The organism is Pseudomonas sp. WMBT8 (assembly GCF_050916005.1).
Taxonomy (GTDB): Bacteria; Pseudomonadota; Gammaproteobacteria; order Pseudomonadales; family Pseudomonadaceae; genus Aquipseudomonas.
The window spans coordinates 2,893,182-3,815,927 of sequence record NZ_CP188096.1 but is presented as its reverse complement, the minus strand read 5'-3'; the positions used below and the strand labels follow the sequence as shown (position 1 = coordinate 3,815,927).

Below are 922,746 nucleotides of genomic sequence, written 5' to 3'. Positions count from 1 at the left end.
GTGATGTCAGTGGCATCACCGTCGACCCACAGCGCCTGACCGCCATGGTGCTGCTGGGCCTCAAGGACCGCGAAACCTTCCCCCTGGTGTTCTACCGCGAAAACTGCGCCGATATGGCCCTGTGTGCCGCCGATATCAGCGAAGCCTTTATTGCCAGCAGCAAGGCGCTGCTGATCACCGGCACTCACTTTTCCACCGACGGCGTGTACCAGGCCAGCCTCCAGGCCCTGGATTACGCCGAGCAACACGGGGTCAAGCGCGTGCTCGATATTGACTACCGCCCGGTGCTCTGGGGCCTGGCGGGCAAGGCTGACGGCGAGACCCGTTTTGTCGCCGACCAGAGCGTCAGCCAGCACCTGCAAGGGATCCTGCCGCGCTTTGACCTGATTGTCGGCACCGAGGAAGAGTTCCTGATTGCCGGCGCCAGCCACGATCTGCAAAGCGCCTTGCGCACGGTGCGCCAACTGACGGCGGCGACCCTGGTGGTCAAGCTCGGCCCGCAGGGTTGCACGGTGATTCACGGGGCGATCCCGGCGCGCCTGGAAGACGGCGCGATCTATCCCGGGGTGCGGGTCGAGGTGCTTAACGTGCTGGGGGCCGGCGATGCGTTTATGGCCGGCTTTCTCAGTGGTTGGTTGAACGAGGCCGATGACCCGCGCTGCTGCCAGCTGGCCAATGCCTGCGGCGGGTTGGTGGTGTCGCGCCATGCCTGCGCCCCGGCGATGCCGACGCTTGCAGAACTCCACTACCTGTTCAGCAGCCCGGTGCCCATCACTCGCCCGGACCAGGACCCGGTATTACAGCGCTTGCATCAGGTCAGCGTGCCGCGCAAGGCCTGGAAGCAGCTGTTTGTGTTTGCTTTCGACCATCGCTGGCAACTGCTGGAGCTGGCGCAAAAAGGCGGCCAGGACCCGGCGCGGATCAGTGCGATCAAGCAACTGTTTATCCAGGCGGTAGAACGCGTAGAAGGCAAACTGCACGAGCAGGGTGTGGAGGCCGATGTGGGTATTTTGGCCGACCAGCGCTTTGGCCAGGACGCGCTGAACGCCGCCACCGGCCGTGGCTGGTGGGTCGCGCGCCCGGTAGAGGTCCAGGGTTCGCGGCCGCTGGCGTTCGAACACGGGCGCTCGATCGGCAGTAACCTGATCGGCTGGCCCCAGGAGCAGATCATCAAGTGCCTGGTGCAGTTTCACCCCGACGACGAGCCCTTGTTGCGCCTGGAACAGGAAGCGCAGCTCAAGGGCCTGTATCAAGCCGCGCAAGCCAGCGGCCACGAACTGCTGCTGGAAGTGGTGCCGCCCAAGGATCACCCTTCGACCTACCCGGATGTGCTCTATCGCAGCCTCAAGCGCCTGTACAACCTGGGTATCTACCCGGCGTGGTGGAAGATTGAGGCGCAGTCGGCCGAGCAGTGGCACCAGCTCGATGAACTGATCGAGGAACGCGACCCCTATTGCCGGGGCGTGGTATTGCTGGGCCTGAATGCGCCGGCGCACTCTTTGGCCGAGGGCTTCCAGCAGGCCAGCCAGAGTCGGACCTGCCGCGGGTTTGCCGTGGGCCGCACGATCTTCCAGGAGCCGAGCAGGGCGTGGATGGCAGGGGAAATCGACGACGAAACGCTGATCCAGCAGGTACAGCAGACCTTCGAACAACTGATCCAGGCCTGGCGCAGCTCGAGAGTTTAAACACGCTCAAATGTGGGCGCCGGCAAGCCAGCTCCCACACAAGCAGATTTCAGCAGCCTCAAGGTTAAAACAATAAAAGGTGCAGCCATGCCCGCAATCCGTATTGGCATCAACCCCATCTCCTGGAGTAACGACGACCTGCCGGCCCTGGGCGGCGAGACGCCGTTGAGCACCGCGCTCAGCGAAGGCAAGGCCATCGGCTACGAAGGTTTCGAACTCAACGGCAAATTCCCCAAGGACGCCAAGGGCGTGGGTGATGTGTTGCGCCCCTACGACCTGGCGCTGGTCTCCGGCTGGTACTCCAGCCGCCTGGCCCGGCGCTCGGTGGCCGAGGAAATCGACGCCATCGCCAGCCATGTGCAACTGCTGCGCGAGAACGGCGCCACGGTATTGGTCTACGGTGAAGTGGCCGACTCGATCCAGGGCTCGCCGATCCGTCTGATCGAGCGCCCGCGCTTTCACAGCGAACAGGCATGGCAGGCCTACGCCGACAAGCTCACTGAGCTTGCGCGTTTTACCCTGTCCCAGGGCGTGCGCCTGGCCTACCACCATCATATGGGCGCGTACGTCGAGTCCCCGGAGGACATCGACACCCTGATGCGCCTCACTGGCCCGGAGGTTGGCCTGTTGTTCGATTCGGGGCACTGTTACATGGGCGGTGGCGAGCCGGTCGAGGTGCTGCGCAAGCATCTGGACCGTATCTGCCATGTGCACTTCAAGGATGTGCGCAAACCGGTGGTGCAACTGGCGCGCAACCAGCTGTGGAGCTTTCCCGACTGTATCGTCAACGGCACCTTCACGGTGCCGGGCGATGGCGATATCGACTTCGCCCAGTTGCTGGACGTGTTGCTGGGCGCTGGCTACAGCGGCTGGTTGGTGGTGGAGGCTGAGCAGGACCCGGCCGTGGCCCCCAGCTATATCTATGCGAAAAAAGGCTTTGATACCTTGCGCGCGCTGCTGGATGCGAGGGCTGCACAATGAGCCTGCTGGTCAAAAGCACCCCGCGCGGGCCAACCATGGTCGCGCTGCCAGAGGGGCGTCTGGAATATGTAGGGTTTGCCGCTTACCGCCTGAGCCTGGGGCAAACACTGCCGGTCAGCGCCAACGACGACGAGCTGTGCCTGGTGCTGCTCAGCGGCCGGGTGACCATCGAAGGCGAAGGCTTCAGCTGGCAAAACCTCGGGGATCGCCAGTCGGTGTTCGAGGATAAGTCGCCGTTCGCAGCTTATCTGCCGCCCAGCACGCGGGCCCAGGTGACAGCCCTGAGCGATGTGCAGATCGCCGTCTGCGCCGCGCCCGGCGCCCTTGCCGCCGGTCTCGCGCCCCGGCTGATCCGCCCCGAGCAGTGCCGGCGCAGTGTGCGCGGCAAGGGCGCCAACACCCGCTACGTCTGCGACATCCTGCCCGACAGCGAGCCGGCCCATTCGCTGCTGGTGGTGGAGGTGCGTACGCCGTCCGGGCACTCATCTAGCTACCCGCCGCACAAGCACGATACCGATGATCTGCCGCACCAGAGCTTTCTTGAAGAGACCTATTACCACCAGATCAACCCCTCCCAGGGCTTTGTGTTCCAGCGGGTGTACACCGACGACCGCAGCATCGACCAGGCCATGGCCGTGGAAAACCACGACCTGGTGGTGGTGCCCAAGGGTTATCACCCGGTCAGCGTGCCCTATGGCTACGAATCGTATTACCTGAACGTGATGGCCGGCCCCAAGCGCGCCTGGCACTTTCACAATGACCCGCAGCACAGTTGGTTGCTGGATCTTTAACCCGTAGGCGCCGAGGGGGCCAAACATGAGCACAACCCGATTGACCATGGCCCAGGCCCTGGTGAAGTTCCTGGATAACCAGTACATCGAAGTCGATGGCGTGCAGAGCAAGTTTGTCGCCGGCGTGTTCACCATCTTTGGCCACGGCAATGTGCTGGGCCTGGGCCAGGCCCTGGAGCAAGACGGTGGCGAGCTCGTGGTGCATCAGGGCCGCAACGAGCAGGGCATGGCCCATGCCGCGATTGGGTTTGCCAAGCAGCACCTGCGGCGCAAGGTCTACGCCTGCAGCGCTTCGGTCGGCCCCGGCGCGGCGAATATGCTGACCGCCGCGGCAACCGCCACCGCCAACCGCATCCCGCTGTTGCTGCTGCCCGGCGATGTGTATGCCTGTCGCCAGCCCGACCCGGTGTTGCAGCAGATCGAGCAATTCCATGACCTGAGCATCAGCACCAACGATGCGTTTCGCGCCGTGAGCAAATACTGGGATCGCATCAACCGCCCTGAACAGTTGATGAGTGCGGCGATCCACGCCATGCGCGTACTGACCGACCCGGCCGAAACCGGCGCCGTGACCCTGGCCTTGCCCCAGGACGTGCAGGCCGAGGCCTGGGATTACCCCGATTACTTCCTGCAAAAACGCGTGCACCGCCTGGACCGACGCCCGGCCACCGAAGCGATGCTGCGCGACGCTGCCGCGCTGCTCAAGTCCAAGCGCAAGCCGCTGATTATCTGCGGGGGCGGGGTCAAGTACTCCGGCGCGAATGCCGCGCTGCAGGCGTTTGCCGAGCGCTTTCAGATCCCCTTTGCCGAGACCCAGGCCGGCAAGAGCGCCATTGTCTCCAGCCACCCGCTGAATGTCGGCGGCATCGGTGAAACCGGCTGCCTGGCCGCCAACCTGCTGGCCCGGGATGCCGACCTGATCATCGGCATCGGCACGCGCTACAGCGACTTCACCACCTCGTCGAAATCCCTGTTCCAACATCCCGAGGTGCAGTTTCTCAACCTCAATATCAGCCCTGGCGATGTGCTGAAGCTCGACGGTGTCCAGGTGCTGGCAGATGCCAGGGTCGGGCTGCTGGCATTGGCCGACGCGCTGGGCGATTACGCCACGCAATGGGGCGAGCAGCCCCGCCAGGCCCGTGCGCAGGGGGATGCCGAAGTGGACCGGGTCTATCAGGCGCGCTACACCGACGCCGACTTCAGCCCCGAGATCCACGACCACATGGATGCGGCGGTGCTACGCGAATTCATCGAGCTGACCGGCTCCTGCCTGACCCAGAGCCAGGTACTGGGTGTGCTTAACGCGACCCTGGCCGACGACGCGGTGATTGTGGCCGCCGCCGGCAGCCTGCCGGGGGATTTGCAGCGCAGTTGGCGCAGCAAGGGGGTCAACACCTACCACGTCGAGTACGGTTATTCGTGCATGGGCTACGAGATCAACGCAGCCCTGGGGGTGAAGCTGGCCGAGCCGGCGCGCGAGGTCTACGCCCTGGTGGGCGATGGCTCCTACATGATGCTGCATTCGGAGCTGGCCACCTCGATCCAGGAGCGGCGCAAAATCAACGTGGTGCTGCTGGACAACATGGCCTTCGGTTGCATCAACAACCTGCAGATGGGCAATGGCATGGACAGCTTCGGCACCGAGTTCCGCTTCCGCAACCCCGACAGCGGCAAGCTCGATGGCGGCCTGGTGCCGGTGGATTTCGCCATGAGCGCGGCGGCCTATGGTTGCAAGACCTACAAGGTCACGACGGTTGCGCAGCTGCACGCCGCGCTGGCTGATGCACGCGCGCAGAGCGTGTCGACGCTGATCGATATCAAGGTGCTGCCCAAGACCATGATCCACGGCTACCTGTCGTGGTGGCGGGTTGGCGTGGCGCAGGTGTCCACCAGCGAACGCACCAATGCCTGCGCCAAACAACTCAATGAACGCCTGGCCAAGGCCCGGCAGTACTGACCATAAGAGGAGCGTTGCCATGTCTTTGAAGCTGGGTGTGATCGGTACGGGCGCCATCGGCCGGGACCATATCCGCCGGTGCAGCCAGACCTTGCTCAACAGCCAGGTGGTGGCGGTCACCGATATCAACCTTGAGCAGGCGGCCCAGGTGGTGGCTGACCTGCAACTGAACGCCGAGGTGTACGCCGACGGTCATGCGCTGATCCATTCGGCGCAGGTCGAGGCGGTGCTGGTCACCTCCTGGGGCCCCAGCCATGAGGAATTTGTGCTGGCGGCTATCGCAGCTGGCAAACCGGTGTTCTGTGAAAAACCCCTGGCTGTCACGGCCCAAGGCTGTCGCAAGATCGTCGAGGCGGAAGTGGCCCACGGCAAGCGCCTGGTTCAGGTCGGTTTCATGCGCCCGTATGACCAGGGCTACCAGGCGCTCAAGGCGGTGATCGACAGCGGCCAGATCGGCGAGCCGTTGATGCTGCACTGCGCCCACCGCAACCCGACGGTGGGGGAAAACTACAACACCGGCATGGCCATCACCGACACTTTGATCCACGAGCTGGACGTGCTGCGCTGGCTGCTGGCCGATGACTATGTGTCAGTGCAGGTGGTGTTCCCGCGTAAAACCAGCAAGGCCCTGAGCCATTTGCGCGACCCGCAGATCGTGCTGCTGGAAACCGCCAGGGGTACGCGGATCGATGTGGAAGTGTTTGTGAACTGCCAGTACGGCTACGACATCCAGTGTGAAGTGGTGGGGGAGACGGGCATTGCCAAATTGCCAGAACCGTCCCAGGTGCAACTGCGCAGCGGCGCCAAGCTATCGAATGCAATTCTGATGGATTGGAAAGACCGTTTTATTGGCGCTTATGACGTGGAGTTGCAGGCCTTTATCGATGGCGTGCGCGCCGGTCAGGTGGGGGGGCCTTCAGCCTGGGATGGTTTTGCGGCGGCGGTGGCGGCGGATGCGTGTATCGAGGCCCAGGGCAGTGGGCAGATCGTTGCGGTCAGCTTGCCGCAGCGCCCGGCATTCTACGGCTAGCGCGGTCAATGTAGGAGCTGGCTTGCCTGCGATGGCGGTGGTTCAGGTTAGAAATACTTGACTGATCTACCGCTATCGCAGGCAAGCCAGCTCCTACATTTTGATTGGGTTTGCAGATCACGAGAGGAGTTGGTTCATGCGAATCGGACTGGTTGGATACGGCCACGGTGGCCGTTTTTTTCATGCCCCGCTGATCGCCACTTTGCCCGGGGCAATCTTCGTTGGCGTGGTGACCCGCGCCCCCGAGCGCCGCCAGCAACTGGCGACGGAGCATCCCGGGGTGCCGGCATTCGACAGCATCGCGCAGATCGTCGAAGCCGGGGTGGAGGTGCTGGTGATCTCCACCACCCTCAAGGGCCGCCCGGCCCTGGTGCTGGAGGCCATTGAATATGGTGTGGCGGTGGTAAGCGACAAACCCTTCGCCGCCAATGCCGAGCAGGCGCGGGCGCTGATTAGCGCCGCCGAACGTGAAGGGGTAAAACTCAGCGTCTACCAGAACCGGCGCTGGGATTCGGACTACCTGACCCTGCGCAAGCTGATCGAGGCTGGCGCCCTGGGTACTATCACCCGCTTTGAATCCAGGGTAGAGCGCTACAGCCCGCAAGCGGTGGGCAACGCCAGCGGCGGCGGGTTCCTGCGGGATCTGGGCAGCCATCTGGTGGACCAGGCCTTGCAGCTGTTCGGTCCGGTAGAGCTGGTGTATGCGCAATTGCAGTACAGCGCCGAGCATCCCACGGTCGATCATGGCTTCTTTGTCTGCCTGACCCACGCCAACGGGGTGATTTCCCACCTGTGGGGCAGCGCCCTGCAAAACAGCCAGGCCCCGCGTTTTCGAGTGAACGGCACGGCGGGCTGCTACACCGTCGAAGGCCTGGATGGCCAGGAACAGGCGCTGCTGGCCGGCAAGAATCCGAAGACCGAAGGTGAACACTGGGGCGCCGAAGATCATCGCCGCTGGGGCTGGTTCGAACAAGGCGCGGAACGCGAGCGGATCCCTTCGCAAAAGGGCGCCTGGAACCAGTTCTATCGCCAATTGCAAAGCGCAGTCCAGGGCCAGGGCGAACTGCCGGTGCAGGCCAGGGATGCCTGGGAAGCCACCTGCGTGCTGGATGCCGCCAGGCTCAGCGCCGAGCGCCGGCAAGTGGTGGAGATGGCCACGCTGGAAGGGGTAGAGTGGAAATAGAATAAAATTCTAAAATGAGTTGATATGGAAATTATTTTCCAATAAAGTCGTTTCCAGGTTGCTGAAAGTCTGTCCCGGCCTTCCTTTATAAAGGACGCGGTGGGCTCAACAAAAACAAGATAAAAAAACAACCAGGTACCGTCAGATGAAAATCTTCAACGCTGTACTGCGAGTGTTACGTACTGCCTTCCCGCCCCGCGCACGGCCCTTCTATTTCTCTTTTCTCAATGTCCTTTGCATCGAAAGCAAGGGCGCCCTGGTGTGCTGCATTCCGGGGGCGCCCGTGGTACGGCTGCCTGCTGCCAACTCATCGCTCTGATAAACGCTACGTCCAGAAAACCAACAAGAAAGTGGAGACAGACCGTTCATGAAGACCCAGATCCGTTTCGCCTCGCTGGCCTTGTCGACGCTGCTTGCCAGCGGCGTGGCCGCGGCCGCCGATATCAAGATTGGCGTCAGCATGTCGCAGTTCGACGACACCTTCCTCACCTACCTGCGTGAGGATATGGACAAGCAAGCCAAGTCCTACCCCAAGGGCGACGGCGTGCAACTGCAGTTCGAAGATGCCCGCGCCGACGTGGTCAAGCAACTGAGCCAGGTCGAGAACTTTATCAGCCAGAAAGTCGATGCCATGGTGGTCAACCCGGTGGACACCGCCTCCACCGCACGCATTACCAAGGCCGCGGTGGCAGCCGGTATCCCGCTGGTCTACGTCAACCGCCGCCCGGATCAGACCGACCTGCCCAAAGGGGTGGTGACGGTGACGTCCAATGACGTCGAGGCCGGCAAACTGCAAATGCAGTACCTGGCCGAGAAACTGGGCGGCAAAGGCAAAATCGTGATTCTGCTGGGTGACCTGGCCAACAACTCGACGACCAATCGCACCAAGGGCGTCAAGGAGGTCCTCGGCAAATACCCGGACATCAAGATTGAACAGGAGCAGACCGGGATCTGGCTGCGGGACAAGGGCATGACCCTGGTGAACGATTGGCTGACCCAGGGCCGCGAGTTCAATGCGGTCGTGGCCAACAATGACGAAATGGCGATTGGCGCGGCCATGGCCTTGAAAACCGCGGGCGTCAAACCGGGCAGCGTGTTGATTGGCGGCGTCGATGGCACGCCCGACGGCTTGAATGCGATTACCAAGGGCGAGATGGCGCTCTCGGTGTTCCAGGATGCCAAGGGGCAGGCGGTCGGTTCGGTGGAGGCGGCGGTGAAAATGGCCAGGGGCGAGGCGGTCGAGCAAAACGTCGTGGTGCCGTTCCAGTTGATCACCCCGGACAATGTCGCGTCGTTCAAGTAGCGTTCAATAACAACAATAAGCCCGCAGGGCGGTCGCAATCGCCCTGCCGATGGAGCCCCGATATGCTCGCTCAAGCGACTGCGTTGCAGCCCGCAGGTCTAGAAGAGCCTTACCTGCTGGAAATCGCCCATATCAGCAAAGGTTTTCCCGGCGTCGTGGCCCTGGACGATGTGCAACTGCGGGTGCGCCCCGGCTCGGTCCTGGCGCTGATGGGAGAGAACGGTGCCGGCAAGTCGACGCTGATGAAAATCATCGCCGGCATCTACCAGCCCGACGCCGGCCAAATCCGCCTGCGGGGCAAGCCGGTGGTGTTTGATACCCCCCTGGCCGCCTTGCAGTCGGGCATCGCGATGATCCACCAGGAACTCAACCTGATGCCCCATATGAGCATCGCCGAGAACATCTGGATCGGCCGCGAGCAGCTCAATGGCCTGCGCCTGGTCAATCACCGGGCCATGCACCGTTGCACTGCGCAGTTGCTGGCGCGGCTGCGGATCAACCTCGACCCCGAGGAGCAGGTTGGCAACTTGAGCATTGCCGAGCGGCAGATGGTGGAGATTGCCAAGGCGGTGTCCTACGACTCCGACATCCTGATCATGGATGAGCCGACGTCGGCGATTACCGACAAGGAAGTGGCCCACCTGTTTTCGATCATTGCCGACCTCAAGGCCCAGGGCAAAGGCATCATCTATATCACCCATAAAATGAATGAAGTGTTTGCCATTGCCGATGAGGTGGCGGTGTTTCGCGATGGCGCCTATATCGGCCTGCAACGCGCCGACAGCATGGACAGCGACAGCCTGATCTCGATGATGGTCGGGCGCGAATTGAGCCAACTGTTCCCGGTGCGCGACAAACCCATCGGCGAGTTGCTGCTGTCGGTGCGCGACCTGCGCCTGGACGGGGTGTTCCAGGGCGTGTCCTTTGACCTGCATGCCGGCGAGATCCTCGGCATTGCCGGGCTGATGGGCTCGGGCCGCACCAATGTGGCGGAAACGATTTTCGGCATTACCCCAAGCGACGGCGGCGAGATCCGCCTCGACGGCCAGGTGCTGCGCATCAGCGACCCGCACATGGCGATCAAGCAGGGTTTTGCGCTGTTGACCGAGGACCGCAAGCTCAGTGGCCTGTTCCCGTGCCTGTCAGTCCTGGAAAACATGGAAATGGCCGTGCTGCCCCATTACTCGGGCAAGGGCTTTATCCAGCAAAAAGCCCTGCGGGCCTTGTGCGAGGACATGTGCAAGAAGCTGCGGGTAAAAACCCCCTCCCTTGAGCAGTGCATCGACACCCTGTCGGGCGGCAATCAGCAAAAGGCCCTGTTGGCCCGTTGGTTGATGACCCAGCCACGGCTGTTGATCCTCGATGAGCCGACCCGTGGCATCGATGTCGGGGCCAAGGCCGAGATCTATCGCCTGATTGCCTTCCTGGCCAGCGAGGGCATGGCGGTGATCATGATTTCTTCGGAACTGCCGGAAGTGCTGGGCATGAGTGACCGGGTGATGGTGATGCACGAAGGCGAGTTGATGGGCACCCTGGACCGGGCCGAGGCCACCCAGGAAAAAGTCATGCAGTTGGCTTCCGGTATGACGGCAGTCCACTAACGAATAAAAAAGGTGACGGGTAATGAACGCAATACTGGAAAGCAAACCCGAGGAAAAAAAGCCCGCTGCGGCACCGGTCAAGAGCCGGCGGCGGTTTCCTACCGAGCTGAGCATTTTCCTGGTGCTGATCGGTATCGGCCTGGTGTTCGAAGTGTTTGGCTGGATCGTGCGTGACCAGAGCTTTTTGATGAACTCCCAGCGCCTGGTGCTGATGATCCTGCAGGTGTCGATCATCGGCTTGCTGGCGATTGGCGTGACCCAGGTGATCATTACCACGGGGATCGACCTGTCGTCGGGCTCGGTGCTGGCGTTGTCGGCAATGATTGCCGCGAGCCTGGCGCAAACCTCGGACTTTTCCCGCGCGGTGTTTCCATCGCTGACGGACTTGCCAGTGTGGATCCCGGTGGTGGCCGGCCTGGGCGTGGGCCTGCTGGCGGGGGCGATCAACGGCAGCATCATCGCCATTACCGGCATCCCGCCGTTTATTGCGACCTTGGGCATGATGGTCTCGGCCCGTGGCCTGGCGCGTTATTACACCGAAGGCCAGCCGGTGAGCATGTTGTCGGATTCCTACACGGCCATCGGCCATGGCGCGATGCCGGTGATCATCTTTCTGGTGGTGGCGGTGATCTTCCACATTGCCTTGCGCTACACCAAGTACGGCAAGTACACCTACGCCATCGGCGGAAATATGCAGGCGGCGCGTACCTCGGGGATCAACGTCAAGCGGCACCTGATCATTGTCTACAGCATTGCCGGGCTGCTGGCCGGGTTGGCGGGTGTGGTTGCCTCGGCTCGGGCGGCTACCGGGCAGGCGGGGATGGGCATGTCTTATGAGCTGGACGCGATTGCCGCTGCGGTGATCGGCGGCACCAGCCTGGCGGGCGGGGTAGGGCGCATCACCGGCACGGTGATTGGCGCGCTGATCCTCGGGGTGATGGCCAGCGGGTTTACCTTCGTGGGGGTGGACGCGTACATCCAGGACATCATCAAGGGCCTGATCATCGTGGTGGCGGTGGTGATCGACCAGTATCGCAATAAACGCAAGCTCAAGCGCTGAGCGAGATTTGAATCAAAAAGTGGGGCTTGTTTGTGTGGGAGCGGGCTTGCCCGCGATAGCGATGGGTCAGTCAAATATCTATCAACTGACCCACCGCTATCGCGGGCAAGCCCGCTCCTACATTTATGCACCGCCAACCGTTTGTCTTCTATATAGCTCCACAACACTGAATTTCTTGCTATAAACGCACTCCGATAACCACCTGCCGAGCCCGTCCTGGTGCCTTTTGGGGGAATGTCGGACAAATTGCCTGTCATTTCAGTTGCTGCGCCCTCAAGTCAGCCGTAGACTGCCGCCCCTCGTAAATTGAGTGCCGGGTGGCGCTTGGAATGGACGGCGTCTTTCCCCGACCTGCAGAGGTTGGCCGGAACGCTCCCTTATTCGCCTTAATGCACGTATTTTTTATAGAGAAATCAATGACAAAGGAAAAGTTGCTGGCCATGCCGGCGGATGACTACATGAATGCCGAGCAGCACGCTTTTTTCGAGCAGTTGTTGCAAGACATGAAAGTCGAGCACCACGAGCGCATTGAGCAGAACCGCATCGCCATTGAAAGCCTGGACACCCCGGCTGACCCTGCTGACGCTGCTTCGGTAGAAGAAGAGCGCACCTGGCTGGTCAACGCCATCGACCGCGACCAGCGCATGCTGCCGCAACTTGAACAGGCCCTGGGCCGTATCAAGGAAGATTCCTTTGGCTGGTGTGATGACAGCGGCGAGCCTATCGGCCTCAAGCGCCTGCTGATCAGCCCGACCACCAAGTACTGCATCGAAGCGCAAGAGCGCCACGAGCAAATCGACAAGCATCAGCGCCAAGCCTGATCTGTTTGATTGTGTAGGGAGCTGGCTTGGCGAAGGCGGTCGATCAACACCGCTATCGCCAGCAAGCTGGCTCCTGCAGTGATCCTGCGCGTGTCATCCCCCCGTCTATTGATCTGCTGCAAGCCCTAACACCAAAGGCCCATAGATAATGGCCAATTAGTGGCGTTTAATGCAGAGACAATAATGACAAGCAGTGGGGTAACAAGCATGCTGGGGATGGATCTCTGATGGGCGCCGCCGTGGTGCCGCACGCGGTGAGCCGCCAACTGCCTGGCTGGGTCACACCGTTCCTGCAAAGCATCGCCCTGGTGCTGGTATTGTCGGGCCTGGCGTTTGCCGACCTGTCGATGTACCTCTGCGTGCCCGTGGCCCTGTTGCTGGTCTGGCTACCGCTGCTGAAAAAGCCGGCCCGCAGCCTTGCGCCGGCTGTCGTCGAGGATGCCATTGGCGCGTTGACCCGCGATCTGTCCTACACCACCAGCCATAACGCGCTGTCAGCCGCCGGCGTGGCCTATTCGGTCAAGCAACTGGCGGCCCGCCTGCAATCGCAATTGGGCGCCGCCCAGCAAATCGTCAGCAGTGCCGAAGTGATGATTGGCACTGAGCAACTGACGTCCCAGCTCAGTCGTGAAGCCCTCGGCGCGGCGGGCCAGGCCCATCAGCGCAGCACCGAGGGGCGCGCGGTGCTCGGAGAGTCCATCAGCCGCATGCATCAACTCAGCCAGCGCGCCAGCGACAGCCGGCAATTGATCGAGGCCCTGAGCCAGCGCAGCGAAGAGATCCAGCGCGTGACCCTGGTGATTCAGTCGATTGCCAGCCAGACCAACCTGCTGGCCTTGAATGCCGCCATTGAAGCCGCCCGGGCCGGTGAGCATGGGCGCGGGTTCGCCGTGGTGGCCGATGAGGTGCGCGGCCTGGCCGGCCGTACGGCGACTGCCACCGACGAAGTCGGGGTGATGGTGGCGGACATCCAGCAGCGCACCGCCCAGGTGGTGGAGCAAATCCGCCAGTTGTCCGTGGATCTGCAGGCCGGTGTCGAGCAAGTGGAGCACGCCGGCGAGCAACTGGAGAGCATTGCCACGTTGGCGGCGGGGGTGGAAGGCCAGGTCAACGCGATTGCCCAGGGCACCGAGACCAATCGGGTGCAGCTCGACAGCCTGTTCCATGCGGTGGAGCAGATGCGCAGCGACCTGACCGTCAGCGACCAGCAGACCCAGCAGTTGGCCGAGGCCGCCATACAAATGGAAGGGCAGGCCGAAACGATCAGCGAGCGCCTGGCCGAAGTCGGCCTGGACGATTATCACCAGCGCATCTACGACCTCGCCCGCGAAGGCGCGAGCCGCATCGCCGCGCAGTTCGAGGCGGATGTCCAGCAGAACCGCATCAGCCTCGATGACTTGTTCAATCGCAGCTACACACCGATTGCCAACAGCCAGCCGACCAAGTACCACAGCCGTTTCGACGGCTACACCGACCAGGTATTGCCCGCTATCCAGGAAGCCTTGCTGCCCCGGCACGAAGGCCTGGTGTTCGCGATTGCCTGCACGCCACAGGGCTATGTGCCGACGCACAACAAGGTGTTTTCCCAGGCGCTTACCGGAGATGTTCAGGTGGACGCGGTGAACAATCGCACCAAGCGCAAGTTTGAAGACCGCACCGGCATCCGCTGCGGCAGCCACCAGCAGGCTGTGCTGTTGCAGACCTATACCCGTGATACCGGCGAGTTGATGCACGATCTGTCCGTGCCGATCATGGTCAGCGGCCGGCATTGGGGCGGCTTGCGCCTGGGCTATAAGCCTGAGGGGCAGGCTGGCGCGCACTAGGCCCAGGCACGGATTGTTGCGTGTTATGCAAGGAAGCTTTTACGCCGATAGCTTTTTCCGGCGTGAGGAACAGCTTAAGATGCTGCACATTGTTAGCTAGCTAACTAATCCTGCGGAGAACTTCCATGCAAAGCAAAGTCGATGTAGCGGTGATGATTGGCAGCGGTGTGCCACAGACCCTGCGTGCGCTGGGCCTGAGGGCCTGCTGGGTGGTGTTGCTCAACGGTGAACAGCGCGGCACGGCCTTCGCCAGTCGCGACGAAGCCCAGGAATGCCGCGCGGCCTGGCAGGCGCTGCTGGACCTGGAGCGCTCAGACCGCCTGCACTGACTGCAGGTTATACGCTCTGGTGCAGGCGCTGGTTCAGCTCATCCACGGCAATCGCCCAGTCCGCGTCTTCGCGCAGTTCTTCCTTGAGGAACTGCGCCTGTTGCGGGGTCCAGAAGGGCGCGTCGATCAGCTTCACAGTCTCTGCCAGGGGATGTTCACCGATAAACGTGTCGATGGCAGCAGGCGAGGCCTCCAACCCCAACTGTTCGAACAGGTCTTGCAAGGTATGCGTTGGCGCGTCCATGTCATTCTCCACGATAGTTAAGTCTCTACTCGTATGGGAGGCGTGCCAGCGCGCATAGTTCGATTTTGCTTGAGTCGCGTGTCAACGGGCATTGATGCACAGGAGAGCTTCCAACTCCTTGGCCAGGGCGCAGGCCTTGTTATGGTCACTGCGAAAGCCCTTGATCCGACCGCTGGGCACTTCCAGGATATGGAAAAAATTCTTGCCCGCCGGGACGACCCGATAGAGGGCGAAATCCGGGCACGCGTTGTGGGCATACACGCTGTAGAATAGCGCGCTATCCTTGCGCGATAAGGTGTCGCGAGTCAGTGTCGGTTCGCGATGAAGTCTTTGCATGGCGAGCTCCTGTTGATCTGTTGACCTGCTTGCAGCATTTCGGGTGGTTTTAAGCCGCGTTGCTGTTCTAATATTGTTGTCGGCAGCCCGCGTTCGGTTCCATCCAACGTTTTTCCTTGGTTTTTGGCTGTCGGAAAACCACCCTTTCAAATGGGGTATTCTCTGAAGTGGGGCGTCCAGTATTCTCTGGCCGATAAACCTGTGATTTCCTGCACCGCCTGACGACCTTGTACAAGGGCTGTCAGGCACGGCTGTACGAGTCTGGCGGGAATCAACTTCAGTTTTTTAATGTACCGTGCCGTATCGGCCTTTTTTGTGCTGTCTGCCCTGGGCGGGCGGCGCTTTTTTAGATGTGGGGGCGTTTCCTTGGCAGTTAGTAATCTGGATATGCACGCATTGTTCGTGCTGGGTGATTTGCGCGCGAAGTTGGTTAAGCAGTTTCAGTCGCGGTTTGTTTACATCACGGAACAAACCCCGGAAGGCATTTACATTGCTGAAATCGATACCGAAACAGCGTTGGTGGTCGATGACAAACCTCGCCTGGAGCTCAAGGTCGGCGATCACTTTCGCGCCGCAGTCCTGCCCAGCCGTGAAGGTGGCAAGTTCGAGCTGAAGTTTCGCGATATCAAGTTGACGGTCTATGGCCTGGGTGACTACGCGTTTGTTTCCACGGCGCAGGGCGAGGGCATTGTGTTCAAGGAAGGTCACAGCGTGATGCTGGTGTTCGCCGCCAATGAACAACTGCAGGAAGGCCTGAGCAAGACCCTCAAGGCCGTGACCGGCAAGGCCGCCAAGTGGCGCAAGGGTGAACTGGTGACTTTCAAGGCCAGCGAGTAATAAGCGAGCGCACCGGCAATCGGTTGAACCTCTACTACAGTTGGGTGGACTTAATTATTCAGGGCTTTCGCATGACAGCAAAGCCATCCGCCATGGCTGTGTAAACGCGAGGTTCAAAGGCATGAAAGCAATACGAGCGCTGTTGGCAGCATCCCTTACCGCCGCGGGCCTGTCGATGGCGGCCGCACCGGTAGCGGCTGCCCAGGCGCCCATTCATTTTGCCGACCTGAATTGGGAAAGTGGCAGCCTGATCACCGAAGTACTGCGCTTTATTGTCGAGAAGGGCTACGACCTGCCCACCGATACCCTGCCCGGTACCACCATCACCCTGGAAACCGCCCTGGCCAAGAATGATATCCAGGTGATCGGCGAGGAATGGGCGGGCCGCAGCCCGGTGTGGGTCAAGGCTGAGGCTGAAGGCAAGGTGGTTGGTCTGGGCGATACCGTCAAGGGCGCGACCGAAGGCTGGTGGGTCCCGGAGTACGTGATCAAGGGCGACCCGGACAAAGGGATCAAGCCACTGGCCCCTGAGCTGCGCAGCGTACAGGACCTGGCGCGCTATAAAGATGTGTTCAAGGACCCGGAGGCCCCCGGCAAGGGACGGTTCCTCAACAGCCCTATCGGCTGGACTTCGGAGGTGGTCAATAAGCAGAAGCTCAAGGCTTATGGCCTGGAGGACAGCTACGTCAACTTTCGTAGCGGTTCGGGCGCGGCGCTGGATGCCGAGATAGCCTCGTCGATCCGCCGTGGCAGGCCAATCCTGTTTTACTACTGGTCGCCGACCCCACTGATGGGGCGCTACAAGTTGATCCAGTTGGAGGAACCTGCCTTCGACGCCGAGGCGTGGAAGACCCTGACGGATGCCGACAACCCCAACCCCAAGCCGACGCGTTCGTTGGCGTCCAAACTGAGCATTGGCGTGTCCACGCCGTTCCAGAAGGAATATCCGCAGATTGCCGGGTTCTTCGAAAAGGTCGAGTTTCCAATTGGACCGTTGAACGAAGCCCTGGCAACCATGAGCGAAAAGCACACCCCGCCGCGCGAAGTGGCACAGGCGTTTCTCAAAGAGCATCCGCAAGTGTGGAAGGCCTGGTTGACGGAGGATGTGGCTACAAAGGTCCAAGCCAGCCTGAAATAGCCACGCCGTCACTGCAAACGACGATCCAAATGTGGGAGCGGGCTTGCCCGCGATAGCGGTGTGTCAGTCAAGTATTTCTAACCTGATACACCGCCATCGCGGGCAAGCCCGCTCCCACAGTTTTGATTGCGCTCCCCTTAAAACTTGGTTTGCACCGCCAATTCAAAGGTACGCGGCGACCCCAGGTAATACGCCGGCGACACATGGGCAAACTGCGCATATACCTCGTTGGTCAGGTTACGCACCCGGCCCGTGACCGAGGTGTGTTGATCGACCTTGTAGGTCAGGAACGTGCCAAACAAGGTGTACGCCGGCACTGTCAGGGTGTTGGCATTATCGGCGTACACCTGCGCCACATACCGCACATCCACGCCACCTTGCCAGGCCGGGGCGATGTCATAAGTCAGCCACAGGTTGCCTACGCGCTTGGGCACGTTGGTCGGCGTGTTGCCCTTGCGCGATACCACTGCGCCGCTGGCGATTTTTTCTTTGAAATCATCGTATTGCGCATCGACCCAGGCGAAATTGCCTTCGGCCAACAGCCTGGGGGTAATGCGCAACGAGCTGGCCAGTTCGATGCCCTTGGACGACTGCGCACCCACCGCAATACTGCGGGTGGGGTCTTGTGGGTCGGTCACGGCAAAGTCCTTGCGCTCGATGTGGTAGGCGGCCACGGTGGCTGAACCGCGCCCGTCCAGGTAATCGAACTTGCTGCCCACTTCCCATTGCTTGCCGGTGGAGACATCAAACACCTGGGTGGTGCTGGTGGGCTGTTCGGCTGCGGTGCTGTATTGCACATAGACATTGGCCGCCGGGATGAACTGATAGGTCAGGCCCACGCGCCCGGTCACCGGCTCCCAACGGCGCTTGACGTTACCCAGGTTGTCGCGGTGGCTGGTCACGTCCAGGTCGATGGCGTCATAACGCAGGCCGCTCAGCAGCGACAGCTTGTCGGTCAGGCCCAGGCGGTTCTCGACAAACAGCGCCTTGGTCGTCACTTCGGTGGTCTTGTCCTTGATAAATCCCGGCTTGGTGCCTGGCAGGTCGTAGAAATGCCCCGGATCGTAGTGGTTGGGGTCCACTGCGTTCTTGGCCGACACGTTCAGCGGGCTGGCGGTGGTGCTGTTGACCTTGTATTCGAAACCGCCGGACCAGGTGCTGGCCAGGCCGAACACGCTGCTGTCATGGCGCAGCTCGAACTGGTTGCCGTCCTGCTCGCCCTGATGGCGCACCTGATAGGCCGTCGAACGGTTCACCAGGCTGTTATCGGCGTTGTACTGGTAGGTCTCCAGGTTGCGGTAGTCGCGCTGGCTGTCCAGGTGATAGAGGGTGTTGCGCAGGGTGGTGCTGTCGTTGATCCGGTAATCGATGATCGACCGGGCCCAGATCGTGCGTTGTTCGTAGCGGCCATCGGCGACGTTGTAGTTGTTGAAGCGGTTGTGCCTGTCGATTTTCAGCTCGCCGGCCTTGGGATTGAGCACCGGGGTGCCCCAGTATGGGCTGTCCTCGTGTTCGTCCTGGTACTCCAGGGCCAGGGTATGGGACAGGTTGGGCGTGAGGTCGCTGAGCAGGGAAAAGGCCACGCTCCAGGCATCGCGTTGCTGGCGGTCGATATGGGTATGGTTGGTGTTGCGGCTGACATCCAGGCGCGCGTAGTGCTGGACCTCGGCACCGGGCTCGGTCAGGGCGTGGTTGAGGCCCAGGGCGATGCCGGTGGTGTCGTAGCTGCCGTAGTTGATCTGGCCTTCGACGGCCTGCTCCTCGCGGGTGGCCAGCTTGGTCACGTAGTTCAGCGAGCCGCCCACGGAGCCGGCGCCGTTGATCAACGAGGAGGGACCGCCCACCAGCTCCACCCGGTCATAAATCCATGCGTCCACGGGCCGTGCCAGGCCACCGGCGACGTTGATGCCATTGAACATCTGGGTGATCTGGCTGCTGGTAAAGCCCCGATAGGAAATAAACCCGCCAAACCCCGGCGGCGCACTGGCGTTGACCCCGGGCAGGGTGTTGGCCGCATCCTGGAAGGTCTTGGCGCCACGGCGCTCGATATCGTGGCGGTCGGCGATGCTGACCGAGGCCGGGGTTTCCCGCACGCTCAGGCCCAGGCGCGAGGCCATGCCGCTGGATTGGTCCAGGGCCAGGCCCGGCTCGTTGGCGGCGGCGCCGTCGATGGTGGTGGGGGCCAGCTCAAGGGCCCAGGCGCAAAAAGGCAGGCAGCCGAACAGGCCCGCCAATAGAGGTAAATGTTTCATCGATAAATCCTGAAAAGCAGGGCTTGAAAGCAACGCACAGCCGCCCGCGCTTCCCTGGGGAAGCCGCGCGGTGTGCGGATCAAAAAGCGCAGGTATCAGGCGTAGGCAGGCGGGGCGCGCGGATTAGCCGCAGGCCAGGTGAAGCGGGTGGGAATGTCAGCGGTGAGTACCACCGCCGGCGGTGGCGCGTGAGGCTGGGGCAGTACCGCAACGTTAAGGCTGGAGTTGAGCGCCGGGCCCATGCCGCCGGTGGAACACAGCGGGCAACCGAAGGCCTTGGACAGCGTGGGCAGCGACTGATCGCCGGTGTTTACGGGGGCTGGCGCCTGGGTGCGGGGGTCTACGGTACAGAACTGGCCGCCAATGCCGTTGAGCTGCATGCCGACCATTTGCCCATGGCCAATACTGCAGGCGAACACGTTGAACAGGACGCAGCCATAGAGCATCCAGGCAATCAACGAGCGGTCGGCACGGGCGAGTTTCATGGGGCGGCACTTTATCACCAGACGACTAAATGCCTGCAAAAAATCTGAAAAGGACTATCCTCTTTCGCACTTTTCCAGGGGTATCCAACCATGAGCTTTGTCATTGCGAGGTGGGTCGTCGGGGTATTTGCGTTTATCAGCATGATCCATGTGTACTGGGCCGCAGGCGGCAAGCTGGGCAGCAGCGTAGCGATCCCGCAACTGCCCGGCGAATTCGCCAGCGGGCCACGGCCGGCGTTCAAGGCGTCGGCGCTGGGTACGTTCCTGGTGGCCGTGGGGTTGGTGCTGATTGCCGTGTTGGTGTGCCTGCGGGCGGGGCTGTTCTTCCAGCCGGTGGGGCATCAGGCCCTGCAATGGGGGATCAGCGCGATTGCCCTGATCATGTTTGGGCGGGCGATTGGTGATTCGGAGCTGGTGGGGTTCTTCAAGAAAGTCGGCGGGTCACGGTTCGCGCGGTTGGATACGTTTTTCTATTCGCCACTGTGCCTGGTGTTGGGGGCGGGGTTGCTGGTCGTCGCCTGGACCTGACTGACGGTATGCAGGGCCAAATGTGGGAGCGGGCTTGTCGGATCGCCGCATCGCCGCGAAGACGTCGGCCCAGCAAACATTGATGTTGACTGACCCACGGCCTTCGCGAGCAAGCCCGCTCCCACATTGTTTACCGCGTATATTCAGAGGGATCAGCTACCGCTGTCAGCCCTGCGGCTGCTGACCTCGGCCGGTACATTTTCCCCCGCCATGCGCTTGCGAAACAACGACGTGCGCGCCAGCAACAGGGTGGTTACCGGCACGGTGATCGACAGCAAAATCGGGATCAACCAGCCATGCAGCACCGGCCCGGACTTGAGGGTCGAGAAGTAGATAATCGACGCCAGCGCTACGCACCACGCGCCGAGCGTCGAAGCCAGCGCCGGTGGGTGCATACGCTGGAAAAAATCCTTCATCCGCAACAGCCCGAGCGCACCAATCAACGCAAACAGGCTGCTGAGCAGCAGCAGGATCGCCACGATAATTTCCACCCACAGTGGCAGTTCACTGACATTGATCATTCGATCACCTCACCACGCAGCAGGAATTTGGCCAAGGCAAACGAGCCGACAAAGCCGAACAGCGCAATCAGCAGCGCCGCCTCGAAGTAGGTATCACTGGCATAGCGAATGCCCAGCACCAGCATCATCAGCATCGCCAGGATATACAGGTAGTCCAGGGCCAGGACCCGGTCCTGGGCCGAGGGGCCCTTGAACAGGCGCACCAGGGTCAGGACCATGGCCAGGGAAAACAGGAACAGGCTCAACAGGATCGCATTGGCGAGCAGGGCACTCATTCGAAGATCTCCATCAGGGGCCGTTCGTAGGCCTGCTTGAAGTGCTCGATAAACTGCGCTTCGTCATCCAGGTCGAACACGTGCAGCAACAGGATGCTGCGGTCCAGGGCCAGTTCCGACCACACGGTGCCGGGGGTCACGCTGGTGATCATCGACAGCACCGCCAGGCCGTTGGCGTCACGCAGGTCCAGGGGGATTTTGACAAAGCGCGAGCGCGGCGGCCGTGTACCGCAGGTCAAGACGCCCCACGCCACGTGCAGGTTGGAGATGATCACATCGCGCCCGACCAGGAAAAACAGGCCAATGATCACCCCTGGGCGGCGGATACGCACCGGCAGTGGGCGCAGCGGCGCCATCATCAGCGGCGCGAGCAGGCCCAGGAGCGCCCCCAGCAGCAGGTTGCCGGGGCTGATCGACAGGTTCAGCACCAGCCACAGCACCCATAACGCCAATGACAGTAACGGGGCAGGGAACAGGCGCTTCATGGCTGCACCTCCACGGCGGCGGCCTGGGCTTGCGGGCTGAGCACCGGGCGCGTGGCCATGACGGCCATGACGTAGTGCTCGGGGTTGTTCAGGCTGGCGGCAGTGTCCTGGGTAAAGCGCATGAGCATTTCTGCCTTGAAGGTCAGGCCAATCGCCAGGCCAAGCAAGACGAAGATCGGGATGCACTCAAAGCGGCGCAGCAGCGGCGAGGGCCGCTCCTCTGGGGTCCAGAAGCGTTGGATGCCCAGGCGCGCAAAAGCGATCAGCGAGGCCAGGCCCGAGAAGATCAACAACGCCACCAGGCCCCAGGCTGCCGGTCGAATCGGCGCATCCACGGCCTGGCCCAGGCCCAGCGGGTTGATCAGCGCGCTGAGCAGGCTGAGCTTGCCGATAAACCCCGACAGCGGCGGCATGCCGATGATCAGCAGGGCGCAGGCAATAAAGCTCAGGCCCAGGAACGCCATGGTCCACGGGATGACCTGGCCGACCACGGCCTTTTGCTCATCGTCCAGGTTGGTGCCCTTGGGCGGGTGCAGGGATTCGACTGGCCGTGGCAACACTTCGATTTCATCGTCCAGGGGCAGCTCGTTGGCCGAGCGCGAGCGTTCGACCAGTTCGGCCAGCAGGAACAGCGCGCTCAACGCCAGGGTCGAGCTGACCAGGTAGAACAGCGCGCCGGCCGTCAGGCTGGGCTGGGCGAAGCCTACCGCCGACAGCAGGATGCCTGCCGAGACCAGGATGCTCAGGCTCGCCATGCGCTCCAGGCGCTGGGCGGCGAGCATCGCCAGGGCGGCGCAGAGGATGGTGGCCATGCCGCCGTACACCAGCCAGTCGCCGCCAAACAGCGCCGAGGCGCCGGCTTGCCCGGAAAACAGTAGGGTCCACAGGCGCAACACGGTGTACACGCCGACCTTGGTCATGATCGCAAACATCGCCGCTACCGGCGCGCTGGCCGAGGAGTAGGCCGGCGCCAGCCAGAAGTTCAAAGGCCACATGCCGGCCTTGGCCAGGAACGCGGTGGCGAGGATCGCCGCGCCGGCATGCAGCAGGCCGCGATCGGCTTGCGGGACCAGCGGGATCTTGAGCGCCAGGTCAGCGAAATTCAGGGTGCCGGTGACCCCGTAGATCAGCGCCGCACCAATCAGGAACAGCGACGAAGCCAGCAGGTTGATCGAGATGTAATGCAGCCCCGACGACACCCGCGCCCGGCCCGAACCGTGCAACATCAAGCCGTAGGACGCGGCCAGCAGCACCTCGAAGAACACGAACAGGTTGAACAGGTCGGCGGTGAGGAAGGCACCGTAGAGGCCCATCAACTGGATCTGGAACAGCGCATGGAAACTGGTGCCGGCGCGGTCCCAGCGGGCCATGGCGAACAGCAGGGCGCTGACGCCGATGATCCCGGTGAGCACCAGCATCAGGGCCGACAGTTGATCCACCACCAGCACGATGCCGAACGGCACCTGCCAGTTGCCCGGCAGGTAGACGCCGATGGAGGCGGGGCCGCCTTGCTGCGTCCAGTACAGCATCAACATCGCGATGCCCAGGCCGGTCATGCTCGACAGCAGGTTGATCTTGGCCTTGAGCGGGCGGTGTTTCTCGCCCAGCATCATCATCAACGCAGCGGTCAGCAACGGCAGCAGGATCGGCGCGATGATCAGTTGGTTCATCCAGCTCATTCCTTGGGCTCCCGGCCGTCCACATGGTCAGTGCCGGTCAGGCCCCGGGACGCCAGCAGCACCACCAGGAACAGCGCGGTCATGGCGAAGCTGATCACAATCGCCGTCAGCACCAGGGCCTGGGGCAGGGGATCGGTGTAATTGAGCAGGTCCTGGGGCACGCCGTCCTTGATGATCGGTTCCTTGCCGATAAACAGGCTGCCCATGCTGAAGATGAACAGGTTGACCCCATAGGACAACAGGCACAGGCCCATCACCACCTGGAACGTCCGTGGCCGCAGCACCAGCCAGACGCCGGAGGCCGCCAGGACCCCAATGGCAATTGCGATGACTTCTTCCATCAGGCAGCAGCTCCTTGTGGTGGCGTGGCGGCGGCTTTCGCCTGGTTGCCGGGTTTATGGGCCCGCACCGATTGGTGGCCGAGGGCGGTGAGCATCAGCAGGGTCGAGCCGACCACCATGGCGTACACACCCACGTCAAAAAACAGCGCGCTGGCGATATGGATGTCGCCCAGCACCGGCAAGCTGAGGTGCAGGGTGCTGGTGGTGAGGAACGGGTAGCCGAAGAACAGCGCGCCAAGCCCGGTCAGGGTTGCCGACAACAGTCCGAAGCCCATCCAGCGCATCGGCCGCAGGTTCATCTGCGCCTCGACCCACTGGGTGCCGGCGACCATGTATTGCAGGATAAACGCCACCGACATCACCAGCCCGGCGACAAAACCGCCGCCCGGCTGGTTGTGGCCGCGCATGAACAGGTAGAACGACACCACCAGGGCAATCGGCAGCAGCAGGCGCACCAGCACCGCGGGCACCATCATAAAGCCCAGGGCGGTGTCGCTGGCCTGGCGTGGGTTGACCAGGTCGGTGTCCACGTCCGGCGCCAACAGCCGCTGTTGCGCGGGCAGTTGCTCGCTTTCCTTGGGCGGGCGGAAGCGCCGTAGCAGCGCATACACCGTCAAGGCCACGGCGCCCAGCACGGTGATTTCGCCCAGGGTATCGAAACCCCGGAAGTCCACGAGCATCACATTCACCACATTGCTGCCGCCGCCTTCAGGCAGGGCGCGGCTGAGGTAGAACGAGGAAATATCGTTGGGGGTCTGGCGGGTGAGCATCGCATAGGACAACAGCGCCATGCCGCCACCGACCACGGTCGACAGCAGCAAGTCGCGCAAGCGGCGAATGCGCGCCTTGCGCAACGAGCTCGGGAGTGGCGAGACCTCTTCGATCCGCCGTGGCAGCCAGCGCAGGCCCAGCAGGATCAATACCGTCGTCACCACCTCGACCACCAGTTGCGTCAGCGCCAGGTCCGGCGCGGAGAACCAGACAAAAGTCACGCAGGTCATCAGGCCGCACACGCTGACCATGGTCAGGGCCGCCAGCCGGTGGTACTTGGCTTGCCAGGCGGCGCCCAGGGCGCAGGCAATCGCGAGCAGCCACAGGGTGACGAACACGATGGAGCCAGGGATCTTCGGCCGGTCGCCCCAGCTCAGGCTGCTGCCCAGCATGGGGATCATCCCGGCGATCACCGCCACCAGCACCAGCAGGAACAATTGGGTCTGCAGGCGCTTGGTGCTGATGCGTTTCTCGACCTTGCGCACGCCACGCATCATCACCACCAGGCAGCGCTCGAACATGCGCTTGCCGTTGAAGTAGCTGATGATCGGCGGGTACTTGAAGCGCCCGCGCTTGAGTTGCTTGCGCAGCAGCAGGTACAGGACCACGCCGCCGGTCATGGCCACCAGGCTCATGATCATCGGGGCGTTCCAGCCGTGCCAGATCGCCAGGCTGTACTGGGGCAACACGCCGCCGACCACCGGCAGGGCGGCAGCGGCGAGGATCGCACCGACCACCTGGGCCGGGAAGATCCCCACCAGCAGGCAGGTAAACACCAGCAACTCGACCGGTGCGCGCATCCAGCGTGGCGGTTCGTGGGGCGTGTGCGGCAGGTCAGTGGCGGCCGGGCCGAAGAACACATCCACGGTGAAGCGCAAGGCATAGGCCACGCTGAAGGTGCCGGCGATGGTCGCGATCACCGGCAGGGCGATTTCCACCCACTGGGTCGAGGAGATGAATACCGTCTCGGCGAAGAACATCTCTTTGGACAGGAAGCCGTTGAGCAACGGCACCCCGGCCATGGAGGCGCTGGCGACCATGGCCAGGGTCGCGGTAAACGGGATCAGGCGCACCAGGCCGCTGAGCTTGCGGATATCGCGGGTGCCGCTTTCGTGGTCGATGATGCCCGCGGCCATGAACAGCGAGGCCTTGAACGTAGCGTGGTTGAGGATATGGAACACGGCGGCGACGGCGGCCAGCGGGCTGTTGAGGCCCAGCAGCAGGGTGATCAGGCCCAGGTGACTGATAGTGGAGTAGGCCAGCAGGCCCTTGAGATCGTTCTGGAACATCGCGCAATACGCGCCGAGCAACAGGGTCAGGGCGCCGGCACCGCCGACCATCCAGAACCACTCTTCGCTGCCCGACAACGAGGGCCACAGGCGGGCCAGCAGGAACACGCCGGCCTTCACCATCGTGGCCGAGTGCAGGTAGGCCGACACGGGTGTCGGTGCGGCCATGGCGTGGGGGAGCCAGAAGTGGAAGGGGAATTGCGCGCTTTTGCTCAGGGCACCGATCAGGATCAGCGTCAGCAGGATGGGGTAGAGGGAGTGGGCACGGATCTGGTCACCGGCGGCGAGCACCTGGTCCAGATCGTAACTGCCGACGACATGGCCGAGCAGCATGACCCCCGCCAGCAGGCACAACCCGCCTGCACCGGTGACCATCAGCGCCATATAGGCCCCCCGGCGCGCATCGGAGCGGTGGTGCCAATAGCCGATCAACAGGAACGAGAACAGGCTGGTCAGTTCCCAGAAAAACACGATCTGGATCAGGTTGCCGGAGATCACCAACCCGAGCATCGCGCCCATGAACGCCAGAAAAAACGCGAAGAAACGCGGCACCGGATCATCCGGCGACATGTAATAGCGGGCGTACAAAGACACCAGGCTACCGATGCCCAGTACCAGCATCGAGAACAGCCAGGCAAAGCCATCCATGCGCAACACAAAGTCCAGGCCCAGGCTGGGCAGCCAGGAAAATTCTTCGCGGATCACGCCACCGTCGGCGATCTGGGGGTAGAGCAGGGCGACTTGTACGGTACCGACCAGAGCCACAAGGCCGGCCAGCAGGGATTCAGTATTACGTGCGTTATGCGGCAGCAAGGCCGCCAGACAGCTGCCGATGAAAGGCAGAAGCAGTAGAACTATCAGGGACATAGGCTTCTAATCTGCGGTGGTTTGGGATGCATCATACGTGCCGGAAACCGGATTACCAAACGGCAACCTGTGGCAGGATCCTACAAGATGGACCGAAAACCCCTATCTGTCGCGCTGTAGGAGCCGGCTCCTATAGGGAAACGGGCTTTTGCTCCCGCGTCTTTATCTCGCTGACAATCACCGCCGCCACAATCAACACCGCGCCGAGCATGGCAATCGGCGGGAAACGCTCGCCGGCAATCCGCCCAATTATCCCGGCCCACACCGGTTCACCGGCATAGATCAGGGTGGCGCGGGTGGGCGAGACGCTTTTCTGCGCCCAGTTCATCGCCAGTTGAATCACCGCGCTGGTCAGGCCCAGGCCCACGGCGCTGAACAGCAGTACCCAGGAAAAGTCCGGCAATGCCTCGCCCGTGGGCACTACCAGCAGGAACGACAGCAACGAGGCGGTGGCCAGTTGCACCACGGTCACCCGGCGCACATCCACCTGGCCGGCATAGGCGCTGATCAGGATGATTTCGGCGGCAATTGCGATAGCACCGATCAAAGTGGCGATTTCGCCGGGGCTGAAATTCAACGATGCGCCGGCCGGTCCGGTCAAAAGCATCAGGCCGGCGAAGGCCAGCATGATGCCAATGCTCGGCATCAACCCCGGGCGCCGTCCCAGCACCAGCCATTGCAGCAGCGGTACGAAGGGCACGTAGAGCGCGGTGATAAACGCCGACTGGCTGCTGAGGATGGTCTGCAGGCCAATGGTTTGCAGGCCGTAGCCAAACATGATCGCGGTGCCGATAAACACGCCGGCCTTGAGCTCAAAACGTGTCAGGCCACGCAGGTTGCGCAGGGAAAACAAGCCGACCACCAGTGCCGCCGCGGCAAAGCGCAAGCCGACGAAGAACATCGGCCCGCTGACGGTCATGGCATGTTGCACCAGGATAAACGTGCCGCCCCAGATCATGGTGATCAGCACCAGCACGCATTCGGCTTTGCTGAAGCGGGAAAACAATGGGGAGGCGGTCGAGGTGGTCATGGCGGCTCTGGTCTTGCACAGGAAGGGCGCGGAACGCACAATGCGCCGCAGCTGGGCAGTATACTGCGCAACCCTACCGAGTGAGCAATATAGTGCACAAAGAAAATCCGCAACGGGCCTCGGTCCTGCAGCACGTCAGCCAGAACGTTCGACGCCTGCGCCACGCGGCCGAGCTGAGCCAGACAGCCCTGGCAGAAAAGTCCGGGGTCAGCCGGCGCATGCTGGTGGCCATCGAGGCGGGTGAAAAGAACGTCAGCCTGTCCACCCTCGACCGCGTGGCCGAAGCCCTGGACGTGGCCTTCAGCGACCTGATCCAGGCCCCCGACGCCCGTGACCACAGCCGCATCAACGAACTGGCCTGGGCCGGTGAGATCGATGGCAGCAAGGCCGTATTGCTGGCCAAGGCCACCGCCCGGCGTGAGGTGGAGCTATGGGAATGGCGCCTGGAACCGGGCGATCGTTATTGCCCGGACCCAGACCTGGAAGGCTGGAGCGAGCAGTTGTTCGTGTTCGAGGGCAGCCTGACCCTGGTAGTGGATGACGTCGAAACCACCATCGCCGCCGGCGAGTTCTTTATGTTTCCCAGCCACCAGCCCCATGCCTATCGCAATGAGGGCCCAGTGGCGGTGCGCTTTATCCGCAACGTGGTGATCTAGATCCACACATCATTCTGCTGGGTCCGCTCGCCGCCCTGATTGCCGGTGTTCAACACGCCGCAGGGTTCGACCAGCAGCAACTTCACCTCGCCGTCGGCATACGGTTTGTGCTCGACGCCCCTGGGCACCACAAACATCTCGCCGGTGCCGATCTGTACCGCGCCATCGCGAAAATCAATGCGCAGCGCGCCTTCGAGGACGATAAAGGTCTCGTCGGTGTCCGCGTGGCTGTGCCAGATAAAATCCCCCTCGATCTTCACCACCTTGAATTGGTAGTCGTTCATCTGCGCGATGACCTTGGGTGTCCATTGCTCGCTGAACAGGCTGTATTTGTGCGCAAAGTTGATGGCGGTGTAGGAGGGCATGGCAGTCATCTCTGGTGATCGAAGCCTGACATTAAGTGCCACGTGAGAACGGGTATTGAATGATCGTGCGATTGTCAGGTTAAAAGAAACGTTATATTGTATCTCTTGAGATCGATTCTCAAGTGTTGCCGGGCTTGAGGTCGATACGTTTATTTTCGGCTCAAGGGATTGCAGATGAACCAGTTGCACGGGGTAGCTCCAGGGTTTTCGACGTTGTTGGCAGTAGGCCTGATGTCCTCGCTCACCGGCTTGCCCGCCGTCGCGGCGCTGGAACGTGAAGAGTCGGTCACCGAGCTTGAAGCCACGCGGGTCAGTGCGCCGCTGAACAAGGCCCTGGAAGTCAACGCCGGTGGCTTCGGCGCCAAGGATGCCATGGAGATCCCCCTGGCCATCCAGAGCTACTCCAGCAAGACCATCGCCGACAGCTCCGCACGCACCGCCGTGGATGTGCTGAGCCTCGACCCTTCGGTGCTCAGTTCGTCGGGCGGCAGCGGCTTTGACAACTTCCGCCTGCGCGGCTTTGCCATGGACAACTTCAACACCATCCGCCGCGATGGCCTGACCCTGGCCCCGCACCACGACGTGCCCCTGGAAAACGTCGAGCGCATCGACGTGCTCAAGGGGCCGTCGGGTTTCCTCTACGGCTTCAACTCGCCGGGCGGCACCATCAACTACATCCTCAAGCGCCCGACCCTGGAGCCGCTGCTCAATGTCAGCGTGCAAGGCTCCTCGTTGCTCGGCCGCTACGTGGCGATTGATACCAGCGATTCGTTCAACGATGGCGCCTTTGGCTATCGCCTGAATGCCGGCTACGAGAAAAACGGCGACTTCGACCATGCCCGCGACATGGAGCGCAAGTTTATCGGCCTGGCCACCGACTTGCGTCTGAGCGATCGCGCACTGTTGCAACTGAATGCCGACTGGTCGCGCAAGTCCACGGTCTCCGACCCGTTGCTGCGTGCCGACCAGAGCGGTCGCGCCAACCCGCTGGACCCGTCCAGCTATGTGCTGCCGCCCAAGGTCAATCGCCGCGATCTGTTGACCGGCTCCTGGTTCCGTCACCAGACCGAAGGCGCCAACCTCGATGCCAAGTTCGAGTACGAACTGGACGACAACTGGACCTCCGTGACCCAGGGCAACTACTCGCGGGTCGAGCGCCACGGCGGCTATAACGACCTGTTCGGGATCAAGCCCAACGGCGATATCGGCTCGGCCGACTTTTACGTGTCCCGTGGCGAAGTGTTCAGCACCTGGTCGCTGCAGTCGTACCTGGCCGGCAAATTCGCCACCGGCAACATCTATCACGACGTGTTCTTCGGCACCGGCTACAAGCAGTTCAAGGACGTCAGCCCGTTCTGGGATTCGGTGGACAGCGGCACTCCCGGCATCGGCATCGGTGATGTATCGGTGGGCAATATCCGCCACCCGGTCAATCCGCCCAAGTGGCATTTCGGCCCGGAACGGCCCACCGATTTTGTGTCTTCCATCAAGGAAACCTCGGTTTTTGCCAGCGACCTGATTTCCCTCACCGAGCAATTCCAGGTGATGCTCGGCGGGCGTTATATCTGGTACCGCGCGGATCAACTCTCGGCCATCGCGCCTTCGCAAAGCCATGACGTATTCGTGCCCAGCGCTGCGCTGATCTACCGGCCCTGGGACAGCGTGATGACTTACGTCAGCTACTCCAAAGGCTTTGAAAAAGGCGACTACGCCCCCTATAACGCGACCAACGCCAACCAGCCCACCGACGCCATCGAGTCCCAGCAATACGAGGTGGGCCTGAAGCTGGACCTCAATGATCGCCTGAACCTGGGCCTGGCGGTGTTCGATATCCGGCGCAAGGCCAGTTACCTGAACACCAGCAACACTTATGTGAGTAACGGTGAATTCCACCACCGTGGCGCCGAGCTGACCCTGTCCAACCGCGTCACTAATGCCCTGACTCTCAGCGCCAACGCCGCCTACCTGGCCACGCGCATGGAAGATGTGGATGACGTCACCGTGGACGGCAAACGCACCGAAAGCGTGCCCAAGTGGAAAGGCGCGGTCGGTGCCTTGTACACCGTGGCCGCTGTGCCCGGTCTGTCGTTGGACAGCACCGTCAGCTATGTCGGCAGCCGCCCGGTGGATGCGCAGAACAGCGGCTACATCCCCAGCTACACCTTGCTCGACGCCGGTATCAGCTACCGCTCGAAACTGGCGGATACCCCGGTGACCTACCGCCTGCACGGCAAGAACCTGACCAACAAGTACTACTACGCCAGCGCCTATTACCAGGGCGGGCTGGATGTGGGGCGCGAGCGCGAAGTGTTCCTGTCGGCCAAGTTCGAGTTCTAGAACCATGACGTCTTCCAGCTCATTGCCCGGCCTGCGCCACCTGTGGGTCGAGCGCCTGCTTGAGCGGCACGCGGGTACCTTGACCGAGTTGGTCGATGGTCTTGGCTCGCCGCTGCACTTGCTGTGCCCGCAGGTATTTCACGCCAATGTCGAAGCCTTCCAGCACAGCTTTACCCAGGCCCAGGTGCGCGGCAGCCTGCTGTTTGCCAAAAAGGCCAACAAGGCCAACTGCTTTACCCAGGCCTGCGCGCACTGTGCGATTGGCTTGGATGTGGCCAGCGTCGGCGAGCTGCAAAAGGCCCTGGCGGGCGGGGTGGCCGGCCGTGAGATCGGCGTGTCCGGGCCGCGTAAAAGCGATCAATTGCTTGGGTTGAGTTTGAGTCACCAGTGCCTGCTGGCGGTGGATTCGCTGGAGGAGTTGCTGCGTATCCAGCAATTGGCGTTATCCCTGCGCCAACGGGCGCGCCTGTTGTTGCGCTATTGCCCCGCCAGCCAGCCCCACAGCCGCTTCGGCCTCAATCCACGGGAGTGTGACCAGGCCCTGGTGTTTTGCCGCAAGCATGTGGCGAACCTGGATCTGCAAGGCTTTTCCTTTCACCTTGGTGGCTATGACACCGCGCAGCGTGCGCACGTCGCCAGCCACTTGGTCGACCTGTGCCAGGCCAGTGAGCTGGACGACTGCCGCACGGTCAACCTGGGCGGTGGCTTTGCCGTGCGCTATGTCGACCCGGCGCAGTGGCAGGCGTTTATGGCCGAGGACTGCGCCGAGCGCTACCACAGCGACAAGGGCTTCGCCGGCTTCTATCCCTATGGTGCGCCACGCGCCGGCGCCGAGGCCCTTGACGATGTCCTCGCCACGCCCGTGGGCCCCGGCCTGAGCCTGGCGCAAAAGGTCATCGAACAGGGCGTGCGGCTGATCATCGAACCCGGCCGCGCCTTGCTCGACCAGGCCGGTATCAGCGTGTTCCGCGTGCAGGGCGTCAAGGACCGCACGGCCTGCGACGGCTATGCCCAGGTCACCGTGCAGGGCAGCAGCTTCAACCTCTCCGAGCAGTGGTTCAACAGCGAGTTCTTGCCCGACCCGCTGCTGGTGCCGGCCTCGCCACGGCCGCGGTCGCCGTTTGTCGCGTGTATTGGCGGGTCCACCTGCCTGGAGTCGGACATGCTGACCTGGCGCAAAGTCGCCTTCGACTACCCGATCCAGGCGGGTGACTTGCTTATCTACCTCAATACCGCCGGCTATCAGATGGACTCCAACGAGTCACCGTTTCACGAAGCGCCATTGCCACACAAAGTGGTGCTGGAGCTGCGCAACCCCTACCTGCGCTGGAAGCTGGACAGCCTGGCTTGAGCGCATTCAACAAGGAGCCCCGAGTGAACAGTTTGAATAAACCCGCAGCCCCCGCCGACCTATGGGTGCTGCCCCAGGCTGCGCTCGAAGACCTGGGGGTGAGTTACCGTGAAGTGCTGCAGGTGGTCGAGCAGGCGTACAAGGCCTTGCGCAGCGGCGACTCGCAGAACCCGCTCAAGACCATTGTCGAACCTGCGGACCGCCACTCCATCAGCTACTCGATGGTCGGCCGCGATGGCGCCAGCCACACCGTGGGCTTCAAGGTGGTCTACGAGCATGACCCGCAACGCACCCGCGACGCCTATCAGTTCCACTCGTTTATCTTCCTGTGTGATGACCGCACCGGCCGCCCGATTGCCTTGATGGACGTGGTCAAGCTCGGCCCGCTGCGCACCTCGGCCACCTCGGCGCTGATGGCCCGGGCCGCCTGCCCGGATGCCCGCAGTGCCCTGGTGGTCGGTACCGGCGTGCAGGGCCAGGTGGCGTTGCCCATGTTGCTCGCGGCCATGCCGGACCTGGAGCGTTTGTATGTCTACGGGCACTACGCCGAGGGCCTGCGCGCGGTGCAGGACACCCTGCGCAAACACTATCCGCTGCGCGACGTGATCGTGGTCGATGACCTGCCGGCGGCGGCGGGCGAGGCCGATATCATCCTTGGCGTGGCCGGGCTTTCGGCACGCCAGCAAGTGCAGCGGGCGTGGCTCAAGCCGGGCGCCGTGGCGGTGCTGGTCGGCTATGGCATCGACGCCGACGTGCTGCACGGCGCCGACTACCTAATCGCCACCGACACCGCGCAGATGCAAGTCACCAGCGCCGACCTGGCCGCCGCCGACGGCAGCCTGCCCGAGGTAGACGCCGAACTGCCGGACATTCTCCTGGGCCTGGCGCCCGCACGTCGCGATCCAAGCGATGTGGTGTTCGCCTACAACAGCGGCATGGTGGTGACTGACGTCGCCCTCGGCCGCCTGATGGCCGACCGCGCCCTGGCGCAGAACCGTGGGCAGAGGGTCCAACTATGGTCGGCCTGACTGCCGCACAACCCGGCGCCTGGCGCGCCGACAGCCGGGCCCTGCTGTTGCTGGCGTTGCCGCTGATCCTGACCAACCTGGCCTACGTGGCCCTGACCACCATCGACATCGTGGTGCTCGGCATGCTGGGTGCCAAGGAGCTAGCCGCCGGTGGCCTGGCCATCGCGCTGTTCAACCAGTTGCGCACCACCGGCACTGGCCTGGTCACCGGCGTCAGCAACCTGGTGGCCCAGGCCAATGCCCAGGGCGATGAAGCCCGGGTGCGGGCGCTGTTGGTGGCGGGGCTGTTCTGGGCGACCGTCAGTGGCCTGGTGTTTATGGGGGTGTTGCTGGGGTTGCGCCAGCCGCTGACCTGGCTGGGCCAGGATGCCAGCGTGGTAGCCAATGCCATGGATTTCCTGCTGATCATTGCTCCCGGCCTGCTGCCTTGCCTGTGGTTTCAGGCGCTGCGCCACTTTACCGTGGGCCTGAAGTTCCCCGGGCCGTTGCTGGCCATCACCCTGGTGTCGATCTTCCTCACGGCGGCGCTGAACTACGTGCTGGTGTTCGGCAAGTTCGGCGTCCCGGCCTACGGGCTGGCGGGGGTGGCGATCACCAGCGCCGTGGTGTTCCTGCTGTCGTTCCTGATGTTCTTCGCGGTGGTACTGACCCATCGGCGCCTGGCCGGTTACTTCAAGCTTTCGCACCTGAGTTTTTCGCCGGCGGCGATCAAGGCGGTGTGGAAGCTCGGGCTGCCGATTGCCGGGACCTATGCCAGCGAGGCCGGGTTCTTCAGTGTGCTGACCCTGCTGATCGGCACCCTGGGCATGGAAGCGCTGGCGGCGCAGACCGTGCTCAACCAGATCATCTACATCGTGTTCATGTTTTCGGCGGGTATCTCCCATGCCGCCTCGATCCACATCAGCGAGGCCTGCGGCACCGGGCAGTATCAGCGCGCGCGGCAACTGGGGCGCCTGGGCCTGGGGCTGGGGCTGCTAGTCATGCTGCTGTTTGCCATTCCCTACGCACTGCTGCCCGAACAGGTGATCGGCCTGTTTATCAGCACCGAACACGCCAACAACCTGGATGCGGTGCGCCTGGCGACCACCGGTTTGTTGATCGCCATCGTCCTGCAGGTGTTCGACGCCAGCCAGAACATCGGCAACGGCATCCTGCGCGGCATCGGCGATACGGCGGGGCCACTGCGCATTTCCCTGTTCGGCTACTGGCTGGTGGGGCTGCCCGCCGCCTGGTTGCTGGGCATTGTCAGCCCCTACGGGATCTTTGGCGTGTGGGCCGGTTTGGCGATAGGCCTGGCGGCCACGGCGTTGCTGCTGATTGTTTCGTTTGAACGCCAACTCAACGCGCTGGACCGCGCGGGCGCTATCGCACTGTCATGACCAGGAGGTGTTCCATGCATCAAGACAACCCCGCACAGCGCATCGAGGCGCTGGTGCGGCCCAGTGTGCGGCGCTTGCCCCTGTATGACCCGGGCGCCGACCCACGCCAGATGGGCACGCCAATGGTGACGAAGCTGTCCAACTGCGAAAACCCGCTGGGCATGTCGCCGGCTGCCGCAGCCATGCTGGCACGCCAGGGCGGGGCAGGGCTGGAGCGCTACCCCGACCCCACTGGCCGGGCGCTGCGCCACCTGATCGGCGGCCAGTTGGATGTGGATCCGGCCAGGATCATCCTCGGCAATGGCTCGGAAAATATCCTCGAGCTGTTGTGCCTGGCACTGCTCGATCCCCAGGACCGGGTGGTCACCCAGCAACCCTGCTTCAGCTTGCATGAAAGCCTGCCGTTGATGATGGGCTCGACGCTGGACAAGGTGCCGCTCAACCCGGATTTCAGCTTCAACCTGCACGCCTGGGCCACGGCCCTCAAGCAACCGGCGAAGCTGTTGATGCTGAGCACCCCCTGCAACCCGGTGGGCACCGCGCTGTCCAGCGCTGAGCTGACGGCACTGATCGCCGCCGCTCACCCAGACACCTTGTTGGTGATCGACGAGGCGTACTTCGAATTCGTCGAGCAGGGCGCCGATGCCCTGGCGATCCTCGGTGCGCAGTCGCGGCCGTGGATCGTCCTGCGCACGTTCTCCAAGGCGTATGGGCTGGCGGGGCTGCGGATCGGCTATGGCATTGCCTCGCACCCAAGCCTGATCGATGCGCTGCACCGGGTGCGCACGCCATACAACGTCAATCAACCGGCCCAGGAGGCCGCCAAGGCCGCCTGGCTCGATCAGGAACACGTGGCGCGCAGTCGAGAATTTGTCGCCATCGAGCGCCAGCGGCTGACCGAAGGGTTGCAGGCGGCGGGGTTTCGCGTGGCACCGTCCCAGGCCAATTTCCTGTTTATCGACACCGCCTGCAACGCCCTGGAAGTGGTCGACGAACTGCTCAAGGACGGGATCATCGTCAAGGCCTGGCGCGAGCCGGGGTACACCGGTTTTATCCGCGTGTCCCTGGGCCTGGCCCAACAAAACCAGGCGTTTCTCGCCAGCCTGCAACGCGCCGTCGCGGCCCTGGCCGGGTAGGCGCCGAGCCGGTTTTTCATACTGCCCAGAGGTTGTCATGATCAAGAGTTGCCTGTCCGAGCTGATCGGCGATACGCCGCTGCTCAAATTGTGCGTCACCGAAAACGGCAGCTGCGTGCTGCTCAAGCTGGAACAATTCAACCCCACCGGTACCGCCAAGATCCGCATGGCCCGGCAAATGCTCGACGAGGCGCAGGCCAGCGGGCAGCTCAAGCCGGGTGGGCGGATTGTCGAGTCGACCTCAGGCAACACCGGGTTGGGCCTGGCGCTGCTGGCCGCCGAGCGCGGCTATCGCTTCACCGCCGTGGTCGACGAACACGCCAGCCCCGACAAACTGCGGGCGATGCAAGCCTTTGGTGCGCAACTGGTGCGGGTCGGCGACCCCGGTGGCGGGCTGGCCACCGCCGACCGCGATGCCACCGCCGAGCGTATCGCCACGGAGCAGGGCGCCTACTGGACCCGCCAGCATCACAACCCGGCCAATGCCAACGGCTACACGCAACTGGCCGCAGAACTGCGTGCGGTGCTCGGCGCTGAAATCCACTACCTGGTGGGCGCCGTGGGCACCGGCGGCTCGCTGTGCGGCACCGCGCGTGCGTTGAAAGGCCATGCCCACGGCCTGCAAGTGATCGGTGTCGAGCCCTGCGGCTCGGTGATCTTCGGCGGCCCCGGGGCGCCGTATCACCAGTCCGGCACCGGCACCCCGGAGGGCGCGGAAATCGGTGCCGTGGTCGACTACGAACTGATTGATAAAGGCCTCACCGTCAGTGATGCCCAGGCCTTTGAGACCGCGCGCTACCTGGCACGGCACTACGGCCTGCTGCTTGGTGGCTCGGCAGGTGGAGTGGTCTACCAGGCCCTGCGCGAGGCGCGGCACGCCCCGGCCCAGAGCGTGATCGTGGCACTGGTGTGCGATGGCGGCGAAAAGTACCTCGACACCGTGTTCAACGACCAATGGATGGCCGACCGGCAACTGCTGGCGCCGCAGGTGCATCGCGAACTGGAACAGTGGTTGGGCACGCAGCCCTTGCTCAAGCAGCAGGCCTAGCGGCTTGCCTGGGGCGCCACCCTTCGCTACTGTGGCGCCCCGCCCGCGTGAGCCCCGCCATGAGTGACACCACTGTCGAACTGATCCAGACCGGCCCTGAACAGGCCGAACTGATCTGCAATCTCTACCAGTTCTATGCCTATGAATCCTCGGATTGGGAGCAAGAGGACGTCGAACAGGACGGCCGCTTCTACATCCATGAAGAACACCTGTCGCGCTACTGGCAAGACCCGCAATGGAGCGCCAATCTATTGCTGGTGGATGGTTACATCGCCGGATTCCTGCTGATCGAGCGCAGCGAACTGCCGGGGATCAACGCCTTGGAACTGGCTGACCTGTTTATCTTGAAACGCTATCGGCGCAAGGGCATAGGCCGAGCACTGGCCACCCAGGTATTGACCAGCGGCGAGGCCGACTGGCTGGTGCGCTTCTATGACCAGGACGAGGTGTCCCAGGCGTTCTGGCGCAGCGTACTGGATAACCTGCCGCGCCCGGTGCAGGCCATTGAGCTGGATGACGAGCCGCAACTGCTGAGCTTTTTGGTGACCCGGGCGATGGTTCACTGACCGTGGCCTTGTGTGTGGGCTTGTGTGGGAGCGGGCTTGCTCGCGAAAGCGGTGGGTCAGTCAACATCAGTGTTTGCTGGGCCGACGTCTTCGCGGCGATGCGGCGATCCGACAAGCCCGCTCCCACAGAGGGTCTGTGTTTGTTTGAAGTACCGCTGATTTACTTCGGTTGAACGCTTGGGCGGCTATGCTGGTCAACTGACCTTCAATGTCGACGCAAAGAGGTGACCGCAATGGCCAAGACTTACAGCTACGCCGCCCGTGACGCCAAGGATGCCCTCAAGCCCTATACCTTCGAGCGCCGCGCCCCCGGGGCCGACGATGTACAGATCGATATCCTCTATTGCGGGGTCTGCCACTCCGACCTGCACACCGTGCGCAATGAGTGGCACAACACGCTCTATCCGTCGGTGCCGGGCCATGAAATCGTCGGCCGGGTGACGGCGGTGGGGGCGAATGTCAGCCGCTTCAAGGTCGGCGACCTGGCCGGCGTCGGCTGCATGGTCGACAGCTGCCAGCACTGTGAATCCTGCGCCGAAGGCGAGGAGCAGTACTGCGAGAACGGTTTTACCGGCACTTACAACGGTCCGGTGTTTGGCGGCGAAAACACCTTTGGCGGCTATTCGGACAACATCGTGGTCAAGGAGCAGTTCGTCCTGCGCATCTCCCACGACGAGGCGCAATTGGCGGCCGTGGCACCGCTGTTGTGTGCCGGCATCACCACCTATTCGCCGCTGCACCACTGGAAGGTCGGCCCTGGGCAGAAAGTCGGCGTGGTCGGCCTTGGCGGCCTGGGCCATATGGCGGTGAAGATCGCCCATGCCATGGGCGCCCATGTGGTGTTGTTCACCACCTCGCCCAACAAACGCGAAGACGGCCTGCGCCTGGGGGCCGACGAAGTGGTGGTGTCGAAGAACCCCGACGAAATGGCCAAGGTCGCCAACAGCCTGGACTTCATCCTCAACACCGTGGCCGCGCCCCACGACCTGGATGTGTTCCTCAACCTGCTCAAGCGCGACGGCACCATGACCCTGGTGGGCGCGCCGGACAGCCCACACCCATCGCCCTCGGTGTTCAACCTGATCTTCAAGCGCCGCAGCCTGGCGGGGTCATTGATTGGCGGCATCCAGGAGACCCAGGACATGCTGGACTTCTGCGCCCGGCACGGGATCGTTTCGCAGATTGAGATGATTGATATCCAGGCCATCAACGAATCCTATGAGCGCATGCTCAAGGGTGATGTGAAGTATCGCTTTGTGATCGACATGGATAGCCTCAAGCGCGAGATCCAGGCGGTCTGATGTGGGGGCTGGGTTTGGGTAATCAACGGGTGCTATACGGCAACAGAAACACCACGCCAAGCCCAGCCAGCGACATCAAGCCGAACCACGCCACCGGCCCCATGGCCCAGCCCCAACCCAGTACGCTGACGGCAAGACTCGCCGCCAGCATCCCCCAGCCCAGCACTCGCAGGCCACGTCGCAGCATCGGCGAGGGCAGGCGCCGCATGAGTTGCTGGTAATGGCGCTCCAACCCAAGGCACAACCCCACCATCCCCGCGCAGGCCAGTAATAACGCGACTATCAACACCATCTCAATTGACCTGCGCCACGGCGTGCTTGGCCACGCGCCGTGCGCTGCGTTCCTTGGGCGCCTGGTACAGCTTCCAGCACGGCCAGGCCAGCAGCAGGCCGAGGCCCACGGTGGTCAATTCCAGGTAGACGTAATCACCCAGGTTTTGCCCCAGCAGATTCAGGGCCGGCAGAGTGATACACAGGGCGGCGGCCAGGCCCAGTTGCTCGCGCCAGGCACTGCGCCAGGGGCGGACAATCGCGTGGCCCAGACTCAGCAGCCACACCAGGAAAAATACCCGCACCTCCCAGCCACCGCGTTGGGCCAGTTCCACCGGCAGTAAGCGGTTGGCCCACAGCAAGGCCACGCACGCCACTATCAGCCCGGCCACCACCGCCACATTCAGCCGCTCGGCGATGTGGTAGAGCAGGGCGCCGACCGCGCCTTCGCCATCGTGGCGCCGGCGGCGCTTGACGGTAAACAGCACCACGCCGGTCGCCAGCATCGCGCAACTGGCCAGGCCGCAGACAAAGTACAACCAGCGCATGGAATAGCCGCCAAACTGCGCAAAGTGCAGGCCGGCCATGACCTTTTGGGTCAGCAGGCTGGGCCGACTGACCGCCGGCTGGCGCAGGACTTCACCGCTGACCCCGTCAAACAGCATGCTCTGGCCCTTGGTCAACTCGATGCGGTTGCCCAGCACCGGGCGCGCCTCGATCCGTGCGTCGCTGCGTCCGGGATTGTGGATCGACAAGCTGGACACCGGCCCCATGGCGCGCTCGGCCTCGGCCAGCACCGGGCCAAGCGCTGTCAGTTCGGCGGCCTCGCTGTGCTTGGGGCGTTCGCCGCGTACCTGGTGCTCGGCGGGCGCGCCACGCAAGGCGCGGAAGAGGTTGTCGCGGTCGCCGTCAAACAGCGCGTCCACCGCCGCCGGCATGTAGATCAGGTAGAAAATCACCAGCCCGGTGTAGGTAATCATCAAGTGAAAGGGCAACACCAGCACTGCAGTGGCGTTGTGCGCATCCAGCCATGAACGCTGGCCCTTGGCCGGGCGGAAGGTGAAGAATTCCTTGAAGAATTTCTTGTGGATCACGATTCCGCTGAGCAATGCCACCAGCATCGCGATTGCAGCCAGGCCGACCGTCCAGATCCCCAGGTCGCGCGGCAGGTTTAGCGTGAAGTGGAAGCGGAAGAAGAACCCGCCCCCAGCGGTTTCGCGCACGGCCAGCGGCTCGCCGGTGTGCGGGTCGAGCGCGGTGCCGCCGCCACGGCGTTGTTCGCCGGCCGATACGGTCAGGGTGTCGGAGCGTTCGCCGGGCAGGCCGATGTTCCAGGTGCGCGCCTCGGGATGCTGGCGCGCCAGATAGCCGAGGGCCTGTTGCGCAGCAGCGCTTTGCGACAGGGTGGAGGTGGGGATTTCCGGGCGCATCCAGCCGTCGATTTCCTTGTCGAACACCGCCAGGGTGCCGGTGAGGAAGATCGCAAACAGCAGCCAGCCGAACACCAGCCCGCTCCAGGTATGCAGCCAGGCCATGGCCTGGGTCAGGGTCTTGTGTTTCATCCCAGTACCTCACGCCATTGGGGCCAGAAGCCGATGGCGGCCAAGGGCAGTGCCAGGGCCATGCCGGCCCACGCGCGCCAGGCGTTGCGGCAGGCGAAGGCCCAGAGGATCGCCAGGGTGTAGATCAGGAACGAGGGCAGGCTGGCGACCACCAGGGCATCCACCTTGTCCATGGGCAACAGGCGCGCCAGGGCGGCGGTAAACGCATAGGTAAACAGGTAGCCGCCGATCAGCGCGGCGACCATCCGCGAGAGTGTCGGCCAGGCAGGGGATTTGCTTTTCATGGGGACTCATCAGAATCAGGTCAGCAACGAATATCCCCTGTAGGAGCCGGCTTGCCGGCGATCAGGCCTTTGAGCCTTGTGCTGACTTATCAGCCGCCATCGGCGGCAAGCCGGCTCCTACAGAGGGCGACCATGCATAGGGTTGACTCGAATGCTAGTGATTCTCATATGAGAGTAAACGCAATTTACAACTTATACACTTTGAGTCGCAGATGCAGGCACAGCCCGGGCGTGGTGTTCTGTGCCCACAGCTGGCCACCTTGCAACTGCACGATGCTGCGGGCAATCGACAAGCCCAGGCCATAACCGTCACCACCCGGGCGGGCGGCATTGAGGCGGGTGAAGGGCAGGAAGATCTGTTCCAGCTTGTCGGGCTCGATCCCCGGGCCCTGGTCCTGGATGCACAGGTGCCAGAAATCGCCCTCAAGCACACCGGTCAAGCGCACCACACCGTGTTCGGGGGAATGGCGGATGGCATTGCGCAGGATATTTTCCAGGGCCTGGGCCAGGCCATTGAGGTTGCCCAGCACCCAGACGCCTGCGGGCAGTTCGCAGGGCAGGCGTTCGCTGGGCCAGCCGCTTTCAAAGCAGGCGTCTTCGCGCAGCAGGTCCCACAAAGGCTCCATCTCGACCGCTTCCACGGGCATGGATGGGCGTTCGGTATCCAGCCAGACCAGCTCCAGGGTGCTGCCGATCAAGCGTTCCATACCTTGCACTTCGCGCTCCAGGCGCTGGCGCAGGGCGCCTGGATCAGGCTCGCGCTCACCGGCCACCCGCAGCCGGCTCAAGGGCGTGCGCAGTTCGTGGGACAAGTCCCGCAGCAAGCGCCGTTGCAGCACCACCGTGCTTTCCAGGCGCTCGGCCATATGATCGAAGGCCCGGGCCAACTCACCCAATTCATCGCGGCGGCGCGTCACCTGCGGCCCGACCCGCGAGGCCAGGTCACCGGCGCTCAGGGCATTGGCCTGGCGCCGCAGGATCACCAGCGGTGAAATCAGCACCCGGTACAACAGCACGCCAAACAACAACGCCAGGCCTGTCGGCAGCACCTGGCGCAGCAAAATGTCCCACAGGCCACGGCCCTGGCGCGGGTCCAGGTGCAGCGGCAACTCCATGACCAGGCGGGCTGCGCCGTCGCTGAACGGCATGTAAAACGTTGGCCGGCCACCAGGGCGGCCCACGGGCCAGTCGATCTGGCGCACAAAGTCCAGCTTGCGCCGTTCGACCGTGGTCAAGGCCTGGGAGGACAGCGAATGGTGGTCGTCCACCACCACCGCCCACACCTGCTCCTGGGCACGCAGGCTTTTGAGGAACTCATCGACCCCTGCCGCACCGCGCTCGCGCCAGGCCATTTCGGCCTGGCGCGCGTATTCGCCGAGGATGTAGCGGGTGGGGGCGGGCAGGCGCGCGGTGGCTTCATAGATACGCTGGCTCACATCCACTTGCAGGCTGACCACCAACAGGCACAGTACCGCCAGCAAGCCGATCAGTTTCCACAACAGCGAATGGCGGTTGGGCAGCCTCATGCTTGCAGCCGGGTCAGGATGTAGCCGGTGCTCCTGACCGTCTCCACGCGCCCGGCGGTGTAGCCGATGGCCTGCAACTTGCGCCGGATGCGGCTGACATGCATGTCCAGGCTGCGATCATGCCTGGAATAGGCACGGTGCATGACCTGCTGGTACAGAAACGCCTTGGTCAGCACCTCATCGACATGGGCCACCAGGGTTTCCAGCACCCGATACTCGGTGGTGGTCAGGTCGGCCCACTGCTCGTTCAGGCTGACATCGGTGCGTTGTTCGTCGAATGTCAGTTGCGGGTCCTCATTGCGCGCCGTGCCGGGCACCTCATGTTCATAGGCCACCCGGCGCAGGATCGCGTCGATGCGCACATCCATCTCCAGCATGCTGAACGGCTTGGGCAGGTAATCGTCGGCGCCCTGGCTGAACCCGGTGATGCGGTCCTGCTCGGCACCGAGGGCCGACATCAGGATCACCGGCACCCGTTGATGCCGGCGCAGTTGCGCGAGCACCTCCAGGCCGCTGCTGCCCGGCAGCATGATATCCATCAGGATCAGGTCGAAAGGTTGGGCGCGCACCAACTCGACGATCTCGCCACCGTCCTGGCGCAACGTGACATCGAAGCCACGTTGGCCCAGGTGGCTGTCCAGGTGGGCGGCGAGCACCGGGTCATCCTCGACGGCGAGGATGCGACGCGCAGCGGGGAGCGAAGGGTGGGCGTGCATGGGAATTTCCTGCGAATGCGAATGTTTCTAAGTCGCGCATTCTGGCAAATCTCCCGCCACATTCCTATCGATTGCGGATTATTGCTGCATTTGGAGAAAACGGCCGTATGCAGGTCAATGGCGCCGCCTAACGCTGACAAGGATCTGTCTTGTTCAACAGATTGCCCGTCGAATACCACACGCGCTGCGCCGCCGGTCCCAGATCCAGGGCCACCGGCGCATCCGCACGCCCCTCCAGCAACGTTGGATAAACCCCGGGCTTGAGCGGCGACTGGCATACGATCGGCAACGATTGCACGGTGGTGAAATTCAAATCCACCGTAGACACCAACTGCGCCGCCGAAAACGGTGCTGGTGGCCCAGGCAGGGTAATGATTTCCTGGAAGTCCGGATCCTGGGCGATGTAGTGCGTCAAGTGCGCCTCATTGCCCCGGCCAAACAAGGTGTAGACCAGCTGTTTGGGGCGGTCGATGCCCAGGTTGAACGGCCGGTAGATCACCACCGCTTCGACCGTCACCGGCACGTTGTCAAACAACACCGGCCCCGGTGTGCCGCCGCCATCATTGGAGTAGCCGTCAAAGATCGTTGCCTTGAACGTGGTCACCTCACCGGCCTTGAGCTGGGGCAGGGTGAAGGTGTCGTTATCGACATTGATCAGGTTATACGGCTTGCTCGGGTTGGCCGCGCGCAGCGCCTGGTATTTGGCCATCACGTCGGCGGGCAGGCTGGCCTGCAGGACGATCTGGTACATGTGCTTTTCCGTGGTGAACATCGGCATGTGCACCAAAAACAGGGTCTGCGAGCCGACCATGAACATGCCGTGGTTGCCCGGTGCATCGGCATCGGCGCCGTTGCTGACTGCATGCAGTTCATGGGGCGAATGGGCCAGGGCCAGGGGGGCCAGGGCCATCGATAATGCGAGCAGGAGAGTGGCGAGGGAGCGTTTCATGGTTGACCGTCCTTGAGGGTTTCGAAGGCATGCACGCGCTTGATCAGGCTTTTTTGCTTGGCCGAATCGGCGTTGTTGAACAGGAACGAAAAGTCCGAGGCCAGGCTCGGGTCGCCGGCAATCGTTGCCTTTTGATGGCAGTCATTGCAGTTCAGGCCCTGGACGTAGGTCTCCATGGTGGTATTGGCCACCGGTACGTTGCTATCGCTGATAAAGGGTCCATAGGACAGGGGCACCTTTGCGCCGGCGCCCGGCTCGGGGTCCGGCGGTGTCGGGGCGGTGATCCACAGCACATTGACCAGCTTGTAGTACTGGAACACCGACTGGCCGCTGGTCTGCTGGGCGAAGCTGGCCTGCACCGCGCCGTTGAGCGCTTGCATGTCCGAAGGCAAGGGGTGTTCGCGGGTGGTCTGCACCGGTTGGTTGCGGAGATAGGGCTCGGTGCATTCGCGATCGGGGTGGTGCTGCTTGCACTGGATGCGGGCTACGTTCGGCGTGCACACGTCAGGGCCACCGCTGCAATCGGGGTTGTAGAAGGTATAGCCGTCGGGCGGTGTCTGTTGCGCCGGGTTTTGCCCCGGTTCCTGTACGTTGTCCACTTGCTCGAAGGTGGTCCAGATGAAGTTCGGTGAACTCTGGGTCTTGTTGATGATATGCAGGCCCACCAGGCCTACCACCTGTTGGGTGCATTGCAGGGTGGCGGGGTTCTTGAGCCAGGCCACGGTGGTCAGGTAGCGCCCGTAGAGCTGGGGCTTGCCGGTGAGGATGCGCCAGGCGGCCTTGAGTTCCAGGGCGCCCAGTTTTTCCTGGGGCAGCGGCTTGGCCGGCATCGAACGCATCAACTCGCCGGCCGGCAGCGAAAGGCCTGCAGGGTGCTTGCCATCGCTGTTCTGTGCCACGGCCAGTTGATTGGCCGCATCGTACAACCCGTTGTCGACGATGTAGTCAAACTCGGCCTTGCCCACCTTGCGTTCGAAATACACCAGGTTGCCGGTCTGGTCCGTCAGCCAGCCACCGGCGGCCTCCATGATCGGGTCGGGAATCGACGCCAGGGTGCCGCTGGACAAGTGGAAGCGATGCTTGGCGTTGGTCGCGCTTTCCGAGGTGGCGTTCATGAATTTGCGCGCGCCTACCGACAGCGCCTGCAGGCTGTCCTGGCTGCTGCAATTGGACGGCACCAATGTCTGCACGCCCCAGCCTGTGGGCGGTCGGGCGCCGGGCAGGAATATATCGTTAGCGTCTTTAAAGCTTGCCCACACCGGCGCGGTGGTCATGGGTTGCCCGGCGACCTGGGGCACGCCAAATTGCGCCATGCTGATCTTGCGGTTCGGCTCGCCCGCGAGGGCTGCATTGGCTGGCCATCCGGGATCCACGGGCCAGTTCAGGGCAATAAACAGCTGCCAGCCAAAACAGTTCATGAAGCTCTGGCCAGTGGTGTTGAAATTGTTGACGGGTAGAAAACCGCCGCTGTTGGGGTCGAACACCAACTGCTGCTGGACGCAGGTATCGGCATCCGATGCCTGGGCCGTGGGCAGGAGAAACAGCGACAGCAGCGTGCTGACCAGCAGCAGACCACGTAAGCGAAATCTGTACATCATCGCGCTCCTTGCATGAAGGTGAAGCTTCTAGCCGTTCTGTAGGAGCCGGCTTGCCGGCGAAAAACCTGAGAGCACCGCTGGGCATCAGATACCCCGCGTTATCGTTGAGGATTCTCGCTGGCAAGCCAGCTCCCACAGGGGGGGTGTTTGCCCTTAAAGGGATGGCACCAGCGCCAGCCCGGATTCCCATGGGTGGTCCGCCGCGCTGACGTTATCCGCTTCGCCCGGGTTGAGCGCACGGACCGTCACCAGCCCCGGCGCCGCGTTTTTCGCGACGCTGATGGTCATGATGTAACCCTGGGTACCGCCCGCATTGGTCTGGCCGGGAATGGCCGAGGCATCGGGCAAAAACTTCGTGACCTGCGCGGTCACCCCGGGGTTGCTGAACTGGATCCGTGCAGTGGCGGCGGTGGTCTTGAGGTCGGCGCCTTGCACCACCAGCGCGAACTGCCCGCTGCTGCCTGGGGCCAGCCAGGCCGGCAGGTCGGTGGGCGACTGGCCGTAGAACAGGTCCAGCGGCAACAGCTGCACCGGCCAGGGTTGCAGGCCATTGACCCGGTCCTGCACGCAAGGGGACGGCGGCGCCGTGGTGCTTGGGGTGGCGGTCACACTCAGGCCCACCAGCAGTTGCTGGGCAATCACCCACACATAGTCCACGGCCTGGCCGTTGATGGTGATGTCATTGATCGAGAACCCCGCGCTTTGCGGGACCTCGAACACCGCCTGGAGGATCTGGTCGGAGCCGTTGATCGCCGATTTGGCGGTACCACGGGTGATGCGCCAGTACTGGCTCACATCCTGCCCCTGCGGGCCTTTCCAGGCACTGAAGTTGGTGGGTTGTTGCAGGTACAGGGCGATGGGGTTGGTCAGGGAAATACGGCTGCTGATGGCCGCCTCATTGGCCGCAAAGCCGATATGCGGGTCGGAGTTGCGATAGTTCTGCCCATACTGCGCGCAGCAGATCAGTGACTGGGGGTTCTGGCTGCTTTTCAGGGGCCGCATGATCGTGGCCGCTGCCGCCAGGTACACCTCGGCGCTGAGGGTGTTGGGGCCGGAGGTCAGGTGCATTGCGCCGCCGAACTGGCCGGGGGTACAGGCGGTGCCGGCGTTCCATTTGTTGACGGTGTCGTAGGCCGGCAGGCCCGTGGTCGGGTCGATCACCGGGTCACCGGCATTGCCGGTCGGGCAGTTGGCGGTGTAGCGCAGGTACAGGTCTTGCAGTTGCACGTTCGGGTCGATGTAGTCGCGATACAGCCCCAGCACTGCATTCGGATCGATGCGCCACATGGCCAGGAAGTACGCCGGGTTTTCGCTGGTGAAGGTGATCTTGCGCATCTTGCCGTTGGTATCGCGCACAATCGACCACTCGCAGTATTCGTCCAGCCAGCCCCGTGGGCCGGAGGGCGAGAAATCCTTGTACTTGCCGTTCCAGTCGATACTCGGGCAACGGGTCACCGGCAGTTGTAGCAGGGTGCCTTTCTTGTCCGGGTCGTACAGGGTGTAGAGGGTGTTGTTGAGGGTGATCTGGCCGTTGTCGGTCAGTTCCATGACCTGTTGCAGGGTCATGGCCTTGCCGCCCAGTTGCGGAATCACGGCCGTGCCGTTGTTGTAGAAAAACGTCCACAGCCGGTTAGGGAAGGGTTGCCAGGTGATTGCCGGCGGGGTGACGTCGCCATAGCCCTCGACCAGCGGGTTGTAATAGCCCGAGCGCGGCGCGTCGTTGAGGCCCGACCACGGGTTGCCGATGATCGCCGCTTCGGTCCAGCCGGTGACGTCGTTGTTCCAGTCGGTTTCAAATTGCGGCAACTGGTTTTCCAGGCCCAGCTTGTTGTAGTCCTTTGGTGCTTGCCCAGCGGGGGAGGTGAATTGCTTGAACGGCGTGCTCATGACAGATCTCCATGGGGTGTGGGGGTAGAAGCTGCGCAGCAACCGGCACTCGGGGGAGGGTCGGCAACGGTCTGGCGCGGGTCGTCCCACACCAGTTGGGCGATAAAGCCAGGCAGCGGCGCGTACTCTTGCGGCGCCAATACCCGGCCACTATCGAGATGGGTGACCAGCAGGCTCAACTGCACGGCGTCCGTGGGGCCCAGGTGCAACGCCGTGGCACTGCGCGCCGCATTCAGTGCGCGGCAGACGCCGTGGGTGATGCAGCGCCCCTTGTCATCCACCAGCCCCATGCCGATGCGGCTGAAGCGCCCGACGTAGTGCGGGTTATCCGCGTTGACCTGCTGGGGCGTGGCGTCGGGCTGGTTGAGGAACACGTCGATCAAATAGGTGTCATGGGTGCAGCGCACATGGTCGAACACCACCCATGGGCCGCTGGCCTGGGCCTGCTCCTGGACCGGCGCGGCACTGTGGGGGCAGCACGCACTGGCGCTGGCGCGGCGGGCGCCGAACGGCGGCGCCACCGGGGTGGCGTAGTCGTAGCCGATGTGCCGGCTGTCCTGGGCCATATCGCCCAGGGTGGTGTAGCGCCAGGCATCGGCACTGGTGAACGTGACCGCGTCGGCCTGGCTGCCGGCAAACGGCTGGAGCAGGCATTGGGTGGTGTATTGCGCCGCCGGGTTGGCGCGGATCCAGATCTCCAGCACGCGGTCGATATTGGCGTGATAGGAGCAGAACAGCGGGTCAAACGCGGTGTAGGCGTTGTCGGCCATATCGCCGCCGATCCAGCCGTGATAGTTGTCGTGGGGCTGTTCGTACAGGCCATCGAAATTCAGCGTGCGGTTGGGGTACAGCGCGTCCTTTTGCGGTGGATCAAACACGGTGATATTGGCCCAGGGGTACCCCGGCACGCCCTGGGGCTGGCTGAAGGTCTTGAATTTCAAGGCGTCCACCACCTGCTGCTGGAAAATCCGGCTCATGCCGTACAGCTGGGTACGTTTGAACCGCTGTTGGTCGCCCTGGGTGTAGAACAGCGGGTTGCGTTGCACGAAGCCGCAGTCAACCCCCTCGACATTGCCCGAGGCGCAGACTTTCGAGCGGCCATCCTTGGCCGCCGCATACCGCAACGGGTTGCGCCGCACCTCGCCGCTGTGCGGGTGCACATAGGTCTCATCGAGAAAGGCCTGGGGCAGGCCGGCCTGGGGGCTGCCGTCGACACTGGCGTCCTCGGCCATCCAGTCCCAGTAGGGGATCGGATAGTCAATCAAGGCTTCCAGGTACAGCAGGTAAGCGCGATGCCACAGGGCAAAGGCTTCCTGGTAATGCAGGCACCAGTTGGTGTGGATATAGGCATAGCGCTGCCAGGGTGAGCCACTGTCCGGATTGCCGATCTGCATCACGTCGTCGAGCCGTGCGCGGTACAGGTCCAGTTGCTCCTGGCTCAATGCGCGGATGTCCTGGCGCACGCGCTTGACCGGGTGCGGCAGGTCTGGAGGGGGGATGCGCTCGGCGATGTCGAACGGCGAAAAGCTGTTCAGGCGCCAGCCCTGGTTGACCCACAACCGGAAGGTTTCCAGGGCGTCGATAGGCCAGAACTGCCGGTCATCCAGGGTCAGCGGCATATTGCGCGACGCCAGGTGCTGGTAGATGGTTTCGGACCAGGTCTTGACCGAATCGGGGTCTTGCAGGAACACATCGTAGGCATTCATGCAGCGCACCCACGAGCCTGCGACGTTGGCGCGATCTGCCGCCGGGATCCAGTAAGGCGCGGTGAAAAGCCCTTGGATATCAGCGGTCCATGTCGGTTTCGCGACTATCATAAGATCCCTCTCATGCAGCCCCCATGCTGGATCTGCCGGGGCTGCTAAGCTGGATTTGATAGTAATGGGCCACTGTGCAGAGAATTGTGCAAATTGGCCCGCTTTTACGGCGGATTCATTGCAGTTTTCTCAAGGAAGAAGTGGAAATAATGACAGACGCCATGGATTTGAAAATTCTCGGCAAGTTGCAGAAAGACTGCACCCAAAGCCTGGACCTGCTCAGCGACAGCGTGGGGCTGTCCTCGACCAGTTGTTACCGGCGCATCCGGCGCCTGGAGAGCGTGGGCATCATCAAGGCGAAAGTCGCGGTGCTGGATGAAAAAAAGCTGGGGATCCAGGTCACTGCGTTCTTTTTGATCAAACTCGACAAAGACAGCAACGACATTGATCGCAAGATGCAGCACATCCTCGCCAATCACCCGGAGATCCAGGACTGCTACCTGATGACCGGAGAGTTTGATTTTGTGATGGTGGCCAAGTTTCGCGATGCCACGGAGTACACCGAATACATCTATCGGTTTCTCGACACTTACCGGGATATTCCGATTCGTACGTATTCTTCGACGTTGGTGGTGCGCACCGTGAAGAAGTCTTATGAGTTGCCGTTGCAGGGCGTGCAACATCTGTAGACGCCCATGAGACGCATCACCCTGTGGGAGCGGGCTTGCTCCCACAGGGTGATGCGTTCGCTGTAATGATTCGGTTGTCTATCAGGCCGCCACAGCCTGAAGCTGCAACCCACCCTCGACATCCTTGACCAACCCACTGGCCAGCAACAGCGGCAGCAAGCGCTTGTGCAACTGCGGCTCGACGAACTCCTTGACCGTTTCCAGTGCCAAGTCGCCACTGCCAGGCAGCTCGGCCTTGGTGTACGACAGCCAGGCCTTTTTCAGCATCTGCAGCACATCGCTGCCAGCGGTCAACGCAAAGCGCCGGTGGGCCACCTGGCCCAGGAAGTTGAAGCTGTGCTGATACTCGTAACCTTTCTCGTCACCCGCACTGGCAACACAGCGCACACAGGTGCAAGGGCCATCGCCGAAGGCCGCCTGCAGGTAGCTATTGAAATCCACCACAGGCTTGAGCGACAGGCGCTTGTCTACTTCGAACAGGTCGCCGGTCATTTTTGCGTCGTTACTCAAGGTGCGTTTCCTCGCAGGTCTACAGCTGGTTCTTCAAAGCGCGGCATCATACCCCATCTGTAGGAGCCGGCTTGCCGGCGAAAACCCTGAGAGGGCACGCCGCGGCATCGTTAACCACTGTTCCTACACGGGGCTGTGGCCCAGGCGGCCCTTGATCCAGTCGTACAGGTTGTTGCCTTCGCTCGACAGCTCGCTGTTGGCCCGGCGGCACAGGTAGTACTGGCGCCCGTCATCTGCCTGCACGTCAAACAGTTGCACCAGTTCCCCCCTGGCCACCAGCGGCGCCACCAACGGCGCACGCAACAGCGAGCAGCCCAGGCCGGTGAGGGTGGCGACCAGGGTCAACTGGCCGTCCTCCAGCAGCAGGCCATTGTGCGAGTGGGTGTGCGGCACCTGGGCCGCGTCGAACCATTGGCCCCAGGTACCACGCTCTTCGTCGTGCAGCAGTGGCAGTTCGCTGAGGGCTTGCGGCGTGGCGATGGGGCCGTGGCGCTGGAGGAACTCGCGGCTGCAGAACGGCGTGACCGCGCCGCTGATCAGTGGCTCGCTGTGATACCCCGGCCAGTGCCCGGTCCCGAAGCGGATCGACAGGTCGGCGGCATCGCTGGGGTAGCTGCGGTGGTTGGCGTAGGTGATGTTGATATCCAGCGCCGGGTTGGCGCTCAAAAACTGCGGCAGGCGCGGGATGAACAGGTGGGTCGCGAACATCGGGATCAGGCTGATGGTGACCTGGCGCGTCGCGCTTTTTTCCCGCACGTGCTCGGTGGCACTGCGCAGCACCGCGAATGCCGAGCGAATCGCCCGGTAGTACTCGCGGCCTTCGTCGGTCAACCCCAGGTTGCGGCCCTGGCGCAGGGTCAGGGGCTGTTGCAGGAAGCTTTCGAGCAAGTGCAACTGATGGCTGACAGCCGAGGGCGACACCCCCAGTTCGCGGGCGGCGGCATTCACCCCACCATGGCGGGCAAAGGCTTCGAACGTGCGCACGGCACGCAAGGGTGGATCGTTGGCTAACTGTTCTAAATTATTCATGTGTTGAATTAAATACCAAGTGAAAAGATAAATAAAGCAGCATCAGTGTGGAAAATGTGCCGCATATAGGGCGTTTGGTATTGGGTATAAACATATTCCTTTCAGATATTTGATAAAAACAGAATAAATAACTAGTGTTCCGCGCTCGGACTTTTAGTCGGTGCGCCCTGGCACCGATGTTTTCTGTGTATGGAGTTGATGGTTCTCATGGATGCGTTTATCCAGCAACTGCTCAACGGCTTGCTGTCGGGCAGTCTCTACGCCTTAGTGGCCTTGGGTTACACCATGGTCTACGGCATTTTGCGGATCATCAACTTCGCCCACGGCGATGTGTTGATGATCGGCGCGCTGGTGGGCCTGTCGGTGATCCGGGTGTTGCAGGCGGCCTGGCCGGATATGCCGCCGGTGCTGTTGCTGCTGGTGGCGGCAATGATCGCCATGGCTTTCTGTGCGGTGCTGGCGGTGGTGATCGAGCGCGTGGCCTACCGGCGCTTGCGTAACGCCCCGCGCCTGGCGCCATTGATCAGTGGTATCGGCGTGTCGTTGTTGTTGCAGACCGTGGCGATGCTGGTCTGGACCCGTAACCCGCAGATGTTCCCGCAATTGCTGCCCCTGGAGCCCATCGAAGTGCTGGCCGGCGATGCCACCCACGCCGCCGTGACCAATGCCACCGCCCTGACCACCATTGGCGTGGCCTTGAGCCTGATGGTCGGGCTGTTGCTGCTGGTCGAGCGCACGCGTTTTGGCCGGGCCATGCGCGCCGTGGCCGAGAACCCGCAAGTGGCGAGCCTGATGGGTATCAACCCCAACCGCATCATCGTCATGACCTTCGCCATCGGCGGCGCCCTGGCCGCGCTGGCGGGCATCATGATGGCCAGCAACTATGGCAGCGCGCATTTCTATATGGGCTTTTTGCCCGGCATCAAGGCGTTTACCGCGGCGGTGCTGGGCGGCATCGGCAACCTCAAGGGCGCCATGCTTGGCGGCTTGTTGCTGGGGCTGATTGAAGCCCTCGGCACCGGGTACCTGGGGGCCGCCACCAACGGCGTGTTCGGCAGCAACTACCAGGACGTGTTCGCCTTCATCGTGTTGATCGCGGTGCTGGTGTTCCGGCCCCAGGGGTTGTTGGGCGAACGACTGGCGACCCGCGCATGAGCCTGGCAACCGCTGTGAGCCCTTCGAGCAAACGCGCCAGCCTTGGGCTGTTGCTGTTCGCCCTGGCCCTGGTATTGGCCCCGTGGATTGTCGGGCATGCCGGCGGCAATACCTGGGTGCGCACCCTGGACTTTGCCCTGCTGTACATCATGTTGGCCCTGGGCCTGAACATCGTGGTGGGCTATGCCGGCCTGCTGGACATGGGCTTTATCGCGTTCTACGCGGTGGGCGCCTACCTGGCGGCCTTGCTGTCATCGCCCCATTTGTTGCAACAGTTCCCGGCCTTGCTGGCGCTGATGCCGCAGGGCATGCACACCTCGATCTGGCTGATTTTGCCGCTGGCGGCGCTGCTGGCGGCGGGGTTCGGGGTGATTCTGGGGGCGCCGACCCTGCGCCTGCGCGGCGATTACCTGGCCATCGTCACCCTGGGCTTTGGCGAAATCATCCGCATCCTGCTGCGCAACCTCGACCGCCCGGTGAACCTCACCAACGGCCCCAAGGGCATCGCCCAGGTCGATCCGGTGACGCTGCTGGGGGTCAACCTGGGGCGTACCCAGGAACTGTTCGGCCTGCGCTTGCCCTCGGTCTACCTCTATTACTACCTGTTCGCCGCACTGGTGGTGCTGATCCTGTTTGCCTGCATCCGCCTTCAGCGCTCGCGTATCGGCCGCGCCTGGATGGCGATCCGCGAGGACGAAGAGGCGGCCCAGGCCATGGGCCTGAACACCCTGCGCCTGAAGCTGCTGGCATTTGCCATCGGCGCGGCGTTCGGCGGGATCAGCGGGGCGCTGTTTGCCTCATTCCAGGGCTTTGTTTCACCCGAATCCTTCACCCTCAATGAGTCCATCGCCGTGCTGGCCATGGTGGTGCTCGGCGGCATGGGGCATATCCCCGGGGTGATTCTGGGCTGCGTGTTGCTCGCCGCCCTGCCCGAAGCGTTGCGCGCCAGCATGGGCCCCTTGCAGCAGGCGCTGTTTGGCCAGGTGCTGGTGGACCCGGAGATTATCCGCCAGCTGTTCTACGGCCTGGCGCTGATTCTGGCGATGCTGTATCGACCCGCCGGCCTCTGGCCGAGCCGCACAGGAGGTGCACCTTGAACCATCCGTTATTGCAGATCGAGAAGGTCAATAAACAGTTTGGCGGCGTGGCTGCGCTCGATGACGTGAGCTTGAGTATCGAGGCCGGGGAAATCTACGGCCTGATCGGGCCCAATGGCGCCGGCAAGACCACCTTCTTCAATGTGATGACGGGGCTGTACACCCCGGATTCCGGGCGCTTCCAGCTCGACGGCGAGGAGTACCAGCCCACGGCGGTGCACCAGGTGGCCCGTGCCGGCATTGCGCGCACGTTCCAGAATATTCGCCTGTTCAACGCCATGAGCGCCCTGGAAAACGTCATGGTCGGGCGCCACGTGCGCACCCATAACGGCGTGTGGGCGGCCTTGAGCGGGCACTCGCGCGGGCGTGAGGAAGAAGCGCAGACCCGCGCCCACGCCCACCGCCTGCTGGCCTATGTCGGCCTCGCCGGGTTTGCCCACTACCGTGCCGACAGCCTCTCCTACGGCCACCAGCGGCGCCTGGAAATTGCCCGCGCCCTGGCCACCGAACCGCGCCTGCTGGCCCTCGACGAGCCGGCTGCCGGGATGAATGCCAGCGAGAAAGTGCAACTGCGCAGCCTGCTGGAAAAGATCCGCGATGACGGCCATACGCTGTTGCTGATCGAACACGACGTGAAGCTGGTGATGGGCGTGTGCGACCGCATCAGCGTGCTGGACTACGGCCGCGTGATCGCCGTGGGCGCGCCGGCCGAAGTGCGCCGCCACCCGCAAGTGATCCAGGCCTACCTGGGAGCCGGCGCCCATGTCTGAAGCGTTGTTGCAGATTGACGGCCTGAAGGTGCGCTACGGCGCCATCGAGGCGGTCAAGTCCCTGGACCTGCATATTAATGAAGGCGAACGGGTGACGTTGATCGGCGCCAATGGCGCCGGCAAGAGCTCCAGCCTCAAGGCCCTGACCGGGTTGCTGCCGGCCGCTGCGGGGCAGATCCGCTTTGCCGGCCGCTCGATCCTCAGCCTGGCGCCCCATGAGCGCCTGACCCTGGGCATCGCCATGGTGCCCGAAGGGCGCGGCATTTTTGCGCGCATGAGCGTGCTGGAAAACCTCCAGGCCGGGGCGTTCCTGCGCCGCGACCCGCACCAGGTGAGCCTGGAAATCCGCCAGTTGTTCGAGCACTTCCCACGCCTGGAAGAACGCTTGCAGCAATCGGCCGGCCTGCTCTCCGGCGGCGAGCAGCAGATGCTCGCCCTGGCCCGTGCGCTGCTGTCCAAGCCGCGGTTGCTGGTGCTTGATGAGCCCTCCATGGGCCTGGCGCCGATCATGGTCGAAAAGCTGTTCCAGGTGATTGATGATGTGTGCCGCCAGGGCATGACCCTGCTGCTGGTGGAGCAGAATGCGCGCCTTGCGCTGCAAGTGACTGACCGCGCCTACGTGATGGACACCGGGCGCATCAGCCTCAGCGGCGCCAGCGCGCAATTGCTCGACCACCCCGAGGTGCGCAGTGCCTACCTCGGTGAATAACCCATGACAAACGCCACCGGACGCCCGGCGTGTTTCGCCCACCCCACAGGCCATGAGGGCCTGATGAGAAACAGGAAAAACTGATGAACAAGACTGCCCCCTTCAAACGCGTACTGTTGTTGAGCCTGGCCCTGAGCGGTGTGGCCCAGGCCGACCAGACGGTCCTGATCGGCCTGGCCGGGCCCCTGACCGGCCCGTCGGCGCGGATCGGCAAAGACCTGGAAAACGGTGCGCAATTGGCCATTGACCAGGCCAACGCCAAGCACCTGAAAATCAACGGCCAGGCCGTGACGTTCAAGCTGGTTTCCGAGGATGACCAGTCCGACCCACGCACCGCCGTCACCGTGGCCCAGCGCCTGGTGGACGAAGGCGTGGTCGGCGTGGTCGGCCACTGGAACACCGGCACCAGCATCCCGGCCGCGCGGGTCTACCATGACGCCGGGATTGCCCAGGTCGCACCGGTCGCCACCGGTCACGCCTACACCCAGCAAGGTTTCGACACCAGCTTCCGGATCATGGGCCATGACGATGACGGCGGCCAGGTCGCCGGCGACTACGCGCTCAAGACCCTCAAGGCGCAGCGCATCGCCGTGATCGACGACCGCACCGCGTTCGGCCAGGGCCTGGCGGACCAGTTCGTCAAATCCATCGAGGCCGGTGGCGCCAAGGTGGTTGCCCGTGAATACGTGGACGACAAGACCATCGATTTCAGTGCGGTGCTGACCAATATTCGCGGGCAGAACCCGGACCTGATCTTCTTCGGTGGCGTCGACTCCCAGGCTGCACCGCTGGCCCGACGCATCAAGCAGTTGGGGATCAAGGCACCGCTGATGGGCGCGGGCGGCTTTGTCAGCCAGACCTTCCTGCAACTGGCACAGAACGAAGGCGAGGGCGTGATCGCCCTGGAGCCGGGCCTGGCCGTGGCGCAGATGCCGGGTGGCAAGGCCTTCGAAGAGGCCTACAAGGCGCGCTTCAAGAGCAACATCGAGCTGCACGCACCCTTCGCCTATGACGGCGTGGGCGTGCTGATCGCCGCTATCGAGCAGGCCAACTCCACCGATCCGCAGAAGTACCTGCCCGTGCTGCGCGCCATCAGCTATCCAGGCGTGACCGGGACCATAGCGTTCGATGCCCAGGGCAATCTGCAGAACCCGTCGTTCACCGTTTACCAGGTCAAGGCCAATCAATGGCAACCGGTGAGCGTGGCTGGCGGTAAAAAGTAACGCGTCAGCTCCCCATGTAGGAGCTGGCTTGCCAGCGATGCGGTGCACTCGGTGTTTCAGGTCTACCGAGGCGATACCATCGCTGGCAAGCCAGCTCCTACGGGGGGCTTCGCAGCCATTTGAATGAGGCACGCAATGAGCAAACTCGAAGGTGAACTGGGCATCCTGGCCCGCCGGCGTATCGAAGCCGAGATCATCAAGCCGATCTACGAAATCCTCGTGCGCGAGCAGGGCAAGGCCTTTGCCGCCGCGGTGATTGGCGAGGCGGTGGGCAATGCCGCGATCCAGGCCGGCAAGCATTTTGCTGCCCAGGAAGAGCAGGGCGCCGACCTCAAGAGCTTCGTTGAGCTGCAAGTGCTGTGGGAAAAAGACGACGCGCTGAAAGTCGAGATCATCGCCAGCGACGCCGAGCATTACGACTACGACGTCAAGCGTTGCCGCTACGCCGAGATGTACCACGAGATGGGCCTGGGCGAGATCGGCCACCTGTTGTCGTGCAACCGCGACGAACTGTTTATCGTCGGCTACAACCCCAATATTGAATTGACGCGCACCCAGACCATCATGGGCGGCGCGCCAAGCTGTGACTTCCGCTACCACGCCAAGCCCCGGGAGCCGCGCTCGTGAGCGCCCTGGCGCGGGTCAACGGCGAGCGCCTGTGGGACTCGCTGATGGAAATGGCGCAGATCGGCGGCACGCCCAAGGGCGGCGTGTCGCGCCTGGCCCTGACCGACGAAGACCGGCGCGGGCGCGACCTGTTCGTGGCCTGGTGCACGGCGGCCGGGTGCAGCATCCGCGTGGACGCCATGGGCAACATCTTCGCCCGCCGCGCCGGCCGCCATGACCACCTGGCCCCGGTGCTGACCGGCTCCCACGGTGACTCGCAGCCAGCAGGCGGCAAGTTCGATGGCATCTACGGCGTACTCGCCGGCCTGGAAGTGCTGCGCACCTTGAACGACCTGGGCATCGAGACCGACCGGCCGATCGAGGTGGTCAACTGGACCAACGAAGAAGGCTCGCGTTTTGCCCCGGCGATGATTTCCTCGGGGGTGTATGCCGGGGTGTTCGACCTGGAATACGGCTTGTCCCGCGAAGACAAGGCCGGCGTGACCATTGGCCAGGCGCTGCAACAGATCGGCTACGCCGGCCCGCATCCGGTGGGTGGCCAGGCGGTGCATGCGGCGTATGAGCTGCATATCGAACAGGGTCCGATCCTTGAGGCCCAGGACCTGACCATCGGCGTCGTCACCGGCGCCCAGGGCCAGCGCTGGTATGAAGTCGAGCTTTGCGGGCGCAGCGCCCATGCCGGCACCACGCCCATGGATCACCGCCTGGATGCACTGCTGGGCTTTGCCCGGGTGGTGGAGGCGGTCAACCAGATCGGCCTGGCCCAAGGCGCCGAAGGGCGGGCGACGGTGGGCATGGCCAATATCTTCCCCAACTCGCGCAATGTGGTGCCGGGACGGGTGTTTTTCAGCGTCGAGTTCCGCCATCCCGATGAAGCGGTGCTGGCCGTGCAGGACCAGCAACTGCACGAAGCGGTGGCACGGATCGCCGAGGGTATTGGCTTGCAGGCCAGCGTCAAGCAGATCTTCCAGTACGCACCGATTGCCTTCGACAAAGACTGCGTGGACGTGGTGCAGGCTGCGGCGCAGGCCCTGGGTTATAGCCATCGGCGCATGATTTCCGGGGCAGGGCATGATGCCTGCTACCTGAACCAGGTCGCGCCGACGGCGATGATCTTTGTGCCGTGCGTGGATGGCTTGAGCCATAACGAGGCGGAAGAAATCCACCCGCACTGGTCCACAGCGGGGGCGGATGTGTTGTTGCAGGCGATTCTGGCTTCGTCAGGCGAATAGGCTGAAGTCATCCCTTGTGGGAGCTGTCTGTGCGGTGTTGCCCTTACCCCCGCACAAACAGCCTGCTCATCACTTGCAACAGCCGATCATCCGTGCCGGCTGCGCCTATCACCTGCAACCCCACCGGCATGCCCCTCACGTGCCCCACCGGCAGGCTGATCGCGGGGAGACCGGTGAGGTTCCAGGCACTGGTATGGCTGAGCACGGCGGCGCGTACGTCAATCTCCTGTTCGCCCACCCGCACTTCGCGCGCATTCACCTCGGTGGCGGTAATCGGCACGCTGGGCGACACCAGCAAGTCATAGTGTTCGAACAAACGCGCCATCGCCGCTTGGTACTGCGCCTGGCTTGCCTGTGCGCGAATGTATTGCCAGCCTTTGACGTCCCTCGACACCTCGAGGCGCTCGCGTACCTCCTGGTCAAACTTGTGCGGCGCATCCTGCATGCGCTCGGCATGTACCTCGAAGGCCTCGGCACGTTGCAGGGTCAGCAGGGTGTCCTTCATGCCCGGCGCCATTTTTTGCAGCGCGTCGGTGTGCTCAAGCGTGTCGCCAAACAGCTGCTGCGCCGCCTGGTACACCTGCTGATTCACGTCGGCATCCACCGGGCCGAAGCTGCCACAGGTGAGCCAGCCAACCCGCAGCGGCTGCGCAGTGGCCGCAGGCGCACACGGGCGGGCGGCGAGCACCTCGAACAGCAGGCGCGCATCTTCGACGTGATTGGCGATGGGGCCGACATGGTCGAGGCTCGAGGCCAGCGGGAACACGCCGTCCACCGGCACGCAGGCAAACGAAGGCTTGAAGCCGACCGCGCCGCACAAGGCCGAAGGGATGCGGATCGAGCCGCCGGTGTCGGTACCCAGGGCCAGCGGTACCATGCCGCTCGCTACCGCCGCCGCACTGCCGGCGCTGGAGCCGCCCGTGATGCAACGGGCATCCCACGGGTTGCGTGCGGCGCCCTGCAACGAGCGGTCGCCGGTCGGGCCGTAGGCGAATTCGTGGGTCAAGGTCTTGCCGACAATCACCGCCCCGGCCTCGCGCACACGTTGCACGCACAGCGCATCGCGCTGCGGCAGGCAACCGTCGAAATGCGCGGAGCCGTAGGTGGTGATGTAGTCAAACGTGTCGATGTTGTCTTTGACCGCGACCGGTATGCCGTGCAGCGGGCCCAGGTCCAGGCCCTGGGCCAACAGCGCGTCGGCCTTGCGCGCCTGGGCCAGGGCGACGCAGGCATCGACTTGCACGAACGCATTCAATAGCGGATTCAAACGCTCGATGCTGTCCAGGGCCGCTTGCGTCAACTCGACACTGGTCACGCTGCCGGCACGCAGGCGCGCGGCCAGCGTGACGATCGACAGGCCAAAGAAATATCCAGCGTGGGCAGGCTTCACCAGGCTCATGTAAACAACTCCATCAAACAGCGGCGGGTATAGAGGGTGCGGCGACCTGGCGGCCACCTGGGCGCACCATCAGCATGGCGCTCATGCCCAGCGCCGTGGCCACTGCGGCAGCCACGAACATCGACGAGTAGCCGTAACGAACGGTCAGGTAGCCGGTGAGCATCGGGGCGATGAACGACGCGGTGTTGGCAATAAAGTGCGTCATGCCGCTGTAGGCACCCACCCGATTGGACGGCGCAGTGTCGATCACCACGGCCCAGTACACGGAGTTGGGCAGGGCGTTGAGCGCGTTGGCCAGCGTCATCAGGGCTATCACGCCCCACACGGTCTGGGCCTGGGACACCATGATGAAGCACAAGGTGGTCAGCAGCAGGCAGGTTGCTGCCAGCCAACTGCGGGCGACTTTCAGGTTGCCGGTGCGGCGCAGCAGCAGGTCCGATATTTTGCCGCCCAGCAGTACGGTGAAGCAGGCGCCGGTCCACGGGATCATGCCCATGTACCACAGCGACGACAGGTTGTAGTGGAACTCATCCTGCAGGTACTTGGGGGTCCAGGTCAGCAGCAGGAAGGTCACGTACACAAACGAGAAGTAACCGACGGCGTTGAGCAACAGGTCCTTGTTCTTGAAGAAGTGCCAGACCGGCGCAACGCTGGTGGTGGGGGTCGATGCGTTAGCGGCTTCGGCGCGCTCTTTACGCAAAAAGTCGAGTTCGGCCTTGGACACGCGCGGGTTTTCATCCGGGGTGTTGGTGAAGCGGGTCATGAAATAGATCAGCAGCGCCAGGCTGGCCACGCCCAGCACCACGAACATGCTGCGCCAGCTGCCGGTCAGGGTTTGCAGGCCCACGGCCACCGGTGCGGTCAGCAGTGCACCCAGTGGGGTGCTCAGCAGGCCCACCGACACCACAAAACCGCGCTCCTTGGGCGTGGCCCAGTTGGCCACGCTCTTGTTGATCACGGAGTACGCCGGACCTTCGGCAAACCCGAACATCACACGGATGGTGGCGAAGCCGGCCATGGCCGAGCCACCGAGGAACGCCAGCCCGAAATCGCCGGCAAATGCCGTGGCAATCTCGAAGATCGACCACGTGGCACCGGCGATCAGCCAGATGCGCCTGGCACCAAAACGGTCGGCCAGAATGCCGCCGACCAGTGCCCCCAGGATGTAGCCGTAACCGAAGTAACCCAGCACGTTGCCCCAGTCGGCCTTGTCGAAACCGTACTCGGGAAGAATGCTCGCCGAGGCATAGGCAATCGCGCCTCGGTCGATGTAGTTGAGCAATGCCATCAGCATGATCAGGAAGAAAATCTGGTAGCGGAAAGACGGGATAGCGGGGCTATTCATAGGGATCTGACTCTTCAAAATGATGGCAGAAGTCAAAAAGTCGGCCGCGTCCGGCGTATTTTTATTGTTTGCCCAAACGTTTGGGTTGGCGAAATGTAAGGCGCGGAAAATTTTTAGTCAAACGTTTGGGTAAAGATTTATCTGCGGCTGCGACACGCCCGTTCGGGTAGACTCTGCGCGCTAAATATCAGACAGTCGGAAGCCCCACCACCATGCCGAGCCCCTCTCGCCCAGCCACCTTGAAGTCCATGGCGACTGCACTTGGCGTGCATGTTTCCACGGTGTCCCGGGTACTCAATGGCGACCCGGCCGGGGTCGAGCGAGCGGCGTCGGCCGAAGTGGTGGCGCGCATTCGTGCATTGGCCAAAGAACTCGATTACCGGCCAAACACCCAGGCATCGAGCCTGAAGCTGCGCAAAAGCCAGGAAATCTGTGTGCTCATGCCAAGGCTCACTGACCTGGTGATGGCAACCATTTATGACAGCATCGACAGTGCGGCCGAGCAGGCCGGCTACCTGACGTTCGTTTCCAATACCGACGACCAGCAACCTCGCCAGATGGCGCGGGCCGAGCACGCCCTGCGCCGTTCGGTGGCGGGGTTGATCGTCGGCGACTCTCATGTGGGCGAAAGCCAGCCGCTCCTCGACCTGTTGACGCGCAAGCACATCCCCTACGTGCTGGTCAGCCGGCAGATTGCCGGGCATCTGGCGGCGTGCAGCGACGATGAACTGGGCGGCTGGCTGGCGGCCGAGCACTTGTACCAGTTGGGCTGTCGCGATGTGGCGATCCTGGCGGGTGAACGGCATGCCTCCACCGGTGCGGATCGCACCCGTGGGTTTACCCGTTACTACCGTGAGCAGGGCATCACCCTGCGCCCGGAGTGGACGCTCAATGGTCCTTTTGACAGCCTCACCGGGCACCGCCAGGGCGAATACCTGTTGGGGCTCAACCCACGGCCCCAGGCGTTTTTCGCGGTCAATGACTTCCTGGCCATCGGCCTGATGGGCGCCGCACGGGACAAGGGCTTGATGCCGGGCAAGGACATTGCGGTGGTGGGCTTCAACGACATACCGCTGGCCAATGAGTTGATGGTCCCCCTGACCAGCGTGCGCCTGCCGCTGGCAGAGATGGGCCGCCATGCGGTTGAGCTGTTGCTCAAGCGCATCGAGGGCGAGGCTGTCGAGTCGATCATGGTGGCGCCGCAGCTGCAGGTGCGGGCGAGTTCGTCTTTGTTGCGCTGACTGAGGGCGGGTCAGTGGCGGTCGAACATGTGGGAGCTGGCTTGCCCGCGATCGCGGCATAGGTATCTACACAGCACTCGTCTGGGGTTGTGTACATATCCGTTGCTGCGGTAATGGCCACTTAGGGTTCCGCCCTTACGGCGGGTCACTTTCGAAAAGCGCGAAAGTAACCGAAGCGCTTTTGCCCCACCACTCGGTGCCTCGCCTAGGCTCGGCATGCCCGCAGTCAGGCATTGCTCCGTGGGCCCGCCGCGATCGGCCATCCATGGCCGTGTCGCGGCTACCCCGGCATCCATGCCGGGGTGCCCACTGCGCAATACCTGCCTGCGGCCATCGTGGTTTGACGGGGCACCTGAGATCAAAAGCCAGATCAAAACCAGAGCAACAACAGAGCCAGAGCGCGAAGCTGCATTCCCCTGTAGGAGCTGGCTTGCCTGCGATGACGCCCGAAAGAACACATCAGAGTATCTGGTATTCATTCGTCATCGTTAACGACCATCGCAGGCAAGCCAGCTCCTACAGGGTACGCGTACGCCTTGACGATCAGGTCGGCTGTCAGGCCGCCTCGCTTTGTTTGTGATTTTGATCTTAGGCGCCCCGTTAAACCACGCTGGCCGTCATCCGACATTGATTTGGGGGGTAACCCGGCAGGACGCCGGGTTAGCCGCGCTGGGCCATGGATGGCCCATCGCGGCGGCCCCCCAAATCAATGTCGGATGACGGGCACACCGAGCCTGGGCGAGGTGCCGAGTGGTGGGGCAGGAGCCCTTTTGGTTACTTTTGGCTGGGCCGGCACTCCGGGCTCTTTTCCAAAAGTGACCCGCCGTAAGGGCGGAACCAATAGCCGCCGTGACCGCAGCAGCGGATATGTACACAACCCCAGACGAGAGTTGTGTAGATACCTATGCCGCAATTGCGGGGTGTCAGTCACGGGATTTATCGCCTGACACACCGCTATCGCGGGCAAGCCCGCTCCCACAGGGCCGGGTCAATTCAGTCAGCGAAAAAACTCCCCCGGCGTCGTATCAAACTGCTGGCGAAACGCTGCGATAAACGCCGAAACCGACTCATAGCCACAGCCCAGCGCCACATCCGTCACCCGCTCCCCGCGTTCCAGGTCGGGCAGGGCGCCGAGCAGTCGCAGCCGCTGGCGCCAGGTGCGGTAGGTCAGGCCGGTATCGCTCAAGAACAGCCGGCTCAAGGTTTTTTCACTGACCCCCAGTTTCTGGCTCCACTGCCCCAGCGTGGTCGCCTGTTCCGGGTGCAGGCGCAAGCTGCGGTAGATCTGCCGCAGCCGGCTGTCCACCGGCAGCGGCAGCATCAGGTCGACCTGGGGCGCGGCGGCCAATTGGTCGAGCAGCACCTGGGCCAGGCGCCCATCCGGGCCATCTTCGGCATATTCCACCGGCAGTTCGCTGAAACGGCGGATCAACTCGCGCAACAGGTCGCTCACCGCCAGTACCTGGCAGTGTCCCGGCGCCCAGGTCGTTACGCTGCAGTCCAGGTACAGGCTACGCATTTCGGTGTGTGGCGAACTGAACACCCGATGGGGTATTCCCGCCGGGATCCATACCGCCCGTTGCGGCGGCGCGACGAAGCGTCCGGCGCTGGTCTGGATTTCCAGCACCCCGCAAATCGCATACGACAACTGCACCCACGGATGGCTATGGCGGCGGGTCAGGGCGCGGTTAGGCAGGGATTCGGTGCGGCCATACACCGGGCGCGGCAGGCTGGCGAGCCCGGGGATGCTGCGGCGAACAGCCTTTTCATGTCCTTTAGGCGGCATTTACTGGCTCATTGGCGTTAGTCGGTAACCGGTTGTTACGTTAGAGTCGCCACGACGCCCTGGCAACCCCTGGAAGAACAGCTGATGAAACGCCCACGGTTTTTACCCGACAACTTCACTCTGATCCTGATTGCCACGGTGGCCCTGGCCTCCTTGCTGCCCGTCAGCGGCCAGGCCGCCGTGGCCTTTGGCTGGGTGACCAACCTGGCCATCGCGCTATTGTTTTTCCTGCATGGCGCCAAGCTGTCGCGCCAGGCCATCGTCGCCGGTGCCGGGCACTGGCGCTTGCACCTGCTGGTGTTCAGCCTGACCTTCGTGCTGTTCCCGCTGCTGGGCCTGGCGCTCAAGCCGCTGCTGTCGCCAATGATCGGCAAAGACCTGTACATGGGCATGCTCTACCTGTGCGCGTTGCCGGCCACGGTGCAGTCGGCGATTGCCTTTACCTCCCTGGCGCGGGGCAATATCCCGGCGGCGATTTGCAGCGCGGCGGCGTCCAGCCTGTTCGGCATCTTCCTCACGCCGTTGCTGGTGACCTTGTTGCTCAATGTGCATGGTGACGGCGGCTCGACTGTGGATGCGATCCTCAAGATCAGCGTGCAGTTGCTGCTGCCGTTCATTGCCGGGCAGATCGCCCGGCGCTGGATTGGCGCGTGGGTGGGGCGCAATAAAAACTGGCTGAAGTTCGTCGATCAGGGGTCGATCCTGCTGGTGGTCTATGGCGCTTTCAGTGAGGCCGTCAACGAAGGCATCTGGCATCAGATCCCCTTGTGGGAACTGGGCGGCCTGGTGGTGGCCTGCTGTATCTTGCTGGCGCTGGTGCTGGTGGCTTCCGCGCTCTTGGGCAAGGCGTTCGGTTTCAACCAGGAAGACCGCATCACCATCCTGTTCTGCGGCTCGAAGAAAAGCCTGGCCACCGGCGTACCCATGGCCCAGGTGTTATTCGCCGGCAGCACCATGGGCGTGTTGATCCTGCCGTTGATGCTGTTCCACCAGATCCAGTTGATGGTCTGCGCGGTACTGGCCCAGCGCTATGCCAAGCGCCCGGAGTCGATTCCCGAGATCATGGCGCAAGTCGATCCCTGAACCATCGTGTTACTATTTTTGCGCGCCGCTCCAGGGCAGGCATCGGGCCGTCAGGATCGGCGCGCAACCGAGTAAAACGACCTGTCGATGAGTACTTCCACCGCAACCCCCGCCGCCAATTGGCAACCGGTCATCGCCCTGGCGCTGGCCGCCTTTGTGTTCAACACCACCGAATTTGTCCCGGTCGGCCTGCTCAGTGCCATCGGCGCCAGCTTCGACATGCCAATCGCCCAGGTCGGCCTGATGCTCACCATCTACGCCTGGGTGGTGTCATTGACCTCGCTGCCGGTGATGTTGCTGACCCGTAACGTCGAGCGGCGCAAGTTGCTGATTGTGTTGTTCGCCATGTTTATCGCCAGCCATATCCTCTCCAGCGTGGCCAACAGTTTTGGCCTGTTGATGGTCAGTCGTATCGGCATTGCCTTGTCCCACGCGCTGTTCTGGTCGATCACCGCCTCCCTGGCGGTACGCCTGGCGCCGCCGGGCAAGCAGGTGCAGGCACTGGGCTTGCTGGCCACTGGCACTTCGCTGGCGATGGTCTTGGGCATTCCCCTCGGGCGTCTGCTGGGTGAAGCCATGGGCTGGCGCACCACGTTTATCGTGATCGCCGGGTTTGCCGCCGCACTGGTGTTCTGGCTGGCGCGCACCTTGCCGTTGTTGCCGAGCCAGAACTCCGGCTCGCTGCGTAGCCTGCCGATGCTGTTCAAGCGTCCGGCGCTGGTGGCGCTGTATGTGTTGACGGCCATGGTGGTCACCGCCCAGTTCACGGCCTACAGCTATATCGAACCTTTTGTCGAACGCGTCGCGGGCCTGGGTGGCAATGCGGTAACCCTGGTGCTGCTGGTGTTTGGCGGGGCGGGGATCATCGGTTCGTTGCTGTTCAGCCTGTTGCACCGTTTCAGTCCCTATCGCTTTTTGCTGGTGGCCGTGTCGGTGCTGGCGCTGTGCCTGGGGCTGCTGTTGCCCCTGAGTGGTGACGTGTCGTACCTGGTGGTGCTGAGCGTGTTCTGGGGCATGGCGATCATGGCCTTTGGCTTGGCATTGCAATCCAAGGTCCTGGTCCTGGCACCGGACGCAACGGATGTGGCGATGGCGATGTTTTCCGGGATCTACAACATCGGCATCGGCGGCGGCGCGCTGCTGGGCAGTTGGGTCGGCGGGCACTTTGGCTTCGCCTGGATCGGCGCGGCGGGGGGCTTGCTGGCGGTAGCGGCGCTGGGGTTGTATTGCCTGTCGATTTATCGGTTTGGCCAGGGTTAAGTCGCAAACCTCCCGTTATAAACCGCTTTGTGCGTGTGCGTAAGCTGTCAGATCTGACAGTTGTCTAATCGGTCTTCCAGGCTTTTACTCCTTCTCAGACGCAGCGCCCAGCCGGTGGTTAGGCGCTGAACTTGAAGGCGCAAACTTCCAGGGACGGACTGATCATGCAGACCCTATCCAAATACGTGATTCTCGGCGGCGCATTGCTTTTGGGCTATGGCGCCACAGCGACGGCGGCGACCTTTGTCGATCTGGGCAATGCGGCGGGCAAGCAATGTGTCGCAGTCTCGGTCAATGACAGCGGCCAGACCGTGGGCAGTTGCAGCACGGCGACCCCCAGCGCCAATGACAACCCCTGGTATGCGGCCTCTAGCGCGGGGCCCCAGCAAGTGTTGCCGCCGCTGGTGGCCAACCAACCCTGCTCAGTGGGGAGCATTGGCAATAGCGGGGTGATGGTGGGGCGTTGTACGGATGCGAGCAATTTCAATTTTGCTGTGACCTGGAGCGCCGCTGCACCGGCGGCGGCCCCGATCAAGCTCACCCCCCTTCCGGCGACTTTGTTGTTTCCCTTGTTGCGTCCCGCCGATGTCCATACCTATGCGACCGCCCAGAACCAGCAAGGAGCGGTGCTGGGCTTGAGTATCAGTGGCAGCGGCAAATCTACCGTTGTGTTGTATCGGCCAGGCATGACAGCGCCCGAGCGCATCTCTGACTGGGACAGCATGTGTCTCGGTATGGTGGTGAACAATACCCTGATCAGCGGATACCCCAGCATCCTGATGAACTGCCCGGTCAACGGCAAGATTGTGGCAAGGGTTGTCCGGCGCTCAGGGGGTGGCTATACCACCACTGACTTGCCTGTGCCAGCCGGGGCAAGTTACTGCATAGCGGTGGATATGAACGATCAGAACCAGGCGGTGGGCAGTTGCCTATACCCCCACTCTGCCACCAACAGCAGCAAAACCGCATTCTGGTCCACCCCCACCAGCGCACCGTTGCTGCTCACATTGCCGTTGAATGCCATGAACTCGGGGGTTGCGGTGAACAATGCCGGGCATGTGCTGGCGCGAGGCACTGCGCCTTCGGGCTTTACCACGGATTTCTACTGGGCGGACACCAGCTCCAGCTTCGGCGTGCAGCCCATCCCGTTTTTGCCGGGCAGCGTCAGTACCAAGGCGTTTGGCCTGACTGAAAATGGCACGGTCGCGATGGACTGCACCGACAGCGCCGAGTACGCCACCGCCTGCACCTGGGATCCGGACAATGGAACCCAGGCCATTGCCCCCATTGGCGGTGGGCACCAGAGCATGCTGAACAGCATTTCGTTTAGTGGCACCTTCATTGCGGGCGCGTCCACTGACACGTCGCAAGACGTCAGTGCCGTGGTGGCGCCCTTGCCCTGAGAGGTTGGACGTCCCCCTGTAGCGTTGGATCCAGGATTGAGGAGGTGGGTATGAAAAGGACAGCAGCATTGCTGGCAGCGGGGATGATCCTTCAGTTACTGGCGGGTGCACCGAGTTACGCAGGGGGGCTTAAATCCGGGGTGCACTTCCCACCAGAGCAACTGCATCAAATGAGCTTTTTGCCGATCTTGCCATTTGATCTCACAGCCGATGCGTTTACGCCCCCCAGTCCGGTCATCAAGGCCCCGGATGTAAGCCCGATAGGCGGCAACCAATCCAATGCGCCCAGTTGGTTTGTGTGCACAAGCAAAGGCATCAAGCTGGTGCGGGACGGCTCGATAGTGAAAACCCATTATTGTGATTGAGTAGACGGTACCCAGACTTTTAATCCCTGGAGCGGTCGATGGGGGGGTGTTGGATCTACGGTTGAGGAGGTGTGTATGAAAAGGACGACGGCATTGCTGGCAATAGGGACAACCCTTGTGTTTTTAGTGTCTGCACCGACTTATGCGGGGGGGCATAAAGATGAGGTGTACTACCCTGGTGGAGGTCCCATCATTGATGCGACACACCAGATCGTCACGCGAGTCTTTGGTATTATCCAGTCATTTATTCCATCCGCCCCAGTCATCAAGGCCCCGACTGTAAGCCCGATCGGCGTCAACCAATCCAATGCGCCCAATTCGTTTGTGTGCACAAGCAAAGGCATCAAGCTGGTGCGGGATGGCTCGATAGTGAAAACCCATTACTGTGATTGAAGCGCCGGCATGCCGCTGCAGGCACCGGCATGCCGGCCCCACAGCGGCCTAGCTCAGAACTGCGGCGTGTACTTCACACTGAACATTACATTGCGCGGGTCACCGTAGAAGTTGTTGCCATTCAACTGGTTGTACCCGGAGGCGTAATAGGTCTTGTCAAACAGGTTGTTGGCATTGACCGCCAACCCCACTTCCGGCGTCAGTTGATACGCCACCCGCGCATTCCACACGGTGTAGCCCGCCACGTCGTAGTTGTACTCATACCCCAGGGTATGGCTCTGGGTGGTAAAGCCCAACCCGGTGCTGACCTTGCTCCAGTCGCCACTGAACTGGTAGTCGCCCCACACCCGCAACATATGCTTGGGTGTCCACTGGCTGAACACCCGGCCCTTGTTATCCCGGTCCTCAAGGTATTTGGTGGTGTTGTAGGTATAGCCGGCAAACAGTTGCAGGCCGCTCAACACTTCACCGCTGATCTCGGCTTCCAGGCCCTGGCTGCGCACTTTGCCCGAGCCTGTGGCGCAGTACGTGCCGCCGCAGATTTCACCCAGGGAGTAGTCGGTGATCGCACGGTTTTCCTGGTCGTAGCGGAACAGCGCCAGGGAGGTATTGACCCGCCCGTCGAGCAATTCGCCCTTGAGGCCGACTTCGTAGTTGCTGCCAATCACCGGCTTGACCACCGCCCCGCTGAGGTCGCGCTGGGTCTGGGGCTCGAACACGTCGGTGTAGCTGGCATACACCGCCCACTCGCGGCTCAGGTCGTAGACGATCCCGGCGTAGGGCGTGACTTCGCCGGTTTCGTTGGTGGTGCTGGGCTTGTTGACCGTGGTGGCGTGGGTCACCGCCGTGATGCCCGAGGAGGTATAGCTGTAGTCATACCAACTGACACGGGCGCCGAGTACCAGGGTCAACGGGTCGATGGGCTTGACGCGCCAGCTGCCATACAGGCCTTTTTGGCGAATGTCGTATTTGCTCGGTGTTGCACGGCCGCCGGGGGTGTTCATCAGACCCTCGTAGCTGATTTCGGGGCGGTGGTTATCGATGTCGAAGATGTTGTCGGTGCTTTGGTTAAAGGTCCGGGCAATGACGTCGTTGGTGGTGTATTTGGAATAGTTGCCGCCCAGGGTGATTTCCTGGGCCATCGACAGCGCCTCGAAACGCCCGGTGAGGTGGGTGTCCAGGCCGATCTTGGTGCCGTCGAAATCGGTGTACCAATCGGCATAGGTCAACCCGCTGCCGTCGGCGTTAATGCCTTCGCCGGTACTCTGCACGCGTTGGTGGGTGGAGGTGTTTTCTTCGCGCATGCGCACCGCGCCGAGCTTGAACTTCCAGTCATCGTTGAAGCGGTGTTCCAGGTCGGCATACAGGGTGGTGACGTCGATCTGCGAGTGGTTCCAGCGCGAGCCGCTGAAGGTCGAGCGGGGCAGGTCAATCGGCTTGCCCGTGCTGTAGCGCGGCAGGCCCCGCAGCATCGGCCGGGACTCGGCATTGGTGCGGCTGACGGCCAGGCCCAGGGTGGTGTCTTCCTGCAGGTCGAAGTCCAGGGCGCCGTACAGCGAGTGGGTCTTGCTCCATTCATAGTCGATGAACGAATCGCTCTGGTCTTCATCCGCCACCATCCGCCCACGGATCGTGCCGCTCTGGTTCAGCGGGCCGCCGGCGTCCAGTTGCAGGCCGTAGTGGTCCCAACTGCCGGCCTTGGCAGTAAGGGCCACGGTGGGTGCCGTCTGCCCGCGCTTGCGCACCAGGTTGATTGCGCCGCCGGGGCTGCCGGTGCCCTGCAGCAGGCCGGAGGCGCCGCGCAGTACCTCCAGGCGGTCGAAGAAAATCATGTCCTGGGTGGCCCAGTTGCCCAGGGCATAGGTATTGCGCGGGATCGGCACGCCGTCGTACTGCCAGTCATCGATCTGGAAGCCGCGGGAGGTGATGATCATGCCTTTGCCCACGCCTTGCACGCCCACCAGGCCGGTGGTGTGGTTGACGGCGTCCTTGAGGTCGACCAGATCCTGGTCGTCCATTTGCTTGCGGGTCATCACCGTGATCGACTGGGGGATTTCCTTGAGGGTGTGGGTGCCCTTGCCGATCGTCACCGCCCGTGCGGCGTAGGAACCGCTGCCTTCGGTGGTGGTGGGGTCGATGCTGCGCTCGACAATCGAGGTCACGCCCAATTGCAGCGCGCTGCCGTTGTCGGCGGCAGGCTCGACGCTGAAATTACCTTGCTCGGTGATACGCAACTGCAAGCCGCTGCCCGACAACGCACGGTCCATAGCCTGTTCGGCCGGCATCTGGCCGATCACCGCCTGGGCCTGTTTACCCTGCACCAACACCGGGTCCAGGGACACAATCCGCCCGCTCTGGCTGGCAATGGCGTTCAGCGTTTGTGCCAGCGGGCCGGCCGGCAGGTTGAAAGACAGGCTTTGCGCCTGTACCAAGGCAGGGCTCGCCAGGGTTGCCAGGGCAACGGCGACAGAAAGGGCGTGGGGCCAAGGGTTGAGCACAGCATTCTCCTGAAGGTGTGGACGTGTCAGGAGATAGGTGGGCCGAGAATTGAAAACCGGACACAAATAAGAGTGATTTGCATAAAAAAGTCTGGCCCGGGTTATTTGGTGCCAATCACGGTCAGCCACGGGCTGTAGTGATTCACCCGGATCGGCAGGGTTTCGGCCAGGGCCGCGAAGGCGCGGCGGGGGTCGTTGAGGGGGAATACGCCTTGCACGCGCAAGTTGCGCACCTGCGGGTCGACGCGTACAAATCCCCGGCTGTACGGGCGCAGGGCGTTGACCACTTGCTCCAGGGAATCGTCCAGCACGCTGAGGTGGCCGGCGAGCCAGTCGGCCCGGTAGCCCTGGTTGCCGGCCAACGCTTCGATGCGCTCGGCATGCAGCATCACCGATTGGCCTTGCAGCACCGTGTGCTGGATGCCGTTGTGCAGCGTCGCCTGGACCGAATGCTCCAGCACCACCACCCGCGTGGCGTCTGGCTCCTGGGACACGAGGAAGCGCGTGCCCAACGCTTGCACACTGCCCTGGGCGCTGCGCACACGCAGTGGCCGCTGGGGGTCGGCCGCCACCTGAATCACCAGTTCACCGTGGCGCAGGATGATCAAGCGCTGGTGCTGATCGAACTGCACATCCACTGCGCTCTGTGCATTGAGGCTCAGGCGGCTGCCATCGGCCAGGGTGAAGGTCTGGCGTTGGCCGCGCCCGGTGTGCAGGTCGGCCAGCAGGTCGTCGCCGAGCGGGCTGCGCGCTGCCAACCACAGGCCGCCACCCAGCAGGCCCAGGCCGCCGATGGCGCGCAGTATGTCCCGGCGCGAACCTTGGGGCTGCAACAGCACTTGCCGCGCTTCGCCGGGCAGGCGTTTGTCGAGGGTGCGCAGGGTGTTCCACGAGCCGCCCAGGCGTTCCTGCAAACGGGACCAGGCTTGGACGTGGGCCGGGTCGAGGGCCAGCCAGGCATTGAAGCGCTCCTGCAACCGCGCATCCGGTGTGCCGGCGCGCAGGCGCACCATCCAGTCGATGGCCTGCTCGCTGACCGGGTCCAGCCGGGCCTTGCTCACGGGGCCAGCTCGGCCAGGTAGCACTGGCGCAGGGCCTGTTTCATATAGCGGCTGACGGTGCGCTCGGACAACTGCAACTTGCGCGCAATCGCCACGTAGCTCATGCCGTCCAACTGGCTATAAAGGAACGTGGCCTTGACGATCAGCGGCAAGCCATCGAGGGCGCGGTCAATGGCGACCAGGGCCTGGATCAGTTGCAGTTGGTCTTCAGGGGAGGGCGCCAAGGCTTCGGGGGTGGCGGCCAGGCGTTCCAGGTAGGCGGTTTCCAGGCGACTGCGCCGGTAGCGATCAAAGATCAGCCGGCGGGCAATGGTCGAGAGATAAGCCCGGGGTTGCTCGATGCTGTCGGGGTCGACCCGGGCGGCGAGCATCTGGCAGAAGGTATCGGCGGCGGTGTCTTCGGCATCGGCATGGTTACGCACGCGATGCTGTATATGTTGCAGCAGCCAACGGTGATGGTCATTGAAAAAGAAGCCCAGCTTGCGGATTGGAGGTGACTGCACGGGTCGACTTTCTCAAGGGTGGTATTGTGAATCGTTCTCAATACTACCTTTTGTGCGAGGGGGGGTGCAATAACCGGTAGTTGCAGGAGCAAGCTCGCGCCTACAAAAAACGGCATTCCAGCGTTATAGGGCCGGTTGTACGCAGCCATCCAGCGCCTGGTCTTGCGAGGCATTGACCAGAATAGTGTGCTCGCGCCAGAGCCCCAGCGTTCAAAGACGCAGATCCCGCAAACACCGACAAACCCTGGTAGGAGTTGTCGAGCTTTAGCGAGGCTACGATAGCGGTGGTTCAGCCAACATCAATACCAGCAATCCCGCCGCCATCGCAGCCTCGCTGGGGCTCGACAGCTCCTACATTGTTTGTGCCCGCTCCAGAGCCCCAGCGTTCAAAAACGCAGATCCCGCAAACACCGACAAACCCTGTAGGAGTTGTCGAGCTTTAGCGAGGCTGCGATAGCGGTGGTTCAGCCAACATCAATGCCAGCAGTACCGCCGCCATCGCAGCCTCGCTGGGGCTCGACAGCTCCTACATTGTTTGTGCTCGCTCCAGAGCCCCGGCGTTCAGAGACGCAGATCCCGCAAACACCAATAAACCCTGGTAGGAGTTGTCGAGCTTTAGCGAGGCTACGATAGCGGTGGTTCAGCCAACATCAATACCAGCAATCCCGCCGCCATCGCAGCCTCGCTGGGGCTCGACAGCTCCTACATTGTTTGTGCCCGCTCCAGAGCCCCGACGTTCAGAGACGCAGATCCCGCAAACACCAATAAACCCTGGTAGGAGTTGTCGAGCTTTAGCGAGGCTACGATAGCGGTGGTTCAGCCAACATCAATGCCAGCAATCCCGCCGCCATCGCAGCCTCGCTGGGGCTCGACAGCTCCTACATTGTTTGTGCCCGCTCCAGAGCCCCGGCGTTCAAAGACGCAGATCCCGCAAACACCAATAAACCCTGTAGGAGTTGTCGAGCTTTAGCGAGGCTGCGATAGCGGTGGTTCAGCCAACATCAATACCAGCAATCCCGCCGCCATCGCAGCCTCGCTGGGGCTCGACAGCTCCTACATTGTTTGTGCCCGCTCCAGAGCCCCGGCGTTCAGAGACGCAGATCCCGCAAACACCAATAAACCCTGTAGGAGTTGTCGAGCTTTAGCGAGGCTACGATAGCGGTGGTTCAGCCAACATCAATACCAGCAATCCCGCCGCCATCGCAGCCTCGCTGGGGCTCGACAGCTCCTACATTGTTTGTGCTCGCGCCAGAGCCCCGGCGTTCAGAGACGCAGATCCCGCAAACACCAATAAACCCTGGTAGGAGTTGTCGAGCTTTAGCGAGGCTACGATAGCGGCGGTTCAGCCAACATCAATGCCAGCAATCCCGCCGCCATCGCAGCCTCGCTGGGGCTCGACAGCTCCTACATTGTTTGTGCCCGCGCCAGAGCCCCAGCGTTCAAAGACGCAGATCCCGCAAACACCGACAAACCCTGTAGGAGTTGTCGAGCTTTAGCGAGGCTACGATGGCGGTGGTTCAGCCAACATCAATGCCAGCAATCCCGCCGCCATCGCAGCCTCGCTGGGGCTCGACAGCTCCTACATTGTTTGTGCTCGCTCCAGAGCCCCAGTGTTCAAAGACGCAGGTCCCGCAAACACCAATAAACCCTGTAGGAGTTGTCGAGCTTTAGCGAGGCTACGATAGCGGTGGTTCAGCCAGCATCAATACCAGCAATCCCGCCGCCATCGCAGCCTCGCTGGGGCTCGACAGCTCCCACCTCGATTTTCATTGTTTGGGGGATTGCATTTGAGATGCAGTAGACGCGTGCAACAGGGAATTCAGACCCCTGAATCGCCAAGGTGGGAGCTGTAGGCACTGGCAACATTGATATCCGCCCTCGCAACGATCCGGGCAATGTTTTTGATCGCTCCCACAGGACGTGGGAGCGATCCGTCAATCAAGACGCTATCAGGCGATGGCATCCCAGGCGCGGTCGCCTTTTTCGTCCTTGATGCGGGTCGGCAGGCCCATTACGTCCAGCGCCTTGAGGAACGGCTCGGCTGGCAGTTCTTCAACGTTGGCCATGCGTTGCACGTCCCACTCGCCACGGGCTACCAGCAGCGCAGCGGCTACCGGTGGAACGCCTGCGGTGTAGGAGATGCCCTGGCTGTCGGTCTCGGCATAGGCTTCTTCGTGGCAGGCCACGTTGTAGATGAACAGCTCGCGTGGCTGGCCATCCTTGGTGCCCTTGACCAGGTCGCCGATGCAGGTCTTGCCGGTGTAGCCCGGTGCCAGGGAAGACGGGTCAGGCAGCACGGCCTTGACCAGTTTCAATGGCACCACTTGCAAGCCTTCGGCGGTGGTGACCGGTTTCTCGGAGAGCAGGCCGAGGTTGTTCAGCACGGTGAACACATTGATGTAGTGTTCGCCGAAGCTCATCCAGAACCGCACGTTGGGCACGTCGAGGTTTTTCGACAACGAGTGCACTTCATCGTGGCCGGTCAGGTACAGGTTCTGTGAACCCACTACCGGCAGGTCGTCAGTACGTTTTACTTCGAACATGGTGTTGCTGGTCCACTGGCTGTCCTGCCAGCTCCACACCTGTCCGGTGAATTCGCGGAAGTTGATTTCCGGGTCGAAATTGGTGGCGAAATATTTGCCGTGGCTGCCGGCATTGACGTCGAGAATGTCGATCGAATCAATGCGGTCAAAATGCTGTTGTTGCGCCAGCGCCGCATAGGCGTTGACCACACCTGGGTCAAAACCCACACCGAGGATCGCAGTGATGTTCTTCTGCTTGCATTCCTCCAGGTGGTTCCACTCGTAGTTGCCGTACCACGGCGGGGTCTCGCAGACCTTGCCCGGCTCTTCGTGGATGGCGGTGTCGAGGTAAGCCACGCCCGTGTCGATGCAGGCACGCAGTACCGACATGTTGAGGAAGGCGGAGCCGACGTTGATGACGATCTGCGATTGGGTTTCGCGGATCAGGGCCTTGGTCGCTTCCACGTCCAGGGCGTCCAGTGCAAAGGCCTGGATCTGGGCGGGTACCTTGAGGCTACCCTTGGCCTTGACGCTGTCGATGATGGCCTGGCATTTGGAGATGTTGCGCGACGCGATAGCAATACGACCGAGTTCGTCGTTGTGCTGCGCGCACTTGTGGGCCACCACCTTGGCGACACCTCCTGCACCAATGATAAGAACGTTCTTTTTCAATTGCTTTATCTCTCCTTTATCTGTCCGCTTTACGAAAGGCTGGACAGGTAGTCGTCGTAACCAAATTCACGAACCACTTCGACTGTACCGTCGAGTTGTTTCACTACGATGGACGGCATTTTCAGGCCGTTGAACCAGTTTTTCTTGACCATGGTGTAGCCTGCCGTGTCGATGAACGACAGTCGATCGCCGATGGCCAGCGGCTGATCAAATTGGTATTCGCCGAAGATGTCCCCGGCCAGGCACGACTTGCCGCACACCATGTAGGTGTGTTCGCCGGTGCTCGGCGCCAGCTTGGCGTTGAGGCGATAGATCAGCAGGTCCAGCAAATGGGCTTCGATGGAGCTGTCGACCACGGCGAGGTTTTTGCCGTTGTACAGGGTGTCGAGCACGGTCACTTCCAGGGAGGCGCTGTTGGTGATCGCCGCTTCGCCGGGTTCCAGGTACACCTGCACGTCGTACTTTTGCGAGAACGCCTTGAGGCGCTGGCAGAACGCGTCGATGGCGTAGCCTTCACCGGTAAAGTGGATGCCGCCGCCGAGGCTGACCCAGTTGACCTTGTGCAGCAGCGCGCCGAAGCGTTCTTCGATGGTGCCGAGCATCTTGTCGAACAGCTCGAAATCACCGTTCTCACAGTTGTTGTGGAACATGAAGCCGGAGATTTGCTCGATCACGCCTTCGATCTTCACTGGGTCCCACTCGCCCAGGCGGCTGAACGGGCGCGCCGGGTCGGCCAACAGGTAGTCGGAGCTGCTCACTTGCGGGTTGACGCGCAGGCCGCGAGTCTTGCCTTCGCTGCGCTCGGCAAAGCGCTGCAGTTGGCTGATGGAGTTGAAGATGATCTTGTCGCAGTTGTCGAGCATCTCCTCGATTTCATCGTCGGCCCAGGCCACGCTGTAGGCGTGGGCCTCGCCTTCGAACTTCTGGCGACCGAGCTTGAGCTCATACAGCGACGAGGACGTGGTGCCGTCCATGTATTCCTGCATCAGGTCGAACACCGACCAGGTGGCAAAGCACTTGAGCGCCAGCAGCGCCTTGGCGCCGGACTGCTCGCGCACGTAGGCGATCTTCTGCATGTTGACCAGAAGCTTCTGTTTGTCGATGAGGTAATACGGGGTTTTGATCATTTTTCAGAGCCTGCGGCGGAGCCTGCCAAAAAAGGACAGGCATTGTGCCCGCACTTGCTCAGGATCGAAAGGTTAGTCAGCGGAATTTGCAGGCTTTGGTCTGCGCGATACTCAGGTATTGGTCTTTAACTTGGTCCACAACCGTGTGGCCAGGCGGGCGATGGCCGGTGGCAGGTCTTCGACGGTGAACAGGCTGTCCAGCACAGCCCCGGAGGGGTAGATCGCCGGATCTTGCTTGACCTCGGGATCAACGAACGGGTCCGCCGCACGGTTGGGGTTGGCGTAGTGAATGTGGTTGCTGATGTTGGCAATCACCTTGGGCTCCAACAGGTAGTTCATGTAGGCATAGGCATTCACCTCATGGGGCGCGGCCTTGGGCATCACCACCATGTCGAGCCACAGGGTGGAGCCTTCCTTGGGGATCGAGTAGCCAATCTCGATGCCGTTCTTCGCCTCCCTGGCACTCGCTGCCGCCTGCACTACGTCGCCGTTGAAGCCGATGACCGCGCAGATATTACCGTTGGCCAAGTCGCTGATGTACTTGGAGGCATGGAAGTACTGCACGTAGGGCCGGATCTTCAGCAGCGCCTGCTCGGCCTTTTTGTAGTCCTCGGGGGCGTGGCTGTGGTGCGGCAGGCCCAGGTAGTTGAGGGTGATCGGCAGCACCTGCGTCGGGTTGTCGATAATCGCCACGCCACACGCGCTGAGCTTCCTGATGTTGTCTTCAGCAAAGAACAGGCTCCAGGAGCGGGTGACGTCGGTGGTGCCGAAGATCGCCTTGATCTTTGCGACGTTGTAGCCGATCCCCGCCGAACCCCACATATAGGGAAAGCCGTACTGATTGCCGGGGTCGTTGACTTCGAGCTTTTTCAGCAGCGCCGGATCGAGGTTGTGCCAGTTGGGCAGGCGGCTCTGGTCCAGCTTCTGGATGGCCCCGGCCTTGATCAGGCGCGAGAGGAAGTGGTTGGACGGGCTGACCACGTCATACCCGGTGTTGCCGGTCATCAGCTTGGACTCCAGGACCTCGTTGCTGTCATGGATGTCGTAGGTGGCCTGGATGCCGGTGGCCTGGGTGAAGGCGGGCAGGGTGTCGTCGGCGATGTAGCCGTTCCAGTTGGAGATGTTGACGGTTTCACCCGCCAGCGCGGCGGATGAACACAGCGCGAGCAAGGTGGCCATGGAGCGTTTGTGAATAAGCATGATCAAGCACCTGTGTGAAGGTTTGTTGTTCTTGTGTGATCAGATTTCGCTGCGCGCCCGTACGGCTTCCACGCGCATGCGCAGCAGGGCCCCGAGGTCGAACAGCGGGCGCGGCGGTAGCCAGCCGGGCTGGGCGCGCTGGATGACCGATTGCAGCAGCGGCGAGGTGTGCCCCGAGGCCCATTCCGCCAGCAGGCGCCCCCACAGGCTGCCCCGGGCCACGCCGGCACCGTTGCAGCCCGCGACCGCAAACAGGCCATCGCGCACCTTGGCGAAGTACGGCTGCCCGGAGCGCGTGGCGCTCAAGTGGCCAGTCCAGGAGTAGTGGATGTCTTGCTCGCCCAGCCACGGAAAGCGCCGTTGCAAACCCTGTACATGGTGCCGGCGGCGCTGCAGCAGTTCGCGGTTGGACAGGTCGCGGGTGCGGTATTCGGCGGTGTTGCGGATCATCACCCGGCGATCCGGAGTCAGGCGCACCGTAGCCCCCAGCGGGCGGGTGGAGAGCACGCCCCAGGGGTCGACTGTGCCCATCTGGCGGTACTCTTCGTCGGTGAGCGGGCGGGTCAGGCTGGCACTGAGCTCCATGGGGAAGCTGGCGCTGTGGTCCAGGCCAACCCGGGGAATAAAGGCGTTCAGGCACACCAGCACCTGGCGGGCCTCGACGCTGCCATTGACGGCGTTGGCGCGGATGGCGCCATGGGCCATGGGCTCCAGGCCTGTGACGGGGCTGTTCTCAAAGAGCGTTACGTTGGCGGGCAAGGCCTGCAGCAGGCCGCTGACGTACTTGGCCGGTTGCAGCAAGGCGTTGCCGTTGCCGCACCAGATCGCGGCCTGGTAGTGGGCGGTGCCGAGCGTGTGGCGCAGGGCTTCGCCTTGCACGAAATGGGCAGCGGCACCCGCCGCGTGCAAGGTCGCCAGCCTGGCTTCGACCTGCTCCAGTTTGTCGCGGTCGTGGACGGCAAAGTAATAGCCGCTGTCGCGAAAGTCGCAGTCGATGTGATGGGTGGCGACGCGCTTGCGCACTTCCTGGGTGGCGGCCTGGGAGATAGCGCAGTCCACCTCATACCCGGCGAACCCGCCACGCCCCATCAACTCGTCGGCGCCGGGATACTCATGGGCCACCACAAATCCTGAATTGCGTGCCGAGGCGCCCTGGGCCGCCCGTTGTCGATCCAGCAGCACAATGCGTGCCTGCGGATGCAGTTGCGCCAGGCTATGGGCGGCACACAAGCCGGTGATGCCGGCGCCGATCACCAGCCAGTCGGCTTGGTGCGTGCCACTTAAGGGCGCACGGGCGGGCAGGCTTTGGGTTTGGGCAATCCAGCCACAGCTATTTTCCACAGGGCACCTCGGTTGAATGCATCACCGGCATGGGTGAGTCGCGCAGGATTTATTGTCAGCTGGAATCTATAGGGGCTTGGGTGATACAACCAACGTTATAAAATCATTCATCTATTCGGAAAGCGCATGGATAACCGCCATCACCTGCCTTCGCTGCAAGCCCTGCAAGCCTTGGTCGAGGTTGCCGAGCGTGGCAGCTTCACTGCCGCGGCGGGGCGCTTGTGCCTGACCCAAAGTGCGGTCAGCCGCCAGATCCAGCAATTGGAAGGCCACTACGGTGTGCCGCTGCTGGTGCGCAACAGCCGCAACCTGCGGCTGACCCTTGAGGGCGAATGGGTACTCGACAGCGCGCGTAGCGTGCTGGCGCAGTTGCAGCGCCTGGAGGATCGGCTGTCGCCGCACCAGCGGCCGTTCCGGATCCGCATGCATGTGTCATTGGCGGTGCGCTGGCTGCTGCCCAAGTTGAGTGATTTCTACCGCAGCCACCCGGATATCTCACTGGCCATCGAGACCGTGGCCACCGAGGTGGTCGAACCGGCCAGCGACAGTGACGCCTACATCCTCTACCTGCCCAAGCCCACCCACGATGGGGATTGCCTGGTGCTGTTCGAGGAAGCGCTGGTGCCGGTCTGCGCCCCTGGGCTTGGGCCGTTGGCGTCGGCGCAGGACCTGGCGCGCTTTGCCTTGCTGCACCGCTCGGCCGACCGCCAGGACTGGGCCACCTGGCTGACGGCGCATGGCGGGCGGTCGCTGGCGGACTATCGCCATATTCCCTTCAACCTCGATGAACTGGCGCTGGATGCCGCTGCGCGCGGGCTTGGGGTGGCGATGACTGACCGCACACTGGCGGCCGAATCGGTGGAGCGCGGTGTGCTGGTAGTGCCCTTTGGCCAGGCCCTGGCCACGGGCGGGTGCTATGCGTTGTGCCTGCAACCGTCGGCCGCTGCCCATCCGGCGTTGGGGGTGGTGAGGCAGTGGTTTGGTAGCCAGGCACACAATTCGTAAACTCTTGTCATGGCCCCAGTGGAACCTACAGCGGCGCAATGCGACGCAATAGGAAATTACATCGCTGCGGGGATACAACGTTGACTGTCAATCTGAACGCTCACTTAACTGCCCATACACCGAACCCGTCGCTGCTTGATAGCGCCGAGGTCGCGGCACCATCCAGACCTAAGCGCGGGGTGGCGACAACTTCGGCGTTATGGCCACAACAGTCGGTCATAAAAATTTCCCTGCTGGGCATGACCCCCGAGCAAGAGGAGTTTACAAAAACCAACATCAATAAATGGGCACCCCACGTCAACCTGACTTTTGAGTTTACGGATGACTCCGACGGGGATATCCGGATTGCCGCAGACAATGATCTGTCGGGTGGCCATTCGTACTTGGGGATCCGATCGCTCAATGTACCGGCCTACAAGCCTACGACGGTCATTGGCTTCCAGGGAGGGCTCAATGCGTATAACGCCGGTACGATCCAGCATGAGTTCGGTCATGTTTTGGGGCTGCAACATGAACACCAGCACGAACACAATAATTTAGATATTAATTGGTCCGTAGTTAATAAAGCCTACATAGGTAAAGGTGGGGCGAAAGAGGTAAAGCACAACTTCAAGCCATTGGTTTCCAATGTGGTTTCGTCTGAGTACGATCGCAAATCCATCATGCATTATGGTTTTGCTTCATCCTGGCTCAATGATGGAAAAGCCATCAAGGACAACAACGAGCTATCTGAAGGCGACATCAACTTTGTCCGCTCGCTCTACCCACCTGTGGTCAAGAAAAAAACCGCCACGTCCAGTTGGTGGGACTATCGGCACCTGCACAGGGGTGCTTGAGAAGACCCGGGGTGTTTTGATCATGAGTAGATTTCGTGATTGCCTAGAATAAAATGAGTTTGTCTCACTATCGCGCGCTGCCGACAATGGCTCCCATACCAACACATTGGAGTTTATTGTCATGGCAGTCGCTCATTCCCTTGGATTTCCGCGCATTGGACGCGATCGTGAACTGAAAAAAGCGCAGGAAGCGTTTTGGAAGGGCGAACTGGACGAAGCCGGCCTGCGTGCGGTCGGCCGTGAGTTGCGCAAGACCCACTGGGATTTGCAGAAACAGGCTGGCATCGAGCTGTTGCCGGCGGGGGATTTTGCCTGGTACGACCAGGTGCTGACCCACTCGCTGATGTTCGGCGTGATCCCCGAGCGGTTCCGCCCGGCCGACGGCAAAGCCACGTTGCAGACCCTGTTCGGCATGGCCCGTGGCGTCAGCGACAGCTGCTGCGGCGGCGCCCACGCCCAGGAAATGACCAAGTGGTTCGACACCAACTACCACTACCTGGTGCCAGAATTGAGCGCTGACCAGCAGTTCCACCTGGGCTGGGATCAGTTGTTCGAAGAAGTCCAGGAAGCCCGCGACCTGGGGCACACCGTCAAGCCGGTGGTGATCGGGCCGTTGACTTACCTGTGGCTGGGCAAGGCCAAGGGCAGCGATTTCGACAAGCTTGACCTGCTCGACCGTCTGCTGCCGCTGTACGGCCAGATCTTCCAGCGCCTGGCGGACCTGGGCGTTGAATGGGTGCAGATCGACGAGCCGATCCTGGTACTGGATTTGCCCCAGGACTGGAAAAACGCGTTTGAGCGCGCCTACAACCTGATCCAGCGTGACCCCCTGAAAAAACTGGTGGCCACCTATTTTGGCGGCCTGGAAGAAAACCTCGGCCTGGCGGCCAACTTGCCGGTTGATGGCCTGCACATTGACCTGGTGCGTGCGCCGGAACAATACCCGACCATTCTCGACCGCCTGCCGGCCTATAAAGTGTTGTCGTTGGGGGTGGTCAATGGGCGCAACGTCTGGCGCTGCGACCTGGAAAATGCCCTGGCCACCTTGCAGCACGCCCATGAACGCCTGGGTGAGCGCTTGTGGGTTGCGCCGTCTTGCTCGCTGCTGCACAGCCCGGTGGATCTGGGGCGTGAAGACAAGCTCGACGCCGAATTGAAAAACTGGCTGGCTTTCGCCGTGCAAAAATGTGCAGAAGTGGCCGTGCTGACCCAGGCCATCAACCAGCCAGAAGCGGCGAAGGTGGTTGCGGCCCTGGCCGAAAGCCGTGCCGTGCAGGCCGCCCGGGCGGCCTCGCCGAGGATCCACAAGCCGGCGGTCCAGGCCCGTGTTGCGGCCATCACTGCCAAGGACAGCCAGCGCCAGTCGCTGTTTACCCAGCGCATCGCCAAGCAGCGCGCCGGCCTCGACCTGCCGCTATTGCCGACCACCACCATTGGCTCGTTCCCGCAGACCGCGTCGATCCGCCTGGCGCGCCAGTCGTTCAAGGCCGGCAAGTTGAGCGAAGCCGAATACGTCGAGGCCATGCACAGCGAGATCAAGCACGCCGTAGAAGTGCAGGAGAACCTTGGCCTGGACGTGCTGGTGCACGGTGAGGCCGAGCGTAACGACATGGTCGAGTACTTTGCCGAACAGTTGGATGGCTATGTGTTCACCCGCTTTGGCTGGGTGCAGAGCTATGGTTCGCGCTGCGTGAAACCTGCGGTGATCTTCGGCGACCTGAGCCGCCCGAAAGCCATGACGGTGGAGTGGATCCGCTACGCCCAAGGCCTGACCGACAAGGTCATGAAGGGCATGCTGACCGGCCCGGTGACCATGTTGATGTGGTCCTTCCCCCGCGAAGACGTGAGCCGCGAAGTGCAGGCCCGGCAACTGGCCCTGGCGATCCGCGATGAAGTGCTGGACCTGGAAGCGGCGGGCATCAAGATCGTGCAGATCGATGAAGCGGCCTTTCGCGAAGGCTTGCCCCTGCGCCGGGCCCAGTGGCAACACTACCTGGACTGGGCCACCGAAGCCTTCCGCCTGTGTGCCTGCGGCGTGCGTGACGAAACCCAGATCCATACCCATATGTGCTACAGCGAATTCAACGATGTGATCGAGTCCATCGCGGCGATGGATGCCGACGTGATCACCATCGAGACCTCGCGTTCGGATATGGAACTGCTGGACGCGTTCGAAGCCTTCGCCTACCCCAATGATATCGGCCCGGGCGTCTATGACATCCACTCGCCACGGGTGCCCGACGCCTCGGAAATGGCCAACCTGCTGCGCAAGGCCGCCCGGCGCATCCCGGCCGAACGGCTGTGGGTCAACCCCGACTGCGGCCTGAAGACCCGCGGCTGGCCGGAAACGGAAGCGGCGTTGATCCATATGGTGGCGGCCGCCCGGCAATTGCGGGCTGAACTGGCGTAACTGCTGCTGACACAAATCCCATGGTGGAAGCGGGCATATGTGGCGCGGCGCAGATTTTGTGCCCAGCCAATATCCCCTGTAGGAGCGGGCTTGCCCGCGATAGCGCCAGCCCAGTCAACATTTCTGACGGCTGATACACCGCCATCGCCGGCAAGCCAGCTCCCACCTTTGTTTTGTGCCCAGCCAACATCCCCTGTAGGAGCGGGCTTGCCCGCGATAGCGCCAGCCCAGCCAACATTGCTGGCGGCTGACACACCGCCATCGCCGGCAAGCCAGCTCCCACCTTTGTTTTGTGCCCAGCCAATATCCCCTGTAGGAGCGGGCTTGCCCGCGATAGCGCCAGCCCAGCCAACATTGCTGGCGGCTGACACACCGCCATCGCCGGCAAGCCAGCTCCCACCTTTGTTTTGTGCCCAGCCAATATCCCCTGTAGGAGCGGGCTTGCCCGCGATAGCGCCAGCCCAGCCAACATTGCTGACAGCTGATACACCGCCATCGCCAGCAAGCCAGCCCCCACCTTTGTTTTGTGCCCAGCCAATATCCCCTGTAGGAGCGGGCTTGCCCGCGATAGCGCCAGCCCAGCCAACATTGCTGACAGCTGATACACCGCCATCGCCAGCAAGCCAGCCCCCACCTTTGTTTTGTGCCCAGCCAATATCCCCTGTAGGCGCGGGCTTGCCCGCGATAGCGCCAGCCCAGCCAACATTGCTGACAGCTGATACACCGCCATCGCCGGCAAGCCAGCTCCCACCTTTGTTTTGTGCCCAGCCAATAACCCCTGTAGGAGCGGGCTTGCCCGCGATAGCGCCAGCCCAGCCAACATTGCTGACAGCTGATACACCGCCATCGCCGGCAAGCCAGCTCCCACCTTTGTTTTGTGCCCAGCCAATATCCCCTGTAGGAGCGGGCTTGCCCGCGATAGCGCCAGCCCAGTCAGCATTACTGGCGGCTGACACACCGCCATCGCCAGTAACCCCGCGCCCACGTGATCAGAGGTATTTAAGCCAGGCAATATCCCGCCGCCGGGCCTTCAGCCGGGCAAACCAGCGCACGGGCAGGTACAACGCCAGCGGCAGCAGCAACGCCACCAGCCACACCGCCCCCACGCTGTCGAACCCCAAATGCGTGCCCTGGTTCAAGCCAAACAGCGCCACGCCCAGCACGTACATCACCTTCAACACATACAAATGCAGCAAATAAAAGAACATCGGCGCCGCGCCGAACACCGACAGGGTGGCGATCCAGCGCCGTTGCCCGGCGCGTTCGAACGCCAGCAGCAACAGCAGCCCCACCCCCAATGTGAGCGCGAGGAATAGCAGGGAAGGCGGATATTTGGTGATGTTGAAGAAACTCATCAGCGTCTGCACGTGGCTGTCGTACACCTGCCAAGCCGCCTCACCGTAGCCATTGAGCGTGCGCAACGCCACAAAGCCCACCAGCGCGGCCACGCCTGTCAGTAACAGGTACCGCTGACGCCGCGCCGCTGCCATCGAGCCGGCAAACCACGGGCCGATGCCGTAACCCAGGGCGATCACCCCGATCCACGGCAACACCGGGTACGTCGTGCGCAGGCGCAGGGAGTCGCCGACCTCGATCCAGCTGCGCTCATGCAGGATCGTCCAGGGAACGTGCCACGCCGACCCCGCTGCGACATGCAGGCCATCGAGCAGGTTATGCCCGCCGATGATCAGCAGCGCCAGGCCGATCAGCAGCGGGCGCGGCAGCCACACCAGTGCGGCGAGGGCGATCATGCTCACGCCGATAGCCCAGATCACCTGCATGTAGATCACGCTGGGCGGCAGTTGGAAGGTCCAGGCGAAGTTCACCAGGGTAAATTCCAGCACCACCAGGAACAGCCCGCGCTTGAACAGAAACGCCGAGACATCGCCACGGCCCTGGTATTTCTCGCCGTACAGGAACGCCGACAAGCCTGTCAGTAACACAAACACCGGCGCGCACAAGTGGGCCAGGGTGCGGCTGAAAAACAGCGCAGGTTCCGTGCTGTCGATGTTCATCGGGTCGCTGACCTGGCGGTGCAGCAGGAACGTCTCGCGTACGTGGTCGAGCAACATGAACAGGATCACCAGGCCGCGCAGGGCGTCGATGGACAGCAGGCGTTGGCGTGAGCGAGGAACAGCGTCAGTCATGGGGCGAGGTCGTCAGCAGAAGAGGAGGGTGGTTATCTTATAACATTGGGCGGCAAGCGTGGATTTCCGAGTCGGAATCGGCTCATTCAGATGCTAGGGTAGGCCACAGACCTAACGACCCTGGAGTCACTTATGAGCGCCCCGATTGATTTCAAAACCGTCGTGCAATTCTGGACGGCGGCGGGCCCATCACGCTGGTTCAAGAAAGATCCACAGTTCGATGCCGAATTCGGTGCACGCTTCCATGAGGCCCACTTCCAGGCGGCCAGGGGTGAGCTGGAACACTGGCTGAGCGAAGCCGAAGGCGCGCTGGCGCTGCTGATCCTGCTCGATCAATACCCGCGCAATACCTTTCGCGGCACTGCTCATATGTTCGCTACCGATCCACTGGCCAGGGCCTACGCCGGGCGTATGGTCGACGCGGGACTGGACCGCCAGATCGACCCGGCATTGCGCGCGTTCTGCTATTTGCCCTTTGAGCATTCCGAGCGGCCCGAGGACCAGCAGCGCTCCCTGGCGCTGAACAAACAATTGGATGCCGACACCTATCACTGGGCCAAGGAGCATGCCGAGATCATCCAGCGATTCGGCCGCTTTCCCCATCGCAATGGGGCGTTGGGCCGGGTGACGACCGAGGAGGAGCAGGCGTTCCTTACGGGCGGTGGGTTTTCCGGCTAGGTGGTGGGAACCTGCCGTATTCCGTCGAGGAATGCCCCTATAAAAAGGCTGCATTGTATTTATCGCCACACATCTCGTAGCGTGGCTGCTCACCCAAGGAGATGCCGCCGTGACGAACCTGCCGATGCGCTTGTATGTCGATGCCCAGTTCACCAGCCCGTATGCGATGTCGGTGTTTGTAACCCTGCGGGAAAAAGGCCTGCCGTTTGAGGTGCGCACCCTCGACCTGGACGCGTTGGAGCAGCAGGCGCCGGTGTTTGCCGGGCTGTCCGTGACGCAGCGTGTGCCGACCCTGGAGCAGGGCGGGTTTGCGTTGTCCGAGTCGTCGGCGATTACCGAGTACCTGGAGGATGTATTTGCACAGGTGCCGGTGTATCCGAGGGAACCGCGCCAACGCGCGCGGGCGCGGCAGATCCAGGCGTGGTTGCGCAGTGACTTGCTGCCGATCCGCCAGGAGCGCTCCACGCTGGTGGTGTTTTGCGCGGTCAAATATGGCCCGTTATCAACCCAGGCCCAGGTGGCGGCCGACAAACTGATTGCGGCGGCGCAGCAGTGGTTGGCCGAGGGCGATGACTATCTGTTTGGCCAATGGTCGATTGCCGATGTGGACCTGGCCGTGATGCTCAACCGGCTGATCCTCAACGGCGACCCGGTGCCCGCGCGGCTGGTGGCGTATGCCCAGCGGCAGTGGCAGCGGCCATCGGTGCAGGCCTGGGTCAACCAGGCACGTCCGTCGTTGTAGCGCCCAGCGGCCACTCCTGCGCGACCCGGCGGTCGAGGTCTTCCCAGTCCTCCATGCCAAGCACCCGGGTGGTGTTCAGGCCGCGCAGGTAACCGCGTAGTTGCTGGGCGGCGGCGCAGGCTTGGTCGGTAGCGGCAGCGGGGTCCTGCAGGACGTTTTCGTACTCGACCAAATAGTCGGCGACGCGCTCGCGAAACTCCGGCAGCACGGCGTTGCGGATGCGATCAAAAGTCTTCTGGTGGGGTTTCATGAATAGGTCCTTCTTATAGATTTTATTGGTGTCTGTGTCGCAACCGTCAGTTTGGCATGGCTTCGCGGCTGAAAGCCTCGACCGCAGCTACTAGCCCCTTGGCAGCCAAGGCCACCAGTTCGCCGCCTTTCTCCGGGGTTGCCAGGGCCGGGTCGGAACCCATCCGGCCATCCGGGTGGCGGGTGCGGAAGTCCTGGGCCTCACGGATCGGGCCGGAGGGTGCAATCCTTGGCGAGTAGTCCGCCGTTTTGATCGAGTCGGGGTATGCCCACTGGGTAATCGCGATCTCGGAAGGGGTGGCATGGGTGCCATGCCCCGTCGGGAATTGCGCGCGCGCCAGTTCGCCAACGCCTTCCAGGTCCCACCAGTTGCACAGCTTCAAGGCGAAGCCGGCGGGGCGACGGGCGAAGCTGGCCTCGGCGTACAACTCGGAAAAGGCCGCTTCAATGGTGGCGATATTGCCGCCATGGCCATTGAGAAACAGGATCTTCTCAAAGCCATGGGCCGCCAGGGAACGGGTCCAGTCGCCAATCGCGGCGATAAACGTCGATGGGCGCAGGGAGATGGTGCCGGGGAACCCGAGGTGATGCTGGGCCATGCCGATATTGAAGGTCGGGCCGACCAGGATATCAGCGTCTTTTTGCGCCTGATGGGCAATGATTTCCGGGCACATCCAATCGGTGCCCAACAGGCCGGTGGGGCCATGTTGTTCGTTGGAACCGATGGGAATCACCACGGTACGGCTGCGGTCGAGAAATTGGCCAATCTCGATCCACGTTGACTGGTGCAAAAGCATTTGAGGTTCTCTCTCTGGTCAGGCTCGGCCCTCCAGATACTACCTCAACCGGCGCTGGCGATCTGGCGCGGCTTGCAATTGAGGTAGGCCGAGGATTTCAACCAGCGCTGGTCGGGATACCAGGAGAACATGAACTGCCCATCCTTGAGCTTGTCCACCACCTGGCGCGCCACTTGCGGGCGCACGGCGGGGCAGCCCTGGCTGCGGCCGATGCGGCCTTCACGCTTGCTCCACAGGGGGCTGACGTAGTCGGCGGCATGGATCACGATGGCGCGGTCCCGGGCCTGGTCATTGAAGCCGGGCTCCAGGCCGTCCATGCGCAACGAATAGCCGTGGGTGCCCTGGTAGCTTTCCTGGGTGCGGAACAGGCCCAGGCTGGATTGATGGCTGCCTTCGCTGTTGGAGAACTGGGTGGCGAAGTTTTCCCCGGACTTTTGCCCATGGGCCACCAGGTCGCGCAGCACCAGCTTTTTTTGCCGCAGATCGAAAATCCACAGGCGACGGGCGGTCGAAGGCTGCGAATAGTCAATCACGGCCAGGCGTTCGGAGCGTTCCTGGCCATTGTTGACAGCACACTGCATGGCGCTGAGGGCGCTTTTGAGGACTGCGGGATTGAGTTCTGGAGCCGAGCGCGCCAGGCTGCTATACAAGGTATGAGGTTTGGCATTCTCTGCGAAGGCACCCGTACAGAACGCGGCCAGGGCGACGGCGATCAGGCCGAGTCGGCAGTCAATATTGAGCATGTATATCGCATCCCCGCCGTAGATTGGAGCTAAGCCATTGTTCAAAAAACACGCATGTTACTTGAGCCTTTGCTTGCTCGTAGCACCATTGGTCGCCACGGCTGATGAAGTGCTGGTCGAGCCGTCAAACCCAGTACAGCTGGCACTTGGGCAGTTGTCGAGCGTTTGCCCCGGTTTGGCTGCGCAACTGGATGCACCCGCCGAGGCGCGGTTGCAGGCTTTTTACCAGCAACAAGGCAATGTCGCCCTCTGGCCGGAGGACGGACGCCGAAAGGCGTTGCAGGATCAATTGCTGTCGCTGGCCGACGACGGCCTCGACCCGGCGCACTACCGGCTGGCCGATGTGGCGGCCACCAGCAACGTATTGTGCAGCGACTTCGAAACCAGTCAGCACTACCTACAAGCCTTGCATGACCTGCACTATGGCCGTTTGCAGCAGGCCCATTACGAACCGCTGTGGCATTCCCAGCCGCCGAGCGAAGACCCGGCCGTCGCCGTGCTGGCCCTGGCCACTGCCGGGCTCACCGACATGCCAGCCGCCTTCGACCAGGCCAGGCCCAGCGCAAAGCTGTACCGCAGCCTGCGCACAGCCTACGCCACACAGCGCCTGCAACCCTTGGCGCAATGGGGTGTGATTGCCGACGGCCCATTGCTGCGTCCCGGCGGCGAAGACTCACGGGTGCCGGCCCTCGCCCGACGCCTGGCCAGTGGTGGCTACCTGGCGAGCGCGCCCAAGGGCAATCAATACGGCAATGAACTGGTGGAGGCGGTGAAGCGCTTCCAGGCCAGCCACTCGCTGCAAGCCGACGGGGTAATCGGCCCGGGCACGGTGGCCGAGCTCAACGTCAGCCCAGCGCTGCGCCGCGAGCAGTTGCGGGTCAATCTCGAACGCTTTCGCTGGCTGGCCCAGGACCTGGAGCCGGACGGCATCCTGGTCAACGTCGCAGCCGCGCAGTTGAGCGTCTACCAGGGCGGCGTGCCCGTGTGGCAGACCCGCTTGCAGGTAGGCCGCGCCGAGCGGCAGACGCCGTTGCTCAAGTCACGCATCACGCGCCTGACCCTCAACCCCACCTGGACGATCCCGCCGACCATCATGCGCGAGGACAAGTTGCCGGCAATTCGCCTGAACCCGGAGTACTTGCGCCAACAGAACCTCAAGGTGCTCGACAGTGAAGGCCGTGCGTTGTCGCCGGAGCAGGTGGACTGGTCGCACCCTGGCAACATCCTCCTGCGCCAGGACGCCGGCCCGCGCAACCCGCTGGGCAAGATCGTCATGCGCTTCCCCAACCCGTTCTCGGTGTACCTGCACGACACGCCCAGCCAGCCGCTGTTCAGCAAGGGACCACGGGCGTTCAGCTCGGGGTGTGTGCGGGTAGAGCAGCCGATGTTGCTGCGTGATTTGTTGGTGAACCCGGCGGAAAAGGCGCGGACCGAAGAGTTGCTGGCAACCGGGCTGACCCATGAGTTCCGCCTGGCGACGCCGGTGCCGGTGTTGCTGGGTTATTGGACAGTGCAGGTGGATAGCCAGGGCGCGTTGCTGTACGCGCCGGATATTTATGGCCGTGATGGCGTGCTGTTGAAGGCGTTGGGTGCTGTCCTGTAGGCGCTCCCACCTGAACGGGGATCTGTTCAATATGAGACCCCGTTGGCATCCTTGAAAAAATAACCATCAGGTAGTTCTTAAACCCTCAAGAAACTGACCAGACTTGCCGACGTGATGGGTATATACCCAGGAGCGTTCAATATGAGCAGTCAACGTTTGGCAGTCGGTATCAGCCTGTTTTTCGCGCTCGTCAGCGCCAGTGGTCAAGCAGCAACCACCGTGGCCCATGGCGTTATCCAGTTTCGCGGCAGTATCGTGGAGGCCACCTGCACCGCAGGGAGCGGGGCAGGGTCGACGTTGGCGCTGCGCGGTTGCCCGATGTTTGCACCCGGGGGCAACATCAGCGCCTCTGGCGTCGAGCCGGTGCGCACGGTCAGTGCGCTGGACCACTCAACCGTCAAGGTCAAGCTGGTGACCGAAACCAGCGGCGATGGTCGTTACTTCGATCGGCAATACAGCCTGAACGATGGGGCGGGCAAGCCGTTGCGCTCAGGGGCTTACCTGGTGACGCTGAATTACCCCTGACAGCACCTTCACAGGTGGGTCAGCGGCAAGCAAACGGTGAACGTGGTACCGCTGCCCACCTGTGAGCTGACGCCCACATCCCCACCATGGGCCTTGGCGATTTCCCGCACGATAAACAACCCCAGCCCCACGCTGCGTATGTCGCAGTCCTGGTCGGTGCCTCGGGTCATGGGCTCAAACAGCACCTGCATCAGCGCGTCGGCAATCACCGGCCCATGGTTGTGCACCGAGAGGCTGGCCCCGTCGTGGCCCAGTCGCGAGGTAATAGTGATCGGTTGTTGCAGGTCGCCATAGGCCACGCTGTTGGCCACCAGGTTGCCGATGATTTGCTGCACACGGTCGCCATCCAGGCAGGTATCGGCAGCGCCCACGGTGTGATGCACCAGGCACGCGCGGGGGAAGGCCACCCGCAGCTCATCCACTGCGCGCCGGGTCACGTCGTGCAGGTCCAGCGGGTTGGGGCTTACGCCGATGCCAACGCCGACCCGGGCCTGAGTGAAGTCCAACAGGTCGGCGATCATCCGCTGGGCGCGTTCCGATGACTGGCCGATATGGCCAATCAACTGGGTTTCCTTGGCGGTGCGCTCGCCCCGGGCGAGGAAGTCGGATGCCATCTTGATCGCGGTCAGCGGGTTTTTCAGGTCATGGCTGACGATGGCGACCATTTGCTCGGCAAACAGCGCCCGCCGCTGCGCCTTGATATAGGCCTGGTTGAGCTCGGCCTGGGCGTGCTGGAGGGCGGTTTCGGCAGCAGTCTTCTCCAGCAGCAGGGCTTCGGCCAACTTGCGGGCGTTGAGCAGCTCGCGTTCGTACTTGTCGCGGTCGGTGGTACCGAACAGCGCCAGTTCATGCTGCACACCGTTGGCGTATTCGCGCTTGATGGCGTTGAGCAAAATGGTCACGGTGTGGCCATCGCGATGGCGCAGGTCCAGTTTTACCTCGGTGATGCGGCCTTCCACCTGCATCAGCGGGGCAAGGTGGGTCTGGTGAAAAATCCGCCCGCCAATGGTCAGCAGGTCCTGGAAACGCCGGCCCTGCAGCTCGGTCGCCGGCATGCCCAGCCAGTCGCTGAAACACTGGTTTACCCGCAGCAGCGTGCCGTCTTCTGCGGTGACCGCCAGTGCACAGGCGGCACCGTCGAACAGCGCCTGGGGATCGGGCAACTGTTCACTCGCCATGGGCAACGGTCCATGGCAGCAGGAAGTGCTCCATCGCCGCCGCGCAGGCCGGTGCCGCGCTCATATGCGGGCAATGGCCCACATTGTCGATCAGGCGATAGGTGCTGTGGGGCAATACGCGGTGCAGGTACTCGCCCACGCAGACCGGGGCGATCAGGTCATCGCTCGATTGCAGGATCAATGTGGGGGTGGTGAGGCCGCCGATATCGGCGCGGTTGTCCGACAGGAACGTCACCCGCGCAAACTGCTTGGCAATCTCGGGCTCGGTGCGGCAAAAGCTGTTGGTCAGCTCTTCACTGAGTGCCGGTTGCCCCGGCGCGCCCATGATCACCGGGGCCATGGCGCTGGACCAACCCAGGTAGTTGCTGTCGAGGGTGTCGAGCAGCGACTGGATGTCTTCGGGCTTGAACCCGCCCACGTAGTCGTCGGTGTCGATATAGCAGGGCGAGGGGCCGATCATCACATGGGCGGCAATGCGCCCGGGCGCTGCGCGGTCGGCCAGGATGCCGATCATTGCGCTGACCGAATGGCCAACCAGAATCACCGGGCCACTGGCGAACGCATCGATAATCTCGTTCAGATCTGCGGCGTAACCGTCCAGGGCCGCATATTTTTCCTTGTGGTAGGCCGCCGGGTCAGACAGGCCGGCCCCTACCAGGTCATACACCACCACGCGAAAACGCTCGACGAAATGGGGCAGCAGGTAATTCCACATGGCTTGGTTGCAGCCAAAACCATGGGAAAACACCAGCGTCGAGGAACCATTGCCCATTATGTTGACGTTGTTGCGATGGCGAAGGTCCATGGGCGTGCTCGTAGTGGCGTGTTGCTATGAGGTTTTCGCGTCAGTTTAGAGAGTCCACCGCATGGGGTCACTAGATATAGCGCTGATAGGGTAAAGTCGGCGCTTTCAGGACGAAACGTCAGGTAACAAAGTATGGGGCGGTTTTTATGGCAATCGGCCTGGGGCCTGGTGCTCCTGCTGTTCAGCGCACTGGCCTTGGCGCAAACGGTGCCGCCGGCCTTGGTGAATGTGGCGCTGAACCAGCGCGTGATCGATCTGACCCACACCCTCGATACCGCGACGCAGCAGCGCCTGACCGCGCAGCTTGCTGATCTCGAACAGCGCAAGGGTGCGCAGATCGCCGTGATGCTGCTGCCCAGTACGGGCGACGTCGATATCCAGACGTTCAGCACCCAACTGTTGCGCGCCTGGAAATTGGGACGCAAGGGTATCGACGACGGCATCTTGCTGCTGGTGGCCAAGGACGATCGCAAGGCGCGGATCGAGGTCGGTTACGGCCTGGAAGGGCTGGTCACAGACCTGTTGAGCCATCGGATTATCGAGGAGCAACTGACCCCGGCGTTTCGCCAGGGCGATTACGCTGGCGGTGTGCAGCGCGCCGTGGACGCCCTGAGCGTGCTGGTCGAGGGCGGCGACTTGCCGGCAGTGGACCAGCCCCTTGAAACAGTGGATGAAACTGCGGTGTTGCTGGCGCTGATTCTGGGGGCCATCGGCGGGGTGCTGCTGGCCTCGGGCAAGCTGCATTGGCGCCGTGGCCTGATTGCTGGCCTGGTGCTGACCGTGCTGCTGACGGCACTGGCCGCAATCAATGGCAAGGCCTGGCCGATCTATGTGCTGGCGCTGCCGTTTTGCATGTCGATCGGCGCAGCGATATTCGGCGCGTTGTGGCAGGCCAAGGCGGTGTTTTATTGCGTGTTGGCGCTGATGGCCTACAGCGTCGGCCTGGGCCTGGTGGATCACTACCTGACTGAAGTGTCCTTTATGAACTGGCTGGCATGGCCGCTGGCCGCGCTGGTGGTGCTGGGCCTGTACCTGGTCCTGCTAGCAGTGATGAGAGCCGCCTGGAACCACAGCCGCCTGGGGTTTTGCGTGCAGACGCTGATGGTGCTGGGGGTGTATGGCGCGGCGGGGTACTTGCTGGAGATGGGCCTTGAGGGCTGGTTGTTCGCCTTGCCCATCAGCTCGTTCGCGGCGCTGTTCATTTACGGTCAGGGCACGGGCGGGTCGAGCTCCGGTTCCAGCGACCGTTCAAGCTCCAGTTCCAGCTCAAGCTCCGGTGGCGGGTTTTCCGGTGGCGGCGGCTCCAGCGGTGGCGGTGGGGCCTCGGGGAGTTGGTGAAGCCCGCTGCCGGATCAGAGCGTCATCACCATCTCATGCCAGGCCATCCCGCCGTGGTCTGACGCCGAGGGCTGCACATACTGGTAACCCATGCGCGTGTACAACGGCACATGCTGCTCCTTGCACATCAGGTGGATGGTCTGTTTGCCCATCCCGCGCATGCGCTGCACAAAGGCCTGCATCAACTGCGTGGAATACCCCTTGCCCTGGTGCGCCGGGTCGACCACCACCGACATGATCACGACATTCGGCGCATCCGCCGAGTGCCCCACCAACTCCTTGAAGGCCTCATCCGACATCACCACATCATAGGCGCACCCGCCGTTGATAAAGCCCACTACTTGACCGTCCACTTCCAGAGTGAGGAAGCCCTGCGGGTACAGGGCGATACGCGTGGCGATCTTCTCCAGGGTCGCGGCTTCATCACCTTCGTAGGCGCCGATTTCGATCTCGTAGCAGCGGGCGGCGTCTGCCGGGGTGGCGTTGCGTAGGGTGAGGGCGGGCATGGCGGTTCCTGGGTTGGGCGAAGGGCTGCATGATAGCGGGGTCGGTGCGCTGGCGAAAATCCCACCGGCAGGGTTATTCCCGGAGCTTCTCCATCCGAATATCCCCGTCCGGCAATTGCTCCACCACCACCCACCTCAGGCGCTGGTAAAACCCGTTGGCGCGGCTCGCTTCGGCGGTTTCCAGCCAGATCTGTTGATGGTGCTGGAACAACAAGGCTTCGGCCTGCTCCATCAGCCTGCGGCCCAGTCCGTGGCCTTCGAATTCGGGGCGGATGAAGGCGGCAAATACGCAGCCTTCTTCTATGTCGGCCATGGAAAAACCGGCCGCCACACCCTCCACCTCGGCGATCCATACGCAGGGCGCTAGTTGCATGGCTTGCTGGATGGCGTGCGGGGTGATGCCCATTTGCGCCAATTGGGCATGGGACAGGTGGTTTTCCCTGACGCTGGTGCGAATGTCGAAGATGGCGTTGATGTCTGCCGGGGTAGCGACTCTGATCTGACTGTTCATACAGTTCTCGCGGTTTTCCATGAATTCAACCTCGTAGATCCCCCGTGCCGCCAGGGCGCTAAAGGGGCGTGCGAGCGGCCGTACGTCAGTCAGTTCCCAGGCGAACCAGCCTTCTTCGAAATAGCTGGCGCAGGCTGCTGGCACGTCCTCTGGGGCAAACGCACGCACTGCCTTTACGCGTACGATGGCGACGGCCACACCGGCTTCGTCTTCATCGCCATCGGTATGCAGGAAGCGCCCGTTCTCGACAATCAGCAGGTCCTGGGACGGCTCCAGCTGGGGCTGCCAGCGGCGGATTTCCAGGGTTTTTTCGCCTGCGGCGATCCGGCTGCCGCTGGGGCGCACGATGGAGAGGGCTTTGATGGTGCTGCTCCTACAGGGGTGGGCTGTATTTAACGGCTGCCGCTGCCCGCGATGGCACGTTCAGGCTTCTCAACAACCCCGACACATGGATGCGCACGGTAAACGGCGAAATATCCAGGGCCTTGGCGATTTCCTTGTTGGTCTTGCCTTGGGCGATCAGCCGCAACACCTCCTGCTGGCGTGCAGTCAGGGTGTTGGTGTCCAGGGGCAACAGCCCGGAGGGGGCGAATTTGACCAGCACCTCGCCCTGGCGGATGGCGAGCAGGGCCTGGCCGATTTCTTCGGGGGCGATGTTTTTGCCGATAAAACCGTCGGCCCCCAGCGCCATCACCTGTTCGATCAACAACGGGTCATCGACCATCGACACCACGATCAATGTGGTGCGCCGCAGTTGCTGGCGCAGTTCGCCCAACTGGCTGATGCAGGTCAGGCCGGGGAAGCGCAAATCAAGGATCAGGGTGTCGACTTCGCTGCCGCTCTTGAGCATCTGCAGCACGGTGTCCAGGTCGCCGGCCTGTTCCACGCAGGCCTCGGGCAGCAGGCGTTGCACGGTGCGCAGCATGCCTTCGCGAAACATCGGGTGGTCGTCGGCGATGATGATCCGGCATGTCATGGGGTGCTCCTCCCTGGGGCCAGGTTGTCCTGTGGCGTGCTACTTTACCACTCTGTTCACCGCCTGCCTGCCGGGTACACAGATAAGACGATGACCGTACAAGGACGTTGCCCATGAAGTTCGTGAAAGACGCCGAACTGGACCAAGCCAACCTGCGTATTGTGGTGGCCGCCTGCGCCATTGTGTACATCGGCCTGCTGGGCTTTTTGCCGGGGCAGTCGATGGAGCGCTATGTGCCGGTGATTATCTACATCTGCGGGTTCCTGCTGGTCTCGATTGCGCTGCGCCAGGTGATTGCACGCTGGCCCGGGCATTATCCGGCGCGGCGGGTCTTCGGGATGATCCACGACTACACCGGCACCTCGTTCGGCCTGGTGGTGGGCGGTGAGGCGGCGTTGCCGCTGTATGCGGTGATGGTCTGGGTCAACCTCGGCAACGGCATGCGCTACGGTTCGCGCTACCTGGCGATTGCCACGGGCCTGGCGTTGCTGGCGCTGCTGATTGTGTATCGGCTGACCCCGCTGTGGCAGGCGCAGCCCTTTATGGTGCTGATGCTGATGATCACCAGCACGGTGATCCCGGTCTACGCCCACCTGCTGCTGGAGCGCACGCGCAAGGCGTCCGAAGAAGCCATCGCCGCCAACCTGGAAAAATCGCGCTTCCTCGCCCAGGCCAGCCATGATCTGCGCCAGCCCATCCACTCCATCGGCCTGTTTACCGCCTGCCTGCGTGAAGCGCGCTTGGGCGATGAAGAACGGCGGCTGGTGGACAATATCGACCGTTCGCTGCTGAACGTGTCGCAATTGTTCCGCTCCATTCTCGACCTCTACACCTTGGACAACGGCCGGCTGCTGCCAAAATACCAGGTGGTGCACCTCGGTGAGTGGCTGGCCGACCTGCTGCGGCAAAACGCTGAAGCTGCCCGCTGGGCCGGGGTAGAACTGCGCCTGCGCCCCTGCGCCCACTGGGTACGGGTGGATCCGGCGCTGTTGGCAACCATGGTGCAGAACGTGCTCTCCAACTGTTTCAAATACGGCGGCCAGCGCCCGGTGCTGATCGGCGTGCGCCAGCGTGGCGGCGAGGTGATGGTGGAAATTCACGACCAGGGGCGGGGGATTGCCGAGGAACATCTGCCCCGGGTGTTCGAGGAGTTCTATCGTGTGCGCCAGTTGCGCGACAAAGACGTTGAAGGCGTCGGCCTGGGCTTGTCCATCGTCAAGCGCCTGGGGCTGTTGATGGGCATGGACGTGGCGCTGCGCTCACGGGTGGGCCGGGGCACCTCGGTCAGCTTGCGCGGCTTGCCCCTGGCGACCGCGACCCATCAACCGGTGGTGCGTGACGATGCGCGCCAGGCAGGGCTGCTGACCGGGTTGAAGGTGTGCCTGGTGGAAGATGACCACAACGTGCTGCTGGCCACCCAGGCGTTGCTGGAGCGTTGGGGCTGTGAGGTGCAGGCCGAATCGAGCGGGCATGGCCTGGTCAGCGATTGCGACATCATCGTCGCCGACTATGACCTGGGCAACCACGCCACCGGCATCGAGTGCATCGACCACCTGCGCGCGCAGCGCGGGGTGGCGGTGCCGGCGCTGATTCTGACCGGGCATGACGTGGAGAAGATCCAGGCGGCGCTGCACGACCGGCAGATCGCCATTTTGTCCAAGCCAGTGCGCCCCGCTGAACTACGGGGCACCCTGCGCGACCTCAGCCAGGGTTAGTTAAACGGCGTCAACGCGTTACCCCGGGCACCCTTGGGTTGGCAGTAGGCAGCGGGTTTCATCAGGCCGAAGCTGGCCACGGCAAACATCCCGCCGCTGGCACCGCTGGGCACGGAGCAGTTGTAGTCACCGGAAGCGGTGCTGGCGATGTAATAGGTGGTCATGGAGTCGCTGCGTACATTGGAAACACGCTTGACCGGCTCGCCGAGGTTGGTTTCCGAGAGGGTCTTGAGATGATCTTCGGTGGGTTTGATATTGCTGCAACCGGCAACACCGATCATCAGGGCGCCCAGCAGCGCCAGGCGGGTAACAGGGGAGTGCAGTTTCATGGTGTGTCTTCCTTGGGGTTGTTTTGGTGTTTTCAACGCACAACGATCCCTTGCACGGCGGGTTCGACGTGCTGGCGGGGAGCGTTGGGGGTGCCGGCGAATATAGCGCCGGGTGCCTGCGGGGTCGATTAGCACAAGTGTGCTAATGGCACCTTGAGGTCACGGCAAACACAGTTAATTCAGGGAGATTCGAATGCTGCAAATCAGACGCGCCACCCACGACGACGGCCCCATCGCCTTCGACATCCGCCTGCAGGCGATCCGCAGCCAATGCATCGGCGCCTACACCGCCGAGCAGATGCTGACCTGGACCCGCGGCGCCGCCGAAGACGGTTACACCGCGCTGATGGCCAAGCCGTTCTACCTGGGTTGCGTCGATGGCGAGCCGGTCGCCACCGGCATGCTCGACCCGGACCATCGAGAAGTCGGTGCGCTGTTTGTGCTGCCCGGTTTTATCGGGCGCGGGTTTGGCGGGCAGATGCTCGAGCACCTGGAGCAGGTGGCGCTGGAGCTGGGGATTGAGGAGGTGGTGCTGGATGCGACGTTGAATGCTGCTGATTTCTATCGTAGCCGCGGTTACGAAGGCGGCGAGCAGTCGATCTATCATTCGCCTACGGGGCTGGAGCTGGCGTGTGTGCCGATGGTCAAGCGTCTGACTGTTTGAACGCGGCGCGCAGGCGCTCGATCACGCCCGGCACCGTGAGCCCGGCCGTCGCGGGTGGCGTCGGGTTCTCACCGAACTCGCGCCAGATAAACAGGGTGAGTTCGGCCCCATCCGTCGCCGCTTGCCCGTTGCTGCCAGCGCCGAAGTCTTGCAGCACCCGGTAGCGCTCATCCTCCCAGAACAGCGTTTCGACCCAGTCATAGACCGGGATCAAATGAAAGTGCAGCGGGAAGCCGGGCATATGCCCAAAGCGGCTGATGTACAGCCACTTGGGTTGGAGCTGTACTTCCATCACCCTCTGGGTTTTCGCCAGTAGGCCACCCATTTGCGCCAGGGCCGCGTCGGGTAGGTCAGCCAACGAGCTGATTGGCGTCTTGGCCCCCAGCATCAAATAACCGGGCAGGGCCGAGGCCAGGTGATGGTTGAGCAGCCAGTGTTCGGTTTCGTGGAGGATATGGGACGGAGCAATGTGCATGGCCGGGCACCTAGGTCGGGCCGGCAGGATACCAAAGGCAACTCCCTGTATGGTGGAATACAGCCCTGGCTACCTGGCTGACCACGGGTGTTGGCGCGGGCATGTGTTGTTGTGCCTGGAGGGGGAGTTGCAGACCGAACTGGAGGATGGCCGCCAGTTCACCCTGACGGCGGGGATGAGTTATCAGGTGGGCAATGACAGGGACGGGCACCGGTCGAGCACAGCAACCGGGGCCAGGCTGTTTATTGTGGATTGATTTGTCGTCCATCGGCCGAGACGGATCCATCGTGGGGTTTTCAGAGTTCGGTGCCCCACCACTCGGTGCCTCGCCTAGGCTCGGCATGCCCGCAGTCAGGCATTGCTCCGTGGGCCCGCCGCGATCGGCCATCCATGGCCGTGTCGCGGCTACCCCGGCATCCATGCCGGGGTGCCCACTGCGCAATACCTGCCTGCGGCCAGCGTGGTTTAACGGGGCGCCTAAGATCAAAAGCCAGATCAAAAGCAGAGCAACAGCAACAGCAGAACCAGAGCGCGAAGCTGCATTCCCCTGTAGGAGCTGGCTTGCCTGCGATGACGCCCGAAAGAACACATCAGAGTATCTGGTATTCATTCGTCATCGTTAACGACCATCGCGGGCAAGCCCGCTCCTACAGGGGTACGCGTACGCTTCGATGATCAGGTCGGCTGTCAGGCCGCCTCGCTTTGCTTGTGATTTTGATCTTAGGCGCCCCGTTAAACCACGCTGGCCGTCATCCGATATTGATTTGGGGGGTAACCCGGCAGGACGCCGGGTTAGCCGCGCTGGGCCATGGATGGCCCATCGCGGCGGCCCCCCAAATCAATGTCGGATGACGGGCATACCGAGCCTGGGCGAGGTGCCGAGTAGTGGGGCAAGAGCCCTTTTGGTTGCTTTTGGCTGGGCCGGCACTCCGGGCTCTTTTCCAAAAGTGAGCCGCCGTAAGGGCGGAACCCTAAGTGGCCGTGACCGCAGCAATGGATATGTACACAAACCCAGAAGAGAGTTGTGTAGATACCTATGTCCACCGCGAGCAAGCCAGCTCCCACCCTCAGGATCAATGGTTCATATGATGGCCGTCAGCACTGCCCAGGCTGCGGGCCGGCGCCTGGATTTCGAGGGTCTGCTTGTCACCCTTGGCATCTTCCACCGTCAGGGTCAGCGGCACTTGGTCGCCTTCCTTGATCTGGCCCGTCAGGCCCATCAGCATCACGTGATAGCCCTCGGGATCGAGCTTCACCGCCTGGCCGGCCGGGAGTGCCACGGCATCCACCGGGCCCATGCGCATGACGTCGTCCTTCATGCTCATCTCATGAATCTGCACATCCTTGGCCACCGGCGACTTGACGCTCAGTAGTTTGCTGTCGCTGTCGGCGGTGAGGGTCATGAAGGCCCCGCTCGAATGCTGCCCCGGCACGGTGGCGCGAGCCCAGGCGTCGCTGACCTGCACCTGGGCGCTGGCGTGGGCGGCCAGACCCAGCAGGGAAAGACAGAGGGCGATGCGCTTGAGGGTATGGACAGCAGTCATTAGCAGACCTCCATGACGGTGAGCAGGTCTTCTGCGCACTCTTTGGCGTTAAGGGATGCCGACAGGCCCAGGCGCAGGTTGCCGCGGGTGTCGAACACAAAACTGGTGGCGGTGTGGGACAGGGTGTAGGTGTCGCCGGCGGGGATCTTTTCATAAAAGATCCCGAATTCCTTGGCGGCCACGGCGATTTCTTCCGGCGTGCCGTAGAGCGCTTCGAAGCTGGGGTCGAAGGCCTTGACGTAGGCGTCGAGCACCTGGGGCGTGTCGCGTTCCGGGTCCAGGGTGATAAAGATCACCTGCATGATTTCGCCGTCGCGGCCCATCATCTTCTTGGCCTGGGCCATGCGCGCAAGCGTGGTGGGGCACACGGCCGGGCACTGGGTGAAACCGAAGAACACCACCGGCATCAGGCCGCGGAACGAACTCAGGGTGACGGTCTCGCCGTCGGTGTTCTTGAGCTTGAACGTGCGGCCCATGATCTTGTCGCTCAGGTCCTTGCCGTACTTGAAGTTCAGCTTGGGGCCGGTGTCACAGCCGCTCAACAGGCCCAGGCCCAGCAGGCCCATACCGGTGAGGACCTTGCGACGGGTGAATAACGTACTCATGAAATGGGCGTCCCGTGAAGCGCCTGACGGCTGCGCATAACAGGTCAGTCAGGCTTTGAAAAGCGGTGAACAGTAAGGCTGGGTAGTCTACCGGCCTTGATCACGCTTGATAATCTGCGACGTTCTGCCACAGGGGCGGTGGCCACCTTACCAGCCAGGGCGCTGATTGAGTCTGTGGCACACTGTCGCAGAGACCGCCAAAGGCCCACCGCACAAGGCGTTGGGCAAATGTTTCAACGATTATCAGGGTCCTTGACCGGCATCAAGGCGCCGCTCGCCCGCACTGGGGCACAGTCACGGTACAAGGACCGGCCACCGTGAGGCTCTGATGCTCTATCTCCTGTTCCTGCTGGCCCATCTGTTCGCGGCGCTGATGTTTATCGGCACGGTGTTCTTTGAAGTGTTGATCCTTGCCAGTGTGCACAAGCAACTGCCGGCCCGCGTGATGTTGCTGGTGGAGCAGGGCATCGGCCGCCGCGCCAGGGCCTTGATGCCGTGGGTGCTGCTGGTGTTGTTTGGCGCCGGGATCGGCATGGTCTGGTTGCGCTATCTGCCAGTGCTGGCGGCGCCATCGAGCTCGGCATTCGGTGCCTTGCTGACCCTCAAGCTGATCCTCGCCGCCAGCGTGCTGATGCATTTTTTGCTGACGGTGTGGTTGATGCGCCGTGGGCGGGTCAGCGCGGCCTATTTGCGCTTCGTCCATCTGAGCCTGTTCTGCCATATGGTTGCCATTGTGTTGCTGGCCAAGAGCATGTTCTACATCACCTGGTAAACGTCGGCGCTTGATGCATATCAAGGTGCGCTGCCCGGTCGCACCGCACAATGACCCACCGTAGCCAGACCCGGAGGCCGTCATGCTCACTGTCATTCATCCCGCCCGCGAGTGGCGCCTGCGCCGTGACCAAAGCGTGTTGGACCAGGGCCAGGTCGACATCGGCAAATTCCATCCGGGCATCGGCTCCCTCGACCTGCTGCGCGCCTTGCGCAGCAGCCGTCAGCGCCAACGCCCGCTGGCGCTGAACCTGCAGTGGCCGGCAGGCCTGGTGGCGGATGACTACCTGGGCGCTTTGGAGCAGGAAATCCACCTGGTCGGTTGCCACGTGGGCGGTCGGCAACCGGTGGACCAATTCCATCTGGGCGGCGCCACCCCGGCGATCGCCGACCTGCAACGCTTGATGGCGCACCTGCGCAGCCGCCTGCATTTTCTTGAGCATGACCAGGGTGACTACAGCCTCGACCTCGACCCGCTGCACACCGACTGGGCAACCATGGGCCTGTTGCGCGACCTGGGGTTCAACCACATCAATATCGGCGTGCCGGATGCCAGTGCCGAGGCCACGCCGTCGGTGGCCGGCTATCAGGACCCGGCCCCGATCCAGTCGCTGATCGACGCGGCGCGCACCTTCGGCTTTCGTTCGGTGAATGTCGACCTCGGCTACGGCCACGCCTGGCAGACCTGCGACAGCTTTGCCGCCAAGCTGGCCAGCCTGATCGCCCTGGAGCCGGACCGCCTGCAAGTGTTCGACTATGCCCAGGCGCCACGGCGTTACCAGCAGCAGCCACGACGTGCGCTGTCGTCGAATGTCGACAAGTGTGGCATGCGCCGCATCGCCTTCCAGCGCCTGGAGGCCGCCGGTTATCACTACATCGGGCTGGGCCAGTTCGTACGCCCCGACGACGACCTGGCACTGGCCCAGGAGCGTGGGCACCTGAGCCGCAATTGCCAGGGTTTTACCCGGCACGGCTACTGTGACCATATCGGCTTTGGCCTGGGCGCCATCAGCCAGCTCGACACCCTGTATGCGCAAAACACCGAAGACCTGGCGCGCTATCGCCAGCAATTGGACAGCGACCTGCTGCCCACCGCCCGCGGCTGGCGCTGCGAGGCCGGCGACCAGATCCGCCAGCATGTGATGGAGCGCCTGGCCTGTGACCTGGAGTTGGACATCCAGGCCCTGGAGCGCCGCTATGGGGTGATTTTTTCCCGCTATTTCTCGGCGATCTGGCCGCTGCTGGAGCATCTGCACCAGGACGGCCTGATCGACCTGTCCGAGCGCTTCCTCTGTGTGCTGCCTGCGGGCCGGCAGCGGGTCGAAGCTCTATGCGCACTGTTTGACCGGGCAGGCAGCGCGGTTCCCCCTTGCTCCAACGATGAGACCATCGATCATGAAAGCGTTTGAGTTCAACCGCGCCCTGGTGCAGAAATACGACCGCCCGGGGCCGCGCTACACCTCGTACCCGACCGCGCCGCAGTTTCACTCAGCCTTTGCCCTGGACGATTACCAGCAGGCGGTAGCGGCCAGCAACCAGGCGTTGGCACCCAAGGCGCTGTCGGTGTACATCCATATCCCGTTCTGCCAGAGCCTTTGCTACTACTGCGGTTGCCACAAGATCATCACGCGCAAGACCCATCGCGCCGTGGAGTACCTGGGCTACCTCAAGCGCGAAATCCAGATGCAGGCCGCGCTGTTCGACCGCGCGCGGCCCCTGACCCAGTTGCACCTGGGCGGCGGTACGCCGACCTACCTCGACGATGCACAACTGGCCGAATTGATGGACTGCCTGGCGCAGGGCTTCAGCCTGGATACCAGTGACAATCATGAGTTTTCCATTGAAGTGGACCCGCGCACCATCAGCGTCGAACGGATCCACAACCTGCGCGGGCTGGGCTTCAATCGCCTGAGTTTTGGCGTGCAGGACTTTGATGCCGATGTGCAGGCGGCGGTCAATCGCGTGCAGAGCGAAGAGCAGATTGTGCAATTGGTCTTGGCAGCCCGGCAGGCAAGGTTCAAGTCGATCAGTGTGGATTTGATCTACGGCCTGCCGTTGCAGACCGTGGCCAGCTTCGACGTGACCCTGGGCAAGCTGATTGCCCTGCGCCCGGACCGCGTGGCGGCCTACAGCTACGCGCATTTGCCCACGCAAATCCGTGCCCAGCGCATGATCCGCCCCGAAGACATGCCCCCGCCGGAGCGCAAGCTGGAACTGCTTGAATTGACCATTCGCCGGCTGACCGAGGCGGGCTATGTGTATATCGGCATGGACCACTTTGCCTTGCCCGACGACGAACTGGCCCTGGCCCGGGCCAATGGCACCTTGCAGCGCAACTTCCAGGGCTACTCGACCCATGCCGATTGCGACCTGATCGGCCTGGGCGTGTCGGCCATCGGCAAGGTGGGCGACAGCTACAGCCAGAGCGTCAAGGAGTTGTCCCAGTACTACGCGCGGATCGACGCCGGGCTGTTGCCGGTGCAGCGCGGCTACCGCCTGAACGCCGATGACGTGCTGCGCCGCGACGTGATCAACGGCCTGATGTGCCACGGGCGCATCGACTTTGCCGGGGTCGAGGCCGGGCATGCGATCCGTTTTACCGAATACTTTGCCCACGCGTTGTCGCGGTTGGATGAGCAAGTGGCGGATGGCTTGCTGCACATCGAGGACGATGCCGTGCAGCTGTTGCCCCAGGGGCAATTGATGGTGCGCAGCGTGGCGATGGCCTTTGATGCGTACCTGGGCGGGCAGCAAAAGGGCCAGTTTTCGCGCACGGTCTGAGCCGTTGGCGTGCTGCAGGAGCCGGCCAGCCGGCTCCTACCAGGCTACGTTCCGGCAACCGAGTTGGTGCGCTCGACTTCTTCCACCAGCTTATCGATCCCTTCCAGTCGCACCCGATTGTCGTGATCCCACGGATGAAACCCCGGCTTGAAGTAATGCAGCCACGGCCGCGCCATGCGCGGGAACACGCCCTTGGGGCCGTAGAGAAACTTCAGCATCCGCCAGAACCCCTTCAGATGCCCGCCCGCGCGGCGATCGGCGATCAACAGGCGCAGGTGGAAATCAAACACCACCAGCCAGAAAAACACCGTGGTGAACAGCATGGTCCCGGTGCGCAGCAAGTAACGCTTGGGCCCCGGCTTGATCACGCTGTTCCACACATCGAAGGCCACGGCCTTGTGCTCGGTTTCTTCAAGGGCGTGCCAGTACCACATTTGCTGGTAGCCCTTGAGCGAATCACCAAAACGCGTGGGGTCGCTGAGCAGGATCTCCGCGAGCATCGCCGTGTAGTGTTCCAGGGCGATGGTCACCGCCAGGTTGAAGGACGGCGGCAAGTGCTTCTTTTGCAGGTCGAGCATAAATTTCAAGCGCCGGTCGAGCAGATGGGCCGGCAGGCCGGCGGCTTGCAGCAGGTCGTTGTAGGCCACGTGTTCGCGGCTGTGCATGGCTTCCTGGCCGATAAAACCCTGGATCTCCTTTTTCAACGCCGGGTCGTCGATGCGCTGGCGATAGTGGCGCACGCTGTCCATGAAGAACAGTTCGCCCTGGGGAAACAGCAACGACAGGGCATTGAAAAAGTGCGTGATGAACGGGCCTTGCTCATGCCAGTCCTTGATACGCTCGGCGGGCAGGACGAAATGCAGGTCGCGGCGAATGGGCAGCATCATGGCGACTCCTGTTCAGTGATGGGGTTGGGCAGCGGTGCCTTGCGCTTTTTTGGTGCCATGCGCCGGCTGGCAAACACCACCAGTGCCTGGTAGGCCGCTGGCAGGCAGCGCGCGAGCAGGTCCAGGGCGTAGGCGTCGCGGCCGATCAGCACACGGCGCTTGTTCTTGCGCACGCCTTGCAGGATCACCTTGGCGGCCTGGTCGGCGTCGGTGATAAACAGTTTTTCGAAGTCGGCGCGGGCCTGTTGTTCGCTATGGATCAGGAACCCGGTCATGTTCGCGTCGATCCGGCTGCTGCGGCAGATGTCGGTACGGATCCCGCCGGGATGCACGCAGGTGGCCGAGACGCCGCTGCGTTGCAAATCCAGCTCCTGGCGCAGGGCTTCGGTGAAGCCGCGCACCGCGAACTTGGTGGCGTTGTAGCCGCTCATGCCGGGCTGGGCGAACAGGCCGAACACGCTGGAGGTGTTGACCACATGCCCGTCGCCACTGGCCTTGAGGTACGGCAGGAAGGCCTTGGTGCCGTACACCACACCCCAGAAGTTAATGCCGACGATCCACTCCAGGTCGGCGTAGTCCACACCTTCCACGGTGCTCGACAGGGCCACCCCGGCATTGTTGAAAATCAAATTGACCTGGCCGTGTTCTGCCGCGCAACTGGCGGCCCAATCCTCCATGGCCTGGCGGTCGGCAACATCCACCTCCCGCGAGGTCACGCGGATCTGCGCCAGGGTGCTGCGCTGGATCAGCTCCACGGTTTGTTGCAGCCCGGCCTGGTTCTTGTCTGCCAGGGCCAGGTGGCAACCCTCGCGGGCCAGGGCCAGGGCCAAGGCGCGGCCCATGCCGGACGCGGCACCGGTGATGGCCGCCACACGGCCATTGAATGACTTCATGACAGGCTTCCTTCTGCGGTGGCATGGGGTGGCGCGACGGGGCGCGACGGGGCGCCGGTCACTAATGGCGTGACTTGATAATCGCGCAGGGCGAACTGGCGGGTGACCTGCTTGAAACGCCAGGTCGAACCGGGCCACAACGTCGTATTTTTGCCGGTGCGCGGGTCGAGGTACCAACTGCGGCAGCCGCCGGTGTTCCAGATGGTGCGCTGCAGCTTTGCCTGGATTTGCTGGTTGTAGGCGCTTTCTACGGCGGGCTTGACCTCGACCGTGGCAATTTGCTGGCGGCGCATCTGTTGCAGGGCATCGAGGATGTAGGTGACTTGCGCCTCGATCATCAGAATCATCGAGTTGTGGCCCAGCCCGGTGTTGGGCCCGACGATCAGGAACAGGTTCGGATAGCCCGGCACGGTGGTGCCCTTGTATGCGTGGGCGCCATCGTGCCAGGCCTCCATCAGGTCGACGCCACCGCGCCCGATGATGCAGTCGCGGGGCAGGGGATCGGTGGCCTGGAACCCGGTGCCGAAGATCAGGCAGTCAGCCGGGTGCTTGATGCCATCGGCGGTGATGACCCCGTCGGCTTCGATCCGCAGCACCGTCTCGGTGACCACTTCGACATTGCTGCGTGACAGCGCCGGATAGTAGTCGTTGGAGATCAGCACGCGCTTGCAGCCGATGGTGTAGTCCGGCCGCAGGACCTTGCGCAGGGAAGGGCGCGCCACCTGTTTGTGCAGGTGACGCAGGGCGATTTTCTGCACCACTTTCATCAGGCGCGGGTGCAGCGCAAACCCCACCACCCGACCTTCCAGGGCCCAGTAGAAGGCCCCGCGCACCAGGCGCTGGGTGAACGGCAGATGCTTGAACAGCCAGCGCTCAAAGCGTGAGATGGGGCGGTCCGGCTTGGGCATGATCCACGGCGCGGTGCGCTGGAACAGGTCCAGGTGCGCCACCTGCGGGGCAATACGCGGCACGAACTGGATGGCACTGGCGCCAGTGCCAATCACTGCCACGCGCTTGCCCTTGAGTGAATAGTCGTGGTCCCAGTGCTGGGAGTGAAAGCGTTTGCCCTTGAAGCTGTCCAACCCCGCAATATCCGGCAGCGCCGGGCGGGACAGGCCGCCCATGCCCGATACCAGCACCCGCGCACTGACACGGCGGCCATTGCTGAACTGCAGTTGCCAGCGTTGCAACTGCTCATCGAACACCGCCCGTTGCAGGCCCATGCCAAAACGCAGGTACGGCGCCAGTTCAAAGCGCTGCGCGCAGTGCTCCAGGTAGGCACGGATTTCCGCCTGGGGGGCAAACTGCCGGGTCCAGTCGGGGTTGGGCGCAAAGGAAAACGAATAGACGTGGGATTGCACGTCACAGGCGCAGCCCGGGTAGTGGTTGTCGCGCCAGGTGCCGCCCAGGGAGTCGGCCTGTTCGGCAATGAAGAAGTCGTCGAGCCCGGCTTGCTTGAGTTTGATCGCCATGCACAGGCCGGCAAAGCCTGAGCCAATGATGGCGATATCAACGCAATCTGCCGGGCCGCTCGGCGGGGTAGAGGCATTCATAGGGTGTCCCTCGTGGGCTGTGGGCGCCTTACGGGTTTTGACATCGGATGTGCTCCTTTTTTGTTTTTGGCTTTTTAGATAGAACACCATTGCAAAGAAAAATTGTATTTATTATTTTAAAAAAGATTTTAAATAATCTACCTGAAAATATCGCCTACGCTACAACCTTGTCCTTTATGTGCGATTTGTCCGACGGACGAACCTTTACGCACGCAGTTGAAGTCCAGGGTGTGGACGATGGCTGAGGTCTTGACCAATACCGGTCGGATCGCCAGCAGCAGGGAAGCAGAGGACCGAGCTATGGCTGTCGAATGGGTTGTCGCTGCGGGTGTGTTTATGGCTGCCAGTGCGGCGTTATGGGGCTTGAGTGCCTGGATGACGCGCCGTATCGAAGCGGCTGTTCCAAGCAACGGGCGCTTTGTGGAGATCGATGGCGAGCGCTTTCATTATGTAGACGAGGGCAAGGGCCCGCCGCTGGTGATGATCCACGGCCTGATGGGCAGCAGTCGCAACCTGACCTATGCCTTGTCCGCGCAATTGCGCGAGCACTTTCGGGTGATCACCCTGGACCGCCCCGGCTCAGGTTATTCCACCCGGCATAAAGGCACCGGCGCCGACCTGCCAAGCCAGGCCCGGCAAGTGGCGACCTTTATCCAGACCCTGGACCTGGGCCAGCCCCTGGTGCTGGGGCATTCCCTGGGCGGGGCGATTTCCCTGGCCCTGGCCCTGGACCATCCCCATGCGGTGTCCGGGCTGGTGCTGGTGGCCCCGCTGACCCATCCTCAGCGCATGATCCCCCTGGTGTTTCTGTCGCTGGCGGTGCGCCCGGGCTGGCTGCGGCGCTGGGTGTCGCGCACGCTGACCGTGCCCATCGGCATGCTCACCAGTGGCGCGGTGGTCAAGGGCGTATTCGCTCCCGATCCGGCACCGGCCGACTTCGCCACCCGTGGCGGCGGCCTGCTGGGGATGCGTCCCGATAACTTCTATGCCGCCTCCACCGAAATCGGCCTGGTCAACGATTACCTGCCCGATATGGTCAAGCGCTACGCCCAGTTGCGCCTGCCCATCGGCCTGATCTATGGCGCGCGGGACAAGGTGTTGGACTTTCGCAAGCACGGCCAGGCCCTGGCGGACAAGGTGCCAGGGCTCAAGCTGCAGCTGGTCGAAGGCCGTGGCCATATGTTGCCCATCACCGCTACCGAGCGGGTGGCAGCATTGGTCGAGCAGGTGGCCAAGCGCAGCAGGCCGCTGGAAACAGCCACAGTCCTGCACCCGCCCTTTGCGTTGGCGAGCAAATAATCATGAACCCCACGGTGCGGTCGAAAGTCGCTAACGCTTGCCCTAGACACCTGACCGAACGGCTGAAAAAGAGACTGCCCGGTCACGTAAAAAAGGCCTCGAAAAAGTAGTTGACGACCTATCGGTTCCGCGCTATTTATTTAAAAAAATATTTCAATATTTATTTTGAAATGATTTTTGAAATGCCTAAGAGCGAATAAAATAATGAAAAAAACGCCTTTTATCGCATGGTTGATTTCAAGTGGCCTTCAGTGCCGCCTGAACCTGTTTCCTGTCTCTTTTGCTTCGCTCTCCCTCCCTGCCGCGCAGTGCGTCCGGAGGTTGCCATGAATCAGACCCTGGCTGCCCCGCACGTTTGGACCGACGGCAAGCGCCACCTGTGGTGGCTGGGCATCATGCCTCTGGCGACCCCGCTGCTGTCGGGCGCCCTGGCTATTACTACGGGTGTACAAGAGCTGTGGTGGGTCGGTGTGCTGGTGATTTTCGGGCTGATCCCGTTGATCGACGGCCTGCTTGGGGAAGACGTCAGCAACCCGCCAGAATCCGCTGTCAGCGGCCTTGAGTCGCAGAAGTACTACCGCTGGATCGTCTACACCGGGGTGTTGTTGGTTATTTCATCCCTGTTGATGACCGGTTGGCTGGCGGTCAGCGGCATCGACTGGATGATCAACGGCGGCCTGCTGCAACTCACGGCGTCAATGGATCCATCGAGCTGGATGGCGCAAACCGCCAGCTTCCTGACCGCCCGGGTGCAACTGCATGGCGAGGTGAGTTGGTTCACCTACCTGGGCATGGCCATGTCCACCGGCGCCGCCACTGGCATCGCGATCAACACCGCCCATGAACTGGGGCACAAGCCGCGCCTGCTGGAGATTGTGCTGGCGAAGATCACCCTGGCGCCGACCTTCTACGGGCACTTCTACACCGAACACAACCGTGGCCATCACGTGCGCGTCGCCACTCCGGAAGATCCGGCCAGCTCGCGACTGGGGGAGAGCTTCTGGGCCTTCCTGCCGCGCTCGGTGTGGTTCAGTGCGCGCTCGGCCTGGAACCTGGAACGCGAACGCCTGCGCAAGCTCGGCCTGCCAGCCTGGCACTGGAAGAACGGCGTACTCAGCGCCTGGATGTACAGCGTGGTGTTGTGGGGCGCGATGATCGCCTGGCTGGGTGCGGCGGTGATTCCCTTCCTGTTGATCCAGGGCATCTACGGCTTCTCGTTGCTGGAAGTAGTGAACTATGTCGAGCACTACGGGCTTAAACGCCAGAAGTTGCCCAATGGCCGTTATGAGCGGTGTTCGCCGCGCCACTCGTGGAACAGTAACCGTATTGTCACCAATATCTTTCTGTTCCAGTTGCAGCGCCACTCCGATCATCACGCCAACCCGACTCGCAGTTATCAGTCGTTGCGCCACTTTGATGAATCGCCACAACTGCCGTATGGCTACGCCAGCATGATTGTCTGGGCGTATATCCCTTACTTGTGGCGCCGGCGTATGGATCACCGGGTACTACGGCATTATTCGGGGGATGTCACCCTGGCCAATATCCAGCCATCCAAACGCTTGAAGATACTGGAGAAGTACGGCAAGACCAGCACCTTCTAATGTGAATCAACTGTTGTAGGGCGCACTCGGGGTCTGTGTATCGCGCAGGTTTTCATCGCCCACGGTTTGCCGGATTCGAGTGCTGCTTAAGTTGCAAGAAAGTTGTTTGACCCTAACAAAAATAAAATCAAGGGAAGGACGTACACCATGCAAACACCTGCCAAGTTCACCACCCATATCGTGCTCGCTGCGCTGGGCCTTATCGCCTATCACCAGGCCCAGGCCGCACGCATCGAACCTGCCGGCAGCGCCTTCACTGCCCAGGGCCCCATCAGCTTTTCCAAGGGCGCGCTGATCAGCGCCGACTGCACCATCAAGGTGGCCGGCAAGGTCGCGGCCGATGGTTCGCAAGTCAATGTCGACAAGGTCGAGTTCGACGGTGGCCTCAAGTGCAGCCGCGTCGAAGCCATCAACCTGCCGTGGATTTTAGTGGCCAAGGATGCCAAGAGCGGCTCCATGTCGAAGATCAGCGTCGATGTGCACGCCTTTGGCCTGGGCGGCAAGTGCGGCCCATCCACTGCCGAAGGCACCTGGGATAACGCCACCGGCAAGTTGGAGGCGGCCAATGTGCCGATTGGCGAAGACTGCAAGATCAAGACGGTGTCGATCAAGATGCCGCCGACGTTCAAAGTCGTCGAGTAAACCCCCGAATTTGTAGCGGTAATTGCATTGAAATTTGGCTGGAAAGGGAAGTTCTGCTGTTTCTCCGTGACCTCTCGATCATGGCCATTACCCCGGCGAAATGACTCGCCATACATGTGAGGAAAAATAATGAAAAGTTTGAAAACCCTCGTTTGTGTAAGTTCGTTTGCTCTGTGCTTTGGCGCGGCTTCGATGGCCAGTGCGGCGTCTTTTAGTCCAATTGGAGCGACGTTTGTTACAGGGGCGACTGGGAGCATTGAGGTTAAGTCGCCTTCTTCGTTCCAGAGCTCGGTGACCTGTAAGGCTGTTTTTGAAGGCACGGTCCGTTCAGATGGCAAGGCGGATATCACCAAGGTCACCATCTCTCAAGGCACCAGCTCTCTGTGCGACCTGCCTCAGATCACTGGATTGCCTTGGTTGCTGGAGCCTCTCACTGCAACGACTGGCAAGGCTCACAACGTTGGCTACAAGATCGTCACTCCAGGCTTCCCACCGCCAACCAACTGCGGCCCTTCCTCCATTGACGTGCTGTTGTCATCGACACCAGCACCGTCTCCAAGTATCGCATTGACTGCGAACAATCAGCCGCTTTCTGGCAATTGCACCGTTGTGAAACTGAATGTTGGCGCTCTTGGGGTCACTATTATTCCTTAATGTAGGAACTGCTCCAAAAGGGCTGATCACCCAGCAAAGACAGGCGCCTCGTAAGAGGCGCCTGTTGAAGAAAGTCTGATCGGTTTTATCGATTGAGACGAAAAAAAACAATAAGGAGTGGGGCATGAATAATAAGAAACAACAGGCACAAGTGTTCCTCAGCCTGGCATTGTTGAGTGGGCTGATGGTGACTGCAGGCTCGGTCCAGGCAGGCGGCTTCATGACTCCTACTGCTAACACTGCTGGCTGGGGTCGGGCGTTCGGTGGTGGTTCGATGTTCAAAAACGATCCGTCAGCGGCCTACAACAACCCAGCTGCCATGGCTTTCATTGACAAGACTATTTCGCAGTTCACCATCAACTACGCAAATATCGATATCAAATACAAAGGCTCGGCGTATGACTACGCTGGTAATCCGACGTCTACCACTGTCATGGATCCTACGACCGGGGAACTTGTCTCGTCGACCCCGCGCACCGGTGACGGCGGCCAAGGCGGATTCGAAGCCTGGGTACCCACCGGTTTTATGGTGATCCCGATCAACGACCGTTTTGCCTTTGGCCTGAGCCAGGTGGTGCCCATGGGCGCCCGCACAACCTGGGATGAGGACTGGAAAGGCCGCGATTTTGCAGTGGATACCCGCATCGAAACCGTTGGCTTGACCGGCTCCCTGTCGTTCAAGGTCAATGATGAGTTTTCCATCGGTGGTGGTGCGATTCTTCAGCACACCAAAGGCTTTGTGAGCCAGAACGTCGACCTGTATGCCGCTGCTGCGCAGTCGCCGGATTTCGGTTTCGTTCCGTTTCCCGCCGGCCAGGGCTTCGCCTTGATGCGCGTCAAGGTCGACAACAACTCTCTGGGCTGGTTTGCAGGGATGACCTGGAAGCCTACGGCGCAAGACACCCTGGGCTTGAACTACCACGCCAAGATCAAGAACAAGCTGGAAGGCAAGTACAACATGTACGCCGATCCGGGCTCGGAAGCACTGATGACCATTCCTGTGATCGACGGTAAAACCCTGGTCGAGTTGGCTTACCCTGGGCTGAAGCTGTATCCGGGTGGTGCCAATGCCTCCACGCAACTGGATATCCCTGCCAACGCGTCCCTGGACTGGGTACACGACTTCTCTGACCGCCTGACCCTGGGCGCCAGTGTGACCTGGACCCAATGGTCCTCCTTCGAGGCGCTGACCTTGAAGTCCAATGGCAGCACCATCGTGTCGATCCCGTACAAGTACAAGAACACCTGGATGTATTCGTTCGGTGGCGACTACAAACTCACGGATGACTTTACCGTGCGTGCCGGTGTGGCCTTCGACCAGACCCCAACCCGCAACTCCACCCGTGACCCACGTATCCCGGATGGTGACCGCACTTTTGCCTCCCTGGGCTTTGGCTACAACATCCGCGCCATTCCTGGCCTGAGCATCGACGGCGCGTATTCCCGCCAGTTCGTGGAAACCGTCAAGCTCAAGACCAAGAACGTTGATCGTCTGGGCGCGGCGTCGCTGGATGGCAAATCCGAGGCCAAGGGCGAAGTGGTCAGCCTCTCGGCTACCTACGCCTTCTGACCTGAGGTTGTATCTGCGTAGTGCCTGGGTAAACGCGTAGTCAGCGCATCTTTCTACTGCGTTTACCCGGTGCTGCACCCATGGGTCGCCCACGCGACCCTTGGTGATTTCTTTCTCCCTTTAGCACTTCGGCTGACACGTTCGGCCGAGAATTATTTCGCAAACAGATTAAATAAAAATTTCAAAACAAAATTTGAATTTGTCTTTTCAAGTTTGTAGTGTGGTGATCAGTCGCAGGCCATACCGACCTGCTGACATGCGTGCCGTGCCCTGAATAGTTGCCCTGATCAAGTAGAGGTATCTCCATGGTTATCTGGTTATTGGCGGGACTCGCTGCGGCGACTGCCCTGGCGTATCGACAAGCGGCAGCCACCCTGTGGCTGGGGGCTGGCCTGGCCTGGCTGGCGGGCGGCTACCTGTTCAATGTGGTCGCTGGGTTTGGCCTGAGCGTTGCGGCGTTGCTGGTGGTGGTACCGGCGCTGCTGCTGAGCATCAAGCCGCTGCGCCGCGCACTGTTGACCAGCAAGGCCCTGGGCCTGTTTCGCACGATCATGCCGGCCATGTCCGACACTGAGCGCGCGGCTATCGAGTCCGGCACCGTGTGGTGGGACGCCGAGTTGTTCAGCGGCAAACCCAATTGGCAGCGCCTGCTGCAAGCCGCTCCGGCACGCTTGAGCGCCGAAGAGCAGGCGTTCCTCGACAACGAAGTGGAAACCCTCTGCGACATGGCCAATGACTGGGAAACCACCCAGGTCTGGCAGGACCTGTCGCCCGAAGGCTGGCAGTACACCAAGGACGCCGGCTTCCTCGGCATGATCATTCCCAAGCAATATGGCGGCAAAGGCTTCTCCCACTATGCCCATTCGCAAGTGGTGATGAAGCTGTCGACCCGTTGCTCGGCGGCGGCGATTTCGGTGATGGTCCCCAACTCCCTGGGGCCTGCCGAACTGCTGCTGCATTACGGCACCGACGCCCAGCGCAATTACTACCTGCCGCGCCTGGCCCGTGGCGAAGACATCCCGTGCTTTGCCCTGACCAGCCCCTATGCCGGCTCCGACGCCGGGGCGATTCCCGACCTGGGCATCGTCTGCAAGGGCATGCATGAAGGCCAGCAAGTGCTGGGTTTCAGCGTGACCTGGGACAAGCGCTATATCACCCTCGGCCCCATCGCCACAGTGCTGGGCCTGGCCTTTCGCGCCGAAGACCCGGACGGCCTGCTGGGTCAGCCCGGTTCGCTGGGCATCACCTGCGCGTTGATCCCCACGTCCCATCCCGGGGTGAACAGTGGTCGCCGTCATTGGCCCCTCAATGCGGTGTTCCAGAACGGCCCGACCACCGGCAAGGACGTGTTTATCCCCCTGGAGTGGGTGATCGGCGGCCGCGAGCAAGTGGGCAACGGCTGGCGCATGTTGATGGAATGCCTGGCCGCCGGGCGCGCGATTTCCCTGCCGTCGGCCAACGTTGGCCTGGGCAAGGTGGCGGTACGCGGTACCACGGCCTATGCGGCGATGCGCAAGCAGTTCGGCCTGCCGATTGGCAAGTTTGAAGGGGTGCAGGCGCCGTTGGCGCGCATGGCCGGGCACCTGTATGCCTGCGATGCGGTGCGCAAGGTGTCGGTGGCGTCGTTGGATGCCGGTGAGAAACCCTCGGTTATCTCGGCAATTGCCAAATACCACGTCACCGAGCGTGCGCGGATCATCGTCAACGATGGCATGGACATCGTCGCCGGCAAGGGCATCTGCATGGGGCCCAACAACTTCCTGGCCCGTGCCTATCAACAAAGCCCCATCGCGATCACGGTGGAAGGCGCGAACATCATGACCCGCTGCCTGATCATCTACGGCCAGGGCCTGATCCGGTGCCATCCTTATGTGTTTCGCGAGATGGAAGCGGCGCGCAACACCGATAGTCGCCAGGCGCTGCTGGCGTTCGACAGTGCCATGTTCGGTCACCTGAGCTTTGTGCTGGCCAACACCGTACGTGCGGCGGTGCATTCTCTTACAGGCGGGCGGCTGATTGCCGTGCCGGCCAAGACCGACCCTTCGCTTGCGTCCTACTACCGCCAGGCCAATCGGCTGTCGGTGGTGCTGGCATTGATTTCCGATATTTCCATGGGCGTGCTGGGCGGGGCGCTCAAGCGCAAGGAAAGCATCACCGGGCGCCTGGGCGATATGCTGTCCCAGCTCTACATCTTGTCCTGCGTGCTCAAGCGTTTTGAAGACGATGGCCGGCCCCAGGCGGATCTGCCGCTGGTGCATTGGTCGGCCCAGGACGCCCTGTTGCGGGCCCATGAAGCCCTGGCCGAGGTGCTCGACAATTATCCTTCGAAGCCGGCTGCGGCAGTGATTCGTGGCTTGAGCTTCCCGTTCGGCATTCCCCAGCGCAAGCCGTCAGACCGCTTGCTGGCCCAGGTGGCCGAACTGGTGCAGACCCCGGGCGAAAGCCGCGACCGTTTGCTGGCCAACTCCTACATCCCGCGTCCGGAAGTCGACAAGTTGGCCTACGGCGAGTTGGCGTTCCGCCTGCTGCCCCAGGTGGAGTTGATCGAAGGGCGACTCAAGGCGGCCGTCAAGCAAGGCACCCTCGACCCGATGCCGATCAGCAGTACGGCGTTTACCGCCTGGCGCATCAAGGCCCGGGCCCTGGATTTGATCAGCGCCGACGAAGACACCCTGCTGGCGCGCTACGTGGAGTACGCCGACCACGGTATCCAGGTGGACGACTTCCCGCAGGACTTCGGGTTGCTGGAGGCACTGCAAAAGCGTCAACAGGCGTTGGAGCAAGTGGCCAAACCCAGCAGCAAAAAACGTGAAAACGCCCCGGTGAACTAAACACCAACACGCGCCCTGTAGGAGCTGGCTTGCCTGCGATAGCGGTGTGTCTGTGCCAAAGATGCAATCTGACACACCGCCATCGCAGGCAAGCCAGCTCCCACAGGAGATTGGGTTTGCAGGTCAGGAAAACGGATCGATTTATGAGCGACAGCTATCTCTCTTTTGTGAACTCTGCCTGGGGCCGTCGCCTGGCCCAGACTATCGGCTTGCCACAACCCTTGCCCCTGCAACGTCATCGCAGCGGCCAGCAAGGCTTGGCCAACCCGGTGATCATCGCCGGGGCAGGGCGCCTGGCGGACGAGGTGCGGCGCATCTTCAAGGCCACCGACACCGTGCCGGCCCAGGCCGCCACGCTCAAGGCGCCGTCTACGGTCAAGGTCCAGGGCGCGGTGTTCGATGCCAGTGCCGTGCTCGACCTCAAGCAACTGGACGAACTCTACGAATTCTTCCACGCCAACGCCCGGCGTCTGGGGCAGCACGCGCGCGTGGTGGTGCTGGGCACCGCGCCCGAACACTGCCAGGACTTGCCCCAGGCCATCGCCCAGCGTGCCCTGGAAGGTCTGGTGCGGTCCCTGGCCAAGGAGCTGCGGCGGGCGATCACGGTGCAACTGATCTATGTCGCGCCGGGTGCCGAGCAGGCCCTGGAAAGCAGCCTGCGCTTTTTCCTGTCGCGGCGTTCAGCCTATGTCTCGGGGCAGGTGGTGCGCCTGGAGCAACCGGTCGATGCCGCCCCCGCCATCAACTGGGACAAGCCCTTAAGCGGCCGCCGCGCCTTGGTCACCGGCGCCTCCCGTGGCATTGGCCTGGCTATCGCCCAGGTCCTGGCCCGTGACGGCGCGCACGTGGTGTGCGTGGATGTGCCGCAAGCGTTGCCCTCCCTGGAGCAGGCGGCCAGCAGCGTCGGCGGCCACGCCTGGGCGCTGGACATCACCGCCGCCGATGCGGTGCAGCAGTTGCAGGCTTATGTGGCCGAGCACGGCGCGTTTGATGTGGTGGTGCATAACGCCGGGATCACGCGCGACAAGACCATCGCGAAAATGACCGAAACCGCCTGGCGCAGTGTGCTGGCGGTCAACCTCGAAGCGCCGTTGCACTTGAGTCAAGCCTTGCTGCAGGGGCAGGGGCTCAATGCCGGTGGGCGGGTAGTCTGTGTGTCGTCGATCTCCGGGATCGCCGGCAACCTGGGGCAGAGCAACTACGCCACCTCCAAGGCCGGGGTGATTGGCCTGGTGCAGGGCCTGGCGCCCGTGGCGGCGGCGCGGCAGGTCACGGTCAATGGCGTGGCGCCGGGGTTTATCGAGACCCAGATGACCGCGAAAATTCCGCTGATGATTCGCGAAGCGGGGCGGCGCATGAACTCCCTGTCCCAGGGCGGGCAACCCATCGACGTCGCCGAAACCATCGCCTGGCTGGCGCATCCCGCCTCGGGCGGGGTCAACGGCCAGGTGGTGCGGGTGTGCGGCCAAAGCCTGTTGGGAGCCTGAGCATGGACTACGTGACGCAGATTATCGATCCGCCGCCATCGCGCAATCGCCTGTTGCTCGATGGCCTGTTGTCGCTGCGCAAACCCAAGCTTGAGGGGGCGCCGGCCTTGCCCAGGGAGCGCCTGGTGCGCTCGGCGGTGGAGTTGAGTGCCAGGGATATTGCCGCCTACGGCCGGGCCTGTGGTTTCCGGCGTGAGCAAGGGGTGCCGCTGTCCTATCCCCATGTGCTGGCGTTCCCTTTGCACTTGATGCTGCTGACGCGCCCGAGTTTTCCGTACCCCGCCAGTGGCATGGTGCATCTGGCCAACCGCATCCGCCAGCATCGGCGCCTGCAGGAAGGCCAGGCCCTGCGCCTGGAAGTGTTTGCCGAGCGCTGGGTGGGCCATGCCAAGGGCCAGGCCTTGAGCATCGCCACCCATGCCTACAGCGCCGGCGAGTTGGTGTGGCAAAGCGAAAGCCTGTACCTGCGCCGGGATGTCGCCAACCCGCTGGGCGAACCCTGGGGGCACAGCCTGCAATTACCCGAAGAGGACCTGCGGCGGACCCAGCGCTGGGTGCTGCCGGCGGATCTGGGGCGGCGTTTTGCCAAGGTGTCGGGGGATTTCAACCCGATCCATACCTCGCTGATCGGCGCGCGCCTGTTCGGTTTTCGCCGGGCCATTGCCCATGGCATGTGGACCCTGGGCCGCGCCCTGGCCGCTCAGCAACCCCCGGGCGGGCTGGACGTGGCCGAGGCCCATTGCGAGTTCAAGTTGCCGATCTTCCTGCCCGGCCAGGTCGCCCTGTGGAATGCCCCGGCAGACGGCCCGCGCCGCGCGTTCGAGGTGCGCAACCCGGCCGGCGACAAACCCCATATGCGCGGCCTGTTTATCTGGCACCCACGTTTTGATGAGAGTCGTCCATGAGTGACTACAGCTTCAACCCCGCCCCGACGCGCCGTGTGGCGATTGTCGGTGGCAACCGCATTCCGTTTGCCCGCTCCAACACGGTGTACGCCCACGACAGCAACCAGGATTTGCTGGTGGCTGCGCTGCAAGGCCTGGTGGACCGCTACAACCTCCACGGCCTGCGCCTGGGCGAGTTTGCCGCTGGCGCGGTGATCAAGCATTCACGGGATTTCAACCTGGCCCGAGAATCGTTGCTGTCCACCACCCTGTCTGCCGAGACCCCGGCCTACGACCTGCAACAAGCCTGCGGCACGGGCCTGGAGGCGGCGTTGCTGGTGGCCAATAAAATCGCGCTTGGGCAGATTGAAGTGGGGATTGCCGGGGGCGCCGATACCACCTCCGACGCGCCCATCGGCATCAACGAGTCCCTGCGCCGCACACTGCTGGCGGCCAACCGCGCCAAGGGTGCCGGCAACAAGTTGCGCAGCCTGTTGCAGGTGCGTCCCTCGATGTTTTTCAAGCCTTTGCTGCCACGCAATGGCGAGCCGCGTACCGGCTTGTCCATGGGCGAACACTGTGAAGAAATGGCCAAGCGCTGGCAGATCAAGCGCCTGGCCCAGGACGAACTGACCCTGACCAGCCACCAGCGCCTCGACGCGGCCTATAACAACGGCTTCTTCGACGACCTGATCAGCCCCTATCGCGGCCTGTCCCGCGACAACAACCTGCGCGCCGACGCCAGCCTGGAGAAGCTCGCCAGCCTGTCCCCGGCCTACGACCGGCAGAACGGCACCCTCACGGCCGGCAACTCCACGCCCCTGACCGACGGCGCTTCGGTGGTGCTGCTGGCCAGCGAGGAGTGGGCCGCCGCTCGTGGCCTGCCGGTGCTGGCCTACCTGCGTACCGGCGAGACCGCGGCGGTGAACTTCGTCGATGGCAGTGAGGGCCTGCTGATGGCACCGGCCTACGCCGTGCCACGCATGCTTGCGCGCGAAGGCCTGGGTTTTGCCGACTTTGATTTGTTCGAGATCCACGAAGCCTTTGCCGCCCAGGTGCTGTGCACCCTCAAGGCCTGGGAAGACGCCGATTACTGCCGTGAGCGCCTGGGTCTGGACGCGCCGCTGGGGCCTATCGACCGCGCCAAGATGAACGTCAACGGCGGCTCGCTCGGTTGCGGTCATCCCTTTGCCGCCACCGGTGGCCGTCAGTTGGCGGCGCTGGCCAAGGCCATCCACCAGCGTGGTGGCGGGCGCGGCTTGATTTCCATCTGTGCCGCCGGCGGCCTGGGCATTACCGCCATCGTTGAAAAGTAGCCCTACAACAACAATAAGGAGACTGCGATGAATGCTGTAAGCCTGGACCAAACCGAACGTATCTGGCTGAACGCCTACCTGCCCGGCGTGCCCAGCGACATCGATGCCGGCATCGAGGACTACCCGTCGTTGCGCGAGGTATTTCTCGAGCATTTGCACAAATACCGCGACCGTGTGGCCTACGTCAGCATCGGCACCGAAATGACCTACGCCACTTGGCAGGCCCAGGGCATCGCCTTTGCCGCCTGGCTGCAAGCCCAGGGCGTGCGCAAGGGCGATCGCGTGGCATTGATGATGCCTAACTGCCTGCAGTACCCGATCTGCCTGCTGGGCACCATCCTCGCCGGTGCGGTGGTGGTCAACGTCAACCCGTTGTACACCTCCCACGAACTCAAGCACCTGCTCAAGGACAGCGGCGCCGAGACTGTGGTGATCTTCGAGAACTTCGCGCACACCCTGGAAAAAGTCGTGGCCGGCAGCACGATCAAACGCGTGGTCATCGCGGCCATTGGCGACCTGCTCGGCACCTTCAAGGGCGCGGCGATGAACTTCATCCTGCGCCGTGTGCAAAAACAGGTGCCCGCTTTCAATCTGCCGGGTGCGCTGCGTTTCAACCAGACGCTCAAACAGGGCCGGGGTCTGACCCACACCCCGGTGCCGCTGGCGCGTGAAGAACTGGCGTTCCTGCAATACACCGGAGGCACCACCGGCGATGCCAAGGGCGTGATGCTCAGCCACCGCAATATCATCGCCAACCTGTTGCAGGCCAAGGCCTGGGTGGGCGATCAACTGGACCAGGACCAGCAGGAAACCAACGTCACCCTGTTGCCGCTTTATCACATCTTTTCCCTGACCGTGAATTGCCTGATGTTCATGTGCCTGGGCGGGCGCAATATCCTGATCGCCAACCCTCGGGACGTGAAGCGGGTGCAGATGATCCTGCGCAAGGAGCGTTTCAACGGCATTGCCGGGGTCAACACGTTGTTCAACGGCTTGCTGGAGAACGCAGAGTTCCGCGCCCGGGACTTTTCCGACCTGCGCCTGGTCATCGCTGGCGGCATGGCCACGCACACCGCGGTGGCCAAGCGCTGGAAAGAAGTCACCGGGCTGCCGATCATCGAGGGTTACGGCCTGACGGAGTGCTCGCCGGTGGTGAGCATCAGCCCCATCGATATCTCACGCATGCGCGACATGGAATTTACCGGCAGCATCGGCGTGCCATTGCCGTCGACCTGGGTGCGCTTCATCCGCGAGGACGGTGAAGTGGCTGACATCGGCGAGCAGGGCGAATTGCAGGTACGCGGCCCACAGGTAATGCAGGGCTACTGGCAGCGCCCCAAGGAAACCGCCGAGGTACTGGACGCCGAGGGCTGGCTGTCGACCGGGGATATCGGGGTGATGAACGAACAGGGCTTCATCCGCCTGGTGGATCGCAAGAAGGACATGATCCTGGTGTCGGGTTTTAACGTGTACCCCAATGAAATCGAAGACGTGGTGGCGTTGCATCCGGGGGTTGCGGAAGTGGCGGCGATTGGCGTGGAGGATGGGGTGACCGGGGAGAAGGTAAAGATTGTCGTGGTGCGCCGCGACCCCAGCCTGACTCAGGAGCAGCTGTTGGCCCATTGCCGGGAATATCTGACGGGTTACAAGGTGCCCAAGTTTGTCGAGTTCCGCGTCGAAGAGTTGCCCAAGACCACGGTGGGCAAGGTCCTGCGCCGCGCATTGCGCTGACTTGATGCGGTCTAATGTGGGAGCGGGCTTGCCCGCTGCCACATTGATCGGTGCAGGTCTTTAAATTTCGCTCACGTTGACCCACCGCTCTTCCCGCACCGCCAGCCGAAGCGCTGTCGCCAACCGCTCCACCTCCCATGCCGCGTCAAAATCAGTACCCGCTGCACCTTGCCCGGCCAGTGCCATGATCAACTCCTGTACCTCCAGGGTCTTCAGTTCGTTGTACCCCAACTGATGGCCCGCCGCCGGGCTGAACGCGGCATAGCCGGGCAGGGCGGGGCCTGCCAGCAGGCGCTGGAAACCCTGGTCACCGGCGCGAAACAGGCGCAGCTCATTCAACCGCTCCTGATCGAACGCCAGGGTGCCGCGTGTACCGCTGATCTCGAAACTCAGGTGATTCTTGTAGCCGTGCTTGAGCCAACTGCTGCTGACAGTGCCGTGTGCGCCATTGGCAAAACGCAGCAGGGCATGTACCTGGTCGTCCACCGCAATTGAGCGCAATTGGGTGCTGCCAGGGCTGGCCGGGCGTTGGGCGTGGACGGTCTGGCTGTCGGCGCACACCTTGCTCACATCGCCCACCAGGTAACGCGCCATGGCCAGCAGATGACTGCCCAGGTCCGCCAGGGCGCCGCCGGCATGCTTTACTTCACAGCGCCAGGACCAGGGCGACGCCGGGTCGGCCATGAAGTCTTCGCTGAACTCGCCCTGGAAACTGATGATCTGCCCCAGCTCGCCCGCCTCGATCATCTGCCGCGCCAGGACGATCATCGGGTTGTGCTGGTAGTTGTAGCCGACTCGCGTCACCACCCCGGCGTCGCGGGCGGCGCGGCGCATGGCGTCGGCTTGCTGCAGGCTGGTCGCCAGGGGTTTTTCGCAATACACCGCCTTGCCCGCCGCCAGTGCCGCCATGGCCATGGGGTAGTGCAGGTGGTTGGGGGTGGTGATGGCCACCAGGTCCACTTGCGGATCCTCGATCAGTTGTTGCCAGTCGCCGTGTGCCTGGGCAAACCCCCAGGCACTGGCACGGCGCTGCGCACGCTCGGTGTCGGCATCGGCCAGGGCCGCCAGTGTCAGGTTGAAGGGCAAGTCAAACACCGCACGGGCGTTATTGAACGCCAGTGCGTGGGCACGGCCCATGAAGCCTGTACCGATCAGGCCGATTCCAAGTGCGCGCATGGCGGTGGTCCTTTTGATTATTGTTTTCAGGAGGGCAATTAATAGAATAAAAATTCCCTACAATCAATATGTGGAATAAAAATACCGCCAGCTGGCTGCGGGCAAGTCATCATTCCAGCGAATGCGGCTATATTCAGCGCGAAGGCAAAAGGCCTCTAGTTAACAAAAGATAACGTAGCGCCGATTGTCAGACGATTCCAAAGCCCGATAGGATGGCCCCTGCTTCCTCAAGGGGCTCTAGATTGCAGGTTTGCGCACTGCGAACACCCTGCAAGGTGTTACGACCTAACAATAATAAATGGGAGAAAGGTCTATGAGTGAGCCTGTCATGGGTGTGGGTTTTTGCCGCCCGCTCGCGTCGCGCAAGGTCGCGGTGCTGGCTACAGCGCTCTCGCTGCTGGGGGTTGTCGCGTTGTCGACGGCTGCCCAGGCTGCAACCGACGCCGCAGAACCTGCGGCATTTGCCATTGAATCGCCGAAAGCCGAAAAAGGCCTGATGATCGACGTCGTGCACGCCGGCAAGCGCCTGGTGGCGGTCGGTGATCGCGGGCATATCCTCTATTCCGATGATCAGGGCGCGACCTGGGTGCAGGCCAAGGTGCCGACCCGGCAGTTGCTCACGGCGGTGTTTTTCATCGACGAGCAGCATGGTTGGGCGGTGGGGCATGACGCCAAGATCCTCGCCAGCAGCGATGCCGGGGCTACCTGGACCGAGCAGTTCAAGGACCTCAGCCGTGAAGCGCCGCTGCTGGACGTGCTGTTCAACGACCCCAACCACGGCTTTGCGGTGGGCGCCTACGGTGCGCTGATCGAGACCACCGACGCGGGCAAGACCTGGGAGGACGTCAGCGACCGCCTGGACAACGAAGACCAGTACCACCTCAACGCCATCGCCCAGGTCAAGGACGCCGGCCTGTTTATCGTTGGCGAGCAGGGCAGCATGTTCCGCTCCAGCGACGCGGGCCAGACCTGGGAAAAACTCGAAGGCCCCTACGAGGGCTCGCTGTTTGGCGTGATCGGCACCGCCCAGCCCAAGACCCTGTTGGCCTATGGCTTGCGTGGCAACCTGTTCCGCTCCACCGATTTTGGCGACACCTGGATGCCGGTAGAGCTCAAGGCCGCCCGTGGCGCCCTGGAGTTTGGCCTGTCGGGTGCGACCCTGCTCGACGACGGCACCCTGGTGGTGGTTGGCAACGGCGGCAGCGTGGTGGTCAGCCACGACGATGGCCTGACGTTCAGCGTATTCAACCGCCCGGACCGCATTTCACTCTCGGCGGTGACGGCGGCGGGCAATGGCGACTTGATTCTGGTGGGGCAGGGTGGCGTGCGCGTCGCCGAGCCAACCGGCGCCGAACGCAAAAAACAATAAGAAGGCGGGGATAGAATGAGCAGTCATCACAACGATAAAGCGACCTTTCTTGAGCGCCTGATCTTCAATAACCGCCCGGCAGTGATCGTGATCTGCCTGCTGGTGAGCATCTTCCTGTTCTGGCAGGCGACGTTGATTCGCCCGTCCACCAGCTTCGAAAAAATGATCCCCCTGCAACACCCGTTCATCGAAAAGATGATGGAGCACCGCAACGACCTGGCAAACCTGGGCAACACCGTGCGTATCTCGGTGGAGGCCAAGGACGGTGACATCTTCTCCAAGGAGTACATGGAGACCCTGCGCCAGATCAACGACGAAGTGTTCTACATTTCCGGCGTCGACCGCTCCGGCCTCAAGTCCCTGTGGAGCCCCAGCGTGCGCTGGACCGAAGTGACCGAGGAGGGCTTTGCCGGCGGCGAAGTGATCCCGCAGAGCTACAACGGCTCGCCGGAAAGCCTCGACCAGTTGCGCAACAACGTGCTCAAGTCCGGGCAGGTGGGGCGCCTGGTGGCCAACGACTTCAAGTCGAGCATCGTCGATATCCCGCTGCTGGAGTCCTACCCGGACCCGCAGGACCAAGGCAAATTGCTGGCCCTGGACTACCAGAAGTTCTCTCACGAACTGGAAGACAAGATCCGCACCAAGTTCCAGGAGCAGAACCCCAACGTCCAGATCCATATCGTCGGGTTCGCCAAGAAAGTGGGCGACCTGATCGACGGCCTGATCATGGTGGTGCTGTTCTTCGGCGTTGCGTTCGTGATCACCCTGGTGCTGCTGCTGTGGTTCACCAACTGCGTGCGCAGCACCATCGCGGTGTTGAGTACCACGCTGGTAGCGGTGGTCTGGCAACTGGGCCTGATGCACTTTTTCGGGTTCGGCCTGGATCCGTATTCGATGCTGGTGCCGTTCCTGATCTTTGCCATCGGTATCTCCCACGGTGTGCAGAAAATCAACGGCATCGCCCTGCAATCCAGTGAGGCCGACAACGCCCTGACGGCGGCCCGCCGTACGTTCCGGCAACTGTTCCTGCCAGGGATGATCGCGATTCTTGCGGACGCGGTGGGCTTTATCACCCTGCTGATCATCGATATCGGCGTGATCCGCGAACTGGCCATCGGGGCCTCCATCGGCGTGGCGGTGATCGTGTTCACCAACCTGATCCTGCTGCCGGTCGCGATCTCCTATGTGGGTATCAGCAAACGTGCGATTGCCAAGAGCAAAAAGGACGCCAACCGCGATCATCCGTTCTGGCGCCTGCTGTCGAACTTTGCCAGCCCGAAAGTCGCGCCCATCTCCATTGCCCTGGCCCTGGTCGCCTTCGGTGGCGGCCTGTGGTACAGCCAGAACCTGAAGATCGGCGACCTCGACCAGGGTGCCCCGGAGCTGCGCCCGGACTCGCGCTACAACAAAGACAACAACTTCATCATCAACAACTACTCCACCAGCTCCGATGTGCTGGTGGTGATGGTCAAGACCCGCGCAGAAGGCTGCTCGCGCTACGAAGCCATGGCGCCCATCGACCAGTTGATGTGGAAAATGCAGAACACCGAGGGCGTGCAGTCGGCGATCTCCCTGGTGACCGTGTCCAAGCAGATGATCAAGGGCATGAACGAGGGCAACCTGAAATGGGAAACCCTGTCCCGTAACCCGGATGTGTTGAACAACTCCATCGCCCGTGCCGATGGCCTGTACAACAACAATTGCTCCCTGGCGCCGGTGCTGGTGTTCCTCAACGACCACAAGGCCGAGACCCTCGACCGTGCGGTGCATGCGGTGCAGGACTTCGCCAAGGAAAACAACAAGGAAGGCCTGGAGTTCATCCTCGCCGCGGGCAACGCCGGGATCGAAGCGGCTACCAACGAGGTGATCAAGGAAGCCGAGCTGACCATCCTGATCCTGGTCTACCTGTGCGTGGCGACCATGTGCATGATCACCTTCCGTTCCTGGGCCGCGACCCTGTGCATCGTATTGCCGCTGGTGCTGACCTCGGTGCTGGGCAACGCGCTGATGGCGTTCATGGGCATCGGCGTCAAGGTCGCGACCTTGCCGGTGGTGGCACTGGGCGTGGGGATTGGCGTGGACTACGGCATCTATATCTACAGCCGCCTGGAAAGCTTCCTGCGCGCCGGTTTGCCGTTGCAGGAAGCCTATTACCAGACCCTCAAATCCACCGGTAAAGCCGTACTGTTCACCGGCCTGTGCCTGGCGATCGGCGTGTGCACCTGGATCTTCTCGGCCATCAAGTTCCAGGCCGACATGGGCCTGATGCTGACCTTCATGCTGCTGTGGAACATGTTCGGTGCACTGTGGCTGCTGCCGGCCCTGGCGCGGTTCCTGATCAAGCCGGAGAAACTGGCGGGGCAGAAGGGCAATTCGCTGTTTGCCCACTGAGCCTTACCGCAGGCAAGGCCCTTGTCCCCAGGGGCCTGTTGTCACCCGCGAGCGTGTGTGCCCTGTCAGGTGGCCAATGGCAGGAACCACCGCTCGGCCAACGCCTTGCCAATCAAACCACGGTGTACATCCACGACCGCCTGGGGGCTTTGTGCCCTGGCCAGTTGCGAGTAGTAGCCGACCCGGCGTTGCTCGCGTGTCTTGAGGTGGGCGGCGGTGTAGTGTTCCTTGGGCGTATCGGCTGCCGGGTAGTGGAAGTGGGCGTACCACAACGGGTAACCGAGCGGGTCGTTGACGGCATACTCCTGGACGAAGTCCCGGCGCTCGCCGCTTAACTGGATACGCTCGCCCAGCAACGCCATATTGGCGTGTTTCTGCTCGATCAGGTATTCCAGGTTGCCGTGGGTTGGCGGCAGTTCCAGGCACAGTTGGATGCGTAGCGCCTGGCCACGCTCACTCAGGCGGGCCGCGGCCTGGCGCATGTCGTTTTCCAGGGTCTGGTCAGCCGGTGTGCGGGCTTCGACGGGCTGGGCCTGGATCGCCTGGTGCAGCTCGGTGGCCAGCTTGTCATAGCGCGTCGACTCATACTGCAGCACCTCCTGGACCTCTTCCGGGTGCCGGGAAATCTTCTTGTATTGCTCGCCACGCTTGAGGTGCTCTTCAAGCATGGCCAGCAGTTTGCGGGCCTCACCCTTGACCAGGTTCAGCGCGCGCGGTGCCGCCGGAGAGCGCGGGGGCGATGCTTCTTTGTATGCGATCCATTGCTCGCCCCGCTGTGAATACAGGCCCAGCAGCTCGTCATTGACCTGGGAGCGTACTTCGACGGTTTCCACGCTGCCCACGGGTTTGACCTCACCGATAAACGTGCCTTTTTTCGGGGTGCGGATGACTTTTTTCAGCGGCTTGCCGGCCACCGCCGGGTTGCGCCGGCTCGGGCGCCTGGGTGGCTGGGCGACGGGTTTGATTTCGCTGGCCAGTTGCTGGGCCGCGTCCTGGTACAGCCCCTCCACCAGCTTGAGCAACTTGGCAAAATGCTCGCTGTCCAGCTCATCGGCTTTGACGATGCCGACCCCCTGCAACGAATCCAGGCCCCGGCCATAGTGCTCCACCAGGCTTTCCAGCACGCTGACGCGGTCCTCGGCCGTCAGTTCCAGATCGTTCAGCTCACTGTGGGTACGCAAGTGTTCCTGCAGGGGTTCAAGGATGTCGATCAGTACATTGACCAGTGGATGATCCGGGTGGTTGTGGGTCATCAGTGCGTAGTTGCGTATCAGCAAGTCCTTGACGGCCAGGGCGCTGATTTCCTGGGGACGGTCCCAGGTCAGTCGGCGGTAGTGTTCGCTGCCGGGGTTGCCCAGGTTGAACAGTTGGTCCAGGTAACGATCACGCTGCTCCAGCCAGTGGATCGAACGCTCATTGATGACAATCATTTCCCGGATGAACCGCCGGTAAGCTGCAAAGTCACCGAACACAGCCTCGGCCAGGCGTTCTCCTCGGAACGTGAAGTGTCTGTTGTTGCGGTACAGCGCGTCGCGATCTTTCTTGGCCACCACCACATGCTTGCGCGTGTTGTTGACGATATTTTCCAGCAAGCTCGCCACCGACTCGGGTGGCAAGGCAATCCCCAGCTCGCTGCGTTCTTTGAGGCTGTCCAACTGCTGCTGGTATTCCAATGTCTGTTCCTGCAGGGCCGTATCGAAGCGCTGGCGACTGTCAGCCTGTTGCGCTTCGCCAAAGCGTGGGTCTTCGGCGGTGCTGGTCATCACTCCCAGGATAATCTCGATCCGTTTTTGCCGGGCCACCTGCCCCTGGATGAACTGTTCGTAAGAACGCGTCAGTTGGCTGATCCGCTCAGCCCGTCGCTGACGTTCGGCGGCGATCCGCCTGGGGGGCATGCCACCTCGCAGGCGCAGGCGGGTATCTACCGACCACACGCCGTTGGCATCGCTGCGCAGGTAAGGGCCGCTGCGGGTGGTATCGCCAGGGGCGACGACCCTGATGTCGCCCTCCGGCCCCAGGGTCACTTGCAACCATTCGCCATTCGCCTCGGCGTGCCAAATGTTTTCAACCAGGTACAGCCCCTTGCGTGGCCCATTCAGCACGGGGCGCGGCAGGGGCGTCGGCCGGATGGCCTTGAAACTGCTCAGCCGCACGCGCTGGGCAGGCGTCAGGCGTTGACGGGTCTGCGCGAAACTGAAGTCCAACACATTGCGGCTGGTGTCCGGCAACATGCCCGGCAGGGTCACGGCTCCCTCGCGAATCGTCGGTGCCAGGGGCACCGGCCATTGTTCGGCAATACGCGGGGCGAGCGCCGAAGGCAGTGCACGCGCCTTGAGCCCGGCAGCCAGGGGCGGGTAAGACGCCGTCACCTCGGGAGCCGCCTCGAACAGCAGCAGGCCGAGATTGAGCAGCAGATCAACCGCTGCCAGCTCGCGCTGCTGCTGATCCTCGGCGGCCAGTGCCGCAATGTCCTGGCCCAGGCTGGCCATCAGGCCCAGCAGCCAGCCAGTGAGCATCGCCGGCCCGCGCAACAATGGCAGCAACAGATTGCCGAACAACAGGCTGCTACCCTCCAGCAGTACCTGCCAGCGGCTCTCGCTGTTGGACACCGACTCGCGGTTGGCCTGTTGCACCAGGGCGCGGGCATGGTCGCTGAACAGGTAGCTCATCAGGCGCCCGGTGGCCAGGCATTGTTGCAATTCCTCGTTGATGCCATCGCGGGACAGGGTCGCCGGCGCCGGCTTGCTCAAGGGCGCAAATTCATCGCCCTGGCCGAAGCGCAGGTAGTGCGGCTCACGGAACCCGCCGTGGGCATAAATCGGCCGGGCGCTGTCACTTAGCCAGGTCAGCACACTGTCCTGTAACTCGCCGGGCTGGGCGATGGCCTCGAACAGCGTCTGGCGGCTGGCGAATTCCTGAAGCGCTTGGGCATACAACGGGCGATACAGCAGATGAGGGCCGACATCGGCGTTCAACGCTTCGATCAGGTACATGTTGCAGACGCTGTCGGCAGGGGCGCCAGGGGCCCGTACCAACGCCAAATGGCGGATCACCACCTGGCGGTTGTCGACCTGCTGCTCGGCAACATTGCCCTGCATCAGCGCGGCCACCAGGCGTGCGCCCTGGCGGCTCACGCCGGCCTGTTGTTTGAGGCACAACTCCAGCGCCAGCAACGGCAATTGCGCGGCCTGCTGATCGGCAAACAACGTTTCACGCTGCTGCGCCTCGGGGCTGTCGCCCAACAGGTGCTGCTCCAGCAGGCGCGGGTAGTGCTGACCGATATCGACCTTTTCAATGAGGCCACCGGCGCCCATCAAATAGTCGGCGGTCAGCCAGGACGGCAGCGCCAGGCCATGGCGATTGCTCAAGGTCACGGTGCCGCTGGGGCGGCTGGCCAGGTTGTCGATGGCCATGTCCGTAAGGCTCATGCGCTCGTGGCGGATAATTCCGACGGTGCCAGGATAGCCCGAGGTGACAGTGAAGGTCAGTTGCAGGTCGTCGGGGTGCAGGGCGGCGACAGACGGTGGCGTAGGCAACAGGGAGTCGAAGGTCACCGCGTCGTGTTGCAGGGCTTGCAGCAGGGCCTTGACGGTGAAGGTGCGGATATCGTCCAGATCACTGAGAAAGTGGCGCCCGCCGCCGCGCTGTTTGGCGCTGGCCAGTGCCAGGGCATACCGCCGGTAAGTCGCGCGGTCGTCGACGCTGGCCTGTAGCAGCCAGCTCGGCAGGTGTTGGCGCAGGGTGTCCAGGGCCTGGAGTGGGGCGGCCGGTGAGTCGCGCAAAAACCGCCCGGGATCGGTGAGTTCAGCATACAGCGCCTGCCAGGCGCTGAAGGGCTGGGCCGTGGGCAGGCGCAGGTTGCCCAGGTCTGCCAGTTGGCGATTGAGGATCATCGCTGCCTGGTGCTCGAAGATATCGCCGTCGGGCTCGTAGCGCTGGATGAGGATATCGTCGACCTGATATTGACTACCCAGGCGCTGGCCGTAGGCCTGGACCAACGCATCCATGGAGGCAAACGCTTCAATGCCACCGCCGGGGCTGCACAGCAGCGCCGGCGTTTTGCCTTGCACGGTACGGATCAACACCAGTTCCGGGCTCAGCAGGTGGCTGCTCTGTTCTGCGCTTTTGAGGGTGACTTCCAGGCCATAGGCGAACACCACACCTTGGCCATGGCGGGCGATCCGCGCTTCACGGTCGGGGAGGGTGACCAGTTGGTCGACCGCCTCCTGCGCCTGTGCATCCAGGCTTGTGTGACGCAGGGCGCAAACGCGCAAGGTGTCCATCAGTACGTGCGCAAGCCAGCGCCAATGACCGGCGTCCCAATAGTCGGCCAAGGCATTTTGCAGGGCGATGGGCAGGGTCTGGGGCAGTTCGCCAATCAGGCTGGCGATGACCTGCATATCGAGGTTTTCCCGGCTCAAACCGGGCAGTTTCAGGCGTTTTGGCGGCTCGTCCGAGAGGTACCAGGGCACGTTGTCCACGTCGCTGAAGTCCAGCGCGATGCCACTGGCCAGCGCATCCTGAACCACTGCCATAAATGGCTGTAACAGCCAACTGCGGCGTTGCGGCCGGGCCAGGCGAGTGCGGCTCAGGTCTATCGTCAACGTGGGGTATTTGGCGCCGATGGCCGACGCGAGTTGTTGGCGGATTACCGTTTCCAGCGTCGGGCGATCAGCAAATTGAGCGCTGACGGCATGGGCGATAGAGGAGGGGGTGAGGGTTTGCATAAACATCCTTTTTTATTGGCAGTCGTTGCCCTTCATGGCCGGGTTCTAGGCGGGCACCAGGCTGAGGAACAGGCGTTGGTCAAGCGGCGCGGTGATCGGGTGGTACAGGTCTCGCACGATTGCCTGACTGTCTGCACCGGCCTGGGCGATCAGGTCCCGCAGGGTTACAAAGCGCTGTTCGGGGCGCTTGAGGTGCGCGGCGGTGTAGGCGCCTGGCAGGCTGTCGGCCTGGGGGTAGTGAAAGTGGGCATACCACAGCACCGTGAGGCGGTTCTTCTCGCGCACGGCGAACTCCGACACGTAGTCCTTGGCCGCGGTGCGTTGCGGGCCGTGGACCAGGCCGATGTCGATCGCGGCGTGGGCGCGCAGGAATTCGATATTTTCCTGGCGCGGGCGTTGCGCCTTGTAGCCCTCGATGCAGTGTTGTGTGCCTTGTGCGCGCAGCTCGACGGCCCGCAGGCGCAGGCGCTCTACGGTCTGGAGCATGTCGGGCTTGTCCCCGTGGTGCTGGGCCAGCCCGGCCGCCACCGTTTCCAGGCGTTCGGCCTGGTGCACGAGCATGTCGCGCCAGTCCTGGGGGTTGAGTTCATCGCGGCGCGAAGGGTCGCTGAGTTTCTTTTTCTGGAACTCGATGGAGCGCTCGATAGCCGGCACTTCCTCCAGCAGCCGTTGCGCCTGGCTGCGCAAGGTCGCCAGCGCCGGCACCTGGGTGGGCTTGGCGGGTGGGGTGGGCTTGGCCTCGATGATCTCCACCCAGCCTTCCTGGGGCTGCTCCATGAAACGCCCACTGATCTGCTGGGTGATGGGATTGCGGGTCACAATGGTGGGGAAGGGTAGGTCGCGTTGGGCCGGTTCCAGATCGCCCACCAGGGCCCCCTTGTCCCGTGACTTGAACACGCGCTTGGTCCTTGACGGTGCCCGTACCGGCTTGAAGGCGCCCGGTTGGGGCGGGAGGAACTCATCTTCACGCAACAACGCAGCCAGATCAGCCTCGGCGCTGTCACGCACGGTGTACAACCGCTCGATCAATAGCGGCATATACCGTGGGTGGGCCAGGGGCGAGTCGAGCTCCAGCAGGCTCTGATAAATCTGCAGGCGCCGGTTGTAGTGCTGGATCAGGTTGGTCAACACCTCCTTGCGCTCGGTGGAGGTGAACCCCTCGGTGGTCAGCAGGTCCAGGTGCGAGTCTTCCAGGGACGACAACGAGGATTGCAAGTGGTCATGGCGCTCCAGGAAGTACTGTTCCTGGGGCGTGGTGGCCGCAACCGTCTGGTCAATGCTCAAATCGGTCAGCACATCCAGGGATTCGAGGGTGGCGTTGAGGCGGTTGTAGAAGCGGCGCTTGGGATGACCATTGAGGTATTTGAGGCGTTGCGCAGGGCCGGTCTTCAAGCGCGCGGCCATCTCCTCCAGGGTGTTCTCGATGGCAAGCATTGCCTGGGCATGACGCTCGGAAACCGCAAAATTAGTCTCCAGCAGGTCTTTGACATAGTGCACCGCCGCCGTATCGTGCGCCGTGCCTTGCAGTTCGATCAGCGATTCGCCGTGCTCGGAGACAAAGCTTGCCAGATACAGGGAGGCCAGTTGGCTGACGCGTATCTCATCGGTGGCCAGCATCGACTGGTATTGCTCCACGCACTGGCCCTCATAGTCGAAGTGGCTGTCAACGGCCTTCATCTGCCCGTAGGCCTCGATCAGCAGGCGTCGTTGTTGCAGCAACTGGGCGGCGGCCTGGTCAAAGCGCTCCTGAAAGGCCTGGAACCCGGTCCTGGCCCAGGAGCGTTGTGCCACGCTGTTGCGGTGTTCGGCCACCCGCGCCGGGTCGTCAGGGGCACTGCGCAAGCGGTTGCGGGCCTCGCCCAGGGCATTGTGGGCGGTCTCGAACTTCAGTCGGGCAGCCTCCAGCACCCGGTCGATGGGTTGCAGGCGTTTGATCAGGGCGCTGACCTCGTCACTGATGCGATTGATCTCATCCGAGGCCTGGGTGCGTTGCTGAGCGATTTGCGCCAGCTTGGCCTTGAACCGGTTCTTCGGCCCACCACCGCGCAGTTTCAGGCCCAGATCCAGGACCCAGTGGCCTTGGGCATTACGCGTGAGCGCGAACCCAGGATGTTGCGGTTTTTGCGGATGGATCAGGGACACTTCGCCCAGGTCCGGCACGATATTCACCCGAAACAGCAGGCCGGCCACCGAGGCGTGCCACTGTTGATCGATGCGGTACAACCCTTTGAAATCACCGATCTCCAGGGGCAACGGGGCCGGCACCGGCCAGGGTACATGCAGCTCGCGCAAGGCATCGAGCAGGCGGCGGCGGCTGCTGTCGCGCGCGTTGGAGTGGACAAAATCCACCAGGGTCTGGTCGCCGGCCGGTGGTTCGGCGGGCAGGCCCACCGGGCCCAGCTCGATCGGGATGGCCGGCTGGGTCGCGCCCGCCGGGCGGCGTAGCGCTGCGAGGGTCAGCGGCAAGGGCGGCTCGCTGTCGTGCGCCAGCCATTCAGGGGGGCGAGAGGCTACATGCAACAGAATCAGGCCGATATTGAGCAGCACATCGACCCAGGCCAGCTCCCTCGCGGCGTCATCCTCGCCTTGCAGGGCCGCGATATCGTGCCGCAGGCTGACCGCCAGTTGCACCATCCAGCCTGCAACCATCGCCGGCCCGCGCAGCAGCGGCAACAGCAAGGCGTTGAACAGCAGCCAGCCACCTTCGAGCAGCACCGCCCAGCGGCTTTCGGTATTGGACACCGCGTCCCGGTCGGCCAGGTCCACCAGCGCCCGGGCATTGCTGCCGTACAGGTACTGGGTCAGGTTGCCGGTGGCCAGGGACTGGGCCAGGGACCCGGGGATTTGCCCACCGTTGGTGTCCTGCGCCAACTGTGCCGGGGGCGGCGCGGGCCACTGCACGGTGTCGTCGCCCTGGCCGAAACGCAGGATATGCGGGCTATGGAAACCGCCGTGGCTGTAGATCGGCCGGGCCTTGTCCGACATCCAGGCCAGCACGCTGTCTTGCAAGGCCCCGGGCGCGGCGATGGCATCGAACAGGGCCGCGCGCTGGCTGAATTGCTGCAACGCGTCCTGGTACAGCGGGCGGTAGAGAATCGCCGGCCCGGCGTCGATATCCCGGGGCTCGATGATAAATATATTGCTGACGATATCCGGCAGCGCCCCGGGTTTGCGGGCGAAGGCCAGCGGGCGGATCACGATGTCCTGGGCATCCACCTCCCGCAGCGGCGCGCTGCGGTGCAGCACGGCCTTGACGTAGCGATAACCGAGGAAGGTGAACCCCTGTTGCCCGCGTATTGCCAGTTCCAGGGCCTGGCGTGGCAGTTGCACGGCCAGTTCGTCGCCGAACAGCACCTCGCGCCGGCGTATCCCGGGGCCGTCCCCCAGCAGTAGTTCGCGGATTTTCTGCGGATAGTGTTGGCCAACGTCCACCTGGCGGATCAGCCCGGGGGTGCTATGGAACAGGCCTTTTTCCCCGAGTATGTAGTCCTCGGTCAGCCAGTCCGGGACGGCCGCCCCCGATGTGTCCCGAAGGGTTAGCCGGCCCTGTGGCGCCGCAGCCAGGTTGTTGATGGCCAGTGCCGTCAGGCTCATGCGCACCGGGGCCAGGTAGCCGCTGTGGATGTCACCGACCGGGACATGGAAGGTCAGTTCCAGGTTGTCCGGTTCCACGCTGGACTCGGGGTGGTCACGGCGCATCTGCTCGCGCAGGGTGCGGGTGGTAAAGGCCTGCAGGTTCTCGACGCCGTCCAGAAAGGACGCACCTTCGGTTTTGCGTTGCAGGCGCGCCTGTTCCAGCAGCTCTTGGCGATAGGCAAAGCGCTGTTCGGCGCTGGCCGCCTGCAGCCAGGACGGTAACGCTGCCTGGAGGGCGGGCTGGTGCGTCGGGTCTGGCGCGGGGGCGGCGCGCAAGGCGAGTGCCGGGTCGGTGGCCTCGGCGAACTGCTGCTCCAGGGCGCGTACGCCCTCGGCGGCCGGCAGTTGGATGGCTTGGAGGTCGTCCAATTGCTGGTTGAGCAGCAGGGCGGCCTGGGTATCGAAGAGATTGCCATCGGGTTCGTAGCGCTTGACCACGACTTTGTCGACCTGCAAGCGGCTGGCCAGGCGTTGGCCCCAGGCCTGGGTGAACGCCTCCAATGAAGCATACGGCTCCACATTGCCCGAGGCCTGGCACAGCAGGATCCGAGGGCCTTGTACCAACAGCAGGTCGGTGCTCAACAGGCGGGCATCGCTGCCCGGGCTGACGACGCAAGCCTCCAGGCAGTAGGCGTACACGATGCCCGCAGGCCCGGCCAGGCGCTCGCGCCGGTCAGGTTGGCGGGTCAGGTCAAACAGCATGTCCCGGGTTGGGCCTGCCGGCAGCAGGCTTGCGGTGCTTTTCAGGTTATCGGCCAACAGGTCGCCGAGCCATTGCCAGCGGCTGGCGCGGGTGTCTGCGCTGAGGTTCCAATAGTTCGTCAGGGCCTGCTGGAAAGCGATCGGCAGGGTAAAGGGCAGGTCCACGATCAACCGTTCAATGACCGCCATGTCCGGTTCGCGCGGGCCATTGGCTTCATAGGTCAGGCGTGAGGGTGGCTGCTGGGAGAGAAAGCTGCGGCGTTCGTCGATGACCTGGGTCAGGTTCAGGGGCGTGCCATTGCCCAGGTGGTCGAGGACCACATCGCTCAAGCGCCTGAGGTCCCAGCCGCGTTTTTGGTTGGGGGTCGCCAGCTTGACGGTGGACAGGTCCAGGGCCAGCGCCGGGAACTGTTCCAGCAGGCGTTCCTGCAGGTGGTGTTCGACCACCTGACGCAAGGTCGGGCGATCGGCGAATTGGCGGGCGACGGCCAGGGCCGGGGTGTTGCTGCGGTGAGTGAACAGCAATGGGCCAGGGGGTGGGGCGGGTAAAGTGTCGGGCATAAGAGGTTCCGTTCTGCGCGATGGGGTTCTCCCGCAGAATGGCAAGCCGCTGGGGCCGCAGTGTGGTAGCCGGTTATCGCGACACGACGGCGACCACGGTTTGGCCTATCATCAACGTTTTTCCACTGATGAATGATCCTGATGACTGCTGCTACCCTGGCCACTGAACTTGCAACCAGCGACATGCTCGTAATCGATGGGCTGCATGCCTTTGATTTCACCTTCGATGATCGGCAGTTACTGATCAAGAGCATGGACGGTCGGGCCGAGAAACGCTGGACGTTCAGCATCGCCCAGGTGCAGGCCGCGACGTTCGATGAAACCTTGCAAAGCTGGACCCTCAGCGGTGACTCGGGCGAGCACCGCCTGGTGTGCCTGAGCGCCATCACTGGCAGCAACGAAGACGAGGACGACGAACATGCTGATGCGTAAATTCTGGCCCCTGCTGATGGCCGGCAGTGTCGGCGCGATGTCGGCCCAGGCCGCGCCGCTCGAGACCTTTGCACTGCTGGTGGGCAGCTACACGGCAGGTACCAGCGAAGGTATCTACCGCCTGCAGTTCGACAGCCGTACCGGCCAGTTCAGCGGCGCGCCGGTGCTGGCGGCCAAGGCGCAGAACCCGTCCTGGCTGACCCTGTCCCAGGACCAGCAACACCTGTTCGTGGTCAATGAAAACGGCCCCGGCCAACAAGACCCGGTGGGGCGCGTGAGCAGCTACCGCATTGACCCGGCCAACCAGCAACTGACCCTGGTCAACCAGGTGCAGAGCCTGGGCAACGAACCCACCCATTCCAGCCTGGCCGCCGATGGGCGCTACCTGTTTGTCGCCAACTATTCGGTGTTGGAAGATCCGGGCGGCAGCCTGGCCGTCCTGCCGGTGGATGCCGCAGGCAAGCTGTCGCCGCCGGTGCAACTGAGCGCGCACCCGGCCAGCCGGGTCAACCCTGAGCGCCAGGCGTCCAACCACGTGCATTCAGTGGTGTCGTCACCCGATGGCAAGTACGTGTTTGTGCAGGACCTGGGGGCGGACAAGGTCTTTGCCTACCGCTACGACCCCAAGGCCAACCACGAACAGCCGCTGACCCCGGCTGATCCGGCTTTCGTGCAGTTACCGCCGGGCAGTGGCCCGCGCCACCTGTTGTTCAGCGCCGATGGCAAGCATGCCTGGCTGACCACCGAGATGAGCGCGCAGGTTGCGGTGTACGACTACCAGGACGGCAGGCTGACCCAGCGCCAATTGGTGGACTTTGCCGCTGGGCAGCCGCTGTCGGACAAGGCTGGCGCTGCGCTGCACGCTTCCAGCGATGGCAGGTTCCTCTACGTCAGCAACCGTGGCACCGCCAACCAGATCGTGGTGTTTGCCATTGATCCTGCCACCGCGCAGCTCACAGAGATCCAGCGCCGCACGGTGGAAGGCGACCATCCCCGTGAGTTCAGCCTCGACCCGAGCGGCAAGTTCTTGCTGATTGCCAACCAGAAGAGCAACCAGATTGTGGTGATCGCGCGTGACACCCAGACCGGTCAACTGGGCAAAACCGTACAAAAACTGCCGATTGATGCCCCCAGCGACCTCAAGTTCCTGGTGCGTCAATAAGCCACAGGCCCCGCCGTGCGGGGCCTGACTCCTTGTATCAATCCCAGTGATAACGGCTACTGTTTCAAAGCATTTCAGCCAGCCGGAACCCAGGCGTAAGTTTGCTCCAAGGCCTTCACAAGCCATCCAGCCAACTGAACACAAGGGTTACCGCCATGAACTTCAATCTCTTCTCGATCATCGCTGCCTCCGCTGTTTCCGCCACCGTGGCCTTGCCAGCCAGCGCCAGCGTGGAGATCAGCAGCAAAAAATCCAGCACCAGCGCCTACACCCAGAAATACCTGCAACAGAGCGCCAACTTCTATGCCGCCCTGGATCACAAGACCCAAGGCTGACACGCCAAGGCTGCACCGTGGCTACGGGTTTTTGGCCATGGATTGGACAAACAGCGGCGACGCCAAAAACCGCTCCAGCCACTGCTGCAAGTGCACATAAGGCGTCGTTGCAAACCACTCCCGGTCCACATGGGCAAACTGGCGCACAAACGGCGCCAGCGCCACATCCGCCAGGCTCAGGTGATCGGCCAGCAGGTAGTCGCGCTGCGTCAGCAATCCTTCAAGCTTGCGCAAAAACACCTCGCCCTCGGCCCGATAGTGTTCCATCGGCTGCTCCGGGTAGCGCTCGGCGTATTTGTAGCGATTCAAATGCTCCTTGAAGGCCTGGTCATTCTCGGCAATCAACGCTGCCATCAGCCCCTGCGCCGCCGGATCCTCCTTGAGCAGCCAATCTTCGGGATCATGCTGCGCCAATGCCCAGCCCATGATCGCCAGGCTCTCGTCGAGCACCTGGCCGCCCACACTCAACACCGGCACCGTGCCCTTGGGCGAAAGCGCTAACATCTGCGCCGGCTTGGCCTTGAGGCTGACTTCGACCACCTGCACCGCCACCGCGCAATAGCGCAGGGCCATCCGCGCGCGCATGGCGTAGGGGCAGCGGCGAAACGAATACAACACCCCTTCGCTCATTTCACCTCCAGGGTGCTCAACCCATTGCCCTGGCGCTTGACCTGGATCTGCACCGGAATTCGTTCGTGCATTTCCTGTACGTGGGAAATCACCGCCACCTTGCGCCCCTGGGCCTGCAAGCCGTCGAGGGCGTCCATGGCCAATTGCAGGGATTCGGGGTCCAGGCTGCCGAAGCCTTCATCGATAAACAACGACTCGATCTTCAGCGTGCTGGAGGCCATCGACGCCAGCCCCAGGGCCAGTGCCAGGGAGACGAGGAACGTCTCGCCGCCGGACAGCGAATGCACCGAGCGCAGTTCATCGCCCATTTCCGTGTCCAGTACCAGCAGGCCCAGCATGCTGCCGCCGCGCTTGAGGCGGTAGCGGCGCACCAGTTGGCGCAGTTGCACGTTGGCGTGGTGTACCAGCAGGTCGAGGTTGTAGGCCTGGGCGAACTTGCGGAACTTGTCGCCGGTGGCCGAGCCGATCAGTGCATCGAGCCGCGCCCAGCGCTGCCACTCCTCATAGGCCTTGGCGGTGGTGAGCGCCAGGCTCTGGTTGGCGTCCTGGCGCCGCTGGTCTTCGGCTTGTTGCGCGCGCAGTTCGGCGCAGTGTTTTTCGCCGCCAAGCAGTTGCTGGTTCAGCTCGGCCAGGGCGCTGTCCAGCTGTTCGGCGTCAAGGTTGCCGTTGTGCAGGGCCTGGTGGTCCTTGAGGCGTTGCTCGCGTTCTTGCAGCAGGACCTTGGCCTGTTCGATGGCTTTTTCGCTGTGCTGTACCTGCTGGCGCAGTTCGCTGACCCCAGCCTCGTCGAAGGCCAGCAGATGTGCCAGGCCTGCGTCGTCGAGCTGCGGATGCTGGGCGCGCCACTCGCTGATACGGCTGTGCAACGCCTGGAGTTCGCTGTCCAGGGCTTGCTGGCGCTCCTGGCGGGCCTTGAGGTCGGCGGCCAGTTGGATCAGTTCGCTGCGGGTGTCCTGCAACTGTTGATTGGCCTGGGTCTCGCTGTGACGGGCCTGTTCCACGGCCTGTTCGAGCTGCTGCTGCCAGTGCTCGGCGCTGGCATGTGTGCCCAGCAGGGCGCTGAGTTTTTCCTGGGTGGCCTGCTGTTGCTGGGTCAACTCGGCCAACTGCTGGTGCTGCACGGCCAATTGTTGCTGGCGATGCTGCTGGCGGTCCTGTTCTTTTTCGATGGCTTGCTGGCGCTGTTGCTGCTCGGCCAGTTCATCCTTCTGGTAGCCAAGCTGCTCCAGGCGCTGGCTGATCTGCTGGTCCAGCAGCATGAACGTCGCCGCCGGCTGCGTGCGCAGGCCTTCGAGGGTCTCGGCCGGGAGCAGGCTGGCGAAAGCATTGAGCTCTTCGTCCAGGCGCTCGCGGTCGCTGGCCAGTTCCCGTTGCTGGTCGATCAACTGCTGGCGGGCTTGCTGGCTGGCATCCTGGGCGGCTTGCAGCTGTTGCTGCAGGCGCCCGGCATTTTGTTGCAGGTTGAGCAGGGCGCCCTGGCGCTGTTCGTCCTGGGTGATGCTCTGGCTGAGCTGGCCCAACTGCTGCGCCAGCCAGGCACTGCGTTTGCCGCTGTCCTGGTTGAACAGCGCGGCGCTCAGTGGGTGGGCCTCGAGGCTCGGCGCCAGGCCCTGGAGCTGGGTCGCCAACTGCTCTTGCTGTTGCAGGAATTCTTTTTGCTGGGCGATCAAGCCGCCGACTGCAGCGCGCAGTTCGGTGAGCGTTTCCTTGAGGGTGTCGACCGCTTTCTGCGCATTGGCTTCTTCGCTTTCATCATGGCGCGTGAGGCTGTGCAACAGGGCTTCGGGCTGGTGATACGGATGCTCGACGCTGCCGCACACCGGGCAGGGTTGCTCATCCTGCAATTGCCCGCGCAGCTCCTCGACACTGGCGCTGCGTGCCAGCCGCTGGCGTTCCAGTAACTGCTTGGTCACGCTCAGGGTCTGCTCGGCCACTGTCAGCTCGGCCTTGGCTTGCAGGCCGGTCTGGTTCAGTTGCTCGCGCTGTTGCTGGGCACTGGCCTGTCTTTGGGCCAGCTCCTGTTGCTGCTGGTCCAATTGCTGCTGGCTGTCCCACAGCCGCGTCAGGTCTTCGAAGGCCCGTTGCTGCTTGCGATTGTCCTTGAGCAGGCTGTCGAGCAACTGGATCTGTTCGGCCACCGCATGGGGCTCGGCCCCGGCTTCCTGATACAGCAACTCCAGGGCCGTGCGTTGCTGGGTCCATTGCTCGCTGGCGCGGTTGGCGCGTTCTTCCAGTTGCGGCAGTTCGGCCTGGCCCTTGTTCAGGCGATTGCCGATCAGCATCAGTTGTTGCAGACGGTCGCGGTAGGCGTTCCAGGCGTCGCTCAAGGGCGCGAGGGTGGCGCTGCGTTCCAGTTGCGCCGCCAGTTGTTGCAGGCGGCTGGCAACCTGTTGCTGCTGGGTGTGCAACGTGTCGAGCGCGGCTTGGCCTTCGGTGCAGGCGGCTTGCCCCAGTTTTTGCTGTTCACTGCTTTGGGCCAGCTCGCGGGTCAGGCGGGCGAGGCTGCTTTGTTCCTCGAAGGCCTGGCGCAGCAACGGCACGGCTTCGGTCTGCTGTTGCAAGGCGGCGGCCAAGGCGCTGTGTGCGCTGGCTTGCTGCTGTTGCAGTTGCTCCTGGCGTGCGTGCAGGGCGGTTTGTTGCTCAAGGTGCTGGCGGATCTGCGCGGCCAGGGGCTCCAATTGGCCGTTCAGTTCGCTATGCCGCGCAAAATGATGACGCTGCGGCGCCAGTTGCTCCAGGCGGCTCAAGTCCAGGCGTTGCGGGCCCTGGGTGTGCCATGCCTGCTCGGCCTGTTGCAATTGCTCGGCCGCACTGTGTTGGCGCTCCTGCCACTCGCGCAGTTCCTTGAGCCAGGTGTGTTGCAGTTCCAGTTGCTTGAGCTGGGCCTGCTGGGTCTTGAGTTGCTGCTGGGCCGCGCTCAATTGTTGATCCAGCTCGGCGCGGGCCTCGGCTGGCAACGGCGTGACGCCAGTGGCCTGGTCTTGCAGCAGCTTGTGGGCTTCCTTGGCCTCCCGCGCCTTGATGAACGCGCGCTGGCCCAACTGGGTGTAGAGCGCGGTGTCGGTGAGCTTTTCCAGCAGCTCGCTGCGCTCGTTATCGTTGGCCTTGAGAAAGGCGCTGAACTCACTTTGCGCCAGCAGCACCGCACGGGTGAACTGTTCAAAGTTCAAGCCCAGGGCCAGCTCCAGTTGCGTCTTGTATTCGGTCTTCTGGCTGGCCAGCAGTTGCTCGCTGTCCAGGTCGATCAGGCTTTGCCGGCTGTTCTGCAGCTTGCCGCTGGCCTTGTCGCGGGCGCGATTGGCCTCCCAGCGCGCGCGGTAGCGCCGGCCGCTGACGCCGACAAAGTCCACTTCGGCATACCCGCCGCCGGTACCGCGGCGGATCAGGGTGCGCGGGTCGCCGATGGAGATATCGGTATCGGCATCGGGCATTTTTGCCTGGCCGGTGTCGCCCAGGCGTGGCACGGCGCCAAACAGCGCCAGGCACAAGGCATCGAGCAAGGTACTTTTGCCGGCGCCGGTGGGCCCGGTGATCGCAAACAACCCGGCGCTGGCCAGGGGCTCGGCGGTAAAGTCGATTTCGAACGGCCCGGCCAGGGACGCGAGATTTTTCAGGCGGATGGCGAGGATCTTCATGGCTGTTGCTCCTCGTGTTGCACGTCCTGGAGCAACACGGCGAAATCCTTGAGGGTCTGTTCGTCCACGTCACTGCCATAGCTTTCCTGCCAGGCGCGGCTGAACAATTCCTGGGGCGTGAGCTGGTCGAGTTCGATCAACGGCTCATCGCCTTGGTCCTGACGCGCGCCGCTGCCGGCGTACTCGGCGGCGATGCGCACCAGGCGCACGGCCTTGCCCAGCAGGGCGTTTTCCACTTGCTGGCGCAGGTCAGGCTGGGGTTCGTCGAGGCGCACGCGCACCTCCAGCCAGGGCTGGCGCTGGGTGTCGGCCAGCAGATCGACGTCGGGCAACTGCGCCAGTTGCTTGAGGATCTCGGCCAGGGGCGCGGCGTCCAGGCGTTGCAGATGCACGGCGCGGGGGATCAGGCGCGGTTCGACGCTGACCAGGGTTGCACCGTCCAGTTGCACGTCGAGGATCTGGTGTTGATAGCCGATTTCGGAAAATGACAGCGGGATCGGCGAGCCGCAATAACGGATGCGTTCCTCGCCATTGACCCGCTGGGGCTTGTGCAAGTGGCCGAGGGCGACATAGCTGACACTGGCATCGAACAGACTGGCCGGCAGCGCTTCGGCATTGCCGATGATCAGGCTGCGCTCGGAGTCTTCCGACACCGAGCCACCGGCCATATGTGCGTGGCTGATGGCAACCAGCGCCTGGCCCGGTTGGCGCTTGGCGTTGGCTGCGGCGATCAGGCGCTCATGCACCTGGCCGATGCCCTTGAGGTAATCGTCGCCCAACAGCGCACCGGTGACTTCGGCCGGGCGCAGGAACGGCAGCGCCAGGCACCAGCCGGCCACGGCGCCGGTTTTGTCCGGCAGGGCAATCAGCAAGCGCTCCACATCCAGTTGCCCGTCATCCAGCCACAGCACCCGGCCCAGGGCATGGGTACGCAAACGCCGCATCAATGGCGCCGGCAGCTCAATGCGCGAGCCGGAGTCGTGGTTGCCGGCGATCATCACAACGGTCAGGTCGGGGTTCTGTTCATGGGCGTTGATGATGAAGTCATACAGACGCTCCTGGGCCTTGAGGGGCGGGTTGACCGTATCGAAGATATCGCCAGCGATCAGCAGCACATCGGGGCCGTGCAGCTTGATCTGGCCCAGCAGCCAGTCGAGGAAACAAGCGTGCTCGAAGTCGCGTTCCTGGCCGTGGAGGTTTTGGCCCAGGTGCCAGTCGGAGGTGTGAAACAGACGCAAGGCGAACTCCGTGGGGAATAGGTAAAGGAGCGGAGTTTACCTGTAAATGGTAACGAGGCGCCCAAGATCAAGAACCGAGCGCGAAGCTGCATCCTTTGTAGGAGCTGGCTTGCCGGCGATGGCGCTGGATCAGCCAAGACATTTATTGGCTGATACACCGCCATCTCTAACGCATGGCCTTCGCATCCACGCAGGCTGCGTGTGGAAGGTCAATGGGGTTTGAGGCAGTCGAGCGCACGGTCGGCCAGGATTTTCGCCTTGTCTATCAAGTGCTCGGTGGCGCCTGCCATGTGCCGTTGATTGCCGGTCAGCCCTTGGGTGGTGCCGGCTGCGGTGGCGGCTGCGCAGCGCAGCAGGTCACTGATTTGGGCAAGGGCGTCTTCAAAACTGAGGTCTTGATGCACGGTGAAGGAAGGGGGCGAGGCGGGTTGTAGGTAGTGGCTCAGGGCGCGGTCAAATATTTCGCGGTCGGGGGTGAAGCGGGGTGGGTCGGGGACGATTTTGTTCATGCATAAGCTCCTACTGAAAAGGGAGCCATCCCGATGTCGGTCTCACTCGACAAAAAGGTGGCAGCTATGTGCAGGGTGAGAATACCGGACAGTAGGACTCCGGCCAGACCGAAGTCTGCCCGCACACAGCCGCCATAGAACATGGTAATGACGGTAGTGGCGCTTGGCGCCTACTGGTTGGCAGGTTCTCACACCCGATCGCTGATGCTCAGCGAAGGAGCGAAGGCTAGCCAGTGGACTGTGCAGGCGCAAGGCCGAAGGATTGTCTAGGAAACGTCCTGCAAATTAAAGGGATATGGATTGCTGGCCTTTAACAATCTGTGACGATCCCTCCAACGCCAGAGCGCGAAGCTGCATTCCCCTGTGGGAGCTGGCTTGCCTGCGATGGCGCTGGGTCAGCCAACACATTTATCGACTAATACACCGCCATCGCAGGCAAGCCAGCTCCTACAGCTGAGTTCACCGTCGGTACAGAGTGGGCGGTTACTTGGGATACAGCGGCGGCAAGCTGGTGCTGTCGGCCACCGGGGCCTGTTCGCGTTCGGCCATGGGAATGGCCTTGACTGCCCGCCACAACTCTTCGCCCTGCCAATACTGGCCGCTTTCGCTATAGAGCGCGCCGTTCAACCCATCCAGGGCATCGGACAGCGGCACAAACCGCGCCGCCATCTCTGCCAGGGTTTCCGGTTGCTGGCGTGCCCAGGCGTCCAGCGCCTGGCGCGTGGCCTGGGGGTCGTTGGCTTGGCTCGCACGCCGCAGGTCGTCGAGCAAGGTGCGGGGGCTGGGCCCGGTCTGGGCGGCGCGTTGGATCGCCGGGCGGGAGCGGGCGCGCCACCACAGGCCGAAGCCGAGCAGGGTGGTGCAGGCGAGGAACAGGCTGGTGAGCTGCCAGATCCACAGGCGGCCATCGTCCGGTGCGGTGATCACGGTGGGGGTGGCCGGGGTGTCGACCACCAGGCTCGGGTTGACCGCCACCTGCAGGGTGCGGGCCGGCAGGCTGGTGCGCTCCAGGTGGTCTTCGTGGGTGTTCCACCACACCACTTCCACGGCGGGCAATTCCAGGGCGCCGGCGCGGTTGGGTACCAGGGCTTCGCGGTCTTCACGGCTGCCGATCACCCCGCGCTCGCTGTTCTGGTTGCTCAGCACCGGCTGGTCGGGGTAGCGCCGCAGGCCGGCGATTTCGGTGCTGGGCAGCGCGGGCAACTGGGCGCTGGCCAGGCCTTCGGCCTTGAGGGTAAGGATGCGGGTCAGGGAGTCGCCGACCTGCACGTTTGTAGGTTCCGGGTTCCAGCTTTCGCCCAGGCTCAGGCTGCGCGCCGGCAGCCAGGGGGCGTCCGCTGGATAGAGCGCAGGCTTGGGCTTGACCGTGAGGGGGATCTCGGTGGAATTGACATGCAACAGCTTGCCGGGCCTGGGCGCCTGGGGCGCGGTGCCCTGGGCCGGGCGTGGTTCGACCATGGTGGCGCTGAACATTTGCGCGGGGATCAGCAGTTGCCCGCTGTGCTGCGGGTAGATCCCATAACGCATTTCGATCACGCCATGGCGCACGCCGTTGATGACTTTTTCATAGGTGCGCGAATCACCCACTGGCTCGACGCGCGCGTCAGACAACTGCAAGGGCGTAAGGACGCTGTCGTCATACAGCGCCACCGAATGGTAGATACGCACGGTCAGCAGGGCCTGGGCCTGCACATATACGCTGTCCTCATCGAGGCTGGCTTCGATGAATACTGGTTCGAGCTGGTTGTCGCTGTCCTGGCCGAGGGTTTCGTCCACTTGCAGGCTGATCGGCTGGGTCTTGAATTCGCCCAGTTGCAGCGCTGGGATCACCACAGTGCCGGTGGTCTTGGGCTGCAAGGTGATGATCCAGCGGGTGGTGGCGTGGTTGCTGCCGTCGAGGGTGGTGAGCTGGTTGATCTGGCGGGTGCCGCGTACGTCGAACAGCGGGTCGAGGGGCGACAGGTCCGGCTTGCCGAACTGGGTAACGTCATCGGACTCGATTGTCAGCTCCACCGTTTCCCCGGAATTGACGCGGCTGCGGTCGATACTGGCGGCCAGGTCGGCCGCCTGGGCGTGACCGGCCCACAGCGCTAGCGATAAGACAAATGGGGTGCAGCGGCTCATCGAGTCTTGTCCTGATGTTGTTGCTGTTCGTACCAGAATTTGCGTCGCAACAACTCTCCGGGGTTGTCCGGGATCTGTCGCAGCCATTGTTCCAGGGCCTGGCGGTGCTCCTCGTCGAGGTTGGCATCCGCCGGGCGCAAGGGCGGCGTGGTGGTCTGTTCGTCGCCCAGTTCGCTGCCGGGTACTTCGTTGTTGCCCGCGGTGGGCGGGGTGCCGGTTTGTGTCTCGCCGGTGCCCGCCTGGCCTGCGCCCTGGGGCGATTGCTCGCCGCCGTTGGTTTGCTGGCTGTTGTCGCCTGGTTGCGCAGTTTGGCCGGGTTGGGGGGATTCGTCATCCTCGTTTTTTTCGGGGGCTGGCGGCTCGGGCTCCGGTTCTTCAAGGAGCAGGCGTTCCACCAGAGCTTTGTTTTTCAGGGCCGGCTGCAGGTCGGGCTGGGCTTCCAGGGCCTGTTCATAGGCGTCTATCGCGGCTTCCAGCTCGCCGGCGCGGGCCAGGGCATTGCCTCGATTGTAGTGGGAGTAGGCGTCACTGCCCTCGGCAAAGCGCCGGGCCGCCTCGGCGTAGTTGCCCGCTTCATACAGGGCCACACCTTGCCATTGTGGGTTCTCAAAGTGTTCGGCGGCTTCGGCCGGGCGTTTGTGCTTGAGCAGGTACTGGCCTTGTTGGTCGGGGCGCAGCCACAGGTCATCAAAGCTGAACGCATAGCTTGGTTGCGGCGCCGCCAGCAGTAGCAGCGGCAGGCAGAACAGCCAGCCACGGCGCCCGGCGCAGGCGGCGAGCAGCAGCAGGGGCAGCAAAAACCAGTAACCCTGGTCGGCCCAGGTATCCAGTTGCAGGCGCTGGCCGTCGTCGCGCAGGTTTTGCGGGCCGTCCAGCAGGCCCAGGCTGCGCAGGTCTTTGTCGTCCAGGCGGGCCTGACGATAGCGGCCGCCCATTTCACTGGCGAAGGCCTTGAGCGTCGGGCTGTCCAGGCGCGGGATCAGGATCGCGCCTTGTTCGTCCTTGAGGAACTCGCCGCTTTCCTGAGTCACCGGCGTGCCTTCACGGCTGCCAATGCCCAGGATCGACAGGCTCGGTGCCTGCCCTTGCAGCAGCAGGCGAATGCCCTGGCGCTCCTGCTTGGACAGCGACGAGCCAATCAACAACAGGCGACCCTGGCCCAGGCCGCCGTGCTTGAGCAGGCCCAGGGCTTTTTCCACAGCGAGGTCAGCGCGATGGCCGGCCTCGGGCATGATCGACGGGCGCAGGGCTTCCAGCAGGTTGCGGCTGGTGGCCAGGTCGTCGGACAGCGGCACCAGTGTGTGGGCGCTACCGGCATACACAACGATGGCGGTCTGCGCGTCACTGCGCGCCTGCAGCAGGTCCACCAGCTTGCGCCGTGCCTGCTCCAGGCGGTTGGGCGGGCTGTCGGTGGCGAGCATCTCGGGGGTCAGTTCCAGCAACACCACCAGCGGGTCGGCGGGTTTCTGGCTGATCTGCTCGACCCGTTGCCAGCCTGGGCCGAGCAAGGCCAGCAGGGCCAGCAGCCAGGCCAGGCCCAGCAGCAGCCACGGCGATTTGCTCTCCCGGCCATTGCCGCCACTGAGCAGGGCCGCGTGGAAGGCCGGCGGCAGGATCATCTGCCAGCGCCCGGCGCGTTTTTGCCGATGCCACAGTTGCCACAGCAACCAACCGAGCACGGGCAGTAGCAACAACCACCAGGGACGGAACCAGTGCGGCCATAAAGCGATCATCGACGCCTCCGCAAACGCAGGCGTTGAAGGCGTTGGCGCCATTGTGGGTGCTGTTGCAGGAAATGGCCCTTGGTCGAGAGTTTATTAAGCAGCCGTTGCAAGGCGTTATCCGGCCAGCGTTCCTGGATCACCAACAGCAGGCTGAGAAACAGCGCCAGCGCCAGGGGCCCGCTATACAACGCCTGGGCCGGGCGGGCCTGGGTCGGCTGTTGCGCCACCGGCTCCAACTGGTCGAGGGTTTGCTTGATCGCTTGCAGCTCGGCACCGTCATGGGCGCGGAAATATTGCCCGCCGGTCGCCGCGGCGATGGCCTTGAGCGCCGGCTCGTCCAGATCCAGGCTGGGATTGAGGCCGAGCATGCCCAGGGTCCCGGTCTGTTCGGGGTTGGCGCCAATGCCGATGGGGTAGATCTTCACGCCTTCTTCGGCGGCCAGGCGGGCGGCGGTCAGTGGGTCGATTTCGCCGCCGTTGTTGGCGCCGTCGGTGACCAGGATCAACACCCGGCTTTGTGCCGGGCGTTGCCGCAGGCGCTTGAGGGCCAGGCCGATGGCGTCGCCAATCGCGGTATTTTTTCCGGCAATGCCGATGCGCGCCTCGTCCAGCCAGGTGCGCACGGTACGCCGGTCGAAGGTCAGCGGCGCTTGCAGGTAGGCCTGGCTGCCAAACAGGATCAGGCCCACGCGATCGCCTTCGCGGCTTTCGAGAAAGTCCCCCAGCAGGTGCTTGACCAGGCTCAGGCGGCTGACGTCTTCGTCCTGCCATTGCATATCGGGGAAGTCCATGGAGCCCGACACATCCACCGCCACCAGCAGGTCGCGGCCGCTGGCGGCAATCGGCAGCGGCTCGCCGAGCCATTCCGGGCGCGCGGCGGCGGTCAGCAACAACAGCCATAGCACCACGAACGGCGCTTGTTGCCGCCAACCCGGCAGATTGATGCGCGCACGGCGCCGGGCCAGGCCTTCGAGGTCGCCCAGGAAGCTGACCTTCAACGCCGGCTCGCCGCTGTCGGCCACTGGCAGGATCAGGCGCATCACCCACGGCAAGGGCAACAGGGCAAAGACCCACGGCCAGGCGAACTCAAACATGTTTGCGAATCCAGGTGTCGACCGCTTGCGTGAGGCCGGCGATGGCCTTGTCGTCGAGTTTGCATTCGGGTTTGTAGGCGCCTTCCACCAGGACCATCCAGCGCGTCAGGCCGGCCGCCGGGCAGCGGTTGTCAAGAAAGGCCAGCCATTTGCGCCCGTTGAGGGTGTGGCTCTGGCTGTAGGGGTAGTCGTTGCGGCACAGGCGTTTGAGCAGGCCATTGAGCTGCTGCAGCCAGGCGCCGGCCGGTGCGCCATCGTAGGGTTTGGGCATCAGCGCCAGCTCCGCGAGGGCGGCGATACGCAGAGGGTCCAGCGGTTGCTCGGCCCGGGCCAGCGGGCGTTTGCCGGGCAGAAAGCGGCGCAGCCACCACACGCCCCAGCCCGCCAGGGGGATCAGCACCAGCAACAGCCACCAGCCCGGCGCCGGTGGCCAGAAACCAATGGCCGGCGGGGCGATCAGCGGTTGCAACGAGTCCAGGCTGCTCATGGCTTTTTCACCGGGCGCTGGGGGTTGAGGTATTCACGTAGCTGCTCGACCATTTCGCTCTGGGTACTCAATGGCATCAGCAGCACCCGCAGCTTCTGCGCGAGCAGTTCCCAACGGGCGATGCGGGCTTCGGCCTGGGCCTTGTAGGCCTGGCGCAGCTCGAAGTTCAAGGTGTCGATTTCCAGTTGTGCGCCGCGCTCGGCAAAACGCAGCAGGCCGGCGGCGGGGAGGGCGTGGTCCAGCGGATCTGAGACCGGCAGCAGCAGCAGGTCGCAATGGCGCGACAGCAGGCTCAGTTGCTGCTCGGCGCCTTCGGTCAGGGCGCGTTCATCGCAGATCACGATAACCAGGCTGCCGGGGCGCAGTACCTCGCGGCCACGGCGCAGGGCCATGCCCAGGGCATCGGCTTCGGGGCGGCTCTCGGTGCTCAGGCTCTGGTTGACCCGCACCAGGCGGTTGAGCAGTTGCAGCAGGCTTTGTTTGCTGCGCCGGGGCTTGATCTCGTAGTGCTCGTTATCCCCGAACACCAGGCCGCCGACCCGGTCGTTGTGCCCCAGCGCGGCCCAGCCGATCAGGCTCGCGGCCTGGGCGGCGAGGACTGACTTGAACATCAGCCCGGAGCCGAAAAACAGCCGGCAGCTTTGCTCGACCATGATAAAGATCGGCCGCTCCCGCTCTTCATGGAACAGCTTGGTGTGCGGCTCCTGGGTGCGGGCGGTGACGCGCCAGTCGATGGTGCGCACATCGTCGCCGGCCTGGTACACCCGCACCTGGTCGAAGTCGACGCCGCGCCCGCGCAATTTGGAATGGTGCAGGCCGATCAGCGGGCTGCGTTGGCTCGGCGTGGAAAACAGTTGCACCTCCCGCACGCGATGCCGCATCTCGATCAATTCGCTGAGGGAAACACGGATTCCATCGCCGGCGTTCATGGGGATCAAGCGACGGCAACGACGTCGAGAATGCGTTGCACCACGCGGTCCTGGTCGATGCCGGCCGCTTCGGCTTCAAAGGACAGGATGATGCGGTGGCGCAGCACGTCGAACAGCACCGCCTGGATATCTTCCGGGCTGACAAAGTCGCGCCCGGCCAGCCAGGCGTGGGCGCGGGCGCAGCGGTCGAGGGCGATCGAGCCCCGGGGGCTGGCGCCGTAGGCAATCCACTCGGCCATTTCCGGGTCGAACTTGGCTGGTGTGCGCGTGGCCATGACCAGTTGCACCAGGTATTCCTCCACGGCATCGGCCATGTACAGGCCGAGGATTTCCTTGCGCGCGGCAAAGATCGCCTGCTGGCTGACCCGCCGTTCGGGCTTGGTCTCGCCGTTGAGCGCTTCGCCACGGGCCTGTTGCAGGATGCGCCGCTCCACGGCGGCATCGGGGAAGCCGATCTTGACGTGCATCAGGAAGCGATCGAGCTGGGCTTCGGGCAGGGGATAGGTGCCTTCCTGCTCGATGGGGTTTTGCGTGGCCATCACCAAGAACAGCGGCGACAGCTCGTAGGTACTGCGCCCGACACTGACCTGGCGCTCGGCCATGGCTTCAAGCAGCGCCGACTGCACCTTGGCCGGGGCGCGGTTGATTTCGTCCGCCAGCACCAGGTTGTGGAAGATCGGCCCTTGCTGGAACACGAAGCTGCCGGTTTCCGGGCGATAGATCTCGGTGCCGGTGATGTCGGCGGGCAACAGGTCGGGGGTGAACTGGATACGATGGAACTGTGCTTCGATCCCTTCGGCAAGCTCTTTGATGGCCTTGGTCTTGGCCAGGCCGGGAGCGCCTTCTACCAGCATATGGCCGTCGGCGAGCAGGGCAATGAGCAAGCGCTCGATGAGTTTTTCCTGGCCGAGAATCTGCGTAGAAAGAAAGGTTCGCAGCGCGAGCAGCGCTTCACGATGTTCCATCGATGACGGTTCCTGGAAAGATGAGCCTGGGGATTGTGAAAAACGCCAAGGCCTGGGGCGCTTACTTTAATGCATTGGAGGGGCTGGCGACTAACGAACCGGGGGGTATTTTTTGCGGCTTACAGCAAAGGCCTGAGGTTTTTGGCGTTGATGAGGGCCCCATCGCGGGCAAGCCCGGCTCCCACAGGTGGGAGCGGGCGTGTCAGGTCGCCCCATCGCTGCGATGGCGATTTAGCCGCCGCCAGTCAAAGCGTGCGGATGTAAGTGCCAGTGCCCTTGAGAATGTTCTGCAAGGTTTCTTCTACCTCGGCCATGTCCGACTCGGCGGTGGCGTGGTTGATCAGCAGGTGATCATTGCCGCCCAGCGCATCCTTGTCCGCCGCACCGATCTCCACCAGCAGGGTGGTCGCGCTCAAGGTGATCTTCAAGCCATCCAGGGTCGAAGGCTCGTAGTCCCAGGTCAGCTCCACCTCGTCCTCATCCGGATAACGGGACAGCATGAACATCTCGCCCTGGGTGCCGTGGCAGCACAGCATGGCCATGTTGTCTTCTTCGTCATCGCAAGGGGTGGCGAGCAGGTGGGCGGTGGTCAGTTGCATGTGGAGTCCTGTGTGGAAAGGCGGCGACAAGGCCGGCAGGCTGTAATTCTGCCATTACCTCGGGCTTTGTGTCGGCTTTTGTGTCAAACGGGCATCAGGGATTGAAGGCCCAGGCGCTGATTGTGCTGCTGATCGGTTTAAAGGCATTGCCCAGGCCACTGGTAAACAGCGGGACAAAGGTTTTCGCCGTGCCTTCGCTGATGAGCTTGTCTGCCTCGGGGCGCTTATTGATATAGCTGTCAATGCCAACGCCGAGCTCTGCTGCACCCACTGAGACGCTCGCTACTGTCAGTGCAGCGCCCAGCGGTGGAAAAGCGATACCTAGCGGAGCTAAAAGCAGCAGTCCATATTTGGCCCAATTCAAATACTTGAAGGCAGTCTTTGCCGTGACGTCGCGATTAAGTACGAATTGAAAGCGAGTGGCGTTTTTCAGGTCTTGCTCGGTGCGTTGCTGCAGTTCCTCAAACGGGTTCCCTTGGACTACCTGGCCATCGAATAGGCCGCCCTCGTCAAAGTACCCGAGCTTTTCTTGCGTAGCGACAGGAAGGTCACTGTTAAGCACATTACGGGTGTTGTCTATGAGCGCATCAATGCCTTTGGACAGGAATTCATCGGGACGGTCCTGGGGGCGGAAGTACAGTTTGAAACTGTCGACTTGTTGCGGGTCCTTCAATTGTTCGGCCAGCCACTTATTCATGTGTTTCTTGGAGTCGAAGCCTTTCAACATGGACCCATGGCCAGGCAGATACAACAAGACCCGGCCTGTGGACTTATCCAAAGTGTAAAAGGCGCGCATGTTAAAACCTTTGAACGTGAGGAATTTGGTTTGCAGATTTGGATCAGCCTTGTAGGGCTGTATCAGGTCATTGTGACTAAGGGACTGGTAACTTTGGTCGGCCGGTAGTCCTGCGGCACCCATGGCGATCTGTCGATCGTTTTCGCTCAGGGACCTGTGCGACGCCTGCAAGAAGGCGCCTCTGGAGGCTTGGGCATAGGCATGGCGGGAATTGCTGTTCCAGTAATTGTTCAGATACTGGTCATAAGGGGATATATAACTGTTATCCCATACCATCTGTTTAAAGTCGGTGGCTCTGATATCGACTCTATTGCTTGCATCATAGAGATGGGCAGTCGCTTGCGACGGCTCAGTGTAAATACCTTGAAAATGGCTGGTGAACCCCGATTCATTTGGGCGCGCGAACCTGCCAAAGCCGTCAGGGTCGTGGGTATGTGTTGAGCTTTGTCTTATTTCAAAGGGCCCGTCTTCTTTTGAACGTAGCGCCCCGTGGAACTCAGGTTCGTCCTGCTGGTTGAGCCTTGCTGCCTGGGTCAGTGATATTTTTTGAACAATGACCCCGCTATAAGGTGGGGCGTTAGTGCGGTGATCATATTGAATGCTCACTAAGTAAGTTTTATCGGGGTCAATATCTTTACCGAACGTTTGCTTGATCTGGCGCCTGACGTGGAGCGAAGTGACTTCGTCCGGTGTCTTGGGGTAGGTGTAGTCGGTGATGAGTTGTTGCACGGCCTTATTGTTGGCTACGGGCGCTTTGAAACAGGCCGCCGTAAGGTCTTGCCCAGCAGTGGCAGCACTACCCGGACGTGATGGTGCAGGGGGCTGCATGCAAGGGGGCTGGTGCCCTGGCAGCGGGGTGCGGAGGGCGGGGGAATATACGTTCAATAGCGCCTCGTTGAGTGGTAATAGAGCCTGTGTCGAAGGAAATACCTGCTCAAACTAAGTGACTCAATATTGAAATACGGTTCCTGCGCGGAGTTAGGAATTAGATTTTACGGATGTATGAAGTTTTACCGGGCGGCAGGTTGATCAAGCCTGCTTGGCGGCTGCGCTTTTAATGCTCAACCTGCACCTGAGCGGTAGGAAGGGTTGCTCTTGGTGCAACCGCGCAATGCCGTGTGTTGACCGAATATGTCGCAGTGCAGCAAGCAGCCAGCTTGCCGCACTCGTTAAGCTGCGCAACGGATGTGCCTTTTGCGTGACTCTGACCTGCCCGCCGTACCGTCATGCGCAGGGGGTGCATCCAGTGGACGTCGAATGTGACCTCATTGACTTGTCCAGCTTCACCCACCTGTCACCCTGATTCGTTTATGGTGTTTATCATCATCACCGGCGAACAGAAATGACGGTCTCCCCACCAGGGGATAACACGCGACGCTTCCATCAATAACAAGCCCAAGCGGAGTACCACAGATGGCGTTCTTCACCGCAGCCAGCAAAGCCGACTTCCAGCATCAACTGCAAGCGGCACTGGCGCAGCACATCAGTGAACAGGCACTGCCACAAGTGGCGCTGTTCGCTGAACAATTCTTCGGCATTATTTCCCTGGACGAGTTGACCCAGCGTCGCATGTCCGACCTGGCCGGTTGCACCCTGTCTGCCTGGCGCCTGCTTGAGCGCTTTGATCACACCCAGCCGCAAGTGCGAGTGTACAACCCCGATTACGAACGCCACGGCTGGCAGTCGACCCACACGGCGGTCGAGGTCTTGCACCACGACCTGCCGTTCCTCGTCGACTCGGTGCGCACCGAACTGAACCGCCGCGGCTACAGCATCCATACCCTGCAAACCACGGTACTGAGCGTGCGCCGTGGCAAGAAGGGCGAGTTGCTGGAAATCCTGCCCAAGGGCACCCAGGGCGAAGACGTCCTGCAAGAATCGCTGATGTACCTGGAGATCGACCGCTGCGCCAATGCCGCCGAGCTGAATGTCCTGAGCACGGAACTTGAGCAGGTGTTGGGCGAGGTGCGCGTGGCCGTGGCTGATTTCGAGCCGATGAAGGCCAAAGTCCAGGAACTGCTGGCCGGTATCGACAACAGCCAGTTCGCCATCGAAGGCGAAGAAAAGGCCGAGATCAAGAGCTTCCTGGAATGGCTGGTGGGCAACCACTTCACCTTCCTGGGCTACGAAGAGTTTGTGGTGCATGACGAGCAGGACGGCGGTCATCTGGAATATGACGCCACTTCCTTCCTCGGCCTGACCAAACTGCTGCGCGCCGGCCTCACCGCTGAAGACCTGCGCATCGAAGATTACGCCGTGGCCTATCTGCGCGAGCCGACTGTATTGTCGTTCGCCAAGGCTGCGCACCCAAGCCGTGTGCACCGTCCGGCTTACCCGGACTACGTGTCGATCCGCCAGATCGATGCCGATGGCAAGGTCATCAAGGAATGCCGCTTCATGGGCCTCTACACCTCCTCGGTGTACGGCGAAAGCGTCCGGGTGATTCCTTATATCCGCCGCAAGGTCGCGGAAATCGAGCGCCGCTCGGGTTTCCAGGCCAAGGCGCACCTGGGCAAGGAACTGGCCCAGGTGGTTGAAGTACTGCCTCGCGACGACCTGTTCCAGACCCCGGTGGACGAGCTGTTCAGCACCGTGATGTCGATCGTGCAGATCCAGGAACGCAACAAGATCCGCGTGTTCCTGCGCAAAGACCCGTACGGTCGTTTCTGCTACTGCCTGGCCTACGTGCCGCGTGATATCTACTCCACCGAAGTGCGCCAGAAGATCCAGCAAGTGCTGATGGATCGCCTCAAGGCCTCGGATTGCGAGTTCTGGACCTTCTTCTCCGAGTCCGTGCTGGCCCGTGTCCAACTGATTCTGCGGGTTGACCCGAAGAACCGCCTGGATATCGACCCCTTGCTTTTGGAAAAAGAAGTGGTGCAGGCCTGCCGCAGCTGGCAGGACGACTACGCGAGCCTGGTGGTCGAGAGCTTCGGCGAAGCCCACGGCACCAACGTGCTGGCGGACTTCCCCAAAGGCTTCCCCGCAGGCTACCGCGAGCGTTTCGCCGCGCATTCAGCCGTGGTCGACATGCAGCATCTGTTGAACCTGACGGAAGCCAAGCCACTGGTGATGAGCTTCTACCAGCCTTTGGGCCACGTGACCGGCCAGCAGGAATTGCACTGCAAGCTGTATCACGCCGATACCCCGCTGGCGCTGTCCGACGTGTTGCCGATCCTTGAAAACCTCGGCCTGCGCGTGCTCGGTGAGTTCCCGTACCGCCTGCGTCACGCCAATGGCCGCGAGTTCTGGATCCACGACTTTGCGTTCACCGCCGCCGAAGGCCTGAACCTCGATATCCAGCAGCTCAACGACACCCTGCAGGACGCGTTCGTGCATATCGTCAACGGCGACGCCGAGAACGATGCGTTCAACCGCCTGGTACTGACCGCCGGCCTGCCATGGCGTGACGTTGCACTGCTGCGTGCCTACGCCCGTTACCTGAAGCAGATCCGCCTGGGCTTCGACCTGGGTTATATCGCCAGCACCCTGAACAACCACACCGACATCGCCCGCGAGTTGACCCGGCTGTTCAAGACCCGCTTCTACCTGGCGCGCAAGCTCACCGCCGACGACCTGGAAGACAAGCAGCAACGCCTGGAGCAAGCGATCCTCACTGCCCTGGACGACGTGCAGGTGCTCAACGAGGACCGGATCCTGCGACGCTACCTGGACCTGATCAAGGCCACCCTGCGCACCAACTTCTACCAGACTGATGCCAACGGCCAGAACAAGTCGTACTTCAGCTTCAAGTTCAACCCCCACGCCATTCCCGAGCTGCCCAAGCCAGTGCCGAAGTTCGAGATCTTCGTCTACTCGCCGCGCGTCGAAGGCGTGCACCTGCGCTTTGGCAACGTCGCTCGCGGCGGCCTGCGCTGGTCCGACCGTGAAGAAGACTTCCGTACCGAAGTGCTGGGCCTGGTCAAAGCCCAGCAGGTGAAGAACTCGGTGATCGTGCCGGTCGGCGCCAAGGGCGGCTTCCTGCCGCGTCGCCTGCCATTGGGCGGCAGCCGCGACGAGATCGCGGCCGAGGGCATCGCCTGCTATCGCATCTTCATTTCCGGCCTGTTGGACATTACCGACAACCTGAAAGACGGCGCCCTGGTGCCTCCGTTGAACGTGGTGCGCCACGACAACGATGACCCGTACCTGGTAGTGGCGGCCGACAAAGGCACCGCGACCTTCTCCGACATCGCCAACGGTATCGCCATCGACTACGGCTTCTGGCTGGGGGATGCGTTTGCCTCCGGTGGCTCGGCCGGTTATGACCACAAGAAAATGGGCATCACCGCCAAGGGCGCGTGGGTCGGGGTGCAGCGTCACTTCCGTGAGCGCGGCATCAACGTGCAGCAAGACAGCATCACGGTGGTCGGCGTTGGCGACATGGCCGGTGACGTGTTCGGTAACGGCTTGCTCATGTCCGACAAGCTGCAATTGGTCGCCGCCTTCAACCACCTGCATATCTTCATCGATCCAAACCCGAACCCGGCCACCAGCTTCATCGAGCGCCAGCGCATGTTCGAGCTGCCGCGTTCGGCCTGGTCGGACTACGACACCAGCATCATGTCCGAAGGCGGCGGTATCTTCTCGCGTAGCGCCAAAAGCATTGCCATCTCGCCACAGATGAAAGAACGCTTCGACATCCAGGCCGACAAGCTGACCCCGACCGAGCTGCTTAACGCCTTGCTCAAGGCACCGGTGGACCTGTTGTGGAACGGCGGTATCGGCACCTACGTCAAAGCCAGCACCGAAAGCCACGCCGATGTGGGCGACAAGGCCAACGACGCGCTGCGCGTCAACGGCAACGAGCTGCGCTGCAAGGTAGTGGGTGAGGGCGGTAACCTGGGCATGACCCAGCTGGGTCGTGTGGAATTCGGCCTCAATGGCGGCGGTTCCAACACCGACTTTATCGACAACGCCGGTGGTGTGGACTGCTCCGACCACGAAGTGAACATCAAGATCCTGCTCAACGAAGTGGTGCAGGCGGGCGACATGACCGACAAGCAACGCAACCAGTTGCTGGCGAGCATGACCGACGAAGTCGGCAGCCTGGTGTTGGGCAACAACTACAAGCAGACCCAGGCCCTGTCCCTGGCCGCTCGCAAAGCCTACGAGCGTGCGGCGGAGTACAAGCGCCTGATGAGCGACCTGGAGGGCCGTGGCAAGCTGGACCGCGCCATCGAGTACCTGCCGACCGAGGAGCAGCTCGTCGAGCGCGCCGCGACTGGCAAGGGCCTGACGCGTCCGGAACTGTCGGTGCTGATTTCCTACAGCAAGATCGACCTCAAGGAAGCGCTGCTCAAGTCCCTGGTGCCGGATGACGACTACCTGACCCGCGACATGGAGACCGCGTTCCCACCGAGCCTGGTGGCCAAGTTCTCCGAGGCCATGCGTCGCCACCGCCTCAAGCGCGAGATCGTCAGCACCCAGATCGCCAACGACCTGGTCAACCACATGGGCATCACCTTCGTGCAACGCCTCAAAGAGTCGACCGGCATGAGCCCGGCGAACGTGGCGGGCGCCTATGTGATCGTGCGTGACATCTTCCACCTCCCGCATTGGTTCCGGCAGATCGAAGCCCTGGATCACCAGGTCTCAGCCGAGGTGCAACTGGCGCTGATGGACGAGCTGATGCGCCTGGGCCGTCGGGCTACCCGCTGGTTCCTGCGCAGCCGTCGCAACGAGCAGGACGCCGCGCGCGATGTGGCGCACTTCGGTCCGCACCTGGCAGCGTTAGGCCTCAAGCTCGACGAACTGCTGGAAGGCCCGACCCGCGAAGGCTGGCAGAACCGTTACCAGGCCTATGTCGAAGCCGGTGTGCCGGAGTTGTTGGCGCGCATGGTTGCTGGCACCACGCACCTGTACACCTTGCTGCCGATCATCGAAGCCGCTGACGTTACCGGCCAGAGCGCTGCCGATGTGGCCAAGGCCTACTTCGCCGTAGGCAGCGCCCTGGACTTGCCGTGGTACCTGCAGCAGATCAGCGATCTTCCGGTGGGCAACAACTGGCAGGCCCAGGCCCGCGAAGCCTTCCGCGATGACGTGGACTGGCAGCAACGGGCGATCACCATCAAGGTTCTGCAAATGGCCGACGCGCCAGAAGACATGGAAGCCCGCGTGGCCCTGTGGCTGGAGCAGAACGCGAGCATGGTCGAGCGTTGGCGCGCGATGATGGTGGAAATCCGTGCTGCGGTGGGTACGGACTACGCCATGTACGCGGTGGCCAATCGGGAACTGTTGGACCTGGCAATGAGTGGTCAAGCGGTGCTGTAATCGGCTGCTAGAACGTTAAAATAAAGCCCCGTCTCGCGAGAGACGGGGCTTTTTTTGTGGGTTCGGCACAAGGTGGGGCGTATGCAAAATTTGCTGCCCCGACCGCCCCCTGTGGGAGCGGGCTTGCCCGCGATAGCGGCAGTCCCGTCACTGTTGCTGGCGGCTGACCCACCGCCATCGCAGGCAAGCCAGCTCCCACACTTGATCTGTGGAGGGGCCAAAATTCTCTGCCTCAGTGAGATCCCCTGTAGGAGCGGGCTTGCCCGCGATAGCGGCAGTCCAGTCACTGTTGCTGGCGGCTGACCCAGCGCCATCGCAGGCAAGCCAGCTCCCACATTTGATCTGTGGTGGGGCCAAAATTCTCTGCCCCAGTGAGATCCCTTGTAGGAGCGGGCTTGCCCGCGATAGCGGAAATCCAGTCACTGTCGCTGGCGGCTGACCCAGCGCCATCGCTGGCAAGCCAGCTCCCACATTTAATCTGTGGTGGAGCCAAAGTTCTCTGCCCCAGTGAGATCCCTTGTAGGAGCTGGCTTGCCCGCGATAGCGGCAATCCAGTCACTGTTGCTGGCGGCTGACCCACCGCCATCGCAGGCAAGCCAGCTCCCACATTTGATCTGTGATGGGGCCAAAACTCTCTGCCCCAGTGAGATCCCTTGTAGGAGCTGGCTTGCCCGCGATAGCGGCAGTCCCGTCACTGTTGCTGGCGGCTGACCCACCGCCATCGCAGGCAAGCCAGCCTCCACACTTGATCTGTGGTGGGGCCAAAATTCTCTGCCCCAGTGAGATCCCTTGTAGGAGCGGGCTTGCCCGCGATAGCGGCAGTCCAGTGACTGTTGCTGGCGGCTGACCCAACGCCATCGCGGGCAAGCCAGCTCCCACATTTAATCTGTGATGGGGCCAAAACTCTCTGCCACAGTGAGATCCCTTGTAGGAGCTGGCTTGCCCGCGATAGCGGCAATCCAGTCACTGTCGCTGGCGGCTGACCCACCGCCATCGCAGGCAAGCCAGCTTCCACATTTAATCTGTGGTGGAGCCAAAATTCTCTGCCCCAGTGAGATCCCTTGTGGGAGCGGGCTTGCCCGCGATAGCGGCAGGCCCGTCACTGTTGCTGGCGGATGACCCACTGCCTTCGCAGGCAAGCCAGCTCCCACATTTGATCTGTGGCGGGGCCAAAATTCTCTGCCCCAATGAGATCCCCTGTGGGAGCGGGCTTGCCCGCGATAGCGGCAGTCCCGTCACTGTTGCTCGCGGCTGACCCAGCGCCATCGCAGGCAAGCCAGCTCCCACATTTGATCTGTGGAGGGGCCACAATTTTCTGCCTCAGTGAGATCTCTTGTGGGACGGGCTTGCCCGCGATAGCGGCAGTCCAGTCACTGTTGCTGGCGGCTGACCCACCGCCATCGCAGGCAAGCCAGCTCCCACATTTGAATCTCTATGGGCTTACGCGAGTTTTGCTTGCAGATGATCCAGATGCCGGGTCATCAAGCATGCTGCCATATCCGCATCCCGTCGCTCCACCGCTTCGACAATCTCTGCCTGCTCAAGCCAGGCGCCGGTGAACGCCCCTTGCCGGGCAATGACCAGCGAGGTCAACGGCACCAGGCTGTTGAGAAACTGCGCCAATGGCCGGTTGCCCGCAATGGCCGCCAGCAACAGGTGAAACTCGCCGTACAGGCGGATGGCCGGGCCTTGCTGGCCCTGCTCGACGCAGGCCCGCTGGCGGGCCACCAGTTCGCGCAGGCGCCGCACCTGCCCAGGGCTGGCCTGTACGCACGCCAACTGGACCACGGTCACTTCCATCAAGCGCCGCGCCTCAAGCATATGTTGCACCTGCTCGGCATCCGGCGCCGCCACCTGGGCGCGCAGGTTGGGGCGCAGGATGATCACTTGCTGCTCGGCCAGGCGCGCGAGGACCCGGCGCAGCACGCTGCGGCTGACGCCAAATTGCTGGGCCAGACCTTCTTCGGTAAACCGGCTGGTGGGCACGATACGCTGTTCGAGGATGGCATCGAACAGTCGTGGGTAGAGGTCATCCACCGATGGCCGTTTACCGGGCACCAGGCGCATGGCGGGTGGGGCGGTGACAGCAAAAGTGCGTTGCAGGGCGTGAGCGCTCATGGCCAGCCTCCAGAGTCAGTTGCCGAGATGGTCGTCGGGAATATTCAGGGCGGTGCCCATGCGCTGGCCCTCGTTGAGGATATGGCGGCGCATTTCGGCGCTGGCCAGGGCGCTGTTCTTGTTGCGGATCGCGCGCACCACGGCTTCGTTTTCCTGCAGGCGCTCGGCCAGGTGTTCGGGGGAATTGCGCAACACCTGGGCGCTTTGCTTGAGGGCGTTGCTGGTCTGCTGCACCACGTTCTGGAAAATCGGGTTGGAGGTCAGGGCGAACAGCTCCTCATGGAAGGCAATGTAGGCGTTCATCCCGGCTTCACTGTCGTTGGCTTCCAGGGCTTCGCGCATGTCCATCAAGGTCAGGCGCAGTTGGCCGATTTCCTTGCTGGTGATGGACTGGGCCACCAGGCCGACGATAAACGGCTCCAGGGTGTAGCGCAGTTGCAGGATATCGGCGAGGCTGGCGTCGGCCACGGCATCATGGGCGTGTGGCTCGCTGACGCTGGTTTCCAGGACGACCACGCCTTTGCCGGGCATCGAGCGCACCAGGCCGAGGGTTTCCAGGACGATCACCGCTTCACGCAGGCTGGGGCGGCTGATGCCCAGTTGTTCGGCCAGTTCGCGCTGGCCGGGGAGCATTTCGCCACGCCGCCATTGGCCCCGTGCCAGGGCGGCGCGCAGTTTTTCTACGACTGAATTGACGACGGTTGAAGTGCTGATCACGCCGGGCTCCTTATGTTGCAAACACAAACGGTAAAAATGGCGACGATTAACGGTGGGAGCGGGCTTGCTCGCGATAGCAGTGGATCAGTCAGCACATGTAGGGGCTGACACACCGCTATCGCGAGCAAGCCCGCTCCCACATTCGATCTGCGCTAGAACTCCTGGTGCGCCGGCAGTACCGGCTTCTTGGCCTGGAACGCATACCCTTGCTGCCCCTCCAGTACCTTGGTGGCCCGTTGCAGATCAATGTCCTTTTCCCAGCGGGCAATGGCCACGGTCGCGACGCAGTTGCCGATCAGGTTGGTCAGCGCACGGCCAATCCCCATGAACCAATCCACCGCCAACACCAGCACCAGGCCCACCACCGGGATGGCAGGAATAGCCGTCAGGGTGGCCGCCAGAATCACCAGGGCCGAGCCCGGTATGCCGTGGGCGCCCTTGGAGGTGATCAGCGACACCAGCAGGATGGTCAGCAGGTCGGTCATCGACAACGGTGTCCCGGTGGCATTGGCGATAAACACAATGGCCAGGGTCAGGTAGATCGAGAAACCATCGAGGTTGAACGAGTACCCAGTGGGGATCACCAGGCCGACGGTGGAACTGCCAATGCCCAGGTGTTCCAGTTTACGCATGATCTGTGGCAACACCGCATCGGACGACGCGGTGCCCATCACGATCAGCAACTCTTCGCGAAGGTATTTGAGCAGCGGCAGCATACGCAGGCCCGACAGGCGCATCACCGTGCCCAGGATCAGCGCGACAAAGGCCATGCAGGTCAGGTAGAACAGGCCCACCAGGCTGCCCAGGTGCTGCAGCGAATCCAGGCCATAGGTGCTGGTGGTAAAGGCGATGGCGCCGAAAACCCCAATGGGCGCCAGGCGCACGATCATGCCCATGATCCGGAAGATCACATGGCTCAGTTCGTTGATCAGCCGTGAAATGCCCGAAGCCGCTTCGCCCACCAGGTTCAGCGCACTGCCAAACAGCACCGAGAACAACAGCACCTGCAACACGTTGTTGTCGGCGAAGGCCCCGATCACGGAGTTGGGGATCAGGTCCATCAAGAACTGGCTGGTGCCCTTGATATGCTGGCCGCGATCCGCCAATTCATTGAGGCCTGCGGAAGACAGCTGTTCAAGGTGGATATTGGCGCCGCTGCCAATTCCGGTACTGAAGGCCAGGACCAGGCCGAGCACCAGGGCGATGGTGGTGAGGATCTCAAAATAGATCACCGACTTGAGGCCGATGCGCCCGACTTTTTTCAGGTCGCCCGCGCCGGAAATACCGCTGACCACCACGCAGAACACGATCAGGCCGATCAGCATCTTGATCAGCTTGATAAAGCCGTCACCCAGGGGTTTGAGTTGTGAGGAGAATTCGGGAAGGACCAAGCCGCACGCGATGCCGAGCATCAGGCCTATGACGACTTGCAGGAAAATCGAACGCGAGCACCATCTGAGCATGGGAGGGATCTCTATTCGGTGCCCTGGTGGGTCCAGGGCTTAATTGTTGTGGTCTTACCGGTAAGTCCAGTGCGCGGCCAGTCTACGCTCGGTTTTCTGCAAACTACAAGGGGATGAAGGGGTGTTTGTGTACTCCGGTCTTACCAGTTGCTCGGTAACCGTGATGCTTGAGCGGTTGGCGGCCTGGAAAATTTTTCGCTTATCATCCCGGGCTTGGCCGCTGAGGTGATGTATGGATAAGCCGGGACTGACAACCGATGAAGCGGGACTGACCCGCTGTACATGGCGTACGGCCGCCGCCGAATACCCCGATTACCACGATCATGAATGGGGGGTGCCGGTGGCCGAGGATAGGGCGCTGTACGAGAAGATCTGCCTGGAAGGCTTCCAGGCCGGCCTGGCGTGGATCACCATCCTGCGCAAGCGCGAGCATTTTCGGCGGGCCTTCGCCGGTTTTGATTTTCGCCGGGTGGCGCAGTACACCGAGGAGGATGTCCAGCGCCTGATGGCTGATCCTTGCATCGTGCGCAATCGCGCAAAGATCGTCTCGACCATCAACAATGCGCGCCGGGCGTGCGAGCTGGTGGATGAGCACGGCTCGCTGGCGGCGTGGCTGTGGGCGTTTGAACCGACGGCGGCCGAGCGCCCGGCGGTGGTGGACATGGCCTATTGGACGGGCAACCCGACGTCGCCGGCTTCGGTGCGTTTGTCCAAGGCCTTGAAGAAACGCGGCTGGACATTCGTCGGGCCGACGACGATGTATGCGTTTATGCAGGCAATGGGCATGGTCAACGATCACTTGGAGGGCTGCGCCTGTCGGCAACCGATCGAAGACCTGCGGCGTCAGTTCAAGCGTCCCTGAATGGTAGGAGCTGGCAAGCCTCCTACCGTTCAGTTTGCGGTGGCAGGGGCGTCAGCACCTCGGCCTTGTCATCCAGCACCATCACCACCAGCAGCCTGGCCGGCTGGGTCTGGCTGGCATTGCTTGATTCGAAGTGGCGCGAACCGGCCGGTTCGTAGAACGATTGCCCGGCCTTGTAGGTAATGGCCTGTTCATCATTGACGCGCGAGGTGATTTGCCCCTCAAGTACGTAGGCCACTGCCGTGCCAGTATGGCTATGGGGCACGGTGGCCTGGCCCGGCGCGTAATCCACGGTGAGCATGAGGGTTTTCTTGCCGGGTACGTTGCTCAAGGCGTGCTCTTGCAGGACCTTGATCGATTCCTGGTTGTACACCGGCTCGTGGGCAAAGGCGCTAAGCGAAGCCAGCAGGAGGGTGGTGCCGAGCAGTGTTTTCATGGTGCGGGGTTCCCATCGTTTCAGATCCCCTCACCCTACGCCCGGGCGCGCGGCGTACCTATAACCAATCTGCTGGAAAACCCCTCAGCCAATCTGCTGCAGGATATCGCGCACCTTGTCCAGGGACGGGTCGATGTCCAGGGTCTCGATGGCGCCAAAACCGATGATCAGGCCGCTACGCACCGGCGCCTGATGGAAAAACACATCCAGCGGATACAGCCCGACTTCCACCTGCCGCGCCAGTTCGATCAGCAGGGGGATGTTGATCGGCACTTTGCACAGTGCCGCCAGGTGGAACCCGGCCACGCTGGGCACGGCCTCGAACCAGGGTGACAGGTCGCCGGCCAGGCGGCTGAGAATGCGTTCGCGGCGGCTACTGTAGACGGTGTGACAACGCCGGATGTGCTTGAGCAGGTAGCCTTCGCTGATGAACTTGGCCAGGGCCCATTGCGGCAGGGTCGAGCTGTGCTGGTCGCTCAGTTGCTTGGCCTTGAGCACCGCGCCGCGAATGGCCGGGGGCAGCACCGTATAGCCCAGGCGCAGCTCCGGCAGCAGGGTTTTGGAGAAGGTCCCGACGTAGGCGACGATGCCCCGTGTATCCATACTCTGCAGGGCGTCGGTGGGGCGGCCTTCGTAGCGGAACTCACTGTCGTAGTCGTCCTCGATGACAATCGCGCCCAGGGCCAGCGCCCGCGCCAGCAGCGCTTCGCGGCGTGGCTGGCTCATGGGGATGCCCAATGGAAACTGGTGGGACGGGGTGACGTAGATCAGCCGGGTGCCCTCGGGAATCAACTCGACCTGGATCCCCTGCGCGTCCAGCGGCACGCCGGCCACGGTGGCACCCATGGCTTCGAACAGCAGGCGCGCCGGGGTGTAGCCGGGGTCTTCCATGGCGACAATGCTGCCCGGTTCGAGGACCACGCGGGCGATCAGGTCCAATGCCTGCTGCGCACCGTTGCACACCACAATGTCGTCATCCCGGCAGTTGACCCCTCGGGAAAACGCGATGTGCCCGGCAATCGCATTGCGCAAGGCCGGCAAGCCCTCGGGCTGGCCGTAGAAACCACTGTTCTGGGCGATGCGGCGCAAGGCGTCCTGGGTGCAGCGCCGCCATTCGTCCTGGGGGAACAGGCTGCGGGTGGTGGCGCCGCCGATGAACTCGCAGCGCAACGTGCTCTCGCGCGTGGGGTGGCGCATGGGCGAGGGCAGGGCTTGCCACTTGGCGAGGTTGGCGGCGCAGGCCAGGTCGGCCGCACTTTGCAGGCCCTTCGGCCGCAGCGCATGGGCGCTGACGAAGGTGCCACGGCCGATCTTGCCGATCAGCAGGCCTTCGTAGGTCAGGGTGGTGTAGGTGTCGGACACGGTCTTGCGCGAGATCCCCAACTGCTCGGCCAGCAAGCGGCTGGGGGGCAACTGCGCGCCAGCGGCCAGGCGTCCTGACTCAATGGCGTCGCGCAGTTGCTGGTAAAGCTGTTCGGCCAGGTCCTTGCGGCCCTGGATGACGACGTGCAGTTCCATGTTTCATTCCGAGGCGGTCAATCCTGCCAAGGTTACTCGTATGCAAGGGCAACGCCGATCAAAAATGTGGGATCAGGAGAGGAACCCACCGTCCACATTCAGCGAAACGCCGGTGGTGTAGGTTGACGCATCGCTGGCCAAGTACAGCACCGCGCCGGCCATTTCGCTGGGGTCGGCTACGCGCTTTAGGGGGATCTGGGCCAGGGCCATGTTCAGGATCGATTCGTTTTTCACCAGCGCCGAGGCGAACTTGGTATCGGTCAGGCCTGGCAGCAGGGCGTTACAGCGGATGCCGAACGGCGCGCATTCCTTGGCAAACACCTTGGTCATATTGATCACGGCGGCCTTGGTCACCGAGTAGATGCCCTGGAAGTGCCCTGGGGAGATGCCGTTGATCGAGGCCACGTTGATGATGCTGCCGCCGCCGTTCTCGCGCATCAGCTTGCCGGCTTCCACCGACATGAAGAAGTAGCCACGGATGTTCACGTCGACGGTTTTCTGGAACGCGCCGAGGTCCGTGTCCAGCACGTTGCAGAACTGCGGGTTGGTCGCGGCGTTGTTGACCAGGATGTCCAGGCGCCCGAACTGCTGGCGAATGCCGGCAAACACCTCGCTGATCTGCTCCATCTCGCCGATATGGCAGGCGATGGCCGTGGCCTTGCCGCCGGCGGCGATGATCGCATCGGCCACATGCTGGCAGCCGTCGATCTTGCGGCTCGAGACAATCACGTGGGCGCCTTGCTGGGCCAGCAGCTTGGCAATGGCTTCACCGATGCCACGGCTGGCGCCGGAGACAAAAGCGATCTTGCCGTCGAGGTCGAACAGGTTGGTCTTGGACATGGTGGTTCCTTGTCGGGTCAGAGCGTGGATTTGTGGATGACGTTCAGGCTCATCTGCTCCAGCAGCTTGTTCATGTGAATGAACTGCGCGAAGCGTTTGTCCTGGGTCTGGCCATGGAAGAAGCGGTAGTAGATCTGCTGCACGATGCCGGCCAGGCGGAACAGGCCGTAGGTGTAGTAGAAGTCGAAATTGTCGATCTGGATGCCTGAGCGCTCGGCGTAGTAGTCGACAAACTGGCGGCGGGTGAGCATACCGGGAGCGTTGCTCGGTTGGCGGCGCATCAGTTGCACGGGCGCGGGGTCAGCGGCTTCGATCCAGTAGGCGAGGCTGTTGCCCAGGTCCATCAGCGGGTCGCCCAGGGTGGTCAGTTCCCAATCCAGCACGCCGATGATTTGCATCGGGTTGTCGGGGTCGAGGATCACATTGTCGAAGCGATAGTCGTTGTGCACGATGCTTGAGGTGGGGTGGTCGGCGGGCATCTTGTCGTTGAGCCAGGCGCGCACGGCTTCCCATTTCGGGGCGTCGGGGGTCAGGGCTTTCTCGTAGCGATCGCTCCAGCCGCTGATCTGGCGTGCCACGTAACCTTCGGGCTTGCCCAGGTCGGCCAGGCCGCAGGCGTGGTAGTCCACCTGGTGCAGTTCGACGAACTTGTCGATAAAGCTCTTGCACAGGGCTTCGGTGCGTTCTGCGTCCAGGCCCAGCTCCGGCGGCAGGTCCGAGCGCAGGATGATGCCCTTGACCCGCTCCATTACATAGAATTCGGCGCCGATCACCGATTTGTCGGTGCAGTGCACGTAGGCCTTGGGGCAGTAGGGGAAGCCATCCTTGAGCTGGTTGAGAATGCGGAACTCTCGGCCCATGTCGTGGGCTGACTTGGCCTTGTGCCCGAAGGGCGGGCGCCGCAGCACGAATTCCTGTTCGGGGTATTCCAGCAGATAGGTCAGGTTGGAGGCGCCGCCCGGAAACTGGCTGATTCTGGCGCTGCCACTCAGGCCCGGGATATGGGCCTTGAGGTAGGGGTCGATGAGGCTGGCATCCAGTTCTTCGCCGGGGCGAATCTGGGTGGATTGGTCATTGAGCGCCATGCTTATCCCTTCTGCTTATTCTTGAGGCCTTGGACTATTGGCTAATCTAATGCGCACAGCCGACCCGCCACAAGGCGGCGACGGCTTAATAGGCTAGCGTGTTGGACGGCAATCAGCGTGCCTGATCGGTCACTTTTCGGGCGCAGGCAAGGCGACCGGTGTAAGGACCGGGCGCCCGGCGAAGTATTCGAGCAGGTTGTCTGCCACCCGTTGCACGGTGTCGTGGGCCGCTTCAGGCGACAGCCCGGCCACATGCGGGGTGAGTACGGTGTTGCTGAGCCGCTTGAGGGCGTCGGGCACGTTGGGTTCATCATCGAACACGTCCAGCGCTGCCCCGCCGATGCGCCGTTGTTCAAGGGCGCTGATCAGGTCGGCAGTGACGATCACGCTGCCCCGCGCGATGTTCACCACAAAACCGTTGGGCCCCAGGGCATCCAGGGCCTGGCGGTCGATCAGATGGCGGGTGCCAGGGCCGCCGGGGGTGGCGATGACCAGAAAGTCGGAGTTGCGGGCCAGTTCCACCGGCGTGGCGCAGTAGGTGTAGTCCACATCGTTGCGGGGCTGGCGGCTGTGGTAGCTGACCTGCATGTCAAACCCCAGGGCCGCGCGCCGGGCGATTGCCAGGCCCACCGCGCCCAGGCCGAGGATGCCCAATTGCTTGCCGGCGAGGGACGGGCGCATGACCTTGGGCCATTCGCTGCGGCGTACTGCGGCATCGGCCCGGGGAATATCGCGCACCATCGACAGCAGCAGCGCCATGGCGTGGTCCGCCACCGACGGTGCATTCACGCCGGCACCGTTGGTCACCACGATCCCACGATTGCTGGCGGCCTGCAGGTCCACCTGCTCGTAGCCTGCGCCAATCACGCAGATGATTTGCAGCAAGGGCAGGGCGGCGATTTCTTCGGCATGCAAGCCCAGCGGGCCACGGGTCAGCACGGCCTGGATCTGTGCGCCATGGCTCTTGATGGCCTGGCTGCGTTCGGCCGGTGTCGGGGCCAGGATCACATGAAAGCCATTGCTCTCGATGATGGGCAGGTAGTCATTGATGGTTTCAACCAGGACCAGAACAGTGGCGGGCATGGGGCGGCTCTTGTTGTGGGGTTTGAGTCCTGGATTATGCGGCATTTTTTGCAGTGCGAAATGCTTGCGGGTGAAAGATCTTCCCTGGATGCAAGGCTTTGGCGCGGGGATGCCAGCGTCTGCATAGGCTGAAGACGCTGTGCATCGAGTGGGGTATTACTGGGCCTGGCGTACCTTGTTCTGTTCGGCCTGGGCGATTTCCTTGAAATCATAGGTCGGGAAGAACTCGGTCCTGTAGGTCCCCCATGCGGTGTTTTCCAATGCCAGGTTGACCGCTGACAGGCGAGAGGCGGGCAGGCGTAGGACGATGACCTGTCCGATACCCATGGTGATGTTCCAACTGACGACTTCTACGCCCGCCGGTGGAAACACCTTATAGAACTCCTGTTTGGCCAGTTGTGCCCTTAGTTCGCTTAGTGGGCGTGATTGGTCATGTTTTAGAAATACCGTCAGCATGACTGCATTGTCGGGAGTGGCAACAGGTTCTTTGGCTATCGGTTGTGCATTGGCACCGCTCGAAATAAGGGCGGATAACCAAACGGTAGATATCAGTAAGGACTTGAGTTGGGTTTTCATAGGTAGTGTCTTTTTGTTGGTTTTATGGATATTGCGTGGGGTATTAATATGAAGTTAGTGGGAGGTGGACGTTTTGATCGGCCCTTTGTAAGGTGCGTGAACAACATAGATGCGCACGGTTTCATTAGTTTCGAGCATGTCGCGCGGGACTTCCCGAGAGTAGGTGAACTCCTGGTTGTTCAAGACTTCCAGCCGGCGCACCACGCTTCTGATCGGGCCTTTGTCGGGCACCAGGATGTGGTTTTTCTTGTCGCCCGTGACCAGGAAGTAACCGCCGCCGCCATGCTCATACTTTGACAGCCCCGTGTCGGCGTAGAAGAACTCATAACGATTGCGCTCCGGGTCCCACATGGAGATGCCAACCACCCCCGGGTACTTGTCCTTGACGTCTACGTGCGGTGCGCCCTCGATGTAGACCTTGGTGGTCAGCCACTGAGGCGAGGCGGCCAGTGCGCGAATATCGGACGTTGCCCATTGTGCCTGGCTGGTGAGCGGGGTAAGCAGCCCAGCGAGAAACAGGCCTGCAAAAATAGCATTGTATTTACGCATTAAATAACTCCGGGAGGTAATTTGATAAGTTGTTTTTTTGTTGTTGTCTATATTGGGGCGGGGGAAATATAGGGCTGATAGGGAGCGCTATCAATGCCTGGGTATATGTTTGTAACAATTCCATTGGTAATTAAGTTAAAAGATAATTTGAATGTTAAATATGAAGTGGGATAGGTAAGTAGGCCTATTCCTACAAATAGGTCGGCGTAACTTGCAGGTTTTAAGTATGTATAAACTTTGTGTTTGGGTGGCGCTTATAGGGTTCTTGGCTGATTGAGCGCAGTTGCACTGCTCACCCATTCCTCATCGACACCTGTGCATGTTCAAGCGTGTTCTGGGCCGTTGCATCCCAGCCACGGGGCGACGGCGGGGCGGATAGAGGGCGACGAATCTATTGCGCAATAGATCCGTGCTTTGGGCAGGTCGCGAACGTTTAGCCGATTCGAGGTGTGGGGATCAGGGTGTTGCGAGGCTTGGGCGCGGCGGTGTATTCAACGCCACCAAACGAGAAGGTTTGATTCTGGGGTTGCTTGAGCTTTTCCCGTGCCTCGATGTGATCGGCAACGCAAGACGTTACGCTATCGACCAATTGGCCGGCATTGAACAAATTCAGTCCGAATGTAGTCATGCTTGAGTCTCCAGGGTTTGGTAAAGAGCGCTTTTTGAGTGGCCCGCACTGGCGTAACGTTCCGGGTTCAAACAAATTGTCGTCAATCTGATTTATCTGCTACGCACAACCATTCCTCAGCTAAGTCTTTGCTTATTCAAGCGAATCCCGGACAATCGCGCCCCTGTTGCGGTTGTGGCGCTGCCTGTCAGGTTTTTCTGACTCGTCGCGATCGTATGAAAGCGGAGAACCGAGCGGATGAATGATCAGGCCAATAGCGTCGATGAACGCTACGCAACGACACCTGTAACCCTCACGGGCTGGAGCCGCCAGGACACGACCTGGATGCTTGGCCTGTTCGGCACGGCGATTGGTGCCGGTACTTTGTTTTTGCCCATCAACGCAGGTTTGGGCGGCTTCTGGCCGTTGCTGATCCTCGCGTTGCTGGCGTTCCCCATGACCTACTACGCACACCGTGGCTTGACCCGGTTTGTGCTGTCGGGGCGTGCGGGCTCGGACATCACCGAGGTGGTTGAAGAGCATTTCGGCATCAAGGCCGGTGCGCTGATCACCCTGCTGTACTTCTTTGCCATCTTCCCGATCCTGCTGATCTACAGCGTGGCGCTGACCAACACGGTCGGCAGTTTCATGTCGCACCAGTTGCACATCGAGCCACCGCCACGGGCGCTGCTGTCGTTCGTGCTGATCCTGGGCCTGCTGGCCGTGGTGCGTTGCGGCGAGCAGGTGATCGTCAAGGCCATGAGCCTGATGGTCTATCCGTTTATCGTCGCCTTGCTGTTTCTGGCGGTGTACCTGGTGCCGCACTGGAACGGCGGCATTCTCAGCACTGCCAGCACTGTGCCGGCACCGTCAGCGTTGCTGCACACGCTGTGGTTGGCGATTCCGGTGATGGTGTTCTCGTTCAACCACTCGCCGATCATCTCGGCCTTTGCCGTTGACCAAAAGCGCCAGTACGGCGCCCACGCCGAAGAGCGCAGCTCGCAGATCCTGTCCCGCGCGCACCTGTTGATGGTGGCGATGGTGATGTTCTTCGTGTTCAGCTGCGTGCTGACCCTGTCGCCAGGCCAACTGGCCGAGGCCAAGGCGCAGAACCTGTCGATCCTGTCTTACCTGGCCAACCACTTCGATAACCCGACCATCGCCTTTGCTGCGCCGTTGATTGCGTTCGTGGCGATTGCCAAGTCGTTCCTGGGCCACTACATCGGTGCCAGCGAAGGCCTCAAGGGCCTGATCGTGAAGAGCGGCCGTCGTCCGGGCGCCAAGGCCCTGGACCGCATGACCGCAGGCTTCATGCTGGTGGTGTGCTGGATCGTGGCCACGCTCAACCCGAGCATCCTGGGGATGATCGAGACATTGGGTGGGCCGATCATCGCCTCGATCCTGTTCCTGATGCCGATGTACGCGATCCGCAAGGTGCCGGCCATGGCCAAGTACCGCGGGCAGATGTCCAATGTGTTCGTGACCCTGGTCGGCCTGGTAGCCATCTCCTCGCTGATTTACTCGCTGATCCCTTGATGTGACCAGAGCCGGCTACCTCGGCTTTATTCGTACATTCAGCTAGGCAACGGCCGACTGCGCCTGTAACGCGAGTCGGCCGTTTTTCTGCCAGGCAGGAAAACTCAGCGCTACCACATGGTCTTTGTTCACCCGTTGCGGGGAGCCGAGGCGACTCAGCTGCACGCCATTTTTCAGGAAGTAACGCTCCAGCGCCGGCGTGGTCACCGCCACCACCCGGTTGGCGCCTTGGCTCCAGGCATGGTGCAGGCTGTTCCACCAGACGCGCATCGGCAGGCGGCCTTTTTCCAGGGCGCGGGCGGCAAAGCGCGACACTTCCCAGGTGTCACTGCTGCGTGGGCTCGGCTGGTCGCACAGAAAGCCGAAGACTTCCGACAGCAGATAAGGTTGTGTGGTTGGCAGCAGCCGCGCGCAACCGCAGACCTGGCCTTTTGGGTCCAGGGCGAGGATGTGGCGCGTGTCGGCCTGGTCGAACTGGTCGAATTCGCGTTGGGGCAGGGCGTAGGTGGAGTCCAGTTGCCAGCCCAGTTGCTGGATGAACACTTCGTGCCGGTAGCGACCCAGATCGTCCTCAAGGGCTGCAGACAGTTCATGGTGATGGCGGGTGATGATGCTGATCATTGGATGTCCTTATCGTGATCGGCGGGCCCTAGATCAGGCCCAGTGCGGCGGCATAGGCAGCCGCCAGTGTCTTGTTGGCCGCCCCGAATTTCTTCTGGATGGCCTTGAGGTGAAAATTCACCGTGTTGATGGAGATGGTCAGGATCAGCGCGATCTCGCCTGAACTCTTGCCATCGGCGGTCCACTGCAAAATCTCCCGCTCCCGCTGGCTGAGGCAGACCGACTGATGGCAGCGTTCGCTATGGCCAAGGTCTGTCAGGCGCTGTGTCACCTGTTCGAGGATGCAGCGCAGGCGCAATTGAATCTCGTCGCTTTCGGCCTGGGAAATCTGGTCCTGGCGCCGGGCCACCGACAGTACCCGCAGCGAATGATCGTGGCTGCGAATCGGCAGTGTGGCACCGATGCACAAGCCCCAATCCCGGGCTTCCAGCCATAGCTTGCGGCTGTTATCAAACAGTGCGTCGTTCCACAGCACCATCTCGGTGGAACGCAAGCCACTGAGAATCGACGGATCGACCGCCGCGTAGTTTTGCTCCTTGTAATGCTCCAGCCATGTTTCGGGGTAGGAGCCGTAAATCTTGGTTTTAGGGCGGGTAAACGGGGTCAGGTGGCGTACGCCATAGGCGTAGTACTCGAACCCCAGTTGCAACACTTCCCGCTCCAGCAGTGCGAACACTTGTGCCCCTTCCTGTTGCGTGAGCATCTCTATCCGCAAGCGATTCCACCAGCGGATGAGGTCGTTCTCCTTCTCCATGGACAGTCGCCTCGATTCCTGGAACCTTTGGCAATCTAGCCCACGAGATATTTCTGTCAAACTTTTCCGGCGCTGTGCCGACGGCTCTGGCACGGTACTTTTGCCGTGGAGGCCGTGTTTATGACGCTCGGCACAGGCGAGGCAGGGAATGGCGCGCGTGGCACTGCTCAATGGCCATGACCGCTGTTTCACAGGACGCAGCATCCGTGGGCATCAGGTTGCTCGTCCGAAGGCACGCCCCCTGCAACCGGGTGTCATGCAAGAGCGCTGAGATCGCACCTTGCAGGTCATGCCTGTCCAATGGCAGGGCAAGACGTATCCCACACCCCATGCGCACCAGTCGTTCGGCGTTATCGAACTGGTCATGGGCAATCGGCAGGACAATCTGTGGAATGCCGGCCGCCAGGGCCAGGCTCATGGCGCCAATGCCGCCGGGGTGGACCAGGCCGGCGGCGCGGGGCAACAGCGAACTCATCGGCAGAAACGGACACTGCAGCACAGTGGGTGGCAGGTCGTTGAGGAGTGGCCGATCACCGGTCAGAAAAATCCCACGTGCGCCGACCCTGTGCAGCGCTTCCAGGGCGAAGCGGTAAAATTGCTGGTCGAAGTGCTCAGTGGAGCCTTGGGTGAAGACAACGGGGGCCGATCCTGCATCCAGGAAGGCCCGGGTCTGTTCATCGAGCCCCAGGGTGCCACCGTCGAACAGCGGGAAACCGGCCATGTGCAAGGGTTGTGGCCAGTCTTGCTGTACGGGGGCGAACCATTCGGGGAACAGGCAAATCACCCCGTGGGGCGCATGCATCCATTGGCTGAAGATGTTCTTCGCCACGCCTGGCAAACCACGCTTGCGGCGTAACGCATTGATTTGTGGGGCACAGGTTCGGTCCAGGCTCAGGTATTCGATCCCGCGCCAGAGCAATTTGCGCACCGTCAATGGCAAGCGGGGCGACACATTGAACGTGGGGTGTACGGGCGGCAAGTGGGCCGACAGCAGCGTTGAGGGAGACACCTGGACGGAAAGGTAAGGGAAGCCATATTTTTCATGGGCGATTCGAGCGCCCAGGGCCCACAGCGAGCCCACCACCACCGTATCGTCGGTGTTATGGGCGGTTACATAATCGTAGACCGGCTCTAAAAGGCCGGCGATGGCTTGCCACAGCACGGCGAAGGAGGTTTTCGGATCCCACAGCCGAGGATCGCCCATGGCGGCGTTGTAGGTCGCTTCATCGCACAACGGCACGAACGCCAGGCCCCGTGCCTCGATGGTGCGCTGAAACGCCGGCATGCTGCACAGCGTCACCTGGTGGCCGCGCAGGGTCAGGGCTGCGCCCAGGCCGATGAAGGGAAAAACGTCACCGGCCGATCCGATGGCAATCATGATTACTCGCATCATCTACATCCTTGCTCAAAAGTGTTCAGGCGAAGCTCAACTGCGCTTGCTGAGGGGGCGGCATGCAGAACGCCTCTGGCCGGGCGTCATGCTGCGTCAGTAGATGGCCGAGCAGCGCGCGGTGCACGCCGTTGGCCGCGGCCCTGGACTCCAGATCGAGAAAATGCCCGCTGCACTCGGCCGTGGAGAAGCTGCAGTCGCGGATGTACTGTTTGAAGCGCTGCACGTCCATGGCGCTGGTGTACTCGTCCCAGGCACCGTTCAAGAAGTGCACATGGCTGTCGATGTTCGACAACTGCGGCAGGTAAGCCCCTTCATTGAGCTTGAGGGCCTGGTCGATATGGAATCGCGCTTGATGTTGTTCGGCGTTGATCAACTGCGCCATGTGCTGTTGATTGGCGGTCTTGAGCCGGGGCGGCAGGTGCTTGCCCAGCGTCTGGTTGAGCAAGTGGCCGATACCTGCATTGTCATCCCGGGCCATGAGGGCCTGGGCACCGCTGACGTAGTCGAGCATCGGGCCGTTGAGTCCAGGGGCAAATGACATCACCACCGAGCTTTCGATGTTGTCCGGCTTTTGTGCGAGGGCCAGCAGGGTCGACAGGCCGCCCCAGGAGGCGGAGACCAGATGGTGAATGTTGAAGCCTTCGATCAGCGCCAGCAGGATCTGTACTTCGTCGTCCTTGGTCACCAGGCAGCGGCTCGGGTTGTGAGCCCGGGAGTTTCCGGCGAACGGTAAGTCGAACAGCACCACGTTGAAGTGTTCGGCCAGGCATTTGCTGGTGCGGGCAAAGGCCGATGTGGTGGCCATGGCGCCATTGACCAGCAGTACGTTCTTTTTATCGGGGGCATCGCCGATTTGTTCCACCGACACCGCATAGTCCTTGAAGACGTTCTTGATCACGTATTGGTTGCGCCACATAACACACCTCCATTAATCACTTAAAAACGGGTGAGAGCGCCCCTGCCACCGGGTTCGGGCATCGAGGACAAGGTTTGGCTGTTTTTATTAGAAGTAGTACGGCATACAGCGCGAGTACATCCAAAGCAGGCAGATCCCATGACGCGGGCATCAGGGTGTAGAGAGTTTCGGTCTTCAAGGTGTGGCGGGACAACTACCTGATCTGGTAGGTCGTGGGAGAAAGGTCGTCGACAGCCAGTGCCTGGCAGATTTTTCCAGGCATAAAAAAACGCCGCGTACCTTGCGATACGCGGCGTTCTTCACATCAACACACCCTTAGGCTTGAACCACCGGGATGTTGGCGCTTGCTGCGATTTTGCGGAACTCGGCGATCTGGTCGAAGTTCAGGTAGCGGTAGACGTCACTGGCCATGGTGTCCAGTTTCGCCGCGTAGCCCATGTACTCTTCGACGGTCGGCAAGCGACCCAGGGTGGAAGCGACTGCCGCCAACTCGGCCGAAGCCAGGTAGACGTTCGCGCCATCACCCAGACGGTTCGGGAAGTTACGGGTCGAAGTCGACACTACAGTGGAGTTCGGCTCAACACGAGCCTGGTTACCCATGCACAGCGAGCAGCCCGGCATTTCCATGCGCGCGCCAGCCTTGCCGTAGATGCCGTAGTAGCCTTCTTCGGTCAGTTGGTGAGCATCCATCTTGGTCGGCGGCGACAGCCACAGACGGGTTGGCAGCTGACCCTTGACCTGCTCCAGCAACTTACCGGCAGCGCGGAAGTGACCGATGTTGGTCATGCACGAACCGATAAACACTTCGTCGATCTTCTCGCCAGCAACGCTGGACAGCAGACGGGCGTCGTCCGGGTCGTTTGGCGCGCAGAGGATTGGCTCGTTGATTTCAGCCAGGTCGATCTCGATGACTTCGGCGTATTCGGCGTCGGCATCGGCTTCCATCAGCTCAGGGTTGGCAACCCAGGCTTCCATCGCTTGGGCACGGCGTTCCAGGGTACGTGCATCACCGTAGCCTTCACCGATCATCCAGCGCAGCAGGGTGATGTTGGAGTTCAGGTACTCGGTGACGGAGTCTTTGGACAGCTTGATGGTGCAACCGGCAGCCGAACGTTCGGCCGAGGCGTCGGACAGCTCGAAAGCCTGCTCCAGCGTCAGGTCGTTCAGGCCTTCGATTTCCAGGATGCGGCCGGAGAAGGCGTTTTTCTTGCCTTTCTTCTCAACGGTCAGCAGGCCGGACTGGATCGCGTAGTAAGGGATGGCATGCACCAGGTCACGCAGGGTGATGCCAGGTTTCATTTTGCCTTTGAAGCGCACCAGGATCGATTCCGGCATGTCCAGTGGCATTACGCCAGTGGCTGCGGCGAACGCTACCAGGCCAGAACCGGCCGGGAACGAAATGCCCATCGGGAAACGGGTGTGGGAGTCACCACCGGTACCCACGGTGTCCGGCAGCAGCATGCGGTTCAGCCAGCTGTGGATGATGCCGTCGCCCGGACGCAGCGATACACCGCCACGGGTCATGATGAAGTCAGGCAGGGTGTGGTGGGTGGTCACGTCGATCGGCTTTGGATAGGCCGCGGTGTGGCAGAAGGACTGCATCACCAGATCGGTCGAGAAGCCCAGGCATGCCAGGTCCTTGAGTTCGTCACGGGTCATGGGGCCAGTAGTGTCCTGGGAACCCACGGTGGTCATCTTCGGTTCGCAGTAGGTGCCTGGACGAACGCCTTTGCCTTCTGGCAGACCGCAAGCCTTGCCGACCATTTTCTGGGCCAGGGTGAAACCCTTGCCGGTGTCGACAGGGGCTTCAGGCAGCTTGAACAGGTCGGTAGGACCAAGACCCAGCTCGGCGCGAGCCTTCTCGGTCAGGCCACGGCCGATGATCAGCGGGATACGGCCGCCGGCACGAACTTCGTCCAACAGGACCGGAGTCTTCATTTCGAAGGTGGTCAGGACTTCATCGGTGCCGTGCTTGCAGACTTTGCCAGCATGCGGGTACAGGTCGATCACGTCGCCCATGTGCATGTTGGTGACGTCGAATTCGATTGGCAGTGCGCCAGCATCTTCCATGGTGTTGTAGAAGATGGGAGCGATCTTGCTGCCGAAGCAGAAGCCGCCGGCGCGCTTGTTAGGCACATAAGGTACGTCGTCGCCGAAGAACCACAGTACCGAGTTGGTCGCCGACTTACGGGACGAACCGGTACCGACCACGTCACCGACGTAGGCGATCGGGAAGCCCTGGCCGCGCATTTCTTCGATCTGCTTCATCGGGCCGGTCTTGCCTTGCTCGTCCGGCACGATGCCTTCACGGGCCATTTTCAGCATGGCCAGGGCGTGCAGCGGGATGTCAGGACGGGACCAGGCATCGGGAGCAGGGGACAGGTCGTCGGTGTTGGTTTCGCCGGTGACCTTGAACACGCGCAGGCTGATCTTGTCGGCCAGGGTCGGGCGGTTCTTGAACCACTCGCCGTCGGCCCAGGACTGGATCACTTCCTTGGCGTGCTGGTTGCCGTTCTTGGCTTTTTCCGCGACGTCGTGGAACGCATCGAACATCAGCAGGGTGTGCTTGAGCTGGGCAGCTGCAACGGCCGCCAGTTCGGCGTCGTCCAACAGCTCGACCAGGGTCACGATGTTGTAGCCGCCTTGCATGGTGCCGAGCAGTTCAACAGCGCGTTTTTTGTCGATCAGGGGAGAAGAAACTTCGCCCTTGGCCAGGGCAGACAGGAAACCGGCCTTGACGTAGGCAGCTTCGTCAACGCCTGGTGGAATGCGGTTGGTGATCAGGTCAACGAGGAACTCTTCTTCGCCAGCCGGGGGATTTTTCAGCAGCTCGACCAGGCCTGCGGTTTGTTCGGCGTTTAGCGGCTGGGGAACGATACCCAGGGCTGCACGCTCTTCGATATGTTTGCGGTAGGCTTCAAGCACAGTTATTACCCTCATCAGTGGTCCCACGGGACGCTCATCCAGACATGCACGGCACGCATGCGCTCGAGGGCTTTTTGGGCCGTAGAGCCAGCGCTGCCGGCATTTCTCACAGAAGCTGCTTTCAAAGTTTTACGCCTGCAGAACGGAGCTGATGAGGGTTGGTGCTGGTTATTTGGAGGGTAAATAACCAGCGCCAACACCGTTCTGAAGGAACGACTGTGCTCGTGACGCTTTGAAAACAGCTTCCAACGGATTATTTGGCGCCTTACAAGGCCGGATGATTCTACGGCAAAAAATTTCTAAAGGTAAGTTGCCGCAGCAAGTTTGCAGGGTGATGAACCTTAGACAAAGGGCTAACATGGGCCACTGTTTCGCTGATTTGTGCGCTGCCACCCATGTCCAATCACACCATCAAGACCCCCTGCATCGGCCTGTGCTCCACGGTTTACGGCGATCTCGTGTGCCGGGGCTGCAAGCGTTTCCACCACGAAGTGATCCAGTGGAACGGCTATGGCGAGGAAGAAAAGCGCGCAGTATGGCTGCGGCTTGAGCAACTGCTGGTGCAGGTGATGGCGGGCAAACTGGAGGTGTTCGACCCCAAACGGCTGCGCTGGCAGTTGGAACAGCGCAAAATTCGCTTTGTGCCGCACCAGTCCGAATACTGCTGGGCCTACCAGTTGATCGCCCGGGGCGCCCGGGTGATCAACAATCTGGACGCCTATGGCATGGTGCTGATGCCCGAGTTTCGCGACTGGAACCTGCCGGAACTGCGCGATGCCATTGATCGGGAGTTTTTTATCCTGTCCGAAGCGCATTACCAGCGCTACATCGCGCCAGGCTTCCTCAAGGATGCACTAGGCCACTGACTGTCGCTGATCAACCTGTGGGAGCGGGCTCGCCCGCGATGGCGCCAGTTCAGTCAGGTATATATCAACTGACCCACCGCTATCGCAGGCAAGCCAGCTCCCACAATTGTTCTGTGGTGTGGCCAAAATATCCTGCCCTGCCAAGATCCCCTGTAGGAGCGGGCTCGCCCGCGATGGCGCCAGTTCAGTCAGAGTTGTATCAACTGACCTAGCGCTATCGCAGGCAAGCCAGCTCCCACAGTTGTTCTGCGGTGTGGCCAAAATATCCTGCCCTGCCAAGATCCCCTGTAGGAGCGGGCTCGCCCGCGATGGCGCCAGTTCAGTCAGGGATATATCAACTGACCCACCGCAATCGCAGGCAAGCCAGCTCCCACATTTGTTCTGTGGTGTGGCCAAAATATCCGGCCCTGCCAAGATCCCCTGTAGGAGCGGGCTTGCCCGCGATGGCGCCAGTTCAGTCAGGGATACATCAACTGACCCACCGCCATCGCAGGCAAGCCAGCTCCTACAATTGTTCTGTGGTGTGGCCAAAATATCCTGCCCTGCCAAGATCCCCTGTAGGAGCGGGCTTGCCCGCGATGGCGCCAGTTCAGTCAGAGTTGCATCAACTGACCCACCGCTATCGCAGGCAAGCCAGCTCCCACATTTGCTCTGGGGTGTGGCCAAAATATCCTGCCCTGCCAAGATCCCCTGTAGGAGCGGGCTCGCCCGCGATGGCGCCAGTTCAGTCAGGGATGTATCAACTGACCCGCCGCCATCGCGAGCAATCCCGCTCGCACATGTTTGATCTTCATTTTGCCTTGCTGGCCAGTTCCTCCAGGTGATCGATGATGCTCTGGGGCTTGAGTACCAGCACGTCGCTCTCCAGTGCATCGAGCACCACTTCCGCTGTATTGCCGATCAGCGCCCCGGAAATCCCGGTGCGTGCCACGGTGCCTATGATCGTGACCGCCGCGCGCAGTTTATGGGCGGCATGGGGGATCAGCACATCGGCCGGACCTTCTTCGATGTGCAGCCGGCTGTCGTCAATGTCGAACTCGGCCTGGAACGCCTTGCACTGCTCGCGATAGCGGGCCTCGATGGTTTCCTTGAGTTGAAACACCGGGTCAGCTGCCGACAGCATGGGCGACGGATGGGCGCTGATCACATGTAACTGGCCCTTGGCCAGGCTGGCGATGTCAAAACCATGATCGACGATGGCGGCGTGCAGGGCTTTATGCTCGTTATCGAGGTTGCCCACGTCGATGGCCGCCAGGATCACCCCGTCGGTCCATGGGGTCGCTGTCTTGACCAGCAGCACGGCGGCCGGGCACAAGCGCAGCAGTTTCCAGTCTTCGGGTGTCAGCAGGGCCTTTTTCAGCGGGCTGTCGGGGTAGTGCTGCTTGATCACCAGCTTGCAGCTCTCGCTCTGCTGCACCCTGATGATGGTTTTATGCATGTTGTTGTGCCAGGCCTGTTCGGTGCTGACGCTATAGCCATCCTCTTGCAAGCCGGCCTTGAGCAAGCTCAACAAGGCCGAATGCTCATGCTTTTCATCGCACACCAGCAAATGCAAGTGAGCGTCGGTCACCCCGGCGATCAGCTTGGCGCGCTTGAGCGCCAGGCTTTCCGAGTGTTCGGGCTCGATGATCACCAGGATTTTGCCAATTTCGTTCATGAGCGGGATCTCCAAGGGTGGGAAGGGCAAGGCTTCGAACAACTATAGTTGTTGCCCGCCGTACGTCATGTTGATGCACATCAAGGCCCGTGACTGGTGGTCTGCGGCGGGGTCGGTATAATCGGCGGCCTTTTGTGATCCTTTGCCCGTGAGCCCGATGAACCTGCCCGAAATCCATGAATTCCTCGGTTGCCGCACCCCTGACGCCTGGGTCCAGGCCGCACTGGCCGACCAGGAAACCCTGCTGATCGACCACAAGAATTGCGAGTTCAAGGCCGCCAGCACCGCCTTGAGCCTGATTGCCAAGTACCACTCCCATGTTGACCTGATCAACATGATGTCGCGCCTGGCCCGCGAAGAACTGGTCCACCACGAGCAAGTCATGCGCTTGATGAAAAAGCGCAAGATCGAACTGCGCCAACTGCACGCCAGCCGCTATGCCTCGGGCTTGCGCAAAGTGGTGCGCAGCCACGAGCCGGTGAAACTGGTGGATACCCTGGTGGTGGGCGCCTTTATCGAAGCGCGCAGTTGCGAGCGTTTCGAAGCACTGGTGCCGCATTTGGACGAAGAACTCGGCAAGTTCTACTTTGGCCTGCTGAAAAGCGAGGCGCGACACTTTCAGGGCTATCTGAAGCTGGCCTATCAATACGGCGATGCCAAGGATGTTGCCCAAGTGATCGAGCGGGTCCGCGCCGCTGAGCAGGAACTGATCGAATCACCGGACGTCGAGTTCCGTTTCCACAGCGGCGTGCCGGCCTGATCTCAAACGCCCGTGAAAGACTGCGGGCTATTTGTAAAAAACTCTTAAAAACATGAAGTTTGCGTCAAAGCCCTGCTGTATGGGGCCCTGCGTGCGCTTGTGGATCGCTGTTGCCCACTATAATGCGCGCACTTCAATCGGCGCTGGCACAGTGGAAACTTATGGAAAACTTGGGTCTGGGCAAGGTCCTGCTCGTTGAGGACGATGAGAAGCTGGCAGGGCTGATCGCGCATTTTCTGTCACAGCATGGCTTTGAAGTGCGCGTGGTGCACCGGGGCGATGAGGCGTTGGCGGTGTTCCTGGCGTTCAAACCGAAGATCGTCGTGCTCGACCTGATGCTGCCCGGCCAGAGCGGCCTGCATGTGTGCCGCGAGATCCGCAATGTGTCCGACACCCCCATCGTGATCCTCACCGCCAAGGAAGACGACCTGGACCATATCCTCGGCCTGGAGTCCGGCGCCGATGACTATGTGATCAAGCCGATCAAGCCGCCGGTGTTGCTGGCACGCTTGCGGGCCTTGCAGCGCCGCCATCTGCCGGAGCCGACAGTGCGCGGCTCCCTGGCGTTCGGCCAGTTGGCGATTGACCGCAGTTGCCGAGGGGTGAGCCTGGGTGACGAAAAGATCGACCTGACCACCATGGAATTCGAGCTGCTGTGGTTACTGGCCAGCAGTGCGGGCAAGATCCTCTCGCGTGACGATATCCTCAACCGCATGCGCGGGATCGCCTTTGACGGGCTCAACCGCAGTGTCGATGTGTATATCAGCAAGCTGCGCAACAAACTCAATGACAACCCCCGTGAGCCGGTGTGCATCAAGACCATCTGGGGCAAGGGCTACCTGTTCAACCCGTTTGCCTGGGAGGTCTAGCCCGATGTTGCGCCTGTTCCTGCGTCTGTACATCATCCTGGCCCTGGGCCTGGCCGGGGCAATCTGGTTGGTGAACTACACCTTCGACGAATTGCTGCCCGAAGCCAACGAAACCTACAACCGCGAAGCCATGCGCGGCCCGGCCTACGGCCTGGTGGAGCAATTACGCCCGTTGCCGGCGGGCGCCGCTCGCGAGGCGCGCCTGGCCGAGCTGCAAAAGCACTATGGATTGCGCCTGGGTTTTATCGACCGCAAGGCGGCGGGATTCGACCCTCGCGAGCAACAAATACTGGCTGACGGCAAGTTGGTGGTGCGCGGCGACTTCATGGAGTTCATCACCGAAATCGACGGCGGCGCGCAGTTGCTCCAGGTCAAACTCCCGGTGGAACCGCGCTGGCTGTACCTGTGGGCCTATAGCCTGTTGGGCCTGTGCCTGGCCATCGTCCTGTATTTCTGGGTGCGCCCGCATTGGCGCGACCTGGAGCATATCCGCGTGGCGGCCCAGGGTTTTGGTAACAATGACCTGGGCTCGCGCATCTTGCTGCCACGGCGCTCGAGCGTGCGCGAGCTGGCCGGGCACTTCAACCAGATGGCCGAGCGCATCGAGCACCTTATCGCCAACCAGCGTGAGCTGACCAACGCGGTGTCCCATGAGTTGCGCACCCCGATTGCGCGCTTGTCGTTTGAGCTCGATCAACTCAAGCAGGAAGCCGACCCGCGCCAGAGCCGCGCGCTGATTGGCGACATGTACGCCGACCTCGGCGAGCTGGAGGATATGGTTTCTGAGCTGTTGACCTACGCCAGTCTTGAGCGTGGCGCGACGCAGGTCACCCGCGAGAATATCGAGGCGCAAAGCTGGCTCGACAGTGTGATCGGCAGCGTGGCCCTGGAAGCCGAGGCCGAAGGCGTGCAGTTGTCGCTGCGCACCTGTGAAGTTGATTTCATCCAGATCGAACCACGGTTTATGGCGCGCGCGGTGATCAACCTGCTGCGCAATGCCATTCGTTACGCGGAGCAGCGGGTAGAGGTATCGCTGGTCAAATTTGGCAGTGGCTACGAGGTACGGGTGTGCGACGACGGCCCCGGCGTACCCGAAGACGGCCGGGAGAAAATCTTTCAGCCGTTTATGCGCCTGGACGCCAGCCGCGACCGCCGCACCGGCGGCTTTGGCCTGGGCCTGGCGCTGGTGCAGCGGGTCAGCCAGTGGCATGGCGGACAGGTGCAGGTGCTGGATTCGCAGTGGGGCGGGGCGTCGTTCCGCATGACCTGGGCCTACGCCGACTAACCTTTTGCAAACTCATGAAGGTTGTAAATGTGGGGCTGGCTAGTCGGGTCGCCGCCTCGCTGCGATGGTCGTAAACGATGACGTTGGGTACCTGACACTCTGTGGCGATCTATTGGGCCGCCATCGCAGGCAAGCCAGCTCCCACAGGCGAATGCAGCTTCGCGCTCTGGCTTTGCTGTTGCTCTGCTTTTGATCTGGCTTTTGATCTTAGGCGCCCCGTTAAACCACGATGGCCGCAGGCAGGTATTGCGCAGTGGGCACCCCGGCATGGATGCCGGGGTAGCCGCGACACGGCCATGGATGGCCGATCGCGGCGGGCCCACGGAGCAATGCCTGACTGCGGGCATGCCGAGCCTAGGCGAGGCACCGAGTGGTGGGGCAAAAGCGCTTTGGTTACTTTCGCGCTCTTCGAAAGTGACCCGCCGTAAGGGCGGAACCCTAAGTGGCCGTAACCGCAGCAATGGATATATACACCCCCCCAACAACCCAAAAAGAGCGAATGATCATCGCAGCAATGCGGCGACCGGCAAGCCAGCCCCCCCTGTCTGATTGGGTTTGCAAATCAAAAGCTGTAGTTCAACACACCCATCACCGACGTCTGCATCCTGCGTTCCACAATCGGGCTTTTGCCCGCATCACCGGACAAATACTGCACATCCAGCAAGGTCGAGAAGGTTGTGTGGTCGCCCAACGGCACGCTCCAATCGAGGTTCAAGCCCCGGCTGACCATCCCACCCTTGGCGTCATACGCGCGAAAGCGGCTGCTTTGGGCTTGGCCGGTGGTCACGCCATACCAGGTCTGCACATAGTTGCCATCGCCAAAGCGGCTGTTGAGGCTGGCGTCCACGGTGCCGTAGTCACCGTCATACAGGTTGGTGCCAATGCTCAGCTCCAGGGAGGTAAACGCCTTGCCGCTGTCTTTTTTATCGTCTTGCTCCAGCGCATGTTCCAGGGTCGCGCCGAGGATTGCGGTGCCCAGGGTATAGCTGGCACTCACACCGAACTGCGGCCGCGACTTGATTTGACCCATGCCCTTGAGCCGGTCAGAGCCCAGGTGGGTGCTTTTTTTCTGGTCTTTGCGCGCAGTGCTGGCGCCGACATAGGCGCTGAAGCTGAGCCGCTCATCCTCATAACCCCAGCCCAGCCCCTTGTTGGTATCGAGAAAAATCCCCCACGGGCTGACGACATTTGCGCCGAGCATGGGCGCGGTCATGCGCTCATTGCTGCCGCTGTAGCGCGGCAGGTTGGCTGCCCCGGCTTGCAGGCTGTATTGCCAGTCGGCGGCGGCTGACAGTTGGGTGCAGCTGATCAGGCACACAGAAGTGGCAGCGAGGTAGATCGTTTTTGAACGCATGATGGCCTTCGTCGTTCCAAGGGAGGCTCAAATCCTAGGGACGGCGGGGGCAGGGGTCTTTGACAGCTTTGTCGGGAAACTGTCAAAGACTGTTAAACGGCTGGCCTCAGGGTCGCAATCAGCGCGCGGATCGCGCCCGGCAGGGCATCCAGTTCGCGTACCAGGATGCTGCGTTCGCGCACCGCCCAGCTTTCATCAAGCTTGATGCTCACCAGTTGCATGGTTCGACTGTGCCGCACGGCGGCGGACTCGGGGATGATGCCGATGCCGACTCCGGCCTCGACCATGCGGCAGATGGCTTCGAAACTCGACATCTGGATGCGCAGGGACAGTTGCTTGCCCAGGTGCTCGACGTGTTCACGCAAGAAGCTGAGCAAGGTGCTGCCTTCGTGCAGGCCAATATGCTGATAGGCCAGGGTCTGTTCCAGGGTCACTGACGGCTGGTTGGCCAGGGGATGGCCCACCGGCACCGTCAGCACTAGGTGGTCAGTGCTGAAGTGCAAGACCTGCAAGCCCGGCGCCTGCACGGGGCCGGCGATGATGCCCATGTCACTGGTGCCGTCGAGCACCCCGCGCACGATGTCACGGGACAGGCGCTCCTGCAGGTCGACCGTCACGCCGGGGCGCTGGGAGAGGAAGCCAGCGAGGATTTCCGGGAGAAACTCGGTGACTGCGGTGGTATTGGCAAAGATACGGATATGCCCGGCGGAGTCGGCGCCATATTGGGTGAATTCGCTTTTCAGGTAATCGACCTGGCGCATGATCAGCCGCGCGTGGTGCAGCAGCCGTTCACCGGCCGGGGTGACTTCCACGCCGCGACTGTCGCGGTACAGCAGGCGCGTATCCAACTGGCCCTCCAGGGCCTTGATCCGTGCACTGGCGGCTGCCGGCGAGAGGAACGCACGCTTGGCACCCTGGGTCAGGCTGGGGGATTCGGCGATATGGATAAACAGGCGCAGGTCGGCCAGGTCGAAGTGCATGCAAGGCTCCCAGGTGAAGATAGCGGCGTTCAGCATAGCCGAACGCTGGTTTATTGAAATGCAAATTCTCAGAACGGCCAGGCGCTTGCATGATCCGGGGCAGACACTCACTGCCCGAGGACCTGCCCCCGATGAGCGCCACTGATTGGATTGGCCGAAGCGAAACCGCCCACGACCATTTGAGCCGTAACCTACTCAAGCGTATTGCCGCCACCTTCGGCGAGGCGGTGCCGGACGACGGAGCAGATTTACCACCGCTATGGCAGTGGTGCTTCTTCCAGGACCCGCTGGCGGAAACCGCCCTGGGCGCCGACGGCCACCCGGCCCGTGGCGGCTTCCTGCCGCCGGCCGATAACCGCAACCGCATGTGGGCCGGTGGGCGTATCGAGTTCCTGCACGCCTTGCGTGCCGGTGAGGCGGCGACCCGCGTGTCGACCATCACCCAGGTCGAGGAAAAGACCGGGCGCAGCGGTTCGTTGCTGTTTGTCACCGTGCGCCACGACTACTCCCAGGAGGGCCGCCTGGCAATCCGAGAGGAACAGGATATCGTCTACCGCGAGCCCACACCGCCCAAGGCCGGCAGCGGCGATGCCCTGGCCCGGGGCGACTGGTGTGAGGCGATCGAGCCCACGCCGACCTTGCTGTTTCGCTACAGCGCCGTGACCTTCAACGGTCACCGCATTCACTACGACTACCCCTACGTGACCGGCACCGAAGGCTATGCGGGGCTGGTGGTGCATGGGCCGCTGATCGCCACCTTGAGCCTGCGCGCCTTTTGCCGGGCACATCCCGAAGCCACCTTGCGCCGTTTTGCCTATCGCGGCGTGCGTCCGTTGATTGCGCCACAGGCGTTTGAGGTGGGCGGGCGAGTGACGGCGGCCGGTGTCGCCCAGCTGTGGGCCGGTAACGCTGCTGGCCTGGCGCAGCAGGCTGAAGCGCATTTCGAATAATCCAAGAACAACAGGCGGAGAGCCGTTAATGAACCCCCATGACAACGAAGAACTCAACGCTATTCGCGAAGGCGTGCGCGCCTTGTGCGCTGAATTCGACGCCGCTTACTGGCGCAAAATCGATGAAGAAAAGGGTTTCCCCGAAGCCTTCGTCAAGGCCCTGACGGACGCCGGCTGGCTGTCGGCGATGATTCCTGAGCAATACGGCGGCTCCGGCCTGGGCCTGGCCGAAGCCTCGGTGATCCTCGAGGAGGTCAACCGCTGCGGCGGCAACTCCGGCACCGTCCATGGCCAGATGTACAACATGTTCACCCTGTTGCGTCATGGCAGCGAGGCGCAAAAGCGCTTCTACCTGCCCAAGCTGGCCAGCGGTGAATTGCGCCTGCAGTCCATGGGCGTTACCGAGCCCACCACCGGCACCGACACCACCAAGATCAAGACCACCGCGATTCGGCGCGGCGACAACTACGTGATCAACGGGCAAAAGGTGTGGATCTCGCGGGTGCAGCATTCCGACCTGATGATCCTGCTGGCGCGTACCACGCCGCTGGCCGAGGTGAAGAAAAAGTCCGAGGGTATGTCGATCTTCCTGGTGGACCTGCGCGCGGCCATCGGCAACGGCCTGACCGTGCAGCCCATCGCCAATATGGTCAACCACGAGACCAACGAGTTGTTCTTTGACAACCTCGAGCTGCCCCTCGACAGCTTGATCGGCGAGGAGGGCAAGGGCTTCAAATACATCCTTGACGGCCTCAACGCCGAACGCACGCTGATCGCCGCCGAATGCATCGGCGATGGCCGCTGGTTTATCGAAAAGGCCAGTGCCTATGCCCGCGACCGCGTGGTGTTTGGCCGGCCCATCGGGCAGAACCAGGGGGTGCAGTTCCCGATTGCCGAAGCCCATATCGAAATCGAGGCGGCGGACCTGATGCGCTGGCGTGCCTGCGAGGAATACGACCGCGGCGTCAATGCTGGGGCCAGCGCCAATATGGCCAAGTACCTGGCGGCCAAGGCGTCCTGGGAAGCGGCCAACGCCTGCCTGCAAACCCACGGCGGCTTCGGGTTTGCCTGCGAGTACGACGTGGAGCGCAAATTCCGCGAGACGCGCCTGTACCAGGTGGCGCCGATCTCCACCAACCTGATCCTGTCGTACGTGGCCGAGCATCTGCTCGAGCTGCCACGCAGCTTCTGAGGGCCTGAGCATGAGCCATACCCAAGCCTTGTGCCGGTTCCTCGCCGAGTTGAATGACGCGCAATTGCCCGACGCGGTGCTGGCGCGTATCGAAGAACTGTATCTGGATTGGCTGGCCTCGGCGCTGGCCAGCCAAGGTTCGCACCCGATTCCCTTGTTCGAGCGCTATGCACAAAAGATGGGCCCGGCCACCGGGCCTTCGCAGATAATCGTCAACGGTGGCAGCAGCAGCGCGTATTTTGCCGCGCTGGTCAACGCGGCCTCATCGCACCTGGTGGAGCAGGACGACCTGCACAACAGCTCGGTGCTGCACCCGGCGACGGTGGTGTTTCCCGCTGCCCTGGCCGCCGCGCAAGATCTCGGCAAATCCGGTCGCGAGTTGTTGTTGGCCGCGGTGGCCGGTTATGAGGCCGGGATTCGCATCGGCGAGTTCATGGGCCGTTCCCACTACCGGATCTTCCACACCACGGCCACAGTCGGCACCCTGGCGGCGGCGGTGGCCGTGGGCAAGTTGCTGGACTTCAACGAAGAACAATTCATCAACCTGCTCGGTAGCGCCGGCACCCAGGCCGCCGGGCTCTGGGAGTTCCTGCGCGATGCGGCTGATTCCAAGCAGTTGCACACCGCCAAGGCCGCAGCGGATGGCTTGCTGGCCGCGTACCTGACGGCGGATGGCCTGAGCGGTGCGCGCAATATCCTCGAAGGCGAGCAGGGTTTGGCGGCGGGTATGTCCACTGACGCCGAGCCGGGCAAATTGTCCGCGGGCCTCGGTAGCCGCTGGGCGCTGCTGGAAACCTCGTTCAAGTTCCACGCTTCGTGCCGCCATACCCACCCGGCCGCCGATGCGTTGCTGGACTTGATGCAGCGCGAAGGCCTGGCCGCTGCGGATATCGCCAGGGTCGAGACCCGCGTGTACCAAGGCGCTATTGATGTGCTCGGCCGCGTGACCGTACCGGCCACCGTGCACCAGGCCAAGTTCTCCATGGGCACCGTGCTCGGCCTGATTGCTGTGCACGGCAAAGCCGGGCTTACCGAGTTTCATCAGTGGGCCCTGAGCGATCCCGCCGTCGCTGCGTTCCGCGACAAGGTCAGCATGATCTTCGACCGCGCAGTCGACGACGCCTATCCGCAGCGCTGGCTGGGCCGCGTCACCGTGACCTGCGTCGATGGCCGCACGTTGCATGGTGCGATTGACGAGCCCAAGGGCGACCCGGGCAACACCCTGGACCGAGTGCAGTTGGCGGACAAGTTCCAGCGCCTCTGCCAGTTCAGCGGCGCCCGCACGCCGGCCCAGGCCAGCGCCTTGATCGAAAAAGTCTGGAACCTGCGCAACGCCGTATCCATGGCCCATTGGCTTTGAGGAATTGTCATGACTGCTAATCAACGACCGCTGGACGGCATCACCGTGGTCAGCCTGGAACACGCGATTGCTGCGCCGTTCTGTACCCGCCAACTGGCCGACCTGGGAGCGCGGGTTATCAAGATCGAACGCCCGGGCAGCGGTGATTTTGCCCGTGGCTACGACGAGCGCGTGCGCGGCCTGGCCTCGCATTTTGTGTGGACCAATCGCTCCAAGGAAAGCCTGACCCTGGACCTCAAGCAGGCGGAGGCCGGCGCTATCCTCGACACCTTGCTGGCCGATGCCGACGTGCTGGTGCAGAACCTTGCACCCGGTGCGGCGGCGCGTATGGGGCTCGCGTTCGAGGCGCTGCAGGCGCGCTTTCCACGACTGATTGTGTGTGATATTTCCGGCTACGGTGAAGGCGGGCCCTACGAGAAAAAGAAAGCCTATGACCTGCTGATCCAGAGCGAGGGCGGTTTTCTTTCGGTGACCGGTGGCCCCGGTGAAGAGCAGATGGCCAAGGCCGGTTGTTCCATCGCGGATATCTCCGCCGGCATGTACGCCTACAGCGGCATCCTGTCGGCACTGCTATTGCGCGGCAAGACGGGCAAGGGCAGCCGCATTGACGTGAGCATGCTCGAAAGCCTGGTGGAGTGGATGGGCTACCCGATGTACTACGCCTTCGACGGTGCCCCGCAGCCACCGCGGGCCGGCGCGGCGCATTCGACGATCTACCCCTACGGGCCGTTCCCCACCGGCGATGGCGGCACGGTGATGCTCGGTTTGCAGAACGAACGCGAATGGGCGGCGTTCTGCGACAAGGTACTGCTCACCCCTACGCTGGCGACGGATGAACGCTTCTCGGCCAACTTCAAGCGTTCGGCCAACCGCGAAGTGCTGCGCCAGATCATTGTCGACAGCTTTGCCCAGCTCGACACCGAGGCCGTGATCCAGCGCCTGGAACACGCGCAGATCGCCAGTGCACGGGTCAACGATATGCAAGGCGTGTGGGACCACCCGCAACTCAAGGCCCGCGACAGCTGGCGTGAAATCGACAGCCCGGCCGGGCCGTTACCGTCGTTATTGCCACCGGCGCGTAACGCCGCGTTTAGCCCGCGTATGGACGGCGTACCGGGACTGGGGCAGCACAGCCAGGCAATTCTCCAGGCGCTGGGCTACTCGGGTGAGGCCATCGACAGCCTGCGCGCGCGCGGCGTTATCTAATCAGGAGTTCTGTGATGCCTTTGATTCGTTCTGCCTTGTTCGTGCCGGGCAGCCGCCCGGAGCGCTTTGCCAAAGCACTGGCCAGTGGTGCCGATGCGGTGATCGTGGATTTTGAAGATGCGGTGGAAGAACCGCTCAAGCGCCAGGCCCGGGACAACCTCGGCGGGTTTTTAACGGCCAACCCCGATGCCTGTGTGTGGGTACGCATCAATGCCCCAGAACACGCCGAGCACTTTGCCGATGTGGCGTTCTGCAAAGCCCACGGCAACGTGGCCGGGGTGTTGCTGCCCAAGGTGGAAAGTGCCACCCAGGTGGCGGTGGTCGCCGCCGCCGGCAAAGTCATCTGGCCGATTATCGAAAGTGCACGAGGCCTGCTGGCGGTGGCCGAAATCGCCCATGCGCCGCAAGTGCAGCGCCTGTCGTTCGGTGGCCTGGACCTGGCGCTGGACCTGAACCTGAGCAGCCACTCGGCGGCGGCGAATTTTGCCCTGGATCAGGCGCGCCTGGCGCTGATCGTGCATTCGCGCGCCGCCGGCCTGGTGGCACCGCTGGACGGTGTACACCCGGCGATCGACGACCCGGAGGGCCTGCGCCACTCGATCCGGCATGCTTATGAAATGGGCTTTGCCGGGGCCCTGTGTATCCATCCCAAGCAGGTGCCGGTGATCCATGAGGCCCTGGCACCGAGTGCGGCGGACCTGGCCTGGGCCCAACGGGTGGTGGAGGCCGGTGCCCATGGGGCAGGGGCCTACCAGATTGATGGGCAGATGGTAGATGCGCCGGTGTTGCTGCGGGCCCAAAGGCTGCTGGCAGCACAGAACTCCCACACGGGATAGGCATTGCTCCACAGGTTGGTGTTCGGCTTGGCCGAACGCAGTGTTTAAAAATTTCAAATTCACTACACGCCTCACATCAGGCACCTTGCCTGACACCACCACAACAATAAAAAGGTGATACCCATGCTCAAGCTTTCTCGGGCGCTGTTGTGCGCCGCCACGTTGTTTGCCGCAGGCCTGGCCCAGGCGGCTGATCCGATCATCATCAAGTTCGCCCACGTGGTAGCGGAAAACACCCCCAAAGGCCAGGGCGCGCTGCTGTTCAAGAAACTTGCCGAAGAGCGCCTGGCGGGCAAGGTCAAGGTCGAGGTCTACCCCAACTCGTCGCTGTTTGGCGACGGCAAGGAGATGGAAGCGCTGCTGCTGGGCGATGTGCAGATGCTGGCGCCGTCCCTGGCCAAGTTCGAGCAGTACACCAAGCAGGTGCAGATCTACGACCTGCCGTTTTTGTTCAACGACCTGGCCGCCGTCGACCGTTTCCAGGCCGCTGAAGGCAAGCAACTGCTGACGTCGATGCAGGACAAGAACATCCTCGGCCTGGCCTATTGGCACAATGGCCTCAAGCAACTGTCGGCCAACAAGGCCCTGCACGAGCCCAAGGATGCCCGGGGCCTGAAGTTCCGCGTGCAGGCCTCCAGTGTGCTGGAGGAGCAGTTCAAGGCGATCCGTGCCAACCCGCGCAAGATGAGTTTTGCCGAGGTCTACCAAGGCTTGCAGACCGGCACTGTCAACGGCACCGAAAACACCTGGTCGAACTATGAAAGCCAGAAGGTCAACGAGGTGCAGAAGTACTTCACCGAGTCCAACCACGGCCTGATCGACTACATGGTGATCACCAACGCCAAGTTCTGGAACGGCCTGGCGCCGGACATCCGCAGCAGCCTGGAACAGATCATGGTCGAAGTCACCGTCGAGGTGAACAAGCAGGCCGAAGCGCTGAACCAGTCGGCCAAGCAGAAGATTATCGACGCCAAGACCAGCGAAATCATCGAGCTGACCCCCGAGCAACGCCAGCTATGGCGCGAAGCCATGCGTCCGGTGTGGCAGAAGTTCGAGGGGCCGATTGGCGCTGACCTGATCAAGGCCGCAGACGCGTCCAACCACTGATCGCCTGCGCGACCCCGACCCAAGGTGGGAGCGGGCTTGCCCGCGATGGCGGCGTCTGAGCCAGCCGAGAGGCCGTTGATGCCCCATCGCGGGCAAGCCCGCTCCCACATGTTGCGACCCCTTTCCCTGTAAGCGAGGTTTTGCCATGCAATCCCTAAGGCGCGTCTGGGAGCACCTGGAGGAAGGTTTTATCGCCTTCCTGCTGGCCGCCATGACCCTGGTGACGTTTGTCTACGTCATGCTCAACAACATCTACACCCTGTTTTTTGCCTTGGCCGACAAGTGGGCCTGGAGCAGCAGTTTTTTCAACGCCCTGGGCGACGGCACCATGACCTGGGCCCAGGACATGACCTGGAGCGTCGCGCTGACCAAGGCGATGTTCGGCTGGCTGATTTTCTTCGGGATTTCCTATGGCGTGCGCACCGCCGGCCACCTGGGGGTCGATGCCCTGGTGCGCCTGACGCCACGCCGGGTCCAGCGCCTGCTGGGAATGCTCGCGTGCCTGTGCTGCCTGGCCTACGCCGGGTTGTTCATGGTGGCCAGCTACAAGTGGGTGAGTGCCGTGCTGGCGGCCGGGATCGGGGCCGAGGACCTCGATCATTTCGGCCTGGAAGTGGGGCATATCGCGCTGATCGTGCCGATCGGCTTTGCCCTGGTGTTGATCCGCTACATGGAAATTTTCTACCGCCTGTTTACCCACCGTCAGGTCGGGTTGGGGCTGGCCGACGAAGCCGGTGAAGCCAGCAAGTTGGCCGGTAACCATGAGGAGCGTGACTGATGGCCGTTCTCTGTCTGTTTTTACTGCTGTTGGTGTTCATGTTTCTCGGCGTGCCCATCGCGATTTCCCTGGGGTTGTCGGGGGCGATGTCGATCCTGATGTTCAGCCAGGACTCGTTAAGCTCCCTGGCGATCAAGTTGTTTGAAACCAGCGATGCCTACACCTTCCTGGCGATTCCGTTCTTCCTGCTGTCGGGGGCGTTCATGACCACCGGCGGCGTGGCGCAACGCTTGATCGATTTTGCCAACGCCTGTGTCGGCCATATCCGTGGCGGCCTGGCGATTGCGGCGGTGCTGGCGTGCATGCTGTTCGCCGCGCTGTCCGGTTCATCGCCGGCGACGGTGGCGGCGGTGGGGTCGATTGCCGTGGCCGGTATGGTGCGCTCCGGTTACCCCAAGGAGTTTGGCGCCGGGATCATCTGTAATGCCGGGACCCTGGGCATCCTGATTCCGCCTTCCATCGTGATGGTGGTGTACTCGGCGGCGACGGAAACTTCGGTGGGCAAGCTGTTTATGGCGGGGGTGATCCCCGGCTTGCTGCTGGGCCTGATGCTGATGATCGCGATCTACATCGTGGCGCGTATCAAAAAGCTGCCGGCACAACCCCGGGCGACCTTTGCCCAGTGGCTGGGCTGTGCCCGTCGCGCGTTCTGGGGCCTGTTGCTGCTGGTGATCATCCTCGGCGGTATCTACAGCGGCATGTTCACCCCCACTGAAGCTGCAGCGGTGGCGGCGGTGTACTCGGCGTTTGTCGCGCTGTTTGTGTACAAGGACATGCGCTTGAGGGATTGCCCCAAGGTGCTGCTGGAGTCTGGGCGCCTGTCGATCATGCTGATGTTCATCATCGCCAACGCCATGCTGTTTGCCCATGTGCTGACCACCGAACAGATCCCGCAGGAAATCACGGCCTGGGTCATCTCCGAAGGGCTGACGCCGATCGGTTTCCTGCTGATGGTCAACGTGGTGCTGTTGATCGCCGGCAGCTTTATGGAGCCCTCGGCCATTGTGCTGATCCTGGCGCCGATCTTCTTCCCGATTGCGATGAAGCTGGGCATCGACCCGATTCACCTGGGGATTGTGATGGTGGTGAACATGGAGATCGGCCTGGTGCATCCGCCCGTTGGGCTGAACCTGTTCGTGACCTCGGCGGTGACCGGCCTGACCCTGGGCCAGACGATCCGCGCAGCGATGCCATGGCTGATGATCCTCCTGGCGTTCCTGGTCCTGGTGACGTACGTGCCGTTTATCTCACTGGCGCTGCCGCAGTGGTTGGGCATGTAGCCAGCGCCCAAACGCCGCACCACCCCCAGACTTGATTTCAATCAAGGGCTCACTGGCCACGTGCCACCTACCATCGGCTGCATATCCCGGCCGTTGAAGTCAGTGAGCCCATGAACCGCCCCAAGCCCTCGACCCTCGCTACCCTGGCTGCAAGTCCCGTTACCTGGCTGGTTGTCCTGGTGCTGCTGTTCAGCCTGGCCGGCCCGGCCCAGGCCAAGTCCTACGGCGCGATTGAACAGCAGCGCATCGACAAGATTTTCCCGCAGGCCGACGCCATTTCCGCCGCCCAAGGCCCGTTCAAGGTGCGCACGCTGTCGGCCAAAGGCGCGGTCATCGGCTATGTGTTCCAGAGCCTGGACGTGGTGGACATCCCGGCGTACTCCGGCAAACCGATCAACACCCAGGTGATTCTCGACCCGGCCGGGGTGATCCGTGATGCCTATGTGCTGGAGCACCACGAGCCGATCCTGCTGATCGGCATCCCCGAGGCCAAGTTGCATGACTTCACCGCCCGCTACAGCGGGATCAACGTCAAGCAGCGGGTGGTGGTGGGGCATTCCAGTGACAGCCAGGCGGTGACCGTGGATGCGGTGGCCGGTGCCACGGTCACGGCGATGGTGGTCAATGAGGTGATCATGCGCGCCGCCCACGAAGTGGCGGTGTCGCTCAAGCTGATCGAGGACAAGGCCAGCACCGCGCAGAAAGTCGCGCTGGTGCGCGCTGACCTGTTCGAGCCGGCCAACTGGGCGCAGTTGACCGGCAATGGCGCGGTGCGCCGCTTGCACCTGACGCGCGGCCAGGTGGATGCCGCCTTCAAGGGCACCGAGGCCGAAGGCGTGGACGTGGCGGGGGCGGGGCAGGTCGACGAGACGTTTATCGACTTGTATGTGGCCGATCTCAACGCGCCGACCATCGGCCGCAACCTGTTGGGTGACGCGCAGTACCGGGTGTTGATGCAGGGCCTCAAGCCCGGCGAGCAGGCCATCGCGGTGCTGGGACGCGGGATTTTTTCGTTCAAGGGCTCGGGCTATGTGCGCGGCGGGATTTTTGATCGGGTGCAGTTGCGCCAGTTCGGCAATGTCATCAGCTTCCGCGATATGGACCACCAGCGCCTGTACGACGTGTTCGCCGAGGGCATGCCCGAGTTCGATGAAATGTCGGTGTTTATCGTGCGCCCCCAGGCTGCGTTCGATCCAGGCTCAGCGTGGACCCTGGAGCTGCTGGTACGGCGCCAGACCGGCCCGGTCAGTGGCACCTTCAGCAGTTTTGAATTGCCCTACCAGATGCCCGAGGCGTATCTGGAGCGCCCGTTGCCCACCGCCGCCGAACAGGCCGCCATCGACGAAGCCAACCGGCCGATGTGGCTGACGATCTGGTACCAGAAACACGTGCAGATCCTGATCCTGGGCGCCGCCCTGGTGCTGCTGACGGTGATTTTGTTTTTGCAGGACAGCCTGGCCCGGCGCCCGCGCCTGTTGCATTGGGTGCGCCGTGGCTACCTGCTGTTTACCGTGGTGTTTATCGGCTGGTACGCCCTGGGGCAGTTGTCGGTGGTCAACGTGCTGACCTTTGTGCATGCCCTGTTCCAGCAGTTCCGCTGGGAGCTGTTCCTCACCGACCCGCTGATCTTCATGCTCTGGGTATTCACCGCCGCCAGCATCCTGCTGTGGGGCCGGGGGGTGTTCTGTGGCTGGTTGTGCCCGTTCGGGGCGCTGCAGGAGCTGCTCAACGAGGCGGCGCGCAAGCTCAAGGTGCGCCAGTTCGAGTTGCCGTTTGCCGTGCATGAGCGGCTGTGGGCGATCAAGTATTTGATCCTGCTGGGGCTGTTTGGCCTGTCCCTGGAGTCGATGGCCACCGCCGAGCGGTTTGCCGAAGTGGAACCGTTCAAGACCGCCATCACCCTGCATTTCGACCGCCAATGGTGGTTCGTGCTGTACGCCGTGGCGCTGCTGGTGATCAACCTGTTCACGCGCAAAGTCTACTGCCGCTACCTCTGCCCACTGGGCGCGGCGCTGGCGATCCCCAGCAAATTCAGGCTGTTCGACTGGCTCAAACGGCGCAAGGAGTGTGGCGATCCGTGCCAGTTGTGTGCCAGGGAATGCGAGATCCAGGCGATCCACCCCGACGGCCATATCAACGCCAATGAATGCCACTACTGCCTCGATTGCCAGATGACCTGGCACAACGACCACAAATGCCCGCCCCTGATCAACAAGCGCAAGAAACGCAACAAGGCCGCACCCGCCACTGGGCAATTGATCCCGGTGGTGCAGGTGGCGGTGCCTGAATGACGGCCTTGGGCACCCACTTTTCATATCTGGAGCACATCATGAACGACAGCGAATCGAACAAAACCGGGACCACCCCGGAACCCGAAGGCATGAGCCGGCGTGGTTTCCTTGGCACTGGCGCCGTCACCGGCGCGGTGCTGGCAGGGGCCTCGGCCCTCGGCGGTACGGTGTTTACCCGCGAGTCCTTTGCGGCGGCGGCCAAGGAAGCCAAGTCGAAAATCCATGTGGGCCCAGGGGAGCTGGATCAGTACTACGGGTTCTGGAGCGGCGGCCACCAGGGCGAAGTGCGGGTGTTGGGCGTGCCGTCAATGCGCGAGCTGATGCGCATCCCGGTGTTCAACGTCGATTCGGCTACCGGTTGGGGCCTGACCAACGAGAGCAAGCGCATCCTGGGGGAGGGCGCCAAGTACCAGAACGGCGATTGCCATCACCCGCACCTGTCCACCACCGATGGCCGCTACGACGGCAAATACCTGTTTATCAACGACAAGGCCAACACCCGCGTGGCGCGGATCCGCCTGGACATCATGAAGTGCGACAAGATCGTCACCGTGCCCAACGCCCAGGCGATCCACGGCCTGCGCCTGCAAAAGGTGCCGTACACCAAGTACGTGTTCTGCAACGCCGAGTTCATCATCCCGCACCCCAATGACGGCCACACCTTCGACCTGCAGGACAAGAACAGCTTCACCCTGTTCAACGCCATCGACGCCGAGAAGATGGAAATGGCCTTCCAGGTCATCGTCGACGGCAACCTCGACAACGCCGACATGGACTACACCGGCAAATACGCGGCGGCCACCTGCTACAACTCGGAAAAGGCCTCCGACCTGGGCGGCATGATGCGCAACGAACGCGACTGGGTGGTGGTGTTCAACATCCCGCGCATCGAGGCGGCGATCAAGGCCGGCAAGTTCATCAACCTTGACGGGGTCAAGGTGCCGGTGGTGGACGGGCGTAAGGGCGACGACGGCAAGGACAGCGAATTCACCCGCTATATCCCGGTGCCGAAGAACCCCCACGGCTGCAACACCTCGCCGGACGGCAAGTACTTTATCGCCAACGGCAAGCTGTCGCCGACCTGCACCATCATTGCCATCGACAAGCTCGACGACCTGTTCAGCGACAAGATCAAAGACCCGCGCGGCGTGGTAGTCGGCGAGCCGGAGCTGGGCCTGGGCCCGTTGCACACCACCTACGATGGCCGGGGTTTTGCCTACACCACGCTGTTTATCGACAGCCAGGTGGTCAAGTGGAACATCGCCGAAGCCATCCGTGCCTACGGCGGCGAAAAGGTCAACTACATCAAGCAGAAGCTCGATGTGCACTACCAGCCTGGCCACAACCACGCCTCGCTCACCGAAACCCGGGATGCCGACGGCCAATGGCTGGTGGTATTGAGCAAGTTCTCCAAGGACCGCTTCCTGCCCACCGGCCCGTTGCACCCGGAAAACGACCAGTTGATCGATATCTCCGGCGATGAAATGAAACTGGTCCACGACGGCCCGACCTTCGCCGAACCCCACGACTGCGTGATGGCGCGGCGCGACCAGATCAAGACCAAGAAAATCTGGGAGCGCAACGACCCGTTCTTCGCCGAAACCGTGGCCATTGCGGCCAAGGACGGGATCAAGCTGGAGACCGATAACAAGGTGATCCGCGACGGCAAGAAAGTGCGGGTGTACATGACCTCCATGGCGCCGACCTACGGCCTGACGGAATTCACCGTCAAGCACGGCGATGAGGTCACCGTGACCATCACCAACATCGACCAGATCGAGGACGTGACCCATGGCTTTGTCATGACCAACCATGGCGTGAGCATGGAAATCAGCCCGCAGCAAACCTCTTCCATCACCTTCATCGCCGACAAACCGGGGCTGCATTGGTACTACTGCAGCTGGTTCTGCCATGCGCTGCATATGGAGATGGTGGGGCGGATGCTGGTGGAGCGCACTTAACGGCGAGCACCCAATAAATGTAGGCGCTGGCTTGCCTGCGATAGCGGAGCATCAGAAAACTGTCGGTTGCCTGACACACCGCTATAGCAGGCAAGCCAGCTCCCACATGGGATCTGTTTTGATCAAAAAGGAATACTCCGTGGCTCGACCCCGCACGTTATGGACCGGGTGTGTGTGGCTGCTATTTTCGGCCACCGCCAGTGCCGCTGTACTGCCCATCACCGACCTGCCGTTGGTAGCCGCAGGCCCGCACCGCTGGCAATTGCCCGCCGGTGACTACCAGGGCTCCTTCAGCATCGACCAGCCCCTGCAACTGACTTGCGAACCCGGTGCGGTGATCCACAGCCAGGGCCAGGGCAATGGTCTTCTGATCAACGCTGCCGACGTCACCGTCGAGGGCTGCACCTTCCTCGACTGGGGCCATGACCTCACCGCGATGAACGCGGCCATTTTCATCCAGCCCAAGGCCCACGGCGCCTTGATCAAGAACAACCGCCTGCGCGGCCAGGGGTTTGGCGTGTGGGTCGATGGCACGGCGGATGTGAGCGTGATCGACAACCAGATCCAGGGCGACCCGACCATGCGTTCCCAGGACCGGGGCAATGGCATCCATTTGTACGCGGTCAAGGGCGCGCGGGTGATCGGCAACCTGGTGCGCGATGCCCGCGATGGCATCTACATCGACACCTCCAACGGCAACCTGCTGCAAGGCAACACCCTGGAAGACCTGCGCTACGGCATTCACTACATGTTCGCCAACGACAACCAGGTGCTCGGCAACATCACCCGCCGCACCCGCACCGGCTATGCGCTGATGCAAAGCCGCAAGCTGACGGTGATCGGCAATCGCTCCGAGCAGGACCAGAACTACGGGATCCTGATGAACTACATCACCTATTCCACCCTGCGCGACAACGTGGTCAACGACGTGCGCGACGGCACCACCGGCGACACCATGATCACCGGGGCCGAAGGCAAGGCGCTGTTTATCTACAACTCGCTGTTCAACAGCATCGAACACAACCACTTTGGGCGCAGCGCGGTGGGCATCCACCTCACGGCCGGCTCCGAAGACAACCGGATTGCCAACAATGCCTTTGTCGGCAACCAGCGCCAGGTCAAGTACGTGGCCACCCGCTTGCAGGAATGGTCGGCAGATGGCCGCGGCAATTACTGGAGCGATTACCTGGGCTGGGACCGCAATAACGACGGCCTGGGGGATGTGGCCTACGAGCCCAACGATAACGTCGACCGCCTGCTGTGGCTGTATCCCCAGGTGCGCCTGCTGATGAACAGCCCCGGCATCGAGTTGCTGCGCTGGGTGCAACGGGCGTTTCCGGTGATCAAGTCGCCGGGGGTGATGGACAGCCATCCGCTGATGAAAGACCCCACGCTTTCCCTGCTCAAGGAGCCCGCATGATGCCTGTCGTCGAAATCGAAGGCGTGACCCAGCGTTATGGGCCCGCCACTGTGCTGCATGACTTGAGCCTGAGCCTGGCGCCCGGGGAGGTGCTGGGCCTGTTCGGCCATAACGGCGCGGGCAAGACCACCAGCATGAAACTGATCCTCGGTTTACTGCAGGCAAGCAGCGGCCAGGTACGGGTGTTTGGCCGCGCGCCCAGTGATCCCCAGGTGCGCCGGATGCTCGGCTATCTGCCGGAAAACGTCACGTTCTACCCGCAACTCAGCGGCCTGGAGACCTTGCAGCATTTTGCCCGGCTCAAGGGCGCGCCGATGAGCCAGGTCTCGACGTTGCTGGAAGACGTCGGCCTGACAGCGGCGGCGCGGCGGCGGGTCAAGACCTATTCCAAGGGCATGCGCCAGCGCCTCGGCCTGGCCCAGGCCCTGCTTGGCGAGCCGCGCCTGTTGCTGCTCGACGAACCCACCGTGGGCCTGGACCCGATCGCCACCCAGGATTTGTACTGCTTGCTCGACCGCCTGCGCGGGCAGGGCACCAGCATCATCCTCTGCTCCCATGTGCTGCCGGGCGTGGAGGCCCATATCAACCGTGCCGCGATCCTCACCCAGGGCCGCCTGCTGGCCCTCGGCACCCTGGCGGCCTTGCGCGAAGAAGCGGGGCTGCCGACCCTGATCCGCAGCAGCGGCCTGCAACGTGCGGCGCTCTTGCAAAAACGCTGGAGCGAGGCCGGCCACGTGACCCAGCGCTGGGGCGCGCAAGGGCTGCAAGTGGCGGCGTTCAATGGCAACAAGCTGGACCTGCTGCGCCAGTTGCTCGACCAGGACAGCCCCAGTGACGTGGAAATTGTCGTGCCGTCCCTGGAAGACCTGTACCGCCATTACATGGACAGCCCTGTGGAGCGTGCCCAATGACGCCGATCTGGAACATGGCCCGCAAAGAATTCAGCGATGGCCTGCGCAACCGTTGGTTATTGGCCATCAGCCTGTTGTTCGCGGTGCTGGCCATCGGTATTGGGTGGCTCGGTGCGGCGGCGTCCGGGCAACTGGGCTTTACCTCGATCCCGGCAACCATCGCCAGCCTGGCCAGCTTGGCGACCTTCCTGATGCCATTGATTGCGCTGTTGCTGGCCTATGACGCGATTGTCGGCGAGGACGAAAGCGGCACCTTGCTGCTGTTGCTCACCTATCCCCTGGGGCGCGGGCAGATCCTGCTCGGCAAGTTTGTCGGGCATGGGCTGATCCTGGCGCTGGCGACCTTTATCGGATTCGGCTGCGCCATGCTCGCCATCGCGCTGCTGGTGGATGACGTCGAATTCAGCCTGCTGCTCTGGGCCTTTGGCCGCTTCATGCTGACCTCGACCTTGCTCGGCTGGGGCTTTTTGGGGATGGCGTATGTGTTGAGCAGCGTCTCGGCGGAAAAGTCCACGGCGGCCGGGTTGGCCCTGGGGGTGTGGTTCTTTTTTGTGCTGGTCTTTGACCTGGCATTGCTGGCGCTGCTGGTGCTCAGCGAGGGGCAGTTCAGCCCGACGCTGCTGCCCTGGCTGTTGCTGTTCAACCCGGCGGATGTGTACCGGCTGATCAACCTGTCGGGCTTCGATGCCGGCCCCGCGTCGGTAGGCGTGATGGCCCTGGGCGGTGACTTGGCAGTGCCGGAGGCGGCGTTGTGGTTGTGCCTGGCGGCGTGGGTCGCCGGGCCGCTGGCCTGGGCCTATTGGCTGTTCGGGCGGCGCGCGGCATGAATTTTTTATCGGTGGAGTAGCTGAGCATGAAAATCGGATGGGTGTTGCTGTTGAGCCTGCTGTTGGTGGGGTGTGACAAACCAGTGGCGGCCGGGGCAGGTGATGGGCCGGTGGCGTTCCATCCGGCGGATGAGTGCCATGTGTGCGGCATGGTGATCAGCGAATTCCCGGGGCCCAAGGGCGAGGTGGTGGAGCAGGGCGCGGCGAAGAAGTTCTGCTCGACCGCAGAAATGCTCGGCTGGTGGTTGCAGCCGGAAAATCATCATGCCCAGTCAAAGCTGTATGTGCATGACATGGGGCGCAGCCATTGGAATACCCCGGACGATGCCCACCTGATCGACGCCAAGACCGCCTACTACGTGCTCGGCACCGGGCTCAAGGGCGCCATGGGCGTGGTGCTGGCCTCGTTTGCTGAGCAGGCGGTGGCGCAGAAAGTCGCGGCAGATACCGGCGGGCGGGTGCTGCGTTTCGAGGAGATAAACCTGGCACTGTTGCAGCAGCCGAGTGGCATGGCCCATAGCGGTCATTGAGCCTGCCTCCCCCTGTGGGAGCGGGCTTGCCCGCGATGACGGCAGTTCAGTCAGCATTTCTGCCGGCTGACACACCGCTATCGCAGGCAAGCCAGCTCCCACAGCCTAGCGGTTGACCAATTTCGCCGGCAACGCAATCACCAGCAAACAACTGAGCAGCAGGCTGGCGGCAAAGAACCACATGGCCCCAGCGCTGCTGCCGGTGATATCTATCGCCAGGCCCATCAACGAGTTGCTGACCAGCCCGGCGATATTCGCCAGGGAGCACGCCAGGGCAAAACCGGTGGCCGCCGCAGTGCCGGTAAGGAAGGTCGCCGGCAGGCTGAAAAACACCGGCACCGCACCGAGGATCGCTGCCGAAGCCACGGCAAACAGGGCCACGGTGGCGATCACGTTATGGGTGAAGAACGTGCTGCTGGCCATGGCCGCGGTGCCCACCAAAAACGGCACGATAATGTGCCAGCGGCGTTCACGGTATTTGTCGGAACTGGCGCCGATCAGCAGCATGCCCGCCAGCGCGGCGACGCTGGGCAGGGCGGTGAGCAGGCCGATATGGAACGTGTCGCTGACCCCCGCGTTGCGGATCAGGGTCGGCATCCAGAAGCCCATGGCGTAGGCACTGAGCAGGATCGAAAAATCAATCCCGCCAAGCATCCACACCTTGAGGTTGAAGAACCCCTCGCGAAAGCGCCGTGGGCTTTGGCTGGCCTGGCTGTCATCGGCCTGCAACTGCTGTTGCAGCAGGGTCTTTTCGGCGGCTGACAACCATTTGGCCTGGTGATAGGTATTGGGCAGGGCCCAGAACGCTAATACCCCCAACAGCACGCTGGGCAGCGCTTCGAGCAGGAACAGCCATTGCCAGCCACGCAGGCCACCCACCTGGTCGAAGTGGCCCATGATCCAGCCGGACAACGGCCCGCCAATCACACTGGACAGCGGCAGGCCGATCATGAACAGCGCAATCACCCGCCCCCGGCGATGGGTGGGGAACCAGGTGGTCAGGTAATACAACACCCCCGGCAGGAATCCCGCCTCGGCGACGCCGAGCAAAAACCGCAGCACATAGAACTGGGTGGTGGAGGTGACCAGCAACGTGCAGGCCGAGAGCAGGCCCCAGGTGATCATGATGCGCGCGATCCAGATCCGTGCGCCGACGCGCTCGAGGATCAGGTTGCTCGGCACTTCAAACAGGATATAGCCGACAAAAAACAGGCCGGCGCCCAGGCCGAATGCGGTTTCGCTGAACTGCAACTGGTCTTGCATCTGCAACTTGGCAAAACCGATGTTGATCCGGTCCAGGTAGGCCGCCAGGTAGCAGAAGCACAGGAACGGAACCAGCTTCCAGGTGATCTTGTGGTACAGCGCGTGGATTGGGTCGGCGACCGTGGGCATCGGTGTGTCTCATGGGCAATGAGGAGGGCGGGGCGAATATAGCATTCCGTCACCGACAAGCTCTGTCTGAAAAGCGCCACTTGGCTGGGGTTGCTGTGCGAAAGAAGCTACGTTTAACGCTTCTAATAAACAGAGTATCCACGGATGAACTACCAACCCTTTACCCGAACCTTGATCGCGACGGCCCTGGTCCTGACATTCAGCGGTGTGCAGGCGGCCTCCCAGGCCCCGGTGGCCGGTGAAAACGGCATGGTGGTGACGGCCCAGCATTTGGCGACCCATGTGGGCGTCGATGTGTTGAAGGCTGGCGGCAACGCCGTGGATGCGGCAGTGGCCGTGGGATACGCCCTGGCGGTGGTCTACCCGGCAGCGGGCAATCTCGGCGGCGGTGGTTTCATGACCGTGCAGCTGGCGGACGGGCGCAAGACCTTCCTCGACTTCCGCGAAAAAGCCCCCTTGGCGGCCACCGCCGACATGTACCTGGATAAAGACGGCAATGTCGTCCCTGGCCTCAGCGCCAAGGGCCACCTGGCGGTCGGCGTGCCCGGCACCGTCTCCGGCATGGAGCTGGCCCTGAGTAAATACGGGACCCTCAAGCGCGCCCAGGTGATCGCACCGGCGATCAAGCTTGCAGAAAACGGCTTTGCCCTCGACCAGGGCGATATCGACATGCTGCACAGCGCCACCGAAGAATTCAAAAAAGACCAGGACCTGCGTGGCATCTTCCTCAACAAAGGCGAGCCGCTGCAGGTTGGGCAGAAACTGGTGCAAAAAGACCTCGCGCGGACCCTGCGGGAAATCTCCGCCAAGGGCGCCGATGGCTTCTACAAAGGCTGGGTGGCCAAGGCCATCGTCGACTCCAGCCAGGCCGGCAAGGGCATCATCGCCCAGGCCGACTTGGACAAATACCAGACCCGCGAGCTGGCCCCCATCGAATGCGACTACCGCGGCTACCACGTAGTCTCGGCGCCGCCACCGAGCTCGGGCGGCCTGGTGATCTGCCAGATCATGAACATTCTCGAAGGCTACCCCATGGCCGAACTGGGCTACGGCTCGGCCCAGGGCACCCATTACCAGATCGAAGCCATGCGCCACGCCTACGTCGACCGCAACAGCTACCTGGGCGACCCGGACTTCGTGCAGAACCCCGTGGAGCATCTGCTGGACAAGAACTACGCGGCCAAACTGCGCGCCGCCATCGAACCGCAAAAGGCCGGCGACTCCATGGCCATCAAGCCCGGCGTTGCGCCCCATGAAGGCAGCAACACCACCCATTACTCCATCGTCGACAAATGGGGCAACGCGGTGTCGGTGACCTACACCCTCAACGACTGGTTCGGCGCCGGCGTCATGGCCAGCAAGACCGGGGTGATCCTCAACGACGAAATGGACGACTTCACCGTCAAGGTCGGCGTGCCCAACATGTACGGGCTGGTCCAGGGCGAAGCCAACGCCATCGCCCCGGGCAAGGCGCCCCTGTCGTCCATGAGCCCGACCATCGTGACCAAGGACGGCAAGGCCGTGATGGTCATCGGCACACCGGGGGGCAGCCGCATCATCACCGCCACCTTGCTCACCATCCTCAACGTCATCGACTACAAGATGAACATCCAGGAGGCCGTCAACGCTCCACGTTTCCACCAACAGTGGATGCCCGACACCACCAACCTCGAAACCTTCGCCCTGAGCCCCGACACCCAGAAAATCCTCGAAAGCTGGGGCCACAAATTCGCCGGCCCCCAAGACGCCAACCACCTGGCCGCGATCCTCGTCGGCGCCCCGTCCCTGGACGGCAAGCCCGTGGGCAACAACCGCTTCTACGGCGCCAACGACCCACGGCGCAATACCGGGTTGTCACTGGGCTACTAAGCATAGGCAGGGCAGGGGCGTGTTCTCCCAGACCGCCCCGGCTCTGCCCTACAGAAGAATATTTTTTGAAATCAAGGGGTTGCCAGCCCCGGCAAATGAGTACATAATTGCCGCCATTGAACGCGCTGAGACATAAAAAACTTCAATGTTTTCAATGAGATAGAGTAGAGGCAAGCTTCACATAGCCCACTCAAGTTTATATGCGGTGAATGTCAGTGGTTTTGGCATTGATCGTTTGAGGCCGAGTAGCAAAATGGTTATGCAGCGGATTGCAAATCCGCCTACGCCGGTTCGATTCCGACCTCGGCCTCCACTCTTGAAAGCCCCGTAGATCAATGGTCTACGGGGTTTTTTATTGCCTAAGATTTGACGATCACTTCCGCAATTTTTCGGATCGCTTCCGCAACCCTATCTTTTTACGGGAAATTTAAGACGCCGTTATCGGTATGGCTCTGCTCGATTGGGCGTGGGATTGTGCTCGAGACTCAGGAGCCTGAGCGTTCACTAACGGCCATTAGCGGACGTTGAACTGCGTCCGTTGAACTGCGTCCGTTGAACCCAAAACCTGAACATCGGCTTGGCTCAGATTCAAATTCAGATTGAGTAAGTCGGCCTCTCACCCAACCGCGCTACCAACCTGACGAGACAACCGTCAGGATCCTGGCCGATGAATTCGCGCTGGCCTACTCCAAGATGGGTTAGATCCTACAACTATAGTTCGGTGGCACGAGGGGAACGTGGCGAGGATCATGATGCAAGAACGGGCGGGAATTATCGTGATGCGTTGTTGGCTGCAATTGGTCGAACGGATTCATGCACGCAGCGCGTCTTTAAGCCGGAGGGCATCGATCAGACACGCTTGCGGATGACCGGTAATCGAAGCGAGTCAGGTCATAAAACATTTTTGGGGTGAACCTGCCAGCGGTTCGAATACACATATACTGTGCGTATTGTGAATGGTAGCCGTTTGATATTACCGATTAAGGGTTGTGTACTCGATGAACAAGACTGATCTGCTTGAGAATTTGAAAGAGACCAGTTACGAAATGACCCGAGGCAATATAGACGAAGCTGTTCTCCTGCATTTCGATTTGGTTATGGAGAGCTATCGACAAAAGCCTTCATTCTATAAAAACCTGTTGAAATATGACCGATTCATGGTAGCCCTGTCTTTGTTGAGCTTTAGTTATAAAGATGAGCAAGTTCCCTTATCCAAAGTGAAAGCATTTTGCCAAGAACGTGGCTATATGTCTCGCAACAGCCTGGACTCATATTGCTCGTTCTTATCTATCGCCGGATATCTGGATGTCCGGTTACATGTCCAGGACGGACGCCAACGTAGCTTCCGACCCACGGATAAAGCGCTGTGCAATACCGCGCAGCTAATCAAATCGTATCTACTGCCTTCGCAGATGATCTCTCCATACGACAGTTGGTTGTCGGGCATGGGGAAAAGTGCGGATCTATTGCGCGTTTTTTTTCGAGGTTTTGCCAGAATACTTGAAGGCGACTTCCTGCTCGACAAGCTTTTGCCTGAAGCGAAATGGATTCTCAACCGGGATGGCGGTCACCTGCCGATGCTCGCACTCTATGCTGATGCCTTGCGCAACGGCTCGTTAGAGACTGGCTACAAAGTATCCTCTTACGTTGAGCTTTCATCGCGTCTGGGCGTATCCAAAACACACATGCAGCGCATGATCAAGGAAGGCCAGTTACACGGCTATTTCAAATGCGATAAACGCTTGGTGGAGTTGAGCCCGGCCTTTCTCGAACTGATGCGGCGGGCCATGTCAATTTACTTCGCAGTTGCACGGGTAAGCATGGAACTGGGAGTTGATGAAAGCGAAGTGGAAAATAAGTCTGGCTGTATTTGCATTGTTTGTGGACGCTGGCCCCAATGAGTTCGTTTGTTATTTAACCTTCCCTCTCGGGATCGACTTAAACACTGAGCAATGTCTTTTTCTGTTGTAATTTTTTATACCGGAGTTCAGCGTGTTTAATCGCCAGATAAAGAATGCTCTTTTTGCCTGCCAAGAGGAACTGTCCCTGTCGCTCGGTACAGTTGCCGGTATCGAAGCGGTTTTTCTTTCAATACGTGTCGATGGTGCTGGTCGGATTATCTCGGCCAACCAGCGGTTTGCGCAAACGCTGGGATACTCGCTCGAACAGCTTTCAAATATGGCAATGAGTAACATCAACGCGGAGCCGCAGAATGATTTTGCACCCAACCTGTACGCCATCCAACGGCAACGCTATCGTGCCTCCGACGGCCGGGCTGTGACACTCAATGTAGGTTGGATCGCTGCAGCGAACCGGACGTTTCAAGGCTACGGCATGGTTGCACCACCTCTGGCGCAAGACGAACAGGAGGTCATCGAAATGTTCAACGCACTGAACCGCTCGATGGCGATGATTCAGTTCAGTCTCGCGGGTGAGGTCATTTACGCCAACGAATCGTTCGTCCAGGCCATGGGTTATAGCCTTGCGGAGATACAGGGCAAGCATCACCGCCTGTTCTGCCTCGCGGAGGACGTGGCGTCGGCGCATTACGCCGAGTTCTGGAAGAGTCTGAACAAGGGCGTGTTTAACGCTGGTCGCTTTCGCCGGGTAGATAAAAGCGGAAAAGTGGTGTGGCTAGAGGCCACTTACAATCCCATCAGAGACGCTTCCGGTCGGGTTTATAAAATTGCCAAATTCGCCAGTGTAGTGACCGAGCAAGTTGAAAAAGCCGACCAAATCAAACAAGCAGCGACCATGGCTTACGACGTGTCGCTAGATACCGATGTAAAAGCTAACCGAGGTATGGAATTGGTCGCCGACTCCGTACTTGGAACACAGAATATCGCCCAACAGATGGCCTTGGTGACCGACAGCATGACCGCCCTTGAATCGCAGTCGCAGTTGATCGGTTCCATCGTCGACACGATTGGCGCCATTGCCACCCAGACCAATCTTTTGGCGCTTAACGCCGCTATCGAAGCTGCACGCGCTGGAGTGCATGGGCGAGGATTCGCTGTGGTGGCGGATGAAGTGCGCAAGCTCGCTGGCCGTACCAGTGCAGCCACGCGGGAGATTAACGGCGTGGTCAGGCAAAACCGAGAATTGGCCGGCGCAGCAGCGTTGCATGTCCAGTGCAGCAGAGACCAAGCCGACGTTTTATTGGAACTGTCCGAACAGGCAGGTATGGCGATGGTGGCTATCCAGTCAGGCGCAAAGCAAGTCGTGAAAGCCATTGGCAGAGTCACCAGCGACCTGCATTGAATGCTCTATCTGCGTCGCGGTAACGCCTCTTCGTTGATGGTGAAAACAATATGAAAGTTTTGCGTGCAGTCTTTTCCGATTGATAACAGGAGTATAGATGCCGAAATACACTTAAGTCATTGGTCAGGTATTGCTCACACGTTCACGTCACATTCAGGCCGTTTCGGAAAAGGAGTTTAGGGATGCCGGCGATTTTCAAAATCCGACCAAGAATGCGAACGCTGCTGTCACCAGCGGTTACCAAGATTGAAATGGCAGGAATTGTTTCCTGGCTTTGCGTTTTGCTGATTGAGCCTGCGACAACGTTAAATCTACCGAACCTATTGGTCACAACATTGTTGTTTGTTATTTGGTACGTCCATCGCGTAGTTGCTGATTTCCGCATATGGAGAATGCTCGGCGGCGTCTATATATTGATTTTGTCACTCGGCTTTGCATATGTGATTGACACCAATGTGCAGTTACGCGTCTTTACGCTGCCCCTTGCTGTGATCATCGTGGTAAGCAGTGCTATCTTATTCGTCACAGTTCAGGACTATCTTTTTTCTACATTACTGGTCTGGATGCTGATGTGGCCCACTTTGGATGTTGGCTTTTACCGGGGACTGGAAGTTTATGTGGTAATTTTTTGCGTTGCCTCCATGTCCATTGGTTTTACTCTTAGCTTTACCTTTTTAAGAAGCATGCGGTCGGTATTGTTGGTCGAAAGTGAGTTCAGGACATTGGCGGAGACAGACTTTCTCACCTCCTTACTTAACCGGCGGGCCTTTATAGAGACCTTAAAAAAGGCATTGGCTGAAGGTCCCAGCGGCTACTTCATAATGTTGGACATTGACGACTTTAAATTAAAAAACGATCAGTACGGTCACGATGTCGGTGACAAGATTTTGTGTGCCATGGCCGGGTGCCTGAAAACCACCGCTGGCAGCCACTGTGTCGGACGGATTGGAGGTGAGGAGTTCGGTGTCTTGTTGTTGGGCGAAGATGATGCGGTTGCTAATGAATATGCGTTGCGCCTGCTGGCCAACATCCGTAGCAGCGTATTGCCTCCGCATCAATTCACTTGCAGCGCGGGCGTCGCGCCGTTCCGAGCGACATCGGACATGTCAACGGTGCTCAAATGCGCCGACAGCAATATGTATAAAGCCAAGCATGATGGTAAGGATCGGGTGTTTCAGGATGGAAGGCAGGTCAAACCGCTACTTCCTGTAACTACGTAATTAAGGTTTGACTGGAGGACGTCTGTGAAAATCGTTTTCGAAGAAATCGAATCTCCCCCTTGCTGCTTGCTTACGCTGGGCACCTTCACTTTGATGTTCCATAACCGTTCTGAGGCTGAAAGCTTTCTGAAGCTTATTATGGGATGAAATACATCGCTTAGCCCCCATCGCTGAGCGTCTGCTTTTGGCCGTTTTCAGTCGGTTGTCACCGGCAGAAATCGGCCAAAAGCGGACAGTTATGCAGGGTTAGCAACCCTTCCTTGTAGCTTGATGGCGTCTACGAAACTAGGGGCGATTCAGCTTGCGTCCGCTTGAAGATCAATCTGTCCCGTTTTTGTTTTGTTGATGAGACTCACCCACGCCGCGCTATCAATAACATCGAGGCAGCTGCGGACAACAAACCCGCGCAGCAACGATTAAAAATCTTCTTGCCTCGAGGCTGGGTAAACCAGCGGCGCATGTGCAGTCCGATGTATGCGTAGATGCCAATGGCAATCCATTCCAATACCAGGAACAGCAATCCCAGCAGCGTGAACTGGGAGCCCACGTCTACCGCTGGGTCAACGAATTGAGGTAAGAACGCGGTAAAGATCAGAATGGCTTTGGGGTTGCCGGCGGCCACGAGGAATTCCTGTCTTGCCAACCCCCACAGTCCCACCTGAGGGGTTTCGGATTCGGCTGCTACTTGCGGTGCGGCGTTCCACAGTTGATACGCCAGGTAGAAAAGATAAGCCGCGCCAATTATTTTGATCCCGTAAAAGACTAGCTCTGAAGTTTGCAACACCACGGCCAAGCCCGCCGAGGCAAGTGCGATCATGATTGCGAACGCCAGCAAGCGACCTGCGCCGGCCATGCAGGATGTGCGATAGCCATAGCGGGTTGCATTGCTGATAGACAGCAGATTGTTGGGCCCTGGCGCCATATTCAGCGCAAAGCATGCGGGCAGGAATAACGCGAGTGTTGCCAAGTCCATATGCATCTCCAGAATCGCTGTGCATCAATCCTATGTTTGAAGCTTTATAGACGTCATTACCCGCTAAGACAGTAATCGGTCGGTGATCATCGAGAGCGCTTGCGCCGGTGAAACCAGCGCAGTGTCTATGCAAAACGGAGCTTCTTCCCAGGCTTCGTATTCATGATCCAGCACAGACTGCCAGGTGGGTGGGATCAGCCCCGCAATATCACTCTTCCTGGTTTCCACCCGCTGCTGGTGTTCATTTTTATCAGAGCAAATCACTTGAATATTGAATAACTCGATACCCGCCTTTACGGCGATTTCGCTCCAGGCTATTCGGCTTTCGCTTACAGGGTTTACGCAGTCAACGATGACCGTGTGGCCAAGGCGAAGATTACTCAGGGCAAGTTCATTCGCGACCCTATAGCCGCTGGACCCCACGTCTTGTGCAAGAACTGCGCAGTTGCGGATCGCTTGCTCAATCGTATCGATCCGCAGGTAAACGGCGCCGGTTTTAGCCGCAAGCTCCTTGGCGATTGTGGTTTTGCCGGTGCCGGGAAGGCCGCTGAATACGATAAGCACGGTATGTCCTTTTCTATCGCCTGTTATTTAGGGGCTTCGCGTTCGGCAAGTTGGCTAGTTGGCTAGTTCGCCGGGGTATGACTGAACACCCAGACATCTCACCCCACAGTTTGCAACCATTCAAGTAGCGCCATCTCCACGCTACCGGGCCTTGGCGCTGTAGGCGATAGCAGGCAGTACCGCGAGCCATCTTCAACAAAGCCCAATGGCGCGGCTAACACACCGCTTTGGATATCGTCGCGCACCAGGTGCCATGGGCCGATGGCTACCCCAAGGCCTGCAACGGCGGCCTGGATGCTGAAATAGAAGTGCTCGAAAGATTGCATTTCCATTTCTGGAACAGGCAGTTGCTTTGCGTAAGCCCATTCGTGCCAAGCCGTGGGCCGGCTAGCTGTTTGCAGTAGCGGGGCAGAGGGGAGCAGGGATTTGCGATTTTTGCCAAACCACTGATCTGCCTTTTCTGGCCGGCATACGGGGCCGACCTGCTCTGGGAATAGCGTCTCGGTATGGTAGCCGGGAGGACAGGGAAAATCGTCGCGCCGGATGGCCAGGTCGATACCCTGGTTGAATGAGAAGGGGCCGCCGCCAGCAACCAGGTGAATGTCCAGGCCTGGGTGAAGGGTCTGGAAGTCGCTCCAGCGAGGGATCAGCCAGCGCATCAACAGCGTGGGCTCGCAGGACAGGACGAGCTGGCGAGCTCGACGGGCGTCGGTGCGTATCTCGCGAACGGCCTGGGTCATCAACCCCAGCCCCTCACTGGTGGCTTTTGCCAGGCGTCTTCCGGCATCGGTTAAAAACACCCTTCGGCCACGCCGCTCGAACAGGTCAACACCCAAATCCTCTTCAAGCAGGCGCACTGCGCGGCTGATGGCCCCCGGTGTCAGGTGCAACTCGTCAGCTGCGCGGGCGAAGTTTTCCAGGCGTGCGGCTGATTCGAAGCAGCGCAATGCCAGCAGAGACGGCATGCGAGTCTCAGAAGTCAGTGAGTTGTAGTCACCATTTGCTTCAGAAATCATCGTTTTTACCAAGGCATAGGATCTGTAAATATTGCCCTACACCACCAAGAATTCAAAGGGTACAGCATGGGCGAATGGATAGCGGTAATCACCATCACACTACTGGCGTGCATCAGTCCAGGGCCGGATTTCGCCATGGTGTCTCGCAACGGATTGCTCCTGTCTCGAAGGGCGGGCGTGCTCACCGCTGTCGGAATTGGCCTGGGGGTGCTTGTTCACGTGTGCTACACGCTGCTCGGATTGGGCTTGGTGCTGCAACAAACGCCTTGGTTGTTCAATGTATTGAAGCTGGCTGGAGCGGCCTATCTCGTCTACTTGGGCATCAAGATGCTTCGTTCCGGGCCGGCCACTGAACCGTCGGATGCGCCACCGCCCGCCATGTCTGATCAGGGAGCGCTGCGTACGGGATTTCTCACAAATGCGTTGAATCCTAAGACATCGATCTTCATCGTCAGTCTGTTCATGGGAGTCGTACGGCCGGACACCGCTGTGACGGCACAAATCGGGTACGGGCTATTTATCGCTGGAGCACATGTGGTGTGGTTCAGCCTCGTCGCACTGTGCTTCTCCGCCGGGGCGGTGCGCGCCAGGTTATTGGCCGCGCGACAGTGGATCGACTGGATTTTTGGCGCATTGCTGGTGAGCTTCGGGATCTTGCTGACGCTCACTTGACTGGGGCTACGGGCTGCAGCAGTGGAATCGGATGCCTCATCAACAGGCCTACTACCAGCGCTCCCAGCAGGCTCAATAGCCCCGCCACCCACAACACCCTGCCGAACCCACCGACAAATGCCTGCCATGCCAAGGGTTGCACCGGCCCCTGCGCCGATTCCGGCAGCAGCGCCATGGCTGCTGGCATATCCCCGGCCACCACCCGCGAGGCAATCCCCGGTACCTGGGCCTGCCATTGCGCGCCGAGGCTGGCGTGCAGCAGATGCTCGCTATGGCTGGCCAGCAGCGCGCCATACACCCCAATCGCCAACATGATCGCGCTGAAACGCATGGTGGTACTCATGCCCGAGGCCATGCCCGCACGGTCCCTCGGTACGCAGGCCATGATGTTTTTCTGGGTGTCGCCATTGAGCAGGCCGGCACCGGCGCCGGTCACGGCTATCGCCAGGGCGAACGGCAGGTAACCGCCGACACTGACCGCCCAGGCGCTGAACAGGTTGCCGCAGCCCACCAGGGCCAGCCCGGTCGCCATCATGGTCGCGGGGGTGAAGCGGTTGGCCAGGCGTGCGCCGATACGCGGGCAGATCAGCATGGTCAGGGCAAACGGCAGCATTCCCAGGCCCGAGGCAATCGCAGAAAACTCCAGGCCGTTTTGCAGGTAGAACGGTAGCAGCGTCATCATCACCTGGGCGCACCCGGCGTAGGCAAACATCCCCAGCAGCGCGCCGATAAATCGCGGGTACTGGAACAGTTGCAGGTCCACCATTGGCCGGCGCTGCACGCGCTCCACCAGCACAAACAGGCCCAGCAGGAACGCACCGCCGAGCAGCCGCGCATAGGTCAGTGGGTTGTCCCAGCCGATCCGGTTGGCTTCGATCAGGCCCCAGATCAGGCACAGCAGGCTGGCGCTGAAGGTCAGGCTGCCCCAAGGGTCGAGGCGCGCCGATTGACTGTCGCGCGATTCCGGGATGGCATGCAGGACCAGCGCCAGCAACGCCAGGCCCACCGGCAGGTTGAGGTAGAAAATCCAGCGCCAGCCCATGTAATGGGTAATCAGGCCGCCGAGGGTTGGGGCGGCGGTCATTGCCACGCCCATGCAGGCCCCCCAGAACGCCCAGGCCTTGGCCCGTTCCAGCTCATCGTGAAAGGCATGGCCGATGGAAGCCAGGGCCGAGGTCAGCAGCAGTGCGGCACCGACACCCTTCACGGCGCGGGCAATATCCAGCAGCAGCACGCTGGGCGCAGCGCCACAGCCCAGGGAGGCGAGGATAAAAATACCCAGGCCCCACACCAGGGTCTTCTTGCGGCCGAAGCGGTCGGCAATGCTCCCGGCCGGCAACAGCAGGGCGGCGAAGGCCAGCATATAGGCGCTGACCACCCATTCGATATCGGCGAAATTGGCGCCCAGGTCGCGGGCAATGGTCGGCAGGGTCACCGCGACGATGTTGGTGTCGAGGACAATCAGCGAACAGACCCCGGAGGCGGTCAACAGGGTAAGGCGTGGGCTGACCCGACTCATGGCGTGATTACCTGGCAGGCAACAGGCAAGCTGGATTTGACGGGCATCATGAGGGTTCTCTACTGTGGGCGTCCCTGAGCTTAACGTCAACTTCCGGCGGTTCTGTTAGCCGAAGCCAAGCACATCATTACCTTTGAGCTAATCCTTATATGGAAATACGTCATTTCCGCTACTTCCTGGCCGTTGCCCGGCACCGCAATTTCACGCGTGCCGCCGAGCAACTGGATATTGCCCCGCCGACGTTGAGCCGGCAGATCCAGGATATGGAACGTGCCCTGGGCACGCGCCTGTTTATCCGGCGCCAGCGTGACGTGAGCCTGACCGAGGCGGGCAGCGCGTTGCTGGGTGAAGCCGAAAGCACCGTGCGCCAGTTCGAGTTCGCCCAGCGCAATGCCCAACGCGCCGGGCGTGGCGAGATCGGTCATATCGAATTGGGCTATGTCGCGTCGGCGGTGTATTCCGGGGTATTGCAACGCCAGGTGCAGGGGTTTTGCGCGCAGTTTGCCGATGTCAGCCTCAGCGTGCGGGAAAGCCCCATGGCGCTGTTGCCGGGGCTGGTGGCCGAAGGGCGCTACGACATTGGCTACATTCGCTCACCCATGACCTTGCCCGACGGTGTGGAGGCGCTGCGCCTGGGCAGTGAGGGTTTTGTCCTGGCGCTGCCCCAGGGCTCGTGGCTGCTGGGGTTGAAGGCGATCACCTGCGCGCACTTGCAGAACGAGACCTTCATCCTGCCCGAGCAAATCAGCGGCACCTTGCAGGTGGCCGCACAAGGCGGCTATGCCCCGCGCCTGGGACCGCAGCCGGGCGGCCTGGTGGCGGTGATTGCCCTGGTGTCGCTGGGGCAGGGCGTGGCGGTGGTGCCGGAGTCGGTGGTGGGGCATGTCAGCCTGCCGGGTGTGCACTACCGCACCCTCCAGGGCAGCGATGCATCGTCGTGGCTGTCGCTGATTTACCGGCGCTTTGAAAAAGCCCCGGCGGTGGCGCGCTACATCCAGCACATCAAGCAAAACCCCACCCCGTAGGCGCCGGCTTGCCGGCGACGGCAATCCGGTTCCTACCGGGCCAGGCGCGGCTGGATCGAGTCTGCCAGTTGCGTGAGGATCAGGCAGCAGGACACCGCCCCGGCATCCAGCACCCCCAGCGAGCGTTCGCCCAGGCGGCTGGCCCGGCCGATCCTGGCCACCAGGTCCTTGGTCGAATCGCGGCCCTGGGAGGCGGCGCTTTTCATCGCGTCCAGGGCGTCGCTGAAGGACGCACCCGCCGTTTGTGCCCGCTCAAACGCCTCCACCGCCGGGATCAAGGTGTCCATCAGGCACTTATCGCCGACGCCGGCTTCGGTGATGTCCTGCAATGAAGTCAGGCCACCGCGCAGCAGATGGGCGAAGGTGGCGGCGTCGATGTTGTCGCTGCCACGCACCTCGTCGGCCATGCCGATAAACAGGCTGCCATACAGCGGGCCCATGGAGCCGCCGATGCCTTCCATCAGGCTCAGGGTCAGTTCATCCAGGGCCTCGGCCAGGGTCAGTTGCCGGCCTTCGATCGTACGGCCGCAATGGGCAAAGCCCTTGGCCATGTTGATGCCGTGGTCGCCATCGCCAATCGCGCCGTCAACTTCGCTGAGGTATTCACGGTTGGCGACGATCACGCTGACCAGGTCGGTGACAATCGCGCTGCCGTCGTGGGTGGAAAAATGCTGGCTCATGGTTTATTCCGCCTGGGTCATGCCGATGGAGCGGCAAGGTTGGTCGATCAGGGTTTTCAGCTCGGCATCCAGGCCCAGCAGGGTCAGGGTCACGCCCATCATTTCCAGGGAGGTGAAGTAGTTGCCGACGTAGCAGCGATGGATCTTCAGGCCCTTGGCCTTGAGCTGGCTTTCGACTTCGGCGTAGAAGATGTACAGCTCCATCACCGGCGTCGCGCCCAGGCCCGAGACCAGCACCACCACGCTGTCATCCTGGCTGAAATCGCGGTCGGCGAGGATCGGTGCCAGCATGCGTTGAGCCATGGCCGCCGCGGATTCGATCGGGATCACCTCGATCCCGGGTTCGCCGTGGTGGCCGATACCCAACTCCATCTGGCCGTCCGGGATCTGGAAGTTCGGCTTGCCCACCGCTGCAATGGTGCAGGGCGTCAGGCCGATGCCGATGGAGCGGCAGTGATCGACCGCCTTCTGCGCGACGCGGATCACCCCGTCCAGGTCATAGTGCTGCGCGGCGGCGGCCCCGCCGATTTTCCACATGAAGATTTCCCCGGCCACCCCGCGCCGCTTGGCGATATCGGCCTTGGGCGCCGACGCCACGTCATCGTTGGCGACCACGGTGCGGATCCGCATGTCTTTGCTGGCGGCCATTTTCATTGCCAGCTTCACGTTCATGTTGTCGCCGGCATAGTTGCCGTACAGGCAGGCCACGCCGGCACCGTGATCAGCGACGCGAAACGCATCGAAAAAACTCTTGGCGGTGGGTGAGGAGAAGATTTCGCCGACGGCCACCGCGTCCACCAGGCCGGGGCCGACATAGCCGAGAAACGCCGGTTCATGGCCGGAACCGCCGCCGGTGACGATACCTACGCGGCCCTGGCCGGAGGGCTTGGCCTTGCTGATCACACGGGGGTTGCTGTCGCTTTGGCGCAGCTCCGGGTGGGCGACCAGAATGCCGCGCAGCATGTCTTCGACCACTTGGTCCGGATCGTTGATGACTCGATTCATAACGCGGGTTCCTGTTCTTGTTGTGAGCAACTAACTGTAGGAGCGAGCTTGCTCGCGAAAAACGTTAACGCTAACGCGGGCTACCTGGATGAGTGCGTCGCCCTCAGGTTTTTCGCGAGCAAGCTCGCTCCTACAGTAAAAAGCGGTTGGGGTGTTTTAGGGTTCGAGCACAACCTTCAAGGACTTGTCCCCACGCTCCATCACCGCAAACGCCTCCTTGAAATCCGCCAGCGCAAACTTGTGGGTGACCACGTCGCGCATGTCGATCTTGCGCTTGCCGATAAAGTCGATGGCCCGTGGGTACATGTAAGGGCCCAGGTGCGAGCCGAGTACGTCCAGTTCCTTGCGGTCGCCAATGATCGACCAATCTACCGTGGCCTCGTCGTTGAATACGCTGAATTCGACGAAGCGCCCCAACTTGCGCAGCATCGCCAGGCCCTGGTTCACCGCCTTGTGGTGCCCGGTGGCTTCGATATAGATATCGCAGCCATAACCGTCGGTGATTTCGCGGATTTTCGCCAGTACATCGACCTCGGCCGGGTTCCAGACTTCGTCGGCGCCCATGCGCAGGGCCAGTTCGGCGCGTTCGGGTTTCATGTCGAGCACGATCAGGCGTTTGGGGTTGCGCATGCGCACCGCGCCGATGATCCCCAGGCCCAGGGTGCCGGCGCCGGCGACTACCACCACGTCGTCGAAATCCACATTGGCCCGTTCCGCCGCGTGCAGCGAGCAGGCCAGGGGTTCGATGAGGATCGCTTCGTCTGGCTCGATGGAGTCGGGCACCTGGTGGATGATGCCTTCCTTGGTGAAAATCATGTACTGGGCCATGGCGCCCTGCACGTTGTTCTGGAAGCCGTAGAGATCGTGTTTCTGGCACATCCAGTACTGGCCGTGGTTGCAGAAGCGGCAGCCCCAGCACGGCACGATCTGCTCGGAAATCACTCGGTCGCCGACCTTCACCCCACGCTTTTCTGCGCCTGGGCCCAGGGCGACCACGCGGCACACAAACTCATGCCCGGGAATCATCGGCGGCTTGACGTAGCGCGGCTGCTCGGCGTCGCCCCAGAACGACGGCGCGCCGCGATAGGTCTTGATATCGCCCATGCAGATGCCGCACAGCTCGACCTTGGTCAGGATCTCGTCGGGGCCTGGCGTCGGTACATCGACGGTTTCCAGGCGATAGTCTTCCGGGCCATGGCAAACCACGGCCTGCATGGTCTTGGGGATTACCGGATGGAGTTGTTCGGCGGTACGTTCGGTAGCGGTGGACATGACAGACCTCACGACGAATAGATGGATTACTGAATGCTGTAGCCGCCGTCGATCACCATATTGGCGCCGGTGATCATCTGGGCTGCGTCGCTGAGCAGGTACAACGCCAGCCCGGCGATTTCATCCGGCTGGGCAAAACGGCCCGCCGGGATCTGCAATTTGGCCCGTTCGCCTACTTCACCGGCCCAGGCTTTCTTGCCCAGGGCGGTTTCGACGATGGTGGGGGAGATGGCATTTACAGTGATGTGCGGCGCCCATTCCATGGCCAGGACCTTGGTCATGCCGACAATCGCGGCCTTGCTCGCGCAATAGGCCACATGCCGATCCAGGCCGATCACCGCCGCCTGGGATGCCAGGTTGACGATGCGCCCGCTGCCCTGGGCGAGCATGTGCCGGGCGCAGGCCTGGGCCACGAAAAAGCTGGCCTTGAGGTTGATATCCAGGGTGATGTCCCAGGCGTTTTCGCTGACATCGATGGCCTTGTCGAGCATCACCACGCCGGCGCTGTTGACCAAATAATCCAGGCGCTTGAAGTGCGCGAACACGTAATCGATGCTGCTCTGCACCTGGTCGAGCTGGCGCAGGTCGACGGCCAGGCCCAGATGCCCGCTGCCCAGGCTGGCGGCCACTTCAACCACGGCCGGATCACGGTCGAGCAGGGCTACGCGCACGCCACGCTCTGCCAGCAGGCTGGCACACGCCAGGCCAATCCCGGCGGCCCCGCCGGTGATCACGGCGCAACGGCCGGTGAGGTCGAAGGCTTGGTTCCAGAATCCAGACATTGGTTTAACTCCATTCTCTCAGTCGCTGGAGATTCAAAGGTGGGAGCGGGCTTGCTCGCGAAGGCGGTGTGTCAGTTGACACATCAGTTGGCTGACCCACCGCCTTCGCGAGCAAGCCCGCTCCCACATTTGGATAGCATTTACAGGTCGAACTGCTATTTAGTACCGCTGACCTGCTGGTACAGCGCATCCGCATTGGCATTGGTCACCGGCACCCACGGCAGGATGTAGTTCTTCGCGGTGCCGTCGCCCCAGGTCACGTCCTTGGCATAACGCTCCCAGATCACCGACTTGGGTTTGTAGTCCTTGCCCGCCAGTTGCCGCAGGGCCACGTCCAGTGCGCCCTGGGACTGGGCCTGGGCGTCTTGCAGGAAGGTGGTGACTTCGTCTCTTTTGGCCGCCTGGATGGCGTCGGGCATGCCGTCGATGGAGGTGACGGGCACCTCCTTGGAGGTCAGGCCATGGGATTTGAGGGCCTGCACGGCGCCCAGGGCCATGTCGTCGTTTTGCGCGATCACCCCGTTGATGCCCTTGGGGTGGGCGTTCAGCCAGTCTTCAGTCAGGGTCAGGGCCTGGGCGCGGTCCCAGTTGGCGGTCTTTTTCTCGATGATCTTGATTCCGGGGTGCTTGCCCAGCACTTCCAGCTCGCCCTTTTCGCGGTCGATCTGCGCCGACTGGCCGATCGGGCCCTGGATGATCACCACATTGCCCTTGCCCTGGAGCTTGTCGACCATGGCCTGGGCCTGCAGGCGACCGCCCTCGACATCGTCGTTGCCCACGTACGGCACGCTGGCATCGGCGACCTTGGTGTTGGAGGCGATCACCACCACATCATTGGACATCGCCTGCTTCACCGTGCCGACGCCGGCCTTGGTGTCGATGGGTACAAACAGGATCGCGTCATAGCGCTGGGTGACCATGTTTTCGATCTGGTTGTTTTGGGTCAGCGCGTCATAGTTGCCGTCGAACACGGTCAACTGCACGGTGCCGTCCTTGACTGCCGGATGTTCCTTGAGCTCGCGCACCCAGTTCTGCATGAACTGGCCCTTGAGGCCGTACACGGCGGCGCCGACTTTGTAGGTCTTGCCATCGGCGGCCAGGGTGATGCTGCTGGCGAGCAGGGAGAGGGCCGCCACGGCGGCAAACGATGTAGCGAATTTCATGATGAGAACCCCGTTTATTGTTGTGGTCGTTCAGTTCGGTTCAGAGCAAAAGCGACTAGCGTTTTTTCTTGCGCCACACGTCGATCAACACCGCGAGCACGATGATCAGGCCCTTGGCGACCTGTTGGTAATAGGAGGACACGCCGAGCAGGTTCAGGCCGTTGTTGATCACCCCGATCAGCAGCGCGCCGAACAGCGTGCCGACAATGGTGCCGACGCCGCCGGACAAGCTGGTGCCGCCGATCACCACGGCGGCAATCGCATCCAGCTCATAAGACATGCCGGCCTGGGGCAGGGCGGAGGTGGTGCGCGCGGACAGCACCACGCCTGCCAGGCCGGCCAGCAAACCCGAAACCACATACACCGAGAACGTCACCTTGCGCACGCCGATCCCTGAGGTGCGCGCGCTTTTTTCATTGCCGCCCACCGCGTACACATAGCGCCCGTAGGTGGTGTAGCGCAGCACCATCCAGAAAATCAGCGCGACCACGGCAAAGATGATGATCGGTATGCCAATCGGCCCCAGCTTGCCGATGCCCAGCGCCAGGTAGGCGTCCGGCAGGTCGGTGACCGGGCTGCCGTCGTTGAGGATAAAGGTCATGCCGCGGGCAATACTCAGCATGCCGAGGGTGGCGACAAAGGGCGGGATTGACAGGTTGGCCACCATGAACCCGTTGACCACCCCCAGCATCGCCCCGGCAAACATCCCGGCGCTGACGGCAGCGAGCAGGCCGTAGCCCTGGGTCGCGACCAGGGCGCTGCACAGGCCGGCGAAGGCGAGGATCGAACCTACCGAGAGGTCGATGCCCTTGGTCAGGATCACATAGGTCATGCCCACCGCCAGGATGCCGTTGATGGATGTCTGGCGCAGGATGTCCATCCAGTTGCGCCAGGTCATGAAGTATTCGCTGGCAAACGCCATGACCACGCACAGCAGGATAAACACCAGCGGCAGGCCAAAGCGGTCGAGGGAAAGCCGCAGGCGGCTGCGCGCGGGGGTGGTCAGTGGCGTGGCAAGGGTTTTGGCGTTCATGAGGCAAGACTCAACAAGGCTTCCTGGGAAAGGGCGGTGTCGCTGCTGATAGTCACCAGGCGGCCGCCCTTGAAGACCGCGATACGGTCACTCAGGTGCAGCAGTTCCGGGGCCTCGGACGACACCACGATGGCCGCGCCACCGGCGCGCACGAACTGGTCGAGCAAGTGATAGATCTCCTGCTTGGCGCCTTCATCGATGCCCCGGGTCGGCTCATCGCACAGCAGGCACACCGGTTGGGTCGACAGGCATTTGGCGAGCACCACCTTTTGCTGGTTGCCGCCGCTCATGGAGGCCACCGGCAGGTCCAGGGAGGTGGTCTTGATTTGCAGGCGCTTGACCATGTCCTCGGCCAGTTGGTTTTCCTTGCGCGCGTTGATCAGCGACCAGCTCGACAGCTGCTTGTACGCCGACAACGCGATGTTCGAGAGGATGCTGGAACTGAGCACCAGGCCGCTTTCCTTGCGGTCTTCGGTGACCAGGGACATGCCGGCGCGGATGGTCGCCTTGGGCAGGCCGATGGGCATCGGCTTGCCTTGCAGGGTGACGCTGCCGGCGTCCGGGGTGGTCAGGCCGTAGATGCAGTTGAGGAACTCGCTGCGCCCCGAACCCATCAGGCCGTAGATGCCGAGGATTTCGCCCTGGCGCAATTGCAGGCTGATGTCCTGGAACTCGCCGCTGCGGCTCAGGCCTTGGACGTCCAGGCAACACTCGGCGGCGCTTTCGCGACCGACCTTGTGGTCGATGCGTGTCAGTTCCTGGCCGACGATGCCGCGCACCAGGTGGGCGCGGTCGATATCGGCCATGCGCCCGCTTTCGACGAAGGCGCCATCGCGAAAGATGCTGTAGTCGTCGGCAATCTGCGCAAGCTCGCTGAGGCGATGGGACACATAGACAATCCCGGCGCCACGGGCGGTGAGGCGGCGGATGGCCTTGAACAGGGTTTCGGCTTCGCGCTCGCCGATGGCGGACGTGGGTTCATCCATGATCATCACCTGGCAGTCATGGCTGAACGCCTTGGCGATCTCCACCAGTTGGATCTGCGCCACGCTCAAGCGATGCATGGGCGCGCTGGCGTCGACCTCGAACTCCAGGCTTTCCAGGAGTTCGCGGGTACGCCGGTGCAGTTCCTTGCTGTCGACGATGCAGCCGGCGCGCCGCGGTTCGCGGCCCAGCCAGATGTTTTCGGCGACACTCATGTAGGGGATTGGCTCCAGCTCCTGGGTGATCATCGCGACCCCCGCCGCCAATGCTTCGCTGGGGCGATGGAAATGCGCGGGGGCGCCATTGAGCAGGATGCTGCCGGCGTCACGCTGGGTGATGCCCATCAAGATACTGAGGAACGTGGATTTGCCGGCGCCATTGCCGCCGCACAGGGCATGCACACTGCCGGCCCGCAGCGAGAGGCGGCCGTCACGCAGGGCAGGGATGCCGGCGTAGGCCTTGGCGACGTGTTCAGCCTGGAGCAGTAATGGCGTGGCCATCGGCGTGTCCTCGTGCTGTGAGTTCTTATTAGGTACACAGTCGTGTTGCTGCGTGAGCATATGTGTATCAAATGAAATTCTGATCAGTCAATCTCTTTCATTGAAAACTTGTAATCGCCAAGATTTTCTTGATGTATGGCGTTTTAGAGGGGTTTGACTGGAGGGTCAGTTAAAACGTGCTTGACAGTTGCGAGGGAATATCCGAGAAATGACTGATCGAAATTTCATTGAGTGATCATATGATCAGTCTTAAGCTTCACCACGGCAGCGGAGCCTAATGCCATGAACACACCTTTCCCGGTGGCTATCGGATGTGACGAAGCGGGTTTTGAGCTCAAGGAGCTGTTAAAGCGCCACATCGAGGCGCTGGGGTATCCGGTGACCGACTTTGGCACCCATTCCACAGCTCCGGTGCTCTACCCGGATATTGCGCTGGCGGTGGCCACGGCCATCAATGCCGGGCAACAGCGCCTGGGGGTGCTGGTGTGTGGCACGGGCATCGGCATGGCGATCTCGGCCAATAAAGTCTTGGGCATTCGCGCGGCCCAGGCCCATGACACCTATTCGGCGGAGCGCGCTCGCAAGAGCAACGATGCGCAGATCCTGTCCATCGGTGCGCGGGTGGTGGGGGCGGAGCTGGCCAAGAGCATCGTCACCGCGTTTCTGGCCTCGGAGTTCGAGGCGGCGCGGTCCGGGGCCAAGGTCGAGCGCATCAATGCCATTGAGCGTGATGGGCATCAGTAGTGGACGGAGCAGGGCAAGAGTCGGGAGAATGCGCCTTTGACGCCGAAACGGAAGCCCGTCCCCATGAGTGACAGTACCCTGCGCACCGCCAGCGATATCGATCTGATGACCGAAGTGGCGATGCTCTATTACCTTGAGAACGTCACTCAGGAAGCCATCGCCAAGCGCTTTGACCTGTCCCGGGCGAAAGTCAGCCGGCTGCTCAAGCGTGCGCGCGATGAAGGGATTGTCGAGGTGCGGGTGCTGCAGCATCCGGCGATGAACAACGAACTGGAACAGGCGCTGGTGGAGCGTTTCCAGTTGGATCGCGCGTTGATCGCGGTCGACCACAGCGACGCCGACACCCAGCGCTCCGCCGTGGCCAGCCTGGTGGCCAACTACCTGAACAAGACCCTGGGCGACGGCATGATTGTCGCCGTGGGCATGGGGCGTAATGTGGGGGCGGTGGCCGATAACGTGTTTTTGCCGGTAACGCGCAACTGCACGTTTGTCTGCGCCATTGGCGGTTCGCTCAAGGCCGGCGAATACATGAACCCCGACCATATCTGCCGCCGCCTGGCCCTGCGTTTTGGCGGCGAGAGCGAAAGCCTGTACGCCCCGGCGCTGGTGGCCAACCCGGAACTGCGCAGCGTGCTGATCAGCAACGACACCGTACGCTCGACCCTCGACCGCGCACGGCGTGCCGACATGGCGCTGATCGGTATTGGTGACATGAGCGAGAACAGCAACATGGTGCGCATGGGCTGGTTCTCACCCCAGGAAATCGCCCAGGCGCGCTTGTCCGGCACCGTGGGCGACATGATGGGCTACGACTTTATCGACATTCATGGCCAGCCGGCGGTCAACGCCATCCAGGGGCGGGTGATCGGCTTGACGGTGCAGGAGTTGTTCCGCATTCCCGATGTGGTGGCGATTGCCAGTGAAAACACCAAGGCCGCCGCGACCCTGGGGGCGTTGCGCTCGGGGGTGATCAATACCCTGGCGACCACGGTAACCAATGCCCACACCATCCTGGCGCTGGACGACGCTACCCGTAAAACCTGACCTGTCTCCTCTCAAAATATGGGCACTGGCGTGTGTGAGGGGGCTGGCTTGTGTAGGAGCTGGCTTGCCAGCGATAGCATCGCCTCGATCTACCTGATACACCGAGGTGTCTGCATCGCTGGCAAGCCAGCTCCTACACAAGCCCACAGCACAGGCTTCTGGGGGCGGCTTTTACAGATCTTGTAATAGTTTTAAATTGTAGGAGATTTGTATTTCCGCTGTAGGATTAAAGTCCTTTTCTCACTGCAGGACTTGCATGAACACCCTCTCGGAGCCCCCCAGTCGTCTTTCCCCAAGACCGCTACTGCCGACGTTCCCGCTGAAACATCCTCTATTCAGACTGCTAACCTTTTCCCGGTCATCGGACCGCGTCTTGTTGTGCCCGGCATTCTGAAAATCAATAAAGAGACAGAGACTTCTATATGGAATGGTTAGCGGATCCAACGGCCTGGCTCGGCCTGTTGACCTTGATTGTGTTGGAACTGGTACTGGGTATCGACAACCTGGTGTTTATCGCGATTCTCGCGGACAAGCTGCCGCCGGAGCAGCGTGACCGTGCGCGGTTGATCGGTTTGTCCCTGGCGCTGATCATGCGCCTGGGCTTGCTGGCGAGTATTTCCTGGTTGGTGACCTTGACCCAGCCGTTGTTCGAGGTGTTCGACAAGAGCTTCTCCGGACGCGACCTGATCATGCTGTTTGGTGGTGTGTTCCTGTTGTTCAAGGCCACCATGGAGTTGCATGAGCGGCTCGAAGGGCATGTCACCGAACGCACCGGCAATGCGGCCTACGCGATGTTCTGGCCGATCGTGGCGCAGATCGTGGTGCTGGACGCCGTGTTCTCCCTCGACGCGGTGATTACTGCGGTCGGCATGGTGGACGAACTGGCGGTGATGATGATCGCGGTGATCGTGTCCATCGGCGTGATGATCGTGGCCAGCAAGCCGCTGACCCGCTTCGTCAACGCGCACCCGACGGTGATCATGCTGTGTCTGGGCTTCTTGATGATGATCGGTTTCGCCCTGACCGCCGAAGGCCTGGGCTTCCATATCCCTAAAGGCTACCTGTACGCGGCCATCGGTTTCTCGATCCTGATCGAGGTGTTCAACCAGATCGCCCGGGCGCGCCGCAAGAAGTCGGCGCAAGGCGTGCGGCCGATCCGTGAGCGCACTGCCCATGCGGTGATGCGCTTGCTGGGTGGTCGCAGCCTGGCGGTGGAAGAGGTGGGTGAGGACGTTACGGACCTGCTGGGCGACTCCCAGGGCAGTCAAGGCCCGCTGTTCGACCGCCGTGAGCGCGTGATGATCAGCGGTGTATTGCAGTTGGCCGAGCGGCCGATCCGCACCTTGATGACCCCGCGGGCGAATGTCGACTACATCGACTTGGCCGACGACCCGGAGACGATTCGCCTGAAATTGATGCACTCGTCCTACTCGCGCTTGCCGCTGATCCGTAATGGCGCGGTGGATGAGCCCCTGGGCTTCGTGCATAAGAAGGAGTTGCTCAAGGAGTACCTGGCCGGCAACGAGCCGAACCTGGAACACCTGGCGCGGCGGGCGATCAACCTGCTCGACAGCTTCTCGATCCTCAACGCCCTGGAGCAGATGCGCCAGGAGTCGACGCACATCGCCTTTGTGATCAACGAATTCGGCGATTTCATGGGGGTGTTGAGCATGACTGACATCCTCGAATCCATCGCCGGTGAGTTGCCCGATGCCAGTGAAGTCGAAGGCCCGGACATCGTCCAGGAGCAGGGCGGTTACCGCGCCAACGGTGCGTTGAACCTGAATCTGATTCGCCAGCGCACGGGTTTCCAGGCGGTGGCCACCGAGGATTACCAGACCTTGGCTGGCCTGGTCATGAGCCTGTTGGATCGCCTGCCGGTGGTGGGTGACAGCCTGGAATACGAAGGCTGGCGCTTGACGGTGGCGGCGGTGGAGGAGCGCCGGGTGACGCAGGTGTTGCTGATGCCTGTCACGGCGGGTTAACGGGGTTTTGCCCTTTTGGTTGGCACACCACGGGTGTGCCGCTCGAAGGTTCTCTTCAGGGTCTGCTCCTGGGTCTCCCAGGGGCCGAACCCCTTGAGCTTCTCGACCAGCCTGCCGTTTTTCAATATCAGCAGCGTCGGTGTGCCGGTCACCTCGGGATGCCGTGGGGTCTGGCTCGTATCGAGTACATAAAGCGCTACCTGACGGCGATAGCGGCCGGCCACTTTGCGAAACAGTGGCTTGGCCGCGCCGCACGCCGGGCACTGGGGCGATACAAAGAGCATGAACACCGTGCGTTGTGTCTGCAGCGCCCGTCTATACGCATCCGCGTCGTCGATCAGCGTGTTGATCATTCCCATGACAATCTCCTTATAGGCCCGTGGCCAAACCCTAAGCCGGGCGGGCCGGACGGTCTACTGTGAGAATTCACAGGTAACGCACCCAAATGTGACGGATCGCAACGGATTGGGGCGCACGGTAGCAGTGTGCCTGGTGTGACTGGCGCGGCGCTGGTTCGTCGATGCCTTGTTATCTGGCTGATTTAAAACACCTTTAACTCTTCAATATTTTTCTGTTACTGGCTGTGGCACACTTTCTGCTGTCTATTCCGTTGTTACATACCATGTTCCGGTATAGCGGAATACACAACTCCTGGAGTGCTTGTCATGCATCGCCGACCTTCCGTGTTTAAAGCCTGTGTTTTTCTGTTCGCCGCCTCGGCTTCCCTCGCCAGCCAAGTGCAGGCCGACAGCAAGCTCGACGATGTGCTCAAGCGTGGGCACCTGATTGTCGGTACAGGCAGTACCAATGCGCCGTGGCACTTCCAGGGAGCGGATGGCAAGTTGCAGGGTTTTGATATCGATATCGGACGTATTGTCGCCAAGGGCCTGTTCAACGACCCGAGCAAGGTCGAGTTTGTGGTGCAGTCCTCCGATGCGCGGATTCCCAACCTGTTGACCAACAAAGTCGACATGAGCTGCCAGTTCATCACCGTCACCGCCAGCCGCGCGCAACAGGTGGCGTTCACCCTGCCGTACTACCGCGAAGGCGTGGGCCTGCTGTTGCCGGCCAACAGCAAATACCAGCAAATCGAAGACCTGCAGGCAGCGGGCGACGACGTCACCGTGGCGGTGCTGCAAAACGTCTACGCCGAAGAACTGGTGCACCAGGCGCTGCCCAAGGCCAAGGTCGACCAATACGACAGCGTCGACCTGATGTACCAGGCCGTGAACTCCGGGCGTGCCGACGCCGCTGCCACCGACCAGTCTTCGGTCAAGTACCTGATGGTGCAGAACCCCGGCCGCTACCGCAGCCCCACCTACGCCTGGAGCCCGCAAACCTACGCGTGCGCGGTCAAGCGTGGCGACCAGGATTGGCTGAACTTCGTCAACACGGCGCTGCATGAAGCCATGACCGGCGTCGAGTTCCCCACCTATGCGGCCTCGTTCAAGCAGTGGTTTGGCGTCGACCTGCCGAGCCCGGCGATTGGCTTTCCGGTGGAATTCAAATGATTGTTGAGCGCGCGGCGTCGCAGCGGGCGCCCCGCTCAAGGTACTGCCGACCATGAACTATCAGTTGAATTTTGCCGCAGTCTGGCGCGATTTCGACACCTTGCTCGCGGGCCTCGGCCTGGGCCTGCAACTGGCCTTGCTGTCGATTGCCATCGGCTGCGTGATCGGCCTGTTGATGGCTTTTGCCATGCTGTCCCGGCACCGTGCGCTGCGCATCCTGGCCTCGGTGTATGTGACGGTGGTGCGCAACACGCCGATCCTGGTGCTGATCCTGTTGATCTACTTCGCCTTGCCCAGCCTGGGTATCCGCCTGGACAAGATCCCCTCGTTCATCATCACCCTGTCGCTGTATGCCGGGGCGTATCTGACCGAAGTGTTTCGTGCCGGCCTGTTGAATATTCCCAAGGGCCTGCGCGAAGCCGGCCTGGCGATTGGCCTGGGGGAGTGGCAGATCCGCGCCTATATCACGGTGCCGGTGATGCTGCGCAACGTGCTGCCGGCGCTGTCGAACAACTTTATCTCGCTGTTCAAGGACACCTCCCTGGCGGCGGCGATTGCGGTGCCGGAGCTGACCTATTACGCCCGCAAGATCAACGTCGAAAGCTACCGGGTGATTGAAACCTGGCTGGTGACGACCGCGCTCTATGTGGCTGCCTGTTACCTCATCGCCCTGCTGCTGCGTTACCTGGAACAGCGCCTGGCGATTCGTCGATGAGAGGGGTTTTGCATGTATTGGCTGCATGAGTTGTGGATCGCCCGGGCAACCCTGTGGGCCGGGTTCCAGACCAGTGTGTATTGCTCGGTGCTGGCGATTATCTTCGGCACCCTGATCGGCATTGTCGCCGGGCTGGTGCTGACCTACGGCAAGTTCTGGATGCGCGCGCCGTTTCGTCTGTACGTTGACCTGATCCGTGGCACCCCGGTGTTTGTGCTGGTGCTGGCCTGCTTCTATATGGCACCGGCGCTCGGTTGGCAGATCAGTGCGTTCCAGGCCGGCGCCCTGGGCCTGACGCTGTTTTGCGGCTCCCATGTCGCCGAGATTGTGCGCGGTGCGCTGCAAGCCATTCCCCGTGGGCAACTGGAAGCGGGCAAGGCCATCGGCCTGACCTTCTATCAGTCCCTGGGCTATGTGTTGCTGCCCCAGGCACTGCGGCAGATTTTGCCGACCTGGGTCAATTCCTCCACCGAGATCGTCAAGGCCTCGACCCTGCTGTCGGTGATCGGCGTCGCCGAATTGCTGTTGAGCACTCAGCAAGTGATCGCCCGGACCTTCATGACCCTGGAGTTCTACCTGTTCGCCGGGTTTCTGTTCTTTGTCATCAACTACGCCATCGAGTTATTCGGGCGCTACATTGAAAAGCGGGTGGCCTTGCCATGAATCAACCATTGCTCAACATCAGCGGCCTGCGCAAACAATACGGCGCGGTGGAAGTCCTCAAGGGCGTCGATCTGTCGTTGCAGCGCGGCAACGTGGTGACGCTGATCGGCTCCAGCGGCTCGGGCAAGACCACGCTGCTGCGCTGCGTCAACCTGCTGGAGGAGTTCCAGGGCGGGCAGATCACCCTAGACGGAGAGTCCATTGGCTATGCCGATGTTGCCGGCAAGCGCGTACGCCACCCGGAAAAACTCATCGCCCAACACCGCGCCATGACCGGCATGGCGTTCCAGCAATTCAACCTGTTCCCCCATCTGAGCGCGTTGCAGAACGTCACCCTGGGCCTGCTCAAGGTCAAGCATATGGGCAAGGACGAGGCAGTGGCCCTCGCGGAAAAATGGCTGGAGCGCGTGGGCCTGCTGGAACGGCGCAACCACTTCCCCGGTCAGTTGTCCGGCGGTCAGCAACAACGCGTGGCGATTGCCCGGGCGATTGCGATGAACCCCAGCCTGATGCTGTTCGACGAAGTGACCTCGGCGTTGGACCCGGAGTTGGTCGGCGAAGTGCTCAGTGTGATCAAGGGCCTGGCGCAAGAGGGCATGACCATGTTGCTGGTGACCCACGAAATGCGCTTTGCCTACGAGGTCTCGGACAACATCGTGTTTATGAACCAGGGCCGGATTGAAGAGCAGGGGCCGCCCCAAGACATCTTCGAGCGCCCGCAATCGCCACGCCTGGCGGAATTTCTGAAAAGTATTCGTTTTTAATCAAGGAGCAACATTATGAGCATTACTCGTTACGGCGCCGGCAGCACCGCCGGTGGTGGCCAACCCCGCCCATTCGCCCGTGCGGTGGAGGCCGATGGCTGGTTGTACGTGTCGGGCCAGGTGCCGGCGGTGGAGGGCGAAATCATCAATGGCGGGATTGTCGAACAGACCCACCAGACCATGAAGAACGTGGTGGCGATCCTTGAAGAGGCCGGCTACGGGCTTGAAGACGTGGTCCGGGTCGGCGTATGGCTGGAGGACCCGCGGGATTTCTGGAGTTTCAACAAGGTCTTCGGCGAGTACTTCACCCCCGAACACGCCCCGGCACGGGCCTGTGTGCAGGCGAATATGATGGTCGATTGCAAGGTTGAGATCGATTGCGTGGCCTACAAGAAAAAAGGCTAAATGCCCGATCTCAAGACCATTAAAAATTCAATGTGGGAGTGAATTCGGGTGGGAGCGGGCTTGCTCGCGAAAGCGGTGTATCAGTGCCAGATTTGTTGGCTGACACACCGCTTTCGCGAGCAAGCCCGCTCCCACAAAAGCCCCGCCCCACATGGACCTCTTACGCTGATGAAGACCGCCATGACCGAAGACACCATCAAACGCCGCGCCAAAGGCCTGGACCGGGCGTTCGATATCCTCGATTTTCTCAAGGAAGTCGGCCAGCCCCTGCGCCCCAACGATATTGCCAGTGGCATCGGTAGCCCCAAGTCCACGGTCTACGAACTGGTCGCCTCCCTGCTGGAGCGGCGGATTCTCGAAACCGTGGGCAAGGACGGGCACGTGTACCTGGGGCGTCAGTTGTACTTCCTCGGCCAGGCCCATTTGCGCCATTTCGACCTGACCCGCGAGGCCGATCACGCCTTGCAGGAGATCGTCAGCCAAACCCACGAGACCGCGCAGATGTGCCTGCTCAACGGGCGCAAGTACACGGTGGCGCTGATGCGCGAGGGCGAGCGGCATTTCCGGATTTCTTCGGATATCGGTGAAAACGCGCCGATTCCCTGGACCGCTTCCGGGCGCTTGTTGCTGGGACATTTGAGCGACCAGCAGATCATCGACCTGATCGACCACGACGACTTTATCCTGCCGGACGGCCAGCGTTTACCCCTGGACACCTTCCTCGGGCAGATCCGCCAGGCCACTGTCGATGGGTTCTTTTCCTTCGACAGTGTTGCCGACACCTTTACCCACTGCTTTGCCGCCCCGGTGCGTGACGCCCAGGGCGTCGCCATTGCGACCCTGTGCATCGTCGCTCCACGGGCCGACGCCAAGAACAATTACGCCGACTACCGCCGGGTGCTGATCGAAAGCGCCAACAACCTGGCCCGTCGCATCAATGAATAGCGAAACGGAGTAACGCCATGTCTGCCTTCAATGCCGTTGAAAAAGGTGCCGCCGCCAGCGGTGCCCACCTGGTACGCGACGTCAGCCTGCCCGCCCTGGTGCTGCACCGCGCGGCCCTGGAACACAACATCCGCTGGATGCAGGACTTTGTCAGCAGCAGCGGCGCGCAGCTGGCGCCCCATGGCAAGACCAGCATGATGCCGGCGCTGTTCCAGCGTCAGTTGGCGCAGGGCGCCTGGGGCATCACCCTGGCCACCGCCGTGCAGACCCGCGCGGCCTATGCCGGTGGCGTGCGCCGGGTATTGATGGCCAACCAATTGGTGGGCGCGCCGAACATGGCGCTGATCGCCGAGCTGCTGGCTGACCCCGGCTTTGACTTCCATTGCCTGGTCGATCACCCGGACAACGTGGCTGACCTGGGCGCGTTCTTCGCTGCCCGTGGCCTGCGCCTGAACGTGATGATCGAATACGGCGTGGTCGGCGGCCGTTGCGGTTGCCGCAGCGAGCAAGAGGTGCTGGACCTGGCACGGGCAATCAAGGCCCAGCCGGCCCTGGCGCTCACCGGCATCGAAGGTTACGAAGGGGTGATCCACGGCGAGCATGCCGTCAGCGGCATTCGAGAGTTTGCTGCGTCCCTGGTGCGCCTGGCGGTGGATATGCAGAACAGCGGTGCCTTTGACCTGGGCAAGCCAATCATCACCGCATCGGGCTCGGCCTGGTATGACCTGATCGCCGAGTCCTTCGCTGCACAAAACGCCGAAGGGCGCTTCCTCAGCGTACTGCGCCCCGGCAGCTATGTGGCCCACGACCACGGCATCTACAAGGAGGCGCAATGCTGTGTGCTCGACCGGCGTAGCGACCTCACTGAAGGCCTGCGCCCGGCCCTGGAAGTCTGGGCCCATGTGCAATCGTTGCCGCAGCCGGGGTTTGCAGTGATTGCCCTGGGCAAGCGTGACGTGGCCTACGACGCCGGCCTGCCGGTGCCACTCAAGCGCTACAAGGCCGGCGTGTTGCCGGCGGTGGGCGATGACGTGAGTGCTTGCAAGGTTACGGCGGTGATGGACCAGCACGCCTTCATGAGCGTGGCGGCGGGGGTTGAGCTGCGCATTGGCGACATCATCTCGTTTGGCACCTCGCACCCGTGCCTGACCTTTGATAAGTGGCAGGTGGGGTGTTTGGTGGATGAGCAGTTGCAGGTAGTGGAAACCCTACAAACCTGTTTCTAGACCGCGTCGCGGCCATCGCAGGCAAGCCAGCTCCCACATTGGGATTTGTGAACACATTCAAATGTGGGAGCTGGCTTGCCGGCGATGAGGCCCCAAAACCCAGCCGAGAATCCAAATATGACCCCACACCCGCGCATCGCCCTGATCGGCGAATGCATGATCGAACTGCAACACCGCGCCGACGGCAGCCTGCAACAGAGCTTCGGTGGCGACACCCTGAACACCGCCGTCTACCTGCGCCGCGAGCTGGGCGCCAACAGCACGGTGGATTACGTCACCGCCCTGGGCGATGACAGTTTCAGCGATGCCATGTGCGCGCAATGGGCCGCCGAAGGCCTTGGCCTGGACCGCGTCCAGCGCCTGCCAGGCCGCCTGCCGGGTTTGTATTGCATCCAGACCGATGCCAATGGCGAGCGCAAATTCCTCTATTGGCGCAACGAAGCGGCGGTGCGCGATTGCTTCACCACGCCAGGGGCCGAACCGGTCCTGGCCGCCTTGCTCAGCTACGACGTGCTGTATTTGAGCGGCATCACCCTGGCGGTATTGGGTGAAGTGGGGCGCGCACGCTTGCTGGCCACGCTGCTGCAAGCCCGGCAACGTGGCGCCCGGGTGGTGTTCGACAACAACTATCGGCCGCGTCTGTGGGCCAGTGTCCAAGCCGCTCGTGAGGCCTATCAGCAGGTGTTGGCGCTGGTGGATATGGCCTTGCTCACCGAGGACGACGAACGTGCGCTGTTTGGCTATGCCGACAGCGAGCAGGTGTTCGCCGCCTATCCGGGGATTGATGAACTGGTGCTCAAGCGCGGGGCGGATGACTGTCTGATTCGCCGGGGCGGCGAGCGTTTTGCGGTGCCGGCGGTGGTGGTAGAGAAGGTGGTGGACACCACGGCGGCGGGGGATTCGTTCAGTGCGGCGTATCTGGCCAGCCGGCTCAGGGGTGGGTCGCCACAAGAAGCGGGCTTGGCGGGGCACCGGTTGGCGAGCCAGGTGATCCAGGTTCCGGGTGCGCTGATTCCCAGGCTATAAGGCCGCCTGCGGCGGATCGCGGGCAAGCCCGGCTCCCACATTTGGCCGGGTTCACATCTCCAAATGTGGGCGCTGGCTTGCCTGCGATAGCGGCCTTGAGCCAACCCCTCAGTCGCGGTAGAACACCTGCACCAAGTGATACCCAAACTTGCTCTTGATCGGCCCATGCACCACCCGCAGCGGTTTCTTGAAGATCACCGCATCAATCACCCCCACCATCTGCCCCGGCCGCACTTCACCCAGATCGCCGCCGCGCTTGCCGGACGGGCAGGTGGAGAACTTCTTGGCCAGCACATCAAAGGCTTCGCCCTTGGCAATACGCTGCTTGAGCTGTTCGGCTTCTTCGCTGGTCTTGACCAGGATATGGCGGGCTTGGGCTTTCATCGGGCAGTTACCTTGCAACGGTCGGGCTTGAAGGCGCGGGATTATGCATCAACTTGGCCGTTGACGCCGATCATGCTGCGGATTTTCGTGGCCAACTGGTCGATGGAAAACGGCTTGGCCACCATGTCCATGCCGTCTTCCAGGAAGCCCCGGCGCTCGGCGGCCGTTTCGGCATAGCCGGTCATGAACAGCACTTTGAGCTCAGGGCGGTGCTGGCGGGCGATTTCCGCCAGTTGCCGGCCGTTCATGCCGGGCAGGCCGACATCGGTCACCAGCAAGTCCACCCGCAGGTCAGACTCCAGCAACGGCAAGGCCGCGCGTGCATCGGCAGCCTGGTGGGCGGTGTAGCCCAGCTCATCGAGCAGGTTGACCACCAGCATGCGCACTGCGGCATCGTCCTCGACCACCACCACGGCTTCGCCATCCAGCGCCACGGGGGCTTCCACGGGGATTTGCGGCAGGACTTTTTCCAGGGCGGTGCCGTACAGGCGCGGCAGGTACAGGCGCACGCAGGTGCCACGCCCCGGTTCGCTGTGGATCGTGACGTGGCCGCCGGATTGCTGGGCAAAGCCATAAATCATCGACAACCCAAGGCCGGTGCCCTGGCCGATGGGCTTGGTGGTGAAAAACGGGTCGAAGGCCTTGGCCAGGATCTTGGGGGTCATGCCGGCGCCGTTGTCGCACACGCCGAGCATCACGTAGTCGCCGGCCTTGACCGGTTCCAGGGTGGTGATGTCGGTGCCGTCGAGGTAGCTGTTGGCCGTCTCGATGCTCAGTTGCCCGCCATCGGGCATGGCGTCGCGGGCGTTGATCACCAGGTTGAGCAGGGCGTTTTCCAGTTGGCTGGCGTCGGTGTTCACCGGCCAGATATCACTGCCCAGTTGCACCTTGAGGTCGATATGGGCGCCTTTGGTACGGCGGAACAGGTCTTCCAGGGACGCAACCAACTGGTTTGGGTCCAGGGGCCGGCGGTCCAGCGACTGGCGCCGGGAGAAGGCCAGCAGGCGATGGGTCAGGGCCGCCGCACGATGGGCCGAGGACACGGCGGCATCGGTGAAGCGCCCGATCTCATCGCTGCGCCCGGCGGCGATGTAGCGTTGCATCAGGTCCAGGCTGCCGATGATGCCGGTGAGCATATTGTTGAAGTCATGGGCGATCCCGCCCGTGAGCTGGCCGACCGCTTCCATCTTTTGCGCATGGCGCAGCGCATCTTCAGCGCGCTCGCGCTCGAACATTTCGTTTTGCAGGCGCTGGTTGGCCTCGGCCAGGGCCTGGGTACGCTGGGCCACGCGCTCCTCGAGGTTGTCGTTGAGGTGGCGCAGGGCTTCTTCGGTGAGTTTGCGTTCGGTCTCATCGATCACAAAGATGTAGAAGCCATTGACCGAGCCATCGGCGCTGAAGCGTGGCAGGTACTTCATCAGCGCATGCCGGGGCCGGCCGTCGCGATGGGGAGTGACGGTGATGAAACTGCACGCCTTGCCCTTGAGCGCAGCAGCGATTTTGTCGGCGCGCCCGGCGTACACCTGGGCACCGATCACTTCGAGGATGGTCTTGCCATACAGCTCTTGCGGGGTCAGGCCGTACCAGTCGAGGTAGGCGCTGTTGTTCAGGCGAAAGCGCTCCTGGTGATCCACATAGCCGATCAGCACCGGCATCGCGTTGATGATCAGTTGCAGCTCGGTCTGGCTCTGGCGCAGGGCTTGCTCGGTGTGCTTGCGTTCGGTCAGGTCCAGGGCCGCACCGAGAAAACGCGCCGGTCGGCCGTGGTGATCCTTGTAGCAGCGGCCCCGGGCGAACACCCAGCGTATCTGCCCGTCGGCCTGGAGCAGGCGATATTCCTCGGCGTACTCGGTGCCATGGGTAATGCAATGCTTGATGCTGCGGGCCACCATGCCACGGTCTTCCGGGTGCACGCCTTGCAGGTAGTCACTGATGGGCAACTGGTGGGCGTTAACCGGATCAACCCCATGCAACTGGGCAAAATGGCTGTCGGCGATAAAGCGGTCTTCGCTGATATCCCAGTCCCAGGTGCCCACTGCATCGGTGGCGGCCAGGGCCAGTTGCAAGCGTTGCTCGGTATCGTGCTGGGCCTTGAGGCTGGCCTCGGAGCGTTGTTGCAGCTCCTGGGCCAGTTGCCGGCGCTCGTTGGTTTCAATCGCCGTCACCAGGACCCCGGCGACCCGGCCACGTTCGTCGCGGATCGGGCTGTAGGTCAGGTCCAGCCAGATTTCCGTATCGCGGTGGTTGCGTTGCAGGACAAAACGCTGCTCGCTGAAGGTGCGCACCTGGCCGGCCAGCACGGCGCTGTAGATGGGGGCGGTGAAGTGTTGCAGTTCCGGCCAGACCCGGTGGGTCGGCTGGCCAAAGCCCTGGGGGTGCTTGTTGCCGGCCAGCAGGGCGAAGCCATCGTTGTAGATCTGCGTGAGTTCGTCGCCCCACAGCAACAGCATCGGCATCGGTGAGTGGATGACGATATCGATTGCCGTGCGCAGGCTTTGTGGCCAGTGGCTGGCATCACCGAGGGGGCTTGTGGCCCAGTCCAGCCGTGCGATCAGGGCCGCGGCCTCGCTGCCGGTGGGTGATCCGTTCATGTAAGTGTCCCGCGCGTAACGTCTTGAAGAATGACAGAAGCCGATTATCCCGTGCTGCGGAAACGGCTGGCTACCCCTCGAAAAATAGCATGCTTGAGGGGTTTATCTTCAAATGAGTGTGTGGGCGCTGAAACCTTTCATCTTTTATGCCAGCTCAGGGCGGTCGCGAAACTGCTCCAGGGCCTCGGGGTTGGCCAGGGCATCGGTGTTTTTCACCGGTTCGCCATGCACGACATTTCTTACCGCCAGCTCGACGATCTTGCCGCTGATGGTGCGCGGGATGTCACTCACGCTGAGAATCTTCGCCGGCACGTGGCGCGGCGTGGTGTTGGCGCGGATCACCTCGCGGATCTGCTGTTCGAGGGCGGCGTCCAGGTGTTCGCCGTCATTGAGCCGCACAAACAGCACCACGCGCACATCGTCCTGCCAGCGTTGGCCGATGGCCAGGCTTTCCAGGACCTGCGGGACTTTTTCCACCTGGCGGTAGATCTCCGCCGTGCCGATGCGTACGCCGCCGGGGTTGAGCACTGCATCCGAACGCCCGTGGATCAGCAGGCTGCCGTTGGAACGTTGCTCGGCATAGTCGCCCTGGGCCCACACACCTGGGAACTGGCTGAAATACGAGGCGCGCAGTTTTTCCCCTTGGGGGTCATGCCACAGGCCGACGGGCATGGCCGGGAAGTGCCGGGTGCACACCAGTTCACCTTTTTCGCCGACCAGCGGCCGGCCCTGGTCGTCCCACACTTCGATGGCCATCGCCAGGCTCTTGCATTGCATTTCACCGCGCCGTACCGGCAGCACCGGGTTGCCGATGACAAAGCAGGAGACGATATCGGTACCGCCCGACATCGACGACAGGCACAGCTCCTGTTTGATGTCGCGGTACACGTAGTCGTAGCTCTGGGGCGACAGTGGCGAGCCGGTCGAGATCAGGCCCTTGAGGCTGCCCAGGTCATGGCTGCGGCGCGGTTGCAGGCCGGCTTTTTCCAGGGTGGCGAGGAATTTCGGGCTGGTGCCGAACACGCTGATGCGCTCCTGGTCGATCAGGTCAATCAGGCGCTCGGGCCCCGGATGAAACGGCGAGCCGTCATACAGCACCACCGTGGCGCCGATGGCCAGTACCGAGACCAGCCAGTTCCACATCATCCAGCCGCAGGTGGTGTAGTAGAACAAGCAGTCGTCGCGCGACAGGTCGGCGTGCAGGCCGTGTTCCTTGAGGTGGGTCAGCAGCACGCCACCGGTGCCGTGGATGATGCACTTGGGCACGCCGGTGGTGCCGCTGGAGTAGAGGATGTACAGCGGGTGGTCGAAGGGCACGGCGACAAACTGTGGTTCGCCGCCCGGGCGGTAGAAGTCATCCCACAGGGCTACGTTGGCCTGGGTCTGGTAATCCTCGACGCGCGCCTCGGGCCGGGCGTAGGGCACGATGATCAGGTGTTGCAGGGTGGGCAGGCGCTCGAGGATTTCATTGAGCTTGGCGCTCTGGTCGATCAGCTTGCCAGCGTAGCGATAGCCGGCGCAGGTGATCAGCACCTTGGGTTCGATCTGGCCGAAGCGGTCGATCACCCCTTGGGTGCCGAAATCCGGCGAGGAACACGACCAGATCGCCCCGAGGCTGGTAGTGGCGAGCATGCCCACCAGGGTTTGCCAGGTATTGGGCATGCACGCCGCCACCCGATCTCCCAGGCCCACGCCGGCTGCTTGCAGGCTGCGCTGCAGGCCGGCGACGTGGCGGGCCAGTTCGGCATAGGTCAGTTGTTCGCGCTGGCCGTCTTCGCTGATGGCGACCACGGCGGGGTGGTCATCGCGGCGGCGCAGCAGGTGCTCGGCAAAGTTCAGGGTGGCGCCGGGAAACCACTGCGCGCTGGGCATCTGCGCGCCTTCCACCAGCACTGTGCCGGGCGGCGTACGAAACTGCACGTCGAAGAACTCGACAATCGCCGCCCAGAACGCCGGGCGCTGGTCGATGCTCCATTGGTGCAGGCTGGGGTAATCGTTGATCTGCAAGGCGTGGCGATCATTGATAAAGCGCCGGAACTGGTCCATCCGGGTGTTGTGGATGCGTTCCGGGCTGGGTTGCCAGAGGATATCGGACATGGCGCACTCTCTTGTTCTTGTATGAAATCTGCCAGGCACCACACATCCAAACTGTGGGAGCTGGCTTGCCTGCGATAGCGGTGGTGGCTGGCCGACCGCTATTGCAGGCAAGCCAGCTTCTACAGGGGGTTTGCGGTGTTTGGGTTTACTGGGCCAACCACCCGCCATCGATATTCCACGCCGCGCCACGCACCTGGCTGCCGGCCTCGCTGCACAGGAACAGTACCAGCTCACCCAACTGCGGTGGCGTGACAAATTCCAATGACGGCTGCTTCTCGGCCAGCAGGTCATGCTGGGCCTGTTGCGGGTCGACGCCTGCGGCAATGCGGTCATCGATCTGCTTTTGCACCAGCGGGGTCAAGACCCAGCCGGGGCAAATGGCGTTGCAGGTCACGTTGCTGGTGGCGGTTTCCAGGCCAACGACCTTGGTCAGGCCGATTACCCCATGCTTGGCCGCGACGTAGGCCGCCTTGCCCACCGAGCCGACCTGGCCGTGCACCGAAGCGATGTTGACGATCCGCCCCCAGCCCTTGGCCTTCATGCCCGGCAGGCTCAGGCGCGTGCTGTGGAACACCGACGACAGGTTAATGGCGATGATCGAGTCCCAGCGCTCCACCGGAAAATCTTCCACCGCCGCCACATGCTGGATGCCCGCGTTATTGACCAGGATGTCGATGCCACCGAACTCGCGCTCGGCGTAGGCGACCATCTCGGCGATCTGCGCCGGGTCGCTGACATCGGCCGGGTGATGGCCGACCTTGCCGCCAAACGCCTGCACTTGGGCGATCACCGCGCTGGCATCGCCGAAGCCGTTGAGGATCAGGTTGGCGCCGGCTTTGGCCAGGCTCAGGGCAATGCCCAGGCCGATGCCGCTGGTGGAGCCGGTGACCAGGGCGGTCTTGCCGTTCAATGTCGTCATGAAAACCTCACACAATGCCGGTGGCGTAGAAAGTACCGATCACCACGAACACCGCGAGGGTCTTGATGATCGTGATGCCGAAAATGTCCTTGTAGGCTTCGCGGTGGGTCAGCCCGGTCACCGCCAGCAGCGTGATGACCGCGCCGTTGTGGGGCAGGGTGTCCATGCCGCCGCTGGCCATGGCCGCGACCCGGTGCAGCACTTCCAGGGGGATATTGGCGGCATGGGCCGCGGAAATAAAGCTCTCGGACATGGCCGCCAGGGCGATGCTCATGCCGCCGGAAGCAGAGCCGGTGATACCGGCCAACAGGGTCACGGTAATCGCCTCGTTGACCAGCGGGTTGGGGATGCCCTTGAGCCAGTCCGCCAACACCAGGAAGCCCGGCAGCGAAGCGATCACCGCACCGAAGCCGTATTCCGAAGCCGTGTTCATCGCCGCCAGCAGCGCGCCGCTGACTGCGCTTTTACTGCCTTCGGCCAACTTGCTCTTGATCGCCGAAAAGCCAAACACCAGGACCATGATGATCCCCACCAGCAACGCCGCCTGCACCGCCCAGATTGCGGTGAGCTTGGCGATTTCCGTGGTCACCGGCGCGCTCATGCCCGGCAGGGCAAGGCTGTGGGTCTTGCCGTACCACTGCGGGATCCAGTGGGTGAACAGCAGGTTCATCACCCCCACCAGAATCAGCGGCGACAGGGCGATCCACGGGTTGGGCAGGCTCAGGTCTTCGGCGGTTTCCGGCTCGTTGCGCAAGTCGGTGCCATAGCCTTCGCCGGCACGCTGGGCCTTGTTGCGCTGGCGTGCCAGGTACAGCATGCCGGTGCAGAAAACAAAGATCGTGCCGATCAGACCCAGCCACGGCGCGGCCCAGGCGGTGGTGTTGAAGAAGGTGCTGGGGATGATGTTCTGGATCTGCGGCGTGCCGGGCAGGGCGTCCATGGTGAACGAGAACGCGCCCAGGGCAATGGTCGCCGGGATCAGGCGCTTGGGGATATTGCTCTGGCGGAACATCTCGGCGGCGAACGGGTACACCGCAAACACCACCACAAACAGCGACACGCCGCCGTAGGTCAGCAGGGCACACACCAGCACGATCACCAGCATCGCCTGGCGGGTGCCGAGCAGACGGATGGCGGCCGCGACGATCGAGCGCGAAAAGCCTGACAGCTCGATCAGCTTGCCGAACACCGCGCCGAGCAGGAACACCGGGAAGTAGAGTTTGATAAAGCCGACCATTTTTTCCATGAACACCCCGGTAAAGGCGGGGGCGACGGCGGAAGGGTCGGTGAGCAGTACGGCGCCAAGGGCGGCGATGGGGGCAAACAGGATGACGCTATAGCCACGGTAGGCGGCCAGCATCAGCAGCGCGAGCGCCGCCAGGGCAATGATCACACTCATGGTGTGTCTCCATCGGATTGTTATTGTTGTGGGGTAATGCTGTAGGAAGGGGCTATAGCGGGAAGCGTGCCAAGTTTGTAAGTTGTTGATGTATATAGATATTTATAATTTCTGTGCTGTGATTTTCATGCGCAGTCTCTATTTCAAGACAGATGAAATTCCAATGTGGGAGCGGGCTTGCTCGCGAAAGCGCTGTGTCAGGCAATGATTTGTTGCTGATAGACCGCATTCTCGGGCAAGCCCGCTCCCACAGGGGGGGTGTCTTGGTAAATAGATTTGTGTCTCTTTATTGAGATTGAGCGATGCCCAGCGCCACCATCTTCTTGTACAGCGTCGAGCGCCCAAGCCCCAATTGCTTGGCCGCCTCGATCACATTGCCCTCGCACTGGCGCAACGCGGCAGCAATCAACTGCCGGTCAAACCGCTGCCGTGCCGCGCTGAAGGTCTGGACCTCGACTGGCGCCACGGCGCTGCGCTCTACCGGGCTGAACGTACCGATCGCCGCACGAATTTCCCGCGCATCCAGCACCAGGTCATCACTGAGCAACGCTGCGCGCTCCAGCACGTTGCGCAACTCGCGGATGTTTCCTGGCCAGGCATGCTCGGCCAGCAGCGCCAGGGCTTCGCGGTCCAGTTCATGCTGGCTGCGCAGTTCTTCAAGGATCGCTTCGCTCAACGCCGGAATATCATCCAGGCGTTCGCGCAGGGGCGGGACCTGGATCGGCAATACGTTGAGGCGGTAATACAAATCGGCGCGAAATTCGCCGCGCTTGATCGCGGCTTCCAGGTCGGTGGAGGTCGCGGCGATCACCCGTACGTCGCTGTGGATCATTTCGTTGGAGCCCACCGGCTCGAACTCTTTCTCCTGCAGCACCCGCAGCAGTTTGCTTTGCAGGGGCAGCGGCATGTCGCCGATTTCATCGAGAAACAACGTCCCGCCCTGGGCGATTTGCAGTTTGCCGGCGCGGCCCTTGCGGTCGGCGCCGGTGAATGCGCCGGGCGCGGTGCCGAAAAACTCGGCTTCCAGAAGGTCGTGGGGGATGGCGGCGCTGTTGATGCTGACAAAGGCCTTATGGGCGCGTGGCGAGGCGCCATGGATGGCCTGGGCCAGCAGCTCCTTGCCGGTGCCGGTTTCGCCCAGCAGCAACACCGGCGACTCGGCACTGGCACTGCGCCGCGCCCGGCGCTTGACCTCCAGGCTGGCAGCGCTGGTGCCGATAAAGTGCGCGAAGTTGTATTTGCTCTGGCGCGAGCGCAGCAGCGAACGGGTCGAGGCCAACTCCTGTTGCATGCTCAGGTAGCGCTCGATCATCGGCGAGAGGTTGCGCAACTCATCGAACAGGGCAAAACCGATGGCGCCGATGACCTTGCCGGCATCGTCGTGGATCGGCAGGCGCATCACCACCAACGGGCCTTTGGGCGTGTCCTGGATATCCAGGAGGATCGGCTGGTCACTGCGCACCACCTGGCGCAGCAGGCTGTTGGAGATCACCTGTTCGCACGGCTGGCCGATGGCCTGGTCGGCGCTTTTGAGGCCGAAGCGCTTGGCGTAGCGCTCGTTCATCCACACGATGTTGGCGTCGCGGTCGACAATCACCGTGCCTTCGCTGGACTGCTCGATGATCTCGAACAGGGACTGGATCGCCAGGCCACGAACGTGCGGGTAGTCCTTGAGGCTTTCGGTGGTGTTCATGCTCGGGGCGCCAACAAAAAAGATGAATGAATGACCTGATCCCCTGTAGAAGCCGGCTTGCCGGCGATGGCGATTTTACTGGCGCCATCGCCGGCAAGCCGGCGCCTACAGAGGGAGTTGCGTGGCGGCCAGCAGTTCCTGGGTGTAGGGGTGCTGTGGTGAGTCGAACACCGCCTGGCTCGGCCCGCGCTCGACCACCTTGCCGTCCTTGATCACGATCATGTCGTGGGCCATGGCCCGCACAACGGCCAGGTCATGGCTGATAAACAGGTAGGTCAGGCCGTACTTTTCCTGCAATTCACGCAGCAGCGCCACCACTTGTTTTTGCACGGTGCGATCCAGGGCCGAGGTGGGCTCGTCCAGCAGCATCAAGGCCGGGCGCAGCACCAGGGCGCGGGCGATGGCGATGCGTTGGCGCTGGCCACCGGAGAATTCGTGGGGGTAGCGATGGCGGCTGGCCGGGTCGAGGCCCACATCCTGCAGCACCTTGATCACCTGCGCATCACGCTCTTGCAGGCTGCAGGGCGCGTGCACCTCCAGGCCTTCGCTGATGATCTGTTGCACCGACATGCGCGGGCTGAGGCTGCCATAGGGATCCTGGAACACCACCTGCATCTGCTTGCGCCACGGGCGCATCTGTTTCTGGCTGAGGCTATCGAGGGCCTCGCCCTGGAAGCGGATGCTGCCGCTGGAGTCGAGCAAGCGCAGGATTGCCTGGCCGAGGGTGGACTTGCCGGAGCCTGACTCGCCGACGATCCCCAGGGTCTTGCCCCGTTGCAGTTCCAGGCTGATGCCATCCACCGCTTGCAGGTACTGCCTGCGCCGGAACAGCCCGCCAGCGATGGGGAAACGCACACTCAGGCCGTCGACCTGCAACACCGTCTCGCGTGCATCCTGGCACAGTGCCGTGCCGACCGGTTCGGCATCCAGCAGCAGGCGGCTGTAGGGGTGTCGTGGGGCATTGAACAGGGTTTGGCAGTCGGCCTGCTCGACGATTTCCCCGGCCTGCATCACGCACACGCGCTGGGCAATGCTGCGCACCAGGTTGAGGTCATGGCTGATCAGCAGCAAGGACATGCCCAGGCGTTGCTGCAAGGATTTGAGCAGCAGCAGGATCTTGCGCTGCACCGTCACATCCAGGGCGGTAGTCGGCTCGTCGGCAATCAGCAGTTCCGGCTCGCAGGCCAGGGCCATGGCGATCATCACCCGCTGGCGCTGGCCGCCCGACAACTGATGGGGGTAGGACTTGAGGCGTTCCTGGGGATTGCGGATGCCCACCAGGTCCAGCAGCTCGAGGATACGCGCCTGGGCCGCCTTGCCGCCGAGGCCCTTGTGCAGCAGCAGGGTTTCGCCGATCTGCTTTTCGATGCTGTGCAGGGGGTTGAGGGAGGTCATCGGCTCCTGGAAGATCATCGCGATACGGTTGCCCCGCAGTTTTTGCAGGGTGCTGGCGGCGGCGCCGAGCAGTTCCTGGCCGCGATAGCGCACCGAGCCTGTGGTAGCCGTGCCGGCCTGGGGCAGCAGTTGCAGGATCGAATGGGCCGTCACCGATTTGCCCGAGCCCGACTCGCCCACCAGCGCCAGGCACTCGCCGGGGCGGATATCCAGGCTCAGGTTGCGCACCACGGTCTGGCCGTTGAAGGCGACGCACAGGTCGCGGATCTCGATCAGGTTGTCAGTCATGGATGCATCGCCCTTCATGATCGTGGGTCGAAGGCGTCACGCAGCGCCTCGCCGATAAATACCAGCAGCGACAGAATCAGCGCCAGGGTGAAAAAGGCCGTGAGCCCGAGCCACGGCGCCTGCAGGTTTTGCTTGCCCTGGGCGATCAACTCACCCAGGGACGCGCTGCCCGCCGGCATGCCGAAGCCGAGGAAATCCAGGGCGCTGAGGGTGGAAATCGCCCCGGTCAGGATGAAAGGCAGGTAGCTCAGGATGGCGGTCATCGCGTTCGGCAGGATGTGCCGGCGGATGATCTTGCCGTCACTCAGGCCCAGGGCTCGCGCGGCTTTCACATATTCCAGGTTGCGCCCGCGCAGGAATTCGGCGCGCACCACATCCACCAGGGCCAGCCAGGAAAACAGCGCCATGATCCCCAGCAGCCACCAGAAGTTGGGCTCGACAAACCCCGAGAGGATGATCAGCAGGTACAGCACCGGCAGCCCCGACCACACTTCGAGGATGCGCTGGCCGAGCAGGTCGACCCAGCCGCCGTAATAGCCCTGCAAGGCACCGGCGGCAATGCCGATGACGGCGCTGATCGCGGTCAGGCCGAGGGCGAACAGGATCGATACCCGTGCGCCGAAGATCACCCGCGCCAGCACATCGCGGGACTGGTCGTCGGTGCCCAGCCAGTTCACCGTGGACGGCGGGCTGGGGGCAGGGCGGGTCAGTTCGTAGTTGGGCGTGTCATCGCTGAAGGGGATCGGTGGGAACAGCATCCAGCCGCCGTCTTGCTTGATCAGTTGCTGCACGTAGTCACTGCGGTAGTCGGCCTGGAATGGCAGTTGCCCGCCGAACTGCTGCTCGGTGTAGCGCTTGAACACCGGGAAATACAACTGGTCCTGATAGCTCAGCACCAGGGGTTTGTCGTTGGCGATCAACTCGCCGCCCAGGGTCAGGATAAACAGGCCGATAAACAGCCACAGCGACCACCAACCCCGGCGGTTTTGCTTGAAGCGTTCGAAGCGCCGACGGGCTACGGGAGACAGATTGAGCATCAGGCGTTCCTCGCGGCAAAGTCGATACGCGGGTCCACCAGGGTGTAGCAGAGGTCGCCGATCAGTTTTATCAAGAGGCCAAACAGGGTGAAGATAAACAGTGAGCCAAACACCACTGGATAGTCCCGCGACACCGCCGCTTCGTAGCTCATGCGGCCCAGGCCGTCGAGGGAGAAGATCACCTCGATCAGCAGCGAACCGGCGAAGAACACACTGATAAACGCCTGGGGGATCCCGGAGATCACCAGCAGCATGGCGTTGCGAAATACATGGCCGTAGAGCACGCGCCGTTCGCTCAGGCCCTTGGCGCGTGCGGTGACCACGTACTGACGGGTGATTTCATTGAGGAACGAGTTTTTGGTGAGGATGGTCAAGGTGGCGAAACCACCGATCACCAGGGCGCTGACCGGCAGCACCAGGTGCCAGAAATAATCGGCGACCTTGCCCAGGGTACTCAGTTGCTCGAAGTTCTCCGACACCAGGCCCCGCACCGGGAACCAGTTCAGGGTGGTGCCGCCGGCAAAGACCACGATCAAGAACATCGCGAACAGGAAGGCCGGCATCGCGTAGCCAATGACGATGGCGGTGCTGCTCCACACATCGAAACTGCTGCCGTGGCGCACCGCCTTGCGGATCCCCAGGGGGATCGATACCAGGTAGGTGATCAGCGTGGCCCAGAGGCCGAGGGAAAGGGTCACCGGCATCTTTTCCAGGATCAGGTCGATCACCGTGGCGCCGCGAAAGAAGCTGTTGCCAAAATCCAGCTGGGCGTAGTTCTTGAGCATCAGCCACAGGCGTTCGGGCGCGGATTTGTCGAAGCCGTATTGTTTTTCGATGTCCTTGATCAGCTTGGGGTCGAGGCCGCGACTGGCGCGTGAGCCACTGCTGACGCCGTCGCCGGCCGAGCCGCCGACGCCCCCGCCGCCAATCCCCTGCAAGTGGGCGATGGCTTGCTCCACCGGCCCGCCGGGCGCGGCCTGGACGATCACAAAGTTCACCAGCAGGATGATCACCAGGGTCGGGATGATCAGCAGCAGGCGCCGCACGATATAGGCAAACATCAGCGGGCACCTCGCGGCTTGTTCAGTTCGGCTTTCATCTGCTCATTGGTCAGGGGTGTCGGGCTGACCTCCCACCACGATTCCAGCGCCTCGTCGTTGCTGGCCTCGATGGCCGGGCGACCGAAGCGGTTCCACCACGCGGCCGAGGTGCCGGGCGGGTAGTAATTGGGGATCCAGTAGTAATTCCATTGCAGCACCCGGTCCAGGGCATGGGCGTAGCTGAGCATCTGCGCCTGGGTGGTAGCACGCACCAGGCCGGTGACCAGGGTGTCGACCGCCGGGTTTTGCAGGACGATGTAGTTGTTGCTGCCCGGGTCGAAGGCCGACGAGGAACCGAAGTAGTTGTACAGCTCCATGCCTGGCGAAGTGGTGACCGGGAAGCCGGTGACGATCATATCGTAGTCGCGGGTCATCAGGCGGTTGACGTACTGGGATGAGTCGATGCGCCGGATGTTGAGGGTAATGCCGATCTGCGCCAGGTTGCGTTTATAGGGGAGCAGCAGGCGTTCGAGGCCGTTTTGCACATTGAGGAAGGTGAACTCCAGGGGTTCGCCGGCAGCGTTCACCAGCTTGTCGCCCTTGGGCGTCCAGCCGGCGTCTTCCAGCAAGGCCAGGGCTTGCAGTTGCTTGTCGCGGATCATGCCGCTGCCGTCGGTGGTCGGCGCCTTGAACACTTGGGTGAAGACTTCGTCGGGGATCTGCCCGCGCAAGGGTTCGAGAATCGCCAGTTCCTGGGCGTCGGGCAGTTGGGTGGCGGCCAGCGGGCTGTTGGAAAAGTAGCTTTGCTGGCGGATATACAGGTTGCGCATCATCTGCCGGTTGGCCCACTCGAAATCCCAGAGCATGGCCAGGGCCTGGCGCACGCGGCGGTCCTGGAATATCGGCTTTTGCATATTGAACACGTAGCCCTGGGCCGCTTGCGGGGCTTGCTTGGCCAGGTGCGCGCGTTGCAGGCGGCCATCGTCCAGGGCCGGGCCGTTGTAGCCGATGGAATAGCCGGTGGCGGAGAACTCGCGGTTGAAGTCATAGGCGCCGCCGCGCAGGACCTGGCGCGCGACTTCGGTATCGCCGAAGTACTCCAGGCTCAAGCGGTCGAAGTTGTACAGGCCGCGGCTGACGGGCAAGTCCTTGCCCCACCAGTCGGGGTCGCGCTGGAAGGTGATAGTGCTGCCGGAATTGATCTTGCTGACTTTGTACGGACCGCTGCCCAGGGGCACCTCATAGCCGCCGCCGTTGGCGAAGTCGCGGCTTTTCCACCAATGTTCGGGGAACACCGGCAGGGTCGCGATATCCAGGGGCAGGGTGCGGTTCTCGTTGCTGGAGAAGTCAAAGCGCACTTGCAGGGGGCCTTCGACCTCGACGTGCTTGACGTCGGCAAACAGCGTGCGAAAGCGCAGGCTGCCCTGGGTCATCAGCAGGTTGAAGCTATAGCGTACGTCTTCTGCGGTGATCGGCTTGCCGTCGGCAAATCGCGCCTTGGGGTTGAGGAAAAAACGCAGGTACAGGCCGTCCTCGGCGCGCTCCATCTTTTGCGCGACCAGGCCGTAGACGGTATAGGGCTCATCCAGCGAGCGGTAGGCCAGGGGCGAATACACCCAGCCGTCCAGCTGGCTGACGCCGATGCCTTTGTCGATATACGGCAGTACATGGTCGAAGCGGCCGACTTCGAGGGCCGAGCGCTTGAGGCTGCCGCCCTTGGGGGCATCGGGGTTCACATAGTCGAAATGCTTGAAATCGGCGGGGTACTTGGCAGGTTCGCCGTAGACGGTCAATGCCTGTTGCGGGGCAGCAAACGAGATGGAACTCGCCAGCAGCAGGGCCAGGGTAGAGCCAACTAACGTGAGGAAGTCCAGTCGCATTATCAGCCTTGAGCGCCGGGTGAAGAAGGAAGGGGACTTGTACCCTAACCGCACGCGGGTCGCCAGTCACCCCACTGGCACACAAACACAACGGCCCACCAAAAGGCGGGCCGTTGTGTTTTGCAAAGATGTGGATCAGTCCTGGCGGCTGGTCACTTCCAGCAGGTGATAACCGAACTGGGTTTTCACCGGGCCCTGCACGGTGTTGACCGGGGCGCTGAACACGACAGTGTCGAATTCCTTGACCATCTGGCCAGGGCCGAACGAACCCAGGTTGCCGCCATCACGGCTCGATGGGCAGCTGGAGTTGGCTTTGGCGATTTCTGCGAAATCAGCGCCGCCTTCGATCTGGGCTTTGAGTTCGTTGCACTTGTCTTCGGTGGCAACCAGGATGTGACGGGCGGTAGCTTTAGCCATGATGGGTAACTCCTTGAATAAAAAAGGTGAGCGTACCGGATTCAGGCGGTTATTTCCCGGCAAAGTTCCACTGATTTACATCAGGCTTGATCGCGCAGACGTGCGGCCGCTTCACGCAGCAACTGCTCAGTCCCATCCCAACCCAGGCAGCCGTCGGTCACCGAGACGCCGTAGCGCATCGACGGGCTGAGCGGCTGGCAGCCTTCGAACAAATGACTCTCCAGCATCATGCCGATCAGCGAGGTGTCGCCCTGCAAGCGCTGCTCCAGCACGTCATTGAACACCGCTGGCTGGCGCATCGGGTCCTTGCCGCTGTTGGCGTGGCTGCAATCGACCATGATCCGCGTGGCCACTTTGCTTTTGGCCAGGTCGGTCTTGACCTGGGCCACGCTCTGGCGGTCGTAGTTCGGGCCGCGATGGCCGCCGCGCAACACCAGGTGGGTGTCGGCGTTGCCCGGAGTCTGGATGATCGCCGGATGGCCCTGGCTGTCGACGCCAAAGTGGCGGTGCGGATGGGCTGCCGAACGCATGGCGTCGCAGGCGATGGCCACGCCGCCGTCGGTGCCGTTCTTGAAGCCGACGGGCATGCCCAGGCCGCTGGCCATTTCCCGGTGGATCTGCGATTCGGTGGTGCGGGCGCCGACGGCGACCCAACTGAGCACATCGTCGAAGTAGCCGGCGGCCATTGGTTGCAGCAACTCGGTGGCGACCGGCAAGCCCAGGCGCAGCATTTCGCGCATCAATTCCCGTGACAGCGTGAGGCCGGCGGCCATGTCATCGCTGCCATCGAGGTGCGGGTCGTAGGCCAGGCCTTTCCAGCCGATGGTGGTGCGCGGTTTTTCGACGTAGGCGCGGATTACCAGGAGCATCTGGTCACTGACGTCATTGGCCAGTTTCTTCAGATTGCGCGCGTATTCCATGGCGGATTCGGGGTCATGGATCGAGCAGGGGCCGACGATGACCAGCAGGCGCGAGTCTTCACCCGTGAGAATCGCGCGGATCGCCTGGCGATGAGCGTTGACTTGCTCGGTCAGGAACGGGCTCAGGGGCAATTGGTGCTTGAGCTCAAGGGCGCTGGGCAAACGCTGGGTCAGCGCTTCATTGGCGCTGGACAGGGTGGTGACGGGCAGGGCGGCGATGGAGGAGTTCATATGTTCTGCTTCCTGGGCAAGCGGCGGGCTGTTCCCGCGCGCTCTGCCCTACTGGGGTGTTCGACAATTGGCCGTATTGGCTGCGTGTGTTGGCTTGCCACCAAGAGGTGACCGATCGGAGGCGGCAGGCTGTCCCGAACGGAGCTTGCTAAATCGCCAGGCGGTGCAGGTGTCGTAACGGTAATAAGTGCTGAAGTTCATGGTGTGGTTTCCTTTAAGTTCGGTGTGTAGCAAAAAATGTTCAGGGCTGAAAAAACAAAACCCCCGGTCGGGGAGCCGACCGGGGGTTAGATTTCTCTGGCAGGCGACCCCTTGAGTAGTGGGCGCCGATTTCAGGTATCAGGCGCGCCAGTGGCTAAACCAATACCCAAAATAAAAGCTGGCCAGTGCGCTCAAACCGTTCACGCGGGTAGCCACGACCGAACGCTGTGCGTTGGCAGTAGGGCAAGCCTGGGTGAGGGTGAGTTGCAACATGGTGTTTCTCCAAATGATGGGGTGGAGCTTAACTGACGCAGGCTGCTGGATTCAATCAGTAATTTCTATCGCGAGGAGGGGCTTACCACTATGGCGGATGTCCCGATATGCTGGATGGATACTCACAATGATTGCCTGGACGCGACCTGTGACGCAATGGAGCCCACTGCTATGGCATTCACCCTCAAGGCAGCATCGGATCAACACCTGGCCTTTGCGCGCAGCCTGACGCACCAGGCGATGGGCCATTACTATCGGCAGTATGATCTGACATGGTCCGGCAAAGGCTTCGACACCGCCTGGGCCGGGCGGGAAAACTGGTTGATTTGCCAGGACGACAGGCTGGTAGGGTTCGTCAGCCTCAGCCGCGATGACAATGCGCTATACATTCGCGAACTGCACATTCTCGAGGCTTTTCGCCGCCAGGGCGCAGGCAGTTGGGTGCTGGAGCAGATGATCTGCAAGGCGCATGTCGAAAATCGGGGTTATCTGCGCTTGACGGTATTCAAGACCAATCCGGCTAGAAGGCTGTATCAGCGCCAGGGCCTGAGTATTGTCGGTGAAGAGGGGTGTTTCTGGCGCATGGAGTCCGTTTGTCTATCAGCGCAGTCGTCCCGGTAAACCTCGCGCTCGACTTGAATCGGTGCATACTGCTCTTTAGGAGCCAATCTCCTGATCATTGCCTGGGCTTTTTGCCTCGTTAAGGATGATCCCCTCTTTCATGCCCAAAAGGACCGCGACCTTATGGGCTTCTCCCCGCCGCCCCTTTTTACGCCCAGCGAGCACTTGATAGGTGGTCGCCGGATCCACGCCATGTTCCCTGGCGAATGCCTGGACCGATTTGCCTTGATGTTCCAGCCAGGCTTTGGCTTGTGCAGCGGTACGGATTCCGGGCATAGTTCAAAACCGTTCAAGTTTGTGTAAAACGAGATGACATCGTCACCTCTTGGGGTGTGCCAGAAAGGATATTACATCCAAATGAGTGGAATAGGTTCGCGCTTACGGCAAGAAAGAGAGCGACTTGGCTTGTCGCAAAAGGTTTTTGGTGAAATAGGAGGCGTGGAGGCTAACGCGCAAGGTAAATATGAAAGTGGTGGCCGCGCACCCAAGGCCGATTACTTATCCCGCGTCGCAGAAAAAGGTGTCGATATTCTGTTTGTTTTGACAGGTAGCCCAACTCCCATCCAGTTGGACAACCTGAGCCAGATCGAAGAAAAAGTCCTGGGCAACTACCGCGCGATGTTTAAAGAGGATCAGGATGCAATCCGCAGGCTGACCAGCACCTTGGCAGAGCATTGCTCTGTGGCAAACGGAAAATCCCGGCCGATCCCCAAGGAATCCTGACCTTTTGCCCAGGAAACAACCCCGCCTGCCGCTCGGCAGGCGTTCGTAGTGGATTGAAACTCTATATATATGACGCGTTCAGCTAGGTCTGTGCCGTGGTTTTTTGCTAAGGTGTCCGGCAACCTATAAGACCATTTCGCGAGGTGTCTGCTTGATTAGGGTGCTAGTAGTCGATGACCATGATCTCGTTCGTACAGGCATTACACGAATGCTGGCTGACATCGATGGCCTGCAAGTAGTCGGTCAGGCCGAGTCGGGGGAGGAATCCCTGATCAAAGCGCGTGAATTGAAACCCGATGTGGTCTTGATGGACGTCAAGATGCCGGGGATTGGCGGTCTTGGCGCGACCTGCAAGTTGCTGCGCAGTCATCCGGATATCAAGGTTGTCGTGGTTACGGTTTGTGAGGAAGACCCTTTTCCTACCAGGCTTCTGCAGGCAGGTGCAGCGGGTTACCTGACTAAAGGTGCGGGGCTCGCGGAGATGGTCCAGGCTATCCGCCTGGTATTTGCCGGTCAGCGCTACATCAGCCCGCAGATTGCCCAGCAATTGGCGATCAAGTCTTTCCAGCCGGTCAGCGATTCGCCGTTTGATGCCTTGTCCGAGCGCGAGATCCAGATCGCCCTGATGATTGTCGGTTGCCAGAAGGTCCAGTCGATTTCGGACAAGCTCTGCCTGTCGCCGAAAACCGTGAACACCTACCGTTATCGAATCTTCGAGAAGCTATCCATCAGCAGTGATGTTGAACTGACCTTGCTCGCGGTTCGCCACGGCATGGTGGACGCCAGCGCCTGAAATGCAAGCCACTGAAATAACCGCAGCGTTTGATCCCAGTGCATTTCTAGCGACCTGCAGTGGCCGGCCTGGCGTGTATCGCATGTTCGACAGCGAGGCGCGCCTGCTGTACGTCGGCAAGGCCAAGAACCTCAAGAAGCGCCTGGCCAGCTACTTTCGCAAGACCGGCCTGGCGCCGAAGACCGCAGCGCTGGTGGGGCGTATCGCCCAGGTCGAAACCACCATCACCGCCAATGAAACCGAGGCGTTGCTGCTTGAGCAGACGCTGATCAAGGAATGGCGGCCGCCCTACAATATTCTGTTGCGTGACGATAAGTCCTACCCGTACGTGTTTCTGTCGGACGGTGACTTTCCGCGCCTGAGCATCCATCGCGGGGCGAAGAAGCGCAAGGGCAAGTATTTTGGCCCGTACCCCAGCGCCGGGGCGATCCGCGAGAGCCTGAGCCTGCTGCAAAAGACCTTCTTCGTGCGTCAGTGCGAAGACAGCTTCTACAAGAACCGTACCCGCCCGTGCCTGCAATACCAGATCAAGCGCTGCAAGGCGCCTTGTGTCGGGCTGGTCGAGCCTAAGGAATATGCCGAAGACGTGCGTCACTCGGTGATGTTCCTCGAAGGGCGCAGCAATGCCCTGGCCGACGAACTGTCGGGGGCCATGGAGCAGGCGGCCAGCGTCCTGGATTTCGAACGGGCCGCCGAGCTGCGTGACCAGGTGTCGCTGTTGCGCCGGGTACAGGACCAGCAGAGCATGGAGGGCGGCACCGGTGACGTCGACGTGATTGCGGCCTTCGTCAACCCGGGCGGGGCCTGTGTGCACCTGATCAGCGTGCGTGGCGGTCGGGTGCTGGGCAGCAAGAACTTCTTTCCCCAGACGGGGATCGAGGAGGAGGTGGCCGAAGTCATGGCTGCGTTCCTCGGCCAGTATTACGTCAGCAGCCCCGAGCGCGACTTGCCGGGTGAATTGATCGTCAACGTGGTTCACGAAGACTTCCCCGCGCTGATCGATGCGATCCACGCCCTGCGTGGCCGCGAGCTAGACATCAGCCACCGGGTGCGCGGCACCCGTGCACGCTGGCAGCAATTGGCGGTGACCAACGCCGAACAGGCCCTGAGCGCGCGCCTGGCCAATCGCCAGCATGTGGCCGCGCGCTTTGAAGCGCTGGCCGACGTGCTCAAGCTCGACGAACCGCCGCAACGCCTTGAGTGCTACGACATCAGCCACTCCAGCGGCGAGGCGACCGTGGCGTCCTGCGTGGTCTTCGGTCCGGAAGGGCCGATCAAGTCCGACTATCGACGCTACAACATTGAAGGCGTCACCCCGGGTGATGACTATGCCGCCATGCACCAGGCCCTGACCCGGCGCTTCAGCAAACTCAAGGACGGCGAGGGCAAGCTGCCGGATATCCTGCTGGTAGACGGCGGCAAGGGCCAGTTGTCCATGGCCCGTGACGTGCTCAACGAACTGGCGGTGCCCGACCTGATTCTGCTCGGCGTGGCCAAGGGTGCGACGCGCAAGGCCGGTTTTGAAACGTTGTACTTGAATGATGCGGCCCATGAGTTCACCTTGAAGGGCGACTCACCGGCGCTGCACCTGATTCAGCAGATCCGCGATGAAGCCCACCGCTTTGCCATTACCGGCCACCGTGCCCGCCGTGGTAAGACCCGGCGCACCTCAACCCTGGAAGGGGTTGCGGGTGTAGGACCAAAGCGGCGGCGTGAACTGTTGAAACATTTCGGTGGATTGCAGGAATTGTCCCGTGCCAGCATTGAAGAAATAGCCAAAGCCCCTGGTATCAGTAAAAAGCTCGCTGAGTTGATTTATGCAAACCTACACAGCGAGTAGAATGCCCTCTCACCTCGTAGCCAGTTGTGCCGATGAATATCCCTAATCTGATCACCGTTCTACGCGTCCTGCTCATTCCGATTTTCATTTTGCTGTTTTACCTGCCCTATGAATGGAGCTACATGGCCTCCAGTTCGGTCTTTGCCTTCGCGGCCGCGACCGACTGGCTAGACGGCTACCTGGCACGACGCCTGGAGCAGAGCACGCCGTTTGGCGCGTTCCTCGACCCCGTAGCCGACAAGCTGATGGTCGCCGTGGCGCTGGTGCTGCTCGTACAAGAGCACGGCAACCTGTGGCTGACCCTGCCTGCCGCCGTGATCATCGGTCGTGAAATCGTCGTCTCGGCCTTGCGCGAATGGATGGCCGAAATCGGCGCACGCGCCCATGTGGCCGTGTCCAACATGGGCAAATGGAAAACCGCCGCGCAAATGCTGGCGCTGGTCATCCTGCTGGCCAACCCGTCGAATTTCACGTTCTGGGTACTACTGGGCTACGCCTTGCTGCTGATCGCCGCCGGCCTGACCTTGTGGTCCATGCTGCAATACCTGCGCGCCGCCTGGCCCCATCTGCGCACGACCGTGGAAAAGAAATAAAACTTTTTTGAATCAAGGGGTTGACGGGTGGTGAGGATTCTATAGAATGCGCATCACCAAGACGCGGGAATAGCTCAGTTGGTAGAGCACGACCTTGCCAAGGTCGGGGTCGCGAGTTCGAGTCTCGTTTCCCGCTCCAAATATCGATCTACAGGGTTCCATTGAAGTCTGTAGATCATTGAAAAAAGACGCTTAGGCGTCTTTTTTCGTTCCGTCAGTATCCATCGAAAGCCACGGGTATCCGGACGTGTTTAGTCCAGAATCTAGTCCATGAAAATGGCGGGCTTCGAGATCGGATTGTTGCAGGAGCCCAACGAGTCGTTTGCTGAACATCTAGCCCTGAATTCAACCTTCAGGAGGCTAGAAGCATGGCTCTTTCATATGCTGCCGTCCGGCAGGCCACGCCCACTGGCAAAGACTACACCCTCGGCGATATTGACGGCCTGTCCTTGGCGGTGACAGCCTCGGGCGGGCGCTCGTGGCACTTCCGTTACTGCTGGAACGGCAAGCAAAAACGCATGTCGCTGGACACCTATCCGCAGGTCAGTTTGCGTGATGCGCGTTCCCTTCAGGACGAAGCGGGCAAATTATTGGCTCAAGGGGTCAATCCCCAGGCGCGTCCTTAGGCAGTTACTGGATCAGCAGTTCGGCGGTGGCGGTCTCGCGCACGCGCATCATGATCAGGCTGTTGAAGTTGCCCAGGCGCGCTTCGATGTAGCTGAGGGTCTGCAAGGTCGGGGCCGTGGAAGCAGCGCGTGGCTTGGCAGCTCGAGGACGCGGTTTGGTCGCGGCAGATTTGGCGGTTGAACCAAGGCGTCGAGAGTAGGACGGGTTATCAGTCTTCTATTGCACTGTCCGTAAAGAAGGCAAAAGTAGAAAGGGATGTTCGGAATAGAGATCGCCCACCAGGAGGGGCGGTGATTAATCGTGGGCAAATACTCCGTAGATCACCTGCACCACGATTCCCGGATTTGGGTGGCTGTCGTCATCCACCGTCGACGCAGCGTTTGAGGTGATGATCAGCGCATGGGTGTCATTGAACAGACAAGGTCGACGTTCGAGTTGCTCGTCATCCAGGTGCTGCTGCGCCGTAGCCTTGAAGATCTGGGCTACCTAGGCGGGTGCGGAACGAGTCGGTAGTGCTGGGCGCTAGCCTGGAGAGGATGGTGGGTGGCGGGGCAGCGTCAATCGGCAACGGGCGCAGCCCCTTATAGGCGGGTGTTGATCGTCTGGATCAAGCGTGGAGGTGATTCGAGATAGCACTATGCAGTGCTGCACGGGCCGAAGCTGATTACTGTGTACGTAACCGCATGAAGGAATCGTCGCCAATAACCCGGGTGGCGAAGTCCTGTGTTTTCACTAATTCAATAGAGTGTTCGCAGTCCTTGAGGTTGTGGTAACTCTCGGAACTGACGGCGATGATCTTTGCGTTTTTAGCGATGAATCGCCAACGCCATTCGTTTTTGATGTCTTTGTATACGTAAAAGTGGGCAGACTCTGCCATATGCTTCTCCTCGGACGTCGATACTTATGTAGCGGGCGTTTAAGGCTATCAATCATGCCGAGAGAGCGTCTATAAACATAGAGATTCGAGTTGCGTCGCAATGTGTCGAAGATTGCAAATTACGTTCGACCTAGCGGACGTAGGCGTGTTGATTTTGATATGGTGTTTGACTTTGTATCGTTAACGTTGATGAAGGAATCGTAAATGGATCTTCGAGTATGGCAGGCTGTACGAATCGCTCAGGATTCTCTAGACACCTTGCAAGCTGATTGAGTAACGCTTTTCAAACTCTACCGGTGAAAGTTGATTGTTGAAACCATGGCGGCGTTTTACGTTGTAGAATATTCCGATGTAATCGAATACATCACTACTGGCATCTTCCCGCGTGGTGTAGATTCTCCGCTTGACCCGTTCCCGCTATAGAAGTTGGAAAAAGCTCTCGGTCACGGCGTTATCATGGCAGTTGCCTCAGTGGCTCATGCTGGCAACCAAATTGTTTGCCTTCAAAAAGCTGCGCCAATCGGAACTGCTGTACTGGGCCTTGGTCGGAATGAACCATCACCTCTTGTTTCGGTTTACGCGTCCAAACCGCCATCAACAACACATAAATCGCCAAATCACGGGTCATCTGCGACTTCATTGGCCAGCCTACAACCTGGCGAGAAAACAGATCCAGCACCACCGCCAAATACAACCAGCCTTCATCCGTACGAATGTAGGTAATGTCGGTGACCCAAACCTTGTTGGGTCCCACGACGTCGAACTGGCGCTTCGGCAAATTGGGTGAGGCGACCGCTGGCTTACCGCCGTACTTTCCAGGGCGGCGTCGATAACCTGTCTGAGAACGCAGACCTTCAAGACGCATCCGCCTCGCCACACGATGACGACCACAATCCTCATCGCGCAGATCGTCATGGATTTTGCGATAGTCGTAAACGCCGCCGCTCTCCAGTCGGGAATGCTTGATCAACCCTAGAAGTCGTTGTTCGTGTTGGACGCATACAGATTGCGGCTCAGACAGCCACGCGTAATAACCGCTGGGATGGGCTTTCAGCGTGATGCAAAGCCGTCGAATCGAATAGTCGCCAGCGTGCTGCTTGATAAAGGCGTACTTCAGACGCACTCCTTGGCAAAGTACGCTGCGGCCTTTTTTGATATGCCTCGATCTTCAGTGACGCGCTTGAGTTCCGCTCGCAGACGACGCAGTTCAGCGTGCTGATCATCGTCCTGCTGCCGTTCTTCTTGAGGTTTGCTGTAGCGCTTTATCCAGGCATAGAGGCTATGCGTCGACACGCCAAGACGGCCCGCTACCTCCGCGATAGGCAGCTTCTTTTCGGTCACTTGATTGACTGCTTGGATTTTGAATTCTTCGGGGTAACGCGGGTTGCTCATGGCATCTCCCAATTGGCTTCAGTTTAAGGCAAAGAGGTGTCTACGAGACCCGGAGCGATTCAGTTCATGTAGGAAAGCTCGCCAATTCGTTGTCGAAAGTTCCCTCTAGGGCTTTGAGGGCTGGTCAAGGTTGATTGGGATACTTCATTGTAATGAGGAAGGAAATAAGTACATCGTACGTAGCACTTTTTGATCTCATGAAATGGAGTTTATGTACTGCGACCGGTGGATGCGCTGGCGAGTAGGCTGGAGGTATAGGCTCCAGTCTTACTTTATTTACGGCAGCAACTGCTGTTAAAAAAGTGTCTGGAGAGGTGGGATCATGGCTTCAAAAAGTTTTCAGAGTGAAGTGCCCAAGGCGCGAGTCAACATCAAGCTTGATTTGCATACTGGTGGTGCCCAGAAGAAAGTCGAGTTGCCGCTCAAGCTGATGATCATGGGTGATTACAGCAATGGCAAGGAGCAACGCCCGCTCTCTGAGCGAGGCAAGGTCAACATCAATAAAAACAACTTCGACAATGTTCTGGGTGAGTTTTCGCCTAGCGTGAAACTCGCAGTCGATAACACATTGGCCGGCGATGCGTCTGACACCTCCGTCGAGTTGAATTTCCAGAGCATGAAGGACTTCGAGCCCGAGCAGGTAGCGAGGCAGATTCCGCAACTGCGCGCCTTGTTGGCCATGCGCAACCTGTTGCGTGACCTCAAATCGAACCTGTTGGATAACGTGACCTTTCGTCATGAGCTGGAGCGCATCCTTAAGGATGACGCACTCAGTGATGAACTTCGAGCCGAGCTGGCTGCTCTGGCGCCCAAGTAAGAACGTTAATTCATATCGGTAGTTTTAAAAGGAAGTTCCATCATGCCTGCAGAAAATTCCAGCGTGCAATCGCACGGCGCTACAGTATTGTCTGAACATAACAATGGTGTTTATGCCACCTTGTTTAACAAGATCAACTTAAGCCCAGTTACTGAGTTGGGAGGTATCGAAGTTTTCCAGAATTCTGAGGCGCTGTCTGAGGTCTCGGCTGATGAGCGGGTAACGGCCGCCGTGAATGTCTTTTTAAAGTTGATTAAGCAATCTACACAAAAAGTCGAGCGGCTGGACAAGATTCTGCTGGACGAGCACATCGCTTTGCTGGATATGCAGATCAGTCGCCAACTTGACGTGGTCATGCACCATCCTGACTTTCAACGCGTTGAGTCAACGTGGCGTGGCGTGAAATCGCTGATCGACCAGACAGACTTCCGTCAGAACGTTCGTATAGAACTGTTGGATATCAGCAAGGATCACCTGGTGCAGGATTTCGAGGATGCTCCGGAAATCGCCCAGAGTGGTTTGTATCTGCATACTTATACTCAGGAATATGATACCCCGGGGGGTGAGCCGATTGCCTCGGCCATCTCCAACTACGAATTCGACCGCAGTCCTCAGGACATTGCCTTGTTGCGCAATATTTCAAAAGTGGCCGCCGCTGCGCATATGCCGTTTGTGGGTTCCGTAGGCCCGGCCTTCTTTGGCAAAGATTCTATGGAAGAGGTCGCCGCGATAAAAGACATCGGCAACTACTTTGACCGTGCCGAATACATCAAGTGGAAGGCATTGCGTGACAGTGATGATGCACGCTATATCGGCTTGGTCATGCCACGCGTTCTGGGTCGGCTGCCCTATGGGCCCGACACCGTTCCCGTACGCAGCTTCAATTACATCGAAAGCGTAAAAGGGCCAGATCACGACAAGTACCTGTGGACCAATGCGTCGTTTGCCTTTGCCGCCAACATGGTCAAGAGCTTCGTCACCAATGGCTGGTGCGTGCAGATTCGTGGGCCGCAATCGGGCGGTGCCGTCACTGAGTTGCCGATCCACCTGTACGACTTGGGCACTGGCAATCAGGTCAAGATCCCTTCCGAAGTGATGATCCCGGAAACGCGCGAGTTTGAATTTGCCAATCTCGGTTTCATCCCACTTTCGTACTACAAGAACCGCGACTATGCGTGCTTCTTCTCGGCTAATTCTGCGCAAAAGCCCGCGTTGTACGACACGGCCGACGCCACCGCCAACAGCCGCATCAACGCGCGCCTGCCTTACATCTTCCTGCTGTCTCGCATAGCCCACTATCTGAAGCTGATCCAGCGCGAAAACATCGGCACCACCAAGGATCGTCGCCTGCTGGAGCTTGAGCTGAACAAATGGATCGGCGGGCTGGTGACTGAAATGACTGATCCGGGCGATGACCTGCAAGCCTCGCACCCGCTGAGGGATGCGAAGGTGACGGTTGAAGACATTGAGGATAACCCCGGCTTCTTCCGTATCAAGTTGTACGCCGTGCCGCACTTCCAAGTCGAGGGCATGGACGTGAATCTGTCACTGGTTTCGCAGATGCCCAAGGCCAAAGCCTAATTCAGTCGTAGGGAAACGATGTCATGAAGATCGATCGCCCTCTATGGGCCGCCGGGGCGTTGCTGTGTCCGCAGCAATTCCAGCAGCAGGCGCGCTGGGAGGCTTGGACTAACGAGCGGCTCGCTCAACTGACCCTGGCGCACCCTTGGGGTGTCCAGGCCGTTGAGTTTGACCCGCAGGCTTTACGACTGGGCAAACTCAAGGCGACTCGACTGCGCGTGCGAATGCCGGATGGTACGTGGATTGACACTGAGCAGGTGGACCGCCTGCCTCCTGCCTTGGAGCTGGCGCAGTTACTGGCTGACGATGATCAGGAAGCGTTGTTGCATTTGGCCTTGCCGCTGGAGCAGGCCAACGGCAACAACTGCTTGTTTGAGGGTGGCAGAGTTGATCGACCGATGCGCTATCGCCAGTCGTGGCGCGAGGTGCAGGACATTTATGCCGACGAGGTGCAGTCGATCAGTGTGCTGGAGCACGCGCTTAGCCTGCGTCTGCATCGCGATGACAACGCTGATTACCTGACCTGCCCGGTCGCGCGTCTGGTGCGTGATGGGCAGGGCGCCTGGAGCCTGGATCCTGCCTATGTGCCGCCGCTATTGAGCTTCGCTGCCCATGCAGGGTTGTTGAACCAGTTGGACAACCTGTTGACGCAGCTATCGGCCAAGCGGCAACGGCTGATGGGCATGCGCCGCGAAAGCAATCAGCGCATGGCCGACTTTGCTGTGGCTGATGTATCGCTGTTCTGGTTGCTCAATGCCTTGAATACCTATCAGCCGGTACTGGCGGATCTTCAGGCGTTTCCCGCACGGCACCCCGAGCAGGTCTATCAGCAACTGATAAAGCTGGCCGGCAGTCTGCTGACGTTCTCATTGGAGCACGATATCGACAAGATTCCAGCTTACCGGCACGAGTCCTTGGAGACGGTGTTCCCACCATTGATGCACACCATTTCCCTGTTGCTGGAAGCCAGCCTGCCGTCGCGGGTCATTGCTTTGGAGCTGGAGGAGCATGGCGCCAATCGCTGGCAGGTCACGTTGAACGACCCTCGGCTGCGCGAGCGTGATGGTGCTGATTTCTATCTGTCGGTGCGCTGCCGACTACCGGCGGCGCAGCTGCAGGACCAGTTCCCACGTCTGTGCAAGATCGGTACGCCGGACGAGGTCAATTACCTGGTCAACGCGGCGCTCGACGGTATTCCGCTGCAATCCCTCAGCCATGTACCGGCGGCGATTCCATTGCGTCTGGAAAACCAGTATTTCGCGCTGGACCTTGATCATTCAAAGGGGCAGGCGGTGCTGGACGAGGGGGTATGCGCTTTCTATGTGCCAAGCACCTTGGCCGACGTGAAACTTGAACTGTTTGCGGTGCTGCGCTCATGAACCTGACGGCTTCCAAAGAACACCCCGCAGTGGCTGTGGATATTGATGCGCTGTTGCAGGACACCTACCTGTTGGTGGTCGAGTTGCGCCAGGGCGCCTCCGTGCCGCGCAGCCAGGACCTGTCGCAACTTTGTGTTGAGCAGGTTGAACACGTTCGGCAGCAGTTGAAACTGGCGGGCCTGAGCCAACGCAGCATAGAGCACATCAGTCATGCTCAGTGCGCGTTGCTCGATGAAACCGTACTCACTTGCGCCGAAGGTGACGCGCACGCCTCCTGGGCCAGCGAACCGTTGCAGACCAAGTTCTTTAATCGCCATCAGGCGGGCGAGTTTCTGTACGAGGACATGCGCGACGTCTTGCGCGAGCCTGCGCCCGATCGGCAGGTGCTGACGGCCTTTCAACGGGTACTGATGTTGGGGTTTCGTGGGCGCTATCGTGATCTGAGTGATCCCGAGCGTGAGCAGTTATTGGTTGACCTCAGTGCACGGATCACTCCACTTCGGGTCAGTCAAAGCCTGATAACCCAGGCGAACGGCAGTGAGCTGTTCGCAGGCCTGGCTTGGCTGCGCTCACCTCTGGTCCATGTAGTGGCCGTGGGGATGTTGCTTGCGGCCACATGGTGGGGAATGGATCACCTATTGAGCGGCGCAATTGCCTCGCTCTTGCCTGATCAGGCGTGAGGGCCAGATGACCTTCAACCTGTATCGAATACTTTACCTGTGGGCAGGGGCACTGGTCCTGGCTTTGCTGGCCATCATTCCGCTCGCGATATGGGTACGTGCCCTCGGCGTGTTGATAGCCGTGTGTTGTGTTGCGTGGGCCTGGGTATCGCTGCGTCACCGTGTCGAACGGCAGCGCGGGTCGGTACGCCTGGCCGATAACATGGCCCTGCCTGCGGCGTCGTTCCGTCACCCCGTCGTGCTGGTTTGCGGTGATGGCCTGGAGGGCCTATTCGGTATTGTTCCAGCCGAGCATTTGGCCCTGCGTGTCACCGAGCAAGGTTGCTATGTGCGCGTGCCCAGCCTGAAGCAGCTGCCGGTCGTCACCGATAGCGTCCTGGCCTTGCGCCCAGGCTGGGGAGGGCAACTTGGCGTGATGTTCACCGTCAACCCCGGCGCGCATAGCGATGGCGCCGTACTCGCCGGTCAAGTGCGTGCCTTCAATCACCAGGTGGCCTTGGCACGCAAGCGCGGCATTGCGCTGCCGCTGTTGCTGGTGAGCTACCTGCAATCCTTGCAGGGCGAGGAGCCTTGGTTCAGTTGGAACAACGGCCAGGCCGAGGCCCGTGTGCGTGATGCGGGGGCCTGCGTCAGTTTGGATGAGTGGCAGCAGCAAATCACTGGCTCGTCCATACAGGCGGCTCGGATGCACGCGAGTGTGCAGCTGAACAGCGTTGTGGCCTGGCTGCATGACGCCGTGCTGCCACACCTCGGCACTCGCAGCTCTCCAAGTTTGGCAACTATCTGCGCAGTCAAGTTGGTGCCGGCATTGCCTTATGCCGTGAAAGGGAGCCTGTGGCAGCAATGGTTACGCAGCAAAGTGGCGCTGATTGACAACAGGCCGGTGGTGACGGATGCGGTCTTGCCGTTCCCGGACGCGTTGCTCAGCCTGTTCCCGCTCGGTCCGCTGCGCTCCCCGGTACATCGCGCAAGCATTGCAGCAGTGTGGTTATTCGCCGTCGCAGGTGTAGTCGCACTCGCAAGCTCAGCGTGGCAGAACACCTTGTTGGTGCGTCAGGTCAGTGACGATCTACGGCGTTATGCGGCCATTCCACAGCCGACTCAGCGTGAGCAGCGCGGGTTTCTTTGGCGTGAAGACGCGGTGACCGTCCTTCGCCAGGATGCCCAGCGCCTGGACGCTTACTACCGGCACGGCGTGCCCTTGGCATTCGGCCTGGGCCTGTACCGCGGCGAACGCCTGCGCGCCCCGTTGCTGGCAGTGCTGGCCGCGCATGTTGAGCCACCGTCGACCACACCGCCCACGCGAATTGCCAACCCCGTACGGCTGGACAGCCTGTCGCTATTCGCTACCGGCAGTGCCCAGCTCAAGCCGGATTCGACCAAAGTCCTGATCAATGCGCTGGTCGGCATCAAGGCGCAGCCAGGCTGGCTGATCGTGATCGCCGGGCATACCGACGCTACCGGCGACTCACATAATAACCTTCGGCTATCTCACGCCCGCGCCGCCGCCGTGCATGCCTGGATGCAGCAGATGGGCGGCATGCCCGACAGCTGTTTTGCGGTGCAGGGCTTCGGCGCCAGCCAGCCGATCGCCAGTAACGACACCGAAGCGGGGCGTGCAGCCAATCGCCGCGTAGATATCCGTCTGGTACCGGAGGCAGGGGCGTGTGTGCTCTCTACCGCGGAGCCGGACAGGCAACCCCCTGTCGTATCCCGCGACAGTTAAATTTCCAAGAAAAGGAGCTTCACATGGCAATTCCCGTTTACCTCTGGCTGCAAGACGACGGCGGCGCAAGCATCAAAGGTTCGGTGGACGTGCAAAAGCGCGAAGGCAGCATCGAAGTGGTTGCCCAGGACCACAGCCTGTACATCCCCACCGACAACAACACCGGCAAGTTGACCGGGACGCGCGTACATACCCCGTTTCTGTTTTCCAAGGAAATCGATTCGTCCAGCCCTTACCTTTACAAGGCCGTGACCACCGGGCAAACCCTCAAGAGTGCTGAGTTCAAGTGGTATCGCATCGACGACGCCGGGGAAGAAGTCGAGTATTTCATCACCAAACTGGAAAACGTCAAGGTGGTGAAAGTCGCACCGAAAATGCACGACGTCAAAGACCCAGCCAAAGAGAAGCACAACCACCTGGAGCAGGTCGAGTTGCGTTACGAAAAGGTCACCTGGACCTACAAGGACGGCAACATCATCCACTCCGATTCGTGGAACGAACGCCAAAGCGCGTGATAAGCACGGAGCCGCAGGCGTGCTTTCGCCTGCTGGCTGCCGGTGTGCTGGGTTGAGCGTCCGTTCGCGGGCGCTCAGCCAAACACATCGAGTTGCACAACCCCGGCTGGTTTTATCGACGACACACCCAGATCCCCGCACAAGGATGTAACCGTATGGCACCCAATTCCACTCGCTTGCTTCGCCGCCTCAACCCCTACTGCGCCCAGGCATTGAGTGCAGCGGCCTCGCTGTGCCAAAACCGTGCGCACGCACAGATCACCATTGAACACTGGCTGCTCAAGTTGCTGGGGCAGGGAGACGGTGACCTGACCGTGATCGCGCGTCGTTACGAATGGAATATGGAGACGCTGTGGTACGGGTTGCTTGAACACATTGATCAACTACCTCGCAGCGTGCAGAGCAAGCCACAACTGTCGGAGCCATTGCAGCAACTGATCAAAAACGCCTGGTTGCGGGCCTCGCTGGACGACAACAACGACAGCTTGCGTTCCGTACACCTGCTGAGCGCGTTGATGGAAACGCCCAGCTTGTTGGTGTGTGAAGCCGCATGGCCACTGCTCAGCCTCAGTGAGGCTCAGTTGCAGCGCCTCTTGGTGCTGTTGGATCAATCGTCCGAGGAACGCCCTGAAGTGCAGGGGGCAGTCGAGCCAAGTGATCCCGAAATGTCTTCAGGTGAGCTCGCAATACTCCCACCCAGCGCAACGAAAAAAGTGGAGGCGTTGCAGGCGGTGCTGGACAGGTTCACCCACGACCTCACTGCCAAGGCAGCACAAGGGCAGATCGACCCGGTGTTTGGCCGTGACGACGAAATCCGCCAGGTCATCGACATCCTCAGCCGCCGTCGCAAGAACAACCCGATTCTGGTGGGCGAACCCGGTGTCGGCAAGACCGCACTGGTCGAAGGCCTGGCGTTGAGCATCGCCCACGGTATGGTGCCCGACAGTCTCAAATCAGTCAGTGTGCGCACCCTTGACCTTGGCTTATTGCAAGCTGGCGCAGGCGTCAAAGGCGAGTTTGAACAACGGCTGAAAAACGTGATCGACGCGGTGCAACAGTCTGAACAACCGGTGCTGTTGTTCATTGACGAAGCCCACACCCTGATCGGTGCCGGCAACCAGGCTGGCGGCGCCGACGCGGCCAATTTGCTCAAGCCCGCCTTGGCCCGAGGTGAGTTGCGCACCATCGCTGCGACCACCTGGAGCGAGTACAAACAGTACTTCGAGCGCGATGCCGCCTTGGAAAGGCGCTTCCAGATGGTCAAGGTCGATGAGCCGGATGATGCCAACGCCAGCCTGATGTTGCGTGGCCTCAAAGGGCGCTACGCCACTCATCATGGCGTGCACATTCAGGATGCGGCCGTGCAGGCTGCGGTCAGCCTGTCGCGCCGCTACCTCACCGGTCGCCAGTTGCCCGATAAAGCGGTCGACCTGCTGGACACCGCCAGCGCCCGAGTGCGCATGAGCCTGGACTGCGAACCGCAGGCGTTGATCCGCCTGAGTGCCCGGCAAGTGGCCTTGGAGCTGGAGGGCCAGGCGCTGGAACAGGATCAGCGCCTTGGCGGGCATGGTGCCAATGAACGCCTGGCGGTGATTGCCGCCCAACACGCCGAGCTGCAACGCCAATACATCGACCTGGAGCAGCAATATCGGCAAGAACTTGACCTGACCCAGCAACTGATCGATGCGCGTCAAGCGCAACCGTTGCAGCGGGAGGCCTGCGCGCAGCTGCAACGGCAGTTGAGCGATGTCCAGGGCAATCAACCCCTGCTGTCTCTGGACGTCGAGGCACGTAGCGTAGCGGAAGTCATTGCCGATTGGACCGGGGTGCCGCTGGGCAGTTTGCTCAAGGACGAACAGGCGAACCTGATGATGCTGGAGCAGCAACTGGGCGAGCGTGTCATCGGGCAAGCACTGGCCTTGAGCGCTATGGCCCAGCGCTTGCGCGCGGCCAAAACTGGCCTCACCGATGACAAGGCGCCGCTGGGCGTGTTCCTGCTGGTCGGCACCAGCGGCGTGGGCAAAACCGAAACCGCCCTGGCCCTGGCCGACAGCCTGTTCGGCGGCGAAAAATCACTGATCACCCTCAACTTTTCCGAGTACCAGGAAGCCCACACCGTCAGCCAACTCAAAGGCTCACCGCCCGGATACGTCGGTTACGGCCAGGGTGGTGTGCTAACCGAAGCCGTGCGCCAACGGCCCTACAGCGTCGTGCTGCTCGACGAGGTGGAAAAGGCTCATCGCGACGTGCTCAATCTGTTCTACCAGGTCTTTGATCGCGGCTTCATGCGCGATGGCGAAGGGCGCGAGATCGACTTTCGCAACACCGTCATCCTCATGACCTCCAACCTCGGCAGCGACCTGCTGCAAACCTGTGTGCAGGAACAACCTGACGCACCGGACAGCGTGCTGCATGAACTGCTGCGCCCCATCCTGCGTGAGCACTTCCAGCCCGCATTGCTGGCACGCTTTCAGACCCTGATCTATCGCCCGCTGCAGGCCGATGCACTCAAGCGCATCGTGGCGATCAAGCTGGCCCAGGTCGCCAAGCGCCTGCAGCGCCATTACGGCCTGGACTGTCAGATTGACGACGCCCTGAATGACGCGCTGGTTGCCGCCTGCCTGCTGCCCGATTCAGGCGCACGCAACATCGACAGCCTGCTCAACGAGCAAATCCTGCCGGTGCTTAGCCAGCAATTGCTGGAGCGCCGCGCGGCGCAGCAACGTACCCACGGCGTGCGCCTCGGCTATAGCGACGACGAAGGCATCAGCCTGCAATTCACCGATGTTCAAGACACGGCTCAGCCCGTTGCGCTGGAGGTGTGAGCATGCTTGATGGATTGCAAAACTTCTTCGACCATAGCCGGCATACGCTGAGTGTGCGCAACGTTGAGGCCCGGCTCGATGTGCTGGCCTTTGAGGGCCAAGAACAGCTGAGCCAACCCTTCATCTATCGCGTGGAATTCACCAGCACCGAGCGCGACCTGGCTGCGGAACGTATGCTCGGCCAGGATGCCAGCTTCAGCCTGCACGCCGCACCGCAAAAGCTGCCGGTCGCCGGGCTCAGCGCACCGGAGGTAAAACCGTTGCGCACCCTGCAGGGCGTGGTCGCCGGCTTCAAGCGCCAGTCCGGCTCCAACGACCAGGCCACCTATGAAATCACCCTACAGCCACGACTGGCCTTGCTCGGTCGTGGCCGGCAGTTCCGCATCTACCAGCACCAATCGGTGCCGGAAATCGTCGAAAGTATTCTGCGTAACCGCCACGGCTTGGAAGGTCAGGACTTTCTGTTCAGCCTCAAACGCGACTACCCCAAGCGCGAACAGGTCCTGCAATACGGCGAAAGCGACCTGGTCTTTATTGCCCGCCTGCTGGCCGAGGTCGGCATCTGGTACCGCTTCACCAGCGACGAGCGTTTGGGCATCGATGTGGTCGAGTTTTGCGACGATCAACGCCACTATCAGTTCGACATCGAGCTGCCCCTTCGCCCGCAATCCGGGCTGGGGAGCAGCGGCCAGGATGCGGTGTGGCAACTGCAATCGAGCCACGAAGTGGTCGAGCAGCAGGTGTATTTTCGGGCTTACCACCACCGCGGTGTCGGCGCCCACCTGAGTGGTGAAATCGACCAGAGCCGGGGCGCGACCACCACCTACGGCGAGGCCTACCACTACGCCGAACCCTACCGCGTACTCGGCGATGCGCAGTCCCAGGACGAAGACCTGGAAGGCGAAAGCGGCTACTTCTATGCCCGCCTGCGCCACGAACGCTACCTGAACGGGCAGACCCAACTCAGCGGTATCAGCAGCAGCGTCACCCTGGCCCCGGGCCAAGTGCTCGAAGTCTCCGGCGGCGCGCCCCAGGCCTTTACGCCGGGCGCGGTGATCACCGGCCTGACCACCAAGGCCGCCCGCGACCAAAGCTTTGAGGCCACCTTCCAAGCCATGCCCTATTCAGAAACGGTGTGCTTTCGCCCCGAACTGAAGGACAAACCGCAGATCGCCGGCACCGTCCCGGCCCGCATCACCAGCCCACAGGCCAACGACCCCTACGCCCATATCGACCTGGAAGGGCGCTACCGGGTGAACTTCCTGTTTGATCGCGACAGCTGGAAGGCTGGTGAGGAAAGCGTTTGGCTACGCCTGGCCCGGCCCTACGCCGGCGACACCCATGGCCTGCATTTACCGCTGATTGCCGGCACCGAGGTAGCAATCGCTTTCGAGCAAGGCGACCCGGATCGCCCCTACATCGCCCATGCCCTTCATGACAGCCAGCATGTGGACCACGTTACCCTGCGCAACGATAAGCGCAACGTGCTGCGCACCCCGGCCAACAACAAGCTGCGCATGGACGACACCCGCGGGCAGGAGCACCTCAAACTCAGCACCGAACACAGCGGCAAGAGCCAGCTCAACCTCGGCCATCTCGTCGATGCCGAGCGCCAGCCTCGCGGGGAGGGCGCGGAATTGCGTACCGATGGGCATGCCGCGATCCGTGGTGGCAAAGGTCTGTTTATCAGTGCCGACGCCCAGCGCCGCGCGCAAGGGCCGATGCTGGAGATGAACGCCGCGGTGGGCCGGTTGCAGCAGGCCGGTGAGCAGTTGCAGGCGCTCTCGGTGGATGCCGAAGCCAGCCATGCCGATCCGGCGGATGTGCAGGCGCAACTGAACCTGCTGCAGCAAAACCTAGAACAGCTCAAATCGGCGGTGCTGCTGCTCAGCGCCCCCCAGGGCATCGCGCTGACCAGCGGCCAGCATCTGCAACTGGCCGCTGAGCACAACCTGATGTTGAACGCCGGCGGGCAAGCCGATATCAGTGTGGTCAAGCGCCTGTTCATGGGGGTTGGGCAGGGGCTGAGTGTGTTCGTGCGCAAGCTGGGCATCAAGCTGATTGCCAACCAAGGGCCGGTGAGCATCCAGGTACAGAACGACAAACTGGAGTTGATCGCACGCCATGGGCTGGAGATCAGCAGTACAGAGGACGAGATCCGCATTACGGCCAAGAAGAAAATCATCCTTAATGCGGGTGGCAGCTACATCACCTTGGACCCGTTCAGCATCGAGTCGGGCACCGAAGGGGATTACATCGTCAAGTCGGCGAGCTACGAGTACGTAGTGGGGGCTGCCAAACAAGTAGCGCAGATGCCACAACTTCCCCCGGTGACTGAGTATGACGCTGACTCTTTGAGTTCGACGGTTTTCTCAGGATGACTTCTTTTCGTGACCAGGAGGGAGCGCACCATGGTTGATGGTGTTTTCAAACGGCTTGCCAATATATTTAGCCCCAGTGATTCGAAATCGGAGGGTTCGCAGGAGCCGCTCTATTTGACGCCGGATGGAAAGCGGCTCCGAAATATGGGGCCAGTGACTGCCAAGTTGCGACCTGCGGCAATAAAAAATTGGAGTCACCCCTTCAAGGATAAGAGCACTCCACTACAGCAACTAACGCAGTTGGCCAATGCGGCGGCGGGTTCATATCCACTGGGAGTGGGTGGGCTTTGGCATGGCGGCGTGCATTTTGATAACGGCACTGGAGTTCCGAAGGATGCAAGTGTGCACTGTCTGGCCGATGGCGAGGTGCTGGCTTACCGTATTGATAAGAACTCAGCAAGAACAGTTTATATCGTCAATAAACTGCATGTGATGAAGCCTTACTCCCGTAACTTTGTGTTGGTTCGTCACCGTCTTGAGCCACCAGCGATTGAGGGAGAGCCGAAGTCTCCTCCCAGTCTATTTTTCTACAGTTTGTACATGCACCTGCAAGACGGGACGGCCTACGAAGGCGATTTAACCATCGCCCGGCCAGCTTTTTGGCCGGAGAGTACAGTTCGTCTCGTCCCGGAGACCGCGAAAGATGTTCGCACCGGGCCTCCCGAGCAGCACGGCGTGAATGTGCGTAATCGGTCGCACCAAGGCAAAGTACTCGATCTTCTGCCGCGAGGAGCAGAAGTGATAGTCAGCGGCGAAGGTGATTTCCGGAAACTGGAAAATTCTGTAGGGCCAAGTTACCTACAGAACCAAGGTGGCTCGTTACTTGGGTATCTTGATTTCGACCGCCTGGAGTCGATTGAGGGGGGGGAGTATCGCCTCAAGAATGACCTGAACGTCCATGTTGACGCGACGGCTCAAAGTAAAACCATTGGTCAAAAGTTACCGGCCGGAACGCAAGTCAAGGTCAGCGGTGAGGGCAAATTTCGAAAGCTGGAGCACGTCACTCAGTACGTCTATTTTAAGTCGTTACAAAGTCTGCGTACCCCCCAATATGACCGCGTGAATGTGCTTGATGAGCCGATTCCGATCAAGGCCGGAGAGCTAATCGGTCACATCGGGTGGTACCAGGACTATGCCGCTGATAAGCCCGAAAAGAAGCTGCATCTCGAGGTGTTTAGCGAAGAGGATATGGAGAAATTCATCAAGGATTGCCAATGTTGGGCGAAGAATCTGCCCGACACGAGTAAAACTTGGTTGAAGCTTGTCAAGGGCACTCCTGTGGTGGCCCATCAAGACCATTTCAGCACCAAACAACTACCCACCTTAAGTACGGCCGACGCAGTAAGCGGTGCGGATTTATTGATCCCAAAAAGCCTACTTGATAGCTTGCCTACTGCAGAAAAAATTACAGTACCTGCAACTGCAGGGCACAAGGCTTACAACTGGTATCGCCTTAATCAGCTTCTCAACGATGCCGACAACAAGCTATTGAGCGGCTGGGTGCGCGAGGAAGTGGGCATTACCCCGTGGGTCAGTCCATGGGAATGGCAAGGCTATGCTGTCATCACGGACTATACCTCTGCTCCTGCCTTTATGGCGGCGTTCCTTCGATCACTTAAGCGTTTCACGGATCAGCAACTCCAACGCTATTGCGCGTTAGCTGATGCCGGGGACTCAGGGCCGCTAAAGGAGCGGCTATACGACATCATTGATCGTGATGGCAATAAGAAAATGACCGCTGAGGAAATACAAGCGGCAATTCGAATACCTGCTCAGGCCCAATCAATCTCGCAGCTAATTATATGTTGCGAAAGTGAGTGGTATTACAAGCCGCAGAAGTGGGATGGGTTGGATGAGATGTTTGGTCACGGCGGCTCGACTCCGCATACTAATTGGCTGGCGGAGAAGGAACGGATCAAACAGCTGAGTTGGTGGGAGGAAGTGGCGGAGAAAGTTGGTTTGCCGGCTGATGGGAAGGTGTATCACTTACATGCTATCGGCTTGGTGGGGAATTTTTATGCAGCAGTGGAGCAGGAGCGGCTGACCGTGCGAAGTGGGCAAGTTACATTTGATGCTGAGGGTAATGATTTGGCTGATAGTTTATATTTTAGCCGGAAATTGCATTGGCCTGCGGGTAAGTCGGGGGTTACACTCGGGCGTGGTTATGATATGCGACATCGAACTAGGCCTCAAGTTTATTCACAGCTAATTGAGGCTGGTTTTGATAGTGCGGCTGCGGAAAATTTTTCTTTAGGTGCGACACTTTCTGGGCCAAGTGCTCAAGCTTTTGTGAAGCAGAATCGCGATGTTTTTGGGGCGATTTCTCATCAGGAGCAAATAGTTCTGTTTGAGGAGGTTTTGTACCCTGCATACGAGGCTGCGGCCGTACGTAGATATGAATCAGTGGCAGTTCAAAATTCGCCAAAATGGAATGAATTGAATGAAAGGATTAGAGACGTTGCGGTGGATTTTACATATCATCAAGGAAGTATATGGTCTAGGCAGTTGCCTTATATTTCAGGAAATGATCCGGAGTCGCTGGCACGTTATATTGAGGAGACTCCGGAGTTGGCGCAGTACGAAAAGGGGCGACAAAGAGCTCGTTATCTAAGGGGAGGCAAATAGAAATGAAAAGTGGATGGTCTTTTTTCTTAACCTGCGTTCTCGTTGTCGTCTTTACTTCGGCTAAAGCGGGGGGCGGGGGTGATCCAAAAGCTGGCCTAGATATTACTTGGGCTGGTGAATATTCTAAGGATAGCAGTTTTTGCACTTATGTCGGGTCGGAAGAGAGTTGCTCGAATAGCTTTAGAGATACCTTAAAAGTCAGGAAGAATTCGTCTGGTTATTTTGTTGAGCTTTATAGTACTCAAGCCGACCAGCATGTTTGTTCTTTTGCTTTTCAGATGGCTGTTAAAGGTGGTGCGTTAGAGTATGATTCAAAGTTTGGCCTGGTGCTTATAGAAAAAAAATACGATCTATTGAAAGTGTCTTCGGGTGGCGTTGATCCGACCGCGCTTGGGTTGGGAGTATGTGGGGCTCATGCGGATATTGATGGTCTGGAATTTCCAATTTCCAGCCGGGTTGCGGGCCATTGAATTGGTGTAAATGAATGGTTATATTAATTTGGCTAGTGCCTTTGAGAGTGTCTGGCGTTCTCGTTAAAAACGGAGCTTTCTTTTTTGCAATGCTTTGGGCTGGCCCAATATGGGCAATGCCGGAAGATATTTGTGATGGCGGACTCGTGTTGTTTTAGTGCCAAGTTGGCGGTGAAGGTAGTTTGGCGCTATGTCAAAGCTATGTTGATGGGGTGTTGGCTGGAGGTATCCGTATTTGGCTAGTATTGGTGAGTATTCGACCAGGCGAGATAATAAAAATTTTCATCTTGTAGCAGATATAAGAGGAAGGCATGTCTGTGATATATAACGCTTTAGGGTTGATTGTATCTTCTGTGCTTTTCGGGACGGTGCCATTGGCAGTGTGGGCGCAGGAGCCTCATGTTTTAGATATTGAGGGTGAGGCTGTTTGTAATTTTTCAGGTGAGTGCTCTATGGATGTCGGCAGTGAAGGGAAGAATATCTTAGCGGCATGCGAGGCTCCGCGAGCATCCATATCTTGGAATCGCAAGGAAAAAGGTGTGTTTCTAATCGCGTGCGACTGTAAGTGTACTTCTCATGATAATACCGGTTGGTTGATTGGCGGGGCATCCGTGACCGGCGAGCGTGAAATCCAAAGGTTGTATCTTGGGAAGGAATTCACCGTAGAGGCATTGGGGAAAGATCCATCCAGTATTTCTGACATAATGGCTTCGCATCCTTTGTGTGAGAAAGTTGATGTTGTTAAATTGCGTGAAAGTGCATTTGTAACATTGCTAAAGCAGCCTACAAACAACCAGTCCGCCCCATATTGTTTTTTGCCCGCCTATATCATGAATTATAGGGGTTCTATGAAAATAAAAACGAATGATGTTGGAAGTCAATTCGGTAAACTTCTTCGCGTGGAAGATCTGGATTCAATTTCGCGCTCTGAGCTTCTGGAGTTCGTGGATGGGATCTGGATTAGTAAATAAATTTGTTTGGCTGATTAGTATTTTACATAGGAGTAATGCATGAAAGGAATCATCCGCATAGGCGACAAAACAACCGGCGAAGGCGAAGTCCTCTCCGGTTCCATCACCATGAAATTCGGCGGTATCGGCGTCGCCCGTGAAGGTGACCCCGTGGACTGCCCAATCCCAGGCCATGGCCGTACTGAAATTTCCGAGGGCCACCTGGTCTTCCGTGACAACGGCATCCCGATAGCCTTTGAAGGGCACGCCTGTGCGTGTGGCTGTACGTTGATTTCATCGCTGCCCGTTGCAGGTGCCAGCTAACCATGCCGGTCAGGATGGATCAGGTGCCGGCCCTGGCGCTTCGGCCGGCCCGTCCTCGTATGTGGCGGTGGCTTGGTCTGTTGGTGCTCGTCCTGTTGTTGGGAGGAGGGGGTGCGTTGCTGTTCAGTACTGCACCGGTAAGCCAGCAGCCGCCTATGTTCTGGGGATTGGCCTTGGGCATCCCGTTTCTGGGCTGGTGTGTGCTGAGTTCCGCAAGGGTGCTCTTGTATCTCGGCCAGCAACACGCGGCAGATGGTTGGGATGAGGCCCGTGAGCATGATTTGGTGCAGAGAGTTCGCCAAGGGCGGCGCTCACTGGAGGTATTGAGCGCAAGCCTGCATACCGCCTTGCGCAAACCGGACGAAAGCCCTGCAGCACAGATGGATGCGTTGCTCGGGAGTATCAAAGCCCTAAAGGCGCAACCCGCCCGATGGGATAGCGTAACGCTACGTCATAGCCGTTTGGCTGGCGATGTAAATGAAGACCCCGAGCCTGCATTGCTGCGCACGCTGGGGCAGTTGTTTACCGAGCTGGCGCCGTCATTGAAGCAGTTGCCTGATGAAACGCCGCTGGCAGTGTTGCTGGAGGTCGAGAGCGGCTTGCTGGATCGCGCATGGGACCGTGTATGGCAACAGGCTTTGCGTAAGTCGGGTATCCGTCAAACGCTCGTCGTCTTGGAGGGATGTGGTTTGCCCGCGCTGGACCAGTGGCTCGATGAGTGTCGCGACGATCAGGCACTGCTGCTGGTGATTGCAGTGCACTTCGCACCGAAGCAGCCCGAAGCAACAGGTGAGGTGTTAGTGGGGTTGCTGCTTGGCAACCGTTTGACGCAAACGACTTTGCCTCCTGTGGCTGTTCTGCATCGCCCGGAGCTTGAACAGCAACCATCGACTGAAGCGTTGCACTACGCCGTGACGCAAGCCTTGAACTGGGGACCGGTGGATGCGAAATCGGTGCGCCATGTTTGGCGGGCAGGAATAGATGCTCAACGTCATGCGGCGATAAACGCCGTACTGGGTGAGGCGCCCATGTCGGTGACGCGTGACCAAGGAATCCAGGACTTGGACATATCGCTGGGCTACTCAGGCAAAGCCGCACCGTGGCTGGCCATTGCCGCTGCAACACAAACCATGCAGGGCGGCGCTGGGCCGCAGTTTATTTTCAGCGGGAGCGGCTGCACTGATGCAGGGCTCTGGAGCACAGCGATGACGCCTGTGCTGCCGCTTTCGAAATAGGGATCTCGAATGCAGTTTCGACGCATTGTAGGCTTCTGGGTGCTGGCTGGCATGCTGTTGTTGGCTGGCACGCTGCTGGGGGTGATGGTATGGCGCTACCCGGACTGGTTGGGTATTCAGCCTGGCAGCGAACGCCAGTCCTTTTGGCTGCTGGCGATCGCTGCAACCACGTTGATAGTGGTGCTGTTTCTGCTGGGTTACCACTTGCTGGGCCGTGAGCTGGGGCGTTCGGCGTATCGCAAGCAGGACGCAAAGAACCTCCAGCCGCAAGCGGCCCGTCCTAAATCTCACGTTGCTCAGGTTGCGCAAAGTGCCGTTCCCAATGGTGCTTATCTTCGAGAACGCTATGGCTTCTTCTGGCGGCGCAAAGTTCGACTCTTATTGGTGGTCGGTGAGCCTGAGCAGATTGAGGCGATTGCCCCAGGGTTGAGCGAGCAGCGTTGGCTGGAAGGGCAAAACACCGTGCTGCTGTGGGCCGGTAGCATCCAAGGTAAACCGCAAGACGCGTTGCTTTTGCAGTGGCGCGGCCTGTGCCGCAGGCGTGCGCTCAATGGGGTGGTCTGGGCATTGAGCAAAGACCAATGCACCGATGCCGCCGCGATGAGCGCCGGTGCCCGTCGCCTGCAAACCCTGGCCCGTGCGTTGCGTTGGCAGTTGCCGCTGCACCTGTGGCAGATCGGCGACAGTGCATGGTCTCAGGAGGAGCGCGATAGCCAGCCCGTGGGCTGCCTGCTGCCATCACGTGTCACTCCCTTGGTTTTAGAAAACAGTCTGGATAGTTTGCTCGACCCCTTGCGCCGTGCGGGCCTTGCGCAAATGCACGATGCCGTGACCCATGACTTCCTCCTGCGGCTGTCCCGCGATTTACAGGCCGAGGGCATTGCCCGATGGCGCCAGGTACTAACGCCGCTAATGGGCGCGTTTTCCCGCGGTGTACCGTTACGCGGCCTATGGTTCAGTCTGCCGGTGCCGCCTGTTGAGAGCACGCTTGAACACTTTTGGCCGGTGAATACGGCCTGGCAAGGCGTTCTCAACGATAAAGCGGCCAGTGGCCGTCGATTGGGCTGGAGCGCACACCGGATCACCTATGCGCTGGCCTTGGGATTGGCCGTGCTGTGGGGAGCGGGTCTGCTGCTGTCTTTCGTCAGCAACCGCGCGCAGATCGCCCAGATACACAGCTCACTGACTGCCCTGCAACACTCCTCGCCAGGTGACGAACAACTCCAGGCCCTCAACGAACTGGTCCGCGAGCTGGCACGCCTGGATGATCGCGTCCAGGGCGGCGCTCCGTGGTACCAACGCTTTGGCTTGAACCAAAATCAAGCACTGCTTGAAACGCTGTGGCCACGTTATGTGGAGGCCAACAACCGCCTGATCCGCGACCCGGCCGCCGCTACGTTGCGCCCACAGCTCAACGCGCTGGTCAGGCTGGCCCCGGACAGCCCTGAACGTGCTGAACGTGCCCGCGATGCCTACGCCCAGCTCAAAGCCTATTTGATGATGGCGCGCCCGGAAAAAGCCGATGCCAGCCTCCTGGTCACAACCCTGAGCGACGTTGAGCCTACACGCACAGGCATATCACCAGGGCTTTGGCAAAGCCTGGCGCCCAACCTGTGGCGGTTCTATGGCGAACACCTGGCCGCGAACCCTGGCTGGCGCATCCAGGCCGACCCCAGGCTGGTCGCGCAAGTCCGGCAGGTACTGCTCGGCCAATTAGGCCAACGCAATGCCGAGGCCAGCCTGTACCAACAACTGCTCGATGATGCCGCCAATCACTACCCGGGCCTGGGCCTTCACCAACTGGTGGGTGACACCGATAGCCTGGCCCTGTTCTCCACCGATGCCAGCGTGCCGGGTGTATTCACCCGCCAGGCCTGGGAGGGCCAGGTGCGCCAAGCCATCGACGAGATCGCCGAGGCCCGCCGCGAGGAAATCGACTGGGTACTCAGCGACAAACCCACCGACATCGACACCCGCTTGAGCCCGGACCAGCTCCGTGAGCGGCTCACCGAACGGTACTTCCAGGACTACGCCAGTGCCTGGCTGGATCTGCTCAATAGCCTGCGTTGGCAGCAGGCCGGGAGCCTCGTCGAAGTGATTGACCAATTGACGCTGATGAGCGACGTGCGCCAATCCCCACTGATTGCGCTGATGAATACCGTGGCCTATCACGGTCAGGCCGGCACCCGAACCCAGGCGCTGGCCGACTCGCTCATGAAGTCCGCGCAAAAGCTGATTGGGCAGGACAAGGCGCCGCTGATTGACCAACTGGCCCACCTACCCAGCAGTCCCTTGGACGCAACCTTTGGCCCATTGCTGGCGCTGTTGGGCAAAGGCCCCGAAGGCAAGAACAGCACGGATGGCTTGAGCCTCCAGGCATTCCTCACGCGGGTAACACGGGTACGCCTCAAGTTGCAGCAAGTCAGCACGGCGGCCGATCCGCTGGAAATGACCCAGGCACTGGCGCAAACCGTGTTTCAAGGTAAAAGCATCGACCTGACCGACACCCAATCCTACGGCAGCCTGATGGCCGCCAGCCTGGGGGCAGAGTGGGGCGGGGCGGCGCAAACGCTATTCGTGCAGCCGCTGGAGCATGCCTGGCAACGCGTCCTGCAACCGTCGGCGGCAGGGATCAACAGCCAGTGGCAACGCTCGATCGTCAGCCATTGGGACGATGCTTTCGCCAGCCGCTACCCATTTACAGCCACTGCCAGCGATGCGTCCTTACCGATGCTGGGGCAGATGATCCGCACGGACTCCGGCCGCATCGAGCAGTTTTTGCAGCGGCAATTGAGCGGCGTGTTGCGCAAGGAGGGCAGCCGTTGGGTGGCCGATCCGCGCCACAGCCAAGGGCTGCGCTTCAACCCGCAGTTTCTGACCGCCATCAACCAGCTCAGCGACCTGGCCGATGTGCTCTACACCGACGGAGGCATGGGGCTGAGCTTTGAACTGCAAGGCAAGCCCGTGCGTGATGTGGTGCAAACCACCTTTATCCTCAACGGCGACAAGCACCAGTACTTCAACCAGAAGGAGAGCTGGCAGCGTTTCAACTGGCCGGGGCGTAGTGACTACCCCGGCGTCAGCCTGAGCTGGACCAGCCTGCTGGCCGGCGAACGGTTGTTCGGCGATTACCCCGGTACCTGGGGGCTGATCCGTTTGCTGGAAAAAGCCCAGGTCACGCCACTGGATGATGGTGACAGCCGCTACCGCATGGTGCTCAAGGCGCCCGATGGCTTGAACTTGATCTGGCACCTGCGCACCGAGTTGGATGCCGGGCCGTTGGCGTTGCTCAAATTAAGGGGCTTCAAGTTGCCCCGGCAGATATTTCTCAGCGAGAACGCCGCCGAAACGCCTTATGCGCAAAACGGGAGTTTCCCATGAGCCTACGCACCTTAATCGCCCGCTGCCTCGGCGAGCGCGACGCGTTGTCCGTCGCCCGCGAACAGGCCACCCAATGGCAACCCTGGTTGCAGCCCATCAGCACCGACTCCCCCGTCGGCGAAGACCCCGGCTACGACGATGACTTCCAGCGCATGCGCGAAGAGGTCAACAAGCTCTCGGGCGCCGATGCCGAGCAGGTCGCCCAACTGGCGCAGAAGCTGTTGACCCACAGCTGCAAGGACCTGCGCGTTGCCACCTATTACCTGTGGGCACGCTTGCACAAGGACGGCGAAGTCGGCTTGGCCGATGGTCTCAGCCTGCTGGCGGCGTTGGTGGAACGCTTTGCCGACGCGGTGCTGCCCATCCGCCCCAACAGCCGCAAGATGGCCCTGGAATGGTTGGCGGGTGGCAAGGTGCTCGACACGCTGTCGCTGTACCCGGAAGTGGTCAAAGCCGAGGCCGAGCGCACTGCCGCAGCACTGGCCTGGCTGGAGCGCGGACTGAATGTGTTGCCGCAGGAGCAGCGCCCTGATTTGGCGCCATTGTATGCCGCCTTGTCCGCGAGGCTGGCGCAGTCCGGCGGCATGGACGCGCTGGTGCCGCAGAACACCGCCAGCCATGAGTCAACCGCGCATGCGCCAGCGCCGCAGATCAAGTCCGGGCGTGATCTATTGGACAGCGGTCGGGCATTGGCGGGCTACCTGCGTGAGCAACCCCTGGGTTGGCTGGCGGCTCATCGGTTGATGAAGAGCTTGCGTTGGGACACCGTGCATCAGACACCCCCTCAGGAGGCTAACGGCAACACGCGTTTGGCGCCGCCGCGCGGTGAATACCGGGCACAGCTCAAACGTTTGTACCTGCAACAGAACTGGTCGGAGCTGATCGAGCAGGTCGAGCGGATCTATGCCGAGGGCGTGAACCATTTCTGGCTGGACCTGCAGTGGTTCTTGTATCAGGCCCTGAGCAAACAACCCGCGCCGCAGGATCGCTGGGCCGATATCGCCAAGCGTGACCTGGGCATGTTCCTTGAGCGCCTGCCGGGTCTGGAGGTGCTGTGCTGGAGCGACGGCAGCCCGTTTGCCGACGAAACCACCCGAGAGTGGATCGCCCAGCACGTCAGCGGCAACCAGCCCCAGCAATGGTTGCCCGTACCCTCGGCGGCACCGGCCACTGGCGATACCGACATCCTGTCCCTGGAAGGCGAGGCCGTGGCCCAGGCTGACAGCGACGGCGTGGATCAGGCGCTGGCCTGGCTGGCCGCACGCCCCGGTATCCACACCGGGCGCCAACGCTGGTTGCTGCGCCTGTTGATGGCGCGGGTGGCCGAGCAGTACAGCAAGAGCGACCTGGCCATCCATCTGTTGGCCGAACTGGACGCCACGGCGCAACGTCACGCCTTGGCCGAGTGGGAGCCCGAGCTGAATTTCGAGGTCAAGGCGCGGCTGCTCAAACTGCTGCGGGTGAAAGCCCAGCGCAATGACGCCGACAAACCTACCCTGGCGCGGCGCATGGAAGCTTTGCTGGCGGCGTTGGTAGCCATCGATCCGGTACGCGCCGCAGTGCTTTGCGGCTAACCCTCCTACATCAGGATTCTTTCTGTGAACATGGACAATCTGACACTGCGCTACTTCGATGCCGAAATGCGCTACCTGCGCGAGGCCGGCAAGGAGTTCGCGGACGCGTTCCCGGATCGGGCGGCGCAGCTCAATCTGGACAAACCGGGAGCGCAGGATCCCTATGTGGAGCGCCTGTTCGAGGGCTTCGCATTCTTGATGGGCCGCTTGCGCGAAAAACTCGACGACGACCTGCCGGAACTGACCGAAGGCCTGGTCAGCCTGCTGTGGCCGCATTACCTGCGCACCATTCCATCGCTGTCGGTGGTCGAATTGGCGCCTGAACTGGCGCAGATGAAGCGCAGCGAGTTGATCGCCCAGGGCTTTGAGGTGCTGTCGCAACCGATCGGCCCGCAACGCACCCGTTGCCGTTACACCACCACCCAGGACTTGACCCTGCGGCCGCTGGCGTTGGAATCGGTGGCGCGCGGTCATGAAATGGATGGTCGCTCAGTGTTGCGCCTGCGTTTTGCCTGTGGGGCGTTGACCGACTGGAGCCTGATCGACCTCAGCCGTTTGCCGCTATACCTGAATGCCGATACGCCGCTGGCCAGCGCGTTGCATCAGGCGCTGACCCTGAATGCACAAGCGATGTATGTGCGCTGGCCCGGCCAGACCGAGCGCCAGCCACTGACCGCGCATTTTGCGCCCAAGGGCTTTGCCGATGAAGACCGGCTGTGGCCAAAGGGCGACAGCGCCTTCAGCGGTTACCAGTTGCTGTTGGAATATTTCAGTTTCCGTGAAAAATTCATGTTCGTGACCTTGTGCGGCCTGGAGCAGTTGAAGATTGCGCCTGGCACGGCCTGGTTCGAACTTGAAGTGGTGTTGCGTGAGCCCTGGCCGGCCAACTTCGACTTGAGCAGCGAGCACATCCGCTTGCACGCGGTACCGGTGATCAATCTGTTTGCGCTGGAGGCCGACCCGCTGACCCTGGCGCCCTTGCAAACCGACTACTTGCTACGCCCGATGCGATTGCAGGACGGTCATACGGAGATCTATTCGGTGGACCGGGTCACTGCGTCGAGGAACGCCGAGCGCCAGGACTACGTGCCGTTCACCAGCTTTCGTCACAAGGGCGGCATGCTGCGCTTTGATGCCCCAGAACGCTACTTCCATACACGCCTGAAGCGCGCAGCGAATGGTTTGCATGACACCTGGCTGATTCTGGGCGGCGAGGGTTTCGACAAGGACCGCCTGCGCGAGCGTGAAAGCCTGTCATTGCGCTTGACCGGCACCCACGGTCAGTTGCCGCGCAAGGCACTGCAAAGCACCTTGCTCGATACGGTGGTGCAGTCCACCCAGGCCGGTTTGCGCGTGCGCAATCTGTGTGCGCCGACCTTGCCGTGTTATCCGCCGAACCGCGACCGCTTTCACTGGCGGGTGCTCAGTCACCTGGGATCGAACTTCCTGCCGATGCTCGACAACGCCGAGGTGCTGCGCGGGACGTTGGCGCTGTATGACTGGACGGGCAGTGAGCTGAATCGCCGTCGTTTGGCGGCGATCGTCGAGGTCAAACATCACCTGGTGCAGCGTTTCGAGAAAGGCTTTCTGCTGCGTGGGGTGGATATCGAAATCACCCTGGATGCCAATGGCTTTTCGGGGGAGGGCGACATCAGCCTGTTCGGCGAGATGCTCAACCGCTTCTTCTCCTTGTATGCCGACATTCATCTGTACACCCAGCTCACGCTGATCCTGCAACCTACTGGAAAGTGCCTGCGATGGAACGAGAACCACAGTCAGCGTATTCCCGGCTGAAAGCCGGCGGCCTGCTCGACGCCCTGCAGGACCAAGTAGCCGAGGCTAACCTGTACCGCTTTTGCCAGTTGCTGGAGCAGGCTCTGCCCGGTCATCCGCCTTTGGGCAGTACCGCGCACCCGGCTGATGATGCGGTGCGCTTTCGGCCTGATCCGGGGATGGGCTTTCCAGCCAGCGAGTTGAAGTCGATTGAAACCGATGTCGCTCATCCGGAACGGCCGGCGACAGTACGCACTCGTCTGCTCGGGTTGTACGGCGTCGACTCGCCGATGCCGACGGTGTTTTTGGATGACATCGCGCAGCGCCGGGAAGGGCATGAAGCGTTGGAAGCCTTCCTGGATATTTTCAACCACCGGATCTTCACCCAGTTCTACCGGATCTGGCGCAAGTATTCCTACCCGGCGACTTTCGAAGCAGGCGGCACCGATGCCACCTCGCAATGCCTGTTGGGCCTGATCGGCTTAGGGATTCCTGGCACCGCCCAGCAGATCGCCACGCCGGTCTCGCGTTTTCTGGCCCTGCTCAGTGTGATGCGCCTGCCCACACGTAATGCCGAGGGCATCACCGCGCTGGTCAAGTTACTGGCGCCCAACACCCAGGCGCAGGTGACCCCGCATTGGCCACAAAAAATTGCGTTGGAACATCCGGCCAGCCTTTCCCGCCAACGTCCAGTGAGCTTGTCCCAGGGGACGCCGTTGGGCAGCGTTGGCCTTGATGCCAACAGCCAACTGCGGCTGACGCTCTACACAGAAGACACGCAGGAAGCCATCGGCTGGTTGCCCGGTGGTGAGTTGTACAGCGATCTGCTGGTGCTGCTGCGCGTGTACCTCGGGTGGCGCTGCACGGCGAAACTGCAGTTGTCATTGCCAGTGCACAGCCTGCCCGCACCGGTGCTGGGGCAAGCCCCTATTCGGTTGGGCATGACCGGGGTGCTGGGCTTGGGAAGCGATGCTTGGCAGGTGGCCGAACACGACACTCTCACGATCAACCTGGGCCGCTACCAAGGCCTTTCGATTAATCCCCACAATAGGGAAACACAGCATGTTGCGTACCGTTTTTAGTCTGGTGATATTCGCGGCTCTCGGCGGGTGTGGTCTGGCCCAGACCGTTGCGGATGGCACGGCATCCACTACCAAGGCGATCTTCTACAAGCAGGTGAAAACCCTGCATCTGGATTTCAGTGCACGCGCGGCGTTGAACACCTCTGCCACGGACATGAGCGCCTTGTCGGTGCCGACCCTGGTGCGGGTGTATCAATTGCGCGACAGCAAGGCCGTAGAGCAGGCCACCTACGACGGGCTGCTGGGCGATGACAATCAACTGCTGGCGAGCGCGTTGTTGGACAAACGCTCGGTGGTGGTGAAGCCCGAGGAAGGCGCGCAGTTGAATGTGCCGATGGACAAGGACGCGCAGTTCGTCACGGTGGTGGCGTTGTTTCGCAGCCCTGATACCCAGTTGAACACCTGGCGCCTGACGTTGAACCGTGATGACCTGGACCCGGATCGGGCTCGGGTCATCGAGCTGGGGGATAATCGCTTGACCCTGCGGCCCTTGGCAAAGGACTGAACCATGACCGAGTACAACCCCTCGCTGTACGAAATGCTGCTGCAAAATTTCGACGGTGAGTTGGATCTGCATCAGGTCAGTGAGGAAGACCAGCACGCCCTCTCGGTGCTGGACAACCTGCAGCGCATCCTCAACAGCCGCGCCGGTGCTCTCAGCCATCTGCCCGATTACGGGCTGCCGGACATGGGCCTGATCCTGCAGGGATTGCCCGCCACGGCCCATGGCTTGATCGGCACCATGACCGCCACCCTGCTCAAGTACGAACCGCGTCTGGCAGCGGTCTCCATCGAACTGCAGCCCCAGACGCTGCCGGGGCATCTGGAGTATGCCCTGGACGCGCAACTCAAAGATGGGCAGCACGTGAGCTTCGGCACCACCCTGGCGCCCGAGGGCAAAGTGCTGGTGCGTCACTTGAAGCGACAGCACTACCTGACCAAGCCTTGAACCTAGAACGGAAGGGAAGCCCAATGACGGCGTTGTTTGAGATGCGTATTCGAGTCGGCGGTGATCCACGCGGCTTCAGTGAATTTACGGTATTGCGTGAGGAATTGGCCAAGCTCAGCCATCCTGCTTGCCCGGATGTGGACTGGGCCAAGGTGGAGCAAAGCTGCCTGGCGTTGTTCCAACAAAATGGTGCCGACCTACAAACAGCGTGTTTTTACACCTTGGCACGCGGTCAACGTCATGGGCTGGAGGGCATCACCCAGGGCGTGGTGTTGCTGGAAGCCCTGAGTCGCGAGTGGGCACGCCTGTGGCCGCCGATGGCGTCGGTGCGTCCGGACCTGCTGGGGTGGTTGTTCGATCAGTTGCAACCGCTGATGCGCAGCATGGCGATGACCGCCCACAGTGTGTCCGCGTTGGTTCAACTGGACACCGAGCTGGCACGTTTGCATGCGCGCTTACTTTCTCAGGGGGCGAATCCTCTGCAAGCATTACAGGCTCTGCGCTACCAGGTGGGCAGCCTTATCCAGCGCCTTGAACAGCGCTATGCATCGGGCGAAATAGTGCTGGATCCCGTTAGAGTGATGACACCGACATTGGTGAAACCTGTGGTGATCCTGCCGCCCCCTGACGTGGAGCCACGCAGGCGGCGTCTGGCCTTGTGGCTGTTTGCCGGGATGCTGATTATCGCCTTGCTCGCGGGACTTGGTTGGCAGACATGGCTGACAAATCAAGACCGTCCACCCCTCATGCCCGAACCCGTGCGATTGGACAGCCTGTCGCTGTTCGATGCCGGAAGCGCAATCCTGAAGCCAGGCTCGACCAAAGTACTGATCAATGCCCTGGTCGGTATCAAAGCCCAACCGGGCTGGCTGATCGTGATCGCAGGGCATACCGATGCGACCGGACCTGTGGAACAAAACCTGGCCCTGTCCCACGCCCGCGCCTCAGCCGTGCGCGACTGGATGCAGCAGATGGGCGACATCGCCGACAGTTGTTTCGCGGTGCAGGGCTTGGCGGCCAAACAGCCTATCGCCAGCAATGCGACCGAGGCCGGACGTACCGTTAATCGGCGTGTGGATATCCAACTGGTACCGCAGGTGGGTGCCTGTGAGCAGACCGCATTGGCGGGGGAAAGTGGTCGATCATAAAGTGCCGACCCAAGTGTTCACCTGCAAGGCGAGCTCCTTTCCTTTCAGCGCGCAATGGCTCTTGGCTGTGGCCGAGGCCACCCGCACCGAACCGCATTACCCTGCCCAAGCGTTAGCCCGACTTCGGACGGGCAATATTTCAAGCAGCGCCCCGGTTGGAGCGAGATCTGCGCAAAATCCCGCTCCGAAGGCTCACACCTTGACGTTACGCCCCGCCGGCAGCGCCACGATCAATTCAATCAGCAAAATCCCCACCAGCAACAACACCGGCAGGTTCCAGTCTCCACTGTGTTGATAGAGTGCCCCGACTACCAGGGGCCCCGCGACGGCAATCAGATAACCCACCGTTTGCGCCATGGCCGAAATACGCGTGGCGGTGTCGATGCTGGCGGCCTTGGCAACGAACAGGAACGTCCCCAGAGAAAGCCCGGCACCTTGCCCGAAGCCGAGCACACCGGCCCACACGATGGCGCTGGGCAAAGGCGCATACATCAACCCCAGTGTTCCGGCCAGGCACAACAGGATGACTGAAGTGATGTGCGGGCGGTGGTCCTGGGTGCGTGCAGCCAGCAAAGGCGTGAAAAAACTGGCGACCATCAGGCTCAGTTGCGAGACCGAGAAAATCAGCGCCGCAGTAGCCACATCGGTGCCACGGTCCCTGAGTAGGGTGGGCATCCACGGCAGAAACACGAACAGGTTCAGCACTTGCAGTCCGAAAAACAGCGTGATTGCCCAGGCCGTGGGGTTGCGATAAACGTTAACGCTCGGCCCGCTATGACCGCTGCCCAACCCATGGTGCGCGGCGTGCCGCAACTGTGGCAACCACAGTAACAAGGCCAGCAAGGCCGGGACGGCCCAGAGCCCGAGGGCATGGAACGCCGAGGCGCGATCAGCCCCCAGCCATTGGAACAGCGGCAGCGATACGCTGGCACCCAGTACCGCACCGGCTCCAAGCATCAATGCATAGATCCCCATCACCATACCCATGCGTTGCGGACCGAAGCGTTTTCGTGCGAGCACGGGCATGATCACGTTCATCACGGCAATACCCACACTGCCCACTACGGTGCCCACGATCAGCCCGGACTCACCCAGCCCGCGAACGCTGCAACCGATGCTTAGCAGGATCAGCGCGAAAAACAGCGCACGCTCCTCTCCCAGCCAGTGTCGCAACCTTACGCCGGCCATGGAGAACAGACCCAGCAGTGCCAGAGGTAAGGTCGTCACCAGCAAGGTGGAGGTAAAGCCAAGTTGCAGGTTCTCCAACAATGGGCCAACTGTTGTGAAGATCAGCCGCAGGTTCAGCGACACCAGGATAAAACCCACCCACAGCAGCCATGATTGCGCCGCGGTGGTATTGACTTGAGGTGAAACGGTTGAGGTGTCCATCACTGTTCCAACTCCACCAGGACCAGGCTCTTGAGGTGGCCCGCGCAGGCTTCTTGCAACGCCAGCGGTGCCTGGTCCAGGCCTTTGACCAATGTGTGGGCAATCCGAATACCGCTGCCGCGCTGCCACAGCGCCAGTTGCCGGATCCAGGCGTCAAACATTTCTGGTGCCTCTTCGTCGGCACTGAAACCGCGTATCGTCACGCCCTTGAGAATCAGCTGGAAGGTGTCGAGCTCCACCGGTGCCTTCAGGGTTGCGCTGTGGGGGTTCAGTTCCGCTGACACTGCACCGAGCAATACACAACGTGCACCGTGCCGGGCGATCTCCAGCGCGGCCGCCAGTTGTTCGCCGCCGACCATGTCGACGATAACGTCAATACCCTCTGGAGCAACGCGGGCCAGTTGCTCGCGGATTGGCTCGCCTTCGCGTGTGACCACCGCGTCATAACCCAACTGCGCCTGCATCCAGCGGGCTTTCTCCTGGTTGCTGGTCGTGCCGATGACTCGCGTAGCACCCAGCAGTCGGGCGATTTGCCCGGCCATTGAGCCAATCGCGCCTGCACCGCTGGTGACAAAGACCGTATCGCCCGGACGCACTTGCACGCCCTTGACCAGCGCGGCAAAGGCGGTCCAGCCATGCCCGAGCCACGCGGCGGGGTCAACGACCGGGCTGTCGATGTACGTGCATTGTGCGACCGGCACCATTGCATAATCGCGCCACCCCAAAGGATGCATGACCAGGCTGCCGATGCTCAGATCAACGCCGGCGCCGACCTGTACCACCTCGCCAATGGCGCCATCGGCGAGCGTGTCGCCAGGCTTGAGTGGTGGAAAGGGAATGCCCTTTACCTCCTCGGCACCCGCTTCGGCCATCAAGCGGGTAGAGATAGAGACACGAAACCAGCGGTTGCGCACCAGTACTTGCCCGGGGCCGGGTGCTGCAAGCGCGGTTTCGACCACCGCAAAATGTTCGGCCTTGAGTGCGCGTGAGTTGTAACCGAGTAGTTTGACCTCGCGCGCTTTGAGTGTTTGTTCCGTCATGAACGGGCTCCTGCTGTATTCATTTGGAGGTTCCTGGGGCGGTGTAGCCGTTGAAGGTTGGAAACTACGAGATGCCAGAGGCCGCAAGGCGGGCAACGCTGATCGAGCGCCGGGCTCATTGCGCGGCGCCTGCGCGGCAGTTGGTCTATTTGGCGTTGAGCCCCACCATGCGGCGTATCAGGCTGGTGCTTTGGTGGTAGTCGTAGTCCAGCACCAGGCGATCGCGCAGCAGGGGCTCGCTGAGTGCGTGCTGCTCTTCAAACACCAACGCCCGTGTGGAGTGCTCACTGGCGGCCACGTCCCACACCAGATTCATCAGCAGGTTCTTCTCTCTGGCGCCCACGCTTTGCGTGTCAAGAAACCAGGAGAACTTCTGGCCAAAGGCGGCGTCGGCGGCCAAGTCTTTCTCGTTGAACCTGAGGATCAGGCCTTGTCCGCACAGCTCTCTGAGCAGATGCAGCACCCGGGGCAGTTTTTCCATGGCAAATACCCGTCCGGCGGCCAGTGCGTTGGGGCCAGGCAGCAGTATGTCGCCGTCGGACATCTCGGCCGTTTCGATGGACGCGATGCACATGCCTTTGAGTATTTCTGAAAACTGCACTATTTCGCTGACCCGCTGGCGAACCACCGCAATACCCTCAAGGCCCAGGACTTCCATGATCACCTTGGCCAGTCCGGCGTACAGGTCCGCCTTGGTTTCCAGACGCACCAGCGTGTACCAATGGCTGTATGAGGTCCACAGGTTGAAGAAACCGGCGTTGGCCAGTTCTGGGACGTTTGCCGCCATGATTCGCCAGCGTGGAATGAACACGTTATCGAATACCACCATCGCCTCGGCTTCTTCGCCTTTGGACGTGAGCGGGTGGTCGTAGGCGCTGGCGTGGGGCTGGGAGACAATCTCCCGGCAGAAAATCTTCACCCCCGGCGCATCGGCAGGGACGTAGGCCCAGAATGACTCGTCGGGCGCCGCGGGGTGCAAACTGCCGACAAATATTTCATTGGATTGCGGTGCTACCGTGCCCACGCCTTTGACGCCGCTGATCCAGATGCCCTCGGCGTTTTGCTTGTTGATCCGCATCACCGCACGATCGGGCGGCGTCAGGTTGAGGTCGGTGCCGTGGGTCCGTGCCCGATAGCCTTGAGGGTCAACAATGGCCTCGGACAAATACAGGCTGTTGCGCTCGGCGTAGTCATGGTAATCGGTGATGTTTTCTGCGTACTCGGGGCATTTTTTCCTGAATGTCGGCAGGTGTCCCATCATGCCGACGGCGAAGCTGGCGATCATGTCCAGGCTACGGCAGTGGGTGCCCCAGGTTTTTTGCGCAACGTACATGATTGCGCGGCGTCGCGACGCCAAGTCTGCTTTGTTTCTGGGGGGCATATAGGCAGAAGAGGCCAGGTAACCGTCGGGGCGTACGTACGTCAGAATGTCGTCGTGTTTACCGCTGAACTGTTCCTCGTAGATTTCTGCAACTTGCGATATGCCGCCAGCCGTAGAGAAGTGTGTAGTCACATCTTCAACAACTTGGCCTTGATAAATAACAGTGCGGTCATCACGCAGTGAAGCTTTGAAGGATTCTGCACTTTTCAGATATTTACGCTTGTTTTGCAGATCTGGCATGGTAGCAACCTCAGTAATGTTCAACGTTGTTTGCGTAGGCTCTGGCCCGCTGTCTAGCGCTGGATCAAGGACAACGTTCTAGCGCCACTATAAGATTCAGATGGGAATTAATGTCGTTACAGACTTTGGCGATCCGGATTCTCTGTTTGGCATTTCGAGTACGCGTTGTTTCCCACCCGGACTCTTGTCTTGTTGACCGGGTGTCATGAATATTGAAGTTCGTGCAATGTGTTCGAAGTTGCAGCAACCCGGTTTTTCAAAGCGTGTTTATTGCACTGTCCTACGGCTGTAGCCGGCGATGTTTCCAGCCTTCGGCGCAGCGGTCATAGCGCAGCCGCTCATGCATCCGCCCGCTGCCGTTGGCCCAGAACTCAATTGACTCAAGGCACAACTCGAACAGGCAATATCCGGGTGGGCGTGGCAGCGGGCCGCCGACTAGTGCCAGACGCTGGGCTTGCGCGCGCAACGACTCAATATCGATGAGTTCTTCACTCTGGCGCGAGGCCACCGACATGGGGTGGGTTGCATAGGGCCGACTCTGCCACTGTGCGTCGGCGCGCTCCGACGAAAGCTGCTCGGCGATACCATTGAAAATGATCTGCTGACTGGTTTCACGCCAATACAGCACCCCCGAGGCCCAGGGATTCTCCAGTAGTTCGCGCCCTTTCTGGCTGCCGGCATGGGTGGCGAACACCAGGCCACGCGTACTGATTTCGCTGATCACGATGATGCGTGTCGATGGCCGGCCCTGGCTGTCGGCGGTGGCCAGAGCCAGCGCCCGAGGTTCGCGGATGCCCACGCGGCGTGCACGCTCCAACCAGTTGGCCAGCACGACCATGGGATCGGCGGGCAGCGTCTGGTACTCGGGAAACGGCGCATCCAGCGTGCCGGTGAGAGACTCCGACATACCTTTGCCCAGCAGGGGCTTGCCTTGTAGTGAAGGGTTCATAGCACGATGGTCCCCCGGCCGAACGTGACGCCATTGCCCGATACTTCAACCCGAGTCAGTTGATCGGCTCGGCCCTCAGCCCTGGCGAACATCAGCGACGGCCGGCCGATTTCCACGCCCTGCAGAATCTCGATCTGCTGGCCGAACTCGATCTGGCCGTGGCGTGCCAGGTGAATTGCCAAGGGCCCGGCCGCAGAGCCGGTGGCGGCATCCTCGACCACGCCATAGGCCGGTGAGAACATCCGGCTGCGCCACTGCCGCCCTGCGCCGGCAAAGCAGTTGATGGCCATGTCATGGAAGCTGGCAAGGGCACGATGGTCGGGGTGCAGCGCTGACAGCGCGGCAATATCCGGCAAGCCGACAAACACATGGCGCGGGCCGTTGTGATAGATCTCGATAGGAAAGGTCGAGCCGCTGATCCCCAAGGCGCTGAGCAATTGCGCATCGCGTCCCAAGGTGGTCCAGGTCGGTATGGGCTGGTCCATGCTGGCGGCGATGACACTGGTGTTGTGGCGCTCCAGTTCAAAAGTGATGGTGCCCATCCGGGTTTCCAGGTACAGCCGGTGATTGTCGGTCTGCGCACCCAACGCAATAGCGGTACCCAGTAATGGATGGCCGGCAAACGGCAGTTCGTTGACCGGGGTGAAAATCCGGATCAACGCATCGCCACCGTTGCGCGGCTTGAGCACGAAGGTGGTTTCCGACAGGTTCATCTCGCGGGCGATACGTTGCATTTGCGTGGACGACAAGTCATCGGCGTCAAAGAACACCGCGACCGGATTGCCTTCCAGAGGGACGCTGGCAAAGGCGTCGATGATGACGTATTGGTGCATGGTTATCTCCCGGCGGCCGAAGCGCTGCTGTCGACAGGTGTGTGGAGGAGGGCATGGCGTAGCAGGTCGGCGATGATGCGTGGGCCTTCCTGGGTCAGCAGCGACTCGGCATGAAACTGCATGGATGCAAACGATGGCCCACGCAGGGCATGTACTTCCCCGGTCTCGCTGTCGCGGCTGATTTCGACGGTTCCGATGCCGTTGATGTCTAGGCGGTCACTGCTGCTCTGGGCGGCGAAGGTGTTATAGAAACCGACCCGTTCGGCGTGGCCAAACAGGTCGATCTGTTTTTGCACGCCCTGGTTGGGAATGGCTCTGCGTTGCAGCTCCAGGCCCAGGCACAGACTCAGCACCTGATGACTCAGGCACACCGCGAGGAACGGTCGCTGCTGGCGCAGCAAGGAGCGGATGGCCACGTGCAGATGGTCGATTTTTGGCAGTTGGGTATCGCTCGGGTTACCGGGGCCTGGGCCCATGATCACCAGGTCATAACCATCAAAGCTGTATTCGTCGCGCAAGCTGCACACCGTTACCACCAGACCCAGGGCACGAAGTTGCTTGGCGATCATCGAGGTGAAGGTGTCTTCCGCGTCGACGATCAACACCTGGCGCCCGTTAAAATCGGCATGGGTCTGTTGCCGTTGCTGGCTGTCCATCAGCCAGAAGTTGGAAACGTAGGCATTGCGGCTGGCCAAAGCCGCCCGCACCTGCAGGTGGCTACCGAAGCGCGAGGGCGCCTGGTTTTTCAATGCGCTAATCAGCCCGGCGGCCTTGGCCCGGCTTTCGGCAGCTTCGGTCACTGGATCAGAGTGGCGCACGATGGTCGAGCCCACGCTGATCTGCACCTGGCCGTTGCCATCGATGTCGGCGGTGCGAATCAGGATCGCCGAATCCAGAGTACGCCCCCCCTTGCCGTCGCTGCCGATCAGCGCAGCCATGCCGCTGTAGTACCTCCGGCCTTGTGGCTCATAGCGTTGAATGACCCGGCAGGCGCTTTCCAGTGGACTGCCGGTGACGGTAGGGGCGAACAGGGTTTCGCGCAGGATTTCGCGTACATCGCGCCGGGTCTTGCCTTCGATGAAGTATTCGGTGTGGGCCAGGTGGGCCATTTCCTTGAGGTAAGGACCGAGCACGCGGCCGCCGTCGTCACAAATGCGCGCCATCATTTTCAGTTCTTCGTCGACCACCATGTACAGCTCGTCGGCTTCCTTGCGGTCGGCCAAAAATTCCATGACCTCTGCCAGGTTGGGACCGGCGGGCGGATAGCGATAAGTACCGCTGATGGGGTTCATCACCGCAAGCCCCTCCTTGACGCTGATATGGCGCTCGGGGGATGCACCGACGAAGGTGCGGTTGCCGGTGTGGATGATAAATGTCCAATAGACACCTTTCTCCCGCTCTAGCAGATGACGAAAGAACGACAGGGCACTGGCTGGTCCGTATTCGCTGATCTCGGCGAGGAAGGTGCGCTTGATCACGAAGTTTGCGCCTTCACCGCAGCCGATTTCGTTGGTGATCACCTGGCTGACGATCTCGGCGTAGCTTGCGTCGCTGAGGTCGAAGCGCTCGTTGTTCAACTGGATGGGCACGTCGGGCAGCAACCCCAGTAGCTGTTCGATGCCGATGGGCTGCTGTTCGGTGATTTTCATCGCCAGCAATGGCGACTGATCGTCCACGGCGTCAAAGCCACGCTCGGCAATCTGGCGGTAGGGAATCAGCGTCAATACATCCAGGCGAGGCGCGCCGATCGAGGTGGCGGGCAAGTCGATATCGGCCAGGACCGTGGGCTGCGACATCTCGCCTATCAACACGTCCAGCAGTCCCGGGCCGCCGGACTCCGGCCGGTACAGCAGGGCAAACGGCTCGGGCGCCGGTTGCAGGATGCGCTCCATAAGGCGGGCGGCGGCTTGGCTCATGACACCACCTCGTCAGTGGTGACGACCATGGCACAGCGGCTGGCGGCGTATTCGATGGCCATCCAGTGGTGTTCCTTGCTGAAGTCGGCAATAGCGTCGGCCACGAGGAACGGCTGGATATCGTTGGAGTAGGCATCTACGGTCGAGATCAGCACCCCGACATGGGCATACACCCCGCACAGGATCAACTGATCGCGCTCATTGGCGTGCATCCGCTCCAGCAGGTCGGAGTTGAAGAACGCACTGTAGCGCCACTTAGTCAGCAGCCAGTCGCCAGGCTTGGGCGTCAGGGCGTCGACCACCTCGCGGTCAGTGGCGCTGGCCTGCATGCCGGGCCCCCAGAAGTCCTTGAGCAGCCCGCGTTGCGCTTCGCTCATGCTGCCAGGCTGGGCGGTGTAGGCCACCGGCACGCCGTTGTCAGCCGCCCACTGGCAAATGCGCGCGGCGTTGCCCACCACTTCTTCACGCAGGGCGTCGGGCAAGGGCCGTAGGAAGTAGCGTTGCATGTCATGCACCAACAGTACGGCGCGCTCGGGGTCGATACGCCATTGTGCGAGGTTGACAGGCAGGTCGCGGGAGGTGGGTAGGGCATACGGGACGATGTTTGGAATGCCGGTCATGCGACAGTCTCCAGTGGGAAGTTTGCAGTGGGGGCTGCTTGCCAGCCGTTCCAGGCCATCACTGCGGCGAGTGCCTGCTGGGGATTGAGGCGTGGGTCGCAGAGACTGGTGTAGTGGCGGCTGACCTGGAGCAAACCTGCCGCGTCTGTCGCGCATTCGCTGACGTTGTCGGGGGTGGTTTCCAGGTGAAGGCCGGCGGCCACGCCACCGGCTGAAGTCACGGCATGCTTGAAGGTGCAGATTTCCTCGCTAATGGTTTGCACCATGCGGGTCTTGTTGCCGCAAGGGGCGACGATAGTGTTGCCATGCATCGGATCGCTCAACCAGATCACCGGATGGCCGGCTGCACGTACCGTTTCTACCAGCGACGGTAGGCGTTCGCCGACGGCCTGTGCGCCCATTCGCGCAATCAACGTCAACCGTCCTGGCTCGCGTTGCGGGTCGAGCCGTTCGCAAAGCCCCAGCAACTGCTCGCGACCCATCTGCGGGCCGACTTTGCAGGCCACCGGGTTGAGCACCTGGCTGAGCAGCGCCACATGCGCGCCGTTCAACTGTCGGGTGCGCTCGCCAATCCAAGGCCAATGGGTCGACCCCAGGTAGGCCCGGTGCTGGTGATCCTTGCGCAACATCGACAGCTCGTAGTCGAGCAACAGCATCTCGTGACTGGTCCACACCGGCGGGGCGCCTTTATCAAGATCGCGCGGGGCGTCCCAGCCCAGGTGACGCATGATGTTGCGCGCCGATGCATAGCCCTTGAGGATCCGCTGTGGGTTGGCCTGACGCTGTCTGGCATTCGCCGCATGACCGTTGACCATATCGCCGCGATACACCGGCAGCAGCTGTTCGCCGACCTGTTCATGGGGCTTGGATCGAGGCTTGGCATATTGCCCGGCAATCCGCCCGACCCGGATTACCGGGCGGCCCCCGGCCTTTTGCAGCGCCCCGGCGAGCGTCTCAAGCAGTGCGGTCTTGCGTGTCACGCTGTGTACCTGGTGGTCGTCGATGTCTTCGGCGCAGTCGCCGCACTGCATCACCAGCGCCTCGCCCGTGGCGACACGGGCAAGCTGTGCACGCAGTGCCAGGGTATCGCCAACCCGGATCAACGCCGGGCTGGCCCGCAGGCACTCCTGAACCTTGCGCAGGCACGACGGATCGTCCCAGTCGGGTTGCTGCAGCACCTCGCAGCGCTGCACGCGTTGCAATAAATCGTCCATTATTGACCCTGCTTGGCTGGCTATCAGGTGGGAATACCTTCGCGTTTGATTTGCGGCACCGTAATACTTAGTGCGCGCAGTTGCTGGAAGACGTTCATGAACTCGCGATTGCGCTTGATCTTGCCGTCATCCAGCTCGAAGGAATGCAGGAAGTGGTTTTCGTAATAGCCGTCCGGGTAACCGGGGAAGAGGATCTTGCCGTGGCCTTTGCACTCGACCCAGAAGTGATTGGGGTCGTCGGTACCGAAGATCTTGATGTCGTACCATTCCCAGTCCGGAAAACACTTGAGCGACCAGACCGCATGTTCCGCGAGTTTCTGTTTACCGCTGATCACGATCGGTGCGCCGGTATCCGTCGTCCATAGACCGCCACTGCCATCTTCGACGAACAACTCATGTCGACGCAGGCGATCCTGGCCCTTGGTATTCATGTAGGTTGCAACGGTGATGCGATTCTTCTCGCGAAGATCGGAGGCGCCACTGAAGTCGGCTTGGTTAGTTGTGTCTGGCATCATCAATACTCCTTTGATGGTATTTAGACGGGAATGCCGTCGCGCTTTATTTGCGGCATGGCTATGCCTAGTGCGTGCAGCTTGGGCACAGGGTTCATGAACTCGCGGTTGCGCTTGATCCTGCCGTTATCGAGTTCGAATGAGTGCAGGTAGTGGTTCTCGCAGTAGCCTTGCGGATAGCCCGGGATCAGCACCTTGCCGCGCCCGTCGCACTCCACCCAGAGGTGGTTGGGGTCGTCGGTTTCGAAGATCCGTACGTTGTGCCATTCCCAGTCGGGAAAACATTGCTCGAGCCATACGGCAAGGCGTGCCAGGCTCTCGTGGCCCTGGAAAACCAGGGGCTCTCCGGTAGCCGTGGTCCAGTTTCCGCCGCAGCCGTCCTCGCTGAACAAGGTGTGGCGTTGCAGCCGTTCGGTGCCCTTCATGTGCATGTAGCGCTCGACGGTTGCGCGATTGATCCGACGCAACTGCAGGTGGTTTGCGAAGCCTGTCATTGGTGAGGTGTCCTGCATGATGTAAGCCTCCCTGTCTACCGCTGTCCTGGCGGGCATTGCGCTACGGCCTGTTCGCCAGGGCATGCCGGGTATAGCCGATGAAATTGAAGTCAGGCCTTAACGCGATGTGCGACGTCAGCGTTTGCACGTCACGCCAGCTTTTCTGCACCAGATTGCTGCTGAAGTGGGCTTGGGCGCCGCTCAGGCGGAAGATGCGGTTGACGGCGTCCAGAAGCAGTTGTGCAGCGAAGCTCGCATCACGGGCGCAACGTCCGATTTGCAGTGGTGATAACTCACCCTGGTCAATCGCCTGGCAACTGTTGTGCAGCAACAGGCCGCAGGTCTCCAGTGCAGCTTCCGCGCTGGCATAGGCCATGGCCACTTCACCCACTGCCTCGCTGGGGAGGCTGTCACGCCATTGCTCAAGGCACTGCCAGCCGGCCCCCAGGCCACAGGCCAAAAACAGCTGGGCATCGGCGGCAATCGGTGAGGCCCGGTACTGCGGGCCCTGGGCGTGGCGGGAACCACCTTTCATCAAGTCGGTTCTGGCGAAGGTCATATGCGTCGGTACAACCACTGCGTCCAGGATGATCGAGTGACTGCCTGTGCCCCGCATGCCCAGGGTTTGCCAATTGTCGAGGACTTGCCAGGTGCCGGCGGGAATGGCGGCGAAGCGTTGCTCCCCGTCATCGACCTCAATGCACAGCAAAGCCCAATCAGCGAAATCAACGCCCGAGAGGTAGTGCCATGTTCCCGTCAAGCGCCAGCCCTGGGCGACGGCCTCGACCTTGCCGGTGGAGCGGAACGAGGCACAAATGCGTACGTCCTGGCTGTCTCCCCAGATTTGCTGTTGTGCAGCCACTGGAAGGTAGGCTGCCATGCGCCCTACGACCGCCTGGATGATGGCGCACCAGGCAGCAGAAGGGCATGCCTTGGCCACAGCCACGATGCGCTGTGACAGTTCGACGAAGGTGCCGGGGTGCCCGCCCTGTTCCCTTGGCACGAAGTAGCGGGAAAAACCGGCGCAGGTCAGCGCCTCCACCACTTCGGCGGCCAGCACACCTTGCTGGTCGGCGTTCAACGCGTGGCGGGCGGCAACTTCACGGACGCGCTCAAGGGGCATCAGTTGAGCGAGGGTGCTCGGCGCTTTCAGCTCTTGCATCGGGTCATCTCCTTGAAATTATTCAACCGACTGTGTGGGTGAGGGTGTTTGGCTGGCGGGTTTGCGCGGGGCGCGCAGGCTCCAGCCGAGCAGGTAGGCCAGCATCAGGCCAAGGGCGGCCAGCAGGCAGCCGAACAGGCCGCTGTAACCGGTGTGGTCCAGCAACACGCCGGCGAGAATCGGCAGCAGCGTGCGACCTGCTACGAACAGACTCGACTGGATGCCGTAGTCCAGCGCCGACAGCCCGGGCCGTACGTGGTACATCATCAAACCGAACACCAGGCCGCCGCTGGCGCCCATCATCAGGGCCACCAGCAACGCCGCGAAGGCCATTGCGTCAGGCCCCCAGCAAAGCAGCGTGCTGGCGACCAGCGTGCCCAGCGTCAGCAGGTTGCCGGCCGCAAACAAGGGCAACGCAACGCGCACTCCCCACTTTCGCGATACATAGCTCCCGGCCAGGCTGGAGAAAGCGGCGACCACTCCGCCACCCACGCCGACAATCTGTGCAATGCGTTCAGGGCTGAAACCCTGGTCGAGCATCAACGGCTTGAGGAACACCCAGACGGTGCCGATCAACGGGAAATACAAGATCAGCAATACGGTCCAGGTGCGGTGCCCGGGTTGTGTAAACCACGCCAGCCATTGCCCCATACTGGGCCTGGATATAAAGGCGTCGCGCTCTTCGGGAACAGGGCAGGCAAGTGTGGTCGGTGTTCGCAGCAGCGGGAGCAGCAGCACTGCCGAAAGCACCCCGAGAGACAAAACGTACAAGGGCGCGGCCCAACCTGTACGGCTGTGCAGGATCAGCATCAGGCCACCGCCGATGATTGCCGCCAGCGAGGTGGCTGTTGAACGAATCGCACCGGCCTGCATGCGCTGGGTTTGCGGCAGCATCCGGATGGCCAGCGCGTTGATGGGCAAATCGACCCAGGTACCGAAGAGGCTGACCGCCATGGCTAGCACGAACAACAGGGCAAATGGTGTCTCAGCCAAATCATGGAGGCCCAGCAACAGCAGGGTGGCGATGTAACCCACGCCCAGCAGCATTCCCCAATTGCGATAATTGTTCCGGCCTACCTGCCAGCGGTCGATGGGTGTCGCCAGCAGGAACTTGCCCAGCGCCGGCAACCCCGTCATCTGCATCAGGCCAATTTGTGTAGCGCTCCAGCCGTGTTCGCGCATCACCAACGGCAGGCCGATGAACAGATAAATCAACGGTGCCGTCAGGGCGAGGTTGATCCAGCCGATCAGCAGCTGTCGTGGCCACCAGAAAGTTGTGTTCATCACCACGCCTCACATGCGCCAGGTCAGTCGCGCGCCGACTTCACGTGGCGGGCTGTAGATGGTGTAGTAGCCGGCGTTGTAACCTTCGGCGTCGTACTTCTTATTGAGCGTGTTGTTGGCATAAGCCGCCACTTCCCACTGGCCGAAGGGATAGCCCACCACCAGATTCAGCAGGCCGTAGCCATTGCGTTCGTAACGGTTGCCGGCATCCAGGTAGATCTTGCTGGTGCCCACCACGCTGCCTTGGGCATACCATCTCTGTGGCGCGGTGTAGCGCAGGTCTACATGGCCATTGAGTCGGGGGGCAAAGGTGTTGTAGTTGCCCGCGTAGTTGGTCGCACCGTCCTGAAAACTGTCGTAAGTGGTGTGGTTGAAGGCCACGCCTGTGGTCACTTGCCAGCCGGCACCGAGCAGATAGTCCAGGTCCAGCTCTACGCCCTTGGACGTCGCCTTGGCGGCGCTGGCGGTGTAGATCACGCCCACCGCCGGCTGCATTTGCACTTGCATGTTGTCGATTTTCATCACGTAGGCCGCGAGGGAGTAACGCAGCTGTTTGTCCAGCGCCCAGCCCTTGAGGCCGGTCTCGTAGGACCAGATATCTTCCGGCGAATAAGAGGGGTAGTTGAGCCTGGAAACAAAGATGTTATAGCCGCCGGCGCGTACCCCTCGGCTGGCACTGATGTACCACTGGTTGGAGGCATTGATCTGGTACTGCAGGCTCAGCTTCGGCGAGACATAGGTCCAGTCCTGGCTGCTGTGTCCACCACCGGTGGGGGTGATGCCTGCCGACATGCGCTCGATGCGCGCGCCCGCCGAAACGCTCCAGTCATCGTTGAACGGCACATTCCAGTGGGTGAACAGGGCCACCGAATCTGTCTTCAAGCGGCCGCCATAATCAGAGAAGACGGGGCTGCGCAGGGCAAAGTTGCGCAAGTCGTTGTTACCGTGATCACCGTATAGGCCTACTAACCAGTCGGCCCGCCCCAGTTGCCCCTCCACCCGTAACTCCTGCGACAGGGTGCGCATATGGTTGTCGCGCCCGATGTACAGGCGTTCTACCGGCATGAAGTCGGAGTCTTGCAGGACCTTGTCCTGGTAGTCGTTGTAGGCAGTGATGGAGCGCAGGCGCAGGCCCGTATCGAACAGGTGCGAGGCATTGATCGAGAAGGTCTGGCCCAGGGAGCGGTTCCAGCTGGGCGTGGTGGATGCAACGCGGTCGCTGGGCTGGCCGGCATTGCCCCAGAGCGCCGCACCGTCGTTGTAATCCTGACGGGTGTAACGGGTGACCACTTCATCGGCGTCGGTTGGGGTCCAGCGCAGTCCCAGGTTCAGGTATTTGTGGTGGGTATGGTCCTCATCCCCGCCCGTATAGGTGTTATGAATGAACCCGGACTGCCGTGCGATCGAGCCGGAAACGCTGCCATACAAGGTGTTGGCAACCAGCGGGCCACTCAAGGCGAAGCGCACGTCCCGCTTGTCCCGGCTGCCCAGCTCGGTCGTTACCGTGGCCCGTGGGGTATCTTCCATCTGCTGGCTGTGGATGGCGACCACGCCGGTCTCTGCATTGCGCCCGTACAAGGTGGACTGCGGTCCACGCAGTACTTCGACACGATCCACATCTAGGAGGCTGTTCTCGAAGCCCTGTGCCATCAATGTGGGAACGTCATCGACCAGGAGCAGTACCGAGGAAGAATAGGAGTGGATACCGGCCGTCACGCCGCGCATCACCGGTGCTTTCATACCGGCCTGGCCAAAGGGCTGGAAGGACAACCCGCCAATGCGACCCTCCAGTTGCTCCATAGTCGTGATGCCCGATTGCTCAAGATCCTGGCCATCAATCACCGCGACACTGGCGGGTACCATTTCCAGCGGCCGCTCAATCTTGTCGGCCGTCACCACCACGGAGGGGAGGGCGATGCTGGTTGCATTTTCGGCAGAGTCCGACGCGGTTTGTGCATAAACAGCTGCCGGGCAGGCAAGGGCAGACAACGCAATGAAAACGGTGCGCAGCACCGAGTCAGGGGCATAATTCATGTGGTAGCCAGGCCCGAAATAGGCGCTAATTAAGGTCGGGCCACTATAGGATGCCAATGCGAATAAATCTTGTTACACTTTTTTGGAGGTCCGGATTATCTGTTTGGCATTTCGGAGATCTCCCCCCGTCATTGGGTAAGCGCAACACAAGGAATGATGAAAATGAGCTATCGGTTTTCTTCCACGGACAGGGCCGCACCTTCTCGCCTGGGGCAATCGCCTTGGCGTCGCTCCCAGTTACCGGAAAGCCTGGGAACCTGCTTCAGTGACTCGCTGACATTCGAGGATGGCCTGGCAGTGACCTACTCCAGTTTCAATCCAAACTTTGACCTGGTGGAAGTTGGGTCGTTTGAAGGGGAGCGTGCCCTGACGGTGGCGATTGCGTTGTCCGGACAATCGAGCAGTACCGGTATGGACGGGCAGCGTTACGACTTCATAGGCGGCCATAGTACCGTCGCCACCTACGGCAGTTTGCGGGGAGAGCGGTGTTATCCGGCCAAACAGGCTATCCGCCAGTTGCGTCTGGTGGCCAAGGCGCCACTGCTGCAGCGGTACGGCTTGGAATACTTGCTGTTGGACAATGCCAAGGACCTGTCGGCCAACCATTTATTTTGCGGCAAGCACGGTGCGGCCACGCAGAGGCTGGCCGATTCATTGGTCCATCTGCACGACCAGGCTGGAGGGCTGCTCGATATCCACATTGCCGCACTCGGGTTGCTGTCGGAGCAGATCCGCCCGCTTGCCCCCGCGCCAACGCCTGTAGAGGACAAGATCCGCGCAAAAGACCAGGATTTGATGCTGAGCGCACGGGATATCCTGATGAGCCAATTCGATCGGCAATTAACCGTCGGGTATCTGTGCGCTACGTTGAGCACCAATGAATTCAAGCTTAAACAGGGCTTTCGCAAGGTGTTTGGCACCAGCCCTTACCGCATGCTCACGGATATCCGCATGGCAAAGGCCAGGGAGCTGCTGGAGTCGGGCATGTATGTGTCTACGGTGGCGTACAAGGTCGGGTTTCAACACCTTTCGAGCTTCAGCGCTGCATTTGAAAAGTATTACGGGCGCACCCCCAAATCATTGCGCCAGGCAAAATGACCGGCCCTGTGGCCCCAAGTGCCTCATAGGCCAGGCCTGACGCATGGCCGGAGCAGGCCAAGGCGACCGTCTCCATGCCTGCGCTTGGGCCTTGCAGGGTTGGCGATCAAGAGGCAGTGCTGACCCTGGCCGGCGGCGTCGGGGTTGAGACCAACTGCGGGTTTTCCACGGTCTTTGGCCGGCTGTTCCAAAATGGCACCAGCATCAGGCTGGCCAGCAGGGCCGTGGCGGTGAACACCAGGAATACGGTGATGGTGTCGAAGTAACCCGGCAGCAAGCCGCCCAAAACCGCACCTACCGAACCACAGCCATTGACGAAGCCGGCAGCCGAAGCCGCGCCGTGCTTGCTGCCGAAGTCAATCGCCGCCGAGCCACAGATCATCGAGTCCGGCCCGTAGAGTGTCAGGCCCATCATAAAGAGCAGGCCGACCACCATGTACAGGCTGCCGCTTTGCATCGCGGGAACAAACAGCGCCAGGCAGATAGTCAGCAGAACCAGGCTAAGGACACAGGCGGGCACACGACGCGCACCGAAGTATTTATCCGATGCAATACCGATGAGGATGGGGCCGACTAAACCCGCAAGCTCAAAAGAGGTAGGCACGATTGCAGAGGCTACCTTGCCGATCTCGGGCATGCGCTCGTAGATAATCACCGGGCCCCACAGCAGGATCGCGTAACGGGCGGGCTTGAGCATGAAGTAGGCAAGGCCGAGCACCAATACCGTACGATTCTTCATCACGATCCGTAAACCGGCCCACATGCTTTCCCGTGGTACTACGACGTTACTGACCGGTTCGAGCTCGACTTCTACAGCCGGCAGGCCTACGTCTTCCGGACAGTTGCGTTGCAGGAAAAAGAACAGCACGGTCGCCACCAGCACCACGATCGCGCTGCTGATGAACGCTACGCGCCAGTCGTGATAGACCTGGTAAGCCCACCAGCCGGCAAACGGGGTAGCCACCAAGCCGCCAAAGGCGTAGGAGGTGCTCCAGTAGCCAAGTACGCGGCCGCGTTCTCCCGTACTGAAGAAGCTGCTGACGTTCTTGCACAAGCCTGACCACCCGGTCGATTGCGCAAGACCCTGAATGATCATGCAAGACGCGAAGATCGGCAGGGTGGCGTAGGTCCCCATCAGGAGCGCTGCCCCCGCCGAAATGGCCAGGCCGCTCAAAACTACGATCCTGGGGCCGAAACGGTCCGAGAAGTTTCCCCAGAGAAACTGACCTATGGCGTAGGCGGCCAGATAGAGGGCGTCGAGGTTGGCCATCATGGTCTTTTCGAGCATAAAGCCTGGGTCTTCGCCAATACCAAGCTTGGCGACGGAGAACGCCTTGCGGGTGAAGTAGAAGGCGGCATAAGCCACCCAAGTGATCAGGAAAACCTGCACGCGCCAACGCTTGAGGGAGTGCCAACTGCTTGCAAGGACCGACGGATTATTTTTGTTCATGGTGTTCTGATCCCGTAAAAGGTGCCAGACAGCGCAAAGGAAAGTGTTTTTTGTTTTTGTTTTTGCGGTACGAGCCCGTCCAGGCCCACGGCATCGATCAGATGGCCGTGAGAATGGAGTCAGGCTGTCAGTGGTAAAGGGCGCCTTGTCGCCAGCAGGCAGGGCCTGCTGAAGGCTCGGGGGGGCAGTAGAGGTGCATATCCAAACGCAGTGTGGGTCATGATCTTCTCCAGCAATATTATTGTTGTGAGGAGTGATGCATGGAGCCGATAAAGTCATCGCTGAAACGGTGGCTAAGATCGTTGTGGTGCCTGTTATGCGGGCTGACTGAGGTGGGTCAACCCTTGTCGGCCTTGCCGGCGGCGGCAGCGAATTTGGCCAGATGCACGTCGAATCGACGAGGGTGCCGGTTGTGGTCTTCGGCATGCTCTTTACGCCGAATGGCGTTGCGCACCATCAGGGAGCCGAGGTAGCGGATCGGTTCTGGAGGGAAGTGGCCTAGCGGGCCTTGCAGCAGTGGCGAGCGCGTCCACGGGTTGTCCAGGCCCAGTACCAGTGACGAGAGGATCTGCCCGCCCATATGGCAAGGGCCAACGCCGCTGCCGGAATAGCCGAAGCCATAGAAGACATTGCCTCTTGAGCCCATGCGGCCGAAGAACGGCAGCCCCGTGACTGATCTGTCGGAGGGGCCATTCCAGGTGGCGGCAATACCGACGTCGGCGAAGTCCGGAAAAAAATCCTTGAGTGTGTTGCGCAACAGTCCTGCATAGGGCGACGGTTGGTCGAACACCGGCAGGATACGTCCGCCATACGCGAAGGTGTTGCCACCTTTGCCGAGCATGATCCGACCGTCCGGGGTGTTGTGGTAATAGTGGACGAATATCCGCGAGTCCAGAACCGTGACGCCGTTGGTCAGGCCGATTTTTTCCAGCAGGTCAGGCCGTGGCTCGGTGATGATCATGTCGCTGGAAACGATCGCCACAGAACGCGCGAATTGTGGAAAAGCCCTGGCCATCCAGGCGTTCATCGCCAACACGACCCGGTCGCACGTTACGCTCCCGTTGGGGGTATGGATGATGGCTGGTGCGCCTTCTTCCAGGCGGGTCATTGGCGAGCTTTCATAAATACGCACGCCCAGGTCCAAGGCCACTCGGCGCAGCCCGCGGACCAGCTTGCCCGGCTGTACGCTGGCCGCCGCTGGCGAGAACCAGCCCTCAAGGTGGCGGGTCGAGCCAGCCAGGCGTTGTGCATCGGGCAACGCACATTTGGAAAACGAGTTGATACCGTTGCGTTCGAGCGCGGCGATCACCCCGTCGGTGGAGCCGATCTGCGCACGGTTGGTCGCCGTGTAGAGCGTACCGTCGAGACGGTACTCGGCATCGACCGCGTACTTGTCGCAAAAGCGGCCGATGGCGTAGATGCTTTGCTCCGACTCCTGGACCAGGCGTATTGCCTCTTGGGTGCCGAACAAGCGCTCCAGGGTGAAGTACTTGGCCGACCAGGACAGTGCGCACCCGCCATTGCGCCCACTGGCACCGGCGCCGCAGATGTCGGCCTCGACGATCACCACGTCAAGCTCGGGGTTCTGCTCCTTGAGCATGATGGCAGTCCACAGCCCGGTATAGCCTGCGCCAACGATGCAGACGTCGGCGCGCGTGTTCTGGCGCAGGGGCGGGCAAGGCGCAGCGGGTTGATGTTTTAAGGCCTGGTCCAGCCAGTAGGGGCGCATAGGGTCGTCTCCGTTGGATCGTTACAAGGCAGGTTTATGAATCAGTCGCACGCAGCGACTACGATCATTTCCACGCGCCAGCCGGGGTCGATCAATTGCGCCAGGGTGCAGGCACGGGTGGGTGCGTGGCCGGCAGGAAAAAACTCATCCCAGATCCTGTTCAGCCCTGCATAGTCCTCGCGATCGGCGAGCAGAATGCGCACCGAAAGGACCCGCTCGCGGCTACTGCCGGCACTGAGCAGAAGTTGTTCGATACCCAGGAGCACTTCAAGGGTCTGCGCTTGGATATCTCCCCCGAGGTCTTGGGCAACCTGCCCGCCGATGTACAGGTGATGGTTGTAGCGGACCATGTCCGAACGGCGTTTTGACACAGCGAAACGTTCAACTTCCATAGCGCATTCCTTGTAAGCGGCTGGGGCATAACGGCTTGGGCATCTTGTGAAAAACATGCTTGCAGTTTATTTTCCATAAATGAAATCGATTTAGCGTATGCATGAATAAGCTGAAACTATAGATAGGTGCTGCAATGACGATCTCCCATACACAGCTCAAGGCCTTCCATGCGGTCGCGATGAACGGCAGCTTCACCCGGGCGGCCAACCAGCTGTGCCTGTCCCAACCTGCGGTGTCAGACCAGGTTCGCAAGCTCGAGGACTACTACGGGGTGATGGTGTTCTACCGCGACAAGCGCCTGGTGCGCCTTACGGAGGTGGGCGAGCGGCTGTTCGGCCTGACTCAGCGCCTGTTCGATATCAGTATCGATGCCCACGACATGCTGACGGACTACCGGACCTTGTCGACGGGCACGCTGAACCTGGCCGTGGATGCGCCGGTGCATGTCTTGCCCTATGTCTCTCGCTTCTGCAGCCGATACCCAGGTGTGGATGTGAAGATTGAGACCGCCAATACCGATGAAGTCCTGCAGCGATTGTTCGGCCATCAGGCAGACATCGCCTTGCTGGGGCGCAGTATCGACGACGATCGCCTGCTGACGCTGCATCTGCGCAGCGATCCCATGCTTGTGTTCGTGGCGCATGACCATCCCTGGGCCCAGCGTGAATCGGTTTGCCTGGCCGACCTGGACAACACTCCCATGGTTTTACGCGAGCAGGGCTCGGTCACGCGGCTGTCCCTCGAGGAAGAGATGGCGGCGGCGGGCTTGCGCATTCGCAAGGCGATCGAAGTGGAGGGGCGTGAAGCCGCGCGCGAGGCGGTAGCCATTGGCATGGGCGTCGGTGTCGTTTCTGCGGCCGAATTGGGCTCGGACTCCAGGCTTCGCGGGTTGCCGATCATCGATTGTCAGCGCCAGTTCACCGAGACATTGGTGTGCCTGCGCGCGCAGAGCTCCCGGCGTATCCTGACGACCTTTCTGGACCTGGTTCGAGAAGGGCTGGACGGGCACGATTGATGCCCTGCGTGGCAACCCCCGCAGCCGATCAACCACTGGCTGACACAAGATTGATCTCGGTCATCTACCCTTCCTGACACTCCCTCTACCCTTGGGTTTCCATAAAAGGCCAAGGATGGCTCAAGGAGCCTGCGGCCATGCATTCTCAAGGAAGAGTCAGTCATGCAGTCATTGAAGATTATGTTGTTGTCGTCGGCGTTCAACGGCTTGACCCAACGGGCCTGGCTGGATTTGCGCCAGTTGGGCCATGTGCCCAGTGTGGTGCTGTTCACCGATGAAGCCACGGTCTGCCGGCAGATCGAGGAATCGGCGGCGGACCTGGTGATCTGCCCGTTTCTCAAGGACCGGGTGCCGCAGCAGCTCTGGAGCAATCCGGATCGCCCGGTGGTAATCATTCACCCGGGGATTGTCGGCGACCGTGGCGCCAGCGCACTGGACTGGGCCATCACCCAGCAGGTCAAGCGCTGGGGCGTCACGGCCTTGCAGGCGGCGGAGGAAATGGACGCCGGCCCGATCTGGTCGACCTGTGAATTCGACATGCCCGCCGATGTGCGTAAATCCGAGCTGTACAACGGCGCGGTGAGTGACGCGGCGATCTATTGCATCCGCGATGTAGTAGAAAAATTCGCCCGCGGTTTCGTGCCGGTGCCCCTCGACTACACGCAACCTGACGTCATCGGGCGTTTGCAGCCGAACATGAAGCAAGCTGACCGCACCTTCAGTTGGTACGACTGCGCCCGGTTCATCAAACGCACCATCGACGCCGCCGACGGCCAGCCCGGTGTGTTGGCGAGCCTCGCCGGCGGCCAGTATTACCTGTATGACGCGCATCTGGATTCGCGCCGGGGTACGGCGGGGGAAATCCTCGCGGTACAGGATGACGCGGTATTGGTCGCGGCCGGTGATCATAGCCTGTGGGTCGGCTCGCTCAAGCGCAAGGCCCAGCCCGGCGAGGAAACCTTCAAGTTGCCGGCCCGTCACGTGCTGGCTGGGCAACTGGCGGGTGTACCGGTACTGGACGGCTCGATTGCCCACCAAGGGTTCGATGAGATGGCGTATCAACCGATTCGTTATCAAGAGTCCGGTCACGTTGGCGAATTGACCTTTGAGTTCTACAACGGTGCCATGAGCACCGAACAGTGCCAGCGCCTCGTCGCGGCACTGCGCTGGGCCAAGGCGCGGGACACCCAGGTGCTGCTGGTCCGGGGCGGGCGTGGGAGTTTTTCCAATGGTGTGCACCTCAACGTGATTCAGGCTGCCGAGGTGCCGGGGCTGGAGGCCTGGGCCAACATCCAGGCTATCGACGATGTCTGCCAGGAACTGCTGACAGCCCGGCAACTGGTGGTCAGTGGCCTGACAGGCAGCGCCGGAGCCGGCGGTGTGATGCTGGCGCTGGCGGCCGATGTCGTATTCGCCCGGGCGGGGGTGGTGCTCAATCCGCATTACAAGACCATGGGCCTGTATGGCTCCGAATACTGGACCTACAGCCTGCCGCGCGCGGTCGGCAGTGAAATCGCCCACAGGCTCATCGAGCAATGCCTGCCGATCAGCGCCTTCCAGGGCCGCCAGTGGGGGATGATCCAGGATATCGGCCCACGCTGCCCACGGGCATTTGGCTCATGGTTGCTGCAACAGGCCAGCGACGCGTTGACCGATGAAAAGTACGCCCTGCATCGCGCGCGTAAAGCCCAGATGGACCTGGAGCAGATTGCACGCTTGCGCGAAAACGAGCTGGCACAGATGCGCTTGGACATGGTGGAAAACCGCCAACAGTTCGCCGAGAAGTGCCACAACTTCGTGTTCAAGCGCAAGACCTGCCAGACCCCGCAGCGCTTGATGGCGCCGTGGGCATTGGTGCCCAAGGCCACGCTGGTTGACTGAGAGGAACACCCCGCATCTACTCTTTTGCCGCCAGGGCGGAATTTCCTTTCGGCCCTGGCGGTCCATAATGCCAATGGAAAAAAGACAGAAAGGGTGAATTGTTGATGCGGCGAATTTATAGGGGCGTCATCTGCCAGGCCTTGTTGGCCATGGTTTTGGCTATCAGCCCGGCGGGATGGGCAGAGGCGGGCGCCACACCGGCGCCAGTCGAGGTCGTCGACAGTTTGCCGCTGTTGCCCGAAGACGCCGACCTCAAGCAGCTCAGCCAGCAGCTTGAGCTGATTCGCCAGAGCGTGCCGGTCAGTACCAGTGACGAGAAGCTGGCGGAGTTTCGGCAGGGCGCGCTGCAGGTGCAACAACTGGCCGCGGCCTTGCTCACGGTGCGCGCCACCGAGATGGAGCGCCTTGACGATCAACTCAAGGTATTGGGCGCGGCCCAGCCCGGCGAAGCGCAGAGCCTCACCGAGCAACGGGATGCCCTGACCCGCAAGAAGAACAGCCTGCTTGAGGATGAGCAGCAGGCCAAGCAACTGAGCCAGACGAGCCGCGACCTCGCCGCGCAGATCGTCAACCTGCGGCGCAATCTGTTCAACTCCCAAGTCACTTCACGTACCGACTCGCCCTTCAGCCCCACCTTCTGGTCGACCCTGATCCGCCCCACCAGCGAGGACTTGCAACGCCTGGACAACCTCAAGGCCGAAGGTATCGTCGCCCTCAAGAGTGCCGTCAGCCCCGAGAACCGCTGGGCGTTCTTCAGCACGCTGCTGGCGGCGGTGCTGATCTGGAGTTTCGGCCGGCGACTGCTGGAGCATCTGCTCACCTGGGCAATGATCCGCTGGCTGCCGGAGGGGCGCCTGCGGCGTAGTACGTTGGCGGTGGCGGTGGGGTTGTCGTCGATCCTGACGATCATGGGGGCGGTCTCGCTGATGCGCTGGGGGCTGGAGAGCAACGCGGTGTTGAGCGAAAACCTGGCCCGGCTTTCCGATCACCTGGTCACCCTGGCCACGTTCTGTGCGTTTATTGCGGGCCTTGGCCGCGCCTTGCTGATGCTGCCGCGACCGTCCTGGCGGTTACCGGCCATTGCCGATGAAATCGCCAGTGCCCTGGGGCCTTTCCCGGCGATTCTGGCGGTGGCGCTGATGCTGGTGGCCACCGAGGAGCGCATCAACAACGTCACTGGCGCCAGCCTGGCGCTGACCGTGGCGCTCAATGGCCTGACGGCCCTGACCACCGCGTTGATCTTTATCGCCGCGATGCTGCGCGTGCGCCATGTGCGCAAAAAACTCGAGCTGCCGCGCCCGGGTGGGCTCGCCGGTATGCTGCCCTTTGTGGCGTCAATCTGGGTGGCGGTGATTGTCCTCGCGTTGTTCACCGGGTATCTGTCCCTGGCCTACTTCCTTACCGTCAAGCTGCTGTGGGTCAGCGTCGTGGCGGCGTCGGCCTACCTGCTGATCGCCTTTTTCGGCGACGTCTGCGAAACCCTGCTTTCGCCCAAGCAGCCCAGCGGCCTGGCACTGGCCAATGCCCTGGGGCTGTCGCCACGGCACCAGGCCCAGGCCTGTACGGTGCTGGCGGGCGTTGGCCGTACATTGCTGCTGCTCACCGCCGTGATGGCGGCTTTCCTTCCGGCAGGCTCCAGCCCCAGCGAATTGCTCCAGGGCTTCAGCCAACTGGGCGAGTCCAGCAAGACCCTGGGCAACCTGCACATCATTCCCCAGGACATCCTCATTGCGCTGCTGATGTTTGTCATCGGGCTGTTCGCCGTGCGCACCTTGAAGCGCTGGCTGAGCGAGCGGCTGCTGCCGGAAACCAACATGGACGCCGGCATGCGCGCCTCCCTGGTGACCCTGGTGGGCTACCTGGGCTTTGTGCTGCTGACTCTGTTGGTGATGTCGATCCTGCGGATCAACCTGACCAGCCTGACCTGGGTGGTCAGTGCCTTGTCGGTGGGCATCGGCTTCGGCTTGCAGGCGATTGTGCAGAACTTCATCTCCGGGCTGATCCTGCTCACGGAGCGGCCGGTGAAGGTTGGCGATTGGGTCAGCCTGGGGGGCGTGGAGGGCGATATTCGGCGGATCAACGTCAGGGCCACCGAGATCCAGATGTCCGACCGCTCGACGGTGATCGTGCCGAACTCGCAATTCATCTCGCAAAACGTGCGCAACGTCACCATGGGCAACGCCCTGGGCGTGGTGGGCATTACCCTCACGTTGCCGCTGGATACCGATGTATTGAAGGTTCGCGAACTGCTGATGCAGTCGTTTACCGAGCACGAGGCGATTCTCGATACGCCGGCACCCTCGGTCACGTTCAAGGACCTGGCCAGGGACGGCCTGATCATTGGGGTCAGCGGCTACGTCAACAGCCCGCGCTCGGTGTCCGGTACCCGCAGTGACTTGCTGTTCATCCTGCTTGCGCGCCTTCAGGAAATGGGCATTACGTTGTCTTCGCCCCAGAGCTTGGTATTGGTTCCGGGAGAGGGAAGCGCAGTGGCGGGCGATGTTCCTGTAAAGCCATGATGAGGTAGCGCTGCGTGACAATAAAAACCCCGATAACTGTGATTGCTGCGCTGTTGTTCTGTTTTTCGATGGCCGCGTGCAAGAGTAAAGACATGCCAGAAACCTACAGCTGGACGGGAACGGTATCTGCGCCACAGGAATACCCGATGGAGGTTTACCGTGGCGCCATAATCGCTGAGGGTTTTACCTACGGTTTTGATGCGATCTGGGGCACGCAGAACACCGGCTGGGGCAGCCAGGGCGGAACGATGACCACCGCGATCGAAAAAAAGGGCGTGCCCTATCAGCTGGAATTTACCTGGTACTCGCTGGTGGAGCGCACGTTCTATAGCGGTCACTGGGCCTTGGACAAAGACGCGATCAAGCGCCTCTTAGATGAGGGTTTTATCGATCAGGACACCCATAAAAAAGACACCTACAGCACCTTTGTCGTGGGCTTGGCGCCACAGGGCCGGGTGGTGCTGTGGCTGAGCGGAGCGGGGCATCAGAAGGAAGTCGGGGCCTTTCAGGCGCATGCTACAACCATTACCAAGCAAAGCGCCTACAGCAATGCCCAGTACATGTTTAAAGACGGCTATGCAGAGCGCATGCTCAATGATCCTTCCTATAAGACCTTCAGCCCGCAAATCCGGCAAAAAATACTGACGCAAGGCTATCCTGCGCCAGAAATCTATGGCGTCTACCGAGAGAAATATAGCTGGAGACCGGTGGTTGTCCTGGAGAAGGGCGAGTGGCTCGATTTTGGCTTCAGCGCCTACAACGGCGAGCAGGAAAATTTATTCGCAAAGGATCTACAGGATAACCACTACGCCAAAAGGGCCATCCCAAAGTTCTGTGGCCTCTATTGGCGCAATGGAAACGGCCGGTATGGCGTGTGGATTGACGCCTTCGATGAAGAAGAAATCCTTGAGGCTTTCCAGAAACTGGGCAAGCAAAAAAATATCGACCTGGTGGTGAAGGTTGACGCGCAAAACACCAGGGTTTCCCTGGCATTGAGGTCGGGCGCGCAGGAGTTGCCCATCGGCAAAGCCAACGTCAGGCTGTCTCGCAGGATCGAGTAGGCTCCCCCTGCCGATGGGAGAGCCCCACTGCAATGCTCAGCCAGCTAGCAGGGCTGGGCCGCAAGGCTGTTGCTGACATTGCGCCCTAGCACCAACACCGTCACAAAACCCAAGCCCACCAGCACTGTGGCGAGGCTCAGCAGCACCGAGCTGCCCAGTTGGTCGACGATCCGCCCGCCAAAGAACGAGCCCAGGGCAATGATCACCTGGAACAACGCAACGAACAGCGGCATGCCGCGTTCGACATCCTTGGGCGCCACGACAAACATCCAGATACTGGCGCAGGCCGGAAAGGCACCGAAGGCGAAGCCCCAAAGCCCGATCAGCATGGCTGCGCCGCTCATGCCGGTGGCGAAATGGGGGAACAGCGCAGTGCTGGTGCCGATCATCAGCGCCACCAGCAACAGGGTGTGGCGTACGCTGCGGTTGGCAGCAAAACCGGCAAAGATATTGCCCATCACCCCGGCCACGCCAAACAACAGCAGCAACGAGCCAATCGTTGGTCCATCGAAGCCGGCACTGTGCTTGAAGAAGGGCGCAACGTAGGTGTACGCGGCAAAGTGCGCCAGGCCGATCAGCAACACCGCGATCAAGCCGACCCGCGCTTGGGGGTTGATAAACAAGGCGGGCAGGTCGCTGACGCGAATGGCCTTCTCCGGATTGAGTCGTGGCAGCAGGAAAATCTGCGCCAGGAGTACCGGTACGCCCATCAGTGCGGTGATCAGGAACGTCATGCGCCAGCCCATCAGGCCGCTCAGCCAGGTGCCTACCGGCACGCCCAGCACGGTGGCGAGGGTCACGCCGACCATGATGATCGAAGTGGCCTGGGCAACGCCCACACCCCTGGGCGCCAGGCGGCCGCTGAGGGCGATGGCGGTGGCCCAGAAACCACCGATGCTGATGCCCAGCAGCACACGGCCGAACAGCAGCAGGCCAAAATCACTGGCCAACGCCACCACCGAGTTGGCAATGATCATGATCAGCGTCAGGCCGATCAGCAGATAGCGACGGTCCATGGTGCCAATGCTGACCGACAGCAAGGGCGCGGCGAGGGCGGCCATGATGCCGGGCAGGGTCACCATCAAACCGGCGTGGCCGGCACTGATGCCCAGGTCACTGGCGACATCATTGAGCACGCCCACCGGCAGAAACTCACTGGTCACCAGGGCAAAGGCCCCCACGGCAACCGAGAGAATCGCCAGCCACTGCTGTTTGACGCTCTGTTGATTATGTTCGGGAAGGCTATGAGGGGCCTGGCTAGCACTTGGCATGGGGCGAAGATCCGGGGGGAATGCAGCCTGAAGCCAGGCCGGGGAAGAATGTGGAGGCGATTATAGGAATCAGCGTTGCCAATTAAACAGGCCGCTCGGTTTGATAGTCATCATCACTGCAATCAATGCGACCCACGGTTTTGACATGTCCAACCCCCGATTCGACTCGCCAGCGCCAGCGATCACCCGTCTCTGCGGTGCTAATGCCGTGGCACGCTCACGGGCAGCGACTAATCGGTGGTCGAAGGCACAGCAGTGGCGCTGAAGTCGAGCAGGGCGATAAAACTGTCCAGCAACGGTGATGGGTTGTCGGTGTTCCAGCTCAGGTACAGGCCGATGGCTGGGTTGGGGAAAGCGCTTACCGGGGCGATGCGACGAAACACGACCTTGTCGCGCAGGATCGAGTTGGCAATCGACTCCGGAACCAGGGCAACGCCGAAGCCACAGGCGACCAGGCCGATCAGCGTATGGAGCTGCGCGGCTTCCTGTACCACCCGAGGGTAAAAGCCGGCGGCCTCGCACAGGGCGATAAGCTGGCTGTGATAACCGCTGCCCAGGGCTTGAGGGGTGAACACAAAGTCTTCGCCGGCGAAGTCCCGCAAGTCGATCTGGCCGTCGCCGGCCCTGGGGTGATCGGCCGGCAGGGCCATCACGATCTGCTCATCCAGCAACAGGCGCGACGCAATGTTTGGTGCGGCCATCGGCAATTTGCGTATGAAGGCAATATCCGCTTCCCCCGACGCAATGGCCTGGGCCTGGCTGGCAGAAGGCATCTGCTTGATGATCAATTGCACCTTTGGGAACGTCTCGCGGAACCGGCGCAGGCTATCGAGCAGTGGCTCGTAGTAGGTGATCGACACGGCAGTCACCGTGAGTTTGCCGGCGATACCCTGCGCCACCTGGCGCGCGTGTTCGATGCCCAGCGCCAACGCCTTGAGGGTGCCATAGGCGGCGTCGAGGAATGCGCCACCGGCTGGGGTCAGTTTTACCCCGCGCTTGCTGCGGGTAAACAGACTGAACCCCAGCTTGCCCTCCAGGCGATTGATGGCCTGGCTCAGAGGGGGCTGGGCCATGTGCAGGCGCATGGCGGCCCTGTGAAAGTGCAGTTCTTCAGCCACAGCGATGAACTGGCGTAGCAGGCGGGTTTCGATCATGTCTGCTGCTTCTTGATTTGAATTGATCAGGGGGCGGTGTGATTACACGAGGTACTTACGGAACCAGCCCAAGGTGCGTTCCCAGGCCAGGTTCGCCGCGGCCTCGTCGTAGCGTGGGGTCGAGTCGTTATGGAAGCCGTGGTTGGCGCCCTTGTAGATGTAGGCTTCATAGGTCGTGCCTGCGGCTTTCAAGGCGGTTTCATAAGGCGGCCAGCCTTCGTTGATCCTCGTGTCCAGTTCGCCAAAGTGCAACATGATCGGCGCCTTGATCTTCGGCACGTCCCTGGTGTCAGGTTGGCGCCCATAGAACGATACGGCCGCGCCCAGTTCCGGGTAGGCCACGGCCGCGGCGTTGGTCACGCCACCGCCGTAGCAGAAGCCCGTGATGCCGACTTTGCCGGTGCTGGCGTCGTGATGCATCAGCCATTCGATGGCGGCGAAGAAGTCATTCATCAGCTTGGCCGGGTCGACGGTCTGTTGCAGCGCCACGCCTTTTTCATCATTGCCGGGATAGCCGCCCACCGAACTCAGGCCATCGGGCGCCAGGGCGATAAACCCGGCTTTGCCCAGGCGCCGGGCGACGTCTTCGATATAGGGGTTGAGCCCACGGTTTTCGTGGACCACCACCACCGCCGGCAGCTTGCCTGTGGCCTTCGCCGGGCGGACCAGGTAGCCGCGCACCGAGCCGTTGCCCTTGGGCGAGGGGTAGGTGATGTAGTCGGCAACGATGTCCGGGTCGGTGAATTTCACCTGCTCGGCCAGGGCGTAGTTGGGGCTCAGGGAAGCCAGCAGCGCCGAGGCGGTCAGGCCGCCAAAGGTGAACAGGGCCGCGCGGTCGAGAAACTCGCGACGGTTGATCTTGCCGTGGGCATAGCCGTCGTAGAGTTCCAGCAGCTCAGGGGCGAAGTCTTTAGCGGTCAGGCGCGTCATCGTCAGGTTCCTTTTTTCGGCACGTGGCGTTGAATGTAGACCATTCTCAGGCCTGGCGGCCATGGGCCGTATCGGCCAGGCGCCCGGTATCGACACGCACGAAGATCGAGTCGCCAATCGCCGTCAGCACGCCATCGGCGTACACCTCGCAGATCACGCGGCTCTTGCGCCCGACCTCACCCTCGACCTTCGCGCGCAAGGTCAGCGGCACGCCCATGGGGGTGGGCTTGATGAATTTGATGCCGAGGTTGCCGGTCACGCAGTCGATACGCGGCAACTCGCCAGGTGTGCGCTGTTCGGCACGGTAGTGATAGGCCATGGCGGTCCAGTTGGAGTGGCAGTCGACCAACATGGCGATCAGGCCGCCGTAGACCAGGTCGGGCCAGCCGCAGTATTGGGCGTCGGGCAGGTGCTCGGCGACGATATGCACACCGTCCGCATCCCAGCGGCTCTTGATATGCAGCCCGTGGGCGTTGCTGGGGCCACAGCCGTAGCAGACGCCGTCCGGCGCCGTGGTGTCTTGCAGGGAAGGGGTGTGCATCGTGCATCCTTATTGTTCTTGGGCCAATCCATGAGCCTAAAGGCCCACGCCCCTATCGCGCAAACTTCTTAGCCAAGGCCACGCAGGCAATCACCGCCACGGTCACGGCGAGCATGCCCAGGCTCACCGGTTCATGCAGCAGGCTGGCCGCCAGCGCCAGGCCGAAGAACGGCTGCAGCAACTGCAACTGCCCGACCGCCGCAATGCCGCCCTGGGCCAGCCCGCGATACCAGAACACAAAGCCGATCAACATGCTGAACAGCGCCACGTAAGCCAGGCTTAGCCAAGCCGGCAGGCTGATGCCGGTGAAGGAGGCGGGGGCCAGGAGCAAGGTCAGGGGCGCGACCACCGGCAGCGAAACCACCAGCGCCCAGCAGATCACCTGCCAGCCGCCGAGGGTACGTGCCAGCTTGGCCCCTTCGGCATATCCCAGCCCGCACACCAGCACCGCCAATAGCATCAGCAGGTCGCCGGCGGGGGCGGCGTTCAGGCCCTGGGCCAGGGCATAGCCCACCACCAGCAGGCTGCCCAGGATCGAAAACAGCCAGAACACCGGGCGCGGTCGCTCGCCGCCGCGCAGCACACCGAACACCGCGGTGGCCAGGGGCAGCAGGCCGATAAACACGATGGAGTGGGCCGAGGTCACATACTGCAAGGCCAGGGCGGTGAGCAACGGGAAGCCGATCACCACCCCCAGGGCGACAATCAGCAACGGCCCCCACTGGTTGCGCGCGGGGCGACGTTCCCGCAACAGCCACAACAGGCACAGGCCCAGCACGGCGGCAATGCTCGCCCTGGCCACGGTCAGGAACACCGGTTCGAATTCCAGCACCGCCAAGCGGGTGGCGGGCAGCGAGCCGCTGAAAATCAGCACGCCGATCAAGCCATTGATCCAGCCGCTGCGGCTATGTTCGGGGGGGATGGTCCGGGACGTTTGTTCCATGCAGGGGGCGCTCGACAGGGGAGGGTTGCGTTTCGGGCATCCTAGGGCTGAAGATTGCGACAATCAAAAAATTGTCATGGATACATCGCCCATGCCCCGTGCCCGCTACAAGTCCCTGGTGGATGCTTTTGCCAGGGATATCCGTGCTGGAACCCTGGTGCCCGGCACCCGCCTGCCGACCCACCGCCAATTGGCGACCACCCATGGCCTGGCCCTGGTCACGGCCAGCCGGGTGTATAGCGAACTGGAGGCCATGGGCCTGGTCAGCGGCGAGACCGGGCGTGGCACTTTTGTGCGGGAAATTGCCCTGGCGCCCGGCCAAGGCAGTGGGCAAATGGCGGTGGCGGCGGGCATGCTCGATCTGAATTTCAACTACCCGTCCTTGCCCGGCCAGGCCGACCTGCTGCGCACGGCCTTGCGCCAATTGGCGTTGTCTGGCGACCTGGAAGCGCTGCTGCGTTACCAGCCCCATGCCGGGCGCGTCCATGAGCGGGCGGTGATGGCGCGGCATCTGCTGCACCGTGGCCTGAGTGTCGCGGCCGAGCAAGTGCTGGTGGTCAGCGGGGCCCAGCATGGCCTGGCGGTGAGCATGATGGCGTTGCTCAAGCCCGGCGATGTGGTGGCGGTGGATGCCTTGACCTATTCCGGTTTCAAGGTGCTGGCCGAGACCTTGCACCTGGAGCTCGTTGCGATCCCGGTCACGCCGCGCGGGCCGGACCTGGCAGTGTTGCAACAGCTGTGTCGCCGACGCCCGGTGCGCGCGCTGTACTGCATGCCGACCTTGCACAACCCCCTGGGCTGGGTGCTGGGGCTCGACCAGCGTGAGGCACTGGTGCGCATCGCCCGCGAACACGAGCTGATCCTGATCGAAGACGCCGCCTATGCCTTCCTCGTCGAGCACGCGCCACCGCCCTTGGCGCACCTGGCGCCGGAGCGCACGGTGTACGTGGGCGGGCTGTCCAAGAGTGTCGCCACCGGCCTGCGGGTGGGGTTCGTCGTGGCGCCACTGGCGTGGGTTGCGGCGCTGGAAAGGACGGTCATGGCCACGGTATGGAATGCGCCGGGGGTAATGACGGCCATCGCCACCGGCTGGATCGAGGACGGCACGGTACTCCAACTGGAGGTACAAAAACGCCAGGACGCCCAGGCCCGGCAGGCGCTGGCGGCTGAGGTGCTGGCGGGGGTGGAGTACATCAGCCATCCCTCGTCGTATTTTTTATGGCTGCCGTTGGGGGAGGATGCCCGGGCGGATCAGGTCACCATGGCGTTGGCGCAGGAGGGTGTTTCGGTGTCCACTGCCGAGCCGTTTGCGGTGTCAGGGCATGTGCCCCATGCAATCAGGCTGGCATTGGGCTCGGTGGACAAGAGCGCGTTGCGCGCGGCGTTGCTCAAGGTACGGCGGGTGGTTGAGTAACCACCCGCCGCACGTGGTCTCAGCCGTCGATCCAGGAGTGTTCGGCGCCTACTTTGACCTTGAACTGATGGAACAGCGGGTAGTAGTGCTCCTTCATTTGCTTGATCCGCAGGCCCAACAGCTCGGAAGGGACAATGCCCTTGCTCGTGTAAAACTGGCGCAGGCGCGCTTCAATGTTGACCACCGGCCCGGATGAGACGACTTTGTTATCGACAACTTTTGATTCTTTGGTAATGCCATCGAAACCCAGGTCGTACATGTCCGGTCTTTTCGATTTAAGTACGTCGTTAAACAAATTGGGGCCCACCGTCTGAAAGATTTTGCGCTCATAGGCGTTGAACTCAGGGGTGTATTGCACCTGCCCATTTGACCCTCGGGTAACGGTGGGGCGATTGGCTGCGAAGTAGGGCTTGTTGGCGGAAAAACGCTGGTTCATTTCGGCGATCATATCGGTAATGACAGGGTTGCCAGGCTGCGTTGCAAAGTTACTGGTGTTGTAGAACGGGTGGTAGTCAGTGAGGCTATGGGCCACAGGTTTATTCAGGAGGACATCATTGGCGCCCGCTTTTAGTAGGGTATTGCCGATGTCAGCTTGAATGACATCATCGGTATCGAGATAAATGCCACCGTATTTATTCATGATGGGATAGCGTGCAACATCCGACGCGGCGGCCAGGTTTTTCGCCTGGCCTTGGCGAAAGTAGTTATACAGTTCGCCGTTTTTCAGCTGTTTGAAAACCTCGTCTTCATTGAGGTTCATCACCGTCAGGCCAGGGGCCTTGCTTTGCAGTTTGCTTTTTATCTGTTGAAAAACCGCTGGGTTATCGGCATCCACATGCAGTACAGATTTATACCCCCATGCTTTGCTCGCATTGTTGGCCATGTTGTCGACCAGGTTGGCGGGAATGTCCTGGCCAGCCCAGAAATAATGCAGTTCTTTGGGTAAAGGCTGCACATCTTTGGGGACATTTATCGTGATCGGCGCCGGGGCCTCAACAAAATGGTAGTTGTGTGCGTCGATCCGCTTGGCTTTTTTAAGCTCATCGATGGTTCCCCGCTGCCATTTGCCTTTGCCAGTTCTCCAGTAGTAGAGATGGTTTGGCCGTTCGGCGCCGCTCAATAGGCGGGTGGCTTTCCATGTACCGATGGAGCTATTGAAGCTGACACTCTGGTCTTCGCCCATGTAGTTGATGGCATAGGGCGACGCTGGGTTGCCCGTTGCCTTGATATCGTCCATTGGCACTACATACGTACTGTCGCCAAGTTTCCAGGGTGTTGGCGCGCTGCCGGCCCCTCCCAGCAACTGGTTGGCCCTGGACGTGGGGGCCCACCCAGCCATGCCCAGATCCTGCACGGGGATATCCGCGCCCGCGCCGCCGGGGTGGACGATGACCCGCTGTCCCTCTTTCAAACGCGACTCATAAAACGCACCATCGACCCTGACGTATTCCTTATGGCTCTGGCCCGTGTAGACATTGCCTTGCAGCCCTTTAGTCCTGAGCTCATCCGCCGCGATATGTTTGATTTCGTAACCCAATAGGTCGGTATTGAGCGATTTCACCTCACCATTGGCGGCCACCCGGCTGGGTTTGAAATCATTCAGTGGGGGGCCAAAGGCTCTTTTCTTGAGCACGTCGTATTGATGCCAGTTGCCCTGGAACAGTACGACGTTCCCCTCGACTGTCTCTTGCCCAACCCGGAACGTACCGGTTGCTGCCAGACCGTGCTGCTGGCTGGCGGTCTTTGCCACCTCGGCGCCGATGGCCGGCAAGCTGTTGGGGTCGTTTAACCTGGGCGTATCAACGACGAAATGGTCCAGTGATTTGCCGTACGCCTGTTGCGTGCGAGGGTCAAAGGCATACCACTTTTGGCTCGCCTCATCGAACTTGGCCAGGGCCTTGTTTTCAAGTGCGCCGCTGGCTGCTTTGTAGGTGCCTTCGGCAATGTCAGGTTTTTTTGCCAGTTCCAGCAGGTTCACACTGCGGTAGCTGCCGCGCAAGGATTTGACGCCCTTGTGGGCGGTACGCCCCAGGCTTACGACAGAGCGCGCCAAGTCATCGATACCCCCTACTGGATTGAGCGCACCAACCGCTGCGCGCCCAATGATCTGCCCGGTACGCCCCAGCTTCGACAGGGCCGATGCCCCGGTGGCAAGGGCTTTTGCGCCTTTGGCGGCCGGCCCCAGGCCGATTGCAAAACCGAAGATATCAAACGCCAGATCGACAATGCCGCTGCCGATGTTGCCCTCGATAAAGTTCTTGATGGCCGACCTGAAGGGAATGAGATTGAGCGCAATCTCTTCAAGGATCTTATAGGTCGGTACTTCCGTATCAAAGGTGGTGGCGCCCTTGGCATAGCGTTCTACAGCAGGCAGTTCCATGTCCTTGATCAAGGCATCAGCAATGTAGCGGGTCCTGGCACTGCTGAAGCTATTGGGGGCGTCTTCTACACCTGGGGTTTCCTGGGTTATGCCCGCTGCGTACTGACCCGAGGGTGTTATTGCATCGAATCTTTTACCGCCAGAGGAATGCATGAAACTGCTCTGGGGAGCGTACTCCTTGTAACTCTGGTCTGGCCGCCGGGTCACCGTGCCCTTCAAGCGATCAATGGCATAGGTCATGACGCTACCGTTGCGTTCGGTCTTGACCAGGACAACACCCGGTTCAACCTGAATGGGCTGATCGTCCCGTGTGTAGCGCATCTCCTTGCTGATGGTTATTTTTCCGAATTCCAGGTTCTGCCTGTCGGTGAGCGGCAGTTTGGAAATCAGTAGCTTGATCTGGGTAGCCGTGGTTTTTTTGACGTCGTTGGCGTAGTCGGCAAATGTCCTTTTGAACACTTCCAAGGGGCGCGCCAGGTTTTTGAGCTTGGGCATGACCTCGTTGAGGTTGATCGCAGTCGATGAGCAAACCCACGCCGCAGGTTTGCCATCAGGCTCAATGTTGATGGTGCCATACGTCTGGTCCCTTACAAAGGCACGGCCGGTCTCTCCCCAGTTGTCCGCCGAGTCGGGTGCCCCGTTGAGCCCGCGACCATCGATATACAGGTCCAGGATCGAGTAGGGGCCGGGGAAAAACCTGCTGGCGGGCTGCGAGGTAATGCATTTTTTGTCGAAGAGTGCCGGGTCCATCTCCGGCAGCGCATGCTTGAGCTGTTCCAGGGCAATGGCTTTGGTGGTGGGCATGGGCGGCAGTTGGGTTTCGGAGGCCTCCTTGAGTTCGCGCACTTGCGCGCTGAATGCCTCGCGCACGGCAGTTATTGCGGCGGGCGTCACGGGGTAACCCATGCCGCTGGCTGCCCCCCAGTCTTTGATCGCCTCGCTCTGGGCCCTGTATTCCACCTGCCGTTCTAATTCCGTGATGGGCGCTGTACCCGCGTCGAGCATGATCTGCGCATAGCTCATCGTCGCCGTTGCCCCGGGGGCTTTTGCTTCAATGCGCGCGGTTGCCGTGGCCAGGCTGACCCAACTGTGGGTTCCCACCACTACCTGCTCCGGAATGTCCTTGACCAGGAACGCCGGCGCCCGGCTGGCCAGTAGCAGATGGGCTTGAAGCGTGGCTTGCGCGGGCGAGGTTGCACGCCCCTGGGCCTGCAGGTGCGCGGCCAATTCCTCGCAGACCGTGGCGGCCGACTTACCGACGTTGCCGGGCGAAACAAGCCGGTAGCCCGCGATCTCGCCGGGGACTTGGCCGGTGGGTGCGCTGGTGCTCTCCACGTTCAAGGCCGCCAGCAGCCAATCAGCGGCACTGCCTTTGACGGCGCGAGCCGCGAAGGTGGCTTGGATGGCACTGCCCAGTGCCTGGCCCCGAGCAGAATTGATCAAGGTATCAATCAACAGGCGTGGATTACTCTGCTCTTGAGGCGAGACTTGCCTGCCTTGCAGCAGATAATCCAGCACACGGTGAAAGGGCCGCAGGGTCAGATCGCCGAACTGGCCTGCGCGTATATCCGACTGCAATTGTTCCTGGCTGTCCTGGTCAAGCGATACGGGCCAGGCCAGCGCGCCACCCAGGTTGCCATTGCTCGCAGCCTTGGGGGGGGGCGTGGCGAGGGCGCTGGCAAGGTTGACCAGTTGTGCGTGATCGGTCGGGATATCCCAGCCATGGTCTTGGATAAACTGCAGCAGGCTGACCCTATTGGGTTGGCCGCTGGTGCTGGGTTGGTAAGTGCTGTCGGCCGGCAGGTCGATCATCGTTTTGGTCAGCGCATTCTGGATTTGCCCCACATATTCGCTGCCGGATTCGACGCCAGACGCCAGGTGACGAAGCTCGGCGATGGCTTGATGGCGGCTACCAATATCCCCCAAGTGCGCTTTTTGCACGTACAGAGCGCTGTCGCTGCGCGCCTTGATCAAATCGGCGCTGGTGGTGGGATCGAGCTTGGTAAAGCCTTGCTGTTGATCGATTTGTTCAGCACGCAGGCGCATCGACGGGCCCGTCAGGTCCAGCCGCTCATTGTAAAAGTGCCCGACCAGCCAATAGGGAACCGGGTCATGAATATCGCTTGCGGGGGGCGAGAACGTCGTGTCAGCGTGGCCCGCCGCAATGACTTTGCCGGCCTGCAGGATGGGCCCACTGATGGCTGCCCAGCGTGCGTCGTCGAGCCCGACTGTGTGGCGCTTCTGTTCGGGGTCAAGGTAGTGCTGGCGCTTGAAAGAGAGCGTTCCTGACTCCGGGTGGAGGGTGATCGAGCGGGTGTTGATGCCTTTTTCTTCAAGCCACTGACGGACGTCGGGCGACTTGAAGGCATTTTGCAGTTGTGCCCACCACTGGCCGAATGTGGAGTCGGGAGCAATCGTGTTGATCGTCACATTCTTTTGGCGATTGGCGACCTCCAGTAATGCCGAGCTATACGCCGTCGCCAATGCGCGGTCACCCACGGTGCGAGGATGTTCTGCTGATTCAGATGGGGTGGGAGTTTCACGCTTGTGCCGCGAGGGCAACGGCGTGACAGGCAGATTGAGTAGCTGGCGTGGGGGGCGCTGCGCAGGGCTGGGCTGGGAAATACTGCTCATAAGGATTGCTGCCTCAAAGTTCGGGAATGGGCCTGGGTGTCAACCGCTACCGGGCGTTAGCCTTGTGTAGCGGTTTGCCCCAGGTTGATTCCCTTGTTTTGGCAGCCGATGACTTTCCTTATGTTTCAATTATGTTCTGATCAGAAATCCCAGCGGGTCGTCAGCATCACGTTGCGCGGATCGCCGTAATAGGCGGTGTTGTAGAAGCCGATATTGGTGTAGTACTTCTTGTCGAATGCGTTGTTCAGGTTCAGCGTCGCCGACAGGTTTTCGGTGACCTGGTAACGCGCCATCACATCCACCAGCCAGTAGGCTTGCTGGGCAAACTCCTCGTTCTTGGCCTTGTAGCGGTTGTACAGTTCCTGCCAGCTTCGGTTCTGCCAGCGCGCGCCGCCGCCCACGGTCAAGCGGTCCAGTGGGCCCTTGAGTTTGTAGGTGGTGTAGAAGCTGAGTTGGTCCTCGGGCTCCCAGGTCGAGACCTTCTGCCCACTTTGGTCACGGATGATCTTGTGGGTGTAGCCAGCCTGGGCCTGCCAGCCGGGCAGCAGTTCACCGGACATTTCGGCCTCCAAGCCCTTGGTCTTGGCTTCGATGCCCTTGGTGGCATAGCCCAATGACGGGTTGGTCGGCGCGGCGTTGTATTCGGCGTCGGCTTCTGCGCGGTTGCTCTGGTGCACTTCAAAGTAGGCCAGGCTGGTGTTGAGCCGGCCGCCGAAGAATTCACCCTTGATGCCGCCTTCGTAGTTCTTGCCTTCGGAGGGTTCCAGCAGCTTGTTGTTGCGGTCGCGGTTGTAGCTTTCCGGCATGAAGATGTCGGTGTAGCTGGCGTAGGCGGTGAAGTTTTCGTTCAGGTCGTAAGTCACGCCGGCGTAGGGCACCAGGCGCCCGGTTTCGGTGGAGTCGTCGGTGCCGCGCAGCTTGTAGTTGGCGACGCGGGCGCCGAGGAACAGGTTCAGCGGGTCGGCCAGATTGAAGCGCGAGGTCATGTAGCCAGCGCTTTGGCGGGTGGTCAGGTCGTTGACGTAGGTGGGGGCGCCCCAGTCGGGTTCGGCAAAGTTGCCATCGAAGTTCCAGAAGTCCACCACATTGCCGTTGGCGTGTTTGGGGCTGCCGTAGTCCTTGCCTTTCCAGTGGGAGTTGGAGGCCGAACCACCCACTACCAGTTCATGCTCGCGCCCCAGCAGGCTGAAGGGGCCGCTGAGGTACACATCGGCGGCATTGGCACGGGTCTGGCCGGTGAATTTATTGGCGTAGACCGTGGACAGGCCGGTGTCGGGATTTGGCGCGCTCTGTATCGAGCCCAGGGGCGCGTGGTAGCCGCTGAGTTGGTGGGTCACTTGCGCCTTGGCTACCCAGCCATTGGCGAAGCTGCGCTCCAGGGTGGCGAAGGCGCCCCGGTTGTATTGCTCCCAGCGGCTCCACTTGGCGCCGTTGTTGTAGGAGCGCTTGACGTCGATGCGATCGCCCTTGGTGTTGAACAGCGGGCGGCTGCCGGACCAGCCCGAGCCCATGGGGTCGTTGTCCTGATAGTCAAAACCCACGGTCAGCAAGGTGTCGTCGTCAAGATCCGCTTCCAGTGAGCCGAAGTAGACGCTGGTCTTGCGCTGGTAGCGCTCCATGAACGAATGCTTGTCCTGATAGGCCGCCACGGCGCGCCCGCGGATATTGCCGCTGTCGGTCAGCGGCCCGCTGACATCGACCTGGGAGCGGTAGTTGTCCCAGCTGCCGGCACCCAGTTCGATGCTGGCCTTGAAGTCACGGGTGGGCTTTTTACGGATCAGGTTCAAGGTCGCCCCCGGCGCGCCCGCACCGGTCAGCAGGCCGGTGGCGCCTTTCAGGATCTCCACTCGGTCGTAGATCGCCATGTCGGTCAGGGTCTGGCCAGACGAGTAGGCCGAGTTGCGCAGGGTGGGGATGCCGTCGTACTGGAAGTTTTCGATGGAAAACCCACGGGCGAAGTAGTTGGTGCGCTCGCTGTCGTAGGTCGACACGGTGATGCCGGGGGTGTGGCGCATCACATCGTCAATGGCGTTGAGGCCGAAGTCGTCCATGTGTTGGCGGGTGATCACGGTGATCGACTGCGGGGTCTCCCTGGGCGTCAAGACCAGGCGTGTGGCGGTGGCAATGGTGCCCGGAGTGTAGGAGCCGGTGCCCTCGGTGACGGTGCCCAACTGGTTGGAGGTGACCTGGGTGGCAGCCAGTGCCAGGGTGCCGCTGGCCTCGGTCAAGGCCTGCAACTGGTAGCCATCGGCGCTGGCTTGCGCCGCAAAGCCGGTGCCTTCCAACACCTTGGCAAAGCCATCCACTACGTTGTAACTGCCGCGCACGCCTGCACTGCTCAGGCCGGCCACTTGTTGCGACTGGAAGGCTATCGGCGTGCCTGCGGCCTGGGCATAGCGGCTGAGCACTTCGCCGAGGGGGCCTGGGGCGATATCGAAGGCCTGGACCTGTTGCTGCGCGTAGGCAATGGCCGGTAATGCCAGCGGCAGGCAGCCAAACAGCAGGCGGCTGGCCAGCAGCAGGCTGCCACGGGAGGATGGGTTGGAAGACATGTAATCGGTGCTCCTTTGGATGTTGGCCAAGGAAAGGACGCGGCAAAACCGAAAACACGCAGACTTTATTGAGAATTATTCGCGCTGCTTTTCAAGGACACACGGGTGACCCACGGTGTGTAGTTGCTGACTTCGATCGGCAGCGTGCGCTGGAGCAGGCGCAAGGCCCGCGCGGGGTCGTCGACCGGCAGCATGACCGTGACCCGCAAGCCTTGCAGGGCCTGGCGATCGAACAGCAACAGGCCGCTGCGATGCCGTCCCAGGCGCTCCAGCACATCCGCCAGGGGCTCGTCGTTGGCCAGCACCTGGTGGGTGTTCCAGGCGGCCTCGTGGGCGCGCGCATCGAATTTTTCCACCGGCCCTGGGCCGCTTGCCTCCAGGCGCACCTGCTGGCCGGGGTTGAGGGTCAATTGTTGGGTGCCGCTGTCGATGCGAGTGGACGATTCGAGCATCCTGACCACCGTCGCATCGCCGCTGCGCTCGACGATAAAACGCGTGCCCAGGGCGCGAATGCTGCCTTGCGGGGTGTCGACATAGAACGGGCGCTGGGCATCCTTGGCCACGTCCACCAGCAGCTCACCGCGCAGCAGGCGTATGCGCCGTTGGTGGGCGTCGAAGTGCAGGTCCACCGCCGAACCACCATCCAGTTGCAGGGCACTGCCATCGGCCAGGCGTTGTTGCTGCCATTGGCCACTGGCGCTGCTGAGGTCGGCGAACAGGTAGCCGCGCTGGCTGTACTGATAGGCCGGCAGGGCAAACAGGCCGATTAACAGGGTGAGGGCCAGGCCCTTGATCGCCTTCGGCTGTTGGCGCGCCCGGCGCAACGCGGCCCGGGCCGGCGCCTGCTTGAGTGGCGACAGGTGGCCTTGCAAGCGCGCAACCGCCAATGGATGTTGCGGGTCGGCGGCCAGCCAGGCGTGGAAAGCCTGTTGGCTGGCGGCATCGGGCTGATGGTCGAGGCGCACCAGCCACTCGGCAGCCTGGCGCAGGATGGCCGGGGTCATGCCTGGGCGCACGCGTCGCAGGCCAGCAGGGCTTCCACCAGGTCCTGTTGCACGGTGCGCACCGAAACCCCGAGGCGCTCGGCGATCTGGGCCTGATCCAGGCCATCGAGGTGGCGCAGGATAAAGGTCTCGCGGATCCGTGGCTTCATCCGCGCCAGGGCCCGGTCAATCGCTTCGAGCACCTGTACCGCCTGCAGGATCTGCTCGGGCGAGGGCGCTTGCTCAAGGTACTGGGCGCAGCGTTCCAGTTCTTCCTGATAGGCCCGCTCCAGGCGGCGCCGGCGATTGCTGTCCATCAACAGGCGGCGGGCCACCGTGGCGAGATAGGCCTGGGGCTCACGGGGCGCCACGTAGGGGCTGGCCGACAGCAGGCGGATGAACGTGTCATGTGCCACGTCTGCCGCGTGCTGGGAGCAATTCACGCGCCGGCGCAGCCAGCTCAGCAACCAGCCGTGGTAGCCGCGGTACAGGGCTTCAAGCGTCGCGGCTTCGGCGGGCTGGGCTGGTTTCATGCGAAAAATTCGTAAGTGGGAATTAATCTTATTCTAGTTGTTTCTGACTGGCGGCTGCAATGGGCGAGGGGGCCTCGGTCTCAGAACCGGCCCGTTCAACGTCTTTTATAGAAGGACTCGAGAAAAGACGGCCTACCTCGTCGGTCGGCGAATTTAATGTGGATAATTTTGCGTATCGGTCAATATTTGTTGGTTTTTTTGACTGAGTATCGCGCTCTGAGCGCGATATGGCCGTGGAATAGCGGTCGGGGTCATGCCTAAAAAGTGTTGAAAAGTAACTTGGCTCCAAGTGGTTGTGTATTTATGTAGCATTTTCCGCGTATTGAGCGAATCGACAGTAACGTCTTTTTGACAGAATCAGCTCTGTGTGCACCGAACCGGTCAGCCTTTTCCACGGCGTGTTTAAAGCCCGGGTACCCATAAACACTAGGCGCTGGCATGGCGGCGGCTGCATGCCTTGGCGCGCAGTCCTTGGGCAGTGAGGGAACCGTGATGGCCAATCGGTCATTCCAACCCCGTTTCGGTCAGTGGCATATGCCCTGCACCCACTCACGGCAACCTCTGCGCTTACTTCACCCATAGGCTTGATAATGACGAAACCCTTCCCGAACCAGAGCGGCATCTACGACGTCATCGTTGTTGGCGGTGGCGTTGTGGGATGCGCGATGGTCCGGCGCTTTACCCTGGAGGGCGCGCGGGTGCTGTTGCTGGAAAAAAGCCCGGACATCCTCTCTGGTGCGAGCAAAGGCAACAGCGCGATCCTGCACACCGGCTTCGATGCGCCAACCGGCAGCCTGGAGCTGCAATGCATGCAGGACGGCTACCAGGAATACCTGGACATCCACCAGAACATGTCGCTGCCCCTGCTCAAGACCGGCGCGCTGGTGGTGGCCTGGAACGAGGATGACCTGGACAAGCTGCACGGCATCGTCGAACAGGCACACGCCAATGGGATTGCCGATGTCAGCCTGATCGGCCGCGAGCGGGTGCGCAGCCTTGAACCGCACCTGGCCCAAAGCGCCCTGGGGGCGGTCCAGGTGCCTGGTGAATTCCTTATCGATCCGTGGTCGGCGCCGCTTGGGTATCTGCTCCAGGCCATGACGCATGGGGCACAGGTGCGCTTCAATACCGAGGTCAACGGCGGTTATTTCGATGGCGAACTGTGGGCCCTGGAGACCACCAACGGGTTTATCCGGGGACGCACGATCATCAACTGCGCCGGCTTGTTCGGCGATGTACTGGAGCAGCAGTTGCTGGGCGCGTCGAGCTTCTCCATCCACCCGCGCAAAGGCCAGTTCGTGGTGTTCGACAAGGCGGCCGCGCGCTACCTGGGCAACATCATCCTGCCGGTGCCCAACGAGCGTACCAAGGGCATCGTCCTGACCCGCACCGTCTACGGCAATTTGTTGGTGGGGCCTACCGCCGAAGAACAGGAAGACCGCCTGCACGCAGGCCTGGACAGCGACGTGCTGCGCCAGTTGGTGGACGCGGCCGTCGAGCGGATTCCTGCGCTCGACGGCATGCCGGTCACCGCCACCTATGCCGCGCTGCGCCCGGCCACGGAAAAGAAAGAGTATCGGGTGCAGCGGGTCGAAGGTAAGAACTGGATCAGCGTCGGCGGCATCCGCTCCACCGGCCTGACGGCGGCGCTGGGCATTGCCCGGCACGTGTTCAGCCTGTATCAGCGCGAGCACACACCAGTCCCCGCCTCAATCCTGCAATGGCCGGTGCTGCCCAATCTCGCCGAACATTTGCCCCGCGATTACCACCGGCCGGGCTACGGCGAAATCGTCTGCCACTGTGAAATGGTGACCCTGCGGGAAATCCAGAATGCCTTGGCCAGCGCGCTGCCGCCCGGTGATCTGGGCGGCCTGAAACGCCGCACGCGGGCCTGCATGGGGCGCTGCCAGGGCTTTTATTGTGGGGCGCGGGTGGCCGAGCTGAGCGCTGGCCACCTGGCCATTCCCCTTGCCACAGGTGTTTGTCATGAAGCCCATTGAAGTCGAAAACATTGATGTCGCGATTATCGGTGGCGGGCCGTCGGGGCTGTCGGCGGCGATGACCCTGCGCAAGCTGGGCGTTGGCACGGTGGTGGTGTTTGAGCGTGAGCCCGAGGCGGGTGGTATCCCACGTCATTGTGGGCACCCGCCCTTTGGTTTGCGCGAATACGGCCGCGTCTATACAGGGCCTGGCTATGCGCGCAAAAACGTCGCGCAGGCGTTGAAGGCCGGGGTGCAGATTCGCGTCAAGCACTCGGTGACGCAGATGGGCCTGGGCGGGCGGCTGGAACTGGTGAGCCCGGAGGGCGCCAGGGTGATCCAGGCGCGACGCGTGCTGATTGCCACCGGGGCCCGGGAAACACCACGCTCGGCGCGCCTGCTGGGCGGCGATCGCCCGCTGGGGGTGATCAATACCGGCGCGTTCCAGTCCTACCTGTACCTGGAGCATCTCAAGCCCTTTGAGCGTCCGCTGATCGTCGGCACCGAGCTGGTCAGCCTGTCGGCGGTCATGAGTTGCCGGCGTGCCGGAATCCAACCGGTGGCGATGATCGAGGCCAACCTGCGGGCCACGGCGCGCTGGCCGCTGTCGCTGTTTCCGCGGTTGTGCGGGGTGCCGATGCATTTCGGTGCACAACTTCTGGCAATCCACGGCACCGGGCGGGTAGAGGGCGCAACGGTGCGCCTGGCCGATGGGCAGACCCAGACCTTCGATTGTGACGGCGTGCTGCTTACCGGCCAGTTCACTCCCGAGTCGAGCCTGGTGCGCCTGAGCGAGCTGCGGCTGGACCCGAAAAGCGGCGGCCCGCATGTCGATCAATACGGGCGCTGTTCCGATCCGGCCTACTTTGCCGCGGGGAATCTGCTGCGCCCCGTCGAGACGGCAGGTTGGTCGTTTCGCGAAGGCCATAAGATCGCTACGATGATCGCCCGCGATCTGCAGGGGCAACTGCCGCCTGCTGCGCCGAGCATCGAGATCGCCTGCAAGGGCGCCTTGAAGCTCTGCGTGCCGCAACGCCTGAGCCCGTCCACAGTGGCCGGTATGCAGCACCTGCAACTGCGGGTCAACCGTGGGGTGAAAGGGCGCCTGGTGGTACGGGCCGATGGCCAGGAAATCTGGGCCCGCGCCGGCAGTTCGCTGCCCGAGCGGCGGATATTGATACCCATCGCCAGCCTCAAGCTGCCCCAGGGCGTACAGCAACTCGAAGTCGACTTTGTCGGCCAATAACAAGACCTGCCGAGGAGTCTTAAACATGCGGATTGCCGCGCTCGATCAAGGCACCACCAGCACCCGCGTGTTGGTGGTGAGTGACAATGGGTCAGCTGATATCCAGCTCTCGTTGCGCCATCAGCAACACCATCCCCATCCTGGTTGGGTGGAGCACGATCCACTGGAGCTGCTCAGTAACCTGCAGCGTTGCCTGGAGGCCACCGGCCAGGTGGACGCCATCGGCCTTGCCAACCAGGGCGAGAGTTGCCTGGCGTGGGACGCCCAGACCGGCGAGCCGTTATCCCCGGTGATCGTCTGGCAAGACAATCGCACCTGGGCCGAAATCGCCCAGTTGCGCGGCGACGGCGGCGAGGCCCTGACCCTGGAGCGTGCGGGTTTGCCCCTGGACCCGTATTTCTCGGCGAGCAAGCTGGCCTGGATCGTGCGCAACCTGCCAGCCGCGCAGAGCGCATTGCGCGCCGGGCGGCTGCGCCTGGGCACTACCGATGCATACTTTCTCGACCGCCTGACCGGGGTCTTCGCCACGGACGTCACCACCGCTTCGCGCACCTCGCTGATGAACCTGGCGACCGGGCAGTGGGACAGCCAGCTCTGCGAGCTGTTTGGCGTGCCCATGGAAACCCTGCCGCAGATCCGCGACACCGTCGGGCACTTTGGCGAGATCGGCGCCACGCCGGTCACCGCCTCGATTGTCGACCAGCAAGCCTCGCTCTACGGCCATGGTTGCCGCAATGAGGGCGACGCCAAGATCACCTACGGGACCGGGGCGTTTGCCCTGACCGTGACCGGCGAGCAGATCATCCGCGCCCCGGAAAAGGGCCTGCTGGCGACCATCGCCTGGCAGATCGACGGCAAGCCCACTTACGCCATGGACGGTGGTGTCTACGATGCCAGCGCAGCCGTGGAATGGGCCGGGCGGCTTGGCTTGTTCAGCGATTTTTCGGAGCTGGCGGCATTCGACGAAGCACCGGCCATTGGCCGCCAACTGGCGTTTGTGCCGGCGTTGTCCGGCCTCGCTTGCCCGCACTGGGACCGCAGCGCGGCAGCCCTGTGGGTCGGCATGAATGGCAGCACCACGCGCCAGGATATGTGCCAGGCCGTGCTTGAGGGTGTGGCATTGCGCAGTGTGGAAGTGATCAGCGCAATGGACGGGTTTCTCAGCGTCACCGATCACCTGTCCATCGATGGCGGCCTGGCGCGCAGCCCCTATTTTGCGCAGTTTCTCGCCGATGCCTTGCAGCGCTGCATCGTCACCCAGCGCTTCGATGAGCTGACCGCATTCGGCTGCGCAGCGCTGGCAGCCAAAGGCCTCGGCGTGGCGCTCAAGCCGCCGCGCAATACCAGCACCAGCTATCACCCCAAAGTCAGTGCCGCCCAGGCCCAGCAGTGGCGGGCCACGTTCAGCGATGCGGTGACGCGCTGCCGCGGCTGGCGCTGAGCGTTTACCACTCCGGCCGGGTCAGGGCAGGGGCTTCCAGGACTTCAACCTGGGCTTCGGCCAGGGCCTTGGCCAGTTCGCCCAAGGGTTTGCGGTCGATGATCAGGCGGTCGATGCGCTCCAGGGGGAATACCTGGAACAGCGCACGCTTGCCCATTTTCGAGGAGTCGGCAATCACCGTGAGGTAGCGCGTGCGGGCGATCATGGCGCGGGTGATTTCCGCTTCCTCGATGGAAAAGTCAAAGGCGCCGTCGGTGTTCAAGGCGCCAATGGTGACCACCGCATGCTCAGCGTTGAACCGGGCGATCTGCTCCATGGCCAGGGCGCCGATGTTCTGTTCCGATTCGGGGCGGTATTCGCCGCCGATCATGAACACGCGATTACCGCTGGCGCCAATGGCGGCGGCGATCAACAAGGAGTTGGTGATCACGGTGATGCGGTTGAGCCTTGCCAGTTCACGGGCAAAGAACAGGGTGGTGGTACCGGTATCGATCAGCAGGCTGTCGCCCGGCGCATAGAGCCCGGCGGCGAAGCGCGCCACTGCACGTTTCTCCTGGGAGAATTCATTCATCCGGGTCTGGAAGGCGTTCTCGTGCTCGCCGCTGGGCGGCAGCGAGGCGCCGCCATGGAACTTGGTGACCTGGCCATCTTCGGCCAGGGCCGTGAGGTCGCGGCGAATGGTCTCTTGCGAAGTGCCGAGGGTGCGCGCCAACTCGTCGACCGAGATACGTTCACGCTGGCGTAGCAGTTCAAGGATATGTTGGCGTCTTTCATTGGGGCGCATGGGCAACCATCCTCTTGATGCTACGTGAATGCGCCACGGCGGCGCAGTGCTGTTACCGAGGCACTCAAATGATGCCCCGCCAGTAAGCGGCGGGGCGGGTGGGCGCCAGTGGAGGTGGTGTGAACTTGGTATTGGCGTTTGCCGTTCACGGCCGTAGAGTCCGCTGCCTTGAAAGGTGTGATCAAAGATTACGCAATAGAGTTGACCGATTCCAGTGTGTTTAACCCGCAAAACCACAAAAAACACACGATTGGCATGGGAAGTGGTTAGTAATAGGGTGTGAAAGCGCCACAAATGGGGCTGTAAAACGCGTTTGGCCAATGGAGCGACCGAACTGGGGCGTACTCCTACAACAACAATTGATTCAGTACAGATGGAGCGAAAGCAATGGCGGAATTCGGCAATTACGTTATTTACCTGATCATGATCGGCGCGGTGGTTGGCGCGTTTGCATCCGTGATCAAGCCGGACAGCGGCCTGGGCAAGGAGTTTGTCAACGGCATCCACTCCATTGGCCCGGTGTTCCTGGCGCAGGCGGGCATCATGGTGGCGATCCCGTACCTGTCCAAATTCATCGAGGTCGCACTGGGGCCGTACTTCGGCGCGATGGGTTCCGACGTGTCGATCGCGGCGCTGTCGATCATCGCCGTGGACATGGGCGGCTACCAGTTGGCCGATGCCCTGGCAGCGAACCGCGACATGTGGATCACCGCCATGATCGTTGGCTATACCTCCGGCGCGACCATCGTCTATCTGATCCCGGTCGGCCTGATGATGCTCGAACGCAAGGACCACAAGTACCTGGCGCTGGGGGCCATGGCCGGTTTGATCAGCATCCCGTTTGCGGTGCTTGCGTCGTTGATGATGATCACCGCCTTCAACCTGCCGGTGCGGGATATCGTTTCCACCACCTCGCCGGCCCTGCATTACCTGAGCCTGGGGTTTGTCGACTGCGTGCGCTTGCTCGCGCCATTGTTTGTGTTCTGCTTCCTGCTGGCCGCCGGCCTGCGCTACCGGGCGGCGTGGATGGTGGCCGGGTTCCTGGTGTTCGGTAAGTTGATGGATGCCTTTATCAAGATCGTCCTGGCGCTGGCCATCGTCGAGCACTTCACCGGGTTCTTCATGAAGAACTTCGGTGTGTGGGGCTTCGACCCGATGTTCGCCGACGAGAAGGAGCTGTTCCGTGCCATCGAGATTGCCGGCTACATCGGCATCATGCTCGCCGGTACGTTCCCGATCTGCTACCTGTTCAACCGCTACTGCAAGAAACCCATGGAAGTGCTGGGCAAGCACATCGGGCTGTCAGCCGATGGCGCGGCGGCGTTTGTCATGGTGTTTGCCAACATCATCGCGGTCTACCACCTGTTCAAGAAGATGAATGCCCGGGACAAGGTCTTGTGTGTGGCCCTGGGTGTCTGTGCGCAGGCCACCATTGGCGACCACCTGGCCTTTACCGCGAACTTCCAGCCGACGCTGATCATGCCGATCCTGCTGGCCAAGTTGTTTGGCGGCCTGCTCGCAGTGGCGATCGCGATCAAGATCTCGGTGCCCGCCGCCCAGCGTTACGAAGCGCAGGAACGCGAGCGCGAAGAGGCCGATGAGGCCGGCGTGCCGGCTGCGCAGGCGGTGTGACCCTGACTCTTTAATCCACGGCAAGGGCGCGTGCCCTTGCATTGCCTTGAGGTAACAATGAGAAAGATTTTTCTGGCCTGCCCCTACAGCCATGCCGATGCGTCAGTGATCCACGAGCGTTTTATCCAGTGCAACAAGGTGGCGGCCATCATCATCGAGTCGGGTCATGGGGTGTTCAGCCAGGTGTCCATGTCGCACCCGATCAACCTCGCGTTCGAAGGCAAGGACAGCGCCACCATCGGCAAGCTGTGGGCGCCGGTGGATGCGCTGTTCATGGACATGATGGAAGAACTGATCATCCTTGACCTGCCGGGCTGGGACCTGAGTTCCGGGATCAAGCGCGAGATCGAATTCTTCAAGAACCGTGGGCAGAAGGTCAGCTTGTGGTCCGAGGTCCACGCCGAGTTCAACTAATTCCCCCGGCGACGCAAAACCCTTGTGGGAGCGGGCTTGCCCGCGATGACGGAGTGTCAGAAAAGTATTTCTAACCTGACCCACCACCATCGCGGGCAAGCCCGCTCCTACATTTGATTTGCGATGTAGCGCAAATGTTGTGCCCAGCCGAGATCCCTTGTGGGAGCGGGCTTGCCCGCGATGACGGAGTGTCAGAAAAGTATTTCTAACCTGACCCACCGCCATCGCGGGCAAGCCTGCTCCTACATTTGATTTGCGATGTAGCGCAAATGTTGTGCCCAGCCGAGATCCCCCTGTGGGAGCGGGCTTGCCCGCGATGGCGGTGTGTCAGTCAAGTATTTCTAACCTGACCCACCACCATCGCGGGCAAGCCCGCTCCTACATTTGATCTGCGATGTAGCGCAAATCTTATGCCCAGCCGAGATCCCTTGTGGGAGCGGGCTTGCCCGCGATAGCGGTGTGTCCGTCAAGTATTTCTAACCTGACCCACCACCATCGCGGGCAAGCCCGCTCCCACATTTGATTTGCGATGTAGCGCAAATGTTGTGCCCAGCCGAGCCCCCCCCCCTGTGGGAGCGGGCTTGCCCGCGATAGCGGTGTGTCAGTCAAGTATTTCTAACCTGACCCACCGCCATCGCGGGCAAGCCCGCTCCTACATTTGATTTGCGATGTAGCGCAAATGTTGTGCCCAGCCGAGCCCCCCCTGTGGGAGCGGGCTTGCCCGCGATAGCGGTGGGTCAGGAATGGCCCCCACAGATAACAGTGTTAGCAGTCGAGACTGTACAAGCGTCAGGTCAGGATATTAAAATGAGAAGTATTATCATTAACTGCTCATTGGACCTGACATGTACGACGACAGTCTCGTCTCGCCCGTCGAACAACTCTACACCCGTCACCATCTCTGGCTGCGCGGCTGGTTGCGGCGTCGCCTGGGGCACAGTGCCGATGCCGAGGACCTGGCGCACGACACGTTCATCCGGGTGTTGCGCACGCAGCAGGACGTGCGGGAGCTGCGCCAGCCCATGGCATTTCTGGCGGCGATCGCCAATGGCTTGCTGATTAACCGCTGGCGGCGTCAGGCGATTGAGCGGGCTTACCTGGAGGCGCTCGCCGCCCGTCCGGAAGGTGAGGAGCCGTCGCCCGAAACCCGTTACTTGATGATCGAGACCTTGCTACAGCTGGACTCGCTGCTGGTGGGGCTGTCGATGCAGGTGCGCAAGATCTTCTTTTTGTCCCAGCTCGACGGCCTGACGTACCCGCAGATCGCCACGCAGTTGAACTTGAGCGTGGCCCAGGTGCAGCGGGCGATGGGCAAGGCTTTCAGTGTGTGCTACGCGAGCCGTTTCGAATGAATGGCAAGCCGGTTGCACCGAAAGTCCGCGAGACGGCCATCGACTGGATCGTCCGGTTGCAGTCCGGGATGATGAGCCCGGACGAGCAACAGGCGTTGCAGCATTGGCGCCAGGCAAGTGCCGAGCACGAATACGCTTGGCAACGCGTCGCCAGCTTGCCGCTGATGCTTCAGCCGGGGGCCAGCCTGTTGGCGGATGTCACCGCACGACGCGCGCTGGAGGCAGCCGGGGCTGATCCGGCGCGGCGCCGGCAGGTGCTCAAGTGCTTGCTGGGGTTGGGCTTGCTCGGTGGTTTGTCCTGGCAGGGCGCGGAATCGACCCTGCTGCGCGCAGCCTTTGCCACCTACCGCACGGCTACCGGCGAGCGCCGCCGCTGGACCCTGGCCGATGGCAGTTCTCTGTGGTTGAACACTGCCAGCGCTGTCAGCCTGGACTTTAGCGCGCAGCTGCGCCGCGTGCAGTTGATCGAGGGCGAGGTGGCGCTGGATGCGCGCGTTGAGTCGCGCCCACTGCAACTGCTCACGGCGGATGCGCTGCTGCGCAGCCACGATGCCAATCTGCTGGTGCGCCATGATCAGCAGGGCACGTGGATTACCGTATTGCGCGGGCTGGTGGAGGTGAGTTCGCCGCGCCACCCGACACCGGTATCAGTAGCGGCAGGCTGGCAGACCCAGGTCGATCGCCAGGGTGTGGGCGCGCCACGGCAGACCGATGGGTTTCTGGCCCAGGCCTGGCTGCGCGGGATTCTGCCTGCCGAGCGCATGCGCCTAGATGTACTGCTGGCCGAGTTGTCCCGTTACCGGCCGGGCGTCTTGCGATGCAGCGAGCAGGTCGCGGGGTTGCGCGTGACTGGCAGCTTCCAGCTCGACGACACCGATGCCGCGCTGGCGTTGGTGGCCCATGCACTGCCGGTGCGTATCGAGCGGCGTACCCGCTATTGGGTGACTGTGGTGCCGGCCTGAACATTTATTTACGTTCTCTGCGCAGTTTTTCAAAACTCGCTTGGCCTATAGGGATAACCCACCGAAACAGGTGGGCCTTCACCTCTAGGAGCCCTGCATGATTTCTCCCGCAAGTGTCTTGCGCACCCGCACATTGGGTCTGCTGTTACTCAGCCTGCAACCGCTGTACAGCACGGCAGTTTTCGCCCAGGCCGAGCGCCAACCCTACAGCATCGAAGCCGGCCCGCTGGACCAGGCACTCTCGCGTTTCGGCGTGCAGGCGGGTATCAGCATGGCGGGCAGTTCGACGCTGACGGCGGGCAAACGCAGCAACGGCCTGCACGGAGATTTCAGCACCGAGGCCGGCCTGGCGCAGTTGCTGGCAGGCACCGGCTTGAGTTTTCAGCGCCAGGCCGATGGCAGCTTCGAACTGCATCCAGCGACCAGTGCGTTGGTGCTGCCGTCGCAGAAAGTCACTGGCGATGACCTCGAGAAAAAAGCGGTGTACACCGCCCCACGTTCGTCGGTGTATATCTCCAACGAAGAAGTGCGCCGCTTTGGCGTGATCTCCGTCGGCGACCTGCTCAAGGGCCAACCGGGGGTGCAGGTGGGTGACAGCCGCAATGGCGGTGGCCTGGATGTGAATATCCGCGGGATCCAGGGGCAAAGCCGGGTGGCGGTCACGGTCGACGGTTCGCAACAGGCGCTGGATGTCTATCGCGGCTATGCGGGCACGCAACAGCGCAGCTACATCGACCCCGACCTGATCAGCGATGTCGCCATCGACAAAGGCCCCAGCCTGACGTCCAGCGCCATCGGCGGCACGGTGGCGATCCGCACCCTGGGGGTCGATGACATCCTGCGTGACGGCAAGAACGTGGGCCTGCGCCTGAAGGGCGATCTGTGGAACAACGGCGTCGAGCCGGCCTCGCGCAACGGCCATTCGACCACCGAGAACCTGTACTCCGAGCCGCACCAGAACCGTGGCGGCCTGTTCGGTTCCGACTCGGAATCGGGCAGCGCGGCGTTTGCCTATACCCACGATCTGTTCGATGTGGTGGCCGCCTACGCCCATCGCAACCAGGGCAACTACTTCTCCGGCAAGCACGGCCAGGACCGCTACCGCACCTTTGACCGCTATGGCCGCGAAAACATGACGGTGGCCACCACCTACAACGCCGGCGAAGAGGTGCTCAACTCCTCGGCAGAGACCGAGTCGATCCTGCTCAAGACCACCCTGCGCCCGGCCGACGACCACACTTTCGACTTCGGCTACAGTCGTTACGATGGGCGCATAGGCGAGATCATGCCCTCGGACATCTTCCGTTTCGGCACTGGCGGTATCTACCAGTACCCGCGCGGCAGCACCAAGATCGACACCTACACCGCCCGTTATCACTACCTGCCCACGGGCAATATGCTGGTGGACCTGACGACCAGCCTGTGGATGACCGATGCCAAGACCAGCCAGTTGACCTCGGTGCTGGCGCCCAAATCCCAGGCCTATCGTTCGGACCGCAACTGGACGCGCCAGCACGACCGGCGCATCGGTGGCGAGCTGGCCAATACCTCGCGTTTTGACACGCACTATGGCGATTTCAAACTGGACCTGGGCGGCTCGTTCCAGCTCGAGGAGCTGCAGCCGCAAAAGAGCGTGGTCACCACACAGAACGATATCAACGCCAACCGCAGCCTGCGTGATGGTTCGCGCAAGGAGTTCAGCCTCAACGGCAAGCTGGAGTACAAGCCGGTTGACGAGCTGACGGTGTGGGGTGGCGGGCGCTATACCTACTACCGCACCAAGGATCATGTGCCGCACGCCACCGCCCAGCGCGAGGAGCGCGAGTTGCGCTACGTGAACGTGATCAAGCCGGGCAGCTACGGCAATATGCTGTGGTTCCCTGACGTCAACGGCCAATACACCGATGCCACCGACCCGCGCCTGAACAACGGGATTGTGTTCAGCGATACCAACAACCCGTTCGATGGCCCGCGCTACAACGACTATGGGGGCGTTGGCACACTCGTCTATCCGTCGCAGGTGGGCGAAGTGGTCACCGGCTACACCTATTCGGGCAAGCAGCGCGACAGCAAGGGCGCTTTTTCACCGGCCATCGGCGTCAACTACGAGATCGCTCCGGATACCTTCATCTATGCCTCGTACACCCAGGGCCTGCGCATGCCCTCGTTGTTCGAAACCAGCCAGGGCACCTTGCAGACCATGCCTGGCAAGGGCCTGAAACCGGAGCGTTCGAGCAACTGGGAAATCGGCGCGAGCACCCTGCAAAAAGGCCTGCTGGCGGACAACGACACGGCGGCGATCAAGCTGGCGTACTTCAACAACACCATCAAAAACTACGTGACCCGTTACTACGACCCAAGCCCCGGCCTGATGGGCCTGATGAACTTCAGCAATACCGACAGCTTCAAGACCAGCGGCCTGGAGCTGCAATCGAAATACGATGCCGGCTGGGTCTTTGCCGACCTGTCGTCGACCTATTACCTCAAGACCGAAACCTGCGACTCGGCATTCGCCGCGCGCCTGCGAGCCAGTTCCACTCGTTGGCAGAAGCTTGACAACACCCCCAACTGCACCCCAGGCAGCTTCATGGGCTCGTACACCAACACCCAGAACCCGCCGCGGGTCGCCGGCAACCTGACCACGGGCCTGCGCTTCTTTGACCAGGCCCTGACCGTGGGCGGGCGCCTGACCTACACCTCGGGCCCGACCGTCACCGCCGACAAATCCTGGCAGACCGGCGCCACCACGCCGCAACTGGTCTACCGCGAAGTGGCGCTGGTGGACCTGTTCCTTGACTACAAATGGCAAGACCACACCCAGTTCAACGTGTCGCTGGATAACCTGACCAATCGTTACTACCTGGACCCGCTGGCCCAGAGCTTCATGCCGGCACCGGGGCGTACGTTGCGCATGGGGGTGGTGACCAAGTTCTGACCGGCGGCGCCTAGCGGCTCAGGGAGTGTTCGTAGGCCGCGGTCATCACCTGCCAAGTGTGGGGATTGGCCGGGATCAGGTGCTCGATGCGCAATGAGGTGACGGTGATGTCCTGGGGCATGCCGAAGGTGGTGAAGGTGGACATGAAGTCCAGCTCGCCATGGCGCGAATTGACGCGGGTCAGCACCAGTGGCGGCAGTTCATTGGCCAGGGGGGTCGAGCCTTGCGGCACCGGCAGGCTTTCCAGCAGCGTGGCCAGGGTCGGGTTGCCCAATGCTTCACGGGCAGCCCGTTGCCAGGCAAGGTTGCGGATCTCGTCGGCATTGAGCAGGTGGTCGCCCAGGCCACCCGGTTGCAGCAGGGTGGTCAGCAGGTTCAGGCCTTGTGCCGCGTCTGGCGCCAAACCCACCAGGTCGAACAGCACCTGGGTGCTGGCGTTGGCGGCGAGCACTTGCCAGTGGCTCCCGAGCACGATGGCCGGCGCCGGGTTGTTGGCCTTCAGCACATGGCTGATGGCATCCCGAATGGCATCCATTGCCGGCGCGGCGAGCGGCGTTGCTTCGTAGCGCGGGGCGTAGCCGGCTGCGAGGAACAGGCTGTTGCACTGCTCCAGGGGCACCTCGAGGGCGCTGAGCAGGTTATGCAAGGTGCCAGGGCTGGCCTTGGCGCGGCCGGTTTCGATGCAACTCAGGTGGCGCTGGGAAATACCGCTGATCAGCGCCAGCTGCAATTGGCTCAACTTCGCCTGGCGGCGCAACAGCCGCAGTTGCGTACCGGCGTCGGTCTCGGGGTTGGCGCGGGGGAATGGTGGGCGGTTCATGGATGGACTCTGGCAGGGCGGGGCGGGGGGCGTCCATGACCTCGCAGGTCATTGAGATGGCGGCGACGTTATCACTAATCTGCGGCTTGCCCAATCCTGCGTGGTGGACCCTATGCACAGACCCTATATCGCCCTTGCCAGCCTGTTGGCGTTTTCCCTGTACACCCTGGGCACCTTGCTCTGGGCCGAGCAGTCGCTGCTGGCGTTTGGCCTTGAGCTGCTATCCAGGCCCGACACCGCCCAGGTGGTGATCGACCTGTACCTGATGGCGGCCCTGGCGTGTGTGTGGATGTACCGCGACGCCCGCGCCAAGGGCCGGTCGCTGGCCAGTGTGCTGCCGTATTGGCTGCTGACGGCGATCTTTGTCTCGGTGGGGCCGCTGCTGTATATCGTGGTCCACGGCTTTGCCAGGGACCGGCGATGACCAGCCTCGTGCATCTGTTTGCCCTGTGTGTGCTGGTGTTGTTCATCAAGATGTTGGCGATCTCCTGTTACCAGGGCTTTTTCCGCCTCCGGCACCGTGCGTTCAGCAATCCTGAGGATGCCGGTTTCTTCCAGCGCCCTGCCATTGCGCAGGAGCTTGCGCCGGTCAGCCGGGCGGCGAAAGCCTGGGCCAATGACCTGGAAAACATTCCGCTGTTTTTCGTCCTCGGCGGGTTATGCCTGGCGCTGGATACCAACGCCGCCGCGACGGCCTGGCTGTTCGGCCTGTTCACCGTCGCGCGGGTACTGCATACCTTGCTGTACCTGGGCCGCCGCCAACCCTGGCGCACCCTGGCCTATGGCGTTGGCCTGGCGTGCCTCTTGGGGTTGGCGGGGTTGATCGGTGCGGCGCTGTTGCCTATTCGATAGGGTATCGACCGGATACGCCGCGATCGCCGGCAAGCCGGCTCCTATAGGGGCTAGACGAAGGCCTGGCGGCTGAACCCGCGTGGCAGGCGTTGCAGGCCGGGCAGGGCGGTCAGGCGTTGGGTCCAGGCGCTGCGCCAATCATTGCTGGTGGTGTTGGACTTGGCTTTGCGCGATGCACGGCGGGACGCGTTGCGCTGGTTGCGGCGGGCTTCCTTATAAGCATCGGTGTTGCGGCAGGTGCGGCATTTGACCCGGTTCAGTTCCACCGTGGACGTGAGGTTATTGCCGTGATGGCCGCAAGCGAGGTGCCCTGCGACCTTGAAGTGAGTGACCATGTCAGCGTCTCCTTCTGTGAGGGTTCGCGGCACCGCAAATCTGTAGATGCTCGCGCTCAAGGCCAGGCCGATTGAGGCCGTGCCCTTATATTTCCGACCCCACGGGCGGGCTGACGTTCACCGCAAGCCGTGGCGCGCTGAATCTGAACAATTCTCACGGTTGTGACAGGCCTGCGCCGGGTTTGCGGGGGGGGCAGTCAGCTCGGCAAACCAGCGCCTGCTGGGCGGTCTTGGCGTTATAGGCGCCAGGGACTATTGTTGGTTGTCTGGCGCACAGCCCATAGGAGGGCGATACCATGAACACCAGTGCTCTACTGGAACAACTGCTACGTGCAGGTCAAGCCTCGATGTCCCAGCAAGGCGGTTCGGCGGCACCCCAGGGCGGCGCGGGAGGGCTCGGTGGGTTGGGCGGCCTGCTCGGTGGTTTGCTCCGGGGCGGCGGCTCCGCTCCTTCTGCGTCGGGCGGTGGCGGCCTGGGCGATCTGCTCGGTGGCCTGGGCGGTATGTTGGGCGGGACCCAGGCGGGCGGTTCGAGCCAGACCCGTAGCGGCGGCACCAACTATGCGGCCCTGGCGTCGTTGGGGATGATGGCATTCCAGGCGTATCAAGCCTGGCAACGCCAGCAGGCCTCTGCGCCGCAGCAGGCCTTGCAGACGGTTGATCAACTCTCTGGCGCCGAGGTCGAGGCCCATAGCCATGCGGTACTGCGCGCATTGATCGCGGCGGCCAAGGCGGATGGGCGGATTGATGAGAAGGAAAAGGCGTTGATCTCCCAGGAGATCGGGCGCCACACCGACGATCCGGACTTGCAACAATGGCTCGACGCTCAAGTCGCCAAGCCCTTGGATGCAACCGACTTTGCCGAATATGCCAATGACCCGGCGGTGGCCGCCGAGGTCTACCTGGCCAGTGTGATGCTGGTGGATGACCAGCAGGTCACCGAGCGCAACTACCTCAATGAATTGGCCGATGCCCTGGGTATCAAGCCTGAATTGCAACTGCACCTTGAACAGCAAGCCAAACAGGCCTGATCCACAAAGACAGCGAAGCAGGAGCCTGGCTGGCTCCTGCATGTTGGTCAGATCGCCAATTCCCCCCCATCTGCCCGCTGGATCACCACCGTGGACGCCCGCGCCCGTACTTTGCCGACGGTGACGTCGGTTGCCACGTTAGTGGATGGCCAGTTGCTTGGATGCTGGATGTTGATAAACACCGTCTTGTTGTCCGGCGTGAAGGTCACCCCGGTCACTTCCGAACCATTGGGCCCAACGAAGAAGCGCCGCAGGTCTGCCTGGTTCTGTGCGTTGACCGGCACTTGCTTGCCCTGGGCGTCGACCATATTGGTGGGAATCACCACCAGCATCTGGTCGTTGGTGTAGTCGGTCAGGGTTTTTTCGCCGTTGTCGGTCTGGATCCACATCACGCCACGGCTGTCGAAGGTCATGCCGTCGGGGCTGGCGAACTGGTTCAGTGCGGTCAGGCCCGAGCGGTTGAGGTCCGGAGTGCCGGCAGCGTTGGCGCCAAATACAAAGATGTCCCAGGTGAAGGCCACTTGGTTGTCGGCGTCATGCCAGCGGATGATGTGCCCGTGCTTGTTGTTCACCCGCGGGTTGGCGGCGTTGGCCACGGTACGGCTGGTGTTGTTGGTGAGCGTCAGGTACACGTCGCCATTGAGCGGGTTGACCGAGGTCCATTCCGGACGGTCCATCGGCGTGGCGCCCAGGGCGTCGGCCGCGCCACGGGTGTTGAGGATGATCCCCGGCAGGTCGGTGAACTTCGCGCCCAGGGTACTGCCATCGAGCGTCGGGCTGGCCACGTCGAGCAGCAACCAGTTGCCGCTGCCGTCGGCATTGAAGCGCGCCACGTAGAGTTTGCCGCTGTCCATGTACTTGGCGCCGGTGGCCAGGCGGTCGCTGGGGTTGGCGTCTGCCGGGTCCCACAATGCGGTGGAGACGAATTTGTACAGGTATTCGTTCTGCGAGTCATCGCCGCTATAGAACACCACTGGTTTGCCGGCGGTGGTCAGGCCCGGCCAGCAACCTTCATGGCGGAAACGGCCGAGCGCGGTGCGTTTCACCGCACGGGTCGCGGCGTTGTACGGGTCGATCTCGACGATGTAGCCATAGGTGCTGGCTTCGTTGCGGTAGTCATCGGTGGCCGTGGCGCCGCTTGGGGTGACGTTGAAACGGCTGAACTCGCCGTTCACTTCGCTCGGGTCACCCGCGACGCTTTCCCAGCGATAGTTGCCGTTGCTGGTGCCCACGCCGATGCGCACTTGGTCGGCCGGGCGGTTGCCGCTGCGGTTGACGAAAATCCCTGGCCAGTTTTCTTCGCAAGTCAGGTAGGTGCCCCACGGCGTGTAGCCATTGCCGCAGTTGTTGTTGGTGCCGCGGGTCTGGGTGCCGGTCGGCGAGAACTTGGTCTTGACGTGCTCGGTGCCTTTCATCGGGCCCGCCAGGTCCATCAGCGTGGCCGAGGTGAAGCGACGGTTCAGCGGGTCGTTTTCCATCACCTGCCAGCGGCCGTTGACTTTAGTCACGCGCATCACGCCCGCGCCGTGGGCGTTGATTTCCTTGCGCACTTCTTCCACCGGGCGTACGCCGCCGATCAGGGTCGCGCCGTTGGGGTGCAGTTCGGACTGTTCGATGTATTCGTGGTTGATCGCGATCAGGCCGTCAGTGGAGCTGCCATTGATCGGGAAGAAACGCATGCCATCGTGGTTCATGCCGACCGAGTTGGCCTGGTCGGTCGAGGTATTGGTGCCATCGCTTTTCCACGGTGCCGCATTGCTGTTGAGCGGCGTGCCCCATGGCGCGAGGATGTGCGCGGTGTAGCCGGCGGCCACGGTGCAGCCGTCGGTGCGCGAGCCGGGGATCGAGTTGAAACCCAGCTTCAGCGCAGGTTTGGTGGGCTCGGTCGGGGTGTCGTGGTCAGAGCCACCGCCGCTGTCAAAGCAGCCCGTCAGGCCGGTGCCGGCAATCATGGCGATCGCGGCGCCGAGTCCGCCCCGTACCACACTGCGGCGGCTCAGGTAGGCAGTGAGTACCGATTCCATCGGCTCATTGAGGCTCAGGTTGCGATTCTGGTTGTCGCCAGTCTCTCGACTCATTTCATCAGGTCCTTTGTAGATCACGATTTTTGAAAGGAGCCCGAACTCTAAGAGTCGAATGTGATGATTCGCGGTCGGTTTTGTTAAAAATGTATTTAAGTGTATTTCTTTTATTTCCTTTTGTTACAAGGGTGCATATTTCACTCCTGTTAAAAAACTGACATTAAACCGTCATTAATTGACCCCCACTATGCCGCCCTTAAAGCAGAGTTAGCCCTAGGGTGAGAGAACAATGGCTTCAATGGTGCGGCGCGATGTATTGGGATGGATGACGCTGGGGGCCTGTGCGCCGTGGCTGGCCGGCTGCTCTAGCCGGGGGGCTGCGGCGGGGCCTGCAGACAGCCAGCCGGTCGACCTGCTGTATATCGCCGACACCCTCGATGCACGCCTGCCGGGTCGCCCGGTGGTGCCCGCCACACGCCTGGGGCCGGCAACACGGATCGGCCAGGCGCCGTGGATCACCGGGGCCAATGCGCGTTTTCGCCAGGCTGACGGTAGCCAGTTGGATGGCCTGCTGGATGCCTCCTTAAGTGACGGTGTGCAAACCGGTGGCTACGCGGTACTCGGTGCCGTGTTGCAACGCCTGCGTGATGAGGCAGGGCCTGAGAATAGCCTGACCCTGGAAAACGGCCAGTGCTGGAACGGCAGCGGCCTGGCGTACCTGACCCGTGGCCTGTCCGGGGTCCAGGGCAGCCAATTGCTCGGCAGTGAAGTGCGGGTCAGCAGCGATGAACGCGTGCTGTGGCCCGAACAATGCCAGGGCCTGTACCAGCAATTCGGCCACCCGGTACTCGGCGCCGGGCTGGCCAGCGCCAGTGCGCAACGCCTGGCCACCCCAGGCATGCAGGTGTTCCGCCGGGGCGGCGTGCGCATCGCCGTAGTCGGCATCACCGACCCTTATGCGCGGGACCAGCAAGCCTCCTTGAAACAGTGGTTGCACAGCCTGCAACCGGTGCTTGCCCAGGCCCGTGAAGAAGCCGACCTGGTGGTGGCCCTGGCCGATGTCGGCACCGGGCCGGGGTTCTGGCTGGCCGAGCGCCTGGGCCAGGTGGACTTGATGTTGTGCGCCCGTGGCCAGGACCTGTGGCCGCAGCCGGTAGAAATCCTGCAAAGCTCCGGCAAGCGCGTACCGGTGGTGCTGGGCGGGACCCGGGCCAGCGGCGCCTTCCGCATCCGCTGCCAGGCGCAGGCGGGGCAATGGCGCTTCGATGCGCGCTTCTTTCCCGCCCAGGCCAGCGCGTTGGACGCTACCGCCCAGGCCCACGCCCAGCGCCTGCAACCACGCTTGCAACAACAGCGCGCCGCCCACGCCGCCTGGCTCGACCAACCCCTGGCCAAGGCCCCGGAAAACCTCTGGCGCCGCGATGTGCGCGCCGGCAGTTGGGATCGCCTGTTGCACCAGGCCCTGGCCCGCGAGCCCAAGAGCGCGGTGCTGCTGCCAGGCCTGCGCTACGACAGCCCCCTGGCCCGCGGCCAGATGATTACCCGCGAACACCTGATCAGCCTGAGTGCCAGTTACCCAGCGCCGGTCGTGGATGTCCCGGCGCAGCAGGTGCGCCAGGTCCTGGAAAACGGCGCCGAGCAACTGTTTGGCGAGCCACTGCTGCTGGATAACAGCCAGGACCTGCCGCGCTGGCTCGGCCAGCCCTGGCAGGTCACCTATAGCCCTGGCGGCAAGCGGGTCAGTGAGTTTGCCGAACCGCTCGGCACCTGCCGCACCTTTGGCCTGGGCTTTGCCGCCGATGCCGGGCAACCGCTGTGGCAACACCTCGAAGGCTGGTTGCGCGAGCAGCCGGCGGACTGGCAACTGGCGCCGTTGCAACTGCCAGATGTGCGCTATGTGCAGGGGCATCCGGGATGGCATCCACGGAGCCTGGTCAGTTGAGCCGTGGGGGCAACCTGTTGCTGGCAACACTGCTGGCCTGGCTCGCAGCGCAATGTGTGTTGCAACTGTGGCACGGCATCGCCCAGCCGGTCGTGCCTTACGCGCCAGCGGCGCCGGTTGCCGACTTGTTGAGCAGCCACTGGACACCGCGCCAGGCACCCAGCGACGACCTGCCGTTGACCACGCTCAAGGTTGATTACCTGGGCAGCCTCAAGGCCACGCCGTTGCGTGCCACGGTCCTGGTGCTGCGCTATCAGCAACAAGAACGCACGCTGACCCTGGGTCAGCGCCTGGCCCCGGGCATCGTCTTGCAGGACATCGATGAACGCGGGCTGATTTTCGACAATCAAGGGCAGCGCGAGCGCTTGCCATGGCCGAATGAGCGACCGGTGATCGGCCTCAAGCGCAAGGAATGAACCGACGATGCACATGATCAATAAATGCCTGGGCCTGAGCGCACTGTGCCTGGCCTTGAGCGTGACCCCGGCCCACGCCGAAGAAGCGCCGGCCTTGTATGAAGTGAACTTCATCGACACCGAACTCACCGACTTCATCGACAGCGTATCGCGCATCACCAACACCACCTTCATCATCGACCCACGGGTCAAGGGCAAGGTCACGGTGCGCAGCCTGGATATGCTCGGCAGCGAGGCCATCTACGACATCTTCCTCGCCCAGTTGCGCGCCCAGGGTTTTGCTGCGGTCAACCTGCCCAATGGCAGCGTGAAGATCGTGCCGGACCAGGCCGCGCGCCTGGAGCCGGTACCGGTGGAGTCTGCGCGCCAGGCCGTGCAAGCCAACGATGGCATGGCCACCCGGGTATTCAGCGTGCGCAACGCCGCCAGTGAACAGATGCTCAATATCCTCAAGCCGCTGATTGACCCTCGGGTGGGAGTGATCAGCCCGTACCCGTCGGCCAACCTGTTGGTGATCACCGACTGGCGCAGCAACCTCGACCGTATCGACGCGCTGTTGCAGCAACTCGACCAGGTCAGCCAGGAACCCCTGGAAGTGCTGCCCCTGGTCAACGCCAGCGCCAACGACACCGCGCAATTGATGACCCGCCTGCTGGCGCGCGAGCAGGGCGCCGATGGCGCGCAGGTGGTTGCCGACCCGCGCAGCAATGCGTTGCTGGTGCGCGGCAGTGCCGACAGCCGCCAACGGGTGCGTGCGCTGCTCAAGCAATTGGATCAGCCGCAGACTGCCTTGCGTCCATCGAACACCGTGGTGATGTACCTGCGTCATGCCAATGCCGCCGAAGTGGTCAAGGTGTTGCGCGGCTTGAGCCAGCACACCCCTGGCGCCGGAGGCGAGGGGGTGCCCACGGAAGGCGCGCCCAAGCAGATGGCGGTCAGCGCCTCGGGGATTCGCATGGAGTCTGAGGAGGGCACCAACGCCGTGGTGATGGTCGGCCCGGACAGCGAAATCGCCGCCTACCGCACCATCGTCGAACAACTGGATATCCGCCGCGCCCAAGTGGTGGTGGAAGCAATCATCGCCGAAGTCTCCGACACCCGCGCCCAGGAGCTGGGCGTGCAATGGCTGTTTTTGGGCGACTCCTTTGGCGGCGGCGCGGTGAACTTCACCAACGGCGGGACGAGCATCGCCGGCCTGGCGGGCGCCGCTGCCAGCGGCGACACCGCAGGCCTGGGCAAGCTGTTGGCCAATGTGCCCGGCGCCACCGCAGGCTTTGGCAAGCTCAACGGCGGCGGGCTGAACTTCCTCGCACTGCTCAATGCGCTGAAGAGCGAAAGTGGCTTCAACCTGCTCTCGACCCCGACCCTGCTGACTCTGGACAACGCCGAAGCATCGATCCTGGTCGGCCAGGAAGTACCGTTTGTGACGGGCTCGGTAACGCAGAACAACACCAACCCCTACCAGACCATCGAGCGCAAGGAAGTGGGGATCAAGCTGCGGATCAAGCCGCAGATCAATATCGACAACACCGTGCGCCTGGACATTGTGCAAGAGGTCTCGTCGATTGCCGACAGCACCGGCGCCAGCGATGTGATCACCAACAAGCGCGAGATCAAGACCAAGGTCATGGTCGAAGACAACGGCCTGGTGGTGCTCGGCGGGCTGATCGGCGACGAGGCCAAGAACAGTGACCAGCGTGTGCCGTGGCTCGGCGATATCCCTGGGGTCGGGCGGCTGTTTCGCTCCAACGCCAGCCAGCGCACCAAGCAGAACCTGATGGTGTTCATCCGCCCGCGGATCATGCGCGACGGCGAGACCCTGGCCCAATTGAGCAGCGAGAAATACCGCAACCTCAAGGCCAACTCGAACCTGGCATTGCCCGCGATCTCCGATAACAACGCCTTGCTGCGCCTGTTCCCGGCCAGCCGCGAGCGCCTCGACGAGGGCGTGTGGTGAGTACGTTGTTGCCCTATCGACTGGCGCGCCAGGCGGGCCTGGCGCGGGCTCCGGGTGCGCAGGGCTGGACCCTGTGCCTGCGCGAGGATGTCGACACCGACGCCTTGCAGGAAGTATTGCGCGTGCATGGCCTGCCGACGCTGGTCGAGCACCTCGACCCGGCGCAATACGAACTGCGCCTGGGGGCCTTGTACCAGGCCGGCGAGTCGGCCACGGCGGCGTTGATCGAGGGCATCGGCGAGCAGGTCGATCTCGATAGCCTGATCAACGAACTGCCACGGATCGAAGACCTGTTGGAGAGTGACAACGAAGCGCCGGTGATCCGCCTGATCAACGGCCTGTTCGCCGAAGGCCTGCGCTTGCGCGCCTCGGATATCCATATCGAGACCTTCGAGCAGAGCCTGGTGGTGCGCCTGCGGGTGGACGGCCATCTGCGCGAAATCCTGCGCCCGCCACGGGCCTTGTCGGCCATGTTGGTGTCGCGGATCAAGGTCATGGCGCGCCTGGATATCGCTGAGAAGCGCCAGCCCCAGGACGGGCGCATCACCTTGCGCTCCGGCGGGCGCGAGGTGGATATCCGGGTCTCGACCTTGCCTGGCATCCACGGCGAGCGCGTGGTAATGCGCGTACTGGACAAACAGGCCAACCTGCTGGACCTGAACAACCTGGGCATGCCCGCTGCCGTCGAGCAGGCCCTGCGCGCCTGCCTGTCGCGGCCCAACGGGATCTTGCTGAGCACCGGGCCCACCGGCTCGGGCAAGACCACCACGCTGTATGCCAGCCTCAATGCGCTGAACGACGGCTCGTGCAACATCCTCACCGTCGAAGACCCGGTGGAATACGCGATTACCGGCATCGGCCAGACCGCGATCAACCCGCGCGCCGGCATGACTTTCGCCAGCGGCCTGCGGGCGATCCTGCGCCAGGACCCGGACGTGATCATGCTCGGCGAAATCCGTGACCAGGAGACCGCACAGATCGCCGTGCAGGCCAGCCTTACCGGGCACCTGGTGCTGTCGACGCTGCACACTAACAGCGCGGTGGGCGCGGTCACCCGGCTGCGCGACATGGGCATCGAACCGTTCCTGATCGCCTCCAGCCTCAAGGGCGTGATGGCCCAGCGTCTGGTGCGGCGCCTGTGCCATTGCGCAACGCCGGCGCCGTTGCAGGCCGCCGAGCGCCAGTTGTGGCCGGAGCTGGCGACGCTGGATCAGAGCTTTCACCCCCAGGGCTGCGACGACTGCCAGGGCAGTGGCTACCACGGGCGGATCGGCCTCTATGAATTCATCACCCTGGATGCCGGCTTGATCAGCCTGCTGTACGACGGCGCCAGCGAAGCGGCCATGCACGAATACCTCGCCGACAAGCGCCAGAGCCTGACCGCCATGGCCACCGAATGCCTGCGCCGTGGCGAAACCAGCCTGGAGCAGGTCCTGCGTGCGGCGCGCGACTGATGCCGACCTACCGTTACCAGGCGCTGGACCTGCGCGGCAATCGCCGCAAAGCCAGCATCCAGGCAGAAAGCGAGCGCCATGCCCGGCAACTGCTGCGCGAGCAGGGCCTGTTTGCCCGTGAGTTGCAGGTGCAGGGCGCAAGCCTGTCGAGCCCGCGCGGGCAACGCTTGAACCATGGACAGCTGTGCGAGTTGACCCGCCAGTTGGCCACGCTGTTGAGCGCTGGTATCCCCTTGGTGGATGCCTTGGCCACCCTGGAACGCCAGTTGGCGGAACCGGCGATTCGCAACCTGCTGGTGGCGGTGCGCGGTGCCCTGGGCGAAGGCTTGAGCCTGGCCCAGAGCCTGCGCCGCCAGGGTGGGCAGTTCAATACGCTGTATTGCGCACTGGTCGAGGCCGGCGAGCGCTCGGGCAAATTGGCGCCGGTGCTGGAGCGGTTGGCCGAGCACCTGGAACAGGTGCAGAAACAACGGCACAAGGCGCGCACGGCGTTGATCTACCCGGCGGTGTTGATCCTGGTGTCGCTGGCGGTGGTGATCGGCCTGATGACTTTTGTGGTGCCCAAGCTCACCGAGCAGTTCAGCCACACAGGGCAAAGCCTGCCGCTGATTACCCGGGTGCTGATCGGCGCCAGCGAGGGCCTGGTGATGCTCGGCCCGTGGTTGCTGGGGCTGGGCTTGCTGCTGGCGCTGGGCGCGCGGGTGTTGCTGCGCCAGGCGGTATGGCGTTTGCGTCGCGACAGCCTGGCGTTGCGCTTGCCACGCATTGGTGTGCTGCTGTCGGTGCTGGAAAGCGCGCGGGTCTCGCGCAGCCTGGCGATTCTGCTCGGCAGTGGCGTGCCGTTGCTCGAGTCCCTGGAGGTGGCCACCGCTACGGTCGGCAACCGGCAGATCCACCAGTCCCTGGTAGCGGTGCGTGAACAGGTCGAAGGCGGTGTGACCCTGTACCGCGCCCTCAGTGCCAGTGGGCATTTCCCGCCGATGCTACTGAACATGGTCGCCAGCGGCGAGGCCAGCGGCACCTTGCCCGACATGCTGGAGCGCGTCGCCGACAACCAGGAGCGTGGGTTTGCGCGCCAGGTCGACCTGCTGCTGGCGTTATTCGAACCCCTGATGATTCTGCTGATGGGCGCGGTGGTGCTGTTCATCGTGCTGGCGGTGCTGTTGCCGATCATGCAGCTCAATCAGGGCCTGAGCCTTTGAACAGACAACCTGAAAACGGAGAACATGAAATGGAAAAGCACGCCATGCCTGGCAATCGTGCGGTCAAGCGTCGCGAACGCGGCTTCACCCTGATGGAAATCATGGTGGTGATTTTTATCATCGGCCTGCTGATCGCGGTGGTCGCCCCCAGCGTGCTTGGCAGCCAGGACAAAGCCATGCGCCAGAAGGCCCTGGCCGACCTGGCGACCCTGGAGCAGGCACTGGACATGTACCGCCTCGACAACCTGCGGTTCCCCACCTCCGAGCAGGGTTTGCAGGCGCTGGTCAGCAAGCCGAGCCTGGAGCCCTTGCCGCGCAGTTGGCGTGCCGACGGCTACATCCGCCGCCTGCCCGAGGACCCATGGGGCAATGCCTATGGCTACCGCACGCCTGGGCAGCATGGGCGGGTGGATCTGTTCTCACTGGGAGCCGACGGCCAGCAAGGCGGCGAAGGCACCGATGCCGATATCGGTAACTGGGACCTCTAGGCATGCAGCGCAGTCGCGGGTTTTCGCTCCTGGAAATGCTGGTGGTGTTGTTGATCGTCGGCTTGTTCAGTGCCCTGGGGGTGGCCTATCTGGATGCCGGCCAGGCGCCGATGCGCCAGGCCCTGGCTCAACTGGCCAGCGAAGCGCGCAGCCAGGCCGCCCAGGCCCGGCATGCCGGGCAGTTGCTGGGCTTGCGCTGGAACGGTCGCAGCCCGGAGTTCGTGCGCTGGCAGGCCGGGCGCGCAGCGCCTGGGTGGCAGGTCCAAGCGTCGCGCGGCGCACCCTGGCCAGCCGGCTTGCAACCTGACTGGCCGGTGAGCCGCGAGCCCCAGGTGATGTTCACCCCGTCGGGGCTGGCCCGCCCGGTATCACTGACCTGGCGCTGGGCCGAGGGCCGCGAGCGCTGGCAATGGCAAGCGGACAACACCTTGCATATCGCGACCCTGCCATGAAGCGCCAGCGTGGTTTTACCTTGCTTGAAGTCATGGTCGCCCTGGGGATTGCCGCGTTGATGGCGGTGATGGTCAGCCAGCTGTTGCGCCAGCGCATCGCTACCCACCAGGCCGTGGCGCAACATCGCCTCGGCAGTTTGTGCGCACGGGAGCTGGAAACGCGGTTTGGCGTGGAGCAGTACTGGCCGCAGATCAATGCAGTGAGCGGCGAGTTGCGCCAGGGGAATGCCACCTGTCATTGGCAACTGACCCTGGGCAATACCGGGGTCAATCGCTTGCGCCGGGGTGAGTTGAGCTTATTTGCCGATCCCCAGCAGCGTCAGCCCCTGGGTCAGTTCAGCCTGTTCCTGGTGCGTCCATGAAGGCGGCGCAGCGCGGCTTGACCCTCATCGAGCTATTGGTGGCGATGGCCCTCACGGCGGTGGTCGGGGTGTTGCTGGCGGCCTTGGTCAATGGCTGGGTCAAAGTGCGTGAGCGTCTGGAGGAGCCGGGCAGCGAACCTCAGGTATTGGAGTTCTGCATGGCCCTGGAGCGCCGCTTCGACGCCTTGGTGTTGCGCCAGTTGTACGAGCAGCGCTTGCCCCTGGACCTGGCCTGGCTGGAGTGGCAGCCGAGCCTTGGGCAACTGCAGTGGGTGGCCCTGGGCGCCTGGCCGCCGGCCGAGGGCGCGTCGCGCGTGCAACGCCAGCGCCTGCTGTTCGATGCGCGCCAGCAGCGCTTGAACCTGCTGGTCTCGGCCGACCTGTACGCCGCCGACAAGCCGCGCTGGGAACTCAAGGCGTCATTGGCGCCGGTCGAGCGCGCCACATTCAGTTTTTACCAGGGCACGCGCTGGCTGGCCTTTCCTTCTACTGTTGCCGCCCAGCCCAATCGCGGCGTGCGGATCGAGTTCGAGCACCATGGAGCCCCTTATGTCTGTACTTTCGCCTTGCCCGATACCCAGCCATGAGCCGGAGCGCAGGCATGTTTGAGCGTCTGCGGGCCAAGCCACGGGAATGGTTGCTGGTGCGCCCGCCGGCCACCGCCGAGGGCCGTTGGCAGTGGTTGCACTACAGCGCGCAACAGGCTTGCGCAAGCGGCACCTGGCCGCCACCGTCCGCACTGCTGCAACTGCCGGGCGCCTTGATTATTCCAGCGCTCGATTGCAGCCATTTCTGCCTGCCGGCGCCGCCGGGGCTCAAGCGTCACGAATGGCCGCAATTGTTTGAAGAATATGCGCAGCAGCCCGCCGAAGCGTTGCTGGTCAGTTGCCTGTCCCGCGAGGCCGGGCAGTTGGAGTTGTTGGTGATGCATCGCGAGCAGGTCCAGCAATGGCTGGCCGAGTGTGCTGCGCTTGGGCTGCACATCACCCATGGCTGGGCGGATTTGCAGTTGTTGCCGCCAGCAGAGCCAGGGCAGGTAGTGGAGTGGCGGCGCGAATCGGTGCGCTACCTCAAGGCGCATTCCCGGCAATGGTTGGTGTGGCCGCCGGTATTGGGTGAGCGCCTGCCCCAGGCCTGGCGCGACCTGCCTGGCGAGACCCAAGAGGGCGACTGGCCGTCACGCCTGGCGCGCCTGGAGCAGTTGCCCAGTGTGCTGGAAGGCACGCGGGGGCCGCGCACACGGGTGACTCGAGCGCCACTGATGAGCGGCGTACAGCGCCGCTTGCTGCTGGCTTGCGTGGCGCTGGCGGCGTGTTGGGGCGCGGTGTATCTGGTGCAGAGCCTGCGCCAGGTCGACGTTTGGAAAGCCCAGGTCCGGGCGCTGGCCGGGCCTGCCAACAACCCGCAACAGGCGCGCGTGGCGCTGGCGCGGGTGCAGGGCGAGGCGAGCGACTGGCAGGTGCGCCAGCAACAGATCGTCGCCCTGGAGCAGGCGCTCTCCGGCTGGCTGCAACAGCAGCCAGGCTGGTCGGTGTCGCGCATCGAGTTTGACGGCAGCCGTTGGCGCCTGGCCTTGCGCGGCAATGGCCCCCGGCCGCTGCCCGGCGAATGGCAGGCCATGGCCCAGGCTGCCGGCGCGCAATGGACTGACGAGGCGCAAAGTGTCGCCGGTCAATTGCACCTGAGTTTTGATCTGGGAGAACAACCATGAAAGCCCGGATGCTGGAGTACCTGGCCCACTTCAACCAACTGCCGCCCAAGCGCCGCTATGGCCTGTTGGCTGGCTGGTCGACCGTCGTGCTGTTGCTGCTGGTGCTGTTGACCCGGCCGCTGCTGGCGGCCTGGCAGGATGCACGCCAGTGGCAGGCGTTGGCGCAACAGGCCGGCGCACTGGTACCGCCGGCGGCGTTTTCCAACGAACAGTGGCAGGCCCTGGCGGTGTCGCGCCAATGGGTGCTGACCCGCGTTGAACAGCAAGGCGATCGCTGGCAATTGCAAGGCGAGCTGCCGGGGCCCCAGGCCCTGCAACTGCTGCTGCGGACGGTGCAGGAGCAGGGTGGGCGACCCGTGCAGTGGCGCCTGGAGCAGGGTGGCGGCAAGGGCTATGCCTTCAGCCTGGAAGTGGCGGCGCGGCCATGAGTCGCGCGGTGATCCTGTGGGCGATTGTGGTGTTCAGCCTGACCGTGCTGCTGGCGCTGCCGGCCGCCTTCGTTGCCCGCCAGCTGCCCTGGCCGACCGGCTGGCAGCCCAGCGGCGTCGTGGGCAGCCTGTGGACTGGCCGCGCAGCGCGCGTCGGTGCCCTGGCGCCGGTGGACTGGAAGATCCGTCCGTGGGCGGCGCAGGTGAACCTGGGCTTTGCGCAACGCATCTGGGAGCTGTCGATCCATGGCTGGCCGTGGAACTGGCAGGCGCAACTGGCCCCGCGTGCGGTCAGCGCCTTGCCGGCACCGATGTTCGTGCTGGACGGGCGTTGGGACGGGCGATTGCAGGTCAATGGCGCGGGCATGAGTTGCCTTCAGACCGAAGGCGAATTGCTGGGGCACGACCTGGCGCTGTTGAGCCCGTGGCTGGTCAAGCTGGGCAATACCCGGATCGAGTTGCAGTGCCGGGATGGCCTGCGATTGCTGGCGGACCTGCAATTGGCGGCCGAGCACCATTTCAAGATCCAAGTCGACTCCCAGCGCGTGCAGGTGGACGGGCAGATTGAACCGGGGGCCGCCGTGACCCCGTTGCTGGTGCAGGCGCGGTGGCTGCAACCGGCGGCGCAAAGCTTCAGCAAGGTGCTGGGTAAACCGTTAGTCCAGTAGGCGCCGTTTTGCCGGGACTCAAGCCGACCTTTGGCTACATCGCCACGTGGCCCAGGCGGTAGGGCGCCTGGTGCAGTTGGGCGTGCATGTCGAGGCCGACCCACTGGAGTTGTGCAAAACCGTGGTCTACGCTGGGGCCTTGGATTTGGCAGCGCAACTTTGCAGTGAGCAGAAGGGGTTGCTGGATCCGGGTCTGCTGCGTTTCACCGAGCAGTGCCAGCACACGACCCTGGCGCCCTTTGTAAAAAACACGGAAGAACATTAAACCCATGAACAGTCCTGTTTCCCTTGCCCGGTTGAGCGACATCCAAGCCTTCGAGCAACAATACCCGTTGGCCGAGCGCGACTTGCCTGGCAGTACCTATGAGTTGTTGCAGCGTGCCGCCGAACGCTTTGCCGATCTGCCAGCCTTGTGTTTTCTACCGACGGGCAGCATCGAGGATCAGCCCTGGCGCATCAGCTATGCCGAGCTTTTTGCCAAGGTCACACAAACCGCCAACGCCTTGCATCGTCTGGGCTTGCGCCCGGGCCAGGCGGTATCTTTCCTGCTGCCTAACCTGCCCCAGACGCACTTTGTGATTTGGGGTGCAGAGGCGGCGGGGATCGTCAATGCGATCAACCCGTTGCTTGAGCCTGAGCACATTGCAGAGCTGATCCGTGCTTCCAATACCTCGGTGCTGGTCACACTGGCACCGTTCCCCGGTACCGACCTATGGCAGAAAGTGGCAGCCCTGGCAGACTTTTTGCCACAGATGCCCACGATTGTGACGGTCGACCTCGCCAACCTGTTGCCGGAGCCGCAACGCAGCGCTGTAAGAGCCCAGCGACCACCGATGCCCGCAGGCGTCCTGGACTTCGATGAACTGCTAGCCGCCGCCCCGGCCGATCACCTGGAAAGCGGGCGGGTTATCCAGCCGGACGACATCGCCTCCTACTTTCACACGGGCGGCACCACTGGCACCCCGAAACTGGCCCCCCACAGCCACTTCAACGAAGTGGCGATGGCCAAGATCATTGGCTTGCATGGGCGCTATGTACCGGACGACGTGCTGCTATGCGGGTTACCGCTGTTTCACGTCAACGGGGTGATGGTCACCGGTCTCGCCGCATTCCATTACGGAGCCCAGGTGTTGCTGGCCGGGCCCCAGGGTTACCGTAACCCGGCCTTGATCAAGGACTTCTGGAAGCTGGTGGAGCGCTACCGGGTCAGCAGTTTCAGTGGGGTGCCCACCATTTATGCGGCACTGCTGCAGATCCCAAATGACGGTGTCGATGTTTCCAGCCTGCGCTTTGCGCTCTGCGGTGCAGCGCCAATGCCGGTGGAACTGATCCGCCAGTTCGAAGCCCGCACGGGGCTGCGCATCATCGAAGGTTATGGCTTGACCGAAGGCACCTGCGCCACAGCCTGCAACCCTTATGAGGGCGAGCGCCGGCCCGGTTCCATTGGCCTGCGCCTGCCGTATTGCCAGGTCAAGATCGTGGTGCTCGACAGCGCCGGCAATTATTGGCGTGACGCCGCGACCGATGAGCCGGGGACCCTGTGCCTGCGCGGCCCGACGGTGTTCAAGGGCTATCTGCAAGCGGACAAGAACACAGGTATCTGGCTGGATGGTGACTGGTTCAATACCGGCGACCTGGGGCGCATCGATGCCGATGGCTATATCTGGCTGACCGGTCGCAGCAAGGATCTGATTATTCGCGGTGGCCATAATATCGACCCGCAGATGATCGAAGAGGCGCTGCATCGCCATCCGTGCGTAGCGCTGGCCGCCGCAGTCGGCAAGCCGGATATCAGGGCCGGGGAACTGCCGGTGGTGTATGTGCAGCTCAAGGCCGGCGAGCACGCTAGCGAGGCCCAGTTGCTGGAGCACGCCACACAGCACATTCATGAACGTGCGGCGGTGCCCAAGAACATCTGGTTGGTGGAGCAGATTCCGCTGACCGCCGTGGGCAAGACCTTCAAGCCCGCTTTGCGCCTGGATGCGATCCGGCGGGTGTTCGAAGATGAGGTGTGGCAGGTCGCGGCGGCAAGCCGGGTGGAAGCCCACAGTGACGAGCGCCACGGGCAGCGCGTGGATATTCATGTGCCAAACCTTAGCGCGATCCAGCGCGAGCAATTGGATCAGCGCCTGGGCGGGTTTGCCGTGCGTTATGTGGTGCATTGCGCATAGGGCGGTTATCGGGCTGTTCGAAGCGCAAAAGTTGTCTATCGTCTATGGGCAGGCAGTCGCGCACCTGCGTGTGCGTCGTGTGGTTTTCGGTGCGGGTTGTTAGGGCGCCCTGGCGCCTGGAGCGCTATGGAAAAGCTCAACGTTGGCCCCAAGTCGTCGCTGGAAGGCAAGGTTTCCAATCTCTCTACCGCACGGGCTTATCTGCTCGCCTGTTCACTGCTGCTACTGGCCATGTTTTTGTTGGTCGGGGTGCTGCTGGTGTCCATCGCCGATCATCTGAATCAGGATGCCAGCGAGCACAGCCGGATCGATATCGAAAACGCCTTGCTGTCGGTTGAGCGCATCGCCGCCTCTACGGTCAAGGACTACGCGTTTTGGGGGGACGCCTACACACACCTGCATCAGCAGGTGGATGTGGATTGGGCGTTTGGGCGGCAAAACCTGGGTTCGACGCTGTTTGCCGACCTGGGTTTCGAGGGGGTGTTTGTTGTCGATCCAGCCGGGCGCACGGTGTATTCGGTGGTTGACGGCCAGTTGCAGGCCGTTGCCGTGCAGGATTGGCTGCACATACCCATCGAGCCCCTGCTGGCCCAGGCCCGGCAGGCTGCCGCCAACAGCCAATCGGTGACCCGGCTGGTAAAGGCCGACGGGACACCTGCGGTGTTGGCCGCCGCAGCGCTGACGCCGGGCACCGATCCGAGCGTGAAGGCCGATAGCGGCCCGGCCTCTGTGCTGATCTTCATTGCCAAGCTGGCGCCGCAACGCTTGGCCGCATTGGGCCAGGACTTTGGTGTGCAGGGTCTGCAGGTTGCCCCGGCTGGCAGGGTAGCGGCGGGCGCACCGAGCCTGAGCCTGCGGGACAACGCCGGCGTTGTGCAATGGACCTCGGACGACCCGGGGCACCAGTTGCTGGTGCTGGTCGTGCCGCTGGTCACGTTCGCCGGCCTGATCTTCGCCCTGATGGCCTGGGTTATCCAGCGCCGCAGCACCGCCGCCGCGCGGATCATGGACAGTAACTACGCCACCCTGCAAGCCAGTCGCGCGGCGCTGGTGGTCAGCGAGGAGCGCTTTCGCGATGTGGCCGAAGCGGCCTCCGACTGGATCTGGGAAGTGGATACCCACTTGCGGTTTACCTACCTGTCGGAGCGTTTCGACGTGATCACCGGCCTCAAAGGGGCCAACTGCCTGGGGACGGCGGCGGATGAGCTGCTGGCCTCGGATCAGGGCCTGTTGTCCAGCTGGTTCAAGGACCACGCCCATCGCCCGAATGCCATCGTGCAGTGCAACTACCTGTCGGGTGAAGGCGAGCCGCGTATCTGCCGGTTGTCGGTGCGCGAGATCCCCGGCCAGGGCTATCGGGGCACCGCCAGTGACATCACCGAAGAGGTCGAGGCCCGGCGGCGTATCGAGTACCTGTCGCAACACGATGCCTTGACGGGCCTGGCCAACCGTACGCGCATGCAGGAATTTCTCGAGGGCAAGCTCAAGGCGGTGCCGACCCTGGAAAGGCCGTTGGTGATGCTCAGTATCGACCTTGACCGCTTCAAGCCGGTCAATGACCTGCTGGGCCACGCCGCTGGCGATGAGGTGCTTAACCAGGTGTCCCGGCGCTTGCAGGGCTGCCTGCGCGGTGACGACCTGGTGGCGCGCATCGGGGGCGATGAATTTATGTTGGTGGTGGCGGGCATGAGCTCGCAGTTGGAGGTGGAAGGCCTCTGCCGGCGGCTGATCGACTGTATCGAGCTACCGTTTCATATCACCGAGCATGAAGTGTTTATCAGCGCCAGCATCGGCATTGCCATGGCGCCGGCGGATGCGACCCTGGCCGAAGAGCTGCTGCGCTACGCCGATATCGCGCTCTACGAAGCCAAGGAAAGCGGGCGCAATACCTGGCGTTTTTATGCGGGCGACATGAACGCACGCATTATCGAGCGGCGCCAGCTGGAAGCCGATCTGCGCCATGCGATCAAGAACGGCGAACTGCGCCTGGATTTCCAGCCGCGCTACCGTATCGAAGGCAAGCGCCTGGCCGGCGCCGAGGCCTTGGTGCGCTGGCAGCATCCGCGGCGCGGGCTGCTGGGTCCTGATGTGTTTATTCCTATCGCCGAAGAAACCGGGCTGATCCTGCCATTGAGCAACTGGGTGCTGCACGCGGCCTGCCAGGCGGCCGCTGGCTGGCCTGACGATGTGATGATTTCGGTCAACCTGTCCTCCACCGAGTTCCAGCGCGGGCACTTGGTGGCGCGAGTCAAGGCGGTGCTGGTGGAGACGGGCTTGAACCCGGCGCGACTGGAGTTGGAGTTGACCGAAAGTGTGATGCTCAACGACGAAAAGGTCGCCTTGAGCACCATGCAAGGCCTCAAGGCCCTGGGTGTGCGCCTGCTGATGGACGACTTTGGCACCGGCTATTCGTCGTTGAGCTATCTGCGTTCATTCCCCTTCGACGGGCTGAAGATCGACCGCAGCTTTGTTGGTGGCCTGACCGCCAGCGGTGGCGATCAATCGATCATCCAGGCGATTGTCGGCCTGGGCCGCGCGCTCTCGCTGACGGTGACCGCCGAAGGCGTGGAAACCATCGACCAGCTCAAGGCACTGAAGGATGTGCAGTGCGATGAGGCGCAGGGTTTTTACCTCAGCGTGCCGGTGAATGCCCAGGCAATCAGTGCGTTGATCACCGGCCGCACTGACTAGCAGCCCCTTGCCCTGCTTGCACTGACCGCATATAGATAATATGTTAACAATATAACTATAAACGGTCTGTGGGAGGGGGTATGCCTGCCTTGTTGAACCCTTGCGTTGAGTTCGCCAACTGGAATCGTGACTTGCGTGCGGTATGCGGCAATTTCAGCACCGCACGTTCAGATCGACACAGTCTGTTCATTGGCAGCGTCCACGGCCAGGACGTGTGTGGCCTGGAGTTGGCACATATCCGCACCAATGCCGGGCTGATCAGCCGCCAGCACACCCACGGCGATGGGGACGATGACCGCCACTGTTTTCTGATCCTGCAGGGCAGCGGCCATCAGCGCATCCGCCAGCAGCACCGGGTAATCGATCTGGGGCCGGACGATATCGCCCTGGTGGACTCGGCCCAGGCCTTCGAGATCGAGCCCCAGGGGCTGGTGCAAAATACCTCGGTGCATCTGTCGCGCGCCGAGGTCGCCCGGCAATTCGGCCAGCAGCGGCTGTTTGGCAAGCTGGCGCGCAATAGCGTCGCCACCCATACGATTCGTGCACTGGTGCGCTCCCTGGAGGACGCGCAACTGAGTGAAGGTTATGGCGGCGAGAACGATGGCTCGGCCGTAGAGCAGGCCTTGATCGGCCTGGCGGCTGCCGGCCTGGACGAGCGCGCCGAGGGCCAGCCGGGCTTTGCCTGCGTGGGCCATAACGATATTTATGGCCTGGCCACGCGCCTGGTGGAAGCCTCCCTGCAAGAGACCGACCTTGGCCCCGAATACCTGGCGCGGCACCTGAATGTCTCGGTGCGCCAGCTTTACCGGTTGTTCGAGCAGCGCCATGAAAGTATTGCGCGCTACATCCAGCAACGCCGCCTGGAGCGGGTGGCACAGGACCTGCGCGCCCGCGATTTGCGACATGAATCCATCACCCAGATCGCCTTCAAGTGGGGGTTTGTCGACGCCGCGCATTTCAGTCGGGCGTTCAAGCGGCATTTCCAACATGCGCCCCGGGACTTTCGCCAGCAGCCGGCATAGGCAGCGCCTTGGCAGGGAATGCCAAGGGCTTTGGCAGCCTCAGTCAAGTGGGCGGGCGTGGCAGGCCCTCTAATAGAGTGGCCAGATCCGATTAATGTTGGAGAACAATAACAATGAAAATACGCAGCCTGCGCCTAGGCATGCCTTTGCTGGCGACCGCGTTCGCCACCCTGGCCCTGGCCGGCCCGGCCCAGGTCGATGGGCCGCGCATCATCGCCGCCGACCGTGAGCCTGGTAACTGGATGAGCCACGGCCGCACCTACGATGAGCAACGCTACAGCCCGTTGGACCGCGTGAATGCCGGTAATGTCGGGCAGTTGGGCATGGCCTGGACCACCAAGCTGGATATCGACAGCGGCACCGAGGCCACGCCGCTGGTGGTCGACGGGGTGATGTACACCACGGGGGCCTTCAGCATCGTTTATGCGATCAATGCCGCCACCGGCGAGTTGCTGTGGAAGTACGATCCGAAAGTACCCGCCGAAAACCTCAGCCAAGGCTGCTGCGGCCCGGTCAATCGCGGCGTGGCAGTGTGGCAGGGCAAGGTCTATGTGGGCAGTTTCGATGGGCGCCTGATTGCGCTGGATGCGGGCACTGGCCAGCCGGCGTGGAGCGTCGACACCATCATCGATCGCAGCAAAAGCTACTCCATCACCGGCGCGCCGCGCATCGTCAAGGGCAAGGTATTGATCGGCAACGGCGGCGCCGAATTCGGTGTGCGCGGCTACGTCACCGCCTACGACGCCGATACCGGCAAGCAAGTGTGGCGCTTCTACACTGTGCCGGGCGACCCCAAGCTGCCAGCGGAAAATGCGGCGATGGCCAAGGCCATGAGCACCTGGGATGGCGACGGTTGGGTCAAGTGGGGCGGTGGTGGCACAGTCTGGGACTCGATGGCCTACGACCCGCAACTGGACCTGCTCTACGTGGGGACTGGCAATGGCTCGCCGTGGAACTATCGGTTTCGCAGCAATGGCAAGGGCGACAACCTGTATGTGTCGTCGATCCTGGCGCTGCGCCCGGATACCGGCGAGTACGTCTGGCACTATCAGGTCACCCCGCAGGACCAGTGGGACTTCACCGCGACCCAGCACATGATCCTCGCCGATATCCAGATTGAGGGCAGCGTGCGCAAGGTGATCATGCAGGCGCCGAAAAACGGCTTCTTCTATGTCCTGGATCGCACCAACGGCAAACTGCTGTCGGCGAAGAACTTCGTGCCCGTGAATTGGGCCAGTGGTATCGACCTGCAAACCGGGCGGCCGATCCTTACCGGCGCAGCGGACTATTCCAAGGAGCCGAAGGTGGTGCAGCCGAGTTTCCTCGGCGGGCACAATTGGCACCCCATGTCCTACAGTCCGAAGACCGGCTACGTGTACATTCCGGCGCAGTACACCCTGGCCGAATTGAAGGCGGCCAAGGCCCCGCAGTTCTTGCCGAATAAATCGGTGGTCAACTTTGGCCTGGATGTGCCGGACCTGCCGGAAGACCCGAAAGCCCTCAACCAGATCCGTGATGCCTGGAGCGGTGAGCTGATTGCCTGGGATCCGGTCAAGCAAGAAGCTGCCTGGAAGCAACCCTACGTCAGCGCCGGCAACGGCGGCACCCTCGCCACGGCTGGCAACCTGGTGTTCCAGGGCACGGCCGATGGGCGGGTGGTGGCCTACCGCGCCGATACCGGCAAGCCACTGTGGGAGCACCGGGCCAACTCCGGTGTGATGGCGGGGCCGGTTACCTATACGGTCAACGGCGAGCAGTACGTGGCGTTTTCCGTGGGTTGGGGCGGGATCCTGCCGCTGTTGACCGGCCCGCTGACCAACAAGGGCAAGGTGCGGGCCGAGTCGCGGGTGATTGCCTTCAAACTGGGTGCCACAGGCCAGCTGCCACCGCCCAAGGCCGCGCCAGTGCTGCCGACTACCCGCCAGGTACTCACGGCGACACCGGCGCAACTGGCCCAGGCCCGTGACATGTTCAACGGCCTGTGCGCCGGCTGCCATGGCCTGAACGCGATCAGCGGCGGGGTGGTGCCAGACCTGCGCTACCTGGATGACAACAAGCATGCGGCATTTCCAGCCTTTGTCAGCGGCGCGTTGATCAATAAAGGCATGCCGAACTTCTCCGACATTTTGCAGCGCGAAGACATGGAGTTGCTGCGCCAATACCTGGTCAAGCGTACCCAGGATCTGCAGGCCGATCTCAGCGCCGCTCACTGATCCCGTTTATCTCATGTGTGCCAGGCGACGCCTTTGGGCGGCGCCATGGCCGAGTGTTGCCTCCAATAACAATAACGGTACTTGCCATGAAAACACTTAGCATCCTGACCCTGCTCTTGAGCCTGGTTCCCTTGGCCCACGCCGACGTCAAGCCGGACCCCGGCGACTACACGGCCTTGCCCCAAGGCACCGATGTGGTGGTGCTGTACCAGCAGAACCCGCGGGGTGACAAGGTTTACTCCGGCGGCAAGAAAGTCGCCGACAACCTTGACTTGGACATGACCGTGGGCGTGTTGCGCCTGATCCACTTCACCGAGTTCTTCAACACCGGCCTGACCTGGGACCCGCAGATCGTGATTCCCTTCGGCTACCAGAAGATCGGCGCCAGCGACAGCAAGAACTCGGGGTTGGGCGACATCACGTTTGGCGGCACGGTGTGGACCATCGCGGACCTGGCCAATAACGAACATCTGGGTTGGTCGGCGTTTGTCACCGCGCCCACGGGCAGCGACAAGAACCAGGGATTTGCCCTGAGCAGCAACCGTTGGGCCCTGGATTTCCAGGTGGGCTACATCAAGGGGCTGACCGACAAAATCACCTGGGATGTGATTGCCGAGACCGAGTTCTACGGCGAGCAGCGCGCCACCGATGCCAAGAAGGACCCGCTGCTGCAACTGCACAACCACCTGCGCTACAACTTCACCCCCGAGACATATGCGGCTGTGTCCTATCGCCACAATTGGGGCGCACGCGAGACGCTGGACCATCAAACCCTGGCCACTAGCCGCAGCAATGGCACGCTGGGCTTTACCGTGGCCACGATGTTGGGCAAGCAAGTACAGGTATTAGGGCAACTGATGCATGACACATCAGTGCGCGAAGGGGTGAAGATCGATAATTCGCTGCAGTTTCGCCTGGCGTATTTCTACTGACACCGGGGCCTTATTGTTGGGAGAGGATGCTCTCAAGCAACCCTGGAAATCGCTCAGCCAACACATCGGCCCGCAACGAGTTCATATGGGTGGTGCCCACGCTACGCGTATGCACCAGCCCGGCGTCACGCAAAACCCGGAAGTGGTGAGACATGCTGGACTTCGGCCGCCCGCCGTCCAGCTCGCCGCAACTGGCTTCTTCCACCCCGGCCAGGCAGCGCACGATGTCCAGGCGCACAGGGTCACTCAACGCGTAGAGCAGGCGTTCAAGGGTCAGGTCTTCGGGGGAGGGGTGTTTAAAGGCTCGCATGAAGCGAATGATAACAGGGCTGGCATTGATTACCATAGTTCGATTAAGATCGAACTATCGAATCAAACGTTACCCTCGTTTCAGGAGTTTTTCATGTCTGCATTATTCGAACCCTTCACGCTCAAAGACGTTACGTTGCGCAATCGCATCGCCATTCCGCCAATGTGCCAATACATGGCCGAAGACGGCCTGGTCAACGACTGGCATCACGTCCACCTTGCCGGTTTGGCCCGGGGCGGCGCCGGCCTGGTGGTGGTCGAGGCGACCGCCGTGGCCCCTGAAGGTCGGATCACTCCAGGTTGCGCGGGGATCTGGAGCGATGCCCATGCCCAAGCCTTTGTGCCCATGGTGCAAGCGATCAAGGCGGCAGGCTCGGTGCCCGGCATCCAGATCGCCCACGCCGGGCGCAAGGCCAGCGCCAATCGCCCATGGGAAGGTGACGACCATATCCCCGCAGACGACGCCCGTGGCTGGCAAACCCTGGCACCTTCGGCCATCGCGTTTGGTGCCAACCTGCCGAAAGTCCCCCAGGCCATGACCCTGGAAGACATCGCCCGGGTACAGCAAGACTTCGTCGATGCCGCACGCCGTGCCCGTGACGCTGGCTTTGAGTGGATCGAACTGCATTTCGCCCACGGTTACCTGGGCCAGAGCTTCTTTTCCGAGCACTCCAACCAGCGCACCGATGCCTACGGCGGCAGCCTCGACAACCGCAGCCGCTTCATGCTGGAAACCCTGGCGGCCGTGCGTGCAGTCTGGCCGGAAAACCTGCCGTTGACCGCGCGTTTCGGGGTTATCGAATATGACGGGCGCGACGAACAGACCCTGGAAGAATCCATTCAATTGGCCCGTCGTTTCAAAGATGGCGGCCTGGATCTGTTGAGCGTCAGCGTTGGCTTCACCATCCCCGACACCAATATCCCCTGGGGCCCGGCGTTCATGGGCCCAATCGCCGAGCGCGTGCGCCGCGAAGCCGGTCTGCCGGTCACCTCGGCGTGGGGTTTTGGTACGCCGCAGTTGGCCGAAGGAGCGCTACAGGCTGGACATCTGGACCTGGTCTCCGTGGGCCGTGCGCACCTGGCCGACCCACACTGGGCGTACTTTGCCGCCAAGGAACTGGGGGTGGACAAGGCCTCCTGGACCCTGCCGGCGCCTTACGCGCATTGGCTTGAGCGCTATCGCTAAGCTGTAGGAGCTGGCTTGCCGGCGATGGTCGTCAACGATATCACTGGGCACCAGGATGAATGCGGTGCCTGGTTTTTTTCGCCGGCAAGCCAGCTCCTACAATAACTACGGTTTCAAATTTCGCATTGACGCGAAGGATGTCGCTAGCCGGCGGTAAATCAGATCATCGTCCAGATCGATATCTCCATCGCCGTCGGCATCTTTTCGACTTGTGGCGATAATGCTGCGGTAACTCCAATATTGATCTGGATTTGCCGCGGTCACCGTAAAGTCAGGCCGGGTAAGGTCTCGGTTGCCTTTATTAAAGTGCATGATGTTGACATCTTTTACGTTACTGGCATCAAAGGCAATCAAGATACGGTCAAACAGTCGCTTGCCCTCATGGAATGGGCTCAATGTGACCATCTGCGTTACAAAATTGGCGGCATTTATGTAATAGCTTCTATCCTCGTCGTCATGTTTTCCGTCGCCATCTGCATCATTGGTCCCGCCAACCGCGTCGTACTTCCAGTTGTCATTACTCGAATAGATCACTACGCGGGCATTGGGGGCATCCGAGTTATAATTGCCTTCGTCATAGCGAGACATTACAACTTCAGGGTTGCCAGCACCGTCCATATCTCTGAATTCATAAAGTTGTTTGTGGTTCATCTCAGCACCCAATCTTTTAAGTAACTGTCGATGCCAAGCTAAGGCTGGTGTGCCTTAAACGTCTACTGTCATATTTCACAGGTGTCTGCTTATCCAGTGACCTTTCATGACGGCCATGAAAAGTACAATCTTCCATCCGGAACGTGCATTTTGCGCTGCGACCAAGCGCCACATACTGGTCGCGTCGTTACGAACGTTCCCGGTTGTTTTAAGCCTCCTGTCCCGTGAGCGGGGTGCAGGCTGGCCAGGAATGGGCATATCCAATAATAAAGAGAGCACCCATGAAAAAGCCAAATCCTCTGTTGGAAGACCTCAAGTCGGTCTTGCCCACCATTGCTGCCAATGCCTTCACCGCCGAGCATGATCGGAGCGTGCCTGCCGAGAACATCGCGTTGCTCAAGGGGATCGGCATGCATCGCGCGTTTTTGCCAAAAAAATACGGTGGCATGGAAATTTCACTGCCGCAGTTTGCCCAGTGCATCGCGCTGTTGGCCGGCGCTTGCGCGAGCACCGCGTGGGCGATGAGCTTGCTGTGTACTCACAGCCATCAGATGGCAATGTTTGCGGCAAAGTTGCAGGACGAGGTCTGGGGCACAGACCCCGACGCAACCGCCAGCAGCAGTATCGCGCCGTTCGGTCGTACCGAAGAAGTGCAAGGTGGCGTGACCTTCAGCGGCGAGATGGGCTGGAGTTCGGGGTGTGACCATGCCGAGTGGGCGATCATGGGCTTTCGTCGCAAAAATGCCCAAGGCACCCAGGATTATTGCTTCGCCGTGCTGCCGCGCAGTGACTACACGATTCGTGACGACTGGTTTGCCGTGGGCATGCGTGGCAGCGGCAGCAAGACCTTGATCGTCGACCAGGCCTTCGTCCCCGAGCACCGTATCCAGAAGGCCAGGGACATGATGGAAGGCCAGTCGGCCGGCTTTGGCCTGTACCCCGACAGCAGGATTTTCTTCGCCCCGTACCGTCCGTATTTTGCCAGCGGCTTCTCTACCGTCAGCCTGGGGATCGCCGAGCGCATGCTCGAGGTGTTCCGCGAAAAAACCAAAAACCGTGTGCGTGCCTACACGGGTGCGGCGGTCGGCGCAGCGACCCCTGCACTGATGCGCCTGGCCGAGTCTACCCACCAGGTGGCCGCTGCCCGGGCGTTGCTGGAAAAGAGCTGGGAGGAGATCGCCGAGCACAGCGAACGCCACGAGTACCCGAGTCGCGGCACCCTGGCGTTCTGGCGGACCAACCAGGGCTACGCCACCAAAATGTGCATCCAGGCGGTGGACCGGTTGATGGAGGCGGCAGGCGGTGGCGCCTGGTTTGAATCCAACGAGTTGCAACGGTTGTTCCGCGACGCTCATCTCACCGGGGCGCATGCCTATACCGACTACGACGTTTGCGCACAGATCCTGGGGCGTGAACTGATGGGCCTGGAGCCGGACCCGACAATGGTCTGACCGACCACTCTTTACCTATAAGAACAATCAGGGCAGGGCCATCGGCCTGCCCGGGAGTCTTGCATGTCTATTGAAAATCCAAGCAGCGCATTCGATACCCGCGCGTTTCGCCGCGCCCTGGGCAATTTCGCCACCGGTGTCACGGTGGTTACGGCGGCTGATGCCAGCGGGCGCAAAGTCGGTGTGACCGCCAACAGCTTCAACTCGGTGTCCCTGGACCCGCCGCTGATCCTGTGGAGCATCGATAAACGCTCGACCAGCCACGAAGTGTTCGAGACTGCCAGCCACTTTGCGGTGAACGTGCTGGCCGCCGATCAGATCGACTTGTCCAACAACTTCGCCCGGCCCAAGGAGGATCGCTTTGCCGAAGTCGAGTACCAGGCCGGCGAGGGCGGCGCGCCGATTCTGGCTGACTGCTCGGCACGCTTTGAGTGTGAGAAGTACCAGCAGGTAGACGGGGGTGACCACTGGATCATGATTGGCAAAGTGGTCGCGTTCGACGACTGTGGTCGCTCGCCCCTGCTGTATCACCAGGGCGCCTATTCCATGGTGCTGCCGCACACCCGCATGACCAAGCGCGAGGAAGGCCAGGCACCGAGCAGTCATTTCCAGGGCCGCCTGAGCCATAACCTTTACTACCTGATGACCCAGGCACTGCGGGCCTATCAGGCCAGCTACCAACCGCGCCAACTGAGCACCGGCCTGCGCACCAGTGAGGCGCGGATGCTGATGGTGCTGGAGAACGACGCTGGCCTGAGCCTGGCCCAATTGCAGCGCGAAGTGGCAATGCCGGCACGCGAGATCGAAGAGGCGGTGAACAACCTCAAGCGCAAGGCTTTGGTACGCGACGATCAGGAGCGGGTCAAACTCACCCCCAAGGGCATCGACGAAACCGAGTCGCTGTGGACCATCGCCCGCGAGCAGCAGGACCAGGTCTTCAGCCAATTCAGCGATGAGCAGTTGGAGACCTTCAAGACGGTGCTCAAGGCGGTGATCCAGCACTGATTGCTCAGTCCAGGTGCTGGAAATGCTTGACGATAAAGTCGATAAACACTCGGGTCTTGGCCGGCAGGTGGCGTCGTGAGGGATAGACCAGGTTGATTTCCAGGCGGGGCAGGTGCCAGTCGCACAAGACCGGCACCAGGCGCCCGGCGACGATATCGTCGTGTATCACGTAGGTAGGCTGTGCGAGGATGCCCAGGCCTTGCAGCGCCAAGGAGCGCAACAGATAACCGTCGTTGGACTCCAGCGCAGGAGTGACGGGTACGGTGATGGTCTGGTCGTTGCGCTGGAAAGTCAGCTCGTAGGGATCGCTGGCATAGGTGTAGAGCAACAGTGGGTGGTCAGCCAGGGCCTGTGGGTGTTCCGGGTGGCCGCAGCGCTCGAGGTAGTCTGGCGCTGCGGCCAGCAGGCGACGGGTGTCGGTCAGGCGGCGGATCACCAGGCTGGAGTCGGGCTCGCTGTCACGGGTGCGCAGGGCGACGTCGATGTTGTCGTCGATGATGTCGTGGTAGCGGTTCTCGGCCACGATATCCAGGCGCACATCCGGATATTGCGCCTTGAACCTGGGCACCAGCGGCAGGATGTGTTGCAGGCACAGGGACAAGGACGCGGTCACGCGCAACACCCCGGCCGGATGGTTTTTGCTTGCGCTGACCGCCTCGGTCGCACCTTGCATCGCCGTGAGGGCCGCCTTGGACTGGGTATAGAACGCCTGGCCGACTTCGGTGACGAACAAGCGCCGGGTACTGCGTTCTATCAGCCGCACGCCTAGGCGATTCTCCAAGGCCGCCAGGTGCCGGCTGGCGGCGGCACTGGACAGGTCCAGGGCGTCGGCGGCCTTGGTCACGCTGCCCAGTTCCACGACCTTTACAAACAACTCATATTCGGTCCAGCGATCCATCAGCATTGCTCCGCTGCGCGCAAGTGTGTTTTCCATCTACAGAGTTTTTCGGGTGTGTGGTGCCGGTTAACCTTTTTTTGCCCCAGGCAGTCTAGCCGTTGGGTGCAGGGAAAAACTTGATCGGAGTCGAAATGAGCAAGAATCTGGATACAGTGAAGAAGTACTTCAAGTATTGCGTCGATGGGAAGGATGTTGAGCGTGTCGCGCAGTTTTTTGCCGATGATGTGGTGGTTCATCGCCCCGATTGCCCGGCGCCTATCATCGGTGTCGAACCTTTCAAACAGGCCTTGCGCCTGAACGTCACCGAGCGCTACGACTCGATCGTGACCACCTTCCAGAAAGAGGTCGTGGCCGGCGATGTGGTGGTGGTAGCGCTGATGCATCACGCCAAGGGCTCGAACACCTGGCATGGCTTTGATGTGAGCGGCAAGGACTTGGCCTGGAGCGCGCTGACCTATTTTCGCTTCAATGCCCAAGGCAAGGTGGTCGAGGAAATCGTCGAGCGCAATGAGCTGTTCATGGCCAGGCAGCTCGGCATTTTTACCAACGGCGCCTAGCACTTTGCGCGGGGCTGCCGGGCCCCGCGCAAGCGCGCTGATTGTCACGGCGATCAGATAAAATCGAACAGAACCTGGGCAGGCAACCGGGACTTTGACAGGCGCGCGTTGAAGTCTTCGTTGCTGCGATAACCCAGGCTCACCACGACTGTGCTGGTAAACCCGCGTTCGCGCAGGCCCAGTTCGGTATCCAGCACCTTGCTGTCGAAACCTTCCATGGGTGTTGCATCAAGGTCCAGTGCCGCAGCCCCCAGTAACAGGGTACCCAGGGCCAGATACGTTTGTTTTTCCATCCAGTGCTGGACGTCCTTGAGGTCGTAGCGATGCAGGTTGACAAAGTTGCGTCGTCCTCGGTCCTGGCCTGCCTTGGCTTGCGCGTCGTGAAAGCGTCCATCGCTGGCCTCTTGACTGAGCAAGGCCTGCAGGTACTCCTCGGACATCTGGGTACGGGTACACAGCACCAGCACATGGGAGGCGTCGAGGATTTTTGCCTGGTTGAAGCCAAAGGCACCTTCCACACTGTGGGCAATGCGCGCCTTAGCGTGCTCACTTTCAGCGATCACAAAGTGCCAGGGTTGCGAGTTGACCGACGAGGGACTGTTGCGCAGTTGTTCCAGCAAGGGCTCCAGGGTGGTTTTGGGAATCTTGCGTGAAGCATCGAAGAGTTTGGCGGTGTATCGGCGTTTGGAAAGCGTGAGCATGTCCATCATTAGATCCCCTCTGTTAGCTGAAGGTTTTGAATTGAGTTGCTGTGGTGTCCACCCCCTTGAAGCGGGGGTGGACCGGGCTGCTTTCAGGCAATGGCCTGGTAGAAATTCACTTGTGCCTCATCCAGGTAGGCGAGGATCTTCGCCGGCAGGCGCTCGGTAGGCTTGGCCGGGCCGAAGGCCTTGTAGAGGGTTTCAAAATGCGCGTGCAGGTCCTCGACGCTTTGCCATTGTTCATTGAGGAAAAACTTGTTGGGGTTCTCTTCGTCCTGGTGCCACTGATAAACCACGGCCTTGTCATGCTGGTGCGTGAGCTTTTGCGAAACGGCGGCTACATCACGGAAAAACTCGGCCTGTTTACCGGCTTTGATGGTGCCGCTGAACACTAGATAGAGCATGGTGGAATCCTCTTTGGTGGGGCATTGCAGAAAGCCTGCAACGCCAAGTTATTCCCCGTGGACAAAGGCTTGTAGCCCGCCCGTGGCGAATTCAGAATGCGTGAAGTGCATCGAAAGACGCGCCTGTTCAGGCCAGCGGCGCCAACCAGCCACGCAAGGTTTGAGGGTGCCTTGCCAGCCAGTCGCTCGCGGCTTCGTCAGCCGACTGTTCGCCACGATTGAAGGCATCGTCGAGCTCGGCAACGATGGTGTTCGACAGGCGAATATTGTCCAGCACCTGGATCTCGGCGGTCGTCAGCAGCGCCAGGCGATCCTCGCGCGCCAGCAGCACGGCGCGGTCGACGCTGCCGAGCAAACCCTTGGGGTCCTTGAGGTCGCGGATGTGATAGCGATGATGCAGGAACTGTGGATGCCACAGCGGGACGATGCCCCATCGCCGCTGGCGATACAGGGCCTCAAAGGCGTCAATGCAATCATCCTGGGTGCCTGTACGGAACAGGTACCCGGCGCGGCCCAAGCCGTACTCGTCCATGATTTTCAGCGAGAACCGGGTAATCCCGGCGCCTGGCCCGATGCCCTGGATCAGTGGGTTCATCCGGGCGCGGACTTGAGGTTTGAGCAGGTCCTCGATGGAGGCCACTTCGTGCTCGTTCACGTAGTCAGGCACCCCCCACAATGCATAGGGCTCGTAATGCAGGCCCAGTTCACGGGTAGGCGTCACCGCGTCGATCGTCTGCTTGTAGATCCCGTGGCTGAAAGGAATCCAGGCTGAGGCAATCATGTCGATCGTGCCTTCGCGCAGTCGCTTGAAGTTGTCTTCGTGCAGGGCATATTGGCGCTCCACGGTCAGCCCCATGTGTTGCATGACCTGCGCGACTACCGCTGCAGTAGCGCGGTGGAACGACAGGTCGGTGACGCCCAGCCGTATACGCCGTGAGCCGTTGGCGATGTTGGCCCGGGCGAAGTCTTGATGGGTCACGGGCAGTTTTTTACCCGGACGCCTTGGTGTGGTTTTACCCATGGTTGTGCCTTCACGATGATGAGCGGGGAGAGGGGCTGGTCCGTTGCCTAGCGCGTGGGTGCCGGCGCCGCGTCAATCTTCACCCGCAGCAGGCTGTAGGGTTTCTGGCGCAGATCCTTGCCTGCGTGAAAAATGCCCTGGCGATGCAACTGGTTGGCCATGAAATACAGATAGCCGTCGGGGCCGATCGACAGGGTGTCGGGCCAGAGCACACGCGGGTCGTGGACGATGGTCTGCCACTGCCCATTCGCCAGGCGTTTGCGCACGCTGTTGTGTTCATAGTCGCCGGCATAGAGGGCTCCGGAAGCGTCTGCCTCAAGCCCGTCGGAGGCACCTTTTTCGCCAAGGTCCTGGACTGCCATGTCGAGCCGCGTTTCGCTGACCGAAGGATCCCGCAGGAGCGCGGTCGGTACCGAGTACAGATGGCGGCTGGACAGCGGGCAGAAGTACAAGGTCTGGCCGTCAGCCGACAGGGCGATGCCATCGGACGCTACTGCAAAGGGCCGGGTGCTGCCGTCGGCGTTGCGAACCTGCAAGACCTGGCCTTCGACCTTGGGTACGAAGGTCGGGTCTACGGAGGTCGAGGTGGCGCCACTGAGGCGGCGAATGGCGGTACCGCTGGCAATGTCCATGACGATGATCGCCCCGGGACCGCTGAGCGAGGAGTCGGTGATATAGATCACGCCTTCGTCCCCCACCCGAAAATCAAAGCGCATGTCGTTGACGTAGGTGCTGGGCAGCATCACGTTTTTCGGGAAGACCAGGGTCTTGACCACTTTATTGCTGGCCAGGTCGACGGCCACCAGCTTGGCGCCGCCTGGGGTTGGCGATGCGAAGCCGGGGGCGGCAGTATCCAGGATCCAGATACGCCCGCGACCATCGGCCACCACACTTTGCACGCTGATAAAACCCTTGGCCGGGTCGTTCGGGTTGGCCTGGTTCATCGCCAGGTCAGGATAGGGCACGACCTTGCCATCGCGCAGCTCCGCGACGGTAAACGGCACGGCATCGCCCCATCGTGGAAAATTGACAAAAATCCGCCCGTTTTCGGCAACGCTGACGCCAGTGGGCATGGCGTCGTGGAAAGCGAACACCTGCTCGATGACGCCAACGGTTTGTTCACTGGGCAACGATGAGCGCTGGGCCGCATGGCTGTCGAGGGCAATCGTCAGGGCCAGGGCCGACCAGATAAAGGGGTGCTTGAGGTGCATGAAGAGCTCCAGGATCAGCAGGTAAGGGCGCGTTGTGGCCCATGGTGTGCGTTCCCGGCATGTGGAAAAAGCCACTAATGGCGCTAACAGTTTCATCGCAATCGAGAAAGTGCAGGTGTTGTTTGCCAGCCAACAGTCAATCAACAGTTTGCTGGTTTACGGGGCAGTGGAGTGTTCACGGGGCCATTGCGATGCAAGGATTCAAGGGGTTTTCAATCTTGGCGTAACTCCTGCAACGGAGCTTGCCTGGCTGTTTAACGCAAGACCGCGGAGCACGGACCACCGCACGCGCCTTCCAACGATAGGAGCAGTCCCTATGAGCGTGCATAAACTACGACCAGCGCAGGCTGTGAAATGGCCCGCCGAGTGGGTAGCGGGCCTGCCCGAGGCCCTGGAGCAATTGCAGCGCTGGGCCCAGGTCCGCCCGTTGCACTGCGCGTTGCGCCACAAGCGGCATGGCCGGTGGTATGCCTGGCGCTGGATCGATGCCCTGCGTGATGTGGAGCGCCTGGCCGATGGGCTGCGCCAGCACGGGTTTGGCGAGTATTCGCGGTTGGTGGTGAGCGGGCCCTTCGAGCCCAATCTGTTGCTGCTAGCCCTGGCGGCGCAGGCCATTGGCGGGCAGGTGTTGACGCTGTCTGACACCCTGGAACCCAGTGCGCTACACGGGCAAATCTGGCGGGTGCGCCCCAGCCATGCCTATGTCCCGGACCGTCAGCAGTTGCAGCATTGGCTCATGGTCGTTGGTAGCAGCGCCGCCCCGCAGGTGTTGATCAGCGATCAGCAAGTGCCTGGCAGCGAGGTGGTTGGCTTCGCCCGGCTGATCGGCCCGGTGGAGGCGCTGCAACGCCTGAATCGTTGGTGGCAGCCCAGCGGCGAAACCGCGTTATGGAGCGAGGAGGGCACGCACTGGCAAGGTGGCCTGGCGGTGCTGTTCGAACAATGGCTCAACAGCGGCCAGGGCCTGGCTTTTGCGCAAAGTCCCGGCTCTGCCCGGCGTGACCGCAGCGAGGTGGCGCCCACCGGTTTGCTGTTGTCGCCGGCCAGGTTGCAGCACCTGGCTGACGAGATCCAAGGCAGCCTTGAGCCCCGCAGTACCTGGCGCCGGCGCTTGCACGACTGGGCCCTAGCCCACCCGCAGAGCGGCCTGCACCAGTTGATCAGAAACCAGCTGCGACGGCGCCTGGGTTTGCAGCGGTTGCAGTTTATCTGGCAGGCCTCCAGTGTGCGCCAAGGCGGTCAATGGCTGGATGAACTCAAACGCGATAGTGCATGATCGGGCAATGCGTCACACGGCGGCGTCCCAGGTGTTGGGCGCCAGGCAATTGGCATGATATTTATCCGGGCATACGGTAAGGGCGCATTTACATGAGTGAAACCGAACGCGGACAGGCGACAAAGGCCATCCGCAACGCCGATGTGCTGATCATCGGTGGGGGGCTGAGCGGCACGATGCTGGCCGTGCAGTTGCTGCGTTTGCCTGGCACCCGGCAGATTCTGGTGATCGAGCCGCGCCCGGAGCTTGGGCGCGGTGAAGCCTATAGCGCGGTGGAGCTGGGACACACCCTCAATGGCAACGCGGCGCGCATGAGCGTGGACCCGGACAACGCCGATGACTTGACCCAGTGGTTGACCGAGTACATCGCCGCCGGCGGTTGGCCAGAGTCGGACCAGCAACAGGTGCCTGTGAGCGAGCTGTTCCCACCCCGGGGGATTTTTGGCCTGTACGCGCAGCAGCGCCTGGCGCAGGCCCGGGCGGGGTCGGCGTCGACGGTGGAGCATGTTCGCGCCGAGGTCGTCGACGTGCAGGTGGAGCCGGTGGGTGTGCGCCTGACCCTGGATGACGGCCAGCAATTGCGCGGCGCCCAGGCGGTACTGGCCACGGGGATGTTCCCCGCAGCGCGCACGCCACAAACCCAATCCAGCGGCTTGAATGCGGCGGCGGTTGACCCGTGGGATGTGCAGGCGATGACGCAACTGGACCCCCAGTCGACGGTGCTGATCATCGGCTCCGGCCTGACCATGGTCGATGCCGTGGTGTCCCTGGAGCAGGCCGGCCATCGCGGGCCGATCGAGATCTTTTCGCGCCATGGCCTGTTGCCCCATGTGCGCCGACAACCACCGGCCTGGGCGGATTTTCTCGCTGAAGATCACCGCCTGCGCAGCCCGCTGCAATTACTGCGGGCAGTGCGCCGTCAATGCCACAGCGCCCAGGCCCAGGGCATCGACTGGCAAGCGCCACTGGACACCGTGCGTGCCCATATCGGCCGTTTGTGGAGCCAGGCCAGCGAACGCCAGAAACGCCAGTTCGTGCGCCATGTGCGGCCCTGGTGGGAGAGCCATCACCATCGCTCGCCACCCCTGAGTGCGGCGTTAGTGGCGCGGTTGCACGAGCAAGGGCGCCTGCGGATCCACGCGGCGTCGTTCCTGGGCCTGGAGCCCACAGTAAACGGCGTGGTGACCCTGCGCCTGCGCCGTCGGGGCGAACAGCACATCACCCACGTCAGTGGCGCGGCGTTGATCAACTCCAGCGGGATCGAATATGACTGGCGCCGCGTGGCCCGGCCTTTGCCCCGGCAACTGCTGGCACGCGGCTTGATCAAACCCGGGCCATTGGCGTTGGGGATCGCAGCGGATGCCTCGGGGGCAGTGCTGGACGCGCAGGGAGTGGCCAGTGAGCGACTCTTCGCCATGGGCCCACCGCTGCGTGGGATATGGTGGGAGAGCACGGCGGTGACGGATGTGGCAATCCAGGCCAAGGCACTGGCATGTCGTTTAGGAGCCTCCGCTTACCACCTTTAGCTTCTTCAGGATTGCGATGCAGATGCACGCGTCCTGAAAAGCCGTCCCGACCGAAGAAAAAATCGTGGTCTCGCGTTGGTGAACGGCATACTGGCTGTTCAGCATTTGAGCAATGGATATTGAGTTTTGGTGATAATCCCCAGCCTCTTCAATTGCAGCTTTTCGATCCTCCACCATTAAGATCGCCCGGTGCAGAAGCTCCAACGGGAACTCACGCGACACCAGTGTGTGCTTGCCTATCGCGTTTATATGGGCGCCCTTTGCTACGTCGCAGGCAGAGAACAAGGGGGCTGCGCAAGTGGTCGCCGTGCAGATGATGTCGGCGCCTGAGACTGCCTGGCGCACGCTATGGTGGCTGATGTATTCAATCTCACGGACGAACCGGTTTTTTGCGTCAGCTATAAAACGCTCTGTACTTGCCTGGCTTGTAGAGCAGACGGCCACCTGCTTTACCTTTCTGACGCTCAACACAGCCTCAAATACCGCCATTGCCTGAGCACCTGCGCCGATGACGGCAACTTTTTTGGAGTGGGCCATTGCCAGCAAATCAGTCGCCAATCCTGCAGTGGCACCGGTGCGTAGAGCGGTTATGGCTGCTGCATCCATTTGGGCTTTTATCTGCCCTGTAGCGCCATCTTGTATAACAATCACTCCACCTATAGATGGTCGTCCATAGGCTTTGTTGAGCAAGTGATGAGATACAATCTTCACCATAAATAGATTGTGAGCGTGAGAGTAGTAGGGCATTACTCCAAATGTTGCATGTTTTTCCTGGACTCTCACGATAGTTCGCGCAGGGTTGTTGTCGCTTGAACTGCTGTATGACCGATAGTTTTCACGGAGTACGTCAATCGCCTCTTCCATACTGATGGTGTTTTTTATCAAAGACTCATCGAGGATTTTCATAGGCCACTCACCCCAAGGGTACTTGGTCGAGAGCAATCAGAAAGCTGCGCTCGTAGGATAAACATATTTGCCCGTTGGCCTTGAGCCCTTTTGTCCGGACCGTAACTATGCCTTGCCCGGGGCGACTGGCGGAGGGGCGTTTGTGGATGACTTCGCTTTCTGCGTACAAGGTATCGCCAACAAAAACCGGGGCTATCAGACGGACATTATCCCAGCCCAAATTGGCAATTGCTTTTGCGCTCGTGCTCGCCAGGCTCATCCCGCCAACAATTGAAAAGGTCACCAGGCTCGATACCAGTATTTGTCCAAATTCGGTGTGCTTTGCATATTCTGCATTGATGTGGGCGGGGTGGTTATTCATACAGATTAACGACATCCAGACGTTATCCGCTTCTGTCACCGTGCGGCCTGGCCGGTGTTCAAATATGTCGCCAATGATAAAGTCTTCGAAGCCAAGCCCATGATCCTCACGATAGCGTCCGGGACCGACTTTGGTTAGTTTACTTAGTGCCTTGCTGCCGGGGAGCGATTGATTGATGTTCATGCTGGCTTCCTATTGGTTCTTGAGAGCGATTCGTTAATTGCCAAAAGCCTGCGGGCCATGATTTCGAAAGGAGGGCCGAGCATTTCCCCATCTAAGGTGGATATTGCTGTTGTTGGTTCGGCTGCTTCGAGGCATTTGATAATGGCTCGTGCTTTTTTCAGTTCGATTTCTGTCGGGGTAAATAATCTATTTATCAGTTCTACCTGAGTTGGATGAATGGCAATTTTCCCCGAATAGCCAAATTCTTTGGCCAGTTCGATTTCTGCTCTCAGCGCTTTTTCGTTGTTCAGTTTGAAACAGGGCGAGTCAATGACCATTAGCCCCATGCTGAGGGCGGCGATGGCTATATCGCACTTGATTTGGGTAAGTGCGCGCTCTGCAATTTTGAAATTGATCTCTGATGAGAGGTCAGCACTACCTAAAATCAAGCCGCGCAGGCTTGTTCTTTCATTGATAATGGAGTCGATGCAGCGCAATCCTTTTAACGTTTCGATGATTGCAAAGGTTTTTACTCGTTGGCCAGTAGCGCATGTCAATTCATTAAGGACTTTCAGTTCGCCGGCTGACTCTACTTTGGGGATGATTAAATATTCGGGGGTGATGTTGTGGTCCAACAAGAAAACCAGGTCTCTGATGCCTTCGGATTTGGTGAGTGTGTTAACTCTTATCGCTAGATTGCGTCGGTTGCGAATAGAGTGGTCCAATGCCAGCAGTTGCTCGCGTGCAAATTGCTTTTTGCACATGGGGACTGAGTCTTCCAAGTCCAGTAATACGATGTCGGCTTTAGATTCAATGATTTTCCGTTCTATATGCTTTTGGCTCGCGGGCATGCATAGCCAACTTCTAGTCAATGTGTCCATATCAAGCCTCTCTTTTCAGAATGAGAAGTGCTGTGACTACACCAAGTCCACTGAGGCATGCCGTGAGCAGTGCCACAGTTTGAATACCGTAAGGGATAAAAAAAGTCGCAAGAGCGCCAAATGTTAATGCTACCAATTGTTGCAGGAAGCTAAATAGCATCATTGGATTGGCGCCGGGTAACCCGTTTACTGCCATGGCTGCTGTACATGGGTAGAGCGTCGCCTGGGCGTACCAAATAACCAAGTAGCCGCCAATAACCAAGTGGATTGACATGTTTTGCCAGGCGGCCAAAAACAACACGCTGCTCGAGGCAACTAATAGGCAGGCGCCAAAAATTGATAATTGGCAAACACTGACAGCACTCAAGGCTCGCCTTACCGTGAATGCACCTAAGTAATAAGCCAGCCCCAGCCACAAGCCGAAGGTGCCATAGTCGGCGCTATTCCAGCGGAAGTTTGAATGAAATACATACGCCCCGATACCTTGATAGACAATAAAAATCCCATAGCCGCAGCCTCCTAAAATGACGGGTAGATAGAAGCTGGGCTGGGTTGCAATGGCATAGTATTTCGGCGTTAATGCGGATTCTTTTGCCAGTGTGTCCAGTTTGTAAAGGTGGCTGCGTATGATAAGCGCTAGTGCGCTGATAAGTATCACTGCGATGATCATTAGGCATGGCAGCGCAATCCAGTTAAGGCTAGACACCAGAAAGCCGCCCACTACTTGCCCGCCGATAAGTGCAAGAATAAATGAATAGGATAATACAGACAGGTTTTTCGCAAGGGCCGCCCCTGATGAGATGTCCGTTAACAGTGCCCTGCCGATCAGAGCACCTCCACCAGCACCTAAACCTTGCGTGAATCGGGAGAAAAAGAATGCCTCGGGGCCAAAACTGAATAAAGATAGTGCGCTACCTATGAGTAAGATTGCGCAGCAAACGAGAACTGCAGTGTAGCGCCCGAAACTGCTAATGAGGCGTGACATAAAAGCTATCGGTAGTACAGCGCCACCCAAATAAAATAGTAGGATTTTATAACCCTTTGCTTCTTCTATATTTAGTTGCGGGGCGAGTTGGGTTGTTGCAGGTATATACAGTGTTACACCAAGCTGGGCGATTATGGTCGTGCAACATGCGAGAAGGAGTACCCGCTGGGTGGATGATGACATGTAAATTCCCTTTATTACGACGTCCTAAGGTACGGGGTTGCATCTACAGCATTGAGTTTACCGCTGTGCAAAACTGTTTTAAGTCGTCTGGGGCCAGGTTTGCCCTGAGCATGACGCGCAGGCCTGGAGTTGATCTGGGAACGACAGGGTAAAATAACGGTGAGGTATAAAACCCAAGCTTCATGAGTTTTGTCGCAGTGGTGATTGCATGTTGCTCATCACTCATGGGAATCAACCTGATAGGTAATCCATCTCCTGCCAAGGTGGTCTTGATGTGGGTGTCGAACAGTTGGATATTGGTCGTCAATTTGTTTTGCAGGCGTTGAAGTTCTGTGGATTTATGTATTTTTGCGGACGCGATGATTGCACCCAAGCCAGCTGTGTTGATTCGTTGGGACCAAGAGAGAGGGCCGCCAAATCGCAATAAGGCTGATTTGCTAATCGACGCATCAAAGAAGATCGCCCCGCCAGATGCACCAAAGCCCTTGTTCAATGATGCAATTATCATGGTATTGCTGTTGAGTGCGCCCATTGTATTGAGAACTAATCCGCAGCCATTTACGCCCTGTGCCGACAGGCCATGAGCTTCGTCATACAGAACAAATAAGCCGTACTTGTCTTGCAGGGTCATTAGTTCCGATATATTGGCGCATCCTCCCGTGCTATAGACGCCATCCGCGATGTAAGCAACCCGTTGCTTTTGCTTGCAGCAGTCTTCCAGGAAGTTCAAGTCATTGTGCGGTGCTGTCATGACTTCGGATTCATCTGCACAAACGGCCTTCATCAAGCTCAAGCAGAAGTGTGCGGATTGGTCAAAGACCATTAGCGGCGGGATATTTTGTGTAAATACACCTGCAGCAAGTAAAGGAAGCATTGCTGCGGCGGCTGAAGCGCATGAGACCGTCGTCAGCACCTCGACGGAAAACAGATCTGATAGTGCAAGTTCTGCCTCTTCCAATAGAGGTAAACAAATTCGAACGCGGGAAGTGGAGGAGTTTAAGGTTTGCGACGAGTCTAGTGCAGTTATTGCGCCCTTCAAGATTTCGATATTGGAGTCCAGACCAAGGTAGGAGTAAGAGCACATGTTTATGAATTTGTGGTCATCGACTTGCATGAAACCGTCACCGAGGTTATCGGCGACAATTGCGCTCATTCGGGCTTCTTGTGTTCGACTCCAAAATAAATCACCGCCGGCCAGCATTTTTTTGATGTTTGAATAACGATTCATATTGCGCACCTGTCGCCCAAGGCAAAACGGATGACCATACTTTTCTAAGGAGTATTTTTTTACAATATGTTATGAGGCGGTAATTTTCCTGTATTTGCGTAGGCAAATTCCTCAAATGTTTTTCCGGCACCGTGCACAGGGCTTCACAAGCCCGTTTTGATAAACCCAGGCTTGAGCCCGAACACTTCCACCCCTTGGGCTGTCGATTGTCCCGTGGTGATTTTCACCCGCTCCACCGGCTGGTTCATGGCAGCCCGATATTGCACCGAAAGTCCGTCGTCCCCCTGGCTGATCGCCTGGGCCGGCACGATGATCGCCTGGGCATTGTTGTAGGTCACGATGGTCAGGCGTGCGCTCATGCCCAGGCGGACCCTTTGCAGCTGTTTCTCAGTCAGTTTGGGTATGGACAAGGTCACCGGGAATTGCGCACTGCCCTGGCTGTCATTGGCGATCGCCAGGCCGCTGACCACGCTGACTGAGCCGCTCAGGCGCTCGCCATCAAACCCGTCGCCCATGACTTCCACCGGCTGGCCCTGATGCAGCTGGTTGATATCCAGTTCCGAGACTTTGGCAACGATTTTCAGGCGTTCGATATTGGCCAACCCGAACAGCACCTGGCCCTGGCTCACCTTGCTCCCCGCCTGTACCGGCGCGTTGTTGCTGGCGCCGCCTTGGGGGGTGGAGCTGCCCGGTGGGGGCACGACGATCCCGGAAAACGGCGCCTTGAGCTCCTGGCCGTCGAGCAGTTTGCGCAGGGCTTCGTACTTGACCGTGGCATTGGTCAGCTCCATATCCGCAATCTGGCGGTACTCGCCCTTGCCCTGTTCGAGGGCCGTTTGCAGTTCACTGCGCGCGGCGATCAGATCCAACTGTTGCTGTTGGGCCTGTTGCTTGAGGTCGTCCAGTTCGTTGCGCGGGATGATGCCGCGCTTGAACAGGCTGTCGCTTTCAACCAGTTTGCGCTGGGTGTTGTCGGCACTCATTTGCGAGGTGCGCAGGCTGCGCCGGGCGCGGCTGACGGTGGGGCCGCTGTCCCAGTCCTGCATTTCCTGCACGGTACGCCGGGCCTTGAGCTGCGCGGAGAGCGCTTCGCGCAGTTGTACTTCCAGGGTGGCCGGGTCCATGCGCAACAGGACCTGGCCGGTTTCGACCCGCTGACCCTCTTGCACCAGGTTGGCTTGCACGTTGCCATCAAAGGGCGCGGTCAGGATGACGGTGGCTTCCGGTTCGATCTTGCCGACTAGGCCGATCTGATGCACCAGGACGTCGCTCTTGACCTCCTGCCATTGCTCGGCCGTAGCGGTCTGGTTGGCGGCGGGCGTTGTGCGACTCAGCAGTACGAATCCGCCCGCGCCCAGCAGTATCAACAGTCCAGCGCCCAGCAGGGCTTTTCTAGTAGTCATTAAGGGCAATTTCCCAACTTTCCAAGGTCATGCCCAGCGTCAGGTCGAGCTGGGTCTGCGCATTGAGGTAAGCAATCAGGGCGTTGAGACGGGCGTTCTCGGCGTTGCGCAAGTCCGCTTCGAAGCTCAGCACCTGGAAGTTGGTGGAGCGCCCGGCGGCGAGTTTGTCGCGCTCGATCTCGATCTTGCGCCGGGACAGGTCCACGGCCCGCTGGGCAATTTCATACTGGCGCCAGCGGGTGCCAAGGTCGCGTACCACGTTATTGACGCTGCGCTCCAGTTCCTGGCGCGCGTCGGTGATCAGGATCGCCTGGTTTTCCACATCGACCCGTGCGCGGACTTCGGCCTGGCGGGTACTGATATCGCCGATGGGAATGCGCACCTGGACCCCGGCGTAACTGTCCCAGCGGCGGTTGCTGGTGCTGCCGGCGTCGTTGTCCGTGTTGGCCCGGATCTGATTGGCGCCGCCCACCAGGTCGACCTGCCAGCGCCCGGAATCCTTGGCCAGTACCAGGTTGAGGTCGGCCTGTTGGCTGCCCAGCAACGCCTGGAGATATTCGGGCTGCTGGTTTTGCGCGAGGTTGAAGGCCTCGCGCTTGTCGATGTCCATGCGTGTGGCTTCCAGGGCTTCGGTGGCACGGATCGGGGTCGCCAGGTCCAGGGCCAGCAGGCGCAGTAACGCCAGGCGGCTCATGTCCAGCTGGTTCTGGGCTTCCTCGACCCCCAGTTGCTGGGAGGCGATGTCGGCCTCGGTCTGCACGATTTCGAACTCGGCCATGCGCCCGGCATTGATCAGTGCCTTGTTTACGTCCAGCAGGGTGTTGGAGCGCTTGAGCGCTTCCTGGGTGATGCTCAGTTGCTCCTGGGCACGCAGCAAGTCGCGGTAGGTGGCGATGATCTGGCTGATGGTCTGTGCGACGTTGGCCTTGAGGTTCAGGCGGTTGGCCTGCTCGGACAGGCGTGACAGGCGCAGCGGGGCGGTGGTGGCGTCCCAGCCGGCGCCGCGCATCAGCGGCTGGATGATGGCCAGGTCCAGGCCATCGCTGCGGTAGCGTCCGGCGCGGTTGGCGTTGTTCAGTTGCTGGGTCCAGCCCATGCTCAGGCGGGTGCCGTACTCGCCGAGCAAGCTGGTGGTAGGTGACAGGTTGGCATTGCGGGCGCGGTCGTCGCTGCCTTGGGTGGTGCGGTAGGTACTGTTGAGCACCAGCTTGGGGTTGAAGGCATCTTCGGCCACCCGCAGGTCGAACTTCTGTGCCACCCGTTGCAGGTACGCGCTGCGAATCGCCGGGTTGTTGCGCAGGCCCAGGTACACCGCGTCGCCCAGGGTCAGGGTAGTGAGCTGGGCATTGAGCGAGACACTGCGCTCATAGCCGCTGCGCGTGGTGGTCGGCGCTGAAGGGCGGATCACGATATCGGCGGCCACGCAGGGCAGGCTCACCAGGGCCATCAGCCACAACAAGGGCTTATTCATCGCGCAGGGCCTCCACCGGCTGCAAGCGTGACGCCGAAACGGCCGGGTAGATCCCAAAAAACAACCCCACCAGCAACGTACTGCCCACTCCCAGGGGCAGCGCCAACACAGCCAGGGAAAACTGCCAGCCCGACAGCCAGGCGTATAGATAGGCTGCCCCCATGCCCAGTACCGCGCCACACAGTGCGCCGACGGCGGTGAGGGTGACGGCTTCGAGCAGGAACAGGTTGCGGATGTCGCGCTGGCGAGCGCCGAGGGCCATGCGGATGCCGATTTCCCGGCGGCGTTCCGAGACATTCATCAGCATCACATTCATCACGCCGACCCCGCCGCCCACCAGGGAGATGGCGCCCAAGGCCAGCAGCAGATAGGCGAATGTGCGGCTTTGCCGGGTCATGCCGTCGATCATTTGCTGGGGGATCTGGATCTCGACGGTGTGCTCCGTGAGTTGCGCGCCCAAGGCCTTGGTGGCGCCTGCCGCGATGCGCTCCATGTCCTGGCCGGCTGCAGCGCGCAGGACCACGCTGCCGACCTGGGGTGAGGAATAGATGCGCAGCATGCCTGGGGCAGGGATGAACAGTGACTCGTTGGTTTGCACCGGGATCAGCATCGACCGTGGCTGGTTCTGCAGGATGCCGATGATGAGGAACAGATAGTCGTTGACCCGCACCCGGTCGCCCAGGCGCAACGGGTCACCGGGCGCGCTTAACGCCTGGGCGATCTGGTCGCCGATCACCGCGAAGGTTTCGCCGCTGTCGAATTCGGACAGGAAGCGCCCTTCACGCAGCACCAGGCGCATGGCGTCCTTGAGACCTGGGGTGCTACCAACCAAGCCGGCGTTGGTGGTGCGGCCATGAAAGACGACCGGCCCGCTGAACGAGGAAATCGCGCCGATGTGGGCGATGCCCGGCACCGCCTGGCGTACGGCTTGCAGATTGAGGCGGGTGGGCATATGCGCGGTGCTGTTGCCCTTGGGTGGGAACTGCGCCACCAGGGTGTCGGTGCCCATGTCCTTGAAAATCATCGCCGCATCTTCGGCGGCGTTATGCCCGATATTGATCAGCGCGACCACCGATGAACTGCCGATGACGATCCCCAGCAAGGCCAGGATCGAGCGCTTGCCAAGGGTTCGCAGGCTGACAAATGCTTCATGCAACAACTGGCTCAGGCTCTGTTCGACCCGCAGGCTCATACGCATTCAGCCTCATGGACCACGCCGTTGCGCACCAGGATCTGGCGCCTCAGGCGTGCGGCGATATGCGCGTCGTGGGTGACGATGATCAAGGTGACACCCTGCTCGCGGTTCAGGGCCAGCAGCAGGTCCATGATGTCCTGGGCGGTGTGGCTGTCGAGGTTGCCGGTGGGTTCGTCAGCCAGAATCACCGCCGGTGCGCCTACCAGCGCCCGGGCAATGGCCACCCGCTGGCGCTGGCCGCCGGACAGGTCGGCGGGGCGGTGGTGGGCCCGTTCGGCCAGGCCTACCTGCTCAAGCATATGCAGGGCCCGCGCCACCGATTCCTGGCGCGACACGCCGCGATAGGCCAGGGGCAGGGCGACGTTGTCCAGGGCGCTGAGGCGCGGCAGCAGGTTGAAGCTCTGGAACACAAAGCCGATCTGTTGGTTGCGGATCGCGGCCAGTTGATCTGGCGTTGCGTGGAAAATGTCATGGTCGGCGAAGCGATAGGCGCCGCAGTCGGGCAGATCCAGCAGGCCGAGGATATTGAGCAGGGTGCTTTTGCCGGAGCCCGAAGCGCCGAGGATGCCGCAGCTGTCTCCACGGGCGATGGACAGGCTGACATCATTGAGAATGGCCAGGTGCTGTCCGGCCAATTGATAGCTTTTACCGATGCCTTGCAGGGAAATAAAGCCTGGGAGCGTTGGGGTATCTGTCATCATGACTACGCCTTGCGCTGCGGCAATCCGACCTGCTCCTGAAAATTTTTGTAACATCTTCAGGGCCTGCGTGGCGGCTGCCAACAGCTGGTTTTTATTCTTGTTTTAAAAATATTGTTTGAATAGTAACCGTGATCCAGCGGCTTCGCCAGCCACAGAGATAGAGCGGTTTTTCTGTTGGTAGAGCCGATACCGGTGGCTTGAAAACGCCCGGGCCAACCCTTGGCAAACCGTTGCGAGGGTAACCATCAGTGCGTTTGGATAGTATGGTGCAGTGTCACTACTTGCTTTCGAGCACCCGCCCCGGTATAAAAAATCAAATTTTTTTTTAAAACATATTTCCCCCGTGGAACTTATATGGTCGCGAAGAAACTCAGCGCTCCAAATGTAACCAAGACTCGACTGCTGGATGCGACAGAGGCTCTCTTCATCAAATACGGCTACGACGCCGTGTTATTGCGGCAAATCACTGAGAAGGCTCAGGTCAACCTCGCCGCTGTAAATTATCATTTCGGGGACAAGGACTCCCTGATGAAAACATTACTCATGCAACGCCTGGAGCCGCTCAACGAGCAGCGCCTGGAATTGCTTGCCCGCTGCGAGGCAGAGTCTGACGGCCCGCTCGATTGCGATACCTTGCTCGGCGTGCTGTTCGCCCCGGCCATGGGCCTGGAGCGCAGTGATCCGGCCAGCGGCGAAGGGCGCTCTTTCATCCGCTTCCTTGGCCGGGTCTATAGCGATACGTCGCCGTTTATCCAGGAATACCTCAAGGTCCACTACCAGCCGGTGTTCCAGCGCTTCTTTGAAGCCTTCGCCCTGGCACTGCCCGACCTGCCGCGCAATGAACTGGGGGTGCGCCTGCAATTTGCCTTGAAGGCGATTTCCGGGGTGATGGCCGGCACCGAACTGCGCCTGCTGATGAACTCCATGAGCCTGGGGCGCCCCGCTACGGATGCGGAGGTGATGGCCAAGCTGATCACGCTGGTCTCGGCGGCCATTCGTGTACCGCAGCAAAGCCCGGAAGCCGAAACGGCGCTGGCGCGGGTGCTTGATACCCAGCGGGCGATTCGTGGCCAGTCCGCGCTGCCGGCAACGGGCAAAGTCGCGCGCTGATCAAATGGCACGCAAAAAAAAGCCCGCTGGGGCGGCGGGCTTGATATGCAACGTTTGTAACGGATGAGGCTTCACAGTACGTCTGCGGATGTGAATAAAACGTGAAAAAAATGTGGATCCAATATTAATTCACAACGTTTTTTCAGATCTTCCACGCCTTGGCGCTTTTCGCCAACCGGGCGTGCATCGCGTCGACATTTGCCGCCAGTTGCGCGGTCAATAACCGATAGCCATCCAACGCGCTGTGCACTGGAGCCTCCAGGGGGGCTTGAGGATCAGGCGCAGCAAGGTTGGTTCGTTCCAAGCGTTGCGTGGCTCCCGATTGCAGGGCCCGCGCCATCCCGATCAACTGCACGCGAATCTGCCGATGCTCGGCCTTGAGTGCCAGCTGCAAGCGCGCCATCGCCTGTTCATCCCGTGGATCGGGGCGCGTATTGCCAAGTATTTCCAGGGTGCTGATGCACATCCGCAGGTGGCGTTGGATCGCATCCAGCTCGGTCATGGAAATCCGCACCTCCTTGGACACCGAGGGCATCAGCGAACGCAGTTGCAACATTGCCGCATTCAAACGATTGAGCAGCTTGAGATGCTCATCATCGGTAACCGATTGGCCACTGATGATCCGGCTGTAGATCGCGGCGCAATCGCGCAGGGCGCTGGCCAGGTTGTAGCGCCAGGAATACACCGCATACAGCGGCAGGGCGAAGGAAAACGCCAGGGCCAGGGCAATGCCGATCAAAATGTCGACTGTACGCCACAGGCCATCGGACAGCGGGTTATCCCCGTGGCCGGCGACGATAAATACCGTGATCCCCGATAGCAACGCGGTGTACCCACCCTTGCCGATGGCGTGATAGGAAAAGAAGCCACACACCACCGACATCAACAGGTACGTCAACAATGGCTGGCCGAAGTACGCCTGTTGCGCTACCAGCAACAGGCCCACACTGGCACCGATCAGCGTGCCGTAGGCCCGTTCCACGGCTTTCTTGCCGATATTGCCGTGGTGCTGCAAGCCGCCAATCACCACCAGCATGGTCACCGAGGCCCATTCACCATGGGGCAGGTTGATACCGGTGGTCAGCAGGATGGTCGCAAGCAGGCCGATGGAAACCCGTACGGCGTGGATCAGTTTGGCATGGCGATAGCGGCGATACGGGTCGAGCAGGGGCCGCAACAGGCGGCGGGCGAAGGGCGGCAGATTCATCGGGCTTAAGCAGGCCTCATCTTTAGATGTTATGCGGTCCAATGTGGGAGCTGGCTTGCCTGCGATAGCATCACCCCGGAGCAACTGATACACCGAGGCGCCTGCATCGCGGGCAAGCCCGCTCCGACATGGGAGCAGTTTAGAAAATATAGTCGGTGGTCAAGAAACTCGACGCCCGGTCGCGAATGATATCGCTGATCAGTGCTTTGTTGTTGTCCTGGAACTTGGTTGCCACCAGGGTGCGAATCGAGAACACCCGCAGGGCGTCATGCACCGACAGCGTGCCCTCGGCCGAGTTCTTGCGGCCATTGAACGGGAACGTGTCGGGGCCGCGCTGGCATTGGGCATTGATATTGATCCGGCCCACCTGGTTGGCGAAGGTGTCCACCAGGCGCCCGACGTGTGCCGGGTCGGTGCCGAAGATACTCAGCTGTTGGCCGAAATCCGATTCCAGGACGTAGTCGATCACCGTGTCCAGATCGCGGTAGGGCACGATCGGTACCACCGGGCCGAACTGCTCCTCGTGATACACGCGCATCTGCGGGTTCACCGGGTACAGCACCGCCGGGTAGAAGAACGAGCCACGGCTGGCACCGCCGTTGGCGTTCACCACCCTGGCCCCGTGTTGCACGGCATCGGCCACCAGGCCGTTGAGGTAATCCACCTTGCCCACTTCCGGCACCGGCGTCAGTGAGACGCCGTCCTCCCATGGCATGCCCGGCTTGAGGGTGGCGAGTTTCTGGTTGAATTTCTCGATGAAGCGCTCGACCACTGACTCATGCACAAACAGGATTTTCAATGCGGTGCAGCGCTGGCCGTTGAAAGACAGCGAACCGGTGAGTGCTTCGTTGACTGCGTTATCCAGGTCGACCTCTGGTAGCACGATGCCGGGGTTTTTCGCATCCAACCCCAGGGCTGCACGCAGGCGATGGGGGCGCGGGTGCAGCTTCTTCAAATCACTGGCCGCCTTGTTGGTGCCGATAAACGCAAAGATATCCACCTTGCCGCTGGCCATCAGCGCACTGACGGTTTCCCGCCCGCTGCCATAGATCACATTGATGACCCCGGCCGGGAAGCTGTCGCGGAACGCTTCCAGTAACGGGCGGATCAATAGCACGCCGAGCTTGGCCGGCTTGAACACCACGGTGTTGCCCATGATCAGCGCCGGGATCAGCGTGGTGAAGGTTTCATTGAGCGGGTAGTTGTAAGGGCCCATGCACAGCGCCACGCCCATGGGCACGCGGCGGATCTGCCCCAGGGTGTCCTGTTCCAGCTCGAAGCGGCTGGAGCGGCGGTCCAGCTCCTTGAGGGCGTTGATGGTGTCGGTGATGTAGTCACAGGTGCGGTCGAACTCTTTCTGTGAATCCTTGAGGTTCTTGCCGATTTCCCACATCAGTAGTTTCACTACGGCATCGCGCTGTTCGCGCATGCGCCGCAAAAACGCCTCGACATGCTGGATACGCTCGACCACCCGCATCGTAGGCCATTGACCCTGGCCACGATCATAGGCCCGCACTGCTGCGTCGAGGGCGAGCAGGGCGGTTTCGGCGTCCAGCAAGGGCGTGCTGCCGATAATCACTGGCGTGTCGCCTTCAGCGCCTGCCAACTGGACCGGGCTGCGCACCTGGGCCAAGGGACCGTTCCAGATGCGCAACTGGCCGTCGACCAGGTAGTCGCGCTGTTCGATGGGGGCGGCGAGGCGAAATTGCTCGGGAATGTCATTGGCGGTGGGAAACAGATTGGCAAGCAGGTGATTGGTGGTCATGTCGCTACCCCTGGAGTGGTTGCACAGCTTGAGTCAGAGATTCCTCCATCCGAGGGCTCTGTTGCAAGGCTTACACGTATTTCCCTACGCACAGTGGGGCTGTGCCGGGTAAACTACGCGGCTTTCTTGAAGGAGTTCATATGAGTCAGTACCAGCCGGGCATTCTTGCCGCACCGGTGCCGTTGCAGGCACGCCATCTGTTTTTTGCCATCGAGTCCATCGACGCGGTGCCGGCTGCGCTCGACGCGCTGGTACAGTTGGCCGACTCGGCAGTGGTGGTGGGGTTGGGTGAGCCGCTGGTCAATGCACTCGGCGCCCGCATCGAAGGGCTGCGCAGCTTCCCACACGTTTCGGCGCCCGGTGCCAACAACCCGTCCACCCAGCAGGCGCTGTGGTGCTGGCTGCATGGTGAAGACCGTGGTGAATTGCTGTTGCGCAGCCGGGCCTTTGAAAAGGCCCTGGCGCCGGCGTTTCGCCTGGTGCAGATGACTGAAGGTTTCCGCTACAAGACCGGTTTTGACCTGACCGACTACGAAGACGGCACCGAAAACCCCCACGACGACGCGGCAATCGAAGCCGCCGTCGCCGGCAGCGGCGCCAGCTTTGCCGCGATCCAGCAGTGGCAACATGACCTGGACGGGTTTGCCGCCTTACCGGCCGAGGAGCGTGACCACATCATCGGGCGTCGCCATGGCGATAACGAAGAGCTGGACGACGCCCCCGAGTCGGCCCACGTCAAGCGCACCGCCCAGGAGAGCTTCACCCCCGAAGCCTTTGTGGTGCGCCGCTCCATGCCCTGGGCCGAAAACGGCCAGGCGGGGTTGATGTTCCTCGCGTTCGGCCATTCCTTCGATGCCTTTGAAGCCCAGTTGCGCCGCATGAGCGGCCTGGAAGACGGGATTGTCGACGGCCTGTACCGCATCAGCACGCCGTTGACCGGTGGTTACTACTGGTGCCCGCCACTCAAGGACGGTCACCTGGACCTCAGCGCGATCTGCGCCTGACCCGCTTGCCGCCGAGAGCGGCTAGCGATCAGTTGTCTTTCAAGGCCTTCAACCACGCTGGATCCAGGCGTGTTTGCTCGGCCTTGATCCCCAGCGCCTTCATCTGCGCCTTATGTTTCTCGACCTCGGCGACCAGTTGTGCCTGGGCGCTGGTATTGGCGTCCAGCTCGTGCATTTGCGTCAGCCCCAGGTGATAGAACCGCAGCAGCTTCATCGCCGTCGGATCGTTGGCCTGTACCCGCTCGGTCACCTTGTGCATCACATTGGTCACCCGCATCAGGCTGCGCTTGAGCTGCCAGCCATAGATCGCCGGCGCGAGCCAAGCCTGTGACCATAGCGGGCCACGTACCAGGGCGATGGTCAGCACCACACCCGCCACCACACCGCCGACATTGAAGCGAAAGTTGTCGCCGCCAGGCTCGCCAAACAACATCACCGCCAGGCTCGACAACAGCATGGCCAGGGCGATGAAGATCACCGCGACGATCAACGTGCTGCGGCGGGTCTGCTGGCGATAGGTTTGCGGATCGACAGGTTTGATCTCAAACATGCGGGGGGCAGTCTCCATGAGCTAAGTAGGGGTATTGCGCGGCGCGGCATCTTCTCACGGTTTGTCGGCGGGCGTGAGAAAGTTGAACGATGACGGTCGGGGTTTTCTCTAAGAAATGTGTGCATCGTGAGCAAAGCGAAGGAGATGGCTGTGACTGAACAATCGAAAAAGCCCGCTGGCCCGCATTCCTCGGAACACGCCAGTGACCAGCACGACCTGGGTTTTGATCCAGACTCCCCGGACGTGGCCGACCCGCAGGTTGACCCCGTCGGCCCGGCCATTGCCCCGCTGGACAAGCAGCATAAAGCCGGCAAGCAGCCGGCCTATGACCCCCTGGGCAACCTGAAACCCAAATAGCCCCCACAACTGTAGGCGCCGGTTTGTCGGCGATGAGGCCCTTTGGCTATTGCCCGTCGCCGACAAACCATCCCCTACAAATGCTTGGGCGCGAGCCAAGTAACCTCGGTGATGCCGTATTTCTCCGCCCATGGCCGGGTAGTCTTCTTGGTGCGCTCATGGCCAGGACGGCCAATACGCCCGACATGGGCCACTCCCGCATCACAGCTGGCCCAATGCCATGCCTCGGCGTTGTTCATCACCTCCGCCCGCACCACAAAGGACTTGGGTTCGCCGTGCAGCCTGTAGTGGATGGTGTAGATCGTTGCCGTGCCCATATTGCCTCCCTGTTTTGATATGGAGTTGATGCAATTAGGTTCAGAAAGGTTCAGAAAGTTTGTGCCACATCCCTACGACCCATTGCCACAGATCAGTATTGGCAGCAGCAACGGTTACGGGTATTAGTGGAACCTTCGCCCCGCGCCCAAGGATCGCGCCATGTCCCAGGATTCACCGAGCCTGACCCACAGCCGCCTGTACCTGCAACGCCTGGGGTATGACACCCCGCCCGCGCCCACATTGGCGACCCTGGCGCAGTTGCAGTTGCGCCATGTCAGTACCTTCGCCTTCGAGAACCTCTCGGTCCTGTCACACCTGCCGGTGCCCCTTGACCTGGCCAGCATCGAGCAAAAAGTCCTGTTCGACGGGCGGGGGGGTTATTGCTATGAACTGAACCAGATGTTCCTGGCCTTGTTGCAAGAGCTGGGCTTCGAGGCGCGAGGAATCACCGGTCGGGTGGTGATCGGCGGGCCGCCTGATGCGCATACCGCGCGCACCCATCGCCTGAGCCTGGTGACCCTTGAGGGTGTGCGCTACATCAGCGATGTCGGGTTTGGTGGCATGGTGCCAAGCAGCCCCTTGCAACTGGACAACCTGGCGCCACAGGCCACCGCCCATGAGCCCTATCGCCTGACCTTGAATGCCGGAAGCTACACCCTGTGGGCCCAGGTAGGCGAGGAGTGGCGTGGGCTGTACGTGTTCGACCTGCAGTCGCAGTCGCACTACGACTATGAAGTGGGCAACTGGTATGTCTCCACTCACCCCGACTCGCCATTTCGCAGGCAGTTGAAAGTGGCGTTGATCGCACCGGGGCTGCGCCGCACCTTGAACAATGGCAACTACGCGGTTCATCACCTGGGCCGCGACAGCGAGAAACGCACGATCAGCGATGTCGACGAACTGTTGGCGCTGCTGCAGCAGGCGTTTGGTTTGCGCGTACCCGAACACCCGCAACTACGCCTGCGACTGGCGCAAATATTGGCCCAGACTTGATGCGGATTTGTATAGAGGCTTGATCTAGAGCCTTCGCTGAAGCGTTTTACCTCCGAATCCAAGGCAAATTAAATCGAACCTTTTGCAAAACAGGGGGTTCGAACCGATTCCTGAATAATTTGCCCACCTCAAAAGGAGATGTAAAACGATGTCCAGACTATTCGGAAAAATCCTCAAGAATTCTTCGGTCCTGGCCCTGGTTGCCGCGCCGGCCGTGGTTTTTGCTGCACCGTCCACCGACCCGATTTCCACCTTCGGTATCCTGGGCAGCTACAACGACTTCAAGCTCGAAGGCGGTAGCGAAAGCGAAAAGGACCATATGCCGCAAGCCGGGGTGTTCTATAACTTCGGCAACAAGCTGACTGCCGAATCCGGCTTCATCTACCAGGCCGGTGTAGACGCCAAGTTCGGCAAGAAAAGTGACAACAAGCTCAAGGACGGCCAGGCCGATCTCGATCTGGGCTGGCGCGCCGCCCTGGATGCGCGCAACTTCGTCGATGTGCTGGTCGGTGGTGGCTACAGCTGGACCCGTTATGAGCCGGACTCTGGCGACTACGACATGAAACTCACCAGCAAGTCGCCGTTTGCCAAGGCGGCGGTGGGTTACAACCATCAGTTCGACAGCATGACCATGCGCGTCGAACTGGGTGCGCGCCACACCCTCGACGGCCGCGCCAAGCTCAAGGTCGACGGCATCGGCAGCGACACCGTGGACCTCAAGGACCGCACCAATCCCTACGCCGAAGTCAGCCTGCTGATGAACCAGAACGGCGACCTGCCAGTGATGGCCGGCCTGTATTACACCCGCACCGAGTACAAGCTCGATGAGGATTCCGAAGTAGCCGATAACACCAAGCTCAAGCGCGATGAGTACGGCTTCAAGGTCGGCCTGGCGTTCTAAGCCAGTTGTCGCGGGCGCCGGCGGTCTGTCATGGAGCGCCGGTCGCCCGACCCTGTCCGCCCAAGCCCCCCTTTGTGTCCCCCAATACCCTCAACACCGCGCCGCCACTGACTTAGTGTGAACCCTGCTGTTCACACAACAAGAGAGGGTGGCTATGTGGTCTACAACCCCCCGTCGCATGGGGTTGCTGCTGGCCTTGCTGGGCCTGCTGTCAGCCTGTAACGACAAACCGCAACATCCCCCGCCCGCCACGGCGAGCAACGCCGTGCCCACCGACCTGGCGCTGGCCCGGCTCTACGACACCAGTTGCAAACTCTGTCACGCCAACCCTGCATCCGGCGCGCCACTGACCGGCGACAGCCAGGCCTGGGCCCCACGTGTTGCCCAGGGCGCAGACACGCTGCTGGACCATACCCTCAACGGCTACCAGGGCATGCCGCCGATGGGTCTGTGCATGCAGTGTTCCGAGGAGCAGTTCCTGGGGCTGATCAGCTTCATGGCCGGTGTTCACATTCAATAATAATGGGGTAGGTGATGGTGCTTTCACGCAGGCAACTGTTGCAGCGTTCGGCCGCAGTCGGCGCGTTCCTGGCAATCAGCAGCAACCCGGCGCTGGCCCAGTTGGCCCGGGCGCCGCGCTTGATCCCGTGGCGCAACTGGTCGGGTGCACAAGCCTGCCTGCCCCTGGAGCGCCTGGCGCCCAAGGACCTGGATGAGTTGGTGCAGGTCATCCGCCACGCCCCGGGCAAGGTCCGCCCGGTGGGTTCGGGCCATTCATTCAGCGCCTTGGTACCGACAGATGGCACGTTACTGTCGCTGAGTTTTTTCAATGGTTTGCTCGATCACGACCCCGGCAGCCTGCAAGCCACCTTTGCCGCCGGTACGCCCATGTCCCGTATGGGGCCTGCGCTCAAGGCGGTCGGCCAGGCGCTGCCGAACATGGCAGATATCGACTACCAGACCCTGGCCGGCGCCATTTCCACCTCGACCCATGGCACCGGGGTCGGTTTTACCTCGTATTCCGCCGGTGTCACCGGCCTGCAACTGGTGACGGCCCAGGGCGAGGTGCTGGAGTGCGACGCTGGGCGTGAGCACGAGGTGTTCAACGTCGCCCGTGTGTCCCTGGGCGCGCTTGGCGTGGCCACCCGCGTGCGCATGCAAAACCGCACGCCTTATCGCCTGCGGGAGCGCCAATGGATCGCCCGCACCGAGGAGCTGTTGGAGGACGTGGCAAACAACACCCGGGAGAACCAGCACTGGGAGATGCTGGTGGTGACCCATTCCGACTACGCGTTGTCCATCGCCCTCAACGAAACCAGCGAAGCCCCGACCCCGCCAATCGACCCGGCAGAGGCGGGCGGCAATGAGTTCGTGTCGATTATCGAAAACCTCGACAAATATGCCAGCGACTTCCCCGCAACCCGCCGCACACTGCTCAACAGCCTGCGCTATTTCGCCAGCTTCCAGGACCGGGTGGCCGAATCGTTCGAGGTCTACGCCAACGTGCGCAATGTGCGTTTCAACGAGATGGAGTATTCGGTGCCCGCCGAACATGGCCCGGCCTGCCTGCGGGAAATCCTCAAGTTGATCCGCGACAAGGACCTGCGTACCTGGTTCCCCATCGAGTACCGCTACGTCAAGGCCGACGACATTCCCCTGAGCATGTTTGAAGGCCGCGACAGTTGTTCGATCTCGGTGCACCAGCACTACACCATGGACCATCACAACTTCTTCGCCGCGGTCGAGCCGATCTTCTGGAAATACGCCGGCCGGCCGCACTGGGGCAAATTGCATAGCCTCAATGCCCGCACCTTGCAGGGCCTGTATCCGCGCTGGAATGAATTCGCGCGGGTGCGCCAGGCCCTCGATCCCGGCGGCAAGTTCCTCAACGCGCACCTGTCATCCATCCTGGGAGTTGCCTGATGAACCGCAGAAACTTCATGGCCGGTACCCTCGGCGCCGGAGCCTTGCTGGTGGCGGGCGCCGCGCTGCTGCGTCCGGCTGACCGGGGCGCGCCGTACAGCGCGTATTTTCGCCAGTTGAACCACCAGCTCAAGGCCCATGGGCCGATGCGTCCGGTGTTGCTGATTGACCTGGATCGTCTGGATCACAACATCGACATCGTGATGCAATCAGTGCGACGCGGCGGCAAGCACCTGCGGCTGGTGGAAAAATCCCTGCCTGCGCCGGGCCTGTTGGCCTACATTGCCCAGCGCGCCGGCACACAGCGCCTGATGTCGTTTCACCAACCCTTTCTGAACCATGATGCCCAGGTGTTCCCCGACGCCGATATCCTGCTGGGCAAGCCGTTGCCGGTGCGTTCTGCCGAGCTGTTTTATCAAGGGCACCAGGGGCCTTTCGACCCCGCCCGGCAATTGCAGTGGCTGCTGGATACGCCACAGCGCCTGCAGCAATACCTGGCGCTGGCCCAGGGCCTGGGCACACGGCTGCGGATCAATATCGAGCTGGATGTGGGCCTGCATCGCGGCGGTATCAGCGATAACGCAGTGTTGGGGCAGATGCTCGGACTGATCAGTGCGCATCCCCAGCATCTGGAGTTTGCAGGGTTCATGGGCTATGACCCGTTTGTCGGCATGGGCGTGCCGGGCATCCTGGGCTCGCCCCAGGCGTTGTTCGACAAGGTCATGCAGCGTTACCACGGTTTTGTCGACTTTACCCGCCAGCAGTTTGCCGCGTTGTGGCGTGATGGCCTGACGCTCAATACCGCTGGCAGCCCCAGCTATGGGATGCATGAGCAGGAGCAGTTGAGCAGCGAAGTCTCTGTGGGCACCGCCATGCTCAAACCCACGCATTATGATTTGCCCTCCCTCAGCGAGCACGTCCCGGCGGCCTACATCGCCACGCCGGTGCTCAAAAGCACCGGCGCGGTCAACATCCCGGCGCTGGACGACAAGTCCCGGTTGTTGTCTTGGTGGGATCGCAACCAGCGCGAGACGTTCTTTATCTATGGCGGTAACTGGATGGCTGAGTTCGAGTCGCCCCTGGGGCTGCAAAGTAATGGCTTATATGGCCGCAGCTCCAATCAGGAGATGGTCAATGGTTCGCCGGGGGTTGGCTTAAACATCGACGATCAGGTGTTCTTGCGCCCGACTCAGACTGAGTCGGTGCTGTTGCAGTTTGGCGATCTGCTGGCGGTGCGCGGCGGCAAAATTGTCGACAGCTGGCCGGTCTACACGGGTTGAAACTGCGCACGCCTGTGTAGGAACCGGCCTGTGGCAAAGGCCTTGTTGCAGGGCGGCTACAACGCAAACGGGATCGTTAGCTTGGCCCACAACATGTCGCCTTGCGGCCGGTTCTCTACATCAAATTCCTTGGCCCAGCGGATCTCCGCACTGGCGTACTTGAGAAAGGTGAAGTACACCGCCGGCCCCACCGCAAACACCTGGCCCCGCACCCCATCGTCGACGTCTTCGCCGTAGATAGTGGTGACAGTGCGCCCGTACTGCTTATCGTCAGTCGTCTGCTTGAGATAGTAGCCATTGATGCCCAGGCTGACGTTGTCGCTCACTTTGTAGCTGGCCGAGTAGTCGAAGTGGAAAATCTGCCCGGAGCGGTAGTCGGTGTCGTGGTTTTCCTGGTTGAAGCTGTAGGTGGTCTTGATCGACAGTTCAGTGCGCTCGTTGGGTAGCCATGTCACCGACACCAGCGGCTTGTAGGTGTAGAAGTTGTTGCTGGTGTTGGCCAGGCGCGAGGCATCGTACTCACCGGTAGGCACAGTGATTTCCACGGCGGCGCCCAGGGTCAGGTTTGTGCCCAGGTCCCACAGGATGATCGGCGCGATGGTGGTGTCGCCCATGCTTTCGCGTTGGTCCGACATGCCGAACAGCGCCACTTGTTGCTTGAGGTATGGCTGGGCAATGTAGCCGCCCAGCCGCCCGCCAAACACCCGCAGCGGGCTCAGGTAGTCCAGGCGCGGGATGATCGCGTCCGAGCGGATCTTTACCTGCGCTACTTTGCCCCCCAGGGAGCTGATGTCCAGTTTCGTCGCTTCATAGTGGTTGTAGTAAAGGTTGAAGGCGAACATGTGGTCCGGCAGGTGATCGACATCCAGGGGCAGGATGTAAAAGCCATCGGTACCGGGACCGATATTGTCCACGCCGCCCTCCGTGGCCAGGGTCGGCAGGCTGATAAGGGCCAGGGCAAGGGGCAGGGGGGCAAGCGCGCGGGTTGGGTTCATGGCTGGGCTCATTATTATTGTTGGATGAATGCACCGGCGGCCCTCATCGCAGCCGCGCCCATAGAAATAAGCCCTTGGCGCCCCAGTGGGCAGGGTATTGGCGGCCACATAAGGGGGCTTTGCCGGACACCGTTCATTCAGAGTGCGGCGAGCCTTGCAAGCACCTATGATTGTCAGGATGTTTCTAAAACAATAACCGGGCATAGAGTCGGGAATCGCAGATCCATGCACAGCAAAACCGTTGATCCACACTACGAATTGGCGCTGGTGTCGCCTTTTCTCCTGCAGACCCTGGGGCAGGTCGTGGCGCAGAAGGGCGCCAATGCCGAGCATCTGTGCCGTGGCCTGGGGTTTACCCTGGCCGACCTGGAAGACCCGGCGCTACGCATTTCCTATCGCCAGGCGGTGGCGATGATCCAGCGTGCCCTCAAGATCCTGCCCGAGCAGGGCCTGGGCCTGTGTGTCGGCAATCAGAACGTGCTGGGCACCCTGGGCCTGCTGGGGCATGTCATCTCGTTGTGCAAGACCTTGCGCGATGCCTTTGCCGTGGGCGAGCGCCACCAGCACACCTCCGGCGGTATCGCCACCTCACGCACCCATGAAGGCACGCAGGAGGTCATGGTGGATGTCGAATGCCTGTTGCCTTATGCCGAGGTCCAGGTGTTTGCCGCCGAGGAGTTCTTCGCCAGCCTCATGATCTACGGTCGCACCCTGGTGGGCAGCGAGTTCAAGCCATTGCGCATGGAATTCATGCATGCGCCGCCGGTGTATGCCGGCGAGTACCAGCGTTTGTTCGGTGACGATGTGCGCTTTGGCTGCCTGCATAACCGCATGGTCCTGGAGACCCGGTGGCTTGATGTGCCGTTGCCCAACCACCATGCCCTGGCATTGCGTCAGGCCATTGGCCTGCTGGAACTGGAAAGTGCCGAACTGCACCGCAAAATGGACCTGATCCAGGCGGTGGAGCGCGCCATTTCCCGCGACTTGCAGGGCAGCCAGCTAGAAAAAGTTGCCCGTGACCTGAACATGAGCGGGCGCACCCTGCGCCGGCGCCTGACCGACCATGGGCTGACGTTCGAAGCCTTGCTCGAACAGGTACGTCGCTCTCGCACCATGGGGCTGCTGGGCAACCCCGGGTTGTCCATCGAGCGTATTACCCAAGAGGTCGGCTACAGTGACGTACGCAGTTTTCGCCGGGCGTTCAAGCGCTGGACGGGGCTCAGCCCCAGTGCGTTTCGGGGCATGCCCACGGATTTGCATTGAACCCCGCAGCCCGCTCAGTGCCACATTAGGGCAACGCACACTTATCTGGAGGTTGGCATGCGCACCATCGATCTGGCGGGTACCCCGGTTCCGGTCATCGGCCAAGGCACTTGGCGTATGGGTGAAGACCCTGGACAGCGAACGGCACAAGTCGCTGCGCTGCAACTGGGCATCGACGAAGGCATGACCCTGATCGACACCGCCGAGATGTACGGCGAGGGCGGTGCTGAAGAAGTGGTCGGGCAGGCGATCCAGGGGCGCCGCGAGCAGGTGTTCCTGGTCAGCAAGGTCTACCCCCACAACGCCAGCAAAGCCGGGATTCCCCGCGCCTGCGAAGCCAGCCTCAAGCGCCTGGGTACCGACCACATCGACTTGTATCTCCTGCACTGGCGCGGGCAATACCCCCTTGCAGAAACGGTTGAAGCCTTTGAACGGCTGCGTGACGCCGGCAAAATCGGGCGCTGGGGTGTGTCCAACTTCGACGTCTCGGACCTTCAAGAGTTGGCATCACCTGCCTGCGCCACCAATCAGGTGCTCTACAACATCGAACAACGCGGCATCGAGTTCGATCTGTTGCCCTGGTGGCAACAACACAACCTGCCGTTGATGGCGTACTGCCCAATCGCCCAGGGTGGACAGCTGCTGGCCAGCCCCACCCTCAAGCAGATTGCCCGTCGCCATGGGGTGACACCGGCCCAGGTTGCCCTGGCGTGGGTATTGCGCCAGGACGGCGTTATCGCCATCCCCAAGGCCGTGACCCCCGAGCACGTGCGTCTCAACGCGGCGGCGGCCAGGCTGGTGCTCGACGAGCATGACCTGGACGCCATCGACCGGGTATTCGGTGCGCCGATACGCAAGCATCCGCTGGCAATGGTGTGATGTCGCGACGCGATGCCGTTTTCGCTGCCCGCAAAGGTTACCCGCTACGGTCAGCCAGGCCATGTAACTGACAGTACTCAGCCCACTCCAGGCCTGCCATCTGGGCCACTTCCTTATGCACTTCCAGGCGCTTGGTCTCGAACTCCTGCGGCGACTGGCTGATCAGCTGCAGCGTCAGCTCCCAGGCGAACAGGTTCTGCGCCTCGGCCTCGGCCTCAAAGGCTTCGTGCAGGCGTTCGGCACGGTATTGGGCCATGGTTTCGCGCTTGGCCTGGGCGGCCAAGGGGTTCAGCGTGTCCAGTTCGGCGCGCAGCTCGGGGCGCTGCTCCAGGAAAATATCCAGGGCAAGCCGAAGGTTTTCGCCAGGTTCAGACAAGGGGTTACTCCAGCAGTACAGGTTGCCCGACCTCAGGACGAGGCTTGTTCGTAGCGGCTCTTGCGGCGGGCGCGTTTACGCAGGCGATTGGCCGTCCACTGTTGCAGCGGATCGAGCATAAAGAAAAACAGGTACGCAGCGAGCACCAGGGTCAAGTCGACCCAGGTTTTGCTGATAGGCCCTTCGACGGCTTCGACCGCGGCCTTGATCAAAAACAGTACGGCGACCCCACACAACCAGAGCACTACAGTGAAAACCAGAGGTCGTGCGCGATTTGAAATCCTGCGTTGCATGTTCAATACATCTCCCTGAGATCCCTGGGTCAGTCGGCGTAGCGACCCCTTGGGTGTAAAAGTGGTCCGTGGCTCGAGTCGTTCGATACCGGCCTGGGGGTCGACAGACCCACGAAGCTGATGACCTGTGCGGGCTGCAGTTGGTTCCGAAAACCTGCTCCAGACGCGTGGGCGCAAGGCCCGTAAGCGCACTATTGTTTCAAAAAGCGTAGGAAATTACACCCTTGTCTGCACGCCAACTGGCCCCGCAAGACGGCGCATCGCCGCCAGACGCGGCAAAGTCCTTTCATTTTCGCGGCCTGCACGTGTAGCGTTAAGCCATCGTTGAAGACTCTGGTCGAGGGGCTGGCCCCGCTGGGATGGCCCCAGGGCAAGGAGATAATCATGGCGCAAACGCTGTTCAAACTCTTCTTCACCCGGCGCCTGGCGGCTTTGGCGAGCACAGAGTCGTTGCGGGCCATCCGCGAAGGCTTGCTATGGATCTTGCCGTGCCTGCTGGTTTCGGCAGGGTTCCTGCTGTTGTCTGAATGTGCGCGTATCCTCGATTTTCCCCCGCCGCTGGTGGCCTTCCTGGCGGGCCTGCACGCCAAGATCAGTTCAGTGATCCCGCTGCTGGTGGCGGCTTCCATCGGCTATATGCTGGCGATCCAGCACCGCTTGCCACAGTTGCCGGTGGCCTTCCTGTGCCTGGCGCATGTGGTCATTGCGACCTTTGTCCTGCGCGATTATCCACGGGCGTCGGCAACCTTCGTTCTGTTTATTGCTATTGCTTCGCCACTGATCAATGTCCCGGCGATTGCCTGGCTGCATCGGTGGCGCTGGACCCGCCTGGTCAACGAAGACCTGGTGGGGCACAACCTCAAGGGCACCGTCAACATGGTGGTGCCAGGGGCAATCACCGCATTGCTGCTGGTGGTGATCTTGTCGTTGCTGTTGCAGGTACCCCATGTGGTGCAGTTCCAGGGCCCGGTAATGCTTGATGCGTTGCAGTCGCCTTATGGCAGCGGGATGTTTGTCACGGCGATCAACTCGCTGCTGTGGTTTTTTGGCATCCATGGTGTGTATGCGATGCAACCGCTGTTTGACGCACTGGACCAGGCCGTGGTGCTCAACAACACGGCGCTGGCGGCGGGGGAGCCGATCCGGTACCTGTTGAACGGCGGCCTGCTGGGCTGCTTTGCCTTTATTGGTGGCGCTGGCGGTTCCCTGTGCCTGTTGCTGGCGATCCTGCTGTTTTCCAAGACCCAATCCATGCGCCTGCTGGCAGTGGCCAGCCTGCCGCTGTCACTGTTCAACGTCAGCGAAGTGTTGCTGTTCGGCTTGCCGATCATCCTCAACCCGCGCCTGTTCATACCCTTTTTAGCCGTGCCGGTGATCAACACGGTATTGGCGTTACTGGTGGTGCAGGCCGGCTGGGTTTCGCCTGCGGTGGCCAGCGTGCCATTTACCGCGCCGGTGCTGCTCAATGCCTACCTGAGCACCCAGGGCGACCTGGCTGCGGTGGCGTTGCAACTGGTGCTGCTGGGCTTGGGCACGCTCGTCTATGCGCCCTACGTGCGCGCGATCCATCGCCAGGCGCAAGAGGGCGGTACGGTTTACCTCAAGTCATTTGACATGACCTTTCACGGGCTCGAAGAAAAAGGCCGCCTACTGGAACTGGACCCGGTGCTGGCGTCGCACAAGGCGCTGGCACGCCAGGCCATTGAATTGAGCAGGATCCAGCAGATCAGCGACTACGAGTTCTACCTGGAGTACCAACCCCAGGTGTCCTCCCTGACGGGCCTGTGCACTGGCTGCGAAGCACTGATGCGGGCCCGCGATGGCCAAGGCAAGGTGCATTCGCCCTGGGAGTTCCTCCAGTGGCTGGCCCAGGCCCGGTTGATGCCGGACGTGGACTTGTGGGTCGCCTCCCAGGCCGTACGCCAATACCTGAAGTGGCAGAAAATCGGCTTTGCGCTGCCGATCACCATCAATGTCTCCAGTGCCACCCTGACCGCCCCGGCGTATGGCCGGCAACTGGTGCAAATCCTGTCCCAGGCCAACGGCCAGGTGTCGGTGGAGATTACCGAGGATGCGCTGGTGGGCGACATTCAGATGACCCGGCAGATGATCGAAAAACTGCAGGGCATTGGGGCCAAGGTCTATATCGACGACTTTGGCACCGGGTTTTCCGCGCTGAGTTATCTGCACCAGTTCCCGGTGGACTACATCAAGATCGACCGCAGCTTTGTCGTGGCCCAGCAGGACCCCAAGGGCGCCCAGGTATTGATCGGCATGTTGCGCTTTTGCGAAGCGCTGAACCTGGGAGTGGTGGTTGAAGGGGTGGAAACGGCCGAGCAATTGGCCTTCGTGCAGTCGGGCAGGGGCCACGCCGGGGCAGAGCTGATTATCCAGGGCTGGTATTTCAGCAAAGCATTGCCCTGTGACGGGGTACAAGACTTTGTGCGCAAATGTGCGGCCAATGGTAATGCGCAGGCCGGCGTATAAATCCTTCTACATATAACCCGCGTATTGAAGTGTCCGCTTTAATGGGTCTTCCTACTGCATACACAGCTAATTCGTAGGACTAGTCGCAAATGGAAAATGCCCTCTGGTGTGCGGCGTTTTTTCAGGTAGATTATTTAATACGAATTTTGAAAAAGAATTTTAAATTGAAGCTTACTTAATGGCTGTGTCCTTGCTCAGTGTCTATGCCTTGGCTTTTAGTGCGGCAGGCATGGCATTTGAGGCGCGCAAGGATTTTAAGTTACACCTGCGCAAAGTTTGGCTTTTAGTGATCTGCCGATTAATCATTACGGCGGACTCAATGCGGCTTTGACTCGGGAAGTTGTTGCTTAAACAAGTGTAAGTATATCGTTAGTTGAATTTGAATTTGGCTGGAAAGAGCGTCTTGCGGTTTACCGTGGGCGCTTGATCATGGCCATTATCCCGGCGACTTAGTTCGCTATTTATGTGAGGAAAAATAATGAAAAGCTTGAAGACCCTCGTTTGTATAAGTTCCTTTGCTCTGTTGTTTGGCGCAGCTTCCATGGCCAGCGCTGTGTCGATCACCCCGGAAGGCCCGTTTACCACTGATCCAGGCACCATTGTTGTAACGTCGCCATCTTCCCTGGGAGCTCCCATTTCGTGCGGCATCGTGTTCGGCGGCAATGTCAGCGGTGGTGTCGCCACCGTGACGTCGGCCACATTGACCGGCGGTGGCCTGTGCAATCTGCCGAAGCTGAAAAACATTCCGTCTCCTGGCTGGGTGTTGACCGCCACCAGCTATAACGCGAGCACCGGCACCGGCACTGGCACCGTGTCAAACGTGGGCTGGACCGTGGCATTCCCGGCATCCAACTGCGGCGCGGGTACGTTGAATGGTGAATGGGACCAGGCGACCCGCACCCTGACCGGTAAAAACCAACCGCTGTCCGGCAACTGCGCCGTCCAATCCTTGAGCGTCAGGGTGCCGACGCTCAGCGTAGGGCCGTGAGCAACTCACTCTCTGGTGCAAAGGGCTGATCACCCGTGAAAGGCAGGCGCCTCGATAGAGGCGCCTGTTGTACGGCGGATAACAAAAAGGAGTCGAGCATGAGTGACAAGAAGCAGCAGGCCCGGGTATGCCTCGGCCTGGCAATGTGGGCTGGGCTGATGGCCGGGGGCAGTCAGGTCCAGGCGGGCGCATTCATGACGCCGACGGCCAGTACTGCCGGCTGGGGGCGGGCGTTCGGTGGAGGGGCGATGTTCCAGAACGATCCCTCGGCGGCCTACAACAACCCGGCGGCGATGGCATTTATTGACCAGAGCATCTCGCAGTTCACCCTCAACTACGCCGACATCGACATCAAATACAAAGGCTCGGCACATGACTACATGGGCAATCCGGCGTCCAGCACGGTATTCGACCCGGACACTGGCCTCACGACGTCCACCCCGCGTACCGGCAACGGTGGCCAAGGCGGCTTCGACGCCTGGGTGCCGAGCGGCTTTGTGGTGATACCGCTCAACGAGCGCTTTGCCTTCGGCCTGAGCCAAGTGGTGCCCATGGGCGCACGCACGACGTGGGACGAAGACTGGAAAGGCCGCGACTTTGCGGTGGACACCAAGATCGAAACCGTGGGCCTGACCGGTTCGTTATCGTTCAAGGTCAATGAGCAGTTTGCCGTGGGCGGCGGTGCGATTGTGCAGCACACCAAAGGCTTCGTGAGCCAGAACGTCGACCTGTATGCCGCCGCCGCGCAGTCGCCGGACCTGGGCAACATTCCCTTTCCGGCGGGCCAGGGCAGCGCCTTGATGCGGGTCAAGGTCGACAACACCTCCCTGGGCTGGTTTGCCGGCATGGCCTGGAAGCCGACGTTGCACGACACCTTCGGCCTGAACTACCACGCCAAGATCAGTAACAAGCTGGAGGGTAAATACAATATCCACGCCGATGCACTTTCCAGGGACCTGATGACCACCCCGGTACTCGATGGCAAGACCCTGGTCGAACTGGCCTATCCGGGCCTGCATCTGTATCCCGGTGGTGCCAATGCCTCGGCACAGTTGGACATCCCGGCCAATGCGTCCCTGGACTGGGTCCACCGGTTTTCTGAGCGCTTGACCCTGGGCCTGAGTGCCACCTGGACCCAATGGTCATCGTTCAAGGCGCTGACCTTGAAGTCGGATGGCAGCACCCTGGTATCGATTCCGTACAACTACAAAAACACCTGGACGTACGCCATCGGTGGCGACTACGCCCTCACCGACGACTTCACCCTGCGCAGCGGCGTGGCATTTGACCAGACCCCAACCCCCAACTCCACCCGCGACCCACGGATCCCGGATGGTGATCGGGTATTTGCGTCCCTGGGTTTTGGCTACCACATCCGGGCGATTCCGGGCTTGAGCATCGACGGCGCTTATTCGCGGCAGTTTGTGCAAAGTGTCAAGCTCAAGACCAAGAACATTGACCGTCTTGGCGCCGCGTCGCTAGAAGGAAAAGCCGAGATCAAAGGCGAAGTGCTTAGCCTGGGCGCTACCTACGCCTTCTGAGCGAGATCCCCTGCAAGAACGGGCTAGCCAGCTCCTACAGTGGGTCGGTGGTGTGGCCAAGCAGATCCCCTGTGGGAGCGGGCTTGCCCGCGATAGCTGCAGCCCACTCACCATCCCTCTTGGCGGGTACACCGCTATCGCCAGTCACCCACCCCCACATCAATGTGAAGTCCCCTCAGCAAACTCGATCTTGTTCCCCACGTTGTACTTGCCCGAAGGCTTGTTCATGGGAATCCGCTTGACCTCCTGCAGCGTCTGGCTGTCATACACGATCAACGCACCCTCGCGATCCCAGATGCTCAACAGCAGGTAACGCCCATCCCGGGTGAACTCCACGTGCGCCGCCGTCTTGCCCGGCATGGGCCGCAAGGTGTGGGCGATTTCCAGGGTCTGCTTGTCGATCAAGTGGATCGAATCATTGCCGGGCGCAAAAAACACATCACTCCACACATAGCGCGAATTGCTGTGGCTGCGCATAAAGAACCCCGGCCCGAGCGTGGGGATCTGTTTGATCAGCTTCCAGGTCTTGAGGTCCAGCACCGAAATCTGCCCCTTGCTGATATTCGGCGTGGCAAACACCCACTGCCCGTTGCGCTGCCAGTAAGTCCCCGAGCCCAGGTGCGGCATGCCGGCCAGCGCAATGTCGGTGACCACCTGCCCGGAGTCGAGGTCGATCACTTGCCCGCCGCCGGCCTTGCGCGAGGTGGCGAGCAGTTGGCGATAGTCAGGTGAAAAGGAAAAATCATCGAGCACATCCTGGGCCTGGATGCGCCGGGGTTCGAAGCTCGGGCTGGGCGCCGCATAGGACAACTCCCAAACCTCATTCACATCCTTGAGGGCGACGATAAAGCTGTTGCGCGGAGGAGCGGTGTACACCGCGCTGACCCGCGAGTTTGTCGGTAAGGTCTTGACCAGCGACAGATCGCGCGCATCCAGCACCACCAGGTTGCCCGGCAGGTAATTGCCCACCAGCACCCAGCGCCCGTCCTTGCTCACCGCGAGGTTGCGGGTATTGAGCCCGGCGCGGACCTCGGCGATCAGCTTGAGGTTGTGCAGGTCATACAGGCTGATCCAGCCGTCGCGCGAAGCAAAGTACACAAAACGCCCGTCCGGAGAAAACTTTGGCCCGCCATGTACGGCAAAGTGCGAGGCAAAGCGGTCGAGCACTTCAAAGCGATCACCGTCGAGAATATCGATGTGATGGTCGCCGGACTCCACCACCACAAACAGGTTCAGCGGGTCGGCGTGGTGTTGCGGGGTGCTCGGCAGTTGGCTGACGTCGGCCAATTGGCGATGGCTGCTACGGATATCCTGTTCGTTCCAGGTCGCGGGGGTGGCCGGCGGCTGTTGCAGAAAACTCACCAGGGCGTCGATCTGTTGCGCCGTCAGCAGCGGCGCGAATGCCGCCATCTGGCTGGCCGGGCGGCCGTGTTCGATCACCTGGCGCATCTCGGCCGGCTTGATTCGCCCCAGGCTCTCGGGCAACAACGCCGGGCCGCTGCTGCCGACCCGGTTGAGGCCATGGCAGCTTTGGCAATGCTGCTGGTAATCGGCGGCGGCATCCGGTGCGCCGTGGGCGGCGCTGGCCCAGAGCAGCGGCACCAGCCACAGGCGTTTCATACCGCCACCCTGGACGCCGCGAAGTGGCCGGGCACAAGGCTGGCGGGGTAGTGCAGGGCGGCGTCGGCAAACAGGTCGACCACCTGCCCGATCACCGTCAAGGTCGGCACGCCGGGCTCGCACATCAGCGCCAGGGCTGGCAGCAGGCGCAGGGTGCCGCGATGCACCTGCTGGTCGGCGCGGGCGCCGTTGCAGATCAGCGCCGCTGGCGTGTCGGCGGGCAGGCCGGCACCGATCAGGCGCTCGGCGATCATCGCCAGGTTCGACAGGCCCATGTAGAACACCAGGGTCTGGCTGCCGTCGGCGAGGCTGTCCCAGGGCAGCTTCAATTCGCCGTCGCGCTGCAAATGCCCGGTGACAAAGCGGCACGAGTTGACCAGGTCACGATGGGTCAGCGGGATGCCCGCATAGGCGCTGCAACCGGATGCCGCCGTGATGCCGGGCACCACCTGGCACGACACACCTTGCGCCAGCAGGTACTCCAGCTCTTCGGCACCGCGGCCAAACACGAACGGGTCGCCGCCCTTGAGCCGCACCACCCGCTGCCCCTGCTGGGCCAGTTCGGCCAGCAGTTCGTTGATCTGCGCCTGGGGGAGGCTGTGATAACCGCTGGCCTTGCCCACGTAATGCCGGGCGCAGGTCAGTGGGATCAGGGTCAGCAGATCGGCACTGATCAGGCGATCGAACACCACCGCATCGGCCTGCATCAGCAGGCTCCAGGCGCGCAGGGTGAGCAGGCGCGGGTCACCGGGGCCGGCGCCGACCAGGGCGACTTCGCCGGGGTGGAAGGGGCTGTGCAGCACGGAGGGTAATGCGTGGGATGAGTGCATGAGACTTCCTTGGTTCATCATCAGGTTGGCGGCCCCCGGTTGTGTCACCAGGTGGCCGGCCGGTGGTTCAGCGTGCCGAGCAAGGAATCAAGGTGGGCGGTGTACGGGCGATCTCTGCATCGCTGAGGTAGCAACCGGGGTCCGGGCCCCAGAGGTCGCCGTCGGCCCAGGCGCGGGTGCGCGTGTTGCCGTTGCAGATCCCCAGCCAGCGGCACTCGGTACAACGGCCACCGATCTGGCGTGGGTATTGGCGCAGGCGCAGCAGCAACGGGTCGGGGCGCTCCAGCCAGATCTCGCGGAACGAGGTGTGGCGCACATTGCCCACCGAGTATTGCCACCAGTAAGTGTCCGGGTGCACTTCGCCGGTGTTGTCGATATTGGCAATGCCGCTGCCCGAGGCATTGCCGCCCCAGGCATGCAGCAGGTGTTCAAGTTGCGGGTAGTGTTCCGGCAGGTGCTGGTGCACCCATTGCAGCAACAACACGGCGTCGGCGTCGTTGTTGCCGCTGACAAAATCACTGGCCACGCCATTCTGGATGTCGTCCCAGGCCTGCTGGAAAATCATCAGCATGGCCTCGCGGCTCATCTGCTGGTGCGCGTCCAGTTGCCGGCTGCGTTTGCCGCGCCCACTGTAGTTGAGGTGCGAGAGGTAAAACTTCTGCACATCGTATTCCCGCATCAAGGCCAGCAATTGCGGGAGCTGCGCGTGGTTTTCCTGGGTCAGGGTCGTGCGCAGGCCGACGCGGATACCCGCCTGGCGGCACAGGTTGATGGCGTGCATCGAGCGCTCGAAACTACCTTCGCATTGGCGGAATGCATCGTGGGTGGCCTTCAAGCCATCGATGCTGATGCCCACATAGTCAAAGCGTGCGGCGGCGATCTGCTGGATGTTGCCTTCATCGATCAGCGTGCCATTGCTCGACAGCGCAACAAAAAAACCCTTGGCACGGGCATAGGCGCTGAGTTGGAACAGGTCCTCGCGCAGCAGGGGTTCGCCGCCCGAGAGAATCAACACCTTGACCCCGGCCTCGTGCAGGTCATCGATCACCTTCAGTGCGGCCTCGGTGTCCAGTTCATCGCGGAACACGCTGTCGGCGCTGGTGGCATAGCAGTGCTTGCAGGTCAGGTTGCAACGGCGCAGCAGGTTCCAGATCACCACCGGCGCGCGCTGGCTGCCCGGTTTGGCGCTGCGCGGTGGTGGGCATTGACCGGCCAGGGTGCGCAGGTAATGACTGATCCTAAGCATAAGATGTTCCTTCTTCAGCGCGCACGTGCAGGAGCGAGGGGAGAGCTCAGGCGCAAGCCGGTTTTTTTCAGGATGCGACTGCTCACCAGCATCTCGTCCGCCCGGCTGGCATCGCCCAGCAGGAAGCGCAGGTGTTCGCGGTAACTGTCGATTTCTTCACGGCTGCGCCCATGCACCATGGCGAACAGGTTGTACGGCCAATCCGCGCGCCGGGGGCGGCGGTAGCAGTGGCTGACAAAGGGCTGGGCGCCGATCAGCTCGCCCAGGCGCGGCATCTGTTCGTCGCACACATCCCACACGGTCATGCCGTTGTGGCGGTAGCCCAGGCGATAGTGATTGGGCACGGCGGCGATCCGGCGGATGGCGCCTTCCCCTTGCAGGCGCTTGAGCAGGTCCAGGGTCGATTCGACGCTGATGCCCAGTTGCTCGGCGAGCCAGGTCCAGGGGTCTTCCACCAGCGGCAGGCCGGCTTCGGTCAAATGGATCAGGCGCTGGGCCAGGTTCTCGTCAAACCGGGAAATACAGGCCGACATGGTAGGTTTGCTCCTTGGGCAGGTTAAGCACCTCAAGCCCGGTCAGGGTGTGGATATGCGCCAGGGTCTGGTCGAGGTCGTCGCAGGTTGCGCAGGCCAGCACAAACCACATGTTCCAGGGATGCTCGCGCCGGTAGTTGTGGGCCACTTGCGGCAGGTCGTTGAGTTGCGCCGCGACCTCTTCAAAACGTGATTCGGGCACCGCAAGGGCGGCCAGGGTGAACGCGCCCCCCAGGCGCTCGATGTCGAACATCGGCCCGAAGCGCGTCAGCACGCCGTCTTCGAGCAGCAGGTGCAGGCGGTCGAGCAACGCGTCGGGCGTGCTGCGTAGCTCATCAGCCACTGCCTGCCATGGATCACGCACCAGCGGCAGGCCCCGTTGCAGGCGATTGATCAGTTGCCGGTCGAGTTCATCCATGGGCCCATACCTGTGACGGCGGCGGCGCAAAACGCCCGCCGCATTGCTTGAACATGCGCGTGCTGAACAGCAGGTGGTGGGGCAGGTCGCTGAGCAGATGCTGTTGCAGCAGCGCCTCGATCTGCGCCTGTACCGCTGCGCGTTCACGCCCGTGCACCATGCAGAACAGGTTGTAGCGCCAGTGCGGCAAGCGCCGTGGCCGCTGGTAGCACAGGGTGATGCCCGGCGCGCGGCCCAGGCGCTGGCCGACTTCATCGATCAGTGCATCGGGCACATCCAGCACCAGCATCGCATTGGCCACATAGCCCAGGGCGCGGTGGTTGAGCACCAGGCCGACGCGGCGGAACAGACCCTGTTCCTGCCATTGCTGCATCTGCTTGAGCACTTGCAGGTGATGGGCTCCGATCTGCTCGGCGAGGTCTTCATAGGGCCGCGACACGCGCGGCAGCCCACGCTCCAGGCACTGGCGCAGGTCAAGCAATTGTTCATGGTTCAGCGGCGCGATCACGGGTGGACTCCCAGGGCGAAACCCAGGTCGATGCGGTAGGAGGTGAGCATGGGCAGGTCCAGGGGGATCAGGCCGGTGTCCTTTTCCAGCTCTTCCAGGATCTGTTCCAGATGGCGGCGATTAGGCCCGGTCAGCACAAACCACAGGTTGTAGTGATGTTCGCGGGCGTAGTTGTGATTGACCTCGGGGTAGCGGCTGATGCGCGCCGCCACTTGCTCCAGGCGCTCGGCGGGCACAGCCAGGGCGGCGAGGGTACTGGCGCCGGCACGGCTGTGATCGAACACCGGCCCGACCCGCGACAGCGCGCCCGCCAGTTCCAGGCGTTGCAGGCAGGCCATCAGCTCGCGCTCGCTGCAACCCAGGGTTTGCGCCATTTCCAGGTAAGGCTCGGCACACAGCGGCATGCCGTGTTGATAGCGGTCGATCAGGCGTGCGGTCAGTTCATCCAGTTCCATCTCAGTACCCCATTTTTTGCGCGCGGCTGCTGAAGAAGATGCCGCTGGGGCTGTCGGCCGGCAGGGTCTTGAGCAAGGTCAAACGATAAGGATCCCAGACCTGCACCTGCTGGCCGTCGCGAACCGACAACCACAGCTGCTCACCGCGCCCGGTGAATTCCATGTGCAGCACACCGGGGCCGGGGCGCAGGTCCGCGACCACCTGGTGGGTTTCACTGTCGAGTACCTGCACCCGATCGTTGTCGGGGTAGGCGAAGTTGACCCACAACTGGCGCCCATCAGGCCGTGCGGTGACAAAAATCGGCTGGCCGGCCACGGCGATGGCGGCGGTCTGCTGCCAGGTGCGTGCGTCCATCACCAGCACCTGGTGCCGGCCCACGGCGGGCACGAACGCCTGGTTGTCGGCCACGGCCCAGCCTTCCAGATGCGGCATCTTGTACACCGGCAGTTTTTCCTGGCCGCGACCGTAATCGGCCAGCACGCGCTTGACCCCCAGTTCGGGGTGCCACAGGTCGAGCTGGGCCATGCCGTCCTCGCCAAACAAACCGGCCATGTAGTAACGGCCATCGGCAGTGATCAGCGCGTCATAGGGCTGGCGGCCAATACCGCTGAAGCGGGTGATGGCCGGGGTGTTGCCCTGGCTGAAATCGGCGCTCCAGATCTCGTCGGTATCAAACAGGCTGAACACAAAGCGCTGCCCTGGCGCATCCACCAGGCCCACCACCCGCGAGCGTTTGCCGTCGGCCACGGGCGTGGCCGGGATATCGGCCACCTGTTGCAGGGTCACCGCGTCGAACACCTTGACCCCGCCCGGTTGGTAGTTGGAGACCGCAATCAGGCGCCCATCCTGGCTGATCGCGCCGCCGATGCTGTTGCCGCCCTGGATCAGGCGTTGGTCGATGCGCTGGGTCAGCAGGTCGACCTTGGTCAACCCGCCGTCCCGGCCAAAGAGGTAGGCGTAGCGCTGGTCCCGGGAGAACACCGCCGAGGCGTGGGACAAATCCCCCAGCCCCTCGACCCGGGCCAGGCGCGCCTGGTGGCTGCTGTCGATAATCAGCAGGCTGCCGCTGGCACGCTCTACCACCAGGCCCAGGTCGCCGGTGCCGCGTAGCGGTGGCTGGACACAGGCCGTGAGCAACAGGCCGGCAATGCACACAAACAGGGGACGGATCATGGCGCAGGGGTTCCTTGCAGGAGGCGATCCACCAGCCAGGCAATTTCGCCGGCATTGAGCAACGGCGCCCAGCCAGGCATCGCCAGGGCAGGGCGGCCATAGGTCACGGTGGCAATCAGGGCATCGCGGGTCTGCCCGGCCAGGGCTTGGGGCGTCAGGGCCGGGCCCAGGCCACCGGTCAGGTGCAGACCGTGACAGGCCCCGCAGTCCTGGGTCAGCAGGTGTTCCAGCTGGACCTGGCGCGCAGGCACCGGTGCTCCGTGCACCGGCGCGGGAATGAGGAAAAGCAACGCCATGGCCGAACCGATCATCGAGACTTGCATGGCGTGCTCCTTGTGCTTATTTCAGGCTCAACACCCATTGGGCGAGGGTCAGGGCTTCGGCATCGGTGACGGGGTTGGCCGGCATCGGAATCGGTCCCCAGTTACCCTGGGTACCGTTCTTGATGTGGCTGGCCAAGGTTTTGTCAGCGTCCTTGACGCCGGCATTTTTTGCCGCGACTTCCTTGAGCGCCGGCCCCACCATCTTGCTGTCGACGGTGTGGCAGGCAGCGCAGGGTTTGCTCTTGAACAGCGCCGCACCATCCTCGGCAACGGCCGTGGACAGGCTCAACGCCGCGCCCAGGGCCGCGAGTGCAAGCAGGATATTTTTCATTGGGTTGCCTCTTGTTGATGAAGCTCAATAAATGTCGAATTGGGTGTTGTAGACATTGAACTTGCCGGTCGGGGTAATCAGGCGCTTGTCCTTGATCACGTTCTTGAGCTTGAGGGTCTTGTCATCGACCACCACCAGCGCCGACTCCTCTTCCTGGCCGTTCCACACTGAGAACCACACTTCATCGCCCGCCTTGTTGTATTCCGGCTGCACCACGCGCAGGGCGCCTTGCTTGATGCCCGACCATTGGGCAATCGGCAGCACGGTGTAGCCGGCGTCGAGCTTGTCGATATTGAACACGGCCACCGACTGGCTGAGCTTGGTGTCGGGGTTGAGGGTGGTGTCGACGTACAGGTGCCGCGAGTTGGGGTGGGTCTTGATAAACAGCGAGCCACCGCCCTGGCCATTGAGCGAGGTCACCTGCTTCCAGGCGTACTGCGGATGCTTGACCGGGTCGGTGCCGATCACCGAAACCCCACCGTCACCCAAGTGGCTGGTGGCCCATACCGGACCATATTGCGGGTGCACAAAGTTGGCGCCACGACCGGGGTGCGGGGTCTTGCCCACATCCACCAGGGCGGTGAGCTTGCGCTCCTTGGAGTCGATCACCGCGACCTTGTTGGAGTTGTTCGCGGCCGTCATGAAGTAGCGGTGGGTGCTGTCCCAACCGCCGTCATGCAAGAAAGGCGCGGCGTCGATGGTGGTGATGGTGAGGTTCTTGATGTCCTGGTAGTTGACCAGCATCACCTTGCCGGTTTCCTTGACGTTGACGATGAACTCCGGCCATTCGTGGGAGGCGATGATCGCCGCCACACGCGGTTCCGGGTGGTACTCCTGTTTGTCCACGGTCATGCCACGGGTCGAGACGATCTGCTTGGGCTCCAGGGTCTCGCCGTCCATGATGGTGAACTGCGGCGGCCAGTAGGAACCGGCAATCGCGTACTTGTCTTCATAGCCCTTGAACTTGGAGGTCTCCACCGAGCGGGCCTCGATGCCCACCTTGATCTCGGCGACCTTGGTCGGCTCGGCGGGCCACAGGTCGATCATGTCGATCTTGGCGTCACGGCCGATCACCAGCAGGTAGCGGCCCGAAGCAGAGATCCGCGAGATATGCACGGCGTAGCCGGTGTCGATGAGTTTGACGATTTTTTTGCTGTCGCCGTCGATCAGGGCGATTTTGCCGTCGTCACGCAGGGTGACGGAGAACAGGTTTTCCAGGTTCAGCGTGTTGAGCTGCTTCTTCGGGCGGTCTTGGGGCTTGACCAGTACCTTCCAGGTCTTAAGGGTTTCGGCCATGCCCCATTCCGGCGGCGTCGGCGCGGTGTGCTGGATGAAGGTTGCCATGCTGGTGATCTGCGCCTTGGTCAGCGCATTGGAGGTGCCCCAGTTCGGCATGCCGGCGGGGGAGCCGTAGGTGATCAAGGCTTCCAGATACGCCTGGCCCCGGGCCTGGGTGATGTCCGGGGTCAGCGGCTTGCCGGTGGCGCCCTTGCGCAACACACCGTGGCAGCCGGCGCAGCGCTCGAAGTAGATCTGCTTCGAGGCATCGAACTCGGCTTGGCTCAAGTCGGGTGCGCCGGGGCTCTTGACCATGACCGTCGCCGGTGCAGGTGCAGCCGCGAAGGCCTGCGTTGAGAGGGCCAGGGCCAGCGCGCAGCTGAGCCTGGCCAGCGTCAGTACGAAGGGTGTTTTGTTGCGAGTCAGCATTCCATCTCTCCTCAGGCAAGACCTTTGCGATCCGGGTAGAACGCAGGTTCTTAGTGCCAGCAGAGACTATGTCGCGGCGGGTGAATGACCGCTTGACGGCGATCAAGTTTGCCTTGAGTACGGCTTGCCAGGTTGTCGCAGGGCCCCGTAGCGTGGCCGTCAAACCCGTTGCCCATGCAAGGTGCACCATGACCGAACCCTTCTACCAAGCCGTCAATAACGAGCATGAGTTGTTCGAACACGCCTGGCGCCACCGCATGCCAGTGTTGATCAAGGGCCCCACCGGCTGCGGCAAGACCCGCTTCGTCCAGCATATGGCTCATCGTCTGCAACTGCCGCTGTACACCGTGGCCTGCCACGACGACCTCAGCGCCGCCGACCTGATCGGCCGTCACCTGATCGGCGCCCAGGGCACCTGGTGGCAGGATGGCCCGCTAACCCGCGCGGTGCGCGAAGGGGGCATCTGCTACCTGGACGAAGTGGTCGAGGCGCGCCAGGACACCGCCGTGGTCCTGCACCCGGTGGCCGATGACCGTCGCGAGCTGTTCCTGGAACGCACGGGCGAAGTCCTCAAGGCGCCGCCGTCGTTCATGCTGGTGGTGTCTTACAACCCCGGTTACCAGAACCTGCTCAAGGGCATGAAACCCAGCACCCGCCAGCGCTTCGTCGCGATGCGTTTTGGCTATCCGTCGCCCCTGGAAGAAGAACGCATCGTCGCCCGCGAAGCCCAGGTAGACAGCGCCCTGGCGGCCCAGGTGGTACGCCTGGGGCAGGCCTTGCGCCGGCTGGACCAGCATGATCTGGAAGAGGTGGCGTCGACGCGCCTGCTGATCTTCACCGCGCGCCTGATCGCCGCGGGCATGCACCCGCGTGAAGCGTGCATGGCGTGCCTGGCTGAAGCGCTGAGCGATGATCCGCAAACCGTTGCGGCCCTGATGGACGTGGTTGATGTTCACTTCAGTTGAACGGCGCCTGCAGGGCGACCTGGCGATGTGGTTCTTCATCCTTGCCGAACTCTCGGTGTTTGCGCTGCTGATCCTCGCCTTTGCGGCGGCCCAGATGCTCCAGCCCCAAGCCTTTGCCGAAGGCCGCGCACAGCTGGATACCTCCACCGGCCTGGCTATGACCCTGAGCCTGCTGACAGCCGGCCTGCTGGCGGCGTTGGCGCAGCAACAACTGCTTGCCGGCCAGCCTCGGCGGGCAAGTGGGTTATTGCTGTTGGGGCTGTCGGTGGCGGTGGTGTATGTGTGGATCAAGCTTGGCGAGTACGGGCACCTGGCCGCTGCCGGACTGGGGCTGGAGCACAGCACGTTCTTTACCCTGTACTGGATTCTGACCGGGTTTCACTTCCTGCATGTCCTGTTGGGGATGGTGATCCTGGCATGGCTGGCGTGGCACTGCTGGCATGGGGCTTATGGACCGGGGCGCCAGTCGGGGTTCGAATCAGGGGTGCTCTATTGGCACATGGTGGATCTGGTATGGGTGGTGTTGTTTCCCCTGGTGTACGTGTTGTGAGGCTGCTGGCCTGCTGGGGCGCGTTGGTGCTGCTGAGCGTAGGCACGGTCATGTCGGGCGCTGCGGGGCTGTGGTGGATAGTGGTGTTGGCAGCAGTGGCCAAGGCCTGGATGATTACCGATGGGTTTATGGAACTGCGGCATGCGCCCCCGGGGTGGCGGGCCGCGATGTTGGCCTGGCCGGTGGTGTTGGTGATGGGGATTGTGGTGATGCATTAAGGGCGCTCATTTATCGAAACTGCCGCGCCGCTTACCTGTGGGCTTGCCCGCGATAGCAATACATCAGCCGAAGAACATACTGCCTGACCCACCGCCATCGCCGGCAAGCCAGCTCCCACATGTGATTTGCAGTGTGGCCAAATTCTCTGCCCAAGCCAGCGTCCCCTGTAGGAGCGGGCTTACCCGCGATAGCGGCACATCAGCCGAAGAACATACTGCCTGACTCACCGCCATCGCCGGCAAGCCAGCTCCCACATGTGATTTGCAGTGTGGCCAAATTCTCTACCCAAGCCAGCGTCCCCTGTAGGAGCGGGCTTGCCCGCGATAGCGGTACATCAGCCGAAGAACAGGCTGCCTGACCCACCGCCATCGCCGGCAAGCCAGCTCCCACATGTGATTTGTGGTGTGGCCAAATTCTCTACCCAAGCCAGCGTCCCCTGTAGGAGCGGGCTTGCCCGCGATAGCAATACATCAGCCGAAGAACATACTGCCTGACCCGCCGCCATCGCCGGCAAGCCAGCTCCCACATGTGATTTGTGGTGTGGCCAAATTCTCTACCCAAGTGAGACCCCCCTGTAGGAGCGGGCTTGCCCGCGATAGCAATACATCAGCCGAAGAACATACTGCCTGACCCGCCGCCATCGCCGGCAAGCCAGCTCCCACATGTGATTTGTGGTGTGGCCAAATTCTCTACCCAAGTGAGACCCCCCTGTAGGAGCGGGCTTGCCCGCGATAGCGGTACATCAGCCGAACAACAGGCAGCCTGACCCACCGCCATCGCCGGCAAGCCAGCTCCCACATATGATTTGCAGTGTGGCCAAATTCTCTGCCCAAGCCAGCGTCCCCTGTAGGAGCGGGCTTGCCCGCGATAGCAATACATCAGCCGAAGAACATACTGCCTGACTCACCGCCATCGCCGGCAAGCCAGCTCCCACATGTGATTTGCAGTGTGGCCAAATTCTCTACCCAAGCCAGCGTCCCCTGTAGGAGCGGGCTTGCCCGCGATAGCAATACATCAGCCGAAGAACATACTGCCTGACCCACCGCCATCACCGGCAAGCCAGCTCCCACATGTGATTTGTGGTGTGTCCAAATTCTCTACCCAAGCCAGCGTCCCCTGTAGGAGCGGGCTTGCCCGCGATAGCAATACATCAGCCGAAGAACATACTGCCTGACTCACCGCCATCGCCGGCAAGCCAGCTCCCACATGTGATTTGCAGTGTGGCCAAATTCTCTACCCAAGCCAGCGTCCCCTGTAGGAGCGGGCTTGCCCGCGATAGCAATACATCAGCCGAAGAACAGGCAGCCTGACCCACCGCCATCGCCGGCAAGCCAGCTCCCACATGTGATTTGTGCTGTGGCCAAATTCTCTGCCCAAGTGAGAGCCCCCTGTAGGAGCTGGCTTGCCCGCGCCTATATCACCGTTTCCGCCACGGAAACCACCCCTTGCGCGCCTCGCAGATACGACTGGTACAACGCCGCATACGCCCCCCCTTGTTCAATCAGCTGCCGATGCGGCCCAAGCTCCACCACCTGTCCATGCCGTACCACCGCAATGCGATCCGCATCCCGAATCGTCGCCAGGCGGTGGGCGATGATGATTGCCGTGCGCCCCTCGCACAACCGTCGCAAGGCCCGCTGGATGCGCCGCTCGGTATGGATATCCACCGCCGACGTCGCCTCGTCCAGCACCAGCACCGCAGGATCCGCCAGGTACGCGCGTACCAGGCACACCAGTTGCCGCTGGCCGTGACTCAGGTGTGCACCCAGTGGGCCGACTTCGGTGTGATATTGATGGGGCAGTCGCTCCAGCACTTCGTCGGCGCCCAGTTCGCGGGCTGCGGCGATCAGTCGGCTGTCATCGGCGTCCGGTGCCGCCAGGCGCAGGTTGTCGAGGATGCTGCCGCTGAACAACACGTTGTCCTGCAGCACCACCCCGACGTTGCGCCGCAGGGTGTGTTGCGCCAGTTCGCGCACATCGATGCCGTCAAGCAGCACCGCCCCCGTCTGTACCTCGTAGAAGCGCGTCAGCAGTTGCACCAAGGTACTTTTGCCATGCCCGGAAGGGCCGACAATCGCCAGCACTTGGCCGGCGGGGATGTGCAGGTCGAGATTGTTGATCACCGGTGCCTGCGCCCCCGGCGTATAGCTGAACCCCACCCCCTGGAAGTGCACTTCACCCCGCGCCCGCGCCAAGGTGGCAGGCGCGGCGCAGTCGGTGATCTGCGCCCGGGTATCGAGCAGCAGGAAAATCCGCTGGGCACTGGCCGACCCCGTGGCGTAGCGCTCGAACAGGTCGGACAGCTCCTGCAACGGCCCGAGGAACAAGAACACATAAAACAGGCTCTCCGCGACCTGGCCCACGGTCACATCACCCGCCGCCAGGCCATAGGCGCCCACCAGCAACAGCACGGCAATCCCCGCCGAGCTGAGCAGTGCGGTAAACGGCGCAAACCAGCTGGAGCGCAAGCTGCCGCGAATCAAGGCCTGGTTGAAGTCATCCAGCAGGCCACGATAGCGCCGCAGGTTCGGCCCTTGCTGGGCGCACTGTTGCAACAGGCGTGCGCCGCTGACGCTTTCCACCAGGTGTGCGGTAAAGCGGCTGCGGTTTTCCGCGACCCTGGCCCAGTTGCGCTGGGATATCCGCTTGAAGCTCCAGGTCGCCAACACCAGCAGCGGTACCGTCGCCACCAGGCTGAGGAAGAAGCGCGGGTCGATGCGCCACAGCATCACCGAGGCCAGCCCACACCGCAGCAGGGCCCCGAGCAGTTCTGGCGGGCCCTGGATCAGCAGCGGTTCGAGGGCATCCACATCGCGATCGACCCGGGAAATGATGCGCCCGGCCCGGGTCTGGTCGAAGTAGCTGACACTCAAGCCCTGGACATGGGCAAACACCCGCACGCGCAGGGCGTTGAGCACCCCAATCGCCGCGCCCCCGGCGACGAACTGCGACACCCCGGCCAACAGGAAACGCAGCAGCCAACTGGCGGCCAACCCGAGGCCCAGCCACAGCACCAGGCGCTCATCCAGCAGCCAGTGCTCGGCTTGTTGCACCAGGCCGCGGTCCAGCAGTTCACGCACAAACCAGGGGCGCAGGAACACGGTGAACACCAGCAGCACTTCAATGCCGATCACTGCCAGGATCTGCCGGCGGATCGGCTGCAGCAACGGCAGCAGGCGCTTGAACATGCTGCGGTCCAGGGCCTTTTTGGCAAGCATTTCTTCGATTTCGATATCGCTCAAGGCTTTGCCGGCGATTGGATTAGCCATGGTCGATCCCTAGCAGGTCGCGGTAGTGCGCGTTGGTGTGTTGCAGCTGGGCATGGGGTCCCTCGGCGGCGATCTTGCCGCCTTCGAGCATCAGCACCCGGTCGGCCAGGAGGATGGTCGAGAGCTTGCTGGAGATCACCAGCACCGTGGTGCCGCGCAGTTGCCGCAGGTTGTGCAGCACCAGGCGCTCGCTGATTGCATCGAGGGCGCTGGTGGCGTCGTCCAGGCACAGAATGTCTGGCGCACCGAGCAGCGCCCGCGCCAGGCACAGGCGTTGACGCTGACCGCCCGACAAGGTGACGCCGCGATCGCCCAGGGGTGTTTCCAGGCCCTGGGGCAAGCGCTGCAAGATGTCGTCGGCTGCTGCCATGCGCAGTGCTGCGTGCAGTTGTTCATCGGTGGCGCTGGGTGCGCTCAGGCGCAGGTTGGCCGCCAGGCTGCCGGCAAACAGGAAACTCTCTTGGGGCACCACATGCACGCGGCGACGCAACTGTGCGAGGTTCAGGCTGCGGATATCCTGCCAACCGTCCTGCGCCGAACCCAGCAGCACGCGCCCGGCACTGACGTCGGTCAGGCGCGGCAACAGGCTGGCCAGTAGGCTCTTGCCGGTACCGGTGGCGCCCACCAGGGCGACGATTTCCCCAGGCTGCAGGGTCAGCGAGCAATCCTGCAAAATGTCGCGGCCACCCCCCGGTGCGCTGACGCTGACGTGCTCCAGGCGCAAGCCCAGGGGGCTGGCGGGCAGGCTCGCGCTGCCGTCGCCAATCGCCAGCGGCGCGTCGAGCAACTGCCAGATGCGTTCGGCACTGGCCCGGGCGTCGGCGAAGGTCTGCATCACCCGGCCAATGCCCTCGATACGAAACACCAGGGTGGTGGCGATCAGCAGTGAGGTCACCAGTTCACCGATGTTCAATTGCCCGGCCGCCACCAGATGGGCGCCGTACACCAGGATCCACACATGGCCGAACGCGACCACCGCCTGGGGCAGGGGGATGCGCGAGCTGGAATAGGCCAGGGCCTGGCGTGCGAGGCTGGCAAACACTGCCACCTGGCTGGAGAAGCCGTTGATGCGCTGCTGCTCCAGGGCAAATGACTTGATCACCCGCACCCCACCGATGCCTTCGCTCAGGTCCTGGTTGACCCGGTCGTAGGCCGCGCCCACGGCGCGATCCAGGCTCACCAGGCGCTCGGTCTGGCGCACGAAAATCCACAGGCCGGTGACGGTCAACAGCAACGGCACCAGGCCCAGCAGCGGGTGATACCAGCTCAACAAGCCCACCGTGGCCAGCACCACCAGCGGTGTTTCTACCACCTGGCGCCAAAAGCTGATCAGCGCATCGCGCACCTTGTCGGCATCGCGGGTGGTACGGGTGATCATCTCGCCCATGCCGTGTTGCCAGTGATAGCCCAGGTGCAGGTTCTGCACCTGGTCGAGAATGCGCTCACGCAGGCGCGTCAGCAGCTCCTGGCTGAGCACCAGGGACAGCACGCTGGCCGCGTATTGCAACACCCCGCGCCCCAGCGCCACGGCCAGCATCAACCCCAGCCAGTACCAGCCAAGGCTGGCGTCGAGGCTGCCATCCGCCTGGCGTACCACCGCGTGCCCGGCGCTGACATCGTTGACCGCATGGCCGATCAGCCACTGCTGCCAGACCAGCCCGAGGTTGATCGCCACATACAGCGCGGCCACCAGGCAGAAGCGCCAGGGCATCTCCCGGTAGATCGCCAGGCTGCGTAAAAGAGGATGTTTTTCGCTCATGAAAAGCTCAATCAAAACCCTGTAGGAGCTGGCTTGCCAGCGATCGGGCCCGCAAGCCATGCGCCGGTTTCAAGGGCGCCATCGCCGGCAAGCCGGCTCCTGCCAGGGAGGGGGTTAGCGGGTGGTAGCGCCCTGGGTCTGCTTGGCATTGAGGATCGCGGTGTATTCGCCCGGGTCCACGCCGTTGAGGTAGTAGTTGCCCACGTGGTGCAAGCGCCAGCGGATCGGGTCATGGGTGGTGTGCACCCGGGCATTGCGCCAGAAGCGGTCCAGGTTCCATTTGCTCAGGGACGAGCTGGCGCCCAGCAGCGAGAAAATATCACTGGAGATCTTCAGCGAAGCAGCGTCCGAATGCGCCCGCGCAGTGGCCACCGACAGGATCAACTCGTCTTGCAGCTCTTTGTTTTCCGGGTCCAGTTCATGCTGGTCGAACACCCGCGCGGCGTCGCGCAACAGTGACTCGGCCGCGCGCAAGGCCACGGCGTACTCGCCGACCTGCTTGATGATGTGCGGTTCTTCATTGGCGTGGTCCACGCCGCTTTCCACCCATGGCCGGGCGTTGTGCTTGAGGTAATCGACGGCGGCGCCCAGCGCGCCGGCCGCAATCCCGGTGTCGATGGCGGCGTGGAGGATCTGCGGGAAGGTCAGCCCGGTGCGTTTCATCGGGCCCTTGCGTTGCGAGACGAAGGCTTCGTCCAGTTCGATAGCGTCAAAGCGCACGGTACCACTGACCGAATTTTTCTGGCCGAAGGCCTCCCAGTCATCGAGCAGGGTCAGGCCCGGGGTATTGCGGTTGAGCAGCACGCTGGCGCCGCCATCGTCACTGGCTGCGGTCAGCGAGATCCACTCGGCGAGGTAGGAACCGGTGGAGTAGAACTTGCTGCCATTGAGCACCAGCTTACCGTCGGCGCGGCGTTCGACGCGGGTCTTGAGGGCGAACTTGTTTTTCCCGCCCACTTCCGCCAGGGCGTTGCCGAAACGTTTGCCGGCCAGTACATCGGCAATCAGTCGATCGCGCACGGCGTCGCTGTAGCCGCTGAAAATCCCGCGCAGCATCACGTTATGGATTTGCAGCAACTGGCCGACGCCGCCATCGGCCACCGAGACCAGGCGTACGGTTTCGACGATGGTTTGCACCGAGGCACCCAGCCCGCCAAAGGCCTTGGGCACGCCGATGGCGGTCAGGCCGCTTTCGGACAACAGCTGGGCCTGGCGCCAAGGCAGTTGGCCGTTTTGCTGGGGGTCGGCGGCGATCCGGGCGATCTCCGGGGCGATCTCCCGGGCGACGGCGATGGCCTCAGCCTCGCTGTACAGTTGGCGCGTGGGTACCTGTTCAAACGTGGTCATTGCTACTCATCCTTATGCTAGATCCCGCCCCCTGTAGGAGCCGGCTTGCCGGCGATGGCGTTATCAAGGACGCCATCGCCGGCAAGCCGGCTCCTACAGGGGAGTGCGGTGTTGAAGGGGCTTGAGCAAGTTCTGCGCCAACGCCTAAAAGCGGGCTTGCGGCGGGCGGGGTGTTGCTGGAGCAGCAACCGCGTCACGCCGGCTGCTGGGTCAGCAGCAGTGCTGTTGGCAGGCCAGCAGCCCTCTGCCTGACGTTTGCGCCAAGCCCTTGCGCAGCGGGGCTTTGGCCATTTGGCACGGCCTCTGCAATAGCTCCCGGCAACTGCCTTGCCCAATTCAATGGAGCTGCCTATGACCCTTTGCGCTGTCTTGCCCACGCCCACCCTGGAGCAGATCTGGTTCACCCGTTGCCCGGTGCCGACCGCTTCCGGGATCGCCTACAAGCTGGGTTGGTTGAGCGAGGAATTCGCTGCCGACGGCCTGCCGGTCGCCACATTGCAGGAGGCTCGTCAACTGGGCCGTCACCATTACGATCACGACCTGCCGGGACTGTTTCGCGAAGGCGGCAACGTCCCGGCATTGGCCGCCCGCGCGGGTGGTGCACCAAGCCGCCTGATCGGCCTGACCTGGATTGAAGAGTGGCAAACCATCCTGGTCCGCCCGGACTCCGGCATCAGCCGCCCCGCAGACCTCAAAGGCAAGCGCCTGGCGCTGCCGGCCTGGGGCGACAACCGTCCCGGCAGCATCGCCCGGGCCATGAGCCTGCATGGCTACAAAGGCGCGCTGAGCCTGGCCGGCCTGGGCTTTGACGATGTACAGCTGGTGGAAGTGGCGTTGCAGGACCAACAACAGGCGCCTGACCCGCAGCAGGGTTTGCAGCGCCTGTGGTCCGGCCTGGATTACCTGGTGCGTGGCGAGGTGGATGCGGTGTACGTCAAGGGCGCATCGGCCGCCGATGCCGCGCGCCGCCTGGGGCTGGTGGTGGGCATTGACCTGGACCTGATCGCCGAGCCGCGCTACCGCATCAACAACGGCACGCCACGCCCGATCACGGTCCACCAGGACCTGCTGGACAACCATTTCGACCTGGTGGTGCGCTTCCTCGCGCAAACCCTTGGCGCCGCCGACTGGGCGGCGAACAACCGTGAGGCCCTGAACGCCATCCTCGAAGAAGAAACCCGCGCCGGCAGTGCCGGTGTGGCCGAGGCCTATCGCGGCGACTTCCACACCACATTGGCGCCGGATTTGTCGGCCCAGCGCCTGGAATTTCTCGGCGTCCAGAAAGACTTCCTCTACCTGCACGGCTTCCTGGAGCGCGATTTCGCCATCGCCGACTGGGTCGACCCGCGCCCCTTGCAAGCTGCCCATGAACTGTTGGCCAAGCGCCGCGCCTGAACCTGGAGAAACCCCATGACTGCGATTGTCCTCGCTCAACCCATCAGCCAGCCCCTGCAAGACTTCATCGACAAGGTGCTGCTGGAAGCCGAAGAGGCCTTCACCGTGTTCCGCGAAACCAACACCATCACCGCCAATGGCACGGTCGGCTTTGTCGAGCGCGTGCCCGGCGAAGAGCTGCTGGTGTCCGTCAACTACGGTGGGCCCTGGAACTACCGCAAGCCGCTACAGGCCACGGTCAGCGACTTTGCCGGCAACCTGATCTACGGCAATGGCAAGGGCGGGGCAGGGCGCTACACCAAGCTGTTCGAGCAGCACCCGGACGTGACCACCGTGTCCCACGTGCACTCGCCGTACCTCGGCGCCTGGGCCCAGACCCACCGCACCTTGCCGTTCCACTACGTGCCGGTGCAGCGTTACCAACTGGCCCGCGAGCTGCCGGTGTACATCGACCGACGCCAGCAGGAAGTGGACTTCATCCTCGACAAAATCGCCGAGAACCCTTTCAACCTGGCGATCCTCGAAGCCAACGGCGGCGCCACGGTGTGGGGCAAGCAGGGCCTGCGCGCCACCGCAGAATTCATTGTGTTGCTGGAGGAGGGCGCGCAACTGCAATTGCTCGCCGACGCCCTGGGTGGCTCCCGCGCCTACGGCCCTGGGGTGCTGACCCAGCAATGGAAAATGAGCGGCCTGTATGAGCAAGCCACGGCCCTGGGCCTGGTCCCGGCCATCGACCGCCGCCCCTGACCCTTGTCGGAGCTGGTTTACCGCTATCGCCGGCAAGCCGGCTCCTACAGTGGGCCGGCGTCGCATCACCTTTGTAGGAGCTGGCTTGCCAGCGATGAAGCCGGTATGCCGAACGCCGATTGCCTGGCGTTTTATAGAATTTTTTCAAGGATGCTTTGCCATGGCTGTAAAAATCCTCTGGTACCTCACCACCCCCGATGGGCCATACCCTTGGGAGCCCGAAGGCCGCTGGAAAACCGACTTCGAACACCTCAAGCAGTTGGCCATCGCCAGTGACCGCCTGGGCTTCTACGGTTCGCTGCTCGGCTCCAGCCCCAACGAAAGCCTGGTGGTCGCCGCCTCGCTGATCGACGCGACCCAGCGCCTGCGTTTCCTGGTGGCGCAACACCCCGGCGAGCTGTCGCCGGCGGTCCTGGCCAAGTGGGCGTTGACCTTCGATCAGTTCTCCAACGGCCGCCTGCTGTTCAACGTGGTCAACGGCAACGACGCCGGCCTGGCCACCCTCGGCGTGCATTACCCCCACGACGAACGTTATGCCTTCAGCCTCGAATACTGGCGGGCGTTCCAGGGTTTCTACGCCGGCGATACCAGCGGTTTCGACGGCCAGTACGTCAAGCTCGCCCCCCGTGCCCCCGGCGCCGCCAATCATCCTTTGGGTGGCTGGCATCCGCCGCGCCAGAAACCCGGGATCCCCTTGTGGGGCGCCGGTACTTCCGGGCCCGGCGTGGCCCATTCGGTGCAGTTGCTCGACGTCTACCTGAGTTTTGCCAATACCCCGCCCAAGCTGGGCGACAAGTTTCGCAAGGTGGCCGCCGAAGCTGCAAAAATCGGCCGCGAACTGACCTTTGGCACGCGCCTGCAAATCATCGTGCGCGAGACCGAAGAAGAGGCGTGGGCCCACGCCGAGAAACTGCTGCAACGCACCTCGCTGCAAACCGCACGCAACGCCATCGAACGCCAGTTGCCGGCCGGCGTCAGCTTCGATGAGTTCCACAGCGACGATCCACAGACCCAGCGCAACCTCGAGACCATTCGTGCGGGCCGCCTACCCACCGCCCGCGACCTGGAGATCTACCCCAACGTATGGCTCGGCCCAAGCCTGTTTGGCTTCAATATCCTCGGCCCTGCGGCGGGCACCTACCTGGTGGGCAGCGCCGAGCAGGTTGCCGAGCGTATCCGCGAGTACGAGGCCCAGGGTACCTCGGCCTTTATCCTTTCCGGTTTTCCGCTGATTGACGAAGCGCACCGCGTGGCGGACCTGTTGTTCCCGCTGCTGGAGCTGGACCACGGCTTTGACGTGCCGCGTCTGGGCGTCACCCACAAGCTCGTGCAGCTGGATGAGGCCTGAGTATGGGTGATGGATTTTCCCGCCGAGCCTTCCTCGGCAGCAGCCTGACGCTGGGCGGCGGTTTGCTGCTCGGTGGCTGCGACGCAGGCCCGGCCAGCCAGGGCGCGGTGCTGCTGTCGAGCAAGCCGGTGAGTGGCGGACGCCTGCGTATCGGCATTATCGACGGCGACCAGTCCGGCAACCTCGATGCCCACAAGCCGGTGGGTGGCGGGATCATCCGGGGCTGGGCGCTGTACAGCAAGTTCTGGGAGTGGAACACCGACGTCAGCACCCGCCTGGCCCTGGCCGAATTCGCCGAGCCCAATGCCGATGCCAGCGCCTGGACCATCCGCATCAAGCCGGGCCTGGAGTTTCATCACGGCAAGACCATTGGCGCCGATGACATGCTGTTCTCGCTGCTGCGCCTGACCGATCCCAAGCTGGCGTCACCGTTTGCCGGGCTGGTGGGGGCGATTGACCGCAATGCCTTGCGCAAGCTCGATGAGCGCACCATCGAAATCCGCTTCAAGCAGGGGCAGAGCTTTTTCCCCCTGGATGAAACCCTGATCAGCTTTGGCGGCATTGTCCCCACCGACTACGACCCGGTGACCAACCCGGTCGGCGCCGGGCCCTACAAGCTCAAGCGTTTTGTTCCTGGCCAGCGCTCGCTCTACAGCCGCTTTGAAAACTACTACAAGCCCGGCCAGCCATACGCCGACGAGCTGGAAATCATTGAATTCAAGGATCAGGTGTCGCGCGTCGCAGCCCTGCGCGCCGGGCAAATTGACGTGGCCAGTGGGGTGCAGGCTGAACACAGCGCCTTGCTCAAGGCCGATGCGCGGTTGAGCCTGTGTGTCTCGCCAAGTACCTCGTTTACCGGCTTGAACCTCAACCTGGCCAAGCCACCGTTTGACGATGTGCGGGTGCGCCAGGCCTTCCGCTTGTTGGCCGATCGCCAGGAACTGGTGGACCGTGGCCTCAACGGCTTTGGGCGAATCGCCAACGACCTGTATTCGCCCCACGACCCGACCTACAACCACACGCTGGCCCAGCGCCCGTATGACCTGGAGCAAGCGCGTTCACTGCTGCGCCAGGCCGGGCAAAGCGATCTGCGCGTGGAACTGACCAGCACCCCGGGCCCCGGCGTCAATGCGGCACTGGTGTTCGCCCAGCAGGCAAAAAAGGCCGGGGTCGAGGTGCGCGTGACCCAGGTTGACGGCGCGGTATTCAACGGCCCGCAGCGGGAACAATGGCAAGTGTCGCCCGGCTCGACCCCGGCCCGGGGTTTCCTGGCGTCGGCGTTGCACAACGACGCGCCCCTGGCGATCTACAACCGCAGCAACTTCCATGACCCCCGTTTCGCCGACCTGTACCGCCAGGCCCTGGCCCAACCCGACCTGGCGCTGCGCAAAGGCCTGGTGCACGAGGCCCAGCAGATCCAGCACGAGCGCGGTGGCCTGCTGATCTGGGGCTTCAACGATGTGCTGGATGCCGCCTCGGTACGGGTTGGCGGGCTGGGCCCGGAACAGACTACCTTTGCCTCCTGGCGCTTTGATGAGTTGTGGTTGAACCATGTCTGAGTCGTCCTGCGTCAGCCCACACCGCGCCCCACGTACACCGGCCTGGCTGTCCTGGTTTATCGGGCGCCTGGGCTACGGCCTGCTTACCGCCTGGGTCATCAGCCTGGTGGTGTTTATCGCCACCCAGGCACTGCCATCCGACCCGGCGCGAGTGATCCTCGGCCCGGATGCGCCGCTGGAAAGTATCCTTACCCTGCAACGCCAACTGGGCCTGGACCAGCCGATCCTCTGGCAATACGTGCGCTGGCTGGGCGCCGCCTTGAGCGGTGAACTGGGGGTGTCGCTGGACTCCAACGCGCCGGTGGCCAGCATCCTCTGGGGGCGGTTTGGCTACACCCTGGCGTTGCTTGCCGGGGTGATCGCGCTGGTGGTGCCGGCAGCCCTGGTGCTTGGCGTGTCCCTGGCTTTGCGCCGGGACAGCACCCTGGACCGCTGGAGCCTGTCGCTGTTGATTTTCCTCAAGGCCACGCCGGGGTTTCTCCTGGCCATCGGCCTGGTGCTGCTGTTTTCCATGCCCCATATGGGCTGGCTGCCGGCCGTGTCGATCCTCGATCCGGACCTGTCGCTATGGCGCCAACTTAAGTTCCTGATCCTGCCGGTGTTGGCCCTGAGCCTGTCGGCGCTGCCTTATCTGACGCGCATGGTGCGCGCGGCGCTGATTGACGCGCTGGAATCCGACTACGTGATCGCCGCGCGCCTGCGCGGCATTCCCAGGTGGCGCATTGTCTGGTGCCACACCTTGCCCAATGCCCTGGTGCCGGCGATCCAGGGTGTGGCCCTGACCCTGCGCACGCTGATCGGCGGCGCGGTGCTGGCCGAGGTGATCTTCAGCTACCCCGGCATCGGCACTGCCCTCAATGCGGCGATCCAGATGCGCGACCTGCCGATGATCCAGGCCATTGTGCTGGTGATCACCCTGGCGGTGGTGCTGATCAATCTGCTGGCCGACCTGTTGACGGTGCTGCTGACCCCCAAACTGCGCACGGCCCGCCGTGTGACCATGATCCAGCGCAACCGCCGGGGCATTACCCCGTGGTGGCGGCGCTCCCGAGGTGATGCATGACGACCCCTGGCACTTGGCGCTGGCTGGCTGAACCCCAGGCCCGCAAAGGTTTGGTGATTACCCTGCTGGTGGTGGCCGTGGCCCTGGTCGGCCCCCTGTTGGCACCGCACGGCCCGACGGACATGGTCGGCCCGGTGTACGGTGCGCCGGCCGGTGGGGCCTGGCTGGGCTACGACTTTCTTGGTCACGATGTGCTGTCGCGCTTGCTCAGTGGCGGCCTGTCGGTGTTGTGGATGTCAGTGGCCGCGGCGGTCATCGCCCTGGCCATCGGTACCACCCTGGGCTTGCTCGCGGGCCTGTCGCGGCGGCGCCTGGATCAGTTGATTACCTGGTCGGCAGACGTCTGCCTGGCGTTTCCCGACCTGATCCTGGTGCTGTTGATCGTGTCGATGCTCGGGCGTGCGCCCTGGCTGATTGTGCTCACGGTGTCGATCGCGTTCATCCCTGGGGTGATCCGCCTGGCGCGGGCCAGCGCGGTGGCCGTGGCGGGGCAGGAGTTTGTCGAGGCGGCGCAGATGATGGGCTATTCCCGACGGCGCATTCTGTTCCAGGAGATCCTGCCGAACATCCTCACGCCGTTGTTGGTGCACTTGGGCAACATGCTGACCTGGGGTGTAGGCATGCTCTCGGGCCTGAGCTTCCTCGGCTATGGCGTGGCCCCGCCGACGGCGGACTGGGGCCTGATGATCAACGAAAACCAGGCCGGGCTGCTGGTCCAGCCCTGGGCCGTGCTCGCGCCGGCGCTGCTGATCGGCGTATTCGCCTACGGCACCAATATCCTCGCCGAAGGCATCGGCCGCAGCAGTGCGCGGATGGGAGAAAAACAGCCATGAACGCCATTACCGAAATCGACACCCGGGTGTTGCAGGTCCAGGACTTGCGGGTGGAACTGCCGGGCCAGGTGGATGTGGTGTCCGGGGTGTCCTTCACCCTGCAGGCCGGTGAAATTCTGGGCCTGGTGGGGGAGTCCGGCTCGGGCAAGACCACGCTGGCCACGGCCTTGCTGGCCCATGCCCGGCGCGGCGCACGCATCGTTGGCGGGCAGGTGCAGGTGGCCGGCCAGGCCTTGTTGGAGCTGCACGGCGAAGCCTTGCGCCAGGCCCGTGGCAGCCTGATCGGCTACGTTGCCCAGGACCCTGCCACCGCGCTGAACCCGGCGTTGCGCATTGGCACATTGTTGGCCGAAACCCTGGCCGCCCATCAATGCCCTCTCGATCGCGCCACACAACAGCAGCGCATTGCCCAGACCCTGGTCGACGTGGGCTTGCCTGGCGACCATGAGTTCCTGCGGCGCTTTCCCCATCAATTGTCCGGTGGTCAGCAACAGCGGGTGATGCTGGCGCTGGCCTTCGTCCTGCGCCCGCGCCTGATTGTGCTGGATGAGCCGACCACGGCCCTGGACGTCAGCACCCAGGCGCACATCCTCGCCACGTTGCGCCGGCTGTGCAAAAGCCAGGGCGTGGCGGCGGTGTATGTGTCCCACGACCTGGCGGTGATCAAGGATCTGGTGGACCGGGTGATGGTCATGTATGCCGGGCGTATCGTCGAATCCGCCAGCCGCGCCGCACTGTTCAGCCTGCCGTCCCATCCGTATACCCGAGGCTTGTTGGCGGCGATCCCCGATGTGGCCGGGCGCCGCGAATTACAGGCCATCGCCGGCCACGCCCCAGCGCCTGGGCAACGCCCCCAGGGCTGTGGTTTCGGCCCGCGCTGCGCGCGTTTTGGCCCACGTTGCGCGCTGGCCGAGCCTGCGTTGCAGGCGTTTGCGCAGGGCCACACGGTGGCCTGTTTCGACCCCCATGACCAACCGCCGCAGGTCATTGCCCTGACACCGATTGCCGACAGTCATGGGCAAACCGCTGCGCCGTTGCTGGAGATATCCGGCCTGAACGTCGCCTATGACCGCCAGGTGTTGTTCGAGGTGTCGTTGCAACTGCGCCCGGGCGAATGCCTGGCGCTGGTGGGTGAGTCGGGCTCCGGCAAGACCAGCCTGGCCCGGGCCGTCGCCGGTCTTGGCGAGAACGCCGAGGGCGAGCTGCATTATGCCGGGCGCCCCTTGCCCCTCCAGGCGAGGCAACGGGACGCGGGGCTGCGCCACCAGATCCAATACATCTTCCAGAACCCGTACCGCGCCTTGAATCCCCGGCAAACCGTGTACCAGACCCTCAGCGCACCGCTGCAGCACTTTTTCGCGATCAACGGCCAAGCTGCCCGCGAACGAGTGCATGGCGTACTCAAGCGTGTCTCGCTGGCAGCCTCGGTGGCCGACCTGTATCCCCACAGCCTGTCGGGCGGCGAACGCCAGCGCGTGGCCATTGCCCGGGCCCTGCTGTGTGAGCCGACCCTGCTGATCTGCGATGAAATCACCTCGGCGCTGGATGTCTCGGTACAAGCCTCGATCCTCGACCTGCTGCGCCAACTACAGCGTGACGGCTTGACGTTGCTGTTCGTGACCCACGACCTGGGCGTGGTACGGGCGATTGCCGACCGGGTGCTGGTGCTGAAAACGGGGCGGGTAGTGGAGCAGGGCGCGGTGGACCAGGTGCTGGACCAGCCCCAGGCGGCGTATACCCGCACGTTGCTTGAGCATTCGCCGACATTGGGCTGATGGGCACCGCTGCGCGGTGATCGCCGGCAAGCCGGCTCCTACAATGCAAATGCATACTCCTGTAGGAGCCGGCTTGCCGGCGATCGCGCCCTCACGGACACATCCTGCGTCAATGCCACACCTCACTCTTGCATTCCCCGCACTAGCCTTTCCCTTCTGTATTTCCAACAGGAGGACAAAGGATTGTCCACACTTCCTCACGCTAAAAATCTGCGCAATGGCCGCTATTCTCAATCTGGTCAGATCTACCTACTTACCGCCGTCACTCAACATCGCGCACCGGTCTTTGCCGACTGGTGTGTTGGCCGATTGGTTGTGCATGAATTTCGCCACGCACAGATCGAAGGCCTCGCCGACTCCCTGGCCTGGGTGGTGATGCCTGATCATTTTCATTGGCTGATCGAACTCAAGCAAAGCACTCTCCCTGCGCTGATGCTTGCCACCAAATCCCGCAGCGCTCGCGCGGTGAACGCGCGTATGGGCCGGTCAGGTCGGTTCTGGCAGAAGGGTTTCCATGATCGAGCGATTCGCCGTGAGGAGGACCTTGCGACAGTCGCCCGCTACATCGTCGCCAACCCGTTGAGGGCCGGGTTGGTAACGCGGGTGCATGATTATCCGTTGTGGGACGCGATATGGGTTTGAATCTACCGACGCAATCGCCGGCAAGCCGGCTCCTACAATGCATATGCGGCTTGCCGCCGCCGTACCTCTTCATGCACCGCCGGAATGATCCAGCGTCCGTAATCCACTGTGTCGTACAACGGGTCGTATCCCCGGTTGAGAAAGGTCGTCACTCCCAGGTCCACATAGTCGAGCAACGCCTGGGCCACGGTTTCCGGGGTGCCGACCAGGGCGGTGGTGTCGCCGTAGGCACCGACAGCGGTGGCGGTGGGCATCCATAGGGCGCGGTCGTGGCGGTCGCCCTGGGCGGCGGCGGCCAGCAGGCGTTCGGAGCCGGTGCCCTTGATTCGTTTCTGCCACGGGCTGCCTGCGGCAAACTGCGGGTTGGCCTTGATCTGCGCGAGGATCTGCTCGGCCCGTTGCCATGCCAGTTCCTCGGTCGCGCCCAGGATCAGGCGCACCGACAAACTCACCCGTGGCGCCTGCACCCCCGCCGCGCTGGCGGCGGCCTTGAGCTTGCCGATCTGTTCGGCGACGCCGCTCAACGGTTCGCCCCACAGCGCGTAGAGGTCCGCATGCTTGACCGCAATCTGATAGGCAATGTCCGACGAGCCGCCAAACGAGATTGGGATATGGGGCTGCTGCAAGGGCTTGACCGGCGAGAACGCGCCCTTGATGTTGAAGTACTCGCCCTCGAAGTCGAACGGCTCTTCGGCGGTCCAGGTGCGCCGCACAATCTCCAAGTACTCATCGGTGCGTTTGTAGCGCGCGGTCTTGTCCAGCAGGAAGTCACCTTCCTGGGGTTCGGCGGTGATCCCGGTAATCGCGTGCAGGCGGATTCGCCCGCCACCGGTGGTGTGATCCAGGGTGGCGAATGAGCGGGCGGCGACCGTCGGCGGGGTCAGGCCCGGCCGGTGGGCGATCATGAAACCCAGGCGCTCGGTGTGGGCCGCCGCATACGCGGCGATCTGCAAGCTGTCGGCGCTGCCGGGGCCGCTGGCGATCAGCACGCGGTCAAAGCCCGCATGCTCATGGGCGCGCGCATGGTGGCGGATAAAATCGAGGTCAAAGTCGGGGCTGCGAACGCCACGGGTCTCGGACCACTGGCGAGGGAAAATCATGCCGACAAATTCAATGGACATGGGGTGCTCCGGTCAGAACTGATAGTCGACCTGGGCCAGCAGCGTGCGGCCAGGCATGGGTTGCAAAAAGGTATTGGTGGAACCGGCCAGGCCGCTGACGAAGTTCAGCTCGTTGGTCAGGTTCAGCACGCGCAAGGTGGTGCTCCACTGCGGCTGGCGGTAGTACACGGCAAGGTCGAGGTTGTATTCGTTGGGGATCTTCACGGTCTTGCTCAGGTTCAAGTACCAACTGCTGGTCCACCAGCCGGACAGTTCGGCACCCAAGCCCGAGTCGAAGCGATAATCCACATAGCCACTGGCGGTGTATTCGGGGATCTGCACCGCATCAAAGCGCCCGGACGCGCGCTGGTTGAGGCTGTTGTTATCGCCAAACACGGTGCCGTTGTCGGGGATGAACCCGGCGGAGGCAAAGCCGGCCTGGGAGGTGAATTCGTTGTAGGCATTGAGCTTGGACAGGTTCAGGCCGCTGCGCAGATGCTCGTCGGGCTGGTAGCGCACGGTGGCCTCGACGCCTTTGATGATCAGCCTGGCAATGTTGTTATTGCTGTCGGGCGCCTGGTCCCGGGCCTGCTTGAAGGCGGCCAGGGTCATGAACAGCTCGTTGGGCACGGCCTCGACCTTGACCCCCACTTCGTGCAACACGCTCAGGCTCTGGAACGCCAGCGGGTTGAGCTGGTTGGCGCCAGTGCCGCTGCCCCAGCCCAGGCCGTTGGAAAAGAACCCGGTGTTGACGGCCAGCGAACGGTCGAAGGTGTAGTAGAGCGTGGTGTTGTCCGTGGGCTTGACGTAGGGGCTGAGCTGGAAGGCAAACAGGCGGTAGTTGTCGCTGTCCTGGCGCCGATTGCCACCGGCCAGCACGAACGGGTTCTCGATCTCGGCTTCGATCCAGCTGCGGCTGGCGCCGATATTCAAGCCCAGGTAATCGCCATATTTGAGGTTGTGCTGGCTGAACAGGGTTTTGGTGACCCAGGTGCTTTCGGCGGTGTAGGGCGCTACCGACTCGGCGTACAACCCATGCCCGGCCGGGAACATCGCCGGCAGGCTCAACCAGCCGTAGTAGTTGGAGTATTGCGCGACGCCCGGTTGGCCGATCCACGCCCCATTGCCGCCGGCCGGGTTGGCACCGGTCAGGCCCAGCAGGTCGCCGGGGTTCTTGCCGGACGGGTTTTGGGTCAGGTCATAGGCGTTGATGGTCGAGCCGAAGCTGTTGTTGGCGGCAATCGACTGGTTGGACTCACGGCGGTAAATCAGCCCGCTGTTGCTGTCATCGCGCAGGGTCCAGGGGCCGAGGCGGGTTTCATTGCGTGAGCGAAACTCAAAGCGGTTGTCGAAGATATTGTCCTTGGACTGCACCTGGAACGCGCCCACCGCGTCGGTGGTGTCCCGGGAGCGCTGGTAGAACGTGCTGTTGGCGACGGTGATGGTCGGCGACAGGTCGGCCTCGATGCGCAGTTGCGTGGTAAAGCGCCGGGAGCTGCTTTCGTCCTCCTTGCGTTGCCCGGTTTGCGACGATAACGAGCGTTCGCCATTGCCTGCCAGCGTGGGGTCATATACCCAGCCGCGCAGGCTGCCGGGGTTGGCCTGGGTGTTGGGCGAGGCATTCTGGAAGCTGCCGTCGACCACGGCGTATTGGCCCTGGGCATTGCGCTGGCGCTGCACCCAGCCCAGGGTCGGGGCATCGGCGGCCCCAGAGGCCAGGACCGGCGACCACAGGGTGTTGCCGTTCTGGATAATCGGCGTGGCGCGGCCGGCGTAATACTTGCCGTGGTCCACCAGGTCCTGGGTTGCGCGGTTCCAGCCGTGGGTGATGTTGTAGTCGTAGTAATCGTCGTAGCTGGCGTTCCAGTCCACCCGCACATTGTCATTGCGCCAGGCCAGGGCACCGTAGAACGCGTCGAAATTGTTGTCGACGTTGTCGTAGAAGTCCTCCTGGCGCTGCTTGGTGATACTCAGGCGATAGGCCAGGTTGTCGCTGAGCGGGCCGGTGTTATCGACACTGAACTTGCCGCTGCTGCGTGAGGTGCCATCGGGTATCCACGAGCCCACTTCGCCGCTGAGCCTGGTCTTGAACTGGTTGAAGTCGGGTTTCTTGCTCAGGTAGTTGACGTAGCCGCCACTGCCGGACACCGAGCCATAGGTCACCGACGAAGGCCCGGCGACGATATCGGCGCCTTCATAGGCGTTGAAATTGGCCGGATGGCGCACGCCATAAGCGCGTTGGCCATCCTGGAACACTTCCGAGCCCTGGGCGCGGAACTGCGGGGCAATCCCGGCGTTCTGCCCACCGCCGCGGGTGATGCCGGGGGCATATTTGACCAGGTCGTCGGCGCTGCGGATCGAGTCGTTGGCCAACTGCTCGGCATTGATCTGCACAACTGAGCGTGGCGTGTCGAGCACCTTGGTTTCGGTGCCGCCATAGACCGAGGTCGGTGGGCGGGTGGGCAGGGCGTCGTCCTCGGACGCGCTGGCACTGGCCTGCACGGTCACGGTTTGCAGTTGGGTATCGGCGGCAAAGGCCTGGATTGGCAGGCCTGCCGCCAGCAGCAGGGGTAAACGCAAGGCGATAGCGTGCATGGCAAAAATGCCTCATCAAAAAATAAAAGGATGGCCCCCTGTAGGAGCCGGCATGCCGGCGATGAGGCCCTTGAGGTTTGCTGTGTTTTCAAGGACGCCATCGCCGGCAAGCCGGCTCCTACAGGGGCGTCAGGCGCTGTCTTTGAGCCAGAGTTTTTCAAAGCGCCAGGTGCTGAACAGCGACTCTTCGGCCTGTGCGCCGCCAACGCGGGTGGACACGCCGTCGAGCAGGTCGGCATAGCCCCAGATCAACATGCCACCGCGCTCGTACTGGATCTGCTGCACCTGATGCACCAGTGCCTTGCGTTTTTCCAGGTCGGGCTGGGCCATGGCGGCCAGGAACAGTTCGCTGAACTGCGGGTCGTGGAAGTGGGTTTTATTGGACACTGCAAACGGTGCATCGGTGTGAATCGCACTGGCGAGGAACGGCGCGCCGATGCTGCCGCCGGTGCTCAGCGCCCAGTCGTTTTTCTGCGGGCCCTGGAAGGTCGCCAGGTCCACCTGCTTGACCTTGAGGGTCACGCCAATGCGCTTGGCTTGTTCGGCCAGCACCAGGGCCGAACTCAAACCGGTGCCGGGCGTGGTGATCAGCTCCACTTCAAGGTTCTCCTGGCCCGCTGCCTTGAGCAGTTGTGCTGCCCGTTGCGGGTCGTAGGGGCGCGGGCCGAGGCTGTGGTTGAAGGTCGGGTCGCTGGGCGCATACAGGTCATTGGCCACCCGGCCCTGGCCGTTGAGGGCGCGGCGCACCAGTTCTTCGCGGTCGGCCATCAGGCGCAAGGCTTCGCGCACCCTGGGGTCGTTGAACGGCGGCTTGTCCAGGTTCATATCGAACGACAGCCAATTGCCGCTCACCGATTTGATCACCTGCAGGCGCGGGTCCTTGGCCAGGATCGGCAACTGCTCGGTGGGCAGCACGTTGGCCATGTCGATCTGCCCGGCGCGCAGGGCGGCCAGGCGTGACACCTGATCCTTGAAGTCGATGATTTCCAGCTCGTCGGCGTAGGGCTTGCCATCCTTGTAGTAGTTCTCGAAACGGGTAAACAGCGAGCGCTGGCCGGGGGTGAAACTCTTGAGTTTGTAGGGCCCGGCACCCACCGGGTTGGTGACGGGGTGGTAATCCACCGGCACGATCCCGCCGAAGTTGACCCAGGTTTCCGCCAGCGGCAGGTAGCTGCGCCCGTCGCGAAAGCTCAGGCGCACGGTACGGTTGTCGAGCTTGACCAGGTTGTCGCGGTCCACCCAGTGCAACAGCGCGGCATAGGGCGAAGCCAGCTGCGGGTCGGTGAGGCGGCGGATCGAGAAGATCAGGTCATCGGCGTCGATGGTCTTGCCATTGTGAAACTCCAGGCCCGGGCGCAGGCGCAGGGTCCACGCGCTGGCGTCGGCATTCGGCTCTGCCAGCTCGGCCAGGGCCAGGCGCGGTTGCATCTGCTCGTCCCATTCCCACAGTTTGCTGTACAGCGCAAAGCCGCGCACGATGCCGCTGCCAATGGGCTTGTGGGCATCGAGGTTGCCGCTCTGGTTGCCGTCGAGGATCCCCAGGCGCAGGCGCCCACCGTAACGCGGCTGGTCATTGGCAATGCCGGCTGCCGGTGTGTCGGCGGGACCGCAACCGGCCAGCAGCAGGCCCCCGCCGACGGTGGCGCTGTAGCCGAGAAAGTCCCGGCGGCTGAGCAGTAAGGTCATGGTGTCAGGCTCCGCCATTGGCCGAGTGCAGCGCGCGCACGGGTTCCGGGGCGCGGCTTAGTTCGGCGCGTTCATTGCGAAAGTGCGGCAGGATGTGCTCGCCCAGGCGATAGGCCTCTTCCAGGTGCGGGTAGCCGGCAAGGAAGAACAGGTCGATGCCAATGGCGTTGTACTCACGGATCCGCGCCACCACGTTCTCGTAGCTGCCCACCAGCGCGCAGCCAGGCGGGATGCCGATGTAGCCGAAGCCAGTCCACACATTGGGATGGATAAAAAAGTCCTCGAAGCCCTGGGTTTCGTTTTTCTCGGCAAAGCCTTGCTCGTAGCTCAACTTGCGCGCGGTGCGCAGGCCCGCGTGGGCGGCCACGGCCTTGACCGCGCCACGGGCGATGCCCTCGTCGAAGAAACGCTTGGCTTCGGTGCGCGCCAGTTCCTCGGTTTCGCGGGTGATGACGTCAATCGATAGGCCAAAGCGGATATCCGTGCGCCCCCACCTCAAGGCGCGCTCGCGCAAGTCTGCGATCAATGCCGCGATTTCATCGGGATGCTCGGCGCGCATCAGGTAGAAATCGGCATGCTTGGCGGCAAACTCGCGGGCGGCAATGGACGAGCCGGCGGTGCAGATCAGCGGCAGCTCGGCCTTCTTCAACGGCCCGCGCAGCCCGCCACCATCGGCCTTGTAGAACTTGCCGTCGTAGTGGAAGGTCTCGTTGTGCCAATAGCCCTTGACCACATCCATAAACTCGGTGGCGCGCTCATAGCGTTCGTCGTGGTCGCTGAAATCGCCGACCTGGCGCTGGATGGCGTCCGAACCGCCGTTGATGATGTTCCACACCAGGCGGTTGCCGGTGGCGCGCTGGTAGGTGGCAGCCTGTTGCACCGCGACCCACGGGGTGTAGTGGTAGGGCTGGAACGCCGTGACAAACTGCAGGGTGCGGGTTTCCCGGGCCAGCAGCGAGCACACGGTCCACGGTTCTTCGCCGGTGGGCGCGTTGACCATCAGCGCGCCGCCAAAGCCATTGATTTCGGCGGCCTTGGCGATTTGCCCGAGGTAGTCGATATAAGTGAAGTGATCGCCGACGCTGAAGCCGGACACCGCGCCGGTACTGGCGCCGCCCCGATGCCAGTCGCCACGGTTGCGCGGGTCGCCGGGCAAAAACTGGGTCTCGCCGTGCAGTGGCAGGCGGGTGAAGAATTCGATGCTCATGAAAACCTCCGGCTTATTGCACGCTGGGATTGCAGATCGGCGTGATCGGTTGGTCGTTGATGACCTTGTGGGCGAAAGGCACGGAGTCCTTCAGCGAGGCATTGACCGTCGGGCTATGGCCCAGACCCTTGTACAGGTGGCCCTCGACGATGGAGCCGGCTTTGCACGCGTCCTGCATCAGTGCCACTTGGGTGGACGCCGCCGGGGTCTTGTCCTCGGCGCCGGTGCCGATAAATACCGGCTGTGCGGTTTTCAGGGTGGGGTACGACACTTGCGCCAGCCACGGAGCGAGCTGCTTGCCCTGGTAGTCCTTCTTCGCGTTGGCCGGGGTCAGGCCGATGCCTTCGACGTCGCTGACCAGAGCCGCGAGGCAACTGGTGCGCGCCTGCTCGAACAGCGGCAGGGCCTTGTCGGTATAGAAGTCCCGGGGGTCGATGCTCGGGTCATATTGCTGGGCCGCGAGCAAGGTATAGAAGCCGTAGGCCAGGGACGCGTCGACCTTGTTGGGGTCCTGTTCACCCACGTTTTTCGCGCCGACGGTGTAGATCACCCCGGTGCCGATGCTGCCCTTGACCCCAAGGTCGGGCGCATAGGTGGCGGCATATGCGGCCGAGGCAAACGCGCCGGCGCCGCCCTGGGACTGGCCGACAATCAGCACCTTGTTCGCCAGCCCAGGCACACCCGCCACCACGGCCTTGGCCGCATCGAGAATGCCGTAGGCGGCCATGCGATTGTTCAGCAACGGATGCCCGCCGGGGACGCCCAGGCCCTGATAATCGGTGGCGACCACGGCAAACCCTTCATCCAGCCAGCGGCTGAGGTACTGCACGTCACGGTACGAACGGCCCTGCCACGACGGCGCGCATACATCAGCGACCCCGACCGTGCCATGCCCCCAACTGGCCACCGGCCAACCGCCGGCCGGAGCCTTGCCCTTGGGCAGGAACAGGGTGCCGGAGACCACCACCGGGGTTTTGTTGTCGATGCCATCGGTGGAGGTATAGAGAATGCGCTGGGCACTGGCGGCATTGGGCAGGCTCAGGGTTTTTTCCAGGGGTTCGCTGCGCAGCAGTTTGCCGGGGGTGGCCGGGATGACTTTTTCCCAGGTGTAGAACGCCGAGACACGGCCATCGCCTTGCAGTGGGTCGGGCTTGGGCGCGTGCACGTCGGCCGCCAGGGCGCTCATGGACAGTGCCAGGATGCTGAGGCCGAAGGCGAAGGAGCGGGGCAGATTCATCGGTAATTTCCCTATCAAGGTTGGGTGCTGACCTGGCCACGCAGGGCAGGCCAGTAGTCGGTGAGTTGCAGGTCGATCAGGGCCTGGCGGGTAAAGCCGGTGGCCAGGGACGGGCTGATGTCGTAGTGGTCGCGGATCAGGTGGTTGGCCAGGGCGTAGGCCGTCAGCGCCTGGTAGTGGGCCTTGAGCTGCGCGTCGCTTTTCGGCGCCCAGCGTTCTTGCCAGGCCACCGGGTCGTCCTGGTCGTCACGGCGCAGCACGCTTTCAGCGGTGCCGGCGCGCGAAGACAATTGGTAATAGGCGTCCTGGTTCTGCGTCTGGGAAATCCACCAGGCAGCCTTGACCCAGGCCGTGGCGAGCAATTGGGTGATATCCGGGTGCTGCTGCACAAAGGCGTCGGTGCCCCACAGGTCGGAGATCAGCCGCCAGTCGTTGCTGCCTTGCTTGGTCGACCAGATGATCTTGCCCACGCCTTTGTCTTCCAGGGCATAGGCCTCGCTCAACAGCACCGCTGCATCGACCTTGCCGGCCGACACCGCCGCCGCGCCGACTTGCGGGTTGAGGTTGGCAATCTTGAAGTCGTCGAGCTTGAGGCCCTTGCTCGCCAGGAAGTTACTGAAGGCAAACTCCCAGGGGCGGCCACGGTGCAGGGCCAGGCGCTTGCCCTTGAGGTCTTCGATGCTGTTGGCGCTGGAGCCTGCGGGCACCACCAGGTAGATGTTATTGCCGCTGCCGCCGGGCACGATCAACTTGCCCGGCACGCCACCGGCTCCGGCGATCACCGAGGGCAGGTCACCGCGCACGGCGAAGTCCAGGGTGTTGTTGCTGAAGCCTTCGTTGATCTGCGGGCCGGCGCCGGCGTGGGGCAGGGCGATCCATTGCAGCTTGACCCCGCGCTCGCGCAGTTGCGTTTCCAGCCAGCCATCCTCGATCACCCGCCCGGCGATCCCACCGAATACCGGCTTGCCGCCCTGGGTGTAGGCGACGATGGCGATTTTTACCGAGGCTGGCGGCTGCGCCAGCGCGAGCGTACTGACCAGCACAGCGAACAATGCGGCGATCCATTTATTCATCGAGATTCCCCTGCCAATTTGAAGACCTGCCCTGGTAGAAGCCCGGCTTGCTGGCGATGAGGCCGTTGAGCCTTGCAGCGTTTAACCGCACGCCATTGCCGGCAAGCCGGCTCCTCCAGGGGAGGGTGTTGGCAGGGAGAGAGCAGATTGCATGCCAGCGTCGCTCGAATGCCCTCAGAGCCCCAACAACCGTGGCCTTTAGCGTTTACCGCGGGGCGCTGGCGCACGCCCGGTTGTTGATGGATAGACAGGCAACTGCTGGCCGGTTGCTGCTCCAGCAGCAGCCGTGGCGTGCAGTGTTGGTATATGCGATGTGGGAATATATAAATACGAATTAATAATTAAATGGTCTAGAAAACTTCATGCACTATTGAGCACGCGCTTTTACTGCCAGGAATGCACCATGTCGTTGATCACTCATCCCAATGCCCGCGAATTGACCAAGTCGGTGCGTGCCACCGTGCTGGTGTTCAAGGACCCGCGCTCCCAGGAATTGCTGGCGCGGATCGAGCGCCTGGCGCCCAGCGAGGCCAATACCTTGATCATTGGCGAAACGGGCACCGGCAAGGAACTGGTGGCGCGGCACATCCATAACCTGAGCCGGCGTGGCCGCGAACCGTTTGTGGCGGTGAACTGCGGGGCCTTTGCCGAAACCCTGGTGGAGAGCGAGTTGTTCGGCCATGAAAAAGGTGCGTTCACCGGCGCCACCACCCATAAGGCCGGCTGGTTCGAAGCGGCCAACGGCGGCACGTTGTTCCTCGATGAAATTGGCGATTTGCCGTTGAACATGCAGGTCAAGTTACTGCGGGTGTTGCAGGAGCGCGAAGTGGTGCGCCTGGGCTCGCGCACGCCGATCCCGATCAATGTGCGCCTGGTGGCCGCCACCAACGTCAACCTGGCCGACGCGGTGGTCGCCGGGCATTTTCGCGAGGATCTGTTCTACCGCCTGCACGTCGCGACCATCCGCCTGCCGCCACTGCGCGAACGCCCCGGCGACATCCTGCCCCTGGCGGAGTTTTTCCTCGAAGAACATTGCCAGCGCCTGGGCTACAACCGCGCAAGCCTGAGCCCGGAAGCCGAGCGCAAAATGCTCGAGCACAGCTGGCCGGGCAACATTCGCGAACTGGAGAACGCCATCCACCACGCCTTGCTGGTGTGCCGCAACCAACGGGTGCAGCCTGCGGACCTGCACCTGGTGGACATGCGCTCGTCCGGCATCCGCCAGGACGAAGCCAACCACGCCCTGCCGGCCCCCAGCGGCCCGGTGGACCTGGAAGCGGCGCTCAATGCACTGTTCGAGCAGAACATCCCGGACCTTTACGAGCACATTGAAGAAACCGTGTTTCGTGCAGCGTATCGCTACTGCCATGGCAACCAATTGCAGACCGGGCGCTTGCTCAATATCAGCCGCAATATCGTGCGGGCGCGGCTGGAGAAGATAGGGGAGTTGGGCAAGCCGGCGTTGCTTGAGGGGCAGTGATGAGGTTGGGCCGCCTGGCAGCCGAACCTGTGGGAGCGGGCTTGCCCGCGATGGCGGTATTGGTTGACTGACCGCTATCGCTGGTAAACCCGCTCCTGCAAGAGGGATGCAATTTTGCATTCCCCCAGCCCTCAGAAATCGGCAATAAACTGCACCCCACCCACCACCGCTCCACGGGTTTGCGTCACCCCACCCGGATATTTCACATATTGCAGGTTAGGCCGCACCATCAGCCATTGGGTGGCCTGCACGCCGTAGTTGACCTCGTAGCTGTATTCGCGCCGCTGTTCAGGCAGATCCCCTATGCCCGTCACACCCGTGCGTGCGTTGAGTGCCTGGGTGTTGTCGGTATAGCGCTCACTGACCTTAAGTTTCGACGCACCGACGCCAAAAGTGTCATGCGGCCGCGCGTCGAAGGGGCCTCGGTAGATCAGGCCGACCTGCACCAGGCTCTTGATCATGCTTTTGTCCGGGTCGTTCATGGCAAGGTTGGCAAACACGTTGAGCCCGCGTTTGTCGTTGCCATCGACAGTGGTCAGTTGCTGTTGGCCCGACAACCACCAGCCGGCATTGCTCGAATACATCCGGTAGGGTTTCTGGCTGCTGGCTGCATAGTTGCCGTCAGCGTCCTTGAGCATGTCCTGGGTGTCGGCATTGGCGTAGTAGTAGCCGGCGTGGTATTCCGAACTGAGGCCGCCGATGCGCCCCTTCCAGATGGCTTCGACAGGGAAGCTGGTGCCTTGGGAGCCGCTGATGAACGGCTTGAAGCCATTGCTCGCCTCGGCGTTGCCAGGGTTTTTGTCGTAGGCGCCAACCTGCACCGCGAACACGTCGGTGAACTGGTATTTGGCACGCACCGCCCATTGGCTGATGGGGAAACTGTTCCACACGCCATTCCAGTTGCCTTCCTGGGAACCGCACAGGGTCACGTTCTGGAACTCGCAGGGGAACTGGTCAAAGTCCTCGCCATGGCCGAAGCGCCCCAGTTTCACGGCCAGCTTGCGCTCGAAGAACTTCTGCTCGTACCAGAACTGTGACAGGCGCCAGGCATTGCCGCCGCCGAACACTTCCATGGTCGAGGTCAGGCCGGTGGCGTCGGGGTGATGTACGCGGTCATTGGTAATGTCCTTGCCATGGCGCTCGCCGATGCCGATGCGCAAGGTTGCGTCCTGCCAGCCCCAGAGTTTTTGCAGGTCCATGGTTACGCCGAGGATCAGTTGATCGCTCCAGCGCGCAGTCATATGGGAGTCATAGCCGCCGCCGAGGTTGGAGCCCACTTCGCCGACGTATTTGAGGATGAAGTCATAGCCCTGTTCGGCGAGCTGCGGGCGCAGGCCGTTCCAGTCGCCGAGCATGGCCGGGGAGCCAGGGTCCAGCAGGCCGGCGCTCAGGGCGCAGGTGGAAACCGTGCTGCATAGCAGGGCCAGGGGGAGGTTGATGCGCATGAGTGCTCCTTGGTTTTATTGTTGTTATCCGGGGTAAAACACAAATTCCAGGTACACACAGACCTCCAGTGTGGGAGAGGGCTGGCTCGCGATGGCGGTGGTTCAGTGATGAATCGGCTGACTGACACACTGCTATTGCGAGCAAGCCCGCTCCCACATTGGATCTTTGGTGTGTGGGGGCGGTGTCGGGGGTTACTGCAAGTTGACGAACAACCCGCCATCCACCAGCAACGAGGCGCCGGTTACGTAGCGCGCCATGTCCGAGGCCAGGAACACGATCGGCCCGGCGACGTCGTCCGGTTCGCCCAGGCGGCCCAGGGGTGTGCGGGAGGTCATGTAGGCGAGTTTTTCTGCGTCAGCCAGGTCTTGCTTGTTGATGTCGGTGGCGATGGTGCCCGGCAGTACCGAGTTGCAGCGAATGCCATAAGGCCCCAGGGCGATGGCGCAGGATTGCATCAACGAATGCAGGCCGGCCTTGGTCGGGGTGTAGTGGGTCTGCATGCCGCCACCTACCAGGGCGCTGATGGAACTGACGGCAATGATCGCGCCGCCACGGCCCTGGTTCTTCATCTGGTTGGCCGCCGCCTGCACGGCGAAGTAGGCGCCGTTGAGGTTGGTATTGACCGTCTTGAGGTAGACCTCGCGCGGCATGTCGAGGAACGAATGGAACGGGCAGATCCCGGCGTTGTTGACGAACACATCGACACTGCCGAAGGCCTCGACTGCCCCCGCCACCAGCTTGTCGCCGGTGTCCGGGTCGGCGGCATCACCGCCTACTTCAATGGCCTGGCCACCGAACGCGCGGATCTCCTCGATCAACGACAGCGCGGCCTGGGTGCCTTGCGTGCTGGCGCTATGGCCGATCACCACACGGGCGCCCTGGCGTGCACATTCGCGGGCGGCAGCGCGGCCGATGCCACGGGAGGCGCCGGTGATGATCACGGTTTTGTCTGCTAGCAACATGGGAAATCTCCTGGAAAAAATATAACGCTGTTGTAGGAGCAAGCTCGCCCCGACAAAAAGGCATTGCGGCCTCAGCCGAGGTAATTACCGTAGCCAACCATGGCAATGGCGCCGAGGATCACCGCGATCCCGGCCACCAGCACGCCCTTGTTGGCCGTGCTGGTGCCGTGCCATTCGCGAAAGTAGAGGCCCCAGCAATTGGACACAATGATGATGAAAGACATGTGCAACACCCACGAGCTGGCGTCGTTCTGCAGGCGGCTTTCGCCCATGCCGTAGAAAAAGAATTGCAAGAACCACAAGGTCCCGGCGCACGCCACCAGCAGGTAGTTGCGCAATAGCGGGGCGTTGCGGTCGGTGTAGTTGTGGAACGTGCGGTTGCGCCAGTTCAGCCACAGGCACCAGATGCCGTTGGTGGTCAGGCCACCCCACATGATCACCATGAACGTCACGTTGTTCTGGAACAGGCTGTTGGCGCCATGTTCCACGGCGGCGGCGGCCAGTGGGCGCCCGGCGGAAATACCGTAGCTGAAGCAGGCGCTCAACACCCCGGAAATCACCGCCACCAGCATGCCCTTGCCCAGGGCGAACTCGCTGACGCTGGCGAACTTTACCGCCTGGGACACTTCCCGTTCCTTGATCAGCCCGGCCTTGCCGCACACCGCGATGCCGATCAGCGACACGGCCACGCCCCACAGCACCCAATGCCCGCCTTGTGAGGCAAGCATCGAGGTCAGGGTGCCCTCTGTCTCGTGGGTGAACAGGTCGCGGTACAAGGCGGGCATCAGGGCGCCGAGGGCCGAGGTCAGGCCCATGATCAGCGACATGCCCAAAGACAGCCCCAGGTAGCGCATGGTCAGGCCGAACGTCAGCCCGCCGATGCCCCACAGCACGCCGAACATATAGGTCCAGAGCAGGGTGCTGGTGTCGGCGTTGCGCAGGATTTCGACCCAGCTGGGTACGGTCAATTGCGCGGCAATCAGCGGCACGATCAGCCACGACACCAGGCCGCCGGTGATCCAGTAGCTTTCCCAGGCCCAGCCACCAACTTTTTTGTAGGGGATGTAGAAACTGCCGGAGGCAAAGCCACCGATCAAATGCAGAATCACACCGAGGAGAATGATTTCCACGTGTTCGAATCCTTTTTATTGTTGTGATGAGGAGCCAATGGCTCAGTCGGGCGTAAGGCTGAACATCGGTTCAAGATCCACGCTGACCGGTGCGTTATCCGCGTGGCTGGGCATGATGTCTTGCATGTATTGCCACCAGCGTTGCATCAGCGCGGTACCGGGCAGGGCGTCCAGGCCGTGCTCATCGGTATGGGTCAATACGGCGAACAGCGCGTTGGTGGACGCGTCGAGGAAGATCCGGTAGTCCAGCACGCCGGCATCGCGCAGGGCCTGGGCCAGTTCCGGCCAGATCTGCTCATGGCGCCGGCGGTACTCGGCAGCCATGCCGGGGTTGAGGTTCATGCGAAAGGCACGGGTCGGCATCAGAGGCCTCCAGGTGGCAGTGTCGGGCTGTAGATACGCACGGCGTTGTGCAGGAAGAATTTTTCCTGCACGGCCTGGGGCTGATCAGCCATGCAGCGTTTGACCAGGCCCAGGGTGGTGGCGAAATCGGCCAGGTGGTCGCTGTTGGGCCAGTCGCTGCCGAAGAAGCAGCGGTCTTCGCCAAACGCGTCCCACAGCACGGCCAGGCGGTCGTTGTAGAACGCGGTGTCGACGATCAAGCCGTTGGGCCCGTGCTGGGGGATTTCTGCCAGTTTGGCGAACACATTGGGCCGTTCGGCCAAGTGCAGCAGGTCGGCGTGGTAGGCCGCTTCCTGGCCCGCAGGGACCTGGGCATTGGGCAGGTGATCGACAATGATGCGCAGCTGCGGCAGGGCATCGCTCAGGTGCAGCAGGCCCTTGATCAATCGTGGCTCAGGGTTGGCGCTGTCCAGGCACCGCCCGCAATCGGCGAGCTGGCGCAGGCCGTCGATGAACCCTGGACGGGTTTGGTCCACCAGCAAATCACGCTGCCACAGGTTGCCGTAGCGCAGGCCCAGGAACAGCGGCTCGTAGGCGAGCGCGGCAAGGTCGCCGGCAAATTGTGGGTGCAGTGGGTCGAGGTTGCCGACAAAGCCAAGCATCCGAGGGTCACTGCGCAGGGTTTGCAGCAACCAATGGTTGTCGTCGCGCCACGGGCTGGCTTCCACGGCGATTGCGCCGATCACCTGGTGTTCGGCGGCCAATGCCCAGTAATCCTCGGGCAGATGCGCGGCGTACAAACGGTTGCCCGGCTCGGGCCACGGGATGCCCTGGGGGCGGCGTGGGTCGAACAGGTGCAGGTGGCTGTCGATGATCGGGCCGTTGTAGAGGTTGGCAATGCTCATTGCGTAATCCTTGTTGGAAGGGGTGGTTGTTGGGGCCGGCACTCGCGTGTCGGCGCCCGTTGCCCCACCTCAGCTCTGCAGGTACACCACATGGGTATGGGTGTATTCGTACAGGCCGTGCTTGCCATCGGCGCCGCCGATCCCGGATTTGCGCACGCCGGCATGGAAGCCCTGCATCGCCTCGAAGTTCTCGCGGTTGACGTAGGTTTCGCCAAAGGCCAACTCGCGCACCGCATGCATGGCCTTGCCCAGGTCACGGGTGTAGATCGAGGAGGTCAGGCCATAGTCGCAGTCGTTGGCCAGGGCGATGGCTTCGTCGAGGTCGTCGATGATTTGGACGGGCAGCACCGGACCGAAGATTTCTTCGCGCATGATATCCATGTCGGCGCGGCCACCGGCCAATACCGTGGGCTGGAAGTGAAAGCCTGCGCCGAGGTCGGCAATCTGTCCGCCCGTGACCAGGCTTGCGCCCTGGGCGAGGGCGGTGCGCACCTTGCGGTTGACGTTGTCCAGGCCCTGGCGGTTGATCAGCGGGCCCATCTCCACATCGGCCTGGGCCAGTGGGTCGCCGTAGCGGGTGGCGGCCATCGCCGCGCTGATGCGCTCGATAAACTGGTCGGCGACGCTGCGCTGCACGTACACCCGTTCGGCGCAGTTGCATACCTGGCCGCTGTTGATGATCCGCGAATCACGGATGGCCTTGACCGCCAGTTCCAGGTCGGCATCGGCCAGGACAATCGCCGGCGCCTTGCCACCCAGCTCCAGGTTGAGCTTGGTGATGTTGGGTGCTGCGGCGGTCATGATCCGCGAGCCGGTGGCGACGCTGCCGGTAAAGCTGATCATGTCCACGCCCTTGTGGGTGGTGAGGGCGCCGCCGACCTGGCCGTCGCCACACACCACGTTGAACACCCCCGCCGGCAGGTCGGTCTCGGCCACCAGCCGGGCGAATTCAAAGCAGTTGTTCGGCGTTTCTTCGCTGGGCTTGATCACGATGGTATTGCCGGTCAACAGCGCCGGGGCCATCTTGCGGGCGATGAGGAAGAACGGGAAGTTCCACGGCAGGATCCCCGCTACCACGCCCAGGGGCTTGCGGAACAGGAAGATGTTTTCGTTGGGCCGGTCGCTGGTGATGATCTCGCCTTCGATGCGGCGCGCCCATTCGGCCATGTAGTCGAGGTAGTCGGCGGTGAAGTTGACTTCAACCTCAGCCAGGCTGCTGATCTTGCCCTGTTCCAGAGTGATGGTGCGGGCCAGGTGGGCGACGTTTTCCCGCAGCTTGGCGGCGATGCGCCGCAAGTGCCCGGCGCGTTCGATGGCCGGTTTGCGCGCCCAGTCCTGTTGCGCGGCGCGGGCGGCGGCCAGGGCCTGGTCGACATCCTCGGCAGTGGCGGCCGGCACTTTGGACAGCAGCGCGCCGGTGGCGGGGTTGAGCACGTCGATGTGGGCGCTGCTTGGAGTAAAGCGGCCGTTGATGAAGTTCTGGTAGACCGGAACGGATGACATGGCAGGCTCCTCAGTATGTGCGCGACGGCGCTTTCGCGTCGGCGGCAGGGCGGTAGCGGGCAAGGGTGCTCAGGGCGCTCTGGCGCAGCAGGCTGATATCGATCGCCACCGCAATGAAGCGACAGCCCCACGCCTGGTAGCGGCGCGCGTCTTCTTCATTGGGCGCGAGGATGCCGCAGGCCTTGCCCGCCGCCAGGGTGGCGTTGACCGCGTGCTGGATGCGTTCCTGCACTTCGGGGTGGCCAGGGTTGCCCGCATGGCCGAGGCCGATGGACAGGTCGGCGGGGCCGATAAAGACCGCATCCACCCCTTCGACTGCGGCAATCGCCTCGACGTTTTCCACGCCCAGGCGCGACTCCACCTGCACGATCAGGCACAGCTCCTGGTGGGCGGTGGTGAGGTAGTTCTCGACGCCATCCCAGCGCGTGGCGCGGGTCAGGCCGCCGCCCACGCCACGTATACCGTGGGGCGGATAACGCATGGCGCGCACCAGGGCCTGGGCCTGCTCGGCGGTTTCGACCATGGGGATCATCAGGGTCTGCGCGCCGATATCCAGCAGTTGCTTGATCAGGTTGGCATCGCCGCTGACCGCACGCACCACGGGCGCGGTGTTGTAGGGCGCCACCGCCTGCAATTGGCTGAGCACACTGGGTACGGTATTGGGCGCGTGCTCGCCGTCGATCAGCATCCAGTCGTACCCGGTACTGGCGAGGATTTCCGCGCCGTAGCCGCTGGCGAAACCGGCCCAGATCCCGTATTGGCTGGCGTCCTGGCGCAGGCCGGCCTTGAACGCGTTATGAGGCATGTGCATGGCGAGGCTCCTTAGCGGTTATATGGACGATGCAGTTGGCAATCAGGGTTCAGGTCTACGCCGAAGCCTGGCTTGTCGAGCACCGACAAACGCATGCGGCCATTGACCGGGACCGGTTCGCCGAGCAGTTGCGGGTGGAACATCGGCACCACTTCATCGGCCTTGGGCGCCATCATCAAAAATTCGGCAAACGGGCTGTTCTGGCGGGTGGCGACGAAGTGGTAGCTGTAGACCGAGGAACCGTGCGGCACCACCATGGCGTTGTGCGCATCGGCCAGGGCGGAGATTTTCACCAATTCGGTCAGGCCGCCGCACCAGCCCACATCCGGCTGGATAATGTCGCAGCAGCCCATTTCCAGGAGCATGCGAAAGCCCCAGCGGGTCGCTTCGTGTTCGCCGGTGGTGACCAGCATGCCCTTGGGCACGTTATTGCGCAGGGCCGCATAGCCCCAGTAATCGTCGGGGGACAGGGCCTCTTCAATCCATTTCAGGCCGTATTCGTGGGCGCCAATCGCCAGTTTGGTGGCGTAGTTCAGGTCCAGGCTCATCCAGCAGTCGAGCATCAGCCAGAAGTCCGGGCCGACCCGTTCACGCATGCTCGCCAGCTCTTCGAGGTTCTTGCGCAGGCCTTCCTCACCTTCGGCCGGGCCGTGGTGCAGGGGCATCTTGCCGCCGATAAAGCCCATCTTCTGCGCCAGGTCCGGGCGCGCGCCGGTGGCGTAGAACTGCAATTCATCGCGCACCGCGCCGCCGAGCAATTGATGCACCGGTTCCTGGCGGATCTTGCCGAGCAGGTCCCACAGCGCCAGGTCGACCCCGGAGATGGTGTTGATCACCAGGCCCTTGCGCCCGTAGTACAGGGTGGACTGGTACATCTGGTCCCAGACTTTCTCGATATCGGTCACCCGCGCGCCCTCAAGGAAGCGCGCCAGGTGTTTCTCGACGATATAGGCCGCAGGCTCGCCGCCGGTGGTCACGGCAAACCCGACAGTGCCGTCGCTGGCTTCTACTTCCACGACCAACGTGCCGAGCACGTTGATGCCGAAACTGCGGCGGCTCTGGCGGTACTCGGGGTATTTGCTCATGGGTGTGGCGATGTGGTCGTCGATCCAGTGGCCGTCGGCCTGGTCGTGGTAATCCGCGCCGCCGCCACGCAAGACAAAGGCGCGCACGTGTTTGATGGTGATGTTGCCCATGGTGTGACTCCTGGAGTTAAACAGTGGCCGGCGTGTTCGACGCTGTGTGGCCGGGGGAGTGGATACCCAGCACCAGCAATGCAGCCAGTACCGTGGTGGCAGACAGTAGGTACAGGCCGGCTGCCGGGGAGTGGAAGGCGGTTTCCGCCCAGTTTTTCAGGACCGGCGCGATAAACCCGCCCAGTGCGCCAAAGGAGTTGATCAGGGCAATGCCCGCCGCCGCCGCGCTACCGGCCAGGTAGCTGGAGGGGAAGGTCCAGAACACCGGCTGCACCGCGATGAATCCGCTGGCGGCAAAGCACAGGGCGAGCATGCCCAGCAACGGGTTGGCGAAGGTGACCGAGCAGGCGATGCCGGCGGCGGCCATCACCAGGGTCAGGGACGCGGTACGCCGGCGCTCGCCGCTGCGGTCCGAATAACCGGGGATCCACCACGCGGCGAACAGCGCGCAGACCCAGGGAATCGCCGAGACCAACCCGACCATCAGGCCGACCTTGGTGCCGAGCAGGCCACTGACCTGGGTTGGCAGGTAAAACACCACGCCGTAGACACTGGCCTGGATCAGCAGGTAGATCAGGCACAGGTACAGCACCGACGGCTGGCACAGCACGCCGAGCAGGCTGCGGCCATGGGAGCCTTTGTGCTGGTCTTCTGCATCCAGCAGGTCCTGGATCTGGCGGCGCTCTTCAAGGCTCAGCCACTTGGCGTCGGCGGGGCGATTGTCCAGGTACCAATAGGCCCAGATGCCCACCGCCGAAGCCATCAGGCCTTCCACGGCGAACAGCCACTGCCAGCCGTGCAGGCCGCCGAAGCCGTCCATTTCCAGGAGCAGGCCAGACAGCGGGCTGCCAAAAATAAAGGCCAGGGGCGCGCCAAAATAGAAGAAGCCCATGGCCTTGCCACGCGCGGCCTGGGGAAACCAATAGGTGAGGTAGAGGATCACGCCGGGGAAAAACCCGGCTTCGGCCACGCCCAGCAGGAAGCGCAGGATGTAGAAGCTGGTTTCGTTATGGGCAAACACCATGGCCGCCGAGACCAGGCCCCAACTGACCATGATCCGGCACATCCACAGGCGGGCGCCGACGCGATGCAGGATCAGGTTGCTCGGTACTTCGAGCAACGCGTAGCCAACAAAAAACACCCCGGCGCCAAAGGCGAAGGCGGCGTCGCTCAGACCGGTGTCGGCCTGGAAGGCTTGTTTGGCGAACCCGACGTTGGCGCGGTCGAGGAAGGCCATGATGTACATCAGCAGCAAGAAGGGCAGGAGCCGCCAGGAAATCTTGGCGAGCAGGGACGCGGGCAGGGTGGTCATCTGGAAATCCTTTTGTAAGGCTTTGTTCTTATGGGCCGGACTGTACGGCGGCCGAGCAATGCGCTACAAATCGAATCTCGCTTACAAGCGATAACCTCAGGGTATCGATAACAAGGAAAAAAATGAGTAGTCCGCTGATTTCCCGCAGCCTGTTCAACCGCCTGCGCTACAAGCATCTGCATATGCTGGTGGCCTTGAGCTCCAGCCAGAACCTGCACCGTGCCTCCCAGGCCCTGAACATGTCGCAGCCGGCTGCCACCCGCATGCTGCGCGAGATCGAGGACATGTTTGCCTGTGACCTGTTCGAGCGCCTGCCCCGTGGCATGCGCCCGACGGCGCTGGGCAAGGAGTTGATCCGCTTTGCCGAATCGGCCCTCAGTGGCCTCGACCGCTGCGCCGAAGACCTGATGGCGCGCCAGCAGGGCGGTTATGGCTACCTGGCAATCGGCACCATCATGGGCGCCGCGCCGGACCTGGTGATGGACTCGATTGCGCAGATCAAATCCCTCAACCCGCAACTGCGCATCCGCATCATGGGCGACACCAGCGACCAGGTGATCCAGTTACTGGAACAGGGGCGCATCGACCTGGCCATCGCCCGGCGCAACGCCGCCACCGACAGCGAACACTACAGCTTCGAGCCGCTGGGCAACGAGCGCTTGCTGGTGGTGGTGCACGCCGGGCACCCGCTGGCGCAGCGTGCGAGCCTGCCGTTGGCCGAGTTGGTCAGCGACTGGCCGTGGATCCTGCAACCGGAAAGCAGCCCGGCACGCATCGGTTTTGACGAAGCGTTGCAGCACCTGGCCCTGCCGCTGCCGGCGGACATCATTGAATGCAGCTCGGTGTATTCCATGCAGCAACTGATCCAACTGACCGACGCGATCATGGTGCTTTCCGAAAGCGCACTGCGCGATTACCTGAAGATGGGCCTGGTGGTGCAGTTACCGGTGGAGCTGGAGGTGACGCTTGCGCCATTTGGCATCTTGCTGCGCAAGGGTGAACCGGTGAGCCGTGAGTTGGGGTTGTTTATAGATTTGCTGCGTTACAAGGCCAGGGCGCTTGATTAACCGCCTCCGCCCGTCTATCCGGGAAAAAGAACATGGTATGCGCCAGGGATATTAAATAGAATGAATCTCATTTGAGACTCACTCGCGCCGCCCAGGGTTCGCTTGCCATGAATGATGCTGTATCGCCAACGATCACCGCCGAACCCAGCCTGAGCACCTTGTACCGCGACCACCGCAGCTGGCTGGAAAGCTGGCTGCGCCGGCGCCTGGGCAATGCCTGGGATGCTGCCGACCTGAGTCAGGATACGTTCCTGAGGGTACTGGCCAGCGCCCAGCCGGTGGCGCAATTGCAGGAACCACGGGCCTATCTGGTGACAGTGGGCAAGCGCCTCCTGGTCAATTTTCATCAGCGCCGCAGCCTGGAGCAGGCGTACTTGAATGCCCTGGCACGCTTGCCCGAAGACTGCGCTCCCTCGCCGGAGCAGCGTTGGTTGCTGCTGGAAACCCTGCACGCCCTGGACGAACTGCTCGACGGCCTGGCGGCCCCGGTGCGCCGGGCGTTCCTCTGGAGCCAGCTCGAAGGCCTGGGCTATCGGGAGATTGCCGAGCGTCTCAAGGTTTCGGAACGTACGGTCAAGCGTTATATGGCCCAGGCCTACGAACATTGCCTACTGGTGGAACTGTGAGCCGCACCGCACCGGATGTAGCGCGGGCAGCCGCGCAGTGGTTGGCGTTGCTGGAATCCGGCACGGCCGGCGAGCGTGACCATGACGGTTTGCAGCAATGGCGCGACAGTCACCCCCAGCACGAACAAGCCTGGCAAAAGGCGCAGTTGCTGCGCCAGCGGTTTGCCGAGTTGCCATCCTCCCTGGCCATGGCCAGCCTCGACCGCCCGCAACCTGGCCGGCGCGCGGTGCTCAAGCGCGCCCTGGGCGTGGCGGCACTGGTGCCGGCGGCCTGGTTGCTCAGTCGCCAGTTGCCCATCGACGTGTGGCGTGCCGACCTGCATACCGCCACCGGCGAGCGCAAACGCGTGCCGTTGGCCGATGGCAGCGCCCTGCAACTGAACACCGCCAGCGCGGTGGATGTGGACCTTCCTCGGCGACGCCTGACCCTGGTCGATGGCGAGATGGCGCTGAATGTGCCTGGCCCGTCGGCGCTGACCGTACACACCCGCTATGGCCAGGTCATCGCCAGCCAGGCCGAGGTTTGCGTGCGCCAACTGGCGGACGCGTGCCTGGTGTCGGTGCTCAAGGGCCAGGTGCAAGTGCAAGATGGATCGGGGCGTAGTACCTGGCTGCACAGCGCGCAACAAATACGCTTACAACCGTCGGGGTTGGGCGCGCCGCTGCCGTTCGACGTGCTGCAACTGGGCTGGCGCGATGGGGTGCTGACCGCGCAGAACCAAGGGCTGGGCGATTTCCTGCGCGAGCTGGATCGCTATCGCCCGGGCGTGCTGCGTTGGGACCCGCGCCTGGAAACCCTGCGCGTGACCGGCAGCTTCCGCCTGGACGACACCGACCGCATCCTCAGCCTGCTGGCCACCACCCACGGGCTACACGTGCAGTTCCGCACCCGCTATTGGGTCACGCTGGCATCGCGCAAAACTCCGGTTTGACCAGCCCCCAATGTGGGAGCGGGCTTGCCCGCGATCGCGGTGCATCAGTCACCCCATGTATCGACTGACACTCAGCCATCGCGGGCAAGCTCGCTCCCACAGGGTAAGACCGTGTCCCTTTTTTTCGTCTCGCCTGTCATCCAAGGCAAGTGAACGAAAACAGAGAGCCTTTTAATGCCCGTCGTCCCGCCATCGTTGTTGCGCCTGAGTCTGGTGCTGAGCCTGAGTGCCAGCCCGTTGTTCATTCCTGTGAGCTGGGCCGAGGACGCGGCCCGGCGCAGTTACCAAGTGCCCGGCGGCAGCCTGGGCAGTGCCTTGACCCGCTTTGCCGGGTTGGCCGGGGTCAATCTGTCGGTGGACCCGGCCCTGGTCAGTGGCCGCCAAAGCGCCGGGATCTCTGGTGAGTTTGCCGTCGAGGAAGGTTTTGCCCGGCTGCTGCAAGGCTCAGGCCTGCAATTGCAGGCAGTGGGGGAGCGTGCCTACACCCTGATCCCCGCCCCCCAGGGCGATGCCTATCAGTTGCCAGCCACCTCGATTCTTGGGCTGGCGAACACACCCGTCGCCCAAACCTACGCCGGTGACCAGGTCACGCGCAAAGGTGCGCAGGGCATGCTCGGCGACGGCGATTTTATGGATACGCCGTTCAACCTCACCTCCTATACCGCCAAGGCCGTGAAAAACCTGCAGGCGCGCACCCTCGGCGAGATGGTTGCCAGTGACCCTTCGGTGCGCATCACCAACCCGGCGGGTGGGCGTTTCGAGCAGTTCTCGGTGCGCGGTTTCAGCTTGTTCAACAGTGATGTGTCCTACGGCGGCCTGTACGGCGTGCTGCCGACCTACGCCATCGACATGGAAATGGTCGAACGCGTCGATATCCTCAAGGGCCCCGGTGCCTTGCTCGGTGGCATTGCGCCCCGGGGCAGTATCGGCGGCGGGATCAATATCGAGCCCAAGCGCGCCGCCGACACACCGCTCACCGAGTTCACCGGCAGTTATGCCTCGGCCGGGCAGTTCGGTGGCGCGGTGGATATCGGCCGGCGGTTTGGCGATGAGCAGCAGTTTGGCGTGCGCTTCAATGGCGTGAAGCAAGCCGGCGATACCGAGTGGGACCATCAGGAGGTTGACCGCGAAATGACGGTGATCGGCCTCGACTATCGCAAGGAGCGGGTGCGCCTGTCCCTCGACCTCGGGCGCCAGGAACGCACCGCCGATGCACCCCAGGAACGCGTGGAGATCGCCAAGGGTAGCGTGATGCCCAAGGCCCGCGATATCCGCGACAACTTCGCCCAGTCCTGGACCTATTCCCATACCAAGGACACTTTTGGCGCGGTGCGTGGCGAGTTCGATGTCAGTGATTCACTGATGGTCTACGCCGCTGCCGGCGCACGCAAAGGCAACTACGACTTCCTGCGCCATGGCGTGCAGGCGACCCAGAGCAATGGCGACTTCACCGTAGTGCCGCGCAGTTTCCGCCGCGACGAAGACGTCAAGACCGTCACTGTCGGTGCGCGCAGTTGGTTCGACACCGGCCCGGTGGGGCACACCCTCAATGTCAGCCTCAATCAGTTCAACATGGATTTCGACAATGCCGGCGAGCGCTACACCCCCGGCAAGAGCAATCTCTACCACCCGGTGGTCTTGCCCCACCCAGGCCAGGCTGTGCGCTGGGACACCAGCACCCACACCGAAAACCGCTTCACCAGCCTGGCCCTGGCCGACACCCTGGCGTTGTTCGATGAGCGCGTGCTGCTGACCCTCGGCGCGCGCCTGCAAAAGGTCCAGGTCACCTCCTGGAGCAACGGCATCAAGGATCAGCCGGAGTACGACGAACAGGCGACCTCGCCGGCCCTGGGCCTGGTGGTGAAAGTCACCGACCAGTTGTCCCTGTACACCAACTACATGGAGGGCTTGAGCCAGGGCGAGACCGCGCCTTCGAGTGGGGTGCGCAATGAAAACGCGATCTTCCCGCCGACCAAGAGCAAGCAGGTGGAAGTCGGCGCCAAGTACGACATGGGCAGCTTTGGCCTGACCGCCAGTGTGTTCCAGATCAAGCAGCCGGCCTATGGCATCGACAGCCAGGGCTTCTTCAAACCCAACGGCGAGTTGCGCAACCAGGGTGTGGAATTGAACGTGTTTGGCGAGCCCCTGGCAGGCGTGCGCCTGCTCGGCGGGGTGATGCTGCTCGACAGCGAGCAGACCAAGACCGCCCAGGGCCTGACTGACGGCAAGCGCGGCACCGGCTCGCCGATTGCCAACGTCAACCTGGGGGCCGAATGGGACATCCCGCGCCTGCAAGGCCTGACCCTGACCGCCCGGGCGATCCACACCGGCGCGCAGTACCTGGATGCAGCCAACCAGCAGAAGATCGATGGCTGGGAACGCTATGACCTGGGGGCGCGCTATACCTTCAAGGTCAAGGAAAACCCGGTGACCCTGCGCGCTACCGTGGAGAACGTGCTGGACACCACCTATTGGGCCTCGGCTGCAACCTCCAGCGACAGCGCGCCTGGCCTGACCCTGTCTACGCCGCGCACATGGCTGGTGTCGGCAACAGTAGGTTTTTGACCAAACCCATGTAGGAGCCGGCTTGCCGGCGATGGCGTCCTTGAACTCAGCACATGATTCACGGGCCCCATCGCCGGCAAGCCGGCTCCTACAGGGTTTCTCATATGTTTATATGGAATAAATAAATAGTTATTTATTCCTTTTGTTGTTGGTGGGAATGGCGCATTTTGAGGGCCTGCGCATTCGTGCGGATTGACCCAACCGTAAAAGGAAAACCGACATGACCATCAAAGCGATCAACGTGCGCAACCAGTTCAAGGGCGTGATCAAGGAAATTCTGCTGGGCGAGGTGGTGTCCGAAATCGACGTGCAGACCGCGTCCGGGATTGTCACTTCGGTGATCACCACCCGTTCGGTACGCGACCTAGAATTGAAGGTGGGCAGCGAAGTGATTGCCTTCGTCAAATCCACCGAAGTGTCCATCGCCAAGCTCTGAACCCAAACCTGCGCATACCTTTATAGGCGCCGGCAAGCCTGCGCCTACACGGGTCTTCAGCGGTTTTTCAGGCTGCGTTCCAGGCGTGAAATACCTTCTTCGAGCAACGCCCGCGGGCAGCCGAAGTTCAAGCGCACGAACTGCTGGCTGTCATCGCCAAATTCCACGCCTGCACTCAAGCCTACCTTGGCCTGCTCCAGGAAAAACCGCTGCGGGTCTTCCAGGCCCAGGGCGCTGCAATCGAGCCAGGCCAGGTAAGTGCCTTGCGGGGCATGCATGGTCACCCCCGGCAGGCGTTTTTGCACTGCATCCAGCAGGTAGTCGCGGTTGCCTTGCAAGTACGTCAGCAACGCCTTCAACCATTCACCGCATTGGCTGTACGCCGCCCAGGTGGCTTCCAGGCCCAGGGGGCTGACACTGTCGACCATGCCGCAGCGCGCCTTGTTGAAGCGCTCGCGGATGACTGGATCCTGGACAATCGCAAAGCAGGTCTTCAGGCCGGCGACGTTGTAGGCCTTGCTGGCCGACATCAGGGTAATGGTGCGCCGCGCGATCTCTGCGCTCAGCGATGCGGTGGGGATATGCCGGCGCCCGTCAAAGCACAGCTCGGCATGGATTTCGTCAGAGATAATCAGCGTGCCCTGTTCCAGGCAGGCAGTGGCCACCGCCAGCAATTCCTCGCGGGCGAACACCTTGCCCAGGGGGTTGTGGGGGTTGCTCAACAGCAAGGCACCGGCACCTTTCAAGGCCTGGCGCAAGGCGGGCAGGGGGGTGAGGTATTCGCCCTGGGCGCTCAGTTCAAACGGCACTTCGATCTTCGGCAGGTTCCAGTTGCCGGCCGCATGGCGCAGCGGCGCGTAGTTGGGAGTCTGCAAGACCACCGACTGGCCCGGTTGGACGAAGGCGTGCAGGGCCATGTTGAAACCCGGCTCGACGCCCGGCAGGAATAACAGTTCATCGGGCTGCACGCGCCAGGCGTACTTGTCCCACAGGTCGCTGATGATCGCTTCGCGCACTTCTGGCCGGGCAACGCTGTAGCCGAGCATTTGCTGGTCCAGGCGCGCGTGCAGGGCCGTGAGGATCGCCGGTGGGGCGGCGATGTCCATGTCGGCAATCCACATCGGCAAGACGTCTTCGGGGTAGCGGCTCCACTTGGTGCTGCCGGTGCCGAGGCGAGGGTGGATCGTGTCGAAATCAAAGCTCATGGGGGCGCTCGTGTCAGGAAGGCGGGCGAAGAATCGCGTCGATTCTAAGTCAGCCGGCCTGATAGGTCATCAACTGCTCCTCGCACAGGATGCGGATGGTGCGCCGTTGCACCTCGATCAGGCCGGCGTCAACCAAACGATGCAGAATCCGCGAAAACGTCTCTGGCTGAATCCCCAGTTTGGAGGCTACCAGGCGCTTGGGCACTTGCAGCACCACATCACCACTGGCCAGATCGCGCTCCTGGACCAGGAAGTTGATGACCCGGCGACTGGCATTGGCCAGGCTCAGGGTGTCGATGTCCTTGAGGCGCTGATGCAGGTGGATGCTCATGGTGCCGAGGATCGCCAGGCAGATCTGCGGCTGGTCCTCCAGGGCCTTGCGGTAATGATGGCCCTCGATACTCACCAGCACGCTGTCCTTGAGCGCCGTGGCACTTACCGGGTAGGCCTTGGCCTGGCTGAACAGCAGGGCTTCGGCAAAGGTCTGGCCGGGGCGAATGACCTCCACCAGATGTTCCTGGCCTTCGCCGGTGACCCGGTGCAACTTGATCTGGCCGCTGACCAGCAGGAAAAACCGCTCGGCGGGGTCGCCCTGGTGCATCAAGGTGATGTGGGCGGGCAAGCGCTTGAGATTGGCCAGGGTGCAGATGTCCTGGAAAATCTTCTCCGGCAACGGGCTGAACAGATGATGCCGGCGTAGGGTTAAAACGATGGATGGGTGGGTCAGCATGGCGTACCTCCGCTCCCGTCCATGGTAGAGCGTGAGGCCTGTGGGGCCTATGCCTCGTTGGAGGTAGCCCCGTGGAGGCAGTGGCCCTGCAGCAGCGCCGAAAATGCATCGCGCGCCGGATGGCAACCTGCGTTGGCATGCCAGTAAAACCGGTTGTCGATGCGCTTCAGTTCCGCGAACACATGGCCTTGCCAGTTGGCGCCCTGGCGATATTGCTCGTAGATCCCCCGGGGCACCAGCGCGGCGCCGCTGCCGGCACTGACACAGCCGATAATCGTGCCGTAGCTGACGATGCTGATGGCGTGGGTGATATTGGCGCAGCGGCCTTCGGTGATGGTGATGGTGGGGACGGTGAGTGGGGGCGTTGACGGTGAAAGCGAGGCGGCCTTAGAGCCGATCTGATCTTCAAATCGTACGCGTGCTCCTGTGGGAGCGGGCTTGCTCGCGATGGTCGTTAACGATGAAAAATGAATACCTGACACTCTGATGTTTTCTTGCGGGCGCCATCGCGGGCAAGCCCACTCCCACAGGGGAATGGCTTGCCCGCCGGGCCTGGGCCAGGCTCCGAGTGGTGGGGCAAGAGCGCTTTGCTTCCTTTGGCGCTCTTCCAAAGTGAGCCGCCGTAAGGGCGGAACCAATAGTAGCCGTGACCGCAGCAACGGATATGTACACAAACCTGAGAATCACTAAAGAGATGTGTAGATACCTATGCTGCGATGGCGGTGCATCAGTCCCTACCCAGCCTGACGCAAATGCTCCATCGCCCAAACCGCCGCTTCCACCCGCGAGCGCAGCCCCAGTTTGTGCAGCAGATTCTTCACATGCACTTTCACCGTGCCCTCGGTAATCCCCAGCTTGTGCCCGATCACCTTGTTGCTATAGCCCCCGGCAATGGTCTTCAATACCTGCCGCTCGCGTTCGGTCAGTTCCACTGCCGCGTGGGGCTGGGGCGAGCGCAAGGCCTGGGCCAGCACCCGGGTCAGGCCGGGGCTGATCACCAGGGCGCCGTGCAGCGCATCGCGGATGTACTGGATCAGCAGTTCCGGCTCCATGTCCTTGAGCAGGTAGCCGTTGGCATCCAGGCGCAGGGCGTCGCGGATGTCGTCTTCGGCATCGGACACGGTAAACAGCAAGACCTTGCCGCCATAGGCCATGGCCCGCAGCTGGCGCAGGGTTTCCAGGCCGTTCATCTGCGGCATGTTGTTGTCCAGCAGCACCAGGTCCGGTTGCAGCGACTCGATCAGGCCCAGGGCTTCCTCGCCATTGCCGGCTTCGCCCACCACGTGCAGGTCGTCTTCCAGTTCGAGCATCTGGCGCATGCCGTGGCGCATCATCGGGTGGTCGTCGACGAGCAGGATGCGGTGGCGTACAGATGGGTTGATGAGCGCCGTGTTCATGACAAGCTACCTTCTGGTAAAGAGTGCCCGAGGAATTCCGGGCGAAACAGCAAGTGCACCCGGGTGCCCTGGGGCTCGCGGGAGGAAATGTCCAGTTGACCGTGCAGGCTGCGAGCCCGTTCGTCCATGATGGTCAGGCCGTGGTGTTCGCGCTGGTCCACCGGCTCGCTGAAGCCGCGGCCATCGTCTTCAATGCTCAGGCTCACGGTTTCGCCGTTCTGGCGCAGTTGCAGCCAGGCGTTTTCGGCGTGGGCATGGCGCAGGCAGTTGGACAGCGCTTCGCGGGTTACCTGCAACAGGTGGATCTGTTCACTGGCCGACAGTTGGAAGGCCAGGGCATCCACATGCAGGTGCACCTGGAACTCGCCACGCCGCGAGAACTCCTCGGCGGTGTCTTTGAGCTCCTGGACCAGCCCGGCATCGTGGATTTGCAGGCGGAAGGTGGTGAGCAACTCACGCAATTGCCGGTAGGCGTTGTTCAGGCCTTCGCGCAGTTCACCGGTGACGGTTTCCAGGGTGGCCTTGGGTTCGTCGCGGCGCAGCAGGGTCTGCATGCGGCTGACTTGCAGCTTCATATAGGACAGGGCCTGGGCCAGGGAATCATGCAGCTCGCGGGCGATGATGGTGCGTTCGTCCAGCAGCAATAAACGGTGGTCCTGCTCGCGCTGGCGCTTGAGGGACAGCGAGGTGCCAATCAGGTTGGCCAGGGCCTGGATCAGTTGTTGCTCCCAGGCTTGGGGGGCATGGCCGTCGACAAAATGCGCCTTGAGTTCGCCCAGTTCCGCGCCCTGGTTGCTGATGCTGAACACCTGGGGCGGGGCCACGTGGTGGCGCTCGCAGGTGGCGCAGTCACCGATGGCGCAGACGTTGCGGCTGTTGCCGCCATGCAGCGCGAGCATCTGCTGCGCCGGGGCGAGGAAGTGCCCTTGCAGGCACAGCGACAGGCGCAGGCCCGGCAGGCGTTTCTGGAAACGCCGGATCAATTCGTCGAGGCCTTCGGCGTTGGCCAGGCGCGTGGCCAGGCTGCGGCTGCTCTCGTAGAGCAGTTCCAGGGCGGCGTTGGCCTGTTGCAGGTTGAGGGTTTTGTGCTGCACCTGGCTTTCCAGGGTGCGATGGGATTGCTCGATGGTTTCGGCCAGGGTGTTGAAGCTCAGGGCCAGTTGCCCCAGTTCGTCCTGGGAGCGGTGATTGACCCGGGTCTGGTAATCACCCTCACGAAAGCGCCGGGTGGCGTCCACCAGTTCCTTCAAGGGCGTGACCACGCCGTACTGCAATTCATACAGCCCCAGCAGCAGGATGATCAGGGTGCTGAACAGCGCCAGGCCCTGGATCAGCTGTTGCCAGCCTTGTTTGTGCTCACTCTGTTGTTGCAACAGGCTGACGAACTGGTTCAGTTGCTCGACAAAGGCCGGTGCGCGCTCGCGAAAGAGCGCGCCGTCGCCGCGCTCGATGGCCGGGCGCAGTTCCTGGTTCCAGTGTTGCTGGATCTGCCGGTAGCTCTGTTGCAGGGCGCTGTGGGGGCCGTCTTCCAGTACCGCTTTCAAGGATTGGCTGTCCAGGCGCCGTTGCAGGCTCTGGGTGATGGCCAGGATCTCGTCGGCGGGGGCGTGGTCGGCGAGTTTCCAGCTCAGGTGGTAGGTCTCCATGCGCACCGAGCCTGCGGTGTTGATGGCCGCGCCGTCGCCCTGGCTGAACCAGGCGATCAGCCCGGCGCTCAGGGAACTGGCCAGGGCCAGGATCGCAATCAGGATCACCGCGACACCGGCGCGTGCGGGCAGGGAGCTGCGCAGCCAGTTAAACATCACGGCGTAATCGAAGGGGTAAGGACAACAGCATGGCGGCACCTGGCATAGGAAACAGTATTGGATTCTGCATTCCCTGGCGCACTACCTCTAAAGAGTTGCCGGCGAACCCTCCCACGGGAAAAAGCCGGCACAAGAGACCAATCCATTGATAAATAAAGACTTTCTCTTGTTATTTGGTCTACCTCTTAAGAGGTAGATGGGCCAAGCATAGGCCAATACCCCCCAGGTGGACGTTGATCTGGGTCAAGTTCCTGGAGGACGTCGCCCCTAACCTGCGCTCATGGAATCACTTCTGGGAGCGCAAACCGTGACTCAACCCCGTGTAAGACAGGGCCTGGTGCTGGGCATGAGTACACTGGCCTTCACCGTGTGCTTTATGGTCTGGATGATGTTCGCCGTGCTCGGCGTGCCGATCAAAGAGCTGCTGCAACTCAACGAAACCCAGTTCGGCCTGCTGGCCGCCACCCCGGTACTGACCGGCTCCCTGGTGCGCCTGCCCCTGGGCCTGCTGACTGACCGCTTCGGCGGGCGCATCGTGTTCTTTGTCTTGATGCTCGCCTGCGTGCTGCCGCTGTACCTGATCACCTACGCCACCGCCTTCTGGCAATTCCTCGTGCTGGGGCTGTTTGTCGGCCTGGCCGGCGGCTCGTTTTCGGTGGGCATCGCCTACGTCGCCAAGTGGTTCGACAAGGACAACCAGGGCTTTGCCATGGGCGTGTTCGGCGCTGGTAACGCGGGGGCGGCGGTGACCAAGTTTCTGGCGCCGGCGCTGATCGCCCTGGGTACCTGGCACCTGGTGCCAAAGGTGTTCAGCGCAATCTTGTTTATCACCGCGCTGCTGTTCTGGTTCCTCACCAGCGAGAACAAGGCCCACCGCAGTGCCGGTGGCGCCACCTTGCGCGAACAACTGCTGTGCCTCAAGGACCCGGCCGTGTGGCGCTACTGCCAGTACTACTCGATTGTGTTCGGTGGCTACGTGGCCCTGGCGCTGTGGGCGACCAAGTACTACGTGCAGGAATACGGCTTCAGCCTGCAAAGCGCTGCGCTGTTGGCCGCGTGTTTTTCCCTGCCCGGTGGCGTGCTGCGCGCTGTGGGCGGCTGGATGTCCGACCGCTGGGGCGCACAGAGCGTGACCTGGTGGGTGTTGTGGGTCAGTTGGATCTGCCTGTTCCTGCTCAGCTACCCGCAGACCCAATTGCAGGTGCAGACCGTCAACGGCCCGCTGGATTTTCATATCGGCCTCAATGCCACCCTGTTCACCGTGCTGCTGTTTGTGATGGGCATCGCCTTCGCCTTCGGCAAGGCCTCGGTGTTCAAGTACATCGCCAATGACTACCCGCAAAACATGGGCGCGGTGTCCGGCATCGTCGGCCTGGCGGGCGGCCTTGGCGGCTTTGTCCTGCCGATCATGTTCGGCGCCCTGGTGGACCTCACCGGCGTGCGCTCCTCCTGCTTCATGTTGATGTACGGCGTGGTCTGGGTATCCCTGACCTGGATGTACTTCAGCGAAATCCGCAAGCAACCGCTGCTTGGTAAAGCGGCGGCCCAGCCTCTCCAAGGAGAATCTGCATGACTATCGCGCAAAAGCCCGACTCGGGCCCGGTGATCCACGACTGGCGCCCTGAAGACCCGGCGTTCTGGGGCGCCAGCGGCAAGCAGACCGCAACCCGCAACCTGTGGATCTCGATCCCGGCGCTGCTGTTAGCCTTCGCTGTGTGGATGGTGTGGAGCACGGTGATCGTGCGCCTGAACGCCATCGGTTTCAGCTTCACCACTGACCAGCTGTTCTGGCTGGCGGCGTTGCCGGGCCTGTCTGGCGCCACGTTGCGCGTGTTCTATTCGTTCATGGTGCCGATCTTCGGTGGCCGCCGTTGGACGGCCCTGAGCACCGCGTCGCTGCTGATTCCATCACTGTGGATGGGCTTCGCGGTACAAGACCCGAGCACCTCCTACAGCGTGTTTGTATTGATCGCGCTGCTGTGCGGCTTCGGTGGCGGCAACTTCGCCTCGAGCATGTCCAACATCAGCTTCTTCTACCCCAAGTCCCAGCAAGGCACGGCCCTGGGCCTGAACGCCGGCCTGGGTAACCTGGGCGTGTCGGTGATGCAGTTCTGCGTGCCGCTGGTGATTACCTTCGGCGTGTTCGGCCTGCTCGGCGGCCAGCCGCAAACCCTGGAAGACGGCAGCCAGTTGTGGCTACAGAACGCCGGGTTTATCTGGGTGCCGTTCATCATCACCGTGACCCTGTTTGCCTGGTTCGGCATGAATGACCTGTCCAGCGCCCGCGCTTCGTTCAGCGAGCAGGCGGTGATCTTCAAGCGCAAGCACAACTGGCTGATGTGCTGGTTGTACCTGGCGACCTTCGGTTCCTTCATTGGCTTTTCGGCCGCCTTCCCGATGCTGATCAAGACCTCGTTCCCAGACGTCAACGCCCTGAAATTCGCCTTCCTCGGCCCGCTGGTAGGTGCCCTGGTGCGCCCATTGGGCGGCTGGCTGGCCGACAAGCTGGGCGGTGCGCGGGTGACCTTGTGGAACTTCGTGCTGATGATCGTGATGGTGTTCGGCGTCCTGCACTTTTTGCCCCTGAACGGCGAGGGCGGCAGCTTCTACGGCTTCCTCGGCATGTTCATGCTGCTGTTCATCACCACCGGCATCGGCAACGGCTCCACCTTCCGCATGATCCCGGTGATCTTCCGCACCCAGCATGAAAAAGCCAGCGCCGGCAAAGCCGCCGCCGTGCGTGAGCAAGCCCTCAAGGATGCCAGCAAGGAGTCGGCCGCCGTGCTGGGCTTCAGCTCGGCCATGGGCGCCTTCGGTGCGTTCTTCATCCCCAAGACCTTTGGCTCGTCCATGGCCTACACCGGCAGCCCGGCCATGGCGTTCTACATGTTTGTCGGCTTCTACCTGACCTGCATCGTCGTGACCTGGTGGTGGTATGCGCGCAAAGGCGCCGAGACCCCCTGCTGAGTCGACCCCGAATTCAAACCTTGCGTGGGCGGGGCACAGAACCCCGCGGCAAGCCTGAGAGGAAAGCACCATGAGTCATTTACTCGATCAACTGCGGTTCTTCAATCGCAAGCAAGACGAATTCTCCGAAGGTCACGGCGAGACCCGCAAGGAGTCCCGCGACTGGGAGAACGTCTACCGTTCGCGCTGGCAGTACGACAAGATCGTGCGCTCCACCCACGGGGTGAACTGCACCGGCTCGTGTTCGTGGAAGATCTACGTGAAGAACGGCCTGATCACCTGGGAAACCCAGCAGACCGACTACCCGCGTACCCGCAACGACCTGCCTAACCACGAGCCGCGCGGCTGCCCCCGTGGCGCGAGCTACAGCTGGTACATCTACAGCGCCAACCGCCTGAAGTACCCGAAGATCCGCAAGCCATTGCTCAAGCTGTGGCGCGAGGCGCGCCTGACGCTGTCGCCGGTCGAGGCCTGGGCGAGCATTGTCGAGGACAAGGCCAAGGCCGACTCCTATAAAAGCAAGCGTGGCATGGGCGGCTTCATCCGCTCCAACTGGGATGAAGTCAACGAAATCATCGCCGCGTCCAACGTCTACACCATCAAGCAATACGGCCCGGACCGCATCGTCGGCTTCTCGCCGATCCCGGCCATGTCCATGGTCAGCTACGCCGCAGGTTCGCGTTACCTGTCGCTGATCGGCGGCGTGTGCCTGAGCTTCTATGACTGGTACTGCGACCTGCCGCCAGCCTCGCCGATGGTCTGGGGCGAGCAGACCGACGTGCCGGAATCGGCCGACTGGTACAACTCCAACTACATCATCGCCTGGGGCTCGAACGTCCCGCAGACCCGGACCCCGGACGCGCACTTCTTCACCGAGGTGCGCTACAAGGGCACCAAGACCGTGGCCATCACGCCTGACTATTCGGAAGTAGCCAAGCTCACCGACCTGTGGCTCAACCCCAAGCAGGGCACCGACGCGGCATTGGCCCAGGCCTTCAACCATGTGATCTTCAAGGAATTTCACCTGGATAAACCGAGCGCGTACTTCACCGAATACGCCAAGCGCTACACCGACTTGCCGGTGCTGGTAATGCTCAAGCCCATGACCGGCTTCGCCCCGGGCGCAGGCTTCCAGCCGGACCGCTTCCTGCGCGCCTCGGACCTGGTGGACAACCTCGGCCAGGACAACAACCCGGAATGGAAAACCATCGCCCTCGACGAAAGCGGCGAACTGGTCTCGCCGCAAGGCGCCATCGGCTATCGCTGGGGCGAGAAGGGCAAGTGGAACATCCTGGCCAAAGAAGGCGGTGAAGGCCGCGAGATCGACCTCAAGCTGAGCCTGATCGGCGAGGACGTCGCCGAAGTGGCATTCCCGTATTTTGCCGGTGAAGCCCACGACTACTTCCAGCACGTGGCCGGTGACGCCGTGCAGTTCCGTCGGGTGCCGGTGCACAGCGTGACCCTGGCCGATGGCACGGTGGCCAAAGTGGCGACGGTGTTCGACCTGTCGGCGGCCAACCTGGCCATCGACCGTGGCCTGGGCGGCAGCAACGTGGCCAAGGACTACAACGATGCCAGCGTACCGGGCACGCCAGCCTGGCAGGAAGCAATCACCGGGGTCAGCCGCGAGAAGGCGATCCAGATCGCCCGTGAGTTTGCCGACAACGCCGACAAGACCCGTGGGCGCTCGATGATCATCGTCGGCGCGGCAATGAACCACTGGTACCACATGGACATGAACTACCGCGGGCTGATCAATATGCTCATGCTCTGCGGTTGTGTCGGCCAGACCGGCGGCGGTTGGGCGCACTACGTGGGCCAGGAAAAACTGCGGCCGCAATGCGGCTGGCTGCCCCTGGCATTCGGCCTGGACTGGAACCGTCCGCCGCGCCAGATGAACGGCACCAGCTTCTTCTACGGCCACAGCTCGCAATGGCGCCACGAGAAGATGAGCATGCACGACATCCTCTCGCCGCTGGCCGACAAGTCGCAGTTCCCCGAGCACGCCCTGGACTACAACATCCGCGCCGAACGCGCCGGCTGGTTGCCCAGCGCACCCCAACTCAATACCAACCCGTTGCACATCTGCCGCGACGCGGCGGCAGCCGGTATGGACCCCAAAGACTACGTGGTCAAGTCCTGGCAGGACGGCAGCCTGCGTTTTGCCTGCGAGCAGCCGGACAGCCCGGTGAACTTCCCGCGCAACATGTTTATCTGGCGCTCCAACTTGCTCGGTTCGTCGGGCAAGGGCCACGAGTACATGCTCAAGTACCTGCTCGGCACCAAGAACGGGGTGATGAACGAAGACATTGGCCACAGCACCGAATGCAAGCCAACCGAGGCCGAGTGGGTCGAAGACGGCGCCATCGGCAAGCTAGACCTGGTGACCACCCTGGACTTCCGCATGTCCTCGACCTGCGTGTATTCCGACATCGTGTTGCCGACTGCAACATGGTACGAAAAAGACGACATGAACACCTCGGACATGCACCCGTTCATTCACCCGCTGTCGGCGGCGATTGATCCGGCGTGGGAATCGCGTTCGGACTGGGAAATCTACAAAGGCATCGCCAAGGCGTTCTCGGCCATGTCGGTCGGCCACCTGGGCGTGGAACAAGACCTGGTGACCGTGCCGTTGATGCATGACAGCGTCGGTGAGCTGGCCCAGCCGTTTGGCGGCACTGACTGGAAAAGCGCCGGCGTGGCGCCGGTACCGGGCAAGAATGCGCCGAACATGGCGGTGGTGGAACGGGATTACCCGAACATCTACAAGCAGTTCTCATCGCTGGGCCCGATGCTGGAAAAACTCGGCAACGGTGGCAAGGGCATCAACTGGAATACCGACGAGGAAGTCGAGTTCCTTGGCGAACTCAACCACCACGAAGGTGACGCGGGCATCAGCCACGGCCGGCCAAAAATCGACACGGCAATTGATGCGGCCGAGGTGATTCTGTCCCTGGCTCCGGAAACCAACGGCAAGGTCGCCTTGAAGGCCTGGGCGGCGCTGTCGGAATTCACCGGCATCGACCACAGCCACCTGGCGATTTCCAAGGCCCACGAAGCGATCCGCTTCCGCGATATCCAGGCGCAGCCGCGCAAGATCATCTCCAGCCCCACCTGGTCGGGCCTGGAAGACGAGCATGTGAGCTACAACGCCGGCTACACCAACGTCCATGAAAACATCCCATGGCGCACCATCACCGGCCGCCAGCAGTTCTACCAGGATCACCCGTGGATGCAGGCGTTCGGCGAGCAATTGATGAGCTACCGGCCACCGGTCAACACCCGCACCATCGAAGGAGTGAAGGACAAGCGCAGCAATGGCGAGACCGAAATCGTCCTGAACTGGATCACGCCGCACCAGAAATGGGGGATCCACAGCACCTACAGCGACAACCTGCTGATGCTCACCTTGAGCCGTGGCGGCCCGATTGTGTGGCTCTCGGAAATCGACGCCAAGCGCGCCGGGATCGAGGACAACGACTGGATCGAGTGCTTCAACGTCAACGGCGCGCTGACCGCCCGTGCGGTGGTCAGCCAGCGGGTCAAGGAAGGCATGGTGATGATGTACCACGCCCAGGAACGCATCGTGAACGTACCGGGTTCGGAAACCACCAAGACCCGTGGTGGCCACCACAACTCGGTGACCCGCGTGGTGCTCAAGCCGACCCACATGATCGGTGGCTATGCCCAGCAGGCCTACGGTTTCAACTATTACGGCACAGTCGGCTGCAACCGCGATGAATTCGTGGTGGTGCGCAAGATGGTCAAGGTCGATTGGCTCGATGGTTCCAGCGGTGATGATCTGCCGCGTCCATTGCCGACCGATATCGAGGAGAACTGAGATGAAGATCCGCTCACAAATCGGCATGGTCCTGAACCTGGACAAGTGCATCGGCTGCCACACCTGCTCGATCACCTGCAAAAACGTGTGGACCAGCCGCGAAGGCATGGAATACGCGTGGTTCAACAACGTTGAGTCCAAGCCGGGCATCGGCTACCCCAAGGAGTGGGAAAACCAGGACAAGTGGAAGGGCGGCTGGATCCGCAACGCCAACGGCTCGATCAACCCGCGCATCGGCGGCAAGTTCCGCGTGCTGGCGAACATCTTTGCCAACCCGGACCTGCCGAGCCTGGACGACTACTACGAGCCGTTCGACTTCGACTACCAGCACCTGCACACCGCGCCGTTGGGCGAGCACCAACCGACCGCACGCCCGCGTTCGGTGGTGTCGGGCAAGCGCATGGAAAAAATCGAGTGGGGCCCCAACTGGGAAGAAATCCTCGGCACCGAGTTCGCCAAGCGCCGCAAGGACAAGAACTTCGACCAGATCCAGGCCGACATTTATGGCGAGTACGAAAATACTTTCATGATGTACCTGCCGCGCCTGTGCGAGCACTGCCTGAACCCTGCGTGCGCGGCGTCGTGCCCCAGCGGCGCGATCTACAAGCGTGAAGAAGACGGCATCGTGCTGATCGACCAGGAAAAATGCCGCGGCTGGCGCATGTGCATCAGCGGCTGCCCGTACAAGAAAATCTACTTCAACTGGAAGAGCGGCAAATCCGAGAAGTGCATCTTCTGCTACCCCCGGATCGAAGCCGGTATGCCTACCGTCTGCGCGGAAACCTGCGTCGGGCGCATCCGCTACCTCGGTGTGCTGCTGTATGACGCCGACCGCATCAGCGAAGTCGCCAGCACCGCCAACGAGCACGACCTGTACGAGAAGCAGTTGGAAATCTTCCTCGACCCGAATGACCCGGCGGTGATCCGCCAGGCCCTGGCCGATGGTGTACCGCAGTCGGTGATCGACTCGGCCCAGCGTTCGCCGGTGTACAAAATGGCCGTGGACTGGAAGCTCGCGCTGCCGCTGCACCCGGAATACCGCACTTTGCCGATGGTCTGGTACGTGCCGCCACTCTCGCCGATCCAGAACGCAGCTGCCGCCGGCACCGTGGGCATGAACGGGGTGATCCCGGATGTCGACAGCCTGCGCATCCCCCTGCGTTACCTGGCCAATATGCTGACTGCCGGTGACGAAAAGCCGGTCAAGCGTGCGCTGAAACGCCTGCTGGCCATGCGCGCCTTCAAGCGCTCGCAGCAAGTGGACGGCGTCGAGGACCTGCAAGTGCTGGCCGACGTGGACCTGAGCGTGGCCCAGGTGGAAGAGATGTACCGCTACCTGGCGATTGCCAACTACGAGGACCGGTTTGTGGTGCCCAGCGCGCACCGTGAAGACGCGATGAGCGATGCGTTTGCCGAGCGTTCCGGCTGTGGTTTCAGCTTCGGCAGCGGCTGCAGTGGCAGCTCTGACACCAACATGTTCGGCGCCAAGAAGGCCAACCGCCGCGACGTGCTGAAAACCGTCCAGATCTGGGAGGACTGAGCCATGCGCATTCTTAAAGTGATCTCGTTGCTGCTGGACTATCCCACCGAAACCCTGGTGAATGGCCGCGATGAACTGGAGCAGGCGATTATCGAATCGCGGGAAATCAGCCCCAAGCAACGTGGCGCGCTGTTCGAGCTGTTGGAGCTGATCTGCAGCAATGACCTGATGGATGGCCAGGAGCATTACGGCGCGCTGTTCGGCCGGGGCCGCTCGCTGTCGCTGCTGTTGTTCGAACACGTGCATGGCGAGTCGCGGGACCGTGGCCAGGCCATGGTCGACATGATGGCCCAGTACCAGGAAGCCGGGTTTGCCATTGGCGTCAAGGAGCTGCCGGACTACATCCCGTTGTACCTGGAGTTTTTGTCCACCCGCGAAGACATCGAGGCCCGCGAGGGACTGGCGGATGTGGCGCACCTGCTGGCCCTGCTGGCGGCGCGCCTGGATGAGCGTGAAAGCGCTTACGCCAGTTGTTTCCGTGCGCTGTTGCAGATCAGCGGCGCCGAGCCGCACCAGGCGATTGCCGAGTTGCGTGCCCAGGTTGCCGCCGAAGTACGCGACGACTCCCTCGAAGCCCTGGACAAGGTCTGGGAAGAAGAGGCCGTGGACTTTATGCAGGCCGAGCAGCAGGACCGTTGCAGCGCAATGCCCAGCGCACCGGGCAAGGCCCGCGAAGAAAGTGCGGTGCCCTTGCACTGGGTGGATTTTCAGCACGAGGGGCTGGCCGCCGTGCCAGCCAAGGAGGTGGGTAATGTCTAAGTGGAATTTGCTGGTATTTGGCGTGTATCCGTATGTCGCCCTGGCCATTTGCCTGTTGGGCAGTTGGGCGCGGTTTGACCTGTCCCAGTACACCTGGAAGGCCGGCTCCAGCCAGATGCTCAGTAACCGTGGGATGCGCGTGGCGAGCAACTTCTTCCATATCGGTGTGCTGTTCGTGCTGGCCGGGCATTTTGTCGGCCTGCTGACCCCGGCGTCGATCTATCACCATGTGATCAGCACCGAGCACAAGCAACTGCTGGCGATGGTCTCCGGGGGCTTCTTCGGCCTGCTGTGCCTGGTGGGCCTGCTGATGCTGGTCAAGCGCCGCCTCACCGACCCGCGGGTTCGGGCTACGTCGAGCCCGTCGGACATCCTGATCCTGCTGGTGTTGCTGGCGCAGTTGGTGCTGGGCTTGCTGACCATCGTCGCCTCGACCGGGCATATGGACGGCTCGGTGATGGTGATGCTCGCGGACTGGGCGCAGAACGTGGTGTTGCTGCGGCCGGTGGAAGCGGCAGCTTCGATTGCCCCGGTCAGCCTGATCTACAAGTTGCACGTGGCGCTGGGCCTGACCCTGTTTGTGTTGTTCCCGTTTACCCGGCTGGTGCATATGGTCAGCGCGCCGATCTGGTACCTGGGTCGTCGTTATCAAATCGTGCGGCAGAAGTGAGGAGAACGTCATGACTACAGGATGCGGATGTGGTGGCGGTGCTGGCGGTGGCGGTTGCAGTTCTTCGGCCAAGGCTGTGGACGTGGTGGTGCCCGAGGTCGAGGTGGCGGTTGAGCCGCAACTGATCGCCAGCAGCGAGCAGGAATGGCCGATTGTCAGCGTCAACGGGGTGCTGATCACCCCGGAAAATATGGCCCAGGAGTTGCAATATCACCCGGCCGAAAGCCGCGAGGAGGCGGTGTTTCTCGCCGCCCGCGCGCTGGTGATTCGTGAGCTGTTGCAGCAGCGGATCCGCGAGCTGGGTGTGCAACTGCAAGTCGGCGCCGGCGAGAACGAGGAAGAGGCGGCGACCCGCCTGTTGCTGGAGCGCGAAGTGACGGTGCCGGACTGCGATGAGGCCACCTGTGTGCGCTACTTCGAGAGCAATCGCGGGCGCTTTCACAGCGCGCCGTTGCTGGCCGTGCGGCATATTTTGCTGGAGTGTGCGCCGGACGATGCCGAGGCGCGCCATCAGGCCCATGCCCAGGCCGAGGTGCTGTTGCTGAGCCTGGAAGAGTCGCCCGGTGCCTTTGGCGAACTGGCGCTGAAGTATTCGGCGTGCCCGTCCAAGGCCCAGGGCGGCTCGCTCGGGCAAGTCAGCAAGGGCCAGACCGTGCCGGAGTTGGAGCGCCAGTTGTTCACCCTGGCACCGGGCCTGGCCAGTAAGCCTCTGGAAAGTCGCTACGGCTGGCATGTGATCTGCGTCGATCAGCGCATCGAAGGCCAGCCGCTGCCGTACGAGGCGGTGGCCACGGCGATCCGCACCCAGTTGCAGCAAGGGGTGTGGCAGAAGGCCCTGGTGCAATACCTGCAAACCCTGATTGGCGCGGCCGATGTGCGTGGCATCGCGTTGCAGGGCGCCGACTCGCCGTTGGTGCAGTGACATGAGCCTGGTGGATGGTGTGGGCCGTTCCATTGACTACCTGCGGCTGTCGGTGACCGATCGTTGTGATTTTCGCTGTGTGTATTGCATGGCGAAGAACATGACCTTCCTGCCACGCCAGCAGGTGCTGACCCTGGAGGAACTGCAACGGCTGGCGACGGTGTTCGTCAGCCAGGGTGTGCGCAAGATCCGCCTGACGGGGGGCGAACCGCTGATCCGTCCGGGCATTGTCGAGCTGTGCCGCCATATCGCTGCGTTGCCCGGCCTGCGCGAACTGGTGATGACCAGCAACGGCTCGCAACTGGGCCGCCTGGCGCGGCCGCTGGTGGAGGCCAGAGTCAAGCGCATGAACATCAGCCTCGACAGCCTCGATCCCGAACGCTTTCGCGCGATCACCCGCAACGGTGACCTGCGCCAGGTACTGGACGGCATCGAGGCGGCGCAGGATGCCGGGTTCGAGCGGGTCAAGCTCAACTGCGTGGTGATGAAGGGACGCAACTTCGATGAAGTCCCGGCGCTGGTGCAGTACGCCATCGACCAGGGCATCGATATCAGCTTTATCGAAGAGATGCCGCTGGGGGATGTGGGGCGCTCGCGGGGCGAATCCTTTTGCTCCAGCGAGCAGGTGCGGGCGGTGATCGCCGAGCATCATGGCTTACTCGACAGCACCGAAAACAGCGGCGGCCCGGCGCGCTACGTACGCCTGGCCCGGCATCCGCACACGCGCATAGGCTTTATCTCGCCCAACTCCCATAACTTCTGTGCCAGCTGCAACCGGGTGCGGATGACAGTGGAAGGGCAGTTGCTGCTGTGCCTGGGGCAGGACAATGCGGTGGATTTTCGTGCGTTGTTGCGCCGCTACCCGCTGGACGACCGGCCGCTGGTGGAGGCACTGCACAAGGCGTTGCGGGGCAAGCCATTGCGCCATGATTTCACCGGGCAGGGCGAGGTGCAGGTGGTGCGGTTTATGAATATGAGTGGGGGGTGAGGAGGTGCTGGAACCCTGTTGCATAGTAGTTCCCGTCATTTTGTATCAAGGGCATTGTGCTGGCCCGCGTGGCTTTTTTCGGTCGTTACCATTGCCGGTTTCTACAACGTGCAATATCGACAAGGAACCCGGAATGAATCGATCAGATGATGGCCTCACCACACCACCTGAGGGATATGGCGACTGGTTGAAAGAACTGAAAAACCGCATCCACTCTGCCCAACTGCGTGCATCTCTGGCGGTAAACCGCGAGCTTGTGCTGCTGTACTGGCAGATTGGCCAGGACATATTGACCCGACAGGCGCAGCAGGGGTGGGGAGCCAAAGTCATTGAGCGTCTGGCGCGGGATTTGCGTTCGGCTTTTCCTGATATGAAAGGTTTTTCGCCGCGTAACCTCAAGTACATGCGTGCATTTGCCGAGGCTTGGCCTGATGTTCAATTTGTGCAACAGGCTGCTGCACAATTGCCGTGGGGTCATAATTTGGTCCTGCTGGATAAACTGCCAGGCCCCGAAACCCGCCGCTGGTACGCCGCCCAAGCCATTGAACACAACTGGTCACGCAACATTCTGGTCATGCAGATCGAGACTCGTTTGCTGGAGCGTAGTGGCAATGCTGTCAGCAACTTCGAAACCCTGCTGCCCAAGCCCCAGTCGGACCTGGCCCGTGAGTCGCTGAAAGATCCCTATCGTTTCGACTTTCTGGGACTGACCCTGGACGCGCAGGAGCGCGAGATCGAAAGCGCACTGATCAGGCATGTCACCGACTTTCTACTGGAGCTGGGAGCAGGCTTTGCCTTTGTCGGCAAGCAGGTGCTGCTGGATGTGGGCGGCGAGGAGTTCTTTATTGACCTGCTGTTTTATCACCTGAAACTGCGCTGTTACGTCGCTATCGAACTCAAGGCGGGCAAGTTCAAACCAGAACATCTGGGGCAGTTGGGTTTTTACCTCGCAGCGGTGGACGCCCAACTCAAGCACCCACAAGACAGCCCCACCATTGGCCTGCTGCTGTGCAAAAGCAAAAACAAGATAGTGGCTGAATACGCCTTGCGTGACAGCGCTCGACCCATCGGGGTGGCGGAGTACCAGTTGGTCGACTCCCTCCCGGCAGAACTCCAAATCAGCTTGCCCAGCATTGAACAGATTGAACGTGAACTGGCCTGTGACGATACGTCTTCGCAAACTTGACCCTGATCAATTGCAAGTCCTCGTTCACTGCGTACCATCACTGCATATTGTGTTTATACGAACCATTAAATCTATATGTAGTGTTTGGAGCCCCCAATGCAGATCACCTCAAGCCCGTTGGTCAGTACCCGCCTACACAAGCGCGATGGCACTCAGGTCGCCTTTGACGCCGAGAAAATCCGCCAGGCGATGATCGCCGCCGGTAACGCCACCGGCGAGTATCAGGACGCCGAGGTCGACCTGTTGTTGGGCGCGGTGCTCGCCCGGTTGCGTGGGATCACCCGGCTGGATGTGGAGCAGATCCAGGACAGTGTCGAGCGGGTCTTGATGGATGCCGGGTACTTTATGGCGATGCGCGCCTATATCGTCTACCGCGAGCAGCATGGGCGCCTGCGCCGGGATCGCAAGACCCTGGTAGAGGTCGCTACGTCGATGAACGAGTACCTCGACCGTGAAGACTGGCGGGTGCAGGCCAATGCCAACCAGGGCTACTCCCTGGGCGGGCTGGTGCTTAATGTGTCGGGCAAGGTCACCGCCAATTACTGGCTGGACGAGGTCTACAGCCAGGAGATCGGCCAGGCCCATCGCGAGGCGGACTTGCATATCCATGACCTGGACATGCTCGCTGGCTACTGCGCCGGCTGGTCCCTGCGCACCCTGCTGCACGAAGGCCTCAATGGCGTGCCCGGCCGCGTCGAAGCCGGGCCGCCCAAGCACCTGGGCAGTGCCCTGGGGCAGATGGTCAACTTCCTCGGCACCCTGCAGAACGAGTGGGCCGGCGCCCAGGCGTTCAGCTCGTTCGACACCTACCTGGCGCCCTTTGTGCGCAAGGACCAACTGACGTTCCCCGAGATCCGCCAGGCGGTGCAGGAGTTCATCTACAACCTCAACGTGCCGTCGCGCTGGGGCACGCAAACGCCGTTTACCAACCTGACGTTCGACTGGGTTTGCCCCGAGGATTTGCGCGAGCAGATCCCGATCATCGGTGGCGAAGAAATGCCGTTTGCCTACGGTGACCTGCAAGCGGAAATGGAGCTGATCAACCGCGCCTATATCGAAGTGATGCAGGCGGGTGACGCCAAGGGTCGGGTGTTCACTTTCCCGATCCCCACCTACAACATCACCCATGACTTCCCGTGGGACAGCGAAAACGCCGACCGCCTGTTCGAGATGACCGCGCGCTACGGCCTGCCGTACTTCCAGAACTTCCTCAACTCGGATATGCAGCCCAACCAGGTGCGCTCGATGTGCTGCCGCTTGCAGTTGGACGTGCGCGAGTTGCTCAAGCGTGGCGGCGGGTTGTTCGGCTCGGCGGAGCAGACCGGTTCATTGGGCGTGGTGACGATCAACTGCGCGCGCCTGGGTTACCTGTTCAAGGGCGACACCAGTGGCCTGCTGCAGCGCCTGGACTACTTGATGGAACTGGCGATGGAGAGCCTGGAGGTCAAGCGCAAGGTGATCCAGCACCACATGGACGCCGGTCTGTATCCCTACACCAAGCGTTACCTGGGCACTTTGCGCAATCACTTCTCCACCATCGGCCTCAATGGCATGCACGAGATGCTGCGCAACTTCACCGGGGACGAGGAGGGCACGCACACCGCCCGTGGCCGCGAGTTTGCGTTGCAGGTGCTGGACCATGTGCGCGCCACGTTGCTGCGCTTCCAGGAAGACACCGGCCACCTGTACAACTTGGAAGCCACGCCGGCCGAAGGCACCACCTACCGGTTTGCCAAGGAAGACCTCAAGCGCTTCCCCGCGATCCTCCAGGCCGGCAGCCTCGACGCGCCGTATTACACCAACTCTTCGCAACTGCCGGTGGGCTACACCGAAGACCCCTTCGAAGCCCTGGAGCTGCAGGACGAGCTGCAGTGCAAATACACCGGCGGCACCGTGCTGCACCTGTACATGGCCGAACAGATTTCCTCGGCCCAGGCCTGCAAGCAACTGGTCCGCAAGGCCCTGGGGCGCTTCCGCCTGCCGTACCTGACGGTGACGCCGACGTTCTCCATCTGCCCGGTACACGGCTACCTGGCAGGCGAACATGAATTCTGCCCCAAGTGCGACGAGGTTATAGCCCTCGACAAAACCCTGTAGGAGCCGGCCAAGGGCCCAACGTATTCCAACCCCAAGGAGATTCACCATGCAAACCACCCAGCCACAACGCCAACGCTGTGAAGTCTGGACCCGTGTCATGGGTTACCACCGACCGGTTTCGGCCTTTAACCCCGGCAAACAATCGGAGCACCGTGAGCGCGCGCACTTTACCGAAAGTGCCGCTGCGGCCGGGCGCCAATGAGTCGAGCGCTACGGGTCGGGGGCATGGTGCCCCTGACCACCCTCGACTACCCCGGCATGCTCGCCTGCGTGCTGTTTTGCCAGGGTTGTGCCTGGCGCTGTCGGTATTGCCATAACCCGGACCTGATCCCCCCTCGCGGCAGCGATGAGGTGGATTGGCGCCGGGTTTTGCTGTTTCTGCAACGCCGCCAGGACCTGCTGGACGCCGTGGTGTTCAGCGGTGGTGAACCGACCTTGCAGGAAGGCCTGCCGGCTGCCATGGACGAAGTGCGCGAGATGGGTTTTCGTATCGGCCTGCACAGTGCCGGGATCAAGCCCGGTGCCTTCGGCCATGCCCTGGCCCATGCCGACTGGGTTGGCTTCGACGTCAAGGCCCTGGCCGAGGACTGCCAGTTGATCACCCAGGTCAAGGGCAGCGGCGCCGCCAATTGGCGCAGCCTCGACCTGCTGCTGCACAGCGGCGTGGACTATGAATGCCGCACCACCGTGCATTGGCACCTGATCGACCCGCAGCGCCTGTTGCAGCTGGCCCAGCGTTTGCAGGAACGGGGAGTCAAGCGCTTCGCCGTACAGTTGGTGCGCACCGCGCGCATGCTCGATGAGCAACTGCCGAGCGTTTCGGCACAGGCCTTGCTGCCTGAACTATGGGAGAAAATGCGGGCATTGTTCCCGGCATTTGTTTTACGGGGCTGATCCCTTCGCGGAGCCCTTTCAAGCGTGGCGATTGAACTCCCACCGGATTATCAAAGATGCTGCCCCTCGTGGGCAGGTATTCATCAGGGAGCTTATGACATGACTCGATTAACCACCGCCCGCCGCATCGCGATCGGCTTTGCCATCGCACCCTTGGCCCTGGCTGGCATGGCGTTCTATGCCTTGCACGACCTGGGCACCCTTAAGGAGCAATCGGAACTGATCGTGCAGCAGGACTGGCCGAAAATCGCCCCGATCATGGTGATTGCCACCGGTGTGCGCGACAACGGCCGCAACACTCGTGACTTGCTGATCGACCAGGACAACCAGGCCGCGCAACAGGCCATTGCCACCACCCGGCAACGCATCACCGATGCCTTCACCCAGTTGGAGCCATTGTTCAACACGCCGATGGGCCAGGCGGCTTATGCCGATCTGAAACAGCGCCGCGAAGCTTATGTCGGCGCCTTTACCCAGGTGCAGGCGCTGATCCGCCAGGGCGCCCATGCCGAGGGTGTGGCGCAGCTCAAGCAGAACGTACAACCTGCCGAGCAGGCCGTCTTCAAGAGCCTGGAGGCGATGATGGCCCTGCAGGGGCGGATCTTTACCGAGCGCGAACACGCGGCGCAGACCCTGTACAGCGAGGCACGGCGCAACATGCTCGGGCTGTTCCTGCTGTGCGTGGCTCTGGTGGTGGCGGCAGCGGTGATTGTCACCCGCAGCGTGACCCGGCCCCTGGGCGGTGAGCCCGACGAGGCCGCCCGTGTGTTGAGCCAGATTGCCCAGGGCGACCTGACCACCCCGGTACCAACGGCAGGCAGCGCTGACGGCAGCGTGATGAAAAACATGCAGCAGATGCAGCACAACCTCAACGAAATGGTGCGCCAGATCGCCGCGTCAGTGGATCGTGTGGCCAGCTCTTCCGAGGAATTGAGCGCGGTCAGCAGCCAGACCAGCAGCAGTTTGCAGTTGCAAGGCATGGAGATCGAACAGGCCGCCACGGCGGTCAACGAGATGACGGCGGCGGTCGATGAAGTGGCGCGCAATGCAGTGAGCACCAGTGAAGCCTCGCGCTTGTCGGCGCAGACCGCCCAGTTGGGGCGCGATCAGGTGCAGGAAACGGTCGCCTCGATCAACACCCTGGCCGACGGCGTCAGTGGCACCTCGGTGCGGATCCAGCAGCTGGCCGGGCGGGTGCAGGACATCAGTGGCGTGCTGGAAGTAATCCGCAGCATTGCCGACCAGACCAACCTGCTGGCGCTCAACGCGGCCATCGAAGCGGCACGGGCCGGGGACGCCGGGCGCGGGTTTGCGGTGGTGGCCGATGAGGTGCGGGCCCTGGCCCATCGCACCCAGGCCTCGACCCAGGAGATCGAGCAGATGATCGGCAATATCCGCCAAGACACCGAACAGGCCGTGACCGCGATGCAGGGCAGCAGTGACCTGGTACGGGCCACCTTGGGCGTGGCACAGCGTTCGGGCGAAGCCCTGGAAGCGATTACCCAGTCGATCTCGCAGATCAACGAACGCAACCTGATGATCGCCAGCGCCACTGAAGAGCAGGCACTGGTGGCGCGGGAGGTGGATCGCAACCTGGTGGGCATTCGCAACCTGTCCGAGCAGGTGTTACTGGGGGCCCGGCATACCGATACGGCGGGGCATGAATTGGCACAGATGGCCAGCGAGTTGCACCTGACGGTCGCCAGGTTCCGCGTTTAGCGCGGGGCCATCTAATGTCGTTCAGTTAAGCGCAGATCCCCTGTGGGAGCGGGCTTGCTCGCGAAAGCAGTGGGTCAGTCAACATCAATGGATGCTGGGCCGACGTCTTCGCGGCGATGCGGCGATCCGACAAGCCCGCTCCCACATTTGATCTTCGCTGCTTTGAGCATCGCGTTCGCTTAATTGAACGGTGTTCTACAGGCTCCAGCCCCAGAACTGTAGCCACCAGCCATACGCCACCAGCCCATTACCCAGTAGCAGGCAAGCCGAGGCCGCGCAGCGTCGCGCCAAGGGTGTGTCGGCCAACTGTTGCCACGCCAGCCACACACACCAAGCGACAGCCCCGGCCAGCAATGCGCCGCGCGCCGGTTGCACCCATTCCAGTAACAACCCTTCATAACGCAACAACTTCACCGTGGTTGCCGACAGCCCGAGGAACAGCCCCGCACCGCCAAGGGGCGTCACGGTCAGCGCCAGGGCCCAATACCGTGCACGGTCCCCACTCAAGCCTGCGGCCAGGCGCACCAGCCCCATCAATGCGCCGCCGATCAACAGGCTGCTGGCGCCCAGGTACACGACGATGCAAAAGCCATCCAGCCAACTGAAGCTGTCGTTGGCCTGGGGATAATGAGTCAACAACCACCAGGGCGCGCTGTCCTGCAACGGCCATAGCCAATCGTGTTCCACCAGCCACTGTGCGACGAACTGTTTGAACGTGATGAACCAAGGGCTGACGGTCCACTGGAAGGCGCCCATCGCCAGGCCGATCACTCCAAATAGCAACAAGCGCGTATCCCAGGGCTGCGCGGGTTTGCGCGGGGCCTGGAGGATTTCGCTGTTGCATGAACGGGCAATCAACTGCACCGCGCCGCGTTGCCCGCTACAGCGCCCGCACGCGTGGCAATCGCTGGCGCCTTGCAGGCGGCGGATGTCCAGCAGCGGCGCGCAGTTGGGCAAGGGCAGGCGCGGGCCGTCGTTGGCTTTCCAGCGTTGCTCGTCGACCTGGAAGTGCACCGGCGCCAGGCGCGCGAGCAGGGCGAAAACACCGCTGACCGGGCACAGGTAGCGGCACCACACCCGTTTGCCGCGCACAAACAGCAGGCCCACCAGCACTGCGGCCACCGTTGAGCCGCCGAGGATCAGCAAGGCGGCCTGGGCGTAGTCGTACACACTGATCAACTGGCCGTAGAGGGTGGTCAGGCAGAAACCCACGGTGGGCCAGCCGTCCCAGCGGATCCAGGTGGGGATACCCAGGCCGCGCCCATGGCGGCTGGCCCATTCGCTCAAGGAGCCTTCGGGGCAGAGCACGCCGCACCACACACGGCCAAACAGCACGATGGACAGCACCACGAACGGCCACCACACACCCCAGAACAGGAACTGTGCCAGTAGGGTCAGGTTGTCCAGCAGGCGCGCCTGGCTGCTGGGCAGCGCGAGCAACGCGGGCACGACCAGCAGTCCCGCGTAGAACAGCACCACCGCCCATTGCACACCGCGAATCAACCGCCCATGGCGGCGCATGCCATCCCCCAGGCGTTGCAGCCAGGGGCTGTTCACAACGGCGCTCGTCGGGCGCGATACAGCCCTTGGCCGACCAGCAGCCAATAACCTGCCAGCACCAGCAGGGTGACTGCGCTGGGCGTCGCGCGGTACCCGGCAAAGCCGGCGAGCACTGCGCCCAGGCCGTGGCTGTCACTGAGCAGGGCAGTGCTGTCCCACCAGGCTTCGCCCACCAGGGTGTAGACCCAATCGGGCATGTCCATGGCCAACAGCTGCCCGCCAATACGTTCCACGGCGGCCACCAGCAGGGCCGCCGCCAACAGCAGCAACAGCACCTCGCTGAGAGCAAAAAACCGCGACCAGGAGATCAGCCGCCGCGTGCTGCGCAGCAGCATCACCGTCAGCCCGGCCAACACCAGGCCCAGCACGCCGCCAACGGCGAACAGGCCCAGTGCCGGGCCGTGTAGCTGGGCACCGGCACCGTACAGGAACACCACGCTTTCGCTGCCTTCGCGGCTGACCGCCAACAACGCCAGCAACAACAACCCCAGGCCGTCCTGGCGCGCCGCGCGCTGGTCGGCGTCGCGCAGCAGGGTATGGCGCAGGTTTGGCCCGTGGCGGTGCATCCAGAACACCATCTGTACCATCAACAGGCTTGCCAGCAAGGTCATGCCGGCCTGGAACCATTCGCCGCTGGGGCCGCTCATGGCTTCGCCGGCCCACAGCATCAAGCCGGCCAACCCGGCGGAACACAGCAGGCCCAGCGCCACGCCGGCCCACAGGAAGCGCCCCAGGCGCGAGCCCTCGGGCTGTTGGCTGATCCAGGCCTGGAGAATGCCGATCACCAGCAACGCCTCGACGCTTTCGCGCCAGACGATAAACATCGATTGATTCATCAAATGCTCCCGGGCCGTTATTCGGCAAGGATGCTGCCCTCGGGCAGCTGTGAGTTGAATTCGTCGAAAAACGGATAGGTGCCGGGCTTGAGCGGGTGGATCACGACAAAGGTGGTCACCCCCGGCGACAGCACTTTTTCCACGCGCAGCGGCGTGCTCTCGAACTCGGCCGGGCCCTGGCCGATATTCTTCAGCACGATCTTGAAGCGCTGGCCGGCCGCCACCTTGAGTTGCGCCGGGTTGAAGTGGCCGTCTTGCAGGGTTAATTCATAGGTGGGCAAGGGCGCCGCCAGAGCCGTGCCACAGGCCAGCAGCGCGCACAGGGCGAGGGGATTGCGCATTCAGTAACCGCCTTTCTTGCCGATCCCCGCATAGACGAATTCGTAATGCACTTCGCAGCGCTCGAACCAAGGGGCTACGCCGGTTTCCTTGTCGGTATGCCGCCCCAGTGAGCCATGACCGCTGGGCGGCATCACCGTGAAGGTCAGTTGGTATTTGCCAGGGCCGAGCAGTTTGACGTTGTCGCCGTAGTGCGGCCCGTCGTTGGCCACCATGGCGTGGAATTCACCGATGATCGGGCTGGCACCGCCTTGTTTCTGCAGGCGGAACGTTACGTTCAGGTAGGGTACGAAACTGCCTTCCTGGAAGCCCTGCTGGTTGTCGGCGGTGGCGCGGATGTCGGCCTCCAGGTGCACATCCGAATCGGCAGTGGCGCGCATCATGCCCGGTGGCGCCATTTCGATTGGTTGCAGATAGACCGCGCCGACTTCCAGGCCGGGACACATTTGTGGTTCGCCGATCGGGTATTCCTTGGCGACGGCCGCGCCAGTCGACAGCAGCAGGGCCAGTGACAGCGTGAAGGGGATGCGCATGGGTGTTTCCTGACAGGGCAAATGAGAAGCCGAGTCTAGAAAGCTTTGCTGTAAATAATAATGATTCCCGTCAAGTTTCCAGGTCTGTGGCCACAACCATTCTTGACGTTGGTCAAAGCTGTGGGCAGGCGCTGGCCGTAGGATCAAATTACCGCCCACCGCTGTGGAGCCTACTCATGGCCAAGCCGTTCCCGCTCAACCCCAAACACCCCGAGCGTATCTGCTGGGGCTGCGACCGTTATTGCGCGACCACTGCGCTGGCCTGCGGCAACGGCGCCGACCGCACCATGCATCCGGCCGAGATGATCGGTGAGGACTGGTACCTGCATGGCGATTGGGGGATTGAGTTGCCGATTGCCACGGATAAGGTGCCGCAGGCCAACTGACCGCGAAGGGGGCAATGTGCGGCGCCGTTGCCGGGTACGCAGGTGGTGGCGGATAAAAAACGGTTAAATGCAAAAAGAGTTGTCCACGAAAACCGTGGGTATCTCTGTGGATAACCTTGCGTGGCCCCGGCAGCACTGGCGATTCTAGCTGCGGTCAATATTTGATCAGGATCATTTGCAAGCCTTTTGGCGCGCGGCTTGCGCTTGACACGCATCGTTGAAATCGGTGCCGGATTCGCACTTTTACAGCAAACCCTGCAGTGCCTGGCGATAGCTGCGCCCCCCCAGGCTCAGGCTGTTGTTGTGGCTGGCTCCCGGCACCAGCAGCAAATGCTTGGGCTCTTGGGCGGCATCAAATAATTGCTGGCTGAAACGCGGCGGTACGTAGCGGTCATCGAGGCCGTGTACCACCAGCAAGGGCATGTGGATATCGGCGATTTTGTCGATGGAATCAAACTTCTGCGACAGCAACCAGCGCACCGGCAGCGAGGTGTTGGCCACCGCCGCCGCAACATCGGCCAGGGAGGTAAAGGTGGATTCGATCACCAGCCCACGTACCGGTGGCGGCAGCTGTTGCGCGGCTGCCTGCTGACCCAGTTCGGCCGCGAGGTCGATGGCTACGGCGCCGCCCAGGGAGTGGCCGTAGATCAGGCGCTTGCCCGGGTCCGGTTGCAGCACCTGGAAGCGCTCCCAGGCAATCCGTGCATCCTGGTAAACGCTGGTTTCTGATGGCAGGTCGCCCCGGCTCTGGCCAAAGCCCCGGTAGTCGATGGCCAGCACGGAGTAGCCCTGGGCGTGCAGTTGCTCGATGCGAAACAATTGGCCGGTGAGGTTCCAGCGCACCCCGTGCAGGTAGAGGATCGCCGGCGCGTCTTTTTTCGCCGCCGGCCACCACCAGCCATGCAGGCTCTGCCCGGACTTGAAGCTGGCCGGCTTGAGTTCGAACTCCTGCACATCGCTGGGCAGGCCGCGATACCAACTGGCAGTACCGGGCTCGATACGAAACACCAGTTCCCGCTCCTTGTGTTGCAGCACATTGCACCCCACCGGCAGGCCCAGGATCAGCAGTGCCATGCACAGCAGGGGCAGCCAGCGCAGACGCAGGCGTGAGAGAAAACGTGAGGACATGGCGGTTCCAGGACAGGCGCAAAGCAGGATTTTTACCAGATGCCTTGCCAGTGAAGGGATTATTCAGACAGCCGTCAGGGAGCGATTGCTTGCAAAGTGTTGCAGGCGGTCTGCACGCGGTTGCGTCCCTGGTCCTTGGCGCGGTACAGCGCCTGGTCTGCCTGGGACAACAGCCGCGACAGATCGTGGCAGCCCGCAGTGGTGGTCACCACCCCGATACTCACACTGAGGAACCCCGGCGCCAGCAGGTCCAGTTCGGCAAACCGCTGGCGAATGCGTTCGGCGACCTGCACGGCGCCTTGCTCATCGGTATCGGCCAGCAGGCAGGCAAACTCTTCGCCGCCGATGCGCGCGAACAGATCGTGCTTGCGCAGGATCGACGAGGTCAGTTGGCTGAAGGCAATCAACGCCTGGTCGCCCATGGGGTGCCCGAAACTGTCGTTGAGGCGCTTGAAATAGTCGAGGTCGCATAACAGCAAAGTCACCGGCTTGCCGTGTTGCTGGCTGTCGGCCAGAAGTTTTTCGCCATGCAGCATGAAGGCCCGGCGATTGTCGATACCGGTCAGTACGTCGGTGAAGGCGGCGGCCTTGAAGTTGAGCTCGGCGCGCTCCTTGACCATCGCCAGGGTGACGTAGGCGATGCCGATCGCATACAGCATCGATTCGAACAACATGAACGAGAAGAACGGCACGCCTTCGCCCACCAGCGTGTTTTCATTCTTGATCGGCATGCCGGGGTCGATCACTGCGCGCACGCAGTAAAACGTCGTGTGAAACAGCATCAGCCCCACCGCCGGCAGATAGGCCACTTCCAGGTGTCGGCGATGGCGCCACAACTCCAGCGCCGACAGCACGCCATAGCTGGCGGCTACCAGGGAGTACAGGGTCACCCGGCTGGACATCGAGCCATAAAACGGTGGCACCAGGCACATCACCAGCCACAGCGCCGGGCCTGCGAGGATGCCCGGCAGGTGCGGCTTGCCATGGACGAACAGGCGCATGGCGGTCCAGTTCATGGCGGCGCTGAGCAACAGCACCACATTGCCCAGGACCAGCGCGACAAAATCCACGCCCACGCCGCGCACCACGATCAAGGCGGTGCCGAGGGACGCCAGCAACAGCATCACCCCCAAATAGCCCAGGGTGGGCTCGCGCACACGGTGCCAGGCGTGGACAGTGAGCAGGCCCATCAGGCAAAAAACGAAGACCGCGACCATCAAGAGCGTCGGTATGTGCAGCATCATGTCCTTGACCCCGCAAGATGCACTGTCGAGATAACCCCCGGCAGACACACGCCAAAGCGGTCATCCGGTGCAGAAAGGGCGCAATTGTAGCCGGATAACGCGGATCAATGCTGGCCTAAGGACAGCTTGACGCTGAGCGCACGTCCCCGACATGCTGCGCCCCCCCTGCGACCAAAAGGACTTCCCATGGACAACAGCCCCGTACGCATCACCGGCGAAGAGCTGCTCTCGGACAACTGGTACCTGCTGAAAAAGTACAGCTTCGACCTGCGCCGCCGCGATGGCAGCTGGCAAGCCCAGACCCGCGAGGTGTACGACCGTGGCAATGGTGCGACCATCCTCTTGTACAACACCTTGCAGCGCACGGTGTTGCTGATTCGCCAGTTCCGCATGCCGACCTTCGTCAATGGCCACGACGGCTACCTGATCGAAACCGCCGCGGGCCTGCTGGACAACGCCAGCCCTGAGGAGCGTATCCGCCTGGAAGCCGAGGAAGAGACCGGCTACCGCATCGGCCATGTCGAGAAAATCTACTCGGCATTCATGAGCCCGGGTTCGGTGACCGAGCGCATTCATTTCTTTATCGGTGAGTACCAACCCGGCGACCGTGTGGGCGAGGGCGGCGGGCTTGAAGAGGAAGGCGAGGATATCGACGTGCTGGAGCTGGGGTTTGACGAGGCCATCGCCATGGTAACGCGCGGAGAGATTGTCGATGGCAAGACCATCATGCTCCTGCAATACCTGGAGCTGCGGCTGCTCAAGGCGACCCTGACGCTTGCGTAGACGCCGGCTTGCCGGCGCCTACAGGGGCATTTTCTTCAATACGCACTGGCTACAGGAACGTAGCGTACAGGCCTCGTCCCCCTGTCATTACAAAAAGGAAGTGCAATGAGTGTGCTCATGTCCATGGCCGCCTTCGCCCTGGCGACCTCTATCACCCCCGGCCCCGTCAATATCGTCGCCCTTGGCTCGGGTGCGCGCTTTGGTTTTGTCGCCAGCCAGAAGCACGTGGCCGGCGCGGCGCTGGGGTTCACGGTGTTGTTGGTGTTGATCGGCCTGGGCCTGCACGAACTGCTGGTGCGTTGGCCGATCTTGACCCAGGGCATCCAGTGGAGTGGGGTGGTATTCCTGCTGTACATGGCCTACAAGCTGGCGATCGATGACGGCCGGCTGGATGCCCAAGAGGCCGGCGTTGCGCCGTCGATGCTGTATGGCGCGGTCATGCAATGGCTCAACCCCAAGGCCTGGCTGGCGTGCGTGGCGGGCATGGGGCTGTTTGCGGCCGATGGCGAGGCCACGCGGGTCTGGCAACTGGCGGCGGTGTACCTGGTGATTTGCTACCTGTCGGTGGCGTGCTGGTCATATGTGGGCACGTTCTTGCGTCGTTACCTGAGCAATGCCCAGGGCATGCGCCTGTTCAACCGGGCCATGGCACTGTTGCTGGTGCTCAGTGTGGCGTACCTGTTGCTGGGCTGAGTCAGCCGCGATATTGCCCAGGCGTGGCGGCCAGGTGTTGCTTGAACGTGCGCTGGAAGTGCGCCTGGTCGGCAAAGCCTGCGGCCAGTGCCACATCGGCAATCAACTGGCCGTTGCGCAGTTGGTTGCGGGCAAACTGGATCCGCTGGTTGACCAGGAATGCATGGGGTGTCATCCCGTAAGACTGCTTGAACGCACGGATCAGGTACGACGGCGACAGCTGCGCGGCCTGGCAGATCTCGTCGAGTTTCAGCGCCTCGGTGCAATGTTCGCGGATGTACTCGGCGGCGCGTTCGAGCTTGTGATTGACCTCCCGTAGCCGCGTCGCAGCGGGGTTCAGGCGCAGCTGTACCTCAGTGAAAAAACTCACCACGGCACTGTGTTTGTGCAGCTGTTCGGCGTGCTCGTCGGTCAGCACGGCGTACAGCTCAAGCAGGCCGGCAAACAGCAGCGGGTCATCGGTATGGGTGGTGCTGAAGCGGCGAAAGTCCAAGTCGCAGGCAAACCCCAACTGGTGTTGCAGGTCGGTCAGCCAGGGTGTGTCGATATAAAGCATGTGATACGACCAGGGCTGGTCGTCGATGGGATTGCAGGCGTGCACGTCGCCGGGGTTCATCAGCACCACGGTGCCGGTGTGGATTTGGAACGTGTCCGGGCCATGGATATACAGGCTCTGCCCGGCGGTGATCGCACCAATCGAGAAATGATCGTGGGCATGCCGGGTGTAGCAGACCTTGCGCCCGTCATCGATGGTGCGCGCCTCGATAAACGGCAGGCTGGCATCACGCCAGAAGCGCGGGGCGGCCAGGTCGGGCAGCGACATGATGCAATCTCCGAAGATCTTGTAGGAGCCCGATGATTGCACATAAATACAGCGCCGACCTTATGTAGGATCCGGTTTGCCTGCGATGGCGGTGGTTCAGTCGGGGGATTTGGCGACTGCTCTACCGACATCGCGGGCAAGCCAGCTCCTACATTTTTAGGGGGCGTATCCAGGGCTTAGAAGTCCCAGCGCGTCGCCAGTTGCAGGCTGCGCGGCTCGCCGTAGAAGCCGGTACCGAAGTTGCCCAGGCCGGTGTAGTACTTTTTATCCAGGGCATTTTTCACGTTCAAGGTGGCACTCAGGTGCTCGTTGAAGCGATAGCGCGCCATCAGGTCTACCAGGTAGTAGCTGTCCTGGGTGATGCGTGTGTATTGGCCGAAGTTGACCGTGTCATTCGGGTTGGGCTGGAACACATTGCCGAAGAACTCGCTCTGCCAGTTGACCCCGGCACCGAGCGTCACCTTGTCCAGCGCGCCAGGCAGGCGGTAGGTGTTGAACAGGCGCACCACTTGTTGCGGCGTGGTGGTTTGCAGCACCGAGCTGTAGACGTAATCGTCGTTGGCATCGCGGGTGTGCTGGTAGGTGTAGCCGGCCGAGACATTCCAGCCGTCCAGCACTTCGCCGGCCAGTTCCACTTCAAAGCCCTTGGTGGTGGCACCGGCAATCGGGCGATAGATCGAGTCGCTTTCAAATCCCGAGACGTATTGCGCGACATTGTCCTGTTCGATGCGGAACGCGGCGAAGCTGGCATTCAGGCGGCCATCGAAAAAGGCCGCCTTGAGCCCGGCTTCGTAGGTGTCGCCTTCGATTGCGTCGAGCAACTTGCGATCGGCGTCCTTGCTGTTCTGTGGCCGGTAGATCTTGGTGTAGCTGCTGTACACCGACCAGATATCGTTGAGGTCGTAGACCACCCCGGCGTAGGGCGTCACCACCCCGGTTTGCTTGTAGCTGCTGCGGGCGTCGGCGGTCGTTGCAGCGTAGAAGTCGGTGGTGTCGGTGTTGCTGAAATTGCTGACGCGGGTACCCAGGATCACCGACAGGTCATCGGTAGGTTTGAGGCGGGTCGCCAGGTAGGCGCCGGTCTGGCGTTGCACAATATCGTTCTGGCCGCTGCGCGGGATGTCCGGCTTGGCGTATTCGCCACGCCAGTCATAGATGCTGCCGCCCACTGGCGGGTAGATCGAGCCGTAGACCGGCACATCCTGTTTTGAACGGGTCGCCATAAAGCCCATGATCAACTCATGCTCGCGGCCAAACAGGCTGAACGGGCCGTTGAGGTTGACGTCGAGGGTGTTCTGCACCTGGTCGCCCTTGTACTTGCCCATGAACATGTACATGCCTTCGCCGGTAACCTGGTCCGGGTTGCCACCGCTGGCGGAGGCGAGCAGGGTGTCGTGCTGGCTGCGCTTGCGGTCCAGGCTGACTTTGAGCGACCAGTCGTTGGCCAGCTTTTGCTGGACCGAGGCGAAGATCGTCTGGTTCTGGAAGTCGCGGCGGCTCCAGTCGGCAGCCGGGTTGAACGAGCGCGAGAAATTCGTGCGATTGCCATTGCTGAAATACATCGGGAACCCGGTCCAGCTGGCGCCACGGGAGCGGGTGTCCTGCTGGTCGATGCCGAAGGTCAGCAGGGTGTCGGGGGTCAGATCGGCTTCGAGGATGCCGTAGGCAATGTCCTTGGTGTGCTGGTAGTGGTCCAGGTACGACGAGCGATCCTGGTAAACCCCGACAAAGCGCCCGCGCACATTGCCCGACTCGGTCAGCGGCCCGGAGATATCGCCTTCGGTGCGGTAGTTGTCCCAGGAACCCACGGTGCCGGTGACCGAGGCCTTGAAGTCCTTGGTGGGCTTTTTGCGGATCAGGTTGACCGTGGCCGAAGGGTCGCCCGAGCCGCTCATCAGGCCCGATGAGCCCTTGATGATTTCCAGGTGGTCGTACACCGCCATGTCGGTACTGGTGGTGCCGTAGTCATACACACCGTCATAGGTGGAGTTGACGCCGTCGTACTGGAAGTTGGTGATCGGCAGGCCGCGGCTGGAGAACTCCCAGCGCTCGCTGTCGTAGTTCTGCACGCTGACGCCAGGGGCGCGGCGCAGGGTGTCGGCGATGTTGTTGGAACCCTGGTCATCCATCTGCTGGCGGGTGATCACGGTGACCGACTGCGGTGTCTCGCGGATCGACAGCGGCAGGCCGGTGGCCGAGGCCATCGAGCCGGTGGTGTAGGAATGGCTGTCTTCGGTGGTGGCACCCAGGGCCACGCCGGAGATGGTGGTGGCGCCCAGCTCCAGTTCGCCGGTATTGAGCGGCGCCAGTTCCAGCACATAGCCATTGTCGCCCTGGGGCTGGGCCTGCAAACCGCTGCCTTGCAATAACCGCTGCAACCCGGCGGCCGGGGTGTAGCTGCCACTGAGTCCAGGGCTGGTCTTCCCGGCTGCCAGGCTGTTGTGGCCGGCGATAAACACCCCGGACTGCTCGGCAAAGCGATTCAGCACGCTGACCAGCGACCCAGCGCCGATGTTGTAGCTGCGCGTGGTTTGCTGGGTAGACGGCGTTTCCACCGCCTGCACATTGAGCGGGCCCAGGCAGAGCAGGGTCGCGGTGATGGCCAGCGCCAGGGGGCGCAGCGTGAAAGCAGCGGGTTGCGGCATGGAAGGTTCCCTACGGATTCGGCGAATGTGAAAGCGTCTGCTGGGTTAACCGAACGAACGTCGAAAAGGGGAACTGCGGGAGTGAAAAAATGTTGCCCCGATCAATCTTTTGTAGGAAGCGGCAAGCCAGCTCCTACAAGGCGGTGTGTCTGGGGCCTACGTTGACCCACCAAGGCAGCACTCTGTCTACCTGGATCGGCAGCGCCGCCTCCAGCAGCCGCAACGCATGCTCGCTGTCCTTGAGCGGGAAGGAGCCCATCACTGGCAGGTGGGCCACGGCCGGATCACAACCCAGGTGGCCGGGCCGGTAGCGGTTCAGTTCGCCAATCAATTGGCCCAGGGGCAGGTTGTCGGCCAGAAGTACACCCCGGCTCCACGCCTCGCGGGTGGCGGATGCCGCGACCGTACTGCGGATCGTGCGCCGATCGAACACCGCCTGTTGCCCGGTCTCGATAATGCGCACCTGCTGGCTATCGGCGGTGCGCACTTCTACCCGGCCGTCGAAGACATTCAGGTGGGTGCCGTCCTCGCCTTGCAACACACTGAAGCGGGTGCCCAGGGCGCGCAGGCGGCCGTGCTCGGTGTCGACCAGGAACGGGCGCTGGAGGTCCTTGGCGGTGTCGATCAGCACTTCGCCAAAACGCAGTTGCAGCAGGCGCTGCCGGGCGTCGAACCGCACGTCCATGGCGCTCAGGGCGTTGAGCCAGATATGGGTACCGTCGGTGAGCACGGCATCGCGGATCTCGCCGCTGGCCGTGGCGTAGTCGGCGCGCCAGCCGCCGACCACCCGGGGCAGGGCGGTGCTGCGCCAGGTGCCCCAGGTCAATGCTGAACCTGCGCCCAGCACCAGTAGCGTTTTGAGGGTTTGCCGCCGGCTGCTGCGCAGCGCGCGGCCAGCGCCGATGGGTTCGTCGGTCAGGGGCGCGAAGCGTTGGCTGACGCGCTCGACGTAACGCCAGGCGGCCTGGTGCTCGGGGTTCTGCCCCAGCCATATTTGCCAATGCTGTTGCGCCTGGCTGTCGCCTTGCGGGTCTTGCAGGCGCACATACCATTGGGCTGCCTGCTGCAGGCTGGCGTGACTGAGTTTTGCGCTGGAGTTCATTCCACCAGCAACCCGTCGAGTTCGGCTTCCAGCACCGCACAGTGCAACAGCGCCTGGGCCATGTATTTTTTCACCATGCGCTCACAGACCCCCAGTTGCACGGCGATTTGCTTGTAGGTCAGGCCATGCAGTTGCGCCAGCAGGAAGGCGTCGCTGACCTTGCGCGGCAGGCGCGCGAGCATGGCGTCTACTTCGTACAGGGTTTCGACGATGATCGCCCGCTGTTCCGGCGATGGCTGTACCGCTTGCGGGCGCTCGGCGAGGCTTTGCAGCCAGGCCTGTTCCAGTTGACGGCGGCGCCAATGGTCGATGCACAGGCCTCGGGCGATGGTTGCCAGGTAGGAGCGCTCACGCACGGCGTCGGCCTGGTCGGGCGGGCGCTTGAGGACGCGGATAAAGGTGTCTTGCGCCAGGTCGGCGGCATCCCAGCGATTGCTCAGGCGCCGGCGCAACAGGCCGAGCAGCCAGGAGTGGTGGCTGCCGTAGAGCTGACTGAATGGCGTGGGGGAAGTCGACACAATATCCAACCGGCGCTGATGCCATGACGTGAATAGGAATTGGTCGCGATTAAAGCAAAGGCCTGCGGCCAGCGCAAATGATATTGGTTTGCTTTTGCGAAAGAGGTTGCCTGCAGATCTGCACAGATCAAATTGATGCCGAGCGCGAAAAACTCGCGCTTTAATCTGAGATAAATGACTTCAGATTCTTTTTGCACCCATTGCAACAGAATATCAAAACAGGCCGGTAGGCTCGGCCTGAATATCCCAGCTAAAGATCAGAACCTCCTTTGCATCACTCCCCGCACCACCCCCCGACCGTGTACTTGATATCGCTACTCTCCATGTGAAAGCCGGCAAATACCCTGCGAATGTCAGGATGATCATTGAGGCTAATAATGGCCTCATACTGTTCCAGACCGAAAGGAACACCCTAGCCCCGCGTCTGCCAGTACGGAGGGTCGCAGTAGAACAGCGTATGTTCACGGTCATACTTCTTCATTGCCTCCTGCCAGCCAAGATGCGCTGCTGATAGAGTCTCCTCGCTCCGTAGCGAGTTCAGTCCTGGTGACGTGGTAGTCGCCGTACCGTAGGTCTGACCATTAACGCGGCCCCCGAAGGCAGACTGCTGTAGGTAATAGAATCTGGCTGCCCGCTGGATATCAGTCAGCGTTCCCGGTCTGGTTATTTGCAACCACTTAAACACCTGGCGGCTCGACAAAGCCCACTTGAACTGCCTGACAAACTCTTCCAGTTGGTTCTGTACAACTCGGTAAAGGTTGATTAGATCGCCGTTAACGTCATTTAGCACTTCGACGTCTGCCGGTACCGGCCGTAGGAAGAACAGTGCGCTGGCTGGAAGTGATGCGCACAGCCTGGGCCAATGAGTGGCCCAGGGCTTTTAAACGAGTTTAAAAAGTGTTGATGTTTTTTAGAAAACTGCCGGTTAAAAGTGACTAAATTTTCCGTAATGAATTAGGTATAGCGCCTAAAGGTCCATCTGTGATGATAAAGCTCACTCGATCTCCTACCTTAAAATAACTACTGCGCAAGCTAGGCCAGGGTGATATAGAGCCTTCCACAGTGGGCCGTCCTAAATCGGACTTTGTAATAACACTCGGTTCGTCTGGTAAAGGAAATGGATCTATAGCGTCACCATCAAAATCCTCCGGTCCATAGTTGGAACCTATATCGAAAATCACATCTTTTCCTCCTCCATCGGGTTTTACGACCGCAGACTTCGTAGGAGGTTTTTCTGGCTCTCCCCAAACTATAGTTATCTGAGGGTAGTCACCAATTGATGTAATGACGCCAGTGTAATTAGTCGTTGTAATAGGCTTTGCCATGCTCGCTCTCCTTGCCAAAACTGGATTCGTGAGTATTGCCTGCAAAAATGAGGCACTGCAGGAGAGATGACACAACACTAATGGAAAGCCGGCTACTGTCAAAATTGACAGGCCAGGCTGTTATTTTGAGCAAATTCCCTACCATTCGTCTCTTTCAGCGTTGGTCTGGCTGGCCAGCTCGGCGGCAATGCTGCGCATCAGCAGCTCCGGCAGGCGGGGGCTATTGAGTTCGACAGTGATCATTGCAGTCTCCTAGGCGGCCTCTTGTTTGCGTTTGAACATGTCCGCCAACCCGGTACCAGGGGCATGGTTAAAGCCTGGGTCCGTGCGGAACGTGATCGGTTTTCCTGCCGCGTCGGTGGTGCGCACCAGCGTCACCTGGGCGGTTCTGATTTCGCCCGTGCGTTTGTCGGTGCCGGTATCGACGGTTTGGCGGCGGCCTCGTTACGTAGCGTGTTCATTTTCATTGCACTGGCTGCAACTCTATTTCAGAACTCCGCTCACCATGGACCGTTTTATCCCGGAGTGTCCCAGGTTTATCTCGCACCGCCCCTGGTATTTATCTCAGTCCTAAACATCAAGTGTGGGAGGCAGCGGTGGATCCCGCCCCCCCAGCATCAAGCCAGATCAGATACGCGAAGTCGGCACCAGGAACGCGGCCTCCAGCAGCTGCCGGGTATAGGCATGCTGCGGATCGGCGAAGATCGTCTTGGCATCCCCCTGTTCCACCACCTGGCCCTGCTTGACCACCATCAACTGATGGCTCAGGGCTTTGACCACCGCCAGGTCGTGGCTGATGAACAGGTAGGTCAGGTTGTACTTGGCTTGCAGGTTGCGCAGCAGTTCCACCACCTGGCGCTGTACCGTGCGGTCCAGGGCCGAGGTCGGTTCGTCCAGCAGGATCAGGCGCGGCTTGAGTACCAGGGCGCGGGCGATGGCGATGCGTTGGCGTTGACCGCCGGAGAATTCGTGGGGGTAACGGTGGCGGGTCTGCGGGTCCAGCCCCACTTCCTTGAGCGCCGCGATAATCGCCGCTTCCTGTTCGCCAGCGGTGCCGATCTTATGGATGCGCAAGCCTTCGCCGACGATCTCGCTGACGCACATGCGTGGGCTCAGGCTGCCAAACGGGTCCTGGAACACCACCTGCATTTCCCGGCGCAATGGCCGTACCTGTTGTTGGGTCAGTTGGTCCAGTTGCTGGCCTTCAAAACGGATCCCGCCCTTGCTGCCGATCAGCCGCAGGATCGCCAGGCCGAGGGTGGATTTGCCCGAGCCGCTTTCACCGACAATGCCCAGGGTCTGGCCCTGGGGCAGGCTGAAGTGGATACCATCCACGGCCTTGACGTAGTCGACGGTGTTGCGCAAAAAGCCTTTTTTGATCGGGAACCAGACCTTGAGGTCGTCGACTTCCAGCAGCGGCGGGCCAATCGCATTGGTCGCCGGCCCGCCGCTGGGCTCGGCGGCCAGCAGTTCCTGGGTGTAAGGGTGCTGCGGGGAGCGGAACAGCGCCTCACAGGACGCCTGCTCGACAATGCAACCGCGCTGCATCACACACACGCGGTGGGCAATGCGCCGCACCAGGTTCAAGTCATGGCTGATCAGCAGCAGCGCCATGCCCAGGCGCGCCTGCAACTCCTTGAGCAGTTCGAGGATCTTCAACTGCACGGTCACGTCCAGGGCGGTGGTCGGCTCGTCGGCGATCAGCAGTTCCGGCTCGTTGGCCAGGGCCATGGCGATCATCACCCGCTGGCGCTGACCGCCGGACAATTCGTGGGGCAGGGCCTTGAGGCGCTTGTGCGGTTCGGGGATGCCCACCAGGTCGAGCAGCTCCAGGGTGCGCAGGGTTGCGGCCTTGCCGGTCAGGCCCTTGTGCAGGCCCAGTACTTCGTTGATCTGCTTTTCGATGGAGTGCAGTGGGTTCAGCGAGGTCATCGGCTCCTGGAAGATCATCGCAATGCGGTTGCCGCGAATCTGGCGCAAGGGCTTTTCTTTCAGGGTCAGCAGATCCTGCCCGGCATACTCGATGGTGCCGGATGGATGCCGCGCCAGGGGGTAGGGCAACAGGCGCAGGATCGAGTGGGCGGTCACCGATTTGCCGGAACCGCTTTCGCCGACCAGGGCCAGGGTTTCACCACGGCGAATATCGAAGCTGATGTTTTCCACCACGCGCTGATGCTGCTCGCCGGTGACGAACTCGACGCTGAGGTCGCGGACTTCGATCAGATTTTCCTGATTCATCTCATTTCCTCGGGTCGAAGGCATCGCGAGCGGACTCGCCGATAAACACCAGCAAACTCAACATGATCGCCAGCACCGCAAAGGCGCTGATGCCCAGCCATGGCGCCTGCAGGTTGGATTTGCCCTGGGCCACCAACTCGCCCAGGGATGGCGAGCCGGCGGGCAGGCCGAAGCCCAGGAAGTCCAGGGCAGTCAGGGTGCCAATCGCGCCGGTGAGGATGAAAGGCATGAAGGTCATGGTCGAGACCATGGCGTTGGGCAGGATATGGCGGAACATGATCGCGCCGTTCTGCATGCCCAGGGCCCGGGCCGCGCGCACGTATTCCAGGTTGCGCCCGCGCAGGAACTCGGCGCGCACCACGTCCACCAGGCTCATCCAGGAAAACAGCAGCATGATCCCCAGCAACCACCAGAAGTTCGGCTGCACGAAGCTGGCAAGGATGATCAGCAGGTAAAGCACCGGCAGCCCGGACCAGATTTCCAGGAAGCGCTGGCCGGCCAGGTCGACCCAGCCGCCATAGAACCCCTGCAAGGCCCCGGCCGCCACGCCGATGATCGAACTCAATACCGTGAGGGTCAGGGCAAACAGCACCGAGACCCGAAAGCCATAGATCACCCGTGCGAGCACGTCGCGGCCCTGGTCGTCGGTGCCCAGCAGGTTGTCGGCCGACGGCGGGGCCGGGGCCGGGACTTTCAGGTCGTAATTGATGCTCTGGTAGCTGTAGGGGATCGGCGCCCAGAGCGTCCAGGCATCCTTGGCCTTGAGCAGTTCGCGGATGTACGGGCTTTTGTAGTTGGCTTCCAGGGGGAATTCGCCGCCGAAGGTGGTTTCTGGGTAGCGCTTGAGCGCCGGGAAGTACCAGTCGCCGTCGTAATGCACGGCCAGCGGCTTGTCGTTGGCGATCAACTCGGCCCCCAGGCTCAGGCCAAACAGGATCAGGAACAGCCACAGCGACCACCAGCCGCGTTTGTTGGCCTTGAAGCGTTCGAAGCGGCGGCGATTGAGGGGGGATAGATTCATCTCAATGCTCCCGGCTTTCGAAGTCGATGCGTGGGTCGACCAGGGTGTAGGTCAAATCGCCAATCAGTTTCACCACCAGGCCCAGCAGGGTGAAGATAAACAGGGTGCCGAACACCACCGGGTAATCGCGATTGATCGCCGCTTCAAAACTCATCAGGCCCAGGCCGTCGAGGGAGAAAATCACCTCCACCAGCAGCGAGCCGGTAAAGAAGATGCCGATAAAGGCCGAAGGGAACCCGGCGATCACCAGCAGCATGGCGTTGCGGAACACGTGGCCGTAGAGCACGCGGTGATTGGTCAGGCCCTTGGCCTTGGCGGTGATTACGTACTGTTTGTTGATTTCGTCGAGAAAGCTGTTCTTGGTCAGCAGGGTCATGGTGGCGAAGTTACCGATCACCAGAGCCGTGACCGGTAGCGCCAGGTGCCAGAAGTAGTCGAGGATCTTGGCGCCCCAGCTCAGCTCCTCGAAGTTGTTGGACGTCAGCCCGCGTAGCGGAAACCAGTCGAAATAGCTGCCACCGGCAAACACCACGATCAACAGGATGGCAAACAGGAACGCCGGGATCGCATAGCCGACGATGATTGCCGAACTGGTCCATACGTCAAAATGGCTGCCATGGCGGGTGGCCTTGGCGATCCCCAGGGGGATCGACACCAGGTACATGATCAGAGTGCTCCACAGCCCGAGGGAGATGGACACCGGCATCTTCTCCTTGATCAGGTCGATGACCTTGGCATCGCGAAAGAAGCTGTCGCCAAAATCCAGCTGGGCGTAGTTCTTGACCATGATCCACAAGCGTTCCGGCGCCGACTTGTCGAAGCCGTACATCTTTTCGATTTCCTTGATCAGCGTCGGGTCCAGGCCCTGGGCCCCCCGGTAGCTGGAGCCGGCCACCGACACTTCGGCACCGCCACCGGCGATGCGGCTGGTGGCGCCTTCAAAGCCTTCGAGCTTGGCGATCATTTGCTCCACCGGGCCGCCGGGCGCGGCCTGGATGATGACAAAGTTGATCAGCAAAATGCCGAACAGCGTCGGGATGATCAGTAGCAACCTGCGAAAAATATAAGCCAGCATGTCAGTCGCCTCCGCTCGCCGGGTCGGCGCTGGTGTCGGTGGGTGGCGTTGTGGCCGGCGGTGTGTCGGGTTTGATCCACCAGGTGTTGATGCCTACGTCGTAGCGCGGCGGGACCTTGGGGTGGCCGAGGTGATTCCAATAGGCCACGCGGTAGGTTTTGATATGCCAGTTGGGGATCACGTAGTAGCCAAACTGCAGTACCCGATCCAGAGCCTTGGCGTGGGCCACCAGGCTGTTGCGTGAGTCGGCGTTGATCAACTGTTCCACCAATTCGTCGATGGCCGGGTCCTTGAGGCCGATGTAGTTGCGGCTGCCGGGGTTGTCGGCACTGCCCGATTGCCAGAATTCACGCTGCTCGTTACCCGGTGACGAGGACTGTGGGAAGCTGCCGACCATCATGTCGAAATCCCGCGAGCGCACGCGGTTGACGTACTGCGAGACATCGACCCGGCGGATCACCAGCTCGATGCCCAGGTCTGCCAGGTTACGCTTGAAGGGCAGCAGGACGCGCTCGAAGTCGGTCTGGAACAGCATGAACTCGATGCTCACCGGCTTGCCGGTGGTGTCGACCATCTTGTCGTCAACGATGCGCCAGCCGGCTTCCTGCAACAGTTGGTAGGCTTCGCGCTGCTGGGTGCGGATCATGCCGCTGGCATCGGTTTTCGGTGGAGCGAAGGCCTGGGTGAAGGCTTGCGGCGGGACTCTGCCGCGCAGCGGTTCGAGAATCGCCAGCTCGGCCGGGCCCGGCAGGCCGGTGGCGGCCATGTCCGAGTTTTCAAAATAGCTGCGGGTGCGGGTGTAGGCGCCGTTGAACAGTTGCTTGTTGGTCCATTCAAAGTCCATCAACAGGCTGATGGCCTTGCGCACCCGCACGTCCTGGAACATTGGCTTGCGGATATTGAACACAAAACCCTGCATCCCGGTGGGATTGCCGTTGGGCAGTTCTTCCTTGATCAGCCGGCCCTCGGCCACGGCCGGGACGTTGTAGGCATTGGCCCAGTTTTTGGCCGTCATTTCCTGCCAGTAATCGAACTGCCCAGCCTTGAGCGCCTCCAGGGCCACGGTGTTATCGCGGTAGTAATCGCTGATGCGGTAATCGAAGTTGTACAGGCCCTTGTTGATCGGCAGGTCCTTGCCCCAGTAGTCCTTGACCCGCTCGTAGCGGATCGAGCGCCCCGGCTTGACCTCGGCCACTTTGTACGGCCCGCTGCCCAGCGGGACCTCCAGGCTGCTCTTGGCAAAATCACGGCCGGCCCACCAGTGCTTGGGCAGCACCGGCAACTGGCCAAGGATCAACGGCAGCTCACGGTTGCTGGTGTGCTTGAACTTGAACAACACCCGCAGCGGGTCTTCGGCCACCACTTCGGCGACGTCGGCGTAGTAGGTGCGGTAGATCGGCGTGCCTTGCTTGATCAGGGTTTCAAAGGTGAACACCACATCTTCGGCACGTACTGGATGGCCATCGTGGAAGCGCGCTTCGGGCCGCAGGTAAAAACGCACCCAGCTGTTATCCGGAGCTTTTTCGATCTTGCCGGCGATCAGGCCATATTCGGTGATGGGTTCGTCCAGGCCCTGCTGGGCCAGGGTGTCGTAGACCAGGGTGATGTTATCGGCCGGCACGCCCTTGCTGATAAACGGGTTGAGGCTGTCGAAGCTGCCCATGGCCGACTCACGGAAGGTGCCGCCCTTGGGTGCGTCCGGGTTGACGTAGTCGACGTGCTTGAAGTTGGCCGGGTACTTGGGCGGCTCGTCATACAGGGTCAAGGCATGTTGAGGGGCAGCAACAGCCTGGGTGCACAGCAGCAGGCCACTGATAATCGCAGTACGCAAAGCCATCATTGGGGTTTCTCCGATGCTTTCAGCCACCACGCGCTCAGGCCCAGGCTGTAGGGCGGCGTGGTCACGAAGGCGAACCGGTTACGGTACGCCAGGCGATGATAGTTGAGATACCAATTGGGAATACTGTAGTGCTGCCACAATAGGACCCGATCCAGGGCCCGGCCGGCGGCGACTTGCTGGTCGCGGGTTTGGGCTGCGAGCAACTGCTCGAGCAGGTGATCGACCACCGGGTTGGCGATGCCCGCGTAGTTCTTGCTGCCCTTGATCCCGGCCTGGCTGGAGTGGAAGTACTGCCACTGCTCAAGGCCGGGGCTGAGGGTCTGGTTGAGGGTCATCAGGATCATGTCGAAGTCGAACTGGTCGAGGCGCTGCTTGTACTGCGCACGGTCCACGGTGCGCAAGCGCGCATCGACGCCAATACTGCGCAGGTTTTCCACATACGGTTGCAGGATGCGCTCCAGGTTCGGGTTGACCAGCAGGATTTCAAACCGCAGCGGCTGCCCATCGCTGTTGAGCAGGCGTTGCCCGGAAAGTTTCCAGCCACCTTCGGCCAGTAGGCCGAGGGCCCGGCGCAAGGTTTCCCGGGGGATGCCGCGCCCCTCGGTCTGCGGCAGGCTGAACGCCTGGGTAAACAGATTGGCCGGCAGTTGCTCGCGGTAGGGCGAGAGCATCAGCCATTCATGGCCTACCGGCAGGCCGCTGGCGGAGAATTCGCTGTTGGGGTAGTAGCTCAGGGTGCGTTTATAGGCGCCGCTGAACAGGGTGCGGTTGGTCCACTCGAAATCGAACATCAGCCCCAGCGCTTCGCGCACCTTGGCCTGGCTGAAAGTGGCGCGCCGGCTGTTCATGAACAGGCCCTGGCTCTGGGTCGGGATCTGGTGGGCAATCTGCGCCTTGATCACTTCACCGCGATTGACTGCCGGGAAGTTGTAGCCATTGGCCCAGTTCTTGGCCTGGTGTTCGATGTAAATGTCGAACTCGCCGGCTTTGAATGCTTCGAAGGCCACGTCGCTGTCGCGGTAGAACTCGACTTCGACCTTGTCGTAGTTGTAGAAACCGCGATTGACCGGCAGGTCCTTGCCCCAATAGTCCTTGACCCGTTCGAACACCAATTGCCGGCCCGGTTGGACCTGGCTGATCCGGTAGGGCCCGCTGCCTAGCGGCGGCTCGAAGGTGGTGGCCTTGAAGTCGCGGTTTTTCCAGTAATGCTGGGGCAGCACCGGCAACTCGCCCAGGCGCAGGATCAGCAACGGGTTGCCGGCGCGCTTGAACACGAAGCGAATGCGGTGGGGGTTGAGTACATCCACCCGGGCCACTTCCTGCAGGTTGGTGCGGTATTGCGGATGGCCTTCGGTCAGCAGCGTGCGGTAGGAAAACGCCACGTCGTCGGCGGTAATGGGCTTGCCGTCATGGAAACGCGCTTGCGGGCGCAGGTTGAACACCACCCAACTGCGGTCTTCGCTGTATTCCACCGATCGGGCAATCAGGCCGTAGCTGGACGTGGGCTCGTCGCCGGACGGCGCGTACTGGCCGGTGCCAACCATCAGCGGCTCGTTGAGCTCATTGACCCCGTATTGCAGGAAATTGGCGGTGGAGACCGGGCTTGAGCCCTTGAAAGTATAGGGGTTGAGGGTGTCAAACGTGCCAAAGGCCATGACCCGCAAGGTGCCGCCCTTGGGCGCTGCGGGGTTTACCCAATCGAAGTGGGTGAATTTGGCCGGGTACTTGAGCGTACCGAACTGCGCATAACCGTGGTTTTCGGTAATGGTCGCATTCGCGCAAAAGCTCAAGGCCAGACTTATTAGTAGAAGGAGGGGACGCTTCAAGTCAGAGATCCGATCCGGGCGGCTTGGGCTTTATGATCGGTACAGTAACAGCTTGTTCCACTTGGAAAAAGACTGTTGAAAAGGCCATTTTCAGGCGCGGCGGGATCTTGAGCGGTGCATAGATCAAATGTGGGAGCTGGCTTGCCTGCGATGCACGCACTGCGGTGAATCAGTTACACCGCGTCGATGCAATCGCAGGCCAGCCAGCTCCCACACAAGCCTGCTTGCGCTTGGTTTATCTTGGTCCGGAGACCACCAGCATCTGCCCCGGCTTCAACGCCTGGCCAGTGCGAGGGTTCCAACGCTTGAGATGTTGCATCTCGACGTTGAAGCGCTTGGCAACCATGTACAGCGAGTCACCTTTCTTGACCTTGTACTGCACCGGCCTCTTGCCGCCAGCCTTGGCCACCAGCTTGCGGGTGTCCTGCATCACCAGGGTCTGGCCGACTTTCAAGGCCTGGCCATTGAGCTTGTTCCAACGCTGCAGGTCATGCACGTCGACCTTGTTGGCCTTGGCAATCAGCGTCAGGTTGTCGCCGCTCTTGACCTTGTAGCTGCGCGAACGGCCGGCCACGGCCTTGTGCTCGACTTCGTCAAACACTGGCTTTTTCGGGCGCAGGCTCAACAATTCCTCGGGGTTCATCGAGGACAGGCTACTGGCCAGCAATTGCGCCTTGGAGGTGGGCACCAGCAAATGCTGGGGGCCATCCAGGGTGGTGCGTTGCTTGAAGGCCGGGTTGAGCTGGAACAGTTCGTCTTCGTCGATCTCGGCCAGCGCGGCGACCCGGGACAGGTCCATGCTTTGCTTGACTTCAACCATCTCGAAGTACGGCGTGTTGGCAATCGGGTTCAGGTTGACGCCGTAGGCCTCGGGGGCCAGCACCACTTGGGACAGCGCCAGGAACTTGGGCACGTAGTCCTTGGTTTCCTGGGGCAGCGGCAGGTTCCAGTAGTCGGTGGGCAGGCCGAGTTTCTCGTTGCGCTCGATGGCCCGGCTGACCGTGCCTTCACCGGCGTTATAGGCCGCCAGGGCCAGCAGCCAGTCGCCGTTGAACATGTCATGCAGACGCGTCAGATAGTCCAGGGCGGCGGTGGTGGAGGCGGTGATATCGCGGCGGCCATCATAGGCGCGGGTCTGGCGCAGGTTGAAGTAGCGCCCGGTGGAGGGGATGAACTGCCACAGGCCGACCGCATCGCTGCGCGAATAGGCCATTGGGTTGTAGGCACTTTCAATCACTGGCAGCAGCGCCAGCTCCAGGGGCATGTTGCGTTCTTCAAGGCGTTCGACGATGTAGTGAATATAGAGGCTGCCGCGTTCGCCGGCGTTCTCCAGGAACGATGGGTTGCTGGCGAACCACAGGCGCTGTTGCTCGATACGCGGGTTGACGCCGACACCGTCCTGCAATTGAAACCCCTGGCGCATGCGCTCCCAGACATCCTGGGGCACCTGCGGGCTTGGCTTCTCTGAGAGCCACAGGGGTTTTTGCTTAATCTTGGCAGTAAAAACGGGTTTGGGTTGCACGGTGGATTGTGCAGCGAAATGAGTGGTTTGGCAGCCCGCCAGAGTTGCGGAAACGGCCACCGCAATGGCTTGAGCCAGGCGGGTCAATGCGTCTGAATGGTTGGATTTACGAATAGATGACGACATTGGCTGGAAGTTAGTTCCGGGCAAAAATGTCGGGCGATTCTAGAAAGCGCTTTGGTTCCGGTCAACCATTCAGAAATTTCGTATCAGAACCTGTCTGCTTAGAACGTATCTTTCCAAGCCCGCAAGCTAGCAAACACCTCGCTCCCAGGGCGGTTGTCGCGGCCATTCCGCTCGTCCGCTTTTTGTTTAACGGATGTTTCCGCGGTACGTAAAAAAGGGTTAGTCAATTTTTCCAGGGCCAGGGTCGACGGTAAGGTCATCTTGCCGGCTGCCCGCAGTTCGCCGACTTTTGCTACACGTTCGGCGATATCTGCGTTATCCGGTTCCACGGCCTGGGCAAAGCGCAGGTTACTTTGTGTGTATTCGTGGGTGCAGTACACCAGCGTGTCGGCCGGCAGGGCGGCCAGGCGTTCCAGGGAGTTGTGCATCTGTTCTGGCGTGCCCTCGAACAAACGCCCGCAGCCGGCGGCGAAGAGGGTGTCGCCGCAGAACAGCAAGCCGTGATGATAAAAGGCTATATGTCCCAAGGTGTGTCCGGGCACGGCGAACACCTCCAGGTCCCAGCCCAGCACCTGGATACGGTCGTTATCGTTGAGCGCGACGTCACGGGCCGGGATCTTTTCGTTGGCCGGGCCATACACCGTGGCGCCCGAGACTTGCTTGAGCTGCTCCACACCGCCGACATGGTCGTGGTGATGGTGGGTCACCAGGATGTCACTGAGGGTCCAGCCTGGATACTGTTTAAGCCACGCCAGCACAGGCGCGGCGTCACCGGGATCGACCACCGCGCAGCGATGGCTGCGATGGTCTTGTAACAACCAGATGTAGTTATCGGTGAAGGCGGGCAGGGCACTGATCTGTATCATTCTTCTATTCGCCAAGCTGAACACATTGGTGCATCTTAGAACGTCTTGGCGAGTTGGAGAATGCAATGACTGATAAAGCGTTCGCCCAGGCCGATCCCGAGTGGCTGGCCTTGATCAGCGCAGCCCGTGAGTGGCTGTCCGGGCCGATCGGGCAATTTCTGCTGGAACAAGAGCGGCTTATGCTCGAAGAAGAGCTGGAGCGCTTCTTTGGCGGCTACCTGGTGCACTACGGCCCTTCGGCCCAGAATCCGCCGCCTGCGCCCCAGGTGCAGCGCAATGTACGCCTGGGCGCGCCGTTGCCGGGGGTCGAGATTGTCTGCGAGGAACAGGCCTGGCCCTTGAGCGAGCATGCCGCCGATGTAGTGGTGATGCAGCATGGCCTGGATTTTTGCCTGTCGCCCCATGGCTTGCTGCGTGAAGCGGCGAGCGCCGTGCGCCCGGGCGGCCATTTGTTGATCGTTGGTATCAACCCCTGGAGTTCATGGGGCCTGCGGCACGTCTTCGCCCATGATGCGCTGCGCCAGGCCCGCTGCATCTCGCCCTCGCGGGTCAGTGACTGGTTGAACCTGCTGGGCTTCGCGCTGGAGAAACGCCGCTTCGGGTGCTATCGTCCGCCGCTTGCCTCGCCCAAGTGGCAGGGCCGTTTGGCTGGCTGGGAGCGCCGGGCTGGGGCCTGGCAGTTGTCCGGCGGCGGTTTCTACCTGCTGGTGGCCCGCAAGATCGTGGTCGGGCTGCGGCCGGTGAGCCAGGTACGGCGCGAGCCCATGGGCAAGTTGGTGCCGATGCCCCTGGCCAAGGTCAACCGTCGCTCCAGCGAGCCATAAATCACTTTTCTGGAATTCAGGTCGCAGTGTTCGACCTCGGGAGCTGCCGGTCGATTACCGGCATCCCGCTTTGATGGATAGCGTAATGACCGATAGCGTAGAACTCTTTACCGACGGCGCCTGCAAGGGCAATCCTGGTCCTGGCGGCTGGGGCGCCTTGCTGGTGTGCAAGGGCGTGGAGAAGGAGTTGTGGGGCGGCGAAGCCAACACCACCAATAACCGCATGGAACTGATGGGCGCCATTCGCGGCCTGGAAGAGCTCAAGCGTCGTTGCGATGTATTGCTGGTGACGGACTCGCAATACGTGATGAAAGGCATCAACGAGTGGATGGTCAACTGGAAAAAGCGCGGTTGGAAAACTGCCGCCAAAGAGCCGGTAAAAAACGCCGACCTGTGGCAGTTGCTGGATGAGCAGTGCAACCGCCACAACATCACCTGGAAGTGGGTACGCGGGCATATCGGTCACCCAGGCAACGAGCGGGCCGACCAGTTGGCCAATCGCGGCGTGGATGAAGTGCGCGGTTACAAACAGAGCTGACCGTCAGTCACACCGCAGCGGCCATTCGAGCTGCTGCTTCACGCCTCGCATCGCGCGGGGCGAATCCACCAGCACCGCATCGATTTTACGGCACGCCGCCGCTCGATAATCATCTTGGGTGTTAATGCCAATCGCCAGGATATGTACCTTGCCCCTGGACTGGAAACAGTCGATGGCAGGCCTTGTCCATAGCTTGGCATTCACCGGTGAGCGTGCTTCCCCAAGGGTGAAGGTTTCCACCAGCTCGGCCTTGCGCTGATACTCAAACGCCACCCAACTTCCCGCTTCGGGGGCGGGCTGGCAGTTGTGGGCCAGGGCGACGTTGGCCAAGCGGTCGCGTGTTCGGTCCCTGGATTCGAACAGGCGGGCCTGGGGGTACTGGGCAAACGCGTGTTGATAGCTGGCGTCCGTGGAGTAGATCAACACCCGGCCCCACGCATGGTTTTGCTCCAGTACCTGGGCCACGGCCCTGGCCTGGGTGTCGGCGGGCAGGGCTTTCATATCGAGGATGATCGGCGTGGTAGCCGGGATTACGGTCAACGCTTGCTGCAATGAAGGCAGCGGCACGGGACGGGTACGGTAGGGGTAGGTCACCTGGCCATTGGCCCCGTCCTGCTTGAATTGCCAGCCGGCATTGAGCTGTTGCAACTGGGCCAGGGTTTTTCCGGCCACGGCGCCGGTGCCGTCGGTATTGGCGCTCAGGTCTGTCGGTCGATACAACACCGGTACCTGGTCCAGGCTCAACTGCACCGTGAGCCATAGCACATCCACGTTATTGGCCAAGGCCTGGTCGATAGCCAGCAAGGTATTTTCCGGGAAGTCCGCCGTGCCCCCGCGATGGGCGACGATCTGCGGCAGTTGACCAGTGGCGGCGGGCGGGGATGCGCAACCTGCCAAAAGAAGGCTGGTGACCAGCAGTACAACGGGATATCGGGTATCAATCATGGGTGTTTGCGTTCATCTATCACAGAATCAGGATCGCACCGGCGAGTTGCTCGTCAGTATCGCGTAAATCCGGCAGGGTGCGGCGAATATGCTGCAATGCCGATTCCAACTGAACGCCGCGTACCTTGCCCTGGCTGGCGACAAACGCTGCCGCATCGTCCTTTGCCGCCAGTACGACCTTGTCATCCTTGAAGCTGCTGCTGGTGCCTTTGGTGGCACTCATCGAGAGGCTGACCAAGGCGTCGGTGGTCATCACAAAGCTGGTGGCCTGGGCAGTGGCGGCGCCGATCAGGCACAGGGCGAGCAGGTGTTTTGGCTTGAGCATGGGCTGGTTTTTACGCATAGAAAGGAGCGGCGCAGGCTAACAAGGGCGGTGCAGGCAAACTGCGCAAGCTTTGCTAAACCTTGTAAAAAACTGTTGGACCAGGGTGCACGGTGGCTGTCCATGGGGCGCTTGGGTTATAGAGCGTGCTAATATCCCGGCCCTTGAAATACACACACCGTTGAGAGCTGAACCCTGATGGCCATCCGATCCGTTGTACTCGATACCGAAACCACCGGCATGCCGGTGACCGATGGTCACCGGATCATTGAAATCGGCTGTGTCGAACTGATGGGCCGTCGCCTCACCGGTCGGCATTTCCACGTGTACCTGCAGCCGGACCGGGAAAGTGACGAAGGCGCCATTGGCGTCCACGGCATCACCAACGAATTCCTGGTGGGCAAGCCGCGCTTTGCGGAAGTCGCCGATGAGTTTTTCGAGTTCATCAATGGCGCGCAGTTGATCATCCATAACGCGGCGTTCGACGTTGGCTTCATCAACAACGAATTCGCCCTGATGGGCCAGACGGATCGGGCCGACATCACCCGTCACTGCTCGATCCTCGACACCCTGATGATGGCCCGTGAGCGCCACCCGGGCCAGCGCAACAGCCTCGATGCCTTGTGCAAACGCTATGGCGTCGACAACTCTGGCCGTGAACTGCACGGCGCCTTGCTCGACTCCGAGATCCTCGCGGACGTCTACCTGACCATGACCGGCGGGCAGACCAGCCTGTCCCTGGCTGGCAACGCCTCCGACGGTAACGGTTCGGCCGAGGGTTCGGGCAACCGGCCTTCGGAAATCCGCCGTCTTCCGGCAGATCGAAAGCCCACCACCATCATCCGTGCCAGCGAGCAGGACATGGCCGAGCACGCGTCACGCCTGGAAGCCATCGCCAAATCGGCGGGTGCGCCAGCCTTGTGGACCCAGTTGACCCAACACTGAGTCGGGCTCATCACGGCCTGAAAGTGTGGGAGCGGGCTTGCCCGCGATGGCGGTGGATCAGTAACGAATGCGCTGACTGTCACACCGCAATCGCGGGCAAGCCCGCTCCCACAAAAACTTTATCTCCATTCGCCACATTCGCTCCCAGCTTCTACCCTGAGTACATCGCCCTCAGGACGCCAAGCCCTCATGTACAAAGACCTGAAGTTCCCGATCCTGATCGTGCACCGCGACATCAAGGCCGACACCGTCGCCGGTGATCGGGTCCGGGGTATCGCCCGGGAGTTGGAGCAAGAGGGTTTCAGCATCTTTTCCGCTGTGGACTATGCCGAAGGCCGGCTGGTGGCGTCGACCCATCATGGCCTGGCGTGCATGCTGATCGCCGCTGAAGGCGCCGGGGAAAATACCCATCTGCTGCAAAATATGGTGGAGCTGATCCGACTGGCACGCCTGCGCGCGCCCAACCTGCCGATCTTTGCCCTGGGCGAGCAAGTCACCCTGGAAAATGCCCCGGCCGATGCCATGAGCGAGCTCAACCAACTGCGCGGCATTCTCTACCTGTTCGAGGACACGGTGCCGTTCCTTGCCCGGCAGGTGGCCCGGGCGGCGCGCACTTACCTCGATGGCCTGTTGCCGCCATTCTTCAAGGCCCTGGTGCAACACACAGCCGACTCCAATTACTCCTGGCATACCCCCGGCCACGGTGGCGGCGTGGCCTATCGCAAAAGCCCGGTGGGGCAGGCGTTTCATCAGTTCTTTGGGGAAAATACCCTGCGTTCGGACCTGTCGGTGTCAGTGCCGGAACTGGGCTCCCTGCTGGATCACACCGGGCCCCTGGCCGAAGCCGAAGCCCGCGCGGCGCGCAACTTTGGCGCCGACCACACATTCTTTGTGATCAACGGCACCTCCACCGCCAACAAGATCGTCTGGCACTCCATGGTCGGGCGCGATGACCTGGTGCTGGTGGACCGCAATTGCCATAAGTCGGTGCTGCATTCGATCATCATGACCGGCGCGATCCCCCTGTACTTGTGCCCGGAGCGCAATGAACTGGGGATTATCGGTCCGATCCCGCTGACCGAGTTCAGCCGCGAATCGATTCGCGCAAAGATCGAGGCCAGCCCCTTGACCCGCGGTCGCGAGCCCAAGGTCAAGCTGGCGGTGGTGACCAACTCGACCTACGACGGCCTGTGTTACAACGCCGAGCTGATCAAGCAGCAATTGGGCAACAGCGTCGAAGTCCTGCACTTTGACGAGGCCTGGTACGCCTACGCGGCCTTCCACGAGTTTTTCGCCGGGCGCTATGGCATGGGTACCTCGCGCACGCCCGACAGCCCGCTGGTGTTCACCACGCACTCGACCCACAAGTTGCTGGCGGCGTTCAGCCAGGCGTCGATGATCCATGTGCAGGACGGCGGGGCGCGGCAATTGGATCGTGATCGTTTCAATGAGGCGTTCATGATGCATATCTCTACCTCGCCGCAGTACAGCATCATCGCCTCGCTGGATGTGGCGTCGGCCATGATGGAAGGGCCCGCCGGGCGTTCGCTGCTTCAGGAAATGTTCGATGAGGCCCTGAGCTTTCGCCGGGCCCTGGCCAATTTGCGCCAGCACATCGCCGCCGATGATTGGTGGTTTTCCATCTGGCAACCGCCCTCGGTGGTCGGTATCGACCGGGTTGCGACCGCTGACTGGTTGTTGCAGCCGGAGGCCGACTGGCATGGCTTTGGGGATATCGCCGAAGACTATGTGTTGCTCGACCCGATCAAGGTCACCCTGGTCATGCCCGGCTTGACGGCGGGTGGCGCCTTGAGTGACTGCGGCATTCCGGCAGCGGTAGTCAGTAAATTCCTCTGGGAGCGTGGCCTGGTGGTGGAAAAAACCGGGTTGTATTCGTTCCTGGTGTTGTTCTCCATGGGCATTACCAAAGGTAAGTGGAGTACTCTGCTCACCGAGTTGCTGGAGTTCAAGCGCAGTTACGACGCCAATATCAGCCTGGCCAGTTGCCTGCCATCGGTGTTCCAGCAAGGCCCGGCACGCTATCAGGGCATGGGCTTGCAGGATTTGTGCGACCAATTGCACGGCTGCTATCGCAGCAACGCCACGGCCAAGCACCTCAAGCGCATGTACACGGTGTTACCGGAAATCGCCATGAAGCCGGCCGATGCCTATGACCAGTTGGTGCGCGGTGAAGTCGAGGCCGTGTCCATCGATGCCTTGCCAGGGCGTATCGCAGCCGTGATGCTGGTGCCTTATCCGCCAGGCATTCCGCTGATCATGCCGGGGGAGCGCTTTACCGAGTCGACGCGATCGATCATTGACTACCTGGCCTTTGCCCGGGAGTTCGATAGCAGTTTCCCAGGGTTTGTCGCCGATGTGCATGGCTTACAACACGAAGACGACGGCAACGGTCGTTGTTACACCGTCGATTGCATCAAGTGTTAAGGATGGTTATGCAAGCTGTAATGAATCCGAAGTACCCGGGGCTCAGTGTACGAGTCGCCGACGAGGGATTTGACGCCTACGTATGGGGCAATGATTTCAGCTTCGAGGTGTGCGTGTATGGCACGCCCGAACTGGGCAAGCCTGTCGATCAGTGGGCGGTGGAGCAGATTTTGCCGTACCGCAAATGCTACGGCATCGACCCCGAGGAGTTCGCCAGCTACCGCAATGCCAGCGACAGCGCGGTATTCATGGCGTACCTGGATGATCGACCGGTGGGCCATATCGTCGTCAGTACCAATTGGAACGGTTATGCCCATGTCGATGAGTTGGCGGTGGTGCTCCCAGCCCGCCGGCATGGCGTGGCCAAGGCCCTGCTTGATGTGGCGCAGTTCTGGAGCCGCAAGAAAAACCTGCCGGGGATGATGCTGGAGACCCAGAACAATAACCTGGGAGCGTGCCGATTGTATGAACGCAGCGGCTACGTCATGGGCGGTATCGACCACCTGCGTTATCGCGGGATTGATCCACAGACGCGGGAGGTGGCGATTTTCTGGTATCGCTTGTTCAGCTGACACTCAAGACAGCAGGTCTTGGGCCTTCTGCGTGACAATCTCCAGCAATGCATTCAGCGCCGGGCTCGGGCTGCTGTCCCTGACCGTCAACCCATACAGGCTCACCAGGATCGGCGGTGACAGCGGGCAGGTATCCAGCCCCGCCTCCCGCGCGCCGCTGGCAGTGAACGGGTCGACCACCGCCAGCCCTTCGCCGGCCTCGACCATGCTGCGCATCATCTGGTAGGTCTGCACCCGTGTCTGGATCACTGGCAACGGCCGCAGCGCTTGCAACTTACTGTCCAGCAACTGGCTCAGCGGGTCCTGGCCCTCCAGGCCGATCATCGACTGGCCGGCCAGTTCTTGCAGGGCGATGTATTTCTGCCGTGGCTTGAGCCAGCCATGGGGCGCCAGCAGTTGCAGCTTGCCCTGGGCCAGCACGGTGCTGGTGATTTGCGGGTGTTCGGGGTCATGCAGGCTCAGGCCCAGGTCGGCCTCATGCAGCAACAGGCTCTTGACGATGTCACGGGTCGGTTGGCTGGAAAGGTTGCAGGGCGTGTCCTGGAAGCGGCGGCGCAACAACGCGATGCTTTGCGGCAGCAGTTGGTTGGCCAAGGGCGGCGTACACAGCGTGCGCAACGGCGGGGCGTGATGGTGCTTGAGGCTGCTGGCCAGGCGCTGTATCGGTTCCAGGGCCTCGTAGAGGTGGACGATCTGTGCCTGCATGGCCACGGTTTCACGGGTGGCCTGCAACCGTCCGCGGACGCTGGCGAACAGCATGAAGCCCAGTTGCTGTTCAGCGTCCTTGAGGGTGGCGTCCACATCGGCCACAGCCAATTGCAACCATTCGGCGGCGGTGCCGAGGTGTCCGGTCTGCAAAATGGCTTGAATCACTTCGATATGACGTAAACGCATGCATGAAGTCCATGTTCAGCAGGTAAGGGATTCACCGAGTGAATCCTAACCCAACTCCGTTCATATGACTTCTGCCTGGAGGCACAGCCTTATCAAACAGGCGTGTTTTCGGGTTCGCGGGTCAGGGAGATCTGCGACTGAACCAGGACGAAGGTGTTGTCATCAACTTTGTTGACCCGGTCACCAATCGCCAGTTTGTAGGAGATTACAGGTTCTGAACCACCGTCCGACGGAGTGGAGTCCTGGAATTCATGCACGGAATAAACGCGGCCTTCCGCGTCACGAGCATGGAATTGTCCGACAAGTACTGCTGCCATCTGTTTAGAACCTCTGGAGAAAACACCGATTTGCGGTTCTGTAGACCGTCTTTAACGCGGGTAGTTTACCTACATAGAAAAAATACTATTCGTTGATATTCCGCTTATTTTTCCTACAAACAAAAACATCCGCCGATTGGCTACTACCTGCTGGTGATCGCCCGGCGAAGGCTCTATAACTACAAATTCCCTTAGTCAGATGTCAGGAAGGCCCCATGAGCAAGGTCTACACGATTGCCGTACTGGTCGGCAGCTTGAGAAAAGAGTCGATCAACCGCAAGGTCGCCCAGGCATTGGCGCAGTTGGCGCCGGCCAACCTCAAGCTCAGCATCGTCGAACTTGGCGAATTGCCGCTCTACAACGAAGACCTTGATAGCGCAACGCCGCCTGCGGCCTACACCACGTTCCGCCAGCAGGTGGCGGCGGCCGATGGGGTGCTGTTCGTCACTCCTGAATACAACCGTTCGGTGCCGGCGGCCTTGAAAAATGCCATTGATGTAGGCTCGCGCCCATACGGCAAGAGCGTCTGGAGCGGCAAGCCAGGTGCGGTCATCAGCGTTTCGCCGGGGGCGATTGGTGGCTTTGGTGCCAACCATCATTTGCGCCAGTCCCTGGTGTTTCTGGATGTGCCGTGCATGCAGCAGCCGGAAGCCTACCTGGGTGGCGCGGGCAGTGCGTTTGATGAGTCGGGCAAGCTGTCGGAGAAAACCCAGCCGTTCCTGCAGGCGTTCATCGATGCCTACGGTCGCTGGGTCGCCAAGCAGAAGGGCTGAGCAGATCTGCCCGTTGCCTGCTAGGCCGGTTTCGCCCTCGCGCCCATGGCCCTTGCGGCGCGCATAAAAAAGCCCCGAAACCTGCGAGCCAGGTTTCGGGGCTTTTTGTTTCGCATCAGGGTCTAGCGACGACGGAATAGCGGCAACGGTTCATCCGTAGCCGCCTGGTACGTCACCGAGAAGTCCTTGAGGCTTTCCAGCGCTTCATACGGGTCTTTGTCGGCGCGCAAGGCGTAGGCGTCAAACCCGCAGCGGTGCAGGTAGAACAGCTGGTCGCGCAGCACATCGCCAATCGCCCGCAGTTCGCCCTTGTAGCCATAACGGTCACGCAGCAGGCGCGCGTTGGAGTAGTTGCGCCCGTCGGTGAAGGCCGGGAAGTTCAGGGCGATGACCTGGAAGTGTTCCACGTCGGCGCCAATCTCTTCGGCTTCTTCATCGGCGTCCAGCCACACGCCCAGGCCACCATCACGGGCCTTGAGGGCGTGCCCGTGTTCACGCCACAAGGCCAGCGGCACGATCAGGTCGTCACAGTTGGAGATGCCATCGAACGACGCATCCTTGGGCAGCAGGTGCCAGGTTTCGTCGACGACTTGGTTGTTCTTAATGATTCGCTGCATAGACGCGCTCCTTGAACAGGTCAATGCCGATGCGCTGGTAGGTGTCGATGAAGCGCTCATCTTCGGTGCGCTGCTCGACGTAGACGTCGATCAGCTTGCCGATCACCTCGGGCATGGCTTCCTGGGCGAAGGATGGGCCGAGGATCTTGCCCAGGCTCGCATCGCGGCTGGCGCTGCCACCCAGGGACACTTGGTAGAATTCTTCGCCTTTCTTGTCCACCCCGAGGATGCCGATGTGGCCGACGTGGTGGTGGCCACAGGCGTTCATGCAGCCGGAGATGTTCAAGTCCAGCTCGCCAATGTCGAACAGGTAGTCCAGGTCGTCGAAACGGCGCTGGATCGATTCGGCAATGGGAATTGACTTGGCGTTGGCCAGGGAGCAGAAGTCGCCACCCGGGCAGCAGATGATATCGGTCAGCAGGCCGATGTTCGGCGTGGCGAAACCACCTTCGCGCAGCTCGCCCCACAGGGTGAACAATTGGCTCTGTTCAACGTCCGCAAGGATGATGTTCTGCTCGTGGGAGGTGCGCAGTTGGCCAAAGCTGTAGCGGTCGGCCAGGTCGGCAACGGCGTCCAGTTGCTTGTCGGTGATATCGCCAGGCGCTACCCCGGTCGGTTTGAGCGACAGGGTCACTGCGACATACCCCGGCTGCTTGTGCGCCAGGGTGTTGCGCGTGCGCCAGCGGGCAAAGCCTGGGTGCTGCTGGTCGAGCGCCGCCAGTTCGGCAGCCTGGTTGCCCAGGGCCTTGTAGTGCGGATCGACGAAGTGCTTGGCCACCCGATGCACTTCGGCTTCGGTCAGAGTGGTCTGGCCGCCGCGCAGGTGTTCCATCTCGGCGTCGACCTTCTGGGCAAATACCTCGGGGGTGAGGGCCTTGACCAGGATCTTGATGCGCGCCTTGTACTTGTTGTCACGGCGGCCATAGCGGTTGTACACACGCAGGATGGCGTCGAGGTAGCTCAACAGGTCTTGCCAAGGCAAAAATTCATTGATGAACGCGCCGACCACCGGGGTACGCCCCAGGCCGCCACCCACCAGGACGCGGAAGCCCAGTTCGCCTGCGGCGTTGTACACCGGCTCCAGGCCGATGTCGTGGACTTCGATCGCGGCGCGGTCAGACGTCGAGCCATTGATGGCGATCTTGAATTTACGCGGCAGGTAGGCAAATTCCGGGTGGAACGTGGTCCACTGACGAACAATCTCGCACCAGGGGCGCGGGTCGATCACTTCATCGGCGGCCACGCCAGCGAACTGGTCGGTGGTCACGTTGCGCAGGCAGTTACCGCTGGTCTGAATGGCGTGCATCTGCACGGTGGCCAGTTCAGCCAGGATGTCCGGCACGTCTTCCAGGGCCGGCCAGTTGAACTGCACGTTCTGGCGGGTGCTGATATGGGCGTAGCCCTTGTCGAAGTCACGGGCGATCTTGGCCATCATGCGCGTCTGGCGCGAAGTCAGTTGGCCGTAAGGCACGGCCACCCGCAGCATCGGCGCAAAGCGCTGAACGTAAAGGCCATTTTGCAGGCGCAGAGGGCGGAACTCTTCTTCGCTCAGTTCACCTGCCAGATAGCGTCGGGTCTGATCACGGAACTGCTTGACGCGGTCCTCGATGATGCGCTGATCGTATTCGTCGTATACGTACATATAGGTCCTGTTCTCGGCAAATCTGCGCGCACGGCCGCGCACTCCCAACGGAGCCGGCGCACGATACCAGCTTGCGTTTATGCGCAAAAGTGATGTTTTAGTATATGCAAAGAACCAAATCGACTAATGAGAACGGTTATCGCGATACCCACATTTGTCATGCGGGCAATCATCGACTTTACTGTGGACGAGTCTTAGTGCAATCAGCCATAAAACCGACAAGAGGCGATGCGATGAGCAATCCAACCAAAGCCCGTAAACCCGACAGTACCGTGGACGCCTGGGCGATTCTGTTCCTGATTATCCTGGTGGTTTCCACCGCCGTGTTCTGGGTCAGCCATCAGTAAAGGGAACTGATCGCCACCAAACTGTCCGATCTGCCGTTAAATAGCCAAGATCAAAAGGCTTATTGCCACTATTATGATCTGTCAATTTCCGGGGTTCGGGCAGTAATGTTGAAGGTTCTCTGCGGGTGCTTGTGGTGGGTGGGGATGGCGTTCGGGACGATGGCCCATGCAACGTCGGTGGTGTTTCTCAACCCAGGTCTGTCCACTGAAACCTTCTGGATCAGCTATGCGCAATTCATGCAGGCCGCGGCCAAGGACCTCGGCCTGGATTTACGCGTGCGTTATTCCGAGCGTGATCCGCAAAACACCCTGTTGCAGGCTCGCGAAGCGTTGCAAGGCCCGCAGCGCCCGGATTACCTGGTGCTGGTCAACGAGCAGTACATCGCCCCGCAGATCCTGCGCATGGCCCAGGGTAGCCAGGTCAAGCTACTGTTGGTCAATAACGCCCTGACCCCGAACCAGATGCAACTGCTGGACGCCGGGAAGTACCCGAACTGGATGGGCAGCCTCACGACCAACGACGAGGAGGGCGGGTACCTGATGCTCAAGGAGCTGCTGCGTCAACATGGCCCTGTGCCGTCCGGTGGCACCCTTGAGTTGCTGGCGTTTTCCGGCGCCAAGTACACACCGACCTCTCAGGCGCGCGAGCAGGGCTTGCAGCGGGCCTTGCGCGAACACCCCGAAGTGCATCTGCGCCAGTTGGTGTATGGCGAATGGAGCCGCCAGCGCGCATTCGAGCAGGCGACCCAGATGTTCAAGCGCTACCCCCGGGCTACCCTGGTCTGGTCGGCCAATGATGAAATGGCCCTCGGCGCCATGCAGGCCTTGAATGGCAGTGGCCGTGCACCCGGCAAGGACGTGTTGTTCAGCGCGATCAACAGCTCTCCCGATGTCCTCCAGGCGCGGCTGCAAGGGCGGATCAGTGCGCTGGTGGCCGGGCACTTTACGGTCGGTGGCTGGGCCATGGTGCTGCTGCACGACGATGCCGTGGGCGTGGACATCCAAAGCCATGGCGGGCGCGAGCGCCAGGTGAAACTGTTCCAACTGATTGACGGGCCACAGGCCCAGCGCTTGCTGGACCTGCGTAACCACGAGGGCGACGGTGTGGATTTTCGTGCACTGTCGGCCCAGGGCAAGCCTGCGGCCTACCAATACCCCTTCAGCATGCAGTTGCTGTTGAAGTGACCGGGCCTAGACCCCGGCCAGATGCAGCACCAGCTTGACGATGGCAAAGAGCGCCAGGGCAAATACGGCGGTAAACAAAATGCCCAGCACGACAAAATGGCTGGGCTTGCCATGGGTAAAATCCCGCGCGCGGTTCTTCCCGCTCTGCACGCCAAATGCAGCAGCCATCACGCTATGAAGCATCTGCCAGAAGGTCGGCGGTTTGTTGTTCGGGTCGTCCATGAGTCCTCCTGCGAGGTCTGGGGGGAGTTGCTGCTCCCAACAGGATAGACGTAGTTACCGCGATTGGCCGTGACCCCCATGGTGTGCTGGGCCTCCTTTTCCCGGAGCCGCATCATGACCGACTTGCCCCCATTGCCGGCAACGCCCAGCATCCATCGCCCGTTATTGATCAGCGCCACGCCGCAATGGTTGATCGATAGCACAACCTCACGCCGCATGGCCCTCAAGCACAACCACAGCCCGCTGCCGCCAGCCTATTGGCATGCGACACCCGAGCAGCGCGAGCTATTGCACGACTGTTTTATCGCAAGTTTTACCGCCCAGACGGCTCTGGACCAAAGCCTGTCTGCCTTGCAGGACATCGACACGTTTGCCAGGCCGCTGCTGCTCCAGGCGCTCAAGGAGCAGTACGACGTTACCTTGGCCCCCCACGTCGCCACTTGGCTGAGCCTGCGAAAGGCCCTGCACATCACCGATCTGAACCTTGAAGCGCGAACCTACGACTTTTTGCAGCTGGAGCTGCTGCAGGCAGCGCTGCACAACTTCGAAGAGTCCGAGTCCGCAGAGGGGGCCTTTCATTCATCGTCGGGTTTTCGCTGGCAGGTGTCATCGCCTGGCGCCGCCGTCGCCCCGTTGCTGCCGGTCCGATTGGGGAGCCTCACGGTCTATCAGTTCATAGGGCTGTGCCGCCGCCTTGATCTGGGCGGGCAGTACCAGGCCTACCTCGCGGACTTTTTTTCCACCCACGAAACCACCCTGCGCCAACAATTCATTGCCAGCCAAAAGGCCGCGATGCGGGCGGCGGCCGAGTTGGCCCTGTTGCACGAGGACATTACCCAAGACGATTACCGCATGGTGCTATCGGTGATCGCCGGCGAACGCGCGCCGCAGATGGGGGGGCAACCGGTATGGCTCTGCGACCTGGGCTTGATGAAGTTGCGCATGACCGGTTGCGTGCTGTTTCTGGCCTTCGATGATGAGCATGTCGATTCGCCAATCCTGTATATCCCCCAGGACCCATACCAGCCTCTTAAGCGCTATACCAATCATGCGCAACTGCTGGCGACCTTGAAGCAACGCTTCAGCACGCCAGGCTCAGCCTCGACCCGTGTGGAGCGCCCCACGGCCTATCAGGCTTTTTTCAGTCAGTTCGTCGAGTATGCCGAGCGCCCGCATTACTTCAGTCAGTTCACCGAGGATGCGCCAGACGCCACCCTGCGCGAGAAAATCGGCACGAACTTCCCCGGCATCGGCCAGTTCTATGAACTGCTCAGCCAGGTAACCCCGTTCAAACTGAAGAATTTTCCGCCCTTGCCCCTGGCCCCGCAGGTGCCCAACCCGGACCCCTATTTGGCGCCCGTGGCGCTGGCTTTCAAAAACCAGGTATTTGGTAGCGACAAAGTCGACCTGTGGACCTACCTGTATGAGCGGCACCAGGACAAGTGCCTCGCCGATGCCGCCGGCCATGCCGTGCCCACCGCAGATGTCGACGCCGGGGTGCGAACGCGCAAACTGGCCATGCTGCTCAACATCGGGATGTTCGGCTTGAGTGCGCTGGTGGGGTTTGTGCCAGTGCTAGGGGAGCTGATGATGGCCGTGATGGCTGAGCAGTTGTTGAAAGAGGTGTTCGAGGCTTCGCAGCAGTGGGCCGAGGGCGATCGCAGGGCGGCCAGGGCGCACTTGATCGACCTGGCGCAAAACCTTGCGTTGCTTGGCGTGACTGCGGTGGGCGGCAAGGCCCTGAGCGCGTTGAGGCATGAGCCGGTTATCGAAGGCCTGGTCCCGGTGAAGCTACCGGATGGCCGGGTCCGCTTATGGAAGCCCGACCTGGGCGCGTACCCAAGTGAAGCCGCCCTGGCGCCCGGCAGTCAGGCCAATGCCCTGGGGCAGTACGAGGTCGATGGCAAACTCCATGTGCAGATCGATAACGTGCTCTACGAAAAGACCTTTGACCCGCAGCTCAAGCAATGGCGGATAAAACACCCGCGCGATCCGCTGGCGTACCAGCCGCTCCTCGAACACAACGGGGCCGGGGCGTGGCGGCATAGCCATGAGCGCCCCCTGACCTGGGACCGCCTGACCCTGCTGCGGCGATTGGGGCCGATTACCGAGGGTTTCTCGGATGAAACCTTGAGGGTGGTTGGCAACGTCAGCGGTGTGCACGACGATCTGCTGCGCAAAGTGCATCTGGACGGTTTGCCGGTGCCCGCCGTGCTGGCCGATACCCTGGAGCGGTTCAGGGCCGACCAGGACGTTGGCGAATTGATCGAGCGCCTGCGCCGCGGCACCGGCCTGCAGGACCGCCATGAGTATGCCTTGCCCCTCACCGTGGAAATGCCCGGCTGGCCTCCCGGGCGGGTGCTGGAGGTATTTGAGGCAGTCGCCATCGTTGAGCGCAGCCAGCCGGTATCGACCAGGCTGGGCGAGGAGCAGGCCTGGCGCCTGTTGGGCACGCCACAGCGTGGCGACCCACTTGGGGTGCCCGTGACTGATGAGTGGGACGGCGCGCGCCTGGAGCCGACAGGGCGCTCGGTTTGCTATGGCAGCCCGTTGTCGTTGGATGATAGTCGTCCGACCCTGAAAATCAGCCGCGCCGATGTGCAGCAAGGCAGGCTCGCCCAGGTGGTTATGAGCGGCCTTGACGAGCAGGAAATCACCGCTTTGCTGGGCAGCGGCAAGCCCAGGGAACAAGCCTTCAATGAGCGCCTGGCGGACTATGCCCTGCAACGGCAGACGGCGCTGTTCGACGCCCGGCTACAGGGCAATGGCGCGCCCATGAGCGACGGCAGGCCACTGCAGCGACGGTTTCCCGCGCTGTCCAGGCGTGCTCTCGACGAGTTGCTCAACCGCGCCAGTCCACAGGAATTCAGGCGCCTGCAAGACAGTGGGCATGTCAGCGCGCGGCTCGACCACCAGGCCCGTATCAGTTTGCAGCAGGCGCGCTTGAGCCGGGCGCTCAGCGGCCTGCACCGTGACCGGCTGGCCAATGCCGACAGCGACCGACTCGCCTTGCAGGGCCTCGCGCGCCTGCCCGGATGGCCCTCAGGTGTGCGCCTTGAGATGCGTTTGGAGGGCATTCACGGCCCTTTGCTGGACAGCATTGGCCCGGAGCACGCTGTTGTGCGCCGATACCTGGTCAGCAGCGGCGAGGGCTTCCAGGCCTTTGATGCAGGCGCCCGCGCACTCAATAGCGCGCCTGCCCATGGACGCAATCTTTTCCAGTCGATCATCGACGCGTTGCCCGATGAGGCGTGCAGGTCGTTGGGGCTGACTGGCCAGGCCGCAGATTTGCAGCAGGTGCTGGCGACCTATGCCAGTGGGCAGCGCGAGCTCATCGCCCGGGACATCCTCAAGCTGCGCACGCCGCGCTCTAGGCCTGCCTGGCGCCTGTCGAGCGGGCGCCTGGGGTATGAGCTGTCGGGAAGGGGCGGGCTGTTCGCCATGGACGACGCGTTGATCGCCCATGCCCGTAGCGTGTATCCGAATATCAGCGAGTCCGAGGCTCAGGCGCTGATAGCTGCGCGCCGACGCGACGGCGAGAGCAATGCGCAAATCTGGCGGTTGTTTGCCAACCGCCAGCGCGAATTGACGGCCTTGCGCGCGACCCTTGAGCAGTGGGCGGGGGCATATGAGAGTCGCCAGCGCACGGTTGACGACCTCATCGATTGCTGGCGCCAGGGCTTTGATCGGGACAGTCCGGCCGATAGCACTCTGAGTCTACGAGGGGAGCAGGCGCTGCCCGAGTGGCACGCCGACTTTTCCCATGTCCGCACCCTGAACCTCACCGGGAGCAGATTTCTTGCCCAGGAATCCAGCCGCTTACTGCGGCCGTTTCCCAACGTGCGGCATTTGCAACTGGATGTGCGTCCCGAGCACCTCGACGCGCTGACAGAGCATTTGGCGAGTGCTCCCAGCATCACCCAACTGTCGCTTAGCGGCCCGTCGCTCACTTATTCAGCACAAGTGCTGCGCCCGCTTGAACGCATGCCTGAACTGCGCCAGTTATCCCTGGCCGGCAACCTGCAAACCCTGGATGTCCGCGGGTTGAGCGCGTTGCGCCGTTTAACCGTGTCCGGGCTCTTGGAAACCTGGCCGCAAGGCTGTCTGGAACTTGAGCACCTGGAGTTTCTGGATGTGGCCCAGACTCCGTTGCGCTCCTTGCCTGCGCCACTGTTTACCGGGCATCAACGCTTGTGGCGCGGCCTGCATATGAACTGGTCGGCCTTTGAGCCTGAGGAGTTCATGCGGGTATATGCGTACCTGCATGACAACCCGGCCCATCTGGTCGAAGAGCTGCGGCTGGTCCAGGCCTACTGCGAAGGCGCCCTGGGCAGCCTGCAGTCCGGTGGCCCGGGTTTTGTCGAGCGTGTCTTGGCCAGTTTCAAAACGCGCGGGCTGACTTCCCGCCAGCGTCTGGAGAGCGTCAACAGTGTGCGCGAAGAACACCGCCAGTTGGTCGATGACCTTGAGCAATGGTCTGATCGCGATTCAAACATTGGCAGGGTTGAGGTCGAGCGGCAGGTGGCATCGCAAAAACTCCTTGATTGCTGGCTCGAAGGCCTGGAGCCGCGCATTGTTGGCGAGGGCCAGGCGCCTGCTGGTGCCGCGATGCTGGACCTGTCAGGCGCCAACCTGATTGATTTGCCTAAGTTGCCCGCCGTGGGGTTTACCCATGTGCGCAGCCTGAACCTGAGTGACATAGGCGTGTCGCTGGAAGGCATCAATACCTGGCTTGGCCACTTCCCCCAACTCGACAGCCTCGGCCTGGCCCGCAACAATCTGACCGATCTGCCCTCGGCGCTGGGCCAATGCCCTTCATTGCGCCATCTGGACCTGTCCCATAACTGGCTGGTCATCACGGCCCCGACCCAGGCGGGTTTGAGCCGGTTGACCGGCCTGGTATCGCTGCGACTGCCCTACAACCCCATCAGCCGCCTGGACGTGAGTGCGCTGCGCGAACTGCGCAGCCTCGACCTGAGCCATAGCGCGCTCAGCGAGTGGCCCGAGGGTGTGCTTGCACTGCCGTTGCGCAGCCTGGACTTGAGCCACAGCGCCGTGACCTCGATCCCCGAGGCGGCGCTGCAAGGGCATGACTTCCTGCTGTCCAATACCGACTTGCGCGGCTGTCGCTTGAGTGCGACGGCCCGCGCAGAAGCCCGGGTGTTTGCGCGACGCTACGCCCGCGAGAATCCGGCCGCCCCGCTGGAAAGCCCCCTGGGCATCCCCCGCGAACTGCTGGCCCAGGGTATGACGGGGGGCGAGCCGGAGTATTTTTCCGAGGATGCGTTGCGCCGCCCCGATTTGCTGGCTGCGCTGCCGCCCACAACCGCCGAGCTGCTGCCCGCGGCGCGCCTGCAACGCCTGGACCCGGCACTGGACGCCACGCAAGCAGCGGCATATATCGAAGAGTTACGCGCCGACGGCCTGGAAACGGTGCAGATCCACGAGCGCCTGGCGCAATGGGAAGCGCAGTATGCGCAATGGGTGCCGCTGCTCAATGAGTGGATAGATGTGCATGGGTACCTGGACGGCGGCTGGATCAGCGCGTTGGACCGGCGGCGTGCAGCGGATCGGCTGCTGGAGAGCTGGCGCTACAGCCTGCGCGCCGGGTCTGTGGGGCCGGGAGTGAATGGGGTGGGGCGCCTGGATCTTTCCGGGCTGTCTATCGGCGATTTGCCGACGTTGCCTCAATATTTCGCCCACGTCAGCGAGCTGAGCCTGAACCGCGTGCGACTCACGGCCGAGGGCTCCAACGGCTTCCTGCGCGCCTTCAGCCATGTGCGCAGCTTGACGCTCAGCAACAATGGCTTGCGCGCGTTGCCCGAGGCACTCAGTGAGTTCCGCGCTCTGCGTCGGCTGGACCTGGGCCGCAATGAACTACAGAACGCGGCGCAGCTGCAGGCCAATCTGGCGCAGATGCCCGAGCTCGAATGGCTGGACCTGGGTGACAATATTCTCAGTGAGCTGGACGTAAGCGGCCTGCTGCGGCTCGACAGCCTGTACCTGCAACGCAACTTGCTGGACGACTGGCCGATGACAGTGCTCGAGTTGCCACGCCTGCGCACCCTGGACCTGAGTGACAACTGGATCGAGACCCTGCCGGATGAGGCGTTCGAGCCGCAACGTAATCTGTTGATGGCGGGGACCAACCTCTTGGGCAACCGCCTGGACCAGCCAAGCTGTGAACGCTTGCAGGAGTATCTGGCCCAGACCGGCAACGGCCTGGGGTTTTCCACCGAGCAGCTTGAAGTCATGCTTCTGGAGTATTGGGAGCGCGACGAACAAGGGGCTTTTGACTCACCTGACTACTCGCTGAACCACCCGGATATCGAGACGGCCCCGGTGCAAAAGGCCCAATGGTTTACTGACGTGCCAGCACACTCGTCAAAGCACCGGATCTGGGACGAACTCAGGGCCCAGGAAGGCAGCGTCGATTTTTTCTTCACCCTCTCGCAACTGCGCAATACCGAGGACTTCCTGGAGGCGCGTGCCGAACTGACACAGCGCGTGTGGAAGGTACTGGAAGCCATCAGCCAAAACCCGGCCATGCGCCGCGACCTGTTTGCCCGGGCGACGGCGATGATGCCGGACGTCACCTGCGGCGATGGGCGGATCCTGATGTTCAATGCCCTGGAAACCCGGGTCCTGGAGTTTGATGCGCTAAAAATCGCCGAGCGTGGGCAGGACGGTGCCACGCTGCTGAAATTCGCCCGTAGCATGCTCCGCCTGGAGGCCGTGGAAGGCATCGCCAAGGCTACTGTCGAGAGCCGTCCAGATATCGACCCGGCAGAGGTCCGCCTGGCGTTGCGCATTGGGCTGGCGGCGCGCCTGGAACTGCCCCGGCAACCCGCCGGCATGCTGTACAGCGAATTGTCGCAGGTGACGCCGGCCGACCTGGATCGTGCCTATGGGACGATTGTGCAAGGCGAAAGCGCAGTGGGCTATGAAGAAAGGCTGGTGGGCCTTGAGTATTGGCGCAACTATCTGAAGAAAAAATACGCCACGAACTTCGCAGCCCTGGCCCGCGAGCTGGAGCACAAGACCGACGCGCTGGATGCGCGCTACCCTGACAATGGTGCGGATTACCTGCGCGACTATGCCGTGCTGGGCACCTGGATCAAGGAGCAGCGCGCGGCGCTGGCGATCCGCCTTACCCAGCAGGAGCGCGCAGCACTCAACCTATAAGCACAGCCGCATGCCGCTCTACTGTAGGCGCGAACTTGCTCGTGAAAAACCCAAGGGCGCCGCGTCGCCCTTGTCAGCTCGCTTCTATAAAAAGCCGGTCAGTTGTCGTAACCCAGGTTCGGTGCCAGCCAGCGCTCGGTCACGGCCAGGTCCTGGTCTTTACGGGCGGTGTAGCTCGTCACCTGGTCCTTGTCGATCTTGCCCACGGCAAAGTACTGCGCCTGCGGGTGGGCGAAGTACCAGCCGCTGACCGCCGCCGCCGGGAACATCGCGTAGTGCTCGGTGAGGAACACGCCGCTGCGGCCCGCGTGCATCTCGCGAGCCTGGGGGTCGAGCAGTTGGAACAACTGGGCCTTCTCGGTGTGATCCGGGCACGCCGGGTAGCCGGGGGCAGGGCGGATACCGCTGTACTGCTCCTTGATCAGCGCCTCGTTGTCCAGCTCTTCATCCTTGGCATAGCCCCAGTAGTCTTTACGCACTTGCTGGTGCAGCCATTCGGCGCAGGCCTCGGCCAGGCGGTCGGCCAGGGCCTTGACCATGATCGAGTTGTAGTCGTCGCCCGCATCCTGGTAGGCCTTGGCCACTTCCTCGGCGCCGATGCCGGCGGTGGTGATAAAGCCACCGATGTAGTCGGTCACGCCGCTGTCCTTGGGCGCCACAAAGTCGGCCAGGGAGAAGTTCGGCTTGCCGTCAGTCTTGATGATCTGCTGGCGCAGGTGATGCAGCTTGGCAATCGGCTGGCCATCGTCGCCGTACAGCTCCAGGTCATCCTCCTGCACCTGGTTGGTCGGCCAGAAGCCGAACACCGCGCGGGCGCTGATGAGTTGTTCGTCGATCAGCTTCTTGAGCATTTCCTGGGCGTCGGCGTACAGCGCGGTGGCGGCTTCACCCACCACGTCATCGGTGAGGATGCGCGGGAACTTGCCGGCCAGGTCCCAGGAAATAAAGAACGGCGTCCAGTCGATATATTCGGCCAGTACCTTGAGGTCGATATTGTCCAGCACCTTGGCCCCGGTAAACTTAGGCTTGACCGGGGTGTAGGTGCTCCAGTCGAACTGTGGCTTCTTGGCGATGGCCGCCGCGTAGCTCAGGCGTTCGGTGCGGGCGCTGCGGTTGGAGGTGCGCTCGCGCACGTCGATGTATTCCAGGCGGGTCTTCTCGACAAACCCGGCCTTCAGCTCCTTGGACAGCAACTGCGTGGCCACGCCCACCGCACGTGAGGCGTCGGTCACGTAGATCACCGCGTCATTGCTGTACTTGGGCTCGATTTTCACCGCCGTGTGGGCCTTGGAGGTGGTAGCGCCACCGATCATCAGCGGCAGGTGGAAGTCCTGGCGCTGCATCTCGCGGGCCACGTGCACCATTTCATCCAGGGACGGGGTGATCAGCCCGGACAGGCCGATAATGTCGCACTTCTGCTCCTTGGCCACCTGCAGGATCTTCTCGGCGGGCACCATCACGCCCAGGTCGACGATGTCGTAGCCGTTGCATCCGAGCACCACGCCGACAATGTTCTTGCCGATATCGTGTACGTCGCCCTTGACCGTCGCCATGAGGATCTTGCCCTTGGCTTCCGGCTTGTCGCCTTTTTCCAGTTCGATAAACGGGATCAAGTGCGCCACGGCCTGCTTCATCACCCGTGCTGACTTCACCACCTGGGGCAGGAACATTTTACCGGCGCCAAACAGGTCGCCGACGATGTTCATGCCGGACATCAGCGGGCCTTCGATCACCTCGATCGGGCGCGCGAACGATTGCCGGGATTCTTCGGTGTCTTCGACGATATGGGTGGTAATGCCCTTGACCAGCGCATGTTCCAGGCGCTTGTTGACTTCCCAGCCACGCCACTCCTCGGTCTCGGCTTCCTTGACGCTGCCGTCGCCCTTGTACTTGTCGGCGATGGCGAGGAGGGCGTCGGTGCCGTCCGGCGTGCGGTTGAGCACCACGTCTTCCACGGCGTCACGCAGCTCGGCCGGGATCTGGTCGTAGATCTCCAGTTGGCCGGCGTTGACGATGCCCATGGTCAGGCCGTTGCGGATCGCATACAGCAGGAACACCGAGTGGATCGCCTCGCGCACCGGGTTGTTGCCCCGGAACGAGAACGACACGTTGGACACACCACCGGAGGTCAGCGCATACGGCAGCTCGTCGCGGATGTAGGCACAGGCGTTGATAAAGTCGACGGCGTAGTTGTTGTGCTCTTCGATGCCGGTGGCCACGGCGAAGATGTTCGGGTCGAAGATGATGTCTTCGGGGGGGAAGCCCACTTCATTGACCAGAATGTCGTAGGAGCGCTTGCAGATCTCTTTCTTGCGCGCCTCGGTGTCGGCCTGGCCGGCTTCGTCGAACGCCATTACCACCACCGCCGCGCCGTAGCGCTTGCACAGCTTGGCGTGGTGGATGAACTGCTCGACGCCTTCCTTCATGCTGATGGAGTTGACGATGCCCTTGCCCTGGATGCACTTGAGGCCGGCTTCGATCACTTCCCACTTGGAGGAGTCGATCATGATCGGCACGCGGGAGATATCCGGCTCGCCGGCAATCAGATTGAGGAAGGTCACCATGGCCTTCTTCGAATCGAGCATGCCCTCGTCCATGTTGATGTCGATCACCTGGGCGCCGGCTTCCACTTGCTGCAGGGCGACTTCCAGGGCTTCGGTGTAGTTGTCCTCGCGGATCAGCCGGGCGAACTTGGCGGAACCGGTGATGTTCGTGCGTTCGCCGACGTTGACGAACAACGACTGGCGATCGATGGTGAACGGCTCCAGGCCCGACAGGCGGCAGGCCTTGGGAATGTCCGGGATCTGGCGCGGCGCGTAGCCGGCCACGGCCTTGGCGATGGCCTCGATATGCCCCGGCGTGGTGCCGCAGCAGCCGCCGACGATATTGAGGAAGCCGCTTTGGGCGAACTCTTCGATGACCTTGGCGGTTTGCGCTGGCAACTCGTCGTACTCGCCGAACTCGTTGGGCAGGCCGGCGTTGGGGTGCGCGGAAACGTAGGTGTTGGCCTTGTTCGACAGTTCTTCCAGGTATGGCCGCAACTCACTGGCACCCAGGGCACAGTTCAAGCCCACGGAAATCGGCTTGGCGTGGCTGATGGAGTTCCAGAACGCTTCGGTGGTCTGGCCTGACAGGGTGCGCCCGGAGGCATCGGTGATGGTCCCGGAAATCATGATCGGCAACTCGACGCCGAGTTCTTCGTACACGCCCTGCACGGCGAAGATCGCGGCCTTGGCGTTGAGGGTGTCGAAGATGGTTTCGATGAGGATCATGTCCGCACCGCCTTCGATCAGGCCTTTGGTGGCTTCGGTGTAGTTCTCCACCAGTTCATCGAAGGTGACGTTGCGGTAGCCGGGGTTGTTCACGTCGGGCGACAGCGAGCAGGTGCGGCTGGTCGGGCCGAGTACGCCGGCGACGAAGCGCGGCTTGTCGGGGGTCTCGAGGGTCTTGGCGTCGGCGACCCGGCGGGCCAGGCGTGCGCCTTCCAGGTTCAACTCGTAGGCCAGGGCCTCCATGCCGTAGTCGGCCTGGGACACCTGGGTGGCGTTGAAGGTGTTGGTCTCGAGGATATCGGCACCGGCATCCAGGTACGCTTTCTCGATCCCGCCGATCACGTCCGGGCGGCTCAGGATCAACAGGTCATTGTTGCCCTTGACGTCGCTGGGCCAGTCGGCAAAGCGTTTGCCACGGTAATCCTCTTCCTCCAGCTTGTAGCTCTGGATCATCGTGCCCATACCGCCATCGAGGATCAGGATGCGTTCCTTGAGGGCTTGGTGGAGGGCTTGCAGGCGAGTGCTACGATCGGACATGGGACTACTCTAATCAGGCATTACGGAGGGCGTGGATCATAGCAAACCTGTGCGCTTTTAGAGCCTGCCTGGGTTTTGCATGAATATCGCTCATGTTGATAGCGGGCCGACATCGGTAGAATCGCGGCAATTTTTCAGCGCACGCATTGAATCGGGACCGGATACATGTCATTTCGCCTCATCACCAGCGCCGTCTTGGCACTGGTCGCCTGCCTAGCACAGGCCAACGGACCCGCCCCGGCGCTTTCCTATACCCGCGACATCCAACCGATTTTCACCGAGAAGTGCGTGGCCTGCCACGCCTGCTACGACTCCGCCTGCCAGCTCAACCTGGGCAGTGGCGAAGGCGCGGCACGCGGCGCGAGCAAAGTGCCGGTGTACGACGGCGAGCGCAGTCAGGCTGCGCAGCCGACCCGGCTGTTTTATGACGCCTTTGGCAAGGCCGCCTGGCAGCGCCAGGGGTTTGCCTCGGTACTGGATGCCCAGGGCAGCCAGGCGGCGCTGATGGCGCGCATGCTGGAACTGGGCCATAACACCCCATTGGCGCCCAATGCCAAGCTGCCCGATGAGATTGTGCTGGGCCTCAACCGCCAAAACATGTGCCCGCTGCCGGGGGAGTTCGACGCCTACGCCGGCGCGCACCCCAAGGAAGGCATGCCCCTGGCCGTCACCGGCCTGACCGACCAGCAATACCAGACCCTGCAACGCTGGCTGGCGTCCGGTGCGCCCATTGATGAGCAGGGCCTGGCGCCCAGCGCCCAGGAAGCCTTGCAGGTACAGCAATGGGAAAACCTGCTGAACCAGCCCGGCGCCCGGGAAAGCCTGGTGGCGCGTTGGTTATTCGAACACCTGTTCCTCGCCCATATCTATTTCGAGGGCGGTGAGCCGGGGCATTTTTTCCAGTGGGTACGCTCGCGTACGCCCAGCGGCCAGCCCATCGACCTGATCAACACCCGTCGCCCGAATGACGACCCCGGCACCCAGGTGTACTACCGCCTGTGGCCGGTGCAAGGGGTGATCGTGCACAAGACCCACATCACGTACCCGTTCAGTGCGGCGAAGATGGCGCGGATCAAGGCGCTGTTCTACAGCGGCGACTGGCAGGTAGTGGCGCTGCCCGGCTACGGCCCTGGCCGTCGGGCCAATCCGTTTGAAACGTTCGAGGCGATCCCGGCCAAGGCGCGCTACCAGTTCATGCTGGATAACGCCGAATACTTCGTGCGCACCTTCATTCGCGGGCCGGTGTGCCGTGGGCAGATTGCCACGGACGTGATCCGCGACAACTTCTGGACCCTGTTCCAGGACCCGGAACACGACCTGTACATCACCGATGCGCGTTATCGCGGCCAGGCCACGCCGTTGCTGGCGATGCCGGGGCAGAACGATGACGTGGGCAGTGTGTTGGGCCTATGGCTGGCCTATCGCGACAAACGCAATGAATATGAGGCCCTGCGTCGCGACAACTACGCCGACCTGCCGGCGCCAGGCTGGTCGAGCCTATGGGAGGGCAATAACAACGCGTTGCTGAGCATCTTCCGCCATTTCGACAGCGCTTCTGTGACCAAAGGCCTGATTGGCGAAGTGCCACAGACGCTGTGGTTGTTCGACTATCCGTTGCTGGAACGCACCTATTACCAGTTGGCGGTCAATTTCGACGTGTTTGGCAACGTCTCGCACCAAGCCCAGACCCGCCTGTATTTCGACCTGATCCGTAATGGCGCCGAACAGAACTTCCTGCGCCTGATGCCGGCGGACTCGCGCGATGGGTACCTCGATGACTGGTACCAGAACAGCGGCAAGGTCAAGCTGTGGCTGGACTATGAGGCCATCGACAACGACAAGCCCACCGGCCTGAAACTGGACCCGCAGGACCCCAAGCGCGACTTTGCCAACCAGTTGCTTGCCCGTTATGGCGATTTGAATGCCAGCCCGGATCCGATCAACCGTTGCATCAGCGCCTATTGCTCGCGTCCTGGTATCGACCCGCAACTGCGCGATGCCGAACAAACCCTCAGCCGCCTGACCTCCAGGCCGGCGGCCGGGCTCAAGGTGATCGAACAATTGCCGGAAGCCACTATGCTGCGCATCCAGACCCGCAGCGGCAAACGCGAGGTCTACAGCCTGCTGCGCAACCGTGCCCACAGTAACGTGGCGTTTATGCTGGGCGAGGCTTATCGCTATCAGCCGGGCCTGGATACCCTGACGATCTACCCGGGCGTGCTCAGCAGCTACCCCAACTTCATCTTCAACGTGCCGGCCGAGGATGTGCCTGAGTTCGTCGAGGACATGGAGCGGGCCAGGGACGCCAAGCGTTTTGAACGGATTGTCGAGCGCTGGGGCATTCGCCGCAGCCACCCGCAGTTCTGGGAGTATTTCCACGATTTATCGCAGTACGTCCGTGAAACCACGCCGGTGGAAGAGGGTGTGCTGGATATGAATCGCTACGAGAACCTGTAAATATGGATTTGCCTGACAAAAATACTAGGACTTTGTACCGCCGAGGCGATTGGCGTAAACTGCCAGCAAGCCTGTGAGGAGTTCCCATGACTGCCATAACCATTACCGACGCCGCCCACGATTACCTGGCTGACCTGCTGTCCAAGCAGAACACCCCGGGTATCGGCATCCGCGTCTTCATTACCCAGCCTGGCACCCAGTACGCAGAGACGTGCATTGCCTACTGCAAGCCGGGCGAAGAAAAGCCTGAAGACACCGCCCTGGGGCTCAAGAGCTTCACTGCGTACATCGACGCCTTCAGCGAAGCGTTCCTGGATGATGCGGTGGTCGACTACGCCACCGATCGCATGGGCGGCCAACTGACCATCAAGGCGCCCAACGCCAAGGTGCCGAACGTCAACGCCGACAGCCCGGTCAACGAGCGCATCAACTACTACCTGCAAACCGAGATCAACCCGGGCCTGGCGAGCCATGGCGGCCAGGTCAGCCTGATCGACGTGGTGGATGACGGCATCGCCGTGCTCAAGTTCGGTGGCGGCTGCCAGGGCTGCGGCCAGGCCGACGTGACCTTGCGTGAGGGCATCGAGCGTACGTTGCTGGAGCGGATTCCCGAGCTCAAGGGCGTACGTGACGTGACTGACCATACGCAGAAAGAAAACGCCTACTACTAAGGCGTTCGCTGCAAACAAAAAACGGCGCCCGTGAGCGCCGTTTTTTATTGATTTAAATTAATGAGTTACACGAGCTATCTAACAAAGAGAATCAACTGTAGGAGCGGGCTTGCCCGCGATGACGCTGTGCCAGGCGACTTATCTATCGACTGTTTCACCGCTACCGCAGGCAAGCCAGCTCCCACAGGTTGTCTTGCGTGGTGTCAGGGCCGGTAGAGGTGGGCATGGCCTGCGCGATACAGCGAGGATTCGCTAAAGCCGTCACTGGCCAACACCCGGCCCACCACAATCAGCGCGGTGCGCCGGAACCCCTTCGCCGCGACCTTTTCGACAATGTCCGCCAAGGTGCCAATGGCCCAGTCCTGATCCGGCCACGTTGCCCGGTGCACCACGGCAATCGGGCAATCCGCACCATAATGTGGCAGAAGTTCGGCGACGATTTTCTCCAGGTGATTGACCCCCAGGTGCACCGCCATGGTGGTGCCATGGCTGGCCAGGCTGTCGAAGGATTCCCCCGCAGGCATCGTGGTTTTGTCGGCATAGCGGGTCAGGATCACGCTTTGGGCGATATCCGGCAAAGTCAGCTCCGCCTCCAGCAGCGCGGCACACGCGGCCACCGCAGTCACCCCTGGAATGATCTGGAAGGCAATCCCCAGCTGGCGCAAATGACGGATTTGCTCGCCAATCGCGCCATACAGGCTTGGATCGCCGGAGTGCACACGCGCTACGTCCTGGCCTTTTTCGTGGGCGTCCTTGATCAAGTCAATGATCTGCTCCAGGTGCAGTTCGGCACTGTTGACCACCAACTGGGCCTGATGGCCTTCAAGCACTGCGGCAGGCACCAAGGAGCCGGCATAGATAATCACCGGGCAACTGCGGATCAGCCGCTGGCCTTTGACGGTAATCAGTTCCGGGTCGCCGGGGCCTGCGCCGATGAAGTAGACGGTCATGGGGACATTCCTGTGAAAAAGCGGGCAAGGCGGGCTGTAGATGAAGACCGCTCATGATCAAGGACGGGGATTATCGGGAATTCAGCCGGCGCACGCCAATGCAAAGGTGGCTTGCGGGCTTTTCTGGCGGTTGATCAACAGGCGGGCAGGGCGCTGGGCCAGCTGCGTGGCCAGGGCCAGGGCGGCGCTTTCAGCGATGCCATGGCAGCCGGTATGGGCAAAGGCGACGGCAGAGCGGTGGCTCAGTTGCGCTTCGTGGCTCGCCAGTTGCTGGGCACTGAAAAACTTCAGCGGCAACCCCAGGCTGGCGGCCAGGGCCAGTAAACCCGGCTCATCCTGCTTGCGGTCGATACTCGCCAGTGCGCTGATGTGCCGAGGGTCGATCCCTGCGCCAGCCAAGGCTTCATTGAACAGCGCCAATAACGCCTCGACGCTGCAACCACCCTGGCAACCCAGGCCGACCACCAGGGCCGGCCGGGTGTTGGCCGTTGTCATGCCGAGTACTGATCGTCGCGGTTACGCCGGAACAACCAGGCACTGATCAGGCCCAGGGCCAGCCAGAACGCAACGTTGGTCAGCTGCGAAGCGATCTTGAACTGTGCTTCCAGGGCTTCTGGGGCGAGCATCGAGTGCACTTCGGGCTGTGGCGCGCCAACCACATGGGGCACCGCCAGGATGGCCACGCCGAGGATCTTCAGCAGCCAGTTGCGACCAAACACAATCAGCGCAATGCCGGCGGCAGTGGAGGCTGCCGTGCCGATCCACCAGATCTGCCGTTGCGCCAGGTCCGCCGCAGCGGTGCCGGGCAGCTCCGGTGGCAGGCCGAGGGTCGGCGCCAACACAAAGGTGGCGTAGCCGGCCAGGCCCCAGAGCAGGCCCTGGGCGGTGCGGGTCGGGGCACGCAGGGTGTAGAGGCCGGCGAGCATCAGTGCAAAACCTACGGCGACCACCAGGTTGCCGCCAGTGGTGGAGAGCACGCGCTGCCAGCCATTTTCCGGCTCCCAGGCCTCGGCGTCGTGGCTGTGGGCCGTAGCGCCAGGGGCATGCTCATGTACCTCGGTCGCGGCCGGGGCGTTTTCGAAGGTTTCTGCCTGCAGGATTAGCGGGGCCACCCAGAAGCTTTGCAGCAGGGTCAGCAACAGGGCGGCCAGCAGGCCGGTGAAACCTGCGGTTTGCGCAATTCGCTTGATCATGGCGGCAGGTCTCAGTGGCACGGGAAGGCGGCGCTGTGGCGCGTATCGTGGGCAGCGTTGTGCACGGCCTCGATGTGCGAGAACCCGGCGAAATACACCAGGCATGCACCGAGGATCGCCGCGCCGATGGCGGCGGTCAGGCGTTGGCTCAAGGTGGCGGAGCTGCTGGCGGTGTGTGAGGTGCTGCTGATGATCGACATGGCACGTCCCTTTCGAGTGGCAGGGTGACACGAGCGCATGAAAACCCCGCGAGCCGGGCACGCAGGGTTCTGAACAGCGCCCGCCCACCGCGGGTTTGTTATTTGATTTTTCGGGCCGGTCTCCGGGCTTGCGAGGGGGCTCTCCTGAGTCCTGAAAGCATCGCCTTCCCATGCCAAAAGCACAGTGGCTGTGACGCTTCGCTCGCTTACCGTTGCGGGGGCAGCACCGGATTGGTCATGCATGCATGATTGACCGGTTTCCCGTTTCACCCTGTAAAGGGCACCCGAAACAAGATGTGTAGGAGAGCATGGCCAGAGGGCGGGCGTCAAATAGACGAATTGACGCCTGCCTGATCAGCCAGGGCGACGCGGCGACGTGGAAACCCAATCTTCTGAGTAAAAAATACTGCCCAACCCAAATCTGTTGTCTGGTTTGCTTGGACGTGAGAGCGAGACAGGCTTTGTATCCAAATCCCAAAGCAGGTCAGGCCGCTTAAGAAGTTCTTGGGCAACTTTGGTTGCATTGTACGAAAAGTGGCGGGTGCTTCTTGTTTGGCGTGCGGCCTCTCGCAGTTCGTTAAAGTTTACATAATGATCTTTGGGACCTTTGGCAAATTCGCGAAAGTAAATTCTCGCTTGGTCCAGCAGGGCTGCATCGCTGAGACTTTTGAAGTCTCCAGCGATAAGAGCGACTTGGTCCCAGGTCACATTGCCGGAGTGCGAACCAAAGAGTGACTTGACTAGTTCTGGGCGGTTGATGACCTGCTTTGCAAGCTCTACTTGCTCTTGTGTGGCATCTCGTCCGTCGTGTAGTTTGCCTCTCGCCATACTTTTAAGCTCATCCAAGCGAAAGCTGTTGGATGTTTTAGCGCTTGGGACTTCCAAATCTATGAAATGGGCCAGTAGTTTTTCTGCCAGCATTGAGTGGGTGTAGCTCTCAAAATATGGAATGTCCGATGAGATGCTTTGTGTCGGTGCTAAGGTGGGAGAAGTGTCTTTGGGGAGTGTAGTGCGAGGTGCGTTAAGCATAGGCGCACTGGGTTGAATGCTTGCTGAAGACTTCATCGTGTTTGTATCCCCATTGAATAGGTGGGCTTGGGGTTGGATTGTTTGGAAAGCTGCCTTGAGAGTGAGTGATGTTTTTCAAGGCTGCTGTTCCTCGTGCTAACTGCGAAATGGATTTCATTAAATTACAGCACCTCTTTAACTCGTGTGGGCTGGATAGCCAGGCTGGATTCAAGGCGGGCTTTTACATAAGGTGCTTTTACGGTCTGCACTACGTACAGGTCTTTGTAGTGCTGGCTAGTAACGCTCCTGAAAAGGCGATTAGGGGGCAGGCATGAGCAAACGTATAGTCAAAATTGTCCATGTCATAACGTTGAGCTGGTCTCCTGCCAGGTCAGGGTCTATCAGAAATACTATCGGCTGATGTCTACGACAAAGTACGGTGGGAAACATCATTGTTCAGTGTCTGCAAAGATGGGAGGTTATTGGTTTTAGGCGTTATAGCGAGTGATATTGGTTGAATTGCGTTTTCTGTTGGATTGATTGTCATCGTTCCAGCTAATGTGGATGCATATTCAGTGTATGCGGTGGGTTGGTGAGAGGTGCGATAGTTAAGTAGTGTTCGAGGCGTGACGGTTTCACTTTGGGTCCCCAGAGGTGAGGTGGGCCCTTGAGTAACTAGATGCGTTTAGCTGCGCGACGTTGACCAGCTGCCGGGCACTGCGTAGCCTTGCACGTTCGAGGTTCTTCGGCTGCGGCCGAAGCTAAGAAGGGAACGCGGTCCAAGCCGCGGCTGCCCCCGCAACTGTAAAGGGTTTATCTGACTGCCACGCCACTGCCTGTACCAGGCGGGAAGGCGCAGCCAGCGCCAGCCGCAAGGCCGGCAAGCCCCAAGCCAGGAGACCTGCCTCGCAACCGATTTTCCATTTCAACCGGGCGGGGTGATCCGGTGACGAATCCAGCACCTGCGCCGCCGCAGGGCCAGTCGTCCCGTATGCCCGCCCCAAAGGGCATCCGATGAAAACACTGGCCAAACTCCCCGTCACTATCGTCACCGGCTTTCTCGGCTCGGGCAAAACCACCTTGCTGCGCCACATGCTGGACAACGCCCAGGGCCGGCGCATTGCGGTGATCGTCAACGAATTCGGCGAGCTGGGCATCGACGGCGAGATCCTCAAGCAGTGTTCCATCGGTTGCACCGAAGAAGAGGCCAACGGCCGTGTCTACGAACTGGCCAACGGCTGCCTGTGCTGCACCGTGCAGGAAGAGTTCTTCCCGGTGATGCGTGAACTGGTGGCGCGCCGTGGCGACCTTGACCATATCCTCATCGAAACCTCCGGCCTGGCCCTGCCCAAGCCGTTGGTCCAGGCCTTCCAGTGGCCGGAAATCCGCAGCGCCTGCACGGTTGACGCGGTGATCACTGTGGTCGACAGCCCGGCCGTGGCCGCCGGCACCTTCGCCGCATTTCCCGACCAGGTCGACGCCATGCGCAAACTCGACCCCAACCTGGACCACGAATCGCCACTGCACGAGCTGTTCGCCGACCAACTGGCCAGCGCCGACCTGGTGATCCTCAATAAAACCGACCTGATCAGCCCCGAAGACCTGGCCCGTGTACGCCAGGAAGTCGCCGAAGAACTGCCGCCAGCGGTGAAAATCGTCGAGGCCAGCAGCGGCCGCCTGCCCCTGGACGTGTTGATTGGCCTGGGCGCTGGCTCCGAGGAGCATATCGACGGGCGCCATAGCCATCACGATCATCACCACGAAGGTGAAGACGATCACGATCACGATGCGTTCGATTCCATCTCCATCGACCTGCCACAGGCTGATGAAGCGCTGCTGCTCGACGCCCTGACGCAATTGGTGGTGCAGCACGGCATCCTGCGGGTCAAAGGCTTCGCCGCGATCCCCAACAAACCGATGCGCCTGCTGATCCAGGGCGTGGGTACGCGCTTTGACAAGCACTTCGACCGCGCCTGGGGGGCTGACGAAGCACGCATCACGCGCCTGGTGCTGATCGGCCAGGACCTGGACGCAGCAGGCCTGGAAGCGCAATTGCGCGCTGCCCTCAGCGTTTAACCCATGCATCTGCTCAGGACCCAGCCCGGTGGTTTCGTCTCCGATGACAACATCGCCGACCTTGGACAGACCCCCGCCGAGCTGGTGATCCTGTGCAGCGGTGATTCCAGCCTGGCGCTGTTGGCCGAAGCCGCCCAGCAACTGCCCGACGACTACCCGAGCCTGCGCCTGGCCAACCCGATGCAGGTGCAGAATCACGCGTCGGTGGACCTGTATGTGGACGAGGTGTTGCGCCACGCCAAGGTCATCCTGATATCCCTGCATGGCGGCATCGGCTACTGGCGCTACGGTATCCAGCGCCTGGTGGAGTTGGCCGGGCAGGGCGTGCAGTTGATCCTGGTGCCGGGGGATGACCGTCCCGACCCCGAACTCAGCGACCTGAGCACCGTGGATGTGCAGGCGCGTGAGCGCCTGTGGCATTTTCTGCGCCAGGGCGGGCTGGGGAATGCGCTGGATTTCTATCGCTGTCTGGCCAGTAGCTACCTGGGCCGCGATTACCCCTGGGCCGAACCGCAAACCCTGCCGCGCACGGCGATTTATCACCCCCGCATCGCCAATGCGCGCCTCAGTGACTGGCAGGCGGACTGGAGCACCGATTGGCCGGTGTCAGCGGTGCTGTTCTACCGCTCGCACTTGCAGGCGGCCAATACCGCTTTTATCGACGTGTTCTGCCAGCGCTTGCAGGCGGCGGGCCTGAATCCGCTGCCAATGGCGGTGGCCAGTTTGAAGGAGCCCGGCTGCCTGACGGTGGTCGAGGATCTGCTGGATGAGGTGCAGGCAGCGGTGATACTGAACACCACCGGCTTTGCCCAATCCAGCCCCGAAGCGCCCCATTTGCGGCCATTTCGCCGCAATATTCCGGTGATCCAGGCCATCTGCGCCCAGGACAACCAACCCGGCTGGGAAGCCAGCGAACAAGGCCTTGGCCCGCGCGACCTGGCGATGCACATCGCCTTGCCGGAACTGGACGGGCGCATCATCAGCCGCCCGATCAGCTTCAAGGACCTGGCCTGGCGCAGCGAGCGCAGCCAGTCGGACGTGGTGTGCTACCGCGCAGCCCCCGAACGCATGGACTTTGTGGCCGAACTGGCGCGGCGCTGGGTCGAACTTGCCCGGGTGCCGAATGCAGAAAAACGCATCGCCCTGATCCTGGCCAACTACCCGACGCGCGACGGGCGCATCGGTAACGGCGTGGGCCTGGATACGCCGGCTGCGGCCTTGAATATCCTGCGTGCCCTGCAAGCCAAGGGTTATCCGCTGCCGCCCACCTTGCCGGACAGCGGCACCGCCTTGATCCACGAGCTGCTCGGCGGTGTGACCAACGACCTCGACAGCCTCGACCTGCGCCCCTGCCATCAAAGCCTGGGGCTGGACGATTACCAGGCGATGTTCAATCGCTTGCCCGAGGCCAACCGCCAGGCTGTACTGGAACGCTGGGGCACGCCCCATAACGATCCGATGTGCCGCGACGGGCGCATGATGATCGCCGGCCTGCGCCTGGGCCTGACCTTTGTCGGCATCCAGCCGGCGCGGGGTTACCAGGTGGATGCCAGCGCGGTGTACCACGACCCGGACCTGGTGCCGCCCCACGCTTACCTGGCGTTTTATTTCTGGCTGCGCCACACCTACGGCGCCCACGGCGTGATCCACGTGGGCAAGCATGGCAACCTGGAATGGCTGCCGGGCAAAGGCGTCGGGCTGTCGGAGAACTGCTGGCCGGATGCGTTGCTGGGGCCGCTGCCCAATATCTACCCGTTTATCGTCAACGACCCGGGCGAGGGCGCCCAGGCCAAGCGCCGCACCCAGGCGGTGATCATCGATCACTTGATGCCGCCGCTGACCCGCGCCGAGACTTACGGCCCGCTGCGTAACCTGGAACTGTTGGCGGATGAGTATTACGAAGCGCAGTTGCTCGACCCGCGCCGTGCCCTGGAACTGCAAAAGGACATCCTCAAGCTGGTGCGCGAAACCCGCATCGATCAGGAGCTTGCGCTGGATAACGAGGCCGACGCTGCCGTGTGGCTGCCGCGCCTGGACACCTACCTGTGTGACCTGAAGGAATCGCAGATCCGCGACGGCCTGCATATCTTTGGCGAATCGCCCGAGGGGCGCCTGCGTATCGATACCTTGTTGGCCCTGCTGCGCATCCCGCGTGGCGACGGGCGCGGCCCGCAATCAAGCCTGCTGCGCGTGTTGGCCAAGGCCTTCGAGCTGGGCTTTGACCCGCTCGATTGCGCCCTGGCCGAACCCTGGACCGGGCGCCGCCCCGACGTGTTGCAGAAGATCGACGGGCAGTTGTGGCGCACCGCCGGCGATACCCGCGAGCGTCTGGAGCTATACGCGGCGCGGTTGATCGAACAGGCCCTGGAAGGGCCCCTCGAACAGCTTGAGGAGCCCGGCTGGGAAGATGTGAAATCCGTGGTCGAAAGCCTGCGCATCGTCGTCGCACCGCGCCTTGATGCCTGTGGCCCGGCGGAAATGCGTGGCTTGCTGGATGCCTTGGACGGTCGTTTCGTACCGGCGGGGCCTAGCGGCGCACCGAGCCGTGGGCGCCTCGATGTGCTGCCGACCGGGCGTAACTTCTTCACCGTCGATGTGCGTAACCTGCCCACCACCACTGCCTGGCGTATCGGCTTCCAGTCCGCCAACCTGATGCTTGAGCGGCACCTGCAGGACCATGGTGACCATTTGCGCCAGCTCGGGCTTTCGGTGTGGGGCACCGCGACCATGCGCACCGGCGGTGACGACATCGCCCAGGCCATGGCGTTGATGGGCGTGCGACCGGTATGGGCCACGGGCAGCCAGCGTGTCGATGACTTTGAAATCCTGCCCATCAGCTTGCTTGACCGCCCGCGAGTTGACGTTACGTTGCGGGTGTCCGGGTTCTTCCGCGATGCCTTCGCCAACCTGATCCGCTTGTTCGATGCTGCGGTGCAGGCGGTCGCGGCGCTGGATGAACCGGACGACCTAAACCCCCTGGCGGCTAAGGTGCGCAGCGAGCGCGAGGCGCTGCGTAAGTCTGGCCTGGATGAAGAGGCTGCGGCCAGGCAGGCCGGCTGGCGCATTTTCGGGGCGAAGCCCGGTGCCTATGGCGCGGGCGTGCAGGGCGCCATTGACGCTCGCCTGTGGCAAAGCCGCGCAGACCTGGCCGAGGTCTACCTCAATTGGGGTGGCTACGCCTATGGTGGCTCTGATGAAGGCACTGCGGCCCGTGAACAGTTCGCCCAGCGCCTGAGCCAGGTGCAGGCCGTGTTGCAGAACCAGGACAACCGCGAGCACGACTTGCTCGACTCCAATGACTACTACCAATTCCAGGGCGGCATGCTCGCGGCCGTGGAAACCCTCAGTGGCAGCAAGGCTGCCAGCTATCATGGCGATCACAGCCAGCCGGACCTGCCGAAGATCCGCACGCTGAAGGAAGAGCTGAACCGGGTGATCCGCTCCCGCGCGGCCAATCCCAAGTGGATCGAAGGGGTCAAGCGTCACGGCTACAAAGGCGCGTTCGAGATGGCGGCAACGGTGGACAATCTGTTTGCCTTTGACGCCACTACTGCGCTGATCGACGATCACCAATATGCACTGCTGGCCGATGCCTACCTGCTCGACCCCGACACCCGGGCGTTTGTGCAACAGCACAACCCCGACGCCCTGCGCGACATGACCGAGCGCATGCTGGAAGCCCAGCAGCGTGGTATGTGGCAGGAGCCGGGGGCCTACCGCGAGGCATTGGAAAACCTGTTGCTGGACATAGAAGAAGACAGTTGATGACTGACATCCCCCATTTTCCACTGTCGGCAGTGGTCGGCGCCGACGACCTGAAGCTTGCCCTGTGCCTGACCGCTATCGACCCGAAGATCGGTGGCGTGCTGATCGAAGGCCCGCGCGGCATGGCCAAGTCCACCCTGGCCCGTGGCCTGGCGGATCTGTTGGCCAGCGGGCAGTTCGTCACCTTGCCGTTGGGCGCCACCGAAGAGCGTTTGGTCGGCACCCTGGACCTGGATGCGGCGCTGAGCGAAGGCCGTGCGCAGTTTTCCCCGGGCGTGCTGGCCAAGGCTGACGGTGGCGTGTTGTACGTGGATGAAGTCAACCTGCTGCCCGATCACCTGGTGGACTTGTTGCTCGACGTCGCCGCCAGCGGCACCAACCTGATCGAGCGCGATGGCATCTCCCACCGGCACTCGGCGCGTTTTGTGCTGATCGGCACGATGAACCCGGAAGAGGGCGAGTTGCGCCCGCAGTTGCTGGATCGGTTTGGTTTCAACGTGGCATTGAGCGGGCAGACTTTGCCGACCGAGCGCGGGCAGATCATTCGCCGGCGCCTGGATTTCGATAGCGACCCCGGCGCTTTCTGCGCGCAGTGGGCTGACCAGCAAGCGGCGCTGCGTGCGCGTTGCACCCAGGCCCGTGCACGCCTGGAAAGCATCGCCCTGGATGACCAGGCCCTGGCGCAGATTACCGAGCGCTGCTTTGCCGCCGGTGTCGACGGCCTGCGTGCCGATCTGGTGTGGTTGCGCGGCGCGCGGGCCCATGCGGCGTGGCGTGGGGCTGCGGCCATCGCCGAAGAAGATATAGAGGCCGTTGCCGAATTTGCCCTGCGCCATCGTCGCCAGGAGCAAGCACCGCCTGCAGGCAGGTCCGATCAGGGCCAGGCGCCCCAGCCTTCAGATAGCGCGTCGGGCCAGGGCCAATGGGGCGACATGCCCGCACCCGCATTGCCCACGGGTGCTCGCCGAGAAGTGCCTAGCTGGCCAAAAAAGCCCTAGGCATCCGCCCCCGACCTGATACGGGGGCGGATGCCCGTCCCAAAGCAGGGCGACTGGACAGGGGCCGCCAGGGCAAGGCGCGCAGCGCGCAGCAGGGCTCGGTCAACTGGCCGGGCACCCTGCTGGGGGGGCGGCCGCAATCTCGTGAAGACCTGCGCTATCACCTGCGCAGCTGTTCGGCCCATGAGTTGTGGCTGGTGATCGTGGATGCGTCGGCCTCCACCCGGCGGCATCGTGCATTAACCGACGCCAAGGGCTTGCTGGCCCAGCTGTTTGACGATGCTTATCGACAGCGCGCACGTATGGCATTGCTGACGGCCAGCGGGCAGGCGCCGAAGTGGCAGGTACAGGGGTTGAAAGCAGCGAAAGGCTTGGCGGGCTGGCTGGATCAGTTGGGCGCGGGCGGTGGTACGCCGCTGCTGGCGGCGTTGACCGAGGCTGGGCATTGGCTGGCGGCGCGGCGCAAGCGGTATCCGGCTGAGCAGCAGCGTGTGTTAGTGATTACGGATGGGCGGCTGAAAGCGATTGCCGGATGGCCGCAATTGGATTGCCCAGGGCTGCTGATTGATATCGAACGTGGGCCGATTCGGTTGGGCAAGGCTCAGGAGCTGGCGGCCGGGTTGCAGGTGGAGTATCGACATATCGATAGCCTGTCGACGCTCAATCAGATTCCGGAAGCACCCTTCTTGTAAAGTCGAATCTTCCGACATTATTCGCCGATAACAAATCTTTACTCTCTGAGCTCTCTCGCGTTCAGGAGTAAAGGGATGACTTCCAGCGTATTACCGAGCGTTTTTTTCGATCACTGCCGACACACGCTATGGGTGCGCAACGTTCCTGTCTCGCTGGACGTCCTCGCCTTCGAAGGTCAGGAGCGGCTAAGCGAACCATTCTCCTATCACATCGAATTCACCAGCACCGAACGCGACCTCCCCGCCGAAACCCTGCTCGGCCAAGACGTCTGTTTCAGCCTGCACGCGCCGCCGAAAAAGCTGCCCTTGTTAGTTTTGACGCCACCCCCGATCAAACCCCTGCGCACCCTGCACGGCGTGATCACCAGCTTCAAGCGCCAGTCCGGCTCCAACGACCAGGCCGGTTATGCAATCACCTTGCAACCACGCCTGGCCCTGCTCGCGCGCAGCCGTCAGTTCCGCATCTACCAGCACCAATCAGTGCCGCAAATCGTCGAAAGCATCCTGCGCAGCCGCCACGACTTTGAAGGCCAAGACTTTCTCTTCAGCCTCAAACGCGACTACCCCAAGCGCGAACAGGTCATGCAATACGGCGAAAGCGACCTGGCCTTCATCACCCGCCTGCTGGCGGAAGTGGGTATCTGGTACCGCTTCACCAGTGACGAGCGCCTGCGCATTGATGTGGTCGAGTTCTGCGACGATCAACGCCTCTACCAGTTCAACGTCGAACTGCCTTACCACCCACAATCCGGCCTCAGCAGCAGCGACCAGGACAGCGTGTGGAACCTGCAATCCAACCATCAGGTAGTCGAGCAACAGGTGCATTTTCGCGCCTACCACCACCGCGACGCCCGCGCGGACCTGAACGGCGACATTGACCAGACCCGCGGCGCCAAAACCACCTACGGCGAGGCCTACCACTACGCCGAACCCTACAAAGCTCTCGGCAACCGGCTGGATCAGGATGAAGACCTGCTCAGCGAAAGCGGCTATTTCTACGGGCGCCTGCGCCACGAACGCTACCTCAACGATCAGACCCAACTCAACGGCGTCACCAGCAGCGCCACCCTGGCGCCGGGCCAGGTGCTCAAAGTCACCGGCGGCGCGCCCCAGGCTTTTACACCTGGAGCGGTGATCACCGGCCTGACAACCACCGCCGCCCGTGACAGCAGCTTCATCGCCACCTTTGAGGCCATCCCCTACTCAGAAAACGTGTGCTTTCGCCCGGCACTCAAGGACAAACCTCTGATCGCTGGCAGTATCCCCGCCCGCGTCACCAGCAACCAGGCCAACGACCCCTATGCTCATATCGACCTGGAAGGGCGCTACCGGGTGCAGTTCCTGTTCGACCGCGACAGCTGGACGCCGGGTCAGGAAAGCCTCTGGCTACGCCTGGCCCGGTCCTATGCCGGCGACACCCACGGCTTGCACCTACCGCTGATTGCCGGCACCGAAGTGGCGGTGGCCTTCGAACAAGGCGACCCCGACCGCCCCTACATCGCCCACGCCCTGCACGACAGCCAGCACGTCGACCACGTGACCTTGCGCAACTACAAACGCAACGTCCTGCGCACCCCGGCGAACAACAAACTGCGCATGGACGACACGCGGGGGCAGGAGCACGTCAAGCTGAGTACCGAGCACAGTGGCAAGAGCCAGCTCAACCTTGGGCATTTGGTGGATGGTGAGCGCCAACCGCGAGGCCAGGGAGCCGAATTGCGTACCGATGGTCATGCCGCCATTCGTGCGGGCAGCGGCATCTTCATCAGCGCTGACGCACAGCCCAAAGCGCAGGGCCAAATGCTTGAAATGAGCGCAGCGGTTGGTCGACTCCAGCAGGCGGGCGAACAGTTGGATGGGTTGTCGGTAGACGCCCAGGAAGCCCACGCAGATCCCGCCGATGTACAGGCGCAGTTGAAGTTTCTCAAGCAACACCTAGAGCAACTCAAGTCGTCCGTGCTGATGATCAGCGCGCCTGATGGTGTTGCCATGACCAGCGGCCAGCACCTGCAACTGGCCGCGCAACACGACCTCATGATCAACGCCGGGGCCGAGGCAGATATCAGCGTGGTCAAGCGGCTGTTTATCGGCGTGGGTCAAGGGATGAGCCTGTTTGTGCGCAAGCTGGGGATCAAGCTGATCGCTAATCAGGGGGCGGTAAAGATCCAGGCGCAAAACGACAAGCTGGAGTTACTCGCGCGTCACGGCTTGGAGATCACCAGTACCGAGGACGAGATTCATATCACGGCGAAAAAGAAGATCACCCTCAACGCAGGGGGCAGCTACATCACCCTCAATCCGAGCAGTATCGAGTACGGGACTCAGGGGGACTACCTCGTCAAGTCGGCGTACTTCGACTTACTGGCCCCAGCCCAACAAGCTCTGGATATGCCGCAGCTCCCTCAATTGACCGAGCATAAATCCAAGGCCAACGGGCCTGTGGATTTCTCTGGCTGATTCCTTTGCGAACCAGGAGCGAATCACATCATGGCTAACTTGTTCTCTGTGTTTTTTAACCTTCTAAACCCTGGCCGCAAGGCGCAGGTTTATGTGCCGGTTGCATTGACTTCAGCAGCGCCGCAGATACCGTTGGAAGAGGCTCCCGCGTTAACGCAAACAAATGCCAATACACTGCAACCGTTGAAAAATTGGTGCCATCCCTTTAAGGGCAAAAGCAACTCACTGCTTCAATTAACCCAAATGGCCAAGGCCGCTACGGGCTACTACCCATTGGGCCGCAATGGCCTGTGGCACGGCGGGGTGCATTTCGACGGCGGCACGGCCGGTACCTTGGATCAATCCAGCGTGCATTGCCTGGCCGACGGCGACGTGGTGGCCTACCGCATCGATGAACGCTCGCCGACCACCACTTACTTCACTGAAGAACTGTGTGTACCCAAGCCATTTTCACGTAACTTTGTGCTGGTCCGCCATCGCCTCCAAGCACCCCAGATTGAAGGGAGCCCCGACGTACCGCCGAGCCTAATCTTTTATAGCCTGTATATGCACTTGCAGGACTGGGCGGTTTATCGGAATGACCCTTCCATCCTCCGTCCGGCATTTTGGCCCGAGGGGCAGACTCGGCGGGTCAAGATGACGGTTAGTGATGTACGCACAGGTCCTCCTGAGCAACGTGGCCTGAATGTGCGTAACCAGGCGCGGGTCGGCAAGGTATTGGCGCTGCTGCCACAGGGCGCAGAAGTGACCGTCAGCGGGGAGGGTGAATACCGCAAGCTGGAAAGCACTAACGGGCCAGATATACTGAAAAAAGCCGACGGCTCACTGCTCGGTTTCCTTTCGGTTGATTATCTGGTCCCCGTCGTCGGAGATGAGTATCGGGTCAAAGCGACGTCTTCACTGCGCGTCCGCGCAGAAGCCAACACCAGCAGCGCCGTCCTTATGGAGTTACCCGACGGCACGGAAGTTACCGTGAGCGGTGAAGGTCCGTTCCGCAAGTTGGAGCGTGTTAATCAATACGTTCATTTCAACTCGCTGGAAGGCGCCCCGGAACCGCTAGCTGACCGCATCGTGGTGCTCGATCAGCCCTTCCCGATCAAGGCGGGCGATTTGATCGGACACATTGGCGAGTATCAAAGCGGCAATGCCGAGCACCCGGAAAAGAAGCTGCACCTGGAAGTGTTCAGTGCCGACCACGTGGAGCCATTTATCGAGGCAAGCCGTGCCTGGGCCCAGAGACTGCCCGCCGCCAGCAAGACCTGGCTGAAATTCTCCAAGGGCACCGCAGTGGTGACGCATCAGGATCGTTTCAACGCCACACAACCACCCACACTCAGCGCTGCCAGCACGCCCAGTGATGCTGATCTGCGGGTGCCCAAAAGCCTGATTGATGGCCTGCCGGCAGACAAAAAAATCGTAGTCACCGCAGCGCCAGATCGAAGCGCCTGCAACTGGTATCGGCTTGATGGGCTATTCCACGACGAGAACGGTGTGTTACTCGATGGTTGGGTGCGTGAAGAAGTGGGCGTTACACCGTGGTTCAGTCCATGGTCGTGGGAGGGCTACGACGTCGTCTTCAACTATGACTCCCCTCGGCAAACCCTGGCGTCCTTTTTTCGGGCCGTAGGCCGTTTCAGTCAGGAGCAACTCGAACGCTACGGTAACTTGGCCGATAAGTCTGATGAAGGACGAATGAAGAATCGCCTGTACGACATCATTGATCGAGACCGTGATGGAGTGGTGACGGCTGAAGAGTTACAGGCAGCAATTGCTTTACCGGCGCACGCGCAGTCGTTGTCGCAACTGGTCATCCACTACGAAAGCGAGTGGCGCCACGAACCTTACAAGTGGGATGCACTGGACGATGTACTGGGGCATAGCGGCTCGACTCCACTTTTGAACTGGGTGGCGGAGAAGGAGCGGATCAAGGAGATCAGTTGGTGGAATGAGGTGGCGGAGGGAGTTGGATTGCCGAAACACGGCCAGGTTTATCATCTGCATCCGATAGGCATGCTTAGTTACTTTGCTGCAGCCTCTGAACGTCAACTAATAACCCGTGCCATGCTAAAAAAAGCGAGATCTACTATAGAAGACTCTTATTGTGATGCAATATTGCCTATCTTAAATAAATATGCAAAATTATATAGTGTTAATACTCCTCTTAGAGTTTCGCATCTGTTGGCGCAGGTTGGTCACGAAAGTGGGTTTAAGGTGCGGGAAGAAAACTTGAGCTATACACCAGTTCGCATGAGGAAAATTTTTGGCTGTCGAAATAATCAAGCCGGCTACGATGATTCAAAGGATGAGTGTGTTTCTTTGCCGAGACTTCGCCCTAAACTTTGGAGTGATTCAGGCATGTATGCCAATAATCCAACTAATTTAGGAAGTTATGTTTATGCCAATAGGAATGGTAATGGAGATGAGGCAAGCCAAGAAGGATATAAATATCGCGGACGAGGAATTATTCAGTTGACTGGAAAAAACAATTATCGTGAGTATTCTCGTATACATAATCAAAAAGACCCTTCCGATCCTAGAGATTTTCTGGATAACCCAGATTTAATAGTCACCGATTTGAAGTATGGGGTTGAGTCAGCTTTTGTCTGGTGGAGCATGAGTGGAATGAATGATGTGATTGAGCGTTCGTACGTATTGAGAACTGAAGAAAGAATTGCTGAGCATGTTGCAGATGTTTCGAGACGAGTGAATGGGGGTGTGATTGGGTTGGAGGAACGTGTTTCTCTTTTTAATGAGTTGCGGAGCATGGTTGAGTTGGAGCTGAATTCTTAATGGGTAAGCTTTTTTTATTCGTGCTGTTTGGATGTTCGGCGTCAATTTGTGCTGAAGGTGGGAGCTATTCTTTAAATCCAAGCTTCCATGATGCCCAGACAGTTGAGTTCGTGTCGATGGATGGCGAGCGTGGCCGAACTATAAAAGGCCGCCTGTCAGGTAAAAATGGAGTGCAGTACCATATTCCCGATGTGTGCGAGCCTGAGGGTGGGGAAGCTGCGCTAGTTGATGCTTATGCTGTAAAAGGAAAGGAAAGTTATTTTCTATTTACTTGTGCTTGGAACGTTCAGCATTCTGGTGTTGGTATTGAGGGGACCCAATATGAGACTTTCGTTTATACTCAGGGAAATCCAGGCTTAATAGTAAGGCAGGCGGAATTCTCCAGAAATTTGTCCGGTTATGAAGGGCGTTTAGAGGGTGGAGTTAGAAGCCACTTTTGGTACTCAAAGCGTAAAATTGCCAGTGTGAAAATGCTTGAGCTTGAGGCTGGAAAGTCGATGGACTCTATATCTCTGGCAAGTAGTGTTGTTCGAGATCGCCTGAGTGATGCAGATGTAGATGCAATAAAGGCCTATCTTGGGGGTGAGCGAATCCAGCAGTTGCTTGTGGATTCTCCTGTCGGCAGATCTACTGTAGTTGCGTACAATGATATTGGCTACGCGTTGGCGTTCGCTGGTGAGGAAGTGATGGCGTATGAAATATTGAAAAGGGTAGAGGCAGTTGCTCCTGGTAGAGTTGTTCTCAAGTTAAATATTGCTGATGTATTATGGTCGTCCGACAAAGAACAGTCGAGGGTATATTATAAGCAATATGTTAGTTTGATGGGGGAGGCTGGAAAGGAAAGGTTAATTCCGTTAAGAGTGATTGAGCGTATTAATTCTAATTGATGGTGTGAAATGGCTAAGTTTTTGCCTCGTGTTGCAGGAGCGGTTGGTGCTGGCGCTTTTTAGTGGTGCGTATTGTAGACGCGGTTTGATGAGTCTGGAGTTTTTGAAAGGATTCCGAAGTGACCGTCAGTGGGGAGGGTGAATACCGCAAGCTGGAAAGCACTAACGGGCCAGATGTGCTGAAAAAAGCCGACGGCTCACTGCTCGGTTTCCTTTCGGTTGATTATCTGGTCCCCGTCGTCGGAGATGAGTATCGGGTCAAAGCGACGCCTTCACTGCGCGTCCGCGCAGAAGCCAACACCAGCAGCTCCGTCCTTATGGAGTTACCCGACGGCACGGAAGTTACCGTGAGCGGTGAAGGTCCGTTCCGCAAGTTGGAGCGTGTTAATCAATACGTTCATTTCAACTCGCTGGAAGGCGCCCCGGAACCGCTAGCCGACCGCATCGTGGTGCTCGATCAGCCCATCCCGATCAAGGCGGGCGATTTGATCGGACACATTGGTGAGTATCAAGGCGGCAATGCCGAGCACCCGGAAAAGAAGCTGCACCTGGAAGTGTTCAGTGCCGACCACGTGGAGCCATTTATCGAGGCAAGCCGTGCCTGGACCCATCGACTGCCCGCCGCCAGCAAGACCTGGCTGAAATTCTCCAAGGGCACCGCAGTGGTGACGCATCAGGAGCGTTTCAACGCCACACAACCACCCACACTCAGCGCTGCCGGCACGCCCAGTGATGCTGATCTGCGGGTGCCCAAAAGCCTGATTGATGGCCTGCCGGCAGACAAAAAAATCGTAGTCACCGCAGCGCCAGATCGAAGCGCCTGCAACTGGTATCGGCTTGATGGGCTATTCCACGACGAGAACGGTGTGTTACTCGATGGTTGGGTGCGTGAAGAAGTGGGCGTTACACCGTGGTTCGGTCCATGGTCGTGGGAGGGCTACGACGTCGTCTTCAACTATGACTCCCCTCGGCAAACCCTGGCGTCCTTTTTTCGGGCCGTAGGCCGTTTCAGTCAGGAGCAACTCGAACGCTACGGTAACTTGGCCGATAAGTCTGATGAAGGACGAATGAAGAATCGCCTGTACGACATCATCGATCGAGACCGTGATGGAGTGGTGACGGCTGAAGAGTTACAGGCAGCAATTGCTTTACCGGCGCACGCGCAGTCGTTGTCGCAACTGGTCATCCACTACGAAAGCGAGTGGCGCCACGAACCTTACAAGTGGGATGCACTGGACGATGTACTGGGGCATAGCGGCTCGACTCCACTTTTGAACTGGGTGGCGGAGAAGGAGCGGATCAAGGAGATCAGTTGGTGGAATGAGGTGGCACCGGAAGTGGGGTTGCCGGTGGATGGCCGGGTTTATCACTTGCATCCGGTGGGATTAGTTAATCACTTATTTATTAGTGTGCAGGGGGTTCTGAATTGCAAAAAATGCGGCGCCATGATCAATTTAACGAGAGGATTTTTTGAGGATATATGCGGCAATGCTGTCAACCCTGAATTCATTAGTGCAATGGTGGGCGCTTCCAGGAGTATGTTCAATAAATATGGTGTAAATAGTTGCGTCCAAATCACACATTTATTGGCTCAAGCAAAGAAGGAGACAGGGGGGGGTTGTGAGTTTTCGAGAGTCGCTGAATTACTCAAGAAGAACCTACACAGCTGATAAGCTTTATAAGCTTTCTCCGACGGTAATCAATGCAGGTTTCTCTAGGGTGGGACTCAGATTTGTCAGTAAAGAGGAGAAGTTAAAGTGGATAGATGAGAATTTGCTGGGGAACGATGCTGCATATGGTGTGCACTGCTACGGAAGCACCGAACAGCCAGGAAAGGATTTTAGAGGTCGAGGATTGATACATCTTACTCATTATGAGACGTACAAAAAGTGCGCCAAAGAAACGGGGCTTAAAATTGATGTAATGTCGGAACTTTTAGAGAGCGACTTTGCGGTAGCTATAGAGACTGCTCTATGGTTTTGGCAAGGAAAAAATATTGCGTTAATTGCCGAAGATACTTCTCTGTCTGAGAACGCTGCCGTAATTGCTGTGACGCGACCTATTAATGTCGGATTGGCGGGTTTGCCTGAGCGGCAACAATACAAACGAGATATTACACCTATTTTCTTTCATCACTTTGAAACTGAGTGTACTAAAAATGTTTAAGTTACTAACTTTTATGATTCTCTGTGTTTTAGTTTTGCCGGCTGCGGTGTTTGGCCGCACATGCGATGATCTTGGGGGCGGGCAAGCTTATCAACCTATGGATTTTAATGGTTCAACAGTATGCTTCGTTTTTACAAAGACTCCTACGGAGGAGGGGCAGTTGTCACGCGATCCTGATGGTATCGCAATTTACTCATTATCCAAATCTGAAAAATCAAGGCTGGTGTATGAGTTTCCATACGCAGGAACAAAAGGAAAAATCAATGATGCCTTCGCTATTTTTGTGAGTGCAGCGAGCGAAGAAATGTTTTTTGTAATACACAGTGTGGAAGCGCCGAGAGCATGGGATGTTATAAGTGATGTTTATGCTGTGAGTGTGTTTGTTTTTGAAGGCGGCGCTTTAGTTAGAGACGAGTTGCGGTCAGGTTTTTTTGATATGGGTGGAGATATGAAAGATAATGTTGGGGAGTTATCTTACGTATACCCTTATAAGGATAAGATTTCAGTCAGTAAAGCTGTGCGATCAATTTTGTTTGAGGTGGCAGGAATGCTTGTGCCCATTAGCGGTGTGGTTAAAGAAAAGTCGTTTTTATATGGTTCTGATACTGAGCCCGTGATACAGGAGCCGAGCAGAGTGTACTTGATTAAGGGTGATGAGGTAGCACTGGAGCAATCCATGGCAGGTTGGTGCAAAGTTTCATTTGTCACAAAAGTAAAAAGGGTCCAAAAATGGATGCAATGTAAGTCAATAGCTTTTTCGGAAAGACAATGATTTGTAGGCTCTGTGAGGTTAGTTTGGTGGCTGTTTTCGGCTCGTAATGGTATGCGCCAAGTAATATGTTTAAAAGCGTATAACGATGATTGCTCTTAGGTTTTAAATGTGTTTGACAGATGTGGCTCCTGCGCAAGGTAAGTAATTTAATTGCTTCGTGAGAGAGATTAAACATGAAAAACATTATCCGCATAGGTGACAAAACAACTGGCGGCGACACTGTTCTATCAGGATCCACTGTCATGAATTTCAGAGGCATTGGTGCCCGACCCGGTGGACTGTCTGATCCCCGGCCATGGTCGAACGGAGATTGCCGAGGGCCATCCAGCGTTTCACGACCACGGCATTCCGGTCGCGTTTCATGGGCATCGTTGCGCGTGTGGCTGCACCTTGATTTCTTCTTTGCCTCAAGTGAGTGCGAGTTAGTAATGCCGGTCAGATTGGATCAAGTCCCAGCACCGTCGCCACGACCTTCGCAGCCTAGGGGTTGGCTTTGGTTAGGCCTACTGCCACTGCTGCTTTTGCTGCTTGGTGTTTAGGACGTTTTTGTTCGGTACTCAATCGTTACGGGAGCATCCCGCGAATTTCTGGGGCATGGCTTTGGTGTAGCCGCTCTTGTGTTGGTGCTTACTGAGCTTCGGGCGTGTGTTGCTGTATTTCGTTCAACAGCAGGTCGCTGATGGGTGGGATAAGGCACGTGAAGAGGATTTAATCCAAAAAATTTGGTGCGGTCGGCGTGTGCTGCAGGTACTGGGTGTAAGTCTACACACAGCTTTGAGCGAACTGGATGCGTCGGTAACGACACTACTCGGTTCCTTGCGCGGCGAGGTCAAGGCGATCACGGCCCAGCCGTCCAGGAAAGGTCAAACTGTGTCGCGTCACAGCCGGATAGCAGGCGATGCGGATGACACTCTTGAGCAGGCGTTACTAAGGCTATTAAAGCAAGCGTCTGATTCGCGATCCAACCACCGCCGATCTTCGTCAGCAACTCAACGCGCTGGTCAAGCTGCAACCGGACCATTCCGAGCGCGCTGAACGCGCCCGGCAGACCTACGACCAGCTCAAGGCCCACCTGATGCTGGCCCGTCCGGACAAAGCCGACGCTGATCTGCTGGTCAAAACCCTGGCCAACGTCGAATCCTCCGCCCTGGTGTTGTGCCAGGCCTCTGGCAAACCCTGTCACCCACGCTTTGGCAGTTCTATGGCTAGCACCTGGCCGCCAACCCCGCTTGGCGCATCGAGCAGTTTCTAAAGCGGCAATTGAGCGGCGTGTTGCGCAAGGAGGGCAGTCAGTGGGTTGTGGACCTACGTCATCGCCAAGAGTTACGTTTCAACCCGGCGTTTCTCAGCGCCATCAACCAGCTCAGCGACCTCGCCGATGTGCTCTACACCGACGGCGGCATGGGGCTGAGTTTCGAGCTGCAAGGCAAAGCGGTGCGCGATGTGGTGCCGACCACCTTCATCCTCAACGGCGACCGGCACCAGTATTTCAACCAGAAGGAAAGTTGGCAGCGCTTCCACTGGCCGGGCCACAGCGACTATCCGGGCGTGAGCCTGAGCTGGACCAGCGTGCATGCCGGCGAGCGTCTGTTCGGCGACTACTCTGATACCTGGGACCTGATCCGCTGGCTGGGAAACGCCCAGGTCACGCCGTTGGACGACAATCACAGCCGCTATCGCCTGCTGCTCAAGGCGCCGGATGGCTTGAGCCTGACCTGGCACCTGCGCACGGAATTGGATGCGGGACCACTGGCGGTGCTCAAGTTGAGAGGCTTCAAGTTGCCGCAACAGATATTTCTCAGCTCAAATGACACTTGAGCCCGTTGAGTATGGTGCCGTGGGGCTTAGGTGGTCCCCGGTACATTCGGCCAAAGATCCGCCACCAGAAACAGCCGCTCCGCTTCCTGCCAATCCCCACCGTTGTGCATCATGCGCACCAACAGTTGCGCCGGCGCCATCGGATCAAGGTCGGCCAGCCAGCGCTGCATCTGCTCCTCACTCCAGATTTCCCCTGCCGGGTAATGCGCCGGCGCGAGCCAGGCATGGCGGGGCAGGGGTTGCCAGCGGCCCGGCGGGCTGGCATTGATAAAAGCCAGCCAATCGCGCTGATGCAACCAGCTCCCACGCAGATGCTGTGGATGGGCGCCGAGGGGCGGTTCGGCCTCGCCGGGCCAGGGGTACAGCAGGTAGCCGCCGAGCCACAGATGGGCGGTGAAATCCCTAATATCCAGGGCTGCCAGCATCTGCCGGCTTTGCGCGCTCGCCGAGATGGGCAGTTGATGGTCGGCCAGATGGGCCAGCTTGCGGTCCAGGCGGTCGTGACAACCGGGGCCTAGCCATTGCGCGGTATCACGGCCGTCGCCCTCTTGCGGGCCCAGGTAGAGCTTGATCGCCAGTTCCAGATGATGCACGCCGTCACGGTCGCGCAGCAGCATGTCCAGCTCCCCCAGGGTATGGCCGGCCTGGCGGATAGGCAGGTTGGCCGCGAGCAATTCCACGCCGGGCGCGTGTTGCACGGCAAATTGCCACAGGCGTTCGTAATACAGGCCCAGGCGCCGGGTACGTGCCAGGCTCAGCCAGTGCAGCAGGCGGCTGCTGTCCTGGTCCAGTTGCCGCAGCCATTGTTCCAGTGCCGCGGGTTGCTGCACCCAATCGCTGCCGGCCAGGGGATGGCGTTGCGGCCAGGGTGTTTGTTCCAGCATCGGCGGGGCGAGGATCACCCACGCCAGGTCCCGCACTTCGGGATGACGCAATTGACGGGGCAGGTACTGCAGGTCGGGAAACGGATTCATGGTCCGAGCATAGCTGTTTCCTACTCGCTGCGGGACCGTGGCGGGTGTTGAGAACCGTTGTCGTCTGGGCCCCGTGGCGACAAAGGATTTTGTCTAATGCGGCCTTTCGCCCATAATCGTTCTTTTTGCCAGACCCAAACCCTGCAGGAGCCCCATGGAGCAATTTCGCAATATCGGCATCATCGGTCGCCTGGGCAGTACCCAGGTTCTGGACACGGTCCGCCGGCTGAAAAAGTTTCTGCTTGAGCGCCACCTGCATGTGATCCTCGAAGACACCATCGCCGAGATTCTGCCGGGCCACGGCCTGCAGACCTCATCGCGCAAGATGCTCGGTGAAGTCTGCGATATGGTGATCGTGGTCGGCGGCGACGGCAGCCTGCTGGGCGCCGCCCGGGCCCTGGCGCGGCATAACGTGCCGGTGCTGGGGATCAACCGGGGCAGCCTGGGGTTCCTTACCGATATCCGCCCTGACGACCTGGAAGTCGAAGTGGCCAAGGTGCTGGACGGCCACTACCTGGTAGAAAACCGCTTCCTGCTGCAAGCCGAAGTGCGCCGCCATGGCGAAGCCATCGGCCAGGGCGATGCCCTCAACGATGTGGTGCTGCACCCCGGCAAGTCGACGCGGATGATCGAGTTCGAGCTGTACATCGACGGCCAGTTCGTTTGCAGCCAGAAGGCCGACGGCCTGATCGTCGCCACGCCCACCGGTTCCACGGCCTATGCGCTGTCGGCCGGCGGGCCGATCATGCATCCCAAGCTCGATGCCATTGTGATCGTGCCGATGTACCCCCATATGTTGTCGAGCCGGCCGATTGTGGTCGATGGCAACAGTGAGCTGAAAATCGTGGTCTCCAAAGACATGCAGATCTACCCGCAAGTCTCCTGTGACGGGCAGAACCACTTCACCTGCGCCCCCGGTGACACCATCACCGTGAGCAAAAAAGCGCAGAAGCTGCGGTTGATCCACCCGCTGGATCACAACTACTACGAAGTGTGCCGCACTAAGCTGGGCTGGGGCAGCCGCTTGGGGGGTGGAGGCGACTGATGCTCGATCCCGCGCGTAGCTACGACCTGATTGGTGACGTGCACGGTTGCGCTCATACCCTTGAGCACCTGCTCGACCAGATGGGTTACCACAAGCAGGGCGGCACCTGGCGCCATCCCTCCCGCATGGCGGTGTTCCTCGGCGATATCATCGACCGTGGCCCGCGCATCCGCGAGGCACTGCATATCGTCCACGACATGGCCGAAGCCGGCCAGGCGCTGTGCATCATGGGCAACCATGAGTTCAACGCCCTGGGCTGGAGCACCCTGGCGCCGCCCGGCAGTGGCAAGCAGTACGTGCGTGAACATTCGCCACGCCACGCGCGGCTGATCCACGAGACCCTGACCCAGTTCGAACACCACCCCGGCGACTGGCATGACTTCCTCGGCTGGTTCTACGACATGCCGTTGTTTGTCGATGCCGGGCGTTTTCGCGTGGTGCACGCCTGCTGGGATGCGGGGCTGATCGAACCGCTGCGCGGGCAGTTCCCCGACGGCTGTATCGACGAGCATTTCCTGCAGGCGGCGGCGGTGCCGGGCAGCTTTGCCTGCAATGCCTTCGATCGCCTGCTGCGCGGCACCGATATGCGCCTGCCGGACGGCCTGACGCTGACCGGTGGCGATGGCCTGACCCGTTCGTTCTTTCGCACCAAGTTCTGGGAAGACGACCCGAAGACCTACGGCGACATTGTGTTCCAGCCCGATGCCTTGCCCGACCCGGTGGCCCGTACGCCGTTGTCCTCGACCGAGAAAAACTCCCTGCTGCGCTATGGCGTGGATGAGCCGCTGCTGTTTGTCGGCCACTACTGGCGCAGCGGCAAACCGGCGCCGATCCGCCCGAACCTGGCCTGCCTGGACTACAGCGCAGTGCTCTACGGCAAGCTGGTGGCGTATCGCCTGGATCAGGAAACCTGCCTGGACCCCAACAAGTTCGTATGGGTCGATGTCGAGCGCCCTGAGGTGCTTCATGAGTAACGTGGCCGTTTTACGCTTGCCGCTGACGGTTGACCTGGCTGGATTCGTCAAACTGTTGCAGCGCATGCAGGTGCCCCATCGCGTCAGCGAAGAGGCCGGCGAGCAGGTGCTCTGGGTGCCGGACGCGATCAGCGAAGACGTGCGCAGCCTGTATCAACGTTTCCCTGCCGGCGATCCGCACCAGCAGCTGGATATTCCCCAGGAACCGGTAGCCAAGCGCGCCGGTTTTCTCCAGCAGTTGCGCCACAGCCCACTGACCGCGGGTGTGTTGCTGCTGAGCCTGATCGTCGGTGCGGTCACGATGCTTGGCGACAACCTGCAAGCCATGAGCTGGCTGACGTTCCTGAATTTCCACGTGGCCGGTGAATACCTGTACTTCACGCCCCTGGCCGACAGCCTGGCGGCGGGGCAGTGGTGGCGGTTGGTGACGCCGATGCTGATCCATTTCGGCATCCTCCACCTGGCGATGAATGGCATGTGGTACTGGGAACTGGGGCGGCGGATCGAGGCGCGCCAAGGCAGTATCAACCTGCTGGGCCTGACGTTGCTGTTCAGCCTGGCCTCCAACTACGCGCAATACACCTTTGGCGGCCCGGGCCTGTTCGGCGGCTTGTCTGGCGTGTTGTACGGCTTGCTCGGCCATTGCTGGATCTACCAGATGCTCGCGCCCAACCCGGCGTATCGCCTGCCGCGTGGCGTGCTGGTGATGATGCTGGTGTGGCTGGTGCTGTGCCTGTCGGGCCTGGTCTCGATGATCGGCTTCGGCGAAATCGCCAACGCGGCCCATGTCGGCGGCCTGGTGGCGGGTTGCATCACCGGTTTGCTCGGCGGGTTGTACAGCCGCCATAAACGTAACGCTTGAATCTCTGCCCATTATTTAAAGGAAGAGTCTTATGTCCTCTTTTGCTGAAATGATCGAAAACATCACCCCGGATATCTACCAGAGCCTCAAGCTCGCCGTGGAAATCGGCAAATGGTCCGATGGCCGCAAGCTCACCGCCGAACAGCGTGAGCTGTCGTTGCAGGCGATGATCGCCTGGGAGCTGCAAAACCTGCCGGAAGACCAGCGCACCGGCTACATGGGCCCGCAGGAATGCCAATCGAAGTCGACCCCGGTGGAAAACATCCTGTTCAAGTCGGATGCCATCCATTGATTGAGATTGGCCGTGGTGCAGTCAGCAAGATGTCGGCGCAACTGGGTTCGCCGACCGTTCAATACGCTTTTCGCCTGGGCGACACCGAGGTGCCGGTCAACCCGTTGATTGGCACTCATGTGCGCCTGGAATACCTCGGTGCGATCCACTGCACTCACTGCGGGCGCAAGACCAAGACCAGCTTCAGCCAGGGCTATTGCTACCCGTGCATGACCAAGCTGGCCCAGTGCGACCTGTGCATCATGAGCCCCGAGCGCTGCCATTTCGATGCCGGCACCTGCCGCGATCCGGCCTGGGGCGAAAAATTCTGCATGACCGACCATGTGGTGTACCTGGCGAACTCGTCGGGGATCAAGGTCGGCATCACCCGCGCCACCCAACTGCCCACGCGCTGGCTGGACCAGGGCGCGAGCCAGGCATTGCCGATCATGCGCGTGGCCACGCGCCAGCAATCGGGCTTTGTCGAAGATGTGCTGCGCAGCCAGGTCGCCGACAAGACCAACTGGCGCGCCTTGCTCAAGGGTGACGCGGCAGCGGTAGACCTTGCGCAGGTTCGCGACGAGCTGTTCGTCTCCTGCGCCGACGGCCTGCTGCAATTGCAGGAACGCTTCGGCCTGCAGGCCATCCAACCGGTAACCGATATCGAGCCCCTCGAAATCCGCTACCCGGTGGAGCAATATCCAACCAAGATCGTCAGCTTCAACCTGGATAAGAACCCGATTGCCGAAGGCACGCTGTTGGGGATCAAGGGCCAATACCTGATCTTCGATACCGGCGTTATCAATATTCGTAAATACACGGCTTACCAGCTCGCCGTGCATCAGTAGAAGGATTTCACGCATGCGCACCGAACAACCGAAGATGATTTACCTGAAGGACTATCAGGCGCCCGAGTACCTGATCGACGAGACCCACCTGACCTTCGAGTTGTTCGAGGACCATAGCCTGGTCCACGCGCAGCTGGTGATGCGCCGCAATCCCGAGCGCGGCACCGGCCTGCCGCCGCTGGTACTCGATGGCCAGCAGTTGGAACTGCTGAGCGTGGCCCTGGGTGACCAGGAACTGAGCGCCGCCGACTACCAGTTGAGCGACAGCCACCTGACGTTGCAACCGACCAGCGAGCGCTTCACGGTCGACACCAGCGTGCGCATCCACCCGCAAACCAACACCGCCCTGGAAGGCTTGTACAAGTCCGGCGGCATGTTCTGCACCCAATGCGAGGCCGAAGGTTTTCGCAAGATCACCTACTACCTGGACCGCCCGGACGTGATGAGCACGTTCACCACCACCGTGATCGCCGAGCAACACAGCTATCCGGTGTTGCTGTCCAACGGCAACCCGATTGCCAGCGGCCCCGGCGAAGACGGCCGGCACTGGGCGACCTGGGAAGACCCGTTCAAGAAACCGGCCTACCTGTTCGCCCTGGTGGCCGGCGACCTGTGGTGCGTCGAAGACACCTTCACCACCATGAGCCAGCGCACCGTCGCTCTGCGCATCTATGTCGAGCCGGAAAACATCGACAAGTGCCAGCACGCCATGAACAGCCTGAAGAAGTCCATGCGCTGGGATGAAGAGGTCTACGGTCGCGAATACGACCTGGATATCTTCATGATCGTCGCGGTCAACGATTTCAACATGGGTGCCATGGAAAACAAGGGCCTGAACATCTTCAACTCCAGCGCCGTGCTGGCCCGCGCCGAAACCGCGACCGACGCCGCGCACCAGCGGGTAGAAGCCATCGTCGCCCACGAATACTTCCACAACTGGTCGGGCAACCGCGTGACCTGCCGCGACTGGTTCCAGCTGTCGCTCAAGGAAGGTTTCACGGTATTCCGCGATTCGCACTTCTCCGCCGACATGAACTCGGCCACCGTCAAGCGTATCCAGGATGTGGCCTACCTGCGCACTCACCAATTCGCTGAAGATGCAGGGCCGATGGCCCACGCCGTGCGCCCGGACAGCTTTATCGAGATTTCCAACTTCTACACCCTGACCGTGTACGAAAAGGGTTCGGAAGTAGTCGGCATGATCCACACCTTGCTCGGTGCCGAGGGTTTCCGCAAAGGCAGCGACCTGTACTTTGAGCGCCACGACGGCCAGGCCGTGACCTGCGACGACTTCATCAAGGCCATGGAAGATGCCAACGGCGCCGACCTGACCCAGTTCAAGCGCTGGTACAGCCAGGCCGGCACCCCACGCCTGGTGGTGAGCGAGTCCTACGACGCTGGCGCCAAAACCTACAGCCTGACCTTGCGCCAAAGCTGCCCGCAAACCCCGGACAACGTGGAAAAACTGCCGTTCGTGATTCCCGTGGCCCTGGGCCTGCTGGATGCCAAGGGCGTCGACCTACCGTTGCGTCTGGCCGGTGAAGCCGCTGCGCAGGGCACCTCGCGGGTATTGTCGGTGACTGAAGCCGAGCAGACGTTCACCTTCGTCGATATCGCCGAACAGCCGTTGCCGTCACTGTTGCGCGGCTTCTCGGCGCCGGTGAAGCTGAGCTTCCCCTACAGCCGTGACCAGTTGATGTTCCTGATGCAGCACGACAGTGACGGTTTCAATCGCTGGGAGGCGGGCCAGCAACTGGCGGTGCAGGTGTTGCAGGACCTGATCGGCCAACACCAGCAGGGCCGGGCCCTGGTGCTCGATCAACGGTTGGTCAACGCACTGCGTAGCGTGTTGAGCGATGAAAGCCTGGACCAGGCCATGGTCGCGGAAATGTTGTCGTTGCCGGGCGAGGCCTACCTGACCGAAATCAGCGAAGTGGCTGACGTCGACGCGATCCACGCCGCCCGCGAGTTTGCGCGCCAGCAGTTGGCCGACCAGCTGTTCGAAGGCTTGTGGCTGCGCTACCAGGCCAACCGCGACCTGTCGCGCAACACGCCTTACGTGGCCTCGGCAGAGCACTTCGCGCGCCGCGCCCTGCAGAACATTGCGCTGTCGTACTTGATGCTCAGCGGCAAGCCAGAAGTGCTGGCCGCAACCCTGGAGCAGTTCGACGCGTGTGACAACATGACCGAACGCCTGACGGCACTGGCGGTGCTGGTCAACTCGCCGTTCGACGCCGAGAAGGCCAAGGCCCTGCAAGTGTTTGCCGAGAACTTCAAGGACAACCCGCTGGTCATGGACCAATGGTTCAGCGTCCAGGCCGGCAGCGTGTTGCCGGGCGGGCTCGCGCGGGTCAAGGCGCTGATGCAGCACCCGGCGTTCAATATCAAGAACCCGAACAAGGTGCGCGCGCTGGTCGGCGCCTTCGCCGGGCAGAACCTGATCAACTTCCACGCGGCCGATGGCTCGGGCTATCGCTTCCTGGCGGACCTGGTCATCGAGCTGAATGCCTTCAACCCGCAGATTGCCTCGCGGCAGTTGGCGCCGTTGACCCGCTGGCGCAAATACGACAGCGCCCGCCAGGCGCTGATGAAGGCGGAACTGGAGCGCATCCGCGGTTCGGGCGAGCTGTCCAGCGATGTGTTCGAGGTGGTCAGTAAAAGCCTCGCATGACGCCTGACTCACCGCTGGCTGCCTACCAACAGGCCCTGGCCGATGGTTTTGTGGCTGACGACGCGCAACGCCGAGCGGTTGAGGCGTTGCAGGCCTGCCATGCGGCATTGCACCAAGCCGCCGACGCACCGGTCACCGGGGTTTATCTGTGGGGGCCGGTAGGGCGGGGCAAGACCTGGCTGATGGATCAGTTCCACCAGAGCCTGCGGGTGCCTGCGCGACGCCAGCACTTTCATCACTTCATGGGCTGGGTCCATCAACGCCTGTTCCAATTGACCGGCACCCCGGACCCGTTGCAGGCGCTGGCCCGCGAGTTGAGTCGCGAGGTGCGGGTACTGTGTTTCGACGAACTGTTCGTCAATGACATTGGCGACGCAATCATCCTCGGGCGCCTGTTCCAGGTAATGTTCGACGAAGGGGTGGTGATGGTCTGCACGTCCAACCAGCCGCCAGGGCAGTTGTACGCCGATGGGTTCAACCGCGAGCGCTTCGTGCCGGCTATCGAGGCGATCCAGGCGCATATGCAGGTGGTGGCGGTTGATGGCAGTGAAGATCACCGTTTGCATCCGGGCACGGCCGTGCAGCGCTATTGGGTGGATCAACCCGAGGCGTTGGCCAGGGTCTTTGAGGATTTGAGCAAAGGCCAGGCCTTAAGCAGTGCACCAGTGAACGTGGGCTCGCGTGTGATTGCCACGGTGCGGTCCAGCGAAAACATCCTGTGGTGCCGCTACGCTGACCTGTGCGAGCAACCGTTGGCAGCCATGGATTTCATGCTGTTGTGTGATCGCTATCGTGCCATTTTACTGGGCGAAGTCCCCGGCTTGAGCGCCTCGACACGCCCTGGACGGATTGCCCGTGGTACCGAGGATGGCGCCCAGCGCGTGGAGGCGGGCGACCGTGAGTTGCCGGCGCTGTCGGTGCACGACGACAGCGTGCGGCGGTTTATCGCCCTGGTCGATGAGTGCTACGACCGCAAGGTGGCGCTGTACATCGAAGCCAAGGTGCCCTTGGCTGAGCTATACACCGAGGGTTACCTGGAATTTGCATTCCGCCGCACCCTCAGTCGTTTGCAAGAGATGCAGTTGCAACGTTTTGGTCGGTGATGGCTATTTGCCCATGCTCACTGGCGTTTACTTGTTGGCTTTTTCCCGCGCCAACTTGTAGTTAATCTCCTTCATCTAACGCCTACACCGCGCTTACAATCGAGCTTTTGCGGGGAGCTCATCCCTGCCGGGCAGTTATCGAGGAAGGAAATGGAAGCCGCAGAAATACTGGTACTGCAAGCCAGCTACAGCAACCCCGTGCACGCCGAGGCCCTTGGCCTGTTGCTCAACCACTATGCACAAGACCCCATGGGCGGCGGCCACGCCTTGTCCGCCGACCTGCTGCAACAGTTGCCGGCGGAACTGGCCAAGCGCCCCCATGCGTTCAGCGTGCTGGCCTTTGTCGGCGGGGAGCCGGCCGGGTTGGTGAACTGTTTCGAGGGGTTCTCGACCTTTGCCTGCCGGCCGCTGGTCAACGTGCATGACGTGGTCGTCAAGGAAGCATTCCGGGGGCTGGGCCTGAGCCAGAAAATGTTGCAAAAGGTCGAGGAAATCGCCCGCCAGCGTGGTTGCTGCAAGATCACCCTGGAAGTGTTGGAAGGTAATGCCGTGGCACAGGCGTCGTACCGCAAGTTTGGGTTCGACGACTCAATCTTCGACCCGGCCCATGGCCGCATGCTGTTCTGGAGCAAGGTCCTCTAACGGATCATTCCCACGCTCTGCGTGGGAATGATCGGGGGTGGGGTTAGCTCTTGGGTTGCTCGGCGTCCCGCGCCTGTTCGGCCGATCCGGATTCAGTGCCCTTGGCATCGGCAGCCGCGGTCTGTTCGGCATCGCCGTGGATTTGCTTCTGGACGAAGCTGAAGTTGTTGAAGTGCTCCTTCACGCGTTCCCCGCCGCCTTCAGCGAAGGCCGCAGCCGAGGTCAGGCCCAACAGGCCGGTGAGCATCAAGATGGAAAGTTTCATCGCATGTATTCCCATTAAAAGTGACCGGTATCTGCACCGTCCCTGATCAGATTTATGGGAATAGTTTGTAGGACGCTTATTAAGTGCGGGTTAACGTCACGCCCCTCCAGAGTTAACGTGAGGGGCGGGGTCGTTTACTTCAGCACCACATTCTGGGTGCCGGTATTGGCCTTGGGCTTGATCAGACTGAAGTCGATCAAGGCCTTCTGCGGACGCTGGTAGGGATCGCCAATCAGCAACGGCCGTGGCTTGAAGCTATCACTGACCAGGCTGCGGCTGCGGTCCAGTTCGTCGAAGCTCAAGCCGGCCAGGTCAGCCCAGGTGTGAATCAACTGCGAACTGCTGTACGGACGTTGCACATCACCCTGCATATTCCAGTCGTGGGTGGCGCGCCACTTCGGCGAGGCCCAGGTCATGAAGGGGATGGTGTACATCGGCGCCGTCGGCTTGCCCTCGTTGCGGCCCAGGGTGTCGTGGCCTGCCGAGTCGAACACATCCTCGCCGTGGTCGGACAGGTACAGCAGGAACCCATTGGGGTCGGTCTTGGCGTAATCCTTGATCAGGCTCGACACCACGAAGTCGTTGTAGCGCACCGCATTGTCATAGCTGTTGTAGGTCGGCAACTGGTCGTCACGCACGCCGTCCGGCACGCCCTGGCGGTCGGTAAAAGTGTCGAAGCTTGGCGGGTAGCGGTACTGGTAGCTCATGTGGGTGCCCAGCAGGTGAACCACGATCAGCTTGCGCTCGGCCTTGTCGGCGAGGGCCTTGGAGAACGGCTCCAGCACGTCGCCATCGTACTGGCGGGCGTTCTGGTTGCGGTTGTTGTTGAGGTACACCTGCTCGTCGGCCTGCTCGGAGAACGTCGTGAGCATGGTGTTGCGCTTGGTCATGGTCTGCTGGTTGGTGATCCAGAAAGTCTTGTAGCCGGCCTGTTTCATCATGCTGACGATGGATGGGGTCTTGAGGTACAGGTCTGGATGCTCTTCGTCGGCAAAGGTCAGCACCTGTTGCAGCGCCTCGATGGTATAGGGGCGCGGGGTGATGACGTTGTCGAACACGTCCAGTTGGTCACGCAGCTTGTCCAGCTCCGGCGTGGTCTTGCGGGGATAGCCGTAGAGGCTCATGCGCTGGCGGTTGGTGGACTCGCCGATCACCAACACAAGCGTCGACGGTTGGCCGGCCATGCTGTCCTTGAAGTTGCTCAGGGGCGGGATCTTGCTGACGTTGTCGAGCATGCCCTGCATGTTGTTCAACTGCTGGTTGTAGCGACGATAGGCGACGATCATCTGCCATGGCACTGCAGGTTCGACACGGGTTTCGAAACCATCGATGGCCCGCTCCAGGGTGTCGTTGGTAGCGATCTGCTTGGCCAGCGGATAACCGACGATCGCCAGCACTATGGCGGTGGCTGCGACCATCGCCCGGCCCCGGGGCAGGTAGACCGGGCGTATGCGGGTCCAGAGGAAGATGGCCAGGGCGGTGTGCGCAATGAAGGCCAGTATGATCCACCAGGCAAAATACTGGGTGGCGTACTCGCCGGCTTCAGAGATGTTCGACTCGAACATGATGAAGATGACGCTCTGGGAAAATTCCTGCTGGTAAATAAAGAAATAGCCCAGGCTGGCCATGGAACAGGCCCACAACACAACACCGATCAAACCGGCCAGCAGCCGGGCGCGACGTGGGAATAGCAGCATGGGTGCCAACCACAGCGCGCTCATGAAGAACGCCTGGCGGAAGCCACTGAAACCGGAAGTGCCGGTCAGTTGGATCAGCAGTTGGGTAATGCCTGAGAAATACCAGAAAAACAGGAACATCCAGCCAAAGCCGGCCCAATCAAACCCTTTTGCAGACTTCGTGCTGCGTTTGAACATCGCCATGCAGCGCTCCAACCCAATAATTACCACCGCCCATGCGTGAGGCGGCGTTCTGGCGGAGGATTATCGGGAAGGGCTGGTGAAAACTTCGTGAGTTGGATCTGAGGGAACGATCCTTTAAGGCGCCGGCAGGCCAGCGCCTACAAGGGCTCAGCAACTGATGGCTTGATTCGCGAGCTGGGCCTGCAACTGCGCGCGCAGACGGATGACTTCCTGTTGCAACTGTTCACGTTCGTCTTTCAGCTGGCGCAACTCGTCGCGGCGGACGGTGACGTAGAGGGTCTGTGGCGGGCGTGTCATCTGTGCAGTGCGCATTGCTTACCTCGCAAATAGCCGGTGTGTCGCGGTGCCAGAGCGCTTGAGTCGAGGCCCTCGGCAGGAGTCAGGGGGCGATTCTGATTTCTTTTTCAGCTCAAGGGAACTTTTTTATTTTTCAGGGTCGTTGTGACTTTTCAGGCGGTGATGGTGAAACGATGGCCTCTTTTTCTGATGAAACTAGTGCGATTGGCGCCGGACTAATTCGTCATTGCGCTATAAACTGTGTCACACATTTTTTTATTTGTAGTTGGGAGCATCAATACATGCAACTGGGGATTATTGGACTAGGCCGCATGGGCGGGAATATTGCGCGCCGCTTGATGCTCAATGGGCATACCACCGTGGTCTACGACCGCAATGAAGCATTCGTCAAAGGCTTGAGTGAAGAGGGCGCGACCGGCGTTGCCGATCTGGCCGCCCTGGTGGCCGGCCTGCAAAAGCCGCGGGCCGTCTGGGTCATGTTGCCGGCGGGCGAACCCACTGAAACCACGATCAACGACCTGAGCCAATTGATGGAACCCGGCGATGTCATCATCGACGGCGGCAACACCTTCTACAAGGATGACGTACGTCGCGGCAAGGCCCTGGCGCAAAAGGGCCTGCACTACATCGACGTCGGCACTTCCGGTGGCGTGTGGGGCCTGGAGCGTGGCTACTGCATGATGATTGGTGGCGACGCCGAGACCGTCAAGCACCTGGACCCGATCTTCGCCACCCTGGCCCCGGGCCTGGGCGACATCCCGCGCACCAAGGACCGTACCGCCACCGACGACCGTGCCGAGCGTGGCTATATCCACGCCGGCCCAGCCGGTTCCGGGCACTTCGTGAAGATGATCCACAACGGCATCGAGTACGGAATGATGCAGGCGTTTGCCGAAGGTTTTGACATTCTCAAGACCAAGAATTCGGAAAACCTGCCGCCAGAACAGCGTTTTGACCTGAACGTGGCCGATATCGCCGAAGTCTGGCGCCGTGGCAGCGTCGTATCCTCCTGGTTGCTGGACCTGACGGCCGATGCCCTGGCGACCGACCCCAAGCTCGACGGTTACTCCGGTTCCGTGGCCGACAGCGGCGAAGGGCGCTGGACCATCGAAGCGGCCATGGAGCAATCGGTACCGGTACCGGTGCTGTCCAACTCGTTGTTCGCCCGGTTCCGTTCGCGCCAGCAAAGCACCTACGGTGACAAGCTGCTGTCGGCCATGCGCTTTGGCTTCGGCGGCCATGTGGAGACTTCCAAAAAATGACGGTCAACGGCAAGAAACCCAAGGCCGAACCCGCTCCACCCACTACCTTGTTCCTGTTCGGCGCCCATGGCGACCTGGTCAAGCGCCTGCTGATGCCGGCGCTGTACAACCTCAGTCGCGATGGCCTGCTGGGCGAGGGCCTGCGGATTGTCGGGGTGGATCACAACGCTATCAGCGATGCCGACTTCGCCAAGAAACTCGAAGACTTCATCCGCACCGAAGCCGCGAGCAAGGTCAAGGGCAATGCCGAACATGCACTGGACCCACAATTGTGGGCCCAGTTGGCCAAGGGCATCAGCTACGTGCAGGGCGACTTCCTGGACGACGGCACCTATGCCGACATCGCCAGCAAAATCGCCGGCAGCGGCACTGGCAACGCGGTGTTCTACCTGGCCACCGCGCCGCGCTTCTTCAGTGAAGTGGTGCAGCGCCTGGGCCGGGCCAACCTGCTGGAGGAAAGCCCCGAGGCTTTCCGCCGCGTGGTGATCGAAAAGCCGTTCGGCTCCGACCTGGCCACCGCCGAGGCGCTGAACGCCTGCCTGCTCAAGGTCATGAGCGAAAAGCAGATCTATCGCATTGACCATTACCTGGGCAAGGAAACGGTACAGAACATCCTGATCAGCCGTTTTTCCAACGTGCTGTTCGAAGCGTTCTGGAACAACCACTACATTGACCACGTGCAGATCACCGCTGCCGAAACGGTCGGCGTGGAAACCCGGGGCAGTTTCTTCGAGAACACGGGCACCCTGCGCGATATGGTGCCCAACCACCTGTTCCAGCTGTTGGCAATGATTGCCATGGAGCCACCCGCTGCCTTTGGCGCCGACGCGGTACGCGGCGAGAAGGCCAAGGTGATTGGCGCGGTGCGCCCCTGGTCCCTGGAGGATGCGCGGGCCAACTCGGTACGCGGCCAGTACACCGCCGGCGAAATCGGCGGCAAGGCGCTGCCTGGCTATCGGCAAGAGGCCAATGTGGCGCCGGACAGCAGCACCGAGACCTTCGTGGCCCTCAAGGTGATGATCGACAACTGGCGTTGGGTCGGCGTACCGTTCTACCTGCGCACCGGCAAGCGCATGAGCGTGCGCGACACCGAAATCGTCATCTGCTTCAAGCCGGCGCCCTATGCGCAGTTTCGCGACACCGACGTCGACGAACTCAAGCCGACCTACCTGAAGATCCAGATCCAGCCCAATGAAGGCATGTGGTTCGACCTGCTGGCGAAAAAGCCCGGGCCGACCCTGGACATGGCCAACATCCAACTGGGCTTTGCCTACAAGGATTTCTTCGAGATGCAGCCGTCCACCGGCTACGAAACCCTGATCTACGACTGCCTGACCGGTGACCAGACGCTGTTCCAGCGCGCGGACAACATTGAAAACGGCTGGCGTGCGGTGCAGCCGTTTCTCGATGCATGGAAGGAAGACGACGGGATCCAGGCCTACAAGGCCGGCGAAGATGGCCCGGCGGCGGCAGATGAGTTACTGGCCCGCGATGGCCGCGCCTGGCATAGCCTCGGATGAGTGAGGCCGCGATTCAACCCATCCGTTTTTTGTTGAGTGATATGGACGGCACCTTGTTGTTGCCCGATCACAGCCTCAGCCAGCGCACCATCGACGCCGTGCGCGCGCTGCGCGAGGCCGGGGTGTTTTTCAGCCTGGCCACCGGGCGGCCGCCCAGGGCGATGTTGCAGCAGATCGAAGCATTGGGCGTCGACGTGCCCACGGCCGGGTTCAATGGCGGCACCCTGGTCAACCCCGATGGCAGCATCCTGGTCGCGCACCATCTGCCAGAAGAAGCCGCGTTGATCACGTTGGCGCTGTTAGGCGATCAACCCGAAGTAGAAATCTGGGTGTTTGCCGATGGCGACTGGCTGCTGCGTGACCCTGCGGGCCCCATGGTGCCTCGGGAACAGCATGGCTTGGGCTATGCGCCAGTGGTGGTGAAGAGTTTCGAGCCGGTCCTGGGGCGGATCGACAAGATCGTCGCCGCCAGCGCCAATGCCCAGTTGTTGATTGAACTGGAGGCGCAGCTGCAGCCCAAGGTCGCAGGCCTGGCCCAGGTCTCGCGTTCGCAGCCGGTGTATCTCGATATCACCGCGATGCAGGCCAACAAGGGCGATGCCCTGAAAACCCTGGCCGCTCATCTTGGCGTGGCGCTGGAGCACACAGCGGCCATCGGCGATGGCGGCAATGACCCGGCGATGTTTCAGGTGGCCGGGTTATCGATTGCCATGGGCCAGGCCGAAGAGGCGGTCAAGCGTCAGGCCGATGTGGTCACCGGCAGCAATATCGAGGACGGCGCCGCCCATGCAATTGAGCGGTTTATCCTTCACAGCCAGTAACTGACCGCATACCAGCCCAGCACGCCCATCACCACGGTGTACGGCAGCGCCATCCACACCATGCGCCCGTAGGACAGGCGGATCAGCGGCGCAATCGCCGACGTCAGCAAAAACAGGAATGCCGCCTGGCCATTGGGCGTCGCCACGCTGGGCAGGTTGGTCCCGGTGTTGATCGCAATGGCCAGGGTCTCGAAATGCTCGCGGCTCATATGGCCGGACACAAACGCCTGCTTGACCTCGGTGATATAGATCGTCGCCACGAACACGTTGTCGCTGATGGCGGATAACAGGCCATTGGCAATAAACAGCATGCCCGGTTGTTGTTCGGCGGGCAGTGCCAGTACCCATTGGATCAATGGGGTAAACAGCTGCTGATCATGAATCACCGCGACCACCGCGAAAAACACCACCAGCAACGCGGTAAAGGGCAGGGCGTCCTTGAAGGCATTGCCGATGCGATGTTCTTCGGTAATCCCGGTAAAGGTGGTGATCAGCACGATCACCAGCAGGCCGATCAAGCCAACCTCGGCGACATGAAAGGCCAGGCCGGCGATCAGGATCAGTGCAGCCAGGCCCTGGACAATCAGCGCTGCCCGCTGGCGTGGGGTGCGTTCGGCGTTGTCTTCACGGGCGTAATCGGCCAGCACCTGGCGCACGTTGTCCGGCAGTAGCGTGCCGTAGCCAAACCAGCGCAGTTTTTCCAGCAGCACGCAGGTGACCAGGCCCGCTACCAGCACCGGCAGCGATACCGGGGCAATCCGCTGGAAGAACTGGCTGAAATTCCAGCCCATCTCATGGCCGATCAACAGGTTCTGTGGCTCGCCTACCAAGGTACACACACCGCCCAGGGCGGTACCGACGGCGCCGTGCATCAACAGGCTGCGCAGGAAGGCGCGAAATTGCTCAAGGTCGGCGTGGTGCAAGCTGGGCAGATGGCGATCGTCGCTGTACTGGCTGTCCTGGCGCGGATCATTGCCCGATGCCACGCGGTGATACACCGAATAGAAGCCCACCGCGGCACTGATAATCACCGCAGTCACCGTCAAGGCATCGAGAAAGGCGGACAGGAAGGCCGACAAAAAGCAGAACATCAGCCCCAGCAGCGCCTTGGAGCGTACGCCCAGCAGCAGGCGCGAAAACAGGAACAGCAGCAGGTCCTTCATAAAGTAAATACCGGCCACCATGAACATCAGCAGCAGGATCACCGGGAAGTTATGCAGCAACTCGTCGTACAGCGCCTGGGGCGTGGTCATGCGCAGCAACAGCGCCTCGACCATCAACAGCCCGCCGGGCATCAACGGGTAGCAGTGCAGCGCCATGGCCAGGGTGAAAATGAACTGGGCCACTAGGAGCCAGCCGGCGGTCACCGGGCCGAATACCCAGAGCACCAAGGGGTTGAGGATCAGGAACGCGAGAATGCAGGCCTTGTACCAACGAGGCGAGTGCCCAAGGAAGTTATGGGCGAAGGCCTGGGCCATTGATCCGGACATGGGGTGCTCCTGGGGGCGAGAAGTGCGCAAGGTGCCCGAGGCTCACTGGAAGATCAAGTGATCATGGCATGGCTGCTATATAAAGAAGGGCGATACGAAAGTTTCAGGCACGCAAAACCCGTGGCGAGGGGTGAACTCACTCGCCACGGGTTTAATAGTCTTAACAAGTTGCAGCCGATATAAGAAGCGACGGTATGTCGCAGTAGCTGCGTTAACTTACTTGGGCATTGCCCAGGATTGAAGTTGATAACCTTCGCCATTCAATTCGGCGCGGGCTTGCAGCAGCAGGGCTTCCAGTTGCTCTGGATCGGAGTAGGTGCTGCTGGAAATCAGTGTGCGCCCGATGCGGGTTTCGGTGCGGTCGATTACGGCCAGGCTAAGTGCGCCAGTACCGTCTTGTAGTGCCCAGGCTACGCATTGAAAGGGTTCAAAGGCATGGCCGGCGATCAGCAGTGCTTCGTTGAAACGGAGCGGGGCGTTCATGGGGTCTTCTCTCTAAGTGCCCAATCAAAAGATGTGCCGTCGGTTGGGCTTACCGTTCGGCTAGTACCTGTACTGATGCACGATGACAGGGTACGGGTCACATGTTAGAGCAAGAAAATTCAACTTTTCGTGATTAACGTCATGTAAGGCGTGATTTTGAAAGGTGAATGAAAGATTGCAGTAGTGTTCGTCGCGGGCTTGATCGCTAAACGCTGTATCGGTGAGGGTTTTATCGCGAAACGATACAAGGGTAGTGTCAAGATCTTGCTAGGGTTATGAGCAGCTCGCCCAAACTGTTGTTTCTAAATAACTTTAATGATTTTGACGCCAAGGAATAGTCATGGTCGTTACACCAGCCCTGCGTCGCTTGCTTGTGGTCGATCCCTGTGACGACTGCCACCAGTTATTGCCTGGTTTGCGGGCGGCTGGCTGGGATGTCGACAGCTGTGCCCTGGAGGCGCTGGGCGAGCGAACCTGTGATGTAGGGCTGTTGCGCCTGCAGCCTTTTCACCTGCAGCGGCCCGAAGCGGTCAAGGAACTGATCAGTCGCAGCGGCACCGAATGGATTGCCGTGCTCAGCCCCGAGATGCTGCGCCTGCAAAATGTTGGCGACTTTGTGTGCGAATGGTTTTTTGACTTCCATACCTTGCCGTTCGATGTGTCGCGCGTCCAGGTCACCCTGGGCCGCGCCTTTGGCATGGCGAGGCTAAGGGGCAAAGGCGTGACCCATGTGGACGAGCCGGAGCATGAGCTGTTGGGTGATAGCCGGCCGATCCGCGAGTTGCGCAAGCTGCTGGCGAAACTGGCGCCCACCGAGTCGCCGATTTTGATCCGTGGCGACAGCGGCACCGGCAAGGAACTGGTGGCCAAGACCCTGCACCGTCAATCCCAGCGCCACGCCAAGCCCTTTGTGGCGATCAATTGCGGGGCGATCCCCGAGCATTTGATCCAGTCCGAACTGTTTGGCCATGAAAAGGGCGCATTCACCGGCGCCCACCAACGCAAGATCGGCCGCATCGAAGCGGCCAATGGCGGCACGCTGTTCCTCGATGAGATCGGTGACCTGCCGATGGAGTTGCAAGCCAACCTGTTGCGCTTTCTCCAGGAAAAGCATATCGAGCGGGTGGGTGGCAGCCAGCCGATCCCGGTGGATGTCAGGGTGCTGGCGGCGACTCACGTCGACCTGGAAGCGGCCATCGAGAAGGGCACCTTCCGTGAAGATTTGTACTACCGGCTCAATGTCCTGCAAGTGGTCACCGCACCGTTGCGCGAGCGGCATGGCGATGTGGGGATGTTGGCCAATCATTTTTCCAGGTTCTACAGCCAGGAGACCGGGCGCCGGCCGCGCAGTTTCAGCGAGGACGCGTTGGTCGCCATGGGCAAGCATGGTTGGCCGGGCAATGTACGCGAGCTGGCGAACCGGGTGCGGCGCGGCCTGGTGCTGGCCGAAGGGCGGCAAATCGAAGCGGCCGACCTGGGTTTGCAAAGCCAGCAGGCAATCGTGCTGCCCATGGCGACACTGGAAGACTACAAGCACCGCGCCGAACGCCAGGCGTTGTGCGATGTGCTGAACCGCCATAGCGACAACCTGAGCGTTGCCGCACGGGTGCTGGGGGTTTCCCGGCCGACTTTCTACCGGTTGCTGCACAAACACCAGATCCGCTAGGGCGGGTAAAAAAAGCCCCGTCGCGACCCTTATCGCGGCGGGGCTTTTCCTTTTCTCAAACTCACCATTCCCTGTAGGAGCGTTTAGAAGTAGTACGGGAATTTCAGGCTGAAGGTGAAGTCTGGTGCGTCATCGGTCATGCCGATAGCCAGGTTGGGCACGATGGTCAGGTTTTCGCTGGCGGCAATGGTCATGCCGACGTTGAAATACCCGGCATTGGCGTCACTGGACACAATCGACTGCCAATCACCGCCATCAGGCTTGAGCTTGCTCTTGCGCTGGATCAGGTCCGACACCGAGAACGACATACTCATGCGCTCGTTGAGGGCAAACGCCACCCCCACGCCCAACTGGAAGCTGTCGCCCAGGCGCACTTTGCCACCGATGTTCTGGTTGACGTCACTGCTAATGTCGTCAAACGAGCCCTCGAAATTGTGGGTGTAGGAAATCGAACCGAACAGCACGGCCGGGTCGAAGGTCTTGACCAGGGAGAGCCCCGGGGTGATCGACCATACGCCGTTGCCGGTGGGCAGGTTCTCCGGCACGTACAGGTTGTCGTTGGCCGTCGAGCGCACCAGCTTGATCCCGAAAGGCTCCTTGCCGGTGGGGGCTTTGACGCGGACCGACACCACGGCATCGGGCATCGTCGGCGATTCGTCGAGGAACTTGTAGGCAATCCCGAAGTTGACGTCGCCGATGGTCGGATCCCGGCTCACGCTCTCTTCGGAAGTGGCCTGCGGGTCACCGCCACTGGCGCCACCGGACTGGTAGGTCGACTCGCGGTACACCACTGGCACGTTGACGTCGAACTGCCAGCGGTTGTCGAGGTTGTAGCGCCCGGTCAAGTCCAGGGTCCAGTTATCCGCCTTGATGCGGTCCAGGTTGATATTGCCGAGGAAGATCGAATCCAGCGCCAGGAAGCCGTTGAGGGTCAACTGTCGGGCGTCGTAGCGGGCGTAGGTGATGCCGGTTTCAAAACTGAACTTGCCGTTGCCGAAGAAACCGCTGGCTTCGTTATACAAGTTACTCACGCTTTGTGCTGGCTCTGAATCATCCTTGAGCGATTGCCCATAGGAACTGCCGCCGGCTGCAGCGCCCTTGCTGTCCTTGGCGCCGCTGGCGGCCACGGTGCTGCCGCTCTGCTTGAAGTCTGCCGGCGACTTGGCCAGGCGTTTGGGGGCTGGCGTCGCGGGCTGGTCTTCTACCTGGCGTACCCGTTGCTCGAGGACCGCCAGGGCCTTTTGTTGTACTTCGTAGCGCTGCTTGAGCTCCAGCAGTTCTTGTTTGAGGGTTTCGATATCCGCGTCTGGCGCTGCGTACAACAGACTCGCCGGCAAGAGCGTACTTAAACAGACAACGGCACGTAGTGATAACGATCGATGCATGAAATAAGCCGTCCTTTTCTAATGCGTAAGTGTCGAGGGTCAGCGTAGTTCAATAACCGAGTGTGCGTAGGCCCTTGAGTTGATCCAGATTGCAGTTCAATGCCCCGGCGCTCAGGCCATTGCTGCCAAGCGCGACGTTGAGCTGGGTCATGTTATTGACGAAGTTGCTGTTGCCTTGCAAAACCGTGCCTTGCAGCACGTTGCCGCCGCCGATCTGCTGCAACGCATTACCCTGGTTGTTATGGGCTGCGATGGCCATTTGCACGCCGCCATTGTTGGCGGACACACTGACCCGGCCCGCCGCGCTGTCTGTGGTGAACGAGCCGCCCGCCAGCAACGCATGCCCTGATTGCGCGACGTTGGCCGGCGACAGGCCGTTTTCACTGACATTGATCCCGACGTTGTTGTACGCCGTGTTGCCATCGCCTGCGGCGCGTACGGTCTGGGTCACGCCCTGGCCGCTGCCCAGCCCGGCGCCACCGACCACGGTGCCGGTGCCCGGGTCGCGGTTGGTGCCGTTACCCACCGAGCCGGTGGATTGCACATAGAATTGCGGGGTGATCGTGGACGAGTCGATATGCATGTTGGCGCTCACCGTACTGGTGTCGCCCGCCGCATTGGTCCAGGTGGTGCTCATGACAATGCCGAAACTGACAATCCGCCCCGGCATCACGAAGCGGCCGCGCAGTTCAGCCAGTTCCGCGTCGTTCATTTCAATGGGCTTGAACGCCGATGAGGCATAAGCAGGCATCGAGGCTGCCAGGCACAGGGCCGTGAGCCAACGGGAAGTGTTCATCATCTGCTCCTGGGGCATCCTGCCCCTTATGGCGCTTCTAGAAGAAGTCGCTCTGGATGAAACCGAAGTCCATCAGCTCGGCGTCGCCCACGGGCCGGAACTCGTTCATTTTGGTCTTGGCGGTCAACGGCGTGGGGGGATCGAGCAGGGCGTTGGTCTTGTCATAGCCTTCACCGAGTACGGCGAAGACGATGCCATTCCAGCCTGCGAGGAAGTCATCCCGCGAAAGGCGCTTGTTGCCCAGTACCGGATCGCCGATGTAGACCCAGTCTTTTTCAGCCCGCTGCATCACCACAAAGTGCTTGTAGCCACGGATCTCCACCAGCACCACCACCGGGATCTTCACCGTCAACAGGGTGTCGGGTCCGATCTTGTAGCCCCGGGCGCGCATGCCGATGCTTTCCAGATAACGCTTCATGTCCAGCATGGAAAAGCCCTGGGTGCGTACCAGGTCCTGGTCAGCGTTGATCAGCATGCCCTTGATGATGTGTTCTTCATCCACGTCCAGCCAATAGGCCTGGCGCAGGATGGTAGCGAGTGCCGCAGCACCACAGCTGAAATCGGTTTTCTGTTCCACCAGGTTGGCGAACCGGCGTTCGCGGATGCTCTCGACCTTCTTGAAAATCACTGCACCGCCGGGCATGGCGGAAATCGCCATTTGCCCTGCCCACGAGGGGCCGGCGAGCAATAACAGAAGGCAAAGCGTCGCGAGGCGCATGATCATGACCTGATGGACACTGGAAATAAAAAGGGCCTTGTTGCCAAGGCCCCGTTGCATCAGAACGCCAGTTTGCTGCCAGTGCCCGCTGCGCAGACGGTGCAGCCGCTGCCCAGGGTGAGGGTGTTGCTTTGTTGGTTGCCCGAACCCGCTGCCACGTTCACGCCGATGTTGCCCGAGGCGTTGTTGGCGGAGTTGAGCAGGCCAGCGTTGTTGACCACATACTGAGGCTTGTAGCTGTGTTTGGAGGCCGCTTCGTTGAGGAAGTGGTTATCCAGGGACACTTGTTCGGTGTTCGAGGCAGCCGCGACGTTTTTGCCGTCAGCCGTCACGATTGCCAGGTTGTTTTTCTGTTGGTTGCCTTGACCGGCCGCCACGTTGACACCGACGTTGCCGGAGCTGTTGTTGGCCGAGTTGACCAGCGAAGCATTGTTTTGCGTGCCTTTGTTGGTGAACTTGTTGTCTTTGCTTTCTTGATAGATATCGGCCAAAGCGAAGGTACTTTTAATATCATCATCAGCGCTGCTGGTGATTGCCGCAGCGTTATCTTGCTGGTTGCCCGAACCCGCCGCGATGTTGGCGCCCAGGTTGCCTTTGCTGCTGCTCAGCGAACCGTTGGCCCCGGCGTTGTTGAGGGTCTTGGTGTCGTCGAACTTGTTGTCCTTGCTCACTTGGGTGTCGGTCACGGCAGCGGCCACGGTGCCGGTTGGCGCTGGGGTTGGTTTCCATTTTTCGGCAGGACCTGCCTGTGCAGCAACAGCCATGAGCGCAGCCAGAGCGAAAACCAGTGGTTTGAGAGCCATTGTAGGTTTCATGGTGTATCTCCTTGCTTCTAATTAGTTGGTTAAGTGTTGGTACGGTCTAACAAACACCTATCAAAGGGTTACTTGATAGTCACACCGAGGGTGTTAGCCATTCGGTTCCCCACCCCTGCACTCTGATTCACCTGTACCACTCCACGGCTGCCGGTGAAGGCCTGGTCGCTGGTAACGACCTGGCGGCTGCCAGTGGTAGAGGGGGATCGTGAGTCTGGTAACAACGTCATGTTCTGTTGCGACAGGACGCTGTCATCGATGCTTTGCGGACCTGTGCTGATCCGCACCGCATTGATCATCTGGTTATTGGCGCCGGCCGCCTGGTTGACGCCCAGGATGCCGTTGCCATTGCTAAATGAGCTGCCCTGGATCGCCGCGCTGGCGTTCAGGGCGGGATCAACCTTGCCGTCGAGTTTCTGGATCAGCGCCTCGCTGGCCTGGCCACCGAGGCTGATCGCCCGACTGTTGATCTGCTGTTGTTGATTGCCGGCGGCCTGGTTGACCGACAGCACACCGGTGTACTGCTTGCCGGTATTGTCGATCGAGGCCTGGTTGCTGCTGTCGGCCATGGCCGCCGAACAGCCGAGTACGCTGAGTAACAGCCACGCGCGATTCATGGCTGGACCCCCATCATCGCGCCAATGTTGTTGAGCGGTGCCAGGCCGCGCTCGATCGAGCCGCTGATCTGCCCGCCCAGGGTATTGCCGCTGGCATGCCCGGCCGCGGCACCGGCGCCCAGGCCAGTCGAGCTGTTGCCCAGGGTATTGCTCAAGCCGGGGAGGTCGCCGTTAGGCAGGATGGCGCGGGTGATGGTCGAGCCGCTGCTGACACCGGCGAAATCGTTATCGCTGAGTTCGCTGCCGGTAGCGCGCAGGATCTGTTGGCTGGGGTTGGCGTTGGCGGTGGAAGGGTACGGGTCCTTGCCAAACGCAGGCCGACCGACCATGAACCCTTGCACATTGCGACCTGTAACGATGATGCCGTCCTGCGCAGAGGCGGGCAGGCTCACACTGGCGCCGAGTACACAGCTGATCAGCAGTAGGCCTATGGAGCCTTGATTGAGAGTTGCCACGGCATCATTCCTTGTTCTATGACGCTGACCCTAAACAGCGCTGTAGGGAATAGAGCAGGAGCTGTGCCGTTTTTTATATTTGCAGCTTTTTCAAAGGCTTGGGATGTATGGCAGGGCAGGCAGGTGCAAAGGTGTATCAGCTATGAAACAGGACGCCAGCGGATGACCGGCACCTGGCATGGGCAGGCAGGGCGAAAGGGGTGTTTCAGCAGCGCAACACTATTGATGACCAATCGATGAATCCGCAGCCGCAGGGCGCTTGCGCGGCGGTGGGTGTTTCAAAAGTGGACATCATGGCGCGAGCAATCCCTTGGGGAGCGATTGCTGTTCAGCGTTTGGGAGTTTTGCGTGGGATCGAATTGAGCACGGTGTTGCCATCCTGGTTCTGGGTCAGGTAGACCGGCAGCACCTTGGGCAGGGAGGACACCAGATGGGTAACTTCATGGATATCGTAGATCCCGCCAATACGGATATTGCCGGTGCCGGTATCGGCCAGCATCACCGGTTTGCCCAGGTAGCGGTTGATCAGGGGCAAGGCATCTACCAGTGCCAGGTTGTCGAGGATCAACTTGCCCGTGCGCCAGGCCAGTGCCGGGTCGTGGGGGGAGAATGCCTGTAGCTGCGGTTGCGCATCACCACGGTTGTAGCTGGCCTGCATCCCGGGTGTGAGGTTCAGCCCGCTGTGGCTGGCATCGCTGGTGATCTTCACCGAGCCCTCCAGCAGCATGACCCGCACCTGCTCGTCATACTTCCAGACGTTGAACTGGGTGCCTGTCACACGGATCTGCCCGCTGCCGGCGCGCACCACAAACGGATGCTCGCGGTCGTGGCTGACGCTGAAGAACGCCTCGCCTTTTTTCAGGGTGGCCCGGCGCTCGTTTTTATAGTTGCTGTAGACCAGCTCGGTGCCCAGGTTCAGTTCCACGACGCTGCCGTCGGCCAGTGTCACTTGGCGCAGGCCGTTTTCGGCGGCGTAATGCTCATAGGAACTGGGCAGCCAACCGGCTTCCCAGCCAGTGAAGGCGGCCAGGGGCAACGCCACCAGAGAGATGGCGGCAGCCACGGCATACTTGCGCCAGCGGCTGGGCGGCGGAACCAGCGCCAGGTGCGGGGCGGGTTCGTTACTGCGGGGCAAATGGTCGGCTACATCCCAGATTTCCAGCATGGCCGCATATTCGAACGCATGCAGGGGATGTGCGTCGTGCCATTGCTCGAACGCCTGGCGCTCGGCCTCTGTGCAATCAAAAGCGTGCAGGCGCATGCACCAATGCGCGGCGGCATCGGTGATTGCGTCGTAGTCAGCTTCTGAAAGGGGTTGCTCGGTCATTGGTGCTTCCTGATTTCCTACATTCTAACCTTCCCGGCAGGGTGCCGAGAACAGCCATCATGGCGAATGAGCATCAATGTGGAACTAATTCGGGGTCCAAACACCCTAAAAATCTGGATCTGTAAGTCATTCTCTCTAACGGAGTAAGAAAATGCTGAAGAAAACCCTCACCGCCATGCTTGCCACTGCCACCTTGCTCGGCGCTGGCGCCGCCCTGGCCGACAAACCCGGGGCAGGTTGGATCACCATCGAGAAAGCCATTGAAACCGCCAAGGCCAAGGCCGGTTACATCGAGGTCTACCAGGCCGAAGCTGATAACGACGGTTACTGGGAAGTAAAAGGTCGCAAGGCTGACGGTATCGTTTATGAAGCACGCATCGACGGCGCCTCGGGCAATGTACTGCGCGATCAAAAGGACTGATCCCCGCGGGATCAGTCCAGCGATGCCCTTCGACTGGAGGGCACTGGGTCTAACTGACGTCCCAGGTTACTGATCATGAACGCCACCGAGTCGGCATTATCCAGCATGGTGTCGACTCGCCTTGCCAGGTTGCTCATGAAAATCCCCCTTGCGTTGCCCAAATTCGCGCCCCCGGTGGTGCGAAGTATCTGATCCCTGATGTACTCGGTATCTGAGGCTTGTCCGAAGTCGCTCCATAGCGTGCCGCTCACGTCCGCAAACTTGAATAGCTGGCCCACGGGTGTCCTGCGCGAGTAGCTTTGGGATTGCTGTTTTTTCAGGGCGCCAGACAGAGTGCGCCCGGCCTCTGTCAACGTCTCGATCAGGTCGGAAAACGGCGCCACGGAGTCCAGGTACGCTGCATCGGCTGTCTCAGCAACCACATGGCTCAACTCATGAATCAGCAGCGTCGCCCGCGCATGGGCCGCCCAGTCGAAATGGTCGGGCAGGCAGTTGTCATAAATGCTCAAAGGCGGTGCAAAAAAATGCTCGGACAAGTAAATCCGCCGATCAGGATCTTTATCGATAGTGAACCCCCAATTGCCGTGTGGGTCCGTTCGATGAGAGCCGGCCACGAAACGCTTGGAATCAAGCGCGCTGAGCTTGGGGTCCAACAGCGCTGCCAGGATCAGATCGACGATACGATGCAGCTTTTGCACCAGGAGTGGATCAACCACTTGCGGGCCCTGATCGGTGTCGATATCAATGCCAAAGAACTCATTGACGAAGCGATGGATACGCGTGACCGGCGCTACCCCAGGCTCCAGCAAGGCCAGGTTCAACTTGCAGTTCTGCACATAAAAAGTTGCCAGGTCGATCGCCTCGACAATCATCCTGGCCCGATCAGGGCACAGTTGGCGAATGGCCCTCATCCCGACAGCCTCGATATTCATTGCCGTGCGCGCTGACGCCCGGATTTCCCTGCGATCCAGCAGGCGACCAAAAGCCTGGCCATAGCGTGCGATATTGCCGCGGGTGTCGATCGCCCATTGCCCGGCGCTGTTGCGATGGATGAAGGGGCCGTTTTGATCGGGTGTGCGAATGCGCCAGTCGTTCCCCAGAGACAGCGCCTTGTACACCTTGCCAGCCAACGGAATATAGGCGGCCCCTTGATGCTGGTAAGTACCGTTGAGCTCATTCTTGTTCATGTTCACCAGGGCCACATCACTCACTTCGCTGGGTGCAAGCTGGGTGCGTTGTGGGGCGGTGATGTCCAGTCCCGGCCACTTCACAAAGGTCTGCGGCGCAGCCTGGGGCGTTTGCTGCTCGGGATCGAAGAGCAATGACTGCGCGTCGTGCAATTGCTGAGCCAGTGACGCCATTTGCGCAATGCCTTCGATAAACGTCTGTAAGGCCCGGCGCCAATGATGGTCTTGCAATGCTTCGGCGGAGTCCATGAACAACGAAATGCTGCGCCAGATATTCCACGGCAGCGCCAGCTTGCCAGGCAGCAAACTCAGCACACTCTCGGCAGAACCGCTGAGCACCTGCTTGACGGTTTCCCATTCGGCCTGCGCCCCCTCGACCCATTGGACGCCGAGCCACTTGAGGAGCAGTTGCCGATTGTCGTCGAACAGCTGGCTGAACAGGTTGCCCTGGATTGGATTGAAGTCCAGGGTGATTTCCGAATCTCTCCCCAGCGTGCTGGCCAGCAGATTGCGATAGGTCGCGTCCTGAGGCGCGGCCAAGCGATTGAGGACGCAGTCTTGCAAGGCACCCGGCAGGTTCAGGGCTTCAAGAAACTGCGCTTCGCTTTCAAACTCGGTAAAGCTCAGTGTCGGGTGATAGGGTGCATACAACACCTGGATCCCCTCGCGTCCTGCGCTAATAAGGTAGAGGCCGAGCACGGGCGCGCGCGTGGCACCGGCCGTGGCTAGCAGCTCAAGCGGCCTGATGATGGCGCTCGCGCCTGCGACCGACGCGCGGGCAATCGCGTCTGGCATGTCGACAACCTGTTGGATCAGGTCCAAGCCTCGTTCTGACAGGCGCTCCTGTAATTTCAGGGCATGGGCATGCTGCAGCAGCTGCCACGGCAGTTGCTGGCTGAAGTCCCTGCGCCGCTGCTCGATTCCGGGCGCACCGCCAGCCAGGTGTTGCGCCAGGTAGGTGTGGTAGTCATCGTGGACTTTCAACTGGGTCAGCATCTGGCGCACCACGGTTTCCGTAAGGTCGGCAGACGTGCAGATCACATCGAACCTGGCACTTTGCAGGCTGGCGGGGTTCATGGCGAAATCCAGCAGGCTCTGGCGTAGCCCTGCCAGGGCCAGCTTGGGAACGATCTGCACCCCATCGGCAAACAGCGAGTAATCGACGAGCATTTCGTTAAGGCGATCCGACACATGCTGGCGCAATGACCGGAGCTCATAAAGATAGTCCCGGCCATGCAACGTACTGACGCGATATTGCTCGAGAATCTCCGCGTGGCGTCTTTGTTCCCTGGCCGGCGCGGCCCCAAGCCTGTCGGGCAGCGAATGCCTGAGTTCAGCCCAGCGGGCGATATCGATAGCGCGCTGCAGATTATTGGCCGGCTGTTGGCGCTGCACTTCGCCGAGCGCCTGGACCAATGACTGGGCATCGGTCTTGAACGCCAGAGTGTGTTGGCGCTGGGCGATGTGCTGATCGATCCACGATCGCTGGCACCTATGCAGCACCGGTTCTCTGATTGATTGAAGCGGTCCCAGCTCATAGCGTTGATGGGGGAGCCGCTTAAGCGCGTCCAGGTTTTCCAGCAGGCTCAGGCGTAGAGCCGAGTCGTTCAGCCGGTGCGCCAATGCGTCGCGCAGGTAACGGATCGTAGTAAAGGCTTCCACGCCGCTGGCGGGCGTCCACAACAACGCATGTCCGGAGTGATGCTGATCAAGCCCGCCGCGCTCGGTCAGCACAAAACAGTTGGCCAATTGACGCAAGGTGGTTTGGCCTTTCGCCAGCAGCGACAGGGTGAAGGCTTCGGGTGTGAAGCCGTTCAAGGTCAGAGGCTGGCGTGTGCTGGTGTTGTCCGGTTTGAGGACGGCCCGCAGGATGCCGACATCACGTTCGTCCAGGGTTTTATCGAGCAGTCTGAGACTAGCCTCTTCAAGAATCCCCACTGCCATGCTGTGTGCCAGCGCGGGGATCAATGCCTCCAGGCCCGCGCGGGGAGTCTGGGCGACGGCCTGGAGGTTTAGCACGAGCAACCACTGGGTGAGCATGCTATTGAGTCGAGCAATGCTCAGTTCCGGCCGTTTTGCTGCCAGGCCGTGGTTCCGTGGCCCGTACACGCCGTACTGCGCAGAGTCAGGAATGGCCTGTGCCTCTCCCTTCAGCCGGGCGATGCAATGGGCCAGGATGCTCTGGCTGGCTTGGGGCGTACGGCGTTCCTGAGCGTCGGCATGGGTGGCATAGCGGCTGATGTAGAGGTTTGCCGGATCCAGGGCGATCCCGGCAGAGAGGTTGAAGGTGCGACGCAGTTGGTCGGTAATCAGCGTCTCAAGATTGGGAATCCGCGCTATCAGATCGCCCTGTGCGTTGACCAGGCTGTGCAGTTTGCGGATTGTCAGTCGCGCCCTTTCAGCGGGTACCGAAGGTGGCGATGGGTGAGTGCTCCACCGACCCTTGGCATCCAGTCCCAGTAGACGATGGTCAAGCATGGCACGGATATCCAGGCCGTGATCAAGCAGGGCATAGGCATTGACCGTCCCCAGGTTACGCCGGTAGATATCCAGGCAATACTCGAGGTTCTGCCGCTGCTTGTTGATGATGCCTTCAAACAAGGTGTTGAATACCGGCCCATTGATAGAGGCCGAACTGATCTGTGGATGTTTAAAACCTATGAACCGCGCCCGTTCCTCCAATCCCAGGAAGCCGAAAAAATCATCTTCATGCCCCCTCGCCTGGGCCATTGCCTTGAGCGTTGCCTGCAAGTCGTCATAGCTTGCAAGTACTTGCAAGCCCTTGGATTGGGTGTAGAGACAGTTAAGGCTATCGGTAATCACCAGCGTACTGGCCAACTCGACAAAATGGGGTGGGTACTCCCATAGCCGGACTTTCTCGATAGGGATTGTTCCCCGGCGGTTGCCCTCCAGGTAAAGCGCTTGCAATTCTTGCCACTGTTGCGCCGAAATCACATCCTCCTGGCGCTTGAACAGCAGATCGACCCTGGATTTATCGCTCATCGCCTGGGCGAAGTACTCGCGCCTCGACTGCCCGGGATGGATGTCAGCGTTCCAGTAGGTCTCTATTGAGTTGAGGAGGAACAGATGTAGCTGGCGCGAGGCTTGTTTCAGCCCCTCTTCCCACAGTGTGTTGGTGCCCTGGGTCGCTGCCACCTCAGGGTTCACGAACTCCCGGCGCAGGCCTACGGGCCAGGACTGCTGGCGATAAAACAACAGCAGGGCATCGCGCAGGCGCAGCGCGTCGACCCAGCGGTCCTGCTCGGTAGGGGAGGCCGCCAGGGCATACAAAAAGACGTGGGTCTTGTGTTGATCAGCGTTGGGAAAGGCTTTGCGCAACGTGCTGTTCAGCAGTTGGTCCAGCAACGTCTCCAATAACGGCAACTGGCCCAATTGATCGAGCATTGCCTGCACATTCAGTTGTTGGTAACGCTCGATGCAGGCTTTTTGTTCGTCGAATACGTTGCCCTCGATCAGTTGCCGAGTGAGCGTAGAACCGGCCGCAAAGCTGAAATCTGCGCGTTGGCCAATGGACAGGAAATGCAATAGCTCGCCACGTTTGTGCTCATCGCCCAGCCTGGTTTTCAGTGCTTGCGACAATTGCCCGTAATCACTGAATTTCTCCAGTCCGGTCTGCGGGCCATAGAAAAAAACCGCGCTGTAGTCGCCCTCGGAACCCATCGCGAATGCCCCGGCCAGTTCAATCGGTTCCTTGCCTGGGCAGTTGAGCAGCAAGCGCTCGGCGATCATCGGCGGGGATTGCGCTTTACGCCCGGTGGCGCTGGCAAAGAACAGATTGCGCAGGAACTGGCGATCCTGGTCGCCGATATCGCGCTGGCGTTCGCGCTCACTCAGGCGCTTGGCCAGGCGCATGGCCTCGGGGAAAAAGTAGGGGAGTTGCAGGTCGTCCATCGCAAAGGCTCGGTGCAGGTTATAGAAGGCATCGAGCCTAGGCGTGGCGAGCATCCGCAGGGCCCTAAATAAATAGGCTTGAAACCGCAGCGGTGGTTGACAGCTCACTTGTCACGCGTTGTTAATCAAGCAGCTGAATCCAGCAGGCTGTTGCCCCTTCCAATAACAATTCTGGAGCTTCAGATGTCAGCCACTCCCATTACCGCAGTGAATACTTCAATCGGCTTCACTGAACTTGTGACTCTACTCAAGGCTATTTTTACCCGTCATGGGGCCTCGCATGAGGTTGCCAGCGTACTGGCCGACAACTGCGCCCGCGCCGAGCAGGATGGGGCTCATAGCCATGGGGTGTTTCGCATACCGGGCTATGTCTCGACCCTGGACAGCGGCTGGGTCAATGGCCAGGCGGTGCCGCTGGTCGAGGATGTTGCCTCGGGCTTCGTGCGGGTAGACGCCGCCAATGGGTTTGCCCAACCGGCCTTGGCTGCCGCCCGCCCATTATTGGTGGCAAAAGCCCGCAGCGCCGGGATCGCCGTACTCGCGATTCGTAATTCTCATCACTTTGCCGCCCTGTGGCCGGATGTCGAACCGTTTGCCGAAGAAGGCCTGGTCGCCCTGAGTGTGGTCAATAGCATGACCTGCGTGGTGCCCCACGGTGCGGATCGGCCCTTGTTCGGTACCAATCCCATCGCGTTTGCCGCCCCACGCGCAGATGGGCCGCCGATTGTGTTTGACCTGGCCACCAGCGCCATCGCCCATGGCGATGTGCAGATCGCCGCGGGCAAGGGCGAACGGGTGCCGCCGGGCACCGGTGTCGACAGCCTGGGCCAGCCGACCCAGGACCCCAGGGCGATCCTCGAAGGCGGTGCGTTGTTGCCGTTTGGCGGGCACAAGGGCTCGGCGTTGTCGATGATGGTCGAGCTGCTGGCGGGGGCCTTGACCGGGGGGAATTTTTCGTTTGAATTCGACTGGTCCAACCACCCCGGCGCCAAGACGCCCTGGACCGGCCAGTTGTTGATCGTGATCGACCCGAGCAAAACCGCCGGGCAAGACTTCGCCCAACGCAGCCAGGAACTAGTGCGGCAGATGCATGCGGCGGGGTTGCGGCGTCTGCCGGGCGATCGGCGTCATCGCGCACGGGACAAGGCCGCGCTGGAAGGGATTATGTTGGATGGGGATGAGCTGGCGCGGTTGCGCGCGTTGGCGCAAGGCTGATGGCGGGCGCGGGCTGAGCCGCGCCAGCCGTGTTGTCGATCAGTTGCGACGGCCCAGCAGCAGGCCCACTACTAGGCCGAAGCCTGCGGAAATCGCCACGGTCTGCCAAGGGTGGCCACCGATATAGGTTTCGGTGGCATCCACCACCGGCTTGCTGCGCTCGCGCACGCTGGATACCGAGTCCAGGGCCTGCTTGAGCTTTATCGCGACCTGTTCGCGCAGGGTTTCACCTTCTTCTCCCACCAGCGACGCGCTGCTCTTGAGCAGTTTGTCGGATTCTTCGATCAGGGCCTGGAGTTCGCTGAACGCCTGGTCCTTGATTTGCTCTTCGACAGCTTGGGCGGCGGTTTTACGGGCCATTGAGTAGCTCCTTGCGGGGTAAGTGGGCAGTGAACAATGGAGTCTTGCAGCACGGCAAAAGTTGCAGTTTTTTTTCGTGGGTTACTGAGTCTATGCAAAATCCGAATTCGGACCTTTCCACCTACAGTGTAAGATGTCACCTATTTGTGCAGCAGGTAATTCCACATGAGCTTCAATCTGGCCAACAAGCCCTTAGCCGAGCGTGCGGCGCTTGAAGACGAAAAGTCCCGTCTGTATGACTTGTGGCAAAGCAACCTGGGCAAGGCCAAGGGCGAGGGCGCGCGGCTGTTTGGCGAGCGCGCCAAGCGCAAGGGCAAATGGGCCGAATGGGTGCGTTCGGAACTGGACGGTATGTCGCCACCGGAATTTGCCAACATGGTACGCAGCGAAGTCAACCGCCTGATGGCCGCCAAGTAGGCCGGGCTGGCCGGTGCCTACAGCTGTTGTTTGAGCCACTCTTCGCGGGTGATTTCCCAGATGTCCTTGGGGAACGCCCCCTCCACGAACTGTCCTTCTTGCGTGCGGATCAAGCGCATCCCGGTTTTTTCGCTAAGCCTGCGTGAGCCCAGGTTCGGCGCCGCCTTGGGCACCCGCAGCACGGGTCGCCCAAGCACCTTGAACCAATACGCGGTCACTGCCGCGCTGGCTTCGCTCATCAACCCCTGGCCCTGCCATTGCGGCCCGAGCCAGAAGCCACGGTTGTTGTCTTGCTCATCCATCAGGCTCACGTTGCCGATCAACCGTTCGGGCGTCTCGCGCAGGCGGATCGACCAATGCCACTCGCGCCCCTGGGCCATGGCAGGCAAAGCCACCTGTTCCAGGTAACTGCGCGCACCGTCGGCCGGGTAGGGCCAGGGCACCAGGGCATTGAGGTAGCGCACCACTTCCCAGTGGGGAAACTGCTGCTGTATGCCCTCGGCATCGTCCAGGGTCAGCGGCTGCAGGATCAGGCGTTCGGTGTACAGGGTAGGCAAGGTGTCCATGCTATTTACCAAGTCACGGTGTTGGGCAGGTCCAGGGTACCGCGATCGACAAAGCGCATCGTGCCAAACAACCCGCCTGCCAGCTTGCCGCGCAGTACATAGGGCAGGTTGTTCAGACTCTGGGTCTGGCTCAGGCCCAGGGTCTGGCGCAATACCGAAAACGCTGAAACGCTGACCGGGACGGTCAGAACCGTCTCGGAGAAGCGCGGGATGGACCCCTGTTGATCAGCGACCCCAGCCGCCAGCGGCCGGCCATTGACCTCCAGGTCCAGGGCCACGCCGTTGTAGTCGATGGCCGTGTCGTTGGGGTTCTGCACCCGCAGCTTGATTGCAAAGCGCACTTCCAGGTCCTGGCTTTGCAGCGGCTCGATGCCCACCACATTGATATGCAGCGGGTCACGGTTGGGGAACAAGGCGCAGGCGCTCAGGCTGAGCAATATCAAAGACAGGGTCAGGCCGATCAATCTGCGCATAAGGGTTCCTATTTGGTCGGTTCCGGGTCCTGCATCACTTTGAGGGTAGAGGCTTCCGGGTCAAATTCATCTTCTTCCAGCTCTATGAACTCTTCAGGCAGGAAAATGTTCAGCAGGATCGCACAGAACGCACCCACGGTAATCGGCGACTCGAAGATGTTATGCAAGGCCTTGGGCAGTTCGCGCAGCACTTCCGGCACCGCCGCCACGCCCAGGCCCATGCCCAGGGAAATCGCCACGATCAGCACATTGCGCCGATGCAGCCCGGCCTCGGCAAGGATCTTGATCCCGGCCACCGCCACCGTACCGAACATGATCAGGGTCGCGCCGCCAAGCACCGGCTTGGGCATCAGTTGCAGCACCGCGCCAATCATCGGGAACAGGCCCAGCAACACCAGCAGGCCGGCAATGAAATACGCCACATAGCGGCTGGCCACGCCGGTCAACTGGATCACCCCGTTGTTCTGCGCGAAGGTCACCATCGGCAGGCTGTTGAAGGTGGCGGCCATCACCGAGTTCAGGCCGTCCGCAAGCAGGCCGGACTTGATGCGTTTGATATACAGCGGGCCCTTGACCGGTTGCTGGGAAATCATCGAGTTGGCGGTCAGGTCACCGGCCGCTTCCAGGGGCGAAATCAGGAAGATCACCGCCACCGGGATAAACGCCACCCAGTCGAACGAGAACCCGTACTTGAACGGCACCGGCACGCTGATCAGCGGCACTTGGGGCAATGCCGCCAAGTCAACGCGCCCCAGCCACCAGGCCACCACAAACCCCAATGTCAGGCCGATGACAATCGAGCCCAGGCGCAGGAACGGGTTATTGAAGCGGTTGAGCACCACGATGGTCAGCAGCACCAGGGCTGCGAGCCCCATATTGCCCGCTGCGCCCAGGTCCGCGGCACCGTAGCCGCCTGCCATGTCGGTCACGGCGACCTTGATCAGCGACAGGCCCATCAAGGTGATGATGGTGCCGGTCACCACCGGGGTGATCAGCTTGCGCAATTTGCCGATGAACTGGCTGAGCACCACTTCGATAAATGCGGCGAAGAAGCAGATGCCGAAGATCGTCGAGAGAATCTCCTCGGTGCCGCCGCCCCGGGCCTTGACCATGAAGCCGGCACTGAGGATCACGCTGATAAAGGAAAAGCTGGTGCCTTGCAGGCACAGCAAGCCCGAACCCACCGGGCCGAAGCGTCGGGCCTGGACAAAGGTGCCCAGGCCGGAGACGAACAGCGCCATGCTGACCAGGTAGGGCACTTCGCTTTCCAGGCCCAGTACGCCGCCGACGATCAGGGTCGGGGTAATGATCCCGACGAAGCTGGCGAGCACATGCTGCAGGGCGGCAAAAATCGCTGCCGTGAAGTGCGGGCGGTCTTCCAGACCATAGATCAGGTCCGATTTATAACGGGGGCGGGGGGCTTGAGCGTCAGACAAGATACGTGCTCGGGTCAGAAAATGGAGGCGCAGGATGCCAGAAAGCGCCCACTGTCAAAAGTGTGAAAATATATTTCTCCGGTTTGTGCAAAAAGCCTCAAGCCGGCCGATACCTCTTATAGGCCCACACAACCCTTATAACAGTGGCGCCGAACAGTCATCTCGGTGCGTTGACGCTAAGTGACCGTGTCGCGGCAAGGACGCTCGCAGCCATCCCTCTTTGAGAGCTTTCCTATGTCCCTCCGTAATTTGAATATCGCACCTCGGGCGTTTCTCGGTTTTGCGTTTATTGCGTTGCTTGTGATTGTTCTGGGGGTGTTTGCCGTCAACCGCATGACCCTGATTCGCCAGGCCGCGCTGGACATGGGCGCCAACCAACTGCCGAGTGTCGGCTACCTGGCCAATATGACCGAGAGCGTATTACGCCTGCGCATTCTGTCGTTCCGGGTGCTGGTCAACCGCGAGCCTGGCGCCCTGCAAGATGCCCAGGCGCGCATTGATGTCCTGGTCGACAAGGCCCGCCAAGCCCAGGCGGGTTACGCCGCGATGCCGGCCGGCGCCGAAGAAGCGGCGCTTTACAAGACTTTTGCGGTGACGTTGGACAACTACCTTAAAGCCCAGGCTGAAATGCTGACATTGTCCCAGCAGAACAAGGTCGAGGAGATGCGGGCCCTGATCAACAGCCGGATCAAGGACGGCACCGATCAGATGGGTGAACAGCTCAACAAGTTGATTGCGATCAACGCCGCCGATGCCAAGCAGGCCGGGGACGACGCCGGGCGCAGCTACAGCGATGCGATCAGCGGGATTATCGTGGTGTCGGTGGTCGCGGCGCTGATGACCGTATTGCTCGCCTGGCTGCTGACCCGCAGCATTGTCACGCCCTTGCGCAAGGCGGTGGCAGCCGCCGAGACCATCTCCAGCGGCGACCTGAGCAAGGTTATTGAGGATGATGGCCAGGATGAGCCTGCGCGGCTGATCAGCGCGCTGGCGACCATGCAGGGCAACCTGCGCCAGACCATTCAGCATATCGCCGGCTCGGCGACGCAATTGGCGTCCGCCGCCGAAGAGCTGAGCGCGGTGACCGAGGAAGCCTCCAAGGGCTTGCAGCAACAGAACAATGAAATCGACCAGGCCGCCACCGCCGTCAATGAAATGACCGCTGCCGTGGAAGAAGTGGCGCGTAATGCGGTGTCCACCTCCGAGGCCTCGACCCAGTCCAACCAGGCCGCACGGGAAGGGCGCGACCGCGTGGTGGAAACCGTGGGCGCGATCCAGACCATGACCCAGGACGTGCAGAACACCTCGGTGTTGATCGAAGGCCTGGCCACCCAGGGCCGCGATATCGGCAAGGTGCTGGATGTTATTCGGGCGATTGCCGAACAAACCAACCTGCTGGCCCTCAACGCCGCCATCGAAGCCGCACGCGCCGGTGAAGCCGGGCGCGGGTTTGCCGTGGTGGCCGATGAAGTGCGCGCCCTGGCCCACCGCACCCAGCAGTCGACCCAGGAGATCGAAAAAATGGTCGCCGGCATCCAGAACGGCACGGGTGAGGCGGTGCAGTCCATGCAACAGAGCAACCAGCGCACCCAAAGCACCCTGGAAATGGCCCGCGCGGCGGGTGTGGCACTGGAGCAGATCACCCAGTCCATCAGCCTGATCAACGAGCGCAACCTGGTGATCGCCAGCGCATCCGAAGAGCAGGCCCAAGTGTCCCGCGAAGTGGACCGCAACCTGGTGAACATCCGCGACCTGGCCACCCAATCGGCGGCCGGCGCCCACCAGACCAGCGCCGCCAGTCACGAACTGTCGCGCCTGGCAGTGGATTTGAATGCGATGGTGGCGCGGTTTGTTATCTAAGCAGGGAAGGCTTGGGTGCCTGGCATACCGCTATCGCAGGCAAGCCAGCTCCTACCTCTGATTTGTGGTGTGACCCAAACTTCTGCCCCAATGAAGATCCCCTGTAGGAGCGGGCTTGCCCGCGATGGCGGTGGTTCAGCCACTGTTTGCGGTGGCTGGCATACCGCTATCGCAGGCAAGCCAGCTCCTACATTTGATTGGTGGTGTGGCCCAGACTTCTGCCCCGATGAAGATCCCCTGTAGGAGCGGGCTTGCCCGCGATAGCGGTGGCTCAGCCACTGTTTGCGGTGGCTGGCATACCGCTATCGCAGGCAAGCCTGCTCCTACATTTGATTGGTGGTGTGGCCCAGACTTCTGCCCCGATGAAGATCCCCTGTAGGAGCGGGCTTGCCCGCGATGGCGGTGGCTGGCACACGCCATTTGGTCGAGCTGTCAGGCTTTCCATACGCCGGGATTGACCAGGTTTTTCGGTCGTTCTCCCGCCAGTGCCGCCAGCAGATTATCCACGGCACACCGCGCCATCGCTTCCCGCGTTTCATGGGTGGCAGAGCCGATGTGCGGCGTCGCCACCACATTGTTCAAGCGCAGTAGCGGCGAGTCATGGTTCAACGGTTCACGCTCGAACACATCCAGCCCCGCCGCGCGGATCGTACGCTGTTGCAGCGCTTCTACCAGCGCCGCCTCGTCCACCACCTTGCCCCGGGAGATGTTGATAAAGATCGTCTCCGGGCCCATGAGCGCGAATTCCCTGGCGCCAATCAGCCCCTGGGTCTCGGCGGTCAACGGCAAGGTCAGGCATACAAAGTCGGCTTGCTGCAACAGGTCGGGCAAGCTGCGGTATTGCGCGCCGAAGCGCTGTTCCACCGCAGGCTTGGGGGAGTGGCTGTGATAGATCACCGGCATGCCAAAGCCAAAATGCCCGCGCTGTGCCAGGGCTTCACCAATGCGCCCCATGCCAATGATGCCCAGGGTCTTGCCGTGTACATCGCTGCCAAAGTGCAACGGGCCGATGTTCTGGTTCCAGTTGCCGGCGCGCACCATGTTGGCCAGCTCCACCACGCGCCGGGCGGTGGCGAGGATCAGGGCAAAGCCGGTGTCGGCGGTGGTTTCGGTGAGTACATCCGGGGTGTTGCTGAGCAAAATGCCGCGTTGGGTCAGGTAGTCGATGTCGTAGTTATCGACGCCCACCGAAACACTGGCCACTGCCTCCAGGCGCGGCGCCAGGTCCAGCAGTTGCGCATCCAGGCGCAAGCTGGCGCCCAGTAGGCCGTGGGCGGTGGGCAATGCCTCACGCAGTTGCGCCAGGCCCGTGGCGTCGAGGCTTTCGATCAGGGTCACGGTGGCCGCCTCGTGCAGGCGGGCCATCAGCGGCGCGGAGAGTTTTTTGTACAGCACGACATGTTTTTTCATCAGGTTCTTACCTTCAAATCCAGGGAGTGCAACGGTGCTGCCGGGGACGGCTCACGGGCACCGGTCTTGAGAAAAATCGTCAGTACCACCGACAGCAGCAACGCGCCGCTCATCAGCAGGTAGGACGCACCGGGCGAGCCGGTGCTGCTGTTGAGATAGCCCACCAGGTACGAACCGCCAAACGAACCCAGCGCGCCCATGCTGTTGATCAGCGCCATGGCGCCCCCGGCAACGTTGGCCGGGAGGATTTCCGGGACGATCGCAAAAAACGGCCCGTAGGGCGCATACATGCAGGCGCCAGCAATCACCAGCAGGGTGTAGGACCACCAGAAATGCTCGGCCCCCAGCAGGTAGGAGCCATAAAACGCCACGGAAGCGATCAGCAGCGGTGGCCACACGAAACGTTTACGCTTTTGCAGCTTGTCCGAGCCCCAGGACACCACGAGCATGCCAATCACCGCCGCCAGGTACGGCAACGCCGAAAGCCAGCCGGCTTCGACCATGTCCATCTGCAAGCCGGCCTTAAGGATCGACGGCAGCCACAGCACAAAGCCGTACACGCCGATGCTCCAGCAAAAGAATTGCAGCGCGAGGATGATCACCTGTGGCGAGCGGAACGCTTCGGCGTAGTTTTTCACCGCCTTGAGCCCAACCTGCTCGGCGGCCAGGGCGGTTTCCAGGTCGTGCTTCTCGCCGGCGTTCAGCCACTTGGCATCGGCTGGGCGCTCATCGGCCAGGCGCCACCAGATAAAGGCCCAGAACACCGCCGGCAGGCCTTCGATGATAAACATCCAGCGCCAGCTGTAATGCTGCACCAGGTAGCCGGACACCACCGACATCCACAGCATGGTCACCGGGTTGCCGAGGATCAGGAAGGTATTGGCCCGCGAGCGTTCGGCACGGGTGAACCAATGGCACAGGTACACCAGCATCGCCGGCATCACGGCGGCCTCGACCACCCCGAGCAGGAAGCGGATGGCGATCAGCATGTAGGCGTTGGACACGATGCCGGTCAGCGTGGCCAGGCCGCCCCAGAGGATCAGACTGACAAAAATCAGTTTCTTGACGCTGCGCCGTTGGGCATAGATCGCCCCCGGCACCTGGAAGAAGAAGTAGCCGAGGAAGAACAGCGCGCCGAGCAGCGAGGACATGCCCGGGGTGATCATCAGGTCTTCGGCCATCCCGGAGGCGGCGGCGAAGCCATAGTTGGCGCGGTCCAGGTACGCCAGGCTGTAGGTGATGAACACGATGGGCATGATGTACCACCAGCGGCGGGTGGCGAGTTTGGTCGTCATGGGTTTGCTCCTGAGCTTGTTGTAGTTGTGGCAACAGGTAACGGGTTTAGCGCCGGGGTCAGCCGGCCTTTTGCAGGGCTGGCAGGTCGGCGCGCATGGGCAGGCCTTCCATATCGCCGCGACTTTGTACGGCGCGGCTGCCGATCCAGTTGGCGCGCTGCACCGCCTGGGCAAAGCTGAGGTTTTCGAGGAGGGCGCTGATCATGCCCACGGCAAAACCATCACCGGCGCCCACTGTGTCCACCACCTTGGCCACCGGCACCGCGGCGACAAACCCTTGGTCCAGATGGCTACGGTAGTAGGCGCCGTGGGGCCCGAGCTTGATCGCCACCGCTTCCACACCCTGGTCGAGGTAGAAGGCGGCAATATCCGCCGGGTCTTCGAAGCCGGTCAGCAGGCGACCTTCGCTCAGCCCCGGCAACACCCAGTGGGCTAGGCAGGCCAGGGCGTTGATTTCGCGGATCATTTTCTGCTCGCTGGGCCAAAGTGACGGGCGCAGGTTAGGGTCGAACGACACACTGCGGCCTGCCGCGCGCATCTGGCTCATCAACTCGCGCGACAGCTCGGCGGTGGCGTCCGACAATGCTGGCGGAATCCCGGTGGCGTGCAGGTGCCGTGCTTTTAGCAACTGTGGAGTGATCACGGCGCTGGACAGGTGACTGGCCGCCGAGCCACGACGGAAATACTCGACCTTGGGATCGTCGCCGCGCTCTTCCCGCGACTTGAGCTGAAAACCGGTGGGGTGCGCCGGATCGACCGCCACATGCCGGCAATCCAGGCCTTCGCTTTCTAGGGTATCGACCACAAAGCGGCCCAATGAATCATCCCCCACACGGCTCAGCCAAGCCACATTGAAGCCCAGGCGCGACAAGCCGATCGCCACATTGCTGTCGGCGCCGGCAATGCGTTTTTCAAAGTGACCGACCTGGGCCAGGTCACCGGTTTGTTCGGCGACGAACATCGCCATGGTCTCGCCGAACGAGAGGATATCGATCTCAGACATGGGCATTCTCCACACGCGGTTGGCCAAGGTGGGTGAGGGCGGCGACTTGCACGGTGGTGACCGCCACCAGGTCTGCGCCTTGCAGCGGGAATTCCACCGCGCGGCTGATACCTTGGGGCATCAGTTGCAGCAATTGTTCCCACAGATGCAGGTCGGCGGTGCCCGGCGGCAACGCCACCAGCTTGCCGTCGGCGCGACGCTCTACGGCCTTGCAGTGCAGGTAGTCGACATGGCGGCCCAGCAGGCGCGCAGCGGTGCGCGCCGATTGGTCCTGCCAGTGCCAGTTGCCGATATCGAAGGTCATTTTCACCGGTACCGCCAGGCGTTCGGCTTCATCGAAGAAACGTTGCAGCGGCTCGATGCGCCCGCCGTGCAGGGTCTGGTCGTTTTCCACCAGCAAGCGCACCGGGTGGCGATTGAGCAAGGCGCTGAGGCTGTGCAGGTCGTTGGTGTCGGTGAAGTAACCGAGGGACACCTTCAACCAGCGCGCACCGAACGCCTGGGCGCGGTCGAGGGTGGCAGCAAGCTCGGCGTTGGCTTGCGCCCGCCCGGCCACCCACAGTTCCAGGGGCGAGGAAAATACACACTCCAGGCCTTGCGCTGCGGCGGCTTGCGCCAGTTCAGCGGGCTGTTCGGTGGTCAGCAGTTCTTCACGCCATTCAATGCGCGTGGCGCCAGCGGCGGCCAGCAGGTCGACAAAACTCAGTTGGCCGCGCTGGCGGACCAGGTCGGCGCCGTAGCTGGAAAGGCTGATGGAAACGGGGTATCTGTGCATTGTTGTTGATCTCTGAAACCGGTTTCATTTGAAGATAAAAAAATGCTCGTGCAGGCGGTTATGCCTACACGGGTTGGGTTGAGCCTCGGACGATCAGTTGCGGGGCAAAATCCACCGAACGGGTCGGCGCGGTATCGCCGCGCAAGCGCTTGAGCAAGCACTCAAAAGCACTGGCGCCAATGGCTTCGGTCGGCTGGGCCAGGGCGGTGATGCCGCTGCCCACCAGCGGGTACCAGTCCAGATCATCCAGGGCGAGCAAGCCCACGTCCTCGAACAATCGGCAACCCAGCTCGCGCAGGGCTTTGGTACAGGCCAGCGCGGCAATGCCGTTGGCACAGAACAACGCTTTGGGCCCGGCTTGGCCTGCGCCAAGAAACGTCTGCAAGCGGTGGGGCAGGTCGCGGTCTATTTCCAATACGGCGCCGCGCATTTTTTTGCGACGACGGATCTGGGCCTGGAAACTCTCCATACGCTCAACCCGCGAACTGGTGCCATCGGCCGCCTCGCTGACCAGCAAGATATCCCGGTAGCCCTGGTGTTCCAGGTGGTCCAGCGCCATGCCCACGGCCAGTGGGTTGTCCAGGCCTACCAGGTCGCTGTGCAGCGCGTCGACCTTGCGGTCCACCAGCACCAGGGGCATTTCCCGTTGCAGTTCCAGCAGTTGTTCAAGGTGATGGCCCAGGGTGTTCACGATCAAGCCTTCGATGTTATAGGCGCGCAGGGCTGCCAGGTGCTGGCGCTCCTGCTCGTCATCGCGGTCGGTGTTGCACACCACCAGGCTGTAGCCGTGCTGGCGGCAGGCGGTTTCCACGCCATGCATCACGGCAATCGAATAGGGGTTGCGGATATCGGCCACCAGCATGCCGATCAGGCGCGTGCGCCCACGTTTCAGGCCTCGGGCCATCTGGTTGGGGCGGTAGCCGAGCTCATCGATGGCCTGCTCGATGCGCAGGGCGATGGCGTCGGAGAGCAGGGCGCGGTCATCGCCGATAAAACGCGACACGCTGGCCTTGGAGACGCCGGCGCGTTCGGCTACATCAAGCATGGTCACGCGGCTGCGTTGGGCGGCGGAGAATGAAGTCACGGCGGGGCCTTTCTTATTAGTGTGAGGTGGCAGTGCGCTGGGCATTGAAACCGGTTTCAGAAAACACCAGCCAGCCCCTTTCGTCAAGAAAATCTTTGCTGGAACACTGCCAAAACCGGCGGCGTGAAACCGACGAGCGGCGAGCCGACCTGTTAGTTCTGACAGTATCCGCAGCGCTGCTGGACGTGTTCAATTATCCCAACTGAGCCGCAAGCGCCGTGATCCATCGACGCCTTGGCGCGTGTCTAGGTGATGGGAGGTTTTGATGAGCACCCACAATGCTGGCCAATCCAATGGCCCAGGCGGCATCCTGGTGATTGAGGCGCCTATCGTCGTCGACGCGCTGCCTGACGGGTTGCTGCCGGCACAGTTTTATTTCGCTGATCTGCAGCTTGAGATTCCGACGCCCTGGGCGTTTTTACCCGGTCCGGGCAGAGATCAGTATCTGGTGTTCGAGTGGAACGTTCGCGGTGCCCGGCCCTTGGATACGCCGCCGATTTTGCTGCCTAACCCGATGACGCCTGCCGACTTTCCCTACGCCCTGCAGATACCTCAGGCATTCCTGCTCAACAGTGCAATTGTTGATCTGCGGTTTCGCATCCATAACCGCACGCCGAACAGCCCCAGCGTTGATGCCTCCGAGGTTGTGACCATCAGGATCGACCGCGATGCGCCCGGTGGGGGGGCGTTGCTGCCACCGCCCATTTTTCCCATCGATCCGATCACCGAGGCCTACCTGGTTGCCAACCCCCTGGTGCCCATGGAAATCCCCAAGGACTATCTGGATCGTGAGGTGGGTGATCAGGTGCTGATGTATTTTTCAGATATGAACACCTTGCCAACCGGCGCGCCTACCCTGGTTTCAGCGCCGCTGACCAGCGCCACCGGCCGTATATTCGTGAATGTGCCCAGCGCCGTGTTCCGCAGTTTCCCAGGGGCGCGTTGGATCTTCTGCTTCTATCGCCTGAAGGATCGCGCAGGCAACGTCAATCCGCTGTTTTCACAGGTGGCGCAAGTGGGCCTGCAAACCGGCCAGCCGCCATCCAGGTACCCTCGGCCCAGTTTCCCGCAGTCGGAACCGCATCCAAACCGTTTCCTGACCTGCAGCACCCAACCGGCGATCTGGTTGAGAGTCGAGGTGCATGTCGCGCCTCACGCCGACATACACGCTGGCGACCTGATCACGCTGCGGTTCCAGGGGTATGGCAAGTACCCGGATGTCGATCCGGACCCCAATATCGTGGAAACCCTCACGCATTATTGGGATGGGGTAGCCGATGCGGCGGGCTATACCTTCTGGATTCTCGATGTCGAGCGCGTGATTCGGCCCCTGAAAAAAAACGCCGGCGGCGAGGCCAGTTACACGGTGTCCCGGGGCGGCGCGGTGATCGGCCGTTCTTCTTCGCGCTATGTGGAGTTCGACCGCGTGGTGCCCACCTCACCGCCACCGCCCACGCCTATTTATTGCTGGATTGACGGCAATGGCCCCGAGGACTGAACACCCTACACGTTTGCTTTAACAACAGATGGGTAATTCGAAAGGTGGTTTGTTTGGCCGCGTGTTTTACGCGCTGGAGAGAGTGTTGCTGCGATTTCAGTCACCAGGCAATCACTCAAGTATCGGGCGATGGCGGCTTGGCCACCTAATGAGTGTTTGTGCGACGCCTACATTAAGTACTAAGGAGAGACTGATATGAGCAGCAACCCTGACGTCACCATTACACCAGTGCCTTTGGTTATTGATGCCCCCACGATTGCAGAAGCATTGGATGATGCATCCGGGCTCATCCCGGTAGCCGTTGCACGGGCGGGTATAACCCTTCAACTGCGAACCGGGCTGATTTCATTGCGCACCGACTGGCTGAGTGTCGAAATTCGCAGAACCACAGATACGGTGCCCAGTTGGACCACCTTCGTGCCCCCCTTCCAGATCAACTTGAACCCCGTGCCGGCAATAATCGATAGATTTGTTCCTGCTCCGGCTCCCGAGTTTGAGTTCGCCCATGGCTTTTATGAACTCAAAGTCACGCAATACCGTAATGCCGGTGGTGTACCGGGTCCTGCGATGGATGAGTCCAACCCCGCCGCATTCCGGGTTGACCTCATTGCGCCCTACGCCGTAGCGGCGTCCCGTGAACAACCGACCGCTCCAGTGTTAGTCAATGCCCCGCCGGGTACGGTTATCAACAATGCTTTCCTGATCAACCAGGGCGGCGTGGAGGTGCGTATCCTGGCAAACAGTTTCGGGCCGCAGCCCGGACGGTTTGAAGCGGGGGACGAAATTGACGTGTACTACAGCCCGGTCATGGACCCTCGGCCCGAGTATTTGGTCAGTGGTCCAGGTGTGCCTATGCTGCCGCCACCTGCGTCGAGCACTTTTTTCCTGCCAGCCAGCCTGATCACCTTGAGTGGGCTCTATTACTTTTTCTACACCATCAGGGACCGGGCAGGGAACGTCAGTCGCCCGTCGTTCAATGAGTTTCGTACGGTTTCGTTGTTGGCCGATCCCGTGCCATTGGCGCCGTTCCTGCCACTTGCGCCTGCCCCTCGTAATGGCAGCACTGATGACCTGCTCAGCATTGCGGACTATGTACAAGGGATCGATCTGCATATTGAGCAGTATGTTAATTTCGTGACCGGGCTGGACAAGTTCGAGACGCAATGGGAAGCCGAGCCCTTTGGCCCGCAAACTACCGAACTCACTGGTTTCCCGGTGGTGTTCAATAATATGAATGACGCAATCAAGGCCGCCTATACCGCGACTCTGGGCCCGCAGACGGTAAATGTGCGTTACCGGATCGAGCGCAACGGTGTGTTCTTCACCTCGCCAGATAAAACCCTGCAGCTCGATTTGTCGGTCGAAGGGCCGGTCCTGCCGGGCACACTGGAGCCAGGCGATGTGAACCCTGGGCTGAACCCGCCGCAAGTGTTTGGTGCCAACTCCAACGAGTTGAACACCTTGCGCATCGGGGATGCGAACCTGCCTGTCACTATTGTGATCCCCCTTTGGACCATTGCGGCGTTGCCTCATGCAGCTAATGAGTTTTACCTGTATTGGGGCACCTCCAGAGAGCGTGTCGGGCCGTTCCCTTTAAGCACTACAGTTCCCGGCGCCGACGCAACGTTTACCATTCCCTGGGACGTAGTGGCGCGCCACGGCAACAATATGCAACCGGTCAGCTACTCTGTGATTGGCCCCGGCACCACCAATGAAAACCCATCGCCCGTGACCATGGTCAATGTGATCGATGCCGTGACGGTGGAGCTGGCACCTGCAAGGTATGAGCGCCTCGTATTTGGTGAGTGGAACTGTCAGTCGCTGGTACCAATCCAGGCTGGCTCGCCACCGGTACTGGCTGCCACTGTGTTGATCCCGGGCGATGCAAGACTGGTAGTGGGCAATACCGTGGATGTTACGATCACCATTACCAGCGAACGCCCAGGGCATCCGTCAGGGCCATTTACACTGACTATTACAACCCCGCCCTTGACCGCTGCCGAGGTGGCCAACGGTATTGAGGTAAATATCATCTACCGTCCGTTCCTGGCTCAAGTGGCGTTTGGGCCGTGCGAGGTCACCTACACCACGGGCGTGGCAGGTGGGGGACTCGGTCGCGGCGAACTGGCCGAGGTATACACGGTATTCTCCAACCCTGACTCATTCTGTGATGGCGTACCGGCTAGCCTGGGAACCACTCTGATAAGTCAATAAACCGCTGCAAGCACAAAAGGGAAGCCTGGCTTCCCTTTTGTGCGTCTGCAAGCCTTGGATTGGCGCGTTTAGACGGTTCCGTCTGCCGGGGGCGCCACTTTCCATGCATCTGCGCTGCCGATTAACACTGCTCGTTCAGATTAGTCCTACAGTCGTCGGTATGTTCACTACGTAACCTCTGCGCTGTACAGGTGAGGCCTCATTCCGCGGGGAACGAGCCAAGCCGTTTTTAGTGGCTCTACCCCAGAGAGTGAACCCGATGTCAGCACCCATTAACTTCGAGCTCAAACCCTTGAGCAAGATGATGAAAGTCCCAGCCATGACTGTCCTGCTGTTTGCGGCAGTGCAAACCAATGTGCAAGCCGGCCATCTGATTGGCGAGTCCAAGGTCATTGGCGCCGATGAACCGACAAATCACTGGCAACTCGATCAAAAGTCCGAGCTGACCATGAACGGCGCCCGTGCGGGCCATATCCTGGCCAACGATTCGACGCTGAATGTCAATCCCGGCAGCCTGATCGAGGATATCCGCGCGACACAGGGCTCCTCCGTCAGTCTTAACGGTGCCACGGTCAATTCCAACAACTCGACATGGGGCGCGGTGCGCCTGGATGACAGCACAGCCATCATTCGTGACAGCTCCATCACCAGCAACACCGTTGTCGGCCTGCAAGCGTTCCAGAGCTTCAACTCGCAAACGGGCGGCATTGCCCAGGTGTTCAACAGCATCATCCGCGGTGTAAAGGGTGGGGCAATAGCCAACGGCAACGCCGAGTTGCATTTCAACCAGAACACCGTGGTCGAAGGCACTGGCGCCGACAGCTATGGCGTGTTGCTTGATGGTGCAACGGCGACTGCCAGCCAGAGCAGCATCATTGGCGGCAAGAATGGCGTGCTGTTCACCAACAACCTTGGCAGCACCACTGCCGGCAAGCTGGTGCTGGACAATTCCAGCGTCGAAGGCCGCAGCGGCTCGGCCATTGTTGTCGAAGGTGAGCCTGGCGAGCCGATGGACGTTGAAATCGACGTGCGCAATGGTTCGACCCTGAGCGGCGGCAATGGCACGTTGCTGGAAGTCAACGGCGGCGCCCAGGCGAGCATGAACGTCGACAACAGCCGCTTGAACGGCAATATCATTGTCGAAGACGGTAGCACCGCGCACCTGAACCTCGACAACAACGCCGGGCTGACGGGCCAGTTGCACAATGTCAGCAGCCTGAACATCGGCGACCAGTCCTACTGGGAGTTGACCGGCGACAGCCAGGTGGGTGCCTTGAACCTGGCCGGCGGTACGGTGAAGTTCGGCGACAGCGACGCGTTCTATCAGTTGGACCTGGACAGCCTCGACGGTAACGGCACCTTTGTCATGGGCACCGATTTTGCCCGGGGTATCACCGACTTCCTGAATATCAATGGCCAAGCCAACGGCACCCACAGCCTGCTGCTTGAGGCCACTGGCGTGGAGCCGCTCAACCCTGAAGCGATTCGTATCGTGCACACCGAAGGCGGGGACGCGCAGTTCTCCCTGGCCAATGATTTCGTCGACGTGGGCGCCTACTCCTACGGCCTGAAAAAGGACGGCACCGACTGGTTCCTCGACCCGGAAAACCGTGTGATCAGCCCGTCCACCCGCTCGGTGATGGCGCTGTTCAACACCGCACCGACCGTCTGGTACGGCGAGGCGACCTCATTGCGTACGCGCATGGGCGAACTGCGTTTCGAGCCTGGTCAGGCGGGTGTGTGGATGCGCGGTTACGGCAACAAGTACAAGGTGGCCGAGAGCACTGGTGTGGGCTATGACCAGAACCAGCAAGGCTTCACCCTGGGTGCCGACATGCCGTTGGCCGACAGCCAGTGGCTGGTAGGTGTGATGGCCGGTCACAGTACCTCGGACCTGAACCTCAAGCGCGGTACGTCCGGCACCGTGAAAAGCTACTACGTGGGTGCCTATGCCACCTGGCTGGATGAGGAAAGTGGCCTGTACTTTGACGCCGTGGCCAAGCTCAACCGCTTCAACAACGAGTCCAAGGTCGGCATGAGCGACGGTACCAAGTCCAAGGGCAAGTACGCCAACACCGGTGGCGGTCTGTCGGCAGAGCTCGGGCGCAACATCAAGCTCGATGACGGCTACTTCGTCGAACCGTATGCACAATTGTCCACCGTGGTCATCCAGGGTGCCAATTACAACCTGGACAATGGCCTGCACGCCGATGGCGAGCGCACCCGCTCGATCATGGCCAAGGCCGGCGCGACGATTGGGCGTGATATCCAACTCGACAGTGGCAGTGTCGTCCAGCCGTACCTGCGGGCAGCGATGGTGCATGAGTTTGCCAACAACAATAAGGTCAAGGTGAACAACAATGTGTTCAACAACGACCTGTCAGGCTCACGCACTGAGTTCGGCGCAGGGGTTGCGGTGAAGTTGTCGCAGAACCTGCAACTGCACGCTGACCTTGAGCACAGCAGTGGTGGCCGGGTCGAGCAGCCTTGGGGCGCCAACGTAGGTATGCGTTACAGCTGGTAAAAACAGGACGCTTATTAACGCCCGTATCGAAGGATACGGGCGTTTTTTTCTCTTGCATAAGCGATCAACTGGTTAGATCAAAGTCGACTTGTATTGTATGCCTGTTGCCGTTTTCATCCGGATCGGTGGTACCGTTCAATTCACCGCCGAACTTGACAGTGCCTGCTTGCAAGCGATTAACGATCAAAGTTCCTGTGGAACACCGCATGGAGTTAGGATTCGGAGTGCCCTCAATGGCATACCAGACACTAACCTCATTGGTCTGCCACTTACTCAGATCCAGTACCTGCCCCTGACGAACGGTGTTGGGCAGCCCAATCGTGATTTTTTTCACTGTGATTGAGTTATCAGCATGTCGCGCATTAAGGCGGTACATGGCTTCTATAGGGTCATGCAGCAGTTTCAAGGTCTGAAAGTGGAGCGGTATATTATCGATACGTGCATCGAATGTGCCAGTTGCAAGAAGGAACCTGGGGTAAAGCAATTTTTTTTGCTCGGGGGTCAACTGTTGCGCTTGTTCGGTCATGATCGCTTCTCCATCGCTGATGATTGTGCGAGTAACAGAGATGTTGACGGCTCTGTCTGAGTCATGAAATAGCACCGCACCTGCGCTGTAAACTGTCAGAACTAACAGTATACGAAGACAACGACTTATGAATGATCTAATGACAATCTAAGCACGCCGCTGTTAATACTCTTTGGCACTTAGACTAACCGAACAACCCCGCCGCGATGTTGATCGAAAAACCCAGGATCGCCGTATTGAACAAAAAACCGATCAACGATTGCCCCAACACCACTTTGCGCATGGCCCGGGTAGCCACCCCCACATCCGAGGTCTGCACGGCAACGCCGATAGTGAAGGAGAAGTACAGGAAGTCCCAGTAGTTGGGGGTCAGTAGCCCTTCGGCAAAGCGCAGCGCCGGTTCCTTGCCCTCCCAGGTGTAATAGAGGCGGGCGTAATGCACGCTGAAAATTACCCCGATCAGCAACCACGAACCAATCACCGTCACCCCGGTAAAACCGTAATGCAACAGGCGTTCGGTCGTATCCAGGCCCTTGCTGCCGGCCAGGCCAACCGCAATGGTGGCCAGGCTCGCAATCGCCGCAATGCACACCATAAATAACACCAGGCCGGCGTTCTCGTCCTCGACCTCGGCGATGCGCTTGACGTCTTCGGCCTTGGCACGGATGGTCAGGCGCAGCATCAGCACCAGGTAGGTCCAGACCCCGACGTTCCAGCCGATCAGGATTTTGCTGAGGATTGAGTCGACGGGCGCCAGGATGCCGATTGCCAGTCCCAGGACGGCGGCAGCGGACAGGCGAGGGTGGGTACGGGCGAGAAAAGGCATGATGGCTCACAAACACAGGACATGTGAGCACCATAGCCTATTCCTGCAGGAGCCGGCTTGCCGGCCCCTACAGGGGGGGTATCAATCTTTGCGTTTGCGCACCAGTTTCATGACGACCACAAAGAACACCGGCACAAACACCACCGCCAGCGTCGCAGTGATCATCCCGCCGATCACCCCGGTCCCAATCGCCTGCTGGCTCGCCGAACTGGCGCCGGTGGCAATCGCCAACGGCACCACGCCCAGGATAAACGCCAGCGAAGTCATGATGATCGGTCGCAGACGCAAGCGAGCAGCCTTCAATGTCGCCTCGACCAAGTCTTCGCCCTGGTCATACAAGTCCTTGGCAAACTCGATGATCAGGATCGCGTTTTTCGCTGACAGCCCGATGATCGTGATCAGGCCGACCTTGAAGAACACATCGTTGGGCATGCCGCGCAGTGACACCGCCATGACCGCGCCCAAGACCCCCAGTGGCACCACCAGCAGCACCGAAGTGGGGATCGACCAGCTTTCATACAGCGCTGCCAGGCACAGGAACACCACCAGCAGCGACAGCATCAGCAGCAGCGGCGCCTGGGAACCCGACAAGCGCTCCTGCAACGACAACCCGGTCCATTCCTGGCCCAGGCCCGCGGGCAATTGGCTGACCAGACGCTGGATTTCTTCCATTGCCTCGCCAGTGCTATGACCCGGTGAAGCTTCACCCGAAATAGCGATGGCCGGATAGCCGTTGTAACGGGTCAACTGCGCCGGGCCCTGGACCCAGCGCGCTTGGACAAACGCCGACAGCGGCACCATTTTCCCGGCGTTGTTGCGCACATGGATCTTCATCAGGTCTTCGACCTGGCTGCGCTGGTCGCCTTCGGCCTGCACCACCACGCGCTGCATGCGGCCCTGGTTGGGGAAGTCGTTGATATAGGCCGAGCCAACGGCCGAGGACAGGATATTGCCCACATCGGCAAACGACACGCCCAGGGCGTTGGCCCGCTTGCGGTCCACCTCCAACTGCACTTGCGGCGCCTCGGCCAGGGCGCTTTCGCGCACATTGGCCAGGATCGGGCTTTTTTCCGCCGCCGCCAGCAGCTCGGTACGCGCCGCCATCAACGCGGCATGGCCCACGCCGCCACGGTCCTGCAAACGGAACTCAAAGCCGCTGGAGGTGCCCAGGCCGTCCACCGGTGGCGGCAGCACGGCATAGGCCATCGCATCCTTGAGTTCGGTAAAGGCCATGTTGGCGCGATCGGCAATCGAGGCCGCCGAATCGTCGCTGCTGCGCTCGGACCAGTCCTTGAGCGTGGTAAACGCCAGCGCCGCGTTCTGCCCGGAGCCGGAGAAGCTGAAGCCCATGATCATCGTCGTATCACCAACGCCCGGCTCGGTGGCGTTGTGCGCCTCGATCTGCTCGGCCACCAGCACCGTACGATTCTTGCTCGCGCCTGGCGGCAACTGGATATCCGTGATCGTATACCCCTGGTCTTCCACTGGCAGGAACGAGGCGGGCAGGCGGCTGAACAGGAAGCCCAGGCCCACCAGGAGGACCAGGTAGATCAGCAGGTAGCGGCCGCTGCGCTTGAGGGCATAGGCGACCCAGCCTTCGTAGCGGTCGGTCAGTTGTTCAAAGCGCCGGTTGAACCAACCAAAGAACCCGCCCTTGGCATGGTGCTCGCCCTTGGCAATTGGCTTGAGCAACGTGGCGCACAGGGCCGGGGTCAAGGACAGGGCAAGAAACGCCGAGAACAGGATCGAGGTGGCCATCGACAGCGAGAACTGCTGGTAGATCACCCCCACCGAACCCGGCATAAACGCCATCGGCAGGAACACCGCCACCAGCACCAGGGTAATGCCGATGATCGCCCCGGTAATCTGGCCCATGGCCTTGCGTGTGGCTTCCTTGGGCGACAGGCCCTCCGTGACCATGATCCGCTCGACGTTCTCCACCACCACAATCGCATCGTCCACCAGGATGCCGATGGCCAGCACCATGCCGAACATGGTCAGCACGTTGATCGAGAAACCCAGCAACAGCATGGTGGCGAAGGTGCCCATCAGTGCAATCGGCACCACCAGCGTCGGGATCAGGGTGTAGCGGATGTTCTGCAGGAACAGGAACATCACCGCAAACACCAGCGCCATCGCCTCCAGCAGGGTGTAGACCACCTTGGTGATCGAGACCTTGACGAACGGCGAGGTGTCGTACGGGATCTTGTACTCGACGTTGGCCGGGAAGTAGCGCGACAGCTCATCCATCTTCGCCCGCACCAGGGTCGCGGTGCTCAAGGCATTGGCGCCGGGCGACAGCTGCACGCTGACGGCGGTGGAAGGCTTGCCGTTCAACCGCGTGGAGAACTGGTACTCCTGGCTGCCGACCTCGACCCGCGCGACGTCACCAATGCGCACGGTGGAACCGTCCGGGTTGGCCTTGAGCACAATGTCGGCAAATTCGGCGGGGGTGGAGAGCTGGCCCTTGACCAGAATCGATGCGGTGATTTCCTGGGTATTGGTGCCTGGCAAATCACCGATGCTGCCGGCCGAAACCTGGGCGTTCTGCGCGGTAATCGCGGCGTTGACGTCGGCCGGGGTCAGGTTGAAACCAATGAGTTTCTGCGGATCGATCCAGATCCGCATCGCCCGCTCGGCGCCATACAGTTGCGCCTTGCCCACACCGTCCAGGCGCTTGAGTTCGTTCATCACGTTGCGCGCCAGGTAGTCGCTGAGCGCCACGTCGTCGAGCTTGCCGTCGCTGGAGGTCAGGGTCACCAGCAGCAGGAAGCCGGCGGACACTTTCTCCACCTGCAGGCCTTGCTGGGTCACCGCTTGCGGCAGGCGCGGCTCTACGGCCTTGAGGCGGTTCTGCACATCGACCTGGGCCATTTCCGGGTTGGTTCCCGGCTGGAAGGTCGCGGTGATGGTGGCCGAGCCTAGGCTGCTCTGGGATTCGAAATACAACAGGTGGTCGGCCCCGTTGAGCTCCTGCTCGATCAGGCTGACCACGCTTTCGTCCAGGGTCTGCGCCGACGCACCGGGGTACGTCGCATAGATTTCCACTTTCGGTGGCGCGACGTTGGGGTACTGCGCCACGGGCAACTGCGGGATGGCGAGGGCGCCGGCCAGCAGGATAAACAGGGCGACCACCCAGGCGAAGATCGGGCGGTCAATAAAGAACTGCGGCATTGTCTCTGATCCCTATGATTACTGGCCGGCTGCCTGGGCGACAGGCGCGGTGCTGGCATCCACTTCGACTTTTTCACCGGGGCGCGCATGTTGCAGGCCTTCGACGATGATGCGGTCCCCGGCCTTCAAGCCGCTGTTGACCACCCAACGATCATTGACCGCTGCGCCCAATTCCACCGGTTGCTGGCTGACGTTCTGCTCGGCATCCACCAGCAACACCATGGGGATGCCGGCGCTGTCGCGGGTGATTGCGCGCTGCGGCACGCTCAGGCCTTGCTGGTCGACGGCCTGCTCCAGGCGCACACGGATAAAGCTGCCGGGCAACAGGTCGAGATCCGGGTTGGGGAATTCGCTGCGCAGGATGATCTGCCCGGTGCCGGGGTCTACGGAGATTTCCGCGAACAGCAACTTGCCCGGCAGCGGGTAGAGGCTGCCGTCATCCTGAATCAGCGTGGCCTTGGCCTGGTTTTGGCCCACTTGCTTCAAATGCCCGGCGCGGAAAGCGCGACGCAGGTCATTGAGTTCGCGGGTGGACTGGGTGAGGTCGGCGTGGATCGGGTCCAACTGCTGGATCACGGCCATGGGCGTGGCTTCGTTCTGGCCCACCAGCGCGCCTTCGGTCACCAGCGCACGGCCGATACGCCCGGAGATCGGTGCGGTGACGGTGGCATAGCCGAGGTTGAGCTTGGCACGCTGCACCGCTGCCTGGTTGGCCGCGACCTCAGCGGCCGTTTGCCGGGCGGCGGCGCGGGCGTTGTCGTAGTCCTGGGCGCTGATGGCATTGCCTTCGACTAGTTGGCTATAGCGCTGCTCTTGCAGACGCGCCTGGAAGGCATTGGCCTCGGCCTTGCGCAGGCTGGCCTGGGCACTGTCGAGGTCGGCCTTGAACGGCGCCGGGTCAATACGGAACAGCACGTCGCCCTGTTTGACGTCATGGCCTTCGTTGAACACCCGTTGCAACACCACGCCTGCGACCCGGGCGCGCACTTCGGCAATGCGTGGCGCGGCAATCCGTCCGCTCAGCTCGCTGCTGATGGACAGGGGTTTGGCTTCGAGGGTTTCGATCCGTACCTTGGCCAGGGGCATTTGCGGGGCGTCGTCCGCAGAGTTGCCACAGGCACCCAGGGCCAACGTCAGTGCCAGCAGGCAAAACGGCGCAAACAGATTCTTTGACATGCTCTTATCCCAATATTGACTGGCGCATCCTACGGACGCCCCCGGCTCGGTGCTGTGAAGCTGTGTAGGTGGTGTGTGAAGAAATGTAAGGTACGGCGCACGCCGAGGCGCCTGCGTATATCCTTCACGGCCGTGGATCCTAACAAGCTCTTCTGATCAATGACGATCTAATGTGAAACTGTATTATTTGGAAGCACCATGCCCAACATCCTCCTGGTCGAAGACGACGCCGCGCTGTCCGAGCTGATTGCCAGTTACCTTGAACGCAATGGCTATCACGTCAATGTGCTCAGCCGTGGCGACCACGTACGCGAGCGGGCCAGGCTCAACCCACCGGACCTGGTGATCCTCGACCTGATGCTGCCGGGCCTGGATGGCCTGCAAGTCTGCCGCCTGCTGCGCGCCGACTCGGCCGGCCTGCCGATCCTGATGCTCACCGCCCGCGATGACAGCCATGACCAGGTGCTGGGCCTGGAGATGGGCGCCGATGACTACGTGACCAAACCCTGCGAGCCACGGGTGCTGCTGGCCCGGGTGCGCACTCTGTTGCGCCGCAGCAGCCTCAGCGAGCCACAGGCGGCCAATGACCAAATCATCATGGGCAACCTGTGCATCGACCTGTCGGAGCGCGCCGTGACCTGGCGCGACCAGGCGGTGGAGCTGTCCAGCGGTGAATACAACCTGTTGGTGGTGCTGGCCCGGCATGCCGGTGAAGTGCTCAGCCGCGACCAGATCCTGCAGCGCCTGCGGGGCATCGAGTTCAACGGCACCGACCGCTCGGTGGATGTGGCCATTTCCAAGCTGCGGCGCAAGTTCGACGACCATGCCGGCGAGGCGCGCAAGATCAAGACGGTGTGGGGCAAGGGTTACCTGTTCAGCCGTTCCGAGTGGGAATGCTGACAGCATGTTCCGGCTCCTGATCCGTCTCTACCTGCTGACCATCGTGACCTACAGCGCGGCGATCTACCTGATTCCCATGGGCATCATCGAGGTCTTCCATCATCGCTACATGAACTACAACCTCGAGCAATCCCGGGGCTTGCAGAGCCTGATCGTGCGTCAGTACCACAGCCGGCCGGTGGAGCGCTGGTCCGAGGTCACCGACCAGTTGGCCCGGGACTTTGCGCCCTTGAAGGTGCAATTGCTGCATCGCCAGGATGCCCGCTATACGCCGGCCGAGGAGCGGTTGCTGGAGCAGGGCAAACCGGTCATCCGCCTGGGGGAGTGGGGCTGGATGGAAGAAATCAGCTCGCCGCTCAATGACCAATTGGCGGTCAAGCTGACCATCCCGCCCGACCCGCTGGACATGAACCTGCTGTACTGGACCATGAACGTACTGATCGGCGCGGCGCTGCTGGGAGGCCTGTTGCTGTGGCTGCGCCCGCACTGGCGCGACCTGGAACGCCTCAAGACCACGGCCGCGCAACTGGGCCGTGGTCATCTGGAAGAACGCACGCACATTCCGCCCAGCTCCAACATCGGCAGCCTGGCGGCGGTGTTCGACACCATGGCCAATGACATCGAACACCTGCTCAACCAGCAGCGTGACTTGCTCAACGCCGTGTCCCACGAACTGCGTACCCCGCTGACCCGCCTGGACTTCGGCCTGGCCCTGGCGCTGTCCGAAGACCAACCGGCCGCCAGCCGCGAACGCCTGCAAGGCCTGGTGGCGCACATCCGCGAGCTGGATGAGTTGGTGCTGGAACTGCTGTCCTACAGCCGCCTGCAAAACCCGGCACAACTGCCCGAGCGGGTGGAAGTGGTGCTGGATGAGTTTATCGACAGCATCCTGGGCAGCATCGACGACGAACTGGAGAACCCCGAGATTGTGATTGATGTGGTGCTGGACTGCGCGGTGGAGCGTTTTACCCTCGACCCACGCCTCACCGCCCGCGCCCTGCAAAACCTGCTGCGCAATGCCATGCGCTATTGCGAGCGACGCATCCAGATTGGCGTCAAGGTCTGCGCCAAGGGCTGCGAAATCTGGGTGGATGACGACGGCATCGGCATCCCCGAAGAGCAGCGTGCGCGGATTTTCGAACCGTTCTACCGCCTGGACCGCAGCCGCGACCGCGCCACCGGTGGCTTCGGCCTGGGCCTGGCGATCAGCCGCCGGGCCGTCGAAGCACAGGGTGGCACACTCACCGCCCAGGCCTCGCCACTGGGTGGCGCACGCCTGCGGCTGTGGCTGCCTACCTGACTGTCTGTCTAGAGCGGGCTTGTGTGGGAGCGGGCTTGTCGGATCGCCGCATCGCCGCGAAGACGTCGGCCCAGCGAACATTGATGTTGACTGACCCACTGCTTTCGCGAGCAAGCCCGCTCCCACACAAGCCCGCTGCCACATGGATGGGTGTTTTTCTGCAGTCCTGCTTTTGGCATATGCGCAGCCTTACCGCCCCTGACGCACCCTTGCTATAGTTCGGCCCTTATCAGCCGCCAGCCAAGGATCACTGCCATGTCCGAATACCAAGCCTTTGTCGTCGAACTCCACGGCAACGTCGCCCATGTGCAGATCAATCGCCCAGAAAAAATCAACGCCATGAACGCGGCGTTCTGGAGCGAAATCATCGAGATTTTCCAATGGGTCGACGACACCGACGCGGTGCGCGCAGTGGTGTTGAGCGGCGCCGGCAAGCACTTTTCCTCGGGCATCGACCTGATGATGCTGGCCTCGGTGGCCAATGAGTTTGGCAAGGACGTGGGGCGCAATGCGCGCCTGCTGCGGCGCAAGATCCTGCAACTGCAAGCCTCGTTCAACGCCGTGGATAACTGCCGCAAGCCGGTGCTGGCGGCGATCCAGGGCTACTGCATCGGCGGCGCCATCGACCTGATCAGCGCCTGCGACATGCGTTACGCCGCTGACGATGCGCAATTCTCGATCAAGGAAATCGACATCGGCATGGCCGCCGACGTCGGCACCCTGCAACGCCTGCCACGCATCATCGGCGACGGCATGCTGCGCGAACTGGCCTACACCGGGCGCACCTTTGGCGCCGAAGAAGCGCGCAGCATCGGCCTGGTCAACCGGACCTTTGCCGACCACGCAAGCCTGCTGGCCGGGGTGATGGACCTTGCCGCGCAAATCGCCGCCAAATCGCCGATTGCCGTGACCGGCACCAAGGCCATGATCAGCTACATGCGTGACCACAGCATCAACGACGGCCTGGAATACGTTGCCACCTGGAACGCTGCTATGTTGCAATCCAACGACCTGCGCGTGGCCATTGCGGCCCATATGAGTAAGCAGAAACCCGAATTCGTGGATTGACTGAACATGACCCCAGGCTGGATTACCACAACGCTGCTGGACAACGACGCCCCCGGCGGCTGGGCTGTGGCCCGCAGCCGCGAAGGCTTTTTGGTGGATGACAACGGGCCGCTGTTTCCCAGGGAGTGGCTCAAGCGCCAGGACCTGCCAGTGTTGGCCGAGCATGGCATTGGCCATCTGGACGGCGAGCCTGTGTATCTACTGGAGCTGAACAGCCCCGGCGACGTGCCAGGTTGCCGTTGGCAAGGCTTGCGGGCGTTTATGCTGCAAGGCGATCACCGCCTGTACAAAGTCCTGGGCTATGCCGCGCAAATCGGCACCTGGGCCCGCGAGCACCGCTTTTGCGGCAGTTGCGGGCAGGCGATGGAGCAGGTGCCCCGCGAGCGCGCGATGTTCTGCAAGGCGTGCGACCTGCGCAGTTACCCGCGTATTTCACCGAGCATGATTGTGCTGATCACCCGTGGCGATGAGATTCTGCTGGCCCGTTCGCCGCGTTTCGTCACTGGGGTCTACAGCACCCTGGCCGGGTTTGCCGAGCCCGGGGAGTCTGCCGAAGACTGTCTGATCCGTGAAGTGCGCGAGGAAGTGCAGGTTGAAGTGCAGAACATCCAGTACGTGGGCAGCCAGTGCTGGCCGTTCCCCCATTCCATGATGCTGGGCTTTCACGCCGAGTACGCCGGGGGCGAGATCGTGCCCCAGGCCGATGAGATTGAAGATGCGCAGTGGTTCAACATCTACCAGTTGCCGCCGCTGCCGGCCTCGCGCTCGATTGCCCGCTACCTCATCGACCTGTATGTGGCGCGCCGTCTAGGCCACGCTGAACCAGTGCTGCCAGGCTAGGCGCACGGTCAGGCCGAGGACCACGGTGATAAACACCGGGCGAATGAATTTGGCGCCGCCGCTGATGGCACTGCGAGCGCCAAAGAACGCGCCCACCATCACCGACAGGCCCATGCTCAGGCCGACAATCCAGTCCACCGAACCGTTGAAGATAAACACCGATAACGCCGCCGCGTTGCTGACGAAGTTCATGCTGCGCGCCACGCCGCTGGCCTTGACCAGGTCCACCGGGTACATCAGCAGCGTGCTGACGGTCCAGAACGCCCCGGTGCCGGGGCCCGCCACACCATCATAGAAACCCAGGCCGAAGCCTTGGGTCGACTGCCATTTCTTCTTGATCGGCGCATCGGCGTCCAGCGGCGCCTTGGGCGTGCCGCCAAACAACAGGTAGATGCCGCAGGCAAAGACGATCACCGGCAGCATCTTGTTCAGCCACTCGGCGGGCAAGTAATGGGCAACGACGGCCCCGACCAGTGCGCCGACCAGCGTGCCGACGATGGCATGCACCCATTGGCGCGGGTGGAACAGCTTGCGCCGGTAGAAGGTAAAGCTGGCGGTGGCCGAGCCGAAGGTCGAACTCAGTTTGTTGGTGCCCAGCACCAGGTGGGGCGGCATGCCGGCGGTGAGCAGGGCCGGGGTGGTGAGCAAGCCGCCACCGCCGGCAATGGCGTCGATAAAACCGGCAATAAAGGCAACCACGGCGAGGATGGCCAGGGTGGTGAGGTCAACGCTGAGTTCAAAAGGCATGGAGGCGACTTATTTTCGGCGAGGCGCAGAAAGGGGCTGCGCGAAAGTCCGATAGCTTACCTATAACCGATTGTCAGGGCGACTGTTGCGACACACCCGCGCAGGTGCGGTAGGTGTTGTGCCAGCAACAGTGATCCAACAAACCATCCACCAAGGCAACATTGCCCGGCCCAGGCTCGCAGGGGCCAAACGCCCGTGCCACGTGGCTTGGCCCACACTGGCACGCTTGCTGCTCCACCACTTGCACAATCTTTGTGTGCGAGGTACCGAGCCATGACTCAGCAAGCCGTGAAATTTGCCTATTGGGTGCCCAATGTCAGTGGTGGCCTGGTGGTCAGCAAGGTCGAACAACGTACCGACTGGGGCATCGACTACAACCGCAAACTGGCCCAACTGGCCGAGGAGGCAGGGTTTGAGTACGCCTTGACGCAAATCCGCTTCACCGCCGGCTACGGTGCCGAATACCAGCATGAATCCGTGGCCTTCAGCCACGCGCTGCTGGCCGCCACCCGCAAACTGAAGGTGATCGCGGCGATCCTGCCGGGCCCCTGGCAGCCGGCGTTGGCGGCCAAGCAGCTGGCCACCATCGATCAACTGACCGATGGCCGGGTGGCGGTGAACATCGTCAGCGGCTGGTTCAAGGGCGAGTTCCAGGCCATTGGCGAGCACTGGCTGGAGCATGACGAGCGCTATCGGCGCTCCGAAGAATTCATCCGCGCCTTGAAGGGCATCTGGACCCAGGATGACTTTACCTTCAAGGGTGATTTCTACCGCTTCAACAATTACACCCTCAAGCCCAAGCCCCTGGGGCAACCGCACCCGGAGATTTTCCAGGGTGGCAGCTCCCGTGCGGCACGGGATATGGCGGCGCGGGTGTCGGACTGGTATTTCACCAACGGCAATACGCCGCAGGGGATCAAGGCCCAGGTCGATGACATCCGGGCCAAGGCCGCCGCCAATAACCATTCGGTCAAGATCGGGGTCAACGCGTTTGTGATCGCCCGTGACACCGAAGAAGAAGCCCAGGCGGTGTTGGCCGAAATCATCGACAAGGCCGACCCGGACGCGGTCAACGCCTTTGGTGATGCGGCCAGGCAAGCAGGCAAGGCATCGCCTGAAGGTGAGGGCAACTGGGCCAAGTCCAGCTTCGCTGACCTGGTGCAGTACAACGACGGTTTCAAGACCAACCTGATCGGCACGCCCCGGCAGATCGCCGAGCGCATCGTCGCGCTCAAGGCGGTGGGGGTGGACCTGGTGCTGGCGGGCTTCCTGCATTTTCAGGAGGAGGTGGCGTATTTTGGCCAGCGCGTGCTGCCCCTGGTGCGCGAGCTGGAAGCCAAGGCTGCGGCGGCCGGCAGCGCCAGGGCGACGGCGTTACCGGTATAGCACCACCGCCGCACGCAGTTGGTTGTTGCCAAAGCGGCACATCCGCTCGAACTCCCCATGGCTGACCGGCAGGTGCTGGCAGTCCATGGGCTGGCGGTGCTGGCTATGGTCCACGTCGGGATCATGCAGGTAGACAAACTCTTGATCGCAGTCGGTCACGATCACCCAATGCGGTGACTTGGAGCGCGTCAGCCGGTAACTGCTGATCAGCACCAGCGGCTGACCGCCGTCGTCCAGGACCTGCGGCAGGTCCAGCGCACCGCCAAATACCTGCTGCACATTACTGCGGGCCAACTCATCCGCGAATCCCTCATGCACCAGGCGCATCACCTCTTTTTTATGCAGGTTGCGCACGCCATCGAGAAACAGCGGCCCACGCACGTTGACCTGCATGCGTACAGCAAACCCCCGGCGCCACGCGGCCAGGGCCAGGCCCTGGGGGCTGCAACCGCCGTGGCCGGCGGTCATGAACACGGTGGTTGCTTCGCGCCAGATCTGCAGTTCTTCGCGGCGCAGCGACTCACGCCCAGGTAACAGGGCCCCCATGGCCATCAGCAAACAGGCAGCGCCGCAGGTAAAGTCAGTGGTCTGCTGGTAGTAGGGGACACTCAAGGCGCGGGCGTGCGCGGGCTGGAGGATACGTTTTTCCAGGCGCAGGGCGTCGGTATGGTCGGCGTAATAGTCGTTGATCAGGGCAAAACGCCGGTAGCCAGCGCGCTCATACAACGCGATGGCGCCTGGGTTATCGGTGCGTACCTCAAGGCGCAGGTACGCACAGTCGTGGGCCACGGCGCAGGCTTCGATGCGCGCCAGCAACTGCCGGCCCAGGCCCATGCCCCGGGCCGGCGCGGCAATGGCCAGGGAGTACAGGCGCGCCAACGAGGTGCCGCGATGGAACAGCACCAGGGCATAACCGACCAATTGCCCGGCATTTTCGGCCACCAGCAACTGCGCGTGGGCACGGCTGATCATCCACTGGAAACTGCGGGCAGACAGCCGGTCAGTGGTGAAACAGTGCTGCTCCAACATTACCAATGCTGGCAAGTCTTCGAGGGTTGCAACGCGAAAGGAAAGAGTCATATAACCGCCGTAAAAGTTGCGTAACTAAACGAGACTTCTGTGAAAGATCGTGCTTAATAGAAAAGGTCAAGTTCTCTAGCGGATCAATCAATATGTCAGCGGTACAAAGTCATTGGCGAGAAGTATCCGAGCAAACCGTCTCGGCGACAATAACTTCCAGCGGATATTTTTCTACCCCGGCCAAGAGCCCAAGCCAAGTCGTGATTATTGTTGAACGCAAGGAAGACTGGGCCTCGTACTTCCCTAGCGAAGATATAGTCACCGCCCAGGAATACCTCGAACACTCCCGGGAAAACGAGGCGGGCAAACGGGTCCAGGTGATCAACCTGTGCCGCAGCTACAAGTACCTGGGGCATGGTTACTACTGCTCGCTGCTGGCCGAGGCGCGGGGGCACAAGGTGATTCCGTCGGTGCGCACCATCAGCGAGCTGACAAAGAAATCCTTGTATGGCCTGGCCCTGGATGACCTGGATAAAACCCTCGATAAAGCGTTGAGTCATCACCTTTACAGCAATACCGAAGGTTTTACCCTGACACTTTATTTCGGTCGGACCAATATTGAACCGTTGCAGGATTTGGCCCGGCAGTTATTTGAGGCTTTCCCGTGTCCGATCCTGTTAGTTGAGTTTCGTAAACATAACGGCTGGCATATCGAAGGTATCAAGTCTGGAGTCTTACATAAGTTGCGCGATGATCAGGAAGATCAATTCGCCCATGCCCTGGACAACTTCAGTCGCCGGATCTGGCGCCAACCCCGTTCGCGGCGGCTGGCCCGTTATGACCTGGCGATCCTGCATGATCCCCAGGAGCAATTACCGCCGTCCAATGCCAAGGCCCTGGAAAATTTCGTGCGGGTGGGCAAGGGCCTGGGGATCGATGTGGAGTTGATCGAACGCAAGGACTACGCGCGGCTGGCCGAATACGACGCCTTGTTGATTCGTGAGACGACCAGTGTCGACAACCATACCTACCGCTTCGCCAAGAAAGCCGAGAGTGAAGGGCTGGTGGTAATGGATGACCCGGCGTCGATCCTGCGCTGTACCAATAAGGTCTACCTCACGGATATGCTCAAGAGCCATCAATTGGGCATGCCCGCCACCGAGATTCTTTACAAGGAGCGACCGCAAGATTTCGAACGGGTCGGCGAGCGCCTGGGCTTCCCTCTGGTGCTGAAAATCCCCGACGGTTGTTTCTCCCGAGGGGTGATCAAAGTGGAAAGCCAAGAGGCGCTGCTCGCCGCCACGGCCGAGCTGTTCGAACACTCGGTGCTGCTACTGGCCCAGGAGTTTTTCTATACCGAGTACGACTGGCGCATTGGCGTACTCAACCGTAAGCCGATCTTTGCTTGCCAATATTTCATGTCCAAGGGCCACTGGCAGATCTACAACCACAAGGCCATCGGCCAGGATATCAACGGCGAATGCCGGACCCTGGCGGTGCACGAGGCCCCCAAGGCCGTCGTGGAACTGGCGGTCAAGACCGCCAACCTGATCGGCGATGGCTTGTACGGCGTGGACTTGAAGCAGTCCGGTGACAAAGTGGTGGTGATCGAGGTCAACGACAACCCGAACATGGACGCCGGGATCGAAGACGCCTACTTGCAGGACGACCTGTACTCCCTGGTGCTGGAAGAGTTCGTGCGCCGCCTGGAGCTCAAACGCCAGGGCCAGGTCTGGTGATCTGCTTTGAGCTCAACGAGGGCGCGCTACGCCGCACCGAGCGCGACAATGCCGAGATCCTGCTGTTCAACAATCCCGACAGGGATGAGCGTGAATTGCTGCGCGAGCGCTATAAAGTCGATGAGCACGCGCTGGCGTCGGCACTGGACCCGGACGAGGTGTCGCGCATCGAGTTCCACCCAGACAACCTGTTTCTGATCTGGAAGCGCCCGCAAAACTACTCCGGGGGCAGCAACCTGGTGTTTGAAGTGTCGTCCTGTGGCTTGCTGTTTTCCCCCGACCGCCTGCTGGTGATTGCTACCGACGACAGCCAGTTGTCGGGCCTCGGCGCGCGCCGACCGCTGCATACACCGCTGGACGTGTTGCTGGACCTGCTGCTGAACAACATCCACCACTACCTGGGCCACCTCAAGGTGATCAAGCTGGTCGCCCGCGAGTTGCAGCAGCAGTTCAACGCCTCCATGAGCAATCGCCACCTGATGCAGATGTTCAGCCTCAGCGAGAGCCTGATCTATTACATCAACGCGCTGCACAGTAATGGCGCGGTCTTGACGCGCTTGCGCAACCACGGCGAAAAAGAACACTTCAGCGCGCAGACCCTGGGCCTGATCGACGACCTGATCATCGAGAACAACCAGTGCTACAAGCAGGCGGAGATCTACTCCAACGTGTTCTCCGGGCTGATCGATGCCCGGGGCAACCTGATGAACAACAGCATGAACAACCTGCTGCGCAAGCTGACGCTGATCAACGTGGTGTTCCTGCCGCTGAATCTGATCGCCAGCATTGGTGGCATGTCCGAGTTCAGCATGATGACGGCGGGGACGCCGTGGTGGGTGGCGTACCCGTTGTTTTTGCTGGCAATGGCGTTGGGCGCGGCGGGGATGGTGCTGGGGCTGCGGCGGATTGCCAAGGGCGGCGGCAAAGCGGGGTGACCGGGCCCCGCATTCGCGCCGGTGCAGGCGGGCTTAGGCGCCGGCCTGCAGGGTCAACACTTCAAAACCCTCTGCGGTGACGGCCACCGTATGTTCCCACTGGGCCGACAGGCTGTTGTCACGGGTCACCACGGTCCAGCCATCCTTGAGGCTGCGCACCTTGGCGCTGCCCTGGTTGAGCATCGGCTCGATGGTGAACACCATGCCTTCGCGCAGGGTCAGGCCGGTGCCTGGGCGGCCGAAGTGCAGGATTTGCGGCTCTTCATGCATTTCCCGGCCAATCCCATGCCCGCAATACTCGCGCACCACACTGTAGCCATTGGCCTGGGCGTGGCTCTGGATCGCATGGCCGATATCCCCCAGGCGGGCGCCGGGCTTGACCTGGCGGATACCGGCCCACATCGCCTCGAAGGTCTGCTCCACCAGGCGCCGGGCCTTGGGCGCGACGGCTCCGATCATGTACATCTTGCTGGAGTCGGCGATAAAGCCGCCTTTTTCCAGGGTGATGTCGATATTGACGATATCGCCATCCTTCAACACGTCCTTGGCACTTGGCATGCCATGGCACACCACCTCGTTGATGGAGGTGTTGATGCTGAAGGGGTAGTCGTACTGCCCCAGGCTGGCGGGGCGGGCTTGCAGGTCCTGGCGGATAAATGCCTCGACGGCTGCATCCAGTTCCAGGGTGGTCTGGCCGGCCGCGACCCGGTTGTCGAGCAGGGTGAACACCTGGCCCAGCAGGCGCCCGGCTTCGCGCATCACGGCAATCTGTGCAGGGGTCTTGATCATCAGCTGCGCCCCCGGATCAGGTCGGGTTTGTCGAGCAACAGTTTGTTGATCAGGTCGTTGTAGGCCAGGTGCGGATTGAGTTCGGCCAGCAGGCCGATCTTGATCCAGAACTCTGCCTGGGCGTTGATGGAGCGGTCCATCGTGGCGCTGGCCAGTCGGATTTGTTCATGCAGTTGGTCGGTGATCTTGACGATGCCCATGGGGTTCACTGTGTAGAGTTTATATACAAAGCGTATACGTTTCGTATATTGCTCGTAAACCCCGGTGTTGACTTGCCCAGGACCGGCGGTTAGTTTTGTTGCATGACATTACAAACCTATCGTTCCCAGCCAAGCATTATTACCGCCATTCCTCATTTGGCGGGATAGCGTTCGGCTGTACCCAAACCCGCCCTAGAGGCGGGTTTTGTTTTTCCGTCTCCAGGGCTCTGTCAAACGCCAGGAGACACCCATGAGTAGCCCGCTGCCGCAGTCCACCGCCGACGATGGATTGCTTGAGCATTACGTGAAGAAAATCCTCGCCGCGCCGGTCTACGACCTGGCGGTACGCACGCCGTTGCAGGCCGCCCCGGCGCTGTCGGCGTTGCTTGGCAATCAGATCCTGCTCAAGCGCGAAGACCTGCAGCCGACGTTTTCCTTCAAGATTCGCGGCGCCTACAACAAGCTGGTGCAGCTTGGCGAGGCGCAAAAAGCCTGCGGGGTGATCACCGCCTCGGCAGGCAACCATGCCCAGGGCGTGGCATTGGCGGCGCGCGAGCTGGGGATCAAGGCGACGATTGTGATGCCCAGCACCACACCCGAATTGAAAGTACTTGGCGTGCGTTCGCGGGGCGCCGACGCGGTGTTGCAGGGCGCCAGTTTCCCGTTCGCCCTGGCCCACGCGTTGCAGTTGGCCGAACAGTCGGGCGCGACCTTTGTGTCGCCGTTCGATGATCCCGACGTGATCGCGGGGCAGGGCACCGTTGCCATGGAAATCCTGCGCCAGCAACAAGGTGCACTGGACGCGATCTTCGTGCCCGTGGGCGGTGGTGGCTTGATCGCCGGCATCGCGGCCTACATCAAGTATTTGCGCCCGCAAGTGCGGGTCATAGGCGTGGAGCCTGAAGGTTCCAGTTGCCTGCTGGCGGCCTTGCGTGCAGGCGAGCGGGTGATATTGCCCAGCGTCGACAGCTTTGCCGATGGCACCGCAGTGGCGCAGATCGGCGCCTACGGCTTTGAAATCTGCCGCGAGCATGTCGATGAAGTGATCACCGTCAGCAACGATGAACTGTGCAGCGCGATCAAGCTGATCTACGACGACACTCGCTCCATCACCGAGCCCTCCGGTGCCCTGGCGGTTGCCGGGATCCGCCGCTATGTGACACGCACCGGGGCCCGGGGGCAGACGCTGGTGGCGATCAACTCCGGGGCCAACATCAACTTCGATAGCCTGCGCCACGTGGCTGAGCGAGTGGCGGCGCAACAGCACAGCCTGAATGTAGGCGTTGTCGAGCGTTAGCGAGGCTACGATGGCGCCAGCAACTACACCTCGTCCATTGTGGGAGCGGGCTTGTCGGATCGCCGCATCGCCGCGAAGACGTCGGCCCAGCGAACATTGATGTTGACTGACCCACTGCTTTCGCGAGCAAGCCCGCTCCTACATCTGATGTGAGGCGCTACTGCACGCTGGCCTTCTCGACGGTGCTCGATGCCGACCAGATGCGGTAACGCACTTCGACATCTTTTGGAACATATATAACGATGGGTAACTTGCTGTTGTAGCGCAGCACAAAACCGTCGCCGACCACCGGCACAAAGTCCTCGCGGGTCTTGCCGCCGGGGCAGGCCATCATGGTGCTCATGGGGCCGCTGACCTTCTCCAGGCGGTAGAACGGATAACCCCAACCCTCGAGGTTTTTCTCTTCCAGTACACCACCCAGTCGCTGCTGGTTGCAGTCCACAGGCAAGGTTTTACCGGCGAGGATTTCGACCTTGAAGTCCTGCTCCTGGGGCTTTGCGGGCAAGTGGATGACCTGGCGAACCTGCCCGGCATCGGCCTTGGGGTAGGGCGCGATATCTTCAAGCTTGGCGGCATGGGCCTGGGCGGCCAACATGCTCATGGCCAGTACGCAAAGGATGTTGAGTGCAGAAGAAGTCATAGGACGTCCTTATCTTGGGGGCGCTGAAACGGTCACTGCCACGCTGCACGCCAACGTCCGGCCGTGCAAACCAGCAGCAACTTATATAAGGGTTGCTGGTGCTTATGAGGAAAGGATCCTACGCCAAAAAACACAAGGAGTAGGCTTTGCAATGGAACGTGCCTGCCAGGGTTGGCAAGGCAGCGGTCAGACTATTGATAGCTATAAAAATTCATTGGCGGTCTCAAAAAAGGAGAGGTTCAGCCATGCTTTCGGAATTGGAACTACGCGGCCTTATTGAAGGAAGCTTCCTGCCCAGGCGTTGTGAATGCATCAAGGCCCAGGATGCGTCGTTGACCATCAGAATCTACGACGACGATGGCACCAACATGACTGTCACCGGCATCCAGGCCGATAAACTCGACAGCAGTCGTGCCATCTGTAACTTGATCACGACGCTGCGTGGAGACCTCCACCACGCCCACGCACCCGCCCCGCGCAGGGCCGGCGCCAGGCTCTACTGATCAGCCCACGTTGGGCTTGCGGGCCTGGATAAACCCCAGGCCCAGCACCAGCTCCGTGCCCACGGCCAACAGAATCCCCGGGCCAGCATGCCCATTGAGCCATTCGCCCATCCCCAGTGCGGCCAACCCCAGGCAACCGACAATAAAGCCGGACACCAGCGCGCTGCGCGTGGGTGACGGGGCGGTATGACGCAGGCGATAAAACATGATGCCGATTGCCAGGAACAGCATGGCATTGCGGCGCGCCACCAGGCCGCTGGCATCGGTGTATTGCACCCCCCAGAGCCACAGCAACAGGTCGGGCCGCACACCCCAGGCAATCGCCAGGGCCAGGCATAGCACGGCAGTGAAGGTGGCGAGTGAGTGGAAGCTGAGGCGCATGGCGAGTCCTTTCGGCCGTTTCAGAAGGGCCCAAGAATAAGCTGTGCGGCAAGCCTCAGACAAATCCGATACGGCACGTTCCCATCTCGCTGCTAGTGTTTCGCCAAATCTGTCGGCAGTGGCTGAGGTAGTGCGTGCAACAAAAAATCGCAGCAGAGTTTCTCGGCACCTTCTGGTTGACGTTCGGCGGCTGTGGCAGCGCCATCCTGTCGGCCGCGTTTCCCGGCCTGGGCATCGGGTTTGCGGGGGTAGCGCTGGCGTTTGGCCTGAGTGTGCTGACCATGTCCTACGCGGTAGGCAGTATCAGTGGTGCGCATTTCAACCCGGCGATCACAGTTGGCTTGTGGGTCGCAGGGCGTCTACCGGCAATGGATGTGTTGCCCTACATCATTGCCCAGGTCGCCGGGGCGACGGTTGCGGCGGCGATCCTCGCGCTGGTCGCCAGTGGCCGGCCGGGGTTTGAAATCGGCGAGTTCGCCGCCAATGGCTATGGCGCCTTGAGCCCGGGGCAGTACAGCCTGCTGGCCGCGGTGGTGGTGGAAAGCGTGGGCACCTTCTTCCTGGTGTTTATCGTCATGCGGGTGACAGCGCCCGGGGCCGCGCCCGGGTTTGCGCCGATAGCCATCGGCTTGACACTGACCCTGATTCACCTGGTGTCGATCCCCGTGACCAACACCTCGGTCAACCCGGCCCGCAGCACCGGCCCGGCACTGTTTGCCGGCGCCGATTACCTGAAGCAACTCTGGCTGTTCTGGCTGGTGCCCCTGGCCGGGGGCATCCTTGGGGCCATGGTGGCCAGGGCCGTGCGGGAGCGGCCGTGAGCCGCTACCAGCTCATGCGGATGCCGGCGTTGCCGCTCACACCCTCCAGGGTGTTGGTGTCCAGTTGGGTGCTGTAGTCGGCGGCCACGTACACACTGACGCTGGCGGACAGTTTGGCGACCACGCCGACGCCCAGATCGGCATAGGCTGACTTGTGGTCAGTCTTGATCCGATCAATGTCATCGTAAGTCACCGTATCGCTGCCACCGAACGTGCGCCAGGCGTTGACCCGCAGGTAGGGTTCAACGGGGGTGTCTTGCAGCAGGTAGCGACCTTTCAAGCGGGCACCCACGCGCCCGGTCCAGTAATCCTGGGAGTCGAAGGACACACTGGAGATCCCGTCATTCTGGCGATCGAGGTCAATCTGTTGGTGGATCACCTGGGCCTGTGGCTCCACCACCCAGTTCGCGGAAACGGCGAACGGGTAGCCCGCCTCCGCAGACAGGGCCAGCGCATGGCCTTTGGTATCCATCTTTATCCCGCGCTCGGATTTGTTGTCACCGTCCAGGCGCGTGCCCATGGCCACCAGGTCCACGTACCAGCCCTTGGGATCGGTCAACGTCCAGTAAGCACCGACGTTGTCGCCGGTGAGTTTGACTTGCCCGGAACGCTGGTCTTCAAAACCCAGGGCAAAGCCTTTGACGTCACCCTGCAGGCGGCTTTGCCCGATAAACAGCCCCAGGCGCTGGAGTTGCCCGCCATCGGTGGCCCAGGCATAGAGATCATGGCCCACCTGATAACCCTTGACGGAACCGTCGAAACTCGGCGACACCGTGCCGGACCAACTCTGCTTGAAGTCACTGCCATAGGCCCGGCCCCAGCCAGCCGGGGCGGTGCCGGTCTCGCCCAACAGGCTTTGCTCGCCCTGGCGGTCATGGAACGTGCCAAGCGCCTGCAAGGTCATGCGCTGGGCCGCCGGAACCACCACCGAGTACACCGGCACCTCGACGCGATACAGCGGGATCGGCTCGGCGCCGGCCACGGCGGTGGGCAAGGGTGGCGTGGAGTCGGCAGGGGTTGGCGAGACCTCGGCCGGGACCTGGGTCGGTGGTGGCGGCGCAGGCTCGACGGGAGCCACGGGCTGCGCGGTAGGGGGTTCGACCAAAGGCTCGTCGGGGCCGACCACCGGAGGCACGGCCGGGATAGGGGGTTCTGGCACGATCACCGGTGGCACCACCGGCGGCGTGGGCACGGCGGGTGGCTGCACGGCCACCACGGAAGAGCGTAGATACCAACTGTTCTCCGAACCGGCCGTCACGCCGCCCTTGAACAGGAAGTACTCATAGGCCCCGGCCGACACCGCGCCTTTGAGGGCAAACGCGTCGCTGCTGCTGGTCGCGCCATTGAGCGCCTGCACCACTTCAATCCCATTGTTGCGGGTCAACCCACCCAGGCCACCCAGGTTGCTCACGGCCAACTGGGTGTTACCGCTGATCGTGCCCTGGGACACCACCAGCTTGTCGGTGGCCGAGGTCTCGTCGCCCAACACCGTTTGCAGCCACAACTGGCCGTTGTTACCGACATAGTTGCCGTGCACCGTCAACGAATCCGTGGCGCTGTTGCTGGCGCTGGCCATGTCGATGGTCCCGGCATTGTTCAGGGTGGCCAACTGGCCTGCGGTGTAGGGCCGGATAATGCCTTGGGTCACCGCCAGCACACTGCTGTTATCGATGGACAACACCCCGGTGCCGCTGGTGTTGTCCCCCAGGAACAGATCCTGCGTCAGGTCCAGGCGCGAGCCATTGTTGAGGTCGAAGGTTTCCCAGCCGATATAGCGGCCAGCATTGCCTGAGGTGGTGTTGTCGAAGGCCAAGCGATCATTGCCCAGGCCACCGTCAATCGAGGGGGTGCTGCCAAGCAGGGTTTCGTTGAGGTTGGCCAGCAATGCCGTGTCGTCACCGTCGCCCATCAGCACCGCAGACTTGATCACGCCGCCCGAACGCCACTCGAAGGTGTCGTTGCCGAGGCTGGCGCGGATCTCGCCGTTGATCACGCCGCCGCTGACGAGAAGGGTGTCGTTGCCGCCACTGACACTGATGTTGCCGCCAATGGTGCCGCCGGACACGCTGATCCGGTCGGTGCCAAAGCCAGTCACCAGGTTGCCGAGGATTGCGCCACCGGACAGGTCATAGATGTTGTTGTCCAGCTTCATGTCCACCCGGCCGATGGTCCCGGCGCTCTGGCTGGCCACATCGCCGTCTTCAAAGGCGCCGACGATGGTGCCGCCGGTCATGGTGAAGGTGTCGCGCCCATCGCCCTGGGCCAGGGACTGGATCTGCCCGCCGCCCATCACAAAGTCATCGATGCCGTTGCCCTGGGAGACTGCCCCGGTGACGGTCCCGGCGTTGATCTGGAAGCGATCGGCGCCGTCGCCCTGGGTCACCGAGCCGACGATGCTGCCGGAGTTCATCTGGACCCCATCGACGCCCGGCCCGAACAGCACATTGCCATTGACGGTGCCGGAGCCCCCCGTGGGCAGCGTCAGGCTGTTGTTGCCGGATACGTCGGTCAGGCCGCCTGCCGAGGTGCCGCTGTCGCAGGTATAGCTGTCGTCGCCACTGCCTGGGGTGAGGACGCATGCGGCCTGGGCAGGAGTCTGGAGTGAAAGAATGCCGACTACAAAAACGGCTGGCTTGAAAAAAGTCCGTTCATTGCTCATCGATCATCCCTGCCCATGTAGGAAAAATATACGTAACTAGGGTCTAGTACAGCCTGGGATGAATCGCAATGTTTAAGGCAAGGCTGAAAGCCACGAAATCCGTGGCCTGCAGTGATGGCACTGTGCAGTTATGCCTGTATCTAAGCGTTTAATTGCTGGCGATAGGGCAGGTCTGGCCCGGTCTTGCCACAGGTCAGCGCGGCGGCGCGAATGGCGAACTTGAGCATGCTGTCGATCTGTTCCCGGGCCAGCCCCTGCACCCCCTCAACCGAATCCAACTGCTGCTCGGTAAGCCAGGCGATCAAGGCCGCCTGGAAGGTATCGCCAGCGCCCACGGTATCGACCATCACCACTTTGACGGCCGGTGCCGACCAACTGCCATGCTGGCGGCTGAACACGCTCGCGCCATCGCCGCCACGGGTCAGGAACACCAGTTGGCAGCGCTGCTGCAACCAGCCTTGCAGCACGCTTTCGGGGGCCTGGCCTGGGTAGAGTAGGTGCAGGTCTTCATCGCTGACCTTGATCAGGTCGGCATGCTGCACCCACTCGGCCACGCGCTGGCGCCATACCTCGATATCCGGCTCGGGATTCAGGCGTACATTCGGGTCGAGACTGATCAGGCGCTTGCCGCTTTCCCGGCGGGCCAGGGCCAGCAGGCTATCGGCGACCGGCTGCACCACCAACGAAAACGAACCAAAATGCAGGCCGCGTACCTGCGCATCGAGGGCGGGCAAATGCTCGATCTGCAACTGCCGGTCGGCACAGCCTTCGCCCCGAAAGCTGTACTGCGGCGAGCCGTTGGCACCCACGGCGACCATCGCCAGGGTGGTCGGCGCGGCAAACTCCAACAGGTACTCGTCGTGTACCCCTTCATCCTCGAGCACCTGGCGCAGGCGCTGGCCCAGGTAGTCGCTGGACAACCCGGCGAACAGCCCGGCCTCGATCCCCAAACGGCGCAGCCCCACCGCCACGTTGAACGGCGAACCGCCGGCAAGCGCCTTGAAATTGACTTTAGAGGCCTGCCCGCTGGGATCCTCCTGGCTGAAAAAATCAAACAGCGCTTCGCCACACACCAGATACATAATTATTCGCTCTTAAAGGGTTGCCACATGCTGTTGATAGCGTTCATAGGCCTGCTGGTACGCCCTGACGCTGGCGGCGACGGGCTGGGTGCGACTGGCCGGGTCGACACTCACGCACCGCGCGCACAGCCCCTCCAGGCTTTCGCCGGACTGGCACCACGCGGCCTGGATCGCCGCGCCCAGGGCTGCCGCTTCGCTTTGTTCGGTACAGATCACTTCGGTGTCCATGATATCGGCGACCATCTGCCGCCACACCGGGCTTTTCGAGCCGCCGCCGATCAGGCGGATACTGTGGCTTTGCAGGCCGGTCTGGCGCAACAGGTCCAGGCCTTGGCGCAAGCCAAAGGTGGTGCCTTCGACCACCGCGCGGCACAGGTTGCCACGGGTCAGGTTGGTCATGGTCAGGCCGTGCAGGCTGCCGGTGGCGTGGGGCAGGGCGGGTACGCGCTCGCCATTGAGAAACGGCAGCATGCAGACGCCCTCGGCGCCAATCGGCGCCTGGGCCACCAGGACGTTGAACGCCACCAGGTCCAGCTCGAACAGCTCACGGATGACCCCGGTGGCATTGGTCAGGTTCATGGTGCAGATCAGCGGCAGCCAGCCGCCGCTGGAGGAACAGAATGTCGCCACCGCGCCCTGGGTGCTGACAGTCGGCTGATCGGCAAACGCATACAGGGTGCCCGACGAACCGAGGCTCATGGTAAACACTCCAGGCTTGATATTGCCGGTGCCGATCGCCCCCATCATATTGTCGCCGCCGCCACTGGACACAATGGCCCCGGGGTTGATCCCCAGGCGCTTGGCGATGGCCGGCAGCACAGTGCCCAGCGCCTGATTGGCTTCTATCAGGGTTGGCAACGCGGTTTCCAGGCGCCCGCTGGGGTCGATATGCCGCAGCAATGGCAGGTCCCATTGCCGGGTGCGGACATTGAAATAGCCGGTGCCCGAGGCGTCGCCATACTCGGCGCAGGCTCGGCCGGTGAGCCAATAATTGAGGTAGTCGTGGGGCAACAGGATATGGGCGACGCGTGCGAACACATCCGGGTGTTGCTCCAGGGTCCATAACAGCTTGGACACGGTGTAGCCCGGCGCAATCGCCACCCCGAGGCGTTCCAGGGAGCCGCTTTCACCGCCCAGGTGTTGCAGCAGCCGGGCGTTTTCCGCGCTGGTCTCGGTGTCGCACCACAGCTTGGCCGGGCGCAGCACCTGGCCCTGCTCATCGAGCAGCACCAGGCCATGTTGCTGGCCGGACACGCCGATGCCGAGAATGTCCTGGCCGTCCACACAGGCTTGCTGCAAGGCGCGGTGGGTGGCTTGGGTAAAGGCGTCCAGCCATTGCGTGGTGTCTTGCTCGCGCCGGCCATTGGCGCCGCTGATCAGGCTGTGGGTCGCGGCGCCCAGGCCCAGCACCCGGCCGCTGGCGGCGTCGAGGACGATGGCCTTGGTGCCTTGGGTGCCGCAGTCGATACCAAGAAACAGAGATTGGCGGGGCATGGTGGTTACTCAGCAGAAAACAGGGTGAAAACCCGAGCAATGTGGGGTTCTTCAGTCGGTAAGTCGTTTCAAGGTCTTTGTGACACCGTTATCGCGCAAACTGACAAAACACCGCTCGAACGCTGCCACAAACTCAGGCGAATTGGGAATCGCCGTGCCAAAAATCTCTTCCACACCCAACAAGCGCTGGCTGATCGAGGCGTCATCCGCCACCAGCGCCCGGCAGAAGTCGGCGCGGGGGTCGGGGATGCGGTAGCGCACGCCGTTCTCGTCGACGCCTTGCAGGTACAAAGCCCAGGCTGCCACCACCAGTGCCGCCCGCTCGGTGTCGCGGCCCTCGGCAATCAGGCGGTTGATGGTTGGCACGGTGAACTTGGGAAACTTCGAGGAGCCATCGGAACACACCCGCTCCAACTGGTCGGCAATCGCCTGGTTGGAGAAGCGGTCCACCAGGGTCTGCTTGTACTCGCCCAGGTCAATGCCCGGCACCGGCGCCAGGTTGGGGGTCACGTCCAGGTCCATATAGGCGCGCATATACGCGACAAACAGCGGGTCGTTCATGGTCTCGTGGACAAACCGGTAGCCCTTGAGAAACCCTAGGTAAGTCAGGGCCAGATGGCTGCCGTTGAGCAGGCCGATCTTCATTTCTTCATACGGCGTGACGTCGTCGGTGAATTGCACACCCACCTGTTCCCAGGCCGGGCGGCCGTTGACGAACTTGTCTTCCAGCACCCATTGCACAAAGGGTTCGCACACCACCGGCCAGGCATCGTCGATGCCGTGTTCATCATGCAGTTGCAAACGGTGCGCGGTGCTGGTCATCGGTGTGATGCGGTCGACCATCGCGTTGGGGAAACTCACATGCTCCTTGATCCAGTCATGCAGCTCGGCATCGCGCAATGCGGCGAACGCCAGCAGCGCCTTGCGAGTCACGGCGCCGTTGTGCGGCAGGTTATCGCAGGACATCACGGTAAAGGCAGGCACGCCCGCCGCCCGGCGCTGGGTCAGGGCCGCGCAGATAAAACCGAACACGGTTTGGGGCGCGTCGGGGTGGGCCAGGTCATGCTGGATCTGCGGCAGGTGGGCCATGAACTCACCGTTGCTATCGTCGATGCAGTAGCCGCCCTCGGTGATGGTCAGCGAGACGATGCGGATTGCAGGGCTGGCCAGCTTGTCGATCAGGGCCTGGGCGCCGTCCTGTGCCAGCAGCATGTCGCTGATGGCGCCGATCACTCGTACTTCGGTGTCGTCGGTATCGCCCAGTTCGTACAGGGTAAACAGATAATCCTGGCCCGCCAAGTCATCGCGCGCCTTGCGGTCTTCGGCCCGCAGGCCGATGCCGCAGATGCTCCAGTCCAGGCCGTCGCCGGTGTTCATCAGGGCATCGGTGTAATACGCCTGGTGCGCACGGTGGAAACCGCCGACGCCGATATGGGCGATGCCCTGGCGCGTATCGGCGATGGTGTAGGCGGGCAGGCGCACTTCAGGCGACAGCTGCGTGAGGTTTTGCTTATTGAGTTTCATCAGAAAATCTCGCGAAATCAGGCGGCAGCGCGCAGTGGGCGGGCCACGGCCACACCGTCGGTGTCGAACAGATGGCAGTGCGCCGGGTCCAGGTGCAGTTGCAGGGTCTCGCCATACTGGCTGGCCATGTCGCCACGGATCCGCATGGTCAGCGGCTCGCCGCTGGTGGTGAGCACATGGCAGAACGTGTCGCTGCCCAGGCGTTCGCCCACGTCGGCGGTGACGGTCAGGGTGGTATCGCCCGGCGCGGCCAGTTCCAGGTGCTCGGGGCGGATGCCCAGGGTCACCGCACTGCCCACGCGCAAGCTGGCGCTGCTCAAGGGCAGGCTGATCAGGGTGCCGGCGTCCAGTTGCACGTCGCAGCCCTGGCCCTCGATCCGGGTGACCTGGCCTTTGAGAAAGCCCATTTTCGGCGTACCCAGAAAGCCTGCGACAAACAGGTTGGCCGGCTGGTGATACAGCTCCAGCGGCGAGCCGACCTGTTCGATGCGCCCGCTGTTGAGTACCACCACCTTGTCGGCCAGGGTCATGGCTTCGACCTGGTCGTGGGTCACGTAAATCATGGTGGCTTGCAGTTCTTTATGCAGGCGCGCCAGTTCCAGGCGCATTTGCACGCGCAGGGCGGCGTCGAGGTTGGACAGCGGCTCGTCGAACAGGAAGATTTTCGGGTTACGCACAATCGCCCGGCCAATGGCCACGCGCTGGCGCTGGCCGCCAGACAGCTGCTTGGGCTTGCGCTCCAGCAGCGGGCCCAGCTCCAGGATGCGTGCCGCTTCACTGACTTTACTGTCGACGATTGTTTTGTCGACGCCGGCCAGGTCCAGGGCAAACGACATGTTCTTGCGCACGCTCATATGCGGGTACAGGGCGTAGGTCTGGAACACCATGGCCAGGTCGCGCTTGGCCGGGGTCACTTCGGTGATATCGCGGCCATCCAGTTCGATGGTGCCCTCAGTCACTTCCTCAAGGCCGGCAATCAGGCGCAGCAGGGTCGACTTGCCACAGCCCGACGGCCCGACGAATACCACGAACTCCTTGTCGTTCACTTGCAGGTCGATGCCCTTGATGATGGAGAAACCTTCGAAGCCTTTTTGCAGATTGGTGATTTTCAGGTTGGCCATGATGGGCCTCCTTTTTATAAGGGGTCGTTATTTCACTGCGCCAAAGGACAAGCCGCGCACCAGTTGCTTCTGGCTGATCCAGCCGAAGATCAGGATCGGCGCGCAGGCCAGGGTCGAGACGGCAGATAATTTGGCCCAGAACAAACCTTCGGGGCTGGAGTAGGAGGCGATCAGCGCGGTCAACGGTGCGGCATTCGAGGAGGTCAGGTTCAGCGACCAGAACGCCTCGTTCCAGCACAGGATCAGCGACAGCAACACGGTGGACGCCAGGCCGCCCTTGGCGATGGGCAGCAGCACCCGCAGCATTTCCTGCAACAAGGTGGCGCCATCCAGGCGCGCGGCTTCGAGGATGTCCTTGGGGATGTCCTTGAAGTAGGTGTAAACCATCCACACCACAATCGGCAGGTTGATCAGGGTGTAGATGATGATCAGCGCGATGCGCGTATCCAAAAGGCCCATGCTCTTGGCCAGCAGGTAAATGGGCATCAGCACGCCCACCGGTGGCAGCATCTTGGTCGACAGCATCCACAGCAACGTGCCCTTGGTGCGCTGGGTTTCGTAGAACGCCATGGAGTAGGCCGCCGGCACTGCAATCAGCAGGCACAAGGCGGTGGCGCTGAAGGAAATCACCACGGAGTTCCAGGCGAAGCTTAGGTAATTGCTGCGCTCATTGATGTGCAGGTAGTTCTCCAGGGTGGGCGTGAAAACGAACTGCGGCGGTGTGGCAAACGCGTCGATTTCGGTCTTGAAACTGGTGAGCACCATCCAGAAGATCGGGAAGAAAATCACGATCGCGATGGCCCAGGCCAGGGTGCCGAGCAACAGGCTTTGCAGGCGGCGGGATTGTTGAAGCGTCATGGCGCGGCCCTCAAGGCTTGTCAGTCAGGTTTTTGCCGAGCATCCGCACCAGGATGATCGCCGCGATATTGGCAATGACCACGGCAATCAAGCCGCCGGCCGAGGCCATGCCCACGTCGAACTGCACCAGCGCCTGGTTGTAGATCAGGTAGGCGAGGTTGGTCGAGGCGTAGCCGGGGCCGCCGTTGGTGGTGGTGAAGATTTCAGCGAATACCGAGAGCAGGAAGATGGTCTCGATCATCACCACAACGGCAATGGGCCGGGCCAGGTGCGGCAAGGTCAGGTGCCAGAAGATCGCAATCGGGCCGGCACCGTCCAGGCGCGCGGCTTCTTTCTGTTCCTGGTCCAGGGACTGCATGGCGGTCATCAGGATCAGGATCGCGAAGGGCAGCCATTGCCAGGACACAATGATGATGATCGACAGCAGCGGGTAGTGCGCCAGCCAGTCCACCGGCTGCGCGCCAAACAACTTCCACACCGCCGCCAGTACGCCGGACACCGGGTGGAAAATCAGGTTCTTCCAGATCAGCGCACCGACCGTGGGCATGATGAAGAACGGCGAGATCAACAACACCCGCACCAGCCCCCGGCCGAAAAACTCGCTGGCCTCCAGCAAGGCACTGATCAACACCCCCAGCACCACACTGATCAGCAGCACGCTGCCGACCAGCAACAGGGTGTTGGTGGCACCGGGCAAAAAGCCGGAATCGGTGACGAAGTAGGTGAAGTTCTCCAGGCCCACGAATTGGTTTTCGCCGGGGTAGAGCAGGTTGTAGCGGATCAGCGAAAAATACAGGGTCATGCCCAGCGGCACGATCATCCACAGCAGCAACAGGGCCACCGAGGGGCTGACGAGGAACCAGCCGGGGTTGAGCAGGCGGCTTTTAGACGTATTCATGACAATCAGAACCCATTGGAGGCAAACAGAATCAGCCTTGGAGTGCGGTCAATGTAGGAGCTGGCTTGCCTGCGATGGCGGCCTGTCAGTGGATAAATCAGTTAACTGATCGACCGCTATCGCAGGCAAGCCAGCTCCTACATTTACGAGGGTGAGCCTGGGCTATTTGGGGTAGCCGGCACGCTTCATTTCCCGCTCGGTGGTGGTTTGCGCGGCAGCCAGGGCCTGGTCGACTGTCTGCTGGCCGGTCAGGGCGCCGGCGAAGAACTTGCCCACCTGGGTGCCAATGGCCTGGAACTCGGGAATGGTCACCAACTGGATGCCGACATAGGGCACGGGCTTGAGGGTCGGTTTGGTCGGGTCTGCGACTTTCAACGACTCCAGCGTCACCTTGGCAAAGGGCGCGGCCTGCATGTATTGCTCGCTGTAGGTCGAGGCGCGGGTGCCTGGCGGTACGTTGGCGATGCCATCGGTCTTGGCCACCAGCGCGCCGTACTCCTTGGACGTCGCCCAGGCACTGAAGACCTTGGCCGCGTCCTTGGCCTTGGAACTGGTGGGGATCGCCAGCGACCAGGAATACAGCCACGAAGTGCCCTTGTCGGTGACCTGTTGCGGGGCAAAGGTGAAGCCGACATGCTCGGCGACCTTGCTCTGGGTCTTGTCGGTGACAAACGAACCGGCGACGCTGGCGTCCACCCAGATCGCGCACTTGCCGCTGTTGAACAGCGCCAGGTTTTCATTGAAACCGTTGCTGGAAGCGCCCGGTGGGCCGGACTTCTTCATGTTGTCGACGTAGAAATTCAGCGCATCCTTCCACTCAGGGCCATTGAATTCGGGTTGCCATTTCTCATCGAACCAGCGCGCGCCATAGCCATTGGCCAGGGTGCTGATCAGCGCCATGTTCTCACCCCAACCGGCCTTGCCGCGCAGGCACAGGCCGTATTGCTCCTTGCTCTTGTCGGTGAGTTTTTCGGCAAACTGGCCAATCTGCACCCAGGTCGGATGCTCCGGCATGCTCAGCCCGGCGGCCTTGAACAGGTCGCTGCGGTAGTAGGTAATGGAGCTTTCGGCATAGAACGGCAGGGCGTACAGCGTGCCCTTGACGGACAGGCCGTCACGCACTGAAGGGAACACATCGTCCAGGTCGTAGGACGCCGGCAGGTCCTTCATCGGCTCCAGCCAGCCCTTGGCGCCCCAGAGTGCAGCTTCGTACATGCCGATGGTCAGCACATCGAACTGCCCGCCCTGGGTGGCGATGTCGGTGGTCAGGCGTTGGCGCAGCACGTTTTCTTCGAGCACCACCCAGTTCAACTTGATGTCCGGATGCTCGGCCTCGAAGGTTTTCGAGAGCTTTTGCATGCGGATCATGTCGCTGTTGTTGACGGTGGCAATGGTCAGGGTTTGTGCACCCAGGCTGACGGCGCTGAGGGTCATGCAGGTACAGGCAAGCAGGGCTTTTGCTGGGAACTTCATCGCGCACTCCGTATCTGCGCCCAGAGGGCTGCAGAAGGACAGTTATTGTTGTTGTGTCTTCCAGGGCAGCAGGAAGAGTGTGCGTTGATTACAGCCTTGTGCAGGCCCGGTGACAAATCCTTGGACACACTTGCACTGATACTTTTTTGCACTGGTCGATGGGTGCCATGGGCGACCTGTTACTTTTGACAGTAGACGATCTAAAGGAATCAAGGGTTAATTGTTGTGCACAACCAACCGAGGATATGTTCATGAACTATTCCACCGTAAGACCCGACATTAACTGGCTCTACAAAGTTGCTCTTGGCATGGTCGTCGCACTGTTTGTCAGTGCATGCACAGGGCAGTCACCTTCTTCCGGTAATTTTGATGAATGCGTGCGTGAGGGTTATTTCAAAAGTGTCGAAATCGCCGGTGGGTATTACCGCTGTGTGTATAATTCAAGCACTAAGAAATATACGCTTTATCGCTACACTTGCCCGGCAGGCAAAGAGTTCAACGAAGCGACCAGACAATGTGAGTGAGCCCGTGTAAACCCACAAGGCCCCCAGTGTTTTCACTGGGGGCCTTGTGTTTTCAGGGGGTGAGTAGTAGATCAGTCGACCCCGTCTTCCTGCTCCAGGGTTATTTGACTTGGATAAGGCCGCTGCTGGATGATGATGTCGTCAAAATCGTAGATACCCTCGGTTGACGGATTAGTTATGGCAATTGACGCCTCAAATGGCTGGCCTGGCAAATATCCCATATACACATCGGCATACAACCACGTATTGATGCTGGGTATCGCCACGTTCTTGGTCAAGTTGCCTATATGAATAAATACACTGGTCGGCCCGCCGATATCCGCGAACTTGCTGATCCTGAAGCGCAAACTTACCCGATAGTAGCCCACTGCGGCGGGGGTGAAGGTTTTGTAAATCCTCACACCACTGCCGGGGTAGGGGGCGGCTTGCAGGTAGTAATTGCCGTTTGCCTCGCGGCGGATCCCGGTATTGGGCCACTGGCTGAGCCAACCATTGAGGAAGGAGCCGGTAAAGGTCGTCTCGTCGGTGATCATCCTGCTGCGGATGGTGTAAATGACCGGCGGGAACTCAATTGCCCGCGACTCTTCGGTGCTGTTGTTGAACGCCACCTTAAATTGCAGGGTCAGTTGGCTGTTGTTGCCCAGGTCCGACAGGTAGCTATTGAGGATGGTTTGCTGGTGATACCCAAGGCTCAACCAGCCAGAGGTCACCCGGTCGCCGTAGGAACCGTCCAACAGGGTCAGGTTGTGGGCCGCACCGTTGGGCCGGTTGCCGAGCAAGCGCAGCCAGACGGGCTGGTCCCTGGCAATAAGTGGCCAGGTACCTACGGTTGCCGTGGCGTTGCCGGCCAGTTCGCCCACATCCAGTACACCGCTGATAGCCTCGTCGATCCGCAGCACGGTTTTTTTCAGCTCAGTCACCGGGATGGCTTTGAGGGTCACGCTCAACACCGTTGACGAACGGCGCACGCCGTTGCGCAAGACGGAATACTGCACGGTGAACACGCTGTCGCGATTGTCCAGATTGGCGGCAATCAACGCGGCCGGCAGGCTGAAAGTCACCGTGCCATCGGCTTCGCCATTTTTCGGCCCCAGTTGCACCGACCCTGGCCCGCTGGCACCCAGTACCTCCAGGGTGAGGCTGTCGGTGGTGTACATCGGGCTGTAGGCCACCTCTACCGTCGCCCCGTTTTGCGCATTGAGCGGTGTCAGGGTTACCGCGGCTCCCGAACCCGTGGCCTCGAGCACTCGGGGCACTGGAAATTCGGCGGGAATGGCCTGCACGGTGTAACGGCGTTCCGGGAACCACAGTGCATTGGCCTGTTCGGTCGATTGGTCAAACGTCACCCCAAAGCGCATCACAAGTTGTGAGCCGTCCTTGAGCTGGCGCAATTGCGCCACCGGCGCCTGGGGGCGGATCCCGATCTGTTCGCCGTTGTAGGTCACCAGGTCACCGTCGTAGAGCACGGCAACAAAGGGCGTGTCATTGGCAGAGGTGCCGCGCAGTTCAAACCACATGCGTTGATTGCGGTTGATAAAGTTCCAGCGATCAACCATGGCGCGCTCGGAGCCGACCAGGTTGCTGAGATTCAGCACGCTGCTGGTATGGCCTTCGATATAGGGCAGGGGCAGTACCGGCGCCAACAGATTCAGGCTCAATACCGGCGAAGGTTTTTGGTGGGCACCCAGCAATACAAAGTACTGCACCTGAATGTAACGCCCGTATTCGCTGAGGTTGGCCCCGATGACCTCTGCCGGCACCTCGAAATGCAGGGTCCTGGAGGTGTTGCCATCCTTGGTTTCGCAATAGGTGCCCAATTGCGGGATACCGCTCCAGCAGGCCTGGATACGGTGGCTAGGCAGCATTTGCGGGTAGGTGACAGTGATGGTGGCACCGTTCAGCGCCGCCTCCGGCAACAGTTGGTCGGGGTAGCGCTGGGCTTGCAATACCTCTGGGCGCAACAGGTCCAGGGCCGCACCCACCGTGACCACTAACACGTCCGAGTAGAGCGTGGGGCCACCGCTTGCAGGCACCAGCGAATAGCTCAGGCGCAGCTCGCCATTTTCGCTGGCACGGATCAACGCCTCTTCCAGGGTGAATACCACCGGCTTGCCCGCTGTTGCATTGTTGAGGCGTATCTCATCGCCGGCAGTGCCGTTGCTGGTCGCGCCCAACAATGTCCAGCGCAGAATGTCGCCATTGGCGGTGCGCGTGTAGGGCAGGGTTACCTGCAACTGACCACCTTTGATGCGCGCCGGGTCCAGGTTGTTGAACTCATCGACATATTGCATCAGGGGCGATGGCAGATCGGCATAGCGGGGGCCAAAGGTGACTTCCAGCACCTCTGACATGCGCACCGTCTGAATACTGGGGCTCAGGATACCCAGGGTGCCGGTGTCGACCAGGTAGTACACCCGTACGGTGCCCAGCCCGACGAAGCGATCGAAATTCTCCTTGAGCACAATGCGAAAACGCTCCGGAGGCGGCTCGGCGCCGGCCAACAGGGTTTCTTCGTAGACCACCAGGCCGCCGCCTGGGCGCACGGCTTCCATGCGCAGGGTCACGCTGTAGTTGCGGTCGTATGGGGTGTAACGCGGGAAAATCGCCTTGATAAAAGGATGGTCCGGGACAATGTTGCCGCCCTCGTTTTGCTCGATGATCATCGGCGGCATCGAGCTCCTGGTGCCGAACACCGTGATATTCAGGCGTCGGGAGGAGGCGAGGAACACGCCCGTGGCCGTGGTCAGCTTGTACTCGATTTGCAGGTGGCCGTTGAGCACCGCCTGCAGGTATTGGGGGGCCACGGCGACGGACGACGACAGGCCAATGCGTGCTGCAAACGCGGGCAGGGTCCTTTCGAACGGCAGGCCATCGGCATCGGCGCCTCGCAACGTCACTACGATCAACGCGCCTGTAGGGGTCGAGGCGCCATTGGGCAGGCGCCGCGGTACCACCATTTCGATATTGAAGTCGTTGTGGATGTCGAGGTTGACGTCGATAACGGAGTCCCCGTCCACTACAAAATGCGGAGCGTCAAGCAGGTAAGGGTCCAGGTCGCTGACGACCGTGACCGCCTTCGACCATTGCTGGGTTTCCCCGGAAAAGTTGAACACCTTGTCGTAGGCCCGGAAGCGAATAGTCACCACCCCACTGCCGCCCAGCAGGATGATTGATTCCGGGACCAATACGGTGATCGGCTTGATGCCGGCGACATGCTCGGCATCAAGCCTCAAGGAAATGGGGTAACCGTTCCAATACACCTCGACGGTGTCGCCTTCGGTCAGGTTGGGGTAAGGGTCGATCGTCATTTCCACCCCTTCGGCGGCGCGATGGGGGTCTATCACGCCGCCTTCCAGGTCGGGTGGCAGGTGTATCACCAGTTCCGTGTGATACGCCAGCCCGGGATCTTTACTGACCCCGCCGGGGCGAGTGCGCTTGACATACCAGGTTTCGTAGGGCGAGCTGCTGGTGGTGCCGCTGCCCCTGCGGATGACCTCGTAAAAACACGGGTAGGTATAACCCAGTGGCACCAATGGCGGGAGAATCACCAACGCCACCGACGTCTTGTCCAGATCCTCATCGCGGATTTCCGTCGACACAAGGGCAAAGCGGTTGCTGCCCATGAAGAAGTTCAACCTATCGCCGACAGTCAATTGGGTCCAGCGCGGGAAATGCACGGTCAGCCACGGCTCGGTGTGGCGTATCCCCAGGCCGCGCACCGCGTCTGGTAGCGTGCGCACCGCATCGCTGACGTCAGGCGGGTCCAGGTCGTCGATAACGCTTGGGTCCACAGGTCTTGGATGGGGGAGGCAGGGCAAAGTGCTCGGGTTGGATGACTCGGTGTTCTTCATCATGGGTGCTCCGTGTGCAGAGGTAACTGGCCACGGACATCACACACCCAAGGTGCTGCTGCATATAACTGTCAAAATTGACAGTGGCGACGAGTGGTCGCTGTCAGGCCAGGTTCTGTTCCGTCAGGCGCTGCACTGCCAAGCGCCGGTAGTGTGAGGGCGTCATTCCCTTGAGCTGCTGGAAGCGCCGGTTGAAATTGGAGATGTTGTTGAACCCCGACTCAAAGCACACATCGGTCACGGCCTTGTCGCCCACGGCCAGCAACTCGCAGGATTTGCTGATGCGCAGGCGGTTGACGAACTCGACGAAGGTGCGCCCGGTGGCCTGTTTGAACACCCGGGAGAAGTAGGTGGGTTTCATCCCCAGGTACTGCGCGACTTCTTCCAGGGACAGTTCGCGGGCGTAGTGGGCAAAGATGTAGTCCACCGCGCGGTTGGTCCGGTCGATGCTGTGTTCATCGGCCAACTGCGCTGTAGTCCCTCCTGACAGCACCAGGTAGTCCTCACAGGCACAGAGTGCTTCCAGCAATACAAAGAAGTGCCCCAGCCGCGCCATGCCCTGGGCATCCTCGATGCGTTGCATCAGGGTCATGGCCTGGGCGATGGTGTTCTTGCAGCGAAATTCGATGCCGTACTGCGCGCGCTCCAGCAAGGGCGCCAGGCTCTTGAACTCGGTGAAGACCTGGCTGCCGTCCTCCAGCAACTGATCGGTGAAATTCACCAGCATGTCGCGCTTGGTGATCACTTCGCCTTCCTCCACCTGGCTGATCCAGTTGTGGGGCAGGTTGGGGCCGGTGAGGAACAGGCTTTGCGGGTAGAAGTTGCCGATATAGTCGCCGATAAACACCTTGCCGGAACTGGCGACAATCAAGTGCAGCTCATACTCCTTATGAAAGTGCCAGCGCACCAGGGGGCAGGGGAAACCATGCTGGCGATAGATGATGGACAGGCCGTTGTGGTCGTCCATCAACTCGTAGGAAGGGTCGGTGATGCGCGTTGCTCGGCTCATGCTGGCGTCGCTTTTATTGTGGTTGCGCAGCCGATAATGCCCCGTTGCACGTCACCTCGCCAGCGCCGCTGTTTAAACGGGGCGGTTTTTTGCCTCGATCCACTGCGCCATGTATTGGGTACTTTTGTGCAGATGGTGGCGCAGCATGCTGCCGGTAAAGTTGTCGCGCCGATGTTGCGCCAGCTCGCCCAGGCAGTGTTGCAGGCGCTCGACCAAGGCCGGGCCGTGGTTGTGCGGGGCATAGCGACGGGCCAGCAGTTGCTCGCCATGTGCCTGGGCCTCGGTCCAGGCTTGCCGATCTGCGTACAGGGCCACGGCAGCAGCGGCCAAGGCCGTGGCGCTCTGGGCGATCATCCCCGGCCAGGGTTGCCCGTCGCCCATGCCTTCGGCGCCGATGGGAGTGGTGATACTGGGGGTGCCGCAGAGCATGGCATCGGCCAGTTTGCCCTTGATCCCGGCGCCGAAGCGCAGCGGGGCCAGGCAGATGCGCGCCGCCGACATCACTTGCAGCGCGTCCTCGGCCCAGTTCATCACATGGAAGCCTTGCGCCGGGTTATGCAGCGCAGTGGCCTTGGGCGGCGTGTAGGCCCCATAGATATGCAGTTGGGCGCCGGGGAGCTGCTGGCGAATCAACGGCCAGAGGCTGTTTTTCATCCAGAGCACCGCATCCCAGTTGGGTGCGTGGCGGAAGTTGCCGATACTCAGGAAGTGCGCGCGGTCTTCATAAGGAATAAACGCCTGGCTGGGCGCCTCGACCATCAACGGGCACCAGTGGAGCAGGGCGGCCGGCACCTTGAAGTGCTCGGTGAGCAGTTGGATTTCGACGTCGGAAATCATCAGGCTGATATCACAGCGGTAGATCGCGGCGATCTCGCGCTTGGCCAGGTCGGTGTCGGCCATCCTCTGGAACTCCTGGTCCAGGACCTGGGCGAATAACGGGCTGAAATCGTCAGCATCCGGCTGATGCTTGAGGTAATCCTTGAGGCGCTGCTGGCGGGCATCGCGCAGGCTCTGCAAATCCGAAGTCTCCAGCACGCGCAAGGCCTGCGGGCAATGCTTCTCTACGCGCCAGCCGAACTGCTCCTCCATCATGAAACGATCGAACAGCACGATATCCGGGGCCAGTTCACGGATAAAGTCGTCGAAACTGCGGTTATTGAGCTCGATAGCGCATTCGCGAATACCCAGTGCCGCGAGGTCGGCCTTGTGTTCACCGATAGCGGCTGGGCTGCTGAAGGTTACTTCCCAGCCTTGCGAAAGAAAGCTCTGCAAAATCTGCATCATATGTCCGCCAGCTGCCGAGGAGCGGGGCTCCGGCCAGACGTAACCGATGACCAGGACTTGGGTGGCAGGCTGATTCTTCAACGACGAACTCCTTCAAGGGCAGGGCAAAAGCGGCGCAATTAAACCACAGCCGTCGGCCCAGGCGCTGTCATGACAATTTGTGACGGCCATAGGTGTAAATCGAACTTTGTGGTTAACTTCTGCCTCTCGAATTCGTTTCATCCAACCCAGCATAAGGATTCCGTTCATGGCTCAAGTCACCCTCAAAGGCAACCCAGTCCAGGTTGAAGGCGAGTTGCCGCAAATCGGTACCCAGGCCCTCGACTTTTCCCTGACCGCAGGCGATCTGTCGGACGTCACCCTGGCGACTTTCGCCGGCAAGCGCAAAGTACTGAACATCTTCCCAAGCGTTGACACCCCGACCTGCGCCACGTCGGTGCGCAAGTTCAACGCCCAGGCCAACGAGCTGAACAACACCGTTGTACTGTGCATCTCCACCGACCTGCCATTCGCCCAAGCCCGTTTTTGCGGTGCCGAAGGCCTGGAAAACGTGAAGAACCTGTCGGACTTTCGCAGCGCCGATTTTGCCGTTGACTACGGTGTTTCCATTGCCGACGGCGCCCTCAAGGGCCTGACCGCCCGCGCCGTGGTGGTACTGGACGAAAACGACAAGGTGCTGCACAGCGAGCTGGTTGGCGAAATCGCCCACGAGCCAAACTACGAAGCGGTGCTGGCTGTACTGAAGTAATTGCGGCTGCGCGTTACTGTCGCTTTGCAGTAACACGTATGATGCATGCTTGCGGCCTGGCCTAGTCCAGGCCGTTTTTATTTGTGCTTCAGCGGTTTAGCCCAAATTGCTGACATTTCACTTCGAAAAGTAAATGTTTGTAAGCGCGAAGGTAAATAGCCGGTAAAGGCGCTTTTCTAAACGCGCCCCAGTGCTTATCTTTCAGCCTCCCACAGTAGAAGCCCTCGCATCCAATGGTTGATCAATCCATGCAATCGTCCCCCCGTAGTTCCCGCCGCTGGCTGTTTGGCTTGCTCGTCCTGTTGGTTGTTGCCGTGCTGTGCTGGAAGTTCTGGCCGACCGGCGCCGCCCAGAAAGAGGCCCCGGCAGCCCGGACCAGCAAGACGGGGATGATGCGTCCCGGCTTCGGCGGCTCAGGTGCTGCGGTACCCGTGCGTGTCGCGCCCGCGATCACTGGGGATTTCCCGGTGTACTACAAGGCGCTGGGCACTGTGACGGCGCTGAACACCATCAATGTGCGCAGCCGGGTGGGGGGAGAACTGGTCAAGATCGCCTTTGAAGAGGGGCAGATGGTCAAGGCCGGCGACCTGCTGGCAGAAATCGACCCGCGCAGCTACCAGAACGCCTTGCTCCAGGCCCAGGGCACGCTGCTGCAAAACCAGGCCCAATTGAAGAACGCCCAGGTCGACCTCGAGCGTTATCGCGGCCTGTATGAACAGGACAGTATCGCCAAGCAGACTTTGGACACCGCCGCTGCGCTGGTCCTGCAATACCAGGGCACGGTCAAGACCAACCAGGGCGCGGTGGATGACGCCAAGCTCAACCTGGAATTCACCAAGATCCGCGCACCGATTTCCGGGCGTGTCGGCCTGCGCCAGCTGGACGTCGGCAACCTGGTAGCGGCCAATGACGCCACCGCCCTGGCGATCATCACCCAGACCCAGCCGATCAGCGTGGCATTCACCTTGCCGGAGAACAGCCTGCAAACCGTCCTGGCCCGCTACCGCAGCGGCAACAAGCTACCGGTGCAGGCCTGGGACCGTGGCGACCTGCAACTGCAAGCCACCGGCGTATTGCAGAGCCTGGACAACCAGATCGATGTCGCCACCGGCACCCTGAAATTCAAGGCCCGCTTCGATAACCAGGACCAGGTGCTGTTCCCCAACCAATTCGTCAATGTGCGCCTGTTGGCCGACACCCTGAAAAACGTGGTGCTGGTTCCCTCGGCGGCGATCCAGTTCGGCACCAACGGCACCTTTGTCTATGCCCTGGACGGTGACAAGAAAGTCAAGATCCGCACCCTGGTGATTGGGGATACCGATGGCCAGAACACCGTGGTCAAGGAAGGCCTGGCCGCAGGCGATCGCGTGGTGCTCGAAGGCACCGACCGCCTGAAGGACGGCACCGACATCGAAGTGGTCAACGACAGCAACCTGGTCCCGACCACCCCAACCGAGCATTTGCAGGGCAAACCCGCGGCGAAAGGCGAAGGCAGCCCGGCGGCTGACGCCGGCAAGGCGCAAAAGGCCGGCGCATGAACCTGTCACGGCTGTTCATCCTCAGGCCCGTCGCCACCACCCTGAGCATGCTGGCCATTGTCCTGGCCGGCCTGATTGCCTATCGCCTGATGCCGGTGTCGGCCTTGCCCCAGGTGGATTACCCGACCATCCGTGTCATGACCCTGTACCCCGGCGCCAGCCCGGACGTGATGACCAGCGCGGTCACCGCGCCCCTGGAGCGCCAGTTCGGGCAAATGCCCGGCCTCACGCAGATGGCGTCCACCAGTTCCGGCGGGGCCTCGGTGCTGACCCTGCGCTTTAACCTCGACGTCAATATGGACGTGGCCGAGCAACAGGTGCAGGCGGCGATCAACGCAGCCAGTAACCTGCTGCCCTCGGACCTGCCGGCGCCACCGGTGTACAACAAGGTCAACCCGGCCGATACCCCGGTCCTGACCCTGGCCATCACCTCCAAGACCATGCTGTTGCCCAAGCTCAACGACCTGGTCGATACGCGCATGGCGCAAAAAATCGCGCAGATCAGCGGCGTGGGCATGGTCAGCATCGCCGGCGGCCAGCGCCAGGCGGTGCGGATCAAGGTCAACCCCGAGGCCCTGGCCGCCAATGGCTTGAACCTGGCGGACGTGCGCAGCCTGATCGCCGCCTCCAACGTCAACCAGCCCAAGGGTAACTTCGACGGCCCGACCCGGGTGTCGATGCTCGATGCCAACGACCAGTTGGTATCGCCCGAGCAGTATGCCGAACTGATCCTGGCCTACAGCAACGGCGCACCGCTGCGCCTTAAAGACGTCGCGCAAATCGTCGATGGCGCAGAAAACGAACGCCTCGCCGCCTGGGCCAATGAAAACCAGGCGGTGCTGCTGAACATCCAGCGCCAGCCGGGGGCCAACGTGATAGAGGTGGTGGACCGGATCAAGGCGCTGCTGCCAAGCATCACCGACAACCTGCCGGCCGGCCTTGACGTGACGGTACTCACCGACCGCACCCAGACCATCCGCGCCTCGGTCACCGATGTGCAGCATGAATTGCTGATCGCCATTGCCCTGGTGGTGATGGTCACGTTCCTGTTCCTGCGCCGTTTCAGCGCCACCATCATCCCCTCGATTGCCGTGCCGTTGTCCCTGGTCGGCACCTTTGGCGTGATGTACCTGGCCGGCTTCTCCATCAATAACCTGACCCTGATGGCCCTGACCATCGCCACCGGGTTTGTGGTGGACGATGCCATCGTGATGCTGGAGAACATCTCCCGCTATATCGAGGAAGGCGAGACGCCGCTGGCCGCCGCGCTCAAGGGCGCCAAGCAGATCGGCTTCACCCTTGTTTCCCTGACGCTGTCGCTGATTGCGGTATTGATCCCGTTGCTGTTCATGGCCGATGTGGTCGGGCGCTTGTTCCGCGAATTTGCCATCACCCTGGCCGTGGCGATCCTGATTTCCCTGGTGGTGTCCCTGACCCTGACGCCAATGATGTGCGCGCGCCTGCTCAAGCGCGAACCCAAGGAAGAAGAACAGGGGCGCTTCTACAAGGCCAGCGGCGCCTGGATCGACTGGCTGGTCGCCGCCTACGGCCGCAAGCTGCAGTGGGTGCTCAAGCACCAGCCGCTGACCCTGCTGGTGGCCATCGCCACCCTGGGCCTGACGGTGGTGTTGTACCTGGTAGTGCCCAAGGGTTTCTTCCCGGTGCAGGACACCGGGGTGATCCAGGGTATTTCCGAGGCGCCGCAGTCGATTTCCTTCGCGGCCATGAGCCAGCGCCAGCAGGAACTGGCGAAGATCATCCTCGAAGATCCTGCGGTGGAAAGCCTGTCTTCCTACATAGGCGTCGATGGCGATAATGCCACCCTCAACAGTGGCCGCCTGCTGATCAACCTCAAGCCCCATAAAGAGCGGGACTTGAGCGCTGTCGAGGTGATTGCACGCCTGCAACCGACACTGGATAAACTGGTGGGCATCCGCCTGTTCATGCAGCCGGTGCAGGACCTGACCATCGAAGACCGTGTCAGCCGCACCCAATACCAGTTCAGCATGTCCTCCCCGGATGCCGAGCTACTGGCCCTGTGGAGCGGCAAGCTGGTGCAGGCCCTGAGCCAGTACCCGGAACTCACCGATGTGGCCAGCGACCTGCAGGACAAAGGCTTGCAGGTGTACATGGTGATCGACCGCGATGCGGCCTCGCGCCTGGGGGTGTCGGTGGCCAATATCACCGACGCGCTGTATGACGCCTTCGGCCAGCGGCAGATTTCCACGATCTACACCCAGGCCAGCCAGTACCGCGTGGTGTTGCAGGCCCAGTCCGGCGAAAGCCTGGGGCCGGACGCGCTGAACCAGACCCACGTGAAGACCACCGATGGCGGCCAGGTGCGCCTGTCGAGCCTGGCCCGCATCGAGCAGCGCCAGGCGCAGTTGGCGATTACCCATATCGGCCAGTTCCCGGCGGTGATGATGTCGTTCAACCTGGCACCCGGTGTGGCCCTGGGCAAGGGCGTGGAGCTGATCAACCAGGTACAGAAGGACATCGGCATGCCGGTCGGCGTGCAGACCCAGTTCCAGGGGGCTGCCCAGGCGTTCGAAGCGTCGCTGTCGAGCACCTTGCTGCTGATCCTCGCGGCGGTGGTGACCATGTACATCGTGCTTGGCGTGCTGTACGAGAGCTACATCCACCCGATCACCATCCTCTCGACCTTGCCGTCGGCAGCGGTGGGGGCCCTGTTGGCGCTGCTGCTCACGGGCAATGACCTGGGGATGATTGCGATCATCGGCATCATCCTGCTGATCGGCATCGTGAAAAAGAACGCGATCATGATGATCGACTTCGCCCTCGACGCCGAACGCAACCAGGGCCTGGACCCGCAGACTGCGATCTACCAGGCGGCGCTGCTGCGCTTCAGACCAATCCTGATGACCACCCTCGCGGCATTGTTCGGTGCGGTGCCGTTGATGCTGGCCACCGGCTCCGGCGCCGAGTTGCGCCAGCCCCTGGGCCTGGTGATGGTCGGCGGCTTGCTGCTGAGCCAGATCCTCACGCTGTTTACCACGCCGGTGATCTATCTGTACTTCGACCGCCTTGGCCGTCGCTGGCGCAAGACCCCGGACGCGCTGGAGCCGGTTGAGCCATGAACCTGTCCGGACCTTTTATTCGCCGGCCGGTAGCCACCATGTTGCTGAGCCTGGCGATCATGTTGCTGGGCGGTGTCAGTTTCAGCCTGCTGCCGGTGTCGCCATTGCCGCAGATCGACTTCCCGGTGATTGTGGTCTCTGCCAGCCTGCCTGGCGCCAACCCGGAAGTGATGGCGTCTACCGTGGCCACGCCGCTGGAGCGCTCCTTCGGTGCGATTGCCGGGGTCACCACCCTGAGCAGTTCGTCCAGCCAGGGCTCGACCCGGGTGATCCTGGCATTCGACTCCGACCGCGATATCAACGGCGCGGCGCGAGAAGTGCAGGCCGCGATCAATGCCTCGCGCAACCTGTTGCCCAGCGGCATGCGCAGCATGCCCACCTACCGCAAGATCAACCCGTCCCAGGCACCGATCATGGTGCTGTCGCTGACCTCGGACGTATTGCCCAAGGGCCAGCTCTACGACTTGGCGTCCACCATCCTCTCGCAAAGCCTGTCCCAGGTGCCGGGTGTGGGCGAAGTGCAGATCGGCGGCAGCTCCCTGCCGGCGGTGCGTATCGAACTGGAGCCCAAGGCCCTCGACCAGTACGGCGTGTCCCTGGACGAGGTGCGCGACACCATCGCCAACGCCAACGTACGCAGGCCCAAGGGCTCGGTGGAAGATGGCGAGCGCAACTGGCAGATCCAGGCCAATGACCAGTTGGAAAAAGCCAAGGACTATGAGCCGCTGTTGATCCGCTACCAGGACGGCGCGGCGTTGCGCCTCAGTGACGTGGCCAAGATCAGCGACGGCGTCGAAGACCGCTACAACAGTGGCTTCTTCAACAACGACTCGGCGGTATTGCTGGTGATCAACCGCCAGTCCGGCGCCAACATCATCGAGACCGTCAAGCAGATCAAGGCCCAGTTGCCGGCGTTGCAGGCGGTATTGCCGTCCAGCGTCAAGCTCAACCTGGCCATGGACCGCTCGCCGGTGATCACCGCCACCCTGCATGAAGCGGAAATGACCCTGCTGATTGCCGTGGCTCTGGTGATCCTGGTGGTGTACCTGTTCCTCGGTAACTTCCGTGCCTCACTGATCCCGACCCTCGCGGTGCCGGTGTCGCTGGTGGGCACCTTTGCGATCATGTACCTGTATGGGTTTTCCCTGAACAACCTGTCGCTGATGGCCCTGATCCTCGCCACCGGCCTGGTGGTGGACGATGCCATCGTGGTGCTGGAGAACATCTCGCGGCATATCGACGACGGCATCGCGCCGATGAAAGCGGCGTACCTGGGAGCCAAGGAGGTCGGCTTCACCCTGTTGTCGATGAACGTGTCGCTGGTGGCGGTGTTCCTGTCGATCCTGTTTATGGGCGGGATTGTCACCAGCCTGTTCCGTGAGTTTTCCATCACCCTGGCGGCGGCGATCATCGTGTCGCTGGTGGTCTCGCTGACCCTGACCCCGATGCTCTGCGCGCGCTGGCTCAAGCCCCATGTCAAAGGCCAGCAGACCGGCTTGCAGCGCTGGAGCCAGAAGGTCAACGACCATATGGTTTCGGGTTATGCCAAAAGCCTGGACTGGGTGCTGCGGCACAAGCGCCTGACCCTGCTCAGCCTGTTCGTCACCATCGGGGTGAATATCGCGCTGTATGTGGTGGTGCCCAAAACCTTCATGCCGCAACAGGACACCGGGCAACTGATCGGTTTTGTGCGCGGCGATGATGGCCTGTCATTCAGTGTCATGCAGCCGAAGATGGAGATCTTCCGCAAAGCCGTGTTGCAAGACCCGGCGGTGGAAAGCGTGGCCGGTTTTATCGGTGGCAGCAACGGTACCAACAACGCGGTGATGCTGGTGCGCCTCAAGCCGATCAAGGAACGCAAGTTGTCGGCCCAGGCGGTGATCGAGCGCCTGCGCAAAAACGTGCCGCTGGTACCCGGCGGCCGCTTGATGCTGATGGCCGACCAGGACCTGCAATTTGGCGGCGGCCGTGACCAGACGTCCTCGCAATATTCCTACATCCTGCAAAGTGGCGACCTGGCCGCCCTGCGCCTGTGGTACCCGAAAGTGGTCGCCGCGCTGCGTGAGCTGCCGGAGCTGACCGCCATCGACGCTCGTGAAGGGCGCGGGGCGCAGCAGGTGACGCTGATTGTCGATCGCGACCAGGCCAAGCGCCTGGGGGTGGACATGAACATGGTCACCTCGGTGCTGAACAACGCCTACAGCCAGCGGCAGATTTCCACCATCTATGACAGCCTCAACCAGTATCGGGTGGTGATGGAGGTCAATCCGAAATACGCCCAGGACCCGATCACCCTTAACCAGGTGCAGGTGATTACCGCTGATGGCGCGCGAATTCCACTGTCGACCATCGCCCACTACGAAAACAGCCTGGCCGACGACCGCGTCAGCCACGAGGGGCAATTTGCCTCCGAAGACATCGCCTTCGACATGGCCCCCGGGGTCACGGTTGAGCAGGGTACGGCTGCAATCGAGCGGGCGATCGCCAAGGTGGGCTTACCGGAAGACGTGATCGCCAAGATGGCCGGCACCGCCGACGCCTTTGCCGCCACCCAGAAAAGCCAGCCGTTCATGATCCTCGGCGCGTTGGTGGCGGTGTACCTGGTGCTGGGGATTCTGTATGAGAGCTACATCCACCCACTGACCATTCTCTCGACCCTGCCGTCGGCCGGGGTCGGCGCGCTGTTGTCGATCTACGTGCTGGGCGGCGAGTTCAGCCTGATCTCGCTGCTGGGCCTGTTCTTGCTGATCGGTGTGGTGAAGAAAAACGCGATCCTGATGATCGACCTGGCGCTGCAACTGGAGCGCAAGGAAGGCATGCAGCCCCTGGAATCGATTCGCAGCGCTTGCTTGCTGCGCTTGCGGCCAATCCTGATGACCACCCTGGCGGCGATCCTCGGGGCCCTGCCCTTGTTGCTGAGCACCGCCGAAGGCGCGGAAATGCGCCAGCCCCTGGGCCTGACCATTATCGGCGGCCTGGTCTTCAGCCAGATCCTGACCCTTTACACCACCCCGGTGGTTTACCTCTATCTCGACCGCCTGCGCCACCGTTTCAACGGCTGGCGCGGGGTGCGTACCGATGCTGCCCTGGACACTCCGTTATGACCAACCCAACCTTTTGTAGCGGCCTGCGGTTTTTCGCGAGCAAGCTTGCGCCTACAGTTGTGTGCGCCATGCTCCTCAGCGCCTGTGCCATCGGCCCCGACTACCAACGCCCGCCAGTCGCCGAGCCGGCGCAGTACAAAGAAGCCCAGGGCTGGCGCCAGGCCGCGCCCAGCGATGCCCTGGCCCGTGGCGCCTGGTGGGAGTTGTATGGCGACCCACAACTCAACGGCCTGGTGGATAAGCTCAACAACGCCAACCAGACCGTGGCCCAGGCCGAAGCTCGCTACCGCCAGGCCCAGGCCACCGCCCGCAGTTCCCGTGGCGCATTCTTCCCCACCGTCGACCTGAGCGCCGGGAAAACCCGCGCCAGCCAGGGCACCGGCAGCAGCAATGCGAGCTTGAGCAGCTCCAGCAGCGGTATCCGCGACACCCTCAACACCCAGTTGGGCGTGAGCTGGGAAGCCGATATCTGGGGCAAACTGCGCCGCGGCCTGGAGGCCAGCAACGCCAGCGAGCAAGCCAGCGCCGCCGACCTGGCCGCCATGCGCCTGAGCCAGCAGTCGGAATTGGTACAGAACTACCTGCAACTGCGGGTCATGGACGAACAGACGCGCTTGCTGCAATCCACCGTCGAGACCTACCAGCGCTCGCTGCAAATGACCCAGAACCAGTACCGCGCCGGCGTCTCCGGCAAGGACGCGGTGGCCCAGGCGCAGACCCAGCTCAAAAGCACCCAGGCCAGCCTGATCGACCTGATCTGGCAGCGTGCGCAGCTGGAAAACGCCATTGCAGTGTTGATCGGCGAAGCGCCGGCCACCTTCAACTTGGCGGTAAGCAAGGACATTCCCGCCTTGCCGCAGATCCCTGCCAACCTGCCATCGCAACTGCTGGAGCGCCGCCCGGACATCGCCTCGGCCGAACGCGCGGTGATCGCCGCCAACGCCAATATCGGCGTGGCGAAAACCGCCTACTACCCGGACCTGACCCTGAGCCTGGCCGGTGGTTATTCCAGCAGCACCTACGCCGACTGGATCAGCCTGCCGAACCGTTTCTGGTCGGTGGGGCCGAAACTGGCGATGACCCTGTTCGACGGCGGGCAGCGCTCGGCCGAAGTCGACCGCGCCGAAGCGTCCTACGACGAAACCGTGGCCAAGTACCGCCAGACCGTGCTTGACGGTTTCCGCGAGGTGGAAAACTACATGGTCCAGCTCAAGGTCCTGGAAGATGAGGCGGGCGTGAGCAACGAAGCCCTGGAGTCGGCACGCGAATCCCTGCGCCTGACCCAGAACCAGTACAAGGCGGGCCTGATTGCCTACCTGGATGTGGTAAACGTCCAGGCCACGGCATTGAGCAACGAACGCACCGTGCTGACCTTGCTGCAGACTCGCCTGGTGGCCAGTGTGCAACTGATCGCAGCGCTGGGCGGCGGCTGGGATGGCCAGTTGGAGCCGCAAGAGAAACCCTGACCCTGTAGGCGATGGTCGTCAACGATAACGGATGAACAACTGATAAACCCTCAGGTGTTATTACTGACGCCATCGCGGGCAAGCCCTAGTGCCAGTCAGTTAAGCGCAGATCCCTTGTGGGAGCGGGCTTGCTCGCGAAAGCAGTGGTTCAGTCAACATCAATGCTTGCTGGGCCGACGTCTTCGCGGCGATACGGCGATCCGACAAGCCCGCTCCCACAGGGCGTAGTTTTGCCCTCCCAGGCCATACATTTTCAGTAATGGCCTTGTGACAATATTCCACCTGTACAAGAATTATTCTCGCTACAATCTGCGACTTTTCCACGGCATGGACGCCGTTCGTATCGTCAGCCACGAGAAGTCCCATGCTTACCGGCAGTTATTCCCCCGCACTGGTCCTGATCTCCCTGTTAGTGGCGATCCTCGCTTCCTATACTGCCCTGGACCTGAGCGGCCGTATCGCCACGGCCAAAGGTCGGACCGTGTACCTGTGGATGAGCGGCGGCGCCCTGGCCATGGGGATTGGCGTGTGGTCGATGCACTTTATCGGAATGCTGGCATTTCGCCTGCCCATTACCCTGGGCTACGACATCGGCATAACGGCGCTGTCGCTGTTGATCGCCGTCCTGTCCAGTGGCTTCGCCCTGTGGCTGGTCAACCAACCGCGCCTGCCGGCCTGGCAACTGGGCTTTGGCGCCCTGATCATGGGCGCGGGTATCAGCACCATGCACTACACCGGCATGGCTGCCTTGCGCATGATGCCGGGGATCGACTACGACCCAACCCTGTTCGGCGCCTCGCTGCTGATCGCCGTCGGCGCTTCGGCGGCCGCCTTGTGGATTGCCTTCAACCTGCGGCGCAACACCCCCTATGTGCGCCTGGCACGGGGCGGGGCGGCGGTGGTGATGGGCGTGGCCATTGTCGGCATGCATTACACCGGCATGGCGGCGGCACGTTTTGCCGATGGCAGTTTTTGCGGGGCGGCGGTGGACGGCCTGAGCGGTAGCGGCCTGGATAATCTGGTGCTGGTGACCACCCTGGCAGTGCTGGCCATCGCCCTGTTGACCTCGTTGCTTGACGCCCGCCTGGAGGCGCGCACCGCGATATTGGCCGACTCCCTGACCCTGGCCAACCAGGAACTCACCCACCTGGCCCTGCACGACACACTCACCGGCCTGCCCAACCGCACGCTGCTGGCCGATCGCATTCAGCAGGCCACGCAACTGGTGGCGGAGCAGGGCGGCTGTTTTGCCCTGATGTTTATCGACCTGGACGGTTTCAAGCCAGTCAACGATGCCTTTGGCCACCATCTGGGCGACCAGTTGTTGCGCGAGGTGGGCCTGCGCCTGCGGGAAGACTTGCGCAGCCAGGACACCCTGGCGCGGATCGGCGGCGATGAGTTCGTGCTGCTGGTGCAATTGAGCCAACCCGACGATGCGCTGCGCCTGGCCGAGCGCCAGGTGGGGCTGATCAACCAATCGTTCCGGGTGGCCGAGCATGACTTGAACATCTCCGCCAGCGTCGGCATTGCCCTGTTTCCTGGAAACGGCGCAACCCCCCAGGAACTGTTGATGAATGCCGATGCGGCGATGTATCACGCCAAGAGCATGGGCAAGAACGGCTACAGCTTTTTCGATATGTCGATGAACACCAACGCGCGCCGCCAACTGCAACTGTTGCAGGATCTGCGCAATGCGGTGGAAAAACAGCAACTGCGCCTGTTTTACCAACCCAAGTTCGACGCGCTCAGCGGCCGCGCCATCGGGGCCGAGGCCCTGTTGCGCTGGGAACACCCGCAACATGGGCTGTTGCTGCCGGACAAGTTCATCGAACTTGCGGAAAAGACCGGGGTGATCATCGCCATCGGCGACTGGGTGCTCAACGAAGCGTGCCGGCAAATGCAGGTGTGGTTTGCCCAGGGTTATCGTGACTGGCGCATCGCGGTCAACCTGTCCGCCCTACAGTTCTGCCACGCGGGGCTGGTCGCCAGTGTGGCGAACGCCCTGCAACGCCACCAGTTGCCGGCCAATAGCCTGACCCTGGAAATCACCGAAACCACGGCCATGAGCGATGCCGATGCCAGCATGACGGTGTTGCAGCAGCTCTCGGAAATGGGCGTGGACCTGTCCATCGACGACTTTGGTACCGGCTACTCGAGCCTGATGTACCTCAAGCGCCTGCCGGCCAACGAGCTGAAAATCGACCGCGGTTTTGTGCGGGACCTGGAGCATGACAGTGACGATGCCGCCATCGTCTCGGCCATTGTCGCCCTGGGCCAGGCCCTCGGCCTGCGCATCGTCGCCGAAGGAGTGGAGACCGATGTGCAGCAGACCTTCCTCACGCGCCTGGGCTGCGACTCGTTGCAAGGCTACCACCTGGGCCACCCGCTGCCGCCGGATACCTTCATGAGCGCGATCGAGGCCAAGGAACGGCTCACCCGACCCTGAGATCAATTGACCCCGGTCCATGCAAAACCTGGCAGGCACAGGTATTCTTGGATCCAACAGCTCACGTTGAATGGGGAGTCAGCACACATGGACAAAGTCGTCATCATTACCGGCGGCAGTCGTGGGATCGGGGCCGCCACGGCCTTGTTGGCGGCCCGGCAGGGCTATCGCATCTGCATCAACTTCCAATCCGATGAACAAGCCGCGCTGGGCGTGCTGGAGCAGGTGCGCGCCTTGGGCGCCCAGGCCATTGCGGTGCGCGCCGACGTGAGCATCGAAGACGAAGTGATCAGCCTGTTCAATCGCGTCGACGCCGAGTTGGGTCGTGTCACCGCGCTGGTCAACAACGCCGGCACGGTGGGGCATAAGTCGCGGGTCGAGGAGATGTCCGAGTTCCGCATCCTGAAAACCCTCAGGACCAATGTGCTGGGGCCGATCCTGTGTGCCAAGCATGCGCTGCTGCGCATGTCGCCCAAGCATGGCGGGCAGGGCGGTAGCATCGTCAATGTCTCGTCGGTAGCCTCGCGCATTGGTGCCCCCGGCGAGTATGTCGACTACGCAGCGTCCAAGGGTGCGCTGGACAGCTTCACCATTGGCCTGTCCAAGGAAGTGGCGGGCGAGGGGATTCGGGTCAATGCGGTACGCCCTGGCTACATCTTCACCGACTTCCATGCCTTGAGCGGCGATCCGGATCGGGTCAGCAAGCTTGAATCGGGAATTCCCATGGCCCGTGGCGGGCGCCCGGATGAAGTGGCGGAAGCGATTGTCTGGCTGCTATCGGACAAGGCGTCCTATGCCACCGGGACCTTTGTTGACCTTGGCGGCGGCCGCTAACCGACGCCGTTGTTGGCAGGACGCCTCTGGCAAGCGGGGCGTCAATGCACCAGCCGCAACGTATTGCGTCCCAGGCCCTTGGCCTCGTACAGCGCGGCATCGGCCCTGGCAAGCAGGCTGGCGGTGGTATCAGCGTGCTCTGGCACTACACAACAAACCCCGATACTGATGCGCAGTTCAATGCTTGCCCCCCCAAAATGCGCCGGCGCCTCGGCCAGGGAGGCGCGCAGTTGATCGAGGACACTTGTGGCTCCTTCGGGGCTGGTGCCTGGCAGCAATAGCAAAAACTCCTCGCCGCCATACCGACCAATACTGTCGGAATGCCGAAGGCGCTGGGTCAGATGGCAGACACAGTGGCGAATCATCTCATCACCGGCCAGATGCCCATATACATCGTTGATCTGTTTGAAGTGATCTATGTCGACCATCGCCACCGCCAGGTAGGCATTGCCCAGGCGTGCACGTTCCAGTTCGGTGGAAAACTGCTCAAGGATGGCGCGACGATTGAGAATGCCCGTCAGCACATCGCGCTGGGCCAGATGCTGAAGCAGTGACTCGCTGCGTTCTTTGGCCAGTAGCACCAACCCCAGAGAAATCATCATTGCGGTGAACGTGCCGATGCTGACCGAGATGGTTTGCTTGAGGTTGCTGACGTCATAACGCATCTGGGCAGCACCTCCGCCGAGCACAGCCACCACGCGCATGCCCAAGCCAATCAGGCTGATGCTCGAACCAATGATCAGCAACATCCTTGCACGGCCATGGGCCGGGATGTAGCGGCGCGTCCAGTGGATGATCAACGCGCACTGCACCATCAAAACCAGCGTGGCAGCGAGCATGCGCGGTTCCAGGGTTTCGATCAGGCTTGCCATCAGCACCAGCATCAATCCAGCGGGCGCGAATACGCGCCACCAAGGCACTGGCAGCTCAACGATGCGAAATAAACTCGCCCCATAAAAAGCCAGCGCCACCGCCAACAATGTATTGGCGGCACCGTAGGTAAACCACAATGGGGCATGCCCGTAGGAGCTGTAGCCAATGTAGGCCAAGGCATGGGCCAACAAACCGACGCCAATGGTGAGCAAGCCATCACGCTGGTTGAACTGGCCGACCAGAATCAGACAAAACGCCATGATCGTCGCCACTAACGCGACACAGGCAAAAAGCGTGGGGGTATGAGCGACCATGGAATCTCACACAGCGTTTCTAGAAGTGACTCTGTGCGCAAGTCTAGCTGAGCTGGCCGGCTGCCACTATGCGTTTGTCTTTGAAGTGCGCAAGTCCCGGCCAGCGCCTCAATAGCGGGCCACCCTTAGAAGGAGTGCAACACCGGGTAGCCTTTGCGGGCAAACTGGTCCAGGCGGTCAGCCTCTGAGTTGGGCAGGATGACCACACCCAACTCGGAAAAGCCGTCGATCTTGCCGTTGCGCTCCTCGCTGCCGTTGAGCTTGCACTCGTCCAAGTTGTCGATGAAGCGCAGCACCTTGTCCAGATCATAGGCTGCATTGGCGCGTGCATCCGGGTCGGGATTGGCGTGCGTCCAGTCACCCAAGTGCCGTTTGAGGTCAAGCTCCAGTTGCCAGCGGTCGTTCCCCTCGAGGTAGCGCCTGAGCACCGAACTCTGTTCAATAATCCTCTCTGCCGAGCGGTGATCCCCGGCAGGGCGTCCCATTGGCGCAGTCAATTGGCGAACTTCGCGCTGCTCTGCGACACGCATGTAATGGGGCGGGATGGGCAATGGAAAAGAAAAAAATGGCAGTACGGTATTTTTCATGGCGCCTCTGTTCTTCAGGAAAAAGAGGCTGATCCTAAACTGCCGGAGGGTGCCTTCCTACGGCAGCGACTGGCTGATCTATTTCAAGGTGTCTTTCAAAACGAACGGACAATCCGCCCTAGCGTTTCCATGGCCTTTTCCGCCGACTCGTCCCAAGGGCTGCCGTAGTTCAGACGGATGCAGTTACGAAAACGCTGGGTCGGTGAAAAAATCGGCCCCGGCGCAATGCTGATGCCCTGGGCCAGGGCCATCTGGAACAGCTTCAACGAGTCGGTCTGCTCCGGCAATTCCAGCCACAGGAAGTAGCCGCCGGCGGGTTGGCTGACCCGGGTCTGCGCCGGGAAGTAACGGCCGATGGCGGCGAGCATCGCGCTTTGCTGTTCTTCCAGGGCATAGCGCAGTTTGCGCAGGTGCCGGTCGTAGCCGCCGTGTTGCAAGTAGTCGGCAATCGCCGCCTGGGCCGGCATCGAGGCACACAGCGAGGTCATCAATTTCAAGCGTTCGATCTTCTGCGCATAGCGGCCCGCGGCCACCCAGCCGACGCGGTAGCCGGGGGCCAGGCTCTTGGCGAAGGAGCCGCAGTGCATCACCAGGCCTTCTGTGTCGAAGGCCTTGGCGGGTTTGGGCGCCTGTTGGCCGTAGTACAACTCGGCGTACACATCGTCTTCGATCAGCGGCACCTGATGCCCGCGCAGTAACTCGACCAACTCCTGCTTCTTGGCCTCGGGCATGGTGGCGCCCATGGGGTTCTGGAAGCTGGTCATGCACCAGCACGCCTTGATCGGGTAGCGTTCCAGGGTCTGGGCCAGCACCTTGAGGTCAATGCCATCGCGCGGATGCACGGGGATTTCCACCGCCTTGAGCTTCAGGCGTTCCAGCACTTGCAGGCAGGCATAAAACGCCGGGGCCTCGATGGCTACCAGGTCGCCCGGTTCGGTAACTGCTTGCAGGCACAGGTTCAGCGCTTCGAGGGCGCCGTTGGTGATCAGCAGTTCTTCCATGGGCAGCATCAGGCCACCGACCATGTAGCGCAGGGCGATTTGCCGGCGCAGTTGCGGGTTGCCCGGCGACATATCGGTGACCACCATGCGCGGGTCCATCTCGCGGCTGGCGCTGGCCAGGGAGCGGGCCAGGCGTTGCAGGGGGAACAGCGTCGGGCTGGGGAAGGCCGAGCCAAAGGGCACGGTTTGCGGATCCTTGATCGAATCGAGCACCGAAAACACCAGCTCACTGACGTCCACCTCGGTGGATTCGTGGACATGGGCGCTGACCGCCGGCTCCGAGAACGGGCTGGGCGCATGGGTATTGACGAAATACCCTGAACGCGGCCGCGCCCGGATCAGGCCACGGCGCTCCAGCAGGTAATAGGCCTGGAACACCGTGGACGGGCTGACGCCGTAAGTCTGGCTGGCATAGCGCACCGACGGCACGCGCTGGCCCGGTCCGAGGACGCCGGAGCGGATCAGTTCAGCGATGTCGTCGGCAAATTTCTCGTAGCGTTTCATCGTGATCCTAGGTTCTACACAGGTCAAAACGTGGGAGCGGGCTTGCCCGCGATGGCGGTGTGTCAGTAGCCGATAGTTTGACTGACACAGCGTAATCGCGGGCAAGCCCGCACCCACAGGGGGGCTTGCGGGCTCAGCGGTTCAGCGGCGCCACAAAACGGCTGTCGGCGACACTATAAACACTTGGTTCATCCCTATCCGTCACCTTGAAGCGGATGGTTTGCGAGCTGCTGGTCGGTTTGTCACTAGTTAGTGCCACCGAAACCGGCACATCGGTGATTTCCCCGGGCGCCAGGCTGACTTCGGTCTTGCCTTGCAGCTCAAAGCCCTCGCCATCCACCAGTTCCAGGCGGTAGTCCTGGCGCTGTTGGGTCTTGTTGATGATCTTCAGGCTGTAGATGTTCTCGATCAGCCCCTGGCTGTTCTCGCGGAACATCCCGCGGTCCTTGGTCACGTCCAGCGACACCATCGGCCGCTGCACCAATGCCATCACCAGGGCCGCAATCATCACCAGCAGCACCGCACTGTAGCCGATCAAGCGTGGCCGCAGCAGGTGGGTCTTGCCGCCTTGCAACTGATGCTCGGAGGTATAGCCCACCAAGCCTCGCGCATAGCCCATCTTGTCCATGATCGAATCACAGGCATCGATACACGCCGCGCAGCCGATGCATTCCATTTGCAGGCCGTCGCGGATATCGATGCCGGTAGGGCAGACCTGCACGCACAACTGGCAGTCGATGCAGTCGCCCAGGCCAACGTCCGCCGGGTTCACCTCGCGCTTGCGCGGGCCACGGCTTTCGCCACGGGCAGCGTCGTAGGAAATGGTCAGGGTGTCCTTGTCGAACATCACGCTCTGAAACCGCGCATAGGGGCACATGTGCATGCACACCGCCTCGCGCAGCCAGCCGGCATTGATGTAAGTGGCGCCGGTAAAAAACAGCACCCAGAACAGGCTGACACCGCCCATCTGCCAGGTCAGCAGCTCTTGGGCCAAGGGCCTGATCGGCGTGAAGTAGCCGACAAAGGTCAGGCCGGTCAGCACACTGATCGCCAGCCACAGCGTGTGCTTGGCGGCCCGGCGCGCCAGTTTGTTCACGCCCCAGGGCGCGGCCTGCAGCTTGATCCTTTGGTTTCGCTCGCCTTCGGTGACCTTCTCGCACCACATGAACAGCCAGGTAAACGAACTTTGCGGGCAGGTGTAGCCACACCAGACGCGGCCGGCAAACACGGTGATCGCAAACAGGCCAAAGGCACAGATGATCAACAGCGCCGACAACAGGATGAAGTCCTGGGGCCAGAAGGTCGCGCCAAAAATATGGAACTTGCTTTCAGCCAAGTCCCACAGCACGGCCTGGCGTGAGTCCCAGTTCAACCACACAGTGCCGAAAAACGCGAGGAACAGAAAGCCTGCACCGCTTATGCGCAAGGTGCGGAACAGGCCGGTGAAACTGCGGGTATGGATCTGGTTGTCGCTGGATTTGGCCTTCATCTTCTTTGGATGTGCAGGCTCGAAATGTTCTACTAATCGGACGGGGATTCTATCGCTCATGGTCTTTCGCTCATCAGCCTCCATCAGGCAGATGAACTATGCGACGCGATCTGTTTGCATAACAGACTCAGGTAAATCGATAAAAAGCGGATCAGATGGGTTTTTGCGCCGGCGCTGCGACAATGTGCAGCACCCCGCAAGCCGTGGGGCCGGTGCCTGGATCAACAGTGCACGCGGCATGCTGATCCAGATCAATCAAATCACCGAATCACCCGCGCTGGCCTTGAGGTGCTTGCGCCCGTCAATGGCGCCGGCGACGGTCAGGGCGTCGGCTTGTGCCTCGGTGATGTAGATGCGCTGGCCGTCGATTTCGACTGCCGACATCGATTTTTCGCTGTCGGTAATCACCGTCACCTCCAGCACGCTTAGGCGTTGCTCTTCACCGCTGTCGTCGATCTTGAAGTAGCAGGTCTGGTTTTCGATACGTACGGGCATGGTCTTCTCCTGGTTGATCGGTGCTGTTCGTTAGGTGACGCACACGGGCCAATGGTTCGGCGCAACTGACTGGCGGTCGTTGCTGTCCATCCTTTATCCCCCCTACGAAAAGGACAGGACCATGGACGCCTGGTGGCAAGAAGTCTGGCAAACCCTGCAAAGCGAATTCGCCGATATCGGCGATGCGCGGCAACTCACGCAAATCACCGTGCGCCTGCTGATTGCCGCGATTCTGGGGGGCATCCTGGGGTTTGAGCGCGAACAAAAAGGCAAGGCCGCCGGCGTGCGCACCCATATGTTGGTGGCGATGGGTGCGGCCTTGTTTGTGCTGGTGCCGCAGATGGGCGGTTCCCAGGCCGACGCCATGAGCCGGGTGGTACAGGGTGTGATCGCCGGCATCGGCTTCCTGGGCGCAGGGACGATCCTCAAGGGCAAGGAGGAAGAGGCCGGCCAGCACGTCAAGGGCCTGACCACCGCAGCCGGCTTGTGGATGACCGCCGCCATCGGGGTGGCGGCGGGGCTGGGCAAGGAGTCCACCGCGGTACTGAGCACCGTGCTGACGCTAGCGGTGTTCAGCGTGATGCCAAGGATTGTGAAGCTGCTGGACAAGCCCTAGTTGCGGGCGCCTACACGATAACCGGCGGTATCGTTGTCGGCGGTTCTTCCTTTGCCGGAGGCACGCTTTGCGGCGGCTCTTGTTGAGGAATCGGCTCTGGCTCGGTCGGCGGCAAGGTAGGCTTATCAATGTTCGGGTCAGGGGTTTGGGCAGGAATCGGGATATTCATCGCGGTGGCCTCGTTTGTGCTTTGCTCAATCGGTGGACAACCGCCATGGCCGATTGATTCCCGCCCGGTGGCGGCACATCCATCTGAACTTTCCGTCGGCCACCGGGCTCGGACCTTATACGGCCCGCCCGGGAAGAGCCCGCCTGCTGCACAGACAATCAAGCACAAGAGCGTCCATGGGGCGTAAGGGGAGATGCTCGATGACGGCTGAAATACCCGTATTACCGCTGTCCCAGGCACTGTTGCTGCCCAGGATCGCCATTGAAGACACCATGCCGGTGATTGATGCCGGTGCATTCGCGGTCAAGGCCGTGCAAGGGCAAGCCATCCACGTTACCAGCAAGGTATTCGCTGACGGGCATGACCAGTTGGCCGTGTTGATTCGCTGGCGGTCGTTGAGCGAAGACAACTGGCACAGCGCGGTCATGGCAGACAAGGGCAACAACACCTGGGAAGGCACCTTTGGTGTAAGCCAGCAGGGCCCGCACCACTATTGCATCGAGGCCTGGATCGATCATTTCGCCAGTTTCTGCTACGAACTGGGTAAAAAACACACCGCCGGGGTTCCCGTCAGCCTGGAGCTGCAGGAAGGCCGCCAGCAGGTCTTGAAAGCCGCTGAACGCAGTGAAGGTGAGCTGCAGGAGCACTTGCAGCAACTGCATCACCAACTGTCCGGGCTGTTGGAAACCGAGCAGGTCGCGCTGTTTTTGCACGAACACAGTGCACAGCTGATGGCCCAGGCCGATTTGCGCCCCTACTTGAGTATCAGCCCGGTGTATCCACTGGATGTGGAGCGCCCCCAGGCGCTGTTTGCCAGTTGGTACGAGCTGTTCCCGCGCTCGATCACCGATGACCCGACGCGCCACGGCACGTTCAATGACGTGCATTCGCGCCTGGCGATGATCCACGACATGGGCTTTGACGTGCTGTACTTCCCGCCGATCCACCCCATCGGCCGCAGCCACCGCAAGGGCAAGAACAACTCCCTGAGCGCCGGCCCCGAGGATCCCGGCAGTCCCTATGCGATTGGCAGCGAGGAGGGCGGCCACGACGCGATCCATTCGCAACTGGGCACCCGCGAAGATTTCCGCCGCCTGGTAGCCGCCGCCGCCGAGCATGGCCTGGAGATCGCCCTGGACTTTGCCATCCAGTGCTCCCAGGACCACCCGTGGCTCAAGCAACACCCAGGTTGGTTCAACTGGCGCCCGGACGGCACGATCAAATACGCGGAAAACCCGCCGAAAAAATACCAGGACATCGTCAACGTTGACTTCTATGCCGCCGATGCGATCCCCAGCCTGTGGTTGGAGTTGCGCGATATCGTGCTGGGCTGGGTCGAGGAGGGGGTCAAGACCTTCCGCGTCGACAACCCCCACACCAAGCCGCTGCCGTTTTGGCAATGGCTGATCAGCGACGTACGGGCCCAGCACCCCGAGGTGATCTTCCTTGCCGAGGCCTTTACCACCCCGGCGATGATGGCGCGCCTGGGCAAGGTCGGTTACTCCCAGAGCTACACCTACTTCACCTGGCGCAACACCAAGGCCGAACTCAGCGAGTACTTCACCCAACTCAACCAGTCGCCCTGGCGTGAGTGCTACCGGCCGAACTTTTTCGTCAATACACCGGACATCAACCCAGGCTTTCTGCATGAATCCGGGCGCCCGGGCTTTTTGATCCGCGCTGCACTGGCCACCATGGGCTCGGGCCTGTGGGGGATGTACTCGGGCTTTGAACTGTGTGAAAGCGCGCCAGTGCCGGGCAAGGAGGAATACCTGGACTCGGAAAAGTACGAGATCCGCCCCCGGGACTTCAGCGCCCCCGGCAACATCATCGCCGAGATCGCCCAGCTCAACCGCATCCGCCGGCAAAACCCGGCGCTGCAGACACACCTGGGCCTGACGCTCTACAACGCCTTCAACGACAACATCCTGTACTTCGGCAAGCGCAGCGAGGATGGCAGCAACTTCATCCTGATCGCCGTCAGCCTCGACCCGTTCAACCCCCAGGAGGCGCATTTTGAGTTGCCGCTGTGGGAGATGGGCCTGCCGGACGACGCCCAGGTGCAGGGCGAAGACCTGATGAATGGCCATCGCTGGACCTGGTACGGCAAGACCCAATGGATGCGCATCGAGCCCCATATGCCGTTTGGCATCTGGCGCGTCACCCAGTCTTGAGTCGGATGCAGATCAACTGTGGGAGCGGGCTTGCCCGCGATAGCAGTGTGTCAGTCACGTATCCATCAACTGATCCAGCGCTATCGCGGGCAAGCCCGCTCCCACATTGACCACGTCCTGTCTGTCAATTTTTTTGAATTTTCCAGGAGTTTCCAATGGCGAAGAAACCCAAGGCTGCCACCTTTATCAAAGACCCGCTCTGGTACAAAGATGCGGTGATTTACCAGGTTCACGTCAAATCCTATTTCGACTCCAACAACGACGGCATCGGTGACTTCCCCGGGTTGATCACCAAACTCGACTACATCGCCGACCTGGGCGTGAACACCATCTGGCTGCTGCCGTTTTACCCCTCGCCACGCCGTGACGATGGCTATGACATCGCCGAATACCGTGGCGTGCACAGCGACTACGGGACCATGGCCGACGCCAAGCGCTTTATCGCCGAGGCGCACAAGCGCGGCCTGCGGGTGATCACGGAACTGGTGATCAACCACACCTCCGACCAGCACCCGTGGTTCCAGCGTGCGCGCAAGGCCAAGCCCGGCTCCAGCGCGCGGGATTTCTACGTGTGGTCTGACGACGAGCAGAAATACGACGGCACCCGCATCATTTTCCTCGACACCGAAAAGTCCAACTGGACCTGGGACCCGGTCGCCGGCCAGTACTTCTGGCACCGCTTCTATTCCCACCAGCCGGACCTCAACTTCGACAACCCGCAAGTCATGAAGGCCGTGCTGTCGGTGATGCGCTACTGGCTGGACATGGGCATCGACGGCCTGCGCCTGGACGCGATTCCTTACCTGATCGAGCGCGACGGCACCAACAACGAAAACCTCCCCGAAACCCACGATGTGCTCAAGCAGATCCGTGCCGAGATCGACGCCAATTACCCCGACCGCATGCTGCTGGCCGAAGCCAACCAATGGCCGGAAGATACCCAGCTGTACTTTGGCGACCAGAAGGGCGACGACGGCGATGAATGCCACATGGCCTTCCACTTCCCGCTGATGCCGCGCATGTACATGGCGCTGGCCCAGGAAGATCGCTTCCCGATCACCGATATCCTGCGCCAGACCCCGGAAATTCCCGCCAACTGCCAATGGGCGATTTTCCTGCGCAACCATGATGAGCTGACCCTGGAAATGGTCACCGACAAGGAGCGCGACTACCTGTGGAACTACTACGCCGCCGACCGCCGCGCGCGCATCAACCTGGGGATTCGCCGGCGCCTGGCGCCACTGATGGAACGCGACCGGCGCCGCATCGAGCTGCTCAACAGCCTGCTGCTGTCGATGCCCGGCACACCGACCCTGTATTACGGTGATGAAATCGGCATGGGCGACAACATCTACCTCGGCGACCGCGACGGCGTGCGTACGCCGATGCAATGGTCCATCGACCGCAACGGCGGGTTTTCCCGTGCCGACCCGGCCAGCTTGGTGCTGCCACCGATCATGGACCCGCTCTACGGCTACCAGTCGGTCAACGTCGAAACCCAGGCCCAGGACCCCCATTCGCTGCTGAACTGGACCCGCCGCATGCTGGCGATCCGCAAGCAGTCCAAGGCCTTCGGGCGCGGCAGCCTGAAAATGCTCTCACCGAGCAACCGCCGGATCCTGGCCTACACCCGCGAATACACCGGCGTCGATGGCAAGCACGAAATCATCCTGTGCGTGGCCAACGTGTCGCGCACGGCCCAGGCGGCGGAGCTGGACCTGTCAGCCTTTGCCGGCATGGTTCCGGTGGAAATGCTCGGGGGCAACGCCTTCCCGCCCATTGGCCAGCTGAATTTTCTCCTGACCCTGCCTCCTTATGGCTTCTACTGGTTCGTGCTGGCTACCGAAAACCAGATGCCCAGCTGGCATGTGGAACCGGCCCAGAGCCTGCCGGACTTCACAACCCTGGTCCTGAAAAAACGCCTCGAAGAGTTGCTCGAAACGCCGTGCCGCACCACCCTGGAGCAGACCTCGTTGCCCAGCTGGCTGCCCAACCGGCGCTGGTTTGCCAATAAAGACTCGGCCATCGACCGTGTGCATATCGCCTATGGCGTGCGCTTTGGCGATGCCCAGCATCCGGTATTGCTCAGCGAGATTGAAGTGACCAGCGGCGGGCAGACCAGCCGTTACCAACTGCCATTCGGCTTGCTCGGCGAAGACCAGTTCACCAGTGCCTTGCCGCAACAACTGGCCCTGGCCCGGGTGCGCCGGGTGCGCCAGGTGGGCCTGATCACCGATGCCTTCAGCCTCGACAGCTATATCCGTGCCGTCATCGACGGCCTGCACGCCCAAACGGTGCTCAGCAGTAGCGACGGCGAGATTCGTTTCGAACCCACCCCGCACTTGGCCGACTTGCCGGTAGGCGATGAGTTGCAAGTGCGTTACCTGGCGGCCGAGCAGTCCAACAGTTCGGTGGTGGTCGGCGAAAGCCTGGTGCTCAAGTTGATCCGCAAAGTCAGCGCCGGGGTTCACCCGGAACTGGAAATGGGCGCCTACCTGACCGCCGCCGGCTACAGGCATATCTCGCCATTGCTGGGCTCGGTGATCCGGCGCGATGCCGCAGGTGAGGACAATCTGTTGATGATTGCCCAGGGCTATCTCAGTAACCAGGGCGACGCCTGGGCCTGGACCCAGAACAACCTCGAGCGGGCGATCCGCGACGAGCTGGCCGAAGCGATCTCCGAGCAGGAGCAGCACTACAACGCCCTGGGTGAACTGGCAGATTTCGCCGGGTTGCTCGGCCAGCGGCTGGGGGAAATGCACCAAGTGCTGGCCGCGCCAACGGCCAACCCGGACTTCAAGCCTGAAGTCACCTCGGTCAAGGACAGCCAGGGCTGGGCCAAACAGGTGGGGGCGCAGATTGAACGCGCCTTGCAGTTGCTCAAACAGCATCAAACCCAATTGAACCCCGCCGACCAGGCGTTGGTCACTCAACTGCTGGGGCAAAAAAAGGCGATTGCCAACCATGTGCAGGACCTGGCGAAAGCCACGGTGGGCGGCTTGCGCATCCGGGTCCATGGTGATTTGCATCTGGGCCAGGTGCTGGTAGTCAAGGGCGATGCCTACCTGATCGACTTCGAAGGCGAACCTGCACGGCCGCTGCACGAGCGCCGGGGCAAGCACAGCCCGTACAAGGACGTCAGCGGCGTACTGCGCTCGTTCGACTATGCCGGCGCCATGGCCCTGAATGTGCAAGGGCAGGGGCTGGATCACTCGGCCGACGCCGATGCGGCACGCCAGCGTGTCGCCGATCGTTACCTGAGTGAAGCTCGCCAGGCATTTATCCAGGCGTATCAACAGGCTACGTCTACACTGGCGCATGGCTGGCAGGATGCCAAAGGGGCGGATGCGGCACTGGCACTGTTCAGCCTGGAGAAGGCTGCGTATGAAGTGGCCTACGAGGCAGAGAACCGCCCGACCTGGTTGGCGGTGCCCTTACGCGGATTGCACGGGTTATTGCAAGGTTATTAATGACGTTCAGTCCAAGCGCGCGAACGTCAAGGTGGGAGAAACCATGAGCTTTACACATAAAGAACCGCTGCAATCGAAGTTCGCTGTCATGCCTGCGCCCAAGGATATCGAAGCCCTGGTGCGTGCCGAACATCCGGATCCTTTTGCGATCCTCGGCCCCCATGACGATGAGCAGGGCGGCCAGGTTATCCGTGCATTCCTGCCGGAAGCCTTGAGCGTCCTGGTGCTGGCCCGCGACAGCGGCGATGTGCTCGGCAGCCTCGACGCGACCCCAGTCCCTGGCTTGTTTATCGGGCATTTCTCCACGCGCCAGGGCTACCTGCTGAAGATCCAATGGGCCGGCGGCGAGCAGATCACCGAAGACCCCTACAGCTTCGGCCAGTTGCTTGGCGAGATGGACCTGTACCTGTTTGCCGAGGGCAATCACCGCGACCTGAGCAGTTGCCTGGGCGCCCAGGTGATGAGTGTCGAGGGTATCCAGGGCGTGCGTTTTGCCGTGTGGGCACCCAATGCCCGCAGGGTTTCGGTGGTCGGCGACTTCAATATCTGGGACGGGCGCCGCCACCCGATGCGCCTGCGGCATCCCGCCGGAGTCTGGGAGATCTTTATCCCGCGCCTGCATCCGGGCGCCGCCTACAAATACGAAATCCTCGGCGCCAGCGGCATCCTGCCGCTCAAGGCCGACCCCATGGCCCTGGCCACGCAGTTGCCGCCCGACACAGCGTCGAAAGTCGCCGCGCCGTTGCAAGTGGACTGGGCAGATGAAGCCTGGATGCAAACCCGTGGCGAACGCCAGGCGCCCAGTGCGCCGTTGTCGATCTATGAACTGCACGTGGGTTCCTGGCAGTGCGAGCTCGACGAATTGGGCGAAGTGTCACGCCAATACGGCTGGCGCGAGCTGGGCGAGCGGCTGATCCCCTATGTGCAGCAACTGGGGTTTACCCATATCGAACTGATGCCGATCATGGAGCATCCCTTCGGTGGTTCCTGGGGCTACCAGCCGCTGTCGCAATTTGCGCCCAGCGCGCGCTTCGGCTCACCGGATGAGTTTGGCGCCTTCGTCAACGCCTGCCACCAGGCAGGCATCGGCATCATTCTCGACTGGGTGCCGGCGCATTTTCCCACCGATACCCACGGCCTGGCCCAGTTCGACGGCACTGCGCTGTACGAGTACGGCAACCCGCTGGAAGGTTTCCACCAGGATTGGGACACGCTGATCTACAACCTGGGGCGCACCGAAGTCCACGGTTTTATGCTGGCCTCGGCGCTGCACTGGTTCAAGCATTTCCATATCGATGGGCTGCGGGTGGATGCGGTGGCGTCGATGCTGTATCGCGACTATTCACGCAAGGCCGGCGAGTGGGTGCCCAACCGCCACGGTGGGCGCGAGAACCTCGAAGCCATCGACTTCCTGCGGCATTTGAATGACGTAGTGGCCCTGGAAGCCCCCGGCGCCCTGGTGATCGCCGAGGAGTCCACGGCCTGGCCGGGCGTCAGCCAGCCGACCCAGCAGGGCGGCCTGGGCTTCAACTACAAATGGAACATGGGCTGGATGCACGATTCGCTGCATTACATTCAGCAAGACCCGGTGTACCGCGCCCATCACCACAATGAGCTGAGTTTCGGCCTGGTGTACGCCTGGTCCGAACGTTTTGTGCTGCCCATTTCCCACGATGAAGTGGTGCACGGCAAACACTCGTTGATCGACAAAATGCCCGGCGACCGCTGGCAGAAATTCGCCAACCTGCGGGCCTACCTGAGCTTCATGTGGATGCACCCCGGCAAAAAGCTATTGTTCATGGGCTGTGAATTCGGCCAGTGGCGCGAGTGGAACCACGACCAGCAACTGGACTGGTACCTGCTGCAATACCCGGAGCACCGCGGCGTGCAAAAACTGGTGGGCGATCTCAACCGTCTGTACCGCGAAGAGCCGGCGCTGCACGAGCAGGACGCCGCGCCCCAGGGCTTCCAGTGGCTGATTGGCGACGACGCGATCAACAGCGTCTATGCCTGGCTGCGCTGGAGCAAGGACGGCAAGGCGGTGCTGGTGGTGGCCAACTTCACCCCGGTGCCCCGCGAGGCGTACACGGTGGGCGTGCCTTTTGCTGGCACTTGGAAAGAGCTGATCAACAGTGATGCCGACACCTATTCCGGCTCCAACTACGGCAATGGCGGTGAAGTCTTTACCCAGGACGAGCCGCGCCATGGGCAGCCGGTGTCACTGGCGTTGAATCTACCGCCACTGGGGGTGCTGATCCTGGGCCAGGAATGAAACCCAAGGGGCCGGCCAGCCGGCTCCTGGGGATGATCTGACGAACGTTGTTACCAATCCTCTGGAGCATCTTCTTACAGGCGCTCCACACAAGGGTGTCTGTGTATCCTTGCCAGAGGCGAAAGGCCATGACGTCTGTCCACCTGAATGCCCCACCTCCCGCTGTCGCTCTTTCTCACGTGCAGCCGGCCAACGCCCAGGCCAGTTCCGGCCTGGCGCTAGTGCAGCCGACCACGCAAACAGCCGATTCTTACCAGGCGCAACTGCGCGGAAAACTGGCGGATCTGGACGAAATATCTCGGGTGCTACACCAACTCAAAACATCGGACGGCCCCGGCGACGGTCTGAATAAAAGCCTGTTCCTCAACAAAGATTCACCGTTGATCCCGCCCAACGGCTCCACCCAGCCAGGCACCAATCGGCTGGACAACATGCTCAGGTTCTATGGGGTTGTGCCGGCCGATCCGAAGACGCCTGCGCAAGTGCAGGCGGCGCTTGATGCCACGCAAGATGCCCGCAGCGAAATTGCCCTGGGCCTGGATGATGGGGCCACTGATGTGGACGGTTTACTGCAACCGAGCACTGAGCCCGCTATCGCGGCATGGGTCGCCGAGCAGGAGGCCACGTCTAAAAAGCCCCTGCTCAGCCTGTTGACCGAGGGCCTCTCGCCACAGGCCCTGGCCAAAGCCCAGGGCACGCCGGCCGCCGTGCTCGAGCTAATACTCAAATCCCCCCAGGCCAAGGCGCTGCTTGAACAGTTGTTGAGGCACCTGGGCGGTGCGCCGTTTCCCCTCGATGGGGTGATTGCTCCCCAGGTAAAGGTCAAGTTGCTGGTGAAGGCCCTGACCTTGAGCCTGGACCCATTGCACGGGCGCAAACCTGGGCATATTGCCGGTTTTGATCTGGCTTCACGTGACCTGGCGAACCAAAGCTATCCGGCGATCAAGACGCAATTTCGCCAGCACCTGGTCGACTCCAGGCAGTTGTCCGCCGACCAGGCGCATCTGGCGGCCTACGTTCTGCGCGCCCGGTTCCCGGCCGATTTTTCCGTACGTGATGTGCCCGCCGACCTTGCGTATCAAGGATCGGCAGTGTGGGTGAATTTCCAGCACGGCGTCAGTTTGGCGGAGGCGATCCGGCCCGGTTCGTCGCGCAGCATGGGCTTCCAGGAGCTGGTTGACCTGCCCGGCAAGTTCAGCGAACAAGCCACCACCGACGCCCAGTGGGCGCTTATCACATCGACCCGTATCCCGGCGACCCTGGATTGGGCGGTGGTGCAGGGGGTAATCGCGCACAAAGACAGCTATTTGCAGGAGGACATCAACAAGGCGGTCACGGCGTTTGATGCCCATCTTGATCGGGTGGTCGCGGCAACCCAGCAAATGGCAGCCGATGTGCCGATGCGCAAGGATTATTTCGAGCGCATGGAGAAGGGCACCTCGCGTACCGAACTGCTGAGCATGATCAGCCCGATTTTTGCCCTGTACCGGCACATGAGCGGTGAGAAAATCACCCCCTCGGACATCCGCTATCAATACCCTGTGTATGACGAAGATCAGTTCCAGGGCAAGTTTGACCAATACCTGGCCGACACCAAGGTTGCCTATTCACAACTTATCCGCAGCCAACTGACCCAGTTGCCCATAAAGGATCGCACAGCGCTTGAGCAGGGTGACGTCACCGTGTTTGCCCTGCGCACAAAGCCCGGCCCCGGCCATGAGACGGATGAAGAGAAACGGGCCGCCGTGACACGCCCGGCGTTTATTCTCAAGGCCGTGCATGACGGCCAGACAAACTACTACGAAATCAATCCGCTCAAGGGCATCGCCCGGCGCCGCGACGACTTGCAGCCGATCCTGGAGGCCTACAATCCTGCGGACAAAAGCTATGGCAAGGACTTCATCTCTGTTGAGCACGCCGCAGACGGCGTGCCTAGCGAAGAGTTGGTGGTGCGCAATACCCGCCCCGACAGCCGGGCCGAGTTCAAGAAGCAGTGGGCCGCCTACACGGCAGGCAAGGGGCCTAGACCCAAGAGTTTTTCGATCGTGGTGCCGCAACAGCTTGCGCACTTCGCCGCGACGGGAAACCCATCCAAAAGTTTGGTGCCGCGCACCTTTGACTCCGAGCGTTCGGTCGCCATTGCCAAGGCCATTACCACGGATCTGTTTTATGTCGATGAGGACACGCTCAAGCAATGGGCCGCATCGGACCCCGCCCGGGAAAGCGCAGCGCATAAAAACGATGAAGCATTCTGGGAGCGGGTCAAAGGCGTCGGCCAAATGGTTATTCCGTTCTGGAGTGGTATTGAGAACCTGGTCAACGGCAACACCAAGCAGGGCATCATGGAGCTGGTGGTCGATGGGCTACTGACCTTCGCCAGCCCGGCGGGCAAGCTGGCAGCAGGCTCGGTGCGCCTGCTGTCCCAGGCCGGCAAGATCGGCGTGCGCGCACTGCTGCCAAAATTTGCGCCCCTGGTGAAGAAGTTCGCGGTTTCCGTGGCGCGCAATCTCAACCCCATGGACCCGGTGATGCCCGCGCTGAACAGCGTCGGGAACCGTCTGATGAAGCACGGGAGCCTCCAACTCAAGGAGGTCCAGGCCGGCATTGCGAAATTCAGACAATCGGCCGCCCTTGAACTGCCTGGCAGAGGCCGTTACGACATCACCCAGCAAATCCCCCTGACCGCCAGGCCCCTGGCGCCAGGCCAGACTGTACGGGTGGCCGAAGGCATCACCAGTGACCAGGCCCGCGTCCTGCATCGGCGCACGCACAGTGATGTGGTGGTCGGTGATGACGTCTATCGTTATCGCCCGAAAAACCCCGAGAGCCTGATCAAACTGGGCGGCCCCAGCGATACCGAGCCATTTGAAGGCTTCGTATTGACCTGTGGTGTCGGGGGCCGGCGTTTCAAGCGCGATCTGGGTGACCTGTGCTACACCAAGCAAATCGAACCTGGCGGCACTCCGATATTTCAGGACGCCCAGGCCCTGGAGCATCGCCGCCTGATTCCTGGCGCGGGCCCAGTGAAAGGGCCACGCACGGTGATTCACGAACACCGTCGCTACCGCGTCAACGAAGCAGGCAACCAGGAACTGCTGCCGATGGCCAGCACCCAGCCTGTCACCTACAAAAACCGTACCTCTGGCACCGTGGTCAATGAGCCGGACTTTGGTTACGACGACTTCGGCGTGCCCCGGGCGCTCAATCAGGAAACGCTGGTGATCAAAATGGATGCCATCAGCGATTTGAGCAACGATCAGCGCGTCGTCAGAGGGCTCAAGATCGACCATGCTGGCCAGCAATACGTGATGGTCGAGGGCGATACCGGGGTGTATTTCTTCGCGCCGCTGGACGGCACCGGCAAGCTGGACTTTCATCGTCTGACCCGCAGTGGCCCACTGGACCTGGAGTTCATCCGCCGGTACGACCACTACAAGGATGTCTACAGCTTTGTGGCGCAGGGACTGCCGGATAACCCGCTAGTGGTACTGCCCAGCCTTGAGACCCTGATCAAGAAAATTGTCGCGGATGAGCCCATGTCGCCTGCGGAAATCGACCACTTGGTCAAGGTCCTGCGCGCACTTCCCCCCGAAAAGCAGCGTGAAGTCTTGATGGGGGTGTATGCCGCCGGGAGCAACCCTGGGCATGTGGTGGTTGCGGCAAAACCGGTGCGGCTCTCGCCGATCAACAAACCGGCGGACTTCGCCCTGTTGCCGACCGAACAGCAGAACCATTTATATGCACAGGGCGGCAGCAAAGCGGTTGAAGAGCAGTTCCAGGCCACGGGCATAAGGTCGGCCAATCAACAGGTTCCCGGCCTTCCCGCGGAGGTCGTTCGCAGCCAGACAGCCACGGAGATGGTGGGCTGGCTCTACACCCGCACTGGGGCGCCCAACTATTCGCAAATGGTCCTCAAGACCGGTGCCGGCAATTGCGACCAGATGGCCAAGGTGGCGGTGGATACGATCAACGCCAGTGGCGGCAATGCGCGGATCGCCCAGGTCAAGGGGCATACATTCGCCGTGGTCGGCGGGCCGCCCGGCCAGCCGCGCAGCAAAGGCTTCACGGGGCCGGAATGGGACGAGGCGTGGGTGGTCGACCCGTGGGCCGGCATTTCGTGCAAGGCCGCGGACTATCCGGCCCAATTCAAGGCGCGGATGCAGGAGTGGAGCCAGTCGGGCCGGCGCATCCTGATCAGCGACGGGGGCACGCCGCCGCGCTCGGTGTGGAGCGACCCCATGGAGCCACGCTGGATCCGCGCCACCGTCGATGGCGAGGCGCAGGTGTTTCAATAGGACTGCGTAACGCCGTGTGGCGTGGTGCTCCAAAGCATTACAGAAACACAATCTCGTAGGGTACGCGCATGCGCTCCAGCAGCACCGGGGGCAGCATCGGCGCCAGGCCGATCAAAGGGTCGCCGAGCAACTGGCTGGCGTAGGCATGGGCCGCGTGGCGTTTGCGCGCCACGCTCCAGGTGTCGAGGCGTATCTTGCGCGCGCACTGCCAGGGCATGCGCCCGGCTTCGCGGGCGGGCCAGTGCCAGGCCCAGATCGGCAGCTCCAGCAGGCGCGCGCCGGTCAGCGCGCAGGCGATGGCGGTGGCACGGCCGACGGCATCGTGGTCGTCATTGCCATCATTGCGCCAGGTGGTGAATACGACGTCACCGGGTTGCAGGTAGCGGGCGATAAATTGGCTCAAGAGCTGTTCGCGGCCCGCCAGGGCGTTGTCGCAAAAGCCCCCGCGAATCCACTTCAGGCTATGCATGGGCAAGCCGAGGCGGCGTAGGGCCTCGACACTCTCCTGGGGCCGGAACACGCTCAAGCGCTGCGCCGACCACTGGTTGGAGCCCGGATGGCTGGCGCTGCCGTCGGTGATCGAGATCAGTTTCAAGGGATAGTCGAGGGCGCTGAGCAGTTGCAGCAAACCGCCACAGGCCAGCACTTCGTCACCCGGATGCGGCGCCACCACCACCACTCGCGAGCCAGGAGGCACCAGTAGGGAAGGGCTGATGGTGGGGATTTGCGCCAATTGCGGTGCGCTGTTCCAGATTTGCGCCGGCGTGCGGCGAACGTCGTTCAAAGTGGCGGGATTGATCAATGTTACGTCCTTGTCCTGGTAATGCAGGTCGTGCCCCGTGGCCGGGTCGACTCTCCTTTTTGTCGCGCCGGCCTCATGGCCGGTGCGGCACGCTGGCATTCCGAATCCTAAGATTGCCGTGCTTGAGTATTGTTCATCACCCGGATTTCGCCGGGCAAAGTTGTAAGTTTTTCAAGATGGCAACATCAAGCCTTTCAAATAGTCGCCAAAGCCTCCCTGTGCGCGGCAGTCCAAGCGGGCACTGGTGATGACTTGTGGGGCATGGCTCCAGGCTATGGTTGCGCCGCAACGCTCCAGTTGGCGCACCAGTTGCACGTCCTCATGGCAGGCCAGGGGTTCAAACCCGCCAGCGCGCACGTAGGCGCCGGCGCTGACGCCGAGGTTGGCCCCATGAATGTGCCGGTGCCCGTCACTGGCCTGATAGGCCTGGTGGTAGCGGATCTGCGCCGCCTCGTCGAAACCGTCGCTCCAGGCATCGACTGTGACGGTGCCACAGACTGCATCCACCCCCAGGGCCAGTTGCGCCACCAGCCAATCGCCCGCCACGCGGCTGTCGGCATCGGTGCAGGAAATCCAGCGCGCGCCCTGGTTCAACAGATGCCGCGCACCGATTCCACGCACCTGGCCGACATTGCGTGCCGCAACGCTCAGGCTGTGTACCCCGAACGCCTCGGCAATGGCGGCGCTGCCATCGGTACAACTGTCGAGCACCACCAGTATCTGTACCTGCTCACCGAGCAGTCCCGGATGGCTGGCGGCGATCATCGCGGCTTTCAGGCACTCGGCCAGCAGCGCCTCTTCGTTATGCACCGGAATCAGAATGCCGATCATCGCAGCCCCTCAAGATGGGCGACCGAGGCGCTTTCGCGAGACCACAGGTCGAGTAGGAAATCACTGTCAGCCACCTGCGCCACGCGCGACATGCCCAGGCGTTGGTGCAGCAGTTGGTGGACCTGTTCGGCGGTTTGCGGGCAACCGTCGATGGGCGCTCGCCAGTGGCAGGCCAGGACCTGGCCATCCGGGCTGAGTGCGCCCAGGGCCTGATCGATCAGCACGCACAAATCGTCATGATCAAGGTAGTAGCACCACTCGCTGAGGACGATCAGTTCGAACGAGCCGTGCGGCCACTGTGCAGGCAATCGCAGCCGCTCGACCTGGGCGTGGCCAAACTCCTGCAGGCGCGCTTGCGCGAGGGCTACCGCCGCCGTAGCGGTATCGCAGCACAGCAGGCGCTCACAGCGCGTCGCCAGTTCGGCGCTCAATTCGCCATTGGCGCAGCCGGGTTCGAAAATCGAGGCGTAGCGCGGCCGGGTCAGCAGCGCCAGGGTCAAGGCGCGCTTGCGCTGCTCGTACCAGCGCTGGCGAAAGGCCCAGGGGTCGTCGTTGTCGACAAACAGCTGGTCGAAGTAAGCCGTGGCCACACTCATAGAAACACCACTTCAAAAGGTTGCAACAGCCGCTCCAGCACATGGGGCGGCAAGACGGGCGGCAGGTCGACCTGCGGGTCGCCTTCCAGTTGGCTGGTGAACGCGTGCAGGGCGTGGCGTTTGCGGGCCACGGCCGCGGGTGCCAGGGCAATCTTGTGCGCGCGGTGCCAGGGTACCCGTGAGTCCTCGGGGGTTGCCCAGTGCCAGGTCCACACCGGTAGCTCGATCAGGCGCGCGCCGACTGCCCGGGCCGCCTGGGCGCTGGCGCGGCCAACCGCTTCGTGGTCGCAATGGCCGTCTTCGCGCCAGGTGGTGAACACCACGTCTTCGGGTTGCAGGTGCTGCTGGATAAACGCCGTCAGCGCAGGTTCGCGCGCCTGCACCTGGCTGTCGGAAAAACCGCCGCGCAACCAGCTCAGGCGTTGCTGCGGCCAACCCAGGCGCTGCAGGGCCTCGGCCGACTCACGGGGACGAACCTCGCGCAGGCGTTGCCTTGGCCAACGGGTTGAACCCGGATGGCTGGCGCAACCGTCCGTGACTGAAACCAGCAGCAACTCGCGGTCCAACGCCGCCAAGCCTTGTAACAAACCGCCGCAGCCCAGCACTTCATCATCCGGATGGGGCGCGATGATCACCGCGCGGCAACCTTCAGGCACCAGTTGCGCCACGCTGATCAGAGGCAGGCCGGCGACACGGGCAGAGCCTTGCCAGGCGCGCAGGGGCGTGCCTTGGCCGACAATCGGGTTGGCTTTCATAGTTGCCATGTCCCGCCAGCTGCGCTCGACAGATGCTCGCCGAGCGCTGCCAGGTCCCGCTCGGCATGGCTTTGGCGCAAGTACACCGGCAGGTCTGCGATCAATTGCGCGAAGTGCCGGTCCTGGCAATAGGGCCCGGCTCCCATGGCCCTGCCGACGTGATGGATGACTTCGTTGGCCGCCGCTTCAATCACTGCCCGCGTCCGGCGCGCCAGCAACTGGGCGTTGGCCTGGGGTTGCTCGTCGATCTGCCGCGCAGCGCTGCGCAGCACCGTGGCGGCGGCGAACAAGGCCATGTCCACCGCACCCAGATGGGCCAGGGCATGGGGTTCTGCACGACGGTCACAGTGTTCGCGCAGGGCCTCGGCCAAGCGCTGCGCCGCGCCGTACCAGCAGGCGGCGATGCCAACCCCTCCTTGCCAGAACCCTGGGCGTTGCAGGTAATCCCCTGGCTCGCCCACGGCCAGCGCCACGGCATTCTCGAACCGCACTTCGACACTGGCGCACGCGCCCATGCCCACGGCTTGCCAGCCTTCACCGGTGACCTGGACACCCGGCTGGTCCATCGACACTGCAACCAACTGCTGGCGCGCCTGTTCATCCCAGGCAGTCAACAACCCGTGGCTGACCACCGCCGCCCCGGAGCACCAGGCCTTGCGCCCATGCAGCAGCCACTGCGAGCCCTCACGCCGAACCTGCACCCGTGCCGTCGGCGGCTCGGCGGCCCACATGCCCCAGGTGCTACCGGCAGGTGGGGCCGGGCTGTCGAGCTCGGCCATGATCGCCAGTGCATCGGTGTGCCCTTCAAACAGCTTGCACAGGCTCAGGTCGTGGCCGGCCACCTGGGCCAGTTCGCTGAAGCGCAGCAGCGTCTGCCCGCTACCGGGGCGCGGCAATTGGTCGAGGCCCGCATCCACCAGGGCCCTCAGGGTCTGGCCAAGGCCTTGGGTGTCGGCCAGTCCCTGGGGATTGCGTTGCAAAAACCCGTGTAGAGCCATTTCACACCTCTTGCTCATGTTGCAGTTCAAATAGCAGCAACGAGCGTCCGGTCACCGCATATTCGTGGTCAAAATCGAAACGTTCCTGGCCGCGTACGGCCGGTTGGTTGGTGTCGACCATGCAGGTCCAGAAGCCGCCATCCGGTACCCGGGGCAAGCGGAAATTCACCAGGTCGTGGTGCGCATTCACCACCAGCAACAAGGTGGCGTCGGACCCGGGCCGGCGGATCCCGGTTTCCTGGGCGCGCCCATCCATCAACATGCCCAGGCAGCGGCCCTGGCTGTCTTCCCACTGTTCGATGGTCATTTCGTTGCCGTCGGGAGCCAGCCAGGTCACGTCCTTGACCCCGATGTCTTCGTTGTAGTCACCCACCAGGAAGCGCCCGCGCCGCAGGATAGGGTAGGCCAGGCGCAGCTTGATCAGGCGCTTGACGAACTTGAGCAGGGATTTGCCATCTTCATCCAGCTCCCAGTTGACCCAGCCGATTTCGCTGTCCTGGCAGTAGGCATTGTTGTTGCCGTGCTGGGTGCGGGCGAACTCATCCCCGGCCACCAGCATTGGCGTGCCCTGGGCCAGCAACAGGGTGGCGAAGAAGTTGCGCATCTGGCGCAGGCGCAGCGCGTTGATCTCGGGGTCTTCGGTCGGGCCTTCGACGCCGTGGTTCCACGACAGGTTGTTATTGCTGCCGTCCTGATTGTTCTCGTCGTTGGCCTCGTTGTGCTTGTCGTTGTAGGACACCAGGTCGTGCAGGGTGAAACCGTCATGGGCGGTGATGAAATTCACCGAGCTGTAGGGCCGGCGCCCGCGCTGGTTGAACATCTCGCCGGAAGCGGTCATGCGCCCGGCAAAGTCGGCCAACTGGCCGTCATCGCCTTTCCAGAAGGCGCGCACGGTGTCGCGGAAACGGTCATTCCATTCCACCCAGCCCGGCGGGAAGTTGCCCACCTGATAACCGCCTGGGCCCACATCCCAAGGCTCGGCGATCATTTTTACCTGGCGCAGCACCGGGTCCTGGCGGCAGGCGACAAGGAAGCTGTGACGCTCATCAAAACCATCGTGATAACGCCCCAGAATGGTCGCCAGGTCAAAGCGGAAACCATCCACATGCATCTCCGTGGCCCAGTAGCGCAAGGAGTCGGTGACCATTTGCAGTACGCAAGGGTGGCTCAGGTCCAGGGTGTTGCCGGTGCCGGAATCGTTGATATAGAAGCGTTTGTCATCGGGCATCAACCGGTAGTAGGAGGCATTGTCGATGCCGCGCATCGACAGGGTCGGGCCCTGCTCGTTGCCTTCGGCGGTGTGGTTGTAGACCACATCGAGGATCACCTCCAGCTTGGCTTCGTGCAGGTGCGCGACCATTTCCTTGAACTCGGCGATCTTGCCGCTGGCCAGGTAGCGCGGGTCGGGGGCAAAGAAGGCGATGCTGTTGTAGCCCCAGTAGTTGGTCATGCCTTTTTGCAGCAGGTGCTGGTCATTGACGAAGGCGTGGATCGGCAGCAGTTCCACCGATGACACACCCAGTTGGCGGATGTGCTTGAGCACATCGTCGACCATCAACCCGGCGCAGGTGCCGCGCACCGCCTCGGGGACGGACGGATGGCGCATGCTGATGCCGCGCAGATGGGTTTCGTAGATGATCGTGCGGTCCCACGGCGTGCGTACCGGCTGGTCGTTGCCCCAGGTATGGGCCGGGTCGATGACTTTGCATTTGGGCACGAAGGGCGCGCTGTCGCGTTCATCGAAACTGAGGTCGGCATCCGGGTGGCCGATGGTGTAGCCAAACAGCGCTTCGGACCACTTGAGTTCGCCCACCAGCTGCTTGGCATAGGGGTCGATCAGCAATTTATGGTGGTTGAAGCGATGGCCATTGGCCGGGTCGTAGGCACCGTATACGCGGTAGCCATAAATCAGCCCCGGGTGGGCGTCGGGCAAGTAGCCGTGGAATGTCTCGTCGGTGTACTCCGGCAGCTCGATACGCTCCAGTTCGACTTCACCGGTATCGTCGAACAGGCACAGCTCGACCTTGGTGGCGTTGGCCGAGAACAGTGCGAAATTGACCCCCAGACCGTCCCAGGTCGCGCCAAGGGGGAAGGGCAGCCCTTCACGAATCCGCGATGGCTCGGTATCGGGTGTCTTGCTCATGGTGTTGCTCCTGCAAAGTTTTTCCGGGCCGAACGGGGCCGTGCTGACATCAGGTCAGATCAATAATCGAGCATTTTTTGTAGCAGCCGGGTGGCCGGGGATAGCGTCTCGGGTGGTGCTTGATGAAGACCTATCGCCGGCAAGCCGGCTCCTACAGGTGGGGTCAGCCGGCGGGTTTGCGTGGGGCTCGAGGCTTTTTCGCGGCGGCGGGTTTTTCCGCTGGCGGCTTGGCCTTGGCCTTGGCGCCGGCCTTGGGTTTACTAGGCGTCAGAGCCTCGGCTTCAGCCAACTTGCGGGCCATTTCCCAATGGCGGGCTTCCTGGCCTTCGGGCTTACCTTCGGACTCCCAGATCTGATACGCGAATTCACGAACGCGCTTGTCTTCGGTGCTCATCGCAATGCTCCTCACAGAAAATTTCAGCTTTCTTGATCGTCAGAATGGATAAAGACATTCACCGGGAGATCCCCCAGGGCAGCGCTGATCAGTAGCTCCTTGTTGGGTGTGACTGCGCCTGTTTGCAAAAGTCCCTTCCAATTTCGCAGCGTGGCGTCGAACGGTAATGTGATCCGGGTATCGCCCCAAACCTGCGCATCCACCCGGGGCTGGGCGCTGTTTTCAAGCAGGGCGTGGGTCCAGCGCGGTACCACCACCAACAGCCATTGCCCCTGGTACTCACGGCTGAAGGCGACAACCCGTTGGGCGTGCCGGCCCAGCACTTGCAGCGGTACATAGCGCCCCCTGGCAAACAGCAGCGGGTGGGCCTTGCGCAGGTTCAAGACCTGGGCAATCAACGCCTGCTTGAGGTGGCCGTCACGCCAGTGCTCAAGCAAGGCATCGGGTGTTGCCGCCAGTGCCTGTTGCCGGGCACTGAAATCCACCGCCCGGCGGTTGTCCGGGTCCACCAGGCTCAAGTCCCAGAATTCGTCGCCCTGGTACAGGTCTGGCACGCCTGGCACGGTGTTGCGCAGCAAGGATTGCGCCAGCCCGTTCAACGCGCCGGCAGGGGCGATGGCCTCGGCTGCCGCGTGTATCGCCGTGCGCAAGGTCAGACCGGCGGGGTCGAGCAGCAAGCGGCTGAGGAAGGCTTCGACACCTTGCTCATAAACATCGTTGGGGGCGCTCCAACTGCTGTGCAGCTTGGCTTCGCGCAGGGCCTTTTGTTGCCACTGCCAGAGGCGCTGCTGATAGTTGCCGGTGTTCTCAATGCCCAGGTCCAGGGGCCAACTGCCCAGCAGCACCTGATACAGGATCAGCTCATCGCCGGCCGAGGGGATGGCCGGATCGTCGCGCAGGGGCGCCGCCAGCCGGCGCCACTGCTGCACCTGCTCGGCATACCACGGTGCGCACTCGCTGAGCACCGCCAGGCGCGCGCGGCTGTCTTCGCCGCGCTTGTGATCGTGGGTGGCGGTAGCCAGCAGGTTATCGGGGAAGGTGTGCAGGCGCTGCTGGTTGGCGGCATGGAAGTCGGCCAGGGGCGCGCTGAACTGTTCGGTACTGAAGCCCACGTCATTGCGTGAGAGCAACACTGCCGAGCGGTAGAAGGCCGTGTCTTCCACCGCCTTGGCGGCTGCCGGCGAGGTCAGTTGCTGGAAGCGCACGCAGGCGTGCTTGAGGATCTTGCGCGGTTGCCCCACCGGGCGCTCGCGCCAGGGTTGCCCGCCGAGCCACTGTTGCAGGTAGTCGAGCACCGGCCAGTCAGCTTCGCTCAAGGTCCCACGGGCGCCGGCCAGGGCCTGTTGGAACACGCGCTCGTCCGCGGCGCTACGGCCACCTGCGCTGATATAGGTGCGGTACACCGGGAAATGCACGACCAGTTCCTGCAAGGCGCGGCGGATTGCACCCAGGGTCAGGTCGCGACTCATCACATCCGCGCGGGCCACTTGCAGCAGGGCCTGGGCCACGCTTTCAAAATCCCCGGCGAGGGAGCCGTTGAGGATTTGTTGCCGGGCCAGCCAGGCTTCCTCGATAAACGCCGAAGGCCGCTCGGTAGCCTCGCTCCAGAGCTGGGCCAAGGCCTCGAATCCCTGGGGATCGTGCTGCATCAGCGACACCTGGTTCATGAACTCGTAGCCGGTGGTGCCATCGACCCGCCAGTCTTCGCGCAGGGTTTCGCCGGCGCCGAGGATCTTCTCGACAAAAATCGGCAAGTGCCGGCTCGGCGACAACCCATCCACGCGCCGCCGCAACTTGCGGCAGTAGCCCCGTGGATCGGCCAGGCCGTCGATATGGTCGATGCGCAGGCCATCCACCAGGCCTTCGCTGATCAGCTGGAAAATCTTGCTGTGGGTGGCCTCGAATACGGTGGTCCGTTCCACCCGCAGGCCACCGAGCTCGTTGACGTCGAAAAAGCGCCGCCAGTTGATGTCATCCGCCGCCGTGCGCCAACTGGCCAGGCGATAGGCTTGCTGTTCCAGCAGTTGATGCAGGCGCAAAAAACCTTCGCGCTGGCGCCCGTCAAACCATTGCAGGGCGTGCTCGATGGCTGCCAGGGTCAGTGGGTCGCGGGCCTGTTGTGCCAGTTGCTGTTTAAGCTCGCCCGCCAGGGGCCAGGCATCGGCCTGATAGGCCAGGGCGCTGAAGCGGTCGGCCAGCGCTTTGAGCGGGGCATGGGCGCGCAGGATATCGCCGTAATCACTGGGGCAGATCGGGAAGCGGTGTTCGTAGTGCTCGACAAAAAAGCTGCCCTGGGCCGGGTCAAACCGCAGGGGCAGGTTGCCACTTTGCAAGGCTTCGCCGTAGTCGCTGCCAAGGAAGGGCATCAGCAGTTGGCCCTTGAGCAGCGGGTCCGGTGAATGCCACTGGATGTCGAAGAATTCGCTGTAGGGGCTCAGGCGCCCCCATTCCAGCAAGTCCAGCCACCAGGGGTTGTCGCTGCCGCCGACGGCCATATGGTTGGACACGATGTCCAGAATCAGGCCCATGCCGTGCGCGCGCAGGGCCGCTACCAGGCGACGCAAGGCGGGTTCGCCGCCCAGTTCCGGGTTGACGGTGGTCGGGTCGACCACATCGTAGCCATGCATCGAGCCGGCGCGGGCCTTGAGCAGGGGCGAAGCGTACAGGTGGCTGATGCCCAGGCTGGCGAAATACGGCACCAGCGGCACCGCATCATCCAGGGTAAAACCCTTGTGAAATTGCAGGCGTTGGGTGGCCCGGAGCAAGACGGCGCTCATCGGTCACGCTCCAGGGCCTGATTGCGCGCCACCGCCAGCAACTCCAGGCGGCGCGCGGCGTTTTCATCGTCGAGCAGCTGCGCGGCGTCCCCCGGCAGGCGTCGGCGCCAGTTGGGGTGGGTGTCGATGGTGCCGGGCAGGTTGGCCTGTTCCTCGACGCCCAGGGCATCCTCCAGAGGCAGCAGTACCAGGGGCGCACGGGTGTGACCGAGGTAGCGCACGCTGGCATCGAGTATGTGGTCAGTTTCGTTGCGCAGCTCATCGCGAAAGTTCTGCGGGTCTTGCACCAAGGCCTGGCGCAGTGACTCGCGCTCGCGCTGGCGGTGCTCGCTCCATTGCTCCACCGTGGGCACGTCGATCAGCCCCAGTTGCACATTCCAGTCGATATCGCGGCTGTGCCACCAACCATTGAGTGTCGGCAGGTCGTGAGTGCTGGTGGTGGCCAGGGCGTTGTCCGGCCAGTCGAGGATCGGCGTGAAGCGCCCGCCATGGTCCTGCTCGAACAACAGCACGCGCATGCCGAGCATGGCACGGGCGCTGAGTTTTTCCCGCAGGCCCTCGGGCACCGTGCCCAGGTCTTCGCCCAGCACAATCGCCTGGTGGCGGCTGGACTCCAAGGCCAGCAGGCGCAGCAGGTCGTCTACCGGGTAATACAGGTACGCGCCTTGTTTGGGTGAAGCATCCCGGGGGATGACCCACAGCCGTTGCAGGCCCATCACATGGTCGATCCGCAGGCCGCCGGCATGGGCGAAGTTGGCCCGCAGCATTTCGATAAATGCGCGAAAGCCGTTGCGCTTCAGGCCTTCAGGAGAAAACGCGGAGATGCCCCAGCCCTGGCCGGCACGGTTGAGGATATCCGGTGGCGCACCCACGGTCAGGTCGGCCAGCAACTCATCCTGACGGCTCCAGGCCTGGCTGCCGGCGCCATCGGCCCCCACGGCCAGGTCGGCAATCAGGCCGATGCCCATGCCACTGCCGCGGGCGGCCTGTTGGGCGCGCGCCAGGCAGCGGGCGATCAGCCATTGGTTGAAGGCATAGAAACCGATCGCTTCGCCCTGTTCGGCGGCGAATTGCGCCAGCGCAGCGCTGGCGGGGTCGCGCCAGTCCTCGGGCCATTGGCGCCAGTCGAGGCTTTCACCGTTGGCGGCGCGCGCGGCCTGCAAGGCTTCGAAGCGGCAGTGGTTTTCCAGGGCCTCGCCACCGGCCTCGCGAAAACTGAGAAAGTCCGCCTGCTGCGGGTGCTCGCCCTGGCGAAAGTCCTCGTACAGGGCGCGCAGCAGGCGTTGCTTGGCCTTGGCGGCGGCGGGCCAGTCGATCAGGCTTTGTTGTTCCAGTTCGTGCAGCTCGTCGGCCAGTCCCGTGGCCTCGATGGCGCTGTGCACGGCGCGTTCGCCGAGGATGCAACCGGGGGACGCATACAGGCTATTGAGAAACAGGCGGCTGGACGGCGAATAAGGGCTATAGCGCTCGGTATCGGCACTGAACATGGCATGCAGCGGGCTGATCGCCAGGGCGTCGACACCCCGCTCAGCGGCAGCGCGAGCCAGTTGTTCCAGGGCCTGGGTGTCGCCAAACCCACCGTCGCCGCTGCGGCGCAGGGCATACAACTGGGCACTCAGGCCCCAGGCGCGGGCAGGCTGGCTGTCCACCGCCTCGGCGACAGTGAAACAACGTTCAGGGGCCACGGCCAGGGTGAAGGATTGATCGGCGATCTGCACCCGGTGATAGCCCACGGGCAACACGCCAGGCAGGGTGGCCTGGGCATCCAGCGCAAGGTCCCGGGTACTGCCGTCCTCCAGATGAGCCTGGCACGGCGTACCCGGGGCGAAGTAGGCGGCCAGGTCCAGGCCTGCGCCCACGTCCACGGTCAACAGCGGCGCCAGGTGCCGATCCTGCTGCACGCGCTCCAGCTCTTGCAGGCTGGCGGCGATGGCGGCGTCGGTGTCGGCGGGGTGGCCAAGGCCATGGAGCACGGCACGCAGCGCGTCGGCGCTGACATGTTGCGGGCGGCCGTTGGCGTCGATCCAGTCCACCGCCAGGCCCGCACGGCTGGCGAGTATTTCCAATTGCGCTTCGCTCAAGAGTGCTCTCCAACAGATGATGAGGTGTCACCCGGCGCCAAGCTGACGCGGGCAGAGAAGGGCGTGAGTAACGCGGGGTCGTTGCTGGTGCTGAACAGTTGGCCGATAGCGGCCGGGGGCTGCAGGGTGGCCGGCCCCAGGTTGAGGTCGATCTGCAATACGCTGCCATTGCCCAGGCGCCAGCGTGCAGACACCGCGCCCTGGCCCAGGACCTGGGCGCCGAGGGCGGTGCTGCCGGGCAGGTGCGGCACGATATGCTGCTGGCGCAGGCCCAGCAGTTGCCGGTATAGCGCAGCAGGTGCCTGGGTAAACCGGGGTATGCAGCGTTCGAAAGTCTGTAGCGCGTTGGGGTCGGGAATCTGCGCGCGGCGCTGGGGATCACTGAAGGCGGCAAAATCAGCAAATTCGTTGCGCCGGCCTTCGCGCACCGCCTTGGCCAGCTCGCCGTGATGGTCGGTAAAGAACAGGAAGGGCTGCTCGGCGTTGACTTCATCCCCCATGAACAACAGCGGGATCATCGGTGACATCAATAGCAGCACGGTCGCTGCCTGCAACGCCTGGGGCGAACATAACTGGTGCAGGCGCTCGCCGAGCGCACGGTTGCCGATCTGGTCGTGATTCTGCAAAAACAGCACAAAGGCACTGGGGGGCAAATGCCCGCTGGGCTCGCCGCGTCGGGTACCGTGGCGCGTGGTCTGGCCTTGGTAGATAAACCCTTCGCCCAGGCAGCGGGCCAGCTTGGCGGTGGGGTCGTCGGCAAAATCGGCGTAGTAGGCGTCGGTCTCGCCGGTCAACAGCACATGCAAGGCGTTATGCCCGTCATCGTTCCATTGCGCATCGAAGCCTTGCTGCAACAGGCTGGCCTGATTGAATTCGTTTTCCAGGACCAGCCACACATGGCGCGCCGGGTCCACCTGCTCACGCACCCGTTGGGCCAGCTCTTTTAGGAACGAGGGGTCGTTGATGGCATGCACCGCATCCAGGCGCAGGCCATCGAAGCGGTATTCGAGGAGCCACATCAGGGCGTTGTCGATAAAGAAGTCGCGCACTTCGCGGCGGCCAAAGTCGATCCCGGCGCCCCAGGGGGTGTGGGTGTCTTCGTGGAAAAAGCCCTTGGCGTACTGGCCCAGGTAATTGCCGTCGGGGCCGAAGTGGTTGTAGACCACATCGAGGATCACCGCCAGGCCATGCTCGTGGGCACTGTCGATCAGCTGTTTCAACTGCTCCGGCGTGCCCAGGGACGCTTGCGGTGCATAGGGCAGTACCCCGTCGTAACCCCAATTGCGCTCGCCGGGATACTGCGCCAAGGGCATCAGTTCGATGGCGGTGACGCCCAGTTCCGCCAGGCGCGGCAAGTGCTGCTCCACCGCGGCGTAGCCCCCGAGTATCCCCACATGCAGCTCGTAGATCACCGCTTCATGCCAGGGCCGGCCTTGCCAGGCGCCGTGGCGCCAGGGGTAGGCCAGGGGGTCGACCACCACGCTGTCACCCTGCACACCTGCGTATTGGAGGCGCGAGGCCGGGTCCGGCACATCCAGCTCGCCATCGATGTTGTAGTGGTAGCGGGTGCCAGCCCCACAGCGCACGTAGGCGACAAACCAGCCCTCTGCCTGGGGCAGCATGGGCACCGACTGACCCTCGTGCAGCTCGACGCTGACATAAAACGCGTCAGGTGCCCATAGGGCGAAGCGGGTGTGTTGCGCATCCTGCATGATCGCGCCGTGGGGCCATGTTTCCAGAGTCCGTAACGGCATCTATCCTGACCTCTTTATACTTTCCCTGATTTTCCCAGCGCTTTCGCTACCAGTTGCTCGTAAAGTTCGGCATAGGGTTCCACCGCCTGGCACCAGTTGAACGGCGCGGCCATGGCCCGGCAGCGCATGGCGTTGAGCAGGCCTGGGAAGGCAAACACCTTGAAGGCACGGGCGAGGGCGGCTTCGTAGCTTTGTACGGTGGATTCGTCGAACAGAAAGCCGGTCACGCCGTCTTCAATAGTGTCTGCCAGGCCACCGGTATTGCGCGCCACCGGCAGCGAGCCGAACCGCTGGGCGTACATCTGGCTCAAGCCGCAGGGCTCGTAGCGCGAGGGCATCAACAAGAAGTCGCTGCCGGCAAACATGCGGCGCGCGTCGGTTTCGTTGAAGCCGATGCGTACACCGATGCGGCCGGGGAATCGCAGGGCCAGGGCGCGCATGGCCTGTTCTTCTTCCGGCTCTCCACGGCCGATAATGGCAATTTGCCCGCCGCTTTCCACGATAAACCCGGCGACGGCTTCGGTCAGGTCCAGGCCTTTCTGGTACACCAGGCGCGAGACCACGGCAAACAGGGGGCCGGTGGACTCGTCCAGGCCAAACAGCTTGCGCACATGGCTGGCGTTGACCGCCTTGCCTTGCCAGTCGCCGATATTGAATGGGTGATCCAGGTGCGGGTCGGTGGACGATTCCCAGCTTTCATCGATGCCGTTGGGGATACCACTGAGCAGGCCTTGCTGGGTCTTGCTGGCGAGAAAGCCATCCAGGCCGCAGCCGAACTCGGGCGTGGTGATTTCCCGGGCATAGGTGGCGCTGACCGTGGTGATGTGACTGGAATACGCCATGCCGGCCTTGAGAAACGACATCTTGCCGTAGAATTCCATGCCTTCTTGTTGCAAGGCATGTTCGGGAATCCCCAGTTCCGGGCACGAGGCCAGGCTGACCACACCCTGGTAGGCCAGGTTATGGATGGTAAACAGCGTAGGGGTGCGTGACCCACGCCAGTGCATGTACGCCGGGGCCAGGCCGGCTGGCCAGTCATGGGCGTGCACCAGGTCCGGGCACCAATGGATTTGCGCAAGGTTGGCGGCAATATCGGCGGCGGCCAGGCCCAGGCGGGCGAAGCGGATGTGGTTGTCGGGCCAGTCGCGACCATTGTTGGCGCCATAGGGCGTGCCTTCACGCTCGTACAGTTCGGGGCAGATCAGTACATAGATGACCAGGCCGTCCTTGAGGTCCATGCGCCCGATCTTGCACGGCGGCAGCGCGGCATGCCCGCCCAACTCGCCGATGATGTGGATCGGGTTGTCGCTGTCCAGCACCTGGCGGTAGCCCGGAATCAGCACCCGCACATCGTGCAGGTGGGCCATGGCACGGGGCAGGGCAGCGGACACATCGCCCAGGCCACCGGTTTTCACCAGGTCGGCCAGCTCCGAAGTCACAAACAGCACTTTCTTGCGATTGGGGTTTTGAGACGAGACCGGCCGCACTGCGCCGGGCAGGTCAACCAAGGCGGTTGGCCCATCGACCGGCTGACTGAAACGCTGTCCCTGAATTCCCGAAGCGGCACTGATCATTGTTCTCTCCCATGTGTTGGTCAGCCGAGAGCCTGGCGCCCTCAGCGAAAGTCAACCGCGTCCTGCGGTCACGCGCACTAGCACTGCACAGACTGGCAAGGCTTATGCCAATTGCACCGAACTGATAAAAAGATTGGATGGGCGGACGTCCGGCTGGCGCCGGTAGCGTGCGTCCTACCTTAAACCTGACCTACGGCAGAGTTGGAAAGTTTCGATTTATTGCGGGGGCTTTTATTCTGATCGTGACCCATCGGTCATCAGTCTAGGACACAGCCCAGAGCCTGCAAGGCTTGTAGGATAATTTTGTAGGACAATTTTATTTTTCAGGCAGGCGCCTCCCTTGCAGGAGCCGGCTTGCCGGTGATGGCGACCTTGGGGAGTGCGTCGCTGCTGAGGGCTTCATCGCCGGCAAGCCGGCTCCTACGGGGGGGATCGCCTCTTGATGGGGCATCGGGGTTGGGCTGCTCGATAGTGGTGCGGGATGCTACTTAAAGTGATTTGTTAAGAGCTAATATCCATATAAATCAATATCTTGATTGATATATATGAAGCTATTTATCATGTCAGGCTGCGCAAGACCCGCCCACTGGCCCACGCCTGGATATCCTCGATCATCTGCCCATAGAACTGCCGGTAGTTGTGCGCGCTGACATAACCCACATGGGGGGTGGCCAACACGTTGGGCAGATGGCGAAACGGGTGGTCGACCGGCAAGGGCTCCTGCTCGAACACATCCAGTGCCGCGCCCGCCAGCCGCCCATCGCGCAGCGCCTCGATCAGGGCCGCCTCATCGACGATCGGCCCGCGCGCCGTGTTCACCAGGCGCGCGCCGGGTTTCATCCAGCCCAGGGCCTGGGCATCCACCATGCCGCGGCTGCGCTCGCTGAGTACCAGGTGAATCGACAGCACGTCGGCCTGTTCGAACAGTTCGCGCTTGCTGACCCAGGTCACGCCTACAGCGGCGGCGCGTTGCGCAGTGAGGTTTTCACTCCAGGCGATCACGCGCATGCCAAACACCTGGCCAAACTGCGCGACACGCTGGCCGATACTGCCCAGCCCGAGGATACCCAGGGTCTGGCCATGCAGATCACCGCCCAGCCCTTGCTGCCACTGGCCGGCACGCAAGGAGCTCGCTTCGGCCAGCAGATTGCGGGTGGAGGCCATGATCAGGGCCCAGGTCAGCTCCGGTGCCGCGTGTTTGTAGCTGTCGGTGCCCCACACCTGGATACCCAGGGCCTTGGCGGCGCCAAGGTCGATGGCGGCATTGCGCATGCCGCCGGTGACCAGCAACTTGAGCCCCGGCAGCCCTTGCAGCAGCGCCTGGTCAAACACTGTGCGCTCGCGCATCACGCAAATCACCGCAAAACCCTGCAAGCGTGCGATCAAGGTGGCGGTGTCGGCAGGGTAATCGTGAAGGAAATGCACTTGGCCGATCGCCTCCAGGGCGGACCAGTCCACCACCTCGCGGGCCACATCTTGCCAATCATCAATGACTGCGATCTGAACTGACATGCACGGTGCCTCGCTTAGTGGGAATTAGAGCGCCTTGAGCCCTTGCAGCAGCGCCTGGTGGAAGCGCGCGGGTTCTTCCATTTGTGGTGCGTGGCCCAGGCCCGGGAACTCCACCAGGGTCGAGTGGGGAATGAGCTTGGCCACTTGCTTGCCCAATTCGTTGTACCGGCCGATCTTGGCCTTGACCTCGGGCGGCGCGCTATCACTGCCGATGGCGGTGATATCGGACGTACCGATCAGTAGCAGGGTCGGGACCTGCAGGTCCTTGAACTCGTAGTACACCGGCTGGGTGAAGATCATGTCGTAAATCAACGCCGAATTCCACGCCACCCGCTTATGGCCCGGGCCCTGGTTCAGGCCGACGAGCATGTCCACCCAACGCTCGTATTCAGGCTTCCAGCGCCCGTCGTAGTAGGTCTTGCGCTCGTACTCGCGCACGCCGTCGGCGCTCAGTTTCAGTTCGCGCTCATACCATTGGTCGACGCTGCGATAGGGCACGCCCAACGCTTTCCAGTCTTCCAGGCCGATCGGGTTGACCAGCGCCAGTTGCTCGGTCTGTGTGGGGTAAAGCAGGGCATAGCGGGTAGCCAGCATGCCACCGGTGGAATGGCCGACCAGGGTCGCCTTGGGAATGCCGAGTTTTTGCAGGAGTTGATGGGTGTTAATTGCCAACTGCTGGAAGCTGTACTGGTAGTGCTCAGGCTTGGTGGAGGTGCAGAAGCCGATCTGGTCCGGTGCGATCACCCGGTAGCCGGCCTCGCTCAGGGCCTTGATCGACGCCTCCCAGGTCGCGCCGCAGAAGTTCTTGCCATGCATCAACACCACGCTGCGGCCATTGGCGGGGCCTTTGGCCGGCACGTCCATATAGCCCATTTGCACTGCTTGGCCCTGGGACTGGAAATCGAAATGTTCGACCGGGTAGGGGTATTGGAAACCTTGCAACTGCGGGCCGTAGCTTGGGTTTTGCGTGGCTGCCAAGGCAGGGAGGGCGCAGGTGGCCAGCAGGCCGGCAAGGAGAAACGAACGTGTCAGCGGCATGGGAAAGCTCCAGGGACGATGCTCCCGGATGCTGTGGCGGGGGGATTAAGCGGGGATTAACCCGCCGCCGCAGGCCCAGTGCAGCAACGCACATTGCTTACATCCAATGCAACGTAAGCATTGCCACCACCGCATACCGGGCCGCCTTGGCCAGGCTGACGATCAGCACAAAACGCCACAGCGGCTCCTTCATCACCCCGGCCACCAGGGTCAGCGGGTCGCCGATGATCGGCACCCAACTGAGCAGCAGTGACCAATGCCCCCAGCGGCGATAATGGCCGCGGGACTTTTCCAACTGCGCGGCGCTTAGTGGGAACCAGCGTCGATCCTTGAATAGCTCGACCGAGCGGCCCAGCAGCCAGTTGACCAGCGAACCCAGGACGTTGCCCAGGGTCGCGATCCCGAGCAGCAACCACACCGCGTAGTTGCCGTTGAGCAGCAGCGCGACCAGTACCGCTTCCGATTGCAGTGGTAACAGCGTAGCCGCGCCAAAGGCGCTGAAAAACAGCCCGGCATACCCCGCGAGCATTGATCAGTGGGCCGGGTATTGGGCTACCACTACATCTTTGCCTTCGCGGGTCAGGCCGATGACTTGATAGGCGTCGCTCATACCATCCATTTCCATGCCCGGCGAGCCCATGGGCATGCCTGGGGCGGCGATGCCCAGCAAGTCGTCACGTTTGCGCAGGGCCAGCACCTGATCAGCAGGCACGTGGCCTTCGACGAATTTGCCGTCGATCACGGCGGTATGGCAGGACGCCAGGCGAGGCGCCACGCCCAGGCGCTGCTTGACCGAACTCATGTCCGCTTCCACATGGTCGTTGACCTTGAATCCGTTGCTTTCAAGGTGGCTGATCCATTTCTTGCAGCAACCGCAGTTGGCATCGCGGTGCACGTCAATCGGGATCAGTTCGGCGGCCTGGGCCAGGGTGGTCATGAACAGGGCGGACAGCAAAGTCAGGCGCAGGGTGGTTTTCATAGACAGGTCCCATCGGTTACGGAGTGCGCAAAGAGGGCGCATTGTCCGCGCTTTTGCGAATCAGGTGAGGTGGTTATGTTTCGAAATTATACGGACACGCGACAACCCCGCAGCTTAAGGTGCGCAGCTGTCAGCCAACTGAGGCAAAGATGACAATTTTGTCAGTTCAGGACGATTCCAGGCGCTGCTTGAGCTGGTCCATGGCCTGCTCCGACAGCTCTACCATGCGCGTTTGCAAGGTGCGCAGCTGCAGTTCGGTCTCATAGCTCAGCACCCGGGTGAACAAAGTGCCGCTACCTTGAGGCTGGAGTAAGTAATGAATGCTGCCATCGACCGCAAGGGAGGTGAACACGGTCTTGAATTCCCGGGGCGGCACGGCGATTTGCACCCGGTAGCTCATGGGTACACGTACCCCCAGTAGGTCGATCGTCTCGGTGAAGCGCTGACCGGCAGGCAGTGAACCGCTGGTGCCGGTGTCCGCGCCCAGGGACGTGGGATGCCATTCATGCCAGCGATCCGGCTGGGTCACGTAGTCGTAGACGGCTTCGATAGGGGCTTGGATGTAGCGTTCCTGGCTGATTCGCTCGACGCGGAGCGGGTGCTCGACTGCATTCATGACACACCTCCTGTGTGGCTAGGAACTGTCAGAATAGTCGCACTCCCGTACAACGCACGGGAGTCTTCAGGCTTTTTCGACGGGTTCGCAGCAAGGCCTATAGCTGATAGTTCTTCAGCTCCCGAGCAATCACCAGGCGCTGGATCTCACTGGTGCCCTCATAAATCTGCGTAATCCGCGCATCCCGGTAGTAACGCTCCACCGGGTAGTCTTCCAGGTAGCCATAGCCGCCATGGATCTGCATCGCAGATGAGCAGACCTTCTCGGCCATTTCCGACGCGAATAGCTTGGCCTGGGAGGCTTCGGACAGGCACGGCTTGCCGGCACTGCGCAAACGCGCGGCATGCAGGATCAGCAGCCGTGCGGCATTGAGGCGGGTCTGCATGTCAGCCAGCAGGTTGGCCACGCTCTGGTGCTCGATGATGGCCTTGTCGAACTGCACCCGGTCACGGGCGTAGGCCAATGCGGCTTCAAAGGCTGCACGGGCGATGCCCAGGGCCTGGGCGGCGATGCCGATGCGTCCACCTTCGAGGTTGGACAGGGCAATGGCCAGGCCCTTGCCGCGCTCGCCGAGCAGGTTGGCCTCGGGCACGCTGCACTGGCTGAGGGTTACCGCGCAGGTGTCCGAGGCACGGATGCCCATCTTGTGTTCGGTACGGTCCACGGTGAAGCCTGGGGTAGCGGTGGGCACCAGGAACGCCGAAATGCCTTTCTTGCCCAGCTCCGGGTCGGTCACGGCAAACACAATCGCCAGCTTGGCGCGCTTGCCGTTGCTAACGAACTGTTTGGCGCCGTTGATCACCCACTGGCCATCGCGCAGTTCGGCGCGAGTGCGCAGGTTGTGGGCTTCGGAGCCGGCCTGGGGTTCGGTCAGGCAGAAACAACCGATGGCCTGGCCGCTGGCCAGCTCGGCCAACCAAGTCTCTTTTTGCGCAGGTGTGCCGTAGTTGAGGATTGGGCCGCAACCCACTGAATTATGGATACTCATCAGTGCGCCTACCGCGCCGTCACCCGCAGAAATCTCCTCGACGGCCAGGGCATAGGCCACGTAGTCCACATAAGTGCCGCCCCATTCTTCCGGCACCACCATGCCCAACAGTCCCAGTTCGCCCATCTTGGCTACCAGGCCGTCGTCGATCCAGCCGGCTTTTTCCCAGGCCTGGGCATGGGGGGCGATTTCGCCACGGGCAAAGTCGCGCGCCATGTCGCGGATCATGACTTGTTCTTCTGTAAATTCAATATCTTGCATGAGTTAGTTCCCGCTCTTCGCGAAGTCTTGGAAGAAGCTGTCAACATGGCGCTGGTCCAGTGCCGCCAACGTTGGCGGGTTCCAGCGCGGGGCTTTGTCCTTGTCGATCAACAATGCGCGTACGCCTTCGATCAGGTCGCCACGGGCGAACCACTGGCGGTCGAGGTGCAGTTCCAGGGCAAAGCAATCTTCCAGCGCCAGGTGCCGTCCACGCCGCAGCATCTGCAGGGTCACCGCCATGGCCAATGGCGAGCGGGTGTGCATCAGTTGCGCTGTGCTCACGGCCCATTCATGGCTGTCGGCAACGGTCACTTGTTGCAGCTGTTCGACAATGCTCGGTACGTCGGGCTGGGCAAAGAAGTGGTCGATGGCCGGGCGCAGGGCCGCCAGCGGCGCATCCGGCAATTGTTGCACGGCGAGCTTGGCCAGCAGGCCTTGCAGATCCTTGAGTGGCGAGTCGCGCCATTGCAGGTGGTCGAGTTTGTGGTCCAGCTCCGCCAGCCTGGCGCTGTCCAGGTACCAATCAGCCAGCCCGCAATACAAAGCGTCGGCGGCGCGGATCTGCACCCCGGTCACGCCCAGGTAAATCCCCAGTTCGCCGGGAATGCGCGGCAGGAAGTAGCTGCCGCCCACATCCGGGAAATAACCGATGGCCACTTCCGGCATGGCCAGGCGGCTGCGCTCGGTGACTACCCGCAAGTCGGCACCCTGGACCAGGCCCATGCCGCCGCCCAGGACAAAGCCGTCCATCAGGGCGAGGATCGGCTTGCGGTAGTGATGGATGGCCAGGTCGAGGGCATATTCCTCGACGAAGAAGTCTTCGTGCAGGGTGTCGCCGCTCTTGAAGCTGTCGTACAGCGAGCGGATATCGCCACCGGCGCAGAAGGCCTTTTCACCGGCGCCGCGCAACACCACGGCGTGCACCTCGGGCGCATCGGCCCAGACGCGCAAATGCGCCGAGAGGCTGCGGACCATGTCCAGGGTGATGGCGTTGAGGCCGGCGGGGCGGTTGAGGGTCAGGTGGCCGATGTGGTTGCGTACTTCGGCCAGGACGCTGTCCTGGGAGGACTCGGTGCTGCGTGTCGCCTGGGACTGAGCCTGAGCAGTCATCTGTAACTCCCTGCTTTTATTGTTCTTTATCAAAGTGTTCGCGGGCGAACCATCTCCGGATCGTACCAGTGCAAATTTGCCCAGTACAAGCCGGAATCCTGCAGGTCATCTTTGCATTTATGCAGCGAGGCATTCGATAAAAAACTGGGCAGGCTTGGCTAGACCCGGCTGGCCAGCACCTGGCTGATACTGCGGCGGCGGGCATGGTCTTCGGCGATATGGATCAGTTCCTCCAGTTCGCTGGGGGTAACGTCAAAAAACTGCTCCATTTGCGCCAACGCTTGTTCCAGGTCTGCGGCGGTGATTTTTGCATCCACCTCTGGGGACGGCGTCGGCACCACCACTGGGGTTTCAGCCGGGCCCTTGGGGTAACGGGTGCGGGTCAGGTTGTTGTAGGCCAGGGCCGACAGCAGCAAGGTGCCAGCGCCGAGCATGACCGGGCCGACTTCCTGCCAGCCCAGGGCGATGGTGGCCGGGTCGGCCAGCACCAGGGTCATGGCCAATCCACCGGAAGGCGGGTGCAGGCAACGCAGCCAGCACATCAGGATCAACGCCATGCCCGCCGCGAGGCAGGCGCTGCCCAGGGTCCGGCCCAAGACGCGGGCCACCAGCAAGGCCACCACACTGGCGCATAGATAGCTGCCAATAATCGACCATGGCTGGGCGAGGGCCCCCGATGACACCGCAAACAACAGCACGGCGGAGGCGCCCAGCGGGCCCAGCAGGTGCATGGCCACTTCCAGGCCATACACCTGGGCACAGAGCCATACGGTAAACAGGGTGCCCAGGGCCATGCCGATGGCGGCACGACTCCATTCGGCGGGACGGGTATTGATGGCAGCGGGGAACCAGCGAGCGAGCATTGCGGGGCAGTCCGATCTTGAAAGGCAAAAAAAGGGCTTTGCGGTTTCCCGTAAAGCCCTTCGAAAGTTCCAACATTTGGGGGAGGAACCGGCGCAGTGTGCCGATCAATCAACACTGGCGCCAATGCATATTAATGCAGGTTAAGTGCAGTAATTTTGCATCAAGCCCACCGGGGCCCTGAGCAGACCTTGCCCAGGACACGCTCGTGGTTCTCGGCATTGATCAGCGATTTGTGCACGCTTTCCCGCAACTGTGGGTCGCTGGCCAACGGCCCCTTGAGTGCGACCAGGGCGTCGCGCAGTTCCATCAGGCGGTCGAGGGTGGGCAGCGGGATATAGCCGACGTGTACAGGCTCGGCAGCAACAGGCAATTGCTCGTCAGGCACGGCAGCGGTCCTCTGAGGGCAGTAACGATGTGGCGCGAATGGTGGCGCAAATGTAAAACGAGTTTACCGGTGGGGTCAGAGAGCCGGTAGGGGAACCGCTACCGGCATTTACGGATACAAACGTAGGAGCTTTCTTGATGACTCACACTCAAGGCGCAAGCGGCTCCAGATGCAGCAGCACATAGGGGTTTTTATCGAACTGCCCGACAAGCACCGGCGTTAATCCGCGCCAGCGCGGCTCCTCCAGGCCATCGAATTGCGCCTTGTCCATCACCAGCCACGCCGGCGCCGGCAGCGCTGCGAGGTCGGCAGGTGCCTGGGTGAACAGCGGCACCCGGTCACACTCCACATTGACCATGAATTTGATGGCCTTGGCGTCTTTGCCCAGGCCATGCAACACCAGCGGCGCGGGGTCCTGGCGAATCAGCGCCTGCGCCTCGCGGGCAAAGGTGCGGGTGTCATACAGGCGGCGTTCCAGGGGTTCGACCACCAGGATGTACACGCTCCACACCGCCAGCACCGCGCAAAACGCCGGCCCCACAGGGCGCCAGCGCCACTTCACAAGCATCGCGACGGCAACGACCTGCAAGCCGATCAACAGGCCCAGCGCGCCCTGGAAATGCTCCACCTGCGCGCCAAAACGATGCCGGGCCACCAGCAGCGCGCCGACCAGTAAACCCGGAGCCAGTGCCCATAACCCCAGCATCAAGCGCCGTAGCCCCTTGAACAGGCGCCCATCCGCCCGATGAAACGGATACGCGGCGATGATCGCCACCATGGGCATCATCGGTAACACATAGCGGGCTTTCTTCGCCTCGGGGATCGACAGGCCCAGCATCACGATCAACCCCGCTGCGATGCATCCCAGCAGCAATTGCCAGCCGCTATCGGACGCGCGCCGGCCTCTTTGCAGCACCGCCAGCAGCGCCAACAGGGCCAGCGGGTACGCCGGGGCGTAGTTGCCCAGGGAACTGCTGAAGTAATACAGCACGCTGCTGGAGCCTTCGCGGCCGTCCATGCGTCCGAGGAACTGCATGCGGATCACGTCCTGCATAAAGGCCTCGCCGCCACTGAGCTTGGCCAGCAACAGCAGCAAGCCCACGCACGCCACCAGCAACGCCAGGGCCAGCAGGCCGAAGCTGAACAACGGCCGCCATTGGCGGTTGAGCAGGTAATAGGCGAACAACACCCCAGTGGGGATCACCAGGCCGATGGGCCCGCGAATGGCAAACCCCAGCAGCAACAGGAGCAACAGCCACGGCAGGCGCCGGGGGCTGGCGAAATGATCATGGGCATAGCCCAGGTAAAACACCGCCAGGGTCACCGCCGCCAGCATCTGGTCCAGGGAAACCGAGCGGGTTTCGCTGATAAACGTGCTGCTGAGTAACAGCAACGCGATGCTCAGCAGCGCCCAACGCCGGGAGTAGGGCGCCGTCAGGCGGTAGACCAGGGCAACGATGACCGCCGCAGCGATGGCCGTCGGCAGCCACGCACTAAGGCTGGTGACGCGCCCCAGGGGCAGCGACAACAGCCAGGTCAGCAGGGTCGAGGTCGAGAGGTAATCGGCATATGGCTGGCCATAGGTGGTGGGGAAAAACCCCGGCCCGTGGCGCAGCATTTCCTGGGCGAACAGCACGAAGCGCGAGTCGAAACCGATAATTGCCTGGTCCCAGTTACCGGCGACAAACAGCAACAGGGCCAGCAGCCCGACGCCCCAGGACTGGCGGCGCAAGACAGGCGCGAGCAGCGTGTCCACGCCTCAGGCCTCCAGCAACCGCGGCACCCACTGTTGCTGGGGGATCGGCAACTCGCAGGACTGCCCACGGCCCATGGGGAAGTAGTCAAAGCCCTTGCGCGCCAGGCGCTCGGCGTCATACAGGTTGCGCCCGTCAAAGATCACCGGCGCCTTGAGGCGCGCGTGCAGCAGGTCGAAATCCGGTGCCTTGAACTGCTGCCACTCGGTGCAGACGATCAAGGCGTCGGCGCCCCCCAGGGTCGATTCCGGGGTGCCCATCAGCATCAGGCGCGGGTCATCGCCGTAGAGCTTCTGGGTTTCCTGCATGGCCTCGGGGTCGAAGGCCCGTACGTTGGCCCCGGCGGCCCAGAGCGACTCCATCAGTACCCGGCTCGGCGCGTCGCGCATGTCGTCGGTGTTGGGCTTGAACGCCAGGCCCCACAAGGCAAACGTCTTGCCGCGTAACTCGCCCTTGTAGAACGCCCGGATACGCTCGAACAGTTTGCTTTTCTGGCGCTGGTTGATGGCTTCCACCGCTTCCAGCAGGTCGCTGGAGCAGTTGGCTTGGCGGGCACTGTGGATCAGCGCGCGCATGTCCTTGGGAAAGCACGAGCCGCCGTAGCCGCAACCAGGGTAGATAAAGTGGTAGCCGATCCGCGAATCGGCACCGATGCCCAGGCGCACCGACTCGATATCGGCCCCCAGGTGCTCGGCCAGTTCGGCGATCTGGTTGATAAAGCTGATCTTGGTGGCCAGCATGCAGTTGGCGGCGTACTTGGTCAGCTCGGCGCTGCGCACGTCCATGAAGATGATGCGGTCGTGGTTGCGGTTGAACGGCGCGTACAGGTCACGCATCACCTCGCGCACTTCTTCGCGCTCGCAGCCGATGATGATCCGGTCGGGGCGCCGGCAGTCAGCCACGGCAGAGCCTTCCTTGAGGAATTCCGGGTTGGAGACGATATCGAACACCAGGCTGCGCCCAGCCAGGGCCTTGTCGATATGGGCCCGCAGGGTGTCGCCGGTGCCCACCGGGACCGTGGACTTCTCCACCAGGATCACCGGCTCGACACGATGCCGGGCCACCGCATCACCCACCGACAGCACGTACTTCAAGTCTGCCGAGCCGTCCTCGTCCGAGGGCGTGCCGACCGCGATAAACAACACTTCGCCATGCTCGACCGCGAGTTTTTCCTGGCTGGTAAAGGTCAATCGGCCGTTTTCCAGGTTTTCCCGGACCAGGCTGGCAAGCCCCGGCTCGAAAATGCTCACATGGCCCTGTTGCAGCAGACGCACCTTGTTTTCGTCAACGTCCATGCAGATCACATCGTGACCGACCTCGGCCAATACGGTGGCCTGTACCAGGCCAACGTAACCACTACCAAATACGCTGATTTTCATGGGGCATTCCTGGGGCTTGTATTGCCGATACGACGGGAGTTGATGGTCAAAACGCCGAGGATGACCAGTGCCACCCCCAAGGTCCGTGACAGGGAAAAGGGTTCGTTGAAGCCGGGCAGGCTGGCGGCCAGCAGGTACACCAGGACGTAGCTGATACTCAGCAACGAATAGGCGCGGCTCAGGGGCAGGTGCGCCAGCGCACCGAGCCAGCACAGCATCGACAGGGCGTAGGCCACGATGGCCAGGGCCACCACGCCCAAGGCCACGGGATCAACCATGGGCGCGGTGAGCCAGTCGGCGGGCAATGGCAGGCGTGTCATGCTCCAGCGCATGCCCAACTGGGCCGCGCTGACCAGCACCACGCTGGACAACGCCAGGGTGAAACCGCGCAACCGGCTCATACCTGGCCTCCCAGCAGCAGCACGCCGCCCATCACCAGGGCCACGCCGACCCAGTGGCGGCGGTCTACCGGCTCATGGAACACAAAGCGCGCCACCAGGGTGATCAGTACAAAATTCAGGCTGAGCATCGGGTAGGCAATTCCCACTTCCAGGCGTTGCAGCACCAGCAGCCACACCAGCAGGCCCAGGCCCAGGCACAGCAGGGCCGACCAGAGCCAGGGCGAGCGCAGTTTCAACGCCCAGCCCGCCGGCTGGCCACGCCAGCCTTCCACGGCATACTTTTGCGCGATCTGGCCCATGCAAGTCAGCAGGCACGCGGCCAGGAGCAGCAGCAGACTGATCAAGGCGCCACCTGCGGGAACACCAGGATCACCATGTTGCCTTGCTCGTAGCGCTGTCCATCGCTGGGCAGCAACTCGACTTCATGCACTTCACTCTCGCCCTTGACGCGCATCACCACGCCCACCGAGCCCTGTTTGCGGGCCTCGGTCATCCATTGCTGGACTTGTGTGGTGTCGACCCGGCGCGCGGCGCTGTCAGGGTAGGCCAGGCCGTATTTGACTTCGCCCAGGGTGTCGTACAGCGTCACATCCGGGCGCTTGAGCCGCCACGCCAGGGCGGCCGCTGCGCCCAGGTCGTTGCTCAGCAAACGATTGGTACCTGCCAGTTCCTGGGCGTGATCAATAATGAATTGGTCCGGGGTCTTGTTATTCACCACCGAGTGCGGCAACGCCGCAGGCACCAGGGCCACCAGCAACCAACTGCCCAGGGCCGGCGCCGCCCACAGGCGCAGCGGGCGCGCCGCCTGTAGCAGATTGACGATAATCCAGCCCAGCAACACGATAAACACCAGCACCAGGCTCGACAGTTCCTGCTGGTGGGCATAGATCGGCTTTTTCAGCTGGAAATACACAATTGCCAGCAGGCCCAGCACCCCGAGGATCAGGTTGAGCCAGCCATTGACTTGCAACACCCGGCCACGGGCCTGCGCCAGTTTGTCGGCCAGGGTATGGCCCATCAGCAATGCCAAAGGCAGCAGGCACGGCAAGATGTAAGCCGGCAGCTTGCCCTTGCTCAGGCTGAAAAACGCCAGGGGCATCAGCAACCACAACAACAGGAAGCCAGTGGTGTGCGCACGTTTTTCCTGCCACGCCTGTTTCAGGGTGGAGGGCAACAGGGCCAGCCATGGCAGGCTGAATGCGGCCAGCAACGGCAGGTAGTACCACCAGGCTTCTTCGTGCTGGGCATCTTCACCGGCAAAGCGCTGAATGTGTTCGTGCCAGAAAAAGAAGTTCCAGTAGTCGGGCTCCTGGGCATGCACCATCAGCGCCCAGGGCAGGCTGACCACAATCGCCACAGCCACCGCCACCAGGCCGTAGGCCAGCAGCTCACGCAAGCGCTTTTGCCAGATCATGTAGGGCAGGGCGATCAATACCGGCAGCAGCCAGGCCAAAAAGCCCTTGGTCATGAAGCCCATGGCGCAGGCAAACCCCAACAGGGCCCAGGCGCCTAGGCGCGCCCGCCGGCTGTGGCTGTCGATGCACAGCCACAAGGCCACGCCGCTGAGGTTGACCCAGAAGCTGAACTGCGGGTCGAGGTTGGCGTAGCCCCCCGACATCGCCACGCTGACAAAACTCATGTACAGCACGCTGCTGACTAGGCTCTTGCGTGGATCGTTCCACAGGCGCCGGGCCATGAAGTACACCAAAAGGATGCTCAAGCCCGTGGCCAGCGCAGAGGCCACGCGTACGCCGAACAGGTTTTGCCCGAACAGGGCCTGGCCGAGGGCGATCATCCAGTAACCGGCCGCCGGTTTTTCGAAATAGCGGATGCCCATGAAGTGCGGCGACGCCCATTTGCCGGTCAGCAGCATTTCCTGGCTGATCTGCGCGTAGCGGGTTTCGTCCGGGATCCATAGGCCATGGGTGACCATCGGCAGCAGGTAACACAGGCCGAAGGCCAGTAGGAGCAGGGGCAGGGCCCAACGTCGGATCATGCCTGTTGCACTCCCAGCCAGCCTTCGCGGCCACTGAGTACGCCGCGTGTCAGATGCGCCAGGGGCAAGCTCGCCGGATCGGCCGGCAACAGGTTGCCCAAGGGCTGGAATTGGATGCCGCGCTGCCCTGCCTGAGCGAGCAACTGGCGAAATTCATTAGCCATAAGAATCCCTTCGACTTCTGCGTGGATCGTATAGACGTTGAGTGTCGATTCGGTGAACCGATCAAGAATGAAGCCGTTGAAGTCCTTGGCCGCGACCTGGGGCCCGACCACTTCGTCGAAGGTCGGCAGGTCTACCGGGATCTGCGGCGTGCCGGCGCGGCCATCGGCGAGGATCGGACGGAACAGGCCGGTGCCGCGACAATCGCTGTTGTAACGCAAGCCAAAGCCTTGCTTGGCCTGCACCACCCGCTCATCGGCACGCCAGCCGGCGGCAGCGGAACATTCCACCGGGGCGCCGAGAATATCGCCCAACGTGTCGAGCCCACGGCGTACCTGCTCCACCAACTGCGCATCGCTCCAGCGCCCGGCATTGGCCTGCCAGCCATGGTGATCCCAGGCATGCAGGCCTACTTCGTGCCCGGCGGCCTTGGCCTGGCGCATCAGGTGCCCCAGGTCGCGGCCAATCGGCTTGCCCGGCCAGGCAGTGCCGGCCAGCAGGATGTCCCAGCCGTACAGCCCGGCCGCGTTGGAGCGCAGCATCTTCCACAGGAACTGTGGGCGGATCAGGCGCCACAAATGCCGCCCCATATTGTCCGGGCCGACACTGAAGAAAAACGTCGCCTTGATCCCGGCCTCATCCAGCAACTCCAGCAACCGTGGCACGCCATCACGGGTGCCGCGGTAGGTGTCGACGTCGATGCGCAGACCTGCCTTCATTATTTGCCTGCTTCGCTGGACTGGGCGATTTCCAGCATCGCTTCACGCAGGAAGAAGTCCAGGGTGTTGCCAATGGTTTCGCTCATCTGCACGCTCGGCTCCCAGTCCAGCAGGCGCTTGGCGTTGGCAATGCTCGGCTTGCGGTGCGCCACGTCCTGATAGCCAGTGCCATAGAACGCCTTGCTTTCGACATCACGGAACCCGGCGAATGGCGGGAAGTTACCGCGCAACGGGTGGGCCTCGAACTGACGCAGCAGTTCTTCGCCCAACTGGCGGATGCTCGCTTCGTTGTCCGGGTTGCCGATGTTGATGATCTGGCCGTTGCACGCGTCGTTATCGTTGTCGATGATCCGCGCCAGGGCCTCGATGCCGTCGGCAATGTCGGTGAAGCAGCGTTTCTGCTCGCCACCGTCAAACAGGCGGATTGGCGTGCCTTCCACCAGGTTGAGGATCAACTGGGTGATCGCCCGGGAGCTGCCGATACGCGCCGAATCCAGGCGATCCAGACGCGGGCCCATCCAGTTGAAGGGGCGAAACAGGGTGAAATTCAGGCCTTTGGCGCCATAGGCCCAGATCACCCGGTCCAGCAGTTGCTTGGAGACCGAGTAGATCCAGCGCTGCTTGTTGATCGGCCCCACCACCAGGTTGGAGGTGTCTTCGTCGAAATTCTGGTCCTGGCACATGCCATAGACTTCAGAGGTCGACGGGAAAATCACGCGTTTGTTGTACTTGACGCAGTAGCGCACCAGCTTGAGGTTTTCTTCAAAATCCAGCTCGAACACACGCAACGGGTTGCGGGTGTATTCGATTGGCGTGGCGATGGCCACCAGCGGCAGGACCACGTCGCATTTCTTGATGTGGTACTCGATCCACTCGGAGTGAATGCTGATATCGCCTTCCACATAGTGGAAGTTGGGGTGGCTGCGCAGGCGTTCGATGGCGTCGGAGCCGATGTCCAGGCCGTAGACCTCGTAGCGATCATCGCGCAGCAGGCGCTCGGACAGGTGGTTGCCGATAAAGCCGTTGACCCCCAGGATCAGCACGCGGGTGCGCCGTGGTTTACCGCCCGACTCGGCGCCGCGCAGGATCGAGCCGTCCACCAGGCCCAGTTCATCGGCCAGGGCCGGGCCGGTCAGGTACAGGCCGTGGTCATTGCGCTGGCCAAAGTTGATGACCAGGGAGTCTTCACCGCAGGCAATGCGCAGCGGGTTGACGCTGATCACGCGCCCCGGCGCCTGGCCTTCATTGCCCTTGAGCACTTCGGCTTGCCACACGATCAGCTTGTGCTCGCCCACCGCACAGAACGCGCCGGGGTACGGTTGGGTCACGGCACGCACCAGGTTGAACAATTCTTCTGCGGGCTTGCTCCACACGAGCTTGCCGTCTGCCGGGGTGCGGCGGCCAAAGCAGGTGGCCTGGCTTTCGTCCTGGGCGGTTTCGCTCAACTTGCCCTGGGCCAGTTGCGGCAGCGCGTCACGCAGCAACTGGGTGGCGGCCTCGCGCAGCTTGGCGTGGAGTGTCAGGCCGGTGTCGCTGCGTTCGATCATGACTTTTTGCTGGGCGAGAATCGCGCCGGCATCGGCACGCTTGACCATGCGGTGCAGGGTCACGCCGGTTTCGGTTTCGCCATTGACCAGCACCCAGTTGGCCGGCGCGCGGCCACGGTACTTGGGCAGCAGCGAACCGTGCAGGTTGAATGCGCCCTGGCGCGCGGTGGCCAACAGCGCTTCGCCCAGCAGGTTGCGGTAGTAGAACGAGAAGATGAAGTCCGGGTTGAGCTTGGCCACACGCTCGACCCACAGCGGGTGGTTGGCGTCTTCCGGCGCGTGCACCGGGATGCCGTGGCGCGCGCACAGCTGGGCGACCGAGCCGTAGAAGGTGTTTTCCTTGGGATCATCGGCATGGGTGAACACGGCAGCAATCTGGTAGCCCGTGGCGAGCAGGGCTTCGATGCCTGCACAGCCAATGTCGTGGTACGCGAAGACAACAGCTTTTGAACTCATGACGAAACCTGACTGGAAGAGGAAGTGGACGATTGGGAAGAGGGCAGGCCATCAACGATGACCGCTGGCGCAGGGGCTGTCGGCTCGTTGCGCAGCACCTTTTCAATAAAGAAGCGTGGGCGGGCGCGCACATCGCTGTACATGCGCCCCAGGTATTCACCCAGCAGGCCCATGCCGATGAACTGCCCGCCAGTAAACACAAACAGCACGGCGAACAGCACGAACAGGCCATCGCCGGCCCAATCGGCACCAAAGGCCAGGCGCATGACGATCAGGGCAAAGGCAAACAACATACCCAGGGCCGCCAGGCTGAAACCGACGATGGACAGCAGGCGCAGGGGCGTGGTGGTCATGCACGTCAGCAGGTCGAACATCAGGCTGATCAGGCGCATGGCGCTGTATTTGGATTCGCCGTGTTCGCGCTCGGCGTGGTGCACCAGGATTTCCGTGGTATGGCGCGCAAAGCCGTTGGCCAGGATCGGGATAAAGGTGCTGCGCTCACGGCAGGCGAGCATGGCGTCGACGATGGTGCGCCGGTAGGCACGCAGCATGCAGCCGTAGTCGGTCATGGCCACGCCGGTCGAGCGCTGCACGGCCAGGTTGATCAGGCGCGAAGGCCAGCGGCGAAAGGCCGAGTCCTGGCGATTGTTGCGCACGGTCGCGACCACGTCGTAACCCAGGGCGGCTTGCTCGACCAGGCGTGGAATCTCTTCGGGCGGGTTTTGCAGGTCGGCATCGAGGGTAATCACCACCTCGCCCCGGCATTGTTCAAACCCGGCCATGATCGCGGCGTGCTGGCCGTAGTTGCGATTGAGGATCACCGCTACCACATGGCTGCCGGGCTCGCTTGCCGCGTCTTCCAGCAGTTGGGCGGAACTGTCGCGGCTGCCGTCGTCCACCAGGATGATTTCGTACGCATAGGCCAACTGCTCGCATGCCGCACGGGTACGGCGCAGCAGTTCGGGCAGGCTCTGTTCTTCGTTGTAGACCGGGATAACGATCGACACGCAATGAATAGGGTAGGGTTTCAAAGATTCATGACCTCGGGTTAGAGCAACTTTGAGCGTAGAGATGACAACAAACAGCGGATGAAAGTGCAGGCAGTTCAATAAAAAAGAGCCGCGTGCAGAGCCACCCTGAGTAAAGCCCATAACGGCCAAAGGTAAAGCATTATCAAGGAGTTAGTCAGCAAAACCCGGCTTTCCCCAAGTATTGCGGCCAAGATTAAGCGCAAATTTGTCCAGCGAATATGAAAGGCAGATGAAAAACTCGTTTATTTGGTGGGCAGACAGCTAGTGTTCAGCTAGACAATAAAGAACGCAGACAAACGATAACTGTTTACACGTAGTCCTAATCCGTAAGTGCTTTAGTGCGTATTCGCGCTGATTTAACCGGGTTGGCAATCCATGGCGATTGAACAATCTTCTCAGCAACACCCTGCAAGTGCCGGTAAAGTAGGCGGTCTCTTGCCAGGGTAGTCGGATGAATAGCGTGCAGTTTTTACGGGGCCAGTTAAGGCCGGTGTTGATAGTGATGTGGATGACCCTGGGGGCTGCCCAGACTGCGGGCGCTGCCGAGCAAGTGAGCCTGACGCCGCTGGCCCAGGTTCCGCCCGGGGTCGAGGTGCAGGGCAAGCAGGTGGCAGCGTATAGCTGGGATGACCGCCAGGGTCATAACCTGCTGGTACTGGCCGAGCAGGAAGCAGGCGAGCGCGATGACGACGGCACGCAATCGGCGTCGATCTATGCCGCGCAGTACCTGTTGGAGGGGGATCGCCCCAAGCGCCTGTGGATGCTGCATGACGATGTGCAGCGCTGCGAGTTCGACGCCGGCCTGCACTTCGATAACGCCGCGACCCGCGTCACCGACCTGCTGGGTGACGGTCTGAGCCAGGTGACCGTGGGCTATTCACGCACCTGCACCAGTGATGTCAGCCCCCGTGAGTTCAAGCTGATCATGCACATCGGCAAGGCGCACAAGTACGGGCTGCGTGGGGTCGACCGCTATGGCGCCAGTTGGTGGGACGAGGAGGCCGGCGCGCTGCGCGGTATGCCGCTGCCCACCGATTGCACGGTTGCCGCGCAGCAGGCCCTGGTCAGTCAATACCAGGAGCAGGGCACCGACCTGCCATTGCCAGGCTGCTACAACGACGAGCAAGACTTCGCCAAGGCGCCCGCCAAGCTGCTGGTTTTCATGCGCCAGCAGTGGTTTGCGCTGATGCAAAAACAGGACGCCGACTGGAGCCAGCAGCAGAGCCCGGCACCGGCCGAGGATGAGCCCTAGTTTGGTATGCGGCGCCGACCTGCGTTAGACTCGGCGCTCGCCAAACCAATAAATACCGAGATTAAACATAGGCTTAGTCTCGATATTTAATCTCAAGGCTGATCTATTTTGACTGAGATTTCCCGCAACCCCCTGACCCTTTATCTCGCGCGCCTGGCGCCCTCCAGCCAATTGACTATGCGCTACGTGCTGCAAGACGCCGCCGACCGCCTGGGTTTCGAAGAAATCAACCTGGAAGATATCGACTGGCATCTGTTGCAACCCGAACACGTGATGGCCCTGGTCGCCGTGTTACGTGAAGACGGGTACGCGCCCAACACCTCATCGCTGTATGTCAACGCCGTGCGCGGGGTGATGAACGAAGCCTGGCGCATCAGCCTGATCAGCCAGGAACACCTGCTGAAGATGCGCTCGGTCAAAGCCACCGCCGGCACGCGCCTGAGCCAGGGACGCAACCTGCGCCGCACCTTGATCCGCGAACTGATGGACGTCTGCGCTGCCGATCCAAGGCCCCAGGGCCTGCGGGATGCGGCAGTGATCGCAATCCTCTATGGCTCGGGGATGCGCAAGTCAGAGTCGGTCAACCTCGACCTGGCCCAGGTGAACTTTGCAGAGCGCAGCCTGCGGGTGATCGGCAAGGGCAACAAGGAACTGGTCAAGTACGCGCCAGCCTGGGCGTTTGCCAAGTTGCAGGCCTGGCTGGAATTTCGCCGCGAGCATCTAAAGGACGGGGAACAGGACGATAGCTTCCTGTTCAACCGCATCCGCCGTGGCAGCCACATCACCCGCGAACGCATTACCAAACATGCGATTTACTACATCGCCCGCCAACGCGGCGAGCAGGTGGGCGTGAAGATCATGCCCCATGATTTCCGGCGATCATTCATTACCCGGGTGATCGAGGAGCATGACTTGTCGATTGCGCAGAAACTGGCGCACCACACCAATATCCAGACCACCGCCAGCTACGACGTGCGCGATGACAACGAGCGGCGGCGGGCGATTGATCGATTTGATCTTTGATTTTTCAGACTCAGGAAGTAAGCATGACTACAAGCATTAATGATTTCTGGTGGGCGACCCTGCTTGCACTGAGCGGCTGGGGTGCGATCGCCTTTTTGATCGGGTGGCGGGTACGTTCCGGCAAGGTCTTTAAGGGCATCACGGCGGCGAAACAGAATATCTACCTGGGGTTGATTCTGGTGGTTGTTTCTATGGTCCCGCCTGGTGTTTCGTGGTTCAAATACATGGATTTCAAAGAGCAGCGGCAAGCTGAGTCCCAAGAAACAGCGCAAATGAACCAGCGCCTGCAAGCCGATACCGACGAAAAAAGATGCGCTGCGCTCAAGGCTCAGAACCAGGAATGCCCGCCAAAAAAAGACCAGCAGAGGCAAGAGGATGATGGCGAAACGCTATACACCATCATGGCCAAAATTGTCGATATGATCGGCGTGTTTGTGGGCTTTCTCGGGGGTGCGCTGGGGGTCAATATCTTGTCTGAAGGCCTGTTCAGGAGAGACAAGACACTGCCTGAGCCCCTGGAGCCTTCGCCGATGTATGTGAAGCGAACCATCACCTACGAAGGCGGCAAAATACACCATGAGACCATCATGGAATATCGCCCATCCAAACCAGAGTAGGGGATAGGCACAACCCCGCAGATCAAGTGCAGGCGCTGTCGAGCCGCTATCGCAGATTTGAGCGGTGTCGCCCTCGACAAGGGCTACGGCTTATTGGCATGTCAATGCCTGGCGCTCGTAGTTCAACGCCCTGTTTTGCGCGGGCAGGGCGTACGGCGCCGTACATTGCTGGTCACCCCACTTGATCGTCAGTCTGCCCTGGTCTTCTTCAACCAGCACCAAGGCATTGCCGCTGGGGTCGGCGATGGCCAATTGCTTGCCGCTGGCGTCTTCCAGGGAGGCGCCAAACGTCATGCGCTGGTGCTGTGCATCAAACAGTTCAAACAGCACGCGCCGCCCGCTTTTGCCGCTGTAGCGGGCCAATACCACCGCCCCACGGCGTGGCACCAGTTGCTGCGTGGCCTGGGTGATTTCGATGTCGCCGCCCAGGTCGCGGGTGTCGAGGCTGATCCAGTTCACTCGATAAGGTTGTGTCGAGGGGATAACTGCATAGCCGTTGCGCCCGGTTTCAACCCCGCTGTAGCTGCTGATCTTTGCCCCGCTGATGCCCGGCACCTGGGCCAGGGCGAAGGTCTCGCTGACAGTCTGCCCAAGGTTGATACCTCCGGCGTGGGCCACCACCGAACCGGCAACGTTAAGGTTTTGCGAGTCATAACCACGCCCCTGGCTGTACCCCAGGCTGATATCGGCCATGGAGGTGCGGCTGTTGATGTTGGCTGATCCCGATTGGCCGCCCGTACTGCTATGGCCGGCCTGCACCGAATAGAACACATCGCTGGTATCGGCCACATAACCGTTGATACCGGCCTGGGTGCTGGTATCGCCTCGCTGGGTGCTGCTGGTGACGAACGCGCGCGGCGCCCGGGGCTGGCTGCCCAAGGGGAACGAAACAGACAGGTTGAACTGCGTGTCGGAGTCGGGTGCGCCCCAGCTGGCGATCTGTTTGGTGCGGGTCACGCCCAGGTTGTAGCTCAGGTCGCCCCAGTTGTTGTTGTAGCCAGCTGAAAAGCTCTGGGAGCCGCCACGGTTCCAATAGCGTTGGTCGGTGGCGTTCACGTAGAGGCTGCCGAACTCACGGTTGCGCCCCAGACTCTGGTTGATGGTCAGGTCGGTACGGGTTTTCGAGTTGCCGGTGCGCTTGACGGCCTCTTCGCTGGTGTCCTCGACGTGGTCGGTCAGGGTGCGGTAACCCTCGGTTGAATAACGATACGCGGCGAGGGTGAAATTGGTGTCGGTGCCGGCAAAGGTCTTGGCATACAACGCACGCACACTGTTGCCCTGGGTCGTTTGCCCTTGGGCGGCGCTCGACGAGTGAGTGACGTCCATGGACACGGCGCCCAGCGATGTGTTGCGGCCCACTCCCAGGGAGAACGCCTTGTAGTCTTCACTGGCTTGCAGGCCGACAATCGCGCTCAGGTTGCTGGTGAGGCCGTAGGCGAGGGTGCTGCTGACAAATTGCGGGCTCGCCAAGCCGTCAGCATTGCTGCTGAATTTACCGGCCGACACGCTGTATTTGACCTGGCCTTCACGCACCATGATCGGCAGGCTGGAGAACGCCTGGGTGCTCACGTGACGACGGCCGTCGGCCTCGATGATGGTGATTTCCAGGTCGCCGTTCGAGCCGCTGGGGTAGATGTCGTTGATCTCGAAGGGGCCGGGCGCGACGTTGGCGGTGTACAGGATGTAGTCGTTCTGGCGGATTTCTACGGTGGCGTTGGTTTGCGCTACACCACGGATCACCGGCGCATAACCGCGCTCGCTGTCGGCGCGCATGCCTTCGTCGGACGCCAGTTTCAGGCCACGGTAGCGCACGCTGTCGAACAGGTCGGTATCGGAAAAAATCTCGCCGGCACTGAACTGCCCCTTGAGCACAGTCACGTCATGCTGCACATAGCTGCGGTTGCTGGTGAAATTGCTCGGGCGCCCGGTACCGCTGCTCAGGTTCGACTCGTTACGCAGCCGCCAGCCCCCCAGGTTGATGCCATTGCGCAGCCCCAGGTTGTTGTTGATGCGCGTTTCATAGTCGCCGCCTGTGCGGCTGCTGTTGAGTTGATAGTTGATAAACGCCGCCGGCACGCCGTCGTCCCAAAGTTCTGGGTCGACATAACCGCGCATGCCCCGTTGCATCGCGACCTGCGGAATGCTCGCCGCCAGGCGCAGGCGACTGGCGTCATAGCGCAAGGTCGCCTGGTCGATCAGCGTCGGCAGGTCGTAGCAGTCCTGGGGCTGGTTGGGGTCGAGCTTGCCCTGGGCCTGCAAGAGGGGCATGTCGATGCCCAGTTGCTTGAGCAGATCCAGGGTCAGGCAGGGGTCGACCCGGCCGGTCTGCGGGTTGCGTTTGAAGTCGATGTCACGCCGGCCCACCAACACCTCATTGCTGTACAGGTCGACCCGGTAGTTGCCAGGCAGCACGCTGTTGGCCGAGAGCAGTTGCTGCAGGTCGACCGACGATTGTGCACCTTGCAAAAAAGTGGTGTTGAACACTTCCAGGGACGGTTCATCGGCAACGGCCCAAGCGGGCGAACCGGCAAGAATGGCCAGTGACAGCGTGCAAGTTGTCGACGCGCGTAAAGTGCGCTCGCTTGATATGTAATGATTGGGCCTGCTGCCTAAAAGAAAAAACATGCAATCATCCCTGCTTATCGGACAGGCGAGGCACGCGAGTACGCACTCGAATCGAACCTGAAGGGTTTAAGGGAAATGCTTATTGCCGGGTGCGCGCCTCAATGGCCTTGGCTGTCAGGCGCGTGGAAAGTTGTGCGGTGTATTTATCTTGTGCGCCATAGTCGTTAATACTGGAAAAAGACAACTGCACAGCATCGTGACTATTGAGTTGTTTAACGCTGAACTGTTTTTCGGCACCCGGCGCAATCATTGTCGAGTCGGCAGCCAGTTCTGTTTGTTTACCGGCCTGCAGTTGTATGTCGGCCATGGACACGTGATACAGCGTCGGGTTCTTTACCGTCAGCAGCGAGTCAGCGCCGCGCTTTTGCAATTGCCACTGCAGTTGCGCGGGCGCCGACAGCGCGCTACCTGGCAACCCCGCTGGGCGGAAAAACACCTTGATGCGCTGGCGTACCGCCAACTGCAACGTGTTGTCGGAGGCGGCGGCCTGGGGAATCTCTTGCACATTGAGCCAGACCACGGACTCACGATCCGTTGGCATCCCGGCACCCTGGTAGAGGATTCGCAGCAACTGCTGCTCCTTGGCAAATATGCGTGCCAGTGGCGGGGTTACCGCGAAGGGTGCAGCACTGGCTTGCGCATCGTTGGTGTCGACCCAGGATTGAATCAATACGTCCTGGTTACCGTTGCGCACGGTGATATTGGCCTCCTTGTGATCGCCATCGAAGACGATACGGGTGGCACTCAGTGAAATGCTCGCGGCAGCCTGGGTCGCCATAAGCAGGGTCAGCAGCCCGAGGCCTGCTGCAATGGAACGAGGCAACATGATGTCTACCGTTTGGTGGTCGAATAAATGGCGAGGCCCGAAGGCCTCGCGCGTGACAGGCGCTGCGTGTCGTTTATTCGTATTGCAGGATGAACGGCAGGGTGGCGTCACCACGACCCGCGGTAGAGGCACCGGCTGCACCGGTGGTCACATAGGCTGCGGCAAAGCTCAAGGTTGCGTCGCCGCCTACGGCACCTTGGCCGTGCATGGCACTTTCGATACGAGCGGTGGCCGGGGAGCTGAGGTCGATCAGCGCGCCAGTGCTGTCGAGCAGTGCGATACCGACGTTGCTTGCGCTGCCGTTACCAGGGGTCAGGGCGAGGACTTTTTTACCAGTCACCAGGCCTGAACCACCACTTTTGGCGTCAAAGATCATCGCCACTTTAGTGCCCAGGTTGCAGTTAACGCTGAGGTTGAAGTCCTTGGCGGTTACACGGCCCGAGGCCGGGTTTTCAGCAGTGCCCATGTCTTTGATGGAGACGGTGCCCATGTCGACGGAGATCACGCGATCAGCGTTGGCACCGTCAACCGAGCAAGCGTCGTTGTTGATCAAACCGGTGAAGGTGATTTTGCCGCCGCCGCCCGGGGTACCCGTACCCGGGGTAGTTTCGGCAAACGCACTGCCGCTGGCGGCAATAACTGACACAGCGATAAGGGCCAGGGAAAACTTCTTCATGATGATGTCCGTTAGTGTTGGTTGTAGAGACGGGTTGAAACTGCCAACGAACAATAGTGAATTTGTGCCTTAGAGAGAATAAGACGATTCTTATAAAGCACTACAGCGCGAGTTAGTTAAAAATGGCACTACTTGATAAAGTGCGAACTAGTTGAAGATATTCTGCTCCAGGCAATAAGTTAATAAATCCTGATCACTGCTGACTTCAAGTTTGCGCATGGCCGAAATTTTTTGCGCACTGATAGTCTTTGAGCTTCTATTCTGGCTGCGCGCGATATCACTGACACTTTTGCCCGAAATGAATAAACGCAATATCTCGTACTCCTTCGGCGATAGCGTCGAGAAGCGTGCATCAATGGCAGTCATTGACTCGATCACCGAGGTCTTGGCCGGCTCCAGGCTGCGATACAGCGCCTGTTGCGCAATGGACTTGAGGGCGACCTGGATTTCGGTGTGCAACTGGCTTTTCTGGATTACCCCAACCACCCCCAACTCTTGCAGGCGGGTCAGGATCAGATGGTTGGAAATCATGGTCAGGATCAGAATCTGCACCTCGGGGAAGTGTCGCTTGAGGTACTCCACCAGTTTCAAGCCATCACCGTAGGGCGAATCGCCGGGCATGTTGTAATCGGTAATCACGATGTCGACGGGCTGCTGCTCAAGCAGGCCAATGAGGCCCGCCGAACAGATCGCTTCACCGACGACTTCAAAGCGCTCGTCTCGCTCGACGAGTTCTCGCACCCCCAGGAGCACGATGGGGTGATCGTCTGCAATAACCACAGTGAATGTTTTCATAAGGCGGGCCCGTAATGCTGGTTCAGTAAGTGAGGTGGTCCCAAGCGCTTGCGCGCCAGGCGGTGCAATGTGCTCATAGCTGTGCCCCGAGCAAGGCTGACAGCCGAGTCATGACCTGTTTTGTCTCAAGCTCCAGCGTGGTACTGAGCCGGCCGCCGGCCAACTGGCTTTCCAGTTCGATACACGCCTGGGCCAGGTCGAGTGCCTGCACCGCCCCCAAGGCGCCGGCCACCGAATGCAAGGTTTCGGCCAGGCCCCGGCAATCACGTTGCTCGAGTGCGGCGCTGATGCGCTGCAGATCGTGCTGCACACTGCTGATAAACAGCGGGCGCATTTTGTCTGACATCTGCACCGTGTCAATTACCGCCGGCTCGGCGCGTACCGTGGGTTTGCACAGTTTGATCAACTGCGCACGCAGGGTTTGCAGGCTCAAGGGCTTGACCAGCCAGGCATTCATCCCGACCGCCAGGCAACGCTGGCCTTCCTCGCGCATGGCATTGGCGGTGACACCGATGATCGGCAGTTGCGGATCGTGCTCCCTGAGGGTGCGGGCCAGTTCATAGCCATTCATCAACGGCATATTGACGTCCGTCAGCACCAGGTCGAAGGCTTGGGGTTGCCATAGGTGCATGGCCTGCTCGCCGTTGTCCGCCAGGGTTACCGTACAGCCCAACGCTTGCAGCTGTTCCTGGATGATGGCCTGGTTCACCGGGTTGTCCTCAGCCACCAGGATGCGCAGCTGCAACTGCCCGGCACTCTGTTGTTCGGCGTGCAGCACGGCCTCCTGTTTACCCCGTTGCGCCAGTGAAACCACCGCCGCAATGGCGCGCACGTCATGCATATCCACTTCCCAGCCTTGGGCGGTGTGCAGCGGCGGGCTGTGTGCCCCCGGCACACACAACACCCGTGGCCCGGACCAGGGCCGCGGCGGGCCTGCGGGCAGCATCTCGACCAGCACCGCTCGCTCGCTTTGTTGGGCCAGGGGCAGCGCTGCCACCGAGGCCTGGATGCCCAGGCGGCTGAGCCAGTCGCACAGCGACTCGGCCAACTCGCGCACGGGCGCCAGCACCTGCACCGGTGTGGTGCTTGGTTCAATGGGCGGCAGCCCCGGCAGCTCGCCACGGCCTGTCGGCAAGCTCATCTTCAGGGTGAAGCTGCTGCCCAGGCCGGGTTCGCTGACCACCTTGATCTGGCCATCCATCATCTCGGCCAGCCAGCGGCAAATCGGCAGGCCAAGCCCGGCGCCGCCTTGGCCGGCGGTGTCCGGGGCCTGGTAGAACAAGTCGAACAGCTTGGCCTGCTGCGCCTGGCTGATGCCCACGCCGGAGTCGGTCACTTGCCACTCCAGGTCGACGCGATCGTTGCCCCGGCGCAGCGCCCTGGCACGAATCACCACGCGGCCTATGTCGGTAAACTTGATGGCGTTGCTCACCAGATTGTTGAGGATCTGGCGGATACGCATCGGGTCGCCGACCACGCAATCGGGCAACTGCGCATCGATGCAGCCGTACAGTTGCAGGCCCTTGCGCTGGGCGAAGGCTGCGTAGGTGTGCAGGGTGTCTTCGAGCATGTCCAGCGGGCAAAACTCGATGGATTCGATTGCCATCTGCCCGGATTCGATTTTCGACACATCGAGCACATCACTGATCAGTTGGAACAGCGTGGCAGACGAGCGCTGAATGGTGTGCAGGTAGGTTTTCTGGCGCGGGTCCAGGGGCGTCAACCCGAGCAGTTCCAGGGTGCCGAGCACCCCGTACAAAGGCGTGCGGATTTCATGGCTCATGGTGGCCAGGAACAGCGTCTTGGCTTCATTGGCCGCATCGGCGGCGCGCCGGGCGTCTTCCAGGGCCAGGGCGTCCTCGATGTGCCGGGTGACGTCGTTGAATGCATACAGGCGCACATCCTGGCCCTGGTAACGGGTGGAGACGAAGCCCACCTGCAAGTGCCGGCCCTCGATTTCCAGGTGGGTTTCGCCACTGTCGGCGCTGTCGTGGGAACGGCTGAGGGCCGCCACCAGCCTGGCGGTGCCGGGCCATTGCTGGGCGCGCTGGTTCTCGATCAATACCTGGCCATCCGCGCGGCCCACCACACACAGGCCGGTGGGCGCGGTGTCAATGATCACCCGGCTGAACGCCACGCTTTCGGCAATGCGCTCATGGGCCTGGCGCGCCGGGCGAATCACGTGCTTGCGGTACCAGCGGTTGCCCGCCCAGGCAATCGCCAGTACCGCACACACAAATAGCGCAAGGCTCGTCAGTGGCCACAGGGCATAGCGGAAAAAATGCTTGTAGCTGATCCCGTAGATCGCCGTCCACTGCGACTCAGTATTGTGGGTGATCTTGAACTCCAGGCCTTCAGCGCGAAAATTCAGCCCTTCGCCCAGGGACGACGCCATGGCCTGGGGGCCAGTCAACGTCTGGCCGGCCGGGGAGATCAGGGTGAACCGGTCATAGATGGACGACTCCATGGTGCGTTCCACATCGTTGACGTGCGCCATGTCCAGCAGGGTGGCAACCATCACCGGGTTATCGCCTTGACCGGCGCGCAATAGCTGAGGGTTGAGGGTCACCGCCACATACGCCAATAACTGAGGGGCCGCAGGGGGCGTGCCGGATGGGGTGTAGGCCTCCCAGTAAAGGCGCTCGTCCACTCGGTGCAACTGGCCGAGCCTTTGCCGCACGGCCTCGGCCTGCTCGGGGGACGGGCCGTTGAATGGGGTTTTGCCGCCTCGCTGGTAGCCGACCGCAGGCACCGCCATGTCGTAGTTGACCAGGCGGTTGAAGATAAAGACATGGGGCGAAGCGTAGGGCGACGATGACCAGAACGCACTGTAGTAGCTGGCCAGGTGCACGCCGAGGGCAAAGATCTTCTGCTGCTCGACGGGCGTGACCCGTTGTGCCTCGAACCGCGCGCTGAAGGGCACCGAAAACGCGAACTCGCGGCCTTCATAACGGGTGGTGTGGGCGTCCAGGCGTTGGCTCTGGAGGCTGGCCTGGACGTTCTTGTCGCTGGTCAACTCGCGTTGGATAGCCGGCTGCGCCAGGGTCCGGAGGAAGACTTCCTGTTCCTGGATGTTTTCCATCAGCCGCGCAAAATGAAAACCCACGGCAGCGTACTGTGCATCGATGATCCGCTGCAGTGCCCAGTAACTGGTGCCTGCCAGCAGCAACGCGACGCCGAGCACCACCATCAGCCCTTTGTTCAAGCGCAGTGAGCTGCGGGTGAATGCTTCGAGGATCGCGTTGTTGTGCTTCATGGAAGGTTTTCGCAGGCGGATGAAGAATCGGCGCTGGATGGAGTTTACTCCTTATACAGGTTAGACAAGTCCAGGCCGCGGGCTAATGAGATGTCGCAGGGCCATCATTGTTCAACAGTTGCTGAAATTGTTCTGACGACACCGCGTGAGAGATCAGGAAGCCCTGGACCTGGGTGCAGTCGATTTTGCGCAGCAGGGCCAGTTGCTGGGGTGTTTCGACTCCTTCGGCGACGACGGTCAGCCCCAGTTTGCGGCCCAGTGCGATGATGCTGGCCAGGGCCGAAGCCATGCCCTCGTTATCATGGCAACCCTGCACCAGCGCCTGGTCGATCTTCAGTTCGGTAAACGGGGTCGAGACCAGGTTCAGGTAAGAGCTGTAGCCTTTGCCGAAATCGTCCTGGGACAGGCCAAATCCCTTGATCCGCAGGCGGCAGGCACCGGCGTAGAAGTTGCTGATGTCCTGGGGCACCGAGCATTCCATCAGCTCGAAGCAGATCATCCCCGGGATGCCCTGGTGCTCCAGGACAAACGCCAGCAGGCGGTCTGCCAAGTCATGGCTGTTGAGCAGGTGGGTCGGCAAGTTGATCGATACCGGAATCTCATACCCGCGCTGGCGCCAGCGCTCCTGGGCATGGATCGCTTGCTTGAGCACCAGCCACAACAGACGCTCCTCCAGGTCGAAGGCCTTGATCGCCGGCAAAAACGCCGCGGGCAACAGTACCCCTTGTGCGGGGTGCATCCAGCGCACCAGCGCTTCGGCAGCGACGATCCGGCCGTTGGCCAGGGATTTTTTCGGTTGGAACCAGGCCTGGACTTGCCCGTTGCCCATGGCCTGGATGAGCGTATGCCGGTCAATCGCCGGGGCCGTCGCGGCCGGTGGGGAAGGGCTGCGGTCCTTGTGGTTGAGCTGGCTGACCAGGCTGCGCAGCGCATCAGCGGCGACCGGCTTGGAAATCAGCCCGATGACTTTCACATCGAGATTTTTCGCCACCAGGCTGGCCGCCATCAACATCCGCCGGGACGCGGCACTCATGATAGCCAGGGCGGGCTTGCAACGCAGGGTCGCCAGGCTCTGGATAAACTGCACACCGTCCATGCCTGGCATCAGCAGATCCGTCAGTACCAGGTCGAAATCACGCTGGCGCAGGCGCTCCAGCGCCTCGTTCCCATCCTGGGCAGCTTCCAGCAGGAAGTCGCCCAATTCATTGAGCAGGTTCTGCAGGTACAGGTGCTGCAGGGGATGGTCCTCGACGATCAAAATACTATAGGGCTTCATGGGGGATCCGTGCGTAAGGCTCCAGGTAGTTGAAGAGGGCCCGCAACGCAAAGGGTTTGACCAGGCAATGGTTCATTCCGGCGGCCAGGCACAGGTCGGCCTCGCCGCGCATGGCGTTGGCAGTCGCGCCGATGATGGGCAGCGCGCAACCTTGGCTGCGCAACTGCCTGGCTAATTCGTAACCGTTGACTCTGGGCATATTCACATCCGTCAGTACCACATCGAAGTGTGAGGCCTTGCACAGCTGCAGCGCTTCATGACCATCGCAGGCCAATTCCACGGTGCACCCAAGTTCCTCAAGCTGATCGCGCAAAATCAATTGATTGATAACGTTGTCCTCGGCCACCAGCACATGCAGGTTGAGCTTGCGCAGTTCACGCTTTTGCGCCTGCTCATCGACCCGGGCGACCCACAATCCCTGGGCCTGGCTGACCGCCTGGTGAATCGCACTCAATTGGTTGAGGTTGGCGTGCCACGTACCGGTCTCGGGTTGCTGGCCATTGCCGCTGTTGCTACTGACCAGGATTACCGGCCCCGGCCAATCGGGCACCAGGGGTTGTTCGATGGCGCCGGGGTGCAGCTCCAGCAGCAGTTGGCCATCGGGGTGGGTCGGCTGGCCGGTCTGGGCCCGGGCGCCCCAGCGGCGCAGCCAGCCGCTGATCGATTGAGCGAGTTCGGGAATCGGCGAGACCACATAGACAGTCTCGGCAAGCAAGCTGCTCATGGGCGCACAGTGCGCAACTTCCAGTGGCAGGGTCAGGCTGAAACTGCTGCCCAGGCCCAGCTCGCTGACCATGCGGATATGCCCGTTCATCAATTGCGTCAGGCGCTGGCATATCGGCAGGCCAAGCCCGGTGCCGGCCACCACGTTGGTATTGCCCTCGCTTTGATAGAACGGCTCGAAAATCATCGCCTGGTCTTCCTGGGCAATGCCTTTGCCGGTGTCGGACACTTGCCACAGCACGCTGGAGCGCTCGTCATCGCGGTCAAGCAACTTGACCCGCAGAACCACGCGCCCGTAGTCAGTGAATTTCACCGCGTTGTTCAACAGGTTGTTGAGGATCTGGCGCAGGCGCGTGACATCGCCCATCAGCCGCTCGGGCAGCTTGGGATCAAAGCAGGCGTAGAGCTGCAAACCCTTGCCCCTGGCGGCCGCGGCATAGCCCTGGATGATTTCATTGACCAGGTCCAGGGGCGAGAACTCGCTCAGCTCCAACGCCAACTGCCCGGCCTCGATCTTCGACACATCCAGCACATCGCAGATCAGTTGCAGCAACGTGGCCGAAGAACCCTCTATGGCATGCAGGTAGTCTTTTTGCTGGGCATCGAGCTGAGTGCGGGCCAGCAGTTCCAGGGTGCCCAGCACGCCGTACAGCGGTGTGCGGATCTCGTGGCTCATGGTCGCCAGGAACAGGGTTTTCGCGGCATTCGCCGCATCCGCTGATTGCCGCGCTTCTTCCAGGGCCGCTTCCACTTGTTTGCGCGCACTGATGTCGCTGAATGCACAAAACAGCACGTCCTCACCTCTATAGCGGGTGGGCGCGCTGCTGAGGTAAAGGTGGCGACCGTCGACGGTCTCGAAGTAATCCGAATGCCCGCAGGAGGTGCCATCGAAGGCCTGACGGATCCAGCCGGCGCACAGCGCTTCACGCTCCAGGCCGGTGCCCAGCCACTGCTGGGCCAGGGTGTTTTCCAGCACCACCTGGCCGTCAGTGCGACGCAGCACGCACAACGCCACCGGCGCGGTCTGGATCACGTCGCGCCCGAAGGCCTCGCTTTCGATCAGCGCCTGGATGCCATTGATCGACGGGATGATGAAGCGTTGATTGACCCGGCGCATCACCAGCCAGATCAAGGTCACGCTGAACAGGCAGAACACCAGCGATCCAAGCAGTTCGCGCCATAATCCGCGCACCACATCACGCAAGTTGATCGAATACATCAGTTGCCAGTCCGACGACTTCAGTTGCTTGCGAATCACCAGGTGATCCGGCACCAGGCCACCGCCGACAAAACCGAAAAAATTCTCGCCCTTGGGCTTGAGCAGGGACTGGTCCAGCCGTGGGTCGTGGCTATTGGTAAACACCAGCATGCCCTGGGAGTTGAGCATCATGAATTCGCCTGCACTCTGGTCATTGAGGGTCGTGGACACTTCATGGCTTTCCATCTCCAGGCCCAGCCAGCCGGAGTCGGGGTCGCGCTCATCCAGCAGAATGAACAGGTAGAGGTGGGAATGGCCTTCGGTCTGGTCGCTGAGCCAGAGTTCGCCGGGGTCCAACGGGTTGTGCTTCTTCAGCGCCCGCAGGCGATTGAGCATGCACTGGGAAAACGGCAGTACCTGAGGCGTGGAGTCGTAGAGCCGGGTCAGTTGCGGATCGGGGCCGGCGGTCACGTAGAGCAGGTTGACCTGCTTGGACTTCAGGTAACTGCGCATGCGCGAGGTCAGCCAGATGCTCCACTGATGGCTTGGCGTGTTGCCCAGCAGCAGGCGCTGCTCTTCGCCCACGGCCGGGTAGACCTGGGCCTTGGCCTGCGCGGATTTGCGCACCGCCGACAGGCTCAGGCTTTCAAGCAGCGCTTCACGGGTGGTGAAGAAGGTATGCGCCTCGGCAATGGCGCTGCTCATATAGCCGCGCCGCTGGGAGATGTCATTGTTGAAGGTGGAGAGCAGAAACGTATAGACACCGCTCAAGATGCCAACCAGCAACACGGTGGCGAAAAGACGAAGCAGCCTTCTGGCTGCTTCGGGTCGGGACAGGACGGGATTGATCTGCAACAGATAACTTTTAAATCGCATCGGCGGATTTTAATCGGCCGCCCAGCGCCTGGGCATAAGACGATCCTTAAAAGCGCCGGTGCCGTTACTTGTAGAACATATCGACCACGACCGCCGCATCGAACGCGCCGGGAATGGGCAGGCTGCGCCACTTCAAGTCCGCCCTGAAGTCTTGGCGGAAGGTCTGATTAGCACCATTCATTCGGGCCAGGGGGAACCATTCATTAAAGGGCAGATGCTGATTGGTATAGTCCCAGGCCAACGAAATGCCCACGGAACTGTTATTGGCCGGCACCAACAGGCCATTGATCACGTTCCCGCCGCCCGGGGTGGTGGCGAAGCGCGCGCTCACCGTATACGGGGTGTCGCAGGCTTTGCGCAGGCTCAAGCTGAAGGTGGCGGTGCTTGCCACCTCGCCGATCTGCGCCTTGCGCGAGGGCTTGGGAAAGTTCACCACGTTGGGCGTGATCGTCAGGTCTGGCGTGCAGGGCACGAAGCGGATGTCGTTGACGCCGGTGACGATGTAATTGAGGTTGCTGTTGGGGCGGTTGTTGAGCCCCGTAATACCGTCCAGTTGAAAGACCCGGTATTGCGACAGGGTACTGGCCTGGCCGTTTTGCGGCGTGGTACCAAATTTCTCGATAAACACGCTGAAGTTGAGGGTGAACCGGGCCTTGTCCCAACCGACGCAGTTTGACAAGTTGCAACCGCGGTCGGAGTAGAACCCAGTACCGTACTTGCCACTGCTTTGGGTGATCGGCACCGAGTTATAGCGAATCCCGGCACGAATGCCCTGACCGATACTGACGCTTGCCGGGTTCAGGTAAAAAAACACTTCTTCGCGGCCATGGTCAAAGTCATCCTTGCAAATCACGTTGACCGAGCGTGGGCCCGACTCCCAGATAATCGTGCCATCCGGCGCATCGGCCGCTACTGCCAATGCCGTGCCCAGGGGCGCGGTGTCAGCGACAGAACCGCTACCGTCCACCCGACAGGCCAGCGCATAGCTGGTAGCGGGGAGGGCAGCGCAGGCAAGCAAGGTGGCCAGGAGCAGGTATTTAAGGTGTGACATAGGTCGGTGTTCCCCACGAACCATCACTTGAGGGCCGCACGATGGCGGGCCTGCAAGCCGATATCGGTGATTTCGGTAAAGTTGATTTGGCTCCCGGCGCTGATGGGGGCCTTGGCACTGAAGACTTTGCGTTCCCCGGGCTTGAGCAATGCGTAGTCATCCAGCGCCTGAACCTGGCCGCCGGCGTCGATTTGCACATCGATCAGGGACAGGTGAAACGCACTCGGATTGGTGACCGCTATGGACTGCCCATCGGTGCGCTCCCACATCAAGCGTGGCACCGCCTCTGACGAGCTGCCGACAAGCCCAGGCGGGCGATAGAACAGCTTGAGACGCTGGCGCACGGCAAATTGCACGCTGTCGGTGGCTTGCGGCTTCAGCGGGATTTCCATGACGTTGAGCAAGAACATCGATTCCACGTCGTCGGGCAATCCTTCGCCGGCATACAGAATACGCAGCAGGTGATGCTGTTGAGCATCCAGGCGAACCAGCGGCTGAACCACGGCAAAGGGCACCGGCGAAGTTGCATCATCGTCCTCGCGGGTGACCCAGCTTTGCACCACCAGTTCACCGGGGGACTGATTGACGATGTTGATGCTGGCTTCTTTATATTGGCCAAAGTAGATCAGGCGCGTGCCTTCAATCTTGACCGTCGCCTGCGCGCAGGGCGCCAGGGCCAGCAGCGCTGCAAGCAGCGCACTGATCCAGAGCAGGGACCGGCAGAATGGCAAATGCTTGAGTGGTGACATGAGGGCCCGCAGCTTCCCTGGATAGGTTTGGAATGGCTTCGGGGCTCATGTTAGGAGGTGGGCGCTGGGGATTCTCTCAGGCGATTCTTAAAAGCCACATTTGCAGGCTCAGGGCTGGGGCGCGTTCTGCTTGTCTGCGCCAAAAGTGACGCTCTTGTTTGGGCGTGCCTGCCAATCACGCAGCCATTGCAGGCCCTTGGATGTGTTGCCGCGCGGCCGGTATTCGCAACCCACCCAGCCGGTATAGCCCAGTTGGTCGATCAGTTCGAACAGATAGGGATAGTTCAGCTCGTTATGCAGGTCCGGCTCGTGGCGATCCGGCACGCCCGCGATCTGGATGTGGCCGATACCGGCGAAGTCCTGGCGCAGCTTCGTCACCACGTCGCCCTCGACAATCTGGCAATGGTAGATATCGAACTGGACTTTCAGGTTGGCATGGCCGACGGCTTTACAGATGGCGTGCGCCTGATGCTGGTGATTGAGGAAAAACCCCGGTATGTCCCGGGTGTTGATCGGCTCCAGCAACACGGTGACGCCGCTCTTGGCGGCTTGTGTGGCCGCGTAGCCGAGGTTTTCCAGGTAGGTTTGCTGGTGCCTGGCGCGATCCGCTTCGTTTGCCAGCAGCCCGGCCATTACGTGAATGCGGTCGTTGCCCAGGACGGCGGCATATTCCAGGGCCTGGTCGAAACCTGAGCGAAACTCCGATTCACGACCAGGCAGGGACACGGTGCCTTTCTCGCCCGCCGCAACATCGCCGGGCGGCGCGTTGAACAGGGCCTGGACCAGGCCATTGTCGTCGAGCCGTTGTTTCAACTGTTGCGCGGGGTAGGCGTAGGGGAACATGTATTCCACGGCCTGGAAACCATCGGCAGCGGCGGCGGCAAAACGGTCGAGAAAATCATGTTCGGGGTAAAGCATGCTGAGGTTGGCAGCGAAACGAGGCATGAAGACTCCAGGGGTGAACAATCAATCTGGGTTACCACTGAACACCAAAGGCCGCGTGCAACTCATCCAGTGCCGACTGGGGCAGGGGAGCGGGGCGCGGATCGGTCATCAGCCACAGGCGTGCGGTTTCTTCCAATTCTTCCAGGGCATAGCTGGCTTTGGACACCGAGCTTTCCCAGATCACCGGCCCGAGGCGCTCAAGCATCACCCCGCGCACACGGTTGGCCAGCTGCGCCACCCGCTCGGCCACCTTGGGAGAGCCGGGGCGCTCATAGGCGATCTGCGGGATGCGCCCGACTTTCATCACTTGGTAAGGGGTCAACGGCGGCAGGATTGTATCCTCCTGCCAGACCCCGGCCAGCGTCAACGCCACCAGATGGGTCGAGTGGGTGTGGACCACGCCGCCCACCCCAGGGTTGCGATCGTAGACCTGACGGTGCAGGGCCAGGGTCTTGGACGGTTTGTCGCCACTGACCCATTCCCCGGCCAGGTTGACCTTGGCAATCGCCGCCGGGTCGAGACGCCCCAGGCATGCGTCCGTGGGCGTGATCAACCAGCCGTCCTCCAGGCGCGCGCTGATATTGCCGGCGCTGCCCACCGTGTAGCCACGGGTGTACAACGAAGCGCCGACGTCACAGATCTCTTCACGCAGGGTATTTTCGTTGCTCATGTCCGAACTCCTGCCAGTTGCTTGAGGGCCTTGTCGAAGAAATCCACACCGCCGAAGTTACCCGACTTGAGCGCCAGTGCCAGGGGTTCCCCGGGCGTGCTGACGCAGGCGGGCACCCCTGGGTCGATTTGCGCGCCGATCTGCAATAGCTGGATATTCAGCGCCTGGACCACGGCGCCCGAGGTTTCCCCGCCGGCGACCACAAAGCGCCGCACACCGGCCTCGCGCAGCCCGCTGGCGATCCGCCCCATGGCTTGCTCCACCAGGTGCCCCGCACGCTCGGCGCCTAATTCGCGCTGGACCGCCTTGACCTCATCGGCCGTGTTGGTGGCGTAGATCAGCACAGTTTGCGCATGGTCGGCGGCGAAGGCCAGCGCCTCCTCGACCACCGGTTTTCCCGCCGCCAATGCCAGCGGGTCGATACGCAAGGCCGGGCGACCTGCCTGCAACCAATTCGCGACCTGCCCCCTGGTGGCCTGGGAAGCGCTGCCCGCAAGCACCACCTCAGCGCCTTTGACGGCGGGCACTTGTGTAGCGTCCAGCGTGCGCAATTTGCCGGCACGCCGAAAGTTGCCCGGCAAGCCCAGGGCCAACCCGGAACCGCCAGTGAGCAGCGGCAACTGCGCACAGGCCTCGCCCAGCAGATAGAGATCGGTATCGCACAGGGCATCGGCGACAGCCATGCTGACCCCGTCGGCGCGCAACTGAGCGATGCGCGCGCGGATGCTCTCGACGCCGCCGGCCACGCTGTCATAGCGCAACAGGCCGACCTTGCCTTGGGTCTGCGCCTGTAACACGCGAACCAGGTTGGCGTCAGTCATTGGCGTCAGCGGGTGATGCTGCATGCCCGACTCGCTGAGCAATTGGTCTTGCACGAACAAATGCCCGCGAAACACCGTGCGCCCGTTTTCCGGGAACGCCGGGCAGGCGAGGGTGAAATCGCTACCCAGCGCGTCCAGCAAGGCGTCGCTGACCTGGCCGATATTGCCGGCCGCCGTGGAGTCGAATGTCGAGCAGTATTTGAAAAATATCTGCTCGCAGCCGCGCTCGCGCAGCCAGTGCAGCGCTTCGAGGGACTGCGCGACGGCATCGGCGGCCGGCACCGTGCGTGACTTGAGGGCAATGACGATTGCATCGGCGTCGAGCTGGCTGGCGACATCGGCAGCGGGTATGCCGATGCTCTGCACAGTACGCATGCCGCCGCGCACCAGCATATTGGCCAGGTCCGTGGCTCCGGTGAAATCGTCGGCAATGCAGCCCAGCAGCGGCCGGGCAGGGGCGTTCAACATGGTGCGCTCCTCAATCGGGTTTAGCCGGGCTGGTATTCATGGATGAATTGCTCGATCACATCAGTGAAATGCTCGTCTGCGGTAAAGCCCAGGTCCCGGGAGTAGGTGGCGCAAAAGGCGCCGGGCCAGGAGCCGACGATGCGCTCGATCGCCTGGTTGGGCTCCATGCGAATCCGTTCGGCCACTTGCGCACCGGCGGTCTGGCGCAGGGCATCGATCATGCGCTCAACGGTGATCGACAGGCCCGGCATGTTGATCACCCGGCCCTGGACCAGTTGCTCGCCACCCAGTTCATGGCCATGAATCAGGTTGCCAATGGCCTGTGCCGGCGACATCAGCCACAGGCGGGTGTCGAGTGGTACCGGACACACGCTGGGTTGGCCGTTGAGCGGCTCGCGGATAATCCCGCTGGCGAAGCTGGAGGCCGCCAGGTTGGGTTTGCCTGGGCGCACCACGATGGTCGGCATGCGCAGGCTGCGACCATCGACGAAGGCGCGCCGGCTGTAGTCGGCGAGCAGCAAGTCGTTCATGGCTTTTTGCGTGCCGTAGGAGCTTTGCGGCGCCCAGACCTGATTATCCGGCACCTGTTCCGGCAACTGTCCGCCGAACACCGCGACAGAGCTGGTCATCACCCATTTGGGGCACGTACCGAGCTGGCGCACGCGCTCCAGCATGTTCTGGGTTGCGCTGAAGTTGATGCGCATGCCCAATTCAAAGTCGCCTTCGGCCTGGCTGGAAACCACCGCAGCCAAATGGAAGATGCTGTCTGTGTTGGCATCGATCAGGCTTTCCAGCACTTGCGCGTTGGCGATATCGCCACACACCACTTTGACCCGGGGATCAGCGATCCCTGTGAGTTCGACCATGTCGAAGGCGACGATCTGCCCGATGGGCCGCGACTGGCCAGTGCGGTCGGTGAGCGAACCACGCAGCAGCAGCGCTTCGATCAGGCGCCGGCCGAGGAAGCCGGCTGCACCGGTCACGAGAATATTCATGAGTTACTCCAAACGTCAGCGGTTGACGAGTTTTCCGGGAATTCTGAAGACCAGCAGGGCGCCGAGGAACAGGGCGCTCGCCATCACGTACATGCCGATTGTGGTGCTGTGGGTCAGGTCCTTGAGGAAGCCCATCAGGTACGGCGAGACAAAGCCCGCCAGGTTGCCCCAGGAGTTGATCAGCGCAATACCAGCAGCGGCAGCCGTGCCGCCGAGGAAGGCTGTCGGCAGGCTCCAGAACAAGGGCAGGGTGCTCATGGCCCCCATCGAGCCCAGGGTCAGGCCGATCATCGACACGGTAAAGTTGTCGCTCCAGGTGGCGGAGATGAACAGGCCGATACCCCCGAGCACGGCGGTCAGCGCCAGGTGCCAGCGCCGTTCGCGCAGCCGGTCGGCACTGCGTGAAACCACGATCATGGTGACTGCCGCGGCGGCGTACGGGATGGCGGTGAGCATGCCCACCTCAAACACATCGCTGACGCCGGCCTGGCGGATAAGGGTCGGCAACCAGAAACCGACGGTGTAGAACCCGGCGATCATGCAGAAGTAGATGGCCGTCAACAGCCAGATACGCGGTTGCAGGAACACCTCTTTAAGGCTGTGCTTCTGGTGGCCGACGGCTTCGGCGTCAATGCGTGCCTGCAGCAGGGTTTTTTCTTCGCGGGTGAGCCAGCCAGCGCTGGAGATCCGGTCGCTGAGGCAGAACACCACGAGGAAACCGACGGCAATCGAGGGCAGCCCTTCAAGGAAGAACAGCCATTGCCAGCCGGCATATCCATGCATACCGTTGAACGCGCTCATGATCCAGCCGGACAGCGGCGCGCCAATCAGCCCGGACAGCGGCACAGCGGTGGCAAACAGGGCGTACATCTTGCCGCGGCGGTGGGTCGGGAACCAATAGGACAGATACAGGATGACACCCGGATAGAACCCGGCCTCGGCAATCCCCAGCAGGAAACGCATGATGTAGAAGGATGTCGGCGTGGTCACCAGGGCCATGGCCGAGGAGATGATGCCCCAGGTGATCATGATGCGGGCGATCCACAAGCGCGCGCCGACGCGATGCAGGATCAGGTTGCTGGGCACCTCGACGAGGAAGTAGGCAATGAAGAAGATCCCTGCACCAAGGCCGTAGACGGCTTCGGAAAACTGCAAATCGTCAGACATCTGCAACTTGGCGAAACCGACGTTCACCCGGTCCAGGTAGGCGACCAGATAGCACAGCAGCAACAGCGGCATGATCCGCCACGCCACTTTGCGATACGCCAGGTTCTCGAAGCGATCTGCGGGTACGGCAGTACTGGTTTGAATCACTGACTCAGTCATGTGTTTCCCCCATCCTTATTTTTATAGTGGGTGGCGTTGTGTGTGTCGGATTACATGATGGGGCGTTTTTTATCATAATACGTCATACGAATTCAACGACTAAATCCCCAGGGGACGCCGGGTCTAAAATGCAGTACCTTTCACAGATTTGAGCCAGAGCTTTCTATGCCCACTGCTGACAAGTCTTCCTGTAGTGCCGATGCGCTGGGCGTCCTCAAGGACTCCGCCAAGGGCACACTGTCCGACCAGGTGACGGCGGCCCTCAAGGCCTACATCGCCAACGGCGAAGCACTGCCGGGCGATCGCCTGCCCACCGAGCCCGTACTCGCCGAGCGCTTCGGCGTGAGCCGGACGGTTATCCGTGAGGCCATTTCGCGCCTCAAGTCAGCCGGCCTGGTGGAGGTGCGCCAGGGCAGCGGCACGGTGGTCAGCGAAGGTGCGCACATCAAGGCGTTCACCATTGACCTGGATGTGGGCGGGTCGATCGAGGCAGTGTTGCGCGTCACCGAACTACGCCGTGGCATCGAAGGCGAAGCGGCGGCACTGGCGGCGCAACGGCACTCTCCGGCGCAACTGGAAGCGATCCACCAGGCGCTGAAGGCCATTGATACGGCCGAGCAGGGGAGTCGCGACGGGGTTGAGGAGGACTTGGCGTTCCATCACTCCATTTCCAAGGCGACCGGCAATCCGCTGTATCCGTCATTGCACGAATTCATCGCGCAGTTCATCAAAGAAGCGATCCGCATCACCCGCTCCAACGAAGAACGCCGCCGCGACCTGGCCAAGACCGTCCGGGCCGAGCACTTTGCGGTGTACGCCGCCATTGCCGCACGCGACCCGCAAGCCGCGCGCCAGGCGGCGCTGGAGCATATCAATAATGCGGTTGAGCGGCTCAAGAGTGCTGATCCTGCGTTTTGGCAGAGTCCGGGGGCGAGGAAGGGTTAGCATTTTAGCTTGGGAGTGTAAGTGGATTATTATAACTAAACTAAACAGTTATTTAGTTTAGTTATAGTCAAGAGCATAGCTAAACGTTTGGCATCATATAGGGACGATCTATATGCGGGGAAGGCTTACGTCAGGTCTGTGGGTGGCATGTTTCGTGATCAGTGCTACAGCGCTGGCGGATGAACTACCGCGTAGCGAGCAGTTAAAAGCATTCCGCGCTGCTGGATTTAACCAAGAGACGTCGGAGTGCGAAATCGAGACAACAGGTAGCTACACGCCGGTAACCATGGAATTGGTTGAGGACCTGAACGGTGACGGCCGGCCGGATGCGTTGATTACCGAAGGCAGCACTTACTGTTATGGGCAAGCGGGTACTGGATTTTATCTAGTCAGTCAGCAGTCTGACGGCCACTGGAAACTCATGCTCAAAGAAAGCGGCGCCGCTGAGTTTCTCGCTAGCAAAGGCAGTAATGGTTGGCCTGATGTCAAGGTCGGCGGCCCGGGCTCTTGTTTCCCAGTACTGCGTTACGACGGGCAACGATATCGATTTCATCACAGTGTTGGTGAACGGTGTGCTGACTCGCCATAAACGTCAGATGGCCCAAGACTCAAACGAAGGCAAGTCAGTGACGGCGACGGAGGCTGCTTTTGAATCTGGCACGCAGTGGTTCTAGGTCGCTTAGTGAAAAGCAGCCTCCAGAGCCCCCCAGCTCCGCATAGGATAGTTCGCATAATGTATATTATGTTAAATCAAGTGGCTGTCGATGAAACTGATTCAATGCAGGTTCTCTTCAGGTCAACGACTACCGCTGCTTGTACAAGCCTAGAGCGGCGCTTTGAGAGCCATATCATCAATGCTCGTTCCGACCGCACTCGTTACCGCAGCCTGACAGATACGCAACTCCAGATCGTTCGCACGCTGAACGTTGCGCACCGAAGGTGAACTGAACGGGACGCCCTTGTTGATCACTTAAACAACGAAACCGCTGCAGTTGGGCCCTTGCGCTCTTGGGTCAGGATAAACAACACACCGACGATAGGAATAATCGCCGCCGCAAATGGAATCGCTTGTGCACCGAAATGGCTGTCAATGACTGCGCCACCAATCATTCCACCCAGGGCGTTGGCAACATTGAACGCCGAGATATTCGCCGTGGCTGCCAACTCCGGCGCTTTACCGCCGTAGTTCATCACCCGCATCTGCAGCGCCGGGACATTGGCAAATGAGGTTACACCAAAGGCAAAAACAGCCAACAGAAACGCGTATGGGTTGCTCGACACTAGGTACGCCACGACCAGCGACGCGATCATCGCCAAAGGCCAGCCAATCAGCGACAGACGCAGGTTGGCATCGGCGGTCCTGCCACCCAGGCTATTGCCGATGACCAGGCCAATCCCAACGATCATCAACACCCACGTGACGTTACCGCGATCGATGCTTGCAACTTGCTCGGCAAAGGGCGCCACGTAACCGTAGAACGTCATGAAGCCAACCCAACTGAGAACGGTAATCAGCAGGCTCGCCAACAAGTTACGGTCACGTAGCCCAGCCAGTTGCCCCATCACGGAGACGGCCTTTTCCTGTCCTTGTCGCTCGATGTTAGTGGCAATCGCCACGGCTGCCACTGCCCCCAATGCCGCGACCACAAAAAACGCTGCGTGCCACCCCAGCGCATTGCCAATCCACGCCCCTGCCGGCACACCCAGTACATTGGCCAGGGTCAGGCCAGCAAACATTTGGCCCACTGCACGCCCCGCCATCTGCGGCGCGACCAAACGCGTGGCAACTACCGCGCCGATCCCATAAAACGGGCCTTGGGTCAGGCCGGCCAGGACACGGCTGATCAGCAGCACGGTGTAATCCTGGCTGAGCGCGGTGATCAGGTTGGCGACGATAAACAGCACCATCAACCCCAGTAACACATTGCGTTTCTCAAAGCGCGATAGCCACAGGGTCAGCAAAGGCCCCCCCACGACAATGGATAGGGCATAGGCAGTGATCAACGATCCTGTCTGGCCTTCGCTGATCGCCAGGCTTTCAGCCACTTGCGGCAGGATACCGGCGATCACAAACTCCGCCGTACCAATGGCGAACGCCGCCAGCGTGAGGATCCATACTTGAAAAGGCATTTTGGTTGAGTCAGTCATCGGTGTTTCTCCACGGGTGCGGTTGGGGGGCTACCAGCTGTTTTCAGAAGAGGGGCCAGGGAAAACGGTCTCTAGCAACTGCCCGCCCGGGGTGCGCAAAAAAATCCGCTGCCACGGATTTCGTGGGGGCGAGTGCCCTCCTCCAGGTCAAAGACTTGAATCAGGAAGTCGCGGATAGCGCGAAGGTCGCGGGTTCGTAGGGTGACGTGATCGATATGCACGATGTCGTTCCTCAAGAGTGAATGCAGAAACGATATCCTTGAAGCCCAAGGCGTAGAATCCATTCAAAAGCACAATCATATTCAGGGAAATCCGGATAATGCTCTTCGAGAACCTCGCGCTGTTTTTATTGATTGTCGAGAAAGGCGGATTGTCGGCGGCAGGCCGCGAGGTCGGACTTTCGCCCACGTCTGTGTCGGAACGGCTCGGGGCTCTGGAAAGGCACTACGGCGCAACCCTGCTGACCCGTACGACACGTTCGATCAGCCTGACGGACGAAGGACGGATGCTGATGGAGGGCGCCCGGCGCCTGCTCGCCGAAGCTGAAGACATCGAGAGCAATATCAAACTGGGCACCGAAAGGATCTCGGGCCTGATACGCCTGAGCGTCCCCGTCGACCTGGGCCGCAACCGCATCGTGCCGATCCTTGATGACTTTCTGCAGGCGCATCCCAACGTCAGCCTCGACCTGAACCTGACCGATGGCTACCTGGATCTCGCGGGGCAAGGGATTGATTTCGCCATTCGATATGGCGCCCTGTCCGACAGCACCCTGCGCGTCAGAAAGCTCAGCGAGGGCCGTAGGGTCGTGTGTGCATCCCCCGCTTATCTCACGGCCCACGGCACGCCCCAACACCCATCGGACCTGGCGCAACAGCAGTGCATCCTGATGCGCTTTGGCAGCAGCATCCACCGTGAATGGCAGTTCCGCGCCGATGGTCGTACATTCAAGGTTCTGGTGTCAGGCAGGCGTATTGCCAATGACGGTGATCAGGTGCGCCAGTGGTGCCTGGCCGGTCACGGCATCTGTATCAAGTCCTACATCGATGTGCGTGATGACTTGGACGCAGGCCGACTGGTCGAGGTGCTGGAGAGCTACTCTCTGCCGGGCGTGGACTTGCAGATTGTCTACCCTTCCGGCCACGTAGTGCCGCGCCGGGTCAAACTGCTGATGGACGAAATCTCCTTGAAGCTGGCAACTTGAGCGCGCTCCAAGGAGATGTTTCAGAGCTGACCTGAGAGCTTGCGCCCTACTGAGCCCAGGCGGAAAAATCCGAGTAGCCACGTTCGGTACCGCCAAATAGCTCGGCACCTTCGAGACCCGCTAACGGGTACCCCTTCTCCAGCCGCAGAGGCAGATCCGGATTGGCGACAAACTTGCGTCCGAAGGCAACATAATCTGCGTAGCCTTTTTCCAGGACCCATTCTGCGAGTTCCAGGTCGTACTTACCGGCCACCACAATCGCATTGCGAAAGCGCTCGCGCACGGCTTGGCGGAAGTCCTCGGGAAACTTGGGGGCATCATCCCAGTCCGCTTCGACCAGGTGCAGGTAGGCAATGCCCTTGCCTTGCAAATAGCTGGTTGCTTCCAACAAGGTGGGCAGAATGTCCGGGCACGCCATGCCACGTGCCGTAAGAAACGGCGCAACGCGGATCGCCGTACGGGCGGCTCCCACTTCATCAATCACTGCATCCATGACTTCCTTGAGAAAGCGCAGGCGGTTCTCGCGCGATCCGCCGTACTCATCTGTACGAACATTAGACGTGGTACGTAGGAACTGGTCGATCAGGTAGCCGTTGGCCCCATGCACTTCGACACCGTCGAAACCCGCGGTCATGGCATTACGCGCAGCCTTACGATAATCGTCGACGATGGCGTGGATTTCGTTACGCTCCAGCGCCCGTGGTGTCGGGCACGGGGCCATGCTGCCGACAGCCGATTCGGCGTCCACTTTCCAGATGCTGCCGTCAAACGCAATTGCAGACGGCGCGACCGGCAATTGGCCATTGTGGAAATCAGGGTGCGACATACGCCCTACATGCCACAACTGCAGGAAAATTCGCCCGCCAGCGGCATGCACCGCATCGGTCACCAGGCGCCAGCCGGCGACCTGTTCGTCACTGTAAATACCTGGGGTGAATGAATAGCCCTTGCCCTGGGGCGAGATCTGCGTGGCTTCAGTAACAATGAACGCGGCCGACGCCCGCTGTGCGTAATACACCGCGTTCATGGCGTTCGGCACATCGCCAGGCTGGGTGCTGCGCGAGCGGGTCATGGGCGCCATGACTACACGGTTGGGGGTGTGCAGTTGGCCAACAACGCCAGGGGTAAAAAGTGTGGACATCAGTGTCTCCTCGTAGATAGTCGGTGGTGCCAATGACCACAGAATATCTATGAGGGGATTTCTTGATAATCGACTCGGTTCGGGAAATATATTCCGGTGAATCCGGATAATGCGATGGTAGGCAGACGCAAAGCCAGCATGATCAAAAGAAGGTGGGTAACTCAAGCGCCAAAATTAAAGGCAATAGAAATACGCGGACGCGTCCCTTCAAAACGTCTTACGGAATGCATCAGCCACGACGGGAACATAATGAACGTTCCGCTGGTAGCGGCATAAGTCGTACTAAAACCGGCGGTAAGACAATCTTCCACTCTCATGCGCAACGCAGGATTGTAGGTCGATGCAACCATACCGCGTGGGTCGATAAACTCCAGGTCACCGCCAACAGCCGGATCCTCCTCTCGCCCGCCCGCATCCACCCAATAAACCCCCGACCAAAATGCCCCCGGGTGGCCATGCAACGCATTGCTGTGGCCCGCCTGGTTAACGTTTACCCAGGCATTGAGTTTCCATGCAAAACTCGGTTCAGTTAGGCCGTACTGCTCGCTATGCACCGCCGTCAGTTGAGTGGCGAACTCCTTGGCAAAGCCGACCAACGCATCGCAGGCCTGCCCGCCCCATTCCGGGAAGTCGCTGGCCGACTGCCAGCCGCCGTCGTTACTACGCTGCGTGCCGCCCTGATCGCTCGCCATGCGACAGGTGATCAGGGTTTTGAGCTCTGCATTGAGTTCTTCTGCATCGGGGTACTGGAGACAGGCCAGGGGAGTTGCAAACAGTCGCCTGATGTTTATCAGCTCAGGGTTTACCGGGTTATTGCTGGAGTGCATTGAGCGTCGACCAAGTTGCGTTAATTGCAGCAGACCTTACCTGACGAACTAAAGCACATATGTAAACCTTTGTTAAAAATTTATGGACTTCAGTCAAACTACATAAGTTGATCAGCTTTCATCCCGCGGCTAACGATCACGCCTCAATCGCGCGAAGTTCGCAGGTAATTATCAACAGAAACAAGACCGGCTCCCGTGTTAACCCGGCAAACACCACAAAATACTCTGGATACGGTAAACCTATACTTCCAAAGTAATCACGAGACACTAAGTACTCTATAGATCTCAGCAACCACCTGCCTTGTTGCGTCTTCGATCGATCCTTCATTCCGACATAAAACCCAACCGTGATTCGCAACCGCTCGCTCGAACGCCTCGGTACACGCCACATGTTCTTCCAACCTATGGATCACCGTGCTGCTCAGCCCACGCCGTCGCGCCGCAGCCCTCGCCCATGAAACCCCAGGTGCGGTGACAATCCCCACATGCAAGTCCGGTACTTGCACGTTTCGGTCAATGTTCAATTGCAGAATCTCTGCAAACGGCACTATGCGGCGAAACGCTGCATCGGATGGGTACCAGCGATCAATCAACACAATCCTACCGGGTAGCTGTTTAGCCAGGACGTGTTGAGAAATCCACGCACGGCTGTCCGCGAGGCGTTCACAAATCTCCCACTCCAGGTCCCGCGAGGGATTTCTGACCAGCGTGTTAACGAGGGTCATTGTTTCCCGTCTAAAGGGATCGCTTTTTTTCTCGCACAGTCGGATGACCTTTTTGTTGTCCGCCCTTAGTGCTTTGGTAACGGCTTCCAACAGTGTGGTTTTGCCGGTGCCCTTGGGCCCATCCAGAGCAACAAACAGCAGACGATTCATTGCTGCAGTTCAACCAACCGCTGCTTGTAACTGTCGCGCACGCAGGCCTGTTTGTCGTCAGCCTTCCAGCAGTCGTTGCGGCCCTTGATCCAGCCACGTTGTTCGGCCTTGAGCATCTTGGCCTGGCTACCGGCCTTTTTCAGCGCGGCGCTGTAGGTGCTCGCCATTTGGCGATCAAGGGCGCTAAGCGCTTCGCTGGCGCAGATCAGCGTCTCTATTGAGCTGCTCAAGTTCGCGCTGCACTTGAACGAAGGCCCCGTCTGGGCGTGTGCGTCGAGGACAAAAATGGCCACTGGCAACAGCGCCGCTCGGATAAATAAATGCATGAGGGGGTTCCTAACGGTATTGGGTTCGCCTACTAGGATAAGCCTTGATGGATAATGTTTAACCGTCATGCCTTTAAAGCTCCAATGTCCAGGCCAGCAAAGTACTTGTGCGCAATAGTGGCATTTTAGCCAGCCGTTTTCGACATCATCTAACTCTCAAATCAGCTGTGGCACACGTTGCCCCCGGGTAAACTGCCGGCCTGATCCACTTCTTGAATAAAAGAGCCCCCATGAGCCACCTAGACTACACCCCCGACCTCGACCCCGATTCCATCTCATCCGACGTGATCGGCTTCAACGGCATCCTGGTCTCCACCCAAATCCCCGTGCGTGCCGATGGCAGCCTGGAGCTGGGCGATATCACCGTGCAAAGTGAATGCACCTTGCAAGCCCTCAAGGTCGCCCTTGAACGTGCAGGTAGTTCCATGGACCGGGTCATGCACTTGACCATCTACCTCACTGACATGGCCGACCGCGCCGCATTCAACGAGGTGTACAAGCGCTTCTTCGGCAAACCCTGGCCGGTGCGTGCGGCTGTTGGCGTGGCCGCATTGGCGGTCGAAGGCATGCGCGTGGAAGTCACGGCGATGGCCGCCAAGGGCTGAGCCCGGCAGGTTATTGGGCATCCAGCGGGTGCCGGTCAGGCGATTCACGGCTACAATGCGCACCTCAACCGTGACAAGCCTGACTAAAAAAACTATGTCCTTGCCCAAGCATCATCTGGAATTGCTCAGCCCTGCCCGCGATGTCGCCATCGCGCGCGAGGCTATCCTGCACGGCGCCGACGCTGTGTATATCGGCGGCCCGAGCTTCGGTGCGCGCCACAACGCCTGCAACGACGTGAGCGAGATCGCCCAACTGGTGGAGTTCGCCCGTCGTTACCACGCCCGCGTGTTCACCACCATCAACACCATCCTGCATGACGACGAACTGGAGCCAGCGCGCAAGCTGATCCACCAGTTGTACGATGCCGGGGTTGATGCGTTGATCGTCCAGGACCTGGGCGTGATGGAGCTGGATATCCCGCCCATCGAGCTGCATGCCAGCACCCAGACCGACATCCGCACCCTGAACCGGGCCAAGTTCCTCGACCAGGCCGGGTTTTCCCAACTGGTGCTGGCCCGCGAGCTGAACCTTCAGGAAATCCGTGCGATTGCCGATGAAACCGATGCCGCCATCGAGTTCTTCATCCACGGCGCGTTGTGCGTGGCGTTCTCCGGGCAGTGCAATATTTCCCACGCGCAAAACGGCCGCAGCGCCAACCGTGGCGACTGCTCCCAGGCCTGCCGCCTGCCCTACACCCTCAAGGATGACCAGGGCCGCGTCGTCGCCTTTGAAAAACACCTGTTGTCGATGAAAGACAACAACCAGAGCGCCAACCTGCGCGCCCTGGTGGATGCCGGCGTGCGCTCGTTCAAGATCGAGGGCCGCTACAAAGACATGGGCTATGTGAAGAACATCACCGCCTATTACCGCCAGCGCCTGGACGAAATCCTCGAAGACCGCCCGGACCTGGCCCGCGCCTCCAGCGGCCGCACTGCGCATTTCTTCCTGCCAGACCCGGAAAAGACCTTCCACCGCGGCAGCACCGACTACTTTGTCAGTGACCGCAAGATTGATATCGGCGCCTTCGACACCCCGACCTTTACCGGCTTGCCGGTAGGTGTGGTGGAAAAAGCCGGCAAACGCGACTTGCAGGTAATCACCCACGAGCCGCTGTCCAACGGTGACGGCCTGAACGTGCTGATCAAGCGCGAAGTCGTAGGTTTTCGCGCCAATATCGCCGAGCCTAAAGGCGAGTTCGAAGAAGACGGCGAAAAGCGCTACCGCTACCGTGTCGAGCCCAACGAAATGCCGGCGGGCCTGCATCAACTACGACCGAATCACCCGCTCAACCGCAACCTCGACCATAACTGGCAGCAAGCGTTGCTCAAGACCTCGGCCGAGCGCCGGATTGGCGTGTCCTGGCAGGCGTGCCTGCGCGAAGACCAGCTGCAACTGACCGCCACCAGTGAAGAAGGCGTGAGCGCCAGCACCACCCTGCCCGGCCCGTTCGGCGTGGCCAACAAGCCGGAACAGGCACTGGACACCCTGCGCGACCTGCTTGGCCAACTGGGCACCACCCAGTATCACGCCACGGCGATCGAGCTGGATGCGCCGCAGGCGTACTTCATTCCCAACTCGCAACTCAAGGCCTTGCGCCGCGATGTGATCGAAGCGCTGACCGTGGCCCGTGTCGAGGCCCACCCCCGTGGTGGTCGCAAGGCCGAAACCACACCGCCGCCGGTGTACCCGGAATCGCACCTGTCGTTCCTGGCCAACGTCTACAACCAGAAGGCCCGCGATTTCTATCACCGCCACGGCGTGAAGTTGATCGACGCAGCCTACGAGGCCCACGAAGAAACCGGTGAAGTGCCGGTGATGATCACCAAGCACTGCCTGCGTTTCTCCTTCAACCTGTGCCCCAAGCAGGCCAAGGGCGTGACCGGCGTACGGACCAAGGTCGCGCCGATGCAGCTGATTCATGGCGACGAAGTACTGACCCTGAAATTCGACTGCAAGCCTTGTGAAATGCACGTGGTGGGCAAGATCAAGGGCCATATCCTCGACCTGCCGTTGCCGGGCAGCGGTGTGCAGCAGCAGGTCGTGGGGCATATCAGCCCGGCGGACCTGCTCAAGACCATCCCCCGCGCGCCACACTGACCCACGCCCTTGTAGGAGCCGGCTTGCCGGCGATAGCGCCCTCCAGATCGCCATCGCCGGCAAGCCGGCTCCTACAAGGGGCGCCTGGATGGCGGCAGATCGTGTTCAGCACGCCACCACCAGCCTCGCTGCAACCCTGCCGCCGCTAGCAATATTGCCGCAACGCCCAGCCACTGTGCCCAGCCCAGACGATGCCCGTAGGCCATCCAGTCAACCAGGATCGCCGCAATCGGGTAGATGAACGACAGCGCCCCGGTCAATGCCGTCGGCAGCTTTTGAATCGCACCATACAGCAGCACGTACATCAGGCCGGTGTGCACCACCCCCAGTGTCAACAGCGCCGCCCAGGCATCAACCGGCGCCCAAAGGCTGTGCCACGAAACCAGCGGCACCAACAGCACTGCACCGGTACTCACTTGAATCAGCGCCAGCAGATGGGGCGGCACAGCCTTCAGGCGCTTGATGATCAGTGCAGCGATGGCATACAAAAGGGCCGCGCCCAGCGCCTGGGCCACGCCCCACAGGTATTGATCACCGCTGCCCTGCTGCTCGCCATGGGCGGTGACGATAGCCAACATGCCCATGAATGACACGCTCAGCCACGCCAGCTTCTGTACGGTGATTTTCTCGCCAAGCAACAGCGCCGCGAGGATCACCAGCATAAATGGCTGAACGTTATAGACCGCCGTGCTGATGGCAATCGACGCCTTGGCATAAGACGCAAACAGCAACAGCCAGTTACCCACGATGGCCACGCCGCTCAACATGGCCCAGCCGAGTGTTGAATAACTCAGCCATGTACTGCGCAAATACCCCAGGCGCCAGCACACCAGCAACAGGGTCAAGGCGCCAATGACGCAACGCCAGAACACCACCTCAATGACCGGCACGCCAGACACCAGCACGAACCAGCCGATCGTGCCGGAGATCAGCATGGCACCGACCATTTCCCATGAGCCGCGACGTATGGATGTGTCCATGATTTAGCTCCTCGAATGAGGCTAAATTATGGCAATCTGCGTCGATCAGGCTCCAGCGCCTGAATAAGGCCAAAGGTAGTCAGCGCCTATTCTTATTAGGTGAAATAGCAGGTTTGGTTAAGGAGCCCAGGATGATTGATATTATTGACCAACAACTGATTGCCGCCCTGATGGACGACTCGCGCTGCACGCTCAAGACCCTGGCGGGGATTACCGGCCTGTCCTCGCCCAGCGTTGGCGAGCGATTGCGACGCCTGGAGGAACGCGGTGTTCTGAAGGGCTATACGGTGGATATCGACCCCAAACACTTCGGCTATTTGCTGCAAGCCATCGTGCGCATCCGCCCCCTGCCCGGCCAATTACAGGAAGTGGAGCGGCAGATCCAGGCAATACCGCAGTTTACCGAGTGCGACAAAGTCACCGGCGACGACTGTTTTATCGCACGGCTGCACGTACGCACCATGGACCAGCTGGATACCTTGCTTGACCGGCTCAACGGCTACGCCGAGACCAACACCGCCATCGTCAAGAAAACCCCGGTCAAGCGTCGGTTACCGCCCTTGGATGGCGCGTAGAAGGCGGTACAGATCAATCGGAGCTGACCTCTTCTGGGGCGTCGTCCCCATCAATCAGCGGCACCTGCGCATCATCCATCAACGATCCGGGGTCTTCATTGCCCGGGTCATTGATCGGCTCCTCTTCGGTTGGGATATGCATGGCCCTAGCCGCCCTGGGTATCAATGTCAGCGTCGGTCTTGGGCTTGGGTTCGCGTTCGGGCTTGAAGTCCGGACTGTACTCGTTGTCCCTGGCCACCTTGTCGGTGACGGGTTGCGGGTCCTTGGGAGCCGTGGCCCCGTTGCTTGGGGTGGGCACGTTGCGGGCATCGTCAGCGATGGCTGGATCGTTCCTGCCGCTGGTTTGCAGGTCTTGGCTGTCATTGGTGCTCATGGGAACCTCTTTATTCGTTGGTGTAAGGTTAAGGTGCCGCGCGGCGGGATGAAGTTCAGTGCGCAAGCCCCATGCTGATCAATGGTCACCCCCCCGGGTTGTCTACCTGGATATAGAACGCAAACGCTGCCAGCAGCATCCAGAACACGGTGAACAACCACGGCGTGCGCACGGAAAACAGCAATGACTTGCGATAGCCCTTGTGCGACGACTCGGTCTCGCAGAACAGCGGCGACTCATCGTAGGCCAGGCCCATCACCGGCTCGCTGCGCAACAGTTCGCTCTGCTTGAAGTGCCAGTGGTCAATGATGTCGTAGGCCGCCCGGATGCCCGGCCAGGCATTGAGCGAGCTGAACACGCCAAGCATCGACAACATCAGCGGCACCACCAGGGTAAACAGCTTGCCCCACTCCGGGTTGAGGTTGCCCATGCAGGACACAAAGGCAATCACCAAAAACGACTGCGCCGTCAGGTAGGCATCGGTACGGTTGGCGAGGATGGAGGTTTCGTACTGGATTTCCCGACGATAGAAATCCAGCCGGTCCTTGGGCGAGCCGAAGATCTTAGCGTTGTGTTCGGTGTGGTCGGTCAGCGCCGATTCCGGGCTGTGCGGGGAGATGATCCTGGGCACAATCGATATTCCTCAGAGGGCGTAATCCACTTAGAAGAACCGGCGGTGCCCGAAGTTCAGGTCAATCGCCTGCACCGTTATGAAGCAAATGCTGCGCCTATCACGCACCACGCTTGCCCAGGCCGCTCCAGTAACGGGCTGATACATCGTGTAATCCCAATAAACACGCTTGCGGCACAGCCATTGCTTTACTCCTGCTACTGCCTACTTGCCAGGGTGAACACAGGAGCAACTGTTACCCCCCGACTCAGAGCCGACTCCAAAAGAAAGTAAGGACAAGGTCCGTTGGCGCCAAAAGCCACGGGCTCATAACAATGCGTTTTCTAAAGCGGCAGTGCCTGCAGCGTTTTACCCGGCACTGACAAGGTAATTGGAATGGCTCGATCTTTCTTCGATGAAATGAATGACGCAAATGGCGTGTGCCGTGCGCACTACCAGGATTTTTCCCGCTGGCTGGCCAACACGCCGCCGGAACTGCTGGCCCAGCGCCGCCGCGAGGCCGACCTATTGTTCCACCGCGCCGGGATCACTTTCACCCTGTACGGTGAGGAGCAAGACACCGAGCGCCTGATTCCCTTCGACATCATCCCGCGCAGCATTCCCGCCAGTGAGTGGAGTGTGATCGAACGCGGCTGTATCCAGCGGGTCAATGCGCTGAACATGTTCCTCGCCGATATCTATCACGACCAGCGCATTATCAAGGCCGGGATCATTCCCGCCGAGCAGGTGCTGGGCAATGAAGGCTATCAAAAGGCCATGATCGGCCTCGACCTGCACCGTGATATCTATTCGCACATCTCCGGTGTCGACCTGGTGCGCGATGGCGACGGTACGTATTACGTCCTCGAAGACAACCTGCGCACCCCCAGCGGCGTGAGCTACATGCTCGAAGACCGCAAGATGATGATGCGCCTGTTCCCGGAAGTATTTGCCAAGCAGCGCATCGCGCCGGTGGACCACTATCCCAACCTGCTGCTCAAGACCCTGAAAAGCGCCAGCCGCCTGGACAGCCCCAATGTGGTGGTGCTGACCCCCGGGCGCTTTAACAGCGCGTTTTTCGAACACGCGTTCCTCGCCCGGGAGATGGGCGTCGAGTTGGTCGAAGGTGCCGACCTGTTCGTGCACGACCTCAAGGTGTTCATGCGCACCACCGACGGCCCGAAACCCGTGGATGTGATCTACCGGCGCATCGACGACGCCTTCCTCGATCCCCAGGCCTTCAACCCCGAATCCATGCTCGGCGTGCCCGGCCTGGTGGCCGCCTACTGCGCCGGCAATGTGGTGCTGGCCAATGCCATCGGCACCGGGGTGGCCGACGACAAATCCATCTACCCCTATGTGCCAGAGATGATTCGCTTCTATCTGGATGAGGAACCGGTGTTGCAAAACGTACCCACCTTCCAGTGCCGCAAACCCGATGAACTGTCCCACGTACTGGCGCACTTGCCCGATCTGGTGGTCAAGGAAACCCAGGGTTCCGGCGGCTACGGCATGCTGGTGGGCCCAGCCGCCTCGGCGGCCGAGATCGAGGACTTCCGCCAACGCATCAAGGCCCGGCCCCATGCCTATATCGCCCAACCGACCCTGAGCCTGTCCACCTGCCCGACCTTTGTCGAAAACGGCATCGCGCCACGGCATATCGACCTGCGCCCGTTCGTGCTGTCGGGCAAGGAGACCCGACTGGTGCCAGGCGGCCTGACCCGCGTGGCATTGCGTGAAGGCTCATTGATCGTCAATTCGTCGCAAGGCGGCGGAACCAAGGACACCTGGGTGGTGGAGGGCTGAGTATGCTGAGTAGAACCGCCGCAGATCTGTATTGGATGTCGCGCTACCTGGAACGCGCAGAGAACCTGGCGCGCATGCTGGAGGTCAGCTATTCGCTGTCGCTGATGCCCCAGGCCGGGCGCAGTGATGGCCTCGATGAACTGGCGATGTCGCTGCTCAGCAGTGGCACCCTGGACAACTACCTGGAGCGCCATCAACAACTGGACGCCGAGCGCATGCTGCACTTTTTCGCCCTCGACGAAGAAAACCCGGCCAGTATCTACAACTGCCTGCGCGCCGCCCGGGGCAATGCCCATGCGGTACGTGGGCGGATCACCGCCGACATGTGGGAAAACCTCAACGCCACCTGGCTGGAAATGCGCAGCATCGCCGCCGGCGGACTGGCCCGCCATGGCATCAGCCACTTCTGTGACTGGGTCAAGCAGCGTTCGCATCTGTTCCGGGGGGCCACGTCCGGCACCATCATGCGCAACGATGCCTATCGTTTTATCCGCCTGGGCACCTTTGTCGAGCGCGCCGACAACACCTTGCGCCTGCTGGATGCGCGTTACGAGATGTTCGGCGAGGAGTCCGAAGAAGTCAGCGACCTGTCCGCCCGCGGCTACTACCAGTGGAGCGCCCTGCTGCGTGCCTTGTCGTCGTTCGAGGCCTACACCGAGCTGTACCCCAATGCACTGAATGCGCGTTCGGTGTCGGAGTTGCTGCTGCTGCGCAGCGATGTGCCGCGCTCATTGCATGCGTGTATCGAGGAGTTGAGCCATATCCTCGCCGACCTGCCGGGCAGCTACGGCCGCACGGCCCAGCGCCTGGCGGCGGAGTTTGAAGCGCGGCTGCGCTACACAGGTATCGATGAGATTCTCGAAGAAGGCCTGCACAGCCGGCTGACCGAGTTTATCGACACCGTGCGCGAACTGGCGCGGGCGATCCACAGCTCCTACCTGGAGGTGGTGTAAACCCCCACATCCCCCCAGCCTGACAGCCGTGCGCGTTCTCCTGTGGGAGCTGGCTTGCCGGCGATGGCGGCAGGTCAGCCAATAGATTTATCGACTGATACACCGCCATCGCGGGCAAACCCGCTCCCACAGGCGCGATGTTTGTTCCAGGCATATAACTGTCAGTTTGGATCATTGATCCCATCTCGCGGCTGCTCTTATGGTTGCCAGACACTCATAAGAACAGGTACAGACCATGTCCGAAGCTCTGCAATTATCCAGCCCGGCCGCCCATACCCTAAAGCGCTGGCACACCATGCTGGCCACTGCCGACCTCAAAGCCCTGCCCGAACTGCTGGCGCCAGACGCCGTGTTTCGCTCGCCCATGGCGCATACCCCCTACCCCGGCGCACCCGTGGTGTCGATGATTCTCAACACTGTGTTTACCGTGTTTGAAGACTTCCAGTACCACCGCGAACTGGCCAGCGCCGACGGCCACAACGTGGTGCTGGAGTTCAGCGCGCGGGTGGGCGACAAGCAGCTCAAGGGTATCGACCTGATCCGCTTCAACGAACAGGGGCAAATCATCGAGTTTGAAGTGATGGTCCGCCCCTTGAGCGGGCTACAGGCCCTGGGTGAAGAAATGGGCCGGCGCCTGGCGCCGTTCCTGGCCAAGGCCAAGGGCTGACCTTCAGCGCCCGAGGAACTCCAGCAGCCGGGCGTTGACCTGCGCGCCCTGCTCCACCTGGATCCAGTGCCCGCAGTTGGCCAGTACCTGCTGTTGCAACTGCGGCACCACCTGGGGCATGCGCTTGAGCGTATGCGCCTCAAACACTCCCACAGGGTCACGGTCGCCGATCAGGAACAACGTCGGTTGCAGCACCTGCCGGCCCGCCAGGAACTCCGTGCGCTGCCAGTTGCGCTCAAAGTTGCGGTACCAGTTCAACGGCCCGCGAAAGCCCTTGGCGAAGGTTTGTACATAGATATCCAGGTCGTGCTGGCTGCACCAGGCCGGCAAGGCGCCCGGCAGCGCGACACCCTCGAGCAAAGTGGCGGTGGCCGGTTTTTGCTGCAGGAATACATCCTGGTCCTGCATAAACAGGCGCAAGCTGCGCTCGATATCCGCCTCCAGTTCCTGTTCAGCCACGCCGGGCTCCTGGAAATACAGGATGTAGTTGAACCGCTCGGCATACAGCTCACGCATGATCTCGATCACCGGCCTGCGGGAACGACCGGCGAAGGGCACCGACATCGTGACCAGGGCGCTGATGCGCTGCGGCTCCAGCAAGGCCAGGTGCCAGGCCACTACCGCGCCCCAGTCATGGCCGACCATCACCACCCGGTGATGCCCGAACAGGTCCATGGCACCCTGGATATCCGCGCACAGAGTCAGCAGGTCGTAGTCGGCAATGGCTGCGGGGGCGCTGCTGTGCCCGTAGCCGCGCATCTGCGGCACGAACACGCGATAGCCAGCAGCAGTCAGCGCCGGTATCTGCTGGCGCCAGGAGTGCCAGCACTCGGGAAAGCCGTGGAGCAGCCACACCGGCGGGCCGCTCTCGGGGCCGGCGATGTGCAGGCACAATTGAATACCGTTGACCTGGATCGTCTGTTGTTCGATAGCACTCATCGCACCGCTCCATCAGGGGACTGCTGCAGACTGCCCCAGCGATACGGCCTGCGCCAGCATCATTGATGGGGCAAATACCTCAGGTCACCGACCACCAGCGCGGCAACAGTGGCCGCACCTTGGGTTCGGCAAAACGGTCATCGATCAGCATCACTACCCCTTGGTCCTGCTGGGTGCGAATCACCCGGCCGGCCGCCTGTACCACCTTCTGGATCCCGGGATACAGGTAGGTGTAGTCGTACCCCGCACCGAAGATCGCACCCATGCGCAGCTTCATTTGCTCGTTGACCGGATTGAGTTGCGCCAGGCCCAGGGTGGCGATAAAAGCCCCGATCAGGCGCGCGCCCGGCAAGTCGATACCCTCACCGAACGCCCCGCCCAGCACGGCGAACCCCACGCCCTGGCTGTGCTGGGTGAACTGGTCAAGGAACGCCTGGCGTTCGGCCTCGGCCATGCCCCGCGATTGATGCCAGGTTGGGATCGACGGATGCCGCTCGGCCAACAATTGCGCCACTTGCTGCTGGTAATCGAAGCTGCTGAAAAACGCCAGGTAGTTGCCCGGCGTGCGTTCAAACTGCTCGGCGATCACTGCGACGATGGGCGCCAGGGACGCCTGGCGATGCACAAAACGCGTGGAGATGCGGTCGATGATGCGCACCTGCAACTGTGCGGCATCGAAGGGCGATTCCACGTCGACCCACGCGGTATCCGCCGGCAGGCCCAGCAGGTCGGCGTAGTAATGCCGGGGGCTGAGGGTCGCGGAAAACAGCACGCTGCTGCGGGCGGCCGTCAAGCGTGGCCGGATAAACTCGGCCGGCACCACATTACGCAGGCTCAAGCGCGAGAAGCGACGCTTGGCCAGTGGATCGCGCTGGCTGATATCAAAAATAAACTGCTCGTTGAACAGCTCCGCCACCTTGGCGAACTGCAAGGCCTCGAAGTAAAAGCCTTGCAGTTCGCCCGTGAGCGCCTGCGGGTGATCGTTGAAATACTCGCCCATGGCGCTGGTGCACAGGGCCAAGGCCTGCAACAGCTTGTCCGGTTTGCTCGGATAGGCCTGATACACCGTGACCTGCTCTTTGTGCAGCGCGTTCCATTCACGGTTGAGCCGCTGCAACGGTTTGCGCAACGGCTCGGGGGCGCTGTCGCGCACGGTCTTCAGGGCAAATTGATCGAGGTCGGCGCTGTACATCGCGCGGCCCCGCTCCACCAGGTTATGGGCTTCGTCCACCAGCACCGCGACCCGCCATTGGTTGAGCTGGGCCAGGCCAAACAGCATCGCGCCAAAATCGAAGTAATAGTTGTAGTCGGCGACGACCATGTCGCACCAGCGCGCCATTTCCTGGCTCAGGTAATACGGGCACACCCCATGGGCCAGTGCCACTTCGCGCAAATGGCGCTGGTCCAGCAGCCGCACCTGGGCTACCGCCTCGCGCGCGGCGGGCAGGCGATCGTAAAAGCCCTTGGCGAGCGGGCAGGAATCGCCATGACAGGCCTTGTCCAGGTGCTCGCAGGCTTTGTCCCGCGCCACCAACTCCAGCACGTGCAACGGCAGGTCGGCACTTGCGTGCAGTATCTGCACCGCGTCCAGCGCCAGTTTGCGGCCAGGGGTCTTGGCCGTGAGAAAGAACAGCTTGTCCAACTGCTGCGGCGCCATGGCCTTGAGCACCGGGAACACCGTGCCAATGGTTTTACCGATGCCCGTGGGCGCCTGCGCCATCAGGCAGCGTCCGGTGCTGACGGCCTTGTACACCGACTCGGCGAGGGTCCGCTGGCCCAGGCGAAAGCCCGCGTGGGGAAAGGCCAGGGCCTTGGTCGCGGTATCGCGGGCCAGGCGCCGCTGTGCCTGTTGCTCGGCCCAGTCGAGAAACAACCCACACTGGCGATTGAAGAACGTCTCCAGCTCATCAACCGCACACACCTGGCGGATCACGGTTTCGCGCTCGCTGACGATATCGAAATACACCAGCGCCAGCTCGATCTCAGGTATCCCCAGCTTGCAGCACATCAGCCAGCCATAGACCTTGGCCTGGGCCCAGTGCAGTTGCCGGTGGTTGGCCGGTTGCGCATCCAGGTCGCCACGGTAGGTCTTGACCTCTTCCAGCACATTGCGATCCGGATCATAGCCATCAGCGCGGCCGCGCACGGTCAACTGTTGGTAGAGACCTTCCAGGGCCACTTCACTCTGGTAGTGCGCACTGCGTCGGGAGGCCACGGTGCGATGGCCGAGCATGCCTTCCTGGGCACTGGGCGAGGGGGTAAACCGCAGATCGAGGTCACCCACCTTGGCCGTGAACTCGCACAGTGCCCGTACGGCAACGGTGTAGCTCACGCGCCCTGCTCCGCCCAGCGTACATAACACACGGTGACCGGCATCTGGTGTTCGCTACAGAACTCCAGCCAGCGCAATTGGTTGTCCTGCAGGCGGTCGCCCGGGCCTTTGACTTCGATCATGCGATAGGTTTTTTGCGCCGGCCAGAACTGGATCAGGTCCGGCATCCCGGCGCGATTGGCGCGGATATCCAACAACAACCGGTCGAACCAGTGCCGCAGGTGCGCGGCGGGCAGGCAATCGAGCGCCTGCTCGAGCAGCTCTTCGCTCAACACATTCCAAAATACAAAGGGCGACTGGATCCCCCACTTTTCGACGTAGCGCTGGCGGATCGTGGTTTTGTAGCGCTCGTCGTGCAGTTGGTCCAGGCACGCGGCAAATAGCTCGGCGCGGCGCTGCTGGAAGTCCTCACTGTGCAAATCCACCGGCCCGCGCTGGAACGGGTGAAAGAACGAGCCGGGCAACGGCGCGAAGATCGCCGGCCAGCACAACAGCCCGAATAGCGAGTTGACCAGGGTGTTCTCCACGTAGTGCACCGGCCCCTCTTCATCTCCCAGATGCGCCTGCACGCAGAACTCCACGGCCGCCAACGGTTGCGGGAACGGCAGTTCCAGGTCCAGGCGCTGGATCACCTGGGGTTTGGGCTTGGGCAACGCCGGCTCGCCCAGCTTGCGCCGCAACCGCGGCAAAACCCGCAACAGGTGCTGCTGCTCGGCCGCGCTTTGTGGCGCGGCCTGGGCCTCCAGCGCCAGGGCCATGGCCTGGGCGAAATCCTCCTGGCGCTCCAGTACGCGGATCAGCCGTGCACGAGCGCCGGGGTAGGCACAATCGCGGTAGATCACCTCGGCCAGGGCCAGTTCGGCGAGCCGCTCGCAATGCTGGCCAACCTGGAACAGCAGCTTGGCCCGACGTTTTTCCAGCCAGGGGTTATCGGTGGCCAGGGTGGCAATCTGCGCCAGCACAGCCTCCAACGGTTCGCCCGCCTCGAACGCCTGCTGGCATTGGTGCAGGAACAGCAGGCCAGATATATCGTCACGGTGGCGCAGGCCCCGAGACTCGGCGCAGAACTCGACCTTTTCGTAGGTGTAGATCCCCAGGTCCGCCAAGACAAACTCCGACCAGTCCTGGTACAGGTTGCCGAAGAACATCAGGCGCAGGCGCTCACATAAATCCATCACCGTGAGGCTGTACAGGCGCTCGTCCAGCTGCGGGGACCACTGCGCAAACGTACGCGGCTCGGTGAACTGGCTGGACAGGCTGGGCAGCCAATCGGACTTCTTGCCCCTGGGCTGCTCGATCCATGGCTTGAACGCTTGCAGTACCTCGCCTTTTTGCAACTGCCCCCACAGCTCATCAAGCGACAGCAGGCCTTGCTCGCTGACCCAACCGTGGGCCAGCAACGGCTGCACGGCCACGTCAACCGGGCCGATCTCGCCGTAGTTGAGCTTGCTCGCCCGAAAATGCACGCCCTTGCGCATCACCATCCGCACCAGCAACGCCTGGGCCGGTTGCGGCAACTGGGCGAACTGCGCCATGAAGCGCTGCTCCTGTTCGTCCAGCACATCGGCATAGCGCTGGCCCAGCCAGTCGAGCACTTGCCGGAAGTTATGCAGGTAGTAGAACGGGTCTTCGAGGGGATTGGACATGACGGGCACTTGGACAAACACTGGTTATGCATACAGAGTGCCGTCCCAAGGCTTGCGTTGCAATGGCTAATAGATCAGTGGCGCACGCAACTTTTTGCATAAAAGTGATCAGATGGGGGTGGATCCGCGTAACATTTGTTGCCCGCAGCCGTTGAGCACGGGGTTTTCGAAGGATGAGAGTAAGGGTTATGAACATGAAGAACTGGGGCCTGCCGCTGGCCGTACTGACGTTTCTGGCATTGGCCGGTTGCTCGACGCCGACCGTCGTGACCTTGCAGAACGGTACTCAGTACCTGACCACAGACACGCCGAATGCCAAGACACCCGATGGTTTCTACGAATTCACCGATATCGCCGGCAAGCGCGTACGGGTCAAGGCGGCGGATGTCGCAACCGTGCACAAGGAAGACTGACCGCATAACCGTAGGAGCCGGCTAGCCGGCTCCTACGGGTTGTTTCAGGTGATGACGAACGCCTCTGCCGACAGGCTGCCAAGCCCGACCCCCACCAACGTCACCGAGTTATCGCCAAACGTCAGCAACGTATCGCTGCCCACCGCCTTGGCATGGTCGAGGTAGTTGTACTGCCCGTCCACCCCCGCCACGCCCATGAACACCAACTTGTCTGTCGACTGGTAGCCCAGGATCCGGTCCTGGCCAAAGTCGCCGTCGAACAGGAAGGTATTACGCCCGCCGCCCGCCTCCAGCAGGTCATTGCCAGCCCCGCCGACCAGCACATCGTTGCCTTTGCCGCCGATCAGATGGTCATTGCCGTCCAGGCCAAACAACCACTGCCCGCCATCGCCGGCCTTGAGCACATTGGCTCCGGCATCGCCCTTGAGCGACGCCGCGTAGGCCGTCAGGTCGCGGCCCGCCAGCAGGCCGTTGTCGGTCACGCTGTGGGTCACCTCCTTGCTGAACAGCAACAGATAGCTTTCCTTGCTCACTATCGCGCCCATGTCACGGGTCATGCTGATGCCGCCTTGGCCGTCGCGGACATACAGGGTGCCTGCACCGTCGTTGGCCACCTCGACGTTTTTCAGTGACTGCTGCAGGTCCAGGGTGTTGAACCCCTTGCCGCCCAACATGATGTTGTAGCCACCGCCATCACGGAAAGTATCGTTGCCTTCGCGGCCTTCCAGGTAGTCGTTGCCCCGGCCGCCCTGGATCAGGTCATTGCCGTCGCTGCCGATGATGAACGTGCTGCCCTTGTGCGCTTCGGCATTGCGGTTGAGGTCTTGCACCCAGGTAGTGGCGCGCGCCGGGTCCGACAGGTTGGCGACGATGATTGTCGAATCACGGCTGGTCAGGTCATAGAACTTGGATTCAAGGATGCGGCTCATGCCGTCGCCATAACCGGTGGGTAAATGGGAGATCCATGTCGGCAGGTTGAGGATGGAAAACGGCAGGATGTTCCACAGTGTCGAGGCGTAGTGGTCGTTGAAGCTGACGATGTTATCGGCGCTGGATTCGTGGGGTTTATCGTGGGCCCAAAGCGAGGACCCCGTGAACGAGGAGCCGTCGAGGGCCCGATAGACCGGGTCGTTTTCGTAGCCGATGTTCAGCACCTTGTCGCCGCTGCTCTGGGTCGGCGAGGCATAGGCCACGTAGTTGGCGTCCTGGTAGAACCCCGCCCAGTTGTCGTTGCTCAAGTCCGCCATGCTGTTGACTGCCAGGCCACCGAGGCTATGGCCGCTGACCACCACATCCTGGCCGCTGAGCCCCTGTGCGCTGGCATACGCGGCGACTTTGCCAAGCAAGCTGCCAAACGCTTGGCCCGCGTAGTTTTTCGCATAGTCCGCAGGGCCGAACGCTGCCAGCAAGTCACTGATCACATCGCCGATGGAATCAAGGATCAGGTTTTCCCTGGGGCCCGAAGTCCCACGGAAGGCGATGCCGATTTCCAGCAGTTTGCCGGCGTCATCGTACTTGCCCAGGACCTCGACCTGGGCGCTGGTATAACCGGCTTTTTCGCCAAAGAACGTGCCCCGGGCGTCGACCTTGCCGCCATACTCAAGGGTGCTGGCGCTGATGGGCGTCCAGCCGGCCTTTTGCACGGCGTCGAGGGCGGCCTTTTCCGAGTCGGGGTTCCACGGGATCCCGGGAATCACGCCTTGGGAGTGGGTGCTGCCAATCAAGGCCTGCACCAGGGTGGCCGGCAAACCCAGGCCCAAGCCGTGCTGCTGGTACCCCACGGCAAAGCCGTTATCCAGGTTGTGGTAGGAATACAAGGTGATCGCCATGGCATCGGCGAACAGTGCTTTGGAGTCCTCGGTAGTAAGGTTTTTGTAGTCATAGACACCCATGGTATTGCCTCTCTTTTGTTGGAATTGTCGAGAAAGCCAAAACAGTTGGAATGCTGTAACGGTGGGAGCAAACCTGCTCCCACCGTTTGGAGCTGCGGTGTTTAGAAGGCCCAGTCGAGGCTCAAGCCCACGCCGTGGATTTTCTCCTTGCTGGCCAGCAGGCCGTTGTAGTCGAAGTTCACCCGCGCATCCTTGGTCAGCGCCAGGCTGGCGCGCGCGCCGACCAAGGCCGCGTCGCGCACCATCGGCGAGCTTTCCACGGCAAACGCGGTACTGCCTGAAGCAAACGCCAGGTGGCGCTCGGAATCGGTGGTGCTGAGGTTGTGCTGCCAGCCCAGGGTGCCGGAAACGTCCAACGCCTGATGGTCGCTGAGGTTGAAGGTCTTCAACGCCCGCACGCCGAGGGTGCTGAGCACCAGGTCGCGGGTGTCATCGCCGCCCTTGAGCGCTGCTGCATCGCCTTTCTCGCTGAAGCCGTCGCTGTCCAGATGCACATAGGCCAGGTTGGCGAACGGCTCCAGCGCCAGCGGTTGCAGGTTCAGGCGATAAGCCGCTTCGGTGAAGAGCTGGGTGCTACGAGCATCAACCTTGGCTTTCTGCTTGCCGGCGACTTCGCCGTATTGCAGCTCACGTTTCACATCAGCGCGGTGCCAGCTGTAGGTCGCCCCGCCGCTCAGGCGCCAGGCGCCGATGTCGTGACCGGCATAGGCGCCAAAGTGGTAGCTGTCCACCGATGCCCGCGAATGGGTGCCATCGCCCATGTTCAGCGAGGTATCGCTGTAACCGGCGACCAGGCCCAGGCGTGTGTCTTCGTCCAGCGCACCGTCCACACCCGCCAGCAGGCCGCCGATGGAGGTGGTGTAGCCCGCCGTCTCGCTGGCGCTGTCGGTTTTACCCCAGGCGCCAAGGGCCTTGACCCAGACGTTGCCACGCGTGTCGATGGTTTGTGGCGAGGTGCCCATTTCACCCTGTTGCAGGCGCTCGCCCACCGCTTCACGCAGGTAGCGGTTGTCATTGACCAGCGCGGTTTCCAGGGCCGGGTAGATTTCCCCCGACAACTGTTGGAACGCCCCTTGCGCCGAGGCCGCACTCGGTGCCAGCAGCAGGCTTTCATACACCCCGTTACCCGCGCCCAGTTGCTCGGCCGCCACCGCCACCGCGCGTTGGTTATCGGTCGTCGCGACGCTGGCGAAGCTGTTGGCCGTGCGCGCAACATCCAACTGCACGCCGTTGGCGCCGTAGTTCAGGTTGCCGCCGACAAACAGGTAGTTGGGCAGTACCGAGGCAAAGCTGCCGGTAATTCCCCCGGCCGCCTGCAGGATGTTGTACTGGCGACCGATCAGGCTTTGCGCCTCGGGCTGGCTGAGCAAGGTCGGGCTGTTTTCCAGGGCCAGGGTCACGGTGCCGCCGTTGAGGGTGGCCTTGCCACCGGCGACGATGCGGTCGCTGCTGGTAGTGGACAGCTCCACCGCATAGGTAGAACCCGCGTCGAAGTTGACATCCCCAGCCACGTTCAAGGTGCCGATGGAGTTACCCGGCGCGACCGTACCGCCGCTTTTCGCGTGCAGCGCGCCGATGCTGCCGGAGCCGCCCAACACCCCGCTGTTACTCACCGTGACCTGCGATGCCAGCGAGCCATTGACCGCCAACAGGCCCTGATTGACCAGGGTTGGCCCGCTGTAGGTGTTGTTGCCGGTCAGCACCAGCGTCCCAATGCCCTGCTTGGTCAAGCCGCCGTGACCGGCAATGTCATTGCTCCACACATCCCGCCCGCAGTGCACATCGTCACACACGCGCTGGGTGGGCTTGCCGGCGTCAACTACCGCCCCAACCCCCGGCAAGTCCGCAACAAACTGGCCGCTGCCATAGCCACCGTCGATACGGAACTCGGCCGGGATATCCTCGGCGGTGATAAACATTCCCGGTCCGCTGACCGCCTTGCCCAGGTTGATCATGCCCCAGCCATACAGTGCGTCGATGCCCGGTGCGCCAAGGTCGGTGGCGGTGGTCTTGAGCAGCGTGGAAATCTGCTCGCCGCTCATGTACGGGAAACGCTCCATCAACACGGCGGCGGCGCCTGCCACATGGGGCGCAGCCATGGAGGTGCCGTTTTTGTTGTTCCAGCCCAGGGTCATGTTATCGACCGTGGTGCCCACCATCACCGAGCTGTAGATCGCCGTGCCTGGGGCAGACACGCAGAAGCTGGCGGCATAGCCACAGCGCGACGAGAAGGTGCTGATCACATAGGGGTTGGGGCTGTTGGCATCCGGGTTGCGTTGCAATGCGGCCACCGACAGCCAATTGGGCGCGATCTCGGGCACAAAATACGCCAGGCCGGAGATCGCATCGGGGTTGTTCAGGTTGTAGTCGTTGCCGGCTGCGAAGATCGTCAGCACCCCGCTGCGCGCCGCGTTGATCGCCCCGGTATAAGCCCCGCCTGGTGCGGTGCCCAACAGCGGCTTGATCTGGTCGAACTGCGCCTGCGCATCGCTGAGAGCAAAATGGGGGAACGCCGGGTCCTTGCCGCCCTTGGCAAACTGATCGCCAATGCCGATGCCCCAGCTGTTATTGATGATGCGTGCGCCGTTGGCCACCAGGCTGTCCCAACCGGCCTGGTACACCGCACCGTCGTTACCCAGGATGATCCCGTCTTCGGGGCCGGGGTCGCCGTTCTCGGCGCTGAGGATCTGTGCGTTGTAGGCCACGCCGTGCATCGGCCCGCCGTTACGGTCGCCGGCGGCAATGCCCCCGACATGGGTGCCGTGGTCGCCCAGCTTGCCGTTGGAACCCAGGGACGGTGTGCCGTCGTAGCGGAACGGGTCACCGGCCTTCACCGGGATATACGGGTCGGTGTACTGGCGGATCCCTTCAGTGACCAGGGTCTGTACCTTGCCCGGGCTGGAAAACTCAGGATGCAGGGCGTATACCGGCTGGTCGAAAATTCCCAGCTTCACGCCCTTGCCGCTGTAACCGGCGGCATATGCCACATCGGCATTGACTGCGCCCAGGCCCCAATCGGCCTTGAACTCATTGCTGCGCCAACTGGCGACATCCCCCAGCTTGCCGGTTTCGACGTAGGGTGCGGCCTGGGCGGTACCCAGGCTGGCCAGGCAACACAGCAACGCGCCGTATGGCACGCGACTCAAGGCCTTGAGCGGGTAGCCCGGGCCTGTTGGGATGGCGGAGTGAAACCCTCGTTGTTTTGCGTTCACGGTGACCTTCCTTAGTTTCATTGCGTTTGTTGTTCTTTTTGTTGGCGCGCTTCAGAACTGCCAGTCGAGGCTCAGGCCCACGCCCTGGTTGCTCTCCTTCGCACCCAATTGGCCGCTGTAGTCGAGGTTGACCCGTGTGGTGTCGCTCAGTGCCAGGCTGGCCTTCAAGCCCACCAGCGCGGCATCGCGCTGAAGCGGTGTGCTGCGCACGGCAAACGAGGGGCCGCCTGCGACGAACGCCAGGTGTTCCTCGGATTCAACCGGCGTGAGGCTGTGCTGCCAGCCGAGCGAGCCGGAGAGTTCCAACTGCTGGCGGTCATTCAGAGGCAGGGTCTTGAGAGCGCGCAGGCCCAGGGTGCCGAGGGTCGCGTCGCGGCGATCACTGCCCCGTTGCAGGGCGGCGGCATCGCCTTTCTCATGGAAACTTTCGCTGTCCAGGTGCACATAGGCCAGGTTGGCAAACGGCTCCAGGGCCAGCGCTTGCAGGTCCAAGCGGTAGGCCGCCTCGGTGAACACCTGCAGGCTGCGCGCATCCAGCTTGGCTTTTTGCTTGGCGCTGACGTCAGCGTATTGCAGGTCGCGCTGCACATCGCCGCGATGCCAGCTGTAGGCGCCGCCCACACTCACACGCCAGTTGCCCAGCTCACGCCCGGCATAGGTGCCCAGGTGATAGCTGTCGACATCGGCCGACGCATGGGTGCCATCGCCCATGTTCAGCGAGCTGTCGCTGTAGCCCGCCATCACACCGACGCGGGTCTGTTCGTCCCACTGGCCATCGACCCCCAGCAGCATGCCGCCGATAGAGCGGGTGTAACCAGCATATTCAATGCTGCTGTCGGCCTTGCCCCAGGCGCCGAGGGCCTTGATCCACAGGTTGCTTTCGCCGGTGGCAGGCACATGGCGCAGGCGCTCACCGACGGCATCGCGCACATGGCGGCTGTCATTGATCAACATCGCGCCGACTGCCGGGTAGATCTCGCCGGACAACTGCTGGAAGGCCTGGCGGGCCACCACACTGGAGTCGGCACTCAGCACGCTTTCATACACCGGGTTGCCGGCCCCCAACTGCTCGGCTGCAGCGGCCACGGCGCGCTGATTGCGGGTCGCCGCGACGCTGGCAAAGCTTGCGTCATTGCGCGCGATAGCCAGTTGCACGCCATTGGCGCTGTAGTCGAGGTTGCCACCGAGGAACAGGTAGTTGGGCAATACCGCACCGAAACTGCCGGTGACCCCACCCGCCGCCTGCAAGATGTTGTACTGGCGACCGATCAGGCTTTGCGCCTCGGGCTGGCTGAGCAAGGTCGGGCTGTTTTCCAGGGCCAGGGTCACGGTGCCGCCGTTGAGGGTGGCCTTGCCGCCCGCGACAATGCGATCACTGCTGGCATTCGACAGCTCCACCGCATAGGTGGACCCGGCGTCGAAGCGCACATCCCCAGTCACATTCAAGGTGCCGATGGAATTGCCCGGCGCAATCACGCTGCCACTATTGGCCTGCAACGCGCCGATACGCCCGGAGCCGCCCAAGGTCCCGCCAGGGTTGACCGTGACCGCCGAGGTCAGCGCACCCTCGACCTTCAACACACCGCCATTGACCGTGGTCGGGCCGCGATAGGTACTGTCGCCGCTGAGCACCAGGCTACCGGCGCCGGACTTGATCAAACTGCCTTGGTAAATGCGCTGGGCCGCCGCCGCATCCCGGGCCATGCCCACTGCGTAGTCGGTCTGTTCCTGCTGGCTGGCGCCGACCCCCGGACCATTTCCCCAGCCCTTGTCCTGCACGGTCTGTTGCCATGCCAGGCGCTCGGCACTGTCTTCGGCCTGGCGTTGCAGCAGCGCCTTGTCGGAGATGCCATTGCTCCACACATCGCCCTGCCCGGCCGCCAGATTGACGTCCATGGCACCCAGCAACTGCCCCGGCCCATGCATCGCCCGGCCAAGGTCCGGCACGCCCCAGCCGACCTTGGCGTTCGGCGCGTCGGTCAGTGAACCGTCCAGCTGCGTGGCCGTCGTCAGCAACACCTGCAAGGCCTGCTCGTTGTTCAGGTACGGGTAGCGTTCCATCACCAGCGCCAACGCACCAGTGGCGTGGGGTGCCGACATCGAGGTGCCGGACTTGATCCCATAGCCGCCGCCAGGAACGGTGCTGTCGATCAGCGCACCCGGGGTGGCAATACACCAGTACTTGGCGATGCCGCACTGGTTGTATTTCTGGTTATTGGCCTTGTCCAGGCCGGACACCGCCAGCCAGTGGCCTTCCAGCGCCGGTTCAAAGTAAGGCAAGGCCGAGCGCACGCTGGCGTTGGCATAGCCGCTGTTGCCGGCGCTGAACACATTGATCACCCCGGCGCGGGCCACATCGGCGGCGGCGTCCAGCCAGGTGCCCTGGTTGAAGTGCTGGGCGTAGGCCGCGTGCAGGTCGCCCAGGGTCTGGTAGCTGACATCCTTGGGCTGGCTGCCCCAGCTGTTGTTGATCGCGCGCACCCCGGAATCGACCATGGCGCTGTACACCGCCTTGAAGTACTGGGGGTCGGGCGTCGGGCCAAACAGGAAGCTGTCGTTGGCATTGGTGTTGCCCACATAGATCTGCGCGTTGTAGGCCACGCCATGCATGCCGCTGCCGTCCCGCGCCGCCCCCATGGTGCCGGTGACGTGGGTGCCGTGGGAGTCGTTGTTGGGGTTCAGGGCGCCGGTAGTGGAAAACGGGCTGCCATCCACATAAGTGCCGCTGGCGGTCACCGGGTGGAAGCGCTGCGGGGAGGCTTGCGGGTGGCTGGCATCAAAGCCCGAGTCCAGCGCACCGATCTTCACCCCGGCACCGCTGATCCCCGCGGCGTAAGCCTGATCGGCCTGCATGCGCCCCAGGCCCCAGTCCCGCTGGTATTCCGTCGAGCGCCAACTGGCGGGGTCGCCCAGCTTGCCGGTCTCCACATAGGGCGCGGCCTGGGCGGTACCCAGGCTGGCCAGGCCACACAGCACGACGCAGTGATAGCTTCGTTGTTTTACGTTCACCCAGACTTCCTCTTTTTATTGTGTTTATCAGCCTGGAGGAGCGGGCGTGCCGGCGATGGCGGGCTCAACGGCCTCATCGCCGGCAAGCCGGCTCCTACAGGGTCAGCGTTGGGCCGGGCCGAAGGCTTCGTCGACCTTGGCCAGGTCGGTGTCGCGCAGGTTGCCCGCGTAGTAGTGCAATTTGGTCCAGGCCATCAAATAGTCGTAACGGGCCTGGGCCAGGTCGCGACGGGTGCTGTACAGCTGCTGTTCGGCGTTGAGGGCATCGAGGTTGACCCGCTCGCCACCCAGAATGCTTTGCTTGGTCGACACCACCAGCGCTTCGGCAGAGGCCAGGGCCTTTTGATAGGCGCGCAGTTTGCTCACCCCCGACAGGCAGGCGCTGAACTGGCGCCGCAGCTCGATCAGGGTCTCGCGGGTCTTGCCCTCCAGCTCATATTCGGCCTGCTCCATGGAGCGGCTGGCCTGGCGGGTGGACGCCGCGACGCCGCCACCGGCATACAACGGCACGCTGACTTCAATGCCGATGGTGTTGGTGTCGTAGCGCTGGTTGTAGGTGTTGCCGCTGTCGGACTCCTGCTGGCGCGAACTGGCGTACGCGGTGATGCGCGGCAAGTGCCCGGCGCGGTTGCGTTCCACCTCATAGCGCGCCACCTCCACGGCCTGGCGCTGGGAGGCCAGGGTCGGGTTGTTGGTCAGCGCCAGTTCGTGCCAGCTGTCGTAGTTGGCCGGGGCCAGGGTGAAGGCAGCAAAGTCGTGGTTCAGAGGCGCCAGGTCGGCAATATCGACGCTCTGTACGCCGAGCAGCGCCCCCAGTTCGCGCAGTGACGCATCCTGCTCGTCGAGCGCCTGGATTTCTTCGGCGGTGGCCAGTTCGTAACGGGACTCGGCCTCCAGAATATCGGTACGCGTGCCCTCGCCTTGCTGGAACAGGTGCTGGTTCTGCTGGAACTGTTGCTCGTAGGCCTTCTTTTTGGCCCGGGCGATGTCGATCTGGTCCTGGGCGAACAGTGCCTGGGTGTAATAGGTCAGCACCCGCACCAACAGCGCCTGGCTCTTGTCGCGAAAACTCTCGTCGGCAAACAGCGCCTGGGCCACGCCCTTGCGGTAGTTGGCATAGGCTTCGTAGTCGAACAGCGGCTGTTGCAGGGTGAAGGTCGAGCCGAAACTGTTGTAGTTGCGGTCGTCGTGATAGTGGCCACCACGGCCATCGGGCAGGTTGGCCTGGGAGTTGTTGCGGCCCTTGTTGTAGTTGTACGACAGCCTTGGCAACAGGCCAGCGCGGCCGATGGTGCGGTTTTCCAGGCCGGCGTCACGCTCCTTGATTGCACCGAGGAACACCGGATCATTGCGCAGCGCCTGTTCATACACATCGAACGGGCCCATGGCGGCCTGGGCGCTGCTGCACGCCATTAGCAAGGCGATGAACACTGGTTTCATGCTCATTCCTCGGTCAACGCCGAGCCGGCACGGTCGAGCAGCGGCTTGAACAGGTAGTTGAGCAGCGAGCGCTCGCCGGTGCGCACAAACATCTCGGCGGGCATGCCGGGCTTGATCACCAAACCCTGGAGTTTTTCCAGGGCGACATCGCTGACCGTGGTGCGCAGCACGTAATACGGCGCACCGGTTTTTTCGTCGAGCAACTGGTCGGCGGAGATCAGGCTCACCTCCCCTGGCACCCGGGGTGTACGGCTCTGGTTGAAGGCGGTGAACAGGATATCGACCGGCAGATGGCTGCCGACCTTGTCCACCAGGTTCACCGGCAGGCGCCCTTCCACTTCCAGGCGCGTGTCCTGGGGCACGATTTCCAGCAGGGTCTCCCCGGCCCGCACCACCGCACCGATGGTATGCACGCCGAGGTTGACCGCAATGCCATCGGCCGGCGCGTTGATTTCACTGTGTTGCAGGTCAAAGCCAGCAGAGGTCAGTTGCTGCTCCAGGGTCAGGCTGCGCAGTTGCGCGTCGGCCAACTGGCTGCGGACCTCCTTCTGGTACTCCTCGCTGTGCTGTTGCAACTTGAGGCGCGATTCGAGGATGCCCTGCTCCAGGCGCCCGCTTTCGCCGCTGTTCTGCGCCAGGTCCTGCTGCACCTGGGACAGTTGGCGCTGGTACTCCAGCAGGCGGTTGCGCGGGATATAGCCGTTGTCGGCCAGGGGTTGCAAGTTGGCCAGTTGATCACGCAGAGATTGCGCCTGGGCGCTGAGGTCGGTGCGGGCGCGGCGCATGCCGTTGAGCTGGGCGCTGGCGCCTTCGATACTGGCGCGGATCCCGGATTGCTCGCGGGCAAAGGCGTCGCGCCGGCTGCTGAACAGCTGGCGCTGGCCTTCGAGCACCAACGCCAGCGCAGGATCGGGGGCGCTACTGAGTTCAGCCGGAAAGGCCACCGCCGGCAAGCTGTCGCGCTCGCTCTGCCAACGGGCGACGCTGGCCCAGGCCATGCGGTATTGGGCTTGCAGGGAATGTACGTCGGCCTGGCTTTGGGTCGGGTCGAGGCGAAACAACGGCTGGCCCTGTTTGACCACCTCGCCTTCGCGCACCAGGATCCGGCTGACCACGCCGGGGCTCAGGGTTTGCACGGCCTTGCGCTTGCCGGACACCACCACCGTGCCCTGCACCGGGATCCCCTGGTCCAGCGGCGCGAGGCTGGCCCAGAGGAAGAATCCGCCGGCGCCAACCACCGTCATCACCCAGCCCAGGCGGGAGAAAAAGCGCGCATCGCGCTCGGGAAAGGTCTGCTCGAGTGGCAGGCTGTTATCGGTATTCATTGGCCTGGATTCCTTGCCGCAGGATATTGACGGTTCAAGCTGACGCCGGCCTTTTCACGGGGTGGCTCCGCTTGCCCGGACAGCGCCCGCAGCACCTCCTGGCTGGGGCCAAACGCTTGCAGGCGGCCTTCATTGAGTACCAACAGCTTGTCGGCCTGGGCCAGGGCCGAGGAGCGGTGGGTCACCAGGATCACGCTGCTGCCCTGGGCTTTCATCTGCATGATGGCGCTGGCCAGGGCGGCCTCGCCCACGGTGTCGAGGTTGGAGTTGGGTTCATCGAGCACGATCAGGCGCGGCCCGCCATATAGCGCGCGGGCCAGGGCCACCCGTTGTTTCTGCCCGCCGGACAAGCCGCTGCCGTCGTCGCCCAACACCGTGTCGTAGCCCTGGGGCAAACGCAGGATCAGGTCATGCACCCCGGCTTGCTGCGCGGCTTGCACCACCCACTCGGGGTCAGCCTGGCGAAAGCGCGCGATGTTGTCGGCGATGCTGCCGCTGAACAGCTCGATGTCCTGGGGCAGGTAGCCGACATGGGGCCCGAGGTCGTCGCGGTCCCAGCGATGGATATCGGCGCCGTCCAGGCGCACCGTGCCCGCCAGGGTCGGCCACACGCCCACCAGTACTCGCGCCAACGTCGACTTGCCGGACCCGGAGGCCCCCAACACCCCCAGCACTTCACCGGCCGCAAGGTTGAAGCTGACCTGATGCAAAGTCGCCACCCGCCGCCCCGGCGGCCCGGCACTGACCTGCTCGAAACTCACCTGGCCCTTGGGCGCCGGCAACGCCATGGCCTGAGCCCCGGGCGGGAACTCCTGCAACAGCTCATCGAGGCGTTGATAGGCCAGCTTGGCCGAACTCCATTGCTTCCACACCGCAATCAACTGGTCGATCGGGCTCAACACCCGGCCCATCAGGATAGTGCCGGCAATCATCATCCCGGCGGTCATCTGGCCCTTGATCACCAGCAAGGCGCCCAAGCCCAGCACGAGGGATTGCAGGAGCAGGCGCAGGGATTTGCTCAGGGAGCTGATCACCGAGCCGGTATCGCTGGCCTGGTTCTGCAAGCCGAGAAACCGCGAATGCACCTGGAACCAGCGACTGCGCAGCGCCCCCAGCATGCCCATGGCCTGGATGGTCTCGGCGTTGTGCAAGTGGCTGGTGGCCAATTGGGTGGACTGCTGCGAGTAGCCGCTGGCTTCGCGCAAGGGTTTTTTGGTCAGGTATTCGTTCAGGCATGCCAGGGCGATCAACAGCACGGCGCCGGCCGTGGCCAACACCCCCAGCCACACGTTGAACAAAAAGATCACCAGCAAATAGATCGGGAACCACGGCGCATCGAAGAACGCAAACAACGCCGGCCCGGTGAGGAACTGGCGGATATGGGTCAAATCCCCGAGCGATTGCCCAGCATGGCCTTCGCCCCGTTGCAGGTTGCGCTCGAAGGCGGCCTTGTATACCTGCAGGTTGAAGCGGCGCTCCAACTGGCTGCCGATGCGGATCACGATAAAGCTGCGCACCACTTCCAGGGTGCCGATAAAAGCAAAGAAACCTACGACCATCAGGGTCAACATCACCAAGGTGGTTTCGTTCTGCGATGACAGGACCCGGTCATACACTTGCAGCATGTAAATGGACGGCACCAGCATCAACAGATTGATCAGCGCGGTGAAGCAACCGACGCTGATCAGGATACTTTTATAATCGCCGAGGGCTTTAAACAGTGGTGCAGTGGGAGTGGTCTTCGCCATGTTGCCTGATCTTCCCTGGGCTGAAATACGCGCGATAGTCTGCCGGGCGCCCCAATGGATGGGGCGGGCAACTATTTCAATAGTGTTTAATGCGCTGGAAGTGACAGGTGGATATAGGTCACGACCAACAAACAGCTCTATACCTGGTAGTTATAAGCATATAACCGTAATAGTTAATTATTGTGTGCGTTGCAGTAACAGCTCTAATCCCGAAGCAGAACGCGCGGTATATTCGCCTTCTTTCTGCCGATTCAAATGAGTAATACCGGTGCCCTCGGCATTCATTAGCCAGATGCCATCCGGGGTGGGCAGCCACGTCAGGGGTTTTTGACCCAGCCACTGTTGCGCGCACTCAATATCACCCGCCAGGCTATTGGGCTGGGCGATCAGATCCAGCTCGCACACCTGCTCCTGCTGGTGTAGTTGCCAGTGCCCAGCCAGTTGCGCGGTGCTGGGTAAAACAAGACTGCTTGCCATTGCGTTGGCTCCTGCCGACACGAGCAATGCCGGGATCACCCAGGCGATTGCATTGCGAAAAATAGTCATCACCATTACCCGTTTACGGGACTGTTGCAAGGAAAGAGCGGCGCCGGGGCGCCGCCCTTCGTTACGCCTTGATCAAGCCACGATGTCGCTATAGGCCGCCTGGCCCACGGTGGTGACGAGGAAATCCGCCACCCCGTGCCCAGAGAAGTCCACCGCCAACGTGCCCAGGTTGGTACCCGAGGCGTAGGTCAGCACGGCATCGCCGGCAGCGCCGGTAAAGGCGTTGACGAAATGCAGGCCGCTGCCCTTGGTGATGCCGGTCAGGTCGATCTTGTCCGAACCTGAGGTGAAGTCGAGGATCTGGTCCGCCGCACCTGGCCGGGAGTCAGAGCTGGCACCGAACACAAAGGTGTCCGAACCCGCACCGCCCCACAGTTTGTCGGCACCGCCACCGCCGTAGATCAGGTCATTGCCGGCACCACCCTTGAGGGTGTTGGCCACTGCGTTGCCGATCAGCAGGTCGTTGCCCGAGCCACCGAAGGCGTTTTCCACGGTCACGCCCTGGGCGATCGACACGTTACCCACCAGGCCGCCCACGTCGGAGAACGAAGTCTCGTTGAGGTTGATTTTCTGGTTCTGGGTAAAGCCGGAGAAGTCCAGGGTGTCGTTGCCACCGCCGTCCCACACCGAGAACACCAGCTTGTCGGCATTGGACGTGGCGCTGAGGTGATCACGCCCGGTGTTGGAGTTGAAACCGTAGGTGGTGTCACCGGCACGGGTGTTGAAGTTGGCGCCGTAGAGCTTCTGGATCGCCGCGATATCGTCGATCAGCGGGCCGGACGCATAAGCCTCGACCCCGCCTTTGGTGAAGTTCTGGTTGGTGTTGTTTTCACCCCAGTAGCTCATGACGCTGTAGCCACGGGTGTCCTGGCCGTAGTCCGCGTCCTTGTAGGACGGGTTGCCGGTCCCGGCGTTGTAGTCGCCAGGGTGATCCAGGCCCAGGGTATGGCCGATCTCGTGGGTCAGGGTCTGGCGCCCGTAGTTGTTCAGGCCAGGGTTGATGTTGGCGGTGTAGCTGTTGTTGATCAGGTACCACGAGGTGCCATCCGTGCCGCTCGTGTGGTACTTCTCATTGGTGCCGGGCAGGTAGGCAAAGGCCGCTGCGCCGTCCTGGCCTGCGCTGTAGTTGCCGAAGGTCATGTGGAAGTCGCCGCCCGAGGCTTTCTCGGTGAAGGTGACATTGGCCACATCGGCCCAGGATTGCATGGCCAGTACGGCCTGGCCTTTTTGCAGGTTGCTGAACTGGCTGAACCCGGAGATACCATGCTTGTTCATGGTCGCCGAGGAAGCCTGGGTCAGGAAGGTGTAGGTCAGATCGATCCTGCCGTTGCCGTCAACGTCCCGGTATGCCGCGTTTTCGCGCAGCAAATGGTCGGCTGCCTGGTCGACAGAGAACGAAGGTTTGCCATTGACCGTGAGGTTGCCGCCACGGTCATACAAATGGCTAAAGCTATCGATTTGTGAATAGGCACTACTTGCTTGAGCTGCCGAGACAATAGCTTTGTCTTTTACTTTCGACATAAACGTACTTCCTTGTTTGCAAGTGGAACAGTTTTTGTCCGATATGACGCTCTCGGGCGAGATCGTCCTATCACTCGCCTCTTATGAAGGCGAAAGAAAACTGACACAATTCGAAATCACACGTCCAGTGATTTTTTTGTTGGAAAAGTTCATGGACGGAATAACGGCTGCAAACATTGGGAATTAAGTGTTTATATTCTTTGTTTTGGGGCGAGTGACAGAGAATCGGCTATTTAAATATTAAATAGTGCTAAATAATTAAATGCCAGACGGGTCACACTTATTGCGTAATGGATCCAATATATTGATTGGGCGGCACTTTAAAAGTGCCACCGTGTCATTCGCAAATATTAAATAGCCACTGTTTTATTATTGACAGCCAGCGCCGGCAAGCCGGCACCTACAAGGTGATAGCGGCCTCAGGCTTACCCATGCCAGCCCGTCTGGCGCAGCGCCTCCAGCAGCGTCTGCCCATCCAGCCCCGGCACCAGCACGCCATCGGCGGTGGTCATGTCTTCCCCGGCGAGGATCGCGTTGATGATCGCCTCTTCCACCGCCTCGGCCGCGGCGCTGAACAAGGGCGAAATATGATCGTTATTGACCATGCTCAAGGTTGTGCTCAGGGGCAAGTCCTTGCGCCCGTAATCTGCCGGCGGCAGGTGGTGATTGCCGGTGGCGAAGGCCAGGAACAGATCGCCACTGGAGTCCTCGGTGCCGCCGCCGGTGCGGGCAATGCCGATGGATGCGCGTTGCGCCAGGCGCTGGCACTGGTGCGGCAGCAACGGTGCATCGGTGGCGATAATCACCACGATCGAGCCCATGCCCGGGGTGCCCCGGTCGGCAAACGGCGAGGCAATGTCCATCAGGTGGCGCCCCACCGGATAGCCATCCACCCGCAGCTCCTGGCGCTTGCCGTGGTTGGCCTGCACCAGCACGCCAACGGTCCAGCCGCCCTGCTCCACCGCCAGCTTGCGCGAGGCGCTGCCGATGCCGCCCTTGAACTCATGGCAGATCATCCCGGTGCCGCCGCCCACGGCGCCCTCTTGCACCGGGCCGGACTCCGCGCTCGCCATGGCTTGCAGCACATGTTCGGGGCCGATGTGCTGGCCCCAGATATCGTTGAGCAGGCCGTCGTAGGTTTCCATCACCACTGGCATGCACCAGTACACCGCCGGGTCCGCCAGGCTGTCGCGCTCCAGGGCAATCAGGGTGTCGCGCACAATGCCGATACTGTGGGTGTTGGTGATCGCCAGGGGCGTCGTCAGCAGCCCGGCTTCGCCGATCCACTCAAGGCCCGTGGCGTCGCCGTTGCCATTGAGCACGTGGTACCCGGCAAAACACGGTTGTAGCCGCGCCGCACCGGCCCGCGGCTGGATCAATGTGACCCCGGTGCGCACCTGCTTGCCGTCGATCTGCTCCTTGAGCGTGCTGTGGCCGACCCGAACCCCGGGGACGTCGGTAATCGCATTCAATTCGCCGGGCGTGCCCAACCCCAACGTAATGCCCAATTGACGTGCGCGCATAACCACTCCTTACAGTTTCTGAAACGCCGGACTCGACCGGCCGCTGATGCAATAGAGGATCACCGACATTGCCAACAGGCCGATGATAATCATGATGTCGCGCATGGAGGCCGCGATAAACAAGGTAAACAACAGATAACCCGCGCCCGCCACGGCCAGCAACGCCGGCACCGGCCACAGGGGCATGCGGTACGGGTGCTCGCGGTCGCGCAACAGCACCCGGCTCATCAGCGCGCTCAGGGCCACGATCAGGTAAACCAGCATGATCAACAACACACTGAAGGACGTCAGGTCTGCCAGGTTGGAGCTGAAGCTGAGCAGTGCCGAAGGTATCGCCAGGAACAGCGTGGCCAGCCATGGCGAATCCCAACGCGGGTGGATGCGGGTGAACAATTTGTTGATGGTCGGCGTCCACAGCGCATCGCGGCCACTGCTGAACACCACCCGGCCGATCTGGATCACGATGGCGACGATGGCGTTGAACACCGAGAGGAAGATCCCGGCGCTGACCAGGCGTGACAGGGTTTCATTGCCATGACTGGTCAGCAGGTAGCCGATCGGGTCCGGGCTGCTGATCATCTCACTCAGGGAGGGCGCGCCGATCAACAGCGCGGTGATCGGCACCAACTCGATCACCACCACCAGGCCCAGGGACCACAGGACCGCCTTGTGCACGCCCTTGCCGCCGCATTTCATGTCTTCGGCCAGCAGCACCGCCGGGCCGTAGCCGTTGAACGAGAACAGGCCGATGCCCACCGCGCCGATCACCAGCGCCCAGGGCGCCAGGTGCAGCACGCCGTTTTCGACGATCTGCGGTTGGAACAGCACACTGGCCGGCTGCACCGGGTTGCCGAAGCCAATAAATACGATCACCAGCAACGCCGCCACTTCCAGCAGCAGGCAGGTGCCGGTGATCCAGGCGTTGAGCTTAATGTTGAGAATGCCCAGGGCGTAACTGCACACCACAATCACCAGGGCCACGGTTTGTGAATCGAATGTCGTGCCCAGGGCGTTGTTGAGGTAGGTCGCCGCGCCGGTGGCCAGCACCGGCGGGATAAACAACAGCATCACCAGTACTGTCAGGAAGGTCGCGTAGCCGGCCATGCCGCCGAACACGCGCTTGGCATATACATACTCGCCACCGGCACTGTTATGGGCGCGCCCAAGCTCCGCGTAGCAAAAGGCGAACATCAGCGCCAGCAGCCCAGCCATCACAAACGCCAGGAACACCCCGCTGCCGGCTTGCTGGATCGCAAACGGTGCAATCACAAATACGGAACTGGCCGGAGTTACCGCCGAAACGGTAATGGCCACCACATCGAACACACTCAAGGTAGGTTTCAGCACGCCATCGGGTGCGGGGGTTGCGCTCATGTCGTTATCCTCATGGTTATTCTTTTTATTGGAAAGCTGGTTGAGGCAGAAACGAAAAAGGGAAAGCGGGTGCGGGATATGTTTCCCGCTGAATGCCAGGGAATCTAGGCGCTGTGCCGGCGCCCGCCAATTCCCCTATTGGAGTACTCCCCTTGACGGGCTCGTGCAAAAGCCGAACCCTTGGCCGATCTTTCAGCCATCGGAACCCATCACATGAGCCTGTTCAGGGAAATCGGCATGCATGCGGGCCTGGGTCGCACCGTGTCGCAAATTGGCACCGAGCGTTTCTGGAAGCAACTGGTGTTGCTGCTGCACCAGAACCTGGCCTTCGATAACGCCCTGGCGATCTTCTACCCGATGGATGGGCCGCCCCAGGCGCTGGAGGAATACGACGCGCAGCCCACCAGCAAGCCGGCGTCGATGCTGGTGTACCTCAATGGCTTGTACTTGCTCGACCCGTTCTTCCAGGCCTGCCGCGAAGGTTACGCCAGTGGCGTGTATCGCCTCGAAGAGGTGGCGCCGGACCATTTCCGCCAGAGTGAGTACTTCCTCAATTACTTTCACGACAACGTGCTGGAGGATGAGGTGCAATTCATCCTGCAACTGCCCGGAGTGGGCACCTTGTCGTTGTCGTTGGGGATGCAGCGCGTGTTTACCGCCACGGAAACCGGGCTACTGACGCTGCTGGCGGCGTGGGTGCTGCCCTTGATGCAGCAACATTGGCAGCAGAGCACCCAGCGCGCACCGGCCGGCGCGGCCATGGCCAGCCAGATCCGCGATGCGTTGAGCCATTTTGGCAGTGGGGTGTTGTCCGAGCGCGAACTGGAAATCGCCCGCCTGGTATTGCGCGGGTTCTCGTCCAAGGCCATGGCCGAACGCCTGAGCATCTCGCCGGACACGGTCAAGGTGCATCGCCGGCACCTCTACGCCAAGCTGGATATCTCGTCGCAGCCGGAGCTGTTTTCGTTGTTTATCCAGTCGTTGGGGCATGACCTGGATAACCCATAGGGAGGCCATGTATCGACTGGTCCACCGCTATCGCAGCGATGCGGCGACCCGACAAGCCAGCTCCCACAGTTGGTGTGTGATGTGTGCAAAGTCCTGTGCCCAACCGAGATCCCCTGTAGGAGCGGGCTTGCCCGCGATGGCGGTAGATCATGTAAGGATGTGTTGACTGGCCTACCGCCATCGCTGGCAAGCCAGCTCCTACAGTTGGTGTGTGGTGTGCAAAGTCCTGTGCCCAACCGAGATCTCGTGTAGGAGCGGGCTTGCCCGCGATGGCGGTAGATCAGTCACAGGTATCTAGCGCCCGGTACGGATGGTGTTCCAGATCCGCGTACGAATGCGGTCGATCTTCATCGGCATGGCTTCAAGGGCGAATAGCTTGCCCATCATTTCCTCGCTCGGGTACACCTTGGTGTCGCTCTTGATCACCGGGTCTACCAGGCTGTCGGCGGCGCTGTTGCCGTTGGCGTAGTGCACGAAGTTGGTGATGTCGGCCATCACGTCCGGGCGCAGCAGGTAGTTCATGAAGGCATAACCGGCCTTTTCATCCGGGGCGTCGGCGGGCATGGCGACCATGTCGAACCAGATCGCAGCGCCTTCCTTGGGAATGTTGTAGCCAATCTTCACGCCATTCTTGGCTTCCTTGGCGCGGCTTTCGGCCTGCAGCACGTCACCCGAGAAGCCAACCGCCACGCAGATGTCGCCGTTGGCCAGGTCGCCGGTGTATTTCGAGGAGTGGAAGTAGGCAATGTACGGCCGCACCTTGATCAGCAGCGCCTCGGCTTTTTTATAGTCCTCGGGGTTCTTGCTGTGATGAGGCAAGCCCAGGTAGTTCAGGGCGATCGGCAGCAGTTCCGGGCCGTTGTCGAGGATCGCCACCCCGCATTTGCTGAGTTTTTCCATGTATTGGGGCTTGAAGATCAAGTCCCAGGAGTCGACCGGCGCATCCTCGCCCAACACTGCCTTGACCTTGTCGATGTTGTAGCCGATGCCGGTGCTGCCCCACAGGTACGGGAAGCCATGCTCATTGCCCGGGTCGTTGGTTTGCAGGGCCTTGAGCAGCACCGGGTTGAGGTTTTTCCAGTTCGGCAACTGGCTCTTGTCGAGCTTTTTCAGGGCCCCGCCCTGGATCTGCCGGGCCATGAAGTGGTTGGACGGGAACACCACGTCATAGCCCGAGTTGCCGGTCATCAACTTGCCGTCCAGGGTCTCGTTGCTGTCGTACACGTCATAGCTGAAACCGATCCCGGTTTCCTTCTGGAAGTTCTTGGTGGTGTCCGGCGCGATGTAGCTCGACCAGTTGTAGATTTTCACCGTTTCGGCGGCCTGGGTCAGGGAGGCCACTAACATCAAGGGCAACAGGGCAATGGGTCTCATGGTTCGATTTCCTGGCGGTTATAGGGCTGTTTTTATGGCAGGCGATCAAGGATCAAAAGATTAGAGGATCAATACATAGGTCTTGCGCACGGTCTCCTGGATATCCCAGATCCCCGTGCTGTTGGCCGGCAACATCAGTGCATCGCCGGCTTCGATATGCAGGGTTTCGCCGTCATCGGGGGTGAACGTGCAGCGGCCCTGGATAAAGTGGCAAAACTCCTGCGCCACGATCTGGCGCCGCCAGCGGCCCGGGGTGCATTCCCAGATGCCGGTTTCGACGCCGTCGTTGCGTTCTACGCTGAGGGTGGAGGCCACGGCGACCGGGGTGCCCAGGGGCACGGCGACCGGACTGGAGTCCGGCAGGTGGCGGTTTAGTGTGTCTTTGAACTGGGTAATGCTCATGGTCATACCTGTGGTGAATGAAGCGACTTAGTGCATGAAACCTTCCATGAAGCCGGCCATCCCGCTGGCCAGCTTGCGCCGCCAGGGCGCGGTGTTCGGGTCGGCGAGGGTCTGGTCCTCATGGACAAAGCTGCGGATGATCGCGTTGTAGCCCAGCCAGCGGCATGGCTCCGGCTCCCAGCCCTTGAGCGCCGTCAGGCCGCCATCACGCAGCACCCACGGCTGCCGGACCAGCGGCGTGTCACGCCCCAGGATCAGGTCGGCCAGGGTCCGCCCGCCCAGGTTGCTGGCGCCCACGCCCTCCCCGCCATACCCGCCGGACAAGGCGATGCCGCTCTGCTGGTCGCACAGCATGTGCGGCCGAAAGCGCCGCGACATACCGAGGTTGCCGCCCCAGGAGTGGGTCACGCGCACGTGCTTGAGTTGCGGAAACAGCTCGCAGAACAGGTAGCGACGCAGTTCCACTTCGCTGTCGGTGAGGTCGAAGTTGTGGCGCAGCTTGCCGGCAAACTGATAGCCGCCACGGGCACCGAATACCAAGCGGTTATCGGCGGTGCGCTGGCCGTAAGTGACCTGGCGGCTGCTTTCACCAAAGGCCTGGCCCTGGTTCAGGCCGATTTCTTCCCAGGTACTGGCCGGCAGCGGTTCGGTCGCCACGATCAGGCTCTGCACCGGCAGTTGATAGCGCCCCAGGGGCTTGAGCGTCGGCGCATAGCCTTCTACCGCCGGCACCACCCACGAGGCCCGGACCTGGGCTTTGTCGGTGCGCAGGCTGCCGGACTGCCAATGGGTGACCGGGCTGTTCTCGTAGATCGCCACGCCCATGGCCTCGACCACCCGCGCCAACCCGCGCACCAGCTTGGCTGGGTGGATCGTCGCCACGTGGGGCGTGTAGACCGCGCCATAGGCCGAGGCAATGCGGATCTGCCCGGCCAGTTGCTCGGGGCTGAGCCAGCGGTAGTCATCGTCGGTCAGGCCTTGGCCATGGAGCTTGGCCAGGTATTCGCGCAGGCTGGCTTCCTGCTCGGGGTAACGGGCGGCGCAGTGCAGGGCCCCGCCCTTGCGGTAGTCGCAGTCGATGCCTTCGCGCTGCAACACCTGCCCGACTTCATCGGGGATGCCGTGCAGCAGATCAAACGAGGCCCGGCGCTGCTCGGCAGGCAACCCCGCCAGCAAGCGGTCTTCGCCCAGGAGGTTGCCCATCAGCCAACCGCCGTTGCGCCCGGAGGCCCCGAAGCCCGCGATCTGTGCCTCGACGATCACCACCTTGAGCTGCGGTGCATGGCGCTTGAGGTAATAAGCGGTCCACAACCCGGTGTAGCCGGCGCCAATAATGGCCACATCGACATCCAGGTCCTGCCCGAGGGACGCACGCGCCTCCAGCGGCTCTTGCAGCTGGTCCATCCATAAACTGATCTTGCGCCATGCCGGCATACTGAAACTCCACCACCAAACGTCGATGGCGTGATCCTAGTGCCTGGCTTCAGTCGTCGTCTTGCGCGCGTGCACGCAGGGAAATTTGTTTGACGTAGGCCTTGGGCGACAGGCCCGTGTGCTGGCGGAAACAGCTGTAGAACGCCGACAACGAGTTGAAACCGGCGGCAAATGCCAGTTCATCGATGCGGATCGGCGGCGTGGCGCCATCCAGTGCCGCCAGCAAATGTTGCAGGCGGGCCTGGTTGACGTAGCGGTAGAAGCTCTGCCCCAGCACCTGGTTGAGCAGGTAGGAAATCTGGTTGCGGCTGTAGCCACATTCCTTGGCCACCCGTTGCAGGTCCAGTTCGGGGTCGAGATAGGGTTGCTGGCGCTGGAAGTACTGCTGCAAATCGTTGGCCAGGTAGCTCAGTTGCTGGGGCGACAGGCCCAGGCGGCTGACGGTCGGCCGTGTGGCCTGGGACTGGGAACGGCTGGTGGCGGGCTCGTGCACCAGGGACGCGTATTCGTTGACGCGCCAGATCAGCCCGTCACGCACGGTAATCGCCTCACTGGTGCGAAACGACACCAGGCCCTGGCCACCGCGCAAGGTCACGCGATACTGGATAAATGCGGTATCGCCGTCGGTGCGGATGCGATCGGTGTGCTCAATCGCCTCGTCGGGGTCGCGCGGCATGCTGGCTTGCAGGTACTCACGCAACTGGTCGAAGCACACTACGCGGTTCTGGAAGAAGTCGTGGTACTGGATATCCGGGTGATAGTGCGCCATTACCCCGTCCAGGTCGCGGTGCTTCCAGCACAAGTGATGGCGCAATACCACGTCGGCAGTCGCTTGGGTCTGTTGCGGGCAATCGGCCGGGACGGTCTGTGGCATACAACACTCGAAAACGGCTAAAGCCTGGAGCTTGCACAACTTTACCGGGTGCTTCAATGGCCAAGTGACAGTTTTAAGTAATGGCCTTTTGCCTAAGCATTTGTAAGACATGACCCACGTCAAACTTCTCGCAAGGAAGCGCCGAACGGACAGAAAAAACCCCGGTACTTATTGCCAGTGAGTGCTATTTTTTAAGCTTCACCGTCAGGACTATTGATGGACCTGACGCCCTTGCCGCGAGCTAAAGGAAGTGCTCAATGAACAAGGTTGGCAACATGAACAAAGTGACGTTCCCCAATGCATGCCAGTTGATGCGCTGGCACTTTCACCCGGTTGGCTTTGAAGGCAGCATGGACGCGCCTGGCAGCATGATCGCGCGATTGTTTGACCGAGAGAGTGGCGAAACCCTGATTGCCATCGCCGGCATTCCTTGCGCCACGGTGATGAACGCCACGGATGTGGAGCGGATTATCGAGGCAATCGAGGCTGAGCTGGACTCGTTTGTGCGCCCGCAACTGCGGCAGGCCTGAACTGCGTAGGGGCTGCTTCGCTTCGCGAGGCAGCTCCTACAGGGATCTAACGGCGGCGGTCATCGAAGAACGCCTTGCTCCCCACCACCCGATCCGACGCCTTCGGCGCATTCGTGCCCTGGCCATCCTGCCCTTCGACATACCAATAGCAATGGCTCACCGCCCGGGTAATCCCGACATAGGCCAGGCGCAGCACCTCGTCTTTTTGCGCATTGTCATAGGGCTCGGCATCACCGTCCTTGCCCAGGCCGGCCATACGGTACACCTGGTTCTTGTACGGCGAGCGGGTCAGGTGTTGGCAATCGCCGAGCAGAAACACCGCATCCGCCTGTAGGCCCTTGGCACTGTGGTAGGTCAGTTGCTTGAGGCGACGCATGGCGGGCGGTAAGCTAGAATCAAGATTAACTACAGATTGAATATGCTCTTGAATCAATAACTTATCACTACCTTTTCGATACAACATCAATACCGATTCGCCACGCTGATAGTGCGCCAGCAACTGCTGGGCCAAGGCTGCCTCGTCGCGATCAAGCACCTGTACCGGCACCAATGCCCGATCTACGCCGCTGGCCTTGGCCTTTTTGCCGCTGATCGCCGGTGCGGCTTTAACGATGTGTTCGGCAGCATCGATGATGTGCTGGTGACTACGAAAGTTCTCCCCGAGCATCACCCTAGTGGTGGCCGGTGACGGGAACTCCTTGTTGAACTCCATGAAGTATTTGGGCGAGCTGCCGCGCCAGCCATAGATCGACTGCCAGTCATCACCCACGCAGAGCAGCGAGGAATGCTGGGCACCGCGCCCCACATGCATCGCCGGCCCACGACTGCGGATTTCGCGCAGGCTGGCGCGGATCCACGAGACGATCTGCGGCGAGACATCCTGGAATTCGTCGATCATCAAGTGCGACAGCGGGCGCAACAGCCCATCGTTGAGCAACTTGAGGTTTTCCGGGGTGTTCTCGCCAAACAGCGAAAACATGCGGTTATAGGTCATGATCGGCGGCGACTGGTCCAGCAGGTGATCTTCCAGGGCCTTCCAGAAAATACCCAGGGCCTCGAAGAAGCCGCGATCCGGGTCATCCTTGGCAAAGCTCATCTGGCCCACAGCCGTGGGCACGTCCAGGCCGAGGTTTTCGATAAACCCGGCGGCGGTGACGAAACAATCCAGCAGCGGCGCCGAAGCCAGTTCACCCTTGACCTTGTAATCAAACCCCGGCCCCGAGGTGGTATCTGCGGCCAGGCTGCTCAACAGGCGCCTGGATGACTCGTAGCTATCTATCCATATCAATGGCTTACGACAGAAAGCTTGAAACAAGGTGCGCTTGACCGCCCATTCCGCGCGTACCGACAGCTTGGCCCCGGGGCGAGCAATCTGCGGGTTTTCCCGGGAGTCGAAACCCAACACCACCCAGGCATCCAGTTCGGCGCAGTAGCCATGGCAATGGAACGACGCACCATTGATTTCAACGCTCTGGCGGTTTGGCTCGATGCCCTGGATCGGCCATGCGCCGGCGCGCAACCACAGGTCCTCGATCACATCGCACAGCTCTTCGTCGCGCTTGGCTGCCAACTCGGTAACCGCCACGCGCTTTTGTACATCCGGGTGGTCGCGCTCCAGCTCCTTGAGCTGCAGGGCGTGGCGGGCCATGGGCGTCATCAGCTCGCGAAAGCGCGCATGCCGGCCATGGAGCCCGTGATAACAGGCGTTGAGTTGCTGGCGTTGGGCATCGTTGATGCGCAGGTCGAAGGGGTTGCTATCGGCCTCCTCGTCGTAAGTGCCGTGGTGCAGGTTCTCGAACGCCTGCAACCGCTCAAAGCCCGGCAGGCTGCGGACCATGGGCAGGATGCGCGAGTGAAAGGTGCGCACCACAGCCTGGGCTTCTTTCAAACCAAGGGGTTGGCCCCACAGCTGGAGAATCTGCATGAGCTTGTTGATGAAGTCCTTGCGCGATTCACGGGTGAAGGTCACCACGGTCATGGAGCTCAGCTCAAAGCCCAGGTAATGCGTCAGCAGCAGGATCCGCAGGACCAGCGACGTGGACTTGCCGGCACCGGCACCGGCAATCACCGAAGTGGACGGGGTGTCGCTGAAGATCATCTTCCACTGGGCTGCGCTGGGCTGCGCATGAGCCGGTAGCAGGCGCGCCACATCGGCCTTGATACGTTTTTTCAGCTCCGCCGTCAGTGGCAGGCGCCAATCGTCGAACAGGCTGTCGTCGACACCCGGGGCGCGATGCTCATCGCTGCGATAGTCACGGATCAACAGGACCTGGCGCCCTTCCTCGATGCCATCGCGCCTGCCCTCCTGGTAGCCATACTCCACGCCCGCCTCATGCCCACTGCGAAAACCGTCGGCTTGGCCATGCAGCCACGAAAAACGATGCTGGGCCCGCAGGCGCGTTAAACCATGGCCAAACAGCCGGGCAGCCAGGCGCTTGAATAGCGGCATTTGCGCCAGCGGGCGCAGTTCGGGGGGCAGATCGGGGGTGTGTTGCGGCACGCGGACTCCTGCGGGGGCTTGAGCGGACAGAGACGCTATGGTCGCCGGAAACCTCCGACAGTTCCAGCCAATTGCTTTGGCTTCATGTGGTTAGGCGATGAAGTGAAGATCGGGTCGAGTTCTCGCGACTACAAACCAATCGAATAATTTGATTGAAATAAGGCATTTTTTACGCTTTTTATCGATGATGCCCTGATAGAAGATAGGCCCATCAACAGGAGACGATCATGCTTGAACTTCGACCTTTTACCTCCCTGGGCGGTGCCAATCACGGTTGGCTGGATGCCCATCACCACTTTTCATTCGCTGAGTACCATGACCCTGAGCGTATGCACTGGGGCAACCTGCGGGTGTGGAACGACGACATCATCGCGCCCGGTACCGGTTTCCCCCAGCATCCGCACCGGGATATGGAAATCATCACCTATGTACGTGAAGGTGCCATCAGCCACGCGGACAACCTGGGCAACAAAGGCCGCACCGAGGCTGGCGACGTACAGGTAATGAGCGCGGGCACCGGGATAGCCCACAGTGAATACAACCTGGAAGCCACGGCAACCAAGATTTTCCAGATCTGGATCATTCCCAATGAAGCGGGTTTGCCCCCTTCCTGGGGTGCCAAGCCGTTTCCCAAGGGCGAGCGCGAAGGCTTCGTGACCTTGGCCAGCGGCAAGCACGGCGACAATCAAAGCCTGCGGATCCGTGCCGACGCGCGCCTGGTGGCGGCCAACCTGAAGGCCGGGGAAAGTGCCGAGTATCACCTGGATGCAGGACGCCGCGCGTATCTGGTGCCGGCCACTGGGGTGATCGATGTGAATGGCTTGCGAGCGCAGGCGCGGGACGGCGTTGCGGTAGAGGATGAACGCGTGCTGCGAGTGACCGCGCTCGAAGACAGCGAAGTGGTGCTGGTGGACCTGGCCTGATCCCAAGCCAGGCACTAAACAAACTGTGGGAGCGGGCTTGCCCGCGATGGCGTTGGGTCAGTTACCGATTCATTGACTGATCCACCGCCATCGCGGGCAAGCCCGCTCCCACATTTTTTACAACTGTGTGTCAGTTCGGGGTGATGGCGCCGTCCACCAACACCTGCGCCTCTTCCACCAGGCGCTTGAGGTGATCTTCGCCAATGAAGCTCTCGGCATAGATCTTGTAGATATCCTCGGTGCCCGATGGCCGTGCGGCAAACCAGCCGTTTTCGGTCATGACTTTCAACCCGCCAATCGCCTGGTAGTTACCCGGTGCATGGCTGAGGATCTGCTGGATGCTTTCCCCGGCCAACTGCGTGGACGTGACCTGCGCCGGCGCCAGCTTGCCCAGTAGCGCCTTCTGCGCCGGCGTGGCCTTGGCATCCACACGAATGGCGAAGGGTTCGCCCAGGGCGTCGGTCAGGCCACGGTAGATCTGGCTTGGGTCCTGGCCTTTGCGCGAGGTCATTTCCGCGGCCAGCAAGGCCGGGATCAAGCCATCCTTGTCCGTGCTCCAGACAGTGCCATCCTTGCGCAAAAACGAAGCCCCCGCGCTTTCTTCGCCGCCAAAGCCCAGCGAGCCTTCGAACAGGCCATCGGCAAACCACTTGAAGCCCACCGGCACTTCGTAAAGGCGCCGGCCAATGCGCGCGGCCACGCGGTCGATCAAGCCACTGCTGACCACGGTCTTGCCAACGGCAGCATCGGCACGCCACTGGGGACGGTTCTGGAACAGGTAGTCGATGGACACGGCCAGGTAGTTGTTCGGCGCCAACAGCCCGCCCGACGGGGTAACGATGCCGTGACGGTCGTGGTCCGGGTCGCAGGCAAATGCCACGTCGAAGCGGTCCTTGAGGCCGATCAGGCCTTGCATCGCATAGCTGGAGGATGGGTCCATGCGAATCTGGCCGTCCCAATCCACGCTCATGAAGCGGAAAGTCGGGTCGACTTCGGTGTTCACCACTTCCAGGTTCAAACGGTAGTGCTCGGCGATGGCCGACCAGTAGCGCACCCCGGCTCCGCCCAGCGGATCCACGCCCAGGCGCAGATCGGCACTGCGGATGGCGTCCATGTCGATCACATTGATCAGGTCGGCCACGTAGGTGTTGAGGTAGTCATGGCGGTGGGTGGTGTCGGCTTTCAACGCCTGCGCGTGGGTAATGCGCTTGACCCCGGCCAGTTTGGCCGCCAGCAGCTCGTTGGCCTTGGCCTCGATCCACTTGGTGACATGGGTATCGGCCGGGCCACCGTTGGGCGGGTTGTACTTATAGCCGCCGCTCTGGGGCGGGTTGTGGGACGGGGTGATGACAATGCCATCCGCCAGCCCGCTGGTGCGGCCACGGTTGTAGCAGATGATGGCGTGAGAAATCGCCGGGGTGGGTGTGTATTCATCGCCCTCGGCGAGCATTACATGCACGCCGTTGGCCGCCAGTACTTCCAGCGCACTGGCGCCCGCCGGGGTGGACAGCGCATGGGTGTCGAGGCCGACAAACAGCGGGCCATTGATACCTTGCGCCTCGCGGTACAGGCAAATGGCCTGACTGATGGCGAGCACGTGCCATTCGTTGAAGCTCAAGTCAAAAGAGCTGCCACGGTGCCCGGAGGTACCAAATGCCACGCGCTGAGTGGAGATTGCTGCATCGGGCTGGCCGGTGTAATAGGCCGTTACCAGTCGCGGGATGTCCACCAGCAATTGAGCCGGTGCCGGTTTGCCCGCAAAAGGACTGAGAGTCATGCAAAAACCTCTGAAAAGAAGGATTCGGAAAAGGAATGCAGTTTACTGGGAGTTCGACCGCCATGCGACGGTATCTATCCCACAATAATTAGGGATATTTCCCGCAACACCAAATCATCCATTCTGCCCCTGCTTGAGTGCCCGCGCCAACTCTTCCAGGACCAGGTCCAGGCTATGGTGGGAGCTGAACACATGACTCAAACGAAAGTGCTGCTGGTACAGGCCACTGACACTGAACAACTCACCAGGGGCGATCACCACCTGGCGCGCCAGCATGTTCTGGAATACCCGGCGCATATCCACAGCCTCGGTCGAGCGCAACCAATAGGTGGCGCCTGCCTGGGGCTGGCGGTATGTCACGCGCTCGCCCAGATGCTGCTCCAGACGCTTGTGCATCGCTGCCGCGTGTTCCTTGAGCAGTGCGCGCAGCTCCAGCAAGTGCTGGTCCAGGCGGCCATTGTGGTCCAGCCGGGCAATCGCCCGCTGGCGAATGGACGACAAACGAAACGCGCGCAACAGGAACTGGCGCTGCAATTGCGTGCTCATGTGCCGCGACAGCAGGTAACCATAGGGCGCTTCCGGGCCCATGAGTTTCTCGAAGGTAGAAAACACCATCAACCGCTCAGGATTCACCAGGTCCCGCAAGTAGCCGGCGCACGCCTCGAATTCCAAGCCGCCATGGATGTCGTTCTCCAGCAGCCAACAGCCATGTTGCTCCAGCAACCCTGCCAGTTGCGCCTGCTCGGCCAGGGTCAAGGCTTTGCCGGTGGCCAGGCCGGGGGTCGAGGATAACAATGCCAGTTGCACGCCCTCGCTACGCAACTGCTGCTCCAGATACGCAAGGTCCAGCCGTCCCTGCTCGTTGCACGGCCACTCGATCACCCGCACTTCGGCGTCTTGCAGCAGCCGCAGCACGAGCCAGTCACACGGCGACTCCACCAGCACCGCCGCCCCTTTGAGGGCCAGGACTTCGATCAGGATGGCCAGCACGCCCCGCAGGTCAGCGCCGATATAGACGTCATCCGCTTGCCAGCATCGTGTAGGCGAACGGGTGTAGCGCGCCGCCAAAGCCGCACGCAGCTCCCAGATACCACAGGGCTGGGAATAGGGCTGCAACTGGCGCGGGTACTGGCGCACCAGCTCACGCTCCAGTTGCAGCAATGGGCCGTCCAAGGACAGCAGTTGCGCCGGCTCATCGGCACTGAGCACCAACATCCCCGGCCTGCGCGCCCCGGCATACAGGCGCTCGAGCAAATCACCGGCGGTGCAGCACGGGGTGGTGCTGGCAATGGGCAAGGCGTAGTAGCCGGACTTGGCCACCGAGTACACCCTGCCCTCCTTTTCCAGCAGCGAATAAGCGTATTGAATGGTGGAAATCGACACGCTCAAACGCTCGGCCAGGTGTCGCAACGACGGCAGCTTGACCCTCGCCTCACCGCCCACTTCATTGATCAGGTTGATCATGTAGCGATACACGGCCTGATAGGCGAAGTCTGCCTGTTTGTCCTCACTCATGACGTTTTCTGCCGTCGCACACCCACCTTCAGCGTCCTGGCACGCCGTGCGGCCCTGTGACCGGCTCCTCGCTGTTGATGCAGGCGGCATTGGCCGCCACATCGTTGCGGTACAAATGCTGCAACAACGCCAGCGGCAAACCGCTGGTATCGACGATCCAATGCTGGATCAATTCGGCCGACGCCTTGCCCTCCAGGGCTTTGTGCAGTTCGGGCAGCGCCACCAGCATGCCGGGGTGGCAGCGGCGCAAGAACGCTTCCAGCCGCTGGCCTTGTTGGATAAACGGTGAAAACAACAGGCAGACCAATTGGCTTTCTTCCAGGCCAAAAAACTCACGCGCATAGGTCGTCGCCAGCATGCGCCCGTCCGGAGTACCGGCTTGGGCAATCAGCAGTTCGGGGATTCTTTTGCGGCGCATAAAACCGATGGCCTGTTCGATAAACCCCCTGACACCCTGCTGATAGTCAATGCCCAGCAACACTTCGGCGTGCAGGCCATGCATGTGCGCCATCATCAATGGGTTGGCGTAGGCCGGGGTGCTGAACTGAAAGGCAAACTCATCTTGCTTGTAACCCATGAAATCGTTGAGCAATGCGGTGCAGTCCAGCTCCCCGGTGCATAACAGGTCGGCGACGCCGATGTAGGCCAGGTGGCGATGCACTTCCTTGGAAGATGCATCCTGTGCCGCATAGTGCTCGCCATACACATCGCGGTAATAGCCAACGCTGCAATCGTCCATGCGAGTAAACAGGGCGGTGAGCGCCAGGGGCCGGCCAGAGTGACCTTTCATGCCCGCCGCGCGGGTAGTCTTGACCAGCCACGCCAGGTATTGGTTTTGCTTGCGCGGCGAATCACTGCTGACCAGGGCGTGTACCCCACCGTCCCAGGCGGTAATGCGCCGATAGAAATCCCCCAGGGACAAGTAGCCGTCGTTACACAGGCTAGTGCGAATATCCCCGCAACTCCTATGCCCGACCATCAACATATTGCGCCGGCCGATATCCTGCCCAGTTGTCGAAGCCGGACGCAGGTGGTTGAAGGGCAAGACCTCCTGGTTTTCCACCATCATCAGCTCGACCCGGGGGTCGTCATGGAAAAACAATGCGCTGTAGCCACGATGAATGCTGTCCAGCGCGGCTTGCGTCATTCCCGTATGCCGCAGGGTTGCGACGCGCAACTGGAAACTCCTCGGAGCCCGGCCGGCGATGGTCAATTGGGCGGCACGCAGGAAGGCCAATGCATAACTGCTGCCTCTGCCGCCCCCATGGGCGACCAATACTTTGTAGTCACCGATCTGTTCGATGCCGCCTGCCGCCACAATCAACCGCTGAATCAATAATTGAAGTGCAGTTCGCTCCGCTCGCGAGAAGTAGCCCTGTAAGCGTTGCAATACTTGCTGGTAAACATAATTCATGGCTTGTTCGTGAATAGCGCTCATAGCTTTACTACCTGAAGTTAACTGTCAGTTCCGGGCAAGCAGTTAGGCGTGCCTGTCCGTCCTGCGGTTTGCTTGGAGTTGGCGCCTGTTGCGACTAAGGCTGATAGCTAAATGTTAGCACCGCACAACAAAGCGCCAGTCGGAACATCCCTGCGAAGATGCCATCAGCTGTTGAAGAAAGCCCCTACACCGGCCTGTTGGCCAGCCTAGGAACGGTCTTACAGCTTCCTAGTGGAATTTAACTCAGACAATCAAGAATGGTCTGACATATACAGCGCAGGGAAACTACCGGATTTAGTTCGCACTCTATCTACCGACCAACATCCTTTGCCCGGCATACAAGGCGACTTACTAGTTACAGCGAACCGCTGTTGTGATTTGTTTTCTGCAATCATTGCTCAGTCCTTGAGATGAAAGTGACCGGGCAATTATCAGCGCTTGCTTGATGATTAAAAGATACAGACTCAGCGTAAAAACCAGTGCAGATCAACAGCTTGGCACTTGTTGCGGGGCCCACGCAAAATGCCGCGGCTCTGGGATTCAGGGCGGCGGCGGCTTAAAAGGCAGGTTTTACAGGGGGGAAACGGTGACAGTCCTGGTGCCAAGGGCGTAGGTACTGTCCTTTCAAATGGCGTATTTGCCCCATGGGCAGCGTAGGCGGAATGTCCGATTACGAACATTCCCACAGATCAAACGGCTTCAACCTGCAACGCCACCCGCTCGCGACATGGGCATTCGTCCATATAGCGGTGTGCATCGACAAATTCGCTGAAGGCAAATACCCGGGTCTTGAGAGGTATCAGCAGCCCGTCGGCAGTCAATTGGTTGATCTCACGTAGCGCCCGTTGCAGCGCAGCCTGGTCCTGGGCGATGCCCAGCTCCGGCTTGCCAGTGAAGTTGCCGATGCAGTGCACAAAGAACTGGATGTTCTTCTGGAACGCGGCGCAGGCCGGGAATGGCGTCTGGTTGCCGCCTTGCAGGCCATACAACACCAGGCTGCCACGTGGCGCGAGCACATCGCCCAGCAGCGACATCTGCGGGCCACCCAGGCCGTCGAACACCACATCCACGCCGCGCCCATCGGTGAACTTGTTGATTTGCATCAGCAAGTCCTGCTCTTCGGTGACGATGACCTTTTCGGCGCCCAGGGACAGCAGGTACTCGCGCTCGTCCGGTGATTTGGTGGCCGCGATCACCCGCACCCCCAGGGCCTTGCCCAATTGCACGAACGAAGGCCCGGCACAATGGCTGGCATCGGTGACCAGCGCGAACTGCCCAGGCTTGGCCCGCGCCAGGTCGATATAGGCAAAGTAGGCAATCAACAGTGGCGTGTAATGCACGCTGGCCTGCACCGGGCTCAACACGTCCGGGTAACGGGTCAGGGCCGAACGGGGCAGCACAATCAACTCGCCATATACCGGGTAATCATTGGGGCTTTCGGCCGGGAAGCTAGCGACCTTGTCGCCCACCGCCAGGTCCTCGACGCCCTCGCCAAGCGCCACGACCACGCCGGCCATTTCATGGCCAAGACCGGAAGGCAGCCGGGCGTGGGACGACGCCAGGTTCTGGCGCCAGAGAATGTCGTACCAACTGATGCCAATCGCCTCGACACGCACCTGCACTTCGCCCGGTGCGGGCAACGTGGCTTCATGCTCTTCGCACTTGAGCACCTCGGCCGGACCAAACTTGTGAAAACGGATCGTGCGGGACATCGCAAACCTCGCCAAAGTAACCTCTAATGCCATGAACTTTATCTGGGCTTTCGGGGCAAGGCCACCGGTCGCCATTAATAGTCGTCATGTCTGTCATTGATTCCACCGCCTAGGAAAAAACACCAGGCAGCGTAGGAAATCTGAATTAGCCGGTGCAGAGTACCAGCCTTTCCCCGTAAGATTCACGCCGGCCATTGTTATCATGTGGCCGTTCACGTCAAGTTCGCTGAATCTGCCAGGACACAAGATGAACCGTAACGACCTGCGTCGTGTCGACCTGAACCTGTTGATCGTATTCGAAACCTTGATGCACGAGCGCAGTGTGACCCGCGCGGCCGAGAAATTGTTCCTCGGCCAGCCGGCCATCAGCGCTGCCTTGTCGCGCTTGCGCGGGCTGTTCGATGACCCGCTGTTTGTGCGGACCGGGCGCAGCATGGAGCCCACGGCCCGAGCCGTGGAGATTTTCGCCCTGCTGTCGCCGGCCCTGGATTCGATTTCCACCGCCGTCAGCCGCGCCGCCGAGTTCGACCCGGCCACCAGCACCGCAGTGTTTCGCATCGGCCTGTCGGACGACGTCGAGTTCGCCCTGCTGCCGCCACTGCTCAAGCGCCTGCGCGCCGAAGCGCCGGGCATCGTGCTAGTGATCCGTCGCGTCAACTACATCCTGATGCCGGGCCTGCTGGCCTCCGGGGAGATCTCCATTGGCGTCAGCTACACCGCCGACCTGCCGGCCAACGCCAAGCGCAAACTGCTGCGCCGCAGCCTGCCCAAACTGCTGCGCGCCGACAGCGTACCCGGCGCCCTGAGCCTGGACGACTTCTGCGCCCGCCCCCACGCCCTGGTCTCGTTTGCCGGCGATCTCAGCGGGTTTATTGATGAAGAGCTGGAGAAACTTGACCGCAAACGCCATGTGGTGCTCGCGGTCCCGCAATTCAACGGCCTGGGCACTCTACTGGCCGGCACCGACATCCTGGCGACCGTCCCCGACTACACCGCCGAAGCCCTGACCGCCGCCGGCGGCCTGCGCGCCGAAGACCCGCCGTTGCCGGTGCGCAGCTTTGAACTGCACATGGCGTGGCGCGGCTCCCAGGATAATGATCCGGGGGAGCGGTGGTTGCGGTCGCGGATTCAGATGTTCTTTGGCGACCCCGATAGCCTGTAATGCAATTCCACTAAACTCCACAAAAGCGTTTTATAACAACGAGTTATTGATAATTTAAGTCTACTTCCGTCCGTCTAAATCCGATGGATTCCACGACTCATAGGGGCATAACTGGGGGCAAATTCCGGTTCCTTAAAAGGATGCCCCCACCGATGCCCCAGATAATGCGGTTGTTTTCAAACGAAAACTCAGCGATGCCTTGATCCGCTCGCTGACCGAACCCAGCAAACACGCCGATGGCGAAGTCCCTGGGCTCTACGTGGAGGTAAGGGCGTCGAGCAAGGTCGGCAAATCCCCTTCCAAGGTTTGGCGATTGAAGTATCGCCTGCAAACCGCTTCTCCATCGGCGCTTACCCCGACATTGGTCTCAAGGAGGCGCGCGACATTGCCCGCGGCGCACGCCACGATCATTACCGAGCTGCGCCGCCAGCGCACACTGGCGATGGCCCGGCGCGTGCGCACCATCATCCGCGCCGTCCTGGGGTTTGCTGAAGGGCGCGGCTGGATTGATCGCAACGTAGCGCTCAGCAACATTGAGGAATTGAAGATCCGCCATGTCGTCACCAGCAATCCGGCGATCGAACGGCCGGCCGATCTAGGCAGGTTTCTTCTACGCCTTGATGACTGCAACGACGGCAGCGTTGCCACCGCAATGCGCCTGCTGGTCATGTTACCGGTCCGCCCAGGCGAACTGGTTCAGATGCGCTGGGTAGATGTCGACTGGGTGGGCGCCGATTGGCGTTATGTGGTGAGCAAGACCAAACACCTGGACAAGAGCAAACACATAGTGCCGTTGCCTGAGCAAGCCTTGGTTCTGTTACGCGAGCTACATAGAATTCGCGTGGTGGATGAAGAAGGCAAAGGCTGGGTGTTCGTCTCACCGGTTTACTTACCGAAAGACTTAACAGACATCTGAAGAGGCGCGGGAGCTGTGCAGGTTAATCAGATAAGTCTCGTTATCGCGAAAGTCAGCAGGGCAGATCCGGTACTAACTGAACACACGGCTTTCTGGCGTTTTGCGCAGGGGCGTTCGTAAGTTTCCGTTTCTAATAGCCCCCCGCTCCACGAGTTCAAGCATCCGCAGGCCTATGAGTAAAAAAGAAAAACAGCAGACCTGATATCGCCAGGCATGCCAGGCCTGCGCAGATCATGACGAGACCAAAGCCACCCGCCATCGCTGACCTGTAAAGATCGACAACCCAGGGCTGAGTCGACGGAAAAACATGGTCCACTATCGCTCGCCGAGCCAAATTAGCTGCATGACTTGGCCCACTGTCTTGTATTTCAACAGTAAGCCTATTGACCGCATAAACACTCATGGTGCTACCTAAAATAGCGATTCCCAAAGCCATTCCGGTCTGCCTCAAGGCGTTCATTGTCGCGGATGCAATGCCGGCTCGTTCAGGCGGGACGCAGCCCATGACCATCATGCCGGTTGCGGGTACTGATAACCCTGTTCCAAAACCCAGTACGGCAAGGATCAATCCAATCCCGAGATAGGGAGTCCATGGATTGAAAACGACCATGGCGCACAAGGCCAGACCTATCAGCGCATAACCTGTGACCATCAGGAACTTCATCGAGAACCGCGCCACGAATCGCCCGAAAAACAAGGAGGCCAGTGCCATCATGACGAACTGCGGCATTAGTTTCCAACCAGTAATCTCCGGGCTGCTCCCCTGTACTTGCTGGAGAAAAAGGGACAAAAAGAAGAGGCTGCTGTAACTGGAGAAGCCGAGAATAAACGACGCCAGATTGGCCAGCACCAGCGGGCGACTACGGAATAATTTGATCGGAAACAGAGGCCGTTCGACGCGCAACTCAACCCATACGAATGCGATGAAGCCCACTGCGGCAGTAAGCAAAGGGATTAAAACCCTATCGGGCGAACTGCCATGTTCCCCGATTCCAATGAGGCCATAGCTGAGGGCCCCCAGCCATAGCATGCTAAGCGCCTGCCCTGCTGGATCGAACGCCGCGTGATCGAGATGCTTGCGCTCGGGAATACCATACGCACCCAGCACAGTTGCCAGAATGCCAAGCGGGACATTGACCAGGAAAATGCTCTGCCACCCGACACGCTCGACCAATATCCCCCCCACTAACGGCCCGCAAATCAACGCGAGTGCGCTAAAAGCGGACCACCCGCCAATCGCCCGCGCCCGTTGGCCGGGATCAGGGAATGCGTGAGCCAGAATCGGCATTGCCCCCGGTATAAGCATAGCGCCGGCAACGCCTTGGACAGCTCGCCCCCACAAAAGCATCGGCAGTTGGCTAGCTAGCGAGCAGATGACCGATCCAACCACAAAGAGCAAAACGCTACCAAGCCAAACCCGTTTGTGCCCATAGCGATCACCAAGAGGTCCGGCAGATAGCATCACCGCGGACAATGCGACTGCGTAGATGTTGACGACCCATTGAAGACCCGCCAAGTCAGTTTGTAACGCTGTCTGAAGGGTAGGCAGTGCGACGTTGACGATGCTGATGTCCAGCGTCGCGAGAAATGTTCCGAGATAGGCGGCAGCGACCAAGGCGTGAATTCGATATTTGCGCATCGGAGTCCAATTTACGTTAAGGAACTTACCTTGATCCTATCCACTGACTGACAGTCAGTCAATAAGAAGACTTCGCTTGATGCCGTCGCCAAGATACAATTGACCGACCGATAGTCAGGGCTGAAAGGCTCGTACAGATGCCTCTTCCTCTCCTAGCCAGTCAACTTTTACGCAGGGCCCCAAACAGCGATGAAATATAAGAAAAGCCAAGTCGAGCCACCCACCTCGAAAACGCCGCGAACCAAGCCTGCGCACATACGCCTCGATGAACTGATGGCCGCCGCAGAAACGCTGTTTTTAGCGCAGGGCGTCGAAGCCACTACCATTGACGGGATCGCCGAACTGGCGCAGGTAGCGAAGGGTACTTTTTATATTTACTTTTCTTCCAAAAATGAGTTGCTTGAAGCGATGGGGCAACGTTACACCGCGCAGTTCCTGCGTCGTCTTGAGGAAGAGGTGGATAAGTGCGCTCCCGGAGATTGGCTGGCGCGCCTGCGCACCTGGATCCATACAAACGTTATTGCCTATGTCGAAACGTATAGAACGCACGACATCGTTTACACAAACCACCATCACCACAATCGTAGCAATCAAGAAAAAAATGCCATCCTGGAACAGTTGCAAGACATTCTGCTGGGAGGCAATGAAGCAGGCACCTGGCGATTTGATCAGCCCCGAATCACGGCCTTGATAATCTATGCCGGCGTGCATGGGGTCACCGATGATGCGATCGCTAATGAGGGCACCGATTGTGAGCAATTTGCTCGTGATGTTACCTCCGTGTGCCTTCGCCTGATTAACGTGGCTGAGGAGTCCAACTGAAAGCCCGGCCGCTGATGTTGAAAATCAGTGGCAAGCGTTATCTCCAAAGCGGCACCTATCGACTCCGCTTTAACCCCGGTGCCGCCTCTTCCCTGACCTTGCGGAACGTTACGTGATCCTTTTATCGGCGTCAGTGGCGTTTTTCCGCCCAGGCGATTCAGGTTCGTCGCTGCGTCCGCCCCCATATCCAGCGTCAATTCGTTGTTCTCGTGCCCGTCGGGCGTTGCAGCGATCCGCGTTAACTCCAGTCCTCGCCGATTCGCTGTAATCGCGACCTACATTAACGCTCGTCCCAGGCTCAAGGCGCAGCACTTGCCTGCGTACCACTTCGCCTTCTTCGGTAGAACTCACAAAAGCCGCGGATCCTGTGTTGCCCCCTTCATTTCCTGCGACCCAAAAAAACTCATAAACGCCTTGTTGACTGACCGGCAGTCATGAGTTAATAATTCTCATTAAGGATTAATCTGGAGTTCAAGGAATGACGTCGACACAGGTAATTGTGCTGCTGAAGGAAATAGGGTTACCGCCCGAGCTGCTCGCGTCAGCCGCCGGTGACTGGAGGCTGCGCACTGATCTGGGCCTGAGCTCGGCGGAAACGCTGGAGCTACAACTGATGCTGGAGCAGTTGGGATGTGGCGGATTTTCGCTTTGGGATACGCATGACCATACCTTGCGAGAGCTTGAGCGACTGATCGAGTCAGCACACGCAACTGACGGCCCTCGTGCCGGGGGTACGAAATGACTCCTCATCCTGCATCACTGAACGAACAGTTGGCCGTGGTCCTAAACAAGGGCGGAGATGCACCTGCTTTAATTGCCGATGACGAAATTGTTTCCTATGCGCAATTGAAGTCGCGAGTTGCCTCTACAGCCGCACGGCTGCGAGCCCTAAGCATCTCGAAAGGCGATCATGTCGCGTTTCAGTTACCCAACTGCGCCGATGCTGTCATCTTGATGCTTGCGACGCTGATAACCGGCGCGGCTCCAGTGCCACTCCTTCCCGCCTATCGCGAACAAGAATTGCGCCACGTCCTGAAAATGGTCAAGCCTCGTGTCATGGCCATGACCAAAGGTAACCGTCGCTTCAGCGCAGTGGGTGTGGCCAGCACTGTCAGTCGTGAAGAAGGTTTGGACGTGGTGCTGGGTCTTATTGATGAGCCTGACAACGGCGACAATTCAGACTGGCTAGCGCTCAGGGAATTCTGCTCAGCGTCATGTGACAACGCGTCAGCGCATGAACTGCGCGCGACACAGATGGGTGCAGAAGATACAGCGATGATGCTGCTGTCGAGCGGGACGACAGGACTCCCGAAGCCCATCGCTAGAAAAAACGCAGGCTACAGCTACATGATCGCTGAAGCTTGCCGGGTATTCGAACTCAGTCACTCCTCCTCCTATCTGGCGGTGCTGCCCATATCTCACGGTTTTGTCATCAACTGCCCAGGCATTCTCGGCACCCTCCTTTGCGGGGGAACCGTGGTTCTGTCCCCGGACACGTCCGCGCAAACGGCTTTGAGACTGATCACAAACCATGAAGTAACACATTCGACGCTGGTTCCAGCATTACTGGCCCAGTGGCTTGATCGAGTGAATCAGCAAGGGATTGCACCTCAGACATTAAGGCACATTCAAGTCGGTGGGTCGCGCCTGCCTGCTGATCTCGCAGCCCTTGCTGAATCAAGGTTAGGGATGCGTATCCAGCAGTGCTACGGGATGAGCGAAGGGCTTCTTTGCTTCACCCGCGGGACTGATTCGGACAGCGTCCGATTCAACTCACAGGGCCGCCCGTTGTCCGAGCAAGATGAGGTCCTGATTGTGGACAGCGACGGCACGCCGGTCCCGCCTGGCCAATCAGGTGAATTAATCACCCGCGGCCCCTACACCATATCTTCGTATTTCAACAATCCGCTGGCGACTTCCCGCGCCTTCACGCAAGACGGGTATTACCGAACCGGCGACATGGCCCACCTTGATTCGGCGGGCAACGTCTATATCGATGGGCGACTGACCGACTCTATCAATCGCGGTGGAGAAAAATTCAGCCCGGAAGAGATTGAAGCGCTTACTAAACAGCACGCGAAGATCCAGGACGTCGCGGTGGTGGGTATATCCGACCAGCGCTTCGGCGAAGTGCCTTGCCTGTTTGCCGTAGTGCACGAAGGAGAACAGCTTTCGTTATCCGAAGTCCGACGGCACCTGGAGATTGTTGGTATAGCGCAATTCAAACTGCCGGAGAGGCTAGTCCTGATAGAGGCGATTCCGCGCAAAGGCATCGGCAAAATTGACCGCGCGTCTCTACGCGCTCAAATCTACGGCGAGCGCCAAAGCGAAGCACAAGCATCCGGGTCGGGTGAGCTATGAAGCTCATACAAGCCCAGGCCGAAGGTGCCATTAGATTTAGCTTCGCGGCCTCAGTGCCTGTGCGACATCAACTGGTTGTGTTCCCTCACGCTGGCGGTAGTTCCGAGTTCTATAGAGCGTGGCGAGACCACCTGCCTGCGGACGTGGACCTCGTAATAATGCAATACCCTCAACCAGGCACGAGCAACGCGACAGTGAACTGGAGCGACCCACACGCAGCTATCCAACGCTGCATGAGGGGGTTGGCCAGTCTTCTTGGCATCGCGCCCACCACACTCTTTGGGCACAGCATGGGCGCCTTGCTCGCACTGCATATAGCGTCTTCCCTGGCATCGTCGAGATTCAGGGTGGCTCAACTCATCCTGTCGTCTCAGATGGCACCGGTGTCGCTGCAGACAATCCTTCAATCACAGCAGGATGTCGACCAGCTTGCAGAGCGTGCGATGGGGCTTGGCGAAGTGCCCGAGTTGAGCACCTCCGCTGACACCGCTCAGACGGTTGTTGCTTCAGCTGTTCGTCAAGACCTGGCGCTTCTTCAAAAGCTTGCGAAGTTGCCGGTGGGTGACTTACCCACGACCCGCCTATTCGCGGGCGACAACGATCCGTTGATCGACAGAAAGCAGTTCTTCGAGTGGTCTCAATTGCTGCCCAAACATCCAGTGCTAGAGGTTTTTCCAGGCGGGCACTTCTACTTTCTCGGCAATGAGCCGTTGGTAGTGGACACCATCCTGGGCCCCTCTCGTACGGCGTGACCTCTACGTTCATTCAATCCAAACGCGTAATGGGAAATTTGTCATGGATTTCGACCTTTTCAATGCTCAATCAGCAGCTCCCAGCCCTGCCAAAGCGCTGGATATGTTTCCCCAACTCAGGGACTTCAGTGCGTCGCTGGGAAACACCCCGCTCGTGGAAGTGCCGGGGCCACAGAACGGAGGTCGAATCTTCGCCAAGCTGGAGTCGAAGAACCCTTCCGGGTCGATCAAGGATCGCGTGGCCTTCGGCTTGTTCTGTGATGCGATCAATGCTCACGACTTTGATCAGGGCCCGCTCAAGCTTCTTGATTCGTCGGGTGGCAACATGGCCAAGGCTTTAGCTCATTTGGGGCATCTATGCGGCCTGCCCGTGCACGTGGTGATACCCGACTCAGCGCCAGAGGTATTGCTTCAATCCTTGAGCGATAGCAACGCGATTGTCACGAAGGTGGACAGCAGCCATTTTCTGCTTGGCATCATCGCCCGCAGCCAGCAGATCGCCTGCACGGAGCCAGGCTGGACCTTGCTATCCCAGCATCTGAACTTGGTAAACACATCGGTGCATCAGTATCACACCGGCGCCGAGATCTGCCGTCAGCTCGACGGCCGACGCCCCGATGCCTGGGTAGCAGCCATCGGCACTGGAGGTACGCTTGCCGGCGTATACGCAGCGCTGGCGCAGCAAAACCAGGACCTGCGCGTCGTCGGGTGCACGCCTCGCGAACTGCCATTTGGCACGATGGAACCTCCAAACCGAACTGCCAGATTCGCAGGCGCAGGAGGATTTGGTTTCGGGTTCCGGCAACCGTTTGTCTCGTTGATTCCCTACGAAGTGCCGTTCCAGACCGTCTCACACGAGGAGTCTCTCAAAGCCATGTTCCGGTTCTTCGAGGAAACCGGCATCCCAATTGGCGGTTCGGCCGCGGCCAACTGGATCGTCGCGTGTAACGTCGCCTCTGAACTCGACAAGGAGGCCAGTGTAGTCACCATCTTCCCCGACGCCGGCAGCGACGCCGACCGCGAGCGGGGCCGGCAGTTGCTCGATAACGAGCGTCAAACGACAAGGAGCTAATGCTATGCCCATTAATGAACAAGACATGATGTCAAATCTGGTGAGCCTGGCCGATCTGGCCAGAGCTCAGTTGGACCTTCCCGACGGGCTCAACAAAGCCCGGCAGATTGTTGCAGAGCGCATAGGCACCGATCGCTTCGTCATGCTGCCACTGCTTGAACTCAGCGATATTCAGTTCAAGGCACAGGCTGACGACAGGCCCACTGTGGGCGATGTCAACTCGCATATTGATCGATGGATCGGGGATGACGGCGTCGAAATCGGCACCATCAGCGGCGAAGGTTGGAAGATCGCAAGCCTGGATAAAGACGTGATCTCCTATTATCGGGAAACCGCAGATACACGCTTGGGCAGAATCGAGACAGCGGGGGTCTGGAATTCATCCGCCATTTGGCAAGGGCGATGGCAATCATTGTTTGCCACCGGTGTCACCGGTGAGGTGACCGGGATGATTGGGGTACGGCAACTGTATCAAGAGGTCCCGCGCGAGCGCTATCGGGCCTTTGTATTGCTGATTCCGATCGAAGCGGCCGACGAAGCGATTCAGGGCCGGGTACGCCGCGGATACACGACTGATTGAATTCGGAGGTCGCATGTACGATCAGCACGTGGACCGCGACATTGCAGTCATTGGTATGGCTTGCAGGTTTCCTGGCGCCAACACCCTTGAGCAGTACTGGCACAACCTGGTGAACGGCGTCGAGTCGGTAATCGAACTCGGTGATACCCCTACCGATGCGCAGACCATGCCATTTGCCGCACCGTTGAATGACAACGTACTGTCATTCGATGCCACGTTTTTTGGCGTGGGTCATCGTGATGCAGCCTTGATGGACCCTCAGCACCGACTATTCCTCGAGTGCGCGTGGCATGCGCTCGAGCATAGCGGTATCAAGCCCGGGCAAATGCCCGACACCGGTTTGTTTGCCGGCTGCAGTAGCTCAGCCTACCTTGGCCACTTGCAAGCGTCCGACCTCATGGAAAAATTCCAGCCGTCAGGGTTCGAGCTGCAAATTACCAATGATAAGGACTACTTGGTCACGCGGGCGGCGTGGCACCTGGGCATAGAGGGGCCGGTACTCGGTGTGCAGGCAGCCTGCGCTACATCGCTCGTCGCCGTCGCAGAGGCCGTCGAGGCCTTACGCGCAGGGCGATGTCGAGTAGCGCTGGCCGGTGGATGCACGTTGCGGTTTCCGCAACGTGCACCTTACCGGACTCAGCGAGGCATGATCTACGCACAGAATGGCCACTGCATGCCTTTCTCCAGCAAAGCGACAGGGACGGTGTTTGGCAGCGGTGTCGCGCTAGTGGTTCTGAAACCGTTATCCCTGGCGCTCGCTGAGGGGCAACGCGTGTTAGCCGTAATCAAAGGCTGCGCCGTCAACAACGATGGCGCCCGCAAGGTGGGTTTCACCACCACCAGCGTCGACGGACAACGACGCGTGATCAGCGCGGCCATGCTCGATGCCCATCTCACGCCCATGGACATGCGGGCGATGGAGGCGCACGGGACCGGGACAATTGCCGGTGATCCCATTGAGTTCAACGCATTGAACGACCTGTTTGCAATGCCCGGGAAAGGACACAACTCCTGCGCACTTGGCTCAGTGAAGGCCAACGTAGGGCACCTGGAAACATGCGCGGGCATGGCAGGGCTGATCAAGGCCGTGCTCCAGATCCAGCATGGTTTCATAGCGCCACAGATCCACATGGACGAGGTAAACCCTTCGATAGCATTGGATGCCAGCCCGTTTTATTTTCCCGCAATCGCTGAGCCGTGGCATACGACGGATAGTCGCAGCGCCATTGGGGTCAGTGCTTTTGGAATCGGCGGGACAAATGCGCACATAGTGCTGGCGCGTTCGCCACAAGCTCTCGATGAGACGACGACCGCCGCGACCGATTTTCCTTCAGTCATTCCCGTAACCGGGCAAAGCGAGGCTGCCTGCCACAGGTTGATACGGGCCTACCGCGCAGAACTCGCCGGGCTCCCCGCGGACCGCACGGCGTGGAGCGCCCAAACCACGCGTCGAGCGCTCAGGTATCGCGCAACCTTGTGTGCGGACAAGGACGGCGCACTGCAGGTCGCTGACCCGGTACGCGATACCGGCCGCCGCAAGCCGGACATCGTTTTCCAGTTCCCGGGCCAGGGCAGTCAGTTCCTCGGCATGGCCACCGGCCTGGCCAAGTCGAACCGACATTTCGCAAGTGATCTTCATGCCTTGGTACGTCTGCTGCGAGAACAAGCGGATGTCGATGTCTCCTTCCTGCTGGATGGAAATGCTGACACCGCCCTGACCGATACCGCGACGGCACAGCCCGCGCTCGTTGCAGTTCAAATCGCGATGGCCCGGTTCCTCATTCGGCACGGCGTCGTACCTGACGCAATCGTCGGTCACAGCGTGGGCGAAATAGCAGGCGCCTGCATCGCCGGAATGCTGACCGCCGAAGAAGCACTGCTGTTCGCTGCTCGACGGGGCAGGTTGATGTCTGAATTGCCAGCTGGCTCCATGCTCGCCGTCTCCATGAGTGAGCAAGCCTGCCGGGATTGGCTCGCGGACGACGTTTCGCTAGCCGCCGTCAACGCCACAGAGGCCTGCGTTCTCTCCGGTACCAAGGCCGCGATCGAGCGCATACAGCGCTCATTGACCAGCCTCGGCATACGTTGCCGTGGTTTGACGGTATCCCATGGGTTTCACTCGTCCATGATGGCCCCCATCCTGGACGAACTGGCAGCCGCCGCGCCGACCGCCAAGGCGGCGCCTTCGGATATTCGCTTCCACTCGACCCTGCACGGCACAGCATTCGACTCGTCAGACCGCCTCGACGGAGCCTACTGGGCGCGGCACGCGCGTGAGCCGGTGAGATACCTGGAGGCGCTTACCACCATTGCGGTTCGTGAAGGGACGCTATTTGTCGAAGTGGGCCCCGGCACGACCTTGACGGCCTTGACAATGGCACTGCGGCCGCGAGACACCGCGATTCGCACGATGCGTGGCGAGCGAGACAAATCGCCAGAGCATGAGGTGTGGCATACCGCGCTTCAGAAAATCTGGATGGCCGGTGTGGACATTGACTGGCGCCCGTCGTGGAACCTGCCAGCCAGAACCATCCCGTTAACGCCCTACCCCTTCGACCGACAACGTCACGGCGTGACGCTTGAGACGCAGGGCAGCACACCTCTTACGGCCGAACCCGCACAGCAGCCTGAGTCGCGAAGGTACAACAGCGTTGCACAGGCCGCTGCCGCACTTTGGGAGAAGGTCACCGGGACGCCTCCATCCAGCCAGTATCAGTTGTTCAGTGACGATGGCGGGGATTCCTTGGCGGCGTTCCAACTGATTGCATTTGCAGACTCCGAACTCGGGGTCGTGTTGAACGTATCTGACTTCCTGGCTGATCCCACACCGTCGGGCCTATGTACATGCCTGACGGATGCCGGCGCCGCTAACAGCATTCACATTCATTCTAAAGAAGGGAACGCATAGTCATGGCAACCATCACTCATCCAACGTTCGGTGTCTATGAAGTCGAAACTGTAGTGGTAGACAGTCAGAGTTCATTCACCATCGCCTGCTCGCCCCACCGGCATGCGATGCCCAGCAATGGAGGTATCCGTTGGAGTCGATATAAAACACTGTCACATCAAAAAGATGAAGCAATCATGTTGGCAAGTGCGATGGATCTGAAACATGGTTTTTATCGAACCGGCTTCAGCGGCGGGAAAATCGTCGTAAATAGCAGTGCGCTACCTGATGAGGCCCCACACGTATTCGATGCCATCGGAGAAACCCTGAACCGCTATGCCGGCTCGATGTACACAGGGTGTGACATCAATACAAGCAGTGCGCATATGACGTACCTGAGAAAATCCACCCCGTGGATTCTGGATGCCATGGACAGCCCTCAGATCAGCACGTCAATTGCCACCGGATTTGGTGTCTGGAGTGCCCTGAAGGCGGTACTGAAGTGCTCACCGAGAATCAACGGAACGCCTCTTGTAGCCATTCACGGCATGGGCAAGGTGGGCTTTGAAGTTGCCAGGCAATGTCTCGCCCATGGGTACAACGTGATCGGCTTCGACGTAAAGCCCATTAGCGATATTCCGGCCGGCCTGTGCATGTTGAGCGAGGAGGATTTCTGGTCAAGCGCCCCGGATGTACTGTGCATTGCGTCCCTCTCTAGAATCCTTGATCTGCCCACGGTTGAACGTATACGCGCGCGCTGGGTTATCAGTAGCTCCAACACACCGTTTGACAGTACTCAAGCAGAAGCGAGGCTTCTGGCGCGTGGGGTTGGTTATGTTCCTGATTATGTAAGCAACGCCGGAGCGGTTATCTGTGACAGCATCGAGCGATCGTTCCCTGATGTTTTTCGTGCGATGACACAGGATCAGGCAAACAACTATACAGGGGCATTGATCGGTACTAAGACCGGCGAGTTGATCAAACGGGCAGAACTGCTGGGATGCAATATTCCCACACTGTTATCGCGAACCTATTTTCATGCCGGAAATAATGTAGACCTCGACGTATCCCAACGGCACGATCCGTCTATCCACGCTGATATAGACGCGCGCAGCTTCGCGGTTTAGACATAAGAGGACAATGAAGGGGATAGCTGTGGGTTTGTTATAACTGGCGGCACCGCTGGCCCATCACAAGCATTTAAACTTTAAAGATCTCGCACATACCCAACTTATCTGGAAGAGCCATTCTTCCAACGTATTTAATTTGCTTGACGCGTCACGCAGTAACCGGGACTTCCATTACAACCGAGTCACTACGACCCACGCGCGTATAACGCCGCTCGATTACCTGACGAACCCCAAAATATAACTAATTGCAGTGACGTTTTTTGTCGCCCACTCTAATTATCAGGAAGATACGATGTCCCCCAATACGCCAGAGACACACTACGATGTATTAATCATCGGCGGAGGAATACTCGGTCTCGCCAGCGCTTACTATGCGACAGCCAGAGGATTAAAAACATTGGTTGTCGATCAGTACGGAATAGGCAACGACACCAATAGTTCCAAAGGCCTGGAGCGAATGTTCCGCTTGATGCAAGACAACGAGTCCGAAGCCCGGCTGGCCGAAGCGTCACTTGCAATATGGACAGAACTGCAGCGCGCGAGCGGAAAAACCCTGCTTGCTTCGGACGACCTTATCTTCTTTGGCCATCGGGATGCGCCGATGACTACCGAAGGTAACGTGCAACACATCAAACACACCATGGATAGCATGGGCATGCCCTACGAATACCTGGACTCCCCCGCCGCTATTCACAAAAGATTTCCGATGTTCAATCTGGCAGCCATGCCTGACGACTACGTAGGCCTGGTGCAAGCGGCAAGCGCGTCCATCAACGTGCAGGAAGCGGCCAGGACTTTTCTATTCGCCGCCCGGCAGACGGACCTCCTGCACGTATTGGATAAGCATGCCGTGATCCAGGTCGCCCCTCTTAAGGACCAGGCTGGCTATACGCTGCTGACTGAGGCTGATGGTCGCTCCGTGACCGTCCACGGAAAACATTTGATCACTTGCCCGGGAGTATGGGCAGATTCGGTGTTGAAGGGCTTTGGTCTCAAGCAAGCGCCCGGCTGGAAGATCTGGAAGATGAGTTACGCCTATTGGCCACTCAAGGAAAACCCTCCGAAGATTCCTATCTGGTTTGAGTTCGGGAATATCGATGCAAGCGACCAAGGTACGTTTTACGGCTTCCCACCCCTGGACTTCTCGCCAGACCGGCACAACATGGTAAAAATGAGCGCCGACTACACCTACGACACTTACGATGCGCCGTCAGCAATTCAACCGGGCGTGAACCCAAGATTGATGGAGGAACTCGTTGCGCACCTGGATCAACTGATTGCCCCCAATGCCGTCGACGCCACTCAATACCAGCATGCGGGGACGTGCCTTTACTCGATGAGCCCGGACGGCAAGCTGGTGATCGGGCGTATCCCGACGGCACCCGGCCAGCAGTCATTCCATGCCGGCGCCTCGATGTGCGTTATGGAGTCAGGCCGAGCCTTCAAATACGCGCCATTGTTTGGACGTATATTGGTTGAACTGGCTGTCGATGGGCACACCCGGTATCAGCACGACCTGGATATATTCTCGTCCACTCGTGATGGGCTGTTCGAACCTTCAACGTAACAGCGCTAAAACGGGGCCCATTACGAAGCGCGGTTGGTGCTCTCCCTTTCGTCTGCGCATCGTCAACACCGATAGGTGCCCTGCTTCCAGGCAAGGGCACCGTTCACCCTGCACGCCAACAGCCCCTGAAGTACCGCCCAAAGAACAACCAGGCTACGGCTTGACCAGGCCCAGGTTTTCCCGGAAGCAGCGTCCTTCGTAACGCCTTCTGAGCAGCCCGCGCTTCTGCAGGAGCGGAACGACCTGCGCCACGAACTCGCTCGCGCCTCCCGGTAGGTGGGAGAACATGACGTTGAATCCATCGGCGGCCTCCTGCTGCAGCCACAGTGCCATCTGGTCAGCGACCATTTCGGCGGTCCCCACCATTTCCAGGCCCTGGTAACCGCAGACCCGCCTTGCCAACTCAAGAACGCTCAAGTTTTCCCGCGCCGCGAGCCGCACCACACGATCACGGCCGCTCTTGCTCGCATTGCTCTCGGGTATTTCAGGCAGTAGGCCTGCCGGATCGTAGGCAGAAATGTCGTGCCCCAACGCAATGGAGAGCGTCGCGAGGCAACTCTGATCATCTACCAGCTCATCCAGCCTCGATCTTTTGCGTTGCGCCTGCTCAAGATTGTCGCCTAATACGACAAGGACTGCGGGAACGATTTTCACCGCATCCGTGCGGCCTGCTGCCATAGCTCGTGATCGCATGTCAGCATAGAAAACCTGCGCAGATGCAAGATCGGTCTGATAAGTAAAAATGACTTCGGCCGTCTCTGCCGCAATCTGCCGCCCCGCTTCGGACGCACCGGCTTGTACTATGACGGGGCGCCCCTGAACAGGTCGAGCTACATTGAGCGGGCCTTTCACCGTGAAGTGAGGGCCTTGGTGATTGAGTGTATGCAGCTTGGCAGGATCAAAGTAGATGCCATTGGCTGCATCCATGTAGAAGGCATCCGCCTCCCAGCTTTCCCAAAGCCCCTCCATCACCTGCGAGAACTCTCGGGCGCGGCGGTACCTTGCGCCATGCTCAAGGTGGGACTGCGCGCCGAAGTTGGCTGCCTCGTTCGGATTACTCGACGTGACCAGATTCCACCCAGCCCTACCTGCACTGATGACATCCAGTGAGGCCAGGCGGCGCGCGAGCATGTACGGTTCGTTATAGGTGGTACTGGCGGTTGCGATCAGCCCGATGTGCCGCGTCACTGCCGCCAACGCCGGAAGCAGTGTCAATGGATCAAGCGTAACCACGCTGGAGCTTCGCATGAGCGTGTCGACGGAACCTGCGCGAACCGCAAGTGAGTCAGGCAGAAAGAGCCCATCAAACCGACCCTTCTCAAGGATTCTGGCGAACCACTTCATGTGCTCGAAGCGTCTGTGGAAGTCGGGTATGGCACCCGGATATCGCCAAGCGCCGGCATGAATGCTGGGCATGGCCAACAGGATGAGTTTCTTGAGTGGTCTGGTCATTGTAGGGTGCTCGTCATGGAATTCGGTGCTCGCAAAGACCGATCCACAATCAGGAATGGAGCCCCTTGCGAGCAGTATTCGAGGCGCGCTTGCACGCCGTAGACTTTTTCCAGCAACGCCGGTGTCAGGACATCGAGGGGGCGGCCGGTGGCATGCACCCGCCCTTGATGAAGGACCACCACGTGGTCCGCGAAGCGCAATGCGTGATTGATGTCGTGAATGGCCATGACGACGCACATCGAGCGCGCTCGCGCCAACCGACGCAATAAATCGAGCACATCGAACTGGTTTTGCAAATCCAGTGCGCTCGTGGGCTCATCCAGTAACAAGACACTGGGTGCGCGGATCATTGCCTGGGCAATCGATACAAGTTGCCGTTGGCCGCCGCTCAATGCGGCCAGCTCGCGGTCGGCGAGCACGTTAATCTCCAGCGTCTGGAGCATACGGGTGACCTCATCCAACTCACTGCCATCAACGCCCCAGCCGCTGCCCTGCTTGCTCGCAAGCAGCACTGCTTCAAACACTCGCAGCGAGGAGTTCATGGAAATATCCTGGGGGACGTGTGCGGGGCGGTTGCGATGATGAATGGACCAGGTCTCGACAGCCTGCCCTGCCACAGTCACGGTGCCAGCGCCACCCAGCTCGCCCGCAATCCGGCGCAGCAGCGTGGACTTACCGGCAGCGTTCGAACCCAGCAGCGCCGTGATGCTACCCGCCGCCATGGGCCCGAAGCTGACGTTCTGCAATACCGCATGGCCGTCGAAGGCTACCGACACGTCCGCGATGTTGAGCAGTGCAGTCATCGCGTCTTCGCTCGCAGAATCAACGCAAAAAACAAGGGCACGCCCACCAGGGATGTCACTATTCCAATCGGCAGGGTTTGCCCGGCGACCAGCGATTTGCTCAGTACCGAGGCCGCCGACAGCATGCATGCCCCACATAGCGCAGAGGCCGGGAGGAGAAAGCGCTGGTCCTCGCCTACCAGCATTCGGGCAATATGCGGCCCCACCAATCCAACGAACCCGATGGTGCCCACAAAAGAGACGCAGATAGAGGCGAGCAGACTGCTGAGCAGAATGCCGCGCAGGCGCAGGCGCGCTACGGGAATCCCCAAAGCCGTCGCCCGGGCCTCTCCGAGTTGTAATGCCGTCAACGCCCAGGACTGGCGGGCGAACGTAAACGATACGATCAGGAGAATGACACTCATGATGCCGAGCTTGGGCCACGTAGCACGCGAAAGACTGCCCATTGTCCAGAAGACGACAGCAGACAGCGCCTGTTCGGGACCGATGTACTGCAGCGCCTCCAGCAGTGCCGAGAACGTGAAGACCAGGGTCGTGCCCAACAGTATGATCATTTCGGTGGTGATACCGCGTTTGCGACTCAGGCGATGAATGAACAAGGCCGCTGCCATCGAAACGAGGAACGCATTGACGGGGATGGCGTAGGCGACAGCCGAAGCAGGCAGAACGCTTACCCCCAATATCAGACCGAGTGCGGCGCCAAAACTCGCCGCGGCCGACAAGCCCAAGGTGAACGGGCTCGCCAGGGGGTTGCCGAGCACTGTCTGCATTTGCAAACCCGCAATCGACAGACTCGCGCCGACGACCAGAGCCGATAGCGCCACGGGTAGTCGGATGTCCCAAAGTATCACGCTCACCTGGCTCGACGACGCGTCTTGCATCAAGACGGACAGCAGCTCCATCAACCTGTAATGCGCCGGGCCTATGGAAAGGTCGATCATGAAAAACACAAGGGTAAGCAGGCCAATGCCGACGATCATGCTCAAGCGGCGTTTCGCCAGGCGGCTGTATAAGCTCCGCCCGCGGGTGAGTTCGGCCTGTGTGCCGATGGCTTGCTTCGTCATAGTGATGCTCCATCCAGGCTCAGCCAATAACCGGGCTGATAAGGAACCGGAAGAAAACGCGCGTGGAACTCGCGAAACGTAGCGTCCGGATCCAGCGATGCGAAGAGTTCGGGATGAAGCCACTTTGCTATCCGCTGCAGTGCGACAAAGTAATACGGATTGTCATAGAAGGGATGCCAGATGGCGTGGACCCTCCCCGCCTTCACCGCCGACAACGAACGATATGCCGGCCGGCGCATCAACCGGCGCAAACGCGCGAGCCCTTGCGCGGAGTCGGCGCCGGGTCCGAGGTTGACCCAGTCTCCCGCAGGCGAATAAAGCGACCAATTTGCGCCGGTCACCAGGATGACATCCGGGTCGCTGGCAATAACCTGCTCGGGATGCAAGGTACCAAAAGTACTGTGCAGGAAATGAGAACCGAGGTTGTCACCTCCAGCGACTGTCACAAGCTCACCGAAATTGCCTTCGCCGTAAGTCAGGCAGCAGTCGTCATACAGACCTGCGGCACGCTCGACCATTACACGAGGCCGCGTTCGAACGTTTTCCAATGGCACCGTGACACGTTCGATCTGCTCTTGGCGAAAACGCAGGAATTCGTCGGCACGATCGGTTCGCCCAAGCAGTGCACCGAGGATCTGCACGCTTCGCACGGTGTTATCAAACATCTTGGTGCGAAAATCAACGAACACGATCGGAATGCCCACCTGTGTCAACCGTGCCATCAGGCCCGACGACTCGGCGGCGGCCTTTGAACTGAGGTTCATGATCACCACGTCCGGCGCCAACGAAATCGCTAATTCGCTACCAATGGAGTCGAGCGTCGCGGCCGGAAACGATGGAATGCGGCCCATCTCGGGAAACTTCCGCAGATATGCCCGATAGCCATCCAGGTCCGCAGCCTTGAAGTTCTCGCCCCAACCCACAACATCAGCAAATGGCCGGTCCGGAAGCAGCACCGCCAAGACGTAAGCCAGCGTGCCGTCCCCCAGCAGCACCCGCTTCACAGGTCGATCTATGTGTACATCACGGTCAGCAACATCCTTGAATGACACACGTGCGGGCGCAGCGGTGAGACTTCGAGAAAGGCTGATCAACATTCCAGCCGCCATCAGGCGCCCCAGAACACGGCGCCTTGAATACAGAACATCGCCCATTTGGCTCACCAGCGGTAAGTGAGAGAAGTGGTGGCCGTGCGATCCTGCCCGACAAAGCAATACAGGGCCGAGGTACAACTTGCGACGTATTCCTTGTTAGTCAGGTTGCTGACATTGAGCGCCAGCGAAGCGCCTTCAAGCGAAGGCGCAATTGAACCAAGTTCATAGTTCAACGCCAGATCAAAAAGCGTGACCGCCGGAACCTTGAACGTGTTCGCTGGATCGCCGTACGACGCGCCCAGGTAACGCGAGCCTGCTCCGATTTTCAGGCCGGACAAAGATCCGCGTCCTATGAGGTAATCAAGCCACAGGGCAGCGCTGTGTCGGGGGGTTTGTGTCAGGCTGTTGCCTTGGTAGGTCGTATCCTGGACCAAGGCGTTATCCAGGTAACTGTAACTGGCAAGCAGATTAAGATTTTCGACCAGCTCGGCAGTGGCTGAAAGATCGACACCACGGCTGCGCACCTTGCCCGCCTGGGTGTTGAACCCCAGATGGGCCGCATCGGCGGTTTTGACGTTGGTCTGTTCCAGATTGTAAATGGCGGCCGTCAGCAATGTTCTGGAGTCGGCGGGGTGAAACTTGATGCCTATCTCCGTTTGTGTCGTTTCAGTCGGGACGAACGCACTCCCGTTGTAACCGCTGCCTATCAACGGATTAAAAGACGTGGCATAGCTCACATAGGGAGAAATGCCGTTATCAAACTGGTAACTCAGGCCTGTTCGCCCCGACCACTTCCCGTTGTTCATCTTGGTGGAGACCGAAGTAGGGGAATAACTTCGCGTCACGTCGTCTGTTTCGGATTTATCGTAGCGTGTGCCCAACGTCAGACGCCATCGGTCATAAGAAATCTGATCCTGTACATAGACGCCCAAGCGATCGAACTCCTGTTTCTCGGACCAAGGTGCTGCGCGGCTTGCCGTGAAGTCTGGTTTGACATGCGGGCGATAGTCCGAGCCGTAGGGGTCAACAAGATAAGGGCCACTGCTATAGAGGGCACTGGTTACAGTGCCCGAGGCAAAATCGGCACCCACGATAACGTCGTGCTTAGTAGGCCCGAGCTGGAGGCTGCCACTGACATAGTTGTCCATCGAGAACGTATTGGAACTGGAGGGGGAAATCTCATAAGTGTTTTTTAGCAGTGGCTTGCCATTGACCACCGAATACCCGTAGACAACGCTTCTTTGCAAATCCGAGGCGATATGCATGTAGCGCATAGTGCTCGTCACCTTCCAGTCGTTGTCGAAAGAGTGGGTGAAGTTGGAGCTGATGTAATTCTGTTCGCGGGACGAGTCATCAAACGACATATCCCGGTAGTTCCTGTCCCGATCTATTGATGGATAGGGACTTTTATTCAGCCCAAGCAGATTGGCTGGCAAAGAGTTGTAGTTCGGTATTTCGGGCTCCCGAGAGTGAACAAGCTGGACAGTCCAAGAGGTTTGCTCCGTCGGCTGCCACGTCAGCGAAGGCGCAAGATAGAGCCTTTTGTGGTGTACATCTTCGATCTGGTCATTCGCCTTCAACCCTGTCGCGGTAAAGCGATAGAGCAGCGTCCTGTCACTGTCGAGTGGACCGGTTGAATCCACGCCAAGAAACGTACGGCCGAAGCTGCCAAATTGTGTCGTGACCTCATGCGACTCCACCTCTTGGGGCTTGCGAGTTACCTGGTTGACTATGCCTCCGCCGGTTGATTGCCCATAAAGATAGGACGACGGTCCTCGCAATACTTCGACACGCTCCAGTGTGTAGGGATCGACCTGGGGCGACCAACTGCCAGGGTTACTGATTAAGCGCAGCCCGTCCAAATAGTAATCGGCTTCGACGCCGCGGATTTTTGTGAAGTCGAGCTGATCTCCGAAGGCCCCGTATTTTTCGCTATTGGCGCCTGCCGTATAGCGCAGTGCCTGGCTGGTCGTTTTTATTTGCTGGGTATCCATCTGCTCGCGCGTGACTACCGACACGGATTGAGGAATTTCCAGGATCGAAGTGTCGGTCTTGCTGCCCAACCCGGATTGTTCCGCAACATAACCGTGTACGAGACCGGATTCGCCTCCCTTGGTGCTCACCCCAGTGACACTGGTGGCCGGCAAGGTGACCACACCTGCAACGGGTGGGATTGGATCATTCTCGGTCGTGCGCTGCGCAAGGTCATCAGCGTGAGCCATTTGATAAGCACACAGGGTTAGCGCAGAGGCGATCACCGCACACTGCTGGGCGGTGCGGAAAAAGTAGTTTGGTTTCGAGCATGGAGAGGGATGAATCAGCGGCCAGTTGTTCATTCTGTACACGGCGTCAAGCGGATTGGGAGGCAAATCCTATCCACTGACTGACTGACAGTCAATGTAAATGAGAAGTAACATTAACTGTGCCTTGCGTGCCTGTGTAACCACTGCAGCTCAATTACCGGGCGGGACTTGTATGGACCCGTGCAACGAGGGTGCTGCCGCGCCTGCGCAACGATGTGAAAATGCCCCCAAAGCCACCATTTTCCGCAGAAGGGATAAGGCATCATGTCGATGCCCATTGGCCAACAGTTCAATATCATGGGGTGATCCAAGACATGCATGAACTTGGTGATGCTTACCACCGCGTAGCGTGCCCGGGCCACCCTTTGATGAGCGATCAACGACGACATTCTGTCGGAAATCGCCACTCAAGAACCTGATACACCTGGGGGCAAAACGGGGGCATATCTGAAACTTATCTGCCTGAAAACACAGCGCTAGAGCCTAGTCAAAATATTCTCCGGCGATCCTGACAGCCTCTGATAAACCGCCTGCGCAACCCGCTAATAGCCAAACAACGACTTACTCTCCAGATACTCATCAAACCCACACTCCCCCCACTCGCGGCCGTTGCCCGACTGTTTGTAGCCGCCAAACGGTGCAGCCTGGTCGGCGCGGGCGCCATTGAGGTGGACCATGCCGGTACGCAGTTGACGGGCAATCCCCAGGCTGCGTTCAAGGCTGGCCGAGGTGACGTAACCGGACAGGCCGTAGGGGCTGTCGTTGGCGATGGCGATGGCCTCGGCTTCGCTGTCATACGGGATGATTGCCAGGACCGGGCCGAAGATTTCCTCACGCGCCACCAGCATGTCCGGGGTGACATCTGCAAATATCGTCGGCTGCACGTAGTAGCCACGCTCAACGCCTTCAGGCCGACCTGGCCCCCCGGCGACCAATCGCGACCCTTGGGCAATGGCCTGGGCGATCATGTGCTGTACCCGTTCGTACTGCATGGCGTTGGCGATAGGGCCAATGGCCGTGCTCGGGTTGCTGTCGTCGTAACACATCTGCGCGAGCACGTGCTGGGCAATCTCAATCACCGCCTGTTGCTGTGCACGCGGCACCAACAGGCGTGTCGGTGCATTGCACGATTGGCCGCTGTTACGCATGCAGCCCAACACCCCATGGCGCACTGCGCTGGGCAGGCTGGCATCGTCGAGCAGGATATTGGCGGATTTGCCGCCCAGCTCCTGGGACACTCGCTTGACCGTCTGTGCCGCCGCCTGGGCCACTGCAACGCCGGCGCGGGTGGAGCCGGTGAAAGACACCATGTCCACCTCGGCATGGCGCGCCAGCGCAGCGCCCACCCCCGGGCCGTCGCCGTTGACCAGGTTGAATACCCCTGCGGGCACCTCGGCCTCATGCAGCACCTGGGCAATGATCCGGGCTGACAACGGCGCACGCTCGCTGGGTTTGAGCACCACGGTGCAGCCCACCGCCAGCGCTGGCGCGAGCTTGCAGGTGAGTTGATTGAGTGGCCAGTTCCAGGGCGTAATCAGGCCGCACACGCCGATGGGCTCGCGCACCACCAGGGTGTTGCCCAGGCGCCGTTCGAAGCGGTACTCGCGCAACACTTCCAATGCCTGCATCAGGTGGCCCAGGCCAGCCGGCACATGGGCGCTGCGGGCCAGGGACAGCGGCGCGCCCATCTCCAGGTGAACCGCTTCGATCAACGCTTCGCTGTGGCGCTCGTAGGCTTCGATAATGCGTTGCAGCAGTTCGATACGCGCCTTGAGCGAACTGGCGGCGAACCCCGCAAACGCTTGCCTGGCCGCGCCGACCGCACGCTCCAGGTCATGGCTGTCGCCAAGGATGATGCGCGCTACCACCTGCTCGGTGCGCGGGTTTACCACGGATTCGATGGTGGTGCCGTGGGGCTTGACCCAGGCGCCGTCAATGTAGAACTCAAACAGATCCGACATCCCTTGCACTCCCTTCAGGCAACGTGTTTCAGGGCGCTGCCCAGGGTGTCGAACACCAGGGCAATCTCCTGCGGGCTGATGAGCAGTGGCGGCGAAATCACAATTGTGTCGCCCGAGCCGCGCACCAGTACGCCATTCTCGAAACACCACTGCGCAACTTCGCTGCCCCGTGCGCCTGGAAACCCTGGGCGCGGCTCGAGTTCGACGGCGCAGAGCAGGCCGATAGCACGTACGTCCAGCACCGCGCCGACGCCCTGCAGCGCAAGTGCACTCGACTGCCACAGCCCACTCACGGCGTTGACGTGTTGGTTGAGGCCCAATTCGCGATGCACCTCAAGGGTCGCCAACCCGGCTGCGCACGCCAGCGGGTGCGCTGAATAGGTGTAGCCGTGCATCAGTTCGATAACATTGGCCGGCCCGGCCATGAACGCCTCATACACCGCACCGCTGACCAGTACGCCGCCCATGGGCACCGCGCCGTTGGTCAGGCCTTTGGCCGTGGTGATCAGGTCCGGGAGCACGCCGAAGGCTTGCGCGGCAAAGGGGGCGCCGACGCGGCCAAAGCCGGTGATCACCTCGTCGAAAATCAGCAGCACGCCGTGCCGCGTGCAGATCTCGCGCAAACGTTGCAAATAGCCCAGGGGCGGCGGATAAACGCCGCCGGAGCCGGTCACGGGCTCGACGATCACGGCGGCCACGGTGCTCGGGTCCTGGATATCCAACAACTGTGTCAACGCGTCGGCGTAACTGGCGCCCTGTTGCGGCTGCCCGACGCTGAAACGCATGCCGGCGTCATAGGGCAACGGCAGGTGCGAGACCTCGCCCAGCAGTGGGCCAAAGTCACGCTTCTGACGGCCGATACCAGAGACCGACAGCCCACCGAAGCCCATGCCATGGTAGCCCTTGGCGCGCCCGATAAACTTGGTCCGGCGGCAATCGCCACGCGCCTGGTGAAAGGCCCGCGCGATCTTCAGCGCGGTGTCCACCGCTTCAGACCCTGAGTTGGTGAAAAACACCTGCTCCATGCCGGCGGGGCTGACGTCGATCAGGCGCTCGGCCATCTCCAGGGCCTGGGGGTGGCTCATCTTGAATGACGAGACAAAGTCCAGGCGCCCCGCCGCTTCGCGAATCGCCTCGACGATTTTCGGCTGGCCGTGCCCGGCATTGACGCACCACAGCCCGGCCATTGCATCGAGTACACGGCGCCCGTCGGTGGTGGTGTAGTACATGCCATCGGCACTGGCGAACATCATCGGCTGTTGCTGGAACTGGCGCATCGGCGTGAATGGCGCCCAGAACCCGCGATTCACGCGCGCTGAAGGCTGGGAAAGATCGTTCATAGAGACTCCTGCAAAGCAATGATGGGATGGCCGGTCAGCGTCGGGCGCTGCAACGGGCCTGCGTTAACGTTGACGCTGCGGTCCACAGACAACCTGCCGTGTTCGATACGGCAGGTGACCCGGTCACAAAACGCCGTCTCGACAAACTGCCAGGTCATGCTCAACACCCCTGCTTCGGTCCAGCGCGCCTGCGCCACTACCGGGGTGAGCTCCGGCTGGTATTGGTGATGCAGATAGTGGCCGGTCATGCTGGTCCGGCTTTCGATGCCGGCCACGAGCCCGGCACGAATGCAATGGGTGCCACGGGGGTCGGTGAGGTAGAAATCACAATGCTCCGGGCCAAACTCCAGGCGCACTTCGCTGACCTGGTCTTCGTTGGCCTGCATGACGAACGTGCCACTGAATTCGGCCTGGCGCGGCGAACTCGCGGCGCCAGACATGACGGGCCGCTGTTGCCGCTGTTGCCGCGCCAGCAGCGCCGCCAACCCGGCATCCGTCGCGCCGTCAGTGGGCACACCCAGCGCCGGCACCAGATGCTCCCACAGCAGGCTGTGCAAGCGCCGCTCGCCCAGCGCCAGCCCGGCGGTGAAGGCAATCACCGCGTTATGGCGCGGCAACACGATGCACTGCTGGCCAAACACTCCGGAGGCGTAGTAACCACCGTGCAGGGTCATCCACCACTGGTAGCCGTAGCCTTCGCGGCGCGTGACAGCCGCGTCGCTAGACTCGTCACGGCCCAGGTAGCGCTTGCCATCGAAGGCGCCCATCCATACATCGTCGACATGCCCACGGGTCGCGTCGGCCACCCATTCCCGGGACAGCAATTGCTGCCCCTCCCAATGGCCTTGTTGCAAGTGCAGCACGCCGAACTTGAGCAAGTCCTCGGTGCGGCAACTGAGGCCGTTGCCCCCGGTGTTGAAGCCGCCCGGTGCAAGGTCCCACTCGATGGGCCCCATGCCCATGGGCTGGAAGATGCGCGCGTTACACAGGGCGTACGCCGTCTGGCCGCTGACCACACTGACAATCGCCGAGAGCATGAAGCTCGACGCACTGCTATAGATGAACCGCTGCCCTGGCGGGTCTTCGACCGGCTCATTGAGGAACAACCGCACCCAACTGTCAGTGCGCCCGCGCCAGGCGCCACCGGAGATGCCCTGGCGATGCCCGGTGCGCATGGTCAGCAGATCCCGTACGGTCATGGCCGCCAGGTTAGCGCTGATGGAGGCCGGGCAATCGGCGGCAAAAAAGTCCACCACCTTGGCATCCAGCGACAACACACCGTCATCCACCAACAGCCCGACCGCCATGGACACCCAGCTTTTGGTCGCCGAGTGCTGAACATGCAAGCGTGCGGCGCTATAAGGCGCCCAGAACGCTTCGGCCACTACCGCGCCATCGCGGTACAGCATGAAACTGTGTAACTCCAGGCCCGCAGCGTTCACCGCATCGATGAAATCACTCACGCCACGCGCCGATACACGTTGTTGACTGGGCAGTGCCCGGCGCAACGGCAAACTCGTCATCTGATCTATCCCCTCATTTGCACTGCTTGGGCGTGCAACAGGCTGCTGTTGCACGCCATTACCGCTACCAGAGCGCCACGGTGTAGCCCAGGATCACTCGGTTTTCGTTGGTGTCACGGGCGAAGTTGCTGGTGGCGCTGGCGTTCTGCCAACGCAGCGATACGTCCTTGAACGTACCGCTCTGCACCACATAGCCCAGGCTCAAGTCCCTCTCCCACTCGCGCCCTTCGCCGTCAAAGCCGATGACCTTGGCGTTATCGCCCTTGGCGTAACGCGTGGAGAACAGCAGGCCCGGAATGCCCAGCGCAGCGAAGTCATAGTCGTAGCGGGCATGCCACACGCGCTCACGGGTCTGGGAGAAGTTGGCCAGTTGGTACTCGCTGAACAGGTAAGTGTTGGTACCGTCCACATAGGTGAACGGCGTCGAACCGTACTGCTCCTGGTAACCGCCGCTGAGGTTGTGGCCGTACAGGCCATAGCCGATGCGCGTGCTCAGCGCCCGGTTATCCACCTTGCCGGCCAGGGCTGCGGCGTCTTCGCTGGCGCTGAAGTAGCGGATGTCCGTCTTCAGGGTGCCCGGGCCCCACTCGAGGCTGTTTTTCAAGCCCAGGTAATGCTGTTGGTACAGGCTTTCCAATTGTGCGAACTGGTAAGTCACGAAGGTCGTCGGCGTGAGTGCGTATTCGCCGCCGGCGAAGCGGAATTCATCGCTTTTGGCGCTGCTTTTGTAGGCGCCGTATTGGCTGGTAAGCCCCATGTCCTCGTAGTGGGTCGAGTCGCGCTGCTTGACCTGGTCCAGTTGACCGGCGGTCAGGGTCAGCTTGTCGATGTCCTTGGAGGTGAGTGCCGTGCCGCTGAAGCTCTGCGGGAACAGGCGGCTCAGGTTCGGCTGCAGGGTCGGCAGGTCTGGCACCATGTAACCCACGCGCAACTCGCTCTTGGCCAGGCGCGCCTTGCCGGTGAGGCCAAGTTTGGAGTAGTTGTCATGGGCTCGGCGGGCGTAGCTGGGAGCGCCGGGCTCGGCCATGCTGGAGCGCGCCAGCAGCCCGGTGCCGGAGTTGTCCGGGCTCGAATCGAGCTTGATGCCCAACATCCCGACCGCGTCCAGGCCAAAGCCCACGGTACCGTCGGTAAAACCCGACTCGAGCTTGAGGATAAAACCCTGTGCCCATTCGGCACGCTTGTTCTGCCCGCTGGATTCGCGGTAGTCGCGGTTGAAGTAGTAGTTCTTCAATTCCAGCGCGGCTTTGCTGTCGGCGATGAAGTCGGCCTGGGCAAACAGGGGCATGAAACCGGCCCCCATGACGCTGGCACTGGCGACGACTTTGTTGATGCGGTTATTCATGTGTAGGTTCCTGGCAGACAGGTTGAGTGGAGTTGTTTTTGTTTTCTTCGGCCATGGCTTCGCCCGCTTCGCAAATCGGCGATTTGCGAAGGGTTGGGTTTTGATGCCGTGGCCTGGGGTGCAGCAGTACCTAAATCACACTGGCACGGAGGCGGTAGCTGCCGTCCGCGCGTTTCTCCAAGGGGCTGGCCGCCGCAAGTAGCCGGCGGGTGTAAGGGTGTTGCGGGGTGTCGAAAATCGTGTCACGCGGGCCCATTTCGACCACCTCGCCCTGGTTCATCACCGCCACGCGGTGGGCAATACGCTCCACCGCCGAGAGGTCGTGGGAGATGAACAGGCAGGCAAAGCCATATTGGCGTTGCAGACGCTCGAACAGTTCGAGGATCTGTTTCTGGATGGTCATGTCCAACGCCGAAATCGGCTCGTCGGCAATCACCAGCTTGGGCCGGCGCACCAGCGCCCGGCCGATCGCCACGCGCTGGCGTTGCCCGCCGGAGAGTTGATGGGCAAAGCGCTCGCGAAACTGTTCGGGCAAGCCCACGTCGACCAGGGTGTCGGTGACCCGCTGACGTTTTTGCGCGGCCGTCAGGGCCGGCTCATGGCGCAGCGGCTCGGCGAGGATCTGGCCGACCGTCATGCGCGGGTCGAGGGACGAATACGGGTCCTGGAAGATCATCTGGCATTGCAGGCGATGCGCGCGGTTGGCGGCGTTGAGGATATCCACGCCCTGGAACAGAATCGCCCCGGCGCACGGGTTGACCAACCCGACGACCGCACGCCCCAGGGTGGTCTTGCCCGAACCGCTGCCACCGACCAGGGCCAGGGTCTCGCCCGGCGCGATGCTCAGGTTCACCGAGTGCACCACGCGCTTGGGCACGCTGCGCCCCCAGAAACTCCGTGGCCCCGGGTGCTCGATACACACATCCCGGACCTGCAGCAACGGGCTGTCGGTCGCCGGCAATGGCCCCAGCGTCCCACGCCGGGGCAGCGCTTCGAGCAACTGCCGGGTGTATTCAGCCTTGGGGGCAAAGAGGATGTCTTCGATACGGCCCTGCTCCACCGCCTTGCCCGAGCGCATCACCACCACTTTATGGGCATACCGCGCCACCAGGGACAGGTCGTGGCTGATGAACAGGATCGCGGTGCCCTGCTCGCGGGTCAGCTCCAGCATCAACTCGATCACGTCCAGTTGCGCCAGGCAGTCCAGGGCCGTGGTCGGTTCGTCGGCGATCAGCAGCGCCGGGCGCAGCAACATCACCGAAGCCAGCATGATGCGTTGGCGCATGCCGCCGGAGAATTGGTGCGGGTAGGATGCCAGGCATTTTTCGCCGTCCTTGATGCCGATGCGTTGCAGCATGGCGATGCAGCGCCCGTGGATCGTCGCCGCATCCAGCGCGGTATGCAGCTTGAGCGCCTCGCTCATCTGCCGGCCAATAGTCAGCGCGGGGTTGAGCGAGACCATCGGTTCCTGGAACACCATGCCGATCCGCGCACCACGCACCGCACGCATGGCCTTGGCATCGCTGCTGTCCAGCGCTTGCCCCTGGAACAGGATGCGCCCGCCGCACACTTGCATGGGTGCCGGCAGCAAGCCAATGGCGGCGCGGGCGGCCATGGTCTTGCCGCTGCCAGACTCGCCCACCAGGGCGACGATTTCGCCAGGGGCCATGGTGAAGCTGAAGTCGTCGACGGCCAGCGGACCGTCCACGCCAACGCGAATCTGCAGATTTTCAACGGCCAGTAAAGGCACTGGAGCGCTCATGCTCATTTCCTCATGCGCGGGTCGAGACGATCACGCAACGCATCGCCGAACAGATTGATAGCCAGCAACGTCAGGCTGATAAAGATGCCCGGGAAGATCCCCAGCCACGGCGCCGTCGAGATATAGGTGCGGCTTGCCGAGAGCATGCTGCCCCAGGTCGCGGCCGGCGGTGGCACCCCGAGGCCGAGGAAGCTCAACGCGCTCTCCGAGAGCAACGCCCAGCCAAACATACTGGTGGCCAGTACACACAGGGGCGCCAGGCAGTTGGGGGTGATGTGGCGGAACATGGTGTACAGCTCGGAGTTGCCGATCACCCGCGAAGCCTCGATGAACTCCAGCTCACGCAGTGACAGCACGCTGCCGCGCACCACCCGCACCACCGATGGGGTGTAGGCGATGCCCAGGGCGAGCACGATGCCGTACTGGCTGGCGCCGACAATCGCCATGATGCCCAGGGCCATGAGGATGCCGGGGAACGCCAGCAACGCGTCGTTGAGCATCATCAGCACCCGGTCGGTCCAGCCGCGCAGGTAACCGGCGAGCATGCCGATCACCGTGCCGCAGATCACCGCCACGCTGACCGAGAGCAGGCTGATCCACAAGCTGGTACGCGCGCCAATGATCAGGCGGCTGAACACATCGCGGCCAAACTCGTCGGTGCCAAGCCAATGCACGGCACTCGGTGCGTGCAGGCGTGAGAGCAGGTCCAACTTGAGCGGGTCGTAAGGCGTCCACACCACGCCGAGCAATGCCAGTAACACCAGGACCGCGAGCAAGCTGCCGCCGATCAGGGCGTTGAGCGGCGGGTAACGCCGGCGCCGCCGAGGCGAGATCGCCGCCACGGTGGGCAAGGCAGGAGTCTTGAGGTTCATAGCTTCACCCTTGGATCGAACAGCGGATACAGCAGATCCACCAACAGGTTGACCAACACATAGATGCAGGTGACCAGCAGCAGGCACCCCTGCAGCACCGGGTAGTCGCGGGAGAAGATCGCATCGACCATCAACCGGCCGATGCCGGGCAAGGTGAACACGGTTTCCAGCACCGCAATGCCGCCGAGCAGGTTGCCCAGGATCAGGCCAATCAAGGTCCAGGTCGGCGCAAATGCGTTGCGCAAGGCGTGTCGCCACAGCACCGCACTTTCCGACAAGCCCTTGGCCCGGGCATGGGCGATGTACTCCAGGCGTAGCACCTCGATGGTGCTGGCCCGGGCCATCCGGGCAATGGCGCCGAACTCCACCAGCGTCAGGGTGATGATCGGCAGCACCACATAGGTCAGCGCTTTCATAGGGTCGGTGGCGAAGCCGACGTAACCGATCACCGGCAACCAGCCCAACTGAATGCCGAAGACATACAGCAGCAGCAAGCCCAACCAGAAGCTCGGTACCGACAGCAACAACGTTGCCGTCGCCACCAGCCCCAGGTCCATCGCACTGTTTTGCTTCCAGGCTGCGAGCAAGCCCACCGGCACCGCGAGCAGGGTCGCCAGCAACACTGCCACCAGCACCACGGTCGCACTGACGCTGAAACGCTCGACCAGCAACTCCAGCACCGGCTGACGGCTGCTGATGGACACCCCAAGGTCGCCACTGAGCACCGACTTGATCCAGATCAGGTACTGGGTCACCACCGAGTGGTCCAGGCCCAGGCTGCTGCGCATGTCGGCCAGGCTTTGCGGGTCGGCCATGTCGCCCAGCATCAACAGCGCCGGGTCGCCGGGGATCAGGCGGATCAAGGCAAATACAATCACCGAGATCAGCAACAGGGTCGGCACCGCCATGCCGAGCCTGTGCAATATGAATCGAAACATAGCGCTACGCCTTACTTGGAAGTGTCGGCCAGCTTCACGCCCCACAGGCGCGGCTTGGCAACGGGCCAGGAGCGATAACCCTCAACGCGCTTACCCATGGCGCCGATGGCAGTGCCGTTGTAGATGACCACCATGGGCACATCCTTGAGCATCAGCGTGTGCAGCTGGTCGAACAGTGGCCGGCGCTTGGCAGGGTCAACTTCCCGCTGGGCCTCGCGCAAAATCGCCAGGGCCTGGGGGTTGTCCCAGACTTTGCGCGGCTCCTTGTCCTTGTCGCCGATCACCGATTCGTAGCTTTGCGCCGCATCGAAACGCCCCGAATAGGAGAACGACATCATTTGGTAGCTACCGCTCTGGTAACGCTCCAGCTGCGTGCCCCACTCCAGGGTTTCCATCTCGATGTTCAGCCCTGCTGCCTGGGTCATGGCCTGGCTGAGCAAGCCCATGTCGAACATCTGCGGGTAGCGCTTGTTGACCAGCATGCGGATTTTTTCCCCGCGGTAGCCGGCCTCTTTCAACAAGCGCCGGGCCTCGTCGAGGTTGTAGGTGTAACCCTGCTGCGCGATGCCGTCGTAGTAAGGGCTCGCGGTGGGAATCACTGAGTTGTTGACCACCGACAAGCCATCGGACAACGCCGCCACCATCTGCGCGTAATCCAGGGACAAGGCCACCGCGCGCCGGATGCGCACATCCTTGAGCAGCGGGTCGCGGGTCTGGAACAACAGGCCGCTGATGGTCATGATCGGGCTGACCTGGATCTGCAGGTTCTTGACCTGCTTGAGTTGCGCGGCATCCATCGCGGTCACGTCCGGCAGCAGGTCCACGCCACCTGACAGCAGCGCGGCCTTGGCCGAGGCTGCATCGGGGATCACCTGGAAGCGCACGGTGTCGACAAACGCCTGCTTATTGCCGGTGTAACCGTCCGCCTCGCCTTCGGCACGCGGGGTGTATTGCTTGAAGCGATCCAGCTCGACGTACTGGCCCTTCTGCCATTTGCCCAGGGTGAACGGGCCGGTGCCAATCGGTGCGCGCCAACTGCCATCGGCGGCCAGGGAGTCTGGGTGCAAGATGCCGCTGCCGGCACAATCCGGACGGGCCATGGCGGCCAGGAACAAGCCATTGGCCTGGTCCAGGGTGAACACCACGGTTTTCGGGTCTGGGCTTGAGACATCGACGATCTTGGCCGCGCCGCGCCCATCGAACTCCGCCAGGCAACGCCACTGGGTCTTGGGATCGAGGTAGCGCTGCCAGGTCCATTGCACCTGCTTGGCCGTCAATGGCTGGCCGTTCTGGAAGAGAACGCCGTCGCGCAGGGTAAAGGTGTAGCGCAGGCCATCGGCCGAGACGGCAACCGCACTGGCCAGCATCGGTGCGATGCTGGTGTCTTCGCGGTACGCCACCAAACCTTCGACGATATGCATCATCACCGCGTCGGTATTGTCGTCCCGGTTGACCCCTGGGTCGCTGCTGCGGATATCACCGTTGATGCCGACACTGATGACCTGGTCTTGGGCAACGGCCATGGAAAAGGCGCACGCCGACATCGCAACGGCCACTGCCGTCTTTACGTAACTATTCACGGGAGAAAGACTCCTTGAAGAAATTTTCCGGTCAGTGGCGAGGGCCAAGGCAGGACCGGCATCAGAATGAGTGAATCCTTGGTTATTGTTATACGGTCTGTTCTGAGTGCATCTACCTACGGTGTATCAGCCCAGGCTGCGCTTGTGACGCAACACCTTGGCAAAAAAGTCCTGGGCGGCCGGCATGGCCTTGACGCCCTGGTGCGCGACGTTGGGCAGCAAGTCAAAGTGCACCTGCACGCCGGCGGCTTCGAAGCTCGCCTTCAAGGTGGCCAGGCGCTCAGGTCGCGTGCGCCCGGCAGCGTTGGCACCGGCCATGTAGTGTTTGCCACCTTCACGGTGGGTGATTTCCCAGGTTTCGAGGTCTGAATCACCCACCACCATGTGCACCGGCAAGCGCTGCAAGGCTGGCAGGTTCAGCGGCTTGCCGAAGCGCGTGGCAAAGTCCCGCACGCCGACCCACCAGTCCTGATCGGCATCGAGCAGGGTCACCGAGCCCGGTGCGCCGATGGACGCCGCCCAGAGTTTCTCGGGGTGCAGGTAGCAGAAGCGATGGGTGAATTGCCCCCCACCGGAATAGCCGAACAGCGCGAAGGTTTCAAAGCGGCGGCCGTAACGCTTGCCGACACTGGCGATCATGTCGAGCAACACCTGGTCGTAGCGGATATCGCCTTCGACCATCTGCTTGTAGCCATCGCCATTGCCGTCCCCCAGCACGCCGACCGGGAACAGCGGCGACAGGATCACGCAATCGTTCCAGCGGCCAAATTCGGCGAAGCCATTGCGGTAAATCTCCATCGCACGGGTTGAACCGTGCAGCGACACCACCAGGTCGACTGGCCGGGTGCTGTCCTCGATGGCTTCAGGCACATAGAGGGTGTAGGCAAACCGGCTGTCCCCGTGATGGGAGTACACGGTGGTCGCGCCGAGGTGATACACGTTCTTTGCAGCACGCAATGCTGCGTGTTCAGGGCTGATATCTGGATTGCTCATTGGGTAAGTTCGCCGAGTCAGTTCGGGCTTGAGTATTGGCCGGGCCCTATAAAAAGAAAAACTAATTTAACTTTAACCTGAGTAAACAAAACCTTTACGATTCAGGCACACCCATGACCACGGGCCTGCCCATGAGCAACATTCGCTTCTTCAAGACGTTTATCGCCGTCGCCGAATACGGCAGTTTCGCCGCCGCCGCCGACCGGGTGGCCCTGACCAATGCCGCTGTCGGCCAGCAAATGCGCGCCCTCGAAGAAGAGATGCGCCGGCCACTGTTCGACCGCAGCCAGCGGCAGATCAAGCTCAGCCGCGATGGCGTGTTGTTGCTGCCCAAGGCCAAGCGCCTGTTGGCGGACTACGAGCAAATGATCGCCGAGGCGCCCGATGGCATGGCCATGGAGGGCGAAGTGTCCATCGGCGGTATTACCTCCGGCATGGGCCTGCTCGCCAATTGCCTGGTGCAACTGAAAAAGCTGCACCCGCGCATCTCGGTCAACCTGATGACTGCCCGCTCCGACGAGGTGGTCAACCTGGTACACGCCGCCAAGCTCGACGCGGCGTTGTTGATCGAGACGGCGCGGCAAAACTTCGACGGCTTGAGCTGGACCCTGCTCTACAACGAGCCCATCGTCATGCTCGCCAACACCGCGCAGACCGCGGGTATCAACGACGCCGTGGAATTGCTCAGGACCCAGCCGTTCATTCGCTATGACCGGTCCACCGCCGTAGGCCGCAAGGTGCAATCGATCATCAAGAGTGAATCAGTCGAGCCGCTGGAAATCCTCGAACTGAACTCGATCATCGGTATCGCCGACCTGGTCCGCCAGCAAGTCGGTGTGGCAATCGTGCCGCTGTTGAAGAACTTTGACTGGCACAAAGACCCCAGCCTGCGCGTACTGCCGCTGCCTGGAGACTTGGCGGTACGCCGGGTGGGGATTCTGGAGCAAGGCACCAAAAGTGCGATTACCGGGGAGATTCGCAAGTTGCTGATGCAGGCAGTGGCGAAGTGAGCCTTACCTGGCAGATTGCCACGCGTGGCCGCCCCTAAGGCTCACGCTCGGCCAGTTCTTCCAGCAGATCCGCGGACGGCACAAAAAACAAGCCACCGGTGACCGCCGTACTGAAATCCAGCAGCCGGTCATAGTTGCCGGCAGGCCGGCCGACAAACATGTTCTCCAGCATCAGCTCCAGCGGCTGCGGCGTGCGCGCATAGCCGATGAAATAGGTGCCGAACTCCCCCGCTCCCGGCCGGCCGAAGGGCATGTTGTCGCGCAGGATCTTCACTTCCTCGCCATCCTCGGTGATGGTGGTCAAGGCACTGTGGGAGTTGCTCGGCTTGGCCTCATCCGCCAGTTCGATATCCGCCAGTTTGGTACGCCCGATCACCCGCTCCTGGGCCTCGGTGGACAACGCGTTCCAGGCACCCATGTTGTGCAGGTACTTTTGCACCAGCACATAGCTGCCGCCACTGAACGCCGGGTCTTCGTCAGCGACGATGGTGAAACCGACAGCCTTGCGCCCGGTCGGGTTCTCGGTGCCATCGACAAACCCGATGATGCTGCGCATGTCGAAATTGCGAAATCCCTGGACCTCATCCACCACGACCACCGCATCCCCCAGGGCCGCCATGATTTGCGTGGCCAGTTCAAAACACAGGTCCATGCGCTCGGCGCGAATGTGCAGCAACACATCCCCAGGCGTGGCAACCGCCATGCGCCCCGCTACGCCAACTGCCTGAAACGGATGCAGGGACGCCGGGCGTGGGTTGCCGAACAGCGCGTCCCAGGCCGTCGAGCCGAAGCCGCAGACACAGGTCAGGCTACCGTCGGGCACGCGCTTGCCCACGGAGCGCGTAAGGGCGGCGATATCGCCGCACCACTGGCGTACCGTCCTGGCCGCATCGCTACCGGGAGCAAGTGTGGCGACCATGAAAATGGCCGCGCGGGTGATCGGAGTGCACACAGCCTGAGGTTCAATATTCGGGTTCATCGTGACGGATTCCACACGCAGCTCCACGGTTAAAGGAGAGAGTAAAAAATCCTACACCCATTACTAAACGATATAAACGACTGTGAGATTTGACAGTTACGTGCGCGTTCGCCGTCGCGTAGTTTTTGAACAGGGTAAAAATCAAGGAGAGGATGATGGCGCACAACCCCATGGGCACCGACCCAACCGACGACGAAAACGATCCGATCTTCAATGCCACCACGCAAAAGCGCAATGTCGTGGACCCACGCACGGGGTTGTTTGAGGTTTACGTGCCCTTGCCGTCGCTGACGGGCAATGCCGGCAACGGGCCGGTGATCGAAATGAGCCTGCACAATACGCCCGTGGTCAATAACGAGGCAGCGCTGGGGGATGGCTGGTTCTATGCCATGACCACCTACAGTGAAAAGCACAAGAAGCTCACGATGCATTCCGGTGAAGTGTTGACGGTGGAAAAGGATAAAGATTTGAAGCAATCCGCCGTGATTGCGCAATGGAACAACGGCAAGTTGACCGTGCACCGCAAAGGTGGCCGCAAGGAAGTGCTGGTACTGCTGCCAGATACCGGCATCTACGTCCCCGAGTCCCTGACCACCGATGGTTACAACAGCGTGACCCTGAGCTGGATGACCACCGCCCATGTGATCGGCGGCGCAACCTACTACCAGATCCAGTTGACCGAAATCCGCGACGCCACCCGCAGCCTGCTCAAGGTGCAATACACCCCAGGGGACCCGGCCGCCACGCCGGTCATCAGTTCGGCCACGTTGACGTTCTGGCCCGACGACGCCGCCGAAACCCTGAGCTACAGCCTGGCCATCGAGAATTACGCCCTTAAATCCGTCAGCCTCGCAGCAGATATCAAAAGCAGTTTCGAGTACCTCGATCACCCGACCTGTGGCTGGCTGCTGACCAACATCACCAGCTTTGACGGGCTGCAGGAGCAGGTGGAGTATCAGGACAACGGACTGACCTTCCCGGACAACCCCAAGCTATCTGCCCTGCCCTGTGTTAGCACCCATACCCTGACGCCCAATGGCGGCGGGACACCGGTGGTGACCACCTATGTGTACCAGCGCCAGGACCCGGATCACTACCGCACGATCATGAGCGAGGGCGTGCCGGCCATTCGCACCACGACCTATAACTACAATGAACAGCACAACGTCACCTCCGAAGTGCTCGTACAAGGGGCGGCACAAACACAAAAAAAATACACGATGACTGTGCAAGAAGAACTACTAAGTCGCACGACATCGACGATATACAGCAAGGCCGGCAAGAGTCGGGAAGAGAAAAACGAAAACCGCTTCAATACCCACTCTGCACTTGTCAGAAATCGACAAGAAAGAGTAACTACAGTAGTGGACTACATACCTGCCCCAGAAAAAGGTGAAATTAAATCTACTGAGAGCGAGACTACCTTAACAAACTTGCTGAATCAGATCGCATTAACTTCCGAGCAGCAGACCGACAAAAAGCCTGATGAATCATGGACGCCTATCCTGACACTCCCCACCCAGCTGTTTCCTTCCACTTACGTTGATACTGAAATCGTCGACGATCCAGGGCTGCTGGCAATAATTCCAGAACTGCTGCCAGGGACATTCCCCCAACTATTAAATATTTTCACCTTTAAATACCACGCCTATAAACAAATACCCAATCTAAGCGAATCTAAAATCATCAGTACCTTACAAGGTAGTCTCGCCAGCGAACTGAACTACAATGCAGCACTCATCGGCCAGCTTATCGAATACTTCGAAGGTGACGACTTTCGCAAGGGTCGCGTGAAGACCCTTACCCAGAGCACCCTGGGGACCAAGGACCGGCGCCCCGTGCAGACCGATCCAATACGCACCTTTGACTACACACTGGGAGGGGTTGGTAACACCGAACTGACCACCACGACCACCGACACCGACACAACCGGCAAGACCCGTACGTCTTCACAAACCCAAAGCACCCTCAGTGGCCGCCTCCTGCGCCAAGTCGACGCTGATGGCAATCGCACCGAGTTTACCTATAGCCAATACGGGCAGTTACTCAGCCTGACCGTCTGCGCGCACAGCACCACGTATCGCCAAGTCACCGCCTATGCCTACCCCGCGCCCGGGCAAGTGAAAGTCACCGAGCCCAACGGAAAAACCCACTTGACCCAATACGACGGCCAGGATCGGCTGGTGAGTGAATACTTGCTGGAAGGTAACCTGCGTAAGCAAACCAAGGCCGTTACCTATGACAGCCTGGGACGTGAGCTACGGACATCAAGTTTTGATTATGACCGGCACGGGACCCAGCTCATCCAATGGCAAGAGATGCGATACGACGACTGGAATGAAGTCAGCAGCCAGCACTACAGCGATGGCCGGGAAGACTTCAATCAATATGACCCCGTCGCCATGACCCGTACGCAATGGACCGGCAAGACCGCCGACAAGCACACCACCGTGACGACGTACAACTCGGATGAAACCATCAAGAAAATTGAATGGAAAGGCCAGAACGGCGCCGTCTTTCAAACCCAGACAGCCAGTTACAATCGGGCCAAGCAAATTAAACAGTTGGTTACCGACAGCGAGTTCGGAATTATCACCATCAACTACATCTACGATGCCAATGGTCGCCTGCTGAGTGAACGGCGCAGCGAAAAAGGCCGTGGGTTGCTCGACGTGCCCTTCATCTATACCTACCACTACACCTACCCGCAGCACTGGCTATTCAGGGACGCCACACAAATCGAGCTTGAGTCCGGTGGCAAACGGCAGGTCCTGGGCAAGCGCAGCTTCGACACTTGGGGCCGGGTAACCTCGCTGACACGCGGCTCTTGCACCGAGACTTACACCTATAGCGGCACAAGCACAGTACCCGCGACCACTGTTACCGCCGACGGCCGCGTACTCAAGCATGACTACATCAAGGAGCTGGGCAATCGCCTGGCCAAGACCAGTACCGCAGATGCCAGCGCGCAAAACACCTTTACCTACGCCTATGGCACACAAGGTATTGCCACGGCGACCGAGGGCCAACAGTTCCTCCAGTACAACCATGACCTCTATCTCAGTATCACCCGGCAACAGGTGCAAACCGAGCCAGGTCAAAGCAAGGAAGTGCTTTACACCCACTCAATGAATGGGCGCTTGCTGGACAGTACCGACGTACTGAGTAACCAGACACTGTTTCTCTACAAGACTAACGGGCAGCGCTATGCCAGCAATAACTTTCACTACACCACTGACCACATTTACGATGATCAAGGGCTGTTTCAGGAGGAAGTCGTTGCCGGCCCCTACAACCTTGAGCCCACTTCCCCCATCACATTCCATGTGAAGTACACCCACGATCTGCAACAACGTGAGACCAGCCGCCAATTCATACTCCCCGGTAAAGTTGACCTCCTGCTGGAGCAAACTTATTACGCCGATGACAAATTGAAATCGGCCCAATTGAAACAGGGCGCCACCCTCCTCGGCTCCCGCAGCCTGACCTATACGCCGGGCGGCCGGGTCAAGTCCTGTACCACCACTGGCGTCTGGCGGCCAAGGACGCCGAAGAACAAGGAGATCGACAAACAGGAATTTACCTACGATGCACTGGGTAACGTGCTTACCCGCATCACCACCATCGGCACCGCGAAAAACACCGCAACCTATACCTACGACGCTGCCAATGGCTACCGCCTTACAACAGTCAAGAACAGCCACGCGGACTACATCGCGTCTGCCAGCTTGAGTTATGACGCAGCGGGACGGGTAACCCAGGACCAGACGGGCAAAAAATACAGCTATGACTGGCTCGGGCGGCTCATCCAGGCTGGCAGTGCGCGTTATAGCTATGACCCGTCCAAACGCCTGATGACCCGTAATGGCGGTGACGAGCCAAGTCAAGTGATCTACGACGGCCTCAAGGCTTGCGGGGATTACGCCACCGCCAGTAACGACAACAGCCGCAACCTCAACCCCGGCAGCGCCGCCTGTACGGTCCAACAAATCAAGCGCTCCGGGGTCGACAGAACACTGTTTGAACTGCGGGATCTCAACGGCAGCGTGTTGGTCAGCTACGATGTCCAGGCCCAGACCCTCAAGCATCATGCCTATACCGCCTACGGCGAGCATTTTTCGGATGAGCCCGACTCGGTACTGGGCTTCAACGGCGAATACCGTGACAGCACCACCGGCCAGTACCCGCTGGGCACAGGCGAACGCTGGTATGACGCATCCAGCATGCAGTTTCTTACCCAGGATGACCTCAGCCCGTTCGGTAAGGGTGGACCCAATCTGTATGGCTATTGTGCCGAAGGGGACCCGGTCAATTATCAGGACCCCACCGGGCATTTTTCCGTGGATAAGCAATTACGGGCGATTTGGGGGGACGACCTGCCTGGCCCGGAGGGCTTGGGCGAAGGAGGATCTTTGATTCATACGTACCTGTGGGGCGCGGTCGGTGTATTGACCGCCGTGATGACAGGAGGGACGGCACTGTTACTGACGGCGGCGATTGTTGGGCTCGCCGCCACTTCGCTCGCGACCGGTATTGCCTCAGTGGTTATCCAGGACACCAATTCCGCGGCTTCCGGCATCCTGGCCTGGATATCCCTGAGCACCGGAGCAGCAGCAGGGCTGACCACGCTGGCAGCCAAAGTTGTGAGGGTTGGCGCGTATCTGGGGCGGTCTCTCCCAGCAGTCGCCAGGAACCTCATGAGCAAGACATCCAACGCCGTGACCGGCACCCTCAGGCAGTCGCGGCTAATCCGAGGAATGGAGCGCGTCTGGGCAAAATCATTCCCCCGCCCAACCGTGAATTGGCAGGTCCGCTACAACGATGCGTCACTACTGCACCCCCGGGGGACTTCGAGTCTGTTCGATACCGGTGATGTAAATACGCTTTCGTTCGTGACCTCGGGGGTCCTGGGAGGTCTGGGGGTCCTTGAGTCTGAGCCCGCTCAGTTTGCCGATACATTCATCGGTGATATTACTTGGTTGCCCTTCGGCAGTTTCAGGGGGTTGTGGTTGACCAGTAAAGGTAGATGATTCGGTACACCCTGCGCCTTGCAAAAAACTGACCGAGCAAGGCCTGGGGCCCTGCTCGGTCAGGGTTTAAAGCTGCGGCCAGGTGTAACGGAGGTTCAGCCGGTTCTCATTGAGGTCGCTGCGGTAGTTTGAGCGCGCCGTCACATTGCGTATTCGAATGCCCAAGCCAGTGGCACGGCAGACCCTGCAGGTAAAAGGCAAATCAACCAAGGTCGCCCCCCCCTACCGGCAAGGTCACGCCGGTGATGTAGGAGGCCTCGTCAGAGGCCAGGAACAGGATCGCGCCCACTTGTTCGTCGATGCTGCCGTAACGCTTCATCGGGCTGCTATCCAGGGTCTGGTCGACGATTTGTTGGTACCACGCGCGCTCCTGCGCGCTCTGCGGCTGGTTATTGCGCGGGATGCGCCGGGGCGGTGCTTCGGTGCCGCCGGGTGCGGTGGCGTTGACGCGGATGCCGCTGCCGGCGGTTTCCAGGGCCAGGCAGGCGGTCAAGGCATTCACTCCACCCTTGGCCGCGCCATAGGGCACGCGATTGACCCCCCGTGTGGCGACCGACGACACATTGACGATGGCGCCAGTGCCCTGCTCCAGCATGTAGGGCAGCACGCAATGGCAGCACCACAGCGTGGGGAACAGCGAACGGCGCACTTCGGCCTCGATTTGCGCCTCCGCGTAATACTCGAAGGGCTTGGCCCAGATGGTCCCGCCGACGTTGTTGATGAGGATATCGATGCGCCCGAAACGCACCTTGGCGGCGGCCATCACCTGGGCACACTCGGCATGCTGCTCCAGGTCGGCGATGAGGGTCAGCACCCGGGCATGCTGCAACTCGTGCACCAGTTCCGAGCGATCGATTGCGACCACCCAGGCGCCCTCCGCCAGCAAACGTTCGGCGACGCGCCGGCCGATGCCCTGGGCGGCACCGGTGACCAGCGCAACCTTGGTGTCAAAACGTAGATTCATGCTGGTTTCCTCAGGCGGCATCGCAGTTGGCCATGGCATTGGCGGTGAATTTTTCGTAATGGAAGCTGGCCGGGCTCACGCCCTGGTGCTTGAAGTGCTCGCGCACCGCATCGACCATCGGCGGCGGCCCGCACAGGTAAACGTCGACATCACCATCGTTGAGAACATCGCTGGCCATATGCTGGGTGACATACCCCTGGCGCGGGTGCGCGGTCTGCGGATCGGCCACGCAGGTGACAAGCGTGAGGTTGGGCAACCGCGCAGCGAAGGCCTCCAGGGCCTCGACCAGCACCAGGTCCTGATCCCGCGTCACCCCATAGATCAGCGTGATCGGCCGGCTTTCCCCCCGCAGGGCCAGCACTTCAAGCATCGACAGGAACGGCGCCAGGCCGGTGCCACCGGCCAATAACAGCAGCGGCCTGTGCACCTCACGCAGGTAAAAACTGCCCAACGGCCCGGTCATCGGCACGCTGTCGCCCGGCTGGGCGCGCTCCAGCCAACTGCTCATCAACCCGCCCGGTACATGCTTGATCAGAAAACTGGCGTGCGTGTCGCCAGGGCGGCTGCTGAATGAATAGGAGCGCGTCTGCCCGCTGTCGGGCACGCCGATGTTCACGTACTGGCCGGGTAGAAACACCGGCGCCTGATCCAGTTCGAAACTCACCTGCAGTGCGGCATCGGCGTGGCGGGTGATGCTGGCCAGCGTCGCGACGAACTGCGTGGTGCCGGTCTTGCACGCGCTGGACGGTACCGGCACGGCTATCACGCAATCGGACTGCGGCACCATCTGGCAGGTCAGTACCTGGCGCTCCTGGGCTTCATTCGCGCTCAGGGCGTCTTCGATATAGTCGTCGCCCAAGTCATAGGCGCCGGTTTCACAACGGCACTTGCACGTGCCACAGACACCGTCCGAGCAGTCCATGGGCAGGTTGATGCGTTGGCGGAAAGCAGCATCGAGCACCTTCTCCCCCACCTTGCAGTCGATAAAACGGGTAACCCCATCTTCGAAGTTCAGGGCAATGGCATACGTCATGGCGGTGTCCTCAGATGTGGTAGATGTCGATGACCTGGTGGATGTAATCGTTTTTCAGCACCACCTTCTTGTGCGTGATCAGCGGCTGCTCGCCGCGGATGTCCAGGCTATAGAAGGAGGTGCCGAAATAACTGTCCGTGGTCTTGTAGCGGTGGCTGAGGGTGTGCCAGTTGAAACGCAGCTGCACCTGGGCGCCATCGTCGGCCAGCACTTCGAGGTTGCAGAGCAAGTGCACGGTGCGCGGCTCGGGCGTGCTGGCGCTGGAGCGTTCGGTCTTGATCCGGAAGATGCGGTCTTCCAGGCCATCGCGGCTGGGGTAGTAGATCAGCGAGATTTCGCGTTGCGGGTCTTCGGTGAGGGTGTCGTAGTCGTCCCAGGCGGGCATCCAGAATTGCACCTTGGGCGAATAACACGCCAGCCACTCATCCCACTGGCGGTCATCCAGCAGGCGCGCCTCGCGGTACAGAAAGTCCAGCAGGCAGTCACGGGACAGGCTCATGGCTGCAGCTCCCGGTCGCTGGCGATCAGGCCTGGCTGTTCACGCTCTATTGCACGCTGCAGGCTTGCGGCCCAATGCGCATGCTGGCGCACGAACAAGCCTTCGTCTTCGGTTTTGCCCCCGCTCAATTGCGGGTGCATGCCCATGGCCCTGGCGTTGTCGTCGGCCCCTTCCACCCACTGCTTGGCGCCACGGCTCAGGTCATTCCACAGGGTGGTCGCGCCCTGGTAGCCGGTCTGGCAGGCGCGGAACTCTTCCAGGTCATCCGGCGTGCCCATGCCGCTGACGTTAAAGAAGTCTTCGTACTGGCGGATCCGCGTTGCCCGCTCCTCGGCGCTTTCGCCAATCGGCGCCATGCAATAGATCGTCACTTCGGTCTTGTCCACCGCGAGGGGCCGCACCACACGGATCTGCGTGGAGAACTGATCCATCAGGTACACATTGGGGTAGAGGCACAGGTTGCGGGTCTGGTCGACAATAAAGTCAGCACGCGCCTGGCCCAGGCGCTCGGCCAGTGCCGCGCGGTGGGCATGCACCGGGCGCACCTCGGGGTTGAGCAGGCGCGTCCACAGCAGGATATGCCCGTGATCGAAGGCGTAGACGCCGCCCAGGCTTTTCGACCAGCCATTGGCATCGACCGTGCGCGTGCCTTCGGCCTCGTAGTTGCGCCGGCCCATGGTCGCCGAGTAGTTCCAGTGCACGGAGCTGACGTGGTAACCGTCTGCGCCGTTCTCGATCTGCAGCTTCCAGTTGCCGTCGTAGACATACGAGGAACTGCCGCGCAGCACCTCCAGGCCCAGGGGGGCCTGGTCGACCATCTGGTCGATGATGACCCGGGTCTCGCCCAGGTAATCACTCAGTTGCGGCACCGCCTCGCTGAGACTGCCGAACAGAAAGCCACGGTAGTTTTCAAAGCGCGCCAGACGCGTGAGGTCGTGGGAGCCGTCGCAGTCGAAGCTGTCCGGGTAGGCGCCGGTTTTGCCGTCCTTGACCTTGAGCAGCTTGCCGGCGTTGCTGAAGGTCCAGCCGTGGAATGGGCAGGTAAATGAGCCCTTGTTGCCCTGTTTGCGCCGGCAGAGCATGGCGCCACGGTGGGCACAGGCGTTGACCAGGCCATGCAAAGTACCCTGTTTGTCGCGGGTGATGACCACCGGCTGGCGGCCGATCCAGGTGGTGTAGTAGTCGTTGATTGCCGGCACCTGGCTTTCATGGGCCAGGTACAGCCAGCCGCCTTCGAAGATGTGCTGCATCTCCAGGGCGAACAGGTCGGGGTCGGTAAAAATGTCGCGGCGGCAGCGAAATACCCCGGTAGCGGGATCTTCCTGAACGGACTCGCGCAATTGTGCAGCGAGGCGGTCGAGTGTAGTGGTCATGGGGCAGGCCCTCCGTTGTTCTTGTATCAGGCGCCCTCACCGTACGTGCTCCTCCCACTCCTCAATATCCGCTTCCTGCACATCAGTATCCGGCTGGCGCGAGCCGCTTAGCGATGGCGCTTCCAGGTCTGCGAAGGCAGCTCGCCAAAGCGTTTGCGATAGGCCTCGGAGAACCGCCCCAGGTGCATGAAGCCATGGTCCAGCGCCACTTCCGTCACACTGCGCGCACTGCTCAGTTGCAAACGCGCATGCACCCGCTCCAGCTTGCGCCGGCGCACATAATCACGGGGCGACAGGCCGACCTGGCGCGCAAACAGGCTATACAGCGACCGCTCGCTGACCTTGGCCACCGCCATCAATTGCTCGATACCGATGTCCTCGCCCAGGTGCTCCTCGATAAACTCGCGCACCGCCTCGAAACCACCGCCATGCGCCGCCTGGGGCACCACCCGCAACACATTGCTGGCCAGCAGCGCCAACAGCTTGTTGGCGACAATCCGCTCATACAGGTCCTGCACTTGCGGCTCGACGGCGTTTTCCGCCTCATGGCAGATCAGCCCCAGTAACTGCAGAAAACCGTCCATTTCACTCAGTGCATGGCGCGCCGCCGCAAAACGAATACCCGGTTGCGGCAGCGTCCAGTGCTGCGCCAGGCAAGCGTTTTCCAGCAGGCGCACCGGCAACTTGATGATGAATTTTTCGCAGTCGGCGGAATAGGTCAGGTCCACCGGGTCATCCGGATTGATCAGCAGGATCTCCCCCGGCCCGAAGACCTGCGCGTTGCCCCGGGAGTTGGAGCGGCAGTGCCCGCTCAGCAGGATCTGCAAGTGATAGATGGTTTCCAGCGCCACCGACGTCACCTGCACCGGCGCGCCATAGCTGATGCGGCACAGGTCCAGGCTGGAAAAGGTCCGGTGGCTGATACTCGCCAGGGGCCGGCCCTTGGGCGGCAGACGGATACAGTGGTTGCCCACGTGCTGGTTGACATAGTCCGACACGGCGTAGGCATCGGCGCCCTGGAAAATCTGGCTGCGCTCACTCAATAGCACGGTCATGGTGCGCCTCTTTATAGTTATTGGCCTCAGGCTGAGGCGTGATGTCGCGAGCGTCCAATATGGATAAGGTCTACATGGATACCCTTAAGGTATGGTGAGCTTTTCGCGACTCGGTAGTTCGCACCAGGCCGGCGATCACGCAGCGCATGCAGTCTATTGTTACTGTTTCATCAATAATGCTTTTCTACCTTGAGTATTTATCCGGAAAAACCCTGCGCCTAAACTGCGCGCAATTTCCAGGCAGCCATAACGCGCTAACTCTTATAAGGCGATCCAACGCCAAACTCCCTTTCCTAGAGCCCTCGGCGGCGCCCGCGTCGATTGACTACTCCCTCCCTGCCAGCCCCGATCAGCGCGACTGCCTGCTGCCGATTGAATGCCTTGCCCCCCTGCACATTGATTGCGTGCACTTTCCATTGACTAACGGAACGTATTAAAAAAATGACGGATGATCATCAACCCAAAACTCGCAAAGTTGCACTTGGCACGACCGCGAGGGTGCTGTTTTGCTTGCTTGTGCTGCTCGTAGCGCTGGCAATGATTTACGGCGGTTTCAAACTGGTTGCGCTGGGCGGCTCGAGTTACTACTTGATCGCGGGGCTGGCGTATTTGCTGCTGGCGGCGCTGATGTTCTTGCGCAAAGGGATAGGCCTTGCCCTTTCAGTCATCATCGCCTTGGCAACCTGTGCCTGGGCGTTTTACGAAGTGGGCCAGTTCAGTTACTGGGAACTGCTGCCGCGCCTGGTCGTTCCGGCAATTGTCCTGGCGCTCAGCCTATGGGTCGGCGCTACGTTCCCCACCACTTCATCACGCGCCCGGCGTTTGGCCAACGGCATGGGGCTCGTTGTGTTTGCGGGGCTGATCGCAACGTTTGTGGCGGCGTTCTATCCGCACGGTGCGATTTCCAATCCAGTCGCCGCGAGGGCTGCGCCCGCACCCACGGAGCCCGCCTCGGCGTCCGAAAACTGGGCATCCTTTGGCCGTAGTGCATCAGGCACCCGCTTTGCGCCGTTCAACCAAATCACCCCGCAAAACGTCAAGGACCTGCAAGTTGCCTGGATCTACCGAACCGGCCGCAGAACCACAGGGGGCGGCGCCGGTGTGGACGAAAACACTCCGCTGCAGATCGGCAACGTCTTGTATTCGTGCACCCCGGAAAACCTGATCACCGCCCTCGACGGCGATACTGGCAAGCCGATCTGGAAGTTCGATCCCCACGCCAGCAGCGCAGAGCACGTAACTTGCCGTGGCGTGGGCTATTACGACATCGATAAGGACGACAGTCTGAGCGCTGAAGTCAAAACGTCGTACGGCGACCAGCAACAATGCCGTCAGCGCATTCTGGTGTCGTCTGTGGATGCCCGTTTGTTTGCCCTTGATGCGCACACCGGCAGCCTGTGCGCGAACTTTGGCGACAAGGGTTACGTCGACCTGAAAAAAGGCATGGGCCCGACCGAGAACAGCAAGCGCTATCACCCCACATCGCTGCCGGTGGTCATGGGCCATCTCACCGTGGTCGGCGGCTGGGTGCGTGACATCGTCGCCAAAGAGCCTTCTGGCGCTGTGCGTGCCTTCGACGTGCTGACCGGCGCGCTGGTGTGGGCATGGGACATCGGTGCGCCTGAGGGCCAGGATGCAACCGCTGGCGACCAAGAGTTCACCCTGGAAACCCCCAATGTCTGGACCATTCCTACCTACGACAAGGCATTGAACCTGGTCTACCTGCCCACCGGTAACGGTCCGCCTGACTATTGGGGTGGCGACCGCAACCAGGCCAAGGAAAAGTATGGCTCGGCTATCGTCGCCGTCGATGCTTCGACCGGCAAAACCCAATGGGTTTACCAGACCGTTCACCACGATGTGTGGGACTACGACCTACCCTCCCAACCTGTGCTGTACGACATCAAGAACGCCCAGGGCGAAAAAACACCGGTCCTCATCCAGACCACCAAAACCGGCAATATCTTTGTCCTGGATCGCCGCACCGGCCAACCGGTCACTGAAGTTCAGGAGCGGGCGGTGCCTACTTCGCCAGCGGCCGAAGGCGAGCACCTGTCGCCGACGCAACCCCATTCGGTAGGCATGCCGGTGATTGGTGCCGAGCCACTGACCGAAAAGTCCATGTGGGGCGTAAGCACCTTCGACCAACTGTACTGCCGGATCATGTTCAAGGACTCCGTTTACGTAGGACCCTTCACTCCGCCAACTGAAAAGCCCTACATCGAATGGCCGGGCTTGCTGGGCGGCATGAACTGGGGTGGCATCTCTATCGACGAAAACACCGGCATGATGTTCGTCAACGACATGCGCGTCCCTTTGCGCATGGCGCTGGTTACCAAGGAAAACACCAAGAAGTTCAAAGTCTCGACCGATGAAGTGCCTGGCTTCATGGGCACCATTCGCCCACAAGTTGCCGGCATCTATGGTGGGGTGAAAATCGACATCCTCCAGTCGCCCCTGGGCGTGCCGTGCAACACCCCGCCATTTGGCAGCATGAGTGCCATCGACCTGCACACGCAGAAACTGGTCTGGCAGGTTCCGTTGGGCACCGTGCAGGATACCGGCCCGTTGGGTATCAAAACCCACCTGCCGATCCCGCTGGGCATGCCAACGCTGGGGGGCCCGACCTCGACGGCCTCGGGGCTGGTGTTCTTTGCCGGCACCCAGGACTACTACCTGCGGGCTCTTGAGTCGGCCACCGGTAAAGAGGTGTGGAAAGCCCGCCTGCCAGTGGGTGCGGTTGCGGCACCGCTGATCTACAAGTCACCGGCCACCGGCAAGCAGTATGTGGTGATCTCGGCGGGTGGCATGAGCCATTCGCCGGATGTGGGTGACTACATCATTGCGTATGCACTGCCAGAGAGCGCCGATAAACCATAAATCGTTGGTTAGCGCCGTCTAAAAATAATCCCCGGTTTCGGGGATTATTTTTGCTGGCTGGGAGGCAGGCCTGGACACTACTCAACCATAAGCCCGCGACGCACTCGCCCTGCCCTTTTATAGGCTCTGACCACCGTGTTGGTCTCACAAGAAATGATCCCCTCCAGGGACCCCATCCGCGCCGTTGAAACGGCCCACAGATCATGAATATCACGACACAATACATGCCAAAACAACTGCGAACGTCCGCTGGTACCGAACAGGCAACGCGTGTGCTCATCCTTTGCCAGCTCCAGGGCAATGCCATCTGCCGCACCCGGTCGGGTTTGTAACGACAGGATCGCCTCTACCCCATAGCCAACCAACAGCGGTTCAAGCTCCACACGAAAGGTCAGGGCATTACTGTCGACCAGCCCACTCAGCATCCGCTGAACCTTCGGTTCACTGACGCCACAGGTTTGGGCAAGCACGCCCAGGCTGGCCCTTCCATCGAGCATTAACGCGCCCAGTAGCCGCATCTCATCGGCATTCAGGCTCACAGGCCCGGCCAGCACCGGTTCAGTAGGCACCGAACCGTCAATCCGCCAGCGACTCGCTCGTCGGAACGATCTGAGCACCACCTGCGATTGAACCTGCCTTACTCCCGGCACCAGCGGCAACGCTCGCACCACCATGTCAGACAGCGCTTCCACATTCGGCAAATTGATCTCGGTGAAGATGTCGAACTCTCCAGTTGTCGCCATCACCACCTGCGTCTGTGCCAGTTGCGCCAAGTGCTCCGCTACTTCCTTCTGCCGCCCGTCGGCTACCCGAATCCACGCATGCAGCACCGGGCCACTCCCGACGACAACCGGATCAAGCTCGCCGATCACCCGGATATATCCACTGTCCATCAAACGTTGCAGGCGACGCGAAAGCGTCCGCTCGGCCACATCGCAGCACGTACTCAAATCCCGCCAAGTGCCACGGGGATTTGCCTGTAGTGCAACCAGGCAGGCCAGATCGGTTTCATCCAGCGCAAAATGTCTTTTTTCATCCGACTCAACGGTTGACGAGACCATATTCTTACAATACCTTCGCTCAAGTGGCCAAATTAAAACAAAACAAACCAGCAAATGTCTAAAAATAATTACAATTCAAAAACCAAAGGCACAAGCCAATGAATTATGCGACTCAAACGTCCCAAGCGGTAAAGCCGCAGGTATCAATCGCGCGCAAAATTGCGGCTGGCAGCATTGGGAACGCGGTGGAGTGGTTCGACTGGACGATCTATGCGTCGTTCGCGGTGTTCTTTTCTACACAGTTTTTTCCGAAAACTGACGAAACGGCGTCCCTGCTGGCGACTTTCGCTATTTTCGCCGTAGGTTTCTTCATGCGTCCAATCGGCGGTTGGGCGCTGGGGATCTACTCTGATCGCTATGGCCGCAAATCAGCATTGGGCGTCACCATCATGTTGATGGCTGGCGGCTCACTGATGATCGGCATTACCCCCACCTATGAGCAGATCGGGCTGCTAGCGCCGGTGTTGCTGGTGGTTGCACGACTGATGCAGGGTTTGTCGTTGGGCGGTGAATACGCGTCGGCCTCTACTTACCTGGCCGAGTTAGCGCCAGACCACCGTCGCGGCTTCTTTTCCAGCTTTGTCTTCTTCAGTTCCGCCGCAGGCATTCTGACCGCATCGGCGATCGGCTGGGCCCTTACTACCCTGCTCACCGACGAACAGATGAGAGAGTTCGGCTGGCGCATACCGTTCTTGCTCGGTGCCTTGGGCGGTGTCGCTGGTATTTGGCTGCGTATGTCGGTGCCTGAAACCGAAGCCTGCACCTCGCAACCGGCTAAAAAGGTAGAGAAGCAACCCCTACGCACCCTGCTGCGGGATTATCCGCGCGAGACCCTGCGAATTGTCGGCTTTTCGATCCTCAGCACATTTGCCTTCTACCTGTTCGTTATCTACATCCCCACCTATGCCATCCGAGCACTGCACGTGGAGTCCTCGACAGCCTTTGCGGCAAATACGGTTGCCATGGTTGCGTTCATGCTCGTGCACCCACTGTTCGGCATGCTCTCAGACAAGTTCGGGCGCAAGCCGCAACTGATCGTTTTTGCCCTGGGTTACCTGCTGTTCTTCTACCCGATTATCACCAACATGCAGCCGACGTTCTCGTCGATCCTGATGGTGGAGCTGTTCGGCCTGTTGCTCTACGCGCTTTATACCTCGATCGCCCCAGCCATCATGTCTGAACAATTCCCGAGCAGCGTTCGCGCCGTCGGTATTGGTGCGCCCTACAACCTGATGGTGGCCTTGCTCGGCGGGACTACGCCATACCTGCTGACCTGGCTGCAGAGCCACGGTCAAGAGAGCTGGTTCTTCTATTACGTGCTCGCAGGCGCCGCGCTCACCCTTCTGACCTTCATCAAAATGCCAGAGACCGCCGGAAAACCACTGAAATAGGCACTGGCTCGAACAACGCGATGCGATCCCCGTCAACGCCCGTCGAACACGGGGATACCGACTCACAAATCTTAGAATCCAGAAATTATGTGCGAACGATCCGAAGCCCTTTGTTTCCAGACTGCCCTGCAGATTGCCCATCTGATCGCTACCCGGCAGATCACCTCGCGCGCCGTCACACAATACTTTCTGGACCGTATTGCACGCAGCAGCGCGCTTAACGCCTTCACGATAGTGTTCGCAGAGCAAGCCTTGGCGGCCGCCGATGCCGCCGACAGTGCACTCGATACAGGCCAACCCTTGAGCCCATTGCATGGCGTGCCGGTTGCCATCAAAGACAACATCGAAATCGCCAACACCCTGGCCTCGGCAGGTTCGTTAAGCCGCCTGACCACTATCAGTTCCGCGACCAGCGCCGTCGCGCAACGTTTACAGGCGGCGGGAATGGTTATCGTCGGCAAGACCCAGATGACCGAATTTGCCTTCGGCTTATCCGGGCAGAACCCGACCCGAGGCACGCCCTGGAACCCCTGGGACGCCAAGTTGCATCGCGCCCCGGGCGGGTCCTCTTCAGGCGCGGCGGTTGCAGTTGCAGCAGGACTGGTACCGATTGCCGTCGGTGGCGATACCGGCGGATCGATACGAGCTCCCGCATCGCTTAATCATTTGGTTGGCTTCAAACCGTCCAGCGGCCTCATCAGCCTGGACGGTGTCGTTCCACTGGCTCCCAGCCTGGATGTGCTGGGCCCAATCGCCCGCGACGTAAACGACGCGCATGCGCTCACCGCCATCATTGCCAGCCCGTATACGGGCAATGGGTTGAAGGTTGAGGCTGAACTTGCCAGTGAGTGGGTGCCCACCAAGCCTGGCACCGTATTCGTACTGGACCAGAGTGCGTTCCCCAGTGCGCTGTCCATTGGCACCCGCCGGGTATGGGACCAGGCCTTGGGCAATCTGAACGCGGCCGGCTGGACGCTCGAAAGCTGGGTTCCCAATGATGAGTTGGATATCGCTCAGCTTTCCGAATGCAACTCGATGATCATTGCTTATGAGGGCTATCGCGAGTTTGGGCACCTGGCCCATGACCCCGCGCAGCTACTCTGGAAGGTGGTACGCAATCGAATCCTGGCGGGTGCGGATATCAGCCGTGATGCCTACGAACACGCCATTGCGCAGCGTGCAACGGCAGCCGCGGCATTCACCCGCGCGATCGGCTCATTTGGGGTGTTGTTGATGCCTGTCAGCAGCCACGGTGCCTTGCCCCTGGATGACGAGGACGTCAATCACGCCAGTATTGGCAAGTTCAGCCGAGCCAGTAATTACCTGGGCACTCCGGCAATCGCCCTGCCCGCCGGATTCGATGAGGCCCAGATGCCGATTGGCGTGCAGCTGCTAGGCCCGGTATTTACAGATATGCACTTGCTGAAAACAGCGAGCGCCATGGCGCCTTCGCTTTTACTTGACGGGCGCACGCCTGAGCTTGAGCGATGGGGGCTTTAAACCAGGTACAAACAGCAATCGCCCAAGACGACCAGTCCCAGTCACAGGCCGATCGAGATGGCAGCCCAATAAAAGATTGTTAATGCGAAGCACTATCATTAAAGTGCAGGACTTTCCTCTGCGTGATCTCTGCTAATGTCGAGCATGACCACCGAAGAGCTTGAGGTGGCGTTTCGGGCCCATGCCACCGAGTTGCGTTCGTTTCTTCATCGTCAGTTGCGCAATCCTGAGACTGCGGCCGATCTGACCCAGGAAACCTACCTGCGCCTGCTCCGCCAGCCACCCCGCAAGCCGGTGCTCAATCTACGCGGCTTTATCTTTAAAGTTGCGCGCAACTTGGCGATTGATCATGCGCGCAGCAGGCAGACGCGAGAGCGCCTCGACGAAGGCACCGCCTACCTCTACGAGGTGACCGGCGAGAGCCCGGCGCTGTTCGATGTGGTGGTCGCGCAACAAGAACTGGCCGCGATGGCTCACGCACTGCACCGCTTGCCTACCCAGTGCCAGGAGATATTCACGCTGTGTCGGCTGCAAAACCTGCCCCACAAGGAAGTGGCCCTGCAACTGAAGGTTTCGGTCAGTACGGTGGAAAAACAATTGGCTATTGCGCTCGACTTTCTCAGCCAATGCCTGCAACGATAGCCGGTATGCACGATCAACCCCACACCACGCCATCCCTCAGCGAAATCCAGCGCACTGCCCACGCGTGGGTGATTCGCCTCACCTCGGGTTCGGTGCAGCCATCGGATGTGGCGGCGGCGCGGGCATGGTGCGAACAGGCGCCGGAGCATCAGCAGGCGTTTGTCGAAGCGCGTCGGATGTGGAGCTTAAGTGCGCATCTGGCCCAGCCTGCTGCTTCGGCACGGCCGTCCGCGCGTCGCCTGTGGGCAATGGGTATCGCGGCGTCGTTGGTGCTCGGGCTCGGCGTGACATGGGCGCAACGAATGGCATTGGATGCCGACTATTACACCGGCACCGGTGAGCGTCGACAGGTCGTGCTAGCTGATGGTTCGCAGATCACCTTGAATGCCAACAGCGCCGTTGATGTGAAATTCACTGACGATGGGCGGCGTATTACCCTGCGCAAAGGCGAGGCCGTGTTCGACGTGAAGCCGGACCCGCAGCGGCCCTTCAGTGTGCAAGCGGGAGCCTTGAGCGCGACGGCCCTGGGCACGATCTACGCCGTACGCCGTGATGCAGAGCACGTGGATGTCACGGTGCGCCGCGGGCGTGTGGCCGTCACGGGCGAGCCTGACAAGGTGACGCTCGGCGCTGGCGAGACCGTTGGCGGGCGTGCCGATGGCCTGGGCGCCAAGCAGCGTGTGGACGTCGACACGATGCTGGCCTGGGAGCAAGGTCGCCTGGTCTTCGAGCTGACACCGCTGGCGCAGGTGCTTGAGCAACTCGAACGCTATCGTCCGGGAATCATAGTGCTGCGGGACTCGCGCCTGGGCGCACTCAAGGTCAGCGGCACCTTTCAGCTCAACGACCTGGACGAGGGCCTGACGACGCTGGAGAACGTCTTTGCCCTCAAGATCGAGCGCTACACCGACTATCTGCTGGTGATCTCCTCCAAGACTTGACTATTTTTACGGGTGTTGGCGTGTCAGCCGTCTTCCTTCCCTAGAACGATAATGCTTCGTATTAGGGAGACCACTGATGCACCATCCGTTACCTGAAGGGCTGCACATAAAATCGTTGTCCGCCGCCCCGCTCGCCCTCTTGTGCGTGCTGATATCCGGCCTGGCAGTGGCTGCCCCTCACTCTTTCAACATTGCACCGCAACCCCTGGCGAGCGCGCTGAACCGCCTGGCTGCTCAAAGCGGTTTACAGGTGATTTTTGATGGCACGCTGGTAGTCGGCAAGAACAGCCTTGGAGTCGTCGGCCCCAAAGAGCCAGAAGCGGCACTGGCTGACGTCTTGAAAGGCAGCGGCCTGACCTGGCGCGCGACCGGCGCAAACAGCGTGATGCTGGAAAAGGCCCCTGAATCGAGCAGCACCCTGCAATTGGGGGAGACGGCAATCGTCGGCCAGCAGATGGGTGAAACCACCGAGAACACCGGTTCCTACACCACCGGGGCCATGCAGACCGCCACCAAGCTCCCCTTGACCTTGCGGGAAACACCGCAGTCGGTCAGCGTGGTCACGCGCAAACGCATGGACGACAAAGCCATGACCACCATCAGCGATGTGGCCCAAAGCGCGCCGGGGTTTTTCCTGAATAACTCCGGCGGCGTTGGGCGACCCACGTTCAGCGCGCGCGGGTTCGACGTCGACACCATTATGTACGACGGCTTTCCCACCAGTTTCCTCACCTACCTGCCCAGCAGCGAAGCCAATCTGGCCATGTATGACCGGGTGGAAATCGTGCGTGGCGCCACCGGCCTGGCCCAGGGCGCGGGCAGCCCGGCTGGCGCGATCAACCTGGTGCGTAAGCGCCCGACCCATAAATTCCAGGCCGTGCTCACCGGCAGTGCCGGCAGTTGGGACGATTACAGCAGCACCCTGGACATTGGCGGCCCGCTCAACGAAAGCGGCACCTTGCGCGCCCGTACGGTGCTCTCGCGGCAGGACTCGAAAAGCTTTCGCGAGTCGGTAGAGAGCGACGCCGATCTGTACTACGGCGTCGTGGACGCCGACCTGACGGATACCACCACGCTGACGCTGGGGGCCTACCGGCAGAAGGACTACACCAACTACGTCTGGGGCGGGTTGCCCATGGCCCGTGGCGGTGGTCATCTAGGACTGCCCCGGGACACGTTCCTGGGGCATGACTATGAATACATGGACAACCGCACCACCGGGTATTTCGCGACCCTGGAGCATGGTTTCGCCAATGACTGGAAGCTGCGCATGGCAGCCATGCAGTCGATGACCAACACCGACGTGCTGGCCTCCTCCATATGGGGATACAACCGCCACTATCTATGGACGCAAGCCATGGAGCAGAAAGAGAAAGGCTATGACCTGGCCCTCAGCGGCCCCTTCCAGCTACTGGGCCAGGAACATGACTTCACCGTGGGCGTCAGCAAGCGCCAGCTGGATTATCGTACCGGTAAGATTTGGGAAAGGTTCATCGACAGCAACGTCGATCTGTTCGCGTGGGACCCGCGTGGCCACACCAAGCCCACTATCGTCAAAGGCCCCGACGGCCGTCTCGAGACGACGACGCAGGACAGCCTCTATACCAGCACCCGCCTGCGCTTGACCGACCCGCTGTCGCTGATTCTCGGCGGCCGTCTGGACTGGTACGAATTCCAAAGCAGGGCCAACCCTGCCAGCAGCTACAAGGTCACGCGCAATCTGACCCGCTATGCTGGCCTGGTCTATGACCTGGACACCAATCACTCGGTCTATGTCAGCTACACGGATATCTTCAAGCCACAGACCGAAAAAGGCCTCGGTGGACAAGTGGTGGTGCCTATCGTGGGCGAGAACTACGAGGTGGGTATCAAGGGCGAATACTTTGATGGCGCACTGAACGCCAGCCTGGCGGTTTTCCAGATTGACCAGAAGAACCGCGCCCAGCAATTGCCGGATGTCAAAGGCTGCGGTGCAACCGCCAACAGTGAGTGCTATGAGTCTTCCGGCCTGGTGCGCAGCCGCGGTGTGGACCTGGAAATCCAGGGCGCCCTGAGCGAAAACTGGCAACTGGCCGGCGGGTACACCTACACCCAGACGAAGTACGTCAACGACGCCACTGCAACCCTGGAAGGCCAGGACTTCAACCGCCGGCTGCCGCGCCAGCTATTCAAGCTGTCCACCCTCTACACCCTGCCCGGCGACCTGCAACGCTGGCGCATTGGCGGTGATGTTTATCAGCAGAGCCAGATCCGCACCGCAGGGGGCAGCGGTACCAGTGCATGGCAAAACCGGCAGGGCTCGTACACCGTGGCCGGCCTGGTGGCAGGCTACAAGGCCAGCGAGCAACTGGATTTGCAGGTCAACGTAAACAACCTGTTCGACCGTACTTACTACGTCAGCATCGCCAACGGCGGCTATGAACCGTATGACGTCTACGGCGACCCGCGTAACTTCAAACTGACTGCCCGCTACAGCTTCTAAGAAGCGGCTCGACGCTCATGTCCAAGGACGCTCATGTCCAAGGACGGACATGAGCAGGATAGATAGGGCGCGGGTTTGTCGACCTTATCCTCAAGTGACGAGCTGCAAAGGCAACTGATAAATGAACGCCCCTTCAAAGCGCCGCATAAACAAGCGCGGATAGCCGGCCAGGACGCGGATCAATCATCGTATGGCTGCCCGAGGTCGTGGTGACAAAACCAAAGCTCACGCGACTGTCGGGATCGGCAAAACTCACCGGGCCGCCAAGGCCCAGATGACCAAAGGCGCGGGGGCCCATTGCAAGGGAAGCCGTTGGGTCGACTTGCTGCTCCAGCATGCAACCCAGGCCGTAGCGCATTGGGCGCATCCATGAGCGATCCATGCCGTGACTGTGCTCTTGGGTGAACTCACGGAGCATTTCGCGCCCGATAAAGTTTCCCGCCAGCAACGCACTGTAGAAACCGGCGAGGCCGTGAGCGGTACCGTGTCCACACACAGCCGGTTGGCGATAGGCCCACCAGCGAGGGTCGCTGGTGCGTCTGGGCACCATTCCGGGATTGGTGAAGGCATATGTCGCGATGTGCGATGGCTGGTTTTTCAGCACTGCTCGCAACGCTTGCGAGTAAGGATCGCCGACTCGTCCGGTGGCACTGTCGAACCGGGCGATACGATGAAAGTGCTGTTCGTCCACGCCAAGGTGAACGTCCAGGTCATGAGGGTCCAGAATCTCGTCATGGATAAAGACGCAGGCATCGCGGCCGTCCACCCGACGAATCAACTCACCGAGTATCCAGCCAAAGGTGGTGGTGCCGTACCCCAGGTCGGTTCCCGGCTCCCACCACAGCGGCTCGGCCTCCAGGACCCGTATCATGTGTTCCCAGTCAAACATCATGGGGTTGTGGTCGGGCGCGCGCAGCGCCGGCAGGCCCGCGGTGTGATTCATCACCTGACGCAAAGTCACCCGGGCTTTGCCGCTCTGGGCGAACTCAGGCCAGTAACGGGCCACGGGTGCATCCAGCTCCAGCTTGCCCTGCTCGACCAACATCAGCACCGCCACCGCCACATAGGGCTTTACTACGCAAAAGGTATTGGCCAATGTATCGCGCGTCCACGGCTGGGTGCCCTCTTGATCCGCCATACCGGCCCACAGGTCGACGACCATCTCCCCGCCTACCTGCACGCAAAGCCCGGCTCCACGCTCCTGCGGATCATCAAACATCTGCTCGAAAGCCTGCTTGACCGCTTCGAACTGTTTTGCACACATCCCTTGTGCCTTCATACCTCAGACTCCTCGCATTTGAAGTATTGCTATTGAGCATTAACAAAGTTGCCAGGCGACAAGAAACATGCCGCCTGGCAGCCCCATTTACGGATTACGATTGGGCTGTAACTATCAGCTGATAGTACTTTGCGCGAACTTCACCCGCGCGACCGTGTTTGCGAGTGATCCAGGGAAAAACGGTTCGCACGCTTGTATGTGCCGAAGTCATTGAATCTGACACCTGCCTGCGCCATGACTTTATGGGCATAAGGCGCCGTCATCTGACGCAGATAGAACGGGTCCCTCACAACGAAGTGATGAATACTGTGCGTGCTGCCAAAGTTAAAACAGAACATCTGGAACGGCCACAACCACCAAGGGTTCATTACCTGGGTTTGTTGTAACGCATTACGCGGGGCGACGTCGCCATAGTAATGCATATTTGAACTTACAAAGAACAGGCAGAACTGCCTTATCAGGTTTGGAGCGATAAGAATGACGACTACATTATTGACCACCTCCATTAGCGCCAGCGTTGCCGCAGAACTATGAACCTGCGCCCCGCTGATTGACCCAAGCCAGACATACAGGTGGTAGCCGAGGAACACATACCAGCACCCCCAGTACACAAGGCCGAAAGGTGTGTTGAGTCGAATGATTTTGCCTAACAATCTTACCTTTTGCCGCCATCCCGGAGCAAAAACCGCGTTTAGGAAACCAAAGACAAATCCATCCATCAGTTTCAACAACCGCAGGATTCCCCAAGGGCTACCACTGGTAGTGATCCAGGCCTCGACATCCGAGTCAGTTCCGGATTCTTTATGGTGATGAAAGTGCAGGCTGCGTCTTAACCACGGGCTGGGCATTCCCGGTCGCGCCAACCAGCAAAAAAACATCATGGCATTATGGGCCAGCGGTTTTTTTCTGAAATAAAGCCGATGAATCAAATCATGTTCGATTTCATGAATAAAAGAAGTCAGCAGCGCGTTAATAAAAATACACATCCAGCCAGGGATAAAACCCTTGATATAGAGCCCTCCCGTGACCACCATGCCTACCAGGGAAAACACCATGACACTCGCTCCCAGAGCATCCTGATGCTGCAGGATCGGGTAGCGCTTGCGTAGGTCGTTCCCATGTTCGGTAATGCGCCGGGTTACATGATCAATCTTTTCCTGATCGGTATTTAGGCGATCAATTTCGATGGCTTCTTCCAAGACCTTCATCCATTCATCCTCTGCTTGCATCGGGGAATTACCAGCTTCGTCAAGCCGGTCACATCAATTGTTTGAGCGATAAAACAGTAGACATTCAAATTCACTGCGCGAATTCACGCGCACCGCTCAATAAATATGAAATCGACTGTTTACGGAAAACTTGTTAGGATCATTCCAAGCTTCAAAATGATAAGATAAGTTCAATTCTTTGCAACTGTGTATTTTGGGCGAGCTCAGTGTTACAGGAATTTGTGTAAGTTTTAATAATTTAGTTACAGTTTGTACAAGGATAAAACAACTGCGTACAAGTATTGCCAAGGAGGCACTATGAGATTGCATCGCATCAAATATTTCCGGCTCTCTCTACAAGAATCCGAGGGTAGCGCGGAGAAAAAAACGAGCCATGATGTATTTGACGCAGTGTTTTGCGATGAGGCTGCAGACAATGCCGCAAATCGCCCAGGCCTTGAACGGCTGATTCGCTATACACAGTGCGGGGATACCGTGGTTGTCGACAGCATGGCAGCGCTCACCTCCAGCATCGAGCAACTGTGTACCCTGATTCGCCGGTTGATTGAAAAGCAGGTAAACCTGGAGTTTTTGAGCGAAAACCTGGTTTTCCGACACGACTGCCTTGAAGTTATGGAGCCCATCATTGCGGTAATGGAGATGATCGCAGAGTTCGAACGCACTGCGACGATGGAAAGACAGGCAATAGGCATTGCCCGCGCAAAGATGCGGGGAGTTTATAGAGGGCGCAAGAAAAAACTGTCCGACAATCAGGTTGTAAGTTTAATTGACCGTGCCTGTGCGGGAGAAAGTAAATCTAAACTAGCGCGCGATTTTGAAATCAGTCGCCAGACACTTTATCGGTACTTGAGATCTACATAGCGGACTTGTCAGTCACATAATGAAGAGTCCATGGCATGTCCCTTAGATGACCGGCTCCAGGGCTATTTGCGAAACCGCATGCAGCACATCCGCAACCATGTGCTCGGCAGCGCTCTCCCCGTTGATAGGCAACACCGGCACCACCTGCCTTGAAATCCACGCCTCATGCCGCGCTCGATTGCGTCCGCTAAAAAGTGGGTCGTCATACTGCGAGGCCCACTCGCGAAAGGCGATATGTATTTCATGCATATCGCCACCTTGGGCAATACGTTCGCCAAAACGCGCCTTTTCACGCAGGTCCAGGCGCTGTAGGCGCACAGGTGTTGGTGTCGTCACAAAGACGATCAGGCTGGCATGGCTGATAAGCGCTTCTCCCCAGCCATCAGCAGAGCCGGTCAACACCCAGCCTTGATCGCCAAGTGTTCGCTTGATCAAACAGGCGCGCTCGTTGGGTGGTCGCTTGGTTGTGAAAGGCGGATTGGTGGGTAACCAGTAAAAGTCGTCCACATCGACATGGGGTACGCCCAACGACGCTGCAAGGGTTTGCCCCAAGGTCGTGACGCCTGCACACGAAGCGCCGGTGATATAGATGCGCACTGTTCTCTCCATGAATGTAAGCGGCTTTGGAGTCTACGAGTTTTATCCACGCAGCGGGAATGGGGGCGGATCTGTTTAATTAAATGGATCTATCCCCTTTTGTTCTTGCTGAACCCCGTCGCCCCGCACTAAGATGCGACAAATTCTCAAATGCATTCAGTTATCGCGCGGAGGCTTTTCGTGTCGTCGCCACCCACTCCTTCAGCCCCTCACGCCGATATCCGCGCGCTGTACATCGATCATCACGCCTGGTTGCTGGACTGGTTGCGCAAGCGACTGCGTCACGGCGACAACGCTGCCGACCTGGCCCAGGACACCTTTGTGCACATCCTCGGCAAGCCGCAGCGGTTGCAGGAGTTGCGTCAGCCACGGGCGTGGCTGAGCACAGTGGCCCATGGGTTGCTGGTGGATCGCGTGCGCCGCCAACGGGTCGAGCGGGCTTACCTGCAAGCCATTGCCCACCTGCCGGAAGCTGGGGTGCCGTCGCCGGAATCGCAACTGATTCTGTTGGAAACCCTGGTGCGCGTCGACGCCCTGCTCGATGGCCTGCGGCCCAAAGTGCGCATGGCCTTCCTGATGTCGCGGCTCGAAGGCCTCAGCTACAAGGACATCGCCGAGCGCCTGGCGATCAGCCTCAGCTCGGTGGAGAAGTACATGGCCACTGCCATTCGCCACTGCTACCTGGCGCAACGATGAGCGTTCCTGATGGCGTGCTCGATCAGGCGATCGGCTGGTTGGTGCGGATCGAATCCAGCGGCGCCACCCCCGAGGCCCTGGCAGCCTGCCAACGCTGGCGCCAGGCCGATGCGCTGCATGAAACCGCCTGGCAAGCGCTGCAAAAAATCGACGCGCCCTTCCAGAGCCTGGCCGCGCTGCCCGGCAGCGTGGCACTGGACACGCTGGAGCGCCTGAACAGCGGGCAGCGCAGCCGGCGTCAAGCGCTCAAGCTGCTGGGCATGGGGCTGCTTGCCAGCGGCGTTACCGGCTGGTCGCTGCGCGACAGCACGCTGGTGCCCTGGGGCGCGGACTATGCCACTGGGGTCGGCGAACGACGCCAGTTCCTGCTGGCTGACGGCACCCGCCTGCAACTGAACACCGCCAGTACGGTGGATGTGCAATTCAGCGCCCAGCGCCGGCTGATCACCCTGCGGCGTGGCGAGATTTTCATCGACACCGGCAAGGACAGTGCCGCACCCGGCGGGCGCCGCAGCTTCTGGGTCAGCAGCCGGCATGCACAGCTGCAAGCCATCGGCACCGCCTTTGCGGTGCGTGACGAGCCGCATGGCACGCGCCTGCGGGTCGAGGACGGCGTGGTGGCCATTCATGGAAAAGGCGAGCCGATCCAGGTCGCTGCCGGTGAGCAATACCTGATTGATGCCAGCGGCAGCCACCGTGTCGAAGCCAGCCCCCTCAACGCCAGCGCCTGGACCCGTGGGCAGTTGGTGGCCAAACGCATGCGCCTGCACGACCTGACCGCCGAACTGGCGCGTTATCGCCACGGCTGGTTGCACTGTGACCCGGCCGTCGCGCAGTTGGAGGTGTCGGGCGTGTTCCAGCTCGACGACATCGACCGTGCCTTGAGTGCCCTGGGTGATTCGCTGCCGGTGCGCATCGAGCGCTTCACCCCGCTTTGGACCCGTGTCCTCGCTCGTTAAGCCGGATGAGAAAAAATCGCAAAAACTTTTACGGGTTTTGCCAAGCCCTTCGACAGACAGGCAATACACCTCGTCATTCGAAAGGAGCTTACCGTTCATGTCCCACCCTTTGAATCCCCCCCGGCCCCTGCAACGCAGCGTTCTTGCGCTCACCCTCCAGAGCATTTTGCTGGGTGGCATGAGCAGCCTGGTGCTGGCCAGCTTTGCCGTGCAGGCCGAACAGGCCGATAGCCGCCACTACGACCTGGCCGCGGGGGCGCTGGAAGAGTCGCTCAACAGCTTCGCCCAGGTAGCCGGGATCACCCTGCCCTTTGATCCGGCCTTGGTGCAGGGCAAGCGCGCGCCGGCGCTGCGGGGTGACTTTGGGGTGCATGAGGGTCTGGACCGCCTGCTGGTTGACAGTGGTCTGGCCGTTACGCGCAATGCCAGCGGCAACTACCTGCTGATACCGCGCAGCCAAGCCACCGGCGCTGTTGAACTGGGCGCGACCACCGTCAGCGGCCTGGCCCTGGGCTCGACCACTGAAAACAGCGGTTCCTACACCACAGGGGCGATGCAGACTGCAACCAAGCTGCCGTTGTCCCTGCGCGAGACGCCGCAGTCGGTGACGGTGATCACCCGCCAGCGCATGGACGACCAGGGCATGCGCAGCCTTGACGATGTGGTCCAGGCCACGCCCGGGCTGCGCTTGTCGGCCTCGCGCCCGGCCAACAGCGAGTATTTCGCCCGTGGTTTCCCCATCACCAACCTGATGTTTGACGGCCTGCCCACCACTTACAACGCCGACTGGGTCGCCACTGCCGACCTGGCCCCCTACGACCGCGTCGAAGTGGTGCGCGGCGCCACCGGCATGATGCAGGGCGCCGGCAACCCGTCGGCCGCCATCAACATGGTACGCAAACGCCCCACCAAGGAATTCCAGGCCAGTATCAGTGGCAGTGCCGGCAGTTGGGACAACTACCGCAGCGAGCTGGATGTTTCCGGCCCGGTCAATGCCAGCGGCACGGTACGCGGGCGCTTTGTCGGCGCCTACAACGACAAGGACAGCTATCAGGATTACGCCGGGCGCGAACGCGGCGTGTTCTACGGCATCAGCGAGTTCGACCTGAGCGACAGCACGACCCTGACCGTGGGGGCGTCCGACCAGAACGACAATAACAACATCAACTGGGGCGGCTTGCCGGTGAACACCGACGGTAGCCACATGGGCTTCTCGCGCTCCAAGACCTTCGGCTATAGCTGGTCGCACCAGGACGTCGACAATAAGACGGTGTTCGTCGAACTGGACCAGCGCTTCGACAACGACTGGCGCCTGCACCTGGGCGCCTCGAAGAACTGGTCGGAGTTCAAGATGATGGGCGCCGTCCTCGAACGCAACAACGACGCTACCTACCGCCAGCGCGTCTTCAACCAGGGCCGTGATTTTGATCAGTCCACCTATGATTTTTTCGCCAGCGGGCCTTTCTCGCTGCTAGGTCGCCAGCATGAATTGGTGGTGGGCGCCAGCAAGCGCCAGCTCAAGACCGAGGCCACCGGCGGCCACGTGTTCATCAGCGTGCCGGACATCAACGGCTTCAGCCCCAAGGGCCTGGCTAGACCGACCGTTCCGGACGTTTACTCCCTCAATGACAAAGTCGATCAGGAAGGTCTCTACCTGACCACCCGCTGGAACCTGGCCGACCCGCTGAAAGTCATTCTCGGCGCGCGCCTGGACTGGTACGACGCCACCTCGATCTATGACCAGACCAACGACCAGTACTACACCTCGGGCAAAACCCGGGAAGTGCGCCACGTCACCCGCTATGCCGGGGTTATCTATGACCTGGACGACAACCACTCGGTGTATGCCAGCTACACCGACATCTTCCAGCCCCAGACCGAGAAGAACGGTGAAGGTGCCGGAATCAAGCCGATCACCGGCGAAAACTACGAAGTGGGCATCAAGGGCGAGTACTTCGGCGGCGCGCTGAACGCCAGCGCTTCGCTGTTCCAGATCGACCAGCTCAACCGTGCGGCAGAAGTGGCCGACGCCAGTGTCTGCCGAGTGATCCCCGCCGGCAGCTACGGCTGCTATGAAGCCGCCGGCAAGGTGCGCAGCCAGGGACTGGAACTTGAGATCAACGGCGCCCTGACGCCCAATTGGCAAGTGGCTGCCGGCTATACCTTCGCCCAGGCCAAATACGAAAAGGATGCGGACAAGAGCAAGGAAGGCACCCTGTTCGACACCGACGTCCCGCGCCATATGTTCAAGGCCAATACCACCTACCATCTGCAAGGCGACATGAGCCAATGGCGCATCGGTGCCAACCTCTATAGCCAGAGCGCAACGTTCAACAAAGGCAGCAACGTGTTTGGCAAGTTCCATATCGAACAGGATGCCTACGCCTTGGTCGGACTGATGGCGGGTTACCAGGTGAATAAACATCTGGATACCCAACTGAACATCAATAACGTCTTCGACAAAAAGTACTACCAGGGCATCGCCAGCAACTCGACCTGGAGCCCGTACGACGTGTTTGGTGACCCGCGTAACTTCACGGTAACGGCCAAATACTCCTTCTAAGCACCAGCAGGAGATTTCGCACAGACCCCAAGCTGGATTGCCTGCAATGGCGGTCTACCACGAACCACCGCCATCGCGGGCAAGCCCGCTCCTACAGGGGGCGCGGCAGGGCTGAGAATCTGCGCCACATCACCAATCAAATGTAGGAGCCGGCTTGCCGGCGATTAGCGGTCTACCAGCCACCGGATGCTGCGGCTGAACCACCGCCATCGCGGGCAAGCCCGCTCCCACAGGGGGCGCGGCAGGGTTGAAAATCTGCGCCACATCACCAATCAAATGTAGGAGCCGGCTTGCCGGCGATAGCGGTATACCAGCCACCAGATACTGCAGCTGAACCATCGCCATCGCGGGCAAGCCCGCTCCTACAGAGGGTGCGGCAGGGCTGAGAATCTGCGCCACATCACCAATCAAATGTAGGAGCCGGCTTGCCGGCGATAGCGGTCTACCAGCCACCAGATACTGCGGCTGAACCACCGCCATCGCCGGCAAGCCGGCTCCTACAGGGGGCGCGGCAGGGTTGAAAATCTGCGCCACATCACCAATCAAATGTAGGAGCTGGCTTGCCGGCGATTAGCGGTCTACCAGCCACCAGATACAGCGGCTGAACCACCGCCATCGCGGGCAAGCCCGCTCCTACAGAGGGTGCGGCAGGGCTGAGAATCTGCGCCACATCACCAATCAAATGTAGGAGCCGGCTTGCCGGCGATAGCGGTCTACCAGCCACCAGATACTGCGGCTGAACCACCGCCATCGCGGGCAAGCCCGCTCCTACAGGGGGCGCGGCAGGGCTGAGAATCTGCGCCACATCACCAATCAAATGTAGGAGCCGGCTTGCCGGCGATAGCGGTCTACCAGCCACCAGATACAGCGGCTGAACCACTGCCATCGCCGGCAAGCCCGCTCCCACAGGGGGCGCGGCAGGGTTGAAAATCTGCGCCACATCACCAATCAAATGTAGGAGCTGGCTTGCCGGCGATAGCGGTCTACCAGCCACCGGATGCTGCGGCTGAACCACTGCCATCGCCGGCAAGCCGGCTCCTACAGGGGGTGCGCGGCAGGGTTGAGAATCTGCGCCACATCACCAATCAAATGTAGGAGCTGGCTTGCCGGCGATTAGCGGTCTACCAGCCACCAGATACTGCGGCTGAACCACCGCCATCGCCGGCAAGCCCGCTCCCACAGGGGGCGCGGCAGGGCTGAAAATCTGCGCCACATCACCAATCAAATGTAGGAGCTGGCTTGCCGGCGATAGCGGTCTACCAGCCGCCATCAGCGCACATTGCGGTACAGCATCAACCGCGCGCTTTCATGCAGGCCCCGGGTCAGGTCGACCAGGCGTTGGAATTGCTCGGGGTTTTGCGCCGCTACATTATCCAGCGGGGTCAGGGAGCGCAGGTCATGCAGGGTCGGCGCGCTGCCGTCATGCTGCATCTGCAACAGATAATCCTGGGTGACCCCGCCGATCAGCGGGAAGGTACCTTCGCGCAAGACCAGCGGCACCACGCGTTCACCCTCCGGGGCAGGTTGCTGGATATCGCGTCCCATCGCCCCATTGTTGAACGCCACACCCACCATCCCGGCGACCGTCGGCAGCAGGTCGGCCAGCCCCACGGCTTGCTCTATCACCCGGGGCTTGAGCAGGCCCGGGGCGTGAATCAGCATCGGCACATGGTTGCTTTCCAGGCCTAACTGTTCGAAAGCCGGCGGCATATGGGGGATCTGGCTGATACGGGTGTTGTGGTCGCCAAAGAACACGAAAATCGTATTGTCGTAATAACCGCCCGCCTTGGCCATCTCCATCAGCTTGCCGATATTGAAGTCCAGCAGGCGTACTGCGTTGTACTGCTCGACGCTGCGCGAGCCGGCGGCTTGCACCTGGTCCAGGGACAGGTTGCTGCGCTTGAAACCGTCATTGTCCGGGGGAATGGTGAACGGGCGATGATTGCCCGAGGTCTGGACATAGGCAAAAAACGGCCGGCCCTGGGGCAGATCGCGCAGGATCCGGTCGCTTTCCTTGAACAGGTCCAGATCGGAGATGCCCCACACATCCACTCGCGGCGATTGCCAATCGCGTTCTTCATACAAGCGCACGCCATCGATACTTTGCTGGATCAACGCATTGATATTGGCCCACCCGGCGTTACCGCCAATCATGTACAGCTTCTGGTAATCGGTGAAAGCGTTGATCAGCGTGTGCTGGCGAGTGATCAGAGGGTGGCGGGTCGCCGTCTCCTGACGCGTGACATCCGGTACGCCCGTGATGCTCGCCCACACAGTCTTTGCGGTGCCGGTGACCGGCACATAGAAATGCTTGAAGAACCAGCTCTGGCTCGCCAGCCGGTCGAGGTTTGGCGTCGGGTCCAGAGGGTTGCCATAGGCGCCGACCGCACTGGTGCCAAGGGATTCAAGCATCACAAACATCACGTTCGGCGTGGTGCCAAGCCGGTACGGCTGCGCCTTTTGCTCACGCTCGAACGTCAGGCTTTGCGGGTCTGGGCGGTCCACGCCCAGGTAATGGGCAACCACCGGATAATGCTCGCGCACCTGCGGCTCATCGAACTGCGCCTGCCCGGCCTTGAGCGTGTCGTAGAAAAACAGCACCGGGTTCAAACCCAGTGCCGCGATCTTGCCGTTGCCGGAGAAAAATGCATCGCTCCAGCGCAGCGGCACCGGGTTTTGCAAGTTGAGGTTTTCGACTCGACCCAGCAGCGCCAACAGCACGGCGATCAAGCCCAGGCCGCCGCCGAACGCCAGTGAAGTGCGTCGAATGGCTCGCGGCGTACGCCCCAGTGTCCGGCGTTCGAGCCCCACGAACGCGCAGAACCACACACCCAGCACCAGCAGCCAGCCGAGGGCGATCCATAGTACCGGGTAGGTTTGCCACACCATCTGCTGCGAGATCTGTGCATCGTCCAGGTAACGCAGCACGCTGGCGTTAAGCCGCACCCCAAGGTAGGCGTAATGGCCAAAGTCGATGATGTACAGCCAACCGACGATACCCAGTGCCAGTAGCCAATAGCCCCGCGCCACTGCGCGCAACCCTGCGACGCGCACCAGGTTCCAGCGCGGTATCCATGCCAGCACCGCCAACGGCAACGCCAGCAGCACCGCCAGACGCAGGTCGAAACGCAAGCCGATGCCCAGGGTTTCGAGCGCTTGTCGGTTGTCTGCTAACTGCGCAGGATCGAAGCCGGAAAACCCCAGCACAAACACCAGCCGCAGCCCTGCAAACAGCAAGAACGCCAGGCCTATCGCCCCTACGCCATAGCGCAGGCGCCGCGATTGCAACCACCCCATCATTGACCTCTATGTAATTTGACGCTCTTCAGGCAGAGCACGCCGCCCGCCACCAGGCAATAGCCCACCAGCAGCGGATCGATCAGGTAGTCCCAGTAGTTTTCCGACGCCTTCAGGCGTAATGCAAAGGCCAGTGTGCCGAGCGCCAGCATCCACACCGCCAACCCATTGCGTAGCCACAACAGCCCCAAGGCGAGCAGCGCGACAAGCACAATCATCGGCCTTGGGTTAAAGCCCCAGCGATAAGGGTCGAAGTACGTCAGGCCCATGGTGGCCGGGTACAACAGCGCCGCCAGCAGTCCAAACAGCAGCAGCACCTGGGCGTGCGCCCGAGGCGCTTGCGGCTCGACCAGCCCCAGCCGCACCAGGCTTGCCCCGCCCAACAGCACCAGGGTGCTGATTGCCAAATCGTCGGTAAAGCTGCGCACGTAGGCCGCCAGCGGCAGGCCATTTAGGGGGATGAAGCTGACCAACGCCAACCCGGGCAACAGCCACGGGCGCCAGGACTGCAGGCAACGCAGCGACCCGAGCAAGACAAAACCCAGGAGGATGAAGGTTAAATGGGCCTGCCACAGCATCACAGGCGCTCCGCCAGCCAGGCTTCATTGAAGCTGACATGCTTGATGAAGGTGTTATTCCATGAATAAACCAGGTGATACACGCCGTCCTGGCCACGGCTGAAATACGGGTATTCGTACTCGAAATCACAGCCCCGAGGCTTGCACACCCGGTAATCGAGGCTGCTCAGGAAACGTTGCTCCAACGGCAGGCGCCGCGCACCGCTGGAGGCTCGGAAGCCGGCGCCGATGATCGCCTTGTAGGCCTCGGGGGCTAAGGGTTGGCCGAGCGGATCCGGTGACTGGTCCAACTCGATCACATTGCGCCAGTCATTGAGGTCTGTGTCGGTGCCATACAGGCTGAGTTTGAAGCGCCCGTCACGCAGATCGTTGAGCGCCACCAGCAGGCCGTTGCCGGCAGTACCGACTGCCGCCAGGGACGAGTTGGGGTTGGCCGGTTCCAGTGGGTACGGCTCACTCCAGGTCTGCCCGGCATCATCGGTGCGGCTGGCCAGCACGCGGTGATGGGTGTCGCCGGCATAACGCAGCATCGCCACGGCGCGCCTTTCATCCAGGGGCACAATGGTCGGCTGCAGCGAATGTTTGCCCCGGCTGATGCGAAATTTATCAATCACCGCGCCGTCCGCGCTCAGGTACAGGTACTCGGAAAACTTACCCATGAGTTCGTGATAGACCGGCAAGCCAATCGAGCCATCGGCATGAAACACCGGCGCGGCGCGGACCAGCGTGCTGACATTGAAAAACGGCGAGGTGATCAGTTGCCGCGGCGCCGACCAGTTGCGCCCCAGGTCCTCGGAAACCATCACATTGATCGCACTGGTGGCCCAGCCTCCGACAGACACCGACACATAGAACATCCACAGGCGCTGATCCGGCGCGAGGGCGATCACCGGGTTGCCCAGCTTGCGGATGTAGCGCCCGGTGCCATCACGGGTCGACTCGCGGGTCGCCAACACCTGCTCGGCGCCCCACTCCGTGGTCTTGGCGTCGAACCGTGCGGTGCGGATCTGCACATCGGCGGCGCCTTCGCGCGAGCCGGCAAACCACACGGCCATCAAGTCGCCGCCCGGCAGTGCGGTGACCGACGACGAATGCACAAAGTCATCCAACTGCGAGGACACGAACCGGCTGTTGTAGACCGGCTCGGCGCTGGCGGCCACAGGCACGGCAGGCCGTGCGAAAGGCGCCAGGACATGGGCCGGATGACTGCGCCAGGCCGCCCAGAAGACCAGGCATAGCGCCAGGCTGGCAACAATCAATTTCAAGCGAAAAGACAGCATGCGCATAGTGGACTCATGGCAAATGCAGGGTGGGGAGTAAACACAGGACAGCGGCTTCAGTGCGCAGCATCATCCGGCAACCGACGCCGGCGACCGGTCAGCATCGATAACGGCAGGTTGTCGCGTACCTGGACACTTTCAACTACCGCCGCTGCGATATGCAGGCAGACCAGCACCAGCAGGCCATCGACCGCGGTTTCATGCACCTGCAACGGCCAATCGGCGCCCCACAAGGCATCGACCTCCTCCATGGCCCAGCCGCTCAGGCCCGCCGTCAGCATCGCCAGCAGCATCAACAGCATTACCAGTGCGCCCAACGGCGAGTGCCCGAGGCGATGCTCCGGGCGCCTGGCGCGCAGGGCACGCACATGGGCGGCGAGCCTTGCCGGGGTCGGCCAGAAGTCCGCCCAGCGCGCACTGCGTGGCCCGACAAAACCCCACAGCAGCCGTACCAGCAGCCAGCCCATGGCGTAGTAGCCAAGCCAGACATGCCAGTCGTCACCGGCTTCAGTAAAGAAGTAGTTGGCGACAAAGACCCCGGCGATGGACAGGTGAAACAGCCTCACCAGCGGGTCCCACAGTGCTATGGAGTTGCCCGGCATCAGCCCTTGATCTCGGTCTTGACCGCTTTGCCGCTGACCGGATCGTGGTAGATCTCGACCTTGCGCTTGTCCTTGTCGAACCCGTAGATCTCGTAGCAGTTACCATCGGTGACCTTGAACTTGCTGATCTGGTAGCCCTGGGCCTTCAACTGCTCCTGGAACGCCTGCGGGTCTTGCCATTGCGAGCGTTCGGCAGTGGTGCATTGCGGGCCGGCAAGGGCCAGGGGGCTGGCGACAATCAGCGACAACAACAGAATTTTGCCCATGGAAACACTCTCGCTCGGTGAGGAAGGCCCCACTGTGCAAAACCAATCTTAACCAAGTCTTAGTTGGACATGAGTGGTTACATGTTTCTCGTCACCCGGGCTGCCACCACCGCCTCGCCAGCGGCATGATGCCGCCGATATCACACCCGGGAACACACCATGCGCCTATTGTTGGTCGAAGATGATCGGGCCCTCGGCCAAGGCATCCGCGTCGCCCTGAGCAGCGAGGGCTATACCCTGGACTGGTTGCAGGACGGCGCCAGCGCGTTGCATGCGTTATGCAGCGAAAGCTTCGATCTGTTGCTGCTCGACCTCGGCCTGCCACGCCTCGACGGCCTGGCCCTGTTGCGCCAACTGCGCGACAAGCCACTGAACCTGCCGGTCTTGATCCTCACTGCCCGTGACGGCACCGCCGAACGGATTGCCGGTTTGGATGCCGGGGCTGACGACTACCTGGTCAAACCCTTCGATGTCGACGAACTCAAGGCACGCATCCGTGCCTTGCTGCGGCGCAGCCACGGGCGCGCGCAGCCACTGCTGGAGCATGCGGGCGTGTGCCTGGACCCGGTTGGCCAACAGGTCACCTGGCATGGCAACCCGGTGGTGGTGACGCCGATGGAGTACCAACTGCTCCACCAACTGTTGGCGCGCCCCGGCAACGTGGTGACCCGCGAGCGCCTGTCCCGCGCCTTGTATGGCTGGCAGGAAAAAGTCGAGAGCAACACCCTGGAAGTGCTGATCCATAACCTGCGCAAAAAACTTTCGACCGAGTTGATCCGCACGGTGCGCGGCGTCGGGTATGTGATGGAACTCAAGCCATGACCTCGATACGCACACGCATCCTGGTGCCGGTGCTGATCCTCGTCCTGTTGGGCGATGTGCTGATCAGTTGGCTGGTGCTGCGCGACAGCCACCACGAGATCGAAGAAGTGTATGACGCCCAGCTCGCGCAAAGTGCGCGCCTGCTGCAAGGCGTGCTGGCACAGCGCGCGCCGGGTGACAACGACTGGAACCGGCTCTACCAGGCCTTCGACGCCGCCATGAGCCGCGTGGGCGAAGATGGCGCGGCGCACCCTTACGAGACCCGCCTGACGTTCCAGGTATGGCGCAGTGACGGCCAGTTGCTGGTGCGCTCGGCAGAAGCCCCGGAACTGAAGGCACCACCCGCGACCCTCGGTTCCCACGACTTGGTGGAGAACGGTCATGACTGGTGCGCCTTCCTGCTCAAGGATCCGCAGCAAGGGCTGCTGATCTGGGTGGGCGAGCGGGATGACATCCGCCAGGACCTGATCCAGCGCATCGTCGGCCATACGCTGTGGCCCAGTGTGATTGGCGTGCCGCTGTTGGCCGCCTTGATCTGGCTGACCATCGGTTGGGGGTTGCAGCCGTTACGCGCAATGGCCCACACCATCCGTGGACGCAATACCGAAACCCTCAAGCCGCTCAACCTGCGCCCCCTGCCCCACGACCTGGAGCCCATGCAGACCGCGCTCAATCGCCTGTTGCAACAGATCGACAACCTGCTGGCGCGGGAGCGCCGTTTTATCGCCGATGCGGCCCACGAATTGCGCACGCCCCTGGCGATCCTGCGGATCCATGCGCAAAACGCCCAGTTGGCCAGCACCCCACAACAACGGGAGGAAGCCCTGGAGTTCCTGGTCAGCGCCGTCGACCGCGCCACACGCATTGCCAGCCAGTTGCTGACCATGGCGCGTATCGAGCCGCGCCTGGCCAACCCCGATCGATGCGATGTGGAACTGACCGCGCTGGTGCGTGAGGAACTGGCCGAACTGACGCCCCTGGCGCTGGCAAAAGGTATCGAGTTGATCCTCGACAGCGACCACCACTGCCTGGTCAAGACCGACCCCGTCGCCCTGGCGATCGCCCTACAGAATCTGGTGACCAATGCGCTGAACTTCGCCCCACCCGGCAGCGAGGTCCGCGTGCAGGTGCAGCCGCAGGCGTCGGGGGCGGTGTACATCAGTGTCGAGGACGCCGGCCCGGGTATCGACGAAGGTCAATATGCGCGCCTGTTCGAGCGGTTCTACAGCCAGGGGCATGCCAATGGCGCCGGGCTGGGCCTGGCGATTGTGCAGATGATCGTCAGCAAGATCGGCAGCACCTTGCAGCTGTACAACCTGCCCCAGGGCGGGCTGTGCGCTGAACTGCGGATCAACGAGGGCGCGCCGCTTCCTAAAGGTTGAGCAGCCCGCGGGGCGGTTTTGACGTTTTTTTCATGTTTGCCCGCATAAGATCCCGCACCTCGTTGGGGAGTAGCCTGCTTGCGAGTCTTTCGCAAGCGTTCGTATCAACATTCTCGGCAACCTGCCGTGGTACGAACACCTTTTGGTTGGTGAGACCAGCGACACATCCATGCCTAAAGTCGGGCGTGTGGTTGTGTCGTTGACTCATAGCCCGACTGGAAGAGCGCCCGTGAATCCTGTTTCCCTCATTCTCCTGGCCCTGGCCATGTCCACCGACGCCTTTGCCGCCGCGATCGGCAAAGGCTCCAGCCTGCACAAACCACACCTGTCGGAAGCGCTGCGTACCGGTTTGATTTTCGGCGTCATCGAAGCGATCACCCCGATTATCGGCTGGCTGATCGGCCAGGCCGCCACGCGCTGGGTGGCAGACTGGGACCACTGGATCGCCTTCACCTTGCTGGTGGTACTGGGCCTGCACATGATTTACAACGGCCTCAAGCACGAAGACGAGGCCGAAGAGAAAAGCGCCCAGCACTCCTTCCTGGTCCTTGCCGTCACCGCATTTGCCACCAGCATCGATGCCCTCGCGGTGGGCGTCGGCCTGGCGTTTGTCGATGTGAACATCTGGGTGGCCGCTGCCGCCATCGGCCTGGCGACCATGACCATGGTCACCATTGGTGTGATGCTCGGCCGGGTCCTCGGCACGATGTTCGGCAAACGTGCAGAGATCGTGGGCGGGGTCGTGCTGATGATTGTGGGTGCAACGATTTTGTATGAGCACCTGTCGGTCTAATCCTCCATCTATCCTATAGAAAGGGACCGACTGCCCCTTTCTATAGGTGACTTATAACAACTAGCCAACACTAAAATTACACTTTGGCAATATGAGCCACTTCAAACATCTTTTTCACATTTTCACATTCATGAGTCGTTAAAGTCAGCGCCATACAGACTCTTGAATACGTGTAACTCTCTCGATGACAGCCCCTGCGTCCCACAACACCTGCGCGCGACTACCTTGTTATTTGACAGTTGGAGTACTTGCCACCGGCGCTCACTACCTAACACTTTTGTTATTGTCGTTGGCGCTACCGGCATTAATAGCGACTTTACTGGGTGGACTAATCGGCACCGCCGTAAGTTACCAAGGCAACAAACGCTGGACGTTCACAACCCCCCGCCCACCCGATACTTATCAATGGTTGCGCTTTTGCATCACGGCCCTCGCCTATAACGCGGCAAACCTGGGGCTGATGGCCTTGCTGCTGGCGCTCTGGCCCCGGCACCTATGGCTGATGCAAGGGCTGACCACCCTCGCCCTGACGTTGCTCACATACCGAATCAATCAGCACTGGAGCTTTCGCCATGAACCCATCAAGACCTGAGCGCCCTCTGCGCCCGCTGCTCAGTGTGGTTGTCTGCTGTTATAACGAAGCCAAGGTACTGCCACTCTTTCATAAACGATTAATGGCTGTGCTGGACACATTAACCATTCGCCATGAAGTGTTGTATGTAAACGACGGCAGTCGCGATGAAACACTGGCGCTGCTGGCGGGTTATTGCCGGGTACCGGGGGTTCGCTGCCTGAACCTGAGCCGCAACTTCGGCAAGGAAGCGGCGATGGTCGCCGGTATTGATTATGCCGGTGGCAATGGGTTGTTATTTATTGACGCAGACCTGCAAGACCCACCCGAACTTATTCCATTAATGGTTCATCATTGGCTGACTGGCAGCGATATTGTCAATATGCAGCGCCGCACTCGACTGTCTGATACGTCAAGCAAACGGATCAGTGCCCATCTCTACTACAAACTGATGAACTTCCTGGCCGACAAGTTTGATGTGCCTGCCGACGTCAGCGACTTCCGGCTGATTGGCCCTGCGCCCCTGGCAGCGCTGCGATGCATGCCCGAGCGCACACGGTTCATGAAGGGCCTGATCAGTTGGCTGGGGTTCAATACCGTCGAGCTGCCCTACGACCGTGAACCACGCAGCGCCGGCCTCAGCAAATGGGGGCCGCTGGCGCTGATCGACCTGGGTATCGAAGGTGTGTTGGCCCTCTCGCGCAAGCCGTTGCGCTGGTTCAGCCTGCTCAGCCTGGTGATTTTCATCGCGACCCTGGTCCTGATCATCTATCAGGTGAGCGTCAACACCTTCAGTTCCCATCACGTGATCATGGGCATCGCCGCGTTCATCGCCCTGGGCATCGCGATGATCGGCGAATACCTGGGCGCCACGTTGAGCGAGGTCAGGCAGCGTCCCATCTACCTGCTCGACAGGCTGCTCGGCGAAACCCCTGAACGCCCGGAACACACCTGCCCCACACACCCTCGCGAACAAGAAAACCGCTGATGACTATGACGACCCGTACGCTATGGCTGCTATTGATCGCCATTTTGGGCCTGCGCCTGGCAAGCCTGGGGCTCTACCCGCTGATGGACACCTCAGAGGCCCGCTATGCAGAAATGGCGCGCAAGATGCTGGTACTCGGTAACTGGGTAACCCCGCTGTTCGAGGTGGATGTGCCGTTTTGGGGCAAGCCGCCGCTGTCGTTCTGGAGCCAGGCGCTGGCCATGCAGTGGCTGGGCATCAATGAATTCGCGATTCGTGTTCCGGCGTGGCTGTTTCATGTGGCCAGTTGCCTGATCATCATTCGTTTTGCCCGTGAGCAAGCGGATGAAAAAACCGCCGTGCTGGCGGCGATTATCTTTTCCAGCTCGACCCTCGGCCTGCTGTCAGCGGGGGTGGTGCTGACTGATCCGGCACTGAGTTTCTCGGTCCTGCTGGCCACCTACGGCTTTTGGCGCGGCGTGGCACAAGGCGACCGGCGGTGGGCGCTGGCAGGATTCGCCGGCCTGGGTCTTGGCCTGTTGGCGAAGGGGCCATTGGCAGTGGTCTTGGTCGCCATTCCCGCGTTCGCCTGGACCGTTGGTTATCGCCAGTGGCGCGCTTTTTTGCGCTTGCCCTGGCTCACCGGCGTTTTGCTGATGCTGCTGATCGCCGTGCCCTGGTACCTGCTTGCCGAACAACGCACCCCCGGCTTTCTTGATTACTTCCTCGTGGGCGAGCATTGGAAGCGCTATGTCGTCAGCGATTGGGCCGGCGACTTGTACGGCAGTGCCCATGCCCGGCCAATCGGTGCTATCTGGCTGGATTTGCTGCTGGCGTTTTTCCCGTGGACCCTGCTGCTACCCGCGCTCTACATTGGCTTTCGCCGCTCGGTGCTGTCGGGACGCTACTACGCGTTCATCACCCTGTGGGCCCTGGCAACCCCGGCCTTTTTCACGTTCTCCGGCAATATCCTGTGGACTTACCTGTTGCCGGCCCTACCGGCCTGGAGCCTGTTACTGGCAGGCGCGCTCAATCAGGCGCGCTGGAGCACCGGGAAAATAGTCACTGGACTGATGCTGGCACTGCTCTTGCCTGTGTGGCTGCCGATTGCCGCAATCGATGGCCGTGCCTTTGATCGGCCCAACAACCAGCGCGACCTCGCCTACGCCTGGCAGCAACTGCAAGCCAGCGCGCCGGGAAGCCTTTACTACTGGGGCCGCCGCTCCTATTCGGGAGAGTTCTACACAAAGGGCCAGGCGCGCCAGATCGACGACTTGAGCAGCCTGCCCGATGACCGGACGTTCTACATCGCCCGCCGCGAACGTGACCTCAAGCGCGGTCTCCAGGAGTTGCAGCCGTTGAACTGCGTCGAACAACTGCGGGCCAGCCAGAGTGTGTTGTTTAAGTGCGGTACAGGATCTGTAAATGCCATACAAAATGTACCAAGCAGTTAATTAGCTTGCTATCATTACTCCCCTGGACCATCACCCTCGGGTTTTTCGACATGAAACACACACCCCGCGCCGCTGGCGCCTCTCGATTCCTGTTGCTGGGCTTGGGCGTAATCATCGCCCTGCTCGGCGTGGCGTTGGCCGTCGGCGGCGCAAAACTGCTGAGCCTGGGCGGCTCCGGCTACTTCCTGATCGGCGGCGTGGCCATGGCCATTTCCGGCCTGTTGATTGCCAAGCGCAAACGAGCAGGTGCCTGGTTGTTCGCCGCATTTTTGCTTGGCACTGCCGTGTGGGCTGTGGTGGATGTAGGCCTGGTGTTCTGGCCACTGTTTTCGCGGTTGTTCATGTTCGCCGCCATTGGTCTTGCGGTGGCGCTGGCCTATCCGTTGCTGGCACCGGGCACCCGCCGTGGCGCCTTCAGCGTGGCGGGCGTGCTGGCGCTGGCATTGGCCGTGGCGGCGGGCAATATGTTTGTCGCCCACCCCAGTGTCGCGCCCAACGGTAGAGGCCCGGGCTTGACCCCCGTGGCCCCGGCAGAGGCGCAGAAGGACTGGGCGCACTACGGCAACACCGAAGGCGGCAGCCGTTTTGCAGCGCTGGACCAGATCAATCGCACCAACGTCGACAAGCTTAAAGTAGCCTGGACCTATCACACCGGTGATGTGGCCATCAGCGACGGCAATGGCGCCGAAGATCAACTCACACCCTTGCAGATCGGCAACAAGGTGTTTATCTGCACGCCCCATAACAACCTGATCGCGCTGGATGCCGACACCGGCAAAGAGCTGTGGAAGAACACCATCAACGCCCAGTCGGCGGTGTGGCAGCGCTGCCGTGGCATGGCCTATTTCGATGCCACCGCACCCATCGCCCAGCCAACCCAGGCCAACAGCTCGCCGATCATTGCCGCCAGCGTGCCGGCCGGTGCGCAGTGCCAGCGGCGCCTGCTGACCAATACCATCGATGCTCGATTGATTGCAGTGGATGCCGATACCGGCGAGTTCTGCGAGGACTTTGGCAACCACGGCCAAGTGGATTTGAAAGCCGGCCTGGGCAATGTGCCGGACAGCTATTACCAGTTGTCCTCCGCGCCATTGATCGCCGGCACCACCGTAGTGGTTGGCGGGCGCGTCGCCGATAACGTCCAGACCGATATGCCGGGCGGCGTGATCCGTGGTTTTGATGTGATCAGCGGGCAGATGCGCTGGGCATTCGACCCGGGCAACCCTGAAGACAAGCAGGCCCCCGCAGCCGGCAGCACCTATGTGCGCAGCACCCCCAACAGCTGGGCGCCGATGTCCTATGACCCGCTGATGAACACGGTATTCCTGCCGATGGGCAGTTCGTCCACCGATATCTATGGTGTGGAGCGCACCCAGCTCAATCACAAGTACGGCGCCTCGGTGCTGGCACTGGACGCCTCCACCGGTGCCGAAAAGTGGGTGTACCAGACCGTCCACAATGACCTCTGGGACTTCGACTTGCCGATGCAACCGAGCCTGATCGACTTCCCCCGGGCCGACGGCAAGACCGTACCCGCCGTGGTGATCGGCACCAAGGCCGGGCAGATCTATGTACTCGATCGCGCTACCGGCAAGCCGTTGACCGAGGTACAAGAGGTGCCAGTCAAGGCTGCGGACATTCCCAATGAACCGTACTCGCCCACCCAGCCAAGGTCCGTGGGCATGCCACAGATCGGCGCGCAGACCCTGGGCGAAGCGGACATGTGGGGCGCAACCCCCTATGACCAGCTGCTGTGCCGCATCGACTTCAAGAGCATGCGCTACGACGGCCTGTACACCGCACCGGGCACCGATAAATCACTGAGCTTCCCCGGCTCCCTGGGCGGAATGAACTGGGGCAGTATCTCCACCGACCCGGTGCATGGCTTTATCTTCGTCAACGACATGCGCCTGGGCCTATGGATCCAGATGATCCCCTCGCAAAACAAGGCCCAGGCCTCCTCCGGTGGCGAGGCGTTGAACACCGGCATGGGCGCGGTGCCGCTCAAGGGCACGCCTTACGCGGTGAACAAAAACCGCTTCCTGTCGGTGGCCGGCATTCCGTGCCAGGCGCCACCGTTCGGCACTCTCACCGCCATCGACATGAAGACCCAGCAGATTGCCTGGCAAGTACCGGTCGGCACCGTTGAAGACACCGGCCCGCTGGGTATACGCATGCACCTGCCGATCAAGGTTGGCCTGCCGACCCTGGGCGGCACCCTGTCGACCCAAGGCGGCCTGGTGTTTATCGCCGGCACCCAGGACTTCTATCTGCGCGCCTTCAACAGCGCCAATGGCGAAGAAGCCTGGAAAGCCCGCCTGCCCGTGGGTAGCCAGGGTGGGCCGATGACCTATGTGTCGCCAAAAACCGGCAAACAGTATGTGGTCATCACTGCGGGCGGCGCGCGCCAATCCACCGACCGTGGCGACTACGTGATCGCCTACGCCCTGCCTTGAGCCCCGCGCGGCGCTGATGCGCCGCCATTTGAATGTGGGAGCCGGGCTGCACGGCTCCCACAGGTATCGTGATTTTTCCAGGAAGACCCCGCATGTCCCCCGCGTTTAATACTCTGTCTCTGCGCCTGCTCGCCAGCCTGCTGCTGGGCGCCACGCTGCCCGCCTACGGCAGCCCCCTCACCGGCGACTGGGGTGGCCTGCGCCATCAGCTCGACGAGCAAGGCATCAAGTTCACCGGCGACTACAGCGGCGAAACCGCCTATAACGCCAATGGCGGCCAGCATCGTTCGGCGCGCTACTCGCAAAACATCAAGCTTGGCGTGCAACTGGACCTGGGCAAATTGTATGGCCTGCACAACGGCGACAAGATCCAACTGACGATCAACGACCGGCGTGGCAACAGCGCCTCCGAAGACCTGGTGGGCAACCGCCTGCCGATCCAGGAAAACTACGGCGGGCTCTACACCCGTCTGACCGAACTGAGTTATGAGCGCACCCTGTTCACGCCGGCCCTGAACCTCAAGCTCGGCTACATGGCCATGGGCAACGACCTGGGCGGCCTCGACAGCGGGATCCTGTGCAACTTCATGAACGCCGGTTTCTGCGGGCACCCCCTGAACATGTCCGGCGGCAGCGGTTGGACCAACTACCCCAACGCTCACCTGGGCGCACGGGTGAAGTATGACTTCTCGCCGGCCTGGCAATTACGCGTGGCGGCGTTCAATGTCGACCCGCAAAGCAACGGCAACTCCAGCCGCGCCTGGCACCTGGGGCCCAAGCACACGACCGGCACCGTGGTGCCCATCGAGCTGGTCTACAAGCACGCCAGCGATCTGCCCGGCGAATACAAGCTTGGCTACTACTACGACAGCTCCAACGTGCAGCGCATCGGCAGCGCCAAGTACGTCAGCGGGCGCGGCGGCCATTATCTGCTGGTCGACCAGGCCCTGTGGAACTCCCAGGCCTCAGAGGGCCGGACCTTGCATGCGTTCGGCCAATACTCGGCCGCCAGCAAGGCGGCCTCGCCGTTCACTCGCTGGTATGGCGCCGGCCTGGTGCTGTACAAGCCGTTCGCCAGCCGACCATGGGACACCGTAGCCCTGGGGTACGGCCGCGCCGTACCCAACCCCCGCAGCCGCGATGTACTGCAACAGGCCGCCCAAGCCCAAGACAGTGCCTTGCCAAACCTTGACAGTGCCGAACAGTTGCTCGAACTGAGCTACGGCTACCAGGCCACGCCCTGGCTGACCCTGCGCCCGGATGTGCAATACATCATTGAGCCAGGGGCGTTCGCCGCAAAGAAGATCGACAATGCGCTGATACTGGGGCTGCAGGTGAAGGCGACGTTCTGAAGTGCTGACTTCCAGGCAGTCGGATTTGACCTTCGTCGCGTCCGGGCTTTCGGTGGCGGCACTCAGTCAAAAATGAGTGCCTGGTTTCGGTTACCCTGCACGGCGCGCACAGCCCCCCGTGACAAGGACACCCCGTGACCCGAGAACAACTTGAGCAGAACCAGATCCCCGTCTACCTTGTCGCCGTCATCGGCGCCGTGCTCGGTGGCCTGCTCGCCCCGCAGGCCGCAGCGGGGCTTGGCGCCCTGGTAACCCCGGCAATCGCCGTGCTGATGTACGCCATGTTCCTGCAGATCCCGTTTCTGCAACTGCGCCAGGGGCTGGCCAATAAACGCTTTATGGCGGCGCTGCTGATCGCCAACTTCGTGTTGATCCCGCTGCTGGTCTGGGGCTTGACCCGTGGTTTGAACGAGCGCCCGGCCATCCTGATCGGCGCGTTGCTGGTGCTGCTGACGCCGTGCATCGACTACGTGGTGGTGTTTACCCACATTGGCAAAGGCGACGCGCGGCTGACGCTGGCCGCCACCCCGGTGTTGCTGTTGCTGCAACTGGCCCTGCTGCCGTTGTACCTGGCGCTGATACCTTCCGGTGACGCCGCGGTGGCGATTTCTATCGGCCCGTTTGTCGAGGCCTTTTTGCTGCTGATCGTGGCACCACTGCTGCTGGCGGTGCTGACCTGCGCGGGCGCCCGGCACTCGCGCCTGCTCGAGCGCTGGAACGATGGCTGGGCATGGATGCCGGTGCCGGCCATGGCGGCGGTGCTGATCGTGGTGATTGGCTCGCAGATCGCGTTTGTCGCGCAGCAGATCGAGCAGTTGTTGCCGGTGGTGCCGGTTTACTTAGGCTTTATGCTGTTGGCGCCAGTGGTCGGGGCACTCACGGCGTGGGCCTTTCGCTTGCCGGCAAGCACCGCGCGCGCGGTCACGTTCAGCAGCGCGACCCGCAACTCACTGGTGGTCTTGCCGCTGGCGCTGGCCCTGCCGGAAGATATCCGCGCCCTGGCCGCCGCCGCCGTCATCACCCAGACCTTGATCGAGTTGGTGTTCGAGCTGGTCTATATCCGGGTGATCCCGGCCCTGGTCTGGCGCAGCCGCTAGGGTTGCGCCCGTGTCGCGTGCCAGCACACCAGCGAGCCCGCGGTCACCAGCACCGCACCCTGCCAGAACTGCGGGGTGAGGTGAGCGCCCAGCCATAGCGCTGCAAAGGCCGACGACAGCACCGGCGCGCCATAGGACGCGGTCGCCAGCAAGGTCAGGTTGCCGCGCAGGATACCGATATTCCACAGCGCATAGCCGCCCGCCATGGCGATGCCCGTGGCGAGCAATTCCAGGCTGCTCCCCAAGGTAAAAGCCGGCAGCACTTGGGCACTGAAGGCGAATTTTGCCCATAGCAGCGCCGCCGTCAGGATGAAAAACAACACCACCAGGTTCTGCCCGCCGGCGTAGCGCCGCGTGACGTTGCAATACAAGGCAAAGGTGATCGCACAGCCCAGGGCCAGGCTGTAGCTCAGGGGGTTGGATTGCACATTGGCGACGATGGTTGCCAATGCCAGGCCATCGCCACTGACCACCCACAGGATGCCAAACAGCGCCAGCGCCGAGCCTGGCACGATAATCCAGCGCGCTCGCTGGCCATTCATGACGATTGCCAACAACACCGTCAGACACGGCCAGAGGTAGTTCACCACCCCCAGCTCAATCGCCTGGTTGCGGTTGCTGGCAAAACCCAGGGCCAGGGACAGGCAGACCTCGTAGGCCACGAACAACCCGCTGCCCATGATCAGGTAGCGCCAGGACGTGGCGCGCAGGCGCGGCCGTCCCAGCCAGGCCAGCAGCAGTATCGCGCCTACCGTGTAGATCAGCGCCGCGCCCCCCAAGGGCCCGAACAGTTCACTGACACTGCGGATCAAACCGGCGGCGGTGCTCCATAAAACAATCGCGACCAAACCACACACCGTCGCGGCCCGCTCCCCCCTGATCTGCATGGATGCCTCTCTGAGAATGTCCACAGCCACAGCACCTGCGGCACAAAGGCCGCAACGGTACACGCTGGGGTATTGCTTGTCTCCTTGTGGGAACCACAACCAAGCAATCTCATTGAGAGCAGAAATCATGACCACGCCACACATCAACTGTAGGAGCTGGCTTGCCTGCGATGGCGGTGGGTCAGCCGCCACATCCTTACTTGACCTACCGCCATCGCGGGCAAGCCCGCTCCCACAGTGGGAACTCAGCGAGTAGAAAATTGTGGCCATAGCACAATTCAAATGTAGGAGCGGGCTTGCCCGCGATGGTGGTGGGTCAGCCGCCAAAAATAGTGACTGAACAGCCGCCATCGCGGGCAAGCCCGCTCCCACAGTGGGAACTCAGCGAGTAGAAAATTGTGGCCATACCACAATTCAAATGTAGGAGCGGGCTTGCCTGCGATGGTGGTGGGTCAGCCGCCAAAAATAGTGACTGAACAGCCGCCATCGCGAGCAAGCCCGCTCCCACAGGGGGATCACTTCAAGGCAAGGCTGTTTGGTTGGTTGCAGTTCGCGCAACAGTGTCTTGTCATCAACGGGATTGATAGCACCCTAACGAAAGCCCCATGCTAGAGGGCTTGGCTGGCGCTTATATCATTCCGAATGATAGTTACCTTTGTTTCATTCGATTCGTGAGATAGCACACTGCCGAGCATGATCCGCCCATCTCAAATACATTGGCGGATGCACCTCATGGAACAGTCACTCAAACATTTGCGCTATCCCCTGGCCCTTTTGGCCGTGCTGGTGATGAGCGCATGCGGCAAGGCCCCCGAGCAAGCGGCCGCCATGCCCGCCAGCAAAGTCAGCGTTGCCAAGGTCCTGGAACAACCGGTCAATGAATGGGACGAGTTCACCGGCCGCCTCGAAGCCCCGGAAACCGTACAGATCCGCCCGCGTGTATCAGGCCAGATCGACCAGGTCGCCTTCACCGAAGGCGCGCTGGTAAAAAAAGGCGACCTGCTGTTCCAGATCGACCCGCGTCCATTCCAGGCTGAAGTGCGCCGCCTGGAAGCCCAGCTTCAACAGACCAAAGCCGCTGCTTCGCGCAGTGACAATGAAGCCCAGCGTGGCGAGCGCCTGCGCCAGAGCAATGCGATTTCTGCCGAGTTGGCCGACTCGCGTACCACCGCCGCCCAGGAAGCCCGTGCTGCCGTGGCCGGAATCCAGGCGCAACTGGACCTGGCCCGCCTGAACCTGAGTTTCACCCGTGTCACCTCGCCCATCAGTGGCCGTGTCAGCCGCGCCGCGATCACCGCCGGCAACCTGGTCACCGCCGATGTCACCGAGCTGACTAGCGTGGTCTCCACCGACAAGGTCTACGCCTACTTCGACGCTGACGAACGCGTGTACCTCAAGTACACCGAGCTGGCGCGCCAAGGCCGTCGCGGCGCCACCACCCCGGTGTACCTGGGCCTGTCCAATGAAGACGGCAACCCGCACCTGGGCCAGATGAACTTTGTCGACAACCAGGTCAACCCCGCCACCGGCACCATCCGTGGGCGCGCGGTGTTCGACAACAGCGACGGGCGTTTCACCCCTGGCCTGTATGCGCGCCTCAAGTTGGTCGGCAGCGGCACCTACTCCGCCGTGCTGATCACCGACGAAGCCGTGGGCACTGACCTTGGCAAGAAGTTTGTGCTGGTGATGGACGCCGACAACAAGTCCGCCTACCGCGCCGTGGAACTGGGGCCGAAGATCGAAGGCTTGCGCATCGTGCGCAGCGGCCTGAGCAAGGACGACACCATCATCGTCAAGGGCTTGCAGCGGGTGCGCCCGGGTTCGCCGGTTGCCCCAGAAACCATCCCGATGGCCAGCCAGGCAACCCTCGCCGCCCTGGCCCAACAACGACAAGCGCTTGAAGCCAGCAACCTGGAGCAAGTGGCGCCGGATAAAACCGCGCCCAAGCTCGCCAGTGTCGCGACTCCACGCGGTTAAGGGACTACACACCAGATGAATTTTTCCAAGTTCTTCATATCGCGGCCGATCTTCGCAGCGGTGCTATCGCTGCTGATCCTGATCGCCGGCGCAATCTCGCTGTTCCAACTGCCGATCAGCGAATACCCGGAAGTGGTACCGCCGACCGTGGTGGTGCGCGCCAACTTCCCCGGCGCCAACCCCAAGGTCATCGGTGAAACCGTGGCCTCGCCGCTGGAACAGGCGATCACCGGCGTCGAGAACATGCTCTATATGTCCTCGCAGTCGACCGCCGACGGCAAGCTCACCCTGACCATCACCTTCGCCCTGGGCACCGACCTGGATAACGCGCAGGTGCAGGTGCAAAACCGTGTGACGCGCACTCAGCCCAAACTGCCTGAGGAAGTGACACGCATTGGTATCACCGTGGACAAGGCCTCCCCCGACCTGACCATGGTCGTGCACTTGACCTCCCCGGACCAACGCTACGACATGCTGTACCTGTCCAACTACGCGATCCTCAATATCAAGGATGAGTTGGCGCGGCTGGGCGGTGTGGGTGATGTGCAGCTGTTCGGCATGGGCGATTACTCGCTGCGGGTGTGGCTGGATCCGAACAAGACCGCCTCGCGCAACCTGACCGCCACCGATGTGGTAACCGCGATTCGCGAACAGAACCGCCAGGTGGCCGCCGGTGCCCTGGGCGCGCAACCTGCGCCCAACGACACCAGCTTCCAGTTGTCGGTCAATACCCAGGGCCGCCTGGTCACCGAGGAAGAGTTCGAAAACATCGTGATTCGCGCCGGCGACAACGGTGAGATCACGCGCCTCAAGGACATCGCCCGCGTTGAGCTGGGCTCCAGCCAATATGCCCTGCGCTCGCTGATCGACAATCAGCCGGCGGTGGCGATTCCGATCTTCCAGCGCCCGGGCTCCAATGCCATCGACATCTCCAATGATGTGCGCAGCAAAATGGCCGAGCTGAAAAAGAGCTTCCCCGAAGGCATGGATTACCGCATCGCCTACGACCCGACCGTGTTTGTGCGCGGCTCGATCGAGGCGGTGGTGCACACCTTGTTCGAGGCGTTGATCCTGGTAGTGCTGGTGGTGATCCTGTTCCTGCAGACCTGGCGTGCGTCGATCATCCCCCTGGTCGCAGTGCCGGTGTCGCTGATCGGCACCTTTGCGGTGATGCACTTGTTCGGCTTTTCCCTCAATGCGCTGTCGCTGTTCGGCCTGGTGTTGGCCATCGGGATCGTGGTGGACGACGCCATCGTGGTGGTGGAGAACGTCGAACGTAATATCGAGCTGGGCCTGGAGCCCTTCCCGGCCACGGAAAAAGCCATGAGCGAAGTGACCGGGCCGATCATTGCCACGGCGCTGGTGCTGTGTGCGGTGTTTATCCCGGCCGCCTTTATCAGCGGCTTGACCGGGCAGTTCTATAAGCAGTTTGCCTTGACCATCGCCATCTCGACCGTGATCTCGGCATTCAACTCCCTGACCCTGTCGCCGGCCCTTGCCGCAGTCTTGCTGCGCAGCCATGACGCGCCAAAAGACCGGTTCTCCAGGTTCCTCGACAAGCTCTTCGGTGGCTGGCTGTTCCGCCCGTTCAACCGCTTCTTTGAAAAGGCCAGCCATGGCTACGTCGGCACCGTACGCCGGGTGATCCGTGGCACCGGTATCGCGCTGTTCGTGTATGGCGGCCTGATGGTGCTGACCTTCTTCGGGTTTGCCCACACGCCCACCGGTTTCGTACCGGCCCAGGACAAGCAATACCTGGTGGCCTTCGCCCAACTGCCGGACGCCGCGAGCCTAGACCGCACCGAAAACGTGATCAAGCGCATGTCTGACATCGCCTTGAAACAGCCCGGCGTCGAAAGCGCCATCGCCTTCCCGGGCCTGTCGATCAATGGGTTCACCAACAGCCCCAACAGCGGCATCGTGTTCGTGACCTTGAAACCGTTCGGCGAGCGTAAGGACCCCAGCATGTCCGCCGGGGCGATTGCCGGGGCGCTGAACGGCAAGTACGCCGACATCCAGGAAGCCTACATGGCGATCTTCCCACCGCCGCCGGTACAGGGCCTGGGCACCATCGGTGGGTTCCGCCTGCAAGTCGAAGACCGCGGCAACCTGGGCTATGAAGAGCTGTACAAAGAAGTGCAGAACGTCATCGCCAAGAGCCACAACGTGCCGGAACTGTTTGGCCTGTTCACCAGCTACACGGTCAACGTGCCCCAGGTCGATGCTGCTATCGACCGGGAAAAGGCCAAGACCCACGGCGTGGCGATCAGCGACATCTTCGACACCCTGCAAATCTACCTGGGCTCGTTGTATGCCAACGACTTCAACCGCTTTGGCCGTACCTACCAGGTCAACGTGCAGGCTGAACAGCAGTTCCGCCTGGACCAGGACCAGATCGGCCAGTTGAAAGTGCGCAACAACAAGGGCGAGATGATCCCGCTGGCGACCTTCATCAAGGTCAGCGACACCTCGGGGCCGGACCGTGTGATGCACTACAACGGCTTTATCACCGCCGAGATCAACGGCAACGCCGCCCCCGGCTACAGCTCGGGCCAGGCGGAGGCGGCGATCGAGAAACTGCTCAAAGAAGAACTGCCCAACGGCATGACCTACGAGTGGACTGACCTGACGTATCAGCAAATCCTCTCGGGCAATACCGCGCTGTTCGTGTTCCCGCTCTGCGTACTGCTGGCGTTCCTGGTACTGGCCGCCCAATACGAAAGCTGGAGCTTGCCACTGGCGGTGATCCTGATCGTACCGATGACCCTGCTGTCGGCCATCACCGGGGTGATTCTGTCCGGTGGCGACAACAACATCTTTACCCAGATCGGCTTGATCGTACTGGTGGGCCTGGCCTGTAAGAACGCGATCCTGATCGTCGAATTCGCCAAGGATAAACAGGAAGAAGGCCTCGACCCGCTGGCTGCGGTGCTGGAAGCCTGCCGCCTGCGTCTACGGCCGATCCTGATGACCTCGTTCGCTTTCATCATGGGCGTGGTGCCCCTGGTGTTCTCCAGCGGCGCCGGTGCCGAGATGCGTCATGCCATGGGTGTGGCGGTGTTCTCCGGGATGATCGGGGTGACCTTCTTCGGTCTGTTGCTGACGCCGGTGTTCTACGTGTTGATCCGCCGCTATGTGGAGCGCAGCCAAGCGCGCAAAGCGGCCAAGGCCTTGCAGCTGGAGACACAGCAATGAATGTGAAAGTGTTCCTGCCGAGCCTGTTGGTATTGGCGCTCGCCGCCTGCGCCGTGGGCCCGGACTATAAAACCCAGCAACTGGAGGCGGCCAACATCACGGCCGCCGCCGATGCCAAGCAATACGACCACGCCAAGTTCGAAGGTATCTGGTGGCAGCAATTCGAAGACCCGATCCTCAACCAATTGGTCAGCCAATCGTTGAGCGGCAACCGGGACCTGCGGGTCGCGTTTGCCCGCCTGCGGGCCGCCCGGGCGATTCGCGATGACGCCAGCAATGACGCGATGCCGACCATCACCAGCCGCGCCAGCAGCGACTTGGCCAAGGGCCAGATCCCTGGCCAGACCACACGCCGGGTCAATAGCGAGCGCTATGACCTGGGCCTGGATATGGCCTGGGAATTGGACCTGTTTGGCCGCATCCAGCGCAATCTTGAAGCCAGCGACGCCGACCAGCAAGCCGCCGAAGCCGACCTCTACCAACTGCAAGTCAGCCTGATTGCCGAACTGGTAGACGCCTACGGCCAACTGCGTGGTGCGCAACTGCGGGAAAAAATCGCCCTGGCCAACCTGAAGAACCAGCAGGATTCGCGCACCATCACCGAAAGCCTGCGCGATGCCGGCGTCGGCGACCAACTGGACGTGGTACGTGCCGATGCGCGCCTGGCAGCGGTCGAAGCCAGCGTGCCGCAATTGCAGGCCGAGCAAGTGCGCGAGCGCAATCGCATCGCCACCCTCCTCGGCCAGCGCCCGGACAAACTCAGCGTGGACCTGAGCCCAGCCAACCTGCCGGCAATTGCCAAGGCCTTGCCGATTGGCGACCCGGGGCAACTGCTGCAACGGCGCCCGGACATTCTCAGTGCCGAACGCAAACTGGCAGCGGCTACCGCACGTATCGGCGTGGCCAAGGCCGACTTGTTTCCACGGGTCAGCCTCAGTGGTTTCCTTGGGTTTACCGCTGGCCGTGGCTCGCAGATCGGTTCCTCCGCCGCCAACGCCTGGGCCCTGGGCCCGAGCATCACCTGGGCCGCCTTTGACCTGGGCAGCGTACGCGCCCGCCTGCGCGGCGCCGATGCCGAAGCCGACGGCGCCCTGGCCACCTACGAGCAGCAAGTATTGCTAGCGTTGGAAGAGTCAGAGAATGCCTTCAGCGACTACGGCAAGCGCCAGCAGCGCCTGGTCTCGCTGATCCGCCAGAGCGAATCCAGCCGTGCCGCGGCCGACCTGGCCGAAATCCGCTACCGCGAAGGCACCGCCGACTTCCTCGTACTGCTCGACGCCCAGCGTGAACGCCTGCTGGCCGAAGACGCCCAAGCCCTGGCCGAAGTGGACCTGTATCGCGGCATCGTGGCGATCTACAAGGCATTGGGGGGTGGCTGGCAGCCGGAGACGGTGGTCGCCAGCGCAAAGTGATGTAAAGAGCTCCTTTGGTTGGTCGCATCCAGCCAATTTTTAGCCCCGTGGTCCATTCGGTCACGGGGCTTTTTTTGTTTGGCGCGTCCTAAAATATTGAGAGTTATTTCTGTAAGTTAAACAAGAAGTCCCTGGTAGGTAATTTCCTAGTACCGTGCAGCACTTGGCTGCAAGGTAAAAATTCTTATTATTGCTGCGCTCAAATCGAAGCTGCCAGTTCTCCCATTATCATGACTTGGCCAGCTTTTTCAGCATTTAGCAAGAATCACCCCTTCAAAAGGAGATGTACGCCCCTTAAGCTTCAAGACTTTTGAATTAAAAGACAGGCGTTCAAATAAAAATGGGCTCATTCAATTTTTTAAAAAATAAAAACGACAACTTATATTATTCATTGTCGATATTTTTGAATCTGGATGTTCAGAGAAGCTTGTTTGTGCTCTACCTATTGCAACTTGGAATCACACAAGGAGAAATAGGCATTCTTCAATCTTTTTTATTCTTCTCTTCTGTCGCATTGGAAATTCCATCTGGCTTACTCGCAGATCGATACGGTCGTAAATTTTCGCTTACAATAGGCTTCTTAGGATTATTTATAAGCGGCGTTGGCTTTTTACTGTTCTCTTCCTTTATTCCTTTCGCAATTATATTTTGCCTATTCGGTGCCAGTATTGCCATGAGCTCCGGTTCAGACAGGGCATTATTGTATGATAACTTACTGGCAGAAAATCGAGCTGAAGATTACCCCAAGATATTATCTCGCGCCCGTGCCATTGGTGCGGTTTCATTAGGCTTGTCCATGCTTCTTGGCGGTGTACTACAAGACACATGGTCTTGGAACTGTGTTTATATTTTTTTTGCAATATCAAAGCTTATTGGAGCGCTGACTGTAACATTAATCCCCGAAATCAAACTTCCACCTGTCTCACTGAACACCAAAAAAGAAAGGGGCATGAGCAGTAAAAATACAGAGGGTCTTTTTACTGCGCTAATTAATTTCTTCCGCTCTAAAAACGGCGCTTTTCTTATACCTTTATTTATTGGATATGCTTTATTCGAGCTTTCAACGATTCCTTTGTTTATCTATGGCCAACCTTTTTTCTCCATTCAGGGCTTAGAGGTGCCTGTCATTGCCGGCATCTATGCTGGAGTTGAAGCCATATCAGCAGCAATGTTCATGGGCGCTGGCTTTATTTGCGCCAGGTTTTCTCTCGGTGCAATTGCCTTCACTACCACCCTTGCAGTTACTTTGCTTCTTTTCATTTTATCATTGAATATTGGAACGACCATTTCAATCGCAAGCTTTCTTCTAATTATGTCGCCCCCAGCAATATATGAGACGTCATATGAAACGTATATCCATGACAATGTCGAGTCACGCATCCGAGCTTCTTGTCTCTCTGTTGCCAATCTAGTCAACTCGGTGATTATTGGTATCTCCTATACCGTTTTCGGCGGACTATTAGATGTATATGGCTTCTCATTGACTTTAATTATAGTTGCGGCAACCTGTTTTTTTGGTTTGCTGGGTGTAAGCATCACATTGCTGATAGGTGGCCGAAAAACCCGTTTAAATAACCAGAAGATTGAATCGCCCTAGATTTCCTAGAGCCTCTGCAGGCTCACTATTGAAAGCCGGCTTGGAGTTTTAACTGAGCCTAATCCGCGCCATTACGCCCTACGTAGCATCATTAAGAATCAAGCTGCGGTAATGCCCGGGATTGGAGCCCGACCATTTGCGAAAGGCCTTGTAGAACGAACTCACATCGGCGAAACCCAGGCGGCTGGCGATCTCGGCGAAGCTGATATCGGCCTCGGCCAGCCACACAACCGCCAGTTCCTTGCGCACGCTGTCCTTCAGGCCCTGGTAGGTTTGCCCTTCTTCCGCCAGGCGCCGGCGCAGGGTCGAGGCGGACATGCACAACTCCTGGGCCAGGCTTTCGGTTTCCGGCCACTGTTGGGCCGGGCGTCGGCGCAGGTCATGCTTGATGCGCATCGCCAGGCTGTCGGGGTCGCGGTATTTGACCAGGATGTTGGCCGGCGCCTGGGCCAGGAAGCGCTTGAGTTCCTCGGGGCTGCGCTTGACCGGCAGGTCGAGGCAGTCGGCAGAAAAGATCATGCGTGTACGCGTGCGATCAAAGCGCAGGTTGTCGGAGAACATCACCTGGTAGTCGTCGCAGAAGTCCGGTTGCGGGCAGCGCAATTCAATGGCCAGGATCGGGATGCGTCGCCCGGCCAGCCAGCAGGCGACGCCGTGGACGATCATCCAGTAGCAAAAATAGGTGAACGCCCGTCGCGGTTCGGGTTCGGGCTCCAGCAAGACGATTTCCGCCAGGCTTTGCTGGCGCACCAATTGCGCGGGCAGGTGCTCGAGCATCAACGACAGGAAGCCCAGGCCGGTTTCCAGGGCCTCGCCCAGGGTAGGCTGGGCCATGGACGCGCGACACAGGAACCCCAGGCTGCCGGACTTGAGCTTGCGCGGGTCCATGCCAAAAAACTCATCATCCCGACGCCGCGCCAGCAAGCGCCAGAGCCGCGCGTACGCCAGCGCCGGGACGCGGGCGGCAGGCTGCTCCAGCAAGGCAGGCTCGATCCCGACCTTGTTCAGGGCCTCCCGCGTCGCCGCACCGGGGGCGCAACTCTGCAACAGGGCTTCACGAACCAGGTGGATGGAGATTGTGTCTTTTTCCGACATGGGCCAGGGCTCAATCTTGTAGGTCGGCCATTGTAGGAGCGTGTGGGCTTGATAAGGAACACATACCCCACGCTGCAACGACTTAGGCGGCTGTTCAGGCCGTGTTCAGAAAACGTCAAGATCCGCTGTTTAGTAATGAGTATCATTATGTTACAACTTAGCACCCTAACTAATTACGTTGCGGTGCCCGATGCTCGTCCCCTTTCTCATCATGCTGCGCGAAGGCATTGAAGCCGCATTGATCGTCGGCATCATCGCCAGCTACCTGCAACAGACCGGCCGTGGCCAATGGATGCCGGCGGTGTGGATCGGCGTATTTCTGGCAGCCGCCCTGGCCCTGCTGGTCGGCGGTGGGCTGGAGTTGGTCAGCGCCGAGTTCCCGCAAAAGCAGCAAGAACTGTTCGAAGGCATTGTCGGCCTGGTGGCCGTGGGCATTCTCAGTTCCATGGTGTTCTGGATGCGCAAGGTCGCGCGCTCGATCAAGCATTCCCTGCACCAATCCCTGGATCATGCCCTGGCCGGCTCACGCAACCAGGTGATTGCGCTGATTGCCATGGTGTTTTTCGCCGTAGCCCGCGAAGGCCTGGAAACGGTGTTCTTCCTGCTGGCAGTGTTCCAGCAGAGCGAAGGCCCGGCCGCGCCCATCGGCGCCCTGCTCGGCCTGGTGCTGGCGATTGTCGTGGGATTCTTGATCTACAGCGGCAGCATGCGCCTGAACCTTGGTGCGTTCTTTCGCTGGACCGGGCTGTTCATCCTGGTGGTAGCCGCCGGCATCCTCGCCAACTCGGTGCAGGCCCTGCATGAAGCCGGGGTGTGGAACCACTTGCAGACTGTACTGTTCGATTTCAGCGCGACGCTACCGATGGATGGCCCGCTAGGCTCGGTGCTGGCCGGCATGTTCGGCTATCAGGACGCGCCGACCGTCAGCACCCTGGGCGCCTACCTGATTTACCTGGTGCTGGCGCTGGTGATGTTCTTCATGCCCGCCGCGCCGGCCACCTCCTCTTCCGTTTCCAGCCAGTAAGGTCGTCCCTTGCCAAACCAAGCCCCTGCCTCGCCACCCCGCGCCTTGCGTTGGGCGGTCGCCGGTTCGGTGATCGTGATGATCGCCGCCGCCGGCCTGTTCTACTACGCCGCGCAATTGGCCGCAGCCAAGCGTCAGGTCAATCACAACGAAATCGCCGTGATCATCCACGCCCACGCCTGCGAACCCAACGCCCTGACCGTACCGGCGGGCCGTGCGAGTTTTCGCATCATCAACCGTTCGGATCGCGCGGTGGAGTGGGAAATCCTCGACGGCGTGCTGGTGGTCGAAGAGCGCGAAAACATTGCGCCGGGCTTGAGCCAGGTGATCAACGCCAACCTGCTGCCGGGCGACTACGCCATCACCTGCGGCCTGTTGAGCAACCCGCGCGGCACCCTGCACGTAACGCCGACCGCCGAGTCCGACGCCCAGGCCAAAGCCAAGCCGTCGATGGTGGCCTTTGTCGGCCCGCTGTCGGAGTTTCGCGTGTATCTGAACACCCAGGGTGGCGCCTTGATCAAGACCGTCAGCGCCCTCCAACATGCGATTGCCGCCGGCGACCTGAGCCAAGCCCAGGCCCTGTACCTGCCGGCTCGCGAGGCTTACCAACGACTGGCCCCGGCCGCCCAGCGCCTGGCCGAGTTGGACAACGCGATCAATGCCCGCGCCGATTACTTCGAAAAACGCGAACAGGACCCGGCCTTCAGCGGCTTCCATCGCCTGGAGTACGGCCTGTTCGCGCAACACAGCCTCGACGGCCTGGCACCGATTGCCCAGCGCCTGCTGGCCGATGTCACCACCCTCAAGCAACAGCTGCTCGCGCAGTCGCTGCCGCCCGAGCAACTGGTGAGCATCCTGGTGCGCAACCTCAACAGCCTGGCCGACGTGCGCGCCGCCAGTGGCGAAGAGGAGCGCTACAGCCACCTCGACCTCAATGGCTTTGCCGCCAACCTTACGGTGACGCGCAAAGTGGTGGACCTGATGCGGCCGCTGCTGGGCAAGTCCGCCGCCGACCTGTTGCCGGGGATCGATAGCGCGATCAACGCTTTCGCCGCGCAACTCGACGGCCTACAGGTCGATGGCCACTACCCCACCTATGACAGCGTTACCGCCGATCAGCGCCAGCAGATCGCCGACAAGGCCAAGGCTCTGGCCGCCGCACTCGATGGAATCGACCCAGCCCTTGGCCTCTCCGGCCTTAAGTGAAGACGACCAAATAGATGAGTGATTCAGAACAGTTCAACGCCCAGCGCCGCCGTGTGTTGCTGGGCATGGCCGCCACCGGCGCGGCAATTGCCGGCAGCAGCCTCAGTTGCCCGGCGATGGCGGCCGGCGCGGCCCAGGTCACCGCTGCCCCCAGCAGCGAAAAAACCCAGGACCACCATGCCTTCCACGGCAAGCACCAGAGCGGTATCGTCACCCCGCGCCCGGCCTGCGGCATGCTGGTGGCGTTCGATGTATTGGCCAGCGACCGCGAGGACCTGGAGCGGCTGTTTCGCACGCTCAACGAGCGCATCAGCTTTTTGATGACCGGTGGCAGCGTGCCGCAAGTCGACCCGAAACTGCCGCCCACCGACTCCGGGATCCTCGGCCCGGTGGTCACCCCGGATAACCTGACGATTACCGTGTCGGTGGGCGCGTCGTTGTTCGACGAGCGTTTCGGCCTGGCCGACGCCAAGCCCAAGCGCCTGACCCGCATGGTCGGCTTCCCCAACGATGCCCTGGAACCGGCGCAGTGCCACGGCGACCTGAGCCTGCAGTTGAGTTCCAACACCCCCGATACCAATATCCACGCCCTGCGCGATATCGTGAAAAACCTGCCGGACCTGCTGCTGGTGCGCTGGAAACAGGAAGGCAGCGTACCGCCCCAGGCCCCTGCCCGCGCCGGGCAGCCGGCACAGAGTGCGCGCAACTTCCTGGGCTTTCGCGATGGCTCGGCCAACCCGGACTCCAACGACGCCAAGGCCATGGACCAACTGGTCTGGGTCCAGCCCGGCAGTGACGAGCCCGCCTGGGCCGCCCATGGCAGCTACCAGGCGGTGCGGATCATCCGCAACTTCGTCGAGCGCTGGGACCGCACGCCCTTGCAGGAACAGCAGAGCATCATCGGCCGGATCAAGACCAGCGGCGCGCCCATGGACGGTCACAGCGAAGCCCAGGTGCCCGACTACAGCAAGGACCCAGAAGGCAAACTGACCAAGCTCGATGCGCATATCCGCCTGGCCAACCCGCGCACAGCGTCGACCCAGGCCAACCTGATCCTGCGCCGGCCGTTCAACTACTCCAATGGCGTCAACAAGAACGGCCAGCTGGACATGGGCCTGTTGTTTATCTGCTACCAGGCAGACCTGGAGAAAGGCTTCATTACCGTGCAAACCCGGCTCAATGGCGAGCCTCTGGAGGAGTACCTCAAGCCGGTGGGCGGCGGCTACTTCTTCACGCTGCCGGGGGTCACCGGGCCCAAGGACTTTATCGGCCGCACCTTGCTGCACACCACTGCCAACACCTAACCCCCTCCCCACAGCGGAAACCGTCCCATGAAAAAGTCGTCTCTTGCGTTGTTGTTGACCCTTTCTCCGCTCGCAGCCTTTGCCGCGACGGCGCCCCTGGACCTGGTGGGCCCGGTGTCGGACTACAAGATTTATGTCACCGACAAGATCGATGAACTGGTGACCCAGACCCAGGCCTTTACCGACGCGGTGAAAAAAGGCGACCTGGCCACCGCGAAAAAACTCTATGCGCCGACCCGTGTGCACTATGAGTCCATCGAGCCGATCGCCGAGCTGTTCAGCGACCTCGATGCCTCGATCGACTCACGGGTCGACGATCACGAAAAAGGCGTGAAGGCCGAGGATTTCACCGGTTTCCACCGTATTGAATACAGCCTGTTCGCCGAGAACAGCACCCAGGGCCTGGGCGCCCTTGCCGATGGCTTGAACAAGGACGTCAAAGACCTGCAAACCCGCGTTGCCGGCCTGACTTTCCCGCCGGAAAAAGTCGTCGGCGGCGCTGCCGCGTTGCTCGAAGAAGTGGCCGCCACCAAGATCTCCGGCGAAGAGGACCGCTACAGCCACACCGACCTGTATGACTTCCAGGGCAACATTGACGGGGCGAAGAAGATCGTCGACCTGTTCCGTGGGCAGATCGAACAGCAGGACAAGGCGTTTTTGGCCAAGGTCGACAAGAACTTCGCCACGGTGGACACCATCCTGGCCAAATACAAGACGGCCGATGGCGGTTTTGAAACCTATGACAAGGTCAAGGAAAACGACCGCAAGGCCCTGGTCGGCCCGGTCAATACCCTGGCCGAAGACCTGTCGACCCTGCGGGGCAAGCTGGGGTTGAACTGATACCTCGACGGTAGCGGCTCTGAGCCTGACACACCGCCATCGCGGGCAAGCCCGCTCCCACAGGGGGTCTCAGCGAGCAGAAAATATTCGCCACACCGCCAATCAAATGTGGGAGCTGGCTTGCCTGCGATGGCGGTGTGTCAGTCACCGGAAACAGTGGCTGAACCACCGCGATCGCGAGCAAGCCCGCTCCCACAGGGGATGTTCGTCGGGGCTGAAACTTGGGCCACACCACAAATCAAAGGTGGGAGCTGGCTTGCCTGCGATGGCGGAGTGTCAGTCACCGAAGAGGGTGACTGAACCACCGCCACCACAAGCATCCCACTCCCAAAGCTGTAGATCCCTATCATCTAGGTTAATCGCGCTGTGCGTTTAACCGTCTTACCTATAACGTTCCATTGATCCCACTCACGGAAGATTCCCCATGCCCGATTCAGCCACTAGCATTGATGCCGCCTTGCCCACCTCTGTGTCGTTCAACCTGCGTCCCCTGCTGATCGCCAACATGGCCTGCACCATGGCGATGATGGCGTTTGTCTCGCTGATTGGCCCCATCGCCCGGGTGCTGGGGCTGGCGACGTGGCAGGCGGGGGCGGCGGTGACGGTGTCCGGGGTGATCTGGATGTTGCTGGCGCGGCCTTGGGGCCAGGCCAGTGATCGCCTGGGGCGCCGGCGCGTCCTGTTGCTGGGCACCGGGGGCTTCACCCTGGCGTACTGGGCGCTGTGCGTGTTTATCGACGCTTCCCTGCAATTACTGCCCTCGGCCATGCTGGCGTTTATCGGGCTGGTGCTCGGGCGCGGGTTGATCGGGGTGTTCTACGCCGCAATCCCGGTGGGCGGCTATGCGTTGATCGCCGACAATATCGAGCCGGCCCACCGCGCCAAGGCCATGGCCTCGCTGGGGGCGGCCAACGCCTGCGGCCTGGTGCTAGGGCCGGCGGTTGCCGCGCTGCTGGCCCGCTACAGCCTGAGCCTGCCGTTCTATGCCATGGCGCTGTTGCCGATGCTCGGCTTCCTGGTGTTGCTGGTGAAACTGCCGCGCCAGGAACTGCACCTCAAGCAACCACCCAAGGCCGTCAACCTCTCTGACCCACGCCTGCGCCGGCCCCTGGTGGTGGCCTTTGCCGCCATGCTCTGTGTGTCTATCGCCCAGATTACCGTGGGCTTTTTCGCCCTCGACCGCCTGAAAATGAACCCGGCCGATGCCGCACAAACCGCCGGGATTGCCCTGACGATGGTCGGCCTGGCCTTGATCTGCTCGCAATTGCTGGTGCGCAAGCTCGAATGGCCGCCATTGCGGATGATCCGCGTCGGCGCCACTGTTTCCGCCCTGGGCTTTGCCGGCAGTATGTTCGCCGATACCGCGTGGATCCTCTGGCTGTGTTTCTTCGTCTCGGCGGCCGGCATGGGCTGGATCTTCCCATCGTTCGCCGCACTGGCGGCCAACGCAGTGGAAGCCTCGGAACAAGGCGCTACTGCCGGGTCGGTGGGTGCCGCACAAGGCTTGGGCGTGGTGGTCGGGCCCCTGGCCGGGACCCTGATCTATGCCGTCGAGCCGCGGCTACCGTACCTGGTGGCCGCTGCCCTGCTGCTGCTCATAGCAATCTGGCCGGCACCGCGCCACTAGAGAATCCGATACAACAACCGCTCGACCCGTACCCGGCTGACCCGGCGCAAAAACTTGCCGACAGCCTCGGGGTAATCCACCAGCGTCTGCAACTGCTGGTAGCCCTGGATCCGCGTGGTGTGCTGGAAAATCTGCGCAAGCTCGCCACGCCGTGGTGCCAGCCACTGGCCCTGGGGATCGTCGATCAGCAAGGCGTTTTCCAGGTCCAGGCGGAAGGCCCGGGGGTTGAGGTTGTTGCCGGTGAGCAAGGTATAGCGTTCGTCGACCCACATGCCCTTGAGGTGATAGGTGTTTTCCCCGTCGCGCCACAGATGCAGGTTGAGCTGGCCGCTGTCGATCATGCGCTGGTGGCGCTTGGCAAAGCGGCGCAGGCTGATCTCGTAGAGATACGGCAGCGCGGCGATGATCCTGAAGGGTTCGCTGGGCGGGATGTAGAAGTCGTTGGCGGTCTTGTCGCCGACGATGATGTCGATCTTCACCCCCCGGGCCAGCGCGCGGTTGATTTCCCGGGTGACTGGCAGCGGCAGGTTGAAATACGGGGTGCAGATGGTCAACTGCTGCTGGGCGCTGGCGATCAGCTCGCAGATCACCCGGCTCAGCGGGTTGTTCTTGCCCACCCCCAGCAGCGGGCTGACCGACAACCCGCCAATGCCCGCCTGGCCGGCCGTGGTGTCATAGGTCGCGTGCTTGAGACGGCTGCGCAGGTCGCCGATGTCATTGCGCAGGCTGCGGGTACTGGGCAGGTTGGGCAGGTCCAGGCGGTGCACCGCCTTGGACGCCACCAGGCCGTGTTCCACCAGGTGTTGCAGGGAGTCGGCCAGGGGCTTGCTGTGGATCAGGTGATAACGGTCGAAGCGGTATTTGTCGAACTTGTGCAGGTACACATTGTTCAAGCTGGCGCCGCTGTACAGCACACTGTCGTCGATCACAAAACCCTTGAGGTGCAGCACGCCGAACAGCTCGCGGGTCTGCACCGGCACGCCGTACACCGGCACTTGCGTCGGGTGTGACTGGGTCATCGCCTGGTACCAGGCGCTGTTGCCCGGCTGCTTGCCCGCGCCGATCAGCCCGCGCTGGGCGCGCAGCCAGTCGACCATCACCACGATATCCAGCCCGGGCCGTGCGGCCTTGGCGGCATGCAGCGCGTCAAACACCTCCTGGCCCGCTTCGTCCTGTTGCAAGTACAGGGCGACGATGTAGATACGGTGCTGGGCCTGGGCGATTTTCTCCAACAGGCAGCGGCGAAACTCGGCAGCGCCAGACAGCACCTCGATCGCATCGGTGCTCAGGGGAAAACCGCGCAATTTGGGCAACAGGGAACGTTTGAATAACGACGGCATAGGGCTCGCAATGATCGAATCCGAAGAGCCCGAGAGCTTACACCATGGGGGTCCCCAGGTCTGCCCACGGGCCGCTGAAAATAATTGATTGACCAAGAAGAACGATCGTTCTACTGTTCGCAACATGAACGATATGACCAACAATGAAACCCGCGAGATTATCCTGGACGTCACCGAAAAGTTGATCTACCGGCATGGCATTGCAGCCACCGGCATGGATCTGCTGGTGAAAACCGCCGGTGTCTCCAGGAAGAGTATCTACCGCTACTTTGCCAATAAGGACGAACTGGTGATCGCCGCCCTGCAGCGGCGCGACGCGCGTTGGCTGCTGTGGCTGCGCAGCGAGGTCGAGCAATACGCCGGCAGCGGCGCCCGTTTGCTCGGCGTGTTCAGCGCCCTCAAGGCCTGGTTCGGCTCTGCGGACTTTCGCGGTTGCGCCTTTATCAATACCAGCGGCGAGACCGGCAACCCGCAAGACCCGGTTCGCTTACTGGCCAAGGCGCACAAACAGAAACTGTTCGAGTACCTGCTTGAACTGTGCAAGGCCCATGGCACGCCGGCCCCGGAGAAGCAGGCCGCGCAACTGCTGATCCTGGTCGATGGCGCCATTACCATCGCCCTGATCATGGGCGATGTCACCGCCGCTGATAATGCGCAATGCATGGCGCAGGACTTATTGGCACTTTGAAAGTTGTCTGGGTTTAACAACTAACGATCCAAAGGAGCAGTCAAATGACCGCCAATGTACACGTGCGTCCGCCCTTACCGCCCTTTACCGAGCAATCGGCCATTGAAAAGATCCGTCTCGCCGAAGACGGCTGGAACTCCCGCGATCCGCAGCGCGTGTCGCTGGCCTACACCCTGGACACAAGGTGGCGCAATCGCGCCGAGTTCGCCCATAACCGCGAGCAGGCCAAGGATTTTCTCACCCGCAAATGGGCCAGGGAACTGGACTACCGCTTGATCAAGGAGCTATGGGCGTTTACCGGCAACCGCATCGCGGTGCGTTATGCCTATGAATGGCACGACGATTCCGGTAACTGGTTCCGCTCCTACGGCAACGAGAATTGGGAGTTTGACCAGGACGGCCTGATGTCCAATCGGCATGCGTGCATCAATGACATGCCGATCAAGGAAAGCGAACGCAAATTCCACTGGCCCCTGGGACGGCGCCCGGATGATCATCCGGGGCTGTCCGAACTGGGGCTGTAGGAGCCGGTCAATCCTGCTTCAAGCCCACCTGATACAACACGCCATCATCCTCATCCGTGAGTACGTACAGGAAGCCATCCGGGCCCTGGCGTACATCGCGGATGCGCGCCTTCAACTCGCCCAGCAGGCGCTCTTCGTGGACCACCTTGTCGCCGTCGAACTGCAGGCGGATCAGCTCCTGGCTGGCCAGGGCGCCGATAAACAGGTTGTGCTGCCAGGCCTTGAAGCGGTCGGCGTCGTAGAACGCCATGCCGCTGATGGCCGGTGACTTTTCCCACACATGATGGGGCCCGACCGTGCCTTCGGCAGTCTTGCCCTTGGCCTCGGGAATCGGCAGCAAGGAATAGTTGATGCCATGGGTCGCCAAGGGCCAGCCGTAGTTCTTGCCACGTTCGATGATATTGATCTCATCACCGCCGCGTGGGCCATGTTCGTTTTCCCAAAGAGTGCCGGTCCACGGGTTCAGCGCAGCGCCCTGGGGGTTGCGCTGGCCATAGGACCAGATTTCCGGCCGCGCTCCTGGCTGGCCGACAAACGGGTTGTCATCCGGTATGCGGCCGTCGGGGTAGATCCGCACTACCTTGCCCTGCAACTTGTCCAGGTCCTGGGCCGTCGGGCGATCATTGTTCTCGCCCAGGGTCACAAACAGGTAGCCATCGCGATCAAACACCAGGCGCGAGCCAAAATGGTTGCCGGTGGAGAGCTTGGGCTCCTGGCGCAGGATCACCTGGAAGTCCTTGAGGCCGCTCAGGTCGTCGCTCAAGCGGCCACGCCCTACCGCCGTGCCGGCCGTACCGCCCTTGCCACCCCCTTCGGCGTAGGACAGGTAGACCAAGCGGTCCTCCTTGAAATCCGGTGACAACACCACATCCAGCAAACCGCCCTGCCCCTTGGCCCAGACTTGCGGCACGCCACTCAGCGGCGCGGACAATTTGCCATCACTGCCCACAAAACGCAGCGCGCCCGGCCGTTCGGTGACCAAAAAGCCCTGTTTGTCGGGTAAAAACGCCACCGCCCATGGGTGGTCCAGGCCTTTGACAATCGGGGTCGCGGTGATGCTGCCTTGCTCGCTGGGGAACTGCCGGGTCTCGGCGGCCAACGCGGGCAACGCGCTTGCCAGGGCGCTGGCGCAGCAGGTCGCTAAAAGAGTTGTGCGTAGAAACATACCGTGGGGTTCCTTGCGTTCAGGGCCGGCGATTGCCATTGGCATCTTGCGTCGGGGCTGAAGGTTGGGTGGCGGGACGTGCAGGTGCTGCATCACGTTGCGGATAGCGGTTGCCGATACCGCCATTTTCCAGGGTCGGCGGCCGAGGCACCGGCGCGGTGTAGGTACCGCGGGTGGCGGGCGTATTGGGCTGGGTGCCCTGCATGCTGTTGGGATTGGCCCGTTTGATCGGGCTGTTATACGGGTTGTTGTTGCCGGGCAGGTTCTGCGCCTGCACCCCGCCACTCAAGGCAAGGCCCAGGGCCAGCACTACAAGGCTGCGCGTACGGCTGTTCATGACAAAACCTCTGTAGGGTGAGGAATACCTGCATTCGATAACACGCTACGCCCTGGGTTCGGATTTGGTAACCAAATACTTTCCATGCAGGTGTAACACGGCTTTTCGAATGCCCCTACGCCAACCGGCAGCGGCTCAGCAAGAAGATAGGGCAGAAACTGGGGACCCAGCCGCCTGAGTAGCCCCTGCCAGTGGCAAGGGGCCTTACTCTCAGATCAATATGAAAATCACTGCCAAACCAGCAAAAATCGCCCACTTCTCCAGGTAATACCGGGTGCGGTTACGCTTTTTCAGCTCCTTGCCGCGCAGGCGGATCTTGTACAGGCGGGTAAAGGCGCGGTTCAAGCCGCCGGTCTTGTCCCCGGCATCATTGGGCGAGCCGGCGGCGGCCATTACATTGCGGCTGAACCAGCGATTGAACGCCGCAGCCCAACGGTATTTCATCGGTCGCTCAATATCGCAGAACAAGATGATGCGGTTTTGCTGGGTGGTGTTTTCGGCGTAGTGAATGTAAGTCTCGTCAAACATCACCGCCTCGCCGTCGCGCCAGTAATAGTTTTCACCGTCCACGTTGATATAGCAGCCTGGATCGTTGGGTGTATCCAACCCCAGGTGGTAACGGTAGGAGCCAGCATAAGGATCGCGATGGCGCACCAATTTCGAGCCTGGAGGCAGTTCGGCAAACATCGCGGCCTTGATCGAACCGATGCTTTGCACAAGCTCCGTAGTACGCGGGCACAGCTTCATGGCCGAGGGATGGCTGTCGCCGTACCACTTGAGGTAGAAACGTTTCCAGCCCGATTTGAAAAACGAGTTGAAACCCACGTCGTTGTATTGGTCCGAGCGCTTGATCTCACCGGCGCGCATCAGGTTCTGGCCCTCCTCGCGAATCTCCTGCCAGTGCTCCTGGAGCGGGCTCAGGTCGGGGAAATCGCTGGGCGAGAGATACGGGCGGCCGGGCAGTTTGGAGAATAGGTAAAGGAAGCAATTGACCGGGGCGAGGAAGGTCGAGTGGTCGCTTAATTGACGGCCCAGCTTATGTCGCACCCGGCCACGCAGATGGACATACGCGATGGAGACAACGTAGAGAGCAACAATGATGAGTTTCACGGGAATTCGTCACATGTCAGAAGAGTACAGGCTGCTCCTCCAGGCCGGGCCAGGGAGGGAAAATGCAGCACCTGAAATCACAATTCGTTAACAGCCCACGAGTGCCTTGGAGACAGTTCGGATAGTGGCCAATGGCAGTTATTTTAGCCATAGATTGTAACCAAAGGTTAACTAAGAATTGTGAAAAGGTGTCTTCCAACTGTATAGCCGCGCCACCTCGGACGCGGGGTGGCGGGTCTTGCGGGCTGCGACGCAGCCCGGCAAAGGAGCGGCGTGACTCAGCCCAGTGGCTGGTCATCCTTGCGTTCGCGCTTGGTAAAGCGGTCGTCGTCCAGGGGCGAATAGGCCACTGGCTTGCCGCGTGCCAGCACCAGATGGCGAACCAGCGCGATCAATATCCCCAGCAGCAAACCGCCCACCAGGCTCAACGCAACCACCAGGATTTTCTTCGGCTTGACCGGGCTCAGGGGCTCCTGGGCGCGCCGGTCAATGGTCACCAGTTTCAAGGCGCTCATATCGATATTCAGGCTGCGCAGGCGCGCCACTTCAGCGCGCAAGGGCTCGACATCCTGCAGGAAAATATCTTCATTGCCCCGACGCTTCATCACCTCGACCTGGCGATTGACCTCCAGCAACTGCAGTTCCTTGCCGATTTCGGCGACGCGGTTGTTGGTGAAGTCATCACTGGTACGCTGCTGCAGGGCCGTGCGCTCGGCTTCCAGGGCGTCGGTGCCGAGGAAGTACAGGGGAATCTGCTGGTTGTTGACCTCGGTGCGCATCACCTGGCTTGTGCCACTACGCCCGGCATCGGCCATGGACGACGGCGTGGTCGGGTTCTTGATGCCCATGGACTTGGCAATCGAGATGGCCTCGTTCAACTCTGCCAGGCGGTTGGAACGCTGCATTTTCATCTGTAGGCGCAGGGCGCTGAGTTCGTCTTCAAGCTGTGCGCGCTTGAGCTTGTCGCCTTCCAGCAGCTTGGCGATCTTCGATTCCTTGTCGGTTTCATAATTGGCGCGCGCCGCGTCAATCTTGCCCTTGAGCTCGGTAAGGCGGTTGTTGACGATCACCTTGAGATCGGCGCCCACTTGCTCGCGCTCGGCTGCAATGGCGTAGTCGACAAAACCGTTGAGAATCGCGACCCCGTCTATATCCGTGGGGTATTGCAGCTCAAGACGGATATAGCTACTGAGGGAATCTGCTTTCTTCGGGTCGGGCAGGATCAGCTTGATCGAGTTGCGGTTGAACGCTTCGAAACTCTGCTCAAGGCTGCGGCCCGGCTCCTGAAACGCCTGGAACAACGCCGGGTTGGCTTTGAAGAAGCTCAGTCGCGCGTCGTACGAATCCAACTGCGCGCCCACTTTGGCCAGCGCGTCCGCCGGTGGCAACTTGTAGACCTCGGAACGATTGAGTGCGTCCAATTCATTGATAGCTGCCGGCCTCAGCACGCTGCTGACCTGGTACTCACGGGGAGCGAGCAGCGCGTAGCCAACACCAAGCAGGCCGGCAAAGAAGGTACAGCCGATGACCAGTTTCTTCTGCCGCCAAATCGAGTGAAACAGCTCAAATAAATCAATTTCGTCAGACACCACGGGGGCGTGCACCTGGGGAGTTCTATTCAAAATGGGGACACCCTTCAAAAAGTGGACGCTGGCTGTCCACTACACGATAGATCTGAATAACCAACTGAAAATGCAGGGACAACGCCCTGTATATGGCTCGTACGACACGAGACAACGGTCATCCGACCATTTAGTCACTGAAAAAATCCCTATCGCATGGAGTTTGTTTTCCTTCACAAAAATCAATGTCATCCATGACATTGATCAGCGTAGACGACATATCGAGCAGCATCGTTCTTACGATATGTCAAAATCGCTGCTTGCAAGGGGGAGAACTCAACTACTTGGCTTTTTTAAGACATTTCTTGCAGAAAGCTCCATGCCAGTTTTTAAAAAAATTGGCTGGTAGACAAACCGCCCTGCCCGGCCCGGCCCATCAATAAAAGGAGCTTTTGATGCCATCACCCCTATCGAGCCCAACGCAACTGGATAGACAGGCCCTGCAAGGCACCTGGGAACAAATTGCCCTGGAAGACAGTGGTGTCATTAATCCACCGGACGAGCACAGTGCGCCAGGTGCGCTGACCACGATTGACGGTGATCGATTCCGGGTCGAGACCGTCGACGGCAACGTACTGCTAGAGGGGTGTTTTAGCCTGGACGCCAGCACCACGCCCAAAAGCATCACTTGGATAGATTCCATAGGGGCCGACGCCGGCAAATGCCTGCCGGCCAGCTACACCTTGGATGACAGGCACTTCGTGTTCATCGCAGCGGATGAAGGCATGCCCCGGCCAACGCGTTTCAGTACGACGCCAGGGCAAACCATGCGCACCTTTGTGCGCAGGTCTTGAGCAGGCAGGTTTTTGCGACAGGATTTTCACAAAGTGTTTACCTTTGACGCGTTAGGTTAAACCCAACTCCTCAGATGAATCCCTTGGCCCGCCGCCCCAGCGGGCCTTTTTTTGCCTTCAGGCCGAGCGTTTTACCGCAGTCAGCGTGTAGCACATGGGCAATTGCGCGGCCTGGTTTTCGTAGCGGTCGTACAGTTCTTCGCGATTGGAGTGCGGGTATTCCTGCAAATGACTGATCTGCAGCCCTGCCGCGATGGCCGCGCTGACAGTCTCCCCCAGGGTATGCACAAACCAGTAGGACGTGGCGGCGGCACTTTTGCTGGTGCCTTCATAGACGATTGCCTCGTTCTGCACAAAAGGCTCGCGGCGAAAGTAGGAGGTGGCCGGCAGCATCGGGTTGGCCGCTTCGGGGTCGAACACTTCCAGGAATGGATGGGTCTCGTAGATCACCAGCGTGCCCCCCTCTTTCAGGGTGCTGGCAACATGCCGCATAAACAGCCCGATATCTGGCATCCAACCCAGCACGCCGATGGTGATCAGGGCTATATCAAACCGCCCCAACACACGCTCGGGTAAATGATGAACATCGGCTTCGATAAATTCAGGTGCATGCGGCGAGCGGCTCGCCAGTTCCGCCGCCTGCGCCAGAAACGCATCGGACTGGTCGACCCCGACCACACTGCGGGCACCAAGCCCATACAGCGACAGGCTCTCACGGCCGTTGTTGCAGCCCAGTTGCACGGCGTCCCGACCCTGTATGCCCACCTGCAACAACACTGAGGTCAGGGTGGGATCCAGGCAGCTGAAGTCGGGCTCGCCGACGCCGGCGAGCAGGCCTTGCCAGTGCTCGGTGGTTTTATGGTGTTCGGCAGATTCGTTCCAGGCGGCCTTGTTACTGGCGATCGCCTGTTGAGCAGACAGCGTGTCCATTGCGTCTCCAAACCATTGAGCGTGCGCAACAGGATGGCAATGAGCGCCGTCAAAAAAGAAGGTGGTTCGCCCCGCACCGACAGCCTCGCCATCCTTGAACCGGTAAAGAGCCATCACTGCAGGGCGAACGGTGGAAACTTAATCCACGGCCATTGGATGTTCAACTGTTATCAACCACAAACCTGACAATCGATACAATTTCGATACAACTCGATGAATTTTGTAGAATTTCCCGCCAGAACAGACCCGCGCCGCACTTCTTGGCGCCGGACAAGCCTGCCTGTCATATAACTCGCGCCTCACATATGCGACAATGCGCGCCAAATTCCAACATGCACCCCATATTTTCTGCTCGGCGACTGGGCTTCACGCCTTGATGTCGCTGTTGACGCATGCCCGTTGGCCCGGGCTCCGAATGGGTCCCAGCCCAAATAAGCGCACCCCAAGCTATTGATAGGTAAAGTAATTGATCTCCACAGCTAACATCACCATGCAGTTCGGCGCCAAGCCGCTGTTTGAGAACGTCTCGGTCAAGTTCGGCGCCGGTAACCGTTATGGTTTGATCGGTGCCAACGGTTGCGGCAAGTCGACCTTCATGAAAATCCTCGGTGGCGACCTCGACCCGTCCGGCGGCCAGGTCATGCTGGAACCGAACGTGCGCCTGGGTAAGCTGCGCCAGGATCAGTTCGCCTACGAAGAATTCAACGTGATCGACACCGTGATCATGGGTCACGAAGAGCTGTGGAAGGTCAAGGCCGAGCGCGATCGCATCTACTCGCTGCCGGAAATGAGCGAAGAAGACGGCATGGCCGTGGCCGAGCTGGAAACCGAGTTCGCCGAAATGGACGGCTACACCGCCGAATCCCGTGCCGGTGAACTGCTGCTGGGCCTGGGTATCGGCATCGAGCAGCACTTCGGCCCGATGAGCGAAGTGTCCCCAGGCTGGAAGCTGCGCGTACTGCTGGCCCAGGCGCTGTTCTCGGATCCGGAAGTGCTGCTGCTCGACGAACCGACGAACCACCTGGACATCAACACCATCCGCTGGCTGGAAAACGTCCTGACCCAGCGTAACAGCCTGATGATCATCATCTCTCACGACCGTCACTTCCTGAACAGCGTGTGCACCCACATGGCTGACCTGGACTACGGCGAGCTGCGCCTGTTCCCGGGCAACTACGATGAGTACATGACCGTGGCCACCCAGTCCCGCGAGCAGTTGCTGTCGGACAACGCCAAGAAGAAAGCGCAGATCTCCGAACTGCAATCGTTCGTCAGCCGTTTCTCGGCCAACGCCTCGAAAGCCAAGCAGGCCACTTCCCGCGCCAAGGCGATCGACAAGATCCAGCTGGCCGAGGTCAAGCCTTCGAGCCGTGTGAGCCCGTTCATCCGCTTCGAGCAGACCAAGAAGCTGCATCGCCAGGCGGTCATCGTCGAGCGCATGGCCAAGGGCTTTGACGGCAAGACCCTGTTCAAGGACTTCAGCTTCCAGGTTGAAGCGGGCGAGCGCGTGGCGATCATCGGCCCGAACGGTATCGGCAAGACCACCCTGCTGCGCACCCTGGTCAACGAACTGACCCCGGACGCCGGCAGCGTGAAGTGGACCGACGCGGCTGAGCTGGGTTACTACGCCCAGGACCATGCCCACGACTTCGAAGACGACGTCACCTTGTTCGACTGGATGGGCCAGTGGGCCCAGGGCGAACAAGTGATCCGCGGCACCCTCGGCCGCATGCTGTTCTCCAACGACGAGATCCTCAAGTCGGTCAAGGTCATCTCCGGTGGTGAGCAAGGTCGCATGCTGTTCGGCAAGCTGATCCTGCAAAAGCCCAACGTGCTGGTCATGGATGAACCGACCAACCACTTGGACATGGAATCCATCGAGGCGCTGAACCTGGCGCTGGAGAACTACCCGGGCACGCTGATCTTCGTCAGCCACGACCGTGAGTTCGTATCGTCCCTGGCCACTCGCATCATCGAGCTGAGCCCAAGCGGCGTGATCGACTTCAGCGGCACCTATGACGACTACCTGCGTAGCCAGGGCGTGGTGTTTTAAGGGCAGCCAATAGCGGCTGGCTACACGCTGCAAGTAAAAGCCCCGTCAGCAGTGACGGGGCTTTTTGCATTTCCAGGCTCGACCAACGGAGCGTCCAGCCGATGATTGTTAGCCTGCTTCCTTTTCTCCCCAGCCCTTGCCATGATGCGCTCACCGCCCTACCGCGAATGAGCCTCCATGCCTGCCGCCCCCAGCTCCCTGTCGATCACCCTGCAGATCGTCTCCATCGTCTTCTATACCTTTATCGCGTTTATCTGCATCGGCCTGCCGATTGCGGTGATTCCCGGCTACGTCCATGAACAACTGGGCTTCAGTGCGGTAGTGGCGGGCATCACCATCGGTTCGCAGTACCTGGCCACCCTCCTCAGCCGGCCCATGGCCGGGCGCATGTCGGACAACGTCGGCACCAAGCGCGCGATTGTGCTCGGCTTGAGCGGCATCCTGCTCAGCGGCGTCTTGACCCTGCTCGCCACTGCGCTGCAAAGCCTGCCCAATCTAAGCCTGGGAATTCTGATTGTCGGCCGCGTGCTGCTGGGCGTGGCCCAGGGCCTGATCGGTGTCGGCACTATCAGTTGGTGCATGGGCCAGGTCGGCGCCGAACACACCGCCCGCTCGATCTCCTGGAACGGCATCGCGTCCTACGGCGCTATCGCCATTGGTGCGCCGCTGGGTGTGGTGATGGTTGCGCAATATGGCTACAACAGCCTCGGTATCGCGCTGGCGGTGCTGGCCGGGCTGGGCCTGGTGCTGATTCGCAAAAAGCCCTCGGTGCCGGTGGTGCGCGGCGAGCGCCTGCCGTTCTGGGCGGTGTTCGGGCGGATTGCGCCGTTTGGCGCCAGCCTGTGCCTGGCATCCATTGGCTACGGCACCCTGACCACCTTCATTACCCTGTTCTACCTGAGCCGCGGCTGGACCGGCGCCGCCTGGTGCCTGACGGTGTTTGGCATCTGCTTTATCCTCTCGCGCCTGCTGTTTATCTCCAGCATCAACCGCTTTGGCGGGTTTCGCGCAGCGATTGCCTGCATGACCCTGGAAACCCTCGGCCTGGCCCTGCTATGGCTCGCACCCTCTCCCGCCATCGCCCTGGTCGGCGCCGGCCTCACCGGCTTTGGCCTGTCCCTGGTGTACCCGGCATTGGGCGTCGAAGCTATCAAACAGGTGCCCAACAGCAGCCGGGGCGCGGGTCTGAGTGCCTATGCGGTGTTTTTTGACCTGGCGCTGGCGATTGCCGGGCCGTTGATGGGCGCGGTGGCGTTGAACCTGGGCTACTCGTGGATTTTCTTTGGCGCGGCGCTACTGTCCGTCACAGGCCTGGGCCTGACCCTGCTGCTGATGCGCCGGGCCTATTGATCGGCGGTCTGTAGGCCGGCCCGCGAGTGCTGGCCAAGGGTGCGCCCGAAAAAACGCCCGGCCTCGGAAATCAGGTCACGGTGAATGCCCTCGCGGTCCACCCCATCGGCATCCGTACACAGCGCCGGCATCAGCGCCAACTGCTCATCATCGCAAGGGGCCATGAAGATAAAGTGCCCGGCCCCGGCCAACAGCTTGAAATCCGGCGGCTGCGGCAGCTTGCGCGCCAGGGCGGCGGCGTTTTTATCCACGGCTACCAGCTTGTCACCGTCGCCGCTATACAGCAGCACCGGCACATGCACGTCGCCCAGGGTGTGCCGACCAAACATCAGGCTCAGCGGGGCCATGAGCATCAACGCATGGATCCGGGAGTCGGCCTGGGGTTGCAGGTCATCGCGGTCGACCACCAGCTCGCCCTTGGTCGTGCAAGCGTCACGGTCTTCGGGGCGTTCCATGCAATAGCGGCGCAAACGCTCGAAATCCGGCTTGGCCCCGGCCAGGATCAGCGCCGTCTCGCCGCCTGCCGAATAGCCGATCACGCCCACCTGGTCGACATTGACGAACGGCGACAGCATTGGGTCGCCCAAGGTGGCGCTAATCGCTGCCGAAATCTGGATCGGGCGGCCATACAGGTTGCTCAAGGTGCCCAGGCGGCTGTGGTCCTTGTAGTTGTCGCCAGGATGCAGCACCGCCACCACCACAAACCCCTTGCGCGCCAGCGACGTCGCCAAATCGTGCAAGGCCAGGGGCGTGCCGGTGTTGCCATGGGACAACATCAACAGCGGGAAGCGGCCAATGGCGACCTTGGCATCCTCGGTGGCGGCGACGCGATAGGCGCCCACCTGGCTGATATATTCGCGGCCGGTGGACGGATAAAAGGCGATGGCTTTCATCGGCTGCGAATCCAGCGGGTCGAGAAAGCTCATGCGGTGATAGCCCACGCTCCAATGGGGGTGCGGGGCCACGGCGGCGTGCACTGGAACGAGGCCGCCGAACAGGGAAACCAGCAAGACTGCACAAAGACGCATCATGGGGATGTCCACCTGTGCTGCGTGACGCCTGCGAGTGGGCGGTATGGCCCTGTGTTGCATAACCTGCGCCAGATTCGCCCACCCAAAACAAAAAACTCCGTAATCCGCTGGTTTTCAGGTCAGCAGAATACAGAGTTTAGGCGCCTCGAATCAGATTGATAGCGAGCCGCGGTGAAATCTCCTACGCAGCGACGAACAGTTGCTCGCTGATCTGCGCATTGGCGTCGTTCAGCGCCTTGCTGCGTGCTTCGTCACCATAGGCCAGGCCGTGGGCACGTACGAACTCAACGTCGGTAATGCCGAAGAAGCCCAGCAGCACCTTCAAGTAGTCCTCGTGCGCCACACCGGTCGGCTGGCCCACGTGCAGACCACCGGCGGTGGAGACCACGATGACTTTCTTGTTGCCGCACAGGCCTTGGGGGCCGGCTTCGGTGTAGCGGAACGTCTGGCCGGCAACAGCAATGCGGTCGATCCAGGCCTTGAGTTGGGTGGGGATGGTGAAGTTGTACATCGGCGCGGCGATGACCACCGCGTCGGCCGCCAGGAACTCGGCCAGGGTCGAGGCGCTCAGGTCGGCTTCGTGCTTCTGCACCGCATCACGCAGTTCGGCAGCGGTGCCCAGGGCGCCCAGGGTGATCCCGGAAAAATGGTTGATCCCTTCGCTGGCCAAGTCGCGGTAGGTGACTTCCACACCCGGCTCGGCCGCTTGCCAGGCCTTGACCACTTCGCGGCTCAACTGACGGGATACCGAGTTGTCGCCGAGGATGCTGGAATCGATATGCAAGAGTTTCATGTGGGATCTCCAAGTGAGGACCGCCACCGGGCGATCTGATGGAGAGAATCCTACAGATCAATCCAATAGCCGATTAGCCGGTTAAAATGCGATAGTTCGTCCCACTGACAGGACAATAGGCCCAACATGCAAGACCTCAATGACCTCTACTATTTCGCCAAGGTGGTGGAAGCCGGTGGCTTCGCGGCCGCTGGCCGGCTGCTGGGGATCCCCAAGTCGCGGCTGTCACGGCGCATTGCCGAACTGGAGGAACGCCTCGGCGCCCGCCTGTTGCAGCGCACCACCCGGCAACTGACCCTGACCGCCGTCGGCGAACGCTACCTGGGGCATTGCCAGGCGATGCTGCTGGAAGCGGAAATGGCCGACGAAGCCGTGGCCAACATGTCCAGCGAGCCCCGTGGCCGCCTGCGCGTCAGTTGCCCGGTGGGCCTGGCCCACGAAATCCTGCCGACGGTGGTGGCGCAATTTCTCGCAGCCCACCCGCTGGTGCAATTGGAGATGATGCTGATCAATCGCCGCGTCGACCTGGTAGCCGAGGGCGTGGACGTGGCCCTGCGCGTGCGCGAACTGGGGGACGAAGACCCGCTGCTGGTGACCCGCCGCCTGCGTCAGGCGCAGACGGCCATGGTCGCCAGCCCCGAGTTTGTGCGTGGCCATCAGATCAACACCCCGGCCGACCTCAAGCACCTGCCGGTATTGGGCGCCCTGGAAGCCGACCGCATGGTCCACCTGCGCATGCTCGACCCTGCCGGTAATGCCACCGACCTGGCCATGGAGGCACGCCTGGGCATCGACGACTTCCTGGTGCGCAAGGCCAGCGCCCTCGCCGGCCTGGGTTTCACCGTGCTGCCGATGATGTACTGCGAGCAGGAGTTGGAAACCGGCCAGCTGGTGCAATTGCTACCCGAATGGTCACTGCCTGGCGGCTGGCTGCAAGCGGTGTACCCGCACCGACGCGGCGTATCCCCAGCGGTGCGCGCCTGGATCGACTTTTTGGCCCACGCCTTCAACAATTGCGGAGATCGCCTGCTATGAACACCCGGATCATGACCGAAGACGACGTCGCCCAGTTCTGCCTGGGCCTGCCCGGTGCGCGCGAGGATTACAAATGGGGTGGAGTGCGGGTGTTCTCGATTGCCGGCAACAAGATGTTCGCGTTGCAGAACCTGCGGGGTGACTCCCTGGCGTTCAAGGTCGACAAGGAGCTGTTCCTCGGCCACGTGGACCGCCCGGGCATCCACCCGGCGCCGTACCTGGCACGCGCGCAGTGGATCATCATGCAACTGCCCTACCCGCTGGGCGGCGAGGAGTTGCGCGGTTTGCTGCAGCGCTCCCACCAGTTGGTGGTGAGCAAACTGCCCAAGCGTACGCAGATCGGCCTGAGGCTGGACGAGTAAGCCAGTCCAGGTCGTCTTGCACACAGCTTGATCATCGAGACATGCACATACCCCTGTGGGAGCGCAGCTTCGCTCCCAAGCCCCACACAGCTAGAAGACCGCCAGCAGCGTGCCACCCAGAAACAACTGATCGATCCAGAACACTTGGTGCAGCACCACGATCAACCAGAACACCACCTGATACGACACCTTGCGCGTCTTGTGGCGAAACACCTGCTGTGCGACCAACGCACCGGGCCAACCACCGGCCAGCTCCATCGCGTGCAGGATCTTTTCCGGGGTGCGCCAGCTGTCGCTCTGGGCCTTGCGCTTGTCGCTCCAGTACAAGCAAAACGTCACCACACTGACCAGCCCATAGGCCGCCAGCGGGATCAGCGACACCCCGCGATACGCCAGCAGTGCCGCGCCAAACAACGGCACGGCACACAACAGCACAAACACCAGGGCCTTGAAGCGCGGATGCTGGATGGTCATCACGCCTTGGCCGCCGCCCAGTCAATCCAGCCGAACTGCCAGGTGGCCAGGATCAGCAAGCCGAACGCAATGCGGTACCAGGCAAACACCGCGTAGCTGTGGCTGGCGATGAACTTGAGCAGACCGCGCACCGCAATCATTGCGAAGATGAACGAGACCACAAAGCCGAGGGCGAACACCGGCAGGTCCGCAGGCTGGAACAGCTCACGGTACTTGTAGCCCGAATACACCGCCGCGCCGACCATGGTTGGCATTGCCAGGAAGAACGAGAACTCGGTCGCCGTCTTGCGCGACAGGCCGAACAGCAGGCCGCCGATGATGGTCGAACCGGAACGCGACGTGCCCGGAATCATCGCCAGGCACTGGGCAAAGCCGACTTTCAAGGCGTCTTTCCAGGTGATGTCATCGACGGTTTCGGCATGGATGACATGCTCGCGGCGCTCGGCCCACAACATGATCACCCCACCGATCACCAGCGCAGTGGCCACGGTGATCGGGTTGAACAGGTATTCGTGGATCAGGTCGGCAAAAATCACCCCCAGCACCACCGCCGGCAGGAAGGCGATCAGCAGGTTGATGGTAAAGCGCTGGGCGTTGCGCTGGGTCGGCAGGCCGGTCACCACGTCAAGGATCTTGCGCCGGAACTCCCAGACCACCGCCAGGATGGCGCCCAGTTGAATGATGATGTTGAACGCCATGGCGCGTTCGCCACCGAAGTCGAGCAAATCGGCGACGATAATCTGGTGCCCGGTACTGGAGATCGGCAAGAACTCCGTCAGCCCTTCGACAATGCCAAGTATCAGTGCCTGAAAGGCGGTCCAAAGATCCATTATTCCCCCAAAAGGTCATGCGACGGCATGCCTCGTTGATATTTTCTAGGTGTTCACTAACGATGAGCACGCTGCAAGGCCGCGCGCAGGATCAAGGCTGAACTGCAAAAATTCTGTGAAAAATCAGGCAGCACTCAGGTTTTTTGATTCCGGGCCGAAAGCCTATCAGACAAGCCCGGATTTCGCTTCGCGTTATCACTGGCTGATCAACGCAGCACCGAAAATTATAAGAACGCGGAGTGACAAGACTATGAATAGTTTGCGCAATATGTCGATCAGCCGGCGCCTCTGGATGATCCTGATAGTCGCCGTGTTGATGTTGCTGACCCTGGGTTTGCTGATGCTCAAGCAGATCCACGACGACCTCTACCAGGCCAAGAGCCAGCAGACCCAGCATGTGGTACAGACCGCCAGCGGGATTCTGAATTTTTATCACAGCCTCGAAACCACCGGCGTACTGACCCGCGAAGCCGCGCAGAAGCAAGCCCTGAGCGTGGTGCGCGGGCTGCGCTATGACCAGGATGACTATTTCTGGATCAATGACCTGACGCCGGTGATGATCATGCACCCGGCCAACCCCAAGCTTGACGGCCAGAACCTCTCGGCCATCCGTGATCCGGACGGTTTTGCGGTGTTCAACGAATTCGTCACCCTGGCCAAGGCCAAGGGCGCCGGCATGGTCGATTACCGTTGGCCGAAACCTGGCGCGGCTGAGCCCGTGGCCAAGACCTCTTATATCCAGTTGTTCGAACCCTGGGGCTGGATCATCGGCTCCGGCGTCTATGTAGATGATGTGCAGGCACAGTTCCGTGGCCAGGTGTGGGAAGCCTCGCTGATCGGCCTGGGCATTGCGCTGATCATGGCCCTGCTGGTGGTGCTGATTGCCCGCAGCATCGTGCGCCCGCTGCAAGAAGCGGTGCATGCCATGGCCAACATCGCCAGCGGTGAAAGCGACCTGACCCGCAGCCTTGACACCCATGGCCAGGACGAGGTCACGCAACTGTCGCGGCACTTCAACACCTTCACTGCCAAGCTGCGCCAGGTGGTCAGCCAGTTGCAGGTGTGCGCCAATGCCCTGGGCCAGTCGTCCGCCGAACTGGGCAGCAACGCCAGCCAGGCCCATGACCGCAGCCAGCAGCAGTCCCAGCAGATGGAGTTGGTGGCCACCGCTATTAACGAAGTGACTTACGGCGTGCAGGACGTGGCCAAGAATGCCGAACACGCCGCCAGCGAAATGCGCGATGCCCAGACCCAGGCCGAACAGGGCCAGGTCAATATCGACGGCAGCCTGCAACAGATCGACGCGCTGTCCGGCACCATCAGCCAGGCGGTGGAAGTGATCCGCACCCTGTCCACCGAAAGCACGCAGATTGGCGGGGTGCTGGAGGTGATTCGCTCGATTGCCGACCAGACCAACCTGCTGGCCCTCAACGCCGCCATCGAAGCCGCCCGCGCTGGCGAACAGGGCCGTGGTTTTGCCGTGGTTGCCGATGAGGTGCGCCTGCTGGCCCAGCGTACGCAAAAGTCCACCGCCGAAATCCAGAGCATGATCGAACGCCTGCAAGGGCATTCCGAAGCGGCAGTCAAGGTGATCAGCGACAGCCACCAGGCCTCGCAATTGACCATCGAACAAGCCGGCCAGGCGGGCGCCAGCCTGAATGCCATCGGCCAGGCCCTGCGCAACCTCAACGGCCTCAACGCCTCGATTGCCAGCGCAACCCTGCAACAGGCCCATGTGGTGGAAGACATCAACCAGAACGTGACCCAGGCTGCCGGCCTGTCCCACAGCACTGCGCTGGCAGCCCAGCAGTCGAGTGTGGCCAGCGTGCACCTGAAGGACTTGAGCGAAGAGCTCAACGGCCTGCTGCGCCAGTTCAAGGTCTAACGCCCACTGTGTAGGGGCTGGCTTGCCAGCGCCTACAGGGGTTCTGCATTTGCCTGGGAGGTTGGGTACAATCGCCCTCCTCTTCGACTCTTCCAAGGAATCCCATGTCCGGGCTTGAACTGTTTGCCGCCGCGCTGGGGGTGATTGCCGTCTGGCTGACGGTCAAGCAGAACCCATGGTGCTGGCCGATCGGCCTGGTCATGGTGCTGCTGTACACCTGGGTGTTCTTCGAAGTGAAGCTGTATTCGGACATGCTGCTGCAAGTGGTCTACGCCGGCCTGCAAGTCTACGGTTGGTGGCAGTGGACCCGCGCCGGCGAGGTCAAGCAAGGGCGCCAGGTCACCCGTCTTGGCGGCCAGGCCATCCTCCTGAGCCTGACCATTGGCGCCGTGGGCAGCCTGTTGCTGGGCGCCGCCATGGCCCACTGGACCGATGCCGCGCAACCGTGGCTGGATGCCGCCCTGACCGGTTTCAGCCTGGTGGCGCAGATGTGGATGGCGCAAAAACGCGTGCAATGTTGGGCGCTGTGGATTGTGGTCGATGTGATTTTTGTCGGCCTGTTTGTCTACAAAGGGCTGTACCTGACAGCCGCGCTCTACGCCTTGTTCACCGTGATTGCCGTGCAAGGCTGGCGCGAATGGCGCGCCGACCCGGCGTTGCGCACATGAAGGTGCTGGTGATGGCAGGCCCCGAGTCCAGCGGTAAGAGCTGGCTGGCCGAGCAGCTGCAAGCGCATTTCGGCGCGGTGCTGGTGGGCGAATATGTGCGCTATTTCATCGACCATTACCAGCGTGACACGACCCTGGCCGACATCCCGGACATCGCCCGTGGCCAACTGGCCTGGGAAGATGCCGGCCGCGCCCGGCAGCCGCAACTGTTGATCCTCGACACCCACTTGCTGACCAACAAGCTCTGGAGCCTGACCCTGTTTGGCGATGCCCCGGCATGGCTCGATGAGGCGCTGCTGGCCCGCCACTACGACCTGCACCTGCTGCTGTCGCCCGAAGGCATTGGCTGGACCGCCGATGGCCAGCGCTGCCAGCCAGACCTGGCAGACCGCCAGGCCTTCTTCCAGGCCAGCCGCGACTGGCTGGAGCAGCATCACCAGCCCTTCAAGGTGATTGGCGGGGATTGGCAGGCGCGGCATGACCAGGCCTTTGCCGCCGTGACGCGCCTGCTCGCCGACTAAATCCCCTACTCGTGGATCACCTGCCGTTGATACTGCGGATCAGCCTTGATCTGCTGCTCGGTAAACGGCAACGGGCTGAGCTTTTTCGCGGAGAACGCCTGGGTCTGATCCTTGAAGTGGGGCGACGCCGGATCGCTGGATAGCGAGAACGCCAACACGCCTTCGGCCTTGGGCCCCTGGTCGTCGAAAGTGACAATCTGCAAGTAACTGCTGCCGCTGACCACCTCGCGCTTGCCATCTGCCCTCGGCACGCTTTGCATGGCGTTGTAGATGCCCAGCTCCTGCGGCCCACCATGCATCGGCGTGCTGCCCGAGACCTGGATATCGCCCCAGCGCGCGCCCTCCTGCAAGCCCGACTCGCTCACTTGGGCGATTGACGCCAGCATCGCCTCACGCAATGCCTTGGTCACCTGCGGCTGTTCGATGAGCAAGCCGCGTGGGGTGGTTTGCGCGTGATCCGGGTCGAACGCAACGCGCCACACATCCGGCACTTGCTGCATGTGCTCCATGACCTGGATGAAATGCACCAGGCCCAGGCCGCTGTCGAGGTTGGCTTTCTGGTCCCAGTCCTTGAGGCGGGTGCACAGGGGTTTCAGGGTTTCATCCGTCTGTTGCGCGCAGAACTTGAGCAAATCCGGCATCACCTGGCCGGCCAGGTACACCTGGTTGTCCAGCACCATATGTTGCAGGTCAGCGATGGTGATCGGCTGTTTGCCCAGGTCCTGCAAGCGCTGCAAGGCAAAACGCGAACGGGCGCCCAGGGCTATGTGATCCTGGCTGATCACCGGCGAGAAGCCGGCCAGCGGCGCCTTGGGGTTGGCCATCCAGGCCGAATCATTGGAGTGCTGTACGTAATCCCGGCGTTCCAGCTGCGGCAGTTGATCAGCGGCGAAGATCCCCGGCTGCGCCGCGCGCGGGTCGATATCCCAGGCGCAGGCACTGTGGGCACCGTCGAGCATGATCATCTGCAGGCCGGCACGCGGGTCGCTGCATTGCTCGAGTTTTTTTGCACTGACGTTCGGCACCACCGACAGGTTCATGTACAGGCTCTGCCCCTGATCGTCCGCTGCCAGGGTGTTGACCCAGGGAATGCCTTGCAGGCGGTGTACCGAGGCTTGCAAGTCCTTGAGGCTGCGGGCCTGGTTCATCGCGTACCACTGCTGCAGTACGCGGTCATTACCGAGGTTGGCATCACGCAGGCTGAAAGCGTATTGCCCGTTCCAGTCGAGCTTGCCCGGCCATTGCACCACCGGCCCGAACTGCGAACTGTAGACCGTCTGGGTGTGGGGCTCGGCGCCCTTGACCTGCACGGTCACCTGGGTTTTCTGCAGGGGGATCGACTTGCCGTCAAACAAGTAGCGGGTCGGGTCCTTCGGGTCCAGGGTCAGGCGATACAGGGTGAAATGTTTGGATGTGTCCACCGTATGGGTCCAGGCCACATGCTGGTTGAAGCCGATATTGACCACCGGCAGGCCCGGCAAGGCGGCGCCCATTACATCCAACTGGCCAGGGATGGTCAGGTGCATCTGATAAAAGCGCATGCCGCCGATCCATGGAAAGTGCGGATTGGCCAATAACATGCCGCGCCCATTGAACGAGCGCTCGCTGCCCACCGCCACGGCGTTGCTGCCGCGATCCAGGGCAAAACGCTGCTGCTTCAAGGTGGCGACCTCAAACGCTCGCACATTGCCCTGCACCGCCACGCCTGGCTGGGGCGGTGTCGCCCCCGCCAAGGCCTCGGCAAATTGCCCCACCCCACCTTCCACCAACAACCTGCGGGTCAGCTTGACCAGGTCATTGGTAGTGATTGGCCGCACCCAGGCGCCCTGGCACTGCATCGGCCGGTCCTTTGTCCCGCGTTCTTGCAGGTAACGGTTGTACCCCGCCACATAACCTGCAAGACGCTGCTGCATCTGCGGGGTCTGAGCCTTCCAGAATGCCGTCACTGCTTCGGGCGTATTGAGCCAAGTAAAAAACACATCGCTGGTCAGGTTGTTGCGCTCTTCCAGGGTCGCCTGCTCGGCACCAAAGTAGCGAGCGCGCTGGCCATTGACCGTCACCACTTCGTTGGCCAACAGGCACAGGTTGTCCTGCGCGTAGGCATAGCCGATGCCATACCCCAGGCCTCGCTCATCGTTGGCGCGGATATGCGGGATACCAAACCCGGTGCGGCGGATATCGGCGCTCAGCGCACCCGCCTGCACGTCGCTCACCTGGCGGGCCGTCGCACACAGGCTCACCCCCAGCAACACACCCGCCACGCAAACCCTGGACAACCCGTTGGAAATAATCACGCAGACCCCATCATCAAGCCAAATTGAACGCCCAAGGCGGGGCCGACTCGCCAATGCCAGCCCATGGATAGAGACGTAGAAATCCGCAGAAATTTAGGCCGCGCGCGGCTTATTTACCGGCGCCAGGAATGTGACAGACGTGATACTGACAAAATTTATACAGGTTGGACTTCATGATTTGCGCGACTCATACGTCTTATTAACTAAGAGCACCATCATTTTCCTGATCAGGCTCTGATAAGGAGTTTTTGCATGTACAACCCGCAACTGCCCACGGACGGACATTTTATGGCACACGACGCCGCTTTCGGCGCGGATACCCAAGCCTTCGCCAAGGCAACCGAGCATCAAGGCAACCAACGCATCCGGCATCTGCTCAAGTGTTTTGGGTTGCGCACCAGCCTGATCCGGCTGAAAGTCATCGACGCCCTGCTCACGGCAGCCGACAACGGCCGCTCGCTGGGGGTACGGGGCGTGCACAGCCATTTGCTGGAACTGGGCATCCCGTTATCGTTTCTCAGTGTGCGCGAGGTGCTCAAGCGCCTGTGCAGCGAGGGCTTGATCACCCTCAACAGCGATAAAAGCTACAGCCTCCATGAAGAGGCTGTGAAGGTCCTGGATTCCGGTGCCTGACTTACAGGTTGGGCTTGACCTTGCGGCGCATGATGCCGTTGATCACCACCACAATCACTGCCACGGCAATGGCGATGTACTGGAACGTCTTCTCACTGATGGCGCCGATGTTCTGCAAATAGGACAGGCCAAACATCGTGCCGAGGACGACCAGGGAAATTAGAATCGAGTAAATCAAGCGTTGCTTCTGGGTCATGACGGGTTCCTGAAACCTGAAAGTTGTATCCACTGTTTATCGCAAGCCATGCCAAGGGCATACCCTATTTCGGGGATGACTCAGGGTGGGCGTGAATTCATGTTACAGGCGATCAGCCACTTTGGCTTGTCTTGCACCCGATCACCTGGCAGTTATCTCTGTTGACAATTCACCGTGGGATAAATCGGACCAGCTTCGCCACTTAGCCTGGGAAAACTGAAGGCCTGAATGCTTTCAGAAGTGTCGTCCCACACAGGTGAACCGCGATGCCCCCAATTGCAGTAATACCTTTCACTCCAGGTTTTGCGACAAACGGAATATCCCCTTCCCCCAGGGCGCTCCAGGCAGCGGTTGAGCCATCAACCGTCGTGCACAACACGCCACCTACCCAGGCAGAAACCCGCAGCCCCGACCTGAAGCGGGCCCTTGGGGACCAGCGTAACTGGCAATCCCTGACGCAGCTTCTTGACCAGGCGGCCCAAGGCCTGGCACCCGAAGCCGACGCGCAAGCCGTGGCGTCAGCGTTGGCCGGGGTGACGTTTACCCCTGACGTCGACTCTTCGTATGTTCAGCAACAACCTTCCCGGGATACAACCACCGTCGACCTTGAACGGTTCTTGATAAAGAGCGACGTCAGACTGCCGCGTACCCGAACCGAATTGTCGGACCTGGCTAAAGCTATGGCAATTCAGGCGTTGCAGCCGCCATACGGCAATTACGGTGGTGGACTGTCCTGGCCTTTACCCCTGAGCGTTTCGCAACAGCAGTCTGTCCTTACGCTCTTCACGACCAACTCGGCAGGCTTATCAGACCTCCCCTTGATAGACCATCGCGCCGGGCCGCTGGGTTATCTTGCCGACGCCGTGCCGTTGTCCGGGGCCGAACTCCAGGACCCCGGCCAGGCGCTGGAAAAACTTATCCAGTCACCCCGCGGGCAAGCGCTGGGGCAGGCAATCCAAACTCATCTTAACGGTGTCCAGACACCAAGCAGCACCCGCGACTACGTGTTGACAGCAATCAACCTGGGGCTCGATTCAGAATCCATCAGCCACCCCCAGAGAAATACAGTCGCAGGCTTTGACCTCGCCCAGGAGCAACATTGGGGCAAGTCGCCCTCCTCTATTGTCAACGCCCTGCGCAACCATCTGGTCACGACCGGCAAGGCCACCATGGCGACCGCTCAACTGGGAGCGCATCTGTTGCTGGCGCGTCTTGCACCTCAGTTCCTGGTCAAGGATATCCCTGACAAAGTGACCTATGGCAGCCAGTCCTGGGCCAGCTTTCACCTGGCGGTGGCAAAGATAGAAGCCAGCACACCAGGCGTTACGCCACAGATGAGTTACGCCCAGGTCATGAGCATCGCCGATGCCAGCGATGCATCTGTTTACGATGCAACCCAAACGGCTGTGTTAATTGACTGGGCGGTTGCCAACGGCGTTCTCGATAAAAAAGATGACAGCCTTTACAGCAGCGCTGAAATCGAACGCGCCCGCAGCGACTTCAACCAGCAACTGGATGAGCGGGCAACTGCTTCGAGCCAGCTGCGCACGCCAATACCCGACCTGAAGCAAATCGCGCTGGCCAAACTTGAGCAACAATTTGGCAAAGGCATTCCCTTCGAAGAAAAATGCATCAAGGCTGATTATTACTTTCGCAGCGCCAAGATTCATCAGGGCACCTACTCGATGCTGGACATCGCGATGATGGACCATCACGACGTTCCCAAATGGAAAACGACGGACAGTCGTATCCCGATCGACAGCCTTAACGCGCGCGAGAAAGTCAACGTATTCGACAGTTTCAAAACAGCATTCGACGACACTATCAGAATACAAAAACAAGGCATTAAAACCGCGATAAAACACATGATTGCCCAGTTACCGTTAGCCGATCGTAAAAACCTTGAGTCGGGGGAGATCCACTTCTATCAAGAAAGGACGTATACCATCGCGACGGATTTTTTTTCGCCGCCCGCCCTCACTTCAAAAAGCAAAAAAATGCTGATCAAAGTCGGACGCGATAACCCTCCAATCGTGTATGAAGTTGATCTGGCAAAAGGTGCTATCGCCCGGGGAAAACTGTCGCTGACAGAGTTCCGTAACGCCAACAGGCTCCATAGAACAGAGGAGTTCAACATCGGCAATGCCGAACGCCCAGCGCGGTTGGACGCAACTCCCGGCAGTGCGTTGCCGCCACAGAGTTTTTCCAGCGTCAGGACGCAGGATATCGCCGATGCGTTTGTCGAGGCCTTTGACCTGGATAACGCAGACGTGCTCAAACAGGCGCGGGGGGTCACCACCTTTGACGAGGAGCAAGCCTCGCGAGACAAGGTCAATGAATTGCTGTTGAACCTGATTCCGCTGAGATCGGCCATTGTCAACTTTCAACAGGGCAACTACGCCGACGGCGTGATGGATTTGGGGCTGGACCTGCTGGGTTTTCTGACCGCAGGCGCGGCAACGTCTGCCAGGGCAGGGAAAGTGGTATCGACGGCAACGTCCAGCACGGCCAAGGCACTGGGACTGGCAAGAGCGATTGGCGTCAGCGCTATCGAGGCCCTGAACCCTCTGAGCGGCGTAGGAGACTTGCTGATGGGCACAGCGCGACTCGCCAAAACGGGCGCCAAGGGAGCAGCCCATAAGATACAAGCGCTGCGGGGCAGCGCAGACAGCTATGACTTGGTGGCCGCCAGCCAAAAATACGACGCTGCAGCAACAGGCACATTCAAGTACGCCGACCAATCCGGCGACACGCTCGCGGTGCAGCAACAGGGCAAATGGTACGCCTACGATGACGGTACCCAACAGGCCTATGGCAGCCCTCTTGAAGATTTCACCCCCTTGAACACGTTGATGCCAGTCAATCGTGATTGGCTCACCCTGCATCATCCACACTCTCGGCGCTACAACCCGCTGCAACGAATCTGGCGCAAGGTCTACCCAGCAGCCCCACCGCCGCCGCCAAAAGCACTACCCACTGGGGATTACGCACTCAGCATGAAGGGAAAATGGCAGGGTGAGCACTTCTCAAGCCAAAATGCGTTAGTCGATACCGCGTTGAAATTTGAGACCGATATGCATGCCTACTTCAACTCGGCAAATGCAGGCAACATCCCACCACGGCCCGCGATCCCATCTATCCCCACCCCCGTTCCAGCATCAGAGGTAATCACCAAAGGATTACAGGCATCCGATGGCCTGGTGTTTGGAGAGAACCATGGAGAAAGGGCCAGCTTCCAACTCCTCTACGACAACATGGATTTATTCGTTCGACAAAAAGTAAAAAGGGTCTATATCGAAGGCGTGGCGGATTACCCTTCAGGCATCAGGGACGACGGTATTGGCTGGCTTGGGGATACAAACCAGAAACGCACCCAACCGAACTTTGAAGAACTTAAACGCAAGTTCGAAGAAAATGGCATAGAGGTGCTTCCTCTGGACCATGTCTATTTAACACAACGATATAACCCAACACTCTCCACAAAAGAATACAGCGTTGCTGATGCCAAGGAGCGGCTCGAACGATTCAACTATTACGCCGCACAAACCATCAAGGCAACCAGCGGCGGTGAGAAGTGGATCGCCTTGGTCGGCCGGTTCCATACAAATACCCAGTTGGGGGTGCCCGGCATGGCTGAATTGACTGGAGGCCTGAGCATCGGCATTTTTCCAAAAAAAATGACCGGTCCCAGCGATGGATTGACCAATACGTTTGTTGTGCCACCGGGCCACGTACCGGGTCCGACGACTCCGATGGGGGACCTGACAATCTCGTTTCAGGTCAGGCACCCCCAGCCTTGATCAGCATATAGATATGAAACACAGGTCCTACGTCGGACCTGTATTTCAGATGATTCTACCCGCGCATTACTTGTCCTTGAACTCTGGAGTGCGCTTGGCCACGAACGCGGCCATGCCTTCCTTCTGATCCTGAGTGGCAAAGGCTGCGTGGAACACCCGGCGCTCAAAACGCACACCTTCCGAAAGGCTGACTTCAAAAGCGCGGTTCACGCTTTCCTTGACCATCATGCTGATCGGTACCGATTTGCTGGCGATCAGCGCCGCAACCTTGAGCGCCTCGTCCAGCAGTTCGTCCGCCGGCACAATCCGCGCGACGATGCCGCAACGCTCGGCCTCCACCGCATCGATAAAACGCCCGGTCAGGCACATTTCCATGGCCTTGGCCTTGCCCACCGCACGGGTCAGGCGCTGGGTGCCGCCCATGCCCGGCAGGACGCCGAGGTTGACTTCCGGCTGGCCGAACTTGGCCGTATCGCCGGCCAGGATAAAGTCGCACATCAACGCCAGTTCGCAGCCGCCACCCAGGGCAAAACCGTTGACCGCCGCGATGATCGGCTTGCGGCGGTTGGCCACACGGTCGCTGTCGCTGAACAGGTCGTCGAGGTAGATCTGCGGGTAGGTCAGCTCGGCCATTTCCTTGATATCGGCGCCAGCGGCAAAGGCTTTCTTGGAGCCGGTCAACACGATGCAGCCGATCTCGGGATTGGCTTCCAGGCTGTCCAGGGCCTGGTTCACTTCGCTGACCAATTGCGCGTTCAAGGCATTCAGCGCTTGCGGGCGATTGAGGGTAATCAGCCCGACACGGCCTTGAACGTCGAGCAAAATGGTTTCGTAATTCATCGATCCGTTCCTCTTCAAAGATTGCGCGAAATGACCATGCGCTGAATATCACTGGTGCCTTCATAAATCTGGCAGACCCGCACATCACGGTAGATCCGCTCCAGCGGGAAGTCGCTCAGGTAACCGTATCCGCCCAGGGTTTGCAAGGCGGCAGAACAGACTTTCTCAGCCATTTCCGAGGCAAACAGCTTGGCCATGGACGCCTCCACCAGCGCAGGCTTGCCGCTGTCGCGCAGGGCGGCGGCGTAGTGCACCATCTGCCGGGCCACGGCGATCTGGGTGGCCATATCCGCCAGGCGAAACGCCACGGCCTGGTGCTCGATCAGCGGCTTGCCGAAGCTTTCCCGCTCGCGGGCGTAATCACGGGCCGCTTCAAACGCGGCGCGGGCCATGCCCACCGATTGCGAGGCAATGCCCACACGACCGCCCTCAAGGTTAGCCAGGGCGATTTTGTAGCCTTCGCCCTCCTCGCCCAGGCGGTTGGCGACCGGCACCTTCACATCCTCAAACAGAATCTGGCAGGTGTCGGATGCATGCTGGCCAAGCTTGTCCTCGACCCGCGCGACGGTGTAGCCAGGCGAGTCGGTGGGCACGATAAACGCGCTGATCCCACGCTTGCCGGCCGCAGGATCGGTCACGGCAAACACAATCACCACCCCGGCGTTCTGCCCGGAGGTGATGAACTGTTTGCAGCCATTGAGCACGTAGTGCTCGCCCTCCAGGCGCGCGCGGGTCTTCAGGCTGCTGGCATCGGACCCGGCCTGGGGCTCGGTCAGGGCAAACGCACCGAGCATCGCGCCGCTGGCCAGGGGCTTGAGGAATTGCTCTTTCTGCTGGTCATTGCCGAACTTGAGGATGGGCACGCAGCCCACCGAATTGTGCACGCTCATGATGGTCGAGCAGGCGCCATCACCGGCCGCTACTTCTTCCAGGGCCATGGCATAGGCCAGGTACCCAGTGTCGCAGCCGCCCCACTGTTCCGGCACGAGCATGCCGAAAAAGCCCAGCTCGGCCATCTCAGCGATAGCCTCCCTGGGGAAGCGATGCTCGCGGTCCCACTCGGCAGCGAAAGGTTTGAGCCGCTCCTGGGCGAATTGCCGGGCCGCGTCGCTGATTTGCAGTTGTTCGTCATTGGGCAACATATAGCTTCCTTAATCCAGGCACTCGACGGCCATGGCCGTGGCTTCACCGCCGCCGATGCAGATGGCGGCAACGCCGCGCTTGAGGCCCCGCTGGCGCAGCGCCGAAAGCAGGGTCACGAGGATCCGCGCACCGGATGCGCCAATCGGATGCCCCAGGGCGCACGCGCCACCGTGGACGTTGACCTTGTCGTGGGGGATTTCCAGCTTGCTCATGGTCACCAGGCTGACCACGGCAAAGGCCTCGTTGATCTCGAACAGGTCGACGTCACCCAGGCTCCAGCCGGTCTTGCTCATCAGCTTGCGAATCGCCCCCACCGGTGCCACCGGAAACAGCCCCGGTTCATCGGCAAAGGCCGCGTGGCCGTGGATCACTGCCAGGGGCTTGAGCCCGCGCTTTTGCGCTTCGGACTGGCGCATCAAAAGCAAAGCCGCCGCACCGTCGGAGATCGAGCTGGAGTTGGCCGCCGTCACCGTGCCGCCTTCGCGGAACGCCGGCTTCAAGGTGGCGATCTTGTCCAGGCGCGCCTTGGGCGGCTGCTCGTCGTCAGTGATGGTCTTTTGTTCCTTGCCCACGGTGACCTGCACCGGGACGATCTCGGCGCTGAAGCGCCCGGCACTGATCGCCTGCTGCGCGCGGGTCAGCGAGGCAATGGCAAAGGCATCCTGGGCTTCGCGAGTAAAGCCATTGGCTTCGGCACAATCCTCGGCAAAGGTGCCCATCAGGCGGCCCTTGTCATAGGCGTCTTCGAGGCCATCGAGGAACATATGGTCCAGGACCCGGCCATGGCCCATGCGGTAGCCGCTGCGCGCACGGTCCAGCAGGTAAGGCGCGTTGGACATGCTCTCCATGCCGCCTGCAATCACCACCTGCACGCTGCCGGCCAGCAGCGAGTCATGGGCGAGAATCGTCGCTTGCATGCCCGAACCGCACATCTTGTTGAGGGTGGTACAACGTGTCGATTTATCCAGGCCGGCCCCCAGCGCTGCCTGGCGTGCCGGCGCCTGGCCGAGACCTGCGGGCAGCACGCAACCGAACAGCACTTCATCCACGGCGTCGTGGGCGATACCGGCGCGCTCGACGGCGGCGCGAATCGCGGCGGCGCCCAGTTGCGGCGCGGTCAGGCCCTTGAGTTCGCCCTGGAAGCCGCCCATGGGTGTGCGTACGGCGCTGACAATAACAATCGGGTCGTGGAGCTGAGTCATGACAAATCCTCCTTACTTGGCCGCCATGCGCAAGGCACCGTCAAGACGGATCACCTCGCCATTGAGCATGCTGTTTTCAATGATGTGCCGGACCAGCGCGGCGTACTCGGCCGGCTTGCCCAGGCGTGGCGGGAACGGCACACCGGCCGCCAGGGCATCGCGAACTTCCGGGGTCATGCCGGCCATCATCGGCGTTTCAAAGATGCCCGGGGCGATGGTCATCACGCGGATGCCGAAGCGCGCCAGTTCACGGGCGGCCGGCAGGGTCAGGCTGGCAATCGCGCCCTTGGACGCCGCATACGCAGCCTGGCCGATCTGCCCGTCGAAGGCCGCCACCGAAGCGGTGTTGATGATCACGCCGCGTTCGCCGTCGGCGTCGGCCGGGGTTTCGGCAATCGCCGCCGCCGCCAGGCGCAGCAGGTTGAAACTGCCGACCAGGTTGACGTTGATCACCTGGGCAAAGCTGGCCAACCCATGCGGGCCGTTCTTGCCGAGGATTTTCTCGCCACGCACCACGCCTGCGCAGTTGATCAGCCCATGCAGGCCGCCAAACGCTGCAACCGTTGCTTTTACTGCCGCTTCGGCGGCGGCTTCCTGGCTGATATCCGCCACCACGCTGCGCGCCTGCGCGCCCAGCTTTGCAGCCTGGGCCGCCACGGCGTCGGCGTTCAGGTCCACCAGCATCACCTTGGCGCCCGCCGCCACCAGCATCTGGGCAGTGGCCGCGCCGAGGCCCGAAGCGCCACCGCTGACCATAAATACCTTGTTCTCAATCTGCATCATTGTTTCCTTGAAGAGGGATCAAGCCGTGGTCGCTGCCTGGACCTTGGCGATTTCCTGGTTACGCAAAATAAACCGTTGCAGCTTGCCGCTCGGGGTCTTGGGCAGGTCGCTGACAAATTCGATTTCCCGTGGGTAGGCGTGGGCCGCCAGGCGCTTGCGCACATGCTGGCGCAGTTCCTCGGCCAACTCGGCGTTGGCGCGGTACTGGCTGTTGATCACCACGAAGGCCTTGACCAGTTCGGTGCGCTCGGCGTCCGGCTTGCCGACCACCGCGGCTTCGATCACCGCCGGGTGCTCGACCAAGGCGCTTTCCACATCGAACGGCCCCACGCGGTAGCCGGAAGTGGTGATCACATCGTCACTGCGCCCGACAAAACTGATGCTGCCATCGGGGTTCAACTCCACGGTGTCGCCGCTCAAGTAGTACTTGCCGACGAAGGCCTTGGTCTTGACCCCGTCGTAGCCTTCGAACCAGCACATGGGTGACTGCTCGCGGTCGATCGCCAGGATGCCCGGCTGGCCGGCGGGCAATTCCTGGTGGTTGTCGTCCAGCACCACGATGCGGTGCCCCGGCGAGGCGAAGCCGGCCGAGCCGACATGCACTGGGTGTTCCAGGCCGTGGTGGTTGCACAGGACCATGCCCAGTTCGGTCTGGCCGTAGTGGTCGTGGATAGTCACACCCAGGTTATCGGCAAACCAGCGGATCACTTCCGGGTTCAACGGTTCGCCGGCGCTGCTGACAATGCGCAACCGGCCCTTGATCGAGCGCGCGAACTGCTCGCCACCGGCGATCAGCAGGCGGTAGGCCGTCGGCGAGCCGGTCAGGTTGGTGATCCCGTACTTATTGATGACCCGGCAGGTGCTTTCCAGGGTGAACGGGCCATCGTAGAAGGTGATCGGATGCCCCATGGACAGTGGCCCGGTCACACCGAAGTAGATGCCATAGGCCCAGCCCGGATCGGCGACGTTCCAGAACGCATCTTCGGGGCGCAGGTCCACCGCGTCACGGGTGTAGCTCTGGAACGCGACCAGGGCCTTGAGCGGCACGGCCAGGGCCTTCGACGGGCCGGTGGTGCCAGAGGTGAACATCAGCAGGAACGGATCGTCTGCGCCCAGCAACACCGGTTCGCACACATTCGAATAGTTGGGCAACTCGGCCCAGAAGCTGAAATCGCCGCGCACAATGCCTTCGCCCTTGGCGCCGGCCACGGTGACGATGGTCGGGCAGTCGGTGACTTCGGCCAGCTTGCTGCGGTTGACCGCGTCGGTCACCACCAGCGCCGCGCCGGAGCTGTTCAAGCGGTGTTCGATGGCCTTGGGGCCGAACGCGGTGAACAGCGGCTGGTAGACCGCGCCGATGCGCCAGGTGGCAAGCACCGTCACCAGCAATTCAGCAGTGCGCGGCAACAGGCCGGCCACCTTGTCGCCACGCTTGACGCCCTGGGCCAGGAGGAAGTTGGCCAAACGCGCGGCCTGATCCTGCAACTCGCTGAAGGTTACGGTGGCGCTACGACCATCCTTGCCCTCCCAGAACAAGGCAATGCGCCCCGGCAGCACGTGCCGGTCACAGCATTCGACGCAGGCATTGAGCCCTTGCAGGTGGCCGGCCAGTGCGGCCTCGACGGTTTGCTGGTAGTTGAACTGGGTGGTCGCAGCCAAATAATCGCGCATCGTGGCAAATCCCTGTGTCTTTTGTTGTTTTGGGGGGCGTGCTTTTGCGGGGTGAAGCTGCGCAAATAGTGGCGCCAGAGCGGCGCATGGACAATGGTCAAAGCTTTCAATGTGGCTGACTGGTTTGGCCAATGGCGCCGTGGAACAAACCGTTGCGTCATAGAGGCCAACAATCAGCCGGTCAACCCAAGCGATTGGACGCCCCGCCCACCAGCTTCTAATCTGAGGGCCTGCGCCACCGAAGAAGCCCCCTCGATGATTGTTCGCCCCAAACCCAACCTGTTCGGCATCCTGTTCTCCCTCAAGGGCTCGATTGCCAAGCGCATTGCCCTGCGCAGCCTGCTGGTCACGCTGCTGGCCTCGGTGATCGTGTTGGTGGAAACCCTGCACCCGGCCTATTTCTCCAAGGTCAACGCCACGCCGTTCACCCTGCTGGGGCTGTCGCTGTCGATCTTCATGAGTTTTCGCAACAACGCCTGCTACGACCGCTGGTGGGAAGGCCGCAAGCAATTGGGGCAGATGGTCATTGAAATCCGCTCGCTGATCCGTGAGAGCCAGGTTTTTACCCTGCCCGGCGAGCGCGAAGGCCTGTTGCGCGGCCTGTGCGGCTTTGCCCACGGCCTGGTGGCGCGCCTGCGCCTGGAAGACGAAGCCAGTGCCATCAAGCCGTGGATCAACGTGGAACCCCGCCACCCGAACCCGCCCGACCGCATCCTGCAAACCCTCGGGGCCCACTGCTCGGACGCCGCGCAACAGGGGCGGATCAGCGACTGGCGCTACACCCAGCTGGAAACCCGCCTGGTCGGCCTGAGCCAGGTACAGGCTGCCTGCGAGCGGATCAAGAGCACGCCGCTGCCCTTCCCCTACACCTTGCTGCTGCACCGCACCATCTATCTGTTCTGCATCCTCCTGCCGTTTGCCATGGCCGAGCCCCTGGGCTGGCTAACGCCGATTTTCACCGCCATTGTCAGCTACACCTTCTTTGGCCTGGATGAGATCGGCGACGATCTCGAAGACCCTTTTGGCTTCGATGAAAACGACCTGCCGTGCAATGCCATCGTGCGTACCCTGGAGCGGGAGATCCTCGCGGCTCTCGGCGAAACCACCCTGCCGGCGCCCCTGGAGCCCGTGGACTACGTGCTGACGTGACACAGGTTTGACACTCGTCGGTGTCTGACCGAAGCTGACCACTTTGCACTAGCTGCCCAGCTTTCGGACGCCTGCATGTCAAAGTCACGCCGTTACGCGATCATCGGCCTGAGCGCCCTGTTGTTTGTCGCACTGATCTTTTGGTATTTCTCCCGCACCCCCAGCGTGTCCGTCCCGCCGGCTGTTGCCCACGGTTACTCCAAGGCCCTGAAACAGGCACATAACGGCGAGCCTGGCGCCGCGCGCGTGTTGTATCAGCAACTGGGCCGGCCGGACCTCTCCGACATCCGCCGCGCCGCCCTGCACGGCGAATTGCACAACTACCCAAGCCCCCAGGCCTTGAAGCTGGCGGACAAGGACCTGAGCCACGAATCCCCCCTGGTGCGCCAGGCGGCCATCGCCAGCATCGTCGGCCTGGTGCCCAGCGGCCAGCGCACCCTGTTGCTCGGCCCATTGCTCGATGATGACGAACAAAGCGTACGGTTTGCCGCCGCCAATGCCCTGCTGGGCCTGTCGCCCGACACCCTGGGCCTGTACTTCGGCCCCTTGCAGCTGGTGCTGGATGAATATGTGAAGTACCTCAAGACCCAGCCTGAAAGCCCCGAAGGCTGGATCCAGCTGGCACGCCTGTACATTCACAGCGCCCTGCTGCCCGAGGCGCAACATGCGCTGGAACAGGCATTGCGCCTGGATCCGCAGAACCTGCCGGCAGTGGTCGCGCGCATCGAGCTGCTGGACAAACAGGGCAAGGTCGATGACTCGCGCCAGGTGCTCGCCACCCAGTTGCAAGCCCACCCCGAGTCAGCCTACCTGCAACATGCCCTGGGCATGTGGCTGCTGCACCATGGCGAGCGCGAGTACGCGCTGCTGGGCCTGTCCAAGGCGGTGGAGCTGGAACCCGACAACCAGGATTACCGCTACGACCTGGCCACCACCCTGCACGACCAGGAGGAACTGGAAGCCGCCCAGCGCCAGTTGGAAGAAATCGTCCAGCGCCACCCGGCCAACCGCAAGGCGCGGGTGCTGTTGATCAACTATTGGAAAGAAAGCGGCCAGTTGCAGAACGTGCAGGTGCTGTTGGCCCAGCTGGAGCAGCAAAACCCGGACGATCCGGCCCTGCAACAAGGCCTGTGACGCGCGCCAGGCATTGAAATCTGTGGACTGCCTTGCACAAAAACAAGAAAACGTTGAACCGCCCCACAGCCCAACGGTCAAGTGAATATGGCGCGCCTTGACCGGCGCGCCCCTCAACTTATACGTGACCCGAGGGCACTTCTTGTCTACATCCAAAGAGCTGTTCACAGCAAAGGCGGCCACCGGCATCGAAGGTCTTGATGACATTCTTGCCGGGGGGCTATCGCGTAGCCATCTGTTCCTGCTCGAAGGTGAGCCCGGCACCGGCAAGACCACCGTGGCCCTGCAGTTTCTCCAGGCCGGCGCCAAGGCCGGGGAACGATCGCTGTATATCACCCTGTCGGAAACCGAGCGCGAGCTGCGCCAGGGCGCCAAGTCCCACGGCTGGGACCTGGATGAGCACATCCATATCTTTGAACTGACCCCACCTGAAAGCCTGCTCAATGCCGAGCATCAGCAAAGCCTGCTGTACTCCTCCGACCTTGAGCTGGGCGAGGCCACCCGGCAGATCTTCGAGGTGGTAGAACGGGTCAAGCCCACCCGCGTGGTGATCGACAGCCTCTCGGAAATCCGCCTGCTGGCCCAAAGCTCGTTGCGCTATCGAAGGCAGATCCTGGCGATCAAGCACTACTTCGTGCGTTACGAAGCCACCGTGCTGCTGCTGGACGACCTGACCACCGAATCCCTGGATAAAACCGTACACAGCGTGGCCCACGGGGTAATCCGCCTGGAAGAACTGACCCCCAACTACGGCGCGGAACGACGCCGGGTACGGGTGGTGAAGTACCGTGGCCAGAAGTACCGTGGGGGCTTTCACGACTTCACCATTATGGAAGATGGCGTGCATGTGTTCCCCCGCCTGGTGGCGGCCGAGCACCGCAGCGGTTACAGCCGCCAGACCCTGACCAGCGGCATTCGCGAGATGGATGCGCTGCTCGGCGGCGGGATCGAGACCGGCTCCAGCACCCTGATCCTCGGCCCTGCCGGTACCGGCAAATCCTTGATCTCGATGATCTTCGCCGCAGCAGCAGTGGCCCGTGGCGAAAAGGCCGCGCTGTTTATCTTCGATGAAGAGCTGGGCCTGCTGTTCGACCGCATGAAAAACATGGGCATTGACCTGGCCGCCCTGCAAGCCACCGGCAACCTGCTGATCGAGCAGGTGGATGCCGCCGAGCTGTCGCCCGGCGAGTTTTCCCACCGGGTGCGGCGTTGCGTGGATGAGCGCCAGATCAAGACCGTGGTCATCGACAGCATCAACGGTTACCAGGCAGCGATGCCTGAGGAAAACGCCCTGGTGCTGCACATGCACGAGCTGTTGCTGTACCTCAACCGCCGTGGCGCAGCGACCTTCATGACCGTGGCCCAGCACGGCCTGGTCGGCGACATGCAAGCGCCGGTGGATATCACCTACCTGGCAGACACGGTGATCCTGTTGCGCTACTTCGAAGCACTGGGCAAGGTACGACGGGCAATTTCCATCATCAAGAAACGCACCGGCAGCCATGAATCGACCATCCGCGAATACCGCATCGCCAGCCGTGGCATGACCATCGGCGAACCCCTCGAAGCCTTCCAGGGCGTGCTGCGCGGAGTGCCCACCTACATGGGTGCCGGCAAGCCGCTGCTCAAGGATGAGAGCTTGTGAGTAGCCTGCCGGCCGTTTCCGAGCGCGCGATCATTCTCGCGCCCTTGGGACGGGACAGCTCGCTGGCGCTGATGATGCTCAACGAGGCAGGTTTCAGCGGTATCGCCGCCCCCAACCTGCCCATGCTCTGCGACGAACTGGAACAGGGCGCGGGCCTGCTGATCATCGCCGCCGAAGCCTTGCACGGGGTCGGGCTGGAACCGCTGCTGGACTATCTGCACCAGCAGCCAGCCTGGTCGGACCTGCCCATCGTCCTGATGACCCACCATGGCGGCACCGAACAGAACGCCTCATCCCACTTGAGCGCCAGCCTGGGCAACATCACCTTACTGGAGCGGCCGTTTCACCCGGTGACGCTGATCAGCCTGGTGACCACCGCCCTGCGCGGGCGCCGACGGCAATACGAAGCCCGCGACCGCCTGATCGACCTGAGCCAGAGCGAACTGCGCCTGCAACGCACTCTCGAAACCCTCGAACAGCAAGTCGAAGAACGCACTGCGCAACTGCGCAGTAACGAAGAAGCCTTGCGCCAGTCACAAAAAATGGAAGCCGTGGGTCAGTTGACCGGCGGTATCGCCCACGACTTCAACAACATGCTTACCGGGATTATCGGCAGCCTCGAACTGCTGCGCCGGCGCCTGGCCCGGGGCCGCCTGGACGACCTCGACAGCCTGATCGACCTGGGCGTGACCTCGGCCAACCGCGCCGCCGGCCTGACCCACCGCCTGCTGGCGTTTTCCCGCCGCCAGTCGCTGGACTCCAAGCCGGTGGAAATCAACCAGTTGGTGACGTCCATGGGCGAATTGCTGCAACGCAGCCTCAATGAAAGCATCGTGCTGGAGATGCAATTGAGCGGGCAGCTGTGGACCGCCGAAGCCGACCCCAATCAGCTGGAAAGCGCCCTGCTCAACCTGGCGCTGAATGCCCGCGACGCCATGCCTGACGGCGGTCGACTGGTGGTCGAAACGCGCAATCGCCACCTCGATAACGTGTTCACCGCCGCCTACGGCACCCTGACCCCGGGCGACTACGTGGAGCTGAACGTCAGCGACACCGGCTGCGGCATGCCGGAAAACGTGATCAGCCGCGCCTTCGACCCGTTCTTCACCACCAAACCCATCGGCCAGGGCACCGGCCTGGGCCTGTCGATGATCTACGGGTTCGCCCGCCAGTCCCGTGGCCATGTGATCATCCACAGTGAGGTCGGCAAAGGCACCACGGTGAGCCTGTTCCTGCCCAGGTTTGTCGGTGAAGTCACTGCCGATGCCCCGCAGGACCCGGCATTGCTGCCGTTTGCCAACGCCGGCGAGTGTGTGCTGATTGTCGAGGATGACCCGGCGGTACGGGTGTTGGTGAGCCAGGTACTGAGTGAGCTGGGCTATGCCTTTGTCGAGGCGGGAGATGCCGACAGTGCGCTACCGATTATCGAATCCAGCCAGCGCATTGACCTGATGATCAGCGATGTGGGCTTGCCGGGCATGAACGGCCGCCAATTGGCGGAGATCGGCCGGCAGATCCGTCCGGACCTGAGGGTGTTGTTCATTACCGGCTATGCCGAGCACGCGGCGGTGCGCGGCGGGTTCCTGGACCCGGGCATGCAGTTGATCACCAAGCCCTTTACCTTCGACCTGCTGACGGCGAAGGTGCGGGAGATGATTCAGGCCTGACATGCGGGGGCATTTGCAAAAAACGCTCCCGCGTCGCTGCACGGTCAGGGCCTGCCAGCGCGAGCCTGAAGCCTCAGGCCAGCAGCCGCTGGATATGCTCATGCAGCGTATCCAGATCAAACGGCTTGGCCAGGATCGGCGCGTTACGGGTGATCGGGCTGTTGCAGTCGAGGATCTCCTGCGGATAACCGCTGATAAAGATCACCTTCAATTCCGGCCGCAGCTTGATCGCAGGCTCAGCGATCTGCACCCCGGAAATCCCGCCAGGCAGTCGATAGTCAGTCACCATCAGGTCCAGGTGCGGCTTGGAAGCGAGGATTTCGAAAGCCTGCTCGCCGTCGATGGCCTTGAGAACCCGGTACCCAAGGCCCGCGAGGTACTCGCCCAGCACGAACATGATCGACTCGTCATCCTCGACGATCAGTACAACATCTTGCGCATCTTCACTCATGGGAAGCCTTTGTCCGGTCAATTGCTGCTGATACGACCATAGGGTCACGCAGAGGTTGCGTCGGGGTGACGATTGATTTCACGCCCCGGCCCCCAGGGGCAGGCACACACGGAACAATGCGCCCTCTCCTATCTGGCTCTCGACTTCAATCGTGCCGCCGTGGGCCGCAACGATCTGTTCGGAGATAAACAGCCCAAGGCCAAGCCCGGCCACCGCATGGTTGGCCGATACGCGCTCGAACTGCTGGAAAATCCGCTTCTGGTTGTCTTCGCTGATACCGATCCCGCGGTCCCGGACTTCCACCCTGGCCTCGCCATGTTCGGCATACACCCTTACCGCCACCGGGCTCTTGGCGCCGTAGCGCAGGGCGTTGGTCAACAGGTTGGACACCACCTGCTCGATGCGAAACTCATCCCACTTGCCCTCCACCGGCTGCGGCGCATCCAGTTGCACCGAAGACTCGGCCGCCGCCACTTGCGGGGCAAAGTTCTCCAGCAGGTTACGCACCAACTGCGCCAGGTCGAACTGCCCCGGGCGGATCGACAGCTTGCCGGTGCGGATCCGCGACACATCGAGCATGTCTTCGATCAAGCGGATCAGGCTCTGGATCTGCCGTTCATCGCGATCGACCATGGCGTGCATCTTGTCCAGGGTAAAGGCAGCGGCGTTGTCCCGAGCCAGGTGCATCTTGCGCAACTGGGTCTCCAGGATCAGGCCGTTGAGGGGCGTACGCACCTCATGGGCGACGATGGACATGAAGTCATCGCGCATGCGCACCGCCTGCTCCAGCTCGGCCTGGGTCGCCTGCAGGCGGTTGAGCAACAACTCCTGCTCGCGCCGGCTTTGCTCCAGGGCTTCGACCTGCTGCTTCATGGCCTTGCTCTGGCGGTGCAGGTCGACGAATACATTGACCTTGCTCTTGACCGCGTGGATGTCCAGGGGCTTGTGCAGGAAATCCACCGCGCCACTCTCGTAGCCCTTGAAGGCGTAATTGAGCTCACGACCGGCGGCACTTACAAACACGATGGGAATGTTCTTGGTCTTTTCGGTGCCACGCATCATCTCGGCCAGTTCGAAGCCGTTCATGCCGGGCATCTGCACGTCGAGAATAGCCATGGCGAACTCATGCTCGAGCAGCAGCGACAAGGCTTCGTCCGCGCTCAATGCCTTGTAGACCTGGCGGTCCTCGCGCTTGATCAGTGCCTCAAGGGCCAGCAGGTTTTCCGGCAGATCGTCGACGATCAGCAGTTTGGCCTGGATAGTACTTAACATGGGGAAGATTCCAGGGAAGCCAGCAAAGCGCCAATCCGGCTCAAGGTAAGAATTTGGTCAGGTGCATGCAATGCCAGTGCCGCCTTGGGCATCACCGCCACCCGGGCCTCGGCAGGGTCCTGGACCACGGTGGTGCCGCCACGCAGCTTGACGTGGGCCAGGCCACGCGCGCCGTCCTGGTTGGCGCCGGTCAAAAGGATCGCCAGCAGATGCGGGCCATAGGCATCGGCGGCCGACTCGAACAGATAGTCAATGGCCGGGCGCGAGTGATGCACGCGCTCTTCCTGGCTCAAGGACAGGCTGCGGTCCTGCTCCACCGACAGGTGGTAGCCGGGGCCGGCAAAATACAGGGTGCCGGGCTGGATCATCTCCTTGTCCCGCGCCTCCACCACATGCATTGCCACGCGCCGGTCAAACACCTCGGCCAACTGGCTGCGCCGCTCATCCGGCAGGTGCAGCACGGCAATGATCGGCAGGTCGAACCCAGGCGCCAAGGCCCCGAAAATACTCAGCAACGCCTCGACCCCACCGGCGGATGCGCCAACGACAATGGCTTGGACACCCGACACACGGGCCGGGCTGGCAGTTGCTTGGTTCATGATTTGCGGTAGATCCGTTCTTGCTTGACCAAGGGTTCGAATTGCTTGCTGTAGGCGGAGAAATCCAGGGTTTCCTTACTGCCCAGCACCAGGAAGCCGCGATGACACAGCGACTCATGAA

Annotated in this window: 753 protein-coding genes, 2 tRNA genes, 12 pseudogenes and 3 riboswitches (2 of these 770 running past the window's edge); of the genes and pseudogenes, 360 read left to right on the top strand and 407 right to left on the bottom strand. The window is 61.4% G+C overall.

Features of this window, described 5'->3' with window-relative positions; all coding sequences use genetic code 11:
• The 12 genes from ACO77H_RS17440 to ACO77H_RS17385 all read left to right on the top strand — a co-directional run.
• Positions 1-1,685 carry the 3' portion of a bifunctional 5-dehydro-2-deoxygluconokinase/5-dehydro-2-deoxyphosphogluconate aldolase gene (locus tag ACO77H_RS17440; RefSeq protein ID WP_432754356.1) on the top strand. 253 nt of this gene lie to the left of the window's left edge, so only the last 1,685 of its 1,938 coding nucleotides appear in the window; the start codon falls outside the window, past its left edge; it ends in the stop codon at positions 1,683-1,685.
• Between the two features lie 87 nt (positions 1,686-1,772).
• Positions 1,773-2,666, top strand: coding sequence for a myo-inosose-2 dehydratase (gene iolE, locus ACO77H_RS17435; protein ID WP_169954731.1), 894 nt, complete (start codon positions 1,773-1,775; stop codon positions 2,664-2,666).
• Positions 2,663-3,457: a 5-deoxy-glucuronate isomerase gene (gene iolB, locus ACO77H_RS17430; protein WP_169954730.1), complete on the top strand. Its 795-nt coding sequence runs from the start codon at positions 2,663-2,665 to the stop codon at positions 3,455-3,457. The genes iolE and iolB overlap by 4 nt, the downstream gene beginning before the upstream one ends.
• Before the next feature lie 25 nt (positions 3,458-3,482).
• The gene (gene iolD, locus ACO77H_RS17425) at positions 3,483-5,414 is read left to right on the top strand and encodes a 3D-(3,5/4)-trihydroxycyclohexane-1,2-dione acylhydrolase (decyclizing) (protein ID WP_432754355.1); all 1,932 of its coding nucleotides are present in this window, start codon (positions 3,483-3,485) and stop codon (positions 5,412-5,414) included.
• 19 nt (positions 5,415-5,433) lie between these two features.
• Positions 5,434-6,444 (top strand): Gfo/Idh/MocA family protein, encoded by a 1,011-nt coding sequence (locus ACO77H_RS17420; protein ID WP_169954728.1) that lies wholly within the window; start codon positions 5,434-5,436, stop codon positions 6,442-6,444.
• Positions 6,445-6,580: 136 nt separating this feature from the next.
• Positions 6,581-7,627, top strand: a complete 1,047-nt coding sequence (locus ACO77H_RS17415; protein WP_172314512.1) for a Gfo/Idh/MocA family protein — start codon at positions 6,581-6,583, stop codon at positions 7,625-7,627.
• 367 nt (positions 7,628-7,994) lie between these two features.
• Complete coding sequence (locus ACO77H_RS17410; RefSeq protein WP_432754354.1) at positions 7,995-8,930, top strand: sugar ABC transporter substrate-binding protein; 936 nt, start codon at positions 7,995-7,997, stop codon at positions 8,928-8,930.
• 62 nt (positions 8,931-8,992) lie between these two features.
• The gene (locus tag ACO77H_RS17405; RefSeq protein ID WP_169954725.1) at positions 8,993-10,531 is read left to right on the top strand and encodes a sugar ABC transporter ATP-binding protein; all 1,539 of its coding nucleotides are present in this window, start codon (positions 8,993-8,995) and stop codon (positions 10,529-10,531) included.
• A 22-nt stretch (positions 10,532-10,553) separates the two neighbouring features.
• Complete coding sequence (locus tag ACO77H_RS17400; protein WP_169954724.1) at positions 10,554-11,591, top strand: ABC transporter permease; 1,038 nt, start codon at positions 10,554-10,556, stop codon at positions 11,589-11,591.
• A 416-nt stretch (positions 11,592-12,007) separates the two neighbouring features.
• The gene (locus ACO77H_RS17395) at positions 12,008-12,412 is read left to right on the top strand and encodes a TraR/DksA family transcriptional regulator (protein ID WP_010173153.1); all 405 of its coding nucleotides are present in this window, start codon (positions 12,008-12,010) and stop codon (positions 12,410-12,412) included.
• Between the two features lie 227 nt (positions 12,413-12,639).
• The gene (locus ACO77H_RS17390; protein WP_170043736.1) at positions 12,640-14,235 is read left to right on the top strand and encodes a methyl-accepting chemotaxis protein; all 1,596 of its coding nucleotides are present in this window, start codon (positions 12,640-12,642) and stop codon (positions 14,233-14,235) included.
• Positions 14,236-14,360: 125 nt separating this feature from the next.
• Positions 14,361-14,564 carry a hypothetical protein gene (locus ACO77H_RS17385; RefSeq protein WP_032861075.1) on the top strand — a complete coding sequence of 68 codons (204 nt, stop codon included), beginning with the start codon at positions 14,361-14,363 and terminating at the stop codon, positions 14,562-14,564.
• A gap of 7 nt (positions 14,565-14,571) precedes the next feature.
• Here ACO77H_RS17385 and ACO77H_RS17380 read toward each other — a convergent pair whose 3' ends face one another.
• Positions 14,572-14,808: a DUF2789 domain-containing protein gene (locus ACO77H_RS17380; protein WP_169954722.1), complete on the bottom strand. Its 237-nt coding sequence runs from the start codon at positions 14,806-14,808 to the stop codon at positions 14,572-14,574.
• A gap of 81 nt (positions 14,809-14,889) precedes the next feature.
• A complete protein-coding gene (locus ACO77H_RS17375; RefSeq protein WP_169954704.1) occupies positions 14,890-15,144 on the bottom strand; it encodes a hypothetical protein in 255 nt (84 codons plus the stop codon).
• A 366-nt stretch (positions 15,145-15,510) separates the two neighbouring features.
• Here ACO77H_RS17375 and ACO77H_RS17370 point away from each other — a divergent pair, with 366 nt between their 5' ends.
• On the top strand, positions 15,511-15,981 hold the full coding sequence (locus ACO77H_RS17370; RefSeq protein WP_076964285.1) for a hypothetical protein: 471 nt from the start codon (positions 15,511-15,513) through the stop codon (positions 15,979-15,981).
• 121 nt (positions 15,982-16,102) lie between these two features.
• On the top strand, positions 16,103-17,119 hold the full coding sequence (locus tag ACO77H_RS17365; protein ID WP_432754353.1) for an ABC transporter substrate-binding protein: 1,017 nt from the start codon (positions 16,103-16,105) through the stop codon (positions 17,117-17,119).
• A gap of 137 nt (positions 17,120-17,256) precedes the next feature.
• Here ACO77H_RS17365 and ACO77H_RS17360 read toward each other — a convergent pair whose 3' ends face one another.
• On the bottom strand, positions 17,257-19,371 hold the full coding sequence (locus tag ACO77H_RS17360) for a TonB-dependent receptor (protein WP_432754352.1): 2,115 nt from the start codon (positions 19,369-19,371) through the stop codon (positions 17,257-17,259).
• Positions 19,372-19,466: 95 nt separating this feature from the next.
• A complete protein-coding gene (locus ACO77H_RS17355) occupies positions 19,467-19,856 on the bottom strand; it encodes a DUF2946 family protein (RefSeq protein WP_169954719.1) in 390 nt (129 codons plus the stop codon).
• 90 nt (positions 19,857-19,946) lie between these two features.
• On the opposite strand from ACO77H_RS17355, the gene ACO77H_RS17350 reads away from it, so the two are divergent.
• Positions 19,947-20,384 carry a DUF3995 domain-containing protein gene (locus ACO77H_RS17350; protein WP_432754351.1) on the top strand — a complete coding sequence of 146 codons (438 nt, stop codon included), beginning with the start codon at positions 19,947-19,949 and terminating at the stop codon, positions 20,382-20,384.
• 152 nt (positions 20,385-20,536) lie between these two features.
• Here ACO77H_RS17350 and ACO77H_RS17345 read toward each other — a convergent pair whose 3' ends face one another.
• From ACO77H_RS17345 to ACO77H_RS17315, 7 genes are all read right to left on the bottom strand, one after another.
• Positions 20,537-20,905, bottom strand: a complete 369-nt coding sequence (locus ACO77H_RS17345) for a Na+/H+ antiporter subunit G (RefSeq protein WP_169954717.1) — start codon at positions 20,903-20,905, stop codon at positions 20,537-20,539.
• The gene (locus ACO77H_RS17340) at positions 20,902-21,180 is read right to left on the bottom strand and encodes a K+/H+ antiporter subunit F (RefSeq protein WP_038440496.1); all 279 of its coding nucleotides are present in this window, start codon (positions 21,178-21,180) and stop codon (positions 20,902-20,904) included. The genes ACO77H_RS17345 and ACO77H_RS17340 overlap by 4 nt, the downstream gene beginning before the upstream one ends.
• Positions 21,177-21,665, bottom strand: a complete 489-nt coding sequence (locus ACO77H_RS17335) for a Na+/H+ antiporter subunit E (protein ID WP_170043741.1) — start codon at positions 21,663-21,665, stop codon at positions 21,177-21,179. Before ACO77H_RS17335 ends, ACO77H_RS17340 begins: the two co-directional genes overlap by 4 nt.
• Positions 21,662-23,344: a monovalent cation/H+ antiporter subunit D gene (locus ACO77H_RS17330; protein WP_169954715.1), complete on the bottom strand. Its 1,683-nt coding sequence runs from the start codon at positions 23,342-23,344 to the stop codon at positions 21,662-21,664. Before ACO77H_RS17330 ends, ACO77H_RS17335 begins: the two co-directional genes overlap by 4 nt.
• Positions 23,341-23,685 (bottom strand): Na+/H+ antiporter subunit C, encoded by a 345-nt coding sequence (locus ACO77H_RS17325; protein ID WP_005789164.1) that lies wholly within the window; start codon positions 23,683-23,685, stop codon positions 23,341-23,343. Before ACO77H_RS17325 ends, ACO77H_RS17330 begins: the two co-directional genes overlap by 4 nt.
• Positions 23,685-26,612 carry a monovalent cation/H+ antiporter subunit A gene (locus ACO77H_RS17320; RefSeq protein WP_432754350.1) on the bottom strand — a complete coding sequence of 976 codons (2,928 nt, stop codon included), beginning with the start codon at positions 26,610-26,612 and terminating at the stop codon, positions 23,685-23,687. The genes ACO77H_RS17325 and ACO77H_RS17320 overlap by 1 nt, the downstream gene beginning before the upstream one ends.
• Before the next feature lie 130 nt (positions 26,613-26,742).
• Positions 26,743-27,642: a DMT family transporter gene (locus ACO77H_RS17315; RefSeq protein WP_169954713.1), complete on the bottom strand. Its 900-nt coding sequence runs from the start codon at positions 27,640-27,642 to the stop codon at positions 26,743-26,745.
• A gap of 92 nt (positions 27,643-27,734) precedes the next feature.
• Between ACO77H_RS17315 and ACO77H_RS17310 the strand changes: the two genes are divergently transcribed.
• A complete protein-coding gene (locus ACO77H_RS17310) occupies positions 27,735-28,298 on the top strand; it encodes a cupin domain-containing protein (RefSeq protein WP_169954712.1) in 564 nt (187 codons plus the stop codon).
• On the opposite strand, the gene ACO77H_RS17305 is transcribed toward ACO77H_RS17310, so the two are convergent.
• Positions 28,295-28,663, bottom strand: coding sequence for a cupin domain-containing protein (locus ACO77H_RS17305; protein ID WP_170043744.1), 369 nt, complete (start codon positions 28,661-28,663; stop codon positions 28,295-28,297). The genes ACO77H_RS17310 and ACO77H_RS17305 overlap by 4 nt on opposite strands.
• Before the next feature lie 174 nt (positions 28,664-28,837).
• On the opposite strand from ACO77H_RS17305, the gene ACO77H_RS17300 reads away from it, so the two are divergent.
• From ACO77H_RS17300 to ACO77H_RS17265, 8 genes are all read left to right on the top strand, one after another.
• Positions 28,838-31,000, top strand: a complete 2,163-nt coding sequence (locus ACO77H_RS17300; RefSeq protein ID WP_169954711.1) for a TonB-dependent siderophore receptor — start codon at positions 28,838-28,840, stop codon at positions 30,998-31,000.
• Between the two features lie 4 nt (positions 31,001-31,004).
• Positions 31,005-32,351 carry a hypothetical protein gene (locus ACO77H_RS17295; RefSeq protein WP_432754349.1) on the top strand — a complete coding sequence of 449 codons (1,347 nt, stop codon included), beginning with the start codon at positions 31,005-31,007 and terminating at the stop codon, positions 32,349-32,351.
• Positions 32,352-32,374: 23 nt separating this feature from the next.
• Positions 32,375-33,379 carry a hypothetical protein gene (locus tag ACO77H_RS17290; RefSeq protein WP_432754348.1) on the top strand — a complete coding sequence of 335 codons (1,005 nt, stop codon included), beginning with the start codon at positions 32,375-32,377 and terminating at the stop codon, positions 33,377-33,379.
• Entirely contained in the window at positions 33,367-34,758 is a 1,392-nt protein-coding gene (locus ACO77H_RS17285; RefSeq protein ID WP_432754347.1) for an MATE family efflux transporter, read from the top strand. The genes ACO77H_RS17290 and ACO77H_RS17285 overlap by 13 nt, the downstream gene beginning before the upstream one ends.
• A 14-nt stretch (positions 34,759-34,772) precedes the next feature.
• Positions 34,773-35,894 carry a histidinol-phosphate transaminase gene (gene hisC, locus ACO77H_RS17280; protein WP_432754346.1) on the top strand — a complete coding sequence of 374 codons (1,122 nt, stop codon included), beginning with the start codon at positions 34,773-34,775 and terminating at the stop codon, positions 35,892-35,894.
• Positions 35,895-35,931: 37 nt separating this feature from the next.
• Positions 35,932-36,942, top strand: coding sequence for a PLP-dependent cysteine synthase family protein (locus ACO77H_RS17275; RefSeq protein ID WP_432754345.1), 1,011 nt, complete (start codon positions 35,932-35,934; stop codon positions 36,940-36,942).
• 59 nt (positions 36,943-37,001) lie between these two features.
• Complete coding sequence (locus tag ACO77H_RS17270; RefSeq protein WP_169954706.1) at positions 37,002-37,508, top strand: GNAT family N-acetyltransferase; 507 nt, start codon at positions 37,002-37,004, stop codon at positions 37,506-37,508.
• A gap of 233 nt (positions 37,509-37,741) precedes the next feature.
• A complete protein-coding gene (locus ACO77H_RS17265; protein ID WP_169954705.1) occupies positions 37,742-38,809 on the top strand; it encodes an NAD(P)-dependent alcohol dehydrogenase in 1,068 nt (355 codons plus the stop codon).
• A gap of 22 nt (positions 38,810-38,831) precedes the next feature.
• Here ACO77H_RS17265 and ACO77H_RS17260 read toward each other — a convergent pair whose 3' ends face one another.
• From ACO77H_RS17260 to ACO77H_RS17220, 9 genes are all read right to left on the bottom strand, one after another.
• The gene (locus ACO77H_RS17260; protein ID WP_169957351.1) at positions 38,832-39,101 is read right to left on the bottom strand and encodes a DUF3325 domain-containing protein; all 270 of its coding nucleotides are present in this window, start codon (positions 39,099-39,101) and stop codon (positions 38,832-38,834) included.
• A gap of 1 nt (position 39,102) precedes the next feature.
• Positions 39,103-40,641, bottom strand: coding sequence for a PepSY-associated TM helix domain-containing protein (locus tag ACO77H_RS17255; RefSeq protein ID WP_432754344.1), 1,539 nt, complete (start codon positions 40,639-40,641; stop codon positions 39,103-39,105).
• Positions 40,638-40,925, bottom strand: a complete 288-nt coding sequence (locus ACO77H_RS17250; RefSeq protein WP_169957354.1) for a DUF3649 domain-containing protein — start codon at positions 40,923-40,925, stop codon at positions 40,638-40,640. Before ACO77H_RS17250 ends, ACO77H_RS17255 begins: the two co-directional genes overlap by 4 nt.
• A gap of 185 nt (positions 40,926-41,110) precedes the next feature.
• On the bottom strand, positions 41,111-42,451 hold the full coding sequence (locus ACO77H_RS17245) for a sensor histidine kinase (protein WP_170058438.1): 1,341 nt from the start codon (positions 42,449-42,451) through the stop codon (positions 41,111-41,113).
• Entirely contained in the window at positions 42,448-43,167 is a 720-nt protein-coding gene (locus tag ACO77H_RS17240; protein WP_172311831.1) for a response regulator transcription factor, read from the bottom strand. Before ACO77H_RS17240 ends, ACO77H_RS17245 begins: the two co-directional genes overlap by 4 nt.
• 127 nt (positions 43,168-43,294) lie before the next feature.
• Positions 43,295-44,116 carry a hypothetical protein gene (locus ACO77H_RS17235; RefSeq protein ID WP_169957359.1) on the bottom strand — a complete coding sequence of 274 codons (822 nt, stop codon included), beginning with the start codon at positions 44,114-44,116 and terminating at the stop codon, positions 43,295-43,297.
• Positions 44,113-45,711 carry a hypothetical protein gene (locus ACO77H_RS17230; protein WP_432754343.1) on the bottom strand — a complete coding sequence of 533 codons (1,599 nt, stop codon included), beginning with the start codon at positions 45,709-45,711 and terminating at the stop codon, positions 44,113-44,115. Before ACO77H_RS17230 ends, ACO77H_RS17235 begins: the two co-directional genes overlap by 4 nt.
• A 156-nt stretch (positions 45,712-45,867) precedes the next feature.
• On the bottom strand, positions 45,868-47,601 hold the full coding sequence (locus ACO77H_RS17225; protein WP_169957241.1) for a hypothetical protein: 1,734 nt from the start codon (positions 47,599-47,601) through the stop codon (positions 45,868-45,870).
• A complete protein-coding gene (locus tag ACO77H_RS17220; RefSeq protein ID WP_170041011.1) occupies positions 47,598-49,418 on the bottom strand; it encodes a tyrosinase family protein in 1,821 nt (606 codons plus the stop codon). Before ACO77H_RS17220 ends, ACO77H_RS17225 begins: the two co-directional genes overlap by 4 nt.
• Positions 49,419-49,579: 161 nt before the next feature.
• Between ACO77H_RS17220 and ACO77H_RS17215 the strand changes: the two genes are divergently transcribed.
• Positions 49,580-50,047: an Lrp/AsnC ligand binding domain-containing protein gene (locus ACO77H_RS17215; RefSeq protein WP_169957257.1), complete on the top strand. Its 468-nt coding sequence runs from the start codon at positions 49,580-49,582 to the stop codon at positions 50,045-50,047.
• A gap of 81 nt (positions 50,048-50,128) precedes the next feature.
• Here the strand turns inward: ACO77H_RS17215 and ACO77H_RS17210 are convergent, their stop codons facing one another.
• Both ACO77H_RS17210 and ACO77H_RS17205 read right to left on the bottom strand, forming a co-directional pair.
• Positions 50,129-50,557, bottom strand: coding sequence for a hypothetical protein (locus ACO77H_RS17210; protein ID WP_170058441.1), 429 nt, complete (start codon positions 50,555-50,557; stop codon positions 50,129-50,131).
• 123 nt (positions 50,558-50,680) lie between these two features.
• On the bottom strand, positions 50,681-51,586 hold the full coding sequence (locus tag ACO77H_RS17205; RefSeq protein ID WP_169957245.1) for a LysR substrate-binding domain-containing protein: 906 nt from the start codon (positions 51,584-51,586) through the stop codon (positions 50,681-50,683).
• A 207-nt stretch (positions 51,587-51,793) separates the two neighbouring features.
• Here ACO77H_RS17205 and ACO77H_RS17200 point away from each other — a divergent pair, with 207 nt between their 5' ends.
• The 7 genes from ACO77H_RS17200 (at position 51,794) to ACO77H_RS17170 (ending at position 58,399) form a co-directional block, all read left to right on the top strand.
• Entirely contained in the window at positions 51,794-52,741 is a 948-nt protein-coding gene (locus ACO77H_RS17200) for a branched-chain amino acid ABC transporter permease (RefSeq protein ID WP_170041592.1), read from the top strand.
• Entirely contained in the window at positions 52,738-53,838 is a 1,101-nt protein-coding gene (locus ACO77H_RS17195; protein ID WP_169957247.1) for an ABC transporter permease subunit, read from the top strand. Before ACO77H_RS17200 ends, ACO77H_RS17195 begins: the two co-directional genes overlap by 4 nt.
• A complete protein-coding gene (locus tag ACO77H_RS17190; protein ID WP_099168260.1) occupies positions 53,835-54,608 on the top strand; it encodes an ABC transporter ATP-binding protein in 774 nt (257 codons plus the stop codon). The genes ACO77H_RS17195 and ACO77H_RS17190 overlap by 4 nt, the downstream gene beginning before the upstream one ends.
• Positions 54,601-55,317, top strand: coding sequence for an ABC transporter ATP-binding protein (locus tag ACO77H_RS17185; protein ID WP_169957249.1), 717 nt, complete (start codon positions 54,601-54,603; stop codon positions 55,315-55,317). The genes ACO77H_RS17190 and ACO77H_RS17185 overlap by 8 nt, the downstream gene beginning before the upstream one ends.
• A gap of 83 nt (positions 55,318-55,400) precedes the next feature.
• Positions 55,401-56,540 (top strand): branched-chain amino acid ABC transporter substrate-binding protein, encoded by a 1,140-nt coding sequence (locus ACO77H_RS17180; RefSeq protein WP_169957250.1) that lies wholly within the window; start codon positions 55,401-55,403, stop codon positions 56,538-56,540.
• Positions 56,541-56,675: 135 nt separating this feature from the next.
• Positions 56,676-57,167: an L-2-amino-thiazoline-4-carboxylic acid hydrolase gene (locus ACO77H_RS17175; protein WP_057438692.1), complete on the top strand. Its 492-nt coding sequence runs from the start codon at positions 56,676-56,678 to the stop codon at positions 57,165-57,167.
• A complete protein-coding gene (locus ACO77H_RS17170; protein WP_170041013.1) occupies positions 57,164-58,399 on the top strand; it encodes an allantoate amidohydrolase in 1,236 nt (411 codons plus the stop codon). The genes ACO77H_RS17175 and ACO77H_RS17170 overlap by 4 nt, the downstream gene beginning before the upstream one ends.
• Positions 58,400-58,442: 43 nt before the next feature.
• Here ACO77H_RS17170 and ACO77H_RS17165 read toward each other — a convergent pair whose 3' ends face one another.
• Entirely contained in the window at positions 58,443-59,798 is a 1,356-nt protein-coding gene (locus ACO77H_RS17165; RefSeq protein ID WP_170041014.1) for an amidase, read from the bottom strand.
• Between the two features lie 13 nt (positions 59,799-59,811).
• Positions 59,812-61,143 (bottom strand): MFS transporter, encoded by a 1,332-nt coding sequence (locus ACO77H_RS17160; protein ID WP_169957254.1) that lies wholly within the window; start codon positions 61,141-61,143, stop codon positions 59,812-59,814.
• Positions 61,144-61,355: 212 nt separating this feature from the next.
• Between ACO77H_RS17160 and ACO77H_RS17155 the strand changes: the two genes are divergently transcribed.
• Positions 61,356-62,384: a LacI family DNA-binding transcriptional regulator gene (locus tag ACO77H_RS17155; protein ID WP_169957255.1), complete on the top strand. Its 1,029-nt coding sequence runs from the start codon at positions 61,356-61,358 to the stop codon at positions 62,382-62,384.
• Positions 62,385-63,381: 997 nt separating this feature from the next.
• Here ACO77H_RS17155 and ACO77H_RS17150 read toward each other — a convergent pair.
• Complete coding sequence (locus ACO77H_RS17150; RefSeq protein WP_432754342.1) at positions 63,382-64,170, bottom strand: AraC family transcriptional regulator; 789 nt, start codon at positions 64,168-64,170, stop codon at positions 63,382-63,384.
• Positions 64,171-64,254: 84 nt separating this feature from the next.
• Between ACO77H_RS17150 and ACO77H_RS17145 the strand changes: the two genes are divergently transcribed.
• The 5 genes from ACO77H_RS17145 (at position 64,255) to ACO77H_RS17125 (ending at position 68,674) form a co-directional block, all read left to right on the top strand.
• Positions 64,255-65,253 carry a bile acid:sodium symporter family protein gene (locus ACO77H_RS17145; protein ID WP_170058672.1) on the top strand — a complete coding sequence of 333 codons (999 nt, stop codon included), beginning with the start codon at positions 64,255-64,257 and terminating at the stop codon, positions 65,251-65,253.
• 87 nt (positions 65,254-65,340) lie between these two features.
• Positions 65,341-66,513 (top strand): sugar transporter, encoded by a 1,173-nt coding sequence (locus tag ACO77H_RS17140; RefSeq protein WP_172311817.1) that lies wholly within the window; start codon positions 65,341-65,343, stop codon positions 66,511-66,513.
• A 164-nt stretch (positions 66,514-66,677) separates the two neighbouring features.
• Positions 66,678-67,916, top strand: a complete 1,239-nt coding sequence (locus ACO77H_RS17135; RefSeq protein WP_432754341.1) for a hypothetical protein — start codon at positions 66,678-66,680, stop codon at positions 67,914-67,916.
• Positions 67,917-67,966: 50 nt separating this feature from the next.
• Positions 67,967-68,281: a hypothetical protein gene (locus ACO77H_RS17130; RefSeq protein ID WP_170041018.1), complete on the top strand. Its 315-nt coding sequence runs from the start codon at positions 67,967-67,969 to the stop codon at positions 68,279-68,281.
• A gap of 75 nt (positions 68,282-68,356) precedes the next feature.
• Positions 68,357-68,674 (top strand): hypothetical protein, encoded by a 318-nt coding sequence (locus ACO77H_RS17125; RefSeq protein ID WP_170041019.1) that lies wholly within the window; start codon positions 68,357-68,359, stop codon positions 68,672-68,674.
• A gap of 53 nt (positions 68,675-68,727) precedes the next feature.
• On the opposite strand, the gene ACO77H_RS17120 is transcribed toward ACO77H_RS17125, so the two are convergent.
• The 7 genes from ACO77H_RS17120 to ACO77H_RS17090 form a co-directional block, all read right to left on the bottom strand.
• Complete coding sequence (locus ACO77H_RS17120) at positions 68,728-71,172, bottom strand: TonB-dependent siderophore receptor (protein ID WP_170041020.1); 2,445 nt, start codon at positions 71,170-71,172, stop codon at positions 68,728-68,730.
• A 101-nt stretch (positions 71,173-71,273) separates the two neighbouring features.
• Positions 71,274-72,233 (bottom strand): FecR domain-containing protein, encoded by a 960-nt coding sequence (locus ACO77H_RS17115; RefSeq protein ID WP_170041021.1) that lies wholly within the window; start codon positions 72,231-72,233, stop codon positions 71,274-71,276.
• Positions 72,230-72,736 (bottom strand): sigma-70 family RNA polymerase sigma factor, encoded by a 507-nt coding sequence (locus ACO77H_RS17110; RefSeq protein WP_104912118.1) that lies wholly within the window; start codon positions 72,734-72,736, stop codon positions 72,230-72,232. The genes ACO77H_RS17115 and ACO77H_RS17110 overlap by 4 nt, the downstream gene beginning before the upstream one ends.
• Before the next feature lie 1,949 nt (positions 72,737-74,685).
• A complete protein-coding gene (locus ACO77H_RS17105; protein WP_169957090.1) occupies positions 74,686-75,930 on the bottom strand; it encodes a saccharopine dehydrogenase family protein in 1,245 nt (414 codons plus the stop codon).
• Between the two features lie 29 nt (positions 75,931-75,959).
• Positions 75,960-77,057, bottom strand: coding sequence for a carboxynorspermidine decarboxylase (locus tag ACO77H_RS17100; RefSeq protein ID WP_169957091.1), 1,098 nt, complete (start codon positions 77,055-77,057; stop codon positions 75,960-75,962).
• Between the two features lie 111 nt (positions 77,058-77,168).
• The gene (locus ACO77H_RS17095; protein WP_170058676.1) at positions 77,169-78,257 is read right to left on the bottom strand and encodes a polyamine ABC transporter substrate-binding protein; all 1,089 of its coding nucleotides are present in this window, start codon (positions 78,255-78,257) and stop codon (positions 77,169-77,171) included.
• Positions 78,258-78,296: 39 nt separating this feature from the next.
• On the bottom strand, positions 78,297-79,598 hold the full coding sequence (locus ACO77H_RS17090; RefSeq protein WP_432754340.1) for an NAD(P)/FAD-dependent oxidoreductase: 1,302 nt from the start codon (positions 79,596-79,598) through the stop codon (positions 78,297-78,299).
• Between the two features lie 126 nt (positions 79,599-79,724).
• Here ACO77H_RS17090 and ACO77H_RS17085 point away from each other — a divergent pair, with 126 nt between their 5' ends.
• The 3 genes from ACO77H_RS17085 to metE all read left to right on the top strand — a co-directional run bounded on the left by ACO77H_RS17085 (position 79,725) and on the right by metE (position 83,849).
• A complete protein-coding gene (locus ACO77H_RS17085; RefSeq protein WP_432754339.1) occupies positions 79,725-80,603 on the top strand; it encodes a LysR substrate-binding domain-containing protein in 879 nt (292 codons plus the stop codon).
• A gap of 80 nt (positions 80,604-80,683) precedes the next feature.
• Complete coding sequence (locus ACO77H_RS17080) at positions 80,684-81,439, top strand: M12 family metallopeptidase (protein WP_432754338.1); 756 nt, start codon at positions 80,684-80,686, stop codon at positions 81,437-81,439.
• A 121-nt stretch (positions 81,440-81,560) separates the two neighbouring features.
• Positions 81,561-83,849 (top strand): 5-methyltetrahydropteroyltriglutamate--homocysteine S-methyltransferase, encoded by a 2,289-nt coding sequence (gene metE, locus ACO77H_RS17075; protein ID WP_170041025.1) that lies wholly within the window; start codon positions 81,561-81,563, stop codon positions 83,847-83,849.
• Positions 83,850-84,838: 989 nt separating this feature from the next.
• Here the strand turns inward: metE and ACO77H_RS17070 are convergent.
• Complete coding sequence (locus tag ACO77H_RS17070) at positions 84,839-85,996, bottom strand: DUF1624 domain-containing protein (RefSeq protein ID WP_432754337.1); 1,158 nt, start codon at positions 85,994-85,996, stop codon at positions 84,839-84,841.
• Positions 85,997-86,128: 132 nt separating this feature from the next.
• On the opposite strand from ACO77H_RS17070, the gene ACO77H_RS17065 reads away from it, so the two are divergent.
• Both ACO77H_RS17065 and yfcF read left to right on the top strand, forming a co-directional pair.
• Positions 86,129-86,674, top strand: a complete 546-nt coding sequence (locus tag ACO77H_RS17065) for a DUF924 family protein (protein WP_432754336.1) — start codon at positions 86,129-86,131, stop codon at positions 86,672-86,674.
• 124 nt (positions 86,675-86,798) lie between these two features.
• Complete coding sequence (yfcF, locus tag ACO77H_RS17060; RefSeq protein ID WP_178123881.1) at positions 86,799-87,416, top strand: glutathione transferase; 618 nt, start codon at positions 86,799-86,801, stop codon at positions 87,414-87,416.
• Here the strand turns inward: yfcF and ACO77H_RS17055 are convergent.
• The 3 genes from ACO77H_RS17055 to ACO77H_RS17045 are packed head-to-tail and all read right to left on the bottom strand — an operon-like array spanning position 87,391 to position 89,205.
• Complete coding sequence (locus ACO77H_RS17055) at positions 87,391-87,666, bottom strand: hypothetical protein (protein ID WP_172311797.1); 276 nt, start codon at positions 87,664-87,666, stop codon at positions 87,391-87,393. The genes yfcF and ACO77H_RS17055 overlap by 26 nt on opposite strands.
• Before the next feature lie 46 nt (positions 87,667-87,712).
• Positions 87,713-88,462 carry a creatininase family protein gene (locus ACO77H_RS17050; RefSeq protein WP_432754335.1) on the bottom strand — a complete coding sequence of 250 codons (750 nt, stop codon included), beginning with the start codon at positions 88,460-88,462 and terminating at the stop codon, positions 87,713-87,715.
• Positions 88,463-88,506: 44 nt separating this feature from the next.
• The gene (locus ACO77H_RS17045; protein WP_169957108.1) at positions 88,507-89,205 is read right to left on the bottom strand and encodes a murein L,D-transpeptidase catalytic domain family protein; all 699 of its coding nucleotides are present in this window, start codon (positions 89,203-89,205) and stop codon (positions 88,507-88,509) included.
• 37 nt (positions 89,206-89,242) lie between these two features.
• On the opposite strand from ACO77H_RS17045, the gene ACO77H_RS17040 reads away from it, so the two are divergent.
• Together ACO77H_RS17040 and ACO77H_RS17035 are read left to right on the top strand one after the other, a co-directional pair.
• Positions 89,243-90,808, top strand: a complete 1,566-nt coding sequence (locus ACO77H_RS17040) for a L,D-transpeptidase family protein (RefSeq protein ID WP_432754334.1) — start codon at positions 89,243-89,245, stop codon at positions 90,806-90,808.
• Between the two features lie 141 nt (positions 90,809-90,949).
• Positions 90,950-91,333 carry a type 1 fimbrial protein gene (locus ACO77H_RS17035; protein WP_170058682.1) on the top strand — a complete coding sequence of 128 codons (384 nt, stop codon included), beginning with the start codon at positions 90,950-90,952 and terminating at the stop codon, positions 91,331-91,333.
• A gap of 8 nt (positions 91,334-91,341) precedes the next feature.
• Here the strand turns inward: ACO77H_RS17035 and ACO77H_RS17030 are convergent, their stop codons facing one another.
• Both ACO77H_RS17030 and ACO77H_RS17025 read right to left on the bottom strand, forming a co-directional pair.
• A complete protein-coding gene (locus tag ACO77H_RS17030) occupies positions 91,342-92,511 on the bottom strand; it encodes an ATP-binding protein (protein ID WP_432754333.1) in 1,170 nt (389 codons plus the stop codon).
• A complete protein-coding gene (locus ACO77H_RS17025) occupies positions 92,501-93,316 on the bottom strand; it encodes an alpha/beta fold hydrolase (RefSeq protein WP_432754332.1) in 816 nt (271 codons plus the stop codon). The genes ACO77H_RS17030 and ACO77H_RS17025 overlap by 11 nt, the downstream gene beginning before the upstream one ends.
• A 132-nt stretch (positions 93,317-93,448) precedes the next feature.
• On the opposite strand from ACO77H_RS17025, the gene ACO77H_RS17020 reads away from it, so the two are divergent.
• On the top strand, positions 93,449-94,654 hold the full coding sequence (locus tag ACO77H_RS17020) for a TPM domain-containing protein (protein ID WP_432754331.1): 1,206 nt from the start codon (positions 93,449-93,451) through the stop codon (positions 94,652-94,654).
• A 14-nt stretch (positions 94,655-94,668) separates the two neighbouring features.
• On the opposite strand, the gene ACO77H_RS17015 is transcribed toward ACO77H_RS17020, so the two are convergent.
• The 4 genes and pseudogenes from ACO77H_RS17015 to ACO77H_RS17000 all read right to left on the bottom strand — a co-directional run bounded on the left by ACO77H_RS17015 (position 94,669) and on the right by ACO77H_RS17000 (position 96,647).
• Positions 94,669-95,160, bottom strand: a complete 492-nt coding sequence (locus ACO77H_RS17015) for a GNAT family N-acetyltransferase (RefSeq protein WP_170058686.1) — start codon at positions 95,158-95,160, stop codon at positions 94,669-94,671.
• 73 nt (positions 95,161-95,233) lie between these two features.
• Entirely contained in the window at positions 95,234-95,671 is a 438-nt protein-coding gene (locus ACO77H_RS17010) for a GNAT family N-acetyltransferase (protein WP_432755767.1), read from the bottom strand.
• Positions 95,672-95,836: 165 nt separating this feature from the next.
• Positions 95,837-96,016, bottom strand: a pseudogene (locus ACO77H_RS17005) (ASCH domain-containing protein); the annotation flags it as partial.
• Between the two features lie 28 nt (positions 96,017-96,044).
• Positions 96,045-96,647 (bottom strand): LuxR C-terminal-related transcriptional regulator, encoded by a 603-nt coding sequence (locus tag ACO77H_RS17000; protein ID WP_169957117.1) that lies wholly within the window; start codon positions 96,645-96,647, stop codon positions 96,045-96,047.
• 113 nt (positions 96,648-96,760) lie between these two features.
• Here ACO77H_RS17000 and ACO77H_RS16995 point away from each other — a divergent pair, with 113 nt between their 5' ends.
• Entirely contained in the window at positions 96,761-98,362 is a 1,602-nt protein-coding gene (locus tag ACO77H_RS16995) for an ATP-binding response regulator (RefSeq protein ID WP_169957119.1), read from the top strand.
• On the opposite strand, the gene ACO77H_RS16990 is transcribed toward ACO77H_RS16995, so the two are convergent.
• Entirely contained in the window at positions 98,359-98,691 is a 333-nt protein-coding gene (locus ACO77H_RS16990; protein WP_169957120.1) for a hypothetical protein, read from the bottom strand. The two genes, ACO77H_RS16995 and ACO77H_RS16990, sit on opposite strands and share 4 nt — an antisense overlap.
• A gap of 193 nt (positions 98,692-98,884) precedes the next feature.
• Here ACO77H_RS16990 and ACO77H_RS16985 point away from each other — a divergent pair, with 193 nt between their 5' ends.
• Positions 98,885-99,355: a GNAT family N-acetyltransferase gene (locus tag ACO77H_RS16985; protein WP_169957121.1), complete on the top strand. Its 471-nt coding sequence runs from the start codon at positions 98,885-98,887 to the stop codon at positions 99,353-99,355.
• On the opposite strand, the gene ACO77H_RS16980 is transcribed toward ACO77H_RS16985, so the two are convergent.
• Positions 99,336-99,830 carry an HIT family protein gene (locus ACO77H_RS16980; protein ID WP_432754330.1) on the bottom strand — a complete coding sequence of 165 codons (495 nt, stop codon included), beginning with the start codon at positions 99,828-99,830 and terminating at the stop codon, positions 99,336-99,338. The two genes, ACO77H_RS16985 and ACO77H_RS16980, sit on opposite strands and share 20 nt — an antisense overlap.
• Positions 99,831-99,879: 49 nt before the next feature.
• On the opposite strand from ACO77H_RS16980, the pseudogene ACO77H_RS16975 reads away from it, so the two are divergent.
• Positions 99,880-100,086, top strand: a pseudogene (locus ACO77H_RS16975) (DHCW motif cupin fold protein); the annotation flags it as partial.
• A gap of 817 nt (positions 100,087-100,903) precedes the next feature.
• Here ACO77H_RS16975 and ACO77H_RS16970 read toward each other — a convergent pair.
• Together ACO77H_RS16970 and ACO77H_RS16965 are read right to left on the bottom strand one after the other, a co-directional pair.
• Positions 100,904-101,374: a copper chaperone PCu(A)C gene (locus ACO77H_RS16970; protein WP_432754329.1), complete on the bottom strand. Its 471-nt coding sequence runs from the start codon at positions 101,372-101,374 to the stop codon at positions 100,904-100,906.
• Positions 101,374-101,979, bottom strand: a complete 606-nt coding sequence (locus tag ACO77H_RS16965) for an SCO family protein (protein WP_169955790.1) — start codon at positions 101,977-101,979, stop codon at positions 101,374-101,376. The genes ACO77H_RS16970 and ACO77H_RS16965 overlap by 1 nt, the downstream gene beginning before the upstream one ends.
• 328 nt (positions 101,980-102,307) lie before the next feature.
• Here ACO77H_RS16965 and ACO77H_RS16960 point away from each other — a divergent pair, with 328 nt between their 5' ends.
• The 3 genes from ACO77H_RS16960 to hemN all read left to right on the top strand — a co-directional run bounded on the left by ACO77H_RS16960 (position 102,308) and on the right by hemN (position 105,531).
• Entirely contained in the window at positions 102,308-102,751 is a 444-nt protein-coding gene (locus ACO77H_RS16960) for a CopD family copper resistance protein (RefSeq protein WP_169955789.1), read from the top strand.
• Positions 102,752-102,833: 82 nt separating this feature from the next.
• Entirely contained in the window at positions 102,834-104,159 is a 1,326-nt protein-coding gene (locus ACO77H_RS16955; RefSeq protein ID WP_169955788.1) for a coproporphyrinogen III oxidase, read from the top strand.
• Positions 104,146-105,531 (top strand): oxygen-independent coproporphyrinogen III oxidase, encoded by a 1,386-nt coding sequence (hemN, locus tag ACO77H_RS16950; protein ID WP_432754328.1) that lies wholly within the window; start codon positions 104,146-104,148, stop codon positions 105,529-105,531. Before ACO77H_RS16955 ends, hemN begins: the two co-directional genes overlap by 14 nt.
• A 44-nt stretch (positions 105,532-105,575) precedes the next feature.
• Here hemN and ACO77H_RS16945 read toward each other — a convergent pair whose 3' ends face one another.
• The 3 genes from ACO77H_RS16945 to ACO77H_RS16935 are packed head-to-tail and all read right to left on the bottom strand — an operon-like array spanning position 105,576 to position 108,864.
• Positions 105,576-106,415, bottom strand: coding sequence for a metal-dependent hydrolase (locus tag ACO77H_RS16945; protein ID WP_170057419.1), 840 nt, complete (start codon positions 106,413-106,415; stop codon positions 105,576-105,578).
• A complete protein-coding gene (locus ACO77H_RS16940; protein ID WP_432754327.1) occupies positions 106,415-107,311 on the bottom strand; it encodes an SDR family NAD(P)-dependent oxidoreductase in 897 nt (298 codons plus the stop codon). Before ACO77H_RS16940 ends, ACO77H_RS16945 begins: the two co-directional genes overlap by 1 nt.
• Positions 107,308-108,864 (bottom strand): flavin-containing monooxygenase, encoded by a 1,557-nt coding sequence (locus ACO77H_RS16935; protein ID WP_432754326.1) that lies wholly within the window; start codon positions 108,862-108,864, stop codon positions 107,308-107,310. Before ACO77H_RS16935 ends, ACO77H_RS16940 begins: the two co-directional genes overlap by 4 nt.
• A 300-nt stretch (positions 108,865-109,164) precedes the next feature.
• On the opposite strand from ACO77H_RS16935, the gene ACO77H_RS16930 reads away from it, so the two are divergent.
• The 10 genes from ACO77H_RS16930 (at position 109,165) to ACO77H_RS16885 (ending at position 122,882) form a co-directional block, all read left to right on the top strand.
• Complete coding sequence (locus ACO77H_RS16930) at positions 109,165-110,163, top strand: alpha/beta fold hydrolase (RefSeq protein WP_432754325.1); 999 nt, start codon at positions 109,165-109,167, stop codon at positions 110,161-110,163.
• Between the two features lie 326 nt (positions 110,164-110,489).
• On the top strand, positions 110,490-111,767 hold the full coding sequence (locus ACO77H_RS16925) for an alkane 1-monooxygenase (RefSeq protein ID WP_432754324.1): 1,278 nt from the start codon (positions 110,490-110,492) through the stop codon (positions 111,765-111,767).
• A 147-nt stretch (positions 111,768-111,914) separates the two neighbouring features.
• Positions 111,915-112,409, top strand: a complete 495-nt coding sequence (praA, locus tag ACO77H_RS16920) for an alkane oxidation protein activator PraA (RefSeq protein ID WP_170041041.1) — start codon at positions 111,915-111,917, stop codon at positions 112,407-112,409.
• Positions 112,410-112,538: 129 nt separating this feature from the next.
• Positions 112,539-113,063 carry an alkane oxidation protein activator PraB gene (gene praB, locus ACO77H_RS16915; protein WP_169955781.1) on the top strand — a complete coding sequence of 175 codons (525 nt, stop codon included), beginning with the start codon at positions 112,539-112,541 and terminating at the stop codon, positions 113,061-113,063.
• Between the two features lie 124 nt (positions 113,064-113,187).
• A complete protein-coding gene (locus ACO77H_RS16910; RefSeq protein ID WP_169955780.1) occupies positions 113,188-114,633 on the top strand; it encodes an outer membrane protein transport protein in 1,446 nt (481 codons plus the stop codon).
• A gap of 305 nt (positions 114,634-114,938) precedes the next feature.
• Complete coding sequence (locus ACO77H_RS16905) at positions 114,939-117,464, top strand: acyl-CoA dehydrogenase (protein ID WP_432754323.1); 2,526 nt, start codon at positions 114,939-114,941, stop codon at positions 117,462-117,464.
• 143 nt (positions 117,465-117,607) lie between these two features.
• Positions 117,608-118,951, top strand: coding sequence for a 3-oxoacyl-ACP reductase (locus tag ACO77H_RS16900; RefSeq protein ID WP_170041045.1), 1,344 nt, complete (start codon positions 117,608-117,610; stop codon positions 118,949-118,951).
• Between the two features lie 2 nt (positions 118,952-118,953).
• Entirely contained in the window at positions 118,954-119,856 is a 903-nt protein-coding gene (locus ACO77H_RS16895) for a MaoC/PaaZ C-terminal domain-containing protein (protein WP_432754322.1), read from the top strand.
• Positions 119,853-121,151: an acetyl-CoA C-acetyltransferase gene (locus ACO77H_RS16890; RefSeq protein WP_432754321.1), complete on the top strand. Its 1,299-nt coding sequence runs from the start codon at positions 119,853-119,855 to the stop codon at positions 121,149-121,151. The genes ACO77H_RS16895 and ACO77H_RS16890 overlap by 4 nt, the downstream gene beginning before the upstream one ends.
• A 27-nt stretch (positions 121,152-121,178) precedes the next feature.
• The gene (locus tag ACO77H_RS16885) at positions 121,179-122,882 is read left to right on the top strand and encodes an AMP-binding protein (RefSeq protein WP_170041049.1); all 1,704 of its coding nucleotides are present in this window, start codon (positions 121,179-121,181) and stop codon (positions 122,880-122,882) included.
• A 60-nt stretch (positions 122,883-122,942) separates the two neighbouring features.
• On the opposite strand, the gene ACO77H_RS16880 is transcribed toward ACO77H_RS16885, so the two are convergent.
• Entirely contained in the window at positions 122,943-124,058 is a 1,116-nt protein-coding gene (locus ACO77H_RS16880) for a Gfo/Idh/MocA family protein (RefSeq protein ID WP_432754320.1), read from the bottom strand.
• Positions 124,059-124,386: 328 nt separating this feature from the next.
• Between ACO77H_RS16880 and ACO77H_RS16875 the strand changes: the two genes are divergently transcribed.
• Together ACO77H_RS16875 and ACO77H_RS16870 are read left to right on the top strand one after the other, a co-directional pair.
• Positions 124,387-125,427, top strand: coding sequence for a WD40/YVTN/BNR-like repeat-containing protein (locus tag ACO77H_RS16875; protein ID WP_170041594.1), 1,041 nt, complete (start codon positions 124,387-124,389; stop codon positions 125,425-125,427).
• A 15-nt stretch (positions 125,428-125,442) separates the two neighbouring features.
• Entirely contained in the window at positions 125,443-127,818 is a 2,376-nt protein-coding gene (locus tag ACO77H_RS16870) for an efflux RND transporter permease subunit (RefSeq protein ID WP_170057107.1), read from the top strand.
• A 65-nt stretch (positions 127,819-127,883) separates the two neighbouring features.
• On the opposite strand, the gene ACO77H_RS16865 is transcribed toward ACO77H_RS16870, so the two are convergent.
• Both ACO77H_RS16865 and ACO77H_RS16860 read right to left on the bottom strand, forming a co-directional pair.
• Positions 127,884-132,545, bottom strand: coding sequence for a hypothetical protein (locus ACO77H_RS16865; protein ID WP_432754319.1), 4,662 nt, complete (start codon positions 132,543-132,545; stop codon positions 127,884-127,886).
• Positions 132,546-132,590: 45 nt separating this feature from the next.
• Entirely contained in the window at positions 132,591-137,444 is a 4,854-nt protein-coding gene (locus tag ACO77H_RS16860) for a hypothetical protein (RefSeq protein ID WP_432754318.1), read from the bottom strand.
• Between the two features lie 141 nt (positions 137,445-137,585).
• Between ACO77H_RS16860 and ACO77H_RS16855 the strand changes: the two genes are divergently transcribed.
• The 3 genes from ACO77H_RS16855 (at position 137,586) to ACO77H_RS16845 (ending at position 139,373) form a co-directional block, all read left to right on the top strand.
• Complete coding sequence (locus ACO77H_RS16855; protein WP_169955770.1) at positions 137,586-137,876, top strand: DUF5629 family protein; 291 nt, start codon at positions 137,586-137,588, stop codon at positions 137,874-137,876.
• Positions 137,863-139,038, top strand: a complete 1,176-nt coding sequence (locus ACO77H_RS16850) for a lactonase family protein (RefSeq protein WP_170057110.1) — start codon at positions 137,863-137,865, stop codon at positions 139,036-139,038. The genes ACO77H_RS16855 and ACO77H_RS16850 overlap by 14 nt, the downstream gene beginning before the upstream one ends.
• A 155-nt stretch (positions 139,039-139,193) precedes the next feature.
• Positions 139,194-139,373, top strand: coding sequence for a hypothetical protein (locus ACO77H_RS16845; RefSeq protein ID WP_169955768.1), 180 nt, complete (start codon positions 139,194-139,196; stop codon positions 139,371-139,373).
• 21 nt (positions 139,374-139,394) lie between these two features.
• Here ACO77H_RS16845 and ACO77H_RS16840 read toward each other — a convergent pair whose 3' ends face one another.
• The 12 genes from ACO77H_RS16840 to ACO77H_RS16785 form a co-directional block, all read right to left on the bottom strand.
• Entirely contained in the window at positions 139,395-140,003 is a 609-nt protein-coding gene (locus ACO77H_RS16840; protein WP_169955767.1) for a glutathione S-transferase, read from the bottom strand.
• The gene (locus tag ACO77H_RS16835) at positions 140,000-143,638 is read right to left on the bottom strand and encodes an AAA family ATPase (protein WP_432754317.1); all 3,639 of its coding nucleotides are present in this window, start codon (positions 143,636-143,638) and stop codon (positions 140,000-140,002) included. Before ACO77H_RS16835 ends, ACO77H_RS16840 begins: the two co-directional genes overlap by 4 nt.
• Positions 143,635-144,876, bottom strand: a complete 1,242-nt coding sequence (locus ACO77H_RS16830; protein ID WP_169955765.1) for an exonuclease SbcCD subunit D C-terminal domain-containing protein — start codon at positions 144,874-144,876, stop codon at positions 143,635-143,637. The genes ACO77H_RS16835 and ACO77H_RS16830 overlap by 4 nt, the downstream gene beginning before the upstream one ends.
• A gap of 209 nt (positions 144,877-145,085) precedes the next feature.
• Positions 145,086-145,385: a DUF6124 family protein gene (locus ACO77H_RS16825; RefSeq protein WP_170041060.1), complete on the bottom strand. Its 300-nt coding sequence runs from the start codon at positions 145,383-145,385 to the stop codon at positions 145,086-145,088.
• Between the two features lie 483 nt (positions 145,386-145,868).
• The gene (locus tag ACO77H_RS16820) at positions 145,869-147,509 is read right to left on the bottom strand and encodes a BatD family protein (protein WP_432754316.1); all 1,641 of its coding nucleotides are present in this window, start codon (positions 147,507-147,509) and stop codon (positions 145,869-145,871) included.
• Positions 147,506-149,242 carry a tetratricopeptide repeat protein gene (locus tag ACO77H_RS16815; RefSeq protein ID WP_169955763.1) on the bottom strand — a complete coding sequence of 579 codons (1,737 nt, stop codon included), beginning with the start codon at positions 149,240-149,242 and terminating at the stop codon, positions 147,506-147,508. The genes ACO77H_RS16820 and ACO77H_RS16815 overlap by 4 nt, the downstream gene beginning before the upstream one ends.
• The gene (locus ACO77H_RS16810; RefSeq protein ID WP_169955762.1) at positions 149,239-150,327 is read right to left on the bottom strand and encodes a vWA domain-containing protein; all 1,089 of its coding nucleotides are present in this window, start codon (positions 150,325-150,327) and stop codon (positions 149,239-149,241) included. Before ACO77H_RS16810 ends, ACO77H_RS16815 begins: the two co-directional genes overlap by 4 nt.
• Positions 150,320-150,814 (bottom strand): DUF4381 domain-containing protein, encoded by a 495-nt coding sequence (locus tag ACO77H_RS16805; RefSeq protein WP_169955761.1) that lies wholly within the window; start codon positions 150,812-150,814, stop codon positions 150,320-150,322. The genes ACO77H_RS16810 and ACO77H_RS16805 overlap by 8 nt, the downstream gene beginning before the upstream one ends.
• Positions 150,811-151,743 carry a DUF58 domain-containing protein gene (locus tag ACO77H_RS16800; protein ID WP_432754315.1) on the bottom strand — a complete coding sequence of 311 codons (933 nt, stop codon included), beginning with the start codon at positions 151,741-151,743 and terminating at the stop codon, positions 150,811-150,813. The genes ACO77H_RS16805 and ACO77H_RS16800 overlap by 4 nt, the downstream gene beginning before the upstream one ends.
• A 5-nt stretch (positions 151,744-151,748) precedes the next feature.
• A complete protein-coding gene (locus ACO77H_RS16795) occupies positions 151,749-152,708 on the bottom strand; it encodes an AAA family ATPase (protein WP_003218556.1) in 960 nt (319 codons plus the stop codon).
• Between the two features lie 245 nt (positions 152,709-152,953).
• Positions 152,954-153,307: a hypothetical protein gene (locus ACO77H_RS16790; RefSeq protein WP_170057114.1), complete on the bottom strand. Its 354-nt coding sequence runs from the start codon at positions 153,305-153,307 to the stop codon at positions 152,954-152,956.
• Between the two features lie 94 nt (positions 153,308-153,401).
• Positions 153,402-154,832, bottom strand: coding sequence for a dermonecrotic toxin domain-containing protein (locus tag ACO77H_RS16785; protein WP_432754314.1), 1,431 nt, complete (start codon positions 154,830-154,832; stop codon positions 153,402-153,404).
• A gap of 684 nt (positions 154,833-155,516) precedes the next feature.
• Here ACO77H_RS16785 and ACO77H_RS16780 point away from each other — a divergent pair.
• Positions 155,517-160,376: an NAD-glutamate dehydrogenase gene (locus ACO77H_RS16780; protein ID WP_170041071.1), complete on the top strand. Its 4,860-nt coding sequence runs from the start codon at positions 155,517-155,519 to the stop codon at positions 160,374-160,376.
• 1,440 nt (positions 160,377-161,816) lie between these two features.
• Here ACO77H_RS16780 and ACO77H_RS16775 read toward each other — a convergent pair.
• The 3 genes from ACO77H_RS16775 to ACO77H_RS16765 form a co-directional block, all read right to left on the bottom strand.
• On the bottom strand, positions 161,817-162,494 hold the full coding sequence (locus ACO77H_RS16775) for a GntR family transcriptional regulator (RefSeq protein WP_170041073.1): 678 nt from the start codon (positions 162,492-162,494) through the stop codon (positions 161,817-161,819).
• Between the two features lie 15 nt (positions 162,495-162,509).
• On the bottom strand, positions 162,510-163,211 hold the full coding sequence (locus ACO77H_RS16770) for an FCD domain-containing protein (protein WP_172311742.1): 702 nt from the start codon (positions 163,209-163,211) through the stop codon (positions 162,510-162,512).
• 152 nt (positions 163,212-163,363) lie between these two features.
• Positions 163,364-164,689: a C4-dicarboxylate transporter DctA gene (locus ACO77H_RS16765; RefSeq protein ID WP_170057421.1), complete on the bottom strand. Its 1,326-nt coding sequence runs from the start codon at positions 164,687-164,689 to the stop codon at positions 163,364-163,366.
• Between the two features lie 217 nt (positions 164,690-164,906).
• On the opposite strand from ACO77H_RS16765, the gene ACO77H_RS16760 reads away from it, so the two are divergent.
• Positions 164,907-165,536, top strand: a complete 630-nt coding sequence (locus ACO77H_RS16760) for a DNA-3-methyladenine glycosylase I (protein ID WP_169955754.1) — start codon at positions 164,907-164,909, stop codon at positions 165,534-165,536.
• A gap of 22 nt (positions 165,537-165,558) precedes the next feature.
• On the opposite strand, the gene ACO77H_RS16755 is transcribed toward ACO77H_RS16760, so the two are convergent.
• From ACO77H_RS16755 to ACO77H_RS16720, 8 genes are all read right to left on the bottom strand, one after another.
• Positions 165,559-165,972, bottom strand: a complete 414-nt coding sequence (locus tag ACO77H_RS16755) for a cupin domain-containing protein (RefSeq protein ID WP_432754313.1) — start codon at positions 165,970-165,972, stop codon at positions 165,559-165,561.
• Between the two features lie 84 nt (positions 165,973-166,056).
• Positions 166,057-167,490 carry a PLP-dependent aminotransferase family protein gene (locus ACO77H_RS16750; protein WP_169955752.1) on the bottom strand — a complete coding sequence of 478 codons (1,434 nt, stop codon included), beginning with the start codon at positions 167,488-167,490 and terminating at the stop codon, positions 166,057-166,059.
• 72 nt (positions 167,491-167,562) lie between these two features.
• Positions 167,563-168,330 (bottom strand): SDR family oxidoreductase, encoded by a 768-nt coding sequence (locus tag ACO77H_RS16745; protein ID WP_169955751.1) that lies wholly within the window; start codon positions 168,328-168,330, stop codon positions 167,563-167,565.
• Between the two features lie 17 nt (positions 168,331-168,347).
• Positions 168,348-169,415 carry a phosphotransferase family protein gene (locus ACO77H_RS16740; RefSeq protein ID WP_170041078.1) on the bottom strand — a complete coding sequence of 356 codons (1,068 nt, stop codon included), beginning with the start codon at positions 169,413-169,415 and terminating at the stop codon, positions 168,348-168,350.
• Positions 169,416-169,544: 129 nt separating this feature from the next.
• Complete coding sequence (locus ACO77H_RS16735; protein ID WP_170041079.1) at positions 169,545-170,498, bottom strand: 2-hydroxyacid dehydrogenase; 954 nt, start codon at positions 170,496-170,498, stop codon at positions 169,545-169,547.
• A gap of 156 nt (positions 170,499-170,654) precedes the next feature.
• The gene (locus ACO77H_RS16730) at positions 170,655-171,074 is read right to left on the bottom strand and encodes a hypothetical protein (protein WP_169955748.1); all 420 of its coding nucleotides are present in this window, start codon (positions 171,072-171,074) and stop codon (positions 170,655-170,657) included.
• A gap of 54 nt (positions 171,075-171,128) precedes the next feature.
• Positions 171,129-171,623: a DUF4822 domain-containing protein gene (locus ACO77H_RS16725; protein WP_169955747.1), complete on the bottom strand. Its 495-nt coding sequence runs from the start codon at positions 171,621-171,623 to the stop codon at positions 171,129-171,131.
• 433 nt (positions 171,624-172,056) lie between these two features.
• Positions 172,057-172,251 (bottom strand): hypothetical protein, encoded by a 195-nt coding sequence (locus ACO77H_RS16720; RefSeq protein WP_432754312.1) that lies wholly within the window; start codon positions 172,249-172,251, stop codon positions 172,057-172,059.
• A gap of 237 nt (positions 172,252-172,488) precedes the next feature.
• Between ACO77H_RS16720 and ACO77H_RS16715 the strand changes: the two genes are divergently transcribed.
• A complete protein-coding gene (locus ACO77H_RS16715) occupies positions 172,489-173,766 on the top strand; it encodes an HAAAP family serine/threonine permease (RefSeq protein ID WP_169955745.1) in 1,278 nt (425 codons plus the stop codon).
• Positions 173,767-173,808: 42 nt separating this feature from the next.
• Here the strand turns inward: ACO77H_RS16715 and ACO77H_RS16710 are convergent, their stop codons facing one another.
• From ACO77H_RS16710 to acnB, 5 genes are all read right to left on the bottom strand, one after another.
• Complete coding sequence (locus ACO77H_RS16710) at positions 173,809-174,387, bottom strand: acyl-homoserine-lactone synthase (RefSeq protein WP_169955744.1); 579 nt, start codon at positions 174,385-174,387, stop codon at positions 173,809-173,811.
• Positions 174,388-174,415: 28 nt separating this feature from the next.
• A complete protein-coding gene (locus ACO77H_RS16705) occupies positions 174,416-175,141 on the bottom strand; it encodes an autoinducer binding domain-containing protein (RefSeq protein ID WP_169955743.1) in 726 nt (241 codons plus the stop codon).
• Between the two features lie 118 nt (positions 175,142-175,259).
• Entirely contained in the window at positions 175,260-176,531 is a 1,272-nt protein-coding gene (locus tag ACO77H_RS16700) for a glycosyltransferase (RefSeq protein ID WP_432754311.1), read from the bottom strand.
• 25 nt (positions 176,532-176,556) lie between these two features.
• Positions 176,557-177,450 (bottom strand): alpha/beta fold hydrolase, encoded by an 894-nt coding sequence (locus ACO77H_RS16695; protein ID WP_169955741.1) that lies wholly within the window; start codon positions 177,448-177,450, stop codon positions 176,557-176,559.
• 315 nt (positions 177,451-177,765) lie between these two features.
• A complete protein-coding gene (gene acnB, locus ACO77H_RS16690) occupies positions 177,766-180,375 on the bottom strand; it encodes a bifunctional aconitate hydratase 2/2-methylisocitrate dehydratase (RefSeq protein WP_169955792.1) in 2,610 nt (869 codons plus the stop codon).
• A 395-nt stretch (positions 180,376-180,770) separates the two neighbouring features.
• On the opposite strand from acnB, the gene ACO77H_RS16685 reads away from it, so the two are divergent.
• A complete protein-coding gene (locus ACO77H_RS16685) occupies positions 180,771-181,241 on the top strand; it encodes a DUF1289 domain-containing protein (RefSeq protein ID WP_170041082.1) in 471 nt (156 codons plus the stop codon).
• A gap of 790 nt (positions 181,242-182,031) precedes the next feature.
• Here the strand turns inward: ACO77H_RS16685 and ACO77H_RS16680 are convergent.
• The gene (locus ACO77H_RS16680) at positions 182,032-182,898 is read right to left on the bottom strand and encodes a universal stress protein (RefSeq protein ID WP_170057123.1); all 867 of its coding nucleotides are present in this window, start codon (positions 182,896-182,898) and stop codon (positions 182,032-182,034) included.
• A 157-nt stretch (positions 182,899-183,055) separates the two neighbouring features.
• Here ACO77H_RS16680 and ACO77H_RS16675 point away from each other — a divergent pair, with 157 nt between their 5' ends.
• The 3 genes from ACO77H_RS16675 (at position 183,056) to ACO77H_RS16665 (ending at position 185,812) form a co-directional block, all read left to right on the top strand.
• Complete coding sequence (locus ACO77H_RS16675; RefSeq protein WP_029294839.1) at positions 183,056-183,658, top strand: tRNA-(ms[2]io[6]A)-hydroxylase; 603 nt, start codon at positions 183,056-183,058, stop codon at positions 183,656-183,658.
• A gap of 161 nt (positions 183,659-183,819) precedes the next feature.
• Complete coding sequence (locus ACO77H_RS16670; RefSeq protein ID WP_169957369.1) at positions 183,820-184,527, top strand: winged helix-turn-helix domain-containing protein; 708 nt, start codon at positions 183,820-183,822, stop codon at positions 184,525-184,527.
• A 4-nt stretch (positions 184,528-184,531) separates the two neighbouring features.
• Positions 184,532-185,812, top strand: a complete 1,281-nt coding sequence (locus ACO77H_RS16665; RefSeq protein ID WP_169957368.1) for an ATP-binding protein — start codon at positions 184,532-184,534, stop codon at positions 185,810-185,812.
• 562 nt (positions 185,813-186,374) lie between these two features.
• Here the strand turns inward: ACO77H_RS16665 and ACO77H_RS16660 are convergent.
• Together ACO77H_RS16660 and ACO77H_RS16655 are read right to left on the bottom strand one after the other, a co-directional pair.
• Positions 186,375-187,166, bottom strand: a complete 792-nt coding sequence (locus ACO77H_RS16660) for a MipA/OmpV family protein (protein WP_432754310.1) — start codon at positions 187,164-187,166, stop codon at positions 186,375-186,377.
• A gap of 92 nt (positions 187,167-187,258) precedes the next feature.
• Entirely contained in the window at positions 187,259-188,146 is an 888-nt protein-coding gene (locus ACO77H_RS16655) for a LysR family transcriptional regulator (protein ID WP_170041597.1), read from the bottom strand.
• A gap of 131 nt (positions 188,147-188,277) precedes the next feature.
• Between ACO77H_RS16655 and ACO77H_RS16650 the strand changes: the two genes are divergently transcribed.
• The 14 genes from ACO77H_RS16650 to ACO77H_RS16585 all read left to right on the top strand — a co-directional run bounded on the left by ACO77H_RS16650 (position 188,278) and on the right by ACO77H_RS16585 (position 204,795).
• On the top strand, positions 188,278-189,096 hold the full coding sequence (locus ACO77H_RS16650) for an FAS1-like dehydratase domain-containing protein (RefSeq protein ID WP_432754309.1): 819 nt from the start codon (positions 188,278-188,280) through the stop codon (positions 189,094-189,096).
• A gap of 28 nt (positions 189,097-189,124) precedes the next feature.
• Positions 189,125-190,288, top strand: coding sequence for an acyl-CoA dehydrogenase family protein (locus ACO77H_RS16645; protein WP_169957080.1), 1,164 nt, complete (start codon positions 189,125-189,127; stop codon positions 190,286-190,288).
• 10 nt (positions 190,289-190,298) lie between these two features.
• Positions 190,299-191,648 (top strand): MmgE/PrpD family protein, encoded by a 1,350-nt coding sequence (locus ACO77H_RS16640; protein ID WP_170057127.1) that lies wholly within the window; start codon positions 190,299-190,301, stop codon positions 191,646-191,648.
• 9 nt (positions 191,649-191,657) lie between these two features.
• Entirely contained in the window at positions 191,658-192,854 is a 1,197-nt protein-coding gene (locus ACO77H_RS16635) for a CaiB/BaiF CoA transferase family protein (protein WP_169957078.1), read from the top strand.
• A gap of 14 nt (positions 192,855-192,868) precedes the next feature.
• Entirely contained in the window at positions 192,869-193,690 is an 822-nt protein-coding gene (locus ACO77H_RS16630; RefSeq protein WP_432754308.1) for an HpcH/HpaI aldolase/citrate lyase family protein, read from the top strand.
• A 123-nt stretch (positions 193,691-193,813) separates the two neighbouring features.
• The gene (locus ACO77H_RS16625) at positions 193,814-194,797 is read left to right on the top strand and encodes a TRAP transporter substrate-binding protein (protein WP_169899204.1); all 984 of its coding nucleotides are present in this window, start codon (positions 193,814-193,816) and stop codon (positions 194,795-194,797) included.
• A gap of 145 nt (positions 194,798-194,942) precedes the next feature.
• The gene (locus ACO77H_RS16620) at positions 194,943-195,575 is read left to right on the top strand and encodes a TRAP transporter small permease (RefSeq protein WP_432754307.1); all 633 of its coding nucleotides are present in this window, start codon (positions 194,943-194,945) and stop codon (positions 195,573-195,575) included.
• A complete protein-coding gene (gene dctM / locus ACO77H_RS16615; protein ID WP_099169959.1) occupies positions 195,575-196,855 on the top strand; it encodes a C4-dicarboxylate TRAP transporter large permease protein DctM in 1,281 nt (426 codons plus the stop codon). The genes ACO77H_RS16620 and dctM overlap by 1 nt, the downstream gene beginning before the upstream one ends.
• A 110-nt stretch (positions 196,856-196,965) precedes the next feature.
• On the top strand, positions 196,966-199,146 hold the full coding sequence (nosR, locus tag ACO77H_RS16610) for a transcriptional regulator NosR (protein ID WP_432754306.1): 2,181 nt from the start codon (positions 196,966-196,968) through the stop codon (positions 199,144-199,146).
• 38 nt (positions 199,147-199,184) lie between these two features.
• The gene (gene nosZ, locus ACO77H_RS16605) at positions 199,185-201,107 is read left to right on the top strand and encodes a TAT-dependent nitrous-oxide reductase (RefSeq protein ID WP_169957073.1); all 1,923 of its coding nucleotides are present in this window, start codon (positions 199,185-199,187) and stop codon (positions 201,105-201,107) included.
• A gap of 172 nt (positions 201,108-201,279) precedes the next feature.
• Positions 201,280-202,527, top strand: coding sequence for a nitrous oxide reductase family maturation protein NosD (locus ACO77H_RS16600; protein WP_432755766.1), 1,248 nt, complete (start codon positions 201,280-201,282; stop codon positions 202,525-202,527).
• Positions 202,527-203,438, top strand: coding sequence for an ABC transporter ATP-binding protein (locus tag ACO77H_RS16595; RefSeq protein ID WP_432755765.1), 912 nt, complete (start codon positions 202,527-202,529; stop codon positions 203,436-203,438). The genes ACO77H_RS16600 and ACO77H_RS16595 overlap by 1 nt, the downstream gene beginning before the upstream one ends.
• Complete coding sequence (locus ACO77H_RS16590; RefSeq protein WP_432754305.1) at positions 203,435-204,265, top strand: ABC transporter permease; 831 nt, start codon at positions 203,435-203,437, stop codon at positions 204,263-204,265. The genes ACO77H_RS16595 and ACO77H_RS16590 overlap by 4 nt, the downstream gene beginning before the upstream one ends.
• A 26-nt stretch (positions 204,266-204,291) precedes the next feature.
• A complete protein-coding gene (locus tag ACO77H_RS16585; protein ID WP_432754304.1) occupies positions 204,292-204,795 on the top strand; it encodes a nitrous oxide reductase accessory protein NosL in 504 nt (167 codons plus the stop codon).
• Between the two features lie 105 nt (positions 204,796-204,900).
• Here the strand turns inward: ACO77H_RS16585 and ACO77H_RS16580 are convergent, their stop codons facing one another.
• A complete protein-coding gene (locus ACO77H_RS16580) occupies positions 204,901-206,187 on the bottom strand; it encodes an MFS transporter (protein ID WP_432754303.1) in 1,287 nt (428 codons plus the stop codon).
• A gap of 144 nt (positions 206,188-206,331) precedes the next feature.
• On the opposite strand from ACO77H_RS16580, the gene ggt reads away from it, so the two are divergent.
• A complete protein-coding gene (gene ggt / locus ACO77H_RS16575) occupies positions 206,332-208,056 on the top strand; it encodes a gamma-glutamyltransferase (protein ID WP_432754302.1) in 1,725 nt (574 codons plus the stop codon).
• A 239-nt stretch (positions 208,057-208,295) separates the two neighbouring features.
• Positions 208,296-208,369 (top strand) — tRNA-Cys (locus ACO77H_RS16570).
• A 281-nt stretch (positions 208,370-208,650) separates the two neighbouring features.
• On the opposite strand, the pseudogene ACO77H_RS16565 reads toward ACO77H_RS16570, so the two are convergent.
• Positions 208,651-208,743, bottom strand: a pseudogene (locus tag ACO77H_RS16565) (VOC family protein); the annotation flags it as partial.
• Between the two features lie 311 nt (positions 208,744-209,054).
• On the opposite strand from ACO77H_RS16565, the gene ACO77H_RS16560 reads away from it, so the two are divergent.
• From ACO77H_RS16560 to ACO77H_RS16545, 4 genes and pseudogenes are all read left to right on the top strand, one after another.
• A complete protein-coding gene (locus tag ACO77H_RS16560; RefSeq protein ID WP_432754301.1) occupies positions 209,055-209,957 on the top strand; it encodes a hypothetical protein in 903 nt (300 codons plus the stop codon).
• Positions 209,958-210,048: 91 nt separating this feature from the next.
• Positions 210,049-210,720 (top strand): annotated as a pseudogene (locus tag ACO77H_RS16555) (PAS domain S-box protein); the annotation flags it as partial.
• Between the two features lie 231 nt (positions 210,721-210,951).
• Positions 210,952-211,317 (top strand): annotated as a pseudogene (locus ACO77H_RS16550) (methyl-accepting chemotaxis protein); the annotation flags it as partial.
• Between the two features lie 182 nt (positions 211,318-211,499).
• Positions 211,500-212,537: a GGDEF domain-containing protein gene (locus ACO77H_RS16545; RefSeq protein WP_169956604.1), complete on the top strand. Its 1,038-nt coding sequence runs from the start codon at positions 211,500-211,502 to the stop codon at positions 212,535-212,537.
• Positions 212,538-212,889: 352 nt separating this feature from the next.
• Here ACO77H_RS16545 and ACO77H_RS16540 read toward each other — a convergent pair whose 3' ends face one another.
• The 3 genes from ACO77H_RS16540 to ACO77H_RS16530 form a co-directional block, all read right to left on the bottom strand.
• Complete coding sequence (locus ACO77H_RS16540; RefSeq protein ID WP_432754300.1) at positions 212,890-213,510, bottom strand: LysE family translocator; 621 nt, start codon at positions 213,508-213,510, stop codon at positions 212,890-212,892.
• Between the two features lie 63 nt (positions 213,511-213,573).
• Positions 213,574-214,074: an AAA family ATPase gene (locus tag ACO77H_RS16535; RefSeq protein ID WP_169956600.1), complete on the bottom strand. Its 501-nt coding sequence runs from the start codon at positions 214,072-214,074 to the stop codon at positions 213,574-213,576.
• A gap of 98 nt (positions 214,075-214,172) precedes the next feature.
• Positions 214,173-215,090: a LysR family transcriptional regulator gene (locus ACO77H_RS16530; protein WP_432754299.1), complete on the bottom strand. Its 918-nt coding sequence runs from the start codon at positions 215,088-215,090 to the stop codon at positions 214,173-214,175.
• Positions 215,091-215,156: 66 nt separating this feature from the next.
• Between ACO77H_RS16530 and ACO77H_RS16525 the strand changes: the two genes are divergently transcribed.
• Positions 215,157-215,762 carry a LysE family translocator gene (locus tag ACO77H_RS16525; RefSeq protein ID WP_432754298.1) on the top strand — a complete coding sequence of 202 codons (606 nt, stop codon included), beginning with the start codon at positions 215,157-215,159 and terminating at the stop codon, positions 215,760-215,762.
• Here the strand turns inward: ACO77H_RS16525 and ACO77H_RS16520 are convergent.
• A complete protein-coding gene (locus tag ACO77H_RS16520; RefSeq protein WP_432754297.1) occupies positions 215,755-217,281 on the bottom strand; it encodes an MFS transporter in 1,527 nt (508 codons plus the stop codon). The genes ACO77H_RS16525 and ACO77H_RS16520 overlap by 8 nt on opposite strands.
• 149 nt (positions 217,282-217,430) lie before the next feature.
• On the opposite strand from ACO77H_RS16520, the gene ACO77H_RS16515 reads away from it, so the two are divergent.
• A complete protein-coding gene (locus ACO77H_RS16515; RefSeq protein ID WP_169956592.1) occupies positions 217,431-218,306 on the top strand; it encodes a LysR family transcriptional regulator in 876 nt (291 codons plus the stop codon).
• Between the two features lie 32 nt (positions 218,307-218,338).
• On the opposite strand, the gene dhaL is transcribed toward ACO77H_RS16515, so the two are convergent.
• From dhaL to ACO77H_RS16480, 7 genes are all read right to left on the bottom strand, one after another.
• On the bottom strand, positions 218,339-218,986 hold the full coding sequence (gene dhaL, locus ACO77H_RS16510; RefSeq protein ID WP_169956590.1) for a dihydroxyacetone kinase subunit DhaL: 648 nt from the start codon (positions 218,984-218,986) through the stop codon (positions 218,339-218,341).
• 3 nt (positions 218,987-218,989) lie between these two features.
• The gene (locus ACO77H_RS16505; RefSeq protein WP_169956588.1) at positions 218,990-219,991 is read right to left on the bottom strand and encodes a dihydroxyacetone kinase subunit DhaK; all 1,002 of its coding nucleotides are present in this window, start codon (positions 219,989-219,991) and stop codon (positions 218,990-218,992) included.
• Between the two features lie 156 nt (positions 219,992-220,147).
• Positions 220,148-221,263, bottom strand: a complete 1,116-nt coding sequence (locus ACO77H_RS16500) for an MDR/zinc-dependent alcohol dehydrogenase-like family protein (RefSeq protein ID WP_432754296.1) — start codon at positions 221,261-221,263, stop codon at positions 220,148-220,150.
• A gap of 26 nt (positions 221,264-221,289) precedes the next feature.
• Positions 221,290-222,045, bottom strand: a complete 756-nt coding sequence (locus ACO77H_RS16495) for an SDR family oxidoreductase (RefSeq protein WP_432754295.1) — start codon at positions 222,043-222,045, stop codon at positions 221,290-221,292.
• Between the two features lie 155 nt (positions 222,046-222,200).
• Positions 222,201-223,208: a substrate-binding domain-containing protein gene (locus tag ACO77H_RS16490; protein WP_172311711.1), complete on the bottom strand. Its 1,008-nt coding sequence runs from the start codon at positions 223,206-223,208 to the stop codon at positions 222,201-222,203.
• Positions 223,209-223,263: 55 nt separating this feature from the next.
• The gene (locus tag ACO77H_RS16485; protein WP_170041172.1) at positions 223,264-224,241 is read right to left on the bottom strand and encodes an ABC transporter permease; all 978 of its coding nucleotides are present in this window, start codon (positions 224,239-224,241) and stop codon (positions 223,264-223,266) included.
• Positions 224,238-225,725, bottom strand: a complete 1,488-nt coding sequence (locus tag ACO77H_RS16480) for a sugar ABC transporter ATP-binding protein (protein WP_432754294.1) — start codon at positions 225,723-225,725, stop codon at positions 224,238-224,240. Before ACO77H_RS16480 ends, ACO77H_RS16485 begins: the two co-directional genes overlap by 4 nt.
• A gap of 282 nt (positions 225,726-226,007) precedes the next feature.
• Here ACO77H_RS16480 and rpiB point away from each other — a divergent pair, with 282 nt between their 5' ends.
• From rpiB to ACO77H_RS16465, 3 genes are all read left to right on the top strand, one after another.
• On the top strand, positions 226,008-226,469 hold the full coding sequence (rpiB, locus tag ACO77H_RS16475; RefSeq protein ID WP_029293723.1) for a ribose 5-phosphate isomerase B: 462 nt from the start codon (positions 226,008-226,010) through the stop codon (positions 226,467-226,469).
• A 63-nt stretch (positions 226,470-226,532) separates the two neighbouring features.
• Positions 226,533-227,513, top strand: a complete 981-nt coding sequence (locus ACO77H_RS16470) for a sugar-binding transcriptional regulator (protein WP_029293725.1) — start codon at positions 226,533-226,535, stop codon at positions 227,511-227,513.
• Between the two features lie 422 nt (positions 227,514-227,935).
• Complete coding sequence (locus tag ACO77H_RS16465; RefSeq protein WP_169956578.1) at positions 227,936-229,498, top strand: TerC family protein; 1,563 nt, start codon at positions 227,936-227,938, stop codon at positions 229,496-229,498.
• Here the strand turns inward: ACO77H_RS16465 and ACO77H_RS16460 are convergent.
• Positions 229,495-229,857 carry a thioredoxin family protein gene (locus ACO77H_RS16460; protein WP_432754293.1) on the bottom strand — a complete coding sequence of 121 codons (363 nt, stop codon included), beginning with the start codon at positions 229,855-229,857 and terminating at the stop codon, positions 229,495-229,497. The two genes, ACO77H_RS16465 and ACO77H_RS16460, sit on opposite strands and share 4 nt — an antisense overlap.
• 306 nt (positions 229,858-230,163) lie before the next feature.
• On the opposite strand from ACO77H_RS16460, the gene ACO77H_RS16455 reads away from it, so the two are divergent.
• The 8 genes from ACO77H_RS16455 (at position 230,164) to ACO77H_RS16420 (ending at position 236,753) form a co-directional block, all read left to right on the top strand.
• Positions 230,164-231,009, top strand: a complete 846-nt coding sequence (locus ACO77H_RS16455) for a transporter substrate-binding domain-containing protein (RefSeq protein ID WP_432754292.1) — start codon at positions 230,164-230,166, stop codon at positions 231,007-231,009.
• Positions 231,010-231,061: 52 nt separating this feature from the next.
• Positions 231,062-231,724: an amino acid ABC transporter permease gene (locus tag ACO77H_RS16450; RefSeq protein WP_169956572.1), complete on the top strand. Its 663-nt coding sequence runs from the start codon at positions 231,062-231,064 to the stop codon at positions 231,722-231,724.
• 12 nt (positions 231,725-231,736) lie between these two features.
• Positions 231,737-232,387, top strand: coding sequence for an amino acid ABC transporter permease (locus ACO77H_RS16445; protein WP_057440845.1), 651 nt, complete (start codon positions 231,737-231,739; stop codon positions 232,385-232,387).
• Positions 232,384-233,151, top strand: coding sequence for an amino acid ABC transporter ATP-binding protein (locus ACO77H_RS16440; RefSeq protein ID WP_169956570.1), 768 nt, complete (start codon positions 232,384-232,386; stop codon positions 233,149-233,151). Before ACO77H_RS16445 ends, ACO77H_RS16440 begins: the two co-directional genes overlap by 4 nt.
• Before the next feature lie 15 nt (positions 233,152-233,166).
• A complete protein-coding gene (locus ACO77H_RS16435) occupies positions 233,167-233,556 on the top strand; it encodes a RidA family protein (RefSeq protein WP_032857221.1) in 390 nt (129 codons plus the stop codon).
• Positions 233,557-233,736: 180 nt separating this feature from the next.
• Positions 233,737-234,501, top strand: a complete 765-nt coding sequence (locus tag ACO77H_RS16430; protein WP_169956620.1) for an IclR family transcriptional regulator — start codon at positions 233,737-233,739, stop codon at positions 234,499-234,501.
• 17 nt (positions 234,502-234,518) lie between these two features.
• On the top strand, positions 234,519-235,727 hold the full coding sequence (locus ACO77H_RS16425) for an amino acid deaminase (protein WP_170041178.1): 1,209 nt from the start codon (positions 234,519-234,521) through the stop codon (positions 235,725-235,727).
• Between the two features lie 117 nt (positions 235,728-235,844).
• Positions 235,845-236,753 (top strand): sugar kinase, encoded by a 909-nt coding sequence (locus tag ACO77H_RS16420; RefSeq protein ID WP_432754291.1) that lies wholly within the window; start codon positions 235,845-235,847, stop codon positions 236,751-236,753.
• Between the two features lie 108 nt (positions 236,754-236,861).
• On the opposite strand, the gene ACO77H_RS16415 is transcribed toward ACO77H_RS16420, so the two are convergent.
• The 13 genes from ACO77H_RS16415 to ACO77H_RS16355 form a co-directional block, all read right to left on the bottom strand.
• On the bottom strand, positions 236,862-237,137 hold the full coding sequence (locus ACO77H_RS16415; protein WP_029293742.1) for a peptidylprolyl isomerase: 276 nt from the start codon (positions 237,135-237,137) through the stop codon (positions 236,862-236,864).
• Between the two features lie 41 nt (positions 237,138-237,178).
• Complete coding sequence (locus ACO77H_RS16410; protein ID WP_432754290.1) at positions 237,179-239,728, bottom strand: PAS domain-containing protein; 2,550 nt, start codon at positions 239,726-239,728, stop codon at positions 237,179-237,181.
• Between the two features lie 144 nt (positions 239,729-239,872).
• Positions 239,873-241,825, bottom strand: a complete 1,953-nt coding sequence (locus ACO77H_RS16405) for an acetoacetate--CoA ligase (RefSeq protein ID WP_432754289.1) — start codon at positions 241,823-241,825, stop codon at positions 239,873-239,875.
• A gap of 145 nt (positions 241,826-241,970) precedes the next feature.
• Positions 241,971-242,744 carry a 3-hydroxybutyrate dehydrogenase gene (locus tag ACO77H_RS16400; RefSeq protein WP_057959252.1) on the bottom strand — a complete coding sequence of 258 codons (774 nt, stop codon included), beginning with the start codon at positions 242,742-242,744 and terminating at the stop codon, positions 241,971-241,973.
• A 7-nt stretch (positions 242,745-242,751) separates the two neighbouring features.
• Positions 242,752-244,143, bottom strand: coding sequence for a GntP family permease (locus tag ACO77H_RS16395; RefSeq protein WP_308936207.1), 1,392 nt, complete (start codon positions 244,141-244,143; stop codon positions 242,752-242,754).
• Between the two features lie 286 nt (positions 244,144-244,429).
• Positions 244,430-245,836, bottom strand: a complete 1,407-nt coding sequence (locus ACO77H_RS16390) for a sigma-54 interaction domain-containing protein (protein ID WP_169956536.1) — start codon at positions 245,834-245,836, stop codon at positions 244,430-244,432.
• A 105-nt stretch (positions 245,837-245,941) separates the two neighbouring features.
• Positions 245,942-247,519: an ABC transporter ATP-binding protein gene (locus ACO77H_RS16385; RefSeq protein WP_432754288.1), complete on the bottom strand. Its 1,578-nt coding sequence runs from the start codon at positions 247,517-247,519 to the stop codon at positions 245,942-245,944.
• A gap of 14 nt (positions 247,520-247,533) precedes the next feature.
• The gene (locus ACO77H_RS16380; protein ID WP_432754287.1) at positions 247,534-248,556 is read right to left on the bottom strand and encodes an ABC transporter permease; all 1,023 of its coding nucleotides are present in this window, start codon (positions 248,554-248,556) and stop codon (positions 247,534-247,536) included.
• Positions 248,556-249,617, bottom strand: a complete 1,062-nt coding sequence (locus ACO77H_RS16375) for a microcin C ABC transporter permease YejB (RefSeq protein ID WP_172311699.1) — start codon at positions 249,615-249,617, stop codon at positions 248,556-248,558. Before ACO77H_RS16375 ends, ACO77H_RS16380 begins: the two co-directional genes overlap by 1 nt.
• On the bottom strand, positions 249,617-251,476 hold the full coding sequence (locus ACO77H_RS16370) for an extracellular solute-binding protein (RefSeq protein ID WP_432754286.1): 1,860 nt from the start codon (positions 251,474-251,476) through the stop codon (positions 249,617-249,619). Before ACO77H_RS16370 ends, ACO77H_RS16375 begins: the two co-directional genes overlap by 1 nt.
• 135 nt (positions 251,477-251,611) lie before the next feature.
• Positions 251,612-251,893 carry a peptidylprolyl isomerase gene (locus ACO77H_RS16365; protein ID WP_032861429.1) on the bottom strand — a complete coding sequence of 94 codons (282 nt, stop codon included), beginning with the start codon at positions 251,891-251,893 and terminating at the stop codon, positions 251,612-251,614.
• Positions 251,894-251,973: 80 nt separating this feature from the next.
• Complete coding sequence (locus ACO77H_RS16360; RefSeq protein WP_432754285.1) at positions 251,974-253,044, bottom strand: 3-deoxy-7-phosphoheptulonate synthase; 1,071 nt, start codon at positions 253,042-253,044, stop codon at positions 251,974-251,976.
• Between the two features lie 339 nt (positions 253,045-253,383).
• Positions 253,384-253,518, bottom strand: a complete 135-nt coding sequence (locus ACO77H_RS16355; protein WP_262376865.1) for a hypothetical protein — start codon at positions 253,516-253,518, stop codon at positions 253,384-253,386.
• Between the two features lie 171 nt (positions 253,519-253,689).
• Between ACO77H_RS16355 and ACO77H_RS16350 the strand changes: the two genes are divergently transcribed.
• A complete protein-coding gene (locus ACO77H_RS16350) occupies positions 253,690-254,139 on the top strand; it encodes a GNAT family N-acetyltransferase (RefSeq protein WP_432754284.1) in 450 nt (149 codons plus the stop codon).
• A 36-nt stretch (positions 254,140-254,175) separates the two neighbouring features.
• Here the strand turns inward: ACO77H_RS16350 and ACO77H_RS16345 are convergent, their stop codons facing one another.
• On the bottom strand, positions 254,176-254,415 hold the full coding sequence (locus ACO77H_RS16345; RefSeq protein ID WP_169956523.1) for a DNA-binding protein: 240 nt from the start codon (positions 254,413-254,415) through the stop codon (positions 254,176-254,178).
• A gap of 81 nt (positions 254,416-254,496) precedes the next feature.
• Here ACO77H_RS16345 and ACO77H_RS16340 point away from each other — a divergent pair, with 81 nt between their 5' ends.
• From ACO77H_RS16340 to ACO77H_RS16315, 6 genes and pseudogenes are all read left to right on the top strand, one after another.
• Complete coding sequence (locus ACO77H_RS16340; protein ID WP_169956521.1) at positions 254,497-254,862, top strand: helix-turn-helix domain-containing protein; 366 nt, start codon at positions 254,497-254,499, stop codon at positions 254,860-254,862.
• Positions 254,863-255,013: 151 nt separating this feature from the next.
• Positions 255,014-255,655 carry a response regulator transcription factor GacA gene (gacA, locus tag ACO77H_RS16335; protein WP_029293774.1) on the top strand — a complete coding sequence of 214 codons (642 nt, stop codon included), beginning with the start codon at positions 255,014-255,016 and terminating at the stop codon, positions 255,653-255,655.
• A 16-nt stretch (positions 255,656-255,671) separates the two neighbouring features.
• On the top strand, positions 255,672-257,495 hold the full coding sequence (uvrC, locus tag ACO77H_RS16330) for an excinuclease ABC subunit UvrC (RefSeq protein WP_169956616.1): 1,824 nt from the start codon (positions 255,672-255,674) through the stop codon (positions 257,493-257,495).
• 32 nt (positions 257,496-257,527) lie between these two features.
• Positions 257,528-258,088, top strand: coding sequence for a CDP-diacylglycerol--glycerol-3-phosphate 3-phosphatidyltransferase (gene pgsA, locus ACO77H_RS16325; protein ID WP_029293776.1), 561 nt, complete (start codon positions 257,528-257,530; stop codon positions 258,086-258,088).
• Positions 258,089-258,151: 63 nt separating this feature from the next.
• A tRNA-Gly gene (locus tag ACO77H_RS16320) sits at positions 258,152-258,227 on the top strand.
• Between the two features lie 229 nt (positions 258,228-258,456).
• Positions 258,457-258,702 (top strand): annotated as a pseudogene (locus ACO77H_RS16315) (Arm DNA-binding domain-containing protein); the annotation flags it as partial.
• A gap of 677 nt (positions 258,703-259,379) precedes the next feature.
• On the opposite strand, the gene ACO77H_RS16310 reads toward ACO77H_RS16315, so the two are convergent.
• Both ACO77H_RS16310 and ACO77H_RS16305 read right to left on the bottom strand, forming a co-directional pair.
• On the bottom strand, positions 259,380-259,592 hold the full coding sequence (locus ACO77H_RS16310; protein WP_170057149.1) for a YegP family protein: 213 nt from the start codon (positions 259,590-259,592) through the stop codon (positions 259,380-259,382).
• Between the two features lie 249 nt (positions 259,593-259,841).
• A pseudogene (locus ACO77H_RS16305) lies at positions 259,842-260,984 on the bottom strand (IS3 family transposase).
• A gap of 322 nt (positions 260,985-261,306) precedes the next feature.
• Between ACO77H_RS16305 and tssB the strand changes: the two are divergent.
• The 20 genes from tssB (at position 261,307) to ACO77H_RS16205 (ending at position 288,399) form a co-directional block, all read left to right on the top strand.
• A complete protein-coding gene (tssB, locus tag ACO77H_RS16300; protein WP_432754283.1) occupies positions 261,307-261,801 on the top strand; it encodes a type VI secretion system contractile sheath small subunit in 495 nt (164 codons plus the stop codon).
• 42 nt (positions 261,802-261,843) lie between these two features.
• Positions 261,844-263,382 (top strand): type VI secretion system contractile sheath large subunit, encoded by a 1,539-nt coding sequence (gene tssC, locus ACO77H_RS16295; protein WP_170041189.1) that lies wholly within the window; start codon positions 261,844-261,846, stop codon positions 263,380-263,382.
• A 23-nt stretch (positions 263,383-263,405) separates the two neighbouring features.
• Complete coding sequence (gene tssK, locus ACO77H_RS16290) at positions 263,406-264,761, top strand: type VI secretion system baseplate subunit TssK (RefSeq protein WP_432754282.1); 1,356 nt, start codon at positions 263,406-263,408, stop codon at positions 264,759-264,761.
• Positions 264,758-265,441, top strand: coding sequence for a type VI secretion system protein TssL, short form (tssL, locus tag ACO77H_RS16285; RefSeq protein ID WP_432754281.1), 684 nt, complete (start codon positions 264,758-264,760; stop codon positions 265,439-265,441). The genes tssK and tssL overlap by 4 nt, the downstream gene beginning before the upstream one ends.
• A gap of 7 nt (positions 265,442-265,448) precedes the next feature.
• Positions 265,449-267,167, top strand: coding sequence for an OmpA family protein (locus tag ACO77H_RS16280; protein ID WP_432754280.1), 1,719 nt, complete (start codon positions 265,449-265,451; stop codon positions 267,165-267,167).
• 23 nt (positions 267,168-267,190) lie between these two features.
• Positions 267,191-267,682, top strand: coding sequence for an Hcp family type VI secretion system effector (locus ACO77H_RS16275; protein ID WP_065952232.1), 492 nt, complete (start codon positions 267,191-267,193; stop codon positions 267,680-267,682).
• A 155-nt stretch (positions 267,683-267,837) separates the two neighbouring features.
• On the top strand, positions 267,838-270,507 hold the full coding sequence (tssH, locus tag ACO77H_RS16270; RefSeq protein WP_432754279.1) for a type VI secretion system ATPase TssH: 2,670 nt from the start codon (positions 267,838-267,840) through the stop codon (positions 270,505-270,507).
• 2 nt (positions 270,508-270,509) lie between these two features.
• A complete protein-coding gene (locus ACO77H_RS16265; RefSeq protein ID WP_432754278.1) occupies positions 270,510-272,888 on the top strand; it encodes a type VI secretion system Vgr family protein in 2,379 nt (792 codons plus the stop codon).
• A gap of 30 nt (positions 272,889-272,918) precedes the next feature.
• Positions 272,919-275,513, top strand: coding sequence for a hypothetical protein (locus ACO77H_RS16260; protein WP_432754277.1), 2,595 nt, complete (start codon positions 272,919-272,921; stop codon positions 275,511-275,513).
• Between the two features lie 2 nt (positions 275,514-275,515).
• Positions 275,516-275,983: a hypothetical protein gene (locus tag ACO77H_RS16255; RefSeq protein ID WP_432754276.1), complete on the top strand. Its 468-nt coding sequence runs from the start codon at positions 275,516-275,518 to the stop codon at positions 275,981-275,983.
• 311 nt (positions 275,984-276,294) lie between these two features.
• A complete protein-coding gene (locus ACO77H_RS16250) occupies positions 276,295-276,954 on the top strand; it encodes a hypothetical protein (RefSeq protein ID WP_432754275.1) in 660 nt (219 codons plus the stop codon).
• 39 nt (positions 276,955-276,993) lie between these two features.
• Entirely contained in the window at positions 276,994-277,257 is a 264-nt protein-coding gene (locus ACO77H_RS16245; protein ID WP_432754274.1) for a PAAR domain-containing protein, read from the top strand.
• 116 nt (positions 277,258-277,373) lie between these two features.
• A complete protein-coding gene (locus ACO77H_RS16240) occupies positions 277,374-278,492 on the top strand; it encodes a hypothetical protein (protein WP_262386241.1) in 1,119 nt (372 codons plus the stop codon).
• Between the two features lie 9 nt (positions 278,493-278,501).
• Positions 278,502-281,873, top strand: a complete 3,372-nt coding sequence (locus ACO77H_RS16235) for an ImcF-related family protein (RefSeq protein WP_432754273.1) — start codon at positions 278,502-278,504, stop codon at positions 281,871-281,873.
• Positions 281,870-283,447: a type VI secretion system protein TssA gene (gene tssA / locus ACO77H_RS16230; RefSeq protein ID WP_432754272.1), complete on the top strand. Its 1,578-nt coding sequence runs from the start codon at positions 281,870-281,872 to the stop codon at positions 283,445-283,447. Before ACO77H_RS16235 ends, tssA begins: the two co-directional genes overlap by 4 nt.
• 24 nt (positions 283,448-283,471) lie before the next feature.
• Positions 283,472-285,241 (top strand): type VI secretion system baseplate subunit TssF, encoded by a 1,770-nt coding sequence (tssF, locus tag ACO77H_RS16225; RefSeq protein ID WP_432754271.1) that lies wholly within the window; start codon positions 283,472-283,474, stop codon positions 285,239-285,241.
• Positions 285,205-286,302 carry a type VI secretion system baseplate subunit TssG gene (gene tssG, locus ACO77H_RS16220; RefSeq protein WP_169952897.1) on the top strand — a complete coding sequence of 366 codons (1,098 nt, stop codon included), beginning with the start codon at positions 285,205-285,207 and terminating at the stop codon, positions 286,300-286,302. Before tssF ends, tssG begins: the two co-directional genes overlap by 37 nt.
• Positions 286,283-286,807 (top strand): type VI secretion system lipoprotein TssJ, encoded by a 525-nt coding sequence (tssJ, locus tag ACO77H_RS16215; protein ID WP_432754270.1) that lies wholly within the window; start codon positions 286,283-286,285, stop codon positions 286,805-286,807. The genes tssG and tssJ overlap by 20 nt, the downstream gene beginning before the upstream one ends.
• Positions 286,808-286,810: 3 nt before the next feature.
• Entirely contained in the window at positions 286,811-287,251 is a 441-nt protein-coding gene (gene tssE, locus ACO77H_RS16210; protein ID WP_170041201.1) for a type VI secretion system baseplate subunit TssE, read from the top strand.
• A gap of 23 nt (positions 287,252-287,274) precedes the next feature.
• Positions 287,275-288,399, top strand: a complete 1,125-nt coding sequence (locus tag ACO77H_RS16205; protein WP_432754269.1) for an OmpA family protein — start codon at positions 287,275-287,277, stop codon at positions 288,397-288,399.
• 192 nt (positions 288,400-288,591) lie between these two features.
• On the opposite strand, the gene ACO77H_RS16200 is transcribed toward ACO77H_RS16205, so the two are convergent.
• From ACO77H_RS16200 to ACO77H_RS16140, 13 genes are all read right to left on the bottom strand, one after another.
• Positions 288,592-289,788, bottom strand: coding sequence for an MFS transporter (locus tag ACO77H_RS16200; RefSeq protein WP_169952905.1), 1,197 nt, complete (start codon positions 289,786-289,788; stop codon positions 288,592-288,594).
• On the bottom strand, positions 289,788-290,828 hold the full coding sequence (locus ACO77H_RS16195) for an MDR family NADP-dependent oxidoreductase (RefSeq protein WP_169952907.1): 1,041 nt from the start codon (positions 290,826-290,828) through the stop codon (positions 289,788-289,790). Before ACO77H_RS16195 ends, ACO77H_RS16200 begins: the two co-directional genes overlap by 1 nt.
• 145 nt (positions 290,829-290,973) lie before the next feature.
• Positions 290,974-292,473 (bottom strand): 4-hydroxyphenylacetate 3-hydroxylase N-terminal domain-containing protein, encoded by a 1,500-nt coding sequence (locus ACO77H_RS16190; protein WP_170057166.1) that lies wholly within the window; start codon positions 292,471-292,473, stop codon positions 290,974-290,976.
• 256 nt (positions 292,474-292,729) lie between these two features.
• On the bottom strand, positions 292,730-293,356 hold the full coding sequence (gene phzG / locus ACO77H_RS16185) for a phenazine biosynthesis FMN-dependent oxidase PhzG (RefSeq protein WP_275941748.1): 627 nt from the start codon (positions 293,354-293,356) through the stop codon (positions 292,730-292,732).
• Between the two features lie 38 nt (positions 293,357-293,394).
• A complete protein-coding gene (locus tag ACO77H_RS16180; protein ID WP_169952913.1) occupies positions 293,395-294,231 on the bottom strand; it encodes a PhzF family phenazine biosynthesis protein in 837 nt (278 codons plus the stop codon).
• A 2-nt stretch (positions 294,232-294,233) separates the two neighbouring features.
• Positions 294,234-296,147, bottom strand: a complete 1,914-nt coding sequence (locus ACO77H_RS16175) for an anthranilate synthase family protein (RefSeq protein WP_432754268.1) — start codon at positions 296,145-296,147, stop codon at positions 294,234-294,236.
• On the bottom strand, positions 296,144-296,767 hold the full coding sequence (locus ACO77H_RS16170) for an isochorismatase family protein (protein WP_169952918.1): 624 nt from the start codon (positions 296,765-296,767) through the stop codon (positions 296,144-296,146). The genes ACO77H_RS16175 and ACO77H_RS16170 overlap by 4 nt, the downstream gene beginning before the upstream one ends.
• Complete coding sequence (locus ACO77H_RS16165) at positions 296,764-297,981, bottom strand: 3-deoxy-7-phosphoheptulonate synthase (protein ID WP_169952920.1); 1,218 nt, start codon at positions 297,979-297,981, stop codon at positions 296,764-296,766. The genes ACO77H_RS16170 and ACO77H_RS16165 overlap by 4 nt, the downstream gene beginning before the upstream one ends.
• A gap of 23 nt (positions 297,982-298,004) precedes the next feature.
• Positions 298,005-298,493 carry a PhzA/PhzB family protein gene (locus ACO77H_RS16160; RefSeq protein WP_170041206.1) on the bottom strand — a complete coding sequence of 163 codons (489 nt, stop codon included), beginning with the start codon at positions 298,491-298,493 and terminating at the stop codon, positions 298,005-298,007.
• 23 nt (positions 298,494-298,516) lie between these two features.
• Positions 298,517-299,005, bottom strand: a complete 489-nt coding sequence (locus tag ACO77H_RS16155) for a PhzA/PhzB family protein (protein WP_432754267.1) — start codon at positions 299,003-299,005, stop codon at positions 298,517-298,519.
• A gap of 43 nt (positions 299,006-299,048) precedes the next feature.
• Positions 299,049-300,149: a hypothetical protein gene (locus ACO77H_RS16150; protein ID WP_432754266.1), complete on the bottom strand. Its 1,101-nt coding sequence runs from the start codon at positions 300,147-300,149 to the stop codon at positions 299,049-299,051.
• 18 nt (positions 300,150-300,167) lie between these two features.
• Positions 300,168-301,433: an MFS transporter gene (locus tag ACO77H_RS16145; RefSeq protein WP_432754265.1), complete on the bottom strand. Its 1,266-nt coding sequence runs from the start codon at positions 301,431-301,433 to the stop codon at positions 300,168-300,170.
• Between the two features lie 9 nt (positions 301,434-301,442).
• On the bottom strand, positions 301,443-303,467 hold the full coding sequence (locus tag ACO77H_RS16140; RefSeq protein ID WP_432754264.1) for a TonB-dependent receptor: 2,025 nt from the start codon (positions 303,465-303,467) through the stop codon (positions 301,443-301,445).
• A gap of 162 nt (positions 303,468-303,629) precedes the next feature.
• On the opposite strand from ACO77H_RS16140, the gene ACO77H_RS16135 reads away from it, so the two are divergent.
• Entirely contained in the window at positions 303,630-304,565 is a 936-nt protein-coding gene (locus ACO77H_RS16135) for a helix-turn-helix transcriptional regulator (RefSeq protein ID WP_169952932.1), read from the top strand.
• Positions 304,566-304,671: 106 nt separating this feature from the next.
• Here the strand turns inward: ACO77H_RS16135 and ACO77H_RS16130 are convergent, their stop codons facing one another.
• From ACO77H_RS16130 to ACO77H_RS16120, 3 genes are all read right to left on the bottom strand, one after another.
• Positions 304,672-306,015 (bottom strand): MFS transporter, encoded by a 1,344-nt coding sequence (locus tag ACO77H_RS16130; protein ID WP_169952934.1) that lies wholly within the window; start codon positions 306,013-306,015, stop codon positions 304,672-304,674.
• A 337-nt stretch (positions 306,016-306,352) separates the two neighbouring features.
• Positions 306,353-307,744, bottom strand: a complete 1,392-nt coding sequence (locus ACO77H_RS16125) for an FAD-dependent oxidoreductase (protein WP_172311663.1) — start codon at positions 307,742-307,744, stop codon at positions 306,353-306,355.
• Positions 307,745-307,785: 41 nt separating this feature from the next.
• The gene (locus ACO77H_RS16120; RefSeq protein ID WP_169952938.1) at positions 307,786-308,136 is read right to left on the bottom strand and encodes a RidA family protein; all 351 of its coding nucleotides are present in this window, start codon (positions 308,134-308,136) and stop codon (positions 307,786-307,788) included.
• A 134-nt stretch (positions 308,137-308,270) separates the two neighbouring features.
• Between ACO77H_RS16120 and ACO77H_RS16115 the strand changes: the two genes are divergently transcribed.
• From ACO77H_RS16115 to ACO77H_RS16100, 4 genes are all read left to right on the top strand, one after another.
• Entirely contained in the window at positions 308,271-309,152 is an 882-nt protein-coding gene (locus tag ACO77H_RS16115) for a LysR substrate-binding domain-containing protein (RefSeq protein WP_170041214.1), read from the top strand.
• 162 nt (positions 309,153-309,314) lie between these two features.
• A complete protein-coding gene (locus tag ACO77H_RS16110; protein WP_170041215.1) occupies positions 309,315-311,033 on the top strand; it encodes a hydrogenase maturation protein in 1,719 nt (572 codons plus the stop codon).
• Between the two features lie 149 nt (positions 311,034-311,182).
• Positions 311,183-313,552 (top strand): DUF3772 domain-containing protein, encoded by a 2,370-nt coding sequence (locus ACO77H_RS16105; RefSeq protein ID WP_407073415.1) that lies wholly within the window; start codon positions 311,183-311,185, stop codon positions 313,550-313,552.
• A gap of 92 nt (positions 313,553-313,644) precedes the next feature.
• Positions 313,645-314,613 carry a DUF2931 family protein gene (locus ACO77H_RS16100; RefSeq protein WP_432754263.1) on the top strand — a complete coding sequence of 323 codons (969 nt, stop codon included), beginning with the start codon at positions 313,645-313,647 and terminating at the stop codon, positions 314,611-314,613.
• A 44-nt stretch (positions 314,614-314,657) separates the two neighbouring features.
• On the opposite strand, the gene ACO77H_RS16095 is transcribed toward ACO77H_RS16100, so the two are convergent.
• From ACO77H_RS16095 to ACO77H_RS16075, 5 genes are all read right to left on the bottom strand, one after another.
• Positions 314,658-315,884, bottom strand: a complete 1,227-nt coding sequence (locus ACO77H_RS16095) for an MFS transporter (RefSeq protein ID WP_432754262.1) — start codon at positions 315,882-315,884, stop codon at positions 314,658-314,660.
• Between the two features lie 230 nt (positions 315,885-316,114).
• The gene (locus tag ACO77H_RS16090) at positions 316,115-317,038 is read right to left on the bottom strand and encodes a LysR family transcriptional regulator (RefSeq protein WP_432754261.1); all 924 of its coding nucleotides are present in this window, start codon (positions 317,036-317,038) and stop codon (positions 316,115-316,117) included.
• Positions 317,039-317,080: 42 nt separating this feature from the next.
• Complete coding sequence (yghX, locus tag ACO77H_RS16085) at positions 317,081-317,968, bottom strand: YghX family hydrolase (protein ID WP_170041219.1); 888 nt, start codon at positions 317,966-317,968, stop codon at positions 317,081-317,083.
• Positions 317,969-318,014: 46 nt separating this feature from the next.
• Positions 318,015-318,509, bottom strand: coding sequence for a PaaI family thioesterase (locus ACO77H_RS16080; protein WP_169952955.1), 495 nt, complete (start codon positions 318,507-318,509; stop codon positions 318,015-318,017).
• A gap of 52 nt (positions 318,510-318,561) precedes the next feature.
• Entirely contained in the window at positions 318,562-319,452 is an 891-nt protein-coding gene (locus tag ACO77H_RS16075) for a DMT family transporter (protein ID WP_432754260.1), read from the bottom strand.
• 91 nt (positions 319,453-319,543) lie between these two features.
• Between ACO77H_RS16075 and ACO77H_RS16070 the strand changes: the two genes are divergently transcribed.
• Positions 319,544-320,866, top strand: a complete 1,323-nt coding sequence (locus tag ACO77H_RS16070) for a PLP-dependent aminotransferase family protein (protein ID WP_169952959.1) — start codon at positions 319,544-319,546, stop codon at positions 320,864-320,866.
• A 19-nt stretch (positions 320,867-320,885) separates the two neighbouring features.
• Here ACO77H_RS16070 and ACO77H_RS16065 read toward each other — a convergent pair whose 3' ends face one another.
• The 4 genes from ACO77H_RS16065 to ACO77H_RS16050 form a co-directional block, all read right to left on the bottom strand.
• Positions 320,886-325,880 (bottom strand): glycosyltransferase, encoded by a 4,995-nt coding sequence (locus tag ACO77H_RS16065; RefSeq protein WP_432754259.1) that lies wholly within the window; start codon positions 325,878-325,880, stop codon positions 320,886-320,888.
• A gap of 140 nt (positions 325,881-326,020) precedes the next feature.
• Positions 326,021-328,432 carry a TonB-dependent siderophore receptor gene (locus ACO77H_RS16060; protein ID WP_169952963.1) on the bottom strand — a complete coding sequence of 804 codons (2,412 nt, stop codon included), beginning with the start codon at positions 328,430-328,432 and terminating at the stop codon, positions 326,021-326,023.
• Positions 328,433-328,497: 65 nt separating this feature from the next.
• Complete coding sequence (locus ACO77H_RS16055; RefSeq protein WP_432754258.1) at positions 328,498-329,436, bottom strand: FecR family protein; 939 nt, start codon at positions 329,434-329,436, stop codon at positions 328,498-328,500.
• Positions 329,433-329,948, bottom strand: coding sequence for a sigma-70 family RNA polymerase sigma factor (locus ACO77H_RS16050; protein WP_169952967.1), 516 nt, complete (start codon positions 329,946-329,948; stop codon positions 329,433-329,435). Before ACO77H_RS16050 ends, ACO77H_RS16055 begins: the two co-directional genes overlap by 4 nt.
• Before the next feature lie 590 nt (positions 329,949-330,538).
• On the opposite strand from ACO77H_RS16050, the gene ACO77H_RS16045 reads away from it, so the two are divergent.
• Genes ACO77H_RS16045 through ACO77H_RS16035 form a run of 3 tightly spaced genes read left to right on the top strand, consistent with a single transcriptional unit; the run spans position 330,539 to position 334,614 of the window.
• The gene (locus ACO77H_RS16045) at positions 330,539-331,948 is read left to right on the top strand and encodes an NAD(P)/FAD-dependent oxidoreductase (protein WP_170041226.1); all 1,410 of its coding nucleotides are present in this window, start codon (positions 330,539-330,541) and stop codon (positions 331,946-331,948) included.
• On the top strand, positions 331,935-333,173 hold the full coding sequence (locus ACO77H_RS16040; protein ID WP_169952971.1) for an NAD(P)/FAD-dependent oxidoreductase: 1,239 nt from the start codon (positions 331,935-331,937) through the stop codon (positions 333,171-333,173). Before ACO77H_RS16045 ends, ACO77H_RS16040 begins: the two co-directional genes overlap by 14 nt.
• Before the next feature lie 25 nt (positions 333,174-333,198).
• The gene (locus ACO77H_RS16035) at positions 333,199-334,614 is read left to right on the top strand and encodes an FGGY family carbohydrate kinase (protein ID WP_432754257.1); all 1,416 of its coding nucleotides are present in this window, start codon (positions 333,199-333,201) and stop codon (positions 334,612-334,614) included.
• Between the two features lie 4 nt (positions 334,615-334,618).
• Here ACO77H_RS16035 and ACO77H_RS16030 read toward each other — a convergent pair whose 3' ends face one another.
• Positions 334,619-335,398, bottom strand: coding sequence for a DeoR/GlpR family DNA-binding transcription regulator (locus ACO77H_RS16030; protein WP_169952976.1), 780 nt, complete (start codon positions 335,396-335,398; stop codon positions 334,619-334,621).
• Positions 335,399-335,785: 387 nt separating this feature from the next.
• Here ACO77H_RS16030 and eutH point away from each other — a divergent pair, with 387 nt between their 5' ends.
• The 5 genes from eutH (at position 335,786) to ACO77H_RS16005 (ending at position 342,693) form a co-directional block, all read left to right on the top strand.
• On the top strand, positions 335,786-337,030 hold the full coding sequence (gene eutH / locus ACO77H_RS16025; RefSeq protein ID WP_169952978.1) for an ethanolamine utilization protein EutH: 1,245 nt from the start codon (positions 335,786-335,788) through the stop codon (positions 337,028-337,030).
• Positions 337,031-337,087: 57 nt separating this feature from the next.
• Positions 337,088-337,444: a DUF1937 family protein gene (locus tag ACO77H_RS16020; RefSeq protein ID WP_432754256.1), complete on the top strand. Its 357-nt coding sequence runs from the start codon at positions 337,088-337,090 to the stop codon at positions 337,442-337,444.
• A gap of 845 nt (positions 337,445-338,289) precedes the next feature.
• A complete protein-coding gene (locus tag ACO77H_RS16015; protein WP_169952982.1) occupies positions 338,290-338,796 on the top strand; it encodes a sigma-70 family RNA polymerase sigma factor in 507 nt (168 codons plus the stop codon).
• Positions 338,793-339,758 (top strand): FecR domain-containing protein, encoded by a 966-nt coding sequence (locus tag ACO77H_RS16010; protein WP_432754255.1) that lies wholly within the window; start codon positions 338,793-338,795, stop codon positions 339,756-339,758. The genes ACO77H_RS16015 and ACO77H_RS16010 overlap by 4 nt, the downstream gene beginning before the upstream one ends.
• Before the next feature lie 97 nt (positions 339,759-339,855).
• Positions 339,856-342,693, top strand: coding sequence for a TonB-dependent receptor domain-containing protein (locus tag ACO77H_RS16005; RefSeq protein ID WP_432754254.1), 2,838 nt, complete (start codon positions 339,856-339,858; stop codon positions 342,691-342,693).
• A gap of 10 nt (positions 342,694-342,703) precedes the next feature.
• On the opposite strand, the gene ACO77H_RS16000 is transcribed toward ACO77H_RS16005, so the two are convergent.
• A complete protein-coding gene (locus ACO77H_RS16000; protein WP_172311633.1) occupies positions 342,704-343,513 on the bottom strand; it encodes a helix-turn-helix domain-containing protein in 810 nt (269 codons plus the stop codon).
• 112 nt (positions 343,514-343,625) lie between these two features.
• Here ACO77H_RS16000 and ACO77H_RS15995 point away from each other — a divergent pair, with 112 nt between their 5' ends.
• Positions 343,626-343,937, top strand: a complete 312-nt coding sequence (locus ACO77H_RS15995; RefSeq protein ID WP_169952989.1) for a DUF2834 domain-containing protein — start codon at positions 343,626-343,628, stop codon at positions 343,935-343,937.
• Positions 343,934-344,365, top strand: coding sequence for an MAPEG family protein (locus tag ACO77H_RS15990; RefSeq protein ID WP_169952991.1), 432 nt, complete (start codon positions 343,934-343,936; stop codon positions 344,363-344,365). The genes ACO77H_RS15995 and ACO77H_RS15990 overlap by 4 nt, the downstream gene beginning before the upstream one ends.
• A 50-nt stretch (positions 344,366-344,415) precedes the next feature.
• On the opposite strand, the gene ACO77H_RS15985 is transcribed toward ACO77H_RS15990, so the two are convergent.
• Positions 344,416-344,700, bottom strand: coding sequence for a hypothetical protein (locus ACO77H_RS15985; protein ID WP_170057188.1), 285 nt, complete (start codon positions 344,698-344,700; stop codon positions 344,416-344,418).
• Between the two features lie 296 nt (positions 344,701-344,996).
• Between ACO77H_RS15985 and ACO77H_RS15980 the strand changes: the two genes are divergently transcribed.
• Complete coding sequence (locus ACO77H_RS15980; protein WP_432754253.1) at positions 344,997-345,731, top strand: tellurite resistance TerB family protein; 735 nt, start codon at positions 344,997-344,999, stop codon at positions 345,729-345,731.
• Between the two features lie 47 nt (positions 345,732-345,778).
• Here the strand turns inward: ACO77H_RS15980 and ACO77H_RS15975 are convergent, their stop codons facing one another.
• Entirely contained in the window at positions 345,779-347,809 is a 2,031-nt protein-coding gene (locus ACO77H_RS15975; RefSeq protein ID WP_169952994.1) for a PhoX family protein, read from the bottom strand.
• A gap of 232 nt (positions 347,810-348,041) precedes the next feature.
• Between ACO77H_RS15975 and ACO77H_RS15970 the strand changes: the two genes are divergently transcribed.
• From ACO77H_RS15970 to ACO77H_RS15885, 18 genes are all read left to right on the top strand, one after another.
• The gene (locus tag ACO77H_RS15970; RefSeq protein WP_432754252.1) at positions 348,042-349,694 is read left to right on the top strand and encodes a lipoprotein UxpA; all 1,653 of its coding nucleotides are present in this window, start codon (positions 348,042-348,044) and stop codon (positions 349,692-349,694) included.
• Complete coding sequence (locus ACO77H_RS15965) at positions 349,667-350,110, top strand: pilus assembly protein PilZ (RefSeq protein ID WP_432754251.1); 444 nt, start codon at positions 349,667-349,669, stop codon at positions 350,108-350,110. The genes ACO77H_RS15970 and ACO77H_RS15965 overlap by 28 nt, the downstream gene beginning before the upstream one ends.
• A 7-nt stretch (positions 350,111-350,117) precedes the next feature.
• Positions 350,118-352,067 (top strand): type II secretion system secretin GspD, encoded by a 1,950-nt coding sequence (gene gspD / locus ACO77H_RS15960; protein WP_432754250.1) that lies wholly within the window; start codon positions 350,118-350,120, stop codon positions 352,065-352,067.
• Between the two features lie 5 nt (positions 352,068-352,072).
• Positions 352,073-353,521, top strand: coding sequence for a GspE/PulE family protein (locus tag ACO77H_RS15955; RefSeq protein WP_432755764.1), 1,449 nt, complete (start codon positions 352,073-352,075; stop codon positions 353,519-353,521).
• Complete coding sequence (gene gspF / locus ACO77H_RS15950) at positions 353,521-354,723, top strand: type II secretion system inner membrane protein GspF (RefSeq protein ID WP_169952997.1); 1,203 nt, start codon at positions 353,521-353,523, stop codon at positions 354,721-354,723. The genes ACO77H_RS15955 and gspF overlap by 1 nt, the downstream gene beginning before the upstream one ends.
• 29 nt (positions 354,724-354,752) lie before the next feature.
• Entirely contained in the window at positions 354,753-355,211 is a 459-nt protein-coding gene (gene gspG, locus ACO77H_RS15945) for a type II secretion system major pseudopilin GspG (protein WP_371128903.1), read from the top strand.
• 2 nt (positions 355,212-355,213) lie between these two features.
• A complete protein-coding gene (gene gspH, locus ACO77H_RS15940; protein ID WP_169952998.1) occupies positions 355,214-355,663 on the top strand; it encodes a type II secretion system minor pseudopilin GspH in 450 nt (149 codons plus the stop codon).
• Entirely contained in the window at positions 355,660-356,025 is a 366-nt protein-coding gene (locus ACO77H_RS15935) for a type II secretion system protein (protein ID WP_169953000.1), read from the top strand. Before gspH ends, ACO77H_RS15935 begins: the two co-directional genes overlap by 4 nt.
• Positions 356,022-356,612, top strand: a complete 591-nt coding sequence (locus ACO77H_RS15930) for a prepilin-type N-terminal cleavage/methylation domain-containing protein (RefSeq protein ID WP_169953002.1) — start codon at positions 356,022-356,024, stop codon at positions 356,610-356,612. The genes ACO77H_RS15935 and ACO77H_RS15930 overlap by 4 nt, the downstream gene beginning before the upstream one ends.
• Positions 356,613-356,626: 14 nt before the next feature.
• Entirely contained in the window at positions 356,627-357,736 is a 1,110-nt protein-coding gene (locus ACO77H_RS15925; protein WP_169953003.1) for a GspL/Epsl periplasmic domain-containing protein, read from the top strand.
• Positions 357,733-358,164, top strand: coding sequence for a type II secretion system protein GspM (gspM, locus tag ACO77H_RS15920; RefSeq protein ID WP_432754249.1), 432 nt, complete (start codon positions 357,733-357,735; stop codon positions 358,162-358,164). Before ACO77H_RS15925 ends, gspM begins: the two co-directional genes overlap by 4 nt.
• Positions 358,161-358,832, top strand: a complete 672-nt coding sequence (gene gspN / locus ACO77H_RS15915) for a type II secretion system protein N (protein WP_432754248.1) — start codon at positions 358,161-358,163, stop codon at positions 358,830-358,832. The genes gspM and gspN overlap by 4 nt, the downstream gene beginning before the upstream one ends.
• Before the next feature lie 46 nt (positions 358,833-358,878).
• Complete coding sequence (locus tag ACO77H_RS15910; RefSeq protein WP_262376872.1) at positions 358,879-359,097, top strand: hypothetical protein; 219 nt, start codon at positions 358,879-358,881, stop codon at positions 359,095-359,097.
• 4 nt (positions 359,098-359,101) lie between these two features.
• A complete protein-coding gene (locus tag ACO77H_RS15905; protein ID WP_432754247.1) occupies positions 359,102-361,003 on the top strand; it encodes an acyl-CoA synthetase in 1,902 nt (633 codons plus the stop codon).
• A gap of 126 nt (positions 361,004-361,129) precedes the next feature.
• Positions 361,130-363,694 (top strand): bifunctional diguanylate cyclase/phosphodiesterase, encoded by a 2,565-nt coding sequence (locus ACO77H_RS15900; protein ID WP_432754246.1) that lies wholly within the window; start codon positions 361,130-361,132, stop codon positions 363,692-363,694.
• Positions 363,695-363,774: 80 nt separating this feature from the next.
• Positions 363,775-364,716, top strand: a complete 942-nt coding sequence (gene feaR / locus ACO77H_RS15895) for a transcriptional regulator FeaR (protein ID WP_169953010.1) — start codon at positions 363,775-363,777, stop codon at positions 364,714-364,716.
• Positions 364,717-364,829: 113 nt separating this feature from the next.
• Complete coding sequence (locus tag ACO77H_RS15890; protein ID WP_432754245.1) at positions 364,830-366,929, top strand: PQQ-dependent dehydrogenase, methanol/ethanol family; 2,100 nt, start codon at positions 364,830-364,832, stop codon at positions 366,927-366,929.
• An 86-nt stretch (positions 366,930-367,015) separates the two neighbouring features.
• On the top strand, positions 367,016-367,861 hold the full coding sequence (locus ACO77H_RS15885) for a transporter (protein WP_169953013.1): 846 nt from the start codon (positions 367,016-367,018) through the stop codon (positions 367,859-367,861).
• Between the two features lie 10 nt (positions 367,862-367,871).
• Here ACO77H_RS15885 and ACO77H_RS15880 read toward each other — a convergent pair whose 3' ends face one another.
• Complete coding sequence (locus ACO77H_RS15880; RefSeq protein WP_169953015.1) at positions 367,872-368,207, bottom strand: ArsR/SmtB family transcription factor; 336 nt, start codon at positions 368,205-368,207, stop codon at positions 367,872-367,874.
• A 57-nt stretch (positions 368,208-368,264) separates the two neighbouring features.
• Between ACO77H_RS15880 and ACO77H_RS15875 the strand changes: the two genes are divergently transcribed.
• Positions 368,265-369,356 (top strand): NADH:flavin oxidoreductase/NADH oxidase, encoded by a 1,092-nt coding sequence (locus ACO77H_RS15875; RefSeq protein ID WP_170057198.1) that lies wholly within the window; start codon positions 368,265-368,267, stop codon positions 369,354-369,356.
• A 105-nt stretch (positions 369,357-369,461) separates the two neighbouring features.
• Here ACO77H_RS15875 and ACO77H_RS15870 read toward each other — a convergent pair whose 3' ends face one another.
• Positions 369,462-370,007: a hypothetical protein gene (locus ACO77H_RS15870; protein ID WP_432754244.1), complete on the bottom strand. Its 546-nt coding sequence runs from the start codon at positions 370,005-370,007 to the stop codon at positions 369,462-369,464.
• A gap of 281 nt (positions 370,008-370,288) precedes the next feature.
• Between ACO77H_RS15870 and ACO77H_RS15865 the strand changes: the two genes are divergently transcribed.
• Together ACO77H_RS15865 and ACO77H_RS15860 are read left to right on the top strand one after the other, a co-directional pair.
• Positions 370,289-371,458 (top strand): p-hydroxyphenylacetate 3-hydroxylase oxygenase component, encoded by a 1,170-nt coding sequence (locus ACO77H_RS15865; protein WP_172311611.1) that lies wholly within the window; start codon positions 370,289-370,291, stop codon positions 371,456-371,458.
• 63 nt (positions 371,459-371,521) lie between these two features.
• Positions 371,522-372,463, top strand: coding sequence for a p-hydroxyphenylacetate 3-hydroxylase reductase component (locus tag ACO77H_RS15860; protein WP_169953026.1), 942 nt, complete (start codon positions 371,522-371,524; stop codon positions 372,461-372,463).
• A 4-nt stretch (positions 372,464-372,467) separates the two neighbouring features.
• Here the strand turns inward: ACO77H_RS15860 and ACO77H_RS15855 are convergent, their stop codons facing one another.
• Positions 372,468-373,361, bottom strand: a complete 894-nt coding sequence (locus ACO77H_RS15855) for a LysR family transcriptional regulator (protein ID WP_169953029.1) — start codon at positions 373,359-373,361, stop codon at positions 372,468-372,470.
• 131 nt (positions 373,362-373,492) lie between these two features.
• On the opposite strand from ACO77H_RS15855, the gene ACO77H_RS15850 reads away from it, so the two are divergent.
• Complete coding sequence (locus ACO77H_RS15850) at positions 373,493-373,918, top strand: ester cyclase (RefSeq protein WP_169953031.1); 426 nt, start codon at positions 373,493-373,495, stop codon at positions 373,916-373,918.
• 53 nt (positions 373,919-373,971) lie between these two features.
• Here ACO77H_RS15850 and nfsB read toward each other — a convergent pair whose 3' ends face one another.
• The 4 genes from nfsB to ACO77H_RS15830 form a co-directional block, all read right to left on the bottom strand.
• Positions 373,972-374,625 (bottom strand): oxygen-insensitive NAD(P)H nitroreductase, encoded by a 654-nt coding sequence (gene nfsB / locus ACO77H_RS15845; RefSeq protein WP_169953034.1) that lies wholly within the window; start codon positions 374,623-374,625, stop codon positions 373,972-373,974.
• A gap of 86 nt (positions 374,626-374,711) precedes the next feature.
• Complete coding sequence (locus ACO77H_RS15840; protein WP_169953036.1) at positions 374,712-375,023, bottom strand: putative quinol monooxygenase; 312 nt, start codon at positions 375,021-375,023, stop codon at positions 374,712-374,714.
• Between the two features lie 127 nt (positions 375,024-375,150).
• Positions 375,151-376,044 (bottom strand): glycine betaine ABC transporter substrate-binding protein, encoded by an 894-nt coding sequence (locus ACO77H_RS15835; protein ID WP_432754243.1) that lies wholly within the window; start codon positions 376,042-376,044, stop codon positions 375,151-375,153.
• Positions 376,045-376,091: 47 nt separating this feature from the next.
• Positions 376,092-377,255, bottom strand: a complete 1,164-nt coding sequence (locus tag ACO77H_RS15830; protein WP_432754242.1) for an L-dopachrome tautomerase-related protein — start codon at positions 377,253-377,255, stop codon at positions 376,092-376,094.
• Between the two features lie 316 nt (positions 377,256-377,571).
• Here ACO77H_RS15830 and ACO77H_RS15825 point away from each other — a divergent pair, with 316 nt between their 5' ends.
• Both ACO77H_RS15825 and ACO77H_RS15820 read left to right on the top strand, forming a co-directional pair.
• Positions 377,572-378,531, top strand: a complete 960-nt coding sequence (locus tag ACO77H_RS15825) for an AMP-binding protein (protein WP_432754241.1) — start codon at positions 377,572-377,574, stop codon at positions 378,529-378,531.
• A gap of 92 nt (positions 378,532-378,623) precedes the next feature.
• The gene (locus ACO77H_RS15820; protein ID WP_432754240.1) at positions 378,624-380,057 is read left to right on the top strand and encodes an FAD/NAD(P)-binding protein; all 1,434 of its coding nucleotides are present in this window, start codon (positions 378,624-378,626) and stop codon (positions 380,055-380,057) included.
• On the opposite strand, the gene ACO77H_RS15815 is transcribed toward ACO77H_RS15820, so the two are convergent.
• From ACO77H_RS15815 to ACO77H_RS15775, 9 genes are all read right to left on the bottom strand, one after another.
• Positions 380,031-380,963: an ornithine cyclodeaminase family protein gene (locus tag ACO77H_RS15815; protein ID WP_432754239.1), complete on the bottom strand. Its 933-nt coding sequence runs from the start codon at positions 380,961-380,963 to the stop codon at positions 380,031-380,033. The genes ACO77H_RS15820 and ACO77H_RS15815 overlap by 27 nt on opposite strands.
• A 7-nt stretch (positions 380,964-380,970) precedes the next feature.
• Positions 380,971-381,507, bottom strand: a complete 537-nt coding sequence (locus tag ACO77H_RS15810) for a MaoC family dehydratase (RefSeq protein ID WP_172311605.1) — start codon at positions 381,505-381,507, stop codon at positions 380,971-380,973.
• Positions 381,504-382,367, bottom strand: coding sequence for an HpcH/HpaI aldolase/citrate lyase family protein (locus ACO77H_RS15805; RefSeq protein ID WP_172311603.1), 864 nt, complete (start codon positions 382,365-382,367; stop codon positions 381,504-381,506). Before ACO77H_RS15805 ends, ACO77H_RS15810 begins: the two co-directional genes overlap by 4 nt.
• Position 382,368: 1 nt before the next feature.
• Positions 382,369-383,535: an MFS transporter gene (locus ACO77H_RS15800; RefSeq protein WP_432754238.1), complete on the bottom strand. Its 1,167-nt coding sequence runs from the start codon at positions 383,533-383,535 to the stop codon at positions 382,369-382,371.
• A gap of 43 nt (positions 383,536-383,578) precedes the next feature.
• Positions 383,579-384,763, bottom strand: a complete 1,185-nt coding sequence (locus tag ACO77H_RS15795) for an aminotransferase class I/II-fold pyridoxal phosphate-dependent enzyme (RefSeq protein ID WP_432754237.1) — start codon at positions 384,761-384,763, stop codon at positions 383,579-383,581.
• A 143-nt stretch (positions 384,764-384,906) separates the two neighbouring features.
• Entirely contained in the window at positions 384,907-386,166 is a 1,260-nt protein-coding gene (locus ACO77H_RS15790) for an efflux RND transporter periplasmic adaptor subunit (protein ID WP_169953057.1), read from the bottom strand.
• Positions 386,156-387,637 (bottom strand): TolC family protein, encoded by a 1,482-nt coding sequence (locus ACO77H_RS15785; protein WP_170041253.1) that lies wholly within the window; start codon positions 387,635-387,637, stop codon positions 386,156-386,158. Before ACO77H_RS15785 ends, ACO77H_RS15790 begins: the two co-directional genes overlap by 11 nt.
• The gene (locus ACO77H_RS15780) at positions 387,630-388,829 is read right to left on the bottom strand and encodes an ABC transporter permease (RefSeq protein WP_432755763.1); all 1,200 of its coding nucleotides are present in this window, start codon (positions 388,827-388,829) and stop codon (positions 387,630-387,632) included. The genes ACO77H_RS15785 and ACO77H_RS15780 overlap by 8 nt, the downstream gene beginning before the upstream one ends.
• Positions 388,826-389,533 carry an ABC transporter ATP-binding protein gene (locus ACO77H_RS15775; protein ID WP_169953061.1) on the bottom strand — a complete coding sequence of 236 codons (708 nt, stop codon included), beginning with the start codon at positions 389,531-389,533 and terminating at the stop codon, positions 388,826-388,828. Before ACO77H_RS15775 ends, ACO77H_RS15780 begins: the two co-directional genes overlap by 4 nt.
• A 354-nt stretch (positions 389,534-389,887) precedes the next feature.
• On the opposite strand from ACO77H_RS15775, the gene ACO77H_RS15770 reads away from it, so the two are divergent.
• The gene (locus ACO77H_RS15770) at positions 389,888-390,643 is read left to right on the top strand and encodes a TetR/AcrR family transcriptional regulator (protein ID WP_057445041.1); all 756 of its coding nucleotides are present in this window, start codon (positions 389,888-389,890) and stop codon (positions 390,641-390,643) included.
• A gap of 142 nt (positions 390,644-390,785) precedes the next feature.
• Here ACO77H_RS15770 and ACO77H_RS15765 read toward each other — a convergent pair whose 3' ends face one another.
• On the bottom strand, positions 390,786-391,850 hold the full coding sequence (locus ACO77H_RS15765; RefSeq protein ID WP_169953063.1) for an FUSC family protein: 1,065 nt from the start codon (positions 391,848-391,850) through the stop codon (positions 390,786-390,788).
• 139 nt (positions 391,851-391,989) lie between these two features.
• A complete protein-coding gene (locus ACO77H_RS15760; RefSeq protein ID WP_432754236.1) occupies positions 391,990-393,615 on the bottom strand; it encodes an NADP-dependent glyceraldehyde-3-phosphate dehydrogenase in 1,626 nt (541 codons plus the stop codon).
• 140 nt (positions 393,616-393,755) lie between these two features.
• Here ACO77H_RS15760 and ACO77H_RS15755 point away from each other — a divergent pair, with 140 nt between their 5' ends.
• Entirely contained in the window at positions 393,756-394,619 is an 864-nt protein-coding gene (locus tag ACO77H_RS15755; protein WP_169953067.1) for a Dyp-type peroxidase, read from the top strand.
• 28 nt (positions 394,620-394,647) lie between these two features.
• On the opposite strand, the gene ACO77H_RS15750 is transcribed toward ACO77H_RS15755, so the two are convergent.
• Positions 394,648-395,169 (bottom strand): DUF3087 family protein, encoded by a 522-nt coding sequence (locus tag ACO77H_RS15750; RefSeq protein WP_170041256.1) that lies wholly within the window; start codon positions 395,167-395,169, stop codon positions 394,648-394,650.
• Between the two features lie 150 nt (positions 395,170-395,319).
• Here ACO77H_RS15750 and ACO77H_RS15745 point away from each other — a divergent pair, with 150 nt between their 5' ends.
• Positions 395,320-395,526: a DUF6021 family protein gene (locus ACO77H_RS15745; protein WP_346266872.1), complete on the top strand. Its 207-nt coding sequence runs from the start codon at positions 395,320-395,322 to the stop codon at positions 395,524-395,526.
• 74 nt (positions 395,527-395,600) lie between these two features.
• Here ACO77H_RS15745 and ACO77H_RS15740 read toward each other — a convergent pair whose 3' ends face one another.
• Positions 395,601-395,843, bottom strand: coding sequence for a DUF6555 family protein (locus ACO77H_RS15740; RefSeq protein WP_169953073.1), 243 nt, complete (start codon positions 395,841-395,843; stop codon positions 395,601-395,603).
• 160 nt (positions 395,844-396,003) lie between these two features.
• Between ACO77H_RS15740 and ACO77H_RS15735 the strand changes: the two genes are divergently transcribed.
• The 5 genes from ACO77H_RS15735 (at position 396,004) to ACO77H_RS15715 (ending at position 400,941) form a co-directional block, all read left to right on the top strand.
• On the top strand, positions 396,004-396,837 hold the full coding sequence (locus tag ACO77H_RS15735) for an arylamine N-acetyltransferase family protein (protein ID WP_169953075.1): 834 nt from the start codon (positions 396,004-396,006) through the stop codon (positions 396,835-396,837).
• Between the two features lie 148 nt (positions 396,838-396,985).
• On the top strand, positions 396,986-397,738 hold the full coding sequence (locus ACO77H_RS15730; RefSeq protein WP_169953077.1) for an outer membrane beta-barrel protein: 753 nt from the start codon (positions 396,986-396,988) through the stop codon (positions 397,736-397,738).
• Positions 397,739-397,892: 154 nt separating this feature from the next.
• On the top strand, positions 397,893-398,258 hold the full coding sequence (locus tag ACO77H_RS15725) for a c-type cytochrome (protein WP_432754235.1): 366 nt from the start codon (positions 397,893-397,895) through the stop codon (positions 398,256-398,258).
• Positions 398,259-398,332: 74 nt separating this feature from the next.
• A complete protein-coding gene (locus ACO77H_RS15720; RefSeq protein ID WP_169953311.1) occupies positions 398,333-399,661 on the top strand; it encodes a D-arabinono-1,4-lactone oxidase in 1,329 nt (442 codons plus the stop codon).
• Between the two features lie 68 nt (positions 399,662-399,729).
• Positions 399,730-400,941, top strand: a complete 1,212-nt coding sequence (locus ACO77H_RS15715) for a DSD1 family PLP-dependent enzyme (protein WP_432755762.1) — start codon at positions 399,730-399,732, stop codon at positions 400,939-400,941.
• A 56-nt stretch (positions 400,942-400,997) separates the two neighbouring features.
• Here the strand turns inward: ACO77H_RS15715 and ACO77H_RS15710 are convergent, their stop codons facing one another.
• Entirely contained in the window at positions 400,998-401,936 is a 939-nt protein-coding gene (locus ACO77H_RS15710; RefSeq protein ID WP_432754234.1) for a SphA family protein, read from the bottom strand.
• A gap of 225 nt (positions 401,937-402,161) precedes the next feature.
• Here ACO77H_RS15710 and ACO77H_RS15705 point away from each other — a divergent pair, with 225 nt between their 5' ends.
• Positions 402,162-403,199, top strand: coding sequence for an AraC family transcriptional regulator (locus ACO77H_RS15705; protein ID WP_432754233.1), 1,038 nt, complete (start codon positions 402,162-402,164; stop codon positions 403,197-403,199).
• Between the two features lie 57 nt (positions 403,200-403,256).
• Positions 403,257-404,078, top strand: a complete 822-nt coding sequence (locus ACO77H_RS15700; protein ID WP_169953085.1) for an aldo/keto reductase — start codon at positions 403,257-403,259, stop codon at positions 404,076-404,078.
• 37 nt (positions 404,079-404,115) lie between these two features.
• Here ACO77H_RS15700 and ACO77H_RS15695 read toward each other — a convergent pair whose 3' ends face one another.
• The gene (locus ACO77H_RS15695) at positions 404,116-404,454 is read right to left on the bottom strand and encodes a DUF6388 family protein (RefSeq protein WP_169953087.1); all 339 of its coding nucleotides are present in this window, start codon (positions 404,452-404,454) and stop codon (positions 404,116-404,118) included.
• A 32-nt stretch (positions 404,455-404,486) separates the two neighbouring features.
• Positions 404,487-404,699 carry a hypothetical protein gene (locus tag ACO77H_RS15690; RefSeq protein ID WP_346266482.1) on the bottom strand — a complete coding sequence of 71 codons (213 nt, stop codon included), beginning with the start codon at positions 404,697-404,699 and terminating at the stop codon, positions 404,487-404,489.
• A 432-nt stretch (positions 404,700-405,131) separates the two neighbouring features.
• On the opposite strand from ACO77H_RS15690, the gene ACO77H_RS15685 reads away from it, so the two are divergent.
• From ACO77H_RS15685 to ACO77H_RS15675, 3 genes are all read left to right on the top strand, one after another.
• Positions 405,132-407,234 (top strand): EAL domain-containing protein, encoded by a 2,103-nt coding sequence (locus tag ACO77H_RS15685; RefSeq protein ID WP_432754232.1) that lies wholly within the window; start codon positions 405,132-405,134, stop codon positions 407,232-407,234.
• A gap of 478 nt (positions 407,235-407,712) precedes the next feature.
• Positions 407,713-408,222 (top strand): alkane oxidation protein activator PraB, encoded by a 510-nt coding sequence (gene praB / locus ACO77H_RS15680; protein ID WP_169953093.1) that lies wholly within the window; start codon positions 407,713-407,715, stop codon positions 408,220-408,222.
• Between the two features lie 98 nt (positions 408,223-408,320).
• Complete coding sequence (locus ACO77H_RS15675) at positions 408,321-409,763, top strand: outer membrane protein transport protein (RefSeq protein WP_432754231.1); 1,443 nt, start codon at positions 408,321-408,323, stop codon at positions 409,761-409,763.
• A gap of 159 nt (positions 409,764-409,922) precedes the next feature.
• Here the strand turns inward: ACO77H_RS15675 and ACO77H_RS15670 are convergent, their stop codons facing one another.
• The 11 genes from ACO77H_RS15670 to nirS form a co-directional block, all read right to left on the bottom strand.
• Positions 409,923-411,383 carry a cytochrome D1 domain-containing protein gene (locus ACO77H_RS15670; protein ID WP_432754230.1) on the bottom strand — a complete coding sequence of 487 codons (1,461 nt, stop codon included), beginning with the start codon at positions 411,381-411,383 and terminating at the stop codon, positions 409,923-409,925.
• On the bottom strand, positions 411,380-412,213 hold the full coding sequence (gene cobA / locus ACO77H_RS15665) for a uroporphyrinogen-III C-methyltransferase (protein WP_432754229.1): 834 nt from the start codon (positions 412,211-412,213) through the stop codon (positions 411,380-411,382). The genes ACO77H_RS15670 and cobA overlap by 4 nt, the downstream gene beginning before the upstream one ends.
• Before the next feature lie 67 nt (positions 412,214-412,280).
• Entirely contained in the window at positions 412,281-413,459 is a 1,179-nt protein-coding gene (nirJ, locus tag ACO77H_RS15660) for a heme d1 biosynthesis radical SAM protein NirJ (RefSeq protein WP_169953103.1), read from the bottom strand.
• A gap of 14 nt (positions 413,460-413,473) precedes the next feature.
• Positions 413,474-413,992, bottom strand: a complete 519-nt coding sequence (gene ahbB / locus ACO77H_RS15655; protein WP_169953105.1) for a siroheme decarboxylase subunit beta — start codon at positions 413,990-413,992, stop codon at positions 413,474-413,476.
• On the bottom strand, positions 413,967-414,410 hold the full coding sequence (locus ACO77H_RS15650; RefSeq protein ID WP_169953107.1) for an Lrp/AsnC family transcriptional regulator: 444 nt from the start codon (positions 414,408-414,410) through the stop codon (positions 413,967-413,969). Before ACO77H_RS15650 ends, ahbB (ACO77H_RS15655) begins: the two co-directional genes overlap by 26 nt.
• Entirely contained in the window at positions 414,403-414,918 is a 516-nt protein-coding gene (gene ahbB, locus ACO77H_RS15645) for a siroheme decarboxylase subunit beta (protein ID WP_169953109.1), read from the bottom strand. The genes ACO77H_RS15650 and ahbB (ACO77H_RS15645) overlap by 8 nt, the downstream gene beginning before the upstream one ends.
• The gene (locus tag ACO77H_RS15640) at positions 414,915-415,373 is read right to left on the bottom strand and encodes an Lrp/AsnC family transcriptional regulator (protein WP_169864180.1); all 459 of its coding nucleotides are present in this window, start codon (positions 415,371-415,373) and stop codon (positions 414,915-414,917) included. The genes ahbB (ACO77H_RS15645) and ACO77H_RS15640 overlap by 4 nt, the downstream gene beginning before the upstream one ends.
• A gap of 1 nt (position 415,374) precedes the next feature.
• A complete protein-coding gene (locus ACO77H_RS15635) occupies positions 415,375-416,547 on the bottom strand; it encodes a cytochrome D1 domain-containing protein (protein WP_170041266.1) in 1,173 nt (390 codons plus the stop codon).
• Complete coding sequence (locus tag ACO77H_RS15630) at positions 416,544-416,870, bottom strand: c-type cytochrome (RefSeq protein WP_432754228.1); 327 nt, start codon at positions 416,868-416,870, stop codon at positions 416,544-416,546. The genes ACO77H_RS15635 and ACO77H_RS15630 overlap by 4 nt, the downstream gene beginning before the upstream one ends.
• 16 nt (positions 416,871-416,886) lie before the next feature.
• Complete coding sequence (locus ACO77H_RS15625; RefSeq protein WP_170041267.1) at positions 416,887-417,201, bottom strand: c-type cytochrome; 315 nt, start codon at positions 417,199-417,201, stop codon at positions 416,887-416,889.
• 24 nt (positions 417,202-417,225) lie between these two features.
• Positions 417,226-418,794, bottom strand: a complete 1,569-nt coding sequence (gene nirS, locus ACO77H_RS15620) for a nitrite reductase (RefSeq protein WP_262376912.1) — start codon at positions 418,792-418,794, stop codon at positions 417,226-417,228.
• Between the two features lie 302 nt (positions 418,795-419,096).
• On the opposite strand from nirS, the gene ACO77H_RS15615 reads away from it, so the two are divergent.
• Genes ACO77H_RS15615 through ACO77H_RS15605 form a run of 3 tightly spaced genes read left to right on the top strand, consistent with a single transcriptional unit; the run spans position 419,097 to position 420,641 of the window.
• A complete protein-coding gene (locus ACO77H_RS15615; protein ID WP_169953120.1) occupies positions 419,097-419,873 on the top strand; it encodes a CbbQ/NirQ/NorQ/GpvN family protein in 777 nt (258 codons plus the stop codon).
• Positions 419,857-420,423 carry a cytochrome c oxidase subunit 3 gene (locus tag ACO77H_RS15610; RefSeq protein WP_432754227.1) on the top strand — a complete coding sequence of 189 codons (567 nt, stop codon included), beginning with the start codon at positions 419,857-419,859 and terminating at the stop codon, positions 420,421-420,423. Before ACO77H_RS15615 ends, ACO77H_RS15610 begins: the two co-directional genes overlap by 17 nt.
• Before the next feature lie 50 nt (positions 420,424-420,473).
• Positions 420,474-420,641: a cytochrome C oxidase subunit IV family protein gene (locus ACO77H_RS15605; RefSeq protein WP_432755761.1), complete on the top strand. Its 168-nt coding sequence runs from the start codon at positions 420,474-420,476 to the stop codon at positions 420,639-420,641.
• Between the two features lie 1,413 nt (positions 420,642-422,054).
• On the opposite strand, the gene ACO77H_RS15600 is transcribed toward ACO77H_RS15605, so the two are convergent.
• From ACO77H_RS15600 to ACO77H_RS15590, 3 genes are all read right to left on the bottom strand, one after another.
• A complete protein-coding gene (locus tag ACO77H_RS15600) occupies positions 422,055-423,911 on the bottom strand; it encodes an ABC transporter ATP-binding protein (RefSeq protein ID WP_432754226.1) in 1,857 nt (618 codons plus the stop codon).
• Positions 423,904-425,670, bottom strand: coding sequence for an ABC transporter ATP-binding protein (locus ACO77H_RS15595; protein WP_432754225.1), 1,767 nt, complete (start codon positions 425,668-425,670; stop codon positions 423,904-423,906). The genes ACO77H_RS15600 and ACO77H_RS15595 overlap by 8 nt, the downstream gene beginning before the upstream one ends.
• A gap of 114 nt (positions 425,671-425,784) precedes the next feature.
• Complete coding sequence (locus ACO77H_RS15590; RefSeq protein ID WP_432754224.1) at positions 425,785-427,017, bottom strand: acyl-CoA dehydrogenase family protein; 1,233 nt, start codon at positions 427,015-427,017, stop codon at positions 425,785-425,787.
• 351 nt (positions 427,018-427,368) lie between these two features.
• On the opposite strand from ACO77H_RS15590, the gene ACO77H_RS15585 reads away from it, so the two are divergent.
• The 8 genes from ACO77H_RS15585 to ACO77H_RS15550 all read left to right on the top strand — a co-directional run bounded on the left by ACO77H_RS15585 (position 427,369) and on the right by ACO77H_RS15550 (position 436,379).
• Complete coding sequence (locus tag ACO77H_RS15585) at positions 427,369-428,412, top strand: ABC transporter substrate-binding protein (protein WP_169953135.1); 1,044 nt, start codon at positions 427,369-427,371, stop codon at positions 428,410-428,412.
• A 15-nt stretch (positions 428,413-428,427) separates the two neighbouring features.
• A complete protein-coding gene (locus ACO77H_RS15580) occupies positions 428,428-429,159 on the top strand; it encodes a class II aldolase/adducin family protein (protein ID WP_432754223.1) in 732 nt (243 codons plus the stop codon).
• A gap of 160 nt (positions 429,160-429,319) precedes the next feature.
• On the top strand, positions 429,320-430,507 hold the full coding sequence (locus ACO77H_RS15575; protein WP_169953139.1) for an LLM class flavin-dependent oxidoreductase: 1,188 nt from the start codon (positions 429,320-429,322) through the stop codon (positions 430,505-430,507).
• 2 nt (positions 430,508-430,509) lie between these two features.
• A complete protein-coding gene (locus tag ACO77H_RS15570; protein WP_432754222.1) occupies positions 430,510-432,066 on the top strand; it encodes an ABC transporter substrate-binding protein in 1,557 nt (518 codons plus the stop codon).
• Entirely contained in the window at positions 432,059-433,129 is a 1,071-nt protein-coding gene (locus ACO77H_RS15565; RefSeq protein ID WP_432754221.1) for an ABC transporter permease, read from the top strand. Before ACO77H_RS15570 ends, ACO77H_RS15565 begins: the two co-directional genes overlap by 8 nt.
• The gene (locus tag ACO77H_RS15560; RefSeq protein ID WP_169953145.1) at positions 433,126-433,962 is read left to right on the top strand and encodes an ABC transporter permease; all 837 of its coding nucleotides are present in this window, start codon (positions 433,126-433,128) and stop codon (positions 433,960-433,962) included. Before ACO77H_RS15565 ends, ACO77H_RS15560 begins: the two co-directional genes overlap by 4 nt.
• Positions 433,959-435,737 (top strand): dipeptide ABC transporter ATP-binding protein, encoded by a 1,779-nt coding sequence (locus tag ACO77H_RS15555; protein ID WP_432754220.1) that lies wholly within the window; start codon positions 433,959-433,961, stop codon positions 435,735-435,737. The genes ACO77H_RS15560 and ACO77H_RS15555 overlap by 4 nt, the downstream gene beginning before the upstream one ends.
• A gap of 183 nt (positions 435,738-435,920) precedes the next feature.
• On the top strand, positions 435,921-436,379 hold the full coding sequence (locus ACO77H_RS15550) for an REP-associated tyrosine transposase (RefSeq protein ID WP_172311567.1): 459 nt from the start codon (positions 435,921-435,923) through the stop codon (positions 436,377-436,379).
• A gap of 32 nt (positions 436,380-436,411) precedes the next feature.
• Here the strand turns inward: ACO77H_RS15550 and ACO77H_RS15545 are convergent, their stop codons facing one another.
• The 6 genes from ACO77H_RS15545 to ACO77H_RS15520 form a co-directional block, all read right to left on the bottom strand.
• On the bottom strand, positions 436,412-437,500 hold the full coding sequence (locus ACO77H_RS15545) for an LLM class flavin-dependent oxidoreductase (RefSeq protein WP_432754219.1): 1,089 nt from the start codon (positions 437,498-437,500) through the stop codon (positions 436,412-436,414).
• 12 nt (positions 437,501-437,512) lie between these two features.
• Positions 437,513-440,074 (bottom strand): TonB-dependent receptor plug domain-containing protein, encoded by a 2,562-nt coding sequence (locus ACO77H_RS15540; protein WP_170041275.1) that lies wholly within the window; start codon positions 440,072-440,074, stop codon positions 437,513-437,515.
• Positions 440,075-440,203: 129 nt separating this feature from the next.
• Positions 440,204-441,760 carry an ABC transporter substrate-binding protein gene (locus ACO77H_RS15535; RefSeq protein ID WP_432754218.1) on the bottom strand — a complete coding sequence of 519 codons (1,557 nt, stop codon included), beginning with the start codon at positions 441,758-441,760 and terminating at the stop codon, positions 440,204-440,206.
• Positions 441,761-441,764: 4 nt separating this feature from the next.
• Positions 441,765-442,967 carry an LLM class flavin-dependent oxidoreductase gene (locus ACO77H_RS15530; protein WP_169953158.1) on the bottom strand — a complete coding sequence of 401 codons (1,203 nt, stop codon included), beginning with the start codon at positions 442,965-442,967 and terminating at the stop codon, positions 441,765-441,767.
• Positions 442,968-442,980: 13 nt separating this feature from the next.
• On the bottom strand, positions 442,981-444,204 hold the full coding sequence (locus ACO77H_RS15525; protein WP_170041278.1) for an alpha/beta hydrolase: 1,224 nt from the start codon (positions 444,202-444,204) through the stop codon (positions 442,981-442,983).
• 14 nt (positions 444,205-444,218) lie between these two features.
• Complete coding sequence (locus ACO77H_RS15520) at positions 444,219-445,277, bottom strand: ABC transporter substrate-binding protein (RefSeq protein ID WP_169953162.1); 1,059 nt, start codon at positions 445,275-445,277, stop codon at positions 444,219-444,221.
• Between the two features lie 403 nt (positions 445,278-445,680).
• On the opposite strand from ACO77H_RS15520, the gene ACO77H_RS15515 reads away from it, so the two are divergent.
• Positions 445,681-446,757 carry a sigma-54 interaction domain-containing protein gene (locus tag ACO77H_RS15515; RefSeq protein ID WP_169953164.1) on the top strand — a complete coding sequence of 359 codons (1,077 nt, stop codon included), beginning with the start codon at positions 445,681-445,683 and terminating at the stop codon, positions 446,755-446,757.
• 131 nt (positions 446,758-446,888) lie between these two features.
• On the opposite strand, the gene ACO77H_RS15510 is transcribed toward ACO77H_RS15515, so the two are convergent.
• From ACO77H_RS15510 to ACO77H_RS15470, 9 genes are all read right to left on the bottom strand, one after another.
• Positions 446,889-448,202 carry a carbohydrate porin gene (locus ACO77H_RS15510; protein WP_432754217.1) on the bottom strand — a complete coding sequence of 438 codons (1,314 nt, stop codon included), beginning with the start codon at positions 448,200-448,202 and terminating at the stop codon, positions 446,889-446,891.
• A 192-nt stretch (positions 448,203-448,394) separates the two neighbouring features.
• Positions 448,395-449,165 carry an SDR family NAD(P)-dependent oxidoreductase gene (locus ACO77H_RS15505; RefSeq protein ID WP_169953168.1) on the bottom strand — a complete coding sequence of 257 codons (771 nt, stop codon included), beginning with the start codon at positions 449,163-449,165 and terminating at the stop codon, positions 448,395-448,397.
• Between the two features lie 71 nt (positions 449,166-449,236).
• Entirely contained in the window at positions 449,237-450,295 is a 1,059-nt protein-coding gene (gene rhaT / locus ACO77H_RS15500; protein ID WP_170041282.1) for an L-rhamnose/proton symporter RhaT, read from the bottom strand.
• Positions 450,296-450,337: 42 nt separating this feature from the next.
• A complete protein-coding gene (gene rhaM, locus ACO77H_RS15495; RefSeq protein ID WP_170041283.1) occupies positions 450,338-450,658 on the bottom strand; it encodes an L-rhamnose mutarotase in 321 nt (106 codons plus the stop codon).
• Positions 450,658-451,542, bottom strand: a complete 885-nt coding sequence (locus ACO77H_RS15490; RefSeq protein WP_432754216.1) for an amidohydrolase family protein — start codon at positions 451,540-451,542, stop codon at positions 450,658-450,660. The genes rhaM and ACO77H_RS15490 overlap by 1 nt, the downstream gene beginning before the upstream one ends.
• 69 nt (positions 451,543-451,611) lie before the next feature.
• Positions 451,612-453,045: an aldehyde dehydrogenase gene (aldA, locus tag ACO77H_RS15485; protein WP_172311559.1), complete on the bottom strand. Its 1,434-nt coding sequence runs from the start codon at positions 453,043-453,045 to the stop codon at positions 451,612-451,614.
• 10 nt (positions 453,046-453,055) lie between these two features.
• Positions 453,056-453,856, bottom strand: a complete 801-nt coding sequence (locus ACO77H_RS15480; protein ID WP_170041286.1) for an HpcH/HpaI aldolase family protein — start codon at positions 453,854-453,856, stop codon at positions 453,056-453,058.
• A gap of 11 nt (positions 453,857-453,867) precedes the next feature.
• Positions 453,868-455,052, bottom strand: coding sequence for an L-rhamnonate dehydratase (gene rhmD, locus ACO77H_RS15475; protein ID WP_432754215.1), 1,185 nt, complete (start codon positions 455,050-455,052; stop codon positions 453,868-453,870).
• 16 nt (positions 455,053-455,068) lie between these two features.
• Positions 455,069-456,364: an MFS transporter gene (locus ACO77H_RS15470; RefSeq protein WP_170041287.1), complete on the bottom strand. Its 1,296-nt coding sequence runs from the start codon at positions 456,362-456,364 to the stop codon at positions 455,069-455,071.
• A 122-nt stretch (positions 456,365-456,486) separates the two neighbouring features.
• On the opposite strand from ACO77H_RS15470, the gene ACO77H_RS15465 reads away from it, so the two are divergent.
• The 5 genes from ACO77H_RS15465 (at position 456,487) to ACO77H_RS15445 (ending at position 461,990) form a co-directional block, all read left to right on the top strand.
• The gene (locus ACO77H_RS15465; protein ID WP_169953178.1) at positions 456,487-457,431 is read left to right on the top strand and encodes a LysR family transcriptional regulator; all 945 of its coding nucleotides are present in this window, start codon (positions 456,487-456,489) and stop codon (positions 457,429-457,431) included.
• A gap of 107 nt (positions 457,432-457,538) precedes the next feature.
• Positions 457,539-458,057 carry a sigma-70 family RNA polymerase sigma factor gene (locus ACO77H_RS15460; RefSeq protein ID WP_169953181.1) on the top strand — a complete coding sequence of 173 codons (519 nt, stop codon included), beginning with the start codon at positions 457,539-457,541 and terminating at the stop codon, positions 458,055-458,057.
• The gene (locus ACO77H_RS15455) at positions 458,054-458,989 is read left to right on the top strand and encodes a FecR domain-containing protein (protein ID WP_169953183.1); all 936 of its coding nucleotides are present in this window, start codon (positions 458,054-458,056) and stop codon (positions 458,987-458,989) included. The genes ACO77H_RS15460 and ACO77H_RS15455 overlap by 4 nt, the downstream gene beginning before the upstream one ends.
• 174 nt (positions 458,990-459,163) lie before the next feature.
• On the top strand, positions 459,164-461,554 hold the full coding sequence (locus ACO77H_RS15450) for a TonB-dependent receptor (RefSeq protein WP_170041288.1): 2,391 nt from the start codon (positions 459,164-459,166) through the stop codon (positions 461,552-461,554).
• A 220-nt stretch (positions 461,555-461,774) separates the two neighbouring features.
• Positions 461,775-461,990, top strand: coding sequence for a TOBE domain-containing protein (locus tag ACO77H_RS15445; RefSeq protein ID WP_003173733.1), 216 nt, complete (start codon positions 461,775-461,777; stop codon positions 461,988-461,990).
• A gap of 56 nt (positions 461,991-462,046) precedes the next feature.
• Here the strand turns inward: ACO77H_RS15445 and ACO77H_RS15440 are convergent, their stop codons facing one another.
• From ACO77H_RS15440 to ACO77H_RS15420, 5 genes and pseudogenes are all read right to left on the bottom strand, one after another.
• On the bottom strand, positions 462,047-463,195 hold the full coding sequence (locus ACO77H_RS15440) for a MalY/PatB family protein (protein WP_169953188.1): 1,149 nt from the start codon (positions 463,193-463,195) through the stop codon (positions 462,047-462,049).
• Positions 463,196-463,244: 49 nt separating this feature from the next.
• A complete protein-coding gene (locus tag ACO77H_RS15435) occupies positions 463,245-463,925 on the bottom strand; it encodes a Crp/Fnr family transcriptional regulator (RefSeq protein ID WP_169953191.1) in 681 nt (226 codons plus the stop codon).
• 47 nt (positions 463,926-463,972) lie between these two features.
• A pseudogene (locus ACO77H_RS15430) lies at positions 463,973-464,224 on the bottom strand (LysR family transcriptional regulator); the annotation flags it as partial.
• Between the two features lie 435 nt (positions 464,225-464,659).
• Positions 464,660-465,307: a two-component system response regulator NarL gene (gene narL, locus ACO77H_RS15425; protein WP_170041607.1), complete on the bottom strand. Its 648-nt coding sequence runs from the start codon at positions 465,305-465,307 to the stop codon at positions 464,660-464,662.
• Between the two features lie 11 nt (positions 465,308-465,318).
• The gene (locus ACO77H_RS15420) at positions 465,319-467,124 is read right to left on the bottom strand and encodes an ATP-binding protein (protein WP_170041289.1); all 1,806 of its coding nucleotides are present in this window, start codon (positions 467,122-467,124) and stop codon (positions 465,319-465,321) included.
• 310 nt (positions 467,125-467,434) lie between these two features.
• Between ACO77H_RS15420 and ACO77H_RS15415 the strand changes: the two genes are divergently transcribed.
• From ACO77H_RS15415 to ACO77H_RS15355, 13 genes are all read left to right on the top strand, one after another.
• Complete coding sequence (locus ACO77H_RS15415; protein WP_169953196.1) at positions 467,435-468,700, top strand: MFS transporter; 1,266 nt, start codon at positions 467,435-467,437, stop codon at positions 468,698-468,700.
• Complete coding sequence (locus ACO77H_RS15410) at positions 468,697-470,094, top strand: NarK family nitrate/nitrite MFS transporter (protein ID WP_432754214.1); 1,398 nt, start codon at positions 468,697-468,699, stop codon at positions 470,092-470,094. Before ACO77H_RS15415 ends, ACO77H_RS15410 begins: the two co-directional genes overlap by 4 nt.
• Before the next feature lie 70 nt (positions 470,095-470,164).
• Positions 470,165-473,938, top strand: a complete 3,774-nt coding sequence (locus ACO77H_RS15405; RefSeq protein WP_169953201.1) for a nitrate reductase subunit alpha — start codon at positions 470,165-470,167, stop codon at positions 473,936-473,938.
• A 1-nt stretch (position 473,939) separates the two neighbouring features.
• Complete coding sequence (gene narH / locus ACO77H_RS15400; RefSeq protein WP_029291316.1) at positions 473,940-475,478, top strand: nitrate reductase subunit beta; 1,539 nt, start codon at positions 473,940-473,942, stop codon at positions 475,476-475,478.
• A gap of 3 nt (positions 475,479-475,481) precedes the next feature.
• Entirely contained in the window at positions 475,482-476,237 is a 756-nt protein-coding gene (gene narJ, locus ACO77H_RS15395; protein ID WP_170041292.1) for a nitrate reductase molybdenum cofactor assembly chaperone, read from the top strand.
• The gene (gene narI / locus ACO77H_RS15390) at positions 476,230-476,907 is read left to right on the top strand and encodes a respiratory nitrate reductase subunit gamma (protein WP_432754213.1); all 678 of its coding nucleotides are present in this window, start codon (positions 476,230-476,232) and stop codon (positions 476,905-476,907) included. The genes narJ and narI overlap by 8 nt, the downstream gene beginning before the upstream one ends.
• Before the next feature lie 10 nt (positions 476,908-476,917).
• Complete coding sequence (locus ACO77H_RS15385) at positions 476,918-477,829, top strand: peptidylprolyl isomerase (protein ID WP_432754212.1); 912 nt, start codon at positions 476,918-476,920, stop codon at positions 477,827-477,829.
• 1 nt (position 477,830) lies between these two features.
• Positions 477,831-478,817, top strand: a complete 987-nt coding sequence (moaA, locus tag ACO77H_RS15380; protein WP_432754211.1) for a GTP 3',8-cyclase MoaA — start codon at positions 477,831-477,833, stop codon at positions 478,815-478,817.
• Positions 478,818-478,950: 133 nt separating this feature from the next.
• A complete protein-coding gene (locus tag ACO77H_RS15375; RefSeq protein WP_432755760.1) occupies positions 478,951-480,003 on the top strand; it encodes a PDDEXK nuclease domain-containing protein in 1,053 nt (350 codons plus the stop codon).
• Positions 480,004-480,099: 96 nt separating this feature from the next.
• The gene (locus ACO77H_RS15370) at positions 480,100-482,100 is read left to right on the top strand and encodes a ribonucleoside triphosphate reductase (protein WP_169953213.1); all 2,001 of its coding nucleotides are present in this window, start codon (positions 480,100-480,102) and stop codon (positions 482,098-482,100) included.
• A gap of 46 nt (positions 482,101-482,146) precedes the next feature.
• Positions 482,147-482,302 carry an anaerobic ribonucleoside-triphosphate reductase gene (gene nrdD, locus ACO77H_RS15365; protein ID WP_029291331.1) on the top strand — a complete coding sequence of 52 codons (156 nt, stop codon included), beginning with the start codon at positions 482,147-482,149 and terminating at the stop codon, positions 482,300-482,302.
• A complete protein-coding gene (locus tag ACO77H_RS15360; protein WP_262376877.1) occupies positions 482,299-482,994 on the top strand; it encodes an anaerobic ribonucleoside-triphosphate reductase activating protein in 696 nt (231 codons plus the stop codon). The genes nrdD and ACO77H_RS15360 overlap by 4 nt, the downstream gene beginning before the upstream one ends.
• Before the next feature lie 99 nt (positions 482,995-483,093).
• Positions 483,094-484,713, top strand: coding sequence for a methyl-accepting chemotaxis protein (locus tag ACO77H_RS15355; RefSeq protein ID WP_432754210.1), 1,620 nt, complete (start codon positions 483,094-483,096; stop codon positions 484,711-484,713).
• Between the two features lie 195 nt (positions 484,714-484,908).
• Here ACO77H_RS15355 and ACO77H_RS15350 read toward each other — a convergent pair whose 3' ends face one another.
• The 4 genes from ACO77H_RS15350 to ACO77H_RS15335 are packed head-to-tail and all read right to left on the bottom strand — an operon-like array spanning position 484,909 to position 487,981.
• Positions 484,909-486,234: a 4Fe-4S binding protein gene (locus tag ACO77H_RS15350; protein ID WP_432755759.1), complete on the bottom strand. Its 1,326-nt coding sequence runs from the start codon at positions 486,232-486,234 to the stop codon at positions 484,909-484,911.
• A gap of 32 nt (positions 486,235-486,266) precedes the next feature.
• A complete protein-coding gene (locus ACO77H_RS15345) occupies positions 486,267-487,109 on the bottom strand; it encodes an FTR1 family iron permease (RefSeq protein ID WP_432754209.1) in 843 nt (280 codons plus the stop codon).
• Positions 487,110-487,126: 17 nt separating this feature from the next.
• Positions 487,127-487,450, bottom strand: a complete 324-nt coding sequence (locus tag ACO77H_RS15340) for a cupredoxin domain-containing protein (protein ID WP_432754208.1) — start codon at positions 487,448-487,450, stop codon at positions 487,127-487,129.
• On the bottom strand, positions 487,451-487,981 hold the full coding sequence (locus ACO77H_RS15335; RefSeq protein ID WP_169953220.1) for an iron transporter: 531 nt from the start codon (positions 487,979-487,981) through the stop codon (positions 487,451-487,453).
• A 176-nt stretch (positions 487,982-488,157) separates the two neighbouring features.
• Here ACO77H_RS15335 and ACO77H_RS15330 point away from each other — a divergent pair, with 176 nt between their 5' ends.
• Complete coding sequence (locus tag ACO77H_RS15330; protein WP_170057243.1) at positions 488,158-488,367, top strand: DUF3079 domain-containing protein; 210 nt, start codon at positions 488,158-488,160, stop codon at positions 488,365-488,367.
• A gap of 243 nt (positions 488,368-488,610) precedes the next feature.
• Here the strand turns inward: ACO77H_RS15330 and ACO77H_RS15325 are convergent, their stop codons facing one another.
• Together ACO77H_RS15325 and ACO77H_RS15320 are read right to left on the bottom strand one after the other, a co-directional pair.
• Positions 488,611-489,495, bottom strand: coding sequence for an alpha/beta hydrolase (locus ACO77H_RS15325; RefSeq protein WP_169953225.1), 885 nt, complete (start codon positions 489,493-489,495; stop codon positions 488,611-488,613).
• 74 nt (positions 489,496-489,569) lie between these two features.
• Entirely contained in the window at positions 489,570-490,739 is a 1,170-nt protein-coding gene (locus tag ACO77H_RS15320) for a GGDEF domain-containing protein (RefSeq protein WP_169953227.1), read from the bottom strand.
• 186 nt (positions 490,740-490,925) lie between these two features.
• On the opposite strand from ACO77H_RS15320, the gene ACO77H_RS15315 reads away from it, so the two are divergent.
• Together ACO77H_RS15315 and ACO77H_RS15310 are read left to right on the top strand one after the other, a co-directional pair.
• Positions 490,926-491,522, top strand: a complete 597-nt coding sequence (locus tag ACO77H_RS15315; protein ID WP_169953230.1) for an NUDIX domain-containing protein — start codon at positions 490,926-490,928, stop codon at positions 491,520-491,522.
• Between the two features lie 105 nt (positions 491,523-491,627).
• Positions 491,628-492,215 carry a LysE family translocator gene (locus tag ACO77H_RS15310; RefSeq protein ID WP_432754207.1) on the top strand — a complete coding sequence of 196 codons (588 nt, stop codon included), beginning with the start codon at positions 491,628-491,630 and terminating at the stop codon, positions 492,213-492,215.
• 1 nt (position 492,216) lies between these two features.
• On the opposite strand, the gene ACO77H_RS15305 is transcribed toward ACO77H_RS15310, so the two are convergent.
• From ACO77H_RS15305 to gloB, 13 genes and pseudogenes are all read right to left on the bottom strand, one after another.
• A complete protein-coding gene (locus ACO77H_RS15305; RefSeq protein ID WP_169953235.1) occupies positions 492,217-493,038 on the bottom strand; it encodes an AraC family transcriptional regulator in 822 nt (273 codons plus the stop codon).
• 176 nt (positions 493,039-493,214) lie between these two features.
• Positions 493,215-495,683 (bottom strand): TonB-dependent siderophore receptor, encoded by a 2,469-nt coding sequence (locus ACO77H_RS15300; RefSeq protein WP_170041301.1) that lies wholly within the window; start codon positions 495,681-495,683, stop codon positions 493,215-493,217.
• Between the two features lie 133 nt (positions 495,684-495,816).
• Complete coding sequence (locus ACO77H_RS15295; RefSeq protein ID WP_432754206.1) at positions 495,817-496,785, bottom strand: FecR domain-containing protein; 969 nt, start codon at positions 496,783-496,785, stop codon at positions 495,817-495,819.
• Positions 496,782-497,312, bottom strand: coding sequence for a sigma-70 family RNA polymerase sigma factor (locus ACO77H_RS15290; protein WP_169953240.1), 531 nt, complete (start codon positions 497,310-497,312; stop codon positions 496,782-496,784). Before ACO77H_RS15290 ends, ACO77H_RS15295 begins: the two co-directional genes overlap by 4 nt.
• Before the next feature lie 204 nt (positions 497,313-497,516).
• Positions 497,517-498,135: pseudogene (locus ACO77H_RS15285) on the bottom strand (DNA adenine methylase); the annotation flags it as partial.
• 103 nt (positions 498,136-498,238) lie between these two features.
• Positions 498,239-498,628 (bottom strand): hypothetical protein, encoded by a 390-nt coding sequence (locus ACO77H_RS15280; RefSeq protein WP_432754205.1) that lies wholly within the window; start codon positions 498,626-498,628, stop codon positions 498,239-498,241.
• A gap of 627 nt (positions 498,629-499,255) precedes the next feature.
• Complete coding sequence (locus ACO77H_RS15275) at positions 499,256-500,866, bottom strand: ABC transporter ATP-binding protein (RefSeq protein ID WP_432754204.1); 1,611 nt, start codon at positions 500,864-500,866, stop codon at positions 499,256-499,258.
• Position 500,867: 1 nt separating this feature from the next.
• Positions 500,868-501,887 carry an ABC transporter permease gene (locus ACO77H_RS15270; protein WP_029291368.1) on the bottom strand — a complete coding sequence of 340 codons (1,020 nt, stop codon included), beginning with the start codon at positions 501,885-501,887 and terminating at the stop codon, positions 500,868-500,870.
• A gap of 1 nt (position 501,888) precedes the next feature.
• Positions 501,889-502,962 (bottom strand): microcin C ABC transporter permease YejB, encoded by a 1,074-nt coding sequence (locus tag ACO77H_RS15265; RefSeq protein ID WP_169953246.1) that lies wholly within the window; start codon positions 502,960-502,962, stop codon positions 501,889-501,891.
• Position 502,963: 1 nt separating this feature from the next.
• The gene (locus ACO77H_RS15260; protein WP_172311531.1) at positions 502,964-504,802 is read right to left on the bottom strand and encodes an extracellular solute-binding protein; all 1,839 of its coding nucleotides are present in this window, start codon (positions 504,800-504,802) and stop codon (positions 502,964-502,966) included.
• Complete coding sequence (locus tag ACO77H_RS15255) at positions 504,799-506,628, bottom strand: extracellular solute-binding protein (protein WP_170041305.1); 1,830 nt, start codon at positions 506,626-506,628, stop codon at positions 504,799-504,801. Before ACO77H_RS15255 ends, ACO77H_RS15260 begins: the two co-directional genes overlap by 4 nt.
• A gap of 235 nt (positions 506,629-506,863) precedes the next feature.
• The gene (locus ACO77H_RS15250; RefSeq protein WP_432754203.1) at positions 506,864-508,276 is read right to left on the bottom strand and encodes a transglycosylase SLT domain-containing protein; all 1,413 of its coding nucleotides are present in this window, start codon (positions 508,274-508,276) and stop codon (positions 506,864-506,866) included.
• A gap of 98 nt (positions 508,277-508,374) precedes the next feature.
• Entirely contained in the window at positions 508,375-509,142 is a 768-nt protein-coding gene (gene gloB / locus ACO77H_RS15245) for a hydroxyacylglutathione hydrolase (RefSeq protein ID WP_432754202.1), read from the bottom strand.
• A gap of 65 nt (positions 509,143-509,207) precedes the next feature.
• Here gloB and ACO77H_RS15240 point away from each other — a divergent pair, with 65 nt between their 5' ends.
• Complete coding sequence (locus ACO77H_RS15240; protein ID WP_169953256.1) at positions 509,208-509,966, top strand: class I SAM-dependent methyltransferase; 759 nt, start codon at positions 509,208-509,210, stop codon at positions 509,964-509,966.
• An 85-nt stretch (positions 509,967-510,051) separates the two neighbouring features.
• The gene (rnhA, locus tag ACO77H_RS15235; RefSeq protein WP_029291380.1) at positions 510,052-510,504 is read left to right on the top strand and encodes a ribonuclease HI; all 453 of its coding nucleotides are present in this window, start codon (positions 510,052-510,054) and stop codon (positions 510,502-510,504) included.
• Between the two features lie 3 nt (positions 510,505-510,507).
• Here rnhA and ACO77H_RS15230 read toward each other — a convergent pair whose 3' ends face one another.
• Entirely contained in the window at positions 510,508-511,449 is a 942-nt protein-coding gene (locus ACO77H_RS15230; protein ID WP_432754201.1) for a glycerophosphodiester phosphodiesterase family protein, read from the bottom strand.
• A gap of 19 nt (positions 511,450-511,468) precedes the next feature.
• The gene (locus ACO77H_RS15225; protein WP_169953260.1) at positions 511,469-511,774 is read right to left on the bottom strand and encodes a DUF2388 domain-containing protein; all 306 of its coding nucleotides are present in this window, start codon (positions 511,772-511,774) and stop codon (positions 511,469-511,471) included.
• 201 nt (positions 511,775-511,975) lie between these two features.
• On the opposite strand from ACO77H_RS15225, the gene dnaQ reads away from it, so the two are divergent.
• The 3 genes from dnaQ to ACO77H_RS15210 all read left to right on the top strand — a co-directional run bounded on the left by dnaQ (position 511,976) and on the right by ACO77H_RS15210 (position 515,733).
• A complete protein-coding gene (dnaQ, locus tag ACO77H_RS15220; RefSeq protein ID WP_170057428.1) occupies positions 511,976-512,716 on the top strand; it encodes a DNA polymerase III subunit epsilon in 741 nt (246 codons plus the stop codon).
• Positions 512,717-512,905: 189 nt separating this feature from the next.
• A complete protein-coding gene (locus ACO77H_RS15215; protein WP_432754200.1) occupies positions 512,906-515,161 on the top strand; it encodes an Orn/Lys/Arg decarboxylase N-terminal domain-containing protein in 2,256 nt (751 codons plus the stop codon).
• Between the two features lie 20 nt (positions 515,162-515,181).
• On the top strand, positions 515,182-515,733 hold the full coding sequence (locus tag ACO77H_RS15210) for a GNAT family N-acetyltransferase (protein WP_169953322.1): 552 nt from the start codon (positions 515,182-515,184) through the stop codon (positions 515,731-515,733).
• Between the two features lie 3 nt (positions 515,734-515,736).
• Here the strand turns inward: ACO77H_RS15210 and ACO77H_RS15205 are convergent, their stop codons facing one another.
• Together ACO77H_RS15205 and ACO77H_RS15200 are read right to left on the bottom strand one after the other, a co-directional pair.
• Positions 515,737-516,627, bottom strand: a complete 891-nt coding sequence (locus ACO77H_RS15205) for a LysR substrate-binding domain-containing protein (protein ID WP_432754199.1) — start codon at positions 516,625-516,627, stop codon at positions 515,737-515,739.
• Positions 516,628-516,719: 92 nt separating this feature from the next.
• Positions 516,720-516,944, bottom strand: a complete 225-nt coding sequence (locus ACO77H_RS15200; protein ID WP_170041309.1) for a hypothetical protein — start codon at positions 516,942-516,944, stop codon at positions 516,720-516,722.
• Between the two features lie 215 nt (positions 516,945-517,159).
• Here ACO77H_RS15200 and ACO77H_RS15195 point away from each other — a divergent pair, with 215 nt between their 5' ends.
• Entirely contained in the window at positions 517,160-517,717 is a 558-nt protein-coding gene (locus ACO77H_RS15195; protein ID WP_169953267.1) for an NADPH-dependent FMN reductase, read from the top strand.
• Between the two features lie 122 nt (positions 517,718-517,839).
• Here the strand turns inward: ACO77H_RS15195 and ACO77H_RS15190 are convergent, their stop codons facing one another.
• On the bottom strand, positions 517,840-518,334 hold the full coding sequence (locus tag ACO77H_RS15190) for a DUF934 domain-containing protein (RefSeq protein ID WP_169953269.1): 495 nt from the start codon (positions 518,332-518,334) through the stop codon (positions 517,840-517,842).
• The gene (locus tag ACO77H_RS15185) at positions 518,318-519,976 is read right to left on the bottom strand and encodes a nitrite/sulfite reductase (RefSeq protein WP_432754198.1); all 1,659 of its coding nucleotides are present in this window, start codon (positions 519,974-519,976) and stop codon (positions 518,318-518,320) included. The genes ACO77H_RS15190 and ACO77H_RS15185 overlap by 17 nt, the downstream gene beginning before the upstream one ends.
• A 452-nt stretch (positions 519,977-520,428) precedes the next feature.
• Here ACO77H_RS15185 and ACO77H_RS15180 point away from each other — a divergent pair, with 452 nt between their 5' ends.
• Positions 520,429-521,508, top strand: a complete 1,080-nt coding sequence (locus tag ACO77H_RS15180; RefSeq protein WP_170057257.1) for an ABC transporter substrate-binding protein — start codon at positions 520,429-520,431, stop codon at positions 521,506-521,508.
• Positions 521,509-521,514: 6 nt separating this feature from the next.
• On the opposite strand, the gene ACO77H_RS15175 is transcribed toward ACO77H_RS15180, so the two are convergent.
• Entirely contained in the window at positions 521,515-521,730 is a 216-nt protein-coding gene (locus ACO77H_RS15175; RefSeq protein WP_169953275.1) for a DUF2970 domain-containing protein, read from the bottom strand.
• A gap of 114 nt (positions 521,731-521,844) precedes the next feature.
• On the opposite strand from ACO77H_RS15175, the gene ACO77H_RS15170 reads away from it, so the two are divergent.
• Complete coding sequence (locus tag ACO77H_RS15170) at positions 521,845-528,915, top strand: NEL-type E3 ubiquitin ligase domain-containing protein (protein WP_432754197.1); 7,071 nt, start codon at positions 521,845-521,847, stop codon at positions 528,913-528,915.
• A gap of 98 nt (positions 528,916-529,013) precedes the next feature.
• Here ACO77H_RS15170 and metH read toward each other — a convergent pair whose 3' ends face one another.
• Entirely contained in the window at positions 529,014-532,724 is a 3,711-nt protein-coding gene (gene metH, locus ACO77H_RS15165) for a methionine synthase (protein WP_432754196.1), read from the bottom strand.
• 165 nt (positions 532,725-532,889) lie between these two features.
• Between metH and ACO77H_RS15160 the strand changes: the two genes are divergently transcribed.
• Entirely contained in the window at positions 532,890-535,181 is a 2,292-nt protein-coding gene (locus ACO77H_RS15160; protein ID WP_432754195.1) for a fatty acid cis/trans isomerase, read from the top strand.
• Positions 535,182-535,267: 86 nt separating this feature from the next.
• A complete protein-coding gene (gene nfuA, locus ACO77H_RS15155) occupies positions 535,268-535,852 on the top strand; it encodes a Fe-S biogenesis protein NfuA (protein ID WP_003190728.1) in 585 nt (194 codons plus the stop codon).
• Positions 535,853-536,055: 203 nt separating this feature from the next.
• Here the strand turns inward: nfuA and cobM are convergent, their stop codons facing one another.
• The 5 genes from cobM to ACO77H_RS15130 all read right to left on the bottom strand — a co-directional run bounded on the left by cobM (position 536,056) and on the right by ACO77H_RS15130 (position 539,224).
• Positions 536,056-536,802 carry a precorrin-4 C(11)-methyltransferase gene (gene cobM, locus ACO77H_RS15150; RefSeq protein ID WP_169953283.1) on the bottom strand — a complete coding sequence of 249 codons (747 nt, stop codon included), beginning with the start codon at positions 536,800-536,802 and terminating at the stop codon, positions 536,056-536,058.
• Positions 536,803-536,883: 81 nt separating this feature from the next.
• On the bottom strand, positions 536,884-537,297 hold the full coding sequence (locus ACO77H_RS15145) for a cobalamin biosynthesis protein (protein WP_170041313.1): 414 nt from the start codon (positions 537,295-537,297) through the stop codon (positions 536,884-536,886).
• Complete coding sequence (locus ACO77H_RS15140; protein WP_432754194.1) at positions 537,294-537,995, bottom strand: CbtA family protein; 702 nt, start codon at positions 537,993-537,995, stop codon at positions 537,294-537,296. Before ACO77H_RS15140 ends, ACO77H_RS15145 begins: the two co-directional genes overlap by 4 nt.
• Before the next feature lie 11 nt (positions 537,996-538,006).
• A complete protein-coding gene (locus ACO77H_RS15135; protein WP_131696627.1) occupies positions 538,007-538,195 on the bottom strand; it encodes a CbtB domain-containing protein in 189 nt (62 codons plus the stop codon).
• 96 nt (positions 538,196-538,291) lie between these two features.
• Positions 538,292-538,498: riboswitch (cobalamin riboswitch) on the bottom strand.
• Between the two features lie 51 nt (positions 538,499-538,549).
• Entirely contained in the window at positions 538,550-539,224 is a 675-nt protein-coding gene (locus ACO77H_RS15130; protein WP_432754193.1) for a hypothetical protein, read from the bottom strand.
• Positions 539,225-539,924: 700 nt separating this feature from the next.
• A riboswitch (cobalamin riboswitch) is annotated at positions 539,925-540,126 on the top strand.
• Between the two features lie 91 nt (positions 540,127-540,217).
• Here ACO77H_RS15130 and cobW point away from each other — a divergent pair.
• The 13 genes and pseudogenes from cobW to ACO77H_RS15065 all read left to right on the top strand — a co-directional run.
• Complete coding sequence (gene cobW, locus ACO77H_RS15125) at positions 540,218-541,279, top strand: cobalamin biosynthesis protein CobW (protein ID WP_432754192.1); 1,062 nt, start codon at positions 540,218-540,220, stop codon at positions 541,277-541,279.
• A gap of 3 nt (positions 541,280-541,282) precedes the next feature.
• Entirely contained in the window at positions 541,283-545,044 is a 3,762-nt protein-coding gene (gene cobN / locus ACO77H_RS15120) for a cobaltochelatase subunit CobN (protein ID WP_432754191.1), read from the top strand.
• Positions 545,044-546,042: an ATP-binding protein gene (locus ACO77H_RS15115; protein WP_432754190.1), complete on the top strand. Its 999-nt coding sequence runs from the start codon at positions 545,044-545,046 to the stop codon at positions 546,040-546,042. The genes cobN and ACO77H_RS15115 overlap by 1 nt, the downstream gene beginning before the upstream one ends.
• A 53-nt stretch (positions 546,043-546,095) precedes the next feature.
• Entirely contained in the window at positions 546,096-546,734 is a 639-nt protein-coding gene (locus ACO77H_RS15110; RefSeq protein WP_169953324.1) for a VWA domain-containing protein, read from the top strand.
• Positions 546,735-546,809: 75 nt separating this feature from the next.
• Complete coding sequence (locus ACO77H_RS15105; RefSeq protein ID WP_432754189.1) at positions 546,810-549,191, top strand: type VI secretion system Vgr family protein; 2,382 nt, start codon at positions 546,810-546,812, stop codon at positions 549,189-549,191.
• 30 nt (positions 549,192-549,221) lie between these two features.
• Positions 549,222-551,981 carry a hypothetical protein gene (locus tag ACO77H_RS15100; protein ID WP_432754188.1) on the top strand — a complete coding sequence of 920 codons (2,760 nt, stop codon included), beginning with the start codon at positions 549,222-549,224 and terminating at the stop codon, positions 551,979-551,981.
• The gene (locus ACO77H_RS15095; RefSeq protein ID WP_169957405.1) at positions 551,981-552,868 is read left to right on the top strand and encodes a tetratricopeptide repeat protein; all 888 of its coding nucleotides are present in this window, start codon (positions 551,981-551,983) and stop codon (positions 552,866-552,868) included. The genes ACO77H_RS15100 and ACO77H_RS15095 overlap by 1 nt, the downstream gene beginning before the upstream one ends.
• Positions 552,869-552,987: 119 nt before the next feature.
• Positions 552,988-554,538, top strand: coding sequence for a hypothetical protein (locus ACO77H_RS15090; protein ID WP_432754187.1), 1,551 nt, complete (start codon positions 552,988-552,990; stop codon positions 554,536-554,538).
• Positions 554,489-555,034, top strand: a complete 546-nt coding sequence (locus ACO77H_RS15085; RefSeq protein WP_432754186.1) for a glycoside hydrolase family 19 protein — start codon at positions 554,489-554,491, stop codon at positions 555,032-555,034. The genes ACO77H_RS15090 and ACO77H_RS15085 overlap by 50 nt, the downstream gene beginning before the upstream one ends.
• Positions 555,027-555,806 (top strand): hypothetical protein, encoded by a 780-nt coding sequence (locus ACO77H_RS15080; RefSeq protein WP_432754185.1) that lies wholly within the window; start codon positions 555,027-555,029, stop codon positions 555,804-555,806. The genes ACO77H_RS15085 and ACO77H_RS15080 overlap by 8 nt, the downstream gene beginning before the upstream one ends.
• A gap of 261 nt (positions 555,807-556,067) precedes the next feature.
• Entirely contained in the window at positions 556,068-556,232 is a 165-nt protein-coding gene (locus tag ACO77H_RS15075) for a PAAR domain-containing protein (RefSeq protein WP_346343077.1), read from the top strand.
• A gap of 649 nt (positions 556,233-556,881) precedes the next feature.
• Positions 556,882-557,058 carry a hypothetical protein gene (locus ACO77H_RS15070; RefSeq protein ID WP_262380984.1) on the top strand — a complete coding sequence of 59 codons (177 nt, stop codon included), beginning with the start codon at positions 556,882-556,884 and terminating at the stop codon, positions 557,056-557,058.
• Positions 557,040-557,624: pseudogene (locus ACO77H_RS15065) on the top strand (type VI secretion IcmF C-terminal domain-containing protein); the annotation flags it as partial. The gene ACO77H_RS15070 and the pseudogene ACO77H_RS15065, both read left to right, overlap by 19 nt.
• 26 nt (positions 557,625-557,650) lie before the next feature.
• Here the strand turns inward: ACO77H_RS15065 and ACO77H_RS15060 are convergent.
• Complete coding sequence (locus ACO77H_RS15060) at positions 557,651-558,598, bottom strand: DUF1853 family protein (protein ID WP_432754184.1); 948 nt, start codon at positions 558,596-558,598, stop codon at positions 557,651-557,653.
• A gap of 154 nt (positions 558,599-558,752) precedes the next feature.
• Here ACO77H_RS15060 and ACO77H_RS15055 point away from each other — a divergent pair, with 154 nt between their 5' ends.
• From ACO77H_RS15055 to ACO77H_RS15020, 8 genes are all read left to right on the top strand, one after another.
• Positions 558,753-559,643 (top strand): NAD(+) kinase, encoded by an 891-nt coding sequence (locus ACO77H_RS15055; protein ID WP_010210870.1) that lies wholly within the window; start codon positions 558,753-558,755, stop codon positions 559,641-559,643.
• Positions 559,640-560,617 (top strand): metallophosphoesterase, encoded by a 978-nt coding sequence (locus ACO77H_RS15050; protein WP_169951983.1) that lies wholly within the window; start codon positions 559,640-559,642, stop codon positions 560,615-560,617. The genes ACO77H_RS15055 and ACO77H_RS15050 overlap by 4 nt, the downstream gene beginning before the upstream one ends.
• A complete protein-coding gene (locus ACO77H_RS15045; RefSeq protein ID WP_169951949.1) occupies positions 560,610-561,479 on the top strand; it encodes a rhomboid family intramembrane serine protease in 870 nt (289 codons plus the stop codon). Before ACO77H_RS15050 ends, ACO77H_RS15045 begins: the two co-directional genes overlap by 8 nt.
• 31 nt (positions 561,480-561,510) lie before the next feature.
• Positions 561,511-561,771: a YeaC family protein gene (locus ACO77H_RS15040; protein ID WP_029291449.1), complete on the top strand. Its 261-nt coding sequence runs from the start codon at positions 561,511-561,513 to the stop codon at positions 561,769-561,771.
• On the top strand, positions 561,768-562,598 hold the full coding sequence (locus tag ACO77H_RS15035; RefSeq protein WP_178123663.1) for a DUF2797 domain-containing protein: 831 nt from the start codon (positions 561,768-561,770) through the stop codon (positions 562,596-562,598). The genes ACO77H_RS15040 and ACO77H_RS15035 overlap by 4 nt, the downstream gene beginning before the upstream one ends.
• A 13-nt stretch (positions 562,599-562,611) precedes the next feature.
• Positions 562,612-565,269, top strand: coding sequence for an aminopeptidase N (gene pepN / locus ACO77H_RS15030; RefSeq protein WP_432754183.1), 2,658 nt, complete (start codon positions 562,612-562,614; stop codon positions 565,267-565,269).
• Positions 565,266-566,372 carry a cell division protein ZapE gene (zapE, locus tag ACO77H_RS15025; RefSeq protein WP_169951945.1) on the top strand — a complete coding sequence of 369 codons (1,107 nt, stop codon included), beginning with the start codon at positions 565,266-565,268 and terminating at the stop codon, positions 566,370-566,372. The genes pepN and zapE overlap by 4 nt, the downstream gene beginning before the upstream one ends.
• Positions 566,373-566,522: 150 nt before the next feature.
• Positions 566,523-567,014 carry a GNAT family N-acetyltransferase gene (locus ACO77H_RS15020; protein ID WP_169951944.1) on the top strand — a complete coding sequence of 164 codons (492 nt, stop codon included), beginning with the start codon at positions 566,523-566,525 and terminating at the stop codon, positions 567,012-567,014.
• Between the two features lie 43 nt (positions 567,015-567,057).
• On the opposite strand, the gene ACO77H_RS15015 is transcribed toward ACO77H_RS15020, so the two are convergent.
• The 3 genes from ACO77H_RS15015 to ACO77H_RS15005 all read right to left on the bottom strand — a co-directional run bounded on the left by ACO77H_RS15015 (position 567,058) and on the right by ACO77H_RS15005 (position 569,456).
• On the bottom strand, positions 567,058-567,279 hold the full coding sequence (locus tag ACO77H_RS15015) for a hypothetical protein (protein ID WP_169951942.1): 222 nt from the start codon (positions 567,277-567,279) through the stop codon (positions 567,058-567,060).
• 134 nt (positions 567,280-567,413) lie between these two features.
• Positions 567,414-569,159: a phosphoethanolamine transferase CptA gene (locus tag ACO77H_RS15010; protein WP_432754182.1), complete on the bottom strand. Its 1,746-nt coding sequence runs from the start codon at positions 569,157-569,159 to the stop codon at positions 567,414-567,416.
• A gap of 147 nt (positions 569,160-569,306) precedes the next feature.
• Positions 569,307-569,456 (bottom strand): DUF6026 family protein, encoded by a 150-nt coding sequence (locus ACO77H_RS15005; RefSeq protein ID WP_222931746.1) that lies wholly within the window; start codon positions 569,454-569,456, stop codon positions 569,307-569,309.
• 281 nt (positions 569,457-569,737) lie between these two features.
• On the opposite strand from ACO77H_RS15005, the gene gnd reads away from it, so the two are divergent.
• The 3 genes from gnd to ACO77H_RS14990 are packed head-to-tail and all read left to right on the top strand — an operon-like array spanning position 569,738 to position 573,059.
• A complete protein-coding gene (gene gnd / locus ACO77H_RS15000; protein WP_169951938.1) occupies positions 569,738-570,718 on the top strand; it encodes a phosphogluconate dehydrogenase (NAD(+)-dependent, decarboxylating) in 981 nt (326 codons plus the stop codon).
• Positions 570,715-572,238 carry a glucose-6-phosphate dehydrogenase gene (zwf, locus tag ACO77H_RS14995; RefSeq protein ID WP_432754181.1) on the top strand — a complete coding sequence of 508 codons (1,524 nt, stop codon included), beginning with the start codon at positions 570,715-570,717 and terminating at the stop codon, positions 572,236-572,238. Before gnd ends, zwf begins: the two co-directional genes overlap by 4 nt.
• Positions 572,235-573,059: an HAD family hydrolase gene (locus tag ACO77H_RS14990; protein ID WP_432754180.1), complete on the top strand. Its 825-nt coding sequence runs from the start codon at positions 572,235-572,237 to the stop codon at positions 573,057-573,059. Before zwf ends, ACO77H_RS14990 begins: the two co-directional genes overlap by 4 nt.
• Here the strand turns inward: ACO77H_RS14990 and nhaB are convergent.
• A complete protein-coding gene (gene nhaB, locus ACO77H_RS14985) occupies positions 573,047-574,549 on the bottom strand; it encodes a sodium/proton antiporter NhaB (protein WP_432754179.1) in 1,503 nt (500 codons plus the stop codon). The genes ACO77H_RS14990 and nhaB overlap by 13 nt on opposite strands.
• A gap of 216 nt (positions 574,550-574,765) precedes the next feature.
• The gene (locus ACO77H_RS14980; RefSeq protein ID WP_169951918.1) at positions 574,766-575,032 is read right to left on the bottom strand and encodes a hypothetical protein; all 267 of its coding nucleotides are present in this window, start codon (positions 575,030-575,032) and stop codon (positions 574,766-574,768) included.
• A gap of 340 nt (positions 575,033-575,372) precedes the next feature.
• On the opposite strand from ACO77H_RS14980, the gene ACO77H_RS14975 reads away from it, so the two are divergent.
• Complete coding sequence (locus tag ACO77H_RS14975) at positions 575,373-576,698, top strand: sigma-54 dependent transcriptional regulator (protein WP_169951915.1); 1,326 nt, start codon at positions 575,373-575,375, stop codon at positions 576,696-576,698.
• A gap of 83 nt (positions 576,699-576,781) precedes the next feature.
• On the opposite strand, the gene ACO77H_RS14970 is transcribed toward ACO77H_RS14975, so the two are convergent.
• The 7 genes and pseudogenes from ACO77H_RS14970 to ACO77H_RS14940 form a co-directional block, all read right to left on the bottom strand.
• Positions 576,782-578,083, bottom strand: a complete 1,302-nt coding sequence (locus tag ACO77H_RS14970) for a hypothetical protein (protein ID WP_169951912.1) — start codon at positions 578,081-578,083, stop codon at positions 576,782-576,784.
• 49 nt (positions 578,084-578,132) lie between these two features.
• A complete protein-coding gene (locus ACO77H_RS14965) occupies positions 578,133-578,879 on the bottom strand; it encodes a hypothetical protein (RefSeq protein ID WP_169951910.1) in 747 nt (248 codons plus the stop codon).
• A gap of 37 nt (positions 578,880-578,916) precedes the next feature.
• On the bottom strand, positions 578,917-579,597 hold the full coding sequence (locus tag ACO77H_RS14960) for a C39 family peptidase (RefSeq protein ID WP_170041332.1): 681 nt from the start codon (positions 579,595-579,597) through the stop codon (positions 578,917-578,919).
• A gap of 334 nt (positions 579,598-579,931) precedes the next feature.
• Positions 579,932-580,031 (bottom strand): annotated as a pseudogene (locus ACO77H_RS14955) (heme utilization protein); the annotation flags it as partial.
• A gap of 449 nt (positions 580,032-580,480) precedes the next feature.
• Entirely contained in the window at positions 580,481-581,029 is a 549-nt protein-coding gene (locus ACO77H_RS14950; protein WP_169951902.1) for an adhesin, read from the bottom strand.
• On the bottom strand, positions 581,026-581,484 hold the full coding sequence (locus tag ACO77H_RS14945) for a hypothetical protein (RefSeq protein WP_170041333.1): 459 nt from the start codon (positions 581,482-581,484) through the stop codon (positions 581,026-581,028). The genes ACO77H_RS14950 and ACO77H_RS14945 overlap by 4 nt, the downstream gene beginning before the upstream one ends.
• A 328-nt stretch (positions 581,485-581,812) precedes the next feature.
• The gene (locus tag ACO77H_RS14940; RefSeq protein WP_432754178.1) at positions 581,813-582,811 is read right to left on the bottom strand and encodes a FecR family protein; all 999 of its coding nucleotides are present in this window, start codon (positions 582,809-582,811) and stop codon (positions 581,813-581,815) included.
• Between the two features lie 151 nt (positions 582,812-582,962).
• Between ACO77H_RS14940 and ACO77H_RS14935 the strand changes: the two genes are divergently transcribed.
• Positions 582,963-583,232, top strand: coding sequence for a PepSY domain-containing protein (locus ACO77H_RS14935; RefSeq protein WP_170041335.1), 270 nt, complete (start codon positions 582,963-582,965; stop codon positions 583,230-583,232).
• An 11-nt stretch (positions 583,233-583,243) separates the two neighbouring features.
• Here ACO77H_RS14935 and ACO77H_RS14930 read toward each other — a convergent pair whose 3' ends face one another.
• Complete coding sequence (locus ACO77H_RS14930; protein ID WP_432754177.1) at positions 583,244-588,385, bottom strand: dermonecrotic toxin domain-containing protein; 5,142 nt, start codon at positions 588,383-588,385, stop codon at positions 583,244-583,246.
• Positions 588,386-588,514: 129 nt separating this feature from the next.
• Here ACO77H_RS14930 and ACO77H_RS14925 point away from each other — a divergent pair, with 129 nt between their 5' ends.
• On the top strand, positions 588,515-589,546 hold the full coding sequence (locus ACO77H_RS14925) for an Ldh family oxidoreductase (protein WP_169951891.1): 1,032 nt from the start codon (positions 588,515-588,517) through the stop codon (positions 589,544-589,546).
• Positions 589,547-589,585: 39 nt separating this feature from the next.
• Here ACO77H_RS14925 and ACO77H_RS14920 read toward each other — a convergent pair whose 3' ends face one another.
• On the bottom strand, positions 589,586-589,906 hold the full coding sequence (locus ACO77H_RS14920; protein ID WP_169951888.1) for a DUF883 family protein: 321 nt from the start codon (positions 589,904-589,906) through the stop codon (positions 589,586-589,588).
• Positions 589,907-590,071: 165 nt separating this feature from the next.
• Between ACO77H_RS14920 and ACO77H_RS14915 the strand changes: the two genes are divergently transcribed.
• Positions 590,072-590,323, top strand: coding sequence for a hypothetical protein (locus tag ACO77H_RS14915; RefSeq protein WP_038441493.1), 252 nt, complete (start codon positions 590,072-590,074; stop codon positions 590,321-590,323).
• 17 nt (positions 590,324-590,340) lie between these two features.
• On the opposite strand, the gene ACO77H_RS14910 is transcribed toward ACO77H_RS14915, so the two are convergent.
• From ACO77H_RS14910 to ACO77H_RS14900, 3 genes are read right to left on the bottom strand one after another with little or no spacing between them, the layout of a single operon-like run.
• Complete coding sequence (locus ACO77H_RS14910; protein WP_169951886.1) at positions 590,341-590,889, bottom strand: GNAT family N-acetyltransferase; 549 nt, start codon at positions 590,887-590,889, stop codon at positions 590,341-590,343.
• 5 nt (positions 590,890-590,894) lie between these two features.
• Positions 590,895-591,362: an LEA type 2 family protein gene (locus ACO77H_RS14905; RefSeq protein WP_170041338.1), complete on the bottom strand. Its 468-nt coding sequence runs from the start codon at positions 591,360-591,362 to the stop codon at positions 590,895-590,897.
• Positions 591,363-591,370: 8 nt separating this feature from the next.
• The gene (locus ACO77H_RS14900; RefSeq protein ID WP_169951882.1) at positions 591,371-592,798 is read right to left on the bottom strand and encodes a nucleobase:cation symporter-2 family protein; all 1,428 of its coding nucleotides are present in this window, start codon (positions 592,796-592,798) and stop codon (positions 591,371-591,373) included.
• A gap of 234 nt (positions 592,799-593,032) precedes the next feature.
• On the opposite strand from ACO77H_RS14900, the gene ACO77H_RS14895 reads away from it, so the two are divergent.
• Positions 593,033-594,658, top strand: a complete 1,626-nt coding sequence (locus ACO77H_RS14895) for a methyl-accepting chemotaxis protein (RefSeq protein ID WP_170041340.1) — start codon at positions 593,033-593,035, stop codon at positions 594,656-594,658.
• A 432-nt stretch (positions 594,659-595,090) separates the two neighbouring features.
• Here ACO77H_RS14895 and ACO77H_RS14890 read toward each other — a convergent pair whose 3' ends face one another.
• From ACO77H_RS14890 to ACO77H_RS14870, 5 genes are all read right to left on the bottom strand, one after another.
• Positions 595,091-596,068, bottom strand: coding sequence for a 2-hydroxyacid dehydrogenase (locus ACO77H_RS14890; protein ID WP_170041341.1), 978 nt, complete (start codon positions 596,066-596,068; stop codon positions 595,091-595,093).
• Complete coding sequence (locus tag ACO77H_RS14885; RefSeq protein WP_169951876.1) at positions 596,068-597,363, bottom strand: MFS transporter; 1,296 nt, start codon at positions 597,361-597,363, stop codon at positions 596,068-596,070. The genes ACO77H_RS14890 and ACO77H_RS14885 overlap by 1 nt, the downstream gene beginning before the upstream one ends.
• A 58-nt stretch (positions 597,364-597,421) precedes the next feature.
• Entirely contained in the window at positions 597,422-598,366 is a 945-nt protein-coding gene (locus ACO77H_RS14880) for a sugar kinase (protein ID WP_170041342.1), read from the bottom strand.
• Positions 598,359-599,141: a sugar phosphate isomerase/epimerase family protein gene (locus tag ACO77H_RS14875; RefSeq protein ID WP_170041343.1), complete on the bottom strand. Its 783-nt coding sequence runs from the start codon at positions 599,139-599,141 to the stop codon at positions 598,359-598,361. Before ACO77H_RS14875 ends, ACO77H_RS14880 begins: the two co-directional genes overlap by 8 nt.
• A gap of 64 nt (positions 599,142-599,205) precedes the next feature.
• Positions 599,206-600,225: a LacI family DNA-binding transcriptional regulator gene (locus ACO77H_RS14870; RefSeq protein ID WP_432754176.1), complete on the bottom strand. Its 1,020-nt coding sequence runs from the start codon at positions 600,223-600,225 to the stop codon at positions 599,206-599,208.
• A 265-nt stretch (positions 600,226-600,490) separates the two neighbouring features.
• Here ACO77H_RS14870 and ACO77H_RS14865 point away from each other — a divergent pair, with 265 nt between their 5' ends.
• From ACO77H_RS14865 to ACO77H_RS14855, 3 genes are all read left to right on the top strand, one after another.
• Positions 600,491-601,723: a hypothetical protein gene (locus ACO77H_RS14865; RefSeq protein WP_432754175.1), complete on the top strand. Its 1,233-nt coding sequence runs from the start codon at positions 600,491-600,493 to the stop codon at positions 601,721-601,723.
• A 195-nt stretch (positions 601,724-601,918) separates the two neighbouring features.
• Entirely contained in the window at positions 601,919-603,937 is a 2,019-nt protein-coding gene (locus ACO77H_RS14860) for a hypothetical protein (protein ID WP_432754174.1), read from the top strand.
• Positions 603,938-604,196: 259 nt separating this feature from the next.
• Positions 604,197-606,461, top strand: coding sequence for an autotransporter outer membrane beta-barrel domain-containing protein (locus ACO77H_RS14855; RefSeq protein WP_432754173.1), 2,265 nt, complete (start codon positions 604,197-604,199; stop codon positions 606,459-606,461).
• Positions 606,462-606,525: 64 nt separating this feature from the next.
• Here the strand turns inward: ACO77H_RS14855 and ACO77H_RS14850 are convergent, their stop codons facing one another.
• The 4 genes from ACO77H_RS14850 to ACO77H_RS14835 form a co-directional block, all read right to left on the bottom strand.
• Positions 606,526-606,987, bottom strand: coding sequence for a hypothetical protein (locus ACO77H_RS14850; protein WP_170041348.1), 462 nt, complete (start codon positions 606,985-606,987; stop codon positions 606,526-606,528).
• 184 nt (positions 606,988-607,171) lie between these two features.
• On the bottom strand, positions 607,172-607,813 hold the full coding sequence (locus ACO77H_RS14845; protein WP_170041349.1) for a DUF1345 domain-containing protein: 642 nt from the start codon (positions 607,811-607,813) through the stop codon (positions 607,172-607,174).
• Between the two features lie 81 nt (positions 607,814-607,894).
• A complete protein-coding gene (locus ACO77H_RS14840; RefSeq protein ID WP_170057285.1) occupies positions 607,895-610,987 on the bottom strand; it encodes an efflux RND transporter permease subunit in 3,093 nt (1,030 codons plus the stop codon).
• Between the two features lie 18 nt (positions 610,988-611,005).
• Positions 611,006-612,163 (bottom strand): efflux RND transporter periplasmic adaptor subunit, encoded by a 1,158-nt coding sequence (locus tag ACO77H_RS14835; protein WP_169951855.1) that lies wholly within the window; start codon positions 612,161-612,163, stop codon positions 611,006-611,008.
• Between the two features lie 198 nt (positions 612,164-612,361).
• Between ACO77H_RS14835 and ACO77H_RS14830 the strand changes: the two genes are divergently transcribed.
• From ACO77H_RS14830 to nudC, 4 genes are all read left to right on the top strand, one after another.
• Positions 612,362-613,063, top strand: coding sequence for a response regulator transcription factor (locus tag ACO77H_RS14830; RefSeq protein ID WP_170057286.1), 702 nt, complete (start codon positions 612,362-612,364; stop codon positions 613,061-613,063).
• A gap of 4 nt (positions 613,064-613,067) precedes the next feature.
• Positions 613,068-614,363 carry an ATP-binding protein gene (locus ACO77H_RS14825; protein WP_432754172.1) on the top strand — a complete coding sequence of 432 codons (1,296 nt, stop codon included), beginning with the start codon at positions 613,068-613,070 and terminating at the stop codon, positions 614,361-614,363.
• 255 nt (positions 614,364-614,618) lie between these two features.
• On the top strand, positions 614,619-615,431 hold the full coding sequence (locus tag ACO77H_RS14820; RefSeq protein ID WP_172311482.1) for a crotonase/enoyl-CoA hydratase family protein: 813 nt from the start codon (positions 614,619-614,621) through the stop codon (positions 615,429-615,431).
• 6 nt (positions 615,432-615,437) lie between these two features.
• On the top strand, positions 615,438-616,271 hold the full coding sequence (gene nudC, locus ACO77H_RS14815) for an NAD(+) diphosphatase (protein WP_432754171.1): 834 nt from the start codon (positions 615,438-615,440) through the stop codon (positions 616,269-616,271).
• On the opposite strand, the gene ACO77H_RS14810 is transcribed toward nudC, so the two are convergent.
• A complete protein-coding gene (locus ACO77H_RS14810) occupies positions 616,239-617,018 on the bottom strand; it encodes a TSUP family transporter (RefSeq protein WP_029291538.1) in 780 nt (259 codons plus the stop codon). The genes nudC and ACO77H_RS14810 overlap by 33 nt on opposite strands.
• Positions 617,019-617,291: 273 nt before the next feature.
• Between ACO77H_RS14810 and sfnG the strand changes: the two genes are divergently transcribed.
• Positions 617,292-618,404, top strand: a complete 1,113-nt coding sequence (gene sfnG, locus ACO77H_RS14805) for a dimethylsulfone monooxygenase SfnG (protein WP_170041353.1) — start codon at positions 617,292-617,294, stop codon at positions 618,402-618,404.
• Here sfnG and ACO77H_RS14800 read toward each other — a convergent pair.
• The gene (locus ACO77H_RS14800; protein WP_169951843.1) at positions 618,393-619,484 is read right to left on the bottom strand and encodes a GNAT family N-acetyltransferase/peptidase C39 family protein; all 1,092 of its coding nucleotides are present in this window, start codon (positions 619,482-619,484) and stop codon (positions 618,393-618,395) included. The genes sfnG and ACO77H_RS14800 overlap by 12 nt on opposite strands.
• A gap of 92 nt (positions 619,485-619,576) precedes the next feature.
• Between ACO77H_RS14800 and ACO77H_RS14795 the strand changes: the two genes are divergently transcribed.
• Together ACO77H_RS14795 and ACO77H_RS14790 are read left to right on the top strand one after the other, a co-directional pair.
• Positions 619,577-621,163 (top strand): RimK family protein, encoded by a 1,587-nt coding sequence (locus ACO77H_RS14795; protein WP_432754170.1) that lies wholly within the window; start codon positions 619,577-619,579, stop codon positions 621,161-621,163.
• Positions 621,157-622,098, top strand: a complete 942-nt coding sequence (locus ACO77H_RS14790; RefSeq protein ID WP_432755758.1) for a magnesium transporter CorA family protein — start codon at positions 621,157-621,159, stop codon at positions 622,096-622,098. The genes ACO77H_RS14795 and ACO77H_RS14790 overlap by 7 nt, the downstream gene beginning before the upstream one ends.
• A gap of 33 nt (positions 622,099-622,131) precedes the next feature.
• On the opposite strand, the gene map is transcribed toward ACO77H_RS14790, so the two are convergent.
• Positions 622,132-622,887: a type I methionyl aminopeptidase gene (gene map / locus ACO77H_RS14785; RefSeq protein WP_169951841.1), complete on the bottom strand. Its 756-nt coding sequence runs from the start codon at positions 622,885-622,887 to the stop codon at positions 622,132-622,134.
• Entirely contained in the window at positions 622,887-623,087 is a 201-nt protein-coding gene (locus ACO77H_RS14780; RefSeq protein WP_169951839.1) for a ParD-like family protein, read from the bottom strand. Before ACO77H_RS14780 ends, map begins: the two co-directional genes overlap by 1 nt.
• Before the next feature lie 250 nt (positions 623,088-623,337).
• Here ACO77H_RS14780 and ilvA point away from each other — a divergent pair, with 250 nt between their 5' ends.
• The gene (gene ilvA / locus ACO77H_RS14775; RefSeq protein WP_432754169.1) at positions 623,338-624,384 is read left to right on the top strand and encodes a threonine ammonia-lyase, biosynthetic; all 1,047 of its coding nucleotides are present in this window, start codon (positions 623,338-623,340) and stop codon (positions 624,382-624,384) included.
• 157 nt (positions 624,385-624,541) lie between these two features.
• Here ilvA and eco read toward each other — a convergent pair whose 3' ends face one another.
• Positions 624,542-625,024 carry a serine protease inhibitor ecotin gene (gene eco, locus ACO77H_RS14770; RefSeq protein WP_432754168.1) on the bottom strand — a complete coding sequence of 161 codons (483 nt, stop codon included), beginning with the start codon at positions 625,022-625,024 and terminating at the stop codon, positions 624,542-624,544.
• Positions 625,025-625,269: 245 nt separating this feature from the next.
• Here eco and ACO77H_RS14765 point away from each other — a divergent pair, with 245 nt between their 5' ends.
• Positions 625,270-625,527 carry a DUF1652 domain-containing protein gene (locus ACO77H_RS14765; protein WP_169951832.1) on the top strand — a complete coding sequence of 86 codons (258 nt, stop codon included), beginning with the start codon at positions 625,270-625,272 and terminating at the stop codon, positions 625,525-625,527.
• Here the strand turns inward: ACO77H_RS14765 and ACO77H_RS14760 are convergent, their stop codons facing one another.
• Positions 625,528-625,908 (bottom strand): hypothetical protein, encoded by a 381-nt coding sequence (locus ACO77H_RS14760; RefSeq protein WP_170041357.1) that lies wholly within the window; start codon positions 625,906-625,908, stop codon positions 625,528-625,530.
• Between the two features lie 134 nt (positions 625,909-626,042).
• Between ACO77H_RS14760 and aqpZ the strand changes: the two genes are divergently transcribed.
• Positions 626,043-626,729 carry an aquaporin Z gene (gene aqpZ, locus ACO77H_RS14755; protein WP_169951828.1) on the top strand — a complete coding sequence of 229 codons (687 nt, stop codon included), beginning with the start codon at positions 626,043-626,045 and terminating at the stop codon, positions 626,727-626,729.
• Positions 626,730-626,733: 4 nt separating this feature from the next.
• Here aqpZ and ACO77H_RS14750 read toward each other — a convergent pair whose 3' ends face one another.
• The 8 genes from ACO77H_RS14750 to ACO77H_RS14715 all read right to left on the bottom strand — a co-directional run bounded on the left by ACO77H_RS14750 (position 626,734) and on the right by ACO77H_RS14715 (position 637,838).
• Positions 626,734-629,388 (bottom strand): autotransporter outer membrane beta-barrel domain-containing protein, encoded by a 2,655-nt coding sequence (locus ACO77H_RS14750; protein WP_432754167.1) that lies wholly within the window; start codon positions 629,386-629,388, stop codon positions 626,734-626,736.
• Positions 629,389-629,528: 140 nt separating this feature from the next.
• Positions 629,529-630,470 (bottom strand): carbohydrate kinase family protein, encoded by a 942-nt coding sequence (locus tag ACO77H_RS14745; protein WP_169951824.1) that lies wholly within the window; start codon positions 630,468-630,470, stop codon positions 629,529-629,531.
• 12 nt (positions 630,471-630,482) lie between these two features.
• Positions 630,483-631,964, bottom strand: a complete 1,482-nt coding sequence (xylB, locus tag ACO77H_RS14740; protein WP_170041359.1) for a xylulokinase — start codon at positions 631,962-631,964, stop codon at positions 630,483-630,485.
• A 51-nt stretch (positions 631,965-632,015) separates the two neighbouring features.
• Entirely contained in the window at positions 632,016-633,488 is a 1,473-nt protein-coding gene (locus ACO77H_RS14735; RefSeq protein WP_169951820.1) for a mannitol dehydrogenase family protein, read from the bottom strand.
• Positions 633,489-633,505: 17 nt separating this feature from the next.
• Positions 633,506-634,609: an ABC transporter ATP-binding protein gene (locus ACO77H_RS14730; protein ID WP_169951818.1), complete on the bottom strand. Its 1,104-nt coding sequence runs from the start codon at positions 634,607-634,609 to the stop codon at positions 633,506-633,508.
• 27 nt (positions 634,610-634,636) lie between these two features.
• Positions 634,637-635,467 (bottom strand): carbohydrate ABC transporter permease, encoded by an 831-nt coding sequence (locus ACO77H_RS14725; protein ID WP_169951816.1) that lies wholly within the window; start codon positions 635,465-635,467, stop codon positions 634,637-634,639.
• A gap of 10 nt (positions 635,468-635,477) precedes the next feature.
• Positions 635,478-636,365: a carbohydrate ABC transporter permease gene (locus tag ACO77H_RS14720; protein ID WP_051903031.1), complete on the bottom strand. Its 888-nt coding sequence runs from the start codon at positions 636,363-636,365 to the stop codon at positions 635,478-635,480.
• A 162-nt stretch (positions 636,366-636,527) separates the two neighbouring features.
• Positions 636,528-637,838, bottom strand: coding sequence for an ABC transporter substrate-binding protein (locus tag ACO77H_RS14715; RefSeq protein WP_169951814.1), 1,311 nt, complete (start codon positions 637,836-637,838; stop codon positions 636,528-636,530).
• Positions 637,839-638,089: 251 nt separating this feature from the next.
• Here ACO77H_RS14715 and ACO77H_RS14710 point away from each other — a divergent pair, with 251 nt between their 5' ends.
• A complete protein-coding gene (locus ACO77H_RS14710) occupies positions 638,090-638,362 on the top strand; it encodes a chitin-binding domain-containing protein (RefSeq protein ID WP_170041362.1) in 273 nt (90 codons plus the stop codon).
• Between the two features lie 71 nt (positions 638,363-638,433).
• Here ACO77H_RS14710 and ACO77H_RS14705 read toward each other — a convergent pair whose 3' ends face one another.
• The 3 genes from ACO77H_RS14705 to ACO77H_RS14695 all read right to left on the bottom strand — a co-directional run bounded on the left by ACO77H_RS14705 (position 638,434) and on the right by ACO77H_RS14695 (position 644,587).
• Positions 638,434-642,216, bottom strand: coding sequence for a hypothetical protein (locus ACO77H_RS14705; RefSeq protein ID WP_432754166.1), 3,783 nt, complete (start codon positions 642,214-642,216; stop codon positions 638,434-638,436).
• 100 nt (positions 642,217-642,316) lie between these two features.
• Positions 642,317-643,222, bottom strand: a complete 906-nt coding sequence (locus ACO77H_RS14700; protein ID WP_169951808.1) for an AraC family transcriptional regulator — start codon at positions 643,220-643,222, stop codon at positions 642,317-642,319.
• 72 nt (positions 643,223-643,294) lie between these two features.
• Entirely contained in the window at positions 643,295-644,587 is a 1,293-nt protein-coding gene (locus tag ACO77H_RS14695; protein WP_432754165.1) for a glycosyltransferase, read from the bottom strand.
• Between the two features lie 166 nt (positions 644,588-644,753).
• Between ACO77H_RS14695 and tpx the strand changes: the two genes are divergently transcribed.
• The 7 genes from tpx (at position 644,754) to ACO77H_RS14660 (ending at position 657,740) form a co-directional block, all read left to right on the top strand.
• Entirely contained in the window at positions 644,754-645,254 is a 501-nt protein-coding gene (gene tpx, locus ACO77H_RS14690) for a thiol peroxidase (RefSeq protein ID WP_432754164.1), read from the top strand.
• 233 nt (positions 645,255-645,487) lie between these two features.
• Positions 645,488-646,792: an MdtA/MuxA family multidrug efflux RND transporter periplasmic adaptor subunit gene (locus tag ACO77H_RS14685; protein WP_432754163.1), complete on the top strand. Its 1,305-nt coding sequence runs from the start codon at positions 645,488-645,490 to the stop codon at positions 646,790-646,792.
• The gene (locus tag ACO77H_RS14680) at positions 646,789-649,890 is read left to right on the top strand and encodes an MdtB/MuxB family multidrug efflux RND transporter permease subunit (RefSeq protein WP_432754162.1); all 3,102 of its coding nucleotides are present in this window, start codon (positions 646,789-646,791) and stop codon (positions 649,888-649,890) included. The genes ACO77H_RS14685 and ACO77H_RS14680 overlap by 4 nt, the downstream gene beginning before the upstream one ends.
• Positions 649,887-652,994: an efflux RND transporter permease subunit gene (locus ACO77H_RS14675; protein ID WP_432754161.1), complete on the top strand. Its 3,108-nt coding sequence runs from the start codon at positions 649,887-649,889 to the stop codon at positions 652,992-652,994. Before ACO77H_RS14680 ends, ACO77H_RS14675 begins: the two co-directional genes overlap by 4 nt.
• Positions 652,991-654,460 (top strand): efflux transporter outer membrane subunit, encoded by a 1,470-nt coding sequence (locus ACO77H_RS14670; protein ID WP_432754160.1) that lies wholly within the window; start codon positions 652,991-652,993, stop codon positions 654,458-654,460. The genes ACO77H_RS14675 and ACO77H_RS14670 overlap by 4 nt, the downstream gene beginning before the upstream one ends.
• 364 nt (positions 654,461-654,824) lie before the next feature.
• Positions 654,825-656,906: a putative bifunctional diguanylate cyclase/phosphodiesterase gene (locus ACO77H_RS14665; RefSeq protein ID WP_432754159.1), complete on the top strand. Its 2,082-nt coding sequence runs from the start codon at positions 654,825-654,827 to the stop codon at positions 656,904-656,906.
• Between the two features lie 87 nt (positions 656,907-656,993).
• Positions 656,994-657,740: an SDR family oxidoreductase gene (locus tag ACO77H_RS14660; protein ID WP_170041369.1), complete on the top strand. Its 747-nt coding sequence runs from the start codon at positions 656,994-656,996 to the stop codon at positions 657,738-657,740.
• Positions 657,741-657,781: 41 nt separating this feature from the next.
• Here the strand turns inward: ACO77H_RS14660 and ACO77H_RS14655 are convergent, their stop codons facing one another.
• The 5 genes from ACO77H_RS14655 to ACO77H_RS14635 form a co-directional block, all read right to left on the bottom strand.
• On the bottom strand, positions 657,782-658,927 hold the full coding sequence (locus ACO77H_RS14655) for a GGDEF domain-containing protein (RefSeq protein ID WP_170057303.1): 1,146 nt from the start codon (positions 658,925-658,927) through the stop codon (positions 657,782-657,784).
• Positions 658,928-659,052: 125 nt separating this feature from the next.
• Positions 659,053-659,514 (bottom strand): hypothetical protein, encoded by a 462-nt coding sequence (locus ACO77H_RS14650; RefSeq protein ID WP_432754158.1) that lies wholly within the window; start codon positions 659,512-659,514, stop codon positions 659,053-659,055.
• 95 nt (positions 659,515-659,609) lie between these two features.
• Complete coding sequence (gene mapR, locus ACO77H_RS14645; RefSeq protein WP_169951788.1) at positions 659,610-661,019, bottom strand: GntR family transcriptional regulator MpaR; 1,410 nt, start codon at positions 661,017-661,019, stop codon at positions 659,610-659,612.
• Positions 661,020-661,152: 133 nt separating this feature from the next.
• Positions 661,153-662,568, bottom strand: a complete 1,416-nt coding sequence (gene ccoG, locus ACO77H_RS14640) for a cytochrome c oxidase accessory protein CcoG (RefSeq protein WP_432754157.1) — start codon at positions 662,566-662,568, stop codon at positions 661,153-661,155.
• 195 nt (positions 662,569-662,763) lie between these two features.
• Complete coding sequence (locus ACO77H_RS14635) at positions 662,764-663,003, bottom strand: DUF3203 family protein (RefSeq protein WP_169951784.1); 240 nt, start codon at positions 663,001-663,003, stop codon at positions 662,764-662,766.
• Positions 663,004-663,124: 121 nt separating this feature from the next.
• Between ACO77H_RS14635 and ACO77H_RS14630 the strand changes: the two genes are divergently transcribed.
• The 5 genes from ACO77H_RS14630 to ACO77H_RS14610 all read left to right on the top strand — a co-directional run bounded on the left by ACO77H_RS14630 (position 663,125) and on the right by ACO77H_RS14610 (position 675,999).
• Entirely contained in the window at positions 663,125-663,619 is a 495-nt protein-coding gene (locus tag ACO77H_RS14630) for an MgtC/SapB family protein (RefSeq protein WP_432754156.1), read from the top strand.
• A 369-nt stretch (positions 663,620-663,988) separates the two neighbouring features.
• Positions 663,989-665,962 (top strand): alpha-1,4-glucan--maltose-1-phosphate maltosyltransferase, encoded by a 1,974-nt coding sequence (locus ACO77H_RS14625; protein ID WP_432754155.1) that lies wholly within the window; start codon positions 663,989-663,991, stop codon positions 665,960-665,962.
• A 155-nt stretch (positions 665,963-666,117) separates the two neighbouring features.
• Positions 666,118-669,432, top strand: a complete 3,315-nt coding sequence (gene treS, locus ACO77H_RS14620; protein WP_432754154.1) for a maltose alpha-D-glucosyltransferase — start codon at positions 666,118-666,120, stop codon at positions 669,430-669,432.
• Positions 669,433-669,475: 43 nt separating this feature from the next.
• On the top strand, positions 669,476-671,704 hold the full coding sequence (gene glgB, locus ACO77H_RS14615) for a 1,4-alpha-glucan branching protein GlgB (RefSeq protein ID WP_432754153.1): 2,229 nt from the start codon (positions 669,476-669,478) through the stop codon (positions 671,702-671,704).
• Positions 671,705-671,832: 128 nt separating this feature from the next.
• Complete coding sequence (locus ACO77H_RS14610; RefSeq protein ID WP_432754152.1) at positions 671,833-675,999, top strand: hypothetical protein; 4,167 nt, start codon at positions 671,833-671,835, stop codon at positions 675,997-675,999.
• 37 nt (positions 676,000-676,036) lie between these two features.
• Here ACO77H_RS14610 and ACO77H_RS14605 read toward each other — a convergent pair whose 3' ends face one another.
• The 28 genes from ACO77H_RS14605 to arnC form a co-directional block, all read right to left on the bottom strand.
• Entirely contained in the window at positions 676,037-676,798 is a 762-nt protein-coding gene (locus tag ACO77H_RS14605; protein WP_169951973.1) for a PIG-L family deacetylase, read from the bottom strand.
• A 174-nt stretch (positions 676,799-676,972) separates the two neighbouring features.
• Positions 676,973-677,632 (bottom strand): glycosyltransferase, encoded by a 660-nt coding sequence (locus ACO77H_RS14600; RefSeq protein WP_169951772.1) that lies wholly within the window; start codon positions 677,630-677,632, stop codon positions 676,973-676,975.
• The gene (locus ACO77H_RS14595; RefSeq protein ID WP_170041378.1) at positions 677,629-678,228 is read right to left on the bottom strand and encodes an SAM-dependent methyltransferase; all 600 of its coding nucleotides are present in this window, start codon (positions 678,226-678,228) and stop codon (positions 677,629-677,631) included. The genes ACO77H_RS14600 and ACO77H_RS14595 overlap by 4 nt, the downstream gene beginning before the upstream one ends.
• A complete protein-coding gene (locus tag ACO77H_RS14590) occupies positions 678,225-678,983 on the bottom strand; it encodes a PIG-L deacetylase family protein (RefSeq protein ID WP_432755757.1) in 759 nt (252 codons plus the stop codon). Before ACO77H_RS14590 ends, ACO77H_RS14595 begins: the two co-directional genes overlap by 4 nt.
• The gene (locus tag ACO77H_RS14585; protein ID WP_432754151.1) at positions 678,980-679,981 is read right to left on the bottom strand and encodes an acyl-CoA dehydrogenase family protein; all 1,002 of its coding nucleotides are present in this window, start codon (positions 679,979-679,981) and stop codon (positions 678,980-678,982) included. The genes ACO77H_RS14590 and ACO77H_RS14585 overlap by 4 nt, the downstream gene beginning before the upstream one ends.
• A 1-nt stretch (position 679,982) precedes the next feature.
• Positions 679,983-682,124: a glycogen debranching protein GlgX gene (gene glgX / locus ACO77H_RS14580; RefSeq protein WP_172311438.1), complete on the bottom strand. Its 2,142-nt coding sequence runs from the start codon at positions 682,122-682,124 to the stop codon at positions 679,983-679,985.
• Between the two features lie 163 nt (positions 682,125-682,287).
• A complete protein-coding gene (locus ACO77H_RS14575; RefSeq protein ID WP_169951764.1) occupies positions 682,288-682,518 on the bottom strand; it encodes a DUF2934 domain-containing protein in 231 nt (76 codons plus the stop codon).
• Positions 682,519-682,541: 23 nt separating this feature from the next.
• On the bottom strand, positions 682,542-685,295 hold the full coding sequence (locus ACO77H_RS14570; protein ID WP_432754150.1) for a malto-oligosyltrehalose synthase: 2,754 nt from the start codon (positions 685,293-685,295) through the stop codon (positions 682,542-682,544).
• Positions 685,292-687,376 carry a 4-alpha-glucanotransferase gene (malQ, locus tag ACO77H_RS14565; RefSeq protein WP_169951760.1) on the bottom strand — a complete coding sequence of 695 codons (2,085 nt, stop codon included), beginning with the start codon at positions 687,374-687,376 and terminating at the stop codon, positions 685,292-685,294. Before malQ ends, ACO77H_RS14570 begins: the two co-directional genes overlap by 4 nt.
• On the bottom strand, positions 687,373-689,130 hold the full coding sequence (gene treZ / locus ACO77H_RS14560) for a malto-oligosyltrehalose trehalohydrolase (protein WP_432754149.1): 1,758 nt from the start codon (positions 689,128-689,130) through the stop codon (positions 687,373-687,375). Before treZ ends, malQ begins: the two co-directional genes overlap by 4 nt.
• Before the next feature lie 14 nt (positions 689,131-689,144).
• Entirely contained in the window at positions 689,145-690,704 is a 1,560-nt protein-coding gene (glgA, locus tag ACO77H_RS14555) for a glycogen synthase GlgA (protein WP_432754148.1), read from the bottom strand.
• 558 nt (positions 690,705-691,262) lie between these two features.
• On the bottom strand, positions 691,263-692,216 hold the full coding sequence (locus ACO77H_RS14550; RefSeq protein WP_432754147.1) for a D-2-hydroxyacid dehydrogenase family protein: 954 nt from the start codon (positions 692,214-692,216) through the stop codon (positions 691,263-691,265).
• A gap of 24 nt (positions 692,217-692,240) precedes the next feature.
• A complete protein-coding gene (locus ACO77H_RS14545; RefSeq protein ID WP_169951750.1) occupies positions 692,241-693,254 on the bottom strand; it encodes an alpha/beta fold hydrolase in 1,014 nt (337 codons plus the stop codon).
• A 97-nt stretch (positions 693,255-693,351) separates the two neighbouring features.
• On the bottom strand, positions 693,352-693,783 hold the full coding sequence (locus ACO77H_RS14540; protein ID WP_169951748.1) for a YqaA family protein: 432 nt from the start codon (positions 693,781-693,783) through the stop codon (positions 693,352-693,354).
• 3 nt (positions 693,784-693,786) lie between these two features.
• Positions 693,787-694,233: a DUF411 domain-containing protein gene (locus tag ACO77H_RS14535; RefSeq protein ID WP_170041383.1), complete on the bottom strand. Its 447-nt coding sequence runs from the start codon at positions 694,231-694,233 to the stop codon at positions 693,787-693,789.
• A 166-nt stretch (positions 694,234-694,399) separates the two neighbouring features.
• The gene (locus ACO77H_RS14530) at positions 694,400-694,849 is read right to left on the bottom strand and encodes an SRPBCC family protein (protein ID WP_169951744.1); all 450 of its coding nucleotides are present in this window, start codon (positions 694,847-694,849) and stop codon (positions 694,400-694,402) included.
• Between the two features lie 97 nt (positions 694,850-694,946).
• Complete coding sequence (locus ACO77H_RS14525; RefSeq protein WP_172311432.1) at positions 694,947-696,098, bottom strand: acyl-CoA dehydrogenase family protein; 1,152 nt, start codon at positions 696,096-696,098, stop codon at positions 694,947-694,949.
• A gap of 3 nt (positions 696,099-696,101) precedes the next feature.
• A complete protein-coding gene (locus tag ACO77H_RS14520) occupies positions 696,102-697,208 on the bottom strand; it encodes an enoyl-CoA hydratase/isomerase family protein (protein ID WP_432754146.1) in 1,107 nt (368 codons plus the stop codon).
• Positions 697,209-697,366: 158 nt separating this feature from the next.
• On the bottom strand, positions 697,367-698,071 hold the full coding sequence (locus ACO77H_RS14515) for an HPP family protein (RefSeq protein ID WP_169951738.1): 705 nt from the start codon (positions 698,069-698,071) through the stop codon (positions 697,367-697,369).
• 161 nt (positions 698,072-698,232) lie between these two features.
• Positions 698,233-698,379 (bottom strand): hypothetical protein, encoded by a 147-nt coding sequence (locus ACO77H_RS14510; RefSeq protein WP_169951969.1) that lies wholly within the window; start codon positions 698,377-698,379, stop codon positions 698,233-698,235.
• Positions 698,380-698,605: 226 nt separating this feature from the next.
• Complete coding sequence (locus ACO77H_RS14505; RefSeq protein WP_432754145.1) at positions 698,606-700,213, bottom strand: glycosyltransferase family 39 protein; 1,608 nt, start codon at positions 700,211-700,213, stop codon at positions 698,606-698,608.
• A 3-nt stretch (positions 700,214-700,216) separates the two neighbouring features.
• A complete protein-coding gene (locus ACO77H_RS14500; RefSeq protein WP_169951734.1) occupies positions 700,217-701,590 on the bottom strand; it encodes a UDP-glucose dehydrogenase family protein in 1,374 nt (457 codons plus the stop codon).
• Positions 701,587-701,991, bottom strand: coding sequence for a 4-amino-4-deoxy-L-arabinose-phosphoundecaprenol flippase subunit ArnF (gene arnF / locus ACO77H_RS14495; RefSeq protein WP_170057319.1), 405 nt, complete (start codon positions 701,989-701,991; stop codon positions 701,587-701,589). Before arnF ends, ACO77H_RS14500 begins: the two co-directional genes overlap by 4 nt.
• A complete protein-coding gene (arnE, locus tag ACO77H_RS14490) occupies positions 701,988-702,335 on the bottom strand; it encodes a 4-amino-4-deoxy-L-arabinose-phosphoundecaprenol flippase subunit ArnE (RefSeq protein ID WP_170041388.1) in 348 nt (115 codons plus the stop codon). The genes arnF and arnE overlap by 4 nt, the downstream gene beginning before the upstream one ends.
• A complete protein-coding gene (gene arnT, locus ACO77H_RS14485; RefSeq protein ID WP_170041389.1) occupies positions 702,332-703,987 on the bottom strand; it encodes a lipid IV(A) 4-amino-4-deoxy-L-arabinosyltransferase in 1,656 nt (551 codons plus the stop codon). The genes arnE and arnT overlap by 4 nt, the downstream gene beginning before the upstream one ends.
• Positions 703,984-704,871: a 4-deoxy-4-formamido-L-arabinose-phosphoundecaprenol deformylase gene (gene arnD / locus ACO77H_RS14480; RefSeq protein WP_170041619.1), complete on the bottom strand. Its 888-nt coding sequence runs from the start codon at positions 704,869-704,871 to the stop codon at positions 703,984-703,986. The genes arnT and arnD overlap by 4 nt, the downstream gene beginning before the upstream one ends.
• Positions 704,868-706,871 (bottom strand): bifunctional UDP-4-amino-4-deoxy-L-arabinose formyltransferase/UDP-glucuronic acid oxidase ArnA, encoded by a 2,004-nt coding sequence (gene arnA / locus ACO77H_RS14475; protein ID WP_169951727.1) that lies wholly within the window; start codon positions 706,869-706,871, stop codon positions 704,868-704,870. The genes arnD and arnA overlap by 4 nt, the downstream gene beginning before the upstream one ends.
• On the bottom strand, positions 706,868-707,902 hold the full coding sequence (gene arnC / locus ACO77H_RS14470) for an undecaprenyl-phosphate 4-deoxy-4-formamido-L-arabinose transferase (protein WP_169951725.1): 1,035 nt from the start codon (positions 707,900-707,902) through the stop codon (positions 706,868-706,870). Before arnC ends, arnA begins: the two co-directional genes overlap by 4 nt.
• 451 nt (positions 707,903-708,353) lie before the next feature.
• On the opposite strand from arnC, the gene ACO77H_RS14465 reads away from it, so the two are divergent.
• The 3 genes from ACO77H_RS14465 (at position 708,354) to ACO77H_RS14455 (ending at position 710,794) form a co-directional block, all read left to right on the top strand.
• Positions 708,354-709,154, top strand: coding sequence for a M949_RS01915 family surface polysaccharide biosynthesis protein (locus ACO77H_RS14465; protein WP_170041391.1), 801 nt, complete (start codon positions 708,354-708,356; stop codon positions 709,152-709,154).
• Positions 709,155-709,262: 108 nt separating this feature from the next.
• Positions 709,263-710,177, top strand: a complete 915-nt coding sequence (locus ACO77H_RS14460; RefSeq protein ID WP_169951721.1) for a site-specific integrase — start codon at positions 709,263-709,265, stop codon at positions 710,175-710,177.
• Between the two features lie 23 nt (positions 710,178-710,200).
• Complete coding sequence (locus tag ACO77H_RS14455; RefSeq protein WP_432754144.1) at positions 710,201-710,794, top strand: hypothetical protein; 594 nt, start codon at positions 710,201-710,203, stop codon at positions 710,792-710,794.
• Between the two features lie 90 nt (positions 710,795-710,884).
• Here ACO77H_RS14455 and ACO77H_RS14450 read toward each other — a convergent pair whose 3' ends face one another.
• The 14 genes from ACO77H_RS14450 to ACO77H_RS14385 form a co-directional block, all read right to left on the bottom strand.
• Positions 710,885-713,419, bottom strand: coding sequence for a fimbria/pilus outer membrane usher protein (locus ACO77H_RS14450; RefSeq protein WP_432754143.1), 2,535 nt, complete (start codon positions 713,417-713,419; stop codon positions 710,885-710,887).
• Between the two features lie 79 nt (positions 713,420-713,498).
• Positions 713,499-714,245, bottom strand: a complete 747-nt coding sequence (locus ACO77H_RS14445) for a fimbrial biogenesis chaperone (protein ID WP_432754142.1) — start codon at positions 714,243-714,245, stop codon at positions 713,499-713,501.
• 73 nt (positions 714,246-714,318) lie between these two features.
• Positions 714,319-714,921, bottom strand: a complete 603-nt coding sequence (locus ACO77H_RS14440; protein WP_169951714.1) for a fimbrial protein — start codon at positions 714,919-714,921, stop codon at positions 714,319-714,321.
• Between the two features lie 147 nt (positions 714,922-715,068).
• Positions 715,069-715,716: a response regulator gene (locus ACO77H_RS14435; RefSeq protein WP_172311420.1), complete on the bottom strand. Its 648-nt coding sequence runs from the start codon at positions 715,714-715,716 to the stop codon at positions 715,069-715,071.
• Between the two features lie 73 nt (positions 715,717-715,789).
• Entirely contained in the window at positions 715,790-718,972 is a 3,183-nt protein-coding gene (locus ACO77H_RS14430; RefSeq protein WP_432754141.1) for a response regulator, read from the bottom strand.
• An 82-nt stretch (positions 718,973-719,054) separates the two neighbouring features.
• Complete coding sequence (locus tag ACO77H_RS14425) at positions 719,055-720,248, bottom strand: EAL domain-containing response regulator (RefSeq protein WP_169951708.1); 1,194 nt, start codon at positions 720,246-720,248, stop codon at positions 719,055-719,057.
• Complete coding sequence (locus ACO77H_RS14420; protein WP_170057328.1) at positions 720,235-723,045, bottom strand: ATP-binding protein; 2,811 nt, start codon at positions 723,043-723,045, stop codon at positions 720,235-720,237. Before ACO77H_RS14420 ends, ACO77H_RS14425 begins: the two co-directional genes overlap by 14 nt.
• Before the next feature lie 64 nt (positions 723,046-723,109).
• Positions 723,110-724,096 (bottom strand): fimbrial protein, encoded by a 987-nt coding sequence (locus ACO77H_RS14415; RefSeq protein ID WP_170041398.1) that lies wholly within the window; start codon positions 724,094-724,096, stop codon positions 723,110-723,112.
• A 23-nt stretch (positions 724,097-724,119) separates the two neighbouring features.
• On the bottom strand, positions 724,120-724,845 hold the full coding sequence (locus ACO77H_RS14410; protein WP_432754140.1) for a fimbrial biogenesis chaperone: 726 nt from the start codon (positions 724,843-724,845) through the stop codon (positions 724,120-724,122).
• A gap of 108 nt (positions 724,846-724,953) precedes the next feature.
• On the bottom strand, positions 724,954-725,790 hold the full coding sequence (otnI, locus tag ACO77H_RS14405) for a 2-oxo-tetronate isomerase (RefSeq protein WP_432754139.1): 837 nt from the start codon (positions 725,788-725,790) through the stop codon (positions 724,954-724,956).
• A 31-nt stretch (positions 725,791-725,821) separates the two neighbouring features.
• Positions 725,822-726,460 (bottom strand): aldolase, encoded by a 639-nt coding sequence (locus ACO77H_RS14400; RefSeq protein WP_170057331.1) that lies wholly within the window; start codon positions 726,458-726,460, stop codon positions 725,822-725,824.
• A complete protein-coding gene (gene otnK / locus ACO77H_RS14395; protein WP_170057332.1) occupies positions 726,457-727,749 on the bottom strand; it encodes a 3-oxo-tetronate kinase in 1,293 nt (430 codons plus the stop codon). The genes ACO77H_RS14400 and otnK overlap by 4 nt, the downstream gene beginning before the upstream one ends.
• Before the next feature lie 20 nt (positions 727,750-727,769).
• Positions 727,770-728,744, bottom strand: a complete 975-nt coding sequence (gene denD, locus ACO77H_RS14390) for a D-erythronate dehydrogenase (protein WP_169951692.1) — start codon at positions 728,742-728,744, stop codon at positions 727,770-727,772.
• 15 nt (positions 728,745-728,759) lie between these two features.
• A complete protein-coding gene (locus ACO77H_RS14385; protein ID WP_169951690.1) occupies positions 728,760-730,070 on the bottom strand; it encodes an MFS transporter in 1,311 nt (436 codons plus the stop codon).
• A 165-nt stretch (positions 730,071-730,235) separates the two neighbouring features.
• Here ACO77H_RS14385 and ACO77H_RS14380 point away from each other — a divergent pair, with 165 nt between their 5' ends.
• Together ACO77H_RS14380 and ACO77H_RS14375 are read left to right on the top strand one after the other, a co-directional pair.
• Positions 730,236-731,015: a FadR/GntR family transcriptional regulator gene (locus ACO77H_RS14380; RefSeq protein WP_169951688.1), complete on the top strand. Its 780-nt coding sequence runs from the start codon at positions 730,236-730,238 to the stop codon at positions 731,013-731,015.
• A gap of 154 nt (positions 731,016-731,169) precedes the next feature.
• Entirely contained in the window at positions 731,170-731,604 is a 435-nt protein-coding gene (locus ACO77H_RS14375; RefSeq protein WP_170041405.1) for a hypothetical protein, read from the top strand.
• Positions 731,605-731,981: 377 nt separating this feature from the next.
• On the opposite strand, the gene ACO77H_RS14370 is transcribed toward ACO77H_RS14375, so the two are convergent.
• Positions 731,982-733,163 (bottom strand): MFS transporter, encoded by a 1,182-nt coding sequence (locus tag ACO77H_RS14370; protein ID WP_170041416.1) that lies wholly within the window; start codon positions 733,161-733,163, stop codon positions 731,982-731,984.
• Between the two features lie 319 nt (positions 733,164-733,482).
• Between ACO77H_RS14370 and ACO77H_RS14365 the strand changes: the two genes are divergently transcribed.
• Positions 733,483-734,367: a LysR family transcriptional regulator gene (locus ACO77H_RS14365; RefSeq protein ID WP_169951618.1), complete on the top strand. Its 885-nt coding sequence runs from the start codon at positions 733,483-733,485 to the stop codon at positions 734,365-734,367.
• Between the two features lie 46 nt (positions 734,368-734,413).
• Here the strand turns inward: ACO77H_RS14365 and ACO77H_RS14360 are convergent, their stop codons facing one another.
• The 4 genes from ACO77H_RS14360 to ACO77H_RS14345 form a co-directional block, all read right to left on the bottom strand.
• Positions 734,414-735,511, bottom strand: a complete 1,098-nt coding sequence (locus ACO77H_RS14360) for an alkene reductase (protein ID WP_432755756.1) — start codon at positions 735,509-735,511, stop codon at positions 734,414-734,416.
• Positions 735,512-735,669: 158 nt separating this feature from the next.
• Positions 735,670-736,335, bottom strand: a complete 666-nt coding sequence (locus tag ACO77H_RS14355; protein WP_169951614.1) for a TIGR02466 family protein — start codon at positions 736,333-736,335, stop codon at positions 735,670-735,672.
• Positions 736,336-736,592: 257 nt separating this feature from the next.
• Entirely contained in the window at positions 736,593-737,210 is a 618-nt protein-coding gene (locus ACO77H_RS14350; RefSeq protein WP_170057336.1) for a dTMP kinase, read from the bottom strand.
• Positions 737,207-737,536 carry a lysozyme inhibitor LprI family protein gene (locus ACO77H_RS14345; protein WP_169951610.1) on the bottom strand — a complete coding sequence of 110 codons (330 nt, stop codon included), beginning with the start codon at positions 737,534-737,536 and terminating at the stop codon, positions 737,207-737,209. The genes ACO77H_RS14350 and ACO77H_RS14345 overlap by 4 nt, the downstream gene beginning before the upstream one ends.
• Positions 737,537-737,766: 230 nt before the next feature.
• On the opposite strand from ACO77H_RS14345, the gene ACO77H_RS14340 reads away from it, so the two are divergent.
• Entirely contained in the window at positions 737,767-738,141 is a 375-nt protein-coding gene (locus ACO77H_RS14340) for a RidA family protein (protein WP_169951607.1), read from the top strand.
• Between the two features lie 94 nt (positions 738,142-738,235).
• Positions 738,236-740,239, top strand: a complete 2,004-nt coding sequence (locus ACO77H_RS14335) for a peptidase U32 family protein (protein ID WP_169951605.1) — start codon at positions 738,236-738,238, stop codon at positions 740,237-740,239.
• 71 nt (positions 740,240-740,310) lie between these two features.
• On the opposite strand, the gene ACO77H_RS14330 is transcribed toward ACO77H_RS14335, so the two are convergent.
• The gene (locus ACO77H_RS14330) at positions 740,311-741,219 is read right to left on the bottom strand and encodes a DMT family transporter (RefSeq protein ID WP_169951603.1); all 909 of its coding nucleotides are present in this window, start codon (positions 741,217-741,219) and stop codon (positions 740,311-740,313) included.
• Between the two features lie 131 nt (positions 741,220-741,350).
• On the opposite strand from ACO77H_RS14330, the gene ACO77H_RS14325 reads away from it, so the two are divergent.
• A complete protein-coding gene (locus ACO77H_RS14325) occupies positions 741,351-741,794 on the top strand; it encodes an Lrp/AsnC family transcriptional regulator (protein ID WP_170057337.1) in 444 nt (147 codons plus the stop codon).
• A 13-nt stretch (positions 741,795-741,807) separates the two neighbouring features.
• On the opposite strand, the gene ACO77H_RS14320 is transcribed toward ACO77H_RS14325, so the two are convergent.
• The 3 genes from ACO77H_RS14320 to ACO77H_RS14310 all read right to left on the bottom strand — a co-directional run bounded on the left by ACO77H_RS14320 (position 741,808) and on the right by ACO77H_RS14310 (position 742,799).
• Positions 741,808-741,936 carry a hypothetical protein gene (locus ACO77H_RS14320; protein ID WP_262386245.1) on the bottom strand — a complete coding sequence of 43 codons (129 nt, stop codon included), beginning with the start codon at positions 741,934-741,936 and terminating at the stop codon, positions 741,808-741,810.
• Positions 741,937-741,940: 4 nt separating this feature from the next.
• Entirely contained in the window at positions 741,941-742,168 is a 228-nt protein-coding gene (locus ACO77H_RS14315; RefSeq protein WP_170057338.1) for a hypothetical protein, read from the bottom strand.
• Positions 742,169-742,253: 85 nt separating this feature from the next.
• Complete coding sequence (locus ACO77H_RS14310) at positions 742,254-742,799, bottom strand: hypothetical protein (RefSeq protein WP_170057339.1); 546 nt, start codon at positions 742,797-742,799, stop codon at positions 742,254-742,256.
• Between the two features lie 375 nt (positions 742,800-743,174).
• Here ACO77H_RS14310 and ACO77H_RS14305 point away from each other — a divergent pair, with 375 nt between their 5' ends.
• The 3 genes from ACO77H_RS14305 (at position 743,175) to ACO77H_RS14295 (ending at position 746,204) form a co-directional block, all read left to right on the top strand.
• Positions 743,175-744,584: a circularly permuted type 2 ATP-grasp protein gene (locus ACO77H_RS14305; RefSeq protein ID WP_432754138.1), complete on the top strand. Its 1,410-nt coding sequence runs from the start codon at positions 743,175-743,177 to the stop codon at positions 744,582-744,584.
• A gap of 2 nt (positions 744,585-744,586) precedes the next feature.
• A complete protein-coding gene (locus tag ACO77H_RS14300; RefSeq protein WP_169951592.1) occupies positions 744,587-745,537 on the top strand; it encodes an alpha-E domain-containing protein in 951 nt (316 codons plus the stop codon).
• 235 nt (positions 745,538-745,772) lie between these two features.
• Positions 745,773-746,204 (top strand): nuclear transport factor 2 family protein, encoded by a 432-nt coding sequence (locus tag ACO77H_RS14295; protein WP_170041424.1) that lies wholly within the window; start codon positions 745,773-745,775, stop codon positions 746,202-746,204.
• Between the two features lie 3 nt (positions 746,205-746,207).
• On the opposite strand, the gene ACO77H_RS14290 is transcribed toward ACO77H_RS14295, so the two are convergent.
• The 3 genes from ACO77H_RS14290 to ACO77H_RS14280 all read right to left on the bottom strand — a co-directional run bounded on the left by ACO77H_RS14290 (position 746,208) and on the right by ACO77H_RS14280 (position 751,121).
• A complete protein-coding gene (locus tag ACO77H_RS14290; protein ID WP_170041425.1) occupies positions 746,208-747,143 on the bottom strand; it encodes an alpha/beta fold hydrolase in 936 nt (311 codons plus the stop codon).
• A gap of 79 nt (positions 747,144-747,222) precedes the next feature.
• Positions 747,223-749,475 (bottom strand): ATP-dependent DNA helicase, encoded by a 2,253-nt coding sequence (locus ACO77H_RS14285; protein ID WP_432754137.1) that lies wholly within the window; start codon positions 749,473-749,475, stop codon positions 747,223-747,225.
• Positions 749,472-751,121, bottom strand: coding sequence for a VRR-NUC domain-containing protein (locus ACO77H_RS14280; RefSeq protein WP_432754136.1), 1,650 nt, complete (start codon positions 751,119-751,121; stop codon positions 749,472-749,474). Before ACO77H_RS14280 ends, ACO77H_RS14285 begins: the two co-directional genes overlap by 4 nt.
• A gap of 188 nt (positions 751,122-751,309) precedes the next feature.
• On the opposite strand from ACO77H_RS14280, the gene ACO77H_RS14275 reads away from it, so the two are divergent.
• Entirely contained in the window at positions 751,310-751,534 is a 225-nt protein-coding gene (locus ACO77H_RS14275; protein WP_432754135.1) for a YgdI/YgdR family lipoprotein, read from the top strand.
• 44 nt (positions 751,535-751,578) lie between these two features.
• On the opposite strand, the gene ACO77H_RS14270 is transcribed toward ACO77H_RS14275, so the two are convergent.
• The 10 genes from ACO77H_RS14270 to ACO77H_RS14225 form a co-directional block, all read right to left on the bottom strand.
• The gene (locus tag ACO77H_RS14270; protein WP_432754134.1) at positions 751,579-753,426 is read right to left on the bottom strand and encodes a polyurethane esterase; all 1,848 of its coding nucleotides are present in this window, start codon (positions 753,424-753,426) and stop codon (positions 751,579-751,581) included.
• Positions 753,427-753,527: 101 nt separating this feature from the next.
• Complete coding sequence (locus tag ACO77H_RS14265; protein WP_432754133.1) at positions 753,528-756,659, bottom strand: autotransporter outer membrane beta-barrel domain-containing protein; 3,132 nt, start codon at positions 756,657-756,659, stop codon at positions 753,528-753,530.
• Positions 756,660-756,689: 30 nt separating this feature from the next.
• Positions 756,690-759,614 (bottom strand): autotransporter domain-containing protein, encoded by a 2,925-nt coding sequence (locus tag ACO77H_RS14260; RefSeq protein WP_432755755.1) that lies wholly within the window; start codon positions 759,612-759,614, stop codon positions 756,690-756,692.
• Positions 759,615-759,749: 135 nt separating this feature from the next.
• Complete coding sequence (locus ACO77H_RS14255; protein ID WP_169951577.1) at positions 759,750-761,087, bottom strand: TolC family outer membrane protein; 1,338 nt, start codon at positions 761,085-761,087, stop codon at positions 759,750-759,752.
• A 2-nt stretch (positions 761,088-761,089) separates the two neighbouring features.
• A complete protein-coding gene (locus ACO77H_RS14250) occupies positions 761,090-762,412 on the bottom strand; it encodes an HlyD family type I secretion periplasmic adaptor subunit (RefSeq protein WP_169951575.1) in 1,323 nt (440 codons plus the stop codon).
• The gene (locus tag ACO77H_RS14245) at positions 762,409-764,160 is read right to left on the bottom strand and encodes a type I secretion system permease/ATPase (protein WP_432754132.1); all 1,752 of its coding nucleotides are present in this window, start codon (positions 764,158-764,160) and stop codon (positions 762,409-762,411) included. Before ACO77H_RS14245 ends, ACO77H_RS14250 begins: the two co-directional genes overlap by 4 nt.
• Positions 764,161-764,337: 177 nt before the next feature.
• Positions 764,338-764,706, bottom strand: coding sequence for an AprI/Inh family metalloprotease inhibitor (locus tag ACO77H_RS14240; RefSeq protein WP_407073405.1), 369 nt, complete (start codon positions 764,704-764,706; stop codon positions 764,338-764,340).
• Positions 764,707-764,778: 72 nt separating this feature from the next.
• Entirely contained in the window at positions 764,779-766,227 is a 1,449-nt protein-coding gene (locus tag ACO77H_RS14235; RefSeq protein WP_169951568.1) for a serralysin family metalloprotease, read from the bottom strand.
• Between the two features lie 425 nt (positions 766,228-766,652).
• A complete protein-coding gene (locus ACO77H_RS14230) occupies positions 766,653-767,750 on the bottom strand; it encodes a P1 family peptidase (RefSeq protein ID WP_169951566.1) in 1,098 nt (365 codons plus the stop codon).
• Between the two features lie 9 nt (positions 767,751-767,759).
• The gene (locus tag ACO77H_RS14225) at positions 767,760-769,124 is read right to left on the bottom strand and encodes an APC family permease (protein ID WP_170041433.1); all 1,365 of its coding nucleotides are present in this window, start codon (positions 769,122-769,124) and stop codon (positions 767,760-767,762) included.
• 213 nt (positions 769,125-769,337) lie between these two features.
• On the opposite strand from ACO77H_RS14225, the gene ACO77H_RS14220 reads away from it, so the two are divergent.
• On the top strand, positions 769,338-770,132 hold the full coding sequence (locus ACO77H_RS14220; protein WP_169951562.1) for a helix-turn-helix transcriptional regulator: 795 nt from the start codon (positions 769,338-769,340) through the stop codon (positions 770,130-770,132).
• A gap of 294 nt (positions 770,133-770,426) precedes the next feature.
• On the opposite strand, the gene ACO77H_RS14215 is transcribed toward ACO77H_RS14220, so the two are convergent.
• Genes ACO77H_RS14215 through ACO77H_RS14200 form a run of 4 tightly spaced genes read right to left on the bottom strand, consistent with a single transcriptional unit; the run spans position 770,427 to position 774,216 of the window.
• On the bottom strand, positions 770,427-771,506 hold the full coding sequence (locus tag ACO77H_RS14215; protein ID WP_169951560.1) for a polyamine ABC transporter substrate-binding protein: 1,080 nt from the start codon (positions 771,504-771,506) through the stop codon (positions 770,427-770,429).
• A 60-nt stretch (positions 771,507-771,566) separates the two neighbouring features.
• A complete protein-coding gene (locus ACO77H_RS14210; protein ID WP_169951558.1) occupies positions 771,567-771,908 on the bottom strand; it encodes a cupin domain-containing protein in 342 nt (113 codons plus the stop codon).
• A gap of 27 nt (positions 771,909-771,935) precedes the next feature.
• Positions 771,936-773,342 (bottom strand): NAD(P)/FAD-dependent oxidoreductase, encoded by a 1,407-nt coding sequence (locus ACO77H_RS14205; protein WP_432755725.1) that lies wholly within the window; start codon positions 773,340-773,342, stop codon positions 771,936-771,938.
• A 49-nt stretch (positions 773,343-773,391) separates the two neighbouring features.
• Positions 773,392-774,216, bottom strand: coding sequence for a helix-turn-helix domain-containing protein (locus ACO77H_RS14200; protein WP_169951553.1), 825 nt, complete (start codon positions 774,214-774,216; stop codon positions 773,392-773,394).
• Positions 774,217-774,473: 257 nt separating this feature from the next.
• Here ACO77H_RS14200 and ACO77H_RS14195 point away from each other — a divergent pair, with 257 nt between their 5' ends.
• Positions 774,474-774,746: a DUF1652 domain-containing protein gene (locus ACO77H_RS14195; protein WP_169951551.1), complete on the top strand. Its 273-nt coding sequence runs from the start codon at positions 774,474-774,476 to the stop codon at positions 774,744-774,746.
• Positions 774,747-774,792: 46 nt separating this feature from the next.
• Here ACO77H_RS14195 and ACO77H_RS14190 read toward each other — a convergent pair whose 3' ends face one another.
• On the bottom strand, positions 774,793-777,246 hold the full coding sequence (locus ACO77H_RS14190) for a UvrD-helicase domain-containing protein (RefSeq protein WP_432755724.1): 2,454 nt from the start codon (positions 777,244-777,246) through the stop codon (positions 774,793-774,795).
• Between the two features lie 227 nt (positions 777,247-777,473).
• On the opposite strand from ACO77H_RS14190, the gene ACO77H_RS14185 reads away from it, so the two are divergent.
• Positions 777,474-778,169, top strand: coding sequence for a pirin family protein (locus ACO77H_RS14185; protein ID WP_432755723.1), 696 nt, complete (start codon positions 777,474-777,476; stop codon positions 778,167-778,169).
• A gap of 130 nt (positions 778,170-778,299) precedes the next feature.
• Here the strand turns inward: ACO77H_RS14185 and pgm are convergent, their stop codons facing one another.
• The 4 genes from pgm to ACO77H_RS14165 all read right to left on the bottom strand — a co-directional run bounded on the left by pgm (position 778,300) and on the right by ACO77H_RS14165 (position 784,611).
• Positions 778,300-779,946, bottom strand: a complete 1,647-nt coding sequence (gene pgm / locus ACO77H_RS14180; protein WP_432755722.1) for a phosphoglucomutase (alpha-D-glucose-1,6-bisphosphate-dependent) — start codon at positions 779,944-779,946, stop codon at positions 778,300-778,302.
• A gap of 114 nt (positions 779,947-780,060) precedes the next feature.
• Positions 780,061-781,461 carry a PLP-dependent aminotransferase family protein gene (locus ACO77H_RS14175; RefSeq protein WP_170041439.1) on the bottom strand — a complete coding sequence of 467 codons (1,401 nt, stop codon included), beginning with the start codon at positions 781,459-781,461 and terminating at the stop codon, positions 780,061-780,063.
• Positions 781,462-781,489: 28 nt separating this feature from the next.
• Complete coding sequence (locus ACO77H_RS14170) at positions 781,490-782,899, bottom strand: hypothetical protein (RefSeq protein WP_262381361.1); 1,410 nt, start codon at positions 782,897-782,899, stop codon at positions 781,490-781,492.
• Positions 782,900-783,588: 689 nt separating this feature from the next.
• Complete coding sequence (locus ACO77H_RS14165; RefSeq protein WP_169951539.1) at positions 783,589-784,611, bottom strand: zinc-dependent alcohol dehydrogenase family protein; 1,023 nt, start codon at positions 784,609-784,611, stop codon at positions 783,589-783,591.
• A gap of 247 nt (positions 784,612-784,858) precedes the next feature.
• Between ACO77H_RS14165 and ACO77H_RS14160 the strand changes: the two genes are divergently transcribed.
• Positions 784,859-785,773, top strand: coding sequence for a LysR family transcriptional regulator (locus ACO77H_RS14160; protein ID WP_262376887.1), 915 nt, complete (start codon positions 784,859-784,861; stop codon positions 785,771-785,773).
• Between the two features lie 211 nt (positions 785,774-785,984).
• Positions 785,985-786,662: pseudogene (locus ACO77H_RS14155) on the top strand (tyrosine-type recombinase/integrase); the annotation flags it as partial.
• A 181-nt stretch (positions 786,663-786,843) separates the two neighbouring features.
• On the opposite strand, the gene ACO77H_RS14150 reads toward ACO77H_RS14155, so the two are convergent.
• Positions 786,844-788,328, bottom strand: coding sequence for a DHA2 family efflux MFS transporter permease subunit (locus ACO77H_RS14150; RefSeq protein WP_432755721.1), 1,485 nt, complete (start codon positions 788,326-788,328; stop codon positions 786,844-786,846).
• A gap of 189 nt (positions 788,329-788,517) precedes the next feature.
• Between ACO77H_RS14150 and ACO77H_RS14145 the strand changes: the two genes are divergently transcribed.
• From ACO77H_RS14145 to ACO77H_RS14105, 9 genes are all read left to right on the top strand, one after another.
• Entirely contained in the window at positions 788,518-789,150 is a 633-nt protein-coding gene (locus ACO77H_RS14145; RefSeq protein ID WP_169951535.1) for a TetR/AcrR family transcriptional regulator, read from the top strand.
• Positions 789,151-789,628: 478 nt separating this feature from the next.
• The gene (locus tag ACO77H_RS14140) at positions 789,629-789,892 is read left to right on the top strand and encodes a hypothetical protein (protein WP_170041442.1); all 264 of its coding nucleotides are present in this window, start codon (positions 789,629-789,631) and stop codon (positions 789,890-789,892) included.
• The gene (locus ACO77H_RS14135) at positions 789,889-791,511 is read left to right on the top strand and encodes an AMP-binding protein (protein ID WP_432755720.1); all 1,623 of its coding nucleotides are present in this window, start codon (positions 789,889-789,891) and stop codon (positions 791,509-791,511) included. The genes ACO77H_RS14140 and ACO77H_RS14135 overlap by 4 nt, the downstream gene beginning before the upstream one ends.
• Positions 791,508-792,263, top strand: coding sequence for a thioesterase II family protein (locus ACO77H_RS14130; RefSeq protein WP_170041444.1), 756 nt, complete (start codon positions 791,508-791,510; stop codon positions 792,261-792,263). Before ACO77H_RS14135 ends, ACO77H_RS14130 begins: the two co-directional genes overlap by 4 nt.
• Before the next feature lie 43 nt (positions 792,264-792,306).
• Complete coding sequence (locus ACO77H_RS14125) at positions 792,307-793,335, top strand: pyridoxal-phosphate dependent enzyme (RefSeq protein ID WP_169951527.1); 1,029 nt, start codon at positions 792,307-792,309, stop codon at positions 793,333-793,335.
• A gap of 4 nt (positions 793,336-793,339) precedes the next feature.
• Positions 793,340-793,915, top strand: a complete 576-nt coding sequence (locus ACO77H_RS14120; RefSeq protein ID WP_169951525.1) for an allene oxide cyclase barrel-like domain-containing protein — start codon at positions 793,340-793,342, stop codon at positions 793,913-793,915.
• Positions 793,916-793,928: 13 nt separating this feature from the next.
• Positions 793,929-796,823: a type I polyketide synthase gene (locus ACO77H_RS14115; RefSeq protein ID WP_432755719.1), complete on the top strand. Its 2,895-nt coding sequence runs from the start codon at positions 793,929-793,931 to the stop codon at positions 796,821-796,823.
• A gap of 2 nt (positions 796,824-796,825) precedes the next feature.
• A complete protein-coding gene (locus ACO77H_RS14110; protein WP_169951521.1) occupies positions 796,826-797,929 on the top strand; it encodes a Glu/Leu/Phe/Val dehydrogenase in 1,104 nt (367 codons plus the stop codon).
• Between the two features lie 295 nt (positions 797,930-798,224).
• Complete coding sequence (locus ACO77H_RS14105; RefSeq protein WP_432755718.1) at positions 798,225-799,499, top strand: FAD-dependent oxidoreductase; 1,275 nt, start codon at positions 798,225-798,227, stop codon at positions 799,497-799,499.
• 153 nt (positions 799,500-799,652) lie between these two features.
• On the opposite strand, the gene ACO77H_RS14100 is transcribed toward ACO77H_RS14105, so the two are convergent.
• The 14 genes from ACO77H_RS14100 to ACO77H_RS14035 all read right to left on the bottom strand — a co-directional run bounded on the left by ACO77H_RS14100 (position 799,653) and on the right by ACO77H_RS14035 (position 818,529).
• Entirely contained in the window at positions 799,653-800,951 is a 1,299-nt protein-coding gene (locus tag ACO77H_RS14100; RefSeq protein ID WP_432755717.1) for an LLM class flavin-dependent oxidoreductase, read from the bottom strand.
• Positions 800,948-801,754: an ABC transporter ATP-binding protein gene (locus ACO77H_RS14095; protein ID WP_432755716.1), complete on the bottom strand. Its 807-nt coding sequence runs from the start codon at positions 801,752-801,754 to the stop codon at positions 800,948-800,950. The genes ACO77H_RS14100 and ACO77H_RS14095 overlap by 4 nt, the downstream gene beginning before the upstream one ends.
• A complete protein-coding gene (locus ACO77H_RS14090; RefSeq protein WP_170041448.1) occupies positions 801,751-802,818 on the bottom strand; it encodes a FecCD family ABC transporter permease in 1,068 nt (355 codons plus the stop codon). The genes ACO77H_RS14095 and ACO77H_RS14090 overlap by 4 nt, the downstream gene beginning before the upstream one ends.
• Complete coding sequence (locus ACO77H_RS14085) at positions 802,815-803,972, bottom strand: ABC transporter substrate-binding protein (protein ID WP_432755715.1); 1,158 nt, start codon at positions 803,970-803,972, stop codon at positions 802,815-802,817. Before ACO77H_RS14085 ends, ACO77H_RS14090 begins: the two co-directional genes overlap by 4 nt.
• Positions 803,973-803,977: 5 nt before the next feature.
• Complete coding sequence (locus ACO77H_RS14080) at positions 803,978-806,248, bottom strand: TonB-dependent siderophore receptor (RefSeq protein ID WP_222932587.1); 2,271 nt, start codon at positions 806,246-806,248, stop codon at positions 803,978-803,980.
• Positions 806,249-806,757: 509 nt separating this feature from the next.
• Positions 806,758-808,176 (bottom strand): aldehyde dehydrogenase family protein, encoded by a 1,419-nt coding sequence (locus ACO77H_RS14075; RefSeq protein WP_432755714.1) that lies wholly within the window; start codon positions 808,174-808,176, stop codon positions 806,758-806,760.
• Between the two features lie 14 nt (positions 808,177-808,190).
• Positions 808,191-809,516 (bottom strand): aminotransferase class III-fold pyridoxal phosphate-dependent enzyme, encoded by a 1,326-nt coding sequence (locus tag ACO77H_RS14070; protein ID WP_432755713.1) that lies wholly within the window; start codon positions 809,514-809,516, stop codon positions 808,191-808,193.
• On the bottom strand, positions 809,513-811,039 hold the full coding sequence (locus tag ACO77H_RS14065) for a serine hydrolase domain-containing protein (protein ID WP_432755712.1): 1,527 nt from the start codon (positions 811,037-811,039) through the stop codon (positions 809,513-809,515). The genes ACO77H_RS14070 and ACO77H_RS14065 overlap by 4 nt, the downstream gene beginning before the upstream one ends.
• A 64-nt stretch (positions 811,040-811,103) precedes the next feature.
• The gene (locus ACO77H_RS14060) at positions 811,104-812,384 is read right to left on the bottom strand and encodes an OprD family porin (RefSeq protein ID WP_432755711.1); all 1,281 of its coding nucleotides are present in this window, start codon (positions 812,382-812,384) and stop codon (positions 811,104-811,106) included.
• Positions 812,385-812,514: 130 nt separating this feature from the next.
• A complete protein-coding gene (locus tag ACO77H_RS14055) occupies positions 812,515-814,146 on the bottom strand; it encodes an ABC transporter ATP-binding protein (RefSeq protein ID WP_432755710.1) in 1,632 nt (543 codons plus the stop codon).
• A 2-nt stretch (positions 814,147-814,148) separates the two neighbouring features.
• Complete coding sequence (locus ACO77H_RS14050; protein ID WP_170041454.1) at positions 814,149-815,018, bottom strand: ABC transporter permease; 870 nt, start codon at positions 815,016-815,018, stop codon at positions 814,149-814,151.
• Complete coding sequence (locus tag ACO77H_RS14045) at positions 815,015-815,956, bottom strand: ABC transporter permease (protein ID WP_169951498.1); 942 nt, start codon at positions 815,954-815,956, stop codon at positions 815,015-815,017. The genes ACO77H_RS14050 and ACO77H_RS14045 overlap by 4 nt, the downstream gene beginning before the upstream one ends.
• Positions 815,957-815,967: 11 nt before the next feature.
• Positions 815,968-817,536, bottom strand: coding sequence for an ABC transporter substrate-binding protein (locus tag ACO77H_RS14040; protein ID WP_170057368.1), 1,569 nt, complete (start codon positions 817,534-817,536; stop codon positions 815,968-815,970).
• Between the two features lie 126 nt (positions 817,537-817,662).
• Positions 817,663-818,529: an alpha/beta hydrolase gene (locus ACO77H_RS14035; protein ID WP_170041455.1), complete on the bottom strand. Its 867-nt coding sequence runs from the start codon at positions 818,527-818,529 to the stop codon at positions 817,663-817,665.
• 113 nt (positions 818,530-818,642) lie between these two features.
• Here ACO77H_RS14035 and ACO77H_RS14030 point away from each other — a divergent pair, with 113 nt between their 5' ends.
• A complete protein-coding gene (locus ACO77H_RS14030) occupies positions 818,643-819,539 on the top strand; it encodes a LysR family transcriptional regulator (RefSeq protein WP_262376890.1) in 897 nt (298 codons plus the stop codon).
• A 34-nt stretch (positions 819,540-819,573) separates the two neighbouring features.
• On the opposite strand, the gene ACO77H_RS14025 is transcribed toward ACO77H_RS14030, so the two are convergent.
• Positions 819,574-820,518: a Dyp-type peroxidase gene (locus tag ACO77H_RS14025; protein ID WP_169951960.1), complete on the bottom strand. Its 945-nt coding sequence runs from the start codon at positions 820,516-820,518 to the stop codon at positions 819,574-819,576.
• Between the two features lie 155 nt (positions 820,519-820,673).
• Between ACO77H_RS14025 and ACO77H_RS14020 the strand changes: the two genes are divergently transcribed.
• The gene (locus ACO77H_RS14020; protein ID WP_432755709.1) at positions 820,674-825,548 is read left to right on the top strand and encodes an RHS repeat-associated core domain-containing protein; all 4,875 of its coding nucleotides are present in this window, start codon (positions 820,674-820,676) and stop codon (positions 825,546-825,548) included.
• A gap of 202 nt (positions 825,549-825,750) precedes the next feature.
• On the opposite strand, the gene ACO77H_RS14015 is transcribed toward ACO77H_RS14020, so the two are convergent.
• From ACO77H_RS14015 to ACO77H_RS13995, 5 genes are all read right to left on the bottom strand, one after another.
• On the bottom strand, positions 825,751-826,512 hold the full coding sequence (locus ACO77H_RS14015; protein ID WP_170041457.1) for a 1,6-dihydroxycyclohexa-2,4-diene-1-carboxylate dehydrogenase: 762 nt from the start codon (positions 826,510-826,512) through the stop codon (positions 825,751-825,753).
• Between the two features lie 10 nt (positions 826,513-826,522).
• Positions 826,523-827,545, bottom strand: coding sequence for a benzoate 1,2-dioxygenase electron transfer component BenC (benC, locus tag ACO77H_RS14010; protein WP_432755708.1), 1,023 nt, complete (start codon positions 827,543-827,545; stop codon positions 826,523-826,525).
• Between the two features lie 10 nt (positions 827,546-827,555).
• A complete protein-coding gene (gene benB / locus ACO77H_RS14005; RefSeq protein WP_169951484.1) occupies positions 827,556-828,044 on the bottom strand; it encodes a benzoate 1,2-dioxygenase small subunit in 489 nt (162 codons plus the stop codon).
• The gene (locus ACO77H_RS14000; protein WP_170041459.1) at positions 828,041-829,417 is read right to left on the bottom strand and encodes a Rieske 2Fe-2S domain-containing protein; all 1,377 of its coding nucleotides are present in this window, start codon (positions 829,415-829,417) and stop codon (positions 828,041-828,043) included. Before ACO77H_RS14000 ends, benB begins: the two co-directional genes overlap by 4 nt.
• Positions 829,418-829,524: 107 nt before the next feature.
• Positions 829,525-830,472, bottom strand: coding sequence for an AraC family transcriptional regulator (locus tag ACO77H_RS13995; protein ID WP_169951480.1), 948 nt, complete (start codon positions 830,470-830,472; stop codon positions 829,525-829,527).
• 537 nt (positions 830,473-831,009) lie between these two features.
• Between ACO77H_RS13995 and ACO77H_RS13990 the strand changes: the two genes are divergently transcribed.
• Positions 831,010-833,352 (top strand): membrane-bound PQQ-dependent dehydrogenase, glucose/quinate/shikimate family, encoded by a 2,343-nt coding sequence (locus tag ACO77H_RS13990; protein WP_432755754.1) that lies wholly within the window; start codon positions 831,010-831,012, stop codon positions 833,350-833,352.
• A gap of 77 nt (positions 833,353-833,429) precedes the next feature.
• Here the strand turns inward: ACO77H_RS13990 and ACO77H_RS13985 are convergent, their stop codons facing one another.
• Positions 833,430-834,413: an Lrp/AsnC family transcriptional regulator gene (locus ACO77H_RS13985; RefSeq protein WP_432755707.1), complete on the bottom strand. Its 984-nt coding sequence runs from the start codon at positions 834,411-834,413 to the stop codon at positions 833,430-833,432.
• Between the two features lie 98 nt (positions 834,414-834,511).
• On the opposite strand from ACO77H_RS13985, the gene ACO77H_RS13980 reads away from it, so the two are divergent.
• The 5 genes from ACO77H_RS13980 to ACO77H_RS13960 all read left to right on the top strand — a co-directional run bounded on the left by ACO77H_RS13980 (position 834,512) and on the right by ACO77H_RS13960 (position 841,369).
• On the top strand, positions 834,512-835,804 hold the full coding sequence (locus ACO77H_RS13980) for an MFS transporter (protein ID WP_170041462.1): 1,293 nt from the start codon (positions 834,512-834,514) through the stop codon (positions 835,802-835,804).
• 87 nt (positions 835,805-835,891) lie between these two features.
• Positions 835,892-837,304, top strand: coding sequence for an amidase (locus tag ACO77H_RS13975; RefSeq protein WP_432755706.1), 1,413 nt, complete (start codon positions 835,892-835,894; stop codon positions 837,302-837,304).
• A 144-nt stretch (positions 837,305-837,448) separates the two neighbouring features.
• A complete protein-coding gene (locus ACO77H_RS13970) occupies positions 837,449-837,946 on the top strand; it encodes an RNA polymerase sigma factor (protein ID WP_262376891.1) in 498 nt (165 codons plus the stop codon).
• 5 nt (positions 837,947-837,951) lie between these two features.
• Positions 837,952-838,887, top strand: coding sequence for a FecR family protein (locus ACO77H_RS13965; RefSeq protein ID WP_170041465.1), 936 nt, complete (start codon positions 837,952-837,954; stop codon positions 838,885-838,887).
• Between the two features lie 76 nt (positions 838,888-838,963).
• Entirely contained in the window at positions 838,964-841,369 is a 2,406-nt protein-coding gene (locus tag ACO77H_RS13960) for a TonB-dependent siderophore receptor (RefSeq protein ID WP_170057375.1), read from the top strand.
• 133 nt (positions 841,370-841,502) lie between these two features.
• Here ACO77H_RS13960 and ACO77H_RS13955 read toward each other — a convergent pair whose 3' ends face one another.
• A complete protein-coding gene (locus tag ACO77H_RS13955; protein ID WP_169951464.1) occupies positions 841,503-842,648 on the bottom strand; it encodes a serine hydrolase domain-containing protein in 1,146 nt (381 codons plus the stop codon).
• A gap of 140 nt (positions 842,649-842,788) precedes the next feature.
• On the bottom strand, positions 842,789-843,856 hold the full coding sequence (locus tag ACO77H_RS13950; protein ID WP_169951462.1) for a fatty acid desaturase: 1,068 nt from the start codon (positions 843,854-843,856) through the stop codon (positions 842,789-842,791).
• A 318-nt stretch (positions 843,857-844,174) separates the two neighbouring features.
• Here ACO77H_RS13950 and ACO77H_RS13945 point away from each other — a divergent pair, with 318 nt between their 5' ends.
• Entirely contained in the window at positions 844,175-844,738 is a 564-nt protein-coding gene (locus tag ACO77H_RS13945; RefSeq protein ID WP_170041467.1) for a recombinase family protein, read from the top strand.
• A 42-nt stretch (positions 844,739-844,780) separates the two neighbouring features.
• Here the strand turns inward: ACO77H_RS13945 and ACO77H_RS13940 are convergent, their stop codons facing one another.
• Positions 844,781-845,335, bottom strand: coding sequence for an adenylate kinase (locus tag ACO77H_RS13940; protein WP_432755705.1), 555 nt, complete (start codon positions 845,333-845,335; stop codon positions 844,781-844,783).
• Between the two features lie 180 nt (positions 845,336-845,515).
• On the opposite strand from ACO77H_RS13940, the gene ACO77H_RS13935 reads away from it, so the two are divergent.
• The 3 genes from ACO77H_RS13935 to ACO77H_RS13925 all read left to right on the top strand — a co-directional run bounded on the left by ACO77H_RS13935 (position 845,516) and on the right by ACO77H_RS13925 (position 849,553).
• The gene (locus ACO77H_RS13935) at positions 845,516-846,031 is read left to right on the top strand and encodes a sigma-70 family RNA polymerase sigma factor (protein WP_346266485.1); all 516 of its coding nucleotides are present in this window, start codon (positions 845,516-845,518) and stop codon (positions 846,029-846,031) included.
• Positions 846,028-846,990, top strand: coding sequence for a FecR domain-containing protein (locus ACO77H_RS13930; RefSeq protein WP_432755704.1), 963 nt, complete (start codon positions 846,028-846,030; stop codon positions 846,988-846,990). The genes ACO77H_RS13935 and ACO77H_RS13930 overlap by 4 nt, the downstream gene beginning before the upstream one ends.
• Positions 846,991-847,087: 97 nt before the next feature.
• Positions 847,088-849,553: a TonB-dependent siderophore receptor gene (locus ACO77H_RS13925; RefSeq protein WP_432755703.1), complete on the top strand. Its 2,466-nt coding sequence runs from the start codon at positions 847,088-847,090 to the stop codon at positions 849,551-849,553.
• A gap of 1,269 nt (positions 849,554-850,822) precedes the next feature.
• Here the strand turns inward: ACO77H_RS13925 and ACO77H_RS13920 are convergent.
• The 5 genes from ACO77H_RS13920 to ACO77H_RS13900 are packed head-to-tail and all read right to left on the bottom strand — an operon-like array spanning position 850,823 to position 855,576.
• A complete protein-coding gene (locus ACO77H_RS13920) occupies positions 850,823-852,850 on the bottom strand; it encodes an LTA synthase family protein (RefSeq protein ID WP_170057379.1) in 2,028 nt (675 codons plus the stop codon).
• Positions 852,850-853,428: a hypothetical protein gene (locus ACO77H_RS13915; RefSeq protein ID WP_170057380.1), complete on the bottom strand. Its 579-nt coding sequence runs from the start codon at positions 853,426-853,428 to the stop codon at positions 852,850-852,852. Before ACO77H_RS13915 ends, ACO77H_RS13920 begins: the two co-directional genes overlap by 1 nt.
• Positions 853,428-854,714: a sialidase family protein gene (locus ACO77H_RS13910; RefSeq protein ID WP_170057381.1), complete on the bottom strand. Its 1,287-nt coding sequence runs from the start codon at positions 854,712-854,714 to the stop codon at positions 853,428-853,430. Before ACO77H_RS13910 ends, ACO77H_RS13915 begins: the two co-directional genes overlap by 1 nt.
• Before the next feature lie 50 nt (positions 854,715-854,764).
• Entirely contained in the window at positions 854,765-855,310 is a 546-nt protein-coding gene (locus ACO77H_RS13905; RefSeq protein WP_170057382.1) for a cytochrome b/b6 domain-containing protein, read from the bottom strand.
• Positions 855,310-855,576, bottom strand: coding sequence for a PepSY domain-containing protein (locus tag ACO77H_RS13900; RefSeq protein WP_170057383.1), 267 nt, complete (start codon positions 855,574-855,576; stop codon positions 855,310-855,312). Before ACO77H_RS13900 ends, ACO77H_RS13905 begins: the two co-directional genes overlap by 1 nt.
• 159 nt (positions 855,577-855,735) lie before the next feature.
• On the opposite strand from ACO77H_RS13900, the gene ACO77H_RS13895 reads away from it, so the two are divergent.
• The 9 genes from ACO77H_RS13895 (at position 855,736) to ACO77H_RS13855 (ending at position 866,470) form a co-directional block, all read left to right on the top strand.
• A complete protein-coding gene (locus ACO77H_RS13895) occupies positions 855,736-856,398 on the top strand; it encodes a response regulator (RefSeq protein ID WP_170057384.1) in 663 nt (220 codons plus the stop codon).
• Positions 856,395-857,780 (top strand): ATP-binding protein, encoded by a 1,386-nt coding sequence (locus tag ACO77H_RS13890; protein ID WP_432755702.1) that lies wholly within the window; start codon positions 856,395-856,397, stop codon positions 857,778-857,780. The genes ACO77H_RS13895 and ACO77H_RS13890 overlap by 4 nt, the downstream gene beginning before the upstream one ends.
• A 52-nt stretch (positions 857,781-857,832) precedes the next feature.
• A riboswitch (yybP-ykoY riboswitch) is annotated at positions 857,833-858,005 on the top strand.
• Positions 858,006-858,009: 4 nt separating this feature from the next.
• Entirely contained in the window at positions 858,010-858,573 is a 564-nt protein-coding gene (gene mntP / locus ACO77H_RS13885) for a manganese efflux pump MntP (RefSeq protein WP_432755701.1), read from the top strand.
• Positions 858,574-858,757: 184 nt separating this feature from the next.
• A complete protein-coding gene (locus ACO77H_RS13880; protein WP_432755700.1) occupies positions 858,758-859,165 on the top strand; it encodes a GtrA family protein in 408 nt (135 codons plus the stop codon).
• The gene (locus ACO77H_RS13875) at positions 859,146-860,132 is read left to right on the top strand and encodes a glycosyltransferase (protein ID WP_432755699.1); all 987 of its coding nucleotides are present in this window, start codon (positions 859,146-859,148) and stop codon (positions 860,130-860,132) included. The genes ACO77H_RS13880 and ACO77H_RS13875 overlap by 20 nt, the downstream gene beginning before the upstream one ends.
• A complete protein-coding gene (locus ACO77H_RS13870) occupies positions 860,132-861,565 on the top strand; it encodes an ArnT family glycosyltransferase (protein ID WP_262386247.1) in 1,434 nt (477 codons plus the stop codon). The genes ACO77H_RS13875 and ACO77H_RS13870 overlap by 1 nt, the downstream gene beginning before the upstream one ends.
• Positions 861,566-861,615: 50 nt before the next feature.
• Positions 861,616-864,021 (top strand): glucose/quinate/shikimate family membrane-bound PQQ-dependent dehydrogenase, encoded by a 2,406-nt coding sequence (locus ACO77H_RS13865; RefSeq protein WP_432755698.1) that lies wholly within the window; start codon positions 861,616-861,618, stop codon positions 864,019-864,021.
• 92 nt (positions 864,022-864,113) lie between these two features.
• Positions 864,114-865,373 (top strand): carbohydrate porin, encoded by a 1,260-nt coding sequence (locus ACO77H_RS13860; protein WP_172311197.1) that lies wholly within the window; start codon positions 864,114-864,116, stop codon positions 865,371-865,373.
• A 134-nt stretch (positions 865,374-865,507) separates the two neighbouring features.
• Positions 865,508-866,470, top strand: coding sequence for an arsenic resistance protein (locus tag ACO77H_RS13855; protein WP_432755697.1), 963 nt, complete (start codon positions 865,508-865,510; stop codon positions 866,468-866,470).
• On the opposite strand, the gene yddG is transcribed toward ACO77H_RS13855, so the two are convergent.
• Positions 866,467-867,357: an aromatic amino acid DMT transporter YddG gene (yddG, locus tag ACO77H_RS13850; protein ID WP_169951437.1), complete on the bottom strand. Its 891-nt coding sequence runs from the start codon at positions 867,355-867,357 to the stop codon at positions 866,467-866,469. The two genes, ACO77H_RS13855 and yddG, sit on opposite strands and share 4 nt — an antisense overlap.
• A gap of 732 nt (positions 867,358-868,089) precedes the next feature.
• Here yddG and mexE point away from each other — a divergent pair.
• The 4 genes from mexE to ACO77H_RS13830 all read left to right on the top strand — a co-directional run bounded on the left by mexE (position 868,090) and on the right by ACO77H_RS13830 (position 875,538).
• Positions 868,090-869,334: a multidrug efflux RND transporter periplasmic adaptor subunit MexE gene (gene mexE / locus ACO77H_RS13845; protein WP_169951435.1), complete on the top strand. Its 1,245-nt coding sequence runs from the start codon at positions 868,090-868,092 to the stop codon at positions 869,332-869,334.
• Positions 869,335-869,349: 15 nt separating this feature from the next.
• Entirely contained in the window at positions 869,350-872,529 is a 3,180-nt protein-coding gene (locus ACO77H_RS13840) for an efflux RND transporter permease subunit (protein ID WP_170041477.1), read from the top strand.
• Entirely contained in the window at positions 872,526-873,941 is a 1,416-nt protein-coding gene (locus tag ACO77H_RS13835) for an efflux transporter outer membrane subunit (RefSeq protein ID WP_169951431.1), read from the top strand. Before ACO77H_RS13840 ends, ACO77H_RS13835 begins: the two co-directional genes overlap by 4 nt.
• A gap of 340 nt (positions 873,942-874,281) precedes the next feature.
• Positions 874,282-875,538 carry an MFS transporter gene (locus tag ACO77H_RS13830; RefSeq protein WP_432755696.1) on the top strand — a complete coding sequence of 419 codons (1,257 nt, stop codon included), beginning with the start codon at positions 874,282-874,284 and terminating at the stop codon, positions 875,536-875,538.
• 78 nt (positions 875,539-875,616) lie between these two features.
• Here ACO77H_RS13830 and ACO77H_RS13825 read toward each other — a convergent pair whose 3' ends face one another.
• A complete protein-coding gene (locus ACO77H_RS13825) occupies positions 875,617-876,633 on the bottom strand; it encodes an AraC family transcriptional regulator (RefSeq protein WP_432755695.1) in 1,017 nt (338 codons plus the stop codon).
• Positions 876,634-876,823: 190 nt separating this feature from the next.
• On the opposite strand from ACO77H_RS13825, the gene efeU reads away from it, so the two are divergent.
• The 5 genes from efeU to ACO77H_RS13800 all read left to right on the top strand — a co-directional run bounded on the left by efeU (position 876,824) and on the right by ACO77H_RS13800 (position 882,634).
• Positions 876,824-877,657 (top strand): iron uptake transporter permease EfeU, encoded by an 834-nt coding sequence (gene efeU, locus ACO77H_RS13820; protein ID WP_170057391.1) that lies wholly within the window; start codon positions 876,824-876,826, stop codon positions 877,655-877,657.
• 9 nt (positions 877,658-877,666) lie between these two features.
• A complete protein-coding gene (gene efeO, locus ACO77H_RS13815; RefSeq protein WP_432755694.1) occupies positions 877,667-878,863 on the top strand; it encodes an iron uptake system protein EfeO in 1,197 nt (398 codons plus the stop codon).
• Positions 878,864-878,877: 14 nt separating this feature from the next.
• On the top strand, positions 878,878-880,167 hold the full coding sequence (efeB, locus tag ACO77H_RS13810; protein ID WP_170041481.1) for an iron uptake transporter deferrochelatase/peroxidase subunit: 1,290 nt from the start codon (positions 878,878-878,880) through the stop codon (positions 880,165-880,167).
• A gap of 27 nt (positions 880,168-880,194) precedes the next feature.
• Entirely contained in the window at positions 880,195-881,007 is an 813-nt protein-coding gene (efeO, locus tag ACO77H_RS13805) for an iron uptake system protein EfeO (RefSeq protein WP_169951419.1), read from the top strand.
• A gap of 424 nt (positions 881,008-881,431) precedes the next feature.
• The gene (locus tag ACO77H_RS13800; RefSeq protein WP_169957290.1) at positions 881,432-882,634 is read left to right on the top strand and encodes an MFS transporter; all 1,203 of its coding nucleotides are present in this window, start codon (positions 881,432-881,434) and stop codon (positions 882,632-882,634) included.
• Here ACO77H_RS13800 and pssA read toward each other — a convergent pair.
• Complete coding sequence (pssA, locus tag ACO77H_RS13795) at positions 882,631-883,974, bottom strand: CDP-diacylglycerol--serine O-phosphatidyltransferase (protein ID WP_432755693.1); 1,344 nt, start codon at positions 883,972-883,974, stop codon at positions 882,631-882,633. The two genes, ACO77H_RS13800 and pssA, sit on opposite strands and share 4 nt — an antisense overlap.
• Positions 883,975-884,098: 124 nt before the next feature.
• Here pssA and ACO77H_RS13790 point away from each other — a divergent pair, with 124 nt between their 5' ends.
• Positions 884,099-884,662, top strand: a complete 564-nt coding sequence (locus ACO77H_RS13790; protein WP_170057394.1) for a TetR/AcrR family transcriptional regulator — start codon at positions 884,099-884,101, stop codon at positions 884,660-884,662.
• A gap of 44 nt (positions 884,663-884,706) precedes the next feature.
• Positions 884,707-885,186, top strand: a complete 480-nt coding sequence (locus tag ACO77H_RS13785) for a DUF1348 family protein (protein WP_170057395.1) — start codon at positions 884,707-884,709, stop codon at positions 885,184-885,186.
• Positions 885,187-885,193: 7 nt separating this feature from the next.
• Here the strand turns inward: ACO77H_RS13785 and ACO77H_RS13780 are convergent, their stop codons facing one another.
• The 4 genes from ACO77H_RS13780 to ACO77H_RS13765 all read right to left on the bottom strand — a co-directional run bounded on the left by ACO77H_RS13780 (position 885,194) and on the right by ACO77H_RS13765 (position 889,420).
• Positions 885,194-886,351, bottom strand: a complete 1,158-nt coding sequence (locus tag ACO77H_RS13780; RefSeq protein WP_170057396.1) for a PQQ-dependent sugar dehydrogenase — start codon at positions 886,349-886,351, stop codon at positions 885,194-885,196.
• Positions 886,352-886,370: 19 nt separating this feature from the next.
• Positions 886,371-886,688, bottom strand: a complete 318-nt coding sequence (locus tag ACO77H_RS13775; RefSeq protein ID WP_070996253.1) for a hypothetical protein — start codon at positions 886,686-886,688, stop codon at positions 886,371-886,373.
• Between the two features lie 210 nt (positions 886,689-886,898).
• Positions 886,899-887,798 carry a lipid A hydroxylase LpxO gene (gene lpxO / locus ACO77H_RS13770; RefSeq protein WP_170041487.1) on the bottom strand — a complete coding sequence of 300 codons (900 nt, stop codon included), beginning with the start codon at positions 887,796-887,798 and terminating at the stop codon, positions 886,899-886,901.
• A 278-nt stretch (positions 887,799-888,076) separates the two neighbouring features.
• A complete protein-coding gene (locus ACO77H_RS13765; RefSeq protein WP_169957307.1) occupies positions 888,077-889,420 on the bottom strand; it encodes a Wzz/FepE/Etk N-terminal domain-containing protein in 1,344 nt (447 codons plus the stop codon).
• A 395-nt stretch (positions 889,421-889,815) separates the two neighbouring features.
• Here ACO77H_RS13765 and ACO77H_RS13760 point away from each other — a divergent pair, with 395 nt between their 5' ends.
• Positions 889,816-890,214, top strand: coding sequence for a TIGR03067 domain-containing protein (locus ACO77H_RS13760; RefSeq protein WP_170057397.1), 399 nt, complete (start codon positions 889,816-889,818; stop codon positions 890,212-890,214).
• 117 nt (positions 890,215-890,331) lie between these two features.
• On the opposite strand, the gene ACO77H_RS13755 is transcribed toward ACO77H_RS13760, so the two are convergent.
• Positions 890,332-891,144: a class I SAM-dependent methyltransferase gene (locus ACO77H_RS13755; protein ID WP_169957310.1), complete on the bottom strand. Its 813-nt coding sequence runs from the start codon at positions 891,142-891,144 to the stop codon at positions 890,332-890,334.
• Between the two features lie 39 nt (positions 891,145-891,183).
• On the opposite strand from ACO77H_RS13755, the gene ACO77H_RS13750 reads away from it, so the two are divergent.
• The 3 genes from ACO77H_RS13750 (at position 891,184) to ACO77H_RS13740 (ending at position 894,547) form a co-directional block, all read left to right on the top strand.
• A complete protein-coding gene (locus ACO77H_RS13750) occupies positions 891,184-891,330 on the top strand; it encodes a hypothetical protein (RefSeq protein ID WP_170057398.1) in 147 nt (48 codons plus the stop codon).
• A 280-nt stretch (positions 891,331-891,610) separates the two neighbouring features.
• Positions 891,611-893,197 carry an ABC-F family ATPase gene (locus ACO77H_RS13745; RefSeq protein ID WP_082445592.1) on the top strand — a complete coding sequence of 529 codons (1,587 nt, stop codon included), beginning with the start codon at positions 891,611-891,613 and terminating at the stop codon, positions 893,195-893,197.
• A gap of 177 nt (positions 893,198-893,374) precedes the next feature.
• Positions 893,375-894,547, top strand: a complete 1,173-nt coding sequence (locus ACO77H_RS13740; RefSeq protein ID WP_170041489.1) for an MFS transporter — start codon at positions 893,375-893,377, stop codon at positions 894,545-894,547.
• Here the strand turns inward: ACO77H_RS13740 and ACO77H_RS13735 are convergent.
• Positions 894,541-895,578, bottom strand: a complete 1,038-nt coding sequence (locus ACO77H_RS13735; protein ID WP_432755692.1) for an alpha/beta hydrolase family protein — start codon at positions 895,576-895,578, stop codon at positions 894,541-894,543. The two genes, ACO77H_RS13740 and ACO77H_RS13735, sit on opposite strands and share 7 nt — an antisense overlap.
• A gap of 181 nt (positions 895,579-895,759) precedes the next feature.
• Positions 895,760-896,371, bottom strand: a complete 612-nt coding sequence (locus ACO77H_RS13730; RefSeq protein ID WP_169952460.1) for an FMN-dependent NADH-azoreductase — start codon at positions 896,369-896,371, stop codon at positions 895,760-895,762.
• Between the two features lie 126 nt (positions 896,372-896,497).
• On the opposite strand from ACO77H_RS13730, the gene ACO77H_RS13725 reads away from it, so the two are divergent.
• Positions 896,498-897,406, top strand: a complete 909-nt coding sequence (locus ACO77H_RS13725) for a LysR substrate-binding domain-containing protein (RefSeq protein WP_170041490.1) — start codon at positions 896,498-896,500, stop codon at positions 897,404-897,406.
• A gap of 11 nt (positions 897,407-897,417) precedes the next feature.
• Positions 897,418-897,768, top strand: a complete 351-nt coding sequence (locus tag ACO77H_RS13720) for an MmcQ/YjbR family DNA-binding protein (RefSeq protein WP_057440098.1) — start codon at positions 897,418-897,420, stop codon at positions 897,766-897,768.
• Between the two features lie 90 nt (positions 897,769-897,858).
• On the opposite strand, the gene ACO77H_RS13715 is transcribed toward ACO77H_RS13720, so the two are convergent.
• Positions 897,859-898,242, bottom strand: coding sequence for a DUF1294 domain-containing protein (locus ACO77H_RS13715; RefSeq protein ID WP_169952859.1), 384 nt, complete (start codon positions 898,240-898,242; stop codon positions 897,859-897,861).
• The gene (locus tag ACO77H_RS13710) at positions 898,242-899,072 is read right to left on the bottom strand and encodes an undecaprenyl-diphosphate phosphatase (protein WP_169952464.1); all 831 of its coding nucleotides are present in this window, start codon (positions 899,070-899,072) and stop codon (positions 898,242-898,244) included. The genes ACO77H_RS13715 and ACO77H_RS13710 overlap by 1 nt, the downstream gene beginning before the upstream one ends.
• 250 nt (positions 899,073-899,322) lie before the next feature.
• Between ACO77H_RS13710 and ACO77H_RS13705 the strand changes: the two genes are divergently transcribed.
• The 3 genes from ACO77H_RS13705 (at position 899,323) to ACO77H_RS13695 (ending at position 902,146) form a co-directional block, all read left to right on the top strand.
• Entirely contained in the window at positions 899,323-900,957 is a 1,635-nt protein-coding gene (locus tag ACO77H_RS13705) for a methyl-accepting chemotaxis protein (protein ID WP_170041491.1), read from the top strand.
• A gap of 104 nt (positions 900,958-901,061) precedes the next feature.
• The gene (pnuC, locus tag ACO77H_RS13700; RefSeq protein WP_169952469.1) at positions 901,062-901,625 is read left to right on the top strand and encodes a nicotinamide riboside transporter PnuC; all 564 of its coding nucleotides are present in this window, start codon (positions 901,062-901,064) and stop codon (positions 901,623-901,625) included.
• The gene (locus ACO77H_RS13695; RefSeq protein ID WP_170041626.1) at positions 901,622-902,146 is read left to right on the top strand and encodes an AAA family ATPase; all 525 of its coding nucleotides are present in this window, start codon (positions 901,622-901,624) and stop codon (positions 902,144-902,146) included. The genes pnuC and ACO77H_RS13695 overlap by 4 nt, the downstream gene beginning before the upstream one ends.
• Positions 902,147-902,151: 5 nt before the next feature.
• Here ACO77H_RS13695 and ACO77H_RS13690 read toward each other — a convergent pair whose 3' ends face one another.
• Positions 902,152-904,440, bottom strand: a complete 2,289-nt coding sequence (locus ACO77H_RS13690; RefSeq protein ID WP_432755691.1) for an acylase — start codon at positions 904,438-904,440, stop codon at positions 902,152-902,154.
• A gap of 252 nt (positions 904,441-904,692) precedes the next feature.
• Between ACO77H_RS13690 and ACO77H_RS13685 the strand changes: the two genes are divergently transcribed.
• Positions 904,693-905,073 (top strand): fe2+ zn2+ uptake regulation protein, encoded by a 381-nt coding sequence (locus tag ACO77H_RS13685; RefSeq protein WP_169952473.1) that lies wholly within the window; start codon positions 904,693-904,695, stop codon positions 905,071-905,073.
• Position 905,074: 1 nt separating this feature from the next.
• Here the strand turns inward: ACO77H_RS13685 and ACO77H_RS13680 are convergent, their stop codons facing one another.
• Entirely contained in the window at positions 905,075-905,269 is a 195-nt protein-coding gene (locus ACO77H_RS13680; RefSeq protein ID WP_057440092.1) for a hypothetical protein, read from the bottom strand.
• A 266-nt stretch (positions 905,270-905,535) separates the two neighbouring features.
• Here ACO77H_RS13680 and ACO77H_RS13675 point away from each other — a divergent pair, with 266 nt between their 5' ends.
• Positions 905,536-909,069: a membrane-targeted effector domain-containing toxin gene (locus tag ACO77H_RS13675; protein WP_432755690.1), complete on the top strand. Its 3,534-nt coding sequence runs from the start codon at positions 905,536-905,538 to the stop codon at positions 909,067-909,069.
• 66 nt (positions 909,070-909,135) lie between these two features.
• Here ACO77H_RS13675 and ACO77H_RS13670 read toward each other — a convergent pair whose 3' ends face one another.
• From ACO77H_RS13670 to ACO77H_RS13650, 5 genes are read right to left on the bottom strand one after another with little or no spacing between them, the layout of a single operon-like run.
• Entirely contained in the window at positions 909,136-909,909 is a 774-nt protein-coding gene (locus tag ACO77H_RS13670) for an enoyl-CoA hydratase (RefSeq protein WP_432755689.1), read from the bottom strand.
• A 14-nt stretch (positions 909,910-909,923) separates the two neighbouring features.
• On the bottom strand, positions 909,924-911,051 hold the full coding sequence (locus tag ACO77H_RS13665; RefSeq protein ID WP_432755688.1) for an acyl-CoA dehydrogenase: 1,128 nt from the start codon (positions 911,049-911,051) through the stop codon (positions 909,924-909,926).
• Positions 911,052-911,060: 9 nt separating this feature from the next.
• A complete protein-coding gene (locus ACO77H_RS13660) occupies positions 911,061-912,254 on the bottom strand; it encodes an acetyl-CoA C-acyltransferase (protein WP_172311181.1) in 1,194 nt (397 codons plus the stop codon).
• A 12-nt stretch (positions 912,255-912,266) separates the two neighbouring features.
• Positions 912,267-913,034: an SDR family NAD(P)-dependent oxidoreductase gene (locus tag ACO77H_RS13655; RefSeq protein ID WP_432755687.1), complete on the bottom strand. Its 768-nt coding sequence runs from the start codon at positions 913,032-913,034 to the stop codon at positions 912,267-912,269.
• Between the two features lie 21 nt (positions 913,035-913,055).
• Positions 913,056-914,708: an AMP-binding protein gene (locus ACO77H_RS13650; protein ID WP_170057403.1), complete on the bottom strand. Its 1,653-nt coding sequence runs from the start codon at positions 914,706-914,708 to the stop codon at positions 913,056-913,058.
• Positions 914,709-914,963: 255 nt separating this feature from the next.
• On the opposite strand from ACO77H_RS13650, the gene ACO77H_RS13645 reads away from it, so the two are divergent.
• The 4 genes from ACO77H_RS13645 to ACO77H_RS13630 all read left to right on the top strand — a co-directional run bounded on the left by ACO77H_RS13645 (position 914,964) and on the right by ACO77H_RS13630 (position 920,303).
• Positions 914,964-915,857: a bestrophin family protein gene (locus ACO77H_RS13645; RefSeq protein ID WP_170041497.1), complete on the top strand. Its 894-nt coding sequence runs from the start codon at positions 914,964-914,966 to the stop codon at positions 915,855-915,857.
• Positions 915,858-915,932: 75 nt separating this feature from the next.
• On the top strand, positions 915,933-916,991 hold the full coding sequence (locus ACO77H_RS13640; protein WP_432755686.1) for a tetratricopeptide repeat protein: 1,059 nt from the start codon (positions 915,933-915,935) through the stop codon (positions 916,989-916,991).
• A gap of 142 nt (positions 916,992-917,133) precedes the next feature.
• Complete coding sequence (locus ACO77H_RS13635) at positions 917,134-918,636, top strand: ATPase domain-containing protein (RefSeq protein WP_169952490.1); 1,503 nt, start codon at positions 917,134-917,136, stop codon at positions 918,634-918,636.
• Positions 918,633-920,303, top strand: a complete 1,671-nt coding sequence (locus tag ACO77H_RS13630; RefSeq protein ID WP_432755685.1) for a response regulator — start codon at positions 918,633-918,635, stop codon at positions 920,301-920,303. The genes ACO77H_RS13635 and ACO77H_RS13630 overlap by 4 nt, the downstream gene beginning before the upstream one ends.
• 73 nt (positions 920,304-920,376) lie before the next feature.
• Here the strand turns inward: ACO77H_RS13630 and ACO77H_RS13625 are convergent, their stop codons facing one another.
• From ACO77H_RS13625 to ACO77H_RS13610, 4 genes are all read right to left on the bottom strand, one after another.
• On the bottom strand, positions 920,377-920,754 hold the full coding sequence (locus ACO77H_RS13625; RefSeq protein ID WP_029290496.1) for a response regulator: 378 nt from the start codon (positions 920,752-920,754) through the stop codon (positions 920,377-920,379).
• A 78-nt stretch (positions 920,755-920,832) separates the two neighbouring features.
• Positions 920,833-922,026 carry a hybrid sensor histidine kinase/response regulator gene (locus ACO77H_RS13620; protein WP_169952496.1) on the bottom strand — a complete coding sequence of 398 codons (1,194 nt, stop codon included), beginning with the start codon at positions 922,024-922,026 and terminating at the stop codon, positions 920,833-920,835.
• Positions 922,020-922,625, bottom strand: coding sequence for a chemotaxis protein CheB (locus ACO77H_RS13615; protein ID WP_169952498.1), 606 nt, complete (start codon positions 922,623-922,625; stop codon positions 922,020-922,022). Before ACO77H_RS13615 ends, ACO77H_RS13620 begins: the two co-directional genes overlap by 7 nt.
• A protein-coding gene (locus ACO77H_RS13610) for a CheR family methyltransferase (protein ID WP_170057407.1) crosses the window boundary here: on the bottom strand, positions 922,622-922,746 show its end. It continues 691 nt past the right edge of the window; 125 of the gene's 816 nt are visible here — the last part of the coding sequence; its start codon lies off the right edge, out of view; the stop codon is at positions 922,622-922,624. Before ACO77H_RS13610 ends, ACO77H_RS13615 begins: the two co-directional genes overlap by 4 nt.

Bases quoted from the DNA above. Each gene is read 5' to 3' on its own strand.
- iolE (WP_169954731.1), top strand. From the start codon at position 1,773: ATGCCCGCAATCCGTATTGGCATCAACCCCATCTCCTGGAGTAACGAC.
- iolB (WP_169954730.1), top strand. From the start codon at position 2,663: ATGAGCCTGCTGGTCAAAAGCACCCCGCGCGGGCCAACCATGGTCGCG.
- iolD (WP_432754355.1), top strand. From the start codon at position 3,483: ATGAGCACAACCCGATTGACCATGGCCCAGGCCCTGGTGAAGTTCCTG.
- ACO77H_RS17420 (WP_169954728.1), top strand. From the start codon at position 5,434: ATGTCTTTGAAGCTGGGTGTGATCGGTACGGGCGCCATCGGCCGGGAC.
- ACO77H_RS17415 (WP_172314512.1), top strand. From the start codon at position 6,581: ATGCGAATCGGACTGGTTGGATACGGCCACGGTGGCCGTTTTTTTCAT.
- ACO77H_RS17410 (WP_432754354.1), top strand. From the start codon at position 7,995: ATGAAGACCCAGATCCGTTTCGCCTCGCTGGCCTTGTCGACGCTGCTT.
- ACO77H_RS17405 (WP_169954725.1), top strand. From the start codon at position 8,993: ATGCTCGCTCAAGCGACTGCGTTGCAGCCCGCAGGTCTAGAAGAGCCT.
- ACO77H_RS17400 (WP_169954724.1), top strand. From the start codon at position 10,554: ATGAACGCAATACTGGAAAGCAAACCCGAGGAAAAAAAGCCCGCTGCG.
- ACO77H_RS17395 (WP_010173153.1), top strand. From the start codon at position 12,008: ATGACAAAGGAAAAGTTGCTGGCCATGCCGGCGGATGACTACATGAAT.
- ACO77H_RS17390 (WP_170043736.1), top strand. From the start codon at position 12,640: ATGGGCGCCGCCGTGGTGCCGCACGCGGTGAGCCGCCAACTGCCTGGC.
- ACO77H_RS17385 (WP_032861075.1), top strand. From the start codon at position 14,361: ATGCAAAGCAAAGTCGATGTAGCGGTGATGATTGGCAGCGGTGTGCCA.
- ACO77H_RS17380 (WP_169954722.1), bottom strand. From the start codon at position 14,808: ATGGACGCGCCAACGCATACCTTGCAAGACCTGTTCGAACAGTTGGGG.
- ACO77H_RS17375 (WP_169954704.1), bottom strand. From the start codon at position 15,144: ATGCAAAGACTTCATCGCGAACCGACACTGACTCGCGACACCTTATCG.
- ACO77H_RS17365 (WP_432754353.1), top strand. From the start codon at position 16,103: ATGAAAGCAATACGAGCGCTGTTGGCAGCATCCCTTACCGCCGCGGGC.
- ACO77H_RS17360 (WP_432754352.1), bottom strand. From the start codon at position 19,371: ATGAAACATTTACCTCTATTGGCGGGCCTGTTCGGCTGCCTGCCTTTT.
- ACO77H_RS17355 (WP_169954719.1), bottom strand. From the start codon at position 19,856: ATGAAACTCGCCCGTGCCGACCGCTCGTTGATTGCCTGGATGCTCTAT.
- ACO77H_RS17350 (WP_432754351.1), top strand. From the start codon at position 19,947: ATGAGCTTTGTCATTGCGAGGTGGGTCGTCGGGGTATTTGCGTTTATC.
- ACO77H_RS17345 (WP_169954717.1), bottom strand. From the start codon at position 20,905: ATGATCAATGTCAGTGAACTGCCACTGTGGGTGGAAATTATCGTGGCG.
- ACO77H_RS17340 (WP_038440496.1), bottom strand. From the start codon at position 21,180: ATGAGTGCCCTGCTCGCCAATGCGATCCTGTTGAGCCTGTTCCTGTTT.
- ACO77H_RS17335 (WP_170043741.1), bottom strand. From the start codon at position 21,665: ATGAAGCGCCTGTTCCCTGCCCCGTTACTGTCATTGGCGTTATGGGTG.
- ACO77H_RS17330 (WP_169954715.1), bottom strand. From the start codon at position 23,344: ATGAGCTGGATGAACCAACTGATCATCGCGCCGATCCTGCTGCCGTTG.
- ACO77H_RS17325 (WP_005789164.1), bottom strand. From the start codon at position 23,685: ATGGAAGAAGTCATCGCAATTGCCATTGGGGTCCTGGCGGCCTCCGGC.
- ACO77H_RS17320 (WP_432754350.1), bottom strand. From the start codon at position 26,612: ATGTCCCTGATAGTTCTACTGCTTCTGCCTTTCATCGGCAGCTGTCTG.
- ACO77H_RS17315 (WP_169954713.1), bottom strand. From the start codon at position 27,642: ATGACCACCTCGACCGCCTCCCCATTGTTTTCCCGCTTCAGCAAAGCC.
- ACO77H_RS17305 (WP_170043744.1), bottom strand. From the start codon at position 28,663: ATGCCCTCCTACACCGCCATCAACTTTGCGCACAAATACAGCCTGTTC.
- ACO77H_RS17300 (WP_169954711.1), top strand. From the start codon at position 28,838: ATGAACCAGTTGCACGGGGTAGCTCCAGGGTTTTCGACGTTGTTGGCA.
- ACO77H_RS17295 (WP_432754349.1), top strand. From the start codon at position 31,005: ATGACGTCTTCCAGCTCATTGCCCGGCCTGCGCCACCTGTGGGTCGAG.
- ACO77H_RS17285 (WP_432754347.1), top strand. From the start codon at position 33,367: ATGGTCGGCCTGACTGCCGCACAACCCGGCGCCTGGCGCGCCGACAGC.
- hisC (WP_432754346.1), top strand. From the start codon at position 34,773: ATGCATCAAGACAACCCCGCACAGCGCATCGAGGCGCTGGTGCGGCCC.
- ACO77H_RS17275 (WP_432754345.1), top strand. From the start codon at position 35,932: ATGATCAAGAGTTGCCTGTCCGAGCTGATCGGCGATACGCCGCTGCTC.
- ACO77H_RS17270 (WP_169954706.1), top strand. From the start codon at position 37,002: ATGAGTGACACCACTGTCGAACTGATCCAGACCGGCCCTGAACAGGCC.
- ACO77H_RS17265 (WP_169954705.1), top strand. From the start codon at position 37,742: ATGGCCAAGACTTACAGCTACGCCGCCCGTGACGCCAAGGATGCCCTC.
- ACO77H_RS17260 (WP_169957351.1), bottom strand. From the start codon at position 39,101: ATGGTGTTGATAGTCGCGTTATTACTGGCCTGCGCGGGGATGGTGGGG.
- ACO77H_RS17255 (WP_432754344.1), bottom strand. From the start codon at position 40,641: ATGAAACACAAGACCCTGACCCAGGCCATGGCCTGGCTGCATACCTGG.
- ACO77H_RS17250 (WP_169957354.1), bottom strand. From the start codon at position 40,925: ATGAAAAGCAAATCCCCTGCCTGGCCGACACTCTCGCGGATGGTCGCC.
- ACO77H_RS17245 (WP_170058438.1), bottom strand. From the start codon at position 42,451: ATGAGGCTGCCCAACCGCCATTCGCTGTTGTGGAAACTGATCGGCTTG.
- ACO77H_RS17240 (WP_172311831.1), bottom strand. From the start codon at position 43,167: ATGCACGCCCACCCTTCGCTCCCCGCTGCGCGTCGCATCCTCGCCGTC.
- ACO77H_RS17235 (WP_169957359.1), bottom strand. From the start codon at position 44,116: ATGAAACGCTCCCTCGCCACTCTCCTGCTCGCATTATCGATGGCCCTG.
- ACO77H_RS17230 (WP_432754343.1), bottom strand. From the start codon at position 45,711: ATGTACAGATTTCGCTTACGTGGTCTGCTGCTGGTCAGCACGCTGCTG.
- ACO77H_RS17225 (WP_169957241.1), bottom strand. From the start codon at position 47,601: ATGAGCACGCCGTTCAAGCAATTCACCTCCCCCGCTGGGCAAGCACCA.
- ACO77H_RS17220 (WP_170041011.1), bottom strand. From the start codon at position 49,418: ATGATAGTCGCGAAACCGACATGGACCGCTGATATCCAAGGGCTTTTC.
- ACO77H_RS17215 (WP_169957257.1), top strand. From the start codon at position 49,580: ATGGATTTGAAAATTCTCGGCAAGTTGCAGAAAGACTGCACCCAAAGC.
- ACO77H_RS17205 (WP_169957245.1), bottom strand. From the start codon at position 51,586: ATGAATAATTTAGAACAGTTAGCCAACGATCCACCCTTGCGTGCCGTG.
- ACO77H_RS17200 (WP_170041592.1), top strand. From the start codon at position 51,794: ATGGATGCGTTTATCCAGCAACTGCTCAACGGCTTGCTGTCGGGCAGT.
- ACO77H_RS17195 (WP_169957247.1), top strand. From the start codon at position 52,738: ATGAGCCTGGCAACCGCTGTGAGCCCTTCGAGCAAACGCGCCAGCCTT.
- ACO77H_RS17185 (WP_169957249.1), top strand. From the start codon at position 54,601: ATGTCTGAAGCGTTGTTGCAGATTGACGGCCTGAAGGTGCGCTACGGC.
- ACO77H_RS17180 (WP_169957250.1), top strand. From the start codon at position 55,401: ATGAACAAGACTGCCCCCTTCAAACGCGTACTGTTGTTGAGCCTGGCC.
- ACO77H_RS17175 (WP_057438692.1), top strand. From the start codon at position 56,676: ATGAGCAAACTCGAAGGTGAACTGGGCATCCTGGCCCGCCGGCGTATC.
- ACO77H_RS17165 (WP_170041014.1), bottom strand. From the start codon at position 59,798: ATGAGCCTGGTGAAGCCTGCCCACGCTGGATATTTCTTTGGCCTGTCG.
- ACO77H_RS17160 (WP_169957254.1), bottom strand. From the start codon at position 61,143: ATGAATAGCCCCGCTATCCCGTCTTTCCGCTACCAGATTTTCTTCCTG.
- ACO77H_RS17155 (WP_169957255.1), top strand. From the start codon at position 61,356: ATGCCGAGCCCCTCTCGCCCAGCCACCTTGAAGTCCATGGCGACTGCA.
- ACO77H_RS17150 (WP_432754342.1), bottom strand. From the start codon at position 64,170: ATGCCGCCTAAAGGACATGAAAAGGCTGTTCGCCGCAGCATCCCCGGG.
- ACO77H_RS17145 (WP_170058672.1), top strand. From the start codon at position 64,255: ATGAAACGCCCACGGTTTTTACCCGACAACTTCACTCTGATCCTGATT.
- ACO77H_RS17140 (WP_172311817.1), top strand. From the start codon at position 65,341: ATGAGTACTTCCACCGCAACCCCCGCCGCCAATTGGCAACCGGTCATC.
- ACO77H_RS17135 (WP_432754341.1), top strand. From the start codon at position 66,678: ATGCAGACCCTATCCAAATACGTGATTCTCGGCGGCGCATTGCTTTTG.
- ACO77H_RS17130 (WP_170041018.1), top strand. From the start codon at position 67,967: ATGAAAAGGACAGCAGCATTGCTGGCAGCGGGGATGATCCTTCAGTTA.
- ACO77H_RS17125 (WP_170041019.1), top strand. From the start codon at position 68,357: ATGAAAAGGACGACGGCATTGCTGGCAATAGGGACAACCCTTGTGTTT.
- ACO77H_RS17100 (WP_169957091.1), bottom strand. From the start codon at position 77,057: ATGATCAAAACCCCGTATTACCTCATCGACAAACAGAAGCTTCTGGTC.
- ACO77H_RS17095 (WP_170058676.1), bottom strand. From the start codon at position 78,257: ATGCTTATTCACAAACGCTCCATGGCCACCTTGCTCGCGCTGTGTTCA.
- ACO77H_RS17085 (WP_432754339.1), top strand. From the start codon at position 79,725: ATGGATAACCGCCATCACCTGCCTTCGCTGCAAGCCCTGCAAGCCTTG.
- metE (WP_170041025.1), top strand. From the start codon at position 81,561: ATGGCAGTCGCTCATTCCCTTGGATTTCCGCGCATTGGACGCGATCGT.
- ACO77H_RS17070 (WP_432754337.1), bottom strand. From the start codon at position 85,996: ATGACTGACGCTGTTCCTCGCTCACGCCAACGCCTGCTGTCCATCGAC.
- ACO77H_RS17065 (WP_432754336.1), top strand. From the start codon at position 86,129: ATGAGCGCCCCGATTGATTTCAAAACCGTCGTGCAATTCTGGACGGCG.
- yfcF (WP_178123881.1), top strand. From the start codon at position 86,799: ATGCGCTTGTATGTCGATGCCCAGTTCACCAGCCCGTATGCGATGTCG.
- ACO77H_RS17055 (WP_172311797.1), bottom strand. From the start codon at position 87,666: ATGAAACCCCACCAGAAGACTTTTGATCGCATCCGCAACGCCGTGCTG.
- ACO77H_RS17050 (WP_432754335.1), bottom strand. From the start codon at position 88,462: ATGCTTTTGCACCAGTCAACGTGGATCGAGATTGGCCAATTTCTCGAC.
- ACO77H_RS17045 (WP_169957108.1), bottom strand. From the start codon at position 89,205: ATGCTCAATATTGACTGCCGACTCGGCCTGATCGCCGTCGCCCTGGCC.
- ACO77H_RS17035 (WP_170058682.1), top strand. From the start codon at position 90,950: ATGAGCAGTCAACGTTTGGCAGTCGGTATCAGCCTGTTTTTCGCGCTC.
- ACO77H_RS17030 (WP_432754333.1), bottom strand. From the start codon at position 92,511: ATGGCGAGTGAACAGTTGCCCGATCCCCAGGCGCTGTTCGACGGTGCC.
- ACO77H_RS17025 (WP_432754332.1), bottom strand. From the start codon at position 93,316: ATGGACCTTCGCCATCGCAACAACGTCAACATAATGGGCAATGGTTCC.
- ACO77H_RS17020 (WP_432754331.1), top strand. From the start codon at position 93,449: ATGGGGCGGTTTTTATGGCAATCGGCCTGGGGCCTGGTGCTCCTGCTG.
- ACO77H_RS17015 (WP_170058686.1), bottom strand. From the start codon at position 95,160: ATGCCCGCCCTCACCCTACGCAACGCCACCCCGGCAGACGCCGCCCGC.
- ACO77H_RS17010 (WP_432755767.1), bottom strand. From the start codon at position 95,671: ATGAACAGTCAGATCAGAGTCGCTACCCCGGCAGACATCAACGCCATC.
- ACO77H_RS17000 (WP_169957117.1), bottom strand. From the start codon at position 96,647: ATGACATGCCGGATCATCATCGCCGACGACCACCCGATGTTTCGCGAA.
- ACO77H_RS16995 (WP_169957119.1), top strand. From the start codon at position 96,761: ATGAAGTTCGTGAAAGACGCCGAACTGGACCAAGCCAACCTGCGTATT.
- ACO77H_RS16990 (WP_169957120.1), bottom strand. From the start codon at position 98,691: ATGAAACTGCACTCCCCTGTTACCCGCCTGGCGCTGCTGGGCGCCCTG.
- ACO77H_RS16985 (WP_169957121.1), top strand. From the start codon at position 98,885: ATGCTGCAAATCAGACGCGCCACCCACGACGACGGCCCCATCGCCTTC.
- ACO77H_RS16980 (WP_432754330.1), bottom strand. From the start codon at position 99,830: ATGCACATTGCTCCGTCCCATATCCTCCACGAAACCGAACACTGGCTG.
- ACO77H_RS16970 (WP_432754329.1), bottom strand. From the start codon at position 101,374: ATGACTGCTGTCCATACCCTCAAGCGCATCGCCCTCTGTCTTTCCCTG.
- ACO77H_RS16965 (WP_169955790.1), bottom strand. From the start codon at position 101,979: ATGAGTACGTTATTCACCCGTCGCAAGGTCCTCACCGGTATGGGCCTG.
- ACO77H_RS16960 (WP_169955789.1), top strand. From the start codon at position 102,308: ATGCTCTATCTCCTGTTCCTGCTGGCCCATCTGTTCGCGGCGCTGATG.
- ACO77H_RS16955 (WP_169955788.1), top strand. From the start codon at position 102,834: ATGCTCACTGTCATTCATCCCGCCCGCGAGTGGCGCCTGCGCCGTGAC.
- hemN (WP_432754328.1), top strand. From the start codon at position 104,146: ATGAAAGCGTTTGAGTTCAACCGCGCCCTGGTGCAGAAATACGACCGC.
- ACO77H_RS16945 (WP_170057419.1), bottom strand. From the start codon at position 106,415: ATGCTGCCCATTCGCCGCGACCTGCATTTCGTCCTGCCCGCCGAGCGT.
- ACO77H_RS16940 (WP_432754327.1), bottom strand. From the start codon at position 107,311: ATGAAGTCATTCAATGGCCGTGTGGCGGCCATCACCGGTGCCGCGTCC.
- ACO77H_RS16935 (WP_432754326.1), bottom strand. From the start codon at position 108,864: ATGAATGCCTCTACCCCGCCGAGCGGCCCGGCAGATTGCGTTGATATC.
- ACO77H_RS16930 (WP_432754325.1), top strand. From the start codon at position 109,165: ATGGCTGTCGAATGGGTTGTCGCTGCGGGTGTGTTTATGGCTGCCAGT.
- ACO77H_RS16925 (WP_432754324.1), top strand. From the start codon at position 110,490: ATGAATCAGACCCTGGCTGCCCCGCACGTTTGGACCGACGGCAAGCGC.
- praA (WP_170041041.1), top strand. From the start codon at position 111,915: ATGCAAACACCTGCCAAGTTCACCACCCATATCGTGCTCGCTGCGCTG.
- praB (WP_169955781.1), top strand. From the start codon at position 112,539: ATGAAAAGTTTGAAAACCCTCGTTTGTGTAAGTTCGTTTGCTCTGTGC.
- ACO77H_RS16910 (WP_169955780.1), top strand. From the start codon at position 113,188: ATGAATAATAAGAAACAACAGGCACAAGTGTTCCTCAGCCTGGCATTG.
- ACO77H_RS16905 (WP_432754323.1), top strand. From the start codon at position 114,939: ATGGTTATCTGGTTATTGGCGGGACTCGCTGCGGCGACTGCCCTGGCG.
- ACO77H_RS16900 (WP_170041045.1), top strand. From the start codon at position 117,608: ATGAGCGACAGCTATCTCTCTTTTGTGAACTCTGCCTGGGGCCGTCGC.
- ACO77H_RS16895 (WP_432754322.1), top strand. From the start codon at position 118,954: ATGGACTACGTGACGCAGATTATCGATCCGCCGCCATCGCGCAATCGC.
- ACO77H_RS16890 (WP_432754321.1), top strand. From the start codon at position 119,853: ATGAGTGACTACAGCTTCAACCCCGCCCCGACGCGCCGTGTGGCGATT.
- ACO77H_RS16885 (WP_170041049.1), top strand. From the start codon at position 121,179: ATGAATGCTGTAAGCCTGGACCAAACCGAACGTATCTGGCTGAACGCC.
- ACO77H_RS16880 (WP_432754320.1), bottom strand. From the start codon at position 124,058: ATGCGCGCACTTGGAATCGGCCTGATCGGTACAGGCTTCATGGGCCGT.
- ACO77H_RS16875 (WP_170041594.1), top strand. From the start codon at position 124,387: ATGGGTGTGGGTTTTTGCCGCCCGCTCGCGTCGCGCAAGGTCGCGGTG.
- ACO77H_RS16870 (WP_170057107.1), top strand. From the start codon at position 125,443: ATGAGCAGTCATCACAACGATAAAGCGACCTTTCTTGAGCGCCTGATC.
- ACO77H_RS16865 (WP_432754319.1), bottom strand. From the start codon at position 132,545: ATGCAAACCCTCACCCCCTCCTCTATCGCCCATGCCGTCAGCGCTCAA.
- ACO77H_RS16860 (WP_432754318.1), bottom strand. From the start codon at position 137,444: ATGCCCGACACTTTACCCGCCCCACCCCCTGGCCCATTGCTGTTCACT.
- ACO77H_RS16855 (WP_169955770.1), top strand. From the start codon at position 137,586: ATGACTGCTGCTACCCTGGCCACTGAACTTGCAACCAGCGACATGCTC.
- ACO77H_RS16850 (WP_170057110.1), top strand. From the start codon at position 137,863: ATGCTGATGCGTAAATTCTGGCCCCTGCTGATGGCCGGCAGTGTCGGC.
- ACO77H_RS16845 (WP_169955768.1), top strand. From the start codon at position 139,194: ATGAACTTCAATCTCTTCTCGATCATCGCTGCCTCCGCTGTTTCCGCC.
- ACO77H_RS16840 (WP_169955767.1), bottom strand. From the start codon at position 140,003: ATGAGCGAAGGGGTGTTGTATTCGTTTCGCCGCTGCCCCTACGCCATG.
- ACO77H_RS16835 (WP_432754317.1), bottom strand. From the start codon at position 143,638: ATGAAGATCCTCGCCATCCGCCTGAAAAATCTCGCGTCCCTGGCCGGG.
- ACO77H_RS16825 (WP_170041060.1), bottom strand. From the start codon at position 145,385: ATGAACAAAATCGTCCCCGACCCACCCCGCTTCACCCCCGACCGCGAA.
- ACO77H_RS16820 (WP_432754316.1), bottom strand. From the start codon at position 147,509: ATGAGCCGCTGCACCCCATTTGTCTTATCGCTAGCGCTGTGGGCCGGT.
- ACO77H_RS16815 (WP_169955763.1), bottom strand. From the start codon at position 149,242: ATGATCGCTTTATGGCCGCACTGGTTCCGTCCCTGGTGGTTGTTGCTA.
- ACO77H_RS16810 (WP_169955762.1), bottom strand. From the start codon at position 150,327: ATGTTTGAGTTCGCCTGGCCGTGGGTCTTTGCCCTGTTGCCCTTGCCG.
- ACO77H_RS16805 (WP_169955761.1), bottom strand. From the start codon at position 150,814: ATGAGCAGCCTGGACTCGTTGCAACCGCTGATCGCCCCGCCGGCCATT.
- ACO77H_RS16800 (WP_432754315.1), bottom strand. From the start codon at position 151,743: ATGAACGCCGGCGATGGAATCCGTGTTTCCCTCAGCGAATTGATCGAG.
- ACO77H_RS16795 (WP_003218556.1), bottom strand. From the start codon at position 152,708: ATGGAACATCGTGAAGCGCTGCTCGCGCTGCGAACCTTTCTTTCTACG.
- ACO77H_RS16790 (WP_170057114.1), bottom strand. From the start codon at position 153,307: ATGCAACTGACCACCGCCCACCTGCTCGCCACCCCTTGCGATGACGAA.
- ACO77H_RS16780 (WP_170041071.1), top strand. From the start codon at position 155,517: ATGGCGTTCTTCACCGCAGCCAGCAAAGCCGACTTCCAGCATCAACTG.
- ACO77H_RS16775 (WP_170041073.1), bottom strand. From the start codon at position 162,494: ATGAGCGCTCACGCCCTGCAACGCACTTTTGCTGTCACCGCCCCACCC.
- ACO77H_RS16760 (WP_169955754.1), top strand. From the start codon at position 164,907: ATGGATAAGCCGGGACTGACAACCGATGAAGCGGGACTGACCCGCTGT.
- ACO77H_RS16755 (WP_432754313.1), bottom strand. From the start codon at position 165,972: ATGAAAACACTGCTCGGCACCACCCTCCTGCTGGCTTCGCTTAGCGCC.
- ACO77H_RS16750 (WP_169955752.1), bottom strand. From the start codon at position 167,490: ATGGAACTGCACGTCGTCATCCAGGGCCGCAAGGACCTGGCCGAACAG.
- ACO77H_RS16745 (WP_169955751.1), bottom strand. From the start codon at position 168,330: ATGTCCAAGACCAACCTGTTCGACCTCGACGGCAAGATCGCTTTTGTC.
- ACO77H_RS16740 (WP_170041078.1), bottom strand. From the start codon at position 169,415: ATGGCGCTCAATGACCAATCCACCCAGATTCGCCCCGGCGAAGAACTG.
- ACO77H_RS16735 (WP_170041079.1), bottom strand. From the start codon at position 170,498: ATGCCCGCCACTGTTCTGGTCCTGGTTGAAACCATCAATGACTACCTG.
- ACO77H_RS16730 (WP_169955748.1), bottom strand. From the start codon at position 171,074: ATGAAAACCCAACTCAAGTCCTTACTGATATCTACCGTTTGGTTATCC.
- ACO77H_RS16725 (WP_169955747.1), bottom strand. From the start codon at position 171,623: ATGCGTAAATACAATGCTATTTTTGCAGGCCTGTTTCTCGCTGGGCTG.
- ACO77H_RS16720 (WP_432754312.1), bottom strand. From the start codon at position 172,251: ATGACTACATTCGGACTGAATTTGTTCAATGCCGGCCAATTGGTCGAT.
- ACO77H_RS16715 (WP_169955745.1), top strand. From the start codon at position 172,489: ATGAATGATCAGGCCAATAGCGTCGATGAACGCTACGCAACGACACCT.
- ACO77H_RS16710 (WP_169955744.1), bottom strand. From the start codon at position 174,387: ATGATCAGCATCATCACCCGCCATCACCATGAACTGTCTGCAGCCCTT.
- ACO77H_RS16705 (WP_169955743.1), bottom strand. From the start codon at position 175,141: ATGGAGAAGGAGAACGACCTCATCCGCTGGTGGAATCGCTTGCGGATA.
- ACO77H_RS16700 (WP_432754311.1), bottom strand. From the start codon at position 176,531: ATGCGAGTAATCATGATTGCCATCGGATCGGCCGGTGACGTTTTTCCC.
- ACO77H_RS16695 (WP_169955741.1), bottom strand. From the start codon at position 177,450: ATGTGGCGCAACCAATACGTGATCAAGAACGTCTTCAAGGACTATGCG.
- ACO77H_RS16685 (WP_170041082.1), top strand. From the start codon at position 180,771: ATGTCCAATCACACCATCAAGACCCCCTGCATCGGCCTGTGCTCCACG.
- ACO77H_RS16680 (WP_170057123.1), bottom strand. From the start codon at position 182,898: ATGAACGAAATTGGCAAAATCCTGGTGATCATCGAGCCCGAACACTCG.
- ACO77H_RS16675 (WP_029294839.1), top strand. From the start codon at position 183,056: ATGAACCTGCCCGAAATCCATGAATTCCTCGGTTGCCGCACCCCTGAC.
- ACO77H_RS16670 (WP_169957369.1), top strand. From the start codon at position 183,820: ATGGAAAACTTGGGTCTGGGCAAGGTCCTGCTCGTTGAGGACGATGAG.
- ACO77H_RS16665 (WP_169957368.1), top strand. From the start codon at position 184,532: ATGTTGCGCCTGTTCCTGCGTCTGTACATCATCCTGGCCCTGGGCCTG.
- ACO77H_RS16660 (WP_432754310.1), bottom strand. From the start codon at position 187,166: ATGCGTTCAAAAACGATCTACCTCGCTGCCACTTCTGTGTGCCTGATC.
- ACO77H_RS16655 (WP_170041597.1), bottom strand. From the start codon at position 188,146: ATGCACTTCGACCTGGCCGACCTGCGCCTGTTTATCCATATCGCCGAA.
- ACO77H_RS16650 (WP_432754309.1), top strand. From the start codon at position 188,278: ATGAGCGCCACTGATTGGATTGGCCGAAGCGAAACCGCCCACGACCAT.
- ACO77H_RS16645 (WP_169957080.1), top strand. From the start codon at position 189,125: ATGAACCCCCATGACAACGAAGAACTCAACGCTATTCGCGAAGGCGTG.
- ACO77H_RS16640 (WP_170057127.1), top strand. From the start codon at position 190,299: ATGAGCCATACCCAAGCCTTGTGCCGGTTCCTCGCCGAGTTGAATGAC.
- ACO77H_RS16635 (WP_169957078.1), top strand. From the start codon at position 191,658: ATGACTGCTAATCAACGACCGCTGGACGGCATCACCGTGGTCAGCCTG.
- ACO77H_RS16630 (WP_432754308.1), top strand. From the start codon at position 192,869: ATGCCTTTGATTCGTTCTGCCTTGTTCGTGCCGGGCAGCCGCCCGGAG.
- ACO77H_RS16625 (WP_169899204.1), top strand. From the start codon at position 193,814: ATGCTCAAGCTTTCTCGGGCGCTGTTGTGCGCCGCCACGTTGTTTGCC.
- ACO77H_RS16620 (WP_432754307.1), top strand. From the start codon at position 194,943: ATGCAATCCCTAAGGCGCGTCTGGGAGCACCTGGAGGAAGGTTTTATC.
- dctM (WP_099169959.1), top strand. From the start codon at position 195,575: ATGGCCGTTCTCTGTCTGTTTTTACTGCTGTTGGTGTTCATGTTTCTC.
- nosR (WP_432754306.1), top strand. From the start codon at position 196,966: ATGAACCGCCCCAAGCCCTCGACCCTCGCTACCCTGGCTGCAAGTCCC.
- nosZ (WP_169957073.1), top strand. From the start codon at position 199,185: ATGAACGACAGCGAATCGAACAAAACCGGGACCACCCCGGAACCCGAA.
- ACO77H_RS16595 (WP_432755765.1), top strand. From the start codon at position 202,527: ATGCCTGTCGTCGAAATCGAAGGCGTGACCCAGCGTTATGGGCCCGCC.
- ACO77H_RS16590 (WP_432754305.1), top strand. From the start codon at position 203,435: ATGACGCCGATCTGGAACATGGCCCGCAAAGAATTCAGCGATGGCCTG.
- ACO77H_RS16585 (WP_432754304.1), top strand. From the start codon at position 204,292: ATGAAAATCGGATGGGTGTTGCTGTTGAGCCTGCTGTTGGTGGGGTGT.
- ACO77H_RS16580 (WP_432754303.1), bottom strand. From the start codon at position 206,187: ATGCCCACGGTCGCCGACCCAATCCACGCGCTGTACCACAAGATCACC.
- ggt (WP_432754302.1), top strand. From the start codon at position 206,332: ATGAACTACCAACCCTTTACCCGAACCTTGATCGCGACGGCCCTGGTC.
- ACO77H_RS16560 (WP_432754301.1), top strand. From the start codon at position 209,055: ATGAACAAGACTGATCTGCTTGAGAATTTGAAAGAGACCAGTTACGAA.
- ACO77H_RS16545 (WP_169956604.1), top strand. From the start codon at position 211,500: ATGCCGGCGATTTTCAAAATCCGACCAAGAATGCGAACGCTGCTGTCA.
- ACO77H_RS16540 (WP_432754300.1), bottom strand. From the start codon at position 213,510: ATGGACTTGGCAACACTCGCGTTATTCCTGCCCGCATGCTTTGCGCTG.
- ACO77H_RS16530 (WP_432754299.1), bottom strand. From the start codon at position 215,090: ATGATTTCTGAAGCAAATGGTGACTACAACTCACTGACTTCTGAGACT.
- ACO77H_RS16525 (WP_432754298.1), top strand. From the start codon at position 215,157: ATGGGCGAATGGATAGCGGTAATCACCATCACACTACTGGCGTGCATC.
- ACO77H_RS16520 (WP_432754297.1), bottom strand. From the start codon at position 217,281: ATGAGTCGGGTCAGCCCACGCCTTACCCTGTTGACCGCCTCCGGGGTC.
- ACO77H_RS16515 (WP_169956592.1), top strand. From the start codon at position 217,431: ATGGAAATACGTCATTTCCGCTACTTCCTGGCCGTTGCCCGGCACCGC.
- dhaL (WP_169956590.1), bottom strand. From the start codon at position 218,986: ATGAGCCAGCATTTTTCCACCCACGACGGCAGCGCGATTGTCACCGAC.
- ACO77H_RS16505 (WP_169956588.1), bottom strand. From the start codon at position 219,991: ATGAATCGAGTCATCAACGATCCGGACCAAGTGGTCGAAGACATGCTG.
- ACO77H_RS16500 (WP_432754296.1), bottom strand. From the start codon at position 221,263: ATGTCCACCGCTACCGAACGTACCGCCGAACAACTCCATCCGGTAATC.
- ACO77H_RS16495 (WP_432754295.1), bottom strand. From the start codon at position 222,045: ATGTCTGGATTCTGGAACCAAGCCTTCGACCTCACCGGCCGTTGCGCC.
- ACO77H_RS16490 (WP_172311711.1), bottom strand. From the start codon at position 223,208: ATGAAATTCGCTACATCGTTTGCCGCCGTGGCGGCCCTCTCCCTGCTC.
- ACO77H_RS16485 (WP_170041172.1), bottom strand. From the start codon at position 224,241: ATGAACGCCAAAACCCTTGCCACGCCACTGACCACCCCCGCGCGCAGC.
- ACO77H_RS16480 (WP_432754294.1), bottom strand. From the start codon at position 225,725: ATGGCCACGCCATTACTGCTCCAGGCTGAACACGTCGCCAAGGCCTAC.
- rpiB (WP_029293723.1), top strand. From the start codon at position 226,008: ATGAACACACCTTTCCCGGTGGCTATCGGATGTGACGAAGCGGGTTTT.
- ACO77H_RS16470 (WP_029293725.1), top strand. From the start codon at position 226,533: ATGAGTGACAGTACCCTGCGCACCGCCAGCGATATCGATCTGATGACC.
- ACO77H_RS16465 (WP_169956578.1), top strand. From the start codon at position 227,936: ATGGAATGGTTAGCGGATCCAACGGCCTGGCTCGGCCTGTTGACCTTG.
- ACO77H_RS16460 (WP_432754293.1), bottom strand. From the start codon at position 229,857: ATGGGAATGATCAACACGCTGATCGACGACGCGGATGCGTATAGACGG.
- ACO77H_RS16455 (WP_432754292.1), top strand. From the start codon at position 230,164: ATGCATCGCCGACCTTCCGTGTTTAAAGCCTGTGTTTTTCTGTTCGCC.
- ACO77H_RS16450 (WP_169956572.1), top strand. From the start codon at position 231,062: ATGAACTATCAGTTGAATTTTGCCGCAGTCTGGCGCGATTTCGACACC.
- ACO77H_RS16445 (WP_057440845.1), top strand. From the start codon at position 231,737: ATGTATTGGCTGCATGAGTTGTGGATCGCCCGGGCAACCCTGTGGGCC.
- ACO77H_RS16440 (WP_169956570.1), top strand. From the start codon at position 232,384: ATGAATCAACCATTGCTCAACATCAGCGGCCTGCGCAAACAATACGGC.
- ACO77H_RS16435 (WP_032857221.1), top strand. From the start codon at position 233,167: ATGAGCATTACTCGTTACGGCGCCGGCAGCACCGCCGGTGGTGGCCAA.
- ACO77H_RS16430 (WP_169956620.1), top strand. From the start codon at position 233,737: ATGACCGAAGACACCATCAAACGCCGCGCCAAAGGCCTGGACCGGGCG.
- ACO77H_RS16425 (WP_170041178.1), top strand. From the start codon at position 234,519: ATGTCTGCCTTCAATGCCGTTGAAAAAGGTGCCGCCGCCAGCGGTGCC.
- ACO77H_RS16420 (WP_432754291.1), top strand. From the start codon at position 235,845: ATGACCCCACACCCGCGCATCGCCCTGATCGGCGAATGCATGATCGAA.
- ACO77H_RS16415 (WP_029293742.1), bottom strand. From the start codon at position 237,137: ATGAAAGCCCAAGCCCGCCATATCCTGGTCAAGACCAGCGAAGAAGCC.
- ACO77H_RS16410 (WP_432754290.1), bottom strand. From the start codon at position 239,728: ATGAACGGATCACCCACCGGCAGCGAGGCCGCGGCCCTGATCGCACGG.
- ACO77H_RS16405 (WP_432754289.1), bottom strand. From the start codon at position 241,825: ATGTCCGATATCCTCTGGCAACCCAGCCCGGAACGCATCCACAACACC.
- ACO77H_RS16400 (WP_057959252.1), bottom strand. From the start codon at position 242,744: ATGACGACATTGAACGGCAAGACCGCCCTGGTCACCGGCTCCACCAGC.
- ACO77H_RS16395 (WP_308936207.1), bottom strand. From the start codon at position 244,143: ATGAGTGTGATCATTGCCCTGGCGGCGCTCGCGCTGCTGATGCTGGCC.
- ACO77H_RS16390 (WP_169956536.1), bottom strand. From the start codon at position 245,836: ATGAACACCACCGAAAGCCTCAAGGACTACCCGCACGTTCGTGGCCTG.
- ACO77H_RS16385 (WP_432754288.1), bottom strand. From the start codon at position 247,519: ATGACTGACAACCTGATCGAGATCCGCGACCTGTGCGTCGCCTTCAAC.
- ACO77H_RS16380 (WP_432754287.1), bottom strand. From the start codon at position 248,556: ATGCTCAATCTGTCTCCCGTAGCCCGTCGGCGCTTCGAACGCTTCAAG.
- ACO77H_RS16375 (WP_172311699.1), bottom strand. From the start codon at position 249,617: ATGTTTGCCTATATCGTGCGGCGCCTGCTGCTGATCATCCCGACCCTG.
- ACO77H_RS16370 (WP_432754286.1), bottom strand. From the start codon at position 251,476: ATGCGACTGGACTTCCTCACGTTAGTTGGCTCTACCCTGGCCCTGCTG.
- ACO77H_RS16365 (WP_032861429.1), bottom strand. From the start codon at position 251,893: ATGGCTAAAGCTACCGCCCGTCACATCCTGGTTGCCACCGAAGACAAG.
- ACO77H_RS16360 (WP_432754285.1), bottom strand. From the start codon at position 253,044: ATGAACTCCTCCATCGCCGCCCTGCCCGTCACCACCCTGTCCAGCGCC.
- ACO77H_RS16355 (WP_262376865.1), bottom strand. From the start codon at position 253,518: ATGTTGCAACTCACCCTCACCCAGGCTTGCCCTACTGCCAACGCACAG.
- ACO77H_RS16350 (WP_432754284.1), top strand. From the start codon at position 253,690: ATGGCATTCACCCTCAAGGCAGCATCGGATCAACACCTGGCCTTTGCG.
- ACO77H_RS16345 (WP_169956523.1), bottom strand. From the start codon at position 254,415: ATGCCCGGAATCCGTACCGCTGCACAAGCCAAAGCCTGGCTGGAACAT.
- ACO77H_RS16340 (WP_169956521.1), top strand. From the start codon at position 254,497: ATGAGTGGAATAGGTTCGCGCTTACGGCAAGAAAGAGAGCGACTTGGC.
- pgsA (WP_029293776.1), top strand. From the start codon at position 257,528: ATGAATATCCCTAATCTGATCACCGTTCTACGCGTCCTGCTCATTCCG.
- ACO77H_RS16310 (WP_170057149.1), bottom strand. From the start codon at position 259,592: ATGGCAGAGTCTGCCCACTTTTACGTATACAAAGACATCAAAAACGAA.
- tssB (WP_432754283.1), top strand. From the start codon at position 261,307: ATGGCTTCAAAAAGTTTTCAGAGTGAAGTGCCCAAGGCGCGAGTCAAC.
- tssC (WP_170041189.1), top strand. From the start codon at position 261,844: ATGCCTGCAGAAAATTCCAGCGTGCAATCGCACGGCGCTACAGTATTG.
- tssK (WP_432754282.1), top strand. From the start codon at position 263,406: ATGAAGATCGATCGCCCTCTATGGGCCGCCGGGGCGTTGCTGTGTCCG.
- tssL (WP_432754281.1), top strand. From the start codon at position 264,758: ATGAACCTGACGGCTTCCAAAGAACACCCCGCAGTGGCTGTGGATATT.
- ACO77H_RS16280 (WP_432754280.1), top strand. From the start codon at position 265,449: ATGACCTTCAACCTGTATCGAATACTTTACCTGTGGGCAGGGGCACTG.
- ACO77H_RS16275 (WP_065952232.1), top strand. From the start codon at position 267,191: ATGGCAATTCCCGTTTACCTCTGGCTGCAAGACGACGGCGGCGCAAGC.
- tssH (WP_432754279.1), top strand. From the start codon at position 267,838: ATGGCACCCAATTCCACTCGCTTGCTTCGCCGCCTCAACCCCTACTGC.
- ACO77H_RS16265 (WP_432754278.1), top strand. From the start codon at position 270,510: ATGCTTGATGGATTGCAAAACTTCTTCGACCATAGCCGGCATACGCTG.
- ACO77H_RS16260 (WP_432754277.1), top strand. From the start codon at position 272,919: ATGGTTGATGGTGTTTTCAAACGGCTTGCCAATATATTTAGCCCCAGT.
- ACO77H_RS16255 (WP_432754276.1), top strand. From the start codon at position 275,516: ATGAAAAGTGGATGGTCTTTTTTCTTAACCTGCGTTCTCGTTGTCGTC.
- ACO77H_RS16250 (WP_432754275.1), top strand. From the start codon at position 276,295: ATGTCTGTGATATATAACGCTTTAGGGTTGATTGTATCTTCTGTGCTT.
- ACO77H_RS16245 (WP_432754274.1), top strand. From the start codon at position 276,994: ATGAAAGGAATCATCCGCATAGGCGACAAAACAACCGGCGAAGGCGAA.
- ACO77H_RS16235 (WP_432754273.1), top strand. From the start codon at position 278,502: ATGCAGTTTCGACGCATTGTAGGCTTCTGGGTGCTGGCTGGCATGCTG.
- tssA (WP_432754272.1), top strand. From the start codon at position 281,870: ATGAGCCTACGCACCTTAATCGCCCGCTGCCTCGGCGAGCGCGACGCG.
- tssG (WP_169952897.1), top strand. From the start codon at position 285,205: ATGGAACGAGAACCACAGTCAGCGTATTCCCGGCTGAAAGCCGGCGGC.
- tssJ (WP_432754270.1), top strand. From the start codon at position 286,283: ATGTTGCGTACCGTTTTTAGTCTGGTGATATTCGCGGCTCTCGGCGGG.
- tssE (WP_170041201.1), top strand. From the start codon at position 286,811: ATGACCGAGTACAACCCCTCGCTGTACGAAATGCTGCTGCAAAATTTC.
- ACO77H_RS16205 (WP_432754269.1), top strand. From the start codon at position 287,275: ATGACGGCGTTGTTTGAGATGCGTATTCGAGTCGGCGGTGATCCACGC.
- ACO77H_RS16200 (WP_169952905.1), bottom strand. From the start codon at position 289,788: ATGGACACCTCAACCGTTTCACCTCAAGTCAATACCACCGCGGCGCAA.
- ACO77H_RS16195 (WP_169952907.1), bottom strand. From the start codon at position 290,828: ATGACGGAACAAACACTCAAAGCGCGCGAGGTCAAACTACTCGGTTAC.
- phzG (WP_275941748.1), bottom strand. From the start codon at position 293,356: ATGTCGGAGTCTCTCACCGGCACGCTGGATGCGCCGTTTCCCGAGTAC.
- ACO77H_RS16180 (WP_169952913.1), bottom strand. From the start codon at position 294,231: ATGCACCAATACGTCATCATCGACGCCTTTGCCAGCGTCCCTCTGGAA.
- ACO77H_RS16175 (WP_432754268.1), bottom strand. From the start codon at position 296,147: ATGAGCCAAGCCGCCGCCCGCCTTATGGAGCGCATCCTGCAACCGGCG.
- ACO77H_RS16170 (WP_169952918.1), bottom strand. From the start codon at position 296,767: ATGACCGGCATTCCAAACATCGTCCCGTATGCCCTACCCACCTCCCGC.
- ACO77H_RS16165 (WP_169952920.1), bottom strand. From the start codon at position 297,981: ATGGACGATTTATTGCAACGCGTGCAGCGCTGCGAGGTGCTGCAGCAA.
- ACO77H_RS16160 (WP_170041206.1), bottom strand. From the start codon at position 298,493: ATGCCAGACACAACTAACCAAGCCGACTTCAGTGGCGCCTCCGATCTT.
- ACO77H_RS16155 (WP_432754267.1), bottom strand. From the start codon at position 299,005: ATGCAGGACACCTCACCAATGACAGGCTTCGCAAACCACCTGCAGTTG.
- ACO77H_RS16150 (WP_432754266.1), bottom strand. From the start codon at position 300,149: ATGCAAGAGCTGAAAGCGCCGAGCACCCTCGCTCAACTGATGCCCCTT.
- ACO77H_RS16145 (WP_432754265.1), bottom strand. From the start codon at position 301,433: ATGAACACAACTTTCTGGTGGCCACGACAGCTGCTGATCGGCTGGATC.
- ACO77H_RS16140 (WP_432754264.1), bottom strand. From the start codon at position 303,467: ATGAATTATGCCCCTGACTCGGTGCTGCGCACCGTTTTCATTGCGTTG.
- ACO77H_RS16135 (WP_169952932.1), top strand. From the start codon at position 303,630: ATGAGCTATCGGTTTTCTTCCACGGACAGGGCCGCACCTTCTCGCCTG.
- ACO77H_RS16130 (WP_169952934.1), bottom strand. From the start codon at position 306,015: ATGAACAAAAATAATCCGTCGGTCCTTGCAAGCAGTTGGCACTCCCTC.
- ACO77H_RS16125 (WP_172311663.1), bottom strand. From the start codon at position 307,744: ATGCGCCCCTACTGGCTGGACCAGGCCTTAAAACATCAACCCGCTGCG.
- ACO77H_RS16120 (WP_169952938.1), bottom strand. From the start codon at position 308,136: ATGGAAGTTGAACGTTTCGCTGTGTCAAAACGCCGTTCGGACATGGTC.
- ACO77H_RS16115 (WP_170041214.1), top strand. From the start codon at position 308,271: ATGACGATCTCCCATACACAGCTCAAGGCCTTCCATGCGGTCGCGATG.
- ACO77H_RS16110 (WP_170041215.1), top strand. From the start codon at position 309,315: ATGCAGTCATTGAAGATTATGTTGTTGTCGTCGGCGTTCAACGGCTTG.
- ACO77H_RS16105 (WP_407073415.1), top strand. From the start codon at position 311,183: ATGGTTTTGGCTATCAGCCCGGCGGGATGGGCAGAGGCGGGCGCCACA.
- ACO77H_RS16100 (WP_432754263.1), top strand. From the start codon at position 313,645: ATGCCAGAAACCTACAGCTGGACGGGAACGGTATCTGCGCCACAGGAA.
- ACO77H_RS16095 (WP_432754262.1), bottom strand. From the start codon at position 315,884: ATGCCAAGTGCTAGCCAGGCCCCTCATAGCCTTCCCGAACATAATCAA.
- ACO77H_RS16090 (WP_432754261.1), bottom strand. From the start codon at position 317,038: ATGATCGAAACCCGCCTGCTACGCCAGTTCATCGCTGTGGCTGAAGAA.
- yghX (WP_170041219.1), bottom strand. From the start codon at position 317,968: ATGACGCGCCTGACCGCTAAAGACTTCGCCCCTGAGCTGCTGGAACTC.
- ACO77H_RS16080 (WP_169952955.1), bottom strand. From the start codon at position 318,509: ATGCACACCCCTTCCCTGCAAGACACCACGGCGCCGGACGGCGTCTGC.
- ACO77H_RS16075 (WP_432754260.1), bottom strand. From the start codon at position 319,452: ATGGAACAAACGTCCCGGACCATCCCCCCCGAACATAGCCGCAGCGGC.
- ACO77H_RS16070 (WP_169952959.1), top strand. From the start codon at position 319,544: ATGCCCCGTGCCCGCTACAAGTCCCTGGTGGATGCTTTTGCCAGGGAT.
- ACO77H_RS16065 (WP_432754259.1), bottom strand. From the start codon at position 325,880: ATGAGCAGTATTTCCCAGCCCAGCCCTGCGCAGCGCCCCCCACGCCAG.
- ACO77H_RS16060 (WP_169952963.1), bottom strand. From the start codon at position 328,432: ATGTCTTCCAACCCATCCTCCCGTGGCAGCCTGCTGCTGGCCAGCCGC.
- ACO77H_RS16055 (WP_432754258.1), bottom strand. From the start codon at position 329,436: ATGACCCCGGCCATCCTGCGCCAGGCTGCCGAGTGGCTGGTGCGCCTC.
- ACO77H_RS16050 (WP_169952967.1), bottom strand. From the start codon at position 329,948: ATGAAACCAGCCCAGCCCGCCGAAGCCGCGACGCTTGAAGCCCTGTAC.
- ACO77H_RS16045 (WP_170041226.1), top strand. From the start codon at position 330,539: ATGACGAAACCCTTCCCGAACCAGAGCGGCATCTACGACGTCATCGTT.
- ACO77H_RS16040 (WP_169952971.1), top strand. From the start codon at position 331,935: ATGAAGCCCATTGAAGTCGAAAACATTGATGTCGCGATTATCGGTGGC.
- ACO77H_RS16035 (WP_432754257.1), top strand. From the start codon at position 333,199: ATGCGGATTGCCGCGCTCGATCAAGGCACCACCAGCACCCGCGTGTTG.
- ACO77H_RS16030 (WP_169952976.1), bottom strand. From the start codon at position 335,398: ATGCGCCCCAATGAAAGACGCCAACATATCCTTGAACTGCTACGCCAG.
- eutH (WP_169952978.1), top strand. From the start codon at position 335,786: ATGGCGGAATTCGGCAATTACGTTATTTACCTGATCATGATCGGCGCG.
- ACO77H_RS16020 (WP_432754256.1), top strand. From the start codon at position 337,088: ATGAGAAAGATTTTTCTGGCCTGCCCCTACAGCCATGCCGATGCGTCA.
- ACO77H_RS16015 (WP_169952982.1), top strand. From the start codon at position 338,290: ATGTACGACGACAGTCTCGTCTCGCCCGTCGAACAACTCTACACCCGT.
- ACO77H_RS16010 (WP_432754255.1), top strand. From the start codon at position 338,793: ATGAATGGCAAGCCGGTTGCACCGAAAGTCCGCGAGACGGCCATCGAC.
- ACO77H_RS16005 (WP_432754254.1), top strand. From the start codon at position 339,856: ATGATTTCTCCCGCAAGTGTCTTGCGCACCCGCACATTGGGTCTGCTG.
- ACO77H_RS16000 (WP_172311633.1), bottom strand. From the start codon at position 343,513: ATGAACCGCCCACCATTCCCCCGCGCCAACCCCGAGACCGACGCCGGT.
- ACO77H_RS15995 (WP_169952989.1), top strand. From the start codon at position 343,626: ATGCACAGACCCTATATCGCCCTTGCCAGCCTGTTGGCGTTTTCCCTG.
- ACO77H_RS15990 (WP_169952991.1), top strand. From the start codon at position 343,934: ATGACCAGCCTCGTGCATCTGTTTGCCCTGTGTGTGCTGGTGTTGTTC.
- ACO77H_RS15985 (WP_170057188.1), bottom strand. From the start codon at position 344,700: ATGGTCACTCACTTCAAGGTCGCAGGGCACCTCGCTTGCGGCCATCAC.
- ACO77H_RS15980 (WP_432754253.1), top strand. From the start codon at position 344,997: ATGAACACCAGTGCTCTACTGGAACAACTGCTACGTGCAGGTCAAGCC.
- ACO77H_RS15975 (WP_169952994.1), bottom strand. From the start codon at position 347,809: ATGAGTCGAGAGACTGGCGACAACCAGAATCGCAACCTGAGCCTCAAT.
- ACO77H_RS15970 (WP_432754252.1), top strand. From the start codon at position 348,042: ATGGCTTCAATGGTGCGGCGCGATGTATTGGGATGGATGACGCTGGGG.
- ACO77H_RS15965 (WP_432754251.1), top strand. From the start codon at position 349,667: ATGGCATCCACGGAGCCTGGTCAGTTGAGCCGTGGGGGCAACCTGTTG.
- gspD (WP_432754250.1), top strand. From the start codon at position 350,118: ATGCACATGATCAATAAATGCCTGGGCCTGAGCGCACTGTGCCTGGCC.
- gspF (WP_169952997.1), top strand. From the start codon at position 353,521: ATGCCGACCTACCGTTACCAGGCGCTGGACCTGCGCGGCAATCGCCGC.
- gspG (WP_371128903.1), top strand. From the start codon at position 354,753: ATGGAAAAGCACGCCATGCCTGGCAATCGTGCGGTCAAGCGTCGCGAA.
- gspH (WP_169952998.1), top strand. From the start codon at position 355,214: ATGCAGCGCAGTCGCGGGTTTTCGCTCCTGGAAATGCTGGTGGTGTTG.
- ACO77H_RS15935 (WP_169953000.1), top strand. From the start codon at position 355,660: ATGAAGCGCCAGCGTGGTTTTACCTTGCTTGAAGTCATGGTCGCCCTG.
- ACO77H_RS15930 (WP_169953002.1), top strand. From the start codon at position 356,022: ATGAAGGCGGCGCAGCGCGGCTTGACCCTCATCGAGCTATTGGTGGCG.
- ACO77H_RS15925 (WP_169953003.1), top strand. From the start codon at position 356,627: ATGTTTGAGCGTCTGCGGGCCAAGCCACGGGAATGGTTGCTGGTGCGC.
- gspM (WP_432754249.1), top strand. From the start codon at position 357,733: ATGAAAGCCCGGATGCTGGAGTACCTGGCCCACTTCAACCAACTGCCG.
- gspN (WP_432754248.1), top strand. From the start codon at position 358,161: ATGAGTCGCGCGGTGATCCTGTGGGCGATTGTGGTGTTCAGCCTGACC.
- ACO77H_RS15905 (WP_432754247.1), top strand. From the start codon at position 359,102: ATGAACAGTCCTGTTTCCCTTGCCCGGTTGAGCGACATCCAAGCCTTC.
- ACO77H_RS15900 (WP_432754246.1), top strand. From the start codon at position 361,130: ATGGAAAAGCTCAACGTTGGCCCCAAGTCGTCGCTGGAAGGCAAGGTT.
- feaR (WP_169953010.1), top strand. From the start codon at position 363,775: ATGCCTGCCTTGTTGAACCCTTGCGTTGAGTTCGCCAACTGGAATCGT.
- ACO77H_RS15890 (WP_432754245.1), top strand. From the start codon at position 364,830: ATGAAAATACGCAGCCTGCGCCTAGGCATGCCTTTGCTGGCGACCGCG.
- ACO77H_RS15885 (WP_169953013.1), top strand. From the start codon at position 367,016: ATGAAAACACTTAGCATCCTGACCCTGCTCTTGAGCCTGGTTCCCTTG.
- ACO77H_RS15880 (WP_169953015.1), bottom strand. From the start codon at position 368,207: ATGGTAATCAATGCCAGCCCTGTTATCATTCGCTTCATGCGAGCCTTT.
- ACO77H_RS15875 (WP_170057198.1), top strand. From the start codon at position 368,265: ATGTCTGCATTATTCGAACCCTTCACGCTCAAAGACGTTACGTTGCGC.
- ACO77H_RS15870 (WP_432754244.1), bottom strand. From the start codon at position 370,007: ATGAACCACAAACAACTTTATGAATTCAGAGATATGGACGGTGCTGGC.
- ACO77H_RS15865 (WP_172311611.1), top strand. From the start codon at position 370,289: ATGAAAAAGCCAAATCCTCTGTTGGAAGACCTCAAGTCGGTCTTGCCC.
- ACO77H_RS15860 (WP_169953026.1), top strand. From the start codon at position 371,522: ATGTCTATTGAAAATCCAAGCAGCGCATTCGATACCCGCGCGTTTCGC.
- ACO77H_RS15855 (WP_169953029.1), bottom strand. From the start codon at position 373,361: ATGGATCGCTGGACCGAATATGAGTTGTTTGTAAAGGTCGTGGAACTG.
- ACO77H_RS15850 (WP_169953031.1), top strand. From the start codon at position 373,493: ATGAGCAAGAATCTGGATACAGTGAAGAAGTACTTCAAGTATTGCGTC.
- nfsB (WP_169953034.1), bottom strand. From the start codon at position 374,625: ATGGACATGCTCACGCTTTCCAAACGCCGATACACCGCCAAACTCTTC.
- ACO77H_RS15840 (WP_169953036.1), bottom strand. From the start codon at position 375,023: ATGCTCTATCTAGTGTTCAGCGGCACCATCAAAGCCGGTAAACAGGCC.
- ACO77H_RS15835 (WP_432754243.1), bottom strand. From the start codon at position 376,044: ATGGGTAAAACCACACCAAGGCGTCCGGGTAAAAAACTGCCCGTGACC.
- ACO77H_RS15830 (WP_432754242.1), bottom strand. From the start codon at position 377,255: ATGCACCTCAAGCACCCCTTTATCTGGTCGGCCCTGGCCCTGACGATT.
- ACO77H_RS15825 (WP_432754241.1), top strand. From the start codon at position 377,572: ATGAGCGTGCATAAACTACGACCAGCGCAGGCTGTGAAATGGCCCGCC.
- ACO77H_RS15820 (WP_432754240.1), top strand. From the start codon at position 378,624: ATGAGTGAAACCGAACGCGGACAGGCGACAAAGGCCATCCGCAACGCC.
- ACO77H_RS15815 (WP_432754239.1), bottom strand. From the start codon at position 380,963: ATGAAAATCCTCGATGAGTCTTTGATAAAAAACACCATCAGTATGGAA.
- ACO77H_RS15810 (WP_172311605.1), bottom strand. From the start codon at position 381,507: ATGAACATCAATCAATCGCTCCCCGGCAGCAAGGCACTAAGTAAACTA.
- ACO77H_RS15805 (WP_172311603.1), bottom strand. From the start codon at position 382,367: ATGGACACATTGACTAGAAGTTGGCTATGCATGCCCGCGAGCCAAAAG.
- ACO77H_RS15800 (WP_432754238.1), bottom strand. From the start codon at position 383,535: ATGTCATCATCCACCCAGCGGGTACTCCTTCTCGCATGTTGCACGACC.
- ACO77H_RS15795 (WP_432754237.1), bottom strand. From the start codon at position 384,763: ATGAATCGTTATTCAAACATCAAAAAAATGCTGGCCGGCGGTGATTTA.
- ACO77H_RS15790 (WP_169953057.1), bottom strand. From the start codon at position 386,166: ATGACTACTAGAAAAGCCCTGCTGGGCGCTGGACTGTTGATACTGCTG.
- ACO77H_RS15785 (WP_170041253.1), bottom strand. From the start codon at position 387,637: ATGAATAAGCCCTTGTTGTGGCTGATGGCCCTGGTGAGCCTGCCCTGC.
- ACO77H_RS15780 (WP_432755763.1), bottom strand. From the start codon at position 388,829: ATGAGCCTGCGGGTCGAACAGAGCCTGAGCCAGTTGTTGCATGAAGCA.
- ACO77H_RS15775 (WP_169953061.1), bottom strand. From the start codon at position 389,533: ATGATGACAGATACCCCAACGCTCCCAGGCTTTATTTCCCTGCAAGGC.
- ACO77H_RS15770 (WP_057445041.1), top strand. From the start codon at position 389,888: ATGGTCGCGAAGAAACTCAGCGCTCCAAATGTAACCAAGACTCGACTG.
- ACO77H_RS15765 (WP_169953063.1), bottom strand. From the start codon at position 391,850: ATGAATCTGCCGCCCTTCGCCCGCCGCCTGTTGCGGCCCCTGCTCGAC.
- ACO77H_RS15760 (WP_432754236.1), bottom strand. From the start codon at position 393,615: ATGACCACCAATCACCTGCTTGCCAATCTGTTTCCCACCGCCAATGAC.
- ACO77H_RS15755 (WP_169953067.1), top strand. From the start codon at position 393,756: ATGAGTCAGTACCAGCCGGGCATTCTTGCCGCACCGGTGCCGTTGCAG.
- ACO77H_RS15750 (WP_170041256.1), bottom strand. From the start codon at position 395,169: ATGTTTGAGATCAAACCTGTCGATCCGCAAACCTATCGCCAGCAGACC.
- ACO77H_RS15740 (WP_169953073.1), bottom strand. From the start codon at position 395,843: ATGGGCACGGCAACGATCTACACCATCCACTACAGGCTGCACGGCGAA.
- ACO77H_RS15735 (WP_169953075.1), top strand. From the start codon at position 396,004: ATGTCCCAGGATTCACCGAGCCTGACCCACAGCCGCCTGTACCTGCAA.
- ACO77H_RS15730 (WP_169953077.1), top strand. From the start codon at position 396,986: ATGTCCAGACTATTCGGAAAAATCCTCAAGAATTCTTCGGTCCTGGCC.
- ACO77H_RS15725 (WP_432754235.1), top strand. From the start codon at position 397,893: ATGTGGTCTACAACCCCCCGTCGCATGGGGTTGCTGCTGGCCTTGCTG.
- ACO77H_RS15710 (WP_432754234.1), bottom strand. From the start codon at position 401,936: ATGAACCCAACCCGCGCGCTTGCCCCCCTGCCCCTTGCCCTGGCCCTT.
- ACO77H_RS15705 (WP_432754233.1), top strand. From the start codon at position 402,162: ATGCACAGCAAAACCGTTGATCCACACTACGAATTGGCGCTGGTGTCG.
- ACO77H_RS15700 (WP_169953085.1), top strand. From the start codon at position 403,257: ATGCGCACCATCGATCTGGCGGGTACCCCGGTTCCGGTCATCGGCCAA.
- ACO77H_RS15685 (WP_432754232.1), top strand. From the start codon at position 405,132: ATGGCGCAAACGCTGTTCAAACTCTTCTTCACCCGGCGCCTGGCGGCT.
- praB (WP_169953093.1), top strand. From the start codon at position 407,713: ATGAAAAGCTTGAAGACCCTCGTTTGTATAAGTTCCTTTGCTCTGTTG.
- ACO77H_RS15675 (WP_432754231.1), top strand. From the start codon at position 408,321: ATGAGTGACAAGAAGCAGCAGGCCCGGGTATGCCTCGGCCTGGCAATG.
- ACO77H_RS15670 (WP_432754230.1), bottom strand. From the start codon at position 411,383: ATGAAACGCCTGTGGCTGGTGCCGCTGCTCTGGGCCAGCGCCGCCCAC.
- cobA (WP_432754229.1), bottom strand. From the start codon at position 412,213: ATGCACTCATCCCACGCATTACCCTCCGTGCTGCACAGCCCCTTCCAC.
- nirJ (WP_169953103.1), bottom strand. From the start codon at position 413,459: ATGCTTAGGATCAGTCATTACCTGCGCACCCTGGCCGGTCAATGCCCA.
- ahbB (WP_169953105.1), bottom strand. From the start codon at position 413,992: ATGTCGGCCTGTATTTCCCGGTTTGACGAGAACCTGGCCCAGCGCCTG.
- ACO77H_RS15650 (WP_169953107.1), bottom strand. From the start codon at position 414,410: ATGGATGAACTCGACCGGCAACTGATCAATCGCCTGCAACGGGGCCTG.
- ACO77H_RS15640 (WP_169864180.1), bottom strand. From the start codon at position 415,373: ATGGAACTGGATGAACTGACCGCACGCCTGATCGACCGCTATCAACAC.
- ACO77H_RS15635 (WP_170041266.1), bottom strand. From the start codon at position 416,547: ATGATCCGTCCCCTGTTTGTGTGCATTGCCGGCCTGTTGCTCACGGCC.
- ACO77H_RS15630 (WP_432754228.1), bottom strand. From the start codon at position 416,870: ATGCAAGTCTCGATGATCGGTTCGGCCATGGCGTTGCTTTTCCTCATT.
- ACO77H_RS15625 (WP_170041267.1), bottom strand. From the start codon at position 417,201: ATGAAAAATATCCTGCTTGCACTCGCGGCCCTGGGCGCGGCGTTGAGC.
- nirS (WP_262376912.1), bottom strand. From the start codon at position 418,794: ATGGTCAAGAGCCCCGGCGCACCCGACTTGAGCCAAGCCGAGTTCGAT.
- ACO77H_RS15615 (WP_169953120.1), top strand. From the start codon at position 419,097: ATGACCGAACCCTTCTACCAAGCCGTCAATAACGAGCATGAGTTGTTC.
- ACO77H_RS15610 (WP_432754227.1), top strand. From the start codon at position 419,857: ATGTTCACTTCAGTTGAACGGCGCCTGCAGGGCGACCTGGCGATGTGG.
- ACO77H_RS15605 (WP_432755761.1), top strand. From the start codon at position 420,474: ATGTCGGGCGCTGCGGGGCTGTGGTGGATAGTGGTGTTGGCAGCAGTG.
- ACO77H_RS15600 (WP_432754226.1), bottom strand. From the start codon at position 423,911: ATGGCTAATCCAATCGCCGGCAAAGCCTTGAGCGATATCGAAATCGAA.
- ACO77H_RS15595 (WP_432754225.1), bottom strand. From the start codon at position 425,670: ATGAGCGAAAAACATCCTCTTTTACGCAGCCTGGCGATCTACCGGGAG.
- ACO77H_RS15590 (WP_432754224.1), bottom strand. From the start codon at position 427,017: ATGACCACGTTTGAACAGGTACCCACGCGCCAACTGTACAGCGAGGCT.
- ACO77H_RS15585 (WP_169953135.1), top strand. From the start codon at position 427,369: ATGACCCTTTGCGCTGTCTTGCCCACGCCCACCCTGGAGCAGATCTGG.
- ACO77H_RS15580 (WP_432754223.1), top strand. From the start codon at position 428,428: ATGACTGCGATTGTCCTCGCTCAACCCATCAGCCAGCCCCTGCAAGAC.
- ACO77H_RS15575 (WP_169953139.1), top strand. From the start codon at position 429,320: ATGGCTGTAAAAATCCTCTGGTACCTCACCACCCCCGATGGGCCATAC.
- ACO77H_RS15570 (WP_432754222.1), top strand. From the start codon at position 430,510: ATGGGTGATGGATTTTCCCGCCGAGCCTTCCTCGGCAGCAGCCTGACG.
- ACO77H_RS15565 (WP_432754221.1), top strand. From the start codon at position 432,059: ATGTCTGAGTCGTCCTGCGTCAGCCCACACCGCGCCCCACGTACACCG.
- ACO77H_RS15560 (WP_169953145.1), top strand. From the start codon at position 433,126: ATGACGACCCCTGGCACTTGGCGCTGGCTGGCTGAACCCCAGGCCCGC.
- ACO77H_RS15555 (WP_432754220.1), top strand. From the start codon at position 433,959: ATGAACGCCATTACCGAAATCGACACCCGGGTGTTGCAGGTCCAGGAC.
- ACO77H_RS15545 (WP_432754219.1), bottom strand. From the start codon at position 437,500: ATGTCCATTGAATTTGTCGGCATGATTTTCCCTCGCCAGTGGTCCGAG.
- ACO77H_RS15540 (WP_170041275.1), bottom strand. From the start codon at position 440,074: ATGCACGCTATCGCCTTGCGTTTACCCCTGCTGCTGGCGGCAGGCCTG.
- ACO77H_RS15535 (WP_432754218.1), bottom strand. From the start codon at position 441,760: ATGACCTTACTGCTCAGCCGCCGGGACTTTCTCGGCTACAGCGCCACC.
- ACO77H_RS15530 (WP_169953158.1), bottom strand. From the start codon at position 442,967: ATGAGCATCGAATTCTTCACCCGCCTGCCACTGCACGGCGAGACCCAG.
- ACO77H_RS15525 (WP_170041278.1), bottom strand. From the start codon at position 444,204: ATGAATCTGCCCCGCTCCTTCGCCTTCGGCCTCAGCATCCTGGCACTG.
- ACO77H_RS15520 (WP_169953162.1), bottom strand. From the start codon at position 445,277: ATGAATAAATGGATCGCCGCATTGTTCGCTGTGCTGGTCAGTACGCTC.
- ACO77H_RS15515 (WP_169953164.1), top strand. From the start codon at position 445,681: ATGTCGTTGATCACTCATCCCAATGCCCGCGAATTGACCAAGTCGGTG.
- ACO77H_RS15510 (WP_432754217.1), bottom strand. From the start codon at position 448,202: ATGCGCATCAACCTCCCCCTGGCCCTGCTATGCAGCACGGTTTCCACC.
- ACO77H_RS15505 (WP_169953168.1), bottom strand. From the start codon at position 449,165: ATGTTGCTAGCAGACAAAACCGTGATCATCACCGGCGCCTCCCGTGGC.
- rhaM (WP_170041283.1), bottom strand. From the start codon at position 450,658: ATGCCGACCCGTGCCTTTCGCATGAACCTCAACCCCGGCATGGCTGCC.
- ACO77H_RS15490 (WP_432754216.1), bottom strand. From the start codon at position 451,542: ATGAGCATTGCCAACCTCTACAACGGCCCGATCATCGACAGCCACCTG.
- aldA (WP_172311559.1), bottom strand. From the start codon at position 453,045: ATGTCATCCGTTCCGGTCTACCAGAACTTCATCAACGGCCGCTTTACT.
- ACO77H_RS15480 (WP_170041286.1), bottom strand. From the start codon at position 453,856: ATGCACATGCCTCATAACGCGTTCAAGGCCGGCCTGCGCCAGGACGCC.
- rhmD (WP_432754215.1), bottom strand. From the start codon at position 455,052: ATGGGCAACATCACCATCAAACACGTGCGCGCCTTTGTCTTGCGTGGC.
- ACO77H_RS15470 (WP_170041287.1), bottom strand. From the start codon at position 456,364: ATGACCACCCTGCCCGCGTCCCTGCTCGCCAAGATTTCCTGGCGGCTC.
- ACO77H_RS15465 (WP_169953178.1), top strand. From the start codon at position 456,487: ATGAGTAGTCCGCTGATTTCCCGCAGCCTGTTCAACCGCCTGCGCTAC.
- ACO77H_RS15460 (WP_169953181.1), top strand. From the start codon at position 457,539: ATGAATGATGCTGTATCGCCAACGATCACCGCCGAACCCAGCCTGAGC.
- ACO77H_RS15450 (WP_170041288.1), top strand. From the start codon at position 459,164: ATGCCCGTCGTCCCGCCATCGTTGTTGCGCCTGAGTCTGGTGCTGAGC.
- ACO77H_RS15445 (WP_003173733.1), top strand. From the start codon at position 461,775: ATGACCATCAAAGCGATCAACGTGCGCAACCAGTTCAAGGGCGTGATC.
- ACO77H_RS15440 (WP_169953188.1), bottom strand. From the start codon at position 463,195: ATGAGCTTTGATTTCGACACGATCCACCCTCGCCTCGGCACCGGCAGC.
- ACO77H_RS15435 (WP_169953191.1), bottom strand. From the start codon at position 463,925: ATGCTGACCCACCCATCCATCGTTTTAACCCTACGCCGGCATCATCTG.
- ACO77H_RS15420 (WP_170041289.1), bottom strand. From the start codon at position 467,124: ATGTTTAACTGGCTGCGCAGCTCCCTGCCCGCACGCGCCGGTGTCGCG.
- ACO77H_RS15410 (WP_432754214.1), top strand. From the start codon at position 468,697: ATGACTATCGCGCAAAAGCCCGACTCGGGCCCGGTGATCCACGACTGG.
- ACO77H_RS15405 (WP_169953201.1), top strand. From the start codon at position 470,165: ATGAGTCATTTACTCGATCAACTGCGGTTCTTCAATCGCAAGCAAGAC.
- narH (WP_029291316.1), top strand. From the start codon at position 473,940: ATGAAGATCCGCTCACAAATCGGCATGGTCCTGAACCTGGACAAGTGC.
- narJ (WP_170041292.1), top strand. From the start codon at position 475,482: ATGCGCATTCTTAAAGTGATCTCGTTGCTGCTGGACTATCCCACCGAA.
- narI (WP_432754213.1), top strand. From the start codon at position 476,230: ATGTCTAAGTGGAATTTGCTGGTATTTGGCGTGTATCCGTATGTCGCC.
- ACO77H_RS15385 (WP_432754212.1), top strand. From the start codon at position 476,918: ATGACTACAGGATGCGGATGTGGTGGCGGTGCTGGCGGTGGCGGTTGC.
- moaA (WP_432754211.1), top strand. From the start codon at position 477,831: ATGAGCCTGGTGGATGGTGTGGGCCGTTCCATTGACTACCTGCGGCTG.
- ACO77H_RS15375 (WP_432755760.1), top strand. From the start codon at position 478,951: ATGAATCGATCAGATGATGGCCTCACCACACCACCTGAGGGATATGGC.
- ACO77H_RS15370 (WP_169953213.1), top strand. From the start codon at position 480,100: ATGCAGATCACCTCAAGCCCGTTGGTCAGTACCCGCCTACACAAGCGC.
- nrdD (WP_029291331.1), top strand. From the start codon at position 482,147: ATGCAAACCACCCAGCCACAACGCCAACGCTGTGAAGTCTGGACCCGT.
- ACO77H_RS15360 (WP_262376877.1), top strand. From the start codon at position 482,299: ATGAGTCGAGCGCTACGGGTCGGGGGCATGGTGCCCCTGACCACCCTC.
- ACO77H_RS15355 (WP_432754210.1), top strand. From the start codon at position 483,094: ATGACTCGATTAACCACCGCCCGCCGCATCGCGATCGGCTTTGCCATC.
- ACO77H_RS15350 (WP_432755759.1), bottom strand. From the start codon at position 486,234: ATGCGCCGCCATGGGCGGTTGATTCGCGGTGTGCAATGGGCGGTGGTG.
- ACO77H_RS15345 (WP_432754209.1), bottom strand. From the start codon at position 487,109: ATGAATCAATCGATGTTTATCGTCTGGCGCGAAAGCGTCGAGGCGTTG.
- ACO77H_RS15340 (WP_432754208.1), bottom strand. From the start codon at position 487,450: ATGCGCAATCCCCTCGCCCTGTGCGCGCTGCTGGCCTGTGGCACGGCT.
- ACO77H_RS15335 (WP_169953220.1), bottom strand. From the start codon at position 487,981: ATGCGCATCCCCTTCACGCTGTCACTGGCCCTGCTGCTGTCGACTGGC.
- ACO77H_RS15330 (WP_170057243.1), top strand. From the start codon at position 488,158: ATGGCCAAGCCGTTCCCGCTCAACCCCAAACACCCCGAGCGTATCTGC.
- ACO77H_RS15325 (WP_169953225.1), bottom strand. From the start codon at position 489,495: ATGTCCTCACGTTTTCTCTCACGCCTGCGTCTGCGCTGGCTGCCCCTG.
- ACO77H_RS15320 (WP_169953227.1), bottom strand. From the start codon at position 490,739: ATGATGCTGCACATACCGACGCTCTTGATGGTCGCGGTCTTCGTTTTT.
- ACO77H_RS15315 (WP_169953230.1), top strand. From the start codon at position 490,926: ATGGACAACAGCCCCGTACGCATCACCGGCGAAGAGCTGCTCTCGGAC.
- ACO77H_RS15310 (WP_432754207.1), top strand. From the start codon at position 491,628: ATGAGTGTGCTCATGTCCATGGCCGCCTTCGCCCTGGCGACCTCTATC.
- ACO77H_RS15305 (WP_169953235.1), bottom strand. From the start codon at position 493,038: ATGTCGCTGCCCGACCTGGCCGCCCCGCGCTTCTGGCGTGATGCCAGC.
- ACO77H_RS15300 (WP_170041301.1), bottom strand. From the start codon at position 495,683: ATGCCGCAACCCGCTGCTTTCACGCTGCGCCCCCTGGCGCTGGCCATC.
- ACO77H_RS15295 (WP_432754206.1), bottom strand. From the start codon at position 496,785: ATGAACTCCAGCGCAAAACTCAGTCACGCCAGCCTGCAGCAGGCAGCC.
- ACO77H_RS15280 (WP_432754205.1), bottom strand. From the start codon at position 498,628: ATGGCAAAGCCTATTACAACGACTAATTACACTGGCGTCATTACATCA.
- ACO77H_RS15275 (WP_432754204.1), bottom strand. From the start codon at position 500,866: ATGAATCAGGAAAATCTGATCGAAGTCCGCGACCTCAGCGTCGAGTTC.
- ACO77H_RS15270 (WP_029291368.1), bottom strand. From the start codon at position 501,887: ATGAATCTATCCCCCCTCAATCGCCGCCGCTTCGAACGCTTCAAGGCC.
- ACO77H_RS15265 (WP_169953246.1), bottom strand. From the start codon at position 502,962: ATGCTGGCTTATATTTTTCGCAGGTTGCTACTGATCATCCCGACGCTG.
- ACO77H_RS15260 (WP_172311531.1), bottom strand. From the start codon at position 504,802: ATGATGGCTTTGCGTACTGCGATTATCAGTGGCCTGCTGCTGTGCACC.
- ACO77H_RS15250 (WP_432754203.1), bottom strand. From the start codon at position 508,276: ATGTCGTCATCTATTCGTAAATCCAACCATTCAGACGCATTGACCCGC.
- gloB (WP_432754202.1), bottom strand. From the start codon at position 509,142: ATGATACAGATCAGTGCCCTGCCCGCCTTCACCGATAACTACATCTGG.
- ACO77H_RS15240 (WP_169953256.1), top strand. From the start codon at position 509,208: ATGACTGATAAAGCGTTCGCCCAGGCCGATCCCGAGTGGCTGGCCTTG.
- rnhA (WP_029291380.1), top strand. From the start codon at position 510,052: ATGACCGATAGCGTAGAACTCTTTACCGACGGCGCCTGCAAGGGCAAT.
- ACO77H_RS15230 (WP_432754201.1), bottom strand. From the start codon at position 511,449: ATGATTGATACCCGATATCCCGTTGTACTGCTGGTCACCAGCCTTCTT.
- ACO77H_RS15225 (WP_169953260.1), bottom strand. From the start codon at position 511,774: ATGCTCAAGCCAAAACACCTGCTCGCCCTGTGCCTGATCGGCGCCGCC.
- ACO77H_RS15215 (WP_432754200.1), top strand. From the start codon at position 512,906: ATGTACAAAGACCTGAAGTTCCCGATCCTGATCGTGCACCGCGACATC.
- ACO77H_RS15210 (WP_169953322.1), top strand. From the start codon at position 515,182: ATGAATCCGAAGTACCCGGGGCTCAGTGTACGAGTCGCCGACGAGGGA.
- ACO77H_RS15205 (WP_432754199.1), bottom strand. From the start codon at position 516,627: ATGCGTTTACGTCATATCGAAGTGATTCAAGCCATTTTGCAGACCGGA.
- ACO77H_RS15200 (WP_170041309.1), bottom strand. From the start codon at position 516,944: ATGGCAGCAGTACTTGTCGGACAATTCCATGCTCGTGACGCGGAAGGC.
- ACO77H_RS15195 (WP_169953267.1), top strand. From the start codon at position 517,160: ATGAGCAAGGTCTACACGATTGCCGTACTGGTCGGCAGCTTGAGAAAA.
- ACO77H_RS15190 (WP_169953269.1), bottom strand. From the start codon at position 518,334: ATGCAGCGAATCATTAAGAACAACCAAGTCGTCGACGAAACCTGGCAC.
- ACO77H_RS15185 (WP_432754198.1), bottom strand. From the start codon at position 519,976: ATGTACGTATACGACGAATACGATCAGCGCATCATCGAGGACCGCGTC.
- ACO77H_RS15180 (WP_170057257.1), top strand. From the start codon at position 520,429: ATGTTGAAGGTTCTCTGCGGGTGCTTGTGGTGGGTGGGGATGGCGTTC.
- ACO77H_RS15175 (WP_169953275.1), bottom strand. From the start codon at position 521,730: ATGGACGACCCGAACAACAAACCGCCGACCTTCTGGCAGATGCTTCAT.
- ACO77H_RS15170 (WP_432754197.1), top strand. From the start codon at position 521,845: ATGACCGACTTGCCCCCATTGCCGGCAACGCCCAGCATCCATCGCCCG.
- metH (WP_432754196.1), bottom strand. From the start codon at position 532,724: ATGTCCGATCGTAGCACTCGCCTGCAAGCCCTCCACCAAGCCCTCAAG.
- ACO77H_RS15160 (WP_432754195.1), top strand. From the start codon at position 532,890: ATGTCATTTCGCCTCATCACCAGCGCCGTCTTGGCACTGGTCGCCTGC.
- nfuA (WP_003190728.1), top strand. From the start codon at position 535,268: ATGACTGCCATAACCATTACCGACGCCGCCCACGATTACCTGGCTGAC.
- cobM (WP_169953283.1), bottom strand. From the start codon at position 536,802: ATGACCGTCTACTTCATCGGCGCAGGCCCCGGCGACCCGGAACTGATT.
- ACO77H_RS15145 (WP_170041313.1), bottom strand. From the start codon at position 537,297: ATGACAACGGCCAACACCCGGCCGGCCCTGGTGGTCGGCCTGGGTTGC.
- ACO77H_RS15140 (WP_432754194.1), bottom strand. From the start codon at position 537,995: ATGATCAAGCGAATTGCGCAAACCGCAGGTTTCACCGGCCTGCTGGCC.
- ACO77H_RS15135 (WP_131696627.1), bottom strand. From the start codon at position 538,195: ATGTCGATCATCAGCAGCACCTCACACACCGCCAGCAGCTCCGCCACC.
- ACO77H_RS15130 (WP_432754193.1), bottom strand. From the start codon at position 539,224: ATGCTTAACGCACCTCGCACTACACTCCCCAAAGACACTTCTCCCACC.
- cobW (WP_432754192.1), top strand. From the start codon at position 540,218: ATGAAAACACTGGCCAAACTCCCCGTCACTATCGTCACCGGCTTTCTC.
- cobN (WP_432754191.1), top strand. From the start codon at position 541,283: ATGCATCTGCTCAGGACCCAGCCCGGTGGTTTCGTCTCCGATGACAAC.
- ACO77H_RS15115 (WP_432754190.1), top strand. From the start codon at position 545,044: ATGACTGACATCCCCCATTTTCCACTGTCGGCAGTGGTCGGCGCCGAC.
- ACO77H_RS15105 (WP_432754189.1), top strand. From the start codon at position 546,810: ATGACTTCCAGCGTATTACCGAGCGTTTTTTTCGATCACTGCCGACAC.
- ACO77H_RS15100 (WP_432754188.1), top strand. From the start codon at position 549,222: ATGGCTAACTTGTTCTCTGTGTTTTTTAACCTTCTAAACCCTGGCCGC.
- ACO77H_RS15095 (WP_169957405.1), top strand. From the start codon at position 551,981: ATGGGTAAGCTTTTTTTATTCGTGCTGTTTGGATGTTCGGCGTCAATT.
- ACO77H_RS15080 (WP_432754185.1), top strand. From the start codon at position 555,027: ATGTTTAAGTTACTAACTTTTATGATTCTCTGTGTTTTAGTTTTGCCG.
- ACO77H_RS15070 (WP_262380984.1), top strand. From the start codon at position 556,882: ATGCTGGCCCGTCCGGACAAAGCCGACGCTGATCTGCTGGTCAAAACC.
- ACO77H_RS15060 (WP_432754184.1), bottom strand. From the start codon at position 558,598: ATGAATCCGTTTCCCGACCTGCAGTACCTGCCCCGTCAATTGCGTCAT.
- ACO77H_RS15055 (WP_010210870.1), top strand. From the start codon at position 558,753: ATGGAGCAATTTCGCAATATCGGCATCATCGGTCGCCTGGGCAGTACC.
- ACO77H_RS15045 (WP_169951949.1), top strand. From the start codon at position 560,610: ATGAGTAACGTGGCCGTTTTACGCTTGCCGCTGACGGTTGACCTGGCT.
- ACO77H_RS15040 (WP_029291449.1), top strand. From the start codon at position 561,511: ATGTCCTCTTTTGCTGAAATGATCGAAAACATCACCCCGGATATCTAC.
- pepN (WP_432754183.1), top strand. From the start codon at position 562,612: ATGCGCACCGAACAACCGAAGATGATTTACCTGAAGGACTATCAGGCG.
- zapE (WP_169951945.1), top strand. From the start codon at position 565,266: ATGACGCCTGACTCACCGCTGGCTGCCTACCAACAGGCCCTGGCCGAT.
- ACO77H_RS15020 (WP_169951944.1), top strand. From the start codon at position 566,523: ATGGAAGCCGCAGAAATACTGGTACTGCAAGCCAGCTACAGCAACCCC.
- ACO77H_RS15015 (WP_169951942.1), bottom strand. From the start codon at position 567,279: ATGAAACTTTCCATCTTGATGCTCACCGGCCTGTTGGGCCTGACCTCG.
- ACO77H_RS15010 (WP_432754182.1), bottom strand. From the start codon at position 569,159: ATGGCGATGTTCAAACGCAGCACGAAGTCTGCAAAAGGGTTTGATTGG.
- ACO77H_RS15005 (WP_222931746.1), bottom strand. From the start codon at position 569,456: ATGACACGCCCGCCACAGACCCTCTACGTCACCGTCCGCCGCGACGAG.
- gnd (WP_169951938.1), top strand. From the start codon at position 569,738: ATGCAACTGGGGATTATTGGACTAGGCCGCATGGGCGGGAATATTGCG.
- zwf (WP_432754181.1), top strand. From the start codon at position 570,715: ATGACGGTCAACGGCAAGAAACCCAAGGCCGAACCCGCTCCACCCACT.
- ACO77H_RS14990 (WP_432754180.1), top strand. From the start codon at position 572,235: ATGAGTGAGGCCGCGATTCAACCCATCCGTTTTTTGTTGAGTGATATG.
- nhaB (WP_432754179.1), bottom strand. From the start codon at position 574,549: ATGTCCGGATCAATGGCCCAGGCCTTCGCCCATAACTTCCTTGGGCAC.
- ACO77H_RS14980 (WP_169951918.1), bottom strand. From the start codon at position 575,032: ATGAACGCCCCGCTCCGTTTCAACGAAGCACTGCTGATCGCCGGCCAT.
- ACO77H_RS14975 (WP_169951915.1), top strand. From the start codon at position 575,373: ATGGTCGTTACACCAGCCCTGCGTCGCTTGCTTGTGGTCGATCCCTGT.
- ACO77H_RS14970 (WP_169951912.1), bottom strand. From the start codon at position 578,083: ATGCATCGATCGTTATCACTACGTGCCGTTGTCTGTTTAAGTACGCTC.
- ACO77H_RS14965 (WP_169951910.1), bottom strand. From the start codon at position 578,879: ATGAACACTTCCCGTTGGCTCACGGCCCTGTGCCTGGCAGCCTCGATG.
- ACO77H_RS14960 (WP_170041332.1), bottom strand. From the start codon at position 579,597: ATGCGCCTCGCGACGCTTTGCCTTCTGTTATTGCTCGCCGGCCCCTCG.
- ACO77H_RS14950 (WP_169951902.1), bottom strand. From the start codon at position 581,029: ATGAATCGCGCGTGGCTGTTACTCAGCGTACTCGGCTGTTCGGCGGCC.
- ACO77H_RS14940 (WP_432754178.1), bottom strand. From the start codon at position 582,811: ATGACCGAGCAACCCCTTTCAGAAGCTGACTACGACGCAATCACCGAT.
- ACO77H_RS14935 (WP_170041335.1), top strand. From the start codon at position 582,963: ATGCTGAAGAAAACCCTCACCGCCATGCTTGCCACTGCCACCTTGCTC.
- ACO77H_RS14930 (WP_432754177.1), bottom strand. From the start codon at position 588,385: ATGCTCGCCACGCCTAGGCTCGATGCCTTCTATAACCTGCACCGAGCC.
- ACO77H_RS14925 (WP_169951891.1), top strand. From the start codon at position 588,515: ATGTCAGCCACTCCCATTACCGCAGTGAATACTTCAATCGGCTTCACT.
- ACO77H_RS14920 (WP_169951888.1), bottom strand. From the start codon at position 589,906: ATGGCCCGTAAAACCGCCGCCCAAGCTGTCGAAGAGCAAATCAAGGAC.
- ACO77H_RS14915 (WP_038441493.1), top strand. From the start codon at position 590,072: ATGAGCTTCAATCTGGCCAACAAGCCCTTAGCCGAGCGTGCGGCGCTT.
- ACO77H_RS14910 (WP_169951886.1), bottom strand. From the start codon at position 590,889: ATGGACACCTTGCCTACCCTGTACACCGAACGCCTGATCCTGCAGCCG.
- ACO77H_RS14905 (WP_170041338.1), bottom strand. From the start codon at position 591,362: ATGCGCAGATTGATCGGCCTGACCCTGTCTTTGATATTGCTCAGCCTG.
- ACO77H_RS14895 (WP_170041340.1), top strand. From the start codon at position 593,033: ATGTCCCTCCGTAATTTGAATATCGCACCTCGGGCGTTTCTCGGTTTT.
- ACO77H_RS14890 (WP_170041341.1), bottom strand. From the start codon at position 596,068: ATGAAAAAACATGTCGTGCTGTACAAAAAACTCTCCGCGCCGCTGATG.
- ACO77H_RS14885 (WP_169951876.1), bottom strand. From the start codon at position 597,363: ATGACGACCAAACTCGCCACCCGCCGCTGGTGGTACATCATGCCCATC.
- ACO77H_RS14880 (WP_170041342.1), bottom strand. From the start codon at position 598,366: ATGTCTGAGATCGATATCCTCTCGTTCGGCGAGACCATGGCGATGTTC.
- ACO77H_RS14875 (WP_170041343.1), bottom strand. From the start codon at position 599,141: ATGCACAGATACCCCGTTTCCATCAGCCTTTCCAGCTACGGCGCCGAC.
- ACO77H_RS14865 (WP_432754175.1), top strand. From the start codon at position 600,491: ATGAGCACCCACAATGCTGGCCAATCCAATGGCCCAGGCGGCATCCTG.
- ACO77H_RS14860 (WP_432754174.1), top strand. From the start codon at position 601,919: ATGAGCAGCAACCCTGACGTCACCATTACACCAGTGCCTTTGGTTATT.
- ACO77H_RS14855 (WP_432754173.1), top strand. From the start codon at position 604,197: ATGTCAGCACCCATTAACTTCGAGCTCAAACCCTTGAGCAAGATGATG.
- ACO77H_RS14850 (WP_170041348.1), bottom strand. From the start codon at position 606,987: ATGACCGAACAAGCGCAACAGTTGACCCCCGAGCAAAAAAAATTGCTT.
- ACO77H_RS14845 (WP_170041349.1), bottom strand. From the start codon at position 607,813: ATGCCTTTTCTCGCCCGTACCCACCCTCGCCTGTCCGCTGCCGCCGTC.
- ACO77H_RS14840 (WP_170057285.1), bottom strand. From the start codon at position 610,987: ATGCCGCAGTTCTTTATTGACCGCCCGATCTTCGCCTGGGTGGTCGCC.
- ACO77H_RS14835 (WP_169951855.1), bottom strand. From the start codon at position 612,163: ATGTCAAAGAATCTGTTTGCGCCGTTTTGCCTGCTGGCACTGACGTTG.
- ACO77H_RS14830 (WP_170057286.1), top strand. From the start codon at position 612,362: ATGCCCAACATCCTCCTGGTCGAAGACGACGCCGCGCTGTCCGAGCTG.
- ACO77H_RS14825 (WP_432754172.1), top strand. From the start codon at position 613,068: ATGTTCCGGCTCCTGATCCGTCTCTACCTGCTGACCATCGTGACCTAC.
- ACO77H_RS14820 (WP_172311482.1), top strand. From the start codon at position 614,619: ATGTCCGAATACCAAGCCTTTGTCGTCGAACTCCACGGCAACGTCGCC.
- nudC (WP_432754171.1), top strand. From the start codon at position 615,438: ATGACCCCAGGCTGGATTACCACAACGCTGCTGGACAACGACGCCCCC.
- ACO77H_RS14810 (WP_029291538.1), bottom strand. From the start codon at position 617,018: ATGCCTTTTGAACTCAGCGTTGACCTCACCACCCTGGCCATCCTCGCC.
- sfnG (WP_170041353.1), top strand. From the start codon at position 617,292: ATGACTCAGCAAGCCGTGAAATTTGCCTATTGGGTGCCCAATGTCAGT.
- ACO77H_RS14800 (WP_169951843.1), bottom strand. From the start codon at position 619,484: ATGACTCTTTCCTTTCGCGTTGCAACCCTCGAAGACTTGCCAGCATTG.
- ACO77H_RS14795 (WP_432754170.1), top strand. From the start codon at position 619,577: ATGTCAGCGGTACAAAGTCATTGGCGAGAAGTATCCGAGCAAACCGTC.
- map (WP_169951841.1), bottom strand. From the start codon at position 622,887: ATGATCAAGACCCCTGCACAGATTGCCGTGATGCGCGAAGCCGGGCGC.
- ACO77H_RS14780 (WP_169951839.1), bottom strand. From the start codon at position 623,087: ATGGGCATCGTCAAGATCACCGACCAACTGCATGAACAAATCCGACTG.
- ilvA (WP_432754169.1), top strand. From the start codon at position 623,338: ATGAGTAGCCCGCTGCCGCAGTCCACCGCCGACGATGGATTGCTTGAG.
- eco (WP_432754168.1), bottom strand. From the start codon at position 625,024: ATGACTTCTTCTGCACTCAACATCCTTTGCGTACTGGCCATGAGCATG.
- ACO77H_RS14765 (WP_169951832.1), top strand. From the start codon at position 625,270: ATGCTTTCGGAATTGGAACTACGCGGCCTTATTGAAGGAAGCTTCCTG.
- ACO77H_RS14760 (WP_170041357.1), bottom strand. From the start codon at position 625,908: ATGCGCCTCAGCTTCCACTCACTCGCCACCTTCACTGCCGTGCTATGC.
- ACO77H_RS14750 (WP_432754167.1), bottom strand. From the start codon at position 629,388: ATGAGCAATGAACGGACTTTTTTCAAGCCAGCCGTTTTTGTAGTCGGC.
- ACO77H_RS14745 (WP_169951824.1), bottom strand. From the start codon at position 630,470: ATGTATCTGGTGTGTGGCGAAGCGCTGTTTGATTTTTTCAGCCAGGAG.
- xylB (WP_170041359.1), bottom strand. From the start codon at position 631,964: ATGCCCCGCCAATCTCTGTTTCTTGGTATCGACTGCGGCACCCAAGGC.
- ACO77H_RS14735 (WP_169951820.1), bottom strand. From the start codon at position 633,488: ATGAAACTCAATAAGCAAAACCTCACGCAGCTGTCGCCTGAAGTGCGC.
- ACO77H_RS14730 (WP_169951818.1), bottom strand. From the start codon at position 634,609: ATGGCCAACCTGAAAATCACCAATCTGCAAAAAGGCTTCGAAGGTTTC.
- ACO77H_RS14725 (WP_169951816.1), bottom strand. From the start codon at position 635,467: ATGACGCTTCAACAATCCCGCCGCCTGCAAAGCCTGTTGCTCGGCACC.
- ACO77H_RS14720 (WP_051903031.1), bottom strand. From the start codon at position 636,365: ATGAATACGTCTAAAAGCCGCCTGCTCAACCCCGGCTGGTTCCTCGTC.
- ACO77H_RS14715 (WP_169951814.1), bottom strand. From the start codon at position 637,838: ATGAAGTTCCCAGCAAAAGCCCTGCTTGCCTGTACCTGCATGACCCTC.
- ACO77H_RS14710 (WP_170041362.1), top strand. From the start codon at position 638,090: ATGAACTATTCCACCGTAAGACCCGACATTAACTGGCTCTACAAAGTT.
- ACO77H_RS14705 (WP_432754166.1), bottom strand. From the start codon at position 642,216: ATGATGAAGAACACCGAGTCATCCAACCCGAGCACTTTGCCCTGCCTC.
- ACO77H_RS14700 (WP_169951808.1), bottom strand. From the start codon at position 643,222: ATGAGCCGAGCAACGCGCATCACCGACCCTTCCTACGAGTTGATGGAC.
- tpx (WP_432754164.1), top strand. From the start codon at position 644,754: ATGGCTCAAGTCACCCTCAAAGGCAACCCAGTCCAGGTTGAAGGCGAG.
- ACO77H_RS14685 (WP_432754163.1), top strand. From the start codon at position 645,488: ATGGTTGATCAATCCATGCAATCGTCCCCCCGTAGTTCCCGCCGCTGG.
- ACO77H_RS14680 (WP_432754162.1), top strand. From the start codon at position 646,789: ATGAACCTGTCACGGCTGTTCATCCTCAGGCCCGTCGCCACCACCCTG.
- ACO77H_RS14675 (WP_432754161.1), top strand. From the start codon at position 649,887: ATGAACCTGTCCGGACCTTTTATTCGCCGGCCGGTAGCCACCATGTTG.
- ACO77H_RS14670 (WP_432754160.1), top strand. From the start codon at position 652,991: ATGACCAACCCAACCTTTTGTAGCGGCCTGCGGTTTTTCGCGAGCAAG.
- ACO77H_RS14665 (WP_432754159.1), top strand. From the start codon at position 654,825: ATGCTTACCGGCAGTTATTCCCCCGCACTGGTCCTGATCTCCCTGTTA.
- ACO77H_RS14660 (WP_170041369.1), top strand. From the start codon at position 656,994: ATGGACAAAGTCGTCATCATTACCGGCGGCAGTCGTGGGATCGGGGCC.
- ACO77H_RS14655 (WP_170057303.1), bottom strand. From the start codon at position 658,927: ATGGTCGCTCATACCCCCACGCTTTTTGCCTGTGTCGCGTTAGTGGCG.
- ACO77H_RS14650 (WP_432754158.1), bottom strand. From the start codon at position 659,514: ATGAAAAATACCGTACTGCCATTTTTTTCTTTTCCATTGCCCATCCCG.
- mapR (WP_169951788.1), bottom strand. From the start codon at position 661,019: ATGAAACGCTACGAGAAATTTGCCGACGACATCGCTGAACTGATCCGC.
- ccoG (WP_432754157.1), bottom strand. From the start codon at position 662,568: ATGAGCGATAGAATCCCCGTCCGATTAGTAGAACATTTCGAGCCTGCA.
- ACO77H_RS14635 (WP_169951784.1), bottom strand. From the start codon at position 663,003: ATGCCCGTACGTATCGAAAACCAGACCTGCTACTTCAAGATCGACGAC.
- ACO77H_RS14630 (WP_432754156.1), top strand. From the start codon at position 663,125: ATGGACGCCTGGTGGCAAGAAGTCTGGCAAACCCTGCAAAGCGAATTC.
- ACO77H_RS14625 (WP_432754155.1), top strand. From the start codon at position 663,989: ATGACGGCTGAAATACCCGTATTACCGCTGTCCCAGGCACTGTTGCTG.
- treS (WP_432754154.1), top strand. From the start codon at position 666,118: ATGGCGAAGAAACCCAAGGCTGCCACCTTTATCAAAGACCCGCTCTGG.
- glgB (WP_432754153.1), top strand. From the start codon at position 669,476: ATGAGCTTTACACATAAAGAACCGCTGCAATCGAAGTTCGCTGTCATG.
- ACO77H_RS14610 (WP_432754152.1), top strand. From the start codon at position 671,833: ATGACGTCTGTCCACCTGAATGCCCCACCTCCCGCTGTCGCTCTTTCT.
- ACO77H_RS14600 (WP_169951772.1), bottom strand. From the start codon at position 677,632: ATGATCGGCATTCTGATTCCGGTGCATAACGAAGAGGCGCTGCTGGCC.
- ACO77H_RS14595 (WP_170041378.1), bottom strand. From the start codon at position 678,228: ATGAGTGTGGCCACGGCTTACTTCGACCAGCTGTTTGTCGACAACGAC.
- ACO77H_RS14590 (WP_432755757.1), bottom strand. From the start codon at position 678,983: ATGAAAGCCAACCCGATTGTCGGCCAAGGCACGCCCCTGCGCGCCTGG.
- ACO77H_RS14585 (WP_432754151.1), bottom strand. From the start codon at position 679,981: ATGGCTCTACACGGGTTTTTGCAACGCAATCCCCAGGGACTGGCCGAC.
- glgX (WP_172311438.1), bottom strand. From the start codon at position 682,124: ATGAGCAAGACACCCGATACCGAGCCATCGCGGATTCGTGAAGGGCTG.
- ACO77H_RS14575 (WP_169951764.1), bottom strand. From the start codon at position 682,518: ATGAGCACCGAAGACAAGCGCGTTCGTGAATTCGCGTATCAGATCTGG.
- ACO77H_RS14570 (WP_432754150.1), bottom strand. From the start codon at position 685,295: ATGAGCGCCGTCTTGCTCCGGGCCACCCAACGCCTGCAATTTCACAAG.
- treZ (WP_432754149.1), bottom strand. From the start codon at position 689,130: ATGCCGTTACGGACTCTGGAAACATGGCCCCACGGCGCGATCATGCAG.
- glgA (WP_432754148.1), bottom strand. From the start codon at position 690,704: ATGATCAGTGCCGCTTCGGGAATTCAGGGACAGCGTTTCAGTCAGCCG.
- ACO77H_RS14550 (WP_432754147.1), bottom strand. From the start codon at position 692,216: ATGTCAGTTCAGATCGCAGTCATTGATGATTGGCAAGATGTGGCCCGC.
- ACO77H_RS14545 (WP_169951750.1), bottom strand. From the start codon at position 693,254: ATGCCGCTGACACGTTCGTTTCTCCTTGCCGGCCTGCTGGCCACCTGC.
- ACO77H_RS14540 (WP_169951748.1), bottom strand. From the start codon at position 693,783: ATGCTCGCGGGGTATGCCGGGCTGTTTTTCAGCGCCTTTGGCGCGGCT.
- ACO77H_RS14535 (WP_170041383.1), bottom strand. From the start codon at position 694,233: ATGAAAACCACCCTGCGCCTGACTTTGCTGTCCGCCCTGTTCATGACC.
- ACO77H_RS14530 (WP_169951744.1), bottom strand. From the start codon at position 694,849: ATGAATGCAGTCGAGCACCCGCTCCGCGTCGAGCGAATCAGCCAGGAA.
- ACO77H_RS14525 (WP_172311432.1), bottom strand. From the start codon at position 696,098: ATGCAAGATATTGAATTTACAGAAGAACAAGTCATGATCCGCGACATG.
- ACO77H_RS14520 (WP_432754146.1), bottom strand. From the start codon at position 697,208: ATGACTGCTCAGGCTCAGTCCCAGGCGACACGCAGCACCGAGTCCTCC.
- ACO77H_RS14515 (WP_169951738.1), bottom strand. From the start codon at position 698,071: ATGCTCGCTCGCTGGTTCCCCGCTGCCATCAATACCCGTCCCGCCGAA.
- ACO77H_RS14510 (WP_169951969.1), bottom strand. From the start codon at position 698,379: ATGGAACTGCGCGACGCCCTGGTCGCACTCAAGGGGCCGTTGGCCAGC.
- ACO77H_RS14500 (WP_169951734.1), bottom strand. From the start codon at position 701,590: ATGAAAATCAGCGTATTTGGTAGTGGTTACGTTGGCCTGGTACAGGCC.
- arnF (WP_170057319.1), bottom strand. From the start codon at position 701,991: ATGAGCCGGTTGCGCGGTTTCACCCTGGCGTTGTCCAGCGTGGTGCTG.
- arnT (WP_170041389.1), bottom strand. From the start codon at position 703,987: ATGATCCGACGTTGGGCCCTGCCCCTGCTCCTACTGGCCTTCGGCCTG.
- arnA (WP_169951727.1), bottom strand. From the start codon at position 706,871: ATGAGTTCAAAAGCTGTTGTCTTCGCGTACCACGACATTGGCTGTGCA.
- ACO77H_RS14465 (WP_170041391.1), top strand. From the start codon at position 708,354: ATGAATAGCGTGCAGTTTTTACGGGGCCAGTTAAGGCCGGTGTTGATA.
- ACO77H_RS14455 (WP_432754144.1), top strand. From the start codon at position 710,201: ATGACTACAAGCATTAATGATTTCTGGTGGGCGACCCTGCTTGCACTG.
- ACO77H_RS14450 (WP_432754143.1), bottom strand. From the start codon at position 713,419: ATGTTTTTTCTTTTAGGCAGCAGGCCCAATCATTACATATCAAGCGAG.
- ACO77H_RS14445 (WP_432754142.1), bottom strand. From the start codon at position 714,245: ATGTTGCCTCGTTCCATTGCAGCAGGCCTCGGGCTGCTGACCCTGCTT.
- ACO77H_RS14440 (WP_169951714.1), bottom strand. From the start codon at position 714,921: ATGAAGAAGTTTTCCCTGGCCCTTATCGCTGTGTCAGTTATTGCCGCC.
- ACO77H_RS14435 (WP_172311420.1), bottom strand. From the start codon at position 715,716: ATGAAAACATTCACTGTGGTTATTGCAGACGATCACCCCATCGTGCTC.
- ACO77H_RS14430 (WP_432754141.1), bottom strand. From the start codon at position 718,972: ATGAAGCACAACAACGCGATCCTCGAAGCATTCACCCGCAGCTCACTG.
- ACO77H_RS14425 (WP_169951708.1), bottom strand. From the start codon at position 720,248: ATGAAGCCCTATAGTATTTTGATCGTCGAGGACCATCCCCTGCAGCAC.
- ACO77H_RS14420 (WP_170057328.1), bottom strand. From the start codon at position 723,045: ATGCGATTTAAAAGTTATCTGTTGCAGATCAATCCCGTCCTGTCCCGA.
- ACO77H_RS14415 (WP_170041398.1), bottom strand. From the start codon at position 724,096: ATGTCACACCTTAAATACCTGCTCCTGGCCACCTTGCTTGCCTGCGCT.
- ACO77H_RS14410 (WP_432754140.1), bottom strand. From the start codon at position 724,845: ATGTCACCACTCAAGCATTTGCCATTCTGCCGGTCCCTGCTCTGGATC.
- otnI (WP_432754139.1), bottom strand. From the start codon at position 725,790: ATGCCTCGTTTCGCTGCCAACCTCAGCATGCTTTACCCCGAACATGAT.
- ACO77H_RS14400 (WP_170057331.1), bottom strand. From the start codon at position 726,460: ATGAGCAACGAAAATACCCTGCGTGAAGAGATCTGTGACGTCGGCGCT.
- otnK (WP_170057332.1), bottom strand. From the start codon at position 727,749: ATGTTGAACGCCCCTGCCCGGCCGCTGCTGGGCTGCATTGCCGACGAT.
- denD (WP_169951692.1), bottom strand. From the start codon at position 728,744: ATGAATATTCTCGTGACCGGTGCAGCCGGCTTCCTCGGCCGGCGCCTG.
- ACO77H_RS14385 (WP_169951690.1), bottom strand. From the start codon at position 730,070: ATGACTGAGTCAGTGATTCAAACCAGTACTGCCGTACCCGCAGATCGC.
- ACO77H_RS14380 (WP_169951688.1), top strand. From the start codon at position 730,236: ATGCCCACTGCTGACAAGTCTTCCTGTAGTGCCGATGCGCTGGGCGTC.
- ACO77H_RS14370 (WP_170041416.1), bottom strand. From the start codon at position 733,163: ATGACTGACTCAACCAAAATGCCTTTTCAAGTATGGATCCTCACGCTG.
- ACO77H_RS14365 (WP_169951618.1), top strand. From the start codon at position 733,483: ATGCTCTTCGAGAACCTCGCGCTGTTTTTATTGATTGTCGAGAAAGGC.
- ACO77H_RS14355 (WP_169951614.1), bottom strand. From the start codon at position 736,335: ATGCACTCCAGCAATAACCCGGTAAACCCTGAGCTGATAAACATCAGG.
- ACO77H_RS14350 (WP_170057336.1), bottom strand. From the start codon at position 737,210: ATGAATCGTCTGCTGTTTGTTGCTCTGGATGGGCCCAAGGGCACCGGC.
- ACO77H_RS14345 (WP_169951610.1), bottom strand. From the start codon at position 737,536: ATGCATTTATTTATCCGAGCGGCGCTGTTGCCAGTGGCCATTTTTGTC.
- ACO77H_RS14340 (WP_169951607.1), top strand. From the start codon at position 737,767: ATGAGCCACCTAGACTACACCCCCGACCTCGACCCCGATTCCATCTCA.
- ACO77H_RS14335 (WP_169951605.1), top strand. From the start codon at position 738,236: ATGTCCTTGCCCAAGCATCATCTGGAATTGCTCAGCCCTGCCCGCGAT.
- ACO77H_RS14330 (WP_169951603.1), bottom strand. From the start codon at position 741,219: ATGGACACATCCATACGTCGCGGCTCATGGGAAATGGTCGGTGCCATG.
- ACO77H_RS14325 (WP_170057337.1), top strand. From the start codon at position 741,351: ATGATTGATATTATTGACCAACAACTGATTGCCGCCCTGATGGACGAC.
- ACO77H_RS14320 (WP_262386245.1), bottom strand. From the start codon at position 741,936: ATGCATATCCCAACCGAAGAGGAGCCGATCAATGACCCGGGCAATGAA.
- ACO77H_RS14315 (WP_170057338.1), bottom strand. From the start codon at position 742,168: ATGAGCACCAATGACAGCCAAGACCTGCAAACCAGCGGCAGGAACGAT.
- ACO77H_RS14305 (WP_432754138.1), top strand. From the start codon at position 743,175: ATGGCTCGATCTTTCTTCGATGAAATGAATGACGCAAATGGCGTGTGC.
- ACO77H_RS14300 (WP_169951592.1), top strand. From the start codon at position 744,587: ATGCTGAGTAGAACCGCCGCAGATCTGTATTGGATGTCGCGCTACCTG.
- ACO77H_RS14295 (WP_170041424.1), top strand. From the start codon at position 745,773: ATGTCCGAAGCTCTGCAATTATCCAGCCCGGCCGCCCATACCCTAAAG.
- ACO77H_RS14290 (WP_170041425.1), bottom strand. From the start codon at position 747,143: ATGAGTGCTATCGAACAACAGACGATCCAGGTCAACGGTATTCAATTG.
- ACO77H_RS14280 (WP_432754136.1), bottom strand. From the start codon at position 751,121: ATGTCCAATCCCCTCGAAGACCCGTTCTACTACCTGCATAACTTCCGG.
- ACO77H_RS14275 (WP_432754135.1), top strand. From the start codon at position 751,310: ATGAACATGAAGAACTGGGGCCTGCCGCTGGCCGTACTGACGTTTCTG.
- ACO77H_RS14270 (WP_432754134.1), bottom strand. From the start codon at position 753,426: ATGGGTGTCTATGACTACAAAAACCTTACTACCGAGGACTCCAAAGCA.
- ACO77H_RS14265 (WP_432754133.1), bottom strand. From the start codon at position 756,659: ATGAAACTAAGGAAGGTCACCGTGAACGCAAAACAACGAGGGTTTCAC.
- ACO77H_RS14255 (WP_169951577.1), bottom strand. From the start codon at position 761,087: ATGAAACCAGTGTTCATCGCCTTGCTAATGGCGTGCAGCAGCGCCCAG.
- ACO77H_RS14250 (WP_169951575.1), bottom strand. From the start codon at position 762,412: ATGAATACCGATAACAGCCTGCCACTCGAGCAGACCTTTCCCGAGCGC.
- ACO77H_RS14245 (WP_432754132.1), bottom strand. From the start codon at position 764,160: ATGGCGAAGACCACTCCCACTGCACCACTGTTTAAAGCCCTCGGCGAT.
- ACO77H_RS14240 (WP_407073405.1), bottom strand. From the start codon at position 764,706: ATGACTATTTTTCGCAATGCAATCGCCTGGGTGATCCCGGCATTGCTC.
- ACO77H_RS14235 (WP_169951568.1), bottom strand. From the start codon at position 766,227: ATGTCGAAAGTAAAAGACAAAGCTATTGTCTCGGCAGCTCAAGCAAGT.
- ACO77H_RS14230 (WP_169951566.1), bottom strand. From the start codon at position 767,750: ATGCGCGCACGTCAATTGGGCATTACGTTGGGGTTGGGCACGCCCGGC.
- ACO77H_RS14225 (WP_170041433.1), bottom strand. From the start codon at position 769,124: ATGAGCGCAACCCCCGCACCCGATGGCGTGCTGAAACCTACCTTGAGT.
- ACO77H_RS14220 (WP_169951562.1), top strand. From the start codon at position 769,338: ATGAGCCTGTTCAGGGAAATCGGCATGCATGCGGGCCTGGGTCGCACC.
- ACO77H_RS14215 (WP_169951560.1), bottom strand. From the start codon at position 771,506: ATGAGACCCATTGCCCTGTTGCCCTTGATGTTAGTGGCCTCCCTGACC.
- ACO77H_RS14210 (WP_169951558.1), bottom strand. From the start codon at position 771,908: ATGAGCATTACCCAGTTCAAAGACACACTAAACCGCCACCTGCCGGAC.
- ACO77H_RS14205 (WP_432755725.1), bottom strand. From the start codon at position 773,342: ATGCCGGCATGGCGCAAGATCAGTTTATGGATGGACCAGCTGCAAGAG.
- ACO77H_RS14200 (WP_169951553.1), bottom strand. From the start codon at position 774,216: ATGCCACAGACCGTCCCGGCCGATTGCCCGCAACAGACCCAAGCGACT.
- ACO77H_RS14195 (WP_169951551.1), top strand. From the start codon at position 774,474: ATGAACAAGGTTGGCAACATGAACAAAGTGACGTTCCCCAATGCATGC.
- ACO77H_RS14185 (WP_432755723.1), top strand. From the start codon at position 777,474: ATGCTTGAACTTCGACCTTTTACCTCCCTGGGCGGTGCCAATCACGGT.
- pgm (WP_432755722.1), bottom strand. From the start codon at position 779,946: ATGACTCTCAGTCCTTTTGCGGGCAAACCGGCACCGGCTCAATTGCTG.
- ACO77H_RS14175 (WP_170041439.1), bottom strand. From the start codon at position 781,461: ATGAGTGAGGACAAACAGGCAGACTTCGCCTATCAGGCCGTGTATCGC.
- ACO77H_RS14170 (WP_262381361.1), bottom strand. From the start codon at position 782,899: ATGAGCGCTATTCACGAACAAGCCATGAATTATGTTTACCAGCAAGTA.
- ACO77H_RS14165 (WP_169951539.1), bottom strand. From the start codon at position 784,611: ATGTCCCGCACGATCCGTTTTCACAAGTTTGGTCCGGCCGAGGTGCTC.
- ACO77H_RS14160 (WP_262376887.1), top strand. From the start codon at position 784,859: ATGAACCGTAACGACCTGCGTCGTGTCGACCTGAACCTGTTGATCGTA.
- ACO77H_RS14150 (WP_432755721.1), bottom strand. From the start codon at position 788,328: ATGCGCAAATATCGAATTCACGCCTTGGTCGCTGCCGCCTATCTCGGA.
- ACO77H_RS14145 (WP_169951535.1), top strand. From the start codon at position 788,518: ATGAAATATAAGAAAAGCCAAGTCGAGCCACCCACCTCGAAAACGCCG.
- ACO77H_RS14140 (WP_170041442.1), top strand. From the start codon at position 789,629: ATGACGTCGACACAGGTAATTGTGCTGCTGAAGGAAATAGGGTTACCG.
- ACO77H_RS14135 (WP_432755720.1), top strand. From the start codon at position 789,889: ATGACTCCTCATCCTGCATCACTGAACGAACAGTTGGCCGTGGTCCTA.
- ACO77H_RS14130 (WP_170041444.1), top strand. From the start codon at position 791,508: ATGAAGCTCATACAAGCCCAGGCCGAAGGTGCCATTAGATTTAGCTTC.
- ACO77H_RS14125 (WP_169951527.1), top strand. From the start codon at position 792,307: ATGGATTTCGACCTTTTCAATGCTCAATCAGCAGCTCCCAGCCCTGCC.
- ACO77H_RS14120 (WP_169951525.1), top strand. From the start codon at position 793,340: ATGCCCATTAATGAACAAGACATGATGTCAAATCTGGTGAGCCTGGCC.
- ACO77H_RS14115 (WP_432755719.1), top strand. From the start codon at position 793,929: ATGTACGATCAGCACGTGGACCGCGACATTGCAGTCATTGGTATGGCT.
- ACO77H_RS14110 (WP_169951521.1), top strand. From the start codon at position 796,826: ATGGCAACCATCACTCATCCAACGTTCGGTGTCTATGAAGTCGAAACT.
- ACO77H_RS14105 (WP_432755718.1), top strand. From the start codon at position 798,225: ATGTCCCCCAATACGCCAGAGACACACTACGATGTATTAATCATCGGC.
- ACO77H_RS14100 (WP_432755717.1), bottom strand. From the start codon at position 800,951: ATGACCAGACCACTCAAGAAACTCATCCTGTTGGCCATGCCCAGCATT.
- ACO77H_RS14095 (WP_432755716.1), bottom strand. From the start codon at position 801,754: ATGACTGCACTGCTCAACATCGCGGACGTGTCGGTAGCCTTCGACGGC.
- ACO77H_RS14090 (WP_170041448.1), bottom strand. From the start codon at position 802,818: ATGACGAAGCAAGCCATCGGCACACAGGCCGAACTCACCCGCGGGCGG.
- ACO77H_RS14085 (WP_432755715.1), bottom strand. From the start codon at position 803,972: ATGGGCGATGTTCTGTATTCAAGGCGCCGTGTTCTGGGGCGCCTGATG.
- ACO77H_RS14080 (WP_222932587.1), bottom strand. From the start codon at position 806,248: ATGAACAACTGGCCGCTGATTCATCCCTCTCCATGCTCGAAACCAAAC.
- ACO77H_RS14075 (WP_432755714.1), bottom strand. From the start codon at position 808,176: ATGTCGGATCTGTTTGAGTTCTACATTGACGGCGCCTGGGTCAAGCCC.
- ACO77H_RS14070 (WP_432755713.1), bottom strand. From the start codon at position 809,516: ATGAACGATCTTTCCCAGCCTTCAGCGCGCGTGAATCGCGGGTTCTGG.
- ACO77H_RS14065 (WP_432755712.1), bottom strand. From the start codon at position 811,039: ATGACGAGTTTGCCGTTGCGCCGGGCACTGCCCAGTCAACAACGTGTA.
- ACO77H_RS14060 (WP_432755711.1), bottom strand. From the start codon at position 812,384: ATGAATAACCGCATCAACAAAGTCGTCGCCAGTGCCAGCGTCATGGGG.
- ACO77H_RS14055 (WP_432755710.1), bottom strand. From the start codon at position 814,146: ATGAGCGCTCCAGTGCCTTTACTGGCCGTTGAAAATCTGCAGATTCGC.
- ACO77H_RS14050 (WP_170041454.1), bottom strand. From the start codon at position 815,018: ATGAACCTCAAGACTCCTGCCTTGCCCACCGTGGCGGCGATCTCGCCT.
- ACO77H_RS14045 (WP_169951498.1), bottom strand. From the start codon at position 815,956: ATGTTTCGATTCATATTGCACAGGCTCGGCATGGCGGTGCCGACCCTG.
- ACO77H_RS14035 (WP_170041455.1), bottom strand. From the start codon at position 818,529: ATGAGCAATCCAGATATCAGCCCTGAACACGCAGCATTGCGTGCTGCA.
- ACO77H_RS14030 (WP_262376890.1), top strand. From the start codon at position 818,643: ATGACCACGGGCCTGCCCATGAGCAACATTCGCTTCTTCAAGACGTTT.
- ACO77H_RS14025 (WP_169951960.1), bottom strand. From the start codon at position 820,518: ATGAACCCGAATATTGAACCTCAGGCTGTGTGCACTCCGATCACCCGC.
- ACO77H_RS14020 (WP_432755709.1), top strand. From the start codon at position 820,674: ATGGCGCACAACCCCATGGGCACCGACCCAACCGACGACGAAAACGAT.
- ACO77H_RS14015 (WP_170041457.1), bottom strand. From the start codon at position 826,512: ATGAATCTACGTTTTGACACCAAGGTTGCGCTGGTCACCGGTGCCGCC.
- benC (WP_432755708.1), bottom strand. From the start codon at position 827,545: ATGACGTATGCCATTGCCCTGAACTTCGAAGATGGGGTTACCCGTTTT.
- benB (WP_169951484.1), bottom strand. From the start codon at position 828,044: ATGAGCCTGTCCCGTGACTGCCTGCTGGACTTTCTGTACCGCGAGGCG.
- ACO77H_RS14000 (WP_170041459.1), bottom strand. From the start codon at position 829,417: ATGACCACTACACTCGACCGCCTCGCTGCACAATTGCGCGAGTCCGTT.
- ACO77H_RS13995 (WP_169951480.1), bottom strand. From the start codon at position 830,472: ATGACCGTGCTATTGAGTGAGCGCAGCCAGATTTTCCAGGGCGCCGAT.
- ACO77H_RS13990 (WP_432755754.1), top strand. From the start codon at position 831,010: ATGATTTACGGCGGTTTCAAACTGGTTGCGCTGGGCGGCTCGAGTTAC.
- ACO77H_RS13985 (WP_432755707.1), bottom strand. From the start codon at position 834,413: ATGGTCTCGTCAACCGTTGAGTCGGATGAAAAAAGACATTTTGCGCTG.
- ACO77H_RS13980 (WP_170041462.1), top strand. From the start codon at position 834,512: ATGAATTATGCGACTCAAACGTCCCAAGCGGTAAAGCCGCAGGTATCA.
- ACO77H_RS13975 (WP_432755706.1), top strand. From the start codon at position 835,892: ATGTGCGAACGATCCGAAGCCCTTTGTTTCCAGACTGCCCTGCAGATT.
- ACO77H_RS13970 (WP_262376891.1), top strand. From the start codon at position 837,449: ATGACCACCGAAGAGCTTGAGGTGGCGTTTCGGGCCCATGCCACCGAG.
- ACO77H_RS13965 (WP_170041465.1), top strand. From the start codon at position 837,952: ATGCACGATCAACCCCACACCACGCCATCCCTCAGCGAAATCCAGCGC.
- ACO77H_RS13960 (WP_170057375.1), top strand. From the start codon at position 838,964: ATGCACCATCCGTTACCTGAAGGGCTGCACATAAAATCGTTGTCCGCC.
- ACO77H_RS13955 (WP_169951464.1), bottom strand. From the start codon at position 842,648: ATGAAGGCACAAGGGATGTGTGCAAAACAGTTCGAAGCGGTCAAGCAG.
- ACO77H_RS13950 (WP_169951462.1), bottom strand. From the start codon at position 843,856: ATGAAGGTCTTGGAAGAAGCCATCGAAATTGATCGCCTAAATACCGAT.
- ACO77H_RS13945 (WP_170041467.1), top strand. From the start codon at position 844,175: ATGAGATTGCATCGCATCAAATATTTCCGGCTCTCTCTACAAGAATCC.
- ACO77H_RS13930 (WP_432755704.1), top strand. From the start codon at position 846,028: ATGAGCGTTCCTGATGGCGTGCTCGATCAGGCGATCGGCTGGTTGGTG.
- ACO77H_RS13925 (WP_432755703.1), top strand. From the start codon at position 847,088: ATGTCCCACCCTTTGAATCCCCCCCGGCCCCTGCAACGCAGCGTTCTT.
- ACO77H_RS13920 (WP_170057379.1), bottom strand. From the start codon at position 852,850: ATGGGGTGGTTGCAATCGCGGCGCCTGCGCTATGGCGTAGGGGCGATA.
- ACO77H_RS13915 (WP_170057380.1), bottom strand. From the start codon at position 853,428: ATGCTGTGGCAGGCCCATTTAACCTTCATCCTCCTGGGTTTTGTCTTG.
- ACO77H_RS13910 (WP_170057381.1), bottom strand. From the start codon at position 854,714: ATGCGCATGCTGTCTTTTCGCTTGAAATTGATTGTTGCCAGCCTGGCG.
- ACO77H_RS13905 (WP_170057382.1), bottom strand. From the start codon at position 855,310: ATGCCGGGCAACTCCATAGCACTGTGGGACCCGCTGGTGAGGCTGTTT.
- ACO77H_RS13900 (WP_170057383.1), bottom strand. From the start codon at position 855,576: ATGGGCAAAATTCTGTTGTTGTCGCTGATTGTCGCCAGCCCCCTGGCC.
- ACO77H_RS13895 (WP_170057384.1), top strand. From the start codon at position 855,736: ATGCGCCTATTGTTGGTCGAAGATGATCGGGCCCTCGGCCAAGGCATC.
- ACO77H_RS13890 (WP_432755702.1), top strand. From the start codon at position 856,395: ATGACCTCGATACGCACACGCATCCTGGTGCCGGTGCTGATCCTCGTC.
- ACO77H_RS13880 (WP_432755700.1), top strand. From the start codon at position 858,758: ATGACAGCCCCTGCGTCCCACAACACCTGCGCGCGACTACCTTGTTAT.
- ACO77H_RS13875 (WP_432755699.1), top strand. From the start codon at position 859,146: ATGAACCCATCAAGACCTGAGCGCCCTCTGCGCCCGCTGCTCAGTGTG.
- ACO77H_RS13870 (WP_262386247.1), top strand. From the start codon at position 860,132: ATGACTATGACGACCCGTACGCTATGGCTGCTATTGATCGCCATTTTG.
- ACO77H_RS13865 (WP_432755698.1), top strand. From the start codon at position 861,616: ATGAAACACACACCCCGCGCCGCTGGCGCCTCTCGATTCCTGTTGCTG.
- ACO77H_RS13860 (WP_172311197.1), top strand. From the start codon at position 864,114: ATGTCCCCCGCGTTTAATACTCTGTCTCTGCGCCTGCTCGCCAGCCTG.
- yddG (WP_169951437.1), bottom strand. From the start codon at position 867,357: ATGCAGATCAGGGGGGAGCGGGCCGCGACGGTGTGTGGTTTGGTCGCG.
- mexE (WP_169951435.1), top strand. From the start codon at position 868,090: ATGGAACAGTCACTCAAACATTTGCGCTATCCCCTGGCCCTTTTGGCC.
- ACO77H_RS13840 (WP_170041477.1), top strand. From the start codon at position 869,350: ATGAATTTTTCCAAGTTCTTCATATCGCGGCCGATCTTCGCAGCGGTG.
- ACO77H_RS13835 (WP_169951431.1), top strand. From the start codon at position 872,526: ATGAATGTGAAAGTGTTCCTGCCGAGCCTGTTGGTATTGGCGCTCGCC.
- ACO77H_RS13830 (WP_432755696.1), top strand. From the start codon at position 874,282: ATGGGCTCATTCAATTTTTTAAAAAATAAAAACGACAACTTATATTAT.
- ACO77H_RS13825 (WP_432755695.1), bottom strand. From the start codon at position 876,633: ATGTCGGAAAAAGACACAATCTCCATCCACCTGGTTCGTGAAGCCCTG.
- efeU (WP_170057391.1), top strand. From the start codon at position 876,824: ATGCTCGTCCCCTTTCTCATCATGCTGCGCGAAGGCATTGAAGCCGCA.
- efeB (WP_170041481.1), top strand. From the start codon at position 878,878: ATGAGTGATTCAGAACAGTTCAACGCCCAGCGCCGCCGTGTGTTGCTG.
- efeO (WP_169951419.1), top strand. From the start codon at position 880,195: ATGAAAAAGTCGTCTCTTGCGTTGTTGTTGACCCTTTCTCCGCTCGCA.
- ACO77H_RS13800 (WP_169957290.1), top strand. From the start codon at position 881,432: ATGCCCGATTCAGCCACTAGCATTGATGCCGCCTTGCCCACCTCTGTG.
- pssA (WP_432755693.1), bottom strand. From the start codon at position 883,974: ATGCCGTCGTTATTCAAACGTTCCCTGTTGCCCAAATTGCGCGGTTTT.
- ACO77H_RS13790 (WP_170057394.1), top strand. From the start codon at position 884,099: ATGAACGATATGACCAACAATGAAACCCGCGAGATTATCCTGGACGTC.
- ACO77H_RS13785 (WP_170057395.1), top strand. From the start codon at position 884,707: ATGACCGCCAATGTACACGTGCGTCCGCCCTTACCGCCCTTTACCGAG.
- ACO77H_RS13780 (WP_170057396.1), bottom strand. From the start codon at position 886,351: ATGTTTCTACGCACAACTCTTTTAGCGACCTGCTGCGCCAGCGCCCTG.
- ACO77H_RS13775 (WP_070996253.1), bottom strand. From the start codon at position 886,688: ATGAACAGCCGTACGCGCAGCCTTGTAGTGCTGGCCCTGGGCCTTGCC.
- ACO77H_RS13760 (WP_170057397.1), top strand. From the start codon at position 889,816: ATGCCATCACCCCTATCGAGCCCAACGCAACTGGATAGACAGGCCCTG.
- ACO77H_RS13755 (WP_169957310.1), bottom strand. From the start codon at position 891,144: ATGGACACGCTGTCTGCTCAACAGGCGATCGCCAGTAACAAGGCCGCC.
- ACO77H_RS13750 (WP_170057398.1), top strand. From the start codon at position 891,184: ATGAGCGCCGTCAAAAAAGAAGGTGGTTCGCCCCGCACCGACAGCCTC.
- ACO77H_RS13740 (WP_170041489.1), top strand. From the start codon at position 893,375: ATGCCTGCCGCCCCCAGCTCCCTGTCGATCACCCTGCAGATCGTCTCC.
- ACO77H_RS13735 (WP_432755692.1), bottom strand. From the start codon at position 895,578: ATGATGCGTCTTTGTGCAGTCTTGCTGGTTTCCCTGTTCGGCGGCCTC.
- ACO77H_RS13730 (WP_169952460.1), bottom strand. From the start codon at position 896,371: ATGAAACTCTTGCATATCGATTCCAGCATCCTCGGCGACAACTCGGTA.
- ACO77H_RS13725 (WP_170041490.1), top strand. From the start codon at position 896,498: ATGCAAGACCTCAATGACCTCTACTATTTCGCCAAGGTGGTGGAAGCC.
- ACO77H_RS13720 (WP_057440098.1), top strand. From the start codon at position 897,418: ATGACCGAAGACGACGTCGCCCAGTTCTGCCTGGGCCTGCCCGGTGCG.
- ACO77H_RS13715 (WP_169952859.1), bottom strand. From the start codon at position 898,242: ATGACCATCCAGCATCCGCGCTTCAAGGCCCTGGTGTTTGTGCTGTTG.
- ACO77H_RS13710 (WP_169952464.1), bottom strand. From the start codon at position 899,072: ATGGATCTTTGGACCGCCTTTCAGGCACTGATACTTGGCATTGTCGAA.
- ACO77H_RS13705 (WP_170041491.1), top strand. From the start codon at position 899,323: ATGAATAGTTTGCGCAATATGTCGATCAGCCGGCGCCTCTGGATGATC.
- pnuC (WP_169952469.1), top strand. From the start codon at position 901,062: ATGTCCGGGCTTGAACTGTTTGCCGCCGCGCTGGGGGTGATTGCCGTC.
- ACO77H_RS13695 (WP_170041626.1), top strand. From the start codon at position 901,622: ATGAAGGTGCTGGTGATGGCAGGCCCCGAGTCCAGCGGTAAGAGCTGG.
- ACO77H_RS13685 (WP_169952473.1), top strand. From the start codon at position 904,693: ATGTACAACCCGCAACTGCCCACGGACGGACATTTTATGGCACACGAC.
- ACO77H_RS13680 (WP_057440092.1), bottom strand. From the start codon at position 905,269: ATGACCCAGAAGCAACGCTTGATTTACTCGATTCTAATTTCCCTGGTC.
- ACO77H_RS13675 (WP_432755690.1), top strand. From the start codon at position 905,536: ATGCCCCCAATTGCAGTAATACCTTTCACTCCAGGTTTTGCGACAAAC.
- ACO77H_RS13670 (WP_432755689.1), bottom strand. From the start codon at position 909,909: ATGAATTACGAAACCATTTTGCTCGACGTTCAAGGCCGTGTCGGGCTG.
- ACO77H_RS13665 (WP_432755688.1), bottom strand. From the start codon at position 911,051: ATGTTGCCCAATGACGAACAACTGCAAATCAGCGACGCGGCCCGGCAA.
- ACO77H_RS13660 (WP_172311181.1), bottom strand. From the start codon at position 912,254: ATGACTCAGCTCCACGACCCGATTGTTATTGTCAGCGCCGTACGCACA.
- ACO77H_RS13655 (WP_432755687.1), bottom strand. From the start codon at position 913,034: ATGCAGATTGAGAACAAGGTATTTATGGTCAGCGGTGGCGCTTCGGGC.
- ACO77H_RS13650 (WP_170057403.1), bottom strand. From the start codon at position 914,708: ATGCGCGATTATTTGGCTGCGACCACCCAGTTCAACTACCAGCAAACC.
- ACO77H_RS13645 (WP_170041497.1), top strand. From the start codon at position 914,964: ATGATTGTTCGCCCCAAACCCAACCTGTTCGGCATCCTGTTCTCCCTC.
- ACO77H_RS13640 (WP_432755686.1), top strand. From the start codon at position 915,933: ATGTCAAAGTCACGCCGTTACGCGATCATCGGCCTGAGCGCCCTGTTG.
- ACO77H_RS13625 (WP_029290496.1), bottom strand. From the start codon at position 920,754: ATGAGTGAAGATGCGCAAGATGTTGTACTGATCGTCGAGGATGACGAG.
- ACO77H_RS13620 (WP_169952496.1), bottom strand. From the start codon at position 922,026: ATGTTAAGTACTATCCAGGCCAAACTGCTGATCGTCGACGATCTGCCG.
- ACO77H_RS13615 (WP_169952498.1), bottom strand. From the start codon at position 922,625: ATGAACCAAGCAACTGCCAGCCCGGCCCGTGTGTCGGGTGTCCAAGCC.